Source organism: Roseinatronobacter monicus (genome assembly GCF_006716865.1).
Taxonomy (GTDB): domain Bacteria; phylum Pseudomonadota; class Alphaproteobacteria; order Rhodobacterales; family Rhodobacteraceae; genus Roseinatronobacter; species Roseinatronobacter monicus.
In genome coordinates this window covers 2832431-3751114 of sequence record NZ_VFPT01000001.1, presented here as the reverse complement: position 1 = coordinate 3751114, position 918684 = coordinate 2832431, and the positions used below count along the sequence as shown (strand labels likewise).

The following is a 918684-nucleotide window of genomic DNA, read 5'->3' as shown; positions in this document are numbered from 1 at the left end:
CCGTCACCGGGAAATAGGCGCGCGGCAAAACGATCTCGTTCTGCACGGCCAGTTTGGCAATGTTCAACGCGAAATTCGGCTCTCCCAATTCCAGCATGAAATCAGCCAGCGCGCCCACCTCATCTGCTTCGGTCAATTGCCGCGCAAGGAACAGGATGAAACGCCGCGCCTCGTGCCACTGGCCCGCATCGCGCAACAACAAGGCAGCTTGCAGCAGGTCCGACTCTGCCAGCGCCGTGTCGCGCCATGCGGGGAAATCCGGCCCATTAATCAAGGCAGGGTCCAGCGTCATGCCCAGCTTGTCGGCGGCCAATTGCCCATAAAAGCCGGTCTGATGCTCGGCCCCGAATTCATAGGCTGCCTGCGCCGTAATCTCGTCGCCCAAGGCGTCATGCGCGCGCCCTTGCCAGTATCCGGCGCGGCCCAATGTGATCGGGCTGGTGCTGCGCACTTGCAAGGCGCGGAAATGCGGCAGCGCCTCGGACGGGTTGTCGAGATATTCCAGCGCAAGGAAACCGGCCAGAAATTCCAGATCGACGAAATTCAGCCCGTCATCCAGCCCGTGCGGGGTCGCAAGATCATAGGCGCGCTGGTAGTCCCCGTCAGATAGGGCCGACCGCACAAGAAATACGCGGCTGCGGCCCCATGCATCTGCGTTGCCCAAGCCGTTCTCGTGGCGCGATTGTGCCAGCAACAACTCGCCCGCCCCGTCGTGATTGCCCGCGCGCATCCGAAACTGGAACCGGTCATGCATCAGCCCGGGGTCGTTTTGCATCTCATCAGGAACAGCAGAAACCAGCGCATCAACACCGGCAGCACGCTCTTGCAAGGCGATGCGCGCGCGCGCCACGCGCTGCGCACCTGCGCTGATCCGGTCCAGATGGCGTTGGGCGGCATTGCGCTCGCCCTGCCACAACAGCATGTCGACCCGTGCAGTGTGGTAGGGTTGCAACGCATTCTCGAAACTGCGCAACAGGCGCAATTCGCTTTCGCCGCTCAATAGCTCTTCACGCCAAAGCCTTTGGGCCAAGCTTTCGGCCTCGGCCTCGCGGCCTGCATCGCGCATGGCAAAGACCAGTGCGATCCAGCCATTCTCCGAGACGGGCTCGCGTTCGGCAAAGAAGTCCAGAACTGTTGCGTGACTTTGCGCGGCAAGCAGGGCTTCTGCCCGGCGGGCCACGGCAGTGGCAAGCGGCCAATGTCCCTTGTTATCAAGGAAATCGACATAGTCAGAAAAGCTGCCCTCGCCCGCGCGCAGGGCGTGCCATGTGATGATATCTTGCGCGATGGGCTGGCTGTGCGCGGCGCGTGCCCGCGCAGATTGCCATTCGCCGGATTGAGCGGCATCCAGCGCACTGGAAAACAGCCCCGCCGCACGCGCGGGCGGCGGCGCATCTTGCGCAGATGCAGGCACTCCCACCATCAGAGTCGCCAGACACAGGGCCAATCCCCCATGCCACTTTGCCAAGGTGCTTGTCTCACCCATGACCTACGCCCCTTTTTGCCTTGAAAATCACTGCCGATAGTTCTAACCGCCACGGTCAGGGCGGCAAGACACAATTGCGCAATCGTATCTGGTCCGCAACTTGTCCGGTTAACGCAATTGAGGAGGCGCGCATGCAGATCAGAGGGTCCATTCCAGCATTGGTGACACCGCTGAAGGATGGCGCGCTTGATATCGACGCGCTGCACGCGCTGATCGAGTGGCAAATCAGCGAAGGGTCGCACGGGCTGGTGCCTGTTGGGACCACAGGCGAAAGCCCGACACTCAGCCATGCCGAACATAAACTCGTGATCGAGGAGGTGGTGAAAGCCACGGCGGGGCGCGTGCCTGTCATCGCCGGTGCCGGCTCGAACAACACGCTGGAGGCCATCGGCTTCATGCGCCACGCTGAAACTGTGGGTGCCGATGCAGCACTGGTGGTCACGCCCTATTACAACAAGCCCACGCAAGCGGGTTTGATCGCACATTTCACCGCGCTGCATGATTGCTGCGATTTGCCGATCATCATCTATAATATCCCCGGTCGTTCGGTTGTGGATATGACACCGGAAACGATGGGGCATCTGTCAGAACTGCCGCGCATTATCGGGGTCAAGGATGCGACGGGAAAACTGGAGCGCGTCAGCCAGCAGCGCATGACCTGCGGGCCGGATTTCATTCAGTTGTCGGGCGAAGATGCAACCGCGCCGGGCTTCAACGCCCAAGGCGGGATCGGCTGTATTTCTGTGACAGCCAATGTCGCGCCACGGCTCTGCGCCGAATTTCAAGAAGCGACACTGGCGGGCGATTACGCGCTGGCGCTCAAGATTCATGACACGCTGATGCCACTGCATCTGGCGATTTTCGCGGAACCGGGCCTCGTTGCCGCGAAATACGGGCTGTCGCGGCTTGGCAAATGCAGCGATGAGGTGCGCCTGCCGCTGCTGGGCCTGACCGAGACTGCCCGCGAGAATATGGATGCCGCAATGCGCCATGCAGGGCTGATCAATTAGGCACCGACGCGGGCCGGATACTGTTCAACTCCAGATCCAGCCAGACAGGCATGTGCGCAAAGGGCGGCGTTTCGGCGTCGCCAAATATCGCATCCTCGGCACTGCCGGATGTAGGCCAGAACACTCCGGTCGAGAGAACACGCAAATCGGCTGCGGGCAGGATATAGCTGACCCGCAGATTGCCCGGCGCACGTGGCCAATAGACTGTGTCTTGCGCATGCGGGCCAAGATGCGCGGCGCTGAACGCATTGGTGCCTGATTGGACAGCCCCGAAGCTTGCGGGTTTCGGGTCTTGCACTGCGGGGTTTTGCAGCAGCTCGCGCATGACGGCGTTCAGCCCATCGCCATCGAACGGGTCAAGATTGCTGCCCCCCAAAAGTACGAAGGGCGCCTGCGGTGGCGGCATGGGCAATCGTCCCGCCAGAAAATGCCCCCAGAACGCGGTTTCATCATGATTGCGATACAGATTGCGCCGAGATGCGCCCCCGAAAACCGGCGGCCCCGCCTGATAGACCAGCAGATGCAAGCGCTGTGTGTCGGTGATATGCAAGGGCACATCCCAATGTCCGGTGCTGGACAAGCGCTGAACGGCCAGTACCGATGGGTCGAGCGCAAGCAGGCGCGCCTCTGGCAGGTCACGCCATAGAAAACCCGAGAAATCGCGCGCGGCCTTTGCATCTATCGGATAGCGCGACAAAACTGCCAAGGCACGCTCGCCCGCGAAACTGCCATAGCCTTGCGTGTCGTCGGGGGTGTTGTCACGGCCATCGCCGGTCATATCGCGCCCTGTGCGCAGGCCTGCATTGGACGGGAAAGCAAATGTATAAGGCAGGACAACGCCGCGATCCGCGATCATGGCACCGAACGCGCGCAAGGTGGCCTGTCCATAGTCATAGTCAATGCCCGACAGCACCAGCACGTCCGGAGCAAGATGCGCAAGGATATCAGCCTTGAGCGCGGGGGTGTCTGCCCCTGCGAGAATATCGCGCAGCGCATAACCCGGCCCACGCGCCCCCAGATCAATGCGCCAGAACACCAGCCGCACACGGTCAGTGCTGGCCTGTGCCACGGGCGATGCAGATGCAGGCGGCAGCAGCCAGAATGTCAGGAATAGGCAGATTGCGGCGGCAAGGGCACAGCATCCTGCGCGTCGGCAACCCGCCGACGTTGCGCCCGAATGAGTTGCGCAATCCGGTACATTGCGACCCCGCGCATAATCAAATTGACCGGAATGAACGCCCAGAGCGTGACCCCCCATACCAACGCCAATGGCGTTTCCAGCGTCACAGGCTGCACAAGAAAGTTGGATAGATGCAGCAGTGCCGGCAAGGAGAATGGCAGGATAACCCCTAACACCACGTTAATTTGCGCATCACGTTCGAGGCGCTGAACGATATCCACGCCTTTTGTCGGGTCAAAATTAGGCAAATTGACCCAGACATTGAACGTATGGGCGCGGCGCGGCCAGTATCCAAGCGCCAGGCCGAGCAAAAACAGCGCAAGACCCAGAAGTGACAATGTATAGGCAAGCGCCGTGCTGACCCGTACAATTTCCATATGCTCGGGTGACACACCCTGCGGCAACGAGGAAACCAGAAGAGAAACAGGGCTGAAGGCGAAGCTTAGAATATTGCCCAGTGTCGCGGAAACCGCCGTGAGCCAAGTTTCAGGGGCAGAGGCCATCACGATTTCACGCTGCAACAGCGTTACCGAAACCACGATCACGCAAAACATCACAAAGCGCGCGCGGTTATAGGGTTTTGCATCCCGAAACTCGATCAATCCCGGATAGGCGGCGGAATATTCCGTGACGACCACAAACGCGGCCAAAAGGGCCAGAAAAGTCACCCCCTGCGAAACATCCTGAGAGATTTCAGGCAGCAGCAGCGCGGGGCACAGGAAAACGAACGCAACAAGGAAGCCACGCAGAATTATCTGTGCGACATGCGAAACGGATACTCGATTGCCTCGTTTATGGGCCATGGTTTCAGCAGGTCCAGGCTTTTTTGTTTTCATGGATCGCGGCCATTGTGGCAGCGATCGCCTTATTGTTGACACAATCTTGCCCACTTTCGCTCATCCTCGCAATGGTTTTTGCAGGATCACCCAAGCCCGAGGCAATTTCGAGGAGAAACTGTCGCGTCTTTGCATCAAATTGAAGGAAAGAATGTGGCACCCCTTAGGGATGCCACATAAAATGACGCGATTTCAAAGGTTACACCCAGGGCCGCGCCTGCGTGGCCTGCGCCTCGAATGTATCAATTGCAGAGACTTTCTCCAGCGTCAGCGCAATATCATCCAGCCCGTTAAGCAAGCAATGCTTCTTGAACGGATCAATATCGAAATGAAACTCTTGTCCGTCAGAGCTGGTCACGGTCTGCGCTTCAAGATCGACCGCGATGCGGGCATTCGCGCCCTTGCTTGCGTCATCCATCAGGATATCGACCTGATCCTGCGGCAGCACAATCGGCAACATGCCGTTCTTGAAGCAGTTCCCATAGAAAATATCGGCGAAACTGGTCGAGATGACGACCCGAATGCCGAAATCTGCCAGCGCCCAAGGCGCATGTTCGCGTGACGAGCCGCACCCGAAATTGCCCCCCGCCACAAGAATCTGCGCATTGCGATATGCGGGCTGATTGAGAACGAAATCTGGGATTTCGTTGCCATTATCGTCGAAGCGCATCTCGTCAAACAGGTTCTTGCCCAATCCAGACCGCAGGATGGTTTTTAGGAACTGCTTGGGGATAATCATGTCCGTGTCAATATTGACCAAGGGCATTGGGGCTGCAACGCCCGTAAGTGTCGTGAACTTGTCCATTCTATCTCTCCTGACCAGAGCGCCGGGGCTTTGCCCCGGACCCCAGAGTATTTGCAGCAAGAAAATCAGGCAGGTTGTGCCATCATCTCGCGGATATCGGTCAAACGGCCTGTGATCGCAGCAGCAGCAGCCATAGCGGGCGACATCAGATGCGTACGCCCCCCGCGCCCCTGACGCCCCTCGAAATTGCGGTTCGATGTCGCGGCGCACCGTTCGCCCGGTGACAACTGGTCGGGGTTCATGGCAAGGCACATAGAGCAACCCGCAAGCCGCCACTCGAATCCGGCATCAAGGAAGATCTGCGCCAGCCCCTCTTCTTCGGCCTGTGCGCGCACAAGACCCGATCCGGGCACGACCATGGCGCGCAGGCCGGGCTTGATTTTCTGGCCTTTCAGAATCGCTGCCGCTGCGCGCAGGTCTTCGATCCGGCCATTGGTGCACGACCCGATAAAGACGGTATCAATCTCGATATCGGTCAGTTTTTGTCCCGGTTTCAGGCCCATATAATCCAGTGCGCGGCGCACACCGTCGACCTTGCCGCCAGAAAAGCTTTCGGGATCAGGGACTTCGGATGTGATGGGCAACACATCTTCGGGTGAGGTGCCCCAAGTAACGACCGGAGCAATTTCTTCACCTTTGAGGGTGATGACCTTGTCCCAATGCGCATCGGGGTCGGATTTCAGGGTTTTCCACCATGCCAGTGCGGCATCCCATTGCGCACCTTTGGGGGCATGGGGGCGCCCTTTTACATATTGAAAGGTTTTTTCATCAGGCGCAATAAGCCCTGCGCGCGCACCGCCCTCGATGGCCATGTTGCACACGGTCATGCGCCCTTCCATCGACAATTCCTCGATGGCCTGCCCGCAATATTCGATCACATAGCCAGTGCCGCCCGCAGTGCCAGTGACGCCGATCACCGACAGCGTGATGTCCTTGGCGGTGACGCCGGGCAAAAGCGAGCCTGTAATCTCAACCTTCATGTTCTTGGATTTTTGCTGGATCAGCGTTTGCGTGGCCAGAACATGCTCGACCTCTGATGTGCCGATCCCGTGGGCCAGCGCGCCGAAAGCGCCATGTGTGGCGGTGTGGCTGTCGCCACAAACCACGGTCATGCCGGGCAATGTCCAGCCCTGTTCCGGGCCGACAATATGCACGATGCCCTGACGAATATCATTGACCGGGTAGTAGTTGACGCCGAAATCACGGGCATTGCGGTCGAGCGCGTCGACCTGAATGCGCGATTCCTCGTTCTTGATGCCTTGCTCGCGGTCCGGCGTGGTGGGCACGTTGTGATCGGGCACCGCGATTGTCTTTTCAGGTGCGCGCACACGGCGACCCGCCATGCGCAGCCCTTCAAAGGCTTGCGGGCTGGTCACTTCGTGGACAAGGTGGCGGTCGATATACAGAAGGCAGGTGCCATCTGCATCGTCATGGACAACATGAGCGTCCCAGATTTTATCATACAGGGTCTTGGGCATGGCGATCTCTCTCTCGGATAGGAAGAAGCTTTGCTAACGGAATGAATGGCCCTTGGGCCGGAATCCGGGATCAGGTGAGTCGTGCAAGCACAGACCGGGTGTCACCTTCAAAGCGCTGTGGCAGGCGCGCGTGGTCTGACATGTCAAAAAAACGTTTCATGGGCTGGTAAATACGCCCGAATCAGCATTATGGCAACGGTAGAAGATTCGGCATCTCAAGATGCATAAACTTTGGCTTCACCATACTGCGAAGTCTTGCATGCGATTATTGAGAAGTTGCCCCGTCGATGTTATATTACATCAGCAACCCGCTTTACAGGAGGACAGGTCTCTGTCTTACACTGACATGACCGCCATTGCGGCCCGCTCGGCCAACCCGTCCGCACCCACTCTTAGCAGTGACGCGATACTGGAGTTGGTTTTGACCTCGCTTGACGATGACAAGGCCGAAGACATCCTCACCATTGATTTGCGTGGAAGGACAGCCATTGCTGACCATATGGTCATTTGCTCGGGGCGTTCCACCCGGCAAGTGGCCGCCTTGGCGCAAAAGCTGCTCGACCGGTTGAAGGAAACCTTCCGCCTGTCCGCGCGCTGCGAAGGCAAGGATGTCGGCGACTGGGTTCTGATTGATGCAGGCGATGTCGTCATTCACATCTTCCGCCCGGAAGTGCGCGAGTTCTACCAGCTTGAAAAGATGTGGCAGGACACAGGCAACAAACCTGTGGCCTGATGCGGCTGCATATCTGCGCGATCGGGCGCATCCGCAAAGGGCCGGAGCGCGCGCTGATCGACGATTACATCACGCGGTTTGATCGAACAGGGCGCGCATTGTCGCTTGGCCCTTGCCTTGAACATGAGATTGACGACCGCAAGGCGGTGACGTCTGCCGACGAAGCGCGCCTGCTGGACCGCGCGCTGCCAACTGGCGGCACCGTCATCGCGCTGGATGAACGCGGGGACATGCTGGATTCGCGCAGCTTTGCGCAATTGCTGGCCGCGCAGCGCGATGGCGGGACAAGTGATCTGGCTTTTGTGATTGGCGGTGCGGATGGGTTGGACCCGTCGATTCGGGATCGCGCACACAAGCTGGTGTCCCTTGGCCGGATGGTCTGGCCGCATATGCTGGCGCGGGTTATGCTGTGCGAACAAATCTATCGCGCATCCACAATTCTGGCGGGTGGTCCCTATCACCGCGACTGATCTGGGCCTGGCCGTGTCAGACGGGCGCGGGCTTACCAGTCATCAGCGGAACGCGCGCCAAATGTCTCGACCAGAAAATCAATGAGTGCACGCGCCTTTGGCTGGGTGTAGCGCCCTGCCGGATAGACCGCGTGCAGGCTTTGCACATCGCGTGGCAGGTCAGGGATCACATCTTCGACCAGACCGGCCTTCATCGCGGGTGCATAGAGAAAGCTTGGCAGATAGGCGATGCCCAGTCCGTTTATGGCCGCAGTCAGCAAAGATTGCCCGTCATTGACCGAGAACCAAGAGGCAGAGCGCACTTGGCGCACTTCGCCCGACGGGGCCGCGATCCGCCAAACCGAACTGGCTGCGTTATGCGAATAATACAGCAAACGATGGTCATTCAGGTCGTCAATCCGCGTCGGGCGGCCTTGTTTGGCCAGATAGGCGGGCGCGGCGATCAGCCGTTGCGTGGCTTCGCAGATCTTGCGCGCACGCAGGCTGCTGTCATCCATCTCGCCCATGCGGATGGCCAGATCGAACCCTTCCGAGATCAACTCGACATAGCGGTTTTTCAGCACCATATTGACCGACACATCGGGATAGCGGTTCAGGAAATCCCCCAAGACGGGCGACAGATGCGTGGCACCAAAATCTGTCGGAACCGCAATACGCAAAATGCCCGAGGGCGCGGATTGCATCGACGTGACCAGATTATCCGCATCGCCTGCGTCATTGAGCACGCGCCGCGCGCGGTCATAATAGGCCAATCCGATATCGGTGGGGCTGACACGGCGGGTCGTGCGGTTCAGCAATCGCGCGCCCAGACGGGTTTCCAGTGACGAGACATGCTTGGAGACCGCGGATTTGGAAATGCCCATTTTGCGCGCCGCATCTGTAAACCCGCCTTGGTCCACAACCGTGGCAAAAGCTTCCATTTCGGTCAATCTGTCCATGAGTACGCCCTGCAAAATTCAGAATTTCCAAATGCCACTGTCCACTGCAATTTGGGCAAGAATGCGGTCACAGCGGGTCAGCACTGCGACAATCTTTAGCTTTGTGCAAAATTTATGAAGGTTTTGGCAACAGACTGGCGTGGCGAGCGGGCGCAACTGCGGCGGCGTTACAGCCCGAAACTTGTGAAGGGGATGTAGCGCACCAATGCTCCGGGCCGGATCGAGGCGGCCTCGTCGGGCAATTCAACCAGCCCCTCGGCCCAGCTTAAACCGCTGATCCGGCCTGACCCTTCGGATGCAAACACCTCGACCCGGCCTGCCGCATCCAGCCGCGCGCGCAAATATTCGCGCCGCCCTGGTTTCTTGGATTTCGTGAAAGCGGCCTCGACCATGAACCCCTTTGGATCTTGCCACCCACAGCCCGCCATCAGCGACAGCGCCGGGCGGCCAAAGATCAATGTGCAGACAAAGGCCGCGACCGGATTGCCCGGCAAGCCCAGCACCGGCACACCTTGCCACAATGCCAATGCCAACGGACGCCCCGGTTTCAGCGCGATACGCCAACTGCTCAGCGTGCCCGCCTCGCGCAGCAGGCGCGAGACATGGTCCTCATCCCCCGCTGATGCCCCGCCAGAGGTCAGAATCACATCGCAATCACGCGCGCCCTCGTCCAGCGCAGTGGCAATGCCTGCGGGATCATCCGGGATGTGGCCCAGATCAACCGGCACATGCCCCCACCTGCGCGCGATTTCCAGCAACATGGGGCGGTTGGCGTCGAAAATCTGATGGGGTTGCGCCGTTGCATCGGGGTCGGCCAGCAATTCATCCCCCGTTGACAGCACCCCTACCCGCAAGCGCCGATGCACCTGCACATAGCCAACACCAAGTGCAGAGGCCAGCGCCAGATCAGCAGGCGTCAGCACACGCCCCTTTGGCAGGAAGGACGCGCCCGCGCCAACATCTTCGCCCGCTTTGCGCGTGTTGATGCGCGGCTTGATCGGCCCGTCAAAGGCCACGCGCGCCCCATCGCTGGCACAATCTTCTTCCAGAACGACCGTATCCACCCCTTCGGGCAGAATGGCCCCGGTCAATATACGGATGGCATGCCCATGTGGCACTACATCACCAAAGGGTTGGCCGGCCGCCGCCCGCCCCGCCACAAGCGGCAGGGTATAAGGGCCATCCCCCTGCAACGCCCCTTGCATGAATCCATACCCGTCCACTGCGGAATTTGCAGCCGGCGGGTTTGCACGCCGCGCCACAAGGTCTTGCGCCAGCACGCGCCCGCCCGCCTGACGCACAGTGACATCCTCTGCCGCTGTCAGCGGGTGCAATGCATCGCGCAGCCGTGCAAGGGCAGTATCCACAGGCACCCAATCGACACCCTGCGGCATGGCAAAACAATCATTGCGCAATCGGGGCGGGGTCAGGGTGGTTTGCTCCAACATGGCCAGCAGATGCGCCCCATGTCCTGCGCCCAAAATCCAGCCTTCTTCGCGCAAAACATCCGGGGGCGCAGGCGCGGCTGTCAACTGCCCCATATCCGCGCGGTTGAACGCCAGCGCCAGCAGGTCCACTTGGGCTGCATCCTTGCAAGGATAGCCCCGCGCCAGCCGCACCGCCGGATCAATCAGCGACAGATAGGTTTCCGCCAGAACGATGGGCGCCTCGGCCCCTTCCATGGGCCAGACCGACAGCGCGTCGCCAAATTCATGGCGCAAAGCGGCCAGATGCGCCTGCCCCAATAGGCTTTGCGACCCGACAGAGCCGGTGGTGTATAATTTCCACATCGGGTGCGCGCCCGAACACAGTGCCTCGGTCGCGCGCAACTCGTCCAGCCCATGCCCCGCGCGCAAACTGCCCTTGGCAGGCAGATCAGGCAGATCGCGGCCATTGGGCCTGCCCCAGAAGGGGCCGATACCGGGAAACTGGCGGTTAATCTCGGCGGCCACCTCAAAACGGTTATTGCCGTTGCGCGCGTCATCGGTGATGCGCGCGGCCAGCCAGTCCCAGACGGCCAGCGCGTCACGCTTGCCCGTCAGATGCCCCGCAAACCCGCGCGGAAACCCAAAGCCGATATCAAACGCAATAAGCATCCGCTGTCCGGCTTGCAGCACCGCTGCAATCTCGGTGCGCAGGGCTTCCATACTCTCAAGGCGTGTTGCGATATTTTGCGGCGGGCCGCTGCCCGCGCCTGCACGCCCGATCCAGATGGAATCTGCGCCCAGTTTCGGTGTGGCATTGGCCGACCAGTCGACCACCACGACGCGGTCAAACCGGCTCATGCCTGCACCCCCAGATCACGCAGGATGAAATCGGCAATGGCGCTGGTGTCATCCAGATGCAGCACAGGCTGCGCCAGCCCTTGCAGCGCGACATCTGACGCCACGGCGCGAATGGTCGGATTGTCGCGCGCCAACAGATCACGGCCCGCCTCACTGCGATAGGCCTCGATTTTGGGGTGATCGGCGCGCTTATACCCCTCGATCAGCACCAGATCGACAGGCGACAGGCGGGTCAGCAGTTCTGCCAACATCGGCTCTGGCTGGTCGCGTAATTCGTGCATCACCGCCCAGCGTCGGGGCGAGGATAAAACCACCTCGCGCGCACCGGCCACGCGGTGACGATAGGAATCGCGGCCCGGATGGTCAATTTCTGTGTCATGATGCGCGTGCTTCACGGTCGAGACTGTCAGTCCACGCGCGACCATTTCGGCCACCAGCCGTTCCATCAGGCCGGTCTTGCCGGTATTCTTCCAGCCTGTCACGCCGTATAGGTTCATGCCTGCCTCACAAGAGTTTCGGCAATCTCGATATCCTGCGGGGTGTTGATGTTGAAGAAGGGATCGAACGGCACGGTGTCGAATTCCGCCGTGCCTGCGCCGTGCTGGTCTGTCCACAAAACGACCTTGCGCAAGCCGCCCGTCAGGGCCGCGCGCAAATCCTCGCGCAGCGCGACAGGCCACAGGCCAAAGGTCGGGTGCCGCCACAGCTTGTCCCCCTCACGCGTGGCGGCCAGCGCCAGCCCGGTTGGGCCTGCCGCCGCCTGCAACCGCGCCACCAGATCGCGGGGGAAAAACGGGGTGTCCGCTGCGACCGTGACAATCGACGCGGCCCCCTGCCCTGCCGCCCAGTCCAGCCCCGCCAGCACACCGGCCAAAGGGCCGGGCCAATCCGGCAAGGAATCGGCCAGAACCGGCAGGCCGAATGCGTCAAATCGCGCGGGCGCGCCATTGGCATTCAGCGCGATCTGCTCCACTTGCGGGGCCAGCCGGTCAAGGACATGATCCAACAGGCGCTTGCCCGCCACGACCCGCAAGCCCTTGTCACCCCCGCCCATGCGCGTGGCTTGCCCGCCCGCCAGAATAACACCCAAAGGCGCGCTCATGCCGCACCCCCCTTGCGGCGGTGCTTGCGGTCTTCATCGGGCACAGCAGCGACATCGGCATCGCGGATCAGCCGCCCCTCGCCCGACAAGCAGATAAAGCGCTGCCCGCGCATCCGCCCGATCAATGTCAGCCCGACCTGCTGGGCAATCTCGACCCCCCAAGCCGTGAAACCGGACCGCGACGCCAGCACCGGAATGCCCATCTGCGCGGTCTTTATCACCATCTCGGATGTCAGCCGCCCTGTGGTATACAGGATCTTGTCGGCACCGCTGACGCCATGCTTCAGCATCCAGCCCGATATCTTGTCCACAGCGTTGTGGCGGCCCACATCTTCCATATAGACCAGAATTTCGCCTTGCTGGCACAGTACTGTGCCATGAATCGCCCCCGCTTCCAGATAGAGCGACGGCAAGGTATTGATCTCTTTCGCCAGCGCATACAGCCAGCTTGTGCGGATTTCGGCAGGCGGCAGGGTCAGCCCCTCCAGCCCCTCCATCATGTCGCCAAACACAGTGCCCACGGCGCAGCCCGACGTGCGGGTTTTCTTCTTTACCTTTTCTTCATAGCTGGTCTGGCGCGTGGTTCGGACGATCACCACTTCCAGATCATCATCGTAGTCTACCGCCGTGATTTCATCATCATCGCGCAACATGCCCTGATTGCGCAGGAATCCCATTGCCAGATACTCGGGGTAATCGCCAATCGTCATGGCCGTGACGATTTCCTGTGCATTCAGGAAAATCGTCAGGGGGCGTTCCTCGACCACACGGATATGCTGCAACTGACCCGTATGGTCATGCCCTGCAACCGCGCGCGTCAGGCGCGGATTGGTGGGGTCGGGAAAATGCCGGGGGGGGTGGGGCATTGTTATCTGGTCCTGCCGCTTGTTTCAGACTAAATGGCATATAACATGTGCATAGGAAAAGGGCAGGGCCATGTTGGGATATGTCACGGCAGAGGGGCGCGGCGCAGCTGACAAATTGCTGGCCGAACTGGCAGACAGCCTGCATGCACGCGGCTGGCCGCTGGCAGGCGTGGTGCAGATAAACCGTGAAACACGGCCGGACAGGCATTGTGACATGGACCTGTGCGTGTTGGGCCATGACCATTCGCTGCGCATCAGCCAAGACCTTGGCCCCCATTCGAGAGGGTGCCGACTGGACCCTATCGGGCTGGAGAACGCCGTCGGTCTGGTCGAGGCCGATCTGGACCACCGCCCCGCCCTGCTGATTATCAACAAATTCGGCAAATCCGAAGTTGAGGGCCGCGGGTTTCGCGCGGTGATCGGCAAGGCTTTGTCAGAGGGTATTCCGGTCCTGACATCGGTCAACCGCAACAATCTGGACGGGTTTCTGACCTATAGCGCCGATATGGCACAGGCCATCGCGCCCAGCTATGACGCGCTTTTGGCATGGTGTGAGCAAACCTGCGCGGCACGTCTGGCCTGATACAGCAACAAGCAATACGGCATTTATAAATCCGCAGAATTTTCTCGCTTCCCGCACCTGTGCCTATCTTGCAACAGGCGTGTTGCCTTCCCACATAGGTTTCAAGGCCCATCAGGGGCTGCGCTGCTTGGCAGGCATCCCTCACATTCCGGGCGCTTATAAAGGAGAAGACAGTTATGAATTTGGAGAAATTCACCGAACGTGCGCGCGGCTTTCTGCAAGCCGCCCAGACCATCGCCCTGCGCGAAGATCACCAGCGCCTTGTGCCTTCGCATCTGCTGAAAGCCCTGCTGGATGACGATCAAGGCATGGCCGCCAATCTGATCAAACGCGCTGGCGGTGCGCCAGACCGCGTGGCGCAGGCCAATGACATTGCCCTTGCCAAAATCCCCAAGGTTTCGGGCGGCGAGGGGCAGATTTACATGGACCCGCAGACCGCCAAGGTGGTCGATCAGGCCGAACAGATCGCCAAAAAAGGGGGCGACAGCTTTGTCACTGTGGAACGCCTGCTGACAGCGCTGGCGCTGGTGAAATCTGACGCCAAGGCCGCGCTGGATGCAGGGGCCGTGACCGCGCAAAACCTGAACGCCGCGATCAACGACCTGCGCAAAGGGCGCACTGCCGACAGTGCCTCGGCGGAAGAAGGGTATGACGCGCTCAAGAAATATGCCCGCGACCTGACAGAGGCCGCCCGCGAAGGCAAAATCGACCCGATCATTGGCCGCGATGAGGAAATCCGCCGTGCGATGCAGGTGTTGTCACGCCGCACCAAAAACAACCCGGTGCTGATTGGCGAGCCGGGCGTGGGCAAGACGGCCATTGCCGAAGGCCTTGCGCTGCGCATCATCAATGGCGATGTGCCCGAATCCTTGCGCGACAAGAAGCTGATGGCGCTGGATATGGGCGCGCTGATTGCTGGTGCGAAATATCGGGGCGAGTTTGAGGAACGGCTGAAAGCCATCCTGTCCGAAGTCACATCTGCCGATGGCGAGATCATCCTGTTCATTGACGAGATGCACACCCTTGTGGGCGCGGGCAAATCCGAGGGTGCGATGGATGCCGCGAACCTGATCAAGCCCGCATTGGCACGCGGTGAATTGCACTGCGTCGGGGCCACCACGCTGGATGAATACCGCAAACATGTCGAAAAGGACGCAGCCCTTGCACGGCGTTTCCAGCCTGTGATGGTCGAAGAACCGACCGTTGAAGATACCATCTCGATCCTGCGCGGGATCAAGGAGAAATACGAATTGCACCACGGCGTGCGCATTTCCGACACGGCCCTTGTGGCGGCAGCAACGCTGTCGCACCGCTATATCACGGACCGGTTTTTGCCCGACAAGGCCATCGACCTGATGGACGAAGCGGCAAGCCGTCTGCGCATGGAAGTGGACAGCAAGCCAGAGGAACTGGACGCGCTGGACCGCGACATCTTGCAAAAGCAGATCGAGGCTGAGGCCCTGCGCAAGGAAGATGACGCCGCCAGTAAGGACCGCCTGACCACACTGGAAAAGGAACTGTCCGAGCTGATGCAGCGCAGCGCTGAAATGACAACCTCATGGCAGTCCGAGCGCGACAAGCTGGAAGCCGCCCGCCAGATCAAGGAAGAGCTGGACCGTGCGCGCATTGATCTGGAAACCGCCAAGCGGCAAGGCGATTTCGCCAATGCAGGCCGTCTGCAATATGGCGAGATCCCGGAACTGGAGCGCAAACTGGCCGAGGCCGAAACGCGCGAGGCCCAGAAACTGGTCGCGGACGCCGTCCGGCCAGAGCAGATCGCCGAAGTGGTGGAACGCTGGACCGGCATTCCCACCTCGAAAATGCTGGAAGGCGAGCGCGAGAAGCTGTTGCGCATGGAAGACGAACTGCACAAGCGCGTGGTCGGTCAGGATGAGGCAATTCACGCAGTCGCCAATGCCGTGCGCCGTGCCCGCGCGGGGCTGAACGATGAAAACCGCCCCCTTGGCAGTTTCCTGTTCCTTGGCCCAACAGGTGTGGGCAAAACCGAACTGACCAAGGCGGTGGCGCAATATCTGTTTGACGACGATCAGGCGATGGTGCGCATCGACATGTCGGAATTCATGGAAAAGCACTCGGTCGCGCGTCTGATCGGGGCCCCTCCGGGCTATGTCGGCTATGAAGAAGGCGGGGTTCTGACCGAAGCCGTGCGCCGCCGCCCTTATCAGGTGGTGCTGTTCGACGAAGTTGAGAAGGCCCACCCAGAGGTGTTCAACGTACTGTTGCAGGTGCTTGATGACGGGCAGTTGACCGATAGCCACGGTCGGCGCGTGGATTTCAAGCAAACGCTGATCATCCTGACCTCGAACCTTGGTTCTCAAGCGCTGGGCCAGATGGCCGAAGGTGCGGACCGCGCATCGGTCAAGGCCGAGGTGATGGACGCCGTACGCGCCCATTTCCGGCCTGAATTCCTGAACCGGCTGGATGAAACGGTGATCTTCGACCGGCTGTCGCGCAAGGATATGGATGCGATTGTCGATATCCAGATGGCGCGGCTGCTCAAGCGGCTGCTGGCGCGCAAGATCACGCTGGAAATGGACGATGCCGCCCGCACATGGATGGCCGACAAGGGCTATGACCCGGTCTATGGCGCACGCCCCCTGAAACGGGTGATCCAGCGCTACCTGCAAGACCCGCTGGCACAGATGCTGCTTTCGGGCACAGTTCTGGACGGCGCAAACGTCACCGTGACCGCCGGGGCCGATGGCCTGATTGTCGGCGATCAGACTGTGGGTGACGATGACGCCCCGCGCATGAAGCTGGTGCATTAAAGCGCTGCGCTGCCATTCCAAGCTCCCTGACCCCGGCATGCGCCGGGGTCTTTTTGTGACAAGGCAGCGCTGCGGGGTTTGGGGGAAAGTTTCCGGCCAATCACGCAAAACGCCATAGTCTTGCCGGAAATACCTATTACCAAAATGGCACCACACCCGATGGGGTCAGGGTGATACTTTGCGAATGAACGATCGAGGGATAGATGCGCATTCCACTGATATTATTGGCGCTTTCCGCAATGATCTGCGCAGTTGGCGTGGTCGTTCCCCCCAACTTCGACAGTTAAGACGATAAGTGATTGATTTTATTGAGTCGAGATTGTGGTTTTTGCCACAACCGGGCGCTCAGGACGGCTTGTTCAAGCCGAGTGCATCAAAGAGGTCGAGTTGTTCAGGCTGCGTGCGGGTGATCCCTTTCTGAGTGGTTGGTCCAATGCGTGTGATATGTTGCTGAAGCGTGGCAAGCAGGTCGAGCGCCATGCGTGGGCTGGTGGAGTGTCCTTTGGCTTTGAGCCGCATGCGCATGACACGGTAGAGCACCAGCGCCAAAAAGCAGATCAGCGCATGGGCGCGGATACGGTCGGGCAATCTGTGATGAACTGGCGCGATCTCGATGTCAGATTTCAGGACGCGAAAGCCCCGCTCGATATACCATAGAGCCTGCCTCTTATAACTTGACAGAGCATGATGATCCCCCCAGAATCGGATTTGAAGCGCTTCGCGCGCTCGCACGCTGGATGGGATCACGCGATGAGCGAAGTACCGTCAGTTCCAGAATTTCAGATGCTGCCGTTGGATCGACGGCAGGAGGCCATCGCACTGTTGGGGCGGATGGCGCTGCGCCAGATCCGCAGCGCGATCGAGACCAAGGAGAGCGATGATGACGTCAGAATCGATCATGGTCCCGCGCGCCCAGAGTTTACCCGAGAAAGTCTGCGGACAGCATCGCGATCGCCAAGCGATCGTTTATATTCGCCAATCAACGCTGCAGCAGGTTGAGCGCAATCAGGAATCGACACGGCTGCAATACGCTCTGGTTGACCGGGCTTTCGCACTTGGCTGGCCGCGGGAAGCGATCGTCGTGGTCGACGATGATCTGGGACGCTCGGGCGCCTCGATCGAGGGACGGCTTGGCTTTCAGCGGCTGGTAGCAGAAGTCGGACTGGGTCGTGTCGGATTGGTCCTTGGGGTCGAGATGTCACGGCTTGCGCGCTCGTGCCGGGACTGGCACCAGTTGTTGGAGATTTGCTCCCTATTCGATACATTGATTGCGGATGCCGATGGCGTTTACGACCCATCGAATTTCAACGATAGGCTCCTGTTAGGCTTAAAGGGGACAATGAGCGAGGCCGAACTGCATATTATCAAGGCAAGAATGCTGGAGGGGCGACGTGCGAAGGCCCGGCGCGGCGAACTCGCAAAGAGTTTGCCAGCGGGTTATGTAGCGCGCCCGTCGGGGGAGGTCATCTTCGAACCTGATGAACAGGCCCAGGGCGTCATCCGTCTTATCTTTGATTTGTTTGAGCGGCTGCGGTCGGTTGGAGGTGTGCTGCGGTATCTGAACGAGCACAATATACAGATGCCGATACGCAGGAAAGATGGCCCGACCAAGGGTGATCTTGAGTGGCGCCGCCCAAGCCGAGCCACGCTGCATAACCTGTTCAACAATCCTATTTATGCCGGTGTGTATGCCTGGGGTGCGCGGCCCGTCGACAGGCGGCGCCAGAAGCCGGGGCGTCCTGGAACCGGGCGCTGCGTGAAGGCGCCGGACAATGTCGAGGTGTTTCTGCCAGACCGGTTGCCGGCCTATATCAGCTTGGAGCAATTCGAGAGCATCCAAGCGCAGATTAGGGCCAACCTGCCGAGCGCGCAGGGGCCGGTCCGGGCTGGAAGCGCTTTGCTATCGGGCATGGTGATTTGTGGCGCGTGCGGCTTGAGGATGCAGCCAACCTATAACAACAATGGTCAAGTCGCGCGCTACATCTGCAATGGCATGCACATGGCCTACGCAGAACCAATCTGTCAGTCGCTTAAAGCGGCCCCGGTTGATGAGGCTGTGTCGCGCGCTATCCTGCGATCGCTGGAACCAGCCGCGCTCGAGATCAGTCTTGCGGTCGCCAGCGACCTTGAAGCGGAACGCAAATCTCTCGATCGTCAATGGCAGCAGCGTCTTGAGCGCGCCCAATTCGAGGTTGATCGCGCCCGGCGGAGTTATGCCAGCGTCGAGCCAGAGAACCGACTGGTTGCGCGTAGTCTCGAGAAGAGTTGGGAAGAGGCGCTGGCGAGCCAAGCGCGCCTCATGGTTGATTATGACCGCTTCCAGCGCGAACGTCTGCAAGCACCGAGCCGCACTGAACTGGAGGCGATCCGTACCCTTACCCAAGATCTCCCCGCGCTTTGGCAGGCGGCAACAACCACACAAAGAGAACGACAGGAAATTGTACGGCTGCTGCTCGAAAGGGTTATCATCAAGATGGTTGATGACACCGAGCATGTGGAGGTCACGTGTCATTGGCATGGCGGCAATCAAACGATGCACAAGGTGATCCGTCCTGTCGCGCGGATCACCGCGCTCAGCAGCTATCCGGCACTGATTGCGCGCATGAAGGAACTCTACGAAGCTGGCCACAGTAGCCGCTGCATTGCCAATATTCTCAACGAAGAAGGCTTTGTCCCCCCCAAGCGTCGTAACACCTATACCCCCGAAATGGTCCGCCACCGCCTGGTTGCGGCGGGCATCGCCAAACCACAGCGCAAAAAACCCAGCGCCTCAGCGATGATTGTGCGCGAACCCGACGAGTGGACAATCCGAGAATTAGCCGAAGCCATCGGCATGCCTCAAGCGACCCTGTATTATTGGGTCGCCAACGGCCGCCTAAGCAGCCGCCTGGTTAAACATGACCGCAAACCGGTGAAGCTGGTGACTGCTGACGCGACAATGATCGAGGATCTTAAAGCGATCCGCGCGAGCCCGCCCCACCTGAGGCGCCTGCCGCCCCGGCAAAGCGCAGAACAACTTAAACTTATCACTTGAGAGTCGAAATGTCTGGTCGATATCGATATCGGCCAACGCCTTGTAGCGCGCAATCGCGTCGGCTGGTGAGATGTCCGGGACATTGGTCAGCAGGACGAGCTTGCCATCAAACAGGGCCGCGCGGGCGATGGCGTCTTCATCGACTTCCCAACTGAACCGGTCTGCGGTGAAATCTGCTTTGATGAATCTGGTGAGCTCGGCATCGGCAATGGCACGAACAAACCGGCTATAGGCCCCCCGGTCTGATGCGCGCCGCCCCTTTGCGCTCTTGCCTTCATCTTGCCGGTCAAGCTTGGCAACCATGGCGTTGCCCATGGCCTCCAACTCATCAATCCGCGCGCGGCGCGTCTCGCCCTGTTCTCGCGCGCGTGCAGCATCATGCGCAACAATCAGGCGGTGCCCTTCAAAGCTGGCTTCTCGTAATCCATCGCCCTCGCTGAAGTCGAAGCTTCGAAAGGTTTCCATCAGTTCACTGTAGCGGCGCGCAGGCACGGCCAGGATGAATTCCAGCTTGCGTCCGTCCTTGTCGGCCATGTCGGTCAGATGATGGATGTTGTCCAAGCTGAGCAGGCCACGATCAGCCACCAGAATGATGCGCTGGATAGGAAATCGCTGCAGGACCGTTTGCAGCATGCCCTGCAGGGTCTTGGTCTCGGCGACATTCCCCGGATGCACGGTGTGCATGAGTGGCAGCCCGTCGGCGGTCTGCACCACGCCCAGCACGAACTGGCGCGCAATCCCGCCCGTTTCCTTGTTCATACCAAAGGCGCGAACATCATCTTCAAGCCGGGCTTCGCCATGAATGCGCACCGTGGTCAGGTCATAGAAGACAATTTCCAACTGCTGATCAACCAAGGGACGGATCTGACGTGCCAGTTCCTGCTCAACTGTTTCGGCATGATCCATCAGCGCATCCATCGCGCGCAAAAGATGCTGATGCGTGACCTTGGCGGGCATATCTGGCATGGCCACCGTATCCAGCCATCGCAGGCAGCCCAGTTTGCTTGCCGGATTGCACAACCGGTTGAACACCATGGCGCGCACGAGTGCCTCTGCCTTGATCTCACGCCGCCCCGAGCGCAGCGCACGGCTGAGGGCGCGATCAAATCCAAGGTCTTTCCAGAGTTCATGAAGGGCAAAGACGTTCCCGTAAGCTTTGGCGCTTTCGACCTCCACCGCAAACGCAGTGTTCTCGGTGCGCCCGAGCACGCGGTTCAAGCCATTGATCAGTGGGTCCAGCTTTTGTGGGCTGAGCTCTTCAAGCCGGCCGAGGTTTGCGACAACGCGATGCCGAACCTTGCCGGTCTCGGTACGATAGCCTTCGACCAACTGAACATACTGGCGACCGCCTGATTTGGTGATCTTTGCATACATGCCGCAACAATATTGTGCATATAGCCAACTATCAATAGCGGTTATGAAAGCAAATTGCCACAACAGCGAAACCAGAATAATCACCCTTGCCGCAACTCAACCCTCTGATTTTATTGGGACGCCCCATGGTCAGGACCACAAATTTCCCAAATAACTGTCGAAGTTGGGGTTCCCGGTTATACGGATGCGCTTTTTCTTGGCCTGATAACAGGTGCCGCTGCACTGTTCCTGACCGTGCAGGCGCTGTGGCGCAGGCGCGCGCGGGCCACGGCCCCTTCGATCTTGCTGGATGGGTCCAATGTCATGCACTGGAATAACGGCCAACCCAGCCTTGAGCCTGTGCGCGAGGTGCTGACGCATCTCAGTCAACAAGGTTACCAGCCCGGTGTCGTATTTGACGCGAATGCAGGCTACAAACTGGAAGGGCGCTACCGCAACCACAGGGAAATGGCGCAGCAGCTTGGGCTTTCGCCCGACTATGTGTTGGTGGTCAGCAAGGGCGTGCCCGCTGATAGGTTCATCTTGCAATTTGCACAGGATCATGACGCGCGCGTTGTCACCAATGACCGCTTCCGCGACTGGGCGGCGCAATTCCCGGATGTGAGCAAGCCGGGCTATCTGGTCTCGGGCGCTTATCGCGGCGGGGCATTGACGCTGAATCTGTGACTGACCTCTCAGTGAAAATCGCGGCTGGGGAAAAGCTGTTTTGCCTGTTCGCGCGGGTGGCGCACGGATTGGGGCTGGCGGGTCGGTACCGGTCGGCGCGCCTCATCGCCGCGCCCGGATGTCGGGTCGATTACCCCGCGCCCCATGTCGCCCAGCAGGGCCGAGCAATCCTCGACCTTTTCTGCAATCACATGGATCACAACCCCCTCTCGCTGCACGCGGCCTGTCACCCGCAGCAACCGCCCCCCAAGGACCGCGCGGCGAAATTGCTCATAGATTTTCGGCCAGACCACCACATTGCTGACGCCGGTTTCATCCTCCAATGTAATGAAAATCACCCCCGAGGCTGTGCCGGGACGCTGGCGTGTGATGACCAGCCCACAGACCGAAACCCGCCCGCGCGCCTGCATCAGTTCGTGATGCGGGGTCAATCCTGGCAGGCTTGGGCGCACCAACTCCATCGGGTGGGCGCGCAAGCTCAGGCGCAGCGACAGATAGTCTTCGACCACAGCTTCGCCCAATGACAGCGCGGGCAGGGTGACGGGGCCCTCGACGATCCCTTCGCCGTCCATGCCTGCGTCAAACAAGGGCAGGGGTTTGGGCGCACGCAACGCGCGCACGGCCCAAAGCGCTTCGCGTCGCGCCAACCCCATACAGGCCAGCGCGTCAGCTTCGGCCAGCCGCGTCAGGGTGCCGGGGACCACCCCTGCCCGCCGCCACAGGCTTTCGGCATCCGGGTAGCCATTGCCGCGCGCGGCCACGATCCAGTCTGCATCGTCCTGCCCCATTCCGCGCACCTGCCGAAAGCCCAGCCGCAAGGCAAGTCGGCCATCCGCGCGGCGTTCCAGCGTGCAGTCCCAATGCGACTGATTGGCCGAGACGGGCCGCACCTCGACCCCATGCTCGCGCGCATCGCGCACGATCTGGGCGGGCGCATAAAACCCCATTGGCTGGCTATTGAGAAGCGCACAGGCAAAGGCCGCCGGATGGTGCCGCTTCAACCACGCCGAGGCATAGACCAGCAGCGCAAAACTGGCCGCGTGAGATTCGGGGAAGCCATATTCGCCAAACCCCTCGATCTGCGCAAAGCAGGCTTCGGCGAAATCGGGCGCATAGCCGCGCTCCAACATGCCCTTCAGAAACCGGTCCCGAAAACTGCCAATCGTGCCCATGCGCTTGAAGGTGGCAAGGCTGCGGCGCAGCCTGTCCGCTTCTTCAGGCGTGAAGCCTGCGGCGACAACGGCAATCTGCATGGCCTGTTCCTGAAACAGCGGCACGCCAAGGGTGCGCTCCAACACGCCGCGCAACTCCGGGCTGGGCAGATGCACCGCCTCTTTCCCCTGACGGCGGCGGATATAGGGGTGCACCATGCCGCCCTGAATGGGGCCGGGGCGCACAATCGCCACCTCGATCACCAGATCATACATGCAGCGCGGGCGCATGCGCGGCAGGAAATTCATCTGCGCGCGGGATTCCACCTGAAACACGCCAATCGCATCGGCGCGGCACAGCATGTCATAGGTGGTGCTGTCTTCGCGCGGCAGGTTTTCAAGCGTGTAGCGCGACCCGCCAGTCTGGGCGACCAGATCGAAGCATTTGCGGATGCAGGTCAGCATCCCAAGCGACAGCACATCAACCTTCAGAATGCCCAGCGCATTGATGTCATCCTTGTCCCATTCAATAACCGTGCGCCCCTCCATCGCGGCGTTCTCAATCGGGCACAGCTCATCCAGCCGCCCCTTGGTGATGACAAACCCGCCGACATGCTGGCTCAGGTGACGTGGAAATCCGATAATATCCGCGATCAGCGCCATGGTTTGCGCCAGACGCGGCTCTGACGCATCCAGCCCCAATTCGCGCAGCCGCTCCGGCGCAGGCGGGCCAGAACGCCAGCCCATCGACGATGACGCCAGCGCCGACACCACATCTGCCGACAGCCCCATCACCTTGCCCACCTCGCGCACAGCGGCGCGCGACCGGAAATGGATAACCGTTGCGGTCAGCCCCGCGCAGTCGCGGCCATAGCGCTTATAGATATGCTGAATCACCTCCTCACGGCGTTCATGCTCGAAATCGACATCAATATCAGGCGGCTCTCCGCGCGCTTCGGACATGAACCGCTCGAACACCATCGAAATCGTGTCAGGGGGCACTTCGGTAATGCCCAGCACATAGCAGATCACCGAATTGGCCGCCGACCCGCGCCCTTGACATAAAATGCCGCGCCCGCGCGCAAAGGCCACAATGTCATGCACAGTCAGGAAATAGGCGGCAAAGCCCAAGGCCTTGATGATGCGCAGCTCTTTGGTGACCTTGCCTGCGGTGTCGGGGGGCGTGCCATCGGGAAAACGCCGCCACAGCCCCTCTTGCACCAGCCGTTCCAACCGCGCCTGCGCGGCTTCGCCATTGGTCACTTCGTCAGGGTATTCATAAGACAACTCATCCAGACTGAAGGCACAACGATCCGCGATTTCCAGCGTGCGGCGCAGCGCTGCGGGATAGCGCGCAAAGATGCGGGCCATTTCGGGGCCGGATTTCAGGCGCGCTTCGGCATTGGGCAGGGCGCGCGCGCCAAGACTGTCAATATCGCACCCCGTCCGCATACAGGTCAGCACATCGGCCAGCTTGCGCCGCCGTGAGGCATGCATCAGCACATCGCCCAATGCGACCATCGGCACCGCAAGCGCCGCCGCCCGATGCGCATAGGCCGCAAGGCGTTCAGCATCGCACCCGTCATAGCGCGGCACGGCCCCCAGATAACAATTGCCGGGGTAGCGCTGGGCGATCTGGCGTATCTGGGCATCCGCTTCTGCGTCCCGCCCCTCCGGGGGCAGCGCGATCAGGGCCATGTCATGGGCGGTTTCCAGAAAATCCGCGTGGTCCAGATGACATGCGCCCTTGGGGGCGCGCCGTTTGCCAAGGCTGAGTAGCCGCGACAGGCGGGCATAGCCTGCACGGCACAGCGGCAGCGCCAGCCATTCAACTGCACTGTCACGCAACACCAACCGCGCGCCCACGATCAGGCGCGGCAAAGGGCCGTCCGGCACGGACAGGGCCACGCCCGTCTCGGTCTGGCGGCTGGACGCGTCGGTCTGCCGGTGCGAGCGGATGGACAAAGCCTCGGCCTGCGCGCGACCCAATTCGCGCAGCGCCACATGCGCGCGCACCACACCGGCCAGCGAATTGCGATCTGTCAGCGCAATCGCGGCCAGCCCCAGTTCAGCCGCTCTTGCGACCAACTCCTCAGGGTGCGACGCCCCGGTCAGAAAGGTAAAATTCGAGGTCACGCACAGCTCGGCGTAACCTTGCGCGCCAATCTCTGACATGATTGCCCCTTAACACAGATCAAATGTTCTATATTTGTTCTTGTGCGATTCGGGCAAGGCCTGTCTGTCATCCCGCATGGGACAGATCAGCGCGCTGGCTGTTCATTCCGCCGGAAGGTCAGGTAATGCGGCGTGCGCCCTTCGCGGAGCGCCTTTTGCTCGTATCTTGTGGACAGCCAGTCATCCCACGGGGTTTGCCAATCCGCAGGTGTGGGCGTCAGGCAGTCAAAGCCAGCGGGCGGCACCTCTTCCATCGTCTGGCGGACGTAATCAGGAATATCGGTTGCCACCCGGAAAATCGCACCGGGCTGCAAGACGCGCGCCAACGGGTCCAGATATTCAGGTGTGACAAACCGGCGGCGGTGATGGCGCGCTTTGGGCCACGGGTCTGGATACAGCAAAAAGGCCCGCTCCAGACATTGATCGGGCAACACATCGAACAAATCGCGCACATCCCAAGGGTAAATGCGCAAATTATCAACCTGCGCGCTGCGAATCTTGCCCAGCAGCATGGCGACACCGTTGATATACAGCTCGCATCCAAGAAAGCCAGTTTGCGGGTTCAGCCCGCATTGGTGCACCAGATGCTCGCCGCCGCCAAAACCCACTTCCAGCCAGAGCGGGCGCGCATCGCCGAAAAAGCTGTGCGGGTCCAGCACTGTGCGCGCGGGGTTCTCCTCTGGGCTGACACCGACAGGGCGCAGGGCATGCAGATCCTCGTCCAGATAGCGCCTTTGGGCGGGCTTCAGGGTCTTGCCCTTGATGCGACCGTAGAAATTGCGTTTCTCTGGGGGGGCGTTCGGGGTTGTCATGGGGGCACTCCGGTTTCCGGGCGCGGGTATGCAGGCAGGGCACGCCCCCGTCAAGGTCATGTCCCGTGCATCGGGTTTACAAGCTTGTCGTGACTTGGCATGCTTAGGGTACTGCCACAGAGCACCGTGCGAGCTTGCGCGCCTCTGCCAACTCACCCCACCCCTTATTGGAAGGATATCTCATGACGCAGGCGACAGCCGGCACCACAGTTCGATTTCACTATACAGGCACTCTTGAAGATGGTTCCGTTTTCGACAGCTCCGAAGGGCGCGAGCCGCTGGAATTTCAGGTCGGTTCAGGCGCAATCATTCCGGGGCTGGACCGCGCGATTGACGGCATGACCGTGGGCGAACAGAAAACTGTCACCATCCCAAGTGCGGAAGCTTACGGCGAATACCAGCCCCAGGCCCGTCAGGATGTACCACGCGACCAGATCCCCGAGAATATCCCGCTGGACCCCGGCACAATGCTGCAAATGCAAACACCCGAGGGCAACGCAATCCCGGTTGTCGTGGCCGAAGTGACCGACGAAAGCGTCACGCTGGACGCAAACCATCCGCTGGCGGGCAAAGACCTGACCTTTGCGGTTGAAGTCGTGTCCGTCGCATAGCCAGGTGCCTTATTCTGCGGCAATCGCTTCAGGATACCCTGCAACCACCGCAATCGCATCCGCAGTCAAGCCGGATGCGTTTGCGACATGCGCGATAATCTGCCCGTTCACGCGGATATCAGCCGTATCCGGCTGGGTTGCGTCGAAGGTCACGCTCACCTCTGGCTGGGTCAGCCGGTCAGGGTCGTAATGTAACACGATCTGATCCACCTCTGGGCTGTAATCGACGATCAGGGCAGGCGCGCCACCGGCCAGCCAATCGCCCAGCGCGAACTGATCGGCCCCTTCGCCCCCGCTGAGCGTGTCCCCCTGCCCTGCAATCAGCAGATCATCGCCCGCACCGCCATTGAGGAAATTCGCGCCACTGCGATCCTGCCCGCTGTCATCCAGCGCGGCACCCACAAGCGTGTCATCCCCCGCGCCGCCCATCAGAACATTATCGCCCCCACCCGCGAAAAGAAGGTCATTGCCCCACCCCCTTCCAGCGTGTCATTGCCACTGCCGCCGCGCAGAACGTCATTCCCTTCGCCGCCGATCAGGTGATTGGCCCCACTGTCCACTTGCAAGAGATTGTTGCCGCCAGCACCGATAAGCGTGTCATTCCCGCCGCCACCCAGCAAAGTGTCATCGGCCACAGTCCCTGTCAGGCGGTCATCCTGCGGCCCCCCTTCCAGAAGGGCGGGCTGCGGTGGCTGCGCGGGTGGATACAGGTCGCTGCTATGGATGCGCTCATCCAGATGATCGAACAGCCCCATATCCGGCGTGCGCTCATACTGGGGCGTCGGGGACAGTTCATTATCTTGCGGTTCAGGCAGGTCGGGCTGTCCAGGTACCGGCGGATACAAATCGCTGCTGTGGATGCGTTCATCCAGATCATCGAACAAGCCCATATACAACGCGCGATCCACTTGCGGCGTGATGGTCGACGCGTCATCCTCAAAGGCCATCATCTGTGACAGGCCGGATGTCTGGCCTTGGTGCGTGCCCGAGGATTCGCCCTCTGATCCGCCCAAGCGATCCTCATCCTGATCCGAGTCAGATTTTGACGATACCAGAAAATCCGCCATCGAAGCCCCCGCAACGGCGGCAAGCAAGCCAAAGAACATCCACATCACACCCAACCTTTGCACACGCGGCCCGATTCCCGCTGCAATACCCCACCTGTGACTATGCCCTCGTTGCATGCCCCAACGAAGCGAAATTGCACGATTCAGCGGTGCAAACTGTAAGAATGGTTAACAAGTGCTGGGCAAAACAGGGGCTTTCCAAGCGCGCGATTCTGGTCTATCTGCCCCCTTGCACCGAAAGGCTGCCCTCCATCGGCCCTGCTGGACGACATCCCGGCTTGCGCCTTAACCCTCAGACCAAGGAGACCCCGATGTCGATTACCGTCGAAGACAAGAACCGCCTGATCAGTGAATTTGCACGCACCGAAGGCGATACAGGTTCACCCGAAGTTCAGGTCGCCGTGCTGACCAAGCGCATCTCGAACCTGACCGAGCATTTCAAGACCCACAAAAAAGACAACCACTCTCGCCGTGGGCTTCTGACACTTGTGGCCACGCGCCGCAAATTGCTGGATTATCTGCGCAGCAAGGATGAGGGTCGCTACCGTGACCTGATCGGCAAGCTGGGCATCCGCCGCTAAGGCCTGCACGCATCTTGCAAAGAATTTGCGCCCGCCCCTACCGGCGGGCGTTTTGCGTTCACGGCCTGCGGCCTAGCGCAACCCCTCAATCCCGCCCAACAAGATATCGGTCGCCAGATCCGCGTAATCCGCGCGGCTGACAGGGCCGCCCTCCTTGAACCACATATAAACCCAGTTCATCATGCCGAAAATCGACATGGTGACAGGCATCAATATGGGGCGCTCGGCCTCCAGATCGGGGTTGATCTGACGGATCACGACGGCAAAGCGTCGCACGATCCGGCGCTCTATCGCCATGATCTCGTCGCGCTGGCCTTGCGGCAGGGTTTGCGTGCCGTTCAACTGGACCTTGTGATAATCATCCGCATCGCGGTATTGCTCCAACACCGCGTGAACCAGTGCGCGCAGGCGCGCGCGCGGCAGGGCGTCGGGCTGATCTGCGGCGGCAATAGCCTCGTCCAATTCGGTCAGATTGGTGCGCAGAATATCGAAGATCAGCGCATCACGGCCCGGATAGTAGTGATACAGCAGCGCTTTGGACACATCCGCGCGCGCTGCGATCTGTGACATCGACGCCTTGTCCATGCCCACTTCGGCAAACACAGCCGCCGCGCTGCGCAGAATGCTGCGTTGCTTTTCCTCGAAATCATGGGCGCGCGAGCGGGCCATTTCACCCCTCCTTGGGTCGGTTATCGACCACGCGCTTGGCCTTGCCTTCGGATCGGGGCGCGCTGCCGGGCGTATGCACCAGCACCTTGGCTGTGACCCCCAATGTGCTTTTGATATGGTGCGACAACTCCTGCCCCGACGCCGCGCGCGCCCCCCCTTCCGCAGCGCGGAGTGTCGCCTCGCAATGCACAGTCATGTCATCCATCCGCCCTGTGCGCGTCAGTTCAATCTGGAAATGCGGAGCAAGCCCCGCGCATTTCAGAATTTGCTCTTCCACCTGCGTGGGGAAAATATTGACGCCCCGCAGAATGATCATGTCGTCAGACCGCCCGGTGATCTTTTCGATCCGGCGCATGGAGCGCGCGGTGCCGGGCAACAGCCGTGTCAGGTCGCGCGTGCGGTAGCGCACGATGGGCAGCCCTTCCTTGGTCAGCGTGGTAAAGACCAACTCGCCCATTTCGCCATCGGGCAGCACTTCGCCGGTTTCAGGGTTGATGATCTCGGGGTAGAAATGATCTTCCCACAGATGCAGCCCATCCTTGCTTTCCACGCATTCATTGGCCACCCCCGGCCCCATCACCTCGGACAGGCCATAAATATCCACCGCGTGCATATCAAACGCCTGCTCGATCTCGTGGCGCATGGAATTTGTCCAAGGCTCTGCCCCGAATATGCCCACGGCAAGCGACGACTCACGCGGGTCAATGCCTGCGCGCTGAAACCCGTCAAGGATCGACAGCATATAGGATGGTGTCACCATGATGATGCGGGGCTTGAAGTCATTGATCAGCGTGACCTGCCGTTCGGTCATGCCGCCCGACACAGGCACGACCGTGCACCCCAGCCGCTCCGCCCCGTAATGCGCGCCCAAGCCGCCCGTGAACAGACCGTAGCCATAGGCGATATGCACGATGTCGCCCTTGCGCCCCCCGCTTGCGCGGATCGAGCGGGCGACCAGATCGGCCCATGTGTCAATGTCGCGGCGGGTGTAGCCCACGACAGTGGGCTTGCCGGTTGTGCCGGATGACGCATGTACCCGCACCAATTCCTCGCGCGGGACTGCGAACATGCCAAACGGGTAGGTATCGCGCAGGTCGGTTTTCACAGTGAAGGGGAATTTGGCCAGATCAGCCAATGTGTGCAGATCATCGGGATGCACGCCATGATCGTCGAACCGCTTGCGGTAAAAACTGGACCCCTCATAGGCATGGCGCAGCGACCATTTCAGCCGCTCCAGTTGCAGGGCGCTGATTTCATCGCGCGAGGCCGTCTCGATCGGTTCCAGATCACCGGGTTTCGGGGACAGGTCTTCCATAGCTTATTCCTCCGTCAGATGCGTGCCCTTGATGACACGCGAATGCCCACGAAATTCGGCAATGACCGCGCCAGACCCATCCGTCACGCGCACATCATAAATCCCCGACCGCCCCCTGCGCGAAACCTCGCGCGCATGGGCTTGCAGCCGCGCGCCCGTCTCGACCGGGCTCAGGTAAGTAACAGCGCAATGCTGCGCGACCACACGCTGGTTGTAGGTGTTACACGCAAAGGCAAAAGCTGAATCAGCCAGCGTAAAGATATAGCCGCCGTGGCACATGCCATGCCCGTTGGTCATCTGGTCGGTGATGGTCATGGACAGGGTCGCCACCCCCGGTGCGACATGGTCCAGTGACATGCCCAAGTTCTGACTGGCGCTGTCATCGTTCCACATGGCTTTTGCACAGGCGTCGGCCAGTTCTTGCGGGGTTATTGTATCGGGATTGGTCATTTGCCCTGAAACCTTGGCTGTCGTTTTTCAAGAAAAGCGGTGACACCTTCGGCGTAATCCGCAGAGAACCCTGCGCGGCGCTGAAAATCCTGTTCAAGATCAAGCTGGTCATCAAGGCTGTTGACGCTGGCCGCATGAATGGCCTGTTTCGTCAGCCCATAGCCAAAGGTCGGCCCTTCGGCCAGACGCTGCGCCAGCGCGCGCGCCTCTTCCATCAGGGTGTCATCTGGCAGCGCTTTCCAGATCAGCCCCCAATCGGCGGCCTGCTGTGCGGATAGCGGTTCGGCTGTCAGGGCCAGCGCCTTGGCGCGTGCTTCGCCCAAAAGCCGCGTCAGTGCCCAGCTTCCGCCCGCATCGGGCACCAGCCCCAGCTTGGCAAAGGCCTGAATGAAGCGCGCCGATTGCGCGGCCAGCACAATGTCGCAGGCCAGCGCAATATTGGCACCCGCCCCCGCTGCCACCCCGTTCACCGCTGCAATCACGGGCTTGTCCACGGCACGAATGGACCGGATAAGCGGGGCGTAGAATTCACCAATCGTCTGACCAAGATCAGGTTTTGGCCCCCCCTTGCGCGGATCACGATCCCCCAGATCCTGCCCGGCACTGAACGCGCGCCCGGAACCTGTGAGCAAGACCGCGCGCACTGCGCTGTCTTGCGCCGCACGGTCAAGCCCTGCGCGCAGGGCACCGTGCATGTCAGCATTGAATGAATTGAGCTTTTCGGGGCGGTTCAGGGTCAGCTCCAGAACCCCGCCTTGCAGGTGCGCGATCACCGTCGCGGGTGATGTCATGACAATCTCTCCTCCCAGATCGAGAGGAAGATTTGCATAAACCGACCGATCGGTCAATTCTGTTTATCACATGCGCGGCCTTGACCGCGCGACCGTGGCGCGCGCGGCCTGCCTGCGCCGGTCAGCCCGTTTTCAACACCCCGCGCGCGATCTGATCCGCCTCGATGGATTCGAACAGCGCCTTGAAGTTCCCTTCGCCAAAGCCGTCATCGCCTTTGCGCTGGATGAACTCGAAGAAGATCGGTCCCACCATGGTTTTCGAGAAGATTTGCAGCAGGATCTTTGTCTCGCCCCCGTCTACGACCCCTTCACCATCAATCAGGATGCCGTGCTTGGCCATCAGCTCAACCGGTTCTGTGTGGCCGGTCACGCGCTCATGGCTCAGATCATAATAGGCCATTGGGGGTTTGGGCATGAATTTGATCCCACGCTCGGCGATTGCATCGGTTGCCGCATAGATATCTTCGGTGCCGACCGCGATATGCTGAATCCCCTCGCCGTTATAACGCTTGAGGTATTCGACAATCTGTCCCGTTTCACCCCGGTCTTCATTGATCGGAATCCTGATCCGCCCACAAGGAGAGGTCAGCGCGCGGCTGAACAGACCCGTGAACTTGCCCGCAATGTCAAAGAACCGAATTTCGCGGAAATTGAACAGGCGGCTGTAAAACTCAAACCATGTGTCCATGTTTCCCTTGAACACATTGTGCGTCAGATGATCGAGATAGTAGAACCCAACCCCCTTTGGCTTGGGCGCACAAAGCCAGTCAAATTCGGCGTAAGGATGCGCCTCGCCATATTCTTCGATGAAATAGATCAGTGATCCGCCAATGCCGATGATTGCGGGCACATCCAGCACCTTGCCCGGCCCGGAATACGGCTTGGCCCCAAGGGCAACCGCGTGATCGAAAGCATGTTTTGCATCCACCACGCGCCAGCCCATCGCGGACGCACAAGGACCATGCTCGGCGGCGAACCCCATCGCATGGCTGTCGTTGTCATTGTTCAGCACATAGGTGATGTCGCCCTGCTGCCACAGCTCGATATCCTGCCGCCGGTGGCGGGCCGTGCGGGTGTAGCCCATCGCCCGGAACTGCGCGCGCAGCGTTTCAGGGTCGGGGTGTGCGAATTCGACAAACTCAAACCCGTCTGTGCCTGCGGGATTCTCGGGGCTGATGCTGGCGCGCGGGGCGGCGTGGGGAAACGGACCCATGATGATCTCCTGTTAACGTGACTCTTTCGCAGATCATATCGCGCAGCACATGCGAGGGTTGCGCAAAGATCGACACAGAACACGCCTGCATGCTATGATTTATCAAAATGTCGAAGATTGTCGCGGGAAACACGCATGCTTGACCAAAAAGACCGGGAAATCCTTGCAGCCGTGCAGGAGAATGCAATGCTGACCTCCGAGGCGTTGGGCGCGCGCGTGCACCTGTCGCCCAGTCAGGCCGCACGCAGGCGCCAGCGACTGGAAGCGCAAGGCACGATCACCAGCTACCGCGCGCGCCTTGACCCTGCCCAGATCGGCCTTGGGGTGCAGGCCTTTGTTCAGGTCCAGATGGGCACACATACGCCAGACGGGGCCAAAAGCTTCAAGCGGTTGCTGGCCGCCATGCCACAGGTGATCAACGCATGGACCCTGACAGGCGAGGCTGATTATCTGCTGCGCGTCTGGTGCGCAGATTTGTCCGCGCTGAACACCCTGATCCATGACCGTTTGCTGCCCCACCCCGCAGTCGCGCGCGTGCACAGCCAGATCGTTATGGAACAACTGAAACAAGCCGCCGCCTTGCCCGTATGAGCAGCGCCAGAGGGCTGGACATTTGCCCGCGCGACAGGCCAAACAGAACAACGCGAAAGATGAGGGGCAGCATGGATCATTCAGCCTTGGCAGACGGGGTGCTTTCGGGCGATCGGCGCGCCCTTGCCCGTGCAATCACGCTGGTCGAAAGCACACGGCCCGACCACCGCGAGGCAGCGGCAGCCCTGCTTGAACAGCTTGCAGGGTCGGGGCGCGAGGCTATCCGCATCGGCCTGTCAGGCACGCCCGGTGTCGGCAAATCCACCTTTATCGAAAGCTTTGGCCTGATGCTGGCCGAACAGGACTTGCGCGTGGCGGTGCTGGCGGTCGATCCGTCCAGTGCGCGCACAGGCGGCTCAATCCTTGGCGACAAGACCCGCATGGAATACCTGACCCGCCACCCAAAAGCCTTTATTCGCCCCAGCCCCAGCCAAACCCATCTTGGCGGTGTGGCACGCCGCACGCGCGAAGCGGTGGCCCTATGCGAAGCCGCCGGTTTCGATGTGGTGCTGATCGAGACAGTGGGCGTAGGGCAATCGGAAACCGTGGTTGCGGAACTGTCGGATGTATTTCTGCTGCTGCTGGCACCCGCTGGCGGGGATGAGTTGCAAGGCGTCAAACGCGGGATCATGGAAGTGGCCGACATCATCATCGTCAACAAGGCCGATGGCGACCTGAAAGCAACAGCAACACGGACCTGCGCCGATTATGCAGGGGCCTTGCGCCTGCTGCGCCGCCGCCCGCAAGACCCGGACGGGTTTCCAAAGGCGATGACCGTCTCTGCGCTGGAGCAATCAGGACTGGACAAGGCGTGGTCGGAGATTCGTGACCTGATCGAATGGCGGCGCGAGACGGGCCATTGGCAAACACGCCGCGTCGCACAGGCGCGGCACTGGTTTCATGAAGAAATCCGTCAAACCTTGCTGGCACGGCTGGAAGCGCCCTCGGCCCGCGCCCTTGCAACAAGCTTGCTGCAGGATGTTGAAGCCGGTCAGACGACCCCCACCAAAGCAGCCGCCGCGCTTGTCGCGCAACTCTGGCCCGAAATGACGCCGGATGGTTCGACGGAATCGCTTGACCTTGCGCAAGATACCCCCTAATAGCGCGTGACGAGTTTCGAGGCGCTGCGCAGCAGTGCCCTTTTGCTTTGTGGTTGCCGGGATGTTTTATGTCGGCAAACCCTTTCAAGACGAGGATGAACCCATGTCGCGCCGCTGCGAATTGACCGGAAAAGGCCCGATGACGGGCAACAATGTAAGCCACGCCAATAACAAATCCCGCCGCCGCTTTCTGCCAAACCTGCAGGACGTGTCGCTGCAATCTGAAGCTCTGGGTCGGAGCTTCAAGCTGCGGGTATCTTCCGCTGCACTGCGCTCGGTAGACCATCGCGGTGGCCTCGACGCTTATCTTGCACGCGCCAAGGACGACGAACTGTCGGCGAATGCGCTGAAGATCAAGCGCGAGCTTGGCAAAGCAGCAACAGCCGCCTGATATTGCGGTCTGACGACTTTGAAAGCTCCCGCGATGTCGGGAGCTTTTTTGTATCTTACCGCAGCTTGGCAGTTGCATTCCTGCAGGGTTCGCACTTAAACGAACATGCCGGTCCCGTAGCTCAACTGGATAGAGCAGCCGACTTCTAATCGGCAGGTTGGGGGTTCGATTCCTCCCGGGATCGCCACCACCTTATTAAGCATTTGTTTTTCCTTTGATTTATTGAAGATTTGGAACTTTGGCCAGTTGAGTTGGAACTTTTTGTTCCGTTTTCGTGCTGCTGAGCACCTTCCGCTTGTTGAAGTTGCGAATGTATCGTTCGATCTCTGACAGGCTTTCATGTCCCGTCCAGGCACCAATTTGAGCCGAGGTTCCTTCGGCTTCGGCAAGCGCCCGCGCGCGGCTTTTTCGCAGACCATGCGCCGAGCGGCCACAGACACCCGCAGATCTAGCTTTGGCTGCAAACCACTGGCCTGCGGCCTTCACGCTTCGGGATTTACCGTGTGCGGTCGTCATCCATGTCATGTGCTTGTCTTTCCGAGCGTTCAGTGCCGCATGGAGGTAGCCGAGATCCTCTTTCATGCATTCTGCGAAGTCCGGTAGCGTACGATTGAAGGGGATTGCTACTTCACCGCCGGTTTTTTGCTGACGGAACACAATCCATCCGTCTCGGTCCACGTTGCCGTGCCCTAACCGAACTGCATCCGAAATACGCGCCCCAGTCCAGAAGATTACCTCGAATGCCAGACGTTCCGGCGTGTCGATCGGCCAATATGCTCGGAAAGTCTCGACCTCGGTTTCTGACCACGGAGGATGACCATCTGACTGCGCGACGGGCGCTTTCCTGGCGCCTGTGGTCGGATCCGCGATTTTGTATGTAACAGCGAGCCACTTCCCGAAACCCCGCCATGCTTTCAGGTGGTTATTCCGAGCATGCCCCGTGAACCGCATCAGGTCAGCTTCGATATGCTTGGTCCGAAGGTCGATCACCCGGCCATGCCCGTATCGCTCGCGAATTTCATCCAACATCGGTCGTCTGGCGGATCGTGTGCCTTCCTTCAGACCGACCAGAAAAACATCCGATTTCAGGTACCCCTCTACCGCCAACGCCAGACTGCCGGAGTCTGCCTTTGCGCGTACCGGTCTTGTGCTACCGGCAGCCGCTGCGTAGGCCGCAAGGAAATCAGGGTGGTCCGGGGGGCGGTCAGGCATACGAATCCCCTTTTGCCCCTTGGGACGATAGTAATACCGTACATTCCCGCTCGCAAAACGGCCGGATGGGTTAAGATGTCTCATCCTCGTTAGCAACCGAACGCCTCATCACAGCTATTTCCCTCATTCCACACCTGCCCTCCAATCGTGGGCAGATCGGCAAGGGCGGAATCCAACTCCCACCGCAGCCACACCGCGACGCCATCAGCATTACGGCCGGGCGGGTAGATGCCACTTCTCACCAGCTTGTCGAAATGCCCGGGCGAGTGCCCACAATACCGTGCTGCATCTGCCCTGCGCAAGGCTGCGCCCCAATCCAAGGGAATGCGTACCGCTTTGATCATGGTAGATTCCGCTTTGTTATTTCCCGTTCGCCCGAAGTGCTTTCGAGCAGGCGCTCCATTTGAGCAGGAGTTAGCAGCATCAAGCGCCCCAACTTATGGAAGTGGCCTGTTTCACGAGCCTTCGTTCGAATCAGCCGGGGCGAAACATGAACACCATGTACGCTGAGCTCCTCACTCCATGCTTCCGGCGTTTGACCACTTTTAAACAAATCTGACATTTCTTGCAGCATCCGTATCTTTTCTGCAATTATTGCCATCTGCATGTTGTATGCAACAAGGCTCTGCAATAAGTCAAATAATCGGAAAGTATCTTCCGCTTCTTTCGATCAGGAGGTAAGTATGTCTGGATTTCGCCTGCCGCAAAGCGGTTCTCCCAAAGAAATTGCGCAGGCGGAGGAAGAAGAGGCGCAGCGGCAAGGTCGAGAGTTCATGGTGCAAACGTATTCGCCAAGGAGAGGGGCAAACGAAAACCTCCGTGCGTTTCGTATGCGTCATAAATTGAAAATGAAAGACGCCGCGTCGATGATGGAGGTAACGGCGAGAACTTACAGTGACTATGAAAAAGGCATCAGGCCCGTACCATCTCATGCGCTCGTGAAGTTCGCAATTTTGACAGGTGGAGATTTGAATGAAATTCTACTTGGGCGCGCAAGCAGCACCAAGCCCGAAGCCTTTGGTAAAATCGTCGATGAATTTTTTTCCATCATGGGTTTTTTGAATTTGAAGTATCCCGATATGAGCATGAACACTCGAATAGAAGTGGCGCGCTTCATTTTTAAGACCGATTGGCGAGGAATGCCACATACGCATCCAGAAGTCATTCGTGATGCCGTCCGGATAACCACACGGTATCAATTTCATCCGGAGGACATTCCTGCACCGCCTCATTGGGAAAATTACGATGACCTCAAACTATATTCTGAAGATACCGCCGCGTGGCAGCGAATGATGGCCGAAAATAGAGGAAGACACCTCGGTGATACTTCGGATAGTGATCAGCTGGGTGATCGCTGAACAGCCAAAACCAACTGGTACACAGCAGACACCCATTTCGGGGTGAAACAGTCAGGCGTGTCCGCACATGTCATGACAAACAAATGTTTAGGCCGAGATTGTCGTAGTGAACTTAATCGCCACCGCCCTTGTCTGATCGACGGATGAATTTCGCCTGAGTGGGGTCGTAGACGAAACCGGCAATCGTACCGTCCTTGATTTTCTCGACAGCATCGTTGATCGCGAAGAGCGGTACCAGAAACCATTCCTTCGGGGCCACAGGCCGCCCGAAGCGGTCCAAAATCTCTATATCGAGCCGTGCTGGTTCAAAGATGCGATGGATCAGTTTTTCAAGGCGGGTGCGGTTGATGTTGTACAGCTCATAGGTGGCGACAATCTCGACATTGGCCATCAGGAATGTCGGCTGCAGCTGTGCCCCTGCAATGCGCTTTTCCACGCTCATGTTGGTCACACCGATCTTGTGAACCAGATCGCGGTTCTCGGCCACCCGTGGGTGATCGGATTTGCTGCGCAGCACATAGATAGTACCACTGGCCTCATCTCCGTCCATCGTCCGATCAGAGAACAATGGCCCGGCATGCGGCTCGGATATGCGCCGCCCGGCGTCGCCATCTGCGTTCAGGGCACGCTGCAGCGATCGCATCAGCATATTGCTTTCGGTCCCGTTGTCGAAAACCACCCGCAGCCGCGCATCCGTGCGCCCATGATCCGTGAGCTTCATTTCCCCCATTTCGGCGACATAGGCTTTCTGCCCACCCACGATGAAGAAACGGCCGGGCTCGATTTCCGATTTCAGCTCGAATTTCCGTGCCTCGCGCAAGCCGGTGTCAAGTTCCTTCTGCACCTGCTCGAACAGAGGCTTGAAGCGCGCAAAATCTTCACATCGATCACGGCTCGCGATCTCTTCCGCGGCCTTTTTCTCTGTCGTCGATCGGACATGTTTCAGTTCTGTGATCGCTGGCGCTTCAACCTCGATCCCGAGCGCGTCCAGAAGCGCGTCGTCATCCATCTCCTCGGCATCACCCGGCAGCGCCAGTGGCGTGCCACTCAGCAGTCCCTGATGATCCATAGGCTCAATCAGGTCGCGGCATTCCTGTAACTCGGCAATCCGGTCAAGGCGGACTGCATACAGGCGCTCGAAGATGTCGCGATCCTCGCCATGCTGCGGACGGCGGCCGTGCTCATCGACAAAACGCTGAATTTCTTCGAAGCCTGCGATGATCCGCTCTTCGCGCGGGGTGCGGGAAACTTGCTTTTTCGTTTCGACCTCAACGCCCAGCTCGGCCAGCAGCGCATCGTCGTCTTCCGTGAACCCGTTAGCCATTGGCGGCCTCCTGTTTCATGCGGATAAGGTAGGCCACCCCTTCAGCCATTTTCTTCTCCCATGGGTCAGCCGATGTGATCGACGGCAATCGCCCGCGTTCCTGCTTGAATGCCGCCGCTCGTTTGGCCAGCGCGCGCGCCTCTTCCGGGGTGAGCTGAATTTTCTTCGCAGTAATCACCGCAGCGACTTGCCTCAGGCTTTCCTCGCTCATGGTTTTGGCCAGGATCGCATAGGCTTCCCCGAACGGGTTGATCCGGTCGATCAGATCAATATCCAGCTCGCGCACATCCATAGCGAATTTACGCACGCCGTCGATCAGTGCTGTGTTGGCGGATACCTCGCCATCCTCACCGCCTGTCAGCGCGATTTCCTTGGCCTTCTGGGTCAGGTTCAGCGCGGCCACGGCATGTTGGCGCACGGCCTCCTGATCCTCGGTGTCCAGTTCGGGAAACCGCGCGGCGACGATCTTGCCCATGCGCACTTGGGTCAGTTCTTCGGGGACCAGTTCTTCATCAAACAGCCCGCGCTCGATTGTGGTCTTGTCCTGAACGAAGGCTGTGATCACTTCGTTCAGGTCTTCCTGGCAGATGCGCTTGGCCTCCTTGCTCTTGGGTTCGACCAGCCCCTTGATCTCGATCTGGAACTGCCCGCTGGCCTCGTTGAAGCCGACGTTCTCCTTGCCCGGATCATAGCCGCCCGCGCCGTAATCGAACCCTTCGACAGGGCCACATTTCACAGTCTTGGGCGTGAAGTTGAAACGCGGGGCCAGCACCTGCTCCATCAGCAGGCTGGCGGCGATCGCCTTCAGCGTATCGTTCACGGCTTCCGTCACCGCCTCAGCCGCGGCGTCAGGCTCGGCGATCAGGTTGGTGAAGCGCGCGCGCGTTTTGCCCTCGGCATCGCGGGTGGCGCGGCCGATGATCTGCACGATCTCGGTCAGGCTGGCGCGATAGCCGACCGTCAGGGCGTGTTCGCACCAGATCCAGTCGAACCCTTCCTTCGCCATCCCCAGGGCAATGATGATGTCGACATGGTCGCGGGCGTTCTTCTGCGCGGGGTCCTTCAGCGCGGCGGAAACCTTGTCCCGCTTGGCCGGTTCATCATCCACCAGATCGGCGATGCGCAGCACACGCCCCTCCGGCGTCTTGACCAGCTGAAACCCGGTGGCGGGGTCCGTCCCCTGCCAATCGCCCAGGGCATCAATGATGTGCTCGACCTCGCGGTGCTTGTCCTTCGTGCTTTCGCGCGAGTTCACATTCGGGATGTGCAGGATGGTCTTCTCGGACGGGTCCAGCACCTTGAGGATGTCATCCGCATAGGACCCGGAATAGAAGAAATACCCGATATCGAGCGTCTTGAGGTACTTGTAGCCGTTCAGCTGCTCATAGTAGGTGTAGGTGACGGTATCGAACTTCGCCTCGTCCTCGGGCGACAGGACTGCCTCGGCATCGCCGCGGAAATAGGATCCGGTCATTGCCACCAGATGCACCTTGTCGCGTGCGACCAGCGCGCCCAGATGCGTGCCCAGCTTGTTGTCGGGATTGGCCGAGACGTGATGGAACTCGTCCACCGCGATCAGACGATCATCAAAGACCTCGATCCCGAACTTGTCGACGGCGAAACGAAAGGTCGCGTGGGTGCAGACCAGCACCTTGTCGTCGCTGGCCAGGAACTTGCCCACAGCACCGACTTTGCCATCGTCGCCACCGGGGGCGTTGCACAGGTTCCATTGCGGCTTCACCTCCCAATCGGCCCAGAAGCCATGTTTGCTCAGCGGCTCGTCGTTGAAGCTGGACCCAATGGACTTCTCCGGCACCACGACGATGGCCTGACGCAGGCCCTGATTGTGCAGCTTGTCGAGCGCGATGAACATCAGCGCGCGCGATTTGCCCGAGGCGGGAGGCGACTTAATCAGCAGGTATTGCTCGCCGCGTTTTTCAAAAGCGCGCTCTTGCATCGCGCGCATGCCCAACTCGTTCGACTTGGTCGAGCTGCCGTTTGCGGCGTATTTGACGGAGACGGAGGGGACACTCTTTGTCATGTTGTTTTCTTTCTGATGGGCCTGGAACCCCTCGCTTGAGGGCGGGCTCTCAAAACCCAATCAAATAATAATGCCGCACCATGGCCGACGTAACGGTTTGATTTATCATTACTTTCCAAATCGCGCCCTCTCGTCTGCGTCTGCGCAATCAAAACCCGATCAAATGTTTTCCATGTCATCCCCATGCGGGTACATATCCAGCACGGGGGCGGTCCGCATCAGCTGGCCGGATCAGGCCAGCAACCAGTGTCGCGCGGATTACCCGTGACGCCTGCGCTGCGTTCTGCATTGCCCGCATATCAAGCTCGTTGGACTTGTTCGAGCTGCCATTGGCGGCGTATTTGACGGAAACTGAAGGTACGGATTTATTCATCAGCCTACCTTCGGAACAGTTCTACGTATTCATTAAAAACGAACAGCCGGTTGCGGCGTTGACCAGTCACCTCCACCAACACACCATGCACCACCAAATCCGAAATCAAGGCAGACGCCGTGTTCGTTGTGGCGTCGATAATCTTGGCGGCCATGTTCACGTCGACAACCGGGCGCGCATAGAGGTGACGCATCAGCGCATGGGCATTGTCCTGACGCCGCGCACTGAATCTTGGCAGCACATCACGCTCGATCCGGGCCTTCATCGCCAGGATAGCGCGAAACACGCCTGCAGAGGCGCGCGCTGTTTCCTCTACCCCGTGCAGGAAAAAGATCAGCCAGTTGCGCATATGGTTGCCGTGACGAACTGCCATCAAGTGGTCGATATATGCGGTCTTGTTGCGTTCGAAATAATCGGACAGGTAAAGGGCCGGTTTCTCCAACAATCCTGTGGACGCCAGATAGAGTGAAATCATCAACCGCCCCAGCCGCCCGTTGCCATCCAGAAACGGGTGGATTGTCTCGAATTGGTAATGGCCGATGGCGATGCGGATCAGCGGGTGAACGAACAGATCCTCGGCATGCAAGAATTTTTCGAGGTCGCTCATCAGGTCAGGCACATGGTCATGATGCGGCGGGATAAAGGTCGCGTTTTTCAGGCTGACACCAATCCAGTTCTGGCTGAGCCGGAATTCGCCCGGTTGCTTGTGCTCCCCACGCACGCCGGTCAGCAGGATTTCATGTGTCTGGCGCAGCAGGCGGTTAGACAGCGGCAGAGTGTCCAGCGCCGTAATCGCAAAGTTCACCGCGTTGATGTAATTCTGCACCTCGGACCAGTCGTCGCGTTCTTCAGGGTCGAGGTCATCGGCATCCTTGAACGCATCCTCGATATTCGTCTGGGTCCCCTCGATCCGGCTCGATTGGGTGGCCTCCTTGGCCACATACATGCGGATGAAAAAGTCGATGTCGGGGACAAGCTGCGCGAACGCGTTCAACTCTCCCAGGGCACGGTCGGCGCGGCCCAGAAGGTCAGTCAGTTCCGGATCAGCGATGACCCATTCATGGCAGACCGTCGCGGGCAGGAACGCCTTGTAGTGAAAGCGGTCCTCTGTCTGGCCCGCCTGAAATGCCCGGATGTCCATATGTCAGAAATGCCCCTAGTTTCTCCGTTTTGAAAATCCATATGTCAGATCACCGCGCAATGGCAAGCCTTATGTCAAAACGTGGCCTGTATTTGCGTTAACGTTACGCCCTATGTCAGATCAGGCCAGGTCAGCCACCTTCGTCGTCATCTTCGTGTACATCTCGAACAGTTTTTCCAGCCGCTCGGTGTCGTTGCGGAAGCGGCGGCCGATGTAGATGCGTTCCAGCACCTCGTCGTTGTGGTCATGGGCGGCACGCAGGTTGGCGGGCATTTTTTCGGGGTCGTAGAGGTCGGCGATGGTGGCGGGGAAATGCGCCTCGCGGGCCAGAAGGATGCCTTCGGCCGCCGCTGTCAGGTCGGCGCGGTTCTTTTCGGTCAGTTTGGGGACGGGGAAGGTGTTCCAGCCGAGGGTGTTTGAATAGCGGAAATCGGTTTTCAGCTTGCCGCAGACCGTGGCGATCCAAACCAGATGTAGGCGCGAGGCTATAAGGGAAAGGCACCAAATCGGGGCGCCATACATTGCAAGATTGGGAGCAACGATCACCGTGCGATCATCGAAGTATCCGCATGGGAGGAAGTCCCGTCGCTCAGATGACACGCTAGGAATTAAAATCGATCTGCCGGGAACATGTGGCGCATAGACAAAGCGATGCGGAAAGGACGCGGCATCATTCGCCTGTTTCCCCCGGCTTTCCAGACGAACCTTCCTGACGGCCTCAATCCGCTTGCTGATCTCGGGATCACTTAACGCATCGATAATATCCCCATCAACCAACCAAAGGCACCAGCGAGAATCTCCTCGAATGAACTCCTTTGCACCCTCAAGCCTCTTGATTTTTTCGCCAATATTGGGGGAACGCGAAACTATTTCGTCACGCCTTTCACGGGTGAGAATCAGATTTCCGCCATCCGTCGCTTTGTTCCCAGATACCATGGTTGGCAGCCCAGAGATTTGCACGCTTGATTTCTTAACGATTGTGTTGTCGGAAGGCGTCAAATAGGGACCTATATTTTGCACTGCCCTCACGATCTCACCGTCGAACAACCTGACCTCACCCACTTCGTGATTAGAAAGGCCCACCACAATGCAGGTAACGCCCGCGTTGTTGGCAGCGTTATTCCGCCACAAAAACGACGTGTGGGCGAAGAAAATTCTTTGACCTTTGGAGAAAAGGATTGGCCAGAGCATCCCGACCTGCTCGCCTTGGCATATCGAGTTCGTTGTAACAAATGCAGCCGATGCCTTCGTTATTTCGGCAAATTCTGCTGAGCGCACCAACCAGCTAGCGACGTAGTCGAGGTCTTTATAGGTCGGCAAATATCGTTCGAAGATGCGGGCCATATCTTCTTTCTGCTCAGGCGTCTGATTTACGCTACCCTGATAAGGCGGGTTCCCGCAGATATAGGTCTCGCCCCCCTCGTTCGCGAAGTCGATCTGCGCCTGATCCAGCGGCGACATGAACAGGTCATCAGCCTGAAACTTGACCCCCGTCCCTGTGGGTGGGCAGATGGACAGCCAGTCCAGCCGCAGGGCGTTGCCGCAGGTGATCCAGTTCTGCGCGTCCAGCGGCAGGAACTCGGCCAGCGCCTCTTTCTGGCCGCGATAGCGCACGTCGCACTGATATTCCGCGATGATCAGCGCCAGCCGCGCAATCTCGGCCGAGAAATCCCGCAGTTCGATCCCGCGATAGTTGGTCAGGGGAATATCGGTGCGGCGTTGTGGTTCGCCCCGGCGCTTGTTGATCTCATATTCCAGCGCGCGCATTTCCTTGTAGGCGATGACAAGGAAGTTGCCCGACCCGCAGGCAGGATCGAAGACGCGGATCTTGGCCATGCGCGCGCGCAGATTGGCGAGTTTGCGCGCGTTGTCGCCCGCCACCTCCAGCTCTGCGCGCAGATCATCGAGGAAGAGCGGGTTCAGCACCTTCAGGATGTTCGGCACCGAGGTGTAGTGCATGCCGAGGACCGAGCGTTCCTCTTCGTCCGCGACGGCCTGGATCATGGACCCAAAAATGTCAGGGTTGATCTGCGTCCAGTCGAGGCTGCCGATATGGGACAGGTAACGCTGCGCGATCTTGGAAAAGCGCGGCACCTCGGTACTGCCTGAGAAGAGCCCGCCGTTGACATAGGGAAAGGTGTCGGCCCAACGGGGCAGCTTGGCCTCGGCCCGTTTCGGGATGGCCGTGTTCATGGCCCTGAAGATTTCGCCAATGACCTCGTGCGTGTTCGACCCGTCGCGGTTGGCCATCTGGTCGATGGTGGCGGTGAACAGGTTGTCGCTGACGAAAATGTCGGTGTCTTCGGCGAAGAAGCAGAAGATCAGCCGCGCCATGAAGTGGTTCATGTCATGGCGTTTTTCCGCGCTGCCCCAGTCGGGGTTGTCCTTGATCAGCTCGACATAAAGCCGGTTGAGGCGGCTGGTGGCGCGAATGTCAAAGGCGCTTTCGCGGATCTGCTTGACGGTGGAGATACCAGCGAGCGGCAGGAAGAAGCCGAAATGGTCAGGGAAATCGGTGTAGCGGCAGGCGATGGTTTCGCCGCTCGTGATATCCTCGGCCTCAAGGTCGATGCCATCGGTGGCAAGGATGAACTTCGCCTTGGCGCGGGTGGTGGCGGGGCTGTCGCGCAGCGCAGTGAGGGTGGCCGCGATGTCGCCCGGCGCGCAGGTTTTCAGGTGGATGTTGTTGGTCTGAAGGATGCCGCCAATGTCGGACTTGTTGGACGCGCCCGTGCGCAGACGCTTTATTGTGGTCTCTTTGTTGCCGAAGGCGGTGAGAAAGGCATAGGGAAATTCGGCCGCATCAAACGGCTGCTCGGCAAGTTCGGAAACGGCTTGTTCGATTTCAACGGCGTTCATTCGGCAGTCCAGGGGTTGATCAGGTCGATGCCACAGCCTTCAAAGTCAGGCGTGTTGCGGGTGGCGACCGGGGCGTTATGAGCCCGCGCAATGGCGGCAATCTGACAATCCGCCTGCGAGATCGGCTTGCCATCACTGCGACGGCTGGCAGCGATATCCGCATAAGTACGCGCAGCAGCACTGTCGAAAGGCAGGATGCGCACGGCCATATCGTCGCGCAGGATGCGGTCAATCGCATTCGCCAGCCCATCGCGGCGCTTGCCATTCGCCATGATGGCCACGCCGTAGCGCAGCTCGGATTCGGAAATCGCGGTCAGATAAATGCTGAGGCCGTCCTGCGCGCCCAACCATGCCTCAACGGCGGGTTCAGGAGCCGGGCGCAACAGCTCAGATATGACATTGGTATCGATGATGATCATTTTAAGGGGCGATCAAAAGCAGGTGGCTCTCGCATTGGCTCACGCGGCGGCAGGTCCAGATCAGCACCGCCCATTGGGGCAACGCGCGCGCGGATCGAAGCAGCCAGATTGTGTGCGGGCTTCCCCTCCCCCACGACCTGGCGCAGAATATCACGCGCCTCTTCCTCCATGGAGCGCCCATGTTCAGCCGCACGGATGCGCAGACGACGTTTGATCGAATCGTCCAGATTCCTGATTGTAATGCTGGCCATGACGTCCTCCGGCTATGCCCACACGGTAAGCACTGACTTCATTGCTATCAAGCTTTTCTCGCATAAATGCGGTTCGGTATATAGAGAAGGTCGAGCAGCCCGGATCATATCATAAGGCATTTTGACGGTGCCGCTTGACGATATCGGAGACGGTGTTTTTCGAAATGCCGAGATCGCGGGCGATCCATCGGTATGACCGTCCGTCTTCGATGGCCTGGAGAACCTTCGGGGCGAGCTTGTCAGACTTGGGTCGTTGTCCTGGCTGTCGGCCAAGTTTTTTTCCGCGCGCCCGTGCTGCGGCAAGGCCGGATTTCACACGCTCGCTGAGAAGATCGCGCTCAAACTGGGCGATCCCTGCCAGCATGGTGGCCATCATCCGACCATGGGGTGTGTCAAGCTCGAAGGTCATGCCGTTCATAGCCACGACCGAGACTTTCCAGCCTGCGAGCCGATTGAGGGTATCGAGCAGATCCTGAGTGGACCGCCCCCACCGGGAAAGCTCACTGACCAGAATGGCGTCTATATGCCGGGCCTGCGCGAGATCGAGGATCTGATTGCGGGCGGCGCGATTAGCTGAGGCCCCGGAGGCCGTTTCTTTGAACACGCCGACCACGTCATAGCCGCCGCGTTCTGCAAATGCGGTCAGTTCCGCGACCTGCCGTTCACAGGACTGATCAGAAGTCGAAACCCTGGCGTAGATGGCCGCGCGCTGTCCCAGTTGAACCCCCTCGGATTTTGGCCTTGCAAGCCTTTGATTTTGCTGGTGCGGATTTTGTCCTGAACAGACTAATGACTGACTGGGACTACTACAACCCACACGTAGCCTTCTCAACCTGACACAAGGCTCTGCTATGAGAGGTGCGATGGGCTAATTTCGGGCCCCTTCTGCCGTTCGCACCATCCACCTGATGCCCCTTCGCAGTTGCGGCATGACCGACGCAGAGGGCGGTGAGCCGACCTTCGCTAGGCAGTGTATAAATGACCGGAGTGCGTAAGCTGCGTCCGTTGCCGAGTTGCACCACCTACCGCAAGTTGTGAGGCCGTAATGAGCATCGCAGGGATCTGACCACCGGTGCGACCTGAGCAACTCAGCGGCTTCGGACTGTCATCCAAATCTCTTAGATAGTGCGGAGGCATCGAAGCGTCGGCATTATCTCCTTGCAAGACGCAATCAAATGGCGAAGGCTCGCTTCCATCTAGTCCTCAAGTTGTTATCGTCGGGATGAGTTAGAGAGGCGGCGCTATATGTACCTTAAGAAAATTTCCATACGAAACTTTCGGCGTTTGAAAGACGTCGCGATTGATTTCGAAGAAAAAGAAACCGTCTTTGTAGGCCCGTAACCACCCGATTTGAACCGCCTGCTTCTGGGCGCTTCGCGATGTTATGAGATGTCTTTAACGACGTCGTTAACGACGTCCCTTATTGGAGGCATTGATGCGCGGAGAAATACTTGGGGCTGAACGGCGGCGACGTTGGAGTGATGAGGAGAAGGTGGCAATCGTACGGTCAGTTGGAGTCGGTGGGGCGACAGTGACCCAGATTGCCCAGCGTCATGATGTGACGCGGCAGCAGATCTATAGCTGGCGATACGATCTGAAGAGGAAGGGCCTTTTGCCATACGACCCTGAAACGGTGTTTTTGCCGGTCGAGTTTTTGGAAATGGACCCTGAGGCATCGAGACCTTGTGCGGTTAGTGATGAGCAAGACGGGCGGGTTGAGGTTGTTCTGCGCAATGGCCGGAGTTTGCGCATTGATACAGATGTCGATGCGTCTGCCTTGACCCGGCTGATAAAGGCGGTGGAAGCGGCATGATTGGTCCGGGCACTGGGGTTAGGGTCTATCTGGCTTGCGGCTACACTGATATGCGTAAGGGGATTGCCGGCCTGTCGGCGATTGCACAGGATGTGCTACGCCAGCGCCCTGCGAGCGGCGCAGTCTTTGCATTCCGTGGGCGTCGGGGAGATAGGATAAAGCTGCTGTTTTGGGACGGACAGGGATTTTGTCTGTATTATAAAGTTCTCTCGAAGGGGCGTTTCCCATGGCCTTCGGCCTCTGACGGAAGCGCGCGTTTGACCTCTGCGCAGCTGGCCATGCTGTGGGAAGGAATGGAGTGGCGAAGGCCGGATTGGGGCGCGCCGCCAGCCCGTGTCGGATGATTTATCTTGCTGTAATTGCTTGTTTTTAGTGGATATAAGGCTTGGGATATGGTATAAATTTCCATGTCCCAAGCAGCGATTTCTCTCCCCAACGATCCGGCCGCTCTGAAGGTGATGATCACCTCTTTGCAGGCAGAGAACCAGAAAATCCTGGCCACCTTGCGCGCGCATGACTTGCTCGTTCAAGCCCTGCGCATCCGGATTGCCAAACTGAAGAAACAGAAGTTCGGTTCCAGCTCGGAAAAGATCGAGCGTGAGATCGAACAATTGGAACTCGCGCTGGAAGACCTGAATGTCGCTGTTGCCGAGGCACAAGACACGTCGCCAGATGAGAGTGAGGACGCTGACACGGACGCAGACGCGCGTAATACCACAGCAGATGCGCCAGAAAAGAAGCAACGCCGTCGTCCTAAAGTGTCGCCTGATACCCCCCGCGAACGCCGTGAGCTTGATCCTGGTGACACATGCCCCGACTGCGGTGGCAATCTGCGGGTGGTAGGTGAGGATGTCAGCGAGTTGCTTGATATGATCGCAGCGCAGATGAAAATCATCGAAATCGCGCGCATCAAGAAATCTTGCCGGTGCTGCGAGAAGATCGTTCAGCCACCCGCCCCCAGCAGACCAATCCCGCGCAGCATGGCGGGCCCAAACCTGTTGGCATTCATCCTGGTCTCGAAATACGATGATCAGCTGACTTTGTATCGCCTCAATGAAATCTTCGCCCGGATGGGAGCAGATATTTCCGATACAACGATGGCCGACTGGTGCGGCGGGGCAATGAAAGCACTGGCGCCACTGATCAAGATGATCGAGGACGCAATCATGGCCAGCGATCTGCTACATGCAGATGATACACCTATCCGGGTCCTTGATCGAAGTCGACGAGACAGAGGGCTTGGAAAAGGTGTGAAAAAAGGCCGCCTGTGGGCCTATGTTCGCGACCAGCGCCCTTGGGCGGGAGGAGCCCCGCCGGGGGCTGTCTACCAGTTCGCCCCTGACTGGAAAGAAGAGCATGTCCTGACCCACCTCGCCAAATCCAGCGGCATTTTGCAGGCCGATGGCTACAAAGGGTATACCAAGCTCTATGCTCCTGATCTCAACGGCAAGAGCCAGTTCCGAGAGGCTGCATGTTGGGCCCACCTGAGGCGCGACTTCCATGATGTTTGGATTGTGACGAAATCTGAAATCGCGCGCGAAGCGCTCGACCGGATCGGCGCGCTTTATGATATCGAGCGCCAGATCAACGGTCAGCCCGCAGACATACGCAAAGCAGTGCGCCAGGAAAAAACCAAACCCAAGGTCGAGGCCTTCCGGGTCTGGGCAGAGCAGCAATTAACACGCATCCCCGGCAAAAGCGATCTGGCCAAAGCGTTCCGGTATGGGCTGAGCCGCTGGAAGGCACTTACGCTGTTTCTCGATGACGGGCGCGTGGCCATCGATAACAATGCTGCTGAGCGGGCGCTCAGGCCGATCGGAGTCGGGAGACGGAACTGGTTATTCGCAGGCTCAGATGCTGGGGGCGAAACTCTTGCGCGTGCCATGACCATTATCGAGTCAGCAAAGATGAGCGGTCTTGATCCACAAGCCTATCTGGCAGATGTTCTGGATCGCATCCATGATCATATGAACCCCCGCCTTGGGGAACTGCTGCCCTGGAACTGGAAGCCAAAAACCTGAAGCCGCAGGATGACCACCGTGACTAATCTCTGCACCCTCGAATATGTCGCGGAAATGCTCGGCGAGGACCTCGAGATGTTGGAGGCTGTCATTTGGAATGATGACAACCTCAGTTATGGTGCGATCGTCAGCGTCCACACTGGAGCGGACGAATCCATCACGACCTTAACCGACGATGGTATCGAAGAGCTCAAAGACATGCTCAGCGATGCGCGCATATCACAGGATACATGGCATGCATTCCTCGAAGACTTCGTCGATGACCCCGAAATAATCGCACGCGTCAAGGATAAATGGCCGCGGTAGAAATCGGGCGGTTACGTAGGCCCGAACAATAGCGGAAAGACATCCGCCACCGCCGCGATCAGGAGCTTTCTAAGTAGCCGTGACTTCAAGATTCACGATTTCTCGCTTTGCTCCCTGACGGCGATCAATACATACGACCCTGCTGTTCCGACCCCCCACCCAAGTATCCAGCTTGATCTTTGGTTTCATATTGACCCTGACGCCATTGAGTTTGGAACAGTTTTCGCGTTAGCCACTGACCTCTCGGGTGACTTTACGGAAATTGGTATTCGATGCTCCTTGGAAGTCGAGGATGCGGCCGAACTTTGGACCAAGTATGATCAGGCATTCCCCGTCCAAGAGGACGGGCAACGCAAGAGGAAGCTGGTAGACTTCCTTGCCCTAGAGGGTAATCTTAAGGCGCACTTCAAGACCCGATACTACTCCCTTGAGAATAGCGGTGCGGGCATTGTCCCTACGCCTCTTGATCCAAACGAGGGGAGAAAGACGCTTCGATCATTGCTTCGTGTCGACTTCGTCGATGCACAGCGGAACATCGACGACGAAAATGCCACCCGCAGCAATAAGCTCTCGGAGGCATTTGCTGCCTACTACCAGCGGAATCTGGAGCAAGCCGAAGCCGCCGAGGAAGCAGTCGCGGTGATCGAAGAGAACAACCAGAATCTGACGGCGCACTATTATCAGCATTTTCAGCCCCTGATGGGCATCATTGCTGACTTGGGACTGCCCTCACACAATGATCGAGCGATGAAGATCGTATCGACGCTCAGCTCCGAAGTTGCGCTGCGTGGTAGTGCCGAGCTCTTCTATGTAGACGCTACATCCAGTCATGAGCTGCCCGAGGCCTATAATGGCCTTGGTTTCAAAAACCTGGTCTTCATGGCCATTCAGATCGACAACTTTTACAAGCAGTGGCTTGCAACCGACGAAAATCGCCCGCTGTGCCAGATGATCTTTATCGAAGAGCCCGAGGTTCATCTGCATGCGCAAGTGCAGCAAACCTTTATCAAACAAATGTGGAAGGTACTTACCCAAGGTGCGGGCGACGCGGAGCCGCGTCCGCAACTCACTGTCACAACCCATTCGTCACATGTGTTGGATGCGGTCGACTTCTCGAAAATTCGCTACTTCCGCCGCGTCGAGTTGGATGATGAAGCCACTGGGAACACCTACCCAGGGTCGATCGTCAAAAGTCTGAAAGATTTCCAACCCGACGCAATCAATGTCGGTGATCTTGAGGTCAGTGTGGATGAGGCGCTGGCATTTCTGAAAAAGTTTCTTCGGCTGACGCATTGTGACCTGTTCTTCGCCGACGCTGCAATTTTGGTCGAGGGGGCAGTTGAGAAATTACTGTTGCCAAAGATGATCGATCTGGCAGCAGGCGGATTGAACACGAAGTACATCACCATTCTTGAGGTTGGTGGCGCATACAGTATGCGATTTGCAAAGCTTTTGGAGTTTTTAGGGATTCCGTATTTGGTCATCACGGATATCGACTCCGTTGATCCGAATAACAACCGAAAAGGATGTAAGGCAACGGATGCAGGAGCCGTGACATCGAACGCTTCCATAAAGTACTTCTTCGATGGTAGCGCTCTTGTCTCCGATTTAACGGCTAAGGCTGACGCTGATCATATCCAAGCAGACAATATGCGCTTCGTCTCTTACCAGAAAAAGATCGAGATCGAATACGGAGGTGCTGTTCACGGTTTCCATGGAAGGACGCTTGAAGAAGTTTTTGTCTATGAGAATCATGGGCTTTTCTCTAGTGGCGCGTTGTCGATCGGAAAGGACATACCTGCTGACGCCACAGAGTTTCATCAGGTGGTATGGGAACGGATAAAGAGCTCTACGTTTAAGAAGACTGAGTTTGCCATGGATGTCTTGGCACATGAGCCGGACGATGATGATGCGTCCTGGGTAGTTCCGGAATACGTCGCAGTCGGCTTACGCTGGCTCGAAGGTCGTGTAGGCGATCAGCCGGTTGCAGGAGAGCAAAATGCCTGACCTCCAGCCAACTGAAGCAGATATCCAAATTGCCCAGTGCATCGGTGAGGAGGCATCATTCGCGGTGATAGCTGGTGCTGGCTCTGGCAAGACCACGTCCTTGATTGAGGCCCTCAAGAAAATTCGCGAAACACAAGGGCGTCAGCTGCGAGAGCGTGGCCAGAACGTAGTTTGTATAACCTATACCAATCGGGCTGTGGATGTGATTTCCTCACGTCTGGGATTTGACGAACTTTATACAGTTACGACCCTGCATGGGTTTCTCTGGGGTGAGGTATCTAGGTTTCAAACTCCTCTAAGAGAGGCATTGGCCGAACACGTTATTCCTGCCCATATCGAGAAGGCTCAACTAGACGACAATGGAGGAAATTCGAAAAAGGCGGTTGCTGCACGGAAGAAAATTGAACGTTTACGCGCGGAGCTCGCGGAGCTTGTCGAGAATAATCCGCCTGTAAAATATGAAGAGACGACGGTAAGCGACTACTCGAAATGCGTGCTCAACCATGATGACATCATAGATGTCGCCTCGCACTTAATCACAACGAAGCTGATCCTTCAAAAAGGTCTTGGCTTTAAATACCCTTTTATTTTCGTAGACGAAGCGCAAGACACTTTTCCGCAGGTGATGGCTGCGCTGAACTCTGTTTGCGCTAGGGAAGGTCTCCCGATCATAGGGTATTTCGGCGATCCCATGCAGCAAATCTATGACAAACGCGCGGGAGACTTTGCCGGACCAGAAGGCTCAGTGACAATCGCAAAGCAAGAAAATTTTCGCTGTTCGGTCTCGGTCATCAATCTCCTCAATAAGTTTCGCGACGATGTTGAGCAATTCCCGGCAGGTAAGAATGCGGATGTCGCGGGGAGTGTTGAAATTACTATTGCTCAGGCCCCCGATCCTGAGGGGTACAGAAGAACATACACGCCAGAGCAGCTTGATCATGTATCCGACATTTTTCACCAAGCGCTGGAAAATTGGAAATGGCAAGACATCCCATCTGTGAAGAAGCTGTTCTTGGCACGGCAAATGATAGCAAGGCGACTGAACTTCTCGACGCTCCATAGACTCTTTACTGGTGTTTACTCATCGTCTCGATCGCAATCCGACTACGAAAATGGGACGCACTATCTTCTAAAGCCTTTTGTCGAAGGAATTTATCCTCTTGTATCGGCCTCGATCAGAGGTGACCCAAAACGCGTTCTTGAAGTCTTGCGCCAAACAAGTCCCGCGTTTTCTCCAGGTGGCGTCAACAAGGGAAAATCTCTGAAGCAAATGCTCGGTCGCGCCGACGAGGTTTCCCAAAAGTTGGCTGAGTTGTGGGGCGGGACGACAACCAAGGATATTCTCAAATATTGCGAAGACAGCAGCTTGTTACCGATTTCGGATCGCCTTTCTTCGCAGCTAGGACGTGATACGCGCGATGATTTCGATGCCGAGAATGAGGACCATCAGCGCGACAAGGGAGACTGGCTGGCTGATGAATTCTTCAAAATGGATTGCAGCGAAATTGGCCCGTATGCCGAATTCCTCGATGAAAACTCCCCCTTCAGTACTCAGCATGGCTCTAAGGGCGAAGAGTATCCGAACGTATTGGTGATGATCGACGACATCGAAGCGTCTTGGAATACCTACAACTTTGGGAAAACACTTACTCCTGGCACCGCTGGCGACCCGACTGAGCGTCAAGCCGAGCTAACCCGAAAATTGGCTTATGTTTGTTTTTCTCGTGCAGAAGTGAACTTGCGTATCCTTTTCTTCTCTCTAAAGCCGAAAGCTGCCGGGCAGGAGTTGATTGATCGAGGTTTATTCAAAGGGGAGCAGATTTCTTACATTGATTAAATGGCGCGGAATCCGACTTTATCTCTTTTCTCAACTACTTAGGGCTAGTTACTGCAGTGTCCAACGACTACGGCACAGCTGTTAAGTTTGGTTTCCCCGCTGGTATGGGAAAAATGTTCGACCTCGGGACCAGCCGTGTCTGCATGGTACTTGGGATGGGCCGCTGATCGTGTCCCGAATGACGGCTTTGGACTGGCACCGACCATCCGCCGCTTATGGCTTGAAGGTCGGCTCTGGGCCGGGTGTGTCGATGGTCGACCTCGAAGAGTCGGCGGGTCATGCTGCACCGCCGCAGGGCGGCTTCGTCCATGAGATGCCGTATTGGGGCTCGGCACGAATCACGGCCGTTGTGAATTGAAATCCTTTGCGGTCATATGCCCTGTGACGCCCATGTGTCGCAGGTCGCGGCAAAACGGGGGATTTTGGGCGATTTTTCGGCCCCTGTTATTGACCTTTGATCTCTCGGCTACCTTTGATGTGCCCACGTTGTTTCGACACGAGGTTTCCCATGTCCTTCCGCCCCCAGCGCAGTATTGCTATGAAAGGCTGGTCAGGAATCCTGAAACTGCTCACAGTTGTCGCCCTTGGCATCCTCATCGCCATGGTGGCCTACTTGTTATACCTCATGAACAACACCCTCGATTTTTCCAGCTTCAACGACAGCGCCCACAACGAAGCGCGCGCCGCCTTCCTTGCCAGTCTCGAAGGCCCATCCTGCCTGACACGCGACAGCATTATCGCCGCCGCACAGGCCAGCGACTTTTTAACACGCGAGGTTGACGACCTGTTCAGCTGGTGCCACCGGCCAACAGGCCTGCACGGCTGGATCGGTGTCGAAATCGAGCCTGTCCGGTTCATGTCCAACCGTGACGAAAATACCGAGTTTTTCGGCTTCGACCAATCCGGCTGCTCCGTCCCGTGGCACTATGCATCAGGCGAAGGCACAACCTGCCCCTGATGTGCGCGTCGCGCTTTCTTGTGGTGTCGAGTGGGGCTGAGCGCAGAAAACCCCGTTTAGGATTCTGCGGACGGTTTATCTGCTGAGATCGGTGCTCGCGTCTCTTTCGTTCCGAGATAATAGTTGCCTTTGCGAGGTTGTAGCGGACCATCAGATCTTTGATCAGGATGCCTTGTGAGCGTTGTCCGCATCAGCGACACTGCCCGGTCATGTTCGCTATAGCAAGCATGAGTGGCTGGTCTGGGGAAGCCGCAATGCGGCGCGACGACACCGTAAGTGGCGGCTTTTGGGCCGTACATGGTGCCGCACCTGCAAAGGGAGCTTCCATGCTGCGGTGTGCCTGAATGCCGCTGATGGGCTCGTTTCAGCCTTGCGGCGTTGCAGCATGAGAAACGCCGTCCGACCGGCAGTTGTGCGGACAAAACTGCCGTTCGCTGCGCCCGCGAAAAAAACCATCGCGGTCGCGGCATCACCGACGTGGAGGACTGCGCTGCGCAACCGAAGCGTGCTGATGTCTGCGCAACACCCGCATAGCGTGCTGGGCTGTGGCTGTATCGCCACAGATTGCGGATAAACCGCCCCCCCCCCCCCCCCCCCCGCAGTAGGGACCGGGGGGTATTCTCCCAAGAAAATATGGTAGTATAGAGCTTCATTCCGGTGAGTGTCCGCCCGCAAGAGGTGAGGCCTCCGGTCGAGCAGGACTAAACATGTGAAACGGTGGGACCAAATAGGTTTGCCGCGGCTTCGGCCGCTGAGCGTTGCGCGCGGGGCCGCGCGGCGCGGGGCGTTGCGCTTTGACGCGGGCGACCGACCTACACTGGCAGCCCTCGCAGCGCGGCTCACCAAGATCCTGCCTCGCTCTCCCCGTTGCTATCACCTCAAGGGAACAGGCGGCTTGAAAGCGGCTGTCCGCGCCGCAACGCAGGCCCTGCATCAGTATGGCCCGGCCCCTTTTGTCTATCGCACCGATGTGAAGTCTTTCTATGAGACCGTCGATGCCGAAATCCTCCTTGGCAAGGTCGAACGCCACACGCGCGATCGCAACTGTCTGAACCTCTTGGGGCAATACCTGAACATGAGTGTCGAGACCGGCGGCAACTTTGTTGATGCCCCGCGCGGGCTTCGCGCAGGCGGCGCGCCCAGCCCCGTATTGGGGGCGTTCTATCTTTACGATCTCGATTGCGCGATGGCCGCGCAAAAGGATGTGTTCTACCTGCGCTATATGGATGACATCATCGTCATCTCACGCCATCGCTGGCCACTGCGTCGCGCAATCGCGACCATCCAGCACCATTTTGCCGCCGTGGGGATGGTATCGCACCCCGACAAGACCCTGATCGGCCGGATGGGCCATGGGGCGATGTCGGGTGGTGTAAGCTTCCTTGGCTATCAGCTCAGCCTGTCAGGCCTGAGCCTGTCAGCTGAAACCCTGCGTCGGCATATCGAGAAGGCCCGTCGGCTTTATGAGCAGTGCAAGATCCGTCAGCGTCAGGCTGCGCGGGTCTTTGCAGACGGTAACATCATAGCGGATTCCGCGCCAGCATGGCACAAGAACCGCGCTTATATCACACTCACCCCAGACATGCGAAACCCCACCTACCTCACAGACCGCCTGCGCGCCTATGAGACAAGGTTTCTCATATGGGCAAAAGGAGGACTGAAAGATGAAGTTGTTTACAAAGAAAGACCGGTGGGAGTCAGAAGCAGCGCCGAGAGGATGGCAAGCCCCATTGTCACAGAAGCTCAGCATTTTGTTGGCCGTCTGTATGGCGTCGGCGCCGAGTACCGCGGCGGCGTTCGCTAACGGCGCGAATGCATCGCCGTGGGGGGCGACGTCGTTCCCGGAACTAGCAGTCGGTGGTGCCAGCAGTTGTAGCCTCTCGCCGCAACATAGTCAATATGCCTTTGGGCCCTGGAATGTGGGTTGGGGTGGTGGAGTTGCGTGTACGCGGCATGCTGAGCCTGGGGTCTCCGGCTGGTACTCCGGGGGTACGACAGATTGAGTGGCGGGCCGGTGGGACGGTGATCGAAGTTCTAGCTGACGCACCGAATATTTCTGCGACAATAACTGAAGAAAGCTTAGTCGCCGACTGTGGGTTCGAAAATGTGTCCAACCTGACGTTGTATGCTTCCATATTGGGGCGGGTGTTATCAAGAGATATTTTCACAAAAAGTCTCGCCCCCGGCTGAGCTGTTGGCTGCGAGGGTGTCATCGATTGGCCGATCCTGCGGATCGGGATCATTGCAGGAGAACCACGGCGAGGGGCGTTCAGCGCGAAGACATCCATCTATCGCAGCGGTGAACGCCCCGGGGATAGGAGCCGCGGCGCCCCTGTAGTTTGAAGAAGCTGTGTGTTTGGCCTTGTTTTGCGCGCATCAGCATCACCGAAATATCCCGCACCGGAATGTGCTTCCATCCGTAGTCAGCGCTGTGGCCGCTACATTATACCCAGTCCAAGAACGGTTCCCGCGTGCCTATCTCCTAGGCGCACTCAGATGGTTATCTGGTGACTAGCCCACAGTCGGCATCATCGGGAACCGCGTCCCGGCTTGGGGACCTCGGTGAGCCATCGCCGTCAGGCGCGGCCTATCTCTCCTTTTGCTTCAGAACTCTGATGTGAATGGGGGTGCGGTTTTTCACAGCCTATGCTGTGGTGGCCGCCACAGCATCAGAGCGGGTGTAGCGAAATTCAGCGTTGTCTCGCCACATGCGGTGCAGAACCACCCCGATCCGACGCGCCAGCGCAACTGTCGCGCGCTTCTTTCCGCGCCGTTTGGCGACATTCCAAGCCCAGGCACTCAGCCAATTGGGGCGCCCGCTATGCAACATCACCGTTGCCGCTTGATAAAGCGCCGTGCGCAGCCCCGCATCGCCCGCCCGTGAGATCTCGCCAATGATATCGCGTTCACCGGATTGCTCGCGGCGTGGCGTCAGGCCAACCCAGGGACCAACGTCTCTGGAAGATCGAAATCGTTCAGGGTCATCAATCGCTGCCTTGACCGTCAGAGCCACGCGGTAACCAACGCCTGGCATGGTCATCAACTGACGGCAGACGCGATCCGATTTGGCATGATCACGCAGCAACTTCTCCATCCCTGCCAGCTCCTGACGCAGGGCACGGCGCGCACTCAGGATCGGGGTCGCGGCAGCTTCCAGCATAGGATTGCCCTCGGCCAGCTCCAGCACCCGCTGTTCAAACCGCCCCTTGGCCACCTGTCCCATCTTCAGTCCGAAGTTGCGCAGCACTCCACGGATCGACAGCTCAAGCGAGAGGGTCGCTTGCTGGATTGCCTTGCGCGAAGACAGCAGCGCGCGCATTTCCTGTGCCGACAGGGATTTGCAATGAACCGATCGGAACCACCCCATCTGCAAGAGCCGCGCAATCCCTTCGGCGTCGCGCCGGTCTGTTTTGATCGGCATCGCCTTCAGCGCACCCTTCACCTGCCGAGTTTCCATCAAAACGGTGGCAAAGCCAGCCTCGGTCAAATGCTGATACAGCCATTGCGACAATGGCCCAGCTTCAAGCCCTACCCCAACGACGCGCCCGGGCAGGCCACGCAAGACCCTCACCAGATCTTCGGGTTCGCTCGGCGCGGCCGTTTCTTTCACCACCTTGCCCTGCGCGGACACCACGCAAATCGCGGTGCTTGCAAGAGAGACGTCTAAACCGATATACAAATCCATGTCGTTGCCCTTTCGTATTGGATATCTTGGGGCGCGCTTCACAGCACGACCCCGTTGACACGCAGCCCAGCGTGCCAAGGGCAACGACACATCAATCAACCTCGGATTTCAATTCACAACGGCCGTGATTCGTGCCGAGCCCCAATACGGTATCTCATAGCTGCCTTGCGGCGGTGCAGCATGCGAAACGCGGTCCGACCGGCAGCTGTGCGGACCTTCCGGTCATTCGCTGCACCTGCGCAGAAATCCTTCGCGCTTGCGGCATGACCGACGCGGTGGGCGGAAAGCGGACTGACGGCAGTGCGGCATTGCGCTTGCAGCATCTGATGAAAGCGGCCGGTCGTGGCGGCACTGGCCTGCAGCGCCGGGCACGCGGTTGGGTGTCAAAGCTGTAAGTGTCGATCGATTGGAGTGATGTGGACACCGAGGCGGATGTTCGGTCGTCGTGATGCGACAGTTGCTATGCGCGCAGGCTGCAAGTCAGGGTGATGATCGGTGGTTTTCGGGGTGATTCGAATCACCTAGCGGTGTTCGTGCTATTCCCCCTATAGTTCAATGGCTAAACTACCGCCTTTTTGGGCTGTTTTTTGGGGTAGCATAATACCTGCGGGCGGAAATCCGCCCGGAGGGGTCAAAATCGGGCGGATTTTCGCCCGACCAAGCGGTCGAAAGTTTTGCAATATCGTTTTATTACAGCCGCTTACAGGATGTGCATTTTTTTGAAGATTTTTGTTGATTTTGCTCAAACTTCTGCACGACCGTTTTGGCTCAGCGTGCATCCAAACCCGCGATGCGACTGATGTAGCGTGTTTATAAGGAGACTTCCCATGCCAATGCCGGCGTATCTGACCATTGAAGGCGAAACCCAGGGCCTGATCACCCAAGGGGCGACCACATTTGATTCCATCACCAATGAATGGCAAGCAGGCCATGAAGACGAGATCATGGTGCAGGCGTTCTCACATGCGGTGATCACACCGCGCGACCCGCAGTCGGGCTCACCCACGGGCACCCGCATCCACCAGCCCTTTACCTTTACTTGCACGCTGAACAAATCGGTGCCGCTTTTGTACAACGCGCTGGTCACCGGCGAATTGCTCACCAAGGTCGAGCTGAAATGGTACCGCACCCAGGCATCCGAGCAGGTGCATTTCTTCACCACCGCGCTGGAAGAGGCTTTGATCGTCGATATCAATTGCGACATGCCACATTGCAAGGACATGACCTCCAAGGATTACACCCAGCTTGTGCAGGTCAAGATGACCTACCGCAAGATCATGTGGGATCATGTGGTCGCGGGCACATCCGGCTCTGATGACTGGCGCAATCCGATCCAGGCCTGATCCATTAGCCCCGGGGCCACGCGCGGGCATGCAGCCCAACTGCGCGGCCTCGGGGGCACAAAAGTGTCTGTAACGAGTGCCGCCCGATTACACGGGCGGCTGGGTACCCCTTCAGCCCTGTCCGTATTTCAGGCAGGGCTGAAGGATTATCTTACTTAAACCGGCCCCAATCCCTGCCAGATGGGATATTGCGGGCCCGTCTGCATTTGGAAGCGCGCCATGTTCAAACTCGAGATCACAGATGACCGCAGCCCCGAGCGGCGCAAGCCTGATCCGGTGGTCGCGCGTGAGGGGGTGTTCTCTCTGATCGAGCCCGAGGCGTTAAGCCCCGTTGAAGCCGCCCGCCCCGAGACCCTTGCCGTAGCCGCCACCAAACGCAACGCCCGCCCCGCCCGATACTGGCTGCCCGAAGATATCCTTAAATACGTAACCCGCATCTACGCTCGCTTCTCAAACCCGTTGCGCAAGGGCCCGTCTGCGAGGCGCAAATGAAGCGTCTTGTACTTGTGCTATGCGCTTTCGGGGTTGCGAGTGCTGGGCTCCTTTGGGCTTTTGTCCGGCTGGTGCCGATGGAATTCTCGTCTGTTTCAGCACATGATCCGCGCGTTGTCTTTGGCATCACCCGAAACATCCGACATCTGCAGATTGACGGGCAGTGCGGACCAATGCGCTACAGCCGCGCCTTTCTGGAATGCGGCGGCATATGTGGCACGCGGATTTCCCTGCATCTGCCATTGTCATCCGAACCTGATCTTGCCGCGCTTCAGGCTCAAAGCCGCGCTGATGATGTTCATTATTGGTCGGAAGATACGCAAGCCAATTGCGTGCCAAGCCAGATCGACCTGGTATTTGACGCGAGGTTGAGATGAGTGAATTCGCTGACATCGCGCGTGCATGGAACCAATACAATCAGCGCCGAACCTGGGATGGGGTGAATTACGGGCTGATCTACACATGCAATTGTGGCTGGGTTGATCTGGGCCATCTGAACCCCTTCAGCACCCGCCCTGAAATCGGGGCTGCAAATCTATGGCGTGCGATGAACGCCCAAGGACCGGCAGTCATGCGCAATGCTTGCGACCCGACATTGGGTGACAGGGTGATGTACGGTGTGGCGGGCAGCATTCTGCGTGCGCGGCTGGCGCGATGCGCAGATGACCCCTATCTGCGCTTTGCCGATGGGTCGACCGGGTTTCGGGTCCGCTACCGTCAGGATCATGCGGGCTACCCGGGCCGTCCAGGCCGCGAGGGCATTTTTCTGATCAAACATGGCTTGACCCAGACGCGCGCCCGCGCTGTGGCATTGTCGATCTTCATGGATGTCTCGCACCGTTTCGAGAGATTTCAAAGCAGCATTCCGCCGCGCTGGATGACTGATAGCGGCTATTCCCAGGAAGATCTCGTGTCCAATCTGATCGGCTTCTATATAGGCTTGGGGATCCTGTCGAAGTCAGAAGCCATAGCAGCCTGCCATCCGGTCGGCCAGGCGACGGCTGAAGATATCTGGCGCCGACAAGGCGCAGTTGGCAGCCATAAGAACTACAGTTTCAAGCCGCAGCTTCAGGCCACTGCAGTCGATGACACAACCGCTTTGATGTGTCGTGATGATTGTGCCGGTCAGGCGCGCCGCTTGCCCGCCGTGTTTCAGACAATCACGCCCGCGCCCGAAGGCGTGGATTTCCTGCGCCTGTCTGCAGGCAGCGCGATCCAGTTTTAAGGTAGAGGGTATATAATGGGATTATTCGAGCAGCTTTCGGGCCTTGCACAGCGGTTTCTTGATCAGGATCAGGACCTTGCCTTTGGGTTTGAGGCGGCGGCGGGCAGCTTTGTGGTGGTGGGGGTTTGATGCGCGATGTTACGCCGAATTTCTGGCTGGATCAGTCAGATGGGGATGAGGATACGCCCGCGATCCTGCGCAGCACGATGACCGCCATCGATCTGCCCATAGCGGGACGCTACATCGACCAAGTTTGGCAGCTGGGCAACGCGCAGGAATATCTGGCCTTCGTCACCCATGGTGTGTTGCACGAAGAGCAGCTGAGCCTGTTATTGATTGGTGAGAACAGGCTGCAAGAGCAGATTGACATTTCACAGCCCCTCGCCGGGACGCCGCCGAAAATTTCTGCCTCGGTGACACAGGATCATGCGTTGGAATTCCAATTTCCGGCGGACCGTAAATGGCGCCTGAAGGTGCGGGCGCTTCCGGCCTGGCACTGGCCTTTGCAGAGCCCCCTGATTACTCGTCAGCCCAGATGGCGCGGACGGCTAAAATTGACAGCATAGAGGAGATTTCATGAGCTTATTTGAGCAGCTTTCCAGCCTTGCGCAGCGGTTTCTGGATCAGGATCAGGATCTGGCCTTCGGGTTTGAAGCGGCGGCGGGGCGGTTCACGGTTGTGGGGTTCTCGGTGCAAGAGGCGATCAACACGCCCTTCGAGATCGTTGTGGATCTGGCCTCATTGGACCCTGATATCGATCTGGCAGCCCTGCTGGATGCGCCGGCCTGTCTGGGATTGTATAGCAAATACCAGACCCCGCGTCATTTCCACGGGATTGTCACAGATGCCATGCGCGGCGATAGCGGGTACCGGCGCACCTTTTATACGCTGGTGCTGCGCCCGAGCCTGTCGCGGCTCGATCATGGCTCGGATTGGCGCATCTGGCAGGATATGACCGTGCCCGAAGTGGCCGCGCAATTGCTGTCCGAACAGGGCGTCACGGATGTGGATTGGCGGCTGGCTGAGACCTATCTGCCGCGCGAATATCTGACCCAGGCGGGCGAGACCAACCGCGCGTTCCTGGAGCGCATTCTGGCCGAGGAAGGGATTTTCTACGCCTTCGCCCATTCGCCCGACGGCCATAAGCTGATCGTGACCGATGCGCCGCTGGCCATGCCGATGATCGCCGATCCGGTGCTGGCCTATAATGCCAATCCCGGCGGGCAGTCGCGCGGGGTCTGGGTCAGCCGCTTCAGTCAGACCGAGCGGCTGCGCGCCTCGCATTATGCGATGGAGGATTACACGTTCCACAACCCCCCCGCCGGGATGGGCACGCTGGCCGTGGGCGAGCGGCTGGACGGGCTGAAAGGGCGCTACGAGCATTTCGCCTATCCGGGCCGCTACAAAGACCCCGCCAGCGTGGGCAACCGCTTCACCCGCCACAGGATCGAGGCTGAGCGGGTCGATGCCACCACTGGCGCGGGTGAGACGAATTGCCTGCATTTGAACGCAGCCTTCCAGATGACGCTGGCCGCCCATACTGACCCGCGCGCCAATAGCCGCCACCGGCTGCTGGCCGTGTCGCATTCGGGCCAGCAATCCGCCGCGCTGGAAGAAGACGCAGGCGACGCGCCCACGACCTATTCCGCCAGCTTCGTCACCAAGCCCGGACATCTGCCCTATCGCCCCGCAGTGCCGCGCAAACCGGTGGTGGACGGGCCGCAAATGGCCGTGGTCACCGGCCCCCCCGGAGAAGAGATTTATTGTGACAATTTTGGCCGCGTGAAGGTCCAATTCGAATGGAATCGCCACACACCTGCCGACGAGCACTCCAGCTGCTGGATCCGCGTCAGCCAGAACTGGGGCGGAGGCGGCTGGGGCCATATGGCCATCCCGCGCATTGGCCAGGAAGTCATCGTGGATTTCTTCGACGGGGATGCCGACCAACCCATCATCACCGGACGTACCTACAACGCCCGCAACCGCCCTCCTTACAAACTGCCCGAACACAAGACCCGCATGACCATCAAGTCCGACACCCACAAGGGGACAGGGTTCAACGAGCTGCGGTTTGAGGATGAGGCCGGGCGGGAGGAAGTGTTCCTGCATGCGCAGAAGGACAGGAACGAGAAGACCCGTAACAACCACACCGAGCGCATCGACAATAACTGGGTGCAGAGTGTAGGTGCGGAAAAGGTCATAGAGGTCGGAGACAATCACATCGAACGTATCGGTGGAAATGTTTTCATATCTGTCGGCCCTTCCAATCTTGGGCAAATGTTCTCTCGCGGGCTGCAAACCCTGACGGAAGGCATTGGCAAAGTTGCGAGTGCCCTTGGACTGCCCGGTGTGATCAATCCAGGGACGGGCAACTACGCCTTGACCGTGGAAAAAAGTAAGACCGAGGCTGTTGGCGTGTTGTCATCGGAAACTGTGGGCTCGCATAAATACATCAGCGCCGGTCAACAAATCAGCCTGAATGCGGGCACCAATGTGACGGTGACAGCAAATAGGGTTCTGGATCTTTCCGCTCATTCTCTTGTCGCAATCAAAGTCGGAAAATCGGTTTTGACGATGCATAAGGACGGGCGAGTTATCTTGTCGGGGAAATCTTTCAAGATCGATATGGAAGACAAGATAGACGCCAAAGCAGGCGAGATAAGGTTGAACTGATGGCAGACGCGGATGATTTCAAGGAGCTGGTGCTGGCAGAGTTCAACCAGATGGGACTGGAGATTGCCAAATTCACGCGCGGTGAACTGGTCACTTCGGGGGCGTGGTATTATAACGAGCAGGCCTCTGACAGCGTGGCGGAGAATGTGGGCACGGCGGTCGAACAAATCGCCGAGGGCGTGGGCAGATTGTCTGAACAGGTTAGTCCGGAATGGAAATACTTCATCGAGACCTATGAGGATGTTGGTGAAGATGTGGCGCGACAATATCGAGGTTTTTCGCGCCCCAGATTCGAACGCGCAGTTCGCAGTTTTGGGCGCGCCTGGGGGAAGCTTGGAATTGGCGAGGATCTAGGAAACCAGGCGGCCTTCCAATTCGTCCATATGCATATCACATACAGAACACAGCAAGGTCTGTTGCGGGTGATTGAGAGTGTTTACCAGGATGATGCCGAACTAAAGAAACATGTGGAATATGCCTACGTGTACTCCAATCATGTGCGGTGGTTCTTGATCGATTTTGCACGCGCTGCGGGCGATGTGCCACCTGATGCCGTGGATGTTTTTGCCAATCTCTACGCGGAAGGGCAGGCCATCAAGAACTGGGGGGCAAGTGTTGAAGACATGGCGATATTGTCCAATCCGGCGCTGATCCCCAGAGGGCCGATCGCAGAGTCGATCGCTGCCTATGAAGCCGGGATTGCGGCGATCGAAGCGCAGATCATCGCAGAGATGCGAAGGATGAATTACGACCTGCCACAGCAGATCACAGACAGGCAAGCCGGCCAACAGGGCTCCAACCCTGTGCGCAGGATCTATAGCATGCTCGCCACGGAGCGTGATCATAGAGCACGCAGGAGGATTGAGGAATCGACCATCCCGCGCCTTGAAGCTGATCTTGCCGAGGCCCAACAGATGCTGGATTATTTAAAAAGGTTGCAACGCGATGTTGACACGATTGAAAATGGCTCAATTGGCGTTAATTATGCGTGCCTTGAGATAGGCAGGATTCCTGCGGCGGCGGCGAGTATCGCGCGGGGAGTTTGGTGTTTTGGAATGACTGCAAGTTGAAACCAGCGCAGGTAGCTGTCCAAGTACTTGGTTGCGATGCCGCGATGGCGCCGCAGGAATGTCTTGAGCCGCTCATGTCGACTGTTCACGGTTTGAATGTGCAACTCCCCGCGAACACGTTGTCCTGCAGTCTGGTTGAGGCTTTCATGGCTGATGCCCATTGCTGCTGCGCAAGGCGGGTAACTGGTGCAGCCATCAGTGACCAAGAGCGCATCAGGATCGAGAAGCGGCTGCAAAACCGCCTGCAGATGTGCGGCCGTCACTGCTGGCAAGACAGCACTTATGGTGGTGCCGGATCGGTCGGCTGCGACCAAGACCGGAACCTGCTCCTCCGACAAGCCGCGTTTGGCGGCCTTGCCGCCACGTTTACGGGCCTTACGATCAAGGTTTCGTTCACCTTTTCGGCTGCTCAGAAAGAAGGTCTCGTCGGCTTCGACGATGCCGCGCAACTTGATCGCCCCAGCCGTCACCGCCCGAAGAAAACGATGACGCCAACGAAAAGCGGTCGTGCGCGCCACCATGCAACGCTCAGCGGATACCTTTACCGTTTCGCCGTCACGTAACGAAGCAGCGAACTCTGCCCAACGGCCCTTGTGGCGCAGGCGCGCCAGCGGAGTACCGGTCAACGCGTTGAAGGTTTTGCCGCAGCCTTTGCAAAAGAACCGGGAAAGGCCACTTGCATGACCCCTGATGATAGCTCCTTCTGAAGCGCAGTGCGGGCAGATACGGTCCTCACGAACCTTTGCCTCAAGGAGATCGACCACCGCCTGCAATGACGGAGACCCAGAAAGGATCCGACTCGCCTCGGCGCGCTGGTCCGGCGAGAGGTTATCCGTCTCATTGAGCCAAACCAGAAAGATGTCGTGGTCCATATATACCCCTCCACACAGTATGTTCACTATATGTTCTATCGCACATGGGCACGCATAACAAACGCTAATTGAGCCTTGAAAATTGATCACCTGCTCAGAGGCCTTGCACTCTCGACATGCCTGTGGGCTGCACCTTCGGCGCATGCGGATACGCCTTTGCGGCTTGATCTGGACCTGAGCTTCGAGGAGAACGTGAACCTGTTCTTTGATGCGCTGGAACGCGGGGATCCGACTGACCCGGATGACCTGTTTTACCTTGCATCCAACCTGGTCTCGCCCGTGCGCGCGCGCGAAATGCATGATGTTGAAATCCCACGCGCATTTCGGTTGCGCACCATCTATGCAGATCAGATCGCACAGCGTTTTGCGGATTATGCTGCAGAGCCAGAGAACAAGAAGCGGGCGATCTATTACAGCTATCACTCCAGATTTGGGGGGGGCAGTCTTTGGGATCGCGACGCAGACGGGCTGTCCGATCAACGCAGCATCTGCCAGATATTCATGCAGGCGATCAATCCGACGTATCAACACGAGGATGAAAGAAGCTGCCTGGTGACCCAGCGGGACCTTGTGATTGCCGAGCTGCCGGAGCTGCCGGAGGAACCTTTTTCAACGCTGTTGCGGGCAGATATTCATGCCTATTTATTTTTTTTAAATGACCACGCCCGTTTCACCGGCCGGATATATACGTATGACCGTGGCAGCGAGCCGCCACCTGACGAATGGTTCGAAAACGTCGCGCCGGAACGTGTCAAAACCGCGTTCGACGTCTGGCGCGCATGGCATTACGACGACAGCTTCTGGTCTTGGCTACGTACGCAACCCATACCGCCAGAGGCTTTGCAAGATGCGATGGCGTTGAGCGACCTGTGTATCTCACTCATGCAGGTGATGGATAAGACACAGCTCTCTGAAACAGCCGATTATATCTGCGGCTTGTTGAATTACGAGATGGATATGGATGTCGCGACGGAGCTGCTGGGGCAAATACCACCGGAGGCATTTGAGGATATTCCGGGGGCGCAACTGATGCATGGCGCGCTTGCAATGTGTTCTGATGTTGAACCGCGCCCTCGCCGATCTTTCCAACCCGAGGAAACCGTATCGCTTGCGCGGGGGCGATGCACAGGTGTTGTATTGCATACACTTGAAAGCAGCCGTCGCTGCCGCCCCCCCTTATCCCTCACGCCGGAAAGTGGCTATTATCTGAGCGAGCTGTTCGCAAGTTGCCGTGTTGCCAACTTGCTCAGCATTGCTGATCGCAACCAGGTCAGCCGAAGAACTGGCCCGCGCCCACCACTGGCGGAGCAACACAACCCGTTCGCCACGCCACCACAGAGGACAGATTGATTCCCGGCATTTCACGCAAGGGCTGTAGGTCATAGCGATGTTGACACGATTGAAAATTGATCACCTGCTCAGAGGCCTTGCACTCTCGACATGCCTGTGGGCTGTGCCTTCGGCGCATGCGGATACGCCTTTGCGGCTTGATCTGGACCTGAGCTTCGAGGAGAACGTGACCCTGTTCTTTGATGCGCTGGAACGCGGGGATCCGACTGACCCGGATGACCTGTTTTACCTTGCATCCAACCTGGTCTCGCCCGTGCGCGCGCGCGAAATGCATGATGTTGAAATCCCACGCGCATTTCGGTTGCGCACCATCTATGCAGATCAGATCGCACAGCGTTTTGCGGATTATGCGGCACAGCCAGAAAACAGAAAACGGGCCATTCATTATAGCTATCGTGCACAATTCGGGAGAGATGGATTGTGGGATCGCGCGGCACAGGGGCTGTCCGATCAACGCAGTATGTGCCAGATATTCATGCAGGCGATCAATCCGACGTATCAACACGAGGATGAAAGAAGCTGCCTGGTGACCCAGCGGGACCTTGTGATTGCCGAGCTGCCGGAGCTGCCGGAGGAACCTTTTTCAACGCTGTTGCGGGCAGATATTTACGCGCGTTTGTTTTTCTTGAATGGGCATGTGACGCGTGGACGGCCATACCTGCTTCTGGACCGTGGCGAAGCGCCACCACCGGATGAATGGTTCGAACATGTCGCGCCGGAACAGGTAAGAATAGCGTTTCAGGCATGGTCTGCATGGCATTACGATGACAGCTTTTGGTCCTGGCTGCGTACGCAACCCACACCGCCAGAGGCGTTGCAAGATGCGATGGCGTTGAGTGGTCAATGTATACCACTCATGCAGGTGATGGATAAGACACAGCTCTCTGAAACAGCCGATTATATCTGCGGCTTGTTGAATTACGAGATGGATATAGATGTCGCGACGGAGCTGCTGGGGCAGATACCACCGGAGGCATTTGAGGATATTCCGGGGGCGCAACTGATGCATGGCGCGCTTGAAATGTGTTCCGATGTTGAACCGCGCCCTCGCCGATCTTTCCACCCCGAGGAAACCGTATCGCTTGCGCGGGGGCGATGCACAGGTGGCGTATTGTATACAATTGAAAGCAGCCGTCGCTGCCGCCCCCCCTTATCCCTCACGCCGGAAAGTGGCTATTATCTGAGCGAGCTGTTCGCAAGTTGCCGTGTTGCTGACTTGCTCAGCATTGCTGATCGCAACAAGGTCAGCCGAAGAACTGGCCCGCGCCCACCACTGGCGGAGCAACACAACCCGTTCGCCGCGCCACCACAGAGGACGGATTGATGCCCGGCATTTCACGCAAGGGCGATAGTGCATCCGGACATGGTTGCTTTCCGCCAACATCGGCAGTATCTGCAAGCCCGAATGTCTATATCAACGACAACCCAGCCTTGCGGCAGGGGGATGCGGTCGCTGCGCACGGGTGTGGCAAATGCCCCCCACATCCCCGCAGTGTGGCAGGTGGGTCCGCAACTGTGTTTGTCAATGGTCGCCCCGTTGCCAGATTGGGCGATTCTGTAGATTGCGGCGGTGCGATGGCAGCAGCTTCAGGAAATGTCTATGCCGGAGGATAACTTATGTAATCCAATGGCCGGTGTCACCGATTTGGGCGATGGATTGACGGTCGTTGATATTTGGCAGGGATTGCATGCGAATGCGAAAGCCTGGCCGGTCAATCCATACGGTTTGGCCAGTGCAGCCCAGAACCGTACGCTGATTGATGGGACGGATTTAAGTGTATTGCGTGCCCTTGCAGCCTATCCTGGCGCAGGTTGGTCCGCTCTCTGCACCGCAGCTGGCTGGACCTCCTACGGTGCGGTTGCCCTCTCCTGGTGCCAAGGCGCCACATTGTCGCAGGTCCTCGACGCATGGCTCGCATCGGGGTTCTCGCTCAAGCCTCTGCCCGAGTATGAACGCCCTGCACGCCTCCTCAACCCGACGCTTTTGCCCCAGACCCGCAGCCTCTCGGCGCTGGTAGAGGCCGCGCAACCCAATGCCTTTGCGCTCTGCGTCATGATTGCCCATTCCCCCGAGCCGCTGGACTTCGACATGTCACTTGAGACCCTCCAGTCAGTTCCCCAACCCCAGCTCGCAGCTTTCTTCAAGTCACGCATGTTGCAAAAACCCGTCCGAAGCCCTGATGAAGACCAGCTGATCGTGATCTGGACTGCGACGGTAAAGGGCACGGAGTTCGACATATGGGAGGCCGCGTAATGCCCGCAATCGCCCCGCGTTGGAGATGTTCATGACTGCCCCAGGCATGGCAATATCACGATTACCGAAGGCGGATCAGGCGAGGTCGATGGCCACGCGATTGCCCGCTTGGGCGACGCCTGCGCCTGCGGCGCGCTAATCACCGAGGGATCATCAGTGGCCGGGCTTGACGGCAAACCCGTGGCATATGTTGGGTGCAAAACCAGCTGCGGCGGCACAATCACCAGCGGCTCAGATACCGGCGAGGTTCCGGCGTGATGCCAAGCGGGGACAAGACCTCTGCGCCGGGCTCAGTTGCGCGGCTGCTACGATGCTGCGCAATGCACGAGTGACCGGTTCGGGAAAAGCTGCACCGCGGCGCTGTGGTCATCCCGACCGTCAGCAAAGGGCCGAACGGGTTGCTGCACCTGCAAACAGTTTCGTCTCGCTGCGGGATGCCTGAATGTCGCTGATGGGCTCCAAGCCGTCATGCGGCAGTGCAGAATATCAACCCGTTTTATTGCAGGTTGCCCAACTGATCCGGCTTCTCATCAAACAGGATGACGCGCCCGTCGCCGCTGCTCGGACTGTTGACCAGCACAAACGGTACATCCGCCCCGTCCTTCTCATAGAGGCAGCGATATTTCATCTGGCCGTCGAGCGGATCGCGCACCTGATCGTAGCGATAGCTGTACTTGATCCCCTGATCGATCCAAGCCTCAACACCTGCGGGCGTCACGAGCGATAGGGGCTGGCCATCCAGCAAGATCGTTTTGCCCACGTTGAACACTTCATCCATTTCGTATCTCCTTTGTTTGTTCTGTCGACGTTACAACCTGTGTCCAGATCTGTCGGAACGATTTTATACTGTCGCCGTGAGGTATCACAGATGATCCGGAGGATCGGAAGCTAAAGGTCGCTCAAAGTAATGATGTTGACCCCCTGCGTTTTCGAGAAAACACTGATCCATCAGTCGATATGTTCGGCGCGCTATGCTGTCGTCAACGTTGATATTTGCTTCGAAAGTAGCTCCTGTCTACGTCATAGACACCGCTGCATGTGGTCCTCATATGCGTGGCCGTCTGGGGAACGCGAAACTTTGCGCATCGCGTCGCCGTCGATATGCACATCAAAGATGACGCTGAATTCCTCGCCCTCATAACCTCCTGCTGTATGCAAACGCCAGTGACCGGGCTCTACCTCGGTTACATCGTCCCGTTCAAAGGTAACCAGCATATGCCCATTATCGATGGAATTGTTCGTAAAGGTCGTGGTTTCTCCGTCATAGCACCGCAGTTCGCCCTCGGCTGGATACCCCCATTCGCCAATAAATGGCAGATCATGATTTTCGTCCGAAATCATGGCGGATGCGGTCCGATCTGCGGCCGCCATTTCACTCGATGACGCCGCGCACCATCGATAGCTTGACGCGCCGTGTTCGCTGTCGATCGTCATCTTGTCGGGAGCGGAGATCACAATCTGCCATGTGACAGGATCGTTTGGCTCGTCAGGCGTGGAGCCCATCTCAACCACGTCCATGGTCACAGCAAAGTTGTCGCCATTTTGTACGACATCGAGGATCCACCCCTCCATGCGCGCGCTATTCAGGCTATCCCCCCAGAAAGCGAGCGTGGTCGAGGTGGTGAAATCGGCACAGGCAGTGCCCTCTTTCACGAAAAGGCCATGCGTCAAAGGCAGCAGGGAACTCGGCTCAGCCGAAGCGGCCTGAGCTACGCTGAAACTGACAAATGCAGCAGTAAGAAAGCGAACTGACTTTGGCATGTATGATCCGTGGGTTGTCTGGTGCCGGGTTCATTTAAGAGTTGTGCATATGGGCAGATATTTGACAACCCGAAGCCCTTCGGAAGGCACGGCATCGGCGTAGCGCGACAATCTGGATGAGAGGACTCTCATCTTGATTGTCGCGCGGCGCTCGGCAGGCAGCGTGTCACTGTGCAGTGCAGCCAATCCGGCCTTCTGAAACCCTGTCCGCTCATTTCTTTTTGCTGCTGCTCAGTTCTTTAAGCAGGAGATATTCGAGCGCTCCCCACGCATTGCGAAACCCTCGCTCTTCTTTGAATTTGCGGAATTTCTCTATGACATCTTTGGGGCCCCTGATCAGTATTTTCGCCTCTGTGCACGAGCCCATGTGCTTTTGCAGCATGCCATAGATACTCGCTTTTTTCTTTCCCATACCAAGTCCTCCTTCAGGGCGCTGCGTATGTCCCCTTATTGCGATATCTACTTTTTAGATTATCTGTTAAGTAGATTATCCGCTGTGGTCAAGAGGATCACAGCACGTGCCAAAAACTATCCGAAGCCTTGGTCATGAAGCGCTGCGCGCAGCGTTGGTCGCCCTGCGGCAGAAAGCGGGCCTCACACAAGAGGACCTGGCAAAGCGGCTGCATTGCCACCAATCCTTTGTTGCCCGCGTTGAAAGCGGCCAACGACGCATAGATATCGTAGAGCTGGTTGTCCTGGCCCGTGCGCTACAAGTGGATGCAGATATCATTCTGGAAAGCGTAAAGCAGGCGACCCCCTTGGATCATCGAATTTGATGGGCACAGAGCCACGCAACTCCTGGGTCCGATGCAGGGTGGCCAAAGAATACCAAGCTTCGCAGAAGTTTCTGGGATTGCTCATGTGGCAATGGCTGGCGCTTGTCTTTGGAAGCAGCTTTGATCGCAGTCTTTTGGAATACGTGACAGGCTTTCGTTCCGGCTTCTTGAATAACCCATCGCGATGGGTTATTGTCTCTCATGGTTACAATTTACCGAGCACACGGGCTGCGGATCATCATCTTCACAGACGACCATGAACCAGCCCATGTGCATGTGTTCGGGGATGGTCACGCCAAGATTAACCTGATCGGGCCGGACGGTGCGCCAGCTCTTGTCCGGGCTGAGAACATGAAAGCCAACGACCTGCGCCGCGCCATGCAGTTGGTCCGCGAGCAGCAGGAACAGTTTCTTGCCAAGTGGAGGGAATTCCATGGCTGATCTGACAGACGCTGAAATCGATACTGCTCTGGAACGGGGCAAGATCGCGCATCTTGTCGAACCGCGTGCGACAGCCGCGCGGTATGATCGCAAGAGCGCGCGCATCATCGTCGAGCTGAACAACGGCTGCACCTTCGCCTTTCCGCCCCACCTCGCACAGGGGCTCGAAGCGGCTACGGATGATGAGCTTGCAACGGTGGAGATCCTCGGCGCGGGGTATGGGCTGCACTGGGAAGCCCTCGATGTAGATTTCAGGGTGAGCGGCCTGCTGGCGGGAGTGTTCGGCACGAAAGCCTACATGGCCCGCCGCGCTGGACAGGCCACATCGCCCGCCAAGGCCGCTGCCGCCCGCGCCAATGGCGCCAAGGGCGGGCGACCGAAAAAACAGGCATAACCGAGCACGGATTCCACAAGGCAAAACCCCGACGACATCGCCAGCCACGAGGCAGGGGAGGAGGGGTTTTGCAGCCGCCAGGGGCGGCTTGGCAAGGGTGCTGGCCGAAGGTTGCAAACCCGCGCAGGCATCAGCCGGAGAGCGGGGTTTCCAAAGGGGCGCGGCCCCTTTCGGTCCTGCGGAAGGCCGGGGGTTTCAAAAGGGGGGAGAGTGTGCTATCCCCCCTTTGCCTACGAAGTTGTCTTGCAACTTCTAGTAGGTTAGAAGTACTTCGTAACGCTCAGGGGGCTTCATGTCAACGGCGGTGTCGTTACGGTTTGGGCCAGGGGGAACAGGCCAGACAAATCACGACCTACGCATCGGGCCGCAGCCTGCCTATGTTGATCAAAGCAGATCGCACCTGAATAGGCTTATCGTTGAGTATCAGGACAGAACATGGCTGCGCAGCGAGTGGCAACGGATCCGCGAAGAAAACGGGATCACACGCAAGATACGCAAAGATCAATGTCTCGATTATGCAGGGATCATCACATTCGGACATCAGGCCCAAGCGATCTTCGAGCAGCTCGACGAGACTACCCAGGATGTTGCCTATCTTGAAGTCGTCGAGGCAATCGCAGCGCGGCTGAACACAACTGTAACAGGGCTCGTCGTCCATTGCGACGAAACTGCGCCGCACGCGCATTTCAAACTGTTGGGCATCGACTACAATGGTCGGCCCCTCTCACATAAATTGAAACGGGGCATGTTGGCGTCATTTCAAACAATAGCGGCTGAGCTGATCGCGCGTCATGCACCAGAAATCACCCGGGGCAAGCGCAAGCTGGAGCGCATCGCAGATGGCGATCCGCTCTGGAAAATAGTCAACCGCTCTGTGGCGGAACTTCACCGGGATCTGCCGTTCGAATATGCTGAAAAAACAGCAGAACTGGAGGCAAAGATAAGCCAACTGACCTCCAAGCTCGATAAAAATGAGCGTCTCGCGGCCCGCGCTTTGGAAAAGGTCGCCGCCAACGAGGGGCGTGCAGAGCAAGCAGAAAAGAACGCTGAAATTTACGAACGCCGCGCTCTTGCTGCACGACAGGAGCTTGAATCGGCGCAGCGCACATTGAACAATCTGCACGATTGTAGCCGTGCCACCATCAAAAAAGAAGAAGAGCGTCTGAAACTGCTCCGCGAAGAGCAGGCGCTCGCGCAAAACGAAGCACGCAAGGCCAGGACACAAGCCGCCGAACGCCTTGAGGCGATCAAGCAGACAGGAACAGATCTGACAACACGTGAGCACGCTATCGCAAAGACCGAAGCTGTTTTGGTTAAGCGCGAGGAATGGGTGGCACGCGGCGCGAAAAACCTGCAATCCGCGCTGGAAAAAGTGATCGATGGGACTCATGATCGCGAAATCACCGAAGCCGAAATGCCAACTGATCCTGGCAAGGCCGCAGTCCTGCGAAAATTTGCCCCGAACGGCCGCCCCACACGGGGTTGGCGCGCGAAATTCTGGTCTCTGCATTACAGCAACACCGGGGCGCCAGTCTCTGAGCAGCACCTGCCAGTCAAGATCCGTGACAGCCTAGTCCTGCGATTCACTCGATTTGCGGATAAAGCCGGATAAGCTTTGTGCGCGCGTCTTGAGTTGTGAACTGCCAGTTGGTTTTGGCGCGTTGGGAGTTGCGATTTGTTGTCCATGCATCGACTTCGGCCTTCAGCATAGTTTTGTCCGGGATGCGCCGGGCCAGACATTGGCGAGCGAGGACGCTGAGTTCACATTCAGCGATGTTGAGCCAAGACCCATGTTTTGGCGTGTAGTGCCATTCGAACCGTTGTGCGATGCGGCGCGCTTGGGCAGGCGGGAAAGCCTCGTACAGCGATGCAGGGTTGTGGGTGTTCAGATTATCCTGCACGAGATCGATCTTTTCGGCATAGGGAAAGTGGAGATCAGCCAGATCGCGCAGGATATGGGCATAATCGATGGCAGTGCGTCGATCGCGTATCTCGACGTGGCGCCAGCCCTCCAGAGGAGCGAATAACATGAACAGGCTGGCGACACCTGCGCGTTCATATTCGTAGTCATGGCGCGCCTCGCGCCCTGGCTGCATGGGAATGGGTGTGCGGGTCTCACGGGTCAATTGTTTGCTGGTCTCGTCCAGACAAACCAGCGGACGGTTTTGATCGTGTGGACGGGTGTAGACGTCCAGCACATTCTCCATGGCCGCCACGAAACCAGCGTTGGCTTTGGGTGGGATTACCCAGTACCGGTTCCGGTGCGGTTTGAGCGCGTTTTTTTAAGCGTGCGTTGGATTGTGGTATCACTGGCCTGCTCAACAATGCCCAGTTCGACAACCCGCTTTTCCAACAACCTGAGTGTCCAGTGCGTATATCCTTCGGGTGGTTCGGAACAGGCAAGCGCGATCAGCTTGGCCTCGGCTTGCCCATCGAAGATCCGAGGTTGTGAAAGCGACGCTGGAACTTTGCGCGCTAAAGTCGCCTCAAGCCCTTCCTCCACAAGTTGGCGCCGGGTGCGGAAAACAGTCGAGAGACTGGTCTCTAATGCCTCGGCAATGCGCGCATCTTCCCATCCCGGGCCATCAGAGGACACATCCGCCTTCAGCAAAATCCGCGCCTTCAGCAGTCTGTAGGCGGCTTGCCGACCCGTTCTGATCATCCCTTCAAGGTGTTCACGCTCCTCTGTCGTCAGTCGAACTACATACTTCGGCTTGCACCCTCTTGTCATCATCTCACCCCCAGAAAGCTGCTACGCTCCACAGAGATTCAGAAAAAATCAAAGCTGTCAAATACCCCGAAGCGAGGCACTAGTTCAGGCTTTTGATCGCGTCGCCGTCTGGGCGAAAGAGCTTGCTGCGCAAGCAGCACAGCTGACAGCCCGCGAACAGAAAGTGGCGCAGGCCGAACAGGCTGTAGCGCTACGGTTGCAAGATGCCGAAAAAGCGGCTGCCGCCCTGGCCGAGAAAGCAAAAAAAGACGCGCTCGACAGCGTCTACGGGCAAATAATGGCCGCCCATGGACAGGCCACCGAAAAGGCCGGCCAGATCATCAAAGAGGCCAACGAGAAGGCAGCCCAAATAGACACCGGGGTCGTGCGAAAGCAAGCGCTCTCCGCCTTCGAGCTGCTGCGGGATACGGTCTGCAAGGCCGTCGGCGAGATCGATTACACTGCTATCGCACAACAATTCGAGCGCCAATGGGCACATCACCCCGACAATCAAAAATTGAAGGCAGATTTCAGGCTGCCTCCGAACCAACTGACTGATGAGCCGATGGAATTTGATCCCGATATTTACCCGCCGATCCCGCGTGAGCATGATGACGCCTACAGATTCAACTCCGGGCCTTCCGGCCCGTAGGCGAAGCGCTCATCGATACCGCACCTCTTCGAGGAAGCGGGCCATCCATGCGGCGCTGTCGCCCTGGAACTGCGCGGCCAGGGGGGTGAGGTAGTCCTGTTTCAGATGCGCGATCTCTTCCGGCGTATCCAGCCACTGATTGATGGTCGAAACAGAGGCCATGCCCGGCGATCTCTGGGCGCGCGCATCAAGCGCCACGATGTCGGCAATGGCGCGGTAGAAATTCGCCACCCAGACCGGCCCCTCCGGTGCGACCAGCTCTTGCTTGCACACGATTGCCGACAGATCGCGGATGCCCCGCGCCCCAAGGCTCTCATGCGTATCGATCCACGCCCCCCCTGCCCCATAGAGCGGCACATCCTGCGGCTGGTCCGCATAGGTGAAAAACGCATTCACGAAATGCCAGTCGCCGGTCGGATCATCGATACCGTTCTCGCGCAGGTTCAATGCCTGAATGCCCGAGAGATAAAGCGCGGGCGAGGTCACAGGAATACGCTGCTGGATGAGGGGGGCTTTGTTCATACGGATCGGCCTCGGTCTGCTCAGGTTCCGTCGTCCCAAGGATTGATGATGCGGACGCCTGTTGCCTTGTCGGGGTCTGTTACAGCTAAGCGCATTAGACCCCGGTCAGGGCGTTGCTCCCCTGAATGAACCCAGCCATGCTCCGGCGCCCGTGCGCTGGACAGACCATCAGCGATCATTTCTCGGCCCTCCCAGATTGCCGATCAGTTCTCCAAGGAGGCTGTTTACCACCGCACCCTGACGCGCCTCTGATCGCGCCATCCCGACGAACGCTCCCGCTACATCTCTCACTCGATAACCATCGAGGCGGTTTGCGTTTCGGTCGGCGATCATGAGGCACAGGGCGGCGCGCTCCTCACCGAGCATCGCGCATTGGCGACACCAGACGCCAGTCCTTATCCCGAGATGATTGGCCCGATCTCTCGCCGCCATCTGGATCGTTTGCCAACTAAGCGGGCCACGCTTGTCCAGTGCGTTCCAGTAAAGCTCAATGATCTCTCGCAGTGGCCCGCTTGCCAGCAGCGCCACCTGGGTGGGCGTCGTGCGCGGCGGCTGCGTCTCGCAGCGCCTCTTGGCTCTACAGGTTTTGTTGATATTTTCTTTACATGTATTGAGTGGGGGCGAAATGTCCGACTGGTGGGACTTTTCACCCCTACTGGTTACCACCGAAAAATCTTCCAAGACCGCTTCCAGCGCTTCAGCGACCTGCTTCAGGCGCTCGAAGCTTTGAATGGTGGAAGGACGGCGGTTCGGCAAGATATCCTCGGCGGCCACCATCGCGCCGTCGAAGTGTAGCCTGCGAATGTCGCCAAACAGCTTATTGATCCTGAGACGAAGACGTTCGGCTTCTTGCGCCTCAAAAGCAGCCTTTCGAGCTGCCGCCTGAATCTCTGTGGCACGCGCGATTAGCGGGGCAAGATTGATTCCGAATTCGTTGCCAATCTTGCCGTTTCTTCGCGAGCCGCCTCGGCGGCTATGATCAGATGCCGATTTTGCCAGTAGCCCGCGCTGGACTAGATCACTTTCGATGCGCGCGATCTGTCGTCTGTCCAGCCCTGCCTGCGCCGCAATCTTCGTGACCGACGTCCAAAAGCTGCAAATCCGGCCTGCAAGAAAATCCTCGTCCAACGTGTTGCTAATCGCGACCTTCAGATACGCGACTGCGCCCTTGCTTAGGCCAAGCTGACGGCGGGCACTGTCAATCAGCCCGAAAAACTGCCAGCGCGTCATACCATCAGGCAATCCGCCATGTGTGAGATGCTGCATCATGACCGCACCTCACATCGCGAGCTTGCAGGATTCCTAAGATTCTGGTAGCTAATCCGCACACTATACTTTTGTTTGTCGTCGGACGGGGCTGCAACCCTGCCGGCGACTTTCTTTTTGAGTGGATCGCCCTCAAAAACGTTGGAACTGCTCCTTGTATGCCATTGATTCCTTATAACGGAACCATTTGGACCTTCTCCCGCTAAACTATTGATATATATTGACTCGCCCCGTCCTCCCGGGATCGCCAGTTTTCACCCGATCTGTAGATGGGGCATATTGCTTTCTGGCGCGGATTGAACAACTCAGAACCCAAATGGAGCGACAAGGATGACCAAATTTCGCCCTCTGCCCGTCGGGCGAAAGGTTCGAGTTGCCGTTCTGGACGATTACATGGGTGTGGCGCACCGTCTCGCAGACTGGTCAACGCTGCATGATCGCGCAGAAATAACCTTCTTGACCCACAGCATCCCCCAAGAACAAGTGGTTCGGGAACTGTCCCGGTTTGACGTGCTTTGCCTACTGCGCGAGCGAACCGATTTTCCCGCAGAGGTGCTGCGCGGTCTTCCCAATCTCAAGGCAATCGTCGCCACCGGGCGGCAGAACCGAACATTGGACAGCGCGACGGCGGCTGAACTGGGCGTTGCGGTCATGTCCACCGATGGCGGCGGGAATGGCGCTTTTGCGACCGTTGACCTTGCATGGGGTCTGATTCTGGGGCTGATGCGCCATATTCCGGCTGAAGCTGCCGCAATCCGCAACGGTGCATGGCAGACGCGCCTCGGAAATGCGCTCTACGGACGCACCCTTGGGCTGATGGGGTTGGGCAGGCTCGGCAGTCGCATGGCGCTTGTCGCCCAGGCATTCGGAATGAAGGTCATCGCCTGGAGCCCCAATCTGACACCCGAACGCGCCACCGCCGTCGGCGCGGAACCCGTTCCGAAACAGAAGCTTTTCGCAATGTCGGATATCGTGTCGCTGCATCTGGTTCTTGGGCCGACAACGCAGGGAATTGTCACAGCGGCAGATATCGCGGCCATGCAGTCGCACGCGCTCCTGATCAATACCTCCCGTGGTCCTTTGATCGACCAGAAGGCTTTGCATGATGCGCTTGCAAACGGCCGGATCGGCGGGGCGGGGGTCGATGTCTTTGATAAAGAGCCGCTGCCCGCAGATGCGCCCGAGCGGCATTTGCCCAACCTTCTGGCGACCCCGCATCTGGGCTACTGTGTGCAAGAGACCTTCGAGGTGTTCTACCGTCAGACAGTCGAGAACCTGGACTCCTGGCTGAAGGGGCAGCCCATCCGACTTGTACAGGACAAAACCTGAGACGGGTCGTCATCGCCCCGCTCGTCAGGACCGGTCCACCTTTCTCCAGATCAGCCGCGCCATGATTGGCGCGCCGATGATCACAACGATCAGGCGCATCAGGTGGTGTACTACGATGAAACCAAGATCTGCACCTGCTACAATCGCCAATACGGTCATTTCTGCCTGACCTCCGGGGGCGAAGGACAAGAACGCCTCCAGCATTGGCACGTCACCGATTTTGTAGGCCAGCAAGGTGAACCCCCCGGCCAGTATGGAAAGGATCAGGGCAAAAGCTGCCCCTGCCGCAACATCATGCCGCAACTCACCGAAAGTCACGCCGCGAAACTGCATGCCGATTCCCATGCCGATAAAGAACTGCGCGGCCATGATCGCCTCTGCCGGTGGGCGGTTGTGAAGGATATCACCCAGCGACAGGGCCGCAGCCAGAATCATCGGTCCAAGGATCGCCGCCCCAAACAATCCGACACGCTCGCCGCCCTTCCAGCCGATCAGGGCAATCACGATCATGATGGCCATCTCATGCAACGGCAGCGCGCGGGCGGGTGCGCCAATTGGCTGGTCAAGGCTCAGGCCGAAGGGCCCGGTCAGCAGGATTGGTACCAGTGTCACGATCACCAGAACCCGTGTAGCATGGATCAACGACAAAGCGCGGGGGTTGCCACCGGCTTCTTGCCCGAACAACACCATATCCTGAAACCCGCCCGGCATGGCGGCGTAATAGCTTGTCACCCGGTCAAATCCACAGATGCGCTGAAAGAACGGCACCCCGATCATACCAATAAGTGCAATATAGACCGGCATCATAGCCAAAGTGATTGCCATCAACGGCACCTGACCCAAGATCGCGGGCGTGATCGAGGCCCCGACCGCCACCCCGAGCACAGTGCGCGCGGCGACAGAGATCTGCCCGGCGCCCTGCATCTTTACCCCGGCAAGTGCCGCCGCAAGGCAGGCAAACATCGGTCCGAACAGAAAAGGCAGGGGCAGCCCCAGAAAATCGAACAGCGCGACGCCCAGAGCGGCAATGGCAAAGGTCAGAAGGCGGGCGCGTGTCAGCATTGCGGAACTCTTCGTTGATATGCCTTGAATACTATTGTATCCAAGTGTATGCAATAAAAATTATCCTTCCGTATGCCACGAGGCAGATATGCGTAATCCGTCTGACGCCACCCACGACTTGCCGCAAGGTCAGAGCGCTTATGACCGTTTGCTGGAAGATATCCGCCTTGGCACGCTTCCTCCCGGTGCGCGCCTGCGGGAGGTTGAACTTGCCAAACGGCTGGGTATCTCGCGAACGCCGATCCGCGAAGCGATACGGCGTCTGGAAGCGGATGGTCTGGTTGAACATTTGCCGCGCCAGGGGGCCAGTCTGCGGCGTCTGAGCTATGCCGAAGTGATGGAATTATACGAAATGCGCGCAGTGCTGGAAGGCACGGCCGCACGGCTTGCGGCGCGCGCGGCCTCGGATCTGGAACTGCGCGAACTGACTGAAATCAATGCTGAAATGACCGCCAGCGTTGATTCCGCGGATACTGCGCGCCTGAACCGTCAATTTCACGCAGCGCTGATAAATGCGGCCAAGAATCGATATCTCAGGCGTGCTATAGGCGCGATGGCGCGCACGCTGCTGATACTCGGACCTTCCACCTTGTATGATCCGGTGCGCAGCAAAAGTGCAGCGCAAGAGCATGAGGCGCTACTTCAGGCACTTAGGTCACGGGAAGGCGACCAGGCGGAAGCGACGATGCGCACGCATATCGAAGCCGCGCATCGCATCCGATTGCGTCAGTTGCGCGAGGCAGGATTGATGGAGCTCTCGGACCATGACGGAGGCAACGATGTCGCAATATGATGTGGTGATCATCGGCGGTGGCAATGCGGCGCTTTGCGCTGCGATAGAGGCAGCCGAAGCAGGCGCGGATGTGATCATCCTCGAAGCAGCGCCCGAGCATATGCGCGGCGGCAATTCGCGCCATACGCGGAATTTCCGCTGTATGCATCAGGGGCCGCTGTCTGTCCTGACAGACACTTACGATGAGGCCGAATATTACGACGACCTGCTGCGCGTGACCAAGGGTCAGACAGACCCGGACCTTGCCCGTCTGGCCATTCGCGAAAGTGAAACCTGCCTGCCTTGGATGGAGCGGCATGGCGTGATCTTTCAGGGCTCACTGTCCGGCACCCTGTCGCTGGACCGCACCAATGCGTTTTTCCTTGGCGGCGGTAAGGCATTGGTAAATGCATATTATGCCTGCGCCGAGGACTTGGGCGTCACCATCCGCTACAATGCTGAAGTTCGTCAGGTTGATATCGGCGAGGGTCGCTTTACGGCGGCCATCCTCGCTGATGGCACCCGCATCGAGGGGCGGGCCGTGGTTCTGGCCTCTGGCGGGTTTCAGGCCGATCTGGACTGGCTGACCCGCGCTTGGGGGCCAGAAGCCGCGAATTTCCTGATCCGCGGCACGCCCTATAATCGCGGTGTGGTGTTGCGCGATGTGCTCGATCAGGGCGCGGTGTCGGTGGGTGATCCTACGCAATGCCATTGTGTCGCCATTGACGGGCGCGCGCCGAAATTCGACGGCGGCATCGTGACACGGCTGGATTGTGTGCCCTATGCGCTGGTGGTCAACCGCGACGCTGCCCGCTTCTATGACGAAGGCGAGGATGTCTGGCCCAAACGCTATGCGATCTGGGGGCGACTGGTGGCAGCGCAGCCCGATCAGATCGCCTATGCCATCACCGACCAAAAAGCGCAGGGGTTGTTCATGCCGCCGGTTTTTGCCCCGGTGAAGGCTGACACGATCGAAGGTTTGGCGCAACTTCTCGGGCTTTCGGGGGATGCGTTACGCCAGACGGTTGCAGAGTATAACGCCGCCTGCCGCGACGGCAGCTTCACACCGGGCGTGCTGGACGGGTTGGCCACTGACGGGCTGGAGCCGCCCAAGACCAACTGGGCGCGTCCGCTCGATACGCCGCCCTATTACGGCTACATGCTGCGCCCCGGTGTGACCTTCACCTATCTGGGGCTGAAAGTGACGGAACGCGCACAGGTGCAGGGCGCGCATGGTCTGCTGCCGAATGTCTGGGCGGCGGGCGAGATCATGGCAGGCTCGATCCTCGGTCAGGGCTATCTGGCAGGTTTCGGGATGACCATTGGCACAGTATTCGGACGTATCGCAGGACAGGAGGCCGCCGCCTATGTTGGATAACTCTCTCTCGGATGAAGCTGCGCGCCAGTTCCAGATCTGCAATTCCTGCCGCTATTGCGAAGGCTATTGCGATGTGTTCCCGCAACTCTTTTCATTGCCTGAGATGAGTGCCGCGCAGGCTACCCATCTGGCCAATCTGTGCCATAACTGCCGGGGCTGCTACTATGCCTGCCAATATGCCCCGCCGCATGAGTTCGATCTGAACCTGCCCGCTGTGCTGGCAGAGTTGCGGCAGGACACATGGGAACGCCACGCGCGCCCGCAGGCGCTTGCGCGGGTCTTTCATGCGCATGGCGTGGCTGTTGCTGCCGCGCTGATCGTCGGTTTCGCGCTTCTGTTCTTTGCAATGGCAGCACTGCGACCGGAAGCGGGCGAAGGCTTTTATGCCTATCTGAGCCATAACGCGATGGTGTTGATCTTCGCACCAGCCTTCGTGCTGCCCTTGCTTGGACTGGCACTCTCGCTGCGCAGCTACTGGCGCGAGATTGGCGGCGGCTGGGTCACATGGGCGGACCTCAAGCGCATGAGCGGATCGGTCGCGCGGATGAAGAACCTGTCCGGCGGCGCCGGTCAGGGCTGCAATTTCGAGCAAGGCGCGCGCTATTCTAATGCCCGCCGCCACGCGCATCAGGCAACGCTCTGGGGCTTTCTGATGTGCTTTGCCGCGACATCGGTCGCGACATTGATGCATTACGGGTTGGGTTGGGAAGCGCCCTACCCGTTCTGGTCACCGCCGAAACTGCTGGGGGTTCCGGGGGGTATATTGCTATGTCTTGGCACAGGCGCACTGGCCTGGCTGAAACTGCGCGCCGACAAGGGCTTGGGCGCAGCAAAGGTCTGGGGCGGCGAGATGGCCTTCGTGCTTTTGCTGTTCACCGTCTCGGCCACGGGCCTGGCGCTCTATGCTGTAACCGGAACAGGGGCCGTGCCCGCGCTTCTGGCGATCCATCTGGGCGCTGTGCTCGCGTTTTTCGTGCTGACACCCTACACCAAGATGGTGCACGGGTTTTACCGGATGGCGGCATTGATGAAGCGCAGCAACTAACCACAATAAAACACCGCCCCGAACACGGGGCAGCGCCATATGCCGTGGTCATGTCCCGTTAGCGCGCCCACACCCCACGCGGCACCATCACCCCCCCGCGCGCCAGCAACCTTGCGGTGCGCGTCAGGCCCGCTGCGTGGATATCCACGCTGTCGCCAGTCACAGCGAAATCCAGCAACACATCCAGCGCACCAGACGGGTGCTCGATCTGCATCGCGGCTGGCCCTTTGACGGGCACAACAGCCAGCCCGTCCGCCACCGACCCTGGCAACACGGCGCAGGCCGCCAGACATTGGCCCCCTGTCACGGCCATCGTGGGATGGCAGGCCCAGGGCGTCAAGTAGCGCGCGCGCAGCGAGCCACCTGCGACAGGGGCCGAAATCAGCCCGACCTTGGGCGTAACAGAACCCGAGACATCCGCGCCCAGACCCATCATCGGCCCAGCCTTGCACCGAATAGCCTCGACCCGTTCCAGAAGCGCGGTGTTCTCGTCAATCTCTTCGCGCGTTTCATCCCCGCGCAAGCCCAGATCGGCGGCACGCGCAATCACCATCGGCATGGCCACATCGATCAGTGTGACCTCGACCCCTTCGATCATATCGCGGGCGTGGCCCGTTGGTAGCATCGCGCCGCAGATTGTCCCCACCGTGCCCATGAAGCTGAGTGTCACCGGTGCCGAACTGCCCGGAACCCCGTCAAGGCGATACGCCCCGTCATAGCTGACACATCCTTCAGGCGTCTGCACCACCGCATCGACCAGCGCGCCGGTATTGACCGCTCGGATGCGCAACCGCGTCTGCGGCCCGTTAACTGGCACCAGCCCCATCTCGATGGCAGCAGGACCAACACCGGACAAGATATTGCCGCAAGTCGGGCGGAAATCTACCTCTGGCTTGATCGGGTCGACCTGCGCGAAGAAGTAATCGACATCCACCCCTTCGACCTCAGATCGCGACAGGATCGCGACCTTGGTTGTCACCGTTGCCGAACCCCCGATCCCGTCAATATTCAGCGGATGGCCCGAGCCAAGGACAGCGCGCAGGACAGCGGCCAGTCGCTCACGATTCGCTGGCAGGTCTGCAGCATTGAAGTATGGGCCGCGCGACGTGCCGCCCCGCATGAACAGGAAGGGTATTTCAGTTTGCATCTGTTGTCTCAGCTAAAGGGCCAGGGCAGGCGATAGAGGTCTTGCAACAGCCCGCCGGGGAAGCGCATGTTCAGCGCCGATGCGAGCGTCAGCACGAAGCCCGTGCATCCCGCTGTCAGGATGGCGGTCATCAACCAGCTTGCCCGCGCGCGAAGGCGCAGGAAGGCGATGAAGAAGCTGACCAGCGCGACGATGAAACCCGCCACTGCAGTCAAACCCACAAGAAGCGCGATCCACAAAAGCGCGCCGAGTGTGGAGCGCAAGGGCGTATCTTGACCCTGCGCTTCATGTTCTGTGTCGCTGGAAACAGCATGATTGGGTTTGCCAAACACCAGAAATGCCAGCACCAGCAATGTGAAGCCCGCCCCGGCACTGGCCATGATCAGCGGAAAGACCTGACCAAGGAAGCTTTGCTGAAGCGCGTCATGAATGCCGACAGCGAAGAAGCCCAGTGCCACAAGCGCAAAGATGATCTGTGCAGCGCGCGCACGGATATTCGCAGCAGGCCCAGTGCCGCTGTCGCGGGCCTCGACTGCCAGAATCTCGGCTGGCGTGGCTTCAGACACGCGCGCCCGCAACCCCAGCCAGATCGAGCCTGCGGTAATGCCCATGATGATCATCACGCCAGTGCGGGTCAGGAATTCCCAGCCATAGAACTGCACGGCCTGATAGAGATAGGTTTCTGCCTGCGTGGCCAGCACGAAGCCGATCAGAAGTGCCGGGCGCGGCCAGCCGAAGCGGCGCATATAGACGCCCAGTACACCTGTTGCCAGCAGTACGATCAGATCATCAAGCGTACGCGTCGCCTGAAAGGCGGCAAAGCAGATGACAGCGATCATGAAGGGCGCAAGCAGCTTGAACGGGATCAGCGTCAGCTTGGAAATCGGGATCGCAAGCAGGATGCACAGCCCCGCGCCCAGCACATTGGCCAGCGCCAACGACCAGACGATGGTATAGGTCAGATCCAGATTGCTGCCCACCATCGATGGCCCCGGCTGGATGCCCAGAAGCACCATCCCGCCCAGAAAAACCGCCATCGCGCCGCCGCCGGGAATACCGAACAGCAGCGTGGGCAGCAGCCCACCGCCCTCTTTCGCGTTATTCGCGGATTCCGGCGCGATCACGCCGCGCACATCGCCTTCGCCGAATTTGGGGTCTTTCTTGACCGACTGGACGGCATGACCATAGGCGATCCAGTCCACCACAGTGCCACCCAGACCCGGAATCGCCCCGATCAGCGCGCCAATGCCGGAACAGCGCAACGTCAGCCACCAGTTGCGGACCACATCGCGAATGCCCTCGAACCAGCCCGCGCCAAGTGTTGTGTGCTCCGAGATCGAACGGTCACGGCGCAGCAGGTCCACGATTTCGGGCACCGCGAACAGGCCAAGGCCGATGATTATCAGCGGGATGCCGTCATAAAGATAGTCGATCCCGAAGACCATGCGGAACTCGCCCGTGGCCGGTGCCCCGCCGACCGATCCGATGATCAGCCCCAGCGCACAGGCGGCCACACCTTTTACCAGCGATTTACCGGCAAGCACGCCGACCATGGACAAGCCGAAGACCGACAACATGAACAATTCCGCCGAACTGAAGGCAAGAATCACAGGTCGCGCCACCAGCACGAAACCCGTCAACACCACAGCACCGATCAACCCGCCCACCAGTGAGGCGAAGAAGGCCGCTGACAATGCGCGCGCCGCCTCGCCTCGTTTGGCCATCGGGAAACCATCTAGCACAGTGGCTTGTGACGCGGATGAGCCGGGTATCCCCATCAGCACAGATGCGAATGTGTCCGAGGTCGGGATCACCGCAACCAGTCCGATCAGCATGGCCAGCGCCATAGTCGTGTCCATGCCGTACAGGAACGGGATCATCAGCGAGAGCCCGGCAATTCCCCCAAGCCCCGGAAAGACACCGATCATCAGACCGACAATCACGCCAATCATCATATATCCTATATGCTGAAGCGTCAGGATGTTGGCGAGGGCGGAAAGAAAGACATCGATCATGGCTGGACCCTGTCGGAAAATAATGGACGTCCGCGGGCGTTGGCCCGACGCGGTCACGGGGTGGCAAGAAGAAAGCCCCCGCAGCCATCAGGTTGCGGGGGCGAGGACGATCAGTCGCCCAGTCGGACGTTATACTCGGTCGTCAGCATATCGACCACCATTGCGCGCACTTCGGGGTCGATGGTGGTACCTGCCCGGAACAAGGCATCGGCACCGGCATCTGTCACTTGCTCATAGCTGCCGAGGGCAGCTTCGAAGCTTTCCTGATACTCAGGGTCGGCGAAGACATCGCGCCATGCCTGACGATAGGTCTCGATCAGCTCATCGGATGCGCCTTCAGGCAGAACGACCATTTTCTGCGCAGCAAAACCAGCCGTGTTAAAGGCCTTATAGGCGTCATACATCGGCCCGGAAGGTGCCTCGCCATGTACCATCTCGTACACTTCCTCCAGGATCGGCAGATCGGGGAAGGTTGGGTCACGCTGCGGATTGCCGTCTTCGTCCAATACGCCCCAGGACATCAGCGGCACAGCGGTGCCCTCTTCGACCAACGGGGTCACGTTGTTAATGAAGGCCGAAGATGTCTGGTAGTCTATATTGACTTCGCCGCGCTCAAAGGCCAACCGACCGTCACCGCGCCCACCGAAACCGAACACATAGTTCACATCGAAGCCCAGCAAATTGAAAGCCAGCATGGGCACCAGATCGAGCGATGTCGCTCCTTGGCTTGCATAGACCAGTCGCTGACCCTGCAGCTCGGCGATATCGTCAATGCTCTCAACCCCGGTCGAAGGCGAGACATAGGCCACACCACCTGTGGGGCCGATCATGACGACTGACCAGTCCTGATATTCATAGCGCACGCGCGGATCGCCCAGAAGATAAGGGAACTGCGTTGACCCAGATGTTCCGAGGATCGTCAGCCCGTCAGGACGCGCACGCTGCGTAAAGAGATTGGTGCCGCGCGTGGAGCCGCCACCGGGTTCATTGACCACGACAACTGTGGGGTTGCCCGGCAGATGCCGTGACAGGAACGGGGCGTTAAAACGCGCCCAGGTATCAGAGCCGCCACCTGTTCCGAAAGGAATGATCCACTCGATTGTCTGTCCCGCGAAATCCACCTGAGCCTGTGCCGGAGCCCCCAGCGTGAATGTCGCCGAAGCCACAGCAAAAAGCCCGAGCGCGCCGCGCCGGGTGAGTGATTTGATTGACATATTGACCTCCCAAGTCATATTACGCACAGTTAATTCAGAGTCTCCTAACCCTGCCGTGCACTGTGCGTATAGCAGCGGAACCTGTCAACAAGCTGTCAGGCATGAAAACCAGTCTGGCTCTGTCGGGAACGCCCTGTGCGAATTGTACTGATCGAAGACAATACGATTCTGGCACGCGCGCTTATTCAGGCGCTCCAAGACGCCGGGCACGCCGTAGACTGGCTTGACGACGGCCAAGATGCAGATGATTTTCTGGCGCAGACTGGGGCTGACCTCGTAATACTTGACGTGAACCTACCCACGCTGGGCGGGCTGGATATCCTGCGCAGGCTGCGCGCGCGCGGCGACAGCTACCCTGTGCTGATGTTGACTGCGCAAGGGCAGGTGCAGGACCGGGTCGTGGGGCTGGATGCCGGGGCAGATGATTATCTGGTGAAACCCTTCGAAATCGTCGAACTTCATGCCCGCCTGCGGGCACTGGCGCGGCGCCCGTCAGAAGCGCGACGGGACACTGAAACCATCGGCGCTGTCTGTTTCGACCGTGCTGCGCGCAGCGTATCCGGCCATGACGGCATCATCGGTCTGTCGCGCCGCGAGCTGTCGCTTTTCGAAGCTTTCGCTGACAACCCCGGTCGCGTCCTCTCCAAAGAGCAGCTTGGCGAACGGATTTACGGCGTTGGCGCCGATATAGACGCGAATGCCGTCGAGTTGCTGGTGTCACGCTTGCGGCGCAAGCTAGACGGGCACGGGCTGACGATCCGCACCCTGCGCGGGCTTGGCTATCTTGTGCAGATCGAGGACGCATGAGACGCGGCAGGCTGATCAGCCGGAAACGCTTTGCCGGGTCGCTCCGGCTGCGGCTGTATTTTCTCATCATGTTGCCGCTGGTGCTCGTGGCGCTTCTGGCTGGCGCAATACGTTACTGGCAGGCACAGGACATGTCGCGTACGCTTTATGACGATGCGCTGAAAGTCGTAGCGCATGCCGTCGCGCGCGAGGTTATCATCACCCAAGGCGATGTTGTCTCGGATGCGTTGCTGAACTCGCTCGTGGGCGTCATGGGCGATCCGATCTTCTATAACGTCTCGGCAGCCGATGGGCGTATCCTGGCAGGCTATACCGACACGCCGGACGACATCATCCCCCACGATCTGCGCGGCGGGGAGCCTTACTTTTTTGATTTCACTTATATTGGCGATCCTGTCCGTGCCGTCGTATTGAGGGAATTCATTGCTGATCCGTTCTTTGATGGCTGGACAACCGTTCTGGTCTGGCAAACCATCACCCAACGCCGCGCGCTCAGCCTTGTTATATTGCAGCAGGCACTGGCTATCCTTGCTGTGGTTCTTGTAACTGCATCGGTCGCGGTCTGGTTTGGAATCACGCAAGGCCTGCGCCCACTGATCGACCTGAAAGAAGCAGTGGCCCTGCGCAGCCCGTCAGAGTTAAACCCGATCCGACGTGCTGTGCCCAACGAAGTCCGGCCCCTGGTGGCGACCATGAACTCGCTATTTGCACGGTTGCAGGCCGAGATGCAGCGCCGCAACTCCTTTATCGCCAACGCCGCGCATCAGATCCGCAATCCGGTTGCCGCGATCCAGACGCAAGCCGAAACCGCATTGACGGCCAGAACGGAAGATCAGCGACAGGCGCGGTTGCAGGATCTATATGAATCCGCAAGTGATCTGTCCCGCCTCAGTCAGCAATTGCTGAGCTTGGAGGTTGCCGATCACGTCAGCAGCGAGAATGACGGCATCGTGGATTTCACCTCACTTGTTGCCGGGATCGCACGCAGATTCGCCCCCAAGGCGTTGTCTGAAGGTATCGAAATTCACCTGAACGCACCAGAACAGGCGTTTTGCGTAGCTGGCAATGCCATCCTGCTGCGCGAAGCCATCGAAAATCTGATCGACAATTCTCTGCGGTACGGGGCTGTCACGGATGACGAAATCAGGTTGATACTGGAAAGCGACGGACACACGGTTACACTGCTGGTCGAAGATGATGGTCCTGGAATTCCAAAGGAAGCTGCCGAACAGGTTTTCGAGCGCTTCGTTAGACTGCCGCAACAAGGCGGTCAGAAGTTTCAGAAATCAGGTTGCGGTTTGGGGCTGGCAATCGTGCGCTCAGTGGCGGCCAGACATGGCGGAACGGCCTATGTCCGGCACAGTGATACCGGGTGCTGTTTCGCGCTGGTTTTGCCTCTGGCTCTGCAACCCTCGGACGAGGTCAGCCCAGAACATGGCTCTAGGTCGCTTTGCCGTTAAATCGGCTCTGCCTCACTTTGTGTTGCGCAACTATCCTGAAACTGGAAAGCCCAGTGACCTGCCCCCCCGGTGGCCCTCGGTCATAACGAGAAACCTTGGGGTTGATAGTTGTTGTTTTGGGCTTGGGCAAGCAGCCTCAAATACAGGCTTTTATCTGCTCAACACCTTGCGAGATCGACCTGACATGATCTGCACGCGATGCCATCGAAATCGGGATCGGATCGACACCGCCTTCCGCTGCGATTTGCTGCATAACTGCATTTTGTTGAAGACAAGAAGCGGCGAGTTCTGGCAACTCCGCATCTTGCAGCGTATCTAATGACCAGCATTTTCCCGCCTCACGGCCACGTCGGATAGTGCCCAGATACTCGCGCTGCGTTGCATTGGCCACAACCACGAACCCCTTCGCGCGATGACGCTCTAGAATATCCGTCCACCTTTGGAATTTGGTCCATTTGATTTGGTGCGCTTTGTGGCCAATGAAAGAAAACGACAACGCCACCCCTTCGATGGCTATGTTATGCGGAAACTTGCTTAAAAGTGCGTTCAATAGATACTCCGCTGCATAGGATCGGGACAAGCTATTGGAAAAAGAATTCAGATACTTAATATAAATGTCGACCTCGCAATGACACAGCACGCCTTGCGCCTCCATTTCACGCGCGATGCTGGACTTTCCCGAACGGGACGGACCGAGCAACACAAGGCTGTTTCTCGGAGCATTCAGGGCCGGTGTGTTCTGTTCCAGCTTTCTGATCTGGCGCCACAGACGTCGTTTGAGGCGGACCCAAGTTACAGCATCGTTCAGCGTGTCAGGTAGCGTAATCATGTTCCAGTGGACTTTCTCCAGACCAACGGCCCTGCACAACCGGCACTATGCGGTCGGACGCCGGGCGGAGAAACGTCATAGGCTCTTTCGAGCATCCTTGAGCATATCGACATAGAAACCACCCTCCATGATAGGCCAAATGGGCCTGACTCGGCTTGTTTAAGTTTTTGTCGAAAATACAAGACGTGTGTTTTACCCGCTCAAGCCCATCAAGTACAGCGCGATCGTATCAGTCGCGCACGCGGCCAACTGACAGGGCGTCAGGTGTCTGCCCCAGAGCGCGCGCGGTGCACTTGACATTACAGTACATAAGGTGAACACTCCAGCGAATAAGTCGGAGGATTGCGCATGACCCAGCCCTTGAAGATCGACTATGTCGAATTTTACAGCGCCAAGTTTGAGGCGACTCAAGAGTTTTTTGCCAAGGCTTGCGGATGGGATTTTGTGGCTTATGGGCCTGACTACCGCGATATTCAGGACGCGGGTATCGGTGGCGGGATCGAACGCGGCGCGCATAAGGCCCCTCTGATTGTGCTACGGGCTGATGATCTTCAGGCGGCCTATGACCAGTTGTGTCGGGCGGGGGCCGAAATCACCAAAGACATTTTCGAGTTTCCCGGCGGGCGGCGCTTTGAATTCCGCGAACCGGGCGGCAGCGAAATGGCCGTCTGGTCCGACACCTGAAAGGGCATTGTGCCGCGCCTGCGGATCAAGGGGTAACTGGGCCTTGCATTTGCGCGTTCTTGCGGTCATTTAAATTTCTGTGAACAGTGCCGCAGATGACTCCATGTTTTCCTTAGCCGCCCTCGGATGGTCGGGGTTCTTTGACGCGCAGTTAACCGCCACCGACGCAGATTTCGCCCCGATGCGCATCGCAACTGTCCACCGGTCCAGAATGACCGCTGTCGCGCAGCACGGCACGGTCAGGCTGCAACTGCCTGCTCAGGCGAACACAGCAGATTTTGCCGTCGGTGACTGGGTTCTGGTGGAGCCAGAGACACAAATGCTCGTCCGGCGTCTGGAACGAAAAGCCTTGCTGCGGCGGCGCACCGAAGGCGGACGGATGCCGCAACTGATCGCGGCCAATGTCGACACATTGTTCATCACAACGTCCTGCAATGACGACCTGAACCCTGCGCGGCTGGAACGGTATCTGGCGCTTGCGAATGAGGCCGGAACAACCCCTGTGATCGTTCTGACCAAGGCTGATCAGGTTGCGGAGACCGCCCCTTACCTTGCGCAGGTGGCAGGATTGCAGCGCGGGCTGGACGTTTTGGCATTGAACGCAAAAGCCCCGGAGGCGGCGCAAATTCTTGCGCGCTGGTGCGGAGAGGGACAGACTGTAGCGCTTGTCGGATCTTCAGGCGTGGGCAAGTCATCTTTGCTGAACACGCTGGCGGGCAAGTCGGCAGAAGACGGACAGATGACCGGCAGCATCCGCGAATCCGATGCCAAGGGCCGCCACACGACCACGTCACGATCATTGCACCCGATTATCGGTGGCGGCTGGGTCATCGACACGCCGGGGATGCGGACACTGCATGTCAGCGACAGTCTGGCCGGGCTGGACCACCTGTTTGCCGAAATCACCGAACTTGCGCCATTGTGCCGTTTCCGCGATTGCACCCATGCGCATGAGCCCGGATGTGCGGTTCAGGCCGCCATAAAAGACGGAACACTTGATCCGGCGCGCGTGGACCGGTGGCGCAAGCTTGTGGAAGAAAACCGCAGCAACACCCCTGTCCAGACCGGACCGCGCGGAAACAGGACAACTGTGCACCCCGGCAAACGCCGCTAAACAGTTGGCACGACGATCTTTACGCGCATTCGTATTGCGCCTCATTACCGCGCTTTCCAGCACGATTGAACGATCCATCGGCATAATCCAGAACGCGCCGCGCTTGTTTCACACGTGAACAACACCGCATCTTCTACTGATTTTGAGGATAAATGGCGGCGACGCAGGGAGGAGGAGAGCGTCGCCGCCGTGTATCGAAAGGTTCAGGGAGGAGGAGGAACCTTTCAACAATCGTATGTTATCGATAGCAGCAAAAATATCAGTGCGGAAGCGATAATGCTGCGATGCGGCATTGCGCCACGTGCAATGCACAAAATCTAAGCACTCAGCGCGTATTTCAGCGGCGCGAACCCCGCAAAAAGCAAGAATCTGGCGCGCATTGTCACAAGAAACACCCGCCTTAGAGCGCCGCGCTTGAAACGTGAATCGATGGATTCCCTTTGAGGTTGATTTGTGATTCATGTTCCTTGGGAGGATGTCTTATGTCATCAGCATTGCCGTCAGCGCTTCGTGCGCGGTTTCAAGAGTGTATTGTAGAAGGATTGAGCGGTCGTGCCGCAGCAGCACGGCTGAAGTTGTCCGCCGCCACTGGTGTGCGATGGCAACGCAGGCTGCGGGAAACGGGTTCGATTGAGCCGGAGCCCCAAGGCCGTCCTCCTGGTCATGGGAAGCTGTCTTCTCATCAAGCGTTGCTGGAAGAATTGGTGGCGCAGGATGGTGATATCACTTTGCCAGAACTTGCCGGTGCATTGGAAGCTGCCACTGGCATTACCGCGCACGCGGCCTCCATCGGGCGGTTTCTGCGCAAGCTCGGATACACATATAAAAAAAGTCGCTGGTTGCCACCGAACGGTTGCGCGCTCATGTGAAGGAGCGGCGTAAGAACTGGTTCAGGCATCACCTGCCTGCCATGCAAGCGCATCCTGATCGGCTTGTCTTTATTGATGAAACCTCCGTCAAAACCAACCTGACCCGTCAATACGGACGCAGTCTCTGCGGAAAGCGCCTGGAAATGGATGCCCCGTTCGGGGCGTGGGGAACGCAGACATTTATCGCTGGTTTGACGCACGACAATCTGATCGCGCCGTGGGTCATCAAAGGGGCAATGGATGGTGAAGCCTTTGAGGCCTATGTCCGAAATGTCCTGGCCCCGGAATTACAGCCAGGCACTGTCGTTATTTGCGACAACCTCGCCACCCATTACAACAAGGCTGCTGCGACGGCTTTAAGAGATGTGGGATGCTGGTTCTTGTACCTGCCGCCATACTCCCCTGACCTCAACCCCATCGAGATGGCTTTCTCAAAGCTCAAGGCACATCTGCGTAGGATTGGAGCCAGAACATTCGATCAGATGTTCGACGCGCTCACGGAAATCTGCGACCTCTTCACACCGGACGAATGCTGGAACTTCTTCTGTGGGGCTGGATATGCATCAGGTTAAAGGCTCGACGCTCTAGGCGACAGGGCTGCGGGCTGGGCAAGATGCTCGGGCCTGTCGGTGGTGGTTTTCGCCCTGCACTCCAGCGCTATGCGCCAGGTCAGTCACAGTGCATTGCTCTAGGTCCGTGCTCCGAACTGCGCCGTGGCCAATTCATCGTACCCGCAGATGTGCCGCCGTGACCGCAACGCGGGTCTGTGTTCCCATCAAACTCATCAGCACCCAGATACGCTGGTCGGGGGTAATGCTTTCAATCGTCGCCACAAAATCGGTAAAGGGGCCTTTGGTCAGCGTTACCTGATCCCCGGCCTTCAGCATTTCTTGCGGCCTCAGTTTGCCCTCAGTATCACAGCGCAGCATCAACTGGCGGATCAGATCAGCCGGTGCGGGCGTCGGCACATCGCCAAGACTGACCAGCCGCGTGATCCCATAGGTCGAGTTCACCGCACGATAACTGCCGTGAAGCTTGTCAAAAGCCACAAACAGGTAACCGGGAAAGAGCGGGCGCATCTGCACGACAAACATGCCGCGCGCGCGTTTCGTCTCTTCCTGCATCGGCAGAAAAATCCGAAATCCCTGCCGCGCGAGATTGCGCGCGGCGATATGGTGGCTGTTGGGTTTATACTGCGCCAGAAACCAATTGGCGTCGCATGTATTGAAATTCATTGGGCCTCAAAAATATATGCGTTCAGCATGCGCTCAAATTCGCGCGCGATCAAGCTGTGATGCAACTCTTGCTTGTGCAGGATGCCGCGCGTGTCCAAGCGGCACTTGCCGAAGGATCAAGGCGCTTTGAGAATGTTCGCCCGTCACATGAAAGCTTGCGCTGCGCTTCAGGTACCAGAACCAGCACTCTCGCCACATCGTGGAATATTCTTGCATTCGGGCGCGGGCAGTTTTATCGCTTTGTCTGGTGCGACCGTGTCAAGCCTAGTTAACATGCTGATTTCAGCCCCCACAAAGCGCCTTGCAGGCAGTCTTTGTGCGGTAGCCTGCAATATTATTTCCATCGCATGACCACACACTGCGACAAGCTGCGCGCATCATGATTGCGGGACCATTTGGGTTATCCGAACGCCACGGTTTAGCGCTGGAACGGGCCGGTCGGGCAAAGCGTATTCTGCACAAAAACAAGCGATTTAGAGAATGAAAATTACAATGGTCGGCGCAGGCTATGTCGGGCTGGTGTCGGGGGTCTGTTTTTCCGACTTTGGCCATAGGGTCGTGTGCTTCGACAAGGCATCCGAGAAGATTGCGATGCTGGAACATGGCGAAGTCCTGATATACGAGCCGGGCCTGAATGCAGTTCTGGCGCGCAATGTAGAAGCGGGTCGGCTGACCTTCACCACCGATCTGACGGCGGCAGTTGATGGTGCGGATGCGGTGTTCATCGCGGTTGGCACGCCCACACGCCGCGGCGACGGTCATGCGGATCTGAGTTATGTGATGGCCGCAGCCGCAGATATTGCCCGCGCATTAACCAGCTATGCAGTTGTGGTGACGAAATCGACTGTGCCAGTGGGCACCAACCGCAAGGTGGCCGAGGTGATCCGGGCCACGCGCCCGGATGCCGCATTTGACGTGGTTTCAAACCCGGAATTCCTGCGCGAGGGCGCGGCGATAGATGATTTCATGAAGCCTGACCGCGTGGTGGTCGGAGTGGAAAGCGACCGGGCCAAAGGGGTCATGGGCGATGTCTACCGCCCGCTTTTCCTGCGCGATTTCCCCATCGTCTATACTGATCTGGAATCCGCCGAGATGATCAAATATGCGGCCAATGCCTTTCTGGCGACCAAGATCAGCTTCATCAACGAGATCGCCGCCCTGTGCGAACGTGTGGGCGCGGATGTGAAATCTGTGGCCAAGGGCATGGGGCTGGACGGACGCATCGGCAACAAGTTCCTGCATGCCGGCCCCGGTTATGGCGGGTCGTGCTTTCCCAAGGATACAAGCGCGCTTGCGCGGATCGGTCAGGAACATGGCGTGCCCCAGCGCATTACCGAAACGGTCATCGCAGTGAATGACCTCACCAAGCGGCGCATGATCGACAAGGTTCTGGACCTCTGCGACGGCTCTGTAAACGGCAAGACGATTGCCGTGCTCGGCGTGACCTTCAAGCCAGAGACGGATGACATGCGCGACGCCCCCTCGCTGACAGTCATCCCGGCATTGGTGGGCGGGGGGGCGCGCGTGCGTGTGGTCGACCCCCATGGCGCGCGCGAGGGGGCGGCCCTGCTGCCCGGCGTTGACTGGCTAGATGATCCCTATGCCGCCACTGAGGGTGCGGATTGCTTGCTGATCCTGACCGAATGGAACCAGTTTCGCGCACTGGACCTGAAGCGTCTGGCAAGCAGCATGACACATGCGCGCTTGGCCGATCTGCGCAACATCTATGACCGCGCTGACGCATTGGCGGCAAGGTTCATCGCCTATGACGGTGTCGGGCGCACGCCGCAAGCGCGCCCGACTGACGCAACCCAGCGCGTCGCAGAATGAAACGCGCTTTCATTACCGGAACGGCTGGCTTTATCGGCTTTCATCTGGCCGAATTGCTGTTGCAGGAAGGTTGGCACGTTTCAGGCTATGACGGGATGACCGACTATTACGACGTGGCGCTGAAAGAGCAGCGCCATGACATGCTGCGCCAGCATGAAAACTTCACCGCAACCGAGGCCATGCTAGAGGATGCCACGACGCTGTCGGAAGCGGTCGCCACCGCGCGGCCCGATGTCATTGTGCATCTGGCCGCGCAAGCCGGGGTGCGCTACTCGATTGAAAACCCCCGCGCCTATCTGGATGCAAATATCATAGGCACCTTTAACCTGATGGAAGCCGCACTTGCCGTTCGGCCCAAGCATCTGCTGATGGCCTCGACCAGCTCGGTATATGGCGCGAATACCGACATGCCTTATGCCGAGGCGCATAAGGCCGACACGCAGATGTCTTTCTATGCGGCGACAAAAAAGGCCAATGAAGCGATGGCCCATTCCTGGGCGCATATCCACGCCCTGCCCATCACCATGTTCCGCTTCTTCACGGTTTACGGCCCCTGGGGGCGGCCCGATATGGCGCTGTTCAAGTTCACTAAGGCCATTCTGGCGGGCGACCCGATCGACGTCTATAACCATGGGCAGATGTGGCGCGACTTTACCTATGTCAATGATCTTGTGCATGGTATCCGGCTGCTGATCGACGCAATTCCGGGCCAAAGCGCTGCGGTCGCGGGCGACAGCCTGTCACCGGTCGCACCGTTTCGGGTTGTGAATATTGGCAATTCCACCAAGGTCCGGCTGGAAGATTTCATCGACGCGATTGAAGTGGCAACCGGCAAGACCGCCATCCGCAATTACATGGACATGCAGCAAGGCGACGTGCCCGCGACATGGGCCGATGCAACCCTGCTGATGGCGCTGACCGGCTACCGCCCGCAAACTGACCTGCAAGAGGGTGTCGCACGGTTTGTGGAATGGTATATCACCCGGTACGGTGCCCCCAGATAAAGAAAGTGGGAAAGTGACATGCTGATCGAGACAACCGCGATTTCAGGGGTCCTGATTATCACGCCGAAGCGGTTTGGCGATGAGAGAGGGTGGTTTTCCGAAGTCTGGAACGAAACGCCCTCATTGACGCCGGGGTAAACTTGCCCCCGTTCGTTCAGGACAATCACAGCTACTCGGCCCCGCGCCACACATTGCGCGGGCTGCATTATCAAAGCCCGCCGCGCGCGCAGGACAAGCTGGTGCGCTGCTCTCGCGGGGCGATTCTCGACGTCGCGGTCGATGTGCGCAAGGGATCGGACACTTACGGGCATCACGTCGCTGTCGAGTTGACTGCCGAGAATGGCGCGCAACTGCTGGTGCCCAAAGGGTTTTTGCACGGCTTCCTGACCCTGAGCGCGGATTGCGAAGTGCAATATAAATGCACCGACACCTACGCGCCAGATTGTGACGGTGCGGTTGCATGGAACAGTGTCGGCATTGACTGGGGCACGGATACGCCGATCCTGTCTGACAAGGATGCGCGCGCCCCTGCCTTTGCAGATTTTGACAGCCCGTTTCAGTTTGAAGGGTGATGGTATGAAACTTCTGGTAACAGGTGGCGCAGGGTTCATCGGCTCTGCTGTGGTGCGGCTGGCTGTGGCACGCGGGCACAGCGTGGTAAATCTAGATGCGCTGACCTATGCGGGGTGTCTGGAAAATGTCGCCAGCGTGTCGGACAGCCCGCTTTATGTGTTCGAGCAGGCGGACATCCGTGATCGCGCTGCCCTTGATCGTGTGCTTGCCGCCCATCAACCGGACGCAGTCATGCATCTGGCAGCGGAATCCCATGTCGACCGCTCCATCGACGGGCCGGGCGATTTCATCTCGACCAATGTGACCGGCACTTATGAGTTGCTCGAGGCCGCGCGTGCCTATTGGACAGCAATGGGGCGGCCTGACGGGTTTCGCTTTCACCATATCAGCACCGATGAGGTCTTTGGCAGCTTGGGGCCGACAGGCCAGTTCCATGAGGCCACGCCTTATGACCCGCGCTCGCCCTATTCGGCGTCGAAAGCGGCCAGTGACCATCTGGTTCAGGCATGGCACCACACGTATGGGTTGCCTGTGGTGCTGACCAATTGTTCCAACAATTACGGCCCCTATCATTTCCCGGAAAAGCTGATCCCTGTCATCATTCTCAATGCGCTGGCGGGCGCGCCGCTGCCGATTTATGGCGACGGCTCGAATGTGCGGGACTGGCTCTATGTCGAAGATCACGCCGATGCGCTGCTGCTGGTGCTGGAAAAGGGCGCACTGGGGCGCAGCTATAATATCGGCGGCGAGAACGAACGCAGCAATCTGGAGCTGGTGCGCACGATTTGTGCCATCCTCGATGCGAAACAGCCCAAGGCGCGCGGGTCTTATGCCGACCAGATCACCTTTGTGACCGACCGGCCCGGCCATGATGCACGCTATGCCATAGACCCGACCCGCATCCGAGAGGAACTTGGCTGGCGGCCTTCGGTCACAGTCGATGAAGGCTTGGCGCGCACCGTCGACTGGTATCTGGAGAATGAGGGCTGGTGGCAAAAGCTTCAGGCCCGCAAGGATGTCGGTACGCGCCTTGGGGTCACGGCATGATCCTTGTCTTTGGCCAGACCGGACAAGTGGCGCGCGAATTGGCGCGGCTTGCGCCCGATGCCCTGTATTTGGGCCGCGAACAGGCCGATCTGACGGACCCTGATGCCTGCGCCGCCGCCATCCGCGCGCATAGGCCAAGTGCCGTGATCAATGCGGCGGCCTATACAGCCGTCGACCGCGCCGAGGATGAAGAGGCACTGGCCACCCTCGTCAATGGCGATGCGCCCGCCGCGATGGCTGTGGCTTGCGCAGAAATCGGAATCCCTTTGGTCCATATCTCAACCGATTACGTGTTTGACGGCGCGGGTGAGGCGCCTTTCGCGCCGGACCATCCGACAGCGCCGCTTGGGGCCTATGGCCGGACCAAACTGAAGGGCGAGGATGGCGTGCGCGCGGCAGGCGCAACCCATGCGATTATGCGCACATCTTGGGTTTTCTCGGCGCATGGGGCGAATTTCGTGCGCACAATGTTGCGTCTGGGTGCCGAGCGCGACCTGTTAAACGTGGTCACAGACCAGATCGGCGGGCCAACACCAGCGCGCGCCATTGCCGAGGCCTGCCTTTCGATGGCACAGCAGTTGCAGGCCGACCCGACCAAGTCCGGCACCTATCATTTCAGCGGCACGCCCGCCACAAGCTGGGCAGGCTTCGCCCGCGCAATCATGACAGAGGCCGATTTGACCTGCGAAATCATAGATATTCCCACCGCGGCCTATCCCACCCCTGCGCGCCGCCCTCTGAATTCGCGTCTGGATTGCACAGCCCTGCGCGTCTTTGGCCTGTCGCAGCCTGACTGGCGCGAATATTTGAAAACGACGCTCATTGAACTGAAAGGCACAGCATGACACCGCGCAAGGGCATTATTCTGGCGGGCAAGTCTTGAACACGGCGGAACAGGGCCACACCGGCATCTAGCTGAGCGTCCTTTCAGAATGCGAACGTCTTTGCTTGTCATTGCGCAGTATAGCCTGATCAAGGTCACGCCCGGTGTTTTCAACCTAGCTCTGATCCCGTTTCTGATGACGACACTTGGGGTTGCAAGCTACGGTGTGTATTCCTTGTGGCTTGGCTATGCCATGTTGGTGGGCAATGTTGTCGGCGGGGTGGTGGCGCAGCCCATGTATCGGCATCTGCCCTCACGGCCAGATGAAAAGGACAAGTATCATATCTTCTCCCTTGGGGCGGCGGGTCTTGCTGCCGTAATATGCCTGATTTTGCTGCTGAATTTCGGTGCGCCCGTCAGGCTTGCGGTTGGCTTTTCAATCTTTGCTCTGGGCACCGTGCTTGCGGCCACGGTTACAGTCGGCTTCATCATCGAGAAGAAGGTCATGCGATTTGCCGTATTTGAAGCGCTGCGCATTTTCATCATCGTCGCCGTGCTTGCATATCCCATGCTGTCCAACGCGGCCTTGGGGCTGGAAACTATCATTTTCGCGTTGGCGCTCTCGAACCTTGTGCCGCTGCTGGTGCTTGCTGGCAGACCTCGTCTCGTGATCCCTGACAGGGCGTGGTTTCGGCGCAGCCTGTCGTTCGGGTCCAAATCTGCGATCTGGATGCTTCTGGCCGGACTGCCAATTGTCGGGGCGAAAACCATCCTGATCGACGACATGTCGCCCGAGGCATTCGGTTCATATGCAGGCCTTGCCGATCTGACTTATCGCGCATTCGCTATGTTCAACGCTGTCTTGATGATGTGGGCATTTCCAAAGCTGTCCCGCCATTTTGACCGCGACGAAATACCCGCAGCGCAAGCAGTGCTATGGCAGACATTCACGCTGTATGCAGCAGGCGGTTCGGTGATCGGGCTTGGCCTGTTGGGCGCGATCTGGCTTGACCTCCTCCGCATCGACACCCTTCCAGGCGCGGCGCTTGCTGTGATGGTGGTGGCCGCCGCATCGTTTCTTTGGCACGCAATGTCGATTTCGCACAAAGTTCTGGAAATGCGGCTGATGACGGTGCGTATGGTCTGGTTCATGATACTTGGTGTGGCCGTGTTTTATGCCCTTGGGTTCGGGGCGCTGAACCTTCCGGGCGTGGATGTTTTCTATGCTGTGAATCTGACATTGATCGGCATCGCATTGTCATACATCGCAACGTGTCTTCGATACGGCCTAAAGTCATAAACTCGCAAGAAATGATAGATATCGTCATTGTTACCTGGAACGCAGGCGCGCAACTTGCGCAGTGCATCGCCTCGATCCGCGCGCATGGGGAGAATCTGGTCGGCAACTGCACCGTTATTGACAATGGCTCGACCGATGGCTCGACCGCGTTTCTTGATCAGGCGGATGATGTCGATCTGGTGCTGGCGGGCCAGAACCTTGGGTTCGGTCGCGCCTGCAATCTGGGGGCCGCCCGTGCCGGCAGCCCGTACTTGCTGTTTCTCAACCCGGATGCCTGCCTCTTGCCGGGGTCACTCGCGGCACCGCTCGCATATTTGCAGGCGTCAGACCATACCGGGGTGGGAATTGTCGGCATACAGTTGGTGGATAAGGCAGGCAACGTGCAGCGGACATGTGCCCACACCCCCACCCCCCTTCGTCTGATAGCCAAGGCGCTGGGGCTGACAGCCCTATTTGGTCAGTGGGATGTCCAGATGAAGACTTGGGATCACGCGGTCACGCGACCTGTCGATCAGGTCATGGGGGCATTCTTCATGATACGCCGTGACCTGTTTGACCGCCTTGGCGGCTTTGACGAACGGTTCTTTGTCTATTTCGAGGAGGTTGACCTCTCTCGTCGTGCTGCACAGGCGGGCTATGGTACGATTTATCTTGTCGAAGCGCAGGCCTTTCACAAGGGCGGCGGCGTCTCCGAGCAGGTGAAGGCGCACCGGCTGTTCTATTCGCTGCGCAGTCGCATCCAGTATGCGTTCAAGCATTTCTCGCGCTCTGCGGCATTGCTGGTCAGCTTCGCCACCTTGGTGGTTGAACCTCTGTCGCGGCTGGCGCTGTTGATCGGCGCGCGGCGGTTTGGGGAAATCGGCGATCTGACGCGCGGGTATCGCATGCTGTGGCGCTGGGTCTTTGCATCCGCAACAGGCAGCGCGTGAAACTCTGTATTCTGTCGCGCTATTCCCGCCTTGGCGCCTCCAGCCGGTTGCGGACAATGCAATACGTCCCCGCGCTGAAGCAGGCCGGGTTTGAGGTCGAGATTGCGCCTTTCTTTGACGACGCCTATTTGACCGACCTCTATTCAGGGCGGCGAAACCTGCTGCGAACCGTCGGCTACTTCGCCAACCGGCTGTCGCAATGCCGCACCGCGCGCAAGGCCGATCTCCTCTGGATCGAGAAAGAGGCGTTGCCTTGGGCCCCTTGGGCGTTGGAACAGGCAATACTGCCGCGCGGCGTGCCCTATATTGTGGATTACGATGATGCCGTGTTTCACAGATATGACCAGCACCCCAACGCGATGATCCGGCGTCTGCTGGGCCGCAAAATCGATGCAATCATGGCGGGTGCCGCCTGCGTGACGGCTGGAAACGCCTATCTTGAAGCGCGCGCTTGGGCCGCAGGGGCGTCACGGGTCGAGCGGGTTCCGACGGTTGTCGATCTTGACCGCTATTTCGTCGCCCCCCCGCGCACAGACCCCGCGCAACTTCGGGTTGGCTGGATCGGAACACCCCAGACATGGGCAGGATCAGCAGCCCCAACCTATGCCCATTTGCAGCCAGTATTGGCCAGCGCCAATGCCACATTCCTCGCCATCGGCGCATCGCTCGTGGCCGCATCCGGTGACAGGCTTCAGATACAGCCGTGGCATGAGCGCGCCGAGGTTGCCGACATTCAAGCCTTTGACATAGGGATCATGCCGCTACCGGACGATCCTTGGACGCGTGGGAAATGTGGATACAAGCTGATCCAGTATATGGCCTGCGGCATACCTGTGATCGCATCGCCCATAGGTGTGAATACAGAGATTGTTCAGCATGGCGTGAACGGTTTTCTGGCCAGCACGCCGCAAGAGTGGTGCGATGCCGTGACCCGCTTGCTGGCCCAACCTGATTTGCGCAAGCGCATGGGGGCCGCAGGGCGTGCAAGGGTTGTAACAGATTACAGCCTGCAAGCTTGGTCTGACCGTATCTGTAAACTGTTTCAAAGCGTAAAATCGACCGCGTGATTTATCAGGCCATATTCATTGCATTAACCTCAATGCGCGTTCTGCTGATGAAGCAGGCGCACATGCGCTATATTGCCTACTGGCTTACTTTGGCTTTTCTGTTCCTCTTTTCTGCTTTTCGGTGGGAGGTGGGATGCGACTGGTCAGGGTATCTACACCAGTTTGAGGTACAAAGAGATCGCAGCTTGTCAGACGCGCTGACAGGGCGCGATCCGCTTTGGTGGCTGATGATCGGCTTGCTGCACAGGTTTGGTTTCGCCTATGAATGGATGAATATAATTTCTTCGGCTGTGTTTTTCTGGGGTCTGCATTATCTGGCCAAGCGACAGCCCGATCCCTTTGCAGTCATAATTATTGCCTTTCCGGTCCTGATAATGAATATGCCGCTCTCCGCGATGCGGCAAGCGGCCGCGATTGGACTTATCTGCTTTGCGATTTCTGCATTTATCGACAGGAAAATGACCAGATACGTGATCTTTGTCATCATAGCGGCAGCGATACATTCCAGCGCAGCGATCTTTCTTGTTCTGGCTCCGGCGATTCATCTTCGATATACGGCCCTGAACATCACGGCCACGTTCCTGTTCGCAGTGCTTGGCGCATATTTGCTGCTTCAGACTGGCAGCGCCGAGATTGCTTTTGCAAGATATGTTGGCACGGATATTGTGGCATTCGGTGGTGTATTCAGAAACGGCTTGCTTGCGCTTTCAGGTCTGATTTTCATGCTGTTCCTTGCCAAGCGCTGGAAAACCGAGTTTCCATGTGATTACAAGATTATCTCCCTGACATCGCTGCTTATGATCTTGGTCGCGGGACTGAACCTGCTGTCTACCGTCATCGCAGACAGGATTTCGTATTTCTTACTTCCCGCTCAGGCGATTATATTCGCAAGAATCCCCTACCTCGGCTTTCGCCGAACACAAACTTTCATGACCGTCTTGCCCTATCTGATTTTGGGTCTGTTCTTTTTCGCATGGACAGGTTTATCAGGCCATTTCAGGCTGTGTTATACACCTTACAGAACTTGGATATTTGGTACTCCCGAATTTTAACTCGCTTTGATGCGATTCCAGACACGCTCGGCACCTGTCGGCAAAATAGCACCTGAACCCCATTTATTTCAGAAGCGCTGAAGTGGCGCGCGATCTGCGAATAAGTACTCAAATGTTTTTGCCCACATCGGCCAAGTTCATGGCTGTACTTCGCTTTCTCAACCATATCCTGTGCATTCGCCCATTTGAGAGGCCGTCATCTGATTGCGCGAGTGGATACATCATGGTGCTGAAAAACGTCACGACGTGAATCACCCTCGCCCCAGCACCACACCTACGCGCCCTGGATACCCCGACATTCTGGAACAAGCAGGATCGCACGCCCGTATGCGCATTATTCTGACTGCAAACACCTGTTTCAAGATCGCCAATTTCCGCGCGGGCCTTGTCGGTGCGCTGATCGCGCGGGGTTGCGAGGTGGTTGTGCTGGCCCCAACGGACAGTCATTCCGCGAGGCTCACGGCGATGGGCTGCCGCGTGCTTGATCTGCCAATGGATCGCAACGGCACCGCGCCGCTGGCGGAACTTGGGGTGCTGTGGCGTATCTTTACCGCGCTGCGACGTGAACGGCCTGCCATCGTGTTTGGCTATACGATCAAGAATAACATCTATGCCGGACTTGCCTGTCGCTGGCTGGGCATCCCTTTTGTGCCCAATGTGACGGGGCTGGGGCCTGCGTTCAACCAGACCGGCATGTTGAACCGGATTGTCCGTCTGCTGTATCGGCTTGCCTTTGTGCGTGTGCGGGCGGTGTTTTTTCAGAACCCAGAAGATCGCGCTGTCTTTCTTGGCGCAGGGCTTGTCGACGCTTCACGCACAAGATTGCTGCCCGGTTCTGGTGTTGATCTGGCGCGGTTCGATGCCCGGCCTATGCCGCCCGATGCACAGGGCGTGATTTTTCTGCTGGTCGCGCGACTGCTGTGGGACAAGGGTATCGGGCTATATGCCGACGCGGCGCGCGCCTTGCGTGCCAAGAACCCAACGCTGCGGTTCCAGCTTCTTGGCCCGCCTGATCCGGCCAGCAGCTCCAGCATACCGATGGCACATATCGACGACTGGGTGGCCGAGGGCGCTATCGAGTATCTTGGCCAGATGCAGGATGTGCGCCCAGCCTTGGCAGCGGCGCATTGCATCGTGCTTCCGTCTTGGTACCGCGAGGGGACACCCCGCGTCCTGCTAGAGGCCGCAGCAATGGCGCGACCGGTCATCACCACCGACCGGCCCGGTTGTCGGGATGCTGTCCTGGATGGGCAAACCGGCCTACTGTGCGCAGCGCAAGACCTTGAGGCGCTGACCGATGCCTTGGCGCGCTTTGCCGCCATGCCCGCACAGGCCAAGGCCGCGATGGGCAGACAGGCCCGCGCCAAGGCCGAAGCAGAGTTTGACGAAGCCACGGTCATCAAAGCCTATATCGACCAACTGCGCGCCTAAGCCTGCCCCCCCTCACTCCGCGCGCGCCCATGCCCTGTTCGCGTCATCCCAGACCCAGCCATCGCCGTGCGGTTGTGGCACAGGGGGCTGCCAGTCGCCGGAATCGTCCAGCACCCATGACCCAAACGGCTGCGGCAGCACAAAAGCATCGCGCTGCGCATCATAGGTCATGCCGATTCCGGCAAAGCGCTTGCGATGCGTGGCGCTGAAACTGGTCTCCCAACTTCGACAGTTAAGACGATAAGTGATTGATTTTATTGAGTCGAGATTGTGGTTTTTGCCACAACCGGGCGCTCAGGACGGCTTGTTCAAGCCGAGTGCATCAAAGAGGTCGAGTTGTTCAGGCTGCGTGCGGGTGATCCCTTTCTGAGTGGTTGGTCCAATGCGTGTGATATGTTGCTGAAGCGTGGCAAGCAGGTCGAGCGCCATGCGTGGGCTGGTGGAGTGTCCTTTGGCTTTGAGCCGCATGCGCATGACACGGTAGAGCACCAGCGCCAAAAAGCAGATCAGCGCATGGGCGCGGATACGGTCGGGCAATCTGTGATGAACTGGCGCGATCTCGATGTCAGATTTCAGGACGCGAAAGCCACGCTCGATATACCATAGAGCCTGCCTCTTATAACTTGACAGAGCATGATGATCCCCCCAGAATCGGATTTGAAGCGCTTCGCGCGCTCGCACGCTGGATGGGATCACGCGATGAGCGAAGTACCGTCAGTTCCAGAATTTCAGATGCTGCCGTTGGATCGACGGCAGGAGGCCATCGCACTGTTGGGGCGGATGGCGCTGCGCCAGATCCGCAGCGCGATCGAGACCAAGGAGAGCGATGATGACGTCAGAATCGATCATGGTCCCGCGCGCCCAGAGTTTACCCGAGAAAGTCTGCGGACAGCATCGCGATCGCCAAGCGATCGTTTATATTCGCCAATCAACGCTGCAGCAGGTTGAGCGCAATCAGGAATCGACACGGCTGCAATACGCTCTGGTTGACCGGGCTTTCGCACTTGGCTGGCCGCGGGAAGCGATCGTCGTGGTCGACGATGATCTGGGACGCTCGGGCGCCTCGATCGAGGGACGGCTTGGCTTTCAGCGGCTGGTAGCAGAAGTCGGACTGGGTCGTGTCGGATTGGTCCTTGGGGTCGAGATGTCACGGCTTGCGCGCTCGTGCCGGGACTGGCACCAGTTGTTGGAGATTTGCTCCCTATTCGATACATTGATTGCGGATGCCGATGGCGTTTACGACCCATCGAATTTCAACGATAGGCTCCTGTTAGGCTTAAAGGGGACAATGAGCGAGGCCGAACTGCATATTATCAAGGCAAGAATGCTGGAGGGGCGACGTGCGAAGGCCCGGCGCGGCGAACTCGCAAAGAGTTTGCCAGCGGGTTATGTAGCGCGCCCGTCGGGGGAGGTCATCTTCGAACCTGATGAACAGGCCCAGGGCGTCATCCGTCTTATCTTTGATTTGTTTGAGCGGCTGCGGTCGGTTGGAGGTGTGCTGCGGTATCTGAACGAGCACAATATACAGATGCCGATACGCAGGAAAGATGGCCCGACCAAGGGTGATCTTGAGTGGCGCCGCCCAAGCCGAGCCACGCTGCATAACCTGTTCAACAATCCTATTTATGCCGGTGTGTATGCCTGGGGTGCGCGGCCCGTCGACAGGCGGCGCCAGAAGCCGGGGCGTCCTGGAACCGGGCGCTGCGTGAAGGCGCCGGACAATGTCGAGGTGTTTCTGCCAGACCGGTTGCCGGCCTATATCAGCTTGGAGCAATTCGAGAGCATCCAAGCGCAGATTAGGGCCAACCTGCCGAGCGCGCAGGGGCCGGTCCGGGCTGGAAGCGCTTTGCTATCGGGCATGGTGATTTGTGGCGCGTGCGGCTTGAGGATGCAGCCAACCTATAACAACAATGGTCAAGTCGCGCGCTACATCTGCAATGGCATGCACATGGCCTACGCAGAACCAATCTGTCAGTCGCTTAAAGCGGCCCCGGTTGATGAGGCTGTGTCGCGCGCTATCCTGCGATCGCTGGAACCAGCCGCGCTCGAGATCAGTCTTGCGGTCGCCAGCGACCTTGAAGCGGAACGCAAATCTCTCGATCGTCAATGGCAGCAGCGTCTTGAGCGCGCCCAATTCGAGGTTGATCGCGCCCGGCGGAGTTATGCCAGCGTCGAGCCAGAGAACCGACTGGTTGCGCGTAGTCTCGAGAAGAGTTGGGAAGAGGCGCTGGCGAGCCAAGCGCGCCTCATGGTTGATTATGACCGCTTCCAGCGCGAACGTCTGCAAGCACCGAGCCGCACTGAACTGGAGGCGATCCGTACCCTTACCCAAGATCTCCCCGCGCTTTGGCAGGCGGCAACAACCACACAAAGAGAACGACAGGAAATTGTACGGCTGCTGCTCGAAAGGGTTATCATCAAGATGGTTGATGACACCGAGCATGTGGAGGTCACGTGTCATTGGCATGGCGGCAATCAAACGATGCACAAGGTGATCCGTCCTGTCGCGCGGATCACCGCGCTCAGCAGCTATCCGGCACTGATTGCGCGCATGAAGGAACTCTACGAAGCTGGCCACAGTAGCCGCTGCATTGCCAATATTCTCAACGAAGAAGGCTTTGTCCCCCCCAAGCGTCGTAACACCTATACCCCCGAAATGGTCCGCCACCGCCTGGTTGCGGCGGGCATCGCCAAACCACAGCGCAAAAAACCCAGCGCCTCAGCGATGATTGTGCGCGAACCCGACGAGTGGACAATCCGAGAATTAGCCGAAGCCATCGGCATGCCTCAAGCGACCCTGTATTATTGGGTCGCCAACGGCCGCCTAAGCAGCCGCCTGGTTAAACATGACCGCAAACCGGTGAAGCTGGTGACTGCTGACGCGACAATGATCGAGGATCTTAAAGCGATCCGCGCGAGCCCGCCCCACCTGAGGCGCCTGCCGCCCCGGCAAAGCGCAGAACAACTTAAACTTATCACTTGAGAGTCGAAATGTCTGGTCGATATCGATATCGGCCAACGCCTTGTAGCGCGCAATCGCGTCGGCTGGTGAGATGTCCGGGACATTGGTCAGCAGGACGAGCTTGCCATCAAACAGGGCCGCGCGGGCGATGGCGTCTTCATCGACTTCCCAACTGAACCGGTCTGCGGTGAAATCTGCTTTGATGAATCTGGTGAGCTCGGCATCGGCAATGGCACGAACAAACCGGCTATAGGCCCCCCGGTCTGATGCGCGCCGCCCCTTTGCGCTCTTGCCTTCATCTTGCCGGTCAAGCTTGGCAACCATGGCGTTGCCCATGGCCTCCAACTCATCAATCCGCGCGCGGCGCGTCTCGCCCTGTTCTCGCGCGCGTGCAGCATCATGCGCAACAATCAGGCGGTGCCCTTCAAAGCTGGCTTCTCGTAATCCATCGCCCTCGCTGAAGTCGAAGCTTCGAAAGGTTTCCATCAGTTCACTGTAGCGGCGCGCAGGCACGGCCAGGATGAATTCCAGCTTGCGTCCGTCCTTGTCGGCCATGTCGGTCAGATGATGGATGTTGTCCAAGCTGAGCAGGCCACGATCAGCCACCAGAATGATGCGCTGGATAGGAAATCGCTGCAGGACCGTTTGCAGCATGCCCTGCAGGGTCTTGGTCTCGGCGACATTCCCCGGATGCACGGTGTGCATGAGTGGCAGCCCGTCGGCGGTCTGCACCACGCCCAGCACGAACTGGCGCGCAATCCCGCCCGTTTCCTTGTTCATACCAAAGGCGCGAACATCATCTTCAAGCCGGGCTTCGCCATGAATGCGCACCGTGGTCAGGTCATAGAAGACAATTTCCAACTGCTGATCAACCAAGGGACGGATCTGACGTGCCAGTTCCTGCTCAACTGTTTCGGCATGATCCATCAGCGCATCCATCGCGCGCAAAAGATGCTGATGCGTGACCTTGGCGGGCATATCTGGCATGGCCACCGTATCCAGCCATCGCAGGCAGCCCAGTTTGCTTGCCGGATTGCACAACCGGTTGAACACCATGGCGCGCACGAGTGCCTCTGCCTTGATCTCACGCCGCCCCGAGCGCAGCGCACGGCTGAGGGCGCGATCAAATCCAAGGTCTTTCCAGAGTTCATGAAGGGCAAAGACGTTCCCGTAAGCTTTGGCGCTTTCGACCTCCACCGCAAACGCAGTGTTCTCGGTGCGCCCGAGCACGCGGTTCAAGCCATTGATCAGTGGGTCCAGCTTTTGTGGGCTGAGCTCTTCAAGCCGGCCGAGGTTTGCGACAACGCGATGCCGAACCTTGCCGGTCTCGGTACGATAGCCTTCGACCAACTGAACATACTGGCGACCGCCTGATTTGGTGATCTTTGCATACATGCCGCAACAATATTGTGCATATAGCCAACTATCAATAGCGGTTATGAAAGCAAATTGCCACAACAGCGAAACCAGAATAATCACCCTTGCCGCAACTCAACCCTCTGATTTTATTGGGACGCCCCATGGTCAGGACCACAAATTTCCCAAATAACTGTCGAAGTTGGGTGGTCTGCACCCAGCGCCCCGACAGACCCAGATCATCGCGCAGGTAAGCTTCGCCGCGATGTTGTTGCGCATCTGGAACCACCAGAACGCGGCAAACCACGTTGCTGCTGTCTATTTCAGCGAAATGTGCCATCACGCCCCCTCCGACAGGTATTCTGATTGACTAATTCTGTAGCGAATAATCACCACGCCTGATCCGCCACTAGCGCCGCTTCGTGCGCCCCCAATGGTGCTTCCGGCACCGCCGCCGCCACCGCCGCGGTTCATCAGGCCCGCAGCGGCCTCAATAGCGGGGCTGCCCCGCCCACCTGCGCCGCCACCATCGACAGCCGCGCCGGGCGGATTGGTCTGAAAGGTGCCGCCGCCACCACCGCCGCCATAGCCAAGGCTGGTGCCTGTGATCGCATGAACCACCCCGACACCGCCCGCGCCGCCAGCACCAAGTGATGCGGGCGGGGCCATACCGCCTGCACCCCCGCCGCCACCGCTGTTGCGACGCTCTGGGATGCCTGCTGCGGGAAACGAGGGACCACCGGAAAATTCGGGGTTGCCGGGGCCACCCGCATTCGCAACGCTTCCATTGCTCATGCCACCGCCGCCGCCATTCGCGCCCGCACCACCGGCCTGACCTGTAGGCCCGCCGCCGCCGCCGCCCGCCGCCGTCAGCACCCCAAGGCTGGAGGCGTTTCCACCCCCGCCCTGACCACTGAACGCCCCGCCGGAACCACCGGCACCAACGATCACCGTCACCGGTCCCGCAGGCAAATGAACCGATGCCGCCAGCACATCCCCGCCCCCGCCAGCACCGCCGCTTTCGTTGCCGCTGGACCCTGCACCGCCGCCACCGCCCCCCAGAATAAGGTATTCGATGCGCCCGCCCTGCACCAGCGTCAGCATACCCGAAGCGGAGAAGGTCAGAATGCGGTAGAACCTGCCATTCACGGCCAACGTGCTGCCGACACCCCCCGTGGCGATAGCCGCTTGGGGCCGACGACGCCGTTGCGCGGCCGCACGAAAGGACATTTGGCCGCCCAGCATCAGATCACCACCAGCGCATGCACACCTGTCGCTGTGGTCCCTGTCGCCAACACCCGACGAACAACGACCGGCAAGAGGGTCTGATCATCAAGCAGCACCGTGCGCGTCTCGCCGCGCCGGGTCACGAAGCAAAGCGCCCCCCCGGTTTCGACAAAGACCGACATCGCCATAACCGGCAGGTCCGCCGCATCATCGGGAGTGATAGGAATGATATCGGTTGCCGGTCCGGCGGGTGATAGCGTTCGGTTGACGAGTGGATCAAACATTTGGCGTCTCCTGTTATGCCGCTCCGCGAGGGGTGCGGATCGTTGAGCCGTGACCATACAAAACTTCGGTAACTGTGATCTTGGCTCACCGTTCGGTGCACCTGAAACACGCGCATCAGGCCCGATCCCCCAAGCGGTCGGATATATGAAAGAGCGCGGTGGCACGCCGCTTGCCTGCTCACCGGTGCACCAGCGCGCAAGGGATTGTGCTTTTCATGTCAAAACCGGCGACTTCAGCGTTATTGCTTTCAATCGAAAGTTGAGTTTGGCAAATTACAGCGCTAAGCAGTTAAGACTACGTTTTGACTCGTTATTTTTTATCACCCGTCTTTTTTAGAGTCGCTGCCCCATGACTCATGCCACGCATATTTTGGCCGTCAATTCTGTCGCCGCGCAGATACGCCCGCCAGTCTTCACGACACGCGACCTCATTCCGTTTCGGGATGGGGCGGACAGGGTCTGCAACTTCGCCACACATATTATTTCAAGAATTCATTTCAGCGGTACGATAGGGATTAGGCCATGTTTACAAATGCCTTCTGGGGGATGCTGAATGATGCTCTCTCGAAGAAAACTCCTGCTCTTTGTGCATTTCTGATCTTGCTGGCCCTCTCTGCGTGTTCTGATGGGTATGTCCAGTTCCCGACCAGCCCAGAGGGGCAGCGCGCGCTTGGTGACGATGTCGAGGTGATTGTTCTGTCTGCCGAAAATATCGGCGACTTTACCAGCCCGTCCCGTCAGCATCAGGCGACACTGCTGCCCGGCGGGCGCAACTGGACCTATGCGGTTGGCGCGGGCGACATATTGTCGGTTATCGTGTTTGACCACCCGGAACTGACCCTGCCCGCCGGACCACAGCGCAGCGCTGCCGAAAGCGGGTTTCAGGTGGCAGGAGATGGAACCATCACCTACCCCTATATCGGAGCCGTTCGCGCCACTGGCCGCTCAGTCGGGCAGATACGCAGCGACATCTCGCAACGGCTGGCAAATTTCATTCCGAACCCGCAGGTCGAAGTGCGGATCGCGGCCTATAATTCGCAGGCCATCGTTGTCTCGGGCGAAGTTGCGACCCCGAACCGCCAGCCTTTGACATCCGTTGGCACCAGCCTGATCGAAGCGATCAATGCAGGCGGCGGTTTCACTGAATTTGCCGACCCCCGCAGTGTAACTGTCCAGCGGGGCGGACGGATCTACCATGTTGATGTGCAGGGTTTTCTCGAAGGGGGCATGACCCAGAATAATCCGGTCTTGCGCACCGGCGATGTTGTGAATGTGCCCCGTCGCCGCGCCGAAGAAGCGTATCTGCTGGGCGAGGTTGCGCGCCCTGATGTCATGGACCTGTCGCGCGAACCCATCACCCTGACGCAGGCCTTGACGCGCAGGGGCGGATTGCAGACGCCGCGCGCCAATGCCCGCGGGGTGTTGGTGTTTCGGGCGCATGGCAATGACATGACGCGGGTGTTCCAACTCGACACATCCTCGCCCAGTGGCTTGTTGCTGGGCACGCGGTTTGTTCTGGAACCGGGGGATGTTGTCTATGTTCTGCGCTCTGCGTTGCAGCGCTGGAATGATACGATTGTGCGCCTTCTGCCCACGGTGCAGGCGGCCCGCTCCGTCGAAGACTTTGTGAACTAACGGACAGTGCGCGCGGTGGTGCCCTCCATTCTGGTCGTCTGCGTCGGCAATATATGCCGATCACCCGTCGCAGAACGCCTGTTGGCGGCCAAACTGGCGGAACGCAGGTCCAGTATCCGCGTCGCATCGGCAGGGCTTGCCGCCGTCACGGGCCATGCTGCGGACGCGGATGCAACTGCGGCGGCATTGGCGCATGGTGTCCGACTGGACGGGCATGTCGCGCGGCAATTCACGTATGCACTGGGCGCGGAACATGCACTGATACTGGTCATGGAGCCCGGCCATAGGCGCGACATCCTCAAAACTGCGCCGGACTTGTTTGGCAGGATTATGCTGTTTGACCATTGGACCGGCGGCAAGGGAATTGCCGACCCCTATCGCCGCGGGGTCCAGTTTCACCAAGACATCGCCGCACAAATAGACGCCGCTGCCACAGCATGGGTGGACAGGCTTGCAACATAACTTAAGGGGCGCAAACGGGTGAATAGCAGCACGCAGGACATCGCAGAGGGTGAAGTGGATCTGGGCCAGATCCTTGGCACCCTGTGGCGCGGAAAGGGATGGATCGGGGCTGCAATGGCACTCGGGTTGGCCATAGGCGCGTTCACAATCGCCAACACAAACCCCACATTTCAGGCCGATGCGCTGTTGCAACTTGAGGAAAAGAGCGGGTCACTCGCACTGCCCAGCAGCTTGTCCGCGATGGTCGAGACTGACCCGCGCAGCGTGACAGAAATCGAGATATTGCGCTCTCGAATGGTGCTGGGGCGGGCGATTGCGGATCAGAACCTTGATTGGCGCGTGACACCTGACACTATGGCTTTGGTTGGCACGGTGTTCGCGCGCTACCGGTTCCGCCTGCTCGACACAGTCATTCCGGCAAGATTTGCGCGCCCCGGCGACAGGATTGCGCTGGACACACTGATAGTGCCCCCCGGCCTGCTGAACGCAGATTTTATCCTGAGTGTCACCAGTGCGACGGAATATCAGCTGGTCCTGCCGGATGGTTTGCGCCTGAATGGGGTGGTGGGACAACCGCTAACACACGCGGAGACCGGCTTTGCGCTGACACTCGCAAGCATCACAGCCCAGCCGGGCCGACGGTTTTATGTCAGGCAGGTTGATGAGCGTCGCGCGATCAATGTTCTGCGCGACAGGCTTTCGGTCAGTGAACGGGGCCGCGCATCTGGCATTCTTGAAGTCCGCCTGACAGGCGAGAACCGGACCGAAGATATGCGGTCCCTTGACGCGATCATTCAAGCATATCTGGGTCAGAACATTTCGCGCAGTTCCGCCGAAGCAGAAAGCAGCCTGACTTTTATCCGCGCGCAACTGCCACTTGCAGAGCAGACCCTGCGCACTGCCGAAGCCGCGCTGAATGCATTTCGACAGCAACAGGTGACAATTGACCTGACGCTTGAAACGCAGACCATACTTGGTCAGGTGACGCGGATCGAGGGCGAGTTGGCCGATTTGCAACGCCGCGAAGATGAACTGGCACAACGCTTCACCCCATCGCACCCGACATACCGGCAGCTTCTGGACGAACGCGCCCGACTGGACGCGCGTCTGGCGGGGCTGCGCGAACAGGTGGGCACCCTGCCCGAAACCCAGCGCCAGATCCTGAACCTGTCCCGCGAGGTTGAGCTGGCGCAACGGATATACACCGAACTGCTGACCCGCGCGCAAGAAGTAGAGGTGCTGCGCGCAAGTACCATCGGGAATGTCAGGATCGTAGACAGCGCCAGCGCGGCACCCTTGCCTGTCGCCCCCCGCAAGGCCCTGATCCTTGCGCTTGGCATGGGTCTTGGTGCCGTGACTGGCATCGGTGCGGTGCTTGCCCGCAACTGGATGCGCAAGGGTGTGCAAGACCCCGCTGAGTTGGAGCAGCTTGGCCTGCCCGTTCTTGCGACGATCAACTACAACAAGCACGCCGATACAGAGGGGCGCCGCGAGGGGAAGCTGGGCATTCTGGCATTTGAAAGCCCCGCCGACCTGACGGTCGAGGCATTTCGGTCGCTGCGAACCAGCCTGCATTTTGCGATGCTCGACGCGCGCACCCCCAGCCTGACAGTCACGTCGTCCCATCCCGAGGCAGGCAAAAGCTTTCTGTCTATCAACCTCGCCGCCGTCGCGGCACAGTCCGGACAACGCGTCTGTGTGATTGATGCCGATATGCGCCGTGGGCAACTGCGCCGCTATTTCGGCATGTCGCGCGATGTGCCCGGCTTGGCCGAAGTATTGGCGGGCGATTTGCCGTTCGAGGACGCGCTGTTTCAGGGGCCGCATGAGAACCTTTTTCTGCTGCCGACAGGGCAATATCCGCCCAATCCCTCGGAACTTCTGATGCGCGCCGGGTTGTCTGAATTGATTGCGGCTTGCGCGCAACATTTTGCGCTGACGATCTTTGATACGCCGCCTATTCTCGCTGTGACCGATCCGGTGATCTTGGCGCGCAATACCGGCGCTGCCATTTTCATCGCCAGCCACGATACGACCCCGCTGGGCGAGGTGGCGGAGGCGCAAAAGACATGCGCGGCCGCTGGTGTGAAATTCTCTGGCGCGGTCCTGAACCGATATGACCCCAAAAGGGCGGGCGGGCAGGCCGGGTACGGGTATGGCTACGGGTATCGCTACACCTACAAACAGCGCGCGCAATAGGGGCGGGCGACAGTCGTAATCTACCCTTGGCGCGTGCCTGCGTCTGCGCCCGACAGATCGACGCCTGTTTGGCTTTGCACTTGCTTGCCAGACAGGCCCGTTACATCCCGGACTTGGGCCGCAGGAATGCGGCCAGCCTGCCCCCCTTCTGGCATGGCATTCCGGCACAGTCTTGACGGGCCGCGCAGAGCGTCGGTGGTTTCGGGCATGGCGTCGCATCCTTGCTTGACTCGCAGGTCTGTTGCGCGCATGACGGAATTGCTGGTGCCTGTTTTGTGACAGGTGAAAAGGGAATGTGACAGGGCCGGATCGCAAGATCCTGCCTCAAGCACAGCCGCCCCCGCGACCGTGACCGGAGAGGTCTCCCAATGCCACTGGCCCCATATGGGCCGGGAAGGCGGGAAGACCGACAGGGAAACCTGACATCCGCAAGCCGGGAGACCTGCCAGCGCATAAGCGGCCCGGAAACGGGCATTTCAACCAGCGGGGTGACTGGTTGGGCTTGCGTCGGGACATGCGGTTACGCGCCCCGACCCTGCCTGCACACCCCCGCTCTGATATGGCGTGACGGGTGGTCGCGCAGGAAAGAGGAAGAATGAAACTATCACGCAATGCGCGTGCGGGTGTGGGACTGGCGGGCGTGGGCTATGTGCTGGCGGCAGGGTTTGTCGCCTTTGCCGTTCCCACGGATGCCGCGCGCCAGCAAGAAACGGCCAGCACAAGTCAGGCGCACAGCCACAGCCACGATCACGGCCATTCCCATGTCGATGCAGATCAGGCCGAACAACTGACCGGCCCGTTTGGCCCGCATGGCGACAGGCACCCGCAAGCCCCGGTTTTTGAAACCGCCGCTGATGGGCTGACCGAGCGCCGCCGCCGCTCCATGAATGCGCTATCAGGGCATTTCCGCGCTGTATCGGCGACCCTGCTGTCGGATGCGGGCGGCGAAGAGATGATCCAGAACCACGCCAATGCTCTGGCTGCACTGGGTGGGCAGATCGATACGCTGTTCGATATCCCCTCGCCCGCGCCAGAAGGCGAGAAAGGCGCGCTGCCGGTCATCTGGGAAGAGCAAGAGCGCTTTGCCCAATATACCGCTGCCTTCGCCACCGAATCCGCGCAATTTGCCCAAACCGTCCAAGAGGGCGGCGATCTGGTCAACGGCCTGCATGATCTGCGCTATTACTGCGTCGCCTGCCATGCCGATTTCCGCCAGCGTTAACCCCTTTCAAGGAACTCTCTCCATGACACGTTTTCTGATCCTGCCTGCCTTGCTTCTGGCCACCCCTGCGCTGGCACATCACCCGTTGGGCGGCGAGGCACCGCAGACCATCTTTCACGGCCTGATCTCTGGTCTGGCGCATCCGGTAATCGGGCTGGACCATCTGGCCTTTGTGGTGCTGATCGGCATTGCTGCCGCCTTGGCGGGGCGCTCGCTGGTCGGGCCGCTGGCCTTTATCGGCGCGACTTTGGCGGGCACAGCGGTGCATCTGGCGGGCGTGACCCTGCCACTGGCGGAACTGGTCATCACCGCATCGGTCGTCATTCTTGGCGCATTGCTGCTTTTGGGGCGGCAAGTTGCCGGTCCTGTCGCACTGGCCGGTTTCGCGCTGGCGGGCCTCTTCCACGGCTGGGCTTATGGCGAGGCGGTCATCGGCTCTACCCCCATGCCAATTTTTGCTTATCTGCTTGGCTTTGGCGGGGTTCAGTTTGCGATTGCCGCGGGTGTGGCACTGTTTGCAGGCAAGATGCTGCAAGGCGGTCAGGGCCAGTTACAGGCGCGGCTGGCTGCGGCTGTCTGCATGGGTGTTGGCCTTGCGTTCCTGTTTGAAACTGTCGAGCACATGATCCTCGGCTGAACCGCGCGTCAGGGGCGGCCCCACGCCGCCCCCTTTAACCGGAGTCTTTCATGTCTTCTGAGATTGTCGATCTTCTGGTCTGTGCCACCTGCCGCAGTGCTATGCCTGCCAACCCGCTGGCCACACCAGACCCGGACCACCGCCCCGGCGCACAGCTTGTGGCGGCCTTGCAGGATGCCGCGCCCGAAGGGCTGCGCGTGATCGCGGTGGACTGCCTGTCCAATTGTTCACGCGGCTGCACTATCGCATTGCGCAAGCCCGGCGCCTGGACCTATGTCTATGGCAACCTGACACCAGAGCAGCACCTGCCTGCCATTCTGGAAGGGGTGCAGAAATATCGCGCCGCCGAAAATGGTCTTGTGCCATGGCGCGAACGCCCCGAACATTTCCGCAAGAACTGTATCGCCCGTATTCCGCCACTGGAGGCACCCAATGTCTGATCTGTCGAAAACCCCTGTTACCATCGTCACCGGCTTTCTTGGGTCGGGCAAGACCACGCTGATTTCGCATCTGATCCGCAATGCCGGCGGGCGGCGTCTGGCGGTGGTGGTCAATGAATTCGGCACTGTGGGGGTGGATGGCGAAATCCTGAAATCCTGTGCCATCCCCGATTGCCCTGCCGAAAACATTGTCGAACTGTCGAATGGGTGCATCTGCTGCACTGTGGCCGATGACTTCATCCCCACAATCGAAGCGCTGTTGAAGCTGGACCCGAAGCCGGACCATATCGTGATCGAAACCTCTGGTCTGGCCCTGCCCAAGCCCCTGCTGAAAGCGTTTGACTGGCCGGAAATCCGCTCGCGCATCACTGTTGACGGTGTGATCGCGCTGGCCGATGCCGAGGCTGTGGCCGCAGGGCGCTTTGCCACCAATGTTGCCGCAGTCGATGCCCAGCGCGCCGCAGATGACAGCATCGACCATGAAACGCCACTGGCCGAAGTGTTCGAGGATCAGATCGCCTGTGCCGATCTGGTGTTGCTGACGAAGCCTGATCTGGCGGGGGGCGAGGGTGTGACCAATGCACGCGCAACGATCGCCGCCCTTGCCCCGCGCCCCTTGGCCGTGGTCGAGGTGGCCGAAGGCGTGGTCGACCCCGCCATCCTGCTAGGGCTGGAAGCAAGTGCCGAAGATGATCTGGCCGCGCGCCCGTCGCATCATGACGGCCATCATGACCACGAACATGACGATTTCGACACGGTCATGGTCACGATGGGCGAGATTGCAGACCCCGCCGATCTGGCCGCGCGCATCGCCCATCTGGCGGAAAGCCAGCATATTCTGCGCGTCAAAGGCTATGCCGCTGTGACAGGAAAGCCCATGCGCCTGCTGGTACAGGCGGTCGGCGCGCGGGTGCGTCACCAGTTCGACCGTCCCTGGACCGCATCAGAGCCGCGCATCACGCGGCTTGTCGTGATCGCGGAACACGACCATGTTAATGAAGCCGCCATCCGCGAGGCGCTGGGAGCCTGATCCACGATGCATGTCATCTTCCGCGAAAGCCATGGGCTGGACGAGGCCGCCACCCCCACCGATCTGGGCCAAAGCCCGGCGGATCTGGTGGTGCTGTCCTTCTCCGACAGCGATCTGGGCGCTTTCGCGGCGGGATGGCGTGCGGGCGCGCAAGGGTTGCCGACAGTGCGGCTGGCCAATCTGGCCGCGCTGAAGCATCCGCTGTCCGTCGATACCTATGTCGAGAATACCCTCGCTTCAGCCAAGGGCATCCTGATCCGCCTGATCGGGGGGGCGGCTTATTGGGCCTATGGGCTGCAACAGGTGCAAGCGCTGGCGCAGCAAAAGGGCATCGCACTGGCGGTTCTGCCTGCCGATGGGCGCGATGATCCAGCGCTGGATGCGGCCTCGACCCTGCCGGTCAGCACATTGCGCCGCCTGAAACACCTGTGCGACATGGGCGGGGATGTGGCCGCACAGGCAGCGTTGCAGCAACTGGCGCTGGCGGCGGGCCTGTACGCACCGCCTGTGCGCGGGGCGCGTGTGCTGCCGCAGGTGGGCGGCTGGCAACCTCAGGGCAGTGTTTGCCCCGCCAGTTTTGCGCTGCACGCAACCCGCCCGCGTATTGTGGTCACCTTCTACCGCTCCTACCTTGCCGCCGCCGATCTGGCCCCGATCCGTGCGCTGGCGGAGGCGTTGGAGGCGCGCGGTTTCGATGTGCTGGCACTGTTCGCGCCGTCGCTGAAGGAACCGCAGGCGCGCGCATGGATGACGCGCTGGATCAAGGCGCTTGCGCCGCGCGCGGTGGTCAATGCCACGGCCTTTTCCGCGCAGGGTACAGATGGCGCTGTTCTGGAAGCCGCGGGCGTGCCGGTCTTTCAGGTGGCCCTTGCCACGAATGAGCGGCGCAAATGGTGGAATTCCGCGCGCGGCCTGTCGCCCGCCGATCTGGCCATGCATGTCGTGCTGCCAGAGGTGGATGGCCGCATGTTCGCAGGCGTCGCCAGTTTCAAGGAATTCACCGACCCCGACCCCGATCTGCAATTCGCCCGCGCCGAGCACCGCGCCGAGCCTGCGCGCATCACCGCCATTGCCGACCGCGTTACCGCATGGGTGCGCTTGCAGGATATGGACGTGTCGGCGCGGCGGGTGGCACTTGTGCTCTCGACCTATCCCGGCAAGGGGTGGAATATGGCCCATGCGGTCGGGCTGGATGCGCTGGAAAGTGCAAGTGCGATGCTTGAAGACATCGGCGCGCCGGGCGCAACTGGCCGGATGCTGGCCGACGCGATGGACAGCCAGCACCTGCACTGGCCGCTCCGGGCCTATCGCGCAGCTTTGCAGACCTTGCCCCAATCGCTGCAAGATGACCTTGCCGAAGCTTGGGGCGCGCCAGAGGACGATCCGGCGTGTCATGAGGGCAGTTTTCGCTTTGCGGGCCTGCGCCTTGGTCAGACGCTTGTTGCCTTGCAGCCCGAACGCGGCACGCCCGATCTGCGCGATGATGAATATCACGACCTGTCGCGCACCCCGCGCCATGCATATGTCGCCTTTTACCTGTGGCTGCGTGTGCAATCGGATGTGCTGGTGCATATTGGCGCGCATGGCACGCTGGAATGGCTGCCGGGCAAATCCGTGGCCCTGTCGGATGATTGCTGGCCCGAAGCGTTGATCCGCGATTTGCCGGTGATCTACCCCTTTATCGTCAATGACCCCGGCGAGGCGGCGCAGGCCAAGCGCCGCATTGGCGCGGTCACGCTGGGCCATGTGCCCCCGCCCATGGTCGCCGCGCAAACCGGCGCAGGGCTGGCGCATCTGGAATCGCTGCTGGACGAGTTTTCCAACGCCGATGGGCTGGACCCCGCCCGCCGCGACCGCCTGCAAGGCGATATCAGGGCCGAGGCCGAGGCGCTGGGGCTGGGTGGCGAGTTGGGCCTTGAGAGCGCCACCTGCATCAATGACGCCATCACCCGCATTGACCGTTTCGTCTGCGATGTGAAGGAAAGCCAGTTTGGCGAGGGCTTGCACATCTTCGGGCGTGGCGAGCACGGCGCGCGCGAGCGTGCGGGGTTGATGGCGGCGCTGTCGGGGCAGTTTGTGGCCCCCGGCCCGTCCGGATCGCCCCATCGGGGGCGGTCGGATGTGCTACCCACAGGGCGCAACATGTTCACCACCGACCCGCGCGCGGTGCCCTCCCGCGCCGCCTATGCCCAAGGGATCAAGCTGGCCGATGAGTTGGTGCGCCGCCACTTGCAGGACCATGGCGACTGGCCGCGCGCGCTGGTGGTCGATCTGTGGGGCAGTGCGACCATGCGCACGGCGGGCGAGGAATTTGCCATGGCGCTGCATCTTCTGGGCGCGCGCCCTGTCTGGGACGAAGGCTCAGCGCGGGTGTCGGGCGTGGAAATCCTGCCGATTGCGGAACTCGACAGGCCGCGGCTGGATGTGACCCTGCGTGTGTCGGGCCTGTTCCGCGATGTGTTTCCACAGCTTGCCGCCTTGTTCGGGCAGGCCGTGCAGGCCTTGGCCGCGCGGGACGAAGCCCCTGACTGGAACCCGTTTGTCGGCACGGGCGGCGCACGCGTCTACAGCCCTGCGCCCGGCAGCTATGGTCTGGGCATGGGCGCGTCGTTGGAGGATTACACCGACGCCGCACGGCAAGTGGCAGGCCGCGCATGGCTGGCCGCCTCATCCCACGCGATGGATACCGGCCAGCACGACCCCGAAGGCATTGCCGCGCGTGTGGCCGGGGCGAATGCATTTGTGCATTTGCAAGACCTGCCAGAGACGGATCTTTTGCTGGCGCAGGATTATGCCGCCCATGAAGCAGGCTTTGCCGCCGCGCAAGCCGTAACAGGCGGCAAGGCTGCACTCTATCATCTCGACGCCACGCGCCCCGACAGCCCGCGCGCGCGGCCCTTATCCGAAGAAATCGCCCGTGTCGTGCGCGCACGGGCGGCCAATCCGGTCTGGATTTCGGGCATGATGGCGCATGGTTTTCGCGGCGGCGCTGAAATTGCCGCGACACTGGACCATCTGGCCGCCTTCGCGCATCTGGCGCAGGCTGTGCCGCCGCAGCTTTTTGACCTCTATTACGACGCAACCCTTGGTGCGCCGGATGTGCGCGACTTCCTTGCCTCTGAGAACCCCGGCGCGCTGGCCGCGATGGAGGCGCGTTTTGCCGCCTTGCATGAGGCAGGGCTTTGGGTGACACGGCGGAACTCTATTCTGGCAGGGCTGACGCATGACTGAGATCGAGGTGAAGGGCTGGTGCCCCGGCGCGCTGCGCCCCATGCGCTCGGGCGATGGTTGGGTGGTGCGGGTGCGCCCCCGCGCGGCACGCCTGACCCGCGCGCAGGCCTTGGGGCTGTGCGAGGCGGCACAAACGCATGGCGCAGGGCTGATTGATCTGACCAACCGCGCCAATCTGCAAATTCGCGGTGTCACCGATGCCGCACTTGCGCCCCTGCAAGATACGTTGGCCGCCCTTGACCTGCTGGACAGCGACCCTGAACTGGAATCCCGCCGCAACATCCTGATTGCCCCCGACTGGGCCGAGGGCGACGACAGTGCGCGCCTGTATGACCAGCTTGCCGCCCGTCTGGCAGAGCTGCCTGCCCTGCCTCCCAAGATGGGGTTTGCAATGGATACCGGACCTGCCCCCGTCCTGAGCCACGATCCCGCCGATTTCCGCATCGAGCGCAGCGCCAGCGGGCTGATCCTGCGCGCCGAGGGGCGCGCGCTTGGCATGGCGCTGGACAAAGGGCACGAGATTGACACCCTGATCCGGCTTGCCGATTGGTTCATGGCGTCAGGGGGCGCGCGTGCAGGGCGTATGGCGCGCCACACCGCGCCCCTGCCCGACTGGGCCACATGGGATGTGCAGCCACACCCCGCCCGCGCGCGCCTTGCCGCTGGGCCAGCGCCGGTCGGGTTGATACTGGGCGCGGCCTTTGGCCAGATCATCGCGCAGGATCTGGCCAAAGTAATGCGCGCCAGCGATGCCCCCGGCTTGCGCCTCACCCCTTGGCGCTACCTTGTGCTGGAGGGGGTGCGCGCTCTGCCCTTGCCCGACAGCCTGATCGCCACGCCCGATCATCCGGCCCTGCGGGTGGATGCCTGCGCGGGCGCCCCCCTTTGCCCCCAAGCCAGTGTCGAGACGCGCGCGCTGGCGCGTGCGCTTGCACCGCATATTTCCAGCAGTTTGCATGTCTCGGGCTGTGCGAAGGGTTGCGCACGGGCGCGCGATGCCGATATCACGCTGATTGGGCGCGAAGGGCGGTTTGATCTGGTGATTGCGGGGCAAACGCGCGCCAGCGGACTGAATGCTGCCGATGCACTTGCGTATTTCCGAGGGGACTGATGCCGTATACCTATGAAACCGATGGCGCGGCGATTTATCGTCAGTCCTTCGCTACCATCCGCGCCGAAGGCGCGCTGGCCCGCTTCACCCCAGATGAAGAACCCATTGCGGTGCGCATGATCCATGCCGCGGGCATGGTCGGGCTGGAAGAGTTCATCCACTTCTCGCCCGATTTCGCCGCCGCGGCCCGCACCGCCCTTGCCGATGGTGCGCCGATCCTGTGCGATGCTTATATGGTGTCCGAAGGAGTGACACGCCCGCGCCTGCCTGCGGATAACCCGGTGATCTGCACCTTGCGCGACCCGCGCGTGCCGGACATGGCGCGCGAGATGGGCAACACGCGGTCAGCCGCAGCACTGGAATTGTGGCGCCCCCATCTGGCGGGCGCGCTGGTCGCCATTGGCAATGCGCCGACAGCGCTGTTTCACCTGCTGAACATGCTCGAAGACCCGTCCTGCCCGCGCCCTGCCGCCATTATCGGCTGCCCTGTCGGCTTTGTCGGTGCGATGGAATCAAAAGAGGCGCTGTGGCAGGCGCAGCCTGTGCCCGCGTGCATCGTCAAGGGCCGTCTGGGGGGCAGCGCGATCACGGTTGCGGCCATCAACGCGATTGCGAGTCGCAAGGAATGAGCATGGGCACGCTTCACGGCGTGGGCCTTGGCCCCGGCGCACAAGACCTGATGAGCGTGCGCGCCGACCGTCTGGTGCGCGGGGCGGGGCATGTTGCCTTTTTCCGCAAGGCGGGCCGCAAAGGGCAGGCGCGTGCCATTGTTGACGGAATGCTGCACGCGGATGCTGTGGAATTTCCGATGGAATACCCGGTCACCACTGAAATTCCCGTAGCAGACCCGCGCTACAACGATATGCTGTCGGCATTCTATACCGACTGCACGGCACATCTGCGCGGCTTGGTGGAAGCTGGCGCAGATGTCGTGGTGCTGTGCGAAGGCGACCCGTTTTTCTATGGCTCTTTCATGCATCTGTATACGCGGCTGAAAGATGTGATCCCTGTTGAAGTGGTGCCCGCCATCACTGGCATGTCCGGCGCATGGACAGCTACGGGCCAGCCGATCACATGGGGCGATGATGTGCTGACTGTGCTGATGGCCACCCTGCCCGAAGATGTGCTGGCCGAGAAGATTGCCGCGACCGACGCGTTGGTTGTCATGAAAATTGGCCGCAACCTGCCCAAGCTGAAACGCGCCTTGCGCGCAGCGGGGCGGCTGGAGGATGCGTGGATGGTGGAATATGCCCAAATGCCCCGCCAGCGCGTGCAACGACTGGTCGATGCCGATGAGGTGACGCCCTATTTCTCGATCGTGCTGATCCATGGGCAGGGGCGCAGACCATGAGCGGCTGGGTTGTCGTCGCAGGACTTGGGCCGGGGGATGAGGCGCTGGTCACACCCGAAGTGCGCGCCGCCCTTGAACAGGCCACCGATATCGTGGGCTATATTCCCTATATCGCGCGCATCCCTGAACGCGATGGCCTGACCCTGCATGCCAGCGACAACCGGGTCGAGTTGGACCGCGCCGCCCATGCCTTGCAGATGGCGCAGGATGGCAAGCGTGTGGTGGTCGTGTCGTCGGGTGATCCGGGCGTATTCGCCATGGCCTCGGCCCTGTTCGAGGCATTGGAGGCAGGCCCAGCGCAGTGGCGCGCGCTGGATATTCGTGTGCTGCCGGGCATTACCGCCATGCTGGCCGCCGCCGCGCGCGCGGGCGCGCCGCTGGGCCATGATTTCTGTGCGATCAACCTGAGTGACAACCTCAAACCTTGGGCGCTGATTGAAAAACGCCTGCGTCTGGCGGCGGAAGCGGATTTTGCGATGGCCTTCTACAATCCACGCTCGAAATCGCGCCCTGAGGGGTTTGCCCGCGCGCTGGATGTGTTGCGCGAGGCCTGCGCCGATGCCCGCCCGGTGCTGTTCGCGCGCGCCGTCACCACACCGCAGGAAGAATTGCGCATCGTGCCCCTGACCGAGGCCCTGCCAGAAATGGCCGATATGCGCACAGTGGTGATTGTCGGCTCAAGCCTGACGCGGGTGATCGACACGCCGCGCGGCCCGATCCTGTATACCCCGAGGTCGGCATGACCTGTGGTCGGGGCAGATCAACCGGTGATCCAGTCCAGCACTGCTGCGATGTCATGCGCTTCGCGGCGGTTGGGCAGGGCGGGGCGGTCGATCATCAGCACAGGCAAACCAAGCGCGCGCGCGGCGACAAGCTTCGCCTGCGCCCCACTGCCGCCCGCATTCTTGGACACAACCAGATCAATACGGTGGGCGCGCATCAGCGCCTCATCCGCAGCGGCATCGAACGGGCCGCGATCCAGAATGATATGGTGATCGGGCAAGGGCGGTGGCACCTCTGGCGGGTCCACAAGGCGCAAAACATAGTGATGCTGGGGCTGTGCCGCGAAACCCGCCAGATGCATCCGGCCCAAGGCCAGCAAAATACGCCGCGCGGGGCCAGCAAGTGCCGCGACCGCCGCCGGAATATCGGGCACGCGGTGCCAGTCATCGCCGGGGACAGGGGTCCACGCGGGGCGCGTCAGGGCCAGAAGCGGCACCCCGGTGATCTGCGCGGCCTGCACGGCATGTGCACTCATCTGCGCGGCGAAAGGATGGGTGGCGTCAATCAGATGGGTGACGTGATGGGCGCGCAGATAGGCGACCAGCCCCTCCACCCCGCCAAAACCACCCACCCGCACCGGAACGGGTTGTGGCTTGGGCCGCTCCACCCGCCCTGCATAGCTGAGTGTGGTGCCAAGCCCCGCCCGTGCAAGTTCGGCGACAAGGCGCGTGGCCTCAATCGTGCCACCAAGGACAAGGATATTGTGCATGGCTAGGGCCCCTTGGCTGACGATCATCGGCTTGGGCGAAGATGGCCCGAGCGGCCTGTCAGATGCAAGCCATGACACATTGATGCAAGCGGAATTCGTCGCAGGAGCCGCGCGCCATCTGGCCCTGCTGCCCGACCTGTCTTGCGAAGTGATGGAATGGCCGGTCCCCTTTGCAGATGGGATCGCGCAGCTTCTGGCGCAGCGGGGGCGGCGGGTGGTGATGCTGGCGTCTGGCGATCCGTTCTGGTTCGGGGCAGGCAGCAGCATCACGCGGCATCTGGCGCGTGACGAATGGCGGGCCTTGCCTGCCCCCTCGACCTTTTCTCTGGCCGCTGCGGCTTTGGGCTGGCCGTTGGAGCATGTCACCTGCCTTGGCCTGCATGCCGCCCCCCTGTCCCGCCTGCGCCCGCATCTGGCGCGGCGCGCGCGCGCACTGGTCTTGCTGCGCGACGGGGCCGCCGTGGCAGAACTGGCCGCCTATGTGACCGCGCTTGGCTTTGGCGACAGTGACTTGCATGTGATGGAAGCGCTTGGCGGGCCGCGCGCGCGCCTGCGAAAGGTGCAGGCAGCGGACTATGCGCTGGCCGATGTCGCCCATCCAGTCGCCGTGGGTGTGCAGGTGGCAGGGGGCGGGCAGGCCTTGCCCTGCGTGCCGGGACGCGAGGATGCGCTTTTCGCGCATGACGGACAGATCACCAAACAGGCCATCCGCGCCCTGACCCTTGCCGCCCTTGCCCCTGCGCCGGGGCAATTGCTGTGGGATATCGGCCTTGGGTCGGGGTCGGTCAGCATTGAATGGCTGTTGGCCCATCCGCAATGCGAGGCAATCGGCTTCGAGGCAGACACGACCCGCGCCGCGCGGGCCATAGCCAATGCGCAGGCACTTGGCGTAAACCGGCTGAAACTGGTCGAAGCGCGCGCGCCAGATGGCTTGGCAGGCCAACCCCTGCCCGATGCGGTTTTCATCGGCGGCGGGCTGTCCGAGGGGCTGCTGGCGCATTTGTGGCAAATATTGCCGCAGGGTGTTCGGGTGGTCGCAAATGCCGTCACACTGGAATCCGAGGCGTTGCTTGGCCACTGGCACGCGCAAACAGGCGGCACCCTGACACGGCTGGACCTGTCCGAGGCCGCCCCTTTGGGCCGCAAGCGCGGCTGGCGCGCGGCCTATCCGATTGTGCAATGGCGGGGGCAACGATGATTGTAGCGGGGATCGGCTGCACATCGCGCGCGACATTCGACGAAATGCGCGCGTTACTGGCGCAAATGGCGCAGGGGCGCAGGCTGGCGAAACTCGCCTGCCTTGAAATGCGCGCGCCGCAGGTCTTGCCCTTGGCCCGCGCCCTGAACCTGCCGCTTCTGGCCTTGCCGCGCGCGGCTCTGGCAGGCATAGCGACCCCAACGCAATCGGCCCGCATTGACGCCGAGTTTGGCACAGGCAGCATGGCCGAAGCCTGCGCCTTGCTGGCGGCGGGCACAGGCGCGCAGATTGTGGCGATCCGGCAGATTTCCGGTGCGGGACAAGCAACCTGCGCATTGGCAGAAGGGGGCGAGATATGACCGTGCATTTCATCGGGGCCGGACCGGGGGCGGCGGATTTGCTGACGCTGCGCGGGCGTGATCTGATCGCGGCCTGTCCGGTCTGCCTCTATGCCGGATCGTTGGTGCCCGAAGGGGTGCTGGCCCATTGTCCGAAGGGCGCGCGGATCGTGAACACAGCGCCCCTGTCGCTGGATCAGATCATGGCGGAAATCGTGGATGCGCAAGCGCAAGGGCTTGACGTGGCGCGGCTGCATTCGGGGGATCTGTCGATCTGGTCCGCATTGGGCGAACAGCTGCGCCGCCTGCGCGCGCTGGATATCCCCTATACCGTTACACCGGGTGTGCCCGCTTTTGCCGCCGCAGCCGCAGCCCTTGGGGCCGAGTTGACCCTGCCCGAACTGGCGCAATCGCTGGTGCTGACACGCACACCGGGCCGCGCCAGCCGTATGCCCGAAAACGAAAGCCTGACGAATTTTGCCGCCACAGGCGCGACTTTGGCCATTCACCTGTCCATCCAGAACTTGGAACAGGTGGTTGCGGACCTGACCTCGCATTATGGCGCTGAGTGCCCGGTCGCCGTGGTCTGGCGCGCAAGCTGGCCGGATCAGCGCATCATCCGCGCCACATTGGGGACGATACAAGGCGAAGTGGCGGGCAGCATGGAACGCACCGCGCTGATCCTTGTGGGCCACGCGTTGGGGGCCGAAGCTTTCGTGGAAAGCGCGCTTTATGCGCCCGATTATGACCGCCGCTTCCGTCCGCAAAGCGCCGACAGCATTTACAAGGACAGCCGCGAATGACACCGGGATTGATGATTTCCGCGCCCGCATCGGGCACAGGCAAGACAACCGTGATGCTGGGGCTGTTGCGCGCCTTTGCCGATGCAGGACTGAATGTGCAACCGTTCAAAAGCGGGCCGGATTACATTGACCCCGCGTTCCACCGCGCAGCCTCCGGGCGCGCGTCCTTTAATCTGGACAGTTGGGCGATGGGTGCGGGGTTGATGGATGCCATCGCGTCTGAGGCGGCGGGCGCTGATCTGGTGATCGCCGAAGGCTCGATGGGGCTGTATGACGGGGTGGCGACACGCGGCGCGCTTGGGTATGGGTCCAGTGCAGAGCTAGCGGCAAAGATGGGCTGGCCCGTCGTGCTGGTGGTCGATGTGTCGGGGCAGGCGCAGTCGGCGGCGGCCGTTGCGCTGGGATTTGCGCGCTATCAGCCCGATCTGCCCTTTGCAGGCGTCATCCTGAACCGTGTCGCCAGCCCGCGCCATGAACGGCTTGCGCGACTGGGCATGGAAAAGGCGGGCATTCGCGTGCTGGGCGCACTGCCCCGACGCGGTGATCTGAAACTGCCCGAACGTCATCTGGGGTTGGTGCAGGCGGTTGAGCACCCCGATCTGGACGCGGCCATCGCCAGCTATGCCGATTTCCTGCGTGACCATGTCGATCTGGCCGCATTGCGCGCTGCTGCACTAGGGGCACATGTGCCACGCGCTGCGGCCTTGCCGCGCCCGCCTGCGCAACGCATCGCACTTGCGCAAGATGCCGCGTTTTCCTTTACCTATCCGCATCTGCTGGAAGGGTGGCGGCGCGCGGGCGCGGAACTGCTGCCTTTCTCGCCGCTGGCCGATGAAGCGCCCGACCCGCAAGCCGATCTGGTCTGGCTGCCCGGTGGCTACCCTGAATTGCATGCCGGGCAACTGGCGGCGGCCACGCGGTTCCGTGCGGGACTCGCCCGCCACGCCCAATCGCGCCCCATCCACGGCGAATGCGGGGGCTATATGGCGCTAGGCGAAGGGTTGGTCGACAAGCAGGGCGTGCGCCACCAGATGGCCGGGCTGTTGGGGCTGGTCACAAGCTACGAGAAGCGCAAAATGCATCTGGGCTACCGGGGTGCGACCCTTTTGTCAGCGATGCCGGGATTCGCGGTGGGCGCACGGTTGCGCGGGCATGAGTTTCACTATTCCACCATTCTGGAGCAGCCCGACACGCCCCTTGCACATGTCACCGATGCCGACGGGCAGGACGTGATCGAAACAGGGTCGTGCAGGGGCCATGTCAGCGGCAGTTTCTTCCACCTGATCGCCGAGGATGCACCATGAGCGGCTTTGTGTCCTTTGTCGGCTCTGGCCCCGGTGATCCCGAATTGCTGACGTTGAAAGCCGTGGCGCGGTTGAAGGCGGCGGATGCCGTGTTGTTCGATGATCTGTCTTCGGGGGCCATCCTCACCCATGCCGGACCGGGCGCAGAACTGGTGGCAGTGGGCAAGCGCGCAGGCCGCCCCTCGCCCAAACAGGACCATGTCAGCCGTCTGCTGGTGGAATATGCCCAGACCGGCGCGCGGGTCGTGCGGCTGAAATCGGGCGATCCGGGCATATTCGGGCGGCTGGAGGAAGAAATCATCGCCTGCCGCGAAGCAGGCATCGGATATGAGGTGATCCCCGGTGTCAGTTCGGCCAGTGCCGCGGCAGCGGCGGCGGGCATTCCCCTGACGCGCCGGCTTTGTGCGCGGCGGGTGCAATATGTGACCGGCCATGACATTCGCGGCGCGCTGCCCGAAGGGCTGCACATGGCCGCACTGGCGGACTCGGATGCAACGACTGTGGTGTTCATGCCCAAGCGGACCTTCGCGGAACTGGCGCAAGGGCTGATCGCGGCGGGCCTGCCGCCCCAGACACCGGCCTTGCTGGCCGAGAATGTCAGCCATCCCGACCAGCGCCTGCTGCGCAGCACTGTGGCGGGGCTTGCCGCCGCCCTCGACGCCAGCGCCAGCGCGGCACCAGCGCTGATCCTCTATGGCCCGCTCGCCGGAGAGGACGCATGATTGATCTGCACCTGATCGGCATTGGCACCGGCAATCCTGATCACCTGACCCGCGAGGCAATCAAGGCGCTGAACGCGGCGGACCTGATCCTGTTGCCGCGCAAGGGCGCGGAGAAATCCGATCTGGCCGATCTGCGCCGCCAAATCTGCGCCGAAGTGCTGGAGCGCCCGGTGCAGGTGGTCGAATTCGATCTGCCCCGCCGCGCCACCGATCAACCCTATCTGGGTGCTGTTGCCGATTGGCATGACGACATTGCCCAATGCTGGCGCACCCAGATTGAAGAACACGCGCCGCAGGGCGGGCATGTGGCGCTGATGGTCTGGGGCGATCCGTCGCTTTATGACAGCAGCCTGCGCATTGCCGAGCGGCTGGGTGCGGCGGGCCTTGACCTGCGCGTCCATGTCGTGCCGGGCATCACCAGCTTGCAAGTGCTGACAGCGGCCCATGCGATCCCGCTGAACAAGCTGGCAGCCCCCGTCACCATCACCACAGGTCGGCGGCTGCGCGAGGCGGGCTGGCCCGAAGGTGCCCAAACGCTGGCCGTGATGCTCGATTCCGGCGGCGCATTTTCGGTGCTGGACCCCGAAGGGCTGCATATCTGGTGGGGGGCCTATCTGGGCATGGCAGAGCAGGTGTTGATACACGGCGCGCTTGCAGATGTGGCCGCCGAGATTATCGACGCGCGCACACAATTGCGCGCACAGCACGGCTGGATCATGGATATCTATCTGTTGCAGCAGATCGAACACCCCTGAGCAACCCGCTCACTCCAGCGACGTAACCCACAAGATCTGCGCATCCTCGCGCGAGATGGAAATCACGTTATGGCCCATGCTGGCGTCATAATAGGCGCTGTCGCCACGGCGCATATCGACGGGCGCGTAAAACTCGGTGAACAGCCGGATTTCGCCAGTCAGCACATACAAAAACTCTTCGCCGCCATGGCGCACCCAACCGTCAAAATCCGACATGTCGCGTGCGCGTACCAGCGCCTGATAGGGCAGCATCTTCTTCTGGCTGAGTTGGCCCGCCAGCAACCTATGGTCATAGGTGGGGGTCGGTTGTGCCACCCCTTCGGCGGCGCGCGTCACCGCCATGCGCCCGCTGGCGGCCTGCCGCGCGGGCGGGGTGAACAGTTGCGGCACCGATATTTCCAACCCCTGCGCCAGTTTCTTCAGCGCATCATAGGTCGGCGACATCTGGCCGTTTTCGATTTTCGACAAGGTCGAGCGCGCCAGCCCCGCCGCATTGGCCGCCTGTTCCAATGTCCAGCCACGGTCTTTTCGCAGCGTGCGCACGCGCATGGCCAGATCAATGGGCTGTGCCGCCTCTGCGGTGCCCGTGTCACGCGATATTCTCAGAGCGCTGGGGTCATTCGGTCTGGTCATGGCTTTGTCCTTTACGCGCGCCAGCTTGGGCTTGCAACTGTCAAGGCGCGCGCATAGCACTGGGCGTATGCTGTCCATAACCGACCCCAGCCCGACCGCCCCGTGCCCCGCGCCATTCAACATGGCGCAGTATGTGCTGTCTGCGGGGGCCGCGACCCCCGACAAGATTGCGCTGCAAATCCTGCGCGCCAGCGGGGCCGAGCGGTGGTCCTATGGCCGCTTGATCGCGGCGGTGCGCGGGACGGGCGCTGGCTTGCTGGCCGCAGGGTTGCAGCCGGGTGACAGGGTGCTGATGCGGCTGGGCAACACGGTTGATTTTCCAGTGGCCTATCTGGGGGCGATTGCCGCCGGTCTGGTGCCTGTGCCGACCTCAACCCAACTGACGGCGTTTGAGATCACACGCATTGCCCATGAAATAGCGCCCGCACTGGTGCTGGGGGCAGAGGGGGTGGCCCTGCCGGACCACACAGCGCCGGTATTGGCGCAGGCCGACCTGCATAAGATGCAAGACCTGCCCCCCTGCGACTGGCATATGGGCAGTCCAGACAGGGCCGGTTATATCATCTACACTTCGGGCAGTGGCGGCAGTCCGCGCGCTGTTGTCCATGCGCATCGCGCCATATGGGCACGGCGGATGATGTGGGGCGGCTGGTATGGGCTGACGCAAGATGACCGCATGCTGCATGCTGGCGCGTTCAACTGGACCTACACACTGGGCACCGGGCTGATGGACCCTTGGGCGATTGGCGCGACTGCCCTGATCCCCGAGGCGGGCGCACCCCTGGCACTGATGCTGAAACGCTTTGATGCCACGCTTTTTGCCGGTGTGCCGGGTGTCTATCGTCAATTGCTGAAAGAAGGCCGCGCACTGGAATTGCCGCGCCTGCGCCACGGCTTGTCCGCAGGCGAGAAACTGCCCGACATCACCCGCGACGCATGGCACGCCGCGACCGGCCGCGAGATATTCGAGGCGTTGGGCATGTCCGAATGCTCGACCTACATCTCGGCCAGCCCTGACCGCCCTGCCCCCGCAGGCAGTGCCGGCTATCCGCAGCAGGGGCGGCAAATCGCCATTCTGGATGAAGACGGCGCACCCGTCGCTCGCGGTGATGAGGGTATGCTGGCCATTCATCGCAGTGATCCGGGCCTGATGCTGGGCTATCTGCAAGACAGCACGCCCGACCTGCCGTTGCTGGGGGACTGGTTCCTGACCGGCGACCGGGGGCGCATGGCCGCAGATGGCGCGATCGCCTATCTGGGCCGCAATGACGATATGATGAATGCAGGCGGTTTTCGCGTCTCGCCGCTGGAAGTGGAACGCGCGCTGGCCAGTCACCCCGCAATCCATGACATCGCCTGCACGGAAGTGACCGTGCGCGAGGGGGTCAGCGTGATCGCTGCGTTCTACACCGCCGACAGCCCGCAAGACGAAGACGCGCTGAAAGCCTATGCCGCCGAAAATCTGGCGCGCTACAAACAACCGCGCCTGTACCGGCATCGCGACAGCCTGCCGCGCGGCGCGAATGGAAAATTGTCGCGGCGGGCCTTGCGCGACAGCTACCGTGCGGAGGGCGCATGATACCACTTGATATATGGTCTGATCCGATCTGCCCGTGGTGCTATATTGGCAAAACGCAACTGGGCCGCGCGCTGGAATCGCGCCCAGATCACCCGTTTGAAATCCGCTGGCACCCGTTCCAGTTGAACCCCGACATGCCGCCAGAGGGGATGGAACGGCAAGAGTATCTAAGCCTGAAATTCGGCGGCGACCAAGGTGTGCTGGATGCCTATGCCCCTGTCGTTCAAGCCGCCGAGGAGGCTGGCCTCAAGCTGGACCTGCCCGCCATTACCCGAACGCCCAACACGCTGGATGCGCACCGCCTGATCCATTGGGCGGGGCTGGAAGGGCGGCAGGGTGCCGTGGTCAGCGGGCTGTTCCGTGCCTATTTCTGCGAGGGGCGCGACATTGGCGACCGCGAGGTGCTGCTGGATCTGGCCGCGCAGTCAGGCTTGCTGCGAGACATGATCGCGCGCTTGCTGGACACGGACGCGGATGCGCAGATGATCCGCGAGGCGGATCGCGCAGCGCGCGCGCGCGGCATTCAAAGCGTGCCGTTCTTCATGCTGGATCAGCAATATGCCGTGTCCGGCGCGCAGCCCACGGAACTTTGGCACAGCGTGATTGATGATCTGACAGGCACCCCCGGATGAGGCGTCCTTTCTCGCCCACGAAACCGCTGCGCTTTGGAGAGTTTGTAGCGCTTATGGCGCTGCTGATCTCGACCGTGGCGTTTTCCATCGACGCGATGTTGCCCGCTTTGCCCGCGATTGGGCTGGAATTGTCGCCCGACATGCCCGCGCGTGGGCAGTTGGTGATCGCAAGTTTCGTCTTTGGTCTTGGCCTTGGGACATTGATTTGCGGGCCGGTCTCGGACGCATTCGGGCGCAAATCGGTGCTGCTGGTGGGGATTGCGGTTTATCTGGCAGGCGCGTTGCTGGCGATGCAGGCATGGTCAATCGAGTCGTTGCTGGCCGCGCGGTTCTTGCAAGGTTTGGGGGCGGCGGCACCGCGTGTGGTCGCAACGGCGATGGTGCGCGATTTGTATTCGGGCCGGTCAATGGCGCGGGTGACATCCATTATCATGACCCTGTTCGTGCTGGTGCCCGCGATTGCGCCGTCCATCGGGGCCGGAATCATCTGGCTGTCAAACTGGCGCATGATTTTCTTTTCCTTCATAGCCTTTGGCCTGATCGCAGCACTGTGGCTGATGACGCGTCAGCCTGAATCACTGGCCCCCGAAAACCGCCGCGCCTTGCGTCCGCGCGTGCTGGGGTCTGCGCTGGTCGAGATTGTCACCAATCCGGCAGTGATGGTCTATGTCGTAGCGCTGACATTTGCCTTTGCGCCGCTTTTTGCGTGGCTGTCAAACCTGCCCATGATCTTTGACGATGTGTATGACCGCGCCGCTACCTTCCCGTTCTGGTTTGCCGCAACCGCGCTTGTGGCCGGAACTGCCAGCGTGGCGAACGCCAAAATGGTCATGCGGCTGGGCATGCGCAAGATCGCCACCTATGCGTTTTTCTGGCAGGCCAGCGTGTCGGTGGTGTTTCTGGGCCTCATGAGTCTGGGCCTGCCCGCACCTTGGGATTTCGGACTGTTCTTTGCCTTCATGTGCACCGCATTCTTTTCCATCGGGCTGACATTCGGCAATCTGAACGCGCTGGCCTTGCAGCCCTTGGGCCATATGGCGGGCATCGGGTCTTCGGTTGTCATGTCACTGTCCACGGTCGGGTCGGTGCTGATCGCGGTGCCGATTTCGCTGGCCTATGATGGCACACCAATTCCGCTGATTGTCGGGATGATCCTGTGTTCAACCACAGCGCTATCGCTGATGCTGCTGGCGCGGCGTGTTGCCACTGAAGACAGCACGTGATTTAACGTTGCGGCATAGCCGATCTGTCATATGTATCGGGTGCATCGTTTTTTCCGGGGGTTGTCATGGAACTTATTCTAGCATTGGTCGTCGTGCTGGTACTTATCGTCCTGCTGGGGCTGAAGATTGTACCGCAGTCAGAGAACTATGTTGTCACGCGGCTGGGCGCATATCACCGCACATTGGATGCGGGGGTGAATGTGATCGTGCCCTTTCTGGATCGGGTTCATTCCAAGGTACCGGTCAACGATCAGGTGCTCAACGACATCTCACTGGAAGTGGTGTCTGCCGATAACGTCGTCTTTGGCGCACAGCTTTTGGTTGTTTACCGGATCGACAACCCCGAAGCCGCCGTTTTCCGCGTGAACAAAATTGACGAGCTGGTCATCGGGCTGGTGCAATCGCTGGTGCGTTCGGAATTGGGCAAGGTGGAACTGGACGCGGTGCAATCAGATCGCGGGTCGCTGAACCTGGCGCTTCTGGAAGCGCTGGAAGATGCGGGCAAGACCTATGGCATTCGGATTTCACGCTCGGAAATCACTGATGTACGCCTAAATGACACAACGCAAAAGGCCATGGCCGAAGTGCTGGCGGCAGAGCGCGAGCGCCGCGCGGCCATTACCCGCGCCGAAGGTGTACGCCGTGCAACCGAATTGAACGCCGATGCCGAACTGTACGAGGCACAGCGCCGCGCCGATGGTATTCTCGCCATTGCGCAAGCGAATGCGGAATCGAACCGTGTAATCGCCGGGTCACTAGAGGGCGAGAATGCCCGCGATGCACTGACCTTCCAGACCGCGCGGATGCAGGTTGAAGCGCTGGAAGGTCTGGCCAAATCCAGCAATGCGAAACTCATCATGCTGCCGGGCGGGCCGTCCAATTCCTTCCGCGAGGCGGCTGCCATCATGAAAGAGTTTTAAGCGATGGACCTGTTTGCCCTGCCAGACTGGATCATCTGGGGCCTGATTGCAGCTGTGCTGCTGGCAGTTGAAATGATGACCGCCGTCTATGTCGCGCTGGGGTTCGCCATTGGCGCGGCGGCGGTAGCGCTGGTCACGTATTTCGTGTCGGGGCTGCATATCTTTGTGCAAGGGCTGATCTGGGCTTCGGTCGGACTTGGGGTGTGGCTGGGCTTGTCGCGCTGGAACAAAAGCAGGCACGCCACCCGCCGCGACATCAATGACTTCGACTCGCTCGATTCATTGCCGCCCTCGGACCGCGCCCGCCGCGACACGCCAAAGTCGAAAGACCACGAGTAACGCGGCGGCACCGGGCACAAGGCTTCAAAACCCGCACCGTGCCGCCAGTACCCTTATTCGGTATACAACCCCTCATAGATCGGGATCAGTGTTTCGGTATCGAACAGGGACGAGACAGATGTCCCTTTCCACGTGTTCAGTATCCCTTGGGCAAACATCGGCGCAGTCGGCACGATGCGGATATTCGGCGCGGCCAGCACTGCCTCTGTCGGGGCGATTGAATCGGTGATCACCAGCGACTTCATCACCGAATTTGTAATCCGCTCGACCGCCGGACCAGACAGCACACCGTGGGTGATGTAGCTGTGCACTTCGGTGGCACCCGCCTCAATCAGCACTTCAGCGGCCTTGCACAGCGTGCCCGCCGTATCGCAAATGTCATCCACGATGATACAGCTTTTGCCCTTCACATCACCGATGACAGTCATTTCAGCAATTTCACCCGGCTTTTCGCGCCGCTTGTCCACAATCGCCAGCGCGCAACCGATCCGCTTGGCCAGTTCACGCGCGCGGGCCACGCCGCCAACATCGGGCGACACGACAGTGACATCCTGCAACCGCTCGCGGAAATGGTGCTTAACATCCAGCGCAAACACCGGCGCGGCGTAAAGGTTGTCCACCGGAATGTCGAAAAACCCCTGAATCTGGGCGGCGTGCAGGTCCAGCGTCAGGATACGTTCGATCCCGGCCTGCGCGATCATATTGGCCACCAGCTTGGCAGAAATCGGCGTGCGTGCCTTGGTCCGTCGATCCTGACGCGCATATCCGAAATAGGGGATTACAGCAGTAATTCGTGCCGCCGACGAGCGTTTCAGCGCATCCGCGATAATCAGCAACTCCATCAGGTGGTCATTGGCTGGCTTCGAAGTTGACTGGATAATGAACATATCCTCGCCGCGCACATTCTCATAGACTTCGACAAAGACCTCGCCGTCATTGAACCGCTCTACCCGCGCATCGACAAGTGAAACGGACATGCCCCGGTGCAGAGACATCCTGCGCGCGATGGCTTTTGCTAGGGGGACATTCGCATTTCCGGAAATCAGCTTGGGTTCCGAGCGGTCGATCATCGGGCCATCCTTTGGGAATCGTAAAAGTTGACACCGCTTATCACCCCGTTACGGTCTTGCAAACTGCCACACGGCGCAAAGGACAGACAATGACACATATTGATTACTATCTCAGCCCGGTTTCCCCTTGGACGCATATGGCAGGCACACGCCCCGCACAAATCGCGCAGGCGGCAGGGGCCACGCTGCGCTATAAACCACTTGACCCGGTCGCATTGTTCCAGCGCACAGGCGGGCAGGTTCTGGCGGACCGGCATGACAGCCGCAAGGCCTATCGCCTGCAAGAACTGGACCGCTGGTCAAAGCGCCTCGATATGCCGATCAAGCTGCGCCCCGCCTTCTGGCCCGCAAACCCTGCGCCTGCCTCTTACGCCATTATCGCAGCACAGGAAGAAGGGGGCGGCGATATGGCCGCACTTGTGACCGGGCTCACGCGCGCCTGCTGGGAAGAAGATCGCAATATCGCCGAAGATGATGTCATCCGCGATTGTCTGACGGCTGCGGGGTTCAACCCCGGTCTGGCGTTTAGCGGTATGCTTCAAGGGGCCGAAATCTATCCGCGCAATCTGGAAGATGCCGTCGCCGCTGGCGTGTTCGGCGTGCCCTTTTTCGTGATGGGCGAGGCGCTGTTCTGGGGGCAGGACCGGTTGGATTTTCTGGCAGAAGCAGCAGGTGTTTCACTGTAACTGCGCCCCGCTTCGACGGTGCGCCATACGAGCGCAGACAGCCGCATAATGACAAGCCCCCGCACGTTTGGTGCGGGGGCTTGTCATTCGATCGGGTTGTCTAAGCCTTAGGCTGCTTCGGCTTCTGCCGCTGCTGCCGCGTGGCGACGTTCGCTTTCTTCGCGCGACAGCGCGACAGACGTGCGCACGCCTTTGCCAACGAATTCCATCAGGCCAGCGACCACACGTTCATTCGGGTCAATTCCGGCACAGCTTAGCACTTCCCGCCCATCACGAGAGCGCGCCCACCGGGCAATCTGCTCTGGGCCATTGCCGTATTTCTTGTCATCAGCAATCGCATCATCCAGCGCGGCCAGTACCACCGCCGCAAACAGTTTGCGAGCGCGTGCGCCTTGCTCATGTGTAAAGGCTGTTCCATCCGCCGCATCAAACATTCCAAGTTCCTTTATTCTTGCTCTTGCATTCACCGCTCAGGGCTGCATATCCTTTTGCACCTTGATTCGCTACACCGAATTCGCATAGCACCTATGCGCCTAACGCATGGCTCTCAATAAACGCAAGAATAACGCTTCCTTGCGCGCCTCTTGCCCCTGCGATATAGGAAAGATCGAAAAAACATCAAGGTTTTGACAAGGTCTCAGCATGCCCAAGATTAATGGTAACGAAATCCGCCCCGGCAACGTCTTGGAACATGACGGGGGGCTATGGGCCGCTGTTAAAGTGGGCCATGTCAAACCCGGCAAGGGTGGCGCATTTGCACAGGTCGAAATGAAGAACCTGCGCGATGGCCGCAAGCTGAACGAACGTTTCCGCTCTGACGACAAGGTGGAAAAGGTCCGGCTGGAGCAAAAAGACCAGCAATTTCTGTATGAAACCGATGGTCGGCTTGTCGTGATGGACATGGAAACCTTTGAGCAGGTTGAGTTGGACGCCGAGATTTTGGGCGAACGCCGCCCGTTCTTGCAAGACGGCATGACAGTAACGGTCGAATATTACGGCGAAGAAGCGCTGAACGTCGCCTTGCCCCAGAAAGTGATCTGCAAGATCGTCGAGACAGAGCCAGTGGTCAAAGGCCAGACTGCGGCCAACAGCTTCAAACCTGCGGTACTCGACAATGGGGTGCGCGTTCTGGTTCCACCCTTTGTCGGGCAGGATGAAGACATCGTCGTCAACACCGAGACGTTTGAATACTCCGAACGCGCCTGACCTCACGTAATTGTTGTTACTGCAAGGCGGCGTCATGGCATATCCCCAGTCTCAACCGACCGATGGAGACCTTGATGCGCCTTGCCTGTGCTGTCTTGTCCATGATCTTCCTCGCCCTGCCCGCGTTGTCACGCGAGGGGGTGGTTGATCTAAGCTGGACAGCAACACTCGAGGATGGCGCAGAAGCCCTGCTGCTTGTCCGCGACGAAGACGGAGAGGCGATTATTGCCCTGCGCACACCTGTTGAAGGGGGCAGCACCACCCTTCAGATAGACTTGCCACCCCTTCCACGCACCGCCAAGACGCTGCAATCGGGCCTGATATCCGACGGGGCGGTGATCTTGCAAAGTGCGGTTAAGCAGATTGCGGATCGCACCGCATCCGACCTGTCGCTTGCCTTGCATGAAATCCTTGCGATCGGGTTCAGCGATTATTGGGAATGCGGTGACGGGCAGGTCGCACAGGTCAGACAACTGGCCGATGGTTTGCATTTGCAGCACCCTGCGGCAACAGGCGTACTGGTCGCACAGAACGACAGCGCACAGACATTCACAGCCGAAGACGGCACCGAATTGCGGTTTTCAGGCAATCAGGCTGAACTGACCCTGCCGGGACAAGAGCCGGAACTCTGCCGCCCCGCGCTGTTCCGTCCGGTCCTGCCACTGGATGCTGTCGCCGCAAGCAACGACTGGCGGATCGAGCTGGGACTGGACACGGCCCTGATTGACCTGCCGGGGCTGGAAGATGAAACCCTGTCCAGTGCGGGCCTGAGCATTTCAGCGCCGCGCAACGGGATGATCGACATTCGCGCCACATCACCGTCGCTGCGCCTGACCGAGGGGCGGTGCACCCTCACGGATAACGGGCTGATCTATCCGATAGCGGCTGAACTGACCCAGTACGCGACGGAAACTGTATCGCAGGGCTGCGCGGGCTCTCCGATGGATTTGCTGTCGGGGCGCGCTTGGCATGTGCTCAGCCTGCACGGCATCAAGCTGGTCGAGAATGCGCAAGCGGCCAGCGATCTGACCCTTCAGATCGGCAATGGCCAGATTTCCGGTCGCGGCACCTGCAACCGTTATGTTGGCCGCGCGGAAATCGAAAACGGGCAGCTTGCTTTTCGGGAACTGGGCACCACCCGACTGGCCTGCCCTGCAAATCTGCGCAACATGGAATTGCGGTTTCTGGACGCGCTTGAAGCGGCCAGCGGGTTCGATATCAGCCGCAGCGGTATGCTGATCTTGCGCGCAGGCCATATGCCGGTTCTGACAGCGATCCGCCGCTGACGCGGTGCTAGAATGACGGATGCTCGCCGGTTTCCTTGACCGCTTCCATCACCACATGGGTCGAGGTAGAGGTGATATGCGGCAAGGCAGAGATATGTTCGGCCAGAACCCTGCGATATGATGCGATATCCCGGCTGCGCACTTTCAGCAGATAATCGAACGCGCCTGCGATCAGGTGACATTCCTCGATTTCCGGCACTTTGCGCGCCGCCTCGTTAAAGGCGCGCAGCGCCATTTCGCGGGTGTCTGACAGCTTGATTTCAACAAAGGCGATATGCGCCGCGTCAATCTGCTGCGGGTCAATCATGGCCCGGTAGCCGGTGATGACCTGATGTTCCTCCAGCCGCCGCAAGCGCGCTTGGGTGGGGGATTTGGTCAGCCCGATATGGCCCGCAAGCTCGGTCACACTCATGCGGCCATGCACCGCCAAATGCCTGAGAATGGCATGATCGAAGCTGTCCAGCTTTATTTGGTTCATTTGCCTGTAATATCCGCTTTATGAAGACTTATGTCCTGACATAAGCAACAATTAAGTCTGAAAGCAACAGAAATCTATGCGATCATCGGGGTATCGTCCTGTGAAAGTTTTTGACATGTTGCATGAAGCAAAATCCACGCTGCCCGCCGGTATCACACACCACCTGTTGCGCGATGAGGCGCAGGAAATTGCACATGCGACACGCATCGCCGCTCTGGATGACACTGCGCGCGAAAGCATCACCCAAGCGGCGACCAAACTGGTTCAAGACATCCGTTCCAGCGATTCTCCGGGGTTGATGGAGGTGTTTCTGGCCGAATATGGCCTGTCCACTGAAGAAGGCATAGCGCTGATGTGTCTGGCAGAGGCATTGTTGCGCGTGCCCGATGCCGCGACGATAGACGATTTGATCGAAGACAAGATCGCGCCCTCGGACTGGGGGCGGCATTTGGGCAAGTCGTCGTCCAGTCTGGTCAATGCCTCGACTTGGGCGCTGATGCTGACAGGTCGCGTGCTGGACGAGCGCAGCAAGTCTGCGGCACAAGTTCTGCGCGGCGCTGTCAAGCGGATGGGCGAGCCGGTCATTCGCACCGCTGTCGGGCGCGCGATGAAGGAAATGGGCCGTCAATTCGTTCTGGGCGAGACAATCGACAAGGCCATGACACGCGCCAAGCAATTGGAAAGCCGGGGCTACTCTTATTCCTATGACATGCTGGGCGAAGCGGCGCGCACGATGGCCGATGCCAAGCGCTATCAGACCGCCTATGCCGCCGCGATCCGTGCCATCGGCGCGCGCGCCAGTGGCAATGACATCCGCACCAATCCGGGCATTTCGGTCAAGCTGTCGGCGCTGCATCCGCGTTACGAGTTGGCGCAATCCGACCGTGTCATGGCCGAACTGGTGCCGCGTGTGCGCGAATTGGCGCGGGTAGCCGCTGCCTTGGGGCTGGGCTTCAACATTGACGCAGAGGAGGCCGACCGCCTTGCCCTGTCACTCGACGTGATTGGTGCCGTCCTGGCCGACCCCGCACTGGAAGGGTGGGATGGCTTCGGCGTCGTGGTACAAGCGTATGGCCCGCGCGCGGGCGACACAATCGACTGGCTGCACGCACAGGCCGAACGGCTGGACCGCAAGCTGATGGTGCGACTGGTCAAAGGCGCTTATTGGGACACGGAAATCAAGCGCGCGCAGGTTTTTGGGCTAGAGGGGTTTCCCGTCCTGACCCAGAAACAGGCCACCGATGTCAATTACATCGCCTGTGCGCGGAAGTTGCTGGGGATGCACGCGCGGATTTATCCGCAATTCGCCACCCACAACGCCCACACAGTCGCCGCCGTTATGCATATGGCCGATGAGATGGGCGTCAGCGCACTGGATTACGAGTTTCAGCGCCTGCATGGCATGGGCGAAAAGCTGCATGATTTGGTGCTGACCCAGCAAGGCACGCGCTGCCGTATTTATGCGCCAGTGGGCGCGCACAAGGATTTGCTGGCCTATCTGGTGCGGCGCTTGCTGGAGAACGGGGCAAATTCATCTTTCGTCAACCAGATCGTGGATGAAGATGTGTCGCCCTCTGTGGTTGCGGCCTGCCCGTTTGCAGAGCTTGAGAAACTGCCCGTCGGGGTGAACCCGAAAATTGCCACCGGGCCAGAATTGTTCGGCGCCGCGCGGCGCAATGCGCGCGGATGGGATGTGACCGACCAGCGCGACCTTGACGCGATTGAAGCGGCGCGCGCGCCCTTCCGCACCACGTGCTTCGAGGCCAGCCCCCTGATCGCGGTCACGGTAACAGGCGCTACCCCTTACAAAGCGCACAACCCGGCTGACCCCGCCGATCTGGTCGGCACAGTAACCGTTTGCGCCGCTGAAGATGTCGAAGCGGCCCTTGCCGCCGCGAAGCCGTGGACTGCCGATGTTGCCTTGCGTGCGCAGGTTCTGAACCGTGCCGCAGACCTATATGAGCAGCATTTCGGCCAGTTCTTCGCCATTCTGGCGCGTGAAGCGGGCAAAAGCCAACTCGACGCCGTGGGCGAGTTGCGCGAGGCGGTGGATTTCCTGCGCTATTACGCGCTTCAGGCCCAAGGGCTGACCGCGCCCGCGCGCGGTGTCTTTGCCTGCATAAGCCCTTGGAATTTCCCTTTGGCCATTTTCACGGGCCAGATTGCCGGGGCTTTGGCCGCGGGCAACGGGGTGCTTGCCAAACCTGCGGAGCAAACGCCCCTTGTCGCATATCTGGCGGCACAGCTTTTGCATGAAGCTGGTGTGCCGCGCGATGTGTTGCAACTGCTGCCCGGCGATGGCGCAACCGTGGGCGCGGCTCTGACATCAGATGCGCAGGTAAACGGTGTCGCCTTTACCGGATCGACCGAAACGGCACTTGTGATCCGCCGCGCGATGGCAAACCACCTTGCCCCCGGCGCGCCGCTGATCGCGGAAACGGGCGGGTTGAATGCCATGATCGTCGACAGTACAGCCCTGCCGGAACAAGCGGTACGCGATGTGCTTGCTTCCAGCTTTCAATCGGCAGGCCAGCGCTGTTCAGCGCTGCGGTGCCTCTATGTGCAGGAAGATATCGCAGAAGAGTTTCGCGCCATGCTGTTCGGCGCAATGGATGAATTGCGCCTTGGCGATCCGTGGGCGCTGTCTACCGATGTTGGCCCTGTCATCGACCCTGATGCACGCGAGCAGATTTCGGCCTATGTCGAAACAGCGCGCACGCAAGGGCGCGTGCTGCATGAACTGGCGGCACCTGACGCTGGGTTCTTTGTCCCGCCCGTCGTCGTGTCCGTCTCTGGCATCAAGGCGCTGGAGCGCGAGGTCTTTGGCCCTGTGCTGCATCTGGCGACCTTCAAGGCGGCTGATCTGGACCATGTGATCGCGGATGTGAATGCCACCGGCTATGGCCTGACCTTTGGCCTGCATACCCGCATCGACAGCCGTGTGCAGCATGTGGTCGAGCGGATTACAGCGGGCAACACCTATGTCAACCGCAACCAAATCGGCGCGATTGTCGGCAGCCAGCCATTTGGGGGCGAAGGGCTGTCCGGCACAGGGCCAAAGGCAGGCGGGCCGCATTACCTGACACGATTCACCCAACAAAGGGCGCAGCGCGCGACAGACCGCGCCGGCGTTGCTGCTACGCCAGATGTGCGCAAGGCGCTTGCCACGGCACACCGCCCGTCCCTGCCGCCAGTGCAGGAATTGCCCGGCCCAACGGGAGAGTCGAACCGCCTGCGCTTTGCCGCACGCGCGCCGATCCTGTGTCTGGGGCCGGGGAAAGACACCGCGAAGGCGCAGGCGAAAGCGGTGCAGGCGCTTGGCGGTGTGGCGGTCACGCTCGACGGTATCCCCGACGGGTTGGACAGGATAAGCGGGTTTTCAGGGGTGCTGTTCTGGGGGCATGAAGATCAGGCGCGCGCGATAGAGAAAGCGCTGGCGCAACGCAAAGGGCCAATCCTGCCGCTGATCGCAGATATGCCAGATGCGGGGCATGTGTTTCTGGAACGCCATCTGTGCATTGATACCACGGCATCGGGCGGAAATGCGCAACTGCTCGCGGAAATTGGCGGGGCAAAGTAAGCGGTGCGCCGGGCCTGTCCCGGCACATCGCCTTATTCGGCGGCCTGATCCGGCACAGCGTCAATCTCGGCGGCGCGCTTTTCCACCTGTTCGACAATATGCTCGACCATCTGCTCGTTGCTGAGTTTGTGGCTTTGCTTGCCCGCCAGATAGACCATGCCCGACCCAGCACCACCGCCAGTGAAGCCGACATCTGTCATCAGCGCCTCGCCCGGCCCGTTGACCACACAGCCAATGATCGACAGGCTCATCGGGGTCTTGATATGGGCCAGCCGCTCTTCCAGCATTGTGACGGTCTTGATCACATCAAAACCCTGACGCGCGCAGGACGGGCAGGAAATGATATTCACCCCCCGATGGCGCAGCCCGAGTGATTTCAGGATTTCATAGCCGATTTTCACTTCCTCGACCGGATCGGCGGACAGCGACACGCGGATCGTGTCGCCAATCCCCATCCACAGCAGGTTGCCCAAGCCGATGGCGGATTTCACAGTCCCCGAAGTCATGCCCCCTGCTTCGGTAATGCCCAAATGGATAGGGGCGTCGGTCGCCTCGGCCAGACCCATATAGGCGGCAGAGGCAAGGAACACGTCAGACGCTTTCACGCTGATCTTGAACTCGTGGAAATCATTGTCTTGCAGGATGCGGATATGGTCCAACCCGCTCTCGATCATCGCATCAGGGCAGGGTTCGCCGTATTTCTCCAGCAGGTGCCGCTCCAGCGACCCGGCGTTCACCCCAATACGAATGGAACACCCATGATCGCGCGCGGCCTTGATCACCTCGCGCACGCGGGTCGCATCGCCAATATTGCCGGGATTGATGCGCAGACAGGCAGCGCCCGCCTCGGCGGATTCGATGGCGCGTTTGTAGTGAAAGTGAATATCGGCCACGATGGGCACAGGGCTTTCGCGGCAAATCTCGCGCAGGGCGCGGCTGGCATCGGTATCGGGCACCGAAACACGCACGATATCCGCGCCCGCCTCGACACAGTCCAGAATTTGCTTGATCGTTGCGGACGCATCGCCCGAGTCGGTGTTGGTCATGGTTTGCACCGTGATCGGCGCATCCCCCCCGACAGGCACTGACCCGACCATGATCTGGCGTGACTTGCGCCGCGCAATATTACGCCAAGGGCGGATGTGATTATGATCCATCAGCGAATGATCCCTTATGTCTGTTGTGTGGAATGTAGGCCAATCCAGACACTGCGGCAATGGGCGGCGGGCCTGCGCGTCAAATCCCTTGCCTGAATACACGGGGCCCATAAGAAACGCGCCATGCTGATTTCAGTCATGACGCGCGCTATGTGCAGGGGTGTTGTGTGTGTGGAAAAACTGGCCAGCGCCCTTAATTCTCGACCTCGGCAACATTCACGAATTCGCGCAGCGCCTGATCGTCGCTCAGATCGGCAAGCGTGAAGCGTTCCGTAACAGATTCTGGCGACAGGGCTATCTGGTCCACAACCTGCGCACCCGGCGCAGTTGGGCCAAAGGGCTGACCATCGACGATCATATAGACCGAGCCTGAATTGCCTGCGCGCAAGGTGGCCGGGCTTTCGGATTGGGGCACCTTGAACCGCTCGCCTGCGTCCAGAACTTTCTCGAACAAGACAGTCCCATCTGCGGCGCGCACCCTGATCCAGCTTGGCCTCACAGCCAGAACTTCAACTTCTGGCGGGCCGTCACGGGTGACACGCACATCCTCACTGGAAAGGCGCCCGCTTTCTGCTTCTGCCAAGGCCAAATCAATGGCGGACCGGAAGCCGGTATCCTCGGACTCTATGTCGATCTCGCGCGGGTTGATCGCGGCAATCGGCCCGTCCCGCGAAACCACCACCGGTGTTTCCAGCGCTTCGGGGCGATAATTGCGCACGACGCCTTGTGCATTGGCCGTGCTGACATTCTCCGGCGCGCTGATGCGCAAAGCCGGTTCTTCGGAGTTTGCCATTCTGGGCGCGGCACCTGACGAAATCGGGTCAAGGTCTGACAGCACTGTGGGCGATTGATCCGCAGGCGCAAGATTGACGCGCTGCACTTCGCGCAAGACGGTCCAGCCGCCAAAACCAAGCCCCACGATCAGCAGAATCATGACAGTGATTGATCCAAGCGCAACCGGATCAAGCCGCTGCCAGAAGGGGTCCGGCTCTGACGCCATTTTTGTTCTGGACAGCAAACCTTGTGAAAAATCACGATTTGCTGCCTGCGAACTGATCCGCGGCGTGCTTGAGGTGCTGCGCTGCAAATCGGGCGAAATTGCAAACCCCGTTTCGGCACAGAATTTTGCATAGGACCAGTCAGGGTCCATCCCAAGGTAGCGCGCATATGACCGAACATAGCCCGCAACGAAGCTCGCCGCCTCGAACGCAGACAGGTCGCCTGATTCGATGGCCGCGATATATGTCGCGCGTATGTGCAGCTCGCGCTGCACGTCCAACAAAGATTTACCCAGCGTCGCGCGTTCACCGCGCATCAAATCGCCCAGACGAACTTCAAAATCGTCGAAACCGATTGCTGCTGAATTAGACGTGTCCACGTCTTCTGATGTTGGTTTAGTTCCAAACCATTTCATTACCCGCCCCTTGACCGCCTAAGGTTTCACCTGCACTCACCATACAGCGGCGCGCAGCTTTTGAATCCGCGTCACCACTGCATCAAGCATATAGATTTTCACGGCGATTTGAAGCTTTATTGAAAGTCAGGCGGAAATTTCGGCGCGATTTAGCGCACAATGCGCCCAAAGCCCATCCATAGCGCGCACAAGGTCGTCAATCATCCCCGGATTGTGCACTGGCGAGGGGGTGAAACGCAGCCGCTCGGTCCCGCGTGGGACAGTGGGAAAGTTGATTGGCTGTACATAAATCCCATGCCGTTCAAGCAGCATATCCGAAATCGCCTTGCAATGAACCGGGTCGCCGACATGCACCGGAACGATGTGGCTGCCGTGGTCAATGATCGGCAAACCAAGCCCGCGCAGGCGCATTTTCAGAATGCGCGCATGGTCTTGCTGCTTGTCGCGCAGGTGCTGGGCGGTTTTCAGCATCTCGACAGATGCCGCTGCACCAGCCGCGACCGCAGGCGGCAGCGATGTCGTGAAGATGAACCCCGGCGCATAAGAGCGGATCGCGTCGCACATCTTGGCAGAGGCCGCGATATAGCCGCCCATCACGCCGTAAGCCTTGGCCAATGTTCCGTTGATGATGTCGATCCGGTGCATCAGCCCGTCACGCTCTGCCACGCCAGCGCCGCGCGGGCCATACATGCCCACGGCATGCACTTCGTCGATATAGGTCAGCGCGCCAAATTCATCGGCCGCATCGCAGATGTCCTTGATCGGCCCGAAATCGCCATCCATCGAATAGATGGATTCGAACGCGATCAACTTCGGCGCGGCAGGGTCATCCGCGGCCATCAGCTCGCGCAGATGCGCGACATCGTTATGCCGGAAAATCCGTTTGGCCCCGCCATTGCGACGCACACCTTCGATCATAGATGCGTGGTTCAGCGCGTCGGAATAGATGATCAGCCCCGGAAACAGCTTCGGCAGGGTCGAGAGCGTGGCATCATTGGCGATATAGGCAGAGGTGAACAGAAGCGCCGCTTCCTTGCCATGCAAATCCGCGACCGAGGCTTCCAGCCGCTTGTGATACACAGTTGTGCCGGAAATATTGCGCGTTCCGCCAGAGCCGGCGCCGGTCGCTTCCAACGCTTCGTGCATCGCGGCCAGCACGACAGGCTGTTGCCCCATGCCCAGATAATCATTGCCACACCAGACCACGATATCCTGCTTCGTTCCATCAGGGCGCGTCCATACGGCCTTGGGGAAATAGTCTTTGCGACGCTCGATATCAATGAAGGTGCGGTAGCGGCCTTCTTCGTGCAATCGGTTCAAGGCCGTGTCGAGCGCAGCAGTATAAGTCAAAACCCTCTCCCTCGCAGATCAGCTGGGTACATATTCGTTTCTATCGATCCATCGACGAATTGCAAAGCTTTTCGGCCCCACACGCAACAACTACTTTCGCCTTTCCCGACGGACCATGACATAAATCAAACTGGCCTGGCAGACAAAGCCCAAGCTCCGTGGCCCTTCGTCGCATCTTTATTGGGCAGTTTGTTAACGCGGCGTCACTTCAAGCGCGATCACGCAATCCTGTGCGGTTTGGCGCGCAGCATCGCAAGCCTCTAGCGCCGAGGCGCGCGCGGAATCGATATCTTGCATGCCCGACATGGCAATGGCCGAATCAACGGGAACACCCTCGCGCACGAATCCCTCGTCCGGTGCGATGGCCAATGCGGCATAGCCCTGCCCCTCGGGAACGAACAACGCCAGCGCGTCACGATTCTGCCCGACAAGGCGCAGGGTCATCATCTCTTCGTCCGACAGGAACGCATGTGTCATGACGCTTATTTCCACCCCATCGAGCTGATAAAGCTCTGCCGCAGCCTGTTGTGCGAACGCGTGGCCGACGGTTGCAAGCGTCAGTCCTGCTGCCAATCCGATACTCTTAAGTCGCATACATCTCACTCCCATAAGGCATTTGCCGTTCAGCACCCGCAGTACGTAAAAGCGACAGGGCTGGACAGCCCCAAGCGCTCTGATACGCTCTGCACCAAATCCCTATAACCGGAGCGATATCATGACCGCAACCATCACCCCAGTGCTGGACCAGATAGATCGGGATCTGCCGCAGGCGCTGGAGCGTCTTTCTGCCCTGCTGCGCATCCCTTCCATTTCGACAGACCCCGCGCATACAGGCGATGTGGACAAGGCCGCGGACTGGCTGGTGGCGGAACTGAACGCGTTGGGCTTTTCTGCCCGCAAGGATGCGACCAGCGGCCACCCGATGGTGGTTGCACAGGGCGGCGCAGCAGAAGGGCCGCATCTGCTGTTCTATGGTCACTATGACGTGCAACCCGTGGACCCACTGGATTTGTGGGAATCAGACCCGTTTGATCCGCAGATTCAGGACACACCTAAGGGCCGCGTGATCCGCGCGCGCGGCGCATCCGATGACAAGGGCCAGCTCATGACCTTTGTCGAGGCGTGCCGCGCATGGTTGGCCGTGCATGGCAGCCTGCCAGTGAAACTGACCTTCTGTCTGGAGGGCGAAGAGGAAAGCGGCTCGCCGTCCTTGGTGCCCTATCTCGAAGCCAATCGTGACGCGTTGCGCGCTGATCTGGCCCTGATCTGCGATACGGGCCTGTTTGACGCGCAGACCCCCGGCATCACCACAATGCTGCGCGGGCTGCTGGGCGAGGAAATCACCATCCACGGCCCTGCGCGCGACCTGCATTCAGGCAGCTTCGGTGGTGCGGCGATGAACCCCGCGCGCGTTCTAACCCGCATTCTGGCCGATCTGCATGACGATCAGGGCGGCGTAACAGTGCCGGGTTTCTACGACGATGTGCCCGAAATCCCGGACGAGCTGCGCGCGCAATGGGATGGGTTGGGCTTTGATGCCGACGATTTCCTTGGCCGTGTCGGCCTAAGCGTGCCTGCGGGCGAAAAGGGCCGCACCGCGCTGGAAATGATCTGGGCGCGCCCGACCTGCGAAATCAACGGCATGATTTCGGGCTATACAGGTGCCGGGTTCAAGACAGTGTTGCCCGCACAGGCATCGGCCAAGGTCAGCTTCCGGCTGGTCGGGCAACAAGACCCCCACAAACTGCGCAAAGCGTTCCGCGAATTTGTGCGGGCGCGTGTGCCCGCCGATTGCCGCGTTGAATTTCACGACCACGGTGCCTCGCCCGCGTCCGTGATGGAAACCTCGCATCCGGCATTCGAGGCGGCGCGCGCGGCCTTGACGGATGAGTGGCCCAAACCTGCGGCCTTTGTCGGCGCGGGCGGGTCGATCCCGATTGCGGGATATTTCAAATCCATCCTTGGCATGGATTCCATGCTGATCGGCTTTGCCAAGGATGATGACCAGATCCACTCGCCAAATGAAAAATATGATCTGGACAGCTTTCATCGCGGCATCCGGTCCTGGGCGCGGATATTGGACGCTGTGTCAAAGGCCTGAACAGCATGGCATTGGAATTGCCCGTCTTCGCACAAGACCCGCTGGATGCGGGTTTTGTGCAAGACCCTTATCCCGCCTATGACCGAATGCGCGCGCTGGGGCCGCTGATATACTGGCAGGATTACAACCTGCCTTGTGCTGTCAGCTTTGCCGCCGCGAACGCCATTCTGCGCGACCGTCGGTTCGGGCGTATGCCGCTGGACCCGCCAGAAATACCCGCGCATCTGGCCCCCTTCTATGCAGTCGAGGCGCATTCCATGCTCGAGTTGGAGCCGCCGCGCCACACGCGGTTGCGCAGCCTTGTTCTGCGCGCTTTCACTTCGCGTCGGATCGCGGCACTTGGCCCCGAGATAGAAGCGCTGTCGCATGAATTGATCAACACGTTGCCCGATGGCCCGTTTGATCTGCTGACCCAGTTCGCCCAGCCCTTGCCCGTCACGATTATCGCGCGCTTGCTGGGCGTGCCGGAAACACTGGCCCCCGACCTGCTGCGCTGGTCCAATGCGATGGTCGGCATGTATCAGGCAGGCCGCAGCCGTGCGGATGAGGACCGCGCCATTGCGGCCACCACGGAATTTGTCGATTTCATGCGCAGCTATATTGCGGCACGCCGCCAAACCCCGCGCGATGATCTGATAACCCATCTGATCGCGGTCGAGCAAGAGGGCGACCGCCTGACCACGGATGAGATGATCTCGACCTGCATTCTGCTGCTGAATGCGGGGCATGAGGCGACAGTCCACAGCATCGGCAACGCCACCAAGACCCTGTTGCAGACCGGTCATTACGGGCAGACCCCCATTTCAGATGCGCTGATAGAGGAAACTTTGCGCTTCGATCCGCCGCTGCATCTGTTCACCCGCTGGGCCTATGAAGATATCGAGGTGGTGGGTCGCACCCTTCCCAAAGGCACGCAAATTGCCTGCCTGCTGGGGGCTGCCAACCGCTGCCCGAAGCATTGGGACGCGCCCGCCAAATTCGATCCCAACCGCAGCGCAAAGGCGAATCTGGCCTTTGGCGCGGGGCTGCATTTCTGCCTTGGCGCGCCGCTCGCACGGCTGGAACTGGTGCATGCCCTGCGCGCGCTTGTGTCGCGCCTGCCCGGTTTGAAACTGGTGCAGCCCCCGATTTATGCCGATATTTACCATTTTCACGGCCTGAAATCTCTGATCGTTGCCGCCAAATAACCCCTTCCCCTTGCACCTGCGCGGGATATGTTTCACATCTGGCACCGAGAGGCCCGACAGGGCGTAAGGACATAAATTCAGGCGGGACGTGACAGCATGACGGCATCGGAAAAGCCAACCGAAGAAATTTCGGTCCGCGATGTGTTCGGGGTAGACTCGGACATGAAGGTAAAGGCATTCGCCGAAGCGACCGACCGCGTGCCGGCCCTTGACCCAACCTACAAGTTTGACCCCGACACCACCCTCGCGATTCTGGCAGGCTTTGCCTATAATCGGCGGGTGATGATTCAGGGATATCACGGCACAGGCAAATCCACCCATATCGAACAGGTGGCCGCGCGGTTGAACTGGCCTGCGGTGCGGGTGAACCTCGACAGCCATATCTCGCGGATTGACATGATCGGCAAGGATGCGATCAAGCTGCGCGACGGCGCGCAAGTGACCGAGTTTCAGGAAGGCATCCTGCCTTGGGCGCTGCGCAACCCTGTGGCAATTGTGTTTGACGAATATGATGCGGGCCGCCCGGACGTGATGTTCGTCATCCAGCGCGTGCTGGAACATGATGGCAAGCTGACCCTGCTGGACCAGAACGAAATCATCACCCCGCACCCGTCTTTCCGGCTGTTCGCAACGGCCAACACGGTGGGCCTTGGCGATACAACGGGTCTGTATCACGGCGTGCAACAGATCAATCAGGCGCAGATGGACCGCTGGTCGCTGGTGGCTACCCTGAATTACCTGAGCCATGACGCGGAAACCGCCATCGTGCTGTCCAAAAGCCCCGCCTATAACACGGCCAAAGGGCGGCAAGAGATCAGCCAGATGGTCACCGTCGCGGATATGACGCGCACAGCCTTTATGAATGGCGATCTGTCCACCGTCATGTCACCCCGGACTGTCATCAATTGGGCCGAGAATGCGCGCATTTTCCGCTCGGTCGGCTATGCGTTCCGGCTGTCTTTCCTGAACAAATGCGACGAGCTGGAACGCCAGACAGTGGCCGAATTCTACCAGCGCTGCTTTGATGAGGAATTGCCGGAATCCGCCGTCAGCATGTCGCTGGGCTAACCTGCTTTTGCAAATCCGACAGGTCTGATCCGGCATCGCTGGGTCAGGCAACCTGCACGCTTGCGAAGACCAGAATCGCAGTAAGTGCATAGCCAATCAGCATGACCAACCCGTCACGCATCAGTATCCCTGCCGCAAAAACGCCGATTGCAACCGCAGCGATTGAGATGACAAAGGGCAAAAACTCCATCAGGGGCGTGGTCACGGCGATGGCCAGACAGGTCAGCAGGGCCACATAATTCCACGGCAGTTTGGCCAACCAAGCCATGCGCGGCTTCATCATCCGGTCCAGCCAGCCCACCCAACTTCGACACTTGCGGGTTAAATTTTGCTGTTTGAGGGGATGTGGCGATAGATAATTCAATGGGTTAGCCACGTACGCCGACTGATTTTGTGTAGTACATTTTTTAGCCAATTATTCGTTTACAGGCTGGGTTAAATTATCTAATTTTGCTCACATGTATCTTCGCGTGACCGAAAGTGGCGGACGCCGCTACCTGCAAATCGTTGAGGCTTATCGAAACGAGGCTGGACAGCCGCGGACACGCATCATTGCCAAGCTGGGCCGCGCAGACAAATTGAAAGACGGTACCCTGGATACCCTCATTCGAGGCCTCACACGTGTGGCTGGACGTGTGGCTGGCCGCGAAGAGCCGCCAAAGCTGAATGTTACATTTGATGCCGCGCTATCCTATGGGAATGTCTTTGCACTGCATGAGCTATGGAAAGATTTGGGCTTTGATCGTGCCCTGAACCGAGCACTACGCTCTGGCAAGCGCAGTATTGATGTCGAAGCCCTCGTGCGGGCGATGGTGTTCAATCGTCTCTGCGACCCGACAAGCAAGCTGGGCTGCCTGCGCTGGCTGGAGACCGTGGCGATGCCAGCGATGCCAGAGACTGTCACCCATCAGCATTTGCTTCGCGCCATGGACGCGCTGATGAACAACGCTGAGGCTGTTGAGGACGCCTTGGCCCGTCAAATCCGCCCCCTTGTCGATCATGACCTGACGATGGTTTTCTACGATCTGACCACTGTGCGCATTCATGGTGAGGGGAAGCTGGAAGATGACCTGCGCGCCTTTGGCATGAACAAGGAGAAAGGCGCTGTTGCGCGCCAGTTTGTTCTGGGCGTAGTGCAGACTGCTGAAGGCCTGCCGCTCATGCACACAGTGCATCCAGGCAATGTGTCCGAGACCAAGACCCTACAGGGCATGCTCACGACAGTACTGGAACGTTTCCCCATCCAGCGCATCATTCTGGTGGCGGATCGGGGGCTGCTCAGCTTGGACAATATCCAACATCTGACAGAGATGGCTGATCAAGGCGGGCGCAAACTCGAATTCATTCTGGCCGTGCCAGCACGGCGTTACAGCGATTTGGTCAAAACCTTCCAGGACTTCGATTTTAACGACGGTGACGGGCTGTGTGAGGCCAGCTTTGAAGGCCATCGCCTGATTGTCGCGCATGATGCCAAGCGCGCTCTCGAGCAAGGTGAAAGCCGACAGGCGCGGATTGATGAGTTGGAGGCCATGGGCAACGCCATGGTCGCAAAGCTTGATAGACAAGATGAAGGAAAGCTTGCAAAGGGCCGGAAGGCATCCGACCGTGGCGCCTACAGCCGCTTTGGCCGCGCCATTTCCGACGCAGAACTCGCCCGCTTCGTCAAAGTGGACATGGAAGCCGAGCGCTTCAGTTGGACAGTGGATGAGGACGCTATCGCCCAGGCCGCCCTGTTTGACGGCAAACTGGTCCTGCTGACCAATGTTCCTGAGATAACGCCGGAAGAAACTGTTCGGAAATACAAGGAATTAAGCGATATTGATATCGACCAGACATTTCGACTCTCAAGTGATAAGTTTAAGTTGTTCTGCGCTTTGCCGGGGCGGCAGGCGCCTCAGGTGGGGCGGGCTCGCGCGGATCGCTTTAAGATCCTCGATCATTGTCGCGTCAGCAGTCACCAGCTTCACCGGTTTGCGGTCATGTTTAACCAGGCGGCTGCTTAGGCGGCCGTTGGCGACCCAATAATACAGGGTCGCTTGAGGCATGCCGATGGCTTCGGCTAATTCTCGGATTGTCCACTCGTCGGGTTCGCGCACAATCATCGCTGAGGCGCTGGGTTTTTTGCGCTGTGGTTTGGCGATGCCCGCCGCAACCAGGCGGTGGCGGACCATTTCGGGGGTATAGGTGTTACGACGCTTGGGGGGGGCAAAGCCTTCTTCGTTGAGAATATTGGCAATGCAGCGGCTACTGTGGCCAGCTTCGTAGAGTTCCTTCATGCGCGCAATCAGTGCCGGATAGCTGCTGAGCGCGGTGATCCGCGCGACAGGACGGATCACCTTGTGCATCGTTTGATTGCCGCCATGCCAATGACACGTGACCTCCACATGCTCGGTGTCATCAACCATCTTGATGATAACCCTTTCGAGCAGCAGCCGTACAATTTCCTGTCGTTCTCTTTGTGTGGTTGTTGCCGCCTGCCAAAGCGCGGGGAGATCTTGGGTAAGGGTACGGATCGCCTCCAGTTCAGTGCGGCTCGGTGCTTGCAGACGTTCGCGCTGGAAGCGGTCATAATCAACCATGAGGCGCGCTTGGCTCGCCAGCGCCTCTTCCCAACTCTTCTCGAGACTACGCGCAACCAGTCGGTTCTCTGGCTCGACGCTGGCATAACTCCGCCGGGCGCGATCAACCTCGAATTGGGCGCGCTCAAGACGCTGCTGCCATTGACGATCGAGAGATTTGCGTTCCGCTTCAAGGTCGCTGGCGACCGCAAGACTGATCTCGAGCGCGGCTGGTTCCAGCGATCGCAGGATAGCGCGCGACACAGCCTCATCAACCGGGGCCGCTTTAAGCGACTGACAGATTGGTTCTGCGTAGGCCATGTGCATGCCATTGCAGATGTAGCGCGCGACTTGACCATTGTTGTTATAGGTTGGCTGCATCCTCAAGCCGCACGCGCCACAAATCACCATGCCCGATAGCAAAGCGCTTCCAGCCCGGACCGGCCCCTGCGCGCTCGGCAGGTTGGCCCTAATCTGCGCTTGGATGCTCTCGAATTGCTCCAAGCTGATATAGGCCGGCAACCGGTCTGGCAGAAACACCTCGACATTGTCCGGCGCCTTCACGCAGCGCCCGGTTCCAGGACGCCCCGGCTTCTGGCGCCGCCTGTCGACGGGCCGCGCACCCCAGGCATACACACCGGCATAAATAGGATTGTTGAACAGGTTATGCAGCGTGGCTCGGCTTGGGCGGCGCCACTCAAGATCACCCTTGGTCGGGCCATCTTTCCTGCGTATCGGCATCTGTATATTGTGCTCGTTCAGATACCGCAGCACACCTCCAACCGACCGCAGCCGCTCAAACAAATCAAAGATAAGACGGATGACGCCCTGGGCCTGTTCATCAGGTTCGAAGATGACCTCCCCCGACGGGCGCGCTACATAACCCGCTGGCAAACTCTTTGCGAGTTCGCCGCGCCGGGCCTTCGCACGTCGCCCCTCCAGCATTCTTGCCTTGATAATATGCAGTTCGGCCTCGCTCATTGTCCCCTTTAAGCCTAACAGGAGCCTATCGTTGAAATTCGATGGGTCGTAAACGCCATCGGCATCCGCAATCAATGTATCGAATAGGGAGCAAATCTCCAACAACTGGTGCCAGTCCCGGCACGAGCGCGCAAGCCGTGACATCTCGACCCCAAGGACCAATCCGACACGACCCAGTCCGACTTCTGCTACCAGCCGCTGAAAGCCAAGCCGTCCCTCGATCGAGGCGCCCGAGCGTCCCAGATCATCGTCGACCACGACGATCGCTTCCCGCGGCCAGCCAAGTGCGAAAGCCCGGTCAACCAGAGCGTATTGCAGCCGTGTCGATTCCTGATTGCGCTCAACCTGCTGCAGCGTTGATTGGCGAATATAAACGATCGCTTGGCGATCGCGATGCTGTCCGCAGACTTTCTCGGGTAAACTCTGGGCGCGCGGGACCATGATCGATTCTGACGTCATCATCGCTCTCCTTGGTCTCGATCGCGCTGCGGATCTGGCGCAGCGCCATCCGCCCCAACAGTGCGATGGCCTCCTGCCGTCGATCCAACGGCAGCATCTGAAATTCTGGAACTGACGGTACTTCGCTCATCGCGTGATCCCATCCAGCGTGCGAGCGCGCGAAGCGCTTCAAATCCGATTCTGGGGGGATCATCATGCTCTGTCAAGTTATAAGAGGCAGGCTCTATGGTATATCGAGCGTGGCTTTCGCGTCCTGAAATCCGACATCGAGATCGCGCCTGTCCACCATAGGCTGCCAGATCGCATCCGCGCTCATGCGTTGATCTGCTTCCTCGCTCTTACGCTTCACCGCGTCATGCGTATGCGCTTGAAAGCCAAGGGGCACAGCGCGAGCCCACAAGCTTCATTGGATCTCTTGTCACGAATCCATCGCCACCAGTTCCAAGTCGCTGAAACAGCGCTCGAAGGAACAACAAAATCATCGCCTGAACAGTTGGAGTTATTTGAAGCGCTAGACCTTCCAAAACCTGCCTAATCTGCTTCATGTAGTACATTTTCGGGCAATCCGTCCGAATAATATCAATGACTTAGCGGTTTTGCTGTCGAACTTGAGAGCCCACAGGTTTGCGCAGAACCCTGACAGATTTCGCCATTTTGTCTTTTGATATGCCGCGTTTGCCAATGGTCTGCGGCACCCACAGCGTATTGCGTCCCATCAACATCTGCACAACGATCAATCCGACGATCAGCCCCGTGATTGTGGGCACACCGGGAATGCCTGAAATCGGGGTGGCGGTAATCATCGCCGGAACCAGCAGGATCGGGGCCAGTGAACGATCTCCAAACCCTTCAAGGATCTGGTTGATGGTCACGTGCTCCGCATCTCCGGCATCTTCGAGCGTATCGAGAATTTCGCTCAGGCTTGGGTCATCATTGCTTTTGGACATGGGCACCTCTGAACACCTAACGCCGGAAATGCGCAATTGGTCCGTTGGGCTGCGAAAAAACCTGCGTCGCGCTGCACGCGTAGCTGACACGTTTTCGGCATAAGGCACTTTTATTGCAACGAAATCGGTCCTGCTGCGTTGTGTGCGAATATCAGACAGGAGTGACTAAAATGACCATTCTTCGCAGAACCCTGCCAGTGCTGGGTATACTAGTCCTGCGATTCACTCGATTTGCGGATAAAGCCGGATAAGCTTTGTGCGCGCGTCTTGAGTTGTGAACTGCCAGTTGGTTTTGGCGCGTTGGGAGTTGCGATTTGTTGTCCATGCATCGACTTCGGCCTTCAGCATAGTTTTGTCCGGGATGCGCCGGGCCAGACATTGGCGAGCGAGGACGCTGAGTTCACATTCAGCGATGTTGAGCCAAGACCCATGTTTTGGCGTGTAGTGCCATTCGAACCGTTGTGCGATGCGGCGCGCTTGGGCAGGCGGGAAAGCCTCGTACAGCGATGCAGGGTTGTGGGTGTTCAGATTATCCTGCACGAGATCGATCTTTTCGGCATAGGGAAAGTGGAGATCAGCCAGATCGCGCAGGATATGGGCATAATCGATGGCAGTGCGTCGATCGCGTATCTCGACGTGGCGCCAGCCCTCCAGAGGAGCGAATAACATGAACAGGCTGGCGACACCTGCGCGTTCATATTCGTAGTCATGGCGCGCCTCGCGCCCTGGCTGCATGGGAATGGGTGTGCGGGTCTCACGGGTCAATTGTTTGCTGGTCTCGTCCAGACAAACCAGCGGACGGTTTTGATCGTGTGGACGGGTGTAGACGTCCAGCACATTCTCCATGGCCGCCACGAAACCAGCGTTGGCTTTGGGTGGGATTACCCAGTACCGGTTCCGGTGCGGTTTGAGCGCGTTTTTTTAAGCGTGCGTTGGATTGTGGTATCACTGGCCTGCTCAACAATGCCCAGTTCGACAACCCGCTTTTCCAACAACCTGAGTGTCCAGTGCGTATATCCTTCGGGTGGTTCGGAACAGGCAAGCGCGATCAGCTTGGCCTCGGCTTGCCCATCGAAGATCCGAGGTTGTGAAAGCGACGCTGGAACTTTGCGCGCTAAAGTCGCCTCAAGCCCTTCCTCCACAAGTTGGCGCCGGGTGCGGAAAACAGTCGAGAGACTGGTCTCTAATGCCTCGGCAATGCGCGCATCTTCCCATCCCGGGCCATCAGAGGACACATCCGCCTTCAGCAAAATCCGCGCCTTCAGCAGTCTGTAGGCGGCTTGCCGACCCGTTCTGATCATCCCTTCAAGGTGTTCACGCTCCTCTGTCGTCAGTCGAACTACATACTTCGGCTTGCACCCTCTTGTCATCATCTCACCCCCAGAAAGCTGCTACGCTCCACAGAGATTCAGAAAAAATCAAAGCTGTCAAATACCCCGAAGCGAGGCACTAGTGCTCGCTGCTTGCAACACAGTTGAAGGCGCGGGTCAGGACATGACCAGCGCGGGTGTTGCCATTCAGCAAGAGTCGCGCGCGGCGCGTCAGTAACGCTCTTGGCACGACCGGAAAGCAATCGATGAAACCAAGACTATGATCTTTCCTCTATCAAAGGGGCGCGCAGGACGCGCCCCTTTGATTTTCGTTCAGCTTTGCAGGTTTAGCCGCGTGCCGCCATTGTGGCGCGGGTCCACCAATCCAGCTCGTCCAGCATCGAATCCGCCGAACCCCCGATAGAGCCTTCAATCGACTCGATCGGCTTTGGATCACCGCCCAGCGGGTGAACGCTGAAGAAATCGCTGCCACCAATATGCACAGCGGACCGGGTCGAGGCCATCTGCAACTCGATCCCGATGCTGCGCAGGTGTTCAGCGGCGCGTGTCCCACCGACCGAGCCATAGCTGACAATCCCGAACGCCTTTTTGTTCCATTCGACATAGGCCTGATCGAGCGCGTTTTTCAGCGCGCCCGTGATCGAGCGGTTGTATTCGGGGGTCACGAAAATATAGCCGTCATACTTTGCAATTTCTGCCTGCCAAGCAAGTGCCGCGCTGCTTTCCGAAGGCGCCCATGCGTTTGACGCAACCTCGTTGAACAAGGGCAGATCAAAGGATTTCAGATCGACCAGTTCAACATCCCAATCAGCGCGGGCTTTCGCGCGGTTCAGAATCCAGTCAGCAGGGGTGTTGCCAAAACGCGAGTCGCGCGTTGTCCCCAGAATAATGGCGATACGTGGTTTCACAGACATGATGCAGGCTTCCATATTGGGGCGGGTGTTATCAAGAGATATTTTCACAAAAAGTCTCGCCCCCGGCTGAGCTGTTGGCTGCGAGGGTGTCATCGATTGGCCGATCCTGCGGATCGGGATCATTGCAGGAGAACCACGGCGAGGGGCGTTCAGCGCGAAGACATCCATCTATCGCAGCGGTGAACGCCCCGGGGATAGGAGCCGCGGCGCCCCTGTAGTTTGAAGAAGCTGTGTGTTTGGCCTTGTTTTGCGCGCATCAGCATCACCGAAATATCCCGCACCGGAATGTGCTTCCATCCGTAGTCAGCGCTGTGGCCGCTACATTATACCCAGTCCAAGAACGGTTCCCGCGTGCCTATCTCCTAGGCGCACTCAGATGGTTATCTGGTGACTAGCCCACAGTCGGCATCATCGGGAACCGCGTCCCGGCTTGGGGACCTCGGTGAGCCATCGCCGTCAGGCGCGGCCTATCTCTCCTTTTGCTTCAGAACTCTGATGTGAATGGGGGTGCGGTTTTTCACAGCCTATGCTGTGGTGGCCGCCACAGCATCAGAGCGGGTGTAGCGAAATTCAGCGTTGTCTCGCCACATGCGGTGCAGAACCACCCCGATCCGACGCGCCAGCGCAACTGTCGCGCGCTTCTTTCCGCGCCGTTTGGCGACATTCCAAGCCCAGGCACTCAGCCAATTGGGGCGCCCGCTATGCAACATCACCGTTGCCGCTTGATAAAGCGCCGTGCGCAGCCCCGCATCGCCCGCCCGTGAGATCTCGCCAATGATATCGCGTTCACCGGATTGCTCGCGGCGTGGCGTCAGGCCAACCCAGGGACCAACGTCTCTGGAAGATCGAAATCGTTCAGGGTCATCAATCGCTGCCTTGACCGTCAGAGCCACGCGGTAACCAACGCCTGGCATGGTCATCAACTGACGGCAGACGCGATCCGATTTGGCATGATCACGCAGCAACTTCTCCATCCCTGCCAGCTCCTGACGCAGGGCACGGCGCGCACTCAGGATCGGGGTCGCGGCAGCTTCCAGCATAGGATTGCCCTCGGCCAGCTCCAGCACCCGCTGTTCAAACCGCCCCTTGGCCACCTGTCCCATCTTCAGTCCGAAGTTGCGCAGCACTCCACGGATCGACAGCTCAAGCGAGAGGGTCGCTTGCTGGATTGCCTTGCGCGAAGACAGCAGCGCGCGCATTTCCTGTGCCGACAGGGATTTGCAATGAACCGATCGGAACCACCCCATCTGCAAGAGCCGCGCAATCCCTTCGGCGTCGCGCCGGTCTGTTTTGATCGGCATCGCCTTCAGCGCACCCTTCACCTGCCGAGTTTCCATCAAAACGGTGGCAAAGCCAGCCTCGGTCAAATGCTGATACAGCCATTGCGACAATGGCCCAGCTTCAAGCCCTACCCCAACGACGCGCCCGGGCAGGCCACGCAAGACCCTCACCAGATCTTCGGGTTCGCTCGGCGCGGCCGTTTCTTTCACCACCTTGCCCTGCGCGGACACCACGCAAATCGCGGTGCTTGCAAGAGAGACGTCTAAACCGATATACAAATCCATGTCGTTGCCCTTTCGTATTGGATATCTTGGGGCGCGCTTCACAGCACGACCCCGTTGACACGCAGCCCAGCGTGCCAAGGGCAACGACACATCAATCAACCTCGGATTTCAATTCACAACGGTCGTGATTCGCGCCGAGCCCCAATACGGTATCTCCTATGCGTTAATCTGCCACACATCTGCGCTTTGCCCGGTGGGATGAAAACACCCCAATACCGCACAGGCTATGTGCGCGCGGCGGCACAATCAGCGGCGCGCTGCAAAATTCACTGTTCTTGATCTTGCCGCTGGGCCTTGCGAAATTCGCGCCGCGCGGACATGGTTTGCGCCAGATCACGGCACACAGGCAACCCGAACCGAGACACCACAAGGAACACAGACATGACCGACACTGATGACGCCGCCCGCCACCGCGAGAAAATGAAGAAAATCAAAGCAGCGCGGGACAAGATGATGGCGACCAAGACCGATGAGAAAGGTCTGATCGTGGTGCATACGGGCGCGGGCAAAGGCAAGTCATCATCGGGCTTTGGCATGATTATGCGCTGCATCGCCCATGAAATGCCCTGCGCCGTGGTTCAGTTCATCAAGGGCAACTGGGTCACAGGAGAGCGTGAATTTCTACGCCGGAATTTTACAGAGCAGTGCAAATTCGTCGTCTCGGGCGAGGGGTTTACTTGGGACACACAAGACCGCGACCGCGACATCGCGGCGGCCCGCGCGGGCTGGGAACAGGCCAAGGCGCTGATCCGCGACCCTGAAATCCGCATGGTGCTGCTGGATGAAATCAACATCGCCCTGCGCTACGACTATTTGCCGATTTCCGAGGTGGTTGATTTTCTGCGTGATGAAAAACCGCACATGACCCATGTGGTGCTGACCGGACGCAATGCCAAACCAGAGTTGATTGAACTGGCCGATCTGGTCACGGAAATGACGCTGGTCAAGCACCCGTTCCGCGACGGGATCAAGGCGCAAAAAGGCGTCGAGTTCTGAACCTGCGCCCCTTCGGGTTGCGCAACATCCGCAAGCGGCGATCTGCTCCACGCTTGGGCGGTGCGGCGTAGTGTCATGGCTTGCTGTCCGGTCGACGTTTCGGTATTCATTAATAAAATACACATAAACGTTAGTATGTGTGAATGTTAATGTAAGAAAGGCTTACCAAAGGCCATGTCGATCCGTCTGTTCAAAACCCTGATTGCTGTTGCCGACCACAAGACATTCGGGGAAGCGGCGGATGCTGTCTTCATCACCCATGCCGCTGTCAGCCAGCAGATGCGCGCCCTTGAAGAAGACCTTGGGCTGGTCCTGTTCGACCGCAGCCGCCGCACACCGACATTGTCGCCCACCGGGCGCAGCGTCGTTGCGCAGGCGCGCAAGATTGTGCACGACTACGACAATCTTGTTCCTTCCGTACTGGGCGATGACGGGTTTCAGGGCGAGTTGGCGCTTGGTGCAGTGCCCACCACCCTGACCGGACTGACCCCTATGGCGATGTCGATTTTGCGCAGCAAGCACGCGGGCCTTCGCCTGCGCATTCATCCCGCGCTGACAGGGGCCTTGCTCAGCGGGATCGACCGCGGGCAACTGGATGTGGCGCTGGTCAGCAAGCCGATCATCCTGCCGATCGGAATGCGGTTTCTCAACATCGCCGAAGAGCGGTTGCATCTGGTCACATCTGCCGAAATTCCCGAAACAGACCCGATCCAGATTTTGCAAAAGCACCCGTTCATCCGGTTCAACCGCGACGCCGTGGTCGGCACATTGATCGAGACATGGCTTCAAAACAACGCTGTCCGCGTGTCTGAAACGATGGAGCTGGAGAACCTCGAAGCGATTTCCAGCATGGTTCATGCCAATCTAGGCGTGTCGATTGTTCCTGCGCCCTGTGTGGCCAATCCCGGTGCCCTGCCCCTGCGCTGGCTGCCCTTGGGCGCGGATGCACCCCTGCGCATCGTTGGGCTGGCCTTTCACAAGGAAAACCCGAAAATTCGCGTGATCGAAGAGATTCACAAGGCATTCGTCAGCGCCGTTGAAACCGCCCGCCCGCTGTCTGACCTGACCGCGCCATGAGTTGGCACGACATTGCCTTTATTGTTGCCGGGGCACTGGCGGGCGGGTTCATCAACGGGCTGGCGGGCACCGGAACCGCCCTGTTCGCGCTGGGGTTTTTGATGGTCGCGCTGGACCCTGTCAGCGCGGTGGGTGTGGTCACGCTGATGTCTGTGGTTACTGGTATGCAAGGGCTTTGGGAAGTGCGCCACGCCTTGCGCCAGAATGTGGCGCGGCTGATGCGGTTCATCCTGCCGGGGCTGGTGGGCGTGCCGGTCGGGGTTACGCTGCTGACGGTTATCAATGCCGATATGCTCAAGCTGCTGATCGCCACCTTGCTGATCGTCTATGGCGGTTTTTTCAGCCTGCGAAAAAACCTTCCAAAATTCGAGCGCCGCACTCCGGTGCTGGACAGCATGATGGGCTTCTCGGGTGGCTTCCTTGGCGGCATGGCGGGGCTGTCGGGTGCGCTGTTGGTGATCTGGTGTTCCATGCGCCCTTGGCCGAAGGCAGAAACCCGCGCGGTGCTGCAACCGTTCAATGTCAGCATTCTGGGTGCGACCACGGCCATGCTGTGGTGGCGCGGGGTCTATACCCCGACCACGATGACCGCATTTCTGATCGCGTTGCCCGCGTCGTTTCTGGCGGTGCAGGCGGGGTTATGGGTGTTCCGGCGCACCAGCGACACCGCTTTCCGGCGGCTGCTGATCGGGCTGTCGCTGGTGCTGGGTCTGGGCACTTTGGCGAATGTGCTGTGGTAGGGCTGTGACCGCGCTTCAGGCACTTTCGGCCACATGCACCCGCACACGGTGCACGGAGTTATTGGCAAACCCGCCAAGGTTTTGCGCCGCACTCAAGGGCTGGCGATTGCCTTCGGCATCGGTGGCGCGGCAGGCCAGTTCATGCAGGCCCGGTGTGGCCGTCCAATCAATCTGCCAACCCGTCCACGCGTAGCGGCCCGCGCGGCCCGTCAGCGCGGCATCGTGCCAGTCGCCGCTCAGCAACACCTCGACCCGCTCAATCGGCACGCCGCCCCCGGACCATGCCCGCCCCGACAACGTGACACGCCCCGCTGGCACCCAGCGGTCGCGCGTGAACCAATCCGGCACACCGGGCGGCTTCATCAGCGATCTGACATGAATGCGGGTGACAGGCTGGCCCGGATCGCCCTCACAGGCGCGAAAGCGATAGGTTTCGACCTGTTGAAAGCCTTGATAGCGATGCTCCAACGCCTCGATCTTCGTCAGCCACTTGACCGAGGCCATGCCATACCACCCCGGCACGATCAGGCGCAGCGGTGCGCCATGCTGCGGCAACAGCGGCGCGCCATTCATGCCCCAGACCAGCATGACATCCAGTTCCGCCACGTCCTGCGGGGTCAGGCTGCGGCCAAAGGCATGGGCAACCCCTTTGTCATAGCCGAAATCCGCACCGATAAAGGCAAAATCCTGCACGCTGTCGTGCGGTTTTGCGCGGGCGATCAAGGGGGCAAGCGGCGTGCCTGTCCATTCCGATGTACCAACAGCCTCGTACATCCAGGGCATCGACAAGGGGCGCGGGTCCATGCCTGCGCGGCCATTGCCCGCACATTCCAGCGTCACCGGCTGCGTGACCTGCGGCTGGGCCATAATCTCGTCCATGCTCAGGGTGAAAGGCGCGTCAAACGCGCCCGCAAATTCCAGCACATGATCGGGTGCAGACAGCATTGGCACATCAAAATGGGTCAGCAGGTAATGCGTGCCTGCGGGCGTAATATCGCAGTCCAGCGTTTCCAGAAGTGCACCGGAATTGCGGTTTGCAAGGCCCACTTCCTCGCGGGTGAATTCTCGCACGCCATTGCGCGTGGCACCCGGTGTAAAGGGGCTGTCTGTCATGTCAGATCACCTCATCCGATCGGTCATCGCTTTCGCCATAGCGCTTGAGGATCGCAGGTTTCGTGCCCTCATAAACGCGCGCGATATTTTCACTGATCTTGGCATTTTCACGCTCGAACAGGCAATCGCCATTCATGTCGGACGCCACAATAAACGGCCCCATCTTGTTGCAACGGATGACCCACATGGCTTGTGCAAGGCCAAGTTCCTCGTTCCAGTGAACGGCCTCGACCTTTTCCACGCCACGCCCCAGAAGTGCGCCAGTGCCATAGCCCACGGTGGACAGATACACCGCGCCATTGGGCACGAAATATTCCTTATAGTCCTTCGAGGTCATGCCACCTTTGCCGATAATCAGCTTAGCCCCTGTCTTGGCCATCCATTCCGGCAGCCATTTGGCAAAGCGGAACGACGCGGTAGCCGTGACTGCGCCCATATCGAATGACCCGTCTGCATTGATTCGCGCGGCGGGCGAGCAGTGGAAATTCGCCGCACTCTCGGACGGCAGTTCCATCGGGATATTGGCCTGCTGTTCCAATGCACGCATATAGACGCCTTCGCGCGCTGTATACATCAGCCCGTCCAGATAGACGATATCGCCCAGTTTAAGGTCGGCAATCGCCTCAGCCGTCGGGGTGGTGGACAGGCGTATCTCGCGCACGCTCATTCTGCGGCCTCCTGTGCGGGTTCCCAATCGACAGTTTCGCGGCGCTGATAGGGGGTGAACCACTCGGGGTCGGTGCGGTATTCGACCCGCCCATCGGGCCATAGCCGCGCCACGGCGCGCCGCGACGACAGGCAAAACGCGTGCACAGACATGGGCATACCGCCCGTGTGGCAGTACCCCACTTCGATATTGCAATCGATCACCATGTTCTTGCCGACAAACCCCATCGCGCCCATGCCGATGGAATTGCCCAATTCCTTGAACTCGTCTTCCATTTCAGCGATGCGCGGGTCGGAATTGCGGCTGCCCACAGTGCGCAGCACGGATGCCCGTTTGCCAAGGGTCATGCAGGTGTCTTTTGACCCGCCCAAGCCGATACCGATGATCGCAGGCTGGCAGGCCAGCCCGCGCTTGCCGAATGCCATCAGACTGTCGAGGTAGAAGCGCTTGATCCCCTGCACCCCGTCGGATGGAAACAACATCCGGTAATCGGTGCCGAACAACCCGCCCTTGTGAACCGTAATCAGGTCGATCCAGTCGCCATGGGGTTCAAACCCGTATTCGATTTCAGGCGCGCCGATGCCGACATTGTTGTTGTGGTCGGTGCGCCATAGCGGGTGCACGCGGTTGGGGCGCAGCGGCACGCCGTTGGTGGCGCTGGCAGTGGCGCGGCGCAAAGCACCCTCAAGTGCCACCATGCCGCCCTGAACCTGCGCGTCATTGCCCATTTTCACGAACCAGCGCGGCACGCCCGTATCGCCACACATTGCGCGGCGGTCCTCTTTCGCGGCCTCGTAATTGTCGAGCATCGCTTTGAGCACAAAGGATGACAGGTCGCCATCTTCGGTTTTTGCCGCTTCTTGCAGCCCATCGAGATAGTCTTGCGGAATCTCGATGGCCGCCTTGTCCATAAGTCGCTCGGCGGTGGTCTGGATCAGGTCGAGGGGGATCATCTGCGCCTCCGTCATTGTGCGGCAACCAGCGTTTCGGGGGAACCGTCCGGCAAGACCGTCTCGCCCGGTCGCACGATGGTGAATTGCACCGGCTCTCGGGTCACTTCGACAGGGCCGGTTTTGGCTTGGGCGACCGTGAAATAGCTGTCTTCCATCGCGCCGGGGTCTGGGTAATCTTCTCGGTAATGCGCACCGCGCGAATTGTCGCGCGCAAGGGCGGCTTTGGCGATCACTTCAGAGATGTCGCAGAGCGAGCGAAGGTTCAGCCAGTCATGCCATGTCAGGTTGAACGCTAGATTGTCCGGCGCGACCCCCACATCCATCAGCGCGTCAGACACTTGCGCGATGCCGCTTAGCCCACGCTGCAACCCCGCCTCATGGCGCATGACGCCGACCTCGTCCCACATCACTTCTTGCAACTGCTGCCGCAATGGCAGCACCAGTTCCGGCGCGCGGGTCAGCGGGTGGCAGGCGCGGGCCAGCTCTGCCTCTAACACGCCCTCATCGGGGGCGCGCAGCGTGCCCATCTGGCGAATATCCATCCCCATGACATCGCCCGCAATGCCGCCATAAACAGTGGAATTCGCCACACCATTGCCGCCCAGCCGGTTAGAGCCATGCGCGCCCCCGGCATCTTCGCCAGCAACATAAAGCCCCTCCATCGCGGTGCGTGTGTCCACATCGACCACCACGCCGCCCATGAAGTAATGCGCGGTTGGCACCACCTCGACCTTGCCGCCCGCCAGATCAAAGCCGCAATCGGCGCAACGCTCGACCATGCCCTTGAACTTTTTGGCCACGAAGTCGGGGCCAAGATGGGCCATGGAAATGAACACCCCTTCCTGTTCGGGATTGTTGTTCTTGCGCATTTCCGAATAGATGCCGCGGCTGACCACATCGCGCGTGGCGCGTTCGCCCTTGGCGTCATAGTCGAACATGAAGCGTTGGCCCGAATGGTTGACCAACTGCCCGCCCGCCCCGCGCAACCCCTCTTCCAGCACAGTGCCGGTCATGCGGGTATGGTCGCCCGCCAGCAGGCCCGTTGGGTGAAACTGCACCATTTCCATATCGCGCAGGGGCAGGCCCGCACGCAGTGCCATCGCCAGCCCGTCCATCGTCTTGTCGCCGCTGGGGGTGTGGTATTTGTACATGGTGGGACCGCCGCCCGTGGCCATCAGCACGGTTTTCGCGCGGACAAACCGAAAGCGGCCTGTGCGCATGTCGATCATCAGCACACCCGCCAAGGCGCTGCCGTCCTTGGTGGGGATCAGGCCGATGGCGCGGTGTTCCTGCAATTTCTCGACCGGACGGGCCAAGACCTGTTCCATCAGCCGGTTGATGATCTCGATGCCGGTCAGATCGCCCTTATGCACAGTGCGATCCGCTGTCTGGCCTGCAAACGCTTTCTGGTGCAGCGTGCCATCGGCGTTGCGGTCGAAGAAGCAGCCAATCTCATTCTCCAACTCGCGGATGCGGACCACGGCCTGTTCGCATAACCGCCACGCCATATCCTGATTGGGCAGCCATTTGCCGCCCTGCACAGTATCCATGAAATGCCGCTCGACACTGTCGCCGCCGCCCACCGCCACATTATAGCCGCCCTGCACCATGCGCGTGCAGCCGCATTTGCCGATCAGCCCCTTGACGGCGATGGTCACTTTCGTGCCTTCAGGTGCGGTTTGCAGGGCGTGCAATGCCGCGAACAACCCCGCCCCGCCTGTGCCAAGGATAAGAATGTCGGTGTCGTGCCGGTCGATATCTTTTACGGTGAACATGTCAGATTGCCTGCATCAGGAAAATAATGGAAATGAAGAACGCGCCAGCGGTGGCGGCGGCGGCCCATCTCTTTTGCGAGGGCGACCACGGCAGCCACTCCAGCGCCATCAGTCGCAGGCCGCCGAACATGTGAACGGCCAGCAGGAAAACCAGCCCCGTTTCCGCCAGTTTGACAAGGAACAGGTCGGACAGCGTTAGAAAGGCGTCAAGCTGTGCAGCGTTGTTCAGCGCCAGCGACAACACCCAGAAATGAAACGGCAAAAACAGCGCCAGCCCGATGCCAGATAGGCGGTGCAGGATATAGGCCAGCCAAAGCGGATGGGCGCGCGCCACTGCTTTCATGACATCCCCCCTGCCGTGACAGCCCAGACCGCATTCGCGCCAAGCCCCAAAAGCCCAAGGCCGATGATCCAAGCTGTGACGGTCAGTGTGCGCCCCCGCAGCCCTGCCCATTCGGACAAGACCACCCGCAACCCAAGGGCCGCGTGAAGCGCCACAGCCACCACGAACATGCCGTAGAACAGGAACCAGAACACCGAGCCTTGCGTCCGGCCCAGAATTTCCGCTGCCGTCAGACCGCCCTGAATGGCGTAGATCATGACGCCCAGATGCACCAACACGAACGGGGCCATGACCAGCGCGCTCAGCCGTTGCGCCATATACAGATGAAAGGGTGTCATTTGGCTCTCCCCCTGAAAAAGCGCTGTGTCGTCGCGCGTTTCAATCCGGCAATGGCGGACAACGGGTCCAGTCCGTTGGGGCAATAGGCGGTGCAAGACCCCATAGAGTGGCACGAATGGCACCCGCCCTTGCCAGACACGGCGTCAAGGATCGCGTCTTTGTCCGCGTCTTGGCCGTCATTATACAGTGTCCATGCGCGCTGTAGTGCAGCCGGACCAAGGTAATCAGAATCCCCCGCCACCGTGTCGCAGGCCGAATAGCAAATCGAGCAGTTTATGCACTCGATCCCCAGACTGGCCTCTTTGCGCTGTGCCTGTTCAGGGTCGATTTCCGCAATCGCATCATCGCGGCTTAGGGTGGGGTGGTGGCGCCCCTCGGCGGCAACCCATTTGTCAAAGAACGGGTCCATATCGGCGGCCAGATCCTTGATGACAGGCAGATTGCGCAAGGGGCCAACCTCGATCTTGCCGCCTTTCAGCACTTTGTTGACATGGGTGCGGCAGGTCCAGCGGGGCACGCCATTCACCATCATGGCGCAAGACCCACACATGCCGACACGACAGGCGAACCGATAGGTCAGGGTCGGGTCGACATTCTGCTGAATCCACGAAACCACGTCCAGCACGGTCTGACTCTCGAAGGCGGGCACCTCGAATTCCTGCGGATACTGGGGCGTTTCTGGCCCGCCGCGCTGCACGGTTACGGTTATGCTCTCTCGGTCTGACACGTTTACTTTCCATCCTGCGGGCAGTTTGTGAGATTTTAGATGTATTCATCTGCTAACTAAAAGGAAAAAATATTTAGGCTTTGTGTAAGTAAAAATTAACAAAAGCCGCAATATTGCCTAAAGCACTGCTTTTCCCCTACAAATCCCACGCATCCTTGTTCAGCTTACCCAAGCACATTCGGTTAATTTTATCAATGTCGAAAAAATAACTTGAATTTTTTTCACGCTAACTGAATGATGGCCGCAGGAGGACCATTCTTGCGAGATCATCAGACAAATCAGGGGGCGCATGCCCTAGTGCATGCCCTGCAAGGCGCAGGCGTGCGTTGCATTTTTTCCTTATCCGGCAATCAGATCATGCCTGTTTATGATGCGCTTCTGGACAGCGGCATCCGGCTGGTTCATGTCCGGCACGAAGCCGCCGCCGTTTATATGGCCGAAGCCTATGCGCAATTGACGGGCGAAATCGGCGTCGCGCTTGTGACGGCGGGGGCGGGATTTGGCAACGCTTTGGGCGCGCTGATTTCTGCACGCGCCTCTGAAACACCGGTGCTGCTGCTCAGCGGGGATTCCCCGCGTAATCAAGATGGTATGGGCGCGTTTCAGGAAATGGATCAGGTTGCAATGGCGCAGCCCGTCACCAAGCTTGCACGGCGCGCCAGCACTGCCGACCGGTTGCCCTCGGAGCTTGCGACAGCCATTGCCACGGCGCTGTCTGGCAGGCCCGGACCTGTGCATCTGGCCTTGCCCGCCGATGTGCTGACCGCCCCATTGACCGCGCCTGCGCACAGTGCCCTTGCCCTGACCTATGGCGAGCAGGCATTGACCAATGCGGATGCTGAAAGGCTTGTGACATTCCTGAATGGCGCGGCGCACCCGGTTGTGCTGACCGGCCCTGCACTTGCGCGCACGCGGACAGGTGACGCGCTGGCGCAGCTTCAATCGACGCTGAATGTACCTGTTATTTGCATGGAAAGCCCCCGCGGCTTGCGCGACCCCTCGCTGGGTGCGTTGATTGACCTGACGCGCACAGCGGATCGTATCTTGCTGCTGGGCAAATCGGCTGATTTCACAACAGGGTTTCTGGGCAAGGACATGGGCACGCCAGACGCGCGCTTCGCAGTGGTTGACCCCGAAGCCCCCGAGATTGAGCGCGCACGCGCACGCATTGGCGGACAGCTTGATATTGCCTGTCAGGGCGACGCGCTGCCTGCCTTGCGAAAACTGATCGCGCAGGCCGCCGACGTGCCTGACCGCGCCGATTGGCTTGCACATTCGGCGCAGGCATTGGCCCTGCGGGCTGAGGTGCCATCGGCGACGGCCTCTGGTCCCGATACGCTGCACGCCGCGCAGGTGGGCGCGGCTGTCGCGGCGCAACTGGCAAAATCGCCGGGCGCGGTGCTGGTGGTCGACGGGGGCGAGTTCGGACAATGGATGCAGGCCATTCATCATGACGGCCCGCGCGTGATAAACGGCGTGTCAGGCGCAATCGGTGCCGCACCCGCCTATGCGATTGCAGCCAGCATTGCTTGCCCCGATGTGCCTGTCATCGCCGCAATGGGCGATGGCACAGCCGGGTTTCTGCTGGCTGAATACGAAACCGCAGCGCGCGAGGAGGCGCGCTTTGTGGCGGTGATCGGCAATGACCATGTCTGGAATGCCGAGCACCAGATCCAGATCCGCGAATTTGGCCCGGACCGCACCTATGGCTGCGCGCTCTCGCCAATGGCGCGCTATGATCTGGCCGCGCAGGCCCTTGGCGGCTTCGGGGTTTTTGTGAACACGAACAGCACAGCGGCCTTGGCCGAAGCGCTGGACCATGCACAGAAATCCAGAAAACCCGCCTGTGTGAATGTGCGGATCTGCCCGGCACCGGCCCCGGTCGTGCAGGGCAACACCCCGCCCGCAGGGTCCGCGCACTAACCCTGCACAACTCTGCAACGAAAGGAGGTCGCTTCGCCTGTTACCAGCCAGCCCTGACACCGGGCAGCAACCGTGACTTCCGGCGCAAGCCGAAGTCATTCTTAACTTGGGAGGAGTTAACATGAAGACCACTTTGATCGCACTCGGCATGGGCGTATCGGCCGCTGCCTTGGCCGCACCTGTTGCCGCTGAATACCCCACACGCACGATCCAGATGATTATTCCATTCGGCCCCGGCGGCGCGACTGACCTGTCGGCACGCGCCCTGTCCACACCGCTGTCGCAGATTGTGCCGCAATCCATTGTGCTGACTAATCGCGCGGGCGCAGGCGGGGCAACCGGTTCGGTTGCTGTGCGCGATGCCGAGGGCGATGGCTACACGTTGCTTCTTGCGCGCGTCGGGTCGCACACGGTGAACCCGGCCATGAACCCGAACCTGCCTTATACGCTGGATGAATTCCGCTTCGTGGGTATCTATGAGATCAACCCCGTTGCTTGTGTCGTCAACAGCAATTCGGATTTTCACAGCATTGATGACCTGATCGACGCGGTCAATGACCGCCCCGGCGAAATCCTTTTCAGTTCGTCCGGGGTTGGGTCACTGCCCCATTTCGGCGCGCTGATGGTGCTGGATGCGTTCGATGTGTCCGATCTGGATGAGAATGTCATTCACATTCCGACCGAAGGCGATGGTCAGGCGCTGACCGCCGTTTTGCAGGGCACCTCCGACTTTTATTGCGGCAGCACCTCGCCCGCGGCACCGTTCATCAACAGTGGGCAAATGCGCCCGCTCATGGTGACATCGGCCGAGCGTCTGGATGGGTTTGACGCCCCCACAGTCGAGGAGATCGGCAAGCCGGAACTGGCCGCACTTGTTGGCTGGACTGGCCTTGCCGGGCCTGCAAGCCTGACCGATGAGGCGACCGAGAAATGGGGTGAATGGCTGGCCGAAGCCACCCAAGACGAGGATTTCCAGCGCTTCATGACGTCTGGCGGGTCCATCGTGCAAGTGATGTCGCCGGATGAAACGGTGGAATTCGTCAACAGCGCCTATGAAAGCTTCCGTCGACTGGTTGTCGAGCTTGATCTGGAAATCGACTGATGCTTGCGGCCTGCTGGCCCTGACCAACGCCCCTCACAAACGCCTGCCGCTTGTGAGGGGCATTCGCAGTCCATGCTGCACGTCTGGCGGGACGCCACGGCTCCGCCAGCGTTGAAACGGAGATCACATGCTCTCGCGACGCGATGAATTCCTGACCGGACTCTGTGTCATGGCACTTGGCGCATTGGTGCTTTGGTGGATCATTCCGACCTATATCACCACGCCACGGCGCGTGCCGATTTTGGCGCTGTCGCCTGCGTTCTGGCCAAGGATCATTGCCTGGACGATTTTGGGCTGCGGTCTGATTTTGGTGCTGCGCGCGGCCTTGGCCCCCGCCCCACCTGATGCTGTGGCCGATGATCTGTCCGTATCGCGCCCCGAGGGGCTGCGTTTGCTGGCGCTTGGCGCCATTTTGATTGGCATCTTTTTCGCGCTGCCGGTTGTCGGCATGGTCTGGGTCTGCATGATTGCCTATGCGCTGATGGTGTTGCTGAGCCGGGGCAAAAATCTGGGCTGGGGCATGATTATCGCAATCTTGCTGCCGCTGCTTTTGTATCTGTTTTTCACCAAGGTCGCCGGGGTTGCCATACCTCAGGGCCAGATTGTGAGGCTGCCGTGACATTTCTCGAAGCACTCAGCGCGGGCTTTATCATGGTCGCGCAATGGGAAAGCATCTTCTTTCTGGCGATAGGTGTGACCATCGGGGTCGTGGCAGGGGCCATCCCCGGCATGTCGGCGACAATGGCCGTGGCCCTGACCTTGCCCTTCACCTTTGCGCTGCAACCGATCTTTGGCATTTTGCTGTTGCTGGGGGTCTATAAGGGCGGCATCTTCGGCGGGTCCATTCCGGCCATCCTGATCAAGACGCCAGGCACGCCCGCGTCGTCGGCGACCGCGCTGGATGGCTACCCAATGGCCGAACAGGGCCGCGCGGGCGAAGCGTTGAGCATGTCGCTTTATGCGTCCTGCATTGCTGATTTGATCTCGAACCTTGCGCTGATTGTCTTTGCCGCTTGGCTGGCTTCTTTCGCACTGAATTTCGGCCCGCCCGAGATGTTCACGCTGATTGTATTCTCACTGACGATCATCGCCGGTGTGTCTGGCGACAGTCTGGTCAAGGGGATTGTCGCGGCCTCGCTCGGTCTGCTTCTGGCGACGGTCGGCCTTGATCTGATCGCAGGGTCCGAGCGGCTGACCTTCGGGTCGGTCGATATGCGCGGGGGGCTGAATTTCATCGCCGTGCTGATCGGGCTGTTCGCCCTGCCTGAAATCATCGCCTATATGCGCAAATCCGCATCTGCCGATCACCGCGTGCGCGGCATGGGTTACTCAAAACTGAAAATGGTGGATTTCCGGCGCTCGTTGAAATCTATCTTTCGCGGCAGCGCCATTGGTGTGTTTCTGGGCGCCATTCCCGGCATCGGGGCTGCGCCCTCTGCGTTCCTGTCCTATTCCGAGGCGCGCCGCGCATCGCCCAACCGTGACAATTTCGGCAAGGGCGAGGTCGAAGGCGTCGCCGCAGCAGAGGCGGGCAATAACGGGGTGGCGGGTGCCACGCTGATTCCGCTGTTGTCGCTGGGCATTCCGGGTGACGTGATAACGGCCATCATCATCGGCGCGTTCATGGTGCATAACCTGACGCCGGGGCCGCTTTTGTTCGTGAACAATGCCGATCTTGTCTATGCGCTGTTCATCGGGTTGATCGCCAGCTCGTTTCTGCTGCTTATCATCGGCTCTGTTGCGATCCGGGCGTTTCGCTATATTGCGGATGTCCCCTCGAACCTGTTGTTTCCGGGTGTGCTGGTGCTGTGCATCTACGGGGTTTATGCGGTCAACAACTCGATCTTTGACGTGGCGGTCATGCTTGTGATGGGGGTGGTGGGCTATATCATGCTGATCCTGCGCTTTCCGGCGGCACCCTTCCTGATCGGGTTCATTCTGGGGCCAATGCTGGAGAACAACTTTCGGCAGGCGCTTCTGATGTCACGCGGCGATCTGAGCATATTCGCGCGCGGGCCAATCACGATTTTGTTCTTGTGCATGACCGTCATCTCGGTTGTTCTGATCATCCGGTCCACTGTCAAAGCGGCGCGCCTGAAGCGCGAGCTTGGGGCTTACGGAGAGAAATCGGCCCCGCAAGGCCCCAAAACCTGAACGCGCACGTATGAATTTTCTGACGACGATTACCCCTGCGGATGCAGCGCTTGTTGCAGCAGTCTTTGTCCTTGGGGGGATGGTCAAGGGCGCGTTGGGGTTTGGCCTGCCACTGACGACAATGGCGATCCTGCCCTTCTTTGTGCCGGTCGACGCGGCGCTGGCAGTGAATGTGGTGGTCTTGTTCCTGACCAATATCGCGCAATTCCTGCAAATGGGGCAGATGCGCGAGACGGCCACGCGCTTTGCGCCAGTGCTGTGGGGGATCGTGATCGGGGTGCCGCTGGGCACAGCGATGGTGTCAGCCTTTTCGGATGATGTCTTGTTGCTGGCACTCGGAGCGGTTGTGGTGACCTTCTCGGTGCTGTCACTCAGCGCGGTCAATCTTGGGATCAGAGCGTCGCAGGAACGCCCTGCGGGCTGGATCGCGGGCATTCTGGGCGGGATCGTGGGGGCGCTGACAACTGTGGGCGGCCCTTTATTCGTGATGTATCTGGTCGGGTTACGGGTCGAGCGGCGCGAATTTCTGTCAGCGCTCAGCCTGTTTTTCATTTTGTCGGCGGTTTTGGTGTCGGGGGCGTTTCTGCTGGTTGGCCTTTTTACACCTGAGCGGCTGTTTTTGGCCGCCGTCGCACTACCTGCGGCAATCGGGGGCATGTGGCTGGGCAATCGCATGGTGGCCTATGTGCCGGCGCACCGGTTCCGGGTATTGGTGCTGGTGGTGCTGGGCTGTCTTGGGGTAAACCTGCTGTGGCGCGGGTTCAGTGGCGGGTAAAGGGCCGATCAGATGGATGTGAAGTCCCTGTATACGTTTATCGCGGTGGTCGATCACGGCAGCTTTGCGCAAGCCGCAGAGGCGTTGGACCTGTCAGCCTCGGCGATAAGTGTGCAGATGCGCGGGCTTGAGGCAGATGTGGATATGCGCCTGTTCGACCGCAGCCGCCGCCCGCCCGTGCTGACGCATGAGGGCCGCGATTTCATCGAGCGCGCCCGCGAAGTCATTGCCATATGGGAAGACCTGTCCCACAGCCTGCGCCGCGACAGCAACGCCGGCAAGCTGCGTATCGGCGCTGTGCATACGGCAGTGTCGACCCTATTGCCCGCAGCATTGCGGCGCTTGCGCGAAAGCCATCCCAATCTGGAAATGCGCCTGACAACGGGGCTTGCGCATGAACTGGACGCGACATTGCGCGCGGGCCTGATTGATGTGGCGCTGACCACAGGCACAACCGAAGTGGCCACCGGTTTCGTATTCCACACGATCAGCGCCCAACGTCTGGTCGTTCTGGCCCATGCCGGGGCCAAGGGCGCGGATTTTCGGGAATTGTTGCAGCATAATCCTTATGTCCGCTTTTCGCGTCAGGCGCGGGTCGGCGAGATGGTGGAGCGCGCGCTGGAACATAACGGCATTCAGGTTCAGACCGTCATGGAAGTGGACACGCAAGACGGGGTTCTGGCCTTGGTGGCGGCGGGTTTGGGGGTTTCGGTCGTGCCCGAGCATCCAAAGCTGCAAAACCCGCAATTCCGCGTCATGCCTTTGGGTGACCCGCCGCCGTTGCGACTGCTGGGCCTGATGTTCGACCCGACATCACCGCGCCGCAGGTTTTGCGACCTGCTTTGTGAGGAATTGCGCCGCGAAGCAGTGGATATGGGCATGTCTGTGCCAGCAGCACCTGAGAGTTAAGCGCCGCGCTTGCGTGGCGCTGCCGTTCCCTGCGCATGTCTGGGGGAATGCAGCAACCGACATCAGGTATCAGTCTGGCATTCGCAGCGCCCCATGCCCCGCCAGATCATCGGCGGCCAGTTCTGCGTTGCCGGGGCCGTAATGGCGCAGGATCACAAGTGTCTCTGTGCTGCTGTCATTGACCACCCGCAATGCACTGGCGGCTTGCGCTGATACGAACACCTCATCCTCGCTCAGATCGCCGAAGCGGATTGCTGTTGCGGCGGCGACGGGCAGACCGCCCATGCGCCCGCGCCCCGCAATGACGATGGCACCGTGCGCGTCGTCTTCGCGCAATGTGACCTCTGCCCCCGCTGCGACGCGCAATTCTTTGGCGCTGAAATAGGGCGAGCGGTAGGTGATCCAGCTTTCTACCCATCCCGCAGCGTCGCCCGCAGCGACCGAGCGCGCGGTGCGAATTTTGGGCGAAAAGCGCTTGGCGGCAAAGTTCGGGTCAACATTGTCGTCCCATTCCAGCAGCGACATGAGGAAATCCAGATCGCCATGATGCTGCGCAGGCACGTCTTTCCACAGCAGGTCTTGCGGCACTTCGCGGTTGTTGGACCAGCTTTCCCACATCGAGAACACATCCGACGCGGCTTGCGGCTCATATGTGCACACAGATGGGGGCGCGTGTAGAATACCCGCAGGGACATCCCAGCCCGTACCCAAGCGCAGCCGGTAAGCGACGGCCAGATCCGTGATGCGGTTATCGCCACCCGCGCCGAAGCGGCGCAGGGCATCGCGCACCTGATCGCGCGTCACATCCGGGCGCAGGCCGAAATAGGCGATGGGTTGATCGCCCAGATGGTTGTTGACCTCGGGCGGGTAGAAATAGGCTTCGGGTTTGCTGCGCTTGCCCACAAGGGCTGCCTTTTCCTCGGTCTGGTGCAGATGAAAGGGCAAGGGTTGCTGGTTGTCGAAGAACTTGGAATACATCGGCCAACCGCCATGCACGTCCCATAGTCGCTGCCCCAGCAGGTCAGCCCCATGATGGGCCACAAACGCATCAAAGGGCAGCAGCACGCCATTTTCGCCCACAACCAGCGACAGCCCTTCATGCGCCGTGGTGTCGGGGCCGTTTTCAGCGCGCACCGCCGATGCAAACCAGCGTTCATCAATCCCGCCGCGCCCAGCGCCGAACGCGAAATAGTCATCAGGATGCAGGCGAATGCGCCGCCCCGGCGTGCAGAACACGCGCGGCACCCATGCGGGCGCCAGCCGGACAATTCCGCCGTTACGTTCAAGGGCCACGTCCATTGCGCCCGTATCTTCGCGCACGGTGTCATAAATCTCTGTCATCTGTCCTGTCCCCTCACTTTATCACGCGCCGCCCGCCCCCCGGATGCCGCACCAGACAAACGCGTCCACACCGGGATATTTCGCCCAAGGGTGGCCCCGCCCCCTCCATCCCCGTAAAGCAGAGGATGGGCGCGATGTCACCGCGCAACCCGTCACGCAGTGCAGGCGAAAAGGGGCCAAAACGTTGGTGGAATCGGCAACTCTCTGCCTTGTGTTGACTGCGTGAGCAGATCAAGGCTTCCGTGGCGCAGAAAAACATCTATCTAGTGCGTATGAGTATCACACGCCGTTCCCTTCTTTTGTCCTTGCCTGCGCTGGCGCTGGCTGCACCTGCTTTCGGGCAGGCAATCCCACTGTCCGAGATATCGCGTTATTTTAACGGTTTCTCGAACGCGCAGGGCGATTTCACCCAGATCAACCCGGATGGCAGCATTGCCACTGGCCGCATTTTCATCCGCCGCCCCGGTCGCGTGCGGTTTGAATATGACCCGCCAGAGCAGTCGCTGGTCATGGCAGGCGGCGGACAGGTCGCAATTTTCGATGGCCGGTCCAATCAAGGGCCAAACCAGTACCCGCTTCGGCAGACACCGCTGAACCTGATACTGGAACAGAATGTCGATTTTGAAAACCGGAACATGGTCGTAGGCCACTCGCATGACGGCGACACAACCAGTGTCGTTGCGCAAGACCCGGAGAATCCGCAATACGGCTCTATCCGGTTGGTGTTCTCGGCCAATCCGACCGAGTTGCGCCAATGGGTTATCCGCGACGATACGGGCGCTGAAACCACGGTAATCTTGGGCAATATGCAGTTTGGCGGCACCTTGTCCGCGCGGCTGTTCAATATTTCCGCCGAGGCTGACGCCCGCCGCCGCTGATCAGGGGGCCAAAGTGTCAGGGTGGGCCGCCTGTACTGCGTCCAGCGCGAGCATCGCCTTCTCAACCGCGCGTATTCGGGGCAGTGGCGCCATGTCCACCCCCCAGCGCCGCGCGTTATAGACCTGCGGCAGCAGACAAATATCCGCCAGCGACACCGTGTTTCCATGACAGAACCGGCCAGTCTGCGGATGGTCCAGCATCTTTTCAACTGCGGCCAATCCGGGGCCGATATGGTCGCGCATCCAGCCTTCCAGCGCATGGGTGCCACCTGAGGCGGCAACGGCCTCTTGGGCGACGCGCAGATTGCAGACCGGTTGTATCTCCATCGCAACGGCCATCGCCAAGGCCCGAACCCGCGCACGGGCCAGCGCGGGGTCAGGCAGCCATCCGGCGGCATATACCTCATCCAGATATTCCAGTATCGCCAGCGATTGCGTCAGTTGGTGGCTGTCAATTTCCAGTGTGGGAACAATGCCTTGCGGGTTGCGGGCTAGATTTTCAACTGCGGCCTGCTCGTTGGTGCCCAGATCAACCTGCACGCGCTCATATGCCAGCCCCAGCAGGTTCAGCCCGATCCGCACGCGGTATGATGAGGATGACCGCCAATAGTCATATAGCCGGATCATGCCCGCCTCCCTTTCTGCCCGATCTGTCCACGCTAACCTTGACATGGTTGCAAATGCAACCAATAAGAGGGGAAAGCGATCATTAATCCACCAAAGGGGGCTGCCATGACACGCCATGATCTGCCGCAGGGGATGGTCCGCGCGCCATCGCATACCGGCCCAAACGAAGGGTATATGCCCGGTTTCGGCAATGACTTTGAGACGGAGGCCCTGCCTGACGCCTTGCCCCAAGGTATGAACAGCCCGCAGAAATGCAATTATGGCCTGTATGGCGAGCAACTCTCTGGCACGGCTTTTACCGCGCCCAGCCACCAGAACGAGCGCACATGGTGCTACCGCATCCGCCCCTCGGTCAAGCATTCGGGGCGCTATGCGAAGCTTGAACTGCCCTATTGGAAATCCGCGCCCTGCATTGACCCCGATGTCATCAGCCTTGGCCAGTATCGCTGGAACCCTGTGCCGCATGGCGACCAAGCGCTGACATGGCTGACCGGTATGCGCACCATGACCACGGCGGGTGATGTGAACACACAGGTGGGCATGGCGACCCATATCTATCTGGTCACCACATCGATGGTGGATGAATACTTCTACTCTGCCGACAGCGAAGTGCTGATCGTCCCGCAAGAGGGGCGTTTGCGCTTTTGCACCGAACTGGGTGTGATTGATCTGGAGCCGATGGAAATCGCCATCATCCCGCGCGGGCTGGTCTACCGGGTCGAGGTTCTGGATGGCCCCTGCCGCGGGTTTGTCTGCGAGAATTACGGCCAGAAATTCGAATTGCCGGGCCGTGGGCCGATTGGCGCGAATTGCATGGCGAACCGGCGTGATTTCAAAACACCTGTGGCCGCGTTTGAAGACCGCGAAACACCGTCCACCCTGACGATCAAATGGTGCGGCCAGTTTCATCACTGCGAGATCGGGCATTCACCGCTGGATGTGGTCGCATGGCACGGCAATTACGCGCCGGTAAAATACGACCTGCGCACTTATTGCCCGGTGGGGGCGATCCTGTTCGACCACCCGGACCCGTCAATCTTTACAGTTCTGACAGCCCCATCCGGCGTGCCGGGCACGGCGAATATCGACTTTGTGCTGTTCCGCGAACGCTGGATGGTGGCCGAAAACACCTTCCGCCCGCCGTGGTATCACAAGAACATCATGTCCGAGTTGATGGGCAATATTTACGGCCAGTATGACGCCAAGCCGCAAGGCTTTGTTCCCGGCGGCATGTCGCTGCACAATATGATGCTGCCACACGGGCCGGACAAAACCGCCTTCGAGGGCGCGTCAAATGCCGATCTGAAGGCTGAAAAACTGGACAATACCATGTCGTTCATGTTCGAGACGCGCTTCCCGCAGCATTTGACACCATTTGCCGCGAATGAGGCACCGCTTCAGGATGATTACATCGACTGCTGGGACAGCCTTGAGAAGAAATTTGACGGCACACCGGGGGTCAAGTGACCCCCTGCACGCCTCTCGCATACGCGGTTGGCCCGCGTGACGGTGCTGCCACGTCAGGCCGCTGCCTGCATCTGTGCATCAATCTTGCCAAGATTGCCCAGAACCGCCTGGCGCTGGTCTTTCAGCAGCTTTATTTCGGCAGCCTTGAAGGCATCTTTCGCAATCTCAACCTCGCGCAACGTGTCGTCATAGGTTTCAAGCAGGCGCTTTTCGCCGTCGCGCAGGCCGGGCAACAGGCTTTCTTCATCCGCCGTAATCATGAACCGTGCGTTCAGCACGATCTTGTGCACGACACTCATATAAGATCCGTCGGCATCTGGCCGCTCTCCGCGCTCCAGCAAAAGGCCAGCAATGTCATGCGCATGAGTCATATGCGTGCGCTTCAGCTCGGCGCACAATGTGCCAACCTGATCGCGTTTGGCAATTTCTGCGGCGTCGTCATAGCCTTTCACGGCATCAATAACAGTCGTGTAAAGGGTCGAGAATGTTTCAATCGGGGTGGGCATGATGTGCTCCTCGCGGGTGTGGTGGGTATGTTGAACAACCGCGCAAGGCCGGTCCCGGTTCCCTTGCGCACCGCGATGACGCAGCGAGGGGCTGCACCTTCGACCCTGAAAGGAGCATGGAATGCCTTTGATCCGCGCTTGGCTTGACAGTGCAAACCGGCCTGACGGGGGCTTTCCCCTGAACAACCTGCCCTTGGGCGTTTTCACGGCAAATGGCGCGCCCCGATGCGGTGTGGCGATTGGCGATCAGATCCTAGACGCAACCGGGCTTGAACAAGCCGGGTTGCTTGAGTTGAATGCCACCCTCGTGCTCGATCACCCCGGCTGGAACAAGCTGATGGGCCTTGGCCCAAAGGCATGGGCCGCACTGCGCGCACAGCTGACCGCGCTGCTGCGCGAAGGCGCGCCAGCGCAGGACCGCGTCGCCCCCTTCCTGCACCCGATCGACGGGGCGCAGATGCACATGCCCTTCACGGTTGCCGAATTTACCGATTTCTACGCAAGTCGCCACCATGCCACCAATGTCGGCACCATGTTTCGCGGGGCCGAAAACGCGCTCCCCCCGAACTGGCTGCATATTCCGATTGGCTATAATGGCCGCGCCTCTTCTGTGGTCGTGTCTGGCACGCCGGTCCGCCGCCCTTGGGGGCAAGTGAAAGGGCCGGATGACGCGCAGCCCCGCTTCGCCCCCTCTGCCCGCTTCGATCTGGAGCTGGAACTGGGCGCGATTGTCGGCCAACCCTCGGACGGGCCGGTCACGGTGGCCGATGCGGACCAGATGATCTTTGGCTATGTGCTGCTCAACGACTGGTCAGCGCGCGACATTCAGGCGTGGGAGTATCAGCCCCTTGGCCCGTTTCAGTCCAAGGCGACCGCCACCAGTGTCAGCCCGTGGATTGTCATGAGCGCAGCACTCGCCCCCTTTCGCACCCCCACGCGCGAAGTGCCGCTCTTGCCCCATCTGCAAGAGCGCGGCCCGATGCTTTATGACATCGCCCTGCATGTCGATCTGACGCCACAAGACGGCCAGCCCGTGACCATTGCACGCACCAATTACCGCGAGATGTATTATTCCAGCGCCCAACAACTCGCCCATCACACCACCAGCGGCTGCCCGATGCGCGTGGGCGACCTGCTCGGCTCTGGCACCATTTCCGGCCCTACCAAAGACAGCCGTGGCAGCCTGCTGGAACTTAGCTGGGGCGGCAAGGAACCGCTCCAGACCGGCGGCATCACCCGCAGTTTTCTGGAAGATGGCGACACGATCACCCTACATGGTGGCGCACAAGGCGATGGCTACCGCATCGGCTTTGGCACATGCGCAGGCACCCTCCTGCCCGCCCTGCCAGACCCCTACGCACGCTGACATTTTCTTGCTCCAAATACTCCCGCCGGAGGCATCCGCCCTCTCAACCCGGCGCAACAGACGAAGGAAAGATCCATGGCCAAAGCTTTTGCCTCTCAAGGCGATATGACCGAGAAGAAGACCAGCTTCACCGAAATCGGGCGCGGGCTGTATGCCTTCACCGCCGAAGGTGATCCAAATTCCGGCGTTATCATCGGCGATGACAGCGTCATGGTGATTGAGGCGCAGGCCACACCGCGCCTTGCGCAAAAGGTGATTGACTGCATTCGCACCGTCACCGACAAGCCGATCAGCCATCTGGCGCTGACCCATTATCACGCGGTGCGTGTGCTGGGCGCGTCCGCCTATGACGCCCCGCAAATCCTGATGTCTGACGCTGCGCGCGCGATGGTCGTGGAACGCGGGCAAGAAGACTGGGACAGCGAATTCCAGCGCTTTCCTCGCCTGTTTCAGGGGCATGAGAGCATTCCGGGCCTGACATGGCCCACCACCACCTTTCGAAACCGGATGAGCGTCTATCTGGGCAATCGCCGCGTGGACCTGATGCATCTGGGCCGCGCACATACGGCGGGCGATATCTCCATCCATGTGCCGGATGAAAATGTCATGTTTACAGGCGATATCGTCGAGTATCATTCCGCCTGCTATTGCGGCGACGGGCATTTCAACGACTGGGGTAATACGCTTGACGCGATCAAGGGTTATGGCGTGGATGCCATTGCACCGGGGCGCGGTGACGCACTGATGGGCCGCGACATGGTCGATACAGCCATCGAGAACACGCGCGATTTTGTCGCCTCGACCTATGCGCCTGCTGCGAAAGTGGCCGCGCGGGGCGGCAGTCTGAAAGACGCATGGAACGCTGTGCGCGCCGAATGTGACCCGAAATTCGCGGATTATGCGATTTACGAGCATTGCCTGCCCTTCAATGTCGCGCGCGCCTATGACGAAGCGCGCGGCATCGACACCCCCCGCATCTGGACCGCCGCGCGCGATCTGGAGATGTGGCAAGCACTTCAGGACTGATGCACCCGCGCGGGGCTTGACCTGAGTCATTGTCCCGCCTGCGCTGTCCATGTTCACTTGAGCCATATTTGACAGAGAGGGATCATGACCAAGGTTTTCGACACCCCGCTTTACCCCTATGCGCGCCACCCCGATCAGGACGCCGCCACACCGCCGCGCCACAAGGTCGTCATTCTGGGCGCGGGGCCTGTCGGGCTGGCGGCGGCAATTGATCTGGCGCAACGCGGCGTGGCGGTTGTGGTGCTGGATGAGAATGACCGCGTCAGTTCCGGCTCTCGCGCGATCTGCTTTGCCAAGCGCACGCTGGAAATTCTGGATCGTCTGGGGTGCGGCGATGTCGCGGTCGAGAAGGGTGTGACATGGAACAAGGGCCGGGTCTTTTTTGACGAGCGCGACATTTTTCAATTCAACCTGCTGCCCGAAGAGGGCCACCACCGCCCCGCCTTTATCAATCTGCAACAATACTATCTGGAACAGTTTCTGGTCGAACGCGTGCAGGCATTGGCGGCAGAAGGAAAGCCCATCGAGATACGCGGCCGCAACCGGGTCGAGGCGATTGGCCGCCATTCCGACCATGTCCGGCTAGAGATTGAAACCCCCGAAGGCCCTTATGAATTGCAAGCCGAGTGGCTGATTGCCTGCGATGGTGCCAATTCCCCCACGCGGCGCATGATGGGGCTGGATTTCGTTGGCCGCGTGTTCGAGGATAATTTCCTGATTGCCGATGTGGTCATGAAAGCCGATTTCCCGACCGAACGCTGGTTCTGGTTCGACCCCCCCTTCAATCGCGGCCAATCCGCCCTGCTGCACCGCCAGCCCGACAATGTCTGGCGGATTGACCTGCAACTGGGCTGGGACATTGACCGAGAGGCCGAAAAACAACCCGACCGCGTGATCACACGCCTGAAAGCGATGCTGGGCGAGGATGTGGAGTTCGAGCTGGAGTGGGTCTCGATCTATACATTCCAGTGCCGCCGTATGGCGAAGTTTCGCCATGGTCGCGTGATCTTTGCAGGCGATGCGGCGCATCAGGTGTCACCCTTTGGGGCGCGCGGGGCCAATTCCGGCCTTCAGGATACCGACAATCTGTGCTGGAAGCTGGCGCTGGTGCTGGAAGGGCGCGCGTCAGAGCGTTTGCTGGACAGCTATGATTGGGAACGCGTCTATGGCGCGGATGAAAACATCATGAATTCCACCCGCGCGACCGAATTCATCACCCCCAAATCCGAGATCAGCCGCGTGTTTCGCAATGCGGTGCTGGATCTGGCCGCGCGCCATGATTTTGCGCGCCCGCTGGTCAATTCAGGGCGCTTGTCAGTTCCGTGCATGTATGATGACGGCCCCCTGAACACGGATGATGACGCAGACCTGCCAATGCGCGCCAGACCCGGCGCACCCCTGCCTGACGCGCCGTTGGGCGATGATTGGTTGCTCGGCTCGCTTGGATCGGGCTTTACCCTGCTGGCCATTGATACACCCTGCTCCGATACGCTGCGCATGGCAGGGCTAGATGTCACAGTGCTGCGGGTTTGCGCGCAGGACAATCCCGATCTGGCCGCGCGCTATCTGGGCGGCCATCCCGGTGCCGTCTATTTGGTGCGCCCCGACCATCATGTCGCCGCGCGCTGGACCCGCTTTAACGCGGCCGCAGTCGAGGGTGCATTGCGGCGCAGCATTGCCACGCCACAAGGGGGTCAAAATGTCTGATCTGAACCTGCACCGCAATCTGCAAGACCCGGATGGGTTCTATGCCAATCTGATGGCCGTGCATGATGGGCTTTCCAAAGCTGAAAGCGATGCCTTGAACGCGCGGCTGATCCTGATTCTTGCCAATCATATCGGTGATGAAGCTGTACTTGCACGCGCGCTAATTGAAGCTGCGGACCTGTCGCACCAGCCGGAGTGACGCGCCGGAAAGGGGGCTTTTCTGACGACCGGAAGCGCCGCCCTGCGTGCATCAGGCCCAAAAAAGGCCGGTGCGCGCCACATTTTCTCCCTGATCGCATGCCAAGCATACCGTCAAAGGGTGCGTGCTGATCCGGCTATTGGCTAAGTGTCAGACATGCGCGGCGCCACGGCTTGAAGGGGTGACATGACATGATGCTGCAACGATTCGCATACTCGGAATTTGCGAACCCGCTCTTTGGTGACAGGGTTGCAATGGCGTGGGCTGATCCGCGCGCGCCCATGTCACGCCTGATCGGGGATGAAGTTCTGGCGATCGAGCAGGAAGGGGCCGCGCGGGCGCGCGAATTTTGCGCCGGTCGTGCCGCTGCACATGCCGCGATGGAACAGCTTGGCCATGCGCCGCGCCCTGTGTTGCTGGGCGATGGGCAGGGGCCTGTCTGGCCGCCGGGGCTAACGGGGTCAATCTCGCATTCCAGCCGCGATTCATTGGCCGTCGTATCGGATGACCCCGAAATTCTGGCACTAGGGCTGAAGATCGGGCCTGCCACGGCGCTCGAATCGTCCAGTTGGCCCGAAATCTGCACGATCCGCGAAATGCACTGGCTTGCAAGCCTTGGGCCATCGCAACGCGGGCATTTTGCCATGCTGATGAAATGCATCAAGGAAGCGGTCTATAAGGCGCAGTTCCAGATCACCGGCACCGCAATCACCTATCACGACACCGAGGTGAACATTGATCTGAACACCAACTTCTTCGAGGGGGCGGTGCTTGCCGACCTGCCGTTCAGGGGTGCCCGAAAATCCTTTGTTGGTCGATTCGCGTTGTTGTCGGATTACTTCGTCGCCGGGGTCGAATGGCGGGACTAGGCGGAATTGATTCGTGGCGCTAACCCGCCTGACTGCCCGTGTTATTCGCAGATCGGCCACACCGCGCAGGATCACGAAACCCACCCCTAGTGGCCTTGCTGGCAGGCCCCGCAATATTTACGCGAGGGTGTTGCCAGATTGAGGCAAAACGCCCCAATGTGCAGAATCTGTTAGTGAAGAATAGCGTATTTCTGCTATGTTCACGCATCGATACATCGAGGCAGTCTTGTTGCAAAACTATATGTTCCGGGCAACCAACGATCCGGGTGCAACTTGGCAGGATGCAAAAAACCTGAAGAGGGCATAATGAAACAAACACTTCTCGCAGCAATGCTGGTCATCTTGGCCGCCCCCCTTGTTCCGGCGCCCGCAAGCGCCGGTCCTTTGGAAACCGCTTGCCTGCGCTCTGACCGCGCACAAGCAACACGGGCAATGTGCCGCTGCATTGATTCCGTTGCACAAAGCACCCTGACACGCGCCGAACAGCGCCGCGCCGCGACATTCTTCCGCAACCCACAGCTTGCGCAGGACGTGCGCATGTCGAAAAGTGACCGCGACAATGCATTCTGGACGCGCTACCGTGCCTTTGGCGACGCCGCCGAGCGCAGCTGCGCGGGACGCTAAGACCAATTTACGGAATTACAGCTACAAAAAGGGCAAGTGCTGGGTGCAGCCTTGCCCTTTTTTCATGCGGGACACGAGCATGTCCGTGCCCTGCTCGATCAGGTCCAGCACATGATCGAACCCGCCATCCAGATACGGGTCGGGCACATCGCTGTCGTGCTGGCCGATCAGGTCCAGAAACAGCGCGACCGGGGTTGCATTGCCGCTGGGGCGCTGTGCCTCGATGGCACGCAGATTGGCGCGGTCCATCGCCAAGATCAGATCATAATCCGTAAAATCAGCCGGTGAAAACTGGCGCGCGCGCAGGTCAGACAGGTCATACCCGCGTGACTGCGCCGCGCGCACGGCACGGTTGTCGGGGGCGCTGCCAATATGCCAATCCCCGGTTCCGGCGCTGTCTATCACGACATTCAGACCGGCCTGCGCAGCCTTGTCGCGGAAAATGCCATGCGCTGTGGGCGAGCGGCAAATATTGCCCAGACAGACGAAAACGACGCGTTCAGCTTGGGTCATGTGTCCCCCATGTTTTAGTCTGGCAGGGCCGCAGATGCGGCCCTGCTTCGGGTTGACTCAGTCGTGCGAATGGCTGTGATCGTGGCTGTGCCCATGAGAAGCGCCATGATCCGGCGCGCGCTCCAGATCCACAGGGATGATGATCTGCATGTCGTCACCCTCTTCAAAGCGCAGCGTGACCTGAAGGTCATCGCCATGATCGAATGTCTGGTTCAGCCCCAGAAACATGAGGTGGTCACCGCCCCGATCCAGCGCATGTTCGCCATGCGCAGGAATGACAAACCCTTCTGTGACCTCTATCATCCGCATGACGCCGGCGTCATCTTCGATATGGGTGTGCAACTCGACCCGCTGCGCCGCGTCTGACTGCGCGCCGATCAAGCGGCACTCTGCATCGCCATGATTGACAAGACGCATAAAGGCCGCGCCGGATTGCGACATCGCGGTCGAGGCGCGGGCATAGGGGTCTTCAACATGGATGCCGTCGCAGGCAACAGCAGGCAGCGCGAAAATTGCAGCACAGGCTGCGAGGAATATGGTGCGTTTCATAGGATATGTCCTTGTCTGATTGAGAGTGTCAACTGCGCGTCAGACACGTGAGGGGGGCGCGCGGGTGTCATGCCACTTCCCAGCGGCCCCAGTCAGACAAAGCGACTCTTGCGCGGGCATATGTGCAAGGTGATTCAGGTTTGCGCCTGCGGTGCTATCGGGTGCAGCCAGAATGGCGGCCAATGATATTACGTAATCAGGGCAGGGCATTGTATGCTCGACGGGCGTGCCGTCGCTGTCCATCACAATGCGCACCAGACCAGACCCGGTGCAGATGACCATTGCCTGCGCCCCATGCGCCTGAGCGCGCGCGCCTGCATGGCCGATGCTGGAGACAGCAACGGCCAGAGCCAGCGCCAAGGCTGCAAATGATCGCAAGATGCCTGTCATACCAAAGCTTCTAGCTGCGGGAATGCTTGCGGCAAAGCGCAAAATCATGGGATGAGGCGTTTGATCGCGGCCACATGCTCCGGGCGCGCCGTGAGTGCATCCGCGCAGAGTGCATGTGCCGCAGGCATCAATTCTTCCACGGGCACGATATGGTCCACCAGCCCCCAGTCGCGCGCCTCTTCCGCTTCAATACGGGCACCAGCCATCAGGATCATCTTGGCGCGCGCAGGCCCCACCAGCGCGGCCAGCCTGCCGGGGTCTGATGGTTGGGGCAGAAAGCCCAGTTTCATCACCGGATAGAAGAATTTTGCCCCCGGCACGCAAACCCGCAGATCACACGCCAGCGCCATGCCGAAAGCACCGCCCGCCAGCGTGCCATTCAGCGCCGCAATGGTCAGGCACTCGGCCTGCGCGATGCCTCCCGACAGGTCTTCCCACAGGTGCGAGGTGGCAAGGCCCGCGCGCGCTTCGTCCAGATCGGCACCGGCACTGAACACGCGCCCTTCGCCAGTCAGGATCAGGGCGCAGGCTTTGGCGTTGACGGCGGCATCAACAGCGTCGCACAGGTCTTGCAGCATTTGGGCTGTCAGGGAATTTGCCTTGTCGGGGCGGTCCAGTGTCAGGGTCCAGACACCAGCATCCTGCGCAACCCGGATCATCCGGCAAGCCCCAGCCGTCGGCGAATAGTCTCATCGCGCAAGGACACCTCGCGCCCGATCCAGTCATCCGCATCCGGCGTGCACATCCAGAGCAGCGCCTGTGCGGGCCAATCAGCGGGAACATGGGCCGCCCAATCCAATTGGCTGACAGCATTCACGCCGCTTGCCTTGATGGTGCGCTGCATGTCGGTGGCAACCGTTCCGGGCGACAGGCTCATGACCCGCACACCGCGCCCGCGCGCTTCAACATCGGCCACGCGGGTCAGCATCCATGCGCCAGCCTTGGAACTGCAATAGGCACCCCAGCCTTCGAGCGGGTTATGCGCCGCACCCGACCCGACTGTGATAATCGTGCCCACGCCCTGCGCCTGCATCACAGGCAAGGCCGCGCGCAGCCCATGCAGGACACCTTTCAGGTTGATATCAATCAGCCGCCCGAATTCGGCAGGGTCAACACTGGACAAGAGCGCGATCGGGTCAATCGCGCCTGCATTGTTGATCAGAATATCCAGCCGCCCGAATTCGGCCTGCATACGCGCAACGGCCCCTTCTACTGCGGCATAATCCGCGACATCGCAGGCGATTGGCACGGCACCCGTCTCAGCGGCGATGGCCTCCAGCGCGTCTGCGCTGCGCGCCGCAATACCAACTTTGGCACCGGCAGCGGTAAAAGCGCGCGCCGCTTCCAGCCCTATGCCCCGGCTGGCACCGGTAATCAGCACGGTTTTACCCGCGATAGAGGTTGCATCAACGCTCATCTGCGTCTCCTGTCAGTAGTCACGCTCAAAAAACAGTCCCACGCCCGCGCGGCCCTCATTGTCTATGCGACCGCGCGCGGTCACGGAAGGGGAAAGGTCGATATTTATCGACACTTCCGCACTGCCCTGCGGGCTAACCTCGACATCGGTATAGATATTCTCGGTCAGATAACTTCCCAACCGGACAGAGGTTTCGCCATCTTCATCGGTGCGCACATCCAGATCATCCAGTCCGGTATTGCGGCGCAACCGCTCCATGATCCCGTCGGTGCGGCCTGACAATGTGGCCAGCGACGAGGCAAGCTGTGCGGCCTGAAACAAAGACAATGTCTCAAACCCGCGTCCGAACAGCAACAGCGAGACGATCTCTTCCTCGGGCAAAGGCAGGGTCGATTCAAACCGGATTTCGGGGGAATCTGCGCGCCCTTCCAACACGATTTGCGCATTCACGCCGTCGCGCTCGGTCGAGGCGATCAGGCGGATGAAGGGCACGAAATCGCCTTGCAGGCTGGCAAAGCCCTCATTCAGGGTGAAGCGGTTGCCCAGCAGGTCCAGCCTGCCGCGGATCAGACCGAATTGTCCGATGGGAATGACATCTGCGGTGGTTCCAGTCAGCCGCAAACTGCCGCCAAGTTCCGCGTCCAGCCCGCGCCCGCGAATGAAAATCCGGCTTGGCGCGTCAATGTTGATGTCAAGCGAGGGGGGGCGGCGTTCGCGGCCATGCGTTTCACCTGCGAATATACCTGCACGGTCGCGCGTCTGGCGCGCACCGGCACTTTCGCCCACATGGCGGATATCGGGCGGAATATAGCCCCGCCCTGCCAGACCAACACGCGGAATGCGCAACTCTGTGCGGTCCAGTTGCAAATTGCCCGACAGCAATGGCCCCTGTGTCAACTCGCCAGTGATCCTGATCTCGCCTGATACATCTGTTTCAAACAGGCGCGGATCAATCAGGCGGAACGCATCCAGCCGCGCGCGCAGATCACCTGTGATCGGGGTTGCAAGGTCGATATCGCCACCAACTGAAATCTGGCCACCATTCGCGGACCGACCCGCCAGATTGACCGAAGTGCGCCCGCCTGTAATCTGCGCCTGCGCCGAAATATCTGCCAGACGGATACCTTGCTGCGGCAGGACAAATGTCACATTGCTGGCCTGCGCCGTGCCGTTGAGTGACGATAATGCAAGCGGGCCATTCAACGTGACATTGAACTCGGCCGGCCCTTGGATCGAGCGCGGCTCTAGCCTTGGGTTGATAAGCGCCAGATCGGTGCTGCCCTGCACTGCAAGGTTGGCCTGCAACTCGGTCGAGATGTCGCCCGCGATCTGCGCAGTCAGGCCCGCTGGGCCAGACACCCCGATATCAAGCGCGTAGCCGGTGCCAGTATCGCGGGCTGTTCCTGACAGCGATACGGCCCCCTCGATCCCCGGAACGACAGCGGCCAGATTGTTCAGCCGCGCATCAAGTTCCAGCGCTGGCCGCCCGTCGGCAATCCGGCCTGTGACATTCGCGTTCAGCTGCGGGCCAGTCAGCGTCAGGGTTTCGAGCAGCACCTCGTCGGGGCGTTGCACGACGCTGGCATTCAACTGGTGTGTGCCTGCCAGCAGGTTGTCCGCCGTCGCGGCACCAAGGCGCAGGTTTGTGGCGGTGGATTCCAGCGTGACGCGGCGCTCGTCCCCGTCTTCGCGCAGGCTTGCATCTGCGACGATGCGCCCGCCAAGGCCGGGTCGGATTGCGCCCAGATTGGGCACGGTGCTGCGCACATCCAGCCGCGAGGCACCCGCCTCATAGCGGCCTTCCGCATCCAGCGTGAAGGCACTGTTGCTGACCCGCAGACTGCTCAGATCAATGGCCGCGCCATCGCGCTGCCCCTCCAGTGCAAGGCGGGTTTCCCCGCGCAACGCACGATTTGCATCTTCCTGTCCGACAGTCAGGTCGCGCGCGACCGCTTCAAGGGTCAACGCCTCTCGCTCACGCGGGCCGCGCAAGGCAAGCTGTGCATCGAGCGCGCCGCCATAAGCATCACCCAAAACCGACAGATCCGAAAAGTCGATCTCGCCGCGCAACTCTATGTCATCGTCTGAAAGCTCGCCGCGCAGATCGGCGCGCAGGGTGCGGGCCGTGGCTTCCAGTTGGCGCAGGATGATGCGCCCGTCGGCACCATGTGCATCGATTGTGATCTGACTTTCGCCGGCCAGCAGCAGGTCCAGCTCGGTCTGATCCAGTGTCAGGTTCTGGCCGGTGATTTGGGCTGCGACAAGAAAGCGGTCGCGTTCGGGCCCAATGGTTGCATCGACCTGCGCCTGCACGCCGCCCGATAGCGGTCGGCCCGCCAATGTCGACAGCCGCGCGACATCCCGAAATTCCGCAAAGGTATTGGCGAAAATCACGCCCTCATCCAGCCGCGCGCGCCCGTTCAAGGCGTAATCGCGGCCCTCAAGCTGAAAGCCAGGCAACAGCAAGGGTCTGTCTTCGCGCCAGATCATCGCCAACGAACCAGAAACAGACGGCCCAAGCGCTTCGTTCAAGCCCGGATCGGTTGCCTCCAGCCCCAAGGCGGTGAAATCGATCAGCGCATCGACCACGTCAATATTCTCGCCAAAACCGTCCGAGGTGATCCGCCCAAGGCCGTTTATGAACAGGCTTTCAACCTTGAAATCCCCATCGTCATAGCCCAGCAGGTCCAGCACCAACTCCCAGTCTTCATTCTCGGATGCGTCGAATGCCAGCCGTAATTCTGCCGACTCGATACTGGTTTCCCCGCCCCCGACAGGCAGCACCACGCGCGAGCCGTCGCGCGACAAGACTTCGCCGCGCAGGTCGATCAGTTCGGGCAAATTCTCGGTGCCCAGTCGCATACGCCCGCGCAATCCCAGCTTGTCAGTGCGGATATCCAGATCATCCAGCGACAGGCTGCCATCGTCAAACCGTCTGGCACGCGTGTTCAGGCGGCTGTTCTCGCCGAAAAACGGGTGGAATTCCTCTTGCAGCAAGGGGCGCAGATCGCCAGCAAGGTCCAGTCTGATGGCCTGCGCGACACCGGGTTGGGCGGTTTGCAACTGGAACTGCCCCTCGACGCGAGGTTCGCCATTGGTCGCCAGTGTAATATCGGCGGCGAAATCCTCAATCGGGCCTTCGCCCAAAACTGTGAGCGCAGCAGAGGGGCTGTCTGGAATGTCCAGCATCGTGACAGCCAACCCGCCCGCGTCTTCCTCGATTGCCAGATCCAGACTGAGTACGCGCGTCTCGTTCGAGAATGCAGCGTCAAGGCGGAACTGCCCTGCGACATCGTCAATCCGGTCGATCTGCAATTGCGCATTGCCTTCGCCATCGGCCAGCGAGGCAGACCCGCGCACGCTTGCGCGCAACTCCTGCCCGAACAGCGCCTCGCCCAAGATAACCTCACCGATCTGCATCTGGTCCAGTTGGACAGAGAGTGGCAGTTCCGGCAACTCGAAATCAGGCAGGGTGAACAGCTCGCCCCCTTCGCTGTCGTCGCCCACAGGCGCGCGCAATATCGTCACACGTTCGGCAGAGATTTCGCCAATCTCTATACGGCGCTGGAATAGGGCCGAGCGGTTCCATTGCAGTGCCGCCCCTTCGACCAGCAGCCAGACACCTTCGTCATCTTCAATGCTCAACTCATCGAATGTTGCACGCGATGACAATGCGCCACTAAAGCCCCCGATGCGCACATCGCGGCCACTTTCGGACAGCCCGTCCTGCAACAGACGGGTCAGATAGCCGACATCACTTTCGCCCGCGCGCGGCAGCAGCGTTTCCGTCACGCTTTCGCCTTCAGCCTCGGGTTCGGTTTCCTGCGCCATTGCGACAGGCGTCACGATCAATGTGGCGCAAAAGAACCATTGAATGAGGGGCCGGATGATTTTCATCAAAACGCCTGCCCAATGCCCAGATACAGCTGGAATCCGCGTCCGGTATCGCCCGCGACAGGATAGCCGACATCAACGCGTATTGGCCCCACCACAGTGTCATAGCGCAGCCCGATCCCTGCGCCCGCGTGCCAGTCGGAGCTGCCGGAAAACGCGCCTTCCGACACATAGCCGGCATCGGCAAATCCAACCACGCCGATTGTATCTGTGGCACGCACGCGCACCTCTGCCGACAGCGCAGCAAAGCCCTGACCGCCAGACCTGACGCCACCGCGGGTCACACCAAGCGACCGGAAGGGCTGACCGCGGACACTTCCACCGCCACCCGAATAAAACAGCAAATCGCGCGGCGTGCCATCCAGATCAGCGCCGAACACAGCACCCGCTTGCGCGCGACCAGCAAGAACTATGCCGTCATCCTGCCCGAAGGCGCGGTATCCGCGCAAATCCGCATAGACCCGAGCGCCACTATCGCTGTCGCGCAGACCAAAAAATGGCATTGCTTCGCCACGCGCATAAAAACCGCGTGTCGGCGCGCGCTCGCTGTCGCGTCGGTCCCACGTTACGTCTAGCGGCAACAGCAACAGTTGGTAATTCCTCTGGGTTTGCAGGTTTGGCCCTACATCTGCGCGTTCCAGCAATGCCGCGATACCGGCCCCAAAGGTCAACTCGTCGCTAAAGCGGTGCACCAACCCGATATCGAGGCGTGCACGCTGTGCTTCAAAGTCGGATTCGCGCTCCGTCTCGACAAAGGCGCCGATATTCAACGTCGTATCAGGGGTGAAGGTGGCTGGGCGCGAAAATTCTACGCCAAGGCGGTAGTCCAGCTTGCCACTGCGCGCCCCAAGCCCGCCAACCATGCCTTCAATGCGAAACCGCTCTGCCCCGCCGAACAGGTTGCGGTGCAACCAGAACGCGCTGAGTTTACCGCCTGCTTCGGTATCAAATTCCACCCCGGCCCCAATCCGGCGCAAGGGTGCCTCGACCACAGAGGCGTCAATATCCAGCGTGCCATCGGGGTTGGCCTCATCCGCCTCTCGCAATGCGACTGAGGCAAAAGTGCCTGTCCGGCGCAACCGCTCTGCCGCGCGCTGCACATCCCGAGGTGAGAAAACTTCGCCCGTGGGCAAGCCTGCAATCTTGACGATCCGCGCCGGACGGGTGCGGCGCTGGCCATCGGGGCGCAACTGGCCAAAACGCAGGCGCGGGCCGGGCGTGATCTGCACAGCGACATCCAGCGCGCCCGGCGGGTGGCGCGCGGTGATCTGCTGGTCTGTCGGTTCAGCTTTCGCGTGGCCAAGCTCGCGCCAGCCATCCACGGCATCTGTGGTGGCATCGCGGATCACTGTGCTGCGCGCGGGCTGCCCTGACGCGAAGTCATCAGACAGTTCCGTGTCGCGCGCCAAGGGGCCAAGCTGCGCCTGACCAAAGACAAAAGCCGGCCCTTCGGTCAGGATCAGGTCAATCCGGCCAATCGTGGCGGGTGGGTTCAAGGGCGAAATATCCGCCGCCTCGCGCCCGTCAATGCGCACGGAAATCTGCGGCGCGTAAAATCCGGCCTCGTAAAATGTGCCGATCAACTGGCCATATTCAGCGCGTGCTATTGCGAACACTTCAAAAGGGTCTTCTACCCCTTCATCTCGCGCAGATTGCAACAAAGAAGATCGCCGCAGCGCGGTTTCCAGTGCGCTATCTTCGCCTTGAAATGTAATTTCAAGCGCATCGAATGCTTGTGCAGGAATGCCAGACAGCAATAGGGCAGTCAGCGCGGCTGATGTTGTATTCGGCGCGCACGGCCACCAATTTTGCTTACATTTCACGTTTTTTTGCACCCAAAATCCACGCTATTATTCCGTTTCGAGTTTTACAGATAGCGTTTCAAGCTACAACACCAAAGGCAAATGAAAAGGTGCTGCCTCATCACGATATATCTATAACAGGCGTTCACTTGTCTGTCAGGGGGGGCAGTGCTATGTCGCAGCGCAGCAAACATCGGTTCAAAGGATATTCGGCAGATGGCACAAGACTACATTGTAAAAGACATTTCGCTGGCCGAATTCGGGCGCAAGGAAATTGCGATTGCGGAAACGGAAATGCCCGGCCTGATGGCGTTGCGTGCGGAATATGGCGAAAGCCAGCCCTTGAGCGGCGCGCGGATTGTCGGATCGTTGCATATGACCATCCAGACCGCAGTACTGATTGAAACGCTGGTAGCACTTGGGGCTGATGTGCGTTGGGCGTCGTGCAACATCTATTCCACGCAAGACCACGCCGCCGCTGCCATTGCCGCAGGTGGAACCCCGGTTTTCGCCATCAAGGGCCAGACGCTGGAAGAGCATTGGGACTATCTGGACCGCTCTTTCATGTTCGCTGACGGCGCGAATATGATCCTTGATGACGGGGGCGATGCCACGCTGTATGTCTTGCTGGGTGCGCGCGCCGAAGCGGGCGAAGATATCATCCCTGTCCCTTCATCCGAGGAAGAAGAGGTCATCAAGGCCCAGATCGCCAAGCGTATGGCCCAAAGCCCCGGCTGGTTCACCAGGACGCGCGACGCGATCAAGGGTGTGTCGGAAGAAACCACGACCGGCGTGCACCGTTTGTATGACCTGCACAAGAAAGGCCTGCTGCCTTTCCCTGCGATCAACGTCAATGACAGCGTGACCAAATCGAAATTCGACAACAAATATGGCTGCAAGGAATCGCTGGTCGATGGCATCCGCCGCGCAACCGACACGATGATGGCAGGCAAGGTCGCCGTGGTTTGCGGTTACGGCGATGTGGGCAAAGGCTCTGCCGCGTCGTTGCAAGGTGCGGGCGCACGCGTGAAAGTGACCGAGATTGACCCGATCTGCGCGCTGCAAGCCGCGATGGACGGGTTTGAGGTGACGACGCTGGAAGATGTGGTGTCCACCGCCGATATTTTCATCACCACCACCGGCAACAAGGACGTCATCCGCATCGAGCACATGCGCGAGATGAAGGACATGGCGATTGTCGGCAATATCGGCCATTTCGACAATGAAATTCAGGTGGCGGCGCTGAAAAACCACAAATGGACCAACATCAAGGATCAGGTGGATATGATCGAGATGCCCTCGGGCAATCGCATGATCCTGCTGAGCCAAGGTCGCCTTTTGAACCTTGGCAATGCCACCGGCCACCCCAGTTTTGTGATGTCGGCCAGCTTCACCAATCAGGTGCTGGCGCAGATCGAATTATGGACCAAGGGTGACGAGTATCGCCCCGGTGTCTTTGTTCTGCCCAAACATCTGGATGAAAAGGTCGCGCGCCTGCATCTGGAGCGGATCGGCGTGAAGCTGACAGAACTGAAGCCGGATCAGGCCGACTATATCGGTGTGACGGTTGAAGGGCCGTTCAAGCCAGAGCATTACCGCTACTAAGCTCTGCTTGTCGCAATTCAAGCGGGAAAGCCCACCGGCTTTCCCGCTTTTCTTATGCGCCATTTTCCTGTAAGGCCCGCGCTATCTGAGACGTGACGCAGTGACCCCGGCGTGATGCATTAGGATTGGGGTCGGCGGCAATGGGGCCGCTATTGGAAACGGAAAGGCCAGAGGGCTGGTGCTTTCTATGAGGATACGCTGAATGTTCAATATCGTAAAAAAATCAATCCAGTGGGGCGAAGAGACGCTGACACTGGAAACGGGCAAGATTGCCCGCCAGGCTGACGGTTCGGTCATCGCCACTTTGGGCGAGACATCGGTCATGGCCAATGTGACCTACGCCAAACAAGCCAAGCCGGGGCAGGATTTCTTTCCGCTGACCGTGCATTATGTTGAAAAATACTACGCTGCGGGTAAAGTGCCCGGTGGTTTTCTGAAACGCGAAGCGCGCCCTTCTGACAAGGAAGTGCTGACCTCGCGTCTGATCGACCGTCCGATCCGCCCGCTGTTCGTAGATGGCTTCAAGAACGAAGTTCTGGTCATCTGCACTGTGCTGAGCCACGATCTGGTGAATGAGCCCGACATGGTTGCGATGATCGCAGCTTCGGCCGCGCTGACCATTTCGGGTGTCCCGTTCATGGGGCCAATTGCGGCATGCCGTGTGGGCTATGCCGATGGCGCGTACATCCTGAACCCCGAATGTCAGGACATGGAAAAGCTGCGCGAGAACCCCGAGCAGCGCCTTGATCTGGTTGTCGCAGGCACAAAAGATGCCGTGATGATGGTTGAATCGGAAGCCTATGAGCTGACCGAGGCTGAAATGCTGGGCGCGGTGAAATTCGCGCATGAAAACATCCAGCCGGTGATCGACCTGATCGTTGATCTGGCCGAAGATGCCGCGAAAGAGCCTTTCGACTTTCAGGCACCCGATTACTCGGACCTGTATACGGCGGTCAAAGCTGCGGGCGAGACACAGATGCGCGCCGCTTTCGCCCTGCGCGACAAGCAAGAGCGTGTTGCCGCAATCGGCGAGGCGCGCGACGCAATCAAGGCCGCACTCAGCGAAGAGCAACTAGCGGATGAGAACCTTGGTTCAGCCCTGAAAAAGCTGGAAAGCTCGATCCTGCGCGGTGCCATCATCAATGGCGAGCCACGTGTTGACGGGCGCGACACCAAGACCGTGCGCCAGATCGTTGCCGAAACCGGCCTTTTGCCGCGTACACACGGCTCGGCGTTGTTCACACGCGGTGAAACGCAAGCGCTGTGCGTCACGACACTGGGCACCGGCGATGATGAGCAGTTCATCGACGCACTGACCGGCACGTCCAAATCTAACTTCATGCTGCATTACAACTTCCCCCCCTATTCGGTGGGCGAAGTTGGGCGTTTCGGCCCTCCCGGTCGTCGTGAAGTCGGGCATGGCAAGCTGGCTTGGCGCGCATTGCAGGCGGTTTTGCCTGCGGCAACCGACTTCCCCTACACCATCCGCATGGTGTCCGAGATCACGGAATCGAACGGGTCATCCTCGATGGCATCGGTCTGTGGCGGGTCACTGTCGATGATGGATGCAGGCGTGCCACTGAAAGCCCCTGTGGCTGGGGTTGCGATGGGCCTGATCCTTGAAGAAGACGGTAAATTCGCTGTTCTGACCGATATTCTGGGTGACGAAGACCACCTTGGCGATATGGATTTCAAGGTTGCCGGTACGTCCGAGGGCATTACCAGCCTGCAAATGGACATCAAGGTTGCAGGCATCACCTTCGAGATCATGGAACAGGCACTGGCACAAGCCAAGGATGCGCGGATGCACATCATGGGTGAAATGTCACAAGCCCTGACAGCGCCCGCTGGTTTCAGCCAGTATGCGCCCAAGATCGAAACCATGCAGGTGCCAACGGATAAAATCCGCGAAGTCATCGGCACTGGCGGCAAGGTCATCCGCGAGATTGTCGAAGTCTCGGGTGCCAAGGTCGATATCAACGATGACGGCACGATCAAGATCGCCTCGAACGATCAGGACGCCATCAAAAAGGCCTATGACATGATCTATTCGATCGTGGCAGAGCCGGAAGTTGGCATGGTCTATACTGGCAAGGTTGTGAAGCTGGTCGATTTCGGCGCGTTCGTGAACTTCTTTGGCAAGCGCGACGGTCTGGTGCATGTCAGCCAGATCGAGAACCGCCGCCTGAACCACCCTTCGGATGTTCTGAAGGAAGGTCAGGAAGTGAAGGTCAAGCTTCTGGGCTTCGACGATCGCGGCAAGGTCCGTTTGACTATGAAACTGGTCAATCAGGAAACTGGCGAAGAAATCGCGGCAGAACAGGCTGAATAAGCCCCGTCACCAAAATTCAGAAAGGCCCCGGAGGCGACTCCGGGGCCTTTTGTCATTCTGCGCTCAGTCCGTTACCAGCATATAGCCCGCGCCCCGCACCGTTTGCAGATGGCGGGGGTTTTTGGGGTCGTGTTCCAGCTTGCGGCGCAGGCGGGTGATCTGCACGTCAACCGCGCGTTCCTGCCCGACCATGCCCCCATGCCCGGCGCGGTCGCGGCTTAGATGGTCGACCAGCGCTTCGCGGCTTATCACCTCGCCAGGGTTTTCACAGAACAGGCGCATGATCGCAGCCTCGGTCTGGGTCAGGCGGACGGGCCTGTCATCCTGTTTCAACTCGCCGCGTTCCAGATCATAGCGCAATGGTCCAATAACCAATATCTGCGGCAAGATTGCAGTCGCATTTTGCTGCGGATTGCGGCGCAGGATGGAGTTGATGCGCAGCAACAACTCGCGCGGCTCGAACGGTTTGGGCAGGTAATCATCTGCGCCCGCCTCTAGTCCGGTGATGCGGTCTTCGGCCTCTCCTCGGGCGGTCAGCAGCAGCACCGGGGCGGTGCCTTGCGAATGGATGTGGCGTGTCAGGCTGATGCCATCTTCGCCGGGCATCATGACATCCAGCACGATCAGATCAAAGCTAAGGCCCAGCATCAGGCGGCGTGCATGGGCGGCGTCACGGGCTGCGGTGACCAGAAAGCCGTTGCGCAGAAGGTATTTGTGCAACAATGCGCGGATGCGGGCGTCGTCATCGACAATCAACAAATGCGGTTGCGTGTCGTTGCTCATGTGCGACGGTCCCGCATGTTCAGATACTGGCGGCGGATTTCATCATCCATCATCGCTTCAAGAACCTGCCGGAACCCTGCGACAGCCTGCGGACCTGCCGCGCGATAGGCCGCGCGCATCCGCTCGCGCTGCGCTTCGGACAAGGCGCGTTCCAGCGTGTTGCCTTTTTCAGTCAGGAACAGATTGCGCTCGCGCCGGTCCGCGCGGCCAATGCGGCTTTCGACAAGGCCATCTTCGATCAATGTGCGCAACACGCGGTTCAGCGATTGCTTGGTCACACCCAGAACATTGAGCAGATTGTTCACAGTCGTGCCATGCGTGCGGTTGATGAAATGCAGCGCGCGATGATGCGCGCGCCCGTATCCATGTTCTTCCAGAATGCGGTCAGGGTCTGCGGTAAAACCGCGATAGGCAAAGAACATCGCCTCGATGCCTTTGCGCAATTGTTCGTCCGTCAGGAACAGCAGGCTTTCGCCACCCATCGCGCTGTTGCTGCCTTCGGCCATCTCGATAATTCCGTACACCCACAAACTTTGGGGCAGTTTATGTCAGCCTTGTTGACATTCCAAGAGCGAATTGATAGCGATTCCCCGATTTGACGTAACATTATGTCCGTAACGGACCTTTTTTGCGCAACATCTGGAAAAACGCCATTGAGGAGGCACTGATGGTCGGCGGATATGATGACAAGGACGGTATGATCTGGATGGACGGGCAACTGGTGCCGTGGCGGGATGCGAATGTGCATATCCTGAGCCATGCAATGCACTATGCCTCTTCCGTTTTCGAGGGCGAGCGCTGCTATAGCGGCAAGATTTTCAAAAGCCGCGAACATTCCGAGCGCCTGTTGGAATCCGGCCGCCTGCTGGATATGCCGATCCCGTATTCGGTCGATCAGATTGAAGCGGCCAAGACCGCTGTGCTTGAGGCCAACAACCTGACCGATGCTTATGTCCGCGCGGTCGCATGGCGTGGTGCAGGGCCGGATATGGGCGTCGCGGCGCGGCGCAATCCGGTGCGCATGGCGGTGGCCGCGTGGGAATGGGGCGCTTATTACGGCGACGCAAAATGGCAGGGCGCAAAGCTGGATATCGCCAAATGGCGCCGCCCTTCGCCCGAAACCATCCCGACATCGGCCAAGGCGGCGGGTCTGTATATGATCTGCACCATGTCCAAACACGCAGCCGAAGAAAAGGGCTGCTCGGACGCGTTGTTCTACGATTATCGCGGCTATGTGGCCGAGGCGACCGGCGCGAATGTGTTTTTCGTAAAAGATGGCGAGGTGCACACACCTTGGCCCGATGCCATCCTCAACGGGATCACACGCCAGACCGTGATTGCCATGCTGCGCGATATGGGGATCGTGGTGCATGAGCGCCATATCATGCCCGAAGAACTGGCCGGTTTCAGCGAATGCTGGCTGACCGGAACCGCCGCCGAGGTGACCCCTGTGGGCCAGATCGGCGAGCATAATTTTCAGGTGGGCCAGATGACGCGCAAGGTTGCGGAAACCTACGAGGCGCTGGTCCGCGCATAAGCTGCGCTGCAACATTGGTATCGGGTGGGCATTTGCCCTGCCCGATACACCTGCAAGAAAGGCCGCCATGCACCCGATCCTTTGGTCCTTTCGCCGCTGCCCTTATGCGATCCGCGCGCGCCTTGCGCTGGCGGCAAGCGGGCAAACGGGTCGCGCTGCGCGAGGTGGTGCTGCGCGACAAACCGGCAGAGTTTCGCGCCGCTTCCCCCAGTGCAACCGTGCCCTGCCTTGTCACATCAGAACAGGTGATTGACGAAAGTCTGGACATCATGCGTTGGGCGCTAGCGCGGCATGACCCGTACGGCTGGTTGGACATGCCCGCAGCGGGCTGGGACTGGATTGCGCGCAATGACGGGCCATTCAAACGCGCGCTGGACCGCTGCAAATACGCCAGCCGCTACCCGCAAGAGGACCGGACCCAACATCTGGCCGATGCCGCAGCCTATCTGGCTGAACTTGATGCGCAGATCGACACCTGGATTTTCGGCCGCCCCACGCTTGCAGATTTCGCGTTGCTGCCCTTCGTTCGCCAGTTTGCCTTTATCGACAAGCCGTGGTTCGATGCCCAACCTTGGCCGGACCTGCAAGACTGGCTTGCGCGGTTTCTTGCATCGGCGGAATTTGGCGCTGTCATGGGGAAGTATCAGCAATGGGTGGCGGGGCAGGATATCTGCCTGTTTCCGCCAGACGATACACCGCGTTAGGGAAGGCGCTGGGGCGGGTCGGACAGGGCCGCGCTGTCCAGTGTCACGCCGCGCAATTCCGCACTGTGCAAAACCGCATCATAAAGCGAGCGATTGCGCGTAAGCAGGCGCTTGAAGCGTGCCTCATCCAGTGACAGCAGGGTGCAATGGCTGATCGCGCTGATCATGGCACGGCGTGGCTGGCGGGTCAGCAGGCCGATATGGCCAAAAAACTCGCCCCGGCCCAGACGCACTTTCTGGCCCTTGCGTTCCATTTCGACCGCACCGGATGCGATGAAATAGACGCAATGCGGCACCTCTCCCTTGCGCAATAAGACGGTGCCGGGTTCGACATGATGGGTGCGCAGCGCCCGCGCCAGCTTGCGGCGCTGATCGTCGCGCATTCCCTCGAACAAGGGGAAACTGCGCAAGAACGCATCTTTTTGCAGCGCAAAATCCAGTGCCGGGCGCGCTTCGACCTTGCTGCGGCGGCCCGACAGCCGGTTGCGCAAAGTCGCATGCAGCTCGCGGCTGATCAGCCCGTCGCTGAACAACGTGTCATATTCGCGTTCCTCCAGCCGGAGTGAGGCACGGCGGATAAAGCGGCGCTCCATCTCTTCGGCATAGCCGGGGTATTGCAGGCGCAGCCCCTCGACGGCGTTGTCGGTTTCCTCTTCGCGGCGGCGCAGAAGTTCATGCAACAGATCCGCCACGCGGCGGCCATGAATGCGTCGGATCTTGCTGTTGATATAGCTGTGCAACTCGCCCAGAATCAGGCGCTGGTTCAGCAAAATCTCGAACCGTTCGGCGGTCATACGCTCCAACGGCAGCGACCAGCGCAACCGGTTGTGAATTGTAACGGCCAGCCGATACCACCCGCCATAGCCCAAAGCCTTGCGCCCTGCCGCGCGATATTCGTTGCGACCGCCCCCGCGCGTTTGCTCAATCAGACGGTCGACATCTGACAGCATCCGATCCACCAGCCGCGCGGAAAACAATTGTTGGCGGAAATTCTCGATAATCAAATCCCGCTCGCGCCCGGCCAGTGCCACAAGGCCCAGTGTCACGCGGTCGCGGTCCGGGATTTCCTCGGCGGCCTCGGCCAGTTTTACTGCGCCGTCCAGCCGTTCGCCGAAGCGCTTTGCCTCAGAGCGGATCACTTCTTGCGGCAGTTTGAAATCGCGTGCAGTTTCGGCGACTTCCTCGCGCACATTTTGCAGCGCCACCGCGATAACCTGATTCGACAGCGCCTGATCCAGCCGTGGCAGCCGGTCCAGCCCCAGCCGCGCGATCACCCAGCGCAGGGTCGTCCCCTGAACCAACAGCGTGAACAAGGTAAAGCCCGTGGCAAGAATGCCCACCTCGCGCTTAATCGCGGGGGGCACAAGGGCGTTTTCCGTAACAGCCAGCGCCAGCGCCAGAGTCACAGCCCCGCGCAGCCCCCCCCACAGGATCGCCGCGCGATAGGCGGGTTCCACCTGCGGCGACAGGCGTACAAAGGACAAGGCGGGCAACATGCCCCACAGAATGATCCCCCGCGCAAAGAAAGCCGCGAGGATGACGACCCCCATCAGATACAGATCGTTCAGACGCAGATCGCCCATCAGGCGCGGAATAAGCAGCGCTGCCAGAATAAAGATCAACGCCCCCGCCCAATAGGCCAGCACTTCCCAGACTTCGCGCAGATAACTCCAACTGATTGGGGTCAATCGCCCCGGCCCTGTCAGGTTCAGCGTCAGGCCCGCGACAACCACGGCAATCACGCCCGAAGTGGCCAGAAACTGCTCGGCGATGATATAGGTCAGATAGGGCAGCGCTACGCTGATCGAGACTTGTGCGCGCGGAAAGGTCGGGATTACCGACATCAACGCCACAGTCAGCCGCGCAAGAAACAGGCCAAGCAAAACGCCGCCGAAAACCAGCCACGGAAAGATGACCAGCGCATCTTGCAAACTCGGGTCCGGCACACCGGACATCACAAAGGTCAGAAAAAACCCGAACAGCGCAATCGCGGCGGCATCGTTCAGCAGGCTTTCCCCTTCGACAATGCGGGTCAGGCGCTGGGGGGCGGCGATGTTGCGAAAGATGCTGACCACAGCGGACGGGTCGGTGGTCGACACAATCGCCCCGATCAAAAGGCAGGCCGCGAAGGACAGGCTGGTAAACGGGCTGAGCGCGTAACCAATAACCACCGTCGCCACGATTACCGCGCCCACAGCCATGACAAGAATCGGCACCCAGTCATCCAGCATACGGCGCGCATTGACCATCAGCGCCACCTGAAACAACAAGGTTGGCAGCAGCACATACAAAAAGATGTTGGACCGGATCGGCAATTCCAGAAAACGCCGCATTACGGGGTTCAGGGTGGTCGCCAGATCGCTGGACAGCACATACAGCGCACCCGCACCGATAACCGCCCCCACAATCGCCAGAATTACCGTGAACGGCAGGCGCAGCCGCTCGGACAGCGGCTCGGACACGCCTATGACGATGAAGAGCACGGCCAAAGCGCCGACAAGTGCAATGATATCCATAAAATGACTATAAGCAGAAAATATTGCAGAGAGAATGAATTATACCCGCCTTACGCGAAAACCCGAAAATTGTCGTGTGAGATGACACGGAAGTTGTCGGAGATGGTGTCGCGGAAGCTCCGCCATTCGTTGGGGAGGGTTTTTCGAAAAAATGCGAGTATCGCATCGGCAAATTGCTTTTGCGTGGGATAATACTGATTGTGTGTGACACAGCGGTGCATGACGGCCCACAATCGTTCAATCGGGTTGAGATGTGGGCAATATGGCGGCAATGGGATCAAGTGGATGCGGCAGTCCGGCCTTGCAAGGAAGTCTCGCACCTCTTGCCCTTTATGATACGCCGCGTTGTCCCAGATCACGTGGATGAGGCGCTTGTAAGGGTTGGATGCCTCGATTTTGGCCAAGAGCTGGACAGCGCTGATCCCGTCTACCGTAATCGGCTCGACAAACGACAAATCGAATGTTTCCAAGTTCAGTGCACCATGGATGTTCACACGCCCACGCCCTGCTGTGGTCTGCACGGCAGGATTTGTCCCGGCCTTCACCCAACCATAAGCCGGTTTCGTCTGATACTCCGGATGCACGGCATCTGCGAAATAGACAGCTTCATCAGCCCCCAACTCGTTCAGCAAGCGCTGATACATCTCGATGAAGGCGGCTTGTGCTGCGGCAGGCGCAACGCGCGGAAGTCCCTTCGGCTTGCGATACTCAAACCCCAGACGCGTCAGAAGCTTGATGCAGCCAGAATGGGAATACTCCAAGCCATACGTCGCGGAGATATGGGCCCGGACCTCGGTCGTCGAACGACAAAAACGATCCTCCAGCCACGCGCTGAGTTCGGCCTCCTGAGCCGAGGTCATCCGGGATTGACCGCCCTTCCATCCATCAGTGGATAGGAGGTCCCAGCCCCCTTCGCGGTAAGCCTTGTACCAAAGACGAACCGTATCATCGTCAAGGTAAAGAAATTCGGCGATCAGTTGGCAGGATTTGCCCTCATCCAGCAGCAAAATCGCATTGGCGCGACGCGCAACACCGTGATCCTCGCGATGGCGTCGCACACAGGACATCAGCTCAGCACGTTCTGAAGATGTCAGGAATTTCGGCTCAATACGCATGAACCCATCAGAATCCAATCAAACCGAACCGTCAAGCAAAACTCGGGTTCCACAGGACTCGGAGTATAGCTATGCAAAAACTGCAATTATCAATGATCTGTGACAGAATGCAGCACTAGAGCGCCGCGCTTGAAACGTGAATCGATGGATTCCCTTTGAGGTTGATTTGTGATTCATGTTCCTTGGGAGGATGTCTTATGTCATCAGCATTGCCGTCAGCGCTTCGTGCGCGGTTTCAAGAGTGTATTGTAGAAGGATTGAGCGGTCGTGCCGCAGCAGCACGGCTGAAGTTGTCCGCCGCCACTGGTGTGCGATGGCAACGCAGGCTGCGGGAAACGGGTTCGATTGAGCCGGAGCCCCAAGGCCGTCCTCCTGGTCATGGGAAGCTGTCTTCTCATCAAGCGTTGCTGGAAGAATTGGTGGCGCAGGATGGTGATATCACTTTGCCAGAACTTGCCGGTGCATTGGAAGCTGCCACTGGCATTACCGCGCACGCGGCCTCCATCGGGCGGTTTCTGCGCAAGCTCGGATACACATATAAAAAAAGTCGCTGGTTGCCACCGAACGGTTGCGCGCTCATGTGAAGGAGCGGCGTAAGAACTGGTTCAGGCATCACCTGCCTGCCATGCAAGCGCATCCTGATCGGCTTGTCTTTATTGATGAAACCTCCGTCAAAACCAACCTGACCCGTCAATACGGACGCAGTCTCTGCGGAAAGCGCCTGGAAATGGATGCCCCGTTCGGGGCGTGGGGAACGCAGACATTTATCGCTGGTTTGACGCACGACAATCTGATCGCGCCGTGGGTCATCAAAGGGGCAATGGATGGTGAAGCCTTTGAGGCCTATGTCCGAAATGTCCTGGCCCCGGAATTACAGCCAGGCACTGTCGTTATTTGCGACAACCTCGCCACCCATTACAACAAGGCTGCTGCGACGGCTTTAAGAGATGTGGGATGCTGGTTCTTGTACCTGCCGCCATACTCCCCTGACCTCAACCCCATCGAGATGGCTTTCTCAAAGCTCAAGGCACATCTGCGTAGGATTGGAGCCAGAACATTCGATCAGATGTTCGACGCGCTCACGGAAATCTGCGACCTCTTCACACCGGACGAATGCTGGAACTTCTTCTGTGGGGCTGGATATGCATCAGGTTAAAGGCTCGACGCTCTATTCAGCAGCGAGGGGAACCGCGCCGCTCTGGCTGCGACCAAGGGCTGCGAGGTCACGCACCACCCCATCCATCAGGGCCTGGAAGCTGTCGAAATCGGCATTGGGGCAAACCTGGCGTTCGTCCAGATACAGGCTGCGATCAATTTCAATCTGGATCGCATGTTGCCCGCTGGAGGGTAGGCCATACCGCTGTGCGATATAGGCCCCTGCAAAGGGTGAATTGCGCGCCACACGCAGCCCGGCTGCGGTAAAGACCGCGGCGACAGCTTCGGTAACCTCGGAATGCGCAGAGGCCCCGAAACGGTCGCCCAACACGATATCCGGGCGCAGCGAGGTATGCTGTCCATTCATGGCAACCGCATCGCGCGGCATGGAATGCATGTCCAGCAAGATGGCGCGACCATGGCGCGCGCGCTGTGCCGCCATGATCGCAGACAGTTTTTCGTGATACGGGTGCCAGTAGCGGCGCAAGCGCAACTCGGCCTCGGCCTGAGAAATCTTGCCACGGTAGATTGCCCGCCCGCCTGCCACGACACGCGGGATCACGCCCAGACCGGAACTGATACGCGGGTTCAGCCCGCGCACGGATACCCCGGCGATGAGGGCGGGGTCCAACTCGGTCGCGGCGCGGTTGTAATCGACATAGGCGCGCGGCGCACCGCCCAACAGAATGCCCGCCCCCGCCACAGGGGCTGCGCGCAAAAGGCGGTCGACATACGCATCTTCCGAGGATCGCAGCAGCATCGGGTCAAGTGTTGTTGCTGCCAGAAATTCCGGCGGATACTCGCGCCCGCTATGGGGCGAGGCGAAGACCACAGCACTGTCAGGCGTAGCGGCGGGAAGGAAGATATAGGACTGCATGGCACCGTTCTGTTTTTTTTGACTATAGCGCATGGCATTGAGTATTCAAAAGCCCTTGATCCTGCCTGCGACTCCTTTTATAGACCGCTCAATTGACGCGGTGCTCTCCGCGTCCCTTTTGTTTGGGGCGCAGAAAACATCTGGTCAGGGCGCGTAGCTCAGTGGTAGAGCACTACGTTGACATCGTAGGGGTCACAAGTTCGAACCTTGTCGTGCCCACCATTCACCCCTGCATCTTGCAGGACCAACCGCAAAGGCGCTCGCGCGCCGCGAATAGGAGAAGGCCAATGAAGGTCAGAAACTCGCTGCGCTCGCTCAAGAGCCGCCACCGCGATTGTCAGATCGTGCGCCGTAAAGGCCGCGTTTATGTGATCAACAAGACGCAGAAGAAATTCAAAGCCCGTCAGGGCTGAGTATTTCCTCATCGGAATCTGAAGTGCCGCCCCAAGCCTTGCGCTTGGGGCGGCTTTCTTATGTGTGACCGAGTGGCGCAATACTGACTCTGCGCCGCCCTGTCGTGCCATGTCAGCGATACACGTTATCCTCGCCCGGAAAGGTGCGGGTTTTCACTTCCTCGGTATATTCCGCGACTGCGCGTTCAATTGCGGGGCCAAGATCGCCGTAAACCTTGACGAATTTCGGCACACGCGGGTTCAGGCCCAGCATGTCTTCGAGCACCAGTATCTGCCCGTCACAGTTTTTCGACGCGCCTATGCCGATGGTGGGAATATCCACCGCTGCGGTGATCTTGTCAGCCAGCTCTTCGACCACGCCTTCGACAACGAGCGCAAACGCACCGGCTTCGGCCACAGCGCGGGCGTCGTCGATATGGGTTTTCCATGCAGCCTCGTCGCGGCCCTGCACCTTGAACCCGCCCATGGTGTTCACCGATTGGGGCGTCAGCCCGATATGCGCCATGACAGGAATCCCGCGTTCGGACAGAAAGCGGATCGTCTCGGCCATGCGCGCGCCACCTTCCAGCTTGACCGCACCGCAGGCGGTTTCCTTCATGATCTTGGCGGCATTGCGAAAGCCCATGTTGGGTGATTCTTCGTAGGTGCCAAAGGGCATATCGACCACAATCAGCGCGCGTTTGGTGCCACGCACCACGGCGCGGCCATGCATGATCATCAGGTCCAGCGGCACGCCGATGGTCGAATCCATGCCGTGCATCACCATGCCAAGACTGTCACCCACCAAAATGAAATCCGCGAATTTATCAACAATAGCTGCCGTATGCGCATGGTACGAGGTCAGCGAGACAATCGGATCGGCGCCCTTCTTCGCGCGGATTTGCGGAACCGTCATGCGGCGGATGGGGGCTTGGGTGCTCATGTGCTTTCCTTTGCGGGGTGTAGGACACGGTTGTCGATCAGAAACACCTGACCGAATTTGGCGGCCAGCAGAATCACCGCAGGCCGTGTCAGCGGGCCTGCAATGGTGTCGAGGGTGACTGCATCGCGGATATCCACCGATTGCACCTGCGCGCGCGGCTCGGCCTCTAATGTGGCGCGGACATGGCTGCGAAGGCGCGACGCAGTGATGCCTGTAGGGGCCATCTCGGCGGCCTGTTCCAGCGCGCGGGCCAGAACGGGGGCGGCGGCGCGGTCGGCGGGTGACAGGCGCACATTGCGCGACGACATGGCCAGCCCGTCCCCTTCGCGCGCGATTGGGCCGCCGATAATCTCGATCTCCATATCCAGATCGCGCACAAGGGTGCGAATAACCGCAAGCTGCTGGAAATCCTTTTCGCCAAACACAGCCGCATCGGGGCGGATGATGTTGAACAGTTTGGTCACAACTGTGGCCACACCCCGAAAATGCCCCGGCCGCAACCGGCCAATCAGCACTTTCGCAAGCTCGGTCGTCTCGACAATCGTCTGGGCTTTGGGGTCGTACACCTCGGCCGCGTCGGGCGCGAAGACCGCATCAATACCCTCGGCGCGCAGCAGGTCGAAATCGCGCGCCTCGTCGCGGGGGTAGCTGTCGAGGTCTTCGCCCGGCCCGAATTGCGTCGGGTTGACGAAGATCGACGCGATGACCTTGCCGCCCGCGCCTGCACGCGTACGGGCCAGCCGCATCAGCGACAGATGCCCCTCGTGCAGGAATCCCATTGTGGGCACCAGCACCACATCACACCGGTGCGCGCGCCAGTCGTTGATGACGGCCCTTGCCTCAGCCTTCGTTCGGCAAATCTGCATATGTCATTGGTTCCCTGCCCCGCCTTGTTGCGCTGTGTTTAAGCGTTTGGTGCGGCTTGGGCAAGCGCAGGCGCAGTCATCAGTCAGCGGCCAGAAGCGCGAAATCCTGCGCCAGTGACTGGCGGTCATGCACGCCGTTCACCACCTGCACCCTGCGCCCCTGTGCATTCAGCAAGATCAGCGTCACGCGCCCCTGACCATGGCCTGCTGCAAACCGCGCGCCCTTCTCTGTGGTCAGATTGGCGACACGGTACAGCAGTTGGTCATCATTGAAATCGCGCATGGCGGCGCGCGCCTCGCGTTGCAGGCGCGTACAATCAGGGCAGCTTGGGTCATGGATCTGCACAATCACCGGAACGCCCTGCCCGATCACGTCAAGGTCGGCTTCCGCGACAGATGCCATCACACCGTGCGCCAGAAAACCGACACCCCCCGCCACCGCAACCCCAACTGCACCAAAGGCCGCAATATTGCGCAGCATGGCGCGGCGGGTTGTTGGTGGCGCTGCGTTTGGGCCGGAGGCAGATTGTTTGCGGTGCCCTTTAGTTGCGGGTTTCTTGCGCCGGTTCTTGCTCATCTTGCCCTCAATCCTGTGGTGCTACAGCAGGGTATACGCCCGCTTGCCCTTGGCGCGAACCATCCTCTCGGTGTCGTGAACGGACGTGACAGGCGCGAGAAGGTCAGACCCAGCGCGCGAAGGGCGGCAGGCTCATCAGCACGGCATCGGGGTCATGGCCTGTCTGCAAACCGAATTTGGTGCCGCGATCATAGACAAGGTTATATTCGGCATACAGCCCGCGATGGATAAGCTGGGTTTCCTTGTCGGCGTCGGACCAGTTCATCTGCCGACGCCGTTCGACCTGCGCGAGAAAGGCAGGCAGAAATGCGCGGCCCACATCTTGGGTGAAGGCGAAATCGCGTTCCCAATCGCCGGTGCAATGGTCGTCGTAGAAAATCCCGCCCACACCGCGCGCGCGTTTGCGGTGCGGGATATAGAAATACTCATCCGCCCATTCCTTGAAACGGGGGTACAGATCGGCACCATGCGGGTCACAATGACGCTGCAAGGTGGCGTGAAAATCCGCCGTATCTTCGCTGTATTCAATACAGGGGTTCAGGTCGGACCCGCCGCCAAACCACCAGCCGCCCGGTGTCCAGAACATGCGCGTGTTCATATGCACCGCAGGCACATGCGGGTTCTGCATATGGGCGACCAGTGAAATGCCGCTGGCCCAGAAGCGCGGGTCATCTTGCAGGCCCGGAATTTCCTTGCGCGCGGTCAGGGACCGCTGCGCCTGATCGCCCAATGGGCCAAACACCTCTGAGACGTTGACGCCCACCTTCTCGAACACGCGCCCGCCGCGCATGACGCTCATCAATCCGCCGCCCGCATCCGCGCCATCCGGCCCTTGGCGCGAGGTTTCGCGTATCTCGAAGCGCCCCGCAGCATGGTCGGACATCGGGCCATCGGTATGGTCATCTTCCACGCCCTCGAACGCCGCAACGATCTGGTCACGCAACTCGCGGAACCAAAGGGCGGCGCGGCGCTTGCGGTCAATGAACAGATCGTCGGTCATGGGCAGTATCCTTTTCGCTACCCCTCAGATTTGGCATGGTGGGGCAAAAGTGACAAGATAAGTTTACATTTTCGCAAGCAGCTCTGCATGGCGGGCCAGATAGGCGTTGCGCGCGTCGCGCGGGGGGCGCAGATGCAGCGACAATTCCGACAGCAGGGCCGGATCAGGGCGGCCAAAAAACCGGTTTGCCTCGGCCTCGGTGAAGCCAGCGATGCGCGTGGCCTCCAGCCATGCGGAGAGTTTATCGGCGGATTTGATGCGTTTCTTGATCGCGGCAGGCAGATGGGCGGGCAACCCGAAGCGGATGTGAATCGCCACGCTGAGGCGGTCATCCAATTCGCCATAGCTGGGGCCGACCGCCGCCTTGACCGGGGAAATCATGTCCCCGATTACATATTCCGGCGCATCATGCAGCAATGCGGCCAGTTGCCAGCGCGGGTCGGGGCGGGCACTGGTACGGGTGAAAATTTCTTCCACCAGCAAGGAATGTTCGGCCACGGAATAGGGCCAGTCGCCCATCGTCTGCCCGTTCCAGCGCGCAACAAAGGCCAGACCATGCGCGATATCCTCGATCTCGATATCGACAGGGGTCGGGTCCAGCAGGTCAAGGCGGCGGCCAGACAACATGCGTTGCCAGGCGCGAGGGGGTGGGGGCATAGGGCTTCTCTTGCAGGTTTTGTGATGGCATAGCTTCCCAAGCGCTGCGCGGCAAGCCAGTGACGCAACGTCGCCTTTGCGGGGCGGGTCTGGCATACGCATAGCTATAGGCCAACAGGAGAGAGGGGAAAGCGCATGGAGATTGCAGGACATCTGGCGATTGTGACCGGCGGCGGCAGCGGCTTGGGGGCCGCGACAGCGCGCCATCTGGCCGCCAAAGGCGCCGAAGTCGCTATTCTGGACTTTGACGAAGCACGCGCGCAGGCCGTGGCCACCGAGCTTGGCGCACGCGCCTATAAGGTGGATGTGGCCGATTCAGACTCCGTCGCTGCGGGCGTGGCGCAGGCTGTGGCAGATGCGCGCGGCGCGTTGCGCATGGCGGTGAATTGCGCGGGCATTGCCAATGCCGCGCGGGTTGTGGGGCGCGATGGCACCCCCTCAACCGCGCTGTTCGAGCGTGTGATTCGCGTCAACCTGATCGGGTCGTTCAATGTTATGGCCCATGCGGCGGCTGAAATGCGCAAACTGGATGCGCTGGCGGGTGGCGAGCGGGGGGTGGTGGTGAACACATCGTCTGCGGCATGGCAGGACGGGCAGGTAGGACAAGCGGCCTATGCCGCGTCCAAGGGCGGGATTGCCGCGATGAGCCTGCCAGTTGCCCGCGATCTGGCCCGCGACGGCATTCGCTGCATGGCCATCGCGCCGGGGCTGTTCCGCACCCCGATGATGGAGGCGCTGCCGGAAGAGACCACGTCCGCGATCACGGCAAACATCCCCTTCCCCGCCCGATTGGGTGATCCGGCTGAGTTCGCGCTGATGGTCGCGCAGATTATCGAGAACCCCTATCTGAACGGCACTACGATCCGGCTGGACGGGGCAACGCGACTGCCCGCAAAGTAGCGTCAGGGTTCTGGAATGGCCGATACCAGATCCTTAATCACATAGGCGACGAGCTGCTGTCGGCTGCTCAATTCCGATTTTCGGAAGATTGAAGACAATTGAGATTTCACAGTCGATTCTGTCGTGCCGCGCAATTTGGCTATTTCGGCATTGGAGAAACCCTTGATTACCAGAATGGCGACATGGCGTTCTGTCAGGGTCAGTTTCCACACTTCAAACTGGCGGTCGACATAGTCATAAAACTGGCCCGCCGCCGCCTGCAATTGATCGTTTATGCGCGTCGCACGTCGTGACCCGATGCTCAGCAACACAACACTGCTGATTACCCCGAATAAAAGCCCGAAACTGGAAAGTATTTCCAGCAATTCCTGAACTTCCCAAGCCACCCACAGGAATTCAATCAAGAACAGTTCCGACAGAATCTTTATTATAAAGAAGCCTGCACTTGCGACCTGAACAAAAAGCACAAGAATAATTATGATGAGCACTGGCCAACGAAAGCCAAACATCACAGGGTTTCCCGCCACAATTGATTGATACTTTTCTCAGGGATTTGGAACAATCCTGATACCTCCCGAATGGTTTTGCAAAAGGTCTTCGATCGGTATCACGGGAATAACCTGTGGATCGGCCCCGGCATTTTTATAGGTTTCCACAATCACATCACGCAGGATGCGTCCGTTTGCGCGGCTGACCACAATTTCACGCCTATGAACATTATTCTCGGCCCATATCCTGAGCCTGTTCAGCAACGTGCTGGACACCTCTACAATACTGTAACCGCGTTGTTCAAGCGTTTGCAGAACCGCAATATAATGGTCATTCCCCTCGCGTCCGACACTGCGCTCGACATCGACGATACTCATCCCGCGCCCGGATTGGCCGGCCACTGCTGTCGCACTGGCCAGAAAAATCAGCATGATAAAGGTTGAAAATCGCTTCACGCAAGCCACTCGATTGCAGGAACGGAGGTCTGCATGACCATAGGCGACACCATCAGTTGACGCAAGATTGCTCCGCGCTCAGGTAGCTTTGCTCTGCGCGGAACCGCATTGCACTATTGCCCACCGCGCTTTCGATGGCCAATGCGACAGACATGTAATCGCAGGGCATCCGCATGGATGCATCGGCGATAACCCCGCGCGACATTGAGAAATCATGTCTGGCAAATGAGGCGCTGCCAATGATGACGGGTGTTTCGGGTGACCGTGTGCGGAATCCGATCAGCATGTCCACGGCCTCTGCTGTCGTGCCAAGCGTATCAATATTCACAACCAACAAGGCTTGCTCAGACCTCAGGCCCAGAATTGCACTCTCTGCGCGGGCGAAATTGCTGAGCGACGCAATCGACAACGCAGGCGCGGCAATCTTTGATACATGCGAAAACAGCGGGCGCGTTTGCCCTTCCACAACATAGATGCGGCGCTCCTTGATCAGATGCGGTGCCACGACATCAAAGCTGACAGCGATGCCCAAGTCGCGGTCCCTGTTTCTGCGGTGGTGCTGTGCATCGGTCTTGTCATAGCCCAGACGTGCCAGAATTCGGGACAACATGCCGGGACGAATTGAACCTTCGCGGCTGTCGCGGGGGAGGTGGGGATCTTGGAACAGCGTCATGCTACACTCCGTCGAAATATGCAGGCGATCCGTCTTTGGGAACCGCAAGGCAGAACTCGCTGCCGCCACCCACATGTGCCAAAAGGATCAGCCCAAGGAATTGCCTGCGTTCGGGCCTTGTCTTGCGGCCAATGCGGGCAATCATGTTTGCGTCCTTAGAAACTGCGCTCTCAGATCACGCACCGGGCGTGGGACGCGACCTGACCGCCATATTGCGGCCGCACCGCTGAAAAGGAATGCCCGCTTGGTATGATTGGCGGCCTATAGCACTTAAGTCAGGGGGGGTGCCGATGGCTGAAAAGCGCATATCACGCAGCATGACGCAGATATTCGGAAACCGCGGCCACGGTCCCCGAATACCCCTGTCAGGCCGTTAAAATTATGGGTAACTGGCCCGCCGCCCACCCTAGCGCGCCAGAGCTGCTTGTAGGCTGGACTGGGTGGTGTTGATAATAATGCCTTGGGGTGTTGCCCGTCCACCGGCCGTGGAATACTCAACGCACCCCCCGCCATCAGCCGCGCCCGGATCAACAGCAATACGGACGCGGGTCAGTTCCGTGCCGGTGACATAGGCCCCGACGACCACACCCAGAAATGTGCCACTTGCATCCAGAACCGCGATGCCGTTCAGCACATCATAATTGCCTGCACCAGAACACTGGCTGGCCGGTGTCAGGCGCTGAATTATCGAGATAGTGCTGATATCAATGAAGGGTTGCCCCGGAATTGTGCCCGGCGGCGCCCCCCCCGGAGCCTGACCATCAGGTGGGGTGCTGGGGCTGTCAGGACCACTGCTGCCTGTCGTCAAACCGACCGATGCAACACTATCTGGCCCAAGGACACTTGCATCTGCATCGACACTACCAACACTTGCCGAAACACTGGCAAGCCCACTATCCCCACCGACACTCGCACCGGCCGAAACGTCAGAGCCGGCACTGGCATCCACGCTAGCCGCACTGCTACCGCCAACCTCGGCGCCCACCGACAAATCGCCAACATTGGCCCCGACACTCAGCCCGCCATCATCGCTGCCACCGATCGACAGCAATTGCGCTTGCACGCTCAGTGGTGCCAACACCATACCAAAGGCAGCGGCCAACAAAGCTCTCCCGCGCCACTGCGTTTTACTCGTGATGCGCTTTGCGTTTCGTTCAAATATCTGCATGACCCGTTTCCTTCATCGTCACGAATGACTGCTTTGTGCTGCACAAGCGCGAAGGATCGTAAAACCCGTATCAACGTTTTGCAGCACGGCATTCACCCTGCTGCGCCCATCTATATCGGTTTCGCACCCCCCAAGACCACGCTGTACAAACAAACCGCCGGATACAATTAAGACCGGCAATACCGATTTGTCCGTGTGATAAATAATGCATGGTTCAGTATGTCCCGCATTCCCCAAGTAAATCTATGATTTTGCTGTCCTAACCATGGTATTTCTTATATAAATCATGGTGTTGATGGATGCAGGGGGCGAGTTTTATGGATCACCCAGAGGGTGCGGGCTTGCAGCGAGCAGATCGGGTGGATTTCGACCCTCGCGTGCGACTGGAATTTCGCGGCACTCAGCTCAGCTCCGACGGTGGCCTTCTGGTGATGCGCGAGCTGGATGACGCGCTCGGGCTGTCTGGCCTCGCGTCTGCGGCGCTGTGCGACAACCGCACCGGCAAGAACACCGTCCATCGGCTCGACGGGCTGTTCCGGCAGTCAGTGTTCGGGCGGCTGGCCGGATACGAGGACGTCAACGATGCCGACCGTCTCGCGCTCGATCCCGTGATGCGTCAGGTTGTTGGTGGTCGGGCTGTCGATGCGCAAGCGGCCTCGGCCTCACAGATGGGGCGGTTCGAGACCGAGACGCTGGCCTTGCCCGAGAACCGGGCGGCACTGGCCGACCTGAACGGCCAGTGGATCGACCGGTTTCATGACCGCAACGGGCTGAAGTTCATCGTGCTGGACATGGACAGCTCGGTCAGCCCCACCCACGGCGATCAGGAAGGTTCCGCCTGGAACGGGCATTTCGACTGCACCTGCTATCATCCGAACTTTCTGTTCAACCAGTTCGGGATGCTGGAACGCTGCGCCCTACGCAATGGCAACGTCCATAGTGCTGATGGCTGGCGGGACGTCCTCGACCCCGTCATCGCCCGATATGCCAAGCGCGACATCATGCGCTTATTCCGCGCCGATGCCGCCTATGCGAACCCCGCGATCTATGCGCGGCTGGAAGAAGTAGGCTATTTCTACGCCATCCGACTACCCGCCAACAGCGTCCTGCGCGAGAAGATCGCGCATCGGCTGAACCGGCCCGTAGGGCGGCCTTCGCTGACCAAGGTGAAGCGGTTCTTTGAGGATTTCCACTATCAGGCCGCGTCCTGGGACAAGGAGCGCCGCGTGATTGCCAAGATCGAATGGCACCCAGGCGAGCTGTTCCCGCGTGTTGGCTTCATCGTCACCAACTTGCCGATGGAACCGGATTGGGTGGTTCGGTTCTACAACCAGCGCGGCACGGCCGAGCAGCATATCAAGGAGGGCAAATACGCCTTCCACTGGACGCGGCTGTCATGCCGGAAGTTCCGCGACAACGAGGTGCGGCTGCAATTGCACGCGCTGGCTTACAATCTGGCAACCTTCCTGCGCTGCATCGAGCTGCCCGAGGCCATGGCCGACTGGTCATTGACCAGCCTGCAACTGAAGCTGATCAAGATCGGGGCGCGTGTCGTCCGCCACGCCCGCGCCATCACCTTCCAACTGGCCGAGGTCGCGGTGACTGGCCCAATGGTGCGCGCCATCCTTGCCGCCATCCGCCGATTGCGAGCGCCACCGCTATGCGCATGACCGCGATCCGGACCCAAACTGAACGAAAGCGGCAGGACAGGTCCGTCCACCGCGCTGAAAAACGTCGCCGCCGAGCCGGGATGCTGCGGGCTCCTGGCCCGATCCGCCCAACTCCAGGCGTTTGCGCGACCGCAGACGCCGCTCGGGACGAAAAACGCTTGATCAACTGGCGCAATCAGGCGATCTTGACGTCAGACGGCAGGCCACTTGGGGAATGTCGGTTTAGATTCTCAAAAAGGGTGGCGTGCGCTTCAGACGGCATTGATCACTGCCTACAAACCCAGTTCTGCGCCGGTTGATAAACAGTGCATAATCCAAGCATTCCAGGCTCATGGTATCTGTCTTCCGGACCAAGAAATTCTCGATGCAATTTCGCTGCGCTTGACGCGTCTGCCGTTTGATATGCCTCTCGACTACATTCCTGATCGGCCGCTCGCTGCTATTCCACGCGGAACTGATCTTATCTCGCTGACGGAGGACAGGATCAGAGATTTCGCGGAATGGGCCGCAAGGGGTGGCACAGGTTGGGATCCTGATGAAGTGTGGAATTGGGTTGATCGCCAGTATGAGCGGTTAAACGAACGTGCAATGCGCCTTGCCGCGGAAAATGATCTAGCTGAAGTCGATGACGAAAAGGAAATCTGCGATGTATCGGTCAATAGTCTTATGGACGACTATCTTTCGGTTTGGCCGCCGCAGAAAATTGCCATCACGTCACGATCCTGAAAGAAGAGGATTCGGGGCGTGCGTTTATACACCGATAGTCTGGATTCTCATGATTCTGAAAATTTACACCTTTTGCAGCAATTTTTCCGCAAACTGATTCATTTCGGTTATGACAACTGGCGACAAACAGCAATCGCACCTATTGTGCATGCGCGATCAAAGCTCAAAGTTTATCGTATCTTAGTATGAAGCCCATACGGCTTTGGTGCTATTTTTATTGTAATTCAATGGGTTATTTAATAACCACCCTTTGCCGAAGTAAACAAACTGTGTATCCCTTTTGTAAGGGGATGCACCGAATTGTGCCAAACCGATATCGGGTCAGGTGGCGTTGCTTGCGTTAAGAGTGTGGTTATTCAAAGGCTATCTGGCAAATCTGTAACGTCAAGGGTGACAGATCAGGAGATCGCACATGCCACTTAAATTTACAAAAAATAAACCAAAAACATTTACAGTACCGCGCAAGTATTTGCTTGCAGCCGCCGCCTTACTGGGGGCAACGGCGCTGGTTCAGCCGGTACAAGCCTCTAGCTTGCTTGGATCACTGACCAGTACGGTTGATAGCACTGTAGATGCTGTCGGCAGCGTGACCAGCAAGGCAACCAGCGGGACTGTGACCGCTTCGGGCACGGGCGAGTCGACAGGCAGTACCGTTGGCGTTTCAGTAGGGGTCGGCGGAGTGAGCGCAGATGCCACGGTCGGTGGCGATAGCACAGCCTCTGTCAGTGTTGGCACCGGCGGCGGTGGCGGCGACGGCGGTAATGGCGGCGGCGACAACGGTGGCGGCGATAATGGCGGCGGGAACAACGGCGGCGGCGGTAACGGTGGCGGAAGCAACGGTGGCGGGAACAACGGTGGTGGCGGTGGCACCGGCGGTGATAACGGTGGCGGCGGAATTGGTATCCCGAATGCAACTGCGCTTCAGAGCGCCCCAAGATCCGCGGCATCAAGCCGGTGTTCGGCAGCCGGAAATTATGATGTGCTGAATGGCGTGGCCGTGTTTGATCGTGACAATGTCTTCCTCGGAAATGTTGTTGGGGGTTATACCAGCGGCTCGGACCTGACGCGTGTGCGTGTGGCGGTCAGCACGCAGGCTGTCCCCAGCGGTGGCTGCGTCGAATACCCGACAACAGGCGGGCGCGCCACGGCCCAAGGCCTTGTCGTGAACACGACGCTGGACAGGCTTGTCTCGGCGCTGATGCAATAACTGAAACAAGAACTTGGTCCGGTCGAGGTATCGGACCAAGGCGCCTGCGTTTTGATACCGCTGTTAGTTATCTTTCTTGCCACGGGTATTGGTATCGGGCCAAAGCGCAGGCCATTTCGCGGCGCTGAAATCAAGGATGCGCGCCCTTGTGTGTCGTCGCGCTGGCACAGCTTGCCACAAGGGCGGCAAACGCCAGAAAAAAGCCCCCGGCGCATGTCCGGGGGCTTTGTCTGTGTATGGGGTCGGGATTAGTTGGGGAACTCTCCGGTGATCCCTTCGACGTAGAAATCCATCGTGGCAAGCGCGCCATCTTCGGCCACTTCGCCATCAGCCAGCCAAGGTGTGCCGTCCTGGCGGTTGATCGGACCTGTGAAGGGGTGATATTCGCCCGCCGCTATGGATGCGACAAGGGCATCCGCCTCTTCCTGCAATTCTGCCGGAACGCGGTCATTCCAAGGTGCCATCTCGATCACGCCTTCGGCAAAGCCCATCCAAGAGTTTTGCGCTTCCCAAGTGCCATCTTTCACCGCCTGAATGCGGTCGATGTAATAGGGTGCCCAGCGGTCAACAATGGCAGACAGATGCGCGGTCGGGCCGAAATCGACCATGTCGCTGGCCTGCCCAAAGGCCATGACGCCTGCATCTTCGGCAACGCGAATGGCGGCAGTGGAATCGGTGTGCTGCATGATCACATCTGCGCCCTGCTCGATCAGTGTTTCGGCGGCGTCTGCTTCCAGCGCTGGGTCAAACCACGAATAGGTCCAGATGATGCGGAAATTCACATCCGGGTTCACAGCTTTGGCGTGCAGATAAGCCGAATTGATGCCAGAAACCACAGCCGGGATCGGGAATGAGGCGATGTAACCGATGGTGTTGGTTTCGGTCATCTTGCCTGCAACATGACCCAAGACCGCGCGCCCCTCATAGAAGCGTGCATCATACAGCGAGATGTTGTCGTGTTCCTGAATATAGCCGGTCGCATGCTGGAAGTGGACATCGGGGAAGCGGCCCGCCACAGCATTGACATCTGGGCCATAGCCGAAAGAGGCCGCGAAGATCACATCAGTGCCCGAAATGGCCATTTGTGTCATAACACGCTCGGCATCTGCGCCATAATCGACATTCTCGACAATGTTCGTCTCGACCGCATCCCCGAAATGGTCCTGCAATTCCTGACGGGCGCGGTCATGACCAGCGGTCCAGCCAAAATCCCCCACCGGGCCGATATAGATGAAGCCGATCTTGGTCGTGTCGGCAAAGGCCGGTGTGGCGAGTGCAGCACTCAGCACAGCGGCTGTAACCAGTTTTTTCATGTTTGTGGTCTCCCTGTTGGCAGCGTTTTGCCTCAACTCGAGGCGTGGAAAGGTTTGTTCAACGAGCCCGGCGCGTTCAATGAGCGCCCCTTGCCCGATGAGATGATGACAAGCACAAGGATGGTTATCAGGTACGGTGACATTGACAAGTACTCGACCGGAATACGAACGCCTGCGGCCTGCAAATTCAGTTGTAGCACAACTATGCCGCCAAACAGATAGGCACCCGCCATTGCGCGCCACGGCCGCCAGCTTGCAAACACCACCAGCGCCAGCGCAATCCAGCCCGCCCCCACGGTCATGCCTTCGGTCCATTGCGGCACGCGGATCAGCGACAGATACGCGCCCCCCAGCCCCGCACAAGCGCCACCAAACATGATCGCCAGCACGCGCACGCGCTTGACATGATAGCCCAGCGCATGGGCGGCATCGTGGTTCTCGCCCACCGCGCGCAGGATCATGCCCGCGCGGCTGTATTTCAAGAACCACCAGACAGCGCCCACCAGCGCGATTGTCAGATAAACCACGATATCATGCGTGAACAGCGCCCGTCCCAGAAACGGGATATCGGACAGAAACCCAAGGTCCAGCTTGGGCGTGCGCGGCGGGGTGATGCCCACATAGCGCTGGCCCAAAAGCGCCGTCAGCCCCAGCCCGAACAACGTCAGCGCCAGTCCAGAGGCAACCTGATTGGTCATCAGCGCCTGTGTCAGCAACGCAAACAGCAACGACAGCGCCATGCCCCCCAGTGCCGCACCGATGAAGCCAATGAACGGGCTGCCGGTATTGACGGCGATGATAAAGCCCACACAAGCGCCCATAATCATCATCCCCTCGACGCCAAGGTTCAGAACGCCCGACTTCTCCACCACCAACTCGCCGATAGCGGCCAGCAGGATCGGTGTTGCGGCCACCATCAGCGCGGCCATCAGCACCGCAGGATTGATTGATCCAAGGATCATGCGCTGGCCCCCCTTGTCAGCCGTAAGCGATAATTCGTCTGGAAATCCAGCGCGAGCAGAAAGAACAGCAGCATCCCCTGAAATACCTGAATGGCGGCACCGGGCAATTGCAGCATCATCTGGCTGAGTTCACCGCCAATATAGGTCAGGCCCAGCAACAACCCCGCCAACACAATACCAAACGGGTTCAACCGGCCCAAAAAGGCCACGATGATCGCTGTAAAGCCATATCCGCTGGCAAATTCGATCCGCACTTGCCCGCCGGGGCCAGACACCTCGAACATGCCCGCAAGCCCCGCCAGCGCCCCTGATATTCCCAGACACACCACCACCAGCCGAGCGGGCGATACGCCCCCAAAGCGTGCCGCGCGCGGCGCTTGTCCGGCCAGTTGAATATGAAAGCCCAACATATGCCGCGTCATCATCGCATAGGCAAAGATGACTGCGATCAATGCCGCGACAACACCCCAATGAATACCCGTATTTGCAAACAACTCGGCATTATGCGCGGCCTCGTAACGGCGCAGGTCGCGCGAACCGGGGAACCCCGCAATGTCAGGATTGCGCATCAGGCCCAGCGACATGGCCGCCAGAATGCGCTCGGCCACATAGACCAGCAGCAGTGAGACAAGGATTTCATTGGTGTTAAAGCGCGTTTTCAGGATTGCAGGGATCATCGCCCAGAGAAATCCGCCAAACGCCCCCGCCAGCACCATCAGCGGGAAGATATACCACCCCGGCGCAGGAAAGAATGCCAGCGCAACACCGGCGCCGAACAGCGCACCGATGATATACTGCCCTTCGGCCCCGATATTCCAGACATTGGCCTTGAAACCAATGGCCAGCCCCACCGCAATCAGGATCAGGGGGGCGGATTTTATCAACAGTTGCGGGCGCGAATAGCTGGCGAATGTCTCGGAAAAGATCGGGTCAAAGAAAATCAGCCGGATCGCTACAAACGGGTCTTTGCCCAACATGGCAAACATGATCCCGCCCGCAAGCATTGTTAGCGCGACGGCCAGAAACGGGTTGGCAATGCGCCAGAATTTCGATGGCTCTTTACGTTTTTCTAGCCGGATCATGCGCTTGCCACCTGTGCCACATGCATATCATGCGCCCCGCCCATCATCAGGCCGATCTCTTCGACTGTCAGCCCTTTGGAAGAGCGCACTCTGGTCAGACGCCCCTCATTCAAGGCCGCGAAGCTGTCGGCCACTTCCAGCAATTCATCCAGATCCTGAGAAATTACCAGCACAGCCGCCCCCTTGCTTGCCAGATCGAGCAGGGCCTGACGGATGGTCGCAGCGGCGCTGGCATCCACGCCCCAAGTAGGCTGGTTGACGATGATGACATCGGGATCAAGTTCGATCTCGCGGCCGATGACAAATTTCTGCAAATTCCCGCCTGATAATGCGCGGGCCAGCACATGCGGGCCGGGGGTGCGCACATCAAAGCGGGCGATGATCTCGCGGGCAAAAGCCTCGCTGGCGCCCCAGTCGATAAAACCTTTCTTGGCCAGCCTCTTGCGCGCACTTGCCGAGAGGAGCGCATTCGCGGTCAGGCTCATATCCGGGGCAGCGGCGTGGCCGAGGCGCTCTTCGGGCGCGCTGACCAACCCGCGCTTGCGCCGACCATTCGGCCCCAGATGGCCCACAGGCAACCCTTTTAATTGGACCTGCGCCGATGGCGACAGCAACTCGCCCGACAGCATCAGCAACAATTCATCCTGCCCATTACCCGCCACGCCCGCAATTCCCAGAACCTCGCCCGCGCGCAAAGTGAAGGAAATATCCTTGAGCGAGGTGCCAAACGGGTTGTTGGATTTCAGCGAAAGGTTGTCCACCGCCAGCACCACATCGCCCACAGGCCGCGCGGGCCGCGCGGGCGGGTGCAGCACTTGCCCCACCATCAACTCTGCCAACTCGCGCGCGGTTTTCTCGCGCGGGTCACAGGTGGCAATCTTGCGCCCCCCGCGCAGAATCGTGGCCTCGTCGCACAGCGCGCGGATTTCTTCCAGCTTGTGCGAGATATAAAGAATGGCCGTGCCTTCGGATGACAGTTTGCGCAGCGTGCGGAACAAAATGTCCACCTCTTGCGGGGTCAGCACCGAGGTCGGCTCGTCCATAATCAGCAGCTTGGGGTCTTGCAGCAAACAGCGCACGATTTCCACGCGCTGCCGCTCGCCTGCGGACAGTTCACCCACCAGTCGCGTCGGGTCCAGCGGCAGGCCATATGCTTCGGATACATCGCGGATGCGGCGCGCCAGATCGCGCAAGGGGGGCGGGTTTTCCATACCCAGCGCGACGTTCTCGGCCACGTCCATCGCATCGAACAGGCTGAAATGCTGGAACACCATCGCCACACCATTGCGCCGCGCATCCGAGGGCTGGGCCGGCGCGAATGGCTGGTCGCGCAAGGTCATCGTGCCCTTGTCAGGCTTGACCAGCCCATAGATCATTTTCACCAGCGTCGATTTGCCCGCGCCATTCTCGCCCAAAAGCGCGTGCATCTGCCCTTCGCCAATCTCGAAGGACACGTCATCATTGGCGAGAACGCCGGGATAAGCTTTGGTCAGCCCCTCAAGGCGCAGCAATGGCTTGCGCATGATTTTATCCCCCTGTCAGTGGCCTTGCATGGCTCTTTGCTTGGTGTCAGCAAAGCCGTATGAGCGCTGTGACACAAGGAAAAACTAATCTCAGACCGGCGAGACTGAATCAATGCCTCATTGATAATCATTGATCCCTTTCCTGCCTCGTCCGCGCAGCCTATACTCTCGCCATGACCCAAACACCTCGCTTCATTCACCTGCGCACCCACACGGAATATTCCCTGCTAGAGGGCGCACTCCCGCTTAAGAAACTGGTAAAAGACAGTGTTGCCAAGGGCTATCCAGCCATTGCAGTGACCGATACCGACAATATGTTCGCCGCACTGGAATTTTCCGTTCTGGCCGCAACCACGGGGCTGCAACCCATTCTGGGCTGTCAGATATCAGTCGCCTATGACCCGCCCGCACCGGGAGAAAAGCTGCGGATGCCCGCGCCCGTTGTGCTGCTGGCACAGTCCGAGCGCGGCTATATGAACCTGATGAAGCTGAATTCCTGCCTGTATCTGCCTAAGGACCGGCCCGTCCCGCAGGTCACGCTGGAAGAACTGGATCAGTATTCCGAAGGTCTGATCTGCCTGTCTGGCGGGGCCGAGGGCGCGGTGGGCAAGCTGATCCAGACCAACCAGATGCCGAAAGCCCGTGCACTGATGGAGCGACTGGACGCGACCTTTCCGAACCGGCTTTATGTCGAATTGCAGCGCCATGCCGATGGCGATGGCCAGATGATGGAAGCAGAGCGCGTGACTGAGCGCGCCTTTGTCGACATGGCCTATGCGCTAGAGCTACCGCTGGTCGCCACAAATGACGCCTATTTCCCGAAACCCGAGATGTATGAGGCGCATGATGCCCTGCTGTGCATCAAGGATGGCACCTATGTCGATCAGGCAGCACCCCGCCGCCGCCTGACACCGCAGCACTACCTGAAATCGCCCGAGGAAATGGCCGCGCTGTTCGCCGATCTGCCAGAGGCGTTGGAAAACACGGTCGAGATCGCCCAGCGCTGCGCTTACAAGGCCGAGAAACGCGCGCCCATCCTGCCACGTTTCGCCGATGACGAGGTGCAGGAACTGCGCCGCCAGGCCAAGGCCGGACTGGACGCGCGGCTGGCAGTCATTCCCCACGCCGCCCCGGTCGCAGAATACGAGGCGCGGCTGGAATTCGAGTTGGGTATCATCGAGGGAATGGGCTTTCCCGGTTACTTCCTGATCGTGGCCGATTTCATCAAATGGGCCAAGGACAATGACATTCCTGTTGGCCCCGGTCGCGGGTCCGGGGCGGGCAGTCTGGTCGCCTATGCGCTGACCATCACTGACCTTGACCCGCTGCGTTATGCGCTGCTGTTCGAGCGGTTCCTGAACCCCGAACGTGTGTCCATGCCGGATTTCGACATCGACTTCTGCATGGACCGTCGCGAAGAGGTGATCCGCTACACTCAGGAAAAATACGGTCATGACAAAGTGGGCCAGATCATCACCTTTGGGGCGCTGCTGTCCAAGGCGGCGGTGCGCGATATCGGACGCGTGTTGCAGCTGCCCTATGGGCAAGTCGACAAACTGTCCAAGCTGATCCCGGTTGAGGGGGTGAAGCCTGTCAGCATCGAAAAGGCACTGGCAGACGAGCCGCGCTTGCGCGAGATGGCAAAATCAGAAGAGGTTGTAGACCGGCTTCTGACACATGCGCAAAAAGTCGAGGGGCTGTTGCGCAACGCGTCGACCCATGCGGCCGGTGTTGTCATTGGCGACCGTCCGCTGGACGAACTGGTGCCGCTCTATCGCGACCAGCGCTCTGACATGCCCGCTACGCAATTCAACATGAAATGGGTCGAACAGGCGGGGTTGGTGAAATTCGACTTTCTGGGCCTGAAAACCCTGACGGTTATTCAAAACGCCATCGAGGTGCTGCGCCGTCGCGGGGTTGATCTGGATATCTCGGCCATTCCACTGGATGATGAGGCGACCTACAAGCTTTATGCCTCCGCCCGTACTGTCGCCGTGTTTCAGGTGGAAAGTTCGGGCATGATGGATGCACTGCGGCGCATGAAACCGACCTGTATCGAGGATATCGTCGCCCTTGTGGCGCTATATCGCCCCGGCCCGATGGAGAATATTCCTACCTATTGCGAGGTGAAGAACGGGTTGAAGCCACTGGAGTCGATCCACCCTTCGATTGATTTCATTCTGGAAGAAACCCAAGGTATTATCGTCTATCAGGAACAAGTGATGCAGATCGCGCAGGTGATGGCCGGGTATTCGCTCGGCGGTGCCGACCTTCTGCGCCGCGCCATGGGCAAGAAAATTGCCGAAGAAATGGCCAAGGAACGCCCCAAATTCGTGAAAGGGGCCATTTCCAACGGGGTTGATGAAAAAAAGGCAGGCGAAGTCTTCGACCTATTGGAGAAATTTGCCAATTACGGCTTCAACAAATCCCACGCCGCCGCCTATGCCGTGGTCAGCTATCAGACCGCCTATCTGAAGGCGAATTACCCGGTCGAATTCATGGCCGGTGTGATGAATTGCGACTTGCACCTGACCGACAAGCTTGCGGTCTATAAACGCGAAGTAGACCGGTTGGAGATTGAGGTCGTGCCCCCTTGCGTCAACCGCTCTCGTGCGCGGTTCGATGTGCAAAATGGCGCGCTGGTTTACGGCCTTGGCGCGCTCAAGAATGTGGGCGTCGAGGCCATGCGCCTGATCGTGGCGGCGCGCGGTGACAAACCCTTTGCCACCCTGTTCGACCTTGCGCGGCGCGTGGACCTGAAACGCGTGGGCAAGCGCCCGCTGGAAATGCTGGCGCGCGCAGGTGCCTTTGACCAGTTAGAGCGCAATCGCCGCCGCGTGTTTGACAGCCTTGACGGTCTGGTCACCTATTCCGCCGCAATCCACGAAGCGCGCGCCTCCAATCAGGTGTCGCTGTTTGGCGAAGCGGGCGAAGACATCCCAGAGCCGCGCCTTGCCGCCGTCGATGACTGGTTGCCAACCGAACGGCTGAGCCATGAACATCTGGCTGTGGGCTTTTATCTGTCCGGCCATCCGCTGGATGATTACGCGGGCCCGCTGAAGCGCAAACAAATCCTGACCTTGGCCGAGGTCGAGAAGAAAGCCGCAGGCGGGGCGTTTGTGGCCAGAATCGCGGGCGCAGTGTCCGGTCGGCAGGAACGCAAATCGGCGCGCGGCAACCGCTTCGCCTTTGTGCAACTGTCCGACCCGACTGGGCTGTATGAAGTGACCGTCTTCTCTGACACGCTGGAAGCCGGTCGCCAGTATCTGGAAGCAGGCCAAAATGTTGTCCTGACCGTCGAGGCAACGATGGAAGCGGAAACCCTCAAGCTGCTGGCGCGCGGTGTGCAACCGGTGGATTCCGTTGTCGCCGATGCAGGGGCGGCGGGTTTGCGCATTCATATCGAGTCGCCGGATGCCATCACCTCGGTTGCGTCATTGCTGGCACGCTACAAAGACGGGCCTGCGCGGTCGCGCGGGCCGCTGTGGTTTTGCGTGACCGATCTGGCAAAGGGTCAGGAATATGACATCGACACCGGGCAGATGTTTGCCATCACACCGCAGATCAAGGGTGCTGTGAAATCGCTGGGCGGTGTGGTGATGGTCGAAGAGATGTAGCAGGCCGCGAATGGCGCAAGCCATGCGGCGCGCCCGACGCGCAGCGTCGGGCGCTGCAAGTGGGGGAACAAAGAGGGGCGCGGCAAATGCCGCGCCCCTCTTTGTTCCCCCACACCTCCCCTTGTCGGGAAAAAACTGTCAGCCCGCAATCATCTCGGATTGCCGCACAATCACTTCGGCTTGTTTGATCGAGGCAATATCGACCAGCCGCCCCTTGTAAACCGTGGCCCCCTCGCCGCGGGCTTTCGCGGCTTCCATTGCCTCCAGAATTTCGCGCGCTTCTGCCACGGCAGCGTCAGATGGGGTGAAAACCTCATTCGCCAAGGCCACCTGTTTGGGGTGGATCGCCCATTTGCCCACCATGCCCAGCGTGGCCGAGCGCCGCGCTTGCGCGCGAAAGCCCTCATCATCGCTGAAATCGCCAAACGGGCCATCGACAGGCAAAACCCCGTGCGTGCGGCAGGCCGCCACGATGGCCGACTGCGCCCAATGCCACGGATCGGACCAATATTGCGCACCTTCGCGCAGCATGTAGTAATTTTCCTGCGTCCCGCCGATGCCTGTGGTCGACATGCCCATTGATGCCGCGAAATCAGCCGCGCCCAAGCTCATCGCCTGCAAGCGCGGGCTGGAAGCGGCAATCTCTTCCACATGCGCGATCCCGGCGGCGGATTCGATAATCACCTCAAAGCTGATGCGCTTTTTGCGGCCCTTTGCCGCCTCGATGCTGGTGACAAGCGCGTCGACCGCGTAGACATCCGCCGCACACCCCACCTTTGGTATCATGATCTGGTCCAGCCGGTCGCTGGACTGTTCCAGCAATTCCACGACATCCCGGTACCAGAACGGTGTATCCAGCCCGTTGATCCGCACGGACAGATATTTGCTGCCCCAATCCACCTCATGCGTGGCCGCGATGATGTTGGCGCGCGCGCTGTCCTTGTCGGACGGGGCAACCGAATCTTCCAGATCCAGATTGATCACATCCGCATCAGACGCCGCCATTTTGGCAAACAGCGCGGTGCGTGAACCGGGGCCGAAAAGCTGGCAGCGGTTGGGGCGGGCTGCGGGTGTGGGCTGAATGCGAAAGCTCATGCGTCACCTTTGGGTCAGGAAATGTCAATTATCTCGCGCCTGGGGATATATTGTTGCGCGGATACGTGCAAGGCGCGTTCTGCACCTGCGAAGTAAATTTGCCGCAGCGCCGCGATAGCTGTGCATATTTCCTGCGCAGAACACCCAAAACACCGAAGAACCTGCGCAAGTTTCTGGTATTCACCCCGGAAAAAACGATAACATTCAATGTAAATCGCGCAAGACTGCCGCTCGATATAATGTTTCATAACGGAGCCTGCCATGATTCAGACCCCCTATCTGCTGTTTCTGGGCGATGCGCCCGACCCTTTGGCGGCCAAGGTTGCCCAAGGCATCAAGGATTGGCGGCCTGAATTCGCCGTAGGACAATTGCGCATGGAGGGCTGCAAGGCCGATATGCGCCTGCCCGACATGACTTTGGCCGAGGCCAAGGCCGCGGGTGCCAAGACCCTTGTTATCGGGGTTGCGAACCGGGGCGGGATCATTTCGGCCGCATGGAAAAAGGTGCTGGTCACCGCACTTGAGGAAGGGTTTGATCTGGCCTCTGGCCTGCACAACCTGCTGCGCGACGAGCCTGACCTGAAAGCCGTGGCCGAAGCCACGGGCCGCAGCTTGCATGACGTGCGCGTGCCTGCCGTCAAATATCCCATCGCCAATGGCGAGAAACGCACCGGCAAGCGCTGCCTTGCTGTGGGCACCGACTGTTCTGCTGGCAAGATGTACACCTCGCTGTGCATGGAACGCGAGATGATCGCGCGCGGCATGAAAGCCAGTTTCCGCGCCACAGGCCAGACCGGCATTCTGATTACCGGCGACGGTGTGCCGCTGGATGCGGTGATCGCCGATTTCATGGCCGGATCGGTGGAATGGCTGACGCCGGACAATGACCCCGACCATTGGGACCTGATCGAGGGGCAGGGATCGCTGTTTCATGTCTCCTATTCCGGTGTGACCATGGCGCTGATCCATGGCGGCCAGCCCGACGCGCTGATCCTGAGCCACGAGCCGACACGCACGCATATGCGCGGCCTGCCCGGCTATGCCCTGCCCTCGCTGGAAGACCTGCGCGACACTGCCCTGCATCTGGCGCGCGTGGCAAACCCTGCCTGTCAGGTGGTGGGCATTTCGATCAACACCGCCGCCATGTCAGAGCAAGAGGCGCTGGACTATTGCGAACAGGTTGAAGCGCGCATGGGCCTGCCGACTGTGGACCCGTTCCGCCATGGCGCTGCGCGTCTGGTGGATGCGCTGGCGGAAGTTTGAGGGGCTTTGCCCCTCTTTCGCCTTCGGCTCAATTCACCCCAGAGTATTTTGGGCAAGAAAATGGAGTTGGCATGTTGAATGTCTCTGACGATCGTTTCGCGCTGGCCGAGGTGTTCACCATCGCGCGCGGATCGCGCACCCATGCGGATGTGCTGACGGTGGAGTTGTCGCGGGAGGGCGCGCATGGGCGCGGCGAATGCGTGCCTTATGCGCGCTATGGCGAAACGCTGGCCTCGGTGCGCGCGCAGATTGAGGGGTTGCCGTCGGACCTGTCGCGGGCCGCGTTGCAAGACGCGCTGCCTGCGGGGGCAGCGCGCAACGCTGTTGATTGCGCGCTATGGGATTGGGAGGCGAAAGCCACTGGCACGCGCGTCTGGGAATTGGCCGGGCTGGGTGCGCCGGGGCCCATGATTACGGCCTTTACCTTGTCGCTGGACAGTCCCGAGAAGATGGAGCTTGCCGCGCGCAAGCACGCGCACAGACCGCTTCTGAAGATCAAGCTGGGCACGCCGGATGATATGCCCCGGCTGGAAGCCGTGCGGCGCGGCGCGCCCGACACACGCATCATCATTGACGCCAATGAAGGTTGGAGCGCCGAAGTTTACAGTGATCTGGCCCCGCATCTGCTGCGTCTGGGCGTGGCGCTGGTGGAGCAGCCCTTGCCTGCGGGCGCGGATGATATGCTGGCCGAGATCGCCCGCCCCTTGCCTGTCTGCGCAGACGAATCCTGCCATGACCGCGCCAGCCTGCCTGCCTTGCGCGGCAAATATGACATGGTCAATATCAAGCTCGACAAGACCGGCGGCCTGACCGAGGCGTTGGCCCTGCGCGACGCGGCGCGCGCGCAAGGGTTCAAGGTGATGGTCGGCTGTATGGTCGGCAGTTCCCTGGCCATGGCCCCTGCCGTTCTGGTGGCGCAGGGCGCGGAGGTGGTTGATCTGGATGGACCGTTGTTGCTGGCCGAAGATCGTGCGGTGCCGTTGTTATTCGACGCAAAAGGCGTGCATCCCTCCATGCCTGCGCTTTGGGGCTGACCCCTCTTTCCCAAGCTTTAAGCATGCGCTATGCATTGCGCGAATTTGGAGGACAGCCCTATGCCAAGATACCGTTCGCGCACGACAACACATGGTCGCAACATGGCCGGGGCCCGTGGTCTTTGGCGTGCCACAGGCATGAAAGATGGCGATTGGGACAAGCCGATCATTGCCATTGTGAACAGCTTTACCCAGTTCGTGCCGGGCCATGTGCACCTGAAAGATCTGGGCCAGATGGTCGCGCGCGAGGTGGAAAAAGCGGGCGGTGTCGCCAAGGAATTCAACACCATTGCGGTCGATGACGGCATTGCGATGGGCCATGACGGGATGCTGTATTCCCTGCCCTCGCGCGAAGTCATCGCTGATTCGGTCGAATATATGGTCAATGCCCATTGCGCCGATGCGATGGTGTGCATTTCCAATTGCGACAAGATCACCCCCGGCATGCTGATGGCAGCGATGCGCCTGAATATACCGGTGATCTTCGTGTCCGGCGGACCGATGGAGGCGGGCAAGATCGACGTCGATGGCGTGGACAAGGCACTGGATCTGGTCGATGCGATGGTTGCAGCAGCCGATGACAAGTATACCGACGCGCAAGTGCAGGCGATTGAGGAAGCCGCCTGCCCGACCTGCGGGTCGTGTTCGGGCATGTTCACTGCCAATTCCATGAACTGCCTGACCGAAGCCTTGGGCCTGTCGCTACCCGGCAACGGCTCGACCCTTGCCACACATGCGGACCGCAAGAAGCTGTTCTTGCGGGCGGGTCATCTGATCGTGGAACTGGCCAAGCGCTATTATGAGCAGGATGACGAAAGCGCGTTGCCGCGCAATATCGCGTCTTTCAAGGCGTTCGAGAATGCCATGTCGCTGGATATTGCGATGGGTGGGTCAACCAACACAGTGCTGCACCTGCTGGCCGCCGCACATGAGGGCGAGATTGACTTCACCATGCAAGATATCGACCGCCTGTCGCGGCGCGTGCCCTGCCTGTGCAAGGTCGCGCCCGCAAAGGATGATGTGCATATGGAAGATGTGCACCGCGCAGGCGGGATCATGTCGATTCTGGGCGAACTGGACCGCGCAGGCCTGTTGCACGCAGATTTGCCCACAGTTCACAGCAAAACCATGAGCATGGCCCTCGATATGTGGGATGTGTCGCGGACCAGTGACCCCGATGTGCATGATTTCTACCGCGCGGCACCGGGCGGCGTGCGCACCACGCAGGCGTTCGGGCAGGACAAGCGCTATGGCAGCGTCGATCTGGACCGCGAGAAGGGTGTGATCCGATCCAAGGCACATGCCTTCAGTCAGGATGGCGGGCTGGCTGTGCTGTTTGGCAATCTGGCCGAGCAGGGCTGCATTGTGAAAACCGCCGGTGTGGACGCGTCGATCCTGAAATTCAGCGGCCCTGCGCGTGTGTTCGAGTCGCAGGACGATTCTGTCAGCGCCATTCTGACCGGCAAGGTCAAGGCGGGCGAGGTTGTCATCATCCGCTATGAAGGGCCGCGCGGGGGGCCGGGGATGCAGGAAATGCTGTATCCGACCAGCTATCTGAAATCCAAGGGATTGGGCAAGGATTGCGCACTGGTGACCGATGGGCGGTTCTCAGGCGGCACATCCGGTCTGTCGATTGGCCATGTCAGCCCCGAAGCCGATGAAGGCGGGCTGATCGGCGTGGTGGAGGATGGCGACCTGATCGAGATCGACATTCCAAACCGCACCATTCATCTGGCCGTGGATGACGCAACCCTTGCTGCGCGCCGCGCCGCACAGGACGAAAAAGGCTGGAAACCCGCCAAACCACGCCCTCGCAAAATAACAACCGCGCTGCGCGCCTATGCAGCGCTGACCACATCGGCGGCCATGGGGGCCGTACGAAAATTGCCCGAAGGAATGTGACATGAGCCGCACCGTCTATGTAAATGGTGACTACCTGCCCGAGGGCGAGGCCAAAATCTCGATCTTTGACCGCGGGTTTCTGATGGCGGATGGCGTTTATGAGGTCACGACCGTTATCGACAGCAAACTGATCGATTTTGACGGGCATTTCACCCGGTTGCAGCGCTCCCTGGACGAGCTGGGCATCGAAAACCCAATGGACCGCGAAACATGGTTGGAAGTGCATCGCCAGCTTGTTGCGCAAAACGCGGTCGATCAGGGGATGATCTATCTGCAAGTCACGCGCGGGGCACCCGGCGACCGAGATTTTGTGTTTCCAGACCCTGAAACCACCAAACCCACTGTCGTGCTGTTCACGCAATCCAACCCTGCACTGGTCGACAGCCCGAAAGCGAAAAAGGGCATCAAGGTTATCACCATCGACGACCTGCGTTGGGGGCGGCGCGATATCAAGACGGTGCAACTTCTTTACCCCAGCATGGGCAAGATGATGGCGATCAAGCAAGGCGCAGATGATGCGTGGATGGTACAGGACGGCGAAATCACCGAAGGCACGTCGAACAACGCCTATATCATCAAGGATGGCCGCATCATCACCCGTGCGCTGTCCAATGACATCCTGCACGGAATCACCCGCGTCGCCGTGTTGCGGTTCGCACAAGAGGCGCAAATGCCCGTCGAAGAGCGCAGCTTCACCGTGGAAGAGGCGAAATCAGCGGATGAGGCCTTCGTGACCTCAGCCAGCACATTTGTCATGCCAGTGGTGGAAATTGACGGCGCAAAACTGGGCGCAGGCACTCCGGGGCCGCTGGCGCTGCGCTTGCGCGAAATCTATATTGATGAAAGCCGCAAGGCCGCGATCTGACCGAGGTCAGGTTGCGGGCCTATTTTCGCGCCAGTCCCTTCCAGTCGCGTGGCAGCCTGCGCATGCGCGCATATCCGAAAACGCGGGCGACTGTCAGGGTGATCAGCCACAGGTCCAGACGCATTGTGCGGCGGCGCTGATAAATCAGGTCGATCTGTGCCTTGCGCGGAATGCACAGGCGCACATAAATGGCATCCGTCTCCTCCGGGGTGCGCGCGCGGGCCAGCAGGCGTTGCTCGTGGGATGCAAAGACAAGCGTTGCAAGCCCCGTCACGCCGGGTCTTGAGCGCAGCACTTGCGCATAGATTTCCGGGCAGCGTTCGACATATTGGCGCAAGGGCGGGCGGGGGCCGACAAAACTGATATCGCCGCGCAAAATATTGAACAGTTGCGGCAACTCATCCAGTCGTGTGTGGCGCAAGACCCGCCCTACAGGTGTCACCCGTGCGGCCTTGTCCCCGCCAGAGACACCGCTATCGGTCGCAACCACTGTCATGCTGCGCAATTTCCATAGGGTGAAGGGCTGTGTGACACTCCGCATGCGTTCACTGCCAAAAAAGACTGGGCGCCCCTGTCGCACCCACAGCCAACACGCGAGGAAAACCATCAAAGCTGCGGCTCCGGGTGCCAGAACGCAGGCAAACAATAGATCAAACAGGCGTTTTATGGGTGTCATTGCTTGTCCCAGTCTGCGCGCCAATCCGCCACAACCGCTTTCGCGCGCGCCTCTGGAACCGGCACCAAGCCCACCAGACGCGTGACATCCAGCACAACCTTTTCCACAGCAGTTTCTGGCGCAGGCTGCCATGTCACGTCCAGACCGGCCGCCTGGCAAAGATCTTCCATAGCGACCCCTCGCTTTAACGCTATGTTGAGATGCTTCGGCAGCGTTGCGCCTGACCACGCTTTGCGCATCAGAGCCTGCAAAACGGTGCTCAGGCCGTTTGGTCCGATATAGGACCGGACAGGCCCTTGCCCGCTGTCGAACCGGTCCAGTATGCGGAATGATCCAGATTGGCCAAGCAGCGCATCTGCCCCTGCAACATTGCCGATCCGCAGCGCCGTTGCCTCTATCCCATAGTGCTGCGCAAGCGCCAGAGCTTGGATTTCCATTTCAAGCTTTGCCGTCCCATAAGCCGAGAGGGGGCATGCTGGCACGTCTTCGCGATGGGGGTGTTCTGACACACCGTAGACAGCAGCCGAAGATGACAACATCACATTTCGTGCCCCAAGCGCATGTGCACATCTGACAGTTGCAAGCGCCAGATCGGTGTTGCGCGACAGCGCCCCCTTGCCCGGAACAATCCCTGCCAGCCCCAAGACAATATCAACAGGCGTTTGGGCAGGCGGCCCTTCAAGGGGATCGAAAACCAGATATTCACCCAAAGGTGGCGGCGCGATTGGGGCCGCGCGGAACTGCCAGATCGGGTGAATTTCTGTATCGTACCAATGCCGCTGAAGAATCGCGCCAAGACGCCCGCTGGCCCCCAGAACCAGAATGCGCGGATTGTGTGTCACAGGGTGCCGACAGCCCGTCCAAATCCAAGGATTGCGCCGAACAGAGTGAGGACGCGTTGCGTGGTCACAGCCGGTGCCTGCGTTGCCAGAACAATGTCGTCAGGCTGGATCAGAAACTCGTCCGCGCTGAACATGCCATTGGCTGTCGTCAGATCAAAACTGAACACGACGCGCGTGTTTGGCGGGCCATCCGCGCGCAAGGTCTCGCTTTGGTCATACCGGCGCAAGACAAGCAAACCGCGCGGGTCGGCGCGGGTATCCGCTATGCCGCCCATCAGCGATATGGCCCGCAGCGCACTGACATCTTGTTTGTCAAAACCGATGACCTCTTCGCGCTCCGAGGCACCCAATGCCTTGAAGCTGCGCGGGTCCGTCTCGATCAAAACCCGGTCGCCGCCACGAATGGCGGGATCATTGGATGGGCTTTGCAGAACGAACTCCCAAGAGCGCCGAAACACCTGACTGCCCCGCATGATCTGCACTTGCGGGTTCTTGAGCGAGGTATCAATCCCGCCTGCCGCCGCAATCAAGCTGGTCAGGGGCAGATTGCGTTCATTCAATGGATAGGTTCCGGGGCTTGCAACACCGCCCAGCATCTGCGCCGAATTACGCCGCCCCTCGCTAACCTCAAGCTGCACTTGTGCTGAAGGTATGATCGCGGTCAGACTTTGCTGAATTCTGGTGCGCGCGCGCTCGGCTGTCAGCCCCCCGACTTGCACTTCGTCGATATAAGGCAGGCTCACATTGCCGCCCGCTGTAACAACAACGTTGGCAATATCGGCAAATGGCGCTTCTGCACTTGCGATCAGAGAGCTTTCTTCCGGGTCCCAGATGCGCAACGACAGGCGATCCCCCGGTGCGAGCACCTGATCGGAGGGCACGCCGCCCCCTTGTGGCCAATCCGTGCGCATGCGGCCATTGCGCGGATTCCAAGCAGGATAAAGCGCAAGCCGGTCGCGGGACACGAGTTCCAGCGCGAAATCCGCCCCTTCCGCATCGGGTCGTGCCAAGACCTCGCGTTGGGTGGGCGCCCCGCGCGGCACAGCGCAACCGCCAAGCGTCAGAACTGCGATTCCGCCCAGCACCTGACGTCTATTCAAATCGACAGTCAAATCCCACTCCTCGGTCCAAGCCTTGCCTCTCTTCTCCTATGTAAACGCACCGGGGTCAATGCATCCTTGGCACACCAGTTCAGACCCACCGAGGTGCGACGTCTTTGGGCAACAGCGCGGGCCGTTGTGTGCTAGGCGTTTCGACGTCCGTCGCGCCAAATATGCAAGAAGGGTTCGGTGATCATCTGCACGCCGGGTAAGGGCAACACATCGCGTTTTTCTTCGTAATGTCGGCAACTTGCGTGTGGGCGCAGATACTTGCATTTTGACACTGCGACAGTTGGGCAGGACGCTGACGGAACATCGTTGGGCGGGGTTCCGCTGAACCTTGGGGGGGAAGTTTACACATACCGAGCCAAAGATGCTATATTAACAACCATTATCGGCCAGAAATGCCGCAACTTGAAGATGTGTATTGTGTTCGGGTTGACATCTTAGGGTCCATCTGTGCCATAACCAAACTATATTTCATGAACTGTATTCTAATTTTTTTCACACCATCCAGTGCAACCGGCGTCGTGTGTAACCAGAGTAGATGACCATATGTTGGCAAGCCATATTACAAAACTTTCGTTACATCGAATGCGACGGTGGCGTAAATTCGCGCGCAGCAAATGGCTGCGCGGAATAACTTCGCTGCCAGACCAGCTTGCCCGAACTGAAAAACGCAACATCCATATCTGCATTGATATCTGCCTTATCACGGTATCTTTCGTGGTGGCGGTACTGCTAAGTGGCACGCCCCCGGCGCAACTGGGGGCTGCTCAGACATGGGCTGTTTTCCTTCCTTCGGTAGCGGTCACCGTGTTTGTTTTTCATAGATTTGGCCTCTATCGGGCGGTCCTTCGATATATTACCGGTAGAGCCATTCGCAGTGTCATTGCTGGCGCATTTGCTGGGGCAGGGGTTATGCTGGCTGCAACACTTGCACTCGGTGTCCCCGTGCATCCGTCTGTCATCATGATACATGCCATGACAGTTATACTTGCTGTAAGTGGCATACGATTCTGGGCGCGCGCGATCTTGCGTGCGCCGGGACTTCGGAAATCAACACCGGTGATTATCTATGGTGCAGGAAAAGCCGGACAGCAGTTGGTTGCAGCCCTATATCTGAGCGTTGAATATTTGCCGGTTGCCTTGGTGGATGATGACGCACGTTTGCATGGAACAACCATCAATGGCGTGCGGGTCTATCCGTCCGTGGACCTTCGATCACTGATCGCCAAATACCACGTACGAGAGGTCCTGCTGGCCCTTCCAAGCCTAAGCCGGGTGCGGCGGCGGCACATTGTTGCGCGCCTTGAAACGCTCGGCGTAGAGGTCAAGACAATCCCCAGCATCGGCGATGTGGTGTCCGGGCGTGCACAACTGACAGACCTAAGACCTGTCATGCCAGAGGAACTCTTGGGGCGTGATCCTGTTCCTGCCAGCAAAACGCTGATGCAGCGCACTTTGGCAGGCAAATCCGTTTTGGTAACAGGTGCGGGCGGCTCGATCGGGGCAGAGCTTTGCCGACAGATCATGACGCAGAAACCCAAAGCCCTGATCTTGCTCGATGTGTCGGAAATCGCACTTTACAACGTGGTGACGGACTTGCGCGACACATGGGGCGAGGCGGCCGCCGTGTTGGTGCCTGTCTTGGGCTCGGTGCAAAACCCAAGGCGAATGCGGGCGATCCTGCGCCGATTTGGCGTGGAGACAGTGTATCACTCAGCCGCGTACAAGCATGTTGCGATCGTTGAGCACAACAATATCGAGGGCATTCACAACAATGTTTTCGGCACGCAAGTCATCGCAGAGGCCTCGGCGGAATGCGGTGTGGAAAACTTCATACTGATCTCCACCGACAAGACTGTACGACCCACCAATATCATGGGTGCCAGCAAGCGCGTTGCGGAACTGATCTGTCAGGGACTGGCACAAGAGAACCAAGGTGGGACCGTGTTCTCGATGGTTCGTTTTGGGAATGTGCTTGGGTCGTCCGGCTCTGTGATTCCCAGATTTCGAGAGCAGATCGAGCGCGGTGGTCCGGTCACTGTGACCCATCGGGATGTCACACGATACTTCATGACCATTCCCGAAGCCGCGCAACTGGTCATTCAGGCAGGCGCCATGGCCCGCGGCGGGGATGTCTTTGTTCTGGATATGGGCGAGCCTGTCCGTATCCTCGACCTCGCAAAATCAATGATCAGACTTCATGGACTGGCCCCCTACATGCTTGACGAAAACGGGCAGCCCGAAGGCACAGTTCAAGATATTGCAATCCAGATCACAGGCCTGCAATCCGGCGAAAAGCTTTATGAGGAGTTGCTGATCAGCAATTCCCCCAAAGGCACAGAACACCCGCGGATCATGACCGCATCGGAACTTGTGATGCCGCCCGCTGACCTTCAGAGGCTTCTCAAAGACCTGCATGCGGCCTGCACCGGGTTTGACCCGGAAATGCTACGCCATGTCTTGATGCGCGCGCCGCTTGGATACGCACCCAAAGATGCGAATATCCATGACATAATATGGCAAAAACAAGAGGCGGCGCTTGTTCCGAGCGTGCCACTGGCCCACTGAACCGCTCCGCCGTTCCGCGATATCGGTTGCTGGAGCTGCCTGCCAGAAACTTGCGCGCAAAGCCGCGATCTGATGCAGCGGCGGGTTTCGGTCCGTGTAGCTGGGTTTAATCGCCCGAAACATCACGAACGGTCAATGCACCGGCCGCAAGGGTCGCGCGATTCTCGAGAATGATGAAGGGTCGGTCGTCCAGCAAAATGCGCACTTCATTCGCCTCTGCGTCTTCGATGATTGTTATTGGTATCTGTGGCATGTCGGGCGTTGCAAAGAACGCATCTACATAGACTTCAATCCGCTCATCATCTTCCAGATCGGTAATGCGGACCACGCTATCCACGCCTGTCCATGACGGATAATCAACCGTAATCACAAATTCATCTCGCCCCTCGCCACCTGTCAGAACGACATCTCCTGATCCGGGATTTGTCAGCAAGACGCCGATTACGTCATCTCCCGCGCCGCCATCAACTCGCGCACCGCCATCACGCCAGATATCGACTTCTATCGCATCATCACCATCGCCGCCAAAGAAACTGCCTTGGCCAAACATAGAGTCAGGTCCGGCACTGCCGATCACAATAGAATCCGGGCCTTCGGATATCAGGGGCGTCGCGGGCAACAAGGATGGATCGCGGGCCGAAGCATCGACTGTGGCGCCGTTCCCGACTGTCAGCTTGCCAACGCGGTCCACGTCAAGCGCCCCGCCCGCCCATGCTGCAACCGCCCCGCCATCTTCCGTCAGCGTGACAGTCAGGCCGGGTGTGTCGCCCATGAACCGAAGCACAGTACTCCCGCCAATGACAGAGGAGCTGCCCGTGGCCCCTTCGGCCAGTGTAGTAAAGGTCGTGATGCCATCATTATTGATGAATTCATTGTCACCCCCTGAAATCTGCGCCCGTACGATGCCATCATCGAACATCGAGATCGAATTTGTGCCCCCGTCCAGTGTCAGATCAAGCGATCCGCGCCAGTTGCTTATGCTGTTTGTCCCTTCGGTCGCCGTCACTTGAAGCCCGATACCGGATACATGAATCGCGTTCTCGCCCGGACCAAGGATGATACTGTTGATCTTGGTCAGGACCGTCGGCTCCAGATCGGTGTCGGCCACTTGCAGCGTCATGATGCCTTGTTCATCTGTCATGATCACGGCATTCCCGCTGAATTGCGACAGATCAAGAACCGGGTTGAGCCCGAAAAAGTCATTCAGCTCTCCGCCGCCTGCATAGTCGTCAGTGACAATGAACCTCTGTTCGCCCCAGATTTGATCCGGGGTTGCGGGCAATTGCTGCACTTCAACCCCAAGCGGCATGGCAGGGGGTGTTTCAGGAAAAATTAGCGCCGCCCCCACAACCTCTAACGCATCGAAATCGTTGACCAGATCTTCCAGCGCGCCCTGCATGTCGTCGCTGCCATAGCTGGACAGTTGCACGACATTGACCCCGTTGATCTGGATCATCAGCCCTTCGCCATCGGGGGCAGGCACGCCAGTCAACAGCACCGTGTCATCACCGAACATCGGAAAACTACTGTCGCGCAGGTCAAGGACAAGACGATCCTCATCAGGGTTGAAATCCTCGATAACTGTGGGCGCAACGGGTTGGCCATTACTGCCGAGCAGATCGAAATTGGCACCCAATGGCAGCAGTTTGATTACAAAGGTATCTTCACCCTCGCCCCCGTTGAGCACTGCGCCACCGCCGACAGAGACAAGCTCGTCATTCCCGTCGCCGCCCAGAAGTATGCTGTCGCCGTAGGTGATCAGAACATCATCGCCGCCAAGGCCAAACACAGTTTCGCCCCCCTGACTGACCAGATAGTCGTCATCTTCGGTGCCAAAGATCACGCCCTCCTCAGATGGGTCCTCATCGTCTGGGGGTGATGTTCCGGTGCCTGTGTCAGCCGTCGAACTAGAGGAAACAAGCAAATCGCTGAACGCAAGCAAGGCGCCTGCACCGAGCAGAAAATACAAAAAACCCAGTTCCATCTGAACACTCATACTGAAAATATTCACACGACTGTGATGCGAAACAAAATCTGAGTCAACATAATAGCCCCGCTGGGCACGGCTGGCACCCGCAAAGGCCCCGCGCGCTGCGGTCTATCAGCCCCGTATTCGGCTTTCTGTGCGCCGCAGGATCAGGCAGCCCGCGTCGCGGTCGAAATCGGCGCGGTAGGCCAAGGTATCGGTGCGGGCTGGGCGCTCAAACTCCGCACAAACACGCACAATATCAGGTGCCGTGCGGGTGATCTGATAGGGCGTATCCGTTTTTGGGTCGGTCACGCGCGGGGGTGGCGGGCAGATATCCGATGTATCATCAAGGTCCAGTTCCTGATCCAGCAGACAGGTCACATGCCGACCAAGTGCGTTAAGGTCAGTCATACGCTGCGCATCGCGCCGCTCGGCGCGGGCCTGTTCCGGCCCGCCAATGGTCGCAACCGCGCCAATCATCACGGCAAGGCTTAGGATCACAAGGACCAAGGCGGGGGCGCGCATGTCAGCCTTCCGCCAGAAAGCTGCGAAACCAAGCGATGACCAACCCCGCCACCAGCGCCACAATCGCGGCCTTGATCAGGAATTGCAGCGTCATGTCGCCATTCAGAAACGCAAAGACCACCGCAATCGAATCCGCCACCAACACAAGCGCCGCAAGAAACACGGTAATAGCGCCGAATTTCTTGCGCGTCGGCGACCGAAGCTGCCCCGGATTGGCGCGCGCGTCTCTATCCGTGCGCGCCTGCAACCACAAGAACAGCGGCAAGATCACCACAAGCACCGCAATCGACCACCGCATTGACCGCGCGGTCCCATAGCCAGTGCTGCCATCGGCCTCGGGCACCCATATCTCTACCAGCCAGAAGGCCAGCGCCACCACATTCCAAGTGACAGACAGCAGTGCAAAGAACAGCAGCGCGTATGTCGCCGCCTCGGCTGCGCTGACAGAGGGGCGCGGGCGTGGCACCGGCAGGCGCAAGCCATGATCGGCCCAACCTGCCAATGCATTGTCAATCTCGGGCTCCGACCAGCCCGCAGCCGCCAGCGCGGCGCGCAGGTCTTGGGCGCTGTGACCCGCGCGAAAGCCGTCCTGCACGAAGGTCGCAAGCTGATCGGCGGGTTTCATCTGCTATGGCTTTTGATTACTGACGTTTTCAGCAAAGGACTTCTCGAATGCGGCCTGCTTGTCGGGGCTTGCCTCGGTCTGGTATTTGTCGCGCCATTCCGCATAGGGCATGCCATAGACGATTTCGCGCGCCGCCTCTTTGTCCATGTCGATTCCGCGCGCATTCGCGGCTTCCATATACCAGCGCGACAGGCAGTTGCGGCAAAAGCCGGTCAGGTTCATCATGTCGATATTCTGGACATCGGGGCGTTTGTGCATCAGGTGATCCATCAACGTCCGAAAAGCTGCGGCTTCCAATTCTGTGCGGGTCTGTTTATCCATATTTCATACTCCGGTGCGTTACGTGTAACCTGCGCTTGCGCCGCACCTTCGTCAAGCCTGACGAGACTTGCAAAACGTGCCGGACCTGATAGTTGTTTGCGCTAACGGCTTCGGTTTTCCGGCTTCCTGTCATAAACCCTGCGTAAGCTGACCCAGACACACGGCGCTGCGCCGACAGAAAGGATACTATATGACCTCTCCATTGCGTCGCCATCGCATGATCAAGATTGTGGCCACGCTCGGCCCGTCCTCGTCCAGCTATGAAATGATCCGCGCATTGTTCGAGGCAGGCGCCGATGTCTTTCGCCTGAACATGAGTCATGGCACCCATGACGAAATCGCTGCACGCCACGCCATCATTCGCCAGATCGAGGTTGATCTTGGCCGCCCGATTGCCATTCTGGCCGATCTGCAAGGGCCAAAGCTGCGTGTCGGCACCTTTGCCGAACCTTCGGTCGAACTGGAAGAAGGGCAATCTTTCCGGCTTGACCTGGATGAGGCAGATGGCGACGCCACGCGCGTGAACCTGCCACACCCTGAAATCTTCAAAGCGCTGGAGCCGGGCGAAGACCTGTTGGTCAATGACGGCAAAATCCGGCTGCGTGTAAATACCTGCGGCCCTGATTTCGCGGATTGCACCGTGACAGTGGGCGGCACCATTTCCAACCGCAAAGGCGTGAATGTGCCGGGCGTTGTTCTGCCACTGGCGGCCCTGTCCGACAAAGACCGCGCGGATCTGGAATTTGTCTGCCGTCTGGGTGTCGACTGGCTGGCCCTGTCCTTCGTGCAGCGCGCATCCGATGTGACAGAGGCCCGCGAACTGATCCAAGGCCGCGCCGCGATCATTTCCAAGATCGAGAAGCCCGCGGCGGTTAAGGCGTTTGAGGAAATTCTGGCGGTGTCAGACGGTATCATGGTCGCACGCGGTGATCTGGGGGTGGAATTGCCTGTGCAGAACGTGCCGCCCATCCAGAAACGACTGGTGCGCCGGACGCGCGCGGCGGCCAAACCCGTGATCGTGGCCACGCAGATGCTGGAATCCATGATCGAAAGCCCGATGCCCACCCGCGCCGAAGTCTCGGACGTGGCGACGGCCATTTACGAGGGGGCAGACGCGATCATGCTGTCCGCCGAATCCGCCGCCGGGCAATACCCGATCGAGGCGGTCACCACGATGAACAATGTCGCCATCGAGGTCGAGAGCGATCCGACCTATATCGAAATCATCGACAGCTCGCGCAAGGTCAACCATTACACCATCGCCGATGGTATGGTCGCCGCCGCGCGTGAACTGGCCGAGAAAACCGATATCGCCGCGATCTGCTGTTTCACGGAATCGGGCACCACCGCCAATCTGGTCGCGCGCGAGCGCCCGCATGTGCCCATCATCGCCATCACGCCCATCCAGCCGGTTGCGCGCCGCCTTGCGCTGGTTTGGGGCGTGCATTGCGAAACCATCACCGGGGATGTCGAGCGTTTCAAAAAGGCGGTCATCAACGCCGTGCGAGTTGCGCGCAAATACGGTTTCGCCACCGAGAAGGACCAAATCCTTGTCACCGCAGGCATTCCGTTCAACCAGCCGGGCACAACCAATATTTTACGCGTCGCCCCCTGCGCTGAGCACTTGATCATGACAGGAGAGCCCGAGTAAGCTGGCGCTTTAAGAACTCGGTGCATTATGGATCATGAAACTCTTTTTCTAGCCGGCATTTTCCTGTTGCCGCTGGCTTTTGTCAGTTTCGTCAGTGCGTGGACGCATGGCCACAAGCCCGTCTTTGCATCGTCGCTTTTGATCCTGAGCGTTCTTCTGATTGCCTTCGTCGCGTATGATCGCCCCGAAGGCATGTTCCACATCGCCGAGATTCCGACCCTGACAACCCAGTTTGTTGCACGCGTTGCCGCGCTTTTCTAGGCGGCGCTCTTGCACAGCGCTTGGTTCTGCGCTAAGCGGCGCGCTCTAAGTAGAATGCGGCCGGCCGAGAGGCATGCCGAGTCGCATCAACCACCCTCCACCGAAAGGAGACGGAAATGCCCAAGATGAAGACCAAATCCGGCGCCAAGAAGCGCTTCTCCATGACAGCCACAGGCAAGGTCAAGGCAGGTCAGGCAGGCAAACGCCACGGCATGATCAAGCGGACCAAGAAATTCATTCGCGACGCGCGCGGCAACACAATCCTGTCCGATCAGGATTCGCGCATCGTCAAGAAATATATGCCCTACGATCGCTAAGGAGCAGCTGTCATGTCACGTGTAACGTCCGGCAAAGTCACCCACGCCCGTCATCGCAAGGTCGTAAAGGCCGCCAAAGGCTATTACGGCGCGCGTTCGCGCAATTTCCGCACTGCGACGCAGGCTGTGGACAAAGCCAACCAATATGCCACCCGCGACCGCAAGGTTCGCAAGCGGAACTTCCGCGCCCTGTGGATTCAGCGGATCAACGCCGCAGTCCGCGAGATTGATCCCGCCCTGACCTATTCGCGTTTCATCAACGCACTGGGGCTGGCTGGTATCGAAGTGGACCGCAAGGTTCTCGCCGATCTCGCAGTGCACGAGCCCGATGCCTTTGGTCAGATTGTCGCCAAGGCGAAGGCCGCAATGGCCTGAACCGGCCATCAGTGAATTTGAAACCCCCGCAACGCATCCGTGTTGCGGGGGTTTAACGTCCAAAAACCTTGACCCAACGCGTCGCGCGCCGTATGAGATCGCGACCCTTGGGCGAGATTCGGCCAAGGCTAACGCCTGTTGCCATACCTGACAGCTTCATCAGGATCAGGCATCGGGCGCGACAAGAAGACAAGCGTGACCTATCTCTGGCGGGCATTTTGATGGACCCGGTCGAAGACCAGAGCTCTTGGCCAGCATCACCGACACGGAAAAACCGTGTGTATATGAGAGGATTTGCGATGAACCTGATCGCACAGATAGAAGCCGAGCAGATTGCAGAGCTTGGCAAAGACATTCCCGATTTCAAGGCGGGCGACACCATCCGCGTTGGCTACAAAGTGACCGAGGGCACGCGCTCGCGGGTTCAGAACTTTGAAGGCGTGTGCATCGCGCGCAAGGGCGGCGCGGGTATCGCAGCGTCCTTCACCGTGCGCAAAATCTCGTTCGGCGAAGGTGTGGAACGCGTATTCCCGCTGTATTCGACCAATATCGACAGCATTGCAGTTGTACGTCGTGGCCGTGTGCGTCGTGCGAAACTGTATTATCTGCGCGATCGTCGCGGTAAATCTGCCCGCATCGTCGAAAAGACCAACTACCGCCCGCTTAACGCGAAAGCCTGAGGAGCGCAGCCATGAAATCCGAGACTCATCCCGAGTACCACCTGATCAACGTCAAGATGACCGATGGCACCATCGTCCAGATGAAATCGACATGGGGCGCCGAAGGCGACACCTTGTCGCTGGATGTCGATCCAAGTGTGCACCCTGCCTGGAATGGCGGCAGCAGCCGTCTGCTGGACACCGGTGGCCGCGTGTCGAAGTTCAAGAACAAATATGCCGGTCTTGGTTTCTGAAACCAACCCGCATGACAGTTTGGAAAGGCGCGGGAAACCGCGCCTTTTTTGTTTTGCGACAAAGCTTTGGCCGCATGGATGAGAATGCTTGTATCCGCGTTGCTGCCAGCCTAGACGGACGCAGGCATAGTCTGGAAATTTAGCGGGGCATTCACGATGGCGCATATCATCGTAGTCGGCAATGAAAAAGGCGGCAGTGGAAAATCAACTGTTTCGATGCATGTGTCGGTTGCACTGGCGCGCATGGGCCAGCGTGTCGGCGCGATGGATCTGGACCTGCGCCAGCTGAGTTTCGGGCGCTATATCGAGAACCGGCGCAACTGGGCCAAACGCTCGGGCGTCGATCTGCCCAGCCCGCGATTTCAGCCCCTGCCCGATGTCGCGGATTTCGACTTGCCCGACGGGCCGCAACTGCATGACGCCCGCATGAGCGCGGCGCTGGAGGCGTTGAGTGCGGATTGCGACTACATCATCATTGATTGCCCCGGTTCCTACACACGGCTTAGCCAGTTCGCGCATTCAGTGGCCGATACCCTGATCACCCCGATCAATGACAGTTTCATTGATTTCGATTTGCTTGCGCGCACAGACCCCGAAACCGGCGAGGTTTTATCCCCCTCGATCTATTCCGAAATGGTCTGGAAGGCGCGCCAGACCCGCGCACAGGCAGGGCTACGACCTTTGAACTGGGTGGTGTTGCGCAACCGGATGGGGACCACGGCGATGCATAACAAGCGCAAGGTGGGCGACGCGTTGGAAGTGTTGTCACGGCGTATCGGGTTCCGGCTTGCACCCGGTTTCAGTGAACGCGTCGTGTTTCGGGAATTGTTCCCCAAGGGGCTGACACTGATGGACCTGCGCGATCTGGGGACCGAGTCCATGACGATGTCTCATATCGCAGCCCGGCAGGAGTTGCGCGACCTTATGGGCGCGCTGGAACTGCCGGAATTACAGGTCAGTGTTTGAAATAGCCACGCTCTGGCAGACGTGCGCCCAGACTTTCTGACAGCAGATCAATCCGCGAGTTCACGCGCGTGTCGACCGGAATCGCATTGGCCTTGCCACGTGACAAGAATGGCAGTGCGGCATCGCTGCTTTTGCTGGCGCTGGCGTCAGAAAAGAATTGGAACATCGGCTCATCACTCCAAGTGGTTAACAAGGTCAGATTGCTTGGCCGTGAAGGCAGAAATGTGGCCGCTTAGGGGCCATTTTCCGAATTTACATTTTCTGACATCAGACCGCGCGCCGCAGCCCCAGCATCTAAACCGCAGTCTGGTTGCGTATTACACCGAGATCAGGAACAGCGTGATTGCGGGAAACGCGACCAGGACCACCACCCGGATCAGATCAGAGGCAACAAAGGGCATGACAGCACGGTAGGTGTCCGTGATCTTGGTCTTTGGGTCCATCGCGTTGATGACAAACAGGTTCATGCCCACAGGTGGCGTAATCAGGCCCACCTCAACCACAATCAGCACCAGAATGCCGAACCAGATGGCCGTCATCTCGATATTCGCACGCTCCAGCGCCAGTTCATTCACGCGGCGCAAACCAAGCGCCTGAATCTGCTCGCGCGTCAACTCGGCCCCTGCGCCAAGGGCGGCCTCGATACTTCGCAGCATTTCCGGCGCGACCTCGACCCCGGCGCGGATCGCCTCGCGGGCGCGGGCGGCGTGTAGATCGGCCATAGTGACGAAGTTGAAATCCAGCTCCATCATGATCGGCCAGAAAATCGGGATCGTCAGCAGGATCATGGACAGGCTGTCCATCACGCACCCAAGGATCAGATAGAAACACAAGATCAGGACCAGCACCATAATCGGGCTGAAACCAGAGCCGCCGACCCATGCGGCAATGCTTTGCGGCACCTGCGTCAACGCCAGAAACCCGTTATAGAAGGCCGCGCCAAAGATGATGAAAAAGATCATCGCGCTGGAACGTGCTGTCACATAAAAGCTTTCCGCCAGCGTCTTGCGGGTCAGCCCGCCATTGACCCATGCAATCAACCCGGTGCCAAACGCCCCCACAGCGGCCCCTTCGGTCGGTGTGAACCAGCCTGCATAAATGCCACCCACAACCAGCCCGAACACCACCATCACCGGCCAGACCTTGACCAGCGCTCGGAACCGCTCGCCATAGGCGACACGCGGGCGCGTGCCTGCTGAATCGGGGTTCACCCGCACATAGATGGAAATCACAACCACATAGCCCAGCGCCGCCATGATACCGGGAATAAAGGCGGCCAAGAACAGCTTGGCGATGTTCTGCTCGGTCAGGATCGCATAAATCACTAGCACGACCGAGGGCGGGATCAAAATGCCCAGTGTGCCGCCCGCCGCCAGCGTCGCTGTGGAAAACCCGCCCGCATAGCCGTAGCGCTTGAGTTCAGGCAGTGCCACGCGCCCCATTGTGGCTGCGGTCGCCAGCGAAGACCCGCAAATCGCCCCAAACCCCGCGCTGGAGCCAATCGCCGCCATCGCCACGCCACCCTTGCGGTGGCCCAGAAACCCCTCGGCGGCCTTGAACAGCGCCTGAGACATGCCCCCCAATGTGGCGAAATGGCCCATCAACAGGAACATCGGGATGATCGACAGCGAATAGCTGGCAAAGGTGGTAAAGGTTTCGGTTTGCAGGCGTGAAAACGGCATGTTCGTGCTGCCTGTCACCAGCACCAGCCCGACCAGCCCTGCAAGGAACATGGCCAGCCCAATGGGCACGCGCAGAAAGATCAGGGTCAGCAGGGCCGGAAAGGACAGCAGCCCGATGGTCATCGCGCTCAATGTTCGCTCTCCCCGCCTTCGCCGATAATGTCCGCGCCGGTCACGGCCTCAAGCATCCGAACATACACCATATACAGCGCAACAATCACCGCCGCAGAGGCCGCAACCATACAGGCGGCATAGGGCCACCAGACCGGCCATTCCAGCAAATAGGTCGTCTGGCCGGTACGCATCCGGCTGGACATGCCAATCGACAGACGCCACGCAATCAGCGCAATCGCGCCCAGAAAGATTACCTCGATAATCAGGCGCAGCCACCGGTTCGTTGTGTCGTGCAGAAAAGATGTGAAAATATCGACACGCGCATGCCCTGACGTGATCTGGCACAGCGGCAGAAAGCAAAATACTGCAAAACCCATGCCCAATTCCGTCAATTCATAATCACCATAGATCGGCCCAAGGCCCAACCCCAGCATCCATGCCGCAAGGCCGGGGGCCAGTGTCTGGACCAGATCAGAATTCAGCGCCGCGCTGGCATGTCTGCCAAGAATGGAAACGCAGGTCATCAGGATCAGCGCCGACAGCACAATGCCCCCGACCATCGCCAAACCGCGCGACACTGTCATCATGACTGAATGCATGTTGGTCATACCCTTGCAGCCCTGCGTGGAACAGGGCGGCCCCGTTTATTGGCCGCCCCCCGACTGCGTGTTTGTTTAGTCCGCAGCCTCATATTCGGCCATCAACTCGCGTGCTCGGTCAATCAGGGCCTGACCATCCTTGCCGCGCCCTTCCATATCCGCGATCCAGCGGTCATAGATGGGTTCGGCAAGCGCCTTCCATTCTTCCGCTTCATCGGCGGAAATGGTGATGATGTTGTTGCCCATATCCTCGGCCATCTCGCGGCCCGGTGCGTCGTAATCCTGCTGCGTTCCGCCCGCGAAGATCGAGAATTCCAAACCGGAATTGGAATCGATCACCTCTTTCAGGTCATCAGGCAGCGCGTCATAGGTGGGCTGATGCATCGCCAGAACGAAGGTCACAGTATAGAGCATCTCGCCTTCAAACTCTGTGTGGTTCTCGACCAGTTCGGGAATGCGCAGCGACGGGGTCACTTCCCACGGCATGACCGCCCCGTTGATGACACCGCGTGACAGCGATTCAGGGGTTTGTGCAATCGGCATGCCGACAGGTGTGGCGCCCAGCGCTTCGAGCAGTTGTACCGTCAGCCGCGACGGACCACGCAACTGCATTCCGCGCAGATCCGAGGGTTGCGCCACAGGGTCTTCGGTGTGAATAACCCCCGGCCCATGCACCCATGTCGCCAGCATCTTCACATCGGCGAATTCTTCCTGCATCGATTCTTCGAACATTGTCCAATAGGCGTGCGATGCGGCGCGGGCATCTGTCACCATGAAGGGCAACTCGAACACTTCCGTGCTGGGGAAACGCCCCGGTGTCAGGCCCACAACGGTCCAGATCACATCGGCACTGCCTGATACGGCCTGATCATACAACTCGCCCGGTGTGCCGCCCAGTTGCATGGATGGGTAGCGGTCCACCTTGATGCGGCCTTCGCTGTCCTCCTCGACGCGATCGGCCCAGACATCCAGAATATGCGTTGGCACATTGGCCTGTGCTGCCAGAAAATGGTGTAGCGTCAATGTGACCTCTTGGGCCAGCGCCGCGCTGCTGCTCAGTCCAAGGCCAAGAGCACCTATTGCGGCGCCTCCCATCAGCCCTAAAAGCGGTCTGCGTTCCATTACAATCTCCTCCCGTAAGATAATGTTGCATCCGCAACGATCTATGTGAAAGCACAAGACTCCCTCTCATGCTACTGTTTTTTCGACCGAGCGGTTGATTTTGTTTGTTTTGCAGCCCGCGCTGTTCATCCGGCCTTGGAAACAGGGTTTCACATGCCATGCAGATTGGACTGTCGCGGTGCCGCATTGCAAGGATTGATTCGCAAGGCGCAGTTGCACATAGCGGCGGCTGCGGGCACAGTGGCGAGCGATTGGGGCGATTGGCGCAAGGACAGACATGGGCGCTGCGACATTTTCTGACCTGACGCTGCCACAACCCATTCGTGCGGGCAGTTTCATTGTCACAGTGTTTGGCGATGTCATCGCCCCGCGCGGTGGCGAAGTCTGGATCGGCAATCTTATCGAATTCTGCGCGCCCTTCGGGATCAGTGAAACCCTGATCCGCACGGCCGTATCCCGCCTTGTCAGCGCCGAGCAACTGATCGGCCTGCGCAAGGGGCGGCGCAGTTTCTACCGCCTGACCGATGCTGCGCGCGCCGAGTACAGACAGGCGGCGGACATCATTTACGGGCCTGCAGATGACCTGCCGTGGCGGGTATTGTTCTTCGCACAGGGCGCTGCCGCCACACAGATTGCAGCGATGGGCCTGCATGGGTATGTTGCGCTAAATGACCTCTGCGCCTTTGGGCCTGCGCGCGGGCCTGTTCCCGACGGCGCGCTTGCCCTGACTGCGCCCATCGACGGGGCGCAGGACCAGTTACCGGGTTTGGGCGCAACGCTCTGGGATCTGGACGCGTTGGGGCAGGAGTATGAGGGTTTTCTGACACTGGCGGCGCAGGTCGAACAGATGGGCCACCTTCCCCCGCCTGACGCACTGCAAGCACGTGTCCTGCTGGTCCATGCGTTCCGCCAGATCATCCTGCGCGACCCCCGTTTGCCCAGCGCGGCCCTACCGCCCGATTGGGCCGGTCAGCGCGCCCGCAAGCAATTTGCCCAAGCCTATCTGGCGCTGAGTGATGCGGCTGATTCGCATGTTGCAGCGTGTTTTCAAGGTGCAGACGGGTTGTTGGAGACGCTCAATCCAGAAGGGGTCAGCCGTTACGATCTGTTGCGCAGAAGCGTTAATATCTGAAAAATCACGGTTTTCCATGGTCTGCCGGACAAAGCGTCACAACTTTCTGAAAATTTAGCTTTGAGATGTGACATATCAGGCGTAATATATGACTAATCGGTCGGTAATACCCGTCCGCGCTTTGGGAGGAGCAGGTTTGCCGCACGCCTTTATTTGTGACGCACAGCGCACCCCGATCGGGCGCTATGGGGGCGCACTCGCGTCCATCCGCGCCGATGATCTGGCGGCGATTCCGTTGCGCGCACTCATGGCGCGGCACTCCAGGCTGGATTGGGCGCTGATTGAGGATGTGATCTATGGCTGCGCCAATCAGGCGGGCGAAGATAACCGCAATGTCGCGCGCATGGCTTCGCTTTTAGCGGGATTGCCCGTCGATGTGCCGGGGATCACAGTGAACCGCCTATGCGCTTCGGGTCTGGACGCGGTCGGCATGGCCGCGCGGGCCATCCGCGCGGGCGATTGCGGGCTGATGTTGGCAGGCGGCGTGGAAAGCATGAGCCGCGCGCCCTTTGTGATGCCAAAGGCCGATGCCGCCTTTTCGCGCGCCAATGCCGTCTATGACACAACCATCGGCTGGCGGTTTGTGAACCCGCAGATGAAAGCGCAATATGGCACCGACTCCATGCCCCAGACCGCCGACAATGTCGCTGCGGATTGGAATGTGTCACGCGCCGATCAGGACGCATTCGCGCACCGGTCGCAAACGCGCTGGGCACAGGCGCAGGAAAACGGATGCTTCGCAGACGAGATTTGCGCTGTTGAAGTGCCGCAACGCAAGCGCGATCCTCTGGTTATCGCGCGTGATGAACACCCCCGCCCCGACACCACGCCTGACACACTGGCCAAACTGCGCGGGATAAACGGGCCAGAGTTAAGCGTCACGGCTGGCAATGCCAGCGGTGTGAATGATGGTGCGGCGGCGCTGCTGCTGGCCTCCGAAGACATGGCCCGCGCGCAGGGCCTGACACCCCGCGCCCGTGTCGTGGCGATGGCCGCCGCCGGGGTTGCCCCGCGCGTGATGGGCATTGGCCCGGTACCGGCAGTGCGCAAGGCACTGGCGCTTGCAGGGCTGACAATTGACGATATGGACCTGATCGAGCTGAACGAGGCATTTGCCGCGCAGGCGCTGGCCGTGCTGCGCGATCTTGGCCTGCCCGACGATGCCTCTCATGTGAACCCCAATGGCGGTGCGATTGCGATGGGCCATCCGCTGGGTGCCTCCGGCGCGCGGCTGGTAACGGCCGCCATGTGGGAATTGCACCGCCGGGGTGGGCGCTACGCATTGTGCACGATGTGCGTAGGTGTGGGCCAAGGTGTCGCCCTGATACTGGAACGAGTCTGACCAAGGAGTCCTGTCATGTATGCACAGATGGTAAAATCCGAAGCGAGTAATGACGACCCCGAACAGCTTGCCGCCTTTCAGGCACGCATTGACGCGGGCGAGAAGATCGAGCCGAAAGACTGGATGCCCGAAGGCTATCGCAAAACACTGATCCGCCAGATCGGCCAGCATGCCCATTCCGAAATTGTAGGCCAATTGCCCGAAGGCAACTGGATTACCCGCGCCCCCACGCTAGAGCGTAAGGCCATTCTGCTGGCCAAGGTGCAGGACGAGGCAGGGCATGGGCTGTATCTGTATTGCGCGGCAGAAACATTGGGCATTTCGCGCGACGAGATGACCGAGGCGCTGTTGTCGGGCAAAATGAAATATTCTTCCATTTTCAATTATCCGACCCTGACATGGGCCGATATGGGCGCGGTCGGCTGGCTGGTCGATGGCGCTGCAATCATGAATCAGGTACCCCTGCAACGCACCAGCTTCGGCCCCTATGCCCGCGCGATGGTCCGCATCTGCAAGGAAGAAAGTTTCCACCAGCGCCAAGGCTATGACATCATGATGAAAATGGCCCAAGGGACGCCCGCGCAAAAAGCGATGGCGCAAGATGCGCTGAACCGGTTCTGGTATCCAAGCCTGATGATGTTCGGCCCGTCCGACAAGGATTCAGTCCATTCCGCGCAAAGCATGGCGTGGAAGATCAAGATGAACACCAATGACGAATTGCGCCAGAAATTCGTCGACCAGACCGTGCCACAAGCCGAGTATCTGGGTCTGACCGTGCCCGACCCTGCGGTGCAATGGAACGCAGAGAAGGGCGGCTATGATTTCTCGGAACCCGACTGGGCCGAGTTTTTCGAGGTCATTAAGGGCAACGGCCCCTGCAATGCCGAGCGGATCGAGGCGCGGCAAAAGGCATGGGATGATGGCGCGTGGTTCCGTGACGGGTTGATGGCGCATGCGCAAAAACAGGCTGCGATACAGGTTGCGGCAGAGTAAATCCTCTCGATCAGGGGGCTTCGCCCCCTACGGCCTGCGGCCTACCCCGAGAGTATTTTTAGCAAGAAAATGAGGATATGGACATGTCCACTGAGTGGCCTTTGTGGGAGATTTTCATTCGCGGCCAGCATGGGCTGAACCATCGCCATGTAGGCAGCCTGCATGCGCCCGATGCCGAGATGGCCGTGAAACATGCACGCGATGTCTATACGCGGCGCAATGAAGGTGTCAGCATCTGGGTGGTGCCGTCGAATGCGATCACGGCGTCGAGCCCGTCGGACAAAGGACCCTTGTTTGAGCCATCGAATGCCAAAGTGTATCGGCACCCGACATTTTTCGACATTCCCGACGAAGTGGGGAAGATGTGATGGCTGTGGCGCTGGATCTGGATGTGGCCCTGTTTGAAGGGCTGTGCCGCTTGGGCGACAGCACGCTTGTGCTGGGGCACAGGGTGTCGGAATGGTGCGGCCATGCGCCCGTGCTCGAAGAAGATATCGCATTGGCAAATGTCGCGCTGGACCTGATCGGGCAGACGCAGATGTGGCTGGGGCTGGCCGGCGAGGTGGAGGGCAAGGCGCGCGATGCGGATGCACTGGCTTTTCGCCGCGATGTCTGGCATTTTCGCAACCTGCTGCTGGTCGAGCGCCCGAATGGCGATTTCGGCCAGACCCTGATGCGCCAGTTCCTGTTTGACGCATGGCACCAGCCAATGTTGAAAGCGCTGGAAGGGTCCAGCGACCCGCGCATCGCCGCGATTGCGGCCAAGGCGGGCCGCGAAGTTGCCTATCATCTGGAACGCTCCGCCGATCTGGTGATCCGGCTGGGCGATGGCACGGCTGAAAGCCATACGCGCATGCAAACCGCGCTTGAGCGGCTGTGGCCCTATACGGGCGAGATGATGATGAGTGATGACACCGACCGTGCATTGGCAGAGGCCGGGATCATGCCCGCGCCCGACAGCATCCGGCCACAATGGGAGGCGTTGGTGGCCGAAGTTCTGTCCGAGGCAACGCTGAAAGCGCCCGATCAAATCTTTATGCACAAGGGTGGCAAGCAGGGCACGCATTCGGAGCATCTGGGCCATATGCTGGCGACCATGCAATGGCTGCAACGCGCCTATCCGGACGCGACATGGTAGAGCTGGCGCAGGTCTGGGACTGGCTGGCAGAGGTGCCTGATCCCGAAATACCCGTCATCTCGGTCACCGATCTGGGGATCGTGCGCGATGTGGCCTATGAGGGCGACACTCTGGTGGTGACGGTGACGCCCACTTATTCGGGGTGCCCCGCCACCGCCGTGATCAATTTCGAGATCGAGAAAGCCCTGCGCGCGCAAGGGGTGGAAAAGCTGCGGCTGGAGCGGCGCCTTGACCCGCCATGGACCACGGACTGGTTGGCACCCGCAGCGCGCGAGAAGCTGCGCGCTTATGGCATCGCACCGCCCATTGACGGGACTGGGGCGCAAGGGGTGGTTGCAGGCCGGATCAACCGGTTGACGGGCGCCGCGCTGACCGTACCCTGCCCGCGCTGCGGGTCAGCGCAGACGCAAAAGGTTAGCCAGTTCGGGTCAACCCCGTGCAAGGCCGCCTATCAATGCCGCGACTGTCTGGAACCGTTCGATTATTTCAAATGTATCTGAGGGCCGAGAGATGAGCCGTTTTCACCCGTTGCAAGTGACCGAAGTGCAGCATGACACGCGCGACTCTGTGATCGTGACGTTGCAGCCCACGGAGGCCGAGGCGTTTCGCTTTGTTCAGGGTCAATACCTGACCTTCCGCCGCGACTTTGACGGGCAGGAGATACGGCGTTCTTACTCGATCTGCTCGGGGCTGGATGATGGCAGCCTGCGAGTGGGGATAAAGCGGGTGGACGGGGGCGCGTTTTCCACATGGGCCAATGAAAATCTTGCCCCCGGTGACATGCTGGAGGCGATGCCGCCTGCGGGCAATTTCCATGTGCCGCTGACCCCCGATCAGGGTCGGCACTACTTGGGCTTTGCGGGCGGGTCCGGCATTACACCTGTGCTGTCGATCATCCGCACAGTACTGGCGAGAGAGCCGAAAGCGCGCTTCACGCTGGTCTATGCCAATCGGCAGATCAGCTCGATCATGTTCCGCGAGGAGTTGGAAGACCTGAAGAACATGCATCTGGGCCGGTTGACGGTGCTGCATGTGCTGGAACAGGACGCGCAAGAGATCGAGTTGTTCACGGGCCGCATTGATGCGGGCAAAATGGCGGCGCTGTTTACCCATTGGATCGACCCTGAATCAGTGGATATGGCCTTTATCTGCGGGCCAGAGCCGATGATGCTGACAATTGCGGGCGCGTTGCGCGATCATGGGCTGGAAGAAGGGCAGATCAAGTTCGAGCTGTTCGCCTCGAACCAGCCGGGGCGGTTGGCGCAAAGTGCAAAAGCACAGGCGCAGGCCGCGCGCGGCAAGACCTGCGCGCTGACCATCACACTGGACGGCACCACCCGCAACCTTAGCCTGCCGCTGGATGGCACTTCGGTGCTGGATGCCGCCCTTGGCGCGAGCCTTGATGCGCCTTTTGCCTGCAAGGCCGGTGTCTGTTCGACCTGCCGCGCCAAGGTGTTGGAGGGCGAGGCAGAAATGGCCGTGAACCACGCGCTGGAGGATTACGAGGTGCGCCAAGGCTATGTGCTAACCTGCCAGTGCCTTGCGCTGAGTGACCGGCTGGTCATCAGCTATGATGAATAGGGGGACGCAGCCATGAGCGAGATGCCGATTGAAGATTATCTGGCACAGGGCGGGCGGCTGACCTCACCCGGAAATGTGCCGCCGCGTTACCGGGGTGAGGTGCTGCGCCTGATGGCGGCCTTTGTGGATAGCGAATTGGCGGCGTCTGCCGGGTTTGCAGATGTGATCAATGATGCGCCGGGCATCACCTCTCGCATCGCCAGTGCGCGGATTGTGCTGGAAAAGGCCGATCATGCGGGGCGCGTGCTGAAAGTGATGGCCGATTTCGGGGCCGACACCTCGCGCTATGTGGGCACACACCCTTGGGCCGCGCGAGTGGCGCGCGACGCCGATATCGGGGCAGCGCGGCAGGGTGGCGATATGCGGCTGGCGGTGTTTCACTACCCGTTCACCGGCTGGGCCGATGCGGTTGTGATGAATGTGCTCCAAGGGGCGGCAGCGGTCATTCAGGTGCAGGAATTTGCGCGCATGTCCTATCAGCCGCTGGCAGAGGTGTTTCGCGCGATCCTGCCGGTTGAGGTGCGCCATGCTGAACTTGGGCGCGAAGGGCTGGCACAGATCATGGCGACCGACCCAGAGGGCGTGCGCACCTCGGTTCAATATTGGCACCCGCGTGTTAGCTTGGGCTTTGGCGCGAAGGACTCGCAGCGCTTTGCAATGCACCAGCGCCTTGGGCTGCGGCACCGCCCCAACGCCGAGATGCTGGCCGAGTGGCAAGCGACAGTTGCGGCGCAGCTGTCTGAACACGGATTGAAAGTTGACTGATGCTTGATGTGAAACAGCCCCCTCGTCTGGAAAGCTATATCTGCGGCGCATGGCGTGCAGGCAGTGGCAGCGCCAAACCGTTGCGCGATGCCGCCACAGGCGCGGTGGTCGCCGAGATCGATTCCGCGGGACTGGATTTCGCCGAGGCACTGGCCTACGGGCGCGCCGCTGGCGGGGCGTTGCGCGCGATGAAACTGCATGAGCGCGCGCTGATGCTCAAGGCGCTGGGCTTGAAGCTGATGGAGCAGAAGGACGCCTTTCATGCGCTGTCCCTCGCCACAGGGGCCACGCCGAAAGACGGGCAGATTGATATCGAGGGCGGCATTGGCACGCTTTTGAACTACGCGTCCAAGGCACGGCGGGAATTGCCCAATACCCGCGTGCTGACCGATGGTGTGGTCGAACCCTTGTCGAAAGATTCCAGCTTTTCCGCGCAGCATATCCTGTCGCCCATGCGCGGGGTTGCGGTGCACATCAACGCGTTCAACTTTCCGATCTGGGGGATGCTGGAAAAACTCGCGCCCAATCTGCTGGCCGGCATGCCCGCGATTGTGAAACCGGCCAGCCAGACCGCCTATCTGACCGAATTGATGGTACGCCGGATTATTGAGACGGGGCTGTTGCCCGAAGGCAGTTTGCAACTTGTCTGCGGCGGTGTCGGTGATCTGCTGGATCATGTGACGGGGCAGGATGTCGTCACCTTTACCGGGTCGGCCAGAACCGGGCAGATGTTGCGCGCGCATCCCGCGATCATCGGCAATTCCACCCGTTTCACGATGGAAGCAGACAGCCTGAACGCCTGTATTCTTGGCCCCGACGCAACGCCAGACTCCCCCGAGTTTGACCTGTTCATCCGCGAAGTGGTGCGCGAGGTGACGGCCAAGGCAGGCCAGAAATGCACCGCCATTCGCCGCGTCATCATCCCGCGCGCGCAGGCCGATGCCGTGCGCGCAGCACTTGCCGCCAAGCTGGGCGCAATTCCCGTGGGCTTGCCCGGTGACAAGACCACCCGCATGGGAGCGCTGGCCAGTCTGGACCAGCGCGAAGATGTGCGTCGCGCGATTGCCACATTGGCCAGCGATGCAGAGATCATCTTCGGCAACCCGGACTCTGTGCAGGTCACAACTGGCGATCCTGAAACCGGCGCATTCCTGAACCCCGTGTTGCTTTATGCCGATCAGCCGATGCAGGCGCGCGCGATCCACGAGGTCGAAGCTTTTGGCCCTGTCGCCACGCTGATGCCCTATGATGATCTGGGGCAGGCGTCGGAACTGGCCGCGATGGGCAAAGGCTCGCTTGTGTCGTCGCTGTTCACCAATGCGCCCGATGTGGCCGAAGAGGTGGTGCTTGGCCTTGCCCCCTTTCATGGCCGCGTCATGATCGGCAACCGTGACAGTACCAAATCATCAACCGGCCACGGCTCTCCCTTGCCGATGCTGGTGCATGGCGGGCCGGGGCGCGCTGGCGGGGGCGAGGAACTGGGCGGTATGCGCGGCTTGCACCATTACATGCAGCGAACTGCCATTCAGGGCGCACCGCGCCTGTTGGCCGCTGTCACCGGGCGTTGGCTGGACGGGGCAGAAGTCCGCGCAGGCAAGCACCCGTTCCGCAAATCCTTGGCCGAATTGCGCATCGGCGACCAGCTTGTCACCGAACAGCGCGAAATCACGCTTGCAGATATCGCGCATTTCGCAGACTTCACCGGCGACACGTTCTACGCCCATATGGATGAGGATGCCGCCCGCGCCAACCCGTTCTTCGAGGGGCGCGTGGCACATGGCTACTTGATCGTGTCTTTCGCTGCCGGGCTGTTCGTGCAGCCCGATCCGGGGCCGGTACTGGCCAATTACGGCATCGACAACTTGCGGTTCCTGACCCCGGTTTATCCCGGCGACAAGTTGGGCGTGCAGCTGACGTGCAAGGACATAAACCCCCGCGCAGAAGGGGATTATGGCGAAGTGCGCTGGGATTGTCAGATCAGCAAGGACACTGGCGAGCTTGTCGCGCTGTATGATGTGCTGACGATGGTTGCGAAAACCTGGCCTGCCTGACCGGCAGGCCAGTCGTCAGCGGCGCCCACATCCGCGCAACTGCTGGTCATACATGGCCGCCCGAGATGCAACGCGATCAGCAACCCCTAGCAGCCAAGGCTTGGAGTTATACGACCCACGCCGAAAACCTGTATGCCCCTCATGATAGGCCAGATACTGGTTGCGCGCATCACTCAGCGCAATGCCGTTGCGTTCGCGGGTCTTGTTCGTATACCAGCCAACGAAATCAGTGGCGTCGCGGATATTGGTGCGCGATGATCTGCGATTGCCAACCTCGCTGACATATTCATCCCAAGTGCCGTCCAGCGCTTGCGAATAGCCCAGCGCCGAGGATTGCCGCCCCATCGGGATCACGCCCAGCGTATAGCGCACAGGGGTCCGTGCATCGCCAATGAACCGGCTTTCCGCATGGATAATCGCCATCTGCACTGGCACGGGCAGGCCCCAACGTCGTTCTGTTGCACGCATGGCTGCAAAATATTGCGGGCGTTCCCGCTCCATCAGGCAGGCATTTTCAAGATTCCGCGGTGCGGAGAATTGCGCATCGCGTCTGCCACAGGCGGCAAACGTCGCAACCACCATCACAAGGAGGATCAGTCTGCTCATTTCGACCTCAATATTTTTTTACCTACAATAGCGAAAGACGTAATATTTGTAACCCCCATGTGGTTAGTGATGCTGACGTTTAGCGCAATATACCTGCTTCTGATGTGAATGTGATCTGAAGCCATGCAATCTGCGCCTGTTAACACCCTGTTCAATCCTTCGCGGTAATCTGGCCTTGGGTGTTGAAACAGGTGGGATCATGCAGAAAACTGACAATGTCAGGCCGATTATTATCAAGCGCAAGAAAGTTATCGCCGGGGGTGGCCACCATGGCGGCGCGTGGAAAGTTGCTTATGCAGATTTTGTGACAGCCATGATGGCGTTTTTCCTGATGCTCTGGCTATTGGGGTCGGTGACAGACGACAAGCGCAAGGGAATTGCCGATTATTTCTCGGACACGCGGACAATTCGCAGCGACTCCGCGGGTGGAAGCGACCTGTTTGGCGGAACATCATTGTCGGTCGAGCATTCGATAACCGACACTGTTGCCACGCTGGAGAAATACCAGTCAGAGGTTTTTGCCCTTGAGCGCGTCATGGAGGCGTTGATGGATTTTGCGGCGCAGGATGAAAACCTTGCAGCGGCGTTTCATCATGTCGCAATCCGTATGAGCGATGAAGGCTTGATCGTGGAGCTGTTTGATCTGGAACACCAAAGCCTGTTTGAGGATGTCACAAATACCCCCAGCCCTGTGCTGGAATTTTTGATCGCCTCTATCGCTGATGCGTTTCGCACAGTGGTTAATCCGGTGGCGATCGGGGCGCATTCGCGCAGCTTCCCGTCGGTCTTTCTGGAAAACCCGGTCTGGCCTGTCTCAATGGATCGGGCGACCAAGGTGCATGTCTTGCTGGAAAACGCAGGCTTGCCCCAGACACGGGTCAATCGGGTCACGGGCCATGCCGACCAATCACTGGCAGATCAGGTGTCAACCGCAGCGCGCAACAATCGGGTCGAGCTGATCTTGCTACGCCAGTTCGCACCGGACTGACCTGTTAGGGGGAAATTAAGGCTCAAGCTCCATACTCATCTTGAGAATCATCTTGGAATGGAGCGGATATGAGCATCTCGTCATCAATGAATGCAGGCGTTGCGGGGCTGCGCGCAAACGCGACACGGCTTGCGACGATTTCCGACAACATCGCCAATTCGGCAACCTATGGGTATCGCCGCGCGCAAACATCGTTTCACTCTATGGTGGTCGGGTCGGGGATTGCGGGGCAGGGAACCTATGCGGCTGGTGGTGTCCGCACGACAACCCTGCGGCAAGTCGATCAGGGGGGGTCATTGCTCGGAACTCAGAACGCCACCGATATTGCCTTGTCAGGGCGTGGCTTTCTGCCCGTGACAACCGAACTTGGCGCAAAATTGCAAGACGGGTCCGCGCCGCTGCTTCTGGCGACAACCGGATCATTCCGCCAAGATGCGAATGGCTATCTGCGAAACGACGCCGGAAATACATTGCTTGGCTGGCCCGCCATTCTGGACGGGTCCGTCCCGGCCTTCCCGCGCGACAGCACGGCGGGTCTGCGGCCCATCAAGATCGAGGTCAATCAACAGGCATTTTCCGAAACATCTCGTATAAATTTCGGTGTCAATCTGCCTGCATCCGCAACTCTGGCAACCGCAAATGGGGAACCATTGCGAATGTCTGTAGAGTTCTTTAATTCGCTCGGCCTGCCAGAGATGATTGATGTCGAACTTACCCCGAATGTAGGGGCAGTACAAAACACGTGGCAAATGCGCCTCGAACATGCGCAAACCGGCGCGCTGCTGGGTGATTATGATCTGGTCTTTGATGACACGCCCGGACAGGGCGGCACATTGGCGTCTGTCGCAGTCGCCGGTGGCGGCGGCCTTGGGGATTATGACCCGGTCAGCGGCGCGATCACCCTCGATATCGCGCCGCAGCAGATAGAATTCTATATCGGCCGCTATGGCGAGAATGGGGGCCTGGCCCAGCGGGGAACATCCTTCTCTCCCGCCGGAATTGAACAAAACGGGTCCGGCGCGGGCAATCTTGTCGGCCTTATGGTCGATGCCAATGGCAATCTGGATGCTGTGTATGATCAGGGCTTTCGCAGAACCCTGTACCGCATCCCCATCGTGGATGTTCCAAATCCGAACGGTCTGACCTCGATGAACTCGCAAACCTTTCAAGTGTCCCGCGACAGCGGTGCCTTCTTCCTATGGGATGCAGGCAACGGCCCTGTAGGTGAATTTGTGGGCTTCTCCTTGCAAGAATCCGCAACAGATGTCGCGGCAGAGTTGACAGGGCTGATCCAGACCCAGCGCGCCTATTCGTCAAACGCAAAGGTTATCCAGACATTTGACGAGATGTTTCAGGAAACAACCAATATCAAGCGCTGATCCCACCACCGCATGAGGCCATATCATGTCTTTGTCACTATCGCTCTCTGCCGCCCTGAGTGGCCTCAGCCTGACCGCCCGCGGCACCCAACTTGTCGCGGACAATATCGCCAACGCCCAGACCGAGGGGTATGGCGTCCGCGCGCTTACACAAGCCGCGCGCGTAACCGGCCTGGAGGGAAGTGGCGTGATGAGCACAGGCATCACACGCGATGTCGACCCGATGCTGCTGGCCGATCTGCGCCATGCCAAGGCGCTCAAGTCACAAGATGATGTCCTGTCGGACTTCTGGACACGGATCGAATCTGTGTTCGGGATGCCTGATGAACCCGGCGGGCTGACCAATCTCATCAATGCGCTGGAAGTGTCGCTTCAACATGCCGCTACCCAACCAGACTCTGACGCGCTTTTGCACAAGGTCAGTCAGGCAGCCACAGACATCGCGCGCAGCTTTGCCACATTGAACGACACGCTTAAGGTTCAGCGCGACACGGCCGATTCCGGCATCGCAAATGACGTCGGGGCGCTCAATCAATCACTTCGCGCCATTGCCGACCTCAATGACAAGATACAAAAACAAACCTTGCTGGGCGGTGCGCCTGAAAGCCTGATGGATGCCCGGCAACGCCTCATTAACGATGTGTCGAGCATTGTTTCCATCCGCGAAATCCCCCGAAATGATGGCCGCGTCATGGTGATGGGCCAAGATGGATCGATCCTCGTTGACCGAACTGCGGCGCAATTCGGCTTCGTCCGAACTCAGGCTCCCGGCCCCGGCGATACCATTGAGAACGGCGCCCTGTCGCATGTCACCCTCAACGGTCGGAACTTACACTCTGAAAACGCGCTGTTCTCAGCCGGGCGGTTGGGGGCATTGCTGGAAATTCGTGATATCATAGCCCCCACCGTTCAAAACCAGTTGGATACACGCGCCCAAGATCTGATCACCCGTTTCAGCCAGCCAGATCTTGACCCCAGTCTGGCACCCGGTGCGTTCGGCCTATTTTCGATGGCGAATATGTCCGGTTTGCCCGCAGATTTAACAGGCAGCGCAGGCCAGATTCGGCTGAACCCTATGGCCGATCCGGGCAGTGGCGGCGCAGTGTGGCGGCTCCGGCATGGTCTGGGTTTGAGTACGGAACCACTTGGCATGACACTGGACAATACGCTCCTCTCCAAAATGCTGGGTGCGCTGAACACGCCATCCCCGTTGCCAGCCGGAACCCATGCCGCAAAACCTGCCGCCGCGCACGCATCTGACGCGCTATCGATGATCGCCGCGAAACGCCTTGCGCAGGACCAGCGCGGGGCCGTCAACATGGCCCGCGTCTCAGCACTCGAAGATGCATTCGCCGCGCGCGGCGTGGATACCGACGCGGAACTGAGCAAGCTGCTGGTTCTTGAACAAGCCTACGCAGCCAATGCGCGGGTCATCGCAACCGTCGATGCAATGTGGCGTTCGCTGCTGGAGATCAGATAATGAAAGCACTCACATTCGGGGACATGGCGCAGCGCCTTGCGTTGCAACGCCAGGGCACTGGCTTGAAGCGGTCGGTCGCAACCCTGTCTCATGAACTGACGACCGGCGCTGTGAAAGACAAGGCCAGCAAACTGCGCGGTGACTTCTCAATGCTCTCAAGCGTGACCAATGCGATGAATATGGCATCCGCGCGCAAGACAAGCGCACAATCTGCCGGAATATTCTTGTCGTTGCAGCAGTCCATTCTGGGCAACCTGAGCACCACAGCGCAGTCTGGAGTCTTGGAGCAGATTGTTCGCAACACCACTGCGAATGGCGGGGAAATATCGGGCGGCATCGACATGATGGCGCGCAAATTTCAGGAGTCCGTGTCGCAGCTGAATACCAATTTCGCGGGACGCGCGCTGTTTGCAGGCATATCAGGCAATGGCACAGCATTGATTGCTGCCGATGACATGCTTGACGCAATGCTCAGTGATCTGACGACAGCATTGCCCGCAGGCGCTGACGCAGAGGCGGCGCAAGCATTTATTGCGGGGTGGTTCGCCGATGGGGGCCAGTTCGACGCAACCGCATATCTGGGCGGTCCCCCCATCCCCGAAAGGGTGGCGCTTGGTCACGGTGTAACTGTCGGCGTCGAGATAACAGCACAAGATCAGAGTATCAGGGAGTTTCTGGCAGCATTGGCAACAGGCGCGATCCTGTCAAAAGGGCTGTTTGAAGGCGATCTGCCCCAGCAAAAGGCGATGCTTGAACGGGCTTCTTTCAGTCTGGCGGCATCAGAAAAGTCCCTTATCGGGTTGTCCGCCCGCCTTGGCGTGGAGGAAGAACGCGCCTCAATCGGGCGCGCGAGAGCCGAGGCAGAGCACACCGCAATGGCGATCACACGAGCAGAGCTGACAGAAGCTGATCCATATGAAACGGCCATGCGGCTGGAACAGGCGATCACGCAGCTTGATATGATTTACAACCTGACCGCACGGCTTTCGCGGCTGTCACTATCGGCCTATCTGCGATGATCCGATACCATTTCAGAACATTCATATTGTCATGTATCCTGACCCTGTTCGCCTTGACGGCCGGGGCTTCGGTCAGGCTGAAAGACCTTGTCGAATTTGACGGGGTTCGGGGCAATGATCTGTTGGGCTATGGGCTGGTCGTGGGGCTGGACGGGACCGGTGACGGAATACGGAACTCTCCGTTCACCGAAGATATATTGTCCAACATTCTGGAACGGCTGGGGGTCAATGTAACGGGTGAGCAGTTTCGCCCGAGAAATGTCGCAGCGGTCATCGTAACCGCCACACTGCCGCCCTTTGCGCGCGCAGGGGGACGTGTCGATGTGACAGTATCGGCGATTGGTGATGCAAGCAGCCTGCTTGGGGGCACTTTGGTCATGACACCCCTGAACGGGGCGGATGGGGCGATTTATGCGGTTGCACAGGGCGCAATCATCGCAGGGGGTGCTGCGGCAGAGGGGCAGGCGGCGCGGGAGGCGCGGGGTGTTCCGACCTCTGGCTCAATTCCGCTGGGGGCGCGAGTCGAGCGCGAAGTGGATTTCGAGTTGGCCAGTCTGGAGCGCATTCGACTGGCACTACGCGTCCCCGACTTCACGACCGCATTCCGGATCGAGGAGCGCGTGAACCTTGAATTCAACCAACGTGTTGCGACGATGACCGATTCCGGGACGGTTGAGTTGGATCTGCGCAACTTGAAGGTCGCGTCTGCCGCACATGCGCTCGCTCGCATCGAAAACCTCAGGATCGTTCCGCAAATGCGGGCCCGTGTCGTTGTGGATCAGCGCTCTGGCACGATCGTCATTGGCGAGGATGTCCGGATCAGCCGCGTTGCAGTTGCACAAGGCGGGCTGACTTTGCGGGTCGAGGAAACGCCGCTTGTGGTACAACCCAATCCGTTTGCGCAAGGCGAAACCATCGTCGTTCCGCGCACAGCAGCCCAGATTGAAGATGCGCCACCACTTGCGCTGGCAGAACTGCAAGGCGGCACCACGCTTTCCGACATCGTCGCGGGACTGAACGCACTGGGGGTCGCCCCGCGTGACATGATTGACATACTGAACAGTATCAATGCAGCCGGTGCCCTACATGCCGAGTTGATTGTGCGGTGATGCGCCAGCTTTCTCAGGGGCGGGATAGGCGGTTGCCTCTGGTTCCTCTTGAACTGCCGGCAGTTTCTGGCAGAGGCGATTTCAAGCAGGGTCTGGTTGCGCAGCGTCTCTGCGAGATCGCTAAGAGGCACTCTGTGTGATATGCTTGCCACCACGAAGATACCCAGCCCATAAGAAGATACCCAGCCCATAAAATGTTGCACGGAAATACGGTTCTTGATCGCTATTCCGATCTGCCGCGCCTCTATGGTCGAGCGGAAACTAGTGCCTCGCTTCGGGGTATTTGACAGCTTTGATTTTTTCTGAATCTCTGTGGAGCGTAGCAGCTTTCTGGGGGTGAGATGATGACAAGAGGGTGCAAGCCGAAGTATGTAGTTCGACTGACGACAGAGGAGCGTGAACACCTTGAAGGGATGATCAGAACGGGTCGGCAAGCCGCCTACAGACTGCTGAAGGCGCGGATTTTGCTGAAGGCGGATGTGTCCTCTGATGGCCCGGGATGGGAAGATGCGCGCATTGCCGAGGCATTAGAGACCAGTCTCTCGACTGTTTTCCGCACCCGGCGCCAACTTGTGGAGGAAGGGCTTGAGGCGACTTTAGCGCGCAAAGTTCCAGCGTCGCTTTCACAACCTCGGATCTTCGATGGGCAAGCCGAGGCCAAGCTGATCGCGCTTGCCTGTTCCGAACCACCCGAAGGATATACGCACTGGACACTCAGGTTGTTGGAAAAGCGGGTTGTCGAACTGGGCATTGTTGAGCAGGCCAGTGATACCACAATCCAACGCACGCTTAAAAAAACGCGCTCAAACCGCACCGGAACCGGTACTGGGTAATCCCACCCAAAGCCAACGCTGGTTTCGTGGCGGCCATGGAGAATGTGCTGGACGTCTACACCCGTCCACACGATCAAAACCGTCCGCTGGTTTGTCTGGACGAGACCAGCAAACAATTGACCCGTGAGACCCGCACACCCATTCCCATGCAGCCAGGGCGCGAGGCGCGCCATGACTACGAATATGAACGCGCAGGTGTCGCCAGCCTGTTCATGTTATTCGCTCCTCTGGAGGGCTGGCGCCACGTCGAGATACGCGATCGACGCACTGCCATCGATTATGCCCATATCCTGCGCGATCTGGCTGATCTCCACTTTCCCTATGCCGAAAAGATCGATCTCGTGCAGGATAATCTGAACACCCACAACCCTGCATCGCTGTACGAGGCTTTCCCGCCTGCCCAAGCGCGCCGCATCGCACAACGGTTCGAATGGCACTACACGCCAAAACATGGGTCTTGGCTCAACATCGCTGAATGTGAACTCAGCGTCCTCGCTCGCCAATGTCTGGCCCGGCGCATCCCGGACAAAACTATGCTGAAGGCCGAAGTCGATGCATGGACAACAAATCGCAACTCCCAACGCGCCAAAACCAACTGGCAGTTCACAACTCAAGACGCGCGCACAAAGCTTATCCGGCTTTATCCGCAAATCGAGTGAATCGCAGGACTAGGCGGGCGCTGATCGGGCCATATTTTGCGCGAAACCTGTGCCCGGTCTTTAGTTTTACATACCGGATAAGGCCCAAGCGTTGATCAAGATCGCGGATCTGGCAAGGCGGGGTCAGACCCGCCTTGCCGCATTACTGCTATCAGCGCGGAAGAAGCACACCATCAACGACGTGGATCACACCGTTGGATTGGTTCACGTCAGCAACACTGACCAGATAGGCATTGCCGTTCTCATCGAAGATATAAACATCGCCCGATGGACGGACCTGTGCGGATAATGCAGCCCCAGAGACCGCGTTGAAGTGATGAAACCCGTCCGATGAAGCACGCGCCATCGACGCAAGCTCTGCGGCCGAGATATTGCCAGCGACAACGTGGCTGGTCAGGATTCCAGCCAGCATATCGCGGTTTTCTTCCATCAGCAGCGTCTCGACCGTGCCATCGGGCAGCGCGTCAAATGCAGCGTTGGTGGGTGCAAAGACGGTAAACGGCCCAGCGCCTTCCAATGTCTCGACAAGGCCCGCGGCTTGCACCGCTGCAACCAGCGTTGTGTGATCCGCCGAGTTTACAGCGTTCTCGATGATGTTGCGATCCGCGAACATCGGCGCGCCGCCAACCATTGGGTTATCCCCTGCATCCATACCACTTTCCATTGGCGTGTCGCCCTGCATCGCGGCGTCATCGGCTGCGGGCAGCAGGACGCGGTCGATCACATGGATCACACCGTTGGACTGCACGACATCGGCAATGGTCACAGTTGCGGTGCCACCCGTCTCATCCGTCAGGGTGATCATGCCGTTTGACGCGCGCACCTCCAGCATGCAGCCACCCAGTGTTTCCACCATGTGAACACCGCCACCATCCGCGATCATGCCGCTGATGACATCGGACATCGCATTTGCGCCAAGCACATGACAGGTCAGCACTTCGGTCAGCGCATCTACATTCTCGGGCATCAACAGTGTGTCGACGGTGCCTTCGGGCAGTGCCTCGAACGCCGCGTTAACGGGTGCGAATACTGTAAAAGGCCCTTCGGATTGCAGCGTGTCGACCAGACCGGCGGCCTGCACAGCGGCAACCAGTGTCGTGTGATCTGCGGAATCTACAGCGTTCTCGACGATGTTGCGCTCTGCAAGCATCGGTGCGCCGCCAACCATCGGGTTCTCTGCCATCTGCGCGGCAGCGGGTATGGCGATGAATACCGTTGCGGTCATCAGCGCCGCGCGAATTGAAAGTCTCATGTCGTGTTCTCCCATTGGACGCCTGTGTTGGCGTGTTGTGGTAAAGTTACGGATCGATATACGGGGAAGTTTCACCAAGCTGAAAATGCCCTGACGCCGTCACCCCAATGTCTTGGATCGCAGGATCGGCAGGGCATGGGCGCGGCCCGCACGTGACAACCCTCAGTTGGTGCGCGCGTTGCCGCCCAAGACCGTGCCGGCAGCCGCGCCGCCAAGCATTGCGGCCGTCCGCCCCGAACCCGACCCCACCTTGGAGCCGACAGCCGCACCCGCGAGAGCGCCTGTAGCTGCGTTGATCTGCGGGTCATTCGTGCAGGCCGCCAGAAACCCGATCGACGCCGCAAATACTGCCACTGATGTTAGTTTTCTCATAGTGTGGTCCTTCTCTGTTCATATGTGTCGCATCACGGCGCGCGCAAATGGCCTTGCCATCAGCGCGGTGGTGCTGAATGCGCGGCGCGTGAATAACGCTCGTTGTTCCACCGGCATTGGCGCGATGTGGGCAGGTTACGGCAGCCTGTGTGCGAAAGTTTCAGGTGGTGGCGCGTCGCTGCATAACTCATCCGTGAAGGGCGGCGCAGGGGCCACGCCCTGACAGCTTGTCGCTCTCGTAGAAATTTCCGCTGCGGTGTGGTAGTGTTTGTTTGACGAGGGGTACGGCAAAGCTACTTGAGTTGCATGATCAAGGGGGTTTTTGTTCCACGACAGCAGGTTGGCGGCCACTGCGCAGAGGGAAACAAGGTCGAAAGGCGTGGTGTGTCGCAAAACCGCTGACAGGCGTGCTGGATGTAAGTCCACAGCGAACCGCAGCGATCGTCCGAGTTGCACTAAGGTCTGACAGACCGAACACCAAGGAACATACGGCCAGAGGGAGGGGCGCGGGAGTTGGACAAAGGTGTGGACCAAGGCTGTGAATCCTGGCTGGTTCAAGGGATCGAAGCGCTCAGCCGCAAGATCGGGGCACAGGCAATCAAACTGGCCGATCACGCGCAATCCGAGGGGGCGGCCTTTAGCGACGCGGTGTCGTCCGTATCGGATATGCTTTCGGTCAACGCTTTGCATGACGCGCTATTGAATGGCCAATTTGCCGCCTCGTTAAGACTTTGTCTTTCGTTCAGGGCATCGCGGCGACATGACGGCACGGCGGTATATTTGCAGCTGCTTTTGCCAACCATCGCAGAGCTTGGGCGCGACTGGACCGAAGACAGGGCAGGATTCGAGCAAATCGCCTTCGCCTATAGCCTTATGCACAAGATCATAGAGACCCTTGGTGCGACTGACCGTTTGGCCAGAAAACAGGATAGGGTCTTGTCATTGGGGCGCGTTATCGTGGCCGTTGCGCCGGAGGATACGCATGATTTTGGCGCGCGTATTATGGCAGAATCGCTGAACTTGCAGGGCTGGAATGTCACATTTGTTGACGGCACCAACACCGCGAAGGTTGCGGGGCTGCTACAGCACGAACCGGTCGATGCCTTGGCGCTTTCTGTCAGCACGGATACTGCTTTCGTGGGCTTGGCCGATATGATATCTGACTGGCGGAACGCGGACAGCTCGCAACGTATTGAGATCATTGTCGGGGGGTCGGCGATCACCGCACCTGTCAACCAATACAATTTCTTGCAGGCCGATCACGTGGGCCTTAGGATAAACGAGTTATCCGATCATTTGCACCGGCAAATAACAAAGGCTCAATTGGCGTTAATTATGCGTGCCTTGAGATAGGCAGGATTCCTGCGGCGGCGGCGAGTATCGCGCGGGGAGTTTGGTGTTTTGGAATGACTGCAAGTTGAAACCAGCGCAGGTAGCTGTCCAAGTACTTGGTTGCGATGCCGCGATGGCGCCGCAGGAATGTCTTGAGCCGCTCATGTCGACTGTTCACGGTTTGAATGTGCAACTCCCCGCGAACACGTTGTCCTGCAGTCTGGTTGAGGCTTTCATGGCTGATGCCCATTGCTGCTGCGCAAGGCGGGTAACTGGTGCAGCCATCAGTGACCAAGAGCGCATCAGGATCGAGAAGCGGCTGCAAAACCGCCTGCAGATGTGCGGCCGTCACTGCTGGCAAGACAGCACTTATGGTGGTGCCGGATCGGTCGGCTGCGACCAAGACCGGAACCTGCTCCTCCGACAAGCCGCGTTTGGCGGCCTTGCCGCCACGTTTACGGGCCTTACGATCAAGGTTTCGTTCACCTTTTCGGCTGCTCAGAAAGAAGGTCTCGTCGGCTTCGACGATGCCGCGCAACTTGATCGCCCCAGCCGTCACCGCCCGAAGAAAACGATGACGCCAACGAAAAGCGGTCGTGCGCGCCACCATGCAACGCTCAGCGGATACCTTTACCGTTTCGCCGTCACGTAACGAAGCAGCGAACTCTGCCCAACGGCCCTTGTGGCGCAGGCGCGCCAGCGGAGTACCGGTCAACGCGTTGAAGGTTTTGCCGCAGCCTTTGCAAAAGAACCGGGAAAGGCCACTTGCATGACCCCTGATGATAGCTCCTTCTGAAGCGCAGTGCGGGCAGATACGGTCCTCACGAACCTTTGCCTCAAGGAGATCGACCACCGCCTGCAATGACGGAGACCCAGAAAGGATCCGACTCGCCTCGGCGCGCTGGTCCGGCGAGAGGTTATCCGTCTCATTGAGCCAAACCAGAAAGATGTCGTGGTCCATATATACCCCTCCACACAGTATGTTCACTATATGTTCTATCGCACATGGGCACGCATAACAAACGCTAATTGAGCCATAACAAACGACAGATACGGCAGGCGGAACTTATCATGACGACACTCAAGCGCGCTAGAACCAGTTTTTCCCTTAATTTCGCAGCATTCCCGCCTGCGGTGCTGGAAGAGATTGTCGTCGCTGCAAGTGACTTGTGTTTGCTGGTGACGGACGCGAATGTTGTAGAGGATATTATCCGTGGCGGTGCGGTAGATGACCTCATCGGTGAAGACTGGATTGACAAACCCCTTCAAAGCATCGTCAGCAAGGACAGCTGGCGCAAGCTTGACATGCTGTGGTCCGCACAAAAGCAAGATGCGCCTGTCTGGCGTCACCTGAACTTCATTATTCCAAACGATCCGAAGGGTGAGGGGGTGCCGCTGCTGGTGCGCCGGATCGCTGTGGATAACGGGCGTTCCATTGTCGTTTGCCGGGATTTGCGCCCTTCGGTGAAAATGCAAAAGACATTCAACACCGCGCTGCATGAGATGGTGCAATCCCTGGAGGATAGCCAAAGCGCGCAGCAGTTTCACCCCTCCGATTCGGGCGGGGCAAAAGCAAAGACATCCGTTTTCCAAGGGCGCGCAACTGCGGCTGTCGAGAAGGCGATTGATGAGGTCGGGCATCTGCCCTTGGCCGAGATTGTGACGCAAACTGCGCAAGTGCTGGAAGATATCTGTATCCAGTTGGCGTATGAGAAATGTGACTACGACCTGTCAAAAACGGCGGATCTGCTGGGGATCAGCTCGGATGAACTGGCCTCTCGTATCCATTTCGTGCCGTAATGAATTTGGCACTTTGCCCATCGCGCCAGCAATCCGCCCGATAGATTGCGCCATAGCCCTTCGCGGTTCTGCGCGGGTTTCAGGCCCGAATGGGCTGCGCTGTAAACAGTATCTGACCGCGCGGTAGCATCACGCTGCTGCGGGTCATGTGCCAGCCGCAGCCGTGCACCAGATCGGCCAGGTCATCAGCAAGAATGTGATAGGGCGCGCGTTGGGCATGGGTCACAACACCGTCAGCCTGTCGGAAGGGCGTCATTGCCGTGGCCGGATCAGGGGCAAGAAACACTGTAAACAAAAAGCGCTCCAGCCGGTCGAAGCGGCGCAGGTTTGTCAGGGCGTAGCGCAGGTGAGTCATTGGCAGATGCGGAAAAACCGCAAAGGCTATGGCATGGGTTATGGTGTCAGGAATACCCGGAAACTCGAAACGCGCATCTTCTATCAAACGCGCAGGGTCCAGTCTGGTCGGGTTGTCCAGTTCCGTCCGATAACCCGCCAGCAGGATATCACGAGACGCATCTGTTGCCCAATAGTGGCCAGGGTCCAGATAGGGCACGGCCTTGCAGCCCAGCCGCAGCGCGCCCGCCCCGATGTCCAGAAGATGATGATGCGGCAAAAGGCCGCCTTCGCGCAGGATCGTCAGCTCGATCCGTCCAGTCTCTTCCCACCGTCCACCTACAATGGCGCGATGTTTGCCCGCAGCAATGGCGGAGTCGTAAAAACCGACGGTTTCATAGGGGTTCGTGGACAATGCCTGCGTCTTCCAAAGGAACTGGTGTCAAAGCTGCTTTGCGCCTTCTCATGTCGGCAAGTCAAGTGGCCCGACATGACCTGCGCATTGCATCCTGAACCCAGCGCTTGAAGGCGCAGCAAAACCTGATTTTAAGCAAGATTAGCGCGGCAGCTCAGTACAGGCGCGCCCTTCAGTCAAAGCCGCGCAGGTCGCGGATATTGGCCGCAGTCCGCGTGCCGTAAGGGGCGAGTGCAGCATGGGCAACCTCCACCGGGTCTTTGCCCGTTGCCAATGCGGTCGAGGCGGCAGTGTTTGATTCCGCAAAGGCTGTTGCCTTCTCGACCACCATGGAAACGGCCTCGTTCATGCTGACCGATCCGTGTGCAAACATCATCGAGCGCCGCAAGAACACTTCGCCTGCTGCCATCGTCATTGTATGATACGCTGTCGTGAACGCGAACAGGGGTTGCATGGCGTCGGGGACATCATCAATGTCGAACATGTACTTCTCACAATTCTTGTTGGGTTAAAAAAAGGGCCGTGGCCCTTTTTCTTTTGCTAACCGATTACCGGGCTGTGCTTTGCAATTCTGCGGTCACCGCAGAAACGCGCGCCCCAAGGGGTACCGCTGCTTCTTTCGTCGCCGAGGTGTAAATCTCGCTCATGCGGATCGCCTGCTGCGCCCAGCCATCCAAGGCGTGCTGCGCAAACGACATCTGCTTTTCCACCAGTTCGGTGGGTGATTTGGCGTTGGACAGGTCCTGAACAGCCGCGATGCGGTCCTCGTGGGCCTTTTTGGTATAGGCTGCGATCTCGCCGCTGAAATTCTCGAACGCTTTTGCCGAGATCTCTGACGCTTTCGAGAGCGCTTCAAGGTTCTGCTGACCAAAGCTGCTCAGACCGTGCATCCGCACCGAGAGTTTCTCGATCGTCTCGCCCAGCGTCTTCTGCGTGTCTTCGGTCATGCTGGCAACTTGCGCGCTGGCCTCGCGCGCAGTGGCGACGGCACGTTCTACGACCTCTTTGCCAGCATCCGTGGCAACTTTGGTCGCGTCATTGGCGGTTTTGGTGACAACATCTTGCGGTGTTTCCACTGCTTTGCTGACCGCAGGCTTGGCTTCGCTCGCAGCGATCTTTGCTTCAGGGGCTACGGCTTTGGTGGTGGATTGCTTGGTCATTGAAATGCTCCTTGGGTTATGGGTTGTTACACCTATACTTGGGGGCGATGCTGCGCCGCAGCAAGAGTAAATGCTGCATTGCAGCAAATTAGTTTACACAGCCCGCTCTGAAAGTCCCTTTTGTCAGCAATTCTCGCGGCGTTTCTGTTCCGCCCGAACCACAGGGGAATCTCAGCAGTGCCGCCAAGCCCGACAGCGGTATGCACCGGATCATCTTTCATGGTGTTGTGGCAGATCAAGGGGGCGGGGCACGCATGGTCAGGCGGTATGGGCGATCCCGTCGCTGCGGGTGTCTGAAAGCGCCGCGCGCGTGATCTGATCGCCGCGCGTCAGAGCTTTGCGCAGCGCTTTCAGGCGCTTTTCATCCAGCGTCGCGCCGCACGCATCACAGGCGTTGGACAGAAATTCGGTCTGTTCGCGGTGCGTGCGCGCGCCGATCACACAAGACAATGTCAGCAAGTCAAGCACGCGGGTCTGACTGGCGGCATCCAGCGCAGGCAAATGGTCGCGCACCGCTGACCAGTCGAGGGAAATATCCTCGTCACGTTCCAACGCCTTGCGCAGGCGGGTCATCAGATAAATCTGGTTCGGATGGGCATCGCGCCCACGGGTCAGCATCTCGCCTGCCGCCTGCAAGATCACATCCCTTTCGGTGGCATCCAGTCCACTGACATCGTCAAAATGCGCATCCATCAGACCGTCGACAGCAAATGGCCCCAATGTGCGCACCCGCGCTTCGGCCATGATGCGCCAGATGATATAGGCATTCCAGACCGCGTAAAGCGGGCCAGCGAACAAGGGCACCATGCCACGGATCGCCATACGCGCGGCCACCCTGCGCAAGAACACCCGCAGGATGAAACTGCTGACCCCGACCTTCAGCTTATAGGCAATATTCAGCGCTACAAGCTTCCATGCCGAGACATGGACATAGGGGTCAATCCCGTAAATCTCGACCTTTGGGCTGGGAAACTCCAGCGCGGCCCGCGCAAGACTATGAGAGAACAGTTCCGGCCCATCGCCGCGTGACAGGTTCAGCCCCGATTGCTGTGTGACGCGCGCAATCCCGTTCAGCGCCAAGGCGTATAGCAAGGCAATCTCTACCGCGCTGACCACGCCCACAAAGGCGTAGAACGCAGACCAATAGGGCAGGGCGTCTTCCCAGTCGAAACCGTCCATCCCGCCGAGATATGTTTGACGCATCCAGATTTCGGTGACCCCGATCAGCCCGCCCGACACAAGCCCCGCCAGCGCCGACAGGCCAATGACCCAGCGCGTAACACGGCCAATCTCGGCCAATCGGGCGCGCGAGGGGTGTGCGCTGCCGCCGCTTTCCGCGCCGTGTTGCGCCAGATAATCGGCAAATCTGCGCTCCAGCATATTCGGTTCGGGCGAGTATATGTCGGCAGTTGGCACTGTCACCTCTCTTGTATTTCCGGCGTTCTGGATATGGCCTGTGCCTTGGGCAGAACGGCCGAAGCGGTTTGCGCTAGGTTATGCGCTCTCCCAGCGTATGCTCTACCCACAGCTTCTGGACTGCGACCATCCCCACGATTGTAAGCGGGGCGGCAAGGATCAACCCCATCACACCAAAAACAAGACTCAGCAGCACCTGCACCGCGATCAGAAGCGCCGGGGCAAGATTGACAGCTCTTTGCTGAATCAGCGGATTGACGACGCTGCCTTCAAGGTTCTGGATCACCAGATAACCCGCCAGAACAATCAGCCCTGTTTGCATACCTGCGGCAAACCCCACTGCTATGACCGGCACCGCCGCGATCAGCGGCCCAATGAAGGGGATAAACGTCAGCAACGCTGTCAGAACTGCAAGACCAAGCCAAAGCTCGATGCCAAGCACAAACAGCCCAAGCCCGACCGAAACCCCAAGCAGCGCCATAGACACAAGCTGCCCCAGAAACCACCAGCGCAGCGCATGGGCGAGTGCGGACAGCGTTTCTTCTGCGATCCCGCGTTTCGCGGGCGGCACCAGACGCAGTGCTCCGCCCCGGTAAAGCGCAGGATTCACCGCAATGAAACCTGTCAGGACCACAAGGATAACAAAGCTGGTAATAGCACCAAGCGCGGTCATCCCCCACGTCAGCGCCTGCCCCGACATGTCGCGCACGGCACTGGCCAGCCCGCCGTTCTCGTCATCTTCTTCCTGCATCACGCCAAGACCCGTAAGCCAGTCATGCGCTTGCTCTGCAAACTCGACCACCGCCTCGCCCACGTCTTGCAATTGCATGACCAGACGCCCTGCAGACAGGCTGGCCACTGCAATGATGAATGAGAAGACCGAGATCGAAATAACTAGAGCGCCGCGCTTGAAACGTGAATCGATGGATTCCCTTTGAGGTTGATTTGTGATTCATGTTCCTTGGGAGGATGTCTTATGTCATCAGCATTGCCGTCAGCGCTTCGTGCGCGGTTTCAAGAGTGTATTGTAGAAGGATTGAGCGGTCGTGCCGCAGCAGCACGGCTGAAGTTGTCCGCCGCCACTGGTGTGCGATGGCAACGCAGGCTGCGGGAAACGGGTTCGATTGAGCCGGAGCCCCAAGGCCGTCCTCCTGGTCATGGGAAGCTGTCTTCTCATCAAGCGTTGCTGGAAGAATTGGTGGCGCAGGATGGTGATATCACTTTGCCAGAACTTGCCGGTGCATTGGAAGCTGCCACTGGCATTACCGCGCACGCGGCCTCCATCGGGCGGTTTCTGCGCAAGCTCGGATACACATATAAAAAAAGTCGCTGGTTGCCACCGAACGGTTGCGCGCTCATGTGAAGGAGCGGCGTAAGAACTGGTTCAGGCATCACCTGCCTGCCATGCAAGCGCATCCTGATCGGCTTGTCTTTATTGATGAAACCTCCGTCAAAACCAACCTGACCCGTCAATACGGACGCAGTCTCTGCGGAAAGCGCCTGGAAATGGATGCCCCGTTCGGGGCGTGGGGAACGCAGACATTTATCGCTGGTTTGACGCACGACAATCTGATCGCGCCGTGGGTCATCAAAGGGGCAATGGATGGTGAAGCCTTTGAGGCCTATGTCCGAAATGTCCTGGCCCCGGAATTACAGCCAGGCACTGTCGTTATTTGCGACAACCTCGCCACCCATTACAACAAGGCTGCTGCGACGGCTTTAAGAGATGTGGGATGCTGGTTCTTGTACCTGCCGCCATACTCCCCTGACCTCAACCCCATCGAGATGGCTTTCTCAAAGCTCAAGGCACATCTGCGTAGGATTGGAGCCAGAACATTCGATCAGATGTTCGACGCGCTCACGGAAATCTGCGACCTCTTCACACCGGACGAATGCTGGAACTTCTTCTGTGGGGCTGGATATGCATCAGGTTAAAGGCTCGACGCTCTAAAAGCGCCCACCCGCGAGATAGGGGCGTGCGCCGCGCGATTGCCGATGAAAGCCCATCAAGGCCGACCGCAAGCACAACCGCTGCGAACACCAGAAGCAGCACTTCGCCAAGAAAATACGAAATCAGCAACAGCCCCGCCGTGAGCAGGATCGAGTCGGTCCTGATGCTGCGACGTTCCGAACTCATGTATCTGCGTCCCATTGCGGCACGCGTTAACGCTGATGCCACAGACAAAACGCCTTGATCCCTGTCCCGTTCCAACCCTTGCGCAAGAAAAAGCCGTCCACCGGGGCATGATCTGGTTGCTGGGGTCAAATCCGGCCCGCTCCGCGCGACCGGCAAAACTGTCCGCAGATGCTTGGCGCGGCCCGAAGACAAAGCACTGACGCTCGCCCGTCATATAGCGGTCGCCGGATTGCGCTGACGGCAACTGGTGCGCGTCCGGTTATCCCTGCTCTGGGATCAGTATCTCGCGCTTGCCGACATGGTTGGCCGGCGTCACCAGCCCTTGGTCTTCCATCTGCTCGACCAGACGCGCGGCTTTGTTATAGCCGATGCCCAGTTTGCGCTGGATGTAGCTGGTTGAACATTTCCGATCCTGAATCACGACCTGCACGGCCTGATCATACAGTGCATCTTCGCCTGTGGTGTTGCCCCCCAGACCCAGAACAGCGTCAATGTCGGCTTCCTTGTCCGATTCCGGGCCTTCGACCACGCCGGATTTGTAATCTGGTGGCCCAAAGGATTTCAGGTGGTTCACCACCTCTTCAACCTCTTCATCACTGACAAAGGGGCCATGCACCCGCACGATCCGCGAACCGCCCGCCATATAGAGCATGTCGCCCATCCCCAGAAGCTGCTCGGCCCCCTGTTCACCCAGAATGGTGCGGCTGTCGATTTTGGAGGTTACCTGAAACGAAATCCGCGTGGGGAAGTTGGCCTTGATCGTGCCGGTAATCACATCGACCGAGGGGCGCTGCGTGGCCATAATCAGGTGAATCCCGCTTGCCCGCGCCATCTGCGCAAGCCGCTGGATACAGGCTTCGATTTCCTTGCCAGCGACCATCATCAGGTCGGCCATCTCATCGACCACAACCACGATAAAGGGCAGAAGCTGGGGCGCAAATTCCTCTGTCTCGAACACCGGATCGCCGGTTTCATCGTCGAAACCGGTCTGGATGGTGCGCTTGAACATCTCGCCTTTTTCCAGCGCTTCGCGCACGCGGCCATTATAGCCGTCAATGTTGCGCACGCCCATCTTGGACATCTTGCGATAGCGCTCTTCCATCTCGCCCACGACCCATTTCAGCGCCACCACGGCCTTTTTCGGATCGGTCACAACAGGTGACAGCAGATGCGGAATGCCGTCATAGACGCTGAGTTCCAGCATCTTGGGGTCAATCATGATCATGCGGCATTCATCCGGGGTCAGACGGTACAGCAGCGACAGGATCATGGTGTTGATCGCCACAGATTTGCCCGAACCGGTTGTCCCTGCAATCAGCAGATGCGGCATCTTGGCCAGATTGGCGACGACGGATTCGCCATCAATGGACTTGCCCAGCGCGAGTGGCAAGCGCATCTGCGTATCACCAAAATCACGGGCGGCCAGAATTTCACGCAACACAACCTTTTCACGCTGAACATTGGGCAATTCAATCCCGATGATCGACCGGCCCGGTACCGTCGAGACGCGCGCAGACAGCGCCGACATCGAGCGCGCAATATCATCGGCCAGACCGATGACACGGCTTGCCTTCAGCCCCGGTGCAGGTTCCAGCTCGTATTGGGTGACAACAGGACCAGGGCGGACGCTGACAATCTCGCCGCGCACACCGTAATCATCCAGCACATTCTCCAACATCCGCGCGTTCTCTTCCAACGCTTCATCGCTCAGGGTGTAGCGCTGCACTTCGCTTGGGTGTTCCAGCAACGAGAGGGGCGGCAACTCGAAGACCGGGGCTGCCGCATCGAATGCGAAAGCGGGTTCCGCCTCGGCTTGTGCCTGACGCGAGGGTTGCGGACGGGAATGCGCATTGGTGACAACGCGGCGCTGCAAAACATGGCCTTTGCGCGGTGCCTCTTGCTCGAACAGCGGCTCTGCATGCAGCAGTTGCGGGCCTTCGGGGCGCGCAGTTGGGGCCGGTGCGGGTGCGGGCTCTGGGGTGGCTGCGGGTTGTGCGGCAAGCATCCAGTCCGGCATGGGAACAGACCCGAACGGTGCCGCGGGCAGGCTGGCGCTCAGGCTGGCGCCCGCCACTGGCAGCGGGACATCGGGTGACATGCTGTGCGGTGCGGGATGCTGCGGCGCGGGCGCGCGCAGGGGCGGCTCTGTGTTCGGGTGGCGCGTGCGGTCAAACTGAAAGACCGGCTTTGCGCCCTTGCGGTGACGGATGGCATCGGCAATGCGCGACTTGATCCGCGCATCCCCCGAGGGGCGCGCATCTATCGCAGCCGCGCTCAGGCGGGGTTCAACCAATTCCCCACGGATTGGCAATTCCGGCTCTGGGTCCTGATAGGACGCCGAGAGTGGCCGCGTGGAGAGGGATTTCAGTTTTGACAACAGGCCGGATGGTGCTGCCTCGGGGGCTGGGCTGCTTTGCGGCTGACGCTGCTGATATTCCGGCGCTGCTTGTGCCGGTGCGGCATAATAGGCCGCTTCATCGTCCAGCAGAGGGAAATCATAATCGTCATCATCCTGCGCCGCAGGGGCAGGCGGGGCATATGCCGCCGCACGGATCACTGGCGGAGAGCGGCGCGCGCTGCCGTCGCTGTGCAATTGCGGTTCGGCGCGTGGAAAAGCATGCTGGTGCTGTCCGGCCGGATGCGCGGGCCGTGCGCGTGGGTTGTGGTAATCGCCATCCAGTGGCGGGGCTTGACGCGCAAATGCATCTTCGCGCGCATACTGGGCCTGTTCGCGCGCTGCACGACTGTCATGCAGTTTGCGCGCCATCGCGCCCCCTGCAAGGCGCATACCCCGCACACCGCCAACAGCGCCCCCCCGCAGCAGAGCGCGCAGCCCTGCGTAGCACAGCACAATACCGGCAGCCACAAAGCGCATAAAACGCAGCGCCTCATAGCGGTGAACACCCAGTACAAAGCTCCAGATCGCAAGCGTTGCCAGCAACATGACCACGCCCATCATCTTGACGCCCGCAGACGCGCTCATGGGCAGGGCATTGATGATAGCGCCCAAAACAGTGTCGCCAAACACGCCGCCCATACCATATAGGGTGTCCCATCCGGCGGTCGGGACCAGTGTCGCACTCCACACTGCGGTGACGGCCAAGCCGATGGGCAGGAAGATGCCGCGCGTCAGCACCTGCTCATGGCCAATTCCCGAAATCAGCCGCGCACCCCAGCCCGCAAAGAACAGCACCAGCCCCCAAGACGCCATACCAATTATAATCATCATGGGAGAGGCGATCATCGCGCCAACCCGCCCCAGAGAGTTTTGCACAGGCACATCAGATGAGCTTAGCCAGCTTGGATCAGCCGGAGAATAGGACCACAGCATCAGCGCAATCAACCCGCCAAGGGCGATCAGCCCCACACCCAGCAATTCACGCCCGCGTTTTTGCAACATCGCTTGCAGATTGCTGTCAAGCAAGGGTTCGCTCGAACGGGTATTGTAGGATGCCATCTGTGAAGCCTCGTTACGGATAAATACAGTTGCGCAGACGCCGAAGCGCCTCTTCGAGTTCGTCAATGGGCGTGACCATCGCCACGCGGATAAACTTTTTGCCGGGATTGAACCCCTCCATCTCACGCGACAGATATGCCCCCGGCAACACACGGATGCCGGTCTGCTGCCACAGGTGCAAGGCCGCCGCTTCGCCATCTTCCACAGGCAGCCACAGGAAAAACCCCGCTTCCGGCCCCTGATAACCCGGCACCGCAGCAAAGATGCGGTCTGCCAGCGCGTATTTCTGCTGATAGAGCGCGCGCGACCGGTCTACATGCGCCTCGTCATTCCATGCGGCGGCGGCGACATGTTGCAAGGGTTCGGGCAGGGGCGCGCCTGCATAGGCGCGCAACTGGCGGATGCGGCGAATGCTCTCGACCCCGCCTGCGACAAAACCCGACCGCAGCCCCGGCAGGTTGGAGCGTTTGGAAAGTGAATGAAACGGCAACACGCGTTCAGGGTCTGCGCCCATCTCGCGTGCGATCTGCAACACGCCGGGGGGCGGGGTGTCACGGTATATCTCGGAATAACACTCATCCGCGAAGATCTGGAAATCATGCCGCTGGGCCAAGGTAATCAGGTCGCGCAGATATTCTGCATCCGCAACCGAGCCCTGCGGGTTCGCGGGCGAGCAGATATAGACAATCGCCACCCTGTCGAGCGTTTCGGCAGGCAGGTTCATGTAATCGGGCAAATGGCCGCTGGCTTCGGTTGCGGGCACGTAAACGGGTTCGGCTCCAATCACCAGCGAGGCAACAGCATAGGCCTGATAAAAGGGGTTTGGGGTCAGGATGACGGGCGTCTGCCCGTGCTTGTGTTCGGGGCACAGCGCAAGGGCCGCGTTAAACAACCCTTCGCGTGTGCCATTCAGCACCATCAGGTTCTCTGGTGTCAGATCGGCACCGTAGCGCCGCGAAATCCAACCCTGAATAGCCTCTAGCAGGGCGGGGATGCCCTCATTCGTGGGGTACCTTGCAAAACCGTCCAGATGCGCGTTCAGCACTTCGGCCAGAAACGGTGGCATTTCATGGCGCGGCTCGCCAATCGTCATTGCGACGGGCGCACCACCTGGTTGGTGATGGTCCAGAAGCGCGCGCAGGCGCGGGAATGCGTATTCAGGCAGGTTCGAAAACCGCTCTGGAAATGCCATGGACTGCCTCAAACTCACGGGATCTTTGCCCCAATTAAGGGTCAGCATACCCTGACAGGCCGCTTCGGTCCAGAAAAAGGCTTGAAGAAATGACAATAACCCCGCGAATTTGTGGTATTTTCGCAGAACACACAAGATGTCGTGTATCTGCTGGCATTCCCGCCTATGGGTAGCGCTGCGCGGCCCCGCTTAGACGCCGCGCACCACTGCTTCGGCTGCCGCACCCAAACGCAGCAAGCGATCCTCGGCCATGGGTGGTGCCATCAGGCTGATCCCGACCGATGGAATGGCCGTTGGCAGCGTCAGCACGCACAGGCCCAGCATGTTGCCAATGCGCGTGTTGCGCAATGTCAGCAGGTTTTCTATCGTGAAATAGGCGTGATCCTGCATCAGGCGCGCTGCGTCCGGGGGCAGGTTTGCCGCAGTTGGCAACAAAACAGCATCATACCCCGCTGTTTGCGCCAGATACGCCTGCCGGTGCGCCCGCAGCGCATCCCACGCGGCCAGATAATCCGTCGCTATATAATCCCGACCAGACCGGAAGCGTTCCAGAATAGGCGAAAAGACCGCTTCTGGCCGCGTCTCGATCAATTCGCGCCACTGGGCATAGCATTCGGGTGTGTAGATGATGGGTGACAGCGCCAGCGCCTCCTCGACTGGGGCGAGGGTGGCGCGGTCGATCTGCGCACCTGCCTGCTCCAGCCGCGTGACGGCCTGCTCGAAACCCTGCGCAGGTTGGTCGCGGATGCTGTCAAAGGGCGCGCCCTCCAGCACCAGAAACCGCCGCCCCGCCAACGTTGCACCGCGTAGGTCGGGCGCGGGGCGGTTCTCCATATCGGCCAGCACCTGTGCGCAATCCTCGACACTGCGGGCCAAGGGGCCGACTGTGTCGAATTTCGGGGCCAGCGGCACCACCCCTTCCAGCGACAAGCGCCCGGATGTGGTTTTCAGCCCCACAAGGTCATTCCACGCCGCAGGAATGCGCACAGACCCGCCAGTGTCGGACCCGATCGCAACGGCGGCCAGCCCGAAGGCAACCGACGCCGCCGCCCCCGAAGAAGAGCCCCCCGGCACGGCCTGCGGGTTGTTGATGCAGGGCGGTGTTTCTGTCACCGGGTTCAGCCCCAGTCCGGAATACGCAAACTCGGTCATATGCGTCTTGCCAAGGCAGACCGTGCCCGCCTGCGACATGGCGCGCAGCACAGCCGCATCCGCTGTGGGGACGCGCCCGCGCAACAGCGCCGTGCCGGATTCGGTGGCGACATGCGCTGTATCGAACAGGTCTTTCCATGAGACGGGCACACCATCCAGCACGCCGCGCCGCAAACCTGCGCGCGCACGACCCCGCGCGGCCATCGCCTCGTCCAGCGCGCGGTTGCGGGTCAGGCGCGCGTAAATGCGCTGGCCGTCAGGGTGGGCGCTGATCGCGCCCAGATAGGATTCAGCCAGCTCCACAGGGCAAATCTCGCCCTGCCCGATGGCGCGCCCAATATCACATGCGGAGTGGTCGGCCCATTTAATGTCGGTCATTTGTCCCTCGCGCAGCGTTTCCATTGGGCGCAAAGGGACTATCTGGCGCATGTCCATGTCAAGGGGCATTCGAACCGGCGCACGGCGAAAGCCAGCGCATTGCCCCTTTTGACGCATGGACTTTGGGTGGTTGGATGGCATAGTTGCACCATGACACATGACACAGATATTCTGATCGTAGGCGGCGGGTTGAATGGCCCCTCACTGGCTTTGGCGCTGGCACAGGGTGGCTTGCGCGTCACTGTTGTGGATGCACTGCCCCGCGACACCCGTGCAGCCCCCGAATTCGATGGCCGATCCTATTCACTGGCGATTGCGTCAACCCGCGTTCTGGCAGGTTTGGGCGTCTGGGCCGATGTGGTAGACCAGACGCAGCCCATCTTGCAGATCAAGGCCAGCGATGGGCGACCGACCGAAGGGGCCGCACCCCTGTTTATGCACTTCGATCACGCCGAGATTGAAGAAGGGCCGATGGGCCACATGTTGGAGGATCGCATTCTGCGCCCCGCCTTGCTGGCGGCGATGGACCGTGAGCCCCTTATCACGCATGTCTCTGACGCGCGCGTTATCGCGCAGCAGATCGACGCACAGGGCGCGACTGTCACCACTGAAAGCGCCAAGACATTCCGTGCGCGCCTTCTTGTCGGGTGCGACGGGCGCGATAGCCCGACAGCACAGCGCGCGGGCATCAAGCGCACAGGCTGGGACTATGGCCAGACCGGGCTGGTTTGTGCCGTTGCGCATGAATTGCCCCATAACGGCTGCGCGCATCAGTTCTTTATGCCCGCGGGCCCGTTGGCGATTTTGCCGCTGCCGGGCAACCGCTCTTCCATCGTGTGGACAGAACGCACTCAAACAGCCGCCGCTATCCACGCGCTGGATGACACGGCCTATCTGGAAGCCTTGCGCCCCCGCTTTGGCGAGTTTCTGGGCGAGATTTCATTGGCAGGCAAGCGCTTCGCCTATCCGCTGAAACTGACCATCGCCAACAGTTTCATTGGCCCACGTCTAGCGCTGGTGGGCGATGCCGCGCATGGGATGCACCCGATTGCAGGACAGGGGTTCAATTTCGGGCTGCGCGATGTCGCCGCCCTCGCCGAAGTGCTGATCGAGGCCATGCGACGCGGCGAAGACTTCGCCAACCCCCTGGTTCTGGAACGCTACCAGCAATGGCGCCGCTTTGACACGATGATGATGGCCGTGGGCACGGACAGCGTGAACAAGCTGTTTTCCAACGACAACCCGCTGATACGCGGGCTGCGCGATCTGGGCATGGGCGCGATTTCCGCAATGCCCAGCCTGCGCCGCCGCTTCATCCGCGAAGCGGCAGGCCTGACAGGCGATCTGCCGCGCCTGATGCGGGGCTTGCCGATCTGAGTGATCCCGTAAAGCTTCGCAACGGCGCAGAAAGCCCGGACAGGTGGCTACTCAAACGTCACGACTGCGGCAGCGCTATCACCTCGACCCGCTCGCCGCGTACGGCCAATCCGACCTCTCCATTGCACAGGCTTAGGGCGTCATGGCCAAACACCACAGCGCGCCAGCCAGCCAGCGCGGGCACATCGCGCGCACCTGCTGCAAGCGCGTCCAGATCCGCCGCCGAAGCGATCAGCTTAGACGCCACACCGGTCGCGTCGGATTTTGCCTTGAGCAAGACCCGCAACAGATCGGCCAGCGCGGGGTTGACCTGTAGGTTTTCGCGGCCATTCTCGGATTTGGGGAAATTCTCCGGCGGACAAGCCAGCCCGCGCCCGACAGCGTCCAGAATACCTTGCGCAATCTCTCCCTTGCGGGCCTCGCGCAACAGCAAACGCGTGCGCCCCAGATCATCCGCGTTCTGCGGCTTCAACGAGGCCAGCTCCAGCAGCGCATCATCTTTGTAAATCCGAGAGCGCGGGACATTGTTCAGTTGCGCATGGCTTTCGCGGAAGCTTGCCAATTCGCGCACAATCGCCAGAAACCGCCCGGAATCATTGCGTGTTTTGACCCGTTTCCACGCATCTTCCGGCAGGGTAATGTAAGTTGCCGGATCATCCAGCGTCGCAAGTTCTTCGGCAACCCAGCTTGCGCGGCCCGTCTCTTCCAGCTTTGCGGCCAGCTTTTCATAGATCACGCGCAGATGTGTCACATCGGCCAGCGCATAGCCCAGTTGCGCATCACTCAGGGGCCGGCGCGACCAGTCCGTGAAGCGCGAGGTTTTGTCGACACTGCCGCGCGTCAGTTTGCGCACCAGTGTTTCATATCCGATCTGGTCGCCAAACCCGCAGACCATAGCGGCGATCTGGGTGTCGAATAGCGGCTGTGGCAGGGTGCGCCCTTCGATCAGGAAAATCTCCAGATCCTGCCGTGCGGCATGCAGCACTTTGACGGTGCTGGTGTCGCGCAAAAGGGTGTAGAACGGCTCCAGCGACAGCCCTTTGGCCATCGGGTCAACCAGAACCGCCGGCCCCGTTTCCGGCCCGTCATCACCTGGCAAGGCCATCTGAAGCAGGCACAGCTTGGCGTAATATGTGCGCTCGCGCAGGAATTCCGTGTCAATCGTCACATATGGGGCATCATGTGCAAGCGCACAAAAGCGCGCCAGATCTTCGGTCGTGGTGATCAGATCCATAGAATTTGCCTGACTGCTGGTCCTGTTGCATTTGCATAGGCAATATGCGCCGTATTGGAAAGCCCCGTGCGGACGCTGCGTGACATTTGTCCCCACCCTGCAATGCTGCTTGATCCCATATGCCAAACACAGCGCAGATCGACAAGACCGGCCAGTCACTCCCGCGGCATCGCAGGGTGATGTGCCCTTGCCTCTCGCGCAGAAACCTATAGGTTTTTGGCAGTCGCGGCAGCAGGAGTGATTGAAATGATGAAATACCTAATCGGCCTTGGCGCGTTGGTCGCAGTGGTGGTCGCGTATTTCCTGCTGGTCCCGGCAGACACCCCGCCTGCGCCAGAACCGGCCTCTGAACCTGCGGCATCTGCCCCCGCGCCGGAACCCGAACCCCAAGCAGCGCCCGTTGCACCCGAAGCGATCACCCCGTCAGATACAGAAGCCGAGGCACCCGACGAAGAAGCCCTGCTAGAGGAAATGGCCGCTGACGCCCGCGAAAGCCTGCCGTCAGCAGTGACCGACACGCTGACCCTGACCGATGCGCTGTTTGTACCACGCATGCGGATCATGGAATATAATTACGTCACAACCGCCGCTGATGCCCGCAGTTCTGCCGACGAGATGCGCAGCCTGATCGAATCCCGTGCCGAGACGATCTGTACCGAAGGGCGCGAGATGTTCGGAATGGGCGTCACCTTGCGCAACAGTTTTGAAGATGGCGCCGGAAATCTGTTTCAGCGCGTCTATTTGCTGCCCGAAGACTGTCAGCAATTCTACTGATCGCCAGACACGCTTTTTCACCACAATCATTTAGGTTTTGCACCGTGCCCAGCGGCGCAAAACCCACTGTTTTTGGATAACACGTCTTGGTGAGGTAGTATTTCGGCATGCGTCAAACATTGACGCACAGCGTTATATAGACACCATGAACGCGTCTGTGCTTTCGCTGGTCGCTCAGCCCCGGTTAGGGTGCTGTCACCGCGTCGGCTCAAAAACAAAGGAAGAAACAATGCCTGTCACACCGCTAAAGGCCACTACGGCGCTTGTTACCAGCCTGTCGCTGCTGTTGCCCCACCCCGTGCTCATCTCGTCCGCCTGGGCGCAGGAAGCCGAGTTGCTTTGCCTTGATGAAACCCAACCACCCTGCCCCGAAGGCGAGCCGGAAGACGGCTCTACTCCGCAGGAACGGGCTGAATTCGCTGCAAGCGAAGCTGCGCGACTGGCCGCAGAAGCCGAAGATGCAGCACGGCTGATCGAAGAAGAAGCCGCCGAGGCCCAAGCCGAAGCCGAGCGCCTGCAACAAGAAGAAGCAGAGGCCGAAGCATTGGAAGCGGCACTGGCCGAAGCTGAACGCATCTCAGCCGAGGCGGCCGAGGCTGAAGCACAAGCTGAAGCGCTCCGCGCCGAAGCCGAAGCAGCGGAGGCTGAGGCACTGGCGGCGGCGGAAGCTGCGGCCGAAGCCGAGGCGCTTGCCGCTGAGGAGGCCGAAGAAGCGGCCGCCGAGGCAGAAGCCGAAGCACTTGCCGCTGAGGAAGCCGAAGAAGCGGCCGCCGAGCAAGCAGAACTCGAAGCTCAGGCCGAGGCAGAAGCGGAAGCTGCGGCCGAATCCGAGGCGCTTGCCGCTGAGGAGGCCGAAGAAGCGGCCGCCGAGCAAGCAGAACTCGATGCTCAGGCCGAGGCAGATGCCGAAGCCGAGGCAGATGCCGAAGCACTTGCCGCTGAGGAGGCCGAAGAAGAGGCCGCCGAGCAAGCAGAACTCGATGCTCAGGCCGAGGCAGAAGCCGAAGCCGAAGCCGAAGCCGAAGCACTTGCCGCTGAGGAAGCCGAGGAAGAGGCCGCCGAGCAAGCAGAACTCGATGCTCAGGCCGAGGCAGAAGCCGAAGCCGAGGCAGAAGCCGAAGCAATTGCCGCTGAGGAGGCCGAAGAAGAGGCCGCCGAAGAAGCAGAGCTGGAAGCTCAGGCCGAGGCAGAAGCGGAAGCGGAAGCAACAGCCCTGGCCGAAGCAGAAGATGATGCAGAGTTGACCGACCCGACCGTTGATGAAGAGCAAGAAGCGCCCGTTGCGGCGACGCAGGAAGCTGAAGCAGCATCTGAGGGATTGGTTGAAGAGACGCTGGATGCGGAATCCGTCCGGACCAGCGCGCAAGACTTCGCAACTGCCCTTGGTGAAACAGCCCCAAGCGGAACGCAAGACGGCGGACGCAGCGGCCTGAGCAACCTTGAAAGCGCGTTGCTGCTGGGTCTGGGCGCTGTTGCTGTCGGCGCAGTGCTGCGCAGTGGTGACCGTGTGGTGGCCAATACCGGTGACCGCGTAATCGTTGAGGGCGCGCGCGGATACACTGTTTATAAGGACGATGATGCCCTGCTGCGCCAACCCGGCGCAACTGTGCGCACCGAAACCTTTTCGGACGGGTCATCGCGCACTTTCCTGGAACGGGCTGACGGTTCTCGGGTCGAAACAATCCGGGATTCGCGCGGACGGGTCGTGCGCCGTGCCGCCATCTATCCAGATGGTACACAATACGAGTTGTTTGATGATCTGGAACCAGCGCAGGTGGTCGATGTCCGCCAGTTGCAAACCCAGCGTCCTGCCCCACGTCGCCTGTCAGTCGCAGAAAGCGATCAGGTTGCCTTGCGCGCAGCCTTGCGCGAAGACATGACGTTTGACGCAGGCCGGACCTTTAGCCTGCGCCAGATCCGCGAGATCGAGCAGGTGCGCAGCCTTGTTCCGGCGATTGATCTCGATACTGTAACCTTCGCCACCGGCTCTGCGGCGATCCCGGCAAAGCAGGCGCGCAGCCTTGTGCGGCTGGGCATCCTGATCGAGGAAATGCTGTTCGAGAACCCGCGTGAAATATTCCTGATCGAAGGACATACCGATGCAGTGGGCAGCGCAAGCTACAACCTTGCCCTGTCGGACCGGCGCGCAGAATCCGTGGCGCTTGCCCTGACCGAAGCGTTCCGCATCCCGCCTGAAAACCTGATTGTGCAGGGCTATGGCGAAGAGTTCCTGAAGGTGCAGACGCAAGCAGCAGAGCAACGCAACCGCCGTGCAACTGTGCGCCGGATCACACCGCTGCTGCGCCAGATCGCGGCGAATTAAGCGCGCAGCGCTGTAATAAACAGGCGGCCCACTTGGTTGGGCCGCCTGTATGATCGACCAAAGCGGAACTAATCACGTCAAACCGAGTTTACATCCTGTCTGGGTTTATCCGAACACCCAACTTGAAAGGACATGAGATGAAACTGCGGAAAATACTGGCTTCTGGCCTTATTGCGCTGCTGGGCACAACGTCGCTTGCCAGCGCGTTGGATATCTCGGAAGTAGATGTGTCAGCCGATCTGACCACAATCGAAAATCCACAGGCTGCGGAATTCTGGAATACTCTCGAAGCTGATCTGGAATCTGCAATCCTTGAGCTTGTGGCAGATGAGATCGTCGATGAGGGCGCGCGCGTTGTCGTCAACATCGAGAGCTTTTCGATCAATGATGCGGCGGACGCCACCTTTTCAATGGAGAACGCGGCGCTGATCGGGCGTATTCATGTAATCAATCTGGAAAACAACGCTGAATTCAACAGTTTTGAATTAAGCGTCAGCATTGAAGGCATGACTGTCGCAGACGAGAGCGGCACACCGGTTATCGTGGCGCAGATGGAACCGGAAATGGCCTATGAAACTCTGGTCAGCAGCTTTGCAGAGAATGTTGTCGAACGACTCGAATAACCAAAGGCTGCAATGAACAGATTGACAGAGGGCCGGTTGGCCCCCTTTTGCATGGGCAGGCCCGCGTTTCTGCATTGCTTCGTCCGGGGCATAAGATGACACCCGCATACGCGCGTAAATTCGTACATATCCTTGTGAAATGCCGCTGACAGCCACCAATATGCCGCTGTGCGGCGTGTGGGTTTCGCCAATCACAGCAAATTGGGCCCGAGCAGTCAGCCACAAGGTCGCGTCCCATGTCGAACGATCCCCTCTTGCAGCCTTACCGCCTGAAGCACCTGACCTTGCGCAACCGGATCATGACCACAGCGCATGAACCCGCCTATCCCGAAGATGGTATGCCCAAGGACCGCTACCGCGCCTATCATGAGGTGCGCGCGAAAGCAGGGGTGGCGCTGACAATGACCGCAGGGTCTGCCGCCGTGTCGCGCAACTCGCCGCCCGTCTTCAATAACATTCTGGCCTATAAGGATGAGGTTGTGCCCTGGATCAGGCGGCTGACCGATGCCTGCCATGAGCATGGCTGCGCAGTCATGATCCAGTTGACCCATCTGGGGCGACGCACCCATTGGGCCAAGGGCGACTGGCTGACCGCTGTCAGCCCCAGCCACCAGCGCGAAGCCGCGCACCGCGCCTTTCCCAAGCAGTTGGAAGACTGGGACATTGCCCGCATCATTACCGATTACGCCGATGCCGCCGAGCGCATGCAGGCAGGCGGCATGGATGGCATTGAATTGCAGGCCTATGGCCATTTGATGGACCAGTTCTGGTCGCCCCTGACCAACACGCTGGACGGCCCCTATGGCGGCGATCTGGACAACCGCTTGCGTTTCACTTGGGAAGTGCTGGACGCCATCCGCGCGCGGGTGGGCGCTGAGTTCATCGTCGGCATCCGCTACACCGCCGATGAAACGCTGGAGGGCGGGATCTCCGTGGCCGAGGGGCTGGAGATCTCGCGCAAGCTGGCTGACAGCGGCAAGGTCGATTTCCTGAATGTCATTCGTGGCCATATCGACACCGATGCGGGCCTAACGGATGTCATTCCGGTGCAGGGCATGGCATCCGCGCCGCACTTAGATTTCGCAGGCACAATCCGGCGCGAAACCGGTATGCCCACCTTTCACGCCGCGCGCATCCCCGATGTGGCAACCGCGCGCCATGCGATCAGTTCCGGCCTGTTGGATATGGTGGGCATGACCCGCGCGCATATGGCCGACCCGATGATCGTGCAAAAGATCGTTGAGGGGCGCGAGCATGACATCCGCCCCTGTGTCGGCGCGAATTACTGCCTTGACCGGATTTATGCCGCTGGTGATGCGCTCTGCCTGCATAACCCCGCCACGGGCCGCGAATTGACCATGCCGCATGAGGTGGCCCCCGCACCTGTGCGCAAGAAGGTGGTGATTGTCGGTGCGGGTCCGGCAGGGGTAGAAGCCGCGCGCGTCGCCGCAGAACGCGGGCATGATGTGGTGGTGTTCGAGGCACAGCCAGACCCCGGCGGGCAAATCCGCCTGACCGCCAAAAGCCCGCGCCGCCGCGAGATGATCGGCATTATCGACTGGCGCATGGCCCAATGTGCCGCGCGCGACGTGGTGTTTCACTTCAACACCTATGCCGAGGCGGATGACGTCACGGCCCTGAACCCCGATGTCGTCATCATCGCCACAGGCGGTCTGCCCCATACTGAAGTTTGCGCCACCGGCAACGCCCATGTGGTCAGTTCATGGGATATTATCGCAGGCGATGTGAAACCGGGCACGCGCGTTCTGGTCTATGATGACGCGGGCGATCATGCGGGGCTGCAAGCCGCCGAACTTATCGCCAAAACCGGCGCGCATGTTGAAATCATGACCCCGGACCGCAGCTTCGCCCCCGATGTGATGGCGATGAACCTGGTGCCCTATATGCGCAGCCTGCAAGAACTAGACACGCGCTTCACCGTCACCTACCGCCTGCGCGATGTGGTGAAATCGGGCAATATGCTGACGGCTGTGATTGGCACGGACTATTCCAGCCATACCGAGCGGCGCGATTTCGATCAGGTCGTGGTCAATCATGGCACCCTGCCGATGGATGAGGTGTATTTCGACCTCAAACCCCGCTCGCGCAACCTTGGCGCGCTGGATCAGGATGCTTTTGTCGAAGGCCGCCCCCAACCCGATGGTCCGAATACGGACGCAAGTTTTGCCCTCTACCGCATCGGCGACGCTGTCGCCGCCCGCAATACCCATGCCGCGATTTATGACGCGTTGCGGCTGGTCAAAGATATCTGAACCCCTCATCAAGGACCACGACTATGGTCAGCAATTCCGATCTGCTTTATCTTCTGATGTCGCGCAAACCGTGGCATTCGCTGCCGCAACCTTTCTACACTGAACCCGATGTCTACCGCGCCGACCTGCGCAATATCTGGCAGCAAGACTGGATATTCGCCGCCCCCAGCGCCGAGTTTCCGAAAACCGGCAGCTATATCACGCTGGAGATTGGCGAGGCGTCCGTGATCGTGGTACGCGGTGCGGACCGTGTGATCCGTGCGTTTCACAATTCTTGCCGCCATCGCGGCAGCCGAATTTGCGCCGCGCATAAGGGAACGGCCCCGAAACTGGTCTGCCCTTATCACCAGTGGACCTATGATCTGGATGGCAAACTGCTCTGGGCGCGCGAGATGGGCACGGATTTCGACCCTTCCGCGCATGGCCTTGGCCTTGTTCATTGCCGCGAGATCGCGGGAATGGTGTATATTTGTCTGGCCGATCAGGCCCCCGCGACCGATATGCTGGAAGCACAGGCCGCGCGCTATCTTGGCCCGCATGATGTGGCGAACCTGAAAGTGGCGCACCAGTCCAGCATCATCGAGCAAGCCAACTGGAAGCTGGTGCTGGAGAATAACCGCGAATGCTATCACTGCTCTGGCTCGCACCCGTCGTTATGCGTGACCTTCCCCGATGACCCCAACCTTGTGGGGGCGGATGACAGCACCACCAGCAATATGGGCCGCGCCCATGTGGACCGCTGCGAAGCGGCTGGCCTGCCCGCAAAATACCTGATCGACCCGTCCGAGCGGTGGCGTTTCGTGCGTATTCCGTTTTTGGGAAAGGGTGTCAGCTACACGCTGGATGGCAAGGCGGCGGTGTCAAAACGCGTAGGCAATGTGCCCTTCGACAATGCCGGAACATGCCTGTTCTTCCACTACCCCAACACGTGGAACCACTTTCTGTCAGACCATGTCCTGACCTTCCGCGTGCTGCCCATCGGCCCGCAGCAAACGCAGGTCACAACCACATGGCTGGTCCACAAGGACGCCGAAGAAGGGCGCGATTATGATCTGAAGCGCCTGACCGAAGTCTGGACCGCCACCAATGACGAAGACCGCCGCATCGTTGAGGAAAACCAGCGCGGCATCAACTCGCCCGCCTATTTGCCCGGTCCCTATAGCAAGGTTCAGGAAGGGGGCGTGAACCAGTTTGTCGACTGGTATTGCCGCGCCATGCACACGGCTCTGATGGGCGCTGCCCGTATCGCGGCGGAGTAAGCGCATGATCCCGATGCCGACCAAGGACAGCCCTGTCTGGCGCGACAGCGAAATGTTGGAATGCGTGGCCGTTTTGCCCGAAACGCCGGATGTGAAGACCTTTGTCTTCCGTCCCCCCTCGGGGGCGATGTTCGTCTACCGGGCAGGACAGTTCCTGACGTTGGACCTGCCCTTGCCCGGTGGCAATGTGCAGCGCACCTTCACGATTTCCTCGTCGCCAGTCACGGCGGCCTATATCAGCATCACGGCCAAATTGCAGCCCGACTCGGTCGGTACGCGCTGGATGCATGCGCATTTGTGCGCGGGCATGCGGGTGCGCGCCTTCGGGCCTGCCGGTTACTTTCATCTGCCACCGCAGCCTGATGGTAAATATCTGTTCATCTCGGCCGGGTCGGGTGTCACCCCCATGATGTCGATGGCCACCACGCTGTTTGAACGCGGCGAAGACCCGGACATCTGCTTTATCCAATGCGCGCGGCGGCCAAGTGACCTGATTTTCCGGCGCAGGCTGGAATACATGGCCTCTCGTGTTTCGGGCTTGGGGCTGCATTTCGTGGTCAGCAAGCCCGAACCCTATGAGGTTTGGACCGGCTATCGCGGGCAGTTCAACCAGTTGATGCTGGGTCTGATGTGCAATGACTATCTGGACCGCCATGTCTATTGCTGCGGGCCGGAAGAGTTCATGAACTCGGTGCGCGAGATCCTGATCTCGCTGGGGTATGACATGGACCACTACCATCAGGAATCCTTCCATGCACCCGCCGAAAGCGTGGCCGAGATCAAGGAATTTGACGACCCTGTGCCCGATGACAGCGCAGATGCCGAGATTGTCTTTGCGCGGTCCGGCCTGAGTGTTGCATGCACCGAAGGTGACACAGTCATGCAAATGGCGCGCGCGAATGGCTTGCCGGTCGCCTCTGGCTGCAATTTCGGGCTGTGCGGCACCTGCAAGATCCGCAAATTGTCGGGCGAGGTGCATATGGTCCATAATGGCGGCATCACGGAGGAGGATATCGAGCAGGGCTATATTCTGGCCTGCTGCTCCAAGCCGATCGGGCGCGTTGAGGTGGAAGCGTAGCTGTGTGCGCCTGACAGCCTTCAACGCAAGATTTCGGCAAGACTGCGGGCATGTCACCAGAAAGTGACTGCCCCGTGTCACCCGATTGCCTTTCTGCACCGTAATATAGGAAAGTAACCCTACAGAGAGGCGCGCCATGTTCAGAGTTTTTGCAATCCTGCTGCTTGCTGTCGTTGGAATGCCAGCTACTGCCCAGCAAACCGAAACGGCGCTTGTTGCTGGCGGCTGTTTCTGGTGTGTTGAATCCGATTTCCGGCGGGTCGAGGGCGTGACCGATGTGCGCGTGGGCTTTGCGGGCGGAACAACGCCCGACCCCAGCTATGACGACGTGGTGCGCGGGCGCACATCGCATCTGGAATCTGCGATGATCAGTTTCGATCCCGAACAGATCAGCTATGACCAGATCCTGCACATGTTCCTTCGGTCAATTGATGTGCTGGATGATGGCGGCCAGTTCTGTGATCGCGGCGCGCATTACACCACGGCAATTTTCGCCACCCCCGATCAGATGGCGCAGGTACAGGCCGCGATAGAGGCTGCCGAAGCGGAATTGGGCCAAAGCATCGTCACACCAGTGCGCGAAGCGGCCCCCTTCTATGAAGCCGAGGAATTTCACCAAAATTACGCCAATTCCGACGAACGCACCCTGACCCGTTTTGGCTGGGTTGAACGCCGTGCCGCCTATAAGGGCTACCGCGAAGGGTGCGGGCGTGACCGCCGCGTGGGCGAGTTGTGGGGCAACTCAGCGCCTTTCATTAATTAACGCCTCTATCTCGGCGCGGGTCGGCATCGCTGCGGCGGTGCCGGGGCGCGACACCTGCATCGCAGCAGCAGCCGCGGCAAAATGCATCGCGTCTTCGGGCGACGCATCCATCGACAAGGCCGCTGCCAGCACACCCGTGAAACAATCGCCTGCGCCTGTGGTGTCGACCACCTGTGTCGGCAAGGCAGGCACGCAAATGTCTGGCGTGCCGCGCGCATGCCAGCTTGCGCCCTCTGCCCCGCGGGTGACGACGACAGTTTCAACAGGCAAATCCTCAAACGGGGTGTTCAGCGCGGCAAGCAGTTGCGCCGCTTCAACCGCATTCACCACAAGCGTGTTGACGAAAGGCAAAACCGCGCGCACGGCCTCTACCTCGAACGGGGCGGCGGAATAGATCACTTCCATGCCCAGCCCCATTGCTGCGCGCGCGACTTCAACCTGAAACGCTGTTTCATTCTGTAGCAACAGAATATCGCCCAGCGCTGCATGTTCCAACGCAGCCAGAACAGGGGCCAGTGCAATCGCGCGATTGGCGCCAGCGTCAATAATGATGGCATTCTCACCCAAAGGGTCCACCATAATCACGGCATGGCCAGTCGGTGTCTCAACCTGCTGGACCCCCTCACACAGCACCCCGTAGCCCGCCAGTCCGGCAAGAGCGCGCGCACCGTCAGGCCCGACAGCCCCAAGATGGCGCACACGCGCGCCCGCCCGCGCCGCAGCAACGGATTGATTGGCCCCCTTACCCCCAAGTTCCGCCCGGACTGTGGTTGCAGCAAGTGTTTCACCGGGCACTGGCAAATGCGGCAGCGCATAGAAATGGTCAATATTGATCGACCCGAAACACCAGACAGTCACGTTATTCCCTTTCAGACAATCTCGCAGGCCGCCATGACCGCCATATTGACAATGTCATTCACGGTCGAACCTGTCGAGCAGATCTGAATGGGTTTTGGCACACCGGCCAGAATTGGCCCGATCACCGTCGCCCCGGCCATTTCCTGCATCAGCTTCACCGAGATAGACGCCGAGTGCCGTGCAGGCACGACCAGAATATTCGCAGGCCCCGACAGGCGCGAGAACGGATAATGCGCCGCCGCCGTAGGGTTCAGCGCCACATCGACGGTCATTTCGCCCTCATACTCGAAATCCACACCGCGCGCGTCCAGAATACGCGGCGCAAGATGCATCTTTTCCGCGCGTTCTGAAATGGGATAGCCGAAGGTTGAAAAGCTGACAAAGGCGACGCGTGGCTCCAACCCCAGATGGCGCGCGACAGATGCCGCACGCGTGGCGATATCGGCAAGATCGGTGTCGCTGGGCCATTCATGCACCAATGTATCGGCAATCAGCACGATCCGCCCATTGTGCAACAGCGCTGTCACCCCCGCCACGCCATCCTTGGCGCGCGCATCAAACACATGGTTGATCAGCCCCAGCACATGCGCCGATTTGCGCGTGGCCCCTGTGACCAGCGCATCGCCATGCCCATGTGCCAGCATCAGCGCGGCAAAGACATGACGGTTGCGCGCCGCCAGACGGTGCACATCCTTCAGGTCATGGCCCTGCCGTTGCAAACGCTCATAGAGGAACGTTTTGTATGTCTCCAGATTACGGGTATTTCCGGCATTGACGACCGAGAGTTCACGCACAGCATCACCCAAGCCCGCCGCTTCCAGCTTGGCGCGGACATCCTCTTCGCGCCCGACAACCAGCGCCTGACCGTAACCGCCGCGCTGATAGCCGACAGCGGCGCGCAAGACGCGCTCGTCATCGCCCTCGGCAAAAATCATGCGCGATTGCTTTTGTTTGGCGCGGGCATGGATTGATTGCAGAATGCTGGCGGTCGGGTCCATCCGCGCTTTCAGCGCTTGGGTATACCCGTCCATGTCAATGATCGGTCGGCGCGCGACACCTGTATCCATGCCCGCCTTGGCCACAGCGGGCGGGATCGTATGGATCAATCGCGGATCAAACGGCGTCGGAATGATATAGTCGCGCCCGAATGTCAGCTTGCGCCCATAGGCCATAGCGACCTCATCAGGCACATCCTCGCGCGCCAGTTCGGCCAAGGCGCGCGCGCAGGCGATTTTCATCTCGTCATTGATGGCACGCGCATTGATGTCCAGCGCGCCCCGAAACAGATAGGGAAACCCCAAAACATTGTTCACCTGATTGGGGTAATCGCTGCGCCCTGTGGCCACAATCGCATCGGCACGCACCGCCTGCGCTTCTTCCGGTGTGATTTCGGGATCGGGGTTTGCCATAGCAAAGATCACCGGATTATCGGCCATGCTGGCAACCATTGCAGGCGTCACAGCGCCCTTGGCCGAGACGCCCAGAAACACGTCCGCGCCCACCATCGCCTGTTCCAGCGTGCGGGCATCGGTACGGGCGGCATGGGCGGATTTCCATTGGTTCATGCCCTCGGTCCGGCCCTGCCAGATCACGCCCTTGGTGTCGCACATGATGCAATTGTCGTGCAAAGCGCCCATCGACTTGATCAACTCAAGGCACGCAATGCCCGCTGCCCCTGCGCCGTTCAGGACTATCTTGCAGTCCTTGATTTGCTTGCCGGACAATTCCAGCGCATTTATCAGCCCTGCCGCGCAAATGACCGCTGTGCCGTGCTGGTCGTCATGGAATACCGGAATATCCATGATCTCTTTCAGGCGCTGCTCGATGATGAAACATTCGGGCGCCTTGATATCTTCAAGGTTGATCCCGCCAAAGGTCGGCCCCATCAACCTGACCGCCTGAATAATCTCGTCAGGGTCTTCAGTATCCAGCAAAATATCAATCGCGTTCACATCTGCAAACCGCTTGAACAAAACCGCCTTGCCTTCCATCACGGGCTTGGAGGCCAATGCACCAAGGTTGCCCATGCCCAAAATAGCGGTCCCGTTCGACACCACGGCCACCATATTGCCCTTGGCCGTGTAATCATAAGCGGCCTGCGGATCATCTGCGATGGCCTGCACTGGCACCGCAACACCGGGGCTGTAGGCCAGCGACAAATCTGCCTGCGTCGCCATGGGCTTGGACGCGGTGATGGCATATTTTCCGGGCGTGGGCAGATGATGATAGGCAAGCGCCTGCTCATCCGTAAATTTATTGCGGGACATGGGCGCGCCTCCTCCTTGAATGAACCTTTCTTAAACACTCGGGCAGGCAGGGACAACAAAGGCTGAGAGCTGTTTGCGCTGTCAAACCCGCGCTGTTGGCCGAGAGTGCAGAAATTGCGGCCAGCAATAGGCCAGAACCTGTATGTTCACCCCCTTCCCCCTGCCCTGTGCTTTCGTTACCTTCCGCGCAAAATCGCAACGTGAAGGACTGCCTGTTGACCGACACTGTCACCCCGATGATGGCCCAATATCTACAGGTCAAGGCGCAGCACCCTGATGCGCTGCTGTTCTACCGCATGGGCGATTTCTACGAGTTGTTCTTTGACGATGCTGTCGCCGCTGCCGCTGCCCTTGATATTGCGCTGACCAAACGCGGCAAGCATCTGGGCGAAGATATTGCCATGTGCGGCGTGCCCCATCATGCCTCTGAGGGGTATTTGCTGACGCTGATCCGCAAGGGGTTTCGCGTGGCGATTGCCGAGCAGATGGAAACCCCTGAACAGGCGAAAAAGCGCGGGCATAAATCGGTGGTGAACCGCGATGTGGTGCGGCTTGTCACCCCCGGCACGCTGACCGAAGACTCGCTTCTGGATGCGCGCCGCCACAATTTCCTTGCCGCCTTTGCCGAGCTGCGCGACGAAGGCGCGCTGGCTTGGGCCGATATCTCGACCGGGCAGGTGCGCGTTATGCCCTGCAACCGCACCCGCCTTGGGCCGGAACTTGCGCGCCTTGCCCCGCGCGAATTGCTGGTCACAGATGCCCGCAGCGAAGAAATCCGGCCCATTGCCGAAGATATGGGTGCGGCGCTGACAGGGCTTGCCGCCTCCAGCTTTGACAGTCAGACGGCAGTGTCGCGCCTCTGTGCGCTGTATAAGGTGCAATCGCTGGATGGTTTCGGGCAATTCAGCCGCGCGGAACATGCCGCCCTTGGCGCGCTGGTCGATTATCTGGACATGACCCAGCGTGGCAAGCTGCCGCTGTTGCAACCCCCCGTCCGCGATGCCGCCGAAGAGTTGGTGCAGATCGACGCGGCCACACGGCGCAATCTGGAACTGACGCAATCGCTGTCCGGCACCCGCGAAGGCGCGCTGTTGCATGCGATTGATCATACCGTCACTGCTGCGGGCGCGCGGCTTCTGGAACGGCGTCTTGCCTCGCCCTCGCGCAGGCTGGACACGATTATGGAACGTCAGGACGCCGTGACCTTTCTGCATGGCAGCACCCGCCTGCGCACTGATCTGCGCACCGCCCTGAAAGAAGTGCCCGATCTGGACCGCGCCCTGTCGCGCCTGTCGCTGGACCGCGCAGGCCCGCGCGATCTGGGGGCAATCCGCAATGCGATTGCGCAGGCGATTGATATTGCCGCCCTGTTGGAGCAGCACGAAGCGCCTGCCCTTTTGGCCAGCGCGGCCCAAGCGCTGCAAGGGCATGACACCCTGCTGAACCTGCTCGACACTGCCCTGATCGCATCCCCGCCGCTTCTGGCCCGCGATGGCGGCTTCATCGCGCCGGGCCATGACGCCGATCTTGATGAGGCCCGCCAGTTGCGCGACGAAGGGCGCAACGTCATTGCGCAGATGCAGGCCGAGTATACCCGCGATACCGGCATTACATCGTTGAAGATAAAGCATAATAACGTGCTGGGCTATTTCATCGAAGTCACCGCCACCCATGCCGAGCGTATGCTGTCGGAACCGCTTTCGGCCCGCTATATCCACCGCCAGACCACGGCCAATCAGGTGCGGTTTACCACGGTTGACCTATCGGAAATGGAAACCCGCATTCATAACGCCGGGTCGCGCGCGTTAGAGATTGAAAAGCGCCTGTTTGCAGAATTGCGCAGCGCCATTCTTGCGCGTGCCGCCGAACTTGCCCAGACCGCGCGGGCCTTGGCCGAGATTGATCTCGCCGCAGGGTTGGCAGATATCGCGCAGGCCGCGCAGTGGTGCGCCCCGAAACTACACCAATCGCGCGTGTTCGAGATAGAACGCGGGCGTCATCCGGTGGTCGAGGCCGCACTGGCGCGCACAGGCCAGCCCTTCATTGCCAATGACTGCACCCTGAGCGCCGAGGAGGGTGCTGCCATCTGGCTGCTGACCGGTCCGAATATGGCAGGTAAATCCACCTTTCTGCGTCAGAACGCGCTGATCGCCATTCTGGCGCAGATGGGCGCGTGGGTGCCCGCCACTTCTGCCCAGATCGGGCTGGTCAGTCAGGTTTTCAGCCGCGTGGGGGCCAGTGATGATCTGGCACGGGGGCGCTCGACCTTTATGGTGGAAATGGTCGAGACTGCCGCAATCCTAAATCAGGCCGATGACCGCGCGCTGGTGATCCTCGATGAAATCGGGCGTGGCACGGCCACATATGACGGGCTGTCGATTGCATGGGCCACGCTGGAACACCTGCATGACGTAAACCGCGCCCGCGCGCTGTTTGCCACACATTACCATGAAATGAGCGCGCTGGCCGGTCGTCTGCAATGTGTTGAAAACGCCACTGTGACTGTCAAGGAATGGGAAGGCGATGTCATCTTCCTGCATGAGGTCAAGCGCGGCGCGGCAGATCGCAGCTACGGCGTGCAGGTGGCGCGGCTGGCAGGGCTGCCCGATACCGTGATTGCGCGGGCGCGCGAGGTGCTGAGTGCGCTGGAACAGGGCGAGGCAGGCACCAAGCCCAAAGCCCTGATTGACGATTTGCCCTTATTCTCGGCCGCGCGCGCACCTGCGCCACAAAAGCCAGCCACACCACCCGCGTTGGAGCGGCTTGCGCAGATCAACCCGGACGGGCTGACACCGAAAGAAGCGCTTGATCTGATGTATGAGTTGCGCGCACTGACCAAGCCATAGCCGTTTATTCTGTGCCAGAAAAAGGGGGCGAATTGCCCCCTTTATTCAATCCCAGTCATAACCAAGGCGCGTCTAGCTTGCGGGCGTTGACGATACCCCGACATGCGCGGGCCGCAGCAATTGGTCATGCAGCATGAACCCTTCGGCCATGACCTGAATGATCTGCCCTGCCTTGAAATCGGGCACGGGTGCTTCGAACATGGCCTGATGCGAATGGGGATCAAACATCTCGCCCACTTCCGGGCTGATCCGCTGCACGCCGTGCTTGCCAAGAATATTGCTCAGCTCGCGCAACGTCAGCTCTACCCCTTCGACCAGACCGGGGGCTGCGGCGCGGGTATCTTCATTCACGGCATTCAGCGCGCGGGTCAGATTGTCGTAAACCGGCAGCATGTCGCGTGCGATTTTCGAGCCGCCGTAAAGCTGCGCATCGCGGCGGTCTTTCTCGGCACGTTTGCGGCTGTTCTCGGCATCGGCCAATGCACGGATCATGCGGTCGCGCATTTCATCGCGCTGCGCGATCAACTCGTCAATCTCGACCTCCAGCGCGCTGATGGGGTCTTGCGCCATTTCGGCGTCGTTGTGCATGTCCTGATTTAGATCGTCTTGAATATCAGGGTCCACTTCGGGGCTTGGCTTTGGGTCGGCCATAATCTTCCCTTTTCCTTCGTTATTCTGTGCGCCGGTCTGTCAGCATTCGGCCAACAAGCTGCGCTGTGTAATCGACAATCGGTACGATGCGCCCGTAATTCAACCGCGTCGGGCCAATCACACCAACAGCACCAATGATCTTGCGTTCTGCGTTCATATAAGGGGAAACCACCAAAGTTGAACCCGTCAGCGAAAAAAGACGGTTTTCAGCCCCGATAAAGATGCGAACCCCCTCGCCCTGTTCGGTGAGTTCCAGAAATTCCGTGATGTCACGCTTTCGCTCCAGATCGTCAAACAGGGTTCGGATGCGCTCGATATCTTCAGCAGGCGCGCCTTCGTCAAGCAGATTCGCACGTCCCCGGACAATCAGGCGCTCTTGCAGCTCGCCTTCGCTTTCCCAGATCGCCAAACCCTGCTCGACCAGCGTGGCCGCCAATGCATCAATCTCGCGCCGGTTGCGCGCTATCTCAGAGCGGAACCGCTCCAACAAAGAAGTGACGGTTGCCCCTTCGATCATGGAATTCAGGTAATTCGCCGCCTCGCGCATGGCCGAAGGTGTCATGCCCTTGGGCGGGGTAAACAGCCTGTTCTCGACATGTCCGTCGGCAAAAACCAGAACCACCAGCGCACGGTCAGCAGCAAGCGAGACAAATTCGATATGCTTGATCGCAGCTTCATGCTTGGGTGACAGCACAAGCGACGCGCCTTGTGTGATGCCACTCAATGCGCCGCCCACCTTTTCCAGCAAACCCGACACATCGCGTTCATTGCTGCCAAGGGTCGAATCCAGTTTTTCGCGGTCGCGGTGGTCCAAAGGTGCCACTTCCAGCAGGGAGTCCACGAACAGCCGCAAACCCAGATTGGTGGGAATACGCCCCGCAGAGATATGCGGGCTGTCCAGCAGCCCCAGAAACTCCAGATCCTGCATGACATTGCGCACAGTCGCAGCCGAGACTTTCTCGCTCATATCCCGCGTCAGGGTCCGCGAGCCGACAGGATGGCCAGAATGCAAATACCCCTCGACCACACGGCGAAACACCTCGCGCGAGCGGTCGTTCATTTCTTCCAGCAGTTGTGGCGCATCAAGTGTCTTGCGCATTTCAAACTCCAACGGCTTGGACCAGCCTGTAATTTCAAAGCACTTGAAAACTGCGCCAGTTTCAAGGGCAATCAGGCTTGCATCCGCCCTATTCGGCCCTGTATCGAAGCACGGTACCCAAGTAAGGATAGACCATGCGCCCGTCAGGTAGAAATCTAGACACCATCCGCACAATTTCAATCGAGCCGAACGTGACCAAACATGCCGAAGGCTCTTGCATGATTTCGATGGGCGACACGAAAGTCCTGTGTACAGCCTCGCTCGAAGATCGCACACCCCCATTCTTGCGCAATACAGGCCTTGGCTGGGTCACGGCTGAATATGGCATGTTGCCGCGCTCCACCAATACCCGGATGCGACGCGAAGCGGCGTCGGGCAAGCAACAGGGCCGGACTGTGGAAATCCAGCGCCTGATCGGCCGCGCCCTGCGCGCCTGCGTCGACCGCTCGGCGCTTGGCGAGCGCCAGATCACCATTGACTGCGATGTGATCCAAGCCGATGGCGGCACGCGTTGCGCGGCCATCACTGGCGGCTGGGTGGCGCTGCGTCTGGCCGTGAACAAGCTGCTGAAAGCGGGCGATGTCGTTTCTGACCCAATCACCGAACATCTGGCTGCGGTGTCTTGCGGCATCTATGCAGGCCAGCCAGTCCTTGATCTGGACTACGCCGAAGACAGCACCGCAGGCGTGGATGGCAATTTCATCCTGCTGGGGACCGGTCGTCTGGTCGAGGTGCAGATGAGCGCCGAAGGTGCCACCTTCTCGCGCATGGAAATGGATCAGCTTCTGAACCTTGCCGAAAAGGGTGTGGGCGAATTGATTGCGGCCCAGAAAGCGGCGATTATATGAGGAAGTTCAGCGGAAAAACCCTACTGGTTGCCACGCATAACGCAGGCAAGCTGGAAGAATTCCGCCAGATCATGACGCCCTTGGGGATAACCGTCACCTCGGCGGCGGAACATGATCTGCCAGAACCCGTTGAAACCGAAGACAACTTTATCGGCAATGCCCGTATCAAGGCACATGCTGCTGCCAAGGCAACGGGCTTGCCGGCGCTGGCGGATGATTCCGGTCTGGAAGTGGCCGCACTGGACGGTGCACCGGGTGTTTACACTGCCGATTGGGCTGAAACCCCGAATGGGCGCGATTTTGCGATGGCAATGGAGAAAACCCATGCAAAACTGATCGCGGCGGGCGCGGCCCAGCCTTGGCGTGCGCGGTTTTGCTGCACATTGGTGCTGGCTTGGCCGGATGGACATGACGAGGTGTTTGAAGGCTATGCGAACGGGCAGTTGGTCTGGCCCCGGCGCGGACAGGACGGGCACGGCTATGACCCCATGTTCCAACCCGCAGGCGAGACGCGCACCTTTGCCGAAATGTCGGCTGATGAGAAGAACACCCTCTCCCACCGTGGCGCTGCGATTACAGCGCTTTTGCAAGGATGTTTCACATGAAACGCATCTCTACCGGTTCCCCCTTTGAAAAAACACTTGGCTTCAGCCGCGCCATCGTCAAAGGTGGCTGGTGTTTCGTCTCGGGCGTCACAGGCTATGATTACAGCACCATGACCATGCCCGAAAGCGCGGCCGATCAGGCGCGCAACTGCTTTGCCACTATCGAAAAGGTGTTGGCAGAGGGCGGCTTCACCCTCGACGATATTGTGCGCGTGCAATACACGCTGACCGATGCTGCGCTGATGGACGAGGTCACACCCGCACTAGGCGCCGCAATGGGCGAGATACGACCGGCGGCAACGATTGTTATTGCAGGGTTAATCAAGCCGGAAATGCTGATCGAAATCGAGGTTACGGCCTTTAAGGGGTAGATATGGACGACTGGCAAAATGGTGGCTTTGGCCTGTATCTTCATTGGCCGTTTTGTCAGTCGAAATGCCCATATTGCGACTTTAACAGCCATGTCGCAGCCGAAATTGACCAGAACGCATGGGAACGCGCCTATCTGTCAGAGATTGACCGCGTGGCCGAGGAAACCAAGGGCCGCTTGCTGAACACGGTTTTTTTTGGCGGCGGCACCCCCTCGCTCATGTCACCCGATCTGGTTGCCACGGTGTTGGAGCGGATCACTGCGCGCTGGACGACCGCCAATGATTTTGAGGTCACGTTAGAAGCGAACCCCGGCTCTGTCGAAGCGGGTCGGTTTCAGGGCTTTGCGCAGGCGGGCGTGAACCGCATTTCCATGGGGATACAAGCGCTGAATGACGAAGATCTGCGCCGACTGGGCCGCCTGCACAGCGTGGCCGAGGCGCGCGTGGCGTTTGATATCGCCCGAGAACAGTTTGACCGCGTCAGTTTCGACCTGATTTATGCGCGCCAGTTCCAAAGCTTGCAGGCGTGGGAGCGGGAGTTGCAAGAAGCGCTGTCCATGGCCGTCGATCACCTGTCGCTGTACCAACTGACCATCGAGCAAGGCACGGCCTTTGGCGAAAGGCACGCAAAAGGCGGGCTAAAAGGGTTGCCTGACGACGATATTTCAGCAGATATGTATCTGTTAACACAGGATATTTGTGCAGCACACGGAATGCCCGCCTATGAGGTGTCCAATCACGCCCGCGCGGGGGCACAGTCGCGCCACAACCTGATCTATTGGCGCTATGGCGATTATGCAGGCATCGGGCCCGGCGCACATGGCCGCCTGACGCGCAACGGAACGCGCATCGCCACACAGACCCCCCTAGCCCCGGCAACCTGGCTGGACCAGGTCTCCCGCACTGGTCATGGAGAACTCGCGCGCGAAACCGTACCTGCGCAGGAGCAGGCGCTGGAATATCTGATGATGAGTATGCGCCTGTCCGAAGGCAGTGATCTGCACCGGTATCAGCAGCTTGCAGGGACCGCCCTGCCATCGGAACGCATCCGCGATCTCATTGAGCAAGGGGTTATAGCGCAGACGGACACCCGGATCATGGCAACAGATCACGGGCGGCCAGTGCTGAATGCAGTGTTGCGGGCGCTTACGTCCTGACCGGCGTGCCGAGGATACCGCACAGGCGGTCAAGCTGTTCCATAGATTGAAAGGTGATCGTCACCTTGCCCCGACCGCCAGCATATTCCAGATCAACAGGCATACCCAGACTCGCCGACAGGTCGTTTTCCAAAGCACGCGTGTCCGCATCTTTACTATAAGCCGTTGATTTTGCTTTCTTACTTGGGCTATATGGGGATTTAAGCAAGCTTTCCGTCTGACGGACAGACAACCCCTCCAGCACGACCTTGCGCGCCAGCATGGCCGGATCATCCGCTGTAATAAGCGCACGTGCATGGCCAGCGGTGAGCTTTCCCTCGCGCACCATAGTCTGCACTTCCGCAGGCAGGGTCAGCAAGCGCATGAGATTGGCAATATGCGAACGGCTTTTGCCCATCGCTTGGGACAGATGCTCTTGCGTATGCCCAAACCGTTCGATCAAGGTCCGGTAGCCCATCGCCTCTTCCACTGGGTTCAGGTCAGCGCGCTGGATATTCTCGATAATACCAACTTCAAGAACCTCGGTATCCGTAAATTCCCGAATGATAACAGGCACTTCATGTACCTGTGCGCGCTGAGCCGCGCGCCAGCGCCGCTCACCCGCAACAATTTCGAACATATCGCCCTTTGGACGCACGATCAGCGGTTGAATGACACCCTTCTCGCGGATGGACATGGCAAGTTCTGCCAGCGCCGTATCATCGAAATGCCGACGCGGCTGGTCGGGATTGGCGACAAGCTTTTCCACAGGCAGGTTCTGTTCGCGCGGACGCTCGGTGCTGGTTGCATCGGGTGTTACTTCGGCCATCAAGGCGGACAGGCCACGGCCCAAACCTCTGCGCTCGGGTTTGCGTTCAGTCATTGGACCACTCCCTCTGAGTGAAGTTTATTGTGCTTTTCAAGAAGTTCAGTGGCCAGATCACGATACGCGATGGCCCCTTTCGACGATGAATCAAAATTCAGAACCGGCATGGCATAAGATGGCGCTTCGCTCAGCCGGACATTCCGCGGAATCATCGTGCGCAACACCAGCTCGCCCAGATTACCGCGCGCGTCTGCTTCAACCTGCTGCGCTAGATTGTTGCGGCGGTCGAACATCGTCAACAAAATCCCCTCGATCCGAAGCGAGGTATTCGCAGTTTCGCGCAGCTCGCGCACCGTCAGCATAAGCTGAGACAGCCCCTCAAGAGCGAAAAACTCTGCCTGCAAGGGCACCAGAACCGACTGCGCCGCAACCATGGCGTTGATCGTCAGCAGGTTCAATGATGGTGGGCAATCCACCAGAATATAGTCGTAGCCCGCCTCTCTGATCTCGGGGTGACGCAAGGCATCGTGCAGCAGATAGCTGCGCCGCGCGCGGGTCATCAATTCGATATCCGCTGATGACAGATCTGTGGTAGCTGGAATGACAGAAAGGTTGTTATGCGGCGTTTGAATGACAATCTCTGACGGGCGGACGCTTGCGAACAAAAAATCATATGTTGTGTATTTGCGCGCCGAGACCTCCAACCCTAGTCCGGTCGACGCATTGCCTTGCGGGTCGAGATCAACCAGCAAAGTCTTCTCGCCACGCTCTGCAAGGGCCGCTGCAAGGTTGATTGCAGTCGTCGTCTTTCCAACCCCGCCTTTCTGATTCGCAATTGCGATGGTTCGGGTGGCTGTCAGATCAGACACGTTTGATATCCTTCAAAATGAGCAATCTCGCCAACGGGTCGGTCTGACTCTCGATAATGGCCTCGCTAAATTGCCATTCTCGCCGCGCCACCGCAAGCTCTTCAGCGTAGTTTTTTCCCTTTGGCAACAGGGCAACACCATCTTTGGCGATATGCCGCGTAACCCAGTCGAGCAATTGCGGCAACGGGGCCAAAGCGCGGGCCGAAACAATATCTGCGTTCTGCGGTGGTGCGGCTTCTGTGCGGGCAACCAGTACGCGCGTATTGAGTTCCAGATCACGTATCGCCGTCGTTAAAAACGCGGCCTTGCGGGCATCACTTTCAACCAGCGTAAACTTGCATTCAGGCAAAAATTGCTTTGCGAGCACTGCACAGACAAGGCCCGGAAGCCCGCCACCAGACCCTAAATCGACCCAATGGCGGGTTGTTGCGGGCGCATGGGTGAAAAGCTGCGCTGAATCCAGAACGTGGCGGTCCCAGAAATCAGGTAATGTAGACGCCGCCACAAGGTTTATATGGGCATTCCACTTGTGAAGCAGCGCCACATAATTCTGAAGGGTGTCATATGTTTCACGTGAAACATCTAACCCGCAGATGGTCACTTCCGTCATGCCGATGCACGATTTTTGCGGTGCTGCAAGCGCGACAACAGGAGCACCAACGCTGCCGGTGTCATCCCGTCTATCCGTGCAGCCTGCGCCAAGGTTTCTGGACGAATACGTGTCAGCTTTCCCGCCAGTTCGTTTGACAGCCCGTTTATCTTTGTGAAATCAAACCCTTCTGGAAAACGCCGGTCTTCATCCGCCTGCAACGCTTTTATCTGCGCATCTTGCCGGTCCAGATAGGAATCATAGACCATTTCTTTCTCGATCTGGCGCTTGGTTGCGTCATCAATTTCTGCAAACTCTGGCACAAGCTGCGTCAGAACATCAAAATTAAATCCCGACAGGCCAAGCAGTGTCAGGGCATTTCTGCGCGTTCCATCTTCGCTGATTTTGTGCCCTGCCCGGTTCAACTGGCCCGGCGTGAATGTAACGGCCCGCATCTTGCCTTTCGCTTTCTCCAGCCGTTCCAGCTTGCCCTCAAATTCCTGTTGCCGCGCCTCAGACACACACCCCAGAGATATGCCCAGCGGCGTCAGCCGTTGGTCAGCGTTATCGGCGCGCAAAGACAATCGATACTCCGCCCGAGAGGTGAACATACGATAAGGCTCCGCCACACCGCGTAGAGTAAGATCGTCGATCATCACGCCAATATAGGACGTTGACCGGCTGAAGGTCACGGCATCGCGGCCATGCGCGAAAAGCGCCGCGTTCAAACCTGCAACCAACCCTTGTGCTGCTGCCTCCTCATAGCCTGTGGTTCCGTTTATCTGGCCGGCAAGGTAAAACCCTTGCATATCCTTCAAACGTAAAGACAGCGTTAATGCTCGTGGGTCGATATAGTCATATTCAATGGCGTAACCCGGCTGAAGGATCGTCACATGCTCTAGCCCGGCAATACTGCGCACATAGGCAGTTTGAACCTCGGCAGGAAGCGAGGTTGAAATGCCATTGGGGTACACCGTATCGTCGTTAAGCCCTTCGGGTTCCAGAAACACCTGATGCGATGTTTTCTCGGCGAATCGCATCACCTTATCTTCTATCGAAGGGCAGTAGCGGGGGCCAACCCCCTCGATATGCCCGCCATACATGGCAGACCGCGACAGGTTATCGCGCACAATCTCATGTGTTCGCTCGTTTGTATGTGTGATCGCGCAGGGAACCTGTGGCGCGATGACGTGGTCTGTCAGAAATGATAAGTACTCTGGTGACTCGTCGCCTTGCTGTTTTTCCAGCATATCCCAGTCAATCGATTTCCCATCAAGCCGAGGGGGTGTGCCGGTCTTTAGGCGACCCATGGGCAGCCCCAAGCCGCGCAGTTGTTGCGCCAATATGCTGGACGCGGCGTTACCCATCCGTCCGGCGGGGAAGCTTTCATCGCCGATAAAGACCTTGCCGCCCAGAAATGTGCCTGTGGTCAGAACGACAGAGCGCGCGTGAATCTCTGCGGTGCCGTTAACTTGGATGCCGACTACAGCGTCACCCCGCTGCAAAAGGGCTGTGACTTCTGCCTCAATTACATCAAGGTTCTGCGCGGCAAGTGTTTCACGTGAAACAATTTCGCGGTATCGCGCGCGGTCCGCTTGGATACGCGGGCCTTGCACAGCGGGACCTTTGGAGCGGTTGAGCAGGCGATATTGAATCGCGGCAAAATCACCCGCGCGGCCCATCAGCCCATCCAAGGCGTCTATTTCACGGACCAGATGCCCCTTGCCCAATCCGCCAATCGCAGGGTTGCAGGACATCACACCAAGATCAGACTTTCTAAATGTGACCAATGCGGTCGCAGCGCCCATCCTCGATGCCGCCAAGGCCGCCTCGACGCCGGCATGTCCACCGCCAACAATAATCACATCATAATGTTTCACGTGAAACACTCCTACTTGCCGATACAGAAAGACGCGAAGATGTCACCAAGCAAATCTTCCACATCTATTTTGCCAATCAAGGAATCCAGCGCTGTCATCGCTTGACGTATGTCAGCTGCCACCAGTTCGGGGATATACCCCTCATCGGTCAGTTTTTCAATCGCACTCTCTAATGCGTGTTGCGCAGCAGTCATGGCCTGCAAGTGGCGACGCCGCACACTCACCCCGTCGCGCGCCGTCATCACAGACAAGCGCTGCACAATCTCTTGCAACAACGCATCAATCCCTTCGCTCGTCACACCCGACACTCCGCCCTGCGCTTGGGGAAACTGGTCAGCCTTGCTAAACGTGACAATATCATTAGGGATAACGTCTACAGGTGGTGGAATATCGGGTCCGTCACACAATATAATGCGAATATCGGCGTCAGCGGCGCGCTTTTGCCCGCGTGCGATGCCGATGCTTTCAATCTCTTCGCGCGTCTCTCGCAGCCCTGCTGTATCCAGCAATGTCACAGCATAGCCGCCAATATCCATGCGCAACTCGATAACATCGCGCGTCGTGCCTGCAATATCAGAGGTGATCGCAGCTTCCCGGCCTGCCAGCGCATTCAGCAGGGTGGATTTTCCCGCGTTGACCGACCCGATCAGCGCAATCTCGAACCCGCTTTGCACCCGCTCGCGTACCGCCTGCCCTGAAATTTCGGCCAATAGCTGAGATTGCACCGCATTCAGTTCTGCCAATATCATCGCATCAAAATTGCCGACATCCTCTTCGACGAAATCGATTGAAACCTCGACCAAGGCCGCTGCTTTTAGCAGATGCCCGCGCCACCCCTCAACCAGCCTGCCCAAGGCCCCATCCAAGACGCGCATAGCCTGCCGGCGCTGGCTTTCCGTCTCGGCCTCCAGCAGGTCACCCAGTGCCTCTACCTGCGTCAGGTCAAGAACGCCGTTCTCCAGCGCGCGGCGGGTGAATTCGCCCGGTTCTGCCATCCGCAGGCCGTGATCTTGCGCCAGACAGGCCTCAACGGCTGCGACAGTTGCCAGACTGCCATGCGTCATGATTTCTGCAACCTGTTCGCCGGTAAAGCTGGCGCCCTGGTCGAAGATTACGACCAATGCGGTGTCCAGCAAGTCCCCATCCGCGGTGTGCAGCTTTCGCAAGGATGCGCGGCGCGCCTGTGGCAGCGCCCCAGTCAGAGTTTTGACAACAGAATGCGCCTGTGGACCCGACACCCGAATAACAGCCACGCCCGATTTTCCACGGGCCGAGGCCAGTGCGAAAATCGTGTCCATGTCAGGAATTCATCGAGTCGAAGAAATCGCTGTTGGTTTTGGTCTGTTTCAGCTTCGAGATCAGGAATTCGATGGCGTCGGTTGTGCCCATCGGGTTCAGGATGCGGCGCAGGACAAAGGTTTTCTGAAGATCGTTCTTCTCGATCAGCAGATCCTCTTTCCGGGTGCCGGATTTCAGAATATCCATCGCCGGGAAGACGCGCTTGTCAGCCACTTTGCGATCCAGCACGATTTCACTGTTGCCGGTGCCTTTGAATTCTTCAAAGATCACTTCGTCCATGCGCGAGCCTGTGTCGATCAGCGCGGTTGCGATGATGCTGAGTGAACCACCCTCTTCGATATTCCGCGCAGCCCCGAAGAAGCGCTTGGGGCGTTGCAGGGCGTTCGCATCCACACCGCCGGTCAGCACCTTGCCCGAGCTTGGAACCACCGTGTTAAAGGCGCGGCCCAGACGAGTGATGGAATCCAGCAGGATCACCACATCGCGCTTGTGCTCGACAAGGCGCTTGGCCTTTTCTATGACCATTTCAGCCACGGCCACATGTCGCGTTGCCGGTTCGTCGAAGGTCGAGGCAATCACCTCGCCCTTGACCGAGCGCTGCATGTCCGTCACTTCCTCTGGCCGTTCGTCGATCAGCAGGACGATCAGATAACACTCAGGGTGGTTTTGGGCGATGCTATGCGCAATATTTTGCAACAAAACGGTTTTACCCGTGCGCGGCGGGGCCACGATCAGGGCACGCTGGCCTTTGCCAAGCGGCGAGACGATGTCGATGATCCGCGCAGAGCGGTCTTTTGTGGCAGGGTCGCCGGTTTCCATCCACAGCCGCTCATCAGGGTAAAGCGGGGTCAGGTTGTCGAAATGGACCTTGTGGCGCGCACGTTCCGGGTCATCAAAATTGATCCGCGTCACCTTGGTGATTGCGAAATACCGCTCATTCTCGGCGGGGGCTTGTATCACCCCTTCGATTGTGTCGCCGGTGCGCAGCGAATACTGGCGGATCACATCAGGCGAGACGTAAATGTCATCGGGACCGGGCAGGTAGTTTGCTTCTGGTGCGCGCAGAAAACCAAAACCGTCTTGCAGCACTTCCAGCACACCCTCGCCAGAGATGATCCAGCCTTCTTCCGCGCGTTCCTTCAAGATCGAGAACATCATCTCGCCCTTGCGCATGGAAGGTGCGTTCTCAATCTCCAACTCTTCGGCCATCGCCAGCAGGTCCGCCGGGCTGTTCGCCTTGAGGTCTGCGAGGTTCAGCGTTTCTTCGCTTTCAGGCCGGTCTTCGATCACCGTATCGGACATTGCAACACCCTGCTTGCCCACACCACGTGCAGGACATCTTGTCATCGTTTCATGTGGAACACGTCCCACCGGACGGCGGGGTTGGCTGTCGCATACGAAATATCAGCGCCAGAGTCAATCTGGCTTCAGAATTTCACGATCACCGACAGAACAATCACCACCATCAGCACGGTCGGGACTTCGTTCATCATGCGGTAATTGCGCCCGCTCAATGCATTGCCGCCTTCGGCAAAGATGCGCCGCCGCCGTGCGCACCACATGTGAAACCATGTCATGCCGATCAGCCCGATGAACTTGCTCCATGGCCAGATCAGGGACCAGTCGATCAGGCCGGGGATGGAGACCATCGTCAGCCCTGTCAGCCATGCCACGATCATTGCGGGGTTCATGATGACGCGCAGCAGTTTTTCTTCCATCGTCTGAAAGACTGCGCCCATTTCTGCGCTGGCAGATCGTTCAACATGGTAGACGAACAATCGAGGCAGATAAAACAAGCCTGCCATCCAGGCGATGACAGCCATGATATGCAACGCCTTGATCCACAAATACAGATCGCTCAACATGATTGCCTCTTCTCTGTTTTGTCCTTCTTTAATTAATAAAGAGATAGAAGGGAATGATGTTGTAGTAAGGCCTGTGGATATGGGGATAACTTTTCCATGCACAGAGTTATCCACACCCCCGCCAAATCTCGATACACGTTGAACGTGAAAAAAACGCAATTAAAACATAGGTATAAAACGGAACAAACCAAGAATAACGTGTTTGTTACTCTTGGTGATTCGGGTTTTGCACAGACGGTACGTGGCGAGTTATCCCGTGTGGACAGACCGGCCCGAGCCCTTGCGGCGGCGGGCACAACATGACAGCACTTGGCATGGCTGGGGATATCTGGCTAGTTTGCCATCACTTATTGGCGTGCTTGATCACAAGGTTATCCACATGACACTTGTCTTGGCTTCGGGTTCTGAAATCAGGCGTCAGATGCTTGAGAATGCGGGCCTGCACCCGGAGGTTGCCGTCGCGCGTGTGGACGAGTCCGCGCTTATTGCGTCCCTGCTGGCAGATGCGGCCCCTCCCCGCGATATCGCTGATACATTGGCAGAGGCCAAGGCGCGCAAAGTGTCCGGGCGTATGCCGGGCCGTCTGGTTTTGGGGTGCGATCAGGTTCTTGCGCATAAGGGCGCTGTCTTGGAAAAACCCCCGACGAAACAGGTGGCGCGCGATCAACTCTGCCTGCTGCGTGCAGGGACGCACCAGTTGCTGTCTGCCGCTGTGCTGTATGATGATGGCGAACCTGTCTGGCGGCATGTGGGCGTCGCGCGCCTGACCATGCGCAGCTTTTCCGACAGCTATCTTGATGCTTATCTGGACCGCAACTGGCCTGCGATTGGCGCTTCTGTCGGCGGATACAAGCTGGAGGAAGAGGGCGTGCGCCTGTTCGCGCAGATACAGGGTGATTATTTTACCATTCTTGGTCTGCCCTTGTTGGAATTGCTGAATTATCTGGCTTTGCGAGGAGAAATCGAGGGATGAGCAAGATACCCTTGGCCGGCGTCATCGGGTGCCCCATTGGTCACAGTCGATCGCCGCTATTGCATGGCACATGGCTGCGGGAGTACGGGATCAAGGGCCATTACGTGCCCCTGCATGTCGAAGCCAATGATCTGGAGCGGGTGTTGCGCGTTATGCCCATGATGGGGTTTTTCGGCGCGAATGTGACGATCCCGCATAAAGAAGCTGTGCTTGCCCTTGCGGATGATGTCACACCAATGGCGCGCGCGATCGGGGCTGCGAATACCCTGACCTTCGTGAATGGCGCGGTCCATGCTGACAACACCGATGGCTATGGGTTTTTGCGCAACTTGCAAGCGGGTGCGCCTGCGTGGCGTGCGGCGGACGGTCCTGTGCTGATATTGGGTGCGGGCGGTGCCGCGCGGGCTGTGATCGTGGCGCTGGCAGATGCAGGTGTCACCGATATTCGGCTGGCCAACCGAACCCGCGCGCGGGCAGAGGGGTTGGCGCAGGATCTCGGGGCGCCCATCACAATCGTTGATTGGGCAAATTGGCCCGATGCCGCGCAGAATGCCGCGCTTGTCGTCAATACAACTTCGCTGGGAATGGTCGGACAGCCCGCGCTAGAGTTGCCCGATACACTGTTTTCGGCGCAAACCGTTGTGACGGATCTGGTTTATACACCCTTGGACACCCCTTTATTGCAACATGCGCACCGCTCTGGGTGTGTTGTGGTCGACGGGCTGGGCATGTTGCTGCATCAGGCCGTACCGGGGTTCGAGCGGTGGTTTGGACACAAGCCAGAGGTGACCGAGGCGCTGCGCGCTGCGGTTTTGCGCGCATGAGGCAGCCATATCGACTGGGGTTGACAGGGTCGATCGGCATGGGCAAAAGCACCACTGCTGGGTTCTTCCGCGACATGGGCGTTCCGGTCTGGGATGCGGATGCAGCAGTGCACCGGTTGTATGGCAAGGATGGCGCTGCGGTCGGGCCGGTTGCCGCCCTTTGCCCCGAAGCGTTGCGCGATGCTGCGATTGACCGCGCAGAGTTGAAGCGCTGGATAGCGCGCGACCCCACGGCATTGGCTGCACTGGAATCTGTGGTGCATCCGCTGGTGGCGCAGGACCGCGAGGCGTTTGTCGCATCTCTATCTGGCCCACTTGTTGTGCTGGATATTCCATTGCTGTTTGAGGTGGGCGCGCAGGTTGATGGTGTCTTGGTCGTCACCGCGCCGGAAAATGTGCAACGCGCCCGCGTGTTGGAACGCCCGGACGTGAATGAGGCGCAACTTGATGCCATTCTTGCACGCCAGATGCCTGATGCCGAAAAGCGCGCGCGCGCAGATTTCGTGATCGAGACGACAGATATGGACAGCACGCGCGCGGCGGTCCAGAAACTGGTCAGAAGACTGGAGGCAGAACATGCGTGAACTGGTGCTGGATACGGAAACCACAGGGTTCGAACCCGGCGAAGGGCACCGGCTGGTCGAGATCGGCATTGTGGAGCTGGTCAATCTTATGCCGACCGGACGGACATATCACCAGTATATCAACCCCAAGCGCCCTATGCCGCCAGAAGCATTTGAGGTGCACGGGCTGGGCGATGACTTTCTGCGCGACAAGCCACTTTTTGAGCATATTGCCGATGCGTTTTTGGAATTTGTCGCAGATGACAGGCTGGTCATCCACAATGCAGCTTTTGATATGAAATTCCTGAACGCCGAGTTGGAATGGGCGGGGCGTCCGCTTCTGTCTTTTGATCGCGCCTTCGACACATTGACGCTTGCGCGCAAGAAATTTCCCGGCTCGCCCGCATCGCTGGACGCACTGTGTCGGCGGTTCTCGATAAACAATTCGGCGCGCACGAAACATGGCGCGCTGCTCGACAGCGAAATTCTGGCCGAAGTGTATCTGGAACTTGCGGGTGGGCAGCAGCCGGATTTCGCGCTGTCATCCCGACCTGCACAAGGAAGCGCTGCTGCCGGACAGCGGGCCGCCCCGCTGCCACGACGACCCAAACCCCTGCCCTCGCGCCTGACAGAAGCGGAAGCGCAGGCGCATGCCGCCTTTGTCACCGATCTGGGGGAAACGGCCGTGTGGGGAAAATACAGAAAGTCATGAAAAAGCCCCCGAAACCGGGGGCTTTTGTGCAGCACGTGACATCAGATCAATTTGCGACAGGTGTTTCGCTCTTTTGCGCTTGGGCAGCCGCCTGACGCTGCAATTCCTGCTTGTAGAGTGCCAGAAAATCAACGGTATCAAGGTTCAGGGGCGGGAAGCCACCATCACGCGTGACGTCTGATATGATCCGGCGGGCAAAGGGGAAGATCATGCGCGGGCATTCGATCAGCAGGAACGGGTGCAATTGTTCCTGTGGCACACCTTCGATATGGAACAGGCCGACATAGTCCAACTCGACGATGAACAAGGTCTGGTCGTCGGACTTGTTCTTTGAGGTGATCTTGAACTTGGTGCCAATCTCATACTGGTTTTCTGCTTCGCGCTTGTTCGCGTCCAGACTGACCTGCACCTGAATGTCGGGCTGCACATTCGAGCCTTGCAGCTTTTTTTGTGCTGCAACATTTTCGAAGGACAGGTCCCGCATGAACTGCGCAAGAATACGCATATTGACCTTTGGCTGGGGTGCGGCGGCGGCTGTAGCGCCATTGCCCTGCTGTTCGGATTCAGTCATCTAAAAGCTCCTTGTATCTTTTCGGGTAATTTTTGTCTGGCGCAGCTTGTAGCAGCGCGCCCGGTTTGGCTCAATCCCGCTTTTCCGGGTCATCCAAGCGCGGGGCCGGGGGTGATTCGGGATCGGGGCGGTGTTCGTACTCGCCTTCAATGATAACAACCTCGTCGCGCGCATGTGCAGCCCGAAGTTTTTTGAACAATTGCGCCAGTACAAGCATCCGCACAAAGGGAAGCAGCAATAAAACGCCGAGTGTGTCGGTAAAGAAACCGGGAAGCAGCAGCAGCACTGCCGCTATCATCCGAAGGGCGGAATGGGCCATCGGACTGGCGGGGCTGGCGTCACGATCAAGCGCTGCACGCACGTCATGCGCGTTGCGATGCGGCTCCAGCCGCATGAGGACCAGCGCTATTGCAGCGGTAGCAAACACCTCGGCCAATGTTCCGATCACGCCGAATTGTGCCCCGATTTGCACGAAGAGTGCAATTTCAAGGATAGGAACAGCTAGAAAAACCAGTAAAATCCACATTACTTCGCCCTTCTCGCGGGTGACATGGTCGCATGTGGTGGACTTGGCCCGCAACCCACCTTACATAGGCAACAGACCCGCCATACCAACCCTTGGCCGAGGAAACAATGGAACCTGCCGTGATCCAGCTTCTTATTCTTGCCGGAATAGCTGTCTTTTTGATTTTGCGTTTGCGCTCTGTATTAGGATCGCGAGACGGCTTTGAACAAAAACCATTGCCGCGTCAGGGTGCTGAGCCCGAGGCAGCAACAAAGCCACGCTTTGAAGTGATCGAAGGGGGTCCGGATACGGATATCACCGATCACGTGCCCGAGGGGTCAGACATGGCCAAGGCCTTGGGTCGCATGAAATCCACAGACCCTGAATTCAGCGTCGATAAATTTCTGCAAGGTGCACGTGGTGCGTACGAAATGATCCTGATGTCCTTCGAGTCGTCCGATCTTGACCCGATCCTGCCATTCCTGTCGCGCGATGTGTTCAACAGCTTCGATGAGGTGGTGCAGTTGCGTGAGAAAGAAGGATTGCGCGTAGACGCGACCTTTGTGGGTCTGCGCGAGTTGAGCATCGTTGACGCAGTGTTTGACGAGACGACCAAAGAGGGCGAGATCACGATCAAATTCGTGGGCGAGCTGACATCTGTGGTGCGCAAGGCGGACAGTGGCGAAGTGATTGAAGGCGACCCCAATGAGATCAAGCGTCAGAAAGACGTCTGGACTTTCGCGCGCGACATGAGCTCGGACAGCCCCAACTGGAAGTTGGTGGCGACAGGCGAATGAGCCGTCGGCGGCGAGGGCTCTCGCCAGAGGATCAAGACTTATGGGGCCGCGTGGTGCAGACTACGCGGCCTTTGAAATCAGAAGCCAGACCGGTTTTCATGCCGGACCCGGCACCGATACCCGAAGCAAAGCCAAGCTTGCGCAAAACACCCGAGACAGCGCGCGCAAGCTTTCGCCCAACCCCGTCGCGCCCACCCCCCGGCCATGATCTGGCGCACCCCTTGTCCGATGCATTGGCGCGCGTGCCGGTGCAGATGGACAAGCGCAAGTTCCAGCGCCTGACCCGTGGAAAACTTGACCCCGAAGCGCGCATCGACCTGCATGGCATGACGCTTGCGCAAGCGCATGGGGTGCTGAACGGGTTTATCCTGCGCGCACAGGCGCAGGGCTTGCGGCTGGTGCTGGTGATTACCGGCAAGGGCAAGACAGTCGGCGATGACGGCCCGATCCCGCGCAGGCAGGGCGCGCTGAAGCATGATGTGCCGCAATGGCTGCGCATGGCGCCGTTGAACGGAACTGTGCTGGAAATTCGAGAAGCCCATGCGCGCCATGGCGGCAGTGGCGCATATTATGTCTATTTGCGCAGACCGCGGTAAGGCTGGCTTTCAGCGCGGGGGCGTCGCCCACCCACCCACCCGCTTGCCCCCGCGCAGAAAGCGCCGCGCCTGAACCGTGGGAGTTGAGTATTTTTGGCAAGAAAATGCACGGTCACTTGGCAAAGCATGGCTTTTGCGTCAAAGGAGCGTCTGGCAAAGGGCAGTATGCATGGGTTTCAAATTTGACATATCGGCCCGCGATGGGCGCGCGCGCACAGGTGTGATCGCAACGCCGCGCGGTGAGATACGGACACCCGCATTCATGCCTGTGGGCACGGCGGCGACCGTGAAGGCCATGATGCCCGAGTCTGTGCGCGAAACCGGCGCTGATATTTTGCTGGGCAATACCTATCATCTGATGCTGCGCCCCACCGCCGAGCGGATTGCCAATCTTGGCGGATTGCACAAATTTATGAACTGGGACCGGCCTATTCTAACGGATTCCGGCGGGTTTCAAGTTATGTCACTCGCCTCCCTGCGCAACATGACCGAAGAGGGCGTGCGCTTCGCCAGCCATATAGACGGCGCGCGCCATATGCTGACACCAGAGCGCTCAATGGAGATACAGCGCCTGCTTGGGTCTGACATTGTGATGTCCTTTGACGAATGCACGCCCTGGCCCGCGGATGAGAAGACAGCGCGCGCGTCGATGGAATTGTCGATGCGTTGGGCGCGGCGCTCACGCGATGCCTTTGGCGACATCCCGGGCCATGCGCTGTTCGGGATTCAGCAAGGCTCGGTCTATCCTGACCAGCGCGCCGAGAGTGCTGAAAAGTTGCGCGCGATCGGATTTGATGGCTATGCGATTGGCGGGCTGGCCGTCGGCGAAGGGCAGGAGCTGATGTTTCAGGTTCTGGACTATGCTCCGGACCAGCTGCCCGAGGACAAACCGCGCTATCTGATGGGGGTGGGCAAACCGGATGACATTGTGGGCGCCGTGCAGCGCGGAGTAGATATGTTTGACTGTGTCTTGCCCTCGCGCTCGGGCAGGACGGGGCAGGGATGGACCGCGCGTGGCCCGGTCAATCTGCGCAATGCCCGCCACCGGGATGACCCGCGCCCACTGGAAGCGGGGTGCACCTGCCCCGCGTGCCGGAACTACAGCCGCGCCTATCTGCATCACGTCATCAAGAGTGACGAGATCATCGGCTCGATGTTGCTGACTTGGCACAACCTGACGTATTATCAACGGCTTATGCAAGGGTTGCGCGATGCAATTTCCTTGGGCAAGCTTGACCAGTTCGTGGCCCGCTTTCATGCCGACCGCGCGCAGGGTGACATAGACCCACTTTAACCTCGCGAAGGAGGCCCGATGGCCGCTGACATGCTTTCGACAGTCGTCAAGCCGATCCATAAGGAAGGCTACAAGTTTATTGGTATCTTTGCAGCGGTCACGCTGCTGCTGTTCGTGATCTGGCAGCCTTTGGGCTGGATCGGGGTGGTTCTGACAGTCTGGTGCTATTATTTCTTCCGCGACCCTGAACGCCAAACGCCCATACGCGACGGTTTGCTGGTCAGCCCGGCGGATGGCGTAATCTCGTTGATTGAACCCGCAATCCCCCCTGCCGAGTTGAACATGGGCAGCGCCGCGCTGACACGCGTGTCGGTTTTCATGAATGTGTTTAACTGCCACGTGAACCGCGCGCCAATCGGTGGAAAGATCACCAATATTTCCTACAGAGCGGGCAAGTTTTTCAATGCTTCGCTGGACAAGGCAAGCGAGCAGAACGAGCGGAACTCTTTGGCAATCGAGATGGAGGATGGTCGCAAGATCGCGGTTGTTCAGATTGCCGGTCTGGTTGCGCGGCGCATTCTGTGTGAGGTCAAAGAAGGGGATGTTCTGGCCACAGGCGCGCGGTTTGGCATGATTCGCTTCGGGTCTCGGGTGGATGTTTACCTGCCCGAGGGCGTCGAGCCGATGGTCGCGCTGGGGCAGACCATGATCTCGGCCGAGACGGTCATTGCCGATCTGTATGCACAAGAACCCCGCCGCTTGGCCGAGGCCCGTTAACCATGCCGCGAGAGCGCTTGCCCCTGCTGCAACTCGTGCCCAATCTGGTGACGATACTGGGCATGTGTGCCGGGCTGAGCGCTATTCGCTACACTTTTGATGGTCGGTTCGAGCTTGCCGCCGCGTTGATCATCTTCGCCGCCGTGATGGACGGGTTTGATGGTCTTTTGGCGCGCAAACTCAATGCTGCCAGTTCATTTGGTGCGGAACTCGACAGTTTTGCAGATTTTGTCAGTTTCGGGGTCGCGCCCGGCATTTTGGTGTTTGGCTATGCGCTGGCTGGGCCGATGGCCGGCGTCGGGTGGACCTTTGTGCTGGTTTTTGCAGTCTGCGCCTGTCTGCGGCTTGCGCGCTTTAACATCTCGCGTGCAGCACCGGACGGGCCGGTGCAGCGGCATTTCGTGGGTGTGCCTGCGCCAGCGGGCGCGATGCTGGGTTTGCTGCCTGTCTTTCTGGGCCTGTCCGGTGTTCTGGACCCTACGCGCGCGCCGTTTCTGGTGGCCCTGTATCTGGCGGGGGTCGGTTTTCTGATGGTCTCGCGTCTGCCGACCCCATCGCTCAAGGCCGTGCGGATCGCGCGTGAAAACGCCATCTGGATCATGATCGGGATGAGCGCTTTTGTGGGCCTGCTATTCTTGCGCACATGGCTGACATTTGTGCTGGCGGATCTTCTTTATCTCTCGGTTCTCGGGTGGCTTGCGTGGCGGCGCAGTCGCGCGCGCGCCAAGGCCTGATTTTGCCCCAGCGAGGGAATTTCCTGCCGCTTTGTGCTTGACGGGCGTTTCCGGATTGCCTAAACGGCGCTTATCGCGCGGTTGTAGCTCAGTTGGTTAGAGTACCGGCCTGTCACGCCGGGGGTCGCGGGTTCGAGCCCCGTCAACCGCGCCACTTAAAAGCCCCTGCCAATCGGCAGGGGCTTTTAACTTTGAAGCAGCGCAATTCTCCTACCTGCACCCCCCCTGAAGGGGCTGCGCCACGATAAAAGCAGATCATAGACAATCTTCATTTTCTTGCCGAAAATACTCGCGGGGGAACACGGCCGCAGGCCGGGTGGGGGCGGCAGCCCCCTCAACAAAAAGGACACGCGCAGCACAATTGAATGAACCCCCTCGACATTGTCTGATAGCGCGCCAAATTCCCCTTCATGTCGCAAGATCCGCCCCCATCGCCGCGCTCGGTCCCGCAACGTGCTTTTGCGCGCAACCTTCGTATTGGCGGTGTCGCAGGGGGCATTCTGGGTGCAACACTGGGGGGTGTTGCGTCAAATCTCATGCGTGGGCGCAGGGCCGATCTGGCGCAAGCGGCGCTGACCTCGGCCAATGCCTTGCGCCTTGCGGGGGGATTGGGGCATCTGCGCGGCGCGGCCATGAAGCTGGGCCAGATGTTGTCGATGGAAAACGGTTTTGCCTTGCCTACGGAAATAACGGCGATCCTTGGCCAGTTACAGGCAAATGCGCCCGCAATGCCGCCAAAGCAATTAAAGGCGGTGCTCATTTCTGAATGGGGCGCTGATTGGCACAAGCAGTTCGCGCGGTTCGATGTGCACCCGCTTGCTGCGGCTTCAATCGGGCAAGTGCACCGGGCACGGTTGCGCGATGGGACTGATCTGGCGATCAAGGTGCAGTTTCCGGGTGTGGCAGAAAGCATCGACAGCGATATTGCCACGTTGGGGCGACTGATGCGTATGCCGGGTGTTTTGCCGAAGGGCATGCAGATCGCACCGCTTCTGACCGAGGCCAGCGCGCAACTGCATCAGGAGGCAGATTATCTGCGCGAGGCGGCCGCGCTTGCGGCTTATGGCGCAGCGATGCAGAACGACCCTGCCTTCATTGTGCCGCAGCACCATAAGGATTTCAGCACACCGCGTATTCTGGCCATGGACTATGTCGAGAGCGCCCCGATAGAGGCATTGGCCGATGCCGCGCAAGACATCCGCAACACCACGGTCGCGCAGCTTATCACGCTGGTCCTGCGCGAGATTTTTGAGTTGGGCTATATGCAGACCGATCCGAATTTCGCCAATTATCGTCTGGCCCCGGATGGGCGACTGGTGTTGCTGGATTTTGGCGCAACCCGCGATATTGCGCCCGATATTGCCGCGCAGTATCGCGGCTTGTTGCGCGCCTTTCTTGCGAAAGATCGCGTGGCGATATGGGAGCAGATGCTTGCGCTTGGTTATTTCGCGCCCGATCAGCCAGAGGCGCGACAGGCGTTGATCGTTGATCTGGCGGTGCAGGCCAGTGCGCCCTTGCGACAGGCCAGCCTCTATGATTTCGGCCGCGCGACCCTGATCGAGGATTTGGCCATCGCAGGGGCCGAGTTGGGCGCTGCAAAGGATTTCTGGCACGTCCCGCCCGCCGATTTGCTTTTCATGCACCGCAAGATCGGTGGCATGTTTCTGCTGGCACAGCGGCTGCGCGCAACAGTTGATCTGCGCGCAGTGCTGGCACCTTGGGCCTGATGATATAGCTACTCTGCCGCGCGTAAGGGGGGTGTGTCGCGGGGCAAGGGTTCGCCAAGTTGCAGCGGCAGTTGCACCTCTTTGGGTTCTGGCGGCACGTCCCAGATCAATTCTGCATCCCGGATACCGCGCAGTTTTTTCTGCAATGCATGGTCACGCCGCGCCGTCGAATCACGCGGCGAGAAGATGCGAGCCAGACCAAACGCCCCGCTATAGGCCCCTTTTTCCACCCAGACGCGCAGCGCCAGCAGCGCAGGCGTCAGCATCAGCGTCAGAATTGTTGCGACGCCCAACCCGAAAACCACAGCCGTCGCCAGTTGCTTCCACCACAGCGCTGTGGGGTTGTCGATGGAATAGCCGCCACCCGCAAAATCAATCGACAGGCCCAGCATCATGGGGGTCAAGCCTGCCATTGTGGTTGTGGTGGTCATCAAAACGGGCCGGATGCGGGCCTCGACTGTGCGGATGATGGCCTCGATCCGGGGCATGATCTTTGCGTAATTCTGATAGGTGTCGATCAGCACAATGTTGTTGTTCACCACAATCCCGGCCAGCGCAACAATGCCTGTCCCCGTCATGATGACCGAAAAGGTCTGGTCCATGACCAGCATCCCGATCAGCACCCCGGCAGAGGATAAAACCACGGCCAGCAGTACCAGAACCGCATTGTAAAAGCTGTTGAACTGGGTCAGCAAAATCACGAACATCAGGCCCAATGCAGCACTGAATGCAACAGTAAGGAATTCGGTACTTTCTTCCTGATCCTGCTGCTCACCGGTCCATTCCCACCCGATGGAGGCAGGCAATGGCGCTTCGGTGTTCAGCCAGTCGGTCAGCGCAGTGATGCGTTCGGTGGCGGTGATTGGCACCTGACGCCATCCATTGCGCTCGATCTCGGCCAATGTCTCGCGCACGCGCTGATATTCGGGCGAGCCAGTCTCATGTTCGCGCGCCACCACTTCAGAGCGGGTCAGAACGCGCACCGTCTCGCCCTCGCGGTCCACGATCCGCACCAGACCAGAGCGCACATCCGCCAGCACATCGTAATAGCGTTGCTGGTTCACGCGGTCGATCTGCCCACGAGAGGCAACGGTTTCACTGGTGATGAAATTCGACAGCGGCACCAGACCGAAATTTGTCTGCACCCGCAACGTGTCCAGCGTCGACAGCAGTCTGTCACCTTCGGGCAGGCGCACGCGAATGTCGATTTCTTCTTCCGAAGTATCGACCCGCATCGTGTCCAGCAACAACCCGCGCGTGACCAGTTGCACCATGCCGCCAATCGTGGCCACATCTGCACCAAATCGGCCTGCCATTTCGGTATCGACATTGATTTGCCAGTCGATGCCGGGCACAGGGCGCGAATCTTCCAAATCAAACAGGCCGGGCATATCTGCAAAGCGTGCGCGCACCGTCTCGAACGCGGTTTCCAGTTCGCCAAAATCATCGCCTGTCAGGCGCAAATGCACAGGTTTCGCCCCTGCTGGCCCACCAGAGGCGATCAGGTACTCGGTATAAATGCCCGGAATCTGCTCGAATTGTTCATCAAGGCGGTCAAGAATGGCCTGCCCACTCAAGTGTGGCTGGCCCTGTCGTTCGCGCCAATGGGTCAGTTCAAACTGGATCTGGCCAATCGCATCGCGGGGCGGCCCTTCGCCTGCGGTGTTGGTGTCCAAACCGCCATCGCCCGCAAAGGCAAAAACAGATGCAAGCCCGTCTTCCGCCAGCGCGATCCGTTCAACCTGTTGCACAAGGTTGTCTTTTTGGGTCAGCGACAGGTTGCCGCGTGCGCGGACATAGATGATGCCTTGCTCGGGTTCGGTTTCGACAAAGAATTCCACACCACGGTTATTCTCGCCGTAATACTGAAATACGCCGATCACAAACGCGACGACAGCAACGACCAGTATTACCGGCATTACCGGGTTGCCGACGAACAGTTTGGCAACATATCCGGCCGGGGAATATTTGCGGGCGGCATCAATGCGCCGGGGTTTACGCGGAGAGGTGATGGCCGCGAAACTTGTGGAAATGCCCATCGCCGAGAGGGCCATCAGCACAGCACCCGGCAGCATCTGCGACAAGCTTCGGGCCGCATCTGTACCCCCGGTCAGCAGCCCCGGATTAAGCAACAACAGCCCCCCTAGCACCAGCCCTGCCACAAACACACCGGCAACCGTCAGGCACACCAGCAAAGGCAACGGGCGCAAGGCTTCTGTCATATAGCCCAGTTTACGCGCAAGGCGGCCTGTGATGCCACCAAGGACCGGCAAGAAAACCAGCGCCACCACAAGCGATGCTGTCAGCACAAAGATCAGTGTAACAGGCAACAGCCCCATGAACTCGCCCGCGACACCGGGCCAGAACAGCATGGGCAAAAACGCACAAAGCGTCGTCGCGGTCGAGGCGATCACCGGCCAGAACATCCGCTTGGCGGCCTTGACATAGGCTTCCATCGGGCCGTCACCTTCGGCAAGGCGTTTGTCGGCATATTCGGTCACCACGACCGCGCCATCCACCAACACGCCCACTGCCAGAATAAGCCCGAACATCACAATATTGGACACCGCGACATCCATCAGCCCCAACAGGATGAAGCACAGCAAGAATGATGTCGGAATGGCGAGCCCCACCAACAGCGCCGAGCGCGCGCCAAGGGCGGCCAGCACCACGATCATCACCAGAGCAATGGCTGTCAGCACCGAACCTTCAAGCTGTGTGACCATCTCTCCTGTCTGGATCGACGTGTCCAGTGCAGGGGTGATCCGAATGGCGGCTTGCAGTTCCTCGGGCCAAGAAGCGCGCTCTGCCTCGATCGCCTCGCGCACTTGGGCGGTGGAGTCGATGGCGTTGAAGCCCTTGCGCTTGACCACCTGAATGGCAAGGTTGGTTTCACCATTGAAACGGGCGGTCCCTTCGCGGTCTGCGAAGGTCAGGCGAATATCAGCCAGATCGCCCAAGGTGACGACCGAATCGCCATTCACCTTGACCGGCAGGCGATAAATATCTTCGGGACTGCTGAAGCTGGACGGCACTGTGACGGAGAAAGCGCCAAGATTGGTTTCCACCTCGCCCGCAGCGACAAGCTGGTTGTTCTGGGTGACCACGCGGATCAACTCGCCCGCCGTGACGTTATAGGCTTCCAGCCGCAACGGGTCGATCAGCACCTCGACCATTTCATCGCGCGAGCCAGCGATTTCAGCTTCCAGAACGGAATCCAGCCCTTCGATCCGCGATTGCAGATCGCGGGTTGCGCGTAAAAGCGTGCGTTCCGACACATCGCCCGCGACCGCCACGATGATGATAGGGAATTGCGAGAAGTTGATTTCCGCGATCGAGTAGTTTTGCGCGCCTTCGGGGAATTTACCTTCGGCCCGGCCCATCGCGTCGCGGATATCCGCCATTGTGGCGGTCTTGTCCCAGCCAAACTCGAATTCCAGCACTGCGGCGGCGAACCCGTCCGCCGAAAAGGCACTGAGGGTTTTCAGCCCGTCCAGATCGGACAGCTCGGATTCCATCGGCTTGACCAGCATCGTCTCGCCATCCACTGCCGAGATGCCGGGGAAGGGCACGGTAATGATGACGGCGGGCACCTCGATATCCGGCTCGCCCTCTTTGGGCAGCGAGAAATAGGCCGCAGTGCCAGCGCCCAGCACCATGACCAGCAGCGCCATCACCATGCGCGCATGGTTGGCGGCCCATGTGACAATGCCGATCATTGCTGCTCCTGAGCGTTGTCATCCCATGTCACATGCACGCGCGCACCTTCGCGGGTGAACTCCTGCCCGACGGTGATGGCGCCAATCTCGTCAGGCAGTCCGGCCAGCCAGATGCCTTCGGCGCTGTCGCGCAGGATCTGGGCGGGCGCGAAGCTGACAAGCCCCGCATCATCGACCAGCCGAAGGCCCAACTCGCCCGTGTCGTTCAACGTCAGGGCCGAGCTGGGAAGCAAGTGCCCGGTCTGGTCTTGCGCCTGAACGATGATATCGGCGCTTTGCCCGTCACGAATTCGGCCATCGGGGTTGGGAATGGTGACATCGACGCGAAAGGTGCGGGTCTGTGCATCGGCAGAGCGCGCGATAAAGCTGACCGTGCCCATCACTTCGCGCCCAGAGGCAAGCCGCGCGCCTGCGGGTGCATCGTGTTCTAGCCGGTCAACCTGTGCCTCGGTCGCGTATCCAACCAGCTTGATCGGGTCCAACTGAATTAGCGTTGCACATAATGCGCCCGGTTGCAGCAGGCTGCCCAGTTCCGCCGTGTCGGTTTCCAGAATGCCATCGAAGGGTGCGTGCATGACCAGACGGGCCATTTCCTCAACCGCGCGGTCGACACCGGCCTGTGCCGATTGCAGGGCCGCGCGCGCATTGGCCAAGCGCACATCCGTGGCAAAACCGCTTTCCGACAGGCCAGATGCGGCGCGGAAATTGATTTCAGCTTCGGTCATGCGGGCCTGCGCTTCGTCCAGTGCCGCCTTGCGCACACCGGGTGCCACCTCGCACAGCCTGTCGCCTGCTTGCACACTCGCGCCACGGCGCAACGGGTCTGATACGATCAGCCCCGATGTTTCCGAGCGGATTTCGACTTGGCGCATGGCCTCTGTCCGGCCCCGCAGAACGACTGTGGTTGCAACCGGCTGCGCGACAGAGCGCTGGGCCAGCACACGTACGCGCGGGGCTTCTGGGGTGTCTGCGTCTGACTGTTCCTGTAGCTCATCCGTCATCACCCCCGCAAAGCCGAGCAAGGCGTCGCGTTCCATGATTGCAAGATACAGAACAAGCGTTACTGCCACCGCAGTAACTAACGGAAAAACACGCATGTAGACCACTCCGATGGATCACGAGGCGAAAACTAAACCAAATACGCTAAACTGACCAGTTCAGATTTGTTTGCGCATGCAGAAAAACAAGTGCTGATGACCCGCTCACAACAAGGTTTTTGCCTGTACACGTGTTCTGGCGCTGATTCTACATAGGCAGGGCTTGGCAATAAGCCGTGCTTCGCGGTAAGAGGGGCTGAGTTTTGGCAGAGGTGGCGCGTGAGCAATCCCGACAGTTTTTTCAATGAGGTGACAGAAGAACTGCGCCGCGACCGCATGGTGGGCTATCTGCGCCGGTATGGCTGGATCGCGGTTCTGGCGGTTTTGCTGATCGTGGGCGGCACCGGTTGGAACGAGTGGCGCAAGGCAAATGACCGCGCCAATGCCGAAGCCTTTGGCGATTCTGTTTTGGCTGCTCTTGAAAATGATGACCCCGCAGACCGCGTGAACGCGCTGGCACAGATTGAAACGACGGGCGCGCAAGCGGGCATGATTCAACTGCTCAGCGCCGGTGAATTGATGGAAACCGACCGCGCCACTGCCATTGCCGCATTGCAGGCCGCGTCCGAAGATACAGCATTGCCAGAAGCATATCGCCAGCTTGCGGCCCTGAAACGGGTTATCGCAGGCGGCAGCGATATTCCGATGGATGAGCGGGAATCGCTGCTGGCGGGTCTTGCACAACCGGGGCAACCGCTGCGACCTATGGCGTTGGAACAGACTGCGCTTTTGCAACTGGAGCAGGGAAATCCTGAAACAGCCATTGAAATCATGACTGACTTGTTGTCTCAATCAGATGTGACTGACACATTGCGCCGCCGGGTGACACAGCTAGTTGTTGCGTTGGGCGGCGATGTTGCGTCACGCTGAACTGTGGTGTCTTGCAAACCCCGACCGAGCCGGGCTGGAGCGATAGGAGCATATGGTGAAACTCTGGACCTGCGCGAGCCTGCTTGCATTGGCGACTTTTGTCAGCGCGTGTAGTCGCGACTTCATTCTGGAAGGCGAGCGGTTTCCGCTGCGCGCTGCGTTTTCTGACGATGCGGGCGAGGTGCCCGAGAACCGGGCGCTGCCAATTTCATTGCCCGCAAGCGCAAGCAATTCCGAATGGACGCACCGGCTTGGTGCGCCGTCTTCGCGGATTGCGCATCCTGCGCTGGGCGGCAATCTGCAACCTGTCTGGTCGGTGCCCATCGGGCAAGGTGACGGACGTCGCCACCGCATCACGGCAGAACCTGTCGCCAGCGGCGGGTTGATCTATACACTGGACAGCCGTGCGCAGGTGACGGCTGTATCGAATGGCGGCAGTGTCGCATGGACACGCGATCTGACCCCAGGCTTTACCCGCAACGCGGACTCGGCCTCTGGCGGCGGGATGGCGATTGCAGATGGCAAGCTGTTTGTCAGTTCGGCCTTTGGTATGCTGTGGGCGCTGGATCTGGCGACCGGTGCCGAAGTGTGGTCCAAACGCTTTGACGCGCCGCTGACGGCTGCCCCGACAATTACGGGCGGCACGGTTTATGTCGTGGCCAGCGACAGCACAGGCTGGTCGCTGGATGCGTCAACCGGACAGACCAACTGGCAGCTTTCGGGTGCGCCATCGCCCTCGTCCATGGTGGGTGGCGCTGCGCCTGCGGTAAGTGGCGAGATGGTGTTGTTCCCAACCTCGGCAGGTGAATTGATCGCCGCGCGCCGCGACACAGGGCAGATCATGTGGCGCCGCGCAGTCGCTGGCACACGGATCGGGGTAGCCTATGCTTCTGTGACCGACGTGACGGGTGATCCGGTGGTGCAGGGCGACGTGATCTATGTCGGAAACCAGTCTGGCCGCGTCATGGCCTTGAACCGCAGCGACGGACGCCCCATCTGGACAGCGGATGAAGCGGCCTATGGCCCTGTCTGGCCTGTCGGCGGTTCTGTCTTCCTGATGTCGGATCGCAACCAGCTTGTCCGGCTGGATGCCAGCTCTGGCGCGTTTGTCTGGGGCACTCCGCTGTCGCTTTACACCGAGACGCGCGAGCGCAGGCGGGCAGAGATTCATCCGCATTATGGCCCGGTTCTGGCAGGCGGGCGTTTGATCGTCGGATCGGGCGATGGGGCGCTGCGCAGCTTTGACCCTGCCTCTGGCGCGCTTGTGGCCGAAACAGAGCTGCGCTCGGGCGCGGCTGTCGCGCCGATTGTTGTGGGGGGCACGCTGTATGTCGTGTCACGCGATGGTCAGCTAACGGCCTATCGTTAAAGGCCATAAACAGGTAATGGAACTGCATGGCCCCGTTGCGGGGCCATGTTTGCGTTCAGGAGCACGAGAGACATGAGTTTCACGCTGGCCATTGTAGGCCGCCCCAATGTCGGGAAATCGACCTTGTTCAACCGTCTGGTGGGCAAGCGTCTGGCGCTTGTTGATGACCAGCCCGGCGTCACGCGCGACCTGCGCGAAGGCGATGCGCGCTTGGGCGATCTGCGCTTTACCGTGATCGACACGGCAGGGCTGGAAGAAGTCACCGACGAAAGCCTGCAAGGGCGGATGCGGCGGCTGACGGAGCGCGCGGTCGACATGGCCGATATCTGCCTGTTTCTGGTCGATGCCCGCACCGGCATCACCCCCACAGACGAGATGTTCGCCGAGATTTTGCGCAAGCGCGCAGATCATGTGATTCTGGGGGCCAACAAGGCCGAGGGCCGTGCTGGCGAATCCGGTGTGCTGGATGCCTATGCGCTGGGTCTGGGCGAGCCGTTGCGCCTGTCGGCGGAGCATGGCGAAGGGATGGATGAACTTTATCACATCCTGCGCCCTGTCGCCGATGAATTCGCCGAACGCGCGGCAGTGGATGCGCCCGAGACAGACCTTGATGTCAGCGAAGACGCGCCCGAAGATTTCACCCCCAGCGCCAAGCGCCCGCTGCAAGTCGCCGTCATTGGCCGGCCCAATGCCGGAAAATCCACGCTGATCAACAAGATTCTGGGCGAAGACCGGCTTCTGACCGGCCCAGAGGCAGGCATTACGCGCGATTCGATTTCTGTCTCATTGGACTGGATGGGCACGCCCACGCGGATTTTTGATACCGCAGGCATGCGCAAAAAGGCGCGGGTCATCGACAAGCTGGAAAAGCTGTCGGTTGCCGATGGCCTGCGCGCTGTGCGCTTTGCCGAGGTTGTGGTGGTGCTGCTGGATGCCGCCATCCCGTTTGAGCAACAAGATTTGCGCATGGCCGACTTTGCCGAGACAGAGGGGCGCGCCGTCGTGATCGCGGTGAATAAGTGGGATCTAGAAGAGGATAAGCAGGACAAGCTGAAAGCCCTGCGCGCCGGGTTTGAAAAGCTGCTGCCGCAACTGAAGGGCGCGCCACTGGTCACAGTGTCGGCCATCACCGGCAAGGGGCTGGACCGGTTGCACGACGCGGTTTTGCGCGCGCATGAAGTCTGGAACCGCCGCATCTCAACAGCGAAGCTGAACCTGTGGCTGGGCGCTATGGTCGAGGCGCACCCGCCCCCCGCACCGGGCGGCAAGCGCATCAAGCTGCGCTACGCGACACAGGCCAAGACGCGCCCGCCGGGTTTCGTCATCATGTGCTCGAACCCCGAAGATCTGCCCGCCAGCTACACCCGCTATCTGGTCAATGGCCTGCGCGAGCATTTCGACATGCCCGGAACACCGATTCGGGTATTCATGCGCTCGCAAGCGGATAAAAACCCGTTCAAGGGCCGCAAGAAAGCACCGCCATCGAAGCTGCGCAAACATTTGCAGGGGCGCAAGCCGGACTAGGGCGCTGCTTTAACAAGCCCATGCGCGGAATCAAGGGCGCGAGCCCGCCGCGCATCGCCGGGCCGCAACCACGGCACGGCGATTTGGCTGCCACAAGGGCAATACCACAATGGGCAGATCGCCGCACCGCGGACCGACGCTGCGCGGCTCACTCCGGCGCGTTCTTCCCGATCTCGGCCACTGGACCGGTGGCCCCTGTCTGGGCACGGTGCAGCAACAGTTGATCCAACAAAACACAGGCCATCATCGCCTCGCCCACCGGCACGGCGCGGATGCCCACGCAGGGGTCATGGCGGCCCTTGGTGACAACCTCGGTCGCCTCGCCTGCGCGCGTGACAGACGCACGCGGGGTGTGGATGGACGATGTGGGCTTGATCGCAAAGCGCACCACCACATCCTGACCCGTTGATATACCGCCCAAAATGCCGCCTGCCTTGTTGGTGCGGTAGTGCGGGCCATCTGCGCCCATCTCGATCTCGTCGGCGTTTTCCACGCCGGTCAGGCTGGCGGCGGCCATGCCTGCGCCGATTTCTACACCCTTGACCGCATTGATCGACATCATCGCGGCGGCCAGTTCGGTATCCAGCTTCGCATAGATCGGCGCACCAAGGCCCGCTGGCACGCCCGCAGCCACCACCTCGATCATGGCGCCGACGGAATTGCCATCCTTACGGATCTGGTCCAGCGCCGATGCCCAGTCTTCTGCCGCTTGCGCATCGGGCACCCAGAACGGGTTGCGGTCAATCTGGGCCAAATCAAACCGCGACCGGTCAATCTGGTGTGGCCCCATCTGCACCATATAGCCGGTGATCGTGACATTTGGCGCAAGGGTTTTCAGAACTTCACGCGCAATCGCGCCCGCCGCTACGCGTGCCGCAGTTTCGCGTGCGGATGACCGCCCCCCGCCGCGCGGGTCGCGCAGCCCGTATTTCTGAAAATAGGTAATATCGGCATGGCCGGGGCGGAATGTGTCCAGAATATTGCCGTAATCCTTGGACCGCTGGTCAACATTGCGGATCATCAACTGAATCGGCGTGCCAGTGGTGCGCCCTTCATACACGCCAGACAGAATTTCCACGGTGTCAGGCTCGCGCCGCTGCGTGGTGTGGCGGTTCTGGCCGGGTTTGCGCCGGTCCAGCCAGTGCTGGATCATGCCCGCGTCCAGCGCCACACCGGGTGGGCACCCGTCAACCGTGGCCCCAAGGGCTGGTCCGTGGCTTTCGCCCCAAGTGGTGACGCGGAACAGATGACCGAATGTGTTGAAGCTCATGCGCGCGGACTCCTTTATGCGAAACACTTAGCGGCAAGGTGCCTAAGGCTCAAGCACTGCTCTTGCTCGGGCGTCGGAAAGCGATTAACTCTCGGTCTACCTCGGGGTGCCCCTACAGGGCTGAGATGCGCTATGCGCGAACCCGTTGAACCTGAACCGGTTCGGACCGGCGGAGGGAAGGTTCGGGCGATCTGCCCGCGTCATTCTTCGCCTGTCGCAAGAGAGATGGAGAGAAACAATGACACGTCCCCTATATGCGACGATTGCGGCGCTGACCCTTGCGGGGGCAGCGCAGGCAGATACCCTGACCGTGCTGGCCCCTGATTACTTCGGGTCAAGCTGGGGGCCGGGCCCTGCCATCAAAGAGGGATTCGAGGCGCGCTGCGATTGCACGCTGGAATTTCGCACGGGCGATGTCCTGCCACGCCTGATGCTGGATGGCGCGCGGCTGCAAGGCGATGTCATCATCGGGCTTGGCACGGATGAATTGCTGCGCGCGCGTCAGACCGGGCTGTTTGCAGACCACGGACAGGATCTTTCCCCGTTGAGTGTGCCGGTCACATGGGAAGACGACATATTCATCCCGTTCAACTGGTCCTATGTGGCGTTCGTCTATGACCAGACCCGGCTGGAAACCCCGCCCGCCAGTTTTGCCGAACTGATCGAGCGCGATGACATCTCGTTGATCTGGCAAGACCCGCGCTCGTCCGGTGCAGGGCTGGCGCTGCTGCTTTGGGTCGATCAGCTGTATGGCGACGATGCGTTGGGCATCTGGGAAAACCTTGCGGCCAAGACCGTCACCGTTACGGCGGGATGGTCCGAAGCTTATGGCATGTTCACCAATGGCGAAGCTGACATGGTGCTGAGTTACACCACATCGCCTGCCTATCACATCATGGACGAAGATGATGACACCAAGGCGGCGGCCATTTTCGACGAAGGCCATTATTTCACCGCCGAGGCAGCGGGCATATTGGCAGGGGCCGCACAGCCAGAGCTTGCGCGCGATTTTTTGGCTTATATCCTGTCGGATGAATTTCAGCAGATGATCGCAACGGCGAACTGGTCCTACCCTTCGGCCCTGCCGCGTGAAGAGTGGCCAGAAGTGTTCCGCGATCTGCCCTTGCCCGAAACCGCGATTTTCCTGACCGAGGATGAAGCCGATGCGCGCCGCTCACCTGCCTTGGCGCATTGGCTGGATGGCATGACCCGGTGACACGCGACCCGGCCCGCACAGCGCGCGCAGCCGCCATTCTGGCGGGTCTGGGCGTTGCAGCGTGGCTGGTGGTGCTGAATTTCGGTGCGCTTGGGGCTGTGGCTTGGCGCGCCGAAGGGCTGACCGCCTTGCGCGGTGCCGATTGGGCGGCGGTGCGGTTTACCCTTGTTCAGGCCCTTTTATCGGCAGCGCTGTCGGTTGCGCTGGCCGTGCCGATTGCGCGGGCCTTGGCACGCCGGCGTTTCATCGGGCGGGACGCGCTGATTATGCTGATGGGCGCGCCGTTTATCCTGCCCACCTTGGTCGCCGTGCTGGGGTTGCTGGCAGTATTTGGCCGCGCCGGGCTGGTCAATCAGGGGTTGGAGGGGCTAGGCCTTGCGCGGCTGAACATATTTGGTCTGCATGGCGTCGTGCTGGCGCATGTGTTCTACAACCTGCCCTTGGCCACGCGCATTCTGCTGCAAGGCTGGGCTGCGATCCCGGCAGAGCGGTTCCGCCTTGGGGCCACATTGGGCTTTGGGCCACGGGATAATTTCCGCCAGTTGGAATGGCCGATGCTGCGCGATCTGGTGCCGGGGGCGTTTCTGGTCATCTTCCTGATCTGCCTGACCAGCTTTTCCGTGGCACTGACAATGGGCGGTGGCCCGCGCGCCACCACAGTGGAGTTGGCGATTTATCAGGCATTCCGGTTTGATTTCGACATGGGCCGCGCGGCGATGCTGGCGTTGGTGCAATTCGGGCTGTGTGCGGGGGCGGGGGTGCTGGCGTGGCGGATGGCGTTGCCATCCGGCCTTGGCGGCGGGATGGACCGGCCTGTGCAGCGTTTCGATACAGGCACTGCGGGCCTGCGCCTGTGGGATGGCGCGCTGATCGTTGGGGGCGCGTTGTTCCTGCTGGTGCCGCTGGCGCTGGTGGTCATGCGCGGCGCGCCGCATGTCGTGGGTCTGCCGGTTGAGGTGTGGCAGGCGGCTGGCCGCTCGCTTGTCGTCGCATTGGGCGCAACGGGCGTGACATTGGCGATGACACTGGCGCTGGCCCATGCGGTGCTGATTGCAGGGGACGCGCGGGGCGCGGTGCTGGAATGGTTGGGGCTGGCGGCACTGGCCGCCTCACCCCTTGTGATCGGCACGGGTCTGTATCTGCTGATCCGCCCGCTTGCCAACCCGCGCGATTTCGCACTGGTGGTGACAATGCTGGTCAACGCAGGCATGGCGCTGCCCTTTGCCCTGCGCCTGATCCTGCCGGGCCTGCGCGAGGTGGTGGCCAGTCAGGGGCGGCTGGCCGACAGTCTGGGGCTGCACGGCTGGGCGCGGTTGCGCATCGTGACCCTGCCGCGTCTGCGCCGCCCTTTGGGCTTTGCCGCTGGTCTGACGGCGGCCTTGTCGATGGGCGATCTGGGTGTGATCATGCTGTTTGCCGAGCGCGAGGGGGCAACCCTGCCCATGCAGCTTTATCGCCTGATGACCGCCTACAGGCTGGATGATGCGGCGGGGGCGGCGTTGGTGTTGCTGGGCGCCAGCCTTGCGCTATTCTGGATTTTCGACAAATGGGGGCGTGGATTTGCTGAGGCTTGAGGGGGTGACGATCACGCAGGATGATTTCGCGCTGCGCGCTGATCTGGCGGTCGAACCGTGCGCGCGCGTGGCTGTAATCGGGCCGTCAGGGGCGGGGAAATCGACATTGTTGGGGGCGGTTGCGGGCTTTGTGCCTGCGACGCAAGGGCGCATTATCTGGGCGGGAAAGACCATTTCAGACCAAGGCCCGGCAGCGCGCCCCATCTCGGTGTTGTTTCAGGACAACAACCTGTTTCCGCATCTGTCGGCCTTTGACAATGTGGCGCTGGGCCTGCGCCCGTCATTGCGCCTGAGTGTGGCCGAGCGCGCGCAGGTCACGGCGGCGCTGGCGCGTGTGGGGCTGGAGGGGTTTGGCGCGCGCCGCCCCGCGCAACTGTCGGGCGGGCAGCAAAGCCGTGTGGCGCTGGCGCGGGTGGTGTTGCAGGGCAAGCCGCTGGTGCTGCTGGACGAGCCGTTTTCGGCCCTTGGCCCGGCGCTGAAGGTCGAAATGCTGCAACTGGTGGCCGATATCTGCGCCGAGACGGGCGCGACATTGCTGATGGTCACGCATGATATCAGCGACGCGCGTGCGGTTGCGGAGCAGACCATTCTGGTGGCGGATGGCATGGCCGAAGGCCCGTTTGACACCGCGCATCTGCTGGACAACCCGCCAGCGGCGCTGCGGGCGTATCTGGGGTAGTATTTGCGACCGGACATAAGCTACCCGATTGCTGCTTCGAGCCCTTTGCGGAAGTTGAGGTGATGCACCAAGCCGCGCAGCGTCGGGCCGCGGTGCGGCGATCCCCGGTTGATTTATGGCACTTTATGCCAGCCAAATCCGAGCAAGATCAGAGCTTCGCGCTTGGGGCAGCCAAATCGCCGTGCCCGTGGGCGGCCCGGCGATGCGCGGGGGGCTGACGCCCTTGATTCCGCGCGGAGGCAAACGACCGCAAAGTCCCGCACAGCCGCCAGTCACAAGCTCCGCCCTGTTGCAGCGGGATATCCCGATATGCATAGCTTGAATATGCGTTATGGGATATCTGTCCCATGTGGCTATTCCCAGAGCTTTGATGGATATGCGCCGTGTTGCCGCGCCCGCGTCACGCATATCCCCGCCGCTGTTTCGCGCGCGCGAGTTTCATCAGTGCGGTCACGGCCTGGCCTTCATCGGCATGCGGCTCGATCATCATCTGGCCGCGATATCCGATCCGGCCCCATTCGCGCACGAGGCTGGCACCGCCGAACAGGTCGGGCTGGATGCTCATGCGGTAAAAGCGGCGCATGTTGCGCGCTGGATCGACCCGGCGCATCTGCAGGTCGGTCGGGAAGATCTCCAGTTGGCTGACGGCATCAAATATGTCGCAATCCGGGCGCGGGGTTTGTGCCATGATATCAGGGGAAAGCGCTTGCTTCCACCGTGATGTCCTCCGCTGTGATGTCGCCGTGAGGGGAAAGGGGGCTTACGCCCCCTTCTCAAACTTCATGACCGGGATGCCCAGCTTGCGGGCCTTGTCAGCGAGGTTCTCCTGGATGCCATTGCCCGGGAAGACCAGAACACCCACCGGCAGCACGTCCAGCATTGCGTCGTTGCGCTTGAAGGGGGCAGCCTTTGCATGCTTGGTCCAGTCAGGCTTGAAGGCCACCTGCGTCACGCCGCGGGCTTCGGCCCATTTGGCGGCGATGAGTTCTGCGCCCTTCGGGCTGCCACCGTGCAAGAGTACCATGTCGGGATGTTTGCTCCGGACCTGGTCGAGCTTGCCCCAGATCAGGCGGTGATCGTTGAAATCGCTGCCACCAGTGAGGGCAACCTTGGGGCCTGCGGGCAGCATCACCTCGGTTTTCGCGCGGCGCTTGGCGGCCAGGAAGTCGCGGCTGTCGATCAGTGCTGCGGTCATGTGCTGGCGGTTCACCATCGATCCGGTGCGGGGACGCCAGGCGGATCCCGTGTGATGCATAAATTCCGTGGCGGCGTGATCGCGCATCATGTCCATGCAGTTGCGCCGCTCGATCAGCGTCAGGCCTTCAGCCATCAGGCGCTCGAGCTCGGTGGATTTCACCTCGGAGCCGTCCTGCTCGCGCTGGAGGCGGCGCTGCGCCTGCTCGTTCTCATCGAGCGACCGGTCGATCCGTGCTGTCGCGCGGTGGAAGAGGTTGACCTGGCCCCAGAGTAATTCCTCCATGTCGGGTTCCATGCGGGTGTCTTCCAGCGTGCCTATGAGCGCATCGAAGATATCGGCAGCGGCGCGGCGCAGGTGGTCGGCATCCGGCATCGGGCGCGGATCGGGCTCGTCGTCAAAGGGACGGTAGCCATAGAGCTGCAGCTCTTCGAGCGCATGGGCGGTCTGGGATGCGGTGTGGGCGGGTTCATACGCGTCGTCGTGGGTGTGGATCGTCATTCTGGTCTTGCCTCCGGGCTTGTCTCGTCCGCGCGACATCCCGCGCGGCCTTCATGGGCAGCTCTGAGCCGTCATGGCGGACGCCCCTTCACCCCCCCTTTGGGGCCGAAACGCAGTGGAGGAGGGCGGCAGGCAGGCTATTTGTTTCGCGATGCAAAGTGGGGGCTCGTCCCCTGCGGCGGAAATAGCCTGACTGCCGCCCTTGAGGGGGCGGACCCTTTGACGGCAGCACGCCCATCTCTGAGAAGGCCGCACGGGTGTCGGGGGGATGAGATTACCCCGGAAAGCGGCAAAGACTGTGATCCACACCCGCGACAGGACTGCTGAAACCCTGCCCCTTATTCCCGAACCGCCCCTTGCGCGTTGCTGCTCAGCCGAACAGGCGCTGCCGATCCTCGGGCCCGATCTGCCCTGCCAGATGCTGGCGCAGCGCCTCCGCGCCGTTCGCTCGGAGATCATCGTTGAAATCCCCGAGCCGTGGTTCCAGCATCCGGACGGTAATCCCGACCTCGGTTGCTCTGGCGCTCAACCTCTCTGCCGCGCGTTGGCCGGCCGGATCGCGGTCGATGGCGATGTAGAGGCGCTGCAAACCCTCCGGCAGCAGGACGGCCCCGAGGTGACCCGATGAGAGCGCCGCCCAGACAGGAAGGCCGGGGACCGCTTGCGTGAGCGACAACATGGTCTCGATGCCCTCGCCGACCACGAGGATGTTTTGCTGCGGGGTCAGCCTGACGGCATTGCCCAGAAGGTGACCCATGGCACGCCGCTGCGTCTTGACCGCCGCCTTGCCCTGTCCGTCAGGCGCCAGCCAGGTGCGATGCACGCCCTGCAAGGCCCCTGCCCCATCGGTGACAGCCGCGATCAGCGCAGGTCTGGGGACAGGCTTGCTCTGGCCCTCATCGCGATGCCAGCACTTCGGGTGGAAGCGAAGGGCGCTCATCATGCCGCCTTGGGTGAGGCCCCGGGCGCGGAGGTAAGTGTCGGCAAGCGTGCCGGCGACCGGCTTTGCGGCCGCAAACAGGCGCGCCGCTGCTGGTGTGCCACCGGGGGTTTTGGCTTTCCGAGGGCTTGGCGCATCCGGGATCACCGGCATTGGGCGGCCAAGATGCGCGCGGGCCTCGTCCAGAAGCTCGGGAAACCGCGTGATCCCCGTGCGCGCTCGGATGATATCCAGCAGATCTCCATATTCCGACGTGGCGGAATCACTCCATTTCCCGCACGCCCCCGGCCCGGATGTTGGCCCGGTAAGCCGCACAAAGAGCGACCGGCCCGGGCTGTTTTGTAGATCGCCCACCATCCAGTAAGACCCTTCCCGCCGTCCGGCGGGAAGATAATGACGACATACGCTTTCCGCGTTTTGCGCAAGTTCGCGCAGAAGATCTTGTGTTTCAACCGACATGGACCGCATCTTTTTCAACCATTGCGTGCATGTAGGCCAGCCACGGGCAAGCGCGCAAGCAACTGCTCCAGCACCGCAACCCCGCGCGGATCCGTCGGGCAGAAGAGCCGCAGCTTCCAGGCGATGATTTCCGAAAAGAAGCCATCCGCCTTGAGCCGGTCCTTGGCGGCCTCGGTGAAGCCAGACAGCTCGATCCGGTTGACCCCCATGACGCGCGATCGGTGCAACTCCATCCCCTCCGCCAGCCGCACCACCGTCTTGCCCTCCAGAATAAGGGCATGAACCTGCGCCGCTGTCAGTTTTGGTGCGTCCTCCGCCAGCGTCATTGCGACCCAGGCGGGCGAGACGCGGCGGCCGATGATGCGCTGGCCGTCATCGGTCTGCAGTCGGTAGACGCGGGTTTCATCCTGAGGGAGCTGCTTCCAGATGGGGAGCAAGAGGCCTGCCACGATATGCAGCGTGCTCTCAGAGAACTCCGGCACCTCTGCCAGTTCTGCGGTCCAGGCGGCAGTGAAGGCCGCGCGGTCGGCTTCCAGCCAGTGGGTGTCCTCCATGATTTTGGCCGGAACCGTGCTGGCATCAAGCGGGCGGATCAGCCGCAGGCGGGGCTCGATCGTGCCATCATCCAGCATCAGGCTGGTCGCGGGCACCTGCACCGCGGCCCGGCCCGAGCGGCTATTGACCAGCAGGCGTGCTTTGGGGACTTCGAGCCAATCCAGCGCGTCGATTAGCGACAGCGGCGTGTTACGCTGCTTTTGCGCGATAGTGAGAAGCTGGGTTTCCGCACCAGAACCCGGATGGGTGTAGATGACGCGGGCATCCGTGACGCGGAAGCTCTCTGCGCGGAGCGTCTCGAGCCCGAGATCGTAGACCCCGGCGGCGATAGCGCCCTCGATCCGTTGGTCGAGAAGCTCCTCGAAGGCCGAGAAGAGCACCGCCTGCATATCAATCGTCAGCGCCAGCAGGCGATTGAGGAAGGTGGTGATGGGGGGCAGATTGTCCTTGAGGCCATTGTCATCGGTCAGGCTGAGACCCGTCGCATCCTCGAACGCCTCCAACGAACATCCCGCCACATCGCCGCGATGCAGTTTGCGGTAGAGCTGGCGCAGAGCGTCGCGCGCGTAAGGGGTCTCAAAATTGTCTTCCGGCCGGAACAGCCCCTGCCCGCCGGTCTGGCGCTGCCCGCGCGTGATCGCACCAAGCGTGTCGAGGCGGCGCGCGATTGTGGACAAAAAGCGCTTTTCTGCTTTGACGTCTGTGGCGACAGGACGAAACAGCGGCGGCTGCGCCTGATTGGTCCGATTGGTGCGCCCGAGCCCCTGGATGGCGGCATCGGCCTTCCAACCGGGTTCCAGGAGGTAATGGACCCGCAGGCGCTGGTTTTTCGCCCCGAGATCGGCATGGTAGCTGCGCCCCGTGCCGCCCGCGTCCGAGAAGATCAGGATACGCTTCTGGTCATCCATGAAGGCGGCAGTTTCCGCGAGATTGGCAGATCCTGCCCGACTTTCCACAACGAGCCGCGCCGCGTGACCCTCGCCTTTGCGCACGATGCGACGCGATCGGCCCGTCACCTCGGCCACGAGATCGGTGCCGAAGCGCTGGACAATCTGATCCAGCGCGCCGGGCACGGGCGGCAGGCTTGCCAGATGCTCGATCAGCGCATCGCGGCGGCGCACCGCCTCGCGGCATTCCACCGGCTGGCCATCGCGCGTGACAGGGCGCGAGGAGAGGTTGACCTCGCTGTCGGTGAAGGGCTCGTAGAGCTGCACCGGGAAGGAGTGCTGCAAATAATCCAGGCAGCTCTCTCTTGGCGTGATGTCCACCCGCACATCGCTCCATTCATCCGTGGGGATGTCTGACAGGCGGCGTTCCATCAGCGCCTCGCCGGTCGAGACGATCTGGATGACGGACGCATGGCCTGCTGCGAGGTCGGCTTCAATGCTGGAGATGAGGGTGGGGGTTTTCATCGAGGTGAGGAGATGGCCGAAGAAGCGCTGCTTGGCGGACTCGAAGGCCGAGCGCGCAGCGGATTTGGCCTGGCGGTTCAGCGTGCCGTTGGAGCCTGTCGAGCTGGCCGGGCCAGTGATGTGGGCCGCCTCCATTGCGGCGGCAAGGTTGTTATGGATGATGGCGAAGGCCCCGGCATAGGCATCATAGATGCTGCGCTGCTCGGGACTGAGCGCATGAACCAGCATCTCGTACTCGACGCCGTCATAGGAAAGCGACCGTGCTGTGTAGAGGCCGAGGGACCGCAGGTCGCGGGCGAGGACCTCCATCGCCGCGACGCCGCCTGCCTCGATGGCCTGGACAAACTCTGCCCGGGTGGCGAACGGAAAGTCTTCGCCACCCCAAAGTCCGAGGCGCTGCGCATAGGCGAGGTTGTGCACCGAGGTTGCCCCCGTGGCGGAGACATAGACCACGCGGGCATTCGGCAACTTGTGCTGCAGACGCAGGCCCGCCCTGCCCTGCTGCGACGCCTCGGTGTCACCGCGGTCTCCCTTCGATCCGGCGGCATTGGCCATGGCATGACTTTCGTCAAACAGGATCACCCCGTCGAAATCTGAGCCCAGCCAGTCGACGATCTGGTCGACGCGGGACTTTTTTGCACCCCGCTCTTCCGAGCGCAGCGTCGCATAGGTGGTGAAGAGGATGCCTTCGGTCAGCGGGATGTCTTTGCCTTGCGCAAAGCGCGACAGGGGCGTGACGAGCAAGCGTTCCTGGCCAAGGGCCGACCAGTCGCGCTGCGCATCCTCCAAAAGCTTGTCACTTTTCGAGATCCAGAGTGCCTTGCGACGGCCTTTGGCCCAGTTGTCGAGCAAGATCCCGGCCGACTGGCGGCCCTTGCCCGCGCCGGTGCCATCGCCGAGGAAGAAGCCGCGCCGAAAGCGGACAGCGTCCGCGGCATCATCGGGCGCGACCGAGGCCATGGCCGCCGATTGCACCAGCTTGGTCGGGTGCGGTGTGGCGCCGGGGATGTCGATCGCGTGCAAGCGGAAGGTTTCGTAGATCGCGTCAGAAAGGCGCGCGGTATTGGCCTCCTCGGTCGCATCGCGCAGCGCATAGGCCAGATCTTCGGCCTCGATTTGTGCACTGGACTGGTGTGGCTGGGCCGCAGGGGTTGCGCGTGATGTGCTGATGGCCGTGCGTGTGGTGCAGGAAGGATTTCCCGGGAAGGGGGAAGTGGGGCGATTTTCTGCCGCTATGTCCGGGTCCAGCGTGAGGCGCGGGGGGACACCGGCTGAAATCTGCGAGAGCAAACTGGCGATATCAGGCGATATCGGGCGCGCAAGATCGGCGGTGATGCCGCCTGCCTCACCGTCCCGGCATTTGTCGAAGACCGACAAGCGGGTCTCGAATCTGGTGCCGTGTTTGGCAAAAGCGGCACCCGCCACCGCGCCGGTGAAGACCAGGTGCGCCGACTCGGTCAGGCAGGTGAAAGTTTCAGCCCAGGCCGAGGCATCGGGCGCAAAACCCGCACCGGTGATGGCGACCAGCCGCCCGCCTGGGGCCAGCCGCGCAAGCGCCGAGCGCAAATGCCGGGCCGTCGCCTCGGTCGTCCGACCATCGACATTGGCCACAGCCGAGAAGGGCGGGTTCATCAGGATGACGCTCGGGCGCAGGCCTGCGTCGAGATGATCGTCGATCTGGGCGGCGTCGAAGGCCGTCACGGGACGGCCTGGGAACAGGCGACGTAGAAGATCGGCGCGCGTGTCAGCCAGCTCGTTCAGCACGAGGCTGCCGCCCGCGATCTCGGCGAGGATCGCCAGAAGCCCGGTCCCGGCCGAGGGCTCGAGGACCAGATCGCGCGGCGTGATCTGTGCCGCAGCCAAAGCCGCCAGCCCCATCGGCAGCGGTGTACTGAACTGCTGGAACCGCTCCATTTCTTCCGAGCGGCGGGTATGCGTGGGCAACAGGCCTGCCACCTTGGCGAGGATGGGCAAGCGTGCGGCGGGTGAACCCGCCCGGGCCAGAAGCGCGCGGCCGAATTTCCGCAGGAAGAGGGCGAGCGCTGCCTCGCCAGCCTCATAGGCGAGCTTCCAGTTCCAAGCACCGTCGGCATCGGAGCCGCCAAAGGCACGCTCCATCTCAAGCCGAAGGCGCAACGTGTCGATCTGGAAGCCCTGCGCGAGATCGGGCTGCAGCGCTTCGGCCACAGCGAGGATCGTGTGCGCCGTGTCGGGGGTGTGCGTGTGGTGCGCCGCGGCGGGGGCAGCTGCATGGATCGGCAAAACCGGCACCTGTACAGGCGTGACTGGGGAAAGATGCGTCATGGGAAAACTCCGGAATAAGGGACAGGATCAGGTCCAGGCCCCCTCTCTCAGGCAGGCTCAAACCTGATCTTCCCCATCCCTCCTCAAGCTCTCAAAACCCCTGTCATAACGACAGCCGGCTTGCATTTGTTCGCCTTATGTTCTATATTGGAAAGCACGCCAGCAAGGGAGACCGCCCCGATGGAAGAGACCACATTCGCCCTGCCCGCAACGCCCAAGCAGATCGCCTATGCGCGCGCGCTGGCCCTGCGCAACCAGACGCTTTTGCCGTGGGACGTGCAGCAGGATCGCCGCGCACTCAGCGCCTGGATCGACGCGCAGGCCAGGATGACACCCTCCAAAGCGCTCGACAGCCTGCCCTCGTCCAAACAGGTCGCCTTCGCCGAACGCCTCGCCCGCATCAAACGCCGCGCCGTCCCGGACGAATGTTTCCGCGACAAGGGGCTGATGGCGAAATGGATCGATGGGAATAGGTGACGGTGGGCCCGGAGTTCCTGTCGTCTATTCCACTTTGAAAGCCGTATTCACCCTGCGCGCGATATCAGTACAGCGATCCATCAAGATGTCGAACGGCTCAGGCGCAATAGCCAGCAGGCCGTCTTCTGTCATCCGACGGTAATCGTCCGCGAGGAGGTCAAAAGCCTCACCACTTGGCACCAGTTGCAGATTCCCGGAAAGTGCAGCGTCATAGATCACTCTTGAGCCATCGGTAGCCTTTTCGACAAAGAACATCGCCTTGTGCCGTGCCACTGCTGCCGCGAGCGCTCGATCTTCAATGGCCACAGCAGCTGTGCCCGCCTCATCCAAGCGGGAAACATCATGCCAGTGTCGGGAGAAGCGATCTCCGCGCATGCGGTTCTGCAAGCAGAAGACATGGATTGCCGTCGCCTTCTCCCAGAACGTTCGCTCGGCATGCATGACACGGGGGCGCGCCACCGGAAACTCCACGCCTTCAATCGCCGCCGCAGCATCGCAGACAATGTCGCGCACAGATGCAGGCTCTCCGGTGGAGCGCGCACCGAATTCCAGCATCACGCTGGGGGAAACATATCCCGTGCCTTGCACAAGATTCGGATAATCGATGAACAGCTTGTCACCGTCCAGCCGAAGTGCGGCTTCGATGCCGTCGTGTTCGAGTGCCCGCCGCAAGATCGGCTGGATGGTCCCTGCCACCCATTCGGGCAACGCCTGCCGGACCCGCTTCGACCAACGCCGCTCTTCGCTGGATGAGACTGGCATGGCATCCTCACGACCATCCAGCAAATCCGGGATCAGCGCGCGGATATCAAAGGTCAGATCCACATCTTCAGAAAACCGATCAATGACCTGATAGGCCTTCGAGAGCGATGTGCCACCCTTGAAGACAAGGTTCGCACCAATAGGCGACCCGAATAGCTGCTGGATCGCCCAGACAACCCAGACGTCCTTTTCGAGCAGATGGCTTGGCCGCCCAAGCCGATCGGCTGCGACACCAAGCGCGTCCAGACGGTCACGAGCGCTGAGACGAAGGAACGCTTCAGCCATGGACCAGTTTCCCGATCAATCGCGCCAGCCAGGTCGGAAACTGCGGCGCGACGGTGATCAACTCCATCTTCGCTGTGTCCGTGAGCTTGGAACGCAGGATAGGCAGAGCGCCGGTCGCTTGCTCCGGCCCAAGCCAGGCAAGAGCACGCACAACCTGCCCGGAGGTCTTGTTGCCAAGGGCCAATTGCCAGCGCGGCGCGTGGCGTAGCTCGACCACTTGGCGGCCAAGGCTGAGTACACGACTTCGACCAGAGGTGAGATAGACCGACTGAACCGGGACCTGCGTCGTCAGGCCCAGGGCGTTCGCAGCAGAAGCGCCGCTTGGGACGATTGTCTCCCCCCTCTGTGCAGCCAGCGCCTCGATCGCCTGTTCGGCCGAGGGGCTACGCGGGCCAAAGCGCGTCTGGACCGGGCGCATATAGATCCCGCGTCCGGCCCGGATCAACTCTCCACGCGCGGCCAAGCGCGAGAGGGTCTGATCGACTGCCGCGCGCGAACCGAGGTGCAAAAGCCCCTTCGCTGCCAAGGGCACCCCCTCCGGCAACGTTGTTGCGACTTGCATAATGCTTTCGGTCATGCGTTCCATGATCGCTCCTTTGTCAGAAACATAAGCAGTTTTCTGACAGATTTCAACTGCGCATGCTCACCCAAACCGCCGCCCGGTTTCCGTGAAAGTATATTCAATGGCGATGATGCCGTCCTCTATTGCCTCATCCGAGGTGAGGTGGTCGTACTCAGACTGAAGCTGACGATAGAGCCAACGGGCCATCTCAGGGTCATTCTGCCCATATCGGGGAGTTTGTGACCGTGCATTACCCTTACCATCCGCTTTTTGGAAGGCGGGTGCGGTGCGAAGGCGTCGATCAGTCTCGGAACGGTGCGGTGGCGCGCGTTGAAGCCGCGCCGGGGCATGTCATCATGATTTCCACCTGGATGCTCGATCCGGTCGCCTGCGTGGGCATGGCGATTGGCGAGGCGCGCGTTTCGCTTAGCGCCCTTGCCGAACTCGCTGAGTTTCTCGCCACTCATCGCGGAAGTGTATGCTCCTCGACTGTAAGTTCAGTTCTGGAGATTCCCCCCGATGAAGCGATCGACATCAAATCCGCCCGAGAGTTCGCGCCAAATGATCATGGCGTTCGATTCCCACAAGATGCGCGGAATGAGCCCGCGGCAGCGCGAAGCAGCCCTGGCGGCGCTCGCAAACCTTCTGATGGAGGCGACCGAAGCAGCCGGGAAGGAGGAACCGCATGAACGCGCTTAGCCCTCTTCCGCCCGCACTCTTGAAGCGAAAGGCGGTCGTCTATGTTCGGCAGTCGACGCAGAGCCAAGTCTTGCACAATCTTGAAAGCCAGCGGAGTCAGTACGACCTGGTGAACACGGCCCGTCGGCATGGATTCCAGCATGTCGAGGTCATCGACGATGATCTCGGGCGCTCGGCCAGCGGCGCTGTTGCTCGCCCGGGCTTCGAGCGTCTCGTCGCCTGGCTCTGCGCTGGAGATGTAGGCGCAGTGCTTTGCCTCGACGCTTCGCGTCTCGCCCGAAACGGGCGTGACTGGCATCACTTGCTGGAACTCTGCGGTCTGGCCGATGCCCGGGTCATTGACCAGGACGGCGTCTACAATCCCTGCTCCCCCAATGACCGACTGTTGCTGGGCATGAAGGGAACGATCAGCGAGTTCGAGCTTGGCATCCTTCGGGCGCGCATGCTCGAGGCCGCCCGAGCAAAGGCAAAACGGGGAGAGCTGCGCATCAACGTCCCCATCGGCTATGTCTGGCACCGCGACGCAGGCCTTGGGTTCGATCCCGATCTGCGCGTGCAAGAGGCCATCCACCTGATCTTCAGCCGGTTCCGGGAACTGAAAAGCGGTCGCCAGGTTCTGCTGTCCTTGCTGGAGGACAAGCTCTTCTTTCCACGCCCATCAGAAGGGCGCTACATGACCTCATTTGATTGGACGCCAATTCGATACCGCAACGTCATCTCTGTGCTCAAGAACCCGTTCTATGCGGGGATCTATGCCTATGGGAAAAGCGGGCCGCGCGCCGAGATTGTTGACGGGCGAGCCCGCAAGTCCTACGGCCATGGCAAACCGATGGAGGAATGGGAGGTCTTCCTGAGGGATCACCATGAAGGCTACATCGGGTGGGAAGAATACGAACGCAATCTGGCCCACCTTGCGACCAATGCGCATGGTCGAAAAGGCGGCGTCAAGTCTGGGCGCGGCGGTCGCGCGCTGCTCTCCGGCTTGCTGTCATGCGCCCGGTGCGGATGCCGTCTCACGGTCACCTATCCCGGCCAGGCCCGGAACCCAGTCTACCGATGCGACTACATGAACACGATGCTTGGCCATGACCGATGTCTTCGTTTTGGCGGGTCGGGGGTCGACAAGGTGATTGCCGCAGAGATTCTTCGCGTGGTGCAGCCCGTTGCGGTAGAAGCAGCTAGGGAGGCAGAACGAATGCTGACAATGGCCAGCGAAGAACGACGGCGCGCTGCGGAACTCGACTTGCAGAAGGCGCAGTATGAGGCTGGGCTGGCCGAGCGCCGCTATGCGGCCTGCGATCCCGATAACCGGCTTATTGCCGCAACGCTTGAACGGAACTGGGAGGCGACCCTGCAGCGTCTCGAGGCGTGCAAAATGCGCGTTGACGTCGGTGAGGCCCCCATCGTCGCAGTGGAACCGCCCGACCTTGAGGGCTTGGCTGAAGACTTGGCGGCGGCCTGGAACGCGGCTGGCGTCAGCGCACGGACCCGCCAACGGCTGGTGCGCACGCTGATCAAAGACATTGTCGCGGACGTCGATGAGCAAAGTCGCGAGGTGATCCTGACCATCCACTGGCAAGGTGGTCAACACTCCCAGCTGCGCGTCAAGAAGCCCAAACCCGGTCAGCATGGCCGCGTGACTTCCGAAGATGCTTTGACCTTGATCCGATCCATGGCCGGGCGTTGGAGTGATAGTGACATTGCGGCGACGCTCAACCGAATGAGCCTGCGCACGGGGTGCGATCACAGTTGGACTGCGAAGCGTGTTTCCTCCACCCGGAAGAACAATGGCATACGAGCATACGCGTCAGCCGACAAACAGGGCGGGTGGCTGACGATGGCCGAAGCGGCAGACAAGCTGGGTGTGACACATCACGTCATCCGCTGGCTAATAAGGGAGAAAATCCTGCCGGCTGAACAGGTTATGCGGCACGCACCACATCAGATAAAAGTCGTCGACCTCAAAAGTGATGCGGTTGCAGATGCCCTGAAGCACCGAAATGCCCCGTGTCGCGATCCTCGACAAACCACACTTCCAATCATTACAAACACTTAGAATGAGGTGCATAATGAATCGTTGTCGGCCAGATCGCGGATTGCTTCAACCACGGTTTCCTCGGCATCCTCGGTCGGCGGCTGCCAAGTGGGGCTGTCGCGGGTGACGTCCACGGACATGCTGTATTCGTGGTAATAGCGGCCTCGGTGGCTGATCTCGGCGGCAAGCTGGTAGAAGTTGCGCCGCTGGATGGTCTGCAGCCGGTCGGCGATGCTGTGCAGCGCCGCGTCTTTGGGCGCATAGGCGCGAATGCGTGCGGCTGCGCCCTTGGCGTGGCTGTAAAACCCTTCCAGACAGGCGCCATCGCCCTGGCTCCAGAACCCCGAGAACCAGATGCAGGGCTTTTGGCGTGTGCCGCCACCCATCAGGCGCACGGGGGTGGTTTTGAGGCGGATGCCGAGGATCTCGCAGACCTGCTCAAAATCCTCATAGACCGCGTCCCACCAGTCATCATGGGGGCCCAACCCGCGATACCAGTTGCGCGCCTTGTCCTTGGCGACATCCGAGAGTTCGGGGAACTGGTAAACTGTCGTGCAAATCACCTCAGGCATGGGGGTGCTCCCCGTTCAGTGCCGCCGCCAACCAGTCTTGCGTGCTGGTGGCACCAATGGATTTGCGCGCGCCAAGGTCGATGACATGCGCGCCACCACCGAATGCATCGATGCGCAAGCGGGAACAGGTCACAGCGTAGGTAAACCCCCACAGGCCGGTGAGATCGAGGTCGTGCGCAAGGCGCAGCACGAAGCAGATGACCGCCTCGGGGTCGCCGTGGTCTTCGCTGCGGATCCAGAGTTGTGATCCAGAAGGATTGCTCTCGATCGTCAGGTCAAAACCGCAACACAGGGTTTCTGTCTCGGCATAGAAGTCATTGCACAGCGCGAGATACGCCTCATAGGCGCGCGCGGCATTCTGGGGCGTGCCAACGTCCAGCAGGCACGAGAAACGGGTGAAATAATCCGCCATTGGGGTCTCCATAAGAAAAGGCCCGACCAATGGCCGGACGTGTGGTGTGATGGGTTGAGGTGATCAGGGGCGGCGGCGTCAGTCCGCGCCCACTGGGTTATTCTTTGACTGGAGGCGCGCATGGCTGGCCAGCATTGCGCGGTAAAAGCGCTGGCGCGCAACGCGAAGCCCGCGCATGCGCCGCAAGCTGGGATGCAGCGCCCGGATCGCGGCGCGCAGCACAGTGCAGGGCCTGCCCTGCGGGCTTACCCCGAGAAGTGCATAGAACGGGACCATCACCATGGCCCCTGCGCATAACTGGCAGCGCAAGCTTGCGGCGGGCCGGAGGGGGCCATCGCATCGCATGGGTTGTAATCGAGCAGGTTCGCGCGCGCGGCTGCGTCGAAGCAAAAGCTGCCATCTGCGGCACGGGCCGTGCCGGATGCCGCGCGCAAATCCTGCAGCACATCGCAGGCAATGCGCGCAATCGCGTGCCTGAGCGCCAGATTGCCGGGCGCAGGTGCGGGCTGGTCCAGCGCAACATAGGGGATGGTCACGTCTGGACAGGGGCATTCCACATCATCCGCCCAAGCGGTGAGGCCAATGATCCGGCAGATGTCATGATCACAGTGAAAGCTGACCATGACATGGGTGATGCCAGCACGGGTCAGATGATCATAAAGCCGGGTCATATTGGCGGCCATCAGCGCGGCCAGGCGAGCCTCGGCCTCGGCATGCCGGGCCTGCAGCCCGTGAAAATCCGTGCTGGCCGGGGGCAGCGGGGCGGGTAATGTCGGGGAATTCTGGCGCATCGTTCTCTCCTTGAAACAGGCGGGGGACGTACGCGTCGCGGGGCGATCATTCCTCTTCCCCCGCAAAGCGCATCTCTGCCCTGCCCGCCTCTGACTCTGTGGGCCTCACGCGGCCAGTTGCAGCGCGCGGGCGGCAAATGCGCGCCAGAGCGGATCGACCAGACGCGCATCCAGCAGATCGGCACGCTGGCGCAGCCGCTGTGCCAGATCAGCCTCACGCCAATCGGCGGCACGGCCCGCCTGTGCGCGCAGCTGGCTTGCCTCATGCACCACGGAGCGCGCCTCGGCGGCACTGGTCACCGGGTGGCACCAGGCCACTGCGCTTTCGCTGGCCGCACCCGCGAGCACCAGACGCGCGTCGCGGTCCAAAATGGCAATCATCTGCGGGGCAGCATTGCGGGCCATGTTCTCGGCGTGATCGATCGCGCCCTGCATGGCTTCAGTCAGTGTGGCAAAACGGGCAAGGACCATGGGCGCGGCCCAGCCCGACATCTGCGCGGCGGGCAAGGTGTTTGAGACTGTCAGGGCGAAGGGGCGATTGGGATCAGCGGTGCCATTTGGGCTGTGTGACGCGGGGCCGCTTGGGCGAGGGGTCGGGTGAAACGGCAGGGGCAAGTCGAACATGGCTGATATCTCCGACGGCGCGGAAAGCCTCTCTCCCCGCTTCAAACCGTCAAAGACCAAACCGCCGCCCTCTTCCTCGAAAGGGGGCGGCGGCGGTGATGTGAATGGCCATGCAGAATGTGAAACGGACGTGGCCGCCCGTTGGCTTGGGCGGCCACGTTCAAAAGGATCGCGTCAGCCGACCCGGTCGAGCAGCTTTTTCGCGCGCCCTTCCATGTCGAGGCGGGCATCCTGCTGGGTCTTGTCGCGCGCAAGCCGTGTGATGCCCTGCACGAAGTCGAAGATCGACTCGGGCGGGCGCTCCTCTTCCATCAGCACTTTCTCGATGATCTTGCCGGATTCGGCCTTCGAGAAGCCGCGCTTGCGCAGGAAATCCGCGCGGTCCTCATCCGTCCGCGCCACGATCTGCTGCCGTGCGGCCTTGATCCCGTTCACAAACCCTTGCGGCGAGGAATTGGCGAACCGCGTCAGCGCCGGGGCGGCCTCATGCGCGAAGCGCGAGGCCGCGTATTTCGAATGCCGGATCCGGATCTCCTGGAAATCTTCGACACCCCACAAATTCCTGTTTTGACACACTGCCCGCAGGTAGAAACTTGCTATGCCAAGGGTCTTCGCGCCCACCTCGGAGTTCCAGCAGTAAAAGCCCCGGAAGTAGAGATCGGGCGAGCCATCGGGCAGCCGGCCCGCCTCGATCGGGTTGCGATCATCGACGAGGAACAGGAAGACATCGCGGTCCGAGGCATAGAGCGTGGTCGTGTCGCGGCTGATCTCGACACCGGGGTTGTAGACCCCTGTCGACCAGTCGAGCACACCCGGCACCTTCCAGCGCGTGTCGCCCGTGCCATTGCCCGCGATGCGTTGCACGGCCTCGACCAGCTCGAAATCGTGGATGCGGCCATAATCGGGGCCGGTCACCGCGCGCAGTTCGGTGCGGCCGTCTTCCGTCTCAAAAGTCTTCACTTGCTCGGCGCGGTGGTTGGTCAGGCCGTATTGCAGGTTGATCCCCGCCAGCGGCGCTGGCAACTGCCGCAGATATGACGCCGGAGCGCCGACGATGCTGGCCAGCTGGCCGAAGGCCCAGTGCGTAGGCGCCACCGGTTCCTGCGCTTTCGGCAGCATCAGATGCAACCGCTCGGGGTTGTCGCGCGCAGCCTCGACCCGGATGTCCGCCGTCTGCACCACCCGGCTGCGGCTGCGCTCGGACCGGCCCTTCACATTGGCCCAGAGATCGTCGAGCGACAGATACCGCTCATCATCGGGCCGGTTGAACCATTCGGACGACACCCGCCCATTCCGCTCACCCCGGCTTACATCCACTTTCCAGCCACCAGCTCGCGTCGGCTGAACCGGATCCAAAACTTCCACAACACCCATCGGTATTCCTCCGTGACAGGCGCTGGAAGCCACTCTCCCAGCCCTTAACCCGTCGCGAAAGCAACCAACCCTTCTCTCACTCTCCAACGCGGATGTGAGGGGCAGTTATGCGGGACTTTGCGTTCGTTTGCCTCCGCGCGGAATCAAGGGCGTCAGCCCGCCGCGCATCTCCGGGCCGCCCACGGGCACGGCGATTTGGCTGCCACCAGCACAACGCTCTGATCTTGCTCGGATGTGGCTGGCATAAAGTGCTTTAACTTCAATTGCGGATCGCCGCACCGCGGCCCGACGCTGCGCGGCTTTGCACCCGGAAACGCAATGCCTGCAAAGTCCCGCATAACTGCCCTTTATTGCTTCAGCTTGCGCCCCAGCAATTCCAGCCGGTGCCCTTCCAGCCGGTAGCCGAGGCGGCGTGCGATTTTTTCTTGCAAAGCCTCGATCTCCGGGTCGCAGAACTCGATCACATCGCCTGTGTCCATGTCGATCAGATGGTCGTGATGGGCGCGCTCGCTGTCCTCGAATCGCGCGCGCCCGTCGCCAAATTCCAGCCGGTCCAGAATGCCGGTTTCCTCCAGCAATTTCACAGTGCGATACACAGTCGCCAATGAAATCCGTGCATCCAGTGCATTGGCGCGGGCGTGTAGCTCCTCGACATCGGGGTGGTCATCGGATGTCTCGATCACGCGGGCAATGGTGCGGCGCTGATCGGTCATGCGCAGACCCTGTGCTTCCAGACGGTCAAGAATGGATTTGTTCACGCTGTTTTTCCCCGGCACTGTCTGAGCGCTCAGCTTAACCCCTCGCGCTCAAGCTGAAAACCGCTAATCGCGGCACTGCGCCGAAACTGGACAGCCCCGTTGTGTTGGGACGCTGGTCAGGGGGCGATGCGGGACAGGGCATGGCGCAAAATGCCCCCTGTATCTTCCAGCGCGGCCATGGCCTGCTCTGGCGTGGCTCCGCGCGCCACCAGAACGGCGGGTTTGATCCGCCAATCGGTGCGGGTCAGTGCGTCTTCGGCCTGCATGTGCGCCACATCTGCGATGCGCGCGACCATGTCACAGGCACGGGCGCGCAATTTTTGGTTTTGCGGGCGCATATCGACCATCAGCCCGTCATGCACATGCCCAAGGCGCACCATGATCTGTGTGGACAGCATGTTGAGCACTACTTTTTGCACCGTGCCCGCCTTCATCCGGGTCGAGCCTGCGACAACTTCCGCGCCTGTCTCTAGCAAGACCCCGTAGCGGGCGGCTTGCAGCAACGCGGTATCGGGGTTGCAGGCAATGCCCACAGTCAAAGCGCCTGTCGCTTTCGCCGCCTCCAGCGCGGCCACGGTAAAGGGCGTGCGCCCGCTGGCGGCAAGGCCGATCACCACATCGTGGCGCGTCAGCGCCGCTGCATTGACCTGTGCGCGGGCGTCTTGCACATTGTCTTCGGCCCCCTCTACGCCCACCATCAGCGCGGTTGTGCCGCCTGCAATCAGATACAGGGTGCGGGCCTCTGGCCAGTTGAAGGTCGGGCCAAGTTCGGTGCCATCCTGCACCGCAATACGGATCGAGGTGCCCGCCCCCGCATAGACCAGCCGCCCGCCCCCGCGCAGGCCGGGCAGCGCGGCTTCGACCACTTCGGCCAGAACGGGCAGGGCGGGCTGTATACAGGCCAGCGCGGCAAGCTGGCTTTCCCAGATTGCGGCAAGGGCGGTCTGGCTGTCCCAACTGTCCAGCAGGCGGTATCTGGGGTCGGCAAATTCGGTCATTGGTCTATGCCTCTGGTCGGAGTTCGGGGCCGGGTGCCCGCGCCCTATGGGTATGTGGCGTCTGTGGGATCATGGCAAGCCCGTGAGGGTGCGGCAACCGTTGCAATGCCTGCGCGGCGTAAAAACCGCTTTTCATCGCGGGCATTTTCGGCATGACTCTCCGACAGGGGGTAAGATGCAGATTTTCATCGGGCTGGATGGTGGCGGGACCGGCTGCCGTGCACAGGCAGAACTGGCGGACGGGCGACGCGGCGCAGTGCTTTGCGGCGGGCCTGCCAATGTTTTCACCAATCCTGATGCCGCCTTGGGGGAAATCGCAGCCCTGCTGGAGCGGTGCCATATGCAGGCACTTGCGCTGGCCGGGGGCGACTGTGTGCCAAGGCCTGTCTTCGTTCTGGGACTGGCCGGAGCGACCGAAGCAGGCGCGCAACCGCAGATCGCGGCCCGTTTGCCCTATCGGAATGTGACTGTGCTGGGCGATATCGACATTGCCGCCAAAGGAGCGTTCCCAGAGGGCAATGGCATTGTCATGGCTGTGGGAACCGGATCAGTTCTGGCGCGCCAGACAGCGGAGGGCATAGTGCGCGTCGGCGGGCATGGTCTGGTGCTGGGGGATGATGGCAGCGGCGCATGGATCGGGCGCGCGGCGCTGCGGTGCTGTTTGCTGGCGCAGGACGGGCTGGCCGAGTCTGGGCCTTTGACACGTCTGCTATGGGCGCGTTTCGGCGCAGTGGGCGCGATCATCCGCTTCGCCGCCGATGCCCGCCCTGCCGATTTTGCCACGCTGGCACCGCTTGTGCTGGAACAGGCGCAAGCGCATTGTCCTATTGCAGGTGCCATTCTGGATGCGGCTTGCGCCTATTTCCGCAGCGCGATCCGGCAGTTACAGCAGGGGTATGCTGATCTGCCGGTTGCTGCAACTGGGGGGCTGGGCCCGGTTTTGTTGGAGCGCATGATATTTCAGGGCGGCGGGCTGCTGCGCCGCGCCGATCCGGCGGGAACGGCGTTGGACGGTGCGCTGTGGATTGCGCGTCAAAAGTTTGAAAGCATGAAACCATGATGTCGCGCAGCAAAACGCAAGCTTCGCCCTTAAGCGGCAGGGAGAGACAATGCTCAGCGTTCTGACAGCCGCACAGGTGTTTGATGGCCACCAGCTTCATGCGCGCGCCTGTGTCGGGCTGGATGCGACAGGCCGGATAGTGGCATTCTGGCCCGATGCCGCCGCAGTGCCGCAGGGCGTAGCGGTGCAGGATCTGGGTGATGTGATCCTCTCGCCCGGTATGGTGGATGTGCAGGTCAATGGCGGCGGCGGTGCCATGATCGGCGCGGCCACCGATGTAGCACAGGTGCGCCGCATATGCGCGGCCCATGCAGCCCTTGGGGCCAGCGCGATAATGCCAACGCTGATAACCAATCGCCCGGATGTGACCGGGCAGGTGCTTGCCGCCGGAATTGCCGCCGCGCGCGACAATGTGCCGGGTTTTGCCGGATTGCATCTGGAAGGGCCGCATCTGGACCCCGCGCGCAAAGGGGCGCATGACGCACGCCTGATCCGCCCAATGGCGGACGCGGACCTGCGCGAATTGCTGCGCGCTGCGCAAGACCTGCCTGCGCTGATGGTCACGCTTGCACCCGAAGCTGTGACGTTAGATCAGATTGGTCAGCTTGCGCGCGCGGGCATTATCGTCAGTCTGGGCCATAGCGGATGCAGCGCGCAGGATGCGCACCGCGCCTATGAGGCGGGAGCGCGTTGCGTCACGCATCTGTTCAACGCGATGGGCGGATTGCAGGCGCGCGCGCCGGGGCTGGTGGGCGCGGCCCTGACCGCTGGCTTGTCCGCCGGGATTATCGCAGATGGTGTGCATGTCGCGCCCGAAAGCTTGCAGGTGGCGCTGGCAATGAAAGCACCTGACGGGGTGTTTCTGGTCAGTGACGCGATGGCCGTTGCGGGCACATCGCAGCAGGCATTTATGCTGGACGGGCGGCAGGTCTTGCGCGCGAAAGGTCGTCTGACGCTGGAGGATGGCACGCTTGCGGGCGCAGATGTGTCACTGCCGCAATCGGTGGCGTATCTGGTCGGGCTGGGGGTTCCGTTGGCGCGTGCGCTGGCCATGGCCACGCGCATTCCGGCTGATTTGATTGGCGCGGTGGATCGCGGGCGCATATCTGCGGGCGCGCGGGCGGATTTTGTGGTTCTGGCGCGCGATCTGACTGTGGTGTCTGTCTGGCGCGATGGTATCGCGCAGGGGTGATGCGCTGTTGTCACCTCTCGGATGCGAACGGCGGCACAGAATGCACCGCCGTTGCGTTTGATGGTACGAAACCTGTCCGCGGTCAGTCGGCGTCCATTGGTTCGGCGCTGGTGATCAGACCAGCATCCACGGCCGCCTCATACTCTTCTTCTGAAACCTCACCATCACCATCGGTGTCGATCAGGAAGTAGGTTTCAGGCGTGACTTCTGGATAGGCGTCCATGAAGGCTTCCATCTCTACCGGAAAGTCATGCTCTGCCGCGTCGTGGTCATGCGTGTCGGCCAGTGCTGGTGCAGCGGCCAGAGCGAAGACGCTTGCGGCAAGTGCGATTTGCTTTTTCATGGTTCAGTCTCCTTGGTGTGAACGAAGGTTGTTTGCAGCTGCAATGGTGAAAGCGTTGGCGAAACGATTAGTTCCGGCCAGGGTTTTCGCCTCGGCAGAATCCTGCTTTTCCCGCTCTCTGCACCCCAGATCAAAGCCCGGTCAGGGGCTTTGATCTAGGTGTATCTGGCAGCATTTATGTGCCTGAATGTGGGGTGTTAGGGGCAAGGGCGCGGGTTTAGCCGCTTTGGGCATGGAGCCATGACCAAATGCGCTGCGGGGTCAGGGGCATATCGACATGCCGAACCCCATTGTCCCACAGCGCATCCAGCGCTGCATTTGACAGTGCGGCCAGTGCGCCCACGGTGCCCGCTTCGCCACAGCCCTTCATGCCGATTGGGTTATTGAGTGAGGGGACAGGTACACTTTCAAAGTCGATCATGGGGAAATCGGCAGCACGCGGCATGGCGTAATCCATGAAACTGCCGCTTTGCAACTGGCCCTGTGCGTCAAAGATAACTTCTTCCAGCACGGCCTGCCCGTACCCTTGGGCTACACCGCCATGCACTTGCCCCTGTGCCAGCGCCGGGTTCATCAGGTTGCCGAAATCATCGACCGCCAGAAAACGGTCCAGCCGCAGCGCGCCGGTTTCGGGGTCAATCTCGACCTCGCACAGATGCGCGCCGTTGGGATAGGAGCGCCCTTGCAACTTGACCCGCCGCTCATGGCGCAAAAGGCCTTCTGCGCCGCGCGTACGGGCCAGGGCTACGGCTTCGCTCAGGGTCAGGCGCTGGTTTGATCCGGGGGCCGAGAAGATACCATCTTCAAACTCGACAGGCCCTGAACCGATTTCCGCTTCCAGAAACTCGGCAAAAGCAGCGATCATCTGCACGACCATGCCGTGGGTTGCCGTTGTCTGAACTGTGACGGAACGTGACCCGCCTGTGCCGCCCCCTTTGGCAATCAGGTCGCTGTCGCCTTGGACAATATCAATCAGCGCCTCGTCCAGCCCGGTCAGCCCGGACAGATAGCGCGCATAGACCGTTTCATGTCCTTGCCCGTTCGATTGCGTGCCGACATACAGTTTGACCCGCCCGTCAGGCATGAACTCCACCGCAGCGCCCTCGGTATCGTCGCCCAAGATTGCCTCGATATAATAACTCAGACCCAGCCCGCGCAGGAACCCGCGTGCCGCACTTTCTGCCTTGCGGGCGGCAAAGCCTTTGACATCGCCCAAGTCCTGCGCGCGGCTCAGCAGACGGCTGAAATCGCCGACATCATAGGTTTCGCCTGCTGGCGTTTTGTAGGGAAAGCTGTCAGCGGGAATAAAATTCTGCGCACGCAATGCGAAGGGCGAAAGACCCAATTCGCGCGCGGCCATGTCCATCGTGCGCTCGAGCAGGGTTATCGCCTCTGGCCGGCCTGCGCCACGATAGGCGTCGACAGGTGTGGTGTTGGTGTACATGCCCTGCACCTGCAAATGCGCCGCCGGAATATCATAGACGCCGGTAAACACCTTGGAAAACAGCGCTGTCTGAATGTTCTGACCGAATTGCGAATTATACGCCCCCAGATTGAACTGCGAACGCACGCGGTAGCCGATGATGCGGTTCTCGGCGTCAAAGGCCATTTCGGCGGTGCTGGTCAGATCGCGCGCGCCATTGTCCGAGGCGATGGATTCGCCCCGATCCGCCACCCAAGCCGCAGCACAGCCCAAGGCACGCGCTGCGGCAGCAAGTGCCACATGCTCTGGATAGACCATCACCTTCATGCCGAAACCGCCGCCGACATCGGGCGTGGACACATGCACCTGTTCGGGGTCGAGCGACAGCAGCTTGGCCAATTCGCGTTTCATCGTCCACACGCCTTGGCCGTTAAAGGCGAAATGCAGCCGCGTGCCGTCCCACTGTGCAAGCGCCGCGCGGGGTTCCAGACTGGCGGCAGTGACGCGGTTCTGGCGCACACTCAGCGTTGTGACATGCGCGGCGCGTTCAAAAACTGCATTAGTCGCCGCCTCATCGCCCAATTCCCAATCAAGGGCCACATTGTCGGGTGCCTCCGGGTGCAGGGTTGGGCCGCCGGGCGTCAGGGCCAGTGTGACAGGCAGATCCTCGAAATCCAGCTCGACAGCCTCGGCGGCGTCCTGCGCTTGGGCGTGTGTGTCGGCCAGCACCAGTGCGACAGGCTCGCCCACATGGCGCATTGTGTCTTCGGCCAGTATGGGCCGTTTCGGTGCGGCCCCCTTGCCCCCGCGCCTGTCGGCCAAGGTTGCGCCCAGTACTGACCCGTTCACCCCCGCGTCTTGCAGGTCTTTGGCGGTCCAGACCGCGCGCACACCGGGCATGTCGCGCGCGGCGCTGACCTCTAGCGTGGTGATGCGGGCGTGGGCCACGGGTGCACGCACAAACACTGCATGCAATGCGCCTTCGGGCAGGATATCGGCCAGATACTGGCCCTTGCCAGTCAGAAAGCGGATATCTTCGTGGCGGGTTCCCCCCTGAGATGTGCCGAAAGCCTGCAAAACCTGTTCCCCCGAATGTTGGTCACCGCACACGATAGCGGCAGAGTGGGCAGGAACAAGGGCAAGCCTTGGCCGCCCGACACTATTTTGGCTGCACATGCTGCAATGCTGCCTGCATGATGCGCGCTGCATCCTGCCATTTGGGCAGTTGCGCACCAAGCGCGGCGCTTTTCGAGGCATACGATTGGCGCAGTGGTTCGTCTTCGAGCAAATTGGCCAGCGCATTGGCGAAAGCCCCTGCATCATCGGGGGGCACCAAAATGCCGCTGCCGGGTGGCACGGTCTGCGGAACCGCCCCGACAGCACAAGACAGGATCGGCAAGCCGTAAAGCTGCGCCTCGCTCAGAACCATGCCATAGCCTTCATACCGCGTGGCCAGCGCAAACAGGCTGGCTTCGTGAAAAAGCACATCCAGCGCATCGGGGCCAATCTCGCCGGTGAAGCGCACGCGCCCTTCCAGCCCAAGGCGCGCGCGCTGGTGCAACAGCCTGTCTTGCACCTCTGCGTCATGCACCATGCCGACAATCGCGGCCTGCCAGTCCAGATGTTTGATCTGCGCGAGGGCATCCAGCAGCACATCATGCCCCTTGCGCTCGCAAATGATGCCCACAGACAGGATCAGCGGCGGGGCGGCCTTGGGCACTGCGCGCAAGGCGGGGCGGTCAAACCCCGGCAGCGCGATTGAGATATCGGCGGCCCGTACGCCAAATTGCTGCACCAATATGTCGCGCGTATGGGGCGAAGGCACGACCACATGCGCGGCATGGCGCAGGTTGGCCGCTTCGCGCGCGATCAATTCGGCGGCGCGGTCGGGGGCCAGCCCTGCTTCCAACCCCAAAGGATGATGCAGCATGGCGATGACAGGCAGGTTCAGACTGCTGAGCATTTCGGTATCCATCGCGCCAAAGACCAGCCCGTCAAGGATAAGCGGCATGCCTTGGGGCAGGGCGGCCAGTTTTTCCACCAGATCGCGCGTGGCTTGCGCTGTGGGATGCGGCCATGAGGTCATCAGTTCCACATGGCGCGTGGGTTGGCCCAAGTCCCGCAGGCTTTCAAGCATACGGCGTTCATAGATATATCCGCCTGTGCGGGTCTGGATGTCGCCGGGAATGGCGAAAGCGGCCTCTGGTCGCATAAAATCTGGTCCTTTAGCTGCGCAATTGTTCCGGGGCGACGCGGGCAAGCACGGCACGCTCGACCATGCTGACCAGCCCATAGCCGATGCAGGCCCCCAGCGTGACCACCACAATCGCCGACCACAGCAAGTTGTAATCCGAGGTCGAGGCCGTCAGCGCCATCAGTGCGCCCAAGCCCCGCCCCGTTGCCAGCCATTCGGCCACTGTGACGGCAAGAATGGCGGCTGGCACCGACAGGCGTGCGGCGGCGAAGAACGCAGGCAACATGGCTGGAATCTGCGCGTGCCACAGGCGCGCAAGCGGGTTGGTGGCATACAGGCGCATCACATCCAACACTTGCCCCGGTGCTTGGCGTAACCCTTGCAGGCAGGCCACCAAGGCGGGGAAGAATGTCATTACGGCGACAATCGTGATGGACCCCGCCGCCCCGCGCCCCAGTGCCAGAACAATAAGCGGGGCAGTGGTAACGATGGGGACCGAGCGCAGCGCAATCGCCAAGGGCAGAACCCCGCCTGCAAGTGCTGGCGCAAGCGTCAGCAGCAGTGCCGTTGCAGCCCCAAGCGCCAACCCGGCCAGATAGCCCGGTATAACCTGTTCCAGACTTGCGGAAGTTGCGGCCCATAGCACAGCGCGGTTTGCACCGGCATTGGGGGCGGTGATCAGATAGCGCCAGACATCATCCGGACGCTTGGCAAAGAAGCGACTGAGAGAGAATACCTCCATCAAGGTCCACCAGACCCCGATGACCAGCGCGGCGGTAATCGCCACAAGGGCGAGGGTTTTCATCCCGCGTGTCAGGGTGCTGCCGCGCGCCGGGGCAGGGGGCGGGGCCATCAGTATTTCGGGGCGCGCGCCTGCGTTGGTCTGTGCCACCCAGCCGATCACGCCATAAGCCAGCATCGACACTGCCGCCGCGATCAGGGCGATGGCCCAAGTTGCCTCTACATCCAGCCCGCGCATGGCGCGGAGGGCCAGCACGCCCATGCCGCGTTCAGCCCCCGTAAACTCGCCCACCATTGCGCCAAGAAGGCCGCCGGCGCCGCGATCTGCAACCCTGCCAGCAGGTAGGGCAGCGATGCCATGACCCGCACCTGCACAAACACGGTCCATGCCCCGCGTCCATAGAGGCGGATCAGGTCGAACCAGCTTGCAGGGGCCGCGCGCAGCCCCACCAGCAGTGGAATGAATGTGGTGTAATAGACCGCCAATGCGGCCAGTGTGATCTGCGGGCCCGGCCCCGGCCCGTAAAGTACGCGCAGAATTGGCCCTGTCGCCACCAAGGGCAGGCAGAACACCACCAGCGCCAGCGCTGCAACCAGCATGCGGGCTTGTGGCACCAGTGCTACGATCAGCGCCAAGCCGATGGCTGCCAGATTGCCCGCGACAAACCCCCATGCGGCGTTCTGCACCGTGACCCACAGCGCGCGGCCCAGCAGCGCATGATGCGTCAGGATATGCTGCACAACCTCCACCGGTCCGGCCAGCATATAGCGCCCTGCCAGCCCCATCGCCGCCGCCTGCCACAGCGCCAGAACGAACAGCACGCCAATGCCGTGGCGCAACGCAGGTTCCAGTGCAACGGGCGGGTGCCGCGCGGAAATCATTGCGCGGCCCAAGGGTGCGCCTGCGCGCTGTCATCTGCCCAACCTTGGGCAAGGGCGGCATTCACCTGCTCGGTCAGGGCCAGTTGGCGGGCCTTGTCGCCGCGCGCCTCTGGCGGGATCATGATATCCCCCACAACCCGCGCGGGGCGGCTGGAAAAGACCAGCACGCGGTCTGCCAATGCAACGGCTTCGCGCACCGAATGCGTGACCATCAGCGCCGTGGTGCCGCTGGCTTGCCACAGGGGCGGCAGTTCCAGATTAAGGCGCGTGCGGGTCAATTCATCCACTGCGCCAAAGGGTTCATCCAGCAGCAACACACGTGGTTGCGTGATCAGGCATCGCGCGATGGCCACGCGCTGGCGCATACCGCCGGACAATTCAGCGGGCCGCGCATCCTCGAACCCCGACAGGCCAACGCGTGCGATCATGTCTTCGACCGCAGCCGCATCGGGCGACATGCGTGCGAGTTTGCGCGCCAAGGCGATATTCCCGCGCACCGACCGCCACGGCAGAAGCGAGGCATCCTGAAACGCCATCGCCAGTGCGCCCTGCCGCTGCATGTCTTGCGGCGACTGCCCGCCCAAAGTGATTTGGCCCGCGCTCGGCACCTCCAGCCCTGCGATCATGCGCAGCAGGGTTGATTTGCCACAGCCCGACGGCCCGACCAGTGCGGTCATCTGCCCGGCGGCAAAATCCAGTGTAAGCGGCGCCACCGCTTCCAGCGAGGTTGTGCCGCCGCCAAAGGTTTTAGCGACGTCCGCGCAGCGGATATCTGGGCCAGTGTGTTCCATGGCCGACCTAGCCGTGAACCTCTTCAAGGATGGAGCGGTCCCACAAGGCAGGCTCGACCGGCATGTCCAGCAGGGCCAATGTCTCGATATTGCGGGCGACAGTGTCCTCGGTGAACCAGCCAAACCCTTCGGCATCGGTCAGATCAGAGAACATCAGCGGCACCTGACGGCGGGCCTGTTCGATCTGCGTGGGCCGGTCCAGCCCTGCATCGGGAAAGCGCGCAAGGGTCAGGTCGGTTGCGGCATCCAGATCGTCCCGATAGGCGTTCCAGCCCGCAACCTCGCCCGCCATCAGCGCGACCAGCTCGTCCCGGCGGTTGGCAATGCTGTCTTCGGTGGCGATATAGGTCTGCGAATGCAGCGTATAGCCGAAATCTGCCATCAGCATGGTTACGCTGTCAATGTCGCGCACAAACATCGCAACCGGCAGATCGGTCGACCAGCACAACAGGCAATCCACCTCGCCTGCGACAAGGGGGGCTGCGTCATATTGGGTCGGGATCACTTCTATCGCGTCAATATCGACATCGTTCAGCGTAGCCAGCGTGCGCAGCACCGGCATATTGGCCAAGGGCATACCGATGCGCTTGCCCTCCAGGTCTTTGGGCGTGTTCACGGGGTTGTCGGGCAGCGAAGCGATGGCGAAGGGGTTATTTTGCATCGCCACCCCGATAATGCGGAAAGGCGCGCCCTGTTGAACAGCGGCGGCTGTGTAATCGGCAGCAGAGATGCCCACAAGCGCTGTTCCGGTCACAACGGGCGGTTCCACTGGTGCATTCGGGCCGCCTGCATCCAGCCGCACGGACAGGCCGCGATCCGCCCAGAACCCGCGCTCATCGGCGATGTAACTGCCTGCGAATTGGACGGAATGCAGCCATGACAGTTGCAAGGCAACCTGACTTTGCTGGGCCAGCAGGCCACGTGCCCCAAATGCAGTGGCCCCGATGCCGCCAAGGCCCATGGCCATCAAATGCCTGCGTGAAATGTCAAACTGGCTCATCTGTGCGTTCTCCTGTGTTGCAAGGTGACGGTGAAATATGGCGCCGCCCAATCGCGTGGGCTGAATGCAAGATACAGAGGTTCTTCTGAGAGATTGGGCATCATTATCCGGCAATCGCTCCTGCTCCGGGTCGCAGCAAACGGCGACAAACTGGGTGAGCCTGACTGCCCTCTGGCGGCAGACTGTCTTGGTATCCAGTAATTAGCTTGCGCGATGTGATTGTCCACACGCACAGCTTGTAACGCGTCCGGCTTATGCCAATTTCCGCAATCGGGATTTCTATCGGCGCGTAACGCGTATGTTTAACTCGCGAAACTGCGCTTCGTTCCCGGTTTCCATAAAGGCGACGTCCGCGCAATCACGGCCTGCGCCAATGACGACCATCGTGTCAGGTGTGCTCATCGCCGTTGCATCCACCAGATGCCAGCCCCCGCCCAGCCACACTTCTGCGACAGCATGAAAATCGGGCGGCGTTACATCAGGGCCATAGCCAGAGACATAGCGCGCCGGAATGCCAGAGGCGCGCGCAAGGGCGCAGACCAGATGCGCATAGTCGCGGCAGACCCCTTCGCGGGACATGAATGTCTCCATCGCGCTTGTGCTCGAGTTGGAGCTGCCGGGCACATAGGCCAGCGCACCCTGTACCCAGTCGCGGATCGCCAGAATCAGCGCCCCCCCGTTCAGATCGGGGAATTTGCGCGACACAAACGACTGGAACAGGTCCGAGGGGCAATACCGCGATGGTCGCAAATAGGCCAAAGCCTCGTTCGGCAAGGCATCCAGTGGTGTTGTCGGCAAATCCTCAATCGCGGTGATTGCGCGGTCAACCTCGACACTTGCACGGTAGCGCGCCTGAAGGCGGTTGTCCTTGGTGATCGCCCAGACGCGCTGATCCAGACTGCCCTCTGCGCCCATTTTGCGCAGTTCCGCATTCTCGATATCCAGCCTGCTGTGCACGATATGCTGGCCGCCTTTGCGCGCAGCTTCGATCATAAGCAATGCCGCATCGCCCTGCGTCAGATCAAAGTCTATGAAAACGTCGATATCGAACTGCATGTCGCCTGACCTTCGCAATTATATGGGCTGAAAAACACGCCAGCTACCCGCGTGCGTGTGACCGCAGAATGCCTTGCCTGCCACGCGCCGTCTGCCGGTTTTGCCCCTGTGCCGTCAAGCCTTGTCTTGCACGACACCCCCTGTGACATAGAAGATAGCGCGCATCTGCGGCGTGGCACTTTTGCGCGGGGCTGGGGGGTTGGTTTGGCTGCGCGATGCGATAGGTTCAGAATAGCGGGTCGAACAGTGCCATATTCGGGCCACGCCAACCGCGCCAGAGAGAGGGAGCCATATGTCACGACCGCGCCTATTGGCCGCAAGCATTGCCGCACTGGCAGCGGTTCTGGTGACAGGCGTGTTGCTTGTGCAGCGGGCGCAGCAGTCAGACGCGCTGTCAGCCAGCACAAATGCACAGGTTGATTGGCTGGGCGAAGTTGCCAATATGGCGCAAGGCGGGTTCGAGCGGCCCACCACGACACTGCCGGTTACTTTCCCCCAAGATCATGCGGTCCACCCTGCCACGCCGTCCGAACTGTGGCAGGTGTCGGCGCATCTGACAGGGCCGGAGGGCGCGCAGATCAACGTACAGTTTTCGCTGACGCGCATCGGGTTGGTGCCGCCTGATACCCGCGAGGGGGACTCTATCTGGGAGTTGCGCGACCTCTATCGTGCGCATCTTATCACCACCGACAGCACCGGGGCGCATAGTATCGCCGAGGAACGCTTTGGCAGGGGCCTTGCTGGTTTGGCGGGGTTTGACGACGCCGCACAGGAATTGCATTTCGACAATTGGACGATTGCCTTTCCGGATGACAGCCAGACCGGTATCTGGCAGTTCCGCGCGACTGCTGGCGATGTCAGCATCGCGCTTGATCTGACGCCCGAGAAACCGCCCCTGCGCGTGAATGCAGACGACACGCCGTTTCAGGGATATGCGTTTTCCCGGCTAGGCGTCACTGGCACGCTCAGTACACAGGGCAACGCAGACAGCGTCGCAGGTCATGCGTGGTTCGATCATGCTTGGGGCGAGTTGCCCTTGCCCGGTGCCGGGCCTGTCATCTCGGACAGGTTGCTTTTGCAACTGGACACGGGCCATGATGTGTCCGTAGTTGTATCGCAGCGCCGTGACGGGCGCGGAACGCCGAGCGTGGATGCTTTCGTGATTGATCGCGATGGGGGAATCAGCCCGCTTGGCGGCGACGTGGCGCAGGTAGAGTTCCCCCGCATGTGGCAAGGTGCGCATGTCCAATGGCCTGTTGCATGGTCGATCCGGCTTGATGACGTGCTGACACTGGAGGTCAGCGCCGTGAATGACGCGCGGGAACACAGCTTCACGCCTGCGCTCTGGTCTGGTCTGGTGCAGGCCGAGGGCAGCTTTGACGGGCAGCCTGTGCGGGGCACGGGCATATTGCAACTATCAGGAGACAGGCCATGAGCCGTAAACCCCTTGTCTATGCCGCATCTGCGGTGGTTGCGGCCAGTGTTGTTGCGGCGATATGGGTGGGCGCTGGCCTGCCGGTTCCCTTCAGTGATGACCCGGATCGCTTCCGCTCGCCTACAGGCCGGGTTGCCGCAACCCCCCAGCGCGCGGGCGACCCAGAGGCGGGCTATGCAGCGTTGGTCAATGAACCGTATGTCGGTTGCGGGATGCCCTATTCGGCCTATCGCCGTGTCGCCCCGGAAACCGACCCCGCCACCCTGTTGCCCGGACGAACCGGGCGCAATGCGGAACTGCCCTATTTCCTGACCGCGCATGTCAATGATGATGGGGTCGAGGTGATCTCAAACAACTGTCTGGTGTGCCATGCCGGGCGCATTGGCGATGAGGTGGTCGTGGGGATGGGCGACGCGTTCGCAGATTTCACCGCCGACCCCCGCCAATTGGTTACGCAGGTCGGGCGCTATGTGCAGGGGCCGGACGAGAGTGCAGCTTGGCAGCTTTGGGCGGACCGGATTGAGGGGATTGCCCCTTATACGCAGACCAACACAATCGGCATGAACCCGGCCACGAATCTAAGCTGGGCCTTGATGGCGCATCGTGATCCGCGCGACATGAGTTGGTCAGACACGCCCCTGATCGACCCGCCGCCAACCACACCGGTGCCCCTGCGCACGCCGCCCTGGTGGTGGGTGGGCAAGAAAAACGCCATGTTCTACACCACGATCGGGCGCGGGGATCATGCGCAATACATGCTGTTTGCGTCATTGCTCTGTGCGGATAGTGTGGACGAGTTGCAGGAAATTGACAGCTACGCCCCTGATATCCGTGCCTTCCTCGAAGACCTGACGCCGCCTGAATACCCTTATCCGGTCGATGCTGAACTGGCCGCGCAGGGGCAAGAGCTGTTCATGACCGAATGCGCCAGTTGTCACGGCACCTATGGCGAAACGCCCAGCTATCCCAACCGCGTTGTGCCGCTGGATGAAATCGGCACAGACCCGCTTTATGCGCAGACCATGACCGATGGCAGTCTGGACCGGTTTTATGACTGGGTCGCGCAGTCACCCCATGGCGGCACTGTGCGCGCGGCCCCTGCCGAAGGGTATATCGCGCCCCCGCTGGACGGAATCTGGGCCGCCGCCCCTTATCTGCATAACGGGTCGGTTCCAAATCTTATGGCCGTGCTCGACAGCCGTTTGCGCCCAAGCTACTGGCGCCATGTCACCCCGCAAGAATATGATCCCGACGTGGTGGGCTGGCGCAGTGAAGTGCTGGAGAGCGGCAAGGACGCTGCCCCGTCGGGACCAGAGCGGGCCAGAATCTATGACACAACACTGCCCGGTTACGGCAATGCAGGGCATACATTCAGCGACAGGCTGACAGACGCGCAACGACAAGCGCTGTTGGAATACCTCAAGACGCTCTAGTCGCGCGTATGGTGGCAGGCCGACGCGTCGGCCTGCCACCTGTTCAGATCACCAATTGGCATAGGCCAGATATTTGCCGGTCATCTCGACCTTGACCCGGTCGCCTTTGGGGTGCGGGACACGGCTGATGACCATATCGAAATCAATCGCCGACATGATGCCATTGCCGAACTCTTCCTGAATGAGCGCTTTCATCGTGGGGCCATAGACGCCGACGATTTCATAAAGCCGGTAAATGCAGGGATCGGTCGGAACGGCCTGTTCCCAGATCTTGGTCGGGTACTCCTCCAGCACCTCTTGGGCCTCAGAAGGCAGGTCAAGCAGGGCGACCAAGGCGGCGGCCTTGTCTGCGGGAAAGGAATTCATGCCCATGCAGGCCGAATGCGTGAACACAGGCGAGAAGCCGATGCTTTCTGCAATCTCTTCCCATTTCATGCCCTTGCGCTTTTTCGCAGCAAGGATCAGGGCGGTCACATCCTCTTTGGTCAGCATCTCTGCGGCGGTCATCAGGTCTTTCATAGCGGGTCTCCTTCCTTGGGTTTGGTCAGGCTTTCAGCCGTTTACGGCTTGCAGATGTGTGGGCTTTTGTTTGGGGTCCGGGTCTGCCGTGCCTTCGGTCATATCTATGCGCACTGTCTCCGGGCTTTGGCTTTCGCCTGCGGAGCGCTGGCCCGCCAGTTCTTTGGAGCGTTTGCCAAGGAACTGCACCAGATGGTTGCGAATGGCATAGTAGTTGGGATGCGTGACGATTTCCGTGCGGGTTCGGGGCCGGGGGATCGTGATCTCGACCGATTCCGCGACGCGGGCGAAGGGACCGTTTGTCATCAGCAGGATGCGGTCTGCCAGCAGGATCGCTTCGTCAATGTCATGGGTAATCATGAACACGGTCTGTTCGGTCTTGCTCCAGACTTTCAGCAATTCTTCCTGAATGGTGCCGCGTGTCAGCGCATCCAGCGCCCCGAAGGGTTCATCCAGCAGCAGCAGTTTCGGCTGGTTTGCAAAGGCCCGCGCAATCGACACACGCTGGCGCATCCCGCCCGACAACTGGCTGGGCTTGCGGTGAATAACATCGCCTTCCAGCCCGACCATCGCCAGATACTTGGTTGCATGCTCCAGCACCTTGTCGCGCGACCAGTCGCGGTAGCGGGCCTTGACCCCGAACGTCACATTCTTCAGCGCCGACAGCCACGGCAGCAGCGAGTAGTTCTGAAACACGACGCCCCGGTCCAGACTTGGCCCCGACACGGCAACCCCGTCCATCTTGACCACGCCAGAGCTGGGGTCCGACAGGCCCGCCAGCACATTCATGATAGTGGATTTGCCGCAGCCCGAATGGCCAAGGATGCAGACGAATTCGCCCTTATCAATGCCGAAACTGGCATTTTCGAACACGGTCATTTTGCCGCCAGAACCATCGGGGAACGTTTGGGTCAGGCGTTCGATACTCAGGAAGTTATTGCTCATCGCAATGCTCCTTTCATTCAGCGTAAGTGACAGCGCGTTGCAGGGTTGCGAAAAACGCATCCAGCAACATGCCCACCACGCCGATCATGAGGATTGAGAAGATGACAGATGTCAGGTCGAGGTTGTTCCACTCGTTCCAGACATAATAGCCGATGCCCGTACCCCCGACGAGCATTTCAGCCGCGACGATCACCAGCCATGCAATCCCGATGGAAATGCGCATGCCTGTCAGGATTGTCGGGGCAGCGGCGGGCAGAATGACGGTCAGCGCGGTGCGCAGGCTGCCCAATTCATGGGTGCGGGCGACATTGACCCAGTCACTGCGCACCCCTGCCACACCAAAGGCGGTGTTCAGAAGCATCGGCCAGATCGAACAAATGAAGATGACAAAGATCGCGCTGGAGTTTGCATCCTGAATAATGAACAGCGCAAGCGGCATCCATGCCAGAGGCGATATCGGGCGCAGAACCTGAATAAACGGGTTGAGCGCCTTGTAGGCCACGGGCGACATTCCGATCAGAAAGCCCAGTGGAATGGCCACAAGGACGGCCAGCCCGAAGCCAGACAGCACGCGAGAGATGGAGTAGGCAAGCTGGATTCCAATGCCTTTGTCGTTGGGGCCCGCATCGTAGAAGGGGTTGCTCAACTGCTCCCATGCTTTGACCATCACATCGCTGGGCGGAGGGATAGCAGAGCGTTGCTGCCCCAGCCCCATCAGGATTTCATATTCGGTCAGCGCCTCACCCAACACCTGGCGCGTGATTGAGATTTCCCATGCGCCAAGAAGGACAATCAGCAACACGACTGACAGAATTGCGGCGCGTTTGTTTATGGACAGGCTTTGCATAGTTTATCCCCGCCGAATCGCAAAGCTGTCGACATAGGCTTCGGGCTGGTCGGGATCGAAGGTCTTGCCCATGATGGTGTGTGATTTGTAATTCACATCGGGCGCATCATAGCCCAGATCGGTCATCACCTTGCGCGCGTCCGAGGCCAGATAGACCTGCTCGGCAATCGCCTTGTAGTCGATATCGCCGTTGATATAGCCCCAACGCTTCATTTGCGTCAGAATCCAGACCCCCATCGACTGCCATGGGAATGGATCGAAATCGATCCGGTCCGGCACGCGTTGCACATTGCCCAGACCATCGGCAAAGGTGCCGGTTAGAACCTGCTCGATCACTGGCACAGGCTGATTAAGGTAATTTGCAGGCGCAATCGTTTCCGAGATTTCCTTGCGATTGTCAGGGTTCGAGGCGTATTGCGTCGCATCAATGATCGACCGCAAAAGCGCGCCATAAGTGTTGGGCATTTCCACGGCAAAGCGGCGGGGGGCGGCAAAGGCGCAGCACGGGTGCCCTTCCCAGATATCCTTGGTCAGCATGTGAATGAACCCGATCCCTTCCCACACGGCGCGCTGGTTGAACGGGTCGGGCGACAGATAGCCGTCCAGATTGCCCGCGCGCAGGTTGGCGACCATTTCAGGCGGCGGCACAACGCGGATCTGGATGTCCTGATCGGGGTCCAGCCCGTGTTCGGCCACGTAATAGCGCAGCAAGAAGTTGTGCATGGAATATTCAAACGGCACGCCAAAGGTCATGCCTTTCCATTGCTGTGGATCGCGCTTGTCCAGATGCTCGTTCGACAGCACAATCGCCTGACCGTTGATATTCTCAACAGCGGGCATGATGTATGGTGTCGCCGATGACCCTGCGCCCAGCGTCATCGCCAGCGGCATGGGGGTCAGCATATGGCTGGCGTCATACTGGCCTGACAGCGACATGTCGCGCGCCACGGCCCAGCCTGCGGTTTTGACGACTTCGACATTCAGGCCATAGCGGTCATAAAAGCCCATTGGCTCGGCCATGATGATTGGGGTCGCGCAGGTGATGGCGACGAAGCCCACTTTTAGATCAGGCTTTTCCGGGGGGCCGAGTTCGTCAAGTATCAGCGCCTTGGCCTGATCCATCGGAAAGACGGATGCAAGTGCTGCCGCGAAAGCGCCGCCGCCCAACATACCCATCATGGACCGGCGGCTGATATCATTATGACCGAAGACCGACCGCACAACTGCGCTTTCAACCGCGCGCTCCAGCAGCGCCTCTGAGGTCATGGGGGCGGCGATTTTGGCGCGTGCATCGCTGGAACAGGTTTCACAGCCGCAGCCCGCACCGTGGCGCAGGTCTGTCTTGTGGGAAAACGGGTTTCCAAGGCTCTTGTTTGACATGGTATCCCTTTCTGAGAATGGCAGCGTTCTAGAATATGATACCAATTCTGCGGTGCAGAAGAATTCTATTGCCCAACTTTTCCGCAGATAAAATATACTAGTGAAATCAGTTTCTTAGGATAAAGCACATCGAAAATAAGTTACGATAAATCGTAAATTACGAAATATCGTGTTGCCAGTCAGGGGTAACTTCGGCGATCGTGTAGCGCATGACCCATGACCCCCTCATGCCCGATTCCCTGCTCGAAGCCATCCCACATGCCGCCCTTGTTCTGGATACGGCACAAGATCAGGTTGTGGCGGCAAACCAGCTTGCAAAACGGCTTTTGGCGCAGGACGATGCGGAGGGTTTTCGCTTTGCGCCCCATATCGCGGGCAATTTCGGCGGGTTTTTGGTGTTCTTGGATGAGTTGGCGCATCGGGGGCGTGTGTGGCGGCGCGATATTCCGCTACAGGACAAAAATCGCCACCCCCTAAGCTGCGAGTTGCGCGGCACGCCCATTGGCCATGCGCAAACCCTTGTGATGCTGACGCTGATTGACCTGAATGAGTTGTCGCGCCACGACCAGATCGCCGAGGCCGGCGATGTGCAGCGCCTTGGACTGTTGGAATGGCAGCGCGCGCAGGCGTTCTTCAGCGAGTTGGAACGCCAGAACCAGTTGATCCTGAACGCAGCAGGCGAAGGAATTTATGGCGTCAACGCCGATGGCAAGACAACCTTCGTAAACCGGGCCGCGCGCGAAATGCTGGGGTGGAGTGCCGAAGACCTGTTGGGCCGCGATATCCATTCGATGATTCACCACCATCACCTGAATGGCGAGCACTATCCGGCGCATGATTGCCCGATATACCAGTCGTTCCGCTATGAGCAGGTGAACCGCATTGAGGATGAGGTGTTCTGGCGCAAGGATGGCAAACCGATCCGCGTCGAATATGTCTCGACCCCGATCTATGACCAGAATGTGCTGGCAGGGGCCGTGGTCATTTTCCGCGACATAACCGAGCGCAAGGAAAACGAAAGCAAACTGCATAGCGCGATGGAAGAAGTGCAGGCCCTGCGCGAACGGCTGGAGCAAGAAAACGCCTATCTGCAAGAAACCATCGCGTCCGAGCGCGCGCATCATGACATCATAGGCCGCTCTCCTGCGGTGTTGCAGCTTCTGAGCAAGATTGATCTTGTGGCGGGCACCGATGCATCCGTCCTGATCTTGGGCGAGGCGGGCACCGGCAAGGCACTTGTTGCTTCCGCCATACACAAAGGCAGCGCGCGTCGACGCCGCTCGCTTATTCATTTCAAGTGCAGCGCGGTCACATCAGATGCGATCGAGGCAGAGTTGTTCGGCCAGATCCGTGGTGCCTTTCCGGGCGCATTGCGTGACAAGCCGGGGGTGCTGGAGCTGGCGCATAACGGCACGCTGTTTCTGGATGATGTGGATGAATTGCCGCTGAACCTGCAAGGGCGGCTGTTGCATGCGTTGCAAGAACACAGTGTCACGCGGCTGGGCGATACCCGTGCGCGCGACATTGACCTGCGGGTCATCGCTGCGAGTCGCCGGAATCTGGAAGTGCTGGCGCGCAAGGGCGCGTTCCGCGAAGAACTGCTCATGTTCCTGAATGTCTTTCCCATCAACTGCCTGCCGCTGCGGGATCGGCGCGAGGATCTTCCGGCACTTGCGGCGCATTTCCTGACACTGTCATGCCAGCGGCTGAACATCAGGCCGCCCATCATCTCGAAACTGTCCATGGAAAAGCTGATCGCTTATGACTGGCCGGGAAATGTGCGCGAGCTGCAAAATGTCATTGATCGCGGCAGCATCATTTCAACGGGTGGCAAATTGCAGATTGATCTGGGGCTGACAACACCCCAAAGCAGCGCGGGTGACGTGGCGGTTTTGTCCGAGGCCGACATGGCAGCAGCGCAGCGCAACAATCTGGTCGCAGCCCTGCGGCGCACAAATGGCAAAGTGGCGGGCGACGATGGCGCGGCACAATTGCTGGGCATACAGCCGACAACCCTGTATTCACGCATCAAAAAACTGCGGATCGCCGCCGAGGAGTGGCACTGACCAATGGTGTGATCGGCGGCAAGTCGCACCAGCAGACGGCCAGCACCGCCGGTATCGTGGCCAGAATGGACAGTTGCCGACGACATGCGTATCTGTCGTGTCGGGCAAGAACAAGGGCAGACAGATGGATATGGCCGATATGCTATTGGCGGGGATGGCGCTGTTTCTTGGCGGTATCCTGAAAGGGGCCACAGGGGCAGGCGCCCCTATTATCGGGGTGCCCATTCTGGCGATGCTGTTCAATGTGCCAACGGCTGTGGCGCTGTTCACCATTCCAAACCTGTTGACCAATATATCGCAAGGCTGGCAGTTTCGCGCCCATCTGGGCCGTATGGGGCTGGCCACAACGCTTGCGCTTTGGGGTGCACTGGGAACGGTGGTTGGGTCGGTGTTGCTGGCAGTTGCCCCTGCCACGCTGTTGATGGCCGGTGTGGGCGCTGTTGTGCTCAGTTATATTGCATTTCGCCTGCTGCGCCCTGAATGGCAGCTTGGCGCTGATGCCGAAAAGCGCCTGACCGCTCCCGCAGGGCTTGTCGCGGGGGTGTTGCAGGGGGCGGGCGGTATCTCTGCGCCGGTTTCCATCACCTATCTGAACGCGCTCCGGCTGGAGCGGCCACGCTTTATTGCCACCATTTCGATCTTCTTCTGCGCAATGTCGCTGGTGCAGATTATCGCACTGGCGGGGCTGGGCATAATGACTGTGCAACTGACACTTCTGGGTTTCGTCACACTTGGGCCGTTGCTGCTGGGTATGCCGGTTGGCAACTGGCTGGCCAAGCGCGTGTCGAGAGAGGCATTCGACAAGGTAATCCTTGTGCTGCTGGCCGGAATTGCGGGTAAACTACTGTTCGACGGGCTGATCGCCTGACAGGCCCCATCGGGGCCGGGCAGATCAGTTCATCTGTATCTGTAGCGGATAGTGGCCGTTATGAAACTCGCCAAATAACTCACTCAGATCCGGATGTTCGACAGGTTCCCCCGACTCGTCCGGCACAAGATTCTGCTCGGACACATAGGCGACGTAGAAACTCTCGTCATTCTCGGCCAGAAGGTGGTAAAATGGCTGATCCTTGCGCGGGCGCACTTCTTCGGGAATCGAGTGATACCACTCTTCCGTATTTGCAAATTCCGGATCGACATCAAAGATCACCCCGCGAAACGGGTGCTTTTTGTGGCGCACGATTTGCCCAAGGTGATATTTCGCCGACTGTCGTTCCATAGCATTCCTTCTTACCCTTTTTTACGCGGTGGAGGGGTGATTGTCCATGCCTGCAACAGGGATTCGCAGAAACAAACTGTGACACTTGCACGAACAAAGACACTGCATTCCAGCTGTCTGGGCCGTATTCGGCTGGCCTGCACCGCGTTTGCGCCAGCATTTGACGCAGCAGCGTTGCACTGTTTCTGCATCATGTTACAAACATGTCGGATTGCAGTCATCTGTCGCAGCACAGCTTCTGTCTGAGTTGGACAATCTGGATATAGAGAGAGGAGATCCTATGACCAATGTAGTTATTGTTTCCGCGGCGCGCACTGCCGTTGGGTCGTTCGGAGGCGCGTTTGCCAGCACCCCTGCACATGATTTGGGCGCCGCCACGCTTCAGGCCGTTGTCGAGCGTGCGGGCGTCGATAAGGGAGAGATTTCAGAAACCATTTTAGGGCAGGTTCTGACTGCTGGCCAGGGTCAAAACCCGGCCCGTCAGGCGCATGTCAACGCAGGCTTGCCGATCGAGGCTGCTGCATGGTCGATCAATCAGGTTTGTGGCTCTGGCCTGCGGGCCGTCGCGCTGGGCGCGCAACATATCCAGTTGGGTGACGCCGCGATTGTTCTGGCCGGTGGTCAGGAAAACATGTCGATGAGCCAGCACGCCGCCCTGATGCGCACAGGTCAGAAAATGGGCGATATGAAGCTGATCGATACGATGATCCGCGACGGGCTGTGGGATGCGTTCAACGGCTATCACATGGGCCAGACCGCCGAGAACGTGGCCGAGAAATGGCAGATCACCCGCGAAGAACAGGACACGTTCGCCGTGGCCAGCCAGAACAAGGCCGAAGCGGCACAAAAGGCCGGTAAATTCGTGGATGAAATCGCGGCCTTTACCGTCAAGACCCGCAAGGGCGACATTGTCGTGGATCAGGACGAATACATCCGCCACGGTGCGACGATGGATGCAATGCAGAAACTGCGCCCTGCTTTCGCCAAGGATGGCTCGGTCACTGCGGCCAATGCGTCTGGCCTGAATGACGGTGCCGCCGCCGTCATGCTGATGAGTGCGGAAGACGCCGAAAAGCGCGGCCTGACGCCGATTGCGCGCATTGCCAGCTATGCGACCGCAGGGCTTGACCCGTCGGTCATGGGCGTGGGGCCGATCTATGCCAGCCGCAAGGCGCTGGCCAAGGCTGGCTGGAAACCCGAAGATCTGGACCTGATCGAGGCGAACGAAGCCTTTGCTGCGCAAGCCTGTGCGGTGAACAAGGAAATGGGCTGGGATGTGGACAAGGTGAACGTCAATGGCGGCGCTATCGCTATCGGGCACCCCATCGGCGCATCTGGGTGCCGTATCCTGAATACGCTTTTGTTCGAGATGCAGCGCCGCGACGCCAAGAAGGGCTTGGCCACATTGTGCATCGGTGGCGGCATGGGTGTCGCCATGTGTCTGGAACGCTAAGCAAAAAAGGTTGCGCAACAATCTTGCGCAACCTGCCCGCGTTCGATAACAGATATTGCGAGGAACCTAATCCCTGAGGAGGAGTAAACATGGCAAGAGTGGCATTGGTCACAGGTGGATCGCGCGGCATTGGTGCAGCGATTTCCAAGGAACTGCAATCAAAAGGGTATACTGTCGCGGCAACTTATGCCGGCAATGATGCGGCTGCGGCCAGCTTCACCGAAGAAACCGGCATCAAGACCTACAAATGGAACGCCGCGGATTACGAGGCGTCCAAGGCCGGTCTGGCACAGGTCGAGGCTGATCTTGGCCCGATCGAGGTTGTGGTGGCAAACGCGGGCATCACCCGCGACGCGCCGTTCCACAAAATGACGCCAGAACAGTGGAAAGAAGTGATCGACACCAACCTGACGGGCGTGTTCAACACAGTGCACCCCATCTGGCCCGGTATGCGCGAGCGGAAATTTGGCCGCGTCGTTGTGATTTCCTCGATCAATGGTCAGAAAGGCCAGTTTGCTCAGGTGAATTACGCAGCCACCAAGGCGGGCGATCTGGGCATCGTGAAATCACTGGCGCAAGAGGGTGCACGTTTTGGCATCACGGCGAATGCGGTCTGTCCCGGCTATATCGCAACCGAAATGGTCATGGCCGTGCCGGAAAAGGTGCGCGAATCGATCATCGCGGGCATTCCCGCCGGACGACTGGGCGAGCCAGAGGAAATCGCGCGCTGCGTGGCCTTTCTGGTGTCTGATGACGCGGGCTTTATCAACGGCTCGACCATCAGTGCGAATGGTGCACAGTTCTTCGTCTGATCTGTCCTGCGCGACAACAAAAAACGGCCCGCATTTCGCGGGCCGTTTGCGTAACCTAGGAAAGAGCGGATCAGTGGTGCGACAGGCGCTCGATTTCCTCTTTCAGGCGAAGCTTTTTCTTTTTCATATCTGCGATCTGAAGGTCATCTGTGCCCGGGCTGCGTTGGGCAACTTCGACCCGGTCAGAGAGATGTTCATGCTTTCGGCGCAGCTCTGCAATATGCGAACCCAATGACATTTAAAGTCCTCCTACTCTGATGAAAGTAAAGCTATTGCACCACAGGTCACAGCCTGTGTCACCAAAAATCGGTGTGAGCGGGCTGTGTGCCTGCTGAATTCTGCCAACACGCTTAATTTGCCTTAAACAAGCACGTCCTGCGCTACTTGTGGCCCCAGATCGAACACGCGCTTATAGCGTTCAATCTCGTCCTCTGGCCCCATTGCCTTGTGCGGATTATCCGACAGTTTCACCGTTGCGCGGCCATTCGCCGATACGGCCTTGCACACCAACGAGAACGGGGCCAGCCCGTCATCTGGCGCAAGGTTGCGAAAATCATTGGTCAATAATGTGCCCCAACCAAAACTGACCTTCACGCGGCCAGAGAACTGCGCATGAAGTTCCTTGATCTTGTCCACATCCAGCCCGTCCGAGAAGATGACAAGCTTCTCGCGTGGGTCTTGGCCGCGATCCTGCCACCAGCGAATGGCAATTTCCGCCCCTGCTGCCGGATCACCAGAATCGATGCGCATGCCGGTCCAGTCAGGCAACCAGTCGGGCGCGCGATCCAGAAAGCCCTTGGTGCCAAATGTATCGGGCAGGATGATCCGCAAATTGCCCGAATGCTCGGCCTGCCAATCGGCCAGAACCTGATAGGGGCTTTGGGCCAGCTCATCGTCGGTTCTGGCAAGGGCGGCATAGACCATAGGCAGTTCATGCGCATTGGTGCCAATCGCCTCGACCTCCCGGCGCATGGCGATCAGGCAGTTGGATGTGCCCGCGAACCCAGCGCCCAAGCCCTCCATCATGGCTTGCACACACCAGTCCTGCCATAGAAAGGAATGCCGCCGCCTTGTGCCGAAATCGGCAATGCGAACGGCCTCTAGCCCCTGTAATTGTTCGATCTTCTCCCAGACGCGGGTCATCGCGCGGGCATAAAGCACCTGCAATTCAAAGCGTTTCATCCGCCCCAGCACCGCCCGAGAGCGCAACTCCATCAGCACCGCCAACGCGGGAATTTCCCACAGCATCGCTTCGCACCATGTGCCCTGAAAGGTCAGTTCATACTGATCGCCCACGCGCTCCAGATGATAGGGCGGCAGGCGGAAATTCTCGAACCATTCCATGAAATCGGGTCGGAACATCTGGCGTTTGCCGTAAAACGTATTGCCGCGCAAAAAGGTGGATTCCCCGCGCGACAGCGACAGCGCGCGAATATGGTCAAGTTGCTCGCGCAATTCACCCTCGTCAATCAGATCGGCCAGTGGAATATGCGTGGCGCGGTTTATCAGGCTGAATGTGACCTGTGTTTGCGGGTGGTTGGTAAATACCGATTGACACATCAGCAGCTTGTAAAAATCAGTGTCGATCAGCGACCGGATGATCGGGTCCATTTTCCAGCGGTGGTTGTAGACGCGGGTTGCAATATCCATGAGTTACTCCAGCGTCACGCCTGCCGCGCGCATCGCATCCTGTGCGCGCGCCATCGAGCCATCCAGATCAATGCCGCGGCACAGACTATTCAGCACACGCACCTCAAAGCCCAGCTTTGCTGCGTCCAGTGCGGACCATGCCACACAAAAATCAGTGGCCAGCCCGACAAAATCCAACTGTGTCAGCCCACGGCTGCGCAAATACCCTTCCAGACCGGTGGGGGTGGTCTGGTCATTCTCGAAAAAGGCGGAATAGCTGTCAATCTCGTGCCGGAACCCCTTGCGGATGATCAGATCGGCGCGGTCCGTGTCCAGATCGGGGTGAAATGCCGCGCCTTGCGTCCCTTGCACGCAGTGATCGGGCCAAAGCACCTGTGGGCCGTATGGCATGTCGATCATTTCCAAAGGCGCGCGCCCTGCGTGCTGGCTGGCAAAAGACGAATGCCCCGCAGGGTGCCAGTCCTGCGTCAGTATAACAGCGCCCGCCTGCGCCATGCGTGCGTTGATTTCCGGCACAATCTCGTCACCGCCCGCCACTGCCAGCGCGCCGCCGGGGCAAAAGTCATTTTGCATGTCAATCACGATCAGCGCATGGGTCATGGCGCGGCCCTCCTGTTTTAGCAAGGGCTAAGGGGCGCAGGGGCTGGCGTCAATGCTCCTCTCTTGCGCGGGCGCTGTCTGCGCAGTAAAGCACATTTATGTTCATTGTTGCCGCCCTATATCATTTCACTCGGTTCGATGACCCCGCCGCATTGCGCCCGCCATTGCTGGCGTTGGCCGACGAACATGGCGTCAAAGGGTCGCTTTTGCTGGCCCCCGAGGGGATCAATGGCACGATTGCAGGCACGCGCGCAGGGATCGACGCTGTGCTGGCCCATATTCGCGCGTTTCCCGGTTGCGCCGCGCTGGAGTGGAAAGAAAGCTTTGCAGAGGCTATGCCCTTCGGGCGGCTGAAAGTGCGCCTGAAGCGCGAGATCGTCACAATGGGCCAGCCCGATGTCGACCCACGCGCGCGGGTCGGCCATTACGTGGGACCAGAAGACTGGAATGACCTGATTTCCGCGCCCGATGTGGCTGTGATAGACACCCGCAACGATTACGAGGTCGCCATCGGCACGTTCGAGGGGGCAATCGACCCCGGCACGCGGTCATTTGGCGAGTTCCCCCAATGGTGGGAAGAAAACAAGCACCGCTTTCACAACAAGCGCATCGCCATGTTTTGCACGGGCGGCATTCGCTGCGAGAAATCGACAAATTACCTGCTGGGGCAGGGGGTAGAGGATGTCTTTCATCTGAAGGGCGGCATACTGAAATATCTCGAAGAAGTGCCGCAAGAGCAAAGCTTGTGGCACGGCGCGTGTTTTGTGTTCGACAAGCGTGTCTCGGTCGAACACGGGCTAAAGCCCGGTCCGCATATCATGTGCCACGCCTGCCGCCGCCCGCTTTGGCCCGAAGACCGCGACCGCCCGGAATACGAGGCAGGCGTGCAATGTCATCAATGCGTAGACGAGTTTTCGCCCGAGCGCCGCGAAGCCTTCCGCGAACGCCAGCGCCAGATTCACCTGACCCGTGCGCGCGGATACGAGCATCTGGGGCCAAGGAAACAGGCGGATTGACCAGATTCAGGCTTAGAAACGAGAATTGATATTGATTTAAGCAGTCGTGGCGCGATAACGAACTCTCGCGCGTGAACGGGCGTTTGAGTGTTGTGTTATTTGAGAATTTGACTGGAGTTATTGTGAAAGACATACAGACACCTTCTGTCGGTGTGGTTATCCGCACCAAGGACCGCCCCGTATTTGTGAAACGCGCCCTTGCGACTGTCATGGCGCAAGACCACCCCAATCTGCATGTTGTTCTGATCAATGACGGCGGCGATATTGCAGTGCTTAGGGCCGCGCTTGAAACGTGAATCGATGGATTCCCTTTGAGGTTGATTTGTGATTCATGTTCCTTGGGAGGATGTCTTATGTCATCAGCATTGCCGTCAGCGCTTCGTGCGCGGTTTCAAGAGTGTATTGTAGAAGGATTGAGCGGTCGTGCCGCAGCAGCACGGCTGAAGTTGTCCGCCGCCACTGGTGTGCGATGGCAACGCAGGCTGCGGGAAACGGGTTCGATTGAGCCGGAGCCCCAAGGCCGTCCTCCTGGTCATGGGAAGCTGTCTTCTCATCAAGCGTTGCTGGAAGAATTGGTGGCGCAGGATGGTGATATCACTTTGCCAGAACTTGCCGGTGCATTGGAAGCTGCCACTGGCATTACCGCGCACGCGGCCTCCATCGGGCGGTTTCTGCGCAAGCTCGGATACACATATAAAAAAAGTCGCTGGTTGCCACCGAACGGTTGCGCGCTCATGTGAAGGAGCGGCGTAAGAACTGGTTCAGGCATCACCTGCCTGCCATGCAAGCGCATCCTGATCGGCTTGTCTTTATTGATGAAACCTCCGTCAAAACCAACCTGACCCGTCAATACGGACGCAGTCTCTGCGGAAAGCGCCTGGAAATGGATGCCCCGTTCGGGGCGTGGGGAACGCAGACATTTATCGCTGGTTTGACGCACGACAATCTGATCGCGCCGTGGGTCATCAAAGGGGCAATGGATGGTGAAGCCTTTGAGGCCTATGTCCGAAATGTCCTGGCCCCGGAATTACAGCCAGGCACTGTCGTTATTTGCGACAACCTCGCCACCCATTACAACAAGGCTGCTGCGACGGCTTTAAGAGATGTGGGATGCTGGTTCTTGTACCTGCCGCCATACTCCCCTGACCTCAACCCCATCGAGATGGCTTTCTCAAAGCTCAAGGCACATCTGCGTAGGATTGGAGCCAGAACATTCGATCAGATGTTCGACGCGCTCACGGAAATCTGCGACCTCTTCACACCGGACGAATGCTGGAACTTCTTCTGTGGGGCTGGATATGCATCAGGTTAAAGGCTCGACGCTCTAGGGCCGCGATTTCCCCCGATGGCCATGTGCCTGTGCCGCAAGACAGATTTACACTGCTTGATCTGAACCCGGGTCAGGGTCGCTCGGCGGCGTTCAATCGCGGTGTCGAGGCGTTGAGAACCGATTTCGTCACCTGTCTGGATGATGATGACACATGGGACCCGACATTTATGTCGGCGCTGATTGGCTTTTTTCTGGAAACAGCGCCTTCGGTGCCTGATCTGGGTGGCGTTGGCGCGCGGGTAACAGCCGTCAAGGAAGAGATCATCGGGTCAGGACCAGAGACAGAGATCAAGGTGATCGGCGAAGACAACCTGCCCCCTGCGTTTCATCGCGGCGAGTTCTTTCTGAACCCGCTGGCTTATGCGTGTTACCGACAAGATATTTACCCAGTGCAATGGATGATGCGCCGCGACGCTGTGTTGCAGGTCGGCGGATTTCCGGAAAACTTCGACGTGATGGAAGATCGCGCATTCATGAACCGTTTTCTGGCGCGCTGGCGGGTCGCTATACTTGACCAACCGCTGGCGTTTCACCATCGCCGCGTGCAGCGGGCCGAAGACCGGACGCGCAATGTGCTTCTGAACACGCTCGACAATCCGTCATATAACTGGCGCTACTTTGCAGATCTGGCCAAACCCGCTGTCGATCTGGAAGCAGATTCAGCGCAAGCAGGGATCATTCGCAGCATTGTGTCAGATTTGCTGAGCGAGGTGAACTACGAGACGAGCGCCATCTGGCAAAAGGTCGATGGCGAGATGCGCACGTTGCGTGCGCAACTGGCAGAAGACAAGGCAAGCATCCTACACCAGTTTGAGAGTGCCTTTCAGAATGCCCAGCCCGTACCCCCGGTTGCCGAAGAACCGGTGAGAACGGCAGTGCAAAAGTGAGCCACGGAAGTGGCGTGATAATCTCGCTGCGGGCAGCGTAAAATGTTGCCACTTTGGCCCTTTCTGTTTGCAGGGAGGGCGGGAGATTTTAGTCGTGGATTTATATCTGAAGGTCCGCCTCGCGCGTCGGGGTGGTATGAGCGAACGGGAGGCCGCTGGCCATTTCGGGATTTCGCGTGCGAGCGTGAAGAAGATGATGATGTTTTCGGTCCCGCCCGGGTATCAGCGAACGGCGCAGATCAAGCGGCCCAAGCTGGACGGGTTCACCGGCTTCATCGATCAATGGATGCAAGACGATCTGAAGCGTCCCCGTAAACAGCGCCACACCGCCAAGCGCATTTTTGAACGGCTATGCGACGAGCACCAGTTTCTAGGCGGTTACACGACGGTCAAGAATTACGTCCGAGAACAAGGGCGGCGCAGCCGAGAGATGTTTGTCCCGCTGGCGCATGCCCCCGGCCATGCTCAAGCGGATTTCGGCGAGGCGATGGTCGTGATTGGCGGGGTTGAGCAGAAGGCGCATTTCTTCGCGCTGGATCTGCCTTACAGCGATGCCTGCTTTGTTCGGGCTTATCCTGCGGCGGTCTCCGAGGCCTGGGTTGATGGTCATGTTCATGCTTTTGCATTCTTCGGCCGGGTTCCACAGTCGGTTCTTTATGACAACGATCGATGCCTGGTCGCGAAGATTCTGCCGGACGGCTCGCGCAAGCGGACCAAGCTGTTCAGTGGGTTCCTGTCGCATTACTTCATCCACGATCGTTATGGTCGACCGGGTAAGGGCAACGATAAAGGCGCTGTTGAGGGTCTGGTTGGATATGCGCGGCGCAACTTCATGGTGCCCATCCCACATTTTGCAACATGGGAAGCCTTCAATCTCTGGCTGGAAGAGCAATGCCGTAAGCGCCAGTCAGATGTCTTGCGCGGACATGACGACAGCATCGGGCAACGACTGGCGCGCGATCTTGAAGCGATGATGGATCTGCCGGCGTCTCCATTTGATGCCTGTGATCAGGCCAGTGGCCAGGTAAACTCACAATCCCTGGTGCGCTACAAAACCAATGATTACTCGGTGCCGGTTGCCTATGGCCACCGTGACGTCTGGATCCGGGGTTATGTCGATCAGGTTGTCATCGGCTGTGGTGGTGATGTGATTGCCCGCCACCCCAGGTGCTGGGACCGCGAGGATATGGTCTTTGATCCTGTTCATTATCTGCCGCTGCTGGAGCAAAAGACCGGGGCGCTGGATCAGGCTGCCCCATTGGTGGAATGGGAGTTGCCAGAGGAATTTGCAACCTTGCGCCGCTTGATGGAGGCCCGCATGATCAAGGCAGGTCGGCGCGAGTATGTGCAGGTCTTGCGGTTGTTGGAGACGTTTGACATGGCCGACCTGAATGTCGCTGTCAAAAACGCGCTTCGCATGGGCGCGATTGGGTTTGATGCCGTCAAGCATCTTGTCTTGTGCCAAGTCGAGAAGCGGCCGCCCAAGCTGGATCTGGATGTCTATCCGTATCTGCCAAAGGCCAATGTCGGCACCACGTCGGCGGCCAGTTATATGTCCCTGATGAAGCGAGGGCAGGCAGCATGAGCGACACTCCTCAAATCCTGCTGGACCATCGCCTCAAATCCCTGCGGCTGCCAACGGTGCTGCGAGAATATGGCAAATTGGCCCGCCAATGCGCCAAAGAGGGGCATGACCATGTTGAGTTCCTCGCACGTTTGGTTGAATTGGAAATGATCGACCGTGAACGGCGGATGATCGAACGGCGCATCAAGGCCGCGAAGTTCCCAGCTGTCAAAAGCCTGGATAGCTTCGACTTCAAGGCGATCCCGGCCTTGAACAAGATGCAAGTGCTGGAGTTGGCGCGCTGCGAATGGATTGACCGGCGCGAGAATGTCATAGCGCTCGGCCCCTCAGGCACGGGCAAGACCCATGTTGCTTTGGGCCTTGGCCTATCTGCCTGTCAAAAAGGCCTGTCGGTCGGCTTTGTTACGGCTGCAGCGCTGGTTCACGAACTGATGGAGGCCAGAGACGAACGCAGGCTCTTGCGGCTTCAAAAGCAGATGGTGGGTTACAAGCTGCTCATCATCGACGAATTGGGCTTTGTGCCGCTCAGTAAAACCGGGGCTGAATTGCTGTTCGAGTTGATCTCCCAACGCTACGAGCGCGGCTCCACGCTGATCACAAGCAACCTGCCATTCGACGAATGGACCGAAACCTTTGGGTCAGAACGCCTGACAGGCGCACTGCTCGATCGCCTGACCCACCATGTCAACATCCTTGAGATGAATGGCGAAAGCTACCGCCTTGGACAAAGCAAGGCGCGTCAGGCAACACCCAAAACCTAAATCACGATCAGCACAGATTGGCCCTGACGGGCCAAAGCATCCGGGCAACCGCCAGCTATATGACAAGCGCGGCCGCCCGGATGCTGGCGCTCGTCTGGAAACTGATTACCCCGCCCCCAAAGTGGCAACATTTTGCGCTGCCCTTTGGCTCACTTTTACTCTGCCGTTGACAGCGCAGATCACGGTTGCGCGGCATATAACGGATAATACCAGAGCAAATGGCTGGTGCGGGCGGCTCGGCTGGATACCGCAGGCCCCGCAGTTCCTGAATGCCTGCTTGGGCATGTGTGTGCACTCCACAGAATTTGTTTTGAGTGCTGGTGAACCCGACACAGAGGTCTAATCACATCTTTCTTCTGGTCAACCTTCCCCTAAGCTGGCCGTGTGAGCGTGTTTTCGCCCAGTTAGCATTGAAGCTGGTTTAGGGGCGTGAAACCTGTTCCGTCCCACCCGTCTGGCCAGCACTGCGATCTTGTTGCTGACGGTACGGAAAGCCCCTCGGCGTTATCCATTGAGAAACCCACTTTGTGACATACTTGCATCATATCCGATGCGACTTGAAGATCGCCCCGCAACATGCTGAATCTAAGTCTTTAATCTGTATAATGCCCCCTATGAAAACTGCAGTGGAGACGAGACAGATGGGCTATCACAGCAGAAATGGTCGGGAATTTGTGGGGCTTCGTGCGCTGCGAAATGGGCGCCAGCAGATTGTGTATGATGCTATATCAGGAGAACGGGTTGTGGTGACAATCAAGGGTGCCACTACATCAGCCGTTGAAATCGATGCCGCTCTACAAGAAGGTATACGGGCAGCCAAAGTGTTTTCAGGCGTTCTTACCGCTCTTACGGCACGTAATATCCGCTTTGAACTGTCGAGCTGAGCACAGACGTTTCGCCACATCGTCAAACTATGCCATACTGAGCTTGAGCCCTTCGCAGAATCGGGCCAAGTGAGGAAATATGCAGGCATTGATCCACCAAGCGCGCCTTCACGGGCTCAGGATACCTATTCGTGGCTCCAGCATGGCGCCGGGGTACCCTGTCGAGTTGGCGCTTGACCCCAACTATATCGTTGCTGCTTTTGTGACGCTGCCCTCGCGCCTGCCTTTTGGGCTTGGCCGGGCGACTCGGAAACATCTGGGGTATCTGGACCCGCAGATGGCAGAGAAAATTGCCCCCGCGATCGAGAAGCAAGCTGTCCTGCGCGTGCGCATTGTCGAGATAGAGCCGGCGCATGCCCGCACCGATGGGGACGATCAGATATCAATTTCAGTCTGGGGCGAACCAGATGCCTTGCCAGTGCCGCGCCCCGAGAGAGAAAGACCGCGCGATCACCCTGCACGGCGTGATATGAAAGTGCTGTCGCGCACATTGCGTCGATAGTGTCTTAGGGTCTTTCTTCGGATGCATGGGCTTTCCACGGTGTGGGGCCGTCGAGCGCGACGAGTGGTCAGCAGGAGCGCCATCAACACACGCATCAAGAGCATTCGGCGCAAAGACGTTGGCGGCTGAGGTGTCGCGCACCCAGGCACGCCTTCGATGATCATCCTCTGGCCCTTCATAGCGCTTTGCGCACGCCGGACGCGCGGCATAGAGTTGCGCGCATTCAGCGGTCCCAATGCGCCGCAAGCACCTCGCTTTTGGCAAAGTAGGGATGGCGTTGGTACAGCGGTTCCTGAAAAGGTCCGACGCCATCGGCCTTATACTCCATGTCGATCCGGGTCAGGGGCGGGGTCTGCATGCCTGTCGCGATCTCGGTCCAGCCGGCGCCACTGGCGAGTTCGCTGGCAAGGAACATGTATTCGACACAGACCACGCGTCCTTCGATCACACAGTATATCGGGCCCAAAGGCAGGGCTGCCGGTTCGGCCCAGTGTTCACCCATATGCGGCACATGGGGGCAGATCGCAACAGCGTCGGGGGCGATGACGGACAGCATCGGCAGATGTGATAGGCCGTCTGCTACCACAGGGGCCGCAAGGGCAAGTCAGGCAAGGAAAGTGACAGGTTTCAGTTTCATCGGGGTCTTCTCCCTTCCGATGGGTGACGCGGGCTCGTGATCTGGGCATCGCCTCAAAACTCGACCACGGCCCTGATGGATTTGCCTTCATGCATCAGATCGAACCCGTCATTGATCTGGTCGAGCGTCAGCTTGTGGGTGATCATCGAGTCGATCTCGATCTTGCCATTCATGTACCAGTCCACGAATTTCGGCACATCACTGCGCCCCTTGGCCCCGCCAAACGCCGTGCCTTTCCACACGCGCCCCGTGACCAGCTGAAACGGCCGGGTCGAGATTTCTGCGCCCGCAGGGGCCACGCCGATAATGACCGACACGCCCCAGCCCCGGTGGCTGCATTCCAGCGCGTCGCGCATCACCTTCACATTGCCGGTGGCATCAAACGAATAATCCACACCGCCAATCGCGTCATCGCCGCGCTGCGTCAGTTTCACAATCTCACCCACCACATTCTCGACCTTGGACGGGTTGATGAAATGCGTCATGCCGAATTTGCGCGCCATCTCTTCCTTGCCGTCATTCAGGTCGACCCCGATGATCATATCCGCACCCGCCATGCGCAGACCCTGAATGACGTTGAGGCCAATGCCCCCCAGCCCGAACACCGCCGCAGTGGACCCGATCTCAACCCCTGCTGTGTTGATGACCGCGCCAATGCCGGTCGTCACGCCGCAGCCGATATAGCAGATCTTGTCAAAGGGCGCGTCGTCGCGCACCTTGGCCAGTGCGATTTCCGGCATGACTGTGTGATTGGCAAAGGTCGAGCAGCCCATATAGTGATAGATCGGCGTGCCATCGAGCATCGAAAACCGCGTCGTGCCATCGGGCATCAGCCCTTGGCCTTGGGTGCCGCGAATGGCGGTGCAGAGGTTGGTCTTGCCTGAGCGGCAGGAATAGCATTCGCGGCATTCGGGCGTGTAAAGCGGGATGACATGATCGCCCGGTTTCAGGGTTGTGACCCCTTCGCCGACCTCGATCACGATGCCTGCGCCCTCATGACCCAGAATGGAGGGGAACAGTCCCTCGGGGTCCGCGCCGGAGCGGGTGAACTCATCCGTGTGGCAAATGCCTGTTGCCTTGATCTCAATCAGAACCTCGCCCGCCTTCGGGCCGTCAAGGTTCACCTCCATGATCGTCAGCGGTTTTCCGGCCTCAAGGGCCACGGCGGCACGTGTGCGCATATTTTTTCTCCTCCCGATTTTTCTTGCGTTTTGCAAAAGGGATATCATAATTTGAGAATAAGTCTCGCAAATTGGAAAGATTCGGTCAACATGCATCTGGACCGCTTGATCACAATACTTGAAATCATTGCTGTGGCGGGGCGACCTGTTTCAGCGACCGAGATTCAAAGGGCAACCGGTCTGCCCAAACCAACCTGCTACCGCTTGGTTCAGACGCTTCAGGATCAGGGTCTTGTCACGGCCCCTGCTGGTGATGGGCGCGTCGTGATTGGCGAGCGGTTGATCCGGATTGCATTGCTGGGGAAATCTGACGTGGATGTCCGTCGGGCGGCGGCCCCGCTGTTGAAAGCCGCTGCGGTACAGTTCAACGAAACGGTATTTCTGTCGCGCTTTCGCAATAGTCAGGTCGAGATCATTCACGTCGAAACGCCCGAAGACCCTGCGCGCGCCTATATTCACCCCGGCTTGGGCGTGCGTCCGATGCATGCCTGTTCGTGTTCCAAGGCCATCGCCGCCTTTTCCGAGCCGGAATTTCAGGCCTGTATCATCAGCGGCAGCCTGAAGGCCTATACCGAACACACGCTGACCACCGAAGCCGAGTTGCGCGCGGATTTTGCGCGGATCGTGGAACGTGGCTTTGCCGATTGCGATCAGGAAATCGACCTTGGGATCGCAAGTGTGGCCGCACCGGTTTCCATTGGCAATATCGGCGCGACATTCAGCGTGGGGGCCGTTGGGCCGATCCGGCGTTTTGGAGAGGCGTATCGCTCTGAAATCGGGCGGAAACTTGTTGATCTGGCCACCCGTGTCAGTGGGGCCATTCAACTGTGCAACGTGGTCGAGGTTTGAGGAGGCAGCGACCACGCCAAGACGAGAGGGGACGTGATCAGAACGGCCCATGACGGGCCTATTCATCCAAGGGAGGACGACATGACTTTACGACCAGATCCGACATTTCATGCCACAGCGCAGCTCGCCATGCAGGCCCCGGTAGAAAACTACGGCTTCGTGGTGATGCTCAGCCCCGACGGGTCGCAGCCTGACGGGATTGCAGTGGTCGACCTGAATCCGAAATCCGATGGTTACGGCAGCATTGTCCATCAGATTTTGATGCCCAATAAAGGCGACGAGTTTCATCATTTTGGCTGGAATGCCTGCTCGTCCTCTTTATCTCCCTTGTCTGGACATGCCTTTCTGGAACGGCGCTATCTGATCGTGCCGGGGATACGCTCTTCGCGCATCTATGTCATCGACACCAAAGATCCGCTGGACCTGAAAATCCACAAAATCATCGAGCCGGAAGAGGTGTTTGCCAAGACCGGCTATTCGCGCCCCCATACCATCCATTGCGGGCCGGAGGGGATTTATGTCTCGACGCTGGGTGGGGGCGGCAAGGACGGGATGGACGGGCCACCGGGCATCTTCATCATGGATTGCGAAACCTTTGACATCATCGGGCGGTATGAAATGGACCGCGGCAAGCAAGAAAAGCACTATGATTTCTGGTGGAACCTGCCGCAGGATTATATGGTGAGTTCCGAGTGGGGCCTGCCGCCACAATTCGAAAATGGCCTCGTGCCCGAAGAACTGTTATCCAATAAATATGGCCATGCGCTTCATTTCTGGGACTTGCGAAAGCGCAAGAACATCCAGACGATCGACTTTGGCGAAAACCACCAGATGACACTGGAAGTGCGCCCCGCCCATGACCCGAAGAAGTCCTATGGTTTTTGCAGCATCGTTGTAGACACAACAAACTTGCAGGCGGCTGTCTTTACCTGGTGGCGTGACGAGGATGGCACGTGGCAGGCGAAGAAGACGATCACCATCGACCCGCGCCCCGAAAAGCCCGAGAATCTGCCACCCCTGCTACAGGGGTTCGAGGCCGTGCCACCACTGATCACCGATATCGACCTCAGCCTTGATGACAAATACCTTTATGTCTCGTGCTGGGGGTTGGGCGAGCTGCATCAATATGACGTGTCAGACCCGATGAACCCGTTTCTTGCCGGCAAGGTCGAGTTGGGTGGCATCGCGCGCGGCACGAAGCACCCGAATGGGCGTGAGTTTGTGTTCGGGCCGCAGATGGTCGAAATCAGCCGTGACGGTAAACGCGTTTACTGGACAAACTCGCTCTATTCCACGTGGGACAGCCAGTTCTATCCTGAACAGGAAGGCGGCCAGATGGTCATGGCGCTTGTCGGTGAAAACGGTGGGCTGACGCTGGACAAGGATTTCTTCGTAGAATTCCCCAAGGGCCACCGCGCGCACCAGATCAGACTGGAAGGCGGGGACTGCTCGACCGACAGCTTCTGCTATCCCAACGTTTGAATGGAACTTGATGCAAGCACAGTGGCGGCCCTTTGGGGGGCCGTCATACTGTCGGGCGTCTATCACGGCGTCAATCCGGGCATGGGCTGGCCGCTGGCGGTATCTGCGGGCCTGATGGAAGGGCGGCATGGCGCGCTGGCGAAAGCCATTGGTGCGCTGGCCTTCGGGCATTTGCTGGCGATGCTGGCAATCCTGCTGCCGTTTTCCATGATGACCGCCCTTGTACGCTGGGAAACGGAATTGCGTGTTGGCGCAGGCGCGCTGGTGATCGCAGCAGGTCTCTATCTGCTGATCAACCGCAGGCACCCGCGCTTTCTGGCGCGGGTGTCCCCATCTCGGTTGGTATTGTGGTCATTTCTGGCCGCGATGGCGCATGGTGCAGGGCTGATGCTGGTCCCGATTTACCTTGGTATATGCGGCGCGGATCTGGGTGATGGCGGGCATGAGGCCGCGCGCGATTTGATGGGGCAGAATATTGCCTCGGCCTTCGCGGTGGCGTTGGCGCATACCTTTGCCATGACACTGGCTGGCGGAGTGATTGCAGCGGCAATCTATTTCTGGTTGGGACTCAAATTCCTGTCGCGCACTTGGTTCAACCTCGATCTGGTCTGGGCCTTAAGCCTGATCCTTGTGGGGGCGTTCGGGATTTACCTTGCCCTCTATGGCCACTGACGGGTTTGATGGATCGCATAGCAAGGGGACACATACGAAGAAAACCGTTATGATCGCCTTGGGTGCGCTTGTCCCACGGCGCCCTGCATCATGGGGCGTGCGGACACCCCCAGCGCGCAAACCCGATCACCTAGAAATCTGTCGGCGCGCCCCCTTCGGATTTGCGGCGCGCCACGAAGTCGCCCAGTTCATCTCGGATACCTTCATCTATCGGCGGCGGGGTGAAGCTGTCGACGATGTTGCGGTAAATGCGGTGGGCGCGGGTGATGGTGTCCGTGGCGCCATCGCGTTCCCAAGCCTCATAATTGCGCCAGTCCGAGGCGATGGGGGAATAAAAGGCCGTCTCATACCGCTCTCGCGTGTGCTGGACGCCGAAGAAATGCCCACCAGCGCCAACCTCGCGGATCGCATCCAGCGCAAGGTCATCAGGGGTGGTGGCTGTCAGCATGGGGTCGAAATACCGCTGGATCATTTGCAGCATCTCGCAATCCATCACGAATTTCTCGGGGCTGGCCATCAGCCCCCCCTCCAGCCAGCCCGCCGCGTGATAGACGATGTTGGACCCCGATTGCACCGCTGCCCACAGGCTGTTGCAGGTTTCCCACATGGCCTGTGCGTCAGGAATATTGGCCGTACACACCCCAGAGGAGCGCATGGGCAAGCAATAGCGGCGCGCCAGTTGGCCGGTCATCTGGGTGGCGCGCATATATTCCGGCGTACCAAAGGCAGGCGCGCCCGAACGCATATCGACATTCGAGGTGAAGGTGCCGATCACAACAGGCGCGCCGGGGGCGGCATATTGGATCAGCGCAATTGCACATAGCGCCTCGGCCAATGATTGCGCGACGGCCCCTGCCATCGTGACCGGCGCCATCGCGCCCGCCAGCGTAAAGGGGGTGACAATCACCGGCTGGCCGCGCCGCGCCATTCTGAGTGCGCCGTCGATCATGGGGAAATCATGGCGCAGCGGCGAGACAGAGTTGATATTCGTGAACATGCGCGGTGCGGCGTCAAATTCTGCATGGCTCAGCCCGCCCGCGATACGCACCATTTCCATCGCATCCTCAACCCGTTCGCGCCCAAGGCTGTAGGCATGCACAGGTTTGTCGGTCAGCAGCAATTTCTGCTCAATACAGTCCAGATGGCGGATTGCGGGGTGAATATCGACCGGCTCAACCGGATAGCCGCCCACCAGATGAATGCAGTTGAACGCCTGCGTCAGCATCAGAAATTCGCGGTAGCTCTCGTAATCGCCTGTGCGCTTGCCACGGACCATGTCCCATGTCGCAGGCGGGGACGAGACGTTGACAAACGCCATATGCGCCCCGCCAATCGGAACAGCATGCGCGGGCTTGCGCGGGGTGATGGTGAAATTTGCAGGTGCGCGGGCCAGCATTTCCATGACGAAATCGGCGTCCATGCGCACATTCGCACCCTCGACCCGGCAGCCTGCGTGCCGAAACAGGGCCAAAGCTTCTTCATTCAGGAATTCAACGCCGATCTCAGCCAGAATATACAGCGCAGCCTGATGGATCGCCTCGATTCCGTCTTCGGTCAGGGGGGCGGTCGGCTGGTCGGTATTGCAAGGCACGCACCACGGCATCTGGTCCAGCCTGAAACTGGTAGTCCTGCGGGCATTTCCCCCACGCCCGCCATGGCGGCGGGGACGCGCGGGTGCGGGGTGATCCATTGCCATGGGGTCCTCCATGCCTGTGCCATGCTAAAGACGCTAGCGAGGTCAGGGGGCAGGCGACAAGCGGAGTGTTGTCAGCAGGGGTGTCGTGTTGGGGGAACGGAAGCAAAGAGCGCTTTGCGGACTGTCCCCAAGCGCGGAATCAAGGGCGTCAGCCCGCCGCGCATCGTCGGGCCGCCCACGGGCACGGCGATTTGGCTGCCACCAGCACAACGCTCTGATCTTGCTCGGATTTGGCTGGCATAAAGTGCTATAGATCAAGCTGGAGATCGCCGCACCGCGGCCCGACGCTGCGCGGCTTTGCACCCGGAAACGCAATGCCTGCAAATCCCGATTGCTGCCCGCCCCCTCTCACGCCGCCCTTAAACTTCGAACCCAATCTGCCGCTTCATGGGCATGCACTTCGGCGGCGCGAATATGCCCGTCAAAGCCCTGCGCCAGATCACGGATAAGGCGCTTCGAGCGGATCAGCAGATACACCTCGCCCGCATAAACGGCGGCGCGGTGATAGCCAAACAGGGTCATCGGCGGGGCAAACCGCTTGCGCCCATCGAACAGATACATGCGAAACGAGGGGTACAACTCGTCCACCGTCTGCGCGATATAGTCCAACTGCTTTTGCCGCACAGCCGCAGGCAAGCCGCGCCAGACGCCACAACCTGCCGCGAATATCTCGAAACTTTGCAGCGGCATACACATCTCGATATCGGCTTCGGGGGCACGCGACAGGCGTAAGCGGCGCTGGGTCTGGGCGTGCAGGCGGCGGCGTTCTTGCTCGGACTGTTGCGCCTGAAAGGCAATAACTTCAGGCGTTCGCATCAGATCCGGCAAATGCGCAGGCACATAGCGCATTTTCTGGCCGGTGGCTTCCTGATGCCAGCGCTCCATCGCTGTGCGGCTTTCGCTGTCCAGCGCGGCTTCAGTCTCGACGCTGTCTAGGGTCTGGGTCACCGTGCCGGTATCTTCACTCAGGCCCAGCAACCAGTCGGCCGAAACCTGAAACTGCGCCGCAATTGCCAACAGGGTTTCGGCGCGGGGCAAGCGCGGGTCAGGCCCGGTCAGAAGCTGCGAGAGCGCCGAGCGGTCAATGCCAAGGCTCTCCGCGAACGCAGATTGGGTCATGCGGCTTTGGGCCAGAAGTTGCGCCAAACGCCCCCGAAACAGGGCCGATGCCTCGCGTTTATTCATGCGCTTTTTCAATCTCACAATGTAGACTTTAGTAATCATAAGTAACTAAAAACATCAATACTAGATCAATGTGGCGTTAACACTCGCGTTGTCGCAGCCCAGCTTTGCAGGCACTCTTTGCGCAGACTTCAATCTCATAACCACAGGGAGGACTGCGTGCGGCGGATAGAATGGCCGACAGTTGCGCTGATTGCGGGCTGTTACGGGGTATGGTTAATCTGCGGGCTTTGGCTATGGCCCGTGGCCCCTGTCAGCGCGCTGTGTATCATGGCCCTTATGGCGGCGCTGCATTCTTCGCTGGTGCATGAAAACCTGCACGGCCACCCCACCCGCAACCGCCATGTGAATGAAGCGCTGGTCACCTTGCCCCTGTCGCTGATCTACCCTTATCGGCGCTATCAGGTCACGCATCTGGCGCACCATCATGACGCACGCCTGACCGACCCGCTGGAAGACCCTGAAAGCTGGTACAAGGCCCGTTGGCAGCATGACCGTATGCCGCCCCTGATACAAAGCCTGCTGGTCGTCAATAACACCCTGATCGGGCGCATGCTGCTTGGGCCGGTTCTGGGGGCGATAGGCTTTCTGACAAGTGAAATGCAACTTGTGCGGCTCAATGCACGCGGCGTGCGGCGGGCATGGGGGTTGCATCTGGCAAGCCTTGCGCCGGTTCTGGCGCTGATCTGGGCCTTTGGCATTCCGCTATGGCTGTATATGCTGGCAGTGGTCTGGCCCGCACTGGCGCTGATTTCCATACGCACCTTTGCCGAGCATCGCTGGCATGACGCGCCAGAAGGGCGCACCATCATTGTCGAGCACTCGCCACTGGCGTGGCTTTTCCTGAACAACAACCTGCATATCGTGCATCACCAGATTCCTGCCGCGCCGTGGTATGCCTTGCCGCGCCTCTATTCCGAGCGGCCCGCGCATTGGCAGGCGCTAAACCATGGCTATGTTTACCGCAATTACTGGCAGATGTTTCGCGCCCATGCCCTGCGCCCGAAGGAGCCCGTTGTGCACCCTGTCTTGCAGCAACACCCCGCCACGCCTGCGCCAGCACCCTTGGGCAAACAGGCCGCATGAGCGCGCGTGCGGCCCTGCCCATGTATGACTGGCCCGAATTGCGCGAACAGGTCGATGCGTTCTATGCACAACTGCGCGGCCTTGTGCCAGATTTGCCCGAAACCCTGACCCGCGTTCAGACGGAGGCGCAATTGCACGCCCTGTGGCACGCGCCCGATCTTGTGCTGGCCCAGACCTGCTGGGGGCCGCTGCAATCCGGGCTTGATGCGCATGTGCATGTGCTGGCCCAACCGCACTATGACGATGTGCCGGGCGGGCGCGGCACCCGCTACCGCTCGGCGCTGGTGATGCGCGCGGGCCAGCATTGCGCCGCCCCCCTGTCGGACGGGGCCTGCCTTCCGCAAGGGTTGGCGAAACTGCGCCCCGCCATCAACGCGCCCGACTCGATGTCTGGCTGCCTTGCGCTGATGCAGGATATGGACGCCCCCAATCTGGCACAGGGCGCTTATGTAACCGGCAGCCACCGCGCCTCAATCCGGGCGGTGGCCGACGGCAGGGCTGATTTCGCCGCCATTGATTGCCGCTCTTGGGCCTATGCGTTGTCCCATGAACCCGCTGCCGCCACGCTGATTGTCACGGGCTGGACAGCCCTGCGCCCCGGCCTGCCCTTCATCACATCGCGCCAAACCCCGACCGCGCTAAGAACCCGCCTTGCGAAGGCGTTGGTCCAGCTTGGCGCAGCACCTGCCTGACTGAAAGGAGGGCCCATGACCCAGACTTACCGCGCCATCGTCATCGGAGGGGGGGTTGTCGGCTGTTCGGTCCTCTATCATCTGGCAAAAGCAGGCTGGACCGATGCGCTTCTGATCGAGCGGTCGGAACTGACTTCCGGTTCCAGCTGGCACGCAGCAGGCGGGTTTCACACCCTGAATGGCGACCCGAATGTGGCGCGGCTGCAAGCCTATACTGTGGGGCTGTATAAGGAGCTTGAGGAGCTATCAGGCCAGTCTTGCGGGCTGCACCTGACCGGCGGCGTCATGCTGGCTGACAGCGCCGAGAGGATGGATTTTCTTCGCATGACCCATGCGCGCGGGCGCGCCCTTGGCATGCAAACCGAATTGATCACCCCGTCCGAGGCACAGGCCATGTTCCCGCTGCTGGACCCGAAGCATTTTGTCGGCGCTCTCTGGGACCCGGTCGAGGGGCATTTGGACCCTTCCGGCACCACCCATGCCTATGCGAAAGCCGCCCGCGTGCTGGGTGCACAGATCGCATTGCGCAACCCCGTACGCGAGTTGACCCAAGACCCCGACGGCATGTGGAACGTCATCACCGAGGGCGGCACCTACCGCGCTGAGCATGTGGTCAATGCAGGCGGGCTCTGGGCGCGCGAATTGGGGCGCATGGTCGGTATTGAGCTGCCGGTTCTGGCGATGGAGCATATGTATCTGCTGACCGAACCGATGGAGGAGGTGGCCGCCTTCAACCGCGAAACAGGGCGCGAATTGATCGGTGTGATTGATTTCAAGGGCGAGATTTATACCCGACAGGAACGGGACGGCATCTTGCTGGGCACCTATGAGAAAGATTGCCGCCCATGGTCGCCGCTGTCCACACCTTGGGATTTCGGGCATGAACTGCTGCCCCCCGATCTGGACCGCATCGCCCCCTCGCTTGAGGTGGGCTTTCGCCATTTCCCCGCCTTGGAACGGGCCGGAATAAAGCAGGTCATCAACGGCCCCTTCACCTTCGCCCCCGATGGCAACCCGCTGGTCGGGCCAGTGCCGGGGCTGACAAATTACTGGTCGGCCTGTGCGGTGATGGCCGGTTTCTCTCAGGGCGGCGGGGTCGGGCTGGTGTTGGCCAACTGGATGACAACGGGCGATCCGGGCCATGATGTCTTCGGCATGGATGTCGCGCGCTTTGGCGACTGGGCCAGCCTGCGCTACACCAATGCGAAAGTGCGCGAGAATTACGCGCGCCGCTTCTCGATCCGTTTCCCGAATGAGGAATTGCCCGCCGCGCGCCCGCATCTGACCACCCCGCTTTATGACCTGATGCTGCGCGACAATCACGCGGTCATGGGTGACAGTTGGGGGCTGGAAACACCGCTCTGGTTCGCCCCCTCCGCGCGTGAGGCACAGGATGTGCCCTCCTTCCACCGCTCCAATGATTTCCCTCATGTCGGCGCCGAGGTGCGCGCCGTGCGCGAAGGTGTCGGCGTCACTGAAATCGCCAATTTCGCCAAATATGAAGTGACAGGGCCGGGTGCCGCGGCTTTTCTCGACCGGCTGATGACCAACCGGTTGCCCCAAGCGGGCCGCATGGTCCTGACCCCGATGCTCAACCCGCAAGGCAAGCTGATCGGTGATTTCACCATCGCTTGCGCCACCCCGATGCGTTTTTTCATCTGGGGCTCGCTCGCGGCCACAAAGTACCACATGCGCTGGTTTGAGGCACATCTGCCATCTGATGGCAGCGCGCAGGTCCGTGCGCTTGGGCTGGGACTGGTCGGCCTGTCCATCGCTGGCCCGCAATCGCGCGCTGTGCTTGGCGCATTGGTCGACGAAGACATCTCCGACGCCGCTTTCCGCTTCATGGATTTCCGCGAGATGGATGTGGCAGGCGCGCCCTGTCTGGTTAACCGCATCACCTATACGGGCGATCTGGGCTATGAACTCTGGATGGCCCCCGAATGGCAACGCCGCGTCTATCTGGCCATCAAACAGGCCGGGGCAGAGCACGGCATCCGCGATTTCGGAATGCGCGCGCTGTTGTCAATGCGGTTCGAGAAGAACTTCCCCACTTGGTTTGCCGAACTACGCCCCATCTACGGCCCGATTGAGGGCGCGATGGAACGCTTTGTCGCCTATGACAAGCCTGATTTCATCGGCCGAGACGCAGCCCTGCGCGAACGCCAGAACGGCCCCCGCCTGCGCCGCGTCTCGCTGGTTATTGACGCCGACCGCGCCGATGCCAGCGCAGATGCCCCGATCTGGGCGCGCACCGCCCACGATTACGGCACCATCACCCCGCCGCAAGGTTTCGGCGCGCCGCGCTTTGACGCAACAGGCATCACGCTGCCCGCACCGCACCCCTCCATCCAAAGGGAGTGGCGCGTGGTGGGCTGGGTCACATCGGGGGGCTATGGCCATCATGTCGGACTGTCGCTTGCGCAGGGCTATATCCCCGCCGCCCTTGCCACCCGCCCCGACAAGGGCTTGTTCGAAGTCGAAATCATGGGCCAGCGCCGCGCCGCGCAGATCGCGCTCGATCCGCCGTTTGACCCCACCGGGTCACGCATGCGAAGCTGACATTTTCTTGCTTCAAATACTCGCGCCGGAGGCATCTGGCCGCAAGGCCAGACCCCTTCCGCCAGACAAAGGCCCCCATCTATGAAAGCTGCTCTCTGCACGGGCTTCAACGCTCCCCTGACCATTGCCGAAGTCACCCTCGCACCCCCGCGCAAGGGTGAGGTTGAGGTGACACTTGCCGCCTGCGCGATTTGCCATTCCGATCTGCATTTCATTGAAGGGGCATGGGGCGGCACTCTGCCTGCGGTCTATGGCCATGAAGCGGCGGGGTATGTCACCGCGCTGGGCGACGGGGTCGGGGACTACCAGATGGGTCAGGCCGTGCTGGTCACGCTGATCCGCGCTTGCGGGACATGTGCTTGCTGCTCTGACGGGCGGCCTGCGATTTGCGAGCATGTGGGCGCACCCTATTCGCCGCTGGCCCTGCCCGATGGCACGCCCGTTGCCCAAGGCATGAAAACCGGTGCCTTCGCTGAAAAAGTTGTGGTCGATGCCAGCCAGCTTGCCCCTTTGCCCGATGACATTCCGCTGGATGTGGCGGCCCTGCTGGCGTGCGGGGTGATTACTGGCGTGGGGGCGGTGTTCAACACCGCGCAGATGCAGGCTGGGGCGACAGCATTGGTGATCGGCACCGGCGGGGTTGGTCTGAACGCCATTCAGGGCGCGCGGCTGGCGGGGGCGCGGCGCATCATCGCCATGGACATCGCGCCTGAGAAACTGGACGCTGCGCGCGATTTTGGCGCGACGGATTGCGTGCTTGCCTCTGACCCAGAGGTCCGCGCGCAGGTGGCAGCACTGACGGACGGGCGCGGGGCGGAGTATGTCTTTGTCACAGTGGGGGCCGTTGTGGCCTATGAACAAGCCCTCGGCCTTTGTGCGCCGGGGGGTGGGATCATCATGGCGGGCATGACCGGAAGTGACGATTACATGCGCCTGAACCCGATGATGGTGGCCTATCAGGAACAACGGCTTTTGGGGTCCAAAATGGGCGGCACGGTTTTGCGCCGCGACATCCCGCGCCTGATTGACTATTACCGTCAAGGCAGGCTGAAACTCGATGAGCTGATCTCGAACCGCTACAGGCTGGACCAGATCAATGACGCGATTGCCGATACCGCCAAGGGCGGCACGCGGCGCAATGTCATCGTGTTTGATGCTTTTGAGGAGGGCGGACCATGAAGCTGGAAGCACTAGAGATATTTTTCATCGAAACACCGCCCCCCGGTTGGGGCGGGCGCTACTGGACCATCGTTAAACTGGTCACGGAATGCGGCATTACCGGCTATGGTGAAGTCTATGCAAGTGCTGTCGGTGCGCCTGCGATGGGGGCTGTCATCCGCGATGTGTTTGACCGCTATTGCAAGGGCGAGAACCCCGAGAATATCGAGCGGATGTTTCGCCGCGCCTATTCCTCTGGCTTCACCCAGCGGCCCGACCCAACGGTCATGGGTGCATTTTCGGGGTTGGAGATTGCCTGTTGGGATGTCCTTGGCAAGGCGCGCGACCGGCCTGTCTGGGCGCTGCTGGGCGGGATGATGAATGAAAAGCTGCGCGCCTATACCTATCTTTACCCACTGCCGCACCACACCAAGGCCGAGTTCTGGACCAGCCCCGAATTAACCGCCGAAAGTGCGCTGGCAGCGGTCGATCAGGGCTTTACCGCCATCAAGTTGGACCCCGCTGGCCCCTATACGATGCGCGGCGGCCACCAGCCGGGGATGCGCGATATCGACCTGTGCGACCGTATGCTGGGGGCCGTGCGCGCCGCCATCGGCACCCGCGCCGATATTCTTTTGGGCACGCATGGCCAATTCACCCCTTCCGGTGCCATCCGCCTTGGGGCCGCGATGGAACGCCATCAGCCCTTGTGGTTCGAGGAGCCGACCCCGCCCGACGACATCGCAGGCATGGCCGAAGTGGCCCGCGCGGTACGTATTCCAATTGCGACGGGTGAGCGGTTGTCGACCAAGGCCGAATTTGGCGCGGTGCTGCGTGCCGGTGCCGCCAGCATCCTGCAACCGGCGCTGGGCCGCGCAGGCGGGATATGGGAGGTCAAGAAAATCGCCGCCATGGCCGAGGTGTTTGGCGCGCAGCTTGCGCCCCATCTTTATGCCGGGCCGGTGGAATGGGCGGCGAATATTCATCTGGCCGCCTCGATCCCCAATCTGCTGATGATCGAATGCATCCAGACAGGGGGTGAATTTCACCTGCCGTTGATCGGCCATAGCCTGCGGGTCGAGGATGGTTTTGTCACCCCGCCTGAAACGCCCGGTCTTGGAATTTCCTTTGACGAAGACCTTGCGCGCGCGCATCCTTTCACAGGAAATGCCCTGCACCTTCAGATGCAGGAAGCACCTTGCGATTACGTCAATCTAAATAGCTTCGAGGGCGGCGCACCACGTGATTGACCTGATGCGGAGTTTGCGGCATGCTGAAAAGCGACACCATGTCGCTTTTCGTAAAGGATGTGACGATATTCTGCACGAGGCAGACGCGATAGCATGGACGCTGCATATTAAGGAAAGCCGCAAAGGCTCAGAACAAGAATTCACCAACACACAGGGAGACGACAATGAAATATATGAAGCGCAAGGCCACCGAGTTGCACCGCGTGGCCAAGATGTATGCAGCCGAATGTCACGACGGCAAACTCAGCCGTCGTGAATTCCTGACCCGCGCCACGGCGTTGGGTGTGGCCGCGCCTGCGGCCTATGGGCTGCTTGGCCTTGCTGCGCCACAGGCGCAAGCGCAGACCCCGCAAATGGGTGGAACCGTGCGCATTCAGATGGATGTCCGCGCCCAGCGTGACCCGCGCACATGGGATTGGTCGGAACTTGCCAATGCCTGCCGTGGCTGGCTGGAATATCTGGTCCAGTATAACCGCGATGGCACCATCACCCCTGTTCTGCTGGAAAGCTGGGACGCTAATGACGAAGCGACCGAATATACCCTGAATGTCAGACAGGGCGTGACATGGAATAATGGCGACCCGTTCACCGCCGAAGATGTCGCCCATAATTTTGAACGCTGGTGCGATTCCTCGGTTGAGGGCAATTCAATGGCCAGCCGACTGGGTGCCATCATGGAAGACGGGCAGTTGCGCGAAGGCGCGGTCGAGGTGGTTGATGACCACACCCTGCGCCTGCACCTGTCGAACCCGGATATTACTGTGCTGACCGGGCTTGCAGATTACCCCGCAGCTGTGGTGCACCCCAGCTTCGACGGTGACCCCATCCGCAACCCGATTGGAACCGGTGCCTACCGTCCTGTCAGCTATGATACCGGCATTGGTGCTGTCGTTGAACGCAACCCCGATCATACATGGTGGAATGAAGGCAACGGCGCGTGGCTGGACCGGATCGAATTTGTCGATCTGGGCACGGACCCCGCTGCATGGGTTGCTGCCGCCGAAGGTGGCGAAATCGACATGCTGTATGAAACAACCGGTGATTTTCTGGATATTTTCAGCTCAATCGGGATGGAACAGACCGAGGCCGTCACCTCGGCCACGCTGTGTGTGCGCTTCAATCAGGACAATGCGCCCTATGATAACCGCAATGTGCGCCGCGCCCTGCAAATGGCTGTCGATAACGCGCAAGTGCTGGAACTGGGCTATAACGATCAGGGGATCATGGCAGAAAACCACCATGTCTGCCCTGTCCATCCGGAATACGCCGAATTGCCCGCGCTGGTGGTGGACCGTGAGCGCGCCAAGGCTATGCTGGAAGAAGAAGGCCATGGCGACACCGAGTTCGAGTTGATTTCCTCGGATGAGACCTTTCACTCGGACACTTGCGACAATGTGGCGGCGCAGATCCGCGCGGCGGGGATCAGTATTCGGCGCACCATTCTGCCCGGCGCAACCTTTTGGGGCGACTGGCTGACCTACCCGTTTTCAGCGACAAGCTGGGCGATGCGGCCTTTGGGTGTTCAAGTGCTGAATCTGGCCTATCGCAGTGGCGAGGCGTGGAATGAATCTGCTTTCTCGAACGAAGAGTTTGATGAATTGCTGGAACAGGCGAACGGCATCGTTGACGCGGATGAGCGGCGCGAAGTCATGATGCGCTTGCAGGAAATCATGCAAGAAGAGGGTGTCTCGATTATTCCTTACTGGCGCTCGCTGTTCCGCCACGCGCGCCCAAATATCAATGGTGCCGAGATGCACCCGACATTTGAAGTGCATTTTCAGAATTACTGGCTGTCGTGACCAAGGCTGCATGACGTAGCTTTCTGCGCAAATGTCTGTGCCTGCCCTTCCGGGCGGGCACAGGCGCCGATTTTAGAAATAGCGCATCTTTTCGATGCCCTGAGCCAGTGGGAACCCCATGGTCAGTTTTCTACTTCGTCGCATCGGTGTTATGCTTGTCACGGCCCTGTGCCTGACCTTCATCGTATTCTACCTGACAAATCTGCCCGCCAAGCTGGACACTCTGGCCAAGACGCAAGCAGGCTCGCGCATCTCGGACGCCGAGGTTGCAAGCTGGCTGGAGCGGAATGGCTATAACCGGCCAATGCTGCTGCGCTATGGCGAATGGCTGGGCGTCGCACCCGGCTGGACGCGCGAACAGCCGGATGGCAGCGTCACAGGGCGGTGCCAGCAACTGACAGACAGCACGGAGCCAGAGGCGGCACCCACGCGCTGCGGGCTGTTTCAGGGCTATTGGGGCAATTCCACGCGCTTTCGTGCGCCCGTCTCTGAGGTGGTGGGCGCAAGGCTGGGGGCCACTGGCTTGCTGATGATGTGGGTGCTGATCGTGATGGTGCCAATGGCGCTGATTGTCGGCGTGCTGGCGGGCATGCGCGAAGGCTCTCGCACGGATCGCGGGCTATCGACCTTTGCTATCGCATCGACCGCGACGCCGGAATATGTATCGGGGGTGGTGTTCATCGCACTGCTGGCCTCGTCCACAATAGGGTTGTCGCCGCTGCTGGTCAGTTGGGGTTGGATTGACGGGCCGGTGCTGTTTCAGGGCAATGCCCGTTCTGCACTGGAAAAAATCACCTTCTGGAATTTCGCGCTGCCGGTCATGACTATTGCGCTGTACGGGATGGGCTATATCGCGCGCATCACCCGCGCCTCGATGACCGAGGTGATGACCCAGCAATACATTCGCACGGCCCGCCTGAAAGGCGTCAGTTTTACCAATATCGTCCTGCGCCATGCGTTGCGAAATGCACTGATTGCGCCCTTTACTGTCATCATGCTGCAAATTCCGTGGCTGTTGAACGGGGTTGTGATTGTCGAAGTGTTGTTCAGCTACCCCGGCTTTGGCTGGACCCTGTTCGAGGCGGCGGCGAATAACGATATTGAATTGCTGCTGGCCGCGTCTGTGGTCGCGGTGCTGGTGGTTCTGGTCACACAACTGATTTCTGATATCGGCTATGTGTGGTTGAACCCCCGCATTCGTATCTCATGAGGAGGGCCTGCCATGACTGATCCGTTGGGCTGGCTCGAAATCCTCGGCCTTCTTTTCATCCAGCTTTGGCCGGTCTGGGCCGCATTGGTGGTGCTGTATGCGCTGTCCATCACATATAAGCGCCGCCTTGGCCTGTATGGCAAATTGTTCGACTCCACCGTTGGGATGATCGGGTTTGCGCTGGTCATGTTCTGGGTGTTTGCGGCCTTGTTTGCCGATATGATCATCACGCATGACCCGCTGGGCCAATTCAGCGGTATGCGCAACGCCGCCCCCGGATCGCCGCTGCGCGACCCTGCGGGCGGGTACGAGTTTTTTCTGCTGGGCGGGGATGCACTGGCGCGCGATGTCTTCTCGCGCATGGTCGCAGGGTCGCGCGAGGTGCTGCGCATCGCGCCGTTCGCGGCGATGATATCGTTCATGATCGGCATCTCGTTGGGCCTGCCTGCGGGCTATATCGGCGGGCGGCTGGACACGTTGCTGACATTCACGGCCAATCTTGTTCTGGCCTTTCCGGTAATCCTGCTGTTCTTCCTGCTGGTCGCGCCCGAAATCCAGAACACCGCCATTCCGCGTGTGATGGCGGGCATTTTGTTTCTCATGCCGGTGCTGTTCTTCACGGTGCTGCTGAATGCGCGCTTCTTTACCCAGCCGATGAAGCGCAACCTCTATGTCGGCGCGGTGCTGGTGGTCGGACTTTGGGCCTATTCCGGCCTTGCCTTTAATGCCGACCCCTTCGGCGTATGGGGCATGTCGCCCAATCTGCTGAATGTGTTTGTGGCCGTGGTGTTCGTCAATGCGCCCACTGTGTTCCGTATCGTGCGCGGCATTACGATGGACATCAAGACCCGCGACTATGTCGCCGCCGCCCAGACGCGGGGCGAGGGGCCGTGGTACATTATGCTGTGGGAAATCCTGCCCAATGCGCGCGGGCCGCTGATTGTCGATTTCTGCCTGCGTATTGGCTACACGACCATCCTGCTGGGCACATTGGGATTTTTCGGTCTGGGCGTTGCGCCTGAAAGCCCGGATTGGGGCTCTACGATCAATCAGGGTCGCCGCTTGCTGACCGTCTACCCCCATGCCGCCCTTGCGCCCGCGCTTGCATTGATGTCGCTGGTGCTGGGGCTGAACCTGCTGGCCGATGGCCTGCGCGAAGAAAGCCTGAAAGATTGAAGGACGCTTGCGATGAACTTGCAAGATGCAAGGGTTACGAATGACAGGGGGCGCTGCCAACTGCGGCCCCGCCCCCTGTCAGGTCTTGGTATTTCGTGTCGACTTTTAGGCGCACAAACTCAGAGCACACCAAATAGCAACAACAGGATGACCACTGACAGCGGCACACCCAAAAGCCAGAGAATGATTGGCATTTCAAGAACTCCTTTTCGTCTGTCAATAGAACACCCAGCGGAGCAAGTTGTTCCCACATCGGCAAAGGTTTCGTGATCGGTTTATCCGGCAAGGAGAAAACAAGATGTCTGAAAGTGACCCGACGCAGCCCATTCTGGAGATCGAAAATCTTTCGATTTCCTTTTTCACGCGCCTGCGCGAAATCCCGGCGGTGATGGATTTTTCCTGCACGGTCATGCCGGGCGAAGCGATGGGGCTGGTGGGCGAATCCGGTTGTGGCAAATCCACGGTTGCATTGGGTGTGATGCAGGATCTGGGCGTGAATGGCCGCATCGTGGGGGGCACGATCAAGTTCAAGGGGCGCGATCTGAACACCATGAGCGCGGCAGAGCTGGCGAAGATACGCGGATCAGAGATTGCAATGATCTATCAAGAACCGATGGCCAGCCTGAACCCTGCCATGAAGATCGGGCGGCAGTTGATGGAAGTGCCGATGATCCATCAGAACATGTCCGAGCGCGAGGCCCGCGCCCGCGCCCGCCAGCTTGTCGCCGATGTGCGTCTGCCCGACCCTGACCGCATTCTGGACGCCTATCCGCACCAACTCTCGGGCGGACAGCAGCAACGCATCGTCATTGCTATGGCGCTGATGGCGAACCCCGCCCTGTTGATCCTTGATGAACCCACCACCGCGCTGGATGTGACGGTCGAGGCGGGCATTGTCGATCTGGTTAAGGAACTGGGTCGCAAATACGGCACTTCGATGCTGTTTATCAGCCACAACCTTGGGCTGGTGATGGAAACCTGCAACCGCCTGTGCGTCATGTATTCCGGCGAAGCGGTCGAGACGGGCAATATCCGCGACGTGTTCAACCGGATGCGCCACCCCTATACACAGGCGCTGTTCCGCGCGATTCCGTTACCCTCGGCGGATAAGGGAGCGCGCCCCCTGCGCGCCATTCCAGGCAATTTTCCCTTGCCGCATGAGCGCCCGAAGGGCTGCAATTTCGGCCCGCGTTGTGACTACTTCGTCAAAGGTCAGTGTGACGCCCGCGATATTCTCATGACAGGCATTGAAGGGGATGACCGCCATGAAAGCCGCTGCTTGCGTGTGGATGCGATTGACTGGCACGCAGCGTGGAGTTCGGACAAAGTGGTCGCGCCCGCTGAGATCGGCGAAATTGTCCTGCGCATGGATGACGTGCGGAAATATTACGAGGTTGCGGCCTCTAGCCTGTTTTCGGGCGGTGACACCAAGGTCGTCAAGGCCAATGAAACCCTGAGTTTTGACGCCCGCGCTGGTGAAACATTGGCGATTGTGGGCGAATCCGGGTGTGGCAAGTCGACCTTCGCCAAGGTCTTGATGGGGCTAGAGACAGCGACCAGCGGCAAGATCATGCTGTTTGACGAAAACGTCCAGTCCACGCCCATCCAGCAGCGCAATACTGATGCAGTCTCATCGTTGCAGATGGTGTTTCAAAACCCATTCGACACGCTGAACCCGTCAATGACCGTGGGCGGGCAGATCATCCGCGCATTGGAGATTTTCAAGATCGGCAAGACCACGGCAGAGCGTGAAAAACGGATGCTGGAATTGCTGGACCTCGTGAAACTGCCGCGCGAATTTGCAACCCGTATGCCGCGCCAGTTGTCCGGGGGCCAGAAGCAGCGCGTCGGAATTGCGCGCGCTTTCGCAGGCGATGCCAAGGTGGTGGTCGCGGATGAGCCTGTCTCGGCGCTGGATGTGTCGGTGCAGGCCGCTGTGACCGAGTTGCTGATGGATATTCAGCGCAAGAACGGCACCACTTTGCTGTTCATCAGCCATGATCTGAGCATCGTGCGCTATCTGTCCGACCGCGTGATGGTCATGTATCTGGGCCATGTGGTCGAGCTGGGCACCACAGATCAGGTCTTTGCGCCGCCCTATCACCCCTATACCGAAGCGTTGCTGTCGGCGGTCCCCATTGCGGACACGTCGATCATCAAGAAGCGCATTGTGCTGGAAGGTGACATCCCCTCGGCGATGAGCCCGCCGCCGGGCTGCCCGTTCCAGACACGGTGTCGCTGGAAGTCAGAGGTGCCAGGGGATTTATGTGAACGCGAAGTCCCGCCATTGCGCCAGTTCGCCAATGGTCATCAGGTGAAATGCCATCTGGCCGAGGATATTTTCGCGCAAATGGAACCTGTCTTCAAGCTGGCCTCGGACGAGGTTGCCTAAGCCATGGCCCGCCGCTATGCACCGCACCGAAAGGCACGCCATGACCGCAGATGAGATTATTGCGAAATTTGACCTGTCCCCCCACCCCGAAGGCGGGTGGTATCGTCAGACATGGATCGCCAAAGCTGAGGCGGGTGCACGCCCGGCGGGAACGGCGATTTTGTTTTTGCTGAAGGACGGCGCGCACAGCCATTGGCACCGCGTCGATGCAACCGAAATCTGGCATTTTCACGCAGGCGCCCCCTTGGAGTTGCGCCACGTGGCGGATGATGCCGGTCCTGCGGAGTGCATTGTTCTGGGCACGGATCTGGATGCAGGACAGGTTCCGCAAGGAATTGTCCCAACCCATCACTGGCAATCCGCGCGCACATTGGGCGCATGGACACTTGTGGGCTGCACCGTGTCCCCCGGATTTCAGTTCGAAGGGTTCGAATTGGCCGCCCCTGATTTCGACATCCCCCCGCGCGGCATGTCATAACTGCTGCCATTTAGCAGCATATGACATGTTATCGCGGCACTTGGGCAGGGAACCAAGAACAGGTCTTGACGCTGCACCAGCGCTCGAATAAATGGCGCGTAGCTTGTGGCGGAGTAGCTCAGTTGGTTAGAGCAGCGGAATCATAATCCGCGTGTCGGGGGTTCAAGTCCCTCCTCCGCTACCACCCCACCCCACTTGACAAAAAAATACCAAATCGAAGCGGTCTGCCCCTCTTTAACTGTGTAAAACGACCTTGATCTGGGCGGAGGCAATCGCCTTCAGTCGCGCAGAAGTTTCAAGGTTCTTTCGATTGCTTCATAGAGTTTCGCCCTTGAGGCCGTAATCAGGTGCGGGGTTTGCAATTCATCGTCGTGCGAAGGTTAATGGCAAGCTGTGGTGCAACTCCAGTACACGTTGCGGTAGTTTCCTCTTGACCTTTGGCGGGTGCACGTTGACCCTCATTTGGCTGCGCGATCGGTGTTTGCAAGCCTTGCTTGCGCGCGTCTGTAGGAATGATGAAGGAGAACGTGATATGACCAGCCCTGAAAGAACGCCACTTCAATGGACGGAGAACGCGTTGCAAAGGGCGGTCGATGCTGCGGGTATCGCGATTTGGTCATGGGACTTGAGCTCTGATAATTTTAATATGGATGAGCGCGGTTTCAGGTTATGGGGTGTTCCGTTGAATGAATCGCTGACGTTTGAGCACCTTTCAGAGAAGATACATCCCAAGGATCGGGATCGTGTGCGCGCGGCCTTTCTTGCAACGCGCGCAGTTGTAGGCGCGTATGAGATCGATTTTCGAACGATGGTCGGCGACAAGGTCTGTTGGATTTCCGCGCGGGGTCGGGGGAGTGACGATGATATTGAAGACGGTTTCATGACGGGTGTCTTCCTTGATGTCACAGGCCGGAAACAAGCCGAGGAAAGCAGCGAGCTTGTGGCCGGCGAGATGAGCCACCGGGTAAAGAACCTGCTTTCGGTCGCGTCCGCACTTGCGCGGATGACGTCACGCAATTCGTCCTCCATCGAGGATATGACAAAGCAACTTACTCAAAGACTGAGCGCCTTGGGGCGCGCGCATGATCTGGTGCGCCCATTGCCGCGACATCAGGGGGAAACCGCCCTGTTGGGCGATATTTTCACGGTTTTGCTGACCCCATATGATGATCAGGGTGCCTTTGCGGGGCGCATCAGAATCGCGGTCCCTCGGATGGGGGTGGGCGAGCAGGCGACTGAGGGGCTGGCGCTTATTGTTCATGAACTTGCAACAAATTCACTGAAATACGGCGCACTGTCATCAGATGAGGGCGTTCTGGATGTGTCCGGTCGCGCTGTGGATGACAAGCTTCAGATCACCTGGACAGAACAAGGCGGGCCAATGGTGAAGATGCCGATAACCGAAGAGGGGTATGGCAGCTCCCTAGTTCGATTGACGGCTGAAGGTGATCTGGGGGGATCTGTAAGCTATGATTGGCCAGAAGGTGGCGTCGTCGTGACTTTGGAAATTGATAGCAAGCTTTTGGCTAGCTAGGGTTTTTCAGTATCGCCAAATGGGGTCTGTCGCGTTTACGCGTATGGTGAGCCGATGCCAGCGATTTTGTTGGTCTTTTGGGCGCTGCTTGCATTTGGCCTGAGCTTGACCATGCGGCAGTCGGTATTGGAAGCGCAGGCGTCACAATCTTGCGAATAATCTCTCTTTGTCTCAATTTGAACGAAATCTGTTTGTAAAGCAGTGGCAGCTCACGCAGTGCGCGTGCGGCATATCTGTATTGACCCGATAGTCTGGGCGAGGCTTTTAAGAATGCTGGAATTCGAGAATGTGAGCAAATCCTTCTGGACGGGCACCCAGCGCAAGGTGATCCTTGAACAAGCAAGTTTCAGGGTGAATCTGGGGATGAATCTGGGAATCCTTGCCAAGAACGGAACAGGAAAAACCACTGTGATCAATATGATGGCAGGTTTGGAAAAGCCGGATTCTGGCCGGATTGAACGCAATTGCAGCGTGTCCTTCCCCTTGGGGTTCATGGGCGGGCTTGAAACCAAACACACGGGCACGGAAAATGTGCGCTACATCGCGGCGCTTTACAGTCTGGATCAGGACGAAGTCGAAGCCTTTTGCCGGTGGTTGTGCGATATCGGCGAATATTTCGACATGCCGATTGGGACGTACAGTCAGGGTATGCGCGCGCGCTTGTCGCTGGCGCTGATGCTGGCGATGAATTTCGACCTGTATCTTGTCGATGAAGGCATGCCATCAACAACCGATGTTGCCTTCAACCGACGCGCCGGTGCGATCATGCGCGAAAGATTTCAGTATGCAACGCTGGTGATTGTGTCGCATGATATGGAAGTATTATCGAGGTTCTGCAATTCTGCTGCTGTAATGCATGACGGAAAACTTTATTTCTTCGACACCCTGCAAGAAGCCAAGGCACTTTATGACTACGCAAGCTAAACCCCAACGCTTCAGACTGCGGCGCGTGCCGTCAGCAGATAGCGCCGACGCCTCATCCCCTGTACAGGCTGCACGGGATACGCCAGCGGCACGCCCCGAACAGCGTCAAGGAAGCGGGCGGATGCAGGACGTGTCCCACTCCACTGGCGGACCTGCATCCGAGGTCGGCACACGCCCGTCGGCCCCGGCCAAACCTGCGGTCGTGGTCAGCAAACAGCCCAGATCGGCAGACATCGCTGACAATGCCTTTGACCCAGCCGAGTCTGCGCATCATGGCGCGGCACAGAATGACACGGGCCCGCAGGCGCAGCACGTGCATATGGCCGACCACGAAGGCAGCCCGAAAACGCAGGACAATATCGACGCGATCCGCGCCGAGGGGTTAACCGCACGCCAGTTGCGCATGGCCATGCGTGTTGCACAAGAACACGGGATTCGCCCGACATCTGCGTTCGAGGCTGTCTTGATGCTGCGCCAGCGCGGGATAGACCCGTTTGCGCGCGCCACGATGCTGGACCTTGTCCATTCCGATACGCCCGCCCCCGGCCGCGAAGTTGCTATTGCCGAACAAACTGCCCCTGCACTCAGGGCCGCACCCGGTCAGCTTGCCACCACCCCGGTCGAGGATGCACAAGACCGCATGGCCCAGATTGCGGCCGAGCGTGACAAGGAACTCAAGCGCGTTCAGCGCGATATTGCGAAACGGCGGCGCAAGCGACTGGCGCTGTTATGTGCGCGCTTGCTAGTTTTCGTCACCCTGCCGACATTCATTGTCAGTTGGTATTTCTATGTCATCGCCACGCCAATGTATGCGACGGAAAGTCAGTTCATTATTCAGCAGGCCGATGGTCAGGGTGGCATGAACGGTCTGGCAGGTATGCTGCCTTCGGCCGCAGGTATGGGGATGGGCGGCCAAAGCGAAGCGGCCTCTGTCCAAAGCTTTCTGCAATCGCGCGCGGCCATGTTGCGGCTGGATACAGAAGAGGGCTTCAAAGAGCATTTCAGTCAAGACCACATCGATATGATACGGCGCTTGCCGCCCGATGCGACGGATGAAGCTGCCTTCAGAACCTTCTCTCGACATGTTAAGATAGGCTATGATCCGACCGAGGGTGTCGTACGGATGGAAGTGATTGCTGCCTCTCCCGAGGATAGCGAACGCTTTGCGCGCGCGCTGATCCGGTTTGCCGAACAGCATATCGACATGATGACCCAGCGTCTGCGCGACAGCCAGATGCGCGAGGCGCGCGAAAATCTGGAAGAAGCGCAGCAACAGCTTGTACAGGCCCGCATGGAATCCGTCGCGTTGCAGGAACGCTCCAACGTTATGTCAGGCGAGGTTGAGTTGTCGCTTCTGTCGCAACAAATCGGCGCGCTGGAGGCAGAGTTGACGCAAACTCGGCTGAGCCTGCAAGAATTGCGCTCTAACGCACGCCCCAACCCCGCACGCCTGCAACCATTGGAGCGGCGCGAAGAAGCGCTGCGCCGCCAAATCGAGGATTTGCGCGGCTCCATGACCATAGACTCGCCCAGTGGCGCGTCGCTGGCGCGAACGCAAAGCCAGTTAATCATGGCCGAGGCAGAGATTCAGACCCGCGAGATGATGCGCGCGCAGGCCATGCAGCAAATGGAATCCGCTCGGATCGAAGTGAGCAGACAAGTCCGCTATCTGGCCTTGTCGGTGGAACCTGTCGCGTCGGATGAAGCGGCATATCCACGCAAGCTTGAATATTCATCGCTCGCGTTTCTGATCTTTCTTGGCATCTATCTGTTTGTGTCCATGACAGGGTCGGTGCTGCGCGAACAGATTTCGGGATAGAAAACCGGCTGCGCGGGGCGGCTGTTCAGACAGCCTGCCCCGCCACCCAGCCCGACGACCACGCCCACTGAAAGTTGTATCCGCCCAGCCAGCCTGTGACATCGACCACTTCGCCGATGAAATGCAGCCCCGGAACGGTCCGGCTTTCCAATGTGCGCGCATCAAGGCCGCGCGTATCCACGCCGCCCAACGTGACTTCGGCGGTTCTATAGCCCTCGGTGCCGACCGGGCGCACACTCCATGCCGACACGTCTTGCGCCAGCGCTTTCAGTTTTGCTTTCGGCTGATCGGCCAGGTTCCCCGCCAGGCCCGCGCGCGCCACGATCTGACGCGCCAATTTTTCCGGCAGATGTGCGCCCAGCACCCCCCATACGGCCTGTCGCCCCCGTGCCTGCTTCTCTGCGGCCAGTGCGGCGGAAATATCGACATCAGGGGCCAGATCAATCTCGATTGCCTCCCCCTCGCGCCAATAGCTTGAGATTTGCAGGATCGACGGGCCGGACAGGCCACGATGCGTAAAAAGCAGCCCCTCGCGGAATGCAATGCGCCCACAGCGTACACTGGCGGGAACCGACAGCCCCGCCAGCGGCTTCATCTCGTCCAGTTGCGCCGAGGTGAAGGTCAGCGGCACCAGTGCGGGGCGCGTTTCTACAAGGTCTGCGCCAAATTGCGTGGCAAGCTGATAACCAAAGCCCGTCGCGCCCATTTTCGGAATGGATTTGCCGCCCGTGGCGACCACCAGCTTCGGTGCATGCAGACTACCTGCGCTGGTCTGAACCGTGAACCCATCGCCGTGGCTGACATCGGTGATGCTTGTGCCAAGCATCAGATCAACCCCCGCCTCGGTCATGTCCATGCACAGCATGGCAATGATCTCGCGCGCAGAGCCGTCACAAAACAACTGCCCCAGCGTCTTTTCATGCCAGGCAATCCCCGCCGCATCGACCCGCGTAATGAAGTCATGCTGCGTATAGCGCGATAGGGCAGAGCGTGCGAAACGCGGGTTTTGCGACAGGAACCGCTCCGGGCGAATATCAAGATTGGTGAAATTGCACCGCCCACCACCAGAGATACGAATTTTCTCACCCGGCGCTTTCGCATGGTCGATCAACGCAACACGGCGCCCACGCCGCCCTGCCTCGATGGCGCAGAACATGCCTGCGGCCCCTGCGCCCAAGATGATCACATCATAGGATTTCATGGCACCCTCGCGGCCCTTGTGCCCGCCCGCGCAGCCGGGCACTCCCTGCCGCGCGCACCCCCCTTATGCGCCAGACCCGCCCGATAGCGTGACGGTTCCGGGGGTGCCAAAGGCAGGGCGTTTCCTTTCCCTTGGGTCATTCCCCCTCGACGCGCTGGCGCGCCCACATGGCCGCATAACGCCCGTTTTGGCCAAGCAGCGCGTCATGCGCGCCTTCTTCCACGATATGCCCGTCATCCAGAACGATGATCCGGTCGGCATCCACCACAGTCGACAATCTATGCGCAATCGTGATGACAGTGCGCCCTTGTCCCATCTGGCGCAGACTGTCCTGTATGCTTTGCTCTGTCTGCGTGTCCAGCGCGCTGGTCGCCTCGTCCAGCAGCAGGATGGGCGGATTTTTCAGCAAGGTGCGCGCAATGCCGACGCGTTGTTTCTCGCCGCCCGACAGCTTCAGGCCGCGTTCGCCCACGGCCGTGTCATAGCCTTCGGGAAGTGACAGGATGAAGTCGTGAATCCGTGCGGCCTTTGCCGCCGCCTCGACCTCTGTGCGGGTGGCCCCCTCGCGGCCATAGGCAATATTATAGGCAATCGTGTCATTGAACAGCACTGTGTCCTGCGGCACGACACCGATCATGCCATGCACGCTAGATTGCGTGACACCCCGCAAATCCTGCCCGTCAATCCGGATCGCGCCGCCCGTCACATCATAGAAGCGGAACAACAGCCGCCCGATGGTCGATTTGCCCGACCCGGACGGGCCGACAATTGCCACGGTTTCGCCGCCCTTCACGGTTAGATCAATGCCCTTCAAAATAGGGCGGGTGGCGTCATAGCCGAATTCAACCTGCTCGAAGCGGATCTCTCCCTTGTTGACTTTCAATGCGACAGCATCCGGCGCGTCGCTGACATCTGGCGGTTGGTCCAGCAGGTCGAACATCTCGGCCATATCAACCAGCGCCTGCCGGATTTCGCGGTATACAGTGCCCAGAAAGTTCAGCGGCATCGTGATCTGGATCATATAGGCGTTCACCATGACGAAATCGCCCACTGTCAGGTCGCCGCGCTCTACGCCAATGGCGGCCAGCACCATCACAGTGACAAGCCCTGTGGTGATCAGCATCGCCTGCCCGAAGTTCAGAAAGGCCAGCGAGTAGTTGGTTTTGACCGCCGCTTCCTCGTACTGGGCCATCGCCCCGTCATAGCGGCTGGCTTCCATCGCCTCGGCGTTAAAATACTTGACCGTCTCGAAATTCAACAGGCTGTCGATGGCCTTTTGGTTGGCGTCTGTGTCCTGCCGGTTCATGATCCGGCGCTGGGTGACGCGCCATTCGGTTATGCGAAAGGTAAACCAGACATAAAGGCTGATCGTCAGCACGACCGTGACCAGATACCACACATCAAACAGCCAGAAGAAGATGACCGCGATCATCAGCAGTTGCAGCATGAGCGGAAAGATCGAGAACAGCAAAAAGCGCAGCAGGAAATCCACGCCCTTCACGCCGCGCTCGATAATCCGGCTTAGCCCGCCAGTCTTGCGGGTGATGTGGTAGCGCAGGCTGAGACGGTGAATATGCTGAAATGTCTCCAGCGCCAGTTGCCGCAATGCGCGCTGGCCCACGCGGGTGAACAGGATATTGCGCAATTCCTGAAACCCGATTTCCATCAGGCGTGCGACACCATACGCAACAGTAAGGCCAATTGCGCCGACCGCCAGAAACCATGCCGACCCTTCGCCCGCCAGCGCATCCACCGCGCCCTTGTAGAAAAATGGCGTGCCAACCGCGACCAGTTTTGCCAGCACCAGCATAAGCAACGCCAGCATCACCCGCCTGCGCGCCCATACCGCGTTCGCGGGCCACAAATAGGGGATGACACGCTTGATGGTGCGCAAACCGCTTGCGCGTTCCTGCGAAGCTGTCGGAACAGGTGGCGCGTCTTGCGCTGTAGCAGCGGGGTCAGTCGCAGTCATATCGGGCTTTCTTGCATATGTCTGTGCTATCTAGGCCCGCGTCCGAGAAAAGACCAGAGCGGGTGCCTCAGGTCTCGCCCGTACCTGACAGCTTCATCAACACAAGCCCGCCAACGATCATCGCCGCCGCTGCCACGCGCATCGGGGTTACCGCTTCTCCCAGCGCCATGATGCCCACTGTAAAGGCCCCGACTGCGCCGATCCCAGTCCAGACAGTATAGGCCGTGCCCAGTGGCAAGGTTTTCATCGCAATCGCCAGCAGCGCGAAACTGCCCAGCATCGACACACCCATGATCATAGTTGGTACCAGCCGTGTGAAGCCCATTGATTGCTTCATCGCGAAGGCCCAGACCACCTCTAGTACACCGGCAATGGCAAGATAAATCCAGGGCATATGATCCTCCTGTCGGACCAGGTCGTCCTGGCGCTGAATATACGCGTGCAAGGTCGTCCTTGCCTGCCCAAGACTTGGGCATAAACGCAGACAGGTCAAGCCTGCTGCAAATAAAATGGGCAGGGGTTGCCAGAGGGCAACCCCTGCCTCAGTCGCGCCCGGCTGTGTCTGTATCTTGCGGTAGAATGAACACTTGCCCCGGATAGATCAGATCGGGGTTGCGGATCTGGTCGCGGTTGGCATCGAAAATCCGCATATAGCGTGCCCCGTCGCCAAATTGCTGCCGCGACATGGCCCAGAGGGTGTTGCCCGGCTGTACGATCAATGCCTGCATACCGCCCGCCTCGCGCGCGATTTCGGGGGTGGCGCGCTCAAAGGGGATTTCCGCGCGCGAGGTGACCTGTGCGGCATCATCCAGTTCATCGACGCGCAGCCGGTAGACACCGCGCTCAATCCCGTCAAGCTGGGCCTGCCAATTTCCGTCCGGTGTCGCGCGGGCGCGCAGGATGGGTTGGTTGTCCAGATAAATCTGAACATCCGCCGCCCCTTGGCGCGTGCGACCACTCAAAGCGACCTCGCCACCGTCATCATAGGTGACAGTGTCAATGCTGACATTGCGGCCCGAGGCAGGGTTCGACAGGGACGCGGCCTCGCCCAGAACCTGCACCGCACCGTCTGCACGCAACAGCACTGCAACCGGCGCGCGCGGTTCGGGCAAATCAGACCCCTCTGCTTCAGGCTGTTCAGCATGTGCCGTCTGCTGCGCGGGCAGCCCCTCTGCCTGTGGTTCTGCCGGGGTGTCGGGCAGCGCGTCAGAAGGCTGCATTGTCCCGACGACCGAAGGCTCGGAAATAACTGGCGGACGGGGTGGGGCGGCGCTGTCGGGGAAAAGCGGTTCCACCGCAACCACGCGGGCGGTTTGCACGTGGTGCTCGCCCGGTTCACCCGTGCCCCCGCTGGCGAGGGTCGCGCTGCGGGGCGCGAGCATCAGCGTATCGATTGAGCGCAGCCTGTCGCCATTGGGCAAACGTACTTCCAGCTCCAGCACCCGTGGCGTAGGGCTTGGCGCGACCTCGAACATCAGCACAAATTCACCTGCTGGGGTGCTGACGGCCTGCGCGACCGGGTCTTCGTCGATCAAGGCCGAGACTGAACTGCGGGCTGGTGCCTTGCCTGCGATCAGAACATCGCCCAGATCCGTCATGCGCACCAAATCGAAGCTGGGGGGCTGAATCGCTGTGGGGGCCACCATCGCAATCTGGATGTCGGGCGCAGGTTCGTCTTGGGGAAGCGCGACTCCTGCGGGTTCACCCTGCATGACATGTGGCACTGGCAGCGCAGGTTCTGGCGTATCTGATGGAAAGATCAGCACATAGGCCATGCTGGCCGCGCCAGCCACCGCAACCGAGCCGACCACCCATTGCGCCAAAGTATCTTTTGGAAAATATTTCAACATCGCGCGCCCTTTGAAACCACGCAACCCGGCATGCTCTTGCAAGATATTATCAACCTCGGTAACCGGTAGCAAAGCAATTCAAGGGATTAATCGACCCAGATGTCATATTTGCCCCGCTCTGTCTGTGTGTTTTGCGGCTCGCGTGCGGGTTCAGACCCGGAATTCGCCGCCGATGCCCGTAATGTTGGCACCATGATCGCGCGTCACGGCTGGCGTCTGGTTTATGGCGCTGGCGATATCGGCATCATGGGAGAGGTGGCGCGCGCCGCTCAATCGGCGGGTGCCGCCACGATGGGGGTTATTCCGACGCATCTGATGCATGTGGAAAAAGGCAAGCACGATCTGGGGTCGCTGGTGGTCACCGAAACCATGCATGAACGCAAGAAGGTCATGTTTACCAATTCCGATGCCATCGTCGTGCTGCCCGGCGGTGCCGGGTCACTGGATGAGTTTTTCGAGGTGCTGACATGGCGGCAGTTGGGCCTGCATGCCAAGCCGATCTATCTGCTGAATACCGCCGGGTACTGGACACCGCTTGCCGATCTGATTGACCACATCGTCGCCCAAGGCTTCGCTGATGTGAGCCTGAAAGGGTTTTTCAAAACCATGCCCGATGTGGCCGCGCTGGAAACCCGGCTGGTCAAGGATCTGACCTGATTGGCCCCTGTGCAAAGCGGGGACGCGAGAGCAGTCATCCGCGTCAGACACATATTACGAGTTTCTGTGTGTAAGTATTAAAAGACAGTGTATTCCAGAAAATAAACTGAGGTGTAGAAGCCAATAGATACAACTAAAAGTTGTAAAAAAATAATTTTAAAACCGCATAGCGGGAATTGATTAACGATTCGTTTTCACGCCTCAGTTTTGACACGAAAATCGAGTGTGAGAAATCTCAGCGAAGCGATTTTCCGTAAACGAGACACAATTTTGCCAAAATGAAAGATTACCCCTCTTTCTTGAAACAAAGAACGCTGCAAAGTTCATCAAGCGCGCTCGCAAGACGTCACCACGCTTGAATTGCGCAAGTTTTGTATGGCTATGTTTATGAGAAGAATTTCCTGAATGGTGTTTTACGAGGTCGAACAAAAATAACATTGCGCGCTGCAAGGAGGCCATCCTTGAACGCACGTCACCTGAGTCAACTTTCCAAAATCTCTGCCCGAAAGGGTCCGCAGTTTTGAGAGGAGGCAGGGTGTGGGGTTCACCGCAGCGCCAACCGAGTGACGCAAACGCATTTCTGTTTGCCGTCGAGAAATTGAAATTCCGCACGTTTCAGAGCGTGCAGTGGGGTTGATGCTGGTGGCGAACGCTGCCTCCGCATCAAGTGTAACGCGCTCTGGGCGCTTCGGGTGTTGAAAGGGACAAGCAGATGACGCTTAAGACTTATACTTGGACATGGACTGGATGGACTTGGAAGAAAGTCTATAACACGGCACCAGATGCAGCGGATGACACATACTCGGGTGATTTCAATACGAAGATCACCGGCAATGTTCTGGACAATGATACCGATGCAGACGGCGACAAGCTATGTGTCATCAGCGTGACACAGCCTGAGAATGGCACCGTGAAGATGTTTTCTGACGGAAGCTTTTCGTATACACCCAATGACGGTTTTTCTGGAACCGATACCTTCACCTACAAGATTAGCGACGGCAAAGGCGGCTATGACACGGCCACAGTGACCCTGACGGTTGGCGAAGACCCCAACCTGCCAGGGGAAGATGATGATTCCGACAACGATGACACCGATACGCCGGATGACGGGGATTGCTCAAAAGGCGGCTTCAACCCAGAGGCGTTTGATGCGATCTCGCTGAACTATTCGGATGCCGTGGACGGCAGTATCAAAGTTAGTGCCACTGACTCAACCGCCGGCGACTTCGTAACGTATAACAACGTTGCAACACTGGATGACGGAACTTCTGTATCCGCACGGTTGGTTCTCGTATCTAAGTCCAATGACCACTTGAAAGTTGATCTCGCGTCGAGCGACGATTACGAGATCCTGCTCAATGGTAACAACAATTCTGGCATGGACGGCGAAACCGCCACGTTCCGCCTGGAATTTTTCAACACGGAAACCGGTGAGCCGGTCGCACTGAACCCCGCCATTGTCTTTGCCGATCTGGATAAAAACAAAGGCACCGAGGGAATTTCGATCCATGATGAAAATCTGGCCAATGTCGGTGTGTCAGACGGCTCCAACCTCGATGTGAATTTCGATGGCGGCTCGTCAGTCACCGCCAAGGGCACTACAGACAATATCGATCCCAACCTGCTGGAGAGCCAGTTTCTGGCGCTCTATCAAGACACAGATTCGATTACCTTCACAATGACCTCACGCGCTGTGAACTCAGGCCTGAATTTCGGCGAGGCAGTTCCAGAAAACTTCAACATGCTGACGAACGCTGACCCGATTGCGGTCGATGATGAATTTACAGGTGAATTGAACGAGGTCATCTCGGGCAATGTTCTGGACAACGACTCGGACCCGGACAATGACAAGATATGCGTGATTTCGAATACCGATCCGGCAAATGGCAGTGTTATCGTCAATACTGACGGCACATTTACATACACGCCGAACGACGGGTTCTCTGGCGAAGATACCTTCACTTACACAGTAACGGATGGGAATGGCGGGACAGATACCGCAACGGTGACCATCTCGGTCGTGGTGGCCAACAGCCCACCAGACGCTGTGGACGACGCTTTCACTGGCGGTTTCAACCAGCCCATCACGGACAATGTGCTGGACAATGACTCTGATCCGGATGGCGATACCCTCAAGGTCATCGGCAACTCTGACCCGTTCAATGGCACAGTAACGATTGCCGAGGATGGAACCTTTACCTACACGCCCAATCAAGGCTTCTCGGGTAACGACGGCTTCACCTATACCGTGAGCGACGGCAATGGCGGCACAGACACGGCCACGGTCACACTGTCAGTGGGCGCCAACAGTGCTCCTATCGCGGTAAAGGATACTGGCGAAGGTGCGTTTGGCGAGGATATTACCGGCAACGTTCTGGACAACGACTCTGACCCGGATGGCGATGATCTGAAAGTCATCAGCAACACCAATCCGCTCAACGGTACTGTCAATGTCGATCAGGATGGCACCTTCACCTACACGCCGAATGAAGGTTTCTCTGGCAACGATCAGTTCACCTATACAGTCAGTGACGGGTTTGGCGGCACCAGCACAGCAGTCGTTTCGCTGACAGTCGGCGAAGAGCCGAACGAAGCACCAGACGCTGTCGCCGATGATTTCAGTGGTCAGGCAGGCGAGCCGATTTTCGGGTCTGTTCTGGACAATGACTCTGATCCAGATGGTGATCCGCTGACCGTCATCAGCAACACATCCCCCGAAAATGGCAAACTCGTTATCGGTGCAGATGGTGAATTCATCTACGTGCCCGAGGAGGGTTTCTTCGGCGAAGACAGCTTCACCTACACGATCAGCGACGGCAAAGGCGGCACAGATACCGCAACTGTTAACCTGAACGTTAATGCAGCGCCAGATGCCAATGACGACGTTTTCCTGACGCAGGAAGGCGAGCCGCTCAGTGGCAATGTACTGGACAATGATACCGATGTAGACGGCGGCGAGTTGGCCATTATCGGCAATACCGACCCTGCGAATGGTACATTGTTGCTGAACGATGATGGCAGCTTCACCTACACGCCGAATGACGGTTTCACCGGCCCGGACAGCTTCACCTACACTGTCACTGACGGTCAGGGCGGCACAGATACGGCGACTGTCAATCTGACCGTGAATGCAGGGCCAGATGCGAATGATGATGATGTCCTGACCCAGAAAGGCACGCCAATCACTGGCAATGTTCTGGACAATGACACTGATGCAGATGGCGATCCGCTGACCATTATCGACAATACAGACCCCGAGAATGGCACATTGTTGCTGAACGATGATGGCAGCTTCACCTACACGCCGAATGACGGCTTCTCGGGCGATGACAGCTTCACCTACACTGTCAGCGACGGCAATGGCGGCATTGATACTGCAACCGTCAATCTGACCGTGAACACCCCGCCAGAAGCAGTTGATGACCTTGCAGATACAGAATTCGACAGCGCGATCAGCGGCAATGTCCTTGATAACGACACCGATCTGGATGGCGATACGCTGGCCGTTATTTCCAACACCGAGCCGTCAAACGGTACTGTGGTGGTGAATGCAGACGGCCAGTTCATCTACTCACCGAATGAAGGCTTCTCTGGCGAAGACAGCTTCAGCTACACCATCAGCGATGGGAGAGGGGCAACTGATACGGCCACTGTCACCGTCACTGTCGGCGAAGCGCCAAACAACCCACCATCTGCCGAAAACGACTTCTTCACTGCGGCCTTCAATACAGAAATTACCGGCAATGTTCTGGACAACGACACTGATCCGGATGGTGACCCGCTGACGGCCACGCTCGCGACCGGTCCTGAAAACGGCTCGATCGTGTTCAACGAGGACGGAAGTTTCACCTACACGCCCAATGATGGCTTTTTTGGCGAAGACAGCTTTACCTATACGGCCAGCGACGGAAATGGTGGAACAGATACCGCGACAGTGAGTCTGTTCACCGAGAAAGAATGTGAACCCGACAACCGACCACCAATCGCGGTAGATGACGCCTTCACAACCGGCGGCATTGGTCAGACGGTCGAAGGGAACGTGCTGGACAATGACAGCGACCCTGATGGTGACCCGCTCTCGGTTCTGCTGAACAACCAGCCGCAAAACGGCTCCGTCACGTTGAACCCGGATGGCACTTTCACCTACACACCCAATGAGGGCTTTTTCGGCGAGGACAGCTTTGAATATGTCGTCTCCGACGGCAGAGGCGGGGCTGACCTTGGGACAGTGAATATCACAGTGCCATGCTTTGCTGCTGGTACATTGATCGTCACCGCCGAAGGTCCGAAACTGGTTGAGGAAATTCGTATCGGCGACAAGGTTCTGACGCGCGATGACGGATTTCAGGAAGTGCGTTGGGCCGGGCAGCGTGTGCTGGATGACGGATATCTGGCACAAAACCCGGATTTCGCCTCGGTCATGATCCGTGCGGGTGCGCTGGGCAACAAGCTTCCCCGACGCGATCTGCGCGTCTCGCCCGGTCACCGGATATTGCTGAGCGGCTATCAGGCAGAACTGCTGTTCGGAGAGCGCGAAGTCCTTGTCGCTGCCTGCGATCTGGTTGGACAGCCGGGTATCGAACACGACGCCCGTTCCGTGACTTACGTTCACATCATGTTCGACAGTCACCAGATCATCGACTCGGAAGGGGCATGGAGCGAGAGCTTCCAGCCTGCCGATGTGACCCTGAATGGTCTGGACACGCAGCAGCGCGACGAGCTTCTGGCCCTGTTCCCGGAACTGGCCACACGCAAAGGCCAGAGTGGGTATGCAACCGCACGCCGGGTGTTGGCCCGCCACGAAAGCTCTGCTCTGCTGGCGATGTGATATCTACGGCACAATAACTTTACAGGGCTCCTTCGGGGGCCCTGTTGTCATTTAGGGTGCCTTGCGCGGTGCCTATATTCGCGTGACACCCGTCGAAGATGTGGTGCCAGGCCCGCCTTCGTTTCCGTCGGCAAGAGCATGGACCCGCTTTGATGCCACAAAACCGGGGGAAACGCCCAAGCGGTTGCGCGTAATCGCTGAGGGGCCGATCAACCCGGTGTGGCGTCGCGCGTCGCCTCTGCACGGAAAGCGCGGAGGTTGAGCGTCATGGCCAGAAGCGTCAGGATCAGGCCGACGATATTGGTTTCCCACCCCGGAGTGATGAGAAGGAACGCACCCGCAAAGGCCATCAGCCGCTGTGTCAGTGTCAGACCTGTTGCAAAATAATTGATCGTTGCGGTGGCCAGTGCCAGCACCCCGACCGCCTTGACCACGCCCACCACTATGATTTCAACTGCCGTCCCCTCCATCAGCAGTTGCGGCGAATAGACGAACATGAAAGGGATGGTAAACGCGACCCAGCCCAGTTTCATCGTGTCCACAACTGCGCGGGTCCAGCGGATTTCGGCAATGGCGGCGGCGGCGTAGATGGCCGTGCAGACTGGCGGCGTTATCGTTGCAAGGATCGCAAAGTAGAACGCGAATAGATGCGCGTGCAGGGGTGGCACGTCGAGCGCGATCAGCGCCGGTGCCGCGAGCGAGGCCGATAGCACATAGGCCGCTGTCGTGGGCATTCCCATGCCAAGGATGATGCAGGCGAGCATCGCCATGACCAGCACCAGAAACAACGATTGCCCGCCGAATGAGACCATCATATCGGTGAACTTCACCCCGATACCGGTGGCCGAGATCATCGACACTGTGATCTGCGCCACGAAGGCCAGCACTGCCATCATCGCAAGGCTGATGCCAGCTTTGCGCAGGATTTCCACAAAGATCAGGCATTTCTCCTTCAGGCTGTGTTCCCAGTTGATGAAGAAGAATACGATCAGCGTCGCCAGAACCGCCTGCGAACCCGCATAGGCGATAGAGTAGCCCGACAGCAGGAAGTAGATCATCAGCCCGATGGGCAGGATCAGTTGCAGGAAGAACATGATGGTGAAGGTCGCGCGTGCGGACGGGATCTGGTCGGCGGGGACCGGCGCGATGCCCTCTTTGCGGGCCGATAGGTGGATGACCCAGAAATTGCCCAGATAGAACAGGATCGCGGGGATGATCGCGGCGACGACAATGGTCAGATAAGGGATGCCCACGATCTCGGCCATGACAAACGCGCCCGCGCCCATAATTGGCGGCATCAATTGCCCGCCGGTCGAGGCTGTCGCCTCTACCCCCACTGCGAATTCGCGCCGGTAGCCCAAGCGGCGCATCATGGGTATCGTCAGCGACCCGGTGGCAGCCGCATTGGCCATGCCAGAGCCAGAAATTGTGCCCATTAGGCTGGAGCCGACAGTGGCAACCTTGGCCGCGCCGCCGACCTGCCGACCCGCCAGCACGAGAGCTGCGTTCATGAAGGCCTGCCCGCCGCCAGTGCCCATCACGATCAGCCCGAACAGGATGAAGATTGAAATGACTGTGGCCGACAACCCCGGCAGCATTCCCCACAGCCCGCTATCGGCCATGAACAACCGGCTGGCCATACGCTCGGGCGAAAAGCCCGCATGGCCCCAGGTGCCGGGGATCAGATGGCCCAGCATCGCATAGGCCAGTGCCAGCCCCGCAAGGATCACAAGGCTCCAGCCCAGCACGCGGCGGCACGCCTCTAAGAAAACGCCCACGGCCATTACTGTCAGCAGCAGGTGGTATGGTTCGGGAAACAGGCGCGCGCGGAACATGTCCTGCCAGAACAGCAGCACATATCCCATCGGCAGGATCGCGCAGAGGATCAATCCCCAGTCGTACCACGGCAAGGTCGCGCGTACGCGCGCCGTACCGGTGCGCAGCGAGAAGAACGCAAGGGCCAGCACCACCCCGAACAGCCCGTGGGTTGCGCGTTGCTGCATATGCGGCAGGCTGCCGAAAAACGCCGTGTACAGGTGGAAACATGAGAACGCGACCGCGACCCCGGCGAACAGCCAGCCCTGCCAGCCCATCAGGGTGCGATCGGTGCGCCCCTCCTCGTCGATCGAGGTGTCGACAGTGGCGATGCGGTCGGCCTCTAGCCGCGCGGCGCGCTGGTCTTCGGGGGTGGGCGAGGTCATGCGGGCATCCCTGTGGCAGTGGCAGGCGGCGTTGCGCAGGTCCATCTGTGGCCGCCCGGTTCAGTCGGGCGTGCCACATGTTTATGTTGGCGCCGTCAGCCCTCGAAATCGTCCGGGATCAGGTCTTCGGGCACGTCAACATCGTTTTCCTGTAGCCAGCGCACCACACCCGCATGCAGCGGGATGGTGGAAGACAGTGTCAGTTCTACGAAGTCGGGTGGGTTGCCGCCGGGATAGATCGACGCCATCTCGTCGCCCGCGCCAAAGGTCGCTTGCGCAAGGTCATAGGCCATCTGTTCGGTCACCGAGTCTGCCGTTGCGAAATAGCCATAGGCAAGACCCTTGGCGATGACCGGCTCGGGCTGGTTGGCATAGACGCCAGCGGGTACTTCGAAGGGAAGCGCAAGGCCGGTATCTTCGATGGTCTGGGCCTGTTCGGGGGTAAAGCCGACCATGCGGATGTCGATGGTGGCCTGCAATTCCTCGATCAGGCTGTCGGGCTGGTCAACGGCACCGGAGGTCTTGAAAAAGCCGTCGATGCGCCGGTCACGGAAGAAATCAGCCGCATCCGACATGCCGGCCAGTTGCCAGTCCGGCTCGATCCCCATTTCCTCGAACAGTGCCAGCGTCACCGATTCTGTCGCTGTCCCAAGGCCGCCCGGATTGATCCGCTTGCCCGCCAGATCCTCGATTGTCTCGATATCGCTGTCGGCGCGCACGGCCAGCACATTGGGGGTGGCCGACAGGATCGCGATGGCGCGCAGCCCTTCATTGGGTCGGCCATCAAACTCGCCGGTCCCTTCCATCATTGCAGGCAGGGCAAGGAAGTTGGCAATGCCCATTTCGGCCTGTCCTGCATGGACCATAGCCTGACTGTCAGCAGCGCCGCCGGTTTCAATGACCGAGACATTCATGACCTCAGAGCCACGGTTGGCAATGGTCGCAAGGCTGGCATAGAAACTGTACCAACCCGATGATGACGAGGTGGTGGCAAAGCCGATTTGCTGTTGCGCAACGGCGGGGGCCGCAGTCGTCAAGGCCAGAGCGCTGCTGGCAAGAAGGGCGCGCAGCCCGAATTTGGTCGCAAGCTGTTTCATGGTTTCTCTCCTGTTGGGTTTGGATCGTTGCACTCAGATTGCTCGGTTTGCCCCGCTTGGGATGACGCTGCATCCGGCCCTTCGGGCGGGGTGGTTTCGGTTGGATAGCCGCTGATGACCGTGGCCAGAACCCGCTCGGCGGTTTCCAGATAATGTTGGCGGATGGTGGCTTCGGTCTGCGGGGCGGGCTTTGTCAGCGCATCCAGCACAGCATGATGGCGGTCGTGAATGTCATCGCGCCCATAAAACGCGCCGCCGACCTGACCGAAGGTCATTTGCAACGGGCCGTTGGCGCTGTCCCATGCGTCCAGCAAAAGCGGGCGGTGGGCGGCCAGCATGATCTCGCGGTGCCAGCCAGTATCCTGCTGCGCCACCGCCAGCCAGTCATTGGCGCGGGCTGCGGCGGACATCGCATCCAGATGCGTCGCCATCCGTTCCAGTGTCGCCCCCTCCAGCGGGGCGGGAAGTAGGGCCGCGGCATAGCCCTCGATCAACCCGCGCAGCGCATACAGCTCATAGAGTTCGGTCGCGGTGTATTCGGCGACCCGGCTGCCGCGCCAGAAATCCGAACGGACCAACCCCTCGCTTTCCAGCCGCCGCATCGCTTCGCGCAAGGGGGCGCGCGACGAGCCGAAACGCGCGCTCAACTCGGTTTCGCGCAGCCGCGTTCCCGGTGCGATTCCACCGGTCAGGATCAAATCCCGCAGTTTCCGGTGAATGCGCCCTTGCCGCGTCTCATCCTCGCCAAGGTCGAAACCCGAAAGGGTGGCGTTGCCGGTCGGCGTGTCCGCCCCAGCGGCAGTGGGCTGTCCGCCCTCTGATCCGGCTGATCCGTTGGATGGACCTGTGCCCAACATTTGGCACACTCCCTGTTTTTACGTGCGGGCGTCGAGAAGCGACCCCATTATTGTCGATTGTCGACAAAGCTAAGTCGATTCGCCAGCATCGGTCAACTTTAGAGCGCCGCGCTTGAAACGTGAATCGATGGATTCCCTTTGAGGTTGATTTGTGATTCATGTTCCTTGGGAGGATGTCTTATGTCATCAGCATTGCCGTCAGCGCTTCGTGCGCGGTTTCAAGAGTGTATTGTAGAAGGATTGAGCGGTCGTGCCGCAGCAGCACGGCTGAAGTTGTCCGCCGCCACTGGTGTGCGATGGCAACGCAGGCTGCGGGAAACGGGTTCGATTGAGCCGGAGCCCCAAGGCCGTCCTCCTGGTCATGGGAAGCTGTCTTCTCATCAAGCGTTGCTGGAAGAATTGGTGGCGCAGGATGGTGATATCACTTTGCCAGAACTTGCCGGTGCATTGGAAGCTGCCACTGGCATTACCGCGCACGCGGCCTCCATCGGGCGGTTTCTGCGCAAGCTCGGATACACATATAAAAAAAGTCGCTGGTTGCCACCGAACGGTTGCGCGCTCATGTGAAGGAGCGGCGTAAGAACTGGTTCAGGCATCACCTGCCTGCCATGCAAGCGCATCCTGATCGGCTTGTCTTTATTGATGAAACCTCCGTCAAAACCAACCTGACCCGTCAATACGGACGCAGTCTCTGCGGAAAGCGCCTGGAAATGGATGCCCCGTTCGGGGCGTGGGGAACGCAGACATTTATCGCTGGTTTGACGCACGACAATCTGATCGCGCCGTGGGTCATCAAAGGGGCAATGGATGGTGAAGCCTTTGAGGCCTATGTCCGAAATGTCCTGGCCCCGGAATTACAGCCAGGCACTGTCGTTATTTGCGACAACCTCGCCACCCATTACAACAAGGCTGCTGCGACGGCTTTAAGAGATGTGGGATGCTGGTTCTTGTACCTGCCGCCATACTCCCCTGACCTCAACCCCATCGAGATGGCTTTCTCAAAGCTCAAGGCACATCTGCGTAGGATTGGAGCCAGAACATTCGATCAGATGTTCGACGCGCTCACGGAAATCTGCGACCTCTTCACACCGGACGAATGCTGGAACTTCTTCTGTGGGGCTGGATATGCATCAGGTTAAAGGCTCGACGCTCTAAACGGGAAAATGTCGGGCACCGGCAAAAGCGGCTTGCCAGATCGTCAGTGCTGCCGTTCATTTGTGCATTGTTCGCAGCGACACGGCTTACCCTGAAGGAGTTGTGTGTCTGCCGAACGCGCGTTGGTGCGAGGATTATGGTCAGCACCGACGACACTGGCGGTGCAGTTATGTTGTGCCCACGCAAAACGCCCGCACATCTATGCGGGCGTTCGTTTATGCTGTCTGTCGTCTGGCAGGTGGTGCTGGGGTCAGGTTCCCCAGCTGCGCACTGCGCCACAATCGAAATGCACAAAATCCGAGCGTGAATAGCGCCCGACGCCGCCTGCATTACAGGCCTGTGCCGCTTGCGCGATTTGCTGAACCGAGCGCGAACGCAGCCGGACATCAGCGGCTTGTCCATGCAGGTGCAACGAGTTCTGTGCAACATTTCTGGACCGCGCGCGCAACATCGCGTTGGTCTGGGGCGAACGATACCCCGACAGCAGCATGTAAGGCTCATTCACCCGAAGCATGTTATGGGCTGCGGCAAGAAAATCGATCGTGCGCGCATCGATGTTAATCACTGCGTTGTTACGCCAGTCCCGGAAGAAATGGTTAATCTCTGCCAGTGATTCGGGAATGTAGGTGCCGTCGATCCAGTAGATGACATTCATGCTTTCGCCGGTGCGACCCGAATAGAAATGCAGTCTGCGAATGTCACCCGCGCCGCGTGCATGGGCGGTAACGCCTGGGAAAAACGGTGCTGCTGAAATTGCTGTTGCGCCAAACGCCCCAAGAATCGCGCGACGGGTGAGGTTCGATTTGCTGACATCTTGCATGAAGCGCTCTGTCCCTTTTGTCCTGTCTTCACTGCCATCAAACTGACGGCGCGAATTTATTGACCACTGCTTTTCGCGTGCTGTTTTCCAAGAAGTGCCACATTTGCAACAATTCCCCAACCCGATTCCCGATATGGTTCCATCGGGGGGAGTGGTTTGAGCGGAAATTTGCCTGTTTGGCGATATTGACCGGTCATGTGCGGGGGCGGGGAGCGATATGTCTGCATGTGGTGAACTTTACCATGAACACATTTACAAAACCTCAAAGCAACACCCGTTGGGTGGAAATTTGTGATCGCAGTCTTGTGACTGGACGTTATAGGCGGTTAATTGCCCAAGTGGGAATAGTTGGTGACGAAAGGTGAATTTATGATTGGTGATTCCGTAACTTGGCCTGCGCACGCATTGAAAAATGCCTTGGCGGCTGCCGCTGTTGTTCTGACGCTTGGGCTTGGGCCTGATGCGGCAGCGCAGCAATTCCCCGCGTTTCGGCAGGCGCTGGCTGAAAGCGTGGCGTCAGACCCGAAGGTCTCGGCGTTTTACCGCGATTCAGATTATGCACCGCTGTGGACCGAGGCCGAACACGCCCCCCGCCGCGAGGCTTTGCTAAACGCATTGATGCGCGCCCCAGAACACGGATTGCCAAAGGCACGCTATGACGTGCCGGGACTGATCGCCGCGTTCGAGGCCGTCGAGACAGAGCAGGACCGCGCGCATCTGGAAGCCAAAGTCACCAAAGTCTTCCTGCAATTCGCCCGTGATCTGAGCAGCGGCGTGCTGGACCCAAGGTCCATCGACCGCAGCATCGTGCGTGTCCTGCCGCGCCCTGACCCTGAAGAGCTGTTGCAAGAATTCTCGCAAAGCTCTGCCGTGGCGTTTCTGCGCAATCTGGCCCCCTCCGCACCTGAATATGCCCGCCTGTTCCGCGCCCGCCATGAATTGGAGCGTGTGATCCAAAGTGGTGGCTGGGGGCCGCGCGTGCCGGACACCCGCTTCACGCCGGGAACGTCGGGCGAGGCGGTTGTGGCGTTGCGCAACCGGCTGATCGCAATGGGGTATCTGGAGCGTTCGGCCACCGCGAGTTATGACGCGGCGCTGCAATCGGCGGTCCTTGATTTTCAGGTCCGTCATGGGATCGATGCTGATGGCGTTGTCGGGCCTGCCACGCTGCGCGCGCTCAACACATCGCCAGAAGAGCGCCTGAAATCCGTCATCGTCGCAATGGAGCGCGAACGCTGGTTGAACATCCCGCGCGGAGAGCGTCATATCTGGGTAAACCTGACCGATTTCACCAGCCAGATCATTGATAATGATCAGGTGACATTCGAGACAGTCTCGGTTGTCGGGGCGCAGGCGGCGGACCGGCAGACGCCGGAGTTTTCTGACCGGATGACCTATCTTGAAATGAACCCGGACTGGACATTGCCGCGCTCGATCATCGCGCGCTCTTACTGGGGGGCGCTTGCCTCTGGCGGGGCGCGGCATTTGCAGATCGTCGATGGACGCGGGCGTGTTGTGCCCCGCAACGCGATTGATTTCTCGCGCTATACGCCCGCCAATTTCCCGTTCAACGTGCGCCAACCGCCCGGACCCAGCAACGCCTTGGGCGAAGTGAAGTTCATGTTTCCCAACCCTTATGCGATTTATCTGCATGACAGCCCCGAGCGGCATTTGTTCAACACCACTGTGCGCACGCACTCTTCGGGTTGTGTGCGCCTGAATGACCCGCGCGATTTCGCCTATGAACTGCTGTCACGCCAGACAGATGACCCCCGAGGATTGTATCACTCAGTGTTGAACACAGGCCAGCAAACCCGCGTCTATCTGGACGAACCGGTGCAGGTGCATCTTGTCTATCGGACAGCCTTTACCGATGTGCGCGGCGCGTTGAATTTCCGCGATGACATCTATGGGCGCGATGCGAAAATCTATGATGCACTGTCGCGTGCAGGCGCTGTCGCGGATGGTTTGCGCATCTGATCTACTGGCGGCACTGGTGCAGCCCCCTGCGTCAGTGCCGCACCCGCGAGAAATTGAGTTGCCCCTTGTTACGAAACTGTTACAGTATTTGGGGATATAGGATGCACTGAAATTCTGGGAGTGCGTCCAATGGGACTCGACGTCATGCAAGAAAATGATTTCATCGCAGAGCGCGTGACAGCGATTATCGCTGACCAAGCCTTGATGGACCCTTCGGACATCACGCGCGACAGTCGCCTTGCTGATCTTGGCATTGACAGCCTTGGGCTGGTCGAATGCATTTTCGGCATTGAGGAGGCGTTTGGCGTATCTGTGCCGTTCAACGCCAACACGCCTGAACAGCCGGGATTCGACATCTCGTCCGTGGGCGCAATCATTGCCGAGGTTGAAAAGCTGGTGGCCCGACAGGCAGCATGAGGCGTGTTGTCATTACTGGCGCGGGTACGTTGAACCCGCTGGGGGCCGATGTGCCCCAAACCTTTGCCGCGATGCAGCAAGGCACATGCGCCATTGGGCCGCTGACCTGCCGCGATGTGGACCGACTGAGCATCCAGATTGGCGCTGAAATCCGCGGCTTTGCCCCGCAAGATCATTTTGCGCGCAACACGCTATCCTTGCTGGACAGATTTACCCAGATCGCGCTGATCGCCGCGCGGCAGGCGATGGCCCAATCGGGGCTGGAAATTGATGAAGCGCTGGGCCTGCGCGCAGGTGTCATTCTGGGCACAGCGGGCGGGGGCAACACCACAGTCGATGACAATTACCACACAGTCTATGCCGAGGGGAAAAATCGTGTGCATCCTTTTGTGGTGCCACGGTTGATGCACAATGCCGCCGCGTCGCATGTCTCGATCGAGTTTGGCCTGAAAGGTCCGGGGTATACGGTGTCTACGGCCTGCGCGTCGGCCAATCACGCGATGGGGCAGGCGTTTCATATGGTGCGTGGCGGTGGGGCCGATGTCATGCTGACCGGCGGGTCAGAGGCGATGCTGTGCTTCGGCGGAATCAAGGCATGGGAAGGGTTGCGCGTTATGTCGCGCGACACATGCCGCCCCTTCTCGCGCGACCGCTCTGGCATGGTGCAAGGCGAAGGGGGCGCGGTTTTTGTGTTCGAGGATTATGACCACGCCCACGCGCGCGGGGCCGAGATACTGGCCGAACTGGCGGGCTTTGGTATGAGTTCCGATGCAGGCGATATTGTCATGCCCGACCGGGACGGCCCTGTCCGCGCTATGCGCGCCGCCCTTGCCGACGCGAAACTCGCGCCGGACAAGGTGGATTATGTCAACGCCCACGGCACAGGCACCGCCGCCAATGACCGGATCGAGGCCGAGGCTTTGCACCTGTGCTTGGGCGCGGATGCGGCTGTGGTGCCGGTATCGTCCAGCAAATCCATGCACGGGCATCTGATTGGCGGCACGAGTGCTGTCGAATTGCTGGCCTGTCTGATGGCGCTGCGCGAGGGCGTGATTGCGCCCACCGTGAATTACACTGAACCAGACCCCGAAATTGCGCTGGATGTTGTGCCCAACACCGCGCGGCAGGCGCGGGTCGATGTGGCCATGTCGAACGCCTTTGCCTTTGGGGGGCTGAATGCGGTTCTGGTTTTGAAACGCGCGCCATAATCGACGCGCGACGGTCAGCGCCCGCCTGCCACCTTGCGCAAGGGCGGCGCTTGGTCATCAGTATCGCCCATTGTCTGCACAGTGTTGCGCAGATCGTTCAGCAGGTCCAGCAATGTGTCCAGACGATCTGCCCCAAACGCATCGGCCAGTTGTAGATAGCTTGGCTCTGATTCCTGCACCACCTCTTCAAACAGGGCGCGTCCGTTATCTGTCAGGCGCACCATGTGGCGGCGGGCATCGTTGCACTCGACCTGCGCAATCAAGCCACGCAGCGTCAGGGACCGGAAAATGCGTGTCAGCGATGGTGGCAAAATCACACAGCGTTCCGCCAATGTCTTGGCGTCCAGCGCATCTGCTTCGGCCAATGCACGCAAAACGCGCCATTGCGGCATGGTCAGATCATGGTTCTCGATGAAAGGTTTGAACAGGCGTGTGGTCGCCTCTCGCGCGCGCAGCAAAGCTATGGGTAGCGATTTCTCAAACTTGCGCAGCTCTTTATTGCGGATTCTGGGCATTCGCTCCCCTTCTGACATTTGAAAGACCATATCAATATTAGCCGTATTTTCAAAAGAAAATTACTTCGCGCGTGCGGCATTCCAGCGCGCCGCACTGCGCCTTGGTCGGGGGGGGCTGATTTTCGCGGCCAACACGCGGCTGATCCAGCGAAGACTTGCATGCGCCCGAAGGATTGGGCAAGAGCATCGGACATATTCCTGAAATCGAGCAGAGGCGAACAGATGAGCGATATATCAAGCGATGCCTATAGCGTCACCGCAGAAGAGTTGCGGCAATTCATAGAGCGGTTCGAGCACCTTGAGGCCGAGAAAAAAGACATCGCCGACCAGCAAAAGGAAGTCATGGCCGAAGCCAAGGGGCGCGGCTACGACACCAAAGTTCTGCGCAAGATCATCGCCCTGCGCAAGCGCACACCCGATGATATTGCCGAGGAAGAAGCGGTGCTTGATCTGTACAAGGCCGCCTTGGGCATGCAGTGACCGGCGTCAGGGTTGGATGAAGCGCACCCCGTCCATTGCACGGATCAGGTCTGTGTCATCGTCATAAAGTTGCGAGATGACATCGACCTGCGTTTCATCCCATCCGGTCAGGCTAAAATCGATATCCAGCTTCTCGGTATCGCAAAACTTTTCCAGAAACGCTGAAATAACCTGCTGGCGATGCGCCTCATCCACTGGCGGAACCGCATGAAGATAGGCGGCAAGCTTCTCTGCGCCCCCGTCAACCATGACCGAGTCGTACCACTCGAAGCTGCCATCGAATTCGGTCTGCGGTTCATGCCCGGACATAATCTGACGATTGTTCACTAAACTTGGTCAAGTAACGCCTTGGAATATGCCTGCGCCGCGTTCTTTGATTTTGTAATCTAGGGATAGCTTTCATGGGCCGATCGGGATTCATAATGGCCATATTGTCCAGATTGCGATGCAGCACAGACTGATTGCCAGCAAGACCATACTGCGCGCATAAAGTCCAAGCCCGCGCCGCAAATCGGCAGGGCCGGGGTCTGCGGCCCCTGAATTGACCCACGGTTCCTGCGTCACCTCTGCCCCATATATGCGGGGGCCGGACAAGCGCACCGCCAGCGCACCCGCCATTGCCGCCTCTGGCCAGCCGGCATTGGGCGAGCGGTGTTGTCGCGCATCGCGCCACATGCAGGCCAGACTGGCCTTCGCGCGCCCCGACACCAGCGCAAATATCAGCCCGGTCAGCCGCGCCGGGATCAGATTGACAAGATCGTCTATCCGCGCGGACGCCCAGCCAAATTCCAGATAGCGCGCTGTTTTATGCCCGATCATCGAATCCAGCGTATTGATGGCCTTATATGCGGCAATGCCCGGCAGCCCCAGAACAGCCCCCCAGAACAACGGGGCGACAATCCCGTCAGAGGTGTTCTCGGCCAGACTTTCTAACGCGGCGCGCGACACCCCAGCAGGGTCCAGTTGTGCCGGATCACGCCCCACGATCATCGACACAGCCTGTCGCGCGGCGGGCAGATCATCGTCTTGCAACGGGTGCAGCACAGCGGCAACATGCGTGTGCATCGACCGCATAGCGACCAGTGGCCATGCGATAGCACCCCCAAGAACAATGCCCACCCACCCCGAAGGCAGCGCCAGTTGCACCCCCAGCCCGACCAGCGCCGCCAGCCCGATGACCAGCAAGGCCGCCGCCGTGCCACGCATCCGGCGCGCTGGCCGGTCGGTGTTCCAGCGCTGCTCCAATCCTGCGATCAGCGCGCCCAGCCATGTGACAGGGTGCCCGATCCGGTCATACAGCGCCTTTGGCCAGCCAAGGGCCAAGTCCAACGCAAGGGCGACCAGCATCATTGCGGCAAAACTCACAGCGCGCCCCCTTTGAAATGCAGGATGCTGCGCATCCCCATGGCACGCAGCGCGGCGCGTGCGTATTCGGGCACCTGCCCCGGCGCAAAGATCAACCCGCGCATGGCCCCTGTATGCGCCATGACCCAACCCAAGGCCCCCAAATCGCGCGCAAGGGCTTCGGTCGGGTCGCCCATTGGGCCACGCAGCCGCAGATTTCGCCGCGCACTCTCACCGGCAAGGGTGGCGAAGCGGGTCAGCGTGTCGGCCTGCGCCCAGTCTGCAATCAGGTCGCTGATATCTGCGAAGCGCACATCTGCTGCATTCGTGCGTTGCGGCGCGCCCCATATCCCGCCGATCACCTCATGGCCGGGCAGGGCGGGCATGGGCTGTACCCTTTGCCCCAGCCGCGACGCCCAGAGCATCTGCGCGGGCGTATCAAACATCAGCGGGTCGGTTGCCCCCTCTACAGACATGCACGCCTGCGCCAGCGCATCTGGTCCACCGTCCCAGCCCGAAAGCCGCGCAAGGGCCACCAGCCGCGCCGTGGACACGCCGGTCCCCATGCCGGGTGCTACAAGCGCGCGCAGCCGAACGCGGCCTGTCAACGTGCCGCCAACTGACGCGATAAACCGGCGCGCCTGTGGCAGCGACATGCCCGCCCCCGACAGCCGCAGGTCATCACGCGCGGGCCGGTGCAGGGCAACCACGCCGGTCAGCGGGCAGGGAAGGGTCACCAGCACCACGGGCCCGCGCGGCCCCAGTCTGCCTTGCAGATATTCCCCGAAATGCCCGTCAACGCGCAGCCTTGCTGTCATTGTGGCCCCCGGTTGACGCCTGCGATGGACCAGCCATGCCCCGATAAATGGACAATCTCGGTCACCGACAAGGGGGCCACCTCGAAGCGTAGGGCGGTCGCAGGTGCTTCTAGCGCCAGCGCCAGACCCGCGCGAATGACGCCGGCATGGGCAACAACCGCCACGCAGTCCCCGCCTCGCGCAAGGTCTTGCAAGGCAGGTGTGACACGCGTGCACAGGTCGATGAAGCTTTCACCCTCGGGCGGGCGGTGTGCGGCCAGCGCCGCCGAACTCATCGGCCCCAGATCGGGCAGATCAGCGAAGGGCACCCCTTCCCATGCGCCGAAATCCTGTTCCCACAGCCGCGCATCTTGGGCAAATTCCGTATGCTTTGGCCAAAGTGCCTGCGCGGTTTGCACGCAGCGCAGCGCCGGGCTGGAGACAATCCGCGACACGCCCAATTGGTCCAGCCGCCCGCGCAAGGCCGCGATCTGCGCCACATGCGACACATCTGCCGCCACATCGCGCCGCCCTGCCATCGCGCCGCTATGCAGCGCGGGGGCGTGGCGGATCAACGCCAACCGTGTGCCTGTCTGCATGCGCGCATTTCTCCTTGCCGATCTGTTGCCTTATCTGCTTTACGCAGACCAAAGGGGCAAGAGGCAGTATGAGCGAGAGCATTCTCTTCATTGGTGGCGCGCGATCCGGCAAAAGCCGTCTGGCCGAGGCGCGCACCCTGCAATTTGGCCAGCCCGCCACCTATATTGCCACTGCTGAAGCGTGGGATGACGAGATGACAGCCCGCATCGCGGCCCATCAGGCGCAGCGCGCAGGCAGCGCATGGCACACCTATGCTGCGCCGCGCGATCTGGTGGCCGCATTGCACGCGACCGATAGCAGCCCGCGCCTTGTCGATTGCCTGACATTATGGCTGACAAACATCATGCTCGCGGGTCTTGACTGGCAGGTTGAGGGTAAGGCGCTGGTTGCGGCACTGGCCGCGCAATCTGCGCCTGTGGTGCTGGTTAGCAACGAAGTGGGCATGGGGATTGTGCCCGATAACCGCCTTGCGCGCGATTTCCGCGATGCGGCGGGACGTTTGAACCAATGGGTGGCGCAAGCGGCGGATGAGGTGCATTTTGTCTCTGCTGGCCTGTCAATGAGGATGAAATGATTACAATTGAAACCCTATCCGACATCGCTGCGCTGGCTGACAGATTGCCTGCTGCGGATCAGGCCGCGCGGGACGCCGCCCTTGCGCGCCAGAACAGCCTGACCAAACCCCCCGGCGCATTGGGAAGGCTGGAAGAGTTGGCCATCTTCATGGCGGGCTGGCAGGGCACCGACCGCCCCCGCATCGCGCAGGCACAAGCCCTTGTCTTTGCGGGCAATCACGGCATCTGCGCACAGGGTGTGAACCCCTTTCCGCAAGAAGTGACCGCGCAGATGGTGGCCAATTTTCAGGCGGGCGGCGCTGCGATCAATCAGTTGTGCCAGATCAACGGGGCGGAACTGCAAGTGAATGCGCTCGATCTGGACAACCCCACGCAGGATTTCACCACCGGCCCCGCCATGACTGACGCAGAGGCGCTGGACGCCATGACCCAAGGTGCTGCTGCGGTGAATGTTCAGGCAGATATTCTTGTGCTGGGCGAGATGGGGATCGGTAATTCGACCGTGGCCGCAGCGCTCGCTGCCGCCCTGTTTGGTGGCAGTGCTGCCGAATGGGTCGGCCCTGGCACCGGGTCGGACCCGGCAGGCATCGCACGCAAGATTGCCGCCATCGAGACGGGCTTGCGCCGTCATAGCGGGTTGGGGGCGATGGCCACGCTTGCAGCTTTGGGCGGGCGCGAACAGGCGGCGATTTGCGGGACGGTTCTGGCCGCACGCGCCGCCCGTATTCCGGTTATTCTGGACGGGTTCATTTGCACAGCGGCAGCGGCCTGCCTCTATGCCGCAGACCCGCGTATGCTAGCGCATTGTCTGGTTGGCCACGCCTCGACAGAGCCGGGACACCGGCGCTTGCTGGCGGCGCTTGCGCAAAAGCCCGTGCTGGATTTTGACATGCGGCTGGGCGAAGGTTCTGGCGCTGCGCTGGCGCTGGGCATCATACGCAGCGCACTGGCCTGTCATAACGGCATGGCCACCTTTGGCGAGGCCGGAGTGTCCGAGGCATGATCCGCGCGGCGCTGGCACAATTGCAGCTGGCGTTTATGTTGCTGACGCGCCTGCCTGCCGGGCAGTTGCCAGACCCCGCGCCGCGCATAAATGCCGCCGCTTGGGCCTTTCCAGTGGCGGGGCTGGTGGTGGGTCTGGGCGCTGCGCTTGTATTCTGGGTTGCGGCGGCGCTGGGCCTGCCTTTGGCGCTGGCAGCCCTGTTGGGCTTGGGCGCGCAGATCATGCTGTGCGGCGCGCTGCACGAAGACGGGCTGGCCGATCTGGCCGATGGATTGTGGGGGGGGCACACGCCCGCCCGCCGATTGGAGATCATGCGCGATTCGCGCATTGGCAGCTATGGTGTGCTTGCCCTGATCCTGTCGCTTGCGCTGCGCTGGCAGGCGCTGGTCTATCTGGGGGCGCTGGACCTGACGGTGGCGATACAGGCGATTGTGCTGATGGCAATGCTCAGCCGTGTGGCACCTGTGGCACTGTTGGCGCTGCTCCCGCCCGCGCGGGCCGATGGGCTGGGCCATTCCGCAACATCTGTCAGTTGGCGCGCGGTCGGATTTGCCAGTGTGATTGCGCTGGCGCCTCTGGTTCTGATGCCGGATATGACCGCATTGGCCGTTGGCATGGTGCTGGTGGTGCAGATTACATTGGTGCTGGGCCTTGCGCGCCTTGCCCTGCGCCGGTTGGGGGGGCAGACCGGCGATGTGCTGGGCGCAGGCCAACAACTGGCCGAGGTGACGGGGTATCTTGCGCTATGCATTGCCCTGATGGGGTGAAGGCCGGACGCAAAACAGCGCGACCGGCTTGCGCATGTGCAGAGAACCCCGACTAATCAGAAGCGGCCCGTTTGAAGCATGTGGCAGTGGACGGGTTGGGACACCAAGCCCCGCTTCGGTTAGATGAGCGTCGATACTTGCGTCTAGTCGCGCCAGTCCCGCATGGGTCGCGCGATTGCGTGTTTGTGCCCTGCGGCATCTAATCCTTCCAAAATTGGAGGGGTAAACATGCAGCAAACCGATGGCACATTGACCGAACGAGGCGCAATTCGGGTACTGGACCCCGTCTGGATACCGATGCGCGATGGCACACAGCTTGCAGCGCGCATCTGGATGCCCGACTCAGCGCGCCACGCCGCCGCACCTGTGGTCTTGGAATACCTGCCCTATCGCAGGCGTGACGGCACCTTGCCTCGGGATGAGTTGACACATGCATGGCTGGCCCAGAACGGATATGTCGGTGTTCGCGTCGATATTCGTGGCAACGGCGATTCCGGCGGGCATATGACGGATGAATATTCCGAAACCGAACTTGATGATGGTGTGCAGGTCATCGAATGGCTGGCCGCGCAGGACTGGTGCACTGGTTCGGTCGGCATGATCGGCATCAGTTGGGGTGGCTTCAACGGGCTGCAACTGGCGCAACTGGCCCCGCCCGCGCTGAAAGCCGCCGTGACGATCTGTTTCACCGATGACCGCTATGCGGATGACATCCATTATATGGGCGGTTGCCTGCTGACCGAAAACAAGGGCTGGTCATCACAGATGTTCGCCTATTCCTCGCGCCCGCCTGACCCGGAAATTGTGGGTGCGGATTGGCGCGAAATCTGGCTGGACAGGTTGCGCAACCAACCCCTGCATATCGAGACGTGGCTGGCCCATCAGCGCCGCGATGCCTATTGGAAACATGCCTCGGTATGCGAGGATTATAGGGCGGTAAAGGCCGCAATTCTGGCTGTGGGGGGCTGGGCGGATGCCTATTCCAATGCCGTTCCGCGCACGATTGCGGGCCTGTCCTCGCCTGTGGCGGGGATCAATGGCCCTTGGGCGCACAAGTACCCCAATGTCGCGTGGCCCGAACCTGCCATCGGATTCCTGCACGAGGTCAAGACATGGTTTGACCATTGGCTGAAGGGGGCGGAAAAGACGCCGGACATGTCCTACCGCATGTTTGTGATGGAGTCAGAGCCGCCCGCCCGCCGGATGCTTGCCCGCAAAGGGCGCTGGATCGCCGAGCCATCCTGGCCGTCGCCGCGCATCGGCCGCGAGGCACTGTATCTGTCAGAGCAGGGATTGGGCGCGCAGAAAGGCGGCACCCCGCTTCATGTTGAGAGCCCGCAAACTATTGGCCTTGGGGGGCAACGCTTCTGCCCCGGAATGCGCAGCTTGGACGAGCTTGCAGATGACCAGCGCAAAGACGATGCACACTGCCTGACGCTGGACACCGCCCCTTTGTCAGAGGCGAAAGACATTATCGGGGCCGCACGGCTGCGGCTGCGCTTGACGCCCGATCAGGCAAGCGGCTTTGTCGTGGCGCGCCTGTGTGATCTGCGCCCGGATGGAACTGTGGCGTTCATTACCATGGGCACCCTGAACCTGACCCACCGAGCGGGGCACGACACCGTTGCGCCCCTGACCCCCGGCGCGCCGGTCGAGGTGGAGTTTACCTTTAACGACATCGCCTATCGCGTGCCTGCCGGGCATTGCCTGCGGCTCTCACTCTCCACGGCTTATTGGCCGATGATCTGGCCTTCGGCTGCGCCGCTGTCGCTGCAACTGGACCCTGCGGGCTGCGTGCTGGATATACCCGTGCGCCCCGATATTGAGGAAGACGCCCCACAGTTCGCGCAGCCCGAACAAACGCGGCAAGGCCACTCGACCCCCTTGCGACCCGAGGGATTCACCCGCCATGAGGAAACCCTGCCCGATGGCACCCAAAGGCTGCGGCTGGTCACGGATGGCGGCCTGATGCGCCATGAAAGCACGCGCATGGAGTCAGGCAAAGTCATCACCGAGATATGGGATATTCGCGCCGATGACCCGCTTTCAGCACGGCACGAAACGCATTGGAGTTTCACAATCGGGCGGGGGGACTGGCAAACGCGCACCGAAACGCGCACGGTCATGACATGTGACGCCACCAGTTTCCACATTGTCGCGCGGCTGGAGGCCTATGACGGGGATGAATGCCTGATAACGCGTGACTGGCAGTTCTCTGTCCCGCGTGATGGTGTGTAGCGTGAAATCTGACGCAGATAAGCGGCGATGTTTCACTTTCTGACGCGAACAGGCGCGATATTTCTTGCGTGATTGCGCCAGCCGGTTAGAACATGGTGCATGCAAGAGAATATCGCGCGCAACCTCAAGCTGCTGTGCAGCTATGCCCCCTCGATCGCCGAAGTGTGCCGAAGTCTGGGCATCAATCGGCAGCAGTTCACCAAATACCTGAGCGGCGCGTCGCGCCCCTCGGCGCGGAACATTCGCCGTATCTGCGACTATTTCGGGGTCGAGGAAGAGGAGTTGCTTCTGCCCCATGGCCGCTTTGCCGAGCTTGTCTCGCTGCGGCCCCGCGCGCGCCACTTGCTGCGCGCGCTTGGACCAGCGGCAACCCATATCGACCGGATGATCGCCGGATCGGCGGACAGTCTGAAACCCTATTGCGGCTATTACTTCTACTACTATTACACCCCCAGTAGGCCCGGCATGATCCGCCGGTCCCTTTTGCGGATAACCGAGTATAAGGGCGTATATTACACAAGGTTGTCAGAGCGTATTCAGCCAGAAGAAAGCCCTTTGGGCCGGTCGCATTTCATTCGCTATATCGGCGTTGCGCTGATGCTGAGTGGCCGCATTTTCATTACCGACCACAATTCCAACGCCTTGCGGTCGCTGTCGCAGACGATTTTGTTTCCCGCCTCGGCAGAAGTGCCCGAATATCTGACGGGAATGACGCTTGGGGTTCAGGGCCGCAGTGCCAGATCGCCCTTTGCGGCGCAGGTGTTTCTGGAATATCTGGGCAAATCGGTGAACATTCGCCGCAGCATGAAGCAGACAGGCATCTTTCCGGCGCAAAGCAGCAACCTGCCGCGAAACGTGGCGCGTATGCTGGCTGTGGGCGGCGAAGGCCAGCATATGCTGACCGCGTTGGAATTGCCTGCCTGACGCGAGATGACGCAGTTCGCGCGTCAGAAGTTAGTTGTTTTCCCAAGATGCGCAGTTGCGCGGACGCAAGCATGACTTGCAGGATGATACAGCAATAATCAGAGAGCTTCGCGCACACTGACGCGTCGCTCCACCACCGGGAGAGGCCACCATGAACGACCTGAAAACCACCTCTATTTTTCCAAGCCTGACGCGTCGACAACTTTTTGCGGGCACGGCAGCGCTGGGTGCTGCGACCATGTTCCCGATTGCCGCATGGGCAGATGGCAGCCGCCTGAATGTGCGCGCCTATCTGGAACCGGATGACTATGACCCGCTGGACGCATCGGGGTTTCTGGAAGAACTGCTCTATGGCTGCATCTATCGCAAGCTGATCCAGTATGTGCCGGGCGAGGAATGGTACTGGCAGCTTGATCTGGCTGAAACCATCGAACAGGCCAGCTGACTGCGCTGCGCGCCCATGAAAGGGAGCAAGCCAAAGCCCAGCGCGAAGAAATGGAAAGCTGGCGCAATGCGCACGCGCTCTGGAAGGGGGCACGCGACAAGATACTTTCCGAAGCGAAGTCCGGTAAGGCTGACAAGCGCACGGCGGCACAAGCCGACCTTGAAGCGCTCGGACCGGAACCGGAAGCCCCGCCTTCCGCTGACCGAACCGTGACCGAACCGACATTCGAAGGGCTGACAAAGCTTTTCGCGCATGGGCAACCCAGCCTTGGGCTTTTCTCGGATGAAGGCGGGCAATTCTTGGGCGGGCACGCGATGAATAGTGAAAACCGGCAAAAGACGCTGGCCGCGTTCAATGACCTTTGGCAAGGCAACCCGATAAGGCGCACGCGCTCGGGCGATGGGCACGCGACGCTATACGGGCGGCGGCTGGCGGTGCATCTGATGGTGCAACCCGGCGTGGCGCGGGGCTTCATGGCTGACCCGCTGGCGGCGGATACGGGCTTTCTGCCCCGCTTTCTGATTTGCGAACCGCCCAGCGCTATCGGAACCCGGATGCAAGCGAACGCCCGGCGCGATGAAATGGCGCTGGGAAGCTTCGCGGCACGGCTGCGCGACATTCTCGAAACGCCCCTGCCAATGGAACCGGAAACCCGCGAACTTGAACCGCGCCCGCTGCACCTGACCCCCGAAGCCCGCGCGCTGCTAGTGGCCTTTTCCGATGCAATCGAAGCGGCACAAGCCCCCCGCGCGGATCTGGCGCATGTCACGGGCACGGCATCCAAAGCGGCGGAACAAGCGGCACGAATTGCGGGGGTGCTGACCCTGTGGCGCGACCTTCAAGCCCCGGCGGTGGAAGCCCGCGACATGGCCGACGCAATCGACGTTGCGCAATACTACCTTTCCGAAGCTTCACGGCTGGCAAGTGCTGCGCTTGTTTCAGAGAAAATTGATAATGCGGAAAAGCTGCGCAAGTGGCTTCTGGAAGCATGGCCGCATGATGATGTGACTTTGCGTGAAGTGGTTAATCGCGGGCCAAACGCCTTGCGGGAAAGCCCAAAGGCAAGGGCGGCGCTGGACATTCTGACAGAGCATGACTGGCTAAAAACGAATGAAGCCCATACTTTTGTAAGGGGGGCAAAGCGCAAGGAAAGCTGGCGCATGGTGCAAGGGGCGCGCGATGTGGTTTGATGCACGCGCTAAGCTGGCAGAAATCGCGGGGCAACCCCCTGCGACTTCCGCGACAACTGCGACACAAGCCCCGGCTGCGCCCCCCGTGTCGCAAGTGTCGCAACCCCCCGAAGCCCAGAAACCGGCTTTACGTGTCGCAAGTGTCGCAAGTGTCGCGGCTGTCGCAACGCCCCCGCGCTCGAAACCGGAAACCGCCCCCCCCGCTCGGGCCGATGGGCTGGACCCCGACGCGGGCGCATATCTGGACCGCCTGCGCCTTCACGGGCCTGCAACCTATGGCGCAATGGCTAGCGCGATGGGCTGGGGTGCAACGCGGGCATGGCGGGCCGAAGCAAAGCTGCGCGCGGCGGGGCTGGTGGCGTATCGTGAAGGCCGGGCGGTGCCGACCGAACGGGCTAAGCTATGACTGCAAGGCGGCTCTGGCGGCGCTGCTTTTTCGCACAGGAAACCCCGCATAGGGGGTGGGCAAAAGTTGGGCCGACCAGATGAAAAACCGGGCGGCATAGTCATCTTCACATAAAGCCAAAACGGAGGCAAAAATGGGCAGACCAAGAAAACCGACCGCGCTAAAGGCAATCGCCGGAACAAAGCGCCCGTGTCGCGAAAACCCAAACGAACCGCAAGCGCGCGCGGGCACTGCTGACCCGCCCGCATGGCTGTCTGACCGGGCCGCAAGTCACTTTGCGCGCCTTGGCGCAATCTTGCACGGGCTGGGCGTGGCATCGCCTGATGATGGCGACATGCTGGCGCTGCTGTCGTCACGGCTTGAAGAAATCGAAATCTTGACTGCAACCATCGAAGATGGGGGGCGCAGCTATCAAACGGAAAACGGAATGCGCCGCGCCGCGCCCGAAGTCGCAATGAGAAACGAAGCCATGCGGCACGCTCAAAGCTTGCTGGGTGAATTTGGGCTTTCCCCAGCGACCCGCGCAAAGGTATCAGCACGCGCGCCGGAAGCTGAAAACCCGTTCGCAATTCTTGACCGCATGGGATGACAAGCGCACGAAACTAAAACCTTGAAGCCCTGCGCCTTTGCCAGCTATCCCTAGTGCAGAACATACCGCGCCAGATTTCGCGCATTTCAGAATCGGTGCACGCATTGCAGATTGAAGATTTCATCGCCCGCTGGAAGCAATCAGGCGGCAGCGAACGGGCCAATTTCCAGACCTTCGCGGCGGAATTGTGCGACGCGCTGGGCGTGCCGCGACCGGCCCCCGCATCTGAAACCGCATCTGCAAACGCCTATCATTTCGAACACCCCGTGACCTTCATTCACACCGGCAGCCAGACACGCGGCTTTGTGGACCTTTACCGCGCGGGCCATTTCGTCATGGAAGCGAAACAGGGTGTGACCGGCACCACCTCCGAGGATAGCGCGCAAGCCCCCCTGCTGGCCGATCTGCCCAAAGCCACCCGCAAGGGCCACGGCACGCGCGGCACGCGGGGCTGGGATGACACCATGATGCGCGCCCGCAATCAGGCCGATGGATATGCCCGCGCTGTATCGCGCACCGATGGCTGGCCCCCCTTCCTGATGGTGGTGGATGTGGGGCACGTTATCGAAGTTTACGCCGATTTCTCGGGCCAAGGCCAAGGCTATACGCAGTTTCCAGACGGGAACCGCTATCGCATAACCATGGATGACCTGCGCGACCCGGAAACCCAAGACCGCCTGCGCAGCATCTGGACCGACCCGCACGCGCTCGACCCCGCCAAAGTGACCGCCCGCGTGACCCGCGAAGTCGCTGACCGGCTGGCAGCGCTGGGCAAGTCGTTTGAAGGCCAAGGCCACGCCCCCGAGGCTGTGGCGAATTTCCTGATGCGCTGTCTTTTCACCATGTTTGCCGAAGATGTGGACCTTATCCCCAAGGCCAGCTTTTCCGACCTGCTGACCCGCCTGCGCGGCAGGCCCGAACACGCAGCCCCCGCCCTGACCAAGCTGTGGGAAGTCATGAATGATGGCGGCTTTTCCGGTGTGCTGATGGCCGACCTCAAGAAATTCAACGGGGGTTTGTTCAAGGACGCATCTGCGCTGCCCCTGTCTGAAGTGCAACTGTCCCTTCTGATAGATGCAGCCGCCAAGGACTGGCGCGAGGTGGAGCCTGCCATTTTCGGCACCCTGCTGGAGCGCGCGCTGGACAAGCGACAACGCCACAAGCTCGGCGCGCATTATACGCCGCGCGCCTATGTCGAACGTCTGGTGGTGCCCACCATCATGGACCCGTTGCGCAGCGATTGGCGCAATGTGCAGGCGGCGGCGCTGACCTATGCCAACGCAGGGCAGATGGAACAGGCCCGCGACACCGTGCGCGACTTTCACGCCCAGCTCTGCGAAATCCGCGTGCTGGACCCGGCTTGCGGCTCGGGCAACTTTTTGTATGTCGCGCTGGAACTTATGAAACGGCTTGAGGGCGAAGTGACCGCGCTTCTCGCCGAACTGGGCGAGGAACAGGGCGCACTTTCCCTTGCAGGCCACACAGTGGACCCGCACCAATTTCTGGGGTTGGAGTTGAACCCATGGGCGGCGGCGGTGGCTGAACTGGTGCTATGGATTGGCTATCTGCAATGGCATTTCCGCACCCATGGCACGGCCAGCCCATCGGAACCCGTGCTGCGCGATTTCCGCAATATCGAGAACCGCGACGCAGTGCTGACCTATACCGGCACGCAGCCCCGGCTGGATGATAACGGCCAGCCCGTCACCCGCTGGGATGGGTTTTCCACCATCATCCACACTGTCACGGGCGAGGCTGTGCCAGACCCCGACGCCCGCACGCCCGTGCTGGATTACCTCAAACCCGCCCCCGCGAAATGGCCCGAGGCGGAGTTTATCGTCGGCAACCCGCCGTTCATCGGGGCCAGCCGAATGCGCGACGCTTTGGGCGATGGCTATGCAGAGGCGCTTTGGAAAGCCTATCCCAAAATGCCGCAAAGTGCCGATTTTGTCATGTTCTGGTGGGACAAGGCGGCATTGGCCGCGCGGGGCTGGAAACCGGCAACCGCGAAAGCACGCGCCAAGGGCACGCGGCGTTTCGGGCTGATTACCACCAATTCCCTGCGCCAGACCTTCAACCGCAAGGTGCTGGAACCGCATTTGGCCGACCCGAAAACTGGCCTGTCCCTGACCTTTGCCATTCCTGACCACCCTTGGGTGGATGCAACGGACGCGGCGGCGGTGCGGATTGCAATGACGGTGGCGGAACGCGGCAACGCAAATGGGCGATTGCTGACCGTGGCCGAGGAAGTGAAAGGGCACAACGAGTCAGATGGCCGCGCGGTGCGCTTTGACATCCAGAAGGGAAAGATTTTCGCAAATCTGCGCATCGGGGCTGATGTGGCGGGGGCGGTGCCGTTGAAAGCGAATGATGGCATTTCATCCCCCGGTGTGAAGCTTCACGGCGCGGGTTTTATCGTTACCCCCGCCGAAGCCCGCGCGCTGGGGCTTGGCACAGTGCCGGGACTTGAAAATCATATTCGCGAGTATCGCAACGGGCGCGACCTGACCGCCACCCCGCGCGGCGTCATGGTCATTGACCTTTTCGGACTGGCCGAAGCGGAGGTGCGCAGTCGCTTTCCAGCGGTGTATCAGCATATTTTTGACAGAGTTAAGTCAGATCGCGACGAGAAGGCGTCAGCATCTAAAGATAGCGCAGTTTATGCGAAACTCTGGTGGCTACATGGGAAGCCACGACAACTTTTGCGCCCGATGCTGGCTGGTCTGTCGAGATACGTAGCAACAGTCGAAACCTCAAAACACCGCTTTTTTAGCTTTCTAGACGGCGGCATTTTGCCAGATAATATGTTAACCGCATTTGGGCTTCATGACCCATATCAACTCGGTGTGCTTTCCAGTCATCAACATGTTTTATGGGCGCTTTCGCAAGGTGCGATTTTAGGCCCTACTCCGCGATATAATAAGTCGCGGTGTTTCGATACCTTCCCCTTTCCCGACCCAACCGAGGACCAGAAAGCCCGGTTACGCAGCCTTGGGGAACAGCTCGACGCGCATCGCAAAGCCCAACAAGCGGCCCACCCGAAATTGACCCTGACCGCCATGTATAACGTGCTGGAAAAACTCCGCGCGGAGGAACGCATCGAAGGCAAGGACCGCGAAATCTATGATCAAGGGCTGGTGGGCATCCTGCGCAACCTGCATGACCAGATCGACGCGGTAGTGGCCGAGGCTTACGGCTGGCCCGCCACCCTGACCGACGACGAAATCCTGCACCGGCTGGTGGACCTGAACCGTGAACGCGCAGCCGAGGAAGCGCGCGGGCTGGTGCGCTGGCTGCGCCCCGAGTATCAGAACCCGGCAGGCCGCGCAGCCGTGGCCAAAGGCGACCAAGGCAAAATGGACCTTGGCCCAAAGGACACCACCACCAAAGCCCCTTGGCCCAAATCCCTACCCGAACAAATCGCAGCCGTGCAAGCCGCGCTCTATGACTTGGGCGAAGCCACCCCCGAACAAATCGCCCGCCAATTCGCACGCGGGCGCGCAAGCACCGTGCAACCCCTTCTGCAAAGCCTGACCGCGCTGGGCCATGCCAGACCGACCGAAGGGGGACGGTTTGCGGTGTGACCGCTTTGCGGCTTGGAGGTGCCATGCTATATTTGCAAAACACAGTTTGCAGGTTAGCAAATGCCTACCATGCGCGCACGCATCATTCGACTGGAACAATCCCGCCCAAGCCATGCGGCGGATGCGCTGGACCTGTCACGGCTAGGCGATGCGGCGCTGCAAGCGATGGCCGACGCCTATGGGGCAACGCTCGATTGCCCCGCCAATTTCAATGGAGCGCTGCTATCGCGCTTAACCAATGCCAAAGCGGCGGGCACATTTCCGCAAAGCCTGTGCGATGCTGACCTTGTGGCAATCGTGCAAGCCAATGACGCGGCAAGGGGGCAGCCATGACCGACCGTAAAAGCGGACGAAATACGGATGGCACATTCACGGCGGGCAACCCCGGCAAGCCCAAGGGCACCCGCCACAAGGCCACACGGGCCGCGCTGGCGCTGCTGGATGGTGAAGCCGAAGCCTTGACCCGCAAGGCGGTGGAACTGGCGCTGGATGGCGACGGGGCGGCGCTGCGCCTGTGTCTGGAACGCATCGCCCCGCCAAGGCGTGACGCGCCTGTGACCTTTGACCTGCCCCTGATGCAATCGGCAGATGATGCAGCCAAAGCGGCGGGCGCGGTGCTGGATGCTGTGGCCAGTGGCGACCTGACCCCGCAAGAGGGCGCGCATATCATGGCGCTGGTGGAAACTTTCCGGCGCACGCTGGAAACGACCGAACTGGAAGCCCGCGTGGCGGCATTGGAAGAGGGCGCGGCGTGACCCTGCAAAAGCGAATTGACCGTCTGGAAGGGGCAACCGCGAAGCCTGCAAGCGGGCCATGCGCCATTGTGCGCGAAATCATGAAGCCCAGCGCAACGGGGTCGGAACTGGTGGCGCTGATGCTGCGCCCGCTGGATGGTGGCGGCGTGGTGCATATCGACCGCAACCCCGGCGAAGATGAAACCGCCCTGCGCGAACGGTTTGCAGCGATGTGCGCGACATGACCCTGCAAAGGCGACTTAACCGGCTGGAAAGCACATTGGCTGCGCGCCCGAACCCCGACGCGGCGGCAACCTTCGCGGCTCTGGCGGTGGCGCTCGACCGGATGGCGGAACGCAAGGCGGCGGGCTGTGGAACTGTGCAGCGCAAACTAGCGGCGCTGGTGGCATCATTAGACAGGGGCGACAATGGCAACGCTGCGCGCCCGACTTGACCGACTGGAAGGCAAGCGGGGCGCTGCTGGCGCTGGGCCTTGCGTAATTCTGATTTGCGACGCTTTAACCGGTGAACCGGGCGGGGCGCTGCTGATGGGTGGCGGCGGCTTGACCCGTGAAGCTGGCGAAAGTGCCGAAGCCTTCACGGCTCGGGCAACGGCTGGCGCGTAAATGGCGGTGCGCTTGCCTGACAATGGGCGCTGACATGCGAAAAGGCGTCAAGCGACGCACAAAGGGTGTATAATTAGGGGGATATGCGCAACCCGCCCAGCCAATTTTTCTATATAATTCAGCAAGTTAGCCGAAAAACATGGTGCCCAGGAGAGGACTCGAACCTCCACACCCTTACGAGTACTAGCACCTGAAGCTAGCGCGTCTACCAGTTCCGCCACCTGGGCAGGTTGCGTGCAGGCTCTTTATGGCGCTGGTCTGGCCGTGTCAACGGGGCTTGCATCCGAAAAGTGCAATCAGATTGAAAAAGCCAAGCCACCTTGTGGAACGGGACGCACGCAGGTATTCAGGCAGCGTTCACGAAAGCGGCGGAGTGCGCTCATGTCAAAGCTAGTTACCATCTACGGTGGTTCGGGATTTGTGGGTCGGTATATCGCGCGACGAATGGCGCAGGCCGGTTGGCGTGTGCGCGTTGCCGTGCGCCGCCCGAACGAGGCGCTGTTTGTCAAACCTTACGGCGCGGTCGGACAGGTCGAGCCTGTTTTCTGCAACATCCGAGACGATGCCTCGGTGCGGGCCGTGATGCAGGGTGCGGACGCTGTGGTCAATTGCGTCGGTATTCTGGTCGAGTCAGGGCGCAACAAATTCTCTGATGTTCAGTCAGATGGGGCTGGCCGTATTGCCCGCCTTGCGGCTGAAATGGGGGTCGAGAAGCTTGTGCAGATATCTGCGATTGGTGCAGATGCGCAATCCGACAGCCTGTATCAGCAGACCAAGGCCAAGGGCGAAGCCTTGGTGCTAGAGCAGTTTCCGAATGCCGTGATCCTGCGCCCCTCGGTGATCTTTGGGCATGAGGACCAGTTCTTCAACAGGTTCGCCGGAATGGCGCGGTTTTCGCCCTTCTTGCCGGTTGTGGGGCCAAATACGAAATTTCAGCCTGTCTATGTAGAAGATGTCGCCGCTGCTGCCGCAAAAGCGCTGACGGATACTGTATCGCCGGGAGTGTATGAGCTGGGCGGGCCGGATGTGGCCAGTTTCCGCGCCTTGATGGAAATGATGCTGTCAGAGATTCGCCGCAAGCGCGTGTTGCTGAGCATTCCGTTTCCGATTGCCAATGTGATGGGCGGCGCGCTGGATGTTGTTCAGGCCGTGACCTTGGGGCTGTTCTCGAACACGCTTCTGACGCGGGATCAGGTGCGCAACTTGCGGCGCGACAATGTTGTAGCGCAAGGCGCGCGTGGTCTGGAGGATCTGGGCATCACACCCACCCCCATGAGCACCGTTTTGCCAGCCTATCTTTGGTCCCATCGGCCCGGCGGGCAATATAAGGCGATCCACGAATCAGCGGCGCGGTTGCGCAAGGACTGAGCGCGCTAGACGCCATCCTCTTCGCCAAGGCGCATACGCAGGCTGCGCAAGACGGGGATTGTCTGGCGCACGATGTCTTCGCCCAATGTCTTGACGGCATCGTCTATCAGCGGTGTGATGGCGGCTAATGCGGCGTCGCGCGCCGCGCGTCCGGCGGGGCTGATCGCCACCATTTTGCGCCGTGCATCGTCCCAGTCCGGGCGGATATGCACATAACCTGCCCAATTCAACTTGTTCAGTGTGTTTGTCATGGCCCCGCGCGTGACATGGAACGCGCGCGCCAGCTCCGCCGGGCTAAGTTCTGTCCGTTGCCGCGCCAGCAGGTTCAGCACACCGAAATGCGACAACTCCATCCCCTTGGGCAAGACTTTTGACAGGCGGTTGCGCGCAAGCTGGTCGGCCATCAGCAATTCACTGAACAGCGCATTGGCCATATCCTTGCGCGGGTTTTTCATGGCGATTCATCCGGCAGGGCAAAGTCGCGGTCATGAAACAGCGCCGGCACGCGGTCACGGGCCTCGACCACGCGGGCAAGGTCAAGATTAACCAGCCCGACACCGGGCACGGTGCCCATATCCAGCAGCACCTCGCCCCAAGGGGCCACAGCCAGAGAATGCCCATGCGTGCTGCGTACGCGCTGCCCGTCAGATGCAGGATGCCGCCCTGTTTGTGCAGGGGCCAGCACGAAACAGCCCGTCTCGATGGCGCGTGCGCGCAGCAGTGTTTCCCAATGCGCGGCCCCTGTGATGGGGCTAAAGGCGGCGGGGACAGTCAGCACCACCGCACCCGCTTTGGCCAAGCTGCGGTACAAATGCGCGAATCGCAGGTCGTAGCAAATGCTCAGCCCGAATGCGGCAAGGGGCGTTTGTGCCACGACAGCTTTTGTTCCGGGCCGGAACCCGGCGGATTCGCGATATGTCTCGCTGGGCGAGACTTGTACGTCAAACATGTGAATTTTGTCGTAACGTGCGCGGATCGCGCCATCCGGGTCGATCAGGAACGACCGGTTGGCAAAGCGGCCATCTGCATCGCGCGTCTTGAGCGCAAGCGAGCCGATCAGCACCCAGATGCCCAAGGCGCGTGCCTCCTCGCGCAGCCCGGCAAGGGTTATGTCCTCGGCCTCGGTCTGCAAGACACGGTTCTGATTCGCGTTGCTGGTCGAGACGCAGTTTGTGACTTCCGGGGTGAGTGCCAGGGTTGCGCCCTGTGCGGCGGCCTGTTGCAGATAGCGGCGCGCCATCTCCAGATTAGTGGCCGGATTATCGCCGGAGGTCATCTGGATCAATGCCGCTGTCAGCCCCATAACCTCAGCCCTTCAGCAGGGCATCAAGATGGCCGGTCCGGTCCAGCGCATGCAACTCATCACAGCCGCCGACATGCGTGTCGCCGATGAAAATCTGTGGCACTGTGCGCGCACCGCCTGACCGCGACAGCATCTCGGCCCGCCGGTCTGGCTGGCGCGACAGGTCGATCTCGGTAAAGCTTGCGTCTTTCGCTTTCAGCAGTCGTTTTGCGGCATGGCAGAAGCCACATAGCGGAGAGGTATATATTTCAATCGGTTGCATCGCGCGCCCCTGTTCAGGATATGCGGCGCACTATAGTCTAACATTCCGATCTTGCAACGCGTGCAAGTGCGATTACCCGCACCGATGCCGCACCATATGCGCGGCAGGTTTCAGTGGCAGCGGAAAACGTAGCGCCAACTGTCATGACATCATCCACCAGCAGAATATGCCGTCCCGACAACCGGTGCCCTTGGCGCGGGTGTGGCGCAAAGGCCCCTTCGACATTTCCATAGCGCCCCGCACGTCCGCGCCCGTCCTGCGTGCCGGTATAGCGCGTGCGTGTCAGCAGGTCGGGACAATGCTCCAGCCCCAGTTCCTGCGCGATGGCCTTGCTCAGGATCGCGGCCTGATTGTAGCGTCGCTTCAGCAGGCGCAACCAATGCTGGGGAATCGGGGCAACCAGTGTGTGCGGCGCGAGTATTGGCGCTGCGGCGCGCGCCATCCAGCGCCCCGTCGGGCGGGCATAGTCCAACCGGTCATAGTATTTCAGGCCCAACAGGATTTGGCGTGCCTTGTCCCCATACATCATAACCGCGCGCCCCTGATCCCAAGACCGTGCAAGGGTCAGGCAGTCGTCGCAATGGACGGGCGTTGCGGTCTGCGTGCCGGGCAGGGGCGCGCCGCAACTGTCGCAGCACAGGCCGAAGATGAAAGGGGTTTGTGGCCAGCAGGTGCCGCACAGCGTGCCCTCCTCCTCGATCAATGTGTCGCAGGTCAGGCATTGTGGTGGATAGACCGCGCGCAACAGGCTATGCGCAAGGCCAGTCGCCTGCGCTTTGACATGCTGTGTCAGGTTTTGCATTCTGTCCGCCCCCGATTACATGGCCTTTCATGATGACCCATAGCCCACCAGAACTGGCAGACCGCGCCGCCCTTTTGCGCAACCGCGCCCGCGCAGGGGGTGAAAATTTCCTGCACACAATCGCGCATGAGGAACTCGCATTAAGACTGGCCGAGGTTAACAGACAGTTTACATCGCCCGCGATTGTGACCGGTCATCCGCAGCTTTGGGCAGATTTTCTGCCGGGGGCCGAACTTGTGCCCGATGATGCGGTTCTGGCATTGGAGGCGGGCGCGCATGATCTGGTGATCCATGCTATGGCGCTGCACTGGGCCGCAGACCCGGTGGGACAGATGGTGCAGGCACGGCGTGCGCTGCGTCCCGACGGGTTGTTTCTGGCGGTTCTGCCCGGCGGGCAGACCTTGGCCGAATTGCGCGCCTGTCTGGCACAGGCCGAAGCCGATATTAGCGGCGGGCTTAGCCCGCGCGTGGTGCCTATGGCCGAAATCCGCGACCTTGGCGGCTTGTTGCAGCGCGCGGGCCTTGCCATGCCCGTGGCCGACACGGTCAGCCAGCACGTGGCCTATCAGCGGATCGAGACGCTGTATGCGGATTTGCGCGCGATGGGGGAACGCAATGCGCTTGCGGCAAGACGTCGCAGCTTTACCCCGCGCACCGTCTTCGCGCGCGCAGCAGAGTTATACGCCGCCCATTACGCAGATGAGGCAGGCAGATTGCGTGCAAGCTTTGATCTTTTGTTCCTGACAGGCTGGGCCCCGGACTCCAGCCAGCCACGCCCCCTGCGCCCCGGTTCCGCGCAAGCACGCCTTGCAGATGCGCTGGGAACACAAGAAAGTCCGCTACCCGATCAGATCAAAATCCCGAGTAAAGATTGATTCCCGGCCAAAACCCTTTACATCACGAACAAATCCAGAAATGCGCCGGGAGATATGGTATGAAGGATACAGCCATGCTTGATGCAAAGCCAGATACCGCGACCGCACGATGCCCGATGCATATGGACCAGCCCGGCGAGGGGCGGCTTGAATTTGCACAGCCTGACCACCCGCCTGTGCCGCGGGCCAAAGTTGGTGTGCTGCTGGCCAATCTGGGCACACCAGACAACTATGATTACTGGTCCATGCGGCGCTACCTGAATGAATTTCTATCCGACAAGCGCGTGGTCGATTACCCCGCCTATCTGTGGCAGCCTTTGTTGCAACTGATTATCCTGACCAAGCGTCCCTTTACGTCGGGTGCGAATTACAAATCCATCTGGAACCATGACAAGGGCGAAAGCCCGCTTCTGACCATCACCAAGGATCAGACCGCACGACTGGCCGAACAGATCGCAGAGCGGATTGATAGCGACATCATGGTGGATTTCTGCATGCGCTACGGCAACCCGTCGACCAAGTCCAAGGTCGATGAAATGGTCAAGGCCGGATGCGACAGGATTCTGTTTTTCCCGCTCTATCCGCAATATGCGGGCGCAACCTCGGCCACTGCCTGCGACCAGTTCTTTCGCGCATTGATGGAGCAGAAATGGCAACCATCGGCGCGCACGGTAGGGGCGTATTGCGACCACCCGACTTACGTCAAGGCGCTGGCTGATTCGGTGCGCAAAACATACGACGCGATGGACGAAAAGCCAGAGGTTCTGGTCACGTCCTATCACGGGATGCCAAAGCGCTATCTGATGGAAGGCGACCCCTATCATTGCCAGTGTCAAAAAACGACTCGCCTGCTACGCGAGGAGTTGGGATGGGAAGAATCAAAGGTTCAGACCACATTCCAATCTGTTTTTGGCCGCGAAGAATGGTTGCGCCCGTACACAGTCGACCATGTCGCCGATCTGGCGCGGCAGGGAATCAAGCGTCTGGCTGTGGTTGCACCCGCCTTTTCAGCCGACTGCATCGAGACGCTGGAAGAGATCAACGAAGAGATTCGTGAAAGCTTTGAAGAGGCAGGCGGTGAACAATTCACCTATATTCCATGCCTGAATGACGATCCTGCGCATATCGCTGCGCTGACCGACGTGATCGAAGCAAACTTGCAAGGCTGGACCTGAACCCAACGCGCGATCTGAAACGCGGATGCGGGAAACTGCATCCACAAATTTTTTAGCGCGTGAGTTTGAAAAAATAAAAAGGTGGTGAGAATCATCTCACCACCTTTTAATCTGCGAATAACGCAGAAGACTGATTATTTCGCTGCAACTGCTGCAGCAACAATCAGAAGCAGCATGATCGGAACGATGATGCCGCCCGAAGAAGCTTTGGTTTCTTCAACAACTACTGCTGGCTCGATGACCGGCTCAGAGTATTTGCCCATTTTGCTGTGGCTTCCAGCGAATGCGGATGTAGCAGCGACGGACAGGGCAGCGGCGAGTGCGATTTTCTTCATAGTAACCTCCAGAACGTTGTTAACGCCATCCATTATGGCGCCAACTCCCAAGACGATGAGTCGTCGCTTTTCAAAACCATGTTATGATGCCAAGTTCAATCCTATGTGTTCTCAGGGAAACGTGCTTTCTGAAGACGTAGTCAAATTCGCAACACTTTTTCGCCTTGAACCCCATTTTCTGCATCTAAGCCAAGAGATTGCAGCAGCTTGGCGCGAATGCGACAACGGTGCAGGAAAGCCACGTGATGGGCCATCAATCCCCGGTTCACGCTCAGTTGTGTTTGAAAACCCGAAATGTAAAGGTTAAGCGTAGCGCAACCTATGAGGAAAATCAAAGATGTTTCGTTTGTTTGCGCTGTTAATGGTTGGCACCCTGACATTAGCCGCTTGTGATGTAGCCGGTCCCGTCGCCATGCGTACGGGTGCCGATGGAAGGCCGGTGCCTGTCGTATATCGAATCGCTGCGAGTGACGCGCCCCGCGTGCGCCAGCGTATGCAAGATGGTCTGAATACCATGCGGGCACAGAATGGCCTGCCGCCGTTGCAGCCGAATGCCCAACTGGCAAGTGCGGCCGCAACCCATGCTCAAGACATGTCCTTCCAAAGCCGCCCTTGGCATTGGGGTTCGGATGGATCAAGCCCAATGACCCGCGTAGAGCGCGCGGGCTATAGTGGCAATGTTGTTGGCGAGCTGATCTCAGAGACATTCGAGACCGAGTTCGAGACAGTCAACGCCTGGATGACCGAACCCGAAACACGGCAAGTCATTCTGGATCGCCGCGCCACCGAAGTTGGTGTGGGCTGGCATCAGGATGACAATGGCAAATTGTGGTGGACCGTTGTGCTGGGCGAGACGACAGGCAGCTTGCGCGTCGCCTCTCGCTAAGAAACCGCCACTATTCCCGACAGTTACAGGCCGCACCCGCAAGGGCGCGGCCTGACTTATTGCGTCACCCGCGATGCGCGCCTTCGGCCAGCGCGCGGACATAATCCAAAATAGCGTCAACCGGCTTGCCCGCTGCGATTTCCTTGATGATCGCAGAACCGACGACGCAGCCATCTGCAACACTTGCGATCTGCTCTGCCGTGTCCGGGGTCGAGATGCCAAAGCCCACAATCACCGGCAAATCCGTGGCGGCCTTGATTCGCGCCACTTCCGGGGCCACTTCGGTTGCCTGTGCGGCGGCAGCCCCTGTGATTCCGGTGATCGACACATAATAGACAAAGCCCGAAGTGTTTTGCAGCACTTTGGGCAAGCGGCGGTCATCGGTTGTGGGTGTTGCAAGCCGGATAAAGTTCAGCCCTGCCGCCTGCGCCGGAATGCACAACTCACTGTCTTCTTCGGGGGGCAGGTCAACAACGATCAACCCGTCCACCCCTGCGGATTTGGCATCCGTCAGAAAGCGCTCTACCCCGCGAATGTAGATCGGGTTGTAATAGCCCATCAACACAATCGGGGTTGTGGTGTTGTCTTCACGAAAGCGCCGGACCATTTCCAGCGTCTTTTCCAGTGTCTGCCCGGCTTCCAGCGCGCGTTGGCCTGCAAGCTGGATTGTGGGGCCGTCGGCCATCGGGTCGGTGAAGGGCACGCCCAGCTCGATGATATCGACGCCCGCGCCGGGCAGTCCTTTCATCACGGCCAGCGATGCCTCAAGATCAGGGTCGCCCCCCATGATATAGGAAACAAACGCCTTGCGGCCTTCGGATTTCAGCTTGGCGAATGTGGTGTCGATTCTGGTCATCTTGTCCTGTCCCTTGGGCCTGATCTGGGTTTGTGCGAAAAACGGCGGGGAATCAACCTTGCGCATGCATGTGTCTGTGCTTTCCCTGCACCACCTGCTCTTGTCTTGTGGCCTGTCTGACCCTACAAGCGCGGCGCTGGCATAACGCAAGGGGAACGCGGTCATGGGCTTCAAAATGGGAATTGTTGGTCTGCCAAATGTTGGCAAATCCACCTTGTTCAATGCGCTGACCCGCACTGCTGCTGCACAGGCTGCGAATTTTCCCTTCTGCACGATTGAACCCAATGTGGGTGATGTGGCCGTTCCCGATGACCGCCTGCAAAAGCTGGCCGAAATCGGCAAATCGCGCGAGGTGATTCCCACGCGCATGACCTTTGTCGATATTGCGGGCCTTGTGCGCGGTGCCTCCAAGGGCGAGGGTTTGGGCAACCAGTTTCTGGCCAATATCCGCGAAGTGGATGCCATCGCCCATGTGCTGCGCTGCTTTGAAGATGATGATGTGACCCATGTCGAGGGCAAGATCGACCCTGTTGCCGATGCTGAAACCATCGAAACCGAGTTGATGATCGCGGATATGGACTCGATTGAAAAGCGTCTGGCCAACCTGTCTCGCAAAATCCGGGGGGGCGAGAAAGACGCGGTCGAGCAGGACAAGCTGTTGCGCCGCGCGCTGGAAGCGCTGGAAGCAGGCAAACCCGCCCGCACGGTCGATGTGGCCGAGGATGAGCAGAAAAACTGGCGCATGTTGCAATTGCTGACCTCCAAGCCGGTTCTGTTCGTGTGCAATGTCGAAGAATCTTCGGCGGGTGAGGGCAATGCGCTATCCGCCCGCGTGGCCGAGATGGCCGCAGCCCAAGGTGCCGCACATGTCGTCATTTCCGCCCAGATCGAGGAAGAAATCAGCCAGTTGGACGCGGAAGAGGCCGAGATGTTCCTGTCCGAGATGGGATTGGAAGAACCGGGGCTGGACCGGCTGATTCGTGCTGGCTATGCGCTGTTGGGCCTGCACACGTATTTTACGGTTGGCCCGAAAGAAGCCCGCGCCTGGACGATTCCAAAGGGAACGCTGGCGCCGCAGGCCGCAGGTGTCATTCACGGTGATTTTGAGCGCGGTTTTATCCGCGCGGAAACTGTTGCCTATCCCGACTACATCGCCTGCAATGGCGAGGCGGGCGCGAAAGAAGCGGGCAAATTCCGCATTGAGGGCAAGACCTATGAGGTCAAGGATGGCGATGTGCTGCATTTCCTGTTCAATACCTGAGCCTGTGCCCTGATCCCTTTGCGCACTGCACCGGCGTTGCGCATCATGCATCGTTATACGATGATGAACGCCTGTGATTCGGGACTGGACTTGCCACGGGTGATGCGGATGCAGCGGCCTTCTGTCGTAAAGCTGTCGGTGCTGATGATATTCTGCCTCGCTGTGGTGGCAGGGTTAAGCTGGGTTGCCCATTATCAGACCCGCGCAAAGGCGTTCCATGAATTGCATGATCGCGGGCAGAACACGCTGAGCCTTGCTGAATCCAGTCTGCGCGGACAATTGGCGCGGTTCGAGCGGCTGCCGGAACTGTTGGCCGATCAGCGCGCAATCCGGTCACTGTTGCTGTCGCCGACAAATCCCGATGTGGTTCTGGCGGCAAACATGTATCTGCGCGACACGGCAGAACTGCTGGGCGCGTCTGATGTCTATGTCATGTACCGCGACGGGGTGACGCTTGCAGCGTCGAATTTCGATCAACCCCATAGTTTCGTTGGCGGAAACTTCGCCTTTCGCCCCTATTTCTTCGATGCCATGCGTCATGGCGAGGGGCGCTTTTATGCACTTGGCACCACCTCGGACAAGCGCGGCTATTATTTTGGCGCACCGATAGATGTGGCAGGTCAGCGGCGCGGGGTGCTTGTCATCAAGATCGATGTTGACGAGATCGAGCAGGCTTGGGCCTCGGATGATCTGCGTATTCTGGTGACGGACCCTGAAAACATCATTTTTCTGTCTAATCGCCCTGACTGGCTGTTCCACGCTTTTGGTGAACTGACCCCCGAACGATTGGCGCGCACGCAAGAAACCCGCCGCTATGCCAATGCCACGATTGGCGAGATAGAGTATCGCGCCCGGACTGACCGGCATGGCTTTCGGCTGCTGACCGGGCCGGGTAGCGAAGTCGACGCGTCCGAATATCTGGTTGTCGCGCGCGGGATGCCGCAAGCGGATTGGGTCGTGCAGGTCTTGTTGCCAACACGCGCGGCGCGGGTGCAGGCCGCCGCCAGCGTTGCGATCGGGTTGTCGCTTGCAGGGATCGTCGCGCTGCTGGGGCTGATTGTCTGGCAACGGCGACGCCAGCTTGCCATGCGGCTGGCAATGGAACAGGCCGCCAAGGATGATCTGGAACGCCGTGTCGCGCAGCGCACATGGGAATTGCGCGACGCCAATATCGCGCTGGAAGACGAAGTGGCGGAACGGCGCGCAACCGAAGAACAGTTGCGCAAAACCCAGTCGGAACTGGTGCAGGCGGGCAAGCTGGCCGCCCTTGGCCAGATGTCCGCAGCCCTCAGCCACGAGTTCAACCAACCGCTTGGGGCCGCGCGCAACTATGCCGAGAATGCGCAGCTTCTGCTGGACCGCGACCGCCGCGATGAGGCGCGCTCGAATATTGACCGGATCGTCGGTATGATCGACCGGATGACGCGCATCAGTCGTCATTTGCGCAATTTCGCCCGCAAGCCGAACCAGCAGCTGCGCATTGTGCCACTGGCCGAGGCTGTCGTCGCTGCACAAGAGCTGTTGGGCTGGCGTCTTGCCAAGGCAGGCGTGACGCTGGAGGTTGATCTGGGGGATCTGCCGCTGCATGTGACGGGTGGGCCGGTGCGGTTGCAGCAGGTTCTGGTCAACCTTCTGAGCAACGCGATTGATGCAGTGGAAGGGGGGGCAGACAAGCGCTTGCACCTGTGCGCGCAGCAATCGGGCGATCTGGTGCAGATTACCTTGCGCGATCACGGGCCGGGTGTGCCGGACGGGTTGCAGGCGCGCATATTCGACCCGTTCTTCTCGACCAAGGAAGTGGGCAAGGGCCTTGGGCTGGGCCTGTCGATTTCCTACAACATCGTGCGCGATTTCGGGGGCCGCTTGTCGATGCGCAATCACCCTGAGGGCGGCGCGGAGTTCCTGCTAGAGTTGCAGGCCGCCACATACCCCGCCGTCGAGGCTGCGCAATGAGTGGCGCACCGCTGGTCTTGTTGGTGGATGATGACGCTGATCTGCGCGCCTCGACCGAGCAGGCACTGGATCTGGCCGGCTTGTCGGTGAAAGGGTTGCCCGACGCGGAATCCGCACTCGAACGGATCACAGCCGGATTTACCGGTGTGGTCATCACCGATATCCGTATGCCGGATATGGACGGTCTGACGCTGATGACCCGCATTCATGAAATTGATGGCGATATCCCTGTCATCCTGATTACAGGGCATGGGGATGTGCCCCTTGCTGTGCGCGCGATGCGCGAAGGGGCGCATGATTTCATTGAAAAGCCCTTCTCTGGCGCGCAACTGGCCACGATCGCCGCGCGCGCGCTTGGCTATCGTGAGTTGGTGCTGGACAATCGCCGCCTGCGCGCTGTCGCAGGGCAGGCGGATGATCTGGAGGCCCGCCTGGTGGGGCGCTCCAACGCGATGATCGCGCTGCGCCGTCAGGTGCGCACGGTAGGCCCCTCGGATGCGGATGTGCTGATTATCGGCGACACTGGCACCGGCAAGGAAGTGGTCGCGCGCGCACTGCATGACCTGTCCGCCCGCTCGGCGCGCCCGTTTGTTGCAATCACCTGCTCTGCCCTGCCCGATACCTTGATTGAATCGGAATTGTTCGGCCATGAAGCGGGTGCCTTTCCCGGTGCGATTCGGGCGCGTATGGGCAAGTTCGACCATGCACGAGGCGGCACTATCTTGCTGGACGATATCGGGGCCATGCCAATGGCGCTTCAGGGCAAGCTGTTGCGGGTGTTGCAAGACAGGGTCATCACGCCCTTGGGCTCAAACGTGCAGCACGATCTGGATCTGCGGTTCATTGCAACCAGCCGCGTGCCGCTGGAACCCGAAGTCGAGGCGGGGCGTTTTCGGGCGGATTTGCTGTATCGGCTGAATGCCGTCAGCCTGCGCCTGCCGCCCTTGTCAGAACGGGTCGAGGATATTCCGGCGCTGTTTGCGCGCCTGCTGGCCGAAGCCTGCGCACGTCACCGGCTGCCCGCGCGTGCGGTCAGGCCGGAATTTCTGGCTGAACTTTCGCGCGCTGAATGGCCCGGCAATGTGCGCGAGCTGCGCAATATGGCCGAACGCCACGCGTTGGGGCTGGAGCGTGACCAGCACAGCGATGACACCGCCGTTGAGGCCCGCAGTCTGGCCGAACAAATTGCCATGCATGAACGCAAATTGCTGGTGGATGCGCTGATCCGGCATCGTGGCGCGCTCAAGCCCGTTTATGAAAGTCTGGGCCTGTCGCGCAAAACACTGTATGATAAGCTGGTCAAATACGGGATCGACAAGGCCCATTTCCAAGGTCAGGCATAAGGGCACGCGGCACAGCCGCGCGGGATTATGTGTGTATATCGACACATACGCCCGCCTTGATGTGTGGTTTTCTACCCACTCAGCCCGCCGTTGGCGCTAACAGTGCCAATTTAATTCCAGACTCTGCTTGCATTTGCGCGCGCGGGGCCATTTCATCCCCTGTGTGTCGGTTAACCCTTGGAGGGGGTTTTCTGAACAGCACTACACGCAAACCAAGGGGAGGTTTCCTATGCGTTATACCAATTTTGCGGCTTTGGCCGCTGCAGCCGTCATGTCAATGTCCATGGCGCAAGCTCAGGATCGTGACGGCTGGCCGTCCGACCTGACTGTCGGCACTGCCAGCCAAGGTGGTGTCTATTTCGTTTATGGCAACGGTCTGGCGTCGTTCATCTCGGAAGAGCTGGGCATCAGCGCAAGTGGCGAAGTCACAGGCGGCCCTGTGCAGAACGTCACACTTCTGCAAATGCAGGAACATGATATCGGCCTTGTTACTATGGGTCCGATGTTCGAAGCATGGAACGGCGAAAGCGAACTCGCTCCGGGTCTGGAGCACCGCGATGTGCGCGCCCTGTTCCCGATGTATGAAACCCCGTTTCAGGGTATCGCTCTGGCCAGCCAGAACATCAGTTCGGTCGGTGATCTGGCAGGCAAGCGCGTCAGCGTTGGTCCGGCAGGCGGCACACCCGGCACCTATTGGCCGCGCATCCTTGAAGCGCTTGATGTCGAGGCAAATGTGTCCTTCGCAGGTGCAGCCGATGCGGCAAGCCAGTTGCAGGACGGCCTGATCGACGCGTTCGTCTTTGCGGCGGGCGTTCCGATTTCTGCCTTCTCGCAGCTTGCAGCAGAAGCGGATGTGCGCACCTTCACCTTCTCGGATGACGAGCACGCCGCCATTCTAGAGGCATTCCCCGAAGTGGCGCCTTTCACCATTCCGGGCGGTTCCTACACTGTTCAGGACGAAGACCAGCAGTCGGTTGCAATGTGGAACTTTGCCGTAGCGCATTCTGACATGCCCGAAAGCATGGCCTATGAAATCACCAAGCTGGTGATGGAAAACAATGACCGCATGATGCAGATCCACGCAGCAGCGGCGGCCACTTTGCCTGAAAACTACACCAATAACAGCTTTCTGCCCTATCACCCCGGCGCTGTGCGTTGGTTTGAAGAAAACGGGTATGATATCCCGGAAGAGCTGAAAGACTGAGCCTTTGACGCTCGACCAACATAGACAAAAGGCCGCCCTGTGCGGCCTTTTGTGCAAGCAGTTGCATACGCTCGGTCGCCACAGGGACGGAACATAAACAATGACACAACCACAGGAACAGATTGACCCCCTTGAGAACCCCCCGGAGAATATTGCCGAAGGGGTGGACCGCGAAATCATCATGTCAAACCAGCGCGTGCCACCGGGCACACTGGGCTGGCTGTTGGCTTTGGGCTGCATTCTGTACACCGCGTTTCATATAGGCGCGATGAATGTCTATCCGCTGGAAACATGGGTCTATCGTCTGAGTCATGTCACAGGCGGGCTGATCCTGGGCTTTCTGCTGTATTCTGCAACGGTTTTTCCTGAAACCAATGATGACAGCGAGGGGCGTTCGCTGCCCGAGATGGTTCTTGTGGGTTTGGCACTTCTGGGTGTCGGCGTGGCCTTTGTGCAGATTGTCTGGGCCGTGGCGACAGGCGATCTGATCCCGACCGGCGCACCGGCGGACCAGATGAAATATACCTTTGGCTGGCCGCTGATTGCGGGCACGTCGCTGGCCCTTCTGGCAAGCTGGCTGTTTCCGGGGCGCAACCGCACGCGGATTGCGCTGTCCGATGTGATCCTTGCCCTCGCTGCGCTGACGGTGGGCATTTATATCGTTGCCCATGCGGGCTTTTTGCGCAATCGCGCAGGGGTCTTTCCGCATGTCAACGATATGTATGCGGCCATCGCCGGGATCATCCTTATTCTGGAACTGACGCGCCGCCTTGCGGGGCTGGCGCTGGTGGTGATTGTGGCCGTGTTCATCGCCTACGGGTTTCTTGGGCCGTGGCTGCCGGGCTTTCTGAACCATCGCGGCTACAGCCCTGAGCGCTTCTTTGCGCGCATCTACACAGATATCGGGGTGCTGGGGCCGACAACGGCGGTGTCCTCTACCTATATCATCCTGTTTATCACCTTCGCGGCCTTCTTGCAGGCCAGCCGCGTGGGCGAGTATTTCATCAACTTCGCCTTTGCCGCGGCTGGTGGCGCGCGGGGCGGGCCTGCGAAAGTGGCGATTTTCGGCTCTGGCCTGATGGGGATGATCAACGGCACATCGGCGGGCAATGTGGTGTCCACCGGGTCGCTGACCATTCCGCTGATGAAGAAAGTGGGCTACCGGCCCCAGACCGCAGCCTCGGTCGAGGCCGCCGCCTCATCCGGCGGGCAAATCCTGCCGCCGATCATGGGGGCGGGTGCCTTCATCATGGCCGAGATTACGGGCATTCAATACCGCGAAATCGTGATTGCCGCTGTCATTCCGGCGGTGCTGTATTTCATGTCGGTCTATTTCATGGTCGATAAGGAAGCGCTGAAGAAAGGCATGAAGGGCCTGCCGCGCTCGCAACTGCCGAAATTCCGCGAGATGGCGAAACATGCTTATTTGTTCATCCCCATCGTCATGCTAATCGGCGCGCTCTATGTCGGCTATTCGGTCATTCGCGCAGGCACCTATTCCATGATCGCAGCCTTTGCGGTCAGCTATATCCGTGTTCTGGTGGATGGGCGCGAGGATGGCATCTGGAACCATCTGATGGGCCTGATCCTGTGCGTGCTGGCGCTGATGCCGCTGGTTGTCGGTGGTCAGATATTGGTTGATGGCTGGGGCGACGGGACAACGATGCAACTGGTCGTCTCGATCCTGATCAGTGCGGTGTCCATCTTTGGCATTGTGATGACGTTGCGGCTGAACTCGCCCAAATCGGCGGGCATTGCCAAGGCGGTCGAGCATTTCCGCATGATTCCCTTCGCGCTGGAAATCGCGGCCAAGATGTCGCTGCAACTGGTCGCCGTCTGTGCCGCAGCCGGGGTGATCGTGGGGATTATTGCGATTACCGGCATTGGCGTGCGCCTGTCGGGCGTGTTGATGGCGATTGCGGGGCAAAGCCAGTTGCTCGCGCTGTTCTTTGCGATGTGTGTGGCGATTATCCTTGGCATGGGCATGCCCACCACGGCGGCCTATGCCGTGGCAGCCAGCGTTATCGCACCGGGCCTGATCCGCATGGGAATTGAACCGCTGACCGCACACTTCTTCATCTTTTACTATGCGGTCATGTCAGCGATCACCCCGCCAGTGGCGCTTGCGGCCTATGCAGGGGCGGCCATTGCGCAATCTGATCCGATGAAAACATCGGTCGAGGCGTTCAAGATCGGGCTTGCGGCCTTTGTGGTGCCGTTCATGTTCTTCTACAGTTCCTCCTTGCTGATGCAGGGCGAGGCGTTGGAGATCATCCATGTGTTCGTGACGGCGTCCTTGGGCATCTACCTGCTGGCCTCGGCGGTGCAGGGGTGGTTGTTCGGACTGATTGGCTGGCCATTGCGTGTGATTGTTGGCGTGGCCGCGCTGTCGATGATCGCGGGCGGCTGGACCTCTGACCTGATCGGGCTGGGTGTTGCAGGGGCTGTGTTTGCCTATCAGCGCTTTGTGGCAAAGCCTGCTGCGACCGTCTGAGCGCCGCTTTGAATGAAAACACCCCGCCCCGGCATGACAGCCGGGGCGGGGTTTTGTTTGTGTGGTGAACGCTTACGCCCCCTGCGCGGCTTTGCGCGCAAGCATAAAAGTGTAGCTCTTATCCAAACGCGTCCGGTTCTGACGCCTTGCGCTGGTCGATATAGGTTTGCAGCGCTTCGGAAATGCTGGGGTCCAGCATCGGTTGCTGGTAATCGCCCAGCAGCTTGGCAACCCGAACGCTGGCAAGCGCCTGCGTGTCGCGCGCGCCATCTTCGTCCCATGTCTCGAACGGTTTATAATCCAGCAGGTCAGACCGCCAGAAGGCATCCTTGAAATTGTCCTGCGTGTGCTGGCAGCCAAGAAAATGCCCGCCGGGACCAACTTCGCGCAAGGCATCCATCGCCTGCCCGTTTTCCGACATATCGACCCCGCGCGCCATATGGTGCAGCGCGCCCAACTGGTCGGCATCCATCACGAACTTCTCGTAGGACGACACCAGCCCCCCTTCCAGCCAGCCGCAAGCGTGGAGCATGAAATTGACGCCAGACAGAAGCGCCATGTTCAGGCTGTTGGCGGTTTCATATCCCGCCTGCGCATCGGGCAATTTCGAGCCGCAAAACGACCCGCCAGACCGGTAGGGCAGCTTCAATCGCCGCGCCAGTTGCCCCGCACCATAGGTGATCAGTGACGCCTCTGGCGTGCCGAAAGTGGGCGCACCGCTGTTCATGTCGATTGACGTGACAAATGCGCCCATAATGACCGGCGCGCCGGGGCGCACCAATTGGGCATAGGCCACACCGGCCAGCACTTCGGCCAGCACTTGCGTCAGCGTGCCGGCCACTGTGGTGGGCGCCATCGCACCGCCCACGATAAAGGGCGAAATGATGCAGGCCTGGTTTGCCTTCGCATAGATCTCCAGCGCACCGATCATCACTGAATCGAATGTCAGCGGCGAGTTGATGTTGATAAGCGAGGTCATGACCGTGTTCTGGTCAACAAAGTCTGACCCGAACAGGATTTTGGCCATCTCGACCGAATCGGCCGCGCGCACAGGTTCCGTGACCGACCCCATAAAGGGCTTGTCCGAATACAGCATATGCGCCTGAATCATATCCAGATGGCGTTTGTTCACGGCCACATCTGTCGGCTCGCACACAGTGCCGCCCGAATGGTGCACCCATTTCGACATATAGCCCAGCTTCACGAAATTGCGGAAATCTTCCATCGTGGCATAGCGCCGCCCGCCCGCTGCATCGCGCACGAAAGGGGGGCCGTAGACCGGGGCCAGCACCAGATTGCGCCCGCCAATCTCGACATTGCGGGCCGGATTGCGGGCGTGCTGGGTAAAGCTGGCGGGGGCGGTGGCGCAAAGCTGGCGCGCCAACCCGCGCGGAATGCGCACACGCTCGCCGGTGACTTCGGCACCTGCCGCACGCCAGCGGTCAAGGGCTTCGGGGTTGTCCACGAAACTCACCCCGATTTCGGCCAGCACGGTTTCTGCATTTGCCTCGATGATGGCAAGTGCTTCTTCGTTCAGCACGTCCAGATTGGGGATGTTGCGCTCGATATAGCGCGCGGTTTCAATGCTGACCGCTGTGCGCGCGGCGCGTCGTGCCGCACCGCCACCGGATGCGCGCCCGCGCCGCACACCTGCTGTCTGGGCCATCTCGGTTGCTGGTTCCGCCATGATTGGACACTCCTTCTTGCCCTGCGCGATGGCAGGTTCGATGCTGCTTGTTACCGCCTGACTTTGCCGCCGACTGGCCAGTTTGCGGCGCTCTGGGGTGCAAAGCGACATCTTGACCGCCCTTGTGTTGCTGGACATGAGCGCGCGAAGGGATTATCTGCCTTGCGAACCGGTGTATCTGCGAAAACGGGTCCAGTGCGCCTTGTCCATTTTCTGCCTGCAAATGCAGGTATTCCTTGATCTCCCGTCAGTGATGCCCAAATACAGCCCGCCCGACTGGGACGCTGAAAGTGATCGGAGCCTTGCCATGCTGGATATGCCCGCCATCCGTCAGGACTTGAAGACAGTTTATGACCTTGCCCCAAATCCGGATATGGCAGCGCAGATGTCGGCAGAATACGCCCGCATGTCGCGCGTTGTCTCGCCTGTCGATTGGGCCATTCACGCGCCTTATGTTGCCGCGATCAACGCTCTGAAGCGCGAATGCAACGCCACCATTCTGGCGCATAACTACATGACGCCTGAAATCTATCACGGCATTGCCGATGTGGTGGGCGATTCGCTGCAATTGGCGGTAGAGGCAACGCGCACAAGCGCGGATGTGATCGTGCAATGCGGTGTGCATTTCATGGCCGAGACATCCAAAATCCTGAATCCCGCCAAGATCGTGCTGATGCCGGACATGGCGGCAGGCTGTTCACTGGCCGAAAGCATCACCGCGACAGGCGTGGCCGAGATGCGCGCAAAATATCCCGGCGCGCCGGTTGTGTCTTATGTGAACACCACCGCCGAGGTGAAGGCCGCATCCGACATCTGCTGCACCTCGTCCAACGCTGTCCAGATCATTCGCGCGCTGGATGCCGATACGATCATCATGACGCCCGACAAGTATCTGGCGCAGAATGTGGCCGCACTGGTGCCCGAAAAGCGCATTGTCTGGTGGGATGGGTCATGCATCGTGCATGAACAATACACCGCGCAGGATATCCGCGATTTCCGCGACTGGAACCCCGGCACGCGCATTATCGCGCATCCCGAATGCCCCCCCGATGTGGTGGCCGAGGCCGACTTCTCCGGCTCGACCAAAGGTATTCTGGACTATGTAAGCGCCGAGCGGCCAGAGCGCGCGATGCTGGTGACAGAATGTTCTATGGCGTCGAACATCTCTGACGCGCATCCAGATGTCGAATTTATCGGGCCGTGCAATATGTGCCCGTATATGAAGAAGATCACCTTAGAGAAAGTGTTGTGGTCCCTGCACACGATGACCACGCAAGTAGAAGTGGCACCCGACATTGCCGACAAGGCGCGTCTGGCCGTGCAGCGCATGATTGACCTTTCGGCAGCGAGCACCTGATCCGTGATCATGACGGATCGCGTGGTGATCGTTGGGGCAGGTCTGGGCGGGCTTTATGCCGCGCTGGCGCTGGCCCCGATCCCGGTGCTTGTCATCTCGCCCGAGACATTGGGCGAGGGTGCCTCTTCCGCATGGGCGCAAGGCGGGATTGCCGCCGCGATGGCACAAGGCGACACACCTGCAGCCCATGCCAGCGACACCATCGCTGCGGGCGCGGGGACCGTTGACGCGCATATCGCTGCATTGGTCACACAGGCCGCACGCGACCATATCCTTGACCTGACCCAGCATGGCACGCCATTTGACCGCGATATGGCGGGCAATTACATCCTCAACCACGAAGCCGCGCATTCAACCGCACGCGTGGTGCGGGTTAAGGGCGATCAGGCGGGCCGCAAGATCATGGAAACGCTGATTGCCGCAGTCCGCGCGACCCCCTCGGTGCAGGTGATGGAACGTGTCGTGGCCCAAAACCTTGTCGTGGAACAGGGGCGCGTCACCGGAATCGTGCTGGCGCAACTGGACGGCGAGGCCATCTCGAAACCCGTGACACTTCAAGCGCCTGCGGTGTTGCTGGCGGGCGGCGGCTCTGGCGGGTTATATGCGCTGACAACGAACCCCCCGCGCATTCGTGGGCAGGTAATGGGGCTGGCGGCACGCGCGGGCGCGGCAATGGCGGATATGGAGTTCATCCAGTTCCACCCCACCGCAATGAATCTGGGGCTGGACCCCGCACCCCTGGCAACCGAAGCGCTGCGCGGCGAAGGGGCGCGGCTGGTCAATTCCGACGGCGATTATTTCATGGCGGCAGCGCATGATCTGGCGGAGCTTGCACCGCGTGACATTGTTGCGCGCGCGGTCTTTGCCCAGACACAGGCCGGCAAGCGGCCCCAACTGGACACGCGCAGGGCGATTGGCGCGGCGATCCACACGCGCTATCCCGCCGTGACAGAGGCCTGCCGCAAGGCGGGGCTGGACCCCGTAGCGCAGCGAATCCCGGTGGCCGCGGCGGCACATTACCATATGGGCGGTGTGGCGACCGATGCGCGCGGGCGCGCTTCGCTGTCGGGGCTTTGGGTCTGCGGCGAGGCGGCCTCGACCGGGTTGCACGGCGCCAACCGCCTTGCGTCCAACGGGGTGTTGGAGGCGCTGGTTTTTGCGCGCCGCGCAGCTGAAGATATGCGCGCCGAATTGCCCCCGTCTGCCCCCCCCGCCGGGCCGCTCGCGCTGCCCTTCTCGCCGGGGGGCGTGCCGGTAGAGGCGGGATCGGTGATGGAGTTGCGCCACCTTATGACCGATCTGGTGGGCGTGCGCCGCACAGAGGCAGGGCTGCAACAGGCGTTGACCCGCATCGCGGCACTGGAGCAGGCACAACCGGACTGCCGCGATTTTCAGAATATGTGCGCGACCGCCACGCTGATCGCAGCGGCGGCGCTGTTGCGCACCGAAAGCCGGGGCGCGCATTGGCGCGATGACCACCCGGATGCAAACCCGGAGAAAGCGCAGCGCTCGCATCTGACATGGGCCGACGCTTTGCATCTGCGTGACACTGCCAGCAAGGAATTGACATGACCCATCCCCCCCTGCCCGAATTGCTGATCGAGCCCTTGGTGCGCGCGGCCTTGATTGAGGACCTGGGACCGTCGGGGGATGTGACCTCGGCTTGTGTCATTCCGGCGGGGCTGCGCTACAGCGCGGCGTTGAATGCGCGGCAGGACGGCGTGATCTCTGGCATGCAACTGGCGCAAATCGCGTTCCGGCTGGTGGACCCGTCGCTGACAGTCACAGTGCACCGCCCCGATGGCAGCGCGGTTGTCGCAGGCGACACAGTGATGACGATTGAGGGCGCAGCGGCCTCTATCTTGTCGGCGGAACGCGTGGCGCTGAATTTTGCAGGCCGCCTGTCGGGGATTGCCACGCTGACGGCTGCATTCGCGGCGCGGACAGCGGGCACTTCGGCGCGTGTGACCTGCACCCGCAAGACCACACCGGGGCTGCGACTGGTCGAGAAACAAGCGGTCTTGCATGGGGGGGGCGCTGCACACCGCTTCGGGCTGTCGGATGCGATCCTGATCAAGGACAATCATGTTGCAGCAGCAGGCGGGATTGCGCCTGCTTTGCGCGCCGCACGCGCGAACGCCAGCCATATGCGGCGCATCGAGATAGAGGTGGACACACTGGCGCAACTGGATGAGGTGCTGGCCACAGGCGGCGCGGACGTGGTCTTGCTGGACAATATGAGCACGCCCAATCTGGCCGCTGCGGTGCTGCGGGTGGACGGACGGCTGGTATTAGAAGCGTCGGGCACCATGCGGTTGGAGCGGATTGCCGAAGTGGCGGCGACAGGGGTGGATTTCATCTCGGTGGGCGCATTGACGCATTCGGCCCCGGTTCTGGATCTGGGTCTAGATTTCTGAAAAAAGGGGCGATCTGCGCACCCCAGCACCGGAGCGCCCCACCCACCCACCCTGCGCCCCGGCGCTGGGGTGCGCAGATCGCCCAAGCGTGACTTGTAGGCCGCGCGACAGCGCTGTAGATTTCCCTGAAATTGGAGGGGCAGATGAGATTATGGCAGAGTCTTCTTGCTGCATGCCTCGCGCTGGGGCTGGCCAGTCCGGCTGTTGCACACCCTCATATTTTTGTCGATGTCGAGCTGGAAGTCGTTTTTGATGACGACGGTTCCCCGAAAGGGGTCTGGATATCATGGGCCTATGATCCGTTTTTCTCGATGCTGCTGGTGTCTGATCTGGGGCTGGACCTGGATTTCACGGGCGAGCTGACCGAGGAGGAACGCGCCGAACTGGACGGGTTCGACATGAACTGGATCGAGGATTATCACGGCGACACCCACGCCACACAAGGGGACGAACCGCTGGCCCTGAGCGGGCCGGTCGAGTGGGCCTCGGACTACCGCGAGGGGCAGTTGATGTCGCGCCATCTGCGCCTGCTGGAAGACCAGCCAGACCCGGCGCACGAATGGGTCTTGGCCGTGTATGACCCGACCTATTACACCAGCTACGGCATTGTTGGCACGCCACAAGCCACAGGGCGGAGTGATTGCACATTGCGCGTGTTCGAGCCTGATTGGACCGCAGCGGGTGCGCAACTCGAAGCCGCGCTGGACGAGGTGCTGGGTGCAGGCGGCGACATCGAGGCGGATTTTCCGGCTGTGGGCGCACTCTTTGCCGAAGAGGTCAGGATTTCATGCGCAACGCCGTGATCCTGATTGCCGTGGCGCTGGGCGTGGGCGGGCTGATCTATCTGGCGGGTGGCGGTATGGATCAGATCACGCTTTGGGCGCAAGGCGCACAGCGCGGGTTTCAGGACCAGATGGCGCTGGGACTGCGCGCACTGCGCGCGGGCCAGCCGGGGGCACTGGCAACCTTCTGGGGGTTGTGCTTTGCCTATGGGTTTGTTCATGCGGTCGGTCCGGGGCACGGGAAATTCCTGTTGGGGGCATATGGCGCAGGCAGTCAGGCGCCGCTGGGGCGGATGGTCGGCATTGGGCTGGCATCGTCGCTGGCACAAGGGCTGAGTGCGATTGTGCTGGTCTATGCGGGCGTGCTGATCTTTGATGCCTCGCGCGAGGCGATGCAGATCACAGGCGACATCTGGCTGGAACGCGCCAGCCTGATTGCGATAGCGCTGATCGGGTTGTGGCTGGTCAGCCGCGCTGCGCGCAAAATGATCCGCCAGACCATGGCCGCACCTGTCATCGTCAGCGACCAGAACCACGGCATTTGCGAAGAGTGTGGCCATCGCCACAGCCCCGACATGCACGAGGTTGCGCGCGCGCAGGGGTGGCGCGATATTGCCCTGCTGGTGGGTGCGATTGCGATCCGGCCCTGCACGGGTGCGTTATTCGTGCTGATCCTGACTTGGCGCATGGGGCTGGTCTGGCAGGGCATTGCCGCCGTTCTGGTGATGGCGCTTGGCACCGCGGCGGTGACCATAGCTGTGACCGCGACAGCGGTTCTGGCGCGCGACGGGGCGCTGGACTGGGCCGACAAGCTGGGACGCGCGCGCGCAATTACCCCGGTTCTGGAAGGGGGCGCGGGGCTGTTCATTCTGTTTGTAGCATTGAACATGTTAAAAATTCTCTAAGCAGCCTTGCCGCTGTTTGCGCTTGGCGCTAACCCTGCGGGATGACACAGGGCACCCCCATTTTCAGATCAAACCTGCGCGGCGTTCTGGCGCTTGGGCTGCCGCTTGCGGGCAGTCATCTGGCGCAGTTCATGCTGGCTGTGACAGATACGATCATGCTGGGCTGGTATGGTGTCACGGATCTGGCCGCAGGCGTACTAGGCGCGGCGCTTTTCTTTGCCGTTTTCACCTTCGGGTCGGGCTTTGCCAATGCCGTTATGCCGATGGTGGCCACAGCGGCCTCATCGGGACAGGAAACCGAAGTGCGCCGCGCAACCCGGATGGGGCTGTGGCTGTCGATTGCTTTTGGTCTGGGAGCACTGCCTGTGTTCTGGTTCTCGGGCGCGTTGCTGACGGGGCTGGGCCAGCCAGAAGATGTGATCCCATTGGCCGAGGCCTATATGCGCCTGCTGGGCTTTTCGCTGGTGCCTGCGCTGATCGTGATGGTGCTGAAAAACTATCTGGCCGCACTGGGTCGTACGCAGGTGGCGCTGTGGATCACTGTCGCGGCAGTGGGATTGAATGTCGGCCTGAACTGGATGTTCATTTTTGGCAATCTGGGTATTCCCGAAATGGGCGTGCGGGGCGCGGCAATCGCCACGATCGCGGTTAATCTGGTGACTGCGGGCGCGCTGGCGCTTTATTGCGCGCTGCAACCGGCGCTGAAGCGCTACACGCTGTTCCAGCGCTTTTGGCGGGCCGATTGGCAGGCGATGGGGCAGGTCTGGCGGCTGGGCTGGCCGATTGGCGTGGCGCTGGTGGCCGAAACGGCGCTGTTTTCCGCAGCGACGGTGATGGTCGGATGGATCGGCACGCATGAACTGGCCGCACACGGGATTGCGCTGGAAATCACAGCGATGCTGTTCATGGTGCATCTGGGCTTTTCCAATGCGGCCACTGTGTTGGTCGGGCGTGCGCGCGGCCAGCGCGATCAGGCGGCCCTGCGCGCAGGGGCGAAAACGGCGGTGCTGGTGTCGATGGGTTTTGCCACTGCGACGATGCTTCTCTACATTCTGGCCGGGCCTTTCCTTGTGGGGCTGTTCCTGTCCCCGGATGAACCCGCACGCGCCGCGATCATCACCATTGGCGCGTCCTTCCTGATTGTGGCGGCGGTTTTTCAACTGGCAGACGGGGCGCAAGTCATGGCCATGGGATTGCTGCGCGGGGTGCAGGACACACGCGGGCCAATGCTGATTGCCGCGTTCAGCTATTGGGGCGTAGGCCTGCCGACAAGCTATCTGTTCGGGATCGTTCTGGGCTGGGGCGGTGAAGGGGTCTGGGCCGGGTTGGTCGTGGGGCTGAGTTGTGCCGCGATTTTGTTGATGTTGCGCTTCTGGCGCGGACCAGGCCGGGCTGACGCCCTGCCTTGGGCGAAATAAAGGGCTGAGCAATGGATCTGCGTGCAATTCTGATGGGGCTGGCCTTTGCGCTGATGTGGTCCTCGGCCTTTACCTCGGCGCGGATGATCGTGGCGGATGCGCCGCCGCTTTATGCGTTGAGCCTGCGGTTCCTGATTTCAGGCCTGATCGGCATCGCAATTGCGCGCGCGCTGGGGCAAAGCTGGGTTCTGACCCCTGCCCAATGGCGCGCGACCATCGTGTTCGGGATCTCGCAAAACGCGCTGTATCTGGGGCTGAATTTCGTGGCCATGCAAACTGTCGAGGCGTCGGTTGCCGCAATCATCGCATCCAGCATGCCATTGCTGGTGGCGCTGTCGGGCTGGCTGATCCTGCGCGAATATCTGCGCCCGCTGGCGATTGCCGGGCTGTTTGCAGGTTTCGCAGGCGTGGCGCTGATTATGGGCGCGCGGATCACGGGCGGGTTGGACCTGTTCGGCGTGGGATTATGCGTGCTGGGGGTCGTGTCGCTTACAGTGGCAACAATGAGCATGCGCGGGGCGTCCGGCACAGGCGGCAACTTGCTGACAATCGTGGGGATGCAGATGCTGGTGGGCGCTGCGATCCTGATTGTCCCGGCGATGCTGCTGGAGGTGCCCGAGGTGAACTGGACATGGCAGTTGGTGGGCGCGTTCAGCTACACCGTTCTGGTGCCGGGGCTGGCGGCGACATGGGTGTGGTTCTTGCTGGTGGCGCGGATCGGCGCGGTACAGGCGGCAACATTCCACTTCCTGAACCCGTTTTTCGGCGTGGCCATCGCGGCACTGCTGCTGGGCGAGGTGCTGGGGATATTTGACGTGGTCGGGGTGTTGGTGATCATGGGCGGCATTCTGGCGGTGCAGCGCGCGCGTATTCCGTGAGGGAGTTTGAGGGGCTGCCGCCCCTCAAACTCCCTGCCTGAAGGCTAGGCGATTCACACATTTCTGAGTTTCCATCCGTGTGAGACGGATTTGAAGTATTGTAGGCCATGTCGGAATGTAATTGGCCCTGGCGGTTTGGATTTTGGGTAGCCGTCCCATCCGCCGAGCTTGGCGATGATCCACGCGGCCCAGGCAAGTGTTTCCGGCGGGTGAGGGTTTTTCTGGAGCGCGGTCTTGCCTTCGAGTTCGGGCAGGAGAGCATGAAGGGTCTGGATTTCGGAGGATGAGAAGGCGATTTTGGCGTCTTGCCCGGACTTGCCATCGCGCGCCTGAACGAGTTGCATGATGGTGCAGGCCGCGCGGGCGGCAATCGCGGTCAGCTTGATCAACCGCTCGGCATTTTCCAGTTGGCTGTCCTCTAGTTGCAACCCCTGTTGCTTCAGGGTGCGGAAGAATTGTTCGATATGCCAGCGTTGCCGGTACCAGCTTACCGCGCGCCAGGCCATGTCCGCATCCTCGACCTTGTGAGTGGTCAAAAGCCGCCATGAGATGGGCTCGGCGCCCGGTGGCGCATTCACCTCGCTGACTTCGATCAGGCTGACCTCCACCGTCTCGGCCAGCCCCGGCTGTCTGGCCAGATTGGCAGGACGCTTGATCGTAACGGGGCCAAATCGGGCCTCAAGTCTGGCGGTGCGCGCCGGGCGCCCTGGGCGTGCGCGCATCGCCACTTGTGCCGTACCTGCCAATTTCAGCGGGGCAGAGGACAGCTTGCCGCCACCTTCCAGGATTGAGCGATCCGTCATGGCACGGGTCAGGATGTGAAAGCCCGGCTCCGGCAATCGTGCCCATTTCTCATAGATATCGCTCTCGCGATCGCCGATTTCAGTCACCATATGCGCCTGGGCCAGAACTGTCTTGGCAGCCTCTGCCGTGCTCAGCCACCGATGCGATTCCTTCTCGGACAGGGGGCGGGCCCGGTGGGGAACACTTACGCGGCCATCGCGTGTCCATATCCGGCCCGCGGCCAAACCCAGAATGCCACCCGTCTCGGCATCCACACCCAGCATCGCGTGGAGCAAAACACCGCGCCCAGACCCCTTGCCGATTGCACCCAGTCCGCGACTGCGCTCTTTGGTTGTCGAGAAATTGAAGTCGCTGCTGTCCTGAATCGCAAGAATATGCCGCCCCGCGCAGGCTTGCGAAAGCTCCGCTCCCCAGCCTTCAATCACCGCCTCAGCCGTCACGCGCGGATTGGCCAGAAAGCGCGAAAATCCGACAATCCCACTGCGGCGGCCACCCGCCAGACGCCGAAGACAGGTGCTCGTGCGCGCCACCATTGCTGCGAGCAGCAGACCCCCCTTTTTGCCAGGCGTTCGTCTCCGAAATCACCCAGCCTCCAGCCTTCCGAAGTCACCACAGACGCCCTCCCACTTTAGGTAGAGCGATCGAATCATGCGCAACAAAAACGGTCAAGTGCCGAAAACCGGAGCGCACAGCCAAAGATGTGTGCATCCCTTAGTGCCTGAAGGGGGGCACGCCCCCCTTGAGAAACCCCGTGAGTATTTTTCGCAAGAAAATGACTCATACCAAGTCTCGCGAAATCTGACTCTTCTGAGGGTTTTGGGATTCCCAAATCTATGAAGATCTGACTCAATGGCGTCAGATTTTCTGGGGAGGGCCTCTCTATGGGCGCAGCGCTCGCGTTACGGACAGACTACGACGGCATGAAGTTGAGAGAACTTGCGCGAAAGACAAAGGATGCCAACCAAGCCCGCAGGCTTTTGGCGCTGGCGGAGATCTATGATGGCGGTCGGCGCAGCGATGCTGCTCGGATTGGTGGTGTTGGCCTACAAATTGTCCGTGACTGGGTGGAGCGGTTTAATGCCCGCGGGCCTGACGGCTTGATCAACGGCAAAGCTCCTGGTCAGCAGTCTAAGCTTAACGATGAGCAGCGCAGGGCGCTTGCTGCAATTGTTGAGAGCGGTCCGACCTTATCGGTCCATGGGGTCGTCCGCTGGCGCCTGAGTGATCTGAGGAAATGGATTGCAGACACATTTGGGATTTCACTTCACGAGACGTCGATAAGCCGGGAACTCAGGGCGCTTGGTTATGTCAAACTCACAGCACGCCCGCGCCATCACGCGCAAGATACAGCCGCACTGGAGGACTTTAAAAAAAAGGGTTTGCAGCCGCAGTAGCAAAGCTCCGCGCACGGCTCCTGCAAGGCACTGTGATCGAAGTCTGGTTCCAAGATGAAGCGCGTGTCGGCCAGAAAAACAAGATCACGCGCCGATGGGCGAAGCGCGGTACGCGACCTTCCGCCCCACATGATCAGCGCACGAGTTCAAGCTACATCTTTGGAGCGATTTGCCCAGCCCTCGGGAAAGCTGCAGGTCTTGTGCTGCCAGCGTGCAATACCGAAGCGATGGCCCTGCATCTTGCTGAAATCTCCCAAACTGTCGCACCCAAAGCACATGGGGCTGTGCTCGTGGATCAAGCCGCATGGCACATGACTGACAAGCTGGTCATTCCGGACAACATCACCATCATCCCGATCCCCGCAAAATGCCCAGAACTCAATCCAGTCGAAAACATCTGGCAATTCATGCGAGACAACTGGCTATCAAACCTCATCTTCGAAACCTATGAAGACATCGTAGATCATTGCTGCAAGGCTTGGAACAAATTGGTCAGCATGCCCGACACAATCACCTCCATTGGAACCCGCGACTGGGCTCAAGAGTTCTGATCAATGCTGATTGGTATCAGACGCCCAGATAAGTGGTTTGCAGGTCTGTTCTCAGGTCTTCGGGGACCCCTTGCCATGCGACCGCCCCGCGTTGCACGATCACGCAATGATCGGCGAAGGGCAGGATTTCGGACAAGGTCTTGTCGACCAGCAGAATCGACAGGCCATCAGATTTTAGCGCCGTAATCGCGGCCCAGATTTCGCGGCGGATGACAGGGGCCAGCCCTTCGGTTGCTTCATCCAGTACCAAAAGGCGGGGGTTGGTCATCAGCGCGCGGCCAATGGCCAGCATTTGCTGCTCGCCGCCCGACAGGGTGGCGGCCAGTTGCTGGGTGCGTTCTGCAAGCCGAGGAAAGAAGGCCTGCACGCGCGCCAGACCCCATGGGCCGGGGCGCGCGCTGGCGATCAGGTTTTCTGTCACGGTCAGGTTGGGAAAGCAGCGCCGCCCCTCTGGCACCAGCCCGATGCCCAGCCGTGCCGCGCGAAACGACGGCGCGGCGGTGATATCATGCCCGGCAAAGCGCACAGCGCCCGCGCGCAAGGGCAACATACGACAGGCGGTGGCGATGGTGGTGGATTTGCCCATGCCATTGCGGCCCATCAGGGCCACAGCCTGCCCTTCATGCACTTGCAGGCTGACGCCGAACAAGGCTTGCGAGGCGCCATAATAGACGTGCAGGTTTTCAAGGTCGAGCAGGGGGGTCATGCTGTTTCCTCGCCCAGATAGGCGGCGCGGACCTGTGGATTGGCGCGGATATCGGCGGGCGCGCCTGTGGCGATGATGCGGCCATAGACCAGGACCGAGATGCGGTCGGCCAGCCGAAAGACTGCGTCCATGTCATGCTCGATCAGCAGAATCGGGGCTTCGTGTTTCAACGCGTTCAGAAAAGTGACAAGGCGCGTTGTCCCTTCTGACCCAAGCCCGGCCATCGGTTCGTCCAGCAAAAAGCATTTGGGGCCCATGGCCAGTGCCACCGCAATTTCCAGAAGCCTGCGTTCACCATGGCTGAGCATCGCGGCTTCGACCGAGGCGCGGGGACTTAGGCCGACGCGCGTCAGTGCCGCGCGTGCGCCTTCGCGCAAGGCTGTATCACGGTTGACCGAGCGCAAGAAACGGTAGCTGTGCCCTTGTCGGCCCTGAAGTGCCAGCATGACATTGCGCAGCGCCGAATAGTCAGGGATCAGCGAGGACACCTGAAAGCTGCGCCCCAGACCGGCCTTTGCGCGGCGGGCGACAGACAATGCGGTGATATCTGCGCCGTCCAGCCAGACTTGCCCCGCATCCGGCGCGATCTTGCCCGAGACAAGCCCCATCAGCGTGGACTTGCCCGCACCATTTGGCCCGATCAACGCGTGGATTTCACCGCGCTGCAAGGTCAGGGTCACATCATCCGTGGCTTTCAGCGCGCCGAAGCTTTTGGACAGGCCGCGCAGGTCCAGAACCGGATCAGCCATTCTGCGCCCTCCCCGCGATCAGCCCGATCAGCCCGCCGCGTGCGAACAGAACGACCACCAGCAGCACAAGGCCCAGCCATAGCTTCCAATGCTCGGTCAGCCCGCCGAAGAACACCTCGAACCCCACCAGAATGGCTGCACCGGCCACAGGGCCGAACAGGCGGCCGACACCGCCCAGAATGATGATGACGATCAATTCGCCCGACATGGTCCAAGCCATCATTGCAGGGCTGACAAAGCGGGTCAGGTCGGCCATCATCGCGCCCGCAAGCCCGGTGATCATGCCCGACAGGATGAAGGCCACCAGCTTGACCCCGAAAGGCGAGATGCCAATGGCCGCCGCGCGGTCGGGGTTCTGGCGGATGGCCATGAGGGCGGCACCAAAGCGCGCGGCGCGCAGCATTGCAAAGATGCCAAGCACGGCCAGCAACACGCCGTAGGCGATCACGAACAACTCCCACGGGCGGGCGGTGTTCAGGCCGGGAAACTGGTTGCGCACGAATATGGGCAAACCGTCTTCGCCGCCATAAGCGGGCCATGACAGGGTGAAGAAAAACCCCATCTGCGCGAATGCCAGCGTGATCATGATGAAGAAAATGCCGCTCGTGCGCAGGGACAGCGCGCCGACAATACCGGCAATCAGCCCGGACAGCGCCATTGCCATGGCCCATATGGGCAGCATCTGGTTGGTGCCGGGCAGGCTCAGAACGGTCGTGCCCGAAAAAGCATGATGTGCCGCAATCCCGGCGACATAGCCGCCAACGCCCAAGTATAGCGCATGGCCAAAGCTGACCATGCCGCCCAGCCCAAGTGCGATGTTCAGCCCCACGCCCGCAATGGCCAGAATGGCGATGCGCGTGGCCAATGTGATGATAAACGGCTCGCTCGCCATCCATGCCCAGAGCGGCACCGCGAAAAGTGCGCCTGCCAGCAGGGCATTGAGCAACCATTCCTTGCGCGTGCTATCCATGGGCGGGAAACAGTCCTTTGGGTCGGAAGATTAGCACCAGCGCCATGAGCAGGTAAATCAGCATCGAGGCCAGCGCCGCCCCCACCCCCATCGCCTGCGAGGTGTCCATGAATGTGGCAAAGACGCGCGGCAGCAAAAACCGGCCCATCGTGTCGATCACCCCGACCAAGAGCGCGCCGACCATTGCCCCCTTGATCGACCCGATCCCACCGATCACGATGACCACGAAGGCCAGAATCAGCACAGGTTCCCCCATGCCGACCTGCACGGACTGAATGGCCCCCACAAGTGCCCCTGCAAGCCCTGCAAGGGCAGCACCCAACGCAAAGACAATCGTGTAGAGCGCGCGGATATTCACCCCAAGCGCGGCGATCATCTCGCGGTCCGACTCTCCTGCACGAATGCGGATGCCAAGTCGTGTTTTTGCGATCAGCACCCATAGGCCAACGGCCACAGCAAGGCCAAAGCCGATCAGCGCCAGCCGGTACAATGAGTAGTCCACGATCCCCAGACGGACAGTGCCGCGCAGGGCATCAGGCACATTGAGGTAAAGCGGAAAGGGGCCAAAGATCATGCGCACCCCTTCCGACAAGATCAGGATCAGGGCGAATGTGGCCAGCACCTGATCCAGATGGTCGCGCGCATAAAGACGCCGGATCACGACAATTTCAATCAACGCGCCCGCTGCTGCCGCAGCCGCGATGCCCGCCATCAGCCCCAGCCAGAAGTTGCCCGTCATCCCGGCAACGGCGGCGCACAGAAACGCCCCGATCATATAGAGTGACCCATGCGCCAGATTGATCAGCCCCATAACGCCGAACACCAGCGTCAGGCCAGCCGACATCAGAAACAGCATCAGCCCGAACTGCACGCCATTCAGAAGCTGCTCGAGCACCAGCGCGAGACTCATCTAACACCTCGGGGGACAAGAAAGGCAGCCCCGGCCTGTGCCGGGGCGCGAAGGGCGTCGGTTACATAGGGCAGTTTTCACCATGCACATCGCGGTGTTCTTCAAAGGCAGTGCCGATGATCCGGTTGGTCAGTACGCCGTCAACCTCGACCACTTCGCGCACATAGACGGTCTGCACCGGGTGCTGGTTGGCGGCAAAGCTGAAATCGCCCCTGACAGAGTCGAAATCAGCGGCGCGCAGGGCGTCGCGGAACGCGTCGCTATCCGCGACATCAGCGCTGGACAGGGCCGAGAGGATCAGGTTCGCCGTGTCAAACCCCTGACTTGCGTAGAGTGAGGGCAGGCGGCCATGAGCCTGCTCAAACGCGGCGACAAAGGCCGCATTGGCAGCATTGTCCAGATCGGGCGACCATTGCGCGGTGTTGATCACACCCAACGCGGCAGACCCCATGGCAGGCAGCACATCCTGATCGAAGCTGAAGCCTGCGGAAACAATTGGCAGATCAACGCCGGATTGTTCATATTGGCGCATGAATGAAATGCCCATGCCGCCCGGCAGGAAGATAAATACCGAATCCGCACCAGAGGCGCGAATTTCCGCAATCTCGGCGGCATAATCGGTCTGGCCCACCTGCGTGAACAACTCGCCCGCCAGTTCCCCCTCAAAATAGCGCTTGAAGCCGATCAGCGCGTCCGTGCCCGCAGGGTAATTCGGGGCCATGATAAAGGTGTTCTCGTAGCCCAGCACATTGGCATGCTGGCCCGCTGCCTCGTGCAGCATGTCATTTTGCCATGCCGCATTGAAATAATTGGGATGGCAATTCGCGCCTGCCAGTGGCGAGGGGCCAGCATTGGGCGAGATGTAAAAGATATCCTGCCCCACAGTCGAGGGCACCACCGCCATCGCAAGATTTGACCAGATGATACCGGTCAGAATATCGGCGCGTTCCGACTGGATCATGCGCTCTGCGATCTGGACCGCCAGTTCCGGGCGCTGGCCATCATCTTCGACCACAAGCCTGATCGAATGCTCGCCCGCCATTTCCAGCGCCAGTTGAAACCCGTCGCGCACATCGACCCCCAGCCCGGCACCGCCGCCGGACAATGTGGTAATCATGCCGACCGTGACCGTCTCTGCCTGCGCCATACTGACCATTGCGCCAGCGGTCAGGGCCGCCAATGCGGTCGTCCTGAGGGTTGTCATGCGTCACTCTCCCTGTGTGATTTATTGCTTTACACAAGTGTTGCCCCGAACCGGTGAAAAAGTAAATGTCTTACGCGCGCGGGGGCAGTTGCGCTAAAACAGCTTGCGTCAACGCGCTGTCAGGCTGGGCCAGCCCGTCGATCACATTAAAATGGTGTAAACCGTGCGCAACATGCAGGCGCGCGGCACAGCCCTTGCGCGCCCATGCTTCGCGCAACAGCGCAGACTGGCGCAAGAATTCCGGCCGCTCATGCCCGCCGACCCATGCCGTCACGGCGATGTCCATCGGCGGGCTGTGCAGGGCAGAGCTCTCATCGCGCGCGGTCGCCTCGTTCAGCCCGAGTTCCGCATTCATCTGCGTGTGCAGCAAGGGGCGCAAGTCATGCAGCCCTGAGATGGACAGGACATGCGCGATCCGGTCCAGAATACCGCGCGGCAGGGGGGTGTCCTCGCAGACCATGCGTGTCACCAGATGCCCGCCTGCCGAATGGCCGGTCAGGCAGACAGGGCCTGCAACCTCTGCCGCGGCGTGGGTTATGGCGCGCGCAATCTGACCAGTGATCTGCGGGATGCGCGCTTCGGGCGCAAGCGTGTAGCTGGGCAATGCCACCGCCCAGCCCTGTGCGACCGGCCCCGCCGCCAGATGCGACCAATTGGATTTGTCGAATTTCAGCCAATATCCGCCATGCACGAACACCACGAGGCCGCGCGGCATAGCATCGGGCAGGAACAGATCATATCTTTCGCGCGGTTGGTCGCCATACGCGATATCGGCGCGCATATTTGCGCCAGCCCGAAACGCCTGCGCTGCCTGTTCCCAGCGGGGCGGATACGCCGCCGCCCCGTCGATATAAGCCCCGTTCGCAAAGGCATCTTCCCAGTCGATTACAGCGCTCATGTCAGCGGCCTTGAAAACACATGCGACAAGATCGCCCCCAGCGCCGCAGCGTCAGCCTCGGTAAAGGCATCGGGCTGGTCACTGTCGATGTCAAACACCGCAATCAGTCGCCCCGCGCCATCACGCACCGGCAGCACCAGTTCTGAACGGGTGGAACTGGCGCAGGCGATATGCCCGGCAAAACCTTCAACATCCGGCACAAGCTGCACCTCGCCCGTGCGCGCGCAAGCGCCGCAGACCCCGCGCGAAAACGGGATCACAAGACAGCCATGCCCGCCCTGATACGGGCCGATTTTCAGCATCTCAGGGGCTGTGACGCGGTAGAACCCGGTCCAGTCGAAGCGCGCATCGGAATGATGCACCTCACAAGCCAGTGTCGCCATCAGGGCCACAGCATCCGTCTCGCCCTCGGTCAGGGCCTCGATCCGCGCTGCAAGCGCATCATAATCCAGCATTCGGTGTCCTTTCAGTGAAGCGGGAGCAAGCGGCGCAGCCGCCTTGCGACGCGGCCGCGCCCCCTCGATGGGGGCAAGGCCGCATTTGGTCGGCCTCAGGGCCGCTCGATTGCAATTGCCGTGCCTTCGCCGCCGCCAATACAGATGGCCGCGATCCCGCGTTTCAGCCCGCGCGCTTCCAGTGCGTTCAGAAGCGTAACCATGATCCGCGCGCCAGACGCGCCAATCGGATGCCCCAGCGCACAGGCCCCGCCATTCACATTGACCACATCACGCGGCAAGCCCATCTCATGCATAAAGGCCATGGGCACGACCGCAAACGCCTCATTCACTTCCCACAGATCGACATCGGACACCGACCAGCCCAGCCTGTCCAGCAGTTTGCGCGCCGCCGGAACAGGGGCCGTGGTGAACCAGCCGGGTGCCTGCGCATGGCTGGCATGGCCCCGGATAAAGGCGCGCGGTGCGATGCCCTGCGCTTCGGCCGCATTGCGCGACGCCAGCACCAGCGCCGCCGCCCCGTCCGAGATGGATGAGCTGTTGGCCGCCGTTACTGTGCCATCCTTGCGAAACGCGGGCTTGAGGTGGGGTATCTTGTCAGGGCGGGCAGATTTCGGCTGCTCGTCTTCCAGCATGATGGCCTCGCCACTGCGCGACGGCACGGTGACAGGGGCAATCTCGCGCACAAACGCGCCCTGTGCCTGCGCGTCAAGCGCGTTTGACAGGGACCGCAACGCATAGTCGTCCTGTGCTTCGCTGGTGAACTGGTAATGCGTGGCGCAATCCTCGGCAAATGTGCCCATCAACCGGCCCTTGTCATAGGCATCTTCCAGCCCGTCCAGAAACATATGATCAATCACCTGCCCATGCCCCAGCCGTGCGCCACTGCGCATCTTTGGCAAAAGGTAAGGCGCATCAGACATGCTTTCCATGCCGCCCGCGATCATGATGCCTGTCTGCCCCAGCGCAATCTGGTCATGCCCGATCATCGCCGCTTTCATGCCGGACCCGCACATCTTGTTCAGTGTGGTTGCGGGCACTGACTGGTCCAGCCCTGCGGCGAATCCGGCCTGCCGTGCCGGGGCCTGCCCCTGGCCTGCTGGCAGGACGCACCCCATCAGCAGCTCTTCAACCTGCCCCGCCTCAAGGCCCGAATCGCGCAACGCGCCGCCAATTGCTGCGCCCCCAAGTGGGGGTGCCCCCAGACCGGCAAAAATACCCTGCAAACCGCCCATCGCCGTGCGCGCGGCACCCAGAATGGCTACTTCATGCATGTTTCAGCTCTCCGATGACCTGTCCGACAACTCTTTGGTAACACTTTGCCTTTAATCTCACCATATCGAAGCTCAGGAAAGGGGCGAATATGCAGGTGACACTGGGGCAGGCTGATGGGGCGCTTGTCATCACTGTGCGGGAGTCGCGCCTTGATGCCGCAGTTGCCATCGTGTTCAAGGACATCATACGTGATGTCACAGTGAAAGATGGCACGCGCGTTATCCTTAACCTGAAACATTTGCAGTTTCTGGACAGCAGCGGCCTTGGGGCGATTGTGGGCGTCATGAAACTGCTTGGACCGTCGCGCCCGCTTGAAATAGCGGCGCTCTCTCCGGCTGTGCGCAAATTGTTCCGCCTGACGCGGATGGACACTGTTTTTCGCATTCACGACTGCGCTCCGGATGCAAAGGATATCGACGTCACGCAGATCACCGCTGCCGGATGACGCAGGTTGCTTCAGCCATATCCGGTTGCGGGGGACTGCGGACCAAAGCGGCAGAGCGATCCTTTGGCAAGGAACACGCACAGGCCGGGCAAACCGATCCAAGCCGCACGCTGCGTCTCGCGTGCTGGGCAAACCTGACCGAGGTGCGCGGCACGCTGCAACACATACATGATTTCCTGACCGTGCAAGACCTGCCTTGCGAAACGGTGGACGACCTTGATCTGGTTTTGTCCGAAGCGTTGTCCAATATCGTCCGGCATGGGAATATGGGGGGCGATGGACGGATCGACTGTCACCTCGTGATACGTGACATATCGGTAGAATGTCGTTTGTCCGACACCGGCGTTGCCTTTGACCCCTCAGGGGCAGGCTTAACCGCACCCGACCCGATGGCGTTTTCAGAAGGGGGTTATGGCTGGTTTCTGATCCGCAGCCTGACCCACCACATAACCTATGCGCGCGACGGCGCGTGCAATGTGCTGTGCTTTTCCATCCTGCGCTGTGCGGGGTGTGGGTCAGAGTGGTGCCGCGCGGCTTGCCAGTAATCGCAGGAAAACATGTGTTTTTGTCGGACAGACACGTTCCATCCGACCACCGTCGCACGGGCCTATGATGGATGGCACCTGCCACCGGACCGGCGCGCCCCCCGCGCTGGAAGTGACATGTCGCCAGACCGAAATGGGGGCACAAGCCCCTACAGAATGGGCAGGCCCAAACGGTTCATGAACCGCCCCGAGCACGCCTGAAACACATGCGCGAGGGGCCATGTGACGTCATCGCGACAACGCCAGAATCCCCGCGACATCAATATGCGCCTCGACATGATCGGCCAGCGCATCAAGGGCCTGCTCGATCACCGCGCCATGCACCATCCCGGATGCCGCAATATCCAAACCTGCCAGAAACTGTGCGCGGAACATGTCGGATGCAAACAGCCCATGCAGATATGTGCCCGTGATCTGTCCGTTGGCCGAGATCGCGCCCTCGCTCTCGCCGTTCACTGTTGCGAAGGGGCGCGCACGATCAGGGCCAATGGTGCGCCCGATATGTATCTCGTATCCCATCACCTCCAGCCCCGTGGCCACATGTTGCGCCGCAACGCGTGTCAGCCGCTTGTCGGGCGACATCGTGGTTTCGACATCGAGTATGCCCAGCCCGGCAGTGTCGCCCGCTTCCCCCTCGATCCCTTCGGAGTCGCGCACAACCTGACCCAGCATCTGATACCCGCCGCAAATACCCAGCACATGCCCGCCGCGCCGGATATGGGCCTGCAAGTCGATATCCCACCCTTGTGCGCGCAAAAAAGCCAGATCGCCGCGCGTGGATTTCGAGCCGGGCAAGATCACCAGCCGCGCATCCCCCGGTATCGCCTCACCCGCGCGCACAATCACCAGATCGACATTCTCTTCGGCGGCCAGCGGATCAAGGTCGTCGAAATTGGCAATGCGCGAAAAGGCCAGACAAGCAATCTTGGTCCCGCCCCCCGATGGCCCAGACGCCAGATCAAGCGCATCTTCGGCAGGCAGCAAATGCGCGCGGTCAAACCAAGGCACCACCCCGAACCCGCGCCAGCCGGTGCGCTGGGAAATCAACTGATACCCGTCGTCAAAAAGCTGCGGATCACCGCGAAATTTGTTGATAAGAAACCCCACGACCATCGCCGCGTCATCCGCATCTATCACGGCCTGTGTGCCAATGAGTTGCGCAATCACGCCGCCCCGGTCGATATCCCCCACCAGCACAACGGGCACATCTGCGGCCCGCGCGAACCCCATATTGGCGATATCACCGGCGCGCAGATTAACCTCGGCCGGGCTGCCCGCCCCCTCAATAATGACCAGATCATGCGCCGCACGCAACCGCTGAAAACTATCCAGCACCGCCCCCATAAGCTGCGGTTTCAGGCGCGCGTAATCGCGCGCCATCGCTGTGGTCAGGCGCTTGCCCTGCACGATAACCTGCGCGCCGCGTTCGCTTTCGGGTTTCAGCAGGACAGGGTTCATATCCGTTATCGGTGCCAGCCCGCAGGCCAGCGCCTGCAAGGCCTGCGCGCGCCCGATTTCGCCCCCGTCAGCAGTGACAGCGGCATTGTTCGACATGTTTTGTGGTTTGAACGGGGCCACCCGCAGCCCCCGCCGCCGCGCCGCACGACACAGCCCCGCCACCAGCATGGATTTCCCGACATTAGAGCCGCAGCCCTGAATCATCACCGCTGTCATCAACACCACCATCCTTCGGGCCATGAGCTGCCATTCGGCGCGACCTTGCCCCAGCACGCGACAAAAGAGAAGTGCCAACGGGGCTTGCGCGCACCCCGCCCGGACGCCATTCTCGCCGCTTGGGGCCGCACAGAAGGACATCTTGCAGATGAAAGTCGGAATCGCACAATTTGCATCTGATCCAACCGATCTGGAGGCCAATTTCGAAATGCACCGCGAATGGATCGCCCAAGCGCGCGCCGCTGGGGTCGCGTTCCTGTTGCTGCCGGAATTGTCGCTGACGGGCCATTATGGCGCGATGCGCCTGCTGGATTTCGCCATGCCCCGCACCGATCCGAGGCTGATCGCCCTGTCAGAACTGGCTGGCGATATGACCATCTGTCCGGGCTTTATCGAGGAGGGGCCAGCCGCACAATTCTACAACACGACCGCAGTGTTGCGGGCGGGGGAACTGGTCACGCTGCACCGCAAGATCAACCTGCCCAATTATCGCCTGCTGGAAGAGGGCAAGCATTATGCCTCGGGGCGGTTTGTCGACACATGGGCGCTTGACGATCAGTGGCGGCTGGGTCTGATGATCTGCGCCGATGCATGGAACCCCGCGCTGGTGCATCTGGCCTGTCTGCATGGCGCAACGCTGCTGGCCTGCCCCGCCTCGTCCGGGATCGAGGCGGTGGGCGAGGAGTTTGATAACCCCGCCGGATGGGCGCGCACGATGGAGTTTTATTCGGTCATGTATGGGCTGCCCTCGATGATGGCCAATCGCACGGGGCGCGAGGCAGACCTGACATTCTGGGGCGGCTCGCGGATACTGGACCCGTTCGGAAAACTGCTGGCGATTGCGGGGGCAGAGCCGGAACTGATAACCGCAACGCTCGACTATGGCGCGCTGCGCCGCGCGCGCCATGCCCTGCCAACAGTGCGCGACAGCAATATCGCCCTGATCCACCGTGAAACTGCCCGCCTGATCGACTCGCTTGGTGTGCCGGATGTGGTGCGCCGCCCGTAGTGTTTGCCGCCTGACACAAGATACCTATGACTGCTTGGAGGGTTTTGCGGACTGTCCCCAAGCGCGGAATCAAGGGCGTCAGCCCGCCGCGCATCGCCGGGCCGCCCACGGGCACGGCGATTTGGCTGCCACCAGCACAACGCTCTGATCTTGCTCGGATTTGGCTGGCATAAAGTGCTATAGATCAAGCTGGAGATCGCCGCACCGCGGCCCGACGCTGCGCGGCTTTGCACCCGGAAACGCAATGCCTGCAAAATCCCGCAAAGCCGCCACTCGCGAAAGCATCGCTTGGGGCGCGGGAATTTTTCGTCAGGTGGCGAACACCAGCATGGCGCAATTTGGCGCGTGGATTGGGCAAAATGTCGTCTTTTGCAGCCTGTGCCGGCGCATCTTCGCAGTATGCTTCTTCTGTCCTGCACAGGAAGGAAACGCGATGTTCGCCTGCACCCTGCCCCGCCACGCTGCACCCTTGCGGGGCCAGCCATGAACGCCCCGCGCCGCGCAGGCGGACGCCGCAGCAAGGCCGGTCGCACCAGTACGGGCCTGCCGCAACTGCCGTGGCAAAGCCTGACGAACCCCTATGCGCCTATGGAAATCGCAGATGCAGAGGGGGTTGAGGCGATTCACCGAACCTCTCTGCGCATACTTTCGGAACTGGGCATTCGGGTTATCGGCACCTCGGTTTTGGACCTGTTCGCCAAGGCGGGTGCCAAGGTCGACCGCGACACCGGACTGGTGCGCTTCGACGAAGAACTGGTCAATCACGCGCTGGCAACAGCGCCAAGCCGCACCAGCCTGACCCCCCGCAACCCTTCGCGCCGCGTCGAGATTGGGGGCAATTCCCTATGTTTCGGGCTGGTTGCAGGCCCGCCCAATGTGCATGACTGCCTGAACGGTCGGCGCGCGGGCAACATGGCGGATTATGAAAACTTCATCCGTCTGGCCCAGTATTTCAACGCGATTCACCTGATCGGCAATCAGGTTACCTCGCCCATGGAACTGCCCGCCAATTCGCGGCATCTCGACACCTATCTGGCCAACTTGCGCCTGAGCGAATTGTCCTTTCATGTCTCGGCCATCGGGCGGGGGCGGGTGATGGACGGAATCAACATGATGGCGATTGCGCGCGGCATCTCGGTCGCGGATATGGCGCATAGCCCCGGTGTGACGACCATCATATCGGTCAACTCGCCACGCCTGTTTGACGAGGAAATGGGCGAAGGGCTGATCGCAATGGCCGAACATGGCCAGCCCGTCTCGATCACGCCCTTTACGTTGATGGGCGCAATGACGCCTGTGACCCTGCCCGCAGCAATGGCCCAGCAAAACGCCGAGGCGCTGTTTGGCGTGGTCCTGACCCAGCTTGTGCGCCCCGGCGCGCCGGTAATTTACGGCGCGTTCACGTCAAATGTGGATATGAAATCGGGCGCGCCCGCCTTTGGCACACCGGAAAACACCAAGGCCAATCTGATCGCCGGACAACTGGCGCGGCGCTATGGGCTGCCTTACCGGACCTCGAACGCCAATGCGTCGAATGCGGTCGATTTGCAGGCCGCCTATGAAACCAGCATGTCCACATGGGGGGCGGTGTTGGGTGGCGGCAACCTGATCTATCACGCGGCGGGGTGGTTGGAGGGGGGTCTGACCGCATCTTATGAAAAGCTGATCCTCGATATAGAGATTTTGCAAAACATGATCGAGGTGTTGAAGCCGGTCGATTTTTCTGAGGCAGAACTTGGCTTTGACGCCATCGCGGCTGTGCCCACAGGCGGGCATTTCTTTGGCACCGAGCACACCATCGCGCGCTATCAGACCGCATTTTACGAGCCGCTTTTGTCAGACTGGACGAATTACGGCGGCTGGCAGGCGGCGGGGGCGAAAACCGCGCTGACCCGCGCGACTGAAATCTGGCAACGCGCGCTGGCTGAATATGAAGAACCCGCCCTCGACCCCGCCATCCGCGAGGAACTGGACGCCTATGTTACCACCCGCAAGGAACAGATCGGAACCGCCGAGCCATGACACACGCAAAACCCCTTCCCACCCATGCGCAGGCCGTTGTCATTGGCGGCGGCGTCATCGGTTGCTCGATCCTGTATCATCTTGCCAAACTGGGCTGGTCCGATGTGGTGTTGCTGGAACGCAGCGAGTTGACCTCTGGCTCCACATGGCACGCGGCGGCGAATATTCACGGGCTGCATGACAGCACCAACATTTCGCGGCTGCAACATTACACGATGCAGCTCTATAAGGAGTTGGAGGCAGAAACCGGCCAGTCCTGCGGCGTGTTCCAGCCCGGATCGCTGTATCTGGCGCAGACAGAGGCGCGCGTGCATCAGTTACGCCTGCAAGAAGCGAAGGCGCGCCGCTACGGGATGAATTTCCATGAAGTCTCGCGCGATGAGGCAGAGCGGTTGCACCCGCTGGTCAATTTCGAAGGGGTGCAATGCATCATGTTTGAACCCGATGGCGGAAATGTTGATCCGTCGGGCGTGACCAATGCCTATGCCGTGGGCGCGCGCCAGCGCGGCGCGGAAATTCACCGCTTCACCCCTGTGACAGGAACCGAGGCGCAGCCGGATGGCACTTGGATCGTGCGCACCGAACGCGGTGACATCCGCACGCCTTGGGTTATCAATGCGGCGGGGCTTTGGGCACGCGAAGTGGCTGCATTGGCAGGGTTGAGCCTGCCGCTTGTCCCGACCGAGCACCAGTATTTCGTGACCGAAACCATCGCGGAAGTGGCCGCACTGGGCCGGCGCTTGCCCTCGGTCGCGGACCGGGATGGCGAGTATTACTTGCGTCAGGAAGGGCAGGGGTTGCTGGTCGGGGCCTATGAAAAAGATGTGCGGTTCTGGGCCGAGGATGGCACGCCGCTGGGCTTCGGGCATGAGTTGTTCGCCGATGATCTAGACCGGATCGAGGACAACATCCTGCGCGCCATCGACCGTGTTCCGGTGGTCGGCACGGCAGGCATCAAGCGCGTTATCAATGGCCCGATGATCTGGTCGCCGGATTCGTCCGCACTGATGGGGCCAGTGCCGGAAATGCGCGGCTATTTCTGTTGCTGCGGCATCATCCCCGGCTTCAGCCAGTCAGGCGGCCTTGGCAGGCTGGCGGCGGAATGGATCGTGCAGGGCGAGCCATCATTGGACCTGTTCGGTTGGGACATGGCGCGCTTCGGGCATTGGGCGGGCAAGGATTTCACCCGCGCGCGGGTGGCGGACCAATATGCCAACCGTTTCAAAATCCACTTCCCCGGCGAGGAACGAAGCGCAGGCCGCCCCGCCCGCACCCGCCCCGCCTATGCGGTGCAACAGGAATTGGGCGCTGTGTTCGGGCTGAATTACGGCTGGGAACACCCGCTCTATTTCGACGCAAACACCCCCGACAGCGCCGGTTTCACGCGCCAGCCGTGGTTTGACAGCGTGGGCCGAGAGGCGCGGATGCTGCGCGAGGATGCAGGCATCATCGACATCTCGAATTTCGCCAAATACCGCGTGGCGGGGGCAGGGGCCGAAGACTGGTTGAATGCCATATTCGCCAACCGTATGCCGACCCGCGTGGGCCGGTCCTGCCTGACGCCGCTGATCGGCAAGCGTGGCGGGGTGGCAGGGGACTTCACTGTCACACGGCTGGGCGCGCAGGAATTCTGGGTTATCGGGTCGGGCATGGCAGAGCGGTATCACACCCGTTTTTTCCACGATGTGCCGCTGCCGGATGGCACCAGTTTCGACAGCCTGACCGACAGCATGTGCGGGTTCAACATTGCCGGACCCCGCGCGCGCGACCTGCTGGCGCGGCTGACCAATGCGGATTTATCAAACGCGACCTTTCCCTTTTTCCGCTCGCAGCGGATTACCGTGGCTGGGGTGGAGTGCGTGGCCCTTCGGGTGTCCTTCGCCGGCGATCTGGGCTGGGAATTGCATTGCGCGGCAGCGGATCAGGTCACGCTTTATAGCGCCTTGCTAGAGGCAGGCCGCGCGGTTGGCGCAGGCCCCGTCGGCAGTCGCGCACTGATGAGCCTGCGGGTCGAGAAGGGCTATGGCAGTTGGGGCCGCGATTACAGCCCCGAATACTGGCCACAGGAATCAGGGCTGGACGGGCTGATTTGCGCCGACAAGGAGTTTCTGAACAAGGACGCATGGCTTTCTATCCGCAACACCGCCCCGCGTGAACAGATGGTCATGTTAGAAATCGACGTGGACGATGCCGATGCACAGGGCGGCGAGCCCGTGTTTCTGCCCGATGGCACGCCCCTTGGGCAGGTGTCGTCAGGGGCGTATGGTTATGCCGTGCAGAAATCGCTGGCCATCGCGTATGTGAGTGCCGACAGGCGCCCCGCTGATGGGATGGTGCAAGTGGCCATTCTGGGCAGGCCGCACACGGCCCGCATTCTGGACCGCGCCCCGTTCGACCCCGATGGTGCGCGCCTGCGTGACCGCGCACTGGCCGAGATGTCGCCCTGATCATGCCCTCTCGACTTGGGGCGGGCGGCGTGTGAGACTACGACAAACCCTTGCCCAAGGCCGCCCCGGATGACAGTTGCGCCGCCCGCTTTCGTTTTCCTGATCGAAGACGGCTTTGCGATGTTGCCCTTCACCTCGGCGATTGAAGTGCTGCGTCTGGCCAACAAGCTGACCAGCAGCACGCAATACAGCTATTGGGTGTCCTCGCTGGGCGATGCGCGGGTCACGGCCTCGAACGGGGTAGGCATTGATCCAAGCCGCCCGATTGCGGCCTTGGGGCGCGATGACCGGATCGTGGTCGTGTCCGGTGACGGGGTCTGCCACACGCGCAATGGCGCGCATTCGTCGTTTTTGCACAAGGCCATGCGCTACGGCCACGAAATCTGGGGTCTGTCCTCTGGCGTTGTGCGTCTGGCGCAAGCGGGGCTTTTATCGGGGCAGACTGTTTCGGCGCATTGGGAAGATACCCCATATCTTGAACAGAATTTCCCTGGCATCACTGTCACCTCTTCCTTGTTCACTTGTAGCCCGAAGATTGCCACCTGTGCAGGCGGGCTGTCCGCCGCTGATCTGATGCTCAACCACCTCAGGATGACAGGCCCCGCCACGCTTGCCGAAGAAATCTCGGCGCGGCTGATTCTCGACGGCACGCGCGCGGGCAGGGTGGCGCAGAAATTGCCCACACGGCTGAAATACCTCAGTAGCACCCCGAAGGTGCAACTTGCGTTGGAGTTGATGGACGCCTTTATGGATGAGCCGCTGCCGATTTCCGAGATAGCGACAAAGGTGGCCGTGTCGCAACGCCAGCTAGAGCGGCTGTTCATGAGCGAACTGCACAAGACCCCGAAGCAATTATATCTGGAATTGCGTCTGGAAACCGCGCGTTATGACGTTCTGGTCAGCACGCGCCCGATCACCAGTATCGGGCTGGATTATGGGTTCAACCCCAACAGTTTTGCGCGAAACTACGTGAAAATGTTTGGCACCACGCCGAAAAACGACCGCGACGGCGCGAAACGCCTGCGCTGATAACGTGGTACATGTCAGATTAAAATGGTGCGGGTGGTCGGAGTCGAACCGACACTCCTTGCGGAAAGGGTGTTTGAGACCCTCGCGTCTACCATTCCGCCACACCCGCACAACTGGCGCGTCTTTAGCGCGGATATTTTCCTTTCGCAACTGGTCAAACACGGCTTTGCGTGAAATTGATGACGGCATATCCCTGACAAACCCCTTGAAGATTGACCTTTTTGAACGAATGGCTTAGATAGCGTGGCTATGCCGCTCTCGGGTGGCATATCCGCTAGCGGGGCGTAGTAATCAAACGTCCTAGAACCGATCGCGGCCCGATGCCGTATCAAATGGACGCATATGACCCAATTTTCTGATCTGAAGCTGGACCCGAAGGTCCTGAAAGCCATCGCTGAAGCTGGCTACACAACCCCCACACCGATTCAGGCGCAAGCCATCCCCCACGCGCTTGAAGGGCGCGATGTGCTGGGAATCGCGCAGACAGGGACCGGCAAGACCGCGTCTTTTGTGCTGCCGCTGATCACTCGGCTGGGCCGTGGACGCGCGCGCGCACGGATGCCGCGCAGCCTTGTGCTGGCCCCCACACGCGAGTTGGCCGCCCAAGTGGCCGAGAATTTCGATACATACGCCAAACACACCCGCTTGACCAAGGCGCTGCTGATCGGCGGCGTGGCCTTTGGTGAACAGGACAAGCTGATCGACCGTGGTGTTGATGTTCTGATTGCCACACCGGGCCGGTTGCTGGACCATTTCGAGCGCGGCAAACTGTTACTGACCGGTGTCGAAGTGATGGTGGTAGATGAGGCAGACCGCATGCTGGATATGGGCTTCATCCCCGATATCGAGCGGATTTTTGGCCTGACACCCTTTACGCGCCAGACATTCTTCTATTCCGCAACGATGGCGCCTGAGATCGAGCGGATTACCAACACCTTCCTGTCAAACCCGGCACGGATCGAGATTGCGCGTCAGGCCACTGCGTCTGAAACCATCGCGCAGGAACTGATCGAACTGCCCGCCACGCGCCGCGACGGTGCTGCCAAGATCAAACGCGAAGCGCTGCGGGCGATTATCGAGGCCGAGGGCGACAAGCTGGAGAACGCGATCATCTTTTGCAACCGCAAGGTCGAAGTTGATATTCTGGCCAAGTCCCTGACCAAGCACAAGCTGGATGCGGCCCCCATTCATGGCGACCTTGACCAGTCACTTCGTACCCGCACGCTAGAGCGGTTTCGCGCAGGCGAATTGCGGCTGTTGATCGCATCAGACGTGGCCGCGCGCGGCCTCGATGTGCCATCCGTCAGCCATGTGTTCAATTTCGACCTACCGTCGCACCCAGAAGATTATGTGCACCGCATCGGGCGCACCGGTCGCGCGGGTCGGTCCGGCAAGGCCGTTTCGCTGATGGTGCCTTCTGACCAGAAATACCTCGACGCGATCGAGCAACTTCTGGAACGGCAATTGCCGCGTGGCGTAGCCCCGCAAATGGATATTGGCAAACCCGCGCCAGAGCCGAAGTCAGAAGAAGCGGCGCCGCGGCGTGCGCATTCCGTTTCCAAGTCCAAGGCCCCTGAAAAGGCCAAGGCCCCCGAAAAGGCCAAGGCTCAGGACAAGGTGGCTGCACCCGGAAACCCACCCGCCCCGGAGAAAGCCCCCGCGCAAGCTGCGGCAAAGCCGGAAACCAAAGATGCGCAGAATGCCAATCTTTACAATCTGGATGAGGCGAAGTCGGCCCGCGGCGGGCGTGGCCAGTCCCGTCAGCGCCAAGACAATCGCGGCGCGGTTGTGGGCATGGGCGACCATGTGCCCGACTTCTTGCTGCGTGAATTTCGCAGCGCATAAGCACGCATGAAAAAGCCGCACCTGTTCGGGTGCGGCCAACTTTCTTTCGACACCAATATCAGCGATACAGAAGCGACACCTTGTTGTGAAACAGGTGTATCTTCGATGGATCAGCTTTCAGTTTGACCTTGCGCCCTTTCAGGTCGGTGTGAATACCGGCCAGTTTGGCAAGAACAGGGGCAAGCGCAGCGGAGTCGGGCTTGAAATACAGCACAGTCAATTCGCCCAAAGCTTCCAGCAACTCGACTTCGCCCGCATACAGGTAATCGTCGCCCTCTGTGGCGACCAGATCTTCGGGGCGCGCCCCAAGATTGACCTTTAGCCCCATATCGGCGTCTGTGGTGGGAATATTGGCAACCGCGCTGCCGCCCCCCTCTAGGTTGACATGGGTTTGTGCGCCTGTGCCCACAATCTCGCCCGCCAGCAGGTTCATCGCCGGAGAGCCGATGAATTGCGCGACAAATTCGCCATTGGGCCGCTCGTACAGCTCCAGTGGCGTGCCAACCTGCGCGATCCCGCCGCCTGCCAGCACGACGATACGGGTGGCCAAAGTCATCGCCTCGACCTGATCATGAGTCACATAGACCATAGTCGAATTGGGCATCGATTCTTTCAGCTTCGCAATCTCGATGCGTGTGGCCACGCGCAGCGCGGCATCAAGGTTCGAGAGCGGTTCGTCAAACAGATAGACTTTCGGGTCGCGCACGATGGACCGGCCAATCGCAACCCGCTGGCGCTGCCCACCTGACAGCGCCTTGGGCAGGCGGTCCAGATAAGGGCCAAGTTGCAGGATATCAGCAGCACGGTTCACGGCCTCATCAATCTCGGATTTGGATTTCTTGGCGATCTTCAGCGCGAAGGACATGTTGTCGCGCACGGTTATATGCGGATAAAGCGCATAGGATTGAAACACCATGGCAATGCCGCGCTGCGATGGCGGGATGTCATTCACCACCATCCCGTCAATCTGCAACTCGCCGCCCGTGATCTTTTCCAGCCCCGCGATCATGCGCAAAAGCGTGGATTTCCCGCAGCCCGACGGCCCGACAAACACAATCAGTTCGCCTTGTTTGATATCCAGATTGATATCGGACAGGACTTTGACCTCGCCATATGCCTTCTCGACATCGGTCAGCTTCAGATCGGCCATGGTGTCTCCTCCCTTGTTGTTATCTTTTGACGACCAGACAAGGCTGCCATGGTCCCAGATGCACCAGTCCGTCCTCGCCCGGACCAGAGCTGTTCAATTCCTGCCCGACTGTGACCCAGTTCCCCTCTGGCAAATACAGCGTGGCGGGGTCGTGGCTCAGGTTGAACGCACAGAACAGCTCTTCCCCCGCCTCCTCGCGGAAGAAAGACAGCACATCGCCCGAGACATGCAAGTTGCGCATACTGCCCCGACCCAGTGCGCGGTGCGCCTGACGAAAGGCAATCGCCCGGCGGTAATGGTGCAGCAACGCATCTGGCGCGCGCTCTTGCGCATCGACTGCTAGCCCCAGATGCTCGCGTGCGACTGGCAACCACGGCTTGCCGCCAGAGAAGCCCCCATTCTGGTAATCCGCCGTCCAGACCATCGGTGTGCGACACCCGTCGCGGCCCTTGTATTCGGGCCAGAACTGAATGCCATACGGGTCTTGCAGGTCATCGAAATGCAAATCCGCTTCTTGCAGGCCCAACTCCTCGCCCTGATACAGACAGACCGACCCGCGCATGCACATCATCAAGGTTGCGTAAACGCGGGATGCCGCAGGCGACAAGTCCCAGCGGGTGACATGGCGCATGACGTCATGGTTGGAAAACGCCCAGCATGCCCAGCCTTCGGGGGCGACATGGTCCATATGGCGCAGCACGGCTGCAATGCGCGCAGCCGATGGGACATCCGCTGCCAGAAACTCGAACGCGTAGCACATCTGCACCTTGTCGCCGCCCGATGTGTATTCGCCCAAAATCTCTAGGCCGCGCTGCGCATCACCCACCTCGCCCACGGCAGCGGCGTCATATGTGTCCAGAACTGCGCGAAAACGGCGCAGGAATTCCAGATTTTCGGGGCGGTTCTTGTCGTAGATATGTTCTTGATGGTTATACGGGTTCACCGCAGGCGCGATGGAGGCATTGCGCCGCTCCGGTGGCAGGGGCGGGTTGTCGCGCAGGTCATAGTCGTGGACGTAGAAGTTGATCGTATCCAGACGGAACCCGTTGACCCCACGTTCCAGCCAGAACCGCGCAATATTCAGCAATTCTTCCTGCACAGCCGATTCGTGAAAGTTCAGATCGGGCTGCGACGCTAGGAAGTTGTGCAGGTAATATTGCAGGCGCGTCGCGTCCCACGCCCAGGCCGAGCCACCAAATATGGACAGCCAGTTATTGGGCGGCGTGCCATCTGGCTTGGCATCGGCCCAGACATACCAGTTCGATCTGGGGTTGTCGCGGCTGGAACGGCTTTCCTTAAACCACGGATGCTGGTCCGAGGAATGCGACAACACCAGATCAATCAACACCTTTATGCCCAGCTTATGCGCTGTCGCCACCAGCGCGTCGAAATCCGACAATGTGCCGAACATCGGGTCCACATCGCAGTAATCCGACACATCATAGCCAAAATCCTTCATCGGAGAGGTGAAGAACGGGCTGATCCAGATGACATCGACGCCAAGACTGGCGATGTAAGGCAGGCGTTCCACGATTCCGCGCAGATCGCCGATACCGTCGCCATTGCTGTCTTGAAAGCTGCGGGGGTAGATCTGATAGATCACCGCGCCGCGCCACCAGTCGGGATAAAGCTCCAGCCCTTGTTCGGGCTGCAACAGGGTTTGTGCACTCACGAATATTGTCCTTACTTGACGGAGCCGGCCAGCAGACCGCGCACCAGATAGCGTTGCATTGTGAAGAAGACGACCAGCGGCACCGCGATCGAGACAAAGGCCGCAGTGGCCAGAATGCCCCAATCCCCCCCACGAGAGCCCAGCAGGTCATCGGCAATCTTCACCGTCATGACCTGAGATTCTGCGCCCGATGGCAAGAATACTTTTGCCACCAGCAGGTCATTCCATGTCCACAGGAACTGGAAGATGGCGAAAGAGGCAAGTGCCGGAAAACTGAGCGGCAGGATGATGCGCACGAAGATCTGGAAGTCCGTCGCGCCATCGACCTTGGCCGATTCAATGATATCGCGGGGCAATCCGACCATATAATTTCGCAACAGATACACCGCCAAGGGCAACCCGAACCCCGTATGTGCCAGCCATATGCCTAAGAAACTTTGCCCTATGCCGATATTGGTGTGCAGCGATAACAACGGCACCAACGCCAGTTGCAACGGCACGACCAGCAACCCCACCACAGCCGCAATCAGCAGCCCCCGACCGGGGAAATCCATCCATGCCAGCGCATAGGCCGCGAATGCCGCAATCAGAATCGGAATGATCGTGGCTGGTATGGTTACTGTCAGCGTATTGATAAAGGCGCGATCCATGCCATCTGCGCGCAGCACGGTTTCGTAATTGGCGAGCGTAAATCGCGGCGGCGTTCGGGCCTCGAAATACAGGGTTGGACCGCGCGCTATTTCTTCGGGCGATTCGACGCGGTATGTCCCATCGCGGTTCACAACAACTGTGCCGCCTGTGCGCAGTTCCGACACCTCGCCGGGGGCAAATTCATCCGGGGCCACGGCGCGCGTGCCATATGCTGCGACAACCCCTTCCGCGTCAGGAAAGCGGGCTGACAGGCTGGGGTCCGCGAAAACATTGCCTTCGAGCACGAAAATGTCGCCTTCCTGTCGCGCGTCATCGGCTGCGACACGGGCGCGGAAATTCAGATCGACCGCGAAGGGCGCCTGCCACCAGCCGGAATTCGAAATCTGGTCGCGGTCCCGAAAGGATGACACAAACAGCCCGATTGTCGGCAACAGCCACAGCAGCACCAGAATGATGACCGTGATATTGACCGCAAGCTTTCCGCCCTTATTCTGTCCTGCAATATTGTCCATGTCTTGCCCTTCCCTCAGCGCATTTCGTTGCGCGCTTGGCGGATGTTCCAGATCATAACCGGCAGCACCAGAAGCATGATCACGAAGGCCACAGCCGTCGCCCGACCGTCATCGCGGAACATGTAGGTCATCATGTAACTGGGCAGGATATGCGTGCCGAAATTGCCGCCCGTCATGGTGTAGACGATGTCGAACACCTTGAGCACCAGAATAGTGATCGTCGTCCAGACCACCACAATCGTGCCCATGATCTGCGGGACTTTGATCTTGAAAAACACCTGAAACGGGTTTGCCCCGTCAATGATCGCAGCTTCGATGGTTTCTTCGGGAATGCCGCGCAGGGCAGCCGATAGAATAACCATCGCAAAGCCAGTCTGAATCCAGACCAGAATGAACATCAGCAGAAAGTTGTTCCAGAACCGAATTTGCAGCGGGTCGAGAACGGTCATGCCCATTGAATCGCGGATCGAGTTGATGATGCCGATATCGGGATTGGCGGAATAGACAAATTTCCAGATCAGCGATGCGCCGACAAAGGAAATGGCCATCGGCATGAAGATCAGGGATTTGGCGATATTGCCCCAACTCAGCCGGTCGGTCAGTTGCGCGACCAGCAGCCCCAGAAAGGTCGCCATCGCAGGCACGAACAACACCCAGAGCAGGTTGTTCAACACCGCTGTGCGAAAGCTGCCTTCGGCAAACAGCGCGACATAGTTGCCCAACCCGATGAAATTCGCCCCAGAGCGGTCGAACATTGACCGCCAGAAAGACCCCACCACCGGATAGGCCAGATACAGCCCCAACGCGAACATGGCCGGAAACAGAAACAGCCACGGGCGCACTTGATTGGCACGGTTGATATTGCGCCCTGTATTTGGCCCTCTCGCCGGGAAGATCACCTTGTCGAGCAGCATGTTCGAGAAGTAGAAATACCCCACGCACCCCCCGACACCAATGATGATGGTCAATATCCCCTGAATGACTGGTGACATTTATCCCCTCCCTGTGGGCCGGTGGGTTTCACCATGGCCACGCGCAGTCTTTATGAAAGATTGAATGTATCATGCAGACAGGGCCGCTTGTGCGCGGCCCTGTCTGAATTTTGCGCGCCCTAGCGCATCGCGTCCCAGCGATCCTGGATCATGTTGGCAACGCCTTCCGCGCCGCCTTGGGTGGTGTAATCCACCATCCCTGTCCAGAATGCGCCTGCGCCAATCTCGCCCGGCATCAGGTCGGATGCGTCGAAGCGGAAGGTGGTGGCCGCCAGCAGGATTTCATTCATCGCCCGCAGGGCATCGGATGAGAATACATCCAGATTGACGCCCGAATGCGGTGTCAAAAAGCCAGACTGCGCCATCCAGACTTCATGCGCGATGGGCGTCTTGAAGAACTCGATCAAGCCGCGTGCCGCAGGGCTGTCATCGGTGATGGCAAACAATGTGCCTGCACCCAGCACCGGATCACCCAGATCAGCCTCGCTCGATGAAGGGAAGTAGAAGAAGTCATAATCTGCGCCATATTCGGACCCTTCAGGGAAGAAGGTCGGAATGAATGACGCCTGCTTGTGCATGTAGCAATCTGGCGGAATCTGGAACAGGCCACCGGGGCTGTCGCGGAAATCGGTGGTTGCCGCCGCTTCGGGGCCACCCTGCGCCCAGCCTTCGGTGCGCACAAATTCGCCATATGCTTCAATCGCTTCGATTACTTCGGGCGAATTGAAAGGCAGCTCGTTCGTGACCCACTGGTCATAGATTTCAGGGTCATGCAGGCGCAGCATCATGTCTTCGACCCAGTCGGTCGCGGGCCAGCCTGTCGCGGCACCTGACCCCAGACCAATGCACCACGGTGTGCCGCCATCATCGACGATCTGTTGTGACAGCGTTTTCAGGTCTTCCAGTGTTTCCGGAATGTCATAGCCCATTTCATCGAATTGCTCGGGGCTGTACCAGACCAGTGATTTCACATCGACCTTGTAGAAAAAGCCGAACATCTCTGTCTCGCCTTCGGGATTCTCGAAGCTGCCCAGATCAACCCAAGATTGTCCTGCGGCGTAGTTCTCCATCATCCACTCAGCCGTCTCTTCGCCCAAGGGCGATAGCGCACCGCGTGCGGCCATGTCTGCCGCAAGGCCCGGCTGCGGGAAAACGGCCAGATTGGGTGCGGAGTTGGCCTGAATGGCGATCACGATGTCCTGCTCGAAGCTGTCAGAGCCGGAGTAATTCACTGTCGCACCGGTGGCCTCGGCAAAATAGGCGAGGGTGTTTTGCACCATACGCCCGTCTTCACCTGTCCAAGGGCCAGTAATGGTCAGTGTTTCGCCCGAAAAATCATGTTCTTCAGAAAATGCCTCGAAGCTGTCCCAGTTGAAGCCCTCTGTCCCCGGCTCCACAATCAGGTCTTGTGCATGCGCACCACCGGCGAGCAAGGCAAGCGTCGCAACGCCTGCGTAAAGTCTGGATTTCATGTCATCCTCCCAAGGTTGACTCGTTGTTTCGCACATTTTTTAAGCGTGTGCTGATCAGCATCCCAGCAGTTTGGAATCGATTTCCCAAACCGCTTTGGATTTTGGCACGTTGGCGGAACATGAACTTTCTGTCAAATGATTTTGTTGCAAATCGCATGTATTTGTTGGGGCTTTTCGCACACGCAGCAAAGCCGTCGGAAAATATACCCCCTTTTCACCGCCTGAGTTTTCCGTAAACTGTTCACATGATTCAACACGGTTTGAACAAATCATGGGCGTAACACTGAAACAGCTTGCGGCATCGCTCGGCCTGTCGCCGACGACTGTCAGCCGTGCGCTCAATGGCTTTCCCGAAGTCAACGCAACCACGCGCGAGCGGGTACGGGATGCCGCGATCCGGGCCAACTACCACCCCAACACCCGCGCCAAAAGTTTGGCAACTGGGCGCGCACAGGCCATAGGACATGTGATTCCCCTGTCGACCAGCCATGAAATCGTGAACCCCATCTTTGCCGATTTCATTGCCGGTGCAGGCGAAGTGTATTCGCGCGCAGGCTATGAAATGATCCTGCGTGTCGTGGCCGATTCAGACGAAGCAAGTGCTTATGACAATCTGGTTTCACGCGGCGCGGTGGACGGGATTATTGTGCATGGCCCGCGCGTGCATGATCCGCGCGTTGATATGCTGATAAAGTTGGGCATTCCGTTTCTGATCCATGGGCGCACCACCAATGTCTCTGCGCCCTATTCGTGGATCGACATCAACAACCAGCGCTCGTTTCACCGCGCCACACAATTCCTGATTGATTTCGGGCATCGGCGCATAGCGCTGGTGAATGGTCTGGAAGACATGGATTTCGCAGACCGCCGCCGCAAGGGCTATCTGGAAGCGCTGGCAGGGGCAGGGCTTGAGTCGGACCCCATGCTGATGCGTCAGGCCGAAATGACCGAACCCTACGGATACCGTGCCGCGCAGGAAATGATGCAACTGCCCGAACCGCCCACTGCGTTTCTGGCGTCATCCATGATCGTGGCTTACGGGGTGCGGCGCGGATTGTCCGATCTTGGGTTGAAACTGGGGCGCGATGTCTCGGTTGTCACCCATGATGACGAATTGTCCTACCTGCCCAATGATGGAGATGTGCCAATGTTTACCGCCACGCAATCGTCGGTCCGCGAAGCGGGGCGCCGCGCGGCAATGATGTTGCTGCAACTGGTGACGGACCCCGGCAGTGGCCCTCTGACCGAGTTGATGGAAGCGTCATTGGTGCTGGGTGCCTCGACCGGGCCTGCGTCGCAATGAGCGCGCTCAACTTTACCCGCGCCGATTTTCCGGCCGATTTCCAGTTTGGCACCGCCACTTCGTCCTATCAGATCGAAGGGCACGGGTTTGGCAATGCCGGACGCACCCATTGGGACGATTTCGCCGCCACCCCCGGCAATGTGGTGCGCGCCGAGAATGGCGCGCGGGCTTGTGGGCATTATGAGCATTGGCCGCAGGATCTGGACCTGATCGCGGATGCGGGCTTTGACATCTACCGCTTCTCGACCTCATGGGCGCGGGTCTTGCCAGAGGGGCGCGGGCCGGTAAATGCCGAAGGGCTGGATTTCTATGACCGGCTGGTGGACGGGATGCTGGAACGGGGGCTGAAACCCGCCCTGACGCTGTATCACTGGGAACTCCCCTCGCCGCTGGCTGATCTGGGCGGATGGCGCAACCGCGATATTGCTGACTGGTTCGCCGACTACACGCAGGTGCTGTGCGAGCGGATCGGCGACCGCATCTGGTCCGCCGCCCCGATAAATGAGCCGTGGTGCGTGGGCTGGCTGTCGCATTTCATGGGCCAGCATGCGCCCGGCCTGCGCGATATTCGCGCCACCGCGCGCGCCATGCATCACATTGGTCTGGCGCATGGGCGCGCCATTCAGGTGATGCGCGACCTGAACATGCCCAATCTGGGGGCCGTGTGTAATTTCGAGTATTCCTTGCCCCTGACCGACAGTGCCCAAGACCGCGCCGCCGCCACGCGTTATGACGGGATTTACAACCGCTGGTTTCTGGGCGCGATGTTCAAAGGCGCATACCCCGAGGATGTGCTTGAAGGGCTTGGCCCGCATATGCCCGCAGGCTGGCAAGATGATATGGCGCTGATCCGCCAACCGCTGGATTGGCTTGGCCTGAACTACTACACCTGCAAGCGCATCGCCCATGCCCCCGGCGCATGGCCCAACCTGTCCGAACATGTCGGCGATCTGCCGCAAACGCAGATGGGCTGGGAAATCTGCCCCGAAGGGCTGCATCATTTCCTGCGTTTCGCGCGCGACAATTACACCGGTGATCTGCCGCTCTATGTTACCGAAAACGGCATGGCCAACCCTGACACACCGGACACGCCAGACACGGCCCGGATTGCGTATCTCAACACCCATCTGGCCGAAGTGCAGCGCGCGATTGCTGAAGGCGTGCCGCTAAAAGGCTATATTATCTGGTCATTGATGGACAATTACGAATGGGCGCTTGGCTATGAGAAGCGCTTTGGCCTTGTTCATGTCGATTTTGAAACCTTGCAGCGCCGTCCGAAAGCGTCGTATCACGCCCTGCGCGCCGCATTGGCGCGAGATTGAACGAGGTTTTGATGGCAGAGCGTGACAGCCCGGTTCTAGTGGCCGATGTTGGCGGCACGAATACCCGCGTGGCACTGGCCCGCGGGCGCACACTGGTCGCCGCCTCGACCGAGCGGTTCCGCAATGCCGAGTATTCGGGCCTTGATGCGGTGCTGCAAGCGTTTCTGGAACGTCACCGCACCCTGCCCGAACGCGCCGCCATTGCGCTGGCAGGGCCAGTGCGCGGCACGCAGGCCGAAATGACCAATCTGGGCTGGCAGGTGGACGCAAGCGCATTGGCGCAAGCCACTGGCATGGCAGAAATTGCCTTGCTCAATGACTTGCAGGCGCAGGGTCACGCGCTGGCACATCTGCCCGAAACGCATCTGCGCCGCCTGCGCACAGGCACCCCGGAAGCGGGGCCGAAACTGGTCATCGGGCTGGGCACTGGTGTCAACGCGGCCCCAGTCTATGCGGCAGGCGCGGGCCATATCGTCCCCCCGGCTGAAGCGGGGCATATTCATCTGCCGTTGCGCGGTGATATGGATTACCGGCTGGCGGATTGGCTGATCGCGCGGCGCGGTTTCGCCTCGGTCGAAGATGTGCTGTCGGGGGCAGGGCTGGCGCGCCTCTATGCCTTTCACGCGCAAGAGGCAAAGACCGGCAGAACCTTTGATGCGGCGCAGATCATGGCCGCGATGGAGGGGGGCGATGCGCTGGCGCAGGCAACGGGGCGGCATTACGTGCGGCTGCTGGCGCATGTCACGGCTGATCTGGCCCTGATAACGCTGCCGTTTGGCGGGGTGTATTTCATCGGCGGTGTCGCGCGTGCCTTCGCGCCCTGGCTGGAGCGGTTCGGATTCGAGTCTGCCTTTACCGATATGGGCCGCTTTTCGGACCTTGTGACGCGGTTTCCTGTGGCGATTGTCGAAGATGACTATGCCGCACTGTCAGGCTGTGCTGCGTATTTGCAGGCGCATTAATCGCGCAGGGGCATCCGCTGGCCAATCGCATTCAGCGCGTAACCCAGCACTGCAAACCCTGCCACCATTGCGGCCATGTTTATCGCCACTGCGCCAAGGCCAAGCTGGCCGACATTCAGGAACGGGTAGGGGTACCACCCCGTCAGCGCGCCCCGCGTCATCGCATAGACGGCATATCCCGCAGGCCAGATCAGCCACCACAAGGGCAGCCCGCCGCGCGGGTCATGGCGTGTCGTCTCCATCAGCCAGAACCACAACATGATCGCAGGCAGGATCGTGTGAAACGCCTGATTCGTCCACCATGACAGCCCGCTGAAATTGAACAGATGCGCCAGCAGCATGTGATAGATCAGACCCACCACGATCATCGACTGGGTCACCATTGTCATCCAGCCGAACGACAGCCGCCGTCCTGTGGCCGCGATGGTCAGCATCGTTGCGGCCATCAGCGCATTCGTCAGAATGGTAAAGAACCCTGCCAAGGCCCAAAGCGTTGCCCCAAGCCCCAGTCCGCCCCGTTCCAGACTTAGCATGATCTGGGTGCCCAGCACCAAGACCCCCAAGCTGCCAATCAGTCCGGCCGTTATGCGGTATTTCGGGTCCATGACCCCTCCGATGATTCGTTGGGCCTACCCTAAATCATGGGGGGCGCGTGGGAAAACACTTGCCGCAGCGGCACCGACACGGCACATCACAAAGATGGAATGGCGCGACGAAGGAATTTTGCTGTCTATGCGGCCGCATGGCGAAGCCAACGCCATAATCGAGGTGTTTTCCGCCCTGCATGGCCGACATGCCGGTATCGTGCATGGCGGCGCATCGCGCAAGATGGCCCCTGTGCTGCAACCGGGCGCGCAACTTGATCTGGCGTGGCGCGCACGGCTGGAAGAACAGATGGGCAGCTTCACAGTGGAGTTGACGCGCGCGCGTGCCGCATGGGTTCTAAGCGACAGACTCGCACTTGCGGGGCTGAGTGCGACCTGCGCGCTATGCCGCTATGCCCTGCCTGAAAGACAGGCCTCTCCTGTGTTGTACGGCGCGACGGTCGCCTTGATGGACAGGCTTGGTCAGGCCGGTTGGCTGCGCGACTATGCCCTGTGGGAGCTGACCTTGCTGGAAGAAACCGGCTTCGGGCTGGACCTTCAGCAATGCGCTGTAACGGGGGCCAATGACGGGCTGGCCTATGTCTCGCCCCGCACAGGGCGCGCGGTCACGGTGCAAGCGGCGGGCGATTTCGCCGCGCGGTTGCTGGTTTTGCCTGCAGGGCTGCTGTCTGGTGCCGCGCTGGATGCCCGCGAGGCGCGCGAGGCCCTGCACCTAAGCGGATTTTTCCTGCAACACTGGCTGTCGGAGTCGATTGGCCGACCCCTGCCGGAAGCGCGCGCGCGGCTCGTGTCGCAACTCGGGTAGCGTTTATTTTCTCATAGATGGGTGTTGCTGCAATACGCTGTCGGTTGCTCAAACGAAGCGCGGTGTCAGCGGTTCGGGACTTTTCAGAAACATCGGTTACGCGCGCAAAGCCGCGCAACGTCGGGCCGCGGTGCGGCGATCCTTGCTTCCCGCTATAGTGTTTTATTGTGGCCAAATCCGCGAAAGCCCTGAGCTTTGCGTGTGTGTTAGCCAAATCGCCGTGCCGTGGGTGCGGCCCGACGATGCGCGGCGGCCTGCGGCCTTGACTCCGCGCTTGGTGCTTCGCTCGACTGTCTGCTGACAAAGCTATTGCGCCGCGCGTTCCAGAAACTCGACCAGCGCCTGCCGGTCTTCAGGATCACCAATACGCTGTTCCGGCATGCGTGATCCGGGCGTATAGGCTTCAGGCCCGAATTCAAACAATTCCGCCACAGTGCGCGGGGTCCAGACAATCTCCATCTGGCGCAGGGCGGACGAGTAGTCATAGCCATCCTGCGTGGCGATGGGCGTGCCGAAAATGCCATGCAGGCTGGGGCCTGCGCGCATATGGTCATCTGGGGTCAGCGAATGGCAGACCGCACAGGATTGCCAGATTTCGGCCCCGCGGCTGTCATCGGTATAGTCTTGCGCCATTGCCAGTTCTGCGCCCCCGCCAAGCGCGGTGCCATCCGCCAAAGACCAGCGCCGGATCACGCCGTCATTGCCTGCGGTGAACACCTGCTCCGCATCCAGCGCCAAGGCCCAGATTGGGCCGGATTCAGCGCCAAACATATGGCGTTGCGCAAGGTCGGCCCCGTCCAGCAACCACACCGTGCCGTCAATCGCGGCAGCGGCGACATCGGTGTCCGTGGCTGCAACGGACACAAGTGGCCGGTCAGTCAGAAAGCGCTCTGGCAGCAATTCGCCCATATCCGAGAACAGGCGCAGCGCGCCATCCGCAAAGATGACAGCAATCCGCCCTTGGGTGATGGTTAGGCCATTGGGCAGATCGGGCAGGTCGATGCGGGCCTGCACTTCCATCTGTCTGCTCCAGCGTGACAGGCGCAGATCGCCCCCCACTGTCACCAGATCACCCGAAGGCAGAAAGCCTATGCCCGTCACCCGGTCGCCATGGGCCTGATAGTCCTGCACCTGCAAACTGTCCCGGTCCAGCAGTTGCACGCGCCCGTCCCAGAACCCTGCCGCGATGAAAGCGCCATCGTCTGATACGGCGAGCGAGGCGACTGCCGATACACCCGCCTCACTGGCAAAGGCAGGGGTGCGTCCGTCGCTGTCCCAGATCGCCAGCCGCCCGTCTTGCCCTGCCGTGACGAACTGGCCCTCTGGCAGCAGGGCAACTGCTGTCACATTGCCATCATGAAACCGCGTGATGTTGCGCGCGGTGGCTGTCGCCTCGTCCCACAGGATCGCACGTGTATCAAACCCGCCAGAGAGCAGCACCTCCGCGCCCAGATCCAATGCGCCCACCGGCCCGCCATGCCCGATCATGTCCTGCGCCATTGCGGGCGGGAGTGCGGCCAGTGTTGCGGCCAATGACAGCGCGGCAAGACGCATGTGCGGATCAGTTACCGATCAGGTTCGTACCGGGCATATCAACCCGCGCGCCTTCGGTCGTGAAGGCGGCGTGCGAGGGCTGCTGGAACCCGCTATCCAGAAATGTCGCCGCGCCAAAGGCAACGACAACGGCAAAGACGACGGCTGCGAGAAAAGCTTTCATGGGTGGTCTCCTGTCAGGTTTGCACGGGGCGAAGTGCCCGCGCTTCGGGTGTCAGCCCGGCCATCATGGCGCGGGCAATCTGTTGGTAAATCTGGCCCAGCGGCCCATCGGGGTCACGGGCAGTGATGGGCTGGCCCGCATCTGACGCGGCGCGCAATGCCATTGTCAGGGGCACGCCGCCCAAATAGGGCACTTTCAGGCGCGCGGCCTCGGCCTCGGCCCCGCCTTGGCCGAAAATGGCATGGGAATTGCCGCAATCGGGGCAGATGAAATGGGACATATTCTCGACAATCCCAAGGATCGGCACATCCACCTTGCGAAACATGGCAATCCCGCGCCGCGCATCAATCAGCGACAGGTCCTGCGGGGTCGAGACGATAACCGCGCCGGCAAGCTTCGTGCCTTGTGCCAGTGCCAGTTGCGCGTCACCCGTTCCCGGCGGCATATCGACCACCAGCACATCCAGCGCACCCCATTCGACATCGGCCATCATCTGCGTGATGGCGGACATGACCATCGGGCCGCGCCAGACCATCGCGGTTTCAGGCTCGACCAGCAGGCCCATCGACATCGCACTCAGGCCATAAGCCTGCATCGGTTTCAGCTTGCGCCCTGTTCCCATGCTGGGTTTGCCATGCAGGCCCAGAAGGGTCGGCAGTGATGGGCCGTAAATATCTGCGTCCAGTATGCCCACCGACAAACCCTGCGCGCGCAGGGCCAGCGCCAGATTGACAGTTGTGGTCGATTTGCCCACCCCGCCTTTGCCAGAAGCGACAGCGATCACATGGCTGATACCGGCAAGCGGATCGGCCTTGGCTGCCTTGGGCGTCTTGATCTGCGGCGGGGTCGCACGCTCCGAGGTCAGCACCGCGAAAACCGTCGTGACCGATGGCAGCGCGCGCAGCTTTTGCTCAACCGCATCGCGGATCGGGGCGAAGGCCTGCGCCTCATCTGCGGTGATCTGGATCGACAGGCTGACCCGGCCTTGCGCCACATTCAGCCCCGACACCCGGCCAGAGGCCCACAGCCCGGTGCCGTCTGGCAGCAGGACAGTGTCAAGTGTGGTGTGGATCTGGTCGTGCATAGGCGTGGTGTTTCCGGTTGTCGTCTAAGTCCAGTGTCAAAAAAAGCCCGGCCCCATTGCTGGCGCCGGGCGTCGGTCAAGACCCTCCTCCCGGCGTCATTCCGCCGGTGTCGTGACCTGTGTCGTATTGCGCTTTTGCGTGGCTTGGACTTCCTCGACCCACAGCGAATGGTGTTCTTTGGCCCAGTTTTCATCTACCTCGCCAGAGCCCATCGCATCAAACGCGCCTTCCATCCCGACCGAGCCGATATAGATATGCGCGATCACAATGGCCGAGAGTGCCGCTGCAATAAGGGCGTGGATGATCTGGTAGAACTGCCAATCTGCCGCCGACCCAGCAATGCTTGGGAACAAAAGCATAAAGCCGGTATAGGACAGCCCGATCCCGCCGATCACCACAGACCAGAAGATGACCTTCTGACCGGCGTTGAATTTGCGCGCAGGTGGGTGGACACCTTTTTTCAGCAACCCGCCGCCCTGCTTGATCCATTGCAGATCAACCTTGTCGGGGATGTTGTGAATGACCCAGAGCACGATAATCAACGCCAAAGCGACCATGAACGGCCATGCAAGGTAGTTATGCGCGATCTTGCCATAGGCAGAAATCGTGCCAAACACCCCTTCGCCAAACAGCGGCAGGATCACCGATTTACCGATAATCAGGTTCAGACCTGTCAGCGCAAGAATGATAAAGGTCGAAGCAAGCGTCCAATGGGCGAAGCGCTCCACCCAGTTGAAACGCAGGATCGTGCGGCCCGACAAGCCGCTTTCAACCCTGATTTTGCCACGGAACACATAGAACAGCGCCAAAAGCGCGACCATGCCAACCACAGCCACAATCGACAGCGTGTGCAGGGTTTGCCCTTGCAACGCGGCCCATGCCTTGTTGTCGGGCTGGATCAGGTTGCCTGCTGCGCGGTCGGGAATCGTGGTGCGGCCAGAGACAATCGCGTTCTCGCCGGCCAATGCCTGAAACATGGCATCTTCATTGACCGAACTTTCCGTCGGGTTCACCTGCGCTTGCGCCCCCGTGGGTGCGATCAGCCCGAAAGCCGCGACCAGTGACAGGGCAACAAGCAGTCTTGATAGGTAAGTCATCTTGCCCCCCTTAAACAGTTACAGTGTCGCCATAGGCGGTGCGCCAACCCCAGGCACCCGACCCATAGCCGCGTGTGACCACGCGTTCACGGTAGATATCGGCGATGATGTCGCCATCACCCGCCAGCAGCGCCTTGGTCGAGCACATTTCTGCACATAGTGGCAGTTTGCCCTCGGCCAGACGGTTTGCGCCGTATTTGACGTATTCCGCCTGCGACATGTCCGGTTCTGGACCGCCAGAGCAATAGGTGCATTTGTCCATCTTGCCGCGTGTGCCAAAATTGGCGGTTTGCGGGTATTGGGGCGCGCCGAACGGACAGGCATAGCTGCAATAGCCGCAGCCGATGCAGGTGTCCTTGTTGTGCAGAACCACACCGTCATCGGTGGTGTAGAAACACGCCACAGGGCAGACCTCCGCACAGGGGGCGTCGGTGCAATGCATACATGCCATCGAGACAGAGCGTTCGCCCGGCAGACCATCATTGATGGTCACCACGCGGCGGCGGTTAATGCCCCAAGGCACCTCATGCTCGTTTTTGCAGGCGGTCACACAGGCCTGGCATTCAATGCAGCGGTCTGCGTCACACAGGAATTTCATCCGTGCCATTTTGTTAGTCCTCCCTTATGCCGCTGCGATTTGGCAAAGTGTTACTTTGCCTTCATGCATACCGGTCACCGGGTCATAGCCATAAGTCGTGATGACGTTGACCGATTCACCCAAGACGATGGGGTCTGTCCCTTGCGGATAGTTTGCGCGCTGGTCTTCACCCTGGAACCAGCCTGCGAAGTGGAATGGCATAAAGGCCAGACCCTTGTTCACACGCTCTGTCACCAGTGCCTTGACGCGGGCTTTTGATCCGCCTTCTGGACCTGTCACCCAGACCCAGCCCCCATCGACGATGCCGCGTGTGCGGGCGTCTTCGGGGTTGATCTCGACAAACATGTCCTGCTTCAATTCGGCCAGCCACGGGTTCGAGCGGGTTTCTTCGCCGCCGCCCTCGTACTCGACCAACCGGCCAGAGGTGAGGATGATCGGGAAGTCAGTCGCAACGCCGCGATCCACCACATCCTGTTGCACCAGCTTGCCGATATTGGGCATACGCTGCTGGCGGCGGTCGTCATTGGTCGGGTGCTCTGCCACCAGATCAGGACGCGGCGAATAGATCGGCTCGCGGTGTACCGGAATGGGGTCAGGCAGGTTCCATGCAATCGCACGGGCCTTGCCGTTGCCATAAGGCACACAGCCATGCTCGATGGCGACGCGTTGAATACCGCCCGACAGGTCCAGCGACCAGCTGACAGCATCAATGCGCTCTTCGTCACCTTCACCAATCTGCTCGATGACAGCCAGTTCTTCCGCTGTCAGGTCCGAATCCCAGCCCAGTTCTTTCAGCATGCCCATCGTAAACTGCGGATAGCCATCCTCGATTTCCGAACCCACGGGCCAGCTTCCTTCCGCCAGCAGTGTTTCGCCGTCGCGTTCCAGTCCAAAGCGCGGGCGGAAGGCACCGCCCCCCTCTTTGACCGGCAGGTTGGTGTTATACAGGATGTGGCTGCCCGGATGTCTGAACTCAGCCGTGCCCCAGCATGGCCATGGCAGGCCGTAATAGTCGCCCTGAATTTCTTCTGGCGCATCGGGTTTCGCGCGCAAGGTGATCAGGTCGAAATGCTCCTGATTGGCCATATGGGCCTTGAGGCGTTCGGGGCTTTGACCCGTGTAGCCGATGGACCAAGACCCGCGATTGATCTCGCGCAGGATGGATTCCGGGGTTGGTTCCATCCCGAATTTGCCCTGCACCATCTCATATGGCTTGAACATTTCCTCAGCAAAACCAAGCCGTTCGGAAAGGGCGTGGATGACCGCATAGTCATTGTCCGACTCGAAGATCGGATCGACCACCTTCTCGCCCCACTGGATCGACCGGTTGGACGAGGTGCGCGAACCGGCACATTCAAACTGCGTGCAGATCGGCAGCAGATAGGTGTTGTCGGTGCGCGAATGCAAAGCGGCAAAGGTTGTCGGGTGCGGGTCAGCGACGACCAGCAGGTCCAGCGCATCCATACCGCGACGGGCGTCCTGCATCCGTGGCACAGTGTTGCCGCCATGCCCGAAGACAACCATTGCCTTGATATTGTCGCGCTGGTCGATTTCTTCGGTGTCGATGGTCACAGCGTCGAACCACCGGGTCGAGGTGATGCCGGGTATGCCCATGTTCTGCTCGGCCGTGCGCGCATCGCGCCCGCCCTTGGCAGGCACAGCATCGAACCGGTCGATGAAATAGTCGTAAGGCACATCCCAGACGCGGCTCCAATGGCGCCACGCCCCTTCGCCCAAGCCGTAATAGCAAGGCAGGTTGCCCACATCGAGGCCGAAATCCGTAGCACCCTGCACGTTGCAATGGCCGCGGAAAATGTTGGCTCCGGTGCCTTCATGGCCCACATTGCCCGTGGCCAGCAGCAGAATGTTATAGGCCCGCACATTGGCCGTGCCGACAGTGTGCTGCGTGCCGCCCATGCACCAGATAAAGGTTGAGGGGCGTTCCTTGGCGAATGTTTCGGCCACACGCTTGAGGGTGTCGCCATCAATGCCCGAGATATTCTCGACCACATCTGGCGTGTAATCCTTCACGACTTCGCGGACCTGATCCATGCCATAGACGCGCTGCGCCAGATACTCGGTATCTTCCCAGCCATTCTCGAAGATATGCCACAGCATCCCGTTGATGATGGCGATATCTGTGCCGGGCCGGAAGCGGACATATTCGGTCGCATGCGCTGCCGTGCGGGTAAAGCGCGGGTCCAGCACGATGACATTGGCGTTTTGCGTTTCCTTACCTTCAAGGATGTGCTGCATCGAGACGGGGTGCGCCTCGGCTGCGTTGGACCCCATGAAGATCACGGTTTTCGCGTTGCGGATGTCATTGTAGCTGTTGGTCTGCGCGCCGTAACCCCATGTGTTCGCCACACCGGCCACAGTGGTCGAGTGGCAGATACGCGCCTGATGGTCGACATTATTGGTGCCCCAGAAGGCGGCGAATTTGCGGAACAGATACGCCCCTTCATTCGAGAATTTGGCAGACCCCAGCAGATAAACCGAGTCTGCACCGGAATTCTCGCGGATCTCGCCCATCTTCTCGGCAATTTCGTCCAGCGCCTGATCCCAAGAGATGCGCTGCCATTCGCCGCCCACCTTCTTCATCGGGTATTTGATGCGCCGGTCGCCATGCACCAACTCGCGCACCGATGCGCCCTTGGCGCAATGCGTGCCACGGTTGATCGGGCTGCCATAAGCCGGTTCCTGACCGACCCAGACGCCATTTTGCACCTCTGCAATCACGGAACATCCCACGGAACAGTGGGTGCACATATTCTTCTTGATCTCGATGGGCTGGCTGTTGTCGGTAAAGCCAGCAGCCTCCACCCGGCGGGTCATGCCTGCGCCAAGTGTTGAGAGCGCGGCCAGACCGCCCACAGTCAGACCAGAGGCGCGCAGAAAGCTGCGCCGGTCCAGCGGCTTGGCGGCCATACCAGAGGCCATTTGCGACAGGCGGCCAGTCGATGCCGCCTCACGGGTTCTGCGTTTGACGAGCATCAGTTGTCCCCCCGAGGATAGTAGCGGTTGGTGCGATAGAACGTTTCGACATGTTCTGTGACTTGGTAACGCGCGCGGGTACGCTCATCGCCGGTTTGCTGCGCAAAGCTGGGGCGTGCGCCGCCAGCGGTCAGTGCCGCAGCAGAGGCTGCCCCCGTAGCCGCGACACCAAAGAATGCGCGGCGGCTGATCGGATTTCGCTTATCCTGTGCCATGGAACCCTCCCATCTGGCTGGATGCGACAGTACGATTACTGCGTCATCCCGGCTGAAGTTTTGTTTTTGATCATGCCGCGAGCGAGAAGGCCCGCGACTCGATATCTGTAAGCAGCCGACCAATTTCGGCCAGCGGACGATAGAACTGCGCACTGGGCGCAACTGCGAGATCGTCAAAGAATTGTCCTGCCCATGGGGCAATGTGGCGGGCGAAAAACGCGCCCTGCTCGGCCACCGTTGTCTCGATATGTCCTGCGGCCATGTCGGCCATCACTTCCAGCAGCAAGGCGATGTGATCTTCGGGTTCAAACCGGCCTTCGGCGCGCGCCACCCCGATTTGCGCCAGATCGGCGCGCAGAATGGCAAGCGGGCGCTCGTTCAGGAACCCGGTCAGATAGAAGCTGGCATAAGGCAACAGCTCGCCGCGACCGACACCGACAAACAACTCGAAATATTCACGCTCGACCACGCGGGGGTCAGCCTCGGCAGCGGCGGCGGCAAGGGCGGAAAACGCTTGGCCCAAGGCGGTGTCATCGCCGTTAAGCTGCGCAATAGCCTCAAGAAGTGTCTGGTCTGGTGCGGACATCACCAAACGCGCCAGGAAGCGATATTGCTCGCTTCGCGCCGCATCAATCGCAGTAATTGCTGACCCACGCATGGGCTGGCTATCTTGCATGTCTGTCAAGTCCTGTTCGTGCTGATCGCGAAGATGTGCGACAGTATGCAGATAGTAGCGCCAGCGTCCCAAACTGTCCAGACATGACTACATTTATTTGGAGAGTCCGGTCTACGACTAAAGTCTAATCTGGCAATGCGCTGCCATGCCGTCTGCGTTGGGGGGCATCTTCTATATCTGACTGATTTTCTTTGTAATTATTAGTGTCAGGCTGGTCCTGCAATTCAGGTGCAACATCAGAAATCTCAGCCGTTCTCACATCCTCACGTTGCATATGCGGCGGTGCAGAATGATTGACCTGCGACACAGGCTGTGGCGCGGGTTCCCCTTCTGTTACATGCATATTTTCAGCCGCCGCATCGCAGCGTGGACCCGTCAATTCGCGCAGCATTTGCGCGCCTTTTTCCAGACTTGGGCCGATCCCGTCACCGGGTACCCCGCCGGGTGTGTTCCAGTCCCATGCATAGTCCACGGCCGGGTCAACGTGGTCGCGGATGGAAGGGGTCAGCATCCATTTCCGGCGCATTGCGGCATTGCGCAGGGCGTGCGGCACGCCCTTGTGCAAGAACGGGCGAATGTCTGTTTCAATCGTGAACATGTCGATGGGGGGCAGTGCGGCGATGTCTTCTTCGCTAAGTGATTCGACTGCGTCGGACACGATTTCTGGTTCGGGCTGCTCGACCTCTGGCGCTATTGGCGCGGCTTCACCGGCGCGTTTGCGCTTTGACCAGCGGCTGAAGAAGGGTTCATCTTCGGGCGGTTTGGCCATGGCTTACCTCTTTCGCGGGGTGTTGACCCATTTGTCTTCGGGTTGCAGCACGCGCGGGGCATGGGCGGTCATGGCGTTGGGGTCTACGGGCACGCGCTTGCGCTTCTTGAAGGGCATGTCGACATGATGCGCCGCAATGAAATCGGCCACGCGGGCGCGGATCGCCTCTGGCATGGGTACGGCTTCGACCATCAGGTCCAGATCAGAGGCATAGCCTTCCCCCTCATACGGGTCGGCGGTGACATCGACAATCTCGGCGCGCAGCGGGTCTTGACCGCGCATCGCCACCCAGACCGAGGGGCGCCCGGAGTGCAGATTGTCGTTGTGATGGCCCGTGTCGCCCGAATACAGCACCATATCACGCCCGCCCATATACCACGTCTCGACCCCGTCTTGCGTGTGCAAAAGCGTATGCGCTGCCGCGTCAGGTTCCTGCGGCAGAACAGCAATGGGCCGCAATTCACCGCTGCCCCATTTGGTCACAGGGGGGCGGCGGATTGCCAGAACGGACACGCGCAAGATTTCCTGTGGCATTGTGCCTTGTCCTTCAGTTCAGCGCAGGCTCTGCCAAGGGCAGACCCGTTAGCAGGTTTTGTGGCTTCATGCGGATCGCACCATCTGCCCCAAGGCCAAGGATCAGCCATATGGGTTGCCCGCGCAACTCTGGCCGGATGCGTGTGCTGTCCGCGACCTCCAGCCGGAATAGCCCGACAAGTGTAGCGGGCATTGGCTGCCCATGCCAGAGCGCATTGCCAATCGCCGTGCCCACCGGGTCCAGCCCCACAAACCAGCGCAAATCGACATCATCCGCGCGGCTTTGGGGGGTTATCGTCACCTCCAGCCCCAGCATATGACGAACAAAGGCTTCGATCGCCTGCGCCATACCGCGCCGCGCTTCCGGGTCGCCGCCGAAATTCAGCACCATCGTATGTGCGTCCGAGCGCGACCAATACGTCCATTCATTGCCGCCGCCCAACACATCAAGGCTGTCCACCCCGCCCGAGAACATGGCCGTCAACGGCGAGGCGTGCATTTCCTGCTCATACAACTGCACCAACTCTTCGTCCGCCATCAGCAGTTTGTTGTCCTTCACATGGCTGCGCTGGGGGCGAAAGAAGCATTCGGCGGCGCGCAAGACCTGCGGGTCGTCGCAGCCATCCAGCGCATTGCGCAGGATCAGTTGCACCAGTTGCGCCATGAAAACAGCAGGCACCGTAACCCCGTCGCGCACAATCTGTGCATAGCCCTCCTCGACCGACCCTGCCGCCAGCAACCTGTCGCGCAACCCCAGCAGATAGCGCCAGTTTTCCTGCGCATCACGATCTTTCAGCGCGGTCAGTTCCATCTCCGACACTTTTGCGCGCGGGCTGGCGGTCAGCCGCTTGTGCAAGCCGCGCTCTGCCGCGCAGGCGTCATGCGGGGGCAGCACTTCGGGGCGGGCCAGCCATGCAAGGATCAACTCATCCGTGACCAGCATCCGCCCTGCACGATCCAACCCTGTCAGATGGTGGCCAGAGGCAACCCAGAATTCCGGCATCAGTCGTCCCCCCTCAGGGCGAAAAGGTCGACATGATCCTCGACCTCCTCCTCGATAAAATGAAACGCGCGGTCATGGCCTTGTAGGTGCGTGCCTGAAAAGGCCGTCTCGTCGCGCGGTTTGAGCGTGCGGAACTGCTCGACGATGGCACCATCCTTGTGGCGGCGATGCAGCGCGATCAGCGTGTTCAGCGGATGCGCCGCACACAGGCTTTCCGCAAGCGCCACTTCTTCCTCGGCGGCAGGCAGTGCGGCGTCCAGTGACGGCGCGCCCAGATGGGTGATAAGGTTTTCGGCCAGCCGCGCAACCATTTCGGCGCGCTCGTCCTGACTGGCCTCTTGCACAGTCACCAGCGTGGAATGCCCGAAACTGGCCACCCCAAGAAAACCCGACCGAAAGGCAATCGCGTCCTTGCGCGACAATGTGTCTGGCGGGCGCCCCCAGAACAGGAATGTCCCCGGCACCGCCCATTCGCCCGGCTCTGCCGCGTGCGCGAACACCACCCCGTCAGACGCATCCAGCCGTATGGTGCGCGGCAGGCGGGTCACAGCTTTGGCCCCTGCGCATCACGCCAGCCGGTTTTGCCCAACCCCTCCAGCAGCGGGGCCGAGCGTTTGCCGCCGCTCGACGGCGTGACCTCAACCAGACGGTCCCCCTCGATCCGGCGCACCCCGCGCAACAGCGGCGGGTCAATCCGCATCAGATAGCGGTTGGTCACAGCCTCGATCCCGTCATGCGCCCACCGGTCGAAATACAGCATCATATAACTGGCAAAGGTCGAGATGATGTCTTCGGCAGGATCAAACGCCTCTTCCTTCAACGAGGTCGAGCTGGCCAAGGCCCCCGGCTCTGTCAGCTGGTCGCGGTCCGCAATCAGCTCGGCTGCGAAAACCATCCAGTCGGGCACATCCTCCGGCCCTGTGCCGGGGGCAACGGCAAACCGCCCCCCGCCAAGGCGCGCCTTGTCAAACAGCACCTCATCGGGCCAGTTCATGCGGACAGACCGTTCTGGCGGGCAATGGGCGGCCAGCGCATCTGCAACCGCCACCATACCCAGCAAAAACGCCATCTGCGCCTCTGCAAGCGGCTGCTCCGGCTCCAGCACCACCGCAAAGGCCACCAGCCCAGGTGCCTGATGCACCACCAATGTGCCCGCGCCTTCGGTCGGGGCAAGATCTGACGCCACTTGCAATACGTCGGCCTGCTCTGTGCGGTGCAGGGTATATGGCGGCGGTAGGATTATTTTGCCCGACTCATCGGTTTCAAACGCGGTTTGCATTCATCCTCCCTGTAACCTTATCGCCTTGGGTGCTACCCATTGGGGCGCTTACGGTTTATATCCCCTTCAGATAGTCCAGCCAGAGGCGAGAGAAAAGCCCGATGCAAGATCAAACCAAAACCCGCCTTGTCTGTACCTGCGAAGGGACAATGACCGTCGATGCTGAAAAGCTCGGGGGTGAGGGGCGTGCCGCCAGTCAGTTATGCCGCGCACAGCTGGATCATTTCCGCACCGCACTTGGTGAATTCGCAGATGTGACAGTCGCCTGCACGCAAGAATCGCCGCTTTTCACCGAACTGGCCGAGGATGCGGGCTATGAGGGCAGCTTGCGTTTCGTCAATATCCGCGAAACCGCAGGCTGGTCGAGCGATGGCAAACGCGCCGCACCCAAGATGGCCGCGCTGCTGGCCATGGCCGAACTGGACGCCACCCCCTTCGATGTGGTTAGCCTTGAAAGCAATGGCATCGCCCTTGTTCTGGGGCGTGATTCTGTTGCGCTGGATGTGGCGCGCCAATTGTCTGAAACGCTGGATATCACTGTGTTGCTGACGCCCGGCGCAGATGTCATGCCGCCGCGCCAGACCACATGGCCGGTGTTGCAAGGGCGCATTCGCCGCGCCGAAGGCCACTTGGGCGCGTTTGAGCTGACAGTGGATGACTACGCCGCACCCGCGCCCTCGTCCCGCGCCAAGCTGGAATTTGAAGGTGCGCGCAACGGGGCCGTGTCGCGCTGCGATCTGGTGATCGACCTTACGGCTGGGCAAGCGCTGTTCCACGAAACCCGCCCCGGCTATTTCCGCGCCGACCCGCGCGACGCGGCAGCGATTGCACGACTGGTAACGCAGGCGGGCCAGATGGTGGGCACATTCGACAAGCCCAAATACATTGATTTCACGCCCGATCTGTGCGCGCATTCGCGCAACACGGTGACCGGCTGCACCCGCTGTCTGGACCTGTGCCCGACAGGGGCAATCACTCCGGCGGGCGACACAGTTGCGATTGATCCCAACATTTGCGCCGGCTGCGGGCAATGTGCCGCTGCCTGCCCGACAGGGGCCGCCGCCTATGCGCTGCCTGTGGTGGACAATATCGCCGCCCGCCTGCGCGTGGGCTTGGCCGCGTATTTCGATGCGGGCGCGAAAGATGCACCCGTGATCCTGTTCCACGATGAGGGGCATGGCGCACCGCTGATAGATGCCAGTGCGCGGTTCGGGCGTGGCCTGCCCGCGCATGTGATCCCGGTGCAGGTCAATGAACCCAGCCAGATCGGGCCGGAACTGATGGCCGCAGCATTGGCCTACGGCGCGGGCGCAGTGCATGTGCTGGCCAAGGAACGCCCTGCCCACCCGTTGGACGGGCTGGCAGACAGCCTTGCCCTGCTGGATGTTGTCTGCACAGAGACAGGCCATAGCGCGGGCCTGTGCACGCTGATCCAGACCGATGACCCCGACGCATTGGACACCGCGTTGTGGCACCCGGCCACACCTGCACGCGCCAAACGCTCGCGTTTTTTGCCACCCCATGACAAGCGCGGCTTGCTGGTGCTGGCAATGGCGGAACTGAACCAGACCGCCCCGCAACCGGCCGAGGTGATTGCCCTGCCGCAAGGCGCGCCATTCGGGCGGGTCGATCTGGACCTTGACGCCTGCACGCTGTGTCTGGCCTGCGTAGGTGCCTGCCCCACAGGGGCGCTGTCGGACAATCCCGACATGCCGATGCTGCGCTTCACCGAAAGTGCTTGCGTGCAATGCGGTATCTGTGCGGCCACCTGCCCCGAACAGGCCATCACACTGGCCCCGCAGATGGATTTCGACGCATGGGCCGCGCCCAAACGCATCCTGAAGGAAGAAGAGCCTTTCGCCTGCACCTCTTGCGGCAAGGCCTTCGGCACACGCGCCAGCATTGACCGCGTGATGGAAAAACTCGACGGGCACTGGATGTTCTCAGGCGCAGCGGGGGCCGAGCGCAAACGCCTGCTGACTATGTGCGAGGATTGCCGCACGCGCGAGGTGGTGATCGCGGGCTTTGATCCGCACGAGAAGGCCGATAGCTGAGAGGCGCTTACGGACGAGGCCGGACATGAGGATCAAGGCGCGGTTCCCCAGCGCGGAATCAAGGGCGTCAGCCCGCCGCGCATCGCCGGGCCGCAACCACGGCACGGCGATTTGGCTGACATAAGCACAACGCTCTGATCTTACGCGGATTTGGTTGGCATAAACCGCTGTAGCAGAACGCGAGGATCGCCATACCGCGGCCCGACGCTGCGCGGCTTGATTTCCGTTTCAGCGACCACAAAACGCGCCAAATCAAGCGCCCGAACCCTATTGCGGCGGCAAAAGGCGCAGCAGCGCGTCCAGATGGTCCGCCTCTGACGCGGGCTTGTCATCGCGGATGCGCGAGATGCGCGGGAACCGCATCGCCACGCCCGATTTGTGGCGGGGCGAGCGGTTCAGCCCCTCAAACGCCACCTCAACCACTTTCTCCGGCTTCACCGCGCGCACAGGGCCGAACCGATCCACAGTATTGTCGCGGACGAAACGATCCAATGCTTTCAATTCAGCATCCGTGAACCCGAAATAGGCCTTGCCCACGGGCACCAGCGTATCCCCATCCCACAGCCCGAAGGTAAAATCCGAATAATAGCCCGAACGTTTGCCATGCCCGCGCTGCGCATACAGCAGCACAGCATCCACCAGCATCGGGTCGCGCTTCCATTTGAACCAATGCCCCTTGATCCGGCCCGCCAGATAGGGGCTGTCGCGGTGTTTTATCATCACCCCCTCAATGACCGTTTCAGGCGGGGCCGCGCGCAGGGCGGCCAGCCTGTCCCAATCCTCAAATGGCAGCAGCCCAGACAGATCAACGCGCGCAGGATCAAGGGTTTGCACGGCGGCCTCCAATTCCTTGCGCCGCTGCGCAAACGGCAAGGCGCGCAGATCACGCCCCTGCCAGAGCATCACATCATACACCCGCAACGCCGCCGGGTGCGAGGCCAGCATAGCGGCACTGACCCGCTTGCGCCCCAAACGGGTTTGCAGGTCGTTAAACGGGGCCACCTGATCGCCCCGCCGCACCAGCAATTCGCCATCCAGCGCCCCGTCAAAATCCATCGCGGCAATCACATCGGGAAAGGCCGCCGAAATATCATCGCCCGTGCGCGAATAAAGCCGCTTTGTGCCGCCCTCGGATACGGCCTGCACGCGGATGCCGTCCCATTTCCATTCGGCGACGTAGTCGGCGGGGTCCAGCACGGCCAGGGCTTCCGGGTCGGTGGGGGTGGACAGCATGACGGGCCGGAAAGGGGCAAGGGCGGCGCTAACCGGTTTGGGGCCATTTTCCGCCCAGTGAAAAAGGCTTTCATAGGGCGGCGAAAGTCCATGCCAGATTTCCTCGACCTCGGCCACCTCCAGCGCGCCGTAATCGGCCACCGCCTGCCGCGCCAAACGCGCTGACACGCCCACGCGCAACCCCCCTGTTGCAAGCTTCAGATAGGCATAGCGCTGCGACGCTGTCAGCCCGTCCAGCCGCGCGGCGATAAGCGGGGCGAGGTCTGCCTTGGGCGTGCGTTGCAATTCATCCACCAACGCGTGCAAGGGCACATCCTGCACGGCGCCCGTTACGGGCCAGATCAGCGCAATGGTTTCGGCCAGATCACCGACGAAATCATAGGACAGGGCGAACAACTCTGCATCCACCCGCTCTGCCACCAAGGCCCGCAGCAACGACGGCGTAACTGCGCGCAATTCCAGATCGCCTGTCAGGGCGGCCAGTGCCAGCCCACGGTCAGGGTCGGGGGTGGCGGCGAAATATCCCGCCAGATGTGCGAGTTTCAGCGTGCGGCGGGGGGTGAAGGCCAACCGTTCCAGCAAATCCGCAAAGCCGCCGATCATTCCGGTTCATCCTCATAGCCCACCAACCGCAAAGGGCGCGCTTTGCGCTGATGCATCTCGCACCAGCGCAGGAGTGCCTCCTCGCGCCCATGGGTGACCCATGTCTCCGCCGGATCAAGCTCGGTTATGGTCTGGGTCAGTTGTGGCCAGTCCACATGGTCGGAAATGACCAGCGGCAGTTCAACCCCCCGCTGGCGCGCCCGCGCCCGCACCATCATCCAGCCAGAGGCGAAACAGATCACAGGGTCGGGAAAGCGCTGCGCCCATGTCGCCGCAAAGGCCGAAGGCGGGGCCAGAATGATCGCGCCTGCAAAATCGCCCTTCTTCCCCCGCGCCACCGTTGCGGGCCGTAGATCGCCAAGGGGGATGCCTTGGGCGATGTGATAATCGCAGAGTTTCTGCAATGCGCCATGAATATAGATGGGCGCATCATAGCCCGCGTCGCGCAGCAGCATGATGACGCGCTGCGCCTTGCCCAAAGCATATGCGCCGACCAGATGCGCGCGGTCGGGGAAATCCGCAACCGAGGTGAGCAGTTTAGCGATTTCAACCTTCGGGTCGGGGTGGCGAAAAACCGGCAGCGCGAAGGTGGCTTCTGTCACCAGAATGTCGCATGGCACCGGTTCCCACGGGGCGCAGGCGGCATTCGGGGTGCGGGTGTAATCGCCTGTCACCACAATGCGCCCGCCCGCCCCTGCAATACATATCTGCGCCGAGCCGAGCACATGACCTGCGGGGTGAAAGCTGACCTCGACCCCGCCAATCCGGCTGACCCCTACGGCCACCTGCTGGGATTGCGCGAAATCCGCGCCATAGCGCAGCGCCATGATATCCAGCGTCTGGCGCGTGGCCATGACAGCCCCGTGGCCCGCGCGGGCGTGGTCGGCATGGCCGTGGGTGATCAGTGCACGCGCCACCGGGCGCACCGGATCGACGAAGAAATCGCCATCCGGGCAATACAACCCCTCGGGGCGGAGTATCAGCGGGGGGGGCTTGGCGGGCATGAGGGGTACGCCTGCTGTGAAGGGGTTGACCTTAAATCATAGCACGCAGGCAAGTCAGGCCAAGCGCGCAGTCGGAAAAGCGTTATCAGTCCGGTGTCCGCCAGTTGGGATGTGATGATCGGTGCCGGACGCTACATTTCCCATTACGCGATGACGTCGGCCCTTGTCGCACGCCTGCGGAATGCGTCGACTGAGCATGTCGCGGACGGTAGAGGCAAAGCACCAAGCGCGGAATCAAGGCGCGCCGCGCCGCCGCGCATCGCCGGGCCGCACCCACGGCACGGCGATTTGGCTGCCGCAAGCGCAAAATCTGATGTCTCACGGATTTGGCCAGCATAAAGTGCCACAAATCTGTGCGGGGATCGCCGCGCCGCGGCCCGACGCTGCGCGGCTTTGCACCCAGAAACGCATTGTCTGGAACCTCCCGCATCGCTGCCCTTTGAGACTGGTCGCGACCGTCTTGTTGAGTGGTGAACGCGATCGGGCGTATCCTCACCTGTCTAAATGTGTAGCGGCAGACGGCTTAGGTTTTGCCCGGAATTGCTGCCGCCAGTCGTGCCCATTCCGCCGTGTTGCCCGGCAAGCCAAGGCGCAGCCAATGGGGGGAATAGGGGAAAATGCGGCTCCAGATCTGCGCGCGGGCAAGGGTGGATTGCGCGCGTGCTGCATCTGGCGTGGCATAGGTGCGAAACAGCGCCGTGCCGCCCACAAGCGCCCATCCGGCACGCTGAGCCAAGGTGTCAAGCCGTGCCACATCCGCGCGCAGGCGGGTGCACGTCTGGTCGTGCCATGCGGCATCTGTCAGCGCGATGCGCCCCATTTCCAGCGCCGGCCCGCTGACGGGCCAAGGGCCGGCCATTTCGGCCAAGCCCGCCACGCGTTCCGGCCCCGCAAAGGCAAAACCCAGACGCAGCCCGGCCAGTCCCCAGAATTTGCCAAAGGAGCGCAGCACGATCAACCTGTCGCAAGCATGGGCGGCAAGCGACAGGTCCGGCACCGCATCGGCAAAGCTTTCATCGACGACAAGGCACCCCACCTGCTGCGACAGGGCGCGCAAGCGCTTTGGGTCATGGTGGCGCCCGTCGGGGTTGTTGGGGTTCACGACGATGGCCAGATCTGCGCCTGCCAATGCGCCGATCTCGTCCACCTCGGTCACCTGCCAGCCAGCGGCGCGCAGGCAGGCGGCGTGTTCGTTATAGGTGGGGGCCAACACCTTGGCGTGTCCTGCTGTCAGCAGATGCGGGATCATCTGGATCGCCGCCTGTGCGCCTGCGAGCGCCACGCCCAAGCTATCGGTTCGGTACGCGTGCCGCGCGGCCTGCATCAGCGCATTTTGCGCCGCGCGGGTGGGCAGGTCCGTCCAGACATGGGCGGGCAGGTCAGGCAGGGGGTAGGGGCAGCGGTTGATGCCGGTGGACAGGTCGATCCAATCCAGCCCGCCAAAGCGGGCTTGTGCCTGATCTATGTTTCCACCGTGGTCGCGCATGGGGGGCTGGTCCGCTTTGCCTGTGATCCTGTGCCTGTATCAGAGGATCGTTGCAAGGGGGAACAGGCTGTTGTGCCGCAGTGCGGGGGGTGGGGTCAGACCTGCCCATCCAGAAAGCCGCCCAGCATGGATTGGATTTGTACCAAATCCAGCGATTGCGCGGCTTCGTTCGGGGACAGCCTGTCGACCATCAGCGGCAGGGCGTGCGACAGCGCACCCGTGGCCTCGGACGGGGTCATCTTGGCCTGTGCGGCCAATTGGTCTACCACCTTGCCGCCCAGTGCGTGCTGGATATCTTCCGGCGAAACTGGGGTGTTCGGGCCAGAGCCAAGCCATGTGGCGACAGTATCGCCCAAGCCCGCGTTCTGAAACCGCGCCACCAGCCCCGGCAGACCGCCAATCGGGCTGTCTTCGGACAACAGGGCCATTATGGCTTGCATCAGTTTGGGGTTTTGCGTCACGATTGTGGCCAGATCTGCGTGTCCGCCTGCACCCGGAAAAACTGCATCCGCGAGGGATTTTAACAAACTCATTAAAACATTCCTACAAAGACCAGACTACGCTTGTTCCTTAGCAGGCCACCAGATTTGTGTCATCGCTTTCCATAATACAGGCCGACGACATGCTCGGCTTCGGCAAAAAACAGCCAGCGTTGGGCCAGAATGCCCATGATATGGGCGATCAGTGCCACAAAAACCATCGCATAGCCCGCAGGCAGCATCAGTGCCCCCGCAGGCAGCAGCGCGCCCGATACCAATGCGATGACGCGCAATTTATGCGCATGTTTGCGCCCGACGACATGCACCATTTCACGCAAAAGGTAGTTCTGGCCGGAATGCGGCGGCTCTAGCAAGCGGACGCGCCCGAAGCGGCCCAGTCCTGTCGCTGTGCCCGCATCACTTTTCGCGGCGGCAAAGCGTTGGTCGCCCAAGGCCCAATGCACGACCATCGCACCCCCCAGCGCCAGCATCAGCCACAGCGCCTGCGTCATTTGCGCGGCCAGAAGCGCACCGCCTGCAAGACCGGCCAGAACGAACACTGGCGGGGTGGACCAGTGATGCCAGCGCGGCACGGCACGGATCTGGGCATAGATCATGGCGGTCGCAAAGATCGTGGCAAGTGCCAGCGCCGCGCCTGCCCACGCAAACAGGACCAATGGCCTGTCCCAAAACACCGAGGCTGCCGCGTGCGGGGCCATGACAGCCAGCGTGGCCGCAGCCAGAACCGCCTCGCGCGACAGCCAGCTGGAACGCCATTGCGAAAAGGCTTTCAGCGCGCGCTCGGGGTGGCCCAGATGAAAGGCGGCCACGATCAATCCGGCCCCGGCCAGCCCATAGCCAAGCCCGAACAGGATAAAAGCGGCCAGCCCTGTGGGCGTGCGCAAGCCGACGCCCAGCCAGACCAGCAGGCCAAATCCCATGCCTGAGAGCACAGTGAACAGTATAAGGGATGGGGCCGGATGCATGTCAGAGCTTCTCCAATGCGCGGTCAAGCCAGCCGAGCAAGCCTGATGGCGCAGGGCCATTGGGCTGGGCGCGGGGCTTAGGCGCGCACAGGCTGGCAAGGTCTGGCATTTGCAGCGTATCGCGCCCGCGCGGGGGCAGGTATTTGTTGACGGCACCAGTGCCCTGTTCCGGCATCAGATCAAACCCGCCGCGTGTCGTCACAAGCTGGCTGACAGCGCTGTCGGGATCGCCCAGATCGCCGAAATGGCGCGCGCCAGACGGGCAGGTGCGCACGCAGGCGGGTTCGCGGTCCTGTTCGGGCAGGTTTTCGTTATAGATACGGTCCACGCAAAGCGTGCATTTCTTCATGACCTTTTCGGCGGCGTCCATTTCGCGCGCACCATATGGACAGGCCCATGCGCAGAGCCCGCAGCCGATGCAATCCGTCTCGTTCACCAGCACAATGCCATCTTCAACGCGTTTGTAACTGGCCCCTGTCGGGCAGACCGTCACGCAGGGCGCGTCGTCGCAATGCAGGCAGGATTTCGGGAAATGCACCACCATCGGCGGGGCGGCATCGCGCGTCACCTCGAAGCTATGGACACGGTTGAGGAAGGTGCCCTCAGGGCTTTCGCCATAGGCGTCCATGTCCGAGAGCGGCGCGCCATAATTCTCGGTGTTCCAGCCCTTGCAGGAGATCACGCAGGCATGACAGCCCACACATGTGTCCAGATCAATCACAAGGCCCAGCTTGCGGGCGGGGGCGGGCGGCAATGTGGTCATGTGGCGCGCCCCCTCATTGTGGTGCCTGTTTCGGGCCGTGCTATGTGAGTATTTTTAGCAAGAAAATGAGCCATGTGCCTAGTCCTTCACCTGATGCGCGAGATTGCGCGGGGGTGCTGGGACAGGGGAGGATTGCGGTTTATGGGCGGGGTAGCTGACCGTCTGGCCTGCCGGTGCCTGTTCTATGCGCACCCGCAGATCATACCATGCGGCTTGTCCGGTGATCGGGTCGGAATTGGCCCAGCGCAAGCCATCGCCCTTGGGTGGCAGGAGTTCATGGATCAGGTGGTTGAGAAGGGTGGATTTCGTGGCCTCGGGGGCCTGCGCATTCAGCGCCCATGCGCCGCGCCGTTTGGCAATGGCATTCCATGTCCAGACAGTGTGGGGGTTGAGCGCATCCATGCGGACCACAGGCAGGGTGATACGGCCATGGGGCGAGGTGAGGGTGGCCCAGTCGCCTGCTTCAAAGCCGTGCTGCGCCCAGAGATAGCCCGAAACATAGAGGGGCGTGTGGCCGTGGATCTGGCGCAGCCATGCGTTCTGGCTGCCCCATGAATGGTAATGCGCCATCGGGCGCTGGGTCAGGGCGTGCAGCGGGTAGCTCGCGCTGTCGGACACCGCATCGGTGAAGGTGGGATACCAGATTGGCAGCGGGTCCATGGTTTCCATAAGGCGCGCGCGCAGATGGTCGGGGGGCTGGCCGTGGCCATGCCCTTCGGCGGCGAGCTGGAATTTGCGCAAGGGTTCGACATAGAGGTTAAAGACATAGGGTTGCGGGCTGTCATAAAGGCCGCGCGCGACGGCCCAATCCTGATAGGCGGCGTTCCACGGCTTGAAGAACTGCGCCTCGGGGGGGATGTGGTCGATCCAGAAGCCGCCGTTTTCGATATAGCGGGTGATCTGGTCAGGGTTGGGGCTGCCGCGCCCCTTGCCGGTGCCATCTGGCCCACGAAAGCCTGCCAGCGGGCCGACACCGGGGCGGCGTTCGTGGTTGGTGATGTAATCGGCGTAATCCTTGAATTTCGGCGTCCCGTCCTCGCGCACCATACCGGGCAGACCTAGCCGCGCGCCAAGGTCGAGCAATACCGACTGGAAGGGGCGCACGCCTTCATGTCCGGGGCGGTCAGGTGCCACCACAGGCCAGCGGATGGAATCGGCCAGCGCCTCTGCCTCGCAGATGGGGCGGTCCAGAAGCGAAATGCAGTCGTGGCGTTCGAGATAGGTGGTGTCAGGCAGGATCAGATCCGCAAAGGCCACCATTTCAGAGCTGTAGGCGTCGGAATAGATGATGCGGGGGATTTTATAGCTGCCATCGTCATTCTGGTCGGTCAGCATGTCCATGACTGCACTGGTATTCATCGACGAGTTCCACGCCATATTCGCCATATACAGAAACAGCGTGTCGATTTCATAGGGATCGCCGGCATGGGCGTTCGAGATGACCATATGCATCAGCCCGTGCGCAGAGAGCGGCGCGTCCCATGAAAACGCCTTGTCGATGCGTTTGGGCTGGCCAGTCTCATCTATCAGCAGGTGTTCGGGGCCAAGGGGATAGCCCAGATGCGGGCCATCCAACGGCTGGCCGGGGCTGTGGCCCGCATGGGGGCGGGGGTGTGCTTCGGGCGGTTTGGGATAGGGGGGCTTGAAGCGAAAGCCGCCCGGTGTTTCCACGCTGCCGATCAGGATTTGCAGCATATGCAGCGCGCGGGCGGTCTGAAACCCGTTGGAATGGGCCGAGACACCGCGCATGGCGTGCATGGCCACAGGGCGGCCCACCATGGTTTCATGGTGTTTGCCACGAAAGTCGGTCCAGGGCTGGTTTATGGTGATTTCTTCTTCGAACGCCACGCGCGCAATCTCTGCCGCGATGGCGCGAATGCGGGCGGGGGCGATGCCGCAGCGTTTCGCCACAGCCTCGGGGGCATAGTCGGGCGAGAGGTAGCGATCGGCCAGATGGCGGAAGACGGGCAGGTGGGTGACGCCGCCAATCTCGACCCCATTCGCCAAATCCGGGGAAATGACGGGGCTGTCCCATGCGAACGCGCGGCCCGTGCGGCGGTCGCGCACCATGGGTTTGCCCGCCGCGTCGCGCAGGAACAGCCCCTTTTCGGCCCCCTCATGCGCATTCACCAGATAGGGCGCGTTGGTGTAGCGGATCAGGTAGGTCAGATCGATCTTGCCCGCGCGCAGCAGTTCATGCACCAATGACAGGATGAACAACCCATCTGTACCCGGAGTGATGCCGATCCAGTCATCGGCGATGGCATTGTAGCCAGAGCGGATGGGGTTCACGCCGATCACCCGCGCGCCGCGTGCTTTCAGTTTGCCAAGGCCCATCTTGATCGGGTTGCTGTCATGATCTTCGGCCACGCCGAACAGCAAAAACAGCTTGGTGCGGTCCCAGTCGGGTTGGCCGAATTCCCAAAATGACCCGCCCATTGTGTAGATGCCCGCCGCCGCCATATTGACGCTGCAAAAGCCGCCATGCGCGGCCCAGTTCGGGGTGCCGAAGGCTTGCGCCCACCAGCCGGTGAAAGATTGCGACTGGTCGCGGCCCGTGAAGAAGGCCAGCTTTTCAGGGGCCGTGTCGCGCAGGGGTTTGAGCCAGTCTGTCGCAAGCTGAAGCGCTTCATCCCACGAGATTTCCTCGAACTCGCCAGACCCGCGCGGGCCAACACGCTTGAGCGGGGCGCGCAGGCGGGCGGGCGAGAGGTGCTGCATGATCCCTGCCGACCCTTTGGCACAGAGAACGCCCTTGTTCACCGGATGGTCGCGGTTTCCCTCGATATAGGCGACGCGGCCTGCTTTCATGTGCACATCAATGCCGCAGCGGCAGGCGCACATGTAGCAGGTTGTCTTGCGGACCTCGTCCGAGACCTGCGGTGACAGGTCCGGGGTTGGTTGGCTGGGCATCCCCTTGCTCCTCCCGGTTTGTTCCGCCGCGGGGTGCAGGCGCGGAACGGTGTTCCAGGCATCAGATCAGAAACGGGACAGGTTTGTCCAGTTATATCAGTTCGCTGTGCGATTGGTCCTGTTGCGGGTGGCGCGTTATACCCGCGTGATGGCGTGGCGCGCGTCAGGCGATGCGGCGAAAGGTTGAAACCTCGGTCGAGTTGTCGAAGAAGGGGACCGAATCGGCCATGTCTTCACCCTCGATATGGGCTTGCGCTTCGGCCAGAACGACTTCGGTGATAAAGGGCAGGTTCAGGCGGCGGGCTTCGCGCAGGGGCACCCAGTGCAAGTGGCTGAGTTCGTCACAGGCGGCAGAGAAATCGTCCAGATCGCCGGAAACGTCATCTGCGTGGGCCAGAAAGAAGCGCGCGTCAAAGCGGCGGGGGCGTCCGGGGGGGGTGATGGCGCGAAAGATATAGCGCAGGCCGTGTGCATCGGGGACCAGACCCTTGGCCGCGAAGCCCTGCCAGTCGGCAGGGGGCATATCCCAGCGCCCTGCGCGCCCCAGCATAAGGCCGGTTTCTTCCCAGAGTTCGCGGATGGCAGCGGCGACGAGGGCATTGGGTGCGCTGTGCCCCTGCGACAGACGTGCCTGACAGGCCGGGGCAACTGGTCGGGCAAGGGGGATTTGGCCATCGGTCGGATCAACCGCACCCCCAGGAAAGACAAACTTTTCCGGCATAAAGGCCGCTTTTGCGCCGCGTTGCCCCATCAGGACATGCGCATCATCGCCCTTGCCGCGTATCAGCAGGACAGAGGATGCGTCGCGCAGGGCGGTTTTGTCAGCGGTGGCGTTCATCCATTCCCTCGAACCCGTGCATACGGCGTGACCATTGAATGGCCACGATCATGCCCTTGAATCGCGGGAGAAGGAACAGGGAAAGCGCAACCAACAGCGAGGCAAATACCCCGAACATGATGGCGGGGTGCCAGTCCCATGCAAACATGGCGGCGACCATCAGCGGCGTGACCACTTTCAGCGTGACCAGCATGGTCAGATAGGCCGGTCCGTCATCGGCGCGCTGGGCGGTGTAGTCTTCGCCACAACTGGGGCAATGGCTGCGCACTTTCAGATAGCGCTCCAGCAGCGGACCCTCACCACAAGCGGGGCATTTACACCGGATGCCACGCAGCAGCGCGGGCGTCAAAGGCCGGTCGTCGGCGAATGTTGTGTCTGCAAGGGTCATGCGCGCGCTCCTAAAGATGTAAGCGGAATAGAGGTTACGGGGCGGGAATACACCCCCCGCAACCGGTTTTGCGACGTCTTGCCGCAACGCGTGGCGGATTCCCGCGACGGAAACAGGCAGATGCCGCGTTTGAGCCTGTATCAAGGGTATATGCCCGTGCATACAGGAGAGATGACTATGGAAAAAGCCACACTCGCGGCCATGCTGGGCGCATTGATGCTGGTGACAGCCCCCGCCGCAGCACAGACGCACATGTCCATGCCCAGCTTCGAGGAACTGGACGCAGACGGCAGCGGCACCCTGACGCAAGAGAATTTGCAGGCAGGCATGCAAGCGCAACGCGAGGCCATGCACGATGAGATGATTTCCCGTATCATGCAGCAGGCTGATGAAAATGGTATGCTGGACGAGGCGGGCTTGCGTGCCGGTCTTGCAGACCTGCGCCCCGAGCCGCGCAGCGACCGACGCGCCGAAATGGCAAGCCGTATGTTTTCGCGGATTGACAGAAATGACGATGGCGTCATCGATGCAGAAGAATATGCGCGTTTCACCGAGATGATGGGGAAGCGCGGCCAGCGTGAACGGCCCCGGATGCGTGGTCAGAACTGAAAAGACGCGGGTCGGGCGGGCGTTTCCCCGCCCGACCCGCAAGGAAAGGCGCGCTTATGCCGCTGGAGCAACGATCAGATGTTGATCAGGCGGGCTTGCTGGGCCGTGTCGTTGCGGGTGACAGACGTGCGGCTGAAGCTCTGACCGACATGATTGCGCCGCGTATCCTGCGGTTCGCGGCACGCATGCTGGGCGATCTGACCGAGGCAGAGGATGTGACACAGGAAGCGATGTTGCGGTTGTGGCGGATGGCCCCTGACTGGCAGGACGGGGCGGCACAACCCTCGACCTGGGTGTTTCGGGTGGCAACGAATCTGTGCACAGACAGGCTGCGGCGGCGCAAGCCGATGGTGAATGAGTTGCCGGACCTGCCGGACACGGCGCAAAGCCAGCACGCGCAGATGATGCAGGCCGCGCGGGCAAAGGCCTTGGAAAATGCATTGGCGCATCTGCCGGAACGCCAGCGTCAGGCGGTGATCTTGCGCCATCTTGAAGGGCTGACGAACCCCGAGATCGCTGCCATTATGATGTTGGGGGTTGAAGCGGTGGAAAGCCTGACGGCACGTGGAAAACGCAACCTGTCGGCCATTCTGGCCGGAGAACGCGACGCATTGGGGTATGATGATGACCAGTGACAAGAACGATATGTCTGACCAGTTGTCGCAATTGTTTGATGATGCGCGGGCTTGCAAGCCTGTGTTAAGCCCGCATTTGCGCGCCCGCATTCTGGCCGATGTCGATGCCTGTAACGCCGGGCGTGCCCCGCAACGGCAAAGATTTGCACCGTGGCGCAACTGGTTTTCGGGCTGGGCCGTTCCGGGGCTTGCGGGCGGGGCGATGGTCGCTGTGGCCGGTTTCTGGATCGGGGTGGCCATGCCGATGCCGGTTGCCGCACTGGACGCGCCCGACTGGATGCAAAATGCGCTTGGCTATATGGACCTGATCGCGTTGCAGTTGATCGGGGTGGATGACCCCCTCTTGATGGAGTTCTGAGGCATGGACGAGACCAAGGCAAAACGCCGCTTTCCGTGGCTAAAGCTGACCCTTGTGGTGTCGCTGGTGCTGAATGTGCTGGTCATCGGCATGCTTTGGGGGGTGATGACGCGGACTTCGCAACAAGGCTCGTTGTTACGGGCCTCGGTTGCGGCGTTGCCTGCGGATGACCGGCGCGAATTGCGCCGTGCCACAGGCGCAATCTTGCGCGCGGCGCGCGACCAGACAGCGGGCAACACTGGCGGGTCGCAGCAAATGATTGCAGCCCTTCGCGCCGAGGAATTTGACCCCGAAGCGTTCTCGGACGCGCTGCGTCAGGCCCAAGACCGCTTGTTGCGCATCAGTGACCAGATGCATGACCAGTTGCTGGCCAAGGTCAGCGAGATGTCGGCCCAAGACCGCCTGACCTATGCCGAATCGCTGGAAGATCGCATCAAGCACCGACCGTGGCGCGGCGGGGGACGAGAGCGCGCGCGGGATTGATGCTACAATGGCCAACTGACACCCGGTTGCGCCCTGTGGTTTTGGCGGTGTGCAATGCCTGATCGGCATGATCGACAACTTGCCTGACCCGCTCCAGCCGTGACAGTGGCGCCTCTGATGTGATGGATGTCTGCACGGTCACACCAATAGAGGCCGTCACCTGCAAGCGGAAGTCGCCTGTTGTCAGGTGATAGGCGCGCCCTTCGATCTGGCGGCGGATTTCCTCGGCCATCGCGCAGGCCTGCACCATTTCTGCGTCGGGCAAGAGCAACAAAAACTCCTCGCCGCCGTAGCGGGCCAGCAGATTGTGCGGGCCAATCGCGTCGCGCATCCGTGCAGAGGCCTCGATCAGAACCTCGTCCCCCGCACCATGCCCGAAGCAATCATTGACCCGCTTGAAATTATCCAGATCGATCAGAAGGATGGCGTAGTTTCGGGCCGTGCCATCGGGCGGTGTTGCAACAATATCCGACAGGCGCGACATGGCATGGCGACGATTGAACAGCCCCGTCAGCGGATCGCGCGAGGCAAGGTCCAACTCGACGCCAAGGGCTTGGCGCATTGCATCAGCCTTGCGTTTGCGTTTGATCATGGCCTGTAGGCGCAACTGCACTTCTTCTGCGTCCAGCGGCAGGCGCAAGGCTTCTTCCGCGCCCAGATCAAGCACCATAGCTGGCGAGGTTTGCGTGGTTTTGTCCAACAGCACCGCAATCGGGATACGGCAGGTCGCATGGCGCGCGCGCAACTCGGCGATGACATGCAGGCCTTGCTCGTCAAGGATTTCTGGACCAAGCAACAAGACATCGGGCGGCTGCACCGGATTGGAATCGCTCAGCACAACCGACAAGCTGCGGGCATCGTCGAACAGTTCAGGGGCAATATCGGGCCATGTGCCCGCGTTGGACTGCGCCAGAATTGCGCTGCTGCGCACGAGTGTGACGCGAGGGGCGTGGTGAAACTGCGATTGTGCCTCGGCCAGGCCGTGGCGCAGGGTCGGGGTGCAGCGTGCCTGATAGTCTTTCTCGACGGCGCTGGTGCGCAGCAAGGCGCGAATCCGTGACATCAGATAAGCGTCATCAAGGGGTTTGCTCAGAAAGTCATCTGCGCCTGCGGCCAGTGCCTGCAACCGTGTGGACCGTGACTGATCGGCGGAAAACAGGATGATCGGAATGCTGCATGTCTTGGGATCGCTGCGCAATTGCCTGCAAATTTCCAGCCCTGTCGCATCGGGCAGATTGAAATCCAGCAAGACCAGCGCGGGGAGGTGTTCGGCCACATGGTGCAGCGCTTCGGCCCCGGTCGTGGCCTGACGGACAGTGTAACAAGCCGCAGACAGCTTGACGCGTAGAATCATGCGGCTGAGAAGCAGATTGTCCACCACAAGTATCTGAGCAGGCATTGTGACTAATCCCTGAATTGCTTAATCATGTCTGAAGATTTACCGCAAACTGGTTAACAAACCCTTTCAGAGCGCAGGAACGGAAACAATGAAGCTTGCACGCGCCGAAGAGATTGCGCTGGCCGCGCTGGACTGGCTGTGTGGGCAAGACACGCTTTTGCCGGTGTTTCTGGCCGCCAGCGGCGCGGATGCGCAGGATCTGCGCGCGCAACTGGAGACAGCCACTGGCCCGGACGAGTCGCTGTTGATGGCGGTTCTGGATTTCATTCTGATGCGTGACGACACTGTGATGGACTGCTGCCGTGCCCAAGATCTGCCGTTTGACCAGCTTGCTGTTGCCCATGCGGTGCTGGCGGGCACAGCACAGATGCACTGGACCTAAGCCAACGGCCCTTGACTTCCGGGCCGTCAGATTGTGTATCGCCACAGCCGGACGACTTGCAGCCAAAAGGGGCATATCATGCACGCCTATCGCAGCCATACCTGCGCTGACCTGACCGCCGCCCATGTGGGTGAAACTGTGCGCCTGTCGGGATGGGTGCATCGCATCCGCGATCACGGGGGCGTTTTGTTCATCGATCTGCGCGACCATTTCGGCATCACGCAGGTGTTGGCGGACAGCGATTCCCCTGCGTTCAAGGACATTGAAAAGCTGCGTGCCGAATATTGTATCCGCATTGAGGGCAGCGTGAAGGCGCGTGATGCGTCGCTGGTCAACAGCAAGCTGAAAACCGGCGAGATCGAAGTCTATGCCCGCGCGATGGATGTTCTGGGCGCTGCCGATGATCTGCCCTTGCCAGTCTTTGGCGAACCCGACTACCCCGAGGAAACGCGCCTGTCCTACCGCTTTCTGGACCTGCGCCGCGAGGGGCTGCATGCGAATATGATGCTGCGCTCCAATGTCGTGCGCTCCATGCGGGGCCGCATGTGGGATACAGGCTTTACCGAATTTCAAACGCCGATCATCACCGCGTCCAGCCCAGAGGGTGCGCGCGATTTTCTGGTGCCGTCGCGTCTGCATCCGGGCAAGTTCTACGCGTTGCCGCAAGCGCCGCAGCAGTTCAAGCAACTGATTATGGTGTCGGGGTTCGACAAGTATTTCCAGATCGCCCCCTGTTTCCGCGATGAAGACCCGCGCGCCGACCGCTCCCCCACGGATTTCTACCAGCTTGATGTCGAGATGAGCTTCGTCGAGCAGGAAGATGTGTTTTCGGCAGTCGGGCCCGTCCTGCAAGGCGTGTTCGAGGAATTTGCGGGTGGCAAAAAGGTTGACCCCGCCGCCGAGTGGCCGCGCATTCCCTATGCGGAAGCGCTGCTGAAATACGGCACCGACAAGCCCGATTTGCGTAACCCGATTGAAATGCAGGTGGTATCCGAGCATTTCCGCGGTTCCGGCTTTGCGATTTTCGCCAAATTGCTGGAAAATGAAGGCACCGAAATCCGCGCCATTCCTGCACCAACGGGCGGGTCGCGCAAGTTCTGTGACCGGATGAATGCTTTCGCGCAGGCGCAAGGGCTGCCGGGGATGGGGTATATCTTTTGGCGGAAGCGCGCAGACATAGACAAAGATCAGGCAGAGCAGTTGGCGCAACTTGATGCGCTTGGAAAGCTAATGGATCAATATCCTGCCGATCGGCGCGACGAGGCAGCGTACACAAAGATTATTGAAGCATTTGAACATATCCGACAGCAAATTGGTTTGCAGACTGATCTTGTAGCCCAAAACAATCAACACGCTTCCAAGCTAATGGATAAGGCTGAGGCTCTTGCGAGAGAAGGCAAGGTCGAGGAATCGAATAAGATTCTAAGCTCGATTAATCTACACCTTGACGCCGCAGGCCCCCTTGCCAAAAACATCGGCCCCGAACGGACCGAGGCGATCCGTGTGCAGCTTGGGCTTGGCGAAGGGGATGCCGCGTTTTTCCTTGGCGGCAAGCCTGCGCAATTCGAGGGTGTGGCCGCGAAAGCACGTGACGAGATTGGCCGCGAATTGAAGCTGGTGGATGAGAACCGCTTTGCTTTCGCGTGGATCGTCGATTTTCCGATGTATGAGGCGGATGCCGAGACGGGCAAAGTTGATTTCAGCCATAACCCGTTTTCCATGCCGCAAGGCGGGATGGCCGCGCTGGAGGGTGATCCGCTGGCGGTCAAAGGCTATCAGTATGATCTGGCCTGCAATGGCTACGAGTTGTTGTCGGGGGCTATTCGCAATCACAAGCCGGAAATCATGTATCGCGCGTTTGAAATCGCGGGCTATCCCAATTCCGAGGTCGACAAGCGGTTTGGCGGCATGGTCAAAGCGTTCAAATTCGGCGCGCCCCCGCATGGCGGCTGTGCAGCCGGGATTGACCGGATTGTGATGCTGCTGGCGGAGGAAGCTAATATTCGTCAGGTCATCATGTTCCCGATGAACCAGCGTGCCGAAGACCTGCTGCTGGATGCCCCGTCGCCTGCGACGAATGAACAGTTGCGCGACCTTGGCCTGCGGATCGCGCCAAAGGACTGAGACGCGCCCCTGCGCCATGCGCCCAGTGTATCTGGCCGCGCCCTGTGACCGCATCACCCCATTCGCTGTGGGGCCTGCGCCGCACTGCGCGCAACCCTACATTTGGGGGCATATTGTCGGGTGTAACTTCACATCGCCACCCCCCCTTTTCTTGCGTTGGGGTGGCGCGGATGCCCGCCTAGATCAGCGGCTGGTCGCGCAGGCGTTGGCGCAGAACCGTCACCAAGGGGCGCAACCCGTCCCCTTGCCGCGCCTGTTGAACTGCGCCAAGCAACTCCGTGTCATGCAGGCTGCGCGCAAGCCCGTCGATGAATTGCAGCGTGTATTCCGCGCGGGCGTTCCGCATTGGCCCCCGCAATAAATCCAACGCCAGATACAGATCATCGCGCAGCGCACTGGGATCAGCGGGCGGGCTGGATAGCCCAGTTTGCGACAGGGGCGGTGCAAGGCAGGAAGGTGCGAGCACTGCGCGAAACTCGGAAATGCTGACAATCGGTTTGGCAAGAAACCTGTCAGCGCCTGCGGCATAGGACGCACCCTCCAACTCTGGCTGGCCAGAGATTGCGATGATCAGGGGCACGCGGGTCTGGCGCCTGTCTGCTTCGCAGATCAGGTCCAGCCCTGACCCGTCTGGCAGGCCAAGGTCGATGATGGCGACATCGGGCGTATAGAGCGACAGGTGCCGCCGCGCACGGCACAAGGTTTCGGCCCGGCGCAAGCGCCCGCCGGTGCCATGAATCATCAGCCGGATTGCGGTGCTGATGACGCGGCTGTCCTCGACCAGCAACAAGGTGGCCCCCTGTTGATAGGCCGAGGGCTGCGCATTCAGGTTGGGGCGCGCGCGGGCCAAGGATCTGTTCGGCGCATGGTGTGTGTTCATCCTGTCCTCCATCATCTGTGGCTGCTATTTCAGCGCAATTAGGCTAAGAAGCGGTTAAGCCCGCGTGGGATTCCGCGCCTTTGTGTCACGGGGCCGCACAGGCCACTTGTCTTGCAGCGCGCGGACCCGCATAAGCGGATGCAGGATTTGCCTTGGAGGGACAGGATGATCGGTCGTCTGAACCATGTAGCCATTGCCGTGCCCGATCTGGACGCGGCCGCTGCACAATATCGCGGCACGCTTGGTGCCGATGTCGGCGCACCGCAGGATGAGCCGGATCATGGGGTCACGGTGGTGTTCATCACCTTGCCCAACACCAAGATCGAGCTACTTTATCCCCTTGGAGAGAACAGCCCCATTCAGGGGTTTCTGGATAAAAACCCCGCAGGCGGAATTCACCATATCTGCTATGAGGTGGAGGATATTCTGGCCGCGCGTGACAAGCTGAAATCCGAGGGCGCGCGGGTTCTGGGCACCGGAGAGCCGAAGATCGGCGCACATGGCAAGCCTGTCCTGTTCTTGCATCCCAAGGATTTCAATGGCTGTCTGGTGGAGTTGGAGCAAATCTGATGTCAATTATGTCTGCAATCGCACTGTATGGCGTTATCTGGTTCATGACCATGTTTCTGGTCCTGCCATTTCGCCTGCAAACGCAGGGAGAGGCTGGCGAAGTCGTGCCCGGCACGCCCTCATCCGCCCCGTCGGATGCGCAGATGATGCGCAAGGTCAAGCTGGTCACGTTTATTGCGACCCCGACGTTTCTTGTCGTCGCGGGGATTATCCTGTCCGGTGTCATCACATATGACATGATGGAGCGGATTACTGGTCGGGGCTAGGCTCTGACGGGGTCAGCCGGTGATACATATGTGTGAACACCGCAGCACCGACCAGCGGCATGGCAAGGTTCAGGATCGGCACGCTTAGCCCGGCGGCCAGAACAGTGCCGGGCAACCACAATCGGATCATATGACGCTTTTGCAGGGCGCGCGCGGCGTCGGGGTCGTGGCGTCTGCGCGCGATCATGGTGAAATACTCGCGCGACAGCAAAAACCCGTTGACCAGCCATAGCAGGATCAGCCCCCAGCCGTTCGAGATTGCGAAAACCCCCATCCCCAGCACGTTCAGTGCCGCCAGCAGCCCGAAATAGCGCAAGGCGTCATTGGCCGATTCGCGGAATGGAACAGAGTTGCGCGGCTCCAGGCCGCGGTAATGCTCTGTCTCGACGGCGTCAGCGACATCGTTCAGGTACAGCCCCGTGAAGATTGAGGCGACAGGCACCATCAAAAACACCGACAGCCCGATCAGATACAGGATCGAGCCAAAGGAAAACAGCGACCCCAACCCCTGCACCTGTCCTGTGATGGGCAAGAACAGCGCGCCGGGGACCAACAACTGCACCAAAAGCAAAACAAAGGCATAGATGACGAAAAGCAACGCTACAGACAGGGTGATGCCGATCCAGAGCAGCTTACGAAACCTTGGGTCACGCAACTGGGCGATGGACTTCATATAAGACTCGATCATGCCGCTCTCCATGCAAAGTGTTGCTTGCAGGTCTGGTGCGTGCGCACCGTTTGCGCAAGGTGCCGGATCATTCGTCCAGCCATGTTATCAGCGTGTCCATATCAGGGCGCGGGCGGTCGGGCGGTGTGGCCCGCGCGGTGCCGATATGGATAAACCCTGCGACCCATTCCTGCGGTGTCAGGCCCAACTCTGTCAGGATTTCGCGGTCCGACGCCACCCAGCCGGTCAGCCAGTTCGCCCCCCAGCCCGATGCGAGCGCGGCATTCACCAGCCCAAGGCACACCGCCCCCACCGACAAGGTTTGTTCGATTTCGGGTATCTTGTCCGATGGTTTGGGGCTGGCCACAACGGTCACGATCAGGGGGCTGTCTGCAAAGGTGGCGGCTGCTTTCGCGGCTTTTTCTGCGTCAATGGCCTGTGCTGCGCCGCGTGCGGTGATAATGGGTGCCAGCCGTTGGCACGCTGCGCGTTCCAGCACAACGAAGCGCCACGGTTCCAGCTTGCCATGATCGGGCACGCGCGCCGCCGCACCCAAAATATGCTGGAGCTGCGCACGATCCGGCACTGGCCCCCCCAGCATCTTGGCCGGACGCGAGCGACGGGTCAGCAGGAACTCCATTACGGCAGCATTTTCGGACATATGGCACCTGAGGCAAAGACATCACTGCGCAGAACCTAGCCTGTCTGTGGCAGGGGGGAAAGGGGCGCGCGCATGGTGGCGGCTCTTGGCGGTGCCGATGCGGGCAAAGAGTCGGTAAATTAACGCTGTGTTCAATTGTTTCACCGATATTTCACGGCAGACCTTCCCTGCCATAGCCGTGATATGACCCCTGACGCTGCTTTTTCCGACCGACTTGCACGCGAACGCCGCGCGCGTTTGCGTGCCGAGCGGTTGTATGAACAGGCGCAGCGTGATTTGCGCATGATGAATGACCAGTTGCGCCTGCATGCGGACAATCTTTCGGATCAGGTCATCGCGCAGCGCGCGGAACTTGGCAGCATTCGCCGCCATGCCGACAGTCTGGAAGGGGTGAATACGCAGGTCAGTCAGGATTTGCAGGTCGCGCATTCCGAAATCGACCGTGCCAATCTGCGCCTGAGAGAGGCGGTTGAAACCCTGCAAGACGGATTCGCGGTTTTTAACGCGGATCAGGCGCTTGTGCTGGCAAATCAGGCCTATCTTGGCGTGTTCGGCAAATTTGCCGAGGTGCAGCCGGGCATCCTCTATGCCCGGATACTGGAAATTTGCGCTCATGAAGGCTTGGTGCATCTGGCCGAGATGACGGCAGATGAATGGGTCTGCATGATGCTGCAACGCTGGCGTCAGCCCGATATTTCGCCCATCGAATTGCATTTCAGCGCCGGTATAGCGGTTCGGCTGACAGATCGCCGTGTTGCGAATGGCGACTATGTGTCATTGGCGCATAACATCACCGATGCGTTGCGCTATCAGGCCGAATTGCGCGACGCGCAGGCCCGCGCCGAAGCCGCGGTCGAGGCGAAATCAGCCTTTCTGGCCAATATGAGCCACGAAATCCGCACGCCCATGAACGGGGTCGTCGGCATGGCAGAGCTGTTGTCCGAAACCGTGCTGGATGAGGAACAGCGCAGCTATGCGCAGACCATCTCCACCAGTGGTCAGGCGCTGGTGTCGATCATCAATGATATTTTGGATTTCTCCAAAATGGATGCGGGCAAGATGCACTTGAACCCCACCGCGTTCGATCTGGAAAAGACCATACACGAGGTGCTTAGCCTGCTTAGCCCGACCGCGCGCTGCAAGCAGATTGAACTGATCCTTGATTATGACATGTTCCTTGCTGTCCATTTGGTCGCAGATTCTGGCCGTATGCGCCAGATTCTGACCAATCTGGTGGGCAATGCCATCAAGTTTACGGATGCTGGCTATATTCTGGTGCGTGCGGTCGGGGTGGGCACATCGGCGCAGGGGCAGATTGTCACGATCACAGTAGAAGACACCGGAATAGGCATTGATCCACAGCATCAGGAACAGATTTTCACCGAGTTCAATCAGGTCGAGCAGACCGCCAGCCGCCGGTATGAAGGGACGGGGCTGGGTCTGGCGATCACGCAACGCATCGTGGCGCAGATGGGTGGCAAGGTTTGGGTGGAATCGGAACCCGGTGTCGGGTCGTGTTTCGGGTTCACGCTGGAAATGCCCGTTGCCGCCGATGCATCAGAACCGGGCGTGCAGACCCTGCCTGCGGATATCCGCACCGCCCTTCTGGTCAGCGATCACCTGATCAGCCGCGAAGTGATCGCGCGCCGCCTCAAGGCCGCGTCGGTCAGTGTCCTGACCGCGACCCGACAAGATACGGTGCTGCGCCATCTTGCCGGAACACCGCCGGATATTGCCCTGATAGATCAAGACCTGATCGAGGGGGGGATACCTGACTTGCTGGCTGCGCTGAAAGGCACCTCTCCAGCCACGCGCATCGTTTTGCTTTGCTCGAATATTGCCGAGTTCAAGCCTGCGATGGAAGATCAAACCATCTTTGCGACCTTGCATAAGCCTTTGATCTGGCGCAACCTTTTGGCAGCATTCAACGGGCAGGGGGCCATGCCTGAAGGGCTGCGCCCACCCAAACCGCCTACGCTACAGGCAGTGCCAGCCCTGCCCACTACCTGCCGCCCCATACGCGTGCTGTATGCCGAGGATAACAAGACAAACCAGCTTGTTTTCACCAAGATGCTGCAAACACTGGATATTGACCTGCGACTGGCAGAAAACGGGCGCATCGCAGTGGCGCAATTTGAAACCTTTGCCCCTGACATTGTGTTTATGGATGTCTCGATGCCCGAAATGGACGGGCGCGAGGCAACGCGCCGCATCCGTGCAAGCGCTCTTGGCAAAAGCGTCCCGATCATCGCCCTGACCGCACATGCCTTGCAGGAAGAAATTGACCGCATTCTGGACGCAGGCATGAACGCGATGCTCAGCAAACCATTGAAAAAGTCGGAACTGATGGCCGCATTACGCGATCATGCGCCGCCGGGGTTTTCCATGCCTGAGGGCTGAGTGTGCAAGGGGCGCAGGAACACAGGCTGGTCGGGCTGCGACAACTCTGGCGCGTGGCGGTATCCGGCGGTGTCAAATTCCAACAGCGCGTCAGGGTCGGTCAACCTGTTTTCCACGATATAGCGCGCCATCGCACCGCGCGCTTTCTTGGCGTAAAAGCTGATGATCTGCGGATCTTCGCCGTCACGCTGCTCTTTGAACACTGGGGTCACAACGCGTGGTTTCAGCGCGTCACGCGCCACAGCCCCGAAATATTCCTGCGAGGCGCAGTTCACAACGACCTGCGCCCCCGTCTGCGCCGCCGCCGCGTTCAGCGCGTCAGAAATGCGCGTGCCCCAATATTCATACAGCGATTTTCCCTGCGCCGTGTGCAACCGGCTGCCCATTTCCAAACGGTAGGGCTGCATCGCGTCAAAGGGTCGCAGCAGGCCATACAGGCCCGACAGAATGCGCAAATGCCCCTCTGCCCAGTCCAGCGCATCCGCATCCAGTGACGCGGAATCCAGCCCTGTATAGGTATCTCCGGCGAAGGCGTGAATTGCGGGGCGGGTTGCGTTTGTGTCGGGCTGGGCGGCAAAGCTTTCGAACCGCGCAAGGTTCAGTTCGGCCAGCTTGTCGCTGATCTTCATCAGCCGTTTCAACCCGTCTGCACCGATCTTGCGCGCCTCTTGCGCCAAAGTGACGGCATCTTCCTGGAAATCAGGCGATGTGAGCGCGCGCGGGGCGCCCTTTGGGGACCAGTCGAGTTTCTTGGCAGGGGACAGAACAACAAGCATGGAACACCCGAATAAAATTTCAGTCGCGCTTTACCTATCGGAAGCCGCGCCAATGTCCAGTCCACCCCCGCAAACAGGCCACGCACGCTTGCCCTTTGTGCTTACTCCGCTTAGGTTTGCGCGAACCTATGCGGAGTGTCCCATGCTATCCATTATCCAGATCCTGCTGCTTATCCTGAGTGTCGCGCAGTTTATCATCATTGCGCATATCATCCTGAGCTGGCTGATAAATTTTCAGGTACTCAGCCTGAACAATGCGATGGTCGCGTCAATCTGGGACGGGCTGAACCGGTTGCTGGAACCCGTCTATCAGCGCATCCGCCAGTTCATGCCCGACCTTGGTGGCATTGACCTTGCGCCTTTGATCGCGCTGATTGCGATTTATGCCATTCGCGTCATCCTGATTAACAACGCGGCGGCGCTTATCTAAGCTGATGACAGTGCCCCTTCCCGTTGTCGAACCCCAGCCGCCCGAAGCGGTCTTGTCGCGTGTCTTTGGCTTTCCCGCCTTTCGCCCCGGTCAGGCCGAGATTGTCGAGGCGGTGATGGCCGGACAGGACACGCTGGCCATTATGCCCACGGGTGGCGGCAAGTCGCTGTGTTTTCAACTGCCCGCCCTGTGCCGCGAGGGGCTGACAGTGGTGATTTCGCCGTTGATAGCGCTGATGCGCGATCAGGTGCGCGCGTTGCAGGAACTGGGCGTTGCGGCAGGTGCGCTGACTTCTGGCAATACTGAGGCGGAAACCGATGCTGTCTATCAGGCGCTGTCGCGCAACGAATTGAAATTGCTGTATATCGCGCCCGAACGACTGGCATCGGGGGGCACGATTGACATGCTGCGCCGCGCGCGGTGCAGCCTGATCGCGGTGGATGAGGCGCATTGCGTCAGCCAATGGGGCCATGATTTCCGCCCCGATTACCTGCGTCTGGGCGATCTGCGCCGCACGTTGAATGTGCCGCTGGCCGCTTTCACCGCCACCGCCGATGCGGAAACCCGCACCGAGATTATCAAGCGCTTGTTCGACGGGGCCGCGCCGCAAATCTTTCTGCGCGGGTTTGACCGGCCCAATATCCGGCTGAACTTTGCAGTCAAGAACAAGCCGCGCGACCAGATACTGGCCTATGCGCGGTCGCAAAAGGGGCAGTCGGGCATCGTCTATTGCGGCACCCGTGCGCGAACCGAAGCGCTTGCCCAAGGGCTGTGCGAGGCGGGGCATAATGCGCGCGCTTATCATGGCGGGATGGAAGCGCATGCCCGCCGGATGGTCGAGGAATTGTTTCAGCGCGAAGATGACCTGATCGTGGTGGCGACGGTCGCCTTTGGCATGGGGGTCGACAAGCCCGATATTCGCTGGGTGGCCCATGCTGATTTGCCCAAATCAATTGAGGGGTATTATCAGGAAATCGGCCGCGCGGGCCGCGATGGTGCGCCCGCTGACACGCTGACCCTGTTTGGCCCTGATGACATTCGCCTGCGCCGCTCGCAGATCGACGAAAGCCCCGCGCCACTGGAACGCAAGCAAGCCGATCATGCGCGCCTGAACGCGCTGTTGGGTCTGGCCGAGGCGACGGGCTGCCGCCGTCAGGTGCTGCTGTCCTATTTCGGTGACGCGTCGGAACCGTGTGGAAATTGCGACCTTTGCGCGGTGCCCGCAAAGTTGTTCAACGCGACAACGCCCGTGCGCAAGGCGCTATCCGCCATTTTGCGCACGGGCGAGAGTTTTGGCGCGGGGCATCTGATCGACATTCTGCTGGGCAATTCCACCGCAAAAGTGGTGCAGCGCGGGCATGATGCGCTGCCGACCTTTGCGGCGGGCAAAGACCTGAGCCGCGCCAAATGGCAGGTGGTGTTCCGGCAGATGATGGGCCGCGATCTGGTGCGCCCCGACCCTGAACGTCACGGCGCGCTGCGCATGACCGAAGCCGCCCGCCCGATCCTGCGGGGCGAGGCAGAGATACATTTGCGCGAAGATACCGTGACGGGCGCGCAGGATCGTCCTGCGGTGAAATCGCTTGTTTCGGATGAGGATGCGCCGCTTTTGTCGGCGCTGAAAGCCAAGCGCCGCGCATTGGCCGAAGAAGCGCGCGTGCCTGCCTATGTCATTTTCACCGACCGCACCCTGATCGAGATGGCTGAAACGCGCCCCGACAGCATGGATGCGATGGCGCGCATCTCTGGTGTGGGGGCCACCAAGCTGGACCGGTATGGTGCCAGCTTTCTGGAAATCATCACTGGCGCGACCCCCGCGCCCCAACACCCCCAGCGCCGCAAACTGGCAGGCCGCAATGCGGGCGATTTGTATGATGAGTTGTTCGTTCTGGCGCGCGATCTGGAACGCGGGCCGGATGGTACGGACAAACTGCTGACCCTGTCGCCCGCGATTTTGCGCGCCATTGCCACCGCCCACCCCGGCACCGAGGGGGAACTGGCGCGGATCAAGGGCATGGACCCAGCGCGCATGGAGCGGTTTGGCGCGGTTTTGCTGGAAAAACTCAACCTTTGACCCGACGGCTGGTCTTGACGCGGCACACGCCTTCCGGCACCGCTGCGCGAAAGGAGCGCGCCTATGTATCCCTTCATCCGCTTTGCCAAGGAAATGCTGAAATACCGCAACGCCCCGCGCCTTGGGGTGTGCGATCTGCATGTCTCGCATCATCGCTGCTGGCCTTGGGATCTGGACCCTTGGGTGGAATTGAACAACGGGCGCACGCTGACATTGTATGATCTGGGGCGCATTCCAATGGCGATGCGGACGGGGCTGATAGATGTGCTGCGCCAGAATCGTTGGGGTATAACCGTGGCAGGCAATACCACGCGCTACCGCCGCCGCATCCGTGCGTTTGAACGGTTCGAGTTGCGCAGCCGCTGCATCGGTTGGGATGCGCGGTTTCTGTATACCGAACAGGCCATGTGGAAAGGCGACGACTGCGCCAACCACATTCTGATCCGCTCGGCCATCACCTCTGCGCAAGGGATCGTGCCGCCTGCGCAAGTTCTGCGCGCCATGGGCCAGCCCGAGGACAGCCCCGAAATGCCAGTCTGGGTGAATGCGTGGATTGCGGCAGATGCCGAACGGGTGTGGCCCCCAGAGATTTGATCTCTGGCCCGCAAAACCTGAGTCTCACTTGCATATTTAGAATCGCTCTAAATCTTGACATGGATCAAGGTGCTGCCTCACAGCTCTGTTATTGTGTGATTTGACACGCGCGAGAATGCACGGCGCAGGCCTTGCAGTCGGTGATGACAAATTAACACGAACAGGAGGCCAACATGACCCCCAGACAACTGCACCGCCTTGGCGCAACCGCGATGGCACTGGTGCTGAGTGTCACGGCAGTTCATGCAGAAGACATCGCGGAATATATGGATTTCTTCGAACCACTGCCTTTCTTGCCGCCTATCCCGGCAGATAACACTATGACGCCCGAAAAGATCGAATTGGGCAAGATGCTGTTTTTTGAACCCCGCATTTCGGCCTCTGGCGTGATCAGTTGCGCCACCTGTCACAACCCCGCACTGGGCTGGGCTGACCGGATTCCGCGCGCTGTCGGCCATGGCGGGCAAGTGGGCGAACGCAACACCCCCACGGTGCTGAACTCCGGCTTTTTGGGTGCGCAATTCTGGGACGGGCGCGAGCCTGATCTGGAAGGGCAGGCGCTGGGTCCGATTCAGGCTGATATCGAGATGAACATGACCTTGGCCGAGGCGATCGAGCGGCTTAAGGAGTTCGAGATATATCACGAGCATTTCGCCGCAGCCTTTCCCGACGACGCTGACCCAATCAATCAGGGCAATGTCGCGCTTGCGATTGCGACATTCGAGCGGACGCTGAACACGCCCAATTCGCCGCTGGACCGGTTCTTGCAAGGCGATGTGCAGGCCATGACCGAGCCGCAGGTTGCGGGGATGAAGCTGTTTGTCGATGCCGGGTGTGTGGCCTGCCACAATGGCCCTGCACTGACCGACAGCAACTATCACCGCTTTGAATTGCCCGGATCAAAAGACGAAGGGCGTTTTCTGGTGACAGGGGACGAGGCGGATATGTTTGCCTTCCGCACACCCACATTGCGCAACGTGGCGGTGACCTATCCGTATTTCAACAACGGTTCGGTGCCCGATCTGGAAGGTGCTGTGCAGCTGATGGGCCAGCAAATGCTGGGGCAGGATTTCAGTGATGAAGAACTGGACAGCCTTGTGGCCTTCATGCATGCGCTGACTGGCGAAATGCCCGATCTGGTTATTCCCGCGCTGCCATAAGCAAGCCCGCGACGACCGCATGTCACCGCCCACCTGTAAACGGTGGGCGGTGTTTTCATGTGCGCAAGGGGTTGCGCGTGCTGCGCCACATGGCCCAAGTCAGCGCGATATTGGCCAGACCCAGTGCCGCCAGCACATAAAGGGACATGCCTTCGCCTAGGGTGCTGATCATGAACGCCCCCGCAAGCGGCGCTATGGCCTGCGCCATCAGGGCCGGGCGGGCAAGCTGCCCCATCAGGACAGGAAACCGCGCAGGCCCGAACAATGCCAGCGGCAAGGCACCGCGCGCGATGGAAAACAGACCGTTACCCGCGCCATAGAGAATAAGCGCCAGTGCTGGCAGGTTCAGCCCTGCCGCCAGCAGCACCAACCCCGATGCAATCGACCCGGTAGAGGCGATCATGGTCCAGATAGGATGATGCCGCCCGCGCCCTGCCATCTCGATCAGGCGCGCGCCCACCTGCGCAGGCCCGATCAAGGCCCCCAGTGCCACAGCCTGCCCCAGACTGATGCCTTGCGCCTGCAACAGCGTGAACAGCCAGATCGAAATGTTGAACACCACCAGCCCGTTCAGCACCAGCAACCCGCCCATCACCAAAAGTTGCCGCGCTTCGGTTCGGGAAACGGGCTGGGACGGGGTGATCTGGTCGGGGGCCGGGGGCGGGGCTTCGGCCTCGCGCGGTAAGGCCAGCCAGACCAGTGGCAAGGTCAGGCACAGATGCAGCCCCGCATAGGCCAGTGCGACCCCGCGCCAGCCCCAATGCTCCAGCATCAGGGCCGACAGGGGCCAGCACACCGTGCTGGCAAAGCCGCCCCAAAGTGTCAGGGCGGTGATCGCGCTGCGGGCCTCGGCCCCGTAGAGGCGGCCCAACGTGGCAAAGGCCGGATCATAGAGCGTGGCCGCCATGCCCGCCCCCAGCACAAGCCAGCCCAGCCAGAACACCCACAGCGCTTGCGCCAGTGCCAAAATGATAAGGCCCAATGCCAGCGCAAGGACGCCCGCTGCCAACACCGGCCGCCCGCCAAACCGCGCAATCAACCGCCCCACCCGAGGCGAGACCAGCGCCGCAGTCAGCAACCCCGCAGACAGCGCACCGGTAATGGTGTTCAGCCCCCAGCCGGTGCTTTGCGCAACCGGAGCGGCAAGCACCGTCATCAGGTAATAGCTGCTGCCCCATGTCAGGATCATCACAACGCCAAGCGCCGAAATAACCAGCCAGCGCGGCCGCAAGGGTGTCAGGCGGTGCATGATTCGGGGCCTTGTTGCGCATGCGTTATGGCGCGAAAGGGTGCCACCAAGCACAAAACATCTGTGACACAAGCATGTTTACTGGTCATTTTGTCACCTTGCGAAACTCTTGTCAGGCAGTATGGTGTTCTATAGAAGCAGATAGCTCGGTGAGGGTCGTGGCCGTATGCCAATGACAGCACCCAAGGAATAGGAAGTGATACATGTCCAAACTGAAGTCCTTCGTTATAGCTGCATTTCTGACAGCTCCTTTAGCTGCACAAGCAGAGCCGACAGGCGATGCAGACGCAGGTGAGTCGAATTTCCGTCAATGTGCAAGCTGTCATGGGGTTGTGGACCCTGATGGCACTGTCATTCACCGTCTTGCGCCGACAGGCCCGAACCTTTGGGGTGTCGTGGGACGTCAGGCAGGTGCATATGAAGATTACGCACGCTTTTCCAGCGCGATTGTCGCGGCAGGCGAAGAGCATGATGTCGTCTGGGACGAAGAAAGCTTCGTCGCCTATGTCAACGATCCAAGCGGGTATCTGCGCGAAGTGACCGGCGACTCGCGTGCACGTTCCAACATGAACCACCGTCTGCGTGGCTCGGCTGAAGATATCTATGCCTATCTGGCACAGTTCAGCGAGTAAGTGTCGATGACAGTGGGAGTGTTGCACACCAATGGGTGGAAAACGCTCCTACGCCGTCATAGATATTAGTAGACTGGTAAGAACTCTGTGCTATCGTTCTTGTATATCTGCAAGGAGTGGAAATGTTAACACGATCCAGCTACTGGCCGAACGCACCTCGTGAGGGGTACGGTGGCTAGCTTGTAAGACGAATGAATTTAAAGGCCCGCCGGTTTTCGGCGGGTCTTCTGCATTTTCAGGATTTGATTTTGAACAATGAATTTCGAGGTTCTGCTTGCCCCTGTTGCAATAATGGTCTCTGCTCTGGGCGCTTGGTATTTTGCACACAAGGCCATCCAGAACGCTCAGGATATTTCAAGAAAGAAGAATACGTTTGACTACATGAGCAAGCTCAGTTGGGATCGGGATTACATTCAAGCGAAGAACACTTTTCTTGAAATCAAGATCGGCCCCAAAAAGCTCAGAGCCGTATCAGAAGAGTATGAAAGGCTGAAGAGTAACGGCCATGGCCACAACGCGCCGGAAGGCGATGAAACGGCAAGAAAGACAATCGAAGAACACGCGGCGATCAAGTCCTTTACGCTTGATGAACAGATTGTCAGAGAGAATATTCAACAACAGTTCGTGGACCATGTCGACGCCTGCAAGGATTTCATTGAACACACACGCCGAAATAGCGGCTTTCGCCGACCAGAGAGGATCTGGTGCGAAGTTCAGCTTCTTGCCGAAAAATGGCGCATTTGACGATAGAGTTCAGCCGTTCTCGCGCAAGATATTCCCCGCCAGATACAGCGACCCGCATATCAGCACATGGGCGCTGGGGTCTTGCGCTGCGATCTGTTTCAGGGCCGAGAGGACATCTGTTGCCTCACTTGCGTCAATTCCGGCGGTGCGCGCGGCCTGCGCTGTTTCCTGTGCTGATAGAGTTGCCGCCTCGCCCGGTATCGAGACGGCGTAGAGATGCTGCGCCACATCTTGCAGGGGGCGCATGAAACCCGCCACATCCTTGGTGTTCAGCATCCCGCAGATCAGCCACAGCCGCCCGATATTCATCTGCGCCAATGTGGCGGCGATTGCATGGCCCGCAGCCGGATTATGCCCGCCATCCAGCCAAATCGCTCCGCCGGAATGGGCCTCGACCAGTGGCCCTTGGTGCAGGCGCTGCATCCGCGCGGGCCATTCGGCCCGTGTCACTGCTGCCTCGGCCCCTGCGTCGCGTGCCAGTGCGCGCAGCCCCGCCAGCGCCATGCCTGCATTTTGCACCTGATGCGGGCCGGGCAGGTTGGGCATGGGCAGATCAAGCAGGCCGGTTTCATCCTGATAAATCAACCGCCCCGCTTCGGATGTCAGATGCCAATGCTGGCCGCAAACCAAAAGCGGTGCGCCAAGGCGTGCGGCGCGGGCCTCGATCACCTCTAGCGCGGCATCGTCTTGCGGGCCGACGATGCACGGCACCCCGCGCTTGAGAATGCCTGCCTTTTCACCCGCGATTTCGGGCAGGGTGTTGCCCAGATATTGCTGGTGATCCAGACTGATTGGCGTGATCAGCGTCAGCGCGGGGTTATCCACCACATTCGTCGCATCCAGCCGACCGCCCAGCCCCACCTCTAGCAAAGTGTAATCAGACGGTGTGCGCGCAAAGGCCAGCAGGGCGGCGCAGGTCGTGATCTCGAAATAGGTGATCGCGTCACTGCCATTGGCGGCGAGGCATTCATCCAGAGCGGCGCTCAGGGCCTCTTCAGAAATCAGCGTGCCAGCCAGCCGGATACGTTCGTGAAACCGCGCCAGATGTGGCGATGTATAGGCATGCACGCGCGCGCCTGACCCTTCCAGCCCTGCGCGGATCATCGCCTGAACCGAGCCTTTGCCATTCGTGCCTGCGATATGGATAACAGGCGACAGGCGGCGTTCGGGGTGGTCGAGTGCCGCCAACAGGCGCCAGACACGGTCCAGCGTCAGGTCGATGATTTTGGGGTGGAACTGCATCATCCGCGCCAACAGCGCGTCGGAGCTGGTGTTGCTCATTTTTCCTCGGGGGGTTGCGCAGCCGCTTCGGCCTGCGCTGCCTCGATGATTGCGGCAGGGTCGGGGCGTGGCAGGTCGCCATGCACAACCGGCCCAAGGCCGCCCAGCATCCGCAGTATCGTCGCAATCTCGGTGCGCAGGTGCGGGCGGGGTGTGACGCGGTCCAACATGCCGTGTTCCAGCAGATATTCAGCGCGCTGGAATCCCTCGGGCAGTTTTTCGCGGATGGTCTGTTCAATGACGCGCGGGCCTGCAAAGCAGATCAGCGCGCCCGGTTCGGCAATCTGGACATCGCCCAACATGGCATAGCTGGCCGTCACGCCGCCCGTGGTGGGATTGGTCAGCACCACGATATAAGGCAAACCCGCTTCGCGCAGCATATCAACGGCCACGGTCGTGCGCGGCATCTGCATCAGGGACAAGATGCCCTCTTGCATCCGCGCGCCCCCCGCAGCCGAGAACAGCACCAGCGGCAGCTTGCGCTTGATCGCATGTTCGCAGCCCGCAATGATGGCATTGCCGACATGCATGCCCATTGACCCGGCCATGAATTCAAAATCCTGCGCGACAGCGACAATTCGGGTGCGCATGATTTCGCCTTCGGCAACCAGCATCGCTTCTTTCTCGCCGGTCTGCTTTTGCGCGGCTTTCATGCGGTCGGGGTATTTCTTCTGATCGCGGAAATGCAGCGGGTCCGTAATCGGCTGGGGCACCGAAATTTCCGTATACATCCCCCCATCGAAAAACCCGGCAAAGCGTTCGCGCGGGCTGACTGTCATGTGGTGGCCACAAGAATTGCACACGCGTTGGTTTTCCGTCAGTTCACGGTGAAACAGCATCGTGCCGCAAGAGGGGCATTTTTCCCACAGATTCTCTGGCATCTCGCGGCGTGAAAACAGCGAGTTGATCGTGGGGCGGACGTAATTGGTGATCCAGTTCATCGGGTCATCCCTGCGCAAGGTGGCATTCAGATAATCGGCTGGCGTGGGAATTGCAATCAGCGCCCGCGCAATGCCCATCTGCAAATCGCCCAGACAAGTAACATACCTGCCATATCCAAGGCCAGCATTGGCAAGATCGCCTCTGTATCACTGACCGAAAAGGGCAGACGGTAGAGCGCCATGCCGTCCAGTGCCTCGCCCGTGGTGAACAGCAAAATCGCAAACATATTGTTCGCAAAATGCAAACCCCAAGCCATGCCGATGGCCCCTGACCGCGCTGTCAGATCGGCCATAAGAAGCCCGAAAAAGCCGGTCACAAAAACAATCAGCCAGACAGACTGGCCCATTTCTTCGGGCGAGTAATGCACCAGCCCGAAAATAACCGACGGCAACACCATCCACACCCAGCGAGAGGCAAACCGCGCCGCCAGTTGCTGTTGCATATACCCGCGGAACACAAGTTCTTCCGCGCCGGTCTGGATCAGCAGGCCGATCAGCGCCAAGGGCAGAAACATCAGCCAGACAGGCCAGGCCACCCCGCGCGTCAGATCCAGCGTCAGGAAAAACCAGATAATGCCGGGAAGAGCCACCACTGCGAAAATCCCGAAACCGGTTGCGAAATCGCGCAGCACAACCGCGCGCGGCCCGAACAGCGTGGCAATGGGGCGCTTGTGCAGCCAGCGTGTGGCGGCGAATGCCCCCAGCGCCATGCCAAGAAAGGTCAGCAGCAGCAGGATCAGCGAGGACGGCGTGCTGCCTGTGCCAATGGTCCCAAGCATGTCCTCCAGCCTGTCGACGCCAAGCGACACCCCGATCACCCCGGCCATCAGCCCCATCCACAGGATATAGACCGCCAGCACCAGCGCCAGCCCTACTACCAGTCGCCAAACCTGCGGGCGCAGCCGCGCCGGGGCAACGTAGCGATCAAAAACAAGTGGCTTGAGCAACATGAGACACCCTTGGGCAATACCGGACAACACATGTCTTAAATAGCCTATGACACAGGGCTTCAAGCGTTTCTGGCACAGGTCTGCGTGACTCTGCCCGCGCAACGTGACAATTTGGCGCTCGGATCATCGCGGGGTAAGTCGAGTATGGCAGGCGCAACAGTCGTTCTGGTTGTTTTCTTGCAGATAAGCTTCATCGTCCGTGCGCTGTTGCGCGCGGGGTTAACGCCGTCTGCGCGGCTGGCATGGGTGACGGTTATCTCGGCCTTGCCGGGTGTAGGGATCGCCGCGTATTTCCTGTTTGGCGAAATCCGGCTGGAGCGCGCCAAGCGCGAACGCATGCGCGAGGTGCGCAACCAATTGCTGGCAGCACAGGCAAGCAGCCCCGACCTGCCCCTGACCCTGCAAGGGCCTGCCCGCCCCAGTTTCGCCGCAGGACACGCCACCAGCGGCTTTATTCCCGTCGCAGGCAACCGCCTGACCCTTCTGGCCGAGGGGGACGCGATGATGGACGACATGTTTACGGCCATCGACAGCGCACAGGACCATGTGCATGTGCTGTTTTATATCTGGCTGCCCGACACAACAGGCACGCGCATGGCCGATTGCCTGTGCCGCGCGGCGCGGCGCGGTGTGGCGTGCCGCGTGCTGGTTGATGACCACGGTGCGCGGCATCTGATCCGTTCGCCCTTGTGGCGACGGATGCAGGGCGCAGGCGTCGCGCTGGAGCGCGCGGCACCTGTCGGCAATCCGTTCATCAGCCTGCTGTTCCGGCGGCTTGACCTGCGCAACCATCGCAAAATCGTGGTGGTCGACAACCGCCTAAGCTGGGTTGGCAGTCGCAATTGCGCTGATGAGGCCTTTGCGATCAAGCCCCGTTTTGCCCCGTGGGTCGATATCCTGATGCGTCTGGAAGGGCCGGTCGTGCGCCAGCAGCAAGCCGTGTTCCTGCATGACTGGATGACCCACCACTCGGAAGACCTGAGCGCGCTTCTGGCCGAGGATGCGCCCGAACCTCAGGCAGGATCGGTGATTACGCAGGTCATCGCCTCTGGCCCGGATGATGTATACACCACCCCGTCGGACGCGTTGCGCGCGATGATCTATGCCGCGACCGAGCGCGTTTTTCTGACAACGCCGTATTATGTGCCCGATATGGCGTTGCACACGGCGATATGCTCTGCCGCCGAGCGGGGGGTGCAGGTCGATCTTATCCTGCCCGCGCGCAATGACAGCCTGATCGTGGGGGCCGCCAGCGAAAGCCTGTATCCCGACCTGCTGCGCGCAGGCGTGCGCATCCACCTGTTCGAGGGGGGGCTGATCCATTCCAAGATCGCCACCGTGGACGGCCTGTTCGGCATGATCGGCACCGCCAATCTGGACCACCGCAGTTTCGATCTAAATTACGAGAATTCGCTTTTGTTTCAATGCTCTGACGTGACTTCCGCGCTCGATGCGCGCCAGCAAAGCTATATCGAGCGCGCCCTTGTGATCGACAGCTTCGATGTGATGGGCTGGTCCATGCTGCGACGCCTGCGCAACAACACCATCGCGCTGGCCTCTCCGCTTTTGTAACAGGCTTGCCTTGTCATTATTTGGCCACTGAAGTATGCGCGCTTCGTGAACATGTGAAGGGTTCTTGCCATGAGCCTCAGTGCCGAGACACCGACAGCCGAGCGAACCACATGGCTGGTGCTGGTTGCGATCAGCCTGTGCCATATGATCAATGACATCATGCAATCGCTGCTGGCCGCCATCTACCCGCTGCTCGCGTTGGAGTTTGACCTGAGTTTCTGGCAGATCGGGCTGATGACCTTTGCGTTCCAGGTCACAGCCTCGCTGTTGCAACCGTTTGTCGGGCTGGTGACAGACCGCCGCCCCATGCCGCAATCGTTGCCCATCGGCATGGGCGCTACGCTGTTCGGGCTAATTCTGCTGGCCTTTGCGACCAGTTACGGGGGGCTGCTGACGGGGGCGATGCTGATCGGCATCGGCTCGGCCGTGTTTCACCCGGAATCAAGCCGCATTGCGCGGCTGGCCTCTGGCGGCAAATTCGGCACAGCGCAGTCCTTGTTTCAGGTCGGGGGCAATTTCGGATCGGCCCTCGGGCCATTGCTGGCCGCGTTTATTGTGGTGCCGCTGGGGCGGCCAAGTGTTGCGGCTTTTGCTGTGATGGCGCTGGTGGGTATGATTATTCTGAACCGTGTGGGCCTATGGTATGGCAATCTGGCGCGGGCCAGTGCTGCAAAGGGGCGGCTGACGCAAACCCATGGTCTGCCGCGCAACCGCGTTATCGTGGCGCTGGTGGTGCTGACCATCCTGACCTTCAGCAAGAATGCCTATACCGCCAGCATTTCCAGCTATTACACATTCTTTCTAATCGACCGCTTCGATCTGGGCATCGTGCCTGCGCAGCAAATGCTGTTTTTGTTTCTGGCCGCCGGTGCCGCCGGGGTTATGCTGGGCGGGCTGGTGGGCGACCGCTTTGGCCCGCTGGTGGTGATCTGGTTCTCGATCCTTGGGGTGCTGCCGTTTACGCTGATGCTGCCCTATGTCGGGCTGCAAGCCACTGCGGTGCTGTCGGTCATCATTGGAATCATCCTCGCCTCGGCCTTTCCGGCGATCGTGGTCTTTGCGCAAGCGTTGTTGCCCGGTCGCGTGGGGCTGGTGGCGGGTATCTTTTTCGGCTTTGCTTTCGGGATGGGCGGGATTGCTGCGGCGTTCCTTGGCGTGATGGCCGATTTTCGCGGCATCGCATGGGTGTATCAGGCCTGCGCATTTCTGCCGCTTCTGGGGCTGACGACCATTTTCCTGCCGCGTCGTGGGGCGCTGGGTACTTGACCCGCGCTTGGGCTGCTGGTAGCTGATGGGGCAGTGCGGGCATGGTGAAATGGTATCACATGAGCCTTCCAAGCTCTTGGTGCGGGTTCGATTCCCGCTGCCCGCTCCAGCAACCCCTTGCATCATGACGCGTTTACCCCTTTGCTGACAGGATCAGCACATGGGGGCACAGATGAGCGCGATTCCAATGCCGTTTGACGGGCAAGTGACAGAGTATCTGACACAGAAAGCGCCCCAATCCCTGCGCTGCACCATAGAGGATGCGCGCAAGCGCGACACGCTGGCCGGCAACTACCCCTATCCGCGCTGGATGAAGAAATCCGACTATCAGGACGCGCTGCAACCGCTGCAATTCGAGTTGGCCAAACTGCAACACTGGCTGGCCGAGACAGAGCAGCGTGTGATCGTCATTTTTGAAGGGCGCGATACGGCAGGCAAATCCGGAGCGATCAACCGCATCACCGAAGTCACCAACCCGCGCACCGTCCGGGTCGAGGCCTTGCCAAAGCCCACCGACCGCCAGCGGCGTGAATGGTTCTTTCAACGCTATGTCGAACGCCTGCCTGCGGGGGGTGAAATGGTGCTGTTCGACCGGTCATGGTACAACCGCGCCGTGATCGAGCATGTCTTCGGCTTCTGCACCCCGGATCAGCGCGCCCGTTTCTTCCATCAGGTGCCAGAGTTTGAACGTATGCTGGTCGGGGACGGCGTGCATCTGATCAAGATCTGGCTGAATGTGTCGCGCGCAGAGCAATTCCGCCGCCTTCTGGCGCGCGAAAGTAACCCGATGCGCCACTGGAAACTCTCTCAAATTGATATCGATGGCTTGGCCAAATGGGACAGCTACACTCATGCCATCGCCCAGACATTCGAGCGCACCCATACCATGCACGCCCCCTGGACCGTCATCCGCTCGGAAGACAAGTATCGCGCGCGCCTTGCGGTGCTGCAACATATCCTTGGCACCTTGCCCTATGCGCTGAAAGATGCAGCCAATGTCACCCCGCCCGACCCTGAAATCTGCGGCACCCCCGCAATCTGGGACGCAGAGTTGTGGGATGACGGCACCTGATACATTCCCCCCGCCCGTATCATTTTCTTGCGTCAAATACTCTCGGGGGGGCCATGCTTTGCATGGCGGGGGGCAGACAGCCCCCCAGCGCGGCTGGAAACCGTATTGCCAAGGCCTAAACTCTGCTGGATACAGGAGGCTTCATGAAAGCGCTGACCCTTTGCGACATATCCAAAAGTTTTGACACCGCCGAAGGGCGCGTCGAGGTGCTCAAACATGTGTCGCTGGGGCTGGAGGCTGGCCAGTCACTGGCGCTGACAGGGGAAAGCGGCAGTGGCAAATCGACGCTTTTGCACATCGCCGCCGGACTGGAACAGCCCGATGCAGGCCAGGTGCGTGTCGCACAGGATGATCTGACCGCGATGGGCGATGCGGGGCGCGCGCGCTTGCGTCGGGGGCAGGTGGGGTTGATCTTTCAGCAGTTCAATCTGATTCCGTCCTTGAATGTGGGGGCCAATCTGGCGTTTCAGGTGCGGCTTGCGGGCAAAGCGGATGCTGCGTTCGTTGCGGATCTGGCGCAGCGTCTTGGGTTGGAGGGCTTGTTGCAGCGCTACCCCGAGCAGTTGTCCGGCGGCCAGCAACAGCGCGTTGCCATCGGGCGGTGCCTTGCCGCACGCCCCGCCCTTGTTCTGGCGGACGAGCCGACAGGCAATCTGGACGAGGCGACTGGCGATCAGGTGCTGGACCTGATGCTGCATCTGACCGCGCAGGCAGGGGCCGCGTTATTGCTGGTCACGCATTCCCCGCGACTTGCCGCACGCTGTACGTCGCGCGCACATCTGCGCGCAGGCCAGCTTGGCGATGCGCCATGACCGGGGCCGCCCTCTCGGCGCTGGTGTCGCATTGGCGGCGCGCGCCCTTGCAACTGGCCATGTTGCTGGCGGGGCTGGCGCTGGCAACCGCGCTATGGTCCGGCGTGCAGGCCCTGAACGCCGAGGCCCGCGCCGCCTATGCCACCGCCGAAGGTGTGGTGTCGGATGGCGGCACAGCGCGGCTTGAACATGCCTCTGGCCAGATGGATCAAGCCGAATTCGCGCGCCTGCGCCGCGCGGGGTGGCTCGTCTCGCCCGTGATCGAGGGGCGCGCGGGCATGGGCACGGGGCGTGTAACCGTGCTGGGGATTGATCCGGTCAGCGCACCGGGGGGGATTGGCCCTGCATTGGCCGCATCGGATCTGGAAGGGTTTTTTGACGGGTTGGGGTATGCCCATCCGCAGACCCTTGAGGAAATCGGGCCAACCGACCGGCCCTTGCGCGCCACCCCGGCCCTGCCTGTCGGCACGGTGCTGGTCGATATTTCCACCGCGCAATCCCTTCTGGGGGCGGAGGGCTGGATCACTCGGCTAACCCTTGCGCCCGCGCAGCCCCAAGGGCTGGCACCGCTTGAAGTGGTTGCGCCCGATCTGCGCCTGATCTCGCCCGAAGACGGGGCCGAACTGGCGGGGCTGACCGACAGTTTTCATCTGAACCTGACGGCCTTTGGCTTGTTGGCCTTTGCGGTGGGGCTGTTCATTGTGCATTCTGCCGTTGGTCTGGCGTTCGAGCAGCGCCGCGCCATGTTTCGTACCCTGCGCGCCCTTGGCCTGCCCCTGCGCCATCTGACCGCTTGCCTTGCAGGTGAGATGATCCTGTTTGCGCTGGTCGCGGGGGCTGTGGGGCTTGGGCTGGGCTATCTGCTGGCTGCGGCCCTGTTGCCGGATGTCGCCCTTACGCTGCGCGGCCTCTATGGCGCGCCTGTGCCCGGTACGCTTCGCTTTGACCCGCTTTGGGCGCTGGCGGGCTTGGGCATGACCTTGGCAGGCACAACGCTGGCAGGCGCGCAGGCGCTGTGGCGGTTGTGGCATATGCCTGTGCTGGCCCCCGCGCAGCCGCGCGCATGGGCGCATGCCTCGGCGCGGACAATGCGTGTGCAGGGCGGGGCCGCTGTAGCGCTGGCGGGGCTGGCCGTGGTTCTGGCACTGTGGGGCGCTGGGCTGGTTGCGGGTTTCACCTTGCTGGCCGCCACGCTGTTGGCGGCGGCGCTGGCCGTGCCCCTGGTGCTGGCCGCCGTGCTGGCAGGGGCCGAACGCATGGCCCGCACACCTGTTGCGCAGTGGTTCTGGGCCGACAGCCGCCAGAACCTGCCGCGCCTGTCGCTGGCGCTGATGGCGCTGATGCTGGCCCTGTCGGCCAATATCGGGGTGGGCACGATGGTCGCAAGCTTTCGCGCAACGTTTATCGACTGGCTGGACCTGCGGCTGGTGGCCGAGGTCAATGTCTTGCCCCGCAGCCAGACCGAGGCTGAGGCCCTGCACGCTTTCCTGAGCCCGCGCGCCGATGCCATTCTGCCCATGCAGCGCATCGACGCCACGCTCGCGGGCCAGCCGGGGCAGGTCTATGCGATGAAGGATCACGCCACTTTCCGCGAAAACTGGCCCCTGATTGCCCCTGTGGCGGATGTTTGGGACAAGTTGGCGGCGGGCGAGGGGGTGCTGGTCAATGAACAACTATACCGCCGCGCGGGGCTGCGCCCCGGCACGTCGATGCTCGATTTGCCGGGGATCGGCCCTGTGCCAGTGCTGGGCGCCTATCCCGATTATGGCAACCCGCTGGCGCAGGCGGTGCTGTCGGTGGAGCGTTTTGAAGCGGCCTATCCTGACACGCCCATCCGGCAATTCGCCATCCGCACCGAGGATGCACCCCGCCTGATCGCCGCGCTTCAGGATGATTTCGGCCTGCCCAGCCCCCAGATCACCGATCAGGCGCAGGCCAAAGCGCTGTCGCTGACCATATTCGAGCGCACATTCCTGATTACCCGCGCGCTGAATGTGCTGACGCTTTCGGTGGCGGCCCTTGCGCTGTTCGCCGCCCTTGTGACCCTATCTGGCATGCGATTGGCGCAGCTGGCCCCGCTTTGGGCGCTGGGGCTGACAACGCGGCATCTGGCAGCACTGGAACTGGCGCGCGCGTTGGCGCTGGGTCTGTTGACGATGATTTTCGCATTGCCTGTGGGCCTGTTGCTGGCGCAGGTGCTGTTGTCGGTCATCAATGTGCAGGCCTTTGGCTGGCGCTTGCCCATGCAGGTTTTTCCCGCCGATTGGGCGCGGTTGGGGCTGTGGGCCGGTGTCGCCGTCCTGCTCGCGGCGCTGCTGCCTGCGGTCAGACTGTGGCGGCGTGGGCCCGGCCAGTTGTTGCGGGTCTTTGCGCAGGAACGCTAGGGTTTGGCGCAGGAAAGTGACACCTGATCCCCTGCTTGCGCAGCATCGGACCGATATGTCCGCTTTTGAACACGGTGAGCGACTGCCCGATCAGCGGCAAGGGGCCGGGGCTGTAGATCAGGCGGCGCCAACGCAAGGGGCGGCAGGACGAAGCCGCGTTGGGGTTTGAGGCGAGGCGGCGAGATCAGCAATCGGGAATGTCGCGACATCGCCGATGACATGGATGCTCGGGTCCGAGCTGCAACACAGGGTGTCCACCAGAACACCGCGCCCGTCTGGGGTCAAACAGTCCAGACCGGCAAAATGATCAAAAAATACGCTTGAAACGTTGTGATCGCCAAGCGGCGCCGACGATCGCCCCCTCCCTAGGCCAAATGTTCAAGCTGGGACGCCGGCTGCGCTTTTGTTTGCGCAGCCCAGCCCCCCACTTGGCCCATTTCCATTAGTCCGCTTCAAATCGGATCGGCTTTGCGCCTTCCCATAGAACTGAAGTGCCCAATGCGTGAAGATTTTCCAGCCCACCTGTCAAGGTGATGAAATGATTGCCCGCCAGTTGCCCCATTTTCGAGCTGAAATCGACACCGCCATAGGCAAGCAAAATCTCTGTCTCGCTGATTCCGCCCGGATACAGAATGATGTGCCCTGGTGCGGGGTGGCTTGTATGATTTTCATATCCGACCCCAAAATCTGTCTCGCCCAGCGGAACCCAGACACCTTCGCCTGACCAGCGGACGTGAACGATCTTGCTGACATAGGGCAGATGCTTGCGAAACGCGGCAACGGTTTTCGGGGCGTTTTCTGTCTCGAAATGGCCCGTGAATGTGAAATCGCCTGCGGTGATTTTCAGATTGTCCAAGGTAGTCTCCTGTTCATCATATGAAGCTGTTGTTATTTCCGCAGAGTTGGCAAATCGTACGCCATCCCTATGGGGTGCGACCGTGATGTTGACGCGAAGGAAATGCGTGTTGATTGCCCTTCGCGTGTTTTGTTGAGGCAGAGCAGGTCGTCAGCGCAATCAGATCGCTGCATCCTTGCGCATCGCCCAGCCCACGACCCACCGTTCGATCAGCGAGAAGATGACGTATAGGGACACGCCCATGGTCGCCAAAACGAACAGCCCTGCGAACACAAGCGGCACATTGAATGACGAGGATGCAATCATCATCATGTTTCCGACGCCCCGGTTCGAGGCCACAGTTTCGGCGACGACCGAGCCGACGAAGGCGAGCGTGACCGAAACTTTCAGCGACGCAAAGAAATACGGCATTGCGCGGGGCAGCGCGACATTCCACAGAATATCAAGCTTGGACGCCTTCATGGATTTCATGACGTCCTCCAGTTCCGGCTCGACTGTTGCAAGACCCGTGGCCATGTTCACCACAATCGGAAATATGCAGATGATCATTGCGGTCAGGATCGCAGGCACTGTCCCGGCGCCGAACCACAACACAAAGATCGGGACCACCGCGACCTTCGGGATGGACGAGATGCCCACCAGCAGGGGGTAGGCTGTGTCATAGGCAAGCCGCGAGCTGCCGATCAGGGTGCCCAGCAACAGGCCAATCACAACACCAATGCTGAAGCCGGTCATTGTTGTGTAGAGCGTTTGCTGGGTGTGCGGCCAAATGCCCGGCCCGCGCACATAGAGTGTTGTCAGAATCTCGGACGGGCGCGGAAGGATCAGGCTGGATATCCCGAAAACCACGCAAGCAATTTCCCAAAAGACGAAGACACCAAGGATCAGGCTGATCGAGGCGGCTCGGCGGCGGATTGCGGCCATCATAGCGTTTTCTCCTTCGGGGAATGCACGATCATGCTGCGCAAATGCTGGATCGTGGCCGTGAAATCAGGCTCGTAGGTCATTTCAACTGTGCGGGGGCGCGCGAAAGGAACCTCTCGATCATCAAGAATGCGCCCCGGTCGCGGGCTCATGACGCAGATGCGATTTGCCAGATAAGCCGCTTCGCGCAGATCATGGGTTACAAGAAGTACTGTGGTCGTCGTCGACATCCACAATTCCTGCAAGGTGCCCCAAAGCTCCTCTCGGGTGAATTGGTCCAGCGCGCCAAAGGGTTCATCAAGCAGCAGCAGATCAGGTTCATGGATCAGGGCGCGGCACAGGTTGGCGCGCTGCATCATCCCGCCTGACAATTGCCACGGAAAGCTGTCCGCGAAGCCCTGAAGGCCCACTTGCGCCAGAAGTGCATCAACCTTGTCGCGGTATTCGCCCTTGCGCTTGGCGCGGTAGTGTTGGCGGAAGGGGGGCACGATCTTGAGTGGCAACATAACATTGTCGCGGATGGTCATCCATGGCAGCAGCGTAGAGGATTGGAACGCCATCCCCACACGCACAGGTTTTGCGCCCAGTTCGCGCCCACCGAAAAAGATGACCCCCTCTGAGGGTTTCAAAAGCTCGGCTGCCAGCTTCAGGAGTGTGGATTTACCGCATCCTGACGGGCCGACAAGAGCCACGAAATCCCCTTCGGTTATGGCAAGGTTGGTGGGCTCTAGCGCGCGCACGATATCCGGTTTTCGACCATAATCGACCGCGACATTCTCGAACTGTATCAAAGGAACTTTCAGGGACTGGTGCGACATATTCATCTTCAGCCTTTCTGACCAAGCACAGCGGCAAGGCTCTGATCGGTGTTGCGGGGGGCGGGTGCGGGCATCTTCTGAATATCGGTCACTTGGCGGCCATGACCGGCCATATCCGGCACCAGCGTGCGATCTTTTTGCACAAAACGGCCACGCACCAGCGTGTGGATCGGGGCACCGGTCGTCTCCACACCCTCAAAGGGTGTGATCTTGCCGCGTGAATGCAACCGCTCGGCAGCGATCACCTCGCGCCGTGTCAGATCGACGACGGCTATGTCTGCATGTGCCCCCGGAGCGATCCTGCCCTTCATCGGCCATAGGCCAAATGCCTGTGCGGGGCGGACTGACGACATGCGCACATACTCTTCCAGTGTGATCTGCCCCTTGGCCACGGCAGTCAGCATCAGCGGCATCTGGGTTTCAACACCGGGAAATCCGCAATCGGCCTCCCAGATGGACTCGCGCCGTTTTTCTTCCGGCGTGTGGGGGGCATGGTCTGTTGCGATCATGTCGACCACGCCGCTTTTCAACGCGTCCCAGATCGCTGTGCTGTCCTTGGCTTCGCGCACAGGAGGGTTAACCCGAATGACTGACCCCAGCGTGTCATAATCGCTGCTGTCCAGCATCAGGTAGCAAGGGCACGTCTCTCCTGTGATGTCGACACCGCGCGCCTTGGCCTCTGCCAGAGGGCGCAATTCACCTGCAGATGAAATATGCAGCACATGGATGCGCGCGCCCGTCCACTCTGCCAACGCGGCGGCACGCCCTACAGCTTCGATGGCAACAATTTCAGGCCGTGCGCCTATATGTGCCAGCGGATGGTTAATTCCGGCGGCTTGCAGTTTCGCTTGACGCCACGCCATGATGGACGCTGTTTCAGCGTGCAGCGAGACGCGCAGCCCAAGCTTCGCGGCAATCTCGAACCCTTCCAGCATCGCCCCGGTAGAAGGGGATGGCAGATTGCCGAAGGTGTTGCCCATGAAACACTTGAACGCATTGGCCCCGGCCTCTGCCAAAGCTTCCAATTCATCAATGTTATCTTCCGCCATCAGGCCATACAGGCCGAAATCCACACGCGCCTTGCGGGCGCATTCTTGTTTTTGGCGCAGTTCCACGACAGATCGCGTGGGCGGATGTGTATTCGGCATCTCAAAGACTGTCGTGACCCCACCCATCGCAGCGGCGTCAGTGCCAGTCTGCCAGTCTTCTTTGTGGGTGTAGCCCGGCTCTCGGAAATGCACATGCATGTCGATCGCGCCCGGCAGCAGGTGTAGCCCCGTCACATTGATAGTCTCCACAGCATCGGGCATTGCCTCTGGAGCGCCCACTGCAAGTATGATGCCGTCCTTGATCGCAACATCTGCATGCTGACGAGAACGATCATCGACAAGAATGCCGCCTGTGAGAATAAGATCAGCTTTCATAGTGCAGCCCACCCGCCATCTACGGCCAAATCGGCCCCTGTGATCTGACGCGCGCGATCAGAGGCAAGAAACAGGCACGCGTCAGCGACATCGCGATCTGTGCTGATGCGGCGCAAGGCATAATCAGCCGCGTGCCGCTCGACTGCTTCCTGTTCGGAAATGCCCAGACGCTGCGCCATTTCGGGCACAACCTTGGTTCGGAAACGCGGGCCATCGACCATACCGGGGGCCACGTTATTCACGTTTATGCCGTCAGGCCCCAACTCCAGCGCGAAAGATTTTGTCACCCCGCGCAGGCCCCATTTGCTGGCCGAATAGGCCAGACGCCCCGCCTTGCCACGCAATCCAAACGTGCCGCCCACATTTACGATGCGGCCCTGTTTTTGCGCCTGCACCACCGGGGCGACCGCGCGGATCATGTTGAACGGGCCACGCATGTTCAACAGCACGATTTCATCGAATTCATCCGCCGAAGTCTCGGCCCCGGTTTTGCCAATCGGGCCAGAACCGCCGGCAACATTGACCAGAACATCAATCCGGCCGCTCAGTTCTGCGCATGTTTGGTTTATCGCGGCCAAGCAGGCGTTTTCGTCTGTCATGTCGCAGGCAATCACGATGACCTGTGCGCCCAAGGCGCGCGCCTCTTTGGCAACCGGTTCAATCGCGGCGGTGTCGCGCCCGATCAGGGCGAGGTTTGCACCTTCTTGTGCAAACCCCAAAGTTACAGCCGCTCCAAGCCCCTTTGCAGGCCCGGTTATGACCACAACGCGCTCTTTCAATCCAAGGTCCATTTTCTCAACTTTTTTAGGGATGCGGTATTCGTGACTTAGGCCTTGGCCAATGTTGTAACCCGGTCTTCCAGTGGGGGCAGGAATGCCTCTGTGAAGATCGTATCGGCGGCAGGTGTGTTGGGCAGGTCATTGGCCTCGACAGCAATGTCGATGGAGCGTTTGAAGCGGTCCGGGTCAACGGCGCCAATGCCGTAGGTTGCACCTTCGGGATGGCTCATTTCATCTTCCAGCGTCGCCATCAGGCGGGCCAGTTCCACGTCTTTCTCGATCAGGGACTCGCGCCGCGCAACGGCTTCTATCGCGGCTTCTGGATCGGCAAGCGTGTCTTTCAACCCTTGATTGACAGCGGCACTGATACCGCGCAGCACATCGGGCTGTTCCTCAACAAGCTTGCGCGATGCAATCAGGCAGTTTGAATACAGGTCCATCCCGTAATCTGCAAAATTGATCCAGCGGATTTCTTCGTCAGGATTCATGCCCGACAGGATTGCCGAGAAGCGGATGGTGTTCACGAACCCGAACACCCCTTCAACCTGACGTGTGCGCAGCATCTGTTCGCGCAGATTGGCCTGCATATTGGTGATTTCTATGCCCGACGTATCAATACCCGTCATTTTTGCAAAAGCGGGGAACAGACGCAGCGCGCCATCATTTGCAGCCCCGCCCAACAAGCGACCTTCCAGATCCTGCGGGGTGTGAATGTCGCTGTCTTTCAGCACCGCAATGGTAAAGGGCGGGCGATTATACATCATGAAGAACCCGACCGGCGCTTCATCTGGCCTTTCAGCGGCCACGGCGACTGCCGCGTTAATGTCGCCAAAGCCCAGATCATAGGAACCGCCAGCAACCTGCACGACCGCTGCACCAGAACCAGAGCCTTGATCCATTGTCAGGTTAATCCCTGCATCATCGAAATAGCCACGATCCTGCGCGAAGAAGAACCACCCCTGCGGACCCTGATAACGCCAGTTCAGGATCATGTTGGCAGTGACATTTTGCGCAAATGCAGGGTGACCCATGCCACCGGCAAGGGCGGCAGCGCCAGTGGTGGCGAGGAATGAGCGACGGTTCAGTATCATGAGGGGGTCTCCTTGGGCTGGGGTTGGTGAGAGGGTGTTGAACGCATTCAGGATGTTGTCGGTGGTGGGCGTGAAGCCGAAGTGCATCTCGACAAGCTCGATGATGGCCTGGCTGGTTGCGTCAGGGGGTGGTGTCTGACATCCGCGCTGCGTGCCCATTGATCAGGTAGGTCCAGTGACATGTTTTCTCCTGCAAGCCGCGTTGCCTCAGTCAGATTCGCTGGGCTGGTTTTGTTTGCCATCGACAGTCGGTGCTGTCGTCTGCTAATAATTCTCAGGCCCGGTGCAAAAAAAGCACCGCTCTTTTTTCCAAGCGAGGCGGCATGCGTTATCAGCTGATCCTGCGGTATATCGAGGCCGTCGTGAAATACGGCTCCATACGCCGCGCGGCAGATGAGTTGGCGCTGACGGCATCTGCGTTGAATCGCCGGATTCAGGCTTTTGAAGAAGAGTTGGGCGAAAAGATTTTCGAGCGCTTGCCTCAAGGTGTCAGATTAAACCCGGCGGGTGAGCTGCTCTTGTTCAGTGCGCGCAAGCAATTGGCCGAGGTCGAACGGTTGCGCTCGCAGATAGCTGATCTGTCTGGCATGCGGCGTGGCCATGTCTCTGTTGCGTGCAGTCAGGCGCTTGCCCCGTATTTCTTGCCCGCGCAAATGTTGGAATACACGGCAAACTTTCCGAGTGTGACATTCAGTTTTCTGGTGCGGGACCGGGGCGCGGTCGAGCATTCTCTCTCTGATTACACAGCCGATTTCGCACTCGTTTTTGGCGCAGCCCAGTTGCCAGAGCTACAGATCGTATTGCAGGCCGAGCAGGTGCTTCACGCTGTCATGCGAAGCAACCATCCGCTGGCTCATCTCAAGAGCGTGCGTCTGCGCGATATTCTGCAATATCCCATGGCGCTTCCCTCAAAAGCCTTTGCAGGACGCCAAATGCTGGAAACCGCAATGATGCGAACAGCAATGCCGCGCAATGTGCTTGTCGAATCTGACTCATTTGAATTTCTCAAAAGTGTTGTTGCTGAATCCGACGCCGTGATGGTGCAAATTCCTATCGGAACCCCGACTGACCCCAATGCCGGCATTATCAGTCGGCCAATTGCCAAACTTGATGTGCCCCACGGGGTGTTGAGCGTTCTGCAATTGCGGGGTCGTACGCTGCCCGTCGCCTCCGCGCGTTTCATGGATCAAATCGTGCGTGCATTGGAAGCCCGGTTTCCCGTGACATAGGCATCGCGGCGTCCCCCGTTCGCGGTTCTGCGGCCTATGGGTCCATCGGGGCCTGTGCGGGTTTGGGGCCGTATCAGAGTGGTTAATGGTGGCCTCGCTGACCCTTATCGACATCTTTGCCGACGAGGGTCAAGCGGCCATTGTGGTGTTTGGCGGCGAAGTGACCTTCGGTTGCCAAACGAATGTCAGGAAATGATCGGCAACGTGGCAATCTGGTACTGATGTGTAATCGTTCGGCCCGAAACGGGGTCTTGCAGTGCCATGCGGAAATCGGTTGCCGTCCTGATGCCGCCAAGTGCCGGTAGGGTTCCGCAAAGAAGTGCTGCGCCGGGCGCAAGCCGTCCACCCGGCAATGCTGAAAGCAACTCTGCCAACGGCTTGATCGCAGCGAGGGTGCCGGTCTGATACTGTGTCCAGCCGGCCTTGCCTTGTTCCAGAATATGCGCCGACAAGATCAGGTCATCGAGGTTTGCGCTGTCACTGTCAAAGCGCCACAGCGTTTGTGCAATGGGTTTGGGGCACGCCTGTTTGGACTTTGCCACCGATATGGTTTCCAGCGCACGATCCGTATGATCAGAGGCAAGACCAAGCCAAAGCGCGCCGTCTGCATCTGCTACGATCAGCGGTTCCACCTCGCCCGAGGTTGCGGGGCCAAGGGCCGTGATGACCGGTGCCTGAGTCAACAATTCCGGCCCGAGCTGATAGTAGAGCGGCACGCTCGACGGCGCTGGAACACCGAGTTCTGCCAATTCTTCGATGTGGTGCTGGACCGCGGCGGCGTTTCGCCCTGTCCAGCCTGCCACGATCAACTTTGAAATGGCAATCGACACCGGCCCCTGATCGGTCTGGAATGTGAATACAGGCATGGCCCCCTCCTACAGGTTCTTGGGCAACCACAGCGCCAGATCCGGCACCGCGATCAGCAAAAACGCCATCAGCAACATCAACACAGCGTATGGGATTGCGCCGACCATCACCTCGGACAGGTTTCCACCACGCCGCGCGCCCTGCACGACATACAGGTTAAGCCCGACAGGGGGCGTGATCAGGGCCATTTCCACCAGCACAATCATCAAAATCCCGAACCAGATCGGATCATACCCAAGGCCCACCACAATCGGCACCATGATCGGAATGGTAATGACCATCAGCGACAGGGTCTCAATAAAGAAACCCAGCACGATATAGATCAGAACAATGACCATCAGCGTCATGAAGGGGGTAAAACCAAGCCCCTCCATGAAAGCACGCAATTCACGACCAAGTCCTGCACTGGACAGGGTGAAGTTCAAAAACGCTGCCCCCAGCACCACCAGCATGATCATGGCGGTGATCCGCATGGTGCCGTAAAGCGATTCCTTCAGCATCGGCCAGTTCACCCCGCCGGAGAAGGCCGCGATCACAAAAGCCATGCCGACACCTACGGCGGCGGCTTCGGTCGGTGTGGCCCAGCCGCGATAGATCGAGCCGACAATGGCCGCAAATAATAGAAAGATCGGGATAAGGTGCACCAGAACGCCCAGCATTTCAGGGAATGGATAGCGGCGTGATTCGCCGCCCAGTTCCGGGCGCACCATGCAGATCAGCACGGTCATCATGCTAAAGCCTACCGCCAGCATCAGCCCCGGTATCAGACCTGCAACGAACAGCTGCGGGATCGAGGTTTCGGTCAGAAAGCCATAGACAATCAGGTTGATCGAGGGCGGGATCATGATGCCCAACGTGCCGCCCGCCGCGATAGCGCCTGAAAACAGGCGCGGATCATAGCCAAGTTTTTCCGCCTGCGGCATGGCCACGGTGGCGACAGTTGCAGCCGTGGCCACGGATGAGCCAGAGGTGGCAGAGAACAGCGTTGCTGTGCCGATATTGGCATGGATCAACCCGCCCGGCAGCCAGCTAAGCCAACGGTCGAGCGCGGCATAGGTCTTGGCTGCCACGCCTCCGCGCACCAGAACTTCACCCAGCAGAACGAAGAAGGGAATCGCGATCAGGGTCGAGGAATTTGAAGATGACCACACAAACTGCCCCAAGCCCCGGATCAGCGGAAAGGGGGTGAAGAACTGGTCGATCCCAAACCCCAGCAAGAACAGCACGATCCCCACCGGGATTGTCAGCGCCATAAGTCCCAGCAGCCCGCTGAAGATGTAAAGGATCATCTCAATTGCTCCAGTTCATCTTCGACTTCGTTGCGAATGCCGATCTTGCCCTCGACCGCGCCCAGCTTGCCTTGCAGCACCAGCGCGATGGACAACAGCGTGACCGCGCAGCACATGCACGCGAACCAGACCCAGCCGCCGAACCACAAGCTTTGCGGTATCCAGAGCGGGGTCTCTAGCACGGTATTGGCGCGGGAATTGTTGGTGATGGACCGCGCCAGTACCGGCCATGCGCGGAACGCGATGATGACAACAGTCGCTGACATGGCAAGCATCGCCAGCAGGTCCAGAAACACGCGGCCCCAGCTTGCGAACCGGGTGCGAAGTACCTCGATGCGGATATGCGACAGCTCCATCAGGGCGAAGCCCATGCCCCACGCTGTGGTGACCGCCATGACATAGCCCGTAATCTCGGATGTGCCGCCCAATGAGGTGCCGAAGCGGCGCAAGGTAATTTCGAGCAGCACATAGCCCACACAAACCAAAAGCCCCAGCCCCACCACCAGCGCAATAACGCGGTTGATACGGCGAAGAAGCTCGAAAATATGCAAGACCATGTGCTGCCCTTTCGTGGCTTAGTCCAGATCGACGGTTACACCAACAACGGCACCGACGCTGTCATTCCAGCGCTGTGCCCAGTCATTGCCTGCACGCGCTGCCCAATCCGGCAGCACTTCGGTGATCAGAATGTTGCGCGCGGCGTCAAAATCAGCTTCCGATGCTTCGACCAGTACCATGTCGCGGGCATCCCCATACGGGCACTCGGCATTGCCGGTCAGGCAGGCCACGTCATTGACCAACGCATCTTGCGCGACGGCCCATGCGGGCGTTTCAAACTCGGCTGTGATGGTCGTCTGAATCAGTTCCTGAGTTTCCGCATCAAGGCTGTTCCAGCGGTCCATGTTCATTGCAGTGACAACGGGGTCCCAACCGCCCAAGGGCAGCGTGACCAGATGGGTCGAGACTTCCCACCAGCCGGCGTTATAGCCTGAACCCGCACCCGTGACCGCGCAGTCGATCGCGCCGCGTTGCAGCGCTCCCGGCACTTCACCGAAATCGACATTCACGCCTTCCGCGCCCAAGGCTTCCAACAATTTTGCTGTCATGCGACCAGAACCGCGCACTTTCAGCCCGCGCATATCGTCCAGCCCCGACACTTCAGCATTGCAGAACACGATCTGCGGCGGGTAGGGCGCGATGGCCAGCACATGGCTGTTGAACCGGTCGCGGAAGATGTCATTGACCATCGGGCGCGCAGCATCGACCATGGCGCGGGCGGTGTCTGCGTCCAGTGCCACCAGCGGCACATCAAGCCCCTCTAACTCTGGCGCGTCAGCCACTGCGTAATCGCCGACAGTCATGGCCACGTCATAGACGCCGTCGCCCAACAGGTTGAACACATCGCCCACACCTAGCCCCATCTCGTTGTGGGTGGTCATGGCAACTTCCAACGTGCCGTTTGAGGCTTCGGGCAGGATCTCTGTCCAGAAGGGAGATTCGAACTGCTGATAGAGCGGCAGGTTGGACCAGCTGCCGACGACCGAGAGCATTTCCGCACTGGCAGGCGCGGCCAGCGCGCTGGACAGCAAAAGGGCGGATGTTAATTTCAGTTTCATTGTTTTCTCCACTGTTGGGTCAAGGTTTCCAGATGGGCAGCGCCGCATCCTCGTCGATATCGCTGATCAGCATATGTCCCGGCGCGTGGGTGATGACCAACGGAATGCCCGCTGATAGAAGGGTGTTCTGCGAGGTGACGCCGCAGGCCCAGAAAACCGGCACCTCGTCGGGCAGGATCGTGACGGCATCCCCCCAATCGGGCCGGTCCAACGCCGCGATGCCGATAGCGGCGGGGTCGCCCACATGAACCGGCGCGCCATGCGCAAGCGGGTAGCGCGCACAAATTTCCACCGCGCGGGGCACATCGCCACCGCGCAAGGGCCGCATCGACACTACCATTGTGCCGCCGAATACGCCGCCCCCTTCCAGTGGCAGGGTGGTGCGATACATCGGCACCGTACGGTTCTGTTCGACGTGGCGCATTGGTATGCCTGCCGCCATCAACGCGCGCTCGAAAGTGAAGGAACAGCCAAGCGCGACAGTCATCATGTCATCACGCCAATGCGCTGCGATATCTGTGACTTCATCGGAAAATTTTCCGTCACGATACAGACGGTAGCGCGGCAGATCGTGGCGAATGTCAATGTCCGGGCCCAGCGTGGGCAGACTTGGATCGCCAGTTTCCCCAACGCCCACAATCGGGCAAGGCTTGGGGTTGCGCAGGCAAAAGCGCAGGAAGTCCAGCGCATACGCCGCAGGCAGAATGGCAATGTTGCATTGCAACTTGCCCGGCGCTAGCCCGGCGGTGTGATCATTGAAGGCCCCGGACCGAATGGCCGCCCGCAATTCGGCCAAGCTTTGGACGCTGGCAATACTCTGATCGGTCAACCGCATTCCCCCAATTCTGCTGCGCATCTCTGGGAGAGAGCGTTGCGGATCTAGGGTATCAAATCAAATCGTATTATGTGATTGGTTGCGATCAGGTTTGGCTATCACCAGATTTGCGCCACCTCGACGGCCAGTTGTGCACACCGCTCGGCCAGAGAGGTGCGCGGCTCGGCCATCCAGGACGCCGTAAAGTCGAGGGGTGAGGGCAGCCATCCAGGGTCGAAGCTTCGCAGTTGGCCGTTTGCAACACGCTCTTGCGCCAACGCGTTCGGGATAGGCCCGACCCCGATACCGGATGCGATCATCTGGATGCTGGCGGATAGTGACGCGCAACTGAACACCCGGACGCTGGGGCCGTGGCGCTTGCTCAGTTCCTCAACCAGTTCGCGGTAGGGTCGCGTGTTGCGCGCATAGCTGATCACAGGCGTTGTCAGGAAATCAGGCACAGGGCTGCCAGCGGCCCGATACCAACCCAGATCGAAACTGGGCAACGGAACATTATTGACCGAATAGGCCGATACAGGCCCCATCAAAAGCGCCAGATCTAGTTCTCGCGCAAGCAATGCTTCGCGCAGGTTGAACGAGATGTCGACCGTCAGTTCAAGGCTCAGGCGCGGATATTCCTGACTGAGCCGTTCCAGAAACCGGGGCAGCCAGGTTTCTGCAATGGTCTCTGACGCGCCAACACGAAACAGCCCTTCCAGCCCGGTGGGATCACTGACGCGCTGGCGGATTTCTTCTTGCACAAAGACAATCTGTTCGGCGTAGCCGCGCAGCAATTCCCCCTCGCGTGTCAGGACCACACCGCGGGTTGTGCGCTCGAACAGCTTGACCCGAAGGTCATCTTCCAGCGTTTGCAGGCGCGCCGTGACTGCCGGCTGCGAGATGTTCATCTGCTCGGATGCGCGGCGTACGCCTTTCAGGCGCGCAACCCACAAAAACGTCTGGATCTGGTCGAGTGTCACGGCGCACGCGACCCATCAAAGGGTTTCGGGCCACCCCCTGCGCCTGCACCTGCGCGCGCGGCGGCTGGGGCATAGGTCAGCGCCACGGCCGTGGCTATAACGATATTCAGGCCGTTCCTTGTCGTCATCACACCTCTCCTTCAAGATCATTGCACCGCCAATATGTTGATAGGCGAGAAGGTCGGCCATGTCATGCAGGTCGTGGAGTATTGGCGATACTGCACTGAACAGGATTATATTCCGATCCACTTTGCCCCCGTTTACACTGTCTCAGGTGGCAAACGCTAACCGGCGCGGCGATATAAGGGAATGACGCCGCGTCTTGCGTGACAGGGCGGCACAGGGGCGCGTATCTGTGGCGTGAGTGTTCAGGAGGAAACCATGACTCAATACCCCCATCTGCTTGCCCCGCTTGATCTGGGGTTCACCACGCTGAAAAATCGCGTGCTGATGGGCTCTATGCATACCGGGCTAGAGGAGCGCGGCGACTGGAACCGTGTGGCCGAGTATTACACCGCGCGCGCCCGTGGCGGTGTGGCGCTGATGGTCACAGGCGGCATGGCCCCCAACCCCGAGGGGGGCGTTTTCCCCGGTGCGGCGGGTCTGTATACCCCGCAAGATATTGAAAACCATCGCCTTGTGACCGGCCGCGTCCATGCCGAGGGCGGCAAGATCGCCATGCAAATTCTGCATGCGGGCCGCTATGCCTATGGCCCCGATTGCGTGGCACCATCGGCGCTGAAATCGCCGATCTCGCCCTTCAAGCCGCGCGCGCTGGATGAGGCAGGCATCGAGAAGCAGATAGCCGATATTGTCACCGCCGCCACGCGCGCGCGCGAGGCAGGCTATGACGGGGTCGAGGTGATGGGCTCGGAGGGGTATTTCATCAACCAGTTCCTGTGTGCGGCCACGAACCAGCGCGAGGACCGTTGGGGCGGCAGTTATGCAAACCGTATGCGCTTGGCCGTCGAGATTGTGACCCGCGTGCGCGCCGCCCTTGGGCCGGACTCGATCCTGATCTACCGCATTTCGCTGATCGACCTGATCCCCGGCGGCCAGAGCTTTGACGAAGTAACGCAGCTTGCCCAAGCCATTGAAGCGGCGGGCGCGACGATCCTGAACACCGGCATCGGCTGGCACGAAGCGCGCGTGCCGACCATCGCCACCTCGGTGCCGCGCGCCGCATGGGCGTGGGTCACGCAAAAGCTGATGGGCAAGGTGGGCATTCCGCTGGTCACCTCGAACCGGATCAACACGCCAGATGTGGCCGAGGACCTGCTGGCGGGCGGGGCCGCTGACATGGTGTCGATGGCGCGGCCCTTTCTGGCGGACCCTGATTTCGTGGCCAAGGCCGCATCGGGGCGCGCGGCCCAGATCGCGCCGTGTATCGCGTGCAATCAGGCCTGTCTGGACCACACGTTTCAGGGCAAAGTGTCGTCTTGCCTTGTTAACCCGCGCGCCTGTCATGAAACCGAATTGCGCTATGACCCTGCCGCCACCCTCAAGACGATTGCCGTTATCGGGGCGGGCCCTGCCGGGTTGATGGCGGCTTTGGTTGCGGACCAGCGCGGCCATGAAGTGACCCTGTTCGAGGGGGACGGGCAGCTTGGCGGGCAGTTGAACATGGCGCGCATGATCCCCGGCAAGGAGGAGTTTCACGGGCTGGTGCAGTGGTTTGAGGGGGAAGTGGCGCGCTCACGCATTGCGTTGCGCCTGAACACCCGCGCCACCGCGCAAGATCTGGCAGGCTTTGACGAGGTAATCATCGCCACAGGCGTCGTCCCCCGTGATCCAAAGATCGCGGGGCAGGACGCGCCGCATGTGCTGCGCTACATTGATGTGCTGAAAGGCAAGGCCCCCGTCGGTGCGCGCGTGGTCGTGGTGGGGGCCGGCGGGATCGGGTTCGATGTGTCGGAATACCTGACCCATGACGGGGCCAGCCCGACCGAGGATCTGGATTTGTGGCAGCGCGAATGGGGGGTGACAGACCCGGCAGATGCGGCGGGCGGGCTGGCCCCCGCAGGGCCACAACCCGAAGCACCTGCGCGGTCTGTGACATTGGTGCAGCGCAAGACGGGCAAGCCCGGCAAAGGGCTTGGCAAGACAACAGGCTGGATTCACCGTGCGGCCCTTGCGGCCAAGAATGTGCGCATGATCGGCGGGCTGGAATATCGCCGGATCACGGATGCCGGGCTGCTTGTGCTGCGCGACGGGCAGGAAGAATTGCTGGAAGCCGACACAATTGTTCTGTGCACAGGGCAAGACCCGCTGCGCGAACTGGCTGATGCGCTGGAGGGTGCAGGTAAAGCTGTCCATGTCATCGGGGGCGCAGATGTTGCCGCCGAGTTGGACGCGAAACGCGCGATTGATCAGGCCGCACGACTGGCCGCAACGTTGTAGATGCGCCCCATAGGGCCCGCCCACCCACCCCCGCGTCGCGTTCCGCGCCGCTTGCCCTATGGGGCGCAACGCACGCGCGCGGGTACTGTGGGGTGCTTGCCCCTAGATTCCACCGCCTTTAAGGCCAAGGTCGCATTTGCGCTCTGTCACGTCGCGCGTGCCTGATCTGAGTTGCCGCAGATTTGTCATGACAGGGCCAGCCGCAACCCAGCCGGAGTCCTGCCAATGAAAACTCATGTCAAAGCGCTTGTTGTGGGCGGCGGGGCCGTGGGCGCCTCGGTCGCGTATCATCTGGCCAAAGCGGGGTGGGATACCCTGCTGCTGGAACGCGACGAGCTGACCTCTGGCTCGACTTGGCACGCCGCCGGATTGCTGCCTCTGTTCAATATGGGCTACGCGACCAGCCATATTCATGACTATAGCGTGAAATTCTACAAAACGCTGGAGGCAGAAACCGGCCTGAACGCGGGCTTCTATGTTGTGGGCAATCTGCGCATGGCGCAGACGCAGGCGCGCATGGATGAATACATGCTGTATGCCAGCACAGCGGAATCGGTGGGCATTCCCTATGAGTGGATGACGCCTGCGCAGATCAAGGACCGGTGGCCCTTGGTGCGCACCGAAGACCTGCAAGGCGCGATTTATCATCCGACAGATGGCTATATCAACCCCGCCGATGTGACGCAGGCCATGGCCAAGGGCGCGCGCCAGCACGGCGCTGAAATCATGCGCCGTGTGCAGGTGGATGGCTATGCTTGGACAGGCAGCGAATGGATCGTGTCCTGTACCAAGATGGTAGAGAAGGGCGGCAATCTTGTGCCCTCGGACGAGCGTTTTGAGATTACTGCCGAACATGTCGTCACTGCCACGGGCAACCACGCCCAACGCACCGCGCGTCTGCTGGGGATCAAGAGTGCGGCCATTCCGGTGGAGCATCAGTTCATCGTCACCGAACCTGACGCGGCCCTGCTGGAATACCGCAAATCCAACCCCGAACACCCTGTTTTGCGCGATGCCGATGCCAAATGGTATGTCCGCGAGGAACGCGGCGGCTGGATTCTGGGCCCGTATGAGCGGGGCGCGCCCGCGCGGTTCCTGTATGACGTGCCCGAGACATTCCGCGCCGATCTGTTCCCGCTCGATCTGGACCGGATCGAGGAAGAATATATGTCGATGATCCACCGGATTCCCAGTTCGGAAACGGTGGGGCTGAAGGATGATTATAACGGCCCGATCTGCTACACGCCCGATGGCAACCCGTTGGTTGGCCCCGCACCGGGCCTGCGCAACATGTGGCTGGCCGAGGGGTTCAGCTTTGGCATTACTGCCGCTGGCGGCACCGGGCATTATCTGGCGCAGATGATGGTTGAGGGCGAGGCCGAGATTGACATGGCGTCGCTTGACCCCAAACGCTTCGGCGATTGGGTGACAACCGAATATGCCGCGCGCAAGAATGAAGAAGCGTATGAGCATGTCTATATCCTGCATCACCCCGATGAAGAGCGCGAAGCTTGCCGGCCCTTGCGCACAGCCCCCTGTTACGGCCGGATGAAGGACCAAGGCGCGCAGTTTGGCTGCGTCAACGGGTTCGAGCGGCCCAATTACTTCGCGCCCGCAGACTTTGATGATCACGCATCGCGCAGTTTCCGCCGGGGCGGCTGGTGGCAATATGCGGTGGATGAGGCACGCGCCATCCGCGAAGGCGTCGGCATGATTGACGCCACCGCTTTCACCAAGCATCTGGTGCGTGGCCCTGGTGCGACAGCATTTCTGGACTGGTTCACCTGCAACAAACTGCCGAAGGTGGGGCGCATCAACCTGACCTATGCGCTGACAGACAATGGCACGGTGCGCACGGAATATACCATCGTGCGGCTGGCCGAGCATGAATATTACCTGATCTCTTCCGGTGCGCTGACCGCCTATGACGGGGATTTCCTGCGCAAGGCAGCAGAGGACAAGCTGGCCGAGTTTGGCTGGATCGACATTCATGATGTCACCACGCAATGGGGCGTTTTTGCTGTGGCTGGCCCGAAATCGCGCGATTTGCTGGGCAAGCTGGTGGGAGATGCCGACCCTGCCACGGTGCTGTCGAACAAGCGCTTCCCGTGGCTGTCGATGCGCAATATCGAGTTGGGCATGTGCCCTGTGCGCGCGGTGCGTGTGGCCTATACTGGTGAAATGGGGTGGGAATTGCACCACCCTATCGAGATGCAGAATTACCTGTTCGACCAGATTATGGCCGCTGGCGAAGATGTGGGACTGAAGCTGGTGGGTGCGCGCGCGCAAAACTGGCTGCGGCAGGAGAAATCCTACCGCGCCTTTGGCAATGAGTTGGGCCGCGACGCCACGCCCTTGGAAGCAGACTTGCCGCGCTTTATCGACATGTCGAAAGACTTTCACGGCAAGGTGGCGATGGAGCAGACGGGCATTCGCGCCAAATGCTGCACCTTGTTGATCGACGGACCAGCGGATGCTGACCCTTGGGGCCGCGAGGCGCTGTATGATGGCGACACCAAGGTGGGGCGTCTGACTTCGGGCGGGTATTCGGTGGCGTTCGGTCAGTCCATCGGCATGGGCTATGTCCGGCCCGATCTTGTGGTGGAGGGGGCCAAATTGAAGGTCCGCATGCTCGATCAGCTTTGGGATGCGACGGTCACATGTGACAGCCCCTATGACCCGAGCAATGCGACAATCCGCAAGGACGGGTGAGGGCTGAGCTTAGGCCAGATGGACGCGGTGTTCGGTCTGACCTTGTGCCTCGGTCTGCGCGCCGAAGGTTGCGCCATCCAGCGGGCCGGGCTGCGCAATCCCTTGGCGCGCACTGGTGCAGTATAGCTGGCGCAAATCCGCGCCACCAAAGGCGGGGCAGGTGCTGTTTGCGGCAGGCACGGGCACGGTATGAAGTACCTGCCCGTCTGGCGCGTAGCAGGCAAGCTTGCCTGCGCCCCAAAGCGCCAGCCACAGATTTCCGCGCGTGTCCATCACGGCCCCGTCCGGGTTCAGCGCATCGTCGTTCAGATCCAGCCAGCATTCGGGTGTGCTGCGGGGCCAGCCATATTCGTCGAGTGCTACGCGCATCAGGCGGCGGGTGGGCGTGTCGGTGAAGTACGCGGTTTTGCCATCGGGGGCGAAGCAGATCGCGTTCGGGATGCTGAGGTCTGGGTAAAGGCAGCGCAGCTCGCCACGATACCACCGCCAGATCGCGCCTGCGCCGCGCTCTGCCGCTTTGCCCATTGTGCCGATCCAGAACCCGCCTTGTGGATCGGCGCGCCCGTCATTGGACCGTGTGGCGGGGTTGTCCGCGCCCAAGCGGCAGAGCGTGTCCTGCGCGCCGCTTTCCAGATTGAACAGCATCAGGCGGGTTTCAGTGGCGAGAAGCAACCTGTCGCGGTCCACCCAAGCAGCAGCCGAGGCCATCTCGTCCAACGCCCAACTGCGCGCAAGGCTGTGCAGTTTGCAGCCGGTGATGTCGAACCAGAACAGCGCAGCGCGTTCGGGGTGCCAGAGCGGCCCTTCGCCCAAGTCACAGCGGATATCATTGACCGGCGTCATTGGCCCCCCCCTTTTGTTGCGCAAACCTGCCCGCGTTATAGGCTGCGTTCAAGTCATCCCTTGTGGCAAAAGCGCATCTGGCAGGTTCTGATAGCAGACCGGACGCAGGAACCGACGGATCGAAAGCGTGCCGACCGATGTTGCGCCGAAATTGGTGCTGGCGGGGTAGGGGCCGCCATGGACCATCGCGTCCGCCACCTCGACCCCTGTGGGAAAGCCATTGGCCAGAACACGACCTGCCTTGCGTTCCAGAACCGGCATAAGGCGCTGGCCAAGCCCTGTGTCATTTTCATCCAAGTGTAAGGTGCAGGTCAGTTGGCCTTGCAGGGCTTGCGCCACCTCCAGCATCTGATCTGCATCGCGCGCGCGCACCACCAGCCCCAAGGGGCCAAACACCTCTTCGCCCAAGGCATGCGTGTTCAGCCAAATATCGGCGGTGGTCTCAAACAGGTTGGGCGCGGCGTGGCGCTGGTCGCTTGGTTTGCCCAGTACGGTTTGCACGCCAGCACTGCCCGCCACCAGATCGCGCCCGGCATGGTAGGCATCAGCAATGCCATCGGTCAGCATGGTTTGCGGCGGCACTGCGTCGAGGGCCGCGCTGGTCTGGGCAATGAAGGCATCTGCCGCTGGCCCGTCAATCACGACGGCAATTCCGGGGTTGGTGCAGAACTGGCCCGCACCCATGGTCAGGCTGCCTGCCCAACCGCTGGCAATCTCGTCGCCGCGCGCCGCCAGTGCAGAGGGCAGCAGGAACATGGGGTTCACACTGCCCAATTCGCCAAAGAAGGGGATCGGTTCTGGCCGCGCGGCACACAGATCGAACAAAGCGCGCCCACCGCGCAATGATCCGGTAAAGCCCACCGCGCGGATCAGCGGATGCGTGACGAGCGCGCCGCCCAAAGCATGGCTGTCGCCCTGAAGCAGGCTGAACACGCCCGCGTGCAGACCACAGCGCGCGACCGCGGCGGCAATAGCATCGCCCACCACCTCGCCTGTGCCGGGATGTGCGGGGTGTCCCTTGACCACCACCGGACAGCCCGCAGCCAAGGCCGCCGCCGTGTCGCCACCGCCCACCGAAAAGGCCAGCGGAAAGTTGGACGCGCCGAACACCGCCACAGGGCCAATGGGGCGCTGGATCATGCGCAGCTCGGGGCGCGGTGCGGGTTGTCGGTCGGGCAGGGCAGGGTCGTGGCGCTGGTCCAGATAGGTGCCCTTGCGGATATGATCGGCAAACAGCCGGAACTGGCCAGTGGTGCGCCCGCGCTCGCCGTTCAGGCGCGCTTCGGGCAGTCCGGTTTCTGCGCAGCCCATCTCGGTAATAGCCTCGGCGCGGGCGTCAATCTCCTCTGCGATGGCCTCCAACAACTGGGCGCGATCCTCGGGGGTGGTGTGGCCAAAAGACCAGAACGCGGCCTCGGCGCTCCCACAGGCGAGCGCCACTTCTGCGGCGGTGCCCACGCTGAAGGCGTGACCGGTCGGAGTGGTGAAGCGCTCTGCACCAAGGGTTTTCTTGCCCGCAATCCAATGCGCGCCGTGTGGTGTATATGTCATATCAAGTTCCTTATTTTCCCCAACGCAGGGCGATCAGGTCAAGCTCCTCGGCCAGTTGCAACAACCGATCACGGGTGCGGGGGGAGAGGGGTTTCAGCGGATGGCGCACATGGTCCGAGCGGATCACGCCGCCCGCTTTCATCACTGTCTTGGAAGCGCGCAATCCGCATTGGCGGTTCTCGTGGTTGATCAGCGGCAGGCACCGCGTCCATTGCGCAAGGGCCGCATCCGTGTCGCCCGCGCGGTAGTCGATCACGATGGGACGGATATGTTCGGGCAGCAGCGCAGATGTCATGGTGCCGGTGCAGCCTGCATCCAGATCGGCCAGCAGGGTCACGGCCTCTTCGCCATCAAAGGGGCCAAGAATATCCGCCCCGCCCGCCTCGATCAGGGCGGCAAGCTTGTCGGCGGCGAAGGGCATTTCCATCTTGAAATAGCTGACCTGTTCCAACTCGCGCGCCATGCGCACCAGCAGCGGCACCGACATCTGACAGCCCGACAAGGGCGCGTCCTGCACCATGATGGGAATGGTGATGGCGTCTGACACGGCCTTAAAATGCTCGAACACGCCTTCCTCGGCGGGGACCAGCCCGACACCGTGATAGGGCGGCATCATCATCACCATGGCCGCGCCCATTGCCTGTGCGGCGCGCGCCCGCGCCACCACAACATCGGTCGAGAAATGGCTGATCGTCACGATCACAGGCACGCGCCCGCCTGCATGTTCCAGTGACACCCGCATCAGGGCAAGCCGCTCTTCATCGGACAAAAGGAACTGTTCGGAATAATTCGCCAGAATGCAGATCGCATCGACACCCTGATCTATCATGCAATCAATCACGCGGCGCATGCCGTCATGATCGACTGTGCCGTCATCGAAAAAAGGGGTGGGGGCGACAGGCAGAATGCCTGTAAGGGGCGTTTTCATAGCGTTTCCTCAAAAGTGAAAGGGCGCGGCGGTGACGCGGCGGCCCAGTGTGAAAGCATCGGCGACCAGCACCATGGGCGACAGGTCCATGTCAGACTGACCTGCGCGCACCAACTCGGCCATGCGCGCATAGAGGCGCGGATATTCACCGCTGAGTGTGGCGTCCGGGGCCGCGCTGACCGCGCCGTCAATCACCAGCCGTGCGCCGCCATCATGCAAGGCAAGCGTGCCGTGATCGGTTTCCAGTTCGATGCTCCATGTTTGCGGGCCTTCCTGACGCCAATCGAAATCGGCTTCGATTCCGTTGGACAGGTGCAGGTGCGCTGCAATGGGGGTCTGTCGGTTTTCGGGAAATTCGAGCGTGGCGGCGCGCAGATGCACGGGGCGGGGCAGGATCTCGGTCAGGATCGACAGCGCATTGATGCCGGGGTCGAACACGCCCATGCCGCCGGGTTCAAACACCCAGTCCTGACCGGGGTGCCATTTGCGCACATCCTCGCGCCATGTGATGCGCCCGGAAGTGATGGTTTTATCCGCCAGCCAAGCCTTGGCGGGGGCGACCATCGCCGCCTCTCGGCTGTGCCATGTGGCGAAAATGCCCAGTTGCAAGTCATGCGCCGCGCGTTCCAGCAGGGCACATTCGCTTAAGGTGGCACCGGGGGGCTTTTCCAGCATGACATAGCGCCCGGCTTGCAGGGCTTTCATCGCGTAGTCAAAACGCGGCACTGGCGGCAGGCAGAGCGAGACGACACGAATATCGCTGCGCGCCTCCAGCATTGCGTCAAGATCACGCCACGCCTCGACCCCGTCCACCGCACCGTTGCGCGACACCGTTGCCGCCAGTTCCCAATCGGGCGAGGCCGCCAATGCGGGCACATGCTGATCGAGGGCGATCTTTCCTATTCCGACAAGAGCGATTTTCATCAGTGGCTGTCCCGTCCGACGGGCGCACCACGGCACCCTTTGAGGAAATCCAGATCGGCCCCGGTATCGGCCCCCTCCACATGGCGGTCATGCAACCACGCATAGCCCGTGGCGGGCCGGTCTTTTGCGGGCACCCACTGTTCCAGCCGCGCGGCAAGTTCCGCATCGGGTATGTCCAGATGCAGGCGGCGCGCGGTCACATCCAGCTCGATCATATCGCCGCTTTGCACCACTGCCAGCGGGCCACCCGCCGCCGCTTCGGGCGAGGTATGCAGCACAACAGTTCCGTAAGCCGTGCCCGACATGCGCGCATCTGAAATGCGCACCATATCCGTGATGCCCTTTTTCAGCACCTTCGGCGGCAGGCCCATATTGCCCACCTCTGCCATGCCCGGATAGCCCTTGGGGCCGCAGTTTTTCAGGACCATGACGCAGGTCTCATCAATGTCCAGATCGGGGTCATTGATGCGCGCCTTGTAATCGTCGATATCTTCAAACACGACCGCGCGGCCCCGATGCTGCAGCAGATGCGCAGAGGCCGCAGAGGGTTTCAGCACTGCCCCCTTCGGGGCCAGATTGCCGCGCAGCACAACTATGCCGCCTTCCTGTGTCAGCGCTTGCTCGACCGGCAGAATCACATCGGGGTTGTGGTTGATGACCCCTTGCAATTCATCCCAGACCGGCCCGCCTGAAACGGTCAGCGCGTCCTTATGCAGCAAGCCCGCCTCGCCCAGACGGCGCAGCACGACCGGCACGCCGCCAGCGTAGAAAAATTCCTCCATCAGATATTTGCCCGACGGCATCAGGTTCACGATTGTGGGCACCCCGCGCCCGCAACGGTCCCAGTCGTCAAGGCTCAGGTCCAGCCCCACGCGCCCGGCAATGGCCAGCAGGTGAATGACCGCGTTGGTAGACCCGCCAATCGCGGCATTGGTGCGGATGGCATTCTCAAACGCCTGTTTGGTCAGAATATCCGAGGGTTTCAGATCATCCTTGGCCATCTGCACAATGCGCCGCCCCGAAAGCTGCGCCATCACGCTGCGTCGCGAATCCACCGCCGGAATGGCCGCATTGCCTGACAGTGCCATGCCCAGCGCTTCGGCCATCGACGCCATGGTGGAGGCTGTGCCCATCGTGTTGCACGACCCCGCCGAGCGCGACATGGAGGCTTCGGCTTCCAGAAACTCCTCCTGCGTCATCTCGCCTGCCTTCACCGCTTCGGAGAATTTCCAAAGATGCGTGCCTGATCCAACACGCTCGCCCCGGAAATGGCCGTTCAGCATTGGCCCGCCGCTGACAAGGATCGACGGCAGGTCGGTCGAGGCAGCGGCCATCAGCAGGCTGGGCGTGGTCTTGTCACAGCCTGCCAGCAGCACGCAGCCATCCATCGGCAGGCCCCGCATCTGTTCCTCAATCGACATGGCCGCAAGGTTGCGAAACATCATCGCGGACGGGCGGAACCCGGATTCCGAGGCGGAAAAGGCAGGCACTTCGACCGGCAGGCCACCGGCCTCATAAATCCCGGCGCGCACTTTTTGGGCCAGTGCAGCCAGATGGGCGTTGCAGGGTGTCAGTTCCGACCATGTGTTCAGAATGGCGATAACGGGGCGGCCATCGAACATATCATGCGGGATGCCCTGATTTTTCATCCATCCGCGATGATAAATCTGGTCGCGTCCACTGCCGCCGAACCATTCCTGAGAGCGCAGCTTGCGGGGCCAATCGGCTGGTTTGAATGTCATGTTTTGCCCTTCTGCCCGCCTCAGGCGCGTTTGCTTTTGTTGTAGACATCGAAGATCACAGCCGCCAGCAACACCAGCCCCTTGATCATCTGCTGATAGTCGATGCCGATCCCCATGATCGACATGCCGTTATTGAGCACCCCCATCAGGAAAGCGCCGACAACCGCGCCCACGATCTTGCCGACACCGCCCGACATGGATGCACCGCCAATAAAGGCTGCGGCGATCACATCCAGTTCCAGCGCGAAACCTGCCTTCGGTGTGGCGGTGTTCAGCCGCGCGGCAAAGACCAGCCCCGCCGCCGCGGCCAGCACCCCCATATTGACGAAGGCCAGAAAGGTCAGCCGCTCGGATTTGATGCCCGACAGTTTGGCGGCCTTTTCATTGCCGCCCACAGCGTAAACCTGGCGACCGATCACAGTGTTTTCGGTCAGAAAGGCGTAGATGATCGTCAGAATGCCCATCGTCAGCAGCACATTCGGCAGACCGCGAAAACTGGCCAGCTTGAAGGTGATAAAGACAAGCGCCGCCGCTATGATCACGTTGCGGATGACGAAAAACAGGAATGGCTCCCCCGCAACACCAAAACTCGCGTTGCGGGCGCGTTTCTTGACGCCCAGCCAGACGATGACGCCCGCCGCAACCACACCGGTCAACAGCGCCAGCACATTGACATTGCGCTCGCCAAACATCACGGCCAGCGATTGCCCCCATGCGGCGGGAAACGGATCAGCGACAAAGCCCGTGGCGATGACTTGAAATTCGCGCGGGAAGGGGCCGACAGACTGGCCTTGCAGCAACCACAGCGACAACCCGCGAAAAACCAGCATGCCCGCCAGCGTCACGATGAAGGACGGGATTTTCCAATAGGCAATCCAATAGCCCTGCGCCGCGCCGATCAACCCGCCCGCTACCAGACAGATCACAACCGCCAGCATCAGCGGCAGGCCCATCGATACGATCAGCACCGCCGCCAGCGCGCCGATGAATCCCATCACCGACCCCACCGACAGGTCGATATTGCCTGACACGATGACGATCAGCATCCCAAGCGCCATGATGACGATATAACTGTTTTGCAACAGCAGGTTGGTGATGTTCACAGGTCGCAGCAATGTGCCATTCGTGGTGATCTGGAAAAACACCATGACGGCGATCAGGGCGAACAGAAGCCCGTATTCGCGCAGGTGGTTTACCAGATAGTCGCGCATGGATTGCGCCGTGCCGGATTGTGCAGTTGCGGATTGCATTTCAGACTTTCTCCGATTTTGTGACGATCATGGACATGATGCGTTCCTGACTGGCGTCTTGCGCTGTCAATTCGCCCATGATGGCCCCTTCGTTCATGACGTAAATCCTGTCACACATGCCCAGCAGTTCCGGCATTTCAGAGGAGATCATAACAACCCCCTTGCCTTGGGCGGACAACTCGTTGATCAGGCCGTAAATCTCGAATTTTGCACCGACATCAATGCCGCGTGTCGGCTCGTCCAGAATCAGAACGGCGGGTTCGGAAAACAGCCATTTCGACAAGACGACCTTTTGCTGGTTGCCGCCCGACAAGTTCATGACCTGCTGGAACACGCTGGGTGTGCGAATATTCATGCTTTTGCGGTAGCCCTCGGCCACCTGCGTTTCGCGCGCCTCGTTCAGCAGACCATTTTTGGCCACGGCTTTCAGGTTTGCCATGCTGATATTGCGCTGAATGTTTTCTTCCAGAATAAGGCCCAGTGATTTGCGGTCCTCGGTCACATAGGCCAGCCCCGCGGCAATAGCGGCGCTGACAGTGTGCAGGCGCACAGGCTTGCCGTTGATGCGCGCCTCGCCCGTAATATCGCGGCCATAGGACTGGCCGAAAATGCTCATCGCCAGTTCGGTGCGCCCTGCGCCCATCAGTCCGGCAATGCCGACAACCTCGCCCTCGCGTACATCGAAGGAAATGTTCTTGATGACATGCCTGTCGGGGAAATCCGGGTGGCGCACGGACCAGTTTTCGATTTCCATCAGGAGCGCGCCTGCGCGGCGCTGGCGGGCAGGGTAGCGGTTTTCCATATCGCGCCCGACCATATCGCGCACGATCCGGTTTTCGGTAATCTGGTCTGTGGCCGCGTTCAGGGTCGAGACAGTCGCACCGTCGCGCAGCACAGTGATGCTGTCGGCCACGCGGCGGATTTCATTCAGCTTGTGACTGATAATGATCTGCGTGACGCCTCCGGATTTCAATTCCAGCATAAGCTGCAACAGCGCGTCGCTGTCAGCTTCGGACAGCGAGGCTGTCGGCTCATCCAAAATCAGCAGACGCACATCCTTGGCCAGTGCCTTAGCAATCTCGACCAGTTGCTGCTTGCCGACGCCCAGCTTTTCCACCGGGGTTGTCGGTGCGTCACTCAAGCCCACTTTGGCCAGCAATTCGCGGGTGCGCTGCGTGGTTTCGTGCCAGCTGATACAGCCGTTGCGGGTGATCTCGTTGCCCAGAAACAGGTTTTCGGCAATCGACAGAAGCGGCACAAGGGCCAGCTCCTGATGGATGATGATGATGCCGCGCGCTTCGCTGTCGCGGATCGAGCGGAACGCGGCGAGTTCACCGTCATAGTGAATTTCACCGTCATAGCTGCCCGCCGGATAGACACCGGACAGCACTTTCATAAGGGTTGACTTGCCTGCGCCGTTTTCGCCGACAACGGCGTGAATCTCGCCCTGTGCCACGCTCAGGTTCACCCGATCCAGCGCCTTCACACCTGGGAAGGTCTTGGAGATGGCGCGCATTTCCAGCAATGGCTGCATCTTGTTCCGTCCTTTCCGGTCTTGCGCATGCCCCGAAAGCCGATTGGCCCCGGAACATGCGATCTTGTCATGGAATGAAGTGGATCAGCGCAGCTGGTCTTCGGTATAGTAGCCCGAACCGACAAGGATTTCTTCCCAGTTCGACCCGTCTACGGCAACCGGCTCCAGCAAAAAGCTCGGGACAACCTTGACGCCATTGTCATAGGTTTCCGTGTCGTTGATTTCCGGCTCTGACCCGCTGATAAGCGCATCGACCATGCCGACTGTGACCCGCGCCAACTCGCGTGTGTCCTTGAACACGGTCGAATACTGCTCGCCTGCCAGAATGGACTTGATCGACGGCACCTCGGCATCTTGTCCGGTGACGATAGGCATGAGCTGGTCGTCAGACCCATAGCCAACCCCTTTCAGCGAGGACAGAATGCCGATGGACAGCCCGTCATAGGGGGACAACACGCCATGAACCTCATCGTCGGTGTAATGGGCGGATAGAAGGTTATCCATCCGCGCCTGTGCAACGGCCCCGTCCCAGCGCAATGTGCCGACACGGTCCATGCCCATCTGCCCGGACACAACATTGATCGCGCCATCGTCGATCAGGGGTTGCAGGATCGACATGGCCCCGTCGTAGAAGAAATAAGCGTTGTTATCATCGGGCGAGCCGCCGAAAATCTCGACATTCCAAGGCCCGTCGCCAAAGCGTTCTTCCAGTCCCGACACAAGCGATGTTGCCTGCTGCACGCCGACCTGAAAATTGTCGAATGTCGCATAGTAGCTGACATGTTCACTGTCGCGGATCAGCCGGTCATAGGCGATGATCTCGACCCCGGCGAAATGCGCGTTCTCCAACGCGTTCGACAAGGTTGTCCCGTCAATTGCCGCGATGACCAGAACATCCACGCCATTCGTGACCATGTTCTCAATCTGCGCAAGCTGGTTGGGGATATCATCTTCGGCATATTGCAGGATGGTTGTGTAACCCGCTTCTTCGAATTGGCTGACCATCGCCTGACCATCCGAGATCCAGCGCGCAGAGGATTGTGTGGGCATTGCGATGCCCACCATGCCCTCGGCAATCGCACCGGTGGCAAGTGTCATTCCGACCACAGATGCGGCCACAAGTTTGTAAGTCATTTCATGCTCCTCCCAGAGAAATGTCTTGGCGCGTGGGCATTCATGGCCGGGCGCTCTGACACGGCAAACTTTATCGAAACAAAGCATCCCGGACAAATCATATTAGTTGCAATATCCATATCATTAACATTATGCTTTGCGTCATGCTGTCCATTGCTCGCCTCAAGTCATCACATCTGCGGCTGCTCCTGAGCATTGCCGATACGGGAAAGTTGCAACTGGCCGCTGACCAACTGGCCATTTCGCAGCCCGCTGCCTCGCGAATTCTGGCCGAGATAGAGGCTGATATTGGCGCTGCCATTTTCGAGCGCCTGCCGCGCGGTATGATGCCGACCGCGATTGGCCAAACCTTTCTGCGCCGTGCCAGTGTGATCCTGAGCGAGTTTGAAACGCTTGAGAATGAGTTGCAGATGATCCGCTCTGGCAAGTCTGGAAAAGTGCGTATCGGCGCTGTCACGGGCCCTGCGGTCGGCTATGTCGTCCCGGCGGTGCGCCATCTTCGCCAATTCGCCCCGGATATTGAGGTAACGATCCATGTCGCCCCCTCGGCAGAGTTGGCGCGCGGGCTGGAAGAACGCAATTTCGATTTCATCATCTCGCGTCTGCCCACCGGATATGATGCTACGGATTTGGAAATCACGCCTGCCAGAACCGAACGTGTGGCACTTCTGGTTAATGAAAACCACCCGCTTGCGGCCGAGCGCGGCGGTGCCCTTGAAAAGCTGCGCCAGTTTGAATGGGTGATGCAGGATCGGGGCACCCCGATCCGGCAGGCGGTCGAGAATGCGTTTTTCCTTGCGGGGCAATCCCTGCCGGATCAGGTCTCGAACAGTTCGTCTTTGCTGGTGGCGCTGACGATGCTGTCTGCGGGTGACGTCATAACCCCGCAAGCCAAAGAGGTGGCGGACCTGCTGACCGAAACCGGAATTGGTGCGCGCTTGGCGGTTCTGGATATTGCCGAGAATATTATGGTCGAGCCATATTTCGTGATCCGGCACCGGCACCATTCTGCCACCGAGGCTGTGATGCGCCTGTATCAGCGGGTGCTGGACAGCCTGTAGCGCCAGCCCTGTGCTGCGAATGATACAGGCAACATGACCTGTCAGGCAGGGGGTTTGCACAGTCAGGGGTTGCACCCGCGTGCCCGATGCGGCCTATGGATGCCAAACAGTCAGGAGGCAGGAATGGACAGACAACAGGCAGTGGAACATGCGGTGTCAGATTTTGACTCTGGCCGCTTTCTGGACGATCTTGCGCGACTGATCGCAGTGCCGACCGAAAGCCAGAACCCGGAGCGCGGCGCAGAGTTGCGCACCTATCTGGATCAGCACATGCGCCCGATGCTGGAAGCGATGGGCTATACGGTCACGCTGCATGACAACCCTCTTGGCGTGCCCTATCCGCTTCTGACCGCAGAACGGCATGAGGGGGAAAACCTGCCGACTGTGCTGACCTACGGGCATGGCGATGTGATTATGGGCCATGAGGGGCGCTGGGCAGACGACCGCGACCCTTGGACCTTGCACCGCGTCGAAGATCGGGTTTACGGGCGCGGTGTGGCCGACAATAAGGGCCAGCATTTCATCAATATCCGCGCGCTGGGTCATGTGATGGCCGCGCGCGGGGGGAAGCTGGGCTTTAATTCCAAGATTCTGATCGAAACGGGCGAAGAGACAGGCTCGCCCGGTCTGGCCGAGTTTTGCGCTGCGCAAAAGGTGCGGCTGGCGGCAGATGTGCTGATCGCCTCTGACGGTCCGCGGATCGACCCCGCGCGGCCCACGATCTTTTTGGGCACGCGCGGTGCCGTGAATTTCTCGCTGACGGTTGATCTGCGCGAAGGCGCACATCACTCTGGCAATTGGGGCGGGTTGCTGGCCAATCCTGCCGTGATACTGGCGCAGGCGTTGGCCTGTATTACCGATGCGCGCGGCGCAATCCTTGTGCCCGAATGGCGCCCCGACAGCCTGACCGCCGAAGTACGCGCTGCTTTGGCTGATATCACCCTGCCCGATCATCCTGACCTGCCGCAGATTGACCGCAACTGGGGCGAGCCGGACCTGCGCCCCGAAGAACGCGTTTTCGGCTGGAACAGCTTTGAGGTGCTCGCACTACATGCCGGCACGCCAGAGCGTCCGGTCAATGCCATTCCGGGGGCTGCTGTCGGCCATTGCCAGTTGCGCTATGTTGTGGGCACCGACCCCGATGACATTTTGCCCGCGCTGCGTCGCCATCTGGACCGCAACGGGTTTGAACAAGTGCAACTCGATGCCACGCGCGAGACGATTTTTCACGCCACCCGCGCACCGCTGAACAGTCCTTGGGTGAAACTCGCCGCGGCGTCGTTGCTAGCCACCACTGGCAAGCCCCCTGCACTGATGCCCAATCTGGGCGGCTCACTACCCAACGAATGCTTTGCCCATACGCTAGGTGTGCCAACCGTCTGGGTGCCGCATTCCTATGGCGGCTGCAACCAGCACGCCCCAGACGAGCACGCCTTGCTGCCCCTGATGCGCGAGGCGGTCCAGATCATGACAGGGCTGTTCTGGGATGTAGGAGATCAGGGCGGCGCGTTGACCAAATGATGCTACGCGCCGCGATTTTGGGCAAGCTGCTGGTCCAGCGTGTCAAAGGCCTTTTGGAACACGTTGTCATGCACATTGGGGATCAGCGCCAGATCATCTTGCGGTGCGGCGGTCCAGTCCGCCGTCCAGACGGCAAAGGTCTGGTTGCGGTCGGTCAGCGGGTAAAGCTGCGCACCGGCATGATAATTCAGCCAAGGCATGGGGCTTTTCAATATCCGGTAGCGGAATGCGTGGTCATGATCGGATAAGAACGTAAGCTGTTCATGCAACTGCCCGTCCCCGAACACGAAATCACGCACACCCGACACTTTGTCTGAGCGCACACCCTCGATCATCTCCATTTCGGGGATATCTTCGTGCCAGTGTTTCATACCGGCAAAATCGCGCATCTTGTCCCACACCACATGCAGCGGCGCGCGGATCACGCTGGAGGTGAAGACCTTGGCGGGGCGCAACCCTTGCCAGCGGGCATCTGCGACCTCGGGGGCCGGTTCGCGGGCGATATACTCGGCCAGTGCCTTCAGTCCGGCGGCGAACACATCGCGCGAGATCAGCGCGCTGTATTTCCCGCTATCGGCGGGTTCATCGTCAAAACTGGCGTGCCAGCGCACAAAGGTCTGGTCGCCATTGGTCACGGGGATCAACTCCAGCGTGGCCAGATAATGCGCCACCGGAAAGGCGGGTGTTTCAAAATTATAGCGCATCCGGTAGCGGCTGTCGTCCAGTTCCAGCAACCGTTCGCGCACGAAGCTGCCATCGGCCAGATGAAAGGCGCGGATGCAGCCCACACTGTCGGCATCGCGCCCGTCCTCTATGGTGCTGTCACGCACGCCGGGGTTCCAGCGCGGCAGGCCATTGAAATCGCGCGCGACCGCCCAGACAGCTTCAACGGGTGCGTCGATCAGGGTTGTGGCAAGGGCCTCGGCCATGATGTCCTCCTTAGAAGGTGAGCGCCTTGAACGCGCGGGTTGTGTCGCATAGCGCGGATTCGGTGGGCAACCGCTCCATAGAGCTGGCCCCATAAAATCCGTGGCAATGCCGCGCCTTTTGCAAAACGTATGCCGCGTCTTGCGGCGTTGCAATCGGACCGCCGTGGCAGATAATCAGAATATCAGGGCGCACGCGCAGCGCCGCTTCTGCCCACAGATCAATGTCGTCCACGCAATCATCCAGCGAACGGACAGTTTCAGCGCCGATGGTCCCGCCCGAAGTCAGGCCCATATGCATGACCAGAATATCGGCCCCTGCATTGGCCATGGCCACGGCTTCATCGGCGGAAAAGACATATGGCGTGGTCAGCAGGTCGCGTTCCTGCGCCATGCGGATCATGTCGACTTCCAATGAATAACTCATGCCGGTTTCTTCCAGATTTTGCCGGAAGACCCCGTCAATCAGCCCGACCGTCGGAAAGTTCTGCACGCCCGCAAAGCCAAGCGCCTTCAGCCGGTCCAGATGTTGGTCCATCATCACGAACGGATCAGTGCCGTTGACGCCCGCCAGAACTGGCGTTTTGTGCACCACGGGCAGCACTTCGCGCGCCATGTCCAACACGATCTCATTGGCATTGCCGTATGCCAGAAGCCCCGCCAGCGACCCGCGCCCGGCCATGCGGTAGCGGCCAGAGTTGTAGATCACGATCAGGTCAATGCCGCCGCTCTCCTCGCTTTTGGCCGAAAGCCCTGTGCCTGCACCGCCGCCAATGATCGGAATGCGCTGCTTGGCCATCTCTTGAAACTTGCGCATCAGCGCGCCGCGGTCGCGGTGTTCGTTCTTGGTCTGGGTCATGGAAGCATCCTGAGAAGTTCATCAGCCATCGCAGAGGCAAAGGCCGGATCGTTGATATGCAGTGGAAGTTCGATCAGATGGCGGCGCGGGCCGGGTTTGAACGTGTCCCGGATCGTGGTGAACAGTGCCTCATCAGCTTCGGGGTCATGAAACGGCATGCCCGGTGCATCGACCGCCGAAACCCCGCCCAGCGGCAGGAACAGCGTGACCGGCCCGTCGCACCGGTTCAGGCGCTCGGTCAGAAAGCGCGCGATCTGCGCATTCTCGGATGGTGTGGTGCGCATCAGGGTGATCTGCGGATTGTGCACCAACAGCTGGCGGTCAGAGAACTTGTCCGGCACTGTTTCGCGGCCTGCGAAATTGACCATATCCACAGCGCCCACCGACCCGACCCACGGGATACCCGTGCGCGCAACAACGCCGTAGCGGTCGGCGGAGCAGGGCATGACCCCGCCCACCAGATGATCGGCGATTTCGGTCGCGGTCACATCCAGCAGCCCCGTGACAAGGCCGGACTCCGCCAGCTTCTCCATCGACGCCCCGCCTGTTCCGGTGGCATGGAACACATAAGGCTCGATCTTGCCTGCCAGTTCTTTGCGTAGATGCTCGACGCAGGTGGTGGTGACGCCGAACATCGTGATCCCGACACCGGGCAGATCGTCTGACGCCTCGGGGATGGTGTTTTGCGCCATGCCCGCTGCCGCATGGGCGGCATTGCCGATTACACGGCGGCTGATCGCGTTCAGGCCCGCCACATCCGTGACCGAATAGACCATACCCAGATCGGTGGCGCCCACATATTGCGTGACCTGCCCCGATGCGACCGTGGATACCATCAGCTTGGGCACGCCGACAGGCAGCGCCCGCATCGCCTGTGTGACCAGCGCAGTGTTGCCGGACCCGCCAAGGCCCAGCACCGCCGCGATATCGTCGCGCGCGCATAGCCAATGCGTCAGCGCTTCGGCCATGCGGGTCACGGCCTCGCCGCGATCCTTATACCAATCAGCATTGATCAGAACTCTTGAGCCCAGTCGCGGGTTCCAATGGAGGTGATTGTGTCGGGCATGCTGACCAATTTGTTCCAAGCCTTGCAGCAATGATCTACGATGTCTTCATAGGTTTCGAAGATGAGGTTTGATAGCCAGTTGTCTCGCATGAATTGCCAGATGTTTTCGACTGGATTGAGTTCTGGGCATTTTGCGGGGATCGGGATGATGGTGATGTTGTCCGGAATGACCAGCTTGTCAGTCATGTGCCATGCGGCTTGATCCACGAGCACAGCCCCATGTGCTTTGGGTGCGACAGTTTGGGAGATTTCAGCAAGATGCAGGGCCATCGCTTCGGTATTGCACGCTGGCAGCACAAGACCTGCAGCTTTCCCGAGGGCTGGGCAAATCGCTCCAAAGATGTAGCTTGAACTCGTGCGCTGATCATGTGGGGCGGAAGGTCGCGTACCGCGCTTCGCCCATCGGCGCGTGATCTTGTTTTTCTGGCCGACACGCGCTTCATCTTGGAACCAGACTTCGATCACAGTGCCTTGCAGGAGCCGTGCGCGGAGCTTTGCTACTGCGGCTGCAAACCCTTTTTTTTAAAGTCCTCCAGTGCGGCTGTATCTTGCGCGTGATGGCGCGGGCGTGCTGTGAGTTTGACATAACCAAGCGCCCTGAGTTCCCGGCTTATCGACGTCTCGTGAAGTGAAATCCCAAATGTGTCTGCAATCCATTTCCTCAGATCACTCAGGCGCCAGCGGACGACCCCATGGACCGATAAGGTCGGACCGCTCTCAACAATTGCAGCAAGCGCCCTGCGCTGCTCATCGTTAAGCTTAGACTGCTGACCAGGAGCTTTGCCGTTGATCAAGCCGTCAGGCCCGCGGGCATTAAACCGCTCCACCCAGTCACGGACAATTTGTAGGCCAACACCACCAATCCGAGCAGCATCGCTGCGCCGACCGCCATCATAGATCTCCGCCAGCGCCAAAAGCCTGCGGGCTTGGTTGGCATCCTTTGTCTTTCGCGCAAGTTCTCTCAACTTCATGCCGTCGTAGTCTGTCCGTAACGCGAGCGCTGCGCCCATAGAGAGGCCCTCCCCAGAAAATCTGACGCCATTGAGTCAGATCTTCATAGATTTGGGAATCCCAAAACCCTCAGAAGAGTCAGATTTCGCGAGACTTGGTATTAGAACCCAGCACCGCATCTGCGCCCTCTGGGTGGCTGGCCGCAATCTCAGCAGCGGCCACATCGGCGGGCTGAGTTGTGTCGCCTGTGCTGACATCGACCAGCACCGGGTCTGCGCCCGCTGCGCGCACCCTGTCGCAGGCATAGCCGAGTTCCGCCGCTTTCGTGTCGCAGGTTCCAATGACGTAGACGCGCCTAGTCCCCTGATTCAGGCGATTTGCGGGTAAAGGTAAAGGAGTTTGGTTCTGGCGTCTTTGGTGGTGAAGTGCCAGTTGGTTTTGGCTTGTGCGTTGTTCCGATTTTGGGTCCAAGCAGCAACCTCTGTTTCCAGAGTAGCGTGATCTGGAATGCGCCGATCGAGGCATTGGCGCGCCAGAACACTAAGTTCGCACTCCGCGATGTTTAACCAAGACCCGTGTTTGGGCGTGTAATGCCAGTCGAAGCGATCAGCGATGCGTTTAGCTTCGGCCGGGGGAAAGGCTTCGTAAAGAGACGCGCGCCTATGGGTGTTCAAGTTGTCTTGAACCAGATCAATCTTGTCAGCCTTCGCAAAGTGGATGTCAGCCAGCTCTTTGAGAACATGAGCATAGTCGACGGCGGTGCGTCTGGCCCGAACGGCGACATGGCGCCAGCCCTCATGCGGAGCGAATACCATGAACAAGCTGGCGACGCCGTTGCGTTCGTATTCATAGTCAGACCGCGCGGGCTGACCCGGTCGCATCGGGATGGGGGCGCGGGTTTCTTTGGTCAATTGTTTGGAAGTCTCGTCCAGGCAGACCAGCGGACGCGCAGGGTCGTATGGGCGTGTGTAGACGGTGAGCACATCTTCCATGGCCGCGACAAAAGCAGCGCTGGCTTTGGGGGGGATCACCCAATAGCGGCTCTTGTGCGGTTTGAGAGCGTTTTTTTGAGCGTGCGCCCGATCGTGCTGTCACTGGCCTGATCTACGATACCCAACTCAACCACGCGCTTTTCCAAGAGCCGCAACGACCAGCGCGCATAGCCTTTGGGAGGTTCGGAGCAAGCCAGAGCGATCAGCTTTGCTTCTTTCTCCCCATCAAAGATCCTCGGTGGCGGTGTTGACTGTGTCTTGCGTGCAAGAGCAGCCTCAAGCCCTTCTTCCACAAGTTGACGACGGGTGCGATAGACGGTCGAAAGGCTGGTCTCCAACGCCTCAGATATCTGCGCGTCATCCCAGCCGCAATTTTCCGTGGACACATCCGCCTTCAACAATATTCGCGCCTTGAGCAGCCGATACGCCGCGCCACGACCCGTGCGGATTATACCTTCCAGTTGTTGGCGCTCTTCAGCATCCAGACGAACAACATATTTCACAGCGGGTCCACATTTGCCCATTTCAGCCTCCTCTGAAAGTTATCCCAGAGTGATTCAGAAAACCTCAACGAAGTCAAATACCGTGACACATGGGACTAGTGCCCATGGCTGACCCCCAGATACCGGTTTTGCATCTCTCGATCACGGGCAAGTTCGGCGGCATCCACGGTCGCCGCGATCCGCCCTGTGACCATGATCGACACCTCATCCGCGACAGAGGTGGCCACACGCAGGTTTTGCTCGATCAGCAACAGGCCCATGCCTTCGGCTGCAATCGTGCGCAGCACCTCGATCAGGTGGTCGACGATCACAGGGGCCAGCCCCTCGGACGGTTCGTCCATGATGACAAGCTGCGGGTTCATCAGCAGGGCGCGTGAAATGGCCAGCATTTGCTGCTCGCCGCCCGAAAGCTGGTTGCCGCCATTCTTGCGCCGTTCCGCCAACCTTGGGAATGTCTCGTAAATCCGGTCTATCGTCCAGGGAGGGGTGCCGCGTTGGGCCACCAGCAACAGATGTTCATGTACCGTAAGTGACGGGAACATGCGTCGCCCCTGCGGCACCAGTGCAATACCTTGCCGCGCAATCCGGCCTGTGTTCAGGCCCAGTATGTCGCGCCCGTCCAGCGTGATGCTGCCTGATGCGGGCACCATGCCCATCACTGCCGCGCACATCGTGGTTTTGCCCATACCGTTGCGCCCGACCACCGAGAGCGGCTTGTCGCGCACCGACAGGCTGACCCCCTGAAGGATCGTGGCCTTGCCGAACCGCACATGCAGATCGTTTATATCCAGATGGCCTGCCATTACTGCCTTTCCCCCAGATAAATCGCTTGAACAACAGGGTCATCGACCACTTTGTCCGGTGTTGAATCCACCACAATCACACCATCCTTCATGACCGTTACCTTTTCGGAATTGGCCAGTGCCACATCCATGTCATGCTCGATCAAAATCAGGGTCAGATCGCGCGGCAGGTCTGCCAGCAGCGCAACCAGTTCAGGGCGTTCAGCGGCGAACAAGCCTGCGGCGGGTTCATCCAGCATCAGCAGTTTCGGGTCGCCCGCCAGTGCCATGCCGATTTCAACCTGCCTGCGCTGCCCGTGTGACACCGCGTCAATGCGCGTGTCCAGAATGTGGTCCACCCGCACCTGCTGCGCCAGCGCGTCTACGCGCGCCAGATCGGGGTGCCCCGGCCCCGCCTTGATGAGGGAGAACCGGCCAAATTTCGCGGCGCGCACCGCCAGATAAAGGTTTTCGCGCACAGATAGCCCGTTGAACAATGTGGAACTTTGATAGGTGCGCCCGATCCCCATACGCGCCCGCCGATATGGCTTGAGCTGCGATATGTCGGCGCCAAAATAGGTGATCTTGCCCGAGGTTGGCGGGTAATCACCGCAAATTGTGTTGAACAACGTGGTCTTTCCGGCCCCGTTCGGGCCAAGGATCGCCCGCCGCTCGCCTGTGTGCACAGTCAGGGTCACGTCGCTGACGGCGTGCAGTGCGCCAAAACGGCGGCCAACACTGTCCAGAACCAGCGCGGGCAGATCGGAAGCTGAAGAAGGTGACGACGTCATCATATGTCCTGTCTTGGAGGGACCCGCCCCAATGGTGTCAAAGGGGCGGGCAGGGCCAGATCAGTTTGCTGGCGGGCAGGAAGGATTGTCACGCGAGGGCGAACCCAGCGCCCAAAACTCTTCCGTTTCCATGCCAAGGGTCTGGCTGACATCTTCGGTGCGCCCAAAGGCTTCGGTGCGCATCGTGCCATCATCATTGACGATACGGGTCAGGAAAATATCCGAGATGGCCTGACGGTTGTCGTCAAGACGGACATTTGCGCCGGTCGGAGCCGTAAACTCGATAGATGCGAGTGCGGCCTGAAAGGCTTCTTGATTGTCGGACAGATCGCCACCCACTTCTTCCAGCGCCTGAAGCACGCCGATGGTGTTGGTGTTGGTGTAGTAGTTCACCGCGTGAATGGAGGGCGAGTCAAACCCGTCCGGCCACCGCTCGCGGTAGTTTGCAACGAACTCTTCCCAGTTTGGGTCGTCATTCAGGTCGGCAATCGGGCCTGCGGCGACCATGCCTTCCATCAGGCTCTGATGTGGGCCGCGTGCCGACAAAAGCGTCTGGTCCGCGGTGATAGACCCGCCGATGATCGGCAGATCGCCCCCCACTTCGGCATATTGCGTCAGGAAGGCCAGCGCATCGGTGCCGCCCTGAATAAGCAACACCGCGTCGATGTCATCAGGGAATTGCGCGATGATCGACGAGAAGTCGGTGGTGTTCAGCGGCGACCACAGCTTGGTGACGGCCCCGCCCAATTCGCAATATTCATGCATGAAGCCGAACACTTGCGCGTATGGGAACGCGTAGTCTGCGGCCACAAGGGCCACATGGCGCGAGCCCATGTCTTCATAGGCATGGGTGCCCAAACCGGCCATCCACTGTGTGCCTTCGGTGTTGAAGCGGAAGAAATTTGGCGATGGGTCGCGCAGGGTCGTATCGGCGGCCCCTGATGACCCGTTGATGATCGTCTTGCCGTCCAACGTGCGCGAATAGTCGCGCAAGGCGATCCCTTCAGCACCGGAAAGCGGGCCGATGATGATGTCCACCTCGTCCTGCTCGATCAGTTTGCGGGCGCGTGCCAGCGCCACATCCGGCGTTGCGTTCGAGGATTCGCGGATCCATTCGATCTGACGCCCCCCGACGGTGTAGTCAATCGCCTCGAACGCCATTTCCATAGCGCGGTAGGCATCCTGCCCGCCTGTGGCGAACGGTCCTTCCAGTGTGGTGATAGAGCCAATGCGAATTGGCGACGTGTCTTGCGCCATTGCCCCGGACAGCGCAAAGACTGCCGCCGTTGTGCCCAGTGCCCAGGCTGTAAAATGTCTGCGCGAAACTGACATGTATTCTCTCCTCCGTGTTGTGCCGGGTTTCCTCCTCCCCGGCGGTGATAGTCTTGGACCCTTTGTTCAACAGGTGGGGGCGGTCGGGTCCGGGTGCCGCGCCCCTTGTTTCAGCGGGTGTCCCCGCTGACCGCAGTCTTGTTCCGGCGGCGCCACCCCAGTGCCGCCACCAGTCTGCCACCCATCCCCCAGACGCCATCCGGCGACAGCAGGATGATTGCCAGAAAAGCAAGTCCGATCAGTGTGTTGAAGCGATCATGCCCGATCATGCCCGATGATAGACGACGCGAACGTGTCCATCATGGCAAAGATCAGCGCGCCAATGAATGCGCCCAGCGGATGGCCCAAGCCACCGATCACCGCCATAATCAGCACACCCACTGTGGCCCAAAGCCCGATTGAACTGGGGGTGATGCCGATATTGTAGAAGGTAATCAGCACACCGCCCCAGCCCGCGATAAATCCGGCCAGCGCAAAGGACGCAACGCGGTGCAGCCCCACATGAAAGCCAATCGCAGCCGTGCGCCGGTCGGAATCGCGGATCGCTTGCAGCACCAGCCCGAATGGCGTGCGCACCACATACAGAACCAGCAGATACAGCAGGACCGCAACGATCAGGGCGGTGTAGTAAAACACCAGCGGCGTGCGGAAGGGGCGGCCAAATATTTCAGGGCCAACCACATTGCGAATGCCCTCATAGCCATTGAACCATGTGATGTTGGATTGCGCGAACAGGCTGAATCCGACGGCCAGCGCAAGGGTGATCATCAGCAAGTATATCTCGCGGGTGTTCACTGCGATCAGGCCCACCACTGCGCCTGCGAAACTTGCCGCCAGCACCGCCAGCGGTATGGCCAGCGCATAGGGCAAGGCGACGTCGCCAAGGGGAATGGCGGTCGGCGCCATCATCGCCACAGAATAGCCTGCAACCCCTGCGATCATGGTTTGCGCCAGTGACACGAACCCGCCGTAATGCGCCAGAAAGGTCAGCGACAAGGCAACGATCCCGTAAACCAGTGCCCGACCGAAGATATTGACCAGCCAGAAATTGGGCAGCAGCAGCGGCAATGTCATCAGAAAGGCAATGCCGATACCAGTCATCACCCAGCGGCGTGTGCTCATGACAATCATGTGGGTTTCCTCCCCAACAGGCCCTGCGGCCAGACTGCCAGCACCGTGGCCATGATGACGAAGGTCAGGATCACCGAATAGGTCGGGAACAGAACCTGCCCCCATTGCTCGGCCAGTCCGATCAAAAGCGCACCCAGTGCTGTGCCGCCGATGGACCCCATGCCGCCGACAATCACCACCACGAGTGACATCAGCAAAAAGCGGACATCCACGCCCAGCGACATGGGCTGCGCGGTTGCGCCGATGACGCCGCCCAGACCCGCCAGCCCTGCGCCAAGCGCAAACACCGTGGCCGCCACCAGCGGCACATTGATCCCGCAAGCGGCCAGCATCTGCCGGTCATCGACGCCAGCGCGCACAATGATGCCCAGCTTGGTCTTGTTCAGCAGCAGCCACAATCCGACCCCCACAGCAATGGCCAGAATGACCTGAAACAGCCGAAACACAGGATAGCGCCCGATGATGGGCACCTCGACCGGTCCAAACAGCATATCCGGTGCGAAGAACCGGAACGGATTGCCGCCAAAGGTCGCAAGGATCTGATCTGCAATGATAATTGAAAGGCCGATCGTCACCAGAGCTTGGCGCAATTCCTGCCCCTGCATCCAGCCCAGAAAGGCCACCTGCATAATCAGGCCCACCAGTGCGGCAGCCCCGATCCCGGCCACAATGCCGATCAGCCACGCTTGCGAGGCCCATGCGCTTGAGGCATAAAGCGGGTCGTATACCGCGAAGCCGACATATGCGCCCACCATATAAAGCGAACCATGCGCCATGTTCACAGTCCGCATCAGCCCGAATATCAACGAGAATCCGCAAGCGACGATAAAGTATAGCGATGCAAGCGTCAGCCCGTTAAGGGTGACGGTCAGTATGAACTGCAAGGACACGTTTTCCTCCTCGTCAGGCGCTGGCAGCCATCATGGCTCCTCCCTCAGCGCGGCGGACGATCAATTGGTCTTGTCAGGGGATTTTGCAGGGCAGAGGGCAAAGTTTCCACAGCCATTTTGCCAGATAAATGGGTAATAATGGGTAACTCATCAGACGCGTTGCACCGCAAGTTGCTGCCGGATCTGTCGATCAGCATGGCCTTGCCTGCGCCCGAACCGGTACGCGAATCGCACAGCGCGCAAATATTCGCGCCGTGGCTTGCGCAAATTCCCGCAGCACAGCGCGATCTGTTGGCATTGCTGCCGGTTTTGGATGTGAACGGCGCTGTGTTTGATGCCCTGAAGGGCGCGCATTCCGACCCCCAGCCAATGGCCCGACCGGGCATAAGTGCCGCATTGCTCTGCGTTGATCCTTTTTTGCGGGTGCGCGATGTCGTGGCGCTTTTGGCTTCCGCCGGAATAGGCGGCGTGGCGAATTTTCCGACCATCCAGATCATTGATGGTGTCGCTGCGCGCGGGTTTGACAGCGCCGACCTTGGCCTGCGCCGAGAGGCGCAGATGCTGGCGCGTTTCGCCGAGCAAGGCTTGTCTGTGACGGGCTTTTGCACCACTGCGGAAAACGGCCAGCGTATGCTGGATCATGGGGCGTCGGTGCTGGTGGTGCATCCCGGTTTGCCATCGGCGGACTGGCGCGCGCGCACCATCGCCGCGCGCGACGCCGCCGACACGCTGCGAGCGCTGCGCCCGCGCTGCACAGTGCCCCTGCGCCTGTTTTGTCCCGATGCTTACGGTGCAGAGCTTGACCCCGCACGCGCCCTTGCCGACGGATTGGTGCATTATGCCTGATTGCGATGGCGGTGTTTGCATCGATACATGGCAAGGATACTGTCAGATATGCTAGGCATTCCAGTGCGAGGGCGGCCCAAACCATGACAGTTGCACTGAACCACATGTTGCAAAAACGCGCGCCCGGCAGCGGAATGCTGTTGATTGGCGGGGCAATTGGCGTGGGCATGACCGCCGAGGCGGCTGTGCGCGGCGGGGCTGATTTTTTGCTGGCGCTGAATGCGGGGCGCTACCGGGTGATGGGCGCGGCCTCGCTGGCGGCATTGCTGCCGCTGAGCAATGCAAACCAGTTCACCGATACATTTGCGCGCCGCGAGATACTGGACCGCGTCTCGGTGCCGGTTCTGTTTGGCGCGTCGTGCTTTGATCCGGCGACCAGCCCTGAGCAGCTTGTGCAGCAGGCCTGCGATGTCGGCTATCAGGGCATCGTCAACTTTCCGTCTTCGATTCATTTTGATGGCCGGTTCCGCCAGTCACTGGAAGAAGCCGGTCTGGGTTTCGCCCGCGAGGCGCATATGCTGGCACTGGCGCGGCGCGCGGGGCTGTTGACCCTTGGCTATGCCAAAACCCGCGCCGAGATTGCCCAACTGATCGAGGCAGAGGTGGCCATGATCTGCCTGAATTTTGGCTGGAATGCGGGGGGTGTGCAATCTGTGGCGCAAAGCTTCACCATTGCAGAAGCGGCCGACCGCGCGCGGCGTATCTTCACCTCGATCCGCGCCCGCGCGCCCGAAACGCTGTGCTTTGTCGAAGGGGGGCCGATCATCAACCCCGATGACATGTTTCGCGTCTGCGACGAGGCGCGCGCCGATGGTTATGTCGGCGGCTCCACACTCGACCGTGTGCCGCTGGAATTTTCGGTGACCGAGCGGACCTCTGCGTTCAAGGCCTTCGGGCTGTTGAAGCAAGCCAACACCGCGCAAACGCGCGAGTTGGGCCGCACGGCGCGGATTGCGGGCATTGTGGGGCAGTCGGAATTTGTGCTGGCGGTGTTGGAACAAGTCACACGGCTGGCGGCTACGCGCATTCCCGCCCTGATCTGTGGCGAGGCGGGTCTGGGTCGCGGGGCATTGGCGCGCGCGCTGCATCCGCTTTCCGAGCGCACTGGCCCCTTGCTGACGCTGCGTGCCGCGAACCCGAAGGCTGATCCCGAAGCGCTTTTGTTCGGTGAAGCGCCGCGTCGCCAAGGGATGCTGGCCAGATCGGGCGCAACCGTCGTGATCGAGAATGCCGAGGCCCTCTCCACCGTTGTGCAAGCCAGGCTTGCCGATTGGCTGGAGCAAGACATGCCGGGCCTTGTCGGCAGCCTGCGCGACCCCGCTGGCCCCGAGCATGGCGCGCGGCTGGTGCTTGTCTGCCAGCCCGAGGCCGGGGGCGAACCGGCCCTGATTGCAGCACTGGCCCAATGCCTTCAGGCAGGCAAGATCGAGATCCCCCCTTTGCGCGAACGCCCCGAGGATGTGCCTGCCCTTGCCCGCCACCGGCTGGCGGTGCTTGGGGGCACGCGACAGATTTCAGCCGATGGCTATCGGCTGTTGCTGGCCCATGGCTGGCCCGGCAACACACCAGAGCTGCGCGCGGTCATTGACCGCGCGGCCCTTCACACCGAAGGCAACACCATCGGGTCGGCGGCCTTGTCGGCAGCAATCGGGCATGGCCCCTCTGGTGACGGCGCGGATGACGATGCGCTTGTTCAACCGCTGAGCGAGCGGGACTGGTTGCTGGACGCGCTGCGCCGCAACCGTTTCCGGCGCGGGGACACCGCCGCCTATCTGGGCGTGTCGCGCAAGACACTGTACAACAAGATGCGCCGCATGGGGTTGCTGGAATAGCGCCTACCGCTAGCCCACCAAGGCCAGACCCACCCCACCCAAAGCCGCGACGATCACCACCGCCCAAGGCGGGGCTTTCCATGCCATCAGCAGCACGAAACAAACCAGCGCCAGCGCGAAATCGCGCATATCGCCAATGGCACTGGTAAAGACAGGCGAATACAGCGCCGCCCCCAGAATACCGACCACAGCCGCATTCGCGCCCTGCATGATGGATTGCGCGCGCGCCATTGCGCGAAACTGGTCCCAATAGGGCAGCACACCGACCAGCAGCAAGAACCCCGGCAAAAACACCGCCCCCAGCGCCAGCGCCGCTCCGGCCATGCCGCTTGGGTCCGGCCCCAGCACTGCGCCCAGATAGGCCGCAAAGGTGAAAAGCGGCCCCGGCACCGCTTGAGCCGCCCCGTATCCGGCAAGGAAATCATCTGGCGACACCCAACCGGGGGACACAACTTCGGCCTGCAACAGCGGCAGCACCACATGCCCGCCCCCAAATACCAGCGCGCCCGCGCGGTAGAAGCTGTCGATTACCGCGAAACCCTGCCCTTGCCCGGCCAGCAGCGGCAGCAAGGCGAGCAGCGCGAAAAACGCAACCAGCGCCCCCAGTGCCACCCCGCGTGATCCCGGCATGGTGACATGGCCGCCAACAGGGGTTCCCGCCCCGCGCCCCAGCATCAGCCCCGCCACTGCGCCCAGCACAATCGCGCCCACCATGCCAAACGCTCCCGGCACAAACGCCAGCACGGCAACAGCGGCCACGGCAATCAACGCGCGCTCCTTGTCGGGGCAGAGGTTCTTTGCCATGCCCCAGACGGCTTGGGCGATGATGGCAACTGCGACAATCTTCAGCCCGTTCAGCGCACCTGTTCCCACAGGCCCGGCGATGTTGGTTGCTGTCATGGCAAAGACCAGCAGCACCAGCGCGGATGGCAGCGTAAAGGCGACAAACGCCGCCAGTGCCCCCAACCAGCCCGCGCGCATCAGCCCCAGCGCAAACCCGACCTGAGAGGAAGCCGGACCGGGCAGGAACTGGCATAGCGCCACCAGATCGGCATAAGCACTGTCATTCAGCCAGCGCCGCCGCGTGACCAATTCATCGCGGAAATAGCCCAGATGCGCGATTGGCCCGCCGAACGAGGTCAGACCCAGCTTTAGAAACGCCAAGAACACCTCGCCCGCTGTGCCTTGGCTTTGGTCCTTTGGGTGGGGGTCGGTGTGCTCGACCTCATCTGTCATGTGATATCCTGTACATTCTGCGCGTGTGCTGTGTTTGTGCCCAGACTAGATTTATCGGGGCAGAATGTGAAACCCTCATGTCAGCTGGTGTGGCGCGGCGTGTCGGGGTCGGATGCGCGGCTGTTGCGCGTACGGCGTGGTTGTCGAAAGGGCGCGCTCCGCCTATTCTCGCGCTTACCGTCTGCAAGGGGCATATCATGATTTATACGGGCCACCCAAAACCACGGCTGCGGCATCTAATGTCATGAGCAGATCGGTCTTGCCTGCTGGCCGCGACTGGGCGGCGTTGCGCGCGCAGTTTCAATGGCCGCACCCTGCGCAGCACAATATCGCGCTGCGCTGTTGTGACAGTTGGGCCGCCCGCGCGCCCGACAAGACCGCCCTGATTGACGTGGCCAGCGATGGGACCGCGCGACACTGGAGTTATGGCGAGATGGCCCGCGCCTCGGACCGTCTGGCGCAGTCATTTCGCGCGCGCGGTGTGCGGCGCGGGGACCGTGTGGCGGTGCTGTTGCAGCAAGGGCCAGCCGTGCTGATAAGCCATTTCGCCGCCCTGAAACTGGGCGCAATCGTCCTGCCGCTGTTCACCCTGTTCGGGCCGGACGCGCTGTTGTTTCGCTTGGGCGACAGTGGCGCGCGCGTGATCGTCACGGATATTGGCGATCTGGACAAGATCATGTCCCTGCGCGCGCAACTGCCGGAACTGCGCGAAATCTATGCGCTGAACGGCGCTGCTGCCCCTGTGCGGGATTTCTGGGCGGAAATCGCCGCCGCCAGCCCGCATCTGGACCCCGTGCATATAGGGCCGGATGATCCGGCGATGATTATCTATACATCTGGCACAACCGGTGCGCCCAAGGGCGCGCTGCATGCGCACCGCTTTCTGAGCGGGCATCTGCCCTCGGTCGAGTTGCATCATGCGTTCTTCCCCCAGCCCGGCGATACGGGCTGGACTCCTGCCGATTGGGCATGGATCGGAGGGTTGATGAATATGGCCCTGCCATGCCTCTATTACGGGGTGCCGCTGGTCAGCCACCGTATGCGGAAATTCGACCCTGATGCGGCCTTTGATCTGATCGCGCGGCACGGGGTGCGCAATCTGTTTCTGCCGCCCACAGCGCTGAAGCTGATGCGCGATGCGCGCGTGCCCCAATCCGTGAATATCCGCTCTATCGGGTCCGGGGGCGAGAGTCTGGGCGTTGAGGTGCTGGAGTGGGGACGCACGGCCCTGAACACGCATATCAACGAATTTTATGGCCAGACAGAGTGCAATCTGATGGTCACAAGCTGCGCGAGTGTCATGGACACGGTGCCGGGGTGTATGGGCAAGGCCACACCGGGGTTCGACGTGGCGATTATCCATGATGATGGCACGGCCCTGCCTGACGGTGAGGTTGGCGAAATAGCTGTGCGCAAAGGCACTCCGGCGATGTTCCTGCGCTACTGGAACCAGCCCGCGCAGACGGCTGAGAAGTTTATCGGCGCATGGATGCGAACAGGCGATCTTGGGGTGCGCGACGGGCAGGGCAATTTCAGATATGTTGCGCGCGAGGATGATGTCATCACCTCGGCTGGCTATCGTATCGGCCCAAGCGAGATTGAGGATTGCCTTACAGGGCATCCCGATGTGGTGATGGCCGCTGTTGTGGGTGTTCCAGACCCCATACGAACCCAATCCGTTTGCGCCTATGTGGTGCTGCGCGCGGGCGCTGACGAGGCCGGACTGGACGCCGCGCTGATTGAACGTGTGCGCAGTCGCATCAGCCCCCATCTGGCCCCGCGCAAGGTGGTCTTTCGTGACAGCTTGCCCATGACAGCGACAGGCAAGATCATGCGCCGCGCGTTGCGCGATGCTGAACAGGGGTCGTGAAACGCGGTGCGGACCGGCGTTGTGCGGGCGCCCTCAGACAACGCGGCAAAGCGTGTGAATAACCCTGATATCGTCTGCAAACTCGGCATTGCGCGGCAGATAGGGTTTTGGCGTGCTGATATGGTGCCGCTGCCAAAGGCCCGCCCCCTCGATCCGCGCAATCATGTCGTCAAAGCGCCGCTCCTGCCACAGATCGGTGCGCTGGGTGAACGCGATCATGCCGCCGCTGCGCACCGCGCGGCACAGGTCGCGCAGCAGGGCCCCGGCATCCGCGATATAAGTCAGCACGCCGATTGATGCAGCGACATCATAGGCGTTGTCAGGCACTGGCAAGGGCAGATTTTGTAGATCGTGCTGCGTCAACTGGTGATACAGGCCGCGCCTTTGCGCCTGTTGCAGTGACGCGGTGGAGATATCCAGACCATCAACCGACACCTTGGCCCGCGCGCACAAGGCCCGCCCCAGCAACCCGGTGCCGCATCCGACATCCAGAACGCGCTGACCGGCTGCAAGATGCGGCAGAAGCAGATCGGCTGCATCCTCTGGTGCGCGGTAGTGCCACGAGTCCAGTTCTGCATCGTAGCTGTCGGCCCAGTCGTCATAATAGGTCTGCACGGCTTGGGCATCGGTCGTGCCCGCGCGCAGCGACGTAAGAGGTTCATCGCGCGAATCCTCAGCCATCCCTACCTCCTTGTCCGCATCAAGCACCAGTTGCGGTGCCCTTGATCGCCTTTTTGCATATCATGATAGTCCTTTGGGGGTGCGGAATGCAAATTCAGGTCTTGCATGTCGTCCATTCATCCGCCCCAAGATCGGGGCTTGACCCCTTCACCGATTGGGTCGAGCGGGGATGCGCGCTTAATATGGCGATGCCCAAACGCTGTCTATCGGCCCACAAACTCGAAACTGAACTGGCGTTGCGCGCCATTGGGGGGGGGCGGAAAAGGGGCTGCGCGGCGGATGTGGTCGAGAGCGGTCTGGTCAAGGCCCGCATGGCCGGACGAGCGCGCGACCGAGACGGCGGCCAAGGCTCCATTCTGGCCAACGCTGAAACTGACCAGCACCTGCCCGCGCGCAGGGCTTCGGGCCTGACGCACACGCTGTATGCGCCGCAGCACTTCGCCGGGGTAGTTTGACGCCGCCGCATTGCCTTGCGCGGTGGCCTGCGCGCGTGCGGGTGCTTCGCTGGCCGCTTGGCCCTGCGTGCCTTGCTGGCTGCCGCGTGTGGCCGTTTGGGGGGCGTTGCCTTGCGGCGCGGGGGGCTGGCGGGTCGGTTGCGCCTGCGCTGTGCGGTCCGGTCGCGGTGGCGGCTTGCGGCTTGTCTCGGGCGCGCGCTCGGTGGGGGAGGTGTCCGGGGCAAGTGCTTCGGGGCGGGTCGCCTCGGCTATGTCAATTTGTGGTGCCGCTTCTGCCAGTTCCAGTGTGACCGAAGGCTGGTCCTGTTCCGGTGCGGCAGGCAACACCGCTTCGCTTGGGTCGGCAGCAATGGGCAGGGCTGGGGCGGGTTGCGTGGGCGCTGATGGTGCGGGCGATAGGGGTTCGGGCAGGGCTTCAGGCTTTGGCATCTCCGCCGTGTCGGGGTCCACAAGCTCGGAGTCGCTCGGGGTCAGTAACCCTTCGGCGAAATCGGCAAAGCTGGTGCCAAGGGCGGCGGGCGCATCCTCGCCCCCGCCCGCGATGAGGGCGGTTTCGCGCGGTGCAAGGGCGGCCATCGCGCCCAGATGCACCAACACCGACACGCCAGCCGCAAACGCAACGGTTTTCAGGCGCGGTGTGATGTTCAGGCGGCGCAGGTCGCGCGGGCGCACCAGCGGGCACCCGTCCCGTTGTGGGCAGGCGCGCAATAGGCTTGTGGCGTTCATGGCAGCCCCCGTTCGGTCACGATCACCAACTCCGCGACCCCTGCGGCGCGCAAGCCTTGGGCCAAGGCGACCAGATCGGTCGCCGGTGCTGCGCGGTCTGGCAACAGCCGCACCCGCGCCGCCCCTGCAAATTCGGCTATGGCCGCTTCGGAGGTGAGCATCTGACCCGCATGGCGCAAACTGCCATCGGCCAGCATGACCAGCGCGTCCGAGGGCGGCTCGGTCGTGATCTCGTTGAGGGCGACCAGCGCCACGTCAGCATCCGGACGCGGTGCAAGACTGCCTGCGATCAGAAAAAAGATCAGCATCAGAAACACGATATTGATCAGCGCAATCGTGGGTTCGGCGCGGTTGCGCGGGGTGAGGGCTAATGCGCGCCTCATGGTGCGGCCCCCAGCACGGCCAGCCGCCAGCCGGACAGCCCTTGCAGCAGGTGCAAGATTTCGGCAAATCCCTGCGCGCCAACACCTTCCCCCAAGGTTAGCAGCAGCACCCCTTCGCCGCGCGCTTGCAATTCAGAGCGCAGCGCTTCGGGCGTTGTCTCGGTCGCGTCCAGCCGCAACCCGTCTTGGCGCAACTGGATAAAGGCAGGCGGGGTGTCAGGGGGCGTTGCAGCCCCGCCCATCGCCAGATCAAGCGGCAATTCGCCCTGCCGCGCAAAGGTGGAACTGAGCATGAAGAACAACAGCAACAGGAAGATCACATCGATAAGCGATGTCATCGACAACCGTCTGCGCCGAGGCGTAAGGTCCAGCCGCTCAGGCATGGGCAAGACCGGTGTTATGGGGTGCCTCCAGCGGGCAGACCTCTTGCGCCAACCCCGCACACAGCGCCACATCAACGATCTGGATTGCCAGCCGCGCCTCGCGTGCGACGCGCGCTTCGAACCATGTCAGCACAAGAGCTGCGGGCATCGCCACGCCAAGCCCCACCGCCGTCGTCAGCAGTGCGACCCAAATGCCGCCGGCCAATGCAGAGGGGTCCACATTCGCGCCCGCTTCCTGCAACGCCTGAAACGCTGTAATCATGCCCAGAACCGTGCCGAACAAGCCCAGAAGCGGGGCCACCTGTGCGATGGAATCCAGCAGGCGAAAGCCCGATTGCAACCGCGCGATGGCCTCTTCTGCAAGGCCCGTCAGGCGCGCGCGCAGCGCCTCGCCTTCGCCCTCGGCGCGCAATGCCAGAACAGCGAGCGGGGCCAGATGGTTGCGCGCCCCTGCCGCCTGTTGCAACGCGGCAGTGCGCGCGCCACGGTCGAACTGGTCCAATGCTGCAAGGATCGGGCCATGCGCACCCAGCCCCGCGCGCTGGAATTGCCACAGCTTGACCAGCACCAGCGCCAGCGCCAGCACCGACATGGCCAGAAGAATCGCCACAACAGGGCCGCCAAGGGCCAGAAATTCCTGTACGGAGTCCAGAATGCCGGTCATTTCAGCACCTCGATTTCCGTTTCGCTGCTGACGGTCAGCGCGGCGGTGCAGGCACTGGCGGCCAGCGGTGTGCACGGCCCCATTGCGTTGAACAGCACCCGCCCGACATCTGCGCAGTCAAGATTGGGCAGGTTGAAACTGCGCACCCGCATCCCGTGTGCAGGCAGGGACTGGAAATCCAGCAGGCTGAGGCGCAGCACGCGGGATGCGGTGTTCAAAAGCACCACTTCGGCCTGAAGCTGCGTGAACTCTGTCTCGGTCTTGTTGTCCAACACAAAGACCAACTGGCACTGATCCGCGCCGGAATTGGCCTGATCCAGCTGGATGGAAAGGGTGTCCGCCATCACAGGCGACAGGCCAAGGCCCAATAAAATAGCCAATACGCGCATAACGCTGCCTTCTCGGTTCAGTATTTTGGGAAAGGCTGGCACGAGGCTGGCAGTCGGCAGAATTTCTGCTTGCAGGGGCGTTAGCATTGTCTTAGTAAAACTGTCAAGAATGAAGCGTACCCCGCTTCATGCGCCATCCAGCCCTGAGCCAGACATGCGCCTGACCCCATCAGACCCGTGACAACCTCAGGAGCTTTTCAATGACGCTGGACACTCTCGCCCCCGTTTCCCCCGCCGATCTGCGCCGCGCCCGCGCAGACGCCCCAAAAACCCGCGCCCGCGATCTGGCCGACACTTTGGGCGTGACCGAAGCCGCGCTGGTCGCCGCCCATGTCGATGGCGTAAAAGTGGTGCGGATTGATCCCGCGGTGGACCGGCTGATGCCTGCCATTCAAGCGCTGGGCGATGTTATGGCGCTGACGCGCAATGTGTCTTGTGTGCATGAACTTACCGGCACTTATGAAGATTTTCATTCCGGCCCACATGCCTCGATGGTGCTGGGCGCAGAGATCGACCTGCGGATGTTTCCCAAGCATTGGGTGCATGGCTTTGCGCTATTGGACGGCCCGTGCCCCTCGGTACAGGTGTTCGATGCGGCGGGCGATGCGGTTCATAAGGTGTTTCTGACCGATGTGTCGGACCGCGCCGCTTTTGATCGGTTGGTGCAGGATTTGCGGCTGGGCGATCAGTCGGATGACATCACCCTTGCCGCGCGCAAGCCCGTGGAAGCGGCGAAGCTGCGGCACGACAAGGCTGATGAATTGCGCAGTGAATGGGGCGCGCTGACCGATACCCACCAATTCCTGCGCCTTGCCTCGAAACTGAAGATGAACCGCCTTGGCGCGTATCGCGTGGCGGGGGCCCCTTGGGCATTCGAGCTGGCCACGGGCGCGGTCACGAAGCTTTTGCACGCGGCGGCCAAGGATGCGATTGCGCTGATGATCTTTGTGGGCAATCAGGGCTGCATCCAGATCCACGGCGGGCCTGTCGCACGGGTAGAGCCGATGGGGCCATGGATCAATGTGCTGGACCCGCGCTTTAACCTGCATCTGCGCGCCGATCATATTGCGGAAGCCTGGCATGTGATCAAACCGATCCGCGACGGCATGGCCCATTCCATCGAGGCATTCGATGCGGACGGTGCCCTGATCGTGCAGATCTTCGGCAAACGCGACCCCGATACCGCTGCCTTTACGGCACTGGTCGAGGGATTGCCGCGCAAGGCGGGGGAATAAATGATGCTGCGATACACCCTACTTCTCGCGGCGCTTGCCACCCCGCTGAGCGCACAGGACCGCGTTGTCGTTGTCGGCGGTGGGTTGGCGGAAATCGTCTATGCGCTGGGGCAGGACCACCGCCTTGTCGGGCGCGACACAACCGCCAGCTTCCCCCCCGCGGTCGAAGCACTGCCGGATGTCGGCTATATGCGCGCCCTCTCGCCCGAGGGGTTGTTGGCGCTGGACCCTGACCTGATCCTTGCTTCAGAAGGGTCTGGCCCGTCCGAGACTGTGCAGATCATGCAGGCAGCCGCGGTCCCGTTTGTGCAGGTGACCGAAGACCCAAGCCCGTCTGCGGTGCTGGAGCGCGTGAAAACCGTCGCCCGGCACCTCGATGCAGTACAAGCGGGTGACGCGCTGGTCGCACAGCTAGAGGCCGAGTTCGCCGCCCTGTCCGAAGCGACCGGTGCTGTGACAACGCCCAAGCGGGTGATGTTCGTGCTGTCGGCGCAGGGCGGTCGCATCAATGCGGCGGGGCGGGACACAGGGGCCAGTGCGATGATAGAACTGGCGGGCGGTGCCAATGCCTTTGACGATTTTGCAGGCTACCGCCTGCTCAGCGACGAGGCGATTACTGCCGCTGCCCCTGATGTGATCCTGATGATGGACCGTGGCGGGGATCACGCGCTTTCAGATGCCGAAATACTGGCCCATCCTGCGCTGGGGCTGACCCCTGCGGCAGAGAATGCAGCGGTGCTGCGCATGAATGGCATCTATCTGCTGGGCTTTGGTCCGCGCACGGCGGAAGCCGCGCAAGATCTGCACCGCGCCCTCTACCCCGCGCCGCAGCAAGAGGGCTGAGCGCATGGTGGCCATGCCGATGGAGCGCGGCGGCGCGCAGGCCGCAACCGGGGACCGTTCGATCCGCGCGCGTGTTACGATACTGGCGCTGGTGGGGTTTGTCGCTATGGCCTCGGTTGCATCCTTGGGCACTGGGGCTGCGGGCGTGTCCCTGACCGAAGTCTTGGGCAAATGGATAACAGGCGAGGCGCTGAGCGTGCGTGAACGCGTGGTGCTGTTCGACATCCGCCTGCCGCGCTTGCTGACGGGGCTGCTGGTCGGGGCGTCACTGGCTGTATCGGGGGCGGTCATGCAAGGACTGTTTCGCAACCCGTTGGCCGATCCGGGCATTGTGGGTGTGGGGGCTGGTGCGGGTCTGGGGGCTGTGCTGGCGATTGTACTGGGCGCGCTTTTGCCCCCGACCCTGCTGGCGATTGCAGGTATGCATCTGGTGCCGCTGGCGGCGTTTCTGGGGGGCTGGGCGACAACGCTGATCCTGTACCGCGTGTCTACGCGGGCAGGGCGCACATCGGTGGCGACCATGCTGCTGGCGGGCATTGCGCTGGGCGCGCTGTCGGGGGCATTGACCGGTATTCTGGTTTATATCGCGGACGACCAGCAACTGCGCGATCTGACCTTTTGGGGGCTGGGGTCACTGGCGGGCGCAAGCTGGGCCAAGCTGTCAGCGGCGGCACCGATCATGGTTCTGGCGCTGCTGGCCGCCCCCCTGCTGGCGCGCGCACTCAACGGGCTTGCCTTGGGCGAAGGGGCGGCGGCGCATCTGGGCATCGCAGTGCAGCGGATGAAGAACTTCGCCATTCTGACAGTCGCTGCGGCAACGGGCGCTGCGGTCGCAGTGTCGGGCGGGATCGGCTTTATCGGGATTGTCGTGCCGCATTTGCTGCGGCTGGTCATGGGGCCGGATCATCGCTTCTTGCTGCCTGCGGCGGCACTTCTGGGCGCGGGGTTGCTCTTGCTGGCCGACATCATCTCGCGCCTGATTATCGCGCCTGCGGAACTGCCCATCGGCATTGTCACCGCTGTTCTGGGCGGGCCGATCTTCCTGTGGATATTGCTGCGCCGGCGCGGCATCGTGGATATGTGAGGCCGGGATGCTGGATGCACACGAGATTTCCGTAAGCCTTGGGCGCAACCCCGTGCTGGATAGGGCCTTTTTGCACGCAAAAGCGGGCGAGATGACTGTGATCGTTGGCCCCAACGGGTCCGGCAAGACCACATTGTTGCGCGCCATCACTGGCGATCTGGCCTATCGTGGTACCGTCACGCTGGATGGTCTGGACATGCGCGCTCTGCCGGCCCATGCGCTGGCCGAACGGCGCGCGGTGCTGCCTCAATCAAGCCAGCTTGCCTTTCCCTTTACTGTGCATGAGGTTGTGCGGCTGGGGTTGATCGGGCGGCTGGCATTGCGCGCGGATGCCGCGCAACTGCCCGCCCGTGCCTTGGAGCGGGTCGGGCTGACGGGCTATGGTGGGCGCTTTTTTCAGGAATTGTCGGGCGGCGAACAGGCCCGCGCGCAACTGGCCCGCGTGCTGTTGCAAGTCTGGGAGCCGGTTCAGGAGGGCATTCCGCGCTGGCTGTTTCTGGATGAACCCGTCGCAGCCCTTGATATCGGGCATCAGTTGCAGGTCATGCATCTGGCGCGCCGCTTCGCGCGGGCGGGCGGGGGTGTGGTGGCGGTCATGCATGACCTGAACCTGACGGCCATGTTTGCCGACCGCGTGGTTCTGATGCTGGACGGGCGCGTTCTTGCACATGGCGCGGTGGCCGAGGTGCTGACCGATCAGAACCTGTCGCGCGCCTATGGCTGCCGTTTGCGCGTCTCCAGCCTGCCCGAACCCGGTGCGGCATTTATCCTGCCACAGTCGGCAGAAATAGCCTGAACTAATCTTGACTCTTTCGCTAGGGTTAATTAGCGCAGTGACCACAATGCCAGCGGTATCGCCAGCCAGAAGAGCAAAACAAGGGGATACCGATGACACCACACAAAAGGCGCAAAGCCGGGCGATCTGCTGCGGACCGTTCCGGGCGCGACAGCCTTTGGTGGCGACCGCATGACGGGGCAAAGCTTCAACATTCGCGGGATCGGCAGCACCGCGTCGGATCAGAACCGCATCATCATCACAGTGGACGGGGCCGAAAAATACGGTGAGCTTTACCGTCTGGGCCAGTTCTTTGGTGAACCGGAGCTGTATAAGCGGGTGGAAATCCTGCGTGGTCCGGCCTCGTCTGCGCTGCATGGTTCGGGCGCTTTGGGGGGTGTTGTCGCATTTGAAACCAAAGATGCTGCCGATTTTCTGCAACCGGGCGAAACCACCACAGTGCGGGTGAAAGCCGCTGGCAATACCAACGGGTCCGGTACGCTGGGGTCGGTCATTCTGGCACAGCGCTTTGGCGAGAGTTTCGAGATGCTGGCCGCGCTGAACCATCGCCGCGAGGGTGATTACAAATCCGGCGACGGCACGCGGGTTGAGGGTTCGGGCATGGCCGGCACATCCGGGTTGCTGAAGGGGACTTACCGCTTCGGGGATGGCAATGAACAGACCCTCAGCCTGTCATTGTTGCGCTGGCTGAGTGACGAGGATGGCGCGAATTACTCCGCCTATGCGCTTGCGCCCGCGTTCGGGACAGTGGACCGCAAGGCACAGGATGACACGGCAACTCTGCTCTGGACCAATCCTGCCAGCGGCAATCCTTGGTTGGACAGTCGCGTCGCACTGACCTATTCGCGCACGCTGATCGATCAGAAGAATGCCGAACCCGGCATGCCCTCGCTTATCGGCAACCCGCTGTTCGAGGATACGGTCTACGAATATCGTACACTGGCTTTGCGGGCGCAAAACCGGTTCACCTTTCAAGGTGCGGGATGGGAGAACTACCTGACTGTCGGGGTTGCGGCGTCTGATCTGGATCGCAAAGCACAGCGCGAATCCGGTGCGATTTCCTTTCACCCCGAAGGGACAGATCGTCGCTATGGGCTGTTTTTGCAAAACGAATTTATCTGGGATGAACGCCAGACTGCTGTGCTGGGCCTGCGCGCCGACCGGATTACGCTGATGCCCTCAGACGAAGTTGTGAATGGCGAGAAGCGCAGCCACACCGCGCGGGTCGCATCATTGGCGCTGCACTACAAGTTGTCGCAAGACTGGGCAGTGTTCGGGTCCGTGTCGCAAACCGAACGCGCGCCATCCATTGATGAGATGTTCGATGTTGCCTCTGGGGCAGGCAAGACCACCTCGCTGGACCTGCGGCCAGAGCGCGCGCGCACGCTGGAAGCGGGCTTCTCCTACGGTGGGCGCGATCTTTTTGCTGAGGGCGACAGTCTGGATTTCAAACTGACGGCCTTTAGCAACCGTGTGACGGACAAGATTGAACGGCCAGGAGCAGCAGTTCCGGAGACATATGCCAATATCGCGCGCGCGCATATCCGCGGGATCGAGTTGGAAGGCGGCTATGACGCCGACGCGGTTTTCGGGAAATTCGCGTATTCGCGCATTCTGGGAACTGATCAGACCAGCGGCGAACGGCTGAATTCCACCCCGGCAGATGAGCTGGTTCTGGAGTTGGGCGCGCGCGCTTTCGATCAGACGCTGGAATATGGCTGGCGCGGCACATTCGTGCGCCAGGCCACGCGCGCAAACGGTGATGCGTTCCCCGGTTATGGCGTCAATGACCTGTTTGCCACGTGGCGGCCCGATCAGGGCGCGATGGCGGGGCTGGAAGTTCACCTTGCGGTCAATAACGTGCTCAACAAGCAGTATCGAAATGTCTTGAATGGCGGTCTGACCAGCAATGAACCCAGACGCGGACGCGACATTCGACTGTCTGTCGCCCGGCAATTTTCCTGGTAGAAAACCCTCCAAGGAAGGCAGGAAATACAGGCAAGCCACTGGCAGCGCGGGAACACTCGCGCTGCCCTTTGTGGCGGTGCAAGCGAAGGGGGGCGCCCCGCAACGAAGGGCCGATACGCCTTGACGCATATGTGCCTCTGTCAGATCGGTTTCCGATTACTGCACATCACTTGCTCGGAAACCGGGCCTTGGCAGGTAAATTGGATACCATGTTTCGCACAGAACAGTCCGGGCGGCTGGCACCGCCCGGAGTATCTAAGGTCGTGAAGATATATGAATTACCTTCAGACTTCTTCTTCATATTCTGGCATTGCTTCCAAGTCATCAGACGTAAATTGCGACCTGAGAACCGTGTCACCAGCGTCATCCGTTTCGACTGTCACATCAGCGAATGGGATTTCCACTGTTGTCGCGCCAAGACCAAGGAAACCGCCAACATCCACAAGAATTGACTCGATTCCACCGGTTGCGTCCAGAACGACGTCATCGACAGTTGCGATAACCTCGCCGTCAAAACCCAGCAGGTCCGCACCGATCACGTCATCCGCCAGAACCGTATCGCCATTGGGCGTCGTGTCCATATCCATGTCGTCTGCCATCGGATCTTCGGCTGGATCAGCCATTGGATCGTCAGCAGGCTCGGTCATCGGATCGTCAGCAGGGTCTGCGAGCGGATCGTCAACAGGACCGGCCATCGGGTCGTCAGCCGGGTCAGCCATCGGATCGTCGGCTGGATCAGCCATTGGGTCATCAGCCGGATCAGCCAGCGGGTCGGTCATCGGATCTTCGCTGGCATCGGGCGCATCGGCAGGGGGCCTCAATCGGGTCATCTGTCGGCTGCGTATCCTGTGCGAATGCAGGTCCGATAAGCAAAGCACTCAGGGCTGTCGTGGCAAGAAGTTTCTTCAACATGGTTGGCTCCGTTTCTTTTGCGATGCGAAACACAGGTGCATTTCACGTATGCTTAGGAAATGAACTTTGGCCCCGATGGTTCCGACACAAAGCCACATCAGACATCACACCCTTGTGTGGCCATCAGGATTGCGGCGCAGGGGTGCAGGTTCCGGTTTTGCGCTGGGGCAGGCGGGTTATTCCCGCGTGCTAAGGCGCTCTAGCTGTGCCTTCAGTCGCTTGAGCGCGTCTGGCCTGTATTTGGCGCGCTCGGGCAGGTTATCCGGCGGCTCTTGCCACCGCAATCGCGCGTGGTGAGAGACATCTTCAAGCAATGCCGGCCCTTTGCGCGCAGCTCTGGACAGCAGTTTTGCCAGCCATCCGGACTTGCTGTGACTGCGCAACGCGGCCCGGTGGTCCACTTGCTTGCGCGCGTCATCCAGTGCGCCCTCGCGGAACTTCATCCCGACGGCCTGTGCGCCCTCGGCTACCCAAAGCAAGGCCGCACTCGAATGCCCCGTTACGTCACCACCCCCGCCAATCGAGCTGTGATCGCCGGGAAACCAGCTTTGCTGATACCAAGGCCCCGCCTGCGGATCATCGGAAGCAGTTGCTGCATTCAGCAAATCAAGATTGCTCCACACGGTGGGCTCATACGCGCGCCGATGTTCATCCAGCGCAACAGCATGTCGCGCACTTTCAACAGCGCTTGACAGCTCGGCATCATGAAAGCGCGAACCTTTGTTGAAAAGGCCCGAAATCCAAAAGTGGTTCGGCACACCCAGTGCACCGACCGTGTCCCAGACACCTAGATAGCGCAGACGTATCGGCAGGCAGTTCTCGGGATTGAAGTCAGGAATATTCTTCTTTCGCCACGCCAGTTCACGATCATTCAGATACACCGCAGGGGACATTTCAGCCCGAAAGCGACAGCTGACATCAGAATCCGGGTGCCCGCGCTTCCCCCGCTGGCGATACAACGCGACAGCTTGATGCAGACGACGCCCCTGAGATTGCTGAACAATCCCACAATTGCGGATCAGACCGGCCAAGGACCGCGCGGTAAAGGCACCGCGCGAGAAGCCGAAAATATAAATCTCATCACCCGGTTCATAATTGAACACCAAAAAGCGGTACGCATGTTCCACCTTCAGCATCAGACCTGATCCAAAAGCGCCCCCCAGCACCCGGTCAAGCCAGCCAACAACCGCAGCGCCGGCCCCGACCCCTTCGTCGTAATATACGATCTGATGTATGCCATCATCTGCGTGGCTATCCACCGCTTCGGCCAGACGCACGACATTCGTCACATGCGCGGCGTCAAGGCGGTTCCATGTTCCATCGCAACAGATCACTATGCGTTTCATCGCCGCCAACCCTCTCACGACCTGCGAGCGATCAACTATAGCATAAATGCATTGGTCTTGAATATCTCGCCATGCGGGTGCTGCCGCACAAGGCTGAAGACCTCCGCGCACAGCGCGTTTCAAGGCAATGGCAAGAACCCGATCACTGCCAATTGTTGCCATTCATGACTTATGGTGACACACATTGTTGCCTATGCGTGTTTTGGCGCGGGCAACTTCAGCTATGGTATGCGTAAATGACTGTTCCTTCCCATGTCAAAGACATGCTGAGTAGAATTCGGGCAAGATTTTTTCAATCCCCGTTGCATGAACGCATGTTGCCAAGCGATGCGCAGTTCACCACGCTGCGCCCAGTGCGCAAGGCAACGCAGGCCTCTGTCGCAAAATACTGGGCCCGACTGGCCAACACCACCGACGCTTCGGATCGTGATGCAATCGCCGACCCGCTGACAATGGCCATGCCAGAGCAGTTCAACGCCAATATCGAAAATTTCATCGGAACTGTGAAACTGCCTGTCGGGATTATTGGCCCCTTGCGGATTAACGGGTTGAATGCGCACGGGGATTACCATGTGCCAATGGCCACCACCGAAGCCGCACTCGTCGCCTCCTATGCGCGCGGGGCCTATGCCGCCACGAAATCAGGGGGCATCAGCACGGCAATCCTGTATGAAGGGGTCATCCGTACACCGGCCTTTGTGCTGGAAAACCTGCTGAATGCGGGGCTGTTCGTCGAATGGGTCGTGACGGAGGTGGACCAGTTGAAGGCAGCGGCGGAATCCACCACACGGCACGGCAAACTGGTGTCGGTGGAGCCGATGATCGACAATAACGTGGTGTTCCTGATCTGCCGCTATACAACCGGCGATGCGGCGGGGCAGAACATGGTGACAATCGCTACGAATGCCCTGTGCGATGATATTGTGGCGCGCTGCCCCGTTGCCCTGAAGGCGTGGTATATCGAAGGCAATTTTTCCGGTGACAAGAAAGCATCATTTCTGGGGCTGGTCACGGGACGCGGGCGCAAGGTCAGTGCGTCGGTCACGCTGAAGGCAGATGTGGTCGAACGCACCTTGGGGACACGTGTTCAGGACATGCTTGATTACGGGCAGGTGGCCAATCTTGGCGCGCATCTGTCAGGGCAGTTGGGCGCACAGGCGCATTATGCCAACGGGCTTGCCGCAATCTACATTGCAACCGGTCAGGATGCCGCCTGCGTTGCCGAAAGTGCTATGGGCATCACCCGTATGGAAGCGCGCGGCAATGATCTGTTTTGCAGCGTGACCATGCCGAATATTCTAGTTGGGTCGGTTGGCGGGGGCACATCGCTGCCCAGCCAGTCGGCGGGGCTGAACATCCTTGGGTTGAAGGGCGCGGGCCATGGTGCGGCGCTGGCCGAAGTGGTGGCCGCAACCTGCCTGTGCGGTGAAATCTCGATTGTGGCGGCGATTGCGGCGGGGCATTTCACGCGCGCACATGAAAATCTGGCGCGGCACAGATGACACCTGCGGCGCTGTGGACCTATCAGAAAGAACGCTTTCCGCTGGTCAGGACAGTGCCCTTGCTGGCGGTTTTTTCCGCAGCCAGCATCAGTGTCTCGGCTGAAATGGCGGGTCGGCCCCTGCCGGGCTGGGGCGCATTTGCGGCAGGCTTTGCTGTGGCAATGCTGCTGTTTTTCCAGATGCGGGTTTGCGATGAATACAAGGATCTGGAAGATGACAAACGCTATCGCCCGGACCGCCCCATCCCGCGCGGCCTGATCTCGCTTCGCGCAGTGCTGGCACTGGGGCTGGTGTCCTTGCCGGTGACGGCCTTTGCTGCATGGGCATGGCACCCGCCGCTGTTGTGGCTGCTTGGCGTTGTGTGGCTGTGGCTGCTGGCCATGACCGCAGAATTTGGCGTGCCAAGGTGGCTGAAGGCGCGGCCCGTGCTGTATCTGGTCAGTCATATGGCGATCATGCCGTTGATTGACTTGTTTTTGACCGCAATGGAATGGCTGCCCGCAGGCACGCCCGCATTCTGGCTGGGGCTGTTTCTGGCGCTGTCGTTTGTGAATGGCTGTGTGCTGGAAATCGGGCGCAAACTTTGGGCACCCCAAAACGAGATTGACGGGGTCGACACCTATTCCGGCCTGTGGGGGCCAAGAAAGGCCGCCTTTATCTGGGCTGCATGTGTCGTGGTGTCGTGGGGCTTGCTGGTCGGTGTGGGGGCGGCAACTGGTGTGGTCTGGGTTGCGGTATTGCTGGGCGGGGCGGGGGCGCTGTGGTGCCTTCGGGCGGCGGCGGCTTATGCGGCGACCCCCACTATTGCGGCGCAAAAGCGCCTTGATACGGTTGCAGGGCTTTGGGTCTTTGCCTGCTATGCGCTGGCGGGGTTTGCCCCGCTGATTGTAAGGATGGTCTGATGGGGTTTATTGTTCCGCAGGATCAGGCGCGCAACGTGGAAGATGTCGGCGGCAAGGCGGCGGCCCTGTCGCGTCTGGCCGAAAACGGGTTTGCACCGCCTGCGTTTTTTGTCATTCGCGCCGACGCGTTCGACACTGGCACGCCACTTCAGGGCTTGCCCGACGCGCTGGCGGATCTTGGCGCAGGGCCGTTTGCCGTGCGCAGTTCGGCGCGGCAGGAAGATGGCGCCGCGCACAGCCACGCAGGACAGTTCGACACGCTGCTGAATGTGCCTGCGGGCGGGGTCGAGGATGCGGCGCGACAGGTCTGGCAATCGGGCTTTTCCGACACGGTGGCCACTTACCGCGCGCTGAAGTCACAAACCGGGGCTGAGGGGCCAGCGGTTATTGTCCAGCGCATGATTGATGCGCGCGCGGCGGGTGTGGCGTTTTCCGCCGACCCCGTGACAGGACGGCGCGACCGCGTTGTGATCTCGGCGATTGCCGGATTGGGCGAGCGTCTGGTTTCAGGCGAAGAAGACGGCGAGGACTGGGCGATTGGGACCACGGCGCGTTGTGCCACAGTGCCTGCCGTTCTGAACGCGGCGCAGGCCGAAGCGATTGCCGCATTGGCGCTGCGCGCAGAAGATGTGTTTGGTGCGCCGCAGGATATTGAATGGGCAATAGATGATGACGGGCTGCATATCTTGCAATCGCGCCCCATCACCACGCCACTGTTGCCACCCCTGAATGATGATACCGCGCTGACGATTTTCGACAATTCCAACATTGTCGAAAGCTATCCGGGTATGGTCAGCCCGCTGACCTATTCCTTTGCGGTTCATGTCTATGCCCGCGTCTACCGCGCCTTCGTGGCCTTGCTGGGGGTGCCCGACCGCACAATCGCCGCGCAATCTGCCGTGTTTGGCAATATGCTGGGCCGTGTTGACGGGCGGGTGTATTACAACCTTGTCAACTGGTACCGCGCGCTGGCGCTGTTGCCCGGGTTTTCGCTGAACAGGGGCTATATGGAAACCATGATGGGCGTGGACACGCCCATGCCGCGAGAGGTGACAGACAGCATTGGCCCGCCACCGGCCAAGGGGGGCGCGCGCATTCTTGAATATGCCCGAATGGGGCGCGCGGGCGCAGGGTTGGTGTGGCAGGCGATGATGCTGCCGCGCACGCGCCGCCGGTTTTATGCGCGCCTGAATACCGCGCTGAACAGCGGCTTTGACGTGACGCGCGCCGGGCCAACCGCGCTTGCGGCGGAATACCGCAAGATCGAAAGCACCTTGCTGGATCGTTGGGATGCGCCGCTGGTCAATGATTTCCTCTGCATGATTGCGTTCGGTGCCTCGCGCAACCTGTTGGAACGGTGGCTGGGGCCGGATGGTCTGGCCCTGCATAACGATGTGATGATCGGGCAGGGCGACATTATTTCGGCAGAACCCGCGCAGCGCATCATGAAAATGGGACAGATGGCCCGCGCCGCCGGTCTGGATGCTGCGCTGATGGCGGACGGGATGGCCGGCCTTGACCCCCATCCTGACCTGCGCCGAGAGGTCGAGAGCTATCTTGATAAGTTCGGCGATCGCTGCACAGAAGAGCTGAAACTTGAAAGCCTGACACTGCGCGATGACCCGTCCAGCCTGCTTGCCGCGATTTTGGCCAGCGCGCAACGCGGCGCACATGATACGCACAAGGCCAAAGACCCCGACTGGCGCGCGCTTTTTCCCAACCCGTTCAAACACATGATTGCAAAGGGCCTGATTTCATGGACCAAAAACCGCGTGCGCGACCGCGAAAACCTGCGGTTTGAGCGCACGCGCATCTTCGGCTATGCGCGCCGTGTGTTTCTGGGGCTGGGCCGTGAATTTGCCGCGCGCGGGTTGCTGGACAGCCCGCGCGACGTGTTTTACCTGATCACGTCAGAAGTGCTTGGCGCGGTCGAAGGGTATGGGCTGTCAGGCGATCTGAAGTCGCAGGTCAGCTTGCGCAAGGCCGAAGATGCGGCGGCAGCAAACCGCCCCGACCCGCCCGAACGGATTGAATTGCGCGGCCCCGCCATTGCGCCCGTCTGGGCCGATGCGCCGGTGGCGCAAGACCAGTCCGCGCGCCGCAGTGCAACCGGCTGCTCGGCAGGGCGGGTGACAGCGGTGGCCCGCGTCATCCGCGACCCGCGCACGCAATCGCTGGGCGCGGGCGAAATCCTTGTGGCGCGTCATACTGATCCGGGCTGGATTGCCGTTTTCTCGAACGCGTCGGCCATTGTTGTCGAGCGCGGATCGCTGTTGTCGCATTCGGCCATTGTGGCGCGCGAATTGGGCATTCCTTGCGTGGTGGGGTTGAAGGGGGCGACGCAATGGGTTGCAGATGGCGAAACCCTGACCGTTGACGGCGCAACCGGCGAGGTGGAGAGACATATTGACGAATTCCGAGATTGAAGCGAAAGCCGCCTTTGACCACATCCGCTATGCCCAGCTATGGGAAGATGCGGATATCCTGACGGCAGCAATGGGCGATTGCAGCGGGCGAACGCTGGTGTCGATCTGCGCGGCGGGGGATAATGCGCTGGCGATGCTGGTGCTGGACCCCGCCAAAATTGTGGTGGTCGACCTGTCGCCTGCGCAGATCGCCTGCCTGAAGCTGCGGATCGCGGCCTATGCGACCCTGACCCATGCGGAATTTCTGGAACTTATGGGCGCGCGCGCGTCCATGCAGCGCAAGGCGCTGCTGGCGCGTGTGGTGGCCGCGCTTGATCCCGAAACACAGGCATTCTGGAACGCACAGGCCACGGATGTCGCGCGGTTCGGGGCTGGCGGGGTGGGCAAGTTCGAACGCTATTTCCGTATATTCCGAACGTGGTTTTTGCCGCTCGTGCATTCCCGCGCGACGCGTGACGCCATATTCGTGCCGCGCAACCGGCAGGGGCGTCAGGATTTTTTTGACACGCGGTTCAACACATGGCGCTGGCGGGTGTTGCTGAATGTCTTTTTCTCGCGCTTTGTCATGGGCCGTATGGGGCGGGACAAGGCGTTTTTTGACCATGTTGATGGCAGTCCCGCGCAGCATGTGGCGCGGCGCATCCATCACGCAGCGGTGCAAACCGACCCGTCGGAAAACCCCTATCTGCACTGGATCATCAAGGGCACGCATGGCGCGGCCCTGCCAATGGCATGGCGCGCGGAGAATTTTGACGTGATCCGCGACCGCAGCGCCCGCATTGAAATTCGCCCCGGTTCGCTGGAGGCATTTATCAAAACCGGCGAATTGGCGCATGGCTTTAACCTGTCGGATATTTTCGAATATATGTCCCCGCCCGTTTTTGCGCAGGTGTATGACAGCATTCTGGGGGCCGCAGCACCCGGTGCGCGGCTGGTCTACTGGAACATGATGGCCCCGCGCCGCGTGCCTGCGCCCCTGTCTGCACGCGTGATGCGCCTGCGCGCGCTGGAGGATGACCTGAAAGCGCGTGACAAGGCGTTCTTCTATTCGGATTTCGTGATCGAGGAAGTTGTCGGGTGAGTATGGCGGCGCAACTGGTCATCGTGTTCGGGTCGGTTGCAGCCCTTTTGGTGTTGATGGCACTGGTGCGCCGCCTGCCGTTCAGCGCCGAAGTGAAACGCAAGCTGGTGCATGTTGGCACGGGTATCTATGCGATGGGGTTGCCGTGGCTTTTCCCTGATCGCTGGCCTGTTTACATGATTGTCGCGCTGACACTGGTGATGATGGTTGCACTGCGCCTGCCGCGTCTTTCCGGGCGTCTGGGCGACGCGGTGCACAGTGTCGATCGCCGGTCCTACGGGGATTTCCTGCTGGCCATTTCGGTGGGGCTTTGTTTCTTTTTCTCAGACGGGGTGGCGCTGTTTTATGTGCTGCCAATCGCGGTGCTGACGCTGGCCGATGCGGCGGCGGCGCTGGCGGGAACCGCCTATGGCACGCGCCGATTCAAGGTAGAACAGGGCGTCAAAAGTGTCGAAGGCACAGTGGTGTTTTTTGTCATCACGCTTCTGGTGGCGCTGATTTGCCTGATGTGCCTGTCGGACCAACCACCCCTGAACATTTTGACACTTGCCCTGCTGGTCGCCGGTTTCGGCGCATTGGTCGAGGCCCAAAGCTGGCGGGGGTTCGACAACCTGTTTCTGCCGCTTGGCTTGCTGGTCTTTCTGGAGGTTCACAGCAACAGCACCCTGTTTGAGCTGCTGCCCATTGCCGTGCTGTTCGTGATGGCAATCATTGCGTCGCGCATCATTGGCCCGCGCTTTGGCCTGTCGACCCATGCCGCGCGTGTCTATGTCGTGGCGATGTTTCTGATACTGGCGTCAGTTGAATTGCAAAACGCCATCCTGCCCGCGCTGGTGCTTGTGGCCTATCCCTGGGCCAGCGCGCGATCCCCCGGTGGCGATGATTTTGGCGATCTGGACATGGTGGCAGGGCTGGCGTTGTTCAGTTTCGGCTGGCTGGCGCTTGGCAATGCTATCGGCTGGAACGCGGTGCAGTTCTATGGCCTGACGGCCATGGGGCTGGTCATGGGGCTAGCCACACTGGCGTTGCGGCGCAATCTGGTCTGGGTGCCGGTAATCGCGGCGGCGCTGCTGGCGCTCCGCCAGATTGTGACATGGCTGAACCCGCCGCATAGTTTATGGGCGGACCCGTTGCTGGTGCTGGCCTGCCTGTGTCTGGCCCTAAGCGCTGCGGCCAGTGCGGCCCTGCCTGACATGTTTTTCAGGCATCGGGTGTTGAAGCTGACAGTGTTGTCCATGATCCTGCCGCTGGCCTATTATACCCTTGCGGTCATAGATCAGGGCGGCACACCCCCCCCAGCCGGAGGAAGCCTGTGACGATTGAGACACTGAAAACCGATAGCGCGTCCCTTACCCTTCATCTGAACGGGCCGGATTGGGACGGTGTGCGCGCCGCGACGCTTGGCAACGTGTCGTTCAAGACGCCACAGGCGGGCACGGATTTGTTGCAACAGGCGCTGGCGCGCGTGCGGGATGCGGGGTTCGACCGTGTGTTGGGGCCAATGGCAGGCGACACATGGCACAGTTACCGTTTTGTCAGCGAAACTGACGGCACGCCCGCTTTTTTAATGGAACCGGCCAATCGCCCGCATGAGCCGTTGATTTTTGCCGCCGCCGGTTTCCAGCCTGTGGCGCGCTATTTTTCGGCGCGAATGCCCTTGGACATATGCGACCCCGCGCCATTGCCCGCCCCCGCCGGTTTCACGGTCGAGGCATGGGCGGGCGACGACCCGGACGCCATGCTGCGAGAGGTGTTTGCCCTGTCATCAGTGACATTTGCAGGTAACGCGTTTTATGCCCCGATCCCTGAATCTGCGTTCGTTGACATGTATAAACCCGTTCTTCCCATGCTAAAGCCCGAATTGATCTTTTTCGCGCGGCGGCCAGATGGGGCATTGGCGGGCTTTTTGTTCGCAATCCCGAACTATGCCGAAGGGCTGGACACGAAAACCGTAATCCTGAAAACCTATGCCAGTCTCATTCCCGGTGCGGGGCGGCATATGGTGCATGCCTGTCATGTTGCCGCCCTTGCGATGGGCTACAAGACAATGATCCACGCGCTGATCCATGACGACAACCGCTCTGCCGCGCGTAGCCGTCAGGAAGGCGGGCAGGTGTTTCGCCGCTATGAATTGCTTGGGCTGAAATGGGATGTCTGACCTGCTGCGCGACTTTGCGGCCGCTGTTGTGCGCCACCCCGACAAGGTGGCGCTGGTCGATGGCAAGGGGCGCGCGGTGACGTTTGCCGAACTGGATGCGCGCCGCGTGCGTTTTGCGGGGGCGTGGCACCGCAAGGGCATTCGTGCGGGCGACAAGGTGTTGGTGGCCATGTCTGTGGATGCAGATCTTTATGCCGCGCTGGCCGCACTCTGGACATTGGGTGCCACAGCCGTGTTGCCAGAACCGGCATTGGGGCTTGCGGGGCTGCGCCATGCCGCGCGCGTCACCAGACCACGTGCCTTTTGCAGTTCTGGCCTGTATAGGCTGTTGCGTTGGGTGTTGCCCCAATTATGGGGGCTGCACCATCTGCGACTACACCGGCAGGCCGCAAACTGCCCCGATATGCCACCCCCGGCGGGCACGGATGTGGCGCTTATTTCCTTCACATCGGGCACAACTGGCGCACCAAAAGCCATTCCGCGCAGCCATGATTTCCTTGCAGCACAGTATAGCGCCATCGCGCCACTGCTGCACAATGCGCAGCCCCAGCGCGATCTGGTTGCGTTTCCCGTGTTCGTGCTGATCAATATTGCCAGCGGGCAGACATCGGTGTTGCCGAACTGGAAGATGTCGCGCCTTGATGCGCTGGACCCCGCGCAATTGCGCGACTGGATGCACAAGAACCGCGTCACCCGCGCACTTGTGCCGCCATCCCTGTGCGAAATGTTGGTGCAGGCAGGGGCAGATGCGTCGCTGCATACCGTCTTTACCGGCGGTGGCCCTGTATTTCCCGAACTGATTGACCGGATGCACGCGGTCCGGCCTGATTTGCGCGTGTGTTGTGTCTATGGCTCGACCGAGGCGGAGCCGATTGCCCATCTGGACGCCACTTATATAACATCTGATGACCGCGCGGCGATGGACGGGGGGCAGGGGCTTCTGGTCGGCCACCCTGTTGCAGGGATAGACTTGCGCATTCACAAGGATGAAATTCAGGTTGCCGGTGCGCATGTGAACCGCGGCTATCTTGACCCCGCCCATGACGCGCAAAACAAAATCCGTGATGGCGCAATTATCTGGCACCGCACAGGCGATGCGGGCCGTCTGGATGCGCAAGGCCGGCTTTGGTTGCTGGGGCGTATGGGCACGGATGTGAAAATCGGCGGTCGCATGTGCTATCCGTTTTCGGTCGAAGTGGCCGCGCGGCAATGGCCCGGTGTGCGCCAATGCGCGCTGATGGCTGCCCAAGATGCCGCCTGCCTTGTGATCGAGGGGGACAGGGCACAAGCGGCACTCTGGCAAACCCGCGCAAGCGCGTTGGGCATTGCGCGGGTCGTTCATGTGGCCAGCATGCCGATGGACAAGCGCCACCACTCAAAGATCGACCGCAACGCCCTGCGCGCACGACTGTGACCGGCACGGATTGCGGCGCTGTGGCGTCAGCAGGTGCGCGCCGCAAACGGATGCAGCGAACCTTCCAGTATCAGCTTTGCCCTTGATACTGCGCATCGGTGACGGGTTCGAGCCAGTGCGTGGCCGTTCCGTCCTCGACTTCCTGAATCGCAATGTGACTCATCAGGTTGTAGGGGGTGGCACCGTGCCAATGCTCTTCGCCCGCAGGTATCCAGATGCGATCACCCGCACGAATGGTGTTCACCGGCCCGCCACGGCTTTGGATCAGGCCTGACCCTGATGTCACATAGAGTGTCTGGCCCAAGGCATGCTTGTGCCAATTTGTCCGCGCATTGGGTGCGAAGGTGACAAGCAGCGCGATCACTGCTTTGGTTTCGGTCGGGTCACAGATCGCTTCTTGCCAGACCGTGCCGGTGAAATAATCTGCTGGCGCCGTATTTGACGGTGTTGAACCGCTATGCCTGATGTCCATGACGCTCTCCTTTTCGCTGGATTTCCAGCTTAACCCACGCAGGGCATATGCGCGACCCAAACCTTCGACCGTCAGGTGCCCGACTGGATGTAGCGCGCAGCTTTTTCGGCGATCATCAGGGTCGGGGCGTTGGTGTTGCCGCTGGTGATCTGGGGCATAATGCTGGCATCGACGACGCGCAGCCCCTCAATGCCGTGAACCCGCAGCTTTGTGTCCACAACGGCGCTCGGGTCATCGTTGCGGCCCATTTTGGCGGTTCCGGTGGGGTGGAAAATGGTGTTGGCAATATCTCCGGCGAGCTTCGCCAATTCTTCGTCCGTCTGAAACTCGACCCCCGGTTTCCATTCTTGCGGTTTGTATTTCTGCATCGCGGGCTTGGCCATAATCTCGCGCACCTGCCGCAGGCTTTGGGCTGCGACCAGACGGTCCTCTTCTGTGGACAGGTAGTTTGGTGCGATTTCGGGGGGAAGATCGAAGCGGTTTGACGTGATCCGCACATGCCCACGGCTGGTGGGGTTAAGGTTGCACACACTTGCCGTCATGGCCGGAAACGGGTGCAGGTCTTCGCCAAAGGCGTCAAGGCTGAGCGGCTGGACATGATATTCCAGATTGGCATGTGCGCGGTTCGGGTCCGAGCGTGTGAAAGCGCCCAACTGGCTGGGGGCCATGCTCATCGGGCCAGAGCGTTTTAGCATGTATTCCAACCCGATCATGGCCTTGCCAAAGAGAGAATTTGCAAGCGTGTTCAGCGTCTTGGCGTTCTGAACCTTATAGACGGCACGGATTTGCAGGTGATCTTGCAGGTTTTCCCCCACCCCCGGCAAATCCTTGACCACATCAATCCCATGCGCCTGTGACAGGGCCGCTGGACCCACGCCCGACAGTTGCAATATCTGCGGCGAGCCGATGGCCCCCGCCGACAATATCACCTCACCCTTTGAGCGGACAGTCACCGCGCCGCCGCTCTGGCGCACGATAGCGCCTGTGCAGCGGGTGGCCCCTGCCTCGGTTTTGTCGAAGGTTAGTCGCTCGACCTGACTTTCGGTCCAGACGGTCAGGTTTTTACGGTGCCTGATCGGGCGCAGGAACGCTTTGGCGCAACTCCAGCGCCAGCCGGATTTCTGCGTGACCTCAAAATACCCGATCCCGGCATTGTCGCCGGTGTTAAAATCGTCGGTGCTCTCGATGCCCGCTTCGTTGGCGGCGGCGGCAAAGGCGTCCAGCACCTCCCACCGCAGGCGCTGCTTCTCGACGCGCAATTCACCGTCCCCGCCGTGCAGATCGGAAAAGCGGCTGTTGTCGCCGATTGCAGGGTCGATCCCGTTGTCCAGTTTGTAATGGTGTTCATGCGCCTTGAAATCGGGCAGAGCGTTGGTCCATGTCCAGTCATCATCGCCAGTCAATTGCGCCCAAGTGTCGTAATCGCGGGCCTGACCGCGCATGTAGATCATGCCATTGATGGAGGAACACCCGCCCAACGTCTTGCCGCGCGGGTAGCGCAGGGACCGCCCGTTCAGCCCTGCCGTCGCCTCGGTCTGGTACAGCCAGTCGGTGCGCGGATTGCCGATACAGTAAAGGTACCCGACGGGCACATGAATCCAGATATAATTGTCTTTCTTTCCCGCCTCGATCAGCAAAACCTGTTTGGATGGGTCCGCACTCAGGCGATTGGCCAGCAAGCACCCGGCGGTGCCAGCACCAATAATAATATAGTCGAATTCTGCGGCGGGCATATCGGTCTCCGGGCGTTGCGCGAAACAGGTCTATCGCACTCGATACCCTGAAAGATGCTTTCAGACCAGCGCTGTAAGTGGAATTCCTGCGCGCTGCGGACACCGGCGAAGGGGGCAGGGCACGCCGGTTGCTTACGCCGCTTGCTGCGTTTCGCGCAGGTCAGTCAGGATATCGGCCGCAATCTCGAACGAGCGGACCCGCGCGCTGTGATCATGGATCATGCCTGTAACCATCACCTCATCGGGCTGAAAGGTGTCGATCAGCGCGCTGAGTTGGTTTTTGACGGTCTTGGCCGAACCTGTGGCAGAACAGGACAGGGCTTGCGTTACCTGTGCCATAACAGGGGCCGGAATATCCTGCGTGATATTCTCTGTCGGCATCGGCAGCTTGCCGGGGCGACCTGAGTGCAGCCGCGCGAAGGCAAGCAGTTGAGATGAGCGCAGATACGCCGCCTCTGCATCGGTTTCGGCGGCGCAAACGCCTGCGGCCATCATCACATGGGGGCGCTCCAGATACTGGGACGGTTGAAAAGTGCTGCGATAGATATGCAAAGCCTGTTCCAGCATCGCCGGGGCGAAATGCGAGGCGAAAGCATATGGTAGCCCCAGATAGGCCGCCAGTTGCGCGCCATAGAGGCTTGACCCCAGTATCCACACCGGAACATGCGTGCCTGCACCGGGAATGGCGCGCACAGCGGCCCCCTCGGCACTGTCGCTGAAATAGCCCAGCAATTCCTGCACATCCTGCGGGAAGCTGTCTTCCGACACCATATGACGACGCAGCGCGCGGGCGGTGGGCATATCCGTGCCGGGCGCGCGCCCCAGCCCCAGGTCGATGCGTCCGGGGTAAAGCGTGGCAAGCGTGCCGAATTGCTCGGCAATGACAAGCGGCGCATGATTGGGCAGCATAATGCCCCCTGCGCCAATCCGCATCGTCTTTGTTGCAGCGGCCACATGGCCAATCACCACCGCTGTTGCGGCGCTGGCAATGCCGGGCATGTTGTGATGCTCTGCCAGCCAGTAGCGGTGATATCCAAACCCTTCGGCGGCGCGGGCCAGATCCACGGTTCCGGCCAATGCGTCGGCGGCAGTTTTCCCCTCGGCGATGGGGGATAGGTCCAGAAGTGAGAAATTTTGCATACATGCCTCCGATCAAGGGTATCTAAGCACTGCGCATGATCACGCCAAGGGCATTTTCAATTAAGCCTAAAGCGCTGTCCAACCGGATACGGCGCATGTTTGCCAATATCTGCCATTGGTGGTTGCGGCTCTCTCATGTATCGTCTCGATATAGGTAAGGACACCAAGGATAGCCCCCATGCTGACCCTTCTCTGTTATCGTACGGCACCGGATATGCAGGGTGTTCCCACGCATTTTTACCGTGTTGAGGTGAACTATAACCTGTTTGGCGAATACACGGTCATTCGTGAATGGGGGCGCGTCGGGTCACGCGGTTGCCATGTAAGCGCATGGTTCGCAAATCTGCGCGACGCGGTGCTGGCGGCGGATCGGTCTTGTCATCGGGCGACCGCACGCGGATACAACCTGACTGAAAAGGCTTTCGCAACCGCCGCCTGAGGGGGGTGTGAAAATGTGATGCCGCGCCTGCATGGACTGTGCCACTTGGCCTTGCGCGCGGGTCAAACAGATTGCAAGTTGCGCCCATGTCGAAAAAGACCCTGAACACGGCCAATCTTGAAAAGCTCGGCGCTGAGAAGCTGGCGGCGCTGGTGATGGAGTTGGTGCAAGGCAGCGCCGCTTTGCAACGGCGCGCACGACTGGAATTGAGTGCCGCGCAAGGCCCAAAGGATGTTGCCGCTGATCTGCGCAAGCGCTTTGCGTCCATGCGCCGCGCGACCAGCTATATCGACTGGCGCAAGCAGCGCGCATTGGTCAAAGACCTTAACAGTCTGCTTGCCTTGATCGAGAGCAGTATCGCGCCCCAAGACGCGGATGAGGCGTTCGAGCTGTTGTGGTCATTCGTGCAACTGGCCCCGTCGGTCCATGAACGGACAGATGACAGCAATGGTGCGGTCGGTGATGTGTTTCGCCATGCGGTCGACATGATCGCGGAGCTGTCGCCACGGATCGCAGTGAACCCGCAAACACTGGCCGAGCGCATTCTCGATGCGGTCGTTGATGCAGGTTATGGCGATTTTGACGGGATCATCCCCGCAACTGCCGAGGCGCTTGGGCCGGACGGGTTGGCGCATCTTAAACAGATCACCACCCTCTGGGCCGACACAGCCCCCACCCCAGCGGAGGTTGCGGCCTATCAGCGCTTTGGCCTGTCATCCGCGCCCGCAGAATCTGTGCGGCGCGCCAAGCAGTTGACCGCTTCCGTTATTCTGGCGGATGTGGCCGATGCGCAAGGCGATGTGGATGCCTATATGGCGCGCTATTCGCCTGAGCAACTGACCTATGGCACCATCGCCCCCAAGGTTGCGCGCCGTCTGCTGGCAGCGGGGCGTGTGCAAGACGCCTATGACATCGCCCGCCGCGCGATGACGCGTGAGGCGGATGCGCCATTTCGGATGCTCAACGCTGACCTTGATGAGGTTTATGAAGATTGCCTTGAGGGGCTGGGCAAGCTGGACGCGCTAAAGTCGCATTTGTGGACAACATTCGATCAAGGCCTGAGCATGCGCGCTTTGCGAAAACACCTCAGGCTTTTGCCGGATTTTGATGATGTCGAGGCCGAAGAAAAGGCGCTCGACAAGGTGATGGATCATCCGCGCCTGAATGTGGCGCTGGGCTTTCTGATCGACTGGCCTGCGCATGACCGCGCGGCAAAGCTGGTTCTGGCCCGTGCCGCCGATCTGGATGGCAATGACTATACCACGCTGACCCACGCTGCCGATACGCTGGCCGCCCGCCACCCGCTTGCGGCCACATTGATCCGCCGCGCGATGATCGAGGATACGCTGAATGGCGCGAAGTCCAAGCGCTACCGCCATGCCGCGCGGCATCTGGCTGAATGTCAGATGTCGGATCTGGAGATCAGTGCCTATGGCGCAGTTCTGCCCCATATGCGTTTCCTTGAAGCGCTGCGCCAAAAGCATGGCCGCAAATACGGGTTCTGGTCGCTTGTTGATGGATAGATGTGCTGCCCCAACCCGAAAGTCCGATAGTGCCTGATAGATTTGACCCGCTCGCTGACCCTGCCGCAACTGTGGCGCGCTATCCCGACTTGCGGCACGCCCCGGCGGCAGCACGCAACCGCACACCAATCTGTCAGGCATTGGCCAAGGTGTTGCCGCCCACGCCCTGCACCGTGTTAGAGGTGGCGTCGGGCACGGGCGAGCATGCACTGTGGATGGCGCGGTGCTTGCCGCAGGTCACATGGATGCCAAGCGAGGCGACACTGGACGGGTGTGCCACGATCAAAGCGTGGCGGGCACTCTGCCCAGAGCTTGCGGGCAGAGTCCTGCCGCCAATGCTGATAGATGCTACCCGACCGCCTTGGCCCGGTGGGGCGGTAGATGCGGTCTTCACCGCGAATTTGACGCATATCGCCCTGTGGTCCGCAACACTTGGCCTGATCGAAGGTGCTGCCGCGCGACTGGCCCCCGGCGGGGTGTTGCTGATCTATGGGCCCTTCAATGAGGGCGGCAGCTTCACCGGCCCCGGCAATGCTGCCTTTGACGCCGATTTGCGACTGCGCAACGCGGATTGGGGATTGCGCGCACGCGAAGACGTGGACGCCGCCGCTGGCGCGCATGGCTTCGCCTGCGAGGCAGTCCATGTGATGCCAGCAGACAACCGCCTGCTGGTGTATCGTCTGCTTTGACGTGCCCGGCCGAAACTGTTTTGCCCATATCCGCGCGCCCTAACAGGTGCCAAGCCATCACGAATTTCTGTCCCGTCCACATATCGCAGGCCATGAAGCCCGCTGCGGTGTATGTCAGCGCACTTCGATGCGGGCGCTGCTCAGGACATCCTGTGCGTTCAGATCAAGGAAGCGGATTTCGTAATATCCCGGTTCTTCGGGCATGGTGAACGTGATTTCGGTCAGCTCTTCGATGGGTTCGGCAGATATCCATGTGAAAAGCGCCTGATCCGCCCGCGCCAGCGCGATGCGTTGATCGGCCCCATCTGTGCTGCCGCTCCATGTGACGGTGATCGACGCGCCGGGTGTTGCCGTTTCTGGCACGGTCAGCATGACGCCGTCACCCAATGCGGCCATGGCATCCACGACCTCGAAGGTATGTTGGCCCAGAGTGATGCGCCCTTCGTCCAGAATATAGCGCAGTTCATACATTCCGGTGTCTTCGGGGGCGTCAAAATCATTCTGCATCGCTGAACTGCCGATGCGAGTCCAATCGCCAAGCTCGCCCACATCTGCGCCAAGCGGCACGATGGCAACGATGTCGCGGTCATTCACTCTGTCGGACCACGAGGCCCGCAGCGTATCGCCCGCACGTATCTTGTCTGGCCCCATGACGTCGATATCCACCGCTGTCACTTCGATAGCGGCACGCGCCAGTGTCCCGCGCCCCTCGTCCAAGATGTAGCGCAACTCGTACATGCCCGGATCAGAGGGGGCGCGCAGGTCGCCTTCGGGGTCAGAACTGCCCACACGCGACCACGTGCCCAACTCCCCCTCTTCTGCGCCCATGGGCACGATGGCAACGATGTCGCGGTCATTGATCGGCTCGGACCATTGGACGCGGAAGCTTTCGCCGATGCGCACGCTGTCGGGGCCGGAAATCTCGGCCTCGGGGGTGGTCACTTCGATGCTGGCACGTGCCAGTGTTCCGCGCCCCTCGTCCAAGATATAGCGCAATTCGTACATGCCCGGATCAGAGGGGGCACGCAGATATGTCTGGGTGTCAGAACTGCCGACGCGTGACCAAGTGCCCAACTCGCCCTCATCCGCGCCCATTGGCACAATGGCAACAAGGTCGCGGCTGTTGATCGGCTCGGACCATTGCACGCGAAAGTTCTCACCGCTGCGCACAGCGTTGGGGCCGGAAATTTCGGCGTCGGCGGTGATTACCTCGATGGGGGCCGTTGCAAGTGTGCGGCGGTCTTGACCGAGGATGTAGCGCAATTCGTACATGCCCGGATCAGCGGGCGCGCGCAAATCCGTCTCGGTACGAGACTCCCCAACACGCGCCCATGTGCCCAACTCGTCCTCATCCGCGCCCATCGGCAGAATGGCAACGATGTCACGCTCGTTGATCGTATCGGACCATTGCAGTTGGAAATCCTCGCCAATGCGCACGCTGCGCGGGCCGGAAATCGTAACCTCTGGGGTATCTGCTTCGGCACCCTCTTCGGCGGGCCCTGCTTCCGCGACCTCTTCAACAGGGTCTGCTTCGGCAACTTCGGGCTGTGGTGACGGCGTTGAGACGGCGGTCATGGCCTCGGCCAGTTCGGCCCCCGAATTTGTCAGGATCAACCTGCCGCCGGTTTGTTCGGGCAGGCAGGACAGGGTATTGATTTCAGCTTCCGTCATCCCGAAGCCCACCACATGTGCGCGAATGTTGATCCCTTGGGCTGCAAGCTCTGCGGCTAGCGCGCAAGGATCACCGCCGCAATTCTCCAGCCCGTCTGTGACAAGGATCAGGTCGGCGGATTCCGCTGTCGGTGGAATCATATCGCGCGCCATCGCCATAGAGTCCGTGAGCGGTGTCATTCCTTGGGGGTTGAGCGCGCGCAGCTTGGCCGCCAAATCCGCCCCCTCATGCTGGGCGAGCGGTGCGATCATTTCAATATCGGAACAGGCACCGCGCTGGCGATGGCCATAGGCGATGACCGCAAGCGGAACGGATGTATCGCGGGTGTGGAAATATTCCTCCATCACGTCGCGTGCAACCTCGATCCGGGTCAGGTCTTCTTCCAGCCGGTTCCACATCGAACCGGACGCATCAAACACCATGATGGCAATGGCATCGGCGGCACTTTCCTGCGCCGCAACCGGTGCCCCCAACATCACTGCGCTCAGGGCTATCGCTGCCAGTCTTTGCATGAGTTAGGTTCCTTTTCTGCCGGTATGTGTCGCAAGGTGAACCGAAGCGCCGCTGCGCTACAGTGCCGATGCCCCCCTGCGTGCTGTCATGACTAGTGCAGAGAAAGGGGCGTGATCGCCTGTGTGGCATTTCACAGAAGTAAAGCAGTCAACGCCGTTCTGTGCAAAGGCTTTCTGCACGTCGTGGCCGACGCGCCTTGCCTATTCCCTCATGCTCTGGCGCGTGTGACATGCGCAAAGCGCTGGCGGAGCCGCAGGGTGCCCCAATCTGCATTCTTGGTCACAGCCATGCAGCGGCGGTTCTCCAACACGGGCCCCGTTTGATGCACCACCATGCAGGGACAGGCCTAGTGCCAAAGCGCCTGACTGCTGCCCTAGGTGTTCATATGCGCAAAGGCCGGATGCGTCTGGAAGCGCCATGCCCGCCGTGGGCCAGCCATAACGTTGAGGTAATACATCTCTACCCCATGCGGGGCCGCGCATGGATGATGCCCCCTTGGGACCAGAACGACATCATGATCCGCTGGGGCCAAGGTTTCATCAAGGCTCAGGTCATCCGTGAAAATCCGCTGAATGCCAAAGCAATCGGACGGATTCAGCCGGTGATAATATGTCTCTTCGAGATAGGTCAGCGCGGGATAGTCATCTTCGTCATGGCGGTGGGGCGGGTAAGATGACCAATGACCGGCAGGTGTGAAGACCTCGGTCACCAGCAGGCTGTCGGCCACATCGCGCCCCTCCATCGCAATATTGTTGATGTAGCGGGTATTGGTGCCAGTGCCGCGTACTTCCAGCGCGATGCCGTCAGGGCCAAGAACCTGAACAGGCCGCCCGCCGGGGCTGGGCGCACTGCATACGGCAAGCGTGCACTGCGTTGTGGCGCGGGCCTGCCAAGGGGCGGCAGGGGGCACATACAGGCAATGGGGCGCGCTGCGCTCGAATACGTCCAGCCGGTTGCCCATTTCGCCAAGCCACACACCATCTGCGGTGAGATCGGCGCAGCCCTCGACCAGCACAAGGATCGCTTCGCGCCCGTCAAGCTGGCCCGTCGCCACGTCGCCGGGCGCAAGTCGCCACAGATCGAACCCGACAAAGTGCCAGCCTGCATCTTCAGGTGTGATTGCATGGATGCGCCCACCCTGCGCGGTGGGCTTGCGCAACAAATGCGCCATCAGACAGTTCCACCAAGTGAGCCCTCAAGCGCGACCATTTCCTGACCGCCTGCCATCAGGTCTTGCAATTCTTCTGGGGTGATCTGCCCGCGTTGGGCTGTGCCCAGCGTCTTGCCACGGTTCAGCACCGTAAACCTGTCGCCAACGGCCAAAGCATGGCGCACGTTATGGGTGATAAAGACAATTCCGATTCCGGTCTTGCGGACCTTGTCGATGGTGGACAGCACATTCGCGGTCTGGCGCACGCCCAACGCGCTTGTCGGCTCGTCCAGAATAAGGACCTTCGCGCCGAAATGCACTGCGCGCGCGATGGCCACAGTCTGCCGCTCGCCGCCCGACAAGGTGCCGACCGCTTGGTCCGGAGAGCGCAGATTGATGCCCATCTTGCGCATCTCCTCCATCGTCACCTCATTGGCGGTTTTGAAGTCCATGAATTTGAACGGGCCAACCCGTTTGATCGGTTCTCGCCCCATCCAGAAATTGCGTGTGACACTCATCAGCGGGATCATGGCAAGATCCTGATAGACCGTGGCGATGCCCGCTTCCATCGCATCGCGGGGGCTGTCGAAACTCATCTGGCGGCCCTCGAAAAAGATCGCGCCTTTTGTGGGTTTGTGCACGCCTGCCATCGTTTTGATAAAGGTCGATTTGCCAGCGCCGTTATCGCCAAGCAGGCAATGACACTCGCCGGGGCGAATATCGAAGCTGACGCCGTTCAGTGCGATGACCGGGCCGAAATGCTTTTCAATATCGCGCATCTCGACAATCGGGTTGTGATCATAGGGTTCCATCTTAACGCTCCCCCGTGATGATGCGGCGGATATATGTGTTCAGGATCACCGCAAACAGCAAGATGACGCCCAGAAACACCCGGAACAGGCTGGATTCCACACCGGCAAAGAACAATCCCTGTTGCACAACACCAAAGATCAACGCCCCAAGTGCCGCCCCGATGACCGACCCATACCCGCCTGTCAGCAACGCGCCGCCGATGACCACAGCAATAATTGCCTCAAACTCCTTGAGCAGGCCCCGATCCGCCCCGGCAGAGCCGAATTCCATGACCTGACAGGTGGCAAACACACAGGCGCAGAATGCCGTGAACATGAACATCTGAATTTTCACTCTGTTCACAGGCACACCGACATAGCGCGCCGCCTGTGCGTCACCGCCTGCGGCAAAGATCCAGTTGCCGAATTGTGTCCGCGTCAACACGATATGGGCGACAACCATCAGCCCAAGGGCCCAGACAATCAGCATCGGAATGCCATTGACGATGGGCTCGCCCATGCGCGTGCCACGCGTGAAGACACCGATCAGCTCCATATCCGCCAGCCAGTTGAAAAAGCCGCCGCCGATCTTGCCGCCAAATAGCGGAGCCAGCCAGTCGCCCTCGGCCCTTTCGGAAATGCCGCCGATAATGGTGCGCCGCTCGATCAGTTGTGGAAAGAAAATCGTGAATCCGCGCAGGATGAACAGGAACGCCAGTGTCACGATGAAGCTAGGCAGGCCCGTGCGCACAACAATGATGCCATTCAGCGCTCCCACAGCGGTGCACAGAACGAAGGTCAGCAGAATCGCAATCCAGACAGGCCATTGCAACGTGACCGAGATGAGCGCGATCGACATGCCTGCAAACCCGATCATGGACCCGACACTCAGGTCAAACTCGCCTGCGATCATCAGCATGCAGGCACCCACGGCGATGATCATGAACTGGGCCGATACGGTTGACCAGTTCAGAACGCCCTGCGCGTTGAACATACCGCTGTCACCGGCAAATATGATGAAAAACGAGAAAACGGCGATTGTGCCCACGATGGCACCCAGCTCTGGCCGGATCAGGGCTTTTCGCAGCTTCGAGGTTTCCTTGATACGTTCGTCAACGGCCACGCCCATACTAGACATCGCACACGCCTCCTGTTCGGCAGAAAGAGAACCTAGGTGAGAAAGTGGGCGCGATAGTCCGCGCCCACTCAAGAAGCGTCAGACCTCTAGCGGTATTCGCCTGCCAGTTCGGCCACCAGATCCAGCGCATCAGCGGTCACGAAACCCGGACCAGAGTTGATGTTGTTGCCCGGAAGCACGCCGTAGCGGTGATAGTTGGTCATCACGATGACCGGCAGATAAGCTTGCAGGAAGGGCTGCTGATCAATGCCCCACTGAATTACACCGTCGCGGATTGCATTCACGATGTCCCCGCCCAGATCGAACGTGCCGAAATAGATATCGCCCGCCAAACCGATCTGCTCCAGCGCCAGAATGGTCGGGTCGGCAGATGTGGGGCCAAGCGTCAGCACGGCGTCCGTGTCTGGGTTCGAGTTGAGATACGCGGTCACGCGGTTCTGAATCTCGCTCGGGTCTTGCCCGCTGTCGATCATCTGGTTGCCCAGATCAACACCCAGACCGTCCGCAAAGCCCTGACAGCGTTCGGTCGAAGAGGGCGACGAGATGTAATGGTTAACGCACAGGAAGCTGGAAATGCCATCCCCCGCTGCGCGTTGTCCGGCGGCGAAACCTGCGTCATATTCTGGCTGCCCCACATACATCAACGCGCCGAGTTCGCGCGCTGCGTCGGGTGTCCCCGAGTTGATGATGATGACATCAATGCCCGATTCCACAGCCGCACGAATTGGCCCTGACAGCACATCGGGGTCCGCCAGCGTGGTGATAATGCCATTTGGCGCGCTTGCTGCTGCCTGCTCAATGATGCGGGCCATGTCTGCCAAGTCACCTGTGGGCGGGTTGCGGTATTCCACCGTGACGTCCATCTGCTCGCCCGCGAGTGCCAGACCGTTCTTGATGGTGTTCCACCAGCTGTCACTGTCGGGCGCGTGGCTGACCAGCACATAACGCTCTCCCTCGGCCATGGCGCTGCTGGCGCCCATCAGCGCAGTCGCCGCAACGGCGCTGACCGCAATCGTCTTGATCGTTGTTTTCATGATGTCCTCCCAAACATGTTCTGGGCAAATGCAGGTCCTCGCCTTCAAGCCCTGAGCGAACTGTAATCCCGAATCAATCATTTTGCAACCGGTTGCAAAAAGAATTGGAAAAATGGTATATTTCGGGGCAGGGTGGTCTGTAGTAGAAGGCGTGCCAAAGCAGTTGGATGGAAAAATGGCAGTGACTCTGAGAGACGTGGCGCTTCGCGCGGGTGTCTCGCGCTCTGCGGTCTCGCGCACCTTTACCGAAGGGGCGTCGGTGTCGGCCAAGACCCGCGCCAAGGTTGAGAAAGCGGCCGCAGAACTTCGCTACAGCCCGAATGCGATTGCCTCGTCATTAACTACGGGCCGCACCAAACTGATCGGGCTTGTCTCGAACAACTTTCACAACCCGTTGTTTCTGGAAGTGTTCGACCTCTTTACCCGAGGACTGCAAGATCGCGGGTTGCGGCCATTGCTGGTGAACCTCAGCGATGAAACCGATCCCGCAAATTCTGTCAGAATGCTGCGGCAATATTCCGTCGATGGCGTGATCGTGGCGTCCTCGACCTTGCCGCCCAGCTTTGCCGAAGCGTTCCGCGATGCAGGCGTGCCGGTCGTGCACTCCTTTGGCCGCTACACCACAATCCCGCATGTGCATGTGGTCGGCATTGACAACATCGCCTGCGGTCGTATGGCCGCCGAGGCGCTTATTGCGCGCGGGCATCGGTCTGTTGCCTTTTTGGGCGGTCCCGAAAAGGCGACTTCGACCCAGGATCGCGCAGGCGGGTTCCTCGATGCGTTGTCCAGCCACCCCGAAATCGAGGTCAGCATCAGCTATGCCAGCGCCTATTCTTTCGATGCAGGCCGCGCGGAAATGCAGCGGCTTTTGCAAAGCACGTCGGCCGAGGCGTATTTCTGCGGGGATGACGTGCTGTCAATCGGGGCGCTGTCGGCCATCCGCGACGCGGGGCTGCGCGTGCCTGATGACATTGGCATCATCGGGCTGAATGATATGGAAATGTCGCGCTGGGAAAACATCAACCTGACTACGATCCGTCAGCCTGTGGCCCAGATTATTGGCGCTTCGATTGATCTGGTGGTTGAAACGATACAGCACCCTGACCGCCACCCCGAAACGCGCCTTTTCCCTTGTCGCGTGATTGAACGCGGCACGTTGCGGCCCGCAGGCATGACGCAAGCCTAAGCAGGGTGCTTTAGCGAAATATGGGTGGCCTTGCATCGATCCATGCACCATCAGCCCGAGCCGAAGCAACCGCAGCATAGACCGCCGCCATCGAGCGCAGGCCATCCTCGGCCAAAGGCAACCCGTCGCGCGCCTCGCCCCGGATGGCGGCAGCCAGATCGACATAGATATTCGCCACAGCCAGCGGGAACCCTTCGGGATGGGCAATTGCGACACGGCTTAGGCGCGCAGCATCGCTGCTCAGGCCCGCCTCGCCCTTTTCCATGATCTGCGTGCGGCCCCCGACAGGTGTGTAATACACCTGATTGGGCTGTTCCGACGCCCATCGCATCCCGCCGGTTTCGCCAAAGACCTGAATATCAAAGCCGTGCTGACGACCAATCGCCACGGATGACGTCCAAAGCCGCCCGACCGTGCCCCCCGCCATGCGGAAATTCACCATAGCGTCGTCTTCCAGCACGCGGCTGGGGATGGTCGAGGCAAAATCCGCAGAAACCGTTTCCACCTCATTGCCGGTGATGAAACTGGCCATATGCAGCGCGTGAATGCCGCAATCGGCGAATTGCCCCGACACCCCCGCCATCGCCGGATCATAGCGCCAACGCACGCGCGGATTGTCGGCATCGGTGGCATCGCCATGATGGCCGTGGCTGAAATTCGTGACCACCAGACGCACACGGCCAATCTGACCGCTGCGCACCAGGGCGCGCATTTCGCGCACCATGGGATAGGCGGAATAGCAGTAATTTACCGCGCAAATCCTGCCAGCGGCCCGCGCCACGCGCACGATTTCCTCGCCCTCCTCCACAGTCATGGTCATGGGCTTTTCGCACAGCACATGAAAGCCTGCTTCCAGAAACGCCTTGGTGATCTCGAAATGCGTGGCATTCGGTGTGGCAACCGTGACCAGATTCACCCGGTCGTTACGCCCGCGCTCGCCCGCCAGCATCTCGCGCCAGTCGCCATAGGCGCGATCAGGTGCCACACCAAGGCGCTGCGCATAGGCGCGGCCCTTGTCGGCATCATGATCCAGCGCGCCCGCCGACAGCGTGAAGTTGCCATCCGCCAAAGCGCCCAGACGGTGCGCAGGTCCGATCTGGCTGCCTTCGCCGCCTCCGATCATTCCCCAATTCAGTTTCATGCCAGAACCCCCTTAGAACCCGATGTTTTGCAGGTATTCCCGGTTGGCGCGCGCATCATCGACGGGCGAGACATCCAGCGTCGGGTCGCAATCCTGCTCGACGGTGCACCAGCCTTGGAAGCCATGATCCAGCAGCAGTTGGCGCACCGCCGGAAAATCGACATCCCCCTGTCCCAGATTGCAGAAAATACCTTGCCCGCAAGCCTCATAGAACCCGGTGCCCTTTGCGATGACATCGGCCTTTACGCTTGGCGAGATATCCTTGAAATGCATATAAGAAATGCGGTCCATATGCCTGCGCATGAAAGCCACGGGATCAAAGCCCGCATAGGAATGATGGCCTGTGTCGAAGCAGATTTTCAGGATGTCTTCGGGCACTTCCTCCAGCAACCGCTCCAGTTCCGGCTCGAAATCCATAAAGCCTGCCGCATGGGCGTGAATGCCCACAGTCAGGCCGTATTCCTCAGTCCCCATCCGCGCGACATGGGCGATGCGGTCGCGGAATGCTGCCCATTCGGCGGCGTCCATCGGTTCGGCGGCATCGGCGCGCCCGGCTGTGGGCGCGCGGCGTGGAGAGATGGAATCGATCAACACCAGATGCTGCGCACCATGGGCCACCAGTGCCTTGCAGGTGCGCACCGCGCCATCCAGCACATTGTCCCACTGATCGGGGTCATGGTACGCGCGGAACACGACGCCGCCGATCAGCTCCAGTTGATGTTCGGTCAAAGCCTCTGCCAGCAGCGCCGGGTCTTCTGGCATGAAGCCCACGGGCCCCAGTTCGATCCCGGTATATCCGGCGTCCGCGCATTCCTTCAGCACGCGCCGCCAAGGTGGGTTGCGCGGATCGTCGGGAAACTCGACACCCCATGAACAGGGAGCATTGCCGATACGAATAGTCATGCTTGGGGCCCTTTCAGCCAAGTGGAACAGAATGCCAGCGGCCATCCGTGGCCGTGGCGAAGGCGGTTTCAATCACCTGCGCCACGGCCAGCCCGTCGCGGAAGGTGGGCCAGACGGGCTGGCCTGAATGGATGGCGTGCAGGAAATCGCGGGCCTCTATGATGATCTGGTCCTGATAGCCGGTGCCATGCCCCGGCCCCTGACAGAACGGCAGGTAATCAGGATGCGCGGGGCCTGTCAGGATTTTCGTGAAGCCGCGCTGCGCGTCCGGCCCGTCAGCCCGGTACAGCCAGACGGCGTTCTGATCTTCCTGATCGAAGCGGACAGCCCCCTTGGTGCCATGAATTTCATAGGCATAGCCCATTTTGCGCCCGGTCGCCGCGCGGCTGAAGTACAGATGCCCCATCACGCCGGATGCAAAACGCACCATCATCTGTCCGTGGTCGTCATTATCGACCGGCGTAGGCCCATCAGCGCCGGGACGCACAGGGTGGAGCGTTTCAACGCGTGCCGACAGCTCTGTAATGTCCCCCATCAATGCCAGCGCACAATTGACCATATGCGGTGCCAGATCGCCCATGCAGCCATTGGCGCGGCCATGACAGCGCCAGTTCGCGGGGATGGCGGGATCGGCCAGAAAATCCTCGGTATGCTCGCCCCGAAACCATGTCAGATCGCCGATTGCACCGTCAGTCAGAAGCTGGCGCACGAATTGCGTGGCGGGGGTGCGGATATAGTTGAAGCCGACCATATTGGGCAGGCCCGCGCTTTCAGCCGCCGCGACCATCGCCTGCGCATCGGCGACCGAGGCCCCGAGCGGCTTTTCGCAAAATACCGGCTTGCCCAGCGCGAAGGCGGTTTCCGAAATCTGGCGGTGCGTGGCTTGCGGCGAGGCGATTACCACAGCCTCGACCTTTGGATCGGCCACAAGCGTTTGCCAGTCATCAGCAGCGCGCGCAAAGCCAAAGGCGGCGCGGTAGCGTTCAGATGATTCGGGGCTGGAGGCTGTCACCATTTCCAGCCTTGGGCGCAGGGAGGTGTTGAAAACCGCACCCACAGCCGCATAGGCCACTGCATGGGCTTTGCCCATATAGCCCCCGCCCACAAGGCCGATTCCGATCTCTTGCATGATTCGTCCTTCGCTTTGCGTGACTCGGCTTGCAACCGGTTGCAAAATTGTTATCCTCTGACTCAACAGCGCGCAACCGGTAATCGCAAGAACCCGCGCAGATCGAGAAGGGGAGGACAGACATGACCGTGACAGCCCGCACCATCCGGCAGACAGCAGCGCAGGCGATCACACGCTACCTGTTGAACCAGTATATCGAGATTGACGGTGTCGAGACACGCATTTGCGGCGGCGGTTTTGGCATTTTCGGGCATGGCAATGTGCCCTGTCTGGGCGAAGCGCTGTATCCGCATATCGACACGATGCCGCTTTACCGGGGCCAGAACGAGCAGAGCATGGGCTTTGCGGCGGCGGCCTATGCGAAATACCATCTGCGCCGCCGCTTCATGTTCTGCACGGCCAGCGCGGGGCCGGGCACGGCCAATCTGCTGACGGCGGCGGCACTTGCCCATGCCAACCGCCTGCCCCTGCTGATGCTGTGCGGTGACACGTTCCTGACGCGCCTGCCTGATCCGGTGCTGCAACAATTGGAGCATTTCGGCAATCCGACGCTGGGCGTGAATGATGCGTTCAAGGCTGTGTCCCGCTTCTGGGACCGGATCACGCATCCGGCGCAAGTGATCCAGTCGCTGCCTGCCGCATTGGCCACAATGCTGGACCCCGCAGATTGCGGCCCTGCCTTTATCGCCCTGCCGCAGGATGTGCAGGGCTGGGCCTATGACTACCCCGAAAGCTTCTTTGACCGCCGAGTGCACCGCATTCGCAGGCAAGCACCGGATATGGCCGAGGTGGCGGAAGCGGCGGCCCTTCTGGCAGGTGCTGCGCGCCCCATGATCATCGCAGGCGGGGGCGTGCAATATTCCGGCGCTGTGGCCGAACTGACCGCTTTTGCCGAAGCGCATGGCATTCCGGTGGTTGAGACCATCGCGGGGCGCGCAAACCTGCTGGCTACGCATCCGCTGAATATCGGCCCCATCGGCGTGACCGGATCGGACAGCGCCAACGCAATCGCTGAACAGGCCGATGTGGTGCTGGCCGTGGGCACGCGGTTGCAGGATTTCACGACCGGATCATGGACGGCCTTTGCTGGCGACGCGCGGCTGATCGGGCTGAATGTGGGGCGGCATGATGCGATGAAGCACCTGTCCCTGCCGGTGGTGGGCGATGCAAAGCTGGCACTGACGGCGCTGGGCCGTGCTTTGGGCGGGTATCGCGCGCCGGAGGGCTGGACGCGCAGCGCCCAAGGTGAGCGGCGCACATGGGATGCCTATGTCGCGGAGAATGTGGCGCATGGAAACCGCCCCAACAGCTACGCGCAGGCCATTGGCGTGGTGAACGCGCTCTGTGATCCGCGCGACCGCGTGGTGACGGCGGCAGGTGGTTTGCCCGCCGAAGTGACCGCGAACTGGCGCACGCTGGATGTGGGCACAGTAGATGTGGAATTCGGTTTTTCCTGCATGGGATACGAGATTGCCGGCGGCTGGGGCGCGCGCATCGCGCAGGCCGAGGGCGAGGCGGATAAAGACACCATCGTCCTTGTGGGCGACGGCAGCTATCTGCTGATGAATTCAGACATCTACTCCTCTGTCCTGACGCAGAAGAAGCTGATCATTCTGGTGCTGGACAATGGCGGTTTCGCGGTCATCAACAAGCTGCAAAACAACACCGGACAAGACAGTTTCAACAACCTGATCGCCGATTGCCCGACAGTGCCAGAGCCGTTTGCCGTGGATTTTGAGGCGCATGCGCGGTCCATGGGGGCCGATGCTGTGACCGTCGCCAACCCGACCGAGTTGGGCGCGGCCTTTACCCGCGCGAAAGCGTCCGACAAGACCACGGTGATCGTCATGCAGGTGGACGCTTACGAGGGCTGGACGACCGGAGGCCATGCGTGGTGGGAGGTCGGCACGCCGCAAACCTCTGACAATGCCAATGTGCGCGCCAAACATGCCGAGATTGAGGCCACACGCGCCAAGCAGCGGCAGGGGGTGTAGCATGCAGCTTAAGGGCAATCGCTTCGTCATCATCGGGCGCGCGGGCATGGATTTTTATCCCGACCCGCCGGGCACCAGAACCGAAGATGCCACGCATTTCGTCGCCTGCCTTGGGGGGTCATCCGCGAATATCGGGGTGGCGATCTGCAAGCTTGGGGGCAGCGCGGACCTTGTCACTTGCGTGTCGGATGACGCCATCGGCCGCTTTGCTCTGAACGAGTTGGACAAATACGGTATTGGCCGCGCGCATGTGCGTTCTGTGGGCGGCGAGGCGCGCAATTCGCTTGCTGTGGTGGAGAGCCGGATCGAGGACCATCAATCGGTCATCTACCGCAACGGGGCGGCTGATTTCGAGATGATGATGGCCGATGTCGAGGCGGTGGATTACAGCCGCTATGATGCGTTGATCACTACAGGCACAGTCTTCGCGGCAGAACCTTCGCGCTCTGCCGCGTTCAGGGGGTTTGAACTGGCCAAGGCGGCGAGCCTGCCCCTGATCTTTGATATCGACTACCGCCCCTATTCATGGCCATCGCCGGAAGTGGCGGCAGAGGTCTATTCCCGCGCCGGGGCCATGTGCGATGTGATTGTCGGCAATGATGTGGAATTCGGCTTCATGGCCGGTGACTATGCGCGCGGGCTGGACAAGGCGCGCGAACTGGTCGCCCAAGGCGCGCGGCTGGCTGTCTACAAGATGGGCGAAAAGGGCGCGATCACCATCACGCCTGAGGGCGAAATCACAACCGGCATTTACCGCACCGAAGCGCTGAAACCGACGGGCGCAGGCGACAGTTTCATGGGCGGGCTTGTGGCCGGTCTGGCGGATGGCCTGCCTGTGCGCGAGGCTGTGCTGCAAGGCTCTGCTGCGGCGGCAATGGTGGTGGCGCGGGTCGGCTGCGCGCCTGCCATGCCCACAACCCAAGAGCTTGAGGATTTCCTCAAGCATCATGCCGACCCAAACGCGGCCTGAAAGGACACTTCCATGCATATCGCACCCCATGACAACAAGAACCAACCGATTGTCGATGTGAATGACGCCCATGTTCCGCTGGTCTATTTCAACATCGTCAGGCTGAACGCAGGCGCGCAGTTTGACTACCGCGTACCGGGCTATGAAACCTGCATCGTTCCGGCTACTGGCACGGTGAGCGTGGAAACGGGCGGCGATACATTCAGAGACATCGGCCAGCGCGGCGCGGATGTCTGGGATGGCGAACCCGAAGGGGTCTATGTCCCGACAGATACGGGCGCGCGCATCACCGCGCTGAGGGATACAGAGGTCTTCATTGCAGGCGCGCAATTCGCGGAAACGATGACGCCTTTCGCCGTGCGCGCGGGCGATCTGGACGTCGTGCAATATGGCAGCGACGACACCAAGACACACCGCAAGATCAAACACATCCTTGGGGCTGCGCATCATGACCGCGTGGGGCGTTTGCTGGTCAGCGAACTGTTCACAGTGGGTGCGGGCGGTTGGTCGGGCTTTCCCAGTCACAAGCATGACACGGATCGCTTGCCGGACGAGACGCGCCATGACGAATGCTACAATTTCCGCTTCAAGCCCGACTATGGGTCGGGGCTGCAAATGCTGCAACGGGTCGATAATGAACCGGGGGATGCCTACCACATCGTCAATGGATCAACCGTGCTGATCGACAAGGGCTATCATCCCTGCTGCGTGCTGCCGGGCTATGAGATGTATTATTTCACCATCCTTGGCGGGCAGTCGCAGCGCAGCCTGAAGCAGTATTTCCAGCCCACACATGCGGCCCAACTGCACACAATCCCCGGAATCATGGATATGGTGGCAAAGTTCAAATGACCCTCGCAACTCTGTCAGATGTGCTGCAACCCGCGCTAAAAGGGGGCTATGCCGTGCCCGGTCTGGTCTGTCTGGGCTGGGAAGACATGCGCGCTTATGTCATGGCCGCGCAGGCCGAACGCGCGCCTGTGATCCTGCAAGCCGGGCCAAGCTGTCGCGCGCATACGCCCTTGCCGGTGCTGGGCGCGATGTTCCGCAATCTGGCCGCCAGTGTCGATGTGCCCGTGGTGGCGCATCTGGATCATGGCTATACATTGGACGAATGCCGCGAAGCGCTGGAGGCAGGGTTCACCTCGCTGATGTATGACGGCTCGCGCAAGCCCCTGGCGCAGAACATTAACGAGACCGCGCAAGTGGCGGCGATGGCCCATGCGGCGGGTATCTCCTGCGAGGGCGAGATCGGTTTTGTTGGCTATTCGGGCGGCGAAGGCTCTGCCGGAACCGACCCTGAAGAAGCCGCGATCTTTGCCCGTGATAGTGGCGTTGATGCCATGGCGATTTCCGTGGGCAATGTGCATCTGCAAACCGACCATGAGGGGGGCTTGGACGAGGCCCGCATCCGCGCGATCGAGGCGCTGACGCAGGTGCCGCTGGTCATTCATGGCGGCTCTGGCGTGCCCTATGCGCAGCGTGCGGCCCTTGCGGCGGGCTCGAACATTGCGAAATTCAACATCGGCACCGAATTGCGCATGGCCTTTGGGGCAGCGTTGCGCGCTGCGGTCAATGCCGACGCTGCGCGCTTTGACAGGGTGACAATATTAAGCGAAACACATGATCCGGTTATGGAGGCCGCGCGCGCGGTCATCCGGGGTCTGGGCGCATCGGGGAGGGTCTGAGATGCTGAGAATTGGTCTGTTGGGATGCGGGCGTATCGGGCAGGTGCACGCCCGCAGCATCAAGGCGCTGGACGGCGCGCGGGTGGTGGCGGTGGCTGATGCTGTGCCTGCTGCGGCGCAAGCGCTGGCCAAGACGCGTGGCGCAGAGGTGCGCGATGTGGATGCAATCCTGTCGGCGTCAGATATCGACGCGGTCATCATCGGCACGCCAACGGACAGCCATTTTGAACAGATCATGGGGGCGGCCAAGCACGGCAAGGCAATCTTTTGCGAAAAGCCGATTGATATGTCGGTCGACAATATCCGCGCCTGTATGAAGGCTGTCAGTGCCGCAGGCGTGCCCTTCATGACCGGATTCAACCGCCGGTTTGACCCGAATTTTGAAAGCCTGCGCGCGCGGATCAGGGCCGGGGATATCGGCGCGGTGGAGCTTGTCACCATCACCTCGCGTGACCCTTCGCCGCCGCCTGTGTCCTATATCGAACGTTCCGGCGGGTTGTTCCGGGACATGATGATCCATGATTTCGACATGGCGCGCTTTCTGATGGGGGAAGAATTTATCCGCCTGCATGCGGTGGGCAGCGCGCTCGTTGACCCTGCAATCGGGGCTGCGGGGGATGTGGATACTGCCGCCGTGATCCTGACCACGGCAAGCGGGCGGATTTGTCAGGTTTCCAATTCCCGCAGGGCATCTTACGGCTATGACCAGAGGATCGAGGTGCATGGCGCACACGGTATGCTGCGCGCCGAGAACCAGCTTCAAAGCACTGTCGAAATTGCCACCGATGCGGGGTTTCGCCGCGACCCGGCGCAGCATTTCTTTCTGGAGCGGTACGAGGCCGCCTATCTGGCCGAGATGCGCGCCTTCATCACGGCAGCAACCGGCGGGGCAAGCGCAGACCCCGGAATTGTCGACGGGTTTCGCGCGCAGATTATGGCGGATGCGGCGACAGCCTCGCGCGAGAGCGGCCAGCCAGTCGATTTGCCCGCAGGCTAGTGCCTCGCTTCGGGGTATTTGACAGCTTTGATTTTTTCTGAATCTCTGTGGAGCGTAGCAGCTTTCTGGGGGTGAGATGATGACAAGAGGGTGCAAGCCGAAGTATGTAGTTCGACTGACGACAGAGGAGCGTGAACACCTTGAAGGGATGATCAGAACGGGTCGGCAAGCCGCCTACAGACTGCTGAAGGCGCGGATTTTGCTGAAGGCGGATGTGTCCTCTGATGGCCCGGGATGGGAAGATGCGCGCATTGCCGAGGCATTAGAGACCAGTCTCTCGACTGTTTTCCGCACCCGGCGCCAACTTGTGGAGGAAGGGCTTGAGGCGACTTTAGCGCGCAAAGTTCCAGCGTCGCTTTCACAACCTCGGATCTTCGATGGGCAAGCCGAGGCCAAGCTGATCGCGCTTGCCTGTTCCGAACCACCCGAAGGATATACGCACTGGACACTCAGGTTGTTGGAAAAGCGGGTTGTCGAACTGGGCATTGTTGAGCAGGCCAGTGATACCACAATCCAACGCACGCTTAAAAAAACGCGCTCAAACCGCACCGGAACCGGTACTGGGTAATCCCACCCAAAGCCAACGCTGGTTTCGTGGCGGCCATGGAGAATGTGCTGGACGTCTACACCCGTCCACACGATCAAAACCGTCCGCTGGTTTGTCTGGACGAGACCAGCAAACAATTGACCCGTGAGACCCGCACACCCATTCCCATGCAGCCAGGGCGCGAGGCGCGCCATGACTACGAATATGAACGCGCAGGTGTCGCCAGCCTGTTCATGTTATTCGCTCCTCTGGAGGGCTGGCGCCACGTCGAGATACGCGATCGACGCACTGCCATCGATTATGCCCATATCCTGCGCGATCTGGCTGATCTCCACTTTCCCTATGCCGAAAAGATCGATCTCGTGCAGGATAATCTGAACACCCACAACCCTGCATCGCTGTACGAGGCTTTCCCGCCTGCCCAAGCGCGCCGCATCGCACAACGGTTCGAATGGCACTACACGCCAAAACATGGGTCTTGGCTCAACATCGCTGAATGTGAACTCAGCGTCCTCGCTCGCCAATGTCTGGCCCGGCGCATCCCGGACAAAACTATGCTGAAGGCCGAAGTCGATGCATGGACAACAAATCGCAACTCCCAACGCGCCAAAACCAACTGGCAGTTCACAACTCAAGACGCGCGCACAAAGCTTATCCGGCTTTATCCGCAAATCGAGTGAATCGCAGGACTAGTCTGCGCTGTCAGAACGCCAGTTCAACACCAGATGCCACGCCAGATACCCGCCAATCGCGGCAGCAAGATATGCCCAGATCGTGTTGCCCTGAGACCATTCCACACTTGCCCAGACAAAGGGCACTGCCACCAATAGGTAGCGGCGCCATTTGGGGCGATAGAAAGGGTGAGAGGGGTCTATCAGGCGCACGTTGGCTCTGTTGTCGGGGTGTTTGGTGGATATTGGCAGATGACGGCCACGCGGGCAAGGGGGGCAGGCGGGCGCAGGTGTCCTGAACGCCCCTGCGCCAATGCAAGTGTAAATTGTTCCATATCCGAACCAGAACAGCGCCGCCTGTTCTAATTCATTCGATAAGCGGCGCTTTGGGTGGAAAAATTATCCGTCTAGTATGCCAGTTATACGTGTGGTGGTGTTGACGACCGCGCATAAAATGATGATGAAACAGCTATGATTTTTCTCCCCTGTTCCAGCAGCCTCAAGCGACCGACCCGCGCGGCGGGCAGAAAAAGGGGGCTGCACCGTCAACGGGGCAGGGATTTGACGAAACTCTGTATCCGTGCAGACCGAACGATCCGCTTTGGCGACACTGACTGAAACCGCAATGAAAGACATGACATGACCTCTGGCCACATTCTTTGCATCGGCGAAGCCATGATAGAGCTTTCGCAATCTGACACCCCTGATGCGTGGCATCTGGGCATTGCAGGCGATACGCTGAACACGGCGTGGTATCTGCGCGGATTGCTGCCCGAGGCGTGGCATGTGGGGTATCTGTCCCGCGTGGGCACGGGGCCGTTTTCACAGCGTATGCTGGACTTTCTGGACGCAGCCGGGATCGGGAACACCCATGTCAGCCGCGATCCAGACCGCGAGATTGGACTGTATGCGATCACGCTGAAAGATGGCGAGCGCAGCTTCAGCTATTGGCGCGATAATTCTGCCGCGCGCGGGTTGGCCAATGACCCACAGCGCCTGACGGACGCCTTCTCAGAGGCGTCGATGCTCTATCTGTCCGGTATCACGCTGGCGATTTTGCCAGATGCGGCGCGCACAACCCTTATGACCGCCCTGCAAGAGGCCCGCCAGCGCGGGGCAATGGTGGTCTTTGATCCCAATCTGCGCCCGCGATTGTGGCCGGACGCGCCGACCATGTGCGCCCAGATCGAACGCGCCGCCGCGCAAAGCGATCTGATCCTGCCCAGCTTCGATGACGAGGCCACATATTTCGGCGATGCCGATCCGCAGGCCACCATCGCGCGGTATCACCGGCTTGGGGCCGCGCAGGTCGTGGTCAAGAATGGGGGCGGCCCGATGTACTATTCCGGCCCGTCAGGGACAGGTGCGCTGACCGATCTGGTGCCCGAACAGCCGGTCGACACGACGTCGGCGGGTGACAGTTTCAATGCGGGCTATCTGGCCGCGATGTTGCAAGGTGCTGATTCTGAGGCCGCCATTCGCGCAGGCCACGCCCTAAGCCGCCATGTGATCCGCCATCGCGGCGCTTTGGTGCCAGAGGCTATTGCCGCTGTGACATGACCGGCCAAGGCTGGCCATTGAAACCTATACTCGCAGCCGGTCTGTTCTGCAAAGATCGGATCACAGGCCACTTTTCCACAGCAAGGCAGGGCAGAATATGCACAGGGTTCCATTTCAGCAACTCGAAGACACTATCGCGCGCGCTTTTGTGCATGCCGGAATGGCCAGCGACAAGGCACAAACCCTCGCGCGGTTTCATGCGCAATCCAGTTGCGACGGCGTCTATTCGCACGGGCTGAACCGCGTCCCAAGCTTTGTGAAGCATCTGGCCGAAGGCTGGGTCGATGCAGATGCGGAACCGGTCCATGTGCGCCAGACCGGCCCGGTTGAAGTTCTGGACGGTCAGCGCGGACCGGGCATTCTGAACGCCCTGCACGCAACCGACCGCGCGCTGGAACTCGCCGCCGCGCATGGTGTCGGCATTGCCGCATTGCGCAACACCACGCATTGGATGCGCAGCGGGGCCTTTGGGTGGCACGCCGCAGATCGCGGCAAAGTCCTGATCGCCTGGACCAACACCGAATCCTGCATGCCTGCATGGGGTGCCACGGATACACGCGTGGGCAACAACCCACTGGTCATGGCCGTGCCGCGCAAGGGCGGGCATGTGGTTTTAGACATGGCCATGTCGCAATATTCCTATGGCAAGTTGCAAACCACGCGGCTGAAGGGCGAAGAGCTGCCTTATCCGGGCGGCTTTGACGCAGAGGGTAATCTGACGACAGACCCCGGCGCAATCGAGGCGTCCCGCCGGATCTTGCCGACCGGTTTCTGGAAAGGGTCTGGTCTGACAATCCTGCTGGACGTTCTGGCCGCGGTCTTGTCGGAAGGCAATGCGACGCATCAGATCGACCAGATCGGTGTGGGCAGTTGCACGGGATGCTCGCAAATCTTCATCGCGCTGGACCCTGATCGCCTTGGCTCTGCCGCCCATATGCAGGAAATTGTCGATGGTATGGCCGAGTATGTGAACGGCTCTGACCCGATTGCGCCGAATGGCAAAGTCACCTATCCGGGCCAGAACACGCTGCGCACGCGGCAAGACCACATGGCGCAGGGTGTCATCGTGGATGAGGGCATCTGGAAAGTGGTTCAAGCACTTGCGGATGGCAAAAACCAAGCATGACAGATGGCTGCGTCGCGCGGGGATTATCTGTCTTGTGACGCGAACATTGTCGGGTTTTCAGCGCGGATTTGCTCGATCAGGTCAAGGATGCCAGCCAGATGGATGCGCATCTCGCCCGAGGCGCGCGCCGCATCCCGCGCGCGCAGCGCTTCAAGAATTCTCTCATGATCGGCAAGGGCATTCGGCGCATTGAACCCGAGGCTGAGCAAGCGGACACGGTCCATATGGGCCTTGTTCTCGCGGATAACAGCCCAGACATAGGAATGGCCAGCGCAGGTGCATATCTGCTGATGAAACGCCTCGTCGAGCGCGTGAAATCCGATGCGGTCAGCCGCTGCCACGGCGTGCCGCTGGTTTTCAACATTCTCGGCCAACTCGGCGATCGCTTCATCCGTCAGGTTCTCGACCGCGCGTTCCACAATCTCGGTTTCCAGTGCCGTGCGCACGAAATTTGCGCGCAAGACTGCTTCGACGGAAATCAATGAAACTGTTGTCGCGCGTTGGGGCTGTATCTGGATAAGCCCAAGCTGCGACATGCGAAAGAACGCGTCGCGCACGGGCTGCCGCGAAATGCCCATTTGCCGGGCGACTTCCTGTTCGGAAAGCTTGGTGCCGGGCGGCAGTTCGAACTCGACCACGCGGCGGTAGATTTCCTCGAAAACCAGATCTGTTGCAGAGGGGCCACGCAGAGTGTCGAGCGAGCTGAAGAAGGTGTTTTGCATGAAGAAATCCAAGGTTGACGTTTGTAATAGACTAGCATATTAGTCGATTAGATGCAAGCGATATCAGGGGGGAATCAGATGAATCGTGTGGCAAGGCCAGCCTTTTTGGACCCTGACCGACTGTTCCCTTTGAACCCTGCGCCACGGCGGCTTGCCCGCGCCATTTATGACAGCGTGAAGGACTTGCCGATTGTCAGTCCGCACGGCCATACAGACCCGCGCTGGTTCGCTGATGACATGGCCTTTCCCGACCCCGCGCAGCTTTTCGTCACCCCGGACCACTATGTGTTTCGCATGCTGTGTTCGCAGGGGGTGGACCTCAGCGATCTAGGTGTGCCCCGTGTCGATGGCGGGGCGACAGAAACTGATGGTCGCAAAATCTGGCGCCGCTTTGCCGAGAATTTTCATCTGTTTCGCGGCACCCCAAGCCGTATGTGGCTGGATCAGGCCTTCGTCGATGTGTTTGGCGTTGAGGAGCGGCTGAATGCCGCCAGTGCGGACCGGGTCTATGACCACATCGCCGATTGTCTGTGCCGCCCCGAATTTCGCCCCCGCGCACTTTTCGAGCGCTTCGGGATCGAGGTGATCGCAACCACCGAAAGCCCGCTGGATGATCTGGCGTCGCACCAGAAAATCGCTGCGTCAGGCTGGACGGGCCGGGTCATCACCGCCTACCGCCCCGACGCTGTGATCGACCCTGAATTTGAAGGCTTCGCTGCAAATATCGAAAAATTCGGCGCGCTCGCCGGGGTCGATGCCACCACATGGGCGGGCTATCTGGACGCGCATCGCAACCGGCGCGCCTATTTCAAGGCGGTCGGCGGGGCCACCAGCACCGATCACGGCCACCCCAGCGCGCGCACCGAATACCTGCCGCAATCTGAGGCGGCAGCACTTTTCGCCAAAGCCCTCGCAGGCCAATGCTCGGCGGAGGAGGCCGACGCTTTCCGCGGGCATATGCTGACGGAAATGGCGCGGATGAGCCTTGACGACGGGCTGGTGATGCAAATCCATCCCGGCTCTTTCCGCAACCATTCATCACAGGTCTTTGCGCGCCATGGCCGCGACAAGGGCTTCGATATCCCGATGCGGACGGACTATGTGCGCGCGCTGAAACCGCTGCTTGATGCGGTCGGGATGGATCCGCGCCTGACGCTGATCCTTTTCACATTGGATGAAACGGCTTATTCGCGCGAACTTGCACCGCTTGCGGGCGTCTATCCCGCGCTGCGGCTTGGGCCTGCATGGTGGTTCTTTGACAGCGCCGAGGGGATGCGGCGCTTCCGCGAACTGACCACCGAAACCGCAGGCTTTTACAACACCGTCGGGTTCAACGACGACACCCGCGCCTTTTGCTCGATCCCCGCGCGCCACGATGTCGCGCGGCGTGTCGACTGCGCCTATCTCGCCACGCTGGTCGCCACAGGGCGGCTTGCCGAGGACGAGGCCTATGAGGTCGCGCATGACCTCACCTACCGGTTGGCAAAACAGGCCTACCGTCTCTGAACCAAGTACATATCTGGGAGGATACGACATGAAATACCAAACACTTGGCGCGGCGCTGCTGGCGTCGGCTGCCTTTGTGGCACCCGCCTTTGCGCAGGACATCGTTCTGCGGTCATCCGACACGCACCCGCCGGGCTACCCCACCGTGGCCGCTGTCGAATATATGGGAGAGCTGATTTCCGAGCGCACCGACGGCCGCATCGCCGTTCAGGTCTATCACTCGGCGCAACTGGGCGAGGAAAGCGACACCATCGAGCAGACACAATTCGGGGTTATCGACCTGAACCGTATCTCGATGGGTCCGTTCAATAACCTGATCGAGGCGACCAAAGCCCCCTCAATGCCCTTCATCTTCCGCGATGTGGCACATATGCGCGCTGTCATGGATGGCGAGATTGGTGAGGAAATTCTGGCCGAATTCGATGACCACAATCTGGTCGGGCTTGCCTTCTACGATGCGGGCGCGCGCAGCATGTATAACCGCCAGCGCCCGATCGAAAGTCTGGAAGACATGGAAGGTCTGCGCATTCGGGTCATCCAGTCTGATCTGTTTGTCGATATGATCGGGGCGCTGGGTGCCAATGCAACGCCGATGCCTTATGGCGAAGTATATTCCTCGATCCAGACCGGTGTGATCGACGGGGTAGAGAATAACTGGCCGTCCTATGAAAGCTCGGGTCACTATGAGGTGGCAGGGTATTACACCCTGACCGAACACCTGATCGTGCCAGAGGTTCTGGTCATGTCGAAACCAAGCTGGGACGCCCTGTCTGAAGAAGATCAGGCAATCATCCGCGAAGCGGCACAGGACTCGGTCGCCCATCAGCGCGAACTCTGGGAAGCGCGAGAGGCCACCTCCGAAGAGCATGTCCGCGCCGCCGGTGCCACTGTCAATGAAATCGACAAAGGCCCGTTCCAAGAAGCAATGGGACCAGTCTATGAGCGCCACGCCGAAAGCGACGAGCTGCGCACATTGATCGAGCGCATTCAGGCGGTCGAATAATCCTGAAATCTGCCGCGGCGCGCCTTGCGCCGCGGCACGGTTCCCTTCGGGAGGCTTCCTATGCAGCAACTTGTGATTGGCGTTTCTCGAAAACTGGCGGTTGTGGCGCGCATCGCATTGTGGATTTCCGGCACAGGTCTGGTGCTGATGACCGCCGCTGTCGCGTGGCAGGTTTTCGGGCGCTATGTGCTGAACGCAACCCCCGTCTGGACCGAAGTTACCGCTGTCTTGCTGATGGGGTGGTTCATCTTTCTGGGGGCCGCTGTCGGCATCCGAGAGGGGTATCACCTGTCGTTTGATATCATGCTCTATATCCTGCCAACGCGCGTCAAGGCGGTCTTGTTCACGATCTCGGACCTGCTGGTGGCAGGTTTTGCCCTTGGTATGACCTTCTACGGGCTGCAACTTGCCCAAGGTACGTGGAGCAACACCATTTCCGGCCTGGGTCTGCCGCGCGGTGTAACCTTTCTGGGTCTGCTGACTGGCGGCGGGCTGATGGTGATTTTCTCGCTCGAACGCGTGGCGCGCCGCTTTGTTGGCCTGCCCACCGCCCGGTTTGGCGAGACCGAACTTACCGGGGATTGAGATGGAACACTGGATACTCTTCGGCACCTTTGCCGGTCTTTTGCTGATCGGCACGCCGGTGGCATTCTGCCTTGGCATCGCCTCGATTGCGACGGTTATGTATATCGGACTGCCGCCGCTTGTGGTGTTTCAGCGCCTCAATTCCGGGGTGTCGGTCTATGCGCTGATGGCCATTCCGTTTTTCATCTATGCGGGCGAGTTGATGGTGCGGGGCGATATTGCCCGCCGCCTTGTCGCCCTTGCCGGTGCACTGGTCGGGCATCTTCGGGGCGGGCTGGGGCAAGTGAATATCGTCGCGTCTTGCCTGTTCGGGGGCATATCGGGGTCAGCGGCGGCGGATGCGTCGGCCATCGGCGGCCTGATGGTCCCGCAGATGAAGGAACGCGGGTACGGCGCGGACTATGCCGTCAATATTACCGTGGTGTCCTCGATCATCGCGCTGATGCTACCACCCTCGCACAACCTTATCATCTATTCCATCGCAGGCGGCGGGCGCATCTCGATTGCGGATCTGTTCGCCGCCGGGATCATCCCCGGTATGCTGCTGGCGTTGTCGCTGATGGTCACTGCCTGGGTCGTGGCCAAGCGTCGTGGCTATCCGGTGGGCACGTTCCCCGGCCTGCAAATGCTGGGCGTGATCTTCGTTTCTGCGCTTCCGGGCCTTGTGCTGATCGGCATCATTTTCGGCGGCGTGCGGTCGGGTGTGTTCACGGCTTCGGAAAGCTCGTGCATTGCTGTGGTCTATGCCATTTTCATCACTGTACTGGTGTACCGCTCGCTGTCATGGCAGGCCTTTGTTGCCGCCACTCTGGGTGCGGTGCGCACCACGGCGATGGTGCTATTGGTCATCGGCTGTGCGGCATCCTTCGGCTGGTTGATGGCCTATCTGCAAGTGCCCACGGCCATCGTTTTGTTCATGCAGACTGTCAGCGACAACCCCATCATCGTGCTGCTGCTGATCAACATCATGCTGCTGTTTCTGGGCACGTTCATGGATATGAGCCCGCTGATCGTCATCACCACGCCGATCTTTCTGCCAGTTGCTATGGCATTCGGTATCGACCCGGTGCATTTCGGGATCATCATGATCCTGAACCTTGGCATCGGCCTGTGCACCCCGCCCGTGGGCGCCGTGCTGTTCGTCGGTTGCGCTGTGGGCAAGGTGCCCATCGGCACGGTCCTGCGCACGATCTGGCCCTTCTACGGCGCGGCTGTGGCGACACTTATGCTGGTCACGTATGTGCCTGCGCTGTCGCTCTGGCTGCCATCCCTTTTCCGCTGAGGTATATCATGACTTATCCTGTAATCCCTTCTGGTCCCAGCGTGACCCGTCAAGTGCTTGCCGACGATCCCGCGCTGATGCTGGTCGCCTTCCGGTTCGAGAAGGGGGGCACCGGCGCGCCGCACAGCCACCCACATGTCCAGACCACCTATGTCCAGTCCGGCCGTTTTGCATTCACGATTGACGACCGGGAGTTCGAGGTGGGTCCGGGCGACGCCTTCACTGTTCCGTCAGGTGCCGCGCATAGCTGCCGCGCACTGGAAGAAGGGGTGCTGATCGACAGCTTCGCACCCCGCCGCGATGATTTTCTCTGAACCTCAAGGATATCCCGATGCTCCATGTTGAAACCCGCCACGCCATCGACCCCGCCACCGCACGGGGCTTTGACACCGAGGCGCTGCGCCGCAACTTCCACCTTGGCGATCTGTTCCGCGATGGCGAAATCCGACTGGTCTATACGCATTACGACCGGATGATCGTGGGCGGGGCTGTCCCAAAAGGTGCCGCGCTCACGCTGGATCAGGTGAAGGAATGCGGCACGCCGTCCATCCTTGACCGCCGCGAAATGGTTATCGTCAATATCGGCGGCACAGGTCAGGTCCGCGCTGATGACACCTATACGTTGGAACGCGGCGACATGCTCTATCTGGGCATGGGCGCAGGGCCAGTCACATTCGAGGGGGAGGGGCGCTTTTACATCCTCTCCGCGCCCGCCCATGCAAAACACCCCTCACGGCTTGTGCGGATTGACGAGGCGAAAAAGGTGGAACTGGGCGCGCGCGACACATCGAATGAACGCGTGATTAACCAGTTTATCCATCCCGATGTGATGCCCTCATGCCAATTGGTCGTCGGCATGACGCAGCTTGCCCCCGGTTCGGTCTGGAACACCATGCCCGCCCATGTCCATGACCGCCGGATGGAAGCCTATCTATATATCGACCTTGATCCTACAGCGCGGGTTTTCCACGTGATGGGCGAACCTTCTGAAACACGGTCTATGGTGATCGCCAATGAACAGGGCGTGTTGTCGCCGCCATGGTCGATCCATTGCGGCGCGGGCACGGCGAATTACACGTTCATCTGGGCAATGGCGGGTGACAATGTCGATTACCGCGATGTTGAAATGGTCGGGATGGAGGAGTTGCGGTGAACCGGTTTTCGCTTGACGGGCGCACGGCCCTTGTCACAGGGGCAAATACCGGCATCGGTCAGGCCATTGCCGTAGCACTGGCCGAGGCTGGCGCGCGCGTGCTCTGTGCCGGTCGCTCCGAACCCGCAGAGACACTCGCGCGGATCAATGCCCTTGGCGGCGCAGCCGAAGCTGTCCCGCTGGATCTGGCCGATCCGCTGGCGGGGGGCCGCGTCTTCGAGGGTCTTCCCCCGGTTGATATCCTTGTCAATAATGCTGGCACGATCCTGCGCGCTGATGCGGTTGATTTCACCGAAGAAGACTGGGATGCGGTGATTGACGTGAACCTGAAGGCCGCGTTCTTCACCGCCCAAGGCTTTGCCCGTGCTGCCTTCGCGCGCGACGCGGGCGGTGCGATCATTAATGTCGCCTCGCTGCTGTCGTTTCAGGGGGGCATTCGCGTGCCGTCCTACACGGCGTCAAAACATGGGATTGCCGGGCTGACCAAGCTTCTGGCCTGTGAATGGGCGGGGCGTGGCATCAATGTCAATGCCATTGCGCCCGGCTATGTTGTGACCAACAACACGAAAGACCTGCGCGCTGATCCGGTGCGCAACAAGGCCATTCTGGACCGCATCCCCGCTGGTCGCTGGGCCGAACCTGACGACATCGCCGGTGCGGCGGTCTTCCTTGCATCCCCCGCTGCCGCGTATATGCACGGTGCGATTATCCCTGTGGATGGAGGCTGGCTTGCACGTTAAACCCCAAAGTGTGCCGCGTCTGACCCGCCCCACTGGCCCGCGTCCGGGCATTGGCATTGTCCATTTCGGGCTGGGTGCGTTTTTTCGCGCCCATGTGGGGATTTATGTCGACGAGGCGATGACGGCATCGGGCGGCGACTGGGGCGTGGTTGGTGTCAGCCTTGTGCGCCCCGACCAGCGCGACCGCCTTGCGCCGCAGGATTTTGCCTATACCGCCGTTGAACTTGGCCCTGAGGGCGAGACCACGCGCATCGTGGATGTGGTGCAGGATGTCATCGTCGCGCGCGAGAACCCTGCCCGCCTGCTTGACCTGCTGGCTGATCCCGGCCTGCGCATTGTCACGCTGACGGTCACCGAGAAGGGCTATTGCCACGAACCTGCGACGGGTGCGCTCAACCGCACGCATCCTGACATCGTCCATGACCTCGCCCACCCGGACGCCCCGCGTTCAGCGCCCGGCTATCTGGTGCGCGGGCTTGCCCGCCGCCGCGCTGCCGGTCTGCCGCCTTTCACGGTGCTGACCTGCGACAACCTTCCGCAGAACGGGCGCATGGTGCGCGGCGTGGTGCTGGAACTGGCCCACCTGATCGACCCGGCCCTTGCCGACTGGATCGAAGGCGAGGGCCGCTTCCCCGCCACGATGGTCGACCGGATCGTACCCGCCACCAGCGCGGGCGATATTGAGCGCCTTGCCACCCGCACAGGCGTCTATGACGCAGCCCCGGTCCTGCATGAGCCGTTTCGCCAATGGGGCGTCGAGGATGATTTCGTGGGTCATGCGCGCCCTGATTTCGCCGCCGCAGGGGTCGAGATGGTGGCCGATGTCACCCCGTTCGAGGATATGAAACTGCGCTGCCTGAACGGCACGCATTCGGCGCTGGCCTATCTGGGCTATCTGTCGGGGCACGAGACGATTGCAGAGGCTGTGGCCGACCCGGTCCTTGCGCGGTTCATCCGTCATCTGTGGACAGCAGAGATTGTGCCCAGCCTGCAAGCCCCGCCGAATGTCGATCTTGCGGCCTATACTGAGGCACTTTTCGCGCGCTACACCAACCCCGCAATCCGCCACCGAACATGGCAGATCGCCATGGATGGCAGCCAGAAACTGCCGCAGCGCATCCTTGCGACGCTGGCCGAGAACCTTGTGGCGGGCCGCGACGCGCGCGGGCTGACCCTCGTTGTGGCGGCATGGATACGCTACATTGGTGGCGTGGATGAGACAGGTGCCGCAATCGACGTGCGTGACCCGATGGCCGAGCGGTTGCGCGCGCTCAGCGAGGCCAACCCCGATGCTCAGGCGAAGGTCACGGCTTTCCTCGGTCTGCGCGAAGTCTTCCCCAAAGCCCTTGCCGACACCCCGACCTTTGCCGCCGATCTTGCCCGCGCGCTGGCAACGCTGGAGGAACACGGCGCGCAAGTGGCGGTAGCGAAGGTCGCGCCATGAGCCTTGGCAGCGGCACGGCCCCACTCGTCCTGCACGCTGCGGATAGCGTGGCGATCCTGACCCAAGCCGCACGCGCAGGCGAGCAGCCCTTGGGCATGGGCCAGCCGTTGGAGGTGCAAGTCTCGCGCGGCCACAAGATCGCGCGCGTTGACCATGCGGCGGGCGCGCCAGTGATCAAATTCGGGCAGATCATCGGCTATGCCACACGCCCGATCTGCGCGGGCGCGCATGTCCATTCCCACAATTGCGCCATCGGCGCACATGACACCGACTACCAAATCGGCGTTGACCTTGCAGCCGCCCGCGCGACCATTCCCGCGCCCGAAGCCCTGACCTTTCGCGGCTACCGGCGGGCGAATGGTCAGGTCGGCACCCGCAATTACCTTGCGCTTGTCGCCACCGTGAACTGTTCGGCCACAGTCATCCGCCGCGCGGCAGAAGTGGTGAACGCCTCGGGTATCTTAGACGACTATCCGGATATCGACGGTGTGGTTGCCTTTGCCCACGGCACTGGCTGCGGCATGGCCCCGGATGGCCCCGGCGCGGGCAATCTGGAACGCGTGCTCTGGGGACATGCTGCGCATCCAAATGTCGGGGCTGCGATGTTCGTGGGCCTTGGCTGCGAAGTGATGCAGGTGGCCCGCCTGAAGACGCGCTATGGCGACGGGGATGAGCGGTTCTATGGCCTGACCATTCAGGACACAGGCGGGACAGAACGCACCATTGCCCGCATCGTTGATGCCTTGCGCGACCACCTGCCCGAGGTTGGTGCCGCCCGGCGCGAGGAGGTTCCGGCCTCAGCGCTGCGACTGGCGCTGCAATGCGGCGGCTCCGACGGGTTTTCCGGCATCACGGCCAATCTCGCACTAGGTGCTGCCTCTGACTTGCTGGTCGGCATGGGCGGCACGGCGGTTCTGGCCGAGACGCCGGAAATCTACGGGGCTGAAGCACTGCTGTTGCGCCGCGCCGCAAGCCCCGCGGTTGGCGAGAAGCTGATCGCGCGCATCCGCTGGTGGGAAGATTACACGCGCATGAATGGCGCCTCGATGGACAACAACCCTTCGCCCGGCAACAAGGCAGGCGGGCTGACCACCATTTTGGAGAAATCCCTTGGGGCGGTGGCCAAGGCCGGACAGACCCCGCTGACCGATGTGCTGGCGTATGGCGAACAGATCACAACCCCCGGTTTCGTCTTTATGGACAGTCCGGGTTATGACCCAGTGTCCGTGACGGGCCAGATTGCGGGCGGCTGTCAGGTCGTTGTCTTCACCACGGGCCGGGGGTCGGCCTTCGGCTCCAAACCCGCGCCGACGATCAAACTGGCGACCAATGACCGGCTGTATGCCAGCATGCACGGCGACATGGATGTGAATTGCGGCGATATCGTCTCGGACAGCGTGTCGACCGAGGCCAAGGGGCGTGAAATCCTTGACACTGTGCTGCGCGTTGCATCCGGTGAGCAGACGAAATCGGAAGCGCTCGGCCTTGGTGACAACGAGTTTCTGCCTTGGCAGATTGGCGCGGTGATGTGACCTTGCCAATTGCGGAGGATTTGCGGAATTAAAGGGCGGCACAGCATCACCGCGCGCGCTGTGGTGCCTGCGGGGGAAAGTTATTTTCCCTTGTTTGGGTGATATGGCCATCTTCTGTCGCGCCCAGTATAGTGCCTTGCCGCTATAGAAAGACATGCCCATGACCGATGCCCCCCCACCGCAACGCCGCCGCGATTCCGAGCGGACACGCGGTGATATTCTGCAAGCCGCGCTTGAGGAGTTTTCGTCCATGGGCCATTCCGGCGCAAGGGTTGACCGGATCGCGGCGCGGGCGGGGGTGTCCAAGCCAATGATCTACGATTATTTCGGCAGCAAGGACGATATTTATGCCGCCGCATTGCGCGAGGCTTATGTCCAAATCCGGCGGGGCGAGGCGCAACTGGCACTGGACCCGAACAACCCGCGCGCGGCAGTGCGCGAGCTGGTCCATTTCACAATGGACCATTTTCGCCGTAAACCGTGGTTTATCCGGCTGCTGAACTCGGAAAACCTTATGGGTGGCAAGACGGTCGCGCAGCTTAGCGATGCGGCTGATATCCAGTCGGTGCTTGTCACGCGGCTGAGCGAGGTTCTAGCGCAAGGCAAACGCCACGGTGTGTTTCGACGCGATGTCGATCCGGTAGAGTGTCTGACGTCAGCACCCATGGAACATTTTAGGCATCTTGCGGAACGGAGGGTTTCTGGCTCATCGTAGCCTTCATGGAGCGAAGATGAGCAAGAACCGAAGGACCGCGCAAGCGAAACCCGTGACGAAGAAAGCTGAGGCCGAGAAGGCCGTCAAAGACATCCGCCGCGCGACCCGCAAGGTTCACAGCGCAGAAGAGAAGATCCGCATCGTTTTGGCCGGTCTTCGCGGCGAGGACAGTATTGCCGAACTGTGCCGTCGCGAGGGCATTGCGCAAAGCCTGTATTACAGTTGGTCGAAGGAGTTTCTCGAGGCTGGGAAGAAGCGCCTGGCGGGTGACACCGCCCGTCAGGCAACCAGCACAGAGGTGAAGGATCTGCGCGCCGAGTCTATGGCCCTGAAGGAAGTGGTGGCCGACCTGACCCTGGAGAACCGCATCCTTAAAAAAAACACGACCGGGGCTGGGGGCGACCACGAATGAGATACCCTGCTTCTGAAAAGCTCGAGATTATCCGGATCGTCGAGCAATCTCACCTTCCAGTCCGCCGGACCCTGGCCCAGATCGGGGTGCCGCCCACGACATTCTACCGCTGGTATGATCGCTATGTTGAGCACGGCCCGGAGGGGTTGGAAGACCGCTCATCACGGCCGTCCAAGGTCTGGAACCGCATCCCGGATGCCGTACGGGAACAGATTGTAGACTTGGCACTCAACGAACCGGACCTTTCTCCCAGGGAACTGGCGGTACGCTTTACTGATACGGAAAAGTATTTTGTATCAGAAGCTTCCGTGTATCGATTGTTCAAATCTTACGACCTGATCACCAGCCCCGCCTATGTCGTGGTCAAAGCCGCAGATGAGTTCAAGGACAAGACCACCCGACCGAACCAGATGTGGCAGACCGACTTCACCTATCTCAAAGTGATCGGATGGGGTTGGTTCTATCTGTCCACCGTGCTCGACGACTTCTCGCGTTACATCGTGGGCTGGAAGCTTTGCACCAACATGGGGGCGGATGATGTCAGCGCCACGCTGGACATTGCACTGGCCGCATCAGGCTGCGACAGCGTCACCGTGCTGCACAAGCCGCGACTTCTGAGCGATAACGGCCCCTGTTATATCGCGGGCGACCTTGCCACATATCTGGGCAAACATGGCATGGATCACGTCCGCGGTGCGCCCAACCACCCGCAGACGCAAGGCAAGATCGAGCGTTGGCATCAAACTCTCAAGAACCGTATCCTGCTGGAAAACTACTATCTGCAGGGCGAACTTGAAGCCGCCATCTCCGCCTTTGTCGAGCATTACAACAACCACCGTTACCACGAAAGCCTCGGCAATCTGACACCCGCCGACGTCTACTTCGGACGAGGCCCAGAAATTCTGGCAGAAAGGGAGAAAATCAAAGCACAGACAATTAAGAACCGGCGCTTGATCCATCAGCGCCAAGCAGCATAACATCAACCAACTGAGCCGGAGCCCTCCAGACCAAAATCATGCCACCTGTTCCAAATCATTCGACGACGGACACGTTCGAGTTGACACTTTTTGCCGTATTGGCAGTCATTTTCGGGATCGTGCTGCACAAGACGAATTTTGGCCGCGCGGTGTATGCGATTGGCAACAACCCGGTGGGCGCCGCATTTTCGGGCATCCGCGTTGCGCGGGTGAAATTCATCCTGTTCCTGCTGACAGGGCTGATGTCGGGGTGGCGGCAGTTTGTCTGACCTCGCGCCTTGGCTCTACCCGCCCGTCCATCGCAATGGGGTGGGAGTTGGAGATTGTGACCATGGTGGTCCTTGGCGGCGTCAGCATCCTTGGCGGTGCGGGCACAATTCCCGGCGTGGTTCTGGCGGCGTTTATCATGGGGCTGGTCACCTTCGGGTTGGGGTTGTTGAATGTGCCGGGGATTGTGATGTCCATTGTGATCGGCGTGCTGCTGATTTCAGTCATCGCGCAGCCGCGCCTGTGGGAAAAATCGAGAGGTCGCTGATGGAAAAATACGCCTTCAAGATGCAACTCAACGCGGGCATGGAAGCGGAATACAAGCGCCGCCATGATGAAATCTGGCCCGAACTTGTCGCGCTGTTGAAAGATGCAGGTGTCAGTGATTATTCCATCCATCTGGACCCAGACACCGGCATCCTGTTCGGGGTTTTGTGGCGCAATGACGCCCATCGCATGGATGATCTGCCTGACCATCCGGTGATGCAGCGCTGGTGGGCGCATATGGCGGACCTGATGCAAACCAACGCTGATTCATCGCCTGTCGCCACGCCCCTGCGGCCCATGTTCCACATGCCATGAGCGCGATTGCTGTCATTGATATTGGCAAGACCAACGCCAAGCTTGCACTGGTGGACCCGGAATCTCTGGACGAAATCGCGGTTCTGACGCGCCCGAACACTGTGCGCCCCGGCCCGCCTTGGCCGCATTTCGACACTGAAGGGCACTGGCGCTTTTTGCCGGACGGTTTGCGCGCATTGAACGCGCAGCACCCGGTTTCGGCCATCTCGATCACCACCCACGGGGCTTGCGCGGCCTTGCTGGATGAGCAGGGCAATCTGGCCGCGCCGATCCTTGATTATGAGCATGACGGCCCCGACACCTGCCGCCGCGCATATGACGCGCTGCGCCCGCCCTTCGCGCAAACCGGAAGTCCATCGCTAGGAGCGGGGCTGAACCTTGGCGCGCAGATTTTCTGGCAGTTCCGCGAGGTGCCGGAACTGGCGGCGCGGGTCGCGCATGTTGTGACCTATCCGCAATATTGGGCGTTCCGGCTGACCGGCGAACGCGCCTGCGATGTCACATCGCTGGGCTGCCATACCGATCTGTGGGACATGTCGCGCGGGCAACCGTCAGATCTGGTTGCGCGGCTGGGTCTGACACAAAAGCTGGCCAAAGTGCGCAAGCCGGGTGATGTTCTGGGCCATCTGCACCCCGCCATTGCTGCGCATACAGGGCTTGCGCCTGACACGCCTGTGGTGTGCGGTATTCACGATTCCAATGCCTCGCTGCTGCCGCATCTGCTGACGCAGAACGCCCCCTTTGGCGTGATCTCGACCGGCACATGGGTCGTGGCAATGGCGATTGGCGGTGCGCCGGTTGCATTGGACGAGGGCCGCGACCTGCTGGTCAATATCAACGCGCTTGGCGCGCCTGTCCCCTCGGCGCGGTTCATGGGCGGGCGGGAATATGATCTGGCCCTGCAAGGGGCGGGCGGAACAGTGACATCCGAAGGTATGGCGCAGGTGTTGCAGCAAGATATCATGCTGCTGCCCTGTCTTGCGCCGGGAAGCGGGCCGTTTCCCGACCACGCGTCCCGCTGGCACGGGCCAGAGCCAACTCTCGGCAGCGATACCCGCGTCGCGGCGCTTGGGTTCTATCTTGCGCTGGTCAGCGCGGAATGTCTGCGGTTGATCGGGCAGAGGGGGCCGGTGATTGTCGAAGGACCATTCGGCAAGAACAGGGCTTTCCTTACCATGCTTCAGGCGGCAAGCGGGGCAGAGGTCATCCGCGCCAAGGGTTTGACGGGCACCAGCCAAGGTGCGGCCCTGCTATGTGGCGGGCAGCCCGCGCGTGTCGGCGAAACCCTTGCTCCGCTGGACCGAACGACCCTTGGACAGCTTGAAGGCTATGCATCACGCTGGTTGCAAATGGTGCGCCAACACCCCTGACACCTGATCTGGCCCCCAATGTCTCGCGGCTTGCCCCCAAATCGGCCCGCCGCCTTGGCGGGGCAAGCCCAAGGGCGGCACAGACTGAAATGCAGCACGGCTTGAAATGGGGATTGATGCCATCAAGCGTGGTGGAGGGTTGCCAGAACAGGCGGGATCGCCTTAAAGTTGAGAGTGTGCAGCCTAAATGTTTCCACATCCTATGTTCGGAGAAACGTGATACACTAACAAAACTGCCGCGATACGTTTGCGATTGCGCGCAGGGAGAAGCCGAAAGGAACCATCAATGGGTGGCGCCAAATTAATTTGGATCGGTATTGGCTTTGTGCTGAGTGTCGCGGCTGGCAAAACGGCGCTTGTATCAGCTTCATTGCTGGATGGGGGGCTACGGACATTACCGGTAATCTCATCCCTATTCGTGGCCTTCTTCGTCCTTACGGGAATTGTAACCGTGATCTCTTATAGGTTTCTTGGGCAAATGATTGTATCGAAATATGATGCCCGCAAACTTGCCGCAGCTTTGCAGGAACCGGGAAAAGAAAACCTAATTGAAATGCACGCACGTGACTGGGGGCTGTCAAAGGCGGAAACGAGGTTGCCATTCTTGTCGTGAAAGGGTTTTCAAATGCCGAAATCGCAAAAATGCGTGGCAGCGTGTTATCGACAGTGAAAACGCAACTTGGGGCGATTTATCATAAATCTGGTCTGGAGAACCGATATCAACTGATCGCTTTCATTACGGATGAGGTGTGTCAGGCAGCCAAGGCGCGACGCAGAGATGACAGCGCGAAGCCTCATCGCGCCCATCTCAAAGCGGTATCCACGCCAAATCCCGAAGCATCTGTCACAAAGATTACGGCGCACCAACGCGCACCCAAAACGCAAATGAATGCAAAACAGTAGCTGATTTAGAACTGTTCTGCGCACCATTATCACCGCCAATTTCAACCCCATCGCACGTGTTTTCGGACGGGCGATTTCAGGAAAATTGCGCCGCTGATTGGGGCGGCGCACCATGCGGGCGAATTGAAAATTGCAACATTTGCACTATGTAAACGTCATCTGGTGAAAAAGGTGAAGGGGCAAATCTATGCTCAGTCATACAAGACCCCGGATGCGGAGCCTATGGCGGATCGGGTCAGCACTCGTGTTTTGTCTGGGGCTGTTCGGGTTGGCGCTGCACGCGCAAAACGACGACCGCGCGGGGCAGGCCGTAGTCCTTGAGCTTGACGGGGCTGTCAGCCCTGCAAGCGCCGATTACCTGATCCGCGGGATTGAGACCGCCGCCGCCGATGGCGCGGGATTGGTCATCGTGCAAATGGACACGCCCGGCGGGTTGGTGACCTCTACCCGCGAGATCAACAGTGCAATTCTGAACTCTTCCGTGCCTGTCGCAACCTTCGTCGCCCCGTCCGGTGCGCGCGCGGCGAGTGCGGGCACTTTCATCTTATACGCCAGCCATCTGGCCGTTATGGCCCCCGGAACCTCGGTCGGGGCCGCGACGCCTGTCAGTCTGGGCGGCGGGGGCGGTGGGCTGCCGTTTGGCGATGATCCCGCAGATGAAAATGATGCCGGTTCTGATGAGGGGGCTGGCGATGAGGGCACCAATGGCAACGATGACACTGACTCCGCGCCCGCCGATGCTGGCATGGCCAAAGCGATGAACGATGCGATTGCACAAATCCGCTCGCTGGCCGAAATTCACGGACGCAATGCCGATTGGGGCGAACGTGCCGTGCGCGACGCGGCAACCCTGACCGCAAGTGCCGCAGTCGAGGAAAATGTCGCCGATTTCACCGCCCGCAATCTGACCGAAGTGCTGGACCGCGCGCATGGCCGGACAGTCCAGCTTGATGGTGAGGATTTCGTGCTGGACACCGAAGCGCTGAGCCTTGTGTCCATCGCGCCAGACTGGCGCACACAGCTTTTGTCGATCATCGCCAACCCGAATGTGTCGCTGTTGCTGATGGTGGTGGGTTTCTACGGGATTGTGTTTGAATTGCTTAACCCCGGCGCGCTGGTGCCGGGCACGATTGGCGGGATCAGTCTGATCCTTGGCATGTTCGCGCTGTCGATCCTGCCTTTCAACATCGCCGGACTCGCCCTGATCGGATTGGGTTTGCTGCTTGTGCTGGCCGAGGCGTTCAGCCCGTCATTTGGGATTCTGGGCATAGGGGGCACAGTCGCCATTGTGGCGGGGGGTGTTTTCCTGTTCGATTCCGACGTGCCGGGGTTCGAGCCGTCAATCCCCGCGCTTGCGGCTGTGGCTGTGGCGTCGCTGGCATTCTCGGCGATTGTGGCGCGGCTGGGCTATGTCTCGCACCGGCGCAAGGTGACGACAGGGGTGCATGATCTGCTGAATGCAACGGCCCAAGTGCAGGATTGGCAGGGCACGAAAGGGCATGTGTTTGTAAATGGCGAGCGCTGGAATGCCCGCGCGGAGCAGACCTTCGCCAAGAATGATGATGTCATCATCACGAAAATCGAGGGGCTGACCCTGCATGTCGCTCCCAAACCCGCCGCGACACAGGGCCAGACTGACACCGCCTGAGGGCCTTCGCCGCCTGTGCCGCCAGAGAAAGGAGAAATTTGATGGATATCTTGCAGATATTCGGCGATCTGGGCTTTCTGGTCGTCATTATCGTTCTGGTGCTGGCCTTTCTGGCCTCTGCCATCAAGGTATTGCGTGAATATGAACGCGCTGTCGTCTTTACGCTTGGCCGCTACACTGGAACAAAAGGGCCGGGGCTTATTCTGGTCATCCCGATTGTCCAGCAGGTCGTGCGCATGGATTTGCGCGTGCGCGTGCTGGATGTGCCCAGTCAGGACGTCATCAGTCAGGACAACGTTTCAGTCCGTGTGAATGCCGTGATTTACTTCCGCGTGGTCGACCCAGAAAAGGCCACGATTCAGGTCGAAAACTTCATGCAGGCCACGTCAGAGCTGTCACAGACCACACTGCGCTCGGTGTTGGGCAAGCATGAACTGGATGAAATGCTGTCCGAGCGTGACAAGCTGAACAGCGACATTCAGGAAATCATCGACACCCAGACCGATGGTTGGGGGATCAAGGTGGCCAATGTCGAGATCAAGCATGTTGATATCGACGAATCCATGATCCGCGCCATTGCCCGGCAGGCAGAGGCAGAGCGCGAACGCCGTGCCAAGGTCATCAACGCGCAGGGCGAGCAACAGGCCGCCGCCAAACTGCTAGAGGCGGCAGAAATCCTGAGCGCAGAGCCGGGCGCGATGCAATTGCGCTATCTGTCCACGCTCACGACCATCGGGGCCGAGAAGAACTCGACGATTGTATTCCCTTTCCCGACAGAGCTGGGCAGTTTGATAAAGCCCTTTGAGGCGAAGTGACTGCCAGCGCAGATCGGTCGTGAGTTGAGCATGGACGGCCCCTGATCGGGGCTGTCATGTGATGGGGGAGCGTGTGTGAAAAAACCCTGAAGGCAAGGCGCGGTGCCACTATTCGGACCACATCCACGAAAACATCACGCGCAAATGAGAAAAATCATTTGCCTATAGCTGTCGAAAGTTCCAGTTGTCATGGCAGGCGGGGGCAAGGATACGAATGCACCGCGCGGCCCCGTCTGGTGTGGCGCGTCCCGCGAGTGATAGAATGGTCGAAAAGGAACTGGTGGTATGTCGCAGGCGAAGCTTCCCAAATTTGGCGTTCCGGTGCGCATAATGATGGCCGACAAGACCCAGTTTTTCGGGGTAGTCTTTGTGCGTCAGGGCCAAAGGGTGCTTGACCTGTTTTGCGACGAACGCCCCTTTTTGCCAGTCAACACGAAGGCCGGTGTCAAGCTGCTCAACAAACAGCATGCGGTCGAAATTGATTTGATGTCATTGGAAGAAATGCTCGAAAACCGCGATCTGTTTCCAGATGTCGATTTCGATTATCTTCGCAGCAACAATTGGTGAAAGCGCGCTGCGCAAACACCCTTGCCGGATCGCGTAGACACTGTCTTGCTTGGGCACGCCATCTTTCGGTGTGCGGTGCTCAGCACAGAACGCGGGCGCGCCCCTCCAGCTTTGCGCGGTACATCAGTTTGTCGGCGCGCCGGATGGCATGGTGGATGTCCTTGTCGTCCCGGACAAGGACCAGTCCCGCCGAAAAGGAATAGGTCACATCCGCAGATTCAGCGCTGTGGCCGGGATGGCGGATCATTCTTTGCAACAGGTTTAGCCGGTTCTGCGCGACCTCTAGCGGACAGTTTGGCATCAGAAAAAGAAACTCCTCGCCGCCGATCCTGCCAAACAGGTCCAGTGGCCGGATGCTGCTGACGGCATCCCGGCAAAACGATGTCAGGACAGCATCGCCGAATTCATGGCCAAAGCGGTCATTGAGGGTTTTGAAGTTATCCAGATCCACAATGGCAAGCGAATGTGTCCCGAATTCCTGCTGAAGGCGCTGCGCCTCGAACCAGTCTTCCAGCCGCGTCATGACATAGCGGCGGTTCGGAACCCCGGTCAACGCATCCGTCCAAGACTCGCGCCGTGCCGCGTCGCGCTCTTTGCGAAGATGTCGGCTTGAGGCGCGCAAGGACGAAATATTGGAGGCGTGAAAGAACATCCACCCATCGGCAGAGACTGTCTCTGTGATCCAGATCCACTTGCCGTTATGCAACTCGGCCTCGAAAGCGCGGTAGGGCAATGTGGCGCGGCGCGCACAAGCATCTGTCAGCCACGCCTCGATATCCTCGGTTTCGATCAAGGGGCCGCGCTTGTTTTGATAGTTCGTGCGCATGATGTCACGCCAGAGAAGCTGCTGCGCAGGGTCGCAATGATAGGCTGCACAATATGCGGGGTTTGCCGCTTGCAGACGATCCTCTGGATCAAACAGCGCCACCAGATCTGGTGAGCGCATCATGAGTGCAAACATCTTCTCGCTATTTGGTCGATCCGGTTCTGACATACCTTCAAGCATCATTTGCCCCTCCGAGCGATCCGCAGATGAAACCCGAAGGTTCTGCGGACTGCTTACCTAAGCAACAACCTCAGGTAGTTCAACGTGACAAGCAGAACGCCTTGAGGGGGGCTGCGCTATTCGGCAAAGGTGCGACATCATAATTCACGCCAGCGGCCCCGACGTTTTTTCTTGCCGGGGCTTCAGCCCGCTGTCAAATTCGCACCCCTTCAAAGCGTGGCATTGGGGACAGCACAACCTTTGGCCGCGTTTGTCGCAATCGTGCTGCAATGCGGCGTTGCAGCATAGGCAGCCGCAGTCGAGCTATGCAAAATCGGGGCGGGGAAGGTGCTGTGCTTCGGCGAAAGGGTCGTTTTATGATCAAGGTATTTTCTGGCGTCTGACCCCTGTTGCTGGGGATATTGCTTATTATGCTGGGCAATGGCATGCATTTCACCCTGATTGGCCTGCGCGGCGGGATCGAGGGGTTTTCGGCCGCAGAACTGGCCATCGTGACCTCTGGCTATTTCCTTGGTTTTCTGTCGGGCGCGCGCATTACCCCTGTGATGATTCGCAATGTCGGCCATGTGCGCGTGTTTGCGGCACTTGGCAGCTTCATGTCGGCGGGGCTGGTTGCATTCCCTCTGCTGACCGAGCCGTGGGCCTGGACGATCCTGCGTATCCTGATCGGGTTTTGCATGTCCGGCATATATGTCGCTGCGGAAAGCTGGCTGAACAACGCCGCCACCAATGAGACGCGTGGCAAGGTACTGTCGGCCTATATGATCGCGCAGACGCTGGGCATTATCGGTGCGCAAGGGCTGTTGACGCTGGGCGTGCGGCAACTTCGGTGCTGTTCATAGGGGCCTCGATCCTTGTGTCGATTTCATTCGCGCCGATCCTGCTATCGGCAACGCCTGTCCCCGCAACCGAAGTTGCGCGGGCCATGCCGTTGCGAAAACTGTTCACCGGCTCGCCCCTTGGCACAGTGGGGATTTTCCTTTTGGGCAGCATCTACGCCACCCAATCGGGCATGGGGGCAGTTTTTGGCAGTCAGATCGGGCTGACAGCGGCGCAAATCTCTTTGTTTGTTGCGATGCTGTTTGCGGGGGCTTTGCTGTTGCAATACCCGATTGGCTGGTTGTCCGACAGGATGGACCGCCGCAAACTGATCTTCGGGGCCTCGGTTATCGGCTTTGTGTTTTGCACCTTGGGCTGGGCAACTGCGGGCGGGTTCTGGTTTCTGATGGTATCCGCCTTCTTTGCAGGGGGCGTTACAACGCCGCTTTACGCGTTGTTCCTTGCCTATACCAACGATTCGCTGTCAGCCGAGGACATGCCAGCCGCATCTGGCGGGCTTGTGTTCACCTTTGGGCTGGGGGCGATTGTCGGGCCGCTGGCGACTGGCTGGGCGATGGAGGGGCTTGGTCCCTTTGCCTTTTGGCTGGTGCTTGGGGCGACATTCGGGGCCATCGCCCTGTATGCGCTGTACCGCATGACGCAGCGCGCAAGCGTTCCGACTGCGGAAACCGAAAGCTACCTTGGCGTTTTGCCGACCGCATCGCCTGTCGCAATCGAGGCTGCTGCCACATGGTCCGCCGAACTGGCCGAGGCAGAGCGTGACGAGACGCAGCAGCAGTCGTGACCCGCAACGCAGCTTGCAGCATCGCCGCTGGTCGCGTTTTCACGGGGCGCGCGGCCCGTCAAAGGGTTTCAGGCTGACACCCTCGCCTGTCAACGCGGCGTGCAGCGCTTGGGCCAGTGCCACGGCCCCTGCGGTGTCGCCATGCAGGCAGATCGTGTCGATCTCTGCGGGCAGATGGGTGCCTTGTGCGGTGATGATCGCGCCCGCCTTGAGCATGGCAATGATCCGCGCGCAAACCTCATCTGCATCATGGATGACAGCGCCGGGCAGGCGGCGGTCCATCAATAGCCCGTCCTCGGTATAGGCGCGGTCGGCGAAAATCTCATGCGCGATGCGTGCGCCCAAGGCTTGTGCCGCGCGGGCCTGTGCGGTGCCGGAAATCACCATCACGATAATTTCGGGGTCCACGGCCAGCGCGCCCTCATAGCAGGCGCGGGCAAGGGCTTCGTCTTCGGCGGCCATATTGGCCAGCGCGCCATGCAGTTTCAGGTGCCGCACCTGCCCGCCTGCCATGCGCGCCATCGCCTGTGCGGCCCCCAGTTGATAGGCCACCAGATGGCGCGCCTCAGCGGCTGCGATCTGCATCCGCCGCCGCCCGAAGCCCTGCAAATCCGGCAGACCCGGATGCGCGCCAATGCCCACCCCGTTTTCCACTGCCACAGCCATTGCTTGCGCCATCACGTCGGGGTCGCCTGCATGAAATCCGCAGGCGATATTGGCCGATGTGATGACTTGCAAAAGCGCTGCATCCGCCCCCATAGGCCAAGGCCCGAAGCTTTCGCCCATATCGGCATTCAGGTCGATCCGTGTAATCATGATGCGCTCCTTTCCAGATCATCGCCGCGCGTCACGCCGCTGATGAGTTGATAGGCCAGAAGATCGGCCATGTCATGGGGGTCGCGGATCATGGGGTAGGCGGCACTGCGCAGACCTGCACGGCGCTTGGCCTCTGCCCGCTCCAACGCGACTGCCTCATCCAGCGGGATAAAGCAAAAGCGCAGCTCTGCACCGGCGCGGGCCTGCACCAGTCGCGGCAGATCACAAGGCAGAACCGTGCCGATGCGCGGATAGCCCCCTGTGGTCTGGCATTCTGACAGCAACACGAAAGGTGCGCCATCGCCCGTGACCTGAATATCGCCGGGCACAATGCTTTCCGACAGGATCGTCAGGCCCGCAGCCGTTTCAAAGCCCGCACCCTCGCTGACCAGTCGTTGGCCCATACGGTTGCCGCGCGCATCCTTGCTGAAGGGGGTGGCCGTGAAGCGTTCAAGCACGTCTTGCCCGAACAGGTGTGTTTGCGGCGTCTCCACCAACCGCAAGACCCCGCCATCAAAGCGCGGCAGGGGCGCGAAGGTCATGCCCACCCGACTGCCGCGATCTGCCCCGATGGGAAATTTCCCGCCGCCTTCCAACATCTGGCCTATGCCCGCCGCCAGATGCGCAGAGCGCGAGCCGAGCATATCGTCGCCCTCAATCCCGCCGCCGAAATGCACATAGCTGTAGCCACCGGCACTGCCCGACAGTTCTAGCTGCGCGCCTGCGGGCAAGGCGTGACTGGCATGCCATGCCAGTGCCGCCCCGTCGCAAAGCGCGCGCATTGGCGCACCGGTCAGGGCGATGCGGGCAGGCGCTGTCACTTCAAGGCTTACGAAGCTGCCCGCAATCTCGATTGCCGCAAGGTCTGCGTCTTGTTGCAACAGCGCGGCCCCCTCTGCCAGCGCCAGAATATCCGCCGCACCCCCACGCGAGAGGCCCTGTGCCAGATACCCCTTCCGGCCCATATCCTGAAGCGTGACGCCCGGCCCTGTGCGGTGCAAGATGATCTCTGCCATCAGCCCAGCCTTTCCGAAACCGCGCCGCCATCTGCATCTCGGGTGCGGATATTCTCGAACTCTTCGCGGGTGACGGGCTGGAACTGCACCTCATCGCCGGGGCGCAGAATGAAGGGATCGGGTTTGTCGGGGTTGAACAGGCGCAGGGCTGTCTGACCCACGTGCCGCCAGCCCGTTGGGGTGCTGACCGAGAACAGCACCATCTGCCGGATCGCCACCGCCACCGCCCCTTCGGGCACATGCGCGGTCAGGCCGGTCTGGCGCGGAATATCCCATTCGCGGGGCAATTCGCCCAAATATGGCTGGCCGGGCGCAAAGCCGATTGTCTGCACGCGCAACGGGGCGGCGCACAGCGCAGTGATGGCCGCGTCAGGCGACAGGCCCGCCAGTTTTGCGGCCTCTTCCAGTTGGGGCGCAAGATCGGTGCCAAAGACCGCAGGCACACGCCATAGCTTGCGCCCTTGTGGCAAGGGGGCGGCGTACCAGTCGCGGCTGCCAAGCAGTGTTTCGATCTTCGCGCGCAAGCTGTCATGGTCGGCATGGTCCAGATCAAGCCGCAGATAGGCCGAGGTGAGCGAGGTAGCGGTTTCTTCAACCCCCATCAACCCCTCTGCCTCAATCGCGGCGCGAAAGGACAGGGCGGCACGGTTCGCCGCTTCACTCAGCGTGCTGCCAAAGCTGACCCGCATCCCATCCACACCAAGGGTGCTGATTCTGGGTGGTTCTGGCGCTTCAGAATGGGCGGACGCCATCACAACACCGCCAATGCTGCTTTTTCAAGCGTTGTCATGGTTTGTTCCTTTGGCATCAGGGGCAGATATGATTTTTTGTTGACGAATTACAGATAAAATGTCAACGCTTGATCTGCGCTGCGTCAAGATGGTGCTGAAACAGGGAGTTTTGAAATGACACTTCGCTTCAATATCGCCGCTGCGGCAGTCGCGCTGGCCGCGTCGCCCGCATTTGCCCAGACAGCGTGGGATATGCCGACACCTTACGGCGATGCCGTTTTCCACACGCAAAACATTACAGCCTTCGCCGATGACATCCGCGAGGCAACTGACGGTGCGCTGGATATTACGGTGCATTCCGCAGGCTCGCTGTTCGCGCATGGCCAGATCAAGGATTCTGTGCGGCGCGGTTTGGCACCGATTGGCGAGATCCTGATGTCCCAGCTTGTGAATGAAAACCCCGTTTTCGGTGTCGACAGCATCCCTTTCCTTGCCGCCAGCTATGACGAGGCCGAGGCGTTGTGGGACGCATCGCGCGACGCGGTGTCAGAGGCGTTGGAAGCGCAAGGGCTGACATTGCTGTTCTCGGTGCCGTGGCCCGGCCAATCGCTGTTCCTGCGCGAAGAAGTGACCGAGCCTGCGCAGCTTCAGGGTGTCACGTTCCGCGCCTATAACAACGCAACAGAACGCATGGCGCAACTTTTGGGCATGATACCGACACAGGTGGAAGCAGGCGATATTCCGACTGCCTTTAGCACCGGGCGGGTGGCGTCGATGATTACATCGCCCTCAACCGGGGTGTCGTCGCAGGCATGGGATTACACCAGCCATTACATTGATGTGCAGGCATGGTTGCCAAAGAACATGGTTTTCGTGAACAGTTCTGCGCTGGACGCCCTGTCGGATGACGAGCGCGACGCCGTCCTTGCGGCAGCAGAGGCCGCAGAGGCACGCGGGTGGGAGATGTCGCGCGCCGAGACGGACACACAGATTGCAGCGCTGGAAGAGGCGGGCATGGTCGTGATGCAACCCTCTGACGCCCTGTCCGCGCGTCTGTCCGAGATTGGCGAGACGATGGCCGCCGAATGGATGGACGAGGCCGGAGACACCGGTGCCGCCGTTCTGGACGCATTCCGCGCCGAATAAGCACGCCAGTCAGGCAGGGCCACGCGCCCTGCCTTTGTCTTTCACCGCAAAATTGGGGGCGCAGATGCGCAAGGCCTTGGACGGAGTATATGCCGGTGCGCTGGCGCTTGCGTGCCTGTCAATGGTGGCGATTGCCACGCTTGTTCTGGTGCAAATCCTTGGTCGTGTGCTCGACCGCGCGCTATATCTTATGGGCGCAACGCCGATCGGCTTTACCATCCCGTCATTGTCGGATTTCGGGGGGTTCTTGTTCGTAGCGGCGGCAACGCTGGCGCTGCCTGCCACGCTTCGGGCTGGCGGGCATGTGCGGGTCAGTCTGTTGCTGACCATAGGCGGGCCAATGGTCCAACGCGGTCTGGGCATTCTGGTGCTGCTGGCCGCCTTGGCGCTGTCGGGGTTCGCGGCTTGGAACTCTGGCGCACAAGCCCTCGATTCGTGGCGCTTCAATTCGGTGTCTTTCGGCATGGTGCGTGTCCCCTTGTGGATACCCCAAGGCGTCATGACACTGGGCTTTGTGCTGCTGCTGGTCGCATTGCTGGACGAGTTGGTCACAGCCCTGCGCGGGGGTGACACATCCTTTCAGCGTGCCGAGAAAGCACGCAGCACCGGGGGGCACTGATGGACCTGCTTACCCTGTCGATCATTCTTGTCATCACGCTGTTCGGGTTCTTGCTGGCGGGGCTGTGGGTCGGATTTTCGCTGATGGCGGTGGCCTTTGTGGCGATGGAACTGACCCGCCCCGGCCTTGCGGGCGCGGTGTTTGCGACCAAGGTTTGGGGGTCGTTGAATGTCTGGGATCTGACGGCGCTGCCCATGTTCATCTGGATGGGTGAAATCCTGTTCCGCTCGCGCTTGTCGTCGGACCTGTTCCGGGGGCTGTCCCCGTTTACGCGCCGCCTGCCGGGGGGGCTGCTACATGCCAATATTCTGGGCTGCGCGCTGTTTGCGGCGGTGTCCGGTTCTTCCGCTGCGACCACGGCCACCGTGGGGCGCATGTCCCTGCCAGAGTTGAAGAAGCGCGGCTATGATTCCGACATCTCTATCGGCACACTGGCCGGTGCGGGCACCTTCGGGTTTCTGATCCCGCCCTCGATCATCCTGATCGTTTACGGGGCCGCGACCGAGCAAAGCATCGCGCGATTGTTTCTCGCGGGGGTGCTGCCGGGGCTGATGCTGGCGTCGCTTTTCGCGGGCTATGTCATGCTGTGGTCGGTGTTCAACCGCGACAAGCTGCCCGCACCCGAACCTGCGCCAAGCTGGGCCGTGCGCTGGGACGCGCTCAAGGCACTCGGCCCAACCGTGGCGCTGATCTTTGCTGTCATCGGCTCGATCTATGCTGGACTTGCCTCGCCGACCGAGGCGGCGGTGATCGGCGTTGTTGGCGCGCTGTTGATCTCTGGCCTCTCAGGCGGGCTGGACCGGGGCAGCGCTGTCGACAGTCTGCGCGGGGCTGCGATGACCACCTGCATGATTGCCTTTATCCTTGCGGGCGCGTCTTTTCTGACGGTTGCCATGGGCTATACCGGCATTCCGCGTCTTCTGGCCCAGTGGATCGGGGCGCAAGGCTATTCGCAATTCGCCCTGCTGGCCGCATTGCTGGTGTTTTTCATCATTCTTGGCTTCTTTCTCGATGGGATCTCGATTGTGGTGCTGACCACATCGGTCATTCTGCCTATGGTTATGGCCGCAGGCATTGACCCGATCTGGTTCGGCATCTTTCTGGTGCTGGTGGTCGAGATGAGTCAGATCACCCCGCCTGTGGGCTTTAACCTGTTCGTGCTGCAATCCATTACGGGGCGCGGCATTTTTCAGATCGCGCGCATGGCGCTGCCCTTCTTTCTGATCCTTGTCCTTGCGACTGCGATCCTGTCCATATTCCCGGAGATTGCCCTATGGCTGCCGAACACGATGCTGAACCGATAGATACCTCCCGCCCGATCATTCCCGATATCGGGCCGGTGGTCAGCTCTGCGCATCTGGCAAATTCTTCCTTGCCCGCCTTGTCCGAGGTGGAGTTTGCCCTGACCATGGCAAATAACGCCTTTCACCGCTGGATGGTGCGCTGTATGACCGCCGCCGGTATGCCGGGCCTGTCGCCGTTGGAGGTGCTTATCGTGCATCTGGTCAACCACCGCGCGCGGCCCAAGACTTTGGCCGATATCTGCCTTGTCTTGAATATAGAAGACACGCATCTGGCCAATTACGCCATCAAGAAGCTGGAATCGCACAAGCTGGTCAAGACAGGGCGCAATGGCAAAGAAAAATCTGTGGCGATAACGCAAAAGGGCGCGGAACTCTGCATCCGATATGCTGACATCCGAGAGGCATTGGTCGTACGTGCAGCCCGGCAGATGGGCCACGACCCAGCCGATCTTAGCCGTATGGCCGCGATGATGCGGGCCTTGTCCGGGGCCTATGATCAAGCGGCGCGGGCGGCTGCTGCATTGTGATGTGCGGGCGCGGCAAGAAAAGCCGGGGGGCGGTGACAATCGCATCTGCTTGCTGCATGTTGGGCCTTACCGCAACCTGACCCGACGCAGCCGCGCGCTGTCATCTGAACTGCACAAGGAATACCCGCCCCCATGACCAGCTTTACAACGCGTCCTGAAATTCTTGGCACCTTTGGTGTCGTCACTTCGACCCATTGGATTGCCTCTAGTGTCGGGATGGCGATGTTGGAGCGTGGCGGGAACGCCTTTGACGCGGCGGTGGCTGCCGGTCTGGTGCTGCAAGTGGTAGAGCCGCATCTGAACGGACCAGCGGGCGACTTGCCTGCAATCTTGTGGTCGGCGCAAGCACAGCGCGCTGATGTGATTTGCGCACAAGGCCCAGCCCCCGCAGGCGCGACCATCGCGCATTACCGCGCGCAGGGCTTGCGGCATGTGCCCGGCGACGGGTTGATGGCGACGGTTATTCCCGGCGCGTGGGACGGTTGGATGCTGATGTTGCGCGATTACGGGCGTCTGCCCCTGCGCGATGTTCTGGAACCGGCAATTCACTATTGCAGCGCAGGCCATCCCTGCCTGCCGCGCGTTGCCGATACACTGGCCGGGCTGGCCGATTTTTTCCGCGACAACTGGCCAAGTTCCTATGACGCATGGCTGCCCGGTGGCAAAGCGCCCGTTGCGGGACAGTTGCTGCGCAACCCCGCCCTTGCCCGCACCTACACGCGCATCCTGTCCGAGGCAGAATCCTTCAAGTCCCGCGATGCCCAGATCGAGGCGGCGCGCGATGCCTTGTATCGCGGCTTCGTGGCAGAGGAGATGGACACGTGGCTGGCCCGCCAGGAATTGCCCGACAGCGAGGGCAACATGCAGCGGTCCGTGCTGAATGCGGCTGATATGGCGGGCTACCGCGCGCAGATCGAAGCGCCGGTCTGGGGCAGTCACCGCGACTGGGACATTGCGAAATGTGGGCCATGGACGCAAGGGCCGGTGCTGCTGCAATCGCTCGCCCTGCTGCGGGGCATGGACCTGCATGCGCTGGACCCGCATGGGGCCGAATTCATCCATCTGGTCACAGAGGCGATGAAACTCGCCTATACCGACCGCGAGGTCTATCTGGCGGACCCGAATTTCACCGATGTGCCGCTGCAAGACTTGCTGTCTGAAGAGTATAACACCGCGCGCCGCGCGCTTATCGGCACGCAAGCCAGTCTTGACCTGAACCCCGGCACTGTGTCGGGGTTCGAGGGGCAGCGCAGCGCCATGCTGGCCGCACTGGAACGCCTGAGCAGCACCGATGGTGCGGTCTATGAACCGACAATGGCCCATCTGGCGCGCAAGCGCGGCGACACCGTGCATCTGGATGTCATCGACGCCGAGGGCAACATGGTCGCGGCCACCCCTTCGGGCGGCTGGCTGCAAAGCGCGCCCACGATCCCGTCCTTGGGCTTTTGCCTGAATTCACGCGCGCAGATGTTCTGGCTGGAAGAGGGGTTGCCCGGATCACTGGCCCCCGGAAAACGCCCGCGCACCACGCTGTCGCCCAGTTTTGCGATGCAAAACGGACAGCCGCGCATGGTGTTCGGTACACCGGGCGGCGACCAGCAGGACCAGTGGCAACTGATATTCTTCCTGTATCACGCGGAATTCGGCATGGGGGTGCAAAAGGCCCTTGATGCGCCGCTGTTTCATTCGACCCATTTTCCCGCCAGCTTCTACCCGCGATCACGCAGCCCCGGCCAGATCATGGTCGAGGACACATTCGGCCCGCAGGTCATCGCTGATTTGCGCGCGCGCGACCATGATGTGCAGACCGCGCCACCGATGAGCATCGGGCGACTGACGGCGGCGGCGAAGGATGCCGACGGGCTGTTGCGCGCAGGCGCGTCGCCGCGCCTGATGCAGGCTTATGCTGTGGGCCGGTAAGGCGCGCTATTCAGGATAGAGTACGCAAGCGACCTCATGCCCTTCGGCAATCTTGCGCCGTTTGGGCGAGGGGTGGCTGGCAAACTGCACCACCAGCGCATCGCCTGCCTCCTCCACCGTCGCGGCCTCGGCCAGTGACGCAGGGCGCGCGGCCAGCACCTCGGCCAGTTGCGCACGTGCCGCCGTGACACCGTTGGGCGCGGGAATGCGCACCGCCAATTCGTCGCGTTCCGGCACACCCAGCGCGTCGCGGTTGCGTTTCTCCAGATCCCATTCGGCAAGGGCGGCAATCACGTCGCGCCCTTCCCAGCCGCAGGTAACCGTCGCCAAAGGGCAGCGGTTATGGAACCGGCAGCCGTTGGGAATATCACTTGCAGACGGGATTTCCCCTGCCGATTCCAGCGGGGGTTTTTCCACGCTTGGGTCCGGCTCGGGCGAGGCATCGAGCAGCAGTTGCGTATAGGGGTGGCGGCGCTCGGCGATGACCTTCTCCGTGGGGCCAACCTCGACAATTTCACCCAGATACATGATCGCGGTGCGGTCGGCGACATAGCGGATCGTCGGCAGGTCATGGCTGACATAGACGAAAGAAATGCCCAACTCGTCACGGAAATGGCGCATCAGGTTCAACACGCCTGCGCGGATGGACACATCCAGCATCGACACCGGCTCATCCGCGATAATAAATCGCGGCTCCAGCACGATGGCGCGGGCGATGGCGACGCGCTGGCGCTGCCCGCCCGACAATTCATGCGGAAAACGCTCCATATAGGTCTCGGCAGGTTTCAGGCCTGCGCGTTCCAGCGATTGCACCACCAATTCGCGCCGCTTGGCCCCTTTGGCAAGGCCATGAATGGTCAGCGGTTCGCCCACGATATCCTGAATGGTAAAGCGCGGGTTCAGCGTCTGGTAGGGGTCTTGAAACACCATCTGCGCGCGGCGGCGGAAAGCCTTGAGCGCGGCCCCTTTCAGGGGTGCAATATCCTCGCCCTCGGACACGATGCGCCCGGCGGTGGGGTCTTGCAACCGCACCAGCATTTCGCCCGTCGTCGTTTTGCCCGAGCCGGATTCACCTGCCAGCCCCAGAATCTCACCTTCTTGCAAAGTCAGATCAATCCCGTCCACCGCGTGAACGGAAGATTCGGATTTGCCGAAAAACCCGCCCGGAATCGGGAAATGCTTGACCAGCCCTTCGACCTGCAAGACCTCTGCACTTTCTTTGTGTTCGCGGCGGGTGACGCTGGTAACTTCTTCATTCAGGCGCTGGCCGACCTTGGCCCATGCGTCATTGGTGGCGGCGACACGGCGGAATTCCTCAACCCGGTCGGGGTAATGACAGGCCGCATAGCGCCCGGGTCCAACCTCGTGCTGTGCGGGGTCTTCGGCAATGCAACGCTCGGTCGCAAAGGGGCAGCGTTCGGCAAAGCGACAGCCCTTGGGCGGGTCCAGCAGATTGGGCGGTGTGCCGGGAATGGAGATCAATTCGCGCTGCGCGCCTTCCAGTGTGGGGAACGCATTTGTCAGCCCCATCGTATAGGGATGGAAGGGCTGGCCGAACACCTGCCGCACCGGCCCGGTTTCCATGATCTTGCCGCCATACATCACCGCCACGCGGTCGCAGGTCTGCACCACAACGGAAATATCATGTGTGATGAACATCAGCGCCATGCCACGCTCGCGTCGCTGCTTTGCCAGCCGCGACAGGATTTGCGCCTGTGTCACCACATCGAGCGCGGTGGTCGGTTCATCTGCGATCAGCAGTTGCGGCTGAAGCGCCATCGCCATGGCAATGACAGCGCGCTGTTTCATGCCGCCCGACATCTCGTGCGGGTAGGCGCGCAGGCGCGACGGGTCCAGACCCACAGCGCGGAACAGATCCGCCGCCTGCGCCATCCCCTCGGCCTGATCTATCTTGATATGGGCTTGCATCGCCTCGACGATCTGATCGCCGACACGGTAGACCGGATCAAGCGCGTTCATCGCCGCCTGCGAAATCCACGCGATTTCCTTCCAGCGGACACGGCGCATATCCTCGCCTTGCAGCGGCACCAGATCACGGCCTGCGAAATCAATCACGCCGCGCGGGATTTCGCCATTGGGCGGCAGCAGCTTCAGCATGGCTTTGGCCGCTGTGGTTTTTCCGCAACCGGATTCGCCCACCAGCCCCAGCGCCTCGCCCGGCGCAATGGTGAAATCAATGCCGTCCACCGCTTGCACCGGCCCAGCACCAGTGCGGTAATGAATGGCCAGATCGCGCACATCCAGCAGGGTTTGTGGTGCCATATCCTTCATTGCCGCGCTCTCAATCTTGGGTTTGCGACCACTTCCAGCGACCGCGAGATGAAAAAGACCGACAGCACTGTGGTCATGATAAGAATGCCCGGCGGCAGGTTCCACCACCACGCGGTGCGCCACGCACCCGACAGCCGCGCATCATGCAAGATGCCGCCCCAGCTAATGGATTGCGGTGGGCCAAGCCCAAGGAAGGACAGCGTCGCCTCGGCAATGATGGACACGCCGACGATAATGGCCAGTTCCAGAAACACCAGCGGCAGCACATTGGGGAAGATGTGCAGATACATGATCCGCAAATCGGACGCGCCTGCCACGCGTGCCGCCTTGACGAAAGGCCGTTCGCGCAAGCTGAGAACCTGTGAGCGGATCAACCGCGCGACTGTGCGCCATGTCAGCAAGCTGACCGCCAGAATGACGATCGTCAGGCTGGGCTGGAACAACAGCACCAAGATCAGTGCAAAGGGTTCAAACGGGATGCCATACATCACATCGACCGTGCGCATCAGGATCGTTTCGGTCCGCCCGCGATAATAGCCCGCAATCAGGCCGACATTTGTGCCGATCAGCACGACCAGCGTGGCCCCCAGAAAACCCACCAGCAGCGCGATCTGGCTGCCATGCACATTCTGGCTGAACAGATCACGGCCCAGATGGTCGGTGCCGAACCAATGCTCGCGCGAGGGGGGTGAAAGGCGGGTGACGAACCGGTCAGACCCCAGCGCCAGCCAGTCATCGCCCACCATCAGTAACGCGCGTAAATGGCGCTCGCTTTCGGTCGGCACAATCTGCCACGCGGCACCGTCCCATTCCATGATGATGCCATTGCGCCCTGCGGCAACCGCGCGCCCGTCATCGCCAATCCAACCGGCGCGCAGCGCGCGGGTGTCGGGTGCAGGGTCCGTGACCCAATCGCCATCTGCACTGTCGCGCCGCAACAGCGTGCCGCGTTCGCCCACGACCAGCGCGGCCCCGTCCGGCGCGATATGGATATGGTTCAGATCGCGGCTGGAGCCGATGCGTTCCAGCTCTGCCGCTCCGGTCTCAGGGTCATAGCGGATGGCCAGCCCCCGCTCGCCCACGATCATCGCGGTGCCGTCTGCATCCAGTGCGACAGCGTTCAGCGGAAAGCCGCGCCCAACGGGGCTGTCGATTTCGGAAAACGTGCCTGCGGCGGCATCCAGCAGCCAGATTTCTTCATTCGCGCCAACAATCAGCGCGCGTTCCGTGTCCAGCCATTTGACGCCGCGCAAATCCGCTTCTGGCGCAGGCACAAGTTGCCAGTCGGCACCTGTGCCCAGCAGGATCGTGCCTTGCGTGCCAGCCACGACCGCACGCCCGTCCGCATTCAGATCGACCGCATTGAGGTCGGCCTCGGTTGCAACGTCAATGCGTGTCCAGTCACCTGTGTCAGCCCGCGTCCAGACTGTGCCGCTGCGCCCGACAATGATGGACTGATCGCCGCGTTGTGCGGCGTCATTCAGGGCCAGCGGACCAAGACTTTCGCGCAATTCCCAAGCGTCCGCCCCCCGCGCCAGAACCGAGCCATCCTCGATTTCATTGATATGGCGCGGGTCATGGGGCGACAGCACCGGCGCAAACAGCGCCATGGCAACAATCACCCCCAGCACGCACATGCCGATCACGGCCAGCCGGTCTTGCATCATCAGCCGCAGCGGCCCCATAGCCGCGCGTAAAATCGGGGGAAGGGTCATCGGAAGCTCACCCTTGGGTCAAGTGTGGTATACAAAATGTCGACCAGCAGGTTCAGTGTAATCACGAACGCCGCCATGATCAGGAAACTGGCTTGCGCCAGTGGAAAGTCGGATGTGCGCACGGCGTTTAGAATTTCGCGGCCCAAACCGGGCCATGAAAACACCACCTCGACCACCACCTGCCCGCCAGCGGCCAGCCCGATGGTCACGGCCAGTTGCGTCACAACCGGCAAAAGTGCGTTGCGCGCTGCGTGTTTATACAGAATGTCGCGTTCCTGCAGGCCTTTGGCGCGGGCCATCTCAATGAAATCCTCGCCGTAAACTTCCAGCATCGTGTTGCGCATAATCAGCAGCGGCGAGCCGAGATAATACAGCGCCACGATCAACACGGGCAAAATTGCGTGCCACAAGAAATCGAGCGTGAAAATCTTGTCCAGAAATCCGTCTGCGTCATAGGGCAGCGTGCGCATACCGGACGTCGGGAAGATCGACAGCCCCACGCCGAAAACAAGGATCGCAATCATGCCTGTCCAGAACATCGGCGCAGAGCGGAACATCAGGCCCACGAAAATGCCCACTGTGTCCGTGCGCGACCCGCGCCGCCATGACAGCCATGCACCCAAGGGCACACCGATGCCATAAGCCAGCACAATCGCGGCCAGCATCAGGATCATGGTATTGCCCAGCCGTTCCCAGACGATTTCTGAAACCGGTGCGCGGTAGCTGAAAGAGGTGCCAAATTCGCCCTGTACGGCATTGGTCAGAAACAGCACATATTGCCGCCAAAGCGGGTCTTCCAGCCCGAACTGCGCGCGCACAGCGGCGCGCTGTTCGGCATTCAGCCCTTCGGTGATCAGCGCCGCGGTCGGGTCTGGCAGGCCCATGCGGAACAGGAAAAACAGGATCGTCGCAATAATCCAAAGCGAGAATATCGCCTGAATGACGCGTTTGATCAGATAGGTGCGGCGTGTCATTGCCTGAACTTTCTGCGCGGGCTTGAAAAAATCTGCCCTGCCGCATCGTACTGCGGCAGGGCATTGGGGGCATTGGCAGGATCAGCGCTGCAAGTGGCCTTCGCTGTCCCAGCTATAACCAGCCTCTTCCAGCTCTGCGCGGGCGGCGTCCATGTCATACTCGAACCGCTCGACAAAGGGGTTGTGCCAATAGGCATTGACCGGTGCGACCACAGTGGTGCCCACCTCGCCGCGCCCGTCCAGCAGCACATTGACCATCCGCTCGCGGTCCATTGCCATTGTCAGCGCACGCCGCACGGCGCGATCATCGAAGGGTTCGCGGCGCAGATTGTAGGTCATGTGGAAATAGCCGAAATCAGGCACCGATACGACGGTCAGGTCGTCATTGCCTTCGGCCAGCGGGATCTGCCCCGGCTCCATCCGCCAAGCGGTCATGTCGATCTCGCCGGTCTGGAGTGCAGTGAACACACCTTCCGCATCGGCGAAGATCTGGAACTCTACGCCATCCACGGAAATCTCGTCCGCATGGAAATGGTCGCGGTTTGTGGTCAGCGACATGAATTCGCCGCGATCATAGCGCTCGAACGCGAAGGGGCCGGACCCGACAGTCGGAATCTGTTCTGGTGTCAGGTCTTGCGGGTTGTCGATTTCCGACCAGATATGCGCAGGCAGGATCGGGATCTGGCTGAGTGTGATGGTCGCAAAGGGTGCAGAGGGTTCCGACAGATTAAAACGCACTGTCCGATCGCCTGTCACCTCGACCGACTCAATGGGCGCGAGATAGGAATTGAAGTAGCTATACTCGCTGTCCATGTAGTAGTTGAAGGTAAAAGCGATATCTTCTGCGGTCAGCGGCTCTCCGTCATGGAAGGTCATGCCTTCGCGCAGGGTCACTTCAATCGTGACATCATCGACAGGATCGACGCGTTCAGCCGCCCAAGGCACAGGCTCTACATCGGGGGACAGGCGCACCAGACGGTCATAATACATGCGCATCCACTTCCAACCCCAAACAGAGGTCGAGGCAAGCGGGTTGATATTGTCCGGCTCCTGTGGGCCACCGATGCGCAGGGTGGTGCGGTCGCCTACGGGTTCTGCCTCCATCGGCACCCATTCGGAATACAGGCCTTCGCCTGCCATCGCGTTCATATTGGTGAATTGGGTGTTGTTATAGGCCACCACTTCATCGCGGTGAAACAGCACCACGACCGGTACGTCGCCCATATACACATCTTGCATCTCATGGACGAGGTCGCGGCGCGCCTCGATGTCGAACTCGGCCCCCTGTGCGTCATAGAGCGCATCATAATCCGGGTTGTCATATCCACCGGGGTTGTTGGCGCCCAATTCGGCCTGACGGCTGTCCAGCGTGCCAAGGAAGAATTGCGGGTCCAGCCGGTCCACGCGGCCTGACCAGCCCAGAATGGTCGCGTCGAAATCCTGTTCCGAATAGAAACGGTCCAGCAGGGTGCTGAATTCCATCGGCCGCACCGATACATCCAGCCCTAGTTCGCGCCATGCTTCGGCGATGATAAACGCGCCTTCATAGCGGATCGGGTCATAGGATTCAGTGGTGGTGAAAATCTCGACTGGCGCGACGCGTTCTTGTGCGATCGCGGGTGCCGAAACCCCGACCAGTGCCAGCATCGATGTGCCGGCGAGCATATATTTCCGTGTCACAAGCTTCTCCCCGTGGTTGTCTGATTTTTTGACGCTGCATTTGGCGCGGGGTCTTGGACAGGCACGGTATTACGCATGTTCACAAATCGTCAACCCTTTGGCGGGCATTCTTTCGCGCTCTGGCTTGGGCAAAGTCGCATCATCAGGCCTGCTGAATCGCCTTGTTTCAAATGCATGTTCGGAAAATTGGCTGCTTGATAATGGGAGGGTGGTTTAGGAAAAATTCTGACCCGCGCACAGGTGTCAGTGCCGCTGGCCTTCTTGCAGGACACAACCGGGCATTGAAATGCCCGGTTGGCCAGCCGTCGCCCGATCAGCGTGGCAATAGAACACTATCAACAACGTGAATGACGCCGTTGGACTGGTTAACATCGCTGATCGTGACTCTTCCGGCATTCCCTGACTGGTCATAAATCCACAGGCTGCGCCCCCGCACCTGCGCGCTAAGCGGTGCGCCCGACAATGTCTGCATGTGGAAAAATCCGTCACCGCTGGCCCGCGCGCGGCGCATGATTTCAGCGCCTGTCAGATTTCCCGCAACCACATGCGAGGTCAGAATGCGTTGCAGCATTTCACGGTTTTCCGGCTGCACAAGTGTTTCGACCGTGCCCGGCGGCAAGGCGTCAAAGGCAGCGTTGACAGGCGCAAAGACGGTCATCGGGCCGGGGCCTTGCAGGGCGTCCACCAGTTCCGCCGCCTGCACAGCGGCCACCAGCGTCGTGTGATTGGCCGAATTGACGGCATTCTCGACGATATTGCGTTCGGCCAGCATCGGCGCGCCGCCAACCATCGGGTTTCCCATCGCCAGCGCAGGCGCAAGGCCCAGCGTGATCGCAAACGCAGTTGTCTTGAGTGTTCTGAACATGTCTTTCTCCGTGTTGTGTGCCGGGCGCTTACTGCGGCCCATGCAACAAAAGACGGAAAGCCAGTTCTGAAAGTTTCACACCCAAGACACGCCATAATCACGAGAGCGTGATCGCCTAGGCTTCGTCCAGCGGGGCGGCGGCCAGGACCGGGCCGGTGGGGGTTTCTTCGGGTGAGCCGCCCTCTGGCTCCAGACTGATGGCAAGGGTCAACCCCGAGGTCAGCACTGTCTGAAGCTGTGTCACCGGATCGCGCAGCAAGCCAAGCGAGCGCGGAACGCCTGTGTCATCAATCACCCACAACTCATAGTCCTGCCCTTGCGGTGCATCCGTGCCAACAGCCCGCGTCACTTCGAGCAGGCCAGCGCTGCCATCCCAGCGGGCGGCAAAACGCAGATCGACATTTTCCGCCGCAAGATCAGCCTGCAAGATGACAGGTGCGGGCGCAGGCGGCGACAGGGTGACGACAAAAAACACGATGGCCGCAATCATCACAGTGGCAAAAGCGCCGCCGCGCAGCCCCCACGAGAACCAGCGCGAACGCGGTGCAGGTGCGGCTTCGGCAGGCTTGCCGAACAGGTGCTCTTCAATCTGCGGCATCAGGTCGGGGGGCGGCATGGCCTCATAGGCAGCATTCATCGTGCCCAGCCGGATTTCCCATGCTCTGACGCGACCGGCAAAGACACCGTCCACCTCGGCGCGGTCACGCGCAAGGCGGCGGTCCTCGGCTGGCAGTGTGCCAAGGACATATTCGGCGGCCAGCAGCTCGTCCTGCTCCTCGGGGCCGAATTCTTCGGGAGGGGTCTGATCGGTCATCGGTCCAGACACTCCTTCAGGCGCAACAGGCTGCGACGCAACCATGTCCGCATTGTATTGAGTGGCACGCCGAACCGTTCTGCAAGCTCCTGATAGGAATGTCCTTCCAGATAAGCGCCCTGCACTGCGGCGGCACGATCTGGTTCCAATTCGCCAAAACACTCGACGGCGCGCCGGGCGTTCCCTTCGATTTGCATACGGTCCTCGGCGGCCAGACCGGGTGCGGCAAGCCGCGCCAGCGGGTCGTCATCGGGATTGTCGCCATAGGCCACAACCCGCGACATGCCGCGCGCTTCGGGCCGGGCACGCAACCGGTCAAGGGCCACGTTGCGCGCAATCGCGACCAACCAGCCCATGCCGTTGCCCCGCGCGCCATCGAATTGTACGGCACGTTGCCACACTCTGATATAAACATCTTGCAAAGCATCCTCAACCTCGGCCCTGTCCCTAAGCATACGGGTCAGAACACCTGTGAGTTTCGCGGCGCTGTGCTTATACACCTCTCGAAAGGCGGCCCTGTCCTGTCGGGCAACCTTTTGAAGGAGTTGGGTCGTCGCATCTTCGGTCAAGCACACACCTGCTTTGTTGGTGCGCCAAGCTGACTGTGAAGCACAAGCCGTGTCAACCTGAAAAATCTGGTGTCAGATGCGCAGTTTGTGACTGTGACGACGCCCTCCATGCGGCGTTGCGCAAGCGTAGACTGCGTCCAGCCCCTCCAAGGCAGGTGCAAGCTGGGTGCACCCCTCACGAAAGCGTTATGGGCGCTTTGAAACTTTTGGGACAGCGCCCCGTCCTTACTGGGGACCGGCGCGAATATGCCGGCTTGAAAATGGAGAGAAAGATATGATGAAGTTCACCATTCCCGCTGCCTTGTTGTCTGCGCTTGCGTTGCCTGCCTATGCCGATACGGCAATCGGTCTGGCCGGAGATCGGACCCTTGCGGTGATTGATCTGTCCACCGGTGAAGTGACCGGCATGACCGAAATCGATTATGACGGGCGCATTCATGGTATCGACTACCGTCCTGCGACCAACAGCCTGATTGCTGTTACAGACGAGTTTGCCGTGGTCGAGATTGACCCCGAAACAGGCGCTTGGTCGCTGATCGTCGAAATGGACACGCCGATGGACATTGAAGAGGGTGCGGCGGTCATCGTCGACATCAATCCAGTGCCCGATGCGCTGCGTTTCATGTCCGGCACCACCAATCACCGGATCAAGCTGTCCAGCGGTGAAGTTATGATCGACGGTGATCTGACCTTCACGGATGGCACCGAGGGCACGCCGATGGTCGGCGGTACGGCCTATAGCAATTCCTTTGGCAGCCCGGAGTCGACTGCGATGTATAACATCGACACCGAGCGCGCCGCCTTGCTGCAACAGACCGCGCCAAATGACGGCGACAACGCGATGATCGGCGAACTGGGCGTCATGTTTGACGGGCCAATCGCCTTTGACATCGTGACGGATGCAGAGGGCATGAACACCGCGTGGCTGTCCGCAAACGGTGCGTTGCACATGATCTCGCTGGACGATGGCTCGATCATGGACAGCTGGGAAATCGAAGGTCTGGATGTCACCTTGCGTGACCTGACCGTGATGACCGCCGCCGAGTGATTGCGTACGAGTAACTGGCCAGTTTGGGCCATTGGCATGCCGGGAACCCTGTTTCCGGCATGTTTTTATATGGTTAAGGGGCAGAATGCCTTGGTTTGAGTTTGGCGCGTTTGCACGGCGGCCCCTGATACTTGGGGCCGCGCGTGTGCGTTCTACCTGCGCGTCAGCCCGCCGCCAGAACAGGCCCGTCCAGCAGGCGCATCAGATCACCAAAATGCCCGTCCGAGCGCGCGGGCTGTGTGGGGTCCGAGGTGATCGCCACTGCAAGGTTGCGCCCTTCATGGGCGGCGATGATCTGGCCGCCATAGCCGCGCGCCAGCATATAGCCGCTGGGCGACAGGAACCAGCCATAGCCATAAGACAGCCCCGACCAAGGCGAGCGCACGCGCGCTCTGGCCGAGGCTGTGATCCAGTCTTCCGAAATAATCTGCGCGCCGTCAAATTGCCCTTTGTCGCGCAGCAGCATCGCAATTTTCAGCATATCCGTCGGGCGCAGCGCCATTTCATTGCCGCCCAGATAATAGCCTGCGGGGTCGCGGGTCCAAGGCGGGATTTCCATACCAAGGGGGCGGCCCAAACGGTCGCGCGCCTGTTCCAGCAGGCTGAGTTGCGTTGCCTTCACCAGTGCCGCGCCAAGAATATGGGTGGTGCCGGTGGAATACAGCATCTGTGCGCCGGGATCGCTGACCATTGGCCGGGTCATCGCATCGGCCAGCCAGTCGCGGGAACTGACCCATCTGCCGTAATTGGCCCCTGATGTGCGCTCCAGCCCTGCGCGCAAGGTGACAAGGTCTTCCATCGTGATTTCGGCCACGCCGGGTGTTGCATTTTGCGGCACGATTGCAGGCGCGACCTGTCCAAGCGCCGCGCGGACCGAAGGCACCTCGCCCCTGTCAATTGCAGCACCCAGCAGCAGGGCCACGACGCTTTTCGAGCAGGATTTGATATTGGCCAGACGGTCCAGACCGGGGCCGCGCGGGGCTTGGGCAAAGATCGTCTCGCCGCCGCGATTGATCTGCAACGAATGTAGTTGCGGCAGGCTGTCGATTGCTGCCTGTAGATCGTCCGTACTCGCGCGGGCAACCCACGGCGCACAGAGTGCAGCAGATGAGGTGATGATAAAGGTGCGGCGTGTTGTCATGCGTCATGTTTTAAGCGTCGGGCGCGAGAGGTCCAGTCTGTGACGCATCTGGCAGGGCGTAGAAACGCATTCGTGAAGTCATTAGATGCTTGCCGCGCGCCACTCCCGACATGCGCACCGGGTCTGTTTCAGCGCCGTGGCGGTCGGACTGCGCCAAAAAAACAACGCCCGCGTGAAAATCATAGCGCTAAAGGGGTGTTGGTTGGTGAAATAGCCTAGTAAGGTTTCAGTGAATTTTGGGATTCTGCCTGATGCTGCTGCGCCTTTTCTGCGTGGTTTTGGGGCGGTCCTGTCTAGACGATTTTGATATTTATTTGAGATATAAGGTAAATCCGGCCATGCATTCAGGCTATTCGCGCACCAGAATCGCTTTGTGCAACGGCTATGCCCTGAAACGACAGCTTGTGAGTGTGCTGGTTGGGACCGCGCTGCTTGGGGCCTGTACCGCCCGCCCTGATCTGGACGAGATCCGCGCCAGTTTTGACGCGCCGCCCGATATTCGGGCCGCGCGCGTGTCGCCCGATGTGGCGCGCAGCGCGTTTGGGCGGCAGGTGATGCAGGCTGTTGAAAGCCATCCGCAAATGGTGGCGTCCAGTGCGGGTGTGCGCGCCGCGCAGGCGCGCGCCGATGCCGAAGGGCGCGGGTTTTATCCGCGTATTTCACTGGGGGCGACCTTGGGCGCGATGGTGAACGGGGCGGTTAGCGGCAACAGCCTCAGTCCGGTGTTGCGGGTGATGCAACTGGTCTATGACGGGGGCGCATCAGCCAGCAGGCAGGTCGCCGCACAGGCCCGCGTGTTCGAGGAACGCGGCGGGCGACAGGAGGTGGCGGCCGCACTTGCACTCGATTCCGTTGCTGCATGGTATGATCTGCGTGCCGCGCGCGAGCGGGCGCGCATCGCCGCCGAGAATGTGCGCGCGCATCAACTTGTGCTTAATCAGGTGCAAGAGCGTTCGGATGCGGGGGCAGGGTCGGGCTCCGACGTGCTGACGGCGCGTGCGCGTCTGGCAACAGCACGCGCCCGCGCCGCAGAAGCCGATGCACGGGTCGAGCGCGCAGAATCCGGCTTTGGCGCAAGCTTCGGCCAGCGCCCCGGCAGCGATTTGTCAGAACCGCCCGCCGCGCCAAAACTGCCGCGCAGCTCGGATGATGAGCTGATTATGACCAGCCCGCGCATTCTGGGCATGGAGGCGCGGATTACCGCAGCGCAGGCCGATCTTGCGGTGGCAAAATCACAACGCTTCCCAGAGGTGCGCATTGATGGCAGCGCGCAGCGTGGCGGCAGTCGCGCCGAGATGGATGTCGTCTATGACCCCGGCGCACCCGGCAGCCAGCAAGCACGCATTCGCGCCGCCGAGGCGCAACTGGATGCGGTGCGCGCACAGCGCGAGGGGCTGGCGCGTGAGATTGCCCGCGCCTTGGCCGACCTGCGTTCTGACCAGCGCGCAGGTGCTGCACGCGTCGCCGCCGCGCGAGAGGCAGTCACCGCCAACCGCGCCACGGTCGATGCGTCGCGCGAGGAATTCTCCATCGGGCGGCGGTCGCTTCTGGGGCTGCTGGACGCGCAGCGTGACTTGTTCGAGGCAAGCGAAGTCCTGATCGCCGCTGAACGCGAGGTGGCGCTGTCGGGCTATGCCGCACTGGCCCTGACAGGCGACATTCTGGACGCATTCGCCATCACCCTGCCCAGCCCGACCGGCGATGAGGACGGCGCATGAACGAGGCGCGCAGACTTAACCTCGACGCGTCAACGCCCAGCGGCGGGGACAGCGATACGATGACCGCACTCGAAGCGTGCATGCTGTATGCCGCCGCCAGTCTGGACCGCCCCATCACCTTGGCGGCCCTGCAAGCCGCGCAATCGGGCGCGCAAGGCAGTGTGACGCTGCGCGATGCGATAACCGCGGCCGAGCGCGCGGGCATTCAGGCGGGGTTTGGCAAACGCGCCCTTAAGGATTTCGACACCAGCCTGACCCCCGCCATTCTGATACTCGACGAAGATCGCGCCGTCGTGCTGGAAGATGTGCTTGCGGACGGGCGGGTTGCCATTTTTGACCCCGCTTTGGGGCAGGGCGTGGGTGTGATTTCCCGCGACAAGCTGGAGGGGGTCTATACCGGCTATGCCCTGCTGATGCGCGCCGAGCACCGCGAAGATATCGCGCTGAATGCCACGGGGCGGCAGGGGCATTGGTTCTGGTCAACGCTTGCGGAAAACCGCTGGGCCTATAGTCAGGTTCTTCTGGCGGCAGTGCTGGCAAACTTTCTAAGCCTGTCCACATCGCTGTTCATCATGGTGGTCTATGACCGCGTTTTGCCCAATGAAGCGATTGAATCGCTGATCGCGCTGACGGTGGGTGTGGGGATCGCGCTGGTTTTCGATTTCCTGATAAAATCCTTGCGCGCGGGGTTCATCGACCGGGCAGGGCAGCGGGCCGATATGGTCATGGGGCGGCGCATCTTCGACCAGATTCTTGATTTGCAGATGCGCGCGCGCAAAGGCTCGACCGGGGCGCTGGCCAGCACCCTGCGCGAGTTCGAGACGTTGCGCGATTTCTTCACCTCAGCCACTTTGGTTGCCGTGGTGGACCTGCCGTTTATCCTGCTGTTTATCGGGGTGATCTACCTCATCGGTGGCCCGCTGGCGATTGTGCCCGCACTCGCGGTGCCGTTCGTGCTGATTATCGGCATTGCCGTGCAGCCCATCCTTGCGCGGCTGGCTGAGAAAAGCTTTGCCGACGGGCAATCCAAACAAGGGGTCTTGGTCGAAACCTTGTCGGGCCTTGAAACCATCAAGGCCGCGGGTGCGCAACGCCACATGCGCGCGCGCTGGGAAGATGCGATTGCGCGCCAGTCCGATCACGGATTGAAAAGCCGCGCTGTCACGCAATTTGCCATCAATGCCACCGCTTTCGCGCAACAAGGCGCGCAGGTGATGATCGTGTTCTATGGCGTGTTCCTGATTACAGCAGGCGAGGTCAGCATGGGCGCGCTGATCGCGGGCGTGATCCTGACAGGCCGCACATTGGCCCCGCTGGCGCAACTGGCGCAAACCCTGACGCGGTTCAATCAGGCGCGCACCTCTTACCGCAGTCTGGATGCGCTGATGAAGGCGGAAAGCGAGCGGCCAGAGGGCAAGGGCTGGATTTCGCGCCCCAAGCTGGATGGCGAGATCAAGTTCGACGGTGTCTCATTCGCTTATCCTGACCAGACTGTGGACGCGCTGCGCGATATTTCCTTCACCATCAAACCGGGCGAGAAAGTCGCCATTCTGGGCCGGATCGGGTCGGGCAAAAGCACGGTCGCGCGGCTGATGCTGGGCCTGTACCAGCCACGCGAAGGGGCGGTGCTGGTGGACGGGGTTGATATTCGGCAGATTGATCCGGGCGATTTGCGCCGCAATATGGGGTCAGTGCTGCAAGATATCTGGCTGTTCTCCGGCACTGTGCGCGAAAATATCGCCATTGGCGCAATGCACGCGCGCGATCACGAGATTATCGAGGCCGCGCGCATCGCAGGCGTCGAGGAATTCGTGCGCCGCCACCCTTCAGGCTATGACATGATGCTGGCCGAGCGCGGCGAAGGGCTGTCGGGCGGGCAGAAACAGGCGATCACGCTGGCCCGCGCCCTTCTGGGGCGGCGTCCGATCATGCTGATGGATGAGCCGACCTCCAGCATGGATGTTCAAAATGAAGCGGGCGTGATTGCGCGGCTGAAAACCGAAATGGCAGACCGCACATTGGTTATCGTCACCCACCGCACCAGCCTGCTGGAACTGGTGGACCGCGTGATCGTGATTGATCAGGGCCGTGTCGCGGCGGACGGGCCGAAATCCATTCTGGCGCGCGGTGGCGTGAAAGGGGGGAGTGATGGCACGCAGGCATGATCTGGACAGTCTGGCGCGCGAAATGCAGGGCCGCCAAAGCTGGCGCGGCAGCCTGCTGCTGGCGGTGATCCTGTTGTTCTTTCTGTCCGCCGGGGTCTGGGCCGCACGCACGGAAATTGACGATGTCACCCGCGCCGAAGGGCGCATCGTGCCCTCACGCGATTTGCAGCTTATTCAGGCGACAGAACCGGGTGTCTTGCAGGCCTTGCATGTGGTGGAGGGGGACATTGTCGAAGAAGGCCAGATATTGATGGAGCTGGATGGCACGCAACTCTCCAGCCAATTGGATCAGGAACAACAGCGCGCTTACGGCCTGATGTCCCGAATTGAACGGTTGCAGGCCGAGATTGACCGCGTTGATCTGGCCTTCGCGGATGTGCTGATCGCGCAGGCGCCTGCGGTCGTGCGGTCTGAAACCGCGCTGTATCATGCGCGGCGCGAAGAATTGGCGTCCGAGATCACGATCATGGAACGCCAGCGCGGCCAGCGGCAGGAACAATTTGCCGAAGGGCAGGTCGATCTGGAAACCGCACGCGAAACGCTGGTCATCCTGTCCGAAGAGCGCGCCATGATGGAACCGCTTGTCCGGCGTCGGGTGGAACCGGAAACCACCTTGCTGGAAATGCGCCGCCGCGAATCCGAGTGGCGCGGGCGCGAAACCCGCGCGCGCGCCAGTATCGCGCGGCTGCAAGGGGGCTTGGATGAAATAGATGACCAGATCAGCGCGTTGCGCGCGCGCGGTCGTGCTGCGGCGCTGTCTGATCTTGCGCTGGCCACGGCGGAACTGGCCGCGCTGGAACCCAGCCTGCCTGCCTTGCGCGACCGTGCCGACCGTGCCGCCATCCGTGCGCCCATGCGCGGCGTGGTCAACCGTATTCACCGCTCGACCCTTGGTAGCCTTGCGCGCCCCGGCGAAGATCTGATCGAGATTGTCCCGCTAGACGACACGCTGCTGGTCGAAGCCTATGTGCGGCCTGCCGATATTGCCTTTGTCTATCCCGGCCAGCCGGTCAAGGTGAAGGTCACGGCCTATGACTTCTCGCGCTATGGCAGTCTGAATGGCGAAATTACCCGCATCGGGGCCGATGCCGTCACGAGGTCCGAGCGCGACCCGGAGGAGTTTTTCGTCGTCCATGTCCGCACAGAAGACAGTTTTCTTGATCGTGATGGCGTGGTGGTTGAGGTGATGCCGGGTATGGTCACAGAAATCGACATGCTGTCGGGCCGCAAATCGGTGCTGGAATACCTGACCACACCAGTGGTGCGCGTGCGCGATCGTGCGTTTCGGGAATGACCTAATGAAAACCGGGGGGCTGGCCTTTTGCCTGTGATGTTGTGCATATTGGGGCGGAATTGACACCAGACAGGACAAAACCCATGAGTAATGCGATTGAACAGCGGCTTGCAGAGCTTGGCCTCAGCCTGCCAGATGCCCCGGCCCCGGCGGCCAATTACGTGCCCTTCGTCCAGAGCGGGTCACTGGTCTTTATCTCGGGCCAGATCAGTTCCGGGCCGGACGGGTTGATCTGCGGCAAGCTGGGCGCAGATCTGGGCGTCGATGAGGGCGTTGGCGCGGCGCGGGCCTGCGGATTGGCGCTGATTGCACAGTTGCGCACGGCTTGCGGCGGCGATCTGACGCGGTTGCGCCGTGTTGTGAAGCTGACAGGGTTTGTGAATTGCGCACCCGATTTCACGGATCAGCCCAAGGTGGTCAATGGCGCGTCTGATCTGATGGTCGCGGTATTCGGCGAAGCAGGCCGCCATGCCCGCGCTGCGGTTGGTGCACCGTCCTTGCCCTTGGGCGTCGCGGTCGAGATTGAGGGCATCTTCGAGATTGCCTGATCGGGCATGTGCTGCGGCACCGGACCCCGGATTTGGGTCAGGTGCCGTAGCGCGCCAGAAAGGTTTCAACCGCGCCGTTTACAATGCGCATCATCTCATCTTCTGAGAATTGGGTTTGCACCCCGCACAGAATCCGGTCGCATACGGTGCTTTGACAAAGCTGAAAAAACTGATCTGCCGCCAGGTCGATATCGTCAATCTGCAACTGTCCGCGCGCCTGAGCGCAACGCAGATAATCCCCAAGCCGCGCGCGCCCCAGTTCCGGCCCGCTTTCATAAAAGGCCTGCCCGATTTCAGGAAAACGGGGCGTTTCGGCCACACAAATGCGATACATCGCAATCGCAAAATCGGATGTCAGATAGGCCAGAAACCTGCGCGCAGCTTCGCGCAGCGCGATTTCGGGTGGTTTCGTGCCGGATAATTCAATCGCCGAATCCGCAAGGCGCAGAATTTCTGTGCGGTAAACTTCGGTGAAAAGCAGGCGTTTTTCGGGGAAATAGGCGTAAAGCGTGGCTTTTGATACAGCGGCCACGCGTGCGATTTCATCCACACTGGCACGTTCATAGCCCATCGCCACAAAGACTGTCCGCGCACCTTCGAGAACCTGCTCGTATTTGCGGCCTTGTCGGATGGCGGTGGCTGGTGCGTTCATGGCTCCCCCTTTTCAATTCACGATATAGCCTTGCGCAGCGAAGGAAAAGCCGCCCTCTATGGTGCGGCGCAGAATCGCATGTTAACACGTTCAGAACATGATCGAGATATTCCTTAAAACGCTTCCTTTCTTCGGGTTGATTGGTCTGGGCTTCGGCGCAGGCCGAACGGGATTTTTCCCGCCCGAGGCAACGGCCTATCTGACCAAATTCGTGTTCTATTTCGCCCTGTCCGCGATGTTGTTCGGCTTTGCCGCCAATCTGAGCATGGCCGATCTGCTGAACCCGCGCGCGGCGGCGGCCTATCTGTGGGCCTGCGCTGCACTGTATGTGCTGGTCATGGCGATTGCCTTTTTGCGACGTGCGCGGCTGGAAGAAGCCCTGATCGAGGCGCATTGCTCGGTCATCGGCAATACCGGATTTCTGGGCGTGCCGCTGCTGGTGGTGCTGCTGGGGCCGGACTCGGTGCCGATGGTTCTCCTGATCCTTACCATTGATCTGATCGTGTTCTCCTCGCTGTTTACCATCATCATAACGCTGTCGCGCGACGGGCGGGTGGATAGCGCCTTGCCGCGCAAATTGCTGGTCGCGGTGGCGAAAAACCCGATGGTGATGGCAATGGTGTTGGGGCTGGCATGGGCGGCAACAGGCTTTGCCATGCCCGGCATCGCCAATGATTTTCTGACCCTGCTGGGCGCTGCGGCCACGCCTTGCGCGCTGTTTGCCATCGGTGCCTCACTCGCCGATAAAAAGGTCGAGCGGCTGGCTGTCGTCAGTTGGCTGTCCTTTGGCAAGCTGGTGCTGCACCCCGCGCTGACCGCCTTTGCGGCCCTTGTGCTGTTCGGGGTTGATCCGCAATCGGCGGGCGTGCTGATCGCCGCCGCTGCCCTGCCTGTCGCGGGCAACGTCTTTATTCTGGCGCAGCATTACAATGCCGGGCCTGCGCGGGTCTCGGCCACTATCCTTGTCTCGACGCTGGTCAGCATTGCAACTGTGCCGGTTGTGATTGCATGGGTCACCAGCTTCTGACAGGTTTGCACAAAATCCAAGGGGAATGATGATGGAAACTCTTTCGGAAAATGCCTGTTTCGGCGGTGTTCAGGGCGTGTATCGCCATGCTGCAATCACGACAGGCTGTGACATGACCTTCGGGCTGTTCCTGCCCGCCGAAGCGCGGCTGCATCCTGTGCCGCTGCTGTGGTATCTCTCTGGTCTGACCTGCACGCATGAAAACGCCATGACCAAGGCGCATATGCAGGAACATGCGGCCAAGCACGGGCTGGCTGTGGTGTTCCCCGACACCTCGCCGCGCGGCGAAGGGGTGGCGGATGATGCCGCCTTCGATCTGGGGCAGGGTGCGGGCTTTTATGTCAATGCCACGCAAGAGCCTTGGGCCGAGCATTTCCAGATGTGGGACTATATTTCCGAGGAATTGCCCCGCCTGCTGATGGCCAATTTCGCACTGGAAGAGGACCGTCAGGCCATTACCGGCCACTCAATGGGTGGACATGGCGCGCTGACATTGGCGATGCGCCTGCCAGAGCGCTTTGCCTCTGTCTCGGCCTTTTCCCCCATCGCCAACCCCACTGCCAGCGATTGGGGCCGCAAGCAGTTCAGCGCCTATCTGGGTACGGATGAAAGCCTCTGGGCCGCGCATGATGCCACGCTTTTGATGCGCGAGGCGGGCTTGCGCAGTGAGTTGCTGATAGATCAGGGCAGCAAGGACCAGTTTCTGGACCTGCTGCGCCCCGAAGCACTGGCCGAAGCGATGGCCGCGCGCCGCCAGCCGGGCGTGTTCCGGATGCAGGCGGGCTATGATCACAGCTATTTCTTTATCGCCAGCTTCATGGCCGATCATGTCGCCTTTCACGCAAAGGCCCTGTCGCAATGAGCTTGCCCATCATCACTGGCGATATTGACGCGCATCTGGACTGGCGCGACTTGCTGGCCGCCTTTCAAGAGGGGCATACCCGCCCCCTTGCGGAACTGGATGACACGTTTCTTTATCGCGGCGATGACACGTTACTGTCACGCGCGGCATGGATTGATGGCATGGGCGCGCTGGTCAAGACCGCAACCATCTTTCCGGGTAATGCCGACAAGGGGTTGGCGGCGGTGAATGGCGGTGTGTCGCTCTATTCCGATACTGACGGCACGCTGGAGGCTTTGCTGGATTTCCACCTTGTCACGAAATGGAAAACCGCAGGCGACAGCTTGTTTGCCGCCAGTCTGCTGGCGCGCCCTGACAGCCGCAAGATCACGCTGGTGGGGTCTGGTACCGTGGCCCGCAACATGGTGGATGCCTACCGCGCCCTATTTCCTGACGCGCAATTCACTGTCTGGAGCCGCCGGTTTGAAAGTGCCGCGCAGTTCGCCCGCGATCTGCACGGCGTGCAGCCCGAGGGCGACTTGCAGCGCGCGGTCGAAGGCGCGGATATCATTTGCACTGCCACCATGAGCCGGGAGCCGTTAATTCAGGGCGACTGGCTGCAACCGGGCCAGCATCTGGACCTGATCGGCGCATTCCGCCCCGACATGCGCGAGGTGGATGATGTGGCTTTGCAACGTGCCGCGCTGTTTGTGGACAACCGCAGAACCGTGCTGGACCATATCGGCGAGATGAAAGACCCGCTTGCGCGCGGCATCATCACCCGCGAAGACATCCGCGCGGATTTCTATGACATCGCCGCAGGTGGCTTTACCCGCCCCGACGCAGGCGCGATCACGGTCTGCAAGAATGGCGGCGGCGCGCATTTGGACCTGATGACCGCGCGGTATATTTTCGGGGTGTGGCAGGGGGTGCAGGGTTAGGCCGCCGCAGTTTTGCGCGGAGCCAAGGGCGTCAGCCCGCCGCGCATCGCCGGGCCGTCCCCCGGCACGGCGATTTGGCTGCCCCAAGCGCAAAGCTCTGATTTCGCGCGGATGTGGCAAGCATAAAGCGCGATACTCCAATCGGGGATCGCCGCACCACGGCCCGACGCTGCGCAGCTTGTTCATCGCCCAATCGGTCACATTGGTCAAAAACTGCCCAAAACCGTTCCCAACACGATCAGCACCACCAGTGCTGCAAGCGGGATGATGACCGCGACCACGGCAATATCTTTATAGGCTTGTTGATGGGTCAACCCGCAAATCGTTAGCAGCGTGATGACCGCGCCATTATGCGGCAGCGCGTCCAGCCCACCTGTGGCCACGGCGGTCACACGGTGCAGCAATTCGGGCGCGATCCCTGCTGCCTGCCCCATTTCCAGATAGGTTTCGCCCAAGGTCGACAGCGCAATCGACATGCCCCCCGATGCAGAACCGGTCATCCCCGCCAGCAGCGTGGTGCCAATGGCGAGCGAGATCAGGGGGTTGTCGCCCCCAACTGTCACCACCCAGTCACGGATCAGCGCAAAGGCCGAGAGCGAGGCAATCACTGCCCCGAACCCTACCAAGGAGGCCGTGTTGAAAATCGGCTTGAGCGCGTCCTTTGCGCCTGCATCCAGCGTCTCTGACAGGCCTTTGGCCAGCCGTGCCCAGTTCAGCGCCACCAGCACCAGCGACGAGAGTGTGAGCGCGGCAATGATCGACCACACCCCCCGCAGCGCGCCGACATCGGTTTCGCCGAATTCGGGCTGCGCCAGATAGCTTGTGTCCATCGATGGGATCAGCACAAAGGTGAAGGCCAGATTAAGCACCAGCACCAGCACCAGTGGCGCGCCTGCGATCATCAGTGTCGGCGCGCTGCCGGTGTCGCGGGCCTGCGCGGGGGTGTCATCGTCGCCATACCTCGGCCCAAGCGCACGCGCGCGGTATTCTAGCCACCCCCAGCCAAGGCCCAGCATCAATGCGCCTGTGATCAACCCAAGCCCCGGTGCGGCAAAAGGTGTGGTGCCGAAATAAGGCATGGGTATCGCGTTCTGGATTGCGGGCGTGCCGGGCAGGGCGGTCATGGTAAAGGTAAAGGCCCCCAGCGCAATCGTGGCGGGAATTAGCACCTTGGGAAGTTCCGCCTCTCGGAACAGGGCCGAGGCGATAGGCCAGACTGCAAAGGCCACCACAAACAGCGACACGCCGCCATAGGTCATGACCGCGCAAGACAGGATCACCGCCAGAATGGCGCGCGATGGTCCCAAGCGGCGGATAATGCCATCCGCCAGCACGCGGGCAGAGCCTGACACCTCCATCAGTTTGCCAAAGACAGCGCCCAGCAGGAAGAGCGGGAAATACTGGATGATGAATCCGCCCGTCGCCTCCATGAAAATCTGTGTGTAACTGGCCAGAAGTGGGCCGCCTTCGCTTGCCAGCACAGCGAGAACCGCCAGCGCAGGCGTCAGCAACAGCAAACTCACGCCCCGGTAAGCCAGATAGATCAGCGCGCCAAGGGCCGCTATGATAACAAATATTCCCGACATGGCGCCCCTCATGCTGCGTTGCAGCAATGGTATCGTAGTTTGATGCGCCCCTCAATCGAAACAACATCACGAGGGGCGGGCCTTGCGCGTCGTGTCAACTTGGCTCAGACAGGGCCAGCGAACAGGTCGCTTGGGCCGGGCAGAAAAAAAGGGTGCATTATGATCGCTGTGCAGGGCTATGAGGGGCAGAATGTCGCTGTTCTGGGTCTGGGCCGTTCGGGGCTTGCGACATGCGCTGCCCTGCGTGCCGGCGGGGCCATACCACTGGCATGGGACGAAAGCCCCGAGGCGCGCAGCAAGGCCGAAGCCGCTGGTATTGCGCTGCATGATCTGGGGCGCGTGGACTGGTCAAGTGTGGCGGTACTGATTACCAGCCCCGGCATTCCACATCTCTACCCGGTGCCCAACCGCATCATCGCAGCCGCCTATGCCGCAGGCGTGCCGGTCGACAATGACATCGGTTTGTTTTTCCGCAGCTTCGCCACACTCGAGTCGATAGAATTCGAGCAGCCGCCAAAGGTCGTCGCAGTCACCGGATCGAACGGGAAATCGACGACGACAGCGCTTATCCATCATATCCTGACCGAATGCGGACGGCCTGCGCAGATGGCGGGCAATATCGGCACGGGGGTCTTGTCCATTGACCCGCCGGAGAATGGCGAAGTCGTGGTGTTGGAGTTGTCGAGCTACCAGTTGGAGCTTGCTCGCGCCCTGACGCCCGATATCGCGGTGTTCACCAACCTGTCGCCCGATCATCTGGACCGTCACAATGGCATGGGCGGCTACTTCGCCGCCAAACGCCGCCTCTTTGCCGAAGGGGGGCCGGACCGCGCTGTGATCGGGGTGGATGAAGTCGAGGGGCAGTATCTGGCCGGACAACTGGCACTGGCCCCCGAAGATGCGCGCGTGATCCGTATATCATCGGGGCAAAAGCTGGCCGGGCCGGGCTGGAATGTCTTTGCGCGCAAGGGGTTTTTGTCGGAATACCGGCGCGGCAAGCAAATGGCCTCTATTGATCTGCGGTCTATTCCGGGCCTGCCGGGGGCGCATAACCACCAGAATGCCTGCGCCGCTTATGCCGTTGCGCGCAGCCTTGGCATTGCGCCGCGCATGATCGAAGACGCGTTCACCACCTTCAAGGGCCTGCCGCATCGCAGCCAGTTGATCGCCGAGGCGGGCGGGGTGCGCTTTGTCAATGATTCCAAGGCCACCAATGTCGAAAGCGCGGCGCAAGCCCTGCAAGCCTTTGACAAGATCCGCTGGATCGCGGGCGGGTTGGGCAAGGAGGGGGGGATTTCCGCCCTCGCCCCCCATCTGGACCGCGTGCGCAAGGCCTATCTGATCGGCTATTCCGCGCGGGATTTTGCTTTGCAGCTTGGCAGCACCGCGCATGAAATCTGTGAAACGATGGAACAGGCCGTCGCCCGCGCTATGGCCGAGGCAGAGCCGGGTGATGTGGTACTGCTGGCCCCTGCGGCAGCGAGTTTCGACCAATACCCCGATTTCGAGAAGCGCGGCGAGGCGTTCATGGCCGCTGTGCATGCGGGGCTTGCAGATGAGTGATGACACCCCCCGCGGCTTTGCCTTTGCGGGCGCGGCCTTCCTGATCTGGGGCGGATTGCCGTTCTACTTCAAAGCATTGGAACATGTCCCCACAGTCGAGGTGATCGCGCACCGTGTGATCTGGGCGGTGCCAGTGGCGCTGGCGCTGCTGATCTGGCTGGGGCGCACGGCAGATTTGCGCGCCGCCTTTCGCAACCCGCGCATGTTGAGCATGGCCTGCGTCACGGCTGCGCTGATTTCGGTCAACTGGGGCACCTATGTCTGGCTGATCCAGTCGGGCCAAGCGATGGAGGCTGCACTCGGCTATTACATCAACCCGATTTTCAGCGTCTTCCTAGGTGCAACGCTGCTGGGCGAGAAATTGTCGCTGCGCCAATGGGGCGCTGTAGCGCTGGCGGCCTTGGCCGTTGTGGTGCTGACCGTCGAGGCGGGCAGCCTGCCACTGGGCGCACTTCTGATCGTGTTCAGTTGGGGCAGCTACGCGTTCTTCAAACGCGCCCTGCCCATCGGCCCAAATCAGGGCTTTGCGCTTGAGGCCTTGATCCTGATGCCGGTCGCGCTGGCCTATCTGGCATGGGCGCAGACGCAAGGGGTGCTTTATGTCGCTGAGGCCAGCGCGCTGGACTGGGCGCTTTTGCTGGGCTGCGGGGTGATAACAGCAGTGCCCCTGATCCTCTATGCCAATGGTGCCAAGGGGCTAAGCCTGTCCACGATAGCCATCTCCAGCTATTCGATCCCGACCATGATTTTCCTGATCTCGGTCTTTATATTCCGCGAACCGTTCGAGGGCGGGCGCGTGGTTGCCTTTCCGATGATCTGGGCGGCGATGGCGCTCTATATCTGGGAAGTGTTGCGCAAACGGCGCGCAGCACTGGCCGCAAAGACCTTGCCGCAGCACGGGGCGGGCTAGCGTTCGCTATAAGGCCACACGATAGCAATGGCTGCTTCGAGGGCTTAGGGGAAGGTCATAAAGCGCGGAATAAAGGCCGAAGGCCGCCGCGCATCGCCGGGCCGCCCCCACGGCACGGCGATTTGGTGGCCACCAGCGAGAAGCTTTGATCTCTTACGGATTTGGCCAGCATAAACTGCGCTGATCAAAACGCAGATCGCCGCACCCGCGGCCCGACGCTGCGCGGCTTCGCAGCCAGAAACGTAATGTCTGCAGTGTCCGCGGAAGGGACCTTTCAGCCCCACCGCTCAGGCGCAAGCGGCGACAAATGCGAAGCGGGAACCGATTCCCAGATGGCGAAATTCATATGAGCATTATATGAGGCAATATGTTTGTGTTTGACTGGAAGATCATCCTTGCGGCAGTGCTGAGCGCGCTGATCGTGCTGTCATGGCTGATGATCACCCGCGCGCCGGTGTATTTGCCGCGACTGGATGCAAATGCCCCACCCCTGCCAGAGGGGCCGGTCTATGTGTTTGGCTTTGCAACCCTGACCAACCCCGTGGTGCGGTTTGTGGTGCTGGGTCGCCATGTTCCGGCGGAACCTGCGGCGCTGCGCGGCTGGCAACGCCACCGCCGTGATTTGCGCGATGCACCCGACATTGTGCTGCATGGCGTGCGCTTTCGCGTCACCCCGGCAGAGATGATCCGCCTTGACCGATACGAGCGCACAGGGCGAAGATACCGGCGTGACCTTATGGAACTGGAAGATGGCAGCTTTGCTTGGGTCTACCGCCTGATGGGCGAGGCCGGGCTGGAGGCGGTGATGGACTGACACGCAGCGGCAGGGATGCGACCCAATGATTCATGATGATATTCCAACAGATACCTTTTTCCCTTTGCCAGATCATGCAGGCCAGTCCAGCACCCTGCGCAGGACCGGGATCGAGATTGAATTTGCAGGCCTCTCTGTGGCCGAGGCCGCGCAGGTTGTGCAGCACCTTTGGGGGGGCACCATCGAGCCTGTCGATGACCGTGATCTGAATGTCAAAGGCGGGCAATTCGGGGACGTCAAGGTCGAGCTGGACATATCGCTGCAAAAGAAGTGGGCCGAGGATCTGGCCGCGCAGGCATTGGGCGGGCTGGTCCCGGTCGAGATCGTGACCGCGCCCTTGGCGCAAGGGGATCTGCCACAGGCCGACCGGTTGGTGGGCGCGTTGCGCAAGGCGGGGGCGCTGGGCACGCGCGCGCGGCTGGCCTATGGTTTCGGGCTGCATCTGAACCCCGAACTGCCGGGCCCGGATGGCGTGGGACTGGTCGCGGTGGCGCGTGCCTATGCGCTGCTAGAGCCGTGGCTGCGCCAGTCCGACCTGATCGATCCGGCCCGCCGCGTTTTGCCCTTCGTGGACCCGTGGCCCTTGGACCTGACCGATGCGCTGGCGCAGACCGCCCGCTGGACGGTCGCGCAATTTGCCCGCACCTATACGGCGCACGCGCCGTCGCGCCATTACGGGCTGGACCTGTTGCCTGCCTTGCAGCACCTGCACGCCGAGGCGCTTGGGGCCGTGCCAGTGGCGCATCTGAAAGGCGCGCGCCCGACCTTTCACTACCGCTTGCCCGAAGCGCGGCTGGACGAGCCGGGCTGGAGCATTGCCTATGAATGGAACCGCTGGTGCCTGATCGAGGCGGTGGCGATCAACTCCGCCGTGCTGGAAGACCTTGCGCAGCGCTGGCAGGACCATCGCACAGCCCTCGTGCCGCGCGGGCGCGATTGGGCCGCACAGGTCGAAACCGTACTCGGCGCGGCCAGTTTGCTGCCGCATTTGGGCGCTTGCACTGGCCAGCGGGGCTGATACCGGCTAGGTATCGAACAGATCACAGCCTGATTGCAGCGAGGATATTTTGGACACCAGTTTCGCCTCAGTCTTTTATGAAATAGCACTTCTGGTGCTGCTGGCCGCAGGTGTTGGCTTTATCGGCTTGTTGCTGCGCCAACCGCTTGTGGTGGCGTTCATCGCCGTGGGCGTGCTGGCAGGGCCGGATGCGCTGGGGCTGGTGTCATCGACCGAGTTTATCGAAACCCTCAGCCAAATCTCAATCGCAGTGCTGCTGTTTCTGGTCGGGCTGAAGCTGGATGTCAGTCTGGTGCGCAATCTGGGCAAGGTGGCGGTGGCCACAGGGCTGGGGCAGGTCACATTTACAGCGTTTTTCGGGTATCTGATCTGTCTGGCCCTTGCTCTTGATCCGGTGACATCGCTGTATATCGCCATAGCGTTGACGTTTTCATCCACGATTATCATCGTCAAGCTGTTGTCCGACAAACAGGAAATCGGCGCGCTGCATGGCAAGATCGCGCTGGGCTTTCTGATTGTGCAGGATATTTTCGTCGTGCTGGCCATGGTCACGCTGTCGGCCATCGGGGTGGGCATGGGCGAAGATGCGGGCGGGCTGTGGGATGTCGCGCAGGTCTTTATTGGCGGCGCGGTCATGGTCGGCGCGGTGGTTGTGTTCATCCGCTATGTCGCAAACGCGCTGCTGGCGCAGATCGCGCGCTCACCGGAATTGATGGTGATTTTTGCCGTGGGTTGGGCCGCCAGCCTTGCTGCATTGGGCGATGCGTTGGGCTTTGGCAAGGAATTGGGCGGGCTGCTTGCAGGTGTCTCGCTGGCCTCGACCGAATACCGCGAAGCGATTTCGTCGCGCCTTGCGTCCTTGCGCGATTTTCTGTTGCTGTTTTTCTTCATCAATCTGGGCGCGTCGCTGCAACTCTCGACTCTGGGCGACCAGATCGGCCCCGCGATTGTGTTGTCGCTGTTCGTGCTGATCGGCAACCCGCTGATCGTGTTGGCGATCATGGGGTTCATGGGCTACCGCAAGCGCACCGGCTTTCTGGCCGGCCTGACAGTGGCGCAGATATCCGAATTCTCGCTGATCTTTATGGCAATGGGCATCACCATTGGCCATATCGGCGGCGAGGCGATGGGGCTGGTCACGCTGGTGGGCCTCGTGACGATTGCGCTGTCAGTTTACATGATCACATGGTCGCACAAGCTGTTCGAGATCTGCGAGCCGTTTCTTGGGATATTCGAGCGCAGACGCCCGCACCGCGAACAGGACGACACCCAAAGCGTGGATGATGCGCGCAATGTGGATTTTGTGATCTTCGGGCTGGGCCGCTATGGCTGCCGGATCGGCAGCAAGCTGCATGACAAGGGCTACCGCGTGCTGGGCATAGACTTCGACCCCGAAGCGCTGGCGAACTGGCGGCGCATGGGGCTGGAGGCCAGCTATGGCGATGCGACCGACCCCGAATTTGTCGTGCATATGGACCTGACAGGCGTTCAGGCGGTCGTGTCAGCCGTGCCCCGCGACCGTGGTGCCCTGACCGAGGCCGACCCCCAGCTTGCGCTTCTGCACGGCCTGAAATCGGCCAATTACAAGGGCAAGGTGTTCTTGTCCGTCCAGCAAGTGGCCGAGGCAGAAGATCTTATCGGCAAGGGCGCAAGTGTCGTGCTCAAGCCCTTCGATGACGCCGCCGATTACGCCGTGCGCCAGTTGACCGAGCAGGCCGAGAGTTAGGGCTGGGCGTCTGACACTGGTGTCGGATGTGGGGCGCGTTCGTCTTCACTGGTCAATCCGCGTGGTTTTGGCTTGGACGCAGGGGCGATGGGTAGAAGTGAGATACCGTATTGGGGCTCGGCACGAATCACGGCCGTTGTGAATTGAAATCCGAGGTTGATTGATGTGTCGTTGCCCTTGGCACGCTGGGCTGCGTGTCAACGGGGTCGTGCTGTGAAGCGCGCCCCAAGATATCCAATACGAAAGGGCAACGACATGGATTTGTATATCGGTTTAGACGTCTCCCTTGCAAGCACCGCGATTTGCGTGGTGTCCGCGCAGGGCAAGGTGGTGAAAGAAACGGCCGCGCCGAGCGAACCCGAAGATCTGGTGAGGGTCTTGCGTGGCCTGCCCGGGCGCGTCGTTGGGGTAGGGCTTGAAGCTGGGCCATTGTCGCAATGGCTGTATCAGCATTTGACCGAGGCTGGCTTTGCCACCGTTTTGATGGAAACTCGGCAGGTGAAGGGTGCGCTGAAGGCGATGCCGATCAAAACAGACCGGCGCGACGCCGAAGGGATTGCGCGGCTCTTGCAGATGGGGTGGTTCCGATCGGTTCATTGCAAATCCCTGTCGGCACAGGAAATGCGCGCGCTGCTGTCTTCGCGCAAGGCAATCCAGCAAGCGACCCTCTCGCTTGAGCTGTCGATCCGTGGAGTGCTGCGCAACTTCGGACTGAAGATGGGACAGGTGGCCAAGGGGCGGTTTGAACAGCGGGTGCTGGAGCTGGCCGAGGGCAATCCTATGCTGGAAGCTGCCGCGACCCCGATCCTGAGTGCGCGCCGTGCCCTGCGTCAGGAGCTGGCAGGGATGGAGAAGTTGCTGCGTGATCATGCCAAATCGGATCGCGTCTGCCGTCAGTTGATGACCATGCCAGGCGTTGGTTACCGCGTGGCTCTGACGGTCAAGGCAGCGATTGATGACCCTGAACGATTTCGATCTTCCAGAGACGTTGGTCCCTGGGTTGGCCTGACGCCACGCCGCGAGCAATCCGGTGAACGCGATATCATTGGCGAGATCTCACGGGCGGGCGATGCGGGGTTGCGCACGGCGCTTTATCAAGCGGCAACGGTGATGTTGCATAGCGGGCGCCCCAATTGGCTGAGTGCCTGGGCTTGGAATGTCGCCAAACGGCGCGGAAAGAAGCGCGCGACAGTTGCGCTGGCGCGTCGGATCGGGGTGGTTCTGCACCGCATGTGGCGAGACAACGCTGAATTTCGCTACACCCGCTCTGATGCTGTGGCGGCCACCACAGCATAGGCTGTGAAAAACCGCACCCCCGGTCACATCAGAGTTCTGAAGCAAAAGGAGAGATAGGCCGCGCCTGACGGCGATGGCTCACCGAGGTCCCCAAGCCGGGACGCGGTCCCCGATGATGCCGACAAAGGGCTAGTCACCAGATAACCATCTGAGTGCGCCATTGAGACCGGCGCGACGCCGAAGGGATTGCGCGGCTCTTGCAGATGGGGTGGTTCCGATCGGTTCATTGCAAATCCCTGTCGGCACAGGAAATGCGCGCGCTGCTGTCTTCGCGCAAGGCAATCCAGCAAGCGACCCTCTCGCTTGAGCTGTCGATCCGTGGAGTGCTGCGCAACTTCGGACTGAAGATGGGACAGGTGGCCAAGGGGCGGTTTGAACAGCGGGTGCTGGAGCTGGCCGAGGGCAATCCTATGCTGGAAGCTGCCGCGACCCCGATCTTGAGTGCGCGCCGTGCCCTGCGTCAGGAGCTGGCAGGGATGGAGAAGTTGCTGCGTGATCATGCCAAATCTGATCGCGTCTGCCGTCAGTTGATGACCATGCCAGGCGTTGGTTACCGCGTGGCTCTGACGGTCAAGGCAGCGATTGATGACCCTGAACGATTTCGATCTTCCAGAGACGTTGGTCCCTGGGTTGGCCTGACGCCACGCCGCGAGCAATCCGGTGAACGCGATATCATTGGCGAGATCTCACGGGCGGGCGATGCGGGGTTGCGCACGGCGCTTTATCAAGCGGCAACGGTGATGTTGCATAGCGGGCGCCCCAATTGGCTGAGTGCCTGGGCTTGGAATGTCGCCAAACGGCGCGGAAAGAAGCGCGCGACAGTTGCGCTGGCGCGTCGGATCGGGGTGGTTCTGCACCGCATGTGGCGAGACAACGCTGAATTTCGCTACACCCGCTCTGATGCTGTGGCGGCCACCACAGCATAGGCTGTGAAAAACCGCACCCCCGGTCACATCAGAGTTCTGAAGCAAAAGGAGAGATAGGCCGCGCCTGACGGCGATGGCTCACCGAGGTCCCCAAGCCGGGACGCGGTCCCCGATGATGCCGACAAAGGGCTAGTGCCTCGCTTCGGGGTATTTGACAGCTTTGATTTTTTCTGAATCTCTGTGGAGCGTAGCAGCTTTCTGGGGGTGAGATGATGACAAGAGGGTGCAAGCCGAAGTATGTAGTTCGACTGACGACAGAGGAGCGTGAACACCTTGAAGGGATGATCAGAACGGGTCGGCAAGCCGCCTACAGACTGCTGAAGGCGCGGATTTTGCTGAAGGCGGATGTGTCCTCTGATGGCCCGGGATGGGAAGATGCGCGCATTGCCGAGGCATTAGAGACCAGTCTCTCGACTGTTTTCCGCACCCGGCGCCAACTTGTGGAGGAAGGGCTTGAGGCGACTTTAGCGCGCAAAGTTCCAGCGTCGCTTTCACAACCTCGGATCTTCGATGGGCAAGCCGAGGCCAAGCTGATCGCGCTTGCCTGTTCCGAACCACCCGAAGGATATACGCACTGGACACTCAGGTTGTTGGAAAAGCGGGTTGTCGAACTGGGCATTGTTGAGCAGGCCAGTGATACCACAATCCAACGCACGCTTAAAAAAACGCGCTCAAACCGCACCGGAACCGGTACTGGGTAATCCCACCCAAAGCCAACGCTGGTTTCGTGGCGGCCATGGAGAATGTGCTGGACGTCTACACCCGTCCACACGATCAAAACCGTCCGCTGGTTTGTCTGGACGAGACCAGCAAACAATTGACCCGTGAGACCCGCACACCCATTCCCATGCAGCCAGGGCGCGAGGCGCGCCATGACTACGAATATGAACGCGCAGGTGTCGCCAGCCTGTTCATGTTATTCGCTCCTCTGGAGGGCTGGCGCCACGTCGAGATACGCGATCGACGCACTGCCATCGATTATGCCCATATCCTGCGCGATCTGGCTGATCTCCACTTTCCCTATGCCGAAAAGATCGATCTCGTGCAGGATAATCTGAACACCCACAACCCTGCATCGCTGTACGAGGCTTTCCCGCCTGCCCAAGCGCGCCGCATCGCACAACGGTTCGAATGGCACTACACGCCAAAACATGGGTCTTGGCTCAACATCGCTGAATGTGAACTCAGCGTCCTCGCTCGCCAATGTCTGGCCCGGCGCATCCCGGACAAAACTATGCTGAAGGCCGAAGTCGATGCATGGACAACAAATCGCAACTCCCAACGCGCCAAAACCAACTGGCAGTTCACAACTCAAGACGCGCGCACAAAGCTTATCCGGCTTTATCCGCAAATCGAGTGAATCGCAGGACTAGTCACCAGATAACCATCTGAGTGCGCCATTGAGATAGGCACGCGGGAACCGTTCTTGGACTGGGTATAATGTGGCAGCCACAGCGCTGACTACGGATGGAAGCACATTCCGGTGCGGGATATTTCGGTGATGCTGATGCGCGCAAAACACGGCCAAACACACAGCTTCTTCAAACTACAGGGGCGCCGCGGCTCCTATCCCCGGGGCGTTCACCGCTGCGATAGATGGATGTCTTCGCGCTGAACGCCCCTCGCCGTGGTTCTCCTGCAATGATCCTGATCTCCCGGATCGGCCAATCGATGACACCCTCGCAGCCAACAGCTCAGCCGGGGGCGAGGCTTTTGTTGAAAATATCTCTTGATATCACCCGCCCCAATATGGAAGCCCTTTGGGGAAGTTGAGGTGATGCACCAAGCCGCGCAGCGTCGGGCCGCGGTGCGGCGATCCCCGGTTGATTTATAGCACTTTATGCCAGCCAAATCCGAGCAAGATCAGAGCTTCGCGCTTGGGGCAGCCAAATCGCCGTGCCCGTGGGCGGCCCGGCGATGCGCGGCGGGCTGACGCCCTTCATTCCGCGCGGAGGCGAACGACGGAAAGTCCCGCATTTCTGCCCTTCGCGCCAAACCCGGACAAGCGTCGCGCTGATTCCGGCTTGCTCCTGTCGCGCAGGACGCCTAAGCCATGACACATGCGAATTCTGTTTCTGGGCGATGTTATGGGGCGGGCAGGGCGTGCGGCAGTGGCTGCATACCTGCCTTTGTTGCGCGCTGCATGGCGGCTGGAATTTGTCGTCATCAATGGCGAGAATGCCACCGGCGGCATGGGTCTGTCGCCCGATCACGCCAAATCCTTGCTAGAGGCGGGGGCCGATTGCATCACTCTGGGCGATCATGCCTTTGACCAGCGCACCATGCGCGAGTTTATCGCCACCGAGTCGCGCATTCTGCGGCCCCTGAATTTCGCCAAATCCGGCGCACCGGGTTTGGGTGCGCGGGTTTTTGATGCCCCCGGCGGGCGGCGGGTGCTGGTGGCGCAGGCTTTGGGGCAGGTGTTCATGAAGCAGCCCTATTCCGACCCGTTCTCGGCCATAGACCCGATCCTGCGCGCCCATCCGCGTGGCGGTATGGTGCAGGCGGCGATTGTCGATATCCATTGCGAAGCCACATCCGAGAAATACGCCATGGGCCATTGGTGCGACGGGCGCGCCAGTCTTGTGGTGGGCACGCATACGCATATCCCGACGGCGGATGCGCAGATCCTTGGCGGTGGCACAGGGTTTCAGGCCGATGCAGGCATGTGCGGCGATTACGACAGCATTATCGGGATGCACAAGGACGAACCTATGCGCCGGTTCATCACCGGTATGCCGCGCGCCCGGTTTGAACCTGCATTGGGGGCGGCGACAGTTTCGGGCACCTATATCGAGACAGATGACCGCACCGGACAGGCCACCCGTATTGAAATGGTGCGCCTTGGCGGCCGGCTGCCGCAGGCTGGCCCCGCGCCAGTGGACTTGCCCGTGACGCCAACCCATGCCAGCGGCTGATGCGCCCCTGCGCCTTGGCGTGGCGCTGGTCATGCTGGTGGGGATTGGCGCGCTCTGGGGGCTGGGTGCGCCCTTGGTGCGGTTTGCCCGGCTGGAGGGGCTTGGCACGTTTTCCGTTGTGTTGTGGCAAAGTGCCGTCGGGCTGATTGTGCTGGCGGCGGTGCAGGTGGTGCGGGGGCGGTTCGATCTGCCGCGCGACCCCGCCTCGCTGCTGCTCTATGCGGTGGTGGGGATGCTGGGCATCGTGCTGCCGCATCTGGCAGGCTATTGGGCGCTGGGGCATATTCCGGCGGGGGTGCACGCATTGCTGACCTCGCTGGTGCCGATGTTTGCACTAGCGCTCGCCCTTGGCCTGCGGATCGAGCGGTTTCGCCCCGTGCGCGCGCTTGGGCTGGGGCTTGGGGCGGCTGCGGTCGCTCTGCTGGTGCTGCCCGATGAGAGCCTGCCGCCTTCGGTGCCGGTGGTGTTTGTGTTCATCTCGGCGCTGGCACCGTTATGCTACGCGCTGGAGAGTGCCTTTGTCGCGCATATGTCGCGCGCGCAGGCGGGTGCATTGCAGGCATTGCTCGGCGGGTCGCTGGTGGCGATGCTGGTCATGGTGCCGCTCACCTATGGCGCAGGTCAGCCGGTTTTGCCCAGATCGGCCCAACCTGCCATGCTGGCGCTGGTGTTGTCGGGGGCGTCCAGTGCGCTGGCCTATGCCGGATATGTCTCGCTTTTGCGCAGCGCGGGCAGTGTCTTTGCCACGCAGGTCGCCTATCTGGTGACAGCTTGGGCGATGCTGTGGTCGGTGCTGATTCTGGGCGAGCGGCATGGCCCTTGGGTCTGGCTGGCGATGGTTTTGCTGTTCGCGGGCCTGTTTCTTGTGCAACCCCGCCCCAAGCTTGCCCCGACAGTGCCGCCACTTACCTAAGGCCTGCTTGCATCTGACAATAAATATGCGAAACAATTATTTCAGCCACCGTGTTTGGGTGCGTAAAGGACGGAGACACGGTCATGTTCGGAATTGAACTTGGCGGAACGCTGCAAGCGATCTTCGCATTGCTGATTGTCTTTGGCATGTTTGTGTCCTTTCTGCGCGAAGCCTATCCGGTCGAGGTGACCGCCATTGGCGGGGCCATGCTGATGCTGTTGCTGGGCGTTCTGCCCAAGGAAGCGGCGCTCAACGCCTTTTCCAACCCCGCCCCCTGGACGATTGCGGCGCTGTTCATCATCGTGGGCGCGCTTGTGCGCACCGGCACATTGGACTGGATCACGCAGGCCGCTGTCAGAAATGTCGAAAAGCACCCGATTCTGACGCTGATCACATTGACCCTGACGGTTCTGTCCATGTCGGCTTTCGTCAACAACACCCCCATCGTCGTGGTCATGATCCCGGTGTTCATCACATTGGCCAAGACCTTGGGCACATCTGCCTCCAAGGTGCTGATACCGCTGAGTTATCTGTCCATCATGGGCGGCACGCTGACCTTGCTGGGCACCTCGACCAACCTGCTGGTTGACGGGGTTGCGCGGGCCAATGGGCTGGAACCCTTTACTGTGTTCGAGATTACCAAGGTCGGCATCATCATGGCAGGAGCGGGGGTTTTGTATCTGGGTCTGATTGGCCGCCACTTGCTGCCTGACCGCAAATCCATGAGCGATCTGTTGTCGGACCGCTCGCGCACCAAGTTCTTTACCGAAGTGGCCATCCCCGAAGGCTCGCGTCTGATCGGGCTGAAACTGGCCGAGGTGGATATCTTCAAGCGCGAAGGCGCGCGCGTGATTGACGTGCTGCGCGGCGATGCGTCGCTGCGTTGGGGCGACATGAAAGAGATTGAAATGTGCGCCGGGGACCGTGTGGTCCTGCGCACCCAGATTTCCGAAGTGCTGGGGCTGAAGAAAAACCCCGATGTGACACAGGTCAACAGCCAAGAGGTTGACGACCCTGACCTGATTGGCCCGCAGCGCGATGTGGACCGTCTGTCCTCGGTCGAGACGACGACGGTCGAAGTGCTGATTTCACCGGATTCGCGCATGGTGGGGCGGCGTCTGGGGGGGATGCGGTTGCGCAGGCGCTACGGGGTCTATCCGCTGGCCGTGCATCGTCGCAATCAGAATATCGGCACGAATATCGAAAATCTGGTGGTGCGGGTGGGGGACACTTTGCTGCTGGAAGGCGCGCCCGAAGATATCGGGCGGCTGGCGCAGGATATGAACCTTGCCGATATCACCAAACCGACCGAGCGCGCCTATCGGCGCAAACATGCGCCGATTGTCATCGTTGTGCTGGCTGCGATTGTGGCGCTGTCGGGCTTGGGGCTGGCCCCGATTGCGCCCTTGGCATTTCTGGGGGTGGCGGTCGTGTTGCTGACCCGCTGCATTGACGCGGATGAGGCGTTCAGCTTTATCGACGGGCGGTTGCTCGCGTTGATTTTCGCCATGCTCAGCGTGGGTGCGGGGCTAGAGGCGTCGGGGGCCGTGCAACTGATTGTCAGCGGCGCATCGCCCATGCTGACGGCCCTGTCGCCCTTCTTCCTGATCTTGTGCATTTATGTGCTGACCCTGACATTGACTGAACTTGTGACCAATAACGCGGTGGCCGTGGTGCTGACGCCGATTGTCATCAGCCTTGGGCTGGCGCTTGGGATTGATCCGCGCCCGCTTGTGGTGACGGTTATGCTGGGGGCGTCGGCGGCCTTTGCCACGCCCATCGGATACCAGACCAACACGCTGGTTTATGGGCCGGGCGGCTATAAGTTCACCGATTTCATACGCGTGGGCCTGCCGATGCATTTTGTCATGGCCCCCACGGCGGCGTTCTTCATCCCCATTTTCTGGCCGCTCTGACCCATTCCCGCTGGCGGGTCTTTCCGCTGTTGGAACCTTGTGCAAAGCCGCGCAGCGTCGGGCCGCCCCCGGGCACGGCGATTTGGTTGCCACATGCGCAAAGCTCTGAACTTTCGCGGATTTGTCCGGCATAAAGTGCTTTAACTTCGATTGCGGATCGCCGCACCGCGGCCCGACGCTGCGCGGCTTGATCCCTGTTTCTATGACCACAAAGCCCTCCAGGCCGCCATCAGGCATCTTCTATCAGATGGCCATCACTCGGACAGCGCACGCTGTCTGACCATTTCCTTCAGCTTGCCCGGCTAGTCCTGCGATTCACTCGATTTGCGGATAAAGCCGGATAAGCTTTGTGCGCGCGTCTTGAGTTGTGAACTGCCAGTTGGTTTTGGCGCGTTGGGAGTTGCGATTTGTTGTCCATGCATCGACTTCGGCCTTCAGCATAGTTTTGTCCGGGATGCGCCGGGCCAGACATTGGCGAGCGAGGACGCTGAGTTCACATTCAGCGATGTTGAGCCAAGACCCATGTTTTGGCGTGTAGTGCCATTCGAACCGTTGTGCGATGCGGCGCGCTTGGGCAGGCGGGAAAGCCTCGTACAGCGATGCAGGGTTGTGGGTGTTCAGATTATCCTGCACGAGATCGATCTTTTCGGCATAGGGAAAGTGGAGATCAGCCAGATCGCGCAGGATATGGGCATAATCGATGGCAGTGCGTCGATCGCGTATCTCGACGTGGCGCCAGCCCTCCAGAGGAGCGAATAACATGAACAGGCTGGCGACACCTGCGCGTTCATATTCGTAGTCATGGCGCGCCTCGCGCCCTGGCTGCATGGGAATGGGTGTGCGGGTCTCACGGGTCAATTGTTTGCTGGTCTCGTCCAGACAAACCAGCGGACGGTTTTGATCGTGTGGACGGGTGTAGACGTCCAGCACATTCTCCATGGCCGCCACGAAACCAGCGTTGGCTTTGGGTGGGATTACCCAGTACCGGTTCCGGTGCGGTTTGAGCGCGTTTTTTTAAGCGTGCGTTGGATTGTGGTATCACTGGCCTGCTCAACAATGCCCAGTTCGACAACCCGCTTTTCCAACAACCTGAGTGTCCAGTGCGTATATCCTTCGGGTGGTTCGGAACAGGCAAGCGCGATCAGCTTGGCCTCGGCTTGCCCATCGAAGATCCGAGGTTGTGAAAGCGACGCTGGAACTTTGCGCGCTAAAGTCGCCTCAAGCCCTTCCTCCACAAGTTGGCGCCGGGTGCGGAAAACAGTCGAGAGACTGGTCTCTAATGCCTCGGCAATGCGCGCATCTTCCCATCCCGGGCCATCAGAGGACACATCCGCCTTCAGCAAAATCCGCGCCTTCAGCAGTCTGTAGGCGGCTTGCCGACCCGTTCTGATCATCCCTTCAAGGTGTTCACGCTCCTCTGTCGTCAGTCGAACTACATACTTCGGCTTGCACCCTCTTGTCATCATCTCACCCCCAGAAAGCTGCTACGCTCCACAGAGATTCAGAAAAAATCAAAGCTGTCAAATACCCCGAAGCGAGGCACTAGTCTGACAGGGCCGCCTGACCGGGCTTCTTCGCCATCAAGGCCAAGGGGCGCTTGTGCGGGGCGACATGAGGACAGGCATCAGCAAATGACCACTGAAAACAGCCCGCCCAACGGGCCGACACCGGAAAACATGGTGTCCTATTCCGAGCAGCTTCTCAATATCAGCATCGAGCGTCTGACGCGGTTGCTGGAAAGCTATGATGACATCACGCCCGCCTGTGGAAAGGAATTGACCGAAGAATTCCGCAGCCTGCGCAAAGCCCTGGAGATTGCCTATCATGAACGTGCCCAGTTACAGAAACTCAAAGGTGTTGACGCCGCCAGCGGTGCCGCCCTGGACCTCGGCGCTGCAAGAGATGAAATCGCCCGCCGAATTTCTTGCCTCCGCGCCGCCCGCGACCGTGACGGAGTTTCTTGACGGGTTGAGCGATGCCGCCCTTGCCGCCCTTCCGTGGCTGTTCGAGTTCTGGGCCGCGCCCCACCAGCTGCCCCCCGACGGCGCGTGGCGCAGTTGGGTCTGTCTGGGCGGGCGCGGGGCAGGCAAGACGCGCGCGGGCGCGGAATGGGTGCGCGCGCAGGTCGAAGGGGCGCGGCCCAATGATGCAGGTGCTGCGCGCCGTGTGGCGCTGGTGGCCGAAACCTATGATCAGGCGCGCGATGTGATGGTGTTCGGCGATAGCGGCATTCTGGCCTGCTCGCCCCCTGACCGGTTGCCGCAATGGGAAGCGACCAAGCGCCGCCTTGTCTGGCCCAATGGCGCGATTGCGCAATGCTTTTCCGCCTCGGACCCGGAGGCGTTGCGCGGACCGCAATTTGACGCGGCATGGTGTGACGAGTTGGCGAAATGGCCCAAAGCAGCCGAGGCATGGGACATGCTGCAATTCGCACTGCGGCTGGGCGATCATCCGCGCCAGTTGATCACCACCACGCCCCGCGCGCAATCGACGCTGAAATCCATCCTGCGCGCGCCCTCAACGGTCATGACCCATGCCGCGACCGAGGCCAACCGCGCATGGCTGGCACCGTCCTTTCTGGAAGAAATCCGCGCGCGCTATCGCGGCTCGCATCTGGAACGGCAGGAACTGGACGGGGTGATGGTGGAAGATACCGAAGGCACGCTCTGGCCGATGGCGCTTCTGGAACGCGCGCGGGTGGCGGATCTGCCCGAATTGTCACGTGTGGTGGTGGCGGTGGACCCTGCGGTCAGTTCGGGTTCGAGATCGGACCTGTGCGGGATCGTGGTGGTGGGCGCCGTGACAGACGGCCCGCCATCGGAATGGCGCGCCTATGTGCTGGAAGATGCCAGCCTGCGCGCATCCTCGCCCAGTGCATGGGCCCGCGCGGCACTGGATGCGATGGCGCGCCACAACGCCGAGCGGATCGTGGCCGAGGTCAATCAGGGCGGCGATCTGGTGGCCGAAGTGCTGCGCCAGATCGACCCGTTGGTGCCCTACCGCGCGGTGCATGCGACACGCGGCAAGGCCGCGCGCGCCGAACCCGTGGCAGCACTTTATGAGCAGGGGCGGGTGTTTCATGCGGCAAGGCTGGGGGCGCTGGAAGATCAGATGATGCAGATGACCGCCCAAGGGTTTCGCGGCACCGGCAGCCCGGACCGCGTCGATGCGCTGGTCTGGGCAGTGCAGGATCTGATCCTTGGCCCGGCGGCGCGCTGGTCGCGCCCGATGGTGCGTACGCTGTGAGAACTGCGTCTTCATGGCTTGGCGCTAGGGTTCACCTCAGGCGGAAGAGATTTCGGAAACAGGCGGGGGGCTGTCTGCCCCCCGCACCCCCCGAGAGTATTTCGCGCAAGAAAATGGGGAACAGGATGGAGAGAGCGTCTGATGTTTGAATTTTTGCGCAAGGCAAGCCCCCTGGAACAGGCGACGCAGCCCGCAAGAGAGGCGAAAGCTTCGGCCGTGGGGCCGTTGACAGCGGGGCGGATTGCCGGCAAGGCGGCGTATGGCGTGGCCGGGGCCGCATGGACGGCGCGCGATGACGTGTCGCTGACCCGCGCCGGATTTCTGGGCAACCCGGTGGGCTTTCGCGCCGTGCGGCTGATCTCGGAGGCGGCAAGTGCGCTGCCGCTGATTTTGCAGGATTGTGCGCGGCGCTATGAAACGCATCCGGTGCTGGAGCTGATTTCGCGCCCCAATACGGCGCAGGGGCGCGCAGAATTGTTCGAGGCGCTGTACGCGCAGTTGTTGTTGTCGGGCAATGCCTATCTGGAGGCAGTGACCGACGAGGCCGGGGCAGTGCGCGAATTGCATGTGCTGCGATCCGACCGGATGCGCGTGGTGCTGGGGTCCGATGGCTGGCCTGTGGCCTATGACTACACTGTCGGCACGGCCAAACACCGCTTTCACATGCGCGAGGGGGCGGCCCCGATCTGCCATATCCGCAGCTTTCACCCGCAAGATGACCATTACGGCCTGTCGCCCTTGGAGGCCGCGCGCCGCGCGGTGGATGTGCATAATGCCGCGTCCCATTGGTCGAAGGCGCTTTTGGACAACGCCGCGCGCCCTTCTGGTGCGATTGTCTATCGCGGTGCAGAGGGGCAGGGCAGCATGAGCACCGAGCAGTTCGAGCGGCTGCAATCCGAGATGGAGGCGCATCACACCGGCGCGCGCAATGCAGGCCGCCCGATGCTGCTGGAAGGCGGGCTTGACTGGAAGCCGATGGGTTTTTCGCCCTCTGATATGGAGTTTCAGAAAACCAAGGAGGCGGCGGCGCGCGAGATTGCCACGGCCTTCGGCATCCCGCCCATGTTGCTGGGTATTCCGGGGGATGCGACCTATGCCAATTACCAAGAGGCCAATCGCGGGTTCTACCGTCTGACGGTCTTGCCGATGGCGATGCGGGTGACAGCGAGTGTCGCGCATTGGCTGTCAGGGTTCATCCCCGGCGAGGTGGAGTTGAAACCTGATCTTGATCAGGTGCCCGCACTGGCCGTGGAGCGCGAACAGCAATGGCGGCGCGTGGGCGAGGCGTCGTTTCTGAGTGACGGCGAAAAGCGCGCGCTTCTAGGCCTGCCCCCGCATGTCGAGGGCGCATGAGCGCGCGCCGGGCCGTGGGCGGCTCGCGCTATCTTTATGACAGTTTCGAGGCGGCACAGGCGCGGATTGAGGCCCATGAACGCGTGTTCGAGGTGCGCAAGGAAGCGCTGGAATTTCGGATGCTGCGGCTCGAATCCGCGTTGGAGCGGCTGGAAAAACGGCTGTGGCTGGCGGTGTTCGGTGTGGTGGCAGGGGTGCTGTTGCACGGCGCGCTGGCGCTGGCCAGTGCCTTGCAGTGAAAGGAAAGAGTGCATGGAATATAAATTCAGCCCGCCACAGGCCGCGCTGAGCGTGACCGAGGGGCACAGAATCGGGGGCTATGCCTCGGTTTTCGGGCGGCGCGACAAGGGCGGCGACACGGTTATGCCCGGTGCTTATGGCGCGTCGCTGAAACGCATGGCGGCGCGGGGCGATCAGGTGCGGATGCTGTGGCAGCATGACCCCGCGCAGCCCATCGGCCTGTGGGATGAGGTGGTCGAGGATGCGCATGGCTTGCGCGTCACAGGGCGCTTGCTGCCCGAGGTGGCCCGCGCCCGCGAGGCGCGCGCGCTGCTGCTGGCGGGGGCTGTGGACGGGCTGTCCATCGGCTACCGCACCCTGCGCGCCGAGGCGGTGCCGGGGGCCGGGCGCAAACTGATCGAGCTGGATTTGTGGGAGGTCAGCTTAGTTACCTTTCCCATGCAGTCCGAGGCGCGGATCACCCGCAAATCCGATATCCTGCGCGATCTGGATGCAATGACCGCGCGCATGAGCGCTGCGCGCGCCGATGTTGCGCGGCTGTAATCACCAGCGTGCGCTGTGTTCACCTGATCTTGGGCGACATCCTTTAACCTGCCCTTGATCGACATTTCCCCTTTCCCTTGCAGGAGACTGACATGACCCGACCGGTGCCCCCGGCAGCGGGCCAGAGCGGCGCGGCTGCGCCCATGGCCCGGATATCGAGATGAAAGCCGCGATGCACGGCTTTGCGCAGGAATTCGACGCCTTTCAGGCCGAGATCACCCGGAAATTTTCACAACAGGAAGAGCGACTGACCATGCTGGATCGCAAGACTGCCCTTTCCCCCACCCGCCCGACATTAAGCCAGGGCGAAGCGGGCCCCACACTTCACCACAAGGCCTTTGACGCCTATTTGCGCTCTGGCGATGACAGCCCCCTGCGCGGGCTGGAGCTGGAGGCCAAGGGCCTGAACACGCAAGTGGCCGCCGAGGGGGGCTATCTGGTGGACCCTGAAACCGCATCTGTCATTCGCAGCGTGTTGCATTCCACGGCGTCCATCCGCGCAATAGCCAGTGTGGTCACGGTCGAGGCGACATCTTTTGATGTGCTGGTCGATCATACGGATGTGTCGTCCGGCTGGGCCACGGAATCTGGCAGTGTTGCTCCATCCGACAGCCCCACCATCGACCGTATCCCGATCCGGTTGCATGAATTGGCCGCGATGCCCAAAGCCAGCCAGCGCCTGCTGGATGACAGCGCGTTCGATGTTGAGGGGTGGCTGGCCGGTCGCATCGCGTCCAAATTCGCGCGGGCCGAGGCTGCGGCCTTTATCCATGGCGATGGGGCTGACAAGCCGCGCGGTTTCCTCACCCATGACACGATTGACGAAGAGCTGTGGGAATGGGGCAATCTGGGCTATATCGCCACCGGTGCTGATGGCGATTTTGCCAGTGCCAATGCCTCTGACGCGATTGTCGATCTGGTCTATGCGCTGAGTGCGACCTACCGCGCCAATGCGGTGTTTGTCATGAACTCAAAAACCGCAGGGGCCGTGCGCAAGATGAAAGATGCCGATGGCCGCTTTCTGTGGTCAGATGGGCTGGCGGCGGGCGAGCCAGCGCGCCTGATGGGCTATCCGGTGCTGGTCGCCGAGGATATGCCCGATATCGCCACCGACAGCACCGCGATTGCCTTTGGCGATTTCGCGGCTGGCTATACGATTGCAGAGCGCCCCGATATGCGCGTGCTGCGTGACCCGTTCAGCGCGAAACCGCATGTGCTGTTCTATGCCACCAAGCGCGTGGGTGGCGATGTGTCGGACTTCAAGGCCATCAAATTGCTGAAATTCGGCGAAAGCTGATGACGCTTCCTGCCCTGTGCTGTTGCGCAGGGCAGGGCGGGTGCCCTGATGCCTGTTTGCCCGGCCTGACCGGTCTTGCCCCTTTGCCCCCGCACAAGCGGGCCGGGCGTGTCGGGGCACCCATTTTCCCGATTTTCTGCGCGAGGCTGACATGACCCTGACCGAGATCACCCCTATTCCCTTGGCGGCCTTGCCGCTGGCCGAGTTGCGCGACCATCTGCGCCTTTCGTCAGGCTTTGCCGATGACGCGACGCAGGACGGGCTGTTAGAGCAGTATGTGCGCGCCGCAATCGCCACAGTCGAAGGACGGGTTGCGCGGGCCTTGTTCCTGCGCAGCTATAGCCTGCGCCTGACGCGCTGGCGCAACGGCTATGCGCAAGCGCTGCCTGTGGCCCCGGTAACTGCGCTGCACAGCATGACGTTGCTGGATGCGGGCGGGGTGGAAACTCTGGTCGCGCCTGCGCGCTACCGGCTGGATGCCGATGGCACCCGCCCACGGGTCGAGGCGGCGGGCACGGCCTTGCCGTCCATTCCGACAGGTGGGGCTGTGGTGATTGCGTTTTCAGCCGGGTTTGGTGCGGAGTGGGCCAGTATTCCGGCTGACCTGCGCCAAGCGGTGCTGCTGTTGGCGGCGCAATATTATGAGGGGCGCGAGGCGGGGGGCAATCCGGATCTGGGGTTTGGGGTGCGCGCGCTTCTGGAACGCTGGCGCGATCTGCGCCTTGGGGGGCGGGTATGAGCGCCGCGCCCCATCTTTCGCGTGCGCTGGTGCTGCAAACCCCTGTCATCACACCCGATGGCGCGGGCGGCTTTGTGACCCAGTGGCAAGCGCTTGGCACGCTTTGGGCGGAAATCCGGGCGGGGGCGGGGCGTGAACGCTTTGCCAGCCTTGGGCCGTCGGGCGATGTGCGGCTGCGCATTCTGGTGCGCGCCGCCCCGCAAGGGTCTGACCGCCGCCCCCGCCCCGATCAACGGTTTATCGAAGGGGCGCGGATATTCCGCATTCTGGCGGTGGCCGAGGCCGATGTGCAGGGCCGCTATCTGGTCTGCACCGCGCAAGAGGAGATGCCCGCATGAGCTATGTCATCGCTCCGGCCCTGCAAATAGCGATTTTCCAGCATCTGGCGTCAGATAGCGCGTTGTCTGCGCAGCTTGGCGGCGCGATCTATGACGCGATCCCGCCTGCCACCCCACCCGCCACCTATGCGCTGATCGGCGTGGAGCAGGTGCTTGACCGGTCCGACAAGAGCGGCAGCGGGGCCGAGCATCGGTTGACCATTTCGGTCGTGACCAATGCCAGCGGCTTTCTGGCCGCCAAACAAGTCGCCGCGCGGATTTGCGAGTTGCTGGAGGCACCAAACCTGACCCTGTCGCGGGGTCGGTTGGTGGGCATGTGGTTTGACCGCGCCGAGGCCCGCAAGATCGAGGGCGACCAGACCCGCCGCATTGACCTGCGCTTTCGCGCGCGGGTCGAGGACAACTGAGTTTCACGAATTAGGAGGGTGGCCCAATGGGTGCACAGAATGGCAAGGATTTGCTGGTAAAGGTCGATATGACGGGCGACGGCCAGTTTGAAACGGTCGCGGGTCTGCGCGCCACGCGCATCAGTTTCAACGCGGAAACGGTCGATGTGACCTCGTTGTCATCAGCGGGGGGGTGGCGCGAATTGCTGGGGGGCGCGGGGGTCAAATCGGCGGCCATTTCCGGCGCGGGCGTGTTCCGCGATGCAGGTACGGATGAACGGGCGCGCGCGATCTTCTTCAACGGTGAAACACCGGGCTTTCAGATCATCATTCCCGATTTCGGCACTATCTCCGGCCCGTTCATGATTACCGGCCTTGATTATTCCGGCAGCCATAATGGCGAGGCGACGTTTGAATTGTCGCTTGCCTCGGCTGGTCAGCTCACCTTTGTGGCGGATTGATCCATGAGCAACCCCTATGCAGGCGAGGTGACGCTGGTGATGGACGGCCAGCCCCATGTGCTGCGCCTGACGCTTGGTGCGCTGGCCGAATTGGAAGCAGCCCTTGGCGAGGACACGCTGCTGGCACTGGTCGAGCGGTTCGAGCAGGGGCGCTTTAGCGCGCGCGATGTGCTGGCCCTGTTGGTGGCGGGGTTGCGCGGCGGCGGCTGGCAGGGGCAGGCCGCTGACCTGACCCGCGCCGAGATTGCGGGCGGCATTCACGGTGCAGCACAAGTGGCCGCGCAAGTTCTGGCCCGCGCCTTTACCCCGCCTGTATGAGTGCGCTTGATTGGCCCGCGCTGATGCGCCTTGGCCTGCGCGAGTTGCGCCTGACCCCGCGTGATTTCTGGGCGCTGACCCCGGTCGAGTTGATGATCATGGCCGGGCTGGAGGGCGCGCCCGGACCCCTGACCCGCGCGCGGCTGAACGAGTTGGCCGCGCGCTACCCTGACACTGTGAAAGGCACTCAGAATGACCAATCTCAGCGATCTTGAGGCGCAGATTTCCGCTCTGGAACAACGCCTTGGCCAGACCGTAGGGCTGGTGGCTGAATTTGACAGCGAACTGGCAGGGCTGGGGCGCAACCTGACCTTTACAGGGCGCGAGGTGGACGGGCTGTCGCGCAGCTTCTCGACGGGGTTGCGGCGGGCCTTTGACGGCGTGATCTTTGACGGAATGCGCATGCAGGACGCGCTGCGCGGCATTGCGCAGTCGATGGCGGGCAGCGTTTACAATACCGCCATGAAACCTGTGCAGAACGCCTTTGGCAGCCTTTTGGCGCAAGGGGTTTCTGGCGCGATGGGGTCCATCATGCCCTTTGCCAAGGGCGGCGTCATTTCTCAGGCCACAGCATTTCCCATGCGCGGCTGCACGGGCCTGATGGGCGAGGCGGGACCAGAGGCGATCATGCCGCTGTCACGTGGCCCTGACGGGCGCTTGGGCGTGCGCGCGGCAGGTGGCGGTGGGGCGGTGCATGTGAGTTTCAACATCCAGACCCCCGATGTGGCGGGCTTTCAACGCTCGCAAACCCAGATCGCGGCACAGATGGGCCGCCTTCTGTCGCAAGGCAACCGCAACCGCTGAAAGGGGACACAACGTGGCATTTCACGACATCCGATTTCCCGCCAATCTGAGTTTTGGCGCGCTTGGCGGGCCAGAACGGCGCACCGAGATTGTAGAACTGGCCAACGGGCATGAGGAACGCAACACGCCTTGGGCCGCATCGCGCAGGCGCTATGATGCAGGCATGGGCCTGCGCGCGCTCGATGATCTGGAAGCGATGGTCGCGTTTTTCGAGGCGCGCCAAGGCATGTTGCATGCCTTTCGCTGGAAGGATTGGGGCGATTACCGGTCTGCCCCCGCCTCGAAACCCATCACAGCGTTTGACCAGCTACTGGGCCTTGGGGATGGCACAAACCGAGTGTTTCAACTGCGCAAGGCCTACCGCTCTGGCGCGCAGACGATCTGGCGTGAGGTTGTCAAACCTGTGGCGGGGTCGGTTCTGGCCGCGATCGGGCGCGATGAGATGACCTTCGGGCTGGATTATGAGGTCGATGCCACAACCGGCCAAATGACATTTGCCCGCCCCCCCGATGCTGGGGCCGAAGTGCAGGCGGGGTTTGAATTTGATGTGCCGGTGCGGTTTGACACTGATCTGATCCAGATTTCGGTTGCCAGTTTCAAAGCGGGCGAATTGCCACGCGTTCCAGTGGTCGAGGTGCGCTTGTGAGTATTGCTGCACATCTGGCTTCAGGGGCCACGACCATTGCCCGCGCATGGGCGCTGACGCGCGCTGACGGGCTGACTTTGGGCTTTACCGACCATGACCGTGATCTGGGTTTCGAGGGGGTGGTTTTTCGCGCCGATGCGGGCCTGAGCGCGCGCGCGTTGGAACAGGTCACAGGGTTGGCGGTCGATAATTCCGAGGCGGTGGGTGCCCTGCGCGATGCGGGCCTGAATGAGAGCGACATCATGGCTGGCCGCTATGACGGCGCCGCTTTGCGCATATGGGAGGTGAACTGGGCCGATGCCCCCCAGCGCCGCATGATCTTTCGCGGCACATTGGGCGAGATCACGCGCGCAGGGGGTGCGTTTCGTGCCGAATTGCGCGGGCTGTCGGAACCCTTGGGCCAGCAGGGCGGGCGGGTCTATCACGCGGCCTGTGCGGCGGTGCTGGGGGACGCGGCGTGCCGGTTCGATCTGGATGCGCCGGGTTATAGCGCGCAGGCGCAAGTGCTGCGCATGCAAGACGGACAGCATTTCCACTTTGCCGGGTTGAATACGGTCGCGCCGGGGTGGTTTGCGCAGGGGCGGCTGATCGTGCAGGGGGGTGCTGCGTTGGGGCTGGTCGGCCATGTCCGCGAGGACCGTATGCAAGATGGCGTGCGCCTGATCTCGCTTTGGGACAGTTTGCGCGCGTCTGTCGCGCCCGGTGATCCGGTGCGGCTGGAGGTGGGCTGCGACAAACAGGCCGCCACTTGCCGTCAGAAATTCGCCAATTTCCTGAATTTTCGCGGCTTTCCCGATATTCCGGGCGAAGACTGGCTGATGGCCTATCCCAAGGCGGGCCAGCCCAATACCGGCGGCTCGCGGCGCGGATGAGCGGGCAGGCGGCGATTGTGGCCCATGCGCAGCACTGGAGCGGCACACCCTATCACCACCGCGCCAGTTTGCGCGGGGCGGGGGCGGATTGTCTGGGCCTGATCCGGGGCATCTGGCGCGCGCAATGCGGGGCAGAACCCGAACCCCTGCCGGATTATTCCCCCAGTTGGGCCGAGGCAGGCAGGGATGAGGCACTTTGGCAGGCTTTGATGCGCCATATGACGCCTGCATTCGTGCCCGCAGACGGGCAGGTTCTGCTGTTCCGGCTGCAAAGCCGCGCGCTGGCCAAGCATCTGGGCATTCAATGCGCAAGCGGCGCGCAGTTCATCCATGCCTGCCCGCGCGCAGGTGTGGTGCAAGCGCCGCTGTCTGCCCCTTGGGCGCGCCGGATCGTGGCGCGTTTCACCTTTCCCGCAGTTTTTGATCGAATGGAGTGACGCATGGCAACCTTGGTGCTTTCGGCGGTGGGTGCGGCAGTGGGGTCCAGCTTTGGCGGGGCTGTTCTGGGCCTGTCGGGTATGGTGATCGGGCGTGCGGTCGGTGCAACACTGGGCCGCGTGATCGACCAGCGGCTGATGGCGCGGGGTCCGAGGTGATCGAGCATGGCCGCATGGACCGGCTGCGTGTGACCGGCGCGATGGAGGGTGCGCCAGTGCCCCGCGTCTGGGGCCGTATGCGTCTGGGCGGGCAGGTGATCTGGGCCAGCACGTTCCGCGAACGGGTGCGCAGTTCGGGCGGGGGCGGCAAGATCGTCAAGAAGCCGACCGTGCGCGAGTTCAGCTATTCGGTCTCGGTCGCGGTGGCGCTGTGCGAAGGGCCGATCCTTGGGGTTGGGCGCATCTGGGCGGATGGGCAGGAAATCGCCCCCGCCGATCTGAACCTGCGGCTGTATCTGGGTGGCGAAGACCAGCTTCCCGACCCGCTGATCGAGGCGCTGGAGGGGGCGGGCCAAGCGCCTGCCTATCGCGGCATTGCCTATGTCGTGATTGAAGATCTTGAGCTGGGCGCTTTCGGCAACCGCGTGCCGCAACTGAGTTTCGAGGTCAGCCGCAACACCCAAACTGAGGGGGCGCAGAGCCTGAGCGACCATGTGCAGGCCGTGGCCCTGATGCCGGGCTCAGGGGATTTCGCGCTGAGCACCACCCCGATCTATACGCGAAACCGCTCGCATATTCTGGATGAGGCAAACCTTAATCCGCTGGCGCTGGCCTTTTTGCAGCCGTTTATCAACCCTGTCAGCACGCCGATGAATCTGAACTCCCCTACAGGGGTCAGTGATGTCGAGGCGGCGCTGGACACATTGGTGCGTGAGTTGCCCCAATGCCGCTCTGCGTTGTTGATCGTGTCGTGGTTCGGGTCTGATTTGCGCGCGGGCCTGTGCCAGATCGCGCCGAAAGTCGAATATTCCAGCCGCCTGGCCCCGGCGCAGCCGTGGTCCGTGACGGGCCGCGCCGCCCTTGCCACGCCCGAAGTGGCGCGTGTTGCAGGGGAATTGGTTTATGGCGGCACCCCCTCTGACGCCTCGGTGATCGAGGCGATTGGCGCGTTGAAAGCGCGCGGGCAGGCGGTTGTGTATTACCCGTTCATCCTGATGGAAATCCTGCCCGAAAACGGCCTGCCCGACCCGTGGTCCTATGCTGGGGATCAGCCCGTCTTGCCTTGGCGCGGACGCATCACCACGGCAAAAGCACCGGGCCAGCCCGGCAGCGCGGACGGGACAATGCAGGCCGAGGCGGACGTCGCCGCGTTCTTCGGGACAGCGCAGGCCAGCGACTTCGCTGTCTCGTCGGGCGGAGTCACCTATTCGGGCCCGTCAGAATGGCGCTACCGGCGGTTCATTCTGCATCAGGCGGCGCTCTGCGCGGCGGCGGGCGGGGTGGATGCGTTTTGCATCGGCTCCGAGATGCGCAGCCTGACACAGATTCGCGGGGCGGCGCACAGCTTTCCGGCTGTGGCTGCGCTGATCGCGCTTGCCGCCGAGGTGCGCGCCCTGCTGGGGCCGGAGGTGAAGCTGACCTATGCCGCCGACTGGTCGGAATATTTCGGCTACATCACCGCGCAGGGCGACCGGTTCTTCCACCTTGACCCGCTTTGGGCGGATGAGAACATAGATTTCATCGGAATCGACAATTACATGCCGCTGTCGGATTGGCGGGACGGGCGGGCGCATCTGGATGCAGATTGGGGCAGTGTCTATAATCTGGACTATCTGCGCGCCAATGTTGCGGGGGGTGAGGGGTATGACTGGTTTTATGCCACTGAAACCGACCGCCGCGCGCAAAGCCGCACCCCCATAGTGGACAGCTCTGACTGGCAGGAAGACTGGATCTGGCGCAACAAGGATTTGCGCAGCTGGTGGGAAAATGACCATCATGAGCGCGTGGATGGGGTGCGTGCGGCCAGCCCGACGGCATGGGTGCCCCGTTCAAAACCGTTCTGGTTCACCGAATATGGCTGCGCGGCGATTGACCGGGGCACGAACCAGCCGAATGTGTTTCTGGACCCGAAATCCTCTGAATCCTTCATGCCGCATTTCTCGCGCGGGTGGCGCGATGATGCTGTTCAGATGCAATATGTGCGGGCGGTCAATTCCTATTGGGCCGATCCTGCGCATAACCCCGTATCTGAGGTCTATGGCGGGCCGATGGTCGATATGGCGCGCGCGCATCTTTGGGCATGGGATGCGCGGCCTTATCCGTGGTTTCCGGGCAATCAGGCGTTGTGGTCGGATGGCGCGAACTGGCAGCGCGGGCATTGGATCACAGGGCGCGCAACCGGCCAGCCGCTGGACGGCGTGATCGCCGAGATTTGCGCGCGCGCAGGTGTTCGGGATGTCGATGTGAGCAGGGTTTACGGCGTAGTGCGCGGGTTTGCCTTTGCTTCGACCGAGGCACCGCGCGCCATGTTGCAGGCGCTGATGCTGGCATATGGCGTCGAGGCGGTGGAGCGTGGCGGCGTGCTGCGGTTCTTGATGCGCAACGGGCAGGCGGTTGCCGCCCTTGGGCCGGATGATATGCTGCGCCATGACAGCGGTGATCTGGCCCTGACCCGCGCGCCAGAGGCGGAACTCTCTGGCCGCGTCCGGCTGGGCTATGTCGAGGAGGGCGCGGATTTCGACATGCGCGTGGCCGAGGCGAGCTTTCCGGGGGACAGCGAAAGCCGGGCCTCTGGCTCTGATCTGCCGTTGGTGCTGACCGAGGGCGAGGCCGTGCTGATTGCCGAGCGTTGGCTGGCACAGGCGCGGGTGGCGCGGGACACGGCGCGGTTTCGGCTGCCGCCCTCGCGTGACTTGGGGGCGGGCGATGTGGTGGCGCTGGATATGGGCGCGGGTGGGGCGCTGTGGCGGATCGACCGCGTTACCCTGTCCGCCGGGCGCGAGGTAGAGGCCACGCGCGTGGAAGACGCGGTCTATGAATGGGGCGAGACGGCGCGCGCAGGTGGCACCCTGACCCCCTATCAACCGCCCGCACCAGTGCAACCTGTCTTTCTGGACCTGCCGCTGATTACCGGCGAAGAGGTGCCCCAGCACCCGTGGCTGGCGGTTTCGGCGCGCGCCTGGCCGGGGCTGGTGGTGGTACATCACCGCACGGGGCCAGAGGCGTTCGCGTTGGACGCGCTGGTGGCCCGCCCGGCGCGGATTGGCGTGACGGAAACACCTTTGTTTGCCGCCGGGCCGGGCCTGTGGGATCGCGGGCCTGCGCTGCGGGTGCGGATGCTGTCGGGCGGTCTGGATTCGGTCGCGCCTGCAGCGGTGCTGGGCGGGGCCAATCTGATGGTCATCGGCATGGGGGCCGAGTGGGAGTTGTTTCAATTCGCCGAGGCAGAGTTGGTCGCCCCCGGTGTCTATGATCTGCGCCTGCGTCTGCGCGGGCAGCAGGGCACCGATGGGGTGATGCCGCAAGTCTGGGCACCGGGGCGGTGGTGGTGATGATCGATGCCGCGCTGGAACAACTGGCCCTGCCGCTGGACGGTTTTGGTCTGGCGCGAACATATCGCATCGGGCCTGCCAGCCGCCCGCTGAGTGACCCGAGCCATCACGATGTGACAGCGGTGTTCACAGGCGTGGGCCTGCGCCCTTATCGGCCTGTGCATCTGCGCGCGCGTTGGGGGGGCGGGGGCGATCTGCATCTGGCTTGGGTAAGGCGCACGCGGCGGGGGGGTGATGGCTGGGGGCTGGCCGAAGTGCCGCTGTCAGAGGCCTTTGAGCGCTATATCCTGCGGGTGCGCAAGGGCGGCGCGGTGTTGCGAGAGGTGGTCTGTGATGTGCCGGAATTCACCTATACCGCGCAGGCGCAGGTGCAGGATGGGGGTGCGGGCAGTTTTGCGATTGAAGTGGCGCAACTGTCGGATGTGTTCGGACCCGGCCCCTTTGCCCGGCTGGAATTGGGCCAGTGATGCGCCCCCGCGCGCAAGCGGCCCACCCACCCACCCCCGCAAACCGGCGCTGCCGGTTTGCTTGCCGCTTGCGCGCGGGGGCGGCGCGTGGCGGTGGCGATGCGTGAGATCACGCAAGGCGATATCTGTGCGGCAGCGCGCGTGCTGCTGGCGCACCCAAAGCGCGACTGGCCGACCCTGATGGCGCAGATGTTGTATGAGGCGCATGTCGCGGATTGCTACCGCAAGCGTTTTCGCCGCGCGCATCCACGCCTTGGCACGGGCAGTTTGATGAGCGTGGCGCTGGCGCGGGGTCCGGTGCCAGTGCCTGTGGCCGCAGATAGTGCCAGTCTTGTGGCGACGGGGGCGGTGATTGCCGCTGTGCTGGCGTGGCGCGCAGATCGACAGCGCAAGGCGTGGCTGCGCGACGAATCCCCCTTTCCCTGCTGCGCACAGAGGCCTATATCGGCGCCATGGCACAAACACCCCTTCTGCAACTCTCGAATATCTCGCTGACCTATGGTGGCAATCCTGTCTTTGACGGGTTGGATCTGGTTGTTCAGCCCAATGACCGTGTGGCCCTTGTGGGCCGCAACGGCTCTGGCAAATCTACGCTGATGAAAGTCATGGCAGCCCTTGTCGAAACGGACAAAGGCGCGCGCAGCCTCTCGCCCGGTGTGACAGTGGGCTATATGGAGCAGGACCCGGATTTCGCCGGGTTTGACACGCTGGGCGAGTATGCCGCCCAAAACCTTGACCCTGCCGAGACATACCGCATCGAGATGGCGGCTGAGGGGCTTGATTTCGACCCCAGCCTTGACCCCGAAAAGGCCTCGGGCGGGGAGCGGCGGCGCGCGGCATTGGCCAAACTGCTGGCCGAAGCGCCCGAATTGATGCTGTTGGACGAGCCGACAAACCATCTGGACATTCACGCCATTGGCTGGCTGGAAGCGCGCCTGCGCGAGACGCGCGCGGCCTATGTGCTGATCAGCCATGACCGTGCGTTTCTGCGCGCGCTCAGCCGTGCCACTTTGTGGATTGACCGGGGGCAGGTGCGGCGGCGCGAATCCGGTTTTGACGGGTTCGAGGAATGGCGCGACACACTTTGGGCGCAGGAAGATGACGCCCGCCACAAGCTGGACCGCAAGATCAAGGCCGAAGCGCGCTGGGCTGTCGAAGGGATCAGCGCGCGGCGCAAGCGCAATCAGGGCCGCGTGCGCGCGTTGCAGGATTTGCGCGCCGAGCGTGCAAGCCAGATCCGGCGGCAGGGCACGGCGGCCATGGCGATGGAAGCGGCTGCCCCGTCGGGCAAGCTGGTGGCCGAGTTGGAGAATGTGCATAAGGCCTATGGCGATCGCCTGATCCTGCGCGATTTCTCGTTGCGGGTGACGCGCGGGGAACGTGTGGCCTTTGTCGGCCCGAATGGTGCGGGCAAGACGACGCTGCTGCGCATGATTACCGGCGCGGAAGAGGCCGATGCGGGCAATATCCGGCGCGGCACCAATCTGGAAACTGCCATTTTCGACCAGAGCCGTGCGCAACTGGACCCGAATGCCTCGCTCTGGGAGAACCTGACGGGTGATCCGCTGATGCGGGTGCCGGGGCAGGCGGATCAGGTCATGGTGCGGGGCCAGCCCAAGCATGTGGTCGGCTATCTGAAGGAATTTCTGTTCGATGAGGCGCAGGCGCGCGCGCCTGTGCGGTCGCTTTCGGGGGGCGAGCGGGCGCGGCTGTTGCTGGCGCGGATCATGGCGCAGCCTGCCAATCTGCTGGTGTTGGACGAGCCGACCAATGATCTGGATGTGGAAACGCTGGACCTGTTGCAAGATATCCTGAGCGAGTTTGACGGCACGGTGCTGCTGGTCAGCCACGACCGCGATTTCATTGACCGCATCGCCTCGACCACGTTGGTGTTTGAGGGGGAGGGGCGTGTGACGGCCTATGCGGGCGGGTGGTCGGATTATCTGGCGCAGCGCAGTGAGCGAGAGGCCCCTGCGGCGCAATCTGCGCCCGCCCCGCGCAGCAAGGAGAAGGGCAAGAGCAAGGCGAAAGCCAAGACTGGCCTGAGCTATACCGAGACGCACCGGCTGGAAAAACTGCCCGCCGAGATCGCGCGGCTGGAGGCAGAGATTGCGAAGCTGGCCGGGCTGCTGGCCGATGCCGAGTTGTTCACGCGCGAGCCGGTCAAGTTCCGCAAGGCGACCGAGGCGATGGCCGCGCGCCAGACCGCGCTGGAACTGGCCGAGGAAGAATGGCTGGCGCTGGAGGAGAAGGCGGCGGGGTGAGGGGCCAACCCGCTGAACGTCTGACTTGCGCCGCGCGGACGCGAAGGCCGCCGCGCCGCAAAGTGCCGTGGGTGCGGGCTGATGCGGCGGGGCGTGATGCACTGCGCGACCGCCCGCACAGCGTTCAATCGGTCATATAGCCCTGTGTGCCCCTAGCGCCGCGCGCCGAATATGGCGGAGCCGACGCGCACATGGGTGGCGCCCTGCGCAATCGCAATTTCGAAATCATCGCTCATGCCCATTGACAGGCTCTCCAGCCCGTTGCGCGCGCCAATATCGGCCAGTTGGGCGAAATGGGCGGCGGGGTCTTCGTCGACGGGCGGGATGCACATGACGCCGACAATTGGCAGGTCCAGTGCGCGGGCGTCCTTGATGAAGCGGTCGGCATCATCGGGCAGCACGCCGGCCTTTTGCGGCTCTGCCCCTGTGTTGACCTGCACGAACAGATCGGGGCAGTGGCCCAACTCTTGCGCAAGGCGTGCGAAACTCTGGGCGAGTTTGGGCCGGTCGAGGGAATGGATGGCCTGAAACAACTCCATCGCTTGCCGTGCCTTGTTGCTTTGCAACGGGCCGAGCAGATGCACCGCGACGTCGCCGAAGCGGTCGCGCCAGCCGGGCCATTTTCCGGCGGCTTCCTGCACGCGGTTTTCGCCGAACAGGCGGTGGCCTGCGTCCAGTACAGGCAAGACGCGGTCTTCGGGTTGTTCTTTGGACACAGCGATCAACTGGACCGAGCCGCTGGGACGCTGCGCCGCAGCTTCTGCCGCCGCGATCCGGGCGCGGATGTCTGTCAGGGACATGGGGGTGTCATTCTCCGATGAAGATGCGCGGTGATCTGGGGCGCTGGGTGTCGGGGTCAAGTTTGAACGCCGCCCCGAACCGCACCCCGCCATCGGTTTCGCCGGTAAATTCAAACTTCAGCCGTGCGCGGGCAGTCATGCGCAGCCCGTTTTCGCGTTGCTGCGCCCAGTCGGGCGGGCGATCATAGACCAGCCCCATCCGCGCATCGCCCGAGACTTTTGGCCCAAGTTCCTGCGCAGAGGCGGGCAGGGCAAGCAGCAGGCAGGCGAAAAGGGGGCGGAGCATCGGTCAGACCTTTGCGATTCGTCACATTGGGGCAAGTGTGCCGCCCATAGGGCTGCGGTGCAAGCCCTGCCTATCTGGCAACGCTGCGCACATCCTGCCCCGCGCCGATAAAGACGCCGCCGACACCGTCGAGGGCGGCGGATGTGGTTTCACACCCCGAGAGCAGGAACACGCCAAGGAGCATACCAAGTGCCGAGATTTTCAAGGGTTTCATACTGCCTGCCTTATGGTTTGTTGGTTTGGCATAAATTACCCGGAATTTAGGGTCTGTGTGAAGAGTGCTGTTATCAAAAAGAAAAGAGCGGGCAAATGCCCGCTCTTTCCAGATCACGATCTGAGTTAAATCAGAATGTGAAGGCCAGACCGAAGTCAGCGCGTGTTTCCGAGCTACCAACGTTCGGGCTCACGTGGACAACACCGCCCTTGATCGAAGCGCCGCCGCCCAGATCGTAGCTTGCGCCCAGACCGAGGTAACGGTCTTTTGCGAAATCACGACGACCGAATGCTGTGACTGTTGTCGCATCGAATGTGCCGCTGACGCCCAGACCGTACTGAGTTTTGCTGCCATCTTCGTCTTCAATGATCTCTTTCAGGTCGTTCATTGCACGGCCAACGATTGCTTTAACCGAGATGCCGTCCATGCTGTATTCAGCGCTTGCTGCCAGATGACCGAATGTGATCGAGTCAAGGCCGGTTACCGAAGCAGGGTTGGCACGAGCGCGCTCATAGCCCAAGGCACCTGTGAAGCCGTCGATGCTGTAGCTTGCGCCTACACCGAACTCAGTGATTGTACCAAGGCTGTCACCGTTTGATGTTGCCAGACCAGTTTGGGTATTAAATGCAGTCGCATTGTTTACACGAACTGTGACCGGGTTTGACACGCTTGCGTAGAAGCTGAAGCCATCGATGCTGTAGGAGTACAGGGCGCGTGGGAACAGGCTAGGAATTGAAACGCCGCTGAATTGGGCCACGCCGTCGTCTTCGTCATTGATCGTGTCGCCCAGCAGGCGGCCGATGTAGTTCATTTCATGTGCGTCGCCCAGTGTTGTCAGGCCAACCGAGTACAGGTCGCCAACTGCTGCCAGAGCGGCACCGTCTACGTCGCCCATTGCCAGACGACCGAAGTCACCGGAGATGAACACGTTGCCAGCAGAACCGGAAGCAGCGTTGCTTGCATTGTCTGCGCGGAACGAACCGCCGAATGCCAGACCGGAATCAGTTTCGCCGGACAGTGTGAATGTTACGCGAGCACGGCTTGTGAAACGGATGTCGTCGCCATCATAGATCAGACCCATGCGACCGTCACCGGACAGCGATACGCCCTGAGCCGAAGCCATGCCAGCCGACAGTGCGATTGCTGTTGTCGCAAGAACACGATCTGGAACCGACGCAGTGTTGAGGTCGATGACAGCATTCAACGACAGCTGTGGTCATTTCAGAACTCGTCCAAACAGTTATATGACAATACAGCTTAGCTCACAGCAGCAGTAAGGACCAAGCCGTGAAGCTATTCAGCCGCATCAAAAGCACCAGCAACAGCAATCGTAGCCAGCAACAGCGTTTAACGCTTAATCAGTTCTTCGATCAGCACTATTATCCACACGCCAAAGCCACCACAAAGCAGCATCATCACGCGTTCAGCATCTACAACACGCATCTGCGTTTGCGAATGGGTGAGTATGCTTTGGAGGATTTGAAGACAGCAGTGTTGGATGTTTGGGTGCGCGAACAGATCGTAGCTGGGTATCAGCGCAGCACAATCAACAAACACATTCATCTAATGAACCGCTTGCTGAACTTGGCACGCAGCTGGCGCTATATTGATTTTGACAGAGATCAGCAGCCCATAAAGCGTTTGAGCATTGGTGACCACAAGCAGCGCTTTTTGAGCAGTGCTGAGATCGAAGCATTGTTGCGTCAGTGTCAGCGCAGCACGCATCCATACCTGTATCTGTTCATCAAGCTGCTTTTGTTGACCGGTGCGCGCAAAGGTGAAGCGCTGCGTGTGCGTTGGTGTGACATCAATTTCGACAAGCGAGTTTGGACAGTGCCGCGCAGCAAAAATGGTCGCAGTCGCCGCATTGTGCTGAATGATGATGCTGTGGAAACAGTGTTGGCAGCTGGCAGTGTCGCGGAGCGTTTTGGATTGAGGGTTGGCGGCAATGCGTATGTGTTTCAGAACCCACGCACACAGAGCAGTTATCAAAGCTTCTATGCTGCTTGGTATATCGCGCGTGATGCTGCTGAACTTGGTGATGTGCGCATACACGACTTGCGTCATACCTTCGCAAGCTTGTTGGTGAACAAGGGGGTGAGTTTGTATGAGGTTCAAACACTGCTTGGACACAGCAGCATACAGATGACGCAGCGATATGCGCATTTAGCGCCAGACCTGCTTCATCGTCGTGCGCAGTTGGTTGGGGACATTGTTGGGGGCAAAAGTATTTGATCACAGCATCACTATGCCTGTCATTGGTTTCGGCATAACTGCGCAGCAGCAGCGGCTTTTGTGGTGTTAGCGCGCGCGTGCGCAGTCAACAGCTGCTTGGTGTGTTGAGCAGCACGCGCAGCAGCGCTGTGTTCGACCTGAATGCTGTAGCAGCAGCTTTGACATGTGCTGTGTTTGTGACAGTGTTTCGCAACACTGTGGTCAACCCATTGTTTAAACGCAGGTTTTAAGCTGCGCTTTGAAGCTGGTTCTTCAACGTGTCCAATCAAACCAGCTCGACCAGCTCGACCAATCGTTCAAAGACCGCTGCTTACATCAATAAGTGATGTAACGCATCCAGCACGGTTTCAGCTTTGTGCCGTTGAACACAGTGTTTCCACACAAGTGTTTACACCACACATGTTCGGCTGCTGTTTGATTACTTTTTTTTGCGCAATGCCTCTGCTTCAGCCCATTGCTCAGCTGTGCTGTTCTCGATGATTTTGCGCATCTTCTCAATACCAGCTTTTACAGCAGCCAGTGTGTTGTCCACATATGTTGCTGACCCTGCTACTGTTTTGCCGCCTTCACGCATCACCAGTCTGCGTTGTCCATTCACGCTTTTTTCCGACCACCAGTATTTAACACCATTTCCGTCCAGTTCATCTTCGGCTTTGTATTTCGCCAGCTCTGCCAGCATACGATCAGCTTTTGACAGCAGCTTGCTGCGAAGTGGCGCATTTGGCGTATCTTTTGGTTCAAGTCCTTGCGCGCGCATCTCATCTTGTAGCCATTTCATCGTTCAAATCTCACCTGTTGTTAAACACTTATGAAGATGCGCGATTTCTGATCGCAGTCAACTGTTTTAACTCAGGTTTTTTGGTTTTGGTTCATTGAATGGCTTGGCTTTACTGGGTGGTTTAAAGGTCGTGTCTTTGCGCTTGTGTGCGGCTTTGGCAGTGTCGCGCTTGCTGTGCTTGCCGCGTGTGTGTGCTGCTACAGCAATGACCTCAACAACACGCACAGCACAGCCCCAGTGTTGTCAAATCACCAGCGTCATTTGATAAGTAGTTCACAGCGATTTTTCGCGCAGCTTGGTTCTTTGAGCGCAGACCGATTGCCAGCGTTCACGCACACGCACTTCCAGTGCTGTCTGTGTCTCAGCACGCAGCGCAGTCAATATCTTGCTCCAATGCGCGCTTGTGTCGTCACCTCGTCGTGCCAGCTCACAGCTGTAATAGCCAAGCTTGCTGCCCAATGTCGCCAGCGCCTCAGCACTCGGTTCAAGTTCATTGAACCTCAATGTGCGCATATAACTGCTGCTCTTTGCCAGCCATTGTTCGCAAAAGTCCTGCTCACCTCGTGTCAAATTCGCATCCTTAAGCGTGTCACACACAGTTTCCAGTAATTGTATCGTCATTCCATAGCTCTCCATTTGTGCTGTATTTATCAACACAGTCACATTGTTTGGATTATTTGGATTGCTTGAATTGCTTTTACCCGAATTCCCCAAGTAATTCGCTGATTTCGCTGTCCTGACCGCGCTATTTACCATATAAATCATGGTGTTGATGGCTACGGAGAGCGTGTTTCATGGATCACCCAGAGGGTGCGGGATCGCAGCGGGCAGATCGGGTGGTTTTCGACCCTCGCGTTCGGCTGGAATTCAAAGGCACGCAGCTCAGCTCGGATGGCGGCCTGCTGGTTATGCGGGAGCTTGATGACGCGCTCGGGCTGTCCGATCTGGCAGCAGCAGCATTGCGCGACACCCGGCGCGGCAAGAACACTGTCCACCGGCTCGACGGGCTATTCCGGCAGTCGGTCTATGGGCGGCTGGCAGGCTACGAGGATGTCAACGACGCCGACCGGCTGGCCGTTGATCCGGTTATGCGTCAGGTCGTAGGCGGTAGGGCCGTCGATGCGCAAGCTGCCTCGGCCTCGCAGATGGGACGGTTCGAGACCGAGACACTGGCCCTGGCCGAGAACCGGGCGGCGCTGGCCGACCTGAACGGCCAATGGATCGACCGGTTTCATGATCGCAATGGCCTGAAGTTCATCGTGCTGGATATGGACAGCTCGGTCAGCCCCACCCATGGCGATCAAGAAGGGTCCGCCTGGAATGGGCATTTTGACTGCACCTGCTACCACCCCAACTTTCTGTTCAACCAGTTCGGCATGCTGGAGCGCTGCGCCCTGCGCCATGGCAACGTCCACAGCGCCGATGGCTGGCGGGATGTCCTTGATCCTGTCATCGCCCGGTATGCCGAGCGCGACATACTACGCTTCTTCCGGGCCGACGCCGCCTATGCGATCCCCGCGATCTATGCGCGGCTGGAAGAAGCAGGCTATTTCTACGCTATCCGCCTGCCCGCCAACAACGTCCTGCGCGAGAAGATCGCGCATCGGCTGACGCGGCCCGTGGGGCGGCCCTCGCTGACCAAGGTGAAACGGTTCTTTGAGGATTTCCACTATCAGGCCGCGTCCTGGGACAAAGAGCGCCGTGTGATCGCCAAGATCGAATGGCACCCGGGCGAGCTGTTCCCCCGTGTGGGTTTCATCGTCACCAACCTGCCGATGGAACCCGACTGGGTGATGGGCTTCTATAACCAGCGCGGCACCGCCGAGCAGCACATCAAGGAGGGCAAATACGCCTTCCACTGGACGCGGCTGTCCTGCCGGAAGTTCCGCGACAACGAGGTGCGGCTGCAACTGCACGCGCTGGCCTACAATCTGGCAACCTTCCTGCGCTGCATCGAGCTGCCCGAGGCCATGGCGGACTGGTCGCTGACCAGCCTGCAACTGAAGCTGATCAAGATCGGTGCCCGCGTCGTGCGTCACGCCCGCGCCATCACCTTCCAGCTGGCCGAGGTTGCGGTGACAAGTTCGATGGTCCGCGCCATCCTTGCCGCCATCCGCCGATTGCGAGCGCCACCGCTATGCGCATGACCGCGATCCGGACCCAAACTGAACGAAAGCGGCAGGACAGGTCCGTCCACCGCGCTGAAAAACGTCGCCGCCGAGCCGGGATGCTGCGGGCTCCTGGCCCGATCCGCCCAACTCCAGGCGTTTGCGCGACCGCAGACGCCGCTCGGGACGAAAAACGCTTGATCAACTGGCGCAATCAGGCGATCTTGACGTCAGACGGCAGGCCACTTGGGGAATGTCGGTTTTACACATCCGCAGTCGCGTCTGTGTGTCATCTTCGCAGCAGCTCACATCGCTCACGCTCTGTCGCTGTGCTTGATGCCGATTCTTTCTTTCAAAGACACATGCTCAATTGTTGATGATTTAATCTTTTAACGACTTTCGATGAGCAGTCAGATCAACGCCCGTTTCGGCGTCGATCCAAACACGCAGTCGCTTTCGCGTCGCTGTCAGACTGTATTACTGAACCATTTAAGGAAGAGCAGGTTTTGCTTTCATCTCTATTACCAGCATATCAAACGCACGCATAAGACCCATACAGCCAGGCACTCTTATGCGTTGATGGTTCTTGTTTAAAACAAGGTTGTCATCCATCTCACTTGCGAGCAGCACTGAACACGTCAGCGCAGCTCTATTAACCGCACACCATTACGACAATCAAAGCTAAGGGCAGACTGAACATTTATGTCTCTATAGCTTTAGGCATCTCACCAGACGATGAGGTAGTTGATTGAAGCAGATAACGAGCAATCCATTTGCTTACCGTTTCACATCAGAACGGGTTCGCAGCACTATTACAGTCAGCGTGCCAGCTTTAATCTCGTTTGTTTGTGCCTGTGCTGTGCCTCAGTTGCCGTGCCCGCCATTGCCTTAGTCATCGTGTCACTCAGTGCCTCAGTCCGCGCCTTATTCGGTCTCGCAGTGCCTACCCATATTTCGCTTTTTCTGCCTGTCGCACCTGATGTGCCTTACACAGTTATTTATCAACAACAGCAAAAAACCTCGTCAAAACTGAACACGCAAAAATCAGCACAGCTGAACCACGCCTGCTGCCAAATTTTGCCACCAGTCGCCAGCCTCATAAAATAAGTATTAGCTGAGAGACTGAACTAAGCTGCTGTGATCATTGAACTTATGGTGTTTATAATTTCCGGTAGTTCACCACCAGCCTCAGACCATACACTGTGATTGTGGGATTTTGTGAGAGAGACAATGGCTGGAGCACGAACACTGACTGAACAAGAGCTGAAGCTGGTGCTGGCACAGTGTAAAACACGGCAACACAGCACACGCGATAAAACACTGGTGCTGTTTAGCGTGCTTGCTGGATTGCGCGCGTGTGAACTGGCTGGGCTGACGATTGCTGATGTGTATGACGCACAAGGCAAACCCCGCAGAGCTATGACTGAATCTGGTGTTTTGAGGATTTGAAAGCTGGCGGTGCATCTGGTTGGATTGTCGTTGCGACACAACCCGCCAACCGAAGAGGACGCACCACCATGGACGAGAGTAACATTGTTGAATTTGCCGGTCGAGATGCGATCTCGGACCCATTGACGGAACTTCTGCGCAAGGGCGCGCGGGAATTGCTGCAATCTGCGGTTGAGGCTGAGCTTGAAACTTTCATGGCCCAATTTCAGGACCGGAAGACAGCCGATGGCCATGCTGCGGTTGTCCGCAACGGCCATCATCCGGAGCGGGCCGTGCAGACTGGCATCGGGCCTGTCACGGTGAAGGTTCCCAAGGTGCGCTCGAAGACAGGCAATCCCGTCACCTTCCATTCTGCGCTGGTCCCGCCCTATGTGCGCAAGGCAAAGTCGCTGGAGGCGGCACTGCCCTGGCTATACCTCAAGGGCATTTCGACCGGAGAGATGGATGGCGCGCTGAAAGCTCTGCTCGGCCCGGACGCCACCGGTTTCTCTGCCAATACTGTGGCGCGCCTCAAGACGAAATGGGCCGCTGAATACGGTGACTGGTGCAAGACCGATCTGAGCCGTGACGACTGGGTCTATCTCTGGGTTGATGGCATCTATAGCGGGCTGCGCGCGGCCGAGGACAGGCTCTGTGCGCTGGTCGTGATCGGGGTAAATGCTCGTGGCGAAAAGCACTTCCTCGCCATCGAGGATGGTGTGCGCGAATCCACGCAAAGCTGGCGGGAGGTGCTGCTTGCGCTCAAGGCGCGGGGTCTCAAGACGCCGAAGCTGGCCATCGGCGACGGTGCCATGGGGTTCTGGGCCGCGCTGGAAGAGATTTTCCCGGCAACCCGCCAGCAGCGATGCTGGGTTCACAAGACGGCCAATGTGCTCAATTGCCTGCCCAAACGCTCGCAACCCAAGGCCAAGAAAATGCTGCATGACATCTGGCAGGCCGAGACGAAGAAAGACGCCGAGGCCGCCTTTGATCTGTTCATCGAGACCTATGAGCCGAAATATCCCAAGGCCGCAAATTGCCTGATTAAGGACCGGGAGGAGCTGCTCACCTTCTATGACTTCCCCGCCCAGCACTGGCAGAGCATCCGCACCACCAATCCCATTGAAAGCACCTTCGCCACCATCCGTCATCGCACCAAGCGCGCAAAGGGATGCCTGACCCGTCACGGCATGCTGCATATGATGTTCAAGCTCGCCAAATGCGCAGAAACAAGCTGGCGCAGACTGCGCGGCTTCGCCCACCTCGCTGACGTCATCGAAGGCGTCGATTTCATCAACGGCGTCAAGCCATCAACCCCGGATCAGGCCGCCGCATGACAAGCCCCAAACACCAGATTTGACAATAACTCAACCCCGCAGCAACACGACCCTTGCTGTTGCGCAGACCAAAGGTCACAGCAAACGCACGGTATACATCAACACTGAGCTACAGCGCGCATTGAAACAGTATTGGACGCTGTTCGCACATAGCAGCACAACAGCGCCGCTGTTCGCAACACGCTATGGTCGTGCTTTTTCGGCAAACACAATGAGCCAGCTGTTTCTGGATATATACGGAAGCTGCGGTTTGCGCGGTTGTAGCTCACACAGCGGCAGGAAGACATTCATTACACGCTTAGCTGATCAAGGTGTTGCTGTTCATTTGCTGGCAGCATTAGCCGGACATAGACACATCTCAACAACGCAACGCTATATCACAGTCAACGAAGCGCTGCTGTCGCGTGCTGTGGAGCTGGTGTAATGCGCAGCTGTGTGCGTGCTGAACTGCGTGCGTTGCGCAAGCTTGAGCGTCACAATACTTGGCTACAGCAGCATATCCAAAGTCAACGCAACCAGCAGCAGCGACAGCGTCAAGTGTTCAAGCTGCGCAGTGATCTATGTCAGCAGTTGAGCTGCGCTGGAAATGATATTGAAGCTGTGCTTGACGCCTCAACGCCTGATCGCACCACCTAAGCTTCTAAAGTCTTCGCCAACACCTTCAAACACTCTGCCTGTGCCTTCAGCCAAACCTGATGCTGTGCCACAGCCCGACAGCAGCAGTGTTGTGAGTGCCGCTGTGATCCATGTTGCTGTGCGTGTCATGTTCTGCCCGTATCGTTGTCGTTCACAGCAAAAGAGCGGGCAAATGCCCGCTCTTTCAGTATCGTAATCTGAGTTAGATCAGAATGTGAATGCCAGACCCAAGTCACCAGTTGTGGAGCTGCTGCCTGTGAACCCACGGCTGTTTACAACGCCGCCGCGGATGTGTGCACCGCCACCCAGATTGTAGCTTGCGCCGAGACCGTATGCGCGAGCATCTTGAGGAGCTAGATCAGATTTGGTTTGTGTTGCGAAAGCCGAAACGCCGATCGCGTCCATTGTGTAGCCAACACTTGCGCCCATTGTGCGGTGCTTGTCGATCTGTGTTCCGCCAACGCTGAAACGCTTGTCCTGATATACAGCAGCCATCGACAGCGCATCGATGTCATACTTGACGCCGACATTCCAGTCACGTGCTTTAGCATCTTCGGTCACAGTTGCCAGTGTCGCTGTGGCTGAGTTGCCCAGAGAAGCAGAAATACCAGGCTGGATCGGTGCTGATGCTGTGAAGCTAGCGGTGTAAGCGTCGCGCCAGCGTGCTTGCCCGTAACCAGCCGAAACTGTCAGCCCATCAAAGGTGTATGCAGCTGCGATGCTGCCAGCCTGATGCGGACCGGTTTGTGAGTAGCCCAGAGCGAAGCTGAAACCTTCGATCGAGTAATCAAACAAAACACGGCTGTCGATTGCTGGAGTATTAAGTGACGCTGAGGCTTCCCAATCAATCCCACCGAAGAACATATCACCGAAGTCATCAACACCGAACAGTGCAGCGATTTGATCTTGACCACCACCCGGTGCAGGGTCGGTTGAGTCAAAGCCAAAACCAGCAAATACAGCTTCATTGGTAACGGACTGAGCGAAGACGCCAGCGGCAAAGCCCGGCACGCGGATCGAAGCCGCGTCACCATTTGCTACGTTTGTAATGTTGCCATCCGAGTCAAGCATTTGAGCGCCGTTATTCTCAAGAGAAGTCAGGAACGTTGTCGCGTCGAAATCATTGTCAAAAACAAAGCCCGATACTCCGCCGCCTGCTTGATTGAACACATTATCAAAAGCGTCAACAATATCAGCAATGCTCCCGATATAAGTATCAGGATTTGTGGCTGCGCTTGGAGGAGTGTAAGTGAACAAGCTGCTTGCTAAGCTTGGTGTGACGAACACGCTAAAGTCGTCAACCGAAGAAACACCGTTGGTTGCACCAAAAGCCCAACCATTCACCAGACCTAGCTGCGAAGCTGTCAGCGCGGAGCCGAGGGAGAACGCACCACCGCTTGTGCTGTGGTCCAGTTCGTTCAGATCGCCCAATCCGGTCAAGCCAACACCGCCGATGTTGCCGAACAGTGCTTGAAACGCGCTGTCAACATCGCCCATACGCAGACGACCGAACTCACCGGAGATGAATACGTGACCGGCTGTGCCAGCAGCGGCGCCGGAAGCATTGTCTGCGCGGAACGAACCACCAAATGCCATGCCCGAATCAGTTTCGCCGGAAAGTGAGAATGTGACGCGAGCACGGTTTGTGAAAGCCAAGCGCGAGTTGCTGTCTGCCGCGCTATCATAAGTAATGCCCATGCGACCGTCACCGGACAGTGTCACGTCTGCTGCTGCGACGCCTGCCGATGCGACCAGAGCTGTGGTAGCAAGAAGAATCTTTTTCATCTTTTTTCCCTCGTTATCTAAGGTGTTTCCTCGCCTCACCAGTTTCGGCGAGGTCTGAGCCTGTTTCATCTTTTCAGCGGAAGTTTTCAAGACAAAGCGAATCCACCCCGTTGCAACAGCCAATATATGGTGCAGAATTGTCACGCCATGCTGTCAGCCCCCACTCTGAACGCCTCTCTCATGCGCGAAACTCTGGCCCCTGCACCGATGATTACAGCAATGCATGCTACACTCTTGTCGGAAAGCAGTGAACAAGTTAGAGGTAATACCGCGTCTATAAGGGATGGTAGCAATGAATTACAAAAGTGCTGCGCGCATAAGCACCGTTTTGGGCCTGACATTTGTTCTTGCGGGCTGCGGCGGCGGCGGGTTTGGCAACTTCTTCCAAGGTGGCGAGCGGTCGCGCGAAGCTGCGGCGGATATCCACGCGCAAGAGCGTGTCAGAGAAGGCACCACCCGCCAGTCAACTGTGTGGGATCTGTTCTCGAACGCGCAGCCCCCCGGCGTGACTGTGGAAGTGAACAAGTATTTGTGGAATGCTTCGCTTGAGATTCTGGACTTTTTGCCGATCCAGTCGGTTGATCCTTTCTCTGGTGTGGTTGTCACAGGCTTTGGCACACCACCGGGCGGCGGGCGCGCGTATCGTGCCGCGATCCTGATCAATGACCCCGCGCTGGACGCACGGTCGCTGAATGTGGCGCTGATGACCTCTAGCGGGCCTGCCGACCGCGAGACGATTCGCGCGGTAGAGGATGCGATCCTGACACGCGCGCGGCAACTCAGGATACGTGACCGCGGCCTGTGATCTGGACCTTGGTCTGACAGAACGCTAAAGATGCCGGGCCGGTCGCGCCCGGCTTTTTTAATTGCCCAGCCACAGGAAACACCATGTCCAGCCAGAATGACGCGCGCTACACCCCGCAAGCCATTGAAGAGAAATGGCAAAAGGCGTGGGATCAGGCAAATGCCTTTACCGCGCGGCGCGATCCCGCGCGCGAGAAGTATTATGTGTTGGAAATGTTCCCCTACCCCTCGGGGCGGATACATATGGGGCATGTGCGCAATTACACGATGGGCGATGTGGTGGCGCGCTATAAATCGGCGGCAGGGTTTTCGGTGCTGCACCCGATGGGCTGGGACGCCTTTGGGATGCCCGCCGAGAATGCCGCGATGGAGCAGGGCGGCCACCCCAAGGACTGGACCTATGGCAATATTGCCATCATGCGCGACCAGATGAAGCCTTTGGGCCTGTCGATTGACTGGACCCGCGAATTTGCCACCTGCGACCCCGAATATTACGGCCAGCAACAGGCCATGTTTATCGACATGCTGGAAGCGGGGCTGGTGTACCGCAAGAATGCGGTCGTGAACTGGGACCCGGTCGATATGACCGTGCTGGCCAATGAGCAGGTGATTGACGGCAAAGGCTGGCGGTCGGGCGCGGAAGTAGAGCGGCGCGAGCTGACGCAATGGTTCTTCAAGATTTCCGACTATAGTGAAGAGTTGTTGAGCGCGCTGGACGGGTTGGAGCATTGGCCCGAAAAAGTGCGCCTGATGCAACGCAACTGGATCGGCCAGTCGCGCGGGCTGCAATTTGCCTTCGGGGCGGTGGATGCGCCCGAGGGGTTTGACGGGATCGACGTCTATACCACGCGGCCCGACACGCTGCTGGGCGCGTCGTTCGTGGGCATCTCGCCCGATCACCCGCTTGCGCGCCATCTGGAGCGCCATGACGGGGCGGTGGCGGAGTTTGTGGCCGAGTGCCGCAAGATCGGCACCACCGAAGAGGCATTGGAAAAGGCGGAGAAGCGCGGCTATGACACCGGCATCCGTGTGCGCCATCCGTTTGATAATGATTGGGAATTGCCGGTTTATATCGCCAATTTCATCCTGATGGATTACGGCACCGGTGCGATTTTCGGCTGCCCCGCCCATGACCAGCGCGATCTGGATTTCGCCCGCAAATATGGCTTGCCGCACCCGGATGTGTTTGTCGCCCTCGAAGATGAGGCGCCGGTGGATACGGTCGCCTTTGTGCCCCCCAAGACCGAGGTCGTGCGCTATATTCGCGGCTTTGCGGGCGACGACGTGCAGACCGGCGCGGATGCTGTGGACGCCGCGATTGCCTTTTGCGAATCGCGCGGGGTCGGGCAGGGGGTGACGAATTACCGCCTGCGCGACTGGGGCCTGTCGCGCCAGCGCTATTGGGGTTGTCCGATTCCGGTGGTGCATTGCGCTGCGTGCGGCGTCGTGCCGGAGAAGAAAGCAAACCTGCCTGTCGCATTGCCCTATGACGAAGATGGCACACCGATTGATTTCAGCGTCCCCGGCAACCCGCTGGACCGCCACCCAAGCTGGCGCGACTGCACCTGCCCCAAATGCGGCGCCCCCGCACGGCGCGAAACCGACACGATGGACACCTTTGTGGATTCGTCATGGTATTACGCGCGCTTCACCTCGCCCCATGCCGACACGCCCACGAATGCCGAAGATGCCGCCTATTGGATGAATGTGGACCAGTATATTGGCGGCATTGAACACGCGATCCTGCACTTGCTCTATTCGCGGTTTTTCGCCCGCGCGATGGTCAAGACGGGGCACCTGCCTGAGAGCGCGTCCGAGCCGTTCAATGCGCTGTTCACGCAAGGGATGGTGACGCATGAGATTTACCAGACCCAAGACGCCAAGGGCCGCGCGGTCTATCACCTGCCCGAAGATGTCGAGGATGGAAAGCTGAAGGCCACAGGCGAGGCGGTGCGCATCATCCCTTCGGCCAAAATGTCGAAATCCAAGAAAAACGTGGTCGATCCCGTCAATATCATTCAAGCCTTCGGTGCCGACACAGCGCGGTGGTTTGTGCTGTCCGACAGCCCGCCCGAACGCGATGTGGAATGGACAAGTGCCGGGGCCGAGGCGGCCTTCAAGCACCTGTCGCGCGTGTGGCAGTTGTCAGACCGAATCGCTGGGATGGAGGACGGCAGCGCCACCGAAGCTGACACCGATCTGCTGCGCGCCATGCACCGCGCCATTGCCGATGTGACCAAGGCAATCGAGAATTTCGCCTTTAACAAGGCGATTGCGGAACTCTATGCCTTCACCAACACGCTGAGCAAATCGAAGGCCAGCGGCGTGGCACAGCACACCGCAATGCGCACGTTGGCGCAACTGATGTCGCCAATGGTGCCGCATCTGGCCGAAGATATCTGGGCGCGCCAAGGCGGCGAAGGTCTGGTTGCGCAAGCGCCCTGGCCACAGGCCGACCCGGCCATGCTGGTGCGCGACACTGTAATTCTGCCGATCCAGATCAATGGCAAGCGCCGCTCCGAGATCGAGGTTCCGGCAGATATCAGCAAGGAAGAGGTTGAAAAACTGGCGCTGGCGGATGATGCTGTGATCAAGGCTTTGGCAGGTGGTGTGCCACGAAAGCTGATCGTTGTGCCGGGACGCATTGTGAATGTCGTTGTCTGATCGCAGAACCCTGCTTTTGTCCTTTGCGGCAGTGCCTTTCGCGCTGGGATGTGGCTTTAGCCCGGCCTATGCGCCCGGCGGGTCGGGGCAGGCCTTGCGCGGTCAGGTGCGTGTCGCAGACCCGGTGCGCCCGCGCGATTTCGATTTCGTGGCGCAGCTGGAGGCGCGACTGGGCCGGCCAACTGCGCCGCGCTTCGATCTAAGCTACAGTATTTCCACATCCGAGCGCGGGGCCGCGCGGGTCGCAGGCTTGGGCGAGACGCGGGTCACCTTGTTTGGCACCGTGAGCTATGAGCTGACCGACAGGGCCACAGATACGCAAGTGACCAAAGGCAGTCTGCGCAATTTCACCAATTTCTCGACCACGGACACCCAGTTGGCCACCCGCCGCGCAGAAGAAGATGCCGAAGCGCGGCTGATGCGTATTCTGGCCGATCAGGTCGTTGCACGGCTGATCGCGGCACTGGCGGAATGAAATTCAACGCCCGTGATCTGGCCCGGCTGATTGCCAAGCCCGACCCCCAGCTTGCCGGAGTTCTGATTTATGGGCAGGACGCGATGCGTGTGGCCCTGAAACGTCAGGAACTGGTCGCCGCCATGATCGGCCCGCAAGGCGAGACGGAAATGCGGCTGGACCGCATGCCCGCGTCCGATCTGCGCCGGGGCGGGGCTGCCTTGCTGGATGCGGTCAAGGCGCAGGGCTTTTTTCCCGGCCCGCGCGTTGTGCTGATCGAAGATGCCACCGATATTGCACATGACGCTGTGGCAGGCGCTGTGAAAGACTGGCGCGCGGGCGACGCGCAGCTTGTCGTGACCGCTGGCGCGTTGAAAGCCACATCAAAGCTGCGCAAATTGTTCGAGGGGGCAAAGCAGGCAGGTGCAGTGGCTCTCTATGATGACCCCCCCTCGCGCGAAGAGATCGAGGCCGCTTTGCACAAGGCCGGGCTGACACAGATCGACACGGATGCGATGCGCGACCTTGTTGCACTGTCGCGCGCGCTTGATCCGGGCGATTTCCGCCAGACGCTGGAAAAGATCGCGCTCTATAAACATGGCGACCCAACCCCGCTATGCCCCGAAGATATCGCAGCCGTGGCCCCGTCCAGCACCGAGGCTGTGGTCGATGACCTGCTGCACGCGGTGGCCGAAGGGCAATCTGCCCTGATCGGCCCGCTTCTGGTGCGGCTGCAAGCGCAAGGCGTGCAGGCGGTGACGCTTGCGATCATGGCGATGCGCCATTTTCGCAGCCTGCACGCGATGAGTTGCCATCCCGGTGGCCCTTCCGCCGGCATTCAGCGCCTGCGCCCGCCCATCTTCGGCCCCCGCCGCGACCGGTTGCTGGGGCAGGCGCAGAGTTGGGGGCTGCCACGGCTGGAACGCGCCCTGACCGAATTGATCGAGGCCGATCTGACCTTGCGCTCGGCCTCGAACGCGCCCAGCATGGCCGTGATGGAACGCGCGCTGATCCGGCTGGCAATGCTGGTGCGGCGCTAAAACACCGGAGGGGTCATGTATACCGTCATCGGCCGTGCCAATTCGCGTGCGACGCGTGTGCTCTGGATGCTTGAAGAACTGGGCGCGCAATACGAGCATGTTCCAGCCGCCCCGCAATCCGAAGGGGTGGTCAGCTTTAACCCGGCGGGAAAAGTGCCTGTGCTGATCGAGAACGGCACGCCGATCACCGATTCGACGGCCATCATCCAGTATCTGGCCGATAAACATGGCAGCCTGACATTCGCTGCCGGAACACTGGACCGGGCCCGTCAGGACAGCCTGACGCAATTCCTGCTGGATGAATTTGATGCAGCCCTCTGGATGGCGGCGCGGCACAGCTTTCTTCTGCCCGAGGCAATGCGCCAATCCGCAATCAAGGATTCGCTGATCTGGGAATTTACCAACAGCCAGAAAACCCTTGTTCACCGAATGGGCGAGGGGCCTTATCTTATGGGCCAGCAGATGACCGTGCCGGATATCATCCTGACACATTGTGGCATCTGGGCAGGTGTGGCGAAATTCCCGATCCATGAACCCCGCCTTTCGGCCTATCTGGCGCGGATGCGCGAGCGGCCCGCCTTGGCCAAAGTTCTGGCTATGATGGGCTGATCCGCATTTTCTTGGCAAAAATACTCGCAGGGTTTCTCAAGGGGGGCGCGCCCCCCTTGAGGCGGGTGGTTTGGAGGGCGGCAGCCCTCCAAGTCTGGTCAACTTCCCTTATTTTCGCGCAGGGTCAGCGGGATAGGTGCCAAGTATGCGCAAATAGGATGTGAAATACCGCAATTCGTCCAGCGCGCGGGCGACATTGTCATCTTCCGGGTGGCCCTCGATCTCGGCAAAGAATTGTGTCGCGGTGAAAGAGCCGTCCACCATGTAGCTTTCCAGCTTCACCATGTTCACCCCGTTGGTCGCAAAACCGCCCATCGCCTTATAGAGTGCCGCAGGAATATTGCGCACGCGGAACAAAAAGCTGGTCATCATCCCGTGATCGCCCCGCCTGCTCTCATCAGGTTTGCGCCCCATCACCAGAAACCGCGTGGTGTTGGTGCCCTCATCTTCGATATGGCGCGCCAGCACGTCCAGCCCGTAAATCTCGCCCGCCAGCTCCGAGGCCAGCGCGGCCAAAGTCGGCTCGCCCCGCTGGGCGACTTCGCGGGCCGATCCTGCGGTGTCTGCCCCGGTGACGCGGTGAATTTCGTGCTCTTTCAGAAAGGCGCGGCACTGGCCCAGCAACATGGTGTGGCTCATGGCATGGCTGATTTCTGACAGTTTGACCCCCGGCAGGGCCAGCAGGTTGATATGCACCCGCACAAAGGCTTCGTCCAGAATATGCAGTCCGCTATCGGGCAGCAGATGGTGAATATCGGCAACCCGTCCGAAGGTCGAGTTTTCTATCGGCAGCATGGCCAGATCGGCCTGATGCGCGCGAACCTGATCGAAGACATCCTCAAATGTGCGGCAGGGCACAGCCTCCATGTCGGGGTGCTTCAGGCGGCAGGCCTCGTGTGAATACGCGCCCGGTTCACCTTGAAATGCAATCTTGCCAGTCATGTTTCCGCTCACAAATCAGAAATTCGCCCAATTGGGCATTTCGTCGCGGTAACTATCGCTTGAAACCTGTAAGGGGAAGCGGATACATACATCGAAACGCGCTGAATTACGGGATTGCGATATGTTTGACACGATGGTCCTCACCAAAGCGGTCGCCGCATTTTGTGGTGCATTGCTGATTTTCCTTCTCGGCAACTGGGCGGCCTCGGGGCTGTATGTGCCAGGCAACGCAGGCGCGGAGCAGGCCTTCATCATCGACACCGGCGCAGATGATGCCGATGACGCAGAGCCGGTGGCCGAACTGAGCTTTGAAGAAGCTTACGAGATTGCTGATGCGTCTGCCGGGTCGCGCCTGTGGTCGCAATGCCGCGCATGTCATGCGCTGGAAGAAGGGCGCAACGGTGTTGGCCCCTATCTGCACGGTGTGGTGAACAGAGAGATTGCCGCTGTTGACGGGTTCAACTATTCCGGCGCCCTGTCGCAGGCAGGCGATGCCTGGACACCGGAAGTGCTGTCCGAGTTCCTGCTGAACCCCAACGCTTTGACGCCCGGCACATCAATGAGCTATCGCGGTATGCCCAGTGCTGAAGATCGCGCGAACCTGATTGCCTATATCGAAAGCGAAAGCTGATCTTTTCAGAATCGCTGTTTTTTGCAGGCCGCCCGCGTAACGGGCGGCCTGTTTTCTTTTCATCATGCGCAATCAAATTACCTTGTCCCACGTGCGAAACACTTGCGCATGTATCGACAGCGCCGCACAAACACGAAATAAAGAGATAAAGGCCCAATCCACTTCGGGCCATAACAGGAGGAGTTGCCAATGCCCCGCGAGTCCATAGCAAGACCCGTGACTTTCCCTGTCAGTCATCTGCGTATGCCACTGGCTGCGGCAGGTCTGTTGATTGCAGCGTTGATCGCCAGCCCCGTTTTCAGTGAAACGGACGACGATCTGATCCGAGCGCATGGGTACTCTTTCTATGGCGATCTCAGTTATCCAGAGGGGTTTGAGCATTTCTCCTACGTGAACCCCGATGCGCCCAAGGGCGGGTCCATTTCGATCTCGGCGCAGGGCACGTTTGATTCCATGAACCCGTTTACGCGGCGTGGGCGGGCAGGGTTGTTGTCATCCGCCATCTATGAAAGCCTGCTGGAATCGTCCGAGCCGATGGGCGGTGGCCTTGTGCCCGCCGACGTTTATGGCGAAGCCTACGGGCTGTTGGCGCATACGGTCGAGTATCCTGAAACCAAGGAATGGGTCATCTTTCACATGCGCCCAGAGGCGCGCTTTTCGGATGGTACGCCCCTGACCGCGCATGATGTGGTGTTTTCGCATAACCTGTTTCTAGAGCAGGGCCTGCCGTCCTATGCGCAGGGTGTTGGCGCGCGGGTGCTGGATGCCGAGGCGCTGGACGATCACACGGTGAAATTCACCTTTGCCGATGGCATCTCGCGCCGCTCACTGATTGATCAGGTCGGCGGCACACCGGTGTTTTCGCAAGCGTGGTATGAGGAAACCGGTGCGCGGCTGGACGAATCGCGCATGGAAATTTCGCCCGGCTCCGGCCCTTACATGCTGCACGGGTACGAGGTGAACCGCCGCATCACCTATCGCCGCAACCCCGATTACTGGGCCAATGATCTGCCGCAAAACCGTGGCCGTCACAATTTCGATGAAATCCGTATCGAGTATTTTGCCGATGGGGCCGCCGCGTTCGAGGCTTTCAAGACCGGCGAATACACCTTCCGTGCCGAGAATAATTCGCGCCAATGGGCCACCGGCTATGATTTCCCCGCCCTCAATCGCGGCCATGTGGTGCGCGATGAATTGCCCACCGGTTTTCCACCCACCCCCACCGGTTTCGTGTTCAATCTGGGCCGCGATTTCCTACAGGACAAGCGCGTGCGCGAGGCAATCTCGCTGGCGTTCAACTTTGAATGGACGAATGACACGCTGCAATATGGCCTGTTCCAGCAGCGCGCCTCTTACTCGCAGGGCACACGCTTTCAGGCCGATGGCCCACCTGAGGGGCTGGAGTTGGAATTGTTGCAATCCCTAGGCGATCTGGTCCCGGAAGAGATATTGACCGAGCCTGCGCGCTCGCCCCATGCCTCTGACCCCGCGCGCCTGACTGACCGGCGCAATATTCGTGCGGCAGGAGCGTTGTTGGCAGAAGCTGGGTGGGAAGTTGACGATTCCGGTCTGTTGCGCAATGCAGCGGGCGAGCGGATGACCATTGAAATTCCCGTTTCCTCGGCAGGGTCCGCCACGATGGACTCGATCATCGAAACATTCACCCAGAACCTGCAAGGGCTGGGCATTGATGCGCGTTTCCAGCGCATTGACCCCGCGCAGCACACTGACCGTCGCCGCAACCGCGACTATGACATGATCTTCGATCAGTACACGGCATTCATGGATACAGGCACCGGCCTGCACCAGCGTTTCGGGTCAGATGCGGCAGATGATGTGTTCAACCCTGCCGGGCTGCGCAGCGAGTTGGTGGACAAGGTGATTGACCTGTCGCTGGATGCGCCCGACCCCGAGACGCGCGACGCTGCACTGATGGCATTGGACCGCGTTTTGCGGTATGAGCATTTCATGATCCCCGGTTGGTACAATGACACAGTCTGGATCGCGCATTGGGATATTTTCCAGCGTCCCGAAGAAACCCCGCCCTTCTCGACCGGAGAGATGGATTTCTGGTGGTTTGATGCAGAACGTGCGGCAGAATTGCGCGCTGCCGGCGCACTGAGGTAAATCATGGGCGCTTATATCGCGCGACGTCTGGCTTTGATCATCCCCACATTGCTGGGGGTGATGGTCATCAATTTCTTTCTGGTGCAATTCGTGCCCGGTGGCCCGATCGAGCAGGTGATTGCCCAGATGGAAGGGCAAGGCAATGTTTTCGGGGCCTTTGACGGGGGCGCGGCCGATGTGAATGTCGGCGCGGTCGAGAATGAGCGCTATCAGGGCGCGCGGGGCTTGCCGCCTGAATTCATTGCGCAGCTGGAACGGGAATTCGGCTTCGACAAGCCGCCGGTGGAACGCTTTTTGCATATGATGTGGAATTATATGCGGTTTGACTTTGGCGACAGCTATTTCCGCTCGATCTCGGTGATTGATCTGGTGATCGAGAAACTGCCTGTGTCGATCACGCTGGGCCTGTGGTCCACGCTGATCGCCTATGCTGTCTCGATCCCGCTGGGCATTCGCAAGGCGGTGCGCGACGGGTCGCGCTTTGACACCTTCACTTCTGGTCTGATTATCGTGGCCTATGCCATTCCTGGGTTTTTGTTCGCAATCCTGCTGCTGGTGCTGTTCGCGGGCGGGTCATATTGGCAGATATTCCCGGCGCGCGGTCTGACGTCCCCGCAAGAGGTGTGGGACCAGCTAAGCCCCATCGGCAAGGTGCTGGATTATCTGTGGCACATCACGCTGCCGGTGATCGCGTCGACCATTTCGGCCTTTGCAACGCTGACCTTGCTGACCAAGAACAGCTTCCTCGATGAAATCCGCAAGCAATATGTGATTACCGCCCGCGCCAAGGGGCTGGCAGAGAAAAAGGTTCTCTATGGTCATGTGTTCCGCAATGCGATGCTGATCGTGATCGCGGGTTTTCCGGCGGTGTTTGTGGGCGTGTTCTTCGGTGGGTCGTTGATTATCGAGACGATCTTCTCGCTGGATGGTCTGGGCCGTCTGGCGTTCGAGGCGACAGTGGCGCGCGATTATCCGGTGATGTTCGGCACGTTGTTTGTGTTCGGGATCATCGGGCTTGTGGTGGGGCTGATTTCAGACCTGATGTATGTCTGGATCGACCCGCGTATCGACTTCGAGACGCGGGAGACCTGAGCCATGGATCAACGCGTCGACACATTCGTCACCCCGCCCCGCCCCGAGCAAGTGCCAGATGAGGCCGTGACAACCGGTATGCCGGAGCCGAAAAAGCGTTTCGGGATCACCATTTCTGCGCTGAACCGCCGCCGTTGGAAAAACTTCAGGGCGAACCGGCGGGCGTTCTGGTCGCTGATTATTCTGGGGCTGCTATACGGCCTGTCGCTGTTTGCGGAATATATCGCCAATGACCGGCCCGTGGTGATCAATTTCCGTGGTGAGTTGTATTTCCCGATCCATAACTTCTACGCCGAGACGACCTTTGGCGGCGATTTCAGGACCGAGGCATCGTACCGTGACCCCGAAGTGCGCTGCCTGATCCGCACAGGCGGCGCGGAGTTGTGCCTTGATGACCCGACTGAGGCGATGTTGCAGGCAGAAACCGGCATTGTCGATGGCGCAGAGATAGAGGCGGGCTGGATGGTCTGGCCGCTGATCCCCTACAGTTACAACACGATCAACGATATTGGCCGTGCGGCCCCGTCGCCCCCCGATGACCGGCATCTGCTTGGCACGGATGACACAGCGCGCGATGTTCTGGCGCGCATCATCTACGGGTTTCGATTGTCGATCACCTTCGCGCTGATTGTCACGGCGCTAACCTCGGTGATCGGGATTGCGGCGGGTGCGGTGCAGGGGTTCTTTGGCGGTGTGCTGGACCTGTTGTTCCAGCGCGTGATCGAGTTGTGGAATTCGGTGCCGTCGCTGTATGTCATCATTATTCTGTCGTCGATGTTCGTGATGAATTTCTGGTTGCTGGTGTTCCTGATGACGTTATTCGGCTGGACAGGGCTTGTGGGTGTGGTGCGCGCTGAATTCTTGCGCGCGCGCAATTTTGAATATGTGCGCGCCGCGCGGGCGCTGGGTGTCTCAAACGCCAAAATCATGTTCCGCCATGTGCTGCCCAATGCGATGGTGGCCACGCTGACATTCCTGCCCTTCATCATCACGGGGGTCATCGGCTCGCTCGCTGCGCTGGATTTCTTGGGCTTCGGTCTGCCCTCCTCTGCGCCTTCGCTTGGGGAAATGACGCTACAGGCCAAGAACAACCTGCAAGCGCCGTGGCTGGGCTTTTCGGCGTTTTTCACCTTTGCGATCATGCTGTCGCTGCTGGTGTTCATCTTTGAGGGTGTGCGTGATGCGTTCGACCCCAGAAAGACCTTCTCATGAGCCGCGTTCTGGATGTGAAAGACCTGTCCGTCACCTTCCTACAGGAAGGGCGCGAGGTGCGCGCCGTGCGCGGCGTGTCCTTCCATGTCGAGAAGGGCGAAACTGTCGCACTGGTGGGCGAATCCGGGTCTGGCAAATCGGTCAGTGCGCTGTCCACTGTCGGGCTGTTGCCGGATTCGGCGCAGGTGGCTGGTTCGGTCCAGTTCAAAGGGCAAGAGCTGATCGGGGCCACGGATAAGACCCTGCGCGAAGTGCGCGGCAATGACATCAGCTTCATCTTTCAAGAGCCGATGACCTCGCTCAACCCGTTGCATACAATCGAAAAGCAAATCACCGAAAGCCTTGCCTTGCATCAGGGGCTTGGCGGGGCAAGTGCGCGCAAGCGGGTGTTGGAACTGATGGACAAGGTGGGCATTCGTGACGCTGAAACACGGATGAACGCCTATCCGCATCAGTTGTCGGGCGGGCAGCGTCAGCGGATCATGATCGCAATGGCACTGGCAAACGGGCCGGAATTGCTGGTGGCGGATGAACCGACCACAGCGCTGGACGTCACCATTCAGGCGCAGATTCTGGAATTGCTGGTCGATCTGAAACGCGACGAGGGGATGAGCCTGTTGTTCATCACCCATGACCTGCACATCGTGCGCCGCCTTGCGGACCGTGTCTGCGTCATGCAGGGCGGCGAGATTGTCGAGCAGGGACCAACGAACGAAATCTTCGATGCGCCCCAGCACCCTTATACGCAAAAGCTGCTGGCAGCGGAATCGACCGGCCAGCCGGACCCCGTGCCTGCGGGCGCGCAGGAAATCTTGCGCACGGACGCGTTGCGCATCTGGTTTCCAATACAGCGCGGGTTCCTGCGCCGCACCGTGGGCCATGTGAAAGCGGTGAATGCGGCAAGCCTGACGTTGCGCGCAGGTGAAACGGTGGGAATTGTGGGCGAGTCGGGGTCTGGCAAAACAACGCTGGCGCTGGCTATTTTGCGGCTGATTTCCAGCAATGGGCCGATCTGGTTTAACGGGGCGGATATTCAGGGCCGCAAGTCGCGCGATCTGCGCAACCTGCGTCGGCATTTGCAGATTGTGTTTCAAGACCCGTTCGGCAGCCTGTCACCGCGCATGACCGTGGAACAGATCATCGCCGAGGGGCTGGGCGTGCATGGTGTACCTGTGGGCAAATCGCAGCGCGAACTGGTGGCCGAGATCATGGTCGAGGTTGGTCTGGACCCGATGACGATGGAACGCTACCCGCATGAATTCTCGGGCGGGCAGCGCCAGCGTATCGCCATTGCGCGCGCCATGATCCTGCGCCCCAAGCTGGTGGTTCTGGACGAGCCGACATCGGCGCTGGACATGACAGTGCAGGTGCAGATCGTGGAATTGCTGCGCACGCTTCAGCGCCGCCACGGGTTGGCCTATCTGTTCATCAGCCATGACCTGCGCGTGGTGCGCGCCTTATCGCATAAGGTGATTGTCATGAAACAGGGCGATGTGGTCGAGGCGGGTCACAGCGATCAGGTGTTTCAGGCCCCGAAAAGCGACTATACGCGCCAACTGCTGGCTGCCGCATTCGATATTACGGCCATCGGGGCCGCCTGACGCGCGCAAAGGGGCAGTTCTTGAATATACTTTTCATTCATCAGAACTTTCCCGGCCAGTTCAAGCATCTTGCCCCTGCGTTGCTGGCGCGCGGGTATAAGGTGGCGGCCCTCACCTCTGAGAAGAACCAGCAGAAAACGCCGATCCAGACCTATCGCTACCCCATGCCCGTGGCGGAACCTGACCCAAGGCAGGCGCGGCTGGGTACGACATTCACCGCCATGACCGACCGCGCCCACCGTGTGGCGCTTGCCGCGGCCCAGATGCGCGACACGCTGGGCTATGTGCCCGATGTCATTTTTGGCCATTGCGGCTGGGGCGAGACACTGTTCCTGCGCGAGGTCTGGCCACAGGCCCGCCTGTTGGTCTATGCGGAATTTTTCTATGCGACCGAAGGGCTGGATGTGGGTTTTGACCCTGAATTCAGCAAACTGACCCTGCCAGTGCGCATGTCGGTTACAGCGCGTCAGGCGCATCTGGCCCTGTCGATGGTGCAGGCGGATGCGGCACTGTCACCCACAGAATGGCAGGCCGACAGCTTTCCGCCGGAGTTTCGCAGCAAGATCACCATTACCCATGACGGCATAGACACAGACGCGCTTTGCCCCGATCCCCACGCGCAGTACCGTTTGCCCAATGGTCGCATGTTGCATGCGGGTGACGAGGTGCTGACCTATGTGGCCCGCAACATAGAACCCTATCGCGGCTCTCATATCTTTATGCGGGCGTTGCCGGATGTGCTGGATGCGCGGCCAGAGGCGCAGGTTGTCATCCTCGGCAGTGATGGTGCCAGCTATTCCAGTGGCCCCGAACAGGGCAGTTGGCGCGATGTGTTCGTGAATGAAGTGCGCGACCGGCTGGATATGAGCCGCGTGCATTTTCTGGGTCGCGTACCGTATCGAGATTTTGTCACGCTCATGCAGATCAGCAGGGCACATGCCTATCTGACCGTGCCCTTTGTGCTGTCATGGTCGATGCTTGAAGCGATGAGCCTTGGCGCTTTGGTGGTCGCCTCGCGCACCGGGCCGGTGGAAGAGGTTATCACCGATGGCGAGAATGGCTGTCTGGTTGATTTCTTCGATGTCGAGGGGTGGTCGGATGCTTTGATCTACGCATTAGAGCGGCCCGAGCGGTTTCAACCGCTGCGCGCACGCGCACGCCGCACGATCATCGACAATCACGATCTGCACCGGATTTGTCTGCCCCGCCAGATTCGCTTTGTGGAACAGGCGGGGTAGAGTGGCGCGGCGCGTCAGACGGCAGAGCTGTGGCCTGCCTTGTCCATCGCGTATTCATCAAACAATGTGGCAATCATCCGGGTCAGGGGGCGGCCCTCAAGGGTGATTTCCAGCCCGTCCGGGTTGCGCTTCACGAATTGACCAAAGCGCAGCATCGTCTGATCCAGCAGCGTGTCCAGTGTGGCGGCGTCTGCGCCATAGCTGTCGATCAGTTCCGCGCGTGACAGCCGGAAATCGCACATCAACGCCTCGATCGCGCGCCCTCGCCAGATATCGTCATGGCTGAAGGCATGGCCGCGGCTGGTCGCAAATTCGCCGGCTTCGATGCTTTTTTTCCATGCGGCCGTTGCGGGCGCGTTTTGCGCGAACCCTTGCGGAAAGCGCGAGATGGAAGATGCGCCCAGCCCGACCAGCACTGGCGATGTATCATCGGTGTAGCCTTGAAAATTGCGCCGCAGCTTGCCTTCGCTGGCCGCTTTGGACAGGCCATCATGCGGGCGGGCGAAATGGTCGATGCCGATTTCGTCATATCCGTCCCACAGCAGCAGGCGGCGGGCCGTCTCGAACAGGTCCAGCCGTTCTTCGGGGCGCGGCAATGTGTCCGACGGAATCATTTGCTGCCGCCGGGCCATCCAAGGCACATGCGCATAGCCATATAGGGCAATACGGTCCGGGTTCAGCGACATCAGCTTTTGCACGGAATCGGACATGCGCCGCTGCGTCTGATTGGGCAGTCCATACAGGATATCTGCGTTCAGGCTTTTGATCCCGCGCGCGCGGATCGCATCGGCGGTGGATTTGGTGATCTCGAAGCTTTGGTCGCGCCCGATGATGCCCTGAATTTCGGGGTCGAAATCCTGCACACCAATAGAGGCGCGCGTCAGCCCCGCTTCGGCCAGCGCATCAAGGCGGGCCTCATCTATTTCATTCGGGTCAATCTCGACCGAGAATTCGCCCCCTTCGGCAAGGGGCGCAATGTCAAACACCTGTGCTGCCAGCGCGCGCATGGCGTTGGGCGGCAACATGGTGGGCGTGCCGCCCCCCCAATGCAGGCGCGACAGGCGCACACCTTCGGGCAAGAGCTTGCGAAACAGCTCTAACTCTGTTTTGAGTGACTGGGCATAGGCCAGAACGGGCGCATCCGTACTTGTACCTTGTGTCCGGCAGGCGCAGAACCAGCACAGCCTGCGGCAGAAGGGCACATGTAGGTAAAGCGATATTGCGCTTCCTGGCTGGATTTGTTGAACCCAGCTTGCGAAAGTTCCCGCTGACAGGTCAGAGGAGAACTGAGGAGCGGTCGGATAGCTTGTGTACCGCGGCACACGAGCGTCAAACAAACCTAACTCTGAAAGTTGCTTTAGATGCGACATAAGGTTAAGTTTAAATCCGGATATCTAGAAACACTTTGATGCAGATCAAATCAAATGACTCGAACCAGCCAAAAAATTCAACCCTTTTCGCAGGAATGCAATGATTGCCCGATTCGTCATCGTGCCGTCTGTGCAAGATGTGAGGCTGATGAACTGAGTTTGTTGGAGCAGATCAAGTACTACCGCAGCTTCGAGGCGGGTCAGACCGTTGTCTGGGCGGGGGATAAAATGGATTTTGTGGCCTCGGTCGTGACCGGGATCGCAACACTCAGCCAGACAATGGAAGACGGACGCCGCCAGATGGTTGGCCTGTTGCTGCCGTCTGACTTTGCAGGGCGTCCGGGGCGCGAGACATCTGCCTATGATGTGACCGCTGCGACGGATCTGGTCATGTGTTGTTTTCGCAAGAAACCGTTTGAAGATCTGATGTTACGCACACCGCATGTTGGCCAGCGCCTGCTGGAAATGACGCTGGATGAACTGGATGCCGCGCGCGAATGGATGCTGCTTTTGGGCCGCAAGACAGCGCGGGAAAAGATTGCCAGCCTGATCTGCATTATCGCGCGGCGGGATGCGTCTTTGCAGTTGAACGCAGCCGATGGTGAATTGCGCTTTGACCTGCCGCTGACGCGCGAGGCGATGTCCGAATATCTGGGCCTGACGCTGGAAACCGTCAGCCGTCAGGTGTCGGCGCTGCGCAAGGAAGGTCTGATCAAGACCGAAGGCAAACGCCAGATCGTCATTCCGGATTTTGACCGCCTGCTGGAAGAAACCGGCGACGACTCGGATGGTGGGTTTTTGGTCTGACGCCCGGCGCGCCGACAGGTGCGTTTCGCCGTGCATTGCACCGCGCCCCCGAATGGCCATGTTTTGGGCCAGATATTGTCCTTTCCCCATTGGATTATGACCTGACGGTGTGCCGCGCTTTTTCGTGCCGCATGCCGCCGTGTTTAACCCAAAGGAAGCGGGCATGCGTATTCAGTTCATCCATAGGACACCGGTTTGTCCAGCCATAAAGGCGCGGTGTGCCACCCTGCAAACTGGTGATCATAAACAGGTTATCTGTCCCGCCCGCAGTGGGAGGGTGTGCCCGTGACGAAGCATTCTCGAAAACACACAGGCGCGCAGGTCCGATCCCAGTCATTTCCGGTAATCTCGTCATCCAAGCAGTTTGATTGGGACGCGGATTATAACGATCTGATTGCGAGTAGTGACCGGCAGACACCTGCCACCCCCGCCCCCGAACCCGCGACACAAAGCAAGGCCGCCTTCGTCCTTCATGGCGCGCGGCGTTATGTTGCACCATTGGGTTTTTGCGGGCTGTTTCTTGTGGCGGTCGCGTTTGAGAAACTCGATACAGAACGCCTTTTCTCGGATGTCGCCACGGATCTGCGCACGGGGACAGCCGTGACGGCTGTGCCTTGGGCCGAGGTGATGCCGCCGGAACTGCAAGTGTATGACCAGCACCAGTTTCGCCGCTTTGCCCAAGGGTTACAGCGAATGACCACACCCGACTTGCTAAGTTATACCAAGTCTCGCGAAATCTGACTCTTCTGAGGGTTTTGGGATTCCCAAATCTATGAAGATCTGACTCAATGGCGTCAGATTTTCTGGGGAGGGCCTCTCTATGGGCGCAGCGCTCGCGTTACGGACAGACTACGACGGCATGAAGTTGAGAGAACTTGCGCGAAAGACAAAGGATGCCAACCAAGCCCGCAGGCTTTTGGCGCTGGCGGAGATCTATGATGGCGGTCGGCGCAGCGATGCTGCTCGGATTGGTGGTGTTGGCCTACAAATTGTCCGTGACTGGGTGGAGCGGTTTAATGCCCGCGGGCCTGACGGCTTGATCAACGGCAAAGCTCCTGGTCAGCAGTCTAAGCTTAACGATGAGCAGCGCAGGGCGCTTGCTGCAATTGTTGAGAGCGGTCCGACCTTATCGGTCCATGGGGTCGTCCGCTGGCGCCTGAGTGATCTGAGGAAATGGATTGCAGACACATTTGGGATTTCACTTCACGAGACGTCGATAAGCCGGGAACTCAGGGCGCTTGGTTATGTCAAACTCACAGCACGCCCGCGCCATCACGCGCAAGATACAGCCGCACTGGAGGACTTTAAAAAAAAGGGTTTGCAGCCGCAGTAGCAAAGCTCCGCGCACGGCTCCTGCAAGGCACTGTGATCGAAGTCTGGTTCCAAGATGAAGCGCGTGTCGGCCAGAAAAACAAGATCACGCGCCGATGGGCGAAGCGCGGTACGCGACCTTCCGCCCCACATGATCAGCGCACGAGTTCAAGCTACATCTTTGGAGCGATTTGCCCAGCCCTCGGGAAAGCTGCAGGTCTTGTGCTGCCAGCGTGCAATACCGAAGCGATGGCCCTGCATCTTGCTGAAATCTCCCAAACTGTCGCACCCAAAGCACATGGGGCTGTGCTCGTGGATCAAGCCGCATGGCACATGACTGACAAGCTGGTCATTCCGGACAACATCACCATCATCCCGATCCCCGCAAAATGCCCAGAACTCAATCCAGTCGAAAACATCTGGCAATTCATGCGAGACAACTGGCTATCAAACCTCATCTTCGAAACCTATGAAGACATCGTAGATCATTGCTGCAAGGCTTGGAACAAATTGGTCAGCATGCCCGACACAATCACCTCCATTGGAACCCGCGACTGGGCTCAAGAGTTCTGATCAATGCTGATTGGTATTACAAGGCAAGTTTACGGCGCGACCTGCGGGCCGCACCGTCTTTCATGGCACCGTTCCATGGGGACGCGCTGTTCTTGCTTAAGGCAGAAATCGCGCGGCGTGGTCAGTAGTCAACAGATCAGCGTGCGAGAAACACAAGTAGGGTGGTTTCCTCCAGCAGGTTGCGGGTGGTTCCGCCCAATATGGCCTGACGCAGCCGCGAGTGGCTGTATGCCCCGATAACCAACAGATCAGCGGCTTGATCCGTCGCATGTCGGCGCAGCACATCACTGATGCGCGGCAATGTTTTGGCAATGACCGAGACTTCAAGCTCAACGTCATGACGCGCCAGCATTTGCGTCAACAGCCCGCCCGGATCGGAGCGTTCGATCCCATGTGTGGGCGGGTCGATGATGACGATATTCACCAGATCGGCATCTTGCAGCAATGGCAGCGCCGCGCGCGCTGCGTGCAGGGATTCATCGCTTTGGTTCCATGCCAGAACGATCTTGTTGAACTCTGGCAGCTCTCTCCCCAGCTTTGGCACGATCAGCACAGGGGCATCGCCATCGAACAGGGCGGCTTCGGCGATGATTTCATCTTGCGGGCCGCGCGTTTCACCGTAAGGGCGCGGCAAGAGCACCAGATCGCAGAAACGCGATTTCAGACCGACATAGGAATTGATCCCGCCAAGGGTCAGCACCGCCGTATCGACGCCCCACCGAATACTTGCCCCGCTCAGATGGGCTTTTGCCTTTTCGGCCAAGGCATTGGCGCTGGCCTGCGCGTTGTCGAGTGCGTCCTGATAAATGATCGCAGGGGCGCCAGCGTAGAAGCCCACACTTTGCGTCGTATCAATGCCAAGGCAACTCACGTCCAGATGCGCGTCCAGCCGCGCGGCAAGGCTTGCCGCCGAATCAAGCTGCGCCACAGCATCTGTGTCAGAGGCAAGGAAGGTGCAGATGGATTTGTAAGCCATGCGTCGTTCTCCTGTTTTGGTATTGCATTGACAATATGATATGCCAGCATCGTGCCTGCGATGATCTGGCGCAACCTTTAGGCAGTCAGATATTGACATGAATCAAAGTGATGTTGCCGGACCCGTGACAAAAGGCACCATGCACAACTGTGTCTGCGAAGGATATGTTCCGTTAGCAGCGCGATAAATGAGGGACGCAGACTATGTGGGATTACGTAAAGCTTGCTGTGCTGGGGCTGATTGTGGTTGTTGCCGCAGTCGCAGCCAGCCTGGCACGCGATTTGCCATATTTGGTCCACATGCTGGTGATTATGCTGGCTTCAGCCATCACCTTCTTCTGGATCATTCGCCGGGTTGGGGAACCTGCCCCGGTTGTTAACCCAAATGAATATATGGACGGGCCAATTCGCTATGGCGTGATTGCCACTGCTTTTTGGGGTGTTGTCGGGTTTCTGGTGGGCGTTGTCATCGCCTTTCAGCTGGCATGGCCGGAATTGAATTTTGTATGGGCCGAAGGGTATCTGAACTTTGGCCGTCTGCGTCCTCTGCACACGTCGGCAGTGATCTTTGCCTTTGGTGGTAACGCGCTCATCGCCTCGGCCTTTTATGTGGTGCAGCGCACCTCGGCTGCGCGGCTTTGGGGTGGCGGGCTGTCATGGTTCGTGTTCTGGGGCTATCAGATTTTCATCGTCATGGCCGCAACGGGCTATGTTCTCGGCTCGACTCAGGGCAATGAATACGCTGAACCTGAATGGTTGACCGATTTGTGGCTGACCGTTGTCTGGGTGGCGTTCCTGCTGGTGTTCATGGGCACGATCATCAAGCGCCGGGAGCCGCATATCTATGTGGCCAACTGGTTCTATATGGCGTTCATCATTACGGTTGCCATGCTGCATATCGTAAACAATCTGGCAATTCCGGTATCTGCTTTCGGGTCGCGCTCGGTGCCGGTCTGGTCTGGCGTGCAATCGGCCATGATCCAGTGGTGGTATGGCCATAACGCGGTTGGTTTCTTCCTGACCGCCGGTTTCCTTGGGATGATGTATTACTTCATTCCCAAGCAGGCCGAACGTCCGGTCTACAGCTACAAGTTGTCGATCATGCACTTCTGGGCGCTGATCTTCCTGTATATCTGGGCGGGTCCGCACCACCTGCACTACACCGCATTGCCTGACTGGGCGCAGACACTTGGTATGACCTTCTCGATCATGCTATGGATGCCAAGCTGGGGTGGCATGATCAACGGCCTGATGACATTGTCAGGCGCGTGGGACAAGCTGCGCACGGACCCTGTCATCCGCATGATGGTGGTCGCAGTGGGCTTTTACGGCATGGCCACATTTGAAGGGCCGATGATGTCGATCAAGGCCGTCAACTCGCTGTCACATTACACCGACTGGACCATTGGCCACGTGCATTCGGCAGCTTTGGGCTGGAACGGCATGATTACCTTCGGGATGCTGTACTATCTGGTGCCGAAACTGTGGCAGCGCGAGGGGCTGTATAGCTTGCGGCTGGTCAGTTGGCACTTCTGGTTGGCCACTATCGGGATCGTGCTTTACGCCGCTTCGATGTGGGTGACAGGCATCATGGAAGGTCTGATGTGGCGCGAAGTCGATGCGCAGGGTTTCCTTGCAAACTCTTTCGCTGACACTGTGGCTGCGAAATTCCCAATGTATGTGGTGCGCGGCCTTGGGGGGACCATGTTCCTCGTGGGTGCAATCATCATGTGCTATAACTTGTGGAAAACTGTGACCAGCACGGCAGAGCGTTCGCCTGCCCGTGCCGGCTCCGCAGTGCCCGCTGAATAACGGAGGGCAAGATGGGACTTCTTGATCACCACAAAAAAATCGAAACACATGCCACACTCTTGCTGGTGCTGTCGTTTCTGGTCGTGACCATCGGGGGGATCGTGCAGATCGTGCCGCTGTTCTACCTCGACAACACCATTGAAAAGGTCGAGGGGATGCGCCCTTACGCTCCGCTGGAACTGGCGGGTCGTGAGATCTATGTGCGCGAAGGGTGCTACACCTGTCACAGCCAGATGATCCGCCCCATGCGCGACGAGGTGGAGCGCTACGGCCATTACTCACTGGCGGCGGAATCGATGTATGACCATCCGTTCCAGTGGGGGTCCAAGCGGACAGGGCCGGATCTGGCCCGTCTGGGCGGGCGCTACTCGGATGATTGGCACGTGCAGCACATGATCAACCCGCGCGCTGTGGTGCCGGAATCGATCATGCCCTCCTACGGGTTCCTGATGAACCGGGAACTGACGCGCGACGATGCCGAGCATGTGCGCGACATCATGGCCGTCTACCGTGTGCTGGGCCATCCCTACACGGATGAGATGATGGACAATGCCGTTGGTGACTTCTTTGCGCAAGTGGACGAGTTTGGCGACCCTGTCGCCGACCGCTACCCCGGCGCACAGCAGCGCAACTTTGATGGTCAGCCCCAACTGACCGAGATGGATGCGATCATCGCCTATATGCAGATGCTTGGTACATTGGTCGATTTCGAGACCTTCGTGCCCGATCCCAGCCGCTAAGGGGGAACAGATATGGAAACCTATACCTGGCTACGTGCTTTTGCTGACAGCTGGCACCTATTGTTCATGTTTCTCTTCTTCATCGGGGTGTTCATCTACATTCTGCGCCCCGGCGCAAGCAAGGTGCATGATGAAACTGCGAACATGATTTTCCGCAATGATGACAAGCCCGAGGGTGACGAATCCGGCACCGACAAAGCGCGTCAATCTGAACCGAAAGAGGCCCGCTGATGGTCGACCCCAAAGACAAAACACCGGAGAACAAGGTCAAGCCTCCCTCGCGGCAGTATCCCGACCCGGCCGCCAAACTCAAACAAGACCCACCCACCACTGGCCATAGCTGGGACGGGATCGAGGAATATGACAACCCGATGCCGCGCTGGTGGGTGTGGATTTTCATCATCACCATCATCTGGTCCGTGGGCTACTGGATCGCCATGCCCGCATGGCCGGGCATCCAGTCGGCCACACAGGGTGTGCTGGGCTATTCGTCGCGCGCCAATGTCGCCACCGAGATCACCGAATTCGAAGCCCGCAACGAGAGGTTCTTTGTTCAGCTTCTGGATACCGATCTGGATGAAATCCGCGAGGATGACGAATTGCACCGTTTTGCGATCAACGCGGGTGCATCCGTGTTTCGCGCGCAGTGTTCGCAGTGTCACGGCACGGGCGGGGCTGGTGTTCAGGCGGCGGGCTATCCGAACCTGCTGAATGATGAATGGCTGTGGGGTGGCACGATGGAGGATATTCACACCACCATCACATGGGGCATTCGCAACGAAGATTTCGCAGATGCACGCTGGTCTGAAATGCCTGCATTCGGCGTTGACGGGTTGCTGGATGATGACGAAATCGATCAGGTCGTGAATTACGTCCTGTCGTTGTCCGGCTCAGACCATGACGCGCAACTGGCCGCTGCCGGTCAGGAGCATTTCGAAATCAACTGTGCATCCTGCCATATGGATGATGGAAGCGGCGATTACTTCATCGGTGCGCCATCGCTGAATACACAAGTCTGGCTGTATGGCGGCACCCCCGAGGCCATTCGCGAGTCGATCTATTATTCGCGCTTTGGTGTGATGCCCGGTTTCGAGAATCGTCTGCGCGACGCAGAAATCCGCGCTGTTGCGGCCTATGTCCACCAGCTTGGCGGTGGTCAGTAAGGTTTTGACCGGCCCGCATGATAAACGCTCAGGCCCCCACTGGGGGCCTGCACCTTTTTCAGCGGCAGGCGCATTGCGACATACTGTCATATGTAAACAGATGTGCAGAAGGACTTGATCTGTATCAATGAAACAAATCTCCTCGCACGGCACATCGGCATTACGCCCTGCACGTCAGGGCAGCACCGGTCTTTGTTTCCTGTTCGCGCGTGTTGTCAAAGACCGGTGCATCTCTTTCTCCCCACAGCGCTGCGGCATCTTGTCCAAAGGTGTATTTTCAACCTCTCTTTTGATACAGGTCAAGGTTCTGGCCTGTGCGCTGTGGGATCAACTGGCTGACCGGATTGCAGGAGTCGCAAGGTGAGTGCTCAAGACCAACCCCCGCCCCCCCTCTATGCCAAGCGCGAGCCGATCTTTCCGCGCCGGATAAAGGGCAGCTTTCGCACCATGAAATGGTGGCTGCTGGCCATGATGCTGGGCATCTATTATGTCTTTCCTTGGATACGCTGGGACCGCGGCCCCGAAATGCCCAATCAGGCGGTTTTGCTGGACCTAGGCAATCGGCGCTTCTTTTTCTTCATGATCGAAATCTGGCCGCATGAATTTTATTTCGTGGCGGGTCTGCTTATCATGGCGGGGATCGGGCTGTTCTTGTTCACCTCGGCGCTTGGGCGTGTGTGGTGTGGCTATGCCTGTCCGCAAACCGTCTGGACCGACCTGTTTATTCAGGTTGAACGCTGGGTCGAGGGCGACCGCAATGCCCGCCTGCGCCTGCACCGCCAGAACTGGAACGCCGAGAAGATCCGCAAATATGCAGTCAAATGGAGCGCGTGGTTCCTGATCGCCATGACGACAGGCGGGGCCTGGGTGTTCTACTTTGCCGATGCGCCAACGCTGTTTGTCGATCTGTTCACCGGACAGGCGCACCCCATCGCTTATATGACCGTGCTGATCCTGACGATGACGACCTTTCTGTTTGGCGGGTTTTTCCGTGAACAGGTCTGCATCTATGCCTGCCCATGGCCGCGCATTCAGGCCGCGATGATGGATGAAGATACGATCACCATTGATTACCGCGACTGGCGCGGAGAGCCGCGTGGCAAGTTGAAAAAGGGCCAGATGGACCCCAATCAGGGGGACTGCATCGATTGCATGGCCTGCGTCAATGTCTGCCCGATGGGGATTGATATTCGGGACGGTCAGCAGATGGAATGCATCACCTGTGGCCTGTGCATCGATGCCTGTGACGAGGTAATGGACCGGATCGGCAAGCCGCGCGGGCTGGTGGCCTATATGGCCCTGTCAGACGAGATTGCCGAACGCGAAGGCAAACCGCCAAAGTCGATCTGGAAGCATGTCTTCCGCCCGCGCACTGTCTTGTACACCACAATCTGGACCGTGATCGGCATCGGTCTGGTCGTGCTGTTGTTCATCCGCAGCGATCTGGACATGAGTGTCGCCCCAGTGCGCAACCCTACGCATATCGTTTTGTCGGATGGCACCGTGCGCAATATCTATGACATCCGCCTGCGCAACATGCATAATGAACCGCGTGATTTCGTCTTGTCGCTGACCGAGAACCCCGATCTGAGCCTGTCAATCGAGGGTGAGCCTGCGAGGTTGGTAACAGTAGGGCCAGATGAACAGGCGCTGTTGCGCGTGTATCTGACAGCCCCCCCGGGCACGCCGTCGAATATGGCAGACAGCAGCCCGGTGCGCATATGGGCCACGATTTCAGGCAGCAACGAGCGCGTCTATTCTGATACAGTCTTCAACGGGAGGAACCAATGACACAAGATTCAGGCGGCAAATTCAGAATGACGGGCCGCAAGGTTCTGATCATCGCGGTGTCGTCCTTTGGCGTCATTCTGGCCGCAAATCTGACATTGGCCTATAACGCAGTCAGCACATTTCCGGGGCTGGAGGTGGATAACTCTTTCGTGGCCAGCCAGAATTTCAATCAGGAACTGGCCGAGCAGCTTGCCCTTGGGTGGGATGTGAAAGCCAGCCACGAAGATGGCATGTTGAAACTCTCGATCACCGATGCGGTCGGGCCGGTCGAAGTGGCGCATCTGGACGCGGTTCTGGGGGCGGCCACGCATGTGCGCGCCGATCAGGTCCCGGAATTCGAGTTCATAGATGGTGCGTATCGCGCGCCGCTTGAATTGGGCACAGGCAACTGGAACATCCGCCTGCACGCGGTCGCGCCGAATGGTACCGAGTTTCGCCAGCGTGTGGTTCTGCATGTCCGCTAAGAGGGTCTGATGCACAGCGCAACAGCTCGTCCTTCGGCGTGTCCGGCCTGTGATGCGGCCCCTGCGGCCGAAGCGCTGGCGGCCAAGGCAGCGCTGCCTGATGCGCGTATCCTGCTCTCTGTGCCGGATGCGCATTGCGCGGCCTGTATTGGCACGATCGAGCGCGGCATGGCGCAGATGGACGGGGTGCGGTCTGTGCGCCTGAACCTGACGCTCAAGCGCCTGAGTGTGGACGCCAAAGCCGGAGTTGAGGCCAGCGATGTCATCGCGCAGCTGGACCGGCTGGGCTATGAGGCGCATGAGTTGGACCCCGGCACCCTGTCCATGACCGAAACCGAGAAGCAGGGGCGCGAGTTGCTGATGCGGCTTGGCGTTTCGGGCTTTGCGATGATGAACATCATGCTTTTGTCGGTGGCCGTATGGGCGGGCGCTGACGGGGCCACGCGGGACATGTTCCATCTGATTTCCGCATTGATCGCTGTGCCGACAGTGGCCTTTGCGGGCCAGCCCTTTTTTCGCAATGCATGGAAAGCGCTGCGCGCGGGCCGCATGGATATGGACGCGCCGATATCCGTGGCGCTGATCCTGACGCTGTTCATTTCCATCTACGAGACGCTGCAATCGGGCGAACATGCCTATTTTGAAGCAGTCGTCATGCTGATCTTCTTCCTTTTGGCGGGGCGCTATCTGGATTTTCGGGCGCGGGCTGTGGCGCGTTCTGCCGCGCAGGAACTGGCCGCGCTGGAAGTGCCGCGCGCGACGCGGCTGGTGGACGGGGTCGAAATCGTCGTCCCGGTGGCCACTCTGGCTGTGGGCGATGTGGTGCTGGTACGCCCCGGCGGGCGGATGCCCGTGGATGGCGAAGTCATTGCGGGCAAGTCCGAGATTGACCGCTCGCTTCTGACGGGCGAGACGTTGCCGGTGTTTGCGGGGCAAGGTGTGATCGTCAGCGCGGGCGAGGTCAATCTGACCGGCCCGTTGCAGGTCCGCGTCACGGCGGCGGGCAAGGACAGTTCCTTGCACCGCATGGCCGATCTGGTTGCCAATGCGGAATCGGCGCGCACGCGCTACACCACTGCTGCCGAACGCGCGGCCAGCGCCTATGCGCCGACCATCCCGATCCTGTCTTTCGGGGCATTTCTGGTCTGGATGTATCTGTCGGGCGGCGATTTGCGCCTGTCGATGAATATTGCTGTGGCAAGTCTGATTATCACCTGCCCTTGTGCGCTGGGCCTTGCAGTGCCTGCGGTTGTGACCTCGGCCAGTGGCAAGATGTTTCGCAAAGGTCTGCTTATCAAGGATGGCACTGCATTGGAGCGGCTGGCCGAAGTGGACACGGTGGTCTTTGACAAAACCGGCACATTGACGATGGGAACACCTGTGCCCACCAATCTGGACCAGCATGGCCCGGATGTGGCGCGTGTTGCGATGGCGCTGGCAGATGCGTCCAGCCACCCGTTGGCGCAGGCTTTGGCACATGCGCTGCGTGAACGTGGTGTGTCCCCTGCACCACTGGATGCACTGAACGAGCAGCCAGGCTATGGCATGGAAGCACAATGGCAGGGGCAGCGCGTGCGGCTGGGCCGTGCCGCATGGGTGGGGGCGACCCCCCGCACCACCACTGCGGCCTATCTGTCCCTTGGGGGCGAAACCCATGCCTTCACCTTCGCGGATCAGTTGCGCCCCGGTGCCGCCGATGTGGTCGCGGGCTTGCAGGCGCAGGGCAAAAGCGTCTGGCTGATCTCGGGCGATGTGGAGGGTGCTGTTCAGGACATGGCCGCGCGCCTGAATATCACCGATTGGCTGGCCGGTGCCTTGCCGCAGGACAAGGCCGACAAGATCACCACATTGCAAGCGGCGGGTCACAAGGTGCTGATGGTGGGAGATGGGCTGAATGACACGGTGGCGTTGTCAGCGGCGCATGTCTCGATTTCGCCCGCCTCGGCGCTGGATGCCGCGCGCGCGGCGTCTGACATGGTGCTGCTGGGGCGCGATATCACGCCTGTGGCGGACGCCGTGCGCATGTCCAAAACCGCGATGAAGCGCATCCGCGAGAATTTCTGGCAATCAGGCATATATAATGTCATCTTCGTGCCGGTCGCGCTGTTCGGGTATGCGACACCGCTTTGGGCGGCGGCAATCATGTCGATCTCGTCCATATCGGTGACGCTGAACGCGCTAAGACTGAAATAAGGGGCGTAATGGAAGTTCTGGCAATTCTGATACCAGTGTCGCTGTTTCTGGGCTTGTTGGGTCTGGGCGCATTCGTATGGACGTTGCGCAAAGGCATGTATGATGACCCCGACGGGGACAGCCAGCGCATTCTCGACACGCGCTATGACGACAAGCCCAAACCCGTGTCGCCCAAGCCAGAGGCGTCCGAGCCTGCGTCCAGGGACAAGTAAGTCAGGTTTTCGTGGGGCGCTTGTTCTTTTTCCAACGCTTGTGCGACCACATCCACTGATCCATATGCGTGCGCACCAGCGCTTCGACTGACGCATTCAGCGCGCGGGTCATCGTGGCGGGGTCGCTATGGGGAACAGGCGGCTCTACGCGCACGCGAAAGCTGATCCCGTCAGGCTGTCTGATCCCATAGACCGGCACCAGCAACGCGCCTTGTTTCAAGGCAATCTCTGCCGATGACAGCGCCGTGCGCGCAGGCTGGCCCATGAAATCCATCAATTCGCCATGGTCCATGTAGTGATCGGCGACCAGCCCGATCATGCCGCCCCGCCGCAGGAATTTCAGCAAACCCGCCAGCCCTGTGCGGTTGCGCGGGAAAACCGGGGTGCCAATGCGCGACATGGCGGCCACATAGCGCGCATTGAACGCCTCGTTGCGCATGGGCATGTAGATGCCTGCAATCTTGCAGCCGCGTTCCTGCAAGACGATGCGCGCGGCCTCGTAATTGCCCAGATGCGCTGTGACCAGAACCACAGGCTGGCCGGTGTCGCGCGCTTGTTCCAGCGCGGCCAGACCGCCCCCCTCGATGGGGCTGTCCTTGACATGGTCAATGAAATCCTGCCCCGCAAAGGTTTCCGCCAGTGCGCGGGCCATGTTGCCCGGAACACTGCGGCACAAGCGGCGGATGTCGTGTTCGGGCAGGTCTGGGGCGATCAGGGCCAGATTGGCCCGGATACGTGGCCGCAACCCTGCGATCGGGCCGATGATGTTGGCGCCAACCCATCCCAGCACAGCAATGCGCTGCCGGTAAGGCAACACGCGTGCCGCCCCCAGAAGCACCGCGCTAAGCCGGTCTTCTGCCCAGTGCTTCCAGCGCTGCGGGCTTGTGCCTGCTTTTGCCGGGGTGGGGGGGCTGGATTGCGTCATGGGTGTTGATTGCACCCTGCCTGTCACCTAGTCAAGCAGGGCTGCAAAACGTGTCAGTAGCTGTAATCTGCATAAATCCGCGTCAGATCGCCCTGCCAGTCGCCATGATAGCGGGCCAGCAGTTCATCTGCGGGGATCTGGCCCGTCTCGACGCTTTCTTTCAGCGCGTTCAGGAAATGCGACTCATCGGGCAGCATACCGCCTGCACCGGGGCAGGCACGGGCTTTCAGACCAGCTTCGGCAATGCTTACCACTTCGCGCGCCAGATCATGCAGCTTGACGCCGCCTGCTTGCCCCTGCAACCCGTCGACCGAGGCCGCGATGCGCAACGCGTCGCGGGTTTCTGCGTCCAGCGACTTGGCCAGATCCCACGCGGCATCCAGCGCGGATTGGTCATAGGTCAGCCCGACCCAGAAGGCGGGCAGCGCGCAAAGGCGTCGCCAAGGGCCGCCATCGGCCCCGCGCATTTCGATGAATTTCTTGATACGCGCTTCGGGGAAGATGGTTGTCAGATGGTCAGCCCAGTCCGAAAACGTGGGAACCTCGCCGGGCAGGGCGGGCAGTTTCCCTTGCAAAAAGTCGCGGAAGCTTTGGCCCAATGCGTCGATATACTTGCCGTCACGATAAACAAAATACATCGGCACATCGAGGGCATATTGCACCCATGCTTCAAACCCGAAGCCATCCTCGAACACGAAAGGCAACATGCCGGTGCGGGCAGCGTCCAGATCGCGCCAGACGCGCGCGCGCCAGCTTTTGTGGCCGTTGGGTTTGCCGTCAAGGAACGGAGAGTTGGCAAACAGCGCCGTTGCCACAGGTTGCAAGGCCAGTGCCACGCGCAGTTTCTGCACCATGTCCGCCTCGGACGAGAAGTCGAGATTCACCTGCACAGTGCAGGTGCGGTACATCATGGTCTTGCCCATGGTGCCGACGCGGTCCATGTAATCGGTCATCAGCTTGTAGCGGCCCTTGGGCATGACCGGCATTTGCTCATGGCTCCAGATCGGGGCGGCACCCAGCCCGATGAACCCCACGCCAATCTCATCGGCGACGCTGCGCACTTCGCGCAGGTGATGGTTCACCTCGTCACAGGTCTGGTGGATGGTTTCCAGTGGCGCGCCGGACAGTTCCAACTGCCCGCCCGGTTCCAGCGAGACATTCGCGCCGTCTTTTTCCAGCCCGATAATTTTGTCCCCTTCCAGCACCGGCGCCCAACCAAAGCGGTCGCGCAGCCCTTCCAGCATGGCCTTGATGGAACGGGGGCCGTCATAGGGCAGGGGGTTCAGCGTGTCGTGACAATAGCCGAATTTCTCGTGCTCGGTGCCGATGCGCCAATCCTGCTTGGGCTTGCAGCCCTCGGCCAAGTATTCGGCCAGTTGAGAAATGTCTTCAATCGGACCGCCGCCGGTCTGGGGAATGGACATGAGCGCTCCGATCTGCTGGTTCTTGCCTAGTGGGCAGACTTGGAGTCTGCGCGCCGCCAAGTCAAGCCTCAGTGCAGCCGTAAATGACGCATCCGCCGCGACGGGTGCATCCAGATCGCGCGCGCAAGCGGTGGTTCGGGGGCGTTCAGGGCGTCGAGCAGGGCTTGCATGCGCAGCTCTGGCAAGGTGGCGAACGCGTCAAACAAAGCCTCGCTGCCCGCTGCCGCGACCGGAATTTCCAGCCGTGTGTCATCTTGTGCCACCATCAGCCAAGTCTGTGCTGCATCGATCAGGTGCAATTCGACCAAATCGTTCAATGCGATGAAGCCGCCTTCTTCTGGCCCGAAATAAGAGATTTGGCCTTCAATCACCTGCACTACGCCCGGCCCTGCCTCGGCGCGGCGAAAGCGCAGCCTACGCCATCCGATGATGGCAATGCCAAGACCGGTCAGAATAACAAGCATGGCGAGAAATTGGAAAAAACTGTCACGTGCCTGCAACGCCCATAGGCCAAACAGCGCCACGCCCAAGCCTGTCAGAACCTCGGACCAGCGTTTTGTCAGGGCAATCAGTTCGGGGCGGATCAGGGACATGGGGCGCTCTCCAACCAGTTGCGAATGCCGATACGCGCGTAATACCCCAGATGGTGATCCAGCTTGCCCAACAAGAACATGCCCTGCCGGTAGCCGGTCGTGAAATCCATGAAACCTGCGGGTGGATCGGGGTGGTCAAGTTCGGGGTTTTCCATCACGGCTGCGCGCAACTCGGCACATAGCCCGCGATCCAGTGCGATGTCGGGGGTATCGCGCAGCCGCTTGAATGTAAGGTCGCAGAGCAGTCGCGCAGTATCTTGCGATATGGGGCCGATAGACTCGCCTTGCACATCAAAAACCGTCAGCCGTGCTGTCTGCGTGTCCCAAAAAATGTTTTGCGACGAGAAATCGCTGTGAATCGGGCCGCGCGGCACCGGTCCGCCGCGTAAACCGGGGGCGAGTTTGCGCAAATGTACGACAACCGCGTTCAGCAGCGCTGCATCCGACGCGGATAAATCAGCGCCCCCGATTTCGCGGCGCAGGGATTTAATCCAGAAATCGGGGCTGAAGCTGCCGCAACTGCGTTGCCCCTCCATGCTGCGCGCCAACCAAGCGGCGCAGGCCGTTGCGATTTCAAGCCGGGTTTGCGGTTCTGCGCCGCAGATCACCTCGTCAATGCGAATGCCGGGGGCGAAGGGAAGAATCGCCAGCCCCTGTGCTGCGGATGTTGCCAGATATGCCGCAAAATGCAGGTTGCGATGGGGAAACACCCCGCGCAGGCGGTCGTGTTCTTGCTCCAGCGCGCGGAGTGTGGCGACAGGGTCATCAGCGGCGATCTGTTTGACGATGACCGCCTTGTTGCGCCAGCGCGCTTCGGCGACACGGCCCTTTGCATCGCTCTTTATCAGGCGGGTCAGAACGGGTGGGTCATCTGGAAAACCCGTCTTTATGGCGTCTGCGAGTGCCTGAAACTGCCTGCGCGTGTTCAGAAAGTTTTGAACCGGCGCGATCATCCCCAATCCCCTTGGGCGTTTTGCCACAGTGTCAGCGCGGCAACGGCAGCCGTATCGGCGCGCAGTATGCGCGGGCCAAGGGCAATGGGGCGCACCTGCGCCATGCCGCGCAGACGCGCGCGCTCTGCCTGCGAAAACCCGCCTTCGGGGCCGATCAGAATCGCGGCGGGGGCAGCGGGCAGGGGGGCTGTGCTGACCGTTTCGGCCAAGCCTTCATCCGCCCAGATCAGCGCGCGCCCCTCGGGCCAGTCCTGCAACAGGCGCGACAAGGGCTGTAAATCGGCCACCTCTGGCACGTATGTGCCGCCGCATTGCTCGGCGGCCTCGACCGCGTGGGCTTGCAGGCGGTCTTGGCGGATACGCTCGGAATTGGTGAACTCCGTCTGAACAGGCACAATGCGCGCCGCCCCCAGTTCAGCTGCCTTTTCTACAATGAAATCAGTCCGTGCCTTTTTGATGGGCGCAAAGACAAGCCACAGGTCCGGGGGCATCCGCTGGGGGGCGGATTGGCCAAGGCACACAGCCTGCGCGCCCCGCCGCCCGACCTCGGTCAGTTCGGCCAGCCATTCGCCATCGCGGTTGTTGAACAGGGCGATTTGCGCGCCTGTTCCCTTGCGCAAGACATTGCCAAGATAATGGGCATGGGCCTGCGACAGGGCAATCTCTTGCCCCTGACCCAAAGCCTGCTCTACAAAGAGGCGAATTTTCGCGCGGATGATGTTGCTGTCCATGAGGCCAAGACTATGACCGGAAACGACCAAAGGCCAGAGGGTGCGACCCCTGATGACAGCGTGGCTGACGCCTATAACGCCAATTGGGTGGATCGTTATGCACCGCCCGACCTGAAACCCTATCTGCGCCTGTCGCGCGCCGACCGGCCCATTGGAACATGGTTGTTGCTGTTGCCGTGCTGGTGGGGGGTGTTTCTGGGCGCGGCAGCGTTCCCCGAGACAGCGGGCTGGCTGACCGTGTGGATCTTTGTGGGCTGCGGGATTGGTGCCTTTCTGATGCGGGGGGCAGGCTGCACATGGAATGACATCACCGACCGCGACATTGACGACAAGGTGGCGCGGACCCGGTCGCGGCCGATCCCGTCGGGTCAAGTCTCGGTCAAGGAGGCTGGGATCTGGATGGGGGTGCAGGCCGGTGTTGCGGCGCTGATCCTCATCACCTTCAACTGGGCGGCGGTGGGCCTTGGGGTATTGTCGCTTGGCCTTGTGGCGATTTATCCCTTTGCCAAGCGGTTCACATGGTGGCCGCAGGTGTTTTTGGGGCTGGCCTTCAACTGGGGTGCACTGCTGGCATGGACGGCGCAGACTGGCGCATTGGGCCTGCCTGCGGTGTTTCTGTATCTGGCAGGTATAAGCTGGACGCTGTTCTATGACACGATCTATGCCCATATGGACCGCGAAGATGACGAATTGATCGGCGTGAAATCCACCGCGCGCCTGTTTGCCGAGAATACAGAAACTTGGCTGCGCGGGTTCTTGATTGCCACAGTCGTGCTGATGTCGCTGTCGGTGATCTATGCGCTGGCCCCGCTGGCGGACCCGTTGAAGATGTCATTGGGCCTTGCGGGGGCATGGGCAATGGGCTGGCATATGAACTGGCAACTTAGCAAACTTGACATTGATGACACGCAAATGTGCTTGCGACTGTTCCGGTCAAACCGGGACGCGGGCTTGTTGGCTGCGCTGTTTCTTGCCATCACCTTATTCGTGTGATTGCGCCCACTGCACCAAGGCGCTAGGGGACCGGCATGAAAGAACGACTGATAAATGTCGCGCATAATCTGCGTGGGTTGCGTGTTGCGAAAATCGGATCATACAAAGCGTATGTTCTGATGGGTGGCATTTTCGCACTGGCTATTGTGCTGGCAATCGGTGCCGCCACATTTGCGGTTCGCGGGATAGAACACGTGGTCGCGCGCGATGCGCATGCTGTCCTTGCCGAAAGCGAAATCGACTGGGCCGAAGTGCAGACGGACGGGCTGTTGCTGACACTGCGCGGCGAGGCAGAAAGCGAAGCCGCGCGCTTTCGTGCGCTCAGCGCTGTTTCGACTGTTGTCGCGGCAGAACGTGTGATTGATGACATTCAGGTCGCCCCGTCGATGGAAATTGCCGCGCCGCGCTTCTTGCTGGAAATCTTGCGTAATGGGCTGGATGTGTCGGTGATCGGGCTGGTTCCCACAAGTCTTGATACCGACGGTATTATCGCCCGGATCGAAGCGATTGATCCCGAAATCTCTGTCGTCAACATGTTGGAGACGGCCAGTCATCCGGTGCCCTTTGGTTGGGACAGGGCTGTCGGTTTCGGGCTGGAAGCGTTGGCGTCGATCCCCGCCAGCAAGATTTCCATATCCGCCGATCAGGTCGAAGTGACAGGGCTGGCCGACAGCGCCCGGCAACGCGATGAAATGCGCGACAAGCTGATGCGCCAGCGCCCGCGCGGCCTGATTGCCAGTATCAATATCTCAGCGCCCCGCCCCGTGCTGACGCCCTTCACACTGCGTTTCGTCATAGAGGAGTCGGGCGCGCGGTTCGATGCCTGTTCGGCGGACACATCCGAGGCGCGCACCGCCATTTTGCGCAGCGGCAGGGCTGCGGGCGCGCAAGGGATTATTGATTGCACCATCGGATTGGGCAGTCCCTCACCGCGCTGGCAGGTGGCCGCAACCGAGTCGATTGACGCACTGGGCGTGCTGGGCACTGGCAGTGTCACCATCGCGGACACCGATGTGTCGCTTGTGGTGCCGAATTCAGTCTCAGCAGAGCAGTTTGACCGCGCCGCCGCAGAGTTGGAGCGCCAGTTGCCAGACGTGTTTTCGCTGGATGCACAGCGCTTGCCCCCCCCCGACGGCGAAGGCCTGGACCGTGATGGCGACGCAATCGAGTTTGTCGCCAGCCGCGATTCAGAGGGTATTGTCCTCCTGCGCGGGCATTTGACGGATGAGCGATTGCGCGATGCAGTCTATTCTATGGCGCGGACAGAATTCGGGCTGAATGCAGTGCGTATCAATGCCCGGCTTGACCCCGACTTGCCCGGCGGCTGGCCCGTGCGCGCAATGCTTGCGATAGATACGCTGGCACAACTGGAACATGGTCAGGTGCGCGTGCGGGCCGACCGGTTTGACATAAGCGGCGTGTCAGGTGACGCGTCTGCCTCTGACACGATTTCGCGCGCGGTGGCCGAACAGCTTGGGCGCGGGGCGGTTTTCAACCTGAATATCCGCTATGATGAGCGGTTTGATCCCGTCGCCATGCGGCCCACACCTGCGCGCTGCGAGGCTTGGATCACCGAGGTGCTGGAAGAACAGCAGATCACATTCGATCCCGGCTCTGCGTCTATTGTGTCGGGGGCCGGTCGGGTGATCGACAAGATAGCCGAAATCCTGCGCGATTGCGGGCGGCTTGAGATGGAAGTCGCAGGGCACACCGACAGTCAGGGCCGGCTAGAGACGAATATGCGCCTTAGCCAGCAGCGCGCCGAGGCGGTTGTCGCGGCCCTGTCCGCGCGTGGTATCCTGGTGTCGGAATTTGTTGCCGAAGGTTACGGCCCAGAGTTTCCCGTTGCCGATAATTCAACGGCATCGGGGCGCGAGGCGAACCGTCGCATCGAGTTCAGGTTGCTGGGCGAATCGGCGGCAGAAGCGACACAAGAACGCACGGGCGATGCGCCCGACACCGAGCGGGACGCTGCTGAAACGCCTGACGAAGCAGATCTGGAAATCGTCGTGACCACCGGCGCGGGGGAGCAGCCCCGCCCGCCCGAGCGGCCGGAAAGATGAGCAGTGCAACATGAACGACAGTTGCGTAATGCGGCCAAGCAGGATTAAAACCTGTTGTGAGGGAAACAGATGAACCGGACTGAATTTGTCATTATCACTGCGATTATCCTGTTTGTCGCCTTTGCACTGGGGTGGGCTGCGAATTGGCTTTTGCATCGTTTCACGCGCGTGCGCCAGTCTGATTTGGGCGAACTTGACCGCATGGCCCAAGCGCTGAACGAAGCCGAGTCGATCCGCGATCAGGCGATAGAATATGTCGAGACACGCGAACGTGATCTGACAACGCAGCTGTCGCAATGCGAGGCCGAACTCTCTGCGGCGATGGACGGATTGCGTGAAGCGCGTGCTGAGGCAGAGTATTATCGGTCTCAGCTGCAGGGCATTGACCGATAAAGCCCGTGCAGTTTTTCGCCTGCGTCGCGGCCTGTGCATTTTAGCCCTTGGCATTGCGGCGCACAGGGGCTAATGAACCGCCCGTCTAGGTTGCAGATGCAAGTCTGTCGCCTTGGATGATTCGTCCGAGACGGTGGGTGATGGCGTTCATCATAAATCCTGCCTGAGACGGGAGTGGAACAATTCGATTTCCGGGGATTTCCTCGGGCGACATTGGGAAGGCCCGTTCGGACCTAATGTCAGACGCAAGTCTGGCGAAACGAGCCGGAGGGGAAACCCTCCGATAATTGGAGAGACCCTGTGGATAGAGCCCAAAAAGAGAAAGTGGTCGAGGAACTCGGCCAAATCTTCGAAAGCTCTGGCGTGGTTGTGGTAGCACAATACGTTGGCCTCACGGTTGCTGAGATGCAGGCCCTGCGTGCGCAAATGCGCGAAGCGGGTGGGGCTGTACGCGTCGCCAAGAACAAGCTCGCCAAAATCGCCCTTGAAGGAAAGCCCTGTGCAAGTATCGGTGGCCTACTGACAGGTATGACTGTTCTCGCCTATTCCGAAGACCCTGTTGCTGCGGCAAAAGTGGTCGAGGATTACGCCAAGAAGAACCCGAAGCTTGTGGTTCTTGGTGGTGCAATGGGCGAGTCGGCACTTGACCCGGCTGGTGTAAAAGCTGTGGCAGCTATGCCCTCACGCGAAGAGCTTATTTCTTCGATCGTGGGTTGCATCGGTGCCCCTGCCTCGAACATTGCCGGTGCGATTGGCGCCCCTGCTTCAAACATTGCGAGTATCCTCACGACACTCGAGGAACGCGAAGCGGCATAAGCAACCTTCGGCCCGTGTGGCGTGAACGCGCCCGCGTCGGACACTCAAACCTGAACAGAATGGAACGATACAATGGCTGATCTTAAAGCACTTGCAGAGCAAATCGTGAACCTCACGCTGCTCGAAGCTCAGGAACTGAAAACAATCCTGAAAGACGAATATGGCATCGAGCCCGCTGCTGGCGGCGCTGTCATGATGGCAGGCCCTGCTGGCGATGCAGGCGAAGCTGCTGAAGAAAAGACTGAATTCGACGTGATCCTGCTTGAAGCTGGCGCAAACAAAATTGCTGTCATCAAAGAAGTTCGCGGCATCACCGGTCTTGGTCTGAAAGAAGCCAAGGATCTGGTCGAAGCTGGTGGCAAAGCTGTCAAGGAAGCTGCACCTAAAGAGGAAGCAGAAGAGATCAAGAAGAAGCTTGAAGACGCTGGCGCTAAGGTCGAACTCAAGTAATCGGGCGAGATGCGCTGCATCTCAACCCTTTGAAAATAGAACTGGGACCGGATTTCTCCGGTCCCAGTTTGTCACTGTTTCTGGACAGGGCTTTACAAAAGCTTAGCTGCTAAAGCCTTGTCCAGGGAAAGTGATCGGCTCGGGAGCAAACCTGTGGGAGGGTTTGCAGGAATAGAGCCACACCCCATTTCGCAAGCGGCCGGCGGCTGATGCCCAACAGCCTGCCCGCCCGCGAAGACCAGGAAAGGTGATGACGCGCATGGCTCAGAACTATGTAGGCCAGAAACGTATCCGCAAGATGTTCGGCAAGATCCGGGAAGTTCTGGAAATGCCGAATCTGATTGAGATTCAAAGATCTTCTTATGATTTGTTCCTCCGCTCTGGCGATGCGGACACGCCGCTTGACGGCGAAGGCATCAAGGGTGTTTTCCAGTCGGTTTTCCCGATCAAGGATTTTAACGAAACCGCGACGCTGGAATTCGTGAAATACGATCTGGAAAAGCCAAAATACGATATTGACGAATGCATGCAGCGCGACATGACCTACGCCGCACCCCTGAAGGTGACGCTGCGTCTGATCGTGTTTGATGTCGACGAAGACACTGGTGCGAAGTCGGTCAAGGATATCAAGGAACAAGACGTATTCATGGGCGATATGCCCCTGATGACACCCAATGGCACATTTGTGGTCAATGGCACCGAGCGCGTGGTCGTCAGCCAGATGCACCGCTCACCCGGTGTGTTCTTTGACCACGATCAGGGCAAGACACATTCCTCGGGCAAGCTGTTGTTCCAGTGCCGCATCATTCCCTATCGCGGGTCTTGGCTGGATTTCGAGTTTGACGCAAAAGACAATGTCTTTGCGCGCATCGACCGTCGCCGCAAACTGCCTGTGACCACATTGCTCTATGCCTTGGGCATGGATCAGAACCAGATCATGGCCGCCTATTACGACACGGTTTCCTATTCGTTGAAAAAGAACAAGGGCTGGGTCACAAAGTTCTTCCCCGAACGTGTGCGTGGCACCCGTCCAACGATGGACGTGGTCGATGCTGCAACCGGCGAAGTGATCTGCAAGGCTGGCGACAAGATGACGCCGCGCGCCGTCAAGCAACTGATTGACGAAGGCAAGGTCAAGAACCTGCTGGTCCCGTTTGAAGGTATCCTTGGGCGCTATGTCGCACGGGACATCATCAACGAGCAGACCGGCGAGATCTATGTCGAAGCCGGTGACGAGCTGACATGGGAACTGGACAAGGATGGCGAAGTCAAAGGCGGCACACTGAAAGTGCTGCTGGACAATGACATCACTGAGATTGACGTTCTCGATATCGACGGTGTCAATGTTGGCCCCTATATCCGCAACACCATGGCTGCCGACAAAAACTGGAGCCGTGACAACGCGCTGATGGATATCTACCGCGTCATGCGTCCGGGCGAGCCGCCGACCGTTGACACGGCCTCGGCGCTGTTTGATCAGATGTTCTTCGATTCCGAACGCTACGATCTGTCGGCTGTCGGTCGCGTCAAGATGAATATGCGCCTGCAACTGGATGCGCCGGACACCCTGCGCACCTTGCGCCATGAAGATATCGTGGCCTGTATCCGTGGGCTGACAGAGCTGCGCGACGGCAAGGGCGAGGTTGATGATATTGACCACCTCGGCAACCGCCGCGTCCGGTCTGTTGGCGAATTGATGGAAAACCAGTACCGCGTTGGCCTGCTGCGCATGGAGCGCGCAATCCGCGAGCGCATGTCCTCGGTCGAGATTGACACGGTCATGCCGCAGGATCTGATCAACGCCAAGCCCGCAGCCGCGGCGGTGCGTGAATTCTTCGGCTCCAGCCAGTTGTCGCAGTTCATGGACCAAACCAACCCGCTGTCGGAAGTCACCCACAAGCGCCGCCTCTCGGCGCTTGGGCCAGGTGGTCTGACGCGCGAACGTGCAGGCTTTGAGGTGCGCGACGTGCACCCAACCCATTATGGTCGCGTCTGCCCGATTGAAACACCGGAAGGTCAGAACATTGGTCTGATCAACTCTCTGGCCACTTTCGCACGGGTCAACAAATACGGCTTTATCGAAACACCTTATCGCAAAGTCGATAACGGACAGGTCACAGATGAAGTGGTCTATCTTTCGGCAACGGAAGAACAGCGCCACACTGTTGCGCAGGCCAATGCGACGCTTGATGAAAACATGCGTTTCGTCAACGATCTGGTCAGCACGCGCAAGGGTGGGGATTTCATGCTCAACCCGTCCGACTCTGTCGATCTGATCGACGTGTCGCCGAAACAGCTTGTCTCGGTCGCGGCCTCGCTTATTCCGTTTCTGGAAAACGATGACGCCAACCGCGCGCTGATGGGCTCGAACATGATGCGGCAGGCGGTGCCATTGCTACAGGCGGATGCTCCGCTTGTGGGGACGGGCATCGAGGGCATTGTTGCACGCGATTCCGGCGCTGCCTTTATGGCGCGTCGTGCGGGTGTCATCGATCAGGTCGATGCACAGCGTATCGTTGTGCGCGCAACCGAGATGCTGGAACCGGGCGAACCGGGTGTCGACATCTACCGTATGCGCAAGTTCAAACGCTCGAACCAGTCAAGCTGCATCAACCAGCGTCCGCTGGTCAAGGTGGGCGATCACGTGACCCGCGGTGAAATCATTGCCGATGGTCCATGTACCGACATGGGCGAACTGGCTGTGGGCCGTAACGTGGTCGTAGCTTTTATGCCGTGGAATGGCTACAACTACGAGGACTCGATCCTGATTTCCGAGCGCATCCTGAAGGATGACGTCTTCACCTCGATTCATATCGACGAATACGAGGTCGCGGCGCGTGACACCAAGCTTGGGCCAGAAGAGATTACGCGCGATATCCCGAATGTGGGCGAAGAAGCCCTGCGCAATCTGGATGAAGCAGGCATCGTCTATGTGGGTGCCGAAGTGCAGGCAGGCGACATTCTGGTGGGCAAGGTTACGCCCAAGGGCGAAAGCCCGATGACACCGGAAGAAAAGCTGCTGCGCGCGATCTTTGGTGAAAAAGCGTCCGATGTGCGCGACACATCGCTGCGCTTGCCGCCGGGTGCGTATGGCACAATCGTGGAAGTGCGCGTCTTTAACCGCCACGGTGTGGAGAAAGACGAGCGCGCCCTTCAGATCGAGCGGGAAGAGATTGAACGCCTGTCACGCGACCGCGATGACGAGCTGGAAATCCTGGAGCGCAACATCTACGGGCGTCTGCGTCAGTTGATCCTTGGCAAGGTGGCTGTAAAAGGCCCCAAAGGCGTTAAGCCCAATGCTGAAATCAACGCAGACCTGCTGGAAACGCTCAGCAGTGGTCAGTGGTGGCAGCTTGCGCTGGCCGATGAAACCGAAGCACAGGAAGTCGAGGCGCTGAATGCGCTCTATGACCAGCAAAAGCGCCAGTTGCAGGCCCGGTTCGACGACAAGGTCGAAAAGGTCCGTCGCGGCGATGATCTGCCACCGGGCGTGATGAAGATGGTCAAAGTCTTTGTCGCCGTGAAGCGCAAGCTTCAGGCGGGTGACAAGATGGCGGGCCGCCACGGCAACAAGGGCGTCATCTCGAAGGTTGTGCCGGAAGAGGACATGCCGTTCCTTGCCGATGGCACAACGGTCGATCTGGTGCTGAACCCGCTGGGTGTGCCGTCGCGCATGAATGTGGGTCAGATTCTGGAAACCCATATGGGTTGGGCCCTGCGTGGCCTTGGCCTCAGCATCGACGAGTCGCTCAAGGAGTATCGCCGTTCTGGTGATATGACGCCTGTGCGCGAAGCGATGCGCATCGGCTATGGCGACGATTTCTATGCCGAAGTGTTCGAGGGCATGGATGAAGAGCACCTGATCGAGTCGGCTTCGACTGTCACGCGCGGGGTGCCGATTGGCACGCCCGTCTTTGACGGCGCCAAAGAGGTGGATGTCAATGATGCCCTGACACGGGCAGGGTTTGACACCTCAGGCCAGTCGATGGTGTTCGATGGTCGCACGGGCGAGCAATTCGCGCGTAATGTCACTGTGGGTGTGAAATACATGCTCAAGCTGCACCACCTTGTCGATGACAAGCTGCACGCGCGCTCGACCGGGCCTTACAGCCTGGTCACGCAGCAGCCTCTGGGTGGTAAAGCGCAGTTCGGTGGCCAGCGTCTTGGGGAAATGGAGGTCTGGGCCTTGGAGGCTTATGGGGCCGCCTATACCCTTCAGGAAATGCTGACCGTCAAGTCGGACGATGTGGCAGGCCGGACCAAGGTCTATGAATCGATCGTCAAGGGCGAGGACAATTACGAAGCTGGCGTACCTGAATCCTTCAATGTGTTGGTTAAGGAAGTTCGCGGCCTCGGCCTGAATATGGAACTCCTGGATTCGGAGGAGGAGGGCTGACGCTGCGCGCGCCAACGCACCCTGCCCAATTCCGGTAGGGTGCGTGGTTTTCACGCATCCAAAGCCGCCCCCATTCCGAGCCTTTCAAGGAAAAGATCATGAACCAGGAACTGACCACAAACCCGTTCAACCCAATGGCTCAAACCAAGACGTTTGACCAAATCCGCGTGTCGTTGGCTTCGCCCGAGCGCATTTTGTCTTGGTCCTATGGCGAGATCAAAAAGCCCGAGACGATCAACTACCGCACGTTCAAGCCAGAACGCGACGGGCTGTTCTGCGCGCGCATCTTTGGTCCGATCAAGGACTATGAATGTCTGTGCGGCAAATATAAGCGCATGAAATATCGCGGCGTTGTCTGCGAGAAATGCGGTGTCGAAGTCACGCTGCAAAAAGTGCGCCGCGAGCGCATGGGCCATATCGAACTGGCCGCCCCAGTTGCGCATATCTGGTTTCTGAAGTCGCTTCCGTCACGGATCGGCCTGATGCTGGATATGACACTGCGCGATCTGGAACGCATTCTGTATTTCGAAAACTACGTCGTGATTGAGCCGGGCCTGACAGACCTGACTTACGGCCAGTTGATGAACGAAGAAGAGTTCATGGATGCACAGGACCAGTATGGCGCAGATGCGTTCACCGCCAATATCGGTGCCGAAGCGATCCGCGAAATGCTATCCAATATCGACCTTGAGGATGAAGCGACCCGCCTGCGCGAGGAGCTGAAAGAAGCCAAGGGCGAATTGAAGCCCAAGAAGATCATCAAGCGGCTGAAAGTGGTCGAGCATTTCATCGAATCCGGCAACCGCCCGGAATGGATGGTGCTGACTGTGCTGCCGGTCATTCCGCCAGAACTGCGCCCGCTGGTGCCGCTGGATGGTGGCCGCTTTGCGACCTCGGATCTGAATGACCTCTATCGCCGCGTCATCAACCGCAACAACCGTCTGAAACGCCTGATCGAATTGCGGGCGCCCGATATCATCGTGCGTAACGAGAAGCGCATGTTGCAGGAATCGGTTGATGCGTTGTTTGACAATGGCCGTCGTGGCCGCGTCATCACTGGCAACAACAAGCGCCCGCTGAAATCGCTGTCTGACATGCTGAAAGGCAAGCAGGGCCGTTTCCGTCAGAACTTGCTCGGCAAGCGGGTCGACTTTTCGGGCCGTTCGGTCATCGTGACCGGGCCGGAACTGAAGCTGCATCAATGTGGCTTGCCCAAGAAGATGGCGTTGGAGCTGTTCAAGCCGTTTATCTATTCGCGGCTTGAAGCGAAGGGTCTGTCCTCGACCGTCAAGCAAGCCAAGAAACTGGTCGAAAAGGAACGCCCCGAAGTCTGGGATATTCTGGACGAGGTTATCCGCGAGCATCCGGTTCTGCTGAACCGTGCGCCCACGCTGCACCGTCTGGGCATTCAGGCGTTCGAGCCGATCCTGATTGAAGGCAAGGCAATCCAGCTTCACCCGCTGGTCTGTTCGGCCTTTAACGCCGACTTTGACGGCGACCAGATGGCTGTTCACGTTCCCCTCTCGCTGGAAGCCCAGCTCGAGGCGCGTGTGCTGATGATGTCGACAAACAACGTTCTGTCGCCTGCAAACGGCGCACCGATCATTGTTCCGTCGCAGGATATGGTTCTGGGTCTGTATTACGTCTCGATGCAGCGCGAAGGCATGAAGGGCGAAGGCATGATCTTCTCCTCGATCGAAGAGGTCGAGCATGCCATGGCGGCAGATGAAGTGCATCTGCATGCCAAGATTCAGTGCCGGGTCAAGCAGATTGACGAAGATGGCAACGAAGTGCTGCGCCGGTTCGAGACAACACCGGGCCGTCTGCGTCTTGGTGCATTGCTGCCCATGAACGCGAAAGCGCCGTTTGATCTGGTTAACCGGTTGCTGCGCAAGAAAGACGTGCAGACAGTCATCGACAATGTCTACCGCTATTGCGGCCAGAAAGAGTCGGTCATCTTCTGCGACCAGATCATGAGCCTTGGGTTCCGCGAAGCGTTCCGCGCAGGCATTTCGTTTGGTAAGGACGACATGCTGATCCCGGATTCAAAATGGGTGCTGGTTGGCGAAACCCGCGATCAGGTCAAGGAATTCGAACAGCAATATCTTGATGGTCTGATCACGCAGGGCGAGAAGTACAACAAGGTCGTCGACGCTTGGTCGAAATGTTCGGACGCTGTGGCAAACGCCATGATGGGCGAGATTTCAGCCGTGCGCAGCGACGCCGAAGGCCGCGAACTGGAACCGAACTCGGTCTACATGATGTCGCACTCGGGTGCGCGTGGTTCACCTGCGCAGATGAAGCAGTTGGGCGGGATGCGTGGTCTGATGGCCAAGCCGAATGGTGAGATCATCGAGACGCCGATCATCTCGAACTTTAAGGAAGGCCTGACCGTTCTTGAATACTTCAACTCGACCCATGGTGCGCGTAAAGGTCTGGCTGATACGGCGCTGAAGACAGCCAACTCGGGCTATCTGACGCGGCGTCTGGTGGACGTGGCGCAGGATTGCATCGTGCGTATCGATGATTGCGGAACCGATCTGTACATTACAGCGCAAGCTGCGGTGAATGACGGTGAAGTGGTCGCCTCGTTGGCAGAGCGCGTTTTGGGCCGTGTTGCGGCCGAAGATGTGACCGATCCGGCAACAGGTGAAATCCTTGTGGCGCGCAATACGTTGATCGAAGAACGCGAAGCCGACATGATCGAAATGGCGGGGATTGCGACAGTCAAGATCCGCTCGCCGCTGACATGTGAAGCCGAAGAAGGTGTGTGTACCAAGTGCTACGGGCGCGACCTTGCACGCGGCACATTGGTCAATAAGGGCGAGGCCGTGGGCATTATTGCGGCACAGTCGATTGGCGAGCCGGGCACACAGTTGACAATGCGGACGTTCCACATTGGCGGTATTGCGCAGGGTGGCAGCCAATCCTTCCAGGAAGCGAATGCTCCGGGCCGGATCGAAATGCGCAAGGCACAGACCATCGAGAATGCTGCGGGCGAGTTGATCGTCTCTGGCCGCTCGATGCAGGTTGTGATTATCGATGACAACAATGTCGAGCGTGCAACCTTCAAGCCTGGCTACGGCTCCAAGCTGTTCGTCAAGGATGGTGCACAGGTCGAGCGTGGCGCGAAGCTGTTTGAATGGGACCCTTACACCCTGCCAATCATCGCCGAAACCACAGGCCGCGTGCGCTTTGTCGATCTTATTCCCGGTCTGTCTGTCCGTGATGAAACCGATGATGCAACTGGCATGACACAGAAGATCGTGACCGATTGGCGTTCCGTGCCCAAAGGTGGTGACCTCAAGCCAGAGGTCATTCTGATGGACGCGGAAAGCGGCGAGCCTGTGCGCAACGAGCAAGGCAACCCGATCACCTATCAGATGTCGGTTGACGCGGTTCTGTCTGTCGAAGACGGGCAGGATGTTCTGGCCGGTGACGTGGTTGCGCGTATTCCGCGCGAAGGTGCCAAGACCAAGGACATCACCGGTGGTCTGCCGCGTGTGGCCGAATTGTTTGAAGCACGTCGTCCCAAGGATCACGCCATCATCTGTGAAATTGACGGCTATGTCCGCTTCGAGAAGGACTACAAGAACAAGCGCCGCATCAAGATCCAGCCTGCCGATGACAGCTTGGAGCCTTCGGAATATCTGGTACCAAAGGGCAAGCACATTCCTGTTCAGGAAGGTGATTTCGTCCAGCGCGGCGACTACATCATGGATGGCAACCCCGCCCCCCATGACATTCTGCGCATCCTCGGCATCGAGGCGCTTGCAAACTACCTGATCGACGAAGTGCAGGACGTCTACCGCCTGCAAGGCGTGAAGATCAACGACAAGCATATCGAGGTGATCGTGCGGCAGATGCTGCAGAAGTGGGAGATCCTTGATAGTGGTGAAACCACGCTGCTGAAAGGCGAGCATGTCGACAAGGCCGAGTTCGACGAGATGAACGAAAAGGCTGTGGCAAATAAGCTGGCACCTGCACGGGGCGAGCCGATCCTTCTGGGGATCACCAAGGCGTCGTTGCAGACCCGCAGCTTCATCTCGGCGGCCTCGTTCCAGGAAACAACGCGCGTGCTGACCGAAGCTTCGGTGCAGGGCAAGCGGGACCATCTGGTTGGCCTGAAGGAAAACGTCATCGTCGGCCGGTTGATCCCGGCTGGTACAGGCGGTGTCGTCACCAAGGTGCGTCAGGTTGCAGCAGATCGGGATCGCAAGGTTCTGGATGCACGGCGCGCCGAGGCAGAAGCCGCCGCCGCACTGGCCGCGCCAGAGCCTGTCGAGATGTCGGAAGCGGATAAGGTCTTTGGCAAAAAGCCGGACTAAGCACTGCTTGATTGAAAACTGAATGGCCCCCGCAGCAAAAATGCTGTGGGGGCTTTTCATTTGGTGGGCGCTGGGGCAATGCTGGGCGACTTTCAGATAGATGTTAGGTGCACCTATTCATGCGCGCGCAGGTCATTGTCGTTATCCGGTTTTCCTATGTCGCCGACGCTGGGTTCAAGATCAGCGCACAGGGGTTGGGCGCAATCCGTGGCACGCTGTATGACCCTGACCGGCTGGCGCGCAGGTTTCAATTGTTCGAGGCGCTGACCCTGCCATCGCTGCTGGCGCAGACGGATGATGATTTCACCCTTGCCGTGCTGATCGGTGACGACTTTCCATCGGATGCGCGCGCGCGGCTGTCGCGTCTGGTTGCCCCTTTGCGCGATGCACGGCTGATCGCATTGCCGCCGCATAACAATTACAAATCCACCAAACTTGCGATGGATGCCTGCCTGAACCCCGACGCTACGCATGTAATCTCGGTTCGGCTGGACGATGATGATGCGCTTGGCCGCGACTGTATCGCCGCGCAAAAACATGTCGCGCCTCAGGTGGCCGCCCTTGGCCCCGCCAACAGCCCTGCGGTGATCTGTTTCAACAATGGCCTGTTTCTGGAATTGTCGGACCAAGGCAACCGCCTGTTCGGTGTGATCGAGAAACTGCCGCTTGGCATCGGCATGGGGATGATTGCGCCAGTGGGCGCGCGCCCGACCATTTTTTCAACCGACCACCGCCGGGTGCATACCCGTTGGAACTGCTATACCGAGGCGCTGACCCCGCGGTTCATCCGCACAGTGCACCGCGACAATGATTCGGATGCGCTGGTATCGGGTGAAAAGCCGAAATATTCCGACCATGATCTGGACCGGATTCTGGCGACGCATTTTCCCTTCACACGCGCTGAACTTCTGGCATTGAAGCCATAAGATGCCCCCATGAAAGACGATAACTTTCGCGCCGCCCTGTTCATGATGCTGGGCACAGGGGCCTATACTATCAATGATGTGTTTCTGAAGCTGCTGGCCGCTGAATTGCCCATGTTTCAGATACTATTTTTGCGCGGTGTGACCGTGACGGTTTTCTTCGGGCTGATGCTGTGGCGTGTGCGCGCGCAATTGGCGGGGCTGGTGCGGCGCGATTTCGGATTGGTGGCGCTGCGATCATTATCCGAGGCGGCGGCTGCCTTCTTTTTCCTGACCGCCCTGTTCAACATGCCGATTGCGAACCTGACGGCAATTCTGCAAGTCATCCCGCTGACAGTTGCACTGGCAGCTTTTCTGTTTCTGCGCGAACCCTTGGGATGGCGGCGCATGTCCGCGATTCTAATAGGGTTTTGCGGTGTGTTGGTGATTATCCGACCAGGGGCCGAGGGGTTTACGCTTTATTCTATCTCGGCGCTGATGGCTGTGGCGATGATCACCGTCCGTGATCTGACCACGCGCATGCTGGGGCGGTCCATGCCTTCGGTGTTGGTGGCCTTTGCGGCGTCATGCGGTGTTACGGTGTTTGGCGGGCTTGGCAGCGTGACCGAGATATGGGTCATGCCCAGTGCGCTTGGCTGGGTCTGGCTGATGGGGGCGACGGGATTCATCATCGCGGGCTATATTCTGGTCATCCTTGCAATGCGGGTGGGCGAGCTGACATTTGCCGCGCCATTTCGCTATGCAGCGTTGCTGTTTGCGCTTGTCGCGGGGTGGCTGGTTTTCGACGAATGGCCCGACACGCTGACCTTTGTGGGCAGTGCGGTTATCGTTGCCACAGGGGTTTATACACTGTACCGCGAACATCGGATGCAGCGTGCTTTGCACCACCATGCGCGACCGGATTAGCAGCTGTTGACAACCCCTGCGACTCCCCCTATACGGCACGCTACCTGACCAAGTGGCATTGCGCTGCGAGGCTCCAGGGCTCAGATTTGTAGTGGTCATGATCCGGGTTGAAATGCCCCGATCCTCTGAAATTCCACCGCGGCGTCCCTTGCTTGGGACGCAAGCGGTTTCATGCGTTCTGCCATAGCGGCCTGAGCGCGCACGAGAGAGGCGCGAAAGCGCCGTGTAACACGGGTTGAAACGGGAAGAACCGGAATGCCAACGATCCAACAGCTGATCCGCAAGCCGCGGCAGCCGAAAATCAAGCGCTCCAAGTCGCAGCATCTGGAGCAGTGCCCCCAGAAACGCGGCGTTTGCACGCGCGTCTATACAACAACACCAAAGAAGCCGAACTCGGCCATGCGGAAAGTCGCCAAAGTGCGCCTGACCAACGGGTATGAGGTCATCAGCTATATCCCCGGTGAAAAGCATAACTTGCAAGAGCACTCGGTCGTGCTGATCCGCGGCGGTCGCGTAAAAGACCTTCCGGGTGTCCGCTATCACATCCTGCGCGGTGTTCTGGATACCCAGGGCGTCAAGGATCGTAAGCAGCGCCGTTCAAAATATGGCGCGAAGCGTCCGAAGTAAGGAGAGAATCAGATGTCTCGTCGTCACGCCGCTGAAAAGCGCGAAATCCTGCCTGACGCCAAGTTTGGTGACATGGTTCTGTCCAAGTTCATGAACAATCTGATGATCGACGGTAAAAAGTCGGTCGCAGAATCAATCGTGTATAACGCGATGGACCGGGTCGAGAGCAAGCTTAAGCGCGCTCCGATCGAAGTGTTCCACGAGGCGCTTGAGAACATCAAGCCATCGGTTGAAGTTCGTTCGCGTCGCGTTGGCGGTGCCACCTATCAGGTGCCTGTCGAAGTCCGCCCGTCGCGCCGCGAAGCTCTGGCAATCCGTTGGCTGATCAAAGCCGCACGGACCCGCAACGAGAACACCATGGAAGAACGTCTGGCCAGTGAACTGGTCGATGCCGTGAACTCGCGCGGTTCTGCCGTCAAGAAGCGTGAAGATACGCACAAGATGGCCGATGCCAACAAGGCGTTCAGCCACTACCGCTGGTAACTTCCCGCCAACCTGCAAGCCTGAGGACAATTATCATGGCACGCGAATACCCCCTTGAACGCTACCGTAATTTCGGGATCATGGCGCATATCGACGCTGGAAAAACCACGACGACCGAGCGCATCCTGTTTTACACCGGCAAATCGCACAAGATCGGCGAAGTTCATGATGGCGCTGCCACCATGGACTGGATGGAGCAAGAGCAAGAACGTGGCATCACGATCACCTCGGCTGCGACAACGACCTTCTGGGAAAAGACGATGGATGGCGCCACCCCTATGGGTGAGAAGCATCGCTTCAACATCATCGACACCCCCGGACACGTGGATTTCACCATCGAAGTCGAGCGTTCGCTCGCTGTTCTCGATGGCGCCATCTGCTTGCTGGACGGCAATGCCGGCGTAGAGCCGCAGACCGAAACTGTCTGGCGTCAGGCCGACCGCTACAAGGTTCCGCGGATTGTGTTCGTCAACAAAATGGACAAAATCGGCGCTGATTTCTTCAACTGCGTGAAGATGATCAAGGACCGCACCGGCGCGACCCCTCTGCCTGTTCAGTTGCCCATTGGTGCAGAAGATCAGCTCGAAGGCATCATCGATCTGATCGAGATGGAAGAATGGACATGGAAAGGCGAGGATCTTGGCGCAAGCTGGACCCGTCAGCCAATCCGTGACGACCTGAAAGATATGGCCGACGAATGGCGCGCTTCGATGATCGAAATCATCGTGGACCAAGATGACGCTGTCATGGAAGCCTATCTTGAAGGCGAAGAGCCTGATCAGGCCACCCTGCGTCGTCTGATCCGCAAGGGCACGCTGGCGCTTGATTTTGTGCCCGTTTGCACAGGCTCCGCGTTCAAGAACAAGGGTGTTCAGCCGCTGTTGAACGCAGTGATCGACTATCTGCCCAGCCCGCTGGACGTTGCCGCATACATGGGTTTCGACCCAAGCGACGAGACAGAGACTCGTAACATTCCGCGTTCCGCAAAAGATGACGATCCCTTTGCAGGGCTGGCGTTCAAGATCATGAATGACCCCTTCGTGGGCACTTTGACCTTTACACGTGTGTATTCGGGTGTGATCGCCAAGGGTGACCAGATTCTGAACGCGACCAAAGGAAAAAAAGAGCGTGTTGGCCGCATGATGATGATGCACTCCAATGCACGTGAGGAAATCGATTGGGCGGCGGCTGGCGACATTATTGCGCTTGCTGGTCTGAAAGAAACAACCACCGGTGACACGCTGTGTAACGCGCAAAGCCCGGTTGTTCTGGAAACCATGACCTTCCCCGAGCCTGTGATCGAAATCGCGGTTGAACCCAAGACCAAGAATGACCAGGAAAAGATGAGCCAGGGTCTGGCACGTCTTGCAGCAGAAGACCCCTCTTTCCGGGTGGAAACCGATATTGAATCGGGCCAGACCATCATGAAGGGCATGGGCGAGTTGCACCTCGACATTCTGATCGATCGCCTGAAGCGCGAATTCAAGGTCGAGGCCAATATCGGTGCACCACAAGTGGCGTATCGTGAAACGATCAGCCACAAGATCGAACACACCTATACCCACAAGAAGCAGTCGGGTGGGTCTGGTCAGTTCGCCGAAGTGAAGCTGCAAATCGCACCCACTGAGGCGGGCGAGGGCTATAGCTTCGAGTCCAAGATTGTTGGTGGTACAGTTCCCAAGGAATATGTGCCGGGCGTCGAAAAGGGCATCAAGTCGGTTATGGATAGCGGTCCGCTGGCTGGTTTCCCGGTGATCGACTTCAAGGTTGCTCTGCTTGACGGCAAGTATCACGATGTTGACTCGTCGGTGCTGGCGTTTGAAATCGCAGCACGGATGGCAATGCGCGAGGGCCTCAGAAAAGCTGGCGCGAAATTGCTTGAGCCGATGATGAAAGTCGAAGTGGTTTCCCCGGAAGAATACACCGGGTCGATCATTGGCGATCTCACATCACGTCGTGGTCAGGTGACCGGGCAGGAACAACGCGGTAATGCGATTGCGATCAACTCGTTCGTACCGCTGGCCAACATGTTCGGCTACATCAACACCTTGCGCTCAATGTCATCGGGTCGTGCAAACTTCACCATGCAGTTCGACCATTACGAGCCTGTGCCGCAAAACGTCTCGGACGAGATCCAGAAGAAATTCGCCTGATCGGTGCGGCGGGGGCAAGCCCCGCCCTACCACAACCTGTAGGGTGGCCTGCGCCACCGCACCCAACAAGACTGAGGAGTAGCCATCATGGCAAAGCAAAAGTTTGAACGCAATAAACCGCACGTGAATATCGGGACGATTGGTCACGTGGACCACGGCAAGACAACGCTGACAGCGGCGATCACCAAGTATTTCGGCGATTTCCGGGCCTATGATCAGATTGATGGCGCCCCCGAAGAGAAAGCACGCGGTATCACGATTTCGACTGCGCATGTCGAATATGAAACCGATGCGCGCCACTATGCGCATGTCGATTGCCCCGGCCACGCCGATTATGTGAAAAACATGATCACCGGTGCGGCGCAGATGGATGGTGCTATTCTGGTTGTGAACGCCGCCGATGGCCCCATGCCGCAAACACGCGAGCACATCCTGCTGGGCCGTCAGGTCGGCATTCCGTTCATGGTTGTCTACATGAACAAGGTCGATCAGGTGGATGACGAAGAGCTGCTGGAACTGGTCGAAATGGAGATCCGCGAGCTGCTGACCTCCTACGACTATCCCGGCGACGATATCCCTATCATCAAAGGCTCTGCTCTGGCAGCGATGGAAGGCCGCGATCCCGAGATCGGCGAAAACTCGATCAAGGCGCTTCTGGCTGCGGTTGACGAATACATCCCCACGCCTGAGCGTGCGGTTGACCAGCCCTTCCTGATGCCGATCGAGGATGTGTTCTCGATTTCCGGTCGCGGCACAGTTGTGACCGGCCGTGTGGAGCGTGGCGTGATCAATGTGGGCGACGCGATTGAAATCGTTGGTATCCGCGACACCAAGACCACGACCTGTACCGGTGTGGAAATGTTCCGCAAGCTGCTGGATCGCGGGGAAGCGGGCGACAATATCGGCGCATTGCTGCGCGGGATTGGCCGTGAAGATGTCGAGCGTGGTCAAGTTCTGTGCAAACCGAAATCGGTTCAGCCCCACACCAAGTTCGAAGCCGAAGCCTATATTCTGACCAAGGAAGAAGGCGGTCGTCACACACCGTTCTTTGCGAACTATCGTCCGCAATTCTACTTCCGCACGACAGATGTGACCGGCACGGTTCAACTGCCCGAAGGCACCGAGATGGTGATGCCCGGCGACAACCTGAAATTCACGGTTGAGCTGATCGCCCCCATCGCGATGGAAGAGAAGCTGCGTTTCGCCATCCGCGAAGGCGGCCGCACCGTCGGCGCTGGCGTTGTGTCGAAAATCATCCAGTAATCAATACGGTAGGGTGCGTGGTTCCCACGCACCACTCCTTCCGAAGGAAGTCAGAGATGCAAGGTCAGAATATCCGCATCCGCCTAAAGGCCTTCGATTACCGCGTGTTGGATGCCAGCACACAGGAAATCGTCAATACGGCCAAGCGCACGGGTGCTCAGGTCCGCGGTCCCATTCCGCTGCCCAACAAGATTGAAAAGTTCACGGTTCTGCGTGGTCCGCATATCGACAAGAAGTCGCGCGACCAGTGGGAAATTCGGACGCATAAGCGTCTTCTCGATATCGTCGATCCGACCCCTCAGACTGTGGACGCGCTGATGAAGCTCGACCTCGCAGCCGGGGTTGATGTCGAGATCAAAGTTTAAGGAGCCAGGACAATGCGCTCTGGAGTTATCGCAAAGAAGCTGGGCATGACCCGGCTGTTCATGGAGGACGGGCGGCAAATTCCCGTTACTGTCCTTCAACTTGACGGGTTGCAGGTTGTGGCCCAACGCACAGCGGAAAAGGACGGCTACTCGGCGGTTCAGCTGGGTGCCGGTGCTGCAAAGGCAAAGCGCGTTGCTGCGCCGATGCGCGGGCATTTCGCAAAAGCCAATGTTGCGCCCAAGCGCAAGCTGGCCGAGTTCCGCGTCAGCGCCGAGAACCTGATCGAAGTTGGCGAAGAGATCACAGCAGACCACTACTTCGAGGGTCAGTTCGTTGATGTCGCCGGAACGTCGATTGGTAAGGGTTTTGCAGGTGCGATGAAGCGCCACAACTTCGGCGGCCTTCGGGCGTCGCATGGTGTGTCGATCAGCCACCGCTCGCACGGCTCTACCGGGCAGTGTCAGGACCCGGGCAAGGTGTTCAAGGGCAAGAAAATGGCCGGTCATATGGGCGCTGCCCGTGTGACGACGCAGAACCTGCAGGTCGTCAAGACCGACAGTGACCGCGGCCTCATCATGGTCAAGGGCGCTGTTCCCGGTTCGCGTGGCGGTTGGGTGACGATCAAGGATGCGGTGAAAAAGCCGTTCCCCGAGAACGCCATCCTGCCAGCAGCGCTGAAATCCGCTGCTGATGCTGCACGCAAGGCTGCTGAAGAAGCTGCTGCTGCCGAGGAAGAAGCCGCACGTCAGGCCGCGTTGGAAGCTGAAGCCGCAGAGCAGGAAGCTGCCCTGAAAGAGGCCGAAGCTTCGATCGAAGCCGAGAAGAAGGAAGGCGAGTGAGATGAAACTCGACGTTGTCAATCTGCAGGCAGGCGCTGCCGGCGAGATCGAGCTGAACGAGGCCATCTTTGGTCTTGAGCCTCGCGCCGACATCCTGCACCGTGTGGTGCGCTGGCAGCGGGCGAAAGCCCAGGCCGGTACCCACAAGGTTAAGACCCGCTCGGAAACCAGCTACTCGACCAAGAAGATTTATCGCCAGAAGGGCACCGGTGGCGCACGCCATGGTGACCGCAATGCGCCAATCTTCCGCAAGGGTGGTGTTTACAAAGGTCCGACCCCGCGCAGCCACGCGTTTGATTTGCCCAAGAAAGTGCGTGCCCTCGGGTTGCGCATGGCGCTGTCGGCAAAGGCAGGCAGCGGCAAGCTGATCGTTCTGGATACAACAGAGATGGCAGAAGCCAAGACCTCTGTTCTGGCCAAGGCGGTCAAGGATATGGGCTGGAAAAAGGCGCTGATCATCGACGGTGCAGAGGTGAATGAGAATTTTGCCCGCGCCGCACGCAACCTCGAAGGGGTTGATGTGCTGTCGTCGATGGGGGCCAATGTTTATGACATCCTGCGCCGTGACACTCTGGTGATCACACGTGCCGGACTTGAAGCACTGGAGGCTCGGTTAGCATGAGCGCACAGGCAAAACATTACGACGTGATCCGCAAGCCGGTCATCACTGAGAAGGCCACAATGGCATCTGCTGCCAATGCTGTGGTGTTCGAAGTTGCGATCGACGCGAACAAGCCCCAGATCAAGGATGCCGTCGAGGCAATCTTCGGTGTGAAGGTGAAAGCGGTGAACACGACGATTACCAAAGGCAAGGTAAAGCGCTTCAAGGGCATGCCCGGACGGCGCCGTGACGTAAAGAAAGCATATGTCACCCTCGAAGAGGGAAATGCTATCGACGTCTCGACAGGCCTTTGATATAGGCACAACGACTCAGCGGCCCCGACACATGCGGGGCCGCTGGTTATTTGGCGCATAGCGCGCCGATTGACTGAAACCGGACCAATTGGTCCAGAGCTGACGGAAGACAGAAAGCATGGCACTCAAGTCGTATAAACCGACGACGCCGGGCCAGCGTGGGCTGGTTCTGATCGACCGTTCGGAGCTTTGGAAAGGTCGCCCGGTCAAGGCCCTCACTGAAGGCTTGACCAAATCGGGTGGTCGGAACAACACCGGACGGATCACTGCACGCCGCATCGGCGGTGGCGCAAAGCGTCTTTATCGCATCGTGGATTTCAAGCGCAGCAAGCTTGACGTTCCGGCTGTTGTGGAGCGGATCGAATATGACCCGAACCGCACCGCCTTTATTGCATTGATCAAATACGAAGATGGCGAGCAGGCCTATATCCTGGCCCCTCAGCGTCTGGCGATTGGTGACAAGGTTCTCGCTTCGGTGAAAGCTGACATCAAGCCCGGCAACGCAATGCCGTTTTCGGGCATGCCAATCGGTACGATTGTGCACAACATCGAAATGAAGCCCGGCAAGGGTGGGCAGATTGCCCGCGCGGCAGGCACATATGCGCAATTTGTCGGCCGCGATGGTGGCTATGCGCAGATACGCCTGTCTTCGGGCGAATTGCGTCTGGTGCGTCAGGAATGCTTTGCCACGGTCGGTGCCGTGTCGAACCCTGACAACTCCAACCAGAATTTCGGCAAGGCTGGCCGCACACGGCATCAGGGCAAGCGCCCGTCTGTTCGTGGTGTTGCAATGAACCCGATCGATCACCCACATGGTGGTGGTGAGGGCCGGACCTCGGGTGGCCGTACACCGGTGACACCTTGGGGCAAGGACACGAAGGGGCGCAAGACGCGCTCCAACAAGCAGACCGATCAGTATATCTTGCGGTCTCGCCACGCCAAGAAGAAGGGTCGCTAATCCATGGCACGTTCAGTTTGGAAGGGCCCTTTCGTTGATGCTTACGTCTTGAAAAAGGCTGAGAAATCACGCGATTCGGGTCGCAATGAAGTTATCAAGATCTGGTCACGCCGCTCGACGATCCTGCCCCAGTTTGTGGGCCTGACGTTCGGTGTGTATAATGGCAAGAAGCATATTCCTGTCAATGTGACCGAGGACATGATCGGCCAGAAGTTCGGTGAGTATTCACCGACGCGGACCTATTACGGTCACGCAGCCGACAAAAAAGCGAAACGGAAATAAGCCATGGGTAAAGAGACAAATCCGCGCCGCGTGGCCGATAACGAGGCTATGGCCAAGACGCGCATGCTGCGCACTTCGCCGCAGAAGCTAAATCTTGTTGCGGCCATGATCCGCGGCAAGAAGGTAGACAAGGCCCTGACGGACCTGACCTTCTCGAAAAAGCGCATTGCAGGCGACGTCAAAAAATGTCTGCAATCGGCGATTGCCAATGCTGAAAACAACCACGGGCTGGATGTGGACGAACTCGTCGTCGCAGAAGCCTGGGTTGGCAAGAACCTGGTCCTGAAGCGTGGCCGTCCACGTGCGCGGGGCCGGTTCGGCAAGATCATGAAGCCGTTTTCAGAGCTGACCATCAAGGTTCGCCAGGTCGAGGAGCAAGCATAATGGGTCAGAAGGTCAATCCGATTGGCATGCGCCTTCAGGTGAATCGCACCTGGGACAGCCGCTGGTTCGCGGAAAGCAAAGACTACGGCAATCTGCTGCTTGAGGATCTCAAGATCCGCGAATTCATCAATGATGAGTGCAAGCAGGCCGGTATCAGCCGTGTCATCATCGAGCGTCCGCACAAAAAGTGCCGTGTGACAATCCACACTGCACGTCCCGGTGTGATCATTGGCAAGAAAGGCGCGGATATCGAGACGCTGCGCAAGAAGCTTGCCAACCTCACCGACTCGGACCTGCACCTCAACATCATTGAAGTGCGCAAACCCGAGCTGGACGCCCAACTGGTGGCCGAGAGCATCTGCCAGCAGCTGGAACGTCGTGTCAGCTTCCGTCGTGCGATGAAGCGCTCTGTTCAGAACGCTATGCGCATGGGTGCCTTGGGTATCCGGGTCAATCTTGCGGGCCGTCTGGGCGGCGCAGAGATTGCGCGGACAGAATGGTACCGTGAAGGTCGAGTTCCGCTGCACACGCTGCGCGCCGACATCGATCACGCCCATTGCGAAGCCAAGACCGCGTACGGGATCATCGGTGTGAAGGTCTGGATCTTCAAGGGTGAGATCATGGAACATGATCCGCAAGCCCATGACCGCCGGCATCAGGAACTTCAGGACAGCGGCGGCGCACAGCGCCCGCGTCGCTGATCCGACTGAAGGAGAGACACCATGTTGCAACCAAAACGGACGAAGTTCCGCAAACAGCACAAAGGCCGCATTCATGGCGAAGCAAAGGGCGGGTTTGACCTGAACTTTGGCAGCTATGGTCTGAAAGCTGTCGAGCCGGAGCGGATTACCGCACGCCAGATCGAAGCTGCACGCCGTGCCATGACACGCCACATGAAGCGTCAGGGTCGCGTCTGGATTCGTATTTTCCCCGATGTTCCGGTCACGTCAAAACCGACCGAAGTGCGGATGGGTAAAGGTAAAGGCTCGGTCGATTTCTGGGCCGCCAAGGTCAAGCCGGGCCGCGTGATGTTCGAGATTGATGGCGTCAATGACGTTATCGCACGCGAAGCTCTGCGTCTGGCAGCGATGAAACTGCCTATCAAGACCCGCGTCGTTGCACGCGAGGACTGGTAAGCGCACTGCGCTGACCTCTAACAGACAGCATGTCCCGGCTTGGCTCAGGCCGGGACATATTCTTTTTCCGCAGGATACTTGCCAATTGAACGTATCCCGCCTATACGACGCGCTCATCCATACTCCGCCGGGAATCAGGGTGACCCTGTTACAGGGGGCTCTCCGGTGAATGTTGACTGAAGGAAATGGCCATGAAAGCCGAAGATCTGCGTAACAAGACCCCGGATCAGCTGCGTGATGAGCTGGTGTCGCTGAAGAAAGAAGCGTTCAATCTGCGCTTCCAAAAGGCGACCAACCAGCTGGACAACACAGCCCGTATCCGCAAAATCCGTCGTGACGCTGCACGCGTTTCGACCATCCTCAACGAAAAAGCCCGCGTCGCGGCGGCGAATTAAGGAGCCAGGCCATGCCCAAACGCATTTTGCAAGGCAAGGTGACGAGCGATAAGAATGAGCAGACCGTAACGGTTCTGGTCGAACGCCGCTTCACGCACCCAATGATGAAGAAAACGGTTCGTAGCACGAAGAAGTACCGTGCCCACGACCCGCTGAACCAGTTCAAGGTTGGTGATACAGTTCGCATTGTCGAATGTGCACCGATTTCGAAAACGAAACGCTGGGAGGTTCTGGTCGACGCGCAAGCGTAAACCTGGCCCCTCAGTCTTATCGAAACCCTGGGCATGATGCCCAAAGGTCGGGAGAAACCTAATGATCCAGATGCAGACCAATCTGGATGTAGCTGACAACTCTGGCGCACGCCGAGTTCAGTGCATCAAGGTCCTCGGTGGGTCCAAGCGGCGTTACGCGTCCGTGGGCGACATCATCGTTGTATCGGTCAAGGAAGCAATTCCTAAAGGCCGCGTTAAAAAAGGCGACGTGCGCAAAGCAGTCGTTGTGCGTACCGCAAAAGAAGTGCGGCGCGAGGATGGCACTGCCATTCGCTTCGACCGCAATGCTGCGGTCATTCTGAACAACACTGGCGAGCCTGTCGGCACCCGTATCTTCGGGCCGGTAGTGCGTGAGCTTCGCGCGAAGAACTTCATGAAGATCATCTCGCTCGCTCCGGAGGTGCTGTAATGGCTGCAAAACTCAAAAAAGGTGACAAGGTCATCGTTTTGACGGGCAAGGACAAGGGCAAGACCGGTGAAATCGACCGTGTAATGCCTGCGGAGAACAAGGCCGTCGTAAATGGCCTGAACATCTCGATCCGCCATACAAAGCAGACTCAGCAAAGCCAGGGCGGCCGCCTGCCACAGGCGATGCCGATCCAACTGTCGAATCTGGCTTTGGTCGATGGCAATGGCAAGGCAACGCGCGTCGGTTTTCGCATGGAAGACGACAAGAAAGTGCGTTTCGCCAAGACAACCGGGGAGGCGATCTGATGCTTGACGTAGCAACCTACATCCCTCGTTTGCGCACGGTCTACAAAGACGAAGTGCGTCCGGCGCTGAAAGAAGAGTTCGGCTACAAGAACGACATGATGATCCCGAAGCTCGACAAGATCGTGCTGAATATGGGCATCGGCGAAGCCGTGAAGGACAGCAAGAAGATCAAATCGGCGCAAGCTGACTTGACTGCGATTGCTGGCCAGAAAGCCGTGATCACCAAGGCGCGTAATTCCATCGCGGGTTTCCGCGTTCGGGAAGAAATGCCTCTGGGTGTGAAAGTCACCCTGCGTGGTGAGCGCATGTATGAATTCCTTGACCGTCTGATCACCGTCGCCCTGCCGCGCGTGCGCGACTTCCGCGGTGTGAAGGGTTCGTCCTTTGACGGCAATGGCAACTATGCCATGGGCATCAAGGAACACATCGTATTCCCCGAAATCAACTTCGATCAGATCGATGAGATGTGGGGTATGGATGTGATCATCTGCACCACCGCGAAAACCGACGCCGAAGCCAAAGCGCTGTTGAAAGCTTTCAACATGCCGTTCACCAGCTGACGCGAAAGGGAGAGATCAAATGGCTAAAAAAGCAATGGTCGAGCGCGAAAAGAAGCGTCAGAAGCTGGTGGCAAAATATGCCTCCAAGCGTGCTGAGCTGAAAGCTATCGCTGCCGATGCCGAACGCCCGATGGAAGAGCGTTTCAAAGCGAACCTGAAACTGGCACAGCTGCCGCGCAACTCGTCCGAGACGCGCTTGCACAACCGCTGCCAGCTGACAGGTCGTCCAAAGGCCTACTATCGTAAACTGAAACTTTCGCGGATCGCGTTGCGTGATCTGGCCTCTAAGGGTCAGATTCCGGGCATGGTCAAGTCGAGCTGGTAAGGAGATCGCAAGATGATGAACGATCCTCTCGGCGATATGCTGACCCGCATCCGCAACGCGCAGATGCGCGGCAAGTCAACCGTACGCACCCCTGCGTCCAAGCTTCGCGCTTGGGTTCTGGATGTGCTGAAAGACGAAGGCTACATCCGTGGCTACGAGCATGCGACTGTTGACTCCGGTCATGCGGAGCTGGAAATCAGCCTGAAATACGCTGATGGCCACCCCGCGATCCGCGAGTTGAAGCGCATCTCGACCCCCGGTCGGCGCGTCTATTCCGGTGTTCGTGAAATCCCGCAGATCCGCAATGGTCTGGGTATTTCGGTGGTCTCGACACCCAAGGGTGTCATGTCCGATGCAAGCGCACGCGCAGCCAATGTCGGCGGCGAAGTGCTCTGCCGTGTGTTCTGAGGAGGGCTGAGATGTCTCGTATTGGCAAAAAGCCTGTCGAACTGCCCACGGGCGTATCGGCGCAGGTCAAGGGCCAGACCATCGAGGTCAAGGGTCCAAAAGGCGTCCGCAGCTTCACCGCTGGTGACGATGTGGATATCATTCTTGATGGCAATGTGGTCTCGGTCAAGCCGCGCGGCCTGTCCAAGCGTGCGCGCCAGCAGTGGGGCATGACCCGCTCGATGGTTGCGAACCTTGCGCAGGGTGTGACCGACGGGTTCAAGAAAGAGCTTGAACTGGTCGGCGTTGGTTACCGTGCTGCGATGCAGGGCAAAGACCTGAAGCTGTCGCTAGGGTACAGCCACGAAGTGATCTTTACAGTGCCTGAGGGCATTTCTGTGACGGTTCCGAAGCAGACCGAGATCATTGTCGAAGGCATGGACCAGCAGGCTGTTGGGGAATGTGCTGCGAATATCCGCAAGTGGCGTTCGCCTGAACCCTATAAGGGCAAAGGTATCCGCTACAAGGATGAATATATCTTCCGTAAGGAAGGCAAGAAGAAGTAAGGGCGCGACAGATGGCGAACACAAAGCAAAAGCTGTTCCAGAAACGCCGCTTGCGCGTACGGAACAAGATCAAGAAAACGGCCAATGGGCGTGCGCGCCTGTCGGTTCACCGCTCGAACAAGAACATCAGCGTTCAGCTGATCGACGACGCGAATGGTGTAACCTTGGCTTCGGCCTCGACACTCGAAAAGGATTTCGGGTTGGCAGGCACCAACAACAAGGACGCAGCCACCAAGATTGGTGCCGCGATTGCCGAACGTGCGAAAGCCGCCGGCGTCGAGGAATGCTATTTCGATCGTGGCGGCTTTCACTTTCACGGCAAAGTAAAGGCTCTGGCCGATGCTGCGCGTGAAGGCGGCCTGAAGTTCTGAGGAGACGATTATGGCAGAAAGAGATAACCGCCGGGACCGCCGCGAGCGCGACGACAACCCGGAATTCGCCGATCGTCTGGTCGCGATCAACCGTGTGTCGAAAACCGTGAAAGGCGGCAAACGCTTCGGCTTTGCAGCACTCGTTGTGGTTGGCGATCAGCGCGGGCGTGTGGGCTTCGGCAAGGGCAAGGCGAAAGAAGTGCCCGAGGCGATTCGCAAGGCAACCGAGCAGGCCAAGCGCCAGATGATCCGGGTGCCGCTGCGCGATGGCCGCACGCTGCATCATGACATCGAAGGGCGTCATGGCGCAGGCAAGGTGATCATGCGCACAGCCGTTCCGGGGACTGGTATTATTGCCGGTGGTCCGATGCGCGCTGTGTTCGAGATGCTGGGCCTGCAAGATGTCGTGGCAAAGTCGCAAGGCAGCCAGAACCCCTACAACATGGTTCGGGCTACATTCGACGCGCTGCGTGCATCTTCCAGCCCACGTCAGGTGGCACAGCGTCGCGGCAAGAAGGTTGCGGATATCCTGCGCAAACCCGAAGCCGAAACAGTAGACGCGTAAGGGGAGCACAGAGTCATGGCAAAAACCATCGTCGTAAAACAGATCGGCTCGCCGATCCGTCGCCCCGCCAGTCAGCGCGCAACCCTGATTGGGTTGGGCCTGAATAAGATGAACCGCACCCGCGAGCTGGAAGATACACCTTCCGTGCGCGGCATGGTGAATTCAATCTCGCACATGGTGCAGATCATCGAAGAGCGCGGCTAAGCTACACACATACCGTGGCCCCGGACCCGTCCGGGGCTATCTGGTCCAATTACATCGCCGCGTTGCCCTGATCCGTCGCTGGCAGGGCGTTCCGGCAAAAGGAGAAGCGACATGAAACTGAATGAAATTCGTGACAATCCGGGCGCAACCAAAAAGCGTATGCGTGTTGGTCGTGGTCCCGGCTCTGGCAAGGGCAAGATGGGTGGCCGCGGGATCAAGGGTCAGAACTCGCGTTCCGGCGTTGCGATCAAGTCATATGAAGGCGGCCAGATGCCCCTCTATATGCGTCTGCCAAAGCGCGGCTTCAACAAGCCGAACCGCAAGGCATTTGCTGTTGTGAACCTTGGTCTGATCGAGAAGTTCATCACGGATGGCAAGCTTGATGCGGCCAACGCGATCACCGAAGATGCGCTGCTGGCCTCTGGTCTGGTGCGCCGCAAGCTGGACGGTGTGCGCGTTCTTGCCAAGGGCGAGATCACAACAAAGGTGAACCTGCAAGTTACAGGTGCGTCGAAATCAGCGGTCGAAGCCGTTGAAAAAGCTGGTGGCACCGTGGAATTCCTCGCCCCTGTGGCGAAAAAGGAAGAGGCGGCAGCCGAATAATGGTTGTGAGTGGCGTCTTCGCCGCTTACATCATCCGCATACGGGATTTCGCGCCGCCGACCGTACCCCGGTCTGGCGGCGCTGACATGACAGAGAGAGACGCGCATGGCATCTGCTTCTGATTCACTTGGCGCCAACACAAGTTGGGGGGCGCTGGCGAAAGCCACCGATCTGCGCCGCCGCATCTTTTTTGCGCTTGGGCTTTTGATCGTTTATCGCATCGGGACATATATTCCGGTGCCGGGCATTGATGGCCTGGCGCTGCGCGAGTTCATGGACGAGGCGGCATCCGGTATCGGGGGCATGCTCAACATGTTCACGGGCGGTGCGATCAGCCGTATGGGCATTTTCGCCCTTGGCATCATGCCCTACATCTCGGCTGCGATTATCGTGCAGCTTGTGGGCGCGATGTACGAGCCGTGGAAGCAGCTGAAGAAAGAGGGCGAGATGGGGCGGCGCAAGCTGAACCAGTACACCCGCTATCTGACAGTCATGCTGGCAACTGGGCAGTCTTACGGTCTTGCAGTTTCTCTCGAAGCCGGTGATCTGGCGACAGATCCGGGCTGGTTCTTCCGCTCTGCCGTGGTGATTACGCTGGTGGGCGGCACAATGTTCCTGATGTGGCTGGGTGAACAGATCACTGAGCGCGGTATCGGCAACGGGATCTCGCTGATCATCTTCGTTGGCATTATTGCGGAACTTCCCGCGGCACTGGCGCAGTTTCTCAGTCAGGGGCGGACAGGCGACATTTCTCCGGCGGTGATTATCGGGGTGATGATAATGGTGGTCGCGGTGATTGCCTTCGTGGTCTTTATGGAACGCGCGATCCGAAAGATCACGATCCAGTATCCACGGCGTCAGGTTGGCATGAAAGTGTTTGATGGCGGTGCTTCGCATCTGCCGATCAAGGTGAACCCTGCCAACGTGATTCCCGCGATCTTTGCATCCTCGCTGCTGCTGTTGCCGACAACTGTCGCAACCTTCTCGGGCAATTCGCAAAGTGATCTGATGGCGACGGTTCTGGCCTATTTCGGGCCGGGTCAGCCCGCGTATCTGGCGTTCTTCACCATCATGATCGTGTTCTTTACATTCTTCTACACGCAGAATGTGTCGTTCAAGACCGAAGACGTGGCCGAGAACCTCAAGAACCAGAACGGGTTTATTCCCGGCATTCGCCCCGGCAAGCGGACTGAGGAATATCTGGATTACGTCGTGAACCGGCTGGTCACTGTTGGCGCGATCTATCTTGCGGCGGTGTGTCTGTTGCCGGAAATTCTGCGCGGGCAACTTGCGATCCCGTTCTACTTTGGCGGCACATCGGTTCTGATTGTGGTGTCGGTGACGATGGACACGATCAACCGCGTGCAATCCCATCTGGTTGCACATCAGTATGAGGGGCTGTTGGAGAAATCCCAGCTGCGCGGCAAGGGGCGCAAGCGGGGCACCACCAATGGCAAACCAAAGGCTCCGTCGCGGCGATGAACATTATTCTGATCGGCCCACCGGGTGCCGGGAAGGGCACTCAGGCAAAGCGTCTGGTGGTTGAACGTGGTATGGTTCAACTGTCAACGGGTGACCTGCTGCGCGACGCCAAGGCTTCCGGCTCTGACATGGGCGTAAAGGTTGCCGAGGTCATGGCGCGCGGTGAGTTGGTAACCGATGAGATTGTTATTGGTCTGATCGCCGAAAAACTTGACGAACTACAGTGGGCGGGGGCTATTTTCGATGGCTTCCCGCGCACATTGGCCCAAGCGGATGCGCTACAGGAACTTCTGTCCGCACGCGGTGAGCAGATTGACCACGTCATCGAGCTGCGTGTCGATGATGCTGCACTCGTCTCGCGGATCACGGGGCGGTTTTCCTGTGCATCCTGCGGCGAGGTGTATCACGATACTACGCGGCCGACCCGTGTTGACGGTGTGTGCGATGTTTGTGGCAGCACCGAGTTTGTGCGCCGCGCAGATGACACCGAAGACGCATTGCGCGCGCGTCTGATGTCCTATTACAAACAGACATCGCCGCTGTTGGGCTATTACCACGCCAAAGACCGTCTGAATGTTGTGGACGCGATGGACGAAATGGATGCCGTTTCGCAAGCGATTGAGACCGTTCTTGACGCCTGAGTGGGGGTGTGGCAGCCGCTTTGGCCGAATGATGAAGGTGGCCCCTTGACGTCATCTTGAAAAGGACTTAGGCGAAACTCTCGACAGACGAATCGCGCCTCATGATCGGGGCGTGTTTTGTTTTTGATGCACGCGGGCATTCGGCCCGTGTTGTGAAAAAAGGTTCTGGGATTACGGAACCGCAACGAAAGGAAGCTCCCGCGTGGCACGTATTGCTGGCGTAAACATCCCGACTGGAAAGCGCGTTCCAATCGCGCTGACATATATTCATGGTATCGGCCCCAACGCGGCTGAACAGATCTGCTCTGCTGTCGGCATTGATTTGACACGTCGTGTCAATGAACTCTCCGACGCCGAGATCCTGTCTGTGCGTGAACATATCGATGCAAACTTCACTGTTGAGGGCGACCTGCGTCGCGAAGTGCAGATGAACATCAAAAGCATGATGGACATGGGCTCTTATCGTGGTCTGCGCCATCGTCGCAACCTTCCCGTGCGCGGTCAGCGCACACATACCAATGCGCGCACGCGCAAAGGTCCGGCGAAAGCTATCGCCGGCAAGAAGAAATAAGGGGAGGCTTGAACAATGGCTCGTGAAAAGACCCGCGTTAAACGCAAGGTCCGCAAGAATATTGCGGCTGGCGTTGCACATGTGAATTCCAGCTTCAACAACACCAAAATCCTGATCTCTGACGTGCAGGGCAACGCCATTTCATGGTCGTCTGCCGGTACGATGGGGTTCAAAGGGTCGCGGAAATCGACACCCTACGCTGCCCAGCTTGCCGCAGAAGATGCAGGCAAGAAGGCGCAGGAACATGGCGTCAAGACATTGGAAGTTGAAGTGCAAGGCCCCGGTTCAGGCCGTGAATCTGCACTGCGCGCCCTTGCGGCTGCTGGTTTCAACATCACCTCTATTCGTGATGTGACACCGATGGCCCATAATGGCTGCCGTCCGCCAAAGCGGCGTCGCGTCTGATTTCTGTACACTCCCGGTCGGGCTGCGTGCTTCATGCGGCCTGACTTTGTCATTTTTGATCCTCGGGCGTTGCCGCGTTACGGACATGGCGCAGCAACAGGAATGGAGGCGACACGCATGATCCATAAAAACTGGCAAGAATTGATTAAACCCTCGCAATTGGAGGTCAAGCCTGGTGCTGACCCCATGCGCCAGGCAACTGTTATCGCCGAACCGCTGGAGCGTGGCTTTGGTCTGACACTTGGCAATGCGCTGCGCCGTGTTCTGATGTCGTCGCTGCAAGGCGCGGCCATTACATCTGTGCAGATCGACAATGTTCTGCACGAGTTCTCGTCCGTTCCGGGCGTGCGCGAAGATGTGACGGATATCGTTCTGAACCTGAAATCCGTATCCTTGCGTATGGATGTCGAAGGGCCGAAGCGCCTGTCGATTTCCGCGCAGGGTCCGGGTGTGGTGACGGCCGGCGAGATCCAGACCTCGGCAGGGATCGAGGTTCTGAACCGCGATCAGGTCATCTGTCACCTTGATGATGGCGCTTCGGTCTACATGGAACTGACGGTGAATACCGGCAAGGGCTATGTCTCGGCTGACAAGAACCGGCCCGAAGATGCGCCAATCGGTCTGATCCCGATTGACGCGATTTTCTCGCCCGTCAAGAAGACCAGCTATGAAGTGCAGCCAACCCGAGAGGGCCAGGTGCTGGACTATGACAAGCTGACTATGAAAGTGGAAACCGACGGCTCGGTCAGTGCAGAAGATGCGGTTGCTTTCGCAGCGCGTATTTTGCAGGACCAGTTGCAAATCTTCGTCAACTTCGACGAGCCGGAATCGGCTGGTGCGAAAGATGATGATGACGGGCTGGAGTTCAACCCGCTGCTGCTGAAGAAAGTGGACGAGCTGGAACTTTCGGTGCGTTCGGCCAACTGCCTGAAGAACGACAATATCGTGTATATTGGCGATCTGATCCAGAAGACCGAGGCAGAAATGCTGCGCACACCGAATTTCGGGCGCAAGTCGCTGAACGAGATCAAAGAAGTGTTGTCCGGCATGGGGCTGCACCTTGGCATGGATGTCGAGGAATGGCCGCCAGAGAATATCGACGATCTTGCCAAGCGGTTCGAAGATCAGTTCTAAGATTTGCCGGGCGCGGGGTCACCTCCGCGCCCGGCACAAGACCGGGCGGTCACGCCCCAAGGAGAGCCAAGGTCACGCAGCCTTGGCCAGACAAAGTAAAAATGACGTTTAAGGAGAAATGACATGCGTCACGCCAGAGGATACCGCCGCCTGAACCGCACACATGAGCACCGCAAGGCGCTGTTTGCGAATATGTCAGGCTCGCTCATCGAACATGAGCAGATCAAGACCACCCTGCCCAAAGCCAAGGAATTGCGCCCGATCATCGAAAAGTTGATCACTCTGGCCAAGCGCGGCGACCTGCATGCGCGTCGTCAGGCCGCATCGCAGCTTAAGCAGGACATGCACGTTGCCAAGCTGTTCGAAATTCTTGGCCCACGCTACAAAGACCGTCAGGGCGGCTATGTGCGCGTCCTGAAAGCCGGGTTTCGCTATGGTGACATGGCGCCGATGGCGATCATCGAATTTGTCGAGCGCGATGTGAATGCAAAGGGCGCTGCCGATATGGCCCGCCTTGAAGCAGAAGCCAACGCTGCAGATTGATCGCAACACCCCTGTATTGATAAAGGCCCGCATGACGTTGCGGGCCTTTTGCGTTGAAACACAGACAACCGGACCCCTATATGCGGAACGTCGCGTGTTTATCGGAGCTTTGCATATGCGCCTTGCCACCTTGATCCTATGTCTTGCCGCCTGTGCCGCGCCAATCGTCGCGCGGGCCGAAACCGTGCCCCAATCGCAAGCCGAAGTGCAACTAAGCTTTGCCCCGGTCGTGCGCAAATCCGCACCTGCCGTGGTCAACATCTATGCGCAACGTGTTGTCGCGCAGCGCAGCAGCCCGTTTGCGGATGACCCGTTCTTTGGCGACCTGTTTCGCAATTTTGGACAAGTTACCCCGCGCGTGCAAAACGCGCTTGGCTCTGGCGTCATCCTGTCCGATGACGGGATTGTCGTGTCGAACTTCCATGTTGTCGGCAACGCCACCGAAATACGCGTGGTTCTGAATGACCGCCGCGAATACGATGCCGATATCATCCTGACAGATGAGGAAAGCGACCTGGCCGTGCTGAAGTTGCGCGATGCAAGTGATTTGCCAAAGCTGGAGGTTGCAGATTCTGATGCAATCGAAGTGGGCGAGTTGGTGCTTGCCATCGGTAATCCCTTTGGTGTGGGTCAGACCGTGTCGAGCGGGATCATCTCGGGGCTGGCGCGGTCGGGTATCGCGGTCGGGTCGGGGCGGGGGTATTTCATCCAGACGGACGCGCCGATCAACCCCGGCAATTCCGGCGGCGCACTGGTCGATATGCAGGGGCGGCTGGTCGGGGTGAACACAGCGATCATCACGCGCACGGGCGGGTCGCATGGGATCGGCTTTGCCATTCCGGCCAATCTGGTGGCGCAGGTCGTGCAACAGGCGCGCGACGGGCAGGAGCGGTTCCAGCGGCCATGGGCGGGCGTGACCGCGCAGGCGGTTGATGCCTCGCTGGCCGATGCTTTTGACCAGCGCGTGCCAGAGGGGGTGATCTTGCTGGAAATTCACCCCGACAGCCCACTTGCCGAGGCAGGCATGGTGCGCGGCGATGTGGTGCTGAGTGTTGACGGTGCGCCGGTCAATTCCGCGCCTGAAATGATGTTTCGGTTGTCGGTGCGGGGCTTGGGGGCGCAATCAGAGCTGCGCTACCGGCGTGGCGACAGCGTGGAGACGGCGCAGATTGATCTGATGCTTGCCCCTGACACCCCTGATCGTCAGGCCCGGCGCGTGGACGCGCGCACAGCCTTGCGCGGGCTGTCCGTAGTGCGGATCAATCCGGCGGTGATTGCCGAATACAACCTGACGCCAGATGCGCAGGGCATATTGATCACAGGGCTGGAAGACATATCGGCGCGCACGGGGTTGCGGGTGGGTGATGTCCTGTTGGCCATCAACGGCACCGCAGTCGAGACGACAGAGGATGTCATTGCCTTGGCGCAAGAACAGACACGCAACTGGCAGATCGAAATCCTGCGTGAGGGGCGGCGCGTGGCGCTGCGCTTCCGGCTGTGATGCACGGCCCTTTCCCATGCCGCGCAACAGGGCTAGACTGCGCGAATGCCTGACCTGTTCGATCATTCAACCGATGCGCCTGACAGCGCACCCCGCCCCCTCGCGGACAGGTTGCGCCCAGCGGCCCTGAGCGAGGTGATCGGGCAGGACAAGGTGCTGGGGCCGGACGGGCCGCTGGGGGCGATGCTGGCCAGTGGGCAATTGGCCTCACTGATACTGTGGGGGCCGCCCGGTGTGGGCAAGACGACGATTGCGCGCTTGCTGGCAGATGAAACGGCGCTGCATTTCACACAGCTCAGCGCGATTTTCACCGGTGTGCCGGATTTGCGCAAAGTGTTCGAGCAGGCGAAGATTCGTCGCCAGAACGGGCATGGCACGCTTTTGTTCGTGGATGAGATCCACCGTTTCAACAAATCGCAGCAGGACAGTTTTCTGCCGCATATGGAAGATGGCACGATTGTTCTGGTGGGCGCGACCACAGAAAACCCGTCATTCGAGTTGAACGCCGCACTTTTGTCGCGCGCACAGGTCATCGTGCTGGAGCGGTTCACGCTGGCCGATCTGGAACTGATGGCGCAACGCGCGGAAAAGGATTGCGGTCGGCCCCTGCCGCTGGACGGCCCTGCGCGCGAGGCGCTTTTGGAAATGGCGGATGGGGACGGTCGCGCGGCGCTGAATCTGATCGAGCAGGTCATGGGCTGGAACCTGAGCGCAAAGCTGGACAGTACGGAGTTGTCAAAGCGCCTGATGCGGCGCGCGGCGCAATATGATAAATTGGGGGATGCGCATTATAATCTGATTTCGGCTTTGCATAAATCGGTGCGCGGGTCCGACCCTGATGCCGCGCTCTATTGGTTCGCGCGCATGATTGAAGGCGGCGAAGACCCCCGCTATCTGGCCCGCCGCCTGACGCGCATGGCGGTGGAAGATATCGGACTGGCAGACCCGCAGGCGCAGGCCGTCTGTCTGGAGGCATGGCAGATATACGAGCGCCTTGGCAGCCCCGAAGGGGATCTGGCCCTTGCGCAAGCGGTTGGGTATCTGGCCCTCGCGCCTAAATCGAATGCAGGTTATGTCGCGTGGAAAGCCGCACTGAAACTGGCAAAACAAACCGGATCGCTGCCACCGCCCAAGCATATTCTGAACGCACCCACAAAGCTGATGAAGGACCAGGGGTATGGCGAGGGCTATGATTACGACCATGACGCCGAGGACGGGTTTTCGGGACAGAACTATTTTCCGGAGAGTGTAAAGCGCCCTGTTCTGTACCAGCCGCGCGAGCGCGGATTCGAGCGGGAATTGTCCAAACGACTGGCCTATTTCGCCAAGCTGCGTGCCAAGCGCGAGGGGTAGAGGCCGGGGGCTGCCGCCCCCGGACCCCCGCGAGTATTTGCAGCAAGAAAATGGGACAGATGCCTGCATGGGATAGGGCAGAGGTGATGTGCATCTGGTTGACATCACGGCCTTGGCAGGGAAAGGAAGACGCTGATGATTGGGGATGAAGATGAGCACAGTTCAGCTACGGCAAGTCGGGGAAGAAGAGGGCGCGCAGCGCCTTGATCGCTGGCTCAAGCGCCAGTTTCCGCAGATCACCCAAGGCTTGATCGAAAAGGCCTGTCGCAAGGGTGACATTCGTGTGGATGGCGCGCGGGTCAAGGCCTCGACGCGGGTAGAGGCGGGCCAGCAGGTGCGCGTGCCACCCTTGCCCGAAAGCATGCCCGAACTGGCGAGCCCCAAATCCGGCATTAGTGCCGCCGATGCGCGGATGATACAGGCCGCAGTGCTGTGGAAAGACCAGCATATCATCGCGCTGAACAAGCCCGCCGGGCTGCCCAGTCAGGGCGGCAGCGGGCAGGGCAACCGGCATGTCGATGGTCTGGCCGACGCGCTGATGTTTGACTACAAAGAGCGCCCGGTTCTGGTGCACCGGCTGGATAAAGACACATCCGGCGTGTTGTTGCTGGCGCGCACGCCGCGTGTGGCGCGCAGGCTCGCCGAGGCATTCCGGCACCGCGAGACGCGCAAGATTTACTGGGCGCTTGTGGCGGGGGTGCCGCAGCCGCTGAAAGGCACGATCCGCTACGGGCTGCTCAAGGCAGGGGCGCGCGGGAGCGAGAAGATGCGCTGCATTCACCCTGCCGAGGTGGATAAGGTCGAGGGCGCCAAGCGCGCGACGACGGATTTTGCTGTTCTGGAACGGCTGGGCGGGCGTGCGGCATGGGTCGCGTTGTCGCCCATCACAGGGCGCACGCATCAGTTGCGCGCGCATATGGCCGAGATGGGCCACCCGATTATGGGGGACGGCAAATACGGCGGATCAGCGCAGGAGAATCTGGGCGATGGCTGGGGGGCGGGCATCGGCGGTGAGGTCAGCCGCAAGCTGCATCTGCACGCGCGGTCCTTGCGGGTCGAGCACCCGGTAACGGGGGCCATGCTGGAGCTGACCGCCCCCTTGCCCGAGCATATGGCCGAGAGCTGGAAGCTGTTTGGCTGGGACCCGCGCGATGTGCCCGCTGACCCGTTTGATGGGGAAAGCTGAGTTTGCGACTGGTCGTATTCGATGTGGATGGCACGCTGGTGGACAGTCAGGCGCACATTCTGGCGGCCATGGCGCAGGCCTTTGATGGGCTAGGGCTGGCGTCGCCAGACCGCGCTGCAGTGCTGGATATTGTCGGGCTGTCGCTGCCACAGGCCATGGCGCGGCTGGTGCCAGCGCTTGACGTGGCCGCGCGGGAACGGCTGGTCGCGGGCTATAAGGAGGCGTATTCGGGTATGCGGGCGCAAACCTTGTCGCCGCTCTATCCCGGTGCGCAGGAGATGCTGGAACACTTGGCGCGCGACGACACTGTGCTTTTGGGCATTGCGACAGGCAAATCGCGGCGCGGGCTGGTGCATCTGATGGCGGCGCATGGCTGGGAGGGGCGGTTTGTGACCCTTCAGGTTGCGGATGACCACCCGTCCAAGCCGCATCCCTCAATGCTAGAGGCTTGCCTGCGCGAAACCGGCGTCGCGGCGGATCGTGCGGTGATGGTGGGCGATACGGTCTATGACATGGAGATGGCACAGGCCGCGGGCATGCGCGGTATTGGGGTCGGGTGGGGGTATCATTCCGCCGACAGGCTTGGGGCGCGTGTGATCCATGATTTTAACGCCTTGCCCGCCGCATTGGCGGGATGTTGGAGCGAGGGGGCAGCATGAGCGGTTGGGTGAAAAAGCGGTTCTGGGCGCAGGCAGAGGTGTGCCCCGCCGAGGGGGGCTTTACCGTGACGCTGGACGGGCGGAGCGTGAAGACACCGGGCAAGGCTGTTCTGGTGGTGCCGACGGCCGCGGTTGCCGAGCTGATTGCGGCAGAGTTTCAGGCGCAGGCAGAGGTGCTGGACCCGAACGCCATGCCCATCACCCGTGCGGCAAACTCTGCCATCGACAAGGTCCGTGTCGCGCGGGCCGAAGTGACCGAGTTGATCACCGCTTATGGTGACAGTGATCTGGTCTGTTACCGGGCCGACGGGCCAGAGGGCCTGATTGCGCGCGAGGCGCAAGCCTGGGACCCGCTGGTTGACTGGACCGCACACCGCTATGGGCAGCGCCCTGTGGTGCGCACGGGAATTGTGCATGTGCCGCAACCCCCCGCACTTCTTGCCAGCCTGCGCGCCGATGTGGAGGCGCTGAGCGTATTTGAGCTGACAGCCTTTCATGATCTGGTGTCGATGACGGGGTCGCTTATTATCGGGCTGGCCGTCTTGGACCAGGTCGCGCCGCCAGAGGCGTTATGGGACGCCTCGCGCATTGATGAAGACTGGCAGGTCGAGCAATGGGGCAGCGACGAGATTGCCGAGGCGCTGACAGCCGGGCGCAAGCAGACATTTCTGGATGCAGCGCGGCTGTATTTCGCGTTGCAGGGGTGAGTTACTCCAACTCTCGGGGAACCACGAAATCCAGCGCTGTGCCGGTTGCATAGTTGACGTCTGCCCAAGTGGCCGCGTCAAATTCTGCCACAAGTGTTGCGCAGGTCGGGTAGCGGTCGAAGGCCGGGTGCGCGCAGGCCCGCTGCAACAGCTGGGCGGCGAAACTTGCGATGCCCGGATTATGGCCGATCATGAGAACCGTTTGCGCTTTGGCCGTGCGCAAGGCGCGCAGCATGACATCGGGGCAGGCGTGATACAGAGCGGGTTCAAACCGCACCGGCAGTGTGGGCCAGTCGGCGCAGAGCAGGGCAAATGTCTCGCGGGTGCGGGTGGCATCTGACACCAGCGCTTCTTGGGGCAGATAGCCCTTTTGCGCCAGCCAGCGCCCGATCAGCGGGGCAGAGCGTCTGCCGCGCGCGTTTAATTTGCGCTGATGGTCGGTTTCCAGCGGGTTGTCCCAGTCGGATTTCGCGTGGCGGATCAGAACAAGTCGCAAAGTCATCTGTGAAAGTGCCTCATGTGAAATGCAGATTGGTCGGGGGCGCGGCCATAGGTGCGCGATACCGGGCAGGTTGCGCGCACCATGCAGCCGCCAGTCATGCAGCCTTGTCCGGCAGGTTGATCCAGAAATGTGTGGCAGGCGGGCAGGTCATAGCCTGTCTGCACCAGCGCCCCGACCGGGCAGGCGGTGATGCAAGGCTGCGCGCACTCGGTGCAAGGGCTGTGTGCGGGCGCAGGGGGCAGGTCCAGCCGCGTGGCAAAGCCCAATGCGCCGCGATAAGACAGCCACAGACCCGCCACATCATGCACCAGAAACTGCACCGGCGAGGACCATGCGCGCCCGGTGGCCTTGGCCCATGTGTAGAATGGGTGCGGGGGCGAGGTGGCGAACGGGTAGAAGGCCTGCGCGCCAAGGTCACTGGCCAACCCGTCTATGATGCGGCGAGACCAGCGGTCTATCGGGTCTGGCCGGGTGTCACAGTATTCAGCGCTTTGGGTGAAGCTGGCCCAAAAGCCCGGCTCTCGCGGTCCCAGCATGACGAGTGTTTCCACCCCGTCGGGCAGCGGAGCGGCCCCTTTGTGGAATGCGCCCATCACAGCCAAGGCGTGGGGCTGTGCCAGATCAGCAATCTGGTCCAGCCCAGCCATATGCCTAAGCCTGCGGTGTGACTTGGGGCGCAGTTTCGCGGATGATGCTGCCTGCGCCGTGATCGGTGAACAATTCCAGCAGGCAGGCATTGGGCGCGCGGCCATCAAGTATGACGACAGCGCGCACGCCGCCCTCAATGGCTGCAAGGGCGGTTTCGGTTTTCGGGATCATGCCGCCCGCGATCACGCCCGCCTCTGTCAATTCACGCACATGGGCGGGGGAGAGTTGCGTGACGACTTCGCCATCGGCATTTTTCACGCCCGACACATCGGTCAGCAGCAACAGGCGGTCGGCCTTCAATGCGCCTGCGATGGCACCTGCGGCGGTGTCGCCATTGATGTTATACGTCTCGCCTGTGCGCCCCATGCCCAAGGGGGCGATCACCGGAATGAAGCCGCCTGTGAACAGATGGTGCAGCAGGTCGGTGTTTACGTCCACAGGGCGGCCCACAAGGCCCAGTTCGGGGTCATCTGCTTCGCATGTCACCATGCCGCCATCTTTGCCCGACAGGCCCACAGCGCGCCCGCCCTCGTTCTGTATGGCCTGCACGATGCGCTTGTTCACCGCACCCGACAGCACCATTTCGACGACATCCATTGTCGCCGCATCGGTCACGCGCTTGCCGCGCACGAAGTCGGACTTGATATTCAGCTTGCCCAGCAGCTCGTTAATCATCGGCCCGCCACCATGCACGATGACAGGGTTTACGCCAACCTGACGCATCAGCACTACATCGCGCGCGAAACTGGCCATTTCTTCAGCGTCGCCCATAGCGTGGCCGCCAAATTTGATGACGACAATCGCGCCGGCGTAGCGTTGCAGATAGGGAAGGGCCTCGGACAATGTCCGGGCGGTGGCAAACCAGTCCTGAGTCATGGGGCGTTGCTTCTTCATTTAGGTCAGTCCGGCGATAATCGCGCGCAATGTGGGAATGCCCGCGCCCTTTTCGGACGAGGTCACGACAAGTTCCGGATAGGCGGCGGGATGCTTGGCCAAGGCTGTGCGCACTTGCGCCAGTGTCTTGTCCTGATCGGCAGTGCTGAGTTTGTCGGCCTTGGTCAGCACAACCTGAAAGGTCACGGCGGATTGGTTCAGCAATCGCATGATCTCGGCGTCAACATCCTTTACGCCGTGGCGCATATCGACCAGCAAAAAGGCGCGGCGCAGATTGGCGCGGCCAGAGAGATAGGATTTCAGCAGGTTTTGCCACTTTGCCACCACGGGCAGCGGCGCTTTTGCAAAGCCATAGCCCGGAAGATCGACCAGATAGCGGTTGTCGCCTGCGGTGAAATAGTTGATTTCCTGCGTGCGCCCCGGTGTGTTCGATGTGCGCGCAATGGCGCGCCGACCGGTCAGCGCATTGATCAGGCTGGATTTTCCCACATTCGAGCGGCCCGCAAAACAGACTTCCAGCCGGTCAGCGGGGGGCAGGCCATCCATAGCGACCACCCCCTTGAGGAACTCTACCTCGCTGGTCAGCAATTTGCGGCCTGCCTCCAGCGCAAAGGCATCCGGGTCTTCGGCAATGGGAAAGGGCAGGGTGCTCATGCGGCAATCTCCGCCGGGTCGCCCGCATGGGCAGCGCCGGATTGTGTGACAATGGCATAGACCCCGAAATCGGTATGGCCATAGCCGTCTTCTAGGGCATCAAGGGTGTTGACGTCGATCTTGCCGGTGGCGCAATCCACCATTGTGGCCCGACACCGCCCGATCCGCTCCATGATTTTCAGCCGCACCGCACCGATCTGCACCTCGCGGCCAATAAGATCAAACTCTTCCCACGGTGCCAGCCCGTCCAGCCACAGATTGCCACGCCAGCGGTCCAGCCCTAGATCATAACCGATGCGTTGCCCCAGCGCGCGGTTTGAGGCCATGTTCAGGATCGAGACGGATTCAAAATCCGTATCCGTCATGCCGCGCCCGGCGCTGACCAGTCGCTTGGGCTGTGCGCGCCCGCCATCCATCAAGGGGGCGACCCATGCCAGAAATTCGCCCCGCCCCTCGGCGGTGTCGGGGGCGAAGGTGAGGGGTGCAAGTGCTGGATGGGTCAGCGTCAACTGGCCCGTCCCGTCGTCAAACTGCGCGTTGATCGCCTGCAATGTGGGGGTCTTGGCCCCGCGGGTAAAGTTCATGCAGGCATTCCAGCCGGGCATCAAGGTGGCGGCTTCGTGCGCCACGGCCCAATGCCGATCATAGGGCAGGCAGCGCCCTTCGGTCAGCGTGACCGAGGGCAACTCCTCGCGGCCATGCGCCTTGATGGGATGGCGGAAGATGTGCGCAAGCCGCCATCCCATATGCCTAGCCTTTCTTTTTCTTCACGCCGATATTGCCCAGCAGATCAGGCCGACTGCCATTCATCGCCATGATCGAATATTGCTGCGTGAAGGTGATCACGTTGTTGGCGATCCAGTACAGAACCAGACCCGACGCAAACCAGCCCAGCATGAACATGAAAATCCACGGCATCCATGTCATGACAGCCTGCTGAATTGGCTCTGTGGGGGTTGGGTTCAGCTTCATTTGCAGCCACATCGACACGCCCAGCAGAATGGGCAGAATGCCGATAAACACCATCGCAAGGATGCTTTCGGGGTGTGGTGCGGCCCAAGGCAGCAACCCAAACAGGTTCATGATCGAGGTCGGGTCAGGGGCGGACAGGTCGTTGAACACCCCAAACCACGGCGCATGACGCAATTCCAACGTGACGAAGATCACCTTGTAGAGCGAGAAGAAAATCGGAATCTGCAACAGGATCGGCAGGCAACCCGCAGCGGGGTTCACCTTCTTTTCCTTGTACAGCTTCATCATCTCCTGCTGCATCTTTTGCTTGTCGTCGCCCGCGCGTTCCTTGATCGCCAGCATGTCGGGCTGCAACTCTTTCATCTTGGCCATGCTGACATAGGATTTCCATGCCAGTGGCAGCAAAACGGCCTTGATCAGCAGCGTCAGCGTGACGATGGACCAGCCCATATTGCCGATGATGCCGTTGATGAAATACAGCGTTGCGAAAATGGGTTTGGTCAGGAAGAAGAACCAGCCCCAGTCAATGGCGTCGATAAAGCGGTCGATGCCCATTTCGCGTTCATAGTTGCGAATGACGGTCCATTCCTTGGCACCGGCAAACAGCATGGTCTGGACCTGATCGCTTTCGCCGGGCCCGACGGTCAGCGTCGGAAGATCGGCGCGGGTCTGGTAGACATCACGCGAAGGGATATAGCGCGACACTGCGGAAAACGGTTGTCCGGGCTGCGGGATGAGCATTGCCATCCAGTATTTGTCGGAAATCCCCAGCCAGCCATTTTCGGCAACTTCAGTCACGCGCGCATTTGTGTTTTCGCGCTCGCTTACGCGGAAATCGCGTACGGCCCTGTATTTATCTTCGTTCAGGCGTCCGTCAGCAACCTCGATAAAGCCCTCGTGGCTGATAAAGAAGTTCTCAAGGTCCGAAGGCTCTCCATGCCGCGAGATCAGGCCATAGGGGGCCATGCGCGCGGTGGTGTTGCTGGCATTCTCGACCCCTTGGGTGACCGAGAACATGTAGTTCTCGTCAATCTCGAAGCGTTGGGTGAAGCGCAGACCATCATCGTTGGTCCATGCCAGCGTGACCGGTGCGCCGGGTGACAGGCGCGTGCCTTCAACCTGTTCCCACGCGGTATTCGCGCCGGGGACATCGTCCCAGCTCATGTCGCGTCCGGGCCGCCAGCCATACAGCGCGTAGAATGCTTCATTGTCATCTTCGGGCTTGAGCAACTGGACAATGTCCGCGCCGGGATCGACAGTTTCGCGGTAATCCTTCAGCGACAATTCATCAATCCGCCCACCGCGCAGGTTGATCGAGCCGGTCAGGCGTGGCGTGTCAATCTCGATGCGGGGCAAGTCTTCGGTGGCATCGGTTTGCTCTGCCTCGGCCATAGATTGCGCCTCTCCGCCCGGTGCGATGGGCAGTTCGGTTACATCGGCAGTTTCGGTTGGTGTGGGTTCAGGGGGTGGAAACATCCACATCCACGCCACGAGCACCATAAGGCTCAGGGCGAAAGCCATCAGCAAATTGCGGTTCTGTTCGTCCATGGATTGGCCGATTCCTGTCAGTCAAGGGTCGCGCCCGGTTCAACAGAAGCCCCGCCCAAAGGTCAAGCGATTTTCCCCTGAATTTGGTCGGCGCGTCATCACATCGCGTCTAAATCCAGCGGAGTTTTCGGGTCAGGGCCGGGGTTCGACGCAGTTGCAAGCGAAAGAAAGTCAAAAAGTTCGGGGTCGGGCATATGCGAGGGGCGAATGTTCATCAGCGCGCGAAACATGATATTGCGCCGCCCCGGCATCCGCTTTTCCCAGTCATTCAGCAGCGCCTTGACCTGCATACGCTGCAATCCGTCCTGACTGCCACACAAATCGCACGGAATGATCGGATAGCCCATGGCGCGCGCAAAGCGGTCGCAATCCTCCTCGGACACAAAGGCGAGAGGACGATAGACGAACAGGTCGCCATCCTCATTGACCAGTTTCGGCGGCATTGTCGCCAGTCGTCCGCCGTGGAGCAGATTCATAAAAAAAGTTTCCAGCAGATCGTCGCGGTGATGGCCCAGCACCACGGCCGAGCACCCTTCTTCGCGGGCGATTCGGTACAGGTTGCCGCGCCGCAGCCGCGAACACAGCGCGCAATAGGTGCGCCCTGCGGGCACCTTGTCCATGACAATCGAATAGGTGTCCCGATACTCGATTCGGTGGGGGATCTGCATTCGCGTCAGAAACTCTGGCAGGACTGTCGCAGGAAAGCCAGGCTGGCCCTGATCGAGATTGCAGGCCAACAACTCGACCGGCAGCAGGCCGCGCCATTTCAGCTCGATCAATGCCGCCAGCAATGTGTAGCTGTCCTTGCCGCCAGACAGGCAGACCAGCCAGCGCGCGCCGGGTTCCACCATGCCATATTGGTCTAGCACAGCGCGGGTTTCGCGGATGATGCGTTTGCGCAGTTTGCGAAATTCGGTCGTGTCGGGCGCGCCTTGCAGGATCAGCGGGATATCAGAGGTTTTATCAAGCATGACGCATCACCTTTCGTCCTCATTCCCGGCTGTCTTGCGCGGGGCATCCTGTTCAGACGTGGTTTCAGACGCGGTGCCCGGCACAGGGTCATAGCCGGAACTGCCCCAAGGATGGCAGCGCCCGATCCGCCGGATGGTCAGCCATGTGCCTTTGATCGCGCCATGCCGTTCCAGCGCTTCCATTGCATAGGCAGAGCAGGTGGGCTGAAAACGGCACCCATGTCCGACCCAAGGGCTGAACACGACCCGATAAAACCGCACAGGCAGCGAGACGACCCAAGCCAGAGGTGTCATTGCGCACCCCCATGCAACTTTTTCAGCGCCGCTTCCAGATCATTGCACATGGCCGCGAAATCGTGGGTGGCGGTGGCCTTGGGCCTGCCGACCAGCACGTAATCCCACCCCTCGCGCCCGTGTGTTACCAACAGCTTGCGTGCCATCGCGCGCAGGCGGCGTTTGGCGCGGTTGCGGGCAACGGCGTTGCCCACTTTCTTGGAGCAGGTGAAGCCAACCCGCAGGCCAGATGCCGTGTCCGGCTCGCGCCGGCGCGCCTGCAATAGGAATGCCGCGCATGGCAGGCGCTTTGCTCTGGCCGCGCGCAGAAAGTCGGCGCGTTTCTTCAGTGTTTGAAGTTTCGGACAGCAAGAAGCCGCCGGTGCTTCTGTGGGTTTGGCGCTTTGCCTTTCCACATCTACAACTGGCGGTTCCATTATGCTGACCTCTGGCCCGCTGACGCAGGCCATATGTTTACGCCGACAGCTTTTTACGGCCCATGCGACGACGTGCATTCAGAATTTTCTGACCTGCTTTGGTGGCCATGCGTGCGCGAAAGCCGTGGCGGCGCTTGCGCACCAGATTACTGGGCTGATAGGTGCGTTTCATCGCTCCGTTCCTTGTATTCGGGCAAACGCGCATCCTACCGGATTCGGCTGCCAGTCCTAATTCAGGTCCGCCGCATACCGCCCACGCCTGCGCAAGTCAATTCGCAATTCCTTGAAAAACCCGGATGATGGTATGGATCGCACAGAAAACTGTAACAATTCTGCTGTTTCCCTCGAATCTGATCAAGGCCGCGTGATAATGGAAGAAAACAAGAAACACCTTGGGCTTTCATACGTAACCCGCAATGTAAAATAACAAAAAGGACAGGTCGCGTGACAAAGCCCCTTACACTCGCAGCGCGGTGGCGCCAGCGACTGCCGATCATTATCATAGCATGTGTCGCCATTCTTGGCACGCTCGTGCTGCGCGAATACCTTTCATTCGAGGCGCTGCGCGAAAACAGGGCTGCGCTGATTGCCTTTCGGGACAGCCACTATCTGCTGACGGCAGGCGGGTTCATCCTTGCCTATATTGCGATTGTCAGTTTTTCCTTGCCCGGTGCCACGGCGGCCACGCTGACGGGGGGGTTCCTGTTCGGGTTATTCCCGGGGGCTTTGTTCAATGTCTTCGCGGCGACCGTCGGGGCGGTGCTGATTTTCTGGGCAGTGCGGGCGGGGTTTGGCCGGTCGTTGGCGGCGAAGATCGAAGCAAGCGACGGACGCGTGAAACGCCTGACACTGGCGATCCGCGCGAATGAGTTTCCGGTGCTGTTCTCGCTGCGGCTTATGCCGGTGTTGCCGTTCTTTGTGATGAATGTCATTCCTGCGCTGATCGGGGTGCGCACATCGGTCTTCGCGGCGTCGACCTTTCTGGGCATTATGCCGGGCGGGTTGATCTATACATGGGTCGGGGCCGGATTGGGCGAGGTGTTTGCCCGCGATGAAACCCCTGATCTGGGCATAATATTCGAACTGCATATTCTGGGGCCGCTGCTGGGGCTGGCGGCGTTGTCGCTGTTGCCGACCATACTGAAAACACTGCGCGGCAAGGAGCGTGAGATATGAGCATGAGCAAGATCAAGACAGATATCTGTGTCATCGGGGGCGGCTCTGGCGGGTTGTCGGTGGCCGCAGGGGCCGTGCAGATGGGCGCGCGCGTGGTCCTGATTGAGGGGCACAAGATGGGGGGCGATTGCCTGAACTATGGGTGTGTCCCGTCAAAGGCGCTGCTGTCGCAGGCCAAGGCGGTCAAGGCGCGCGGTGGTCCCGCGCGCGCGGCAGATTTCTCGGCGGCAATGGCCCATGTAAAGGCCACCATCGCCACAATCGCGCCGCACGATTCGGTAGAACGGTTCGAGGGCTTGGGCGTGCAGGTCATTCAGGGGTTTGCCCGCTTCACCAGCGCCGACACGGTCGAGGTAGACGGCGTGGCGATCACAGCGCGCCGCTTCGTGATTGCCACAGGGTCCCGCGCATTCGTGCCGCCGATCAAGGGGCTGGAGGATGTGCCCTACATGACCAATGAAACCCTGTTCGAGCAGTCCGAATGCCCCAGCCATCTGCTGATCATCGGCGCGGGTCCCATCGGGCTGGAGATGGCGCAGGCACACAGACGCCTTGGCGCAAGGGTCACTGTCATTGAGGGGGCCGCAGCCTTGGGCCGTGACGACCCGGACGCCGCCCGCGTTGTCTTGGAGCAATTGCGCGGCGAAGGGATCGAAATCGTCGAGCAGGCGCAGGTCGAGCAAGTCTCGGGTCGTGCCGGTGCGATTGAGGTGCAGGTCAAGGGCGGTACGATTTTCGTGGGCACGCATCTGTTGGTCGCGGTCGGGCGTGCGCCCAATGTGGAACGGCTGGATCTGGACAAGGCAGGCATTCGCCACACAAAGGCAGGCGTCACTGTCGATGCCAGATTGCGCAGCAGCAACCGGCGCGTGCATGCGATTGGCGATGTGGCCGGGCAGGGGCAGTTCACCCATCTGGCGGGGTATCATGCCGGGGTGATCATCCGGTCCATGCTGTTCGGGTTGCCTGCGAAAGCGCGGCACGATCACATTCCCCATGTCACCTTTACCGAACCTGAACTGGCGCATATCGGGCTGACCGAGCAAGCCGCGCGCAAGCAGTATGGGGGGCAAGTCAGCATTCACAAAATCGGCTATGACCAGATTGACCGCGCGCAGGCCGAAGGCGCGACAACCGGGTTCATAAAGTTGATGGCCGTGCGCGGGCGGCCCGTGGGTGTGACAATCGTGGGCGCGCAGGCAGGAGAGCTTATCGCCCCCTACGCGCTGGCAATCGCCAACAATCTGAAGCTGAGCGCGATTGCGGGCACTGTCTTTCCCTACCCGACATTGGCGGAAATCGGCAAACGTGCAGCAGGGGCCTATTTTTCACCGAAACTCTTTGATAGCATAAACGTGAAGCGTTTTGTCAGGATGGTTCAGAGGTGGTTGCCCTGACCTGCATGCGCTAGGTAAGGGTATGATCTCAAATAGCTTGTCAGCGCGGTTTCTTTGGCTTGTCGTCATCTTCGTGATGCTGGCAGAGGTTCTGATTTTTGTGCCCTCTGTGTCACGTTACCGCGAAGAGTATCTTCTGGCGCGCCTTGAACGGGCGCAAATAGCCTCGCTTGCCCTGCTTGCGTCTGATGGGTCCATCGCGGGGGAGCTGGCGGGCGAGCTGCTGGAAAATGCAGGTGTCTATAACGTCGTGCTGCGCCGCGACGCAGTGCGCGAATTGATTCTCTCCTCGCCCATCCCCGGACAGATCGAAGCGACATATGATCTGCGCGACGCCAATGCCTTTGCTCTGATGCGCGATGCGCTGAATGAAATGCGCGGCAATGACCCGCGGATCATCCGTGTTATCGGTGATCCGGTGCAACAGGCGGGCTTGTTGATCGAGATTACGCTGGATACCGCCAATCTACAGACAGAGCTTTGGGAATACGGCAAACGGATTTTGCTGCTGTCGCTGCTGATTTCCGGCTTTACGGCGCTTTTGCTGTATTTGTCGATTCAGGCGCTGGTTGTGGCCCCGATGCAACGCGTGATCCGGTCAATGTCCGCCTACGCCGAGTCCCCGCAAGATGCCAACCGCATTATCGTGCCCCGCTCCACTATCCGCGAGATCAGACAGGCAGAGGAAGCCTTGCACCAGATGCAGACGGATCTGACAGGGCTGTTGCGGCAGAAAAACCGGCTTGTGCAGCTTGGGGGCTCGGTCGCGCGGATTAGCCACGATCTGCGCAATATGCTGACCACCGCGTCCATGCTCGCGGATCGCATGGAGATGAGCAAAGACCCCAGCGTCAAACGGGCCGTGCCAAAGCTGGTGGGGTCGTTGTCGCGGGCAATTAACCTGTGCGAATCAACGCTGGCCTTTGGCAAGGCAGAAGAAGCACCGCCCAAGCTTGCGCGGCTGCGTCTGGCTGCCGTGGTCGAAGATGTGGTGGAAAGTGAGAAGCTGGCGATTGCGGACAGTGCCGATATTTCCTTCCTGACGGATCTGCCCGCCGATCTGACCATCCATGCCGATGGCGAACAAATTTTCCGTGTTCTTAGCAATCTGGTGCGCAATGCGCGTCAGGCCATCGAGGCAACCAAGCAACCCGGTGTTATCGAGATACTGGCCAAACGCTCGGTCCAAGACGAAAAGCCCGGCGTTGCGATCCGTATCGGCGATTCCGGGCCGGGCCTGCCCGCCAAAGCCCGCGAACATTTGTTCGAGGCTTTTCAGGGGGGGGCGCGCAAGGGGGGCGTCGGCCTCGGGTTGGCGATTGCGGCAGAACTGGTGCGCGGTCACGGCGGCGTGCTGGAACTTATCCGGTCAGATGCCGAGGGCACGGAATTCCGCATCTGGCTTCCGGGCGAGCAGTGAATTTTTCGACCTGATTTGCAAAATGGTCATGAAACGCCCCTTGCAAAGGACGGAGCAGGGCGATATGTCGCCCCCAACGCGCCCGTAGCTCAGCTGGATAGAGCACCAGACTACGAATCTGGGGGTCAGAGGTTCGAATCCTTTCGGGCGCGCCATTTCACAAATGTGAACACCAAGAAAAATTTCGTTTTGCGTCACGAAATTGCCTCGTGGCGTATTTTAGCATGTCTGGCTTTCGGTTCAGCCGCATTCAGATCGTGGGCCTTATGGGTTTAAAACTAAAGAATCGGCCTTGTGCCGTCACCGCCTCTCGGGAAGCGCTTGCCGATTGACCGGCATCCGCAGGGATGTTGGGCAGCCCTCAAAATAGAAAATATCGTCACTAGCGGCGCGCGCCGGGCAAGCCCCGGTAGAGTGCTGCCGGCTGTCCGTTGAATGACTTGGTCCGCGCTATGCGCGGGCCTCCTTGTTTTTCAACAGCGACGCAACGAGCCTATTCTGTTGAAAAATCCGCAGAGCGAGAGTTGACTCCAAAACATGGAACACCGTTTTCAATTCGGGCGAGTTATCAAAACTTGTTTACATAATGCTGCCTTCGCGGGAAGATGTTTTTATCCACAGACATGCTTGGGCGAAGATGCGAGTTTTTCAACAGAATAAGCCCACACAGCCGTTCAACCATTGATGTCCCGCGTAAGGCAAGGATGCGGGTACGGCAACCGGCCGGCCCTCTTCTGCCTTTGGGGGGACAACGCGGCATTCTTGAAAGCGGCCACCCATGCTCGCCGCGGCAATTCGTGCATTTTGCCAGCGCTAAGAGTGAGACATTATTTGCGCGTGCATCAGTCAATGTCGCTCCGAGCATAGCTCGAATGCTGTATCCTTATTCCTTCTCAGTGATATCGGCGTCCACGACCTCTGGAGCATCACCGGCTGGCGGCATCTCGGGTGCGTTTGGATGGACCTCTTCGTCGGCTTGCCTTGCGGCTTCATGCTCATCCTCGCGCAGAAGCAGGCGTTCGATGCGCATTGCCAGAAGTCGGTCGGTTTCCGCCTTCATCGCCAACTCTTGCGACAGATCCCGATAGAGCGAGACTGCAATCAGGATCATCAGCAGCATGAACGGGAATGCCGCAATGATCGAAACGGTCTGCAAACTCTCCAGCCCGCCTGTCAGCAGCAGCACCACAACCATCATCAGCTGCAGCCCTGCCCAGAGCACGCGCAGGGCGGTCGTCGGATTGAGCACCCCTTTTGACGTGAACATGCCTAGCACAAAGGTTGCTGCATCCGCCGAGGTGATCAGGAACAGGCAGACCAGAACAATGGCCACCGCTGTCAGCACCCCGCTAAAGGGAAGTTGCTCCAGCATCACGAACAGGCCAGAAGGCACTTCTGCGGCAACCGCATCGGCAATGCCCGCATTGTCGAAGATTTCAAAGTGAATTGATGCCCCGCCAAAGACCGAAAACCACAGCATACTCAGCGCCACGGGCACGATCATCACGCCCAGCACGAATTCACGGATGGTCCGCCCGCGCGAGATGCGTGCGATAAAACTGCCCACGAAGGGCGCCCAGCTTAGCCCCCAGGCCCAATAGAACATGGTCCATTGCTCGACCCAGCGCGCATTGGAGAACGGCGTGGTCACAAGGCTCATCTGCACGACATTGCCCAGATACTCGCCCAGCGTCTGGGTCATCACACCAAAGATGAAGGCCGTGGGGCCAAAGGCCAGCACGATGATCAGAAGCAGACCCGCCAGCACCATGTTGAGATTGCTCAGCAGCCGCAGGCCCTTATCCAGCGATGTCATCGCCGAGAGGATGAACAAGCCACCAATCCCCGCAAGAATAGCGAATTGAGCAGGAAACCCAAAAGGGATGTCTGTCAGGCGCGATACGCCGCTGTTGATCTGCAACGCCCCAAGGCCCAACGTCGTCGCCACACCAAACACAGTGGACACGACTGTCAGGATATCAATCGCCTTGCCCCAGCCGCGATCCACCCTGTCCCCTAAAAGCGGCCTGAGCGTTTCACTGATCAGCCCGAAGCTGTGATGGCGAAACCGCACATAGGCGATGGCAAGCCCCACAAGGGCGAAATTCGCCCATTGATGCAGCCCCCAGTGGAAGAAGGCATAGGTCATCCCGGTTTGCGCCGCATCGGTCGTGCGCGGCAGGCCGCTGCCCATAGGTGGCTCGTTGAAATGCATCATGGGCTCGGCCACACCCCAGAACACCAGCCCCACGCCCATACCCGCCGAAAAGATCATCGCCAGCCAACTGGAATAGGAAAACTCCGCAGGCTCATCTTCCGCACCCAGACGGATGGTGCCGAATTTCGACAGTCCCAGATACAGCACGAAGCCGACAAAGACTGTGATGACAAGAAGATACATCCAGCCAAGATTGGCCGCAGTCACCTGCAAGATGCCTTGCGCCGCGCCACCCACCGTTTCAGGCGCGAAAGCAGCCGCCGCGACAAAAAACACAACGATCGCGGCTGACACGCGAAAAACAACGCCAACATCGCCCAACAGGGTTCGGATCGTTTCTGACGCTGATTTCATCGGGCCTCGGCAGATGATCGTTTGATTGCACAATGACGCGCACGGCATCCCGCTGTGGGCTGAGGTATAGGCGAGATACGCTTCAGGGTCAAAACGGCGCAGTTCGGTGTTGATACGAATTCAGCGTGACACCAAGGCGTTTCGCCCAATTCGTATCTCGACCGCTCTGCGTTAGCGCAGCCATGATTATAGCTGCGTTGTTAATCCCGGTTGAGTGGCGCATTCACGCTCAATCTTTCGCCCCTTGCGCTGGCAGTGACCGCATCGAAATGCGCGACCCGAAACCTGAATTTATAATAATGCCAGCAGCTTGCGCGCTGCTTCTTCCGATGAAGCTGGGTTTTGGCCCGTTACAAGCTTGCCATCCACGGCGACGAATGCCCCCCAGTCAGCACCTTTCTCATATTTCCCGCCGTTTGCCTTCAGCATGTCCTCGACCAGAAACGGCACCACCTCGGTCAGCCCGACACCCTCCTCCTCAGAGTTTGTGAAGCGGGTAACTGTCTTGCCCGATACCAGCGGGCTGCCGTCAGCGCCTTTGGGGTGCTTGAAAACAGCAGGCGCATGGCAAACTGCCCCAACAGGTCGGGCGCTATGGGTAAACTCTTCAATCAGCCGTATGCTGTCGCGGTCTTCGGCCAGATCCCAAAGCGGGCCATGGCCGCCCGGATAAAAGATGGCGTCAAAGCCTTCTGCGTTGATGGTTGACAGAACCTTTGTCTGAGCGAGCAGGCTTTTTGCGTTCGCATCTGCCTTGAAGCGCTCGGTTGCTTCGGTCTGCGCATCATCCGTGTCGCTACCGGGGTCCAGCGGCGGCTGACCGCCCTTTGGTGAAGCGAGCACTATGTCTGCTCCGGCATCCTTGAACACATAATAGGGGGCTGCGAATTCTTCGAGCCAGAAGCCCGTTTTCTTGCCCGTGTCGCCCAATTGATCGTGAGATGTCAGCACCATCAGAATTTTCATGGTCACTTTTCCTTATTGTCCGAGTTTTGGCGAATGGCGCGCGTTGCAAAGACCTCAGCAACGAAGTCAGAGCGCGCGCGATCAAGACCACTGCGCATTCAGGTAGCCTTTTCGATCTGACAGTCTAACGCAGCGCCCCGATGATCGTTCCTTCCGCGTCTGCCTTGAACAGAAGTGACGCAGGTACCCCGCCCGTTGCGCAGATGGACTGTGCCAACGACATGCGCGGCCCTTTGCTGCCGCTCTGCTCTGGCGGCAGCCGCAGCGCGGTTTGCACGAACCGACCGTTCGCGCTGGTCAAAGCAGTCGTTCCCAAAGCATTTGTTTGTGCAACGGGTCGGTTGAAATGAGGATCTTGCATATTGTGCGACAACGTACTACTTGATGCGACATCGAACTAAAGGAGCTGGCGATGAACTTGACACGACGGAAAATGATCTTCCTCGTTGGCGGTGGGGCTGTTCTGGCAGCCGGTAGTGCCTTCGGGTATGCAGCCACACGCACCCCGCAAACGGCCTACCTTCCTTGGGAGCGGGCGGGCACCTATAATGATCCGCGCATGCGTGCGCTGTCTTGGGCCTTGCTCGCCCCAAACCCTCATAACCGCCAGCCATGGTTGGCTGATCTCTCCGAGGATGGGGTGATTGCGCTGCACGCAGATCGCAACCGGATGCTGCCTTACACGGACCCGTTCAATCGCCAGATCACCATCGGTCTTGGGTGTTTTCTGGAACTGTTGCGCATGGCTGCCGCCGAAGATGGGTATCGCGCCGCTACGGAACTCTTCCCGCGAGGCAGCAGCGCTACAGGGCTGGACCAACGACCGGTTGCCCGCATCACATTTACAGCTGATCCGGCAGTCGAGCGTGATCCTTTGTTCGCGCTGGTGCCTGCTCGGCGGTCAAACAAGGAACCGTTTGATGTGAACCGCCCTGTAGCGCCCGCAGTGCTGTCGGAACTTGGGGCCGTGCTGCGCAAGGGCGCGCGGTTCGGTGGTACCGTGGAGCCATCAGAGGTTGGTGAGCTGCGGGCGCTGACGCGCGAAGCCCTGCGGATCGAGGTCGAGACACCCCACACCTATCAGGAGAGTGTCGATCTATTCCGCATCGGGCGGCATGAAGTAGATGCCAATCCTGATGGCATAGATTTCACCGGGCCGCTGTTCGAGTCGCTTCGTATGACCCGGCAATTCACACGCGAAGCGGCCTCGGACCCGACGAGTTTCGCCTACAAATCAGGTCTCGATGTGATTCTTGCCAGTACCGATACCGCAATGGGACATGTCTGGCTGGTCACGGATGACAATAGCCGTGAAACGCAGATTGCCACGGGGGCGGACTGGCTGCGCGTAAACATTGCGGCAACAGCGAATGGCCTTGGGTTTCACCCTCTGAGCCAGGCATTGCAGGAATTCTCCGAAATGGCCGGACCCTTCCGTCAAGTGCAGGAACGCCTTGCACCTGACGGGGGCACGGTTCAAATGTTGGCGCGCATCGGCTATGGTCCAGAAATTGGCAAAAGCCCGCGTTGGCCCTTGGAAAGCAGGATCATGAATGTCTGAGAACGCAATGCTCGACTATTTCCGGCTCTTCAATGAGATTGGGATCATCGAGCAGTTGTCGCGCAACATGATGGAAGCCCGGTTGCCGCCGGGCTTCGTGCTGGCGCAGTTTTCTGTGTTAAACCATCTGGTCCGGGTCGGAGATGGCCGCACACCCGTTGCCATTGCCAAGGCGTTTCAGGTGCCCAAGACATCGATGACCCATTCACTTGCCGTTCTGGAGCGTGAGGGTCTGATTGATATACGCAAGAACCCGAAGGATGGCCGGTCGAAACTGGTTCACATCACAGATGCCGGACGAAAATTCCGGCAGGATGCAATCGACTCAGTTGCGCCAGATTTGAAGCGGATTGCTGGCGCCGTCCCCCCCGAGCACGTAGCGCGATTGCTTCCTGATCTGGAAATATTGCGAAGCTTCCTCGACAAAGACCGTGACGCGTCAAAATAGCAATCGGCACTTTCAACCTGCTAATCGAGTAAGATGATTACATTCTTGGCCGACGCGCTTGTCCAGCGAACGGCTGCGCAGCCAGCGCGCCCGCGTACCGCATCGCGACAAACAGTGCTCTCTGATAGGTTGTCATTCCGATCTGGCTGCCGAAATTGCGCCCATGCCGGATTGCGTGGCATAAACCTTTCCCAAAAAGAATAACCCCCACAGTTCCAAAGGGCAAAGCTGTGAACGATTTATGCAAGAGCAAGTGGTTACGCCGGATTGCAGCACAGCAGGTTCACGCCGAGCGCAAGAAATCTTGCACCAGTGCGTTGAAGAGGTCGGGTTTTTCCATGTGCGCGGCATGGCTTGCGCCAGGAATGACCGCCAGTTCAGCACCGGGGGCGCCGTTCCACAAGGCATGGACCTGCGGCCAGCGGTACGACCGGTCCTGATCGCCCCAAAGAATTCGGCATGGCATATCAAAGCCCGTGAGCGCCTCGCGCCCGTCCCAGTCACGCATGGCCAACAGCGCATGTCGTGCAGCCTGCGGATGGGCCAGCCGCGCAATGTCGCGCGTCTTAGTATAACCTGTAGCCGCCGCTCCGTCCCGAAACCATGTGGCGCTGATCCTGTCAGCGGTTTTCGGAACGCCCTCCGCCTCCAGCCGCGCCAACGAGGTCTCGATCGGCTCGAATCGGTCTGGCATTAGCCCCAGTGGCCCCGTGCCATAGAGCACCAAAGCATCAATCCGATCCCGAGACTGCGCGGCGATTTCCTGCGCGATCATGCCGCCCATGCTGTGTCCGAGCAAAGCGAAGCTGCCAACCGCCAGCCCGTCGATACACTGCATCACTGCCGATGCAAAATCTTCAATACGCGCGGGCCCCGGCAGGGCAGTAGCCTGCCCAAAGCCCGGCAGGTCCGGGGCAATCACATCATGCGTTTGGGCGAATGCGGCAAGCTGGCCCTGCCATTGGGCGCTTCCACCGAGATAGCCATGTACCAGCACAAGTGGCTTTCCAGACCCGGCGCGCAGATAAGGCAGGGCCATGTCTCAGCGCACCTGCTGGGGCAGCCACAGGGCGGCTTGCGGGAATACGATCATCACCCCAACAAGAATGACCAACGCGCCTATAAAGGGAAGCGAGCCGACTATTACATCCGGCACCGATACCTTGCCCCGGCTGATGCCCGAAATCACATACAGGTTTAAGCCGACAGGGGGCGTCAAAACTGCAATCTCCATGGTGATTGTATAAATGATCCCGAACCAGATCAGGTCAAACCCAGCCGCAAGGATCAAGGGGATGATCACGGGCAGTGTGATGAAGGTCATCGAAACGGGTTCCAGAAACATGCCAAGCGCGATGTAGAACAGGATCACCAGCGCCAGCACCATATAGGGTGACAGTTCGAATGTCAGAAACAGCGCGGTGAATTGCTGCGGCACACGGTAATAGTTCAACACAAATCCAAAAAGCACGCCTGCCGAAAGTAGCAGGCCAAGATATCCCATCGTGCGCATGGTTGCCATCAGTGCCTCGACGAACCCCCGCCAACGCAAGCCACCCACACCAACGGCCAGTGCGACTGTCACCAGTGCGGCAATCGCAGCGGCCTCTGTAGGGGTGGCGATGCCGCCATAGATCGACACAGTGATCACGCCACCAATCACGATGATCGGTCCAAGCGAGACAGCGATCTGGAGCAGTCGCAAGCGCGGGCCTGTGTCGCGGTCGGGCACATGCGACGGATGCAGGCGCGCCCAGATCAGAACCACGATCACGAAAAGCGACGCCAGCATCAAGCCCGGTATGACACCGGCCATGAAAAGCTGCCCAATGGACTGGTCTGTCACGATGCCGTAAAACAGCAGGATCAGACTGGGGGGCAATAGCACAGACAGCGTACCGCCTGCCGCCAGAACACCACTGGCCAGCCTTCGATCATAGCCCAGCCGCAGCATTTCAGGCAGTGCCACGCCGCCGATTGTCAGCGAGCCGACCATGGATGACCCGGACACCGCCCCAAAACCCGCACAGGCCCCGATAGACCCATAGGCCGCAGATCCGCGGACGGGCACGCCGCGATGCAAGAACATATAAAGGTTCGCGCCGATATTCGAGCGGCTGATCAATTCGCCCAGAAACACAAATAGCGGCACGGCCAGAAGTATGTAGTTGATCCACACCCCCCAGAGCTTGAGCTGTGCGGAAACCAGCGAGGTGTTGAAGGTCTGAATTTGCCACAGGAAGGGCAGTGATGCGGCGGCCAGTGCGAACGGGATCGGCAAGCCGAGTGCGATCAGCAGGATCAAAAGGCCCATCAGACCAAGTGCGACCTCATACCATTCCATCGGGCGAATCCTTTTCTGGTGAAGGTTCAGCGACCGGGGCTGGGCGCAAGGCAATCTGCACGAGCCGCAGCGAGGCATAGAGGGTGAAAACTGTTAACGACGCTGCCGCGACACCCCAGAAAAGGTATCGCGGCCAGTTAAGTATCTCGGACGAAGACCCTGAATTGAAGGCGCGGATCGTCGCGTTAACCGTGGTGATCGAGAAGAAGATACCGATCAGAAGCATGATCAGCCCGTTAAACAGCAGGATGAGTTTTTGCAGCCCCGGTTTCAGCGCATCTGTCAGCAGCGTCACGCGCGGATAGGAATCTTCGCGCATCGCATAGGCCAGCCCAAGCAGTGCTACCGGAAACAGCAGCAAAGCTGTTGCCTCTGTCACCATGCGGTCGGGCCGGCCGATGGCATAGCGCATGAAGACACCATAGCTGATCCACAGCATCTGGACGACGATGATGAGCGCGCCAAGTGCTGCCAGCCCCACAACCAGCCATTCAACAGTTTTCGCCGCTCTATCAATCAGTTTGAGCATGAGAACCTCTGTGCTGGTGTGAGTTGCCGACCGTAATGGGGACTATGCCTCAGAGCTTGTGCTGTGCAAACAGCGCCCGGATTTGGTTGGCCAGATCTGGTCCGCAGGCGGCATCAACTTCTTCGGTCCATTGCGCGGCGATATCGGAAATCATGGCATTGCGCTCATCCGCTGAAATCGAAACAGCCGCGCCGCCGCCCTTCATGACTGCGTTGCCGACCTGTCCATCAATCCAGTCCTCATAAAGCGGCTGAAGCCATGCTTCGGTTTCGGCGCCAGCTTCCAGAAGCGCTGTCTGATCTTCTTCAGACAGGCTGTTGAAGCGATCAAGGTTCATCATGTATTGGATGTTGCCGTAGAACAGGCTGGCATTCACCATGTAAGGCATAACATTCCACAACTGCCATGAACTATAGGTTGCCACACCCATATTGATGCCGTTGACTACACCGCGCTCGGCAGACTGGAATACCTCCCCCGGTGCGATAAAAACGGGCTGGCCACCCCATGTTTCGATCATCATGCTGACCAACGGTCCAATGGAGCGGACGAGCATTCCATCAAGGTTACTCAGACTGTCGACCGGGCCCTGAAACCACCATTCCTGATCATATGAGTAATTCGAGTTAATGATCGGGATCAAACCGACTTCTGCGGCCTCTGGCGCGATCATTTCGGCATAGGCAGCGTCAAGTCCGATTTGATCTTCCAGATCAATCGCCGCCGGATACAGCGACGTTACGCGGTAGCAGGGCAGGCGCGTATCTGCTGAAATCCAGCTTATGTCAGCCACACCGCCCTGAATGGCATCAACCCCGTCTGACCAGCCATGCAGCGTTGAGGACGGAAAAATGTCAACCGTGATACGACCTTCGGATTTCTCGTCCACAAGCTCTGCAAACTTGACAAAGCCTTGATAGCGGATGTCGGTTTCATTGACATAGGTTGACAGGCGGATAGTCTCGGCCAAGGCCGTGCTGGCCAAAAGAGCGCCGGCCAGAGAGAATACAAGCAGCTTGGTTGGTGATGACATGTTGGTCTCCGTTGTTGAACTTTCAGCTATCGGACCGCTTAGGCAGCCTTCTGATTGTTGAAAAGGTGCCCATAGGCAAACAGTGCAATAGATCCGCCAGTATGCAGGAACACCACACGATCGGTTTTCTTGAAGGCGCCCGCGCGGATCATGGCGACAAGCCCCGCAAAGCCTTTGCCTGAATAAACCGGGTCCAGAAGAATGCCTTCCAGACGCGCCAAAAGAAGCATCGCATCGACCATTTCTTCGGTTGGCTGGCCATATCCGGCCCCAACCTGTTCATCATGCGCGACCACCATATCCCGTGGCAGGGCACCACGCGCGCCTATCAGGTCTGCCGTGCGCATGGCCAATGCATGGACATTGTCGATCTGCTTTTCGCGTGGCGCACGCACAGAATATCCGGTGACGGGGATGGGTGCGTTCATCGCAAAAAGGCCCGCCAGAAGGCCTGCCTGCGTTCCAGCGCTTCCGGTTGCATGGACGATATGGTCAATCCGCAGACCGGCGGCATCTGCCTGTCCGACCAGTTCCTCTGCGCAAGCAGCATATCCCAAAGCACCCACTGGATTAGACCCGCCACCGGGGATTACATAGGGCTTGCGCCCTTTTTCGCGCAGTGTTGAGGCAAGCGCTTCGGCTTCTGCGTTCATGTCCAGACCTTCAGGGCGGAAATCGAAACTGCACTCCATCATCACATCAAGCAGCACGTTTCCCGCAGCTTCATAGTCGGCGCCCTGGTTTGTAACGCGCCGCTCCAGCAGCGCATGGCATTCCATCCCGGCACGGCATGCAGCGGCTGCAGTTTGGCGCACATGGTTGGATTGCGTAGCACCTTGCGTGACCAGAGTATCCGCGCCTTTGGCCAGCGCATCCGCTACAAGGAACTCGAGCTTGCGGGTCTTGTTGCCGCCGGATGCAAGGCCGGTGCAGTCATCCCGCTTGATCCAGATTTCCGGCCCGCCAAGTTCTGCACTCAGCCGGTCGAGGCGCTCTAATGGGGTGGGGAAATGCCCAAGTCTGTATCTTGGAAACCGCGCGAGATGCATAATGTCATTCCTGTTCCGTTCATTCAAAATGTAGATCACTGATTTAACGCTTGTTCAAATGCCAATATCTTGCATTAATATGCACCAACTGCATGTTAGGGGTAGAATGCGACTTGAATGGATCGACGATATCCTTGCTGTGGCAGAGCATGGCTCGTTTCAGGCAGCCTGTGAGAAACGAAATGTATCGCAGCCCGCCTTCTCACGTAGAATCCGCCAGATAGAACTGGCGTTGGGTGTAACGCTATTTGACAGGTCAGCACGACCTGCGCGCTTGTCGGCACATGTCAACGATCAGCTTGAACGAATGCGCGAGCTGTCTGCCGGGCTGCGTGACCTGAGCGGTGCTTTGCGCGATACAGAGCGAACCCACCGCCGACGCATCGTGATTGCCTCGCAACACGCGATTGCTGCAACCTCGACCCCGGCGATTATCGGGCACTTTGCCGATCTCGACATTGATACGCGCCTGCGCTCAGCCAATCGCGACGATTGCTTGGCTCAGATCATGACACGGCGCGCCGATATCGCCTTCATTCATGATGTGGCCGGCGCGCAGGAAATCCCCGGTTCAGACTTTCTTGAGATATTACAGATCGGGACAGAAGCCCTGATCCCCGTCTATGCAAGCGACCATCTGGAAACCCTTAATCAATCTTATGAGCGTGGGGAGCTGCCAGTGATCGCCTATCCGGCAGATGTATTTTTGGGCCAGGTTCAGCGTCGTGTGCTCTTTCCACGGCTCACGCGTGTTGGTCGTGTCCGGCCGCGACTTGAAACTGCGCTCACGCTTGCGGCGTTGGAATTTGCACGCACAGGCTTCGCGATTGCCTGGATACCAGAGCCGCTCGCAAGAACCGATATTAGGGTTGGTCGATTGGTTGATCTGAGCACAACCTTGCCGTCGATCTCTATGACCCTTACCGCTGTACGCTTGAACGATATGGTTTCACCAATCGTGAGAGATGTTTGGGAACGCGTAAGTGCGATGGCACAATCCCCAGAACCCCCTGCATCAAATGCGCATGCGGACATATGACTATTTGAAAGAATTGACACATAAGCTCGTTCTATAATGGGTTAGTCAGGCGATCTGGCCGGGCAAGGAACCAGTGCCGAACTATTATCACTATTTGTGCGCCATCGCATGCCTGCGTCCGCCACCTCTATTCAATATTCAGTGGCATTTCGGGTTTGGGCCACCTGATACGGATTCACCGCACAGATTCAGGCAGAAGAAGCTGCGCTGGCCACATTTGCGCAAGACACCGCCGACCGCCTGCGGTGCCACTGGCGCCTTGTGGAAAATATCGCAACTGCAATTCCGCGCCGTCGTCATGCGGCTGCCCCCATGTGTCAGGGAAGTTGTCCGCCTCTCCACTTTGCCTCTATTTCTCGGGTGGGCGGGATAGGACGATGATTTGGTGTAGCGCGTCAACCACCTTGTCCGGTGCCGACAACCACCTTGGCCGGTTATAGCGGCCGCCGGGGTTGTGTTTTTTACTGTCTTTAGGTCAGGTTTTTTCCTTCTTCTTGGTTGTCGTTTTTGGTTGTCGCTGAGGCTTCGTTTTGCATTTTCATGTTGGCCGCAGCGCTTCTTTGGCGAAAGCTTTGCGCATTCATCTCAAGAATGCTGGCATGGTGGACAAGTCGGTCGATGGCCGCGACGGTCATGGCTTTGTCGGGAAAGATTTGATCCCATCCACTGAACGGCTGATTGGCCGCGATGGCGATGCTGCGATATTCGTATCGCCGGGCAATCAGTTCGAAGAGCACCCCGGTTTCGGCCTGATCCTTGTGGGCATAGGTAATGTCATCAAGGATGATCAGGTCAAATTTGTCGAGCTTGGCCAAAGCTGCTTCGAGCACCAGATCCCGACGTGCGGCTTGCAGTCTTTGGACAAGATCGCTGGTCCGGGTATAGAAGACCCTATGGCCTGCTTCGATCAGGGCATGGCCAATGGCACAGAGAATGTGGGTCTTGCCCGTGCCGGAGTTGCCAATGGCGATCAGGTTTGCGCCGCCGTCCAACCAATCTCCCGCAGCCAGAGCTTCGACCCGGGCGCGTGGTAAGGTAGGCAGAGCTTTGAAATCGAAGGTTGCCAAAGTCTTTCCAGCTGGGAGCTGGGATTCATTCAGATGACGGCGCATGCGGCGCATGTCCCGCTCGGCGAGTTCGTATTCGGCCAGCACGGCCAGGAAGCGCGCAGCCGGCCAGCCTTCGGTATCGGCTCGTGTGGCGATTTCCTGCCATAGCTTGTGGAAGCTGGGTAAGCGCAGGGCGCTCAGCATGCTGGGCAGCGTGTGGATGTCGATCTCCCGGGAGGTCATGCGCGTACCTCCAGCAGCGCATCGAAGCTGTCCAGCGACGGATGAGAAACCACAACATCCTTTGGCAGCACCGCGTGTTTAGGGGTGAGCTGTGTCGCGAGCGTCTTTGGGTCCGGTATCAAACCAGAGCCGAGATCGTCAGCAAGAAGACGTGCCAATTCCGCTTCGCAGGCTTGATCGTGGGCAATAAAGAGCAGAGCGACCATGCGGCGGCAGGCGTCGCGTCGCGGCAGGCTGTGCTGTAGCACTTCCCAGGCCTGCGCGTATTCGGTGCGGGGGAAGAGGCTATCGCGGTAGATCGAGCTCCAAAGAGCCTGTGGTTTGCGCTTCAAGGCATGGATAACGTGGTGGTAATTGATGACATGGACACGATGGCCATCGTTACGGCCTCGGCCACGGGGATGCGTTGCGACAAGGGTGCTGCCCAAGAATGCGTCGAGGCGGTCATCATATAGATGGATGCGCAAACGCTGCCCGATGAGCTGTGACGGCGCGCTGTAAAAGATGCTTTTGACCCTGAAGCCGCCCATTCTTGTGACCGGCACGATAACTTCCGTATAGTCTGTGGTGCGCCGCGGCGGCAAAGGTTTAAGATGCAGCTGTTCTACCTCAACCGCTTCCATACGCTGTCGATTGCGCCGCGCCACCAGCATATCAATGAAACGACGATACTCGGCCACAGATGCAAAATCACGGCTGCCGCGCAGGATCAGTGCCTGTGCGATGGCCTTCTTCAAGTGACGGTTCTGCGATTCCACGGCGCCATTCTCATGGGCTTCACCACGGTTGTTGCGACTGGCATCCATACCATAATGACCGACGAACGCTTCATAGCGCTTGGTAATATCCTCACACTCGTCACGCGTCAGATTTCGAAATGCGGCTGAAAGACTATCCGTACGATGGTTTTGTGGAACACCCCCCAAGGCCCACAACGCCTGCTGGAGGTTCTCGGCCAAGGCCGTAAAACTCTCCCCGCCCAAGACAACACCAACATGTTCCCAGCGGCTATAGACCATTGCGAAATGATAAAGCAGGTGCGGGAATGGTGCGCCTGCAATGGTCACTTCCAGCTCGGCTGCATGGGTGAAGTCGGACTGTGCCATATAGCCTGGCTCTGGTGTCTGGCGAAAAATGATGTCGCGCTCCGGGCCTTTAAGCGCGCGCCACTGCCGGACCCTTCGCTCCAGGGTTCGGCGGATGCGATCATCTGGAAAAGCCAAAGGATGTAGACCCTGGAGGTGACGCAACAACGTCACGGCCTGCAGGGCATTGTCGTTCTCCAGAACAGGAAGGATGTCATTCTCCCAATACCCTTCAAGAGGATCGGATACTGTACGCCCGTGAACAATCTTGCGCTGTGAAGGGGGCGTTGGATCTGCATCAAATCGCCGAGCGGTTCTTTCGCTGAACCCGGCACGGGCGGCTGATGTGCATTGGCTGTGATTTTTGAGGTCGGTCATGTATAATCTCAATTGCTGGTCGGTGATGGATTGATAGGCCAACCGGGGTCCTCCGTTGGAACGTAGAGGCTTCCGGCTTATCAACCCGCAGCGACCAGCACCTAACCCAAAATCATCTTGGCCGGTGGCGCTGACCTCCAGGCGGGCAAGCCCGCCCTCCGATCAGCGCCACCGGCCAAGATGGTTGTCGCTACCGGCCAAGGTGGTTGTCGCTCAACAATTTGGGGTAGTCCCGCTCTTGCGCTGATGGGATCGACAGCGACGTGTCGGGCCCATTGCTGCCGCTCGGTGCGCAACACGCGTTCTTGAACGCCGCCGATGACAGGTGAAGTAGCGCAGGGCCGTTGCCCGATCAACTGTGGTGCGGCCAACCGCCTTTGAGTTTACCTGAAATTCAGGCCGAAGTGTCAGCTTAAGATTGAAAGAGAACCCCACACCATACCTAGCTACGATACAGTGGTGCGGCATCAGAATTGAGAGGGTATGGCTCTACAGCGCAGCTCGCATCGAACAGTCAAGACAGATCCCGTCGCGCGAAATGCCACGGGATCCGGAACTGTGATCAACAGGTCGCCCATATGCCATGATACCGCTTCGTCATTACTCTCTGGCCAGCCTCTCGAGTAGTTTGAGCCACTGCGCACCTGTCTCGACCGCAAGCCGGGTTGGCCCTGCATCTAGCATTTTGCGGCGCACACGTTCTGCCAGCTGGAACCGCCAGTCATCTGGTAAGGCTATGCCTTCGGTTTGGGCCCATGCCAGCGCCTGCGCGACAAAAGGCTGGCCCGCGATAACCGCATCGGCGAATAACCGTTCTGGCCTGCGTTCGACGCGGTCCAACTGAACTGCGAGTTCAATGGCCGGAAACAGGTCTTCCACTGTACTGTCCTGACAGCCCGTAATGTCCTTCATAGAAAGCATAGTTTTGCTGTCGACCAGTCTTGCTGCCAGCGCGCGCCCTCGAGTAGAGCCATCGAGCACCAGTTTGGGTGGCTGGGCCTGCGTTTCGCTGAGCAGTCGGGCCATCACCTGCATCACTTCGGGACCACAGGCGGGAGCGAAGACAATGTCGCGCTGTGGGACGAACTGACCAGAGGCAATGCTCAGCGTCTTTATAACGCTTAGATAGGTCTGCTCGACGCGGCTTTGCACCAATATCGGCGGGGCGCCGCCCATGCTGACCTCGGCCACGGCAAGATTGAGCGCGGCGCGCACTGCAAAACCTGCGCCGCGCTGGCTGTCGCGGCCCTCGGCCTCCAGCAGATCACCACTGACGCGGGTTGATCCATCGCTGCCAACGAACACCTTGCGCGCGCGCGCCAGACGGTCTGCGTCGACGAGAAATGGCGAATGCGTCGTATACAGTATCTGGTTCTTCAACGCCAAACCTTCAAAAAACGCAGACAGGTCACGCTGTGCCAATGGATGCAGCGAATGGCCCGGTTCATCCAGCAACAGGATACAATTCTCATGAGCGTCTTCGGCTTCGTGCAGAAAGACCAGAAAGAAACTCAGAAACCATTGTAGGCCCGTCGAGCGATGCTCCAGCTCCACTTCCTGCGGACGGCGGGCATCGGCCACCCAGATGCGGAAATGGTTGCCATCCGCCTCAAATCGGAAGCGATAATCGCCCTGTTTCCACCAATCGGCAAACCTCGCTGTCAGTTTGGTGCCTGCTGATTGCAGTAGGATCGACCGTGTGCGCTTGGCCTCGGCGATCCGGGCCAGAAGCTCGGGCTCGGGCTGGTGTTGATGTCCCCGCGCGCGATGCCACAGGCTGCGCACCAGCCCCGCCTTGCCCTTTTCGGCGATCATCTGCGCCTCTGCCTCGTCCCGAATGTCGCGGAAATCACGACCCAATTCGAGGATTTCTTGCGCCTGTACGCCGACAAAATCAAACAGCACGCGCAGGGTGCGGGCTTTCGCGCTTTCCTTCGCGCCAAGGTCTGCACGGCCCATGTTGTCCACCACATGCGGCAGGTAGATTTCTGAGAGCCCGATTTAAAAGTAGTTGAGTGAGTTCAGCAGGTTGTGATTCTATTCGGTTGTGAAGCTGAACGGAGACCCCAATGGCCTGGACCGAACTCACCCGTCGCCAACATGACCGAAAAGGCGGCAGATACGCAAGCGATATGACTGACGCAGAATGGTCGTTGATAGCGCCTTTGATGCCGCCACCCAAGACAACCGGCAGACCACGCACGACAGATTTGCGCGACATCTTCGACGCGATCCTCTACATCGCAACGACCGGATGCCAGTGGCGCATGTTGCCCCACGACTTTCCGCCGGTGTCGACGGTGCGGGGTTATTTCTACACGTGGCGTGATAACGGCTTGCTTGAGGAGATGAACCGCCAGCTGGTTGAAGCCGCGCGATTGGCCGAGGGCCGTAAAGCCCAGCCAACAGCCGGGGTCATCGATAGCCAGAGCGTAAAAACCACTGAAAGTGGAGGGGTTAGCGGCTATGATGCAGGCAAAAGGATCAAGGGCCGCAAGCGCCACATCGTAACCGACACGGTAGGATTACTGCTGAGCCTGGTGGTCCATAGCGCCGGAATTCAGGACCGGGATGGTGCGCCGGATGTGTTGAAAGCTATCGTCGCACGCTACCCGTCATTGCGGCACGTATTCGCTGACGGCGGGTATGCAGGGCCCAAGCTACGGGATGCGCTAAAAGCCCTCGGCCGATGGACCGTCCAGATCGTCAAGCGCTCCGACACCGCGGAGGGCTTTGAAGTGCTGCCACGACGGTGGGTCGTCGAGCGCACCTTTGCTTGGCTGAACCGATGTCGGCGCCTGTCGAAAGACTGGGAGAAATCCATCGCAAGCGCAGAAGCTTGGATCCTCATCGCACACATTAGACGCGTAACGCGGCATCTCGCAAGAAACTGAAATACAACGAAGAGTTTTGAATCCGACTCTGAGTCCAGATTGCCGTAATTCGAATAATACACAAACCGTGGTAAACAGCCTATCACGGCCTGACGTATTTCTTCCCGTGCGGCAGGGTCCGGCGCGATCATGGCGGCCATCTGCTGGCCCAGCGTTTTCTGTAGCGCCCGCAGCAGCGGAATGATCTGGCTGGTCGCTGGCGGATCTTCAGGGATCATTGCGGCCACGCAATTTCGTGCCAGACGCAGGTCATTTCCAGTCAAATTCGCAGCGTGCCCCAGCTCATCCAGCAGATCATCTACCAGTTTGCAGGCCGGGTCGTATAGCGGGTCGGTTGCCATACCGCCCAGATCAGTTCGCGCAAGGCGCAGTGCCGTTAACGCAGTTGCGATCGCGCTATCCTCATCCAGCCTGTAGTCGGGAAAGTTGATATGGTAGCTGCCATCATAGAGCCGCGCGACAGATACGCGCCGCGCTTGTGCCTGCGGGATTTTCGCAAGTTCTGCCAGTCGTGCGGCCTCTCGCCCTGTGTCAAATTCGGCCGTGATGAACTGGAACTGTTCAGGCGCGTTGCGGATCGTGGCAAACAGTGCCTTGGGATAGTCCGATGTCGGCTGCAACGCGCCCTCGCTTGCGGGGTTCAGCTTCCACAAGGGCAGTAACAGGTTTGTCTTGCCGGATTCGTTGACACCGATCAGGGCAGTCACACTATCGGCGTCCAACCAGCCCGAATCTACGACCGAGCGGTAATTGCTCACGCGGTAGCGCAGCAAGGTGAAACCCGCCTGTGTCGGCTCTGATGGGCTGGCGGCGGCAATCGGGAAGTCAGTCTCATGGCGCATGGCAGTCTCTCCTTGTCAGAAATCAGGTGTCAGGGTCGGATCTTGTAGCGGAATCGGGTGTTGCTGCTGTTCAGGGAAAATGGCTGTCCCGGCGGGCAGGGCGGTGCGCAGTTCAACCGCAAGGGTCAGCACGACCAGTCCCGCAATGGCGGTCTGGCCCAACCGCCAGCGGGCGGCGGTGTCGCCAAGGGCTTTTGGCGCGGCATGGCCCAACCTGCGCGCGGCGCGGCGTTTGGCTGCGACTATGGCATCTGCACGCGCGCCAAAGGCCTGAAATGGCGCTGCAAGCTGCGACAGGAACACCCCCGCGCCAATGCGTTGCGCATGGGCAAAGATCGCCACACCAGAAGCAAGCACCACGCCAGACACTACTGGCCAAATCGCCCCCGACGGCGCCTGAAGGATTGGTGAGGCCAATGTTTGGGCAAGACCGGCCCAGACCATAGGCAAGGCCAGCGACGCTCCACCCAGCACCAGAAAGGGCAATAGAACCCCCTCTGACGTGATTTTTTCGGGTGCTTTGGGCGGGTTATGCCAGATCATCGCGATATAGCGCGCCATCAGCAGGGCGGTTGCAACTCCAGAAAGGGTCAATGCAACGCTCAACCAAGGCAACCAGACCGGAGAGCCTGCCTCTAGCGCGGTTTTCAGCGCCTCTTTTCCCAAGCCCCCGGAACTTGCAGGCACTCCCGCCAGTATGAATGCCGGAAATAGCAGCGCCAGTGTGACACCAAGTTTGCTGGCAAGGCCGGTTTGGGCTGCAAAGGCACCCGTGCCCAGAAACAGCGCCCCCTTGGCCAGCGCATGATGGGCGGCCAGAAATATCAGCACAGGCAGAATCGCGGCCCATGCTTCTGGCACCATCAGACCCGCGCCCAGACCAAGGGCCAGAATACCCATCTGGCTGACGCTGGAATAGCCAAGAACCGTTTTGGGGTTGGTCTGCTGCACCCCCAGCAGAAGGGCCGCAAAGATCGTGACCATGCCCGCAGCCATCACAACTGTGCCGGGGTCGGAATAGGCAACGCCCCCCAGCGGCAAAATGGTCATCATGCCAAACAGCCCCGCCTTGATCATGGCGCCTGACAGCACGGCGCTTGCGGGAACAGGGGCCGCGCCATGTGCGGGCGGTAGCCAGAAATGTAACGGCATGATCCCCAGCTTGACACCGAAGCCCAGGATCAGCAGCGCCACGGCCATGTCCGAGGGCACCCCCGAACGCAAATCGGCCAGCAGGAATGACCCCGCCTGTGACGCGGCCAGCGCCAGCCCAGCAAACAGCGCCAATTCACCAAGCACGACAAAGCCGATATATAGCCGCGCCGCCCCCTGCGCCTGTGCATCGCGGTTATGCAGCACCAACCCGTAAGAGGCAAAACTCATCAGCGCGAAGAAGGCATAGAAACTCAGCGCGTCCTGCGCCATCAGCAGGCCCAGATTGCCAAGCTGCGCCATCAGAAACATGACCCCGAAACTTGTGGCGCGCGGGTCGTCGCGCATCCAGTGGCGCGCACTTGCGCCTGCCGCGCACCAAAGCAGACCGGTAAAGATCACGAACAGGCGCGAGGTGTCATCAAGGCCCAGATGCAGGCCAAGGATCAGCCATTCCGCCTGTGCGGTCATGGGCATGTCACCCAGTAACGCCAGCGCCAGCGCAGGCAAGGGCGCAAAGGGCATGATCCGCCAGACAAGGCTGCGCATCGTCGGCCATGTCAGCAACACGGCCAGCACAAGCGGCAGGCCGAGAGCGGCGATGTAAGGCAAAAGGCTCATGGCGTCACTCCTGATACTCGATTGCAACAATGAAGCGCGTCCATTCCAACGGGCTGAAGGGCGCATTGGCAAAGCCCCCTGCAACCAGCACCAGAACCGCCGTGGTGACGGGGGGCGCGGCCAGCATCCAGCCAATGCGCGGGCGGCCCGGCGCGCCTGCCCCCTCTGGTGCCGCATCACGGAACCATGCGCGGTGCAGCATGGGCAGGAAGTAGATCGCGTTCAGCAGGCTGGACCCCAGCAGCAGCGCAATCACCCAAGCCTGCCCGGCCTCCAGCCCGCCCTGCGCCAGATACCATTTGCTGACAAAACCGGCTAAGGGCGGCAGCCCGATCATGCCAAGTGCTGCCAGCGTAAAGGCCAGCATCGTGCCCGGCATGGCGCGCCCCACCCCGTCCATCTGGCTGACGCGCTTGACACCCAGTCCTTCGGCCAGATTGCCTGCGGCCATGAACATGGTGATCTTCATCAACCCCTGATGGATCAGATGCGCCAGCGCACCCACGGCGGCGATGGGGCTGGCCAGCGCCACGCCCAGCGTGATGTAGCTGACCTGAGACACGGTCGAATAGGCCAACCGCTTCTTGATGTCATCCTGCGTGATCGCTTTCAGCGACCCATAGATGATGGTGACGCCCGCCAGCGCCGCCAGCGGTGCGGTGACCCCAAGCGCCTGCGCGGTCTCGATCCCGAAAACCTCATAGACCACGCGCATGATCCCGAAGGCACCGGCCTTGACCACCGCCACTGCATGCAGCAAGGCTGAAACTGGCGCAGGTGCGACCATTGCAATCGGCAGCCAGCGGTGAAACGGTAGCAGCGCGGCTTTGACCCCCAGCGCACCGATCAGCACTACAAACAGCAGTTGCGCCGCCAGCCGGTTTTCAGCGGCCATATCGGCCAGTATGCCGCCGGGGACGAAATCGGTCGTACCCGCCAGAACCCATAGACCCAGCGTGCCCAGCAGCAGAACCAAGCCCCCCGCCAGTGTATAAATCAGGTAGATGCGCCCGGCGCGCAGGGCCTCTGCCGTGCCGCGATGAATGACCAACGGATAGGTCGCCAGCGTCAGCAACTCGTAAAACAAAAGGAAAGTGAACAGGTTGCCCGACAAGGCAATCCCCACAGTCGCGGCCACGCACAGGCTGAAAAAGCCGAAAAACCGCGCGCGATGCGGGCCATGTTCCAGATAGCCCACAGAATAGACCGTCGTAATCAGCCACAGCACCGCCGAAAGCGCGATGAATAGGATTGCAAGCGGGTCGGCTTGCAACTTGAATTCCAGCCCCGGCAGCACCTCGAAGCGCAGATCATAGATCACGCCCTGACTGACCTTCAGGCTCAGCGAGCCGACAAGCGCTACTTTCAGCGCCGCCATGCCAAGATTGATCGCGGTGCGCAGCTTTGCGGCGCGTTCCGGCAGCGCGAACAGGATCGGCGCGGCCAGAAGCGAGGTCAGCAGAATGAACAGGGGCAGCAGGGGCGCATCCATCATGGTGCCACTCCGAACGGATAACCGATTTCAAGAAAGCTCAGCAGGGGCGCGGCCAGCAGGCCAAGGCCAATCGCCATCAGCGCCAGTGTCAGCGGGGCCGCATCGGCCAGCGCCCAGCCCTGATGCTCGCCCAACGGTGCGCGCACCCGGTCGAACCGCAGGAAGCCCGCAAAAACACGGCTGAAATAGGCCACTGACATCAGCGTACCGACCATCGTAACCGCGACCCAGTGCCAGTAGCCCGCGGCCATCGCACCTTCCATCAGCGCCCATTTTCCAATGAAGCCAAGCGAGGGAGGCAGCCCGATCAGGCTGATCGCGGCCAGCGCGAAGGTGAATTGCGCCAGTGTGGGCCGTATGGGTGTGCGGTCCAGATCGCGGATCACGTCGTGGCCGATCTCGTCCTTGATACGGCCTGCGGCCAGAAACATCGCGGCTTTCGCAATCCCATGCGCAAGGATCAGGAGTGCTGCCGCCTTCCAGCTTTCGGTCAGCCCCAACTCGCCCGCGCGGGCAAAGGCCACAAAGATCAGCCCGATCTGCGCCACTGTCGACCATGCGACCAGCAGCTTCAGCCGTTCAGCACGCAACGCCTGAACCCCGCCCCAGATCACAGCGCCCGCGCCCATCAGCCCCACCAGCGTCAGCAGGTTCTCTGACGGAAAGGGCATGTATTGCGCCAGTCGCAGCACGATATAAAGCGCGGCCTTGACCACCAGCCCCGACAGGAGCGCACTGGCAGGTGCCGTTGCGTTGGCATGGGCGGCAGGCAGCCAGAAATGTAGCGGGAAAAGCGCGGTTTTCAGCGCCAGCCCCACAAAGATCAGCGCCAACGCGGCAACCAGCGCGCCAGTCGGCGCGGCCCCGCTCAGCCCCGCAAAATCCAGTCGGCCCAGTTGCAGATACACAAACCCCACCCCCATCAGGAACAACAACGCGCCAAGGATCGAGGCATACATATACTCAAGCCCCGCCTGCAGGGCTGCACGGCTGCCGCTCTGGACCGTCAGGCCCACGGCGGCCAGCGCGATGACTTCGATCATCACATATAGGTTGAAGATATCGGTGCTAAGATAGACCCCGTTCATGCCCGTCAGCAACAGCAGCCAGAGCGGCCAGAAATACTGCCGCTGGCGCACCTGATCGGCCCCTTTCAGGCTGTCGAGCGCGGCGATACTGACCAGAAACCCGACCGCACTGGTCAGGGCCAGCATGGCCACGCTCAGCCCGTCAGCGCGCAGGTCAATGCCCAAGGGTGCGCCCCATCCACCAAGGGGCAGCACAATTGCCCCCGCTGCCAGCACATCGCGTGCCAGCCAGATCACTGCGCCAGTGGTCAGGACCAGCGTTGCAAGGCCGATCAGGGCAGCCACACGCGTTAGCACAAAGGCTGCAATCGCACCGAATAGCGGCACGAACACCGCAAGGATCATGGGAGAGATTTCAATGCTCATCGGTCGTTTCCAGAGTTTGCAGGCGGCGGATCAGGGCAAGGGCGACAGCCGTTGCGCTGACCATCACAACGATGCCGGTAATCACCAGTGCATGTGGCACGGGGTCAGTTGTGGCGGGCGGTTCGCGCCACGCCCCCACGACCAGCAGAAAGCCCGCGCCGACGGAACACAGTTTCAGCGCCAACACCCGGCGCAGCCGGTCTTGAGCGCAGAGCGCGCCGACAAGCCCGATGCCGAAAACCGCAATCCCGGTCAGGCCATAAATCAGATCAGGTGTCATTGGGGCCCCCTTCGATAAGCGCGACCGGCTCGCGCCCGTGAAACAGCGCGGCCAGAGTTACAGCGATGGAGAGGGTCACCACCCCCTCTATCAGCAGGATCAGGGTTTTGGCGTGTTCCAGCGGATATTCGAAGGCGACGCGCCCACCGCTGGCGACCAGAAGGGCGACCAACGCAAAAGCCGCCGTGCCCAGCACAAAGGCCCCGCGCGCAATCCCGCGATGGGCGGGCTGCGGGACATAGGCGCGCGTCAGCAGCAGCAAAAGCCCCACTGCTGCCAGCACTGCGCCACCCTGAAACGCGCCGCCCGACGCCTCGGCCCCCACCCATAATAGATAGGTGCCGACCACAACGATTGCGGGCAGGGCCAGCCGTGCAAAGCCTTGCCAGACCTCGCCCATTACGGGGGCAGGGGCCTCTGACAACCCGCGCTCGATCTGCCAGACTGCGACCACGGCGGCCAGCAGCACAACAACTTCCATCAGCGTGTCATAGGCACGGAAATTCAGCAAAACGCCTGTGACGGGTTGTTCCACGCCGCTTTGGGGCATGGCTTCGACCACCAGTGCGTCAAAGCCCGGGCCCGTCGCCGGTGCGCCCAGAAACGCCACGACGAGCCCCAGAGTGATCAGCCCGCAGAACCCCGCATTTGCCAGAATGATGCCCATTGGCACTGGGGCCACTGGCGTCACGCCCAGTGCCGTTTGCTGGTTCAATGTCCCCGAGACATAGCGCAGATGGTGCAGCGTCTTGAGCAGCAGCGCGCCGGTTACGCCCGTGCCAATCGCCGCCTCTGCCAATGCGACATCTGGTGCGGATAACCGCACCCAGGCCAGTGCCGAAAGCAGGCCGAAGATGATGAACAGAACGATCATGGAAAACAGATCGCGCACGCTCAGCGATGCTGCGGCAAGCGCGACGATTGCCAGCGCCAGAAGCATATCAAAGATCACCAGCGGATCAGTCATGGCGCACCACCCCTGCGCCGCTTTGGCGGGCATAGCGGGCGACCAGATGGCCGCAGGTTGCGCTGGCGGTCGCAACAAAGAACCAGATCAGCACGATACGGAACACCGCGCCGGGCGTGGCGGCCATAAGGGCCACACCAAGCGCGATCAGCGCCAGCCCCAGCCCATCGGCTTTGGTCAGGGCGTGCAGGCGGCAGAAGATATCGGGAAAACGCAGCAACCCGACAGTGCCTGCGATGAAAAACGCAGTGCCCGTTGTAATCAGGACAGCAGCCGCCAAGTCCACCATCAGCGCACCCCCCGTGACGCAAGCACCACAAAGGCCACCAGCGTGATGGCTGCCAGCAATGCAAACACCATTGCGACATCCAGCAAGGCAGGCATCGCCATCAACTGCGACAGGACAAGCAGGATTGCCACGGCCGCCGTGCCGAAAAGCTGCGCGGCCAACATGCGCTCGGCCGGTTCGGGGCCGCGGAATATACGGACAAGCCCTGCAAGGATCGAGAGTAGCAAGGCAATCAGGATCAGGGACAGAAATGTGGTCATGTCAGATGCTCCGGGGTCTGGGGCAGGGCGAACAACGCGCGAATGCGGGTTTCAAGGTCAACCAGCGCAGGTTCCAGCTCGATGCGCGCATCGAGCATGTGGACGATCACCACGTCGTCATTGATCTCGGCCGACAAGGTGCCGGGCAGGAGCGTGATGATATTGACAAAGGTGATCCGCGGCGCACCCATTGGCAGGCTGAATGGATAGATGCGAAAGCAGGGGCGCAGCCCCATATCCGGTGAAAAGGCCCGCAGCGCCACATCCACGGCACCTCGCACGGATTGCACTGCGAACCATAGCGCAAAGCTCATTGCGCCGCGCAGCGACAAGCGAAAGCCCGATGTTGGCGGCAACAGGAATGAAACCATCGCCCCTAGTGCGATTGCGGGAAGTCCGAAAATCAGGGCCTCGACCCGCCAGCTGGTCAATGCCCCCCACATGACGGACAGCACCAGAATTGACAGAATGACTTGCCGCAAGACCTGCCTGCGCCCCGGCTTGGCGGCGGAGCGAGTGGCAGGAACAGGTTGCGCCGCTTGTGTCGGGGGCAGGTCTTGCCTGTCAGCCAGCGTGAGAGATTGCACCCGCGCAGACGCGTTCAGGCGCAGGGGAGAGGTTGCGCGCATCAGTTTATATCCGGGGCAGCCTTGATGTTGGTCTTGTCCCTGACATGGGCGGGGAGGGGGCTGCCTGTCCGATCCGTCCGGTAAGCCATGTCAGAGTTGCGCAAGATCTTTCTGCGCTGTTGGTCAAAGAACGCTCCAGCCTTGGCTTTCATCCCGCGACCCGACAAAAAACCGACAATTTCAGCGGGTTTTTCGGCCGTTGTTCATGAGGTGCAGGGAAATCGCAAAAAAACAGCTCACCAAAGAGCGAGCCGGGGATGAAACCGCGCGCGCGCGCGTTTGTGCGGTATCAGCAACAGGAGGATACCATGTCCATGACCTCAACCAACCTGCCGCAGCCTGCAAGCCAAAGCCTTCGAAAGCATGGGCTGATAAGCCTTTGGGGGCGTGTGCGGTACCGTCAGCCGGGCGCCTATGATGCTTGGCTGCAAGAGCGTGACATGACCATCATCACGGCAACCCTGATGCGTCTGTCCGAGGGGCAATTGAACCGGCTGGGCCTGTCGCATAAGACGCTGGCGCTTGATGTTGAAGACCTGGCACTGCGCGCGCAGCGCGACGCAGAAATTACCAGAGAGGTTCTTGAACTGGTGGAGGATGAACACCCCGAAAGTCACGCTATTGCCGCAGAATGAAAAAGCTTTTCGCAAGGTGGAAAAAGCCGGGCAGCGTGGCCCGGCTTTTTCGTATCTGAAACCCTGATATATTGTGCCCGATATAAAGGTGACGCCATGAGTGACAGGGGTCAGTTTTGCGGGACGGAGCCGCCGGTCGCTGGCTGGTTCTGCGCGGAATCAAGGGCGTCAGCCCGCCGCGCATCGCCGGGCCGCACCCACGGCACGGCGATTTGGCTGCCACCTGAGCATAGCTTTGATCTTTTGCGGATTTGGCCGGCATAAAGCGCTACAGATTGAATCTTGGATCGCCGCACCGCGGCCCGACGCTGCGCGGCTTCGCGCTAACATCCACCGTCCGCAAAGCCCCTCAAAGCTGTTATTTATGCGCTGGTGTCTGGTGCCGAATGCAAGCGCCTTTGACCGCCCTCACATTCCCTACGCCAAGACAAAACGGCGCTCAGATGAAGTGTCATCCAAGCGCCGTGTAAAGTTGGCAGCAGTATCAGGCGGTCGGGATCACCGTGTTGCCCGGATGACGCGCGATATCTCATCCAGTTGCAGGATCGCGCGCTTCAGATAGAAGCCCTGCAAATGCAGGTGATTGGCGAGAAAGCTGTTCGCGCCAGAGCTGTTAAGCACAACAAGCGGCTGTTGCTGTGACGCCTCGCGCAGACTTTCCAACGCCTGAAGCCAGACCCGCGTCAACCCCTGCGCTGATATGACAGCCTCGAAATCGCGCCCCAATTCGCGCAGCAAAAGATATGACGCATAGGCCATGCCCTTGTTCAGATAGAAAATGTCGTCAGATACCATATCGATAATGAAGCCATCCGCGCTGACATGCTCATCAACGATGGCCGCGCGAGAGCCTAATTCACTCGCCATTCGATCCACCGTCAGGGCAAGCGCATCGGCGCGGGTTTCAAAGATCGCAATTCCTTGTGCGACCCTCGTGTTATAAGCTCGCAAGGCACGCGCGGCGGCTTCATACTGTGTCACTGCGGGCTGAACTGGCAGAAACGACTGGTCCAAATCGAAAATCCAGACATCAGTAGGGAATTGCAGCAGGCCGCTGGCCCGCTCCAGATCGTTGTCAATGGCCGATGACCCGCGCAGCCGACCGATCTGGTTTTCCAGCTCCAGTGTGAAACGGCTGATCGCGCGCATCATGCCACGCTGGAAATTCGGCATGTTGTCGTGAAACGCTGTTGGAAAGAAGACCGGGTCATTCGCGGTCCAGCGATGGGTGACCACTTCACGGGTGATCAGCGCCTCAGCCATATTCACCGCATGGCTCCCCCCTTCAATCGGGGCAGGGGGCGTGAATTCAAGGTCTGCATCAATCCGGTGCATCAGGTTGCCGATCACCCCGAAATAGAGCGTGAAAGTTACAATCAGCATCCACAAGCTGCGCTTGAGGATAATCCGTGGTCTGGTTCCGAACACAAGTCCGGGAAGCGAAACCTCCGGCCTTTTTGCCGGAACCTGTGGCCGGATGATAAGATCATTGCCCATGGCAGCCCTCCTGTAACGCGGCAGTCGGACAAATTCTGCCCGCTGCACTTCATCCGAAATAACGCGGGCCGGGGCGTTTTAATCCGCGCTTTGCGAAAGAGTTTTTTGCAAAAGCTGTCGATTTTTTTGGATGAAAACGGCCTGTGGCGCGTATGTGCAGAAACCTTGACCGGAGGCAATATTGTGAGTCTGAAAGCTGAAGTGACGTTGCACACGGCAAGTCTGCGCCGCTATGCGCTGGTTCTGACCCGTGATCCGACAGCGGCGGATGATCTGGTGCAAGAAACGCTTGTGAAAGCCATTGATAAGGCCGATACATGGCAACCTGGAACGAACCTGCGCCCGTGGTTGTTTCGTATCATGCACAACACCCATATCAGCGACTTGCGCCGCGCGAAAACCCGCAGCGACGCTGCGCCGGATTTGCCTGAACCCGTAGTGCCGGATCACCAGCATACACAGCTTGAACTCAAACAGGTGCTGCAAGCGCTTGACCAACTACCAGAAGCGCAGCGCAAACCCATCATCCTGATTGCCTTGCGCGAAATGTCCTATGTCGAGGCGGCGCGCTCGCTCGATGTGCCTTTGGGTACTTTCATGTCCCGGCTGGGGCGCGGGCGCGAAGCGTTGCGCAAGATCGTGTCTGGCGTCACTGCGGGAAAGCTGGCTGTTCTGAACAGGAAAGGAAACATCTGATGACACAAGACACCAACACTGAACAGGATCTTGGTCTGGACGATGATCTGTTGGCCTATGTGGACGGAACGCTTTCACCCGAAAAAATGGCGCAGGTAGAAGCGCGGCTTGCCCGTGACCCGGAGGCCCGCGCGGCAACTGCAAGCTGGCGCCACCATGATAATCTGATCCGGGAAATGGCACAGACAGCAGATGACTTGCCCACGAATATGCGTATTGCTGCGCTGGAACGCGAACTTGCCGCAAAGCTGCAGGCGCGAAAGCGCCGCGCGTTTCTGATGGGGCCAGCCCTTGGCCGGATCGCCGCAAGTGTGCTGATTTTTACAGCCGGTTGGGGGGCACATGGATTGTTTAGTTCCTCATCGCAACTGAGGGGGGCGGAGTATCCGCAATTTGTTTCTGCAACTTTGACCGGGCATTATGCGCTACAATACGCATCCAAGCAGCAGGCCGAGTTTCAGCCGGAAGAATTGGACATGGCGCTGGACTGGATGTCGGAACGGATGCAGCGCAAGATCGACAGCCCGAAGCTGGAAAGGCTGGGTTATGAGGTGGAAAGCGCAAGGCTGGTATCGGCCGATAGCGGGCCGCTTGCGATTTTCCATTTCCGCGATGGCCAGGGAGAAAGGGTGACCGTCTCCATAACCCCACATGCGCCAGACAAGGCAGACTACGCGCTGCGCGTTGTGCAAATGGACACAGACAGCATGGCCTACTGGACGGATGCAGGGCTGGACTATTCAATCATTGGCGAGGTCGATGTAGGCCGGATTACAACACTTGCCGCAGCGGTTCGGGACTAATTGGGCGTCATCTCGTGATCCGAAGCTCCAAAGGCTGCGCTCATACCGTTGTAAAGATGAGCGGCAATCCGGCCACAGCGATAGACTGTAGCAGAGGCCTCGCGACCTGGCAGCATGGCACGTTAGTAACGCAGTCTGGCGATGATGCCAACTTAAGCGCAGCAGTTTGACACTCGCAAAACTGCATTCTTATTCATAGAGTTGTGTGCATGTTCATAGACGAACAAAGATATGTCGGGCCTCTCGTATCGCTCCGCTTCTGCAGTTCGATATTTCCATGCCTTCTTGGTCGACTTCCGGATTCGGAAACTCTTGGCGGCTCCGTATAACAACCTTGGCCGAAACGGCGACCGATAACGCACAGGGACGACTTGTGCAAAATGTCATGGAAGAATTCTCCGAACGGATCAGACACTTTTACGCTGATCCGCTCATACCCTTCGCGAAGCAGTGCATGCTCGCCGACCGCCGACATTCGGGGAGTTGCAGCGGCCGCCGCAAGTGCTGCTGCTCGGCAACCATTCCTCAAGGATGAGGATTTCAACATAAACGTGTTTGGTGTTTTTGTCAGAGTTTCCCGCGAAGCGGTCCTGCACGGATGGCGCCAGCGCAGAGCTTGCAGGGGACTGACCTCGCTCGAACGCTTGTACCAGCTCATTATTGCTTGACGCGTCAGAAATGCGCGCTCGTCCAGCGCAAAGTCAACTTTGCCTGACGAATGCGGCAACAATGCGTGGCGCAGCACACCGATTGCGCGTGCCATGGCCGGCTTTGCAAGGCAAAGGTGTCTGCGAATTCACACCAAACTCTCTACCTTTCCAACAGCATGATAGCGGTGGGGGCGTGCGATGTGGCCCTGTTACAAAATAATCATTTGTCGCCCGTAGATAATTCCATTATTCTCGAATTATGGATTCACGGATTGCAGCCGCGCTGTTCGCAGCGCTTTGTCACCCTGACAGGTTGGCGATTTTGCGCCTTCTGATGCGCTTTGCTCCCCGCGCGCAGCGCCCGACCGAGATTGCGCAGATGTTAGGGTTGAAAAAGAACACCCTGTCTCATCACTTGGGCGAGCTGACATCGACCGGCTTGCTGGAGGTCACGCGGCAAGGCCGGTCGCTTTTCTACAGCGTCAATCAGGACCGGACAGACGCGCTGATTGGCTATCTTGCATTCGATGTCGGGCGCGCGCGTGCCGATTTGCTGGCCCCGATCGTGCCCCGGCATCACCCTTGCGGCGGGGATATGACGCTAGGCGTGCTGTTCCTGTGCTCGGGAAACTCGGCCCGCTCGATCATGGCCGAGGCGCTGTTGCACGATCTGGGCAAGGGGCGGTTCCGCGCCTATTCCGCCGGTATTCAGCCCGCCCAAACCCCGCATCCCGAAGCCCTGCAAACCTTGCGCGACAATGGTCATGATGTGTCAGGTCTGCGCTCCAAACACCTCTCGGAATTTCAGCGCGCCGATGCGCCAGCGCTGGATATTGTGATTACGGTTTGCGACAAGGCTGCCGCGCAGGACTGCCCCCCTTGGGCGGGCTGTCCGGTCATGGGGCATTGGGGCCTGCCTGATCCCGCCGCGTCGCAGGCCTTCGCCCAAACCTATCATGCGTTGCGCAAACGGCTGGCAGAGCTTGTCGCCTTGCCACAACCGCCGGTCGACCGGACGGCCCTGCAAACCCGTATCGATACGATTGATACCAATGCCCTCACCCAGGAAAGAGCCTGACACATGATCCAAGACGACCGTCCCCGCATTGCCCTGAATGGGCTTGGGCGCATCGGCAAGCTGGTGCTGCGCGATCTGATCGATACCGGTTCAGGTGGCGAGATTGTGCTCTTGAACGATCCCGTGGGCGATGCAGAGCAGCACGCGCTGCTGATGGAATTCGACTCCGTCCACGGGCACTGGCCGACCCCTGTCGCCTATGACGCGGGCGCACTTGTGCTAAACGGGCAGCCGATCCGTCTGACCCACGCGCGCCGGATCGAAGACCTGCCGCTGGCCGAGATGGGGGTCGATCTGGTCATTGATTGCACAGGCGTGTTCAAGACAGGTGCAAAACTCGCCCCCTATTTCAACGCGGGTGTCCGGAAAGTCGCCGTATCCGCCCCTGTCAAGGACGATGGCGCGCTGAACTTGGTCTATGGTGTGAACCACCACCTTTATGATCCGGGCCAACACCAGATCATCACAGCAGCAAGCTGCACCACCAATTGTCTTGCCCCTGTAGTCAAGGTGGTTCACGAAGCGCTTGGCATCCGCCACGGATCAATCACCACCATCCATGACGTCACCAACACACAGACCATCGTCGACCGCCCCGCAAAAGATATGCGCCGCGCGCGCTCTGCCCTGACAAATCTTATTCCCACCACGACAGGCAGCGCCACTGCGATCACGCTGATCTATCCGGAACTGAAAGGTAGGCTAAACGGCCATGCTGTGCGCGTGCCTTTGCTGAACGCCTCGCTCACCGATTGCGTGTTCGAGATGGAGCGCGCCACCACGGTCGATGAGGTCAACGCCCTGTTCCAAGCGGCTGCGCAAGGCCCGCTCAAGGGTATTCTGGGCTTTGAATCCCGGCCCCTTGTGTCCTGCGATTACACCAATGACCCGCGCTCTGCCATCATCGACGGCCCTTCAACAATGGTGACAGGCGGCACGCAACTCAAACTCTATGCATGGTATGACAATGAATGGGCCTATGCCTGCCGTCTTGGCGACATCACCCGCATGATTACGCACAGCCTGTGATCCATTTTCTTGCTCAAAATACTCTCGGGGGGTGAATTGCCCGGAACGGGCAAGAGGGGGGCAGACAGCCCCCCTTTCCCCCCTCAGAATAAGGCCCAGCCGTGACCACAACAGCAAACCCCTTGCGCGCTTACATGGCCGTGACTGCCGCTTATTGGGCCTTTATGCTTTCCGATGGCGCGTTGCGGATGTTGGTGCTGTTGCATTTCAACGCGCTGGGCTTCACCCCTGTGCAACTGGCCTGGCTGTTTGTGTTATATGAAGTGGCCGGGATCATCACCAATCTTGCTGCGGGCTGGCTGGCGGCGCGGTTCGGGTTGGCGGCCACGCTATATGCGGGGCTGGCCTTGCAAATCGCGGCTCTGGCCGCGCTGGCGCAACTGGACCCTGACTGGACCATCGCGGCCTCGGTCGTGTTTGTAATGGCTGTGCAGGGTGTCTCTGGTGTGGCCAAAGACCTGTCCAAGATGTCCTCCAAATCGGCCGTGAAGCTGCTGGCACCTGCGCAAGAGGGGGCCTTGTTTCGCTGGGTGGCCTTGCTGACCGGATCAAAGAACGCGGTCAAGGGCGCCGGGTTCTTTCTGGGCGCGGCCCTGCTTGCGACAGCTGGGTTTCAGGCGGCAGTCTGGGGCATGGCGGGGGTGTTGGTGGTCATTCTGGCCGCTGTCCTTTTGTTTTTGCCCGAAGGGTTGCCGGGGCGGATGAAAGGGGCCGATACATGGTCTGGCTGGCGGTCGCATGACCCGCGCGTCAACCGCCTGAGCGTTGCGCGTCTGTTCCTGTTTGGTGCGCGCGATGTGTGGTTTGTGGTGGGCATTCCCATCTATTTTCAGGCCGTCTTGTCCGACGGCACAGCAGAGGGGCGGCGCGAGGCCTTCTTTCTGGTGGGCGGGTTCATGGCGCTGTGGATCATCGGGTATGGCGCGGTGCAGGCTTTTGCACCCGCTTTGTTGGGGCGTAAGGGCCAGTCCGAACAGGCCATAGCCCGAAAAGCCATCCTCTGGGCGGGGGTGCTGGTGCCGATCCCTGCTGTGCTCGCGCTTGCGGCGGCATTTGCTGATGCTCCGGCGCCGTGGCTGACAGGGCTGCTGGTTGTGGGCTTGCTGATCTTTGGCTTTGTCTTTGCGCTGAATTCTGCGGTGCATTCCTATCTGATCCTTGCCTTCGGCGCGGCAGATCGGATCACACGCGATGTCGGTTTCTATTACATGGCAAATGCGGCTGGGCGGTTGCTTGGCACATTGCTTTCCGGGATCAGCTATCAGTTCGGCGGTCTGCCGCTCTGCCTTGCCACTGCGGGGGTGATGGCGGCGGCAAGCTGGCTGATTGCGCGCAGGCTGGCGCATTTATAGCCGCGCTCAGCGGGCAGCTTTGCGCACTGCGCGTTCCAGCGCATCCAGAAAGCGCGAGCGGTCTGCCTTGGAAAAGCTGCGCCCGCCGCCCTGTCGAAAGGGGTCTGCGGCGCGCAGGTCGGCCATCAGGTCGCGTGTTGCCAGAACATTTCCAATGTTCTGGGCGCTCAACTCCTCGCCATTGTGTTTCAGCACCTGTGCGCCTGCCTCGACACATTTTGCAGCCAGTGGAATGTCGCCTGTGACCACCACATCGCCCGGCCCCGCGCGCTCTGCGATCCATTTATCTGCTTCATCCGCGCCTGCGTCCACGATGATTGTTTCGATCAGCGGGTTGGGCGAAGGCCTGATCCCGCCATTAGAAACGATGATGATAGGTAATTTGTGGCGCGTGCCGACACGTTCGATCTCGGCTTTCACGGGGCAGGCATCCGCATCTACATAAATCGTCATGGGCATGGCCTTTTCGCGCGGGCTTGGGCAACAGGGCGGATACAGAGCAGGCCCCTGCGCCCTGTTCAGGGGGCTGCTGTATCCGCCAATAATGCTCCATATCGGATGACGCAACGGTCCCGTGCGACTGGCTGTGCCCGTCCGTCGGGATATAACGTGCAGCCCCGATCAGAATTTCTGAATGCTGTCGATCTGCGCAGGGCGTCCTTTCAAAGAGTGCCGCAACCGCGCCAGCCAGCTCGCACCCCGATTATACTGGGCATGTATCATCGCGGGCACCGCAACATCGAAATTCATCTGAATGCCCCAAATGTCGCCGATATAGCGCCCTTCTTCGCGCATACGGTCGAGCAATTCATGCGCCCCGGAATAGCTTAGCCCACCATCACGCTGCAAGATGACGACAAGGCGATTTTCGACATCATGCGCCATCTTGGCGTCGCCACAGATTATCACATGACCCGCAGGATGCAGCAGGTCTTTGGCAACGGATATGCCATCTGCATCAAGCGCATCCTGAACATATGCTTTCGCCGGACCCGCGCGCGAGAAGGCAACATTCACACGGCTTAGAAACCCGTCTTTGCGCCAACTTCTGATGCGTTCGCGCTGCAAAAATTCGTCTGCATTGCGGCAGCCAAAATACAGCGCGACAGTCTTGTCTGCATGTGGGCGCGCGCCTTGTGCAACACGGTCTTCCAATGCTGCATAAAGGGGCGCGATGCCGGTGCCTGCCGCGATCATGACAGTGGGACCATCCGGCGCATCGGGCAGCCGCCGTGGCGCGCTCTTCAAGGCGATGCGCACCTTTGCGCCCGGTGCTTGCTGCGCCAGATAGTGCGATGAAACCCCTTGCGCCAAACGCCCGCCCGGTTGCGCGATGCTCAGCACACTGACCATGATCCGTATCTGTTCGGGATGCGCGTGCGGGCTGGACGCGATCGAGTACAGCCGCGGCTTCAGTCTGGGCAGCAATTGTATCAAAAGCTCGAAAGCGGGAACACTGTCTGGAAAGGAATCCAGCAGATCAACCACCGTTGGATAATCTTGCCGCATACGGCCAAGCAAGCCCTGTCGCTCGGCGCCGTCATCCTCGCCATTCAGGATGCGCAGCCAATTGGCAAGGCGGTCACTTCCATCACCGCCAACCTGCACCATTGCTGACAGCAGTTCATCCGGCGCTTGTGGCAGCGCAAGGTCCAGTTCTTCTGTCAACAGTTTATGAACCGAGTACCCGTCGCGGAACCGGTCCAGCGCTTCGTTTGATGCGCCTTGTGCGCGAAACCATGCATCTTGTTGCAAGCCGTGGTGCGCGCAAAGGCGCGCGACCAGATCGGCGGGGTTATGCGGATAGATCGCCACATGGTCGCCGACATCATAACACCCCTTTCCGGGCGCGGATTTTGCGATCAGCGCCTTTGGCAAATCGATGCCGATATAGCGGGTCGATCTGTCGCGCACGCCATTTATCGCTTGGTCGCTGTTCAGCATCTCGGTGTTGAAATTGATGACGCCAGTCTCGAGCGGTTCAATCTCTGGGGTGCGCTGTGGCGGGATCAATTCGATAAGCGGGCGGCGCGTGACCTGAACCGGTTGGTCCGTGCCCCAGCGTTTCTGGAACATCTCGATCCAGCGTTTTACCGTGTCGGCCTGACCGGCAATCTCGTCTGCTGTCTCCAGGCTCGCCATGCGGTTTGCACCGGCTTTGACCAGCGCGGCATCTACGGTAACCGCCGCGCGGCAAAAATGCGGATAGATGCGATTGCCGATGCCCAAAACGGCAAAGGATGTCCCTGCAAGCGCGTTGGCTGTAGCGTCATTAAGCTGCGCCAATAAAGCCTCGCCACTTTCGGGGACATCGCCGTCGCGGCACGTGGCCACGATTGCCAGCACCCGCGACGCATTTGCAAGATCGCTCAGGCTGATATCCTCAATCGCTTTCACGCTTGGCGCAAGTCCCGCAAGGCGGCGCGCGGCCTGATGCGCATAGCTTTCTGCTGTGCCCGTCTCCGACGCATACACAATCAAGGGGCGCGCAGTCCGGGTGCGTTCAGGCTGCTCTGCCGTCGCATCGCCTGATGGTGCGTCATCGGCATGTGCAAGCCACCGGTCCGGGGCGTATTTATACGACGGCTTGAGGTGGAAATCCCGCATCTCGTGGTGCCAGACGGGGGTGGTCGAGCCGCCTGCCGCAGGCACAACCCAAGAGCCCTGCGCCGGACATTCACGGCCAGAGCGCTTCTCGCGCAGATCATGGATCATGAATTGCCGCGATGCGGTCTGATGATCGACCAGTGTCACGCGCGCTTCCTGAAAAGAATGCAGGATTGCGATGTTCAGTTCGAGAAAGGCGCGGTCGCGCCAGAGTGTCCGCTCGCTTGATGTATCAAGGCCAAGCGCATCGGCAATCTCTGCTGCGCGGTCATAGCGCCCTTCTTCCCACAGGTCGCGCGCGATCTCCGTGCCCATGAACCACCCGTTGAAGGGCGCACACCCATAGACAACGCCCCCGATCTCTAACTGAAAGTTCGAGATGGCCGGAACCGCGCACCATTTCATGCCAAGCTCTGCGATCTTCGGCTCTGTCGGGTGGGATATCTGGACCTCCAAAACTTCTTTGGGGTCAATCGGGTAGATTTTTGGCGTGTCGCCCGGCAATTCGATGACAAGTGGCAGAATGTCATAGTCGCCGCGCGGCTCTGGCGGGGTCCAACCAAGGTTGGTTATGGCGCGCGTCGCTTCGATATTGGCGCGATCCCCGCGTTTCGTGCCGTCAGGCATTTCATAGCCCGCGTAACGCACCAACTGACTGTTCCACAGGCGCGGTCCCCAGCGTTCGCCGGGTGCGAGCGCCCGGAATACGGTCAGCACGATTTCGATGTTGCCGCCATTGGTCGCGGTCCGCAGGTGCTGGATGCATTCATCATATATTGAATTGGCATCCGTGACATGGCGAAAGTCCCGCACGATCAGGTTCTTCCACGAAATCCGGCCAATACATTTGGGCGCATTGCGCCACGCCAGCTTGGCGCCGTAGTCAAGTTCTTCGTTGGTATGTGTATAGGTTCCGGTCGCGCGAATTTCGCGCGCAATTGCATTCAGGCGCTTTTGGGTTTTCGACCCGGACCAATCCAACTCGATTGACACTTGGTCAATGAATTTCTGCGCTTCTGCAAGAATATGCTCTTGCTGGATCATCGGCTCGGCAATGATCCGTGACACGCGGTCAAACAGCACTTCCCAACCGCGGATCATTTGGGCATCCAATGGGTGACCAAAGCGCGACAAGGTTTCGAGCAGAGGGGCGGCGAGGTGCGCATATTCGGAGGGCGGAATCTGGTTGACCTGATGCACCCGCGCCAGATTGCGCAGATCGTCGCGCAACCCAGTGAGGTCGTCAGCGGCCCGGCTCAGGAACACCACGGTGTCGATCAGGTGGCGCGAAAGCGCGTCCATATTCGCTGTCCGAAACAAGCTGACCAGATCAGGACGTGCGTCGAAAAGTGTCTTGTAGAAAAAGACACCTGCCTCTTGGGGATGCGCGAGCATCGCTTCGGCGCCCGCGCGCATCTTGGCAACGGCTTCTGGGGCAAGTGCGCTGTCCTGCGTTTCGCGCAGCGTATTCATGGGCGCTTCGATATGCAGCATGAAAAACCGCCCAAGCGCCGAGTCGTCGCCGCGTTCAAGGTCGGTGCGTTCATAGTCTTCCAGATAGGCGGCCTTGGAAAAGGCCCAAAGGAAAGCGTCGCGCGCGATTTCCCATGTCTCTTGCGTCATGCCATAGGTTGCAAAGAATGTTCCGCATTCGGGGATCGTGCGCGACCGCGCTTCGCGTGCGCCGGGCGCGATATGAAACGCCTCTCGCAACGCGTCCTCATGGGCGGGGTCGAGGTCGCGTATAGCAAGATCAAACAGCATGAGGAATTCTGTCGGGGCTTGCACCGCAGTCAGCCCGAGGGCGTCTTCCAATGCCGGAACATGAGACACAAGGCGCTCGAAAAAAAGGCCGATAAGCACTGCATCTTGCGCAATAAATTTGTTCCAACAGTCGCGGATCAGTACCTTTTCAACGGAAGAAAGCGCTGTGTTATTGGCCGCCCGCGGCTCTACCGCACGCGCGCCGCGCGCGGACGATTCCGACAAGGAAACTTTGTTCAATTCTTATCCTCCTGTGTGTCTTTCGGCCTTGACCGAGCGCGCGGCTTATCCAATCCACCGCGTCAGACACCCCTTCACGATATTGGTGAAACGCATTTTTCTTCACTGGCCCTAGAACATACTGACGTTGAGTGATTTCTTTTAGAAATTACTCTTGCGTGTGTCACGTGAAATTTTTAGGTCATTCTGTGTTCATCGAATAATGTACCGAGAAAGGTACAACACAAATCGAGATGATAACGTGTAATTAACCGGAATCTGCCATATCTAATGGGAGATGTGGTAGCTGAGTCGAAAAACTCGGACAGATGGAATTGAGCGGATGCCAGTGGTACTCCTTTTCCCCTGTGGCTTGACCGTCACGCCAAAAGCGGTGCGCCAAATTGGTATGTGGTGTGCCCGTGCTGTAATACCTTCGGGTGATGCGGCCCACTTGCAGCGCGCCAAGCGCGTTACATATGTCTAGGTGTGTGCCCGCGTGCTTGGGCGTCATTGCAAGCGTCACTTTGCAGATTTCACTGCGCAGAGTGCAAATGCGGGAAGGCTGACATGTACGGGATGATTCATCAAGCACTGCGGGATATGGCAATTCAGCATATGGGAGATGCTGGCTGGGCTGCACTGCTGCAAGATGCGGGCCTGAAGCAACCGCTGTTTATCGGCATGGACTATTATTCCGATGAAACGACCATGACGCTGATCTGCCTGATTGCAGAGCGTTTGAATATGCCGCTTGACGCTGCATTGCATGAATTCGGCGGGGTCTGGATCGATTTTGCCGGGGCGTCTGAATATGGCCGTATTTTGCAGATGGCGGGGGATGATTTCGTTACATTTCTGGAAAGCCTTGATAGGATGCATGCCAGTATCCGATCCAATATGCCAAAGGCCGAAATGCCATCGTTTGAGTTGATCTCGGTCGATACCGAGCAGATGCAGCTACGCTACCGGTCAACCCGAAACGGGCTTGCCCCCTTCGTGCAGGGCATTTTGCAAGCCGTCGCAATCCGATTTAAGGAAAACGTCATAATTTCATTTCATCTGGAAGACGGGGGCGCGCTTTTCATCATCAAGCGAACACTGCACCATGAATGAGAACATGCCCCAGCAACAGGGACTGATGCCCGTTGGCCTGTCGCTGTCGGATGAAGATATGGCAAGGCTTTTCCCTGCCTATCTCAAGCTCGACGCCCAAGGCCGCATAGCCGAGGCTGGCCCTTCCCTGCTGCGCCACATCGGAACAGAGCTTCTGGAGCGCGACTTTTTTGACTGCGTGACAATCGAGCTGCCATCCACTGTCCGTTGCATAACGCAATTGCGCCAGCACCGCCGCGCCGTCATCTTGCGACTGAGGGGGCGCGCGGCCCTGCGATTGCGTGGTCTGGTGCTTGATCGTGGGGAACATATCTGGCTGTTGCTTGGCCATATCCCCGACCTTGGAGAGCGCGAGAGCACGCAGCAGTTGCGTATCGCAGATTTCTCGCCGACTGACGGAACGCTGGATATGATGCTCGCGGCCGAAATGCGCTCTGGTTTGCTTGCCGAAACGCGCGCGCTTGCCGCCGCGCTGGATGAACAGCGCAAACAGGCAGACGCAGCCAACCGTGCAAAAAGTGCATTCCTGACCACAATGAGTCACGAAATCAGGACGCCCATGAATGCTGTGCTGGGCGTTGCGGGTATCCTTGCCGATACTGACATCACGCCAGAACAACGGGAATGGCTGGATGTCATGATGGATTCAGGGCGCTCGTTGATGGAGCTGTTGAACAACATTCTTGATCTGTCAAAAATCGAGTCCGGCTCGATGGAGATTAACCCGGAAGAGTTTGATCTGCGCGCATTGGTCAAGTCGGTGCAAGCGCTCTATGCGCCGACCGCCGCGGCCAAAGGTGTCACGACCGAATTGGCGATCAATCTGGAGGGGACATTCTATATTGGCGACCCCGTGCGTATTCGTCAGATACTTTCAAACCTCTTGGGTAACGCGACAAAATTCACCGAGGCGGGGCAAATCACGGTAAATGTCGGGGACCGGACCGAAGGGGATATCCGACTGTTGGAGATGTCGGTGCACGATACGGGGATCGGGATTTCTGCCGAAGCCATCTCGCGGCTGTTCAATGTCTTCTCACAAGCTGACAGCTCGACCACCCGACGCTACGGGGGCACAGGGCTTGGATTGTCGATTTCCAAACTTCTGAGCGAACAGATGGGCGGTGAAATCACAGTTGAAAGTCGTCTTGGCCGTGGTTCAACCTTTACCACCCGCATACCCATAGCGTTGGCCCAGCCCGATGCGAAACCCCAGCAAAAGGCAGTTGCCCACCCGGAAGAGAAAGCCTCTGGTCCGCGTCATGTGTTGATTGTCGATGACAATTCAACCAACAGAATGATCCTGTCGCATTACCTGCGCCGTCTTGGTCACAGCTTTGACGTTGCCGCAGATGGGCAGCAAGCGCTGGCCGCATGGGAAGCGCAAGAATACGATGTGGTTGTCATGGATATCGAAATGCCCGTGCTGGATGGGCTGGAAGCGACGCGCGAACTCAGACGTCGGGAGAACGCCGCCGTACGCCGCTACACCCCGATTATCGCCCTGTCTGCCGATGCCATGATCGAGAAACGCGAGACTGCGTTGAGCGTCGGCATGGATGACTATCTGACCAAGCCGGTGGGGCCAAAGGAAATCGAGGAAAAGATACAGATCATCTGCGCGCGCACACACCCAAAGAAACAAGGGTAAAGACCAAAGCACATGCCGCGCACAACTGGTGCTGCAGCACCGCGCGCATGTTGCAAGTGTCATGGCAAATCCGACAGCTTCGGTGTAAAAGCCTGCTATGTTCGGCGCTGGTGCAGCCCGAGGCGGAAAATTCAGTGCCTTGGCGATTGGCAGACTGAAAATTGAACTCAGAAGGAAACTGTCATGACCCATGATCGCGCAAGGCCAAACATCCTGATCGTGATGGTGGATCAGTTGAACGGCACGCTGTTTCCTGACGGACCCGCCGAATGGCTGCATGCGCCCAACCTCAAGGCGCTGGCGGCCCGGTCTGCGCGCTTTGCCAATGCCTACACGGCCTCACCGCTCTGCGCGCCGGGGCGGGCGAGTTTCATGTCAGGGCAGTTGCCCAGTGCCACGCGGGTCTATGACAATGCGGCAGAATTTGCCTCCAGCATCCCGACCTATGCCCACCATTTGCGGCGCGCGGGCTATTATACCTGCCTGTCGGGCAAGATGCATTTCGTGGGCCCCGATCAGTTGCACGGGTTTGAAGAACGTCTGACCACCGATATCTACCCTGCCGATTTTGGCTGGACGCCGGATTACCGTAAACCCGGCGAGCGGATTGACTGGTGGTATCACAATATGGGGTCGGTTACGGGCGCAGGCGTTGCCGAAATCAGCAACCAGATGGAATATGATGACGATGTTGCGCATCATGCGGTATCGAAGATTTATGATCTGGCACGCGGGGCCGATGCGCGGCCATGGTGTCTGACAGTCAGCTTCACCCATCCGCATGACCCGTATGTGGCGCGCAAGAAATACTGGGATCTCTACGCCGATTGCGCCCATCTGGTGCCTGAGGTCGCGCCAATCCCTTACGCGCAGCAAGACCCCCATTCAAAGCGGATCTTTGACGCCAATGACTGGCGGTCCTATGATCTGACACCGGACATGGTGGCCCGCGCGCGGCGCGCTTATTTCGCCAATATCTCTTATCTGGATGACAAGATTGGCGAGGTTCTGAGCACGCTGGAGGCAACACGCCAGCAAGCCGTGGTGGTTTTCGTCAGCGATCACGGCGATATGCTGGGGGAGCGTGGCTTGTGGTATAAAATGAGCTTCTTTGAAGGCTCAGCCCGCGTGCCCCTGATGATCGCGGCGCCTGACATGGCGACAGGCCGGATTGATGCGCCTGTCAGCACGATTGATGTCTGCCCGACATTATGCGCCCTCGCGGGTGTCAGCATGGCAGAAGTCATGCCGTGGACCACCGGCGAAAGCCTTGTGCCGCTGGGGCAAGGCGTGGCGCGCACCAGCCCAGTGGCCATGGAATATGCTGCTGAAGGGTCAGAGGCACCTTTGGTTTGCCTGCGCGACGGGCGCTGGAAATACACCCGCTGCATGCTCGATCCGGAATTGCTGTTCGATTTGCAGGCAGATCCGCAAGAGCAGCGCAACCTTGCCGATGACCCGGTGCATCAAGCCGCCTTGGCCAGCCTGCGTGCCAAGTCCGAGGCACGCTGGGATCTGGCCCGCTTCGATGCCGAAGTGCGCGAAAGTCAGGCCCGCCGCTGGGTCGTCTATGAGGCGCTGCGGCAAGGCGGCTACTACCCGTGGGACTTCCAACCGCTGCAAAAAGCGTCAGAGCGCTACATGCGCAATCACATGGACCTCAACATCCTCGAAGACAGCAAACGCTTCCCGCGCGGCGAATAACCCGCCGGATAAGGGTAGGGCGCGCGGAACCGCCGCCGCCGTTGCCCGCGCGCGCGGCAAGATGCGATCCGCATGCCCGACGGGCGTCAATCGTGCGCACGGTTGGTCACAGTCGGATACACACTTGGGATAGGCGCGAGGCGATCCAGCAAGGCAGGACGCGCCCCATCAGCTTTCTGTGGGTCGCCCGAGGCAAACGGCAAGGCCAGGACGATTGGGCATCCTTTCGTTGCTGGCGCGACGTAGGCCGTGCCGCCATGTGCCGCGGCGATGGTGCGCAAGATAGCCAGCCCAAATCATAAACCGCAACAAAAATGGTTTCGGGGAAACGCGCATAGGTTCTTCTGGCGCGTCTGTGCCAAAGGTAATGCGCGACCGCGCGGCCCTGCCAGCCACAGGATGAAACGAGAGGGGCGTATTGGACTTCACGCGGTTTAAGCGTTTTTTCTATGTGGGGCTTAATGTGGGGTAAGTTTCAAGATAGCCTATTTTATCTAACGATATCAATGGCCAGTGGCGGAGAGACAGGGATTCGAACCCTGGGAAGGCTTTCACCCTCAACGGTTTTCGAGACCGCCCCGTTCGACCACTCCGGCACCTCTCCTCAGGACAGGTCGATAATATCTTGCGTTTGGGGGTGCAAGCGAAATCATCATGGGTTCTGCGCATCTTCCTATCGCATTTTCATGGTCAGGTCGTGTAGCAGCGCCAAGCTTTTTTGCAGAGGCGCTACATGACGGTGATACGCGCGCGAAAGTGTTTGGCTTCCGCATCGCTGGTTTAATATGGTCGCCTGAATCGAATAGAACCGGATCTGATCATGCACCCTGTCCTGCTGCGAACCGCTGTCATTTTTTTGACCAGCTTTTTTGTTATTCTGTCATCTCTGCGCATTGCGGGCGCGGAGGATGTGTCGCGCGCCTATCTGTTGCCAGAGTTGTTCGACATCATGGCCAGTGAGGGGCGCAGTTCCGTTCTGGCAGAGGGGGCAGTGCCCTTGCAGGGGCGTGCGCTTGCTGATTTTGAACGCGATGTCGCACGGATTTACGACCCCGTCACCATGCACGATGCTTTCGTGTCAACGCTGCTGTCAGAGTTGGAGCCTGTGCCGGAAGTCCTTGAAGATGCCCTTGATTTTGCGCAAACTGACCTTGGCAAACGGGTTCTGAGGCTGGAAATCTCTGCCCGAGAGGCCATGTTGGAGGACGAAGTGGATCAAGTCGCGCGGATTGCCCTGCAAGAGGCGCGCGAGGCAGATGACGATACGCAGGAAGCGGCACGTCTGGGGATGGTTCGCGCGCGTGTGGATGCGAATGATCTGACCGAACTGAACGTCTCGTTGGGGCTGAACACCAGTTATGCCTATTATCAGGGCATGATGTCCGAAAGCGCTGTGAACGGACTGGATTCCGAACAACTGCTATATCTGGTCTGGGCGCAAGAGCCTGAAATCCGCCTTGATATCGAGGACTGGATCGAATCCTACTTCATGATGGCGTATCAACCGCTCAGCGATGATGAATTGCAGATCTACATCGACTACGCATCCTCGCCGCTGGCACAAGGGTTCAACCGTGCGATGTTCCGCGCGTTTGACGCCTTGTTCACAGATATTTCGGTGTCTGTCGGGCAGGCCTTGGGGCGGCGTCTGACGGGCGAAGACCTGTAGCACCTGCTGCACTGGCTGGACTATGCTCAGGCGACAGGTCCGCGCTCAAGGCGTTGGGCCAGCCGGTCCAGCATTTGCAGGCACAGTGCAAGCTGGTCCTGTTCCAGATATTCATCCGGTTTATGCGCCTGTGCGATGGCGCCGGGGCCGCAGATCACCGAAGGAATGCCGATGGTCTGGAACAGCCCCGCCTCGGTGCCGAAGGGGACCAAGCCTGCGCTATTCGCGCCCGTCAGCGCCATGACCAGATCGCGGGACGGGTTGACGTGTTCGGGCAACAGGCCAACGACTTCGGCCACGACGTCGGTGTGAATATCGGCCTGCGCATGGGTGGCGCGCATCGCGGGCAGTAATTCGTCCCGCACCAATTGCTCCAACGCCGCTTTCACGAAATCCGCGTCCGATTGCTGCACCGGGCGCATTTCCCACTCCAGCCGCGCCTTGCCCGGAATGACGTTATGGGCCATGCCGCCTGTCAGCAAACCCATGTTGATCGTTGTGTGGGGGGGATCAAAGGGGCAATTGGCAGGCGCGCGCGCCTTCAACTCCGCGCGCAGCTCCACCAGCTTCATCATGAAACGCGCAGCATATTCGATGGCATTGACGCCCAGATCAGGGGCAGAGCCGTGCCCTTCCAAGCCCGTGAACCATGTGGTGTATTCAAAGCACCCTTTATGGCCGTCAATCACCTGCATCAATGACGGCTCGCCAATAATCGCGGCGGCGGGACGGATGCCGCGTTCTTGCAGCGATGCGGTCAGGGCTTGCGCGCCAAAACAGCCAATTTCCTCGTCATAGGTAAAGGCGAAATGAACAGGGACCGCCAGCTTGCGCCGTGCAAATTCGGGCGCCATCGTGACGCAGGCGGCGACAAAACCCTTCATGTCGCAGGTGCCACGCCCATACAGTTTGCCATCGCATTCGGTCATGGTGAAGGGGTCTGTGCTCCAGGGTTGGTCGGCCACAGGCACCACATCCGTGTGGCCAGACAGGATGACACCGCCGTCACATTCTGGTCCGATGGTGGCAAAGAGGTTCAGCTTCTCGCCGGTCACGTCTGCTTCGGTCCAGAACCGCGCCCCGCTGTCATGCAGGCAATCGGCCAAATACTCGGTGATGGCGCGATTGCCATCTGCCGAGATGGTGGGGAAAGCAATCAGTTCAGCCAGCAGGGCCTTGCAGCGCTTCAGCCTGTCACCATCCAGCGTTTTGGTCATGCACAGCCTCGTAATTTCTGACACTCAAGCGCTATCGGGATAGGGTTGCCGCGTCAATCAGCGGGTGTCGCAGGGGATGTCGGCTGTGTGTCATGCGCCAGCGCATCAGTCACCCCCACGCTTTCGGGTTTGGGGGCGTCCGTGGGCAGATAGATCAGTTGCGCGGCATCCAGCAGGGCGCGCATGGCCTCGAACGCATAGCCGGAATCGTTGAGAAACGAGGTCGCATCCGCAGCGGTAATACGCCGTGTCTGCAAAGCGCCCTCGACCCGCTGCGACGCTGCGCGCCCCTCAATGTCCAGTGCTGCGCGTTCCTCTTCCATCCAGAGCGCGGGTCGTGCGTCGGGGGTGGCCTGTGCGATATGCGCGATTTCGACCAGAATTTGCGCAATCTCCTGACGCAAGCCGTCGTAAAGCTGCGTGATCTCGCCATGTGGGACGGTGGTGAAGCGCTGGGTATTGTCGCGCATATGCTTGATTGCCTTGACCGCGCGCACGACAGCGCCTGCTGCATCGCGCAGTTCCTGCAATCGGGTCACTGTTGCTTCGGGCAACGCAAGTGTCGCCTTTTGTGCCGCAAATTCCACAATCGCCGCGTGCAGGCTTTTGACCTTGTCGTCATAGCGGCGCTCGAAATCCAGCATGATCGGATCGTTGGAGCGTGTGACCGTCACGGCGATATCCTTGGACTGGGTCAGATCCTCCAGCCGCAAGTTCAGCCCTTCGCAGATCAGATGCGCGGCGTTCTCGTATAGGTGGCGCAATTCATTGCCAAGCGCGGTCAGGATCGGTGCCGGAAACGTGCCGAGGTCGGCTGTAATGTAGCGGGGTTTGCTGACATTGGGTGCAGGCGACGCAATGCGACGTTCCAGAAAACGCAGCAGCCGCGCCATCAGCGGCACCATGATGGCGATGCCCAGCAGGTTGAACAAAGTGTGGAACACTGCCAGCCGCAGCGCGAAATCATCTGCGCGTATACCCAAAAGGTCACTGATCAGATCGACGGACTGGCGCAACGGCACGATCAGCACCAGCGCCGTGATCGCAGTGACGAAGTTGAAGATCAGATGTCCCAGCGCCAGCCGCTTGCCCTGATAATTTGCCGAAGCGGCCCCGATCAGTGCTGTGACCGTCGTGCCGATATTGGCGCCAATCGCAACGGCCAGCGCGTTGTCATAGCCGATCTGCCCTGTCACCAGTGCCGTGATGACCAACAGCATCGTGGCATGGCTGGATTGCATGACCACGGTCGCCGCCGCCCCCAGCAAGGTGTAGACCGCCAGCCCGACCAACCCGGTCAGTGCCAGTTGCGCCAGATCGAAGCGGGCGCTGAACGCGTCGAAGCCATCCTTGATAAACGCGATCCCCAGAAAGATCAGCCCGATGCCCAGTATAACCTGTCCCGCCCCGCGCAAGCTTGCGCCGCGTTGAAACATCAGCACTGCGCCTAGCGCCAGCATGGGCATGGCATAGCGCGCGATATCGACCTTCACGCCCACCCCCGCGATCAGCCATGCGCCCGTTGTCGTGCCCAGATTAGCCCCGAAGATAATGCCCATACCCGCCTGAAGCGTGATCAGCCCCGCGCTGAGAAACGATATGGAGATGACCGACACGAGCGAGCTGGATTGCGTCAGCGAGGTTGCCAGCACGCCAAAGCCCATCGCACGCGGCAAAGTGCCTGTGGTGCGTGCCAAAAGGCGCTCCAGCACGCTGCCCCCCAGCGCCTTGAACCCGTCTTCCAGCATCATCATGCCAAGGAGGAACAGCGCGACCCCGGCTGCGATCTGCTGGAAATCCGCACTCAACCAGAATGCCAGCAGCAATATGCCAAGGATCAGGCCCAGTTGAAATTTTGCGGCGTAGCGTGTCATGGATTATGGTGTCCCGGCGCGGCCAGCATGCCTTGCGGGCAGCACTGCCATAACCCAGATGTAGCGTGAGACAGGGGCGCAATGCTACTGCTTTTCACCTGCGCCGCCGCTTATCCGCCCGGATCGAACGGCTCGATCAGCTCTGGCCCCTCGGCACGGTTGGAATTTACGCGCGGGTGGACGCGAAAAAACTCCAGCGCGTCTGCGGGCGCGGCTTGCATCAGTTGTGCCGCGCCATGACCTGCCTCGCCCAGCCAAAGCGGCCAGTCAGCTTGGCGCACGATCACAGGCATACGGTGATGGATTTGCGCCATTTCGGTATTGGCGGCACATGTCACAATGGCGCAAGTGACAAGGCGGTGGCCGTCCTTTTCCCATACCTGCCAGACACCTGCAAAGGCCAGCATGTCGCTGTGTTGCGGTCGGATATACCAAGGCAGGCGTGCGCCCTCCGCATCTTTGGTCCACTCATAAAAACCCGAAGCCGGTATCAGGCAGCGCCGCTTGCGCGCGGCATCGGCAAAGGCGGATTTGCTGGCAATCGTTTCGGCGCGCGCATTGATCAGCAGGGGGCCATCATTCTCTGCCTTGTACCAGTGCGGCACGAAGCCCCAGCGCATTGGCCCCATATGGCGCGCACCCTCGCGGCTGATGACCGTTGCCACTGGTTGCGTGGGACAGATATTGAAACGCGGCACAGGCGGCAGATCATTCGCGGGCTGCGCGTGAAAGGCACGGGCCATCGCGTCATTGGGCAAGGTGATGGCAAAGCGTCCGCACATAGGCGGAATATATCAGGCAGCGGCGCGCGCTTGAACCCCTTTGCGCCGTGCCACCATCAGCCCTGCAATGATGATTGCAAGCGCCAGAATGAACCGGCCCGGCAATTCCTCAGACAGCACCACAACCCCCAGCAGCACTGACCAGACCGGCACATGATAATTGACCTGTGACAGAAAGCTCGGCCCGGCACTGCGGATAATTCCCACCAGCAAAAGCGTGGCAAAGCCTGTGGGCAACAGCCCAAGATACAAAAGTGCCAGCGCTGGCCGGATTTCTGGCAGGGGCGGCACGCCGTCGCTGACCAGCGCTGTGGGCAGCATGATCGCGGTTGCGACCCAAAGTGCGAGCACGCCAAACCCGACCGGATGCACATCGGGGCAGCGCCGCGTCAGGATCGCGCCGACCGCATAGCTGAGCGCGGCGGAAAGGCAGCCAAGACGGGCGAATGCCTCGAACTCTGAACCAGAGGCCGCAAAAGCCCCCGGACCGATCAGAACCCCGACACCGATCAGCCCCAAGACAAAACCGATTGCCTTTTGCCGTGTCAGCCCTTCGCCAGAGATCAGGAAATGTGCAAGTCCGATAACGAACAGCGGAATCGCCGCCATGGTGATCCCTGCAAAGCCGGAGGTGACATGTTGCTGCGACCAGCCCAACAGAAAGAACGGCAATGCGTTGGAAAACACGCCCATCCCCGCGGCATAGATCAGAATCGCGGGCGACATGCGCAGCCGGACGCCCATTGCAATGGCGATGGCAGATAATGTCACCGCCCCAATCAGAATGCGCCCCGCTGCGACCCAGATAGGCGAGACCCCTTCCAGCGCAATCGCAACGCCGGGAAATGATGCGCCCCAGATCAACCCGAGCGCAATCAGTCCTATCCAGTTTCCCAATGTCGGGCTTGTCGGCATTCCAGCACCCCTTGACCGTCGGCACAGGACGGAAATTTTATTGAACGTGTGTATTATTTGGCCGTGTCGGACTTGTCCAGAGGGGGCTGTCACACGCCAATCATTGTGCCTTGCAGCAAGGCGACGTTCTTGCGCGTCTCACCAGTCAGCGCCACCACTTCGGCACGCACGATGGTCAGGCGGCGGCCCGCGCGCACCACCTCGCCCACCGCGTGCAACATGTCGCCCATCGCAGGGGAGAGCAGGTTGATCTTCATTTCAACGGTCATCACCTCCTGTCCTTCGGGCATCAGGCTCAGGGCTGCGTAGCCTGCCGCTGAATCCCCTAGTGTAAAGGCCACGCCCGCATGGGCCGCACCATGCTGTTGCTGGAACCCCGCTAACAAGGGCGCATGAATGACACACCGCCCCGCACCCACCTCTATCAGGCGGGCTTGCAGGCTGGTCATCATGCTTTGGCGGGCAAAACTGTCGGCGATGCGCGGGTCGATCATTGGGCCCCCTTTTGGCAAACAATCTTGCGTTTGCGCGCGCGAAAGGCAAGGCTGAGTGTCAGCCCCTGCCACAGGTGACACAGATGATGCTGTATCAGGAACTCATTCGGCGCAAACGCGATGGCGCCCCCCTTAGGCGCGACGAGATCGCCGCGCTGGTGCAGGGCATGACGGATGGCAGTTTAAGTGATGCGCAACTGGGCGCTTTTGCAATGGCGGTCGTGCTGAATGGCATGGCGTTGCCCGAACGCGTGGCCCTGACCGAAGCCATGCGCGATTCCGGCGATGTGCTGCACTGGGACAAAGGGCCGGTTCTGGACAAGCATTCCACCGGCGGTATCGGCGATACAGTATCGCTGATGCTGGCCCCCGTGCTAGCGGCGTGCGGGGCCGTGGTGCCCATGATTTCGGGCCGGGGCCTTGGGCATACAGGCGGCACGCTGGACAAGCTGGAGGCGATACCGGGCTATACCACCGCGCCGGACTTGGCCCTGCTGCGCAAGGTTGTGGGCGATGTCGGTTGTGCCATTATCGGCCAAACAGGCCAGCTTGCGCCCGCAGACAAGCGGTTCTACGCCGTGCGCGATGTCACGGCGACGGTGGAATCACTCGATCTGATAACCGCCTCGATCCTGTCCAAGAAACTGGCGGCGGGGCTGGATGCGTTGGTTTTGGATGTCAAATGCGGCAATGGCGCGTTTATGGCCGATCTGGCGCAGGCGGACGCGCTGGCGCAGGCACTGGTCGCGGTTTCAAATGGGGCAGGGTGCCGCACAACCGCGCTGATTACCGATATGAACACCCCGCTGGCACCTGCGGCGGGCAACGCGCTGGAAGTGGCGCTCGCGCTGGACTTTCTGACCGGGAGCGCAGTGCCGGCCCGCCTGTGGGAGATGACATGTGCGCTGGGCGCGGAAGGGCTGGTGCTGGCGGGTCTGGCACCGGATGCCGCGCACGCGCGCGCTATGGTCGAGCGGGCCTTGCACTCTGGCCGTGCGGCGGAGTGCTTCGGGCAGATGGTGGCAGCGCTTGGCGGGCCGCGCGATCTGCTGGAGCGTCCCGCCAGCTATCTTGCGTCCGCCCCTGTGACGGTTGAGGTGACCGCCCCCCAAGACGGTGTGATCGCGGGCCATGACACGCGCGCCATCGGGATGGCGGTCATCGCGCTGGGTGGCGGCAGGCGACAGCCGAGCGACAGGATTGACCCGCGCGTGGGCTTCTCGGATATTGCACCCGAAGGCGCGCGCGTCACACGGGGCAGCGCAATTGCGCGCGTCCATGCCGCAGATGACGCCGCAGCCCGGCGCGCTGCTCAGGCATTTCAGGCTGCCTGCCAGATCGGCGCATCTGCCCCGGATCGACCCTTGATCCTGCGCCGCGTTGGCTCACATGGCTAATCCTCAGCACGCTTTGCCGCATTCAGCCTTGAACACCGCGCATGAAAGGCCAACTATGCGCAGTGCCCTGAATTGGTGAGTCCATGCCCCACAACAATCTGAACCTGCCTGCCCAACGCCCCGATGTTCTGACCCGCCCCAAGCTGGAAGGCGGCAGGAAATTTCGCATGGCCAGCCCGTTCCAGCCCGCAGGCGACCAGCCCACCGCCATTGCGGAACTGGTCGAAGGCGTGCGCGCGGGCGAGCAGAATCAAGTGCTTCTGGGGGCCACAGGCACTGGCAAGACCTACACCATGGCCAAGATCATCGAGGAAACCCAGCGCCCTGCGATCATCCTTGCACCCAACAAGACGCTGGCGGCGCAGCTTTACGGCGAATTCAAGGGCTTCTTTCCCGACAATGCGGTCGAATATTTCGTCAGCTACTATGACTACTACCAGCCCGAAGCCTATGTCGCCCGTTCCGATACCTACATCGAGAAGGAATCCCAGATCAACGAACAGATCGACCGGATGCGTCACTCGGCCACGCGCGCACTTCTGGAGCGCGACGATGTGATCATCGTGGCCTCTGTCTCGTGCATCTACGGCATCGGCTCGGTCGAGACTTACTCGGCCATGACACAGGATTTCAAGAAGGGCGAAAGCTATAACCAGCGGCAGGTTATGGCGGAGCTGGTGGCCCAGCAATATCGCCGAAATGACGCGGCCTTTCAACGCGGGTCATTCCGCGTGCGCGGAGATGTGATCGAGCTGTGGCCCGCCCACCTTGACGACCGCGCATGGAAATTATCGTTTTTCGGCGAGGAACTGGAGGCGATAACCGAGTTTGACCCCCTCACAGGTGCGAAAACTGACAGTTTTGAGCAGATCAGGCTCTATGCCAACAGCCACTATGTCACGCCGCGCCCGACCATGCAGCAGGCGGTCAAGGGCATCAAATGGGAATTGCAGACACGGCTGGACCAGTTGATCGCCGAGAATAAATTGCTCGAAGCGCAACGACTGGAACAGCGCACGAAGTTTGATCTGGAAATGCTGGAAGCAACTGGCGTGTGCAACGGGATCGAGAATTATTCCCGCTATCTGACAGGCCGCGCACCGGGCGAGCCGCCGCCCACTTTGTTCGAATTCATCCCCGACAACGCGATTGTCTTTGCTGACGAGAGCCATGTGTCGGTGCCCCAGATTGGCGGCATGTATAAGGGCGACTTTCGGCGCAAGATGACGCTGGCCGAACACGGCTTCCGGTTGCCAAGCTGCATGGACAATCGCCCCCTGAAATTTGAGGAATGGGACGCGATGCGCCCACAATCCGTGTTCGTATCGGCCACCCCTTCGGCATGGGAGTTGGAACAATCGGGGGGTGTTTTCACCGAACAGGTCATCCGCCCCACCGGCCTGATCGACCCCGAGGTGGAAATCCGCCCTGTCCAGATGCAGGTCGATGATCTGTTAGATGAAATTCGCAAGGTGGCGGCGCGCGATCTGCGTGTGCTGTGCACTGTCCTGACCAAACGCATGGCCGAAGACCTGACCGAATACCTGCATGAACAGGGCATTCGCGTGCGCTATATGCACTCTGATATCGACACGATTGAACGTATCGAAATCCTGCGCGACCTGCGGCTGGGCGCGTTTGATGTACTAATCGGCATCAACCTGCTGCGCGAGGGGCTGGATATTCCCGAATGCGGGTTGGTTGCTATTCTGGACGCCGATAAGGAAGGGTTCCTGCGCTCGGAAACGTCGCTGATCCAGACCATCGGGCGTGCCGCGCGCAACTCCGATGGCCGCGTTATCATGTATGCCGACCGCATCACCGGTTCGATGGAGCGCGCGCTGAACGAGACAAACCGTCGCCGCGAAAAGCAGGTCGCCTATAATCTTGAGCATGGGATCACACCCCAGACCATCCGCAAGAATGTTGAAGATGTGATGGCTGGCATGTGGCAGGGCGATACAGACATGGCCCGCGTTACCGCCCAGATTGATAAAGTGAAACCCGGCGCGAACCTGCAAGCACATCTGGAAGGGCTGCGTACGGATATGCGCAAAGCTGCCGAGAACCTTGAATTTGAAGAAGCCGCCCGCTTGCGCGATGAGGTGAAGCGCCTTGAAGCGGTCGAACTGGCCATTGCAGATGACCCGCTGGCGCGGCAATCCGCCGTAGAAGAGGCCGTCGACCACGCCGTCAAGCCGCGCTCGACCGCCGGGCGTCCGGGGCAGCGCGGCGGTGTGAAGCGGCGCAGCAAGCGCTGACAGACTGCCGCGACATATGACACGCTGATTGGCTTTCCCCCTCTGTTCAGAGGGGGAAGTGCAGGCGCGCGATGGCTAAGCTCCGCATCACCGCAATTTTATAGGGATGGTGCGTATGTCCAGGACTCTGGTCAATTTTATGATGGGCCTTTGGCTGATATTCTCGGTCGGGGCGGTATCGCAACCCGCTTCGGCGCAACCGGCAATCGAGGATGCCACACCGCACCCGATGGTGCCGCTGCCCGCTGATGGGTACATCACGCTGGATGAGTTTACGGATTTTGCAGTGATGGAATTTCCGGCCAGCCCCGGTGACAGGCGCAGCGGGTTTGACGAGACGGTGGAAGTCGAGGGTGCCTATCGCAAAATGGAATACGCGGTCGAGGGGCTGGAGCTGTCGCTGATCCGCTTGTACCGGGGGTATTTGCAGCATTTTGAAAGCGGCGGGTTCGAGGTCATTTTCTCCGGCATTGGGGAAGAGTTGAGCGGGCGCGATGGATATAGTTTCATCACCTATGAAAGCGGCTTCTTGTCGCGCACGCCCAGCACGGCCTCTGGCACCGTGGCTTATATTCTGGCACGCAGCCCGGATGAGCAGACCGTCCTCGCATTGTCATTCTACGCGCGCCAGAATGCACGCCGTATGCTGATAAATGCCATCGAGATAGAGGATATGGCCCCGCTGGACCTGTTTGCGCCAGAGCCAGAACCAGAGCCGGAACCCGAAGCCGAGACACAGCCTGATGTCGCGTTGATCCAGCAAGATATCGAAGAGTTGGCCTCGGGGCTGGTTGCGGATGGGCGTGTGATCGTCAAAGCGATCCTGTTTGAATTTGACCGCGCCGATATCCTGCCCGAATCTGCCGAAGCGTTGGCCACTGTGGCCGAATTGCTGCGCGGCCGCGCGGATCTCAAGCTGTTGGTCGTCGGTCATACCGATGGGGTGGGCAGTTTCGATTATAACCTGCGGCTGTCGGTCGACCGTGCCCAAGCTGTCGTCGCATGGTTGCGGGACCGCCACAGCATCGAGGGAAGCCGCCTGCGCGCGGCTGGCGCTGGCCCAATGTCCCCCGTCACAACCAACCGCACAGAGGCAGGACGTGCCGAGAACCGGCGTGTCGAACTGGTGGAAGTGATCGACTGATATACGGTCAGGTGGCTGGCCCCAGCTTGCCCTTTCTGTCTGAAGGGGCAAGCAAACTATACTTTTGGGCGCGAATCTGATTTCCTTGGCGAACTGCGACAACCCAAAATCTTGAAAGTTGGAGACCGCGCATGCCCACGCTACGATCAGGTGTTTTCTGTCTGGCGCTCTTGTCCGCCCCGATAGCCATTGCCGCCGACCAGCCGATCCTGACCCTGACAGGGGCGGTACAAGATGCACCACTGACCCTGTCACGCGATGATCTGCTGGAATTGCCGCAGCATGACCTTGTGACCTCGACCACGGTTACCGACGGGACACCGCATTTCGAGGGGTTTTTGATCCGTGACCTGCTGGCCGCCCATCAGGCCGAGGGAGAGGTTGTGGTTGCGCGCGCGCTGAATGACTACCAGATGGAAATTCCGCTGTCCGATTTCGAGGAATTTGACGTTATCGGTGCCTTGTCGATGGATGGCGCACCCCTCAGCCCGCGCGACAAGGGGCCGATCTGGATCGTCTACCCGCGCGACGATCACCGCGAGTTGCAAGATATCCGGTATGATACACGGTGGGTCTGGCAACTTGTGTCGCTGCATGTGCAATGACACAGCACAGCGCACCCTCCCAACAAAGCACATGGGCGCTGTATGCGCCCTTTGTTCCTGTGCTGCTGGTGTTTCTGGGGTCGCTGGTTTTCGCTTTGGCAAAATCCTCTGCGCTTGAACGGGATATGCGGATTGCGGTGACACAAAACATGCTTTGGGTCGTCAGCCAGACCCAGATGGAACTGATGGCCCTGACCCTTGCCACATCCCCCTCAGACCGTGACGCGGGCAGGATCGCGCAGCGCTTTGATCTGACCTTGTCGCGCCTGAATCTGCTGCAACAAGGACCGCAAGCGCGCTATCTGGAAGATTTGGGCCATCTGGAAACGGTGCAGGGCATGACCGCCGCGCTGCTGGCGCTGGACCCGCAGGAAAATGGCAACCGGCCCGAACTTTACGCTGATTTGTTTAGCCTGAGTGAAAGCTTGCATCCGGAAGTGAACCGTATCGCCAATGACGTCATGACAACCGATTGGGACAAGGCGGCGGCGCGTCTGGATGCTTATCGTGCCACGCAGCGGTTGATCATTCTTGCTGTGGCCTTTGCCTTTCTGGTGGCCTTGGCCATCTCTTGGATCATGCTGCGCAACCAACGCAAGTTGCACCTGACCGAGCTGCGACATTTGCGGGCGTCCAGTTTGCTGGAGCAGGAACGCGACATATCCTCGATGTACAGGGATTTTGCGGCCCTTGTGTCGCATCAGTTGCGCACCCCGCTCAGCCTGATCGACAGCGCGATGCACCGGCTGGCCCGCAAGGGGGATGACGTCACCGCCAAGGATGTCACGGAACGGCGGGTGATCATCGGTGATGCCATCGGTCGGCTGACCCGGTTGGTCGATACTGTCTTGCTGCTGGCCAAACTGGACAATGACCAGCTAGAGGCGCGGTTCTCACCCATAGCGATGAACGCGGTTGCGCAGGGCATCGTGGACGAGGCGCAAGCCCGCCATCCGCAGCGCGTTTTGCGCCTGTCCTCCACCGATGGCCCGCTGATGGCGCGGGGTGATCTGCATCTTGCGGGGCATATCATCGACAATCTGGTGTCGAATGCGATCAGATACAGCGATGCTGACAAACCGGTAGAGCTGCATGTCTTTGCGCAAGGGTTTGAAGTGGCATGTGCGGTCACCGATCTGGGGCAGGGGGTCGCGCCCTGCGATCAGCCGCATCTGTTCAACCGCTATTACCGTGGACATGCGCAAAAGGCGGGCGATGGCACGGGGTTGGGATTGGCGCTTGCGCAGGAATTGGCACGGTTTCAGGACGGGCGCATCAGCTTTGAAACATGGCCGGGCAAGGGCTCGGTCTTTACGCTCTGGCTGCCTGTCGCCAGACAGGCAGAGCAGGTCGCATCATGACGGATGCCCCCCTGATCCTGTGTTGCGAAGACGAACCGCAGCTTCTGTGCGACATTACAGATGAGTTGCAAGCGGCTGGATACCGGGTGGCGGGGGCATCCAATGGCGTAGAATTGCTGGAGCAGTTGGAAAGTTGCACGCCGGATCTGCTGTTGTGCGACATTATGATGCCGGGGATCGATGGCTATGGGGTGCTGGCGCGGCTGCGCCGTGATCACCCCCATCTGGCACATGTTCCGCTGGTGTTTCTCTCGGCGCTCTCAATGACCGAGGCGGTTATTCGCGGCAAGCGCGCTGGCGCAGACGACTATCTGACAAAGCCGATAAATTATGATTTGCTGCTGTCCACAATCGAGGCACGCTTGCGCCAAAGCACGCAGGCCCGCGCGAATATGCTGTGCGTCACCGGGATTGGCCAGCATCTGTTCAATACACTGTCCGTGGGTGTGGTGGCCTTCAAGCCCGATGGAACGCTGATCAAGGCCAACCCGTCTGCGGATCAACTGTTGTCCGATCCCGACAAAGACCTGTGCCGCACGCTGGTCGAGCCTGTCCGACGGCTGGGCGCACGGGCGCGCGCGGGGGTCGACGAAAGCCTGTCCTTGCTGCTGGAAGACACGACAGAGCGTCTTGCCCAGATACATTCCTGCCCTGCTTGCCCGCAGACTGGCACGCCTGCAATGGTCATTGTATTTCTGACTGACCCCGCATCGCGGGTGCCCCTGTCGGCGGCTGCACTGGATGCGATGTTCGGACTAACCCCGACCGAGGCGCGCGTGGTGCATCATCTGGCGCTTGGCGCGCGCCCCGAGGATATTGCACGCAAGATGCGCGTTGCGACAACAACCATCGCCTTTCATCTGCGCAATGCGTTTGCCAAGACCGGCACCCATCGGCAGGCAGAACTTGTCGCCTTGGCCCTGTCGCTGCCGGTTCGGGAAAGCAACTGACCCTTGCTCTGAAAGGGTGCAAACTGTGCTGTACGACATGACACATGCCCTGAAGTGCTTGAATGGGAAAAATCATATTGTAGCCTTTGCCATGGCCTTTCTTTCGGTCATGATGCGCCCAGCCAATAGCCACATGGGCCGCCGCCGAATTGTCGGCTTTGGCGGCGCTCCGACAAAAAACAGGATGTCCCATGCACCCTTGTGAAACCTGCGCGTTGCGCAAAAAAGAGCTGTTTAGCCCCTTCAGCGAATCCGACCTGAAGTTCATGAAGGAATTTCGGACGGGCGATGTAACCCTACAGGCAGGCGAAATACTGCACAATGAGGGTGACGAGAACGCTTTTTTCTATACCGCAAAAGAAGGTCAGGGCGCACATTTCAAGCATTTGGCCAATGGCGACCGGCAGCTTGTCAATTTCATCTTTCCCGGTGATGTGGTCGGGCTGCAAGCGCTGTTATCCGGTGCCGCAGCGACCACAGCAATCGCTGCCAGCCCGATGCTGCTCTGTCGGTTCCACAAACACAAACTCGCGGCTTTGTTCCGCGACAACCCTGAACGGGCTTATGCGCTGACATGGATCTCGGCGGTCGAGCAACATTTTCTTGGCGAAACCATCGCAACGCTGGGCCAGCGCAGTGCCGCGCAGCGGATGGCATGGGCTTTGTTGAAAATTCATACGCGCTTGTCGGCTGTCGGTTTGGCGCCAAACGGGGTGGCGGCTTTTCCGTTCAAGCAACGCGATCTGGCTGATGCTTTGGGACTGTCACTCGTTCATACGAACAAAACACTGGCCAAATTGCGCCCCTATGTCACGTGGGACCATGGCGAGCTGCATGTCTTTGACAAGAACGTTCTTGCCGATATCGCGCTGACCGATCACGAGGCCCCGCAGCGCCGCCCGCTTTTGTGAGGGGCGCGAAACGACGCGATAGCCCCTTCCAGATCTTCAGTGAAAAACGGCAGCGTCAGAACAGGATAGTCCAGCACCGGATCGGTTGGTGACAGGTTGTCGTGCAACAAAACCGTCTTTGTTTTGAGACCATCCAATGCGGTCCGCAAGGCACTTGGGGCAAATTCTTCTGGTGCGGCCTGTACCAAGGCATAGGCCACACGCGCATCTATCGGAAGTTGCGTTAGCATAACCATCGCCTCGTCTATAGAGCCGGCCACCAGCGGCACACCAAGGCCAAGCTGCTCCAGCGTGGTCGAGATATCTTTCGCCACCAGCGGAACATTGACACAGACCAGAAAGAACTTCTGCATAAAAAACACTACCCTATTGTTACATGGTATATGTCTAGCCGGAATAGGGCACTGGCGCTATAATCTGTGACATACAGCGCATAATTTCGCTGCACCACCCTTGGCGCGCCTCGCAAGAGCTTACTCTCTGTACTGTGCTGGCTGCAATAAAACATATAATATTCGGATATTAAGGCGAAAATTCCGTGTTGCGCTGCCCTTTGTGGCGGGGGCGGCGTGCGGTTGCAACCTGTCCTGATTGCGCGCGGTCCGGCTGATCACAAAAACTCTATGCGCGGGTTTGACTGGTCCAATATCCGGTGGCGGGGGCAGGTATGCGCGGTGAGTCCTTTTGCAGTAAATTCCGTTGAACAAAAAAATATGGAACGAAATGCCCGTTTCCTGCGTTCACCAAGAAGGTGGAGGAGGGAGTTTACCAGTATTGTGCCTGCCACCTGCGACAACTTGGGGGTGATCGCCCCAAATTAGGGAGGACTCTTGAATGACACGTTTTGTGACAAGATTTCAAGCTGGTGCGGTGCTGGCGTCTGCCGTTGCTGCCGTAAGCGCGACAGCCGCACTTTCGGACAGCCACGCACCAGAACTGAGTTATACCACAGTGCTGTCTGGGCTGGCAGATCCGTGGGATATGGCCTTTTTGCCTGATGGGACCATGTTTTTCACCCAGAAATGCGACGGCCTGTCAGTCAAGCTGCCAGATGGTGAGGTGAATCACCTTCTGGGTATGGTCGATTCCGAAGGGTATGACAGCATGGCCGATGACCTGTTCTGCGAAGGGCAAGCCGGGATGATGGGTGTCGCTGTCGACCCGGAATTTGACGACAACCGCTTGCTATATGTCTACTCCACATCCAGCATGACCGAACCCGGCACCAACCGCCTGATGCGCTTCACGGTCAGCGACGATTTGACCGGTGTGGCGGACCGCACTGACCTGATCGACAACGTGCCCTACAAGCCCGAGGAGAGTGACCAACCCTTTGGCGGTCCCGGCGCGCATAATGGGGGGCGCCTTCGCTTTGGTCCTGACGGGTATCTTTACCTGACAACGGGCGACATTCACGGGGCCGAAGTGCCACAAAGCCCGACATTACTGGGTGGCAAAGTGCTGCGGATTGACCGTGATGGCAACGCAGCCGAGGGCAACACCCCCCCTGAGGGTTTTGATCCGCGCATCTTTACCTATGGCCATCGGAATGTGCAGGGCATCGCTTTCCACCCGGAAACGGAGCAGCCCATCGCAGCGGAGCATGGACCGTGGCACTCTGATGAAATCACCGCACTGGTGCCCGGCGGCAATGGCGGGTGGGACCCGCGCCCCAATATGGCCGGGCGCGGTGATTGCCCCGACGGCTATTGCGGCTACGAGCCCGGCCAGATGGATGCAATGGACCCCGAAGAGCGCGCGGCCTATATGCCGATGACCGATTTCGAGACATATCCAGACGCCATGCCGCCCGCTTGGGACAATTATGGTCTGTCGCAGGGCATGACCGCCAATGAGTTCCTGACAGGCGAGCATTGGGGCGAATGGGAAGGCCGTATGGTTGTCGGTTTCATGGGCATCGGGTTCGGGGATACCCCGGTCGGGCAGCGGATCGACGTGATCGACATTGCCGAGGATGGTTTGTCGGTCAATGACGTCAGCGAGATAGACCTGCCGATGGAGCGGGGACGTTTCCGCGCGCTAGAGCAGGGGCCGGATGGTGCCCTTTACGCCGCTATCGATGAAGGTGAGATTTACCGCATCGTTCCTGAGTGAACCTTCTACAGCCGCGCTTGCTGTCGTGTGCTCTTGCATTCGCGCAGCGATAAGCCAAGCGCGAGGGCATATCCTGCAAGCAATCCATTGCTTGCAGGAACCACACTATTGACCCGTAAACCAAGGGATTCCGCGTCATGAAAACTCTGACCAGTGCATCCGCCGCGATCATTCTGGCACTGCCCGCATTCGCCACCGATATCACCACGATTGATGTCGCCGAAAGCGACGAGTTCGGACATTACCTGACAGATAATCTTGGCAGGCCGGTATATGTTTTCTCGACTGACACACCAGCATCAGACGATGCGCAGGCGCAGATTTCGTGCATCACCAGCGCGTGCCGCGACGCATGGGCCTTGGTGACAACCACTGGCGATCCACAAGCGGGAGAAGGCGTTGACCCCGCGCTGCTGGGCATGACGCAAGTCAACGCGCAGACATTTGTGACCTATGAAGGATGGCCGCTCTATTACGCCGTACACAATAAGGGCGCTGAGATGCCGCATGACAGCCGAGTTGAAGCCTTCGGCGGGGAGTGGACCCTTGTCGCGGCGGATATGCAGGCCGATCACGGGGATATCGAAGCGGGACAGACGCTCTATGCTGCGCAATGCGCGCAATGCCATGGGCGCACAGGACGCGGCATGGCAAGTTTTCCGTCAATTACCGGCCAGGATGCAGACTATATCTCTGACATGCTCATGCGGTACAGGGCGGGCGAAACGATAGGGTCCAACACCGCCCTGATGCGGCCAGTTGCGGCAGAGTTGTCTGACACTGACATCGCCGATCTCGCGGCATATATCTCGGCTGAATTTCAGTGAACGCGGCCCAACCAAACCGCACGCGCGGTTTGGCGGTCAAGTGGCTGCATCACTTTCAAAAAGAAAGAATGGTGAGCGATAACGGATTTGAACCGCTGGCAGTTCGAGCAAAAACAATTAGTTATGGGAGATGTTGTAACAGAGTGACGGCCTTGAAAATGACTAAATGACGTAACTTCAACTTCAGTCGGGGTAGTCAAGAACGAAGCCTCGCCCTTTCCGTGATAGAGTAAAGTGTGTGCAGCACCTTGTTTATTCAGTGTGTGCCTCCAGATTGGTCGGGTTGCATGGGAGGTTGCCGGTCTGGCGCAGTTCAATCGTTGACGCACTAAATCGGCTTTTGCGCGTCAGCCGAGTGCGGGGCGCACAACGCAAACCTAATAATACACACGTCATGGTATACGATGCCGGCGGGTGGGGGCATCCACCGCATCAGTTCAGTTCATTGTCCATTCTTGGCCTCCTCTCGTTGTTCTACCTTGTCTCCGCTAATCGACCGCGTGCTATTGCCCCTCAGTTTCAATCTTCACTTCTGCCCCGCAATGCTTACAGTGAATGGCATCATGATCATGCAGCAGCAACCCGCAGGTTTCGCACTTCTGCCGCACCTTTGAGGGCTGAAAAACCGATTGCAACAGATGCAGGAACAACCCCACACCGACGATCAGGATGGCGATTGACAGCCATTTCCCAGAGGTGCCCACCAGTACGATATCGCCAAAACCGGTGGTCGTAAGGGCTGCCATTGTGAAGTAAAGCGCATCAAGCCAGGTGGTGATTCCGGGATTGATGCCCTTTTGCAGGGCATGAACAAAACCCGACACGACAAAGATGAAGACCAGAAGGTTGACAGCGCGCTGGACCAACTCTTCATTTCGTTTGAAAACTCTGCTGTCTGCGCGCAATTCCTGTAGCACGCGATAGGAGCGCGCGACGCGCAGTGCGCGCAAGACCCGCAAGAAAGCAAAGTCACCAAAAACCAGCGGTGCAATCAGGCTGAGAATCACAATGATATCAGCCCAATGGAACGGATTGCGCAAGACAAAGGCGCGTGTGCTGGACGATATGAGCCAGCGCGCAGAAAGGTCCGCAATCAGGATCGCAGCAAGTAGAAGGTCAAGCGCAACATAGCTGCGCTCCACCCCCAAGGCGCTGGTCAGAACATAGCTCCCGATCACGACCAGATCGAATGCCAGTAGGACAAGCCGGAACCGCAACCCCGCTTTTGTGCGTCCGTGATAGAGTTTATCCACACGCGCACGCAGCGTCTCCGCCCGGTTCGAGGCTCGTTCCTTCGGCACTCACGTTCTCCTCAGGTTCTTTGCCGATCGTTCGCCATGATGCGCTGTCCTAGCCGTTGATAATACAAACGAAGGGCATGAATGCCACCCATGTTGCAGAATTTGATTGCGATGCAGGCGTGGGTTGCGGCGCGGGCAATCAGCCGTCGAAGGGAGGACGGGTGGCCTTTCCTATTTTCCCGTTCCGATACGAAAACTCACCACATAATATCAAGGCAAAAAAGCTGGGAGCGCTCGACCGCCTTGGCGTGATACTCGGGTTAGTCGGCGCGCCGAATGGCATGGAGAATGCCGGAGCTGGTAATAGCAGATCGGAGTGCCTTTCATGGTCCGGCTTTCGACAGCGAGGTGGCCGACTTTGGGAACATGCGACCCTTGAGGTGCTGGTTCCGGTCTGTTAAAGCACTCCGCCTACGATCATTGCTTCGGCGAGCCGCCGATACCCTGCCACATTCGCCGCACGACGATAGTCGATCCCGCCAGACGCAGTGCAGCAACTGGCGCGTTCGCGCTTCAAGAGGCTGTGAATGCCGCACATTACGTTGCGAAGCTTGCGATCGACTTTCTCAGCCTCCCAGAAAGTGAAGGCGGCATTCTGCTGCATCTCCAAGCCTGAGACAGCAACCCCGCCTGCATTTGCGGCTTTACCGGGAGCCTGCACGATGCCTGATTTGGCCAGATGTGCTTGAGCCTCTGCCGTGACGGGCATGTTCGCCCCTTCCGCCAGATAACCGCATCCGCTGTCTCCCAATGCGCGTGCATCCTCAATCTGGACTTCGTTCTGCGTGGCGCATGGAAGGGCAATGTCGGGTTCGAAGTGCCACGGTGTTTTTTGTGCATGAAAGCAGATGCCAAGATCCTTTGGTGGATCTTGCGCTGCATCGCCACTGGCATCCAGAACCCAGTCCAGAGCTTCGGAAGAAACGCCGTCCGGCGCATACCAGGTTCCTGCGCGGCCCGATAAGGTGATGATCTTTGCGCCCAGAGCCAATGCCTTGCGCGCCGCATGGCTGGAGACATTGCCACGACCTGACAATGCGATGCGCTTGTCTTTGAGCGTTTTGTTATCCTCGGCCAGCATGGCTTGCAGGAAATAGATAAGCCCGTAGCCAGTGGCTTCTGCACGCATAGCACTGCCACCCAAGGCAAGCGGCTTGCCTGTCAACGCGCCGCCCCATCGGCGGGTCTGTCGTGTCCAAGCCCGCGTCATGAGCCCGACCGCGGGCGCGCCCACGCCTATATCACCCGCGGGCACATCGTATTCGGGGCCGATATGTTGCCCAAGCTCTGCCATGAAAGCTGCGGCAAAGCGCTCGATTTCGCCCTGTGAACGGCCTGCAGGCTCGAAATCCGCTCCGCCCTTGGCCGCGCCAAGCGGCAGGCCGGTGAGTGCGTTCTTCAACGACTGCTCGAAAGCCAGAAACTTCAGAACCGACGCGGTGACAGTCGGATCCCACCGAATACCTCCTTTATAGGGGCCAAGCAGGTTCGTCTGTTGCACCCGCCAGCCACGGTTGATCTGCACGCAACCGGCATCGTCCCGCCATGTCACGCGAAACGAAATAACACGATCAGGCTCCGCTAGCCGTTCGAGCACGCGCGCTTGCGTGAATACGCTGTTGGCCTTCTCTACGTTCAGCACATCGCGCGCGACTTCTTCGACGGCTTGCAGAAATTCGTCTTCGCCTGCATGGCGCGCGGTGATCTGATCCATAAAACCAGAGAGCAGGGTTTCAGTGCGGTCTTTCATCAAAACGTCCTTTCGGCAAAGTGTAATACCAATCAGCATTGATCAGAACTCTTGAGCCCAGTCGCGGGTTCCAATGGAGGTGATTGTGTCGGGCATGCTGACCAATTTGTTCCAAGCCTTGCAGCAATGATCTACGATGTCTTCATAGGTTTCGAAGATGAGGTTTGATAGCCAGTTGTCTCGCATGAATTGCCAGATGTTTTCGACTGGATTGAGTTCTGGGCATTTTGCGGGGATCGGGATGATGGTGATGTTGTCCGGAATGACCAGCTTGTCAGTCATGTGCCATGCGGCTTGATCCACGAGCACAGCCCCATGTGCTTTGGGTGCGACAGTTTGGGAGATTTCAGCAAGATGCAGGGCCATCGCTTCGGTATTGCACGCTGGCAGCACAAGACCTGCAGCTTTCCCGAGGGCTGGGCAAATCGCTCCAAAGATGTAGCTTGAACTCGTGCGCTGATCATGTGGGGCGGAAGGTCGCGTACCGCGCTTCGCCCATCGGCGCGTGATCTTGTTTTTCTGGCCGACACGCGCTTCATCTTGGAACCAGACTTCGATCACAGTGCCTTGCAGGAGCCGTGCGCGGAGCTTTGCTACTGCGGCTGCAAACCCTTTTTTTTAAAGTCCTCCAGTGCGGCTGTATCTTGCGCGTGATGGCGCGGGCGTGCTGTGAGTTTGACATAACCAAGCGCCCTGAGTTCCCGGCTTATCGACGTCTCGTGAAGTGAAATCCCAAATGTGTCTGCAATCCATTTCCTCAGATCACTCAGGCGCCAGCGGACGACCCCATGGACCGATAAGGTCGGACCGCTCTCAACAATTGCAGCAAGCGCCCTGCGCTGCTCATCGTTAAGCTTAGACTGCTGACCAGGAGCTTTGCCGTTGATCAAGCCGTCAGGCCCGCGGGCATTAAACCGCTCCACCCAGTCACGGACAATTTGTAGGCCAACACCACCAATCCGAGCAGCATCGCTGCGCCGACCGCCATCATAGATCTCCGCCAGCGCCAAAAGCCTGCGGGCTTGGTTGGCATCCTTTGTCTTTCGCGCAAGTTCTCTCAACTTCATGCCGTCGTAGTCTGTCCGTAACGCGAGCGCTGCGCCCATAGAGAGGCCCTCCCCAGAAAATCTGACGCCATTGAGTCAGATCTTCATAGATTTGGGAATCCCAAAACCCTCAGAAGAGTCAGATTTCGCGAGACTTGGTATAAGGCAAGTGCCATGGCCCACCATGTGGCGAGCGTTGGGGATAGATCTGTTTGGAACAATGCAAATATCAAGGCAAAGCGAGAGGAGACCTCTCGTAACAGAGGCCCTTCGGCAGATGTAAATTTCTTGCCAAGTGAAAGCACGGACAATGGTATCGTCGTGTTGTGGAACACTACAGATCTTGCGTTGAGTGATGTTTTCGATCCGCCACTGCGCCAGACATGTCAAAAATCGACATGCCCAGATTCAAAAAAGCAGCGAAATATGCGCGACACGAACTATCTCACGCTAACGAGAGGTGTTCATGCCAGTCTGTGATGAAAGGGAAACCCCATGTCATCTGACCCCAAATCTGAAAACGAAGCAACAAGCGGCTTCAAACCGAGTTTTTGGTGATCTTCTAGAAACGGATCGCCCACTCAATCCCGAGCAACTGGCAGACAGGTGGTCATGTTCCGCCGAAATGGTCAGGAAGCTCGTAAAACAAGGGAAACTTGACGGTTTCCGTGTCGGTTCTCTGTACCGCATTCTGTCTGACAGCATACTGGAGTATGAAAAATGCCAGAACTCAAAATCGGACGCCTGCGCCGGGGATACTGCGTTTCTTGGGAGACCTAAGGAAAGCGGAGCCGTCATCAGCTTAAGGCACTCACCCGAGACGAAGCAGAGGCCGAAGCGCGAGACGTCTACCTAGCCCAATCTGGGCAGTGCGCAGGCTGACTGTCGCAGATATCTGGGAAGCGTATATCGATTTCCTTGGCAACAAGCCAACAGCATATACCATGAAGTGTACCGGCAAAGCTGTGCTTGCCCATTTCGGGTGCCTTCGTCCCGATCAGATCAGAGTGGACGACGCTCGAACGTACTTCGCAAATCGGACTGCTGTTGGTCGAAAACCCGGCAGTGTCCAAATCGAGTTGGGCCATTTAAGATCGGCGCCGTCGTGGGCTGAGAAAATGGGGATCATCGAGCGCGCACCGTATGTCAAGAAACCGCCTAAACCGGACAGTGATGTGCGGCCGTTGTCGGATGACGCAATTCATGCATTGCTAGTTAACTGCGCCAGCCCCCATGTCACGCTTGCGGTCGTGTTGATCCGCACCACTGCTGCGCGCGTGGGGAAATCCTCGACCTGACTTGGGATCGAGTCGATTTCGAAAGTGGCGTGATCAACCTGCGCCTGCCCGATGATGTCACGCGCAAAGGACGCGCGGTGGTTCCCATGAACCGTATGTTGCGGGCAGCGTTGGAGGAAGCCTACCGTGCGCGCCTATCTGACTACGTGGTCGAATACGCTGGTCATTAAGTGAAAAGCATACAGAACGGTTTTAAGGCGGCACTCAGACGCGCGAGTATTCAAAGCGGGAAGATCCACCAGCTGAGGCAAACAGCAGCAGTGCGCCTTTTGTCTGCGGGCCAGCCGGTAGAGAAGGTCTCTCAGTACATGGGGCACTCGAACCCAGCTGTTACATACAAGGTATATGCACGGTTCCTACCCGAGCATCTGACCGACGCCGCTGAGGTTCTGAAGTATGGTAGGTTCAATGACCCAATGCGCACTTTGCGGATAGCGCGTAACTGATTGATATCATGGTGGGCGATGAGAGATTTGAACTCCCGACATCTTCGATGTGAACGAAGCGCTCTACCACTGAGCTAATCGCCCCCGTTGGCCAGCGCTATAATGCGACGCATACCAAGGCGCAACCCCTGTCGAGAGCAATAAAGTCGGGCCTTGCCGCCGGTGTGAAACGGCGGCAAGGCCTTTGTATTGGGCGGACTTTAATGCGGGGCGCGCAATGTGTCGGCGTTGCCTTGGTTGGTCAGAAGCGCTTGCCGCGCCGCATCTTCGGCTTCTTCGTCCCACTCAATCGCTGTCGGCTGTCTGACAAGTGCATGGCCCAACACTTCGCGCACATCGCTGACGGGAATAATGGTCAGACCAGCTTTCACATTCTCCGGGATTTCCGGGAGGTCTTTTGCGTTATCTTCTGGGATGAGCACTGTCTTGATGCCACCGCGCAACGCGGCCAAAAGCTTCTCTTTCAAACCGCCAATACCCAGAACATTCCCGCGCAGTGTCACTTCGCCTGTCATGGCGATGTCTTTGCGCACAGGGATTTGCGTCAGAACAGACACGATGGATGTCACCATCGCAATCCCTGCACTGGGTCCGTCCTTGGGTGTTGCACCTTCCGGCACGTGGACATGGATGTCCAGCCGGTCAAATCGCGGCGGTTTTACCCCGATCTCTGGCGCGATTGAGCGGACATAAGAATTGGCCGCATCAATCGACTCCTTCATCACGTCGCCCAGCGTGCCGGTCGTTTTCATCCGGCCCTTGCCGGGCAGGCGCAGTGCTTCGATCTGCAACAGATCGCCGCCCACCTGTGTCCATGCCAGACCCGTGACAACACCGATCTGATCTTCCTTTTCGGCCAGTCCGAACCGGTGACGCGGCACGCCCAGAAAATCGGCAAGGTTGTCGCGCGCGACGATGACCTTGTCAGTTTCTTTTCTGACGATCTTGGTAACCGCTTTGCGGGCAATTTTGTTTAGTTCACGCTCCAGATTGCGCACACCGGCTTCGCGCGTGTAGCGGCGCAGGATTTCGGTGATTGCGGCGTCAGAGATGGTCAACTCACCCTTGCGCAGCCCATGATTTTTGAACGATTTGTCCAGCAGGTGGCGACGGGCAATTTCCAGTTTCTCATCTTCTGTATAGCCGGACAGTGGAATAATCTCCATCCGGTCCAGTAACGGCCCCGGCATGTTGTAGGTGTTCGCCGTGGTCAGGAACATGACATTCGAGAGGTCATACTCCACTTCCAGATAATGGTCGACAAAGGTTGCGTTCTGTTCCGGGTCCAGCACCTCGAGCATGGCGGAGGCCGGGTCGCCGCGGAAATCCTGCCCCATTTTGTCAATCTCATCGAGCAAGATGAGCGGGTTCGTTGTCTTGGCTTTCTTCAACGCCTGAATAATCTTGCCGGGCATAGAGCCGATATAGGTACGACGGTGGCCCCGGATCTCGGATTCGTCGCGCACACCGCCCAGCGAAATGCGGATAAATTCGCGCCCTGTGGCACGCGCCACAGACCGGCCAAGGCTGGTTTTGCCCACACCGGGCGGGCCGACAAGGCACATGATCGGGCCTTTGAGATTTTGACTGCGTGCCTGCACGGCCAGATATTCGACGATGCGTTCCTTGACCTTTTCAAGGCTGTAGTGGTCTGCGTCCAGAACATCCTGCGCGCGGCCAAGGTCTTTCTTGACGCGGCTTTTCACACCCCACGGGATCGACAGCATCCAGTCCAGATAGTTGCGCACCACGGTCGCTTCGGCTGACATGGGGGACATGTTTTTCAGCTTCTTCAACTCGGCCTCGGCCTTGTCGCGCGCTTCCTTGCTGAATTTGGTGGCCTTGATGCGGTTTTCCAATTCGGCCAGTTCGTTCTGACCGTCTTCGCCATCGCCCAATTCCTTCTGAATGGCCTTCATCTGTTCATTCAGGTAATATTCGCGCTGTGTCCGCTCCATCTGGCTTTTCACGCGGGTCTTGATCTTGCGCTCGACCTGTAGGACGGACAACTCGCCCTGCATCATGCCATAAAGCTTTTCCAGCCGCTCGGAGGTGTTTTCCGCTTCCAGAAGTTTCTGCTTTTCGGCAACGCTGGTGCCCAGATGCCCGGCGGCAAGATCGGCCAGAACGGCGGCATCATCTGCTTCAGCAATCGCGGCAAGGGCTTCGTCAGGCACGTTCTTGCGCATTTTCGCATAGCGCTCGAATTCTGTCTGAACGGCGCGCATCAGCGCCTTGATCGACGCGGAATCGCCAACTTCATCAGGGAAGTCGCGGGCGACCGCCTCAAAATAATCTTCATTCTCGACAAAATCCTCGATCTGCACGCGTGTGCGCCCCTCGACCAGAACTTTGACTGTTCCGTCGGGAAGTTTCAGCAATTGCAAGACATTCGCCAGCACGCCGACGGTAAAAATGTCTGCCGCTTCGGGGTTTTCTTGGGTGTGATCTTTCTGTGCGACAAGCAGGATTTGCCGGTCTTCGGCCATGACAGCCTCAAGCGCGCGCACTGATTTTTCCCGGCCCACGAAAAGTGGGACGATCATGTGGGGGAAGACCACCATGTCGCGCAGGGGCAACACGGGGTGGCTGTTTGAATGATCCATATGCTTGTCCTTAAAACTGCCGCGATAGCGATACGCTGTTGGAACACAATTTGGGCTTGGAACGCGCAGGTTTCAACCCATGCTGTTTCCTTGCCGAACACCGTCCTGTTACACAAAGGAAATCTGCCGTTTTCAAGGCATCAGCATGTCAAAAACCACCGCCGGTCGGATACAAGTTCAGCGGTTCAAGACCAGATGACCGCAGTAATTTTCTCAGGTTACGGCATTTTAGTAGATTTGGGGTTCCGGCATGCCGGAACCCCACTCACCCACGTGCCCTTCACGTCACGGGAAGAATCAGACCCCGGTCGTCCTGACCAGATAGGTCTAATATTGCCGTCACCCGGCGCAAGGGCAAGTCTTTAACACCTCAGATTTTGGACACTTCGCCGCGTTTAGCTGTAGACGCTTTCTTTGCCAAAATGTCGTGTCAGCAAATAGTAGACCACGGCACGGTACTTGTTGCGCTCTGACCTGCCATATTGTTCGATCACGGCGTCAATCGCATCATGCAGGTCTTGCCCGTCAGGCAGGCCGAGTTTCTTCATCAGAAAATTCCGGCGCACTGTGTCGAGTTCGTGCTTCTGTGTGGCGGCGACCGTGCTGGCATCGGCGTTATAGATTGACGGGCCGCATGCGATCGTCACCTTGCGCAGCAATGCCATGTCAGGCTCTACCCCGCATTTATCCCGCAGATCAGAGGCATAGCGTTCAATCAAATCATCTCGGCGTCCCATGTATTTCCTCCAAAAACCAATAATTAAAATACCGTCAAGATCCGGCTGCGCAGATCGCAGCCAGATTGGAAGAAATGCAGCGCAAAACCAAGAAGAATTTACCAAGAACCGCCAGACGCCGCGATCAGAGCATCCTCAAAAGCTGCGGCGTTGGCCAGCCATCCGCAGGCAAGCCCAGCTCCGCTTGCACATCCTGCACTGCCGCGCGCGTGTTCGCCCCCAGAATGCCGTCAATTCCCCCCACATCAAAGCCACGCTGCGCAAGCTGTTGTTGCAACTGGCGCATCTGATCCTGATTGAGGCCGGTTTCAGGGTTTCCGGCCTGATAGACTGGCGCGCCGCTCAGTCGGGTGGCGAAATAGGCCGCAGTGGTCACATAGATAAAGCTCTGGTTCCACTCAAACAGAACGCGGTAGTTGTGAAACACCATGAAAGCTGGCCCACGGTGCCCTTGCGGCACAATGACAGAGGCGCGCAGATTGCCCGAGGGCAGGCTGCCATGTGTCGGGCGCACGCCCAGTTGTTGCCATTCGTTGACGGTCATTTCTGTGCGGATGCCTGTGCGTCGCAGGTCCAGCCCTTGGGGCAGGGCGACCTCATGCAGCCACGGCTCGTTCGCGCGCCAGCCCTTGCCGCGCAGCATGGCGGCGGCAGACATCAGCGCATCAGGGGCCGAGCGTTGCAGATCAATCCGCCCGTCGCCATCGCCATCCACTGCGTAGTTAATGATATCGGATGGAAGTTTCTGCACCATCCCAATCTCGCCCGCCCATGCGCCACGGGTTTGCACAGGGTCCAGCATGCCGCGCCGATACATTTCGATTGCCGCGAAAACTTGCGGGCGGAACAATTCCGGTCTGCGGCAATCATGCGCCAGAGTGACAAGGGCGTTCACGGTGTTAAAATCGCCCTGTACGGCGCCATAATCCGTCTCGAACGCCCAGAAGGCCAGCAAGATGCCGGGCGGAACGCCATATTGCTGTTGCGCGCGCTCGAACACGGCGCGGTAGCGTTCATGATTGCGCCGGCCGTTGGTTATCCGGCCTTGCGATATCAGCGCACGCGAGAAATCCAGAAACGGGCGCTGAAAAATGCCTTGGCGACGGTCGGCGTTGATGACGCCCTGTTCCTGCCGGACATTGCGAAAGAAACTGTCGATCCGGGATCGGTCATGCCCTTTGCTGGCCGCCTCTGATTTCAGCCCATCGACAAAACTGCCGAAATTGCCCCCGCAACTTTGGGCCTGCACCGCCGATGCAAAGCCAAATGAAAGAACAGCCGCCAATACTGGAAAAATACGCATAAAGCCCCCTGAAGATTTTACGACACGCTAGCGCATGCGACCCTTCAGGGGGAGTCGCTTTTATGTGATATTCTCAGAGCGTTGCACGGTTATGGGGCGCATCAAACTCCAGCACCGGATTGATCGGGATGATCCGGTTTGGATTGATCGTGTCGTGGCTGTAATGATAATGGCGCACGATGTGATCGAAATGCACTGTCGGGGCCACACCGGGGTGCTGGTACAGATCACGCGTATAGGCCCAGAGTGCCGGATAATCGACGATACGGCGGCGGTTGCATTTGAAATGCAGGTGATACACGCTGTCAAAGCGCACAAGCGTGGTGAACAACCGCCAATCGGCCTCGGTCAGGGTGTCGCCCATCAGGTAGCGCCGCGTTGACAGATGCTCTTCCAGCCAGTCCAGCGCCTCGAACAGCGGGATGACGGCCTTTTCATACGCTTCTTGCGTGGTGGCGAAGCCGGATTTGTAGACGCCGTTATTCACTTCATCATAGATGCGCGCGTTGACCTCGTCGATCTGGGCGCGCAGGTTTTCGGGGTAGTAGTCATCCGTGTTGCCGGTCAGCCCGTCAAAGGCCGAGTTGAGCATGCGGATAATTTCTGCCGATTCGTTTGAAACGATCTTGCCCTGCGCTTTGTCCCACAGCACCGGCACTGTCACGCGGCCCGAAATCTGGGGGTCGGCGCGGGTGTAGATGTCGCGCATGTAATCAGACCCGAACAGTTTGTCCCCCGTGGCCCCGTCGAAATCGGTGTCGAAGGTCCAGCCATCGGCCAGCATGTCGGGATGGACGGCGGACACGTCGATCATGTCTTCAAGCCCTTTCAGCGCACGGAAAATCAGCGTGCGATGCGCCCAAGGGCAGGCATAGGACACATACAGATGATACCGACCGGCTTCGGCCTTGAAACCGCCTTCGCCCGAGGGGCCAGCGCTGCCATCCGCTGTCACCCAGTTGCGAAACCGCGAGGTGTCGCGTTTGAACGCGCCGCCGGTCTTGCTGGTGTCATACCATTCGCTTGACCATTCTCCATTGACCAGTTGGCCCATTGCACTCTCTCCTTTTGTTATCCAACTGATTTGTGTGCAAAGTGTTGCGATAACAATCTGCGCGCATGCGCAGGGGCTGTGCGCACAGTTACTGCAAATCCTTGAACGCGCGCTGTAGACGCGCCACCGCGTCCTCAATCACGGATCGCGGCGCGCCAAGGTTGAAGCGCAAAAAGCTGGTGCCGCCGGTGCCGAAGGTCGGGCCGTGATTGGCGGCAATCTGGGCCTCGCGCTCCACGCGGGCGGTAAACTCGGCCACGTCCATGCCGGTATCTGCAAAATCGACCCACGCCAGATAGGTGGATTCCAGCGGCATCGACCGCAAACCGGGGATCGCGTTGACGCCTTCGTCGAACAGTTTGCGATTGCCGTCCAGATACGCGCGCAGCGCATCGACCCATTCAGCGCCCGCAGGTGAATAGGCCGCCGTCACCGCGTGCAGACCAAAAGTATTTGGCGAAATACCCATCGCCGCAAGGGTCGCGCTGAACTGGCGTCGCAAGCTGTCATCGGGGATGATAACATTGCCGCAATGCGTGCCCGCAAGGTTGAAGGTCTTGGAAGCGGCGGTCAGCATCACCAGCCGTTCCTGCACATCCGGGGCCGCGATGGGCATGGTCGTGTGGGTATAGCCGGGCATGACCAGATCGTGGTGAATCTCATCTGACACCAACAGCAGGTCATGGCGTGCGCAGAACGCGGCCACACCGCGCAATTCCTCGACCGTCCAGACGCGGCCACCGGGATTATGCGGCGAACACAGGATCAGCATGCGCTCATCCCCGGCCATCAGGGAATCGGCGGTGTCAAAATCCATCTCATAGCGCCCGTTCACCAGCGCCAGCGGGCATTCCACCACACGCCGCCCCGCCGCATGGATGGTGCGCGCAAAGGCATGATATACTGGCGTGAACAGCACCACCCCATCGCCCGGCTGCGTCCATGTATGCAGGCACAGGCCCACTGCATTGACCAGCCCATGCGTGGTGAAGATATGCGCGGGGTCCACATTCCAGCCGTGGCGGTTGCTCATCCACCAGCAGATTGCCGCGCGGTAGGCCACATCATCCCCGAAATAGCCGTAAACGCCGTGATCGACGACGTTTTGTAGCGCATCCTGAACAGCTTGCGGCGGGCGGAAATCCATATCTGCCACCCACATGGACACGCCTGTATCTGGTGACACGCCGTAGCGTTCCTGCATCATGTCCCACTTCATGGAATGGGTGCCGCGCCGGTCGATTGTCTGGTCGAAATTCATGTCTGCCCTCCGTTTGGCCCGAAGCTGGCCCGCCCGTCCGCGCAGTGCAAGCACAAAAGCCATTGAACGGCGCATTGGCTTGGCTTACATCGCGCGTCATGAGTATTCGCCCGATCCTGATCCACCCCGACCCGCGCCTCAAGAAGCTCTGCGAGCCGATTGGGGCTGTGAGCGCTGATATCGGCAAACTGGCCGAGGATATGCTGCAAACGATGTATGACGCGCCGGGCGTGGGCCTTGCGGCGCCGCAGGTCGGTGTACTCAAGCGTCTGTTTGTGATGGATTGCGTCAAGGAAGAGGGCGAAAGCCCCCGCCCGATGGTGTTGATCAACCCCGAAATCATCGCCACCTCGGAAGAGGTGAACACCTATGAAGAAGGCTGCCTGTCGATTCCCGAACATTATGCCGAAGTTACCCGCCCCAAACTGGCGACCCTGCGCTGGACCGGGCTGGACGGCAAAATCCATGAAGAAGAATTTGACGGGCTGTGGGCCACCTGCGCCCAGCACGAGCTGGACCACCTGAATGGCAAGCTGTTCATCGACCATCTGGGCACGATCAAACGCAGCATGATCACCCGCAAGATGCAGAAACTCAAGCGTGACAAGGCGCGGGGGTGAGCGTACGCGCCTGCATCCCGTGGCCCGACAAGCGGCTGCGCATGGTCGCCGAGCCAGTGGCCGAGATCACAGACGAAATCCGCGCCCACTGGGCCGATATGACCGACACGATGGAAGCGATGCCGGGTGTCGGCCTTGCCGCCCCGCAGATCGGCGTCATGCTACGCCTTGCCGTGGTTGATGCGTCCGAGGGGCGCGGGCAGGTTGTGCGTATGGCCAACCCCGAAATCCTGCATGCCAGCGCCAAGCTGCGCGCCCATGATGAAGGCAGTCCCAATCTGCCCGGTGTCTGGGCGCAGATCGAGCGGCCCCGCGCGGTGACAGTGCAGTTCCTCAATGACGCGGGCGAGGTCGAGCAGCGCGATTTCGTGCACCTTTGGGCGACGAGTGTGCAACATCAGATCGACCATCTGAATGGCCGGATGTATTTCGACCATCTGAGCAAACTCAAGCGCGATATGCTGCTGCGCCGTGCGCGCAAAGCGGGCTAAACTTGGGCTGGAAAGGACTGACAGGATGCGCGTTATCTTCATGGGCACGCCCGAATTCTCGGTCCCCGCATTAAAGGCCGTTCATGCCGCGCATGATGTGGTCTGCGTCTATTCCCAGCCGCCGCGCCCTGCGGGCCGAGGCAAAAAACCGCGCCTGACACCTGTGCATGCGCGGGCTGAGGCGCTTGGTCTGGATGTACGCCACCCCGCCAGCTTGAAAGACCCCGCCGCGCAGACCGAGTTTGCCGCCTTTGAGGCCGATATTGCTGTCGTGGTCGCTTACGGGCTGATCCTGCCGCAAGCGGTGCTGGATGCGCCGCGCTTTGGCTGCCTGAACATTCATGCCAGCCTGCTGCCGCGCTGGCGCGGGGCCGCACCCATCCAGCGCGCGATCATGGCGGGCGATGCAGAGACGGGCATCTGCATCATGCAGATGGAGGCGGGGCTGGACACTGGCCCCGTCCTGTTGCGCGACGCCACACCGATTGCGCCCCTCGACACAGCCCAGACCTTGCACGACCGGTTGTCCACGATGGGGACCGCGCTGATCACCCGCGCATTGGCCGAATACCATGATCTGACCCCCACGCCGCAGCCGCAAGAGGGCGTCACCTATGCCGCCAAGATCGACAAATCCGAGGCGCGCATGGACTGGACCCGCCCGGCGGATGAGGTCGCGCGCCATATCCGGGGCCTCTCGCCCTTTCCCGGCGTCTGGTTTGACAGCCCGTTCGGGCGGCTGAAACTGCTGAATGCGCGCGCCGTGGTGGGGCAGGGCGCACCGGGGACAATCTTGCACGGCTTGACGGTGGCCTGCGGGACCGGCGCGGTCGAGGTGCTGGAGGTGCAACGCGAAGGCAAACGCGCCATGTCGGCAGATGAGATGCTGCGCGGAGCAGCAGGGGGCGCGCGCGCATAACCTTGCGCGCCCATCAGCACACAAGCACCTCAAAACCAGCTTGCGCGATGTGGGCATGTAGGGCGACTTCAAATCTGTATAGCAAATAACGGGGCGGGATCAGGCAGCGCCGATCCTGCGCAATGGCGCGCGCAGGTCTTCCTTTTCATGCCCATGAGAAACATCTTTACAAAGGCGAGTAATTTTGTCAGGTATGAGTAACCCAGCCGCCTGATACCCCCAAGTTCAGGCCGCCCGGCAAAACAGACCCAAACCCACCCTGTTTTTGCCGGAGATGTCGTGACTGACCCTCATCATTCCTTATTGATCGAAATGCTGGCTATGGATGCCACAGCCAGTGAACATGGCTGCGGGCTGGAGCCGCGCTTGCTGGAAATGCTGTTTGACCGCCATGCGCAGCACCCCGGAACAATCCCGCTGGGCCGCCCGATCCGCCATGACGGGCCCGAATTTGCGGCCCCATCCCAAAGGGTGCGCCATGTCACATCATGACCGCCCTCGCGCACAAGGCAGCGCCCGCCCGCAATTCGCATATCAACGCGCACATGGTCCTTCCCGCGTAGGGCGACCGGATGAGGTCCATCTGGACGATCTGGGGCTTGAGCGTTTCGAGCGCCTTTCCCTCGCGCTGCTGCGCTGGCATTTCCAGAATTTCGCGCAACCTGACAGTCATGGCTGGCTGATGGCGATGCGCATTGCCGCAGCGCATGTCGGATCACGGCAGGCAGGGGTGTTGTGCTATGACATTGTCACTGTGGTTCAGTCGTTGCGCATGGCCCGCAAGACGCCCGTCACCTTCAACCCCGAGGACTGCGCCTGTTGCCGTATCTGGCTGACACCGGACGAACGCCGCCTTGTCGCATTGCTCAAAGCGCTGCGCAAAGGCCAGCAGGGGCAAGCGCAGGTTATCGCCCAAGTTCTGTGCGATGGCGTGCCCGATGCGCCGCTACTGGCCAGCATGCAGGTCTTGCTGAGCCATCATGCACAGCCCGATCCCCTCTCCCATTAACCCAAAGACACACAATAAAGGAAACGCCCCATGAACCGCATTCTGATTGCCGCAGCAAGTTGCCTGATCGCCGTGCCCGCTTTTGCACAGGAACCGGGCCGCTATGTCTATGCCGATTTCGAAAGCTCTGTCCCGCATATTGATCTGGCGGAATGCCCCGAAGGCTTGGCGCAAGGCGATGTGACCTGCCGCGTCACGATGAATGAAGACGCGCTGCATGTCTATGTGTTCGAGGCCGCGGGGGATCGGCCCTTTGTCTCGGTTCACGCTTATTACGACGAAGATTTTGACCTTGTTCTGACGAAGTAACCTCGTCCCTGCTGCCTCCTCCCGCGTAGGGGGCAGCAGGACTATAGCCGCGCATCAACGCATCGCTGCGCCGGATTTTGTGGCGTTTCGCCTGCGCGTATCTGCGCCCCATAGCGTCAACCCCACACCGCCCAGAATGCCTGCGGAACACAGCACAAGGCGCAAAGTCAGCGGCTCTGCGATGAACAGCACACCGCCTGCTGCCGCAATTGCCGGGACCGTCAGTTGCACATAGGCGGCGGTGCTGCGCTCCAGTCTGGGCAGAACGCTGTACCAGATCGCATATCCCAGCCCCGACGCAAGCGCGCCCGAGGCCATGGCATACAGCCAGCCCGCCAGGCTTGTGGTCTGCCAAAGCACCCCCGGCACGATCAGCAAAAGCGCGATGGGCAGGCAGCGTATGAAATTGCCGCCAGTGTCGACAAGCGGGGCGGAAGACCCGCGCCCGATCAACGTGTAGGCCGCCCATGCAAGCCCCGCCATGACCATCAGGCCCGCGCCCAGCGGATCGGGCGCGCTCAGTCCCGGCATCAACAACAGCACCAGAAATATGATCGCCACACCGAATCCGGTCCACTCCAACAGACCGGGCCTGTCGCCTCTGAAAATAGCCCAGCCCAGCATGCCGATCTGCACCGCCGCAAACAACACCAGCGCACCGGTTCCCGCGCTGAGTTCCAGATAGGCATAGGAAAAGGCAATCGCGTAGACAAACAGCGCCAGCGCCCCCGCAAAACTGCCGCCAATCCGGGGTGCGCGCAGCCAAGCCCCCCGATAGGCCAGGATAAGCGCCAACATCACCGCACCAGAGGCCAGCCTTACACCCGTATAGGTCAGCGCATCCGCTTCGCCTTGTGCAAGGGCAACCCTGTTGAGCACGGAATTTGCAGCAAAGGCCAGCATTGCAAGCGTGGTCAGCAGCGCGATTTTCAATGCCGATACGTTCGCCATGCTGTCCGATCCCTTGGGCCTAATTTGGCATGTCAGAGGGGCTATCAGATGGACCTTGGCGCGGCAAGTAATGGGGGGCATATGCGCCCGACTTGCGCGTCTGTCCCGACCCGGCCGAAGCCATTGCGCCACCTAAACCTTCATCCGTTTGACAAGATGTTTGGCACGCAGCAGCGCCTTGAGGTGAAACCCCGGCACATCCTTATAGAGGTGCTCCAGCAGATCGAGCCTTTCGCTGCGCAGGATCATGCGTTGCGCGCGAAAGGCAAGAAATGCAGCCGCCCCCCGCGCGTGTTTCAGGGATGCAATATTGCGCTGAAAGGTCCGCAGATAACAAATCGCGCGCGTTTCCGCATCGGTCGAGCTTGTCAGCCTTGGTGTTTCCACAAGCCGGTCGATGATCATGGCTGGATGGGGGGTCAATCCAAGGCTGATGGCCCGCTGCAAGAAGTCGGCAACATAAATCCGTATCCTCATCAACTCTCTGGTCACAGGAAAGGCCACCCACTGCGTTGAAAAGCGATCTTCGGACCCAAAGACCAGCGCCCAAAGCGGCGATCTTGCGCCTGAATGGCACCCATGCACCCGCAACCCCGCCCTTCAAATCCGATTGGAGCGTCAGGGCCGTGTTTTCATCACCATCATGACGGATTATCTGTGACCCAAATCCCCATGTAGCAGTCGTAATCGCCCTAACACGGTCCGCATATCCCGGAACCAAGGCGTCATCATCATCAAGAAACAGAACCGTGTCCCCTGTCGCCGCGACAACCCCAAAATTCCGCGTATCCGAGGCACCGCCCTGACCTGTGTTATCCAGAACCTTCACGCGCAGATCATCAGTCCACCGCGCCAGCACCGCCCGCGCGCCGGGGTCACGGTCGGCCACCACCAGAACCTCGTCAGAGACAGCGCAACTCGACAACGCCGACGAGACTGCGCGGATCAGCAGGTCCGGCCGGTGATGTGTGGGGATTATGATGGAGAGCATTGGTGCTGTGGGCATGGCCCTGTCTGTGTCCCTTAGGCTCGCGTTGTTTTATCCACTGGAAGTTTTGGGATGCAACTCACAATAAGAGATTAGACTTTCTTAAAGTCACTTTATCAGAAATCCCAGAGCGAATCCCAATAGAGTTCCAAGTCCAAGCGACATCTGGGCGCGTTTCTGCCATTTGCGCTTCTCTGTGTGAAGTTTTTTACGTTGATCTCTTTCGATGTCCAAGAAACTACCATTCTTACATGCACTTAGCCATTCTGTATAATCTTCTGGATAGTCAAAATCTTCTGTCAAATCGTCAATGTGAGTAAACTTAATCTTCAATTCTTTATCAAGCTTTCCGAGTGCGGCCATTTCGGCAAGTAGCTTGTAGAGTTGCCAGCCAGTTGGCTGATCCGAGTTTCTTCTTGAAATCTCTAAAAGTAGTACATCAATAATTTGGTGAGCTTCTTCACTAAAATTTATCGCAAATATTTCAGGACTTGCACAGCCAGTGATGCTACTCCCATGCAATCTTCCTATAAAATTTACTGTTGGTGACGAGCTTTCTAATACTAAAGATACAGCTGAGTGTGTAAAGTAAACATCACCAAAAATGGTCCCTTCGCGATTTGTGTGGGTTGCTGGTGGGCGGCGGATTGAATCTTCTACCAGATATTGTGGTCACAACATAAGGCGCGTCTGTCGCGGAGACCTCAAATATCGCAGCGTCAGACGCGCCGAGCCTGTTGAGCTGCGGCAGTTTTTTTGGATAGGGTGAAGCTTCCTGAAACCAGCGGATGAGGAGGTATTCATGGGTCCCGAGACAAGTTTGTTCACGACAGCTCTTGGCCTGCAGGCTCCGTGGAGTGTCACGGACGTACGTTTTGACGCCAAACTCAAAGAGATCCACTTTGACGTCCGCTTCAAGGCGGGAAGTCGATTTGCTTGTCCCTCCTGTGGCGCGCCCGATCAGCCCGTCCATGACACGCGATCCAGGATCTGGGAACACCTGCGTTTTTTCGAGCACAAGGCTTTCATCCATGCCGATGTGCCACGTGTTGCTTGCAGCCAATGTAGCAAGACCGGACAGGTTCCGGTCCCCTGGGCGCGCAGTGGCAGCGGTTTCAGTCAGTTGTTTGAAGCCTTTGTGATTGCGCTGGTGCGACAGATGCCGGTGAAGGCTGTTGCTGATATGCTTGATGTTGGTGACGATCGCCTCTGGCGGGTTCTTGACCATTACGTGTCGTCAGCGCGAGATCGCGAAGACTTCAGCGCCGTGACCGCCCTTGGGATTGACGAGACAGCTGCGCGCCGCGGGCATAATTACATCACCCTATTTCACGACCTTCTGGCCGGCAGGCTTCTCTTTGCCTGTGAAGGACGTGATGCAAAGACTGTGGCGGCTTTCGGTGAAGATCTGCGCGCCCATGGCGGTGATCCCGATGCCATCTCCGCTGCCTGTATCGATATGAGTAGGGCCTACATTTCTGGCGTCGCAAAGCATCTGCCGAACGCGGATGTTACCTTCGACCCATTCCATGTCATCCAACTGGCCAATGTGGCGCTTGAAGAGGTTCGCCGCGCCGAAGTACGCAGCAGACCTGAGTTGAAACACAGCCGCTGGATGTGGCTCAAGGACAAGAAGAGATGGACGAAGCGGCAGATCACACAGCATCATGATCTATCTCGGATGCACCTGAAAACAGGACGCGCGTTTCGCTTGAAAGAGGCTTTGCGCGACATCTTTGCTGAAGCCGAGTCCAAGGCAGAGGCCGAAGAACGGCTTACCGCCTGGTTTCAATGGGCGCGCCGCAGCAGGCTGCCAGCATTCAAGAAACTCGCTCTGACACTCAAGGCGCACTGGGATGGTATACTTAACGGTTTTGACAGCGATCTGAGCAACGGCGCTGTCGAAGCCATCAACGGCCTCATTCAGGCCGCAAAGGCTCGGGCGCGCGGGTATCGCAAAACCCGCAACCTCATCAACATGTCATACCTCATCGCAGGCAATCTCACCCACTTACCAGCGTCACCCTACCGCACAACATCTTGTGCCACAGGCAAATGAACGGAAACCAAGCCACCCACACAAACCGCGAAATAGCCCCAAAAATTAGAGCAGTGTTCTTGCCGCATGCCCAAATTCTTCTCGAGCTTTGGAGCTTCTGAGCAGAATCTATGATCGAATCTCGCGGAATATATAGAAATTCTGTGCCTTCTATCTTGTACTCGTTCCCGCGTCCCGCAATGGTAATGTCATCGACTCCTTCCATCTGAAGCTTCAGAATAGTATTTTTTAGAAGTGGCTCACCATATACTGGTACAAAATGCTTTTTGACACCCAAGTAATTATTCCACCGCTCAGCTTCGCCCCCGCAGAGAATTATTACCTTGATATCCATAACGAAAGTCTCCTACCGACATTTCCCAAGTGGCCTGCCGTCTGACGTCAAGATCGCCTGATTGCGCCAGTTGATCAAGCGTTTTTCGTCCCGAGCGGCGTCTGCGGTCGCGCAAACGCCTGGAGTTGGGCGGATCGGGCCAGGAGCCCGCAGCATCCCGGCTCGGCGGCGACGTTTTTCAGCGCGGTGGACGGACCTGTCCTGCCGCTTTCGTTCAGTTTGGGTCCGGATCGCGGTCATGCGCATAGCGGTGGCGCTCGCAATCGGCGGATGGCGGCAAGGATGGCGCGCACCATTGGGCCAGTCACCGCGACCTCGGCCAGTTGGAAGGTGATGGCGCGGGCGTGGCGGACGACACGCGCCCCGATCTTGATCAGCTTCAGTTGCAGGCTGGTCAATGACCAGTCGGCCATGGCCTCGGGCAGCTCGATGCAGCGCAGGAAGGTTGCCAGATTGTAAGCCAGCGCGTGCAATTGCAGCCGCACCTCGTTGTCGCGGAACTTCCGGCATGACAGCCGCGTCCAGTGGAAGGCGTATTTGCCCTCCTTGATATGCTGCTCGGCCGTGCCGCGCTGGTTGTAGAACCGAACCACCCAATCCGGTTCCATCGGCAAGTTGGTGACGATGAAGCCAACACGCGGGAACAGCTCGCCTGGGTGCCATTCGATCTTGGCAATCACGCGGCGCTCCTTGTCCCAGGACGCGGCCTGATAGTGGAAATCCTCAAAGAACCGCTTCACCTTGGTCAGCGAAGGCCGCCCTACGGGCCGGTTCAGCCGATGCGCGATCTTCTCGCGCAGGACGCTGTTGGCGGGTAGTCGGATGGCGTAGAAATAGCCTACTTCTTCCAGCCGCGCATAGATCGCGGGGTTCGCATAGGCGGCATCGGCGCGGAATAAGCGCATGATGTCGCGCTTGGCATATCGGGCGATGACGGGGTCGAGGACGTCCCGCCAGCCATCAGCACTATGGACGTTGCCATTGCGTAGGGCGCAGCGTTCCAGCATCCCGAACTGGTTGAACAGAAAGTTCGGATGATAGCAGGTGCAGTCGAAATGCCCGTTCCAGGCGGAACCTTCCTGATCGCCGTGGGTGGGGCTGACCGAGCTGTCCATGTCCAGCACGATGAACTTCAGCCCGTTGCGGTCATGAAACCGGTCGATCCACTGGCCGTTCAGGTCGGCCAGTGCCGCCCGGTTCTCGGGCAAGGCCAGCGTCTCGGTCTCGAACCGCCCCATCTGTGAGGCCGAGGCCGCTTGCGCATCGACAGCCCGACCACCAACAACCTGACGCATCACGGGATCGAGCGCGAGACGGTCGGCATCGTTGACGTCCTCGTATCCGGCCAGCCGCCCGAACACTGACTGCCGGAACAGCCCGTCGAGCCGATGGACGGTGTTCTTGCCGGTGCGGTTGTCGCACAGCGCCGCAGACGCGAGGCCAGACAGCCCGAGCGCGTCATCCAGCTCGCGCATCACCAGAAGGCCACCGTCGGAGCTGAGCTGAGTGCCGCGAAATTCCAGTCGCACGCGAGGGTCGAAATCCACCCGATCTGCTCGCTGCAAGCCCGCACCCTCTGGGTGATCCATAAAACTCGCCCCCTGCATCCATCAACACCATGATTTATATAAGAAATACCATGGTTAGGACAGCAAAATCATAGATTTACTTGGGGAATGCGGGTCCTATCAGTTCAGCGCTTGTTTGGGTTCCTGCGTTGCCTTATGTAAAACCAATCTTTTTTGAATTTCAAAATAGAAGGTTTGGGGTGTAAAAACTTGATTTTTTGTTTTCTATATGGGAACAAGCAGTGTGTAAGATTAATTTTTTAATTTGGCTTAAAGAGATAATTTATATCTATGATATCCTCGTCGTGCGCCTCTTAAACCACCAACGCCGCCAGTAAGCCCATTTGAAAAATCGACGAAGGTTGCGTTTCTCTTTAACAATTTCTGATTGAATTGCGCGGCGCTCAGCCTCAATCGCGGAATCGCCATGCTCCCACTCCGGGTGATCCACCACGCGGGGAAGCGCAAGCATAGTAGGCAACACAGTGACATTACAAGGCCAGTCGGCAGGCCCGCGAAGGGGCAGGCCGTATTTGAGGATATGTGCAGCGGCTTTGTGACTGATCGAATAGCCTGTGGCTAGGCTTGCATTGCGGGCTGCCTTTGCAATCTTGACCCCTTCAATCAATGGCTCTCGCTTGGAGAACTTCCAGATATCGCCATGCATATGATCCAGTTGAATCAGGTCAGTACACCCATAGGCACGGTTCTGGTAAAAGGTCTTGAACATAGCCCCGATGATTGCGTCATCTTCAAGAATGACTGCGCCCGGCAAGCTGCCCTCAACGATCCGTCTGTAGATTGACATATGCGACAGGGCGCAGGCATATTCTGCGTCCGTCATCCTGCGGCCGAACTGAACCTCTGTACCGGGGCGGTCGATCAGCGCTTCGTGTTCCGCCGCCAGACC

860 protein-coding genes, 10 tRNA genes, 17 pseudogenes and 2 riboswitches (2 of these 889 only partly in view) are annotated in these 918684 nt (G+C 60.0%); of the genes and pseudogenes, 497 read left to right on the top strand and 390 right to left on the bottom strand.

Going from position 1 to position 918684, the window contains the following annotated elements:
* A protein-coding gene (locus BD293_RS17865) for a lytic transglycosylase domain-containing protein (protein ID WP_142084122.1) crosses the window boundary here: on the bottom strand, nucleotides 1-1486 show its 5' portion. The gene continues 494 nt to the left of window position 1, outside the view; 1486 of the gene's 1980 nt are visible here — the first part of the coding sequence; its start codon is at nucleotides 1484-1486; its stop codon lies beyond the left edge, outside the window.
* Between the two features lie 131 nt (nucleotides 1487-1617).
* Here BD293_RS17865 and dapA point away from each other — a divergent pair, with 131 nt between their 5' ends.
* On the top strand, nucleotides 1618-2496 hold the full coding sequence (dapA, locus tag BD293_RS17860; protein ID WP_142084120.1) for a 4-hydroxy-tetrahydrodipicolinate synthase: 879 nt from the start codon (nucleotides 1618-1620) through the stop codon (nucleotides 2494-2496).
* On the opposite strand, the gene BD293_RS17855 is transcribed toward dapA, so the two are convergent.
* The 4 genes from BD293_RS17855 to leuC form a co-directional block, all read right to left on the bottom strand.
* Entirely contained in the window at nucleotides 2489-3565 is a 1077-nt protein-coding gene (locus BD293_RS17855) for an endonuclease/exonuclease/phosphatase family protein (RefSeq protein ID WP_142084118.1), read from the bottom strand. The two genes, dapA and BD293_RS17855, sit on opposite strands and share 8 nt — an antisense overlap.
* A 35-nt stretch (nucleotides 3566-3600) precedes the next feature.
* Nucleotides 3601-4479: a hypothetical protein gene (locus tag BD293_RS17850; RefSeq protein WP_142084116.1), complete on the bottom strand. Its 879-nt coding sequence runs from the start codon at nucleotides 4477-4479 to the stop codon at nucleotides 3601-3603.
* A gap of 232 nt (nucleotides 4480-4711) precedes the next feature.
* Nucleotides 4712-5317, bottom strand: a complete 606-nt coding sequence (gene leuD / locus BD293_RS17845; protein WP_142084114.1) for a 3-isopropylmalate dehydratase small subunit — start codon at nucleotides 5315-5317, stop codon at nucleotides 4712-4714.
* Between the two features lie 65 nt (nucleotides 5318-5382).
* Nucleotides 5383-6801, bottom strand: a complete 1419-nt coding sequence (gene leuC, locus BD293_RS17840) for a 3-isopropylmalate dehydratase large subunit (protein ID WP_142084112.1) — start codon at nucleotides 6799-6801, stop codon at nucleotides 5383-5385.
* Between the two features lie 340 nt (nucleotides 6802-7141).
* Here leuC and rsfS point away from each other — a divergent pair, with 340 nt between their 5' ends.
* Nucleotides 7142-7528: a ribosome silencing factor gene (rsfS, locus tag BD293_RS17835; protein WP_142084110.1), complete on the top strand. Its 387-nt coding sequence runs from the start codon at nucleotides 7142-7144 to the stop codon at nucleotides 7526-7528.
* The gene (rlmH, locus tag BD293_RS17830) at nucleotides 7528-7998 is read left to right on the top strand and encodes a 23S rRNA (pseudouridine(1915)-N(3))-methyltransferase RlmH (RefSeq protein ID WP_142084108.1); all 471 of its coding nucleotides are present in this window, start codon (nucleotides 7528-7530) and stop codon (nucleotides 7996-7998) included. The genes rsfS and rlmH overlap by 1 nt, the downstream gene beginning before the upstream one ends.
* Nucleotides 7999-8030: 32 nt before the next feature.
* Here the strand turns inward: rlmH and BD293_RS17825 are convergent, their stop codons facing one another.
* From BD293_RS17825 to fdhD, 5 genes are all read right to left on the bottom strand, one after another.
* The gene (locus tag BD293_RS17825) at nucleotides 8031-8936 is read right to left on the bottom strand and encodes a LysR family transcriptional regulator (RefSeq protein ID WP_142084106.1); all 906 of its coding nucleotides are present in this window, start codon (nucleotides 8934-8936) and stop codon (nucleotides 8031-8033) included.
* Nucleotides 8937-9103: 167 nt separating this feature from the next.
* The gene (locus tag BD293_RS17820) at nucleotides 9104-11221 is read right to left on the bottom strand and encodes a molybdopterin-binding protein (RefSeq protein WP_142084104.1); all 2118 of its coding nucleotides are present in this window, start codon (nucleotides 11219-11221) and stop codon (nucleotides 9104-9106) included.
* Nucleotides 11218-11718, bottom strand: a complete 501-nt coding sequence (gene mobB, locus BD293_RS17815) for a molybdopterin-guanine dinucleotide biosynthesis protein B (protein ID WP_142084102.1) — start codon at nucleotides 11716-11718, stop codon at nucleotides 11218-11220. Before mobB ends, BD293_RS17820 begins: the two co-directional genes overlap by 4 nt.
* Nucleotides 11715-12323, bottom strand: coding sequence for a molybdenum cofactor guanylyltransferase MobA (gene mobA, locus BD293_RS17810; RefSeq protein WP_142084100.1), 609 nt, complete (start codon nucleotides 12321-12323; stop codon nucleotides 11715-11717). Before mobA ends, mobB begins: the two co-directional genes overlap by 4 nt.
* Nucleotides 12320-13189, bottom strand: a complete 870-nt coding sequence (gene fdhD / locus BD293_RS17805; protein ID WP_142084098.1) for a formate dehydrogenase accessory sulfurtransferase FdhD — start codon at nucleotides 13187-13189, stop codon at nucleotides 12320-12322. Before fdhD ends, mobA begins: the two co-directional genes overlap by 4 nt.
* A 70-nt stretch (nucleotides 13190-13259) precedes the next feature.
* On the opposite strand from fdhD, the gene BD293_RS17800 reads away from it, so the two are divergent.
* A complete protein-coding gene (locus BD293_RS17800; RefSeq protein ID WP_142084096.1) occupies nucleotides 13260-13772 on the top strand; it encodes a DUF2478 domain-containing protein in 513 nt (170 codons plus the stop codon).
* Between the two features lie 176 nt (nucleotides 13773-13948).
* Nucleotides 13949-16561, top strand: coding sequence for an ATP-dependent chaperone ClpB (gene clpB / locus BD293_RS17795; RefSeq protein ID WP_142084094.1), 2613 nt, complete (start codon nucleotides 13949-13951; stop codon nucleotides 16559-16561).
* Nucleotides 16562-16906: 345 nt separating this feature from the next.
* On the opposite strand, the pseudogene BD293_RS17790 reads toward clpB, so the two are convergent.
* Nucleotides 16907-17209, bottom strand: a pseudogene (locus BD293_RS17790) (IS1634 family transposase); the annotation flags it as partial.
* A gap of 102 nt (nucleotides 17210-17311) precedes the next feature.
* On the opposite strand from BD293_RS17790, the gene BD293_RS23160 reads away from it, so the two are divergent.
* Nucleotides 17312-17560, top strand: a complete 249-nt coding sequence (locus BD293_RS23160; RefSeq protein ID WP_170207012.1) for a hypothetical protein — start codon at nucleotides 17312-17314, stop codon at nucleotides 17558-17560.
* Entirely contained in the window at nucleotides 17442-19595 is a 2154-nt protein-coding gene (locus tag BD293_RS17785) for a recombinase family protein (RefSeq protein WP_142084381.1), read from the top strand. Before BD293_RS23160 ends, BD293_RS17785 begins: the two co-directional genes overlap by 119 nt.
* Here BD293_RS17785 and BD293_RS17780 read toward each other — a convergent pair.
* Nucleotides 19554-20969 (bottom strand): annotated as a pseudogene (locus BD293_RS17780) (IS1634 family transposase); the annotation flags it as partial. The gene BD293_RS17785 and the pseudogene BD293_RS17780 overlap by 42 nt on opposite strands.
* Nucleotides 20970-21203: 234 nt before the next feature.
* Between BD293_RS17780 and BD293_RS17775 the strand changes: the two are divergent.
* Nucleotides 21204-21635 carry an NYN domain-containing protein gene (locus BD293_RS17775; protein ID WP_142084092.1) on the top strand — a complete coding sequence of 144 codons (432 nt, stop codon included), beginning with the start codon at nucleotides 21204-21206 and terminating at the stop codon, nucleotides 21633-21635.
* A gap of 8 nt (nucleotides 21636-21643) precedes the next feature.
* On the opposite strand, the gene BD293_RS17770 is transcribed toward BD293_RS17775, so the two are convergent.
* Nucleotides 21644-24961, bottom strand: a complete 3318-nt coding sequence (locus tag BD293_RS17770; RefSeq protein ID WP_142084090.1) for an error-prone DNA polymerase — start codon at nucleotides 24959-24961, stop codon at nucleotides 21644-21646.
* A gap of 86 nt (nucleotides 24962-25047) precedes the next feature.
* Nucleotides 25048-25773, bottom strand: a complete 726-nt coding sequence (gene trmB / locus BD293_RS17765) for a tRNA (guanine(46)-N(7))-methyltransferase TrmB (protein WP_142084088.1) — start codon at nucleotides 25771-25773, stop codon at nucleotides 25048-25050.
* Between the two features lie 182 nt (nucleotides 25774-25955).
* On the opposite strand from trmB, the gene BD293_RS17760 reads away from it, so the two are divergent.
* On the top strand, nucleotides 25956-26384 hold the full coding sequence (locus BD293_RS17760) for an FKBP-type peptidyl-prolyl cis-trans isomerase (protein WP_142084086.1): 429 nt from the start codon (nucleotides 25956-25958) through the stop codon (nucleotides 26382-26384).
* Between the two features lie 9 nt (nucleotides 26385-26393).
* On the opposite strand, the gene BD293_RS17755 is transcribed toward BD293_RS17760, so the two are convergent.
* Nucleotides 26394-26816: a calcium-binding protein gene (locus tag BD293_RS17755; protein ID WP_246086382.1), complete on the bottom strand. Its 423-nt coding sequence runs from the start codon at nucleotides 26814-26816 to the stop codon at nucleotides 26394-26396.
* Nucleotides 26813-27496: a calcium-binding protein gene (locus BD293_RS17750; RefSeq protein ID WP_170207182.1), complete on the bottom strand. Its 684-nt coding sequence runs from the start codon at nucleotides 27494-27496 to the stop codon at nucleotides 26813-26815. The genes BD293_RS17755 and BD293_RS17750 overlap by 4 nt, the downstream gene beginning before the upstream one ends.
* 266 nt (nucleotides 27497-27762) lie before the next feature.
* On the opposite strand from BD293_RS17750, the gene rpsO reads away from it, so the two are divergent.
* Entirely contained in the window at nucleotides 27763-28032 is a 270-nt protein-coding gene (rpsO, locus tag BD293_RS17745) for a 30S ribosomal protein S15 (protein ID WP_142084078.1), read from the top strand.
* 72 nt (nucleotides 28033-28104) lie between these two features.
* Here rpsO and BD293_RS17740 read toward each other — a convergent pair whose 3' ends face one another.
* The 5 genes from BD293_RS17740 to hppD all read right to left on the bottom strand — a co-directional run bounded on the left by BD293_RS17740 (nucleotide 28105) and on the right by hppD (nucleotide 32470).
* Entirely contained in the window at nucleotides 28105-28701 is a 597-nt protein-coding gene (locus BD293_RS17740; protein ID WP_142084075.1) for a TetR/AcrR family transcriptional regulator, read from the bottom strand.
* Between the two features lies 1 nt (nucleotide 28702).
* Complete coding sequence (gene paaK, locus BD293_RS17735; protein WP_142084073.1) at nucleotides 28703-30016, bottom strand: phenylacetate--CoA ligase PaaK; 1314 nt, start codon at nucleotides 30014-30016, stop codon at nucleotides 28703-28705.
* Between the two features lie 3 nt (nucleotides 30017-30019).
* Nucleotides 30020-30466 (bottom strand): hydroxyphenylacetyl-CoA thioesterase PaaI, encoded by a 447-nt coding sequence (gene paaI, locus BD293_RS17730; RefSeq protein WP_142084071.1) that lies wholly within the window; start codon nucleotides 30464-30466, stop codon nucleotides 30020-30022.
* The gene (gene paaG / locus BD293_RS17725; RefSeq protein ID WP_142084069.1) at nucleotides 30463-31257 is read right to left on the bottom strand and encodes a 2-(1,2-epoxy-1,2-dihydrophenyl)acetyl-CoA isomerase PaaG; all 795 of its coding nucleotides are present in this window, start codon (nucleotides 31255-31257) and stop codon (nucleotides 30463-30465) included. The genes paaI and paaG overlap by 4 nt, the downstream gene beginning before the upstream one ends.
* A 121-nt stretch (nucleotides 31258-31378) precedes the next feature.
* Nucleotides 31379-32470 carry a 4-hydroxyphenylpyruvate dioxygenase gene (hppD, locus tag BD293_RS17720; RefSeq protein WP_142084067.1) on the bottom strand — a complete coding sequence of 364 codons (1092 nt, stop codon included), beginning with the start codon at nucleotides 32468-32470 and terminating at the stop codon, nucleotides 31379-31381.
* Between the two features lie 135 nt (nucleotides 32471-32605).
* Here hppD and BD293_RS17715 point away from each other — a divergent pair, with 135 nt between their 5' ends.
* From BD293_RS17715 to BD293_RS17700, 4 genes are all read left to right on the top strand, one after another.
* The gene (locus BD293_RS17715; RefSeq protein ID WP_142084065.1) at nucleotides 32606-33061 is read left to right on the top strand and encodes an Lrp/AsnC family transcriptional regulator; all 456 of its coding nucleotides are present in this window, start codon (nucleotides 32606-32608) and stop codon (nucleotides 33059-33061) included.
* Nucleotides 33062-33132: 71 nt separating this feature from the next.
* Complete coding sequence (gene meaB, locus BD293_RS17710; RefSeq protein ID WP_142084063.1) at nucleotides 33133-34161, top strand: methylmalonyl Co-A mutase-associated GTPase MeaB; 1029 nt, start codon at nucleotides 33133-33135, stop codon at nucleotides 34159-34161.
* Nucleotides 34162-34264: 103 nt separating this feature from the next.
* A complete protein-coding gene (rpmB, locus tag BD293_RS17705) occupies nucleotides 34265-34552 on the top strand; it encodes a 50S ribosomal protein L28 (protein WP_142084726.1) in 288 nt (95 codons plus the stop codon).
* A 110-nt stretch (nucleotides 34553-34662) separates the two neighbouring features.
* Nucleotides 34663-34739, top strand: a tRNA-Arg gene (locus BD293_RS17700).
* 32 nt (nucleotides 34740-34771) lie between these two features.
* Here BD293_RS17700 and BD293_RS17695 read toward each other — a convergent pair.
* The 3 genes from BD293_RS17695 to BD293_RS17685 form a co-directional block, all read right to left on the bottom strand.
* The gene (locus BD293_RS17695) at nucleotides 34772-35764 is read right to left on the bottom strand and encodes a tyrosine-type recombinase/integrase (RefSeq protein WP_170207181.1); all 993 of its coding nucleotides are present in this window, start codon (nucleotides 35762-35764) and stop codon (nucleotides 34772-34774) included.
* Nucleotides 35765-35853: 89 nt separating this feature from the next.
* A complete protein-coding gene (locus BD293_RS17690; protein WP_142084059.1) occupies nucleotides 35854-36108 on the bottom strand; it encodes a hypothetical protein in 255 nt (84 codons plus the stop codon).
* Nucleotides 36105-36371 (bottom strand): hypothetical protein, encoded by a 267-nt coding sequence (locus BD293_RS17685; RefSeq protein ID WP_142084057.1) that lies wholly within the window; start codon nucleotides 36369-36371, stop codon nucleotides 36105-36107. The genes BD293_RS17690 and BD293_RS17685 overlap by 4 nt, the downstream gene beginning before the upstream one ends.
* A 76-nt stretch (nucleotides 36372-36447) precedes the next feature.
* Between BD293_RS17685 and BD293_RS17680 the strand changes: the two genes are divergently transcribed.
* Nucleotides 36448-37122, top strand: coding sequence for a helix-turn-helix domain-containing protein (locus BD293_RS17680; RefSeq protein ID WP_170207180.1), 675 nt, complete (start codon nucleotides 36448-36450; stop codon nucleotides 37120-37122).
* 112 nt (nucleotides 37123-37234) lie between these two features.
* Here BD293_RS17680 and BD293_RS17675 read toward each other — a convergent pair whose 3' ends face one another.
* The 8 genes from BD293_RS17675 to BD293_RS17640 form a co-directional block, all read right to left on the bottom strand.
* The gene (locus BD293_RS17675; RefSeq protein ID WP_142084052.1) at nucleotides 37235-38446 is read right to left on the bottom strand and encodes a GIY-YIG nuclease family protein; all 1212 of its coding nucleotides are present in this window, start codon (nucleotides 38444-38446) and stop codon (nucleotides 37235-37237) included.
* Entirely contained in the window at nucleotides 38439-40547 is a 2109-nt protein-coding gene (locus BD293_RS17670) for a DEAD/DEAH box helicase (RefSeq protein WP_246086341.1), read from the bottom strand. The genes BD293_RS17675 and BD293_RS17670 overlap by 8 nt, the downstream gene beginning before the upstream one ends.
* A 115-nt stretch (nucleotides 40548-40662) precedes the next feature.
* Nucleotides 40663-40860 carry a hypothetical protein gene (locus BD293_RS17665; protein WP_142084050.1) on the bottom strand — a complete coding sequence of 66 codons (198 nt, stop codon included), beginning with the start codon at nucleotides 40858-40860 and terminating at the stop codon, nucleotides 40663-40665.
* Between the two features lie 4 nt (nucleotides 40861-40864).
* Nucleotides 40865-42001 carry a Fic family protein gene (locus tag BD293_RS17660; protein ID WP_142084048.1) on the bottom strand — a complete coding sequence of 379 codons (1137 nt, stop codon included), beginning with the start codon at nucleotides 41999-42001 and terminating at the stop codon, nucleotides 40865-40867.
* Nucleotides 42002-42121: 120 nt separating this feature from the next.
* On the bottom strand, nucleotides 42122-44860 hold the full coding sequence (locus BD293_RS17655) for a class I SAM-dependent DNA methyltransferase (RefSeq protein WP_142084046.1): 2739 nt from the start codon (nucleotides 44858-44860) through the stop codon (nucleotides 42122-42124).
* Nucleotides 44857-45279 carry a type II toxin-antitoxin system VapC family toxin gene (locus BD293_RS17650; protein WP_142084044.1) on the bottom strand — a complete coding sequence of 141 codons (423 nt, stop codon included), beginning with the start codon at nucleotides 45277-45279 and terminating at the stop codon, nucleotides 44857-44859. The genes BD293_RS17655 and BD293_RS17650 overlap by 4 nt, the downstream gene beginning before the upstream one ends.
* Nucleotides 45276-45530 carry a FitA-like ribbon-helix-helix domain-containing protein gene (locus tag BD293_RS17645; RefSeq protein ID WP_142084041.1) on the bottom strand — a complete coding sequence of 85 codons (255 nt, stop codon included), beginning with the start codon at nucleotides 45528-45530 and terminating at the stop codon, nucleotides 45276-45278. The genes BD293_RS17650 and BD293_RS17645 overlap by 4 nt, the downstream gene beginning before the upstream one ends.
* A gap of 109 nt (nucleotides 45531-45639) precedes the next feature.
* Nucleotides 45640-46347, bottom strand: coding sequence for a recombinase family protein (locus BD293_RS17640; RefSeq protein WP_246086340.1), 708 nt, complete (start codon nucleotides 46345-46347; stop codon nucleotides 45640-45642).
* A gap of 428 nt (nucleotides 46348-46775) precedes the next feature.
* Here BD293_RS17640 and BD293_RS23590 point away from each other — a divergent pair, with 428 nt between their 5' ends.
* From BD293_RS23590 to BD293_RS17590, 11 genes and pseudogenes are all read left to right on the top strand, one after another.
* On the top strand, nucleotides 46776-46871 hold the full coding sequence (locus tag BD293_RS23590) for an AAA family ATPase (RefSeq protein WP_142084039.1): 96 nt from the start codon (nucleotides 46776-46778) through the stop codon (nucleotides 46869-46871).
* Nucleotides 46872-46965: 94 nt separating this feature from the next.
* Nucleotides 46966-47343: an IS66-like element accessory protein TnpA gene (tnpA, locus tag BD293_RS17630; protein WP_142080137.1), complete on the top strand. Its 378-nt coding sequence runs from the start codon at nucleotides 46966-46968 to the stop codon at nucleotides 47341-47343.
* Complete coding sequence (tnpB, locus tag BD293_RS17625; protein WP_142080138.1) at nucleotides 47340-47687, top strand: IS66 family insertion sequence element accessory protein TnpB; 348 nt, start codon at nucleotides 47340-47342, stop codon at nucleotides 47685-47687. The genes tnpA and tnpB overlap by 4 nt, the downstream gene beginning before the upstream one ends.
* Before the next feature lie 63 nt (nucleotides 47688-47750).
* Complete coding sequence (gene tnpC / locus BD293_RS17620) at nucleotides 47751-49364, top strand: IS66 family transposase (protein WP_142080153.1); 1614 nt, start codon at nucleotides 47751-47753, stop codon at nucleotides 49362-49364.
* A 9-nt stretch (nucleotides 49365-49373) separates the two neighbouring features.
* On the top strand, nucleotides 49374-49670 hold the full coding sequence (locus tag BD293_RS17615; protein ID WP_142080139.1) for a hypothetical protein: 297 nt from the start codon (nucleotides 49374-49376) through the stop codon (nucleotides 49668-49670).
* Between the two features lie 27 nt (nucleotides 49671-49697).
* A pseudogene (locus BD293_RS23585) lies at nucleotides 49698-50759 on the top strand (AAA family ATPase); the annotation flags it as partial.
* A 3-nt stretch (nucleotides 50760-50762) separates the two neighbouring features.
* Nucleotides 50763-51677 carry an ATP-dependent nuclease gene (locus BD293_RS23580; RefSeq protein WP_425467949.1) on the top strand — a complete coding sequence of 305 codons (915 nt, stop codon included), beginning with the start codon at nucleotides 50763-50765 and terminating at the stop codon, nucleotides 51675-51677.
* Nucleotides 51670-53514 (top strand): UvrD-helicase domain-containing protein, encoded by a 1845-nt coding sequence (locus BD293_RS17605; RefSeq protein ID WP_142084036.1) that lies wholly within the window; start codon nucleotides 51670-51672, stop codon nucleotides 53512-53514. Before BD293_RS23580 ends, BD293_RS17605 begins: the two co-directional genes overlap by 8 nt.
* Nucleotides 53515-53683: 169 nt before the next feature.
* Complete coding sequence (locus BD293_RS17600; protein ID WP_142084034.1) at nucleotides 53684-53872, top strand: hypothetical protein; 189 nt, start codon at nucleotides 53684-53686, stop codon at nucleotides 53870-53872.
* A 150-nt stretch (nucleotides 53873-54022) separates the two neighbouring features.
* Nucleotides 54023-54472, top strand: a complete 450-nt coding sequence (locus BD293_RS17595; protein ID WP_142084032.1) for a hypothetical protein — start codon at nucleotides 54023-54025, stop codon at nucleotides 54470-54472.
* A gap of 733 nt (nucleotides 54473-55205) precedes the next feature.
* A complete protein-coding gene (locus tag BD293_RS17590; protein ID WP_170207179.1) occupies nucleotides 55206-56276 on the top strand; it encodes a reverse transcriptase domain-containing protein in 1071 nt (356 codons plus the stop codon).
* Nucleotides 56277-57116: 840 nt separating this feature from the next.
* On the opposite strand, the gene BD293_RS17585 is transcribed toward BD293_RS17590, so the two are convergent.
* Nucleotides 57117-58157: an IS110 family RNA-guided transposase gene (locus BD293_RS17585; RefSeq protein ID WP_142079327.1), complete on the bottom strand. Its 1041-nt coding sequence runs from the start codon at nucleotides 58155-58157 to the stop codon at nucleotides 57117-57119.
* 827 nt (nucleotides 58158-58984) lie between these two features.
* Here BD293_RS17585 and BD293_RS17580 point away from each other — a divergent pair.
* From BD293_RS17580 to BD293_RS17550, 7 genes are all read left to right on the top strand, one after another.
* On the top strand, nucleotides 58985-59500 hold the full coding sequence (locus BD293_RS17580; RefSeq protein WP_142079274.1) for an Hcp family type VI secretion system effector: 516 nt from the start codon (nucleotides 58985-58987) through the stop codon (nucleotides 59498-59500).
* A 219-nt stretch (nucleotides 59501-59719) separates the two neighbouring features.
* A complete protein-coding gene (locus tag BD293_RS17575) occupies nucleotides 59720-59992 on the top strand; it encodes a hypothetical protein (RefSeq protein ID WP_142079275.1) in 273 nt (90 codons plus the stop codon).
* Nucleotides 59989-60369, top strand: a complete 381-nt coding sequence (locus BD293_RS17570) for a hypothetical protein (RefSeq protein WP_142079276.1) — start codon at nucleotides 59989-59991, stop codon at nucleotides 60367-60369. Before BD293_RS17575 ends, BD293_RS17570 begins: the two co-directional genes overlap by 4 nt.
* Nucleotides 60366-61217, top strand: a complete 852-nt coding sequence (locus BD293_RS17565) for a hypothetical protein (protein ID WP_142079277.1) — start codon at nucleotides 60366-60368, stop codon at nucleotides 61215-61217. The genes BD293_RS17570 and BD293_RS17565 overlap by 4 nt, the downstream gene beginning before the upstream one ends.
* Nucleotides 61218-61345: 128 nt before the next feature.
* On the top strand, nucleotides 61346-61783 hold the full coding sequence (locus BD293_RS17560; RefSeq protein ID WP_142079278.1) for a hypothetical protein: 438 nt from the start codon (nucleotides 61346-61348) through the stop codon (nucleotides 61781-61783).
* 10 nt (nucleotides 61784-61793) lie between these two features.
* Nucleotides 61794-63890 carry a type VI secretion system Vgr family protein gene (locus BD293_RS17555; RefSeq protein WP_142084029.1) on the top strand — a complete coding sequence of 699 codons (2097 nt, stop codon included), beginning with the start codon at nucleotides 61794-61796 and terminating at the stop codon, nucleotides 63888-63890.
* Nucleotides 63890-64960: a hypothetical protein gene (locus BD293_RS17550; protein ID WP_142084027.1), complete on the top strand. Its 1071-nt coding sequence runs from the start codon at nucleotides 63890-63892 to the stop codon at nucleotides 64958-64960. Before BD293_RS17555 ends, BD293_RS17550 begins: the two co-directional genes overlap by 1 nt.
* Here BD293_RS17550 and BD293_RS17545 read toward each other — a convergent pair.
* Entirely contained in the window at nucleotides 64873-65832 is a 960-nt protein-coding gene (locus BD293_RS17545; protein ID WP_142079320.1) for an IS1595 family transposase, read from the bottom strand. The genes BD293_RS17550 and BD293_RS17545 overlap by 88 nt on opposite strands.
* Before the next feature lie 75 nt (nucleotides 65833-65907).
* On the opposite strand from BD293_RS17545, the gene BD293_RS17540 reads away from it, so the two are divergent.
* The 5 genes and pseudogenes from BD293_RS17540 to BD293_RS23575 form a co-directional block, all read left to right on the top strand.
* Nucleotides 65908-67182 (top strand): hypothetical protein, encoded by a 1275-nt coding sequence (locus BD293_RS17540; RefSeq protein ID WP_142084025.1) that lies wholly within the window; start codon nucleotides 65908-65910, stop codon nucleotides 67180-67182.
* A gap of 37 nt (nucleotides 67183-67219) precedes the next feature.
* Nucleotides 67220-68506 carry a hypothetical protein gene (locus BD293_RS17535; protein WP_142084022.1) on the top strand — a complete coding sequence of 429 codons (1287 nt, stop codon included), beginning with the start codon at nucleotides 67220-67222 and terminating at the stop codon, nucleotides 68504-68506.
* A complete protein-coding gene (locus tag BD293_RS17530; protein ID WP_142084020.1) occupies nucleotides 68506-68796 on the top strand; it encodes a PAAR domain-containing protein in 291 nt (96 codons plus the stop codon). Before BD293_RS17535 ends, BD293_RS17530 begins: the two co-directional genes overlap by 1 nt.
* Nucleotides 68783-69436: a hypothetical protein gene (locus tag BD293_RS17525; RefSeq protein ID WP_142084017.1), complete on the top strand. Its 654-nt coding sequence runs from the start codon at nucleotides 68783-68785 to the stop codon at nucleotides 69434-69436. The genes BD293_RS17530 and BD293_RS17525 overlap by 14 nt, the downstream gene beginning before the upstream one ends.
* Nucleotides 69437-69463: 27 nt before the next feature.
* Nucleotides 69464-69694 (top strand): annotated as a pseudogene (locus BD293_RS23575) (PAAR domain-containing protein); the annotation flags it as partial.
* Between the two features lie 238 nt (nucleotides 69695-69932).
* Here the strand turns inward: BD293_RS23575 and BD293_RS17515 are convergent.
* The 3 genes from BD293_RS17515 to BD293_RS17505 all read right to left on the bottom strand — a co-directional run bounded on the left by BD293_RS17515 (nucleotide 69933) and on the right by BD293_RS17505 (nucleotide 71609).
* Nucleotides 69933-70214 carry a hypothetical protein gene (locus BD293_RS17515; RefSeq protein WP_142084015.1) on the bottom strand — a complete coding sequence of 94 codons (282 nt, stop codon included), beginning with the start codon at nucleotides 70212-70214 and terminating at the stop codon, nucleotides 69933-69935.
* Between the two features lie 242 nt (nucleotides 70215-70456).
* Nucleotides 70457-71197 carry a hypothetical protein gene (locus BD293_RS17510; RefSeq protein WP_142084013.1) on the bottom strand — a complete coding sequence of 247 codons (741 nt, stop codon included), beginning with the start codon at nucleotides 71195-71197 and terminating at the stop codon, nucleotides 70457-70459.
* 211 nt (nucleotides 71198-71408) lie between these two features.
* Entirely contained in the window at nucleotides 71409-71609 is a 201-nt protein-coding gene (locus BD293_RS17505; RefSeq protein ID WP_142084011.1) for a hypothetical protein, read from the bottom strand.
* Between the two features lie 106 nt (nucleotides 71610-71715).
* On the opposite strand from BD293_RS17505, the gene BD293_RS17500 reads away from it, so the two are divergent.
* From BD293_RS17500 to BD293_RS17485, 4 genes are all read left to right on the top strand, one after another.
* On the top strand, nucleotides 71716-71973 hold the full coding sequence (locus BD293_RS17500; RefSeq protein WP_142084009.1) for a helix-turn-helix domain-containing protein: 258 nt from the start codon (nucleotides 71716-71718) through the stop codon (nucleotides 71971-71973).
* Between the two features lie 201 nt (nucleotides 71974-72174).
* Nucleotides 72175-72414, top strand: coding sequence for a DUF4160 domain-containing protein (locus BD293_RS17495; RefSeq protein WP_142084001.1), 240 nt, complete (start codon nucleotides 72175-72177; stop codon nucleotides 72412-72414).
* Nucleotides 72407-72808 carry a DUF2442 domain-containing protein gene (locus BD293_RS17490; protein ID WP_142083999.1) on the top strand — a complete coding sequence of 134 codons (402 nt, stop codon included), beginning with the start codon at nucleotides 72407-72409 and terminating at the stop codon, nucleotides 72806-72808. Before BD293_RS17495 ends, BD293_RS17490 begins: the two co-directional genes overlap by 8 nt.
* A gap of 292 nt (nucleotides 72809-73100) precedes the next feature.
* The gene (locus tag BD293_RS17485) at nucleotides 73101-74420 is read left to right on the top strand and encodes a plasmid recombination protein (RefSeq protein ID WP_142083998.1); all 1320 of its coding nucleotides are present in this window, start codon (nucleotides 73101-73103) and stop codon (nucleotides 74418-74420) included.
* On the opposite strand, the gene BD293_RS17480 is transcribed toward BD293_RS17485, so the two are convergent.
* A protein-coding gene (locus BD293_RS17480) for an IS630 family transposase (protein ID WP_142084307.1) occupies nucleotides 74392-75539 on the bottom strand; the annotation gives its coding sequence in 2 pieces (ribosomal slippage) (nucleotides 74392-75092 and nucleotides 75092-75539; 1149 coding nt in all). The genes BD293_RS17485 and BD293_RS17480 overlap by 29 nt on opposite strands.
* Nucleotides 75540-75702: 163 nt before the next feature.
* On the opposite strand from BD293_RS17480, the gene BD293_RS17475 reads away from it, so the two are divergent.
* The gene (locus BD293_RS17475; RefSeq protein WP_142083996.1) at nucleotides 75703-76170 is read left to right on the top strand and encodes a hypothetical protein; all 468 of its coding nucleotides are present in this window, start codon (nucleotides 75703-75705) and stop codon (nucleotides 76168-76170) included.
* Nucleotides 76171-76179: 9 nt separating this feature from the next.
* Here BD293_RS17475 and BD293_RS17470 read toward each other — a convergent pair whose 3' ends face one another.
* Both BD293_RS17470 and BD293_RS17465 read right to left on the bottom strand, forming a co-directional pair.
* Nucleotides 76180-76692 (bottom strand): hypothetical protein, encoded by a 513-nt coding sequence (locus BD293_RS17470; RefSeq protein ID WP_142083993.1) that lies wholly within the window; start codon nucleotides 76690-76692, stop codon nucleotides 76180-76182.
* A gap of 168 nt (nucleotides 76693-76860) precedes the next feature.
* On the bottom strand, nucleotides 76861-77961 hold the full coding sequence (locus BD293_RS17465) for a helix-turn-helix domain-containing protein (protein ID WP_142083992.1): 1101 nt from the start codon (nucleotides 77959-77961) through the stop codon (nucleotides 76861-76863).
* Between the two features lie 327 nt (nucleotides 77962-78288).
* Between BD293_RS17465 and BD293_RS17460 the strand changes: the two genes are divergently transcribed.
* Nucleotides 78289-79287 (top strand): D-2-hydroxyacid dehydrogenase family protein, encoded by a 999-nt coding sequence (locus BD293_RS17460; protein WP_142083991.1) that lies wholly within the window; start codon nucleotides 78289-78291, stop codon nucleotides 79285-79287.
* A 24-nt stretch (nucleotides 79288-79311) separates the two neighbouring features.
* Here the strand turns inward: BD293_RS17460 and BD293_RS17455 are convergent, their stop codons facing one another.
* A complete protein-coding gene (locus BD293_RS17455) occupies nucleotides 79312-80349 on the bottom strand; it encodes an AbrB family transcriptional regulator (RefSeq protein ID WP_142083989.1) in 1038 nt (345 codons plus the stop codon).
* A gap of 88 nt (nucleotides 80350-80437) precedes the next feature.
* On the opposite strand from BD293_RS17455, the gene BD293_RS17450 reads away from it, so the two are divergent.
* From BD293_RS17450 to tcuB, 3 genes are read left to right on the top strand one after another with little or no spacing between them, the layout of a single operon-like run.
* On the top strand, nucleotides 80438-81142 hold the full coding sequence (locus BD293_RS17450; RefSeq protein WP_142083987.1) for a GntR family transcriptional regulator: 705 nt from the start codon (nucleotides 80438-80440) through the stop codon (nucleotides 81140-81142).
* Entirely contained in the window at nucleotides 81114-82499 is a 1386-nt protein-coding gene (tcuA, locus tag BD293_RS17445; RefSeq protein WP_142083984.1) for an FAD-dependent tricarballylate dehydrogenase TcuA, read from the top strand. Before BD293_RS17450 ends, tcuA begins: the two co-directional genes overlap by 29 nt.
* Complete coding sequence (tcuB, locus tag BD293_RS17440; RefSeq protein WP_142083982.1) at nucleotides 82489-83544, top strand: tricarballylate utilization 4Fe-4S protein TcuB; 1056 nt, start codon at nucleotides 82489-82491, stop codon at nucleotides 83542-83544. The genes tcuA and tcuB overlap by 11 nt, the downstream gene beginning before the upstream one ends.
* Before the next feature lie 58 nt (nucleotides 83545-83602).
* Here the strand turns inward: tcuB and BD293_RS17435 are convergent, their stop codons facing one another.
* The 3 genes from BD293_RS17435 to BD293_RS17425 all read right to left on the bottom strand — a co-directional run bounded on the left by BD293_RS17435 (nucleotide 83603) and on the right by BD293_RS17425 (nucleotide 87920).
* Entirely contained in the window at nucleotides 83603-84691 is a 1089-nt protein-coding gene (locus BD293_RS17435) for a 4-oxalomesaconate tautomerase (RefSeq protein ID WP_142083980.1), read from the bottom strand.
* A gap of 8 nt (nucleotides 84692-84699) precedes the next feature.
* The gene (locus tag BD293_RS17430; protein ID WP_142083978.1) at nucleotides 84700-86706 is read right to left on the bottom strand and encodes a tripartite tricarboxylate transporter permease; all 2007 of its coding nucleotides are present in this window, start codon (nucleotides 86704-86706) and stop codon (nucleotides 84700-84702) included.
* A gap of 110 nt (nucleotides 86707-86816) precedes the next feature.
* Complete coding sequence (locus tag BD293_RS17425; protein WP_142083977.1) at nucleotides 86817-87920, bottom strand: Bug family tripartite tricarboxylate transporter substrate binding protein; 1104 nt, start codon at nucleotides 87918-87920, stop codon at nucleotides 86817-86819.
* Between the two features lie 135 nt (nucleotides 87921-88055).
* Between BD293_RS17425 and BD293_RS17420 the strand changes: the two genes are divergently transcribed.
* Both BD293_RS17420 and BD293_RS17415 read left to right on the top strand, forming a co-directional pair.
* A complete protein-coding gene (locus BD293_RS17420; protein WP_142083974.1) occupies nucleotides 88056-88727 on the top strand; it encodes a response regulator transcription factor in 672 nt (223 codons plus the stop codon).
* Nucleotides 88724-90187, top strand: coding sequence for a sensor histidine kinase (locus tag BD293_RS17415; RefSeq protein ID WP_142083972.1), 1464 nt, complete (start codon nucleotides 88724-88726; stop codon nucleotides 90185-90187). The genes BD293_RS17420 and BD293_RS17415 overlap by 4 nt, the downstream gene beginning before the upstream one ends.
* Nucleotides 90188-90323: 136 nt before the next feature.
* Here BD293_RS17415 and BD293_RS17410 read toward each other — a convergent pair whose 3' ends face one another.
* Entirely contained in the window at nucleotides 90324-91016 is a 693-nt protein-coding gene (locus BD293_RS17410) for a hypothetical protein (RefSeq protein WP_142083970.1), read from the bottom strand.
* Nucleotides 91017-91364: 348 nt separating this feature from the next.
* Between BD293_RS17410 and BD293_RS17405 the strand changes: the two genes are divergently transcribed.
* The 3 genes from BD293_RS17405 (at nucleotide 91365) to BD293_RS17395 (ending at nucleotide 94255) form a co-directional block, all read left to right on the top strand.
* Nucleotides 91365-91700, top strand: a complete 336-nt coding sequence (locus tag BD293_RS17405) for a VOC family protein (protein WP_142083967.1) — start codon at nucleotides 91365-91367, stop codon at nucleotides 91698-91700.
* A gap of 103 nt (nucleotides 91701-91803) precedes the next feature.
* Nucleotides 91804-92814 carry a ribosome small subunit-dependent GTPase A gene (gene rsgA / locus BD293_RS17400; protein ID WP_142083965.1) on the top strand — a complete coding sequence of 337 codons (1011 nt, stop codon included), beginning with the start codon at nucleotides 91804-91806 and terminating at the stop codon, nucleotides 92812-92814.
* A gap of 482 nt (nucleotides 92815-93296) precedes the next feature.
* A protein-coding gene (locus BD293_RS17395; RefSeq protein ID WP_142079597.1) for an IS630 family transposase occupies nucleotides 93297-94255 on the top strand; the annotation gives its coding sequence in 2 pieces (ribosomal slippage) (nucleotides 93297-93638 and nucleotides 93641-94255; 957 coding nt in all).
* A gap of 150 nt (nucleotides 94256-94405) precedes the next feature.
* On the opposite strand, the gene nusG is transcribed toward BD293_RS17395, so the two are convergent.
* Nucleotides 94406-94918, bottom strand: a complete 513-nt coding sequence (gene nusG, locus BD293_RS17390) for a transcription termination/antitermination protein NusG (RefSeq protein ID WP_142083962.1) — start codon at nucleotides 94916-94918, stop codon at nucleotides 94406-94408.
* 480 nt (nucleotides 94919-95398) lie between these two features.
* Here nusG and BD293_RS17385 point away from each other — a divergent pair, with 480 nt between their 5' ends.
* The 10 genes and pseudogenes from BD293_RS17385 to BD293_RS17340 all read left to right on the top strand — a co-directional run bounded on the left by BD293_RS17385 (nucleotide 95399) and on the right by BD293_RS17340 (nucleotide 105974).
* Entirely contained in the window at nucleotides 95399-96748 is a 1350-nt protein-coding gene (locus BD293_RS17385) for a UDP-glucose dehydrogenase family protein (protein ID WP_142083960.1), read from the top strand.
* Nucleotides 96745-97752, top strand: coding sequence for an SDR family NAD(P)-dependent oxidoreductase (locus tag BD293_RS17380; protein WP_142083958.1), 1008 nt, complete (start codon nucleotides 96745-96747; stop codon nucleotides 97750-97752). The genes BD293_RS17385 and BD293_RS17380 overlap by 4 nt, the downstream gene beginning before the upstream one ends.
* A gap of 18 nt (nucleotides 97753-97770) precedes the next feature.
* Nucleotides 97771-98324: pseudogene (gene rfbC, locus BD293_RS17375) on the top strand (dTDP-4-dehydrorhamnose 3,5-epimerase).
* A gap of 4 nt (nucleotides 98325-98328) precedes the next feature.
* Nucleotides 98329-99372, top strand: a complete 1044-nt coding sequence (gene rfbB / locus BD293_RS17370) for a dTDP-glucose 4,6-dehydratase (protein WP_142083956.1) — start codon at nucleotides 98329-98331, stop codon at nucleotides 99370-99372.
* Nucleotides 99369-100217, top strand: coding sequence for a dTDP-4-dehydrorhamnose reductase (gene rfbD, locus BD293_RS17365; protein ID WP_142083954.1), 849 nt, complete (start codon nucleotides 99369-99371; stop codon nucleotides 100215-100217). Before rfbB ends, rfbD begins: the two co-directional genes overlap by 4 nt.
* An 87-nt stretch (nucleotides 100218-100304) precedes the next feature.
* Complete coding sequence (locus BD293_RS17360) at nucleotides 100305-101495, top strand: hypothetical protein (RefSeq protein ID WP_142083952.1); 1191 nt, start codon at nucleotides 100305-100307, stop codon at nucleotides 101493-101495.
* A gap of 11 nt (nucleotides 101496-101506) precedes the next feature.
* Nucleotides 101507-102424 (top strand): glycosyltransferase family 2 protein, encoded by a 918-nt coding sequence (locus BD293_RS17355; RefSeq protein WP_142083950.1) that lies wholly within the window; start codon nucleotides 101507-101509, stop codon nucleotides 102422-102424.
* Entirely contained in the window at nucleotides 102421-103491 is a 1071-nt protein-coding gene (locus BD293_RS17350) for a glycosyltransferase family 4 protein (RefSeq protein WP_142083948.1), read from the top strand. Before BD293_RS17355 ends, BD293_RS17350 begins: the two co-directional genes overlap by 4 nt.
* A gap of 62 nt (nucleotides 103492-103553) precedes the next feature.
* Nucleotides 103554-104543: an EpsG family protein gene (locus tag BD293_RS17345; protein ID WP_170207178.1), complete on the top strand. Its 990-nt coding sequence runs from the start codon at nucleotides 103554-103556 to the stop codon at nucleotides 104541-104543.
* Between the two features lie 327 nt (nucleotides 104544-104870).
* Nucleotides 104871-105974 (top strand): glycosyltransferase family 4 protein, encoded by a 1104-nt coding sequence (locus tag BD293_RS17340; RefSeq protein WP_142083943.1) that lies wholly within the window; start codon nucleotides 104871-104873, stop codon nucleotides 105972-105974.
* Nucleotides 105975-105986: 12 nt separating this feature from the next.
* Here BD293_RS17340 and BD293_RS22790 read toward each other — a convergent pair whose 3' ends face one another.
* Both BD293_RS22790 and BD293_RS17335 read right to left on the bottom strand, forming a co-directional pair.
* A complete protein-coding gene (locus BD293_RS22790; RefSeq protein ID WP_170207177.1) occupies nucleotides 105987-106145 on the bottom strand; it encodes a hypothetical protein in 159 nt (52 codons plus the stop codon).
* Nucleotides 106146-106268: 123 nt separating this feature from the next.
* Nucleotides 106269-106571, bottom strand: a pseudogene (locus tag BD293_RS17335) (IS1634 family transposase); the annotation flags it as partial.
* A gap of 102 nt (nucleotides 106572-106673) precedes the next feature.
* On the opposite strand from BD293_RS17335, the gene BD293_RS23155 reads away from it, so the two are divergent.
* Nucleotides 106674-106922, top strand: coding sequence for a hypothetical protein (locus BD293_RS23155; protein ID WP_170207012.1), 249 nt, complete (start codon nucleotides 106674-106676; stop codon nucleotides 106920-106922).
* Nucleotides 106804-108957, top strand: coding sequence for a recombinase family protein (locus BD293_RS17330; protein ID WP_142084381.1), 2154 nt, complete (start codon nucleotides 106804-106806; stop codon nucleotides 108955-108957). The genes BD293_RS23155 and BD293_RS17330 overlap by 119 nt, the downstream gene beginning before the upstream one ends.
* Here the strand turns inward: BD293_RS17330 and BD293_RS17325 are convergent.
* The 4 genes and pseudogenes from BD293_RS17325 to BD293_RS17310 form a co-directional block, all read right to left on the bottom strand.
* A pseudogene (locus tag BD293_RS17325) lies at nucleotides 108916-110331 on the bottom strand (IS1634 family transposase); the annotation flags it as partial. The gene BD293_RS17330 and the pseudogene BD293_RS17325 overlap by 42 nt on opposite strands.
* A 31-nt stretch (nucleotides 110332-110362) precedes the next feature.
* Nucleotides 110363-110632: a hypothetical protein gene (locus BD293_RS17320; protein ID WP_142083940.1), complete on the bottom strand. Its 270-nt coding sequence runs from the start codon at nucleotides 110630-110632 to the stop codon at nucleotides 110363-110365.
* Nucleotides 110632-111522: a glycine-rich domain-containing protein gene (locus BD293_RS17315; RefSeq protein ID WP_170207176.1), complete on the bottom strand. Its 891-nt coding sequence runs from the start codon at nucleotides 111520-111522 to the stop codon at nucleotides 110632-110634. Before BD293_RS17315 ends, BD293_RS17320 begins: the two co-directional genes overlap by 1 nt.
* A gap of 14 nt (nucleotides 111523-111536) precedes the next feature.
* Nucleotides 111537-111803: a spike base protein, RCAP_Rcc01079 family gene (locus tag BD293_RS17310; RefSeq protein ID WP_142083936.1), complete on the bottom strand. Its 267-nt coding sequence runs from the start codon at nucleotides 111801-111803 to the stop codon at nucleotides 111537-111539.
* A gap of 49 nt (nucleotides 111804-111852) precedes the next feature.
* On the opposite strand from BD293_RS17310, the gene BD293_RS17305 reads away from it, so the two are divergent.
* The 4 genes from BD293_RS17305 (at nucleotide 111853) to BD293_RS17290 (ending at nucleotide 116099) form a co-directional block, all read left to right on the top strand.
* Nucleotides 111853-112140, top strand: coding sequence for a hypothetical protein (locus tag BD293_RS17305; protein ID WP_142083933.1), 288 nt, complete (start codon nucleotides 111853-111855; stop codon nucleotides 112138-112140).
* A 185-nt stretch (nucleotides 112141-112325) separates the two neighbouring features.
* A complete protein-coding gene (locus BD293_RS17300) occupies nucleotides 112326-113438 on the top strand; it encodes a polysaccharide biosynthesis/export family protein (protein WP_246086339.1) in 1113 nt (370 codons plus the stop codon).
* A 6-nt stretch (nucleotides 113439-113444) separates the two neighbouring features.
* Nucleotides 113445-113900, top strand: coding sequence for an arsenate reductase/protein-tyrosine-phosphatase family protein (locus BD293_RS17295; protein ID WP_342781409.1), 456 nt, complete (start codon nucleotides 113445-113447; stop codon nucleotides 113898-113900).
* Between the two features lie 18 nt (nucleotides 113901-113918).
* Entirely contained in the window at nucleotides 113919-116099 is a 2181-nt protein-coding gene (locus BD293_RS17290; RefSeq protein WP_246086338.1) for a polysaccharide biosynthesis tyrosine autokinase, read from the top strand.
* A gap of 20 nt (nucleotides 116100-116119) precedes the next feature.
* On the opposite strand, the gene BD293_RS17285 is transcribed toward BD293_RS17290, so the two are convergent.
* Entirely contained in the window at nucleotides 116120-116308 is a 189-nt protein-coding gene (locus BD293_RS17285) for a hypothetical protein (RefSeq protein WP_142083930.1), read from the bottom strand.
* Between the two features lie 36 nt (nucleotides 116309-116344).
* Nucleotides 116345-116563: riboswitch (cobalamin riboswitch) on the top strand.
* Nucleotides 116564-116694: 131 nt separating this feature from the next.
* On the opposite strand from BD293_RS17285, the gene BD293_RS17280 reads away from it, so the two are divergent.
* Genes BD293_RS17280 through cobJ form a run of 9 tightly spaced genes read left to right on the top strand, consistent with a single transcriptional unit; the run spans nucleotide 116695 to nucleotide 125864 of the window.
* On the top strand, nucleotides 116695-117321 hold the full coding sequence (locus BD293_RS17280) for a cytochrome c (RefSeq protein ID WP_142083928.1): 627 nt from the start codon (nucleotides 116695-116697) through the stop codon (nucleotides 117319-117321).
* A gap of 22 nt (nucleotides 117322-117343) precedes the next feature.
* Nucleotides 117344-117958, top strand: coding sequence for a HupE/UreJ family protein (locus BD293_RS17275; protein ID WP_246086337.1), 615 nt, complete (start codon nucleotides 117344-117346; stop codon nucleotides 117956-117958).
* A gap of 50 nt (nucleotides 117959-118008) precedes the next feature.
* Entirely contained in the window at nucleotides 118009-118398 is a 390-nt protein-coding gene (locus BD293_RS17270) for a DUF1636 family protein (RefSeq protein WP_142083925.1), read from the top strand.
* The gene (cobW, locus tag BD293_RS17265) at nucleotides 118391-119428 is read left to right on the top strand and encodes a cobalamin biosynthesis protein CobW (protein ID WP_142083923.1); all 1038 of its coding nucleotides are present in this window, start codon (nucleotides 118391-118393) and stop codon (nucleotides 119426-119428) included. The genes BD293_RS17270 and cobW overlap by 8 nt, the downstream gene beginning before the upstream one ends.
* 6 nt (nucleotides 119429-119434) lie before the next feature.
* Entirely contained in the window at nucleotides 119435-122659 is a 3225-nt protein-coding gene (gene cobN / locus BD293_RS17260; RefSeq protein WP_142083921.1) for a cobaltochelatase subunit CobN, read from the top strand.
* Entirely contained in the window at nucleotides 122652-123770 is a 1119-nt protein-coding gene (locus BD293_RS17255; RefSeq protein WP_211841053.1) for a cobalamin biosynthesis protein CobG, read from the top strand. Before cobN ends, BD293_RS17255 begins: the two co-directional genes overlap by 8 nt.
* Nucleotides 123770-124399: a precorrin-8X methylmutase gene (locus tag BD293_RS17250; RefSeq protein ID WP_142083919.1), complete on the top strand. Its 630-nt coding sequence runs from the start codon at nucleotides 123770-123772 to the stop codon at nucleotides 124397-124399. The genes BD293_RS17255 and BD293_RS17250 overlap by 1 nt, the downstream gene beginning before the upstream one ends.
* Entirely contained in the window at nucleotides 124396-125121 is a 726-nt protein-coding gene (cobI, locus tag BD293_RS17245) for a precorrin-2 C(20)-methyltransferase (protein ID WP_142083917.1), read from the top strand. The genes BD293_RS17250 and cobI overlap by 4 nt, the downstream gene beginning before the upstream one ends.
* Nucleotides 125118-125864 carry a precorrin-3B C(17)-methyltransferase gene (cobJ, locus tag BD293_RS17240; RefSeq protein WP_142083915.1) on the top strand — a complete coding sequence of 249 codons (747 nt, stop codon included), beginning with the start codon at nucleotides 125118-125120 and terminating at the stop codon, nucleotides 125862-125864. Before cobI ends, cobJ begins: the two co-directional genes overlap by 4 nt.
* Before the next feature lie 17 nt (nucleotides 125865-125881).
* Here the strand turns inward: cobJ and BD293_RS17235 are convergent, their stop codons facing one another.
* On the bottom strand, nucleotides 125882-126613 hold the full coding sequence (locus tag BD293_RS17235; RefSeq protein WP_142083913.1) for a cobalt-precorrin-6A reductase: 732 nt from the start codon (nucleotides 126611-126613) through the stop codon (nucleotides 125882-125884).
* Here BD293_RS17235 and cbiE point away from each other — a divergent pair.
* From cbiE to cobF, 6 genes are read left to right on the top strand one after another with little or no spacing between them, the layout of a single operon-like run.
* Nucleotides 126612-127811, top strand: a complete 1200-nt coding sequence (gene cbiE, locus BD293_RS17230; protein ID WP_142083911.1) for a precorrin-6y C5,15-methyltransferase (decarboxylating) subunit CbiE — start codon at nucleotides 126612-126614, stop codon at nucleotides 127809-127811. The two genes, BD293_RS17235 and cbiE, sit on opposite strands and share 2 nt — an antisense overlap.
* Entirely contained in the window at nucleotides 127808-128170 is a 363-nt protein-coding gene (locus BD293_RS17225) for a cobalamin biosynthesis protein (RefSeq protein ID WP_142083909.1), read from the top strand. Before cbiE ends, BD293_RS17225 begins: the two co-directional genes overlap by 4 nt.
* Entirely contained in the window at nucleotides 128167-128952 is a 786-nt protein-coding gene (gene cobM / locus BD293_RS17220) for a precorrin-4 C(11)-methyltransferase (RefSeq protein WP_142083907.1), read from the top strand. Before BD293_RS17225 ends, cobM begins: the two co-directional genes overlap by 4 nt.
* Entirely contained in the window at nucleotides 128949-130256 is a 1308-nt protein-coding gene (locus BD293_RS17215; protein ID WP_142083905.1) for a cobyrinic acid a,c-diamide synthase CobB, read from the top strand. Before cobM ends, BD293_RS17215 begins: the two co-directional genes overlap by 4 nt.
* Nucleotides 130253-130978, top strand: coding sequence for a uroporphyrinogen-III C-methyltransferase (gene cobA, locus BD293_RS17210; RefSeq protein WP_142083903.1), 726 nt, complete (start codon nucleotides 130253-130255; stop codon nucleotides 130976-130978). Before BD293_RS17215 ends, cobA begins: the two co-directional genes overlap by 4 nt.
* Nucleotides 130975-131733 carry a precorrin-6A synthase (deacetylating) gene (gene cobF / locus BD293_RS17205; protein WP_142083901.1) on the top strand — a complete coding sequence of 253 codons (759 nt, stop codon included), beginning with the start codon at nucleotides 130975-130977 and terminating at the stop codon, nucleotides 131731-131733. The genes cobA and cobF overlap by 4 nt, the downstream gene beginning before the upstream one ends.
* 9 nt (nucleotides 131734-131742) lie before the next feature.
* On the opposite strand, the gene BD293_RS17200 is transcribed toward cobF, so the two are convergent.
* Complete coding sequence (locus tag BD293_RS17200; RefSeq protein WP_142083899.1) at nucleotides 131743-132366, bottom strand: helix-turn-helix domain-containing protein; 624 nt, start codon at nucleotides 132364-132366, stop codon at nucleotides 131743-131745.
* A 67-nt stretch (nucleotides 132367-132433) separates the two neighbouring features.
* Here BD293_RS17200 and BD293_RS17195 point away from each other — a divergent pair, with 67 nt between their 5' ends.
* From BD293_RS17195 to BD293_RS17175, 5 genes are all read left to right on the top strand, one after another.
* A complete protein-coding gene (locus BD293_RS17195; protein ID WP_142084714.1) occupies nucleotides 132434-133945 on the top strand; it encodes a class I adenylate-forming enzyme family protein in 1512 nt (503 codons plus the stop codon).
* Complete coding sequence (locus BD293_RS17190; protein WP_142083897.1) at nucleotides 133942-134577, top strand: DsbA family oxidoreductase; 636 nt, start codon at nucleotides 133942-133944, stop codon at nucleotides 134575-134577. The genes BD293_RS17195 and BD293_RS17190 overlap by 4 nt, the downstream gene beginning before the upstream one ends.
* Entirely contained in the window at nucleotides 134574-135800 is a 1227-nt protein-coding gene (locus tag BD293_RS17185; protein WP_142083896.1) for a multidrug effflux MFS transporter, read from the top strand. Before BD293_RS17190 ends, BD293_RS17185 begins: the two co-directional genes overlap by 4 nt.
* 65 nt (nucleotides 135801-135865) lie before the next feature.
* Complete coding sequence (locus BD293_RS17180; RefSeq protein WP_142083893.1) at nucleotides 135866-136720, top strand: SPFH domain-containing protein; 855 nt, start codon at nucleotides 135866-135868, stop codon at nucleotides 136718-136720.
* 3 nt (nucleotides 136721-136723) lie between these two features.
* Nucleotides 136724-137059 (top strand): NfeD family protein, encoded by a 336-nt coding sequence (locus tag BD293_RS17175; protein WP_142083891.1) that lies wholly within the window; start codon nucleotides 136724-136726, stop codon nucleotides 137057-137059.
* A gap of 53 nt (nucleotides 137060-137112) precedes the next feature.
* On the opposite strand, the gene BD293_RS17170 is transcribed toward BD293_RS17175, so the two are convergent.
* On the bottom strand, nucleotides 137113-138129 hold the full coding sequence (locus BD293_RS17170) for a ribose-phosphate pyrophosphokinase (protein ID WP_142083889.1): 1017 nt from the start codon (nucleotides 138127-138129) through the stop codon (nucleotides 137113-137115).
* A gap of 89 nt (nucleotides 138130-138218) precedes the next feature.
* On the opposite strand from BD293_RS17170, the gene BD293_RS17165 reads away from it, so the two are divergent.
* A complete protein-coding gene (locus BD293_RS17165; protein WP_142083887.1) occupies nucleotides 138219-138815 on the top strand; it encodes a 2-hydroxychromene-2-carboxylate isomerase in 597 nt (198 codons plus the stop codon).
* 107 nt (nucleotides 138816-138922) lie between these two features.
* Here the strand turns inward: BD293_RS17165 and BD293_RS17160 are convergent, their stop codons facing one another.
* Complete coding sequence (locus BD293_RS17160) at nucleotides 138923-139249, bottom strand: DUF6280 family protein (RefSeq protein ID WP_142083885.1); 327 nt, start codon at nucleotides 139247-139249, stop codon at nucleotides 138923-138925.
* Nucleotides 139250-139457: 208 nt separating this feature from the next.
* On the opposite strand from BD293_RS17160, the gene efp reads away from it, so the two are divergent.
* Both efp and BD293_RS17150 read left to right on the top strand, forming a co-directional pair.
* Complete coding sequence (gene efp, locus BD293_RS17155) at nucleotides 139458-140021, top strand: elongation factor P (RefSeq protein ID WP_142083883.1); 564 nt, start codon at nucleotides 139458-139460, stop codon at nucleotides 140019-140021.
* A 74-nt stretch (nucleotides 140022-140095) separates the two neighbouring features.
* The gene (locus BD293_RS17150) at nucleotides 140096-141307 is read left to right on the top strand and encodes an META domain-containing protein (RefSeq protein WP_170207175.1); all 1212 of its coding nucleotides are present in this window, start codon (nucleotides 140096-140098) and stop codon (nucleotides 141305-141307) included.
* Nucleotides 141308-141314: 7 nt separating this feature from the next.
* On the opposite strand, the gene BD293_RS17145 is transcribed toward BD293_RS17150, so the two are convergent.
* On the bottom strand, nucleotides 141315-141785 hold the full coding sequence (locus tag BD293_RS17145; RefSeq protein WP_142083878.1) for an Lrp/AsnC family transcriptional regulator: 471 nt from the start codon (nucleotides 141783-141785) through the stop codon (nucleotides 141315-141317).
* 115 nt (nucleotides 141786-141900) lie between these two features.
* Between BD293_RS17145 and putA the strand changes: the two genes are divergently transcribed.
* On the top strand, nucleotides 141901-145365 hold the full coding sequence (putA, locus tag BD293_RS17140) for a bifunctional proline dehydrogenase/L-glutamate gamma-semialdehyde dehydrogenase PutA (protein WP_142083876.1): 3465 nt from the start codon (nucleotides 141901-141903) through the stop codon (nucleotides 145363-145365).
* Between the two features lie 32 nt (nucleotides 145366-145397).
* On the opposite strand, the gene ispG is transcribed toward putA, so the two are convergent.
* From ispG to BD293_RS17120, 4 genes are all read right to left on the bottom strand, one after another.
* On the bottom strand, nucleotides 145398-146522 hold the full coding sequence (gene ispG / locus BD293_RS17135; RefSeq protein ID WP_142083873.1) for a flavodoxin-dependent (E)-4-hydroxy-3-methylbut-2-enyl-diphosphate synthase: 1125 nt from the start codon (nucleotides 146520-146522) through the stop codon (nucleotides 145398-145400).
* A gap of 193 nt (nucleotides 146523-146715) precedes the next feature.
* Nucleotides 146716-147936, bottom strand: coding sequence for a helix-turn-helix domain-containing protein (locus BD293_RS17130; RefSeq protein ID WP_142083870.1), 1221 nt, complete (start codon nucleotides 147934-147936; stop codon nucleotides 146716-146718).
* A 126-nt stretch (nucleotides 147937-148062) separates the two neighbouring features.
* Nucleotides 148063-149286 (bottom strand): 5-aminolevulinate synthase, encoded by a 1224-nt coding sequence (gene hemA, locus BD293_RS17125; protein ID WP_142083867.1) that lies wholly within the window; start codon nucleotides 149284-149286, stop codon nucleotides 148063-148065.
* A 192-nt stretch (nucleotides 149287-149478) separates the two neighbouring features.
* Entirely contained in the window at nucleotides 149479-149880 is a 402-nt protein-coding gene (locus tag BD293_RS17120; protein ID WP_142083864.1) for a hypothetical protein, read from the bottom strand.
* 121 nt (nucleotides 149881-150001) lie between these two features.
* On the opposite strand from BD293_RS17120, the gene BD293_RS17115 reads away from it, so the two are divergent.
* The 3 genes from BD293_RS17115 to cobS all read left to right on the top strand — a co-directional run bounded on the left by BD293_RS17115 (nucleotide 150002) and on the right by cobS (nucleotide 153642).
* Nucleotides 150002-151387, top strand: a complete 1386-nt coding sequence (locus tag BD293_RS17115) for a dipeptidase (protein ID WP_142083862.1) — start codon at nucleotides 150002-150004, stop codon at nucleotides 151385-151387.
* Between the two features lie 5 nt (nucleotides 151388-151392).
* Entirely contained in the window at nucleotides 151393-152574 is a 1182-nt protein-coding gene (locus tag BD293_RS17110) for a cytochrome P450 (protein WP_142083860.1), read from the top strand.
* 96 nt (nucleotides 152575-152670) lie between these two features.
* Nucleotides 152671-153642: a cobaltochelatase subunit CobS gene (gene cobS / locus BD293_RS17105; RefSeq protein WP_142083858.1), complete on the top strand. Its 972-nt coding sequence runs from the start codon at nucleotides 152671-152673 to the stop codon at nucleotides 153640-153642.
* Between the two features lie 43 nt (nucleotides 153643-153685).
* Here the strand turns inward: cobS and BD293_RS17100 are convergent, their stop codons facing one another.
* A complete protein-coding gene (locus tag BD293_RS17100; protein WP_281286694.1) occupies nucleotides 153686-154018 on the bottom strand; it encodes an exopolysaccharide biosynthesis protein in 333 nt (110 codons plus the stop codon).
* A gap of 82 nt (nucleotides 154019-154100) precedes the next feature.
* Here BD293_RS17100 and BD293_RS17095 point away from each other — a divergent pair.
* A pseudogene (locus BD293_RS17095) lies at nucleotides 154101-155528 on the top strand (IS1634 family transposase); the annotation flags it as partial.
* On the opposite strand, the gene BD293_RS17090 reads toward BD293_RS17095, so the two are convergent.
* Together BD293_RS17090 and BD293_RS23150 are read right to left on the bottom strand one after the other, a co-directional pair.
* The gene (locus tag BD293_RS17090) at nucleotides 155487-157622 is read right to left on the bottom strand and encodes a recombinase family protein (RefSeq protein WP_246086378.1); all 2136 of its coding nucleotides are present in this window, start codon (nucleotides 157620-157622) and stop codon (nucleotides 155487-155489) included. The pseudogene BD293_RS17095 and the gene BD293_RS17090 sit on opposite strands and share 42 nt — an antisense overlap.
* On the bottom strand, nucleotides 157522-157770 hold the full coding sequence (locus BD293_RS23150) for a hypothetical protein (RefSeq protein ID WP_170207012.1): 249 nt from the start codon (nucleotides 157768-157770) through the stop codon (nucleotides 157522-157524). The genes BD293_RS17090 and BD293_RS23150 overlap by 101 nt, the downstream gene beginning before the upstream one ends.
* A gap of 66 nt (nucleotides 157771-157836) precedes the next feature.
* On the opposite strand from BD293_RS23150, the pseudogene BD293_RS17085 reads away from it, so the two are divergent.
* Nucleotides 157837-158175, top strand: a pseudogene (locus BD293_RS17085) (IS1634 family transposase); the annotation flags it as partial.
* Between the two features lie 52 nt (nucleotides 158176-158227).
* On the opposite strand, the gene BD293_RS17080 reads toward BD293_RS17085, so the two are convergent.
* The 4 genes from BD293_RS17080 to BD293_RS17060 form a co-directional block, all read right to left on the bottom strand.
* Entirely contained in the window at nucleotides 158228-158587 is a 360-nt protein-coding gene (locus tag BD293_RS17080; RefSeq protein ID WP_142083853.1) for an exopolysaccharide biosynthesis protein, read from the bottom strand.
* A 222-nt stretch (nucleotides 158588-158809) separates the two neighbouring features.
* Nucleotides 158810-159957, bottom strand: a protein-coding gene (locus BD293_RS17075; RefSeq protein ID WP_142084307.1) for an IS630 family transposase whose coding sequence is annotated in 2 segments (ribosomal slippage) — nucleotides 158810-159510 and nucleotides 159510-159957 — 1149 coding nt in all. Because the reading frame shifts where the segments join, the coding sequence is not laid out codon by codon here.
* 287 nt (nucleotides 159958-160244) lie between these two features.
* Entirely contained in the window at nucleotides 160245-160832 is a 588-nt protein-coding gene (locus BD293_RS17065; RefSeq protein ID WP_142083851.1) for an NADPH-dependent FMN reductase, read from the bottom strand.
* 524 nt (nucleotides 160833-161356) lie between these two features.
* A complete protein-coding gene (locus BD293_RS17060; RefSeq protein ID WP_142079327.1) occupies nucleotides 161357-162397 on the bottom strand; it encodes an IS110 family RNA-guided transposase in 1041 nt (346 codons plus the stop codon).
* Nucleotides 162398-162778: 381 nt separating this feature from the next.
* Here BD293_RS17060 and cobO point away from each other — a divergent pair, with 381 nt between their 5' ends.
* From cobO to BD293_RS17045, 3 genes are all read left to right on the top strand, one after another.
* A complete protein-coding gene (gene cobO, locus BD293_RS17055; protein WP_142083849.1) occupies nucleotides 162779-163393 on the top strand; it encodes a cob(I)yrinic acid a,c-diamide adenosyltransferase in 615 nt (204 codons plus the stop codon).
* Nucleotides 163394-163567: 174 nt separating this feature from the next.
* Nucleotides 163568-164470 carry a LysR family transcriptional regulator gene (locus BD293_RS17050; RefSeq protein WP_142083847.1) on the top strand — a complete coding sequence of 301 codons (903 nt, stop codon included), beginning with the start codon at nucleotides 163568-163570 and terminating at the stop codon, nucleotides 164468-164470.
* Nucleotides 164467-165210 (top strand): sulfite exporter TauE/SafE family protein, encoded by a 744-nt coding sequence (locus tag BD293_RS17045; RefSeq protein ID WP_142083844.1) that lies wholly within the window; start codon nucleotides 164467-164469, stop codon nucleotides 165208-165210. Before BD293_RS17050 ends, BD293_RS17045 begins: the two co-directional genes overlap by 4 nt.
* Before the next feature lie 15 nt (nucleotides 165211-165225).
* Here BD293_RS17045 and BD293_RS17040 read toward each other — a convergent pair whose 3' ends face one another.
* From BD293_RS17040 to BD293_RS17010, 7 genes are read right to left on the bottom strand one after another with little or no spacing between them, the layout of a single operon-like run.
* The gene (locus BD293_RS17040; RefSeq protein ID WP_142083842.1) at nucleotides 165226-166323 is read right to left on the bottom strand and encodes a molybdopterin-dependent oxidoreductase; all 1098 of its coding nucleotides are present in this window, start codon (nucleotides 166321-166323) and stop codon (nucleotides 165226-165228) included.
* Nucleotide 166324: 1 nt separating this feature from the next.
* The gene (locus tag BD293_RS17035; protein WP_142083839.1) at nucleotides 166325-166990 is read right to left on the bottom strand and encodes a fumarate hydratase C-terminal domain-containing protein; all 666 of its coding nucleotides are present in this window, start codon (nucleotides 166988-166990) and stop codon (nucleotides 166325-166327) included.
* Nucleotides 166987-167943: a fumarate hydratase gene (locus BD293_RS17030; protein WP_142083837.1), complete on the bottom strand. Its 957-nt coding sequence runs from the start codon at nucleotides 167941-167943 to the stop codon at nucleotides 166987-166989. The genes BD293_RS17035 and BD293_RS17030 overlap by 4 nt, the downstream gene beginning before the upstream one ends.
* An 11-nt stretch (nucleotides 167944-167954) precedes the next feature.
* Nucleotides 167955-169718, bottom strand: coding sequence for an L-aspartate oxidase (locus tag BD293_RS17025; RefSeq protein ID WP_142083835.1), 1764 nt, complete (start codon nucleotides 169716-169718; stop codon nucleotides 167955-167957).
* 1 nt (nucleotide 169719) lies between these two features.
* Entirely contained in the window at nucleotides 169720-170061 is a 342-nt protein-coding gene (gene sdhC, locus BD293_RS17020) for a succinate dehydrogenase, cytochrome b556 subunit (protein ID WP_142083832.1), read from the bottom strand.
* Nucleotides 170058-170399, bottom strand: a complete 342-nt coding sequence (locus BD293_RS17015; RefSeq protein ID WP_142083830.1) for a succinate dehydrogenase — start codon at nucleotides 170397-170399, stop codon at nucleotides 170058-170060. The genes sdhC and BD293_RS17015 overlap by 4 nt, the downstream gene beginning before the upstream one ends.
* On the bottom strand, nucleotides 170396-171127 hold the full coding sequence (locus BD293_RS17010; protein ID WP_170207173.1) for a succinate dehydrogenase/fumarate reductase iron-sulfur subunit: 732 nt from the start codon (nucleotides 171125-171127) through the stop codon (nucleotides 170396-170398). The genes BD293_RS17015 and BD293_RS17010 overlap by 4 nt, the downstream gene beginning before the upstream one ends.
* A 234-nt stretch (nucleotides 171128-171361) precedes the next feature.
* Here BD293_RS17010 and BD293_RS17005 point away from each other — a divergent pair, with 234 nt between their 5' ends.
* From BD293_RS17005 to BD293_RS16980, 6 genes are all read left to right on the top strand, one after another.
* Nucleotides 171362-173050, top strand: a complete 1689-nt coding sequence (locus BD293_RS17005; protein ID WP_342781408.1) for a thiamine pyrophosphate-binding protein — start codon at nucleotides 171362-171364, stop codon at nucleotides 173048-173050.
* 121 nt (nucleotides 173051-173171) lie between these two features.
* Nucleotides 173172-174152: a Bug family tripartite tricarboxylate transporter substrate binding protein gene (locus BD293_RS17000; protein WP_142083828.1), complete on the top strand. Its 981-nt coding sequence runs from the start codon at nucleotides 173172-173174 to the stop codon at nucleotides 174150-174152.
* A 127-nt stretch (nucleotides 174153-174279) separates the two neighbouring features.
* A complete protein-coding gene (locus BD293_RS16995; protein WP_142083825.1) occupies nucleotides 174280-174771 on the top strand; it encodes a tripartite tricarboxylate transporter TctB family protein in 492 nt (163 codons plus the stop codon).
* A gap of 32 nt (nucleotides 174772-174803) precedes the next feature.
* The gene (locus BD293_RS16990; RefSeq protein ID WP_142084705.1) at nucleotides 174804-176306 is read left to right on the top strand and encodes a tripartite tricarboxylate transporter permease; all 1503 of its coding nucleotides are present in this window, start codon (nucleotides 174804-174806) and stop codon (nucleotides 176304-176306) included.
* 10 nt (nucleotides 176307-176316) lie between these two features.
* The gene (locus BD293_RS16985; protein WP_142083823.1) at nucleotides 176317-177081 is read left to right on the top strand and encodes a sulfite exporter TauE/SafE family protein; all 765 of its coding nucleotides are present in this window, start codon (nucleotides 176317-176319) and stop codon (nucleotides 177079-177081) included.
* 12 nt (nucleotides 177082-177093) lie between these two features.
* Nucleotides 177094-177990 (top strand): LysR family transcriptional regulator, encoded by an 897-nt coding sequence (locus tag BD293_RS16980; protein WP_142083821.1) that lies wholly within the window; start codon nucleotides 177094-177096, stop codon nucleotides 177988-177990.
* Between the two features lie 69 nt (nucleotides 177991-178059).
* On the opposite strand, the gene BD293_RS16975 is transcribed toward BD293_RS16980, so the two are convergent.
* On the bottom strand, nucleotides 178060-179331 hold the full coding sequence (locus tag BD293_RS16975; protein WP_211841050.1) for a cupin domain-containing protein: 1272 nt from the start codon (nucleotides 179329-179331) through the stop codon (nucleotides 178060-178062).
* A 272-nt stretch (nucleotides 179332-179603) separates the two neighbouring features.
* On the opposite strand from BD293_RS16975, the gene BD293_RS16970 reads away from it, so the two are divergent.
* Nucleotides 179604-180209: a LolA family protein gene (locus BD293_RS16970; RefSeq protein WP_142084701.1), complete on the top strand. Its 606-nt coding sequence runs from the start codon at nucleotides 179604-179606 to the stop codon at nucleotides 180207-180209.
* Here BD293_RS16970 and maiA read toward each other — a convergent pair whose 3' ends face one another.
* Nucleotides 180210-180836, bottom strand: coding sequence for a maleylacetoacetate isomerase (gene maiA, locus BD293_RS16965; protein WP_142083819.1), 627 nt, complete (start codon nucleotides 180834-180836; stop codon nucleotides 180210-180212).
* A 105-nt stretch (nucleotides 180837-180941) separates the two neighbouring features.
* On the opposite strand from maiA, the gene hmgA reads away from it, so the two are divergent.
* Entirely contained in the window at nucleotides 180942-182303 is a 1362-nt protein-coding gene (gene hmgA / locus BD293_RS16960) for a homogentisate 1,2-dioxygenase (protein WP_142083816.1), read from the top strand.
* 53 nt (nucleotides 182304-182356) lie between these two features.
* Here the strand turns inward: hmgA and BD293_RS16955 are convergent, their stop codons facing one another.
* Complete coding sequence (locus BD293_RS16955) at nucleotides 182357-182809, bottom strand: DUF2383 domain-containing protein (protein ID WP_142083814.1); 453 nt, start codon at nucleotides 182807-182809, stop codon at nucleotides 182357-182359.
* A gap of 121 nt (nucleotides 182810-182930) precedes the next feature.
* Here BD293_RS16955 and fahA point away from each other — a divergent pair, with 121 nt between their 5' ends.
* The 6 genes from fahA to BD293_RS16925 all read left to right on the top strand — a co-directional run bounded on the left by fahA (nucleotide 182931) and on the right by BD293_RS16925 (nucleotide 188600).
* On the top strand, nucleotides 182931-184175 hold the full coding sequence (fahA, locus tag BD293_RS16950; RefSeq protein WP_142083811.1) for a fumarylacetoacetase: 1245 nt from the start codon (nucleotides 182931-182933) through the stop codon (nucleotides 184173-184175).
* 75 nt (nucleotides 184176-184250) lie between these two features.
* Complete coding sequence (locus tag BD293_RS16945) at nucleotides 184251-185201, top strand: MBL fold metallo-hydrolase (RefSeq protein WP_142083808.1); 951 nt, start codon at nucleotides 184251-184253, stop codon at nucleotides 185199-185201.
* 84 nt (nucleotides 185202-185285) lie between these two features.
* Nucleotides 185286-186908, top strand: a complete 1623-nt coding sequence (locus tag BD293_RS16940; RefSeq protein ID WP_142083805.1) for an FAD-dependent oxidoreductase — start codon at nucleotides 185286-185288, stop codon at nucleotides 186906-186908.
* Nucleotides 186901-187107 carry a DUF2783 domain-containing protein gene (locus tag BD293_RS16935; protein WP_142083802.1) on the top strand — a complete coding sequence of 69 codons (207 nt, stop codon included), beginning with the start codon at nucleotides 186901-186903 and terminating at the stop codon, nucleotides 187105-187107. Before BD293_RS16940 ends, BD293_RS16935 begins: the two co-directional genes overlap by 8 nt.
* A gap of 191 nt (nucleotides 187108-187298) precedes the next feature.
* The gene (locus tag BD293_RS16930) at nucleotides 187299-187976 is read left to right on the top strand and encodes a 4'-phosphopantetheinyl transferase family protein (RefSeq protein WP_142083800.1); all 678 of its coding nucleotides are present in this window, start codon (nucleotides 187299-187301) and stop codon (nucleotides 187974-187976) included.
* 306 nt (nucleotides 187977-188282) lie between these two features.
* Entirely contained in the window at nucleotides 188283-188600 is a 318-nt protein-coding gene (locus BD293_RS16925) for a hypothetical protein (protein ID WP_142083798.1), read from the top strand.
* A 21-nt stretch (nucleotides 188601-188621) separates the two neighbouring features.
* Here the strand turns inward: BD293_RS16925 and BD293_RS16920 are convergent, their stop codons facing one another.
* Genes BD293_RS16920 through BD293_RS16890 form a run of 7 tightly spaced genes read right to left on the bottom strand, consistent with a single transcriptional unit; the run spans nucleotide 188622 to nucleotide 197186 of the window.
* Nucleotides 188622-189113, bottom strand: a complete 492-nt coding sequence (locus BD293_RS16920; protein WP_142083796.1) for a low molecular weight protein-tyrosine-phosphatase — start codon at nucleotides 189111-189113, stop codon at nucleotides 188622-188624.
* Nucleotides 189114-189170: 57 nt separating this feature from the next.
* A complete protein-coding gene (locus tag BD293_RS16915) occupies nucleotides 189171-189662 on the bottom strand; it encodes a copper chaperone PCu(A)C (RefSeq protein ID WP_142083794.1) in 492 nt (163 codons plus the stop codon).
* Nucleotides 189663-189701: 39 nt separating this feature from the next.
* Nucleotides 189702-190052, bottom strand: coding sequence for a hypothetical protein (locus BD293_RS16910; protein ID WP_142083792.1), 351 nt, complete (start codon nucleotides 190050-190052; stop codon nucleotides 189702-189704).
* A gap of 44 nt (nucleotides 190053-190096) precedes the next feature.
* On the bottom strand, nucleotides 190097-190711 hold the full coding sequence (locus BD293_RS16905) for an enoyl-CoA hydratase/isomerase family protein (protein ID WP_142083790.1): 615 nt from the start codon (nucleotides 190709-190711) through the stop codon (nucleotides 190097-190099).
* Complete coding sequence (locus BD293_RS16900; RefSeq protein ID WP_142083788.1) at nucleotides 190708-191469, bottom strand: SDR family oxidoreductase; 762 nt, start codon at nucleotides 191467-191469, stop codon at nucleotides 190708-190710. The genes BD293_RS16905 and BD293_RS16900 overlap by 4 nt, the downstream gene beginning before the upstream one ends.
* Before the next feature lie 12 nt (nucleotides 191470-191481).
* Nucleotides 191482-195366, bottom strand: coding sequence for a translocation/assembly module TamB domain-containing protein (locus tag BD293_RS16895; RefSeq protein ID WP_142083786.1), 3885 nt, complete (start codon nucleotides 195364-195366; stop codon nucleotides 191482-191484).
* Nucleotides 195366-197186, bottom strand: coding sequence for an autotransporter assembly complex protein TamA (locus BD293_RS16890; RefSeq protein ID WP_142083777.1), 1821 nt, complete (start codon nucleotides 197184-197186; stop codon nucleotides 195366-195368). The genes BD293_RS16895 and BD293_RS16890 overlap by 1 nt, the downstream gene beginning before the upstream one ends.
* Nucleotides 197187-197381: 195 nt before the next feature.
* On the opposite strand from BD293_RS16890, the gene ahcY reads away from it, so the two are divergent.
* Both ahcY and pnp read left to right on the top strand, forming a co-directional pair.
* Nucleotides 197382-198770 carry an adenosylhomocysteinase gene (gene ahcY / locus BD293_RS16885; RefSeq protein ID WP_142083775.1) on the top strand — a complete coding sequence of 463 codons (1389 nt, stop codon included), beginning with the start codon at nucleotides 197382-197384 and terminating at the stop codon, nucleotides 198768-198770.
* A gap of 202 nt (nucleotides 198771-198972) precedes the next feature.
* A complete protein-coding gene (gene pnp / locus BD293_RS16880; protein ID WP_142083772.1) occupies nucleotides 198973-201102 on the top strand; it encodes a polyribonucleotide nucleotidyltransferase in 2130 nt (709 codons plus the stop codon).
* 63 nt (nucleotides 201103-201165) lie between these two features.
* Here the strand turns inward: pnp and BD293_RS16875 are convergent, their stop codons facing one another.
* Both BD293_RS16875 and BD293_RS16870 read right to left on the bottom strand, forming a co-directional pair.
* A complete protein-coding gene (locus BD293_RS16875) occupies nucleotides 201166-201885 on the bottom strand; it encodes a response regulator (protein WP_142083770.1) in 720 nt (239 codons plus the stop codon).
* Complete coding sequence (locus tag BD293_RS16870) at nucleotides 201882-202391, bottom strand: MarR family winged helix-turn-helix transcriptional regulator (RefSeq protein ID WP_142084700.1); 510 nt, start codon at nucleotides 202389-202391, stop codon at nucleotides 201882-201884. The genes BD293_RS16875 and BD293_RS16870 overlap by 4 nt, the downstream gene beginning before the upstream one ends.
* A 161-nt stretch (nucleotides 202392-202552) precedes the next feature.
* Between BD293_RS16870 and BD293_RS16865 the strand changes: the two genes are divergently transcribed.
* Together BD293_RS16865 and BD293_RS16860 are read left to right on the top strand one after the other, a co-directional pair.
* Complete coding sequence (locus BD293_RS16865) at nucleotides 202553-203422, top strand: branched-chain amino acid aminotransferase (protein ID WP_142083769.1); 870 nt, start codon at nucleotides 202553-202555, stop codon at nucleotides 203420-203422.
* Between the two features lie 67 nt (nucleotides 203423-203489).
* Nucleotides 203490-204126 (top strand): annotated as a pseudogene (locus tag BD293_RS16860) (glutathione S-transferase).
* Here BD293_RS16860 and BD293_RS16855 read toward each other — a convergent pair.
* Together BD293_RS16855 and BD293_RS16850 are read right to left on the bottom strand one after the other, a co-directional pair.
* Entirely contained in the window at nucleotides 204123-206642 is a 2520-nt protein-coding gene (locus tag BD293_RS16855; protein WP_142083767.1) for a cation:proton antiporter, read from the bottom strand. The pseudogene BD293_RS16860 and the gene BD293_RS16855 overlap by 4 nt on opposite strands.
* Nucleotides 206643-206692: 50 nt before the next feature.
* Nucleotides 206693-207757: an IS630 family transposase gene (locus BD293_RS16850; RefSeq protein ID WP_142079384.1), complete on the bottom strand. Its 1065-nt coding sequence runs from the start codon at nucleotides 207755-207757 to the stop codon at nucleotides 206693-206695.
* 197 nt (nucleotides 207758-207954) lie between these two features.
* Between BD293_RS16850 and BD293_RS16845 the strand changes: the two genes are divergently transcribed.
* Nucleotides 207955-208913 (top strand): IS630 family transposase gene (locus tag BD293_RS16845; RefSeq protein ID WP_142079597.1). Its coding sequence is split into 2 segments (ribosomal slippage): nucleotides 207955-208296 and nucleotides 208299-208913, totalling 957 coding nucleotides; the frame shifts between segments, so codons are not numbered across the junction.
* A gap of 12 nt (nucleotides 208914-208925) precedes the next feature.
* On the opposite strand, the gene BD293_RS16840 is transcribed toward BD293_RS16845, so the two are convergent.
* Nucleotides 208926-209789: an N-formylglutamate amidohydrolase gene (locus BD293_RS16840; protein ID WP_142083764.1), complete on the bottom strand. Its 864-nt coding sequence runs from the start codon at nucleotides 209787-209789 to the stop codon at nucleotides 208926-208928.
* Nucleotides 209790-209936: 147 nt separating this feature from the next.
* Between BD293_RS16840 and BD293_RS16835 the strand changes: the two genes are divergently transcribed.
* Nucleotides 209937-210011, top strand: a tRNA-Val gene (locus BD293_RS16835).
* Nucleotides 210012-210076: 65 nt separating this feature from the next.
* Entirely contained in the window at nucleotides 210077-210202 is a 126-nt protein-coding gene (ykgO, locus tag BD293_RS16830; RefSeq protein ID WP_084386057.1) for a type B 50S ribosomal protein L36, read from the top strand.
* Nucleotides 210203-210314: 112 nt separating this feature from the next.
* Here the strand turns inward: ykgO and panB are convergent, their stop codons facing one another.
* From panB to BD293_RS16805, 5 genes are all read right to left on the bottom strand, one after another.
* Nucleotides 210315-211124, bottom strand: a complete 810-nt coding sequence (gene panB, locus BD293_RS16825; RefSeq protein ID WP_142083762.1) for a 3-methyl-2-oxobutanoate hydroxymethyltransferase — start codon at nucleotides 211122-211124, stop codon at nucleotides 210315-210317.
* Nucleotides 211121-211990 carry a pantoate--beta-alanine ligase gene (gene panC, locus BD293_RS16820; protein WP_142083759.1) on the bottom strand — a complete coding sequence of 290 codons (870 nt, stop codon included), beginning with the start codon at nucleotides 211988-211990 and terminating at the stop codon, nucleotides 211121-211123. Before panC ends, panB begins: the two co-directional genes overlap by 4 nt.
* A 79-nt stretch (nucleotides 211991-212069) precedes the next feature.
* Complete coding sequence (locus BD293_RS16815) at nucleotides 212070-212567, bottom strand: hypothetical protein (protein WP_142083757.1); 498 nt, start codon at nucleotides 212565-212567, stop codon at nucleotides 212070-212072.
* Nucleotides 212568-212670: 103 nt separating this feature from the next.
* Nucleotides 212671-213567 (bottom strand): oxygen-dependent coproporphyrinogen oxidase, encoded by an 897-nt coding sequence (hemF, locus tag BD293_RS16810; protein WP_142083754.1) that lies wholly within the window; start codon nucleotides 213565-213567, stop codon nucleotides 212671-212673.
* 63 nt (nucleotides 213568-213630) lie between these two features.
* The gene (locus BD293_RS16805; protein ID WP_142083751.1) at nucleotides 213631-214224 is read right to left on the bottom strand and encodes an HD domain-containing protein; all 594 of its coding nucleotides are present in this window, start codon (nucleotides 214222-214224) and stop codon (nucleotides 213631-213633) included.
* Between the two features lie 135 nt (nucleotides 214225-214359).
* Between BD293_RS16805 and BD293_RS16800 the strand changes: the two genes are divergently transcribed.
* Nucleotides 214360-215124 carry an SDR family NAD(P)-dependent oxidoreductase gene (locus BD293_RS16800; protein WP_142083749.1) on the top strand — a complete coding sequence of 255 codons (765 nt, stop codon included), beginning with the start codon at nucleotides 214360-214362 and terminating at the stop codon, nucleotides 215122-215124.
* Between the two features lie 2 nt (nucleotides 215125-215126).
* On the opposite strand, the gene BD293_RS16795 is transcribed toward BD293_RS16800, so the two are convergent.
* The 5 genes from BD293_RS16795 to BD293_RS16780 form a co-directional block, all read right to left on the bottom strand.
* On the bottom strand, nucleotides 215127-215633 hold the full coding sequence (locus tag BD293_RS16795; protein WP_246086376.1) for a helix-turn-helix transcriptional regulator: 507 nt from the start codon (nucleotides 215631-215633) through the stop codon (nucleotides 215127-215129).
* Nucleotides 215634-215669: 36 nt separating this feature from the next.
* On the bottom strand, nucleotides 215670-216068 hold the full coding sequence (locus BD293_RS16790) for a hypothetical protein (RefSeq protein ID WP_142083745.1): 399 nt from the start codon (nucleotides 216066-216068) through the stop codon (nucleotides 215670-215672).
* A gap of 52 nt (nucleotides 216069-216120) precedes the next feature.
* Nucleotides 216121-216741 carry a hypothetical protein gene (locus tag BD293_RS16785; protein WP_142083743.1) on the bottom strand — a complete coding sequence of 207 codons (621 nt, stop codon included), beginning with the start codon at nucleotides 216739-216741 and terminating at the stop codon, nucleotides 216121-216123.
* A 1-nt stretch (nucleotide 216742) separates the two neighbouring features.
* Nucleotides 216743-216886, bottom strand: coding sequence for a hypothetical protein (locus BD293_RS22775; protein WP_170207172.1), 144 nt, complete (start codon nucleotides 216884-216886; stop codon nucleotides 216743-216745).
* A 261-nt stretch (nucleotides 216887-217147) separates the two neighbouring features.
* Entirely contained in the window at nucleotides 217148-217909 is a 762-nt protein-coding gene (locus BD293_RS16780) for a hypothetical protein (RefSeq protein ID WP_211841049.1), read from the bottom strand.
* 317 nt (nucleotides 217910-218226) lie between these two features.
* Between BD293_RS16780 and BD293_RS16775 the strand changes: the two genes are divergently transcribed.
* The 3 genes from BD293_RS16775 (at nucleotide 218227) to BD293_RS22770 (ending at nucleotide 221512) form a co-directional block, all read left to right on the top strand.
* Entirely contained in the window at nucleotides 218227-219579 is a 1353-nt protein-coding gene (locus tag BD293_RS16775; protein WP_142081982.1) for an IS1380 family transposase, read from the top strand.
* A gap of 207 nt (nucleotides 219580-219786) precedes the next feature.
* Nucleotides 219787-220305 (top strand): hypothetical protein, encoded by a 519-nt coding sequence (locus BD293_RS16770; RefSeq protein WP_142083739.1) that lies wholly within the window; start codon nucleotides 219787-219789, stop codon nucleotides 220303-220305.
* A 679-nt stretch (nucleotides 220306-220984) separates the two neighbouring features.
* The gene (locus BD293_RS22770; protein ID WP_170207171.1) at nucleotides 220985-221512 is read left to right on the top strand and encodes a hypothetical protein; all 528 of its coding nucleotides are present in this window, start codon (nucleotides 220985-220987) and stop codon (nucleotides 221510-221512) included.
* A 248-nt stretch (nucleotides 221513-221760) separates the two neighbouring features.
* Here BD293_RS22770 and BD293_RS16755 read toward each other — a convergent pair whose 3' ends face one another.
* The 4 genes from BD293_RS16755 to BD293_RS16740 are packed head-to-tail and all read right to left on the bottom strand — an operon-like array spanning nucleotide 221761 to nucleotide 226392.
* Nucleotides 221761-222825: a BMP family ABC transporter substrate-binding protein gene (locus tag BD293_RS16755; RefSeq protein WP_142083734.1), complete on the bottom strand. Its 1065-nt coding sequence runs from the start codon at nucleotides 222823-222825 to the stop codon at nucleotides 221761-221763.
* Nucleotides 222826-222857: 32 nt separating this feature from the next.
* Nucleotides 222858-223787, bottom strand: coding sequence for an ABC transporter permease (locus tag BD293_RS16750; RefSeq protein WP_142083732.1), 930 nt, complete (start codon nucleotides 223785-223787; stop codon nucleotides 222858-222860).
* A complete protein-coding gene (locus tag BD293_RS16745) occupies nucleotides 223784-224869 on the bottom strand; it encodes an ABC transporter permease (RefSeq protein ID WP_142083730.1) in 1086 nt (361 codons plus the stop codon). The genes BD293_RS16750 and BD293_RS16745 overlap by 4 nt, the downstream gene beginning before the upstream one ends.
* On the bottom strand, nucleotides 224866-226392 hold the full coding sequence (locus tag BD293_RS16740) for an ABC transporter ATP-binding protein (protein ID WP_142083728.1): 1527 nt from the start codon (nucleotides 226390-226392) through the stop codon (nucleotides 224866-224868). Before BD293_RS16740 ends, BD293_RS16745 begins: the two co-directional genes overlap by 4 nt.
* A gap of 173 nt (nucleotides 226393-226565) precedes the next feature.
* On the opposite strand from BD293_RS16740, the gene dnaE reads away from it, so the two are divergent.
* Nucleotides 226566-230009, top strand: coding sequence for a DNA polymerase III subunit alpha (gene dnaE / locus BD293_RS16735; protein ID WP_142083726.1), 3444 nt, complete (start codon nucleotides 226566-226568; stop codon nucleotides 230007-230009).
* A 138-nt stretch (nucleotides 230010-230147) separates the two neighbouring features.
* Here dnaE and BD293_RS16730 read toward each other — a convergent pair whose 3' ends face one another.
* Nucleotides 230148-231104, bottom strand: a complete 957-nt coding sequence (locus tag BD293_RS16730; RefSeq protein ID WP_142083724.1) for an L-malyl-CoA/beta-methylmalyl-CoA lyase — start codon at nucleotides 231102-231104, stop codon at nucleotides 230148-230150.
* Between the two features lie 261 nt (nucleotides 231105-231365).
* On the opposite strand from BD293_RS16730, the gene dgcN reads away from it, so the two are divergent.
* From dgcN to BD293_RS16710, 4 genes are all read left to right on the top strand, one after another.
* The gene (gene dgcN, locus BD293_RS16725; protein ID WP_142083721.1) at nucleotides 231366-232367 is read left to right on the top strand and encodes an N-acetyltransferase DgcN; all 1002 of its coding nucleotides are present in this window, start codon (nucleotides 231366-231368) and stop codon (nucleotides 232365-232367) included.
* Nucleotides 232368-232438: 71 nt separating this feature from the next.
* Complete coding sequence (dgcA, locus tag BD293_RS16720; protein ID WP_142083719.1) at nucleotides 232439-233401, top strand: N-acetyl-D-Glu racemase DgcA; 963 nt, start codon at nucleotides 232439-232441, stop codon at nucleotides 233399-233401.
* Nucleotides 233402-233461: 60 nt separating this feature from the next.
* Nucleotides 233462-235303 (top strand): dihydroxy-acid dehydratase, encoded by a 1842-nt coding sequence (gene ilvD, locus BD293_RS16715; RefSeq protein ID WP_142083716.1) that lies wholly within the window; start codon nucleotides 233462-233464, stop codon nucleotides 235301-235303.
* Between the two features lies 1 nt (nucleotide 235304).
* Nucleotides 235305-236168 (top strand): D-amino-acid transaminase, encoded by an 864-nt coding sequence (locus BD293_RS16710; protein ID WP_142083713.1) that lies wholly within the window; start codon nucleotides 235305-235307, stop codon nucleotides 236166-236168.
* 19 nt (nucleotides 236169-236187) lie between these two features.
* On the opposite strand, the gene BD293_RS16705 is transcribed toward BD293_RS16710, so the two are convergent.
* The 3 genes from BD293_RS16705 to BD293_RS16695 are packed head-to-tail and all read right to left on the bottom strand — an operon-like array spanning nucleotide 236188 to nucleotide 238798.
* Entirely contained in the window at nucleotides 236188-236844 is a 657-nt protein-coding gene (locus BD293_RS16705) for a sugar transferase (RefSeq protein WP_142083711.1), read from the bottom strand.
* On the bottom strand, nucleotides 236841-237686 hold the full coding sequence (locus tag BD293_RS16700; protein WP_170207170.1) for an NAD-dependent epimerase/dehydratase family protein: 846 nt from the start codon (nucleotides 237684-237686) through the stop codon (nucleotides 236841-236843). Before BD293_RS16700 ends, BD293_RS16705 begins: the two co-directional genes overlap by 4 nt.
* Nucleotides 237683-238798 (bottom strand): polysaccharide biosynthesis/export family protein, encoded by a 1116-nt coding sequence (locus BD293_RS16695; RefSeq protein WP_142083706.1) that lies wholly within the window; start codon nucleotides 238796-238798, stop codon nucleotides 237683-237685. The genes BD293_RS16700 and BD293_RS16695 overlap by 4 nt, the downstream gene beginning before the upstream one ends.
* A 972-nt stretch (nucleotides 238799-239770) precedes the next feature.
* Here BD293_RS16695 and BD293_RS16690 point away from each other — a divergent pair.
* A complete protein-coding gene (locus BD293_RS16690) occupies nucleotides 239771-241363 on the top strand; it encodes a polysaccharide biosynthesis protein (protein ID WP_246086336.1) in 1593 nt (530 codons plus the stop codon).
* Nucleotides 241364-241469: 106 nt separating this feature from the next.
* Here the strand turns inward: BD293_RS16690 and BD293_RS16685 are convergent, their stop codons facing one another.
* The 4 genes from BD293_RS16685 to BD293_RS16670 all read right to left on the bottom strand — a co-directional run bounded on the left by BD293_RS16685 (nucleotide 241470) and on the right by BD293_RS16670 (nucleotide 244803).
* Nucleotides 241470-243359 carry a calcium-binding protein gene (locus tag BD293_RS16685; protein ID WP_142083702.1) on the bottom strand — a complete coding sequence of 630 codons (1890 nt, stop codon included), beginning with the start codon at nucleotides 243357-243359 and terminating at the stop codon, nucleotides 241470-241472.
* 105 nt (nucleotides 243360-243464) lie between these two features.
* Complete coding sequence (locus BD293_RS16680) at nucleotides 243465-243857, bottom strand: hypothetical protein (protein ID WP_142083700.1); 393 nt, start codon at nucleotides 243855-243857, stop codon at nucleotides 243465-243467.
* 1 nt (nucleotide 243858) lies between these two features.
* On the bottom strand, nucleotides 243859-244482 hold the full coding sequence (locus BD293_RS16675) for a DUF5671 domain-containing protein (RefSeq protein ID WP_142083698.1): 624 nt from the start codon (nucleotides 244480-244482) through the stop codon (nucleotides 243859-243861).
* A 3-nt stretch (nucleotides 244483-244485) separates the two neighbouring features.
* A complete protein-coding gene (locus BD293_RS16670) occupies nucleotides 244486-244803 on the bottom strand; it encodes a DUF1244 domain-containing protein (protein WP_142083695.1) in 318 nt (105 codons plus the stop codon).
* Nucleotides 244804-245005: 202 nt separating this feature from the next.
* Between BD293_RS16670 and pyk the strand changes: the two genes are divergently transcribed.
* The 7 genes from pyk to BD293_RS16635 all read left to right on the top strand — a co-directional run bounded on the left by pyk (nucleotide 245006) and on the right by BD293_RS16635 (nucleotide 249286).
* Nucleotides 245006-246454, top strand: coding sequence for a pyruvate kinase (gene pyk / locus BD293_RS16665; protein WP_142084698.1), 1449 nt, complete (start codon nucleotides 245006-245008; stop codon nucleotides 246452-246454).
* A gap of 27 nt (nucleotides 246455-246481) precedes the next feature.
* Nucleotides 246482-246715 carry a hypothetical protein gene (locus BD293_RS16660; RefSeq protein WP_142083693.1) on the top strand — a complete coding sequence of 78 codons (234 nt, stop codon included), beginning with the start codon at nucleotides 246482-246484 and terminating at the stop codon, nucleotides 246713-246715.
* A 116-nt stretch (nucleotides 246716-246831) separates the two neighbouring features.
* Complete coding sequence (gene rpmI, locus BD293_RS16655) at nucleotides 246832-247032, top strand: 50S ribosomal protein L35 (protein WP_071479910.1); 201 nt, start codon at nucleotides 246832-246834, stop codon at nucleotides 247030-247032.
* 12 nt (nucleotides 247033-247044) lie between these two features.
* The gene (rplT, locus tag BD293_RS16650) at nucleotides 247045-247407 is read left to right on the top strand and encodes a 50S ribosomal protein L20 (RefSeq protein WP_142083690.1); all 363 of its coding nucleotides are present in this window, start codon (nucleotides 247045-247047) and stop codon (nucleotides 247405-247407) included.
* 299 nt (nucleotides 247408-247706) lie between these two features.
* Complete coding sequence (rplS, locus tag BD293_RS16645; protein WP_142083689.1) at nucleotides 247707-248087, top strand: 50S ribosomal protein L19; 381 nt, start codon at nucleotides 247707-247709, stop codon at nucleotides 248085-248087.
* Between the two features lie 11 nt (nucleotides 248088-248098).
* The gene (rpmE, locus tag BD293_RS16640; protein ID WP_142083688.1) at nucleotides 248099-248320 is read left to right on the top strand and encodes a 50S ribosomal protein L31; all 222 of its coding nucleotides are present in this window, start codon (nucleotides 248099-248101) and stop codon (nucleotides 248318-248320) included.
* A gap of 156 nt (nucleotides 248321-248476) precedes the next feature.
* A complete protein-coding gene (locus BD293_RS16635; RefSeq protein WP_142083687.1) occupies nucleotides 248477-249286 on the top strand; it encodes a division plane positioning ATPase MipZ in 810 nt (269 codons plus the stop codon).
* On the opposite strand, the gene BD293_RS22765 is transcribed toward BD293_RS16635, so the two are convergent.
* From BD293_RS22765 to BD293_RS16620, 4 genes are all read right to left on the bottom strand, one after another.
* Nucleotides 249276-249452: a hypothetical protein gene (locus BD293_RS22765; protein ID WP_170207169.1), complete on the bottom strand. Its 177-nt coding sequence runs from the start codon at nucleotides 249450-249452 to the stop codon at nucleotides 249276-249278. The two genes, BD293_RS16635 and BD293_RS22765, sit on opposite strands and share 11 nt — an antisense overlap.
* Before the next feature lie 151 nt (nucleotides 249453-249603).
* On the bottom strand, nucleotides 249604-251100 hold the full coding sequence (locus BD293_RS16630) for a TRAP transporter large permease (RefSeq protein WP_142083686.1): 1497 nt from the start codon (nucleotides 251098-251100) through the stop codon (nucleotides 249604-249606).
* Nucleotides 251097-251681 carry a TRAP transporter small permease gene (locus BD293_RS16625; protein ID WP_142083685.1) on the bottom strand — a complete coding sequence of 195 codons (585 nt, stop codon included), beginning with the start codon at nucleotides 251679-251681 and terminating at the stop codon, nucleotides 251097-251099. The genes BD293_RS16630 and BD293_RS16625 overlap by 4 nt, the downstream gene beginning before the upstream one ends.
* A gap of 75 nt (nucleotides 251682-251756) precedes the next feature.
* Nucleotides 251757-252803 carry a TRAP transporter substrate-binding protein gene (locus BD293_RS16620; RefSeq protein ID WP_142083684.1) on the bottom strand — a complete coding sequence of 349 codons (1047 nt, stop codon included), beginning with the start codon at nucleotides 252801-252803 and terminating at the stop codon, nucleotides 251757-251759.
* Nucleotides 252804-253080: 277 nt separating this feature from the next.
* On the opposite strand from BD293_RS16620, the gene BD293_RS16615 reads away from it, so the two are divergent.
* The 9 genes from BD293_RS16615 to paaZ all read left to right on the top strand — a co-directional run bounded on the left by BD293_RS16615 (nucleotide 253081) and on the right by paaZ (nucleotide 261805).
* Nucleotides 253081-253935 carry a PaaX family transcriptional regulator gene (locus BD293_RS16615; protein ID WP_142083681.1) on the top strand — a complete coding sequence of 285 codons (855 nt, stop codon included), beginning with the start codon at nucleotides 253081-253083 and terminating at the stop codon, nucleotides 253933-253935.
* 136 nt (nucleotides 253936-254071) lie between these two features.
* Nucleotides 254072-255277, top strand: a complete 1206-nt coding sequence (pcaF, locus tag BD293_RS16610; protein ID WP_142083679.1) for a 3-oxoadipyl-CoA thiolase — start codon at nucleotides 254072-254074, stop codon at nucleotides 255275-255277.
* 15 nt (nucleotides 255278-255292) lie between these two features.
* On the top strand, nucleotides 255293-256270 hold the full coding sequence (gene paaA / locus BD293_RS16605; RefSeq protein ID WP_142083677.1) for a 1,2-phenylacetyl-CoA epoxidase subunit PaaA: 978 nt from the start codon (nucleotides 255293-255295) through the stop codon (nucleotides 256268-256270).
* A gap of 83 nt (nucleotides 256271-256353) precedes the next feature.
* Nucleotides 256354-256638 (top strand): 1,2-phenylacetyl-CoA epoxidase subunit PaaB, encoded by a 285-nt coding sequence (paaB, locus tag BD293_RS16600; protein WP_142083674.1) that lies wholly within the window; start codon nucleotides 256354-256356, stop codon nucleotides 256636-256638.
* On the top strand, nucleotides 256638-257408 hold the full coding sequence (gene paaC / locus BD293_RS16595) for a 1,2-phenylacetyl-CoA epoxidase subunit PaaC (protein WP_142083672.1): 771 nt from the start codon (nucleotides 256638-256640) through the stop codon (nucleotides 257406-257408). Before paaB ends, paaC begins: the two co-directional genes overlap by 1 nt.
* Nucleotides 257372-257908, top strand: a complete 537-nt coding sequence (paaD, locus tag BD293_RS16590) for a 1,2-phenylacetyl-CoA epoxidase subunit PaaD (protein WP_246086335.1) — start codon at nucleotides 257372-257374, stop codon at nucleotides 257906-257908. The genes paaC and paaD overlap by 37 nt, the downstream gene beginning before the upstream one ends.
* Before the next feature lie 10 nt (nucleotides 257909-257918).
* Nucleotides 257919-258989 (top strand): 2Fe-2S iron-sulfur cluster-binding protein, encoded by a 1071-nt coding sequence (locus BD293_RS16585; RefSeq protein WP_142083670.1) that lies wholly within the window; start codon nucleotides 257919-257921, stop codon nucleotides 258987-258989.
* Nucleotides 258990-259001: 12 nt separating this feature from the next.
* Nucleotides 259002-259754 (top strand): Phenylacetic acid catabolic protein, encoded by a 753-nt coding sequence (locus tag BD293_RS16580; RefSeq protein WP_142083667.1) that lies wholly within the window; start codon nucleotides 259002-259004, stop codon nucleotides 259752-259754.
* The gene (gene paaZ, locus BD293_RS16575) at nucleotides 259754-261805 is read left to right on the top strand and encodes a phenylacetic acid degradation bifunctional protein PaaZ (protein ID WP_142083665.1); all 2052 of its coding nucleotides are present in this window, start codon (nucleotides 259754-259756) and stop codon (nucleotides 261803-261805) included. Before BD293_RS16580 ends, paaZ begins: the two co-directional genes overlap by 1 nt.
* Nucleotides 261806-261820: 15 nt before the next feature.
* Here the strand turns inward: paaZ and BD293_RS16570 are convergent, their stop codons facing one another.
* On the bottom strand, nucleotides 261821-262411 hold the full coding sequence (locus tag BD293_RS16570) for a transglycosylase SLT domain-containing protein (RefSeq protein WP_142083662.1): 591 nt from the start codon (nucleotides 262409-262411) through the stop codon (nucleotides 261821-261823).
* 199 nt (nucleotides 262412-262610) lie between these two features.
* Between BD293_RS16570 and BD293_RS16565 the strand changes: the two genes are divergently transcribed.
* The 6 genes from BD293_RS16565 to BD293_RS16540 all read left to right on the top strand — a co-directional run bounded on the left by BD293_RS16565 (nucleotide 262611) and on the right by BD293_RS16540 (nucleotide 269878).
* The gene (locus BD293_RS16565; protein WP_142083660.1) at nucleotides 262611-263399 is read left to right on the top strand and encodes a flagellar motor protein MotB; all 789 of its coding nucleotides are present in this window, start codon (nucleotides 262611-262613) and stop codon (nucleotides 263397-263399) included.
* Nucleotides 263400-263467: 68 nt separating this feature from the next.
* Nucleotides 263468-264778: a flagellar hook protein FlgE gene (locus tag BD293_RS16560; RefSeq protein WP_142083658.1), complete on the top strand. Its 1311-nt coding sequence runs from the start codon at nucleotides 263468-263470 to the stop codon at nucleotides 264776-264778.
* A gap of 25 nt (nucleotides 264779-264803) precedes the next feature.
* Nucleotides 264804-266258, top strand: coding sequence for a flagellar hook-associated protein FlgK (flgK, locus tag BD293_RS16555; RefSeq protein ID WP_142083656.1), 1455 nt, complete (start codon nucleotides 264804-264806; stop codon nucleotides 266256-266258).
* Nucleotides 266258-267277 carry a hypothetical protein gene (locus BD293_RS16550; RefSeq protein WP_142083653.1) on the top strand — a complete coding sequence of 340 codons (1020 nt, stop codon included), beginning with the start codon at nucleotides 266258-266260 and terminating at the stop codon, nucleotides 267275-267277. Before flgK ends, BD293_RS16550 begins: the two co-directional genes overlap by 1 nt.
* Nucleotides 267274-268386: a flagellar basal body P-ring protein FlgI gene (locus BD293_RS16545; protein WP_142083651.1), complete on the top strand. Its 1113-nt coding sequence runs from the start codon at nucleotides 267274-267276 to the stop codon at nucleotides 268384-268386. The genes BD293_RS16550 and BD293_RS16545 overlap by 4 nt, the downstream gene beginning before the upstream one ends.
* A 344-nt stretch (nucleotides 268387-268730) precedes the next feature.
* A protein-coding gene (locus BD293_RS16540) for an IS630 family transposase (RefSeq protein ID WP_142084307.1) occupies nucleotides 268731-269878 on the top strand; the annotation gives its coding sequence in 2 pieces (ribosomal slippage) (nucleotides 268731-269178 and nucleotides 269178-269878; 1149 coding nt in all).
* 151 nt (nucleotides 269879-270029) lie between these two features.
* On the opposite strand, the gene BD293_RS23140 is transcribed toward BD293_RS16540, so the two are convergent.
* From BD293_RS23140 to BD293_RS16530, 3 genes and pseudogenes are all read right to left on the bottom strand, one after another.
* The gene (locus BD293_RS23140; protein ID WP_246086375.1) at nucleotides 270030-270560 is read right to left on the bottom strand and encodes a fasciclin domain-containing protein; all 531 of its coding nucleotides are present in this window, start codon (nucleotides 270558-270560) and stop codon (nucleotides 270030-270032) included.
* A gap of 15 nt (nucleotides 270561-270575) precedes the next feature.
* Nucleotides 270576-271103: pseudogene (locus BD293_RS23135) on the bottom strand (fasciclin domain-containing protein); the annotation flags it as partial.
* A gap of 189 nt (nucleotides 271104-271292) precedes the next feature.
* Nucleotides 271293-271502: a glycine zipper 2TM domain-containing protein gene (locus tag BD293_RS16530; RefSeq protein WP_142083646.1), complete on the bottom strand. Its 210-nt coding sequence runs from the start codon at nucleotides 271500-271502 to the stop codon at nucleotides 271293-271295.
* A gap of 513 nt (nucleotides 271503-272015) precedes the next feature.
* Between BD293_RS16530 and BD293_RS16525 the strand changes: the two genes are divergently transcribed.
* Nucleotides 272016-272855: a cobalamin B12-binding domain-containing protein gene (locus BD293_RS16525; RefSeq protein ID WP_142083644.1), complete on the top strand. Its 840-nt coding sequence runs from the start codon at nucleotides 272016-272018 to the stop codon at nucleotides 272853-272855.
* On the opposite strand, the gene BD293_RS16520 is transcribed toward BD293_RS16525, so the two are convergent.
* A complete protein-coding gene (locus tag BD293_RS16520) occupies nucleotides 272836-273795 on the bottom strand; it encodes an IS1595 family transposase (protein WP_142079320.1) in 960 nt (319 codons plus the stop codon). The genes BD293_RS16525 and BD293_RS16520 overlap by 20 nt on opposite strands.
* Before the next feature lie 110 nt (nucleotides 273796-273905).
* Between BD293_RS16520 and BD293_RS16515 the strand changes: the two genes are divergently transcribed.
* Nucleotides 273906-274634, top strand: a complete 729-nt coding sequence (locus tag BD293_RS16515; protein ID WP_142083641.1) for a hypothetical protein — start codon at nucleotides 273906-273908, stop codon at nucleotides 274632-274634.
* Between the two features lie 79 nt (nucleotides 274635-274713).
* Here the strand turns inward: BD293_RS16515 and BD293_RS16510 are convergent, their stop codons facing one another.
* The 5 genes from BD293_RS16510 to BD293_RS16490 form a co-directional block, all read right to left on the bottom strand.
* Entirely contained in the window at nucleotides 274714-275382 is a 669-nt protein-coding gene (locus BD293_RS16510) for a class I SAM-dependent methyltransferase (RefSeq protein ID WP_142083638.1), read from the bottom strand.
* A gap of 172 nt (nucleotides 275383-275554) precedes the next feature.
* A complete protein-coding gene (locus BD293_RS16505) occupies nucleotides 275555-275866 on the bottom strand; it encodes a hypothetical protein (protein ID WP_142083635.1) in 312 nt (103 codons plus the stop codon).
* A 64-nt stretch (nucleotides 275867-275930) separates the two neighbouring features.
* Nucleotides 275931-276542, bottom strand: a complete 612-nt coding sequence (locus tag BD293_RS16500) for a phasin family protein (RefSeq protein WP_142083632.1) — start codon at nucleotides 276540-276542, stop codon at nucleotides 275931-275933.
* A 258-nt stretch (nucleotides 276543-276800) separates the two neighbouring features.
* Nucleotides 276801-277958 (bottom strand): LBF_2804 family protein, encoded by a 1158-nt coding sequence (locus BD293_RS16495; protein WP_142083630.1) that lies wholly within the window; start codon nucleotides 277956-277958, stop codon nucleotides 276801-276803.
* Between the two features lie 73 nt (nucleotides 277959-278031).
* Nucleotides 278032-278850, bottom strand: coding sequence for an AI-2E family transporter (locus tag BD293_RS16490; RefSeq protein ID WP_281286693.1), 819 nt, complete (start codon nucleotides 278848-278850; stop codon nucleotides 278032-278034).
* An 84-nt stretch (nucleotides 278851-278934) separates the two neighbouring features.
* Between BD293_RS16490 and BD293_RS16485 the strand changes: the two genes are divergently transcribed.
* Nucleotides 278935-279893 (top strand): IS630 family transposase gene (locus tag BD293_RS16485; protein WP_142079597.1). Its coding sequence is split into 2 segments (ribosomal slippage): nucleotides 278935-279276 and nucleotides 279279-279893, totalling 957 coding nucleotides; the frame shifts between segments, so codons are not numbered across the junction.
* Nucleotides 279894-280354: 461 nt separating this feature from the next.
* Here BD293_RS16485 and BD293_RS16480 read toward each other — a convergent pair.
* The 3 genes from BD293_RS16480 to BD293_RS16470 form a co-directional block, all read right to left on the bottom strand.
* Complete coding sequence (locus tag BD293_RS16480) at nucleotides 280355-283552, bottom strand: DNA translocase FtsK (RefSeq protein ID WP_142083626.1); 3198 nt, start codon at nucleotides 283550-283552, stop codon at nucleotides 280355-280357.
* Between the two features lie 13 nt (nucleotides 283553-283565).
* Nucleotides 283566-284744 carry an aminotransferase class I/II-fold pyridoxal phosphate-dependent enzyme gene (locus BD293_RS16475; RefSeq protein WP_142083624.1) on the bottom strand — a complete coding sequence of 393 codons (1179 nt, stop codon included), beginning with the start codon at nucleotides 284742-284744 and terminating at the stop codon, nucleotides 283566-283568.
* A gap of 189 nt (nucleotides 284745-284933) precedes the next feature.
* Nucleotides 284934-286274, bottom strand: a complete 1341-nt coding sequence (locus tag BD293_RS16470) for an amidase (protein WP_142083621.1) — start codon at nucleotides 286272-286274, stop codon at nucleotides 284934-284936.
* A 150-nt stretch (nucleotides 286275-286424) separates the two neighbouring features.
* On the opposite strand from BD293_RS16470, the gene BD293_RS16465 reads away from it, so the two are divergent.
* The gene (locus BD293_RS16465; protein WP_142083619.1) at nucleotides 286425-287651 is read left to right on the top strand and encodes an FAD-dependent monooxygenase; all 1227 of its coding nucleotides are present in this window, start codon (nucleotides 286425-286427) and stop codon (nucleotides 287649-287651) included.
* 58 nt (nucleotides 287652-287709) lie between these two features.
* Here the strand turns inward: BD293_RS16465 and rnd are convergent, their stop codons facing one another.
* On the bottom strand, nucleotides 287710-288885 hold the full coding sequence (gene rnd / locus BD293_RS16460) for a ribonuclease D (RefSeq protein WP_142083616.1): 1176 nt from the start codon (nucleotides 288883-288885) through the stop codon (nucleotides 287710-287712).
* 246 nt (nucleotides 288886-289131) lie between these two features.
* Between rnd and BD293_RS22760 the strand changes: the two genes are divergently transcribed.
* From BD293_RS22760 to msrA, 7 genes are all read left to right on the top strand, one after another.
* Nucleotides 289132-289659 carry a hypothetical protein gene (locus BD293_RS22760; protein ID WP_170207014.1) on the top strand — a complete coding sequence of 176 codons (528 nt, stop codon included), beginning with the start codon at nucleotides 289132-289134 and terminating at the stop codon, nucleotides 289657-289659.
* Nucleotides 289660-289888: 229 nt separating this feature from the next.
* The gene (locus BD293_RS22755; protein WP_170207168.1) at nucleotides 289889-291982 is read left to right on the top strand and encodes an OmpA family protein; all 2094 of its coding nucleotides are present in this window, start codon (nucleotides 289889-289891) and stop codon (nucleotides 291980-291982) included.
* A 137-nt stretch (nucleotides 291983-292119) separates the two neighbouring features.
* Nucleotides 292120-292605, top strand: coding sequence for a hypothetical protein (locus BD293_RS16445; RefSeq protein ID WP_142083614.1), 486 nt, complete (start codon nucleotides 292120-292122; stop codon nucleotides 292603-292605).
* A 236-nt stretch (nucleotides 292606-292841) separates the two neighbouring features.
* Entirely contained in the window at nucleotides 292842-294878 is a 2037-nt protein-coding gene (locus BD293_RS16440; protein ID WP_142083612.1) for an NADH:flavin oxidoreductase, read from the top strand.
* A 23-nt stretch (nucleotides 294879-294901) separates the two neighbouring features.
* Nucleotides 294902-296137 carry an aromatic ring-hydroxylating oxygenase subunit alpha gene (locus tag BD293_RS16435; protein ID WP_142083610.1) on the top strand — a complete coding sequence of 412 codons (1236 nt, stop codon included), beginning with the start codon at nucleotides 294902-294904 and terminating at the stop codon, nucleotides 296135-296137.
* A 4-nt stretch (nucleotides 296138-296141) separates the two neighbouring features.
* Complete coding sequence (locus tag BD293_RS16430; RefSeq protein ID WP_142083608.1) at nucleotides 296142-297215, top strand: FAD-binding oxidoreductase; 1074 nt, start codon at nucleotides 296142-296144, stop codon at nucleotides 297213-297215.
* A gap of 136 nt (nucleotides 297216-297351) precedes the next feature.
* Complete coding sequence (msrA, locus tag BD293_RS16425) at nucleotides 297352-297978, top strand: peptide-methionine (S)-S-oxide reductase MsrA (protein ID WP_142083606.1); 627 nt, start codon at nucleotides 297352-297354, stop codon at nucleotides 297976-297978.
* Here the strand turns inward: msrA and BD293_RS16420 are convergent.
* Nucleotides 297958-298836, bottom strand: a complete 879-nt coding sequence (locus BD293_RS16420) for a ribokinase (RefSeq protein ID WP_142083605.1) — start codon at nucleotides 298834-298836, stop codon at nucleotides 297958-297960. The genes msrA and BD293_RS16420 overlap by 21 nt on opposite strands.
* Before the next feature lie 11 nt (nucleotides 298837-298847).
* Nucleotides 298848-301103 carry an NADP-dependent malic enzyme gene (locus tag BD293_RS16415; protein ID WP_142083603.1) on the bottom strand — a complete coding sequence of 752 codons (2256 nt, stop codon included), beginning with the start codon at nucleotides 301101-301103 and terminating at the stop codon, nucleotides 298848-298850.
* 236 nt (nucleotides 301104-301339) lie between these two features.
* Here BD293_RS16415 and mutS point away from each other — a divergent pair, with 236 nt between their 5' ends.
* Nucleotides 301340-303949, top strand: coding sequence for a DNA mismatch repair protein MutS (gene mutS / locus BD293_RS16410; RefSeq protein WP_170207205.1), 2610 nt, complete (start codon nucleotides 301340-301342; stop codon nucleotides 303947-303949).
* 72 nt (nucleotides 303950-304021) lie between these two features.
* On the opposite strand, the gene BD293_RS16405 is transcribed toward mutS, so the two are convergent.
* Both BD293_RS16405 and hrcA read right to left on the bottom strand, forming a co-directional pair.
* A complete protein-coding gene (locus tag BD293_RS16405; protein ID WP_142083601.1) occupies nucleotides 304022-304600 on the bottom strand; it encodes a nucleotide exchange factor GrpE in 579 nt (192 codons plus the stop codon).
* A 19-nt stretch (nucleotides 304601-304619) separates the two neighbouring features.
* Entirely contained in the window at nucleotides 304620-305699 is a 1080-nt protein-coding gene (gene hrcA / locus BD293_RS16400) for a heat-inducible transcriptional repressor HrcA (RefSeq protein WP_142083598.1), read from the bottom strand.
* A gap of 134 nt (nucleotides 305700-305833) precedes the next feature.
* On the opposite strand from hrcA, the gene rph reads away from it, so the two are divergent.
* Genes rph through hemW form a run of 4 tightly spaced genes read left to right on the top strand, consistent with a single transcriptional unit; the run spans nucleotide 305834 to nucleotide 308680 of the window.
* Entirely contained in the window at nucleotides 305834-306547 is a 714-nt protein-coding gene (gene rph, locus BD293_RS16395) for a ribonuclease PH (protein WP_142083596.1), read from the top strand.
* Nucleotides 306544-307152 (top strand): non-canonical purine NTP pyrophosphatase, encoded by a 609-nt coding sequence (locus tag BD293_RS16390; RefSeq protein WP_142083594.1) that lies wholly within the window; start codon nucleotides 306544-306546, stop codon nucleotides 307150-307152. The genes rph and BD293_RS16390 overlap by 4 nt, the downstream gene beginning before the upstream one ends.
* The gene (locus BD293_RS16385) at nucleotides 307149-307523 is read left to right on the top strand and encodes a RidA family protein (RefSeq protein ID WP_142083592.1); all 375 of its coding nucleotides are present in this window, start codon (nucleotides 307149-307151) and stop codon (nucleotides 307521-307523) included. Before BD293_RS16390 ends, BD293_RS16385 begins: the two co-directional genes overlap by 4 nt.
* 2 nt (nucleotides 307524-307525) lie before the next feature.
* The gene (hemW, locus tag BD293_RS16380) at nucleotides 307526-308680 is read left to right on the top strand and encodes a radical SAM family heme chaperone HemW (RefSeq protein WP_142083590.1); all 1155 of its coding nucleotides are present in this window, start codon (nucleotides 307526-307528) and stop codon (nucleotides 308678-308680) included.
* Here the strand turns inward: hemW and BD293_RS16375 are convergent.
* From BD293_RS16375 to hemJ, 7 genes are all read right to left on the bottom strand, one after another.
* Nucleotides 308670-309542 (bottom strand): ParB/RepB/Spo0J family partition protein, encoded by an 873-nt coding sequence (locus BD293_RS16375; protein ID WP_142083588.1) that lies wholly within the window; start codon nucleotides 309540-309542, stop codon nucleotides 308670-308672. The genes hemW and BD293_RS16375 overlap by 11 nt on opposite strands.
* Nucleotides 309539-310363 carry a ParA family protein gene (locus tag BD293_RS16370; protein ID WP_142083586.1) on the bottom strand — a complete coding sequence of 275 codons (825 nt, stop codon included), beginning with the start codon at nucleotides 310361-310363 and terminating at the stop codon, nucleotides 309539-309541. Before BD293_RS16370 ends, BD293_RS16375 begins: the two co-directional genes overlap by 4 nt.
* The gene (rsmG, locus tag BD293_RS16365; protein ID WP_142083584.1) at nucleotides 310347-310964 is read right to left on the bottom strand and encodes a 16S rRNA (guanine(527)-N(7))-methyltransferase RsmG; all 618 of its coding nucleotides are present in this window, start codon (nucleotides 310962-310964) and stop codon (nucleotides 310347-310349) included. The genes BD293_RS16370 and rsmG overlap by 17 nt, the downstream gene beginning before the upstream one ends.
* A complete protein-coding gene (mnmG, locus tag BD293_RS16360) occupies nucleotides 310961-312832 on the bottom strand; it encodes a tRNA uridine-5-carboxymethylaminomethyl(34) synthesis enzyme MnmG (RefSeq protein WP_142083581.1) in 1872 nt (623 codons plus the stop codon). Before mnmG ends, rsmG begins: the two co-directional genes overlap by 4 nt.
* A 2-nt stretch (nucleotides 312833-312834) precedes the next feature.
* Nucleotides 312835-314121, bottom strand: a complete 1287-nt coding sequence (gene mnmE / locus BD293_RS16355; protein WP_142083579.1) for a tRNA uridine-5-carboxymethylaminomethyl(34) synthesis GTPase MnmE — start codon at nucleotides 314119-314121, stop codon at nucleotides 312835-312837.
* 1 nt (nucleotide 314122) lies between these two features.
* On the bottom strand, nucleotides 314123-315424 hold the full coding sequence (rho, locus tag BD293_RS16350; RefSeq protein ID WP_142083577.1) for a transcription termination factor Rho: 1302 nt from the start codon (nucleotides 315422-315424) through the stop codon (nucleotides 314123-314125).
* Between the two features lie 125 nt (nucleotides 315425-315549).
* Entirely contained in the window at nucleotides 315550-315987 is a 438-nt protein-coding gene (gene hemJ, locus BD293_RS16345; protein WP_142083575.1) for a protoporphyrinogen oxidase HemJ, read from the bottom strand.
* Between the two features lie 379 nt (nucleotides 315988-316366).
* Between hemJ and BD293_RS16340 the strand changes: the two genes are divergently transcribed.
* The 4 genes from BD293_RS16340 to dnaQ are packed head-to-tail and all read left to right on the top strand — an operon-like array spanning nucleotide 316367 to nucleotide 319059.
* Nucleotides 316367-316960, top strand: a complete 594-nt coding sequence (locus BD293_RS16340) for a Maf family protein (protein ID WP_425467937.1) — start codon at nucleotides 316367-316369, stop codon at nucleotides 316958-316960.
* Nucleotides 316957-317784 (top strand): shikimate dehydrogenase, encoded by an 828-nt coding sequence (locus BD293_RS16335; protein WP_142083572.1) that lies wholly within the window; start codon nucleotides 316957-316959, stop codon nucleotides 317782-317784. Before BD293_RS16340 ends, BD293_RS16335 begins: the two co-directional genes overlap by 4 nt.
* The gene (gene coaE, locus BD293_RS16330) at nucleotides 317781-318368 is read left to right on the top strand and encodes a dephospho-CoA kinase (RefSeq protein ID WP_142083570.1); all 588 of its coding nucleotides are present in this window, start codon (nucleotides 317781-317783) and stop codon (nucleotides 318366-318368) included. Before BD293_RS16335 ends, coaE begins: the two co-directional genes overlap by 4 nt.
* On the top strand, nucleotides 318361-319059 hold the full coding sequence (dnaQ, locus tag BD293_RS16325; RefSeq protein WP_142083568.1) for a DNA polymerase III subunit epsilon: 699 nt from the start codon (nucleotides 318361-318363) through the stop codon (nucleotides 319057-319059). Before coaE ends, dnaQ begins: the two co-directional genes overlap by 8 nt.
* A gap of 46 nt (nucleotides 319060-319105) precedes the next feature.
* Here the strand turns inward: dnaQ and secB are convergent, their stop codons facing one another.
* A complete protein-coding gene (gene secB, locus BD293_RS16320; protein WP_142083566.1) occupies nucleotides 319106-319630 on the bottom strand; it encodes a protein-export chaperone SecB in 525 nt (174 codons plus the stop codon).
* A 70-nt stretch (nucleotides 319631-319700) separates the two neighbouring features.
* Nucleotides 319701-320156 (bottom strand): FxsA family protein, encoded by a 456-nt coding sequence (locus BD293_RS16315; protein WP_142083564.1) that lies wholly within the window; start codon nucleotides 320154-320156, stop codon nucleotides 319701-319703.
* Between the two features lie 107 nt (nucleotides 320157-320263).
* On the opposite strand from BD293_RS16315, the gene BD293_RS16310 reads away from it, so the two are divergent.
* The 7 genes from BD293_RS16310 (at nucleotide 320264) to BD293_RS16280 (ending at nucleotide 326000) form a co-directional block, all read left to right on the top strand.
* Nucleotides 320264-320932: a Tim44/TimA family putative adaptor protein gene (locus tag BD293_RS16310; protein WP_142083562.1), complete on the top strand. Its 669-nt coding sequence runs from the start codon at nucleotides 320264-320266 to the stop codon at nucleotides 320930-320932.
* The gene (locus BD293_RS16305; RefSeq protein WP_142083560.1) at nucleotides 320929-321528 is read left to right on the top strand and encodes a Smr/MutS family protein; all 600 of its coding nucleotides are present in this window, start codon (nucleotides 320929-320931) and stop codon (nucleotides 321526-321528) included. The genes BD293_RS16310 and BD293_RS16305 overlap by 4 nt, the downstream gene beginning before the upstream one ends.
* Nucleotides 321529-321697: 169 nt before the next feature.
* The gene (gene tgt, locus BD293_RS16300) at nucleotides 321698-322822 is read left to right on the top strand and encodes a tRNA guanosine(34) transglycosylase Tgt (protein WP_142083557.1); all 1125 of its coding nucleotides are present in this window, start codon (nucleotides 321698-321700) and stop codon (nucleotides 322820-322822) included.
* Nucleotides 322823-322840: 18 nt separating this feature from the next.
* Nucleotides 322841-323539, top strand: a complete 699-nt coding sequence (locus BD293_RS16295) for a phosphatidylserine decarboxylase (RefSeq protein WP_142083555.1) — start codon at nucleotides 322841-322843, stop codon at nucleotides 323537-323539.
* Nucleotides 323540-323541: 2 nt separating this feature from the next.
* Nucleotides 323542-324273, top strand: coding sequence for a CDP-diacylglycerol--serine O-phosphatidyltransferase (gene pssA, locus BD293_RS16290; RefSeq protein WP_142083553.1), 732 nt, complete (start codon nucleotides 323542-323544; stop codon nucleotides 324271-324273).
* Nucleotides 324274-324350: 77 nt separating this feature from the next.
* Nucleotides 324351-324427, top strand: a tRNA-Asp gene (locus BD293_RS16285).
* A gap of 256 nt (nucleotides 324428-324683) precedes the next feature.
* Nucleotides 324684-326000 carry an ABC1 kinase family protein gene (locus BD293_RS16280; protein ID WP_142083551.1) on the top strand — a complete coding sequence of 439 codons (1317 nt, stop codon included), beginning with the start codon at nucleotides 324684-324686 and terminating at the stop codon, nucleotides 325998-326000.
* 8 nt (nucleotides 326001-326008) lie between these two features.
* Here the strand turns inward: BD293_RS16280 and BD293_RS16275 are convergent, their stop codons facing one another.
* Nucleotides 326009-329719, bottom strand: coding sequence for an efflux RND transporter permease subunit (locus BD293_RS16275; RefSeq protein WP_142083549.1), 3711 nt, complete (start codon nucleotides 329717-329719; stop codon nucleotides 326009-326011).
* Nucleotides 329716-330816: an efflux RND transporter periplasmic adaptor subunit gene (locus BD293_RS16270; RefSeq protein WP_142083546.1), complete on the bottom strand. Its 1101-nt coding sequence runs from the start codon at nucleotides 330814-330816 to the stop codon at nucleotides 329716-329718. Before BD293_RS16270 ends, BD293_RS16275 begins: the two co-directional genes overlap by 4 nt.
* A 219-nt stretch (nucleotides 330817-331035) precedes the next feature.
* Between BD293_RS16270 and BD293_RS16265 the strand changes: the two genes are divergently transcribed.
* The 3 genes from BD293_RS16265 (at nucleotide 331036) to der (ending at nucleotide 334579) form a co-directional block, all read left to right on the top strand.
* On the top strand, nucleotides 331036-331686 hold the full coding sequence (locus BD293_RS16265; RefSeq protein ID WP_142083544.1) for a hypothetical protein: 651 nt from the start codon (nucleotides 331036-331038) through the stop codon (nucleotides 331684-331686).
* A 52-nt stretch (nucleotides 331687-331738) separates the two neighbouring features.
* A complete protein-coding gene (locus BD293_RS16260) occupies nucleotides 331739-333055 on the top strand; it encodes an outer membrane protein assembly factor BamB family protein (protein WP_142083541.1) in 1317 nt (438 codons plus the stop codon).
* A gap of 72 nt (nucleotides 333056-333127) precedes the next feature.
* Complete coding sequence (gene der / locus BD293_RS16255) at nucleotides 333128-334579, top strand: ribosome biogenesis GTPase Der (protein ID WP_142083538.1); 1452 nt, start codon at nucleotides 333128-333130, stop codon at nucleotides 334577-334579.
* A 148-nt stretch (nucleotides 334580-334727) separates the two neighbouring features.
* On the opposite strand, the gene aroC is transcribed toward der, so the two are convergent.
* Nucleotides 334728-335849: a chorismate synthase gene (aroC, locus tag BD293_RS16250; RefSeq protein WP_142083535.1), complete on the bottom strand. Its 1122-nt coding sequence runs from the start codon at nucleotides 335847-335849 to the stop codon at nucleotides 334728-334730.
* A gap of 92 nt (nucleotides 335850-335941) precedes the next feature.
* Nucleotides 335942-336044, top strand: a riboswitch (TPP riboswitch).
* Between the two features lie 43 nt (nucleotides 336045-336087).
* Here aroC and BD293_RS16245 point away from each other — a divergent pair.
* From BD293_RS16245 to BD293_RS16235, 3 genes are read left to right on the top strand one after another with little or no spacing between them, the layout of a single operon-like run.
* A complete protein-coding gene (locus BD293_RS16245) occupies nucleotides 336088-337065 on the top strand; it encodes a thiamine ABC transporter substrate-binding protein (RefSeq protein WP_142083533.1) in 978 nt (325 codons plus the stop codon).
* A complete protein-coding gene (locus BD293_RS16240) occupies nucleotides 337062-338639 on the top strand; it encodes a thiamine/thiamine pyrophosphate ABC transporter permease ThiP (protein WP_246086331.1) in 1578 nt (525 codons plus the stop codon). The genes BD293_RS16245 and BD293_RS16240 overlap by 4 nt, the downstream gene beginning before the upstream one ends.
* A complete protein-coding gene (locus BD293_RS16235; RefSeq protein ID WP_142084689.1) occupies nucleotides 338626-339318 on the top strand; it encodes a thiamine ABC transporter ATP-binding protein in 693 nt (230 codons plus the stop codon). Before BD293_RS16240 ends, BD293_RS16235 begins: the two co-directional genes overlap by 14 nt.
* A gap of 400 nt (nucleotides 339319-339718) precedes the next feature.
* Here BD293_RS16235 and BD293_RS16230 read toward each other — a convergent pair whose 3' ends face one another.
* The 4 genes from BD293_RS16230 to BD293_RS16215 form a co-directional block, all read right to left on the bottom strand.
* Entirely contained in the window at nucleotides 339719-339976 is a 258-nt protein-coding gene (locus tag BD293_RS16230) for a WGR domain-containing protein (RefSeq protein ID WP_142084687.1), read from the bottom strand.
* A gap of 102 nt (nucleotides 339977-340078) precedes the next feature.
* Nucleotides 340079-341014 (bottom strand): DUF2493 domain-containing protein, encoded by a 936-nt coding sequence (locus BD293_RS16225; protein ID WP_142083531.1) that lies wholly within the window; start codon nucleotides 341012-341014, stop codon nucleotides 340079-340081.
* Between the two features lie 370 nt (nucleotides 341015-341384).
* On the bottom strand, nucleotides 341385-342413 hold the full coding sequence (locus tag BD293_RS16220) for a DUF7146 domain-containing protein (protein ID WP_142083529.1): 1029 nt from the start codon (nucleotides 342411-342413) through the stop codon (nucleotides 341385-341387).
* A 14-nt stretch (nucleotides 342414-342427) separates the two neighbouring features.
* Complete coding sequence (locus tag BD293_RS16215; RefSeq protein WP_142083526.1) at nucleotides 342428-346684, bottom strand: strawberry notch family protein; 4257 nt, start codon at nucleotides 346682-346684, stop codon at nucleotides 342428-342430.
* 180 nt (nucleotides 346685-346864) lie between these two features.
* On the opposite strand from BD293_RS16215, the gene BD293_RS16210 reads away from it, so the two are divergent.
* Nucleotides 346865-347161, top strand: a complete 297-nt coding sequence (locus tag BD293_RS16210) for a hypothetical protein (RefSeq protein ID WP_142083523.1) — start codon at nucleotides 346865-346867, stop codon at nucleotides 347159-347161.
* Nucleotides 347162-347185: 24 nt separating this feature from the next.
* On the opposite strand, the gene BD293_RS16205 is transcribed toward BD293_RS16210, so the two are convergent.
* Genes BD293_RS16205 through BD293_RS23375 form a run of 3 tightly spaced genes read right to left on the bottom strand, consistent with a single transcriptional unit; the run spans nucleotide 347186 to nucleotide 348977 of the window.
* Complete coding sequence (locus BD293_RS16205) at nucleotides 347186-348208, bottom strand: nucleotidyl transferase AbiEii/AbiGii toxin family protein (protein ID WP_142083521.1); 1023 nt, start codon at nucleotides 348206-348208, stop codon at nucleotides 347186-347188.
* Nucleotides 348201-348794 carry a DUF6088 family protein gene (locus BD293_RS16200; protein ID WP_142083519.1) on the bottom strand — a complete coding sequence of 198 codons (594 nt, stop codon included), beginning with the start codon at nucleotides 348792-348794 and terminating at the stop codon, nucleotides 348201-348203. The genes BD293_RS16205 and BD293_RS16200 overlap by 8 nt, the downstream gene beginning before the upstream one ends.
* Before the next feature lie 57 nt (nucleotides 348795-348851).
* Complete coding sequence (locus tag BD293_RS23375; protein WP_281286679.1) at nucleotides 348852-348977, bottom strand: hypothetical protein; 126 nt, start codon at nucleotides 348975-348977, stop codon at nucleotides 348852-348854.
* 478 nt (nucleotides 348978-349455) lie between these two features.
* Here BD293_RS23375 and BD293_RS16190 point away from each other — a divergent pair, with 478 nt between their 5' ends.
* Nucleotides 349456-351525: a recombinase family protein gene (locus tag BD293_RS16190; protein ID WP_142083515.1), complete on the top strand. Its 2070-nt coding sequence runs from the start codon at nucleotides 349456-349458 to the stop codon at nucleotides 351523-351525.
* Here the strand turns inward: BD293_RS16190 and BD293_RS16185 are convergent.
* From BD293_RS16185 to BD293_RS16150, 8 genes are all read right to left on the bottom strand, one after another.
* Entirely contained in the window at nucleotides 351522-352076 is a 555-nt protein-coding gene (locus BD293_RS16185) for an antitoxin of toxin-antitoxin stability system (RefSeq protein ID WP_246086330.1), read from the bottom strand. The two genes, BD293_RS16190 and BD293_RS16185, sit on opposite strands and share 4 nt — an antisense overlap.
* Nucleotides 352069-352488, bottom strand: coding sequence for a hypothetical protein (locus BD293_RS16180; protein WP_142083512.1), 420 nt, complete (start codon nucleotides 352486-352488; stop codon nucleotides 352069-352071). Before BD293_RS16180 ends, BD293_RS16185 begins: the two co-directional genes overlap by 8 nt.
* A gap of 78 nt (nucleotides 352489-352566) precedes the next feature.
* A complete protein-coding gene (locus BD293_RS16175; protein ID WP_142084686.1) occupies nucleotides 352567-352764 on the bottom strand; it encodes a hypothetical protein in 198 nt (65 codons plus the stop codon).
* Nucleotides 352764-353279 (bottom strand): DUF6878 family protein, encoded by a 516-nt coding sequence (locus BD293_RS16170; RefSeq protein ID WP_142083510.1) that lies wholly within the window; start codon nucleotides 353277-353279, stop codon nucleotides 352764-352766. The genes BD293_RS16175 and BD293_RS16170 overlap by 1 nt, the downstream gene beginning before the upstream one ends.
* A gap of 105 nt (nucleotides 353280-353384) precedes the next feature.
* Complete coding sequence (locus tag BD293_RS16165; RefSeq protein WP_142083508.1) at nucleotides 353385-353903, bottom strand: DNA repair protein RadC; 519 nt, start codon at nucleotides 353901-353903, stop codon at nucleotides 353385-353387.
* 174 nt (nucleotides 353904-354077) lie between these two features.
* Nucleotides 354078-355277, bottom strand: coding sequence for a DUF932 domain-containing protein (locus BD293_RS16160; RefSeq protein ID WP_142083506.1), 1200 nt, complete (start codon nucleotides 355275-355277; stop codon nucleotides 354078-354080).
* 347 nt (nucleotides 355278-355624) lie between these two features.
* Entirely contained in the window at nucleotides 355625-355990 is a 366-nt protein-coding gene (locus BD293_RS16155; protein WP_425467948.1) for a Fur family transcriptional regulator, read from the bottom strand.
* A 161-nt stretch (nucleotides 355991-356151) separates the two neighbouring features.
* Nucleotides 356152-357033, bottom strand: a complete 882-nt coding sequence (locus BD293_RS16150; protein ID WP_142083502.1) for an N-acetylmuramic acid 6-phosphate etherase — start codon at nucleotides 357031-357033, stop codon at nucleotides 356152-356154.
* Nucleotides 357034-357208: 175 nt separating this feature from the next.
* Here BD293_RS16150 and BD293_RS16145 point away from each other — a divergent pair, with 175 nt between their 5' ends.
* On the top strand, nucleotides 357209-358093 hold the full coding sequence (locus BD293_RS16145) for a glucosamine kinase nucleotide-binding domain-containing protein (RefSeq protein ID WP_170207167.1): 885 nt from the start codon (nucleotides 357209-357211) through the stop codon (nucleotides 358091-358093).
* A gap of 49 nt (nucleotides 358094-358142) precedes the next feature.
* Entirely contained in the window at nucleotides 358143-359285 is a 1143-nt protein-coding gene (nagA, locus tag BD293_RS16140; RefSeq protein ID WP_142083497.1) for an N-acetylglucosamine-6-phosphate deacetylase, read from the top strand.
* Nucleotides 359286-359367: 82 nt separating this feature from the next.
* On the opposite strand, the gene BD293_RS16135 is transcribed toward nagA, so the two are convergent.
* From BD293_RS16135 to BD293_RS16105, 8 genes are all read right to left on the bottom strand, one after another.
* Complete coding sequence (locus tag BD293_RS16135) at nucleotides 359368-359628, bottom strand: EF-hand domain-containing protein (RefSeq protein WP_142083495.1); 261 nt, start codon at nucleotides 359626-359628, stop codon at nucleotides 359368-359370.
* Nucleotides 359629-359845: 217 nt separating this feature from the next.
* The gene (locus tag BD293_RS16130; protein ID WP_211841079.1) at nucleotides 359846-362128 is read right to left on the bottom strand and encodes a xanthine dehydrogenase family protein molybdopterin-binding subunit; all 2283 of its coding nucleotides are present in this window, start codon (nucleotides 362126-362128) and stop codon (nucleotides 359846-359848) included.
* 82 nt (nucleotides 362129-362210) lie between these two features.
* Nucleotides 362211-363263 carry a glycosyltransferase family 4 protein gene (locus BD293_RS16125; RefSeq protein WP_142083489.1) on the bottom strand — a complete coding sequence of 351 codons (1053 nt, stop codon included), beginning with the start codon at nucleotides 363261-363263 and terminating at the stop codon, nucleotides 362211-362213.
* Nucleotides 363264-363276: 13 nt separating this feature from the next.
* The gene (locus tag BD293_RS23450) at nucleotides 363277-364248 is read right to left on the bottom strand and encodes an ABC transporter permease (protein WP_342781406.1); all 972 of its coding nucleotides are present in this window, start codon (nucleotides 364246-364248) and stop codon (nucleotides 363277-363279) included.
* Nucleotides 364206-364868: an ABC transporter permease gene (locus BD293_RS23445; protein ID WP_342781405.1), complete on the bottom strand. Its 663-nt coding sequence runs from the start codon at nucleotides 364866-364868 to the stop codon at nucleotides 364206-364208. Before BD293_RS23445 ends, BD293_RS23450 begins: the two co-directional genes overlap by 43 nt.
* Nucleotides 364865-365659, bottom strand: coding sequence for an ABC transporter ATP-binding protein (locus BD293_RS16115; RefSeq protein ID WP_142083487.1), 795 nt, complete (start codon nucleotides 365657-365659; stop codon nucleotides 364865-364867). Before BD293_RS16115 ends, BD293_RS23445 begins: the two co-directional genes overlap by 4 nt.
* A gap of 7 nt (nucleotides 365660-365666) precedes the next feature.
* Nucleotides 365667-366659, bottom strand: a complete 993-nt coding sequence (locus BD293_RS16110; RefSeq protein WP_211841048.1) for an ABC transporter substrate-binding protein — start codon at nucleotides 366657-366659, stop codon at nucleotides 365667-365669.
* Between the two features lie 279 nt (nucleotides 366660-366938).
* Complete coding sequence (locus tag BD293_RS16105) at nucleotides 366939-367715, bottom strand: transglutaminase-like domain-containing protein (RefSeq protein ID WP_142083485.1); 777 nt, start codon at nucleotides 367713-367715, stop codon at nucleotides 366939-366941.
* Nucleotides 367716-368007: 292 nt separating this feature from the next.
* On the opposite strand from BD293_RS16105, the gene BD293_RS16100 reads away from it, so the two are divergent.
* Both BD293_RS16100 and BD293_RS16095 read left to right on the top strand, forming a co-directional pair.
* Nucleotides 368008-369150, top strand: coding sequence for a lipocalin-like domain-containing protein (locus BD293_RS16100; protein ID WP_142083483.1), 1143 nt, complete (start codon nucleotides 368008-368010; stop codon nucleotides 369148-369150).
* The gene (locus tag BD293_RS16095; protein ID WP_142083480.1) at nucleotides 369147-370583 is read left to right on the top strand and encodes a c-type cytochrome; all 1437 of its coding nucleotides are present in this window, start codon (nucleotides 369147-369149) and stop codon (nucleotides 370581-370583) included. The genes BD293_RS16100 and BD293_RS16095 overlap by 4 nt, the downstream gene beginning before the upstream one ends.
* A 48-nt stretch (nucleotides 370584-370631) precedes the next feature.
* Here the strand turns inward: BD293_RS16095 and cynS are convergent, their stop codons facing one another.
* From cynS to BD293_RS16075, 4 genes are read right to left on the bottom strand one after another with little or no spacing between them, the layout of a single operon-like run.
* Nucleotides 370632-371102 (bottom strand): cyanase, encoded by a 471-nt coding sequence (gene cynS, locus BD293_RS16090; protein ID WP_142083477.1) that lies wholly within the window; start codon nucleotides 371100-371102, stop codon nucleotides 370632-370634.
* Between the two features lie 33 nt (nucleotides 371103-371135).
* Nucleotides 371136-372047, bottom strand: coding sequence for an ABC transporter ATP-binding protein (locus BD293_RS16085; RefSeq protein WP_142083475.1), 912 nt, complete (start codon nucleotides 372045-372047; stop codon nucleotides 371136-371138).
* 13 nt (nucleotides 372048-372060) lie between these two features.
* Nucleotides 372061-372894: a nitrate ABC transporter permease gene (ntrB, locus tag BD293_RS16080; protein WP_142083473.1), complete on the bottom strand. Its 834-nt coding sequence runs from the start codon at nucleotides 372892-372894 to the stop codon at nucleotides 372061-372063.
* Between the two features lie 3 nt (nucleotides 372895-372897).
* Complete coding sequence (locus BD293_RS16075) at nucleotides 372898-374274, bottom strand: CmpA/NrtA family ABC transporter substrate-binding protein (RefSeq protein WP_142083471.1); 1377 nt, start codon at nucleotides 374272-374274, stop codon at nucleotides 372898-372900.
* A gap of 209 nt (nucleotides 374275-374483) precedes the next feature.
* On the opposite strand from BD293_RS16075, the gene BD293_RS16070 reads away from it, so the two are divergent.
* Together BD293_RS16070 and BD293_RS16065 are read left to right on the top strand one after the other, a co-directional pair.
* Nucleotides 374484-376340, top strand: coding sequence for a sigma 54-interacting transcriptional regulator (locus BD293_RS16070; protein WP_142083469.1), 1857 nt, complete (start codon nucleotides 374484-374486; stop codon nucleotides 376338-376340).
* 73 nt (nucleotides 376341-376413) lie between these two features.
* The gene (locus tag BD293_RS16065; protein ID WP_246086329.1) at nucleotides 376414-377208 is read left to right on the top strand and encodes a sulfite exporter TauE/SafE family protein; all 795 of its coding nucleotides are present in this window, start codon (nucleotides 376414-376416) and stop codon (nucleotides 377206-377208) included.
* 24 nt (nucleotides 377209-377232) lie between these two features.
* Here BD293_RS16065 and hspQ read toward each other — a convergent pair whose 3' ends face one another.
* Nucleotides 377233-377559, bottom strand: coding sequence for a heat shock protein HspQ (hspQ, locus tag BD293_RS16060; protein WP_142083467.1), 327 nt, complete (start codon nucleotides 377557-377559; stop codon nucleotides 377233-377235).
* Between the two features lie 280 nt (nucleotides 377560-377839).
* Here hspQ and BD293_RS16055 point away from each other — a divergent pair, with 280 nt between their 5' ends.
* Nucleotides 377840-379012, top strand: a complete 1173-nt coding sequence (locus BD293_RS16055) for an acetyl-CoA C-acetyltransferase (protein ID WP_142083465.1) — start codon at nucleotides 377840-377842, stop codon at nucleotides 379010-379012.
* A gap of 89 nt (nucleotides 379013-379101) precedes the next feature.
* A complete protein-coding gene (gene phbB / locus BD293_RS16050; RefSeq protein ID WP_142083462.1) occupies nucleotides 379102-379824 on the top strand; it encodes an acetoacetyl-CoA reductase in 723 nt (240 codons plus the stop codon).
* A gap of 70 nt (nucleotides 379825-379894) precedes the next feature.
* On the opposite strand, the gene BD293_RS16045 is transcribed toward phbB, so the two are convergent.
* The 3 genes from BD293_RS16045 to pncA all read right to left on the bottom strand — a co-directional run bounded on the left by BD293_RS16045 (nucleotide 379895) and on the right by pncA (nucleotide 382074).
* Nucleotides 379895-380062: a YdcH family protein gene (locus BD293_RS16045; RefSeq protein WP_142083460.1), complete on the bottom strand. Its 168-nt coding sequence runs from the start codon at nucleotides 380060-380062 to the stop codon at nucleotides 379895-379897.
* 122 nt (nucleotides 380063-380184) lie between these two features.
* The gene (pncB, locus tag BD293_RS16040) at nucleotides 380185-381474 is read right to left on the bottom strand and encodes a nicotinate phosphoribosyltransferase (RefSeq protein ID WP_142083458.1); all 1290 of its coding nucleotides are present in this window, start codon (nucleotides 381472-381474) and stop codon (nucleotides 380185-380187) included.
* A 3-nt stretch (nucleotides 381475-381477) separates the two neighbouring features.
* Nucleotides 381478-382074, bottom strand: a complete 597-nt coding sequence (gene pncA / locus BD293_RS16035; protein ID WP_142083456.1) for a bifunctional nicotinamidase/pyrazinamidase — start codon at nucleotides 382072-382074, stop codon at nucleotides 381478-381480.
* Nucleotides 382075-382172: 98 nt separating this feature from the next.
* On the opposite strand from pncA, the gene trhO reads away from it, so the two are divergent.
* The 8 genes from trhO (at nucleotide 382173) to BD293_RS15995 (ending at nucleotide 389039) form a co-directional block, all read left to right on the top strand.
* Nucleotides 382173-383090: an oxygen-dependent tRNA uridine(34) hydroxylase TrhO gene (gene trhO, locus BD293_RS16030; RefSeq protein WP_142083453.1), complete on the top strand. Its 918-nt coding sequence runs from the start codon at nucleotides 382173-382175 to the stop codon at nucleotides 383088-383090.
* Between the two features lie 122 nt (nucleotides 383091-383212).
* On the top strand, nucleotides 383213-383386 hold the full coding sequence (locus BD293_RS16025; RefSeq protein ID WP_142083451.1) for a glycosyltransferase family 2 protein: 174 nt from the start codon (nucleotides 383213-383215) through the stop codon (nucleotides 383384-383386).
* Between the two features lie 57 nt (nucleotides 383387-383443).
* Nucleotides 383444-384402 (top strand): IS630 family transposase gene (locus BD293_RS16020; RefSeq protein WP_142079597.1). Its coding sequence is split into 2 segments (ribosomal slippage): nucleotides 383444-383785 and nucleotides 383788-384402, totalling 957 coding nucleotides; the frame shifts between segments, so codons are not numbered across the junction.
* Nucleotides 384360-385307, top strand: coding sequence for a glycosyltransferase family 2 protein (locus BD293_RS16015; RefSeq protein ID WP_142083449.1), 948 nt, complete (start codon nucleotides 384360-384362; stop codon nucleotides 385305-385307). The genes BD293_RS16020 and BD293_RS16015 overlap by 43 nt, the downstream gene beginning before the upstream one ends.
* Before the next feature lie 94 nt (nucleotides 385308-385401).
* Nucleotides 385402-386892: an IS21 family transposase gene (istA, locus tag BD293_RS16010; protein ID WP_170207166.1), complete on the top strand. Its 1491-nt coding sequence runs from the start codon at nucleotides 385402-385404 to the stop codon at nucleotides 386890-386892.
* Entirely contained in the window at nucleotides 386889-387653 is a 765-nt protein-coding gene (gene istB / locus BD293_RS16005; protein ID WP_142083447.1) for an IS21-like element helper ATPase IstB, read from the top strand. Before istA (BD293_RS16010) ends, istB (BD293_RS16005) begins: the two co-directional genes overlap by 4 nt.
* Before the next feature lie 641 nt (nucleotides 387654-388294).
* Nucleotides 388295-388537 (top strand): hypothetical protein, encoded by a 243-nt coding sequence (locus BD293_RS16000; protein WP_142083444.1) that lies wholly within the window; start codon nucleotides 388295-388297, stop codon nucleotides 388535-388537.
* Between the two features lie 79 nt (nucleotides 388538-388616).
* The gene (locus BD293_RS15995; protein WP_142083442.1) at nucleotides 388617-389039 is read left to right on the top strand and encodes a hypothetical protein; all 423 of its coding nucleotides are present in this window, start codon (nucleotides 388617-388619) and stop codon (nucleotides 389037-389039) included.
* Nucleotides 389040-389262: 223 nt separating this feature from the next.
* Here BD293_RS15995 and BD293_RS15990 read toward each other — a convergent pair whose 3' ends face one another.
* Nucleotides 389263-389595 carry a hypothetical protein gene (locus tag BD293_RS15990; RefSeq protein WP_142083441.1) on the bottom strand — a complete coding sequence of 111 codons (333 nt, stop codon included), beginning with the start codon at nucleotides 389593-389595 and terminating at the stop codon, nucleotides 389263-389265.
* A 134-nt stretch (nucleotides 389596-389729) separates the two neighbouring features.
* Nucleotides 389730-390857 (bottom strand): S-(hydroxymethyl)glutathione dehydrogenase/class III alcohol dehydrogenase, encoded by a 1128-nt coding sequence (locus BD293_RS15985; protein ID WP_142083438.1) that lies wholly within the window; start codon nucleotides 390855-390857, stop codon nucleotides 389730-389732.
* Between the two features lie 90 nt (nucleotides 390858-390947).
* Between BD293_RS15985 and BD293_RS15980 the strand changes: the two genes are divergently transcribed.
* From BD293_RS15980 to BD293_RS15970, 3 genes are all read left to right on the top strand, one after another.
* Entirely contained in the window at nucleotides 390948-391706 is a 759-nt protein-coding gene (locus BD293_RS15980; protein WP_142083436.1) for an IclR family transcriptional regulator, read from the top strand.
* Between the two features lie 81 nt (nucleotides 391707-391787).
* Nucleotides 391788-393188: a selenium-binding protein SBP56-related protein gene (locus BD293_RS15975; protein ID WP_142083434.1), complete on the top strand. Its 1401-nt coding sequence runs from the start codon at nucleotides 391788-391790 to the stop codon at nucleotides 393186-393188.
* Entirely contained in the window at nucleotides 393189-393860 is a 672-nt protein-coding gene (locus tag BD293_RS15970; RefSeq protein WP_142083432.1) for a hypothetical protein, read from the top strand.
* Nucleotides 393861-393990: 130 nt separating this feature from the next.
* Here BD293_RS15970 and BD293_RS15965 read toward each other — a convergent pair whose 3' ends face one another.
* Nucleotides 393991-395550, bottom strand: a complete 1560-nt coding sequence (locus BD293_RS15965; protein ID WP_142084680.1) for a trimethylamine methyltransferase family protein — start codon at nucleotides 395548-395550, stop codon at nucleotides 393991-393993.
* Nucleotides 395551-395904: 354 nt separating this feature from the next.
* Nucleotides 395905-396741 carry a helix-turn-helix domain-containing protein gene (locus BD293_RS15960; protein WP_142083430.1) on the bottom strand — a complete coding sequence of 279 codons (837 nt, stop codon included), beginning with the start codon at nucleotides 396739-396741 and terminating at the stop codon, nucleotides 395905-395907.
* A gap of 156 nt (nucleotides 396742-396897) precedes the next feature.
* Between BD293_RS15960 and BD293_RS15955 the strand changes: the two genes are divergently transcribed.
* From BD293_RS15955 to BD293_RS15890, 14 genes are all read left to right on the top strand, one after another.
* Nucleotides 396898-397824, top strand: a complete 927-nt coding sequence (locus tag BD293_RS15955) for a fatty acid desaturase (protein WP_142083427.1) — start codon at nucleotides 396898-396900, stop codon at nucleotides 397822-397824.
* The gene (locus BD293_RS15950; protein ID WP_142083425.1) at nucleotides 397821-398516 is read left to right on the top strand and encodes a phosphate/phosphite/phosphonate ABC transporter substrate-binding protein; all 696 of its coding nucleotides are present in this window, start codon (nucleotides 397821-397823) and stop codon (nucleotides 398514-398516) included. Before BD293_RS15955 ends, BD293_RS15950 begins: the two co-directional genes overlap by 4 nt.
* Before the next feature lie 15 nt (nucleotides 398517-398531).
* Nucleotides 398532-401078 (top strand): GcvT family protein, encoded by a 2547-nt coding sequence (locus BD293_RS15945; protein ID WP_142083423.1) that lies wholly within the window; start codon nucleotides 398532-398534, stop codon nucleotides 401076-401078.
* A gap of 81 nt (nucleotides 401079-401159) precedes the next feature.
* Nucleotides 401160-402257: a Zn-dependent alcohol dehydrogenase gene (locus BD293_RS15940; RefSeq protein WP_142083421.1), complete on the top strand. Its 1098-nt coding sequence runs from the start codon at nucleotides 401160-401162 to the stop codon at nucleotides 402255-402257.
* Nucleotides 402254-403486: a mandelate racemase/muconate lactonizing enzyme family protein gene (locus BD293_RS15935; protein ID WP_142083419.1), complete on the top strand. Its 1233-nt coding sequence runs from the start codon at nucleotides 402254-402256 to the stop codon at nucleotides 403484-403486. The genes BD293_RS15940 and BD293_RS15935 overlap by 4 nt, the downstream gene beginning before the upstream one ends.
* 164 nt (nucleotides 403487-403650) lie before the next feature.
* Nucleotides 403651-405285, top strand: coding sequence for an ABC transporter substrate-binding protein (locus BD293_RS15930; protein WP_246086328.1), 1635 nt, complete (start codon nucleotides 403651-403653; stop codon nucleotides 405283-405285).
* 118 nt (nucleotides 405286-405403) lie between these two features.
* The gene (locus tag BD293_RS15925; protein WP_142083417.1) at nucleotides 405404-406495 is read left to right on the top strand and encodes an ABC transporter permease; all 1092 of its coding nucleotides are present in this window, start codon (nucleotides 405404-405406) and stop codon (nucleotides 406493-406495) included.
* Between the two features lie 12 nt (nucleotides 406496-406507).
* Entirely contained in the window at nucleotides 406508-407671 is a 1164-nt protein-coding gene (locus tag BD293_RS15920; RefSeq protein ID WP_142083415.1) for an ABC transporter permease, read from the top strand.
* A gap of 298 nt (nucleotides 407672-407969) precedes the next feature.
* Nucleotides 407970-410063: a dipeptide ABC transporter ATP-binding protein gene (locus tag BD293_RS15915; protein ID WP_142083412.1), complete on the top strand. Its 2094-nt coding sequence runs from the start codon at nucleotides 407970-407972 to the stop codon at nucleotides 410061-410063.
* Nucleotides 410064-410103: 40 nt separating this feature from the next.
* Complete coding sequence (locus BD293_RS15910; RefSeq protein ID WP_142083410.1) at nucleotides 410104-410541, top strand: cupin domain-containing protein; 438 nt, start codon at nucleotides 410104-410106, stop codon at nucleotides 410539-410541.
* Nucleotides 410542-410648: 107 nt separating this feature from the next.
* Nucleotides 410649-410725 (top strand) — tRNA-Met (locus BD293_RS15905).
* A 696-nt stretch (nucleotides 410726-411421) separates the two neighbouring features.
* The gene (locus BD293_RS15900; RefSeq protein ID WP_211841046.1) at nucleotides 411422-412075 is read left to right on the top strand and encodes a sensor histidine kinase; all 654 of its coding nucleotides are present in this window, start codon (nucleotides 411422-411424) and stop codon (nucleotides 412073-412075) included.
* 270 nt (nucleotides 412076-412345) lie between these two features.
* Nucleotides 412346-412999 (top strand): ABC transporter ATP-binding protein, encoded by a 654-nt coding sequence (locus BD293_RS15895; protein WP_142083405.1) that lies wholly within the window; start codon nucleotides 412346-412348, stop codon nucleotides 412997-412999.
* A gap of 121 nt (nucleotides 413000-413120) precedes the next feature.
* Entirely contained in the window at nucleotides 413121-414818 is a 1698-nt protein-coding gene (locus tag BD293_RS15890; protein ID WP_142083403.1) for a KpsE/RkpR family capsule polysaccharide export protein, read from the top strand.
* 25 nt (nucleotides 414819-414843) lie between these two features.
* Here the strand turns inward: BD293_RS15890 and BD293_RS15885 are convergent, their stop codons facing one another.
* From BD293_RS15885 to BD293_RS15870, 4 genes are all read right to left on the bottom strand, one after another.
* A complete protein-coding gene (locus tag BD293_RS15885; protein ID WP_142083401.1) occupies nucleotides 414844-416019 on the bottom strand; it encodes a BaiN/RdsA family NAD(P)/FAD-dependent oxidoreductase in 1176 nt (391 codons plus the stop codon).
* Nucleotides 416020-416155: 136 nt separating this feature from the next.
* Nucleotides 416156-417991, bottom strand: coding sequence for an ABCB family ABC transporter ATP-binding protein/permease (locus tag BD293_RS15880; protein WP_142083398.1), 1836 nt, complete (start codon nucleotides 417989-417991; stop codon nucleotides 416156-416158).
* Nucleotides 417992-418058: 67 nt separating this feature from the next.
* The gene (locus BD293_RS15875) at nucleotides 418059-418385 is read right to left on the bottom strand and encodes a DMT family transporter (RefSeq protein WP_142083396.1); all 327 of its coding nucleotides are present in this window, start codon (nucleotides 418383-418385) and stop codon (nucleotides 418059-418061) included.
* A 148-nt stretch (nucleotides 418386-418533) separates the two neighbouring features.
* On the bottom strand, nucleotides 418534-419841 hold the full coding sequence (locus BD293_RS15870) for a LysM peptidoglycan-binding domain-containing protein (RefSeq protein ID WP_142083393.1): 1308 nt from the start codon (nucleotides 419839-419841) through the stop codon (nucleotides 418534-418536).
* Between the two features lie 99 nt (nucleotides 419842-419940).
* On the opposite strand from BD293_RS15870, the gene BD293_RS15865 reads away from it, so the two are divergent.
* Together BD293_RS15865 and BD293_RS15860 are read left to right on the top strand one after the other, a co-directional pair.
* The gene (locus BD293_RS15865; protein ID WP_142083391.1) at nucleotides 419941-420498 is read left to right on the top strand and encodes an LOG family protein; all 558 of its coding nucleotides are present in this window, start codon (nucleotides 419941-419943) and stop codon (nucleotides 420496-420498) included.
* A 712-nt stretch (nucleotides 420499-421210) separates the two neighbouring features.
* On the top strand, nucleotides 421211-425326 hold the full coding sequence (locus BD293_RS15860) for an Ig-like domain-containing protein (protein WP_142083389.1): 4116 nt from the start codon (nucleotides 421211-421213) through the stop codon (nucleotides 425324-425326).
* Between the two features lie 209 nt (nucleotides 425327-425535).
* On the opposite strand, the gene BD293_RS15855 is transcribed toward BD293_RS15860, so the two are convergent.
* The 3 genes from BD293_RS15855 to BD293_RS15845 form a co-directional block, all read right to left on the bottom strand.
* Complete coding sequence (locus BD293_RS15855) at nucleotides 425536-427527, bottom strand: TRAP transporter permease (RefSeq protein WP_170207165.1); 1992 nt, start codon at nucleotides 427525-427527, stop codon at nucleotides 425536-425538.
* A gap of 95 nt (nucleotides 427528-427622) precedes the next feature.
* A complete protein-coding gene (locus tag BD293_RS15850; protein ID WP_142083385.1) occupies nucleotides 427623-428624 on the bottom strand; it encodes a TAXI family TRAP transporter solute-binding subunit in 1002 nt (333 codons plus the stop codon).
* Nucleotides 428621-429481 (bottom strand): GntR family transcriptional regulator, encoded by an 861-nt coding sequence (locus tag BD293_RS15845; protein ID WP_142083382.1) that lies wholly within the window; start codon nucleotides 429479-429481, stop codon nucleotides 428621-428623. Before BD293_RS15845 ends, BD293_RS15850 begins: the two co-directional genes overlap by 4 nt.
* 180 nt (nucleotides 429482-429661) lie before the next feature.
* Between BD293_RS15845 and BD293_RS15840 the strand changes: the two genes are divergently transcribed.
* Nucleotides 429662-430620 (top strand): IS630 family transposase gene (locus BD293_RS15840; RefSeq protein ID WP_142079597.1). Its coding sequence is split into 2 segments (ribosomal slippage): nucleotides 429662-430003 and nucleotides 430006-430620, totalling 957 coding nucleotides; the frame shifts between segments, so codons are not numbered across the junction.
* A gap of 266 nt (nucleotides 430621-430886) precedes the next feature.
* Here BD293_RS15840 and mepK read toward each other — a convergent pair.
* Nucleotides 430887-431456 (bottom strand): peptidoglycan L,D-endopeptidase MepK, encoded by a 570-nt coding sequence (gene mepK, locus BD293_RS15835; protein ID WP_142083380.1) that lies wholly within the window; start codon nucleotides 431454-431456, stop codon nucleotides 430887-430889.
* A 369-nt stretch (nucleotides 431457-431825) separates the two neighbouring features.
* Here mepK and BD293_RS15830 point away from each other — a divergent pair, with 369 nt between their 5' ends.
* The 3 genes from BD293_RS15830 to BD293_RS15820 all read left to right on the top strand — a co-directional run bounded on the left by BD293_RS15830 (nucleotide 431826) and on the right by BD293_RS15820 (nucleotide 435061).
* Nucleotides 431826-433436: a L,D-transpeptidase family protein gene (locus BD293_RS15830; protein WP_142083377.1), complete on the top strand. Its 1611-nt coding sequence runs from the start codon at nucleotides 431826-431828 to the stop codon at nucleotides 433434-433436.
* 129 nt (nucleotides 433437-433565) lie between these two features.
* A complete protein-coding gene (locus tag BD293_RS15825) occupies nucleotides 433566-433853 on the top strand; it encodes an acyl carrier protein (RefSeq protein ID WP_425467936.1) in 288 nt (95 codons plus the stop codon).
* On the top strand, nucleotides 433850-435061 hold the full coding sequence (locus BD293_RS15820; protein ID WP_142083375.1) for a beta-ketoacyl-[acyl-carrier-protein] synthase family protein: 1212 nt from the start codon (nucleotides 433850-433852) through the stop codon (nucleotides 435059-435061). The genes BD293_RS15825 and BD293_RS15820 overlap by 4 nt, the downstream gene beginning before the upstream one ends.
* A gap of 14 nt (nucleotides 435062-435075) precedes the next feature.
* On the opposite strand, the gene hpaR is transcribed toward BD293_RS15820, so the two are convergent.
* A complete protein-coding gene (gene hpaR, locus BD293_RS15815) occupies nucleotides 435076-435576 on the bottom strand; it encodes a homoprotocatechuate degradation operon regulator HpaR (protein ID WP_142083373.1) in 501 nt (166 codons plus the stop codon).
* 222 nt (nucleotides 435577-435798) lie between these two features.
* Here hpaR and BD293_RS15810 point away from each other — a divergent pair, with 222 nt between their 5' ends.
* The gene (locus tag BD293_RS15810; protein ID WP_142083370.1) at nucleotides 435799-436056 is read left to right on the top strand and encodes a DUF2312 domain-containing protein; all 258 of its coding nucleotides are present in this window, start codon (nucleotides 435799-435801) and stop codon (nucleotides 436054-436056) included.
* A 6-nt stretch (nucleotides 436057-436062) separates the two neighbouring features.
* On the opposite strand, the gene BD293_RS15805 is transcribed toward BD293_RS15810, so the two are convergent.
* The 4 genes from BD293_RS15805 to BD293_RS15790 form a co-directional block, all read right to left on the bottom strand.
* Nucleotides 436063-436365, bottom strand: a complete 303-nt coding sequence (locus BD293_RS15805) for a hypothetical protein (protein ID WP_142083367.1) — start codon at nucleotides 436363-436365, stop codon at nucleotides 436063-436065.
* 108 nt (nucleotides 436366-436473) lie between these two features.
* On the bottom strand, nucleotides 436474-437406 hold the full coding sequence (gene cbiB, locus BD293_RS15800; protein WP_211841077.1) for an adenosylcobinamide-phosphate synthase CbiB: 933 nt from the start codon (nucleotides 437404-437406) through the stop codon (nucleotides 436474-436476).
* Nucleotides 437407-437417: 11 nt separating this feature from the next.
* Nucleotides 437418-438218: a propanediol utilization protein gene (locus tag BD293_RS15795; protein WP_142083365.1), complete on the bottom strand. Its 801-nt coding sequence runs from the start codon at nucleotides 438216-438218 to the stop codon at nucleotides 437418-437420.
* A complete protein-coding gene (locus tag BD293_RS15790) occupies nucleotides 438215-438796 on the bottom strand; it encodes a histidine phosphatase family protein (protein ID WP_142083363.1) in 582 nt (193 codons plus the stop codon). The genes BD293_RS15795 and BD293_RS15790 overlap by 4 nt, the downstream gene beginning before the upstream one ends.
* 68 nt (nucleotides 438797-438864) lie before the next feature.
* Between BD293_RS15790 and cobU the strand changes: the two genes are divergently transcribed.
* From cobU to BD293_RS15715, 15 genes are all read left to right on the top strand, one after another.
* Complete coding sequence (gene cobU, locus BD293_RS15785) at nucleotides 438865-439371, top strand: bifunctional adenosylcobinamide kinase/adenosylcobinamide-phosphate guanylyltransferase (protein ID WP_142083360.1); 507 nt, start codon at nucleotides 438865-438867, stop codon at nucleotides 439369-439371.
* Complete coding sequence (gene cobT / locus BD293_RS15780; RefSeq protein WP_142083358.1) at nucleotides 439368-440375, top strand: nicotinate-nucleotide--dimethylbenzimidazole phosphoribosyltransferase; 1008 nt, start codon at nucleotides 439368-439370, stop codon at nucleotides 440373-440375. Before cobU ends, cobT begins: the two co-directional genes overlap by 4 nt.
* On the top strand, nucleotides 440372-441142 hold the full coding sequence (locus tag BD293_RS15775) for an adenosylcobinamide-GDP ribazoletransferase (RefSeq protein ID WP_142083355.1): 771 nt from the start codon (nucleotides 440372-440374) through the stop codon (nucleotides 441140-441142). Before cobT ends, BD293_RS15775 begins: the two co-directional genes overlap by 4 nt.
* A 228-nt stretch (nucleotides 441143-441370) precedes the next feature.
* On the top strand, nucleotides 441371-443380 hold the full coding sequence (locus tag BD293_RS15770; RefSeq protein WP_170207164.1) for a CocE/NonD family hydrolase: 2010 nt from the start codon (nucleotides 441371-441373) through the stop codon (nucleotides 443378-443380).
* 99 nt (nucleotides 443381-443479) lie between these two features.
* On the top strand, nucleotides 443480-444304 hold the full coding sequence (locus BD293_RS15765; protein ID WP_142083351.1) for a helix-turn-helix domain-containing protein: 825 nt from the start codon (nucleotides 443480-443482) through the stop codon (nucleotides 444302-444304).
* A gap of 151 nt (nucleotides 444305-444455) precedes the next feature.
* Nucleotides 444456-444749, top strand: a complete 294-nt coding sequence (locus BD293_RS15760) for a hypothetical protein (RefSeq protein WP_142083349.1) — start codon at nucleotides 444456-444458, stop codon at nucleotides 444747-444749.
* On the top strand, nucleotides 444746-445939 hold the full coding sequence (locus tag BD293_RS15755; RefSeq protein WP_142083347.1) for a DUF3987 domain-containing protein: 1194 nt from the start codon (nucleotides 444746-444748) through the stop codon (nucleotides 445937-445939). The genes BD293_RS15760 and BD293_RS15755 overlap by 4 nt, the downstream gene beginning before the upstream one ends.
* Nucleotides 445929-446345, top strand: a complete 417-nt coding sequence (locus tag BD293_RS15750) for a hypothetical protein (protein ID WP_142083345.1) — start codon at nucleotides 445929-445931, stop codon at nucleotides 446343-446345. The genes BD293_RS15755 and BD293_RS15750 overlap by 11 nt, the downstream gene beginning before the upstream one ends.
* A 133-nt stretch (nucleotides 446346-446478) precedes the next feature.
* Nucleotides 446479-446934 carry a P27 family phage terminase small subunit gene (locus BD293_RS15745; protein WP_142083342.1) on the top strand — a complete coding sequence of 152 codons (456 nt, stop codon included), beginning with the start codon at nucleotides 446479-446481 and terminating at the stop codon, nucleotides 446932-446934.
* 53 nt (nucleotides 446935-446987) lie between these two features.
* A complete protein-coding gene (locus BD293_RS15740; RefSeq protein WP_246086326.1) occupies nucleotides 446988-450518 on the top strand; it encodes a class I SAM-dependent DNA methyltransferase in 3531 nt (1176 codons plus the stop codon).
* Between the two features lie 69 nt (nucleotides 450519-450587).
* Complete coding sequence (locus BD293_RS15735; RefSeq protein ID WP_142083340.1) at nucleotides 450588-450851, top strand: hypothetical protein; 264 nt, start codon at nucleotides 450588-450590, stop codon at nucleotides 450849-450851.
* Nucleotides 450848-451273, top strand: coding sequence for a hypothetical protein (locus BD293_RS15730; protein WP_142083338.1), 426 nt, complete (start codon nucleotides 450848-450850; stop codon nucleotides 451271-451273). Before BD293_RS15735 ends, BD293_RS15730 begins: the two co-directional genes overlap by 4 nt.
* Nucleotides 451270-451497, top strand: a complete 228-nt coding sequence (locus BD293_RS15725; RefSeq protein WP_142083334.1) for a hypothetical protein — start codon at nucleotides 451270-451272, stop codon at nucleotides 451495-451497. Before BD293_RS15730 ends, BD293_RS15725 begins: the two co-directional genes overlap by 4 nt.
* Nucleotides 451494-451706, top strand: a complete 213-nt coding sequence (locus BD293_RS15720; protein WP_142083332.1) for a hypothetical protein — start codon at nucleotides 451494-451496, stop codon at nucleotides 451704-451706. The genes BD293_RS15725 and BD293_RS15720 overlap by 4 nt, the downstream gene beginning before the upstream one ends.
* Nucleotides 451681-451878 carry a hypothetical protein gene (locus BD293_RS15715; protein ID WP_142083330.1) on the top strand — a complete coding sequence of 66 codons (198 nt, stop codon included), beginning with the start codon at nucleotides 451681-451683 and terminating at the stop codon, nucleotides 451876-451878. Before BD293_RS15720 ends, BD293_RS15715 begins: the two co-directional genes overlap by 26 nt.
* Nucleotides 451879-452018: 140 nt before the next feature.
* On the opposite strand, the gene BD293_RS15710 is transcribed toward BD293_RS15715, so the two are convergent.
* Nucleotides 452019-452105 (bottom strand) — tRNA-Leu (locus BD293_RS15710).
* Between the two features lie 154 nt (nucleotides 452106-452259).
* On the opposite strand from BD293_RS15710, the gene BD293_RS15705 reads away from it, so the two are divergent.
* Nucleotides 452260-453246, top strand: coding sequence for a complex I NDUFA9 subunit family protein (locus BD293_RS15705; protein WP_142083327.1), 987 nt, complete (start codon nucleotides 452260-452262; stop codon nucleotides 453244-453246).
* Between the two features lie 5 nt (nucleotides 453247-453251).
* Here BD293_RS15705 and BD293_RS15700 read toward each other — a convergent pair whose 3' ends face one another.
* The 4 genes from BD293_RS15700 to BD293_RS15685 are packed head-to-tail and all read right to left on the bottom strand — an operon-like array spanning nucleotide 453252 to nucleotide 455613.
* Nucleotides 453252-453701 (bottom strand): MarR family winged helix-turn-helix transcriptional regulator, encoded by a 450-nt coding sequence (locus tag BD293_RS15700; protein WP_142083325.1) that lies wholly within the window; start codon nucleotides 453699-453701, stop codon nucleotides 453252-453254.
* Entirely contained in the window at nucleotides 453698-454543 is an 846-nt protein-coding gene (locus tag BD293_RS15695) for a carbon-nitrogen hydrolase family protein (RefSeq protein ID WP_142084672.1), read from the bottom strand. The genes BD293_RS15700 and BD293_RS15695 overlap by 4 nt, the downstream gene beginning before the upstream one ends.
* 10 nt (nucleotides 454544-454553) lie before the next feature.
* Nucleotides 454554-454811 carry a glutaredoxin 3 gene (grxC, locus tag BD293_RS15690; RefSeq protein WP_142083322.1) on the bottom strand — a complete coding sequence of 86 codons (258 nt, stop codon included), beginning with the start codon at nucleotides 454809-454811 and terminating at the stop codon, nucleotides 454554-454556.
* A gap of 37 nt (nucleotides 454812-454848) precedes the next feature.
* Complete coding sequence (locus tag BD293_RS15685) at nucleotides 454849-455613, bottom strand: ComF family protein (RefSeq protein WP_142083320.1); 765 nt, start codon at nucleotides 455611-455613, stop codon at nucleotides 454849-454851.
* Between the two features lie 32 nt (nucleotides 455614-455645).
* Here BD293_RS15685 and BD293_RS15680 point away from each other — a divergent pair, with 32 nt between their 5' ends.
* Together BD293_RS15680 and hemH are read left to right on the top strand one after the other, a co-directional pair.
* Entirely contained in the window at nucleotides 455646-456488 is an 843-nt protein-coding gene (locus BD293_RS15680; protein WP_142084670.1) for a methyltransferase domain-containing protein, read from the top strand.
* A gap of 74 nt (nucleotides 456489-456562) precedes the next feature.
* Nucleotides 456563-457663, top strand: coding sequence for a ferrochelatase (gene hemH, locus BD293_RS15675; RefSeq protein WP_142084668.1), 1101 nt, complete (start codon nucleotides 456563-456565; stop codon nucleotides 457661-457663).
* A 134-nt stretch (nucleotides 457664-457797) separates the two neighbouring features.
* On the opposite strand, the gene BD293_RS15670 is transcribed toward hemH, so the two are convergent.
* On the bottom strand, nucleotides 457798-457998 hold the full coding sequence (locus BD293_RS15670; RefSeq protein WP_142083317.1) for a hypothetical protein: 201 nt from the start codon (nucleotides 457996-457998) through the stop codon (nucleotides 457798-457800).
* A gap of 337 nt (nucleotides 457999-458335) precedes the next feature.
* Between BD293_RS15670 and dalA the strand changes: the two genes are divergently transcribed.
* Nucleotides 458336-458884: a divisome-associated lipoprotein DalA gene (dalA, locus tag BD293_RS15665; RefSeq protein ID WP_142083315.1), complete on the top strand. Its 549-nt coding sequence runs from the start codon at nucleotides 458336-458338 to the stop codon at nucleotides 458882-458884.
* 64 nt (nucleotides 458885-458948) lie between these two features.
* Here dalA and trpA read toward each other — a convergent pair whose 3' ends face one another.
* Entirely contained in the window at nucleotides 458949-459740 is a 792-nt protein-coding gene (gene trpA, locus BD293_RS15660) for a tryptophan synthase subunit alpha (protein WP_142083313.1), read from the bottom strand.
* A gap of 163 nt (nucleotides 459741-459903) precedes the next feature.
* Here trpA and ychF point away from each other — a divergent pair, with 163 nt between their 5' ends.
* From ychF to BD293_RS15635, 5 genes are all read left to right on the top strand, one after another.
* The gene (gene ychF, locus BD293_RS15655) at nucleotides 459904-461001 is read left to right on the top strand and encodes a redox-regulated ATPase YchF (RefSeq protein ID WP_142083311.1); all 1098 of its coding nucleotides are present in this window, start codon (nucleotides 459904-459906) and stop codon (nucleotides 460999-461001) included.
* A 108-nt stretch (nucleotides 461002-461109) separates the two neighbouring features.
* On the top strand, nucleotides 461110-462954 hold the full coding sequence (locus BD293_RS15650) for a sensor histidine kinase (protein ID WP_142083309.1): 1845 nt from the start codon (nucleotides 461110-461112) through the stop codon (nucleotides 462952-462954).
* Complete coding sequence (locus BD293_RS15645) at nucleotides 462951-464297, top strand: sigma-54-dependent transcriptional regulator (RefSeq protein WP_142083306.1); 1347 nt, start codon at nucleotides 462951-462953, stop codon at nucleotides 464295-464297. Before BD293_RS15650 ends, BD293_RS15645 begins: the two co-directional genes overlap by 4 nt.
* Nucleotides 464298-464526: 229 nt before the next feature.
* Nucleotides 464527-465501, top strand: coding sequence for a TAXI family TRAP transporter solute-binding subunit (locus BD293_RS15640; protein ID WP_142083303.1), 975 nt, complete (start codon nucleotides 464527-464529; stop codon nucleotides 465499-465501).
* 100 nt (nucleotides 465502-465601) lie between these two features.
* Nucleotides 465602-467995 carry a TRAP transporter permease gene (locus tag BD293_RS15635; RefSeq protein WP_142083301.1) on the top strand — a complete coding sequence of 798 codons (2394 nt, stop codon included), beginning with the start codon at nucleotides 465602-465604 and terminating at the stop codon, nucleotides 467993-467995.
* Nucleotides 467996-468113: 118 nt separating this feature from the next.
* Here the strand turns inward: BD293_RS15635 and BD293_RS15630 are convergent, their stop codons facing one another.
* The gene (locus BD293_RS15630; RefSeq protein ID WP_142084667.1) at nucleotides 468114-469661 is read right to left on the bottom strand and encodes a trimethylamine methyltransferase family protein; all 1548 of its coding nucleotides are present in this window, start codon (nucleotides 469659-469661) and stop codon (nucleotides 468114-468116) included.
* A 328-nt stretch (nucleotides 469662-469989) separates the two neighbouring features.
* Between BD293_RS15630 and nadA the strand changes: the two genes are divergently transcribed.
* The 7 genes from nadA (at nucleotide 469990) to BD293_RS15595 (ending at nucleotide 477439) form a co-directional block, all read left to right on the top strand.
* Entirely contained in the window at nucleotides 469990-471039 is a 1050-nt protein-coding gene (gene nadA, locus BD293_RS15625; protein ID WP_142084662.1) for a quinolinate synthase NadA, read from the top strand.
* 9 nt (nucleotides 471040-471048) lie between these two features.
* Nucleotides 471049-472611, top strand: a complete 1563-nt coding sequence (locus tag BD293_RS15620) for an L-aspartate oxidase (RefSeq protein ID WP_142084664.1) — start codon at nucleotides 471049-471051, stop codon at nucleotides 472609-472611.
* Nucleotides 472608-473456, top strand: coding sequence for a carboxylating nicotinate-nucleotide diphosphorylase (gene nadC / locus BD293_RS15615; protein ID WP_142083298.1), 849 nt, complete (start codon nucleotides 472608-472610; stop codon nucleotides 473454-473456). The genes BD293_RS15620 and nadC overlap by 4 nt, the downstream gene beginning before the upstream one ends.
* A gap of 143 nt (nucleotides 473457-473599) precedes the next feature.
* A complete protein-coding gene (locus BD293_RS15610; protein WP_142083296.1) occupies nucleotides 473600-474259 on the top strand; it encodes a DUF1007 family protein in 660 nt (219 codons plus the stop codon).
* Entirely contained in the window at nucleotides 474244-475143 is a 900-nt protein-coding gene (locus BD293_RS15605; protein ID WP_142083294.1) for a nickel/cobalt transporter, read from the top strand. The genes BD293_RS15610 and BD293_RS15605 overlap by 16 nt, the downstream gene beginning before the upstream one ends.
* 41 nt (nucleotides 475144-475184) lie before the next feature.
* A complete protein-coding gene (locus BD293_RS15600; RefSeq protein WP_142083291.1) occupies nucleotides 475185-476561 on the top strand; it encodes an MATE family efflux transporter in 1377 nt (458 codons plus the stop codon).
* An 11-nt stretch (nucleotides 476562-476572) separates the two neighbouring features.
* Nucleotides 476573-477439, top strand: a complete 867-nt coding sequence (locus BD293_RS15595) for a DMT family transporter (protein ID WP_142083289.1) — start codon at nucleotides 476573-476575, stop codon at nucleotides 477437-477439.
* 53 nt (nucleotides 477440-477492) lie between these two features.
* Here BD293_RS15595 and BD293_RS15590 read toward each other — a convergent pair whose 3' ends face one another.
* Nucleotides 477493-478776 carry an IS4 family transposase gene (locus BD293_RS15590; RefSeq protein ID WP_142079747.1) on the bottom strand — a complete coding sequence of 428 codons (1284 nt, stop codon included), beginning with the start codon at nucleotides 478774-478776 and terminating at the stop codon, nucleotides 477493-477495.
* Nucleotides 478777-479124: 348 nt separating this feature from the next.
* Here BD293_RS15590 and BD293_RS15585 point away from each other — a divergent pair.
* A protein-coding gene (locus BD293_RS15585; protein ID WP_142079576.1) for an IS630 family transposase occupies nucleotides 479125-480188 on the top strand; the annotation gives its coding sequence in 2 pieces (ribosomal slippage) (nucleotides 479125-479610 and nucleotides 479613-480188; 1062 coding nt in all).
* Between the two features lie 16 nt (nucleotides 480189-480204).
* On the opposite strand, the gene BD293_RS15580 is transcribed toward BD293_RS15585, so the two are convergent.
* The 8 genes from BD293_RS15580 to BD293_RS15545 all read right to left on the bottom strand — a co-directional run bounded on the left by BD293_RS15580 (nucleotide 480205) and on the right by BD293_RS15545 (nucleotide 487354).
* A complete protein-coding gene (locus BD293_RS15580) occupies nucleotides 480205-480894 on the bottom strand; it encodes an ABC transporter ATP-binding protein (protein ID WP_142083286.1) in 690 nt (229 codons plus the stop codon).
* The gene (locus BD293_RS15575; protein WP_142083284.1) at nucleotides 480891-481643 is read right to left on the bottom strand and encodes an ABC transporter ATP-binding protein; all 753 of its coding nucleotides are present in this window, start codon (nucleotides 481641-481643) and stop codon (nucleotides 480891-480893) included. The genes BD293_RS15580 and BD293_RS15575 overlap by 4 nt, the downstream gene beginning before the upstream one ends.
* Nucleotides 481636-482613, bottom strand: a complete 978-nt coding sequence (locus BD293_RS15570) for a branched-chain amino acid ABC transporter permease (RefSeq protein ID WP_142083281.1) — start codon at nucleotides 482611-482613, stop codon at nucleotides 481636-481638. Before BD293_RS15570 ends, BD293_RS15575 begins: the two co-directional genes overlap by 8 nt.
* On the bottom strand, nucleotides 482606-483523 hold the full coding sequence (locus BD293_RS15565; protein WP_142083279.1) for a branched-chain amino acid ABC transporter permease: 918 nt from the start codon (nucleotides 483521-483523) through the stop codon (nucleotides 482606-482608). The genes BD293_RS15570 and BD293_RS15565 overlap by 8 nt, the downstream gene beginning before the upstream one ends.
* A 61-nt stretch (nucleotides 483524-483584) precedes the next feature.
* The gene (locus BD293_RS15560; RefSeq protein ID WP_142083277.1) at nucleotides 483585-484727 is read right to left on the bottom strand and encodes an ABC transporter substrate-binding protein; all 1143 of its coding nucleotides are present in this window, start codon (nucleotides 484725-484727) and stop codon (nucleotides 483585-483587) included.
* Between the two features lie 70 nt (nucleotides 484728-484797).
* Nucleotides 484798-485625 (bottom strand): alpha/beta hydrolase, encoded by an 828-nt coding sequence (locus BD293_RS15555; RefSeq protein WP_142083275.1) that lies wholly within the window; start codon nucleotides 485623-485625, stop codon nucleotides 484798-484800.
* On the bottom strand, nucleotides 485622-486080 hold the full coding sequence (locus BD293_RS15550; RefSeq protein ID WP_142083273.1) for a GAF domain-containing protein: 459 nt from the start codon (nucleotides 486078-486080) through the stop codon (nucleotides 485622-485624). Before BD293_RS15550 ends, BD293_RS15555 begins: the two co-directional genes overlap by 4 nt.
* Nucleotides 486081-486175: 95 nt before the next feature.
* Nucleotides 486176-487354, bottom strand: a complete 1179-nt coding sequence (locus BD293_RS15545; protein WP_142083270.1) for an acetyl-CoA C-acyltransferase — start codon at nucleotides 487352-487354, stop codon at nucleotides 486176-486178.
* A gap of 89 nt (nucleotides 487355-487443) precedes the next feature.
* Here BD293_RS15545 and BD293_RS15540 point away from each other — a divergent pair, with 89 nt between their 5' ends.
* Both BD293_RS15540 and BD293_RS15535 read left to right on the top strand, forming a co-directional pair.
* Nucleotides 487444-487800, top strand: a complete 357-nt coding sequence (locus BD293_RS15540) for an STAS domain-containing protein (RefSeq protein ID WP_142083268.1) — start codon at nucleotides 487444-487446, stop codon at nucleotides 487798-487800.
* Nucleotides 487797-488345 (top strand): ATP-binding protein, encoded by a 549-nt coding sequence (locus BD293_RS15535; protein WP_142083266.1) that lies wholly within the window; start codon nucleotides 487797-487799, stop codon nucleotides 488343-488345. The genes BD293_RS15540 and BD293_RS15535 overlap by 4 nt, the downstream gene beginning before the upstream one ends.
* Before the next feature lie 228 nt (nucleotides 488346-488573).
* Here BD293_RS15535 and BD293_RS15530 read toward each other — a convergent pair whose 3' ends face one another.
* Nucleotides 488574-490019, bottom strand: coding sequence for a cobyric acid synthase (locus tag BD293_RS15530; RefSeq protein WP_142083264.1), 1446 nt, complete (start codon nucleotides 490017-490019; stop codon nucleotides 488574-488576).
* A gap of 148 nt (nucleotides 490020-490167) precedes the next feature.
* Here BD293_RS15530 and BD293_RS15525 point away from each other — a divergent pair, with 148 nt between their 5' ends.
* The 4 genes from BD293_RS15525 to BD293_RS15510 all read left to right on the top strand — a co-directional run bounded on the left by BD293_RS15525 (nucleotide 490168) and on the right by BD293_RS15510 (nucleotide 496526).
* Nucleotides 490168-491028, top strand: a complete 861-nt coding sequence (locus BD293_RS15525) for a nitrilase-related carbon-nitrogen hydrolase (RefSeq protein ID WP_142083263.1) — start codon at nucleotides 490168-490170, stop codon at nucleotides 491026-491028.
* A gap of 483 nt (nucleotides 491029-491511) precedes the next feature.
* A complete protein-coding gene (locus BD293_RS15520) occupies nucleotides 491512-493050 on the top strand; it encodes a trimethylamine methyltransferase family protein (protein ID WP_142083261.1) in 1539 nt (512 codons plus the stop codon).
* Nucleotides 493047-495497, top strand: coding sequence for a GcvT family protein (locus BD293_RS15515; protein WP_142083258.1), 2451 nt, complete (start codon nucleotides 493047-493049; stop codon nucleotides 495495-495497). The genes BD293_RS15520 and BD293_RS15515 overlap by 4 nt, the downstream gene beginning before the upstream one ends.
* 69 nt (nucleotides 495498-495566) lie before the next feature.
* Nucleotides 495567-496526: a GlxA family transcriptional regulator gene (locus BD293_RS15510; protein ID WP_142083256.1), complete on the top strand. Its 960-nt coding sequence runs from the start codon at nucleotides 495567-495569 to the stop codon at nucleotides 496524-496526.
* A gap of 25 nt (nucleotides 496527-496551) precedes the next feature.
* Here the strand turns inward: BD293_RS15510 and BD293_RS15505 are convergent.
* Nucleotides 496552-496635 (bottom strand) — tRNA-Leu (locus BD293_RS15505).
* 233 nt (nucleotides 496636-496868) lie between these two features.
* Here BD293_RS15505 and BD293_RS15500 point away from each other — a divergent pair.
* Complete coding sequence (locus BD293_RS15500; RefSeq protein ID WP_142083253.1) at nucleotides 496869-498371, top strand: DEAD/DEAH box helicase; 1503 nt, start codon at nucleotides 496869-496871, stop codon at nucleotides 498369-498371.
* Between the two features lie 58 nt (nucleotides 498372-498429).
* Here BD293_RS15500 and BD293_RS15495 read toward each other — a convergent pair whose 3' ends face one another.
* The 5 genes from BD293_RS15495 to BD293_RS15475 all read right to left on the bottom strand — a co-directional run bounded on the left by BD293_RS15495 (nucleotide 498430) and on the right by BD293_RS15475 (nucleotide 504820).
* The gene (locus BD293_RS15495; RefSeq protein ID WP_142083251.1) at nucleotides 498430-499521 is read right to left on the bottom strand and encodes an ABC transporter ATP-binding protein; all 1092 of its coding nucleotides are present in this window, start codon (nucleotides 499519-499521) and stop codon (nucleotides 498430-498432) included.
* Between the two features lie 19 nt (nucleotides 499522-499540).
* Complete coding sequence (gene bglA, locus BD293_RS15490; protein ID WP_425467935.1) at nucleotides 499541-501193, bottom strand: beta-galactosidase BglA; 1653 nt, start codon at nucleotides 501191-501193, stop codon at nucleotides 499541-499543.
* Nucleotides 501194-501204: 11 nt separating this feature from the next.
* Nucleotides 501205-502356, bottom strand: a complete 1152-nt coding sequence (locus BD293_RS15485) for a carbohydrate ABC transporter permease (RefSeq protein ID WP_142083248.1) — start codon at nucleotides 502354-502356, stop codon at nucleotides 501205-501207.
* A gap of 14 nt (nucleotides 502357-502370) precedes the next feature.
* A complete protein-coding gene (locus tag BD293_RS15480) occupies nucleotides 502371-503348 on the bottom strand; it encodes a carbohydrate ABC transporter permease (RefSeq protein WP_142083246.1) in 978 nt (325 codons plus the stop codon).
* A gap of 119 nt (nucleotides 503349-503467) precedes the next feature.
* Complete coding sequence (locus BD293_RS15475; RefSeq protein WP_142083244.1) at nucleotides 503468-504820, bottom strand: ABC transporter substrate-binding protein; 1353 nt, start codon at nucleotides 504818-504820, stop codon at nucleotides 503468-503470.
* Nucleotides 504821-505091: 271 nt separating this feature from the next.
* On the opposite strand from BD293_RS15475, the gene BD293_RS15470 reads away from it, so the two are divergent.
* Genes BD293_RS15470 through BD293_RS15460 form a run of 3 tightly spaced genes read left to right on the top strand, consistent with a single transcriptional unit; the run spans nucleotide 505092 to nucleotide 508407 of the window.
* A complete protein-coding gene (locus tag BD293_RS15470; protein WP_142083242.1) occupies nucleotides 505092-506123 on the top strand; it encodes a substrate-binding domain-containing protein in 1032 nt (343 codons plus the stop codon).
* Nucleotides 506120-507445 (top strand): GH1 family beta-glucosidase, encoded by a 1326-nt coding sequence (locus BD293_RS15465; RefSeq protein ID WP_142083240.1) that lies wholly within the window; start codon nucleotides 506120-506122, stop codon nucleotides 507443-507445. The genes BD293_RS15470 and BD293_RS15465 overlap by 4 nt, the downstream gene beginning before the upstream one ends.
* Before the next feature lie 11 nt (nucleotides 507446-507456).
* Complete coding sequence (locus BD293_RS15460) at nucleotides 507457-508407, top strand: glucokinase (RefSeq protein ID WP_142083237.1); 951 nt, start codon at nucleotides 507457-507459, stop codon at nucleotides 508405-508407.
* On the opposite strand, the gene BD293_RS15455 is transcribed toward BD293_RS15460, so the two are convergent.
* Nucleotides 508404-509012, bottom strand: a complete 609-nt coding sequence (locus tag BD293_RS15455) for a Pr6Pr family membrane protein (protein ID WP_142083235.1) — start codon at nucleotides 509010-509012, stop codon at nucleotides 508404-508406. The genes BD293_RS15460 and BD293_RS15455 overlap by 4 nt on opposite strands.
* Before the next feature lie 94 nt (nucleotides 509013-509106).
* Between BD293_RS15455 and recO the strand changes: the two genes are divergently transcribed.
* The gene (gene recO / locus BD293_RS15450; protein ID WP_142083233.1) at nucleotides 509107-509817 is read left to right on the top strand and encodes a DNA repair protein RecO; all 711 of its coding nucleotides are present in this window, start codon (nucleotides 509107-509109) and stop codon (nucleotides 509815-509817) included.
* Nucleotides 509818-510123: 306 nt separating this feature from the next.
* Here the strand turns inward: recO and BD293_RS15445 are convergent, their stop codons facing one another.
* From BD293_RS15445 to BD293_RS15390, 13 genes are all read right to left on the bottom strand, one after another.
* Entirely contained in the window at nucleotides 510124-511371 is a 1248-nt protein-coding gene (locus BD293_RS15445; protein WP_142083230.1) for a c-type cytochrome, read from the bottom strand.
* 7 nt (nucleotides 511372-511378) lie between these two features.
* Nucleotides 511379-511534 carry a hypothetical protein gene (locus tag BD293_RS22750; RefSeq protein WP_170207163.1) on the bottom strand — a complete coding sequence of 52 codons (156 nt, stop codon included), beginning with the start codon at nucleotides 511532-511534 and terminating at the stop codon, nucleotides 511379-511381.
* 13 nt (nucleotides 511535-511547) lie between these two features.
* Complete coding sequence (locus tag BD293_RS15440; protein WP_142083227.1) at nucleotides 511548-512618, bottom strand: Mrp/NBP35 family ATP-binding protein; 1071 nt, start codon at nucleotides 512616-512618, stop codon at nucleotides 511548-511550.
* A 96-nt stretch (nucleotides 512619-512714) separates the two neighbouring features.
* On the bottom strand, nucleotides 512715-513716 hold the full coding sequence (locus tag BD293_RS15435) for a formate dehydrogenase subunit gamma (protein WP_142083225.1): 1002 nt from the start codon (nucleotides 513714-513716) through the stop codon (nucleotides 512715-512717).
* Between the two features lie 10 nt (nucleotides 513717-513726).
* A complete protein-coding gene (gene fdh3B, locus BD293_RS15430) occupies nucleotides 513727-514323 on the bottom strand; it encodes a formate dehydrogenase FDH3 subunit beta (protein ID WP_142083222.1) in 597 nt (198 codons plus the stop codon).
* A gap of 15 nt (nucleotides 514324-514338) precedes the next feature.
* The gene (locus BD293_RS15425; RefSeq protein WP_142083221.1) at nucleotides 514339-517308 is read right to left on the bottom strand and encodes a formate dehydrogenase subunit alpha; all 2970 of its coding nucleotides are present in this window, start codon (nucleotides 517306-517308) and stop codon (nucleotides 514339-514341) included.
* Complete coding sequence (locus BD293_RS15420) at nucleotides 517308-517523, bottom strand: hypothetical protein (protein ID WP_142083219.1); 216 nt, start codon at nucleotides 517521-517523, stop codon at nucleotides 517308-517310. Before BD293_RS15420 ends, BD293_RS15425 begins: the two co-directional genes overlap by 1 nt.
* Nucleotides 517524-517593: 70 nt before the next feature.
* Nucleotides 517594-518181 carry a TorD/DmsD family molecular chaperone gene (locus BD293_RS15415; protein WP_211841045.1) on the bottom strand — a complete coding sequence of 196 codons (588 nt, stop codon included), beginning with the start codon at nucleotides 518179-518181 and terminating at the stop codon, nucleotides 517594-517596.
* A gap of 142 nt (nucleotides 518182-518323) precedes the next feature.
* Nucleotides 518324-518968: a DUF3306 domain-containing protein gene (locus BD293_RS15410; RefSeq protein ID WP_142083216.1), complete on the bottom strand. Its 645-nt coding sequence runs from the start codon at nucleotides 518966-518968 to the stop codon at nucleotides 518324-518326.
* Between the two features lie 3 nt (nucleotides 518969-518971).
* A complete protein-coding gene (locus tag BD293_RS15405; RefSeq protein ID WP_142083213.1) occupies nucleotides 518972-519502 on the bottom strand; it encodes a DUF3305 domain-containing protein in 531 nt (176 codons plus the stop codon).
* Nucleotides 519503-519515: 13 nt separating this feature from the next.
* The gene (locus BD293_RS15400; protein ID WP_142083211.1) at nucleotides 519516-520505 is read right to left on the bottom strand and encodes a DUF6352 family protein; all 990 of its coding nucleotides are present in this window, start codon (nucleotides 520503-520505) and stop codon (nucleotides 519516-519518) included.
* Nucleotides 520505-521053: a DUF6505 family protein gene (locus tag BD293_RS15395; RefSeq protein ID WP_142083209.1), complete on the bottom strand. Its 549-nt coding sequence runs from the start codon at nucleotides 521051-521053 to the stop codon at nucleotides 520505-520507. The genes BD293_RS15400 and BD293_RS15395 overlap by 1 nt, the downstream gene beginning before the upstream one ends.
* Nucleotides 521050-521784, bottom strand: coding sequence for a biotin/lipoate--protein ligase family protein (locus BD293_RS15390; protein ID WP_142083207.1), 735 nt, complete (start codon nucleotides 521782-521784; stop codon nucleotides 521050-521052). Before BD293_RS15390 ends, BD293_RS15395 begins: the two co-directional genes overlap by 4 nt.
* Before the next feature lie 101 nt (nucleotides 521785-521885).
* Here BD293_RS15390 and BD293_RS15385 point away from each other — a divergent pair, with 101 nt between their 5' ends.
* Complete coding sequence (locus tag BD293_RS15385; protein WP_142083205.1) at nucleotides 521886-523838, top strand: 4Fe-4S dicluster domain-containing protein; 1953 nt, start codon at nucleotides 521886-521888, stop codon at nucleotides 523836-523838.
* A gap of 267 nt (nucleotides 523839-524105) precedes the next feature.
* Here BD293_RS15385 and BD293_RS15380 read toward each other — a convergent pair whose 3' ends face one another.
* The 9 genes from BD293_RS15380 to BD293_RS15340 form a co-directional block, all read right to left on the bottom strand.
* Entirely contained in the window at nucleotides 524106-525671 is a 1566-nt protein-coding gene (locus BD293_RS15380; protein ID WP_142084656.1) for a cisplatin damage response ATP-dependent DNA ligase, read from the bottom strand.
* Complete coding sequence (locus BD293_RS15375) at nucleotides 525671-526678, bottom strand: ligase-associated DNA damage response exonuclease (protein ID WP_142083202.1); 1008 nt, start codon at nucleotides 526676-526678, stop codon at nucleotides 525671-525673. Before BD293_RS15375 ends, BD293_RS15380 begins: the two co-directional genes overlap by 1 nt.
* Before the next feature lie 523 nt (nucleotides 526679-527201).
* On the bottom strand, nucleotides 527202-528164 hold the full coding sequence (gene cobD, locus BD293_RS15370) for a threonine-phosphate decarboxylase CobD (protein ID WP_142083200.1): 963 nt from the start codon (nucleotides 528162-528164) through the stop codon (nucleotides 527202-527204).
* A gap of 95 nt (nucleotides 528165-528259) precedes the next feature.
* Complete coding sequence (locus BD293_RS15365; protein ID WP_142083197.1) at nucleotides 528260-528697, bottom strand: YidB family protein; 438 nt, start codon at nucleotides 528695-528697, stop codon at nucleotides 528260-528262.
* A 59-nt stretch (nucleotides 528698-528756) separates the two neighbouring features.
* Nucleotides 528757-529629 carry a dimethyl sulfoxide reductase anchor subunit family protein gene (locus BD293_RS15360; protein WP_142083195.1) on the bottom strand — a complete coding sequence of 291 codons (873 nt, stop codon included), beginning with the start codon at nucleotides 529627-529629 and terminating at the stop codon, nucleotides 528757-528759.
* Nucleotide 529630: 1 nt separating this feature from the next.
* Entirely contained in the window at nucleotides 529631-530392 is a 762-nt protein-coding gene (locus tag BD293_RS15355; protein WP_142083193.1) for a 4Fe-4S dicluster domain-containing protein, read from the bottom strand.
* Between the two features lie 78 nt (nucleotides 530393-530470).
* Nucleotides 530471-533305, bottom strand: coding sequence for a molybdopterin-dependent oxidoreductase (locus BD293_RS15350; RefSeq protein WP_142083191.1), 2835 nt, complete (start codon nucleotides 533303-533305; stop codon nucleotides 530471-530473).
* 163 nt (nucleotides 533306-533468) lie between these two features.
* On the bottom strand, nucleotides 533469-534143 hold the full coding sequence (locus BD293_RS15345; protein WP_142083188.1) for an NUDIX hydrolase: 675 nt from the start codon (nucleotides 534141-534143) through the stop codon (nucleotides 533469-533471).
* On the bottom strand, nucleotides 534127-534531 hold the full coding sequence (locus BD293_RS15340) for a DUF983 domain-containing protein (protein ID WP_142083186.1): 405 nt from the start codon (nucleotides 534529-534531) through the stop codon (nucleotides 534127-534129). The genes BD293_RS15345 and BD293_RS15340 overlap by 17 nt, the downstream gene beginning before the upstream one ends.
* Nucleotides 534532-534708: 177 nt before the next feature.
* Between BD293_RS15340 and BD293_RS15335 the strand changes: the two genes are divergently transcribed.
* From BD293_RS15335 to BD293_RS15320, 4 genes are read left to right on the top strand one after another with little or no spacing between them, the layout of a single operon-like run.
* Nucleotides 534709-535140: an EF-hand domain-containing protein gene (locus tag BD293_RS15335; RefSeq protein WP_170207162.1), complete on the top strand. Its 432-nt coding sequence runs from the start codon at nucleotides 534709-534711 to the stop codon at nucleotides 535138-535140.
* Nucleotides 535141-535196: 56 nt separating this feature from the next.
* The gene (locus tag BD293_RS15330) at nucleotides 535197-535775 is read left to right on the top strand and encodes an RNA polymerase sigma factor (protein WP_142083182.1); all 579 of its coding nucleotides are present in this window, start codon (nucleotides 535197-535199) and stop codon (nucleotides 535773-535775) included.
* Entirely contained in the window at nucleotides 535759-536133 is a 375-nt protein-coding gene (locus tag BD293_RS15325; protein WP_170207161.1) for a hypothetical protein, read from the top strand. The genes BD293_RS15330 and BD293_RS15325 overlap by 17 nt, the downstream gene beginning before the upstream one ends.
* Before the next feature lie 3 nt (nucleotides 536134-536136).
* Nucleotides 536137-536616, top strand: a complete 480-nt coding sequence (locus BD293_RS15320; protein WP_142083178.1) for a periplasmic heavy metal sensor — start codon at nucleotides 536137-536139, stop codon at nucleotides 536614-536616.
* Here the strand turns inward: BD293_RS15320 and BD293_RS15315 are convergent.
* Nucleotides 536567-538015 carry a diguanylate cyclase gene (locus BD293_RS15315; protein WP_142083175.1) on the bottom strand — a complete coding sequence of 483 codons (1449 nt, stop codon included), beginning with the start codon at nucleotides 538013-538015 and terminating at the stop codon, nucleotides 536567-536569. The two genes, BD293_RS15320 and BD293_RS15315, sit on opposite strands and share 50 nt — an antisense overlap.
* Before the next feature lie 88 nt (nucleotides 538016-538103).
* Here BD293_RS15315 and BD293_RS15310 point away from each other — a divergent pair, with 88 nt between their 5' ends.
* Both BD293_RS15310 and aspS read left to right on the top strand, forming a co-directional pair.
* Complete coding sequence (locus BD293_RS15310) at nucleotides 538104-538397, top strand: DUF3572 family protein (RefSeq protein WP_142083173.1); 294 nt, start codon at nucleotides 538104-538106, stop codon at nucleotides 538395-538397.
* Nucleotides 538398-538475: 78 nt separating this feature from the next.
* Complete coding sequence (aspS, locus tag BD293_RS15305; RefSeq protein WP_142083171.1) at nucleotides 538476-540521, top strand: aspartate--tRNA ligase; 2046 nt, start codon at nucleotides 538476-538478, stop codon at nucleotides 540519-540521.
* Nucleotides 540522-540699: 178 nt separating this feature from the next.
* Here the strand turns inward: aspS and BD293_RS15300 are convergent, their stop codons facing one another.
* On the bottom strand, nucleotides 540700-541401 hold the full coding sequence (locus BD293_RS15300) for a response regulator (protein WP_170207160.1): 702 nt from the start codon (nucleotides 541399-541401) through the stop codon (nucleotides 540700-540702).
* Nucleotides 541402-541566: 165 nt separating this feature from the next.
* Between BD293_RS15300 and mce the strand changes: the two genes are divergently transcribed.
* Both mce and BD293_RS15290 read left to right on the top strand, forming a co-directional pair.
* On the top strand, nucleotides 541567-541971 hold the full coding sequence (gene mce / locus BD293_RS15295) for a methylmalonyl-CoA epimerase (RefSeq protein WP_142083165.1): 405 nt from the start codon (nucleotides 541567-541569) through the stop codon (nucleotides 541969-541971).
* Nucleotides 541971-542237 carry a DUF1467 family protein gene (locus BD293_RS15290; protein ID WP_142083163.1) on the top strand — a complete coding sequence of 89 codons (267 nt, stop codon included), beginning with the start codon at nucleotides 541971-541973 and terminating at the stop codon, nucleotides 542235-542237. The genes mce and BD293_RS15290 overlap by 1 nt, the downstream gene beginning before the upstream one ends.
* On the opposite strand, the gene BD293_RS15285 is transcribed toward BD293_RS15290, so the two are convergent.
* Complete coding sequence (locus BD293_RS15285; RefSeq protein ID WP_170207159.1) at nucleotides 542221-542925, bottom strand: EI24 domain-containing protein; 705 nt, start codon at nucleotides 542923-542925, stop codon at nucleotides 542221-542223. The two genes, BD293_RS15290 and BD293_RS15285, sit on opposite strands and share 17 nt — an antisense overlap.
* A 67-nt stretch (nucleotides 542926-542992) precedes the next feature.
* A complete protein-coding gene (locus BD293_RS15280) occupies nucleotides 542993-543565 on the bottom strand; it encodes a nitroreductase family protein (protein WP_142083157.1) in 573 nt (190 codons plus the stop codon).
* 183 nt (nucleotides 543566-543748) lie between these two features.
* Here BD293_RS15280 and BD293_RS15275 point away from each other — a divergent pair, with 183 nt between their 5' ends.
* Nucleotides 543749-545965, top strand: coding sequence for a response regulator (locus BD293_RS15275; RefSeq protein ID WP_142083153.1), 2217 nt, complete (start codon nucleotides 543749-543751; stop codon nucleotides 545963-545965).
* Here BD293_RS15275 and yaaA read toward each other — a convergent pair.
* Entirely contained in the window at nucleotides 545929-546741 is an 813-nt protein-coding gene (yaaA, locus tag BD293_RS15270; RefSeq protein ID WP_142083151.1) for a peroxide stress protein YaaA, read from the bottom strand. The two genes, BD293_RS15275 and yaaA, sit on opposite strands and share 37 nt — an antisense overlap.
* 142 nt (nucleotides 546742-546883) lie before the next feature.
* Here yaaA and BD293_RS15265 point away from each other — a divergent pair, with 142 nt between their 5' ends.
* From BD293_RS15265 to BD293_RS15250, 4 genes are all read left to right on the top strand, one after another.
* Complete coding sequence (locus BD293_RS15265; RefSeq protein ID WP_142083148.1) at nucleotides 546884-547171, top strand: YggT family protein; 288 nt, start codon at nucleotides 546884-546886, stop codon at nucleotides 547169-547171.
* 4 nt (nucleotides 547172-547175) lie between these two features.
* A complete protein-coding gene (gene recQ, locus BD293_RS15260; protein ID WP_142083146.1) occupies nucleotides 547176-549245 on the top strand; it encodes a DNA helicase RecQ in 2070 nt (689 codons plus the stop codon).
* 63 nt (nucleotides 549246-549308) lie between these two features.
* Nucleotides 549309-549839: an acyl-CoA thioesterase gene (locus BD293_RS15255; protein WP_142083144.1), complete on the top strand. Its 531-nt coding sequence runs from the start codon at nucleotides 549309-549311 to the stop codon at nucleotides 549837-549839.
* A 173-nt stretch (nucleotides 549840-550012) separates the two neighbouring features.
* Complete coding sequence (locus BD293_RS15250) at nucleotides 550013-550999, top strand: cytochrome-c peroxidase (protein ID WP_142083142.1); 987 nt, start codon at nucleotides 550013-550015, stop codon at nucleotides 550997-550999.
* Nucleotides 551000-551054: 55 nt separating this feature from the next.
* On the opposite strand, the gene BD293_RS15245 is transcribed toward BD293_RS15250, so the two are convergent.
* On the bottom strand, nucleotides 551055-552248 hold the full coding sequence (locus tag BD293_RS15245) for an MFS transporter (RefSeq protein WP_246086324.1): 1194 nt from the start codon (nucleotides 552246-552248) through the stop codon (nucleotides 551055-551057).
* 203 nt (nucleotides 552249-552451) lie between these two features.
* On the opposite strand from BD293_RS15245, the gene BD293_RS15240 reads away from it, so the two are divergent.
* On the top strand, nucleotides 552452-552880 hold the full coding sequence (locus tag BD293_RS15240) for a c-type cytochrome (RefSeq protein ID WP_142083139.1): 429 nt from the start codon (nucleotides 552452-552454) through the stop codon (nucleotides 552878-552880).
* Between the two features lie 255 nt (nucleotides 552881-553135).
* On the top strand, nucleotides 553136-553624 hold the full coding sequence (locus BD293_RS15235; RefSeq protein WP_142083136.1) for a DUF4760 domain-containing protein: 489 nt from the start codon (nucleotides 553136-553138) through the stop codon (nucleotides 553622-553624).
* 9 nt (nucleotides 553625-553633) lie between these two features.
* Here BD293_RS15235 and BD293_RS15230 read toward each other — a convergent pair whose 3' ends face one another.
* The 3 genes from BD293_RS15230 to BD293_RS15220 are packed head-to-tail and all read right to left on the bottom strand — an operon-like array spanning nucleotide 553634 to nucleotide 556796.
* Complete coding sequence (locus BD293_RS15230; protein WP_142083134.1) at nucleotides 553634-554905, bottom strand: bifunctional folylpolyglutamate synthase/dihydrofolate synthase; 1272 nt, start codon at nucleotides 554903-554905, stop codon at nucleotides 553634-553636.
* Entirely contained in the window at nucleotides 554902-555846 is a 945-nt protein-coding gene (gene accD, locus BD293_RS15225) for an acetyl-CoA carboxylase, carboxyltransferase subunit beta (RefSeq protein WP_142084652.1), read from the bottom strand. The genes BD293_RS15230 and accD overlap by 4 nt, the downstream gene beginning before the upstream one ends.
* Nucleotides 555847-555902: 56 nt before the next feature.
* Entirely contained in the window at nucleotides 555903-556796 is an 894-nt protein-coding gene (locus BD293_RS15220) for a CPBP family intramembrane glutamic endopeptidase (RefSeq protein ID WP_142083132.1), read from the bottom strand.
* A 144-nt stretch (nucleotides 556797-556940) separates the two neighbouring features.
* Here BD293_RS15220 and cls point away from each other — a divergent pair, with 144 nt between their 5' ends.
* The 6 genes from cls (at nucleotide 556941) to BD293_RS15190 (ending at nucleotide 563902) form a co-directional block, all read left to right on the top strand.
* Nucleotides 556941-558368, top strand: a complete 1428-nt coding sequence (gene cls / locus BD293_RS15215; protein ID WP_142083129.1) for a cardiolipin synthase — start codon at nucleotides 556941-556943, stop codon at nucleotides 558366-558368.
* 69 nt (nucleotides 558369-558437) lie between these two features.
* Nucleotides 558438-559634: an MFS transporter gene (locus tag BD293_RS15210; RefSeq protein ID WP_142083126.1), complete on the top strand. Its 1197-nt coding sequence runs from the start codon at nucleotides 558438-558440 to the stop codon at nucleotides 559632-559634.
* Between the two features lie 35 nt (nucleotides 559635-559669).
* Nucleotides 559670-559743 (top strand) — tRNA-Gly (locus tag BD293_RS15205).
* Between the two features lie 63 nt (nucleotides 559744-559806).
* Entirely contained in the window at nucleotides 559807-560706 is a 900-nt protein-coding gene (gene ppk2 / locus BD293_RS15200) for a polyphosphate kinase 2 (RefSeq protein WP_342781404.1), read from the top strand.
* Between the two features lie 143 nt (nucleotides 560707-560849).
* A complete protein-coding gene (locus BD293_RS15195) occupies nucleotides 560850-561518 on the top strand; it encodes an ABC transporter ATP-binding protein (protein WP_142083124.1) in 669 nt (222 codons plus the stop codon).
* Nucleotides 561515-563902 (top strand): FtsX-like permease family protein, encoded by a 2388-nt coding sequence (locus BD293_RS15190; protein ID WP_142083122.1) that lies wholly within the window; start codon nucleotides 561515-561517, stop codon nucleotides 563900-563902. The genes BD293_RS15195 and BD293_RS15190 overlap by 4 nt, the downstream gene beginning before the upstream one ends.
* A gap of 442 nt (nucleotides 563903-564344) precedes the next feature.
* Here the strand turns inward: BD293_RS15190 and BD293_RS15185 are convergent, their stop codons facing one another.
* The 6 genes from BD293_RS15185 to BD293_RS15160 all read right to left on the bottom strand — a co-directional run bounded on the left by BD293_RS15185 (nucleotide 564345) and on the right by BD293_RS15160 (nucleotide 569794).
* The gene (locus tag BD293_RS15185; protein WP_142083119.1) at nucleotides 564345-564758 is read right to left on the bottom strand and encodes a DUF3830 family protein; all 414 of its coding nucleotides are present in this window, start codon (nucleotides 564756-564758) and stop codon (nucleotides 564345-564347) included.
* A 159-nt stretch (nucleotides 564759-564917) separates the two neighbouring features.
* Nucleotides 564918-565685: an ABC transporter permease gene (locus BD293_RS15180; protein WP_246086323.1), complete on the bottom strand. Its 768-nt coding sequence runs from the start codon at nucleotides 565683-565685 to the stop codon at nucleotides 564918-564920.
* Nucleotides 565682-566500 (bottom strand): ABC transporter ATP-binding protein, encoded by an 819-nt coding sequence (locus tag BD293_RS15175; protein ID WP_246086322.1) that lies wholly within the window; start codon nucleotides 566498-566500, stop codon nucleotides 565682-565684. Before BD293_RS15175 ends, BD293_RS15180 begins: the two co-directional genes overlap by 4 nt.
* Nucleotides 566501-566508: 8 nt before the next feature.
* Entirely contained in the window at nucleotides 566509-567924 is a 1416-nt protein-coding gene (locus BD293_RS15170; RefSeq protein ID WP_142083115.1) for a dihydroorotase, read from the bottom strand.
* On the bottom strand, nucleotides 567921-568715 hold the full coding sequence (locus BD293_RS15165) for an SDR family NAD(P)-dependent oxidoreductase (protein WP_142083112.1): 795 nt from the start codon (nucleotides 568713-568715) through the stop codon (nucleotides 567921-567923). The genes BD293_RS15170 and BD293_RS15165 overlap by 4 nt, the downstream gene beginning before the upstream one ends.
* Before the next feature lie 35 nt (nucleotides 568716-568750).
* The gene (locus tag BD293_RS15160) at nucleotides 568751-569794 is read right to left on the bottom strand and encodes an ABC transporter substrate-binding protein (RefSeq protein WP_170207158.1); all 1044 of its coding nucleotides are present in this window, start codon (nucleotides 569792-569794) and stop codon (nucleotides 568751-568753) included.
* Between the two features lie 323 nt (nucleotides 569795-570117).
* Here BD293_RS15160 and BD293_RS15155 point away from each other — a divergent pair, with 323 nt between their 5' ends.
* Nucleotides 570118-571023, top strand: a complete 906-nt coding sequence (locus BD293_RS15155; RefSeq protein ID WP_142083108.1) for a LysR family transcriptional regulator — start codon at nucleotides 570118-570120, stop codon at nucleotides 571021-571023.
* Between the two features lie 185 nt (nucleotides 571024-571208).
* On the opposite strand, the gene BD293_RS15150 is transcribed toward BD293_RS15155, so the two are convergent.
* The 7 genes from BD293_RS15150 to BD293_RS23370 form a co-directional block, all read right to left on the bottom strand.
* Complete coding sequence (locus tag BD293_RS15150) at nucleotides 571209-571889, bottom strand: DUF2848 domain-containing protein (protein ID WP_142083106.1); 681 nt, start codon at nucleotides 571887-571889, stop codon at nucleotides 571209-571211.
* Between the two features lie 9 nt (nucleotides 571890-571898).
* A complete protein-coding gene (locus BD293_RS15145; RefSeq protein ID WP_142083104.1) occupies nucleotides 571899-573179 on the bottom strand; it encodes a TRAP transporter large permease in 1281 nt (426 codons plus the stop codon).
* A complete protein-coding gene (locus tag BD293_RS15140; protein WP_142083101.1) occupies nucleotides 573176-573736 on the bottom strand; it encodes a TRAP transporter small permease subunit in 561 nt (186 codons plus the stop codon). The genes BD293_RS15145 and BD293_RS15140 overlap by 4 nt, the downstream gene beginning before the upstream one ends.
* Before the next feature lie 18 nt (nucleotides 573737-573754).
* Nucleotides 573755-574795 (bottom strand): TRAP transporter substrate-binding protein, encoded by a 1041-nt coding sequence (locus tag BD293_RS15135; RefSeq protein ID WP_142083099.1) that lies wholly within the window; start codon nucleotides 574793-574795, stop codon nucleotides 573755-573757.
* 19 nt (nucleotides 574796-574814) lie between these two features.
* Complete coding sequence (locus tag BD293_RS15130) at nucleotides 574815-575624, bottom strand: putative hydro-lyase (protein ID WP_246086321.1); 810 nt, start codon at nucleotides 575622-575624, stop codon at nucleotides 574815-574817.
* Nucleotides 575625-575728: 104 nt separating this feature from the next.
* Nucleotides 575729-576589: a LysR family transcriptional regulator gene (locus tag BD293_RS15125; RefSeq protein WP_142083095.1), complete on the bottom strand. Its 861-nt coding sequence runs from the start codon at nucleotides 576587-576589 to the stop codon at nucleotides 575729-575731.
* Nucleotides 576586-576717, bottom strand: coding sequence for a hypothetical protein (locus BD293_RS23370; protein WP_281286674.1), 132 nt, complete (start codon nucleotides 576715-576717; stop codon nucleotides 576586-576588). The genes BD293_RS15125 and BD293_RS23370 overlap by 4 nt, the downstream gene beginning before the upstream one ends.
* Nucleotides 576718-576970: 253 nt before the next feature.
* On the opposite strand from BD293_RS23370, the gene BD293_RS15120 reads away from it, so the two are divergent.
* The gene (locus BD293_RS15120) at nucleotides 576971-578989 is read left to right on the top strand and encodes an NADPH-dependent 2,4-dienoyl-CoA reductase (RefSeq protein ID WP_142083092.1); all 2019 of its coding nucleotides are present in this window, start codon (nucleotides 576971-576973) and stop codon (nucleotides 578987-578989) included.
* 225 nt (nucleotides 578990-579214) lie between these two features.
* On the top strand, nucleotides 579215-581701 hold the full coding sequence (locus BD293_RS15115; protein WP_142083090.1) for a GcvT family protein: 2487 nt from the start codon (nucleotides 579215-579217) through the stop codon (nucleotides 581699-581701).
* A gap of 9 nt (nucleotides 581702-581710) precedes the next feature.
* Here BD293_RS15115 and BD293_RS15110 read toward each other — a convergent pair whose 3' ends face one another.
* From BD293_RS15110 to chvE, 8 genes are all read right to left on the bottom strand, one after another.
* Complete coding sequence (locus BD293_RS15110; protein WP_142083087.1) at nucleotides 581711-582544, bottom strand: SMP-30/gluconolactonase/LRE family protein; 834 nt, start codon at nucleotides 582542-582544, stop codon at nucleotides 581711-581713.
* Nucleotides 582545-582592: 48 nt separating this feature from the next.
* Nucleotides 582593-584095 (bottom strand): aldehyde dehydrogenase (NADP(+)), encoded by a 1503-nt coding sequence (locus tag BD293_RS15105; RefSeq protein WP_142083084.1) that lies wholly within the window; start codon nucleotides 584093-584095, stop codon nucleotides 582593-582595.
* Nucleotides 584096-584105: 10 nt separating this feature from the next.
* Nucleotides 584106-585023, bottom strand: coding sequence for a dihydrodipicolinate synthase family protein (locus BD293_RS15100; RefSeq protein WP_142083081.1), 918 nt, complete (start codon nucleotides 585021-585023; stop codon nucleotides 584106-584108).
* 9 nt (nucleotides 585024-585032) lie between these two features.
* On the bottom strand, nucleotides 585033-585947 hold the full coding sequence (locus BD293_RS15095) for a Gfo/Idh/MocA family protein (RefSeq protein WP_142083079.1): 915 nt from the start codon (nucleotides 585945-585947) through the stop codon (nucleotides 585033-585035).
* Nucleotides 585947-587689 (bottom strand): L-arabinonate dehydratase, encoded by a 1743-nt coding sequence (gene araD, locus BD293_RS15090; RefSeq protein WP_142083077.1) that lies wholly within the window; start codon nucleotides 587687-587689, stop codon nucleotides 585947-585949. Before araD ends, BD293_RS15095 begins: the two co-directional genes overlap by 1 nt.
* A 20-nt stretch (nucleotides 587690-587709) precedes the next feature.
* Complete coding sequence (mmsB, locus tag BD293_RS15085; protein WP_142083075.1) at nucleotides 587710-588939, bottom strand: multiple monosaccharide ABC transporter permease; 1230 nt, start codon at nucleotides 588937-588939, stop codon at nucleotides 587710-587712.
* 1 nt (nucleotide 588940) lies between these two features.
* Nucleotides 588941-590473 (bottom strand): multiple monosaccharide ABC transporter ATP-binding protein, encoded by a 1533-nt coding sequence (mmsA, locus tag BD293_RS15080; RefSeq protein ID WP_142083072.1) that lies wholly within the window; start codon nucleotides 590471-590473, stop codon nucleotides 588941-588943.
* A gap of 84 nt (nucleotides 590474-590557) precedes the next feature.
* The gene (gene chvE, locus BD293_RS15075) at nucleotides 590558-591607 is read right to left on the bottom strand and encodes a multiple monosaccharide ABC transporter substrate-binding protein (protein ID WP_142083069.1); all 1050 of its coding nucleotides are present in this window, start codon (nucleotides 591605-591607) and stop codon (nucleotides 590558-590560) included.
* 143 nt (nucleotides 591608-591750) lie between these two features.
* On the opposite strand from chvE, the gene BD293_RS15070 reads away from it, so the two are divergent.
* Both BD293_RS15070 and BD293_RS15065 read left to right on the top strand, forming a co-directional pair.
* Entirely contained in the window at nucleotides 591751-592668 is a 918-nt protein-coding gene (locus tag BD293_RS15070; protein ID WP_142083066.1) for a LysR family transcriptional regulator, read from the top strand.
* A 123-nt stretch (nucleotides 592669-592791) separates the two neighbouring features.
* Nucleotides 592792-594189, top strand: a complete 1398-nt coding sequence (locus BD293_RS15065) for a M20 family metallopeptidase (protein ID WP_142083064.1) — start codon at nucleotides 592792-592794, stop codon at nucleotides 594187-594189.
* A gap of 2 nt (nucleotides 594190-594191) precedes the next feature.
* Here BD293_RS15065 and BD293_RS15060 read toward each other — a convergent pair whose 3' ends face one another.
* The 12 genes from BD293_RS15060 to BD293_RS15010 form a co-directional block, all read right to left on the bottom strand.
* Nucleotides 594192-595118 (bottom strand): SRPBCC family protein, encoded by a 927-nt coding sequence (locus BD293_RS15060; protein WP_142083061.1) that lies wholly within the window; start codon nucleotides 595116-595118, stop codon nucleotides 594192-594194.
* Between the two features lie 10 nt (nucleotides 595119-595128).
* The gene (locus tag BD293_RS15055) at nucleotides 595129-595974 is read right to left on the bottom strand and encodes a phosphoenolpyruvate hydrolase family protein (RefSeq protein WP_142083059.1); all 846 of its coding nucleotides are present in this window, start codon (nucleotides 595972-595974) and stop codon (nucleotides 595129-595131) included.
* A complete protein-coding gene (locus tag BD293_RS15050; RefSeq protein ID WP_281286673.1) occupies nucleotides 595971-597059 on the bottom strand; it encodes a Tm-1-like ATP-binding domain-containing protein in 1089 nt (362 codons plus the stop codon). The genes BD293_RS15055 and BD293_RS15050 overlap by 4 nt, the downstream gene beginning before the upstream one ends.
* A protein-coding gene (locus BD293_RS15045) for an IS630 family transposase (RefSeq protein WP_142079576.1) occupies nucleotides 596987-598050 on the bottom strand; the annotation gives its coding sequence in 2 pieces (ribosomal slippage) (nucleotides 596987-597562 and nucleotides 597565-598050; 1062 coding nt in all). Before BD293_RS15045 ends, BD293_RS15050 begins: the two co-directional genes overlap by 73 nt.
* A 79-nt stretch (nucleotides 598051-598129) precedes the next feature.
* Complete coding sequence (locus BD293_RS15040; protein ID WP_211841044.1) at nucleotides 598130-598462, bottom strand: Tm-1-like ATP-binding domain-containing protein; 333 nt, start codon at nucleotides 598460-598462, stop codon at nucleotides 598130-598132.
* A protein-coding gene (locus tag BD293_RS15035) for an IS630 family transposase (RefSeq protein WP_142081793.1) occupies nucleotides 598360-599507 on the bottom strand; the annotation gives its coding sequence in 2 pieces (ribosomal slippage) (nucleotides 598360-599060 and nucleotides 599060-599507; 1149 coding nt in all). The genes BD293_RS15040 and BD293_RS15035 overlap by 103 nt, the downstream gene beginning before the upstream one ends.
* Before the next feature lie 74 nt (nucleotides 599508-599581).
* Nucleotides 599582-600289: an ABC transporter ATP-binding protein gene (locus BD293_RS15030; protein ID WP_142083054.1), complete on the bottom strand. Its 708-nt coding sequence runs from the start codon at nucleotides 600287-600289 to the stop codon at nucleotides 599582-599584.
* The gene (locus tag BD293_RS15025) at nucleotides 600289-601062 is read right to left on the bottom strand and encodes an ABC transporter ATP-binding protein (RefSeq protein WP_170207157.1); all 774 of its coding nucleotides are present in this window, start codon (nucleotides 601060-601062) and stop codon (nucleotides 600289-600291) included. The genes BD293_RS15030 and BD293_RS15025 overlap by 1 nt, the downstream gene beginning before the upstream one ends.
* A 57-nt stretch (nucleotides 601063-601119) precedes the next feature.
* Nucleotides 601120-602391, bottom strand: a complete 1272-nt coding sequence (locus tag BD293_RS15020; protein WP_142083052.1) for an ABC transporter substrate-binding protein — start codon at nucleotides 602389-602391, stop codon at nucleotides 601120-601122.
* A gap of 110 nt (nucleotides 602392-602501) precedes the next feature.
* The gene (locus BD293_RS22965; protein ID WP_211841043.1) at nucleotides 602502-602660 is read right to left on the bottom strand and encodes a hypothetical protein; all 159 of its coding nucleotides are present in this window, start codon (nucleotides 602658-602660) and stop codon (nucleotides 602502-602504) included.
* A complete protein-coding gene (locus BD293_RS15015) occupies nucleotides 602647-603522 on the bottom strand; it encodes a branched-chain amino acid ABC transporter permease (RefSeq protein ID WP_211841042.1) in 876 nt (291 codons plus the stop codon). Before BD293_RS15015 ends, BD293_RS22965 begins: the two co-directional genes overlap by 14 nt.
* Nucleotides 603519-604412, bottom strand: a complete 894-nt coding sequence (locus BD293_RS15010; protein WP_142083050.1) for a branched-chain amino acid ABC transporter permease — start codon at nucleotides 604410-604412, stop codon at nucleotides 603519-603521. The genes BD293_RS15015 and BD293_RS15010 overlap by 4 nt, the downstream gene beginning before the upstream one ends.
* A 138-nt stretch (nucleotides 604413-604550) precedes the next feature.
* Between BD293_RS15010 and BD293_RS15005 the strand changes: the two genes are divergently transcribed.
* Both BD293_RS15005 and BD293_RS15000 read left to right on the top strand, forming a co-directional pair.
* Nucleotides 604551-605258, top strand: a complete 708-nt coding sequence (locus BD293_RS15005) for a phosphoenolpyruvate hydrolase family protein (RefSeq protein WP_142083047.1) — start codon at nucleotides 604551-604553, stop codon at nucleotides 605256-605258.
* Nucleotides 605259-605341: 83 nt separating this feature from the next.
* Nucleotides 605342-607090 (top strand): phosphoenolpyruvate hydrolase family protein, encoded by a 1749-nt coding sequence (locus tag BD293_RS15000; protein WP_170207156.1) that lies wholly within the window; start codon nucleotides 605342-605344, stop codon nucleotides 607088-607090.
* Between the two features lie 9 nt (nucleotides 607091-607099).
* Here BD293_RS15000 and chrA read toward each other — a convergent pair whose 3' ends face one another.
* A complete protein-coding gene (chrA, locus tag BD293_RS14995) occupies nucleotides 607100-608326 on the bottom strand; it encodes a chromate efflux transporter (protein ID WP_142083042.1) in 1227 nt (408 codons plus the stop codon).
* 244 nt (nucleotides 608327-608570) lie between these two features.
* On the opposite strand from chrA, the gene BD293_RS14990 reads away from it, so the two are divergent.
* Nucleotides 608571-610196 (top strand): AMP-binding protein, encoded by a 1626-nt coding sequence (locus BD293_RS14990; protein ID WP_142083040.1) that lies wholly within the window; start codon nucleotides 608571-608573, stop codon nucleotides 610194-610196.
* Nucleotides 610197-610229: 33 nt separating this feature from the next.
* Here BD293_RS14990 and BD293_RS14985 read toward each other — a convergent pair whose 3' ends face one another.
* The 6 genes from BD293_RS14985 to BD293_RS14960 form a co-directional block, all read right to left on the bottom strand.
* Complete coding sequence (locus BD293_RS14985) at nucleotides 610230-610877, bottom strand: class I SAM-dependent DNA methyltransferase (RefSeq protein ID WP_142083038.1); 648 nt, start codon at nucleotides 610875-610877, stop codon at nucleotides 610230-610232.
* Between the two features lie 203 nt (nucleotides 610878-611080).
* Complete coding sequence (locus BD293_RS14980; RefSeq protein WP_142083035.1) at nucleotides 611081-612058, bottom strand: energy transducer TonB; 978 nt, start codon at nucleotides 612056-612058, stop codon at nucleotides 611081-611083.
* Entirely contained in the window at nucleotides 612055-612441 is a 387-nt protein-coding gene (locus BD293_RS14975; RefSeq protein WP_142083034.1) for an ExbD/TolR family protein, read from the bottom strand. Before BD293_RS14975 ends, BD293_RS14980 begins: the two co-directional genes overlap by 4 nt.
* A complete protein-coding gene (locus BD293_RS14970) occupies nucleotides 612438-612779 on the bottom strand; it encodes a biopolymer transporter ExbD (protein ID WP_246086320.1) in 342 nt (113 codons plus the stop codon). The genes BD293_RS14975 and BD293_RS14970 overlap by 4 nt, the downstream gene beginning before the upstream one ends.
* A gap of 37 nt (nucleotides 612780-612816) precedes the next feature.
* The gene (locus BD293_RS14965; protein WP_142083030.1) at nucleotides 612817-613488 is read right to left on the bottom strand and encodes a MotA/TolQ/ExbB proton channel family protein; all 672 of its coding nucleotides are present in this window, start codon (nucleotides 613486-613488) and stop codon (nucleotides 612817-612819) included.
* Nucleotides 613485-613877 carry a hypothetical protein gene (locus BD293_RS14960; protein WP_142083028.1) on the bottom strand — a complete coding sequence of 131 codons (393 nt, stop codon included), beginning with the start codon at nucleotides 613875-613877 and terminating at the stop codon, nucleotides 613485-613487. The genes BD293_RS14965 and BD293_RS14960 overlap by 4 nt, the downstream gene beginning before the upstream one ends.
* A gap of 200 nt (nucleotides 613878-614077) precedes the next feature.
* On the opposite strand from BD293_RS14960, the gene BD293_RS14955 reads away from it, so the two are divergent.
* The 5 genes from BD293_RS14955 to BD293_RS14935 all read left to right on the top strand — a co-directional run bounded on the left by BD293_RS14955 (nucleotide 614078) and on the right by BD293_RS14935 (nucleotide 619803).
* A complete protein-coding gene (locus tag BD293_RS14955; protein WP_142083026.1) occupies nucleotides 614078-615112 on the top strand; it encodes a hemin-degrading factor in 1035 nt (344 codons plus the stop codon).
* A complete protein-coding gene (locus BD293_RS14950) occupies nucleotides 615113-615955 on the top strand; it encodes a heme/hemin ABC transporter substrate-binding protein (RefSeq protein ID WP_142083024.1) in 843 nt (280 codons plus the stop codon).
* Nucleotides 615956-615959: 4 nt separating this feature from the next.
* On the top strand, nucleotides 615960-617039 hold the full coding sequence (locus BD293_RS14945; protein ID WP_246086319.1) for a FecCD family ABC transporter permease: 1080 nt from the start codon (nucleotides 615960-615962) through the stop codon (nucleotides 617037-617039).
* Between the two features lie 7 nt (nucleotides 617040-617046).
* The gene (locus BD293_RS14940; RefSeq protein WP_142083022.1) at nucleotides 617047-617835 is read left to right on the top strand and encodes a heme ABC transporter ATP-binding protein; all 789 of its coding nucleotides are present in this window, start codon (nucleotides 617047-617049) and stop codon (nucleotides 617833-617835) included.
* A gap of 126 nt (nucleotides 617836-617961) precedes the next feature.
* Nucleotides 617962-619803: a TonB-dependent receptor domain-containing protein gene (locus BD293_RS14935; RefSeq protein WP_142083020.1), complete on the top strand. Its 1842-nt coding sequence runs from the start codon at nucleotides 617962-617964 to the stop codon at nucleotides 619801-619803.
* Nucleotides 619804-620087: 284 nt separating this feature from the next.
* Here BD293_RS14935 and BD293_RS14930 read toward each other — a convergent pair whose 3' ends face one another.
* Together BD293_RS14930 and BD293_RS14925 are read right to left on the bottom strand one after the other, a co-directional pair.
* Nucleotides 620088-620633 (bottom strand): PRC-barrel domain-containing protein, encoded by a 546-nt coding sequence (locus BD293_RS14930; RefSeq protein WP_142083018.1) that lies wholly within the window; start codon nucleotides 620631-620633, stop codon nucleotides 620088-620090.
* Between the two features lie 258 nt (nucleotides 620634-620891).
* Nucleotides 620892-622061: a DUF2235 domain-containing protein gene (locus BD293_RS14925; protein WP_170207155.1), complete on the bottom strand. Its 1170-nt coding sequence runs from the start codon at nucleotides 622059-622061 to the stop codon at nucleotides 620892-620894.
* Between the two features lie 314 nt (nucleotides 622062-622375).
* On the opposite strand from BD293_RS14925, the gene BD293_RS14920 reads away from it, so the two are divergent.
* The 7 genes and pseudogenes from BD293_RS14920 to BD293_RS14890 all read left to right on the top strand — a co-directional run.
* Nucleotides 622376-623563, top strand: a complete 1188-nt coding sequence (locus tag BD293_RS14920; RefSeq protein WP_246086317.1) for a hydroxymethylglutaryl-CoA reductase — start codon at nucleotides 622376-622378, stop codon at nucleotides 623561-623563.
* Nucleotides 623560-624465, top strand: coding sequence for a UbiA family prenyltransferase (locus BD293_RS14915; RefSeq protein WP_142083012.1), 906 nt, complete (start codon nucleotides 623560-623562; stop codon nucleotides 624463-624465). The genes BD293_RS14920 and BD293_RS14915 overlap by 4 nt, the downstream gene beginning before the upstream one ends.
* Nucleotides 624465-626891: a PEP/pyruvate-binding domain-containing protein gene (locus tag BD293_RS14910; protein WP_142083009.1), complete on the top strand. Its 2427-nt coding sequence runs from the start codon at nucleotides 624465-624467 to the stop codon at nucleotides 626889-626891. Before BD293_RS14915 ends, BD293_RS14910 begins: the two co-directional genes overlap by 1 nt.
* Nucleotides 626872-627972: a BtaA family protein gene (locus BD293_RS14905; RefSeq protein WP_142083007.1), complete on the top strand. Its 1101-nt coding sequence runs from the start codon at nucleotides 626872-626874 to the stop codon at nucleotides 627970-627972. Before BD293_RS14910 ends, BD293_RS14905 begins: the two co-directional genes overlap by 20 nt.
* Nucleotides 627969-629288, top strand: a complete 1320-nt coding sequence (locus tag BD293_RS14900) for a hypothetical protein (RefSeq protein ID WP_142083004.1) — start codon at nucleotides 627969-627971, stop codon at nucleotides 629286-629288. The genes BD293_RS14905 and BD293_RS14900 overlap by 4 nt, the downstream gene beginning before the upstream one ends.
* Entirely contained in the window at nucleotides 629285-630130 is an 846-nt protein-coding gene (locus BD293_RS14895) for a GNAT family N-acetyltransferase (protein WP_142083002.1), read from the top strand. The genes BD293_RS14900 and BD293_RS14895 overlap by 4 nt, the downstream gene beginning before the upstream one ends.
* A pseudogene (locus BD293_RS14890) lies at nucleotides 630123-631097 on the top strand (AMP-binding protein); the annotation flags it as partial. The gene BD293_RS14895 and the pseudogene BD293_RS14890, both read left to right, overlap by 8 nt.
* Before the next feature lie 517 nt (nucleotides 631098-631614).
* Here the strand turns inward: BD293_RS14890 and BD293_RS14885 are convergent.
* The 3 genes from BD293_RS14885 to BD293_RS14875 all read right to left on the bottom strand — a co-directional run bounded on the left by BD293_RS14885 (nucleotide 631615) and on the right by BD293_RS14875 (nucleotide 634889).
* Complete coding sequence (locus tag BD293_RS14885) at nucleotides 631615-632016, bottom strand: (R)-mandelonitrile lyase (RefSeq protein WP_142082997.1); 402 nt, start codon at nucleotides 632014-632016, stop codon at nucleotides 631615-631617.
* Between the two features lie 71 nt (nucleotides 632017-632087).
* Complete coding sequence (locus BD293_RS14880) at nucleotides 632088-633749, bottom strand: GMC family oxidoreductase (RefSeq protein WP_142082996.1); 1662 nt, start codon at nucleotides 633747-633749, stop codon at nucleotides 632088-632090.
* 132 nt (nucleotides 633750-633881) lie between these two features.
* Nucleotides 633882-634889, bottom strand: coding sequence for an LLM class flavin-dependent oxidoreductase (locus BD293_RS14875; protein WP_142082993.1), 1008 nt, complete (start codon nucleotides 634887-634889; stop codon nucleotides 633882-633884).
* 178 nt (nucleotides 634890-635067) lie between these two features.
* On the opposite strand from BD293_RS14875, the gene BD293_RS14870 reads away from it, so the two are divergent.
* The 3 genes from BD293_RS14870 to BD293_RS14860 all read left to right on the top strand — a co-directional run bounded on the left by BD293_RS14870 (nucleotide 635068) and on the right by BD293_RS14860 (nucleotide 637540).
* A complete protein-coding gene (locus tag BD293_RS14870; RefSeq protein WP_142082991.1) occupies nucleotides 635068-635328 on the top strand; it encodes a WGR domain-containing protein in 261 nt (86 codons plus the stop codon).
* An 86-nt stretch (nucleotides 635329-635414) separates the two neighbouring features.
* Entirely contained in the window at nucleotides 635415-636851 is a 1437-nt protein-coding gene (locus BD293_RS14865; protein WP_142082989.1) for a DUF6880 family protein, read from the top strand.
* Between the two features lie 29 nt (nucleotides 636852-636880).
* The gene (locus tag BD293_RS14860) at nucleotides 636881-637540 is read left to right on the top strand and encodes a DUF938 domain-containing protein (RefSeq protein ID WP_211841041.1); all 660 of its coding nucleotides are present in this window, start codon (nucleotides 636881-636883) and stop codon (nucleotides 637538-637540) included.
* A 114-nt stretch (nucleotides 637541-637654) separates the two neighbouring features.
* Here BD293_RS14860 and BD293_RS14855 read toward each other — a convergent pair whose 3' ends face one another.
* The 5 genes from BD293_RS14855 to BD293_RS14835 all read right to left on the bottom strand — a co-directional run bounded on the left by BD293_RS14855 (nucleotide 637655) and on the right by BD293_RS14835 (nucleotide 643838).
* Entirely contained in the window at nucleotides 637655-639724 is a 2070-nt protein-coding gene (locus BD293_RS14855; protein ID WP_142082987.1) for a vWA domain-containing protein, read from the bottom strand.
* Between the two features lie 374 nt (nucleotides 639725-640098).
* On the bottom strand, nucleotides 640099-640896 hold the full coding sequence (gene iolB, locus BD293_RS14850; protein ID WP_142082985.1) for a 5-deoxy-glucuronate isomerase: 798 nt from the start codon (nucleotides 640894-640896) through the stop codon (nucleotides 640099-640101).
* On the bottom strand, nucleotides 640896-641687 hold the full coding sequence (locus BD293_RS14845) for an ATP-binding cassette domain-containing protein (protein ID WP_142082983.1): 792 nt from the start codon (nucleotides 641685-641687) through the stop codon (nucleotides 640896-640898). Before BD293_RS14845 ends, iolB begins: the two co-directional genes overlap by 1 nt.
* Nucleotide 641688: 1 nt before the next feature.
* Nucleotides 641689-642804: an ABC transporter permease gene (locus BD293_RS14840; protein ID WP_211841040.1), complete on the bottom strand. Its 1116-nt coding sequence runs from the start codon at nucleotides 642802-642804 to the stop codon at nucleotides 641689-641691.
* 86 nt (nucleotides 642805-642890) lie between these two features.
* Nucleotides 642891-643838, bottom strand: a complete 948-nt coding sequence (locus tag BD293_RS14835; RefSeq protein WP_142082980.1) for a sugar ABC transporter substrate-binding protein — start codon at nucleotides 643836-643838, stop codon at nucleotides 642891-642893.
* 175 nt (nucleotides 643839-644013) lie between these two features.
* On the opposite strand from BD293_RS14835, the gene BD293_RS14830 reads away from it, so the two are divergent.
* Nucleotides 644014-645024 carry a LacI family DNA-binding transcriptional regulator gene (locus tag BD293_RS14830; RefSeq protein ID WP_142082978.1) on the top strand — a complete coding sequence of 337 codons (1011 nt, stop codon included), beginning with the start codon at nucleotides 644014-644016 and terminating at the stop codon, nucleotides 645022-645024.
* A 10-nt stretch (nucleotides 645025-645034) separates the two neighbouring features.
* Here the strand turns inward: BD293_RS14830 and BD293_RS14825 are convergent, their stop codons facing one another.
* From BD293_RS14825 to BD293_RS14815, 3 genes are read right to left on the bottom strand one after another with little or no spacing between them, the layout of a single operon-like run.
* On the bottom strand, nucleotides 645035-646165 hold the full coding sequence (locus BD293_RS14825) for a Gfo/Idh/MocA family protein (RefSeq protein WP_142082975.1): 1131 nt from the start codon (nucleotides 646163-646165) through the stop codon (nucleotides 645035-645037).
* Nucleotides 646166-646177: 12 nt separating this feature from the next.
* Complete coding sequence (locus tag BD293_RS14820; protein WP_142082973.1) at nucleotides 646178-647068, bottom strand: sugar phosphate isomerase/epimerase family protein; 891 nt, start codon at nucleotides 647066-647068, stop codon at nucleotides 646178-646180.
* Nucleotides 647069-647081: 13 nt separating this feature from the next.
* Nucleotides 647082-648197 (bottom strand): Gfo/Idh/MocA family protein, encoded by a 1116-nt coding sequence (locus BD293_RS14815; protein WP_142082971.1) that lies wholly within the window; start codon nucleotides 648195-648197, stop codon nucleotides 647082-647084.
* Between the two features lie 122 nt (nucleotides 648198-648319).
* Here BD293_RS14815 and iolD point away from each other — a divergent pair, with 122 nt between their 5' ends.
* From iolD to BD293_RS14785, 6 genes are all read left to right on the top strand, one after another.
* Nucleotides 648320-650191: a 3D-(3,5/4)-trihydroxycyclohexane-1,2-dione acylhydrolase (decyclizing) gene (gene iolD, locus BD293_RS14810; protein WP_246086316.1), complete on the top strand. Its 1872-nt coding sequence runs from the start codon at nucleotides 648320-648322 to the stop codon at nucleotides 650189-650191.
* 1 nt (nucleotide 650192) lies between these two features.
* The gene (gene iolC / locus BD293_RS14805) at nucleotides 650193-651161 is read left to right on the top strand and encodes a 5-dehydro-2-deoxygluconokinase (protein WP_142082968.1); all 969 of its coding nucleotides are present in this window, start codon (nucleotides 650193-650195) and stop codon (nucleotides 651159-651161) included.
* A gap of 12 nt (nucleotides 651162-651173) precedes the next feature.
* Nucleotides 651174-652013 carry a 5-deoxy-glucuronate isomerase gene (locus BD293_RS14800; RefSeq protein ID WP_142082966.1) on the top strand — a complete coding sequence of 280 codons (840 nt, stop codon included), beginning with the start codon at nucleotides 651174-651176 and terminating at the stop codon, nucleotides 652011-652013.
* Nucleotides 652010-652849, top strand: coding sequence for a class II fructose-bisphosphate aldolase (locus tag BD293_RS14795; RefSeq protein WP_142082964.1), 840 nt, complete (start codon nucleotides 652010-652012; stop codon nucleotides 652847-652849). The genes BD293_RS14800 and BD293_RS14795 overlap by 4 nt, the downstream gene beginning before the upstream one ends.
* A 1-nt stretch (nucleotide 652850) precedes the next feature.
* Nucleotides 652851-653846 (top strand): inositol 2-dehydrogenase, encoded by a 996-nt coding sequence (gene iolG / locus BD293_RS14790; protein ID WP_142082962.1) that lies wholly within the window; start codon nucleotides 652851-652853, stop codon nucleotides 653844-653846.
* A gap of 79 nt (nucleotides 653847-653925) precedes the next feature.
* A protein-coding gene (locus BD293_RS14785) for an IS630 family transposase (RefSeq protein ID WP_142084307.1) occupies nucleotides 653926-655073 on the top strand; the annotation gives its coding sequence in 2 pieces (ribosomal slippage) (nucleotides 653926-654373 and nucleotides 654373-655073; 1149 coding nt in all).
* 9 nt (nucleotides 655074-655082) lie between these two features.
* On the opposite strand, the gene BD293_RS14780 is transcribed toward BD293_RS14785, so the two are convergent.
* Entirely contained in the window at nucleotides 655083-655277 is a 195-nt protein-coding gene (locus tag BD293_RS14780; RefSeq protein ID WP_142082960.1) for a hypothetical protein, read from the bottom strand.
* A gap of 426 nt (nucleotides 655278-655703) precedes the next feature.
* Between BD293_RS14780 and BD293_RS14775 the strand changes: the two genes are divergently transcribed.
* A complete protein-coding gene (locus BD293_RS14775; RefSeq protein WP_142082959.1) occupies nucleotides 655704-656624 on the top strand; it encodes a sugar kinase in 921 nt (306 codons plus the stop codon).
* A 97-nt stretch (nucleotides 656625-656721) separates the two neighbouring features.
* Nucleotides 656722-657750, top strand: a complete 1029-nt coding sequence (gene yiaK, locus BD293_RS14770) for a 3-dehydro-L-gulonate 2-dehydrogenase (RefSeq protein ID WP_142082956.1) — start codon at nucleotides 656722-656724, stop codon at nucleotides 657748-657750.
* A gap of 23 nt (nucleotides 657751-657773) precedes the next feature.
* Here yiaK and BD293_RS14765 read toward each other — a convergent pair whose 3' ends face one another.
* Nucleotides 657774-658472: a GntR family transcriptional regulator gene (locus BD293_RS14765; RefSeq protein ID WP_142082954.1), complete on the bottom strand. Its 699-nt coding sequence runs from the start codon at nucleotides 658470-658472 to the stop codon at nucleotides 657774-657776.
* Between the two features lie 78 nt (nucleotides 658473-658550).
* On the opposite strand from BD293_RS14765, the gene uxaC reads away from it, so the two are divergent.
* From uxaC to BD293_RS14670, 19 genes and pseudogenes are all read left to right on the top strand, one after another.
* Nucleotides 658551-659978: a glucuronate isomerase gene (gene uxaC / locus BD293_RS14760; RefSeq protein ID WP_142082952.1), complete on the top strand. Its 1428-nt coding sequence runs from the start codon at nucleotides 658551-658553 to the stop codon at nucleotides 659976-659978.
* A 28-nt stretch (nucleotides 659979-660006) separates the two neighbouring features.
* Complete coding sequence (locus tag BD293_RS14755; RefSeq protein ID WP_142082951.1) at nucleotides 660007-660981, top strand: TRAP transporter substrate-binding protein; 975 nt, start codon at nucleotides 660007-660009, stop codon at nucleotides 660979-660981.
* A 60-nt stretch (nucleotides 660982-661041) separates the two neighbouring features.
* A complete protein-coding gene (locus BD293_RS14750) occupies nucleotides 661042-661566 on the top strand; it encodes a TRAP transporter small permease (RefSeq protein WP_142082949.1) in 525 nt (174 codons plus the stop codon).
* A gap of 1 nt (nucleotide 661567) precedes the next feature.
* Nucleotides 661568-662848 carry a TRAP transporter large permease gene (locus BD293_RS14745; protein WP_142082947.1) on the top strand — a complete coding sequence of 427 codons (1281 nt, stop codon included), beginning with the start codon at nucleotides 661568-661570 and terminating at the stop codon, nucleotides 662846-662848.
* An 8-nt stretch (nucleotides 662849-662856) separates the two neighbouring features.
* Nucleotides 662857-663162 carry a cupin domain-containing protein gene (locus BD293_RS14740; RefSeq protein ID WP_142082945.1) on the top strand — a complete coding sequence of 102 codons (306 nt, stop codon included), beginning with the start codon at nucleotides 662857-662859 and terminating at the stop codon, nucleotides 663160-663162.
* A 17-nt stretch (nucleotides 663163-663179) separates the two neighbouring features.
* The gene (gene kduI / locus BD293_RS14735) at nucleotides 663180-664001 is read left to right on the top strand and encodes a 5-dehydro-4-deoxy-D-glucuronate isomerase (RefSeq protein WP_142082943.1); all 822 of its coding nucleotides are present in this window, start codon (nucleotides 663180-663182) and stop codon (nucleotides 663999-664001) included.
* Entirely contained in the window at nucleotides 663998-664741 is a 744-nt protein-coding gene (gene kduD, locus BD293_RS14730; protein WP_142082941.1) for a 2-dehydro-3-deoxy-D-gluconate 5-dehydrogenase KduD, read from the top strand. Before kduI ends, kduD begins: the two co-directional genes overlap by 4 nt.
* Nucleotides 664719-666185 carry a mannitol dehydrogenase family protein gene (locus BD293_RS14725; RefSeq protein ID WP_142084634.1) on the top strand — a complete coding sequence of 489 codons (1467 nt, stop codon included), beginning with the start codon at nucleotides 664719-664721 and terminating at the stop codon, nucleotides 666183-666185. The genes kduD and BD293_RS14725 overlap by 23 nt, the downstream gene beginning before the upstream one ends.
* The gene (locus BD293_RS14720) at nucleotides 666182-667717 is read left to right on the top strand and encodes a UxaA family hydrolase (RefSeq protein WP_142082938.1); all 1536 of its coding nucleotides are present in this window, start codon (nucleotides 666182-666184) and stop codon (nucleotides 667715-667717) included. The genes BD293_RS14725 and BD293_RS14720 overlap by 4 nt, the downstream gene beginning before the upstream one ends.
* Nucleotides 667718-667877: 160 nt before the next feature.
* Nucleotides 667878-668432, top strand: coding sequence for a TetR/AcrR family transcriptional regulator (locus BD293_RS14715; RefSeq protein ID WP_211841039.1), 555 nt, complete (start codon nucleotides 667878-667880; stop codon nucleotides 668430-668432).
* Nucleotides 668433-668448: 16 nt separating this feature from the next.
* A protein-coding gene (locus BD293_RS14710; protein ID WP_142082932.1) for an IS3 family transposase occupies nucleotides 668449-669821 on the top strand; the annotation gives its coding sequence in 2 pieces (ribosomal slippage) (nucleotides 668449-668806 and nucleotides 668806-669821; 1374 coding nt in all).
* A 71-nt stretch (nucleotides 669822-669892) separates the two neighbouring features.
* Nucleotides 669893-670356, top strand: a pseudogene (locus tag BD293_RS14705) (ABC transporter permease); the annotation flags it as partial.
* Complete coding sequence (rhaM, locus tag BD293_RS14700; protein ID WP_142082930.1) at nucleotides 670356-670670, top strand: L-rhamnose mutarotase; 315 nt, start codon at nucleotides 670356-670358, stop codon at nucleotides 670668-670670. The pseudogene BD293_RS14705 and the gene rhaM, both read left to right, overlap by 1 nt.
* On the top strand, nucleotides 670667-672040 hold the full coding sequence (locus BD293_RS14695; RefSeq protein WP_142082928.1) for an FGGY-family carbohydrate kinase: 1374 nt from the start codon (nucleotides 670667-670669) through the stop codon (nucleotides 672038-672040). Before rhaM ends, BD293_RS14695 begins: the two co-directional genes overlap by 4 nt.
* Before the next feature lie 286 nt (nucleotides 672041-672326).
* The gene (locus BD293_RS14690; protein ID WP_142082926.1) at nucleotides 672327-672653 is read left to right on the top strand and encodes a hypothetical protein; all 327 of its coding nucleotides are present in this window, start codon (nucleotides 672327-672329) and stop codon (nucleotides 672651-672653) included.
* Nucleotides 672650-672943, top strand: a complete 294-nt coding sequence (locus tag BD293_RS14685; protein ID WP_170207154.1) for a response regulator transcription factor — start codon at nucleotides 672650-672652, stop codon at nucleotides 672941-672943. The genes BD293_RS14690 and BD293_RS14685 overlap by 4 nt, the downstream gene beginning before the upstream one ends.
* A gap of 211 nt (nucleotides 672944-673154) precedes the next feature.
* Nucleotides 673155-674591: an NfeD family protein gene (locus BD293_RS14680; RefSeq protein ID WP_211841038.1), complete on the top strand. Its 1437-nt coding sequence runs from the start codon at nucleotides 673155-673157 to the stop codon at nucleotides 674589-674591.
* A 41-nt stretch (nucleotides 674592-674632) separates the two neighbouring features.
* Nucleotides 674633-675406, top strand: a complete 774-nt coding sequence (locus BD293_RS14675) for a slipin family protein (RefSeq protein ID WP_211841037.1) — start codon at nucleotides 674633-674635, stop codon at nucleotides 675404-675406.
* A 285-nt stretch (nucleotides 675407-675691) separates the two neighbouring features.
* Nucleotides 675692-675973 (top strand): DUF6812 domain-containing protein, encoded by a 282-nt coding sequence (locus tag BD293_RS14670; RefSeq protein ID WP_142082919.1) that lies wholly within the window; start codon nucleotides 675692-675694, stop codon nucleotides 675971-675973.
* Between the two features lie 79 nt (nucleotides 675974-676052).
* Here the strand turns inward: BD293_RS14670 and BD293_RS14665 are convergent, their stop codons facing one another.
* Entirely contained in the window at nucleotides 676053-676922 is an 870-nt protein-coding gene (locus tag BD293_RS14665; protein ID WP_246086314.1) for a GGDEF domain-containing protein, read from the bottom strand.
* A 467-nt stretch (nucleotides 676923-677389) separates the two neighbouring features.
* On the opposite strand from BD293_RS14665, the pseudogene BD293_RS14660 reads away from it, so the two are divergent.
* Nucleotides 677390-678603: pseudogene (locus BD293_RS14660) on the top strand (MFS transporter).
* 39 nt (nucleotides 678604-678642) lie between these two features.
* On the opposite strand, the gene BD293_RS14655 reads toward BD293_RS14660, so the two are convergent.
* Genes BD293_RS14655 through BD293_RS14645 form a run of 3 tightly spaced genes read right to left on the bottom strand, consistent with a single transcriptional unit; the run spans nucleotide 678643 to nucleotide 681187 of the window.
* Nucleotides 678643-679419 (bottom strand): LamB/YcsF family protein, encoded by a 777-nt coding sequence (locus tag BD293_RS14655; protein WP_142082915.1) that lies wholly within the window; start codon nucleotides 679417-679419, stop codon nucleotides 678643-678645.
* Complete coding sequence (locus BD293_RS14650; RefSeq protein WP_142082912.1) at nucleotides 679416-680435, bottom strand: 5-oxoprolinase subunit C family protein; 1020 nt, start codon at nucleotides 680433-680435, stop codon at nucleotides 679416-679418. Before BD293_RS14650 ends, BD293_RS14655 begins: the two co-directional genes overlap by 4 nt.
* On the bottom strand, nucleotides 680435-681187 hold the full coding sequence (locus tag BD293_RS14645) for a 5-oxoprolinase subunit B family protein (protein ID WP_142082910.1): 753 nt from the start codon (nucleotides 681185-681187) through the stop codon (nucleotides 680435-680437). The genes BD293_RS14650 and BD293_RS14645 overlap by 1 nt, the downstream gene beginning before the upstream one ends.
* Before the next feature lie 153 nt (nucleotides 681188-681340).
* On the opposite strand from BD293_RS14645, the gene BD293_RS14640 reads away from it, so the two are divergent.
* From BD293_RS14640 to BD293_RS14620, 5 genes are all read left to right on the top strand, one after another.
* Nucleotides 681341-682312 (top strand): TRAP transporter substrate-binding protein, encoded by a 972-nt coding sequence (locus tag BD293_RS14640; RefSeq protein ID WP_142082906.1) that lies wholly within the window; start codon nucleotides 681341-681343, stop codon nucleotides 682310-682312.
* The gene (locus tag BD293_RS14635) at nucleotides 682278-682931 is read left to right on the top strand and encodes a TRAP transporter small permease (protein WP_246086313.1); all 654 of its coding nucleotides are present in this window, start codon (nucleotides 682278-682280) and stop codon (nucleotides 682929-682931) included. The genes BD293_RS14640 and BD293_RS14635 overlap by 35 nt, the downstream gene beginning before the upstream one ends.
* The gene (locus BD293_RS14630) at nucleotides 682931-684235 is read left to right on the top strand and encodes a TRAP transporter large permease (RefSeq protein WP_142082904.1); all 1305 of its coding nucleotides are present in this window, start codon (nucleotides 682931-682933) and stop codon (nucleotides 684233-684235) included. The genes BD293_RS14635 and BD293_RS14630 overlap by 1 nt, the downstream gene beginning before the upstream one ends.
* Nucleotides 684205-684762: a winged helix DNA-binding protein gene (locus tag BD293_RS14625; protein ID WP_211841036.1), complete on the top strand. Its 558-nt coding sequence runs from the start codon at nucleotides 684205-684207 to the stop codon at nucleotides 684760-684762. Before BD293_RS14630 ends, BD293_RS14625 begins: the two co-directional genes overlap by 31 nt.
* A 132-nt stretch (nucleotides 684763-684894) precedes the next feature.
* On the top strand, nucleotides 684895-686682 hold the full coding sequence (locus BD293_RS14620; protein ID WP_142082902.1) for a gamma-glutamyltransferase family protein: 1788 nt from the start codon (nucleotides 684895-684897) through the stop codon (nucleotides 686680-686682).
* 6 nt (nucleotides 686683-686688) lie between these two features.
* Here the strand turns inward: BD293_RS14620 and BD293_RS14615 are convergent, their stop codons facing one another.
* The 7 genes from BD293_RS14615 to BD293_RS14585 all read right to left on the bottom strand — a co-directional run bounded on the left by BD293_RS14615 (nucleotide 686689) and on the right by BD293_RS14585 (nucleotide 695597).
* Nucleotides 686689-688974, bottom strand: a complete 2286-nt coding sequence (locus tag BD293_RS14615; protein WP_211841035.1) for a dipeptide ABC transporter ATP-binding protein — start codon at nucleotides 688972-688974, stop codon at nucleotides 686689-686691.
* Complete coding sequence (locus BD293_RS14610; protein WP_142082900.1) at nucleotides 688971-690689, bottom strand: ABC transporter permease subunit; 1719 nt, start codon at nucleotides 690687-690689, stop codon at nucleotides 688971-688973. The genes BD293_RS14615 and BD293_RS14610 overlap by 4 nt, the downstream gene beginning before the upstream one ends.
* Nucleotides 690686-691663: an ABC transporter permease gene (locus tag BD293_RS14605; RefSeq protein WP_142082898.1), complete on the bottom strand. Its 978-nt coding sequence runs from the start codon at nucleotides 691661-691663 to the stop codon at nucleotides 690686-690688. The genes BD293_RS14610 and BD293_RS14605 overlap by 4 nt, the downstream gene beginning before the upstream one ends.
* An 81-nt stretch (nucleotides 691664-691744) precedes the next feature.
* The gene (locus tag BD293_RS14600) at nucleotides 691745-693343 is read right to left on the bottom strand and encodes an ABC transporter substrate-binding protein (protein WP_211841034.1); all 1599 of its coding nucleotides are present in this window, start codon (nucleotides 693341-693343) and stop codon (nucleotides 691745-691747) included.
* A 313-nt stretch (nucleotides 693344-693656) separates the two neighbouring features.
* The gene (locus tag BD293_RS14595; protein ID WP_142082895.1) at nucleotides 693657-694208 is read right to left on the bottom strand and encodes a fasciclin domain-containing protein; all 552 of its coding nucleotides are present in this window, start codon (nucleotides 694206-694208) and stop codon (nucleotides 693657-693659) included.
* A gap of 115 nt (nucleotides 694209-694323) precedes the next feature.
* Nucleotides 694324-695022 carry an anti-sigma factor gene (locus BD293_RS14590; protein WP_170207153.1) on the bottom strand — a complete coding sequence of 233 codons (699 nt, stop codon included), beginning with the start codon at nucleotides 695020-695022 and terminating at the stop codon, nucleotides 694324-694326.
* Nucleotides 695019-695597: a sigma-70 family RNA polymerase sigma factor gene (locus tag BD293_RS14585; RefSeq protein ID WP_342781403.1), complete on the bottom strand. Its 579-nt coding sequence runs from the start codon at nucleotides 695595-695597 to the stop codon at nucleotides 695019-695021. Before BD293_RS14585 ends, BD293_RS14590 begins: the two co-directional genes overlap by 4 nt.
* A 268-nt stretch (nucleotides 695598-695865) precedes the next feature.
* On the opposite strand from BD293_RS14585, the gene BD293_RS14580 reads away from it, so the two are divergent.
* Nucleotides 695866-696639, top strand: coding sequence for a DUF4394 domain-containing protein (locus tag BD293_RS14580; RefSeq protein ID WP_142082887.1), 774 nt, complete (start codon nucleotides 695866-695868; stop codon nucleotides 696637-696639).
* A 163-nt stretch (nucleotides 696640-696802) separates the two neighbouring features.
* Here the strand turns inward: BD293_RS14580 and BD293_RS14575 are convergent, their stop codons facing one another.
* Nucleotides 696803-697780: a serine hydrolase domain-containing protein gene (locus tag BD293_RS14575; RefSeq protein WP_142082883.1), complete on the bottom strand. Its 978-nt coding sequence runs from the start codon at nucleotides 697778-697780 to the stop codon at nucleotides 696803-696805.
* A gap of 338 nt (nucleotides 697781-698118) precedes the next feature.
* On the opposite strand from BD293_RS14575, the gene BD293_RS14570 reads away from it, so the two are divergent.
* From BD293_RS14570 to BD293_RS14555, 4 genes are all read left to right on the top strand, one after another.
* Nucleotides 698119-699498 carry a TolC family protein gene (locus BD293_RS14570; protein ID WP_170207152.1) on the top strand — a complete coding sequence of 460 codons (1380 nt, stop codon included), beginning with the start codon at nucleotides 698119-698121 and terminating at the stop codon, nucleotides 699496-699498.
* The gene (locus BD293_RS14565; RefSeq protein ID WP_142082878.1) at nucleotides 699495-701663 is read left to right on the top strand and encodes a type I secretion system permease/ATPase; all 2169 of its coding nucleotides are present in this window, start codon (nucleotides 699495-699497) and stop codon (nucleotides 701661-701663) included. Before BD293_RS14570 ends, BD293_RS14565 begins: the two co-directional genes overlap by 4 nt.
* On the top strand, nucleotides 701647-702957 hold the full coding sequence (locus BD293_RS14560; protein ID WP_142082875.1) for an HlyD family type I secretion periplasmic adaptor subunit: 1311 nt from the start codon (nucleotides 701647-701649) through the stop codon (nucleotides 702955-702957). The genes BD293_RS14565 and BD293_RS14560 overlap by 17 nt, the downstream gene beginning before the upstream one ends.
* Before the next feature lie 83 nt (nucleotides 702958-703040).
* A complete protein-coding gene (locus tag BD293_RS14555; RefSeq protein WP_142082873.1) occupies nucleotides 703041-703505 on the top strand; it encodes a RidA family protein in 465 nt (154 codons plus the stop codon).
* Between the two features lie 37 nt (nucleotides 703506-703542).
* Here the strand turns inward: BD293_RS14555 and BD293_RS14550 are convergent, their stop codons facing one another.
* Nucleotides 703543-704157 (bottom strand): TetR/AcrR family transcriptional regulator, encoded by a 615-nt coding sequence (locus BD293_RS14550; RefSeq protein ID WP_142082871.1) that lies wholly within the window; start codon nucleotides 704155-704157, stop codon nucleotides 703543-703545.
* A 97-nt stretch (nucleotides 704158-704254) separates the two neighbouring features.
* Here BD293_RS14550 and BD293_RS14545 point away from each other — a divergent pair, with 97 nt between their 5' ends.
* From BD293_RS14545 to BD293_RS14535, 3 genes are read left to right on the top strand one after another with little or no spacing between them, the layout of a single operon-like run.
* Nucleotides 704255-705184 (top strand): AEC family transporter, encoded by a 930-nt coding sequence (locus tag BD293_RS14545; protein WP_142082869.1) that lies wholly within the window; start codon nucleotides 704255-704257, stop codon nucleotides 705182-705184.
* A 31-nt stretch (nucleotides 705185-705215) separates the two neighbouring features.
* A complete protein-coding gene (gene fghA / locus BD293_RS14540; RefSeq protein ID WP_142084622.1) occupies nucleotides 705216-706046 on the top strand; it encodes an S-formylglutathione hydrolase in 831 nt (276 codons plus the stop codon).
* Nucleotides 706043-706966 carry an ornithine cyclodeaminase family protein gene (locus tag BD293_RS14535; RefSeq protein WP_142082867.1) on the top strand — a complete coding sequence of 308 codons (924 nt, stop codon included), beginning with the start codon at nucleotides 706043-706045 and terminating at the stop codon, nucleotides 706964-706966. The genes fghA and BD293_RS14535 overlap by 4 nt, the downstream gene beginning before the upstream one ends.
* 206 nt (nucleotides 706967-707172) lie before the next feature.
* On the opposite strand, the gene BD293_RS14530 is transcribed toward BD293_RS14535, so the two are convergent.
* On the bottom strand, nucleotides 707173-708552 hold the full coding sequence (locus tag BD293_RS14530; RefSeq protein WP_142082865.1) for a GntP family permease: 1380 nt from the start codon (nucleotides 708550-708552) through the stop codon (nucleotides 707173-707175).
* Between the two features lie 159 nt (nucleotides 708553-708711).
* Between BD293_RS14530 and murD the strand changes: the two genes are divergently transcribed.
* The 11 genes and pseudogenes from murD (at nucleotide 708712) to BD293_RS14475 (ending at nucleotide 722552) form a co-directional block, all read left to right on the top strand.
* Entirely contained in the window at nucleotides 708712-710115 is a 1404-nt protein-coding gene (gene murD, locus BD293_RS14525; protein ID WP_142082862.1) for a UDP-N-acetylmuramoyl-L-alanine--D-glutamate ligase, read from the top strand.
* Complete coding sequence (gene rarD, locus BD293_RS14520) at nucleotides 710108-711025, top strand: EamA family transporter RarD (RefSeq protein ID WP_246086312.1); 918 nt, start codon at nucleotides 710108-710110, stop codon at nucleotides 711023-711025. The genes murD and rarD overlap by 8 nt, the downstream gene beginning before the upstream one ends.
* Nucleotides 711026-711392: 367 nt before the next feature.
* Entirely contained in the window at nucleotides 711393-711839 is a 447-nt protein-coding gene (locus BD293_RS14515; protein WP_142082857.1) for a gamma-glutamylcyclotransferase family protein, read from the top strand.
* Between the two features lie 25 nt (nucleotides 711840-711864).
* Nucleotides 711865-712857: an amidoligase family protein gene (locus BD293_RS14510; protein ID WP_142082855.1), complete on the top strand. Its 993-nt coding sequence runs from the start codon at nucleotides 711865-711867 to the stop codon at nucleotides 712855-712857.
* A gap of 49 nt (nucleotides 712858-712906) precedes the next feature.
* Complete coding sequence (locus BD293_RS14505) at nucleotides 712907-714583, top strand: cation:proton antiporter (protein ID WP_246086311.1); 1677 nt, start codon at nucleotides 712907-712909, stop codon at nucleotides 714581-714583.
* A 255-nt stretch (nucleotides 714584-714838) separates the two neighbouring features.
* Entirely contained in the window at nucleotides 714839-715879 is a 1041-nt protein-coding gene (locus BD293_RS14500) for an IS110 family RNA-guided transposase (RefSeq protein ID WP_142079327.1), read from the top strand.
* A gap of 164 nt (nucleotides 715880-716043) precedes the next feature.
* A pseudogene (locus BD293_RS14495) lies at nucleotides 716044-716805 on the top strand (IS110 family RNA-guided transposase); the annotation flags it as partial.
* Nucleotides 716806-717017: 212 nt separating this feature from the next.
* Nucleotides 717018-718165, top strand: a protein-coding gene (locus BD293_RS14490; protein ID WP_142084307.1) for an IS630 family transposase whose coding sequence is annotated in 2 segments (ribosomal slippage) — nucleotides 717018-717465 and nucleotides 717465-718165 — 1149 coding nt in all. Because the reading frame shifts where the segments join, the coding sequence is not laid out codon by codon here.
* A gap of 700 nt (nucleotides 718166-718865) precedes the next feature.
* Nucleotides 718866-719723, top strand: a complete 858-nt coding sequence (locus BD293_RS14485) for a TIGR00282 family metallophosphoesterase (RefSeq protein ID WP_142082849.1) — start codon at nucleotides 718866-718868, stop codon at nucleotides 719721-719723.
* The gene (locus BD293_RS14480) at nucleotides 719710-720636 is read left to right on the top strand and encodes a DMT family transporter (RefSeq protein ID WP_142082847.1); all 927 of its coding nucleotides are present in this window, start codon (nucleotides 719710-719712) and stop codon (nucleotides 720634-720636) included. The genes BD293_RS14485 and BD293_RS14480 overlap by 14 nt, the downstream gene beginning before the upstream one ends.
* An 83-nt stretch (nucleotides 720637-720719) precedes the next feature.
* Nucleotides 720720-722552 carry an SLC13 family permease gene (locus BD293_RS14475; protein WP_142082845.1) on the top strand — a complete coding sequence of 611 codons (1833 nt, stop codon included), beginning with the start codon at nucleotides 720720-720722 and terminating at the stop codon, nucleotides 722550-722552.
* 315 nt (nucleotides 722553-722867) lie between these two features.
* On the opposite strand, the gene BD293_RS14470 is transcribed toward BD293_RS14475, so the two are convergent.
* Nucleotides 722868-724015, bottom strand: a protein-coding gene (locus tag BD293_RS14470; protein ID WP_142084307.1) for an IS630 family transposase whose coding sequence is annotated in 2 segments (ribosomal slippage) — nucleotides 722868-723568 and nucleotides 723568-724015 — 1149 coding nt in all. Because the reading frame shifts where the segments join, the coding sequence is not laid out codon by codon here.
* A gap of 168 nt (nucleotides 724016-724183) precedes the next feature.
* Here BD293_RS14470 and BD293_RS14465 point away from each other — a divergent pair.
* The 19 genes and pseudogenes from BD293_RS14465 to BD293_RS14375 all read left to right on the top strand — a co-directional run bounded on the left by BD293_RS14465 (nucleotide 724184) and on the right by BD293_RS14375 (nucleotide 740454).
* A complete protein-coding gene (locus BD293_RS14465; protein WP_142082843.1) occupies nucleotides 724184-724516 on the top strand; it encodes a hypothetical protein in 333 nt (110 codons plus the stop codon).
* Complete coding sequence (locus tag BD293_RS14460) at nucleotides 724455-725798, top strand: DNA-packaging protein (RefSeq protein WP_211841033.1); 1344 nt, start codon at nucleotides 724455-724457, stop codon at nucleotides 725796-725798. The genes BD293_RS14465 and BD293_RS14460 overlap by 62 nt, the downstream gene beginning before the upstream one ends.
* Nucleotides 725799-725936: 138 nt before the next feature.
* Nucleotides 725937-727151, top strand: coding sequence for a phage portal protein (locus BD293_RS14455; protein ID WP_142084618.1), 1215 nt, complete (start codon nucleotides 725937-725939; stop codon nucleotides 727149-727151).
* Nucleotides 727148-727390, top strand: coding sequence for a GTA head formation protein, RCAP_rcc01685 family (locus BD293_RS14450; protein WP_142082841.1), 243 nt, complete (start codon nucleotides 727148-727150; stop codon nucleotides 727388-727390). The genes BD293_RS14455 and BD293_RS14450 overlap by 4 nt, the downstream gene beginning before the upstream one ends.
* A gap of 13 nt (nucleotides 727391-727403) precedes the next feature.
* A complete protein-coding gene (locus tag BD293_RS14445; protein ID WP_142082838.1) occupies nucleotides 727404-727934 on the top strand; it encodes an HK97 family phage prohead protease in 531 nt (176 codons plus the stop codon).
* A 172-nt stretch (nucleotides 727935-728106) separates the two neighbouring features.
* Complete coding sequence (locus BD293_RS14440; protein WP_246086371.1) at nucleotides 728107-729231, top strand: phage major capsid protein; 1125 nt, start codon at nucleotides 728107-728109, stop codon at nucleotides 729229-729231.
* Between the two features lie 151 nt (nucleotides 729232-729382).
* The gene (locus BD293_RS14435) at nucleotides 729383-729970 is read left to right on the top strand and encodes a head-tail connector protein (protein ID WP_142082833.1); all 588 of its coding nucleotides are present in this window, start codon (nucleotides 729383-729385) and stop codon (nucleotides 729968-729970) included.
* The gene (locus BD293_RS14430) at nucleotides 729967-730308 is read left to right on the top strand and encodes a head-tail adaptor protein (RefSeq protein ID WP_142082831.1); all 342 of its coding nucleotides are present in this window, start codon (nucleotides 729967-729969) and stop codon (nucleotides 730306-730308) included. Before BD293_RS14435 ends, BD293_RS14430 begins: the two co-directional genes overlap by 4 nt.
* Nucleotides 730305-730715: a DUF3168 domain-containing protein gene (locus BD293_RS14425; protein WP_142082828.1), complete on the top strand. Its 411-nt coding sequence runs from the start codon at nucleotides 730305-730307 to the stop codon at nucleotides 730713-730715. The genes BD293_RS14430 and BD293_RS14425 overlap by 4 nt, the downstream gene beginning before the upstream one ends.
* Before the next feature lie 26 nt (nucleotides 730716-730741).
* Nucleotides 730742-731155: a phage major tail protein, TP901-1 family gene (locus BD293_RS14420; RefSeq protein WP_142082825.1), complete on the top strand. Its 414-nt coding sequence runs from the start codon at nucleotides 730742-730744 to the stop codon at nucleotides 731153-731155.
* Between the two features lie 3 nt (nucleotides 731156-731158).
* Nucleotides 731159-731473, top strand: a complete 315-nt coding sequence (locus BD293_RS14415) for a gene transfer agent family protein (protein ID WP_142082822.1) — start codon at nucleotides 731159-731161, stop codon at nucleotides 731471-731473.
* Nucleotides 731470-731688: a rcc01693 family protein gene (locus BD293_RS14410; protein ID WP_142082820.1), complete on the top strand. Its 219-nt coding sequence runs from the start codon at nucleotides 731470-731472 to the stop codon at nucleotides 731686-731688. Before BD293_RS14415 ends, BD293_RS14410 begins: the two co-directional genes overlap by 4 nt.
* Nucleotides 731666-732277 carry a phage tail tape measure protein gene (locus BD293_RS14405; RefSeq protein ID WP_142082818.1) on the top strand — a complete coding sequence of 204 codons (612 nt, stop codon included), beginning with the start codon at nucleotides 731666-731668 and terminating at the stop codon, nucleotides 732275-732277. Before BD293_RS14410 ends, BD293_RS14405 begins: the two co-directional genes overlap by 23 nt.
* Nucleotides 732278-732290: 13 nt before the next feature.
* Nucleotides 732291-732923, top strand: coding sequence for a DUF2460 domain-containing protein (locus tag BD293_RS14400; protein ID WP_142082816.1), 633 nt, complete (start codon nucleotides 732291-732293; stop codon nucleotides 732921-732923).
* The gene (locus BD293_RS14395; protein ID WP_142082813.1) at nucleotides 732920-733795 is read left to right on the top strand and encodes a DUF2163 domain-containing protein; all 876 of its coding nucleotides are present in this window, start codon (nucleotides 732920-732922) and stop codon (nucleotides 733793-733795) included. The genes BD293_RS14400 and BD293_RS14395 overlap by 4 nt, the downstream gene beginning before the upstream one ends.
* Nucleotides 733792-734232 carry a C40 family peptidase gene (locus BD293_RS14390; protein WP_142082811.1) on the top strand — a complete coding sequence of 147 codons (441 nt, stop codon included), beginning with the start codon at nucleotides 733792-733794 and terminating at the stop codon, nucleotides 734230-734232. Before BD293_RS14395 ends, BD293_RS14390 begins: the two co-directional genes overlap by 4 nt.
* A gap of 3 nt (nucleotides 734233-734235) precedes the next feature.
* Nucleotides 734236-738190: pseudogene (locus BD293_RS14385) on the top strand (baseplate multidomain protein megatron).
* 99 nt (nucleotides 738191-738289) lie between these two features.
* Nucleotides 738290-738685, top strand: a complete 396-nt coding sequence (locus tag BD293_RS14380; RefSeq protein WP_142082810.1) for a DUF7742 family protein — start codon at nucleotides 738290-738292, stop codon at nucleotides 738683-738685.
* Nucleotides 738643-740454 carry an ABC-F family ATP-binding cassette domain-containing protein gene (locus tag BD293_RS14375; RefSeq protein ID WP_142082808.1) on the top strand — a complete coding sequence of 604 codons (1812 nt, stop codon included), beginning with the start codon at nucleotides 738643-738645 and terminating at the stop codon, nucleotides 740452-740454. Before BD293_RS14380 ends, BD293_RS14375 begins: the two co-directional genes overlap by 43 nt.
* 152 nt (nucleotides 740455-740606) lie before the next feature.
* On the opposite strand, the gene BD293_RS14370 is transcribed toward BD293_RS14375, so the two are convergent.
* From BD293_RS14370 to BD293_RS14360, 4 genes are all read right to left on the bottom strand, one after another.
* Nucleotides 740607-741254, bottom strand: a complete 648-nt coding sequence (locus BD293_RS14370; RefSeq protein WP_142082805.1) for a YggS family pyridoxal phosphate-dependent enzyme — start codon at nucleotides 741252-741254, stop codon at nucleotides 740607-740609.
* Nucleotides 741255-741261: 7 nt separating this feature from the next.
* On the bottom strand, nucleotides 741262-741540 hold the full coding sequence (locus BD293_RS14365; protein ID WP_142082803.1) for a porin: 279 nt from the start codon (nucleotides 741538-741540) through the stop codon (nucleotides 741262-741264).
* 70 nt (nucleotides 741541-741610) lie between these two features.
* Entirely contained in the window at nucleotides 741611-741754 is a 144-nt protein-coding gene (locus BD293_RS22745; protein ID WP_170207151.1) for a hypothetical protein, read from the bottom strand.
* 130 nt (nucleotides 741755-741884) lie between these two features.
* A complete protein-coding gene (locus BD293_RS14360) occupies nucleotides 741885-742958 on the bottom strand; it encodes a porin (protein WP_142082800.1) in 1074 nt (357 codons plus the stop codon).
* A gap of 83 nt (nucleotides 742959-743041) precedes the next feature.
* Between BD293_RS14360 and BD293_RS14355 the strand changes: the two genes are divergently transcribed.
* Nucleotides 743042-743989: a tyrosine-type recombinase/integrase gene (locus tag BD293_RS14355; RefSeq protein ID WP_142082798.1), complete on the top strand. Its 948-nt coding sequence runs from the start codon at nucleotides 743042-743044 to the stop codon at nucleotides 743987-743989.
* A 418-nt stretch (nucleotides 743990-744407) separates the two neighbouring features.
* Here the strand turns inward: BD293_RS14355 and BD293_RS14350 are convergent, their stop codons facing one another.
* Together BD293_RS14350 and BD293_RS14345 are read right to left on the bottom strand one after the other, a co-directional pair.
* Entirely contained in the window at nucleotides 744408-744767 is a 360-nt protein-coding gene (locus BD293_RS14350) for a hypothetical protein (protein ID WP_142082796.1), read from the bottom strand.
* A 273-nt stretch (nucleotides 744768-745040) separates the two neighbouring features.
* Entirely contained in the window at nucleotides 745041-745532 is a 492-nt protein-coding gene (locus tag BD293_RS14345; RefSeq protein WP_142082793.1) for a DUF6626 family protein, read from the bottom strand.
* Between the two features lie 29 nt (nucleotides 745533-745561).
* On the opposite strand from BD293_RS14345, the gene BD293_RS14340 reads away from it, so the two are divergent.
* The 5 genes from BD293_RS14340 (at nucleotide 745562) to BD293_RS14320 (ending at nucleotide 750064) form a co-directional block, all read left to right on the top strand.
* The gene (locus BD293_RS14340; protein ID WP_142082791.1) at nucleotides 745562-746914 is read left to right on the top strand and encodes an IS1380 family transposase; all 1353 of its coding nucleotides are present in this window, start codon (nucleotides 745562-745564) and stop codon (nucleotides 746912-746914) included.
* 705 nt (nucleotides 746915-747619) lie between these two features.
* On the top strand, nucleotides 747620-747982 hold the full coding sequence (locus BD293_RS14335) for a hypothetical protein (protein ID WP_142082789.1): 363 nt from the start codon (nucleotides 747620-747622) through the stop codon (nucleotides 747980-747982).
* 123 nt (nucleotides 747983-748105) lie between these two features.
* On the top strand, nucleotides 748106-748324 hold the full coding sequence (locus BD293_RS14330; RefSeq protein ID WP_142082787.1) for a tyrosine-type recombinase/integrase: 219 nt from the start codon (nucleotides 748106-748108) through the stop codon (nucleotides 748322-748324).
* A gap of 68 nt (nucleotides 748325-748392) precedes the next feature.
* Nucleotides 748393-749640: an IS256 family transposase gene (locus BD293_RS14325; protein ID WP_142082785.1), complete on the top strand. Its 1248-nt coding sequence runs from the start codon at nucleotides 748393-748395 to the stop codon at nucleotides 749638-749640.
* A 19-nt stretch (nucleotides 749641-749659) separates the two neighbouring features.
* Complete coding sequence (locus tag BD293_RS14320; RefSeq protein WP_246086310.1) at nucleotides 749660-750064, top strand: tyrosine-type recombinase/integrase; 405 nt, start codon at nucleotides 749660-749662, stop codon at nucleotides 750062-750064.
* A gap of 419 nt (nucleotides 750065-750483) precedes the next feature.
* Here BD293_RS14320 and BD293_RS14315 read toward each other — a convergent pair whose 3' ends face one another.
* The gene (locus BD293_RS14315; protein WP_142082780.1) at nucleotides 750484-752205 is read right to left on the bottom strand and encodes a porin; all 1722 of its coding nucleotides are present in this window, start codon (nucleotides 752203-752205) and stop codon (nucleotides 750484-750486) included.
* Nucleotides 752206-752353: 148 nt separating this feature from the next.
* On the opposite strand from BD293_RS14315, the gene BD293_RS14310 reads away from it, so the two are divergent.
* From BD293_RS14310 to BD293_RS14290, 5 genes are all read left to right on the top strand, one after another.
* A complete protein-coding gene (locus tag BD293_RS14310) occupies nucleotides 752354-752866 on the top strand; it encodes a DUF3576 domain-containing protein (protein ID WP_142082778.1) in 513 nt (170 codons plus the stop codon).
* An 83-nt stretch (nucleotides 752867-752949) separates the two neighbouring features.
* Nucleotides 752950-755529: a leucine--tRNA ligase gene (gene leuS / locus BD293_RS14305; RefSeq protein WP_142082775.1), complete on the top strand. Its 2580-nt coding sequence runs from the start codon at nucleotides 752950-752952 to the stop codon at nucleotides 755527-755529.
* Nucleotides 755516-756004, top strand: coding sequence for an LPS assembly lipoprotein LptE (lptE, locus tag BD293_RS14300; RefSeq protein WP_142082773.1), 489 nt, complete (start codon nucleotides 755516-755518; stop codon nucleotides 756002-756004). The genes leuS and lptE overlap by 14 nt, the downstream gene beginning before the upstream one ends.
* Nucleotides 756001-757023 carry a DNA polymerase III subunit delta gene (gene holA, locus BD293_RS14295; protein ID WP_142082771.1) on the top strand — a complete coding sequence of 341 codons (1023 nt, stop codon included), beginning with the start codon at nucleotides 756001-756003 and terminating at the stop codon, nucleotides 757021-757023. Before lptE ends, holA begins: the two co-directional genes overlap by 4 nt.
* A 15-nt stretch (nucleotides 757024-757038) precedes the next feature.
* Nucleotides 757039-757632: a glutathione S-transferase family protein gene (locus tag BD293_RS14290; protein ID WP_142082768.1), complete on the top strand. Its 594-nt coding sequence runs from the start codon at nucleotides 757039-757041 to the stop codon at nucleotides 757630-757632.
* A 108-nt stretch (nucleotides 757633-757740) separates the two neighbouring features.
* Here the strand turns inward: BD293_RS14290 and BD293_RS14285 are convergent, their stop codons facing one another.
* Nucleotides 757741-758574: a prephenate dehydratase gene (locus BD293_RS14285; protein WP_142082766.1), complete on the bottom strand. Its 834-nt coding sequence runs from the start codon at nucleotides 758572-758574 to the stop codon at nucleotides 757741-757743.
* A 121-nt stretch (nucleotides 758575-758695) separates the two neighbouring features.
* Between BD293_RS14285 and BD293_RS14280 the strand changes: the two genes are divergently transcribed.
* The 6 genes from BD293_RS14280 (at nucleotide 758696) to BD293_RS14255 (ending at nucleotide 766475) form a co-directional block, all read left to right on the top strand.
* On the top strand, nucleotides 758696-759205 hold the full coding sequence (locus BD293_RS14280) for a c-type cytochrome (protein WP_142082764.1): 510 nt from the start codon (nucleotides 758696-758698) through the stop codon (nucleotides 759203-759205).
* Between the two features lie 189 nt (nucleotides 759206-759394).
* A complete protein-coding gene (locus BD293_RS14275; protein ID WP_142082761.1) occupies nucleotides 759395-761332 on the top strand; it encodes an extracellular solute-binding protein in 1938 nt (645 codons plus the stop codon).
* A 3-nt stretch (nucleotides 761333-761335) separates the two neighbouring features.
* Complete coding sequence (locus tag BD293_RS14270; RefSeq protein WP_142082759.1) at nucleotides 761336-762424, top strand: microcin C ABC transporter permease YejB; 1089 nt, start codon at nucleotides 761336-761338, stop codon at nucleotides 762422-762424.
* Nucleotides 762425-762529: 105 nt separating this feature from the next.
* A complete protein-coding gene (locus BD293_RS14265; RefSeq protein ID WP_142084616.1) occupies nucleotides 762530-763636 on the top strand; it encodes an ABC transporter permease subunit in 1107 nt (368 codons plus the stop codon).
* The gene (locus tag BD293_RS14260; protein WP_142082757.1) at nucleotides 763633-765237 is read left to right on the top strand and encodes an ABC transporter ATP-binding protein; all 1605 of its coding nucleotides are present in this window, start codon (nucleotides 763633-763635) and stop codon (nucleotides 765235-765237) included. Before BD293_RS14265 ends, BD293_RS14260 begins: the two co-directional genes overlap by 4 nt.
* Before the next feature lie 20 nt (nucleotides 765238-765257).
* The gene (locus BD293_RS14255; protein WP_142082756.1) at nucleotides 765258-766475 is read left to right on the top strand and encodes a glycosyltransferase; all 1218 of its coding nucleotides are present in this window, start codon (nucleotides 765258-765260) and stop codon (nucleotides 766473-766475) included.
* Between the two features lie 14 nt (nucleotides 766476-766489).
* Here BD293_RS14255 and hemN read toward each other — a convergent pair whose 3' ends face one another.
* Nucleotides 766490-767845, bottom strand: coding sequence for an oxygen-independent coproporphyrinogen III oxidase (gene hemN, locus BD293_RS14250; RefSeq protein WP_142082754.1), 1356 nt, complete (start codon nucleotides 767843-767845; stop codon nucleotides 766490-766492).
* Between the two features lie 54 nt (nucleotides 767846-767899).
* On the opposite strand from hemN, the gene fnrL reads away from it, so the two are divergent.
* The 3 genes from fnrL (at nucleotide 767900) to BD293_RS14235 (ending at nucleotide 770536) form a co-directional block, all read left to right on the top strand.
* Nucleotides 767900-768652, top strand: a complete 753-nt coding sequence (gene fnrL, locus BD293_RS14245) for a transcriptional regulator FnrL (protein WP_142082752.1) — start codon at nucleotides 767900-767902, stop codon at nucleotides 768650-768652.
* Nucleotides 768653-768937: 285 nt separating this feature from the next.
* A complete protein-coding gene (locus tag BD293_RS14240) occupies nucleotides 768938-769393 on the top strand; it encodes a hypothetical protein (RefSeq protein WP_142082750.1) in 456 nt (151 codons plus the stop codon).
* Nucleotides 769394-769472: 79 nt separating this feature from the next.
* A protein-coding gene (locus BD293_RS14235) for an IS630 family transposase (protein ID WP_142079576.1) occupies nucleotides 769473-770536 on the top strand; the annotation gives its coding sequence in 2 pieces (ribosomal slippage) (nucleotides 769473-769958 and nucleotides 769961-770536; 1062 coding nt in all).
* A 136-nt stretch (nucleotides 770537-770672) separates the two neighbouring features.
* On the opposite strand, the gene BD293_RS14230 is transcribed toward BD293_RS14235, so the two are convergent.
* Entirely contained in the window at nucleotides 770673-771512 is an 840-nt protein-coding gene (locus tag BD293_RS14230; RefSeq protein ID WP_142082748.1) for a universal stress protein, read from the bottom strand.
* A gap of 203 nt (nucleotides 771513-771715) precedes the next feature.
* Here BD293_RS14230 and ccoN point away from each other — a divergent pair, with 203 nt between their 5' ends.
* From ccoN to ccoS, 8 genes and pseudogenes are all read left to right on the top strand, one after another.
* A complete protein-coding gene (ccoN, locus tag BD293_RS14225; protein WP_142082745.1) occupies nucleotides 771716-773323 on the top strand; it encodes a cytochrome-c oxidase, cbb3-type subunit I in 1608 nt (535 codons plus the stop codon).
* A gap of 11 nt (nucleotides 773324-773334) precedes the next feature.
* Nucleotides 773335-774063, top strand: coding sequence for a cytochrome-c oxidase, cbb3-type subunit II (ccoO, locus tag BD293_RS14220; protein WP_142082743.1), 729 nt, complete (start codon nucleotides 773335-773337; stop codon nucleotides 774061-774063).
* A 12-nt stretch (nucleotides 774064-774075) separates the two neighbouring features.
* The gene (locus tag BD293_RS14215; protein ID WP_142082742.1) at nucleotides 774076-774294 is read left to right on the top strand and encodes a cbb3-type cytochrome c oxidase subunit 3; all 219 of its coding nucleotides are present in this window, start codon (nucleotides 774076-774078) and stop codon (nucleotides 774292-774294) included.
* Complete coding sequence (ccoP, locus tag BD293_RS14210) at nucleotides 774294-775226, top strand: cytochrome-c oxidase, cbb3-type subunit III (protein WP_142082740.1); 933 nt, start codon at nucleotides 774294-774296, stop codon at nucleotides 775224-775226. The genes BD293_RS14215 and ccoP overlap by 1 nt, the downstream gene beginning before the upstream one ends.
* A 360-nt stretch (nucleotides 775227-775586) precedes the next feature.
* Complete coding sequence (gene ccoG / locus BD293_RS14205) at nucleotides 775587-777017, top strand: cytochrome c oxidase accessory protein CcoG (protein WP_246086309.1); 1431 nt, start codon at nucleotides 775587-775589, stop codon at nucleotides 777015-777017.
* A complete protein-coding gene (locus BD293_RS14200) occupies nucleotides 777014-777481 on the top strand; it encodes a FixH family protein (RefSeq protein ID WP_142082738.1) in 468 nt (155 codons plus the stop codon). The genes ccoG and BD293_RS14200 overlap by 4 nt, the downstream gene beginning before the upstream one ends.
* A gap of 9 nt (nucleotides 777482-777490) precedes the next feature.
* The gene (locus tag BD293_RS14195) at nucleotides 777491-779674 is read left to right on the top strand and encodes a heavy metal translocating P-type ATPase (protein ID WP_142082736.1); all 2184 of its coding nucleotides are present in this window, start codon (nucleotides 777491-777493) and stop codon (nucleotides 779672-779674) included.
* A gap of 8 nt (nucleotides 779675-779682) precedes the next feature.
* Nucleotides 779683-779838, top strand: a pseudogene (ccoS, locus tag BD293_RS14190) (cbb3-type cytochrome oxidase assembly protein CcoS); the annotation flags it as partial.
* A 49-nt stretch (nucleotides 779839-779887) separates the two neighbouring features.
* Here the strand turns inward: ccoS and BD293_RS14185 are convergent.
* The 5 genes from BD293_RS14185 to BD293_RS14165 form a co-directional block, all read right to left on the bottom strand.
* Nucleotides 779888-780826 (bottom strand): lysophospholipid acyltransferase family protein, encoded by a 939-nt coding sequence (locus BD293_RS14185; RefSeq protein WP_246086308.1) that lies wholly within the window; start codon nucleotides 780824-780826, stop codon nucleotides 779888-779890.
* Between the two features lie 38 nt (nucleotides 780827-780864).
* Nucleotides 780865-782235 (bottom strand): glutamate--cysteine ligase, encoded by a 1371-nt coding sequence (locus BD293_RS14180; RefSeq protein WP_142082731.1) that lies wholly within the window; start codon nucleotides 782233-782235, stop codon nucleotides 780865-780867.
* 68 nt (nucleotides 782236-782303) lie between these two features.
* Nucleotides 782304-782828, bottom strand: coding sequence for a hypothetical protein (locus BD293_RS14175; RefSeq protein WP_142082729.1), 525 nt, complete (start codon nucleotides 782826-782828; stop codon nucleotides 782304-782306).
* Nucleotides 782819-783781 carry a phosphotransferase gene (locus BD293_RS14170; RefSeq protein WP_142082726.1) on the bottom strand — a complete coding sequence of 321 codons (963 nt, stop codon included), beginning with the start codon at nucleotides 783779-783781 and terminating at the stop codon, nucleotides 782819-782821. Before BD293_RS14170 ends, BD293_RS14175 begins: the two co-directional genes overlap by 10 nt.
* Nucleotides 783778-784512: a 16S rRNA (uracil(1498)-N(3))-methyltransferase gene (locus BD293_RS14165; RefSeq protein ID WP_425467934.1), complete on the bottom strand. Its 735-nt coding sequence runs from the start codon at nucleotides 784510-784512 to the stop codon at nucleotides 783778-783780. Before BD293_RS14165 ends, BD293_RS14170 begins: the two co-directional genes overlap by 4 nt.
* A 12-nt stretch (nucleotides 784513-784524) precedes the next feature.
* Here BD293_RS14165 and ubiA point away from each other — a divergent pair, with 12 nt between their 5' ends.
* From ubiA to BD293_RS13940, 45 genes are all read left to right on the top strand, one after another.
* Nucleotides 784525-785505: a 4-hydroxybenzoate octaprenyltransferase gene (gene ubiA, locus BD293_RS14160; RefSeq protein WP_142082723.1), complete on the top strand. Its 981-nt coding sequence runs from the start codon at nucleotides 784525-784527 to the stop codon at nucleotides 785503-785505.
* A 35-nt stretch (nucleotides 785506-785540) separates the two neighbouring features.
* Nucleotides 785541-787568, top strand: coding sequence for an OmpA family protein (locus tag BD293_RS14155; RefSeq protein WP_142082721.1), 2028 nt, complete (start codon nucleotides 785541-785543; stop codon nucleotides 787566-787568).
* Nucleotides 787569-787637: 69 nt separating this feature from the next.
* A complete protein-coding gene (locus BD293_RS14150; protein ID WP_142082718.1) occupies nucleotides 787638-787961 on the top strand; it encodes a hypothetical protein in 324 nt (107 codons plus the stop codon).
* A 300-nt stretch (nucleotides 787962-788261) separates the two neighbouring features.
* Nucleotides 788262-788777, top strand: a complete 516-nt coding sequence (gene rplJ, locus BD293_RS14145; protein WP_142082716.1) for a 50S ribosomal protein L10 — start codon at nucleotides 788262-788264, stop codon at nucleotides 788775-788777.
* Between the two features lie 72 nt (nucleotides 788778-788849).
* Entirely contained in the window at nucleotides 788850-789227 is a 378-nt protein-coding gene (gene rplL / locus BD293_RS14140; RefSeq protein ID WP_142082715.1) for a 50S ribosomal protein L7/L12, read from the top strand.
* A gap of 259 nt (nucleotides 789228-789486) precedes the next feature.
* A complete protein-coding gene (gene rpoB / locus BD293_RS14135; RefSeq protein WP_142084608.1) occupies nucleotides 789487-793623 on the top strand; it encodes a DNA-directed RNA polymerase subunit beta in 4137 nt (1378 codons plus the stop codon).
* Between the two features lie 98 nt (nucleotides 793624-793721).
* Nucleotides 793722-797951: a DNA-directed RNA polymerase subunit beta' gene (gene rpoC / locus BD293_RS14130; RefSeq protein ID WP_142082713.1), complete on the top strand. Its 4230-nt coding sequence runs from the start codon at nucleotides 793722-793724 to the stop codon at nucleotides 797949-797951.
* A gap of 119 nt (nucleotides 797952-798070) precedes the next feature.
* The gene (locus BD293_RS14125) at nucleotides 798071-798877 is read left to right on the top strand and encodes a glycosyltransferase (RefSeq protein WP_142082711.1); all 807 of its coding nucleotides are present in this window, start codon (nucleotides 798071-798073) and stop codon (nucleotides 798875-798877) included.
* Between the two features lie 9 nt (nucleotides 798878-798886).
* Entirely contained in the window at nucleotides 798887-799780 is an 894-nt protein-coding gene (locus tag BD293_RS14120; RefSeq protein WP_142082709.1) for a DMT family transporter, read from the top strand.
* Between the two features lie 255 nt (nucleotides 799781-800035).
* Nucleotides 800036-800407, top strand: a complete 372-nt coding sequence (gene rpsL, locus BD293_RS14115; protein ID WP_142082707.1) for a 30S ribosomal protein S12 — start codon at nucleotides 800036-800038, stop codon at nucleotides 800405-800407.
* A 12-nt stretch (nucleotides 800408-800419) separates the two neighbouring features.
* Nucleotides 800420-800890: a 30S ribosomal protein S7 gene (rpsG, locus tag BD293_RS14110; protein ID WP_142082705.1), complete on the top strand. Its 471-nt coding sequence runs from the start codon at nucleotides 800420-800422 to the stop codon at nucleotides 800888-800890.
* A 35-nt stretch (nucleotides 800891-800925) separates the two neighbouring features.
* Nucleotides 800926-803043 carry an elongation factor G gene (fusA, locus tag BD293_RS14105; RefSeq protein ID WP_142082703.1) on the top strand — a complete coding sequence of 706 codons (2118 nt, stop codon included), beginning with the start codon at nucleotides 800926-800928 and terminating at the stop codon, nucleotides 803041-803043.
* Nucleotides 803044-803130: 87 nt separating this feature from the next.
* Nucleotides 803131-804306: an elongation factor Tu gene (tuf, locus tag BD293_RS14100; protein WP_142080884.1), complete on the top strand. Its 1176-nt coding sequence runs from the start codon at nucleotides 803131-803133 to the stop codon at nucleotides 804304-804306.
* Between the two features lie 56 nt (nucleotides 804307-804362).
* Nucleotides 804363-804671, top strand: coding sequence for a 30S ribosomal protein S10 (gene rpsJ, locus BD293_RS14095; protein ID WP_071469578.1), 309 nt, complete (start codon nucleotides 804363-804365; stop codon nucleotides 804669-804671).
* A gap of 12 nt (nucleotides 804672-804683) precedes the next feature.
* Nucleotides 804684-805511 carry a 50S ribosomal protein L3 gene (gene rplC / locus BD293_RS14090; protein ID WP_142082701.1) on the top strand — a complete coding sequence of 276 codons (828 nt, stop codon included), beginning with the start codon at nucleotides 804684-804686 and terminating at the stop codon, nucleotides 805509-805511.
* 1 nt (nucleotide 805512) lies between these two features.
* Entirely contained in the window at nucleotides 805513-806133 is a 621-nt protein-coding gene (gene rplD, locus BD293_RS14085; protein ID WP_142082700.1) for a 50S ribosomal protein L4, read from the top strand.
* A complete protein-coding gene (locus tag BD293_RS14080; protein ID WP_142082698.1) occupies nucleotides 806130-806426 on the top strand; it encodes a 50S ribosomal protein L23 in 297 nt (98 codons plus the stop codon). The genes rplD and BD293_RS14080 overlap by 4 nt, the downstream gene beginning before the upstream one ends.
* A 118-nt stretch (nucleotides 806427-806544) precedes the next feature.
* A complete protein-coding gene (gene rplB, locus BD293_RS14075; RefSeq protein ID WP_142082696.1) occupies nucleotides 806545-807384 on the top strand; it encodes a 50S ribosomal protein L2 in 840 nt (279 codons plus the stop codon).
* A gap of 3 nt (nucleotides 807385-807387) precedes the next feature.
* Nucleotides 807388-807666 (top strand): 30S ribosomal protein S19, encoded by a 279-nt coding sequence (gene rpsS / locus BD293_RS14070; RefSeq protein WP_142082694.1) that lies wholly within the window; start codon nucleotides 807388-807390, stop codon nucleotides 807664-807666.
* A gap of 3 nt (nucleotides 807667-807669) precedes the next feature.
* Nucleotides 807670-808050 carry a 50S ribosomal protein L22 gene (gene rplV / locus BD293_RS14065; RefSeq protein ID WP_142082692.1) on the top strand — a complete coding sequence of 127 codons (381 nt, stop codon included), beginning with the start codon at nucleotides 807670-807672 and terminating at the stop codon, nucleotides 808048-808050.
* A complete protein-coding gene (gene rpsC / locus BD293_RS14060) occupies nucleotides 808050-808751 on the top strand; it encodes a 30S ribosomal protein S3 (protein WP_142082690.1) in 702 nt (233 codons plus the stop codon). Before rplV ends, rpsC begins: the two co-directional genes overlap by 1 nt.
* Before the next feature lie 21 nt (nucleotides 808752-808772).
* Nucleotides 808773-809186, top strand: a complete 414-nt coding sequence (gene rplP, locus BD293_RS14055) for a 50S ribosomal protein L16 (RefSeq protein ID WP_142082688.1) — start codon at nucleotides 808773-808775, stop codon at nucleotides 809184-809186.
* 191 nt (nucleotides 809187-809377) lie between these two features.
* On the top strand, nucleotides 809378-809581 hold the full coding sequence (rpmC, locus tag BD293_RS14050) for a 50S ribosomal protein L29 (RefSeq protein WP_142082686.1): 204 nt from the start codon (nucleotides 809378-809380) through the stop codon (nucleotides 809579-809581).
* Nucleotides 809582-809592: 11 nt separating this feature from the next.
* Nucleotides 809593-809832, top strand: a complete 240-nt coding sequence (gene rpsQ / locus BD293_RS14045; RefSeq protein ID WP_071469568.1) for a 30S ribosomal protein S17 — start codon at nucleotides 809593-809595, stop codon at nucleotides 809830-809832.
* Nucleotides 809833-809893: 61 nt separating this feature from the next.
* Nucleotides 809894-810262, top strand: a complete 369-nt coding sequence (gene rplN / locus BD293_RS14040; RefSeq protein WP_142082684.1) for a 50S ribosomal protein L14 — start codon at nucleotides 809894-809896, stop codon at nucleotides 810260-810262.
* Nucleotides 810262-810567: a 50S ribosomal protein L24 gene (gene rplX / locus BD293_RS14035; protein WP_142082683.1), complete on the top strand. Its 306-nt coding sequence runs from the start codon at nucleotides 810262-810264 to the stop codon at nucleotides 810565-810567. The genes rplN and rplX overlap by 1 nt, the downstream gene beginning before the upstream one ends.
* The gene (gene rplE, locus BD293_RS14030; RefSeq protein WP_142082681.1) at nucleotides 810567-811127 is read left to right on the top strand and encodes a 50S ribosomal protein L5; all 561 of its coding nucleotides are present in this window, start codon (nucleotides 810567-810569) and stop codon (nucleotides 811125-811127) included. Before rplX ends, rplE begins: the two co-directional genes overlap by 1 nt.
* Nucleotides 811128-811146: 19 nt before the next feature.
* The gene (rpsN, locus tag BD293_RS14025; RefSeq protein WP_142082679.1) at nucleotides 811147-811452 is read left to right on the top strand and encodes a 30S ribosomal protein S14; all 306 of its coding nucleotides are present in this window, start codon (nucleotides 811147-811149) and stop codon (nucleotides 811450-811452) included.
* 15 nt (nucleotides 811453-811467) lie between these two features.
* Complete coding sequence (gene rpsH / locus BD293_RS14020) at nucleotides 811468-811860, top strand: 30S ribosomal protein S8 (protein ID WP_142084606.1); 393 nt, start codon at nucleotides 811468-811470, stop codon at nucleotides 811858-811860.
* An 11-nt stretch (nucleotides 811861-811871) separates the two neighbouring features.
* Complete coding sequence (rplF, locus tag BD293_RS14015; protein ID WP_142082677.1) at nucleotides 811872-812405, top strand: 50S ribosomal protein L6; 534 nt, start codon at nucleotides 811872-811874, stop codon at nucleotides 812403-812405.
* 11 nt (nucleotides 812406-812416) lie between these two features.
* Complete coding sequence (rplR, locus tag BD293_RS14010; RefSeq protein ID WP_142082675.1) at nucleotides 812417-812776, top strand: 50S ribosomal protein L18; 360 nt, start codon at nucleotides 812417-812419, stop codon at nucleotides 812774-812776.
* Nucleotides 812777-812786: 10 nt separating this feature from the next.
* On the top strand, nucleotides 812787-813341 hold the full coding sequence (gene rpsE / locus BD293_RS14005; protein ID WP_142082672.1) for a 30S ribosomal protein S5: 555 nt from the start codon (nucleotides 812787-812789) through the stop codon (nucleotides 813339-813341).
* 15 nt (nucleotides 813342-813356) lie between these two features.
* Complete coding sequence (gene rpmD, locus BD293_RS14000) at nucleotides 813357-813545, top strand: 50S ribosomal protein L30 (protein WP_142082670.1); 189 nt, start codon at nucleotides 813357-813359, stop codon at nucleotides 813543-813545.
* A 111-nt stretch (nucleotides 813546-813656) separates the two neighbouring features.
* Nucleotides 813657-814148, top strand: coding sequence for a 50S ribosomal protein L15 (gene rplO / locus BD293_RS13995; protein WP_142082668.1), 492 nt, complete (start codon nucleotides 813657-813659; stop codon nucleotides 814146-814148).
* Nucleotides 814149-814253: 105 nt separating this feature from the next.
* Nucleotides 814254-815630, top strand: coding sequence for a preprotein translocase subunit SecY (gene secY, locus BD293_RS13990; RefSeq protein ID WP_142082666.1), 1377 nt, complete (start codon nucleotides 814254-814256; stop codon nucleotides 815628-815630).
* Nucleotides 815627-816271, top strand: coding sequence for an adenylate kinase (locus BD293_RS13985; protein ID WP_142082663.1), 645 nt, complete (start codon nucleotides 815627-815629; stop codon nucleotides 816269-816271). Before secY ends, BD293_RS13985 begins: the two co-directional genes overlap by 4 nt.
* Nucleotides 816272-816473: 202 nt before the next feature.
* A complete protein-coding gene (rpsM, locus tag BD293_RS13980) occupies nucleotides 816474-816842 on the top strand; it encodes a 30S ribosomal protein S13 (RefSeq protein ID WP_142082660.1) in 369 nt (122 codons plus the stop codon).
* A gap of 15 nt (nucleotides 816843-816857) precedes the next feature.
* Nucleotides 816858-817247: a 30S ribosomal protein S11 gene (gene rpsK / locus BD293_RS13975; RefSeq protein WP_071469555.1), complete on the top strand. Its 390-nt coding sequence runs from the start codon at nucleotides 816858-816860 to the stop codon at nucleotides 817245-817247.
* Nucleotides 817248-817364: 117 nt separating this feature from the next.
* A complete protein-coding gene (locus BD293_RS13970; protein WP_142082658.1) occupies nucleotides 817365-818381 on the top strand; it encodes a DNA-directed RNA polymerase subunit alpha in 1017 nt (338 codons plus the stop codon).
* Nucleotides 818382-818504: 123 nt separating this feature from the next.
* On the top strand, nucleotides 818505-818924 hold the full coding sequence (gene rplQ, locus BD293_RS13965; RefSeq protein ID WP_142082656.1) for a 50S ribosomal protein L17: 420 nt from the start codon (nucleotides 818505-818507) through the stop codon (nucleotides 818922-818924).
* Between the two features lie 115 nt (nucleotides 818925-819039).
* Nucleotides 819040-820425, top strand: a complete 1386-nt coding sequence (locus tag BD293_RS13960; RefSeq protein WP_142082654.1) for a trypsin-like peptidase domain-containing protein — start codon at nucleotides 819040-819042, stop codon at nucleotides 820423-820425.
* Nucleotides 820426-820470: 45 nt separating this feature from the next.
* Nucleotides 820471-821778 (top strand): replication-associated recombination protein A, encoded by a 1308-nt coding sequence (locus BD293_RS13955; protein WP_142082653.1) that lies wholly within the window; start codon nucleotides 820471-820473, stop codon nucleotides 821776-821778.
* A gap of 151 nt (nucleotides 821779-821929) precedes the next feature.
* Nucleotides 821930-822964, top strand: a complete 1035-nt coding sequence (locus BD293_RS13950) for an RluA family pseudouridine synthase (RefSeq protein ID WP_142082651.1) — start codon at nucleotides 821930-821932, stop codon at nucleotides 822962-822964.
* 2 nt (nucleotides 822965-822966) lie between these two features.
* On the top strand, nucleotides 822967-823623 hold the full coding sequence (locus BD293_RS13945; protein WP_425467933.1) for an HAD-IA family hydrolase: 657 nt from the start codon (nucleotides 822967-822969) through the stop codon (nucleotides 823621-823623).
* A complete protein-coding gene (locus tag BD293_RS13940) occupies nucleotides 823620-824330 on the top strand; it encodes an ATP12 family chaperone protein (RefSeq protein WP_142082647.1) in 711 nt (236 codons plus the stop codon). Before BD293_RS13945 ends, BD293_RS13940 begins: the two co-directional genes overlap by 4 nt.
* 1 nt (nucleotide 824331) lies before the next feature.
* Here BD293_RS13940 and BD293_RS13935 read toward each other — a convergent pair whose 3' ends face one another.
* The 10 genes from BD293_RS13935 to rpmH all read right to left on the bottom strand — a co-directional run bounded on the left by BD293_RS13935 (nucleotide 824332) and on the right by rpmH (nucleotide 831401).
* Nucleotides 824332-824832 carry a SixA phosphatase family protein gene (locus BD293_RS13935; protein WP_142082645.1) on the bottom strand — a complete coding sequence of 167 codons (501 nt, stop codon included), beginning with the start codon at nucleotides 824830-824832 and terminating at the stop codon, nucleotides 824332-824334.
* The gene (locus tag BD293_RS13930) at nucleotides 824829-825479 is read right to left on the bottom strand and encodes a ferredoxin (RefSeq protein ID WP_142082644.1); all 651 of its coding nucleotides are present in this window, start codon (nucleotides 825477-825479) and stop codon (nucleotides 824829-824831) included. The genes BD293_RS13935 and BD293_RS13930 overlap by 4 nt, the downstream gene beginning before the upstream one ends.
* Before the next feature lie 4 nt (nucleotides 825480-825483).
* Complete coding sequence (gene argB / locus BD293_RS13925) at nucleotides 825484-826356, bottom strand: acetylglutamate kinase (protein WP_246086307.1); 873 nt, start codon at nucleotides 826354-826356, stop codon at nucleotides 825484-825486.
* An 18-nt stretch (nucleotides 826357-826374) separates the two neighbouring features.
* Nucleotides 826375-827028 carry a ribosome biogenesis GTP-binding protein YihA/YsxC gene (yihA, locus tag BD293_RS13920; protein ID WP_142082641.1) on the bottom strand — a complete coding sequence of 218 codons (654 nt, stop codon included), beginning with the start codon at nucleotides 827026-827028 and terminating at the stop codon, nucleotides 826375-826377.
* Complete coding sequence (locus BD293_RS13915) at nucleotides 827025-827774, bottom strand: MOSC domain-containing protein (protein WP_142082639.1); 750 nt, start codon at nucleotides 827772-827774, stop codon at nucleotides 827025-827027. The genes yihA and BD293_RS13915 overlap by 4 nt, the downstream gene beginning before the upstream one ends.
* Before the next feature lie 4 nt (nucleotides 827775-827778).
* Entirely contained in the window at nucleotides 827779-829548 is a 1770-nt protein-coding gene (gene yidC / locus BD293_RS13910; protein ID WP_142082637.1) for a membrane protein insertase YidC, read from the bottom strand.
* A gap of 98 nt (nucleotides 829549-829646) precedes the next feature.
* Nucleotides 829647-830519, bottom strand: coding sequence for a tRNA 2-thiocytidine(32) synthetase TtcA (gene ttcA / locus BD293_RS13905; protein WP_142082635.1), 873 nt, complete (start codon nucleotides 830517-830519; stop codon nucleotides 829647-829649).
* A gap of 6 nt (nucleotides 830520-830525) precedes the next feature.
* Nucleotides 830526-830813 (bottom strand): membrane protein insertion efficiency factor YidD, encoded by a 288-nt coding sequence (gene yidD / locus BD293_RS13900; RefSeq protein ID WP_142082634.1) that lies wholly within the window; start codon nucleotides 830811-830813, stop codon nucleotides 830526-830528.
* Nucleotides 830810-831229, bottom strand: coding sequence for a ribonuclease P protein component (gene rnpA, locus BD293_RS13895; protein ID WP_142082632.1), 420 nt, complete (start codon nucleotides 831227-831229; stop codon nucleotides 830810-830812). Before rnpA ends, yidD begins: the two co-directional genes overlap by 4 nt.
* Nucleotides 831230-831266: 37 nt before the next feature.
* Entirely contained in the window at nucleotides 831267-831401 is a 135-nt protein-coding gene (gene rpmH, locus BD293_RS13890; RefSeq protein WP_071479274.1) for a 50S ribosomal protein L34, read from the bottom strand.
* A gap of 272 nt (nucleotides 831402-831673) precedes the next feature.
* Between rpmH and BD293_RS13885 the strand changes: the two genes are divergently transcribed.
* The 4 genes from BD293_RS13885 (at nucleotide 831674) to BD293_RS13870 (ending at nucleotide 835377) form a co-directional block, all read left to right on the top strand.
* Nucleotides 831674-832405: a TVP38/TMEM64 family protein gene (locus tag BD293_RS13885; RefSeq protein ID WP_142082631.1), complete on the top strand. Its 732-nt coding sequence runs from the start codon at nucleotides 831674-831676 to the stop codon at nucleotides 832403-832405.
* A gap of 2 nt (nucleotides 832406-832407) precedes the next feature.
* Complete coding sequence (locus BD293_RS13880; protein WP_142082629.1) at nucleotides 832408-833802, top strand: dihydrolipoyl dehydrogenase family protein; 1395 nt, start codon at nucleotides 832408-832410, stop codon at nucleotides 833800-833802.
* 22 nt (nucleotides 833803-833824) lie between these two features.
* Nucleotides 833825-835222, top strand: a complete 1398-nt coding sequence (locus BD293_RS13875; RefSeq protein WP_142082627.1) for a sensor histidine kinase — start codon at nucleotides 833825-833827, stop codon at nucleotides 835220-835222.
* A 78-nt stretch (nucleotides 835223-835300) separates the two neighbouring features.
* Nucleotides 835301-835377: transfer RNA gene (locus tag BD293_RS13870), tRNA-Arg, on the top strand.
* Nucleotides 835378-836105: 728 nt separating this feature from the next.
* Here BD293_RS13870 and BD293_RS13865 read toward each other — a convergent pair.
* The 3 genes from BD293_RS13865 to BD293_RS22740 all read right to left on the bottom strand — a co-directional run bounded on the left by BD293_RS13865 (nucleotide 836106) and on the right by BD293_RS22740 (nucleotide 839061).
* Nucleotides 836106-837794, bottom strand: coding sequence for a BCCT family transporter (locus BD293_RS13865; RefSeq protein WP_142082625.1), 1689 nt, complete (start codon nucleotides 837792-837794; stop codon nucleotides 836106-836108).
* Between the two features lie 291 nt (nucleotides 837795-838085).
* The gene (locus BD293_RS13860) at nucleotides 838086-838760 is read right to left on the bottom strand and encodes a type 1 glutamine amidotransferase domain-containing protein (protein WP_142082624.1); all 675 of its coding nucleotides are present in this window, start codon (nucleotides 838758-838760) and stop codon (nucleotides 838086-838088) included.
* Nucleotides 838761-838884: 124 nt separating this feature from the next.
* Entirely contained in the window at nucleotides 838885-839061 is a 177-nt protein-coding gene (locus BD293_RS22740; RefSeq protein WP_170207150.1) for a hypothetical protein, read from the bottom strand.
* Between the two features lie 111 nt (nucleotides 839062-839172).
* Between BD293_RS22740 and BD293_RS13855 the strand changes: the two genes are divergently transcribed.
* A complete protein-coding gene (locus BD293_RS13855) occupies nucleotides 839173-840321 on the top strand; it encodes an Acg family FMN-binding oxidoreductase (RefSeq protein ID WP_246086306.1) in 1149 nt (382 codons plus the stop codon).
* A complete protein-coding gene (locus BD293_RS13850) occupies nucleotides 840314-840769 on the top strand; it encodes a MarR family winged helix-turn-helix transcriptional regulator (protein ID WP_142082623.1) in 456 nt (151 codons plus the stop codon). The genes BD293_RS13855 and BD293_RS13850 overlap by 8 nt, the downstream gene beginning before the upstream one ends.
* 283 nt (nucleotides 840770-841052) lie before the next feature.
* Here BD293_RS13850 and BD293_RS13840 read toward each other — a convergent pair whose 3' ends face one another.
* The 5 genes from BD293_RS13840 to cuyA are packed head-to-tail and all read right to left on the bottom strand — an operon-like array spanning nucleotide 841053 to nucleotide 845724.
* A complete protein-coding gene (locus BD293_RS13840) occupies nucleotides 841053-841808 on the bottom strand; it encodes an alpha/beta fold hydrolase (protein WP_142082621.1) in 756 nt (251 codons plus the stop codon).
* Between the two features lie 3 nt (nucleotides 841809-841811).
* Nucleotides 841812-843113, bottom strand: a complete 1302-nt coding sequence (locus tag BD293_RS13835) for a TRAP transporter large permease (protein WP_142082619.1) — start codon at nucleotides 843111-843113, stop codon at nucleotides 841812-841814.
* Nucleotides 843100-843642 carry a TRAP transporter small permease gene (locus BD293_RS13830; RefSeq protein WP_142082617.1) on the bottom strand — a complete coding sequence of 181 codons (543 nt, stop codon included), beginning with the start codon at nucleotides 843640-843642 and terminating at the stop codon, nucleotides 843100-843102. Before BD293_RS13830 ends, BD293_RS13835 begins: the two co-directional genes overlap by 14 nt.
* A gap of 49 nt (nucleotides 843643-843691) precedes the next feature.
* Entirely contained in the window at nucleotides 843692-844675 is a 984-nt protein-coding gene (gene dctP / locus BD293_RS13825) for a TRAP transporter substrate-binding protein DctP (RefSeq protein WP_142082615.1), read from the bottom strand.
* A gap of 38 nt (nucleotides 844676-844713) precedes the next feature.
* Complete coding sequence (gene cuyA, locus BD293_RS13820) at nucleotides 844714-845724, bottom strand: D-cysteate sulfo-lyase (protein ID WP_142082614.1); 1011 nt, start codon at nucleotides 845722-845724, stop codon at nucleotides 844714-844716.
* A gap of 106 nt (nucleotides 845725-845830) precedes the next feature.
* Between cuyA and BD293_RS13815 the strand changes: the two genes are divergently transcribed.
* A complete protein-coding gene (locus BD293_RS13815; protein WP_170207149.1) occupies nucleotides 845831-846763 on the top strand; it encodes a LysR family transcriptional regulator in 933 nt (310 codons plus the stop codon).
* A gap of 470 nt (nucleotides 846764-847233) precedes the next feature.
* On the opposite strand, the gene istB (BD293_RS13810) is transcribed toward BD293_RS13815, so the two are convergent.
* The 3 genes from istB (BD293_RS13810) to BD293_RS13800 all read right to left on the bottom strand — a co-directional run bounded on the left by istB (BD293_RS13810) (nucleotide 847234) and on the right by BD293_RS13800 (nucleotide 851477).
* Nucleotides 847234-848016: an IS21-like element helper ATPase IstB gene (gene istB / locus BD293_RS13810; protein ID WP_246086342.1), complete on the bottom strand. Its 783-nt coding sequence runs from the start codon at nucleotides 848014-848016 to the stop codon at nucleotides 847234-847236.
* Between the two features lie 35 nt (nucleotides 848017-848051).
* Nucleotides 848052-849560 (bottom strand): IS21 family transposase, encoded by a 1509-nt coding sequence (istA, locus tag BD293_RS13805; RefSeq protein WP_425467918.1) that lies wholly within the window; start codon nucleotides 849558-849560, stop codon nucleotides 848052-848054.
* A 558-nt stretch (nucleotides 849561-850118) separates the two neighbouring features.
* Nucleotides 850119-851477, bottom strand: coding sequence for an ATP-dependent nuclease (locus tag BD293_RS13800; protein ID WP_142082611.1), 1359 nt, complete (start codon nucleotides 851475-851477; stop codon nucleotides 850119-850121).
* 110 nt (nucleotides 851478-851587) lie between these two features.
* Between BD293_RS13800 and BD293_RS13795 the strand changes: the two genes are divergently transcribed.
* Nucleotides 851588-852412 (top strand): IS5 family transposase, encoded by an 825-nt coding sequence (locus tag BD293_RS13795; RefSeq protein ID WP_142079963.1) that lies wholly within the window; start codon nucleotides 851588-851590, stop codon nucleotides 852410-852412.
* An 857-nt stretch (nucleotides 852413-853269) separates the two neighbouring features.
* Here BD293_RS13795 and BD293_RS13790 read toward each other — a convergent pair.
* Genes BD293_RS13790 through BD293_RS13755 form a run of 8 tightly spaced genes read right to left on the bottom strand, consistent with a single transcriptional unit; the run spans nucleotide 853270 to nucleotide 860401 of the window.
* Nucleotides 853270-855027, bottom strand: coding sequence for a complex I subunit 5 family protein (locus BD293_RS13790; protein WP_170207148.1), 1758 nt, complete (start codon nucleotides 855025-855027; stop codon nucleotides 853270-853272).
* Nucleotides 855028-855031: 4 nt separating this feature from the next.
* On the bottom strand, nucleotides 855032-856522 hold the full coding sequence (locus BD293_RS13785; RefSeq protein ID WP_142082607.1) for a complex I subunit 5 family protein: 1491 nt from the start codon (nucleotides 856520-856522) through the stop codon (nucleotides 855032-855034).
* Nucleotides 856519-857976: a complex I subunit 5 family protein gene (locus BD293_RS13780; RefSeq protein WP_142082606.1), complete on the bottom strand. Its 1458-nt coding sequence runs from the start codon at nucleotides 857974-857976 to the stop codon at nucleotides 856519-856521. The genes BD293_RS13785 and BD293_RS13780 overlap by 4 nt, the downstream gene beginning before the upstream one ends.
* A complete protein-coding gene (locus tag BD293_RS13775; protein WP_142082604.1) occupies nucleotides 857966-858256 on the bottom strand; it encodes an NADH-quinone oxidoreductase subunit K in 291 nt (96 codons plus the stop codon). Before BD293_RS13775 ends, BD293_RS13780 begins: the two co-directional genes overlap by 11 nt.
* Nucleotides 858246-859223, bottom strand: coding sequence for a hydrogenase subunit MbhD domain-containing protein (locus tag BD293_RS13770; protein ID WP_170207147.1), 978 nt, complete (start codon nucleotides 859221-859223; stop codon nucleotides 858246-858248). Before BD293_RS13770 ends, BD293_RS13775 begins: the two co-directional genes overlap by 11 nt.
* Nucleotides 859216-859512 (bottom strand): cation:proton antiporter, encoded by a 297-nt coding sequence (locus tag BD293_RS13765; protein ID WP_211841032.1) that lies wholly within the window; start codon nucleotides 859510-859512, stop codon nucleotides 859216-859218. The genes BD293_RS13770 and BD293_RS13765 overlap by 8 nt, the downstream gene beginning before the upstream one ends.
* Complete coding sequence (locus tag BD293_RS13760; RefSeq protein WP_142082601.1) at nucleotides 859512-859772, bottom strand: MrpF/PhaF family protein; 261 nt, start codon at nucleotides 859770-859772, stop codon at nucleotides 859512-859514. The genes BD293_RS13765 and BD293_RS13760 overlap by 1 nt, the downstream gene beginning before the upstream one ends.
* Nucleotides 859769-860401 carry a Na+/H+ antiporter subunit E gene (locus BD293_RS13755; protein ID WP_142082600.1) on the bottom strand — a complete coding sequence of 211 codons (633 nt, stop codon included), beginning with the start codon at nucleotides 860399-860401 and terminating at the stop codon, nucleotides 859769-859771. Before BD293_RS13755 ends, BD293_RS13760 begins: the two co-directional genes overlap by 4 nt.
* Before the next feature lie 308 nt (nucleotides 860402-860709).
* On the opposite strand from BD293_RS13755, the gene BD293_RS13750 reads away from it, so the two are divergent.
* Nucleotides 860710-861036 carry a hypothetical protein gene (locus tag BD293_RS13750; protein WP_142082599.1) on the top strand — a complete coding sequence of 109 codons (327 nt, stop codon included), beginning with the start codon at nucleotides 860710-860712 and terminating at the stop codon, nucleotides 861034-861036.
* A gap of 498 nt (nucleotides 861037-861534) precedes the next feature.
* On the opposite strand, the gene BD293_RS13745 is transcribed toward BD293_RS13750, so the two are convergent.
* Complete coding sequence (locus BD293_RS13745; RefSeq protein ID WP_142082598.1) at nucleotides 861535-862533, bottom strand: DUF2333 family protein; 999 nt, start codon at nucleotides 862531-862533, stop codon at nucleotides 861535-861537.
* Between the two features lie 183 nt (nucleotides 862534-862716).
* Here BD293_RS13745 and BD293_RS22960 point away from each other — a divergent pair, with 183 nt between their 5' ends.
* Nucleotides 862717-863229, top strand: coding sequence for a sigma-70 family RNA polymerase sigma factor (locus tag BD293_RS22960; protein ID WP_211841031.1), 513 nt, complete (start codon nucleotides 862717-862719; stop codon nucleotides 863227-863229).
* Nucleotides 863229-864032, top strand: a complete 804-nt coding sequence (locus tag BD293_RS13735; protein ID WP_142082596.1) for an anti-sigma factor family protein — start codon at nucleotides 863229-863231, stop codon at nucleotides 864030-864032. Before BD293_RS22960 ends, BD293_RS13735 begins: the two co-directional genes overlap by 1 nt.
* Before the next feature lie 193 nt (nucleotides 864033-864225).
* Here the strand turns inward: BD293_RS13735 and BD293_RS22735 are convergent, their stop codons facing one another.
* Entirely contained in the window at nucleotides 864226-864795 is a 570-nt protein-coding gene (locus BD293_RS22735; RefSeq protein ID WP_170207145.1) for a hypothetical protein, read from the bottom strand.
* Between the two features lie 146 nt (nucleotides 864796-864941).
* Here BD293_RS22735 and BD293_RS13725 point away from each other — a divergent pair, with 146 nt between their 5' ends.
* The 3 genes from BD293_RS13725 (at nucleotide 864942) to arsJ (ending at nucleotide 868141) form a co-directional block, all read left to right on the top strand.
* Nucleotides 864942-865760 (top strand): metalloregulator ArsR/SmtB family transcription factor, encoded by an 819-nt coding sequence (locus BD293_RS13725; protein ID WP_142082595.1) that lies wholly within the window; start codon nucleotides 864942-864944, stop codon nucleotides 865758-865760.
* 3 nt (nucleotides 865761-865763) lie between these two features.
* The gene (locus tag BD293_RS13720; protein ID WP_142082594.1) at nucleotides 865764-866789 is read left to right on the top strand and encodes an ArsJ-associated glyceraldehyde-3-phosphate dehydrogenase; all 1026 of its coding nucleotides are present in this window, start codon (nucleotides 865764-865766) and stop codon (nucleotides 866787-866789) included.
* 134 nt (nucleotides 866790-866923) lie between these two features.
* Nucleotides 866924-868141 (top strand): organoarsenical effux MFS transporter ArsJ, encoded by a 1218-nt coding sequence (arsJ, locus tag BD293_RS13715; RefSeq protein WP_142084603.1) that lies wholly within the window; start codon nucleotides 866924-866926, stop codon nucleotides 868139-868141.
* A gap of 6 nt (nucleotides 868142-868147) precedes the next feature.
* Here arsJ and BD293_RS13710 read toward each other — a convergent pair whose 3' ends face one another.
* Together BD293_RS13710 and BD293_RS13705 are read right to left on the bottom strand one after the other, a co-directional pair.
* Nucleotides 868148-868594 (bottom strand): YaiI/YqxD family protein, encoded by a 447-nt coding sequence (locus BD293_RS13710; RefSeq protein WP_142082593.1) that lies wholly within the window; start codon nucleotides 868592-868594, stop codon nucleotides 868148-868150.
* Nucleotides 868595-868762: 168 nt separating this feature from the next.
* Nucleotides 868763-872752 (bottom strand): nitric oxide synthase oxygenase, encoded by a 3990-nt coding sequence (locus tag BD293_RS13705; protein ID WP_142082592.1) that lies wholly within the window; start codon nucleotides 872750-872752, stop codon nucleotides 868763-868765.
* A gap of 549 nt (nucleotides 872753-873301) precedes the next feature.
* Between BD293_RS13705 and BD293_RS13700 the strand changes: the two genes are divergently transcribed.
* The 3 genes from BD293_RS13700 to betC all read left to right on the top strand — a co-directional run bounded on the left by BD293_RS13700 (nucleotide 873302) and on the right by betC (nucleotide 877202).
* A complete protein-coding gene (locus BD293_RS13700; RefSeq protein WP_142082591.1) occupies nucleotides 873302-873847 on the top strand; it encodes a heme NO-binding domain-containing protein in 546 nt (181 codons plus the stop codon).
* Nucleotides 873848-873851: 4 nt separating this feature from the next.
* Nucleotides 873852-875498, top strand: coding sequence for a response regulator (locus BD293_RS13695; RefSeq protein ID WP_170207144.1), 1647 nt, complete (start codon nucleotides 873852-873854; stop codon nucleotides 875496-875498).
* Between the two features lie 183 nt (nucleotides 875499-875681).
* Nucleotides 875682-877202: a choline-sulfatase gene (betC, locus tag BD293_RS13690; RefSeq protein ID WP_142082587.1), complete on the top strand. Its 1521-nt coding sequence runs from the start codon at nucleotides 875682-875684 to the stop codon at nucleotides 877200-877202.
* A 514-nt stretch (nucleotides 877203-877716) separates the two neighbouring features.
* Here the strand turns inward: betC and BD293_RS13685 are convergent.
* Nucleotides 877717-877806: transfer RNA gene (locus tag BD293_RS13685), tRNA-Ser, on the bottom strand.
* Between the two features lie 216 nt (nucleotides 877807-878022).
* Here BD293_RS13685 and BD293_RS13680 point away from each other — a divergent pair.
* Nucleotides 878023-878871 (top strand): DUF2059 domain-containing protein, encoded by an 849-nt coding sequence (locus tag BD293_RS13680; protein ID WP_142082584.1) that lies wholly within the window; start codon nucleotides 878023-878025, stop codon nucleotides 878869-878871.
* 26 nt (nucleotides 878872-878897) lie between these two features.
* Here BD293_RS13680 and argE read toward each other — a convergent pair whose 3' ends face one another.
* The 5 genes from argE to BD293_RS13655 all read right to left on the bottom strand — a co-directional run bounded on the left by argE (nucleotide 878898) and on the right by BD293_RS13655 (nucleotide 884153).
* The gene (gene argE, locus BD293_RS13675; RefSeq protein WP_142082582.1) at nucleotides 878898-880088 is read right to left on the bottom strand and encodes an acetylornithine deacetylase; all 1191 of its coding nucleotides are present in this window, start codon (nucleotides 880086-880088) and stop codon (nucleotides 878898-878900) included.
* 53 nt (nucleotides 880089-880141) lie between these two features.
* Nucleotides 880142-881962, bottom strand: coding sequence for a Na/Pi cotransporter family protein (locus tag BD293_RS13670; RefSeq protein ID WP_142082581.1), 1821 nt, complete (start codon nucleotides 881960-881962; stop codon nucleotides 880142-880144).
* Nucleotides 881963-882072: 110 nt separating this feature from the next.
* Nucleotides 882073-882744, bottom strand: coding sequence for an SOS response-associated peptidase (locus BD293_RS13665; RefSeq protein WP_142082579.1), 672 nt, complete (start codon nucleotides 882742-882744; stop codon nucleotides 882073-882075).
* Between the two features lie 12 nt (nucleotides 882745-882756).
* Nucleotides 882757-883659, bottom strand: a complete 903-nt coding sequence (locus tag BD293_RS13660) for a DMT family transporter (RefSeq protein ID WP_142082577.1) — start codon at nucleotides 883657-883659, stop codon at nucleotides 882757-882759.
* An 89-nt stretch (nucleotides 883660-883748) separates the two neighbouring features.
* On the bottom strand, nucleotides 883749-884153 hold the full coding sequence (locus tag BD293_RS13655) for a PaaI family thioesterase (protein ID WP_142082576.1): 405 nt from the start codon (nucleotides 884151-884153) through the stop codon (nucleotides 883749-883751).
* A gap of 86 nt (nucleotides 884154-884239) precedes the next feature.
* Here BD293_RS13655 and deoA point away from each other — a divergent pair, with 86 nt between their 5' ends.
* The 7 genes from deoA (at nucleotide 884240) to BD293_RS13620 (ending at nucleotide 892782) form a co-directional block, all read left to right on the top strand.
* A complete protein-coding gene (gene deoA / locus BD293_RS13650) occupies nucleotides 884240-885550 on the top strand; it encodes a thymidine phosphorylase (RefSeq protein ID WP_142084601.1) in 1311 nt (436 codons plus the stop codon).
* An 83-nt stretch (nucleotides 885551-885633) separates the two neighbouring features.
* Entirely contained in the window at nucleotides 885634-887811 is a 2178-nt protein-coding gene (gene uvrB, locus BD293_RS13645; RefSeq protein ID WP_142082574.1) for an excinuclease ABC subunit UvrB, read from the top strand.
* Nucleotides 887812-887926: 115 nt separating this feature from the next.
* Complete coding sequence (locus BD293_RS13640) at nucleotides 887927-888955, top strand: OmpA family protein (RefSeq protein ID WP_170207143.1); 1029 nt, start codon at nucleotides 887927-887929, stop codon at nucleotides 888953-888955.
* 131 nt (nucleotides 888956-889086) lie between these two features.
* On the top strand, nucleotides 889087-889560 hold the full coding sequence (locus BD293_RS13635; protein WP_142082570.1) for a putative pterin-binding protein: 474 nt from the start codon (nucleotides 889087-889089) through the stop codon (nucleotides 889558-889560).
* Complete coding sequence (locus BD293_RS13630; protein ID WP_142082568.1) at nucleotides 889557-890921, top strand: sensor histidine kinase; 1365 nt, start codon at nucleotides 889557-889559, stop codon at nucleotides 890919-890921. The genes BD293_RS13635 and BD293_RS13630 overlap by 4 nt, the downstream gene beginning before the upstream one ends.
* Nucleotides 890918-891871 (top strand): response regulator, encoded by a 954-nt coding sequence (locus BD293_RS13625; protein WP_211841030.1) that lies wholly within the window; start codon nucleotides 890918-890920, stop codon nucleotides 891869-891871. The genes BD293_RS13630 and BD293_RS13625 overlap by 4 nt, the downstream gene beginning before the upstream one ends.
* Nucleotides 891872-892062: 191 nt before the next feature.
* Nucleotides 892063-892782, top strand: a complete 720-nt coding sequence (locus tag BD293_RS13620) for a Crp/Fnr family transcriptional regulator (protein ID WP_142082566.1) — start codon at nucleotides 892063-892065, stop codon at nucleotides 892780-892782.
* Here the strand turns inward: BD293_RS13620 and BD293_RS13615 are convergent.
* Nucleotides 892749-893135: a hypothetical protein gene (locus tag BD293_RS13615; protein WP_142082564.1), complete on the bottom strand. Its 387-nt coding sequence runs from the start codon at nucleotides 893133-893135 to the stop codon at nucleotides 892749-892751. The genes BD293_RS13620 and BD293_RS13615 overlap by 34 nt on opposite strands.
* Before the next feature lie 481 nt (nucleotides 893136-893616).
* Here BD293_RS13615 and BD293_RS13610 point away from each other — a divergent pair, with 481 nt between their 5' ends.
* Nucleotides 893617-894897 carry a PQQ-dependent sugar dehydrogenase gene (locus tag BD293_RS13610; RefSeq protein ID WP_142082563.1) on the top strand — a complete coding sequence of 427 codons (1281 nt, stop codon included), beginning with the start codon at nucleotides 893617-893619 and terminating at the stop codon, nucleotides 894895-894897.
* Nucleotides 894898-895034: 137 nt separating this feature from the next.
* The gene (locus BD293_RS23130) at nucleotides 895035-895724 is read left to right on the top strand and encodes a c-type cytochrome (RefSeq protein ID WP_246086304.1); all 690 of its coding nucleotides are present in this window, start codon (nucleotides 895035-895037) and stop codon (nucleotides 895722-895724) included.
* 503 nt (nucleotides 895725-896227) lie between these two features.
* Here the strand turns inward: BD293_RS23130 and BD293_RS13600 are convergent.
* The 3 genes from BD293_RS13600 to BD293_RS13590 form a co-directional block, all read right to left on the bottom strand.
* The gene (locus BD293_RS13600) at nucleotides 896228-897025 is read right to left on the bottom strand and encodes a potassium channel family protein (protein WP_246086303.1); all 798 of its coding nucleotides are present in this window, start codon (nucleotides 897023-897025) and stop codon (nucleotides 896228-896230) included.
* Nucleotides 897026-897422: 397 nt separating this feature from the next.
* A complete protein-coding gene (gdhA, locus tag BD293_RS13595) occupies nucleotides 897423-898775 on the bottom strand; it encodes an NADP-specific glutamate dehydrogenase (protein WP_142082561.1) in 1353 nt (450 codons plus the stop codon).
* A gap of 42 nt (nucleotides 898776-898817) precedes the next feature.
* Nucleotides 898818-899881 (bottom strand): IS630 family transposase gene (locus tag BD293_RS13590; protein WP_142079576.1). Its coding sequence is split into 2 segments (ribosomal slippage): nucleotides 898818-899393 and nucleotides 899396-899881, totalling 1062 coding nucleotides; the frame shifts between segments, so codons are not numbered across the junction.
* Nucleotides 899882-901148: 1267 nt separating this feature from the next.
* On the opposite strand from BD293_RS13590, the gene BD293_RS23125 reads away from it, so the two are divergent.
* Together BD293_RS23125 and BD293_RS23120 are read left to right on the top strand one after the other, a co-directional pair.
* Entirely contained in the window at nucleotides 901149-901289 is a 141-nt protein-coding gene (locus BD293_RS23125) for a hypothetical protein (RefSeq protein ID WP_246086302.1), read from the top strand.
* Complete coding sequence (locus BD293_RS23120) at nucleotides 901290-901565, top strand: tyrosine-type recombinase/integrase (protein ID WP_246086301.1); 276 nt, start codon at nucleotides 901290-901292, stop codon at nucleotides 901563-901565. It abuts the gene before it with no gap.
* 9 nt (nucleotides 901566-901574) lie between these two features.
* Here BD293_RS23120 and BD293_RS13580 read toward each other — a convergent pair.
* The 6 genes from BD293_RS13580 to BD293_RS13555 form a co-directional block, all read right to left on the bottom strand.
* Nucleotides 901575-901649: transfer RNA gene (locus BD293_RS13580), tRNA-Val, on the bottom strand.
* Nucleotides 901650-901765: 116 nt separating this feature from the next.
* A complete protein-coding gene (gene lon / locus BD293_RS13575) occupies nucleotides 901766-904171 on the bottom strand; it encodes an endopeptidase La (protein ID WP_142082559.1) in 2406 nt (801 codons plus the stop codon).
* A gap of 395 nt (nucleotides 904172-904566) precedes the next feature.
* Nucleotides 904567-904908 (bottom strand): DUF2853 family protein, encoded by a 342-nt coding sequence (locus tag BD293_RS13570; protein WP_142082557.1) that lies wholly within the window; start codon nucleotides 904906-904908, stop codon nucleotides 904567-904569.
* 124 nt (nucleotides 904909-905032) lie between these two features.
* A complete protein-coding gene (locus BD293_RS13565) occupies nucleotides 905033-906211 on the bottom strand; it encodes a lytic murein transglycosylase (RefSeq protein ID WP_142082555.1) in 1179 nt (392 codons plus the stop codon).
* Between the two features lie 73 nt (nucleotides 906212-906284).
* Nucleotides 906285-907265, bottom strand: coding sequence for a glutathione S-transferase family protein (locus BD293_RS13560; protein ID WP_142082553.1), 981 nt, complete (start codon nucleotides 907263-907265; stop codon nucleotides 906285-906287).
* Nucleotides 907266-907353: 88 nt separating this feature from the next.
* Nucleotides 907354-908526 (bottom strand): MalY/PatB family protein, encoded by a 1173-nt coding sequence (locus BD293_RS13555; RefSeq protein ID WP_142082552.1) that lies wholly within the window; start codon nucleotides 908524-908526, stop codon nucleotides 907354-907356.
* Nucleotides 908527-908624: 98 nt separating this feature from the next.
* Here BD293_RS13555 and def (BD293_RS13550) point away from each other — a divergent pair, with 98 nt between their 5' ends.
* The 6 genes from def (BD293_RS13550) (at nucleotide 908625) to BD293_RS13525 (ending at nucleotide 911874) form a co-directional block, all read left to right on the top strand.
* Complete coding sequence (gene def, locus BD293_RS13550) at nucleotides 908625-909146, top strand: peptide deformylase (protein ID WP_142082550.1); 522 nt, start codon at nucleotides 908625-908627, stop codon at nucleotides 909144-909146.
* Nucleotides 909143-909637, top strand: coding sequence for a peptide deformylase (def, locus tag BD293_RS13545; RefSeq protein WP_142082548.1), 495 nt, complete (start codon nucleotides 909143-909145; stop codon nucleotides 909635-909637). The genes def (BD293_RS13550) and def (BD293_RS13545) overlap by 4 nt, the downstream gene beginning before the upstream one ends.
* 25 nt (nucleotides 909638-909662) lie before the next feature.
* Nucleotides 909663-910556, top strand: coding sequence for a methionyl-tRNA formyltransferase (fmt, locus tag BD293_RS13540; RefSeq protein ID WP_142082546.1), 894 nt, complete (start codon nucleotides 909663-909665; stop codon nucleotides 910554-910556).
* A 279-nt stretch (nucleotides 910557-910835) separates the two neighbouring features.
* A complete protein-coding gene (locus BD293_RS13535; protein WP_142082545.1) occupies nucleotides 910836-911048 on the top strand; it encodes a hypothetical protein in 213 nt (70 codons plus the stop codon).
* Complete coding sequence (locus tag BD293_RS13530) at nucleotides 911035-911565, top strand: hypothetical protein (RefSeq protein ID WP_142082543.1); 531 nt, start codon at nucleotides 911035-911037, stop codon at nucleotides 911563-911565. Before BD293_RS13535 ends, BD293_RS13530 begins: the two co-directional genes overlap by 14 nt.
* 30 nt (nucleotides 911566-911595) lie before the next feature.
* Complete coding sequence (locus BD293_RS13525; protein WP_142082541.1) at nucleotides 911596-911874, top strand: hypothetical protein; 279 nt, start codon at nucleotides 911596-911598, stop codon at nucleotides 911872-911874.
* Nucleotides 911875-911928: 54 nt separating this feature from the next.
* On the opposite strand, the gene BD293_RS13520 is transcribed toward BD293_RS13525, so the two are convergent.
* The 3 genes from BD293_RS13520 to BD293_RS13510 all read right to left on the bottom strand — a co-directional run bounded on the left by BD293_RS13520 (nucleotide 911929) and on the right by BD293_RS13510 (nucleotide 914335).
* A complete protein-coding gene (locus tag BD293_RS13520) occupies nucleotides 911929-912825 on the bottom strand; it encodes a DMT family transporter (protein ID WP_142082539.1) in 897 nt (298 codons plus the stop codon).
* A 202-nt stretch (nucleotides 912826-913027) separates the two neighbouring features.
* Nucleotides 913028-913816, bottom strand: a complete 789-nt coding sequence (locus BD293_RS23565) for a glycosyltransferase family 2 protein (protein ID WP_425467947.1) — start codon at nucleotides 913814-913816, stop codon at nucleotides 913028-913030.
* A gap of 105 nt (nucleotides 913817-913921) precedes the next feature.
* The gene (locus BD293_RS13510) at nucleotides 913922-914335 is read right to left on the bottom strand and encodes a hypothetical protein (RefSeq protein WP_142082535.1); all 414 of its coding nucleotides are present in this window, start codon (nucleotides 914333-914335) and stop codon (nucleotides 913922-913924) included.
* A gap of 280 nt (nucleotides 914336-914615) precedes the next feature.
* Here BD293_RS13510 and BD293_RS13505 point away from each other — a divergent pair, with 280 nt between their 5' ends.
* Nucleotides 914616-915872, top strand: a complete 1257-nt coding sequence (locus BD293_RS13505; RefSeq protein ID WP_142079999.1) for an ISL3 family transposase — start codon at nucleotides 914616-914618, stop codon at nucleotides 915870-915872.
* Nucleotides 915873-916442: 570 nt separating this feature from the next.
* Here the strand turns inward: BD293_RS13505 and BD293_RS13500 are convergent.
* Both BD293_RS13500 and BD293_RS13495 read right to left on the bottom strand, forming a co-directional pair.
* Nucleotides 916443-917795, bottom strand: a complete 1353-nt coding sequence (locus BD293_RS13500) for an IS1380 family transposase (protein WP_142081982.1) — start codon at nucleotides 917793-917795, stop codon at nucleotides 916443-916445.
* A 268-nt stretch (nucleotides 917796-918063) separates the two neighbouring features.
* Nucleotides 918064-918684, bottom strand: the 3' portion of a protein-coding gene (locus BD293_RS13495; protein ID WP_142082533.1) for a glycosyltransferase family 25 protein. Its footprint extends 141 nt past the window's final position; 621 of the gene's 762 nt are visible here — the last part of the coding sequence; its start codon lies beyond the right edge, outside the window; it ends in the stop codon at nucleotides 918064-918066.

Bases quoted from the DNA above. Each gene is read 5' to 3' on its own strand.
- BD293_RS14275 (WP_142082761.1), top strand. From the start codon at position 759,395: ATGCCCCGCGAGTCCATAGCAAGACCCGTGACTTTCCCTGTCAGTCAT.
- BD293_RS23370 (WP_281286674.1), bottom strand. From the start codon at position 576,717: ATGACGACAAGGAACGGCCTGAATATCGTTATAGCCACGGCCGTGGCG.
- BD293_RS17040 (WP_142083842.1), bottom strand. From the start codon at position 166,323: ATGACAGACAGCCCCTTTACACCGGGTGCCACGCGCAATGGCGTGCGA.
- BD293_RS15920 (WP_142083415.1), top strand. From the start codon at position 406,508: ATGACTGATCCGTTGGGCTGGCTCGAAATCCTCGGCCTTCTTTTCATC.
- clpB (WP_142084094.1), top strand. From the start codon at position 13,949: ATGAATTTGGAGAAATTCACCGAACGTGCGCGCGGCTTTCTGCAAGCC.
- rnpA (WP_142082632.1), bottom strand. From the start codon at position 831,229: ATGGAACCGCCAGTTGTAGATGTGGAAAGGCAAAGCGCCAAACCCACA.
- BD293_RS15520 (WP_142083261.1), top strand. From the start codon at position 491,512: ATGAACGCCCCGCGCCGCGCAGGCGGACGCCGCAGCAAGGCCGGTCGC.
- phbB (WP_142083462.1), top strand. From the start codon at position 379,102: ATGGCAAGAGTGGCATTGGTCACAGGTGGATCGCGCGGCATTGGTGCA.
- BD293_RS16470 (WP_142083621.1), bottom strand. From the start codon at position 286,274: ATGACCGACATTAAATGGGCCGACCACTCCGCATGTGATATTGGGCGC.
- BD293_RS22745 (WP_170207151.1), bottom strand. From the start codon at position 741,754: ATGAAACCCTTGAAAATCTCGGCACTTGGTATGCTCCTTGGCGTGTTC.
- BD293_RS15345 (WP_142083188.1), bottom strand. From the start codon at position 534,143: ATGAACGCCACCGCTGACAAAACCGCCCTGCGCGACGCATCCTCTGTC.
- BD293_RS13570 (WP_142082557.1), bottom strand. From the start codon at position 904,908: ATGGGACGCCGAGATGATTTGATTGAACGCTATGCCTCTGATCTGCGG.
- rpsJ (WP_071469578.1), top strand. From the start codon at position 804,363: ATGCAAGGTCAGAATATCCGCATCCGCCTAAAGGCCTTCGATTACCGC.
- ttcA (WP_142082635.1), bottom strand. From the start codon at position 830,519: ATGCTTGATAAAACCTCTGATATCCCGCTGATCCTGCAAGGCGCGCCC.
- BD293_RS17575 (WP_142079275.1), top strand. From the start codon at position 59,720: ATGTTCAAACTCGAGATCACAGATGACCGCAGCCCCGAGCGGCGCAAG.
- BD293_RS14775 (WP_142082959.1), top strand. From the start codon at position 655,704: ATGACCTCTGGCCACATTCTTTGCATCGGCGAAGCCATGATAGAGCTT.
- BD293_RS17675 (WP_142084052.1), bottom strand. From the start codon at position 38,446: ATGGCTAACGGGTTCACGGAAGACGACGATGCGCTGCTGGCCGAGCTG.
- BD293_RS17485 (WP_142083998.1), top strand. From the start codon at position 73,101: ATGTCAACGGCGGTGTCGTTACGGTTTGGGCCAGGGGGAACAGGCCAG.
- BD293_RS17595 (WP_142084032.1), top strand. From the start codon at position 54,023: ATGTCCTTCCGCCCCCAGCGCAGTATTGCTATGAAAGGCTGGTCAGGA.
- BD293_RS15470 (WP_142083242.1), top strand. From the start codon at position 505,092: ATGGGCGTAACACTGAAACAGCTTGCGGCATCGCTCGGCCTGTCGCCG.
- BD293_RS15670 (WP_142083317.1), bottom strand. From the start codon at position 457,998: ATGAAGAAAATCGCACTCGCCGCTGCCCTGTCCGTCGCTGCTACATCC.
- BD293_RS13850 (WP_142082623.1), top strand. From the start codon at position 840,314: ATGTCTGAGAACGCAATGCTCGACTATTTCCGGCTCTTCAATGAGATT.
- BD293_RS14560 (WP_142082875.1), top strand. From the start codon at position 701,647: ATGGCACGCAGGCATGATCTGGACAGTCTGGCGCGCGAAATGCAGGGC.
- BD293_RS14715 (WP_211841039.1), top strand. From the start codon at position 667,878: ATGACCGATGCCCCCCCACCGCAACGCCGCCGCGATTCCGAGCGGACA.
- BD293_RS15965 (WP_142084680.1), bottom strand. From the start codon at position 395,550: ATGGATCACCCCGCACCCGCGCGTCCCCGCCGCCATGGCGGGCGTGGG.
- BD293_RS14930 (WP_142083018.1), bottom strand. From the start codon at position 620,633: ATGACCCGATTGAGGCCCCCTGCCGATGCGCCCGATGCCAGCGAAGAT.
- pncB (WP_142083458.1), bottom strand. From the start codon at position 381,474: ATGGATATTGCAACCCGCGTCTACAACCACCGCTGGAAAATGGACCCG.
- BD293_RS17110 (WP_142083860.1), top strand. From the start codon at position 151,393: ATGGCATTGGAATTGCCCGTCTTCGCACAAGACCCGCTGGATGCGGGT.
- BD293_RS17315 (WP_170207176.1), bottom strand. From the start codon at position 111,522: ATGTCCTTTCGTGCGGCCGCGCAACGGCGTCGTCGGCCCCAAGCGGCT.
- BD293_RS17035 (WP_142083839.1), bottom strand. From the start codon at position 166,990: ATGAGCGTGCGCGAGATACGCCTGTCCACCACCCCGACGGCTGAGGCG.
- aroC (WP_142083535.1), bottom strand. From the start codon at position 335,849: ATGAGCTTCAACACATTCGGTCATCTGTTCCGCGTCACCACTTGGGGC.
- BD293_RS15165 (WP_142083112.1), bottom strand. From the start codon at position 568,715: ATGGACCTTGGATTGAAAGAGCGCGTTGTGGTCATAACCGGGCCTGCA.
- dapA (WP_142084120.1), top strand. From the start codon at position 1,618: ATGCAGATCAGAGGGTCCATTCCAGCATTGGTGACACCGCTGAAGGAT.
- cobO (WP_142083849.1), top strand. From the start codon at position 162,779: ATGACCGACACTGATGACGCCGCCCGCCACCGCGAGAAAATGAAGAAA.
- BD293_RS16225 (WP_142083531.1), bottom strand. From the start codon at position 341,014: ATGACGATCCACACCCACGACGACGCGTATGAACCCGCCCACACCGCA.
- BD293_RS15155 (WP_142083108.1), top strand. From the start codon at position 570,118: ATGCGTTATCAGCTGATCCTGCGGTATATCGAGGCCGTCGTGAAATAC.
- BD293_RS14655 (WP_142082915.1), bottom strand. From the start codon at position 679,419: ATGATTACACGGATCGACCTGAATGCCGATATGGGCGAAAGCTTCGGG.
- BD293_RS16115 (WP_142083487.1), bottom strand. From the start codon at position 365,659: ATGGAACACACTGGCCCAGATATCCGCTGCGCGGACGTCGCTAAAACC.
- BD293_RS13720 (WP_142082594.1), top strand. From the start codon at position 865,764: ATGATCCAAGACGACCGTCCCCGCATTGCCCTGAATGGGCTTGGGCGC.
- BD293_RS15930 (WP_246086328.1), top strand. From the start codon at position 403,651: ATGAAATATATGAAGCGCAAGGCCACCGAGTTGCACCGCGTGGCCAAG.
- rpsK (WP_071469555.1), top strand. From the start codon at position 816,858: ATGGCTCGTGAAAAGACCCGCGTTAAACGCAAGGTCCGCAAGAATATT.
- ilvD (WP_142083716.1), top strand. From the start codon at position 233,462: ATGCCAAGATACCGTTCGCGCACGACAACACATGGTCGCAACATGGCC.
- BD293_RS17495 (WP_142084001.1), top strand. From the start codon at position 72,175: ATGGTTACAATTTACCGAGCACACGGGCTGCGGATCATCATCTTCACA.
- BD293_RS13875 (WP_142082627.1), top strand. From the start codon at position 833,825: ATGATCTCAAATAGCTTGTCAGCGCGGTTTCTTTGGCTTGTCGTCATC.
- BD293_RS15565 (WP_142083279.1), bottom strand. From the start codon at position 483,523: ATGAGTCTCGCGCTGGTGCTCGAGCAGCTTCTGAATGGCGTGCAGTTC.
- BD293_RS13640 (WP_170207143.1), top strand. From the start codon at position 887,927: ATGTCCAGGACTCTGGTCAATTTTATGATGGGCCTTTGGCTGATATTC.
- BD293_RS14405 (WP_142082818.1), top strand. From the start codon at position 731,666: ATGACCAATCTCAGCGATCTTGAGGCGCAGATTTCCGCTCTGGAACAA.
- BD293_RS16815 (WP_142083757.1), bottom strand. From the start codon at position 212,567: ATGAGCAAGAACCGGCGCAAGAAACCCGCAACTAAAGGGCACCGCAAA.
- rpsO (WP_142084078.1), top strand. From the start codon at position 27,763: ATGTCGATTACCGTCGAAGACAAGAACCGCCTGATCAGTGAATTTGCA.
- BD293_RS17435 (WP_142083980.1), bottom strand. From the start codon at position 84,691: ATGCAAACTGAAATACCCTTCCTGTTCATGCGGGGCGGCACGTCGCGC.
- BD293_RS15100 (WP_142083081.1), bottom strand. From the start codon at position 585,023: ATGAAAACGCCCCTTACAGGCATTCTGCCTGTCGCCCCCACCCCTTTT.
- yihA (WP_142082641.1), bottom strand. From the start codon at position 827,028: ATGAGCACCCTGCCCTTTCCCATTGCCGAAGACCCGGATGCCTTTGCG.
- BD293_RS15620 (WP_142084664.1), top strand. From the start codon at position 471,049: ATGACGGATCGCGTGGTGATCGTTGGGGCAGGTCTGGGCGGGCTTTAT.
- BD293_RS16200 (WP_142083519.1), bottom strand. From the start codon at position 348,794: ATGGAACGCATGACCGAAAGCATTATGCAAGTCGCAACAACGTTGCCG.
- BD293_RS16220 (WP_142083529.1), bottom strand. From the start codon at position 342,413: ATGTCGGTTGAAACACAAGATCTTCTGCGCGAACTTGCGCAAAACGCG.
- BD293_RS13710 (WP_142082593.1), bottom strand. From the start codon at position 868,594: ATGACGATTTATGTAGATGCGGATGCCTGCCCCGTGAAAGCCGAGATC.
- BD293_RS14825 (WP_142082975.1), bottom strand. From the start codon at position 646,165: ATGAAACTGAATTGGGGAATGATCGGAGGCGGCGAAGGCAGCCAGATC.
- BD293_RS16800 (WP_142083749.1), top strand. From the start codon at position 214,360: ATGGAGATTGCAGGACATCTGGCGATTGTGACCGGCGGCGGCAGCGGC.
- BD293_RS15700 (WP_142083325.1), bottom strand. From the start codon at position 453,701: ATGAAAAACCCGCGCAAGGATATGGCCAATGCGCTGTTCAGTGAATTG.
- BD293_RS16170 (WP_142083510.1), bottom strand. From the start codon at position 353,279: ATGCGCCAGAATTCCCCGACATTACCCGCCCCGCTGCCCCCGGCCAGC.
- rplS (WP_142083689.1), top strand. From the start codon at position 247,707: ATGAACCTGATCGCACAGATAGAAGCCGAGCAGATTGCAGAGCTTGGC.
- BD293_RS22965 (WP_211841043.1), bottom strand. From the start codon at position 602,660: ATGATCGGGCATGATCGCTTCAACACACTGATCGGACTTGCTTTTCTG.
- BD293_RS17340 (WP_142083943.1), top strand. From the start codon at position 104,871: ATGCGCATTATTCTGACTGCAAACACCTGTTTCAAGATCGCCAATTTC.
- rpsH (WP_142084606.1), top strand. From the start codon at position 811,468: ATGAACGATCCTCTCGGCGATATGCTGACCCGCATCCGCAACGCGCAG.
- BD293_RS16545 (WP_142083651.1), top strand. From the start codon at position 267,274: ATGATCCGATACCATTTCAGAACATTCATATTGTCATGTATCCTGACC.
- BD293_RS15560 (WP_142083277.1), bottom strand. From the start codon at position 484,727: ATGACAACCCTCAGGACGACCGCATTGGCGGCCCTGACCGCTGGCGCA.
- BD293_RS17660 (WP_142084048.1), bottom strand. From the start codon at position 42,001: ATGGACATCCGGGCATTTCAGGCGGGCCAGACAGAGGACCGCTTTCAC.
- BD293_RS14840 (WP_211841040.1), bottom strand. From the start codon at position 642,804: ATGTCTAGTATGGGCGTGGCCGTTGACGAACGTATCAAGGAAACCTCG.
- BD293_RS16475 (WP_142083624.1), bottom strand. From the start codon at position 284,744: ATGGCATTTCCAGAGCGGTTTTCGAACCTGCCTGAATACGCATTCCCG.
- BD293_RS17525 (WP_142084017.1), top strand. From the start codon at position 68,783: ATGCCGGAGGATAACTTATGTAATCCAATGGCCGGTGTCACCGATTTG.
- BD293_RS17215 (WP_142083905.1), top strand. From the start codon at position 128,949: ATGACACCGGGATTGATGATTTCCGCGCCCGCATCGGGCACAGGCAAG.
- BD293_RS15245 (WP_246086324.1), bottom strand. From the start codon at position 552,248: ATGCACCGCCTGACACCCTTGCGGCCGCGCTGGCTGGTTATTTCGGCG.
- BD293_RS15255 (WP_142083144.1), top strand. From the start codon at position 549,309: ATGTATCCCTTCATCCGCTTTGCCAAGGAAATGCTGAAATACCGCAAC.
- BD293_RS14535 (WP_142082867.1), top strand. From the start codon at position 706,043: ATGAGCTTGCCCATCATCACTGGCGATATTGACGCGCATCTGGACTGG.
- BD293_RS16990 (WP_142084705.1), top strand. From the start codon at position 174,804: ATGGTCGCGCAATGGGAAAGCATCTTCTTTCTGGCGATAGGTGTGACC.
- BD293_RS14605 (WP_142082898.1), bottom strand. From the start codon at position 691,663: ATGACACGCCGCACCTATCTGATCAAACGCGTCATTCAGGCGATATTC.
- pssA (WP_142083553.1), top strand. From the start codon at position 323,542: ATGCCGCGAGAGCGCTTGCCCCTGCTGCAACTCGTGCCCAATCTGGTG.
- BD293_RS17050 (WP_142083847.1), top strand. From the start codon at position 163,568: ATGTCGATCCGTCTGTTCAAAACCCTGATTGCTGTTGCCGACCACAAG.
- uvrB (WP_142082574.1), top strand. From the start codon at position 885,634: ATGCCCCACAACAATCTGAACCTGCCTGCCCAACGCCCCGATGTTCTG.
- BD293_RS14555 (WP_142082873.1), top strand. From the start codon at position 703,041: ATGAGTAATGCGATTGAACAGCGGCTTGCAGAGCTTGGCCTCAGCCTG.
- BD293_RS23450 (WP_342781406.1), bottom strand. From the start codon at position 364,248: ATGGGCGTGCTGGCCCTCCGCGCCATGCGCGGGCTGGATGTAGAGGCA.
- BD293_RS15115 (WP_142083090.1), top strand. From the start codon at position 579,215: ATGAAAACTCATGTCAAAGCGCTTGTTGTGGGCGGCGGGGCCGTGGGC.
- BD293_RS16660 (WP_142083693.1), top strand. From the start codon at position 246,482: ATGGATCATGAAACTCTTTTTCTAGCCGGCATTTTCCTGTTGCCGCTG.
- BD293_RS16615 (WP_142083681.1), top strand. From the start codon at position 253,081: ATGGGCGCTGCGACATTTTCTGACCTGACGCTGCCACAACCCATTCGT.
- BD293_RS14955 (WP_142083026.1), top strand. From the start codon at position 614,078: ATGACGCTGGACACTCTCGCCCCCGTTTCCCCCGCCGATCTGCGCCGC.
- BD293_RS16985 (WP_142083823.1), top strand. From the start codon at position 176,317: ATGAATTTTCTGACGACGATTACCCCTGCGGATGCAGCGCTTGTTGCA.
- BD293_RS17455 (WP_142083989.1), bottom strand. From the start codon at position 80,349: ATGCTGACACGCGCCCGCCTTCTGACCTTTGCCATTGCCGCTCTGGGC.
- BD293_RS15765 (WP_142083351.1), top strand. From the start codon at position 443,480: ATGCAAGAGAATATCGCGCGCAACCTCAAGCTGCTGTGCAGCTATGCC.
- rplF (WP_142082677.1), top strand. From the start codon at position 811,872: ATGTCTCGTATTGGCAAAAAGCCTGTCGAACTGCCCACGGGCGTATCG.
- BD293_RS16335 (WP_142083572.1), top strand. From the start codon at position 316,957: ATGAGCAAGATACCCTTGGCCGGCGTCATCGGGTGCCCCATTGGTCAC.
- BD293_RS15170 (WP_142083115.1), bottom strand. From the start codon at position 567,924: ATGAAAGCTGATCTTATTCTCACAGGCGGCATTCTTGTCGATGATCGT.
- BD293_RS13840 (WP_142082621.1), bottom strand. From the start codon at position 841,808: ATGGCCCTGCCTTATCTGCGCGCCGGGTCTGGAAAGCCACTTGTGCTG.
- BD293_RS15180 (WP_246086323.1), bottom strand. From the start codon at position 565,685: ATGATGGCCGCAATCCGCCGCCGAGCCGCCTCGATCAGCCTGATCCTT.
- BD293_RS14150 (WP_142082718.1), top strand. From the start codon at position 787,638: ATGAACCGGACTGAATTTGTCATTATCACTGCGATTATCCTGTTTGTC.
- hspQ (WP_142083467.1), bottom strand. From the start codon at position 377,559: ATGGAACGACAGTCGGCGAAATATCACCTTGGGCAAATCGTGCGCCAC.
- BD293_RS13780 (WP_142082606.1), bottom strand. From the start codon at position 857,976: ATGAGCATTGAAATCTCTCCCATGATCCTTGCGGTGTTCGTGCCGCTA.
- BD293_RS15820 (WP_142083375.1), top strand. From the start codon at position 433,850: ATGAGGCGTGTTGTCATTACTGGCGCGGGTACGTTGAACCCGCTGGGG.
- BD293_RS13770 (WP_170207147.1), bottom strand. From the start codon at position 859,223: ATGACTGATCCGCTGGTGATCTTTGATATGCTTCTGGCGCTGGCAATC.
- BD293_RS17555 (WP_142084029.1), top strand. From the start codon at position 61,794: ATGAGCTTATTTGAGCAGCTTTCCAGCCTTGCGCAGCGGTTTCTGGAT.
- BD293_RS15880 (WP_142083398.1), bottom strand. From the start codon at position 417,991: ATGACTGCGACTGACCCCGCTGCTACAGCGCAAGACGCGCCACCTGTT.
- BD293_RS17170 (WP_142083889.1), bottom strand. From the start codon at position 138,129: ATGATCGACCGCTCGGAACCCAAGCTGATTTCCGGAAATGCGAATGTC.
- rplR (WP_142082675.1), top strand. From the start codon at position 812,417: ATGGCGAACACAAAGCAAAAGCTGTTCCAGAAACGCCGCTTGCGCGTA.
- holA (WP_142082771.1), top strand. From the start codon at position 756,001: ATGAAATTCAACGCCCGTGATCTGGCCCGGCTGATTGCCAAGCCCGAC.
- BD293_RS16980 (WP_142083821.1), top strand. From the start codon at position 177,094: ATGGATGTGAAGTCCCTGTATACGTTTATCGCGGTGGTCGATCACGGC.
- cbiB (WP_211841077.1), bottom strand. From the start codon at position 437,406: ATGATGCTGGTCGCCCTTGCGTTGGACTTGGCCCTTGGCTGGCCAAAG.
- BD293_RS14665 (WP_246086314.1), bottom strand. From the start codon at position 676,922: ATGATGCGCTCACCAGATCTGGTGGCGCTGTTTGATCCAGAGGATCGT.
- BD293_RS15015 (WP_211841042.1), bottom strand. From the start codon at position 603,522: ATGATTGTCATGAGCACACGCCGCTGGGTGATGACTGGTATCGGCATT.
- BD293_RS15630 (WP_142084667.1), bottom strand. From the start codon at position 469,661: ATGGCCCAGACAGCAGGTGTGCGGCGCGGGCGCGCATCCGGTGGCGGT.
- ubiA (WP_142082723.1), top strand. From the start codon at position 784,525: ATGACCGGAAACGACCAAAGGCCAGAGGGTGCGACCCCTGATGACAGC.
- BD293_RS14120 (WP_142082709.1), top strand. From the start codon at position 798,887: ATGAAAGACGATAACTTTCGCGCCGCCCTGTTCATGATGCTGGGCACA.
- BD293_RS16685 (WP_142083702.1), bottom strand. From the start codon at position 243,359: ATGAGTGTTCAGATGGAACTGGGTTTTTTGTATTTTCTGCTCGGTGCA.
- chvE (WP_142083069.1), bottom strand. From the start codon at position 591,607: ATGACTTACAAACTTGTGGCCGCATCTGTGGTCGGAATGACACTTGCC.
- BD293_RS15770 (WP_170207164.1), top strand. From the start codon at position 441,371: ATGCAGCAAACCGATGGCACATTGACCGAACGAGGCGCAATTCGGGTA.
- fdh3B (WP_142083222.1), bottom strand. From the start codon at position 514,323: ATGGCACGGATGAAATTCCTGTGTGACGCAGACCGCTGCATTGAATGC.
- yaaA (WP_142083151.1), bottom strand. From the start codon at position 546,741: ATGCTTGTTGTTCTGTCCCCTGCCAAGAAACTCGACTGGTCCCCAAAG.
- BD293_RS16160 (WP_142083506.1), bottom strand. From the start codon at position 355,277: ATGGGTGTTGTGGAAGTTTTGGATCCGGTTCAGCCGACGCGAGCTGGT.
- mce (WP_142083165.1), top strand. From the start codon at position 541,567: ATGATCGGTCGTCTGAACCATGTAGCCATTGCCGTGCCCGATCTGGAC.
- BD293_RS15860 (WP_142083389.1), top strand. From the start codon at position 421,211: ATGACGCTTAAGACTTATACTTGGACATGGACTGGATGGACTTGGAAG.
- ykgO (WP_084386057.1), top strand. From the start codon at position 210,077: ATGAAGGTCAGAAACTCGCTGCGCTCGCTCAAGAGCCGCCACCGCGAT.
- BD293_RS17825 (WP_142084106.1), bottom strand. From the start codon at position 8,936: ATGGACAGATTGACCGAAATGGAAGCTTTTGCCACGGTTGTGGACCAA.
- ppk2 (WP_342781404.1), top strand. From the start codon at position 559,807: ATGAGCGCGATTCCAATGCCGTTTGACGGGCAAGTGACAGAGTATCTG.
- BD293_RS13565 (WP_142082555.1), bottom strand. From the start codon at position 906,211: ATGCGTATTTTTCCAGTATTGGCGGCTGTTCTTTCATTTGGCTTTGCA.
- BD293_RS17250 (WP_142083919.1), top strand. From the start codon at position 123,770: ATGCCGTATACCTATGAAACCGATGGCGCGGCGATTTATCGTCAGTCC.
- BD293_RS15315 (WP_142083175.1), bottom strand. From the start codon at position 538,015: ATGCCTGCTCAGATACTTGTGGTGGACAATCTGCTTCTCAGCCGCATG.
- rpsS (WP_142082694.1), top strand. From the start codon at position 807,388: ATGGCACGTTCAGTTTGGAAGGGCCCTTTCGTTGATGCTTACGTCTTG.
- BD293_RS15020 (WP_142083052.1), bottom strand. From the start codon at position 602,391: ATGTCAGTTTCGCGCAGACATTTTACAGCCTGGGCACTGGGCACAACG.
- BD293_RS14260 (WP_142082757.1), top strand. From the start codon at position 763,633: ATGAGCCGCGTTCTGGATGTGAAAGACCTGTCCGTCACCTTCCTACAG.
- BD293_RS16155 (WP_425467948.1), bottom strand. From the start codon at position 355,990: ATGACCGATCAGCGCCGCACCATTGCCCGCGTGATCGAGACATCCGAT.
- BD293_RS14980 (WP_142083035.1), bottom strand. From the start codon at position 612,058: ATGAACGCCACAAGCCTATTGCGCGCCTGCCCACAACGGGACGGGTGC.
- BD293_RS15935 (WP_142083419.1), top strand. From the start codon at position 402,254: ATGAAGCTGGAAGCACTAGAGATATTTTTCATCGAAACACCGCCCCCC.
- BD293_RS17005 (WP_342781408.1), top strand. From the start codon at position 171,362: ATGATGGCCGCAGGAGGACCATTCTTGCGAGATCATCAGACAAATCAG.
- BD293_RS16515 (WP_142083641.1), top strand. From the start codon at position 273,906: ATGACGACACTCAAGCGCGCTAGAACCAGTTTTTCCCTTAATTTCGCA.
- BD293_RS14285 (WP_142082766.1), bottom strand. From the start codon at position 758,574: ATGACTGGCAAGATTGCATTTCAAGGTGAACCGGGCGCGTATTCACAC.
- BD293_RS15330 (WP_142083182.1), top strand. From the start codon at position 535,197: ATGCCGCTGGAGCAACGATCAGATGTTGATCAGGCGGGCTTGCTGGGC.
- BD293_RS14645 (WP_142082910.1), bottom strand. From the start codon at position 681,187: ATGGCGTCCGCCCATTCTGAAGCGCCAGAACCACCCAGAATCAGCACC.
- iolD (WP_246086316.1), top strand. From the start codon at position 648,320: ATGACCGTGACAGCCCGCACCATCCGGCAGACAGCAGCGCAGGCGATC.
- BD293_RS15990 (WP_142083441.1), bottom strand. From the start codon at position 389,595: ATGCTGTCCGTCATCGCCCCCGACGCTGTTGCGATCTGCCCCCATGTG.
- BD293_RS16670 (WP_142083695.1), bottom strand. From the start codon at position 244,803: ATGGATAAACAGACCCGCACAGAATTGGAAGCCGCAGCTTTTCGGACG.
- rplB (WP_142082696.1), top strand. From the start codon at position 806,545: ATGGCACTCAAGTCGTATAAACCGACGACGCCGGGCCAGCGTGGGCTG.
- BD293_RS13620 (WP_142082566.1), top strand. From the start codon at position 892,063: ATGCACCCTTGTGAAACCTGCGCGTTGCGCAAAAAAGAGCTGTTTAGC.
- BD293_RS15730 (WP_142083338.1), top strand. From the start codon at position 450,848: ATGACCGACCGTAAAAGCGGACGAAATACGGATGGCACATTCACGGCG.
- BD293_RS15175 (WP_246086322.1), bottom strand. From the start codon at position 566,500: ATGTCGCACCAGTCCCTGAAAGTTCCTTTGATACAGTTCGAGAATGTC.
- BD293_RS14620 (WP_142082902.1), top strand. From the start codon at position 684,895: ATGACCAGCTTTACAACGCGTCCTGAAATTCTTGGCACCTTTGGTGTC.
- gdhA (WP_142082561.1), bottom strand. From the start codon at position 898,775: ATGAAAGACCGCACTGAAACCCTGCTCTCTGGTTTTATGGATCAGATC.
- BD293_RS13610 (WP_142082563.1), top strand. From the start codon at position 893,617: ATGACACGTTTTGTGACAAGATTTCAAGCTGGTGCGGTGCTGGCGTCT.
- BD293_RS13955 (WP_142082653.1), top strand. From the start codon at position 820,471: ATGCCTGACCTGTTCGATCATTCAACCGATGCGCCTGACAGCGCACCC.
- BD293_RS22775 (WP_170207172.1), bottom strand. From the start codon at position 216,886: ATGATTGCCCGCATTGGCCGCAAGACAAGGCCCGAACGCAGGCAATTC.
- BD293_RS15495 (WP_142083251.1), bottom strand. From the start codon at position 499,521: ATGGCCGATCTGAAGCTGACCGATGTCGAGAAGGCATATGGCGAGGTC.
- BD293_RS15940 (WP_142083421.1), top strand. From the start codon at position 401,160: ATGAAAGCTGCTCTCTGCACGGGCTTCAACGCTCCCCTGACCATTGCC.
- BD293_RS16275 (WP_142083549.1), bottom strand. From the start codon at position 329,719: ATGATCGGCATTGTCACATGGGCCGCCAACCATGCGCGCATGGTGATG.
- BD293_RS13830 (WP_142082617.1), bottom strand. From the start codon at position 843,642: ATGCTCAAACTGATTGATAGAGCGGCGAAAACTGTTGAATGGCTGGTT.
- BD293_RS14610 (WP_142082900.1), bottom strand. From the start codon at position 690,689: ATGACCCTTCCCCCGATTTTACGCGCGGCTATGGGGCCGCTGCGGCTG.
- BD293_RS14835 (WP_142082980.1), bottom strand. From the start codon at position 643,838: ATGAAAACAACGATCAAGACGATTGCGGTCAGCGCCGTTGCGGCGACT.
- BD293_RS15605 (WP_142083294.1), top strand. From the start codon at position 474,244: ATGCGCAACGCCGTGATCCTGATTGCCGTGGCGCTGGGCGTGGGCGGG.
- BD293_RS16785 (WP_142083743.1), bottom strand. From the start codon at position 216,741: ATGACGCTGTTCCAAGATCCCCACCTCCCCCGCGACAGCCGCGAAGGT.
- secY (WP_142082666.1), top strand. From the start codon at position 814,254: ATGGCATCTGCTTCTGATTCACTTGGCGCCAACACAAGTTGGGGGGCG.
- BD293_RS15055 (WP_142083059.1), bottom strand. From the start codon at position 595,974: ATGACCCAGACCAAGAACGAACACCGCGACCGCGGCGCGCTGATGCGC.
- BD293_RS17190 (WP_142083897.1), top strand. From the start codon at position 133,942: ATGATACCACTTGATATATGGTCTGATCCGATCTGCCCGTGGTGCTAT.
- BD293_RS15810 (WP_142083370.1), top strand. From the start codon at position 435,799: ATGAGCGATATATCAAGCGATGCCTATAGCGTCACCGCAGAAGAGTTG.
- BD293_RS14750 (WP_142082949.1), top strand. From the start codon at position 661,042: ATGCAGCAACTTGTGATTGGCGTTTCTCGAAAACTGGCGGTTGTGGCG.
- BD293_RS17310 (WP_142083936.1), bottom strand. From the start codon at position 111,803: ATGTTTGATCCACTCGTCAACCGAACGCTATCACCCGCCGGACCGGCA.
- BD293_RS14575 (WP_142082883.1), bottom strand. From the start codon at position 697,780: ATGACAACACGCCGCACCTTTATCATCACCTCATCTGCTGCACTCTGT.
- nusG (WP_142083962.1), bottom strand. From the start codon at position 94,918: ATGAATTTCAATACATGCGACGCCAATTGGTTTCTGGCGCAGTATAAA.
- BD293_RS16870 (WP_142084700.1), bottom strand. From the start codon at position 202,391: ATGGCCGAAGGCAGCAACAGCGCGATGGGTGGCGAAAGCCTGCTGTTC.
- BD293_RS14845 (WP_142082983.1), bottom strand. From the start codon at position 641,687: ATGGAACCCTATGATCACAACCCGATTGTCGAGATGCGCGATATTGAA.
- mobA (WP_142084100.1), bottom strand. From the start codon at position 12,323: ATGAGCGCGCCTTTGGGTGTTATTCTGGCGGGCGGGCAAGCCACGCGC.
- hppD (WP_142084067.1), bottom strand. From the start codon at position 32,470: ATGGGTCCGTTTCCCCACGCCGCCCCGCGCGCCAGCATCAGCCCCGAG.
- tgt (WP_142083557.1), top strand. From the start codon at position 321,698: ATGGGTTTCAAATTTGACATATCGGCCCGCGATGGGCGCGCGCGCACA.
- BD293_RS15440 (WP_142083227.1), bottom strand. From the start codon at position 512,618: ATGCACGACCAGATCCACACCACACTTGACACTGTCCTGCTGCCAGAC.
- BD293_RS14795 (WP_142082964.1), top strand. From the start codon at position 652,010: ATGACCCTCGCAACTCTGTCAGATGTGCTGCAACCCGCGCTAAAAGGG.
- meaB (WP_142084063.1), top strand. From the start codon at position 33,133: ATGGATCATTCAGCCTTGGCAGACGGGGTGCTTTCGGGCGATCGGCGC.
- BD293_RS15970 (WP_142083432.1), top strand. From the start codon at position 393,189: ATGGAACTTGATGCAAGCACAGTGGCGGCCCTTTGGGGGGCCGTCATA.
- BD293_RS17410 (WP_142083970.1), bottom strand. From the start codon at position 91,016: ATGATTACGCTACCTGACACGCTGAACGATGCTGTAACTTGGGTCCGC.
- BD293_RS16865 (WP_142083769.1), top strand. From the start codon at position 202,553: ATGGTCGGCGGATATGATGACAAGGACGGTATGATCTGGATGGACGGG.
- mnmE (WP_142083579.1), bottom strand. From the start codon at position 314,121: ATGGACACGATTTTCGCACTGGCCTCGGCCCGTGGAAAATCGGGCGTG.
- BD293_RS16150 (WP_142083502.1), bottom strand. From the start codon at position 357,033: ATGACCGAATTTGCCGACCCCAGATACCGCCTGCTGGACAGTTGGGAC.
- BD293_RS14615 (WP_211841035.1), bottom strand. From the start codon at position 688,974: ATGAAGGATATGGCACCACAAACCCTGCTGGATGTGCGCGATCTGGCC.
- chrA (WP_142083042.1), bottom strand. From the start codon at position 608,326: ATGACAGATGAGGTCGAGCACACCGACCCCCACCCAAAGGACCAAAGC.
- hmgA (WP_142083816.1), top strand. From the start codon at position 180,942: ATGACACGCCATGATCTGCCGCAGGGGATGGTCCGCGCGCCATCGCAT.
- rsgA (WP_142083965.1), top strand. From the start codon at position 91,804: ATGTTTTCCTTAGCCGCCCTCGGATGGTCGGGGTTCTTTGACGCGCAG.
- rpsN (WP_142082679.1), top strand. From the start codon at position 811,147: ATGGCTAAAAAAGCAATGGTCGAGCGCGAAAAGAAGCGTCAGAAGCTG.
- BD293_RS15715 (WP_142083330.1), top strand. From the start codon at position 451,681: ATGGCAACGCTGCGCGCCCGACTTGACCGACTGGAAGGCAAGCGGGGC.
- BD293_RS13505 (WP_142079999.1), top strand. From the start codon at position 914,616: ATGGGTCCCGAGACAAGTTTGTTCACGACAGCTCTTGGCCTGCAGGCT.
- nagA (WP_142083497.1), top strand. From the start codon at position 358,143: ATGCTCAGCGTTCTGACAGCCGCACAGGTGTTTGATGGCCACCAGCTT.
- nadC (WP_142083298.1), top strand. From the start codon at position 472,608: ATGACCCATCCCCCCCTGCCCGAATTGCTGATCGAGCCCTTGGTGCGC.
- BD293_RS13555 (WP_142082552.1), bottom strand. From the start codon at position 908,526: ATGAATTTCGACCAGACAATCGACCGGCGCGGCACCCATTCCATGAAG.
- BD293_RS15350 (WP_142083191.1), bottom strand. From the start codon at position 533,305: ATGCCCAGCCAACCAACCCCGGACCTGTCACCGCAGGTCTCGGACGAG.
- BD293_RS16855 (WP_142083767.1), bottom strand. From the start codon at position 206,642: ATGGATATCATTGCACTTGTCGGCGCTTTGGCCGTGCTCTTCATCGTC.
- BD293_RS16145 (WP_170207167.1), top strand. From the start codon at position 357,209: ATGCAGATTTTCATCGGGCTGGATGGTGGCGGGACCGGCTGCCGTGCA.
- BD293_RS14420 (WP_142082825.1), top strand. From the start codon at position 730,742: ATGGGTGCACAGAATGGCAAGGATTTGCTGGTAAAGGTCGATATGACG.
- BD293_RS14175 (WP_142082729.1), bottom strand. From the start codon at position 782,828: ATGTCCCTGATCCGCCCCGAACTGATTGCCCTGACAAAACGCTGGTCC.
- BD293_RS17160 (WP_142083885.1), bottom strand. From the start codon at position 139,249: ATGTTTGATGCGGCGGATGGAACAGCCTTTACACATGAGCAAGGCGCA.
- BD293_RS13785 (WP_142082607.1), bottom strand. From the start codon at position 856,522: ATGATGGATGCGCCCCTGCTGCCCCTGTTCATTCTGCTGACCTCGCTT.
- BD293_RS14680 (WP_211841038.1), top strand. From the start codon at position 673,155: ATGCGGAGCCTATGGCGGATCGGGTCAGCACTCGTGTTTTGTCTGGGG.
- BD293_RS16915 (WP_142083794.1), bottom strand. From the start codon at position 189,662: ATGAAACGCACCATATTCCTCGCAGCCTGTGCTGCAATTTTCGCGCTG.
- ccoO (WP_142082743.1), top strand. From the start codon at position 773,335: ATGGGACTTCTTGATCACCACAAAAAAATCGAAACACATGCCACACTC.
- coaE (WP_142083570.1), top strand. From the start codon at position 317,781: ATGAGGCAGCCATATCGACTGGGGTTGACAGGGTCGATCGGCATGGGC.
- BD293_RS17405 (WP_142083967.1), top strand. From the start codon at position 91,365: ATGACCCAGCCCTTGAAGATCGACTATGTCGAATTTTACAGCGCCAAG.
- BD293_RS17565 (WP_142079277.1), top strand. From the start codon at position 60,366: ATGAGTGAATTCGCTGACATCGCGCGTGCATGGAACCAATACAATCAG.
- BD293_RS15375 (WP_142083202.1), bottom strand. From the start codon at position 526,678: ATGCCCGCCAAGCCCCCCCCGCTGATACTCCGCCCCGAGGGGTTGTAT.
- BD293_RS17280 (WP_142083928.1), top strand. From the start codon at position 116,695: ATGAAACTATCACGCAATGCGCGTGCGGGTGTGGGACTGGCGGGCGTG.
- hemW (WP_142083590.1), top strand. From the start codon at position 307,526: ATGGACGACTGGCAAAATGGTGGCTTTGGCCTGTATCTTCATTGGCCG.
- BD293_RS17615 (WP_142080139.1), top strand. From the start codon at position 49,374: ATGACCACCGTGACTAATCTCTGCACCCTCGAATATGTCGCGGAAATG.
- BD293_RS17450 (WP_142083987.1), top strand. From the start codon at position 80,438: ATGCGTAATCCGTCTGACGCCACCCACGACTTGCCGCAAGGTCAGAGC.
- BD293_RS14435 (WP_142082833.1), top strand. From the start codon at position 729,383: ATGACCCTGACCGAGATCACCCCTATTCCCTTGGCGGCCTTGCCGCTG.
- BD293_RS17545 (WP_142079320.1), bottom strand. From the start codon at position 65,832: ATGGACCACGACATCTTTCTGGTTTGGCTCAATGAGACGGATAACCTC.
- ispG (WP_142083873.1), bottom strand. From the start codon at position 146,522: ATGGATCATAATCACATCCGCCCTTGGCGTAATATTGCGCGGCGCAAG.
- BD293_RS14625 (WP_211841036.1), top strand. From the start codon at position 684,205: ATGGCTGCCGAACACGATGCTGAACCGATAGATACCTCCCGCCCGATC.
- tcuB (WP_142083982.1), top strand. From the start codon at position 82,489: ATGTTGGATAACTCTCTCTCGGATGAAGCTGCGCGCCAGTTCCAGATC.
- BD293_RS13560 (WP_142082553.1), bottom strand. From the start codon at position 907,265: ATGGGCCAACTGGTCAATGGAGAATGGTCAAGCGAATGGTATGACACC.
- leuD (WP_142084114.1), bottom strand. From the start codon at position 5,317: ATGGACAAGTTCACGACACTTACGGGCGTTGCAGCCCCAATGCCCTTG.
- cynS (WP_142083477.1), bottom strand. From the start codon at position 371,102: ATGAAAGACCTGATGACCGCCGCAGAGATGCTGACCAAAGAGGATGTG.
- BD293_RS15405 (WP_142083213.1), bottom strand. From the start codon at position 519,502: ATGCCACAGGAAATCTTGCGCGTGTCCGTTCTGGCAATCCGCCGCCCC.
- BD293_RS13525 (WP_142082541.1), top strand. From the start codon at position 911,596: ATGAACCGCATTCTGATTGCCGCAGCAAGTTGCCTGATCGCCGTGCCC.
- BD293_RS16185 (WP_246086330.1), bottom strand. From the start codon at position 352,076: ATGCCTGAGGTGATTTGCACGACAGTTTACCAGTTCCCCGAACTCTCG.
- BD293_RS17645 (WP_142084041.1), bottom strand. From the start codon at position 45,530: ATGGCCAGCATTACAATCAGGAATCTGGACGATTCGATCAAACGTCGT.
- rpmC (WP_142082686.1), top strand. From the start codon at position 809,378: ATGAAAGCCGAAGATCTGCGTAACAAGACCCCGGATCAGCTGCGTGAT.
- BD293_RS15870 (WP_142083393.1), bottom strand. From the start codon at position 419,841: ATGTTGAAATATTTTCCAAAAGATACTTTGGCGCAATGGGTGGTCGGC.
- mutS (WP_170207205.1), top strand. From the start codon at position 301,340: ATGATGGCCCAATATCTACAGGTCAAGGCGCAGCACCCTGATGCGCTG.
- BD293_RS14450 (WP_142082841.1), top strand. From the start codon at position 727,148: ATGAGCGCGCGCCGGGCCGTGGGCGGCTCGCGCTATCTTTATGACAGT.
- BD293_RS15285 (WP_170207159.1), bottom strand. From the start codon at position 542,925: ATGATCGAGTCTTATATGAAGTCCATCGCCCAGTTGCGTGACCCAAGG.
- BD293_RS17060 (WP_142079327.1), bottom strand. From the start codon at position 162,397: ATGGATTTGTATATCGGTTTAGACGTCTCTCTTGCAAGCACCGCGATT.
- lon (WP_142082559.1), bottom strand. From the start codon at position 904,171: ATGGATCATTCAAACAGCCACCCCGTGTTGCCCCTGCGCGACATGGTG.
- ahcY (WP_142083775.1), top strand. From the start codon at position 197,382: ATGGCACAAGACTACATTGTAAAAGACATTTCGCTGGCCGAATTCGGG.
- BD293_RS15455 (WP_142083235.1), bottom strand. From the start codon at position 509,012: ATGGACCCGAAATACCGCATAACGGCCGGACTGATTGGCAGCTTGGGG.
- grxC (WP_142083322.1), bottom strand. From the start codon at position 454,811: ATGCAACCGATTGAAATATATACCTCTCCGCTATGTGGCTTCTGCCAT.
- BD293_RS16340 (WP_425467937.1), top strand. From the start codon at position 316,367: ATGACACTTGTCTTGGCTTCGGGTTCTGAAATCAGGCGTCAGATGCTT.
- BD293_RS15480 (WP_142083246.1), bottom strand. From the start codon at position 503,348: ATGTCACCAGTCATTCAGGGGATATTGACCATCATCATTGGTGTCGGG.
- BD293_RS15635 (WP_142083301.1), top strand. From the start codon at position 465,602: ATGACACAACCACAGGAACAGATTGACCCCCTTGAGAACCCCCCGGAG.
- BD293_RS16840 (WP_142083764.1), bottom strand. From the start codon at position 209,789: ATGCAGTCCTATATCTTCCTTCCCGCCGCTACGCCTGACAGTGCTGTG.
- BD293_RS14570 (WP_170207152.1), top strand. From the start codon at position 698,119: ATGCATTCAGGCTATTCGCGCACCAGAATCGCTTTGTGCAACGGCTAT.
- BD293_RS17225 (WP_142083909.1), top strand. From the start codon at position 127,808: ATGATTGTAGCGGGGATCGGCTGCACATCGCGCGCGACATTCGACGAA.
- BD293_RS14340 (WP_142082791.1), top strand. From the start codon at position 745,562: ATGGATCACCCAGAGGGTGCGGGATCGCAGCGGGCAGATCGGGTGGTT.
- BD293_RS17605 (WP_142084036.1), top strand. From the start codon at position 51,670: ATGCCTGACCTCCAGCCAACTGAAGCAGATATCCAAATTGCCCAGTGC.
- recQ (WP_142083146.1), top strand. From the start codon at position 547,176: ATGACAGTGCCCCTTCCCGTTGTCGAACCCCAGCCGCCCGAAGCGGTC.
- BD293_RS15095 (WP_142083079.1), bottom strand. From the start codon at position 585,947: ATGAAAATCGCTCTTGTCGGAATAGGAAAGATCGCCCTCGATCAGCAT.
- BD293_RS14870 (WP_142082991.1), top strand. From the start codon at position 635,068: ATGCTGACCCTTCTCTGTTATCGTACGGCACCGGATATGCAGGGTGTT.
- BD293_RS14820 (WP_142082973.1), bottom strand. From the start codon at position 647,068: ATGACTATTCGTATCGGCAATGCTCCCTGTTCATGGGGTGTCGAGTTT.
- rplX (WP_142082683.1), top strand. From the start codon at position 810,262: ATGGCTGCAAAACTCAAAAAAGGTGACAAGGTCATCGTTTTGACGGGC.
- paaZ (WP_142083665.1), top strand. From the start codon at position 259,754: ATGCTTGATGTGAAACAGCCCCCTCGTCTGGAAAGCTATATCTGCGGC.
- dgcN (WP_142083721.1), top strand. From the start codon at position 231,366: ATGATTCAGACCCCCTATCTGCTGTTTCTGGGCGATGCGCCCGACCCT.
- BD293_RS17355 (WP_142083950.1), top strand. From the start codon at position 101,507: ATGATAGATATCGTCATTGTTACCTGGAACGCAGGCGCGCAACTTGCG.
- mepK (WP_142083380.1), bottom strand. From the start codon at position 431,456: ATGCAAGATGTCAGCAAATCGAACCTCACCCGTCGCGCGATTCTTGGG.
- BD293_RS13750 (WP_142082599.1), top strand. From the start codon at position 860,710: ATGTCCATGACCTCAACCAACCTGCCGCAGCCTGCAAGCCAAAGCCTT.
- BD293_RS15705 (WP_142083327.1), top strand. From the start codon at position 452,260: ATGTCAAAGCTAGTTACCATCTACGGTGGTTCGGGATTTGTGGGTCGG.
- BD293_RS16910 (WP_142083792.1), bottom strand. From the start codon at position 190,052: ATGACAGGCATCTTGCGATCATTTGCAGCCTTGGCGCTGGCTCTGGCC.
- BD293_RS15590 (WP_142079747.1), bottom strand. From the start codon at position 478,776: ATGGTGGCGCGCACGAGCACCTGTCTTCGGCGTCTGGCGGGTGGCCGC.
- BD293_RS13835 (WP_142082619.1), bottom strand. From the start codon at position 843,113: ATGGAATGGTATGAGGTCGCACTTGGTCTGATGGGCCTTTTGATCCTG.
- BD293_RS22750 (WP_170207163.1), bottom strand. From the start codon at position 511,534: ATGAAAGCTTTTCTCGCAGCCGTCGTCTTTGCCGTTGTCGTTGCCTTT.
- BD293_RS14410 (WP_142082820.1), top strand. From the start codon at position 731,470: ATGAGTGCGCTTGATTGGCCCGCGCTGATGCGCCTTGGCCTGCGCGAG.
- BD293_RS16405 (WP_142083601.1), bottom strand. From the start codon at position 304,600: ATGGCCGACCCAAAGCCAAGCCCCGAAGTGGACCCTGATATTCAAGAC.
- BD293_RS14720 (WP_142082938.1), top strand. From the start codon at position 666,182: ATGAGCCTTGGCAGCGGCACGGCCCCACTCGTCCTGCACGCTGCGGAT.
- BD293_RS17425 (WP_142083977.1), bottom strand. From the start codon at position 87,920: ATGTCAATCAAATCACTCACCCGGCGCGGCGCGCTCGGGCTTTTTGCT.
- BD293_RS13930 (WP_142082644.1), bottom strand. From the start codon at position 825,479: ATGGCTGGGCTGGACCAGATTGCTGATCTGGCACAGCCCCACGCCTTG.
- BD293_RS16045 (WP_142083460.1), bottom strand. From the start codon at position 380,062: ATGTCATTGGGTTCGCATATTGCAGAGCTGCGCCGAAAGCATGAACAT.
- cobN (WP_142083921.1), top strand. From the start codon at position 119,435: ATGCATGTCATCTTCCGCGAAAGCCATGGGCTGGACGAGGCCGCCACC.
- BD293_RS17200 (WP_142083899.1), bottom strand. From the start codon at position 132,366: ATGACCAGACCGAATGACCCCAGCGCTCTGAGAATATCGCGTGACACG.
- BD293_RS14975 (WP_142083034.1), bottom strand. From the start codon at position 612,441: ATGAGGCGCGCATTAGCCCTCACCCCGCGCAACCGCGCCGAACCCACG.
- BD293_RS15595 (WP_142083289.1), top strand. From the start codon at position 476,573: ATGGATCTGCGTGCAATTCTGATGGGGCTGGCCTTTGCGCTGATGTGG.
- BD293_RS13725 (WP_142082595.1), top strand. From the start codon at position 864,942: ATGGATTCACGGATTGCAGCCGCGCTGTTCGCAGCGCTTTGTCACCCT.
- BD293_RS15975 (WP_142083434.1), top strand. From the start codon at position 391,788: ATGACTTTACGACCAGATCCGACATTTCATGCCACAGCGCAGCTCGCC.
- BD293_RS16620 (WP_142083684.1), bottom strand. From the start codon at position 252,803: ATGGAACGCAGACCGCTTTTAGGGCTGATGGGAGGCGCCGCAATAGGT.
- BD293_RS17680 (WP_170207180.1), top strand. From the start codon at position 36,448: ATGTCTGGATTTCGCCTGCCGCAAAGCGGTTCTCCCAAAGAAATTGCG.
- BD293_RS13950 (WP_142082651.1), top strand. From the start codon at position 821,930: ATGAGCACAGTTCAGCTACGGCAAGTCGGGGAAGAAGAGGGCGCGCAG.
- BD293_RS15385 (WP_142083205.1), top strand. From the start codon at position 521,886: ATGCAAGATCAAACCAAAACCCGCCTTGTCTGTACCTGCGAAGGGACA.
- BD293_RS16505 (WP_142083635.1), bottom strand. From the start codon at position 275,866: ATGTTCGACATTGATGATGTCCCCGACGCCATGCAACCCCTGTTCGCG.
- BD293_RS16125 (WP_142083489.1), bottom strand. From the start codon at position 363,263: ATGCGACCAGAGGCCGCTTTCGCCATTCCCGGCGACATCCAGACCCGC.
- paaD (WP_246086335.1), top strand. From the start codon at position 257,372: ATGGCTGCAACGCGCCTATCCGGACGCGACATGGTAGAGCTGGCGCAG.
- BD293_RS14500 (WP_142079327.1), top strand. From the start codon at position 714,839: ATGGATTTGTATATCGGTTTAGACGTCTCCCTTGCAAGCACCGCGATT.
- dnaE (WP_142083726.1), top strand. From the start codon at position 226,566: ATGACCCAAACACCTCGCTTCATTCACCTGCGCACCCACACGGAATAT.
- rplO (WP_142082668.1), top strand. From the start codon at position 813,657: ATGAAACTGAATGAAATTCGTGACAATCCGGGCGCAACCAAAAAGCGT.
- cobJ (WP_142083915.1), top strand. From the start codon at position 125,118: ATGAGCGGCTGGGTTGTCGTCGCAGGACTTGGGCCGGGGGATGAGGCG.
- BD293_RS16135 (WP_142083495.1), bottom strand. From the start codon at position 359,628: ATGAAAAAGCAAATCGCACTTGCCGCAAGCGTCTTCGCTCTGGCCGCT.
- BD293_RS15030 (WP_142083054.1), bottom strand. From the start codon at position 600,289: ATGGCAGGCCATCTGGATATAAACGATCTGCATGTGCGGTTCGGCAAG.
- BD293_RS16100 (WP_142083483.1), top strand. From the start codon at position 368,008: ATGTCACGACCGCGCCTATTGGCCGCAAGCATTGCCGCACTGGCAGCG.
- BD293_RS14290 (WP_142082768.1), top strand. From the start codon at position 757,039: ATGTATACCGTCATCGGCCGTGCCAATTCGCGTGCGACGCGTGTGCTC.
- BD293_RS16180 (WP_142083512.1), bottom strand. From the start codon at position 352,488: ATGGCGGATTATTTCACCCGTTTCTCGTGCCTGCTGGACGTTGGCACG.
- BD293_RS15795 (WP_142083365.1), bottom strand. From the start codon at position 438,218: ATGACAGCAAGGCTGCGCGTTGACGGGCATTTCGGGGAATATCTGCAA.
- BD293_RS14165 (WP_425467934.1), bottom strand. From the start codon at position 784,512: ATGGACAGCAACATCATCCGCGCGAAAATTCGCCTCTTTGTAGAGCAG.
- BD293_RS17585 (WP_142079327.1), bottom strand. From the start codon at position 58,157: ATGGATTTGTATATCGGTTTAGACGTCTCTCTTGCAAGCACCGCGATT.
- BD293_RS15950 (WP_142083425.1), top strand. From the start codon at position 397,821: ATGAGCGCGCGTGCGGCCCTGCCCATGTATGACTGGCCCGAATTGCGC.
- BD293_RS16940 (WP_142083805.1), top strand. From the start codon at position 185,286: ATGACCAAGGTTTTCGACACCCCGCTTTACCCCTATGCGCGCCACCCC.
- BD293_RS15135 (WP_142083099.1), bottom strand. From the start codon at position 574,795: ATGAAACTGAAATTAACATCCGCCCTTTTGCTGTCCAGCGCGCTGGCC.
- BD293_RS17180 (WP_142083893.1), top strand. From the start codon at position 135,866: ATGGAACTTATTCTAGCATTGGTCGTCGTGCTGGTACTTATCGTCCTG.
- BD293_RS15425 (WP_142083221.1), bottom strand. From the start codon at position 517,308: ATGCTCGTCAAACGCAGAACCCGTGAGGCGGCATCGACTGGCCGCCTG.
- BD293_RS15105 (WP_142083084.1), bottom strand. From the start codon at position 584,095: ATGACATATACACCACACGGCGCGCATTGGATTGCGGGCAAGAAAACC.
- BD293_RS23445 (WP_342781405.1), bottom strand. From the start codon at position 364,868: ATGATTTCCGCGCGGCACCCGCCCGTTGCACTGGAACCTGCGTTGCGC.
- BD293_RS22755 (WP_170207168.1), top strand. From the start codon at position 289,889: ATGCCTGTCACACCGCTAAAGGCCACTACGGCGCTTGTTACCAGCCTG.
- tuf (WP_142080884.1), top strand. From the start codon at position 803,131: ATGGCAAAGCAAAAGTTTGAACGCAATAAACCGCACGTGAATATCGGG.
- BD293_RS14180 (WP_142082731.1), bottom strand. From the start codon at position 782,235: ATGTCCATTCCCCAGACCGGCGGCGGTCCGATTGAAGACATTTCTCAA.
- BD293_RS15680 (WP_142084670.1), top strand. From the start codon at position 455,646: ATGACCCATAGCCCACCAGAACTGGCAGACCGCGCCGCCCTTTTGCGC.
- deoA (WP_142084601.1), top strand. From the start codon at position 884,240: ATGCTGTATCAGGAACTCATTCGGCGCAAACGCGATGGCGCCCCCCTT.
- BD293_RS17850 (WP_142084116.1), bottom strand. From the start codon at position 4,479: ATGGCCCATAAACGAGGCAATCGAGTATCCGTTTCGCATGTCGCACAG.
- BD293_RS15555 (WP_142083275.1), bottom strand. From the start codon at position 485,625: ATGAGCGCTGTAATCGACTGGGAAGATGCCTTTGCGAACGGGGCTTAT.
- BD293_RS17695 (WP_170207181.1), bottom strand. From the start codon at position 35,764: ATGCCTGACCGCCCCCCGGACCACCCTGATTTCCTTGCGGCCTACGCA.
- BD293_RS14380 (WP_142082810.1), top strand. From the start codon at position 738,290: ATGCGTGAGATCACGCAAGGCGATATCTGTGCGGCAGCGCGCGTGCTG.
- BD293_RS15640 (WP_142083303.1), top strand. From the start codon at position 464,527: ATGCGTTATACCAATTTTGCGGCTTTGGCCGCTGCAGCCGTCATGTCA.
- BD293_RS15945 (WP_142083423.1), top strand. From the start codon at position 398,532: ATGACCCAGACTTACCGCGCCATCGTCATCGGAGGGGGGGTTGTCGGC.
- ccoN (WP_142082745.1), top strand. From the start codon at position 771,716: ATGTGGGATTACGTAAAGCTTGCTGTGCTGGGGCTGATTGTGGTTGTT.
- BD293_RS17385 (WP_142083960.1), top strand. From the start codon at position 95,399: ATGAAAATTACAATGGTCGGCGCAGGCTATGTCGGGCTGGTGTCGGGG.
- BD293_RS17000 (WP_142083828.1), top strand. From the start codon at position 173,172: ATGAAGACCACTTTGATCGCACTCGGCATGGGCGTATCGGCCGCTGCC.
- BD293_RS15065 (WP_142083064.1), top strand. From the start codon at position 592,792: ATGGACAGACAACAGGCAGTGGAACATGCGGTGTCAGATTTTGACTCT.
- BD293_RS15235 (WP_142083136.1), top strand. From the start codon at position 553,136: ATGAATTTCGAGGTTCTGCTTGCCCCTGTTGCAATAATGGTCTCTGCT.
- BD293_RS16745 (WP_142083730.1), bottom strand. From the start codon at position 224,869: ATGATCCGGCTAGAAAAACGTAAAGAGCCATCGAAATTCTGGCGCATT.
- BD293_RS16015 (WP_142083449.1), top strand. From the start codon at position 384,360: ATGCTGGAACTTCTTCTGTGGGGCTGGATATGCATCAGGTTAAAGGCT.
- BD293_RS16075 (WP_142083471.1), bottom strand. From the start codon at position 374,274: ATGTCAAACAAGAGCCTTGGAAACCCGTTTTCCCACAAGACAGACCTG.
- tnpC (WP_142080153.1), top strand. From the start codon at position 47,751: ATGTCCCAAGCAGCGATTTCTCTCCCCAACGATCCGGCCGCTCTGAAG.
- BD293_RS13625 (WP_211841030.1), top strand. From the start codon at position 890,918: ATGACGGATGCCCCCCTGATCCTGTGTTGCGAAGACGAACCGCAGCTT.
- BD293_RS13655 (WP_142082576.1), bottom strand. From the start codon at position 884,153: ATGATCGACCCGCGCATCGCCGACAGTTTTGCCCGCCAAAGCATGATG.
- araD (WP_142083077.1), bottom strand. From the start codon at position 587,689: ATGACATTCAAACCAGCCGATTGGCCCCGCAAGCTGCGCTCTCAGGAA.
- panB (WP_142083762.1), bottom strand. From the start codon at position 211,124: ATGAGCACCCAAGCCCCCATCCGCCGCATGACGGTTCCGCAAATCCGC.
- BD293_RS14325 (WP_142082785.1), top strand. From the start codon at position 748,393: ATGGACGAGAGTAACATTGTTGAATTTGCCGGTCGAGATGCGATCTCG.
- dnaQ (WP_142083568.1), top strand. From the start codon at position 318,361: ATGCGTGAACTGGTGCTGGATACGGAAACCACAGGGTTCGAACCCGGC.
- BD293_RS14880 (WP_142082996.1), bottom strand. From the start codon at position 633,749: ATGCCCGCCGCAGAATTCGACTATATTATTATTGGTGCTGGCACCGCC.
- ychF (WP_142083311.1), top strand. From the start codon at position 459,904: ATGGGCTTCAAAATGGGAATTGTTGGTCTGCCAAATGTTGGCAAATCC.
- BD293_RS15825 (WP_425467936.1), top strand. From the start codon at position 433,566: ATGGGACTCGACGTCATGCAAGAAAATGATTTCATCGCAGAGCGCGTG.
- BD293_RS15320 (WP_142083178.1), top strand. From the start codon at position 536,137: ATGGACGAGACCAAGGCAAAACGCCGCTTTCCGTGGCTAAAGCTGACC.
- BD293_RS16190 (WP_142083515.1), top strand. From the start codon at position 349,456: ATGAACGCGCTTAGCCCTCTTCCGCCCGCACTCTTGAAGCGAAAGGCG.
- BD293_RS16310 (WP_142083562.1), top strand. From the start codon at position 320,264: ATGGAACCTGCCGTGATCCAGCTTCTTATTCTTGCCGGAATAGCTGTC.
- BD293_RS16925 (WP_142083798.1), top strand. From the start codon at position 188,283: ATGAAACAAACACTTCTCGCAGCAATGCTGGTCATCTTGGCCGCCCCC.
- BD293_RS16375 (WP_142083588.1), bottom strand. From the start codon at position 309,542: ATGACTGAACGCAAACCCGAGCGCAGAGGTTTGGGCCGTGGCCTGTCC.
- BD293_RS16710 (WP_142083713.1), top strand. From the start codon at position 235,305: ATGAGCCGCACCGTCTATGTAAATGGTGACTACCTGCCCGAGGGCGAG.
- rpmB (WP_142084726.1), top strand. From the start codon at position 34,265: ATGTCGCGCCGCTGCGAATTGACCGGAAAAGGCCCGATGACGGGCAAC.
- cuyA (WP_142082614.1), bottom strand. From the start codon at position 845,724: ATGCATCTCGCGCGGTTTCCAAGATACAGACTTGGGCATTTCCCCACC.
- BD293_RS17120 (WP_142083864.1), bottom strand. From the start codon at position 149,880: ATGCGACTTAAGAGTATCGGATTGGCAGCAGGACTGACGCTTGCAACC.
- lptE (WP_142082773.1), top strand. From the start codon at position 755,516: ATGTCGTTGTCTGATCGCAGAACCCTGCTTTTGTCCTTTGCGGCAGTG.
- BD293_RS15645 (WP_142083306.1), top strand. From the start codon at position 462,951: ATGAGTGGCGCACCGCTGGTCTTGTTGGTGGATGATGACGCTGATCTG.
- rpsG (WP_142082705.1), top strand. From the start codon at position 800,420: ATGTCTCGTCGTCACGCCGCTGAAAAGCGCGAAATCCTGCCTGACGCC.
- BD293_RS17300 (WP_246086339.1), top strand. From the start codon at position 112,326: ATGTTTACAAATGCCTTCTGGGGGATGCTGAATGATGCTCTCTCGAAG.
- trpA (WP_142083313.1), bottom strand. From the start codon at position 459,740: ATGACCAGAATCGACACCACATTCGCCAAGCTGAAATCCGAAGGCCGC.
- paaG (WP_142084069.1), bottom strand. From the start codon at position 31,257: ATGACATCACCCGCGACGGTGATCGCGCACCTGCAAGGCGGGGTTCTG.
- BD293_RS16260 (WP_142083541.1), top strand. From the start codon at position 331,739: ATGGTGAAACTCTGGACCTGCGCGAGCCTGCTTGCATTGGCGACTTTT.
- hemJ (WP_142083575.1), bottom strand. From the start codon at position 315,987: ATGTTGAGCGATCTGTATTTGTGGATCAAGGCGTTGCATATCATGGCT.
- BD293_RS14080 (WP_142082698.1), top strand. From the start codon at position 806,130: ATGAGCGCACAGGCAAAACATTACGACGTGATCCGCAAGCCGGTCATC.
- rpmE (WP_142083688.1), top strand. From the start codon at position 248,099: ATGAAATCCGAGACTCATCCCGAGTACCACCTGATCAACGTCAAGATG.
- BD293_RS15420 (WP_142083219.1), bottom strand. From the start codon at position 517,523: ATGGCACAGGATAAGCGAAATCCGATCAGCCGCCGCGCATTCTTTGGT.
- BD293_RS15610 (WP_142083296.1), top strand. From the start codon at position 473,600: ATGAGATTATGGCAGAGTCTTCTTGCTGCATGCCTCGCGCTGGGGCTG.
- BD293_RS15750 (WP_142083345.1), top strand. From the start codon at position 445,929: ATGTGGTTTGATGCACGCGCTAAGCTGGCAGAAATCGCGGGGCAACCC.
- BD293_RS16780 (WP_211841049.1), bottom strand. From the start codon at position 217,909: ATGCAGATATTTGAACGAAACGCAAAGCGCATCACGAGTAAAACGCAG.
- BD293_RS13915 (WP_142082639.1), bottom strand. From the start codon at position 827,774: ATGGGATGGCGGCTTGCGCACATCTTCCGCCATCCCATCAAGGCGCAT.
- BD293_RS15240 (WP_142083139.1), top strand. From the start codon at position 552,452: ATGTCCAAACTGAAGTCCTTCGTTATAGCTGCATTTCTGACAGCTCCT.
- BD293_RS17655 (WP_142084046.1), bottom strand. From the start codon at position 44,860: ATGAACGCCGTTGAAATCGAACAAGCCGTTTCCGAACTTGCCGAGCAG.
- pncA (WP_142083456.1), bottom strand. From the start codon at position 382,074: ATGACCCATGCGCTGATCGTGATTGACATGCAAAATGACTTTTGCCCC.
- BD293_RS17130 (WP_142083870.1), bottom strand. From the start codon at position 147,936: ATGAAATGGTTTGGAACTAAACCAACATCAGAAGACGTGGACACGTCT.
- BD293_RS14370 (WP_142082805.1), bottom strand. From the start codon at position 741,254: ATGTCCCTGACAGACATCCGCGCCCGGATCGCGGCGGCAGAAGCTGCG.
- BD293_RS16110 (WP_211841048.1), bottom strand. From the start codon at position 366,659: ATGAGCCAGTTTGACATTTCACGCAGGCATTTGATGGCCATGGGCCTT.
- secB (WP_142083566.1), bottom strand. From the start codon at position 319,630: ATGACTGAATCCGAACAGCAGGGCAATGGCGCTACAGCCGCCGCCGCA.
- BD293_RS15575 (WP_142083284.1), bottom strand. From the start codon at position 481,643: ATGGCTGATCCGGTTCTGGACCTGCGCGGCCTGTCCAAAAGCTTCGGC.
- BD293_RS16775 (WP_142081982.1), top strand. From the start codon at position 218,227: ATGGATCACCCAGAGGGTGCGGGCTTGCAGCGAGCAGATCGGGTGGAT.
- BD293_RS15070 (WP_142083066.1), top strand. From the start codon at position 591,751: ATGCTGTCCATTGCTCGCCTCAAGTCATCACATCTGCGGCTGCTCCTG.
- tnpB (WP_142080138.1), top strand. From the start codon at position 47,340: ATGATTGGTCCGGGCACTGGGGTTAGGGTCTATCTGGCTTGCGGCTAC.
- BD293_RS17515 (WP_142084015.1), bottom strand. From the start codon at position 70,214: ATGGATGAAGTGTTCAACGTGGGCAAAACGATCTTGCTGGATGGCCAG.
- BD293_RS15465 (WP_142083240.1), top strand. From the start codon at position 506,120: ATGAGCGCGCTCAACTTTACCCGCGCCGATTTTCCGGCCGATTTCCAG.
- BD293_RS15145 (WP_142083104.1), bottom strand. From the start codon at position 573,179: ATGATCCTTTACATCTTCAGCGGGCTGCTGGGACTTATGGCGCTGACA.
- BD293_RS13855 (WP_246086306.1), top strand. From the start codon at position 839,173: ATGAACTTGACACGACGGAAAATGATCTTCCTCGTTGGCGGTGGGGCT.
- BD293_RS17665 (WP_142084050.1), bottom strand. From the start codon at position 40,860: ATGAATAAATCCGTACCTTCAGTTTCCGTCAAATACGCCGCCAATGGC.
- arsJ (WP_142084603.1), top strand. From the start codon at position 866,924: ATGGCCGTGACTGCCGCTTATTGGGCCTTTATGCTTTCCGATGGCGCG.
- BD293_RS16945 (WP_142083808.1), top strand. From the start codon at position 184,251: ATGGCCAAAGCTTTTGCCTCTCAAGGCGATATGACCGAGAAGAAGACC.
- BD293_RS14330 (WP_142082787.1), top strand. From the start codon at position 748,106: ATGGCTGGAGCACGAACACTGACTGAACAAGAGCTGAAGCTGGTGCTG.
- BD293_RS15360 (WP_142083195.1), bottom strand. From the start codon at position 529,629: ATGCATCCGGCCCCATCCCTTATACTGTTCACTGTGCTCTCAGGCATG.
- BD293_RS16500 (WP_142083632.1), bottom strand. From the start codon at position 276,542: ATGACCAAGCAATCCACCACCAAAGCCGTAGCCCCTGAAGCAAAGATC.
- rho (WP_142083577.1), bottom strand. From the start codon at position 315,424: ATGTCCGATACGGTGATCGAAGACCGGCCTGAAAGCGAAGAAACGCTG.
- BD293_RS16520 (WP_142079320.1), bottom strand. From the start codon at position 273,795: ATGGACCACGACATCTTTCTGGTTTGGCTCAATGAGACGGATAACCTC.
- fahA (WP_142083811.1), top strand. From the start codon at position 182,931: ATGCCTTTGATCCGCGCTTGGCTTGACAGTGCAAACCGGCCTGACGGG.
- BD293_RS16315 (WP_142083564.1), bottom strand. From the start codon at position 320,156: ATGTGGATTTTACTGGTTTTTCTAGCTGTTCCTATCCTTGAAATTGCA.
- BD293_RS15025 (WP_170207157.1), bottom strand. From the start codon at position 601,062: ATGATGACGTCGTCACCTTCTTCAGCTTCCGATCTGCCCGCGCTGGTT.
- BD293_RS16415 (WP_142083603.1), bottom strand. From the start codon at position 301,103: ATGTCCCGCAATAAATTTACGGATGAGCAGGCGCTTGCCTATCATCAT.
- BD293_RS17560 (WP_142079278.1), top strand. From the start codon at position 61,346: ATGCGCGATGTTACGCCGAATTTCTGGCTGGATCAGTCAGATGGGGAT.
- BD293_RS15290 (WP_142083163.1), top strand. From the start codon at position 541,971: ATGTCAATTATGTCTGCAATCGCACTGTATGGCGTTATCTGGTTCATG.
- BD293_RS15900 (WP_211841046.1), top strand. From the start codon at position 411,422: ATGACGGGTGTCTTCCTTGATGTCACAGGCCGGAAACAAGCCGAGGAA.
- BD293_RS16755 (WP_142083734.1), bottom strand. From the start codon at position 222,825: ATGAAAAAACTGGTTACAGCCGCTGTGCTGAGTGCTGCACTCGCCACA.
- BD293_RS23160 (WP_170207012.1), top strand. From the start codon at position 17,312: ATGAGCGAAGTACCGTCAGTTCCAGAATTTCAGATGCTGCCGTTGGAT.
- iolG (WP_142082962.1), top strand. From the start codon at position 652,851: ATGCTGAGAATTGGTCTGTTGGGATGCGGGCGTATCGGGCAGGTGCAC.
- rplQ (WP_142082656.1), top strand. From the start codon at position 818,505: ATGCGTCACGCCAGAGGATACCGCCGCCTGAACCGCACACATGAGCAC.
- BD293_RS14195 (WP_142082736.1), top strand. From the start codon at position 777,491: ATGCACAGCGCAACAGCTCGTCCTTCGGCGTGTCCGGCCTGTGATGCG.
- recO (WP_142083233.1), top strand. From the start codon at position 509,107: ATGGAATGGCGCGACGAAGGAATTTTGCTGTCTATGCGGCCGCATGGC.
- BD293_RS15525 (WP_142083263.1), top strand. From the start codon at position 490,168: ATGAAAGTCGGAATCGCACAATTTGCATCTGATCCAACCGATCTGGAG.
- hemF (WP_142083754.1), bottom strand. From the start codon at position 213,567: ATGACCGACGATCTGTTCATTGACCGCAAGCGCCGCGCCGCCCTTTGG.
- BD293_RS16465 (WP_142083619.1), top strand. From the start codon at position 286,425: ATGACACATGACACAGATATTCTGATCGTAGGCGGCGGGTTGAATGGC.
- BD293_RS14580 (WP_142082887.1), top strand. From the start codon at position 695,866: ATGATGAAGTTCACCATTCCCGCTGCCTTGTTGTCTGCGCTTGCGTTG.
- BD293_RS16070 (WP_142083469.1), top strand. From the start codon at position 374,484: ATGACCCATGACCCCCTCATGCCCGATTCCCTGCTCGAAGCCATCCCA.
- BD293_RS14475 (WP_142082845.1), top strand. From the start codon at position 720,720: ATGTTCGGAATTGAACTTGGCGGAACGCTGCAAGCGATCTTCGCATTG.
- BD293_RS16895 (WP_142083786.1), bottom strand. From the start codon at position 195,366: ATGAAAATCATCCGGCCCCTCATTCAATGGTTCTTTTGCGCCACATTG.
- BD293_RS17460 (WP_142083991.1), top strand. From the start codon at position 78,289: ATGACCAAATTTCGCCCTCTGCCCGTCGGGCGAAAGGTTCGAGTTGCC.
- BD293_RS13520 (WP_142082539.1), bottom strand. From the start codon at position 912,825: ATGGCGAACGTATCGGCATTGAAAATCGCGCTGCTGACCACGCTTGCA.
- BD293_RS15850 (WP_142083385.1), bottom strand. From the start codon at position 428,624: ATGAAACAGCTTGCGACCAAATTCGGGCTGCGCGCCCTTCTTGCCAGC.
- BD293_RS14590 (WP_170207153.1), bottom strand. From the start codon at position 695,022: ATGACCGATCAGACCCCTCCCGAAGAATTCGGCCCCGAGGAGCAGGAC.
- cobW (WP_142083923.1), top strand. From the start codon at position 118,391: ATGTCTGATCTGTCGAAAACCCCTGTTACCATCGTCACCGGCTTTCTT.
- BD293_RS15325 (WP_170207161.1), top strand. From the start codon at position 535,759: ATGATGATGACCAGTGACAAGAACGATATGTCTGACCAGTTGTCGCAA.
- tnpA (WP_142080137.1), top strand. From the start codon at position 46,966: ATGCGCGGAGAAATACTTGGGGCTGAACGGCGGCGACGTTGGAGTGAT.
- BD293_RS14515 (WP_142082857.1), top strand. From the start codon at position 711,393: ATGTTTGTGTTTGACTGGAAGATCATCCTTGCGGCAGTGCTGAGCGCG.
- BD293_RS14865 (WP_142082989.1), top strand. From the start codon at position 635,415: ATGTCGAAAAAGACCCTGAACACGGCCAATCTTGAAAAGCTCGGCGCT.
- BD293_RS16480 (WP_142083626.1), bottom strand. From the start codon at position 283,552: ATGGCATCCTACAATACCCGTTCGAGCGAACCCTTGCTTGACAGCAAT.
- BD293_RS17195 (WP_142084714.1), top strand. From the start codon at position 132,434: ATGCTGTCCATAACCGACCCCAGCCCGACCGCCCCGTGCCCCGCGCCA.
- murD (WP_142082862.1), top strand. From the start codon at position 708,712: ATGATCGCTGTGCAGGGCTATGAGGGGCAGAATGTCGCTGTTCTGGGT.
- BD293_RS13880 (WP_142082629.1), top strand. From the start codon at position 832,408: ATGAGCAAGATCAAGACAGATATCTGTGTCATCGGGGGCGGCTCTGGC.
- BD293_RS17740 (WP_142084075.1), bottom strand. From the start codon at position 28,701: ATGGCCCGCTCGCGCGCCCATGATTTCGAGGAAAAGCAACGCAGCATT.
- BD293_RS15515 (WP_142083258.1), top strand. From the start codon at position 493,047: ATGACACACGCAAAACCCCTTCCCACCCATGCGCAGGCCGTTGTCATT.
- BD293_RS16625 (WP_142083685.1), bottom strand. From the start codon at position 251,681: ATGCATTCAGTCATGATGACAGTGTCGCGCGGTTTGGCGATGGTCGGG.
- BD293_RS15390 (WP_142083207.1), bottom strand. From the start codon at position 521,784: ATGCAAACCGCGTTTGAAACCGATGAGTCGGGCAAAATAATCCTACCG.
- BD293_RS15265 (WP_142083148.1), top strand. From the start codon at position 546,884: ATGCTATCCATTATCCAGATCCTGCTGCTTATCCTGAGTGTCGCGCAG.
- BD293_RS13815 (WP_170207149.1), top strand. From the start codon at position 845,831: ATGCGACTTGAATGGATCGACGATATCCTTGCTGTGGCAGAGCATGGC.
- BD293_RS14215 (WP_142082742.1), top strand. From the start codon at position 774,076: ATGGAAACCTATACCTGGCTACGTGCTTTTGCTGACAGCTGGCACCTA.
- BD293_RS14940 (WP_142083022.1), top strand. From the start codon at position 617,047: ATGCTGGATGCACACGAGATTTCCGTAAGCCTTGGGCGCAACCCCGTG.
- BD293_RS16975 (WP_211841050.1), bottom strand. From the start codon at position 179,331: ATGACAGAGATTTATGACACCGTGCGCGAAGATACGGGCGCAATGGAC.
- BD293_RS15060 (WP_142083061.1), bottom strand. From the start codon at position 595,118: ATGGCCGAGGCCCTTGCCACAACCCTGATCGACGCACCCGTTGAAGCT.
- BD293_RS16085 (WP_142083475.1), bottom strand. From the start codon at position 372,047: ATGAGCAATAACTTCCTGAGTATCGAACGCCTGACCCAAACGTTCCCC.
- trmB (WP_142084088.1), bottom strand. From the start codon at position 25,773: ATGACAACCCCGAACGCCCCCCCAGAGAAACGCAATTTCTACGGTCGC.
- paaB (WP_142083674.1), top strand. From the start codon at position 256,354: ATGTCCACTGAGTGGCCTTTGTGGGAGATTTTCATTCGCGGCCAGCAT.
- BD293_RS15210 (WP_142083126.1), top strand. From the start codon at position 558,438: ATGAGCCTCAGTGCCGAGACACCGACAGCCGAGCGAACCACATGGCTG.
- BD293_RS14855 (WP_142082987.1), bottom strand. From the start codon at position 639,724: ATGCAAAGACTGGCAGCGATAGCCCTGAGCGCAGTGATGTTGGGGGCA.
- BD293_RS13935 (WP_142082645.1), bottom strand. From the start codon at position 824,832: ATGACTTTGCGACTTGTTCTGATCCGCCACGCGAAATCCGACTGGGAC.
- rplE (WP_142082681.1), top strand. From the start codon at position 810,567: ATGCTTGACGTAGCAACCTACATCCCTCGTTTGCGCACGGTCTACAAA.
- BD293_RS14125 (WP_142082711.1), top strand. From the start codon at position 798,071: ATGCGCGCGCAGGTCATTGTCGTTATCCGGTTTTCCTATGTCGCCGAC.
- rpsE (WP_142082672.1), top strand. From the start codon at position 812,787: ATGGCAGAAAGAGATAACCGCCGGGACCGCCGCGAGCGCGACGACAAC.
- BD293_RS14915 (WP_142083012.1), top strand. From the start codon at position 623,560: ATGACACCTGCGGCGCTGTGGACCTATCAGAAAGAACGCTTTCCGCTG.
- BD293_RS16740 (WP_142083728.1), bottom strand. From the start codon at position 226,392: ATGCGCAAGCCATTGCTGCGCCTTGAGGGGCTGACCAAAGCTTATCCC.
- BD293_RS15890 (WP_142083403.1), top strand. From the start codon at position 413,121: ATGCAGGACGTGTCCCACTCCACTGGCGGACCTGCATCCGAGGTCGGC.
- BD293_RS15895 (WP_142083405.1), top strand. From the start codon at position 412,346: ATGCTGGAATTCGAGAATGTGAGCAAATCCTTCTGGACGGGCACCCAG.
- BD293_RS14465 (WP_142082843.1), top strand. From the start codon at position 724,184: ATGACCACTGAAAACAGCCCGCCCAACGGGCCGACACCGGAAAACATG.
- BD293_RS15530 (WP_142083264.1), bottom strand. From the start codon at position 490,019: ATGACAGCGGTGATGATTCAGGGCTGCGGCTCTAATGTCGGGAAATCC.
- BD293_RS17750 (WP_170207182.1), bottom strand. From the start codon at position 27,496: ATGTGGATGTTCTTTGGCTTGCTTGCCGCCGTTGCGGGGGCTTCGATG.
- dctP (WP_142082615.1), bottom strand. From the start codon at position 844,675: ATGTCATCACCAACCAAGCTGCTTGTATTCTCTCTGGCCGGCGCTCTT.
- rplD (WP_142082700.1), top strand. From the start codon at position 805,513: ATGAAACTCGACGTTGTCAATCTGCAGGCAGGCGCTGCCGGCGAGATC.
- rpmI (WP_071479910.1), top strand. From the start codon at position 246,832: ATGCCCAAGATGAAGACCAAATCCGGCGCCAAGAAGCGCTTCTCCATG.
- BD293_RS15230 (WP_142083134.1), bottom strand. From the start codon at position 554,905: ATGAGCAACACCAGCTCCGACGCGCTGTTGGCGCGGATGATGCAGTTC.
- BD293_RS15415 (WP_211841045.1), bottom strand. From the start codon at position 518,181: ATGCGTGGGTCAGCAATTACTGCGATTGATGCGGCGCGAAGCGAGCAA.
- rpoB (WP_142084608.1), top strand. From the start codon at position 789,487: ATGGCTCAGAACTATGTAGGCCAGAAACGTATCCGCAAGATGTTCGGC.
- BD293_RS14390 (WP_142082811.1), top strand. From the start codon at position 733,792: ATGAGCGGGCAGGCGGCGATTGTGGCCCATGCGCAGCACTGGAGCGGC.
- BD293_RS17030 (WP_142083837.1), bottom strand. From the start codon at position 167,943: ATGATCCCCCTCGACCTGATCCAGACCACCGCCGAGCGACTTATGGAC.
- BD293_RS17165 (WP_142083887.1), top strand. From the start codon at position 138,219: ATGACACATATTGATTACTATCTCAGCCCGGTTTCCCCTTGGACGCAT.
- BD293_RS13615 (WP_142082564.1), bottom strand. From the start codon at position 893,135: ATGCAGAAGTTCTTTCTGGTCTGTGTCAATGTTCCGCTGGTGGCGAAA.
- rpmD (WP_142082670.1), top strand. From the start codon at position 813,357: ATGGCAAAAACCATCGTCGTAAAACAGATCGGCTCGCCGATCCGTCGC.
- rpmH (WP_071479274.1), bottom strand. From the start codon at position 831,401: ATGAAACGCACCTATCAGCCCAGTAATCTGGTGCGCAAGCGCCGCCAC.
- BD293_RS16570 (WP_142083662.1), bottom strand. From the start codon at position 262,411: ATGAGCAGACTGATCCTCCTTGTGATGGTGGTTGCGACGTTTGCCGCC.
- BD293_RS15460 (WP_142083237.1), top strand. From the start codon at position 507,457: ATGGCAGAGCGTGACAGCCCGGTTCTAGTGGCCGATGTTGGCGGCACG.
- BD293_RS16175 (WP_142084686.1), bottom strand. From the start codon at position 352,764: ATGGTCCCGTTCTATGCACTTCTCGGGGTAAGCCCGCAGGGCAGGCCC.
- BD293_RS15280 (WP_142083157.1), bottom strand. From the start codon at position 543,565: ATGTCCGAAAATGCTGCCGTAATGGAGTTCCTGCTGACCCGTCGCTCG.
- flgK (WP_142083656.1), top strand. From the start codon at position 264,804: ATGTCTTTGTCACTATCGCTCTCTGCCGCCCTGAGTGGCCTCAGCCTG.
- BD293_RS17415 (WP_142083972.1), top strand. From the start codon at position 88,724: ATGAGACGCGGCAGGCTGATCAGCCGGAAACGCTTTGCCGGGTCGCTC.
- BD293_RS16920 (WP_142083796.1), bottom strand. From the start codon at position 189,113: ATGACCCAAGCTGAACGCGTCGTTTTCGTCTGTCTGGGCAATATTTGC.
- BD293_RS15300 (WP_170207160.1), bottom strand. From the start codon at position 541,401: ATGAACACACACCATGCGCCGAACAGATCCTTGGCCCGCGCGCGCCCC.
- kduI (WP_142082943.1), top strand. From the start codon at position 663,180: ATGCTCCATGTTGAAACCCGCCACGCCATCGACCCCGCCACCGCACGG.
- BD293_RS16995 (WP_142083825.1), top strand. From the start codon at position 174,280: ATGCTCTCGCGACGCGATGAATTCCTGACCGGACTCTGTGTCATGGCA.
- BD293_RS17430 (WP_142083978.1), bottom strand. From the start codon at position 86,706: ATGATCGATGTCTTTCTTTCCGCCCTCGCCAACATCCTGACGCTTCAG.
- BD293_RS23155 (WP_170207012.1), top strand. From the start codon at position 106,674: ATGAGCGAAGTACCGTCAGTTCCAGAATTTCAGATGCTGCCGTTGGAT.
- BD293_RS23565 (WP_425467947.1), bottom strand. From the start codon at position 913,816: ATGCTCTCCATCATAATCCCCACACATCACCGGCCGGACCTGCTGATC.
- cobA (WP_142083903.1), top strand. From the start codon at position 130,253: ATGAGCGGCTTTGTGTCCTTTGTCGGCTCTGGCCCCGGTGATCCCGAA.
- BD293_RS14430 (WP_142082831.1), top strand. From the start codon at position 729,967: ATGAGCGCCGCGCCCCATCTTTCGCGTGCGCTGGTGCTGCAAACCCCT.
- BD293_RS15985 (WP_142083438.1), bottom strand. From the start codon at position 390,857: ATGCGCACACGTGCCGCCGTGGCCCTTGAGGCCGGAAAACCGCTGACG.
- rarD (WP_246086312.1), top strand. From the start codon at position 710,108: ATGAGTGATGACACCCCCCGCGGCTTTGCCTTTGCGGGCGCGGCCTTC.
- BD293_RS17380 (WP_142083958.1), top strand. From the start codon at position 96,745: ATGAAACGCGCTTTCATTACCGGAACGGCTGGCTTTATCGGCTTTCAT.
- BD293_RS23130 (WP_246086304.1), top strand. From the start codon at position 895,035: ATGAAAACTCTGACCAGTGCATCCGCCGCGATCATTCTGGCACTGCCC.
- BD293_RS17145 (WP_142083878.1), bottom strand. From the start codon at position 141,785: ATGAACCAAATAAAGCTGGACAGCTTCGATCATGCCATTCTCAGGCAT.
- BD293_RS17535 (WP_142084022.1), top strand. From the start codon at position 67,220: ATGTTGACACGATTGAAAATTGATCACCTGCTCAGAGGCCTTGCACTC.
- BD293_RS17330 (WP_142084381.1), top strand. From the start codon at position 106,804: ATGACGTCAGAATCGATCATGGTCCCGCGCGCCCAGAGTTTACCCGAG.
- BD293_RS16680 (WP_142083700.1), bottom strand. From the start codon at position 243,857: ATGCGCGCCCCCGCCTTGGTCCTTGTGATCCTAAGCCTTGCCGTGATG.
- rnd (WP_142083616.1), bottom strand. From the start codon at position 288,885: ATGGATCTGATCACCACGACCGAAGATCTGGCGCGCTTTTGTGCGCTT.
- BD293_RS17820 (WP_142084104.1), bottom strand. From the start codon at position 11,221: ATGAGCCGGTTTGACCGCGTCGTGGTGGTCGACTGGTCGGCCAATGCC.
- BD293_RS16270 (WP_142083546.1), bottom strand. From the start codon at position 330,816: ATGCGTGTTTTTCCGTTAGTTACTGCGGTGGCAGTAACGCTTGTTCTG.
- mmsA (WP_142083072.1), bottom strand. From the start codon at position 590,473: ATGCAGCCATTGCTGGAAATGCGCGCCATCTCCAAGACCTTCCCAGGT.
- BD293_RS14155 (WP_142082721.1), top strand. From the start codon at position 785,541: ATGAAAGAACGACTGATAAATGTCGCGCATAATCTGCGTGGGTTGCGT.
- BD293_RS14550 (WP_142082871.1), bottom strand. From the start codon at position 704,157: ATGAACGCACCAGCCACCGCCATCCGACAAGGCCGCAAATACGAGCAG.
- hrcA (WP_142083598.1), bottom strand. From the start codon at position 305,699: ATGCGCAAGACACTTGATGCGCCACAACTGCTGGAAGAAATGAACGAC.
- iolB (WP_142082985.1), bottom strand. From the start codon at position 640,896: ATGGCGCATTTGTTGCGCAAGCCCACCGCGCAGGGTGGGCGCATCCAT.
- BD293_RS16805 (WP_142083751.1), bottom strand. From the start codon at position 214,224: ATGCCCCCACCCCCTCGCGCCTGGCAACGCATGTTGTCTGGCCGCCGC.
- BD293_RS15410 (WP_142083216.1), bottom strand. From the start codon at position 518,968: ATGGCCAAACCGCCCGAAGATGAACCCTTCTTCAGCCGCTGGTCAAAG.
- BD293_RS14545 (WP_142082869.1), top strand. From the start codon at position 704,255: ATGATCGAGATATTCCTTAAAACGCTTCCTTTCTTCGGGTTGATTGGT.
- BD293_RS16210 (WP_142083523.1), top strand. From the start codon at position 346,865: ATGGAAGAGACCACATTCGCCCTGCCCGCAACGCCCAAGCAGATCGCC.
- istB (WP_246086342.1), bottom strand. From the start codon at position 848,016: ATGCTGAGCGCCCTGCGCTTACCCAGCTTCCACAAGCTATGGCAGGAA.
- BD293_RS13700 (WP_142082591.1), top strand. From the start codon at position 873,302: ATGTACGGGATGATTCATCAAGCACTGCGGGATATGGCAATTCAGCAT.
- BD293_RS17235 (WP_142083913.1), bottom strand. From the start codon at position 126,613: ATGCACAATATCCTTGTCCTTGGTGGCACGATTGAGGCCACGCGCCTT.
- BD293_RS15760 (WP_142083349.1), top strand. From the start codon at position 444,456: ATGAACGACCTGAAAACCACCTCTATTTTTCCAAGCCTGACGCGTCGA.
- rplT (WP_142083690.1), top strand. From the start codon at position 247,045: ATGTCACGTGTAACGTCCGGCAAAGTCACCCACGCCCGTCATCGCAAG.
- BD293_RS14230 (WP_142082748.1), bottom strand. From the start codon at position 771,512: ATGGCTTACAAATCCATCTGCACCTTCCTTGCCTCTGACACAGATGCT.
- argB (WP_246086307.1), bottom strand. From the start codon at position 826,356: ATGACTCAGGACTGGTTTGCCACCGCCCGGACATTGTCCGAGGCCCTT.
- BD293_RS23375 (WP_281286679.1), bottom strand. From the start codon at position 348,977: ATGGCCCGTTGGCTCTATCGTCAGCTTCAGTCTGAGTACGACCACCTC.
- BD293_RS14200 (WP_142082738.1), top strand. From the start codon at position 777,014: ATGACACAAGATTCAGGCGGCAAATTCAGAATGACGGGCCGCAAGGTT.
- fdhD (WP_142084098.1), bottom strand. From the start codon at position 13,189: ATGCCCCACCCCCCCCGGCATTTTCCCGACCCCACCAATCCGCGCCTG.
- BD293_RS17800 (WP_142084096.1), top strand. From the start codon at position 13,260: ATGTTGGGATATGTCACGGCAGAGGGGCGCGGCGCAGCTGACAAATTG.
- BD293_RS17510 (WP_142084013.1), bottom strand. From the start codon at position 71,197: ATGCCAAAGTCAGTTCGCTTTCTTACTGCTGCATTTGTCAGTTTCAGC.
- BD293_RS17470 (WP_142083993.1), bottom strand. From the start codon at position 76,692: ATGAACAAAGCCCCCCTCATCCAGCAGCGTATTCCTGTGACCTCGCCC.
- BD293_RS14755 (WP_142082951.1), top strand. From the start codon at position 660,007: ATGAAATACCAAACACTTGGCGCGGCGCTGCTGGCGTCGGCTGCCTTT.
- BD293_RS16445 (WP_142083614.1), top strand. From the start codon at position 292,120: ATGAAACTGCGGAAAATACTGGCTTCTGGCCTTATTGCGCTGCTGGGC.
- BD293_RS13760 (WP_142082601.1), bottom strand. From the start codon at position 859,772: ATGACCACATTTCTGTCCCTGATCCTGATTGCCTTGCTACTCTCGATC.
- BD293_RS13745 (WP_142082598.1), bottom strand. From the start codon at position 862,533: ATGGGCAATGATCTTATCATCCGGCCACAGGTTCCGGCAAAAAGGCCG.
- istB (WP_142083447.1), top strand. From the start codon at position 386,889: ATGAGCGACACTCCTCAAATCCTGCTGGACCATCGCCTCAAATCCCTG.
- BD293_RS14690 (WP_142082926.1), top strand. From the start codon at position 672,327: ATGGGTGGCGCCAAATTAATTTGGATCGGTATTGGCTTTGTGCTGAGT.
- BD293_RS14945 (WP_246086319.1), top strand. From the start codon at position 615,960: ATGGTGGCCATGCCGATGGAGCGCGGCGGCGCGCAGGCCGCAACCGGG.
- accD (WP_142084652.1), bottom strand. From the start codon at position 555,846: ATGAACTGGATCACCAATTACGTCCGCCCCACGATCAACTCGCTGTTT.
- BD293_RS14815 (WP_142082971.1), bottom strand. From the start codon at position 648,197: ATGCAAGAGATCGGAATCGGCCTTGTGGGCGGGGGCTATATGGGCAAA.
- BD293_RS15865 (WP_142083391.1), top strand. From the start codon at position 419,941: ATGTCATATTTGCCCCGCTCTGTCTGTGTGTTTTGCGGCTCGCGTGCG.
- BD293_RS17360 (WP_142083952.1), top strand. From the start codon at position 100,305: ATGCGAACGTCTTTGCTTGTCATTGCGCAGTATAGCCTGATCAAGGTC.
- BD293_RS14920 (WP_246086317.1), top strand. From the start codon at position 622,376: ATGTTGCCAAGCGATGCGCAGTTCACCACGCTGCGCCCAGTGCGCAAG.
- ccoP (WP_142082740.1), top strand. From the start codon at position 774,294: ATGGTCGACCCCAAAGACAAAACACCGGAGAACAAGGTCAAGCCTCCC.
- BD293_RS17345 (WP_170207178.1), top strand. From the start codon at position 103,554: ATGCGCTATATTGCCTACTGGCTTACTTTGGCTTTTCTGTTCCTCTTT.
- rph (WP_142083596.1), top strand. From the start codon at position 305,834: ATGCGCCCGTCAGGTAGAAATCTAGACACCATCCGCACAATTTCAATC.
- BD293_RS17255 (WP_211841053.1), top strand. From the start codon at position 122,652: ATGACTGAGATCGAGGTGAAGGGCTGGTGCCCCGGCGCGCTGCGCCCC.
- BD293_RS14965 (WP_142083030.1), bottom strand. From the start codon at position 613,488: ATGACCGGCATTCTGGACTCCGTACAGGAATTTCTGGCCCTTGGCGGC.
- BD293_RS17270 (WP_142083925.1), top strand. From the start codon at position 118,009: ATGTCTTCTGAGATTGTCGATCTTCTGGTCTGTGCCACCTGCCGCAGT.
- BD293_RS22765 (WP_170207169.1), bottom strand. From the start codon at position 249,452: ATGTTCCAATTCTTTTCTGACGCCAGCGCCAGCAAAAGCAGCGATGCC.
- BD293_RS17685 (WP_142084057.1), bottom strand. From the start codon at position 36,371: ATGCAGATGGCAATAATTGCAGAAAAGATACGGATGCTGCAAGAAATG.
- pnp (WP_142083772.1), top strand. From the start codon at position 198,973: ATGTTCAATATCGTAAAAAAATCAATCCAGTGGGGCGAAGAGACGCTG.
- BD293_RS14740 (WP_142082945.1), top strand. From the start codon at position 662,857: ATGACTTATCCTGTAATCCCTTCTGGTCCCAGCGTGACCCGTCAAGTG.
- BD293_RS14565 (WP_142082878.1), top strand. From the start codon at position 699,495: ATGAACGAGGCGCGCAGACTTAACCTCGACGCGTCAACGCCCAGCGGC.
- BD293_RS16430 (WP_142083608.1), top strand. From the start codon at position 296,142: ATGATCCCGATGCCGACCAAGGACAGCCCTGTCTGGCGCGACAGCGAA.
- trhO (WP_142083453.1), top strand. From the start codon at position 382,173: ATGTTCATTGTTGCCGCCCTATATCATTTCACTCGGTTCGATGACCCC.
- BD293_RS15275 (WP_142083153.1), top strand. From the start codon at position 543,749: ATGACCCCTGACGCTGCTTTTTCCGACCGACTTGCACGCGAACGCCGC.
- tcuA (WP_142083984.1), top strand. From the start codon at position 81,114: ATGACGGAGGCAACGATGTCGCAATATGATGTGGTGATCATCGGCGGT.
- BD293_RS17550 (WP_142084027.1), top strand. From the start codon at position 63,890: ATGGCAGACGCGGATGATTTCAAGGAGCTGGTGCTGGCAGAGTTCAAC.
- BD293_RS15685 (WP_142083320.1), bottom strand. From the start codon at position 455,613: ATGCAAAACCTGACACAGCATGTCAAAGCGCAGGCGACTGGCCTTGCG.
- BD293_RS15775 (WP_142083355.1), top strand. From the start codon at position 440,372: ATGATCCGCGCGGCGCTGGCACAATTGCAGCTGGCGTTTATGTTGCTG.
- fnrL (WP_142082752.1), top strand. From the start codon at position 767,900: ATGACTCGAACCAGCCAAAAAATTCAACCCTTTTCGCAGGAATGCAAT.
- BD293_RS15195 (WP_142083124.1), top strand. From the start codon at position 560,850: ATGAAAGCGCTGACCCTTTGCGACATATCCAAAAGTTTTGACACCGCC.
- BD293_RS16930 (WP_142083800.1), top strand. From the start codon at position 187,299: ATGATGCTGCAACGATTCGCATACTCGGAATTTGCGAACCCGCTCTTT.
- BD293_RS14675 (WP_211841037.1), top strand. From the start codon at position 674,633: ATGGATATCTTGCAGATATTCGGCGATCTGGGCTTTCTGGTCGTCATT.
- BD293_RS17505 (WP_142084011.1), bottom strand. From the start codon at position 71,609: ATGGGAAAGAAAAAAGCGAGTATCTATGGCATGCTGCAAAAGCACATG.
- BD293_RS16245 (WP_142083533.1), top strand. From the start codon at position 336,088: ATGACACGTCCCCTATATGCGACGATTGCGGCGCTGACCCTTGCGGGG.
- BD293_RS16730 (WP_142083724.1), bottom strand. From the start codon at position 231,104: ATGAGCTTTCGCATTCAGCCCACACCCGCAGCCCGCCCCAACCGCTGC.
- BD293_RS15910 (WP_142083410.1), top strand. From the start codon at position 410,104: ATGACCGCAGATGAGATTATTGCGAAATTTGACCTGTCCCCCCACCCC.
- BD293_RS15140 (WP_142083101.1), bottom strand. From the start codon at position 573,736: ATGGTCTTGCATATTTTCGAGCTTCTTCGCCGTATCAACCGCGTTATT.
- BD293_RS15545 (WP_142083270.1), bottom strand. From the start codon at position 487,354: ATGCATGAAGTAGCCATTCTGGGTGCCGCGCGCACGGCGATGGGCGGT.
- BD293_RS13960 (WP_142082654.1), top strand. From the start codon at position 819,040: ATGCGCCTTGCCACCTTGATCCTATGTCTTGCCGCCTGTGCCGCGCCA.
- BD293_RS16905 (WP_142083790.1), bottom strand. From the start codon at position 190,711: ATGATCCGGGTTGCGCAGGATGCTGGTGTCTGGACCCTGACACTGGAC.
- BD293_RS17275 (WP_246086337.1), top strand. From the start codon at position 117,344: ATGACACGTTTTCTGATCCTGCCTGCCTTGCTTCTGGCCACCCCTGCG.
- BD293_RS17650 (WP_142084044.1), bottom strand. From the start codon at position 45,279: ATGATCATCATCGATACCAATGTCATATCTGAGCTGTTGCGCCCGGCT.
- BD293_RS15600 (WP_142083291.1), top strand. From the start codon at position 475,185: ATGACACAGGGCACCCCCATTTTCAGATCAAACCTGCGCGGCGTTCTG.
- BD293_RS16530 (WP_142083646.1), bottom strand. From the start codon at position 271,502: ATGAGAAAACTAACATCAGTGGCAGTATTTGCGGCGTCGATCGGGTTT.
- BD293_RS14885 (WP_142082997.1), bottom strand. From the start codon at position 632,016: ATGGACATCAGGCATAGCGGTTCAACACCGTCAAATACGGCGCCAGCA.
- BD293_RS15005 (WP_142083047.1), top strand. From the start codon at position 604,551: ATGGGTAACTCATCAGACGCGTTGCACCGCAAGTTGCTGCCGGATCTG.
- BD293_RS14650 (WP_142082912.1), bottom strand. From the start codon at position 680,435: ATGGCAGAGATCATCTTGCACCGCACAGGGCCGGGCGTCACGCTTCAG.
- BD293_RS15355 (WP_142083193.1), bottom strand. From the start codon at position 530,392: ATGACCACATTGCCGCCCGCCCCCGCCCGCAAGCTGGGCCTTGTGATT.
- BD293_RS15500 (WP_142083253.1), top strand. From the start codon at position 496,869: ATGACCCAATTTTCTGATCTGAAGCTGGACCCGAAGGTCCTGAAAGCC.
- argE (WP_142082582.1), bottom strand. From the start codon at position 880,088: ATGACCAAAACGCTGGATGGTGACAGGCTGAAGCGCTGCAAGGCCCTG.
- BD293_RS17690 (WP_142084059.1), bottom strand. From the start codon at position 36,108: ATGATCAAAGCGGTACGCATTCCCTTGGATTGGGGCGCAGCCTTGCGC.
- dalA (WP_142083315.1), top strand. From the start codon at position 458,336: ATGTTTCGTTTGTTTGCGCTGTTAATGGTTGGCACCCTGACATTAGCC.
- BD293_RS14695 (WP_142082928.1), top strand. From the start codon at position 670,667: ATGAGCGCGATTGCTGTCATTGATATTGGCAAGACCAACGCCAAGCTT.
- fmt (WP_142082546.1), top strand. From the start codon at position 909,663: ATGCGCGTTATCTTCATGGGCACGCCCGAATTCTCGGTCCCCGCATTA.
- rsfS (WP_142084110.1), top strand. From the start codon at position 7,142: ATGACCGCCATTGCGGCCCGCTCGGCCAACCCGTCCGCACCCACTCTT.
- hemN (WP_142082754.1), bottom strand. From the start codon at position 767,845: ATGTCGCATCTAAAGCAACTTTCAGAGTTAGGTTTGTTTGACGCTCGT.
- BD293_RS15885 (WP_142083401.1), bottom strand. From the start codon at position 416,019: ATGAAATCCTATGATGTGATCATCTTGGGCGCAGGGGCCGCAGGCATG.
- BD293_RS15650 (WP_142083309.1), top strand. From the start codon at position 461,110: ATGCAGCGGCCTTCTGTCGTAAAGCTGTCGGTGCTGATGATATTCTGC.
- BD293_RS13660 (WP_142082577.1), bottom strand. From the start codon at position 883,659: ATGCCGACAAGCCCGACATTGGGAAACTGGATAGGACTGATTGCGCTC.
- BD293_RS16095 (WP_142083480.1), top strand. From the start codon at position 369,147: ATGAGCCGTAAACCCCTTGTCTATGCCGCATCTGCGGTGGTTGCGGCC.
- rplC (WP_142082701.1), top strand. From the start codon at position 804,684: ATGCGCTCTGGAGTTATCGCAAAGAAGCTGGGCATGACCCGGCTGTTC.
- rfbB (WP_142083956.1), top strand. From the start codon at position 98,329: ATGAAACTTCTGGTAACAGGTGGCGCAGGGTTCATCGGCTCTGCTGTG.
- BD293_RS13500 (WP_142081982.1), bottom strand. From the start codon at position 917,795: ATGGATCACCCAGAGGGTGCGGGCTTGCAGCGAGCAGATCGGGTGGAT.
- fghA (WP_142084622.1), top strand. From the start codon at position 705,216: ATGGAAACTCTTTCGGAAAATGCCTGTTTCGGCGGTGTTCAGGGCGTG.
- BD293_RS14970 (WP_246086320.1), bottom strand. From the start codon at position 612,779: ATGACATCGCTTATCGATGTGATCTTCCTGTTGCTGTTGTTCTTCATG.
- mobB (WP_142084102.1), bottom strand. From the start codon at position 11,718: ATGAACCTATACGGCGTGACAGGCTGGAAGAATACCGGCAAGACCGGC.
- rpsC (WP_142082690.1), top strand. From the start codon at position 808,050: ATGGGTCAGAAGGTCAATCCGATTGGCATGCGCCTTCAGGTGAATCGC.
- def (WP_142082550.1), top strand. From the start codon at position 908,625: ATGAGTATTCGCCCGATCCTGATCCACCCCGACCCGCGCCTCAAGAAG.
- BD293_RS16690 (WP_246086336.1), top strand. From the start codon at position 239,771: ATGACAGTTATACTTGCTGTAAGTGGCATACGATTCTGGGCGCGCGCG.
- mmsB (WP_142083075.1), bottom strand. From the start codon at position 588,939: ATGCAATCCGCAACTGCACAATCCGGCACGGCGCAATCCATGCGCGAC.
- rpsL (WP_142082707.1), top strand. From the start codon at position 800,036: ATGCCAACGATCCAACAGCTGATCCGCAAGCCGCGGCAGCCGAAAATC.
- cobI (WP_142083917.1), top strand. From the start codon at position 124,396: ATGAGCATGGGCACGCTTCACGGCGTGGGCCTTGGCCCCGGCGCACAA.
- BD293_RS16280 (WP_142083551.1), top strand. From the start codon at position 324,684: ATGTCGCAAGATCCGCCCCCATCGCCGCGCTCGGTCCCGCAACGTGCT.
- BD293_RS14365 (WP_142082803.1), bottom strand. From the start codon at position 741,540: ATGCTCCGCCCCCTTTTCGCCTGCCTGCTGCTTGCCCTGCCCGCCTCT.
- BD293_RS16000 (WP_142083444.1), top strand. From the start codon at position 388,295: ATGGGCTATCACAGCAGAAATGGTCGGGAATTTGTGGGGCTTCGTGCG.
- BD293_RS17185 (WP_142083896.1), top strand. From the start codon at position 134,574: ATGAGGCGTCCTTTCTCGCCCACGAAACCGCTGCGCTTTGGAGAGTTT.
- BD293_RS14640 (WP_142082906.1), top strand. From the start codon at position 681,341: ATGACACTTCGCTTCAATATCGCCGCTGCGGCAGTCGCGCTGGCCGCG.
- BD293_RS15220 (WP_142083132.1), bottom strand. From the start codon at position 556,796: ATGTTGCTCAAGCCACTTGTTTTTGATCGCTACGTTGCCCCGGCGCGG.
- rpoC (WP_142082713.1), top strand. From the start codon at position 793,722: ATGAACCAGGAACTGACCACAAACCCGTTCAACCCAATGGCTCAAACC.
- BD293_RS16385 (WP_142083592.1), top strand. From the start codon at position 307,149: ATGAAACGCATCTCTACCGGTTCCCCCTTTGAAAAAACACTTGGCTTC.
- BD293_RS15580 (WP_142083286.1), bottom strand. From the start codon at position 480,894: ATGACCCCCCTGCTCGACCTTGAAAACCTGCACGTCTATTATGGCGCC.
- BD293_RS16635 (WP_142083687.1), top strand. From the start codon at position 248,477: ATGGCGCATATCATCGTAGTCGGCAATGAAAAAGGCGGCAGTGGAAAA.
- BD293_RS17530 (WP_142084020.1), top strand. From the start codon at position 68,506: ATGCCCGGCATTTCACGCAAGGGCGATAGTGCATCCGGACATGGTTGC.
- BD293_RS14670 (WP_142082919.1), top strand. From the start codon at position 675,692: ATGTCGCAGGCGAAGCTTCCCAAATTTGGCGTTCCGGTGCGCATAATG.
- BD293_RS17785 (WP_142084381.1), top strand. From the start codon at position 17,442: ATGACGTCAGAATCGATCATGGTCCCGCGCGCCCAGAGTTTACCCGAG.
- hpaR (WP_142083373.1), bottom strand. From the start codon at position 435,576: ATGCCCAGAATCCGCAATAAAGAGCTGCGCAAGTTTGAGAAATCGCTA.
- BD293_RS17715 (WP_142084065.1), top strand. From the start codon at position 32,606: ATGCTTGACCAAAAAGACCGGGAAATCCTTGCAGCCGTGCAGGAGAAT.
- BD293_RS15790 (WP_142083363.1), bottom strand. From the start codon at position 438,796: ATGCAGACAGGCACACGGTTGGCGTTGATCCGCCACGCCCCCGCGCTG.
- BD293_RS13755 (WP_142082600.1), bottom strand. From the start codon at position 860,401: ATGCGCGCAACCTCTCCCCTGCGCCTGAACGCGTCTGCGCGGGTGCAA.
- BD293_RS16435 (WP_142083610.1), top strand. From the start codon at position 294,902: ATGGTCAGCAATTCCGATCTGCTTTATCTTCTGATGTCGCGCAAACCG.
- hemH (WP_142084668.1), top strand. From the start codon at position 456,563: ATGCTTGATGCAAAGCCAGATACCGCGACCGCACGATGCCCGATGCAT.
- BD293_RS13790 (WP_170207148.1), bottom strand. From the start codon at position 855,027: ATGAGCCTTTTGCCTTACATCGCCGCTCTCGGCCTGCCGCTTGTGCTG.
- cobT (WP_142083358.1), top strand. From the start codon at position 439,368: ATGATTACAATTGAAACCCTATCCGACATCGCTGCGCTGGCTGACAGA.
- ntrB (WP_142083473.1), bottom strand. From the start codon at position 372,894: ATGCAAAGCCTGTCCATAAACAAACGCGCCGCAATTCTGTCAGTCGTG.
- BD293_RS14765 (WP_142082954.1), bottom strand. From the start codon at position 658,472: ATGCAAAACACCTTCTTCAGCTCGCTCGACACTCTGCGTGGCCCCTCT.
- BD293_RS17760 (WP_142084086.1), top strand. From the start codon at position 25,956: ATGACGCAGGCGACAGCCGGCACCACAGTTCGATTTCACTATACAGGC.
- BD293_RS16560 (WP_142083658.1), top strand. From the start codon at position 263,468: ATGAGCATCTCGTCATCAATGAATGCAGGCGTTGCGGGGCTGCGCGCA.
- BD293_RS16705 (WP_142083711.1), bottom strand. From the start codon at position 236,844: ATGACACCCATAAAACGCCTGTTTGATCTATTGTTTGCCTGCGTTCTG.
- BD293_RS13985 (WP_142082663.1), top strand. From the start codon at position 815,627: ATGAACATTATTCTGATCGGCCCACCGGGTGCCGGGAAGGGCACTCAG.
- BD293_RS14725 (WP_142084634.1), top strand. From the start codon at position 664,719: ATGGAGGCTGGCTTGCACGTTAAACCCCAAAGTGTGCCGCGTCTGACC.
- dgcA (WP_142083719.1), top strand. From the start codon at position 232,439: ATGTTGAATGTCTCTGACGATCGTTTCGCGCTGGCCGAGGTGTTCACC.
- betC (WP_142082587.1), top strand. From the start codon at position 875,682: ATGACCCATGATCGCGCAAGGCCAAACATCCTGATCGTGATGGTGGAT.
- yidC (WP_142082637.1), bottom strand. From the start codon at position 829,548: ATGGACGAACAGAACCGCAATTTGCTGATGGCTTTCGCCCTGAGCCTT.
- BD293_RS17150 (WP_170207175.1), top strand. From the start codon at position 140,096: ATGCGCCTTGCCTGTGCTGTCTTGTCCATGATCTTCCTCGCCCTGCCC.
- BD293_RS16165 (WP_142083508.1), bottom strand. From the start codon at position 353,903: ATGTTCGACTTGCCCCTGCCGTTTCACCCGACCCCTCGCCCAAGCGGC.
- rfbD (WP_142083954.1), top strand. From the start codon at position 99,369: ATGATCCTTGTCTTTGGCCAGACCGGACAAGTGGCGCGCGAATTGGCG.
- BD293_RS16935 (WP_142083802.1), top strand. From the start codon at position 186,901: ATGTCTGATCTGAACCTGCACCGCAATCTGCAAGACCCGGATGGGTTC.
- BD293_RS15310 (WP_142083173.1), top strand. From the start codon at position 538,104: ATGAAGCTTGCACGCGCCGAAGAGATTGCGCTGGCCGCGCTGGACTGG.
- BD293_RS14270 (WP_142082759.1), top strand. From the start codon at position 761,336: ATGGGCGCTTATATCGCGCGACGTCTGGCTTTGATCATCCCCACATTG.
- BD293_RS14925 (WP_170207155.1), bottom strand. From the start codon at position 622,061: ATGAAACGCATAGTGATCTGTTGCGATGGAACATGGAACCGCCTTGAC.
- BD293_RS15000 (WP_170207156.1), top strand. From the start codon at position 605,342: ATGACAGTTGCACTGAACCACATGTTGCAAAAACGCGCGCCCGGCAGC.
- rplP (WP_142082688.1), top strand. From the start codon at position 808,773: ATGTTGCAACCAAAACGGACGAAGTTCCGCAAACAGCACAAAGGCCGC.
- BD293_RS13765 (WP_211841032.1), bottom strand. From the start codon at position 859,512: ATGGTGGACTTGGCGGCTGCTGTCCTGATTACAACGGGCACTGCGTTT.
- BD293_RS22790 (WP_170207177.1), bottom strand. From the start codon at position 106,145: ATGACCTATGATGCGCAGCGCGATGCTTTTGTGCTGCCGCAGCCGTTT.
- BD293_RS16295 (WP_142083555.1), top strand. From the start codon at position 322,841: ATGGCCGCTGACATGCTTTCGACAGTCGTCAAGCCGATCCATAAGGAA.
- BD293_RS15995 (WP_142083442.1), top strand. From the start codon at position 388,617: ATGCAGGCATTGATCCACCAAGCGCGCCTTCACGGGCTCAGGATACCT.
- BD293_RS16955 (WP_142083814.1), bottom strand. From the start codon at position 182,809: ATGCCCACCCCGATTGAAACATTCTCGACCCTTTACACGACTGTTATT.
- BD293_RS13865 (WP_142082625.1), bottom strand. From the start codon at position 837,794: ATGAAATCAGCGTCAGAAACGATCCGAACCCTGTTGGGCGATGTTGGC.
- cobM (WP_142083907.1), top strand. From the start codon at position 128,167: ATGACCGTGCATTTCATCGGGGCCGGACCGGGGGCGGCGGATTTGCTG.
- paaA (WP_142083677.1), top strand. From the start codon at position 255,293: ATGTATGCACAGATGGTAAAATCCGAAGCGAGTAATGACGACCCCGAA.
- rsmG (WP_142083584.1), bottom strand. From the start codon at position 310,964: ATGACGGAAGTGACCATCTGCGGGTTAGATGTTTCACGTGAAACATAT.
- BD293_RS14415 (WP_142082822.1), top strand. From the start codon at position 731,159: ATGAGCAACCCCTATGCAGGCGAGGTGACGCTGGTGATGGACGGCCAG.
- rhaM (WP_142082930.1), top strand. From the start codon at position 670,356: ATGGAAAAATACGCCTTCAAGATGCAACTCAACGCGGGCATGGAAGCG.
- BD293_RS16675 (WP_142083698.1), bottom strand. From the start codon at position 244,482: ATGAAACCCGCCGATCAGCTTGCGACCTTCGTGCAGGACGGCTTTCGC.
- BD293_RS13775 (WP_142082604.1), bottom strand. From the start codon at position 858,256: ATGACACCTGATCTGATTTATGGCCTGACCGGGATTGCGGTTTTCGGC.
- BD293_RS16205 (WP_142083521.1), bottom strand. From the start codon at position 348,208: ATGGCTGAAGCGTTCCTTCGTCTCAGCGCTCGTGACCGTCTGGACGCG.
- BD293_RS15570 (WP_142083281.1), bottom strand. From the start codon at position 482,613: ATGGATAGCACGCGCAAGGAATGGTTGCTCAATGCCCTGCTGGCAGGC.
- BD293_RS17090 (WP_246086378.1), bottom strand. From the start codon at position 157,622: ATGGTCCCGCGCGCCCAGAGTTTACCCGAGAAAGTCTGCGGACAGCAT.
- BD293_RS15160 (WP_170207158.1), bottom strand. From the start codon at position 569,794: ATGATACTGAACCGTCGCTCATTCCTCGCCACCACTGGCGCTGCCGCC.
- BD293_RS15915 (WP_142083412.1), top strand. From the start codon at position 407,970: ATGTCTGAAAGTGACCCGACGCAGCCCATTCTGGAGATCGAAAATCTT.
- BD293_RS13530 (WP_142082543.1), top strand. From the start codon at position 911,035: ATGTCACATCATGACCGCCCTCGCGCACAAGGCAGCGCCCGCCCGCAA.
- BD293_RS14950 (WP_142083024.1), top strand. From the start codon at position 615,113: ATGATGCTGCGATACACCCTACTTCTCGCGGCGCTTGCCACCCCGCTG.
- BD293_RS15855 (WP_170207165.1), bottom strand. From the start codon at position 427,527: ATGACCTCGCCCACCCCCGAAGACCAGCGCGCCGCGCGGCTAGAGGCC.
- rplN (WP_142082684.1), top strand. From the start codon at position 809,894: ATGATCCAGATGCAGACCAATCTGGATGTAGCTGACAACTCTGGCGCA.
- paaC (WP_142083672.1), top strand. From the start codon at position 256,638: ATGGCTGTGGCGCTGGATCTGGATGTGGCCCTGTTTGAAGGGCTGTGC.
- BD293_RS14485 (WP_142082849.1), top strand. From the start codon at position 718,866: ATGCGAATTCTGTTTCTGGGCGATGTTATGGGGCGGGCAGGGCGTGCG.
- BD293_RS14310 (WP_142082778.1), top strand. From the start codon at position 752,354: ATGAATTACAAAAGTGCTGCGCGCATAAGCACCGTTTTGGGCCTGACA.
- BD293_RS15845 (WP_142083382.1), bottom strand. From the start codon at position 429,481: ATGTTGGGCACAGGTCCATCCAACGGATCAGCCGGATCAGAGGGCGGA.
- BD293_RS14910 (WP_142083009.1), top strand. From the start codon at position 624,465: ATGGGGTTTATTGTTCCGCAGGATCAGGCGCGCAACGTGGAAGATGTC.
- BD293_RS23590 (WP_142084039.1), top strand. From the start codon at position 46,776: ATGTACCTTAAGAAAATTTCCATACGAAACTTTCGGCGTTTGAAAGAC.
- BD293_RS15400 (WP_142083211.1), bottom strand. From the start codon at position 520,505: ATGCCGGAATTCTGGGTTGCCTCTGGCCACCATCTGACAGGGTTGGAT.
- BD293_RS13695 (WP_170207144.1), top strand. From the start codon at position 873,852: ATGCCCCAGCAACAGGGACTGATGCCCGTTGGCCTGTCGCTGTCGGAT.
- BD293_RS15745 (WP_142083342.1), top strand. From the start codon at position 446,479: ATGGGCAGACCAAGAAAACCGACCGCGCTAAAGGCAATCGCCGGAACA.
- BD293_RS14830 (WP_142082978.1), top strand. From the start codon at position 644,014: ATGGCAGTGACTCTGAGAGACGTGGCGCTTCGCGCGGGTGTCTCGCGC.
- BD293_RS15485 (WP_142083248.1), bottom strand. From the start codon at position 502,356: ATGGACAATATTGCAGGACAGAATAAGGGCGGAAAGCTTGCGGTCAAT.
- BD293_RS13860 (WP_142082624.1), bottom strand. From the start codon at position 838,760: ATGAAAATTCTGATGGTGCTGACATCTCACGATCAATTGGGCGACACG.
- BD293_RS14425 (WP_142082828.1), top strand. From the start codon at position 730,305: ATGAGCTATGTCATCGCTCCGGCCCTGCAAATAGCGATTTTCCAGCAT.
- BD293_RS22760 (WP_170207014.1), top strand. From the start codon at position 289,132: ATGATGAAATACCTAATCGGCCTTGGCGCGTTGGTCGCAGTGGTGGTC.
- BD293_RS15535 (WP_142083266.1), top strand. From the start codon at position 487,797: ATGACGCAGGTTGCTTCAGCCATATCCGGTTGCGGGGGACTGCGGACC.
- rlmH (WP_142084108.1), top strand. From the start codon at position 7,528: ATGCGGCTGCATATCTGCGCGATCGGGCGCATCCGCAAAGGGCCGGAG.
- BD293_RS17490 (WP_142083999.1), top strand. From the start codon at position 72,407: ATGGCTGATCTGACAGACGCTGAAATCGATACTGCTCTGGAACGGGGC.
- BD293_RS14445 (WP_142082838.1), top strand. From the start codon at position 727,404: ATGGAATATAAATTCAGCCCGCCACAGGCCGCGCTGAGCGTGACCGAG.
- BD293_RS16850 (WP_142079384.1), bottom strand. From the start codon at position 207,757: ATGCGTATTGAGCCGAAATTCCTGACATCTTCAGAACGTGCTGAGCTG.
- efp (WP_142083883.1), top strand. From the start codon at position 139,458: ATGCCCAAGATTAATGGTAACGAAATCCGCCCCGGCAACGTCTTGGAA.
- BD293_RS13670 (WP_142082581.1), bottom strand. From the start codon at position 881,962: ATGACACGCTACGCCGCAAAATTTCAACTGGGCCTGATCCTTGGCATA.
- BD293_RS15475 (WP_142083244.1), bottom strand. From the start codon at position 504,820: ATGAAATCCAGACTTTACGCAGGCGTTGCGACGCTTGCCTTGCTCGCC.
- iolC (WP_142082968.1), top strand. From the start codon at position 650,193: ATGCAGCTTAAGGGCAATCGCTTCGTCATCATCGGGCGCGCGGGCATG.
- BD293_RS14440 (WP_246086371.1), top strand. From the start codon at position 728,107: ATGCACGGCTTTGCGCAGGAATTCGACGCCTTTCAGGCCGAGATCACC.
- BD293_RS16305 (WP_142083560.1), top strand. From the start codon at position 320,929: ATGAGCCGTCGGCGGCGAGGGCTCTCGCCAGAGGATCAAGACTTATGG.
- BD293_RS13735 (WP_142082596.1), top strand. From the start codon at position 863,229: ATGACACAAGACACCAACACTGAACAGGATCTTGGTCTGGACGATGAT.
- BD293_RS13940 (WP_142082647.1), top strand. From the start codon at position 823,620: ATGAGCGGTTGGGTGAAAAAGCGGTTCTGGGCGCAGGCAGAGGTGTGC.
- BD293_RS14595 (WP_142082895.1), bottom strand. From the start codon at position 694,208: ATGTTCAGAACACTCAAGACAACTGCGTTTGCGATCACGCTGGGCCTT.
- BD293_RS17065 (WP_142083851.1), bottom strand. From the start codon at position 160,832: ATGTCTGTGAAACCACGTATCGCCATTATTCTGGGGACAACGCGCGAC.
- cls (WP_142083129.1), top strand. From the start codon at position 556,941: ATGGCAGGCGCAACAGTCGTTCTGGTTGTTTTCTTGCAGATAAGCTTC.
- BD293_RS14510 (WP_142082855.1), top strand. From the start codon at position 711,865: ATGATTCATGATGATATTCCAACAGATACCTTTTTCCCTTTGCCAGAT.
- fusA (WP_142082703.1), top strand. From the start codon at position 800,926: ATGGCACGCGAATACCCCCTTGAACGCTACCGTAATTTCGGGATCATG.
- BD293_RS14985 (WP_142083038.1), bottom strand. From the start codon at position 610,877: ATGGCTGAGGATTCGCGCGATGAACCTCTTACGTCGCTGCGCGCGGGC.
- BD293_RS17175 (WP_142083891.1), top strand. From the start codon at position 136,724: ATGGACCTGTTTGCCCTGCCAGACTGGATCATCTGGGGCCTGATTGCA.
- BD293_RS15830 (WP_142083377.1), top strand. From the start codon at position 431,826: ATGATTGGTGATTCCGTAACTTGGCCTGCGCACGCATTGAAAAATGCC.
- cobD (WP_142083200.1), bottom strand. From the start codon at position 528,164: ATGCGCGACCACGGTGGAAACATAGATCAGGCACAAGCCCGCTTTGGC.
- BD293_RS14350 (WP_142082796.1), bottom strand. From the start codon at position 744,767: ATGAAATGGCTACAAGATGAGATGCGCGCGCAAGGACTTGAACCAAAA.
- BD293_RS14875 (WP_142082993.1), bottom strand. From the start codon at position 634,889: ATGCAAAATTTCTCACTTCTGGACCTATCCCCCATCGCCGAGGGGAAA.
- rplL (WP_142082715.1), top strand. From the start codon at position 788,850: ATGGCTGATCTTAAAGCACTTGCAGAGCAAATCGTGAACCTCACGCTG.
- BD293_RS17285 (WP_142083930.1), bottom strand. From the start codon at position 116,308: ATGCCCGAAACCACCGACGCTCTGCGCGGCCCGTCAAGACTGTGCCGG.
- BD293_RS17770 (WP_142084090.1), bottom strand. From the start codon at position 24,961: ATGTCAGAGATTGGCGCGCAAGGTTACGCCGAGCTGTGCGTGACCTCG.
- BD293_RS15925 (WP_142083417.1), top strand. From the start codon at position 405,404: ATGGTCAGTTTTCTACTTCGTCGCATCGGTGTTATGCTTGTCACGGCC.
- BD293_RS16105 (WP_142083485.1), bottom strand. From the start codon at position 367,715: ATGCAGTTCGATATCGACGTTTTCATAGACTTTGATCTGACGCAGGGC.
- BD293_RS22735 (WP_170207145.1), bottom strand. From the start codon at position 864,795: ATGGCACGCGCAATCGGTGTGCTGCGCCACGCATTGTTGCCGCATTCG.
- BD293_RS16215 (WP_142083526.1), bottom strand. From the start codon at position 346,684: ATGACGCATCTTTCCCCAGTCACGCCTGTACAGGTGCCGGTTTTGCCG.
- BD293_RS16390 (WP_142083594.1), top strand. From the start codon at position 306,544: ATGAGGAAGTTCAGCGGAAAAACCCTACTGGTTGCCACGCATAACGCA.
- BD293_RS15250 (WP_142083142.1), top strand. From the start codon at position 550,013: ATGACCCCCAGACAACTGCACCGCCTTGGCGCAACCGCGATGGCACTG.
- BD293_RS15735 (WP_142083340.1), top strand. From the start codon at position 450,588: ATGCGCGCACGCATCATTCGACTGGAACAATCCCGCCCAAGCCATGCG.
- BD293_RS15365 (WP_142083197.1), bottom strand. From the start codon at position 528,697: ATGAGTTTGTTAAAATCCCTCGCGGATGCAGTTTTTCCGGGTGCAGGC.
- msrA (WP_142083606.1), top strand. From the start codon at position 297,352: ATGTTCAGAGTTTTTGCAATCCTGCTGCTTGCTGTCGTTGGAATGCCA.
- BD293_RS14530 (WP_142082865.1), bottom strand. From the start codon at position 708,552: ATGTCGGGAATATTTGTTATCATAGCGGCCCTTGGCGCGCTGATCTAT.
- BD293_RS17580 (WP_142079274.1), top strand. From the start codon at position 58,985: ATGCCAATGCCGGCGTATCTGACCATTGAAGGCGAAACCCAGGGCCTG.
- panC (WP_142083759.1), bottom strand. From the start codon at position 211,990: ATGCAGATTTGCCGAACGAAGGCTGAGGCAAGGGCCGTCATCAACGAC.
- paaK (WP_142084073.1), bottom strand. From the start codon at position 30,016: ATGGAAGACCTGTCCCCGAAACCCGGTGATCTGGAACCGATCGAGACG.
- BD293_RS15510 (WP_142083256.1), top strand. From the start codon at position 495,567: ATGACAGTTGCGCCGCCCGCTTTCGTTTTCCTGATCGAAGACGGCTTT.
- BD293_RS13630 (WP_142082568.1), top strand. From the start codon at position 889,557: ATGACACAGCACAGCGCACCCTCCCAACAAAGCACATGGGCGCTGTAT.
- BD293_RS17320 (WP_142083940.1), bottom strand. From the start codon at position 110,632: ATGGCACATTTCGCTGAAATAGACAGCAGCAACGTGGTTTGCCGCGTT.
- BD293_RS16900 (WP_142083788.1), bottom strand. From the start codon at position 191,469: ATGAGCGTTGATGCAACCTCTATCGCGGGTAAAACCGTGCTGATTACC.
- rpsQ (WP_071469568.1), top strand. From the start codon at position 809,593: ATGCCCAAACGCATTTTGCAAGGCAAGGTGACGAGCGATAAGAATGAG.
- BD293_RS15980 (WP_142083436.1), top strand. From the start codon at position 390,948: ATGCATCTGGACCGCTTGATCACAATACTTGAAATCATTGCTGTGGCG.
- BD293_RS13665 (WP_142082579.1), bottom strand. From the start codon at position 882,744: ATGTGCGGACGCTTTGCCATCACCTTGCCCAATGACGCGATGGCCCGT.
- nadA (WP_142084662.1), top strand. From the start codon at position 469,990: ATGCTGGATATGCCCGCCATCCGTCAGGACTTGAAGACAGTTTATGAC.
- cobU (WP_142083360.1), top strand. From the start codon at position 438,865: ATGAGCGAGAGCATTCTCTTCATTGGTGGCGCGCGATCCGGCAAAAGC.
- BD293_RS15550 (WP_142083273.1), bottom strand. From the start codon at position 486,080: ATGCTGGATTATGATGCGCTTGCAGCGCGGATCGAGGCCCTGACCGAG.
- BD293_RS23140 (WP_246086375.1), bottom strand. From the start codon at position 270,560: ATGCAGGGCGACACGCCAATGGAAAGTGGTATGGATGCAGGGGATAAC.
- BD293_RS14345 (WP_142082793.1), bottom strand. From the start codon at position 745,532: ATGATTTATATGGTAAATAGCGCGGTCAGGACAGCGAAATCAGCGAAT.
- cbiE (WP_142083911.1), top strand. From the start codon at position 126,612: ATGGCTAGGGCCCCTTGGCTGACGATCATCGGCTTGGGCGAAGATGGC.
- cobS (WP_142083858.1), top strand. From the start codon at position 152,671: ATGACGGCATCGGAAAAGCCAACCGAAGAAATTTCGGTCCGCGATGTG.
- BD293_RS17080 (WP_142083853.1), bottom strand. From the start codon at position 158,587: ATGTCCAAAAGCAATGATGACCCAAGCCTGAGCGAAATTCTCGATACG.
- BD293_RS14375 (WP_142082808.1), top strand. From the start codon at position 738,643: ATGGCACAAACACCCCTTCTGCAACTCTCGAATATCTCGCTGACCTAT.
- BD293_RS15150 (WP_142083106.1), bottom strand. From the start codon at position 571,889: ATGCCTGTATTCACATTCCAGACCGATCAGGGGCCGGTGTCGATTGCC.
- BD293_RS13680 (WP_142082584.1), top strand. From the start codon at position 878,023: ATGCACCCTGTCCTGCTGCGAACCGCTGTCATTTTTTTGACCAGCTTT.
- BD293_RS15435 (WP_142083225.1), bottom strand. From the start codon at position 513,716: ATGACTTACCTATCAAGACTGCTTGTTGCCCTGTCACTGGTCGCGGCT.
- BD293_RS14990 (WP_142083040.1), top strand. From the start codon at position 608,571: ATGAGCAGATCGGTCTTGCCTGCTGGCCGCGACTGGGCGGCGTTGCGC.
- BD293_RS13795 (WP_142079963.1), top strand. From the start codon at position 851,588: ATGGCCTGGACCGAACTCACCCGTCGCCAACATGACCGAAAAGGCGGC.
- BD293_RS14630 (WP_142082904.1), top strand. From the start codon at position 682,931: ATGGACCTGCTTACCCTGTCGATCATTCTTGTCATCACGCTGTTCGGG.
- maiA (WP_142083819.1), bottom strand. From the start codon at position 180,836: ATGATCCGGCTATATGACTATTGGCGGTCATCCTCATCATACCGCGTG.
- BD293_RS15120 (WP_142083092.1), top strand. From the start codon at position 576,971: ATGACTCAATACCCCCATCTGCTTGCCCCGCTTGATCTGGGGTTCACC.
- aspS (WP_142083171.1), top strand. From the start codon at position 538,476: ATGCACGCCTATCGCAGCCATACCTGCGCTGACCTGACCGCCGCCCAT.
- BD293_RS16055 (WP_142083465.1), top strand. From the start codon at position 377,840: ATGACCAATGTAGTTATTGTTTCCGCGGCGCGCACTGCCGTTGGGTCG.
- BD293_RS16875 (WP_142083770.1), bottom strand. From the start codon at position 201,885: ATGAGCAACGACACGCAACCGCATTTGTTGATTGTCGATGACGACGCC.
- der (WP_142083538.1), top strand. From the start codon at position 333,128: ATGAGTTTCACGCTGGCCATTGTAGGCCGCCCCAATGTCGGGAAATCG.
- BD293_RS16550 (WP_142083653.1), top strand. From the start codon at position 266,258: ATGAAAGCACTCACATTCGGGGACATGGCGCAGCGCCTTGCGTTGCAA.
- BD293_RS16795 (WP_246086376.1), bottom strand. From the start codon at position 215,633: ATGTTTGGCTTTCGTTGGCCAGTGCTCATCATAATTATTCTTGTGCTT.
- BD293_RS15445 (WP_142083230.1), bottom strand. From the start codon at position 511,371: ATGCGTCTTGCCGCGCTGTCATTGGCCGCAACACTGGCCGCACTCCCG.
- BD293_RS17570 (WP_142079276.1), top strand. From the start codon at position 59,989: ATGAAGCGTCTTGTACTTGTGCTATGCGCTTTCGGGGTTGCGAGTGCT.
- BD293_RS23150 (WP_170207012.1), bottom strand. From the start codon at position 157,770: ATGAGCGAAGTACCGTCAGTTCCAGAATTTCAGATGCTGCCGTTGGAT.
- BD293_RS16580 (WP_142083667.1), top strand. From the start codon at position 259,002: ATGAGCGAGATGCCGATTGAAGATTATCTGGCACAGGGCGGGCGGCTG.
- BD293_RS16565 (WP_142083660.1), top strand. From the start codon at position 262,611: ATGCAGAAAACTGACAATGTCAGGCCGATTATTATCAAGCGCAAGAAA.
- BD293_RS15340 (WP_142083186.1), bottom strand. From the start codon at position 534,531: ATGACCCTTGCAGACACAACATTCGCCGACGACCGGCCTTTGACGCCC.
- BD293_RS14460 (WP_211841033.1), top strand. From the start codon at position 724,455: ATGAAATCGCCCGCCGAATTTCTTGCCTCCGCGCCGCCCGCGACCGTG.
- rplV (WP_142082692.1), top strand. From the start codon at position 807,670: ATGGGTAAAGAGACAAATCCGCGCCGCGTGGCCGATAACGAGGCTATG.
- uxaC (WP_142082952.1), top strand. From the start codon at position 658,551: ATGAATCGTGTGGCAAGGCCAGCCTTTTTGGACCCTGACCGACTGTTC.
- BD293_RS17115 (WP_142083862.1), top strand. From the start codon at position 150,002: ATGACCGCAACCATCACCCCAGTGCTGGACCAGATAGATCGGGATCTG.
- BD293_RS16970 (WP_142084701.1), top strand. From the start codon at position 179,604: ATGAGTATCACACGCCGTTCCCTTCTTTTGTCCTTGCCTGCGCTGGCG.
- BD293_RS14800 (WP_142082966.1), top strand. From the start codon at position 651,174: ATGCATATCGCACCCCATGACAACAAGAACCAACCGATTGTCGATGTG.
- BD293_RS14280 (WP_142082764.1), top strand. From the start codon at position 758,696: ATGTTTGACACGATGGTCCTCACCAAAGCGGTCGCCGCATTTTGTGGT.
- BD293_RS13635 (WP_142082570.1), top strand. From the start codon at position 889,087: ATGCCCACGCTACGATCAGGTGTTTTCTGTCTGGCGCTCTTGTCCGCC.
- BD293_RS16585 (WP_142083670.1), top strand. From the start codon at position 257,919: ATGAGCCGTTTTCACCCGTTGCAAGTGACCGAAGTGCAGCATGACACG.
- BD293_RS17045 (WP_142083844.1), top strand. From the start codon at position 164,467: ATGAGTTGGCACGACATTGCCTTTATTGTTGCCGGGGCACTGGCGGGC.
- BD293_RS13970 (WP_142082658.1), top strand. From the start codon at position 817,365: ATGATCCATAAAAACTGGCAAGAATTGATTAAACCCTCGCAATTGGAG.
- BD293_RS17015 (WP_142083830.1), bottom strand. From the start codon at position 170,399: ATGACACCCTTTCATCTGTATATGGCGCAACGGCTGAGCGCGCTGGTC.
- BD293_RS15720 (WP_142083332.1), top strand. From the start codon at position 451,494: ATGACCCTGCAAAGGCGACTTAACCGGCTGGAAAGCACATTGGCTGCG.
- BD293_RS15190 (WP_142083122.1), top strand. From the start codon at position 561,515: ATGACCGGGGCCGCCCTCTCGGCGCTGGTGTCGCATTGGCGGCGCGCG.
- BD293_RS14170 (WP_142082726.1), bottom strand. From the start codon at position 783,781: ATGATCGCGCCGGTTCAAAACTTTCTGAACACGCGCAGGCAGTTTCAG.
- BD293_RS17465 (WP_142083992.1), bottom strand. From the start codon at position 77,961: ATGATGCAGCATCTCACACATGGCGGATTGCCTGATGGTATGACGCGC.
- leuS (WP_142082775.1), top strand. From the start codon at position 752,950: ATGTCCAGCCAGAATGACGCGCGCTACACCCCGCAAGCCATTGAAGAG.
- sdhC (WP_142083832.1), bottom strand. From the start codon at position 170,061: ATGAAAGCAGTGGCGCGCGCCCATCCGCTTTGGCTGGCCTATATCCTG.
- BD293_RS15540 (WP_142083268.1), top strand. From the start codon at position 487,444: ATGCAGGTGACACTGGGGCAGGCTGATGGGGCGCTTGTCATCACTGTG.
- putA (WP_142083876.1), top strand. From the start codon at position 141,901: ATGTTGCATGAAGCAAAATCCACGCTGCCCGCCGGTATCACACACCAC.
- yidD (WP_142082634.1), bottom strand. From the start codon at position 830,813: ATGACACCTCTGGCTTGGGTCGTCTCGCTGCCTGTGCGGTTTTATCGG.
- BD293_RS14480 (WP_142082847.1), top strand. From the start codon at position 719,710: ATGCCAGCGGCTGATGCGCCCCTGCGCCTTGGCGTGGCGCTGGTCATG.
- paaI (WP_142084071.1), bottom strand. From the start codon at position 30,466: ATGACCAATCCCGATACAATAACCCCGCAAGAACTGGCCGACGCCTGT.
- BD293_RS15875 (WP_142083396.1), bottom strand. From the start codon at position 418,385: ATGCCCTGGATTTATCTTGCCATTGCCGGTGTACTAGAGGTGGTCTGG.
- BD293_RS16440 (WP_142083612.1), top strand. From the start codon at position 292,842: ATGTCGAACGATCCCCTCTTGCAGCCTTACCGCCTGAAGCACCTGACC.
- BD293_RS14745 (WP_142082947.1), top strand. From the start codon at position 661,568: ATGGAACACTGGATACTCTTCGGCACCTTTGCCGGTCTTTTGCTGATC.
- BD293_RS15960 (WP_142083430.1), bottom strand. From the start codon at position 396,741: ATGAATAAACGCGAGGCATCGGCCCTGTTTCGGGGGCGTTTGGCGCAA.
- BD293_RS13800 (WP_142082611.1), bottom strand. From the start codon at position 851,477: ATGGGCCGTGCAGACCTTGGCGCGAAGGAAAGCGCGAAAGCCCGCACC.
- BD293_RS15335 (WP_170207162.1), top strand. From the start codon at position 534,709: ATGGAAAAAGCCACACTCGCGGCCATGCTGGGCGCATTGATGCTGGTG.
- yiaK (WP_142082956.1), top strand. From the start codon at position 656,722: ATGCACAGGGTTCCATTTCAGCAACTCGAAGACACTATCGCGCGCGCT.
- BD293_RS14960 (WP_142083028.1), bottom strand. From the start codon at position 613,877: ATGCGCGTATTGGCTATTTTATTGGGCCTTGGCCTGTCGCCTGTGATG.
- cobF (WP_142083901.1), top strand. From the start codon at position 130,975: ATGATTGATCTGCACCTGATCGGCATTGGCACCGGCAATCCTGATCAC.
- BD293_RS15110 (WP_142083087.1), bottom strand. From the start codon at position 582,544: ATGACGCCGGTCAATGATATCCGCTGTGACTTGGGCGAAGGGCCGCTC.
- BD293_RS15805 (WP_142083367.1), bottom strand. From the start codon at position 436,365: ATGTCCGGGCATGAACCGCAGACCGAATTCGATGGCAGCTTCGAGTGG.
- BD293_RS17025 (WP_142083835.1), bottom strand. From the start codon at position 169,718: ATGTTCACCGTAAAAGATATCGACCGGCACGACACCGACATTCTTATC.
- BD293_RS16750 (WP_142083732.1), bottom strand. From the start codon at position 223,787: ATGATCCTTGGATCAATCAATCCTGCGGTGCTGATGGCCGCGCTGATG.